The organism is Limnohabitans rimovensis (SeqCode) (genome assembly GCF_965234775.1).
GTDB classification, from domain to species: domain Bacteria; phylum Pseudomonadota; class Gammaproteobacteria; order Burkholderiales; family Burkholderiaceae_C; genus Limnohabitans; species Limnohabitans rimovensis.
Genome location: NZ_OZ248562.1, coordinates 1 through 916,131, shown reverse-complemented (window position 1 = coordinate 916,131; position 916,131 = coordinate 1). Strand labels below are relative to the sequence as shown.

Genomic DNA, 916,131 nt, shown 5'->3' with positions numbered 1-916,131 from the left:
AGCTATGCAGGTTTTGTGAGTGGTGAAACCGCCAGCAACCTCAGCACCGCACCCACCATCAGCCGCAGCAACAGTTCGGTGAATGACGCCAACTCTTACAGCGGCGTATTGGTGCCCAGCGGTGCTGCGGCCAATAACTACAGCTTTAACTATGTCAACGGCAACTACACCATCGTGCCAGCGGGTCAGTTGCTGGTGCGTTTGGCCAACACCAGCCATGTGTACGGTACAGCGCCTACCTACACGGTGACCGAGGCCAAGTACCTGAGAAATGACAACACCACGCAGGTGGATTTGCTCTCCGCAGCAGGGGCCATCGTCAACGCCAGCAGTGCTGGGCTGGTGTCGGTGACAGACGCCAACGGCACCACCGCGACATTCAATGCCGCAGCACTCAATGGCACTTACAGCACTTCGGGTTGGCTCAATGTGGGGGCCTACCAGTGGAGTGCCTCCAACATTGCGGTGTCTAGTGGGGCCAACTTCAACAACACCATCAATGTGGTGGGCTCTGAAACTGTCGCAGTCAAGTCCATCACGCCAGCGCCCACCATCAGCAAGGTGTACGACGGCACCACCACCATTGCGCCTTTGTCGGGCACACCCGCAGGTGTGGTGACGGGTGACTTGGTGACGCTGGGCGGCGCTGGCTCGTATGCCAATAAAAATGCGGGCACTGGCAAAACCTACACGCTCACCAACCTGGCGTTGAGCGGCGCGGATGCTGCCAACTACAGCCTCAGTACCGGTGCCATCCTGACAGCCACCGATGGTGTGGTGACGGCCAAAGCCATCACCGTGTCTGGCGTGGCCGCCAACGACAAGGTGTACGACGGCGCGAACACTGCCAATATGAATGTTGCCAATGCTGTGTTCAATGGCATGGTGGCAGGTGACGCCTTGAGCGTCACGGCTGCAGGCACCTTCGCCAGCGCCGATGTGGCCTACAGCGGCAGCACCGTGGCCGCACAAACTGTGACGTTTGCCAACACCTATGGCGGCGCAGACGTCGCCAACTACACCTATGCGGGGAGTGCCACCACCACCACGGCCAAGGTCACCCCCAAAGCCCTCACGCTGGACAGCATGGTCGCGGCTAACAAGGTGTACGACGGCGGCTTGGCTGCCACTGTCACCAGCTTTGGCGCACTCACAGGCGTGGTGGGCAGCGATGCGGTGGCCTTGAACAGCAGCGCCTATTCGGCCAGCTTTGCCACCAAGCAAGTGGCCAATGGCAAAGCCGTGACGGTGTTGGCGTCTAGCCTTGGTTTGACTGGGGCCAAAGCAGGCAATTACAACCTGGTTGCCAACCCCAGCAGCACGGCCAATATCACCGCCAAGGCCATCACTGTGCAGGGCATTGCCGCCAACGACAAGGTCTATGACGGTGACACCACCGCCACCCTCAGCACAGCAGGTGCGGTGTTCAACGGCATGGTGAGTGGCGATGTACTGAGCTTGACTGCCACCGGCACATTCGCCAACAAGACGGTGGCAGCAGGCAAAACCGTGAGCTTGGTCAGCAGCTACGGCGGTGCCGACTTGGCCAACTACAGCATCACCAACCAAGCCAGCACCACAGCGTCGATCACAGCCAAAGCCTTGACCATCTCTGGCCTCGTTGCCGACAGCCGTGTGTACAACGGCGGCACCGCTGCCACGGTGAGCAACAGTAACGCTCTGTTCACTGGCTTGGTGAGTGGCGACGCCGTGACCGTCAGCGCCACCGGTGTGTTTGCAGACAAAAACGTAGGCACCGGCAAAACAGTCACGCTCACCAGCACAACGGGCGGTGCAGATCTGGGCAACTACAGCATCACCCACCAAGCCAGCAGCAGCGCCAACATCACAGCCAAAGACTTGACCATCAGCGGCATCACAGCAGCCAACAAGGTGTATGACAACACCACAGCCGCCACAGTGTCGGTGGGCAGCGTGGTGACAACAGGTTTGGTAGCAGGTGACGCGGTGACGGTGGCTGCTACAGGCGTGTTCAGCGACGAGAACGTGGCCAATGCCAAAACAGTCACCCTGACCAGCAGCTACGCAGGGGCAGACCGCAATAACTACAACATCACCAACCAAGCCACCACCACCGCCAACATCACCCCACTGGATGTGGCCTTGTCGGGCAGCACGGGTTTGACCAAGGTCTACGACGCCACAGCAGCCATTGCCCCGGCGTTGTCGGGTGGCGCCACCGGTTATGGCGCATTGGACGTGACATCTCCCAACAACGCAGCTTTGTATGGCAACGCCTTAGCAGCAGACAGCGCCTTGGTGGGAGGTCTGAGCATCACAGGTACGCCGGTGTTCTCTGGTGCGAATGCAGGTACGGTGGATGTTCAACAGGGCAGTGTGCAACTGGCCGGCTCACGCGCTGGCAACTACCGTTTGGTGTGGAGCAATGGTGCGGCCAACACCATCACCCAAGCACCGCTGACCATCACGGCCAATGACGACGCCAAGTTTTATTCGCAAGCCGACAGCACGACCAACTATGAAGGTGTGCGCTACAGCGGTTTTGTTGGGGGCCAAACATCGGCCGTTTTGGGTGGCAGTTTGGCTGTGACGCGTGACCGCAGTGCTTTGTTGACGGCTGATCCCAGCAGCGTCGCCACACAAGACAGCGCAGGTTTGTATGCCAGCAGCTTGGTACCCGCAGGTTTAACGTCTAGCAACTACAACATCAGCTTTGTGAACGGTAACTACACCATCGTGCCCGCTGGCGAGTTGATGGTGAGGGTTCAAAACATCAGCACCACCTATGGCAACACCCCCACCTACAACGTCACTTATGCGGCCTACATGGCAGACGCGGGCAATGGCGCTGGACAAATCACAGATTTGCAAGCTGCCAATTTTGTGAGCGTGAGCGGTGCACAAGTCACCGTGAAAGATGGCACTGGTTTGGGCGCCAATACCACCGCTCAATTCGACCTTGGCGCCAGCAATGCAGTATTGAGTACAGCAGGCACGCTCAAGGTGGGCTCCTACAGCCTGGGTGCCAGCAATGTGGCGGTGGGAAATACCACCGATTTCAGCAACAACATCAACATCATTGGCGCTTACGAGGTCACGCCCAAAGCCCTGTCAGTCACCGCCGGTGGTTTGACCAAGGTCTACGACGGCAGCAGCGCCATGAGCAACCTCACGCTCACACCGGTGGGCTTGGTCACACCGGTCACCACCGCTGACGTGGTGAACGTGACCGGCGTGGGCACCTATGCCGACAAAAACGTCACGGCCACGGCCAATAAAAACTACAGCCTCACCAGTTTGGCGCTCACAGGTGCCGATGCAGGCAACTATGTATTGACCAACGGCAGCACCTCCGCCGCCATCACCGCGCAAAGCGGCAGCGACAGCCAAATCACACCGCGCCCTTTGACCGTGGCTTTCACGGGCATTGACCGTGTGTACGACGGCAGCACGGTGGCCAGCGTCAACACCGGCTTGACAGTGGCCAATGGGTTTGTGACTGGCGATAACCTGAGCGTTAACCGCAGCGCAGCGTTTGCCGATAAAAACGTGGCCTATGACGGCGCCAACAACGTCACCAGCAAAGCGGCCAGCATCACCGGCGTGAGTCTGGGTGGCACCGACGCCGCCAACTACAGCGTGGCCGCCACAGGTAGCGCATCAGCCACCATCACGCCGCGCGTATTGAATGTGGCCTACACCGGTATAAACCGCGTGTATGACGGCGGTACTGTGGCCACCGTGACCACCACCGACGATCGATTGTTGAATGATGTGTTTGACATCAACCGTACCGCCAGCTACGCCAACAAAAACGTCGGTGGCGCCAAAGTGGTGAGCGTGAGCGGTGTTTCCCTGAGCAACCCCTTTGGGGTCAGCAGCACCGACGCCACCAACTACAGCGTGGCCGCCACCGGCAGCACCACAGCCAACATCACGCCACGCGTTTTGAACGTGTACTACGCAGGTGTGAACCGTGTGTACGACGGCGGTACGGTTGCGACAGTGACCACCACCGACGACCGCGTGAGCGGCGATGTGTTTGACATCAACCGCAGCGCTGGCTACGCCGATAAAAATGTGGGCCTCAACAAAGCCGTGAGCGTGAGCGGTGTGACCATCACCGACCCCTCTGGCGCGAACAGCATTGACGCGGCCAACTACAGCGTGGTGGCCACAGGCAGCACCACAGCCCACATCACGGCGCGTCCGTTGACCGTCACTTACAACGGCGTGAACAAGGTCTATGACGGTTTGTTGGGGGCCACTGTGACCACCGACCCGACAACAGCTGCAGGTTACGTGGTTGGTGATGTGTTGAGTGTCAACCGCACGGCTGCATTTGTGGACAAAAACGTGGGCACGGTCAACATCAACGTCACAGATGTGAGCCTAGATGGCAGTGATGCGGCCAACTACCAAGTGGTGGACGCCAATGGTGCTGCCACCACTGCAGGCAGCACCAGCGCCAACATCACACCGAAACTGTTGTCAGCAGCCCTCGTGGGCAGCATTCAAAAAACCTATGACGGCAACACCAGTGCAACGCTGACCAGTGGCAACTTCAGCCTGAATGGTTTTGTCACCGTAGGCGGTGTCACCGAGGGGGCCAGCGTCACCCAAACGGTGGGCGTCTACAACGATCGAAATGTGTTGTCTGCCAACAGCGTGAGCACGACATTGGCCAGCGGTGACTTCACGGCCAGCAGCGGCACATCCTTGAGCAACTACACCTTGCCCACCAGTGCCACGGGTGCAGGCAGCATCGGCGTACGTGCCTTGAGCGTGAGCTTTGCGGGTGTGAACCGCGTGTACGACGGCACCACGGTGGCCACGGTCACACCCACCTACACCCCGCTGGGCAGCGACGCAGTCGACATTGTTCGCTCGGCCAGTTTTGACAGCAAAAACGTAGACACCAACAAAACCATCAGCGTCTATAACGTGAGTTTGAGTGGCGCCGATGCCTCTAACTATTCGGTGACCAGCACCGGCTCAACCAGCGCCGATGTCACTCGCCAAAGCTCGGTCACATGGGTGGGCGGCAGCACAGGCGAGTGGTTCAACCCCGCCAACTGGGCCATGACCAGCAACACCGGCATCACAGGTGTGGTGCCTGACAAATACAACGTGTCAGCCGTGCTGGTGCCGCAGGGAAGCAGCATCAGCTTTGATGAAAATGCCCGCAGCGGTTTGGCCGAGGCGGGTGCGGTGACCCTGAGCCACTTGACCTACCAAGGCGCAGCCGCCTTAGGTGGCTTGAACCTCAAGGCAGGTTCTCTCACGCTGACCACAGCAGGTGTGGTGGGCGCACTAGAAAGCACAGCAGGTACGACATTGCGCTTTGGTGGCAGTTTGTCTGCTGACGTGGGAACAGGCATCACCAAAACGGTGGCGGGTGATTTGAGCGGCGCAGGAAGCCTGACCAAAGCCGGCGCTGGCACTTTGGTGTTGAGTGGCGTGAATGCCTACACAGGCAGCACCACCATTCAAGCCGGTACCTTGCAGTTGGGTAACGGGGGCACCACAGGTGGACTGCTGACCTCGGGCGTGGTCAACAACGGCACCTTGACCTTCAATATAGGCGCAGACAACACCGTGCCCTACGACATCAGTGGTTCAGGCCATGTGGTGGTGCTGGGTGCGAAGACCAACTTGTTCAATGGTTTCTTAACCACATCCGCGCAAACCATTGCCACCAACACCACGGTGGCCGAAGTGCTGGCCAAGTTGTCAGGCGCACAACAATCGGGTGCTGCTGTCACCTATGACGCACAAGCTGGCATTTATTTCAAACGTTTTGATCCTTCTACCAACACCGCTACTTTCCAAGTCCAGATGTTCTACGACAACAACGCAGCAGGGGATTGGACCAAGGTTGTCTTTGTGAAGTTGCAACAGTCTGGCAATAATGTTCAGGCTTTGGCTTATCAAGGTCGCTCAGGTGCTTATGCGGTCTATGGAACCAACAATATATTGGGAACCGACTTCACCACGACCGCGCCAACAGGAACCATGGGCTTGGCCGTTGTCACTGGCGGTGCAGGCTATGGCGTTAATGCGCTTTACAGCAGTGCACGAGTGAATTTCACAGGTGCCAACACCTATGCGGGTACGACCACTCTCAGCAATACAGTGGCCAACATCGCAAATACCCAAGCCCTTGGCACAAGTTATGCCGACCAAACCGTTATAGGTGCGCTGCAAGTGGGCAATGGCGCCACCATAGGCACACTTGGTACGGGCGATGTCACCAACAACGGCGTGTTGTTGTTTAACCGCAGCAACACATGGGCGCTGACCAACAACGTCAATGGCACAGGCACAGTGATGCAAACTGGCATTGGCGAAACACAGCTGAGCGGTGCACTCACACACACGGGTGGCACACGGGTAGTGGCCGGCACCTTGCAAGTCGGTAATGCGGCCACGTCCGGCACCTTGGGTGGCGACATCGCCAACTTGGCAACAGTCAAGTTCAACCGCACGGATCAGCAAACACTGACCAATGTGGTGTCTGGCACGGGCATTTTGATCAAGGAAAACAGCAACACCTTGACCTTGACCAGCGCACAGACCTACGTTGGCAGCACAACGGTGGCGGCGGGACGTTTGGTCTTCCAAAACAACACTCCACCAAGCACATCCGGCTTCACGGGTGGGGGTGCGCTGACGATTGAGCCTACGAGCGGCGGCACATTTTCAAATGCGTTCAACAGCAATGTGCACAGCATTGCTAACACCCTGACTGGATTGACTCTGGGTAGCGCAAGCAACACGGCTTCGATGACGGTGGGAGCACCATTCAGTGTTGCGGGCCCTGTCAGCATCTATGGCGGCGCCATCCAATTGAATGCCAATGTCAGCAGCAGTTTGACGAATGCGCCCTTGTTGATCAAAGCCGCTGGCCACATCACACAAGCCAGCAACGTCGCTGTGGGCAGCAATGGTGGTGACATCACGCTGTGGGCCAACAGCGATGGCGACACCACCAACTACGGCGGTATCTTGCTCAACACAGGTGCCAGCATCAACAGCCAAAACGGCAACATCTTCTTGGGTGGTGGCAGCAGCTTGGCCACGGGCTACGCCACGGTGAAGGCTGCCAATTATTCAGGCGGTGTGGCTTTGCTCGATGCCACGATCAATGCAGGTACCGGTGCGGTGACTGTGCGTGGCGAATCGGTGGACTCTGCTGCAGATAAGGCCATGGGCATCTTGATGCGCGGCGATGCAGGCAGCTCTTCCATCACAGGTGGCGCCATCAGTTTGAACGGCACGGTCAGCGGCGTGAACGACGGTGCGAGCTCTGCCTTGAGGATGGATGCACAAAGCACAGTCACCGCAGGTGGAGCGATGCACATCAGCGGCAATGCACCGATCGTCTTGGGCAATCTCCGCAGCACCGGTGCCTTGAACATCACCACCTCCACCGGTACTGGCAACGTGAGCCAAACAGCGGGCGCCACTGTTGTAGCGGCGGGGACAACCGGCGTGACAGTGGCCAATGCCGTCGTGAGCTTGGACAACACAGGCAATGACATGGTTGGTTTGATCAGTGTGAACAACGCTGCCAACCTGACGCTGCGCAGCACGGCATTGACGATGGATTCTGTGACCACCAGTGGAACGCAAACCTACAACAGCCCAGTGGTTTTGCCATCCAACACGGGCTTCACAGGCACACAAGTGCATTTCAACCAATCAGTGCTTGGCAGTGGTTCATTGACGGTCACCGGTCAGGCCGTGCTCAATGGCGCCACCATCCAAACCACGGGCGCCCAGGCCTACAACGGTGAGGTGACTTTGAGCAAGAACAACCTGTTGTCCACAGGCGGGACTGCGGGTGTGACTTTTGCCAGCACTGTCAATGGCGCCCACAGCCTGACCGTCAACAGCGCTGGTGCCACAGTGTTTGGCGGTGAGGTAGGCGTTTTGACAGCCTTGTCCAGTGTGACCACAGATCAGGCGGGCACAGTGGAAATCAACACGGGAAAAGTCAAGACCACGGGCGCACAGACTTACCGCGATAGGGTGCTTCTGGGTGCTGACACCGAGTTGCAAGGCGTGAATCTGACTTTCTTGTCTTCGGTGGATGGCGCAAATCAACTCAGCATCCGTGACAGTGGCACCACGGTCTTTGAAAGCAACCTGGGGGGTGTCACGGCACTGACGAGCCTGAGCACCGATGCGGTGGGTGAGACACATCTCAAAGGCGCATCCATACGCACCAGCACAGATTTGATTTTCAATGACAGCGTGAAGTTGTTCACGGATGTCGGCTTGCAAGCGGCTAGACAACTCACATTGGCAAAGACTGTCGACGGTGACAGCGCCAACACCCGCAGCCTGAGCTTGAACGGTGGAAACACCGCTGCCATCAACCTGCAAGGCATTGTTGGTGGTGTGATGCCGCTCACAACCTTGACCTTGGTCAACAGCGAGTCCAGCACCTTCACCGCCAAAGTCAACACGACGACCAGTGTCGATTTGCAAAATACCAAACTGGGTGTGTCATTATTGGGTGGTTTGAACACGCCTACCTTGAGCGTATCGGCTTTGCCGTTTGCCTTGACCTTGGCGGGTCAAGTGATGGTCACCAACCCCATGACCATGCCCAACACCGGTCTCTTGCAGTTGGGTGGCGTTGAATCAGATGATTTGCATTTCGTGGGAGGGTTGACGGCCAGTGCACCAAGCGGCATCGCTTTAGCAGGTACTTTGCGCACAACAGATCAAGCCATGGTCTTGGGTCGGGTTGGCAGCTCCATCAGCTTGCTGGCGGACACCACTGTGAACAGTGGCGCAGGCCTTTTGTCTTTGGCAAGCCCTGTCACAACGGGTGCACAAGGCTACGGATGGCGCATCTTGAGCACAGGCACCACCACCATGGACGGTGATTTGACAAGCACTGGCGCTTTCAGCTTGGTGGGGCCTGTCATCTTCAGCGGCAACACCAGCGTAACCGCAAGTGCCATCACATTTGGTGGGGCGGTAAATTCATTGGGCAACCTGACAATTCATGGCGCCACCACGGTCAACGGCGGCAATGTTGACTCTGGCAACTTCGCACAAACCTACGGTGGTGCTGTCACTGCCGGTGGTGCAGCCAGCAGTACGACCAGCTTCACTGGCAAGGGCATCACGTTTGGCCAAACCCTGGATGCCACCAGTCGCTTGAAAGTGAATGACAGTGGCGCAACGGTTTATGCCGGTGCCATTGGCAGCTTGACCGCGCCAGCGCACTTTGAAACCGATGCCCTGGGCAGCAGTACCTTCAGCGGTGGCATGGTGCGAACCAGCAGCCCTAACTCCATCTACATTGCCGACGATGCAGTCGTCACTGCGGCCAACACGACCTTTGACACCACTAACAATGGCGCACTGGCGACAGGTGCCAACATCACCTTCGCCAAAACTCTCAACGGTATCGCTCACAACACCCAGTCGGTGGTGCTGAACGCGGGGACGGGTGGCACCGTGTTGGTCACTGGCGCCATAGGCAATACCCAATCTTTGAAAACCTTGACACTGGCGCACAGCAACGGTGCCACCTTCCAAGCACCTGTGAAAGCGGACACTGCCGTGGTGCTGAGCAACACCACGGCGGGTCAAACCATTCGCTTTGCCGATGACTTGAGCACCGCTGCACTCACCACCACGGGCAACGCTTACCACCTGGCTATGGTGGGCGACAACACGCACGTGAGTGGTGCCACCACGTTCTTGAACACCGGCAGCTTGACGCTGGGCGACGCGGCCAACGACAACCTGGCGTTTGATGGTGGCTTGGTAGCAGCAGCGCCAAGCGGTCTGAGTCTGGGCGGCACGGTGGCCACCACCAACACCGCCATGACCTTGGGTGACAACAACACCGCACTGGTGTTGAATAACCACCTGATGCTCACGACAGCTGGCGGCGCTCTCGCCATCAATGGCGCAGTCAACGGCACCAGCGCCAACACCCAGTCGCTGAGTTTGAATGCGGGTGCGTCAGGTCTGGTGGATGTGACGGGTGCCATCGGTCAAAGCACGTCACTGAAGACCTTGACACTGGCGAACAGCAATGGGGCCACCTTCCATGCACCTGTGAAAGCGGACACTGCCGTGGTGCTGAGTAACACCACGGCGGGTCAAACCATTCGCTTTGCCCATGACTTGAGCACCGCAGCACTCACCACCACGGGCAACGCTTACCACCTGGCTTTGGTGGGCGACAACACGCACGTCAGTGGCGCTACTACCTTCTTGAACACCGGTAGCTTGACGCTGGGCGACGCTGCCAACGACAACTTGGCGTTTGATGGTGGCTTGGTAGCAGCAGCGCCAAGCGTTCTGAGCCTGGGCGGCACAGTGGGCACCACCAACACCGCCATGATCTTGGGTGACAACGACACCGCACTGGTGCTGAATGACCACCTGACGCTCAGCACAGCCAATGGTGCATTGACGATCAACGGCGCTGTCAATGGCAGCACCGCCAACACCCAGTTGCTGACTTTGAATGCCGGTGCATCAGGTCTGGTGGATGTGACGGGTGCCATCGGCCAAAGCACGTCACTCAAGACCTTGACACTGGCGAACAGCAATGGGGCTACCTTCAACGCAGCTGTCACCACGGGTACCGAAGTGCTGCTGAGCAACACCACGGCGGGTCAAACCATTCGCTTTGCCGATGACTTGAGCACCGCTGCACTCACCACCACTGGCAACGGATACCACCTGGCTTTGGTGGGTGGCAACACGCACGTGAGTGGTGCCACCACGTTCTTGAACACGGGCAGCTTGACGCTGGGCAACGCTGCCAACGACAACCTGGCGTTTGATGGTGGCTTGGTGGCCGCAGCGCCAAGCGTTCTGAGTCTGGGCGGCACGGTGGCCACCACCAACACCACCATGACCTTGGGAGACAACAACACCGCACTGGTGTTGAATAACAACCTGACTTTGAATACTGGTAATGGTGGACTTACTTTGGATGGCGCTGTCTCTGGCGCGTATGACTTGAACCTCAATAGCGCTGGTCTCACAAACATTGTTCGAGCATTGGATGTTGCCAGCGTCACAAGCGATGCGCCAGGCAGCGTACTCCTGCAGGGTGGTTTGATCACGACCTCAGGTGCACAAAGCTATGCTGAAGCAGCCACCTTGGGTGCCAATACAACCCTTACCAGCACATCTGCTGGCAATATCCGCTTTTCTGACATCTTGAATGGCGCGTACACCTTGGCCATCAACACCACGGGTGACACGGTGTTTGGTGGTGCAGTGGGTAATAGTGCGGCCTTGGTCAGCTTGAATACCAATGCGGGTGGCACAGTAGCTATCAACGGTGGAAGTGTCAGAACTTCTGGCGCACAAAGCTATGGCGAGGCAGCCACCTTGGGGGCTAACACCACCCTCTCCAGCACTGGGGCTGGCAACATTGGCTTTGCTGACACTTTGAATGGCTTGTTCACCTTAGCCATCAACACCACGGGCGATACGGTGTTTGGTGGTGCAGTGGGTAACAGCACGGCCTTGGTCAGCTTGAGCACCAATGCGGGTGGCACAGTGGAAATCAACGGAGGAAGTGTCAGAACCTCTGGCGCACAAAGCTATGGTGAAGCAGCCACCTTGGGAGCGAACACCACCCTTTCCAGCACTGGTGCTGGCAACATCGGGTTTGCTGATACCTTGAGTGGTGCATACACCTTGGCCGTCAACACCACTGGCGACACGGTGTTTGGCGGTGCAGTGGGTAACAGCGCGGCCTTGGTCAGCTTGACCACCAATGCGGGTGGTAATGTGGCGATCAACGGTGGAAGTGTCAGAACCTCTGGCGCACAAAGCTATGGCGAGGCAGCCAGTTTGGGTGCCAACACTGCTCTCAGTAGCACTGGTGGAGGCAATATCCGCTTTGCTGACACTTTGAATGGCTTGTTCACCTTGGCCGTCAACACCACAGGTGACACGGTGTTTGGCGGTGCAGTGGGCAACACTGCGGCCTTGGTCAGCTTGAGCACCAATGCGGGTGGCACAGTGGAAATCAGCGGAGGAAGTGTCAGAACCTCTGGCGCACAAACCTTCGGTGAAGCAGCAAGCTTGGGTGCCAACACCATCCTTACCAGCACCGCTGCTGGCAACATCGGGTTTGCTGATACCTTGAATGGCTTGTTCACATTGGCCGTCAACACCACAGGTGACACGGTGTTTGGTGGCAGTGTGGGCGCAAATACTGCCTTGACCAGCTTGACCACCAACGCCGGGGGCAATGTGGCGATCAATGGCGGTTCAGTGAGAACCTCTGGCGCACAAAGCTATGGTGAAGCAGTCAGCTTGGGTGCCAACACCACGCTTACCAGCACATCTGCTGGCAACATTGGGTTTGCTGATACCTTGAATGGTGCATATACCTTGGCCATCAACACCACGGGTGACACTATCTTCAACGGCAGTGTGGGCGCAAATACTGCCTTGACCAGCTTGACCACCAACGCCGGTGGCACGGTGGCGATCAACGGCGGAAGTATCAGAACCTCTGGCGCACAAAGCTATGGCGAGGCAGCCAGCTTGGGTGCCAACACCATACTTTCCAGTATTGGGGCTGGCAATATCGGCTTTGCTGATACCTTGAATGGTGGATACACCTTAGACGTGAACACCACAGGTGTCACTGTCTTCAACGGCAGTGTGGGCGCAAATACTGCCTTGGTCAGCTTGTTCACCAACGCCGGTGGATCGGTAGAAGTCAACGGTGGAAGTGTCAGAACCTCGGGCGCACAAAGCTATGGCGGTGCAGTGACCTTGGGCGCAGATGCCACCTTGACTGGACCAGGTGTAACTTTTGGCTCCACTGTTCAAGGCAATACAAGTGCACGTTCTTTGACGGTGGTGGCTGGTGCGGGCGATGTGATCTTCACGGGTGAATTAGGGGGTGTGAGTGGGCTTATCAGTGATGTAGTGGTCAATAGTGGTGGCATCACACGCTTTAGCGCACCAGTTCAAGTAGCGAGTTTGCAAACAAATGCAACAGGAACGGTCGAAATCAACACTTCCGGTGTGACAACGGCAGGTACGCAAATTTATGGTGAATCAGTCACGCTGGGTGCAGACACCACATTGACCGCCAGCGGTGTGACATTCGGTGGAGCCGTGTCTGGAAGCAATAGTTTGAGCGTAGTTGGTGGAACTGCAATCAATGGTGGCAGTGTGACTACGACAGGTAAGACACAAAGCTACAGCGCAGCGGTGACATTGGGTGCAGACACCACATTGACTGCCAGCGGTGTGACCTTCGGTGGAGCTGTGTCTGGAAGCAATAGTTTGAGCGTTGTTGGTGCAACTGCTATCAATGGTGGCAGTGTGACCACGACAGGTGCAGCACAAAGCTACAGCGGAGTTGTGACGTTGGGCGCAGACACCACATTGACGGCAAGTGGTGTGACCTTTGGTGGAGCTGTGTCTGGAAGCAATAGTTTGAGCGTAGTTGGTACAACTGCGATTAACGGCGGTAGTGTGACCACGACTGGTAAGACACAAAGTTACAGCGGTGCAGTGACCCTGGGTACAGATACTACTTTGACTGCAAGTGGTGTGACCTTTGGTGGATCGGTATCAGGTGTAGCCGGTAACCGCAGTCTGACCGTTGCAGGAACTACTGCAGTCAACGGCAACACCATCAACACTGGAACTGGCTCGCAAAGCTATAGCGGAGCGGTGACGTTGGGTGCAGATACGACGTTGACTGCAAGTGGTGTGATATTTGGTGGAACTGTTTCTGGTGCAACAGGTAATCGCAATCTGACAGTAGTGGGCACAACCGCGATCAACGGCGGCAGCGTAAATACTGGAACTGCCAATCAAAGTTACAGCGGAGCGGTGACGTTGGGTGCAGATACGACGTTGACTGCAAGTGGTATTACCTTCGATGGAACTGTTTTTGGTGCAACAGGTAACCGAAATCTGACAGTAGTGGGCACGACCGCGATCAACGGCGGCAGCGTCAACACTGGAACTGCCAATCAAAGCTACAGCGCAGCGGTGACCTTGGGTGCAGACACCACATTGACTGCCAGTGGTGTGACGTTCGGAGGTGCAGTGTCTGGCGTGACGGGTAACCGCAGTCTGACAGTGGTTGGAACAACCGCCATCAACGGCGGCAGCGTCAACACTGGAACTGCCAATCAAAGCTTCAGTAGCACAGTCAGCATGACGGGCAACACCACCTTGACAGCCGATACGGTCACATTGAACGACGCTGTCAGCGGAAGTGGAGCGTTGTCAGTTGTCGGGGCAACCATAATCAATGGCAGAACTGTTACCACCACTGGCGTACAAAGTTACAGCGGAGCAGTGACTTTGGGTAACGACACTGTTCTTTCGACAGGTGGCACAGCTGGAGTCAATCTCGCTAGTACAGTCGACAGTGCATCAAATGCAGCAGCATTTGCATTGACAGTGAACAGTGCTGGTGGCACCACCTTTGGAGGTGCTTTGGGTGCAACATACCCCTTACGCACTGTCACTACGGATGCTTCTGGCACGCTTGCCATCAATGGTGGGTCTGTCAAGACCACAGGACCACAAACCTACAACGAGCCTGTACGTATAGGTGCAAACACTAGGCTGCAAGGTGTGAATGTGGCATTCATGTCTAGCGTGGACGATGTGGTGGGCGGCACATACGGGTTGACTATCAACGACAGTGGCACCACTGTTTTGGGTGGCATCGTGGGCGGAATGACACCACTCAGCGAACTGACAACCAATGCCGGTGGCACGACGCAAATCAATGGAGGAGCGATCACCACGTCTGGTATTCAAAGTTATGCCGATGCCATCACCCTGGGCGGCTCCACAACTTTGCGTGCATCGACAGTGAACTTTGTATCGATGGCAGGTGCATTGGCTGCTACCCATTTAAATCTGTTGACCCAAGTTGCTGAATCGCTTGGTAATGTTTCTGTAACGGGTGATTTGCACGTCACTACCGGTATGGGCGGCGTTACGGGTGGTGTTTCACAAGTTGCAGGATCTGCTCTCAATGTCACTGGTGCTTCGACGTTCACTGCTGACACAAAAGCAAAGCAGGTGGCTAGCCTATCTAGCGCTACCAATCGTTTTGGTGGGTTGGTGACCCTTGACCAATCCAATAACGGTTCTTGGGCCAATGTGACCGTGGCAACGCAGTCTGCACTTGCAGTCGGTCCGCTGCAAAGCGCTGGTGCTGTTAACTTGCAAGCCAACGGCGCGATCACCACCAGCTCTATCAGCAGCTCGGGCAACGTGACCGTAGCGAGTAACGGCAGCCCTGTAACGATGGGAGCGACTTTGAGCAGTGGCAATGTCAGCATTGCAACCCTCGGTGGCAATGTGACCCAGACAGGGCCTTTAAACATCACAGGTACTACCGATATCAATGCGCAAAGCGCTAATGGCTTAGTGACGGGAAATATTTTCCTTCCCAATCCAAGCAATACATTTGCCGGTGCTTTGTCTTCGGTGGGATACAGCACCACAGTTGCGACATCCTCCGACTTGGTACTTGGCACCGTGCAAAACACGGGCAGTATGAGTCTCACCAGTGGCGGGAGTATCAATGTGGGCTCAGCTTTCATCACGCAGGGTGATCTGACGCTACAAAGTCAGAACAGCCTCCAACTTGGTAGTGCGCAAGTTGGAGGTAACGTCAACCTCACAAGCAATGCAGGAAATATTACTCTGGGAACTTCGACCATCACCGGAAACCTGAGTGCTCAAACCAGCGGAGGCGATATTGTGCAAACTGGTGGAGCGTTGAATGTTTCAGGTACATCCACATTTAACGCGGGAGCAGGACAGGTTGATGTGAACAATCCCCTCAATCAATTTGGCGCGAGTGTTACTCTCATCGCAGCTGATGCCCAATTGAGTGCAAGTAGTGATGTCACCTTAGCTGCATCGAGCGTTGCAGGGTCATTGACGGTACAAAGCACCGCGGGCGCTATCAAACAAAGTGGTGTGTTGAAGGTGTCAGGCCCTGCTAGTTTTGTCGCTCCTAACGGTGCGGTCACTTTGGATAACGTGGCCAACACATTTACACAAACACTCGCGCTGAATTCGAAAAATGCCACAGTGGTATCAGCGCAGGGCATCAACCTGACCAATAGCAACGTGCAAGGAAATTTAGCCATCACGGCGGCACAAGGAAATATCTCGCAATCAGGCCCTTTAACCGTTACAGGCACTAGCAGCCTGAGTGCGCCTGTCGGAAATATTGCTTTGGCTAATGCGGATAATAGTTTTGCGAATGCAGTGACTGTGCAGAGCAGCGGAAGTTTAAGTTTGACCAGCAGTGGGCCATTGACATTAGGAACTGCGACTGTGGGTGGTATCTCAGATATCACCAGTACCGGCAAACTCAACCTTGGTACCGGCACCTTTAGTGGTAAGTTGAAAGCAACAAGCGGAGGATTTGATATCGTTCAATCTGGTCCGATCAAGTTTGGCAGCGATGCTAATTTCGATGCTGGTAGCGCAAAGATTGATTTGTTTGAGCCTAAAAACAGTTGGATGGGATCGTTGTTATTCAAGGGCGGAATCGTCATGATTAACCATCCCATTCTGATCAACGCTATTTCTGCGGGAACCTTGAATGTCAGTACTCAGGCCACGATTCAAACTGCCCAAACAACGCGTACTGCTGCAGCATCTGCTTCTTTGTCAAAGTCCGAGTCAAACCAAGCTTCAAATTCACCAACTAGCGCGGTCAGTGTTTCGGGCGGTAGTGCTATTTCGATATCAGTAGAGCGTCCAGCAGCAGCAAATCAATCTGGACTGATCACCGTTGCGCTCGCTTCGGATGTGGCCGCACCAGGAAGGAGTTTCTCATTCACTTTGGAGGCCAGTGCGGTTAGCAATGCGACGGTTGCCAATGAAGTGAGCGTCATGCAAATGGACGGTAAGCCCTTGCCAGACTGGATACGCTATGAACCAACGACAAGAACCTTTACTGCAAACCTTGTTCCAGCTGGGGCCTTCCCGCTACAAATACGGCTGAATGTAGGAAGCGCTGAGTCGGTTGTGGTAATCCAGGAGCAGCCGCCAAGTATGGGGAACTAAAGTGGCTTAAAAATCCAGCGACAAGCCCAACGAGAAAGCGTCTACAGAAGTCAAACCTTTGTGGTAGTAGGACATGTAGTCAAACACCACGCTCATGTCTTTCTCGACCACCGCTTTGGCCCCCAGGCCATAGGAAAAACTGATGAATTTGTTATCGGCGGCGGATAAACCGCTGGGGTATGTGCTCAAGGTGCGCTCACCGCTGGCCATGCCCAGTTTGCCGAAAATCTCCAAATCAGCGCCCAGGTTTCTGCGCGCCTTGATGTACAGGCCATAGAGGTTGTTGACTTCACCGGCCACCGAGGTGGTGGTGCCTGCGGTACTGATATAGGCGGTTTCTGCATTGCGCACGCTGAAGCCCAACATGCCTTCATAGCCAAAGGTTTCAGTGGTTTTTTTGCCCAAGGTGACGCGCAAAGCGGTGGGTCCGATGGTCAAGCCTGGCTCGCTGTACTTCACCACGTTGATGGAGGTTTCCATGTAATACCGCTTTTCGGGCGGCTTGGGGGTCTTCAGTTGCGCCATTGCGGGGGCACACACCACAAGGGTCAAAAGAATGGCGGTTAATTTTTTCATGGCAATTCCCAATGCTGAATCAGCAAATGTGCACAGATAAGCAATTAGCAAGCCACTGCATTGCAAGTCGGCAGCGCGGTAGAGAGCGGCAAAAGCCTGCCGTTGTTGGCCAAGCAGAACCGACAAAACGATGCCAACGGCCAGGTGTTGCCGCTCGGCCAGCGCTTGCGGGGGCACCAGGGTGACCCCAATGGAAGTTCAGTTGAAGTAACGCCAGCAGGCTTGTTCGGCCAAGACCTCGCCCTTGTTGTTGAGGCAATAGTTTTTGTTCACATGCTTGGCGCCATCGGTGATGATGTAAGAGCGGTACAGGGTTTTGTCCTTGGACACATACATTACCGCGCTGCGCATGTGGCTGCATTTATCGCTCAAGATGCACGAGCGCATGGCGTCTGAGCTGGGGTAGAGGTCGACCGCCACAATGGGGCGTTTATTCCCCAGTTTGGTCTTGATCAAGCGCACCGCACAGGTGTGTCCATCGACCTTGTCCAAGGACAGGGGCTCGAGCAAACCATTCACCTCTTCGACCAACAGCTCCCGGTACCACTGGCCCAAAATGCCCCGGCACAGGTAATAGTCTTCTGTGTCGGATTTGTGAAAAGGCTGGGTGAAGGGGCGGCGGTCCGCATCAAAGTAAAACATCGGCTCTTCGCCATAGGTGCGGGTGGGGCGCTCGACCGCCTTGGGGGGCTCTTTGCCTTTGGCGGCGGGCTTGGCCGGCGCAGGATCAGCCGCCCACGCCAAAGGCGAAAAGCCCATGGACAGTGACATGAGCGCACAGCAAAGGTAGTAAAAGGTTTTTTGAATCATCGTTGCACACCAGGGTGACACTGTTGAATCGGCCCCAGGCTCAAGGACTTGAGGTCCAAGCGCACAGCGCAGGTGGGCCGTGCCATCAATCCACCGTGTAGCAGGTGGTGTCGGGGTGCCATTTGCCTTTGGACGTGACGCAGTGTTGGGCAATCATCTTGCGGTCCATGTCTGACAAAAAGTAAGACCGGTAAACCCCATTGCCGGTGCGCGGCAGCAAGTTCACGCTGCGAAAAGCCGGGCAGCGCTCGCGCACCACACACTCTTGCATGGCGATCCGGCTCGGGTAGAGATGGATACTCAAGCGCCCAGGGGCCAGGCTGCGGCTGGTGCCCATGCTGACCACACAAAATTCGCCTTTGACGAAAGGCATTTCGACCATCTCGGCAAAGTAGTTCATTTCGGCGCTGAGCAACTGCCTGAACCAGGGAGCCACCACGCCGTCACAGTCATAAAAGTCCAATTTGGACGTTTGGTGCATGATTTCTTTGAGCGGCACGTTTTGCTCACTGAGGTTGAGCATGGGCTCCTTGCCCGACGTGGGCGGACGCGCCTTCAAGGCCATTTGGGGCTCTTTTTTCATTGGCTTGGAAAAGCTGGGTGCAGCCTCTTCAGGCACCTTTTCCACTTGGGCTTTGCTGGCTTTCTCGGGGTAGGGCTTGTAATTGGGGGCAGGTTTATCCTGGGCCCAGGCCCCGGAAACGAGGAACAGACCGATCCAAACGGTTAAAAAGTGGTGAGGCAAGGACATAGCCATATGTTAAGGGGCGGATCCCACGCAAAGAATGTTGATTTTATTGATGTACAGCAAAAGTCGTGCCGCTTAAAGTACAGTTCTTTGGTGTCGAATCAAAGTGTATGAAATTCTGCTCTTTTGCCATTATTGTTTATTGTCTCAGTTTGGCCGCTTGCGGTCCTGGCGGCAGTGACACGGGCAGTGCATCGAGCACCAGCACGGCTTTGGCCGTGCAAGCCACTTCTTATGCCAACAAAAACGTGGCGGGATTGACCAACACTGCGGTGCCGGTCGATGCTGTTACAGGTGTACTTTTGGTGCCAACTTCTGTCACTTTTGGTGATTTCTTCCAGGAAGGCAAGTATTCGGCCTTCGTGGTGTCGACTGCTGGCCAAGCCTATTTCTTGCGCCAATCGGCCAGTGGAACTTGGACGGATGACTCGTCAACGCTGTTTGGCACGGGGGCCAGAAATACCTGCAGTGCCACTTATGCCATCACCGCCGACTTCAATGCAGATGGCAAACCAGACGTGTTTTTGTCTTGTTCAGGGCTTTCTAATCAATTGATTTTTCTCAGTTCGGGTTCGAGTTATGTCCGCACTGACCCTGGCATTGCTTTGGATGGCAACCGAGCCGCAGCGGCAGACATCAATGGCGATGGCGTTTTGGATTTGGTGGTGACCGATAAAAACGCCACTCCACAAATTTGGAAGGGCATTCTCACGGCCAATGGAACTGTAAACACTGTCTCTTTTAGAAAGCAACCAGAAACAGGACAAACAGATTGGTTATCCACCACCACTTGCAATGGCACCACCTTGCCGACCAATATTGACACTGTGTTTTTGGTGCCTTCCATTTGGGACACCGCTGGCACCGCCAATACAAACTTGATTTTGGGTGGCATTGCCAGTGGGGGGGGTAAACCTTATGTCCGATTAAAAAAAATAGACACGGACCCCGTTCCTCCCTATTACTCAGCTTGTGTAGCCAGAGGATTTTTGCAAATTCAAGAGGGCGTGAACAACGCCGCATTGCGCGACATTTTTTACCAAAACAGCAAGTTTTATTTGTTAACCGCTTATCAGCCGACCACAGCAGAGCCCAGTGAGATTCAGCTAAGCAGTTACACTATCAACACAGATGGTACGCCGGTTATTTCAGTCACTAAAAAGCTAAATTCGGCTTTTGGATTTTCTAAGCAATACAAATACAACAGTTCAGTTTTTCAACCATACGAAGCTGGCTGCACGACTGACCGATGTTCGACTGCGGCCAATATCGCGCCGCCCTGAACCCAGGCTTGACGCTGGTCTGGGGCCGGGTGCTTCAACTGCCCCGGGTGATTGGCATCTCCACCTCTTGCGGCTCCAAGGCAATGTGCCGCGCCAACTCCAACTTGGCGATCGAGTTGCGGTGCACCTCGTCGGGGCCATCGGCCAAGCGCAGGGTGCGCTGGTGGGCCCAGGCATAGGCCAGGGGGAAATCGTCGCTCACGCCGCCCGCGCCATGGGCTTGGATGGCCCAGTCGATGATTTGCAAGGCCATGTTGGGCGCAATCACCTTGATCATGGCGATTTCGGTTTTGGCGATTTTGTTGCCCACGGTGTCCATCATGTACGCCGCTTTGAGGGTGAGCAAGCGGGCTTGTTCGATCATGATGCGCGACTCGGCAATGCGCTCGTGCCACACGCCTTGGGCAGAGATTTTTTTGCCAAACGCGACCCGGCTGTTGAGCCGTTTGCACATCAACTCCAGGGCCCGCTCGGCGCTGCCGATGGTGCGCATGCAGTGGTGGATGCGCCCGGGGCCCAATCGACCTTGGGCAATTTCAAAGCCACGGCCTTCACCCAGCAGCAGGTTGCTGACGGGCACACGGACGTTTTTCAGCACCACTTCCATGTGGCCATGGGGGGCGTCGTCGTAGCCAAAAACAGTCAGAGGTCGCAGCACCGACACGCCTGGGGTGTTGGCTGGGATGACGATCATGCTTTGCTGTGAATGGCGCGGGGCCTCAGGGTCGGTTTTGCCCATCACGATGTAGATGGCGCAACGGGGGTCGCCGGCACCCGAACTCCACCATTTGCGGCCGTTGACCACGTAGTGGTCGCCATCGCGCTCAATGCGGCATTGCACGTTGGTGGCGTCGGAAGAGGCCACATCGGGTTCGGTCATTAAAAAAGCGGAACGGATCTCGCCGCGCAGCAAGGGCTCGAGCCACTCGTCTTTGATGGCTTCGCTGGCATAGCGCTCCAAGGTTTCCATGTTGCCGGTGTCGGGCGCAGAGCAATTGAACACCTCGGCGGCAAAGGGCACGCGGCCCATGATTTCGCACATGGGTGCGTATTCGAGGTTGCTCAGGCCCTGCGGGGCGCGTTTGCTGTGGGGCAAAAACAGGTTCCACAGCCCGGCTTCGCGGGCTTTGGGCTTGAGTTCTTCAATCAGCGCGGTGGGCACCCAGGCGTTGCCCTTGGCGCGGTTTTCCGCGATTTCGCGAAAAAAGCGTTTTTCGTTGGGGTAAATGTGCTCGTCCATGAAGGCCAACAGACGCGCTTGCATGGCTTTGACTTTGTCCGTGTAGTCGAAGTTCATGGTGTTCTTTCAGTGGTGAATGAAAAAATTAAGCCCTTTGGGCAAAAGACAAGGCCAGTTCGGCCATGGGACGTGCGCCAGCCCCTGAGGTGCGCGCTTGTTCGCTGGAAGCTGTGCCGGTTTCCACCCGCTTGGCAATGCCTTGCAAAATCGCTGCGATGCGAAACAGGTTGAAGGCCAAGTAGAAATTCCAGTCCACTTCCAGATCTTGGGGTTTGGCCAAGCCGGTTTGATCGCAGTACATGCGGATGTACTCTTTTTCGGTGGGGATGCCCAAGCTGGGCAGGTCCAAGCCGCCAATGCCGCGAAAGGTGCCTGGCACGATGTGCCAAGACATGCAGTGGTAGCTGAAGTCGGCCAAGGGGTGGCCCAAGGTGGAAAGCTCCCAATCGAGCACCGCCAAGATTTGCGGTTTTTCGGGATGAAAGATCAGGTTGTCCAGTCGGTAGTCGCCATGCACCACGCTGGTCTGGCTGTCGTCTTTGGCGCTGGCCGGGATGTGCTGGGGCAGCCATTCCATCAAACGGTCCATCTCTGGGATGGGGGTGGTGATGGAGGCTTGGTACTGGCGTGTCCAACGGCTGATTTGGCGCTCAATGTATTGCCCGGGCTTGCCATAGCCCTCCAGACCCACTTGGCGATAAGAGGTGCGGTGCAGGGCGGCAATGACACGGTTCATCTCGGTGTAGATGGCGCGCCGGTCAGCGGTTTGCAGGCCTGGCAAAGATTGCTCCCAGAGCACGCGACCCGAGACAAACGCCATGATGTAGAAAGCGCGGCCAATGACGCTTTCGTCCTCGCACAAGGCATGCATCTGCGCCACCGGCACGCCCGAGCCTTGCAGGGCTTTCATCACGGTGAATTCGCGCTCAATCGCATGGGCCGAGGGAAGCAGTTTGGCCACTGGACCCGGTTTGGCCCGCATCACGTAGCTGATCGACGGCGTGATGAGTTTGTAGGTGGGGTTGGATTGGCCGCCTTTGAACAACTCAACGCTCAATGGGCCTTTGAAGCCGGGCAGGTGGCTGACCAGCCACGCCTCCAAAGCGGCCACATCGAATTGGTGGCTGTCGCTGACAGCGCGGGTGCCGACGAAGTTGTCTTCCAGGCTCATGTCAGTGGTCCGAGTCGCTGATGGACATGAGCATTTCGCGGTTGCGCACCACCAAGCCACCGGCTTCGATGCGGATGGCCAATTCGCGCTCCATGGTTTTGAGCTCTTGGTTCACCCGCTGGCGAGACGCACCCAGCAACTGGGCCAACTCTTCTTGCGCCAAGTGCAAGCCGATGCGAATTTCGCCGTCGTGTTGCAAGCAAGGCACGCCATAGCTTCTGACCAAGTGCAGCAACTGTTTGGCCAATCGGGCACGCAGGGGCAGGGTGTTGAGGTCTTCCACCAAGCCAAACAGCTGGCGAATGCGGCGCGCTTGTAAGCGCAACATGGCGTCGTAAAACTCGACGTGCTGGGTCAGTATTTTTTGAAAGTCCGCTTTGGCCACACACAAAATGCTGGTGTCCCCGTGGGCATACACATCGTGGGTGCGCCGGTCGCCGTCGAGGATGGCCACATCGCCAAACCAAATGCCCGGCTCGATGTAAGTGAAGGTGATTTGCTTGCCCGACAAGGATGTCGAGCTGACCCGTACGGCACCCTTGGCGCAGGCCATCCACTCCTCGGCCGGGTCGCCACGCGCGGCGATCAGTTCCCCGTCCTTGCAACGTTTGATGTAAGCGCATCGAAGTATGTCGTGCCTGAGTGAGGGTGAGAGGGAAGAAAACCATCGTCCTGCGTTGATGGCCTCGCGTTCTTCTATCGTAAGAATAGGGTCGTCCATGGGCTGTCTTTTGTGTGACCGGTTAGATTGAAATTGTCCCGCAAGCGACCGGGCTGAATCCAGCACACAGTCGCCCATGTGCCTGTGTTCAGTGATCGGGTTTACCTGTAGTCGGGGTTTTGCTTGTTGAGCAAGGCGGTGATGCCCGTCAGTGCATTGGGGTGATGTAACAGCGTTACGAAACTGGATTTCTCTTGCGCCAAATGATCGCTCAGCGGCAACTGAGCTGCGCTGTTGAGCAAGTCTTTGATGCCGGTCAAGGCATTGGGGGCACGCGCATTGAGGCGCTGCGCCCATTGCAAAGCTTGAACCAATGATTCACCTGGGTTGGCGAGTTGGTTGATCCAACCCAGCTGATGCAAACGTTCGGCCGTGATGCGTTCGCCCAACATCAGTATTTCGTTGGCAATGGGGCGGGGCAGGGTGCGGGCCAAATTCCAACTGCCACCGCCATCGGGGGACAGGGCGATGTTGCTGTAGGCCATGACGAAAAAGCTGTCACGGGCGGCCACCACAAAGTCGCACATCAAGGCCAAAGAAAAGCCTGCGCCCGCCGCAGCGCCTTCGACCGCTGCAATCACCGGCTTGGGATAGGTGCGAATGGTCTCCATCCAATTGTGCAAGCCCTCAATGCTGGCGGCTTGGACACTGGGGTCTTGCTCGCGGTTGGCCAATAAGCGGTGCAAATTGCCGCCGGCGCTGAAGGTGCCGCCTTCACCGGTGATGACCACACTGCGCACGGCCGGGTTGGTTTCGGCCGCGCCCAAGGCCTCGATGCCCGCGCTGTAGATCTCTGGCCCCAGGGCATTGCGCATGCCGGGATTGGAGAGGGTTAGGACCAAGGTCTGGTCCTGGGTTTCGCTCTTGAGTTGGGCGCCCATGGCTCAGTCTTCTGTTTGCATCAGGCTCAGTCCCAGGGCGCCACGTCGGCGCAACCAAGGGCTGGGGCGATAGCGCGGGTCGCCGTACACGGTTTGCATGTTGAAGAGCACCTCCAAAATGCTGGCAGGGCCGCAGTGGTCGCCCATGGCCAAGGGGCCCATGGGGTAGCCCAGGCCCAATTGAACCGCAGTTTCCAGGTCTGGTGGGGTGCAAATGCCTTGCTGGCAAATGTCGCTGGCGATGTTGACGATGTGGGCCACTACCCGTTGGGTGACAAAGCCTGCGCTGTCACGGATCAGGCTGACGGGTTTGCCGTCGCGGGCAAACAAAGCGTGCGCGGCCTGGCGCATATCGGGTCGGGTGGCAGGGTTGCTGGCCAAGACGCGGCGCTTGGTTTGGGCGTCGCTGAACAACAGGTCGATACCCATGGTGCGGTGGGGGTCGAGGCGGTCCACGGCAGCCACCGTGGTGACGTCAAATCCCAAGGGCGCCACCACAATCAAAGCTTGTTCGCTGGGTTGTGCGCCGGTTTCGATGCGGGCGTCCAGGCTTTTGAGCAGTTGCAGCAATTCGGGGCGGCGCGCTGCCCTTGGGGAGACCCAAACGGGTGGCATGTCTTCAACGACGGGCGGTGGCAATTCAGGCGGCACTTGCGCTTTGCCATCGACATAGCTGTAAAAACCTTCTTGGGTTTTGCGGCCCAAGACGCCAGCGGCTAAACGCTGGGCGGTGATGATGCTGGGACGAAAACGGGGTTCTTCGTAATACTGGTGGTAAATGGACTCCATCACCGGATGGGACACATCCAGGGCGGTGAGGTCCATCAGCTCAAAGGGGCCCAACTTGAAGCCCACTTGGTCTTTCAAGATGCGGTCAATGGTGGCGAAGTCGCTCACCGATTCGCCCACGATGCGCAAGGCCTCGGTGCCATAGCCGCGCCCCGCATGGTTGACGATGAACCCTGGGGTGTCGCGGGTGCGCACCGGGGTGTGGCCCATGTCGCGGGTGAAGGCGTCGAGTTTGACGCAAACTTCGCTGTCGGTTTTTAAGCCGGCCACCACCTCCACCACCTTCATCAAGGGCACAGGGTTGAAGAAGTGATATCCCGCAAACCGCTGCGGATGTTTGAGTTGCGCAGCAATGGCGGTGACCGACAAGGAAGATGTGTTTGTCGCCAACACCGTGGTGCTGGGCACCAGGCCTTCAAGTTGGGCGAACAATTCTTTTTTCACGGCCAGGTTTTCGACGATGGCCTCGATCACCAAATCGCACGCCGATAACTGATCCAAACTGACACAGGCCTGCAATCGTGCCGAATAGGCTGCGCAGGTATCGCTGCTGATGCGCCCTTTTTCCAGCATTTTTTGCCATTGCAGTTGGATGGCCTGAACGGCTTTTTCCACCGCTGGGGCTTGCATGTCGAATAAAAAGACCTGGGCGCCAGCTTGGGCGGCCATTTGGGCGATGCCTTGGCCCATGGCGCCAACGCCGACCACGCCCACGTTGTTGAATGTAGATTTCATCCGCGAATTATCCAGCAGAGCGCTTCAACGCGATTTGCTGAGTGCTTCGAGGTTCACGATGTGGGTGGGGGTGCCTTGGATGAAATTGACCACGTTGGTGAATGCGGCACTGAAGTACAACTCATAGCTGTTTTGCTCCACATAACCAATGTGGGGGGTACAAATGCAGTTTTCCAAGCGCAACAAGGCGTGGCCTTGCAAAACCGGCTCGCTCTCGAAAACGTCAATGGCGGCCAGTCCAGGGCGTCCGCGGCTGAGGGCGGCGATCAAGACATCGGGGTCGATCAACTCTGCACGGGAGGTGTTGACCAGCATGGCCGTGGGCTTCATACGCGCCAGGTCATCGGCTTTGACAATGTGGTGGGTGGTTTCATTGAGGCGCAAATGCAGGCTCAACACGTCAGCTTGTTCGAAAAAGGCTTCCCGCGAAGGGGCACTTTCATAGCCTTGTTGCTGGGCCAGGGCGCGAGACGCCTCACTGCCCCAAATCACCACGTTCATGCCGAAGGCTTTGGCATAACCGGCCACCAATTGCCCAATTTTTCCAAAGCCCCAAATACCCAAAGTTTTTTGATGCAACACCATGCCGACACCAAAGTTGACGGGCATGGTGCTGTTTTTCAGGCCTGACTGCTGCCAAGCCCCGTGCTTAAGGTTGCTGATGTACTGGGGCAGACGCCGCATACCGGCCATGATCAAGGCCCATGTCAACTCGGCCGGTGCGATGGGCGAGCCGACCCCTTCAGCCACGGCAATGCCTTTGTCAGTGCAGGCGGCCACATCGATGTGCGCTCCCACCTTACCGGTTTGGGAGATCATTTTGAGCTTGGGAAGCTTTTCAATGAGCGCGCGGTTGAGGTGGGTTCGTTCACGAATGAGAACCAACACCTCTGCGTCCTTGAGTCGAACCGCCAACTGCCCCGTGCCTTTGACGGTGTTGGTATAGACCTTGGCCGTGTAAGGTTCGAGCAGCTGTGAGCAGGCCAGTTTGCGCACCGCGTCTTGGTAGTCATCAAGGATCACAATGTTCATGGCCCCATTGTGCCTTTGAATGTGTGCCACCCCACGAGACCCCGCCTGCTGCGCGGCTTACGGCACGTCAGGCAGCAAGCGCCGTGGAGAGGCCGTTGCTTTGATGGGTTTGACGCCGAGCTTCGAGTTGCACCAAGCGGTCCAGCTCGGCACAGACTTCATCCATCCGCCCAGACATGACCATGCGGCCAGCTCGGTCGGGTGGGCTCATGTCGTCTTGGACCCGGGCCACGCGCAAAGGTTTGGCAACTCGGTTGGCAGCCAAGGTCAAATGTGGAGGGCGCCGAACAGGCTGGGCAGCGGTTTGTTTCCCTGGGGTTTGGGGGACTGGGCTGAGAGAATAAAACGGTGACATCATTTTGAAAATGCTCCAAATGGCCAAGCTCATGGGGTGCTCCTTAGAAAAGCATGGTGTTGCGGATCAAACCCACGGCCAAGCCTTCGATTTCAAAAGGCTCGCCGGGTTCGACCACAATGGTTTGAAAATCTGGGTTTTCGGGCAGCAACTCAATGCTGTCGTGGGTGCGTCGAAAGCGTTTGACCGTGACCTCCTCACCCAAGCGGGCCACCACAATTTGTCCGTTTTTTGCTTCTTTGCTGATTTGAACAGCCAGCAAGTCGCCATCCATGATGCCGGCATCGCGCATGGACATGCCCCTGACTTTGAGCAAATAGTCGGGGGTGCGCTGGAACAAACTGTTTTCGACATAAAAGGTTTGGTCCACATGCTCTTGCGCCAGAATGGGTGAACCCGCTGCGACCCGACCGATCAAGGGCAATGCCAACTGGGCCAGGCCTTCCAGCGGCAAATTGAATTGCTTGCTACGGACTTGATTGATGGAGCGCATGGTGGACTCTTTGAGGCGAATGCCCCGCGAAGTGCCGCTGACCAGGTCGATGACGCCTTTGCGGGCCAAGGCCTTGAGGTGCTCTTCCGCCGCATTGGCCGACTTGAAGCCTAGTTCGTTGGCGATTTCAGCCCTTGTGGGAGGGGACCCCTTGCGCTCGATCGTGATTTGGATCAAAGACAATATTTGCTGTTGCCGGTCGGTGAGTTTGGGGGCTTCATTCATGTCGGGTCTCCTGCACAAAGGTTGATGGGCGTCCGTTGACTGTTTGAATATCCAGTAACTGTATTTTTAACCAGTTTTTAAAAGATTGCAAGCGCCATGCATGAAAAAAGATCAAAAGTTGTTGTTTTGGGCACGGGCGGGACGATTGCCGGCTGGGCGCCTGACCCGTCAAAAGGGCGCCAATACCAGGCAGGAGAGCTCACGGCGTCGGATTTGGTCCAAGGCTTGGGCGACGGGCAAGACCACATCGTCACCGAAGAGGTGGCCCGCATCGACAGCAAAAACATGGGTTGGCCCGTTTGGGAAAGGCTGGTGGCGCGGGTCCAACATTGGCTGGACCAAGAGGATGTGCAGGGTGTGGTGGTCACCCATGGCACCGACACCTTGGAAGAAACCGCGATCTTGCTGCACACCTTGTTCAGCGGCCTCAAGACCGTGGTCATCACGGGTGCCATGCGGGCTGCCAATGTCCCCGAGCCAGACGGCCCAGGCAACTTGCGTCAGGCTTTGGCTTTGGCGGGTGCGCCTGGTTCAGCGGGGGTGGTGTGCGTTTTTGCAGGCCAGGTGCATGCCGCGGCCAGTTTGACCAAAGTAGATTGTCAAGCGCTGAATGCGTTTGGCTCTGCCGATCCCGTCGCCTGGGGCCTGGCTCTCGAAAACTTGGATGCCCTTCAAAAAAGGTTTGCACAACAAGCGACGCCAGCGGTGGGTTTACCACCCAAAGCTTTGGCGCAAGTGGCCACCTGGCCCTGGGTGGAATTGGTTTTCAACCATGCGGCCCAAGACGGGGCTGTGGTCAAAGCGTTGCTGGAAAGCAAAACACCGCCCCAAGGCTGGGTGGTGGCGGGGACCGGAAACGGAACGATGAGTCAGGGCTTAGAGGCCGCTTTGATCATGGCTCAACATGGCGGCGCTCGGGTTTGGCGCACTTCACGGTGTGCAAAGGGCCAATTGCAAGCCCAAGATGGCGAGGTATTTCAGACCACCTCGGGACTCAACCCCTACAAGGCACGGGTGGTGCTGGCATTGACCCTGGTGGCCGAACAGCTCAGCTCGACAGTGCTTTGAAAGCCCGGGCTTTGATTTCTTCGACTTGTCCAACGCCGCTGATGGCGCTGTAGCGGGGCGCGTGGTCCGCGTCAGTCTTGGCCCATTGAGAGTAATAGTCCACCAAAGGGCGGGTTTGGGCTGCATAAACGTCCAGGCGTTTGCGAACGGTTTCCTCTTTGTCGTCGTCGCGCTGAATCAGGGCTTCGCCTGTCACATCATCCAGCCCAGCCACTTTGGGTGGGTTGAAGTGGGTGTGATAGGTGCGCCCACTGGCGACGTGCACCCGACGCCCGCTCATGCGCTCGATGATGGCATCAAAGGGCACATCGATTTCCAGCACGTGATCGAGGTTGACGCCGGCCAATTTCATCGCGTCGGCTTGTGGAATGGTGCGGGGAAAGCCGTCAAACAAAAAACCATTGACGCAATCGGCCTGTGCAATGCGTTCTTTGACCAGTCCGATGATGATGTCATCACTGACCAAACCGCCCGAGTCCATGACTTTTTTGGCAGCCAAGCCCATGGCAGTACCTGCTTTGACTGCTGCACGCAGCATGTCACCCGTGGAAATTTGGGGAATGCCAAATTTTTCGCAAATGAAAGTGGCTTGGGTGCCTTTGCCCGCACCCGGTGCGCCTAAAAGGATGAGTCTCATGTCTTTCCTCTGATTCTTATGGGTTCCAACGATGGGCGAATGCCCAACGACGACCAGATCTGCATTTTGCACAATACCATGCAAGCGGTGCAAAAGACTTACAAAAGACCTGCAAAGTGCCGCCTGACACGCTCCAAATCCTCCGGGGTGTCCACACCCGGGCCAGGCGTCTCGGGCGAGACATGCACGGCAATTTTGTGGCCGTGCCACAGCACCCTGAGTTGCTCCAAAGATTCCATGGCCTCCAGCGGCGCATGCGCCAAATGAGGGAAGCTGCGCAAAAACGACGCACGGTATCCATAAATGCCCACGTGTCTCAGGGTCTCCACCGGTGGTGCAGTGGTGGCATGGGCCGCGTCGCGCCAAAAGGGGATGGTGGACCGGCTGAAGTACATGGCGGTATGAAAGCGGTCGAGCACCACCTTGACCACATTGGGGTTGGCCAATTCGCCCGGATCGGTGATGGCATGGGCCACGGTGCTCATGCAGCAGTCTTCGCGTGAGGCCAGCAAGTGGGCCACGGCATTGATCACTTGCGGTTCGATCAGGGGCTCGTCGCCTTGCACGTTGACCACCAAGTCGGTGTCGGCCAAACCCAAGATTTCACACGCTTGGGCCAAACGGTCGCTGCCAGAGATGTGGTCGGATCGGGTCAAAAGGGCAGGGATGTGGTGCGCCAGGCAAGCTTCAACAATGCGCTCATCGTCGGCTGCCACCACCACCTTGGTGGCTTGGCTCAGCTGAGCCCTTTGCGCCACCCGCACCACCATGGGCAGGCCTGCAATATCGGCCAGTGGCTTGTTGGCCAAGCGGGTTGACGCCATCCTGGCGGGGATCAACACAGTGAAAGGAGCCTGCCCCACTCAGCGCTCGCATTCTTCGTCGCTCAGGGTCCGGGCTTCGGTCTCCAGCATGATCGGAATGCCATCCCTCACGGGATAGGCCAGGCGGGCGCTGCGTGACAATAATTCTTGGCGCTCACGCACATATTCCAACGGGCCTTTGGTGACCGGGCAGACCAGCAATTCAAGCAATTTGGTTTCCATGGCGGGATGATATCCGCAGGGCCAGCGCTTGATCGATTTGGGGCCACCAAAGTTCCAAGCCTTGCAGCTCCAACGGCACAGCCCAGACCTGAGGAAACCGGGGCCACAATTTCACAGCGTCTTTTTCTGTGCAAAACCAGTCGCCCTCGGCCACGTCGGGGTTGAATCCGATCAGGGGGTCGTGATCGGGCCAAACTTGGGCCAGGTCCAATTCAAGCCCTTGACCGCGCAAGCCATCAAAGAACAGCTGCGGTTTGGCGATGGCGGCCAGGGCATGGACGCGGCGGTTTTTCCATTCGATCAAGGGCCGGCGTTGCCCATTGGAGCCCACCGCGCAGCTTGCCAATTGGCGACGTACCATGACCATGTCCACATGGGGCAAGGGGAGGGAGCCCAAATTCCAAACACGGATGGCCGGGTCTGCCGGGCGCGGCCATGGTTCGCGCAGCGGTCCAGCGGGCAATAGCCAGCCATTGCCAAAACCGCGTTCATCAAAAACACATATTTCAATGTCTCGGTGCAAGCCGGCATGTTGCAGCCCGTCGTCGCTGATCAACACCTGCGTTTGCGGGTGTGCGGCCATCAAGGCCCGGCAGCAAGCCGCACGGTCTGCACCCACAAAAACCGGCACCTGGCAGCGGCGCCAAACCAGCAAAGGCTCGTCGCCCACATCTTCAAATGTGCTGTGTTCATTCACGGCCGTGATCTGTGTGGCGATGCGCCCAAACCCACGCGCCACCACCCCCACCTGGATGCCCTGTGACTGCCAGTGCATCGCCAAAGCCATGACCAGGGGGGTTTTACCCGCACCACCCACCATCACATTGCCCACCACGACGACCGGCACACCGGGGCTGAGGGTGGTGTGGCGCCGTCGCTGAAGGCGTCGCCATGAAACCACCAACCAGGTCAAGCCACTCAAGGGCCAAAGGACAGCACTGACCCAGTTGCGTGTTTGCCACTGGCGCAAAACCCATGCTTGCCAGGGAAAGGGCATTTAGCGCGCAGCCCCAGCCTGCGGTGACTTGGCCACAAAGGTGATGGCATTGATGCCGCTGGCTTTTCCAGCCTCCATCACCGAAATCACCGATTGATGGGGTGCCATGGCGTCGGCGCTGATCACCAGCATCGGTTTGTCCATGCCCACGGCGGCTTGGGACAAAGCCTGGGTCAAGGCCTTGACACCGCGTTGCGGTAATGGCTGCTTGTTGACCGCATATTGGCCGTCACTGGTCACGGACACCAAAATTTCTTGGGGGTGCTCTTTTTGAACATCCGCATTGGCGCTGGGCAAATTCAACTGCACCTCGGTGTATTTGTTATAGGTGCTCGACAACATCAAGAAAATCAAAATCACCAACAACACGTCGATGAAAGCGATTAAATTGATCTCAGGCTCAATGGCGTGTTGGGTGCGAAATTTCATAGGGCGCAGAGCAGATCAACGCAACGAGGACCGCAGCTTGAACAAATGGCGCAACCAACGCTGTGCGGCAATCTCCAAGTCAATCACATACGCGTCCACTTTGGCGCGGAAAAAGCGCCAAAAAAACAAGGCGGGGATGGCCACCATTAAACCAAATGCGGTGTTGTACAAAGCCATGGAAATGCCTTGTGCCAACTGTGCCGGGTTGCTGCTGCCCGGGGTTTGGGCGGCAAAAATTTCAATCATGCCCACCACCGTGCCCAGCAGCCCCAAAAGCGGGGCGGCAGAGGCGATGGTGGCCAACACCACCAGGTATTTCTCCAGATCATGGGCGGCTTGTTTGCCAGCAATCTCGATGCTTTCGCTCAATTCGGTTTCGCTGCTTTGGGGCTGTTGGCGCAGTTGCTGCAACCCGCTGGCCAAAACGCGGCCCAGCAAACTGTGGCTGGCCAAATGTTTGACCGATTCCTCAGAGGGCAGTTGGTGCCGTGAAGCCTTGATGGCTTCGTCCAACAAGTCCTTGGGAACAATGCGCTTGTCCGCCAAACTGTAAAACCGCTCGAACACCAAGGCCAAAGCCACAACGGAACAGATCAAAAGCGGCCAAATGGGCCAACCGGCTGCTTGTATGATGGAAAACAAACCTCAAACCCCTCTGAATTGACAAGCACGAATTATGAACCAGCACCTGACTTGTCCCTGTATGAGCACTCGCTCAGGGGCGTGATATGCCAGAAGCTGCGCGCATTTGGTCAGTAGCCGCCTTGGTGCGTGCTTTCACCGACACCTTGTCGGCGCGCTTCAATCCGGTTGAAGTGAAGGGTGAGATCACCAATTTCACCCGCGCCAGCAGTGGTCATTGCTACTTTTCCCTCAAAGATGACGGTGCTCAACTGCGTTGCGCCATGTTTCGCCGCTCCGCCATGCTGGTCGACTTTGACTTGCACGACGGTGTCATGGTTCAAGCTCGGGCCAAGGTCTCTGTCTATGAGGGGCGAGGGGACTTGCAGTTGGTGGTCGAATCCCTGCAAGCCGCTGGCGAGGGCGTTTGGTACGAGAAATTTTTGCAACTCAAGCGCGAACTGGCTCTGCTGGGGCTGTTTGATGAAGCGCGCAAACGCCCTTTGGTCGCCATGCCCAGGGCCATTGGGGTGGTGACTTCCTTGGGTGCTGCGGCCTTGCATGATGTGATCACCGCCTTGCAGCGCAGGGTGCCCCACATACCGGTGGTGATTGCCCCAGCCCAAGTTCAGGGCGTGGGCGCAGCCCCATCCCTGATTCAAGCGCTGAAGTCGATTCAAGAAGTGGAGGGTGTGGACGTGGTGTTGATGGTGCGGGGGGGGGGGTCCCTGGAGGATTTGTGGGCCTTCAATGACAAGGATTTGGCCCACGCGGTGGTCCAGTCCAGGGTGCCCATCGTCTCAGGCGTGGGCCATGAAACCGACATCACCATCGTGGACCTGTGTGCCGATTTGCGCGCACCGACGCCCACGGCCGCCGCCGAGTTGTGTGCCCAAACACGCGAAACGGCCTCGGAGACACTGGACCACATGGCGCAATCATTGACGGGTCAACTCCAAGCGGTGTTGGATGCCCAAGGTCAAGCCCTGGACTGGTTCCAGTCGCGCTTAGGGCGGCCCAGTGCGCTGGTGGCCGCGCACCGGGTCAGCACCTTGCACTTACAGCAGCGCATGCAGCAGTCGCTGTCCAAACGCATTCAAATGTTGGGGCAAAAATCTGCTGCGGCACAAACCGCCTTGATGCGTGTGGTGCAATCTGAGGCGGCCAGCAAACGCCAATCGCAACAGCAATTGGGGTGGCGACTGCATAACCTCGACCCTCGCTTGGTATTGCAGCGGGGTTATGCTTGGCTTACCGACGAACTAAACAAACCCATCACATCGGTCCACCAACTGTCGCCTGAGCAGACCTTGACAGTCAGTTTGTCCGATGGTGAAGCGGGTGTTCGGGTGCTGGGCCTCAAAGCCGGCTGAAATTTTTTTACAATCCGTTTTTTCATCAACGCTGAAGGATATCCATGGAACACACCTTGCCCGCTCTGCCTTATGGTCTGGACGATTTGGCCCCCCACTATTCGCGCGAAACCTTGGAATTCCACCATGGCAAGCACCACAACGCTTATGTGGTCAACCTGAACAACTTGCAAAAGGGCACCGAATTTGAAGGCATGGACCTGGAGTCCATCATCAAGAAATCATCTGGTGGCATCTACAACAACTCCGCCCAAATTTGGAACCACACCTTCTTTTGGAGCTGCATGAAGCCCAACGGCGGTGGTGAGCCCACAGGCACTTTGGCGGCCGCCATCAATGCCAAATGGGGCAGCTATGCCGCATTTCGCGAGGCCTTTGTGAAGTCCGCTGTGGGCAACTTTGGCTCTGGCTGGACCTTTTTGGTGAAAAAGGCCGATGGCAGCTTGGACATCGTCAACATGGGCGCGGCGGGCACCCCTTTGACCACCGGCGACAAAGCCATTTTGACCGTCGACGTCTGGGAGCACGCTTACTATATTGATTACCGCAATATGCGTCCCAAGTTTGTGGAAACCTTTTTGGACAAATTGGTGAACTGGGGTTTTGCCCAGGCCAACTTCGGCTGATCTGACCCAGATCGATCACTTAAAACCGCCTTCGGGCGGTTTTTTCATTTGCCCTTGAAAACCGGGCCTTGCAGCTTAAACCCCGCTTTGATGCCGCGTTTGGCAAACCAGCCTTGGTTCATTTCCAGCACCCAGCGCACGGGTTGCTCAGAGCAATGTGCGTCGGTGGTCTGGGGCTTCATGTCGGCCAAGTTGACGATGGTGCCATCATCGGCGATAAAGGCTGCGGTCAGGGGCAACAGCGTGTTTTTCATCCAAAAGCACTGCTGTGTGGCTTGCTCAAAGGCAAACAACATGCCTTCGGACTGGGGCATTTCTGCGCGGTGCATCAAACCAACGGACCGCTGATCGGGGGTGGCGGCCACCTGCGCTTGGATTTGGTGCATGCCCGCTTGCAACTGAATGCGGGGCAATTGAAGCTGTGGCGAACCCTGCGCCCAAGCCAACGAACAAAACCAAACGCTCAGCCAGGCCCACTTGAGATGATTCATAAGTCCCCTTTGTTCATCCGAGAATGATAAGTCACTGTTGCTAGAATCCCCCCCGCGAAATAGCTATTTCATTTCCATTCGATCGGCTTCCTAACGGAGATATTCCACATGTACAAGCACATCAAAGTGCCTTCCCAGGGTGAAAAAATCGTTGTCAACAAGGACATGTCCCTGAACGTGCCCGACCAACCCATCATTCCTTACATCGAAGGTGACGGCACCGGTTTTGACATCACCCCGGTCATGCTCAAAGTGGTCGATGCAGCAGTGCAAAAAGCCTATGCAGGCAAGCGCAAGATCCATTGGATGGAAGTCTATGCAGGCGAAAAATCCACCAAGGTTTATGGCCCGGATGTGTGGTTGCCCGAAGAAACCCTGTCGGTGTTGAAAGAGTATGTGGTGTCCATCAAAGGCCCCTTGACCACCCCCGTGGGTGGTGGCATCCGCTCACTGAACGTCGCCTTGCGCCAAGAGCTCGACTTGTACGTTTGTTTGCGCCCGGTTCAGTATTTCAAAGGTGTTCCCTCACCCTTGAAAGAGCCTGAGAAGACCAATATGGTCATCTTCCGCGAAAACTCTGAAGACATTTACGCCGGTATCGAATATGAAGCCGAGAGCGACAAAGCCAAAAAACTCATCAAGTTTTTGATTGACGAGATGGGCGTGACCAAAATCCGCTTCCCCAACACGTCTGGTATCGGCATCAAACCGGTTTCGCGTGAAGGCACTGAGCGCTTGGTGCGCAAAGCCATCCAGTACGCGATTGACAACGACAAGCCCAGCGTGACCATTGTTCACAAGGGCAACATCATGAAGTTCACCGAAGGTGGTTTCCGCGATTGGGCCTATGGTTTGGCGCAAAAAGAGTTTGGCGCCCAATTGATCGATGGCGGACCCTGGTGCAAATTCAAGAGCCCCAAAACCGGCAAAGACATCATCGTCAAAGACGTGATTGCCGACGCCTTCTTGCAGCAAATTTTGTTGCGCCCCGCCGAGTACAGCGTGATTGCCACCCTCAATTTGAATGGCGACTATGTGTCTGATGCGTTGGCAGCCCAAGTGGGCGGCATTGGCATCGCCCCAGGCGCCAATATGTCTGATTCCGTGGCCTGTTTTGAAGCCACCCATGGCACGGCACCCAAATATGCGGGCAAAGATTATGTGAACCCAGGCTCCGAGATCTTGTCGGCCGAAATGATGCTGCGCCACATGGGCTGGACCGAGGCGGCAGACCTGATCATCAGCTCGATGGAGAAGTCCATCCTCAGCAAGAAAGTCACCTATGACTTTGCGCGCTTGATGGATGGCGCCACCCAGGTCAGCTGCTCAGGCTTTGGTCAGGTCATGATCGAGCACATGTGAGTGCAAGGGGCGCCCCTCAGAATTGGGGGGCACGTTCCTGATTGCCAATCAGGTTGGCTCTGAATTGAGGGGTGCGCAAGCGCCCCTCTTTGCTTTTCAGGCCCCCAGCATCGGTGTCTGGCGCTCGCTCTGGCGCCTCGGTGACGGTCAATGCATGGGCTTGTTGGCCCTTTGGGCCTTGCACCAACTCAAACTCGACCTGAGCGCCTGGCTCCAAGGTCTTGAAACCCTCCATGTTGATGGCACTGAAGTGAATAAAAATATCCGGTCCACCGCCCATGGGCTCTATGAAGCCAAAACCCTTGCTGTTGCTGAACCACTTGACCGTACCTTTGTCCATTTTTAACTCTCTTTTCGGTTAAATATAGTCATAAAGGTTTAAATAATAGCATTCTTCATCCATCTATTCCATGCAGCACGTTATTTTTGGTCAGAAAAACGAAGTTCCATGCCCCCTATAAAATGAGCCCATGGCCAGTCAACTTCCCCAAACCCCACCACAGCCCCAGCGCACAGATGACGGCAATTCAGTGGTGTTGGAACGCAGAGCACAGAAAACCAAACCCCCACAGATGTACCAGGTGGTCATGCTCAATGACGACTACACCCCGATGGAGTTCGTGGTGATGGTTTTGCAACAATTTTTCAGCAAAGACCGCGAGACCGCGACCCAGATCATGCTGAAAATTCACTTAGACGGCAAAGGCGTTTGCGGTGTCTTTAGCAAAGATGTCGCCGCCTCTAAAGTTGATCAGGTCATGGACGCAGCCAATCAGTCGGGTCACCCACTGCAATGTTTGAGCGAACCCATTGATTAATTCAAGTCCATTTCCATATACAGTCACCACATCAATCGGCGCGAAGGAACCCACATGATTGCCCAGGAACTCGAAGTCAGCTTGCACATGGCCTTCGTTGAAGCACGCCAGCAACGGCATGAATTCATCACCGTAGAGCATTTGCTGCTGGCATTGCTGGACAACCCCAGTGCCGCAGAGGTGTTGCGGGCTTGTTCGGCCAACAGCGATGAGCTGCGCAAATCTTTGGCCAATTTCATCAAAGACAACACCCCCCAAGTCGCCGGCACAGAGGACGTCGACACCCAGCCGACCTTGGGTTTTCAACGGGTCATTCAGCGCGCCATCATGCATGTGCAATCCACTGGCAATGGCAAAAAAGAAGTCACTGGCGCCAACGTGTTGGTGGCGATTTTTGGTGAGAAAGACTCTCACGCCGTTTACTACCTGCACCAACAAGGTGTGACCCGCTTGGATGTGGTCAATTTCATTGCCCACGGCATCAAAAAGAGCGATCCACCCGACTCTCCCAAGCAACAAGAACCCGCTGCTCAGGAAAATGAAGAGCCTGTGGAGAAAAGTGAAAAAGCATCTCCATTGGAGCAATTCACTCAAAACCTCAATCAAATGGCCAAAGACGGGAAAATTGACCCTTTGATTGGCCGCGAGTACGAGGTCGAGCGTGTGGTTCAAATCTTGTGCCGTCGCCGCAAAAACAACCCTTTGTTGGTGGGTGAGGCCGGCGTCGGTAAAACCGCCATTGCCGAGGGCTTGGCCTGGCGCATCACCCAAAAAGAAGTGCCGGACATCTTGGCTGATTCGCAGGTTTACTCGCTCGACATGGGTGCCTTGCTGGCTGGTACCAAATACCGCGGTGATTTTGAGCAACGCCTCAAGGGCGTGCTCAAGTCTCTCAAAGACAAGCCTCAAGCCATCTTGTTCATTGATGAGATTCACACCTTGATCGGTGCTGGTGCTGCCTCTGGTGGCACCTTGGATGCGTCCAATTTGCTCAAGCCTGCCCTGAGCTCTGGCCAACTCAAATGCATTGGCGCCACCACCTTCACCGAGTACCGCGGTATTTTTGAAAAAGACGCGGCCTTGTCCAGGCGCTTTCAGAAGGTCGACGTCAACGAACCTTCCGTCGAGCAAACGGTGGACATCCTCAAAGGTCTGAAGTCCAGGTTTGAGGAGCACCACAACGTCAAATACGCTGTGGCCGCGCTGCAAGCCGCCGCTGAGCTCAGTGCCAAATACATCAACGACCGGCATTTGCCGGACAAGGCGATTGATGTGATCGACGAAGCCGGTGCTGCTCAGCGCATATTGCCGGCATCCAAGCGCAAAAAGACCATCAGCAAAACCGAAATCGAAGACATCGTGGCCAAAATTGCGCGCATCCCGCCAGCCAATGTGTCCAATGATGACCGCGGCAAGCTCCACACCTTGGAGCGCGACCTCAAAAGCGTGGTGTTTGGTCAAGACAAGGCGCTGGAGGTCCTCGCCTCAGCGGTCAAAATGGCGCGCTCTGGTCTTGGCAAGTCGGACAAGCCCATTGGCTCATTCTTGTTCAGCGGCCCCACTGGCGTGGGCAAAACCGAAGCGGCGAAGCAATTGGCCTTCATCATGGGCATCGAGCTCATCCGCTTTGACATGTCCGAGTACATGGAGCGCCATGCGGTCAGTCGCCTGATTGGTGCACCCCCGGGATATGTGGGTTTTGACCAGGGTGGATTGCTGACCGAAGCGGTCACCAAAAAGCCGCATTCTGTGTTGCTCTTGGATGAGATTGAAAAAGCCCATCCGGACGTATTCAATGTCTTGTTGCAAGTCATGGACCATGGCACCTTGACCGATAACAACGGCCGCAAAGCCGACTTCCGCAATGTGATCATCATCATGACCACCAATGCGGGTGCGGAGACGATGAACAAAGCCACCATCGGTTTCACCAACCCCAGGCAAGCCGGTGACGAGATGGCCGACATCAAACGCCTGTTCACCCCAGAGTTCCGCAACCGTTTGGACGCCATCGTGGGCTTCAAAGCCCTGGACGAGCAAATCATCATGCGCGTCGTCGACAAATTTTTGTTGCAACTGGAAACCCAGTTGGCCGAAAAGAAAGTCGATGTCACCTTCACCGATACCTTGCGCAAACACCTGGCGAAAAAGGGCTTCGATCCCCTCATGGGCGCGCGTCCCATGCAACGCCTCATCCAAGACACCATTCGGCGTGCTTTGGCCGACGAGTTGTTGTTTGGCCGTTTGACCGAAGGTGGTCGCTTGACCGTTGATATCGATGACAAAGACGAAGTCTTGCTCGACATCCAACCCTTGCCCAAAAAAGAGTCCAAGGCCTCAAAGTCTGAACCCACCGAGCCCGAAGAAGCGACGGCTGATTGATCGGGCCGATTGACCCGATCAATGAGGGGGCAGGGCGGTCGAATCAACGACCGCCCTTTTCGTTGGTGAGGCACTGAATCGTTAAAATGGTCAGCAGATAAAAAAGGATTTCAAGTGGCAGGACACAGCAAATGGGCCAATATTCAGCACCGCAAAGGCCGTCAGGACGAAAAGCGAGGCAAAGTTTGGACCCGCGTGATTCGAGAAATCATGGTCGCTGCGCGAGGCGGTGGGGCCGACCTGAATGCCAACCCCAGGCTGCGCTTGGCGGTGGACAAAGCCAAAGCAGCCAACATGCCTGCTGACACCATCAAGCGCAACATCGACAAAGCCACGGGCAACTTGGAAGGTGTGCACTACGAAGAAATTCGCTACGAGGGATATGGCGTGGGTGGCGTGGCCTTGATGGTCGATACCATGACCGACAACAAAGTGCGCACCGTGGCTGAGGTGCGCCATGCCTTGAGCAAACACGGTGGCAACTTGGGCAGTGACGGATCGGTGGCCTACCAATTCAAGCATTGCGGTCAATTCATCTTTGCCCCAGGTGCCGACGAAGACCGCTTGATGGAGGTGGCTTTGGAGGCCGGTGCCGATGATGTGATCAACTCTGAAGATGGTGCCATTGAGGTGTTGTGTTCACCGGGCTTGTTCGAACCCGTCAAGATCGCTTTGGAAAGTGCCCAATTGCAAGCGGTGCTCGCTGAGATCACCTATCGCCCTGAAATCACCGTGGCTTTGGCGGCTGCGGAGGCTGAAAAAATGCAAAAAATCCTCGATGTGCTGGACGAACTGGATGACGTCCAAGAGGTCTATCACAACGCCGAACTATGAAGGCACTGGTTTTGGGCGGCGGCGGTCGCGAACATGCACTGGCTTGGAAGCTGGCGCAATCCCCTTTGGTTCAAACCGTTTATGTGGCGCCCGGCAATGGCGGCACGGCCACCGACAAACGTTTAGAGAACATCGCCATCACCGATGTGGTGGCTTTGTGCGAATGGGCGCAAGACCATCAAATTGACATCACCGTGGTGGGGCCAGAGGGCTTGCTGGCCGCGGGTGTGGTGGACGAATTTCGCGCCCATGGTTTGCGCATTTTTGGACCGACCCAAGCGGCGGCCCAACTTGAGAGCTCCAAAGCCTTCTCCAAAGACTTCATGCGCCGCCATGGCATTCCCACCGCCCAGCACCAAACCTTCACCGACGCTGCCCTGGCCCATCGCTACGTCGACAACCAAGGTGTTCCCATCGTGGTCAAAGCCGATGGCCTGGCCGCTGGCAAAGGCGTGGTCGTGGCCACCAGCTTGGAGCAAGCGCACCAAGCCATTGATGACATGCTCACCACCAATGCCTTGGGCGTGAAGCACAACCAAGCCGGTGCTTGTGTGGTGATCGAAGAATTCCTGGATGGCGAAGAGGCCAGCTTCATGGTCATGTGCCATGGCGACCAGGTTTTGCCACTGGCCACCTCCCAAGACCACAAGCGACTGTTGGACCAGGATCAAGGCCCCAACACCGGTGGCATGGGGGCGTATTCGCCAGCCCCGGTCGTCACCCCTGAGATTCATTCGCGGGTCATGCGTGAAATCATCATGCCGACCATCGCAGGCATGAAAAAAGACGGCATCCGTTACACCGGTTTTTTATACGCGGGCTTGATGATTGATGCCCAAGGCAAGCCCAAAACCTTGGAGTTCAATTGCCGCTTGGGCGACCCAGAGACCCAGCCCATTTTGATGCGGCTCAAAAGCGATTTGCTGTCCCTTTTGTTGGCCGCAACCGAAGACAATGACAGCGCTTTGACAGACTTCCCCATTCAATGGGACACCCGAACCGCATTGGGGGTGGTGTTGGCCAGCCGTGGTTACCCATTGGCGCCGCAATATGGTGATGCCATCACAGGCCTGCCCCTGGAAGAGACCGACACCATGGTCTTTCATGCCGGAACCGCATGGGACGGCCAAACCTTATCCACCCAAGGCGGGCGGGTGCTGTGTGTCACCGCTCTAGGCAGCACGGTGCGTGCCGCGCAAAAACAAGCCTATGTGGGCGTGCAAAAAATTGCTTTTGACGGCCAGCAATACCGACGCGACATTGGCCATTTGGCCATCCGCAACTGAGCCGCCTTCCACACCCCCTTTTATTTTGAGCCCCCCATGAACCCGATCCCACAAGTTCAGTCCTACCTGGTTGGTTTGCAAAGTCGCATCACCCAGGCCTTGACCGACATCGATGGCACTGCTTTTTTGCGCGACCCCTGGCAAAAAGACAAAACTGAAATGTTACAAGGCGAGGGTGACACGCAAATTCTGGAGAATGGCCCTGTTTTTGAGCGCGCAGGCGTGGGTTTTTCGAATGTCCGTGGGCCTCAGTTGCCAGCCTCGGCCACCCAGCATCGACCTGAACTGAAGGGCTCGCCTTTTCAAGCCATGGGCGTGTCCTTGGTGTTTCACCCGCGCAACCCGTATGTGCCGACCGTGCACATGAACATCCGCATGTTGACGGCGCACCCCAAGGAAGGCCCCCCCATGTCATGGTTTGGCGGCGGCATGGACCTTACCCCCTACTATGGGTTTGAAGAAGACGCGCAACATTTCCATCAAACATGCAAGGCAGCCGTTGATCCCTTTGGTGCAGCGCTGTACCCGCGCTTTAAAACCTGGTGTGACGATTACTTCACCCTGAAACACCGCCAAGAGCAACGCGGTGTGGGCGGTATTTTTTACGATGACTTTTCCGAATTGGGCTTTGAAGGCGGGTTTGGCTTGATGCAAAGTGTGGGCAACGCCTTGCTCTCTGCCTATTTGCCCATCGTGCAACGGCGCAAGGACATGGCCTATGGCGAGCGAGAGCGGCAGCACCAATTGATGCGCCGAGGCCGCTATGTGGAATTCAATTTGGTGTGGGACCGGGGCACCCACTTTGGACTTCAGTCCGGTGGCCGAACCGAGTCCATCTTGCTCTCCATGCCCCCCTTGGTGAGTTGGGCCTACCAACAGCGGCCTGAGCCGGGCACCCCAGAGGCGAAGCTTTACACCGACTTTTTGGTGCGAAAAGATTGGGTTTGAATCCCCACAGCCTCACAGACCAACCAAGCACCCCTCGCAAGCTGGGGTTTTACGGCGGTGCCTTTGACCCACCGCATTTGGCGCATTTGGCCTTGGCCAAACACGCCATGACACACCTGAATTTGGATGTCTTGTATGTGTTGCCCACTGGGCACGCAGGTCACAAAACGCCATCAAAAACCCCCGCGATGGATCGTTTGGCCATGTTGTCCTTGACCTTTGCCAGCTTGGCCAACGTGGTGATGGATGACCGAGAAACGCGCCGCGCCGGGCCGTCGTACACGGTGGACAGCTTGAATGAATTGAGCGCCGAGCACCCTCATGCCCAATGGTTTTTGATCATTGGCGAGGACCAGGCCCAATCTTTTGAGGGTTGGCGCGATTGGCAAAAAATTGTGGCCATGGCCCAAGTGGTGGTGGCTGCACGCGCCACTGGCGATCCAGTCGCTCCCTCAGAGAGCAAGTGGCACAATCGGGGGGTGCCAAACGCCATCGATTTGGCTTTTCCCGCCATGGACATCAGCGCGACACGCATCCGCGAAGCCATTGAACAAGGGCGCTCCATCTCTGAATGGGTCCACCCCAACGTCAACGATTACATTCAACACCATCACCTGTACCGCCAAACCCGATGACCACTTCTGCCGCCACTCAAAAAGACATTCAAAAACTTCAGCGCTTGATCGTGGATGCGCTCGAAGATGTGAAGGCACAAGACATTGTGGTATTCAACACCGAACACCTGTCACCCCTGTTTGAGCGCGTGATCATTGCCACAGGCACATCGAATCGGCAAACCAAATCCTTGGCCAGCAGTGTGCGTGACAAGGTGCGTGAAGCCGGCCTGCCCAAGCCCCGCTTAGAGGGAGAAGACAACGGTGAGTGGATCATTGTTGACTGTGGGCCTGCCGTGGTTCACATCATGCAGCAGGCCATCCGGCAGTACTACCATTTGGAAGAGTTATGGGGTGACAAGCCTGTGCGCCTGAAATTGGGTGCGCCCAAACCTTTGCCCCCCGTCGCGGTGAAAGCCGCTCCGACCAAAGACAAACCCAAAAGCAAGTCTGCCAAAGCAGCGCCCGCCAAAACCGCTGCTCGACCGACCAAAGCCAGTCCCGCCACAGCGGCGCGCAAAACCTCTGTAGCACCGGCGAAAAAGTCTCCTGCCAAAAAAACCATTCAAGCCACAGGCCGCGCCAAAACCAAAGCGTCATGAAGCTTTGGGTGGTGGCCGTTGGACAGCGCATGCCCGAATGGGCCCAGTCAGCTTGCCTGGACTATGCCAAGCGCTTTCCACCGGATTGGCCGCTGGAAATCAAGGTGGTCAAAACCGAACCGCGCCACAACCAATCCGCCGAAAAATGTTTATTGGCTGAACGAAAACGCATTGAATTGGCATGGCCTGCCGACACCTTGCGCGTTGTTTTGGATGAACGTGGGCTCGCCCTCAGCACCTTGGATTTGGCCCAGCGTTTAAAAAACTGGCAGCAAGAAAGCGTGAACGTGGCGTTTGTCATTGGCGGGCCTGACGGGCTGGACGCCGAATTCAAGCGCAAAGCCCATTTGGCTTTGCGCTTGTCAGACCTGACGTTGCCTCACGCCTTGGCACGGGTGATGTTGATCGAGCAGTTGTACCGGGGAATCTCCGTGTTGGCCAACCACCCTTATCACCGAGAATGAGGCCATGCCGCCCTCTATTTACTTGGCCTCACAAAGCCCCCGCCGACAAGACCTGCTCGGCCAAATGGGTCAACACTTTGAGCTGTTGCTGCCAGACCCGTCAGAAGACGTGGAATCCCTGGAAGCCACCCAAGCCGGTGAATCGCCACGCGACTATGTGCAACGGGTCACGGCCCTGAAACTGGCATCTGCCTTGAACCGTTGGCGCCTGCGGGGCCTGTCGTTGGCCCCCATTTTGTGTGCCGACACCACCGTGGCGCTGGGCGACGCCATTTTGGGCAAACCACAAAACCGCCAGCACGCCCGGGACATGTTGTCCGCCTTGAGCGGGAAAACCCACGTGGTTTTCACGGCGATTGCCGCTGGTACCCCCACCGAAATGCGCCATGCCCTCAGTGTCTCGCAAGTGCGTTTTGCGGCGTGGAGCCCAGGGGAGATCGAAGCCTATTTGGACTCGGGAGAGTGGGACGGCAAGGCAGGCGCATATGCCATCCAAGGGCGTGCGGCCTCACACATCGCTCATATCGAAGGCAGCTATTCGGGGATCATGGGCTTGCCCGTGCACGAAACCGCTGAATTGATAAAGCCGCCTTGGAAAGGTCTGTGATGGGCATGCAGCAAGACATCTTGATCAATTGGTCGCCACAAGAAACCCGTGTGGCAGTGATTGAACACGGTGCCCTCCAAGAATTGCACATGGAGCGAACGCTGGAGCGTGGCTTGGTTGGCAATGTTTACCTGGGCAAGGTCTCTCGTGTTTTGCCAGGCATGCAGTCGGCATTCATCGATGTGGGTTTGGAGCGGGCCGCCTTTTTGCACGTGGGTGATTTGCTCAGCACCATCACCGCTCGACATGCTGACAGTGACACCCCCAGCGGCCAAGCTCCCCTGCCCATAGAAAAGCAGGTGTTTGAAGGCCAAACGCTGATGGTGCAAGTCATCAAGGACCCGATTGGCAGCAAGGGGGCACGCCTATCGACCCAAATCAGTTTGGCCGGTCGCATGTTGGTTTTCTTGCCCCAAGACAACCACATCGGCATCTCCCAAAAAATACCTTTTGAGCAACGTGAAGCACTGCGCACCAAGTTGCAGGGGCTGGCCCATGAAAACGCCACTGCCGGGACCCCAGGTGGCTTCATTGTCCGCACCAACGCAGAAGACGCCAGCGATGGTGAGCTGTCAGAAGATATCCAATATCTGCGCAAAACCTGGTCGCGCATCAAAGAGGCATCCACAACCCAGCCAGCCAAAACTTTGTTGCACCGCGATTTGAATTTGTTGCAACGCGTCCTCAGAGACTTGGTGGGGGAAGGGACGCAAAGCATCCGCATCGACTCCAAAGAGCAGTACGAAGCCTTGCTGACCTTTGGTTCTGAGTTCATGCCCTCTGGGGCAGCGAAGTTGCAGCTGTACAAGGGTGAGCGGCCAATCTTTGATTTGTATTCCGTCGATGACGAGATCAGCCGCGCCTTGGGCAGGCGTGTGGACTTGAAATCGGGGGGCTATTTGATGATCGATCAAACCGAAGCCTTGACCACCATTGATGTCAACACCGGTGGCTACGTGGGTGCGCGCAACTTTGACGAAACCATCTTCAAAACCAACCTCGAAGCGGCGGGTGCGATTGCGCGCCAATTGCGTTTGCGCAATTTGGGCGGCATCGTGGTGGCCGATTTCATCGACATGTTGACGCAAGACCACCAACAAGCGGTGTTGTTTGAATTTCGCAAGCATTTGCAGCGCGACCGGGTGAAAACCATGGTCAGTGGATTTTCCCAATTGGGCTTGGTGGAGATGACGCGCAAGCGCACCCGCGAATCTTTGGCCCATTTGCTGTGCGAGCCCTGTCCTGCTTGTGACGGCAAAGGGTCGGTGAAAACAGCCCGCACCGTGGCATATGACATCTTGCGTGAAATTTTGCGCGAAGCGCGGCAATTCAATCCCATGGAATTCAGGGTGGTTGCGAGCACCCCGGTGATTGACTTGTTGCTCGATGATGAAAGCAGCCATCTGGCTGGTTTGAGCGACTTCATAGGCAAACCCATTTCATTGCAAAGTGAGCCCTCCATGGGGCCAGAGCAATACGACATCGTCTTGCTTTGACCGCATGACGCCCATTGCCCATGCGAATCGCCTTTTTGAGCCGACACTTTGACCCGCAAGGGGGAGGTGCTGAGCGTTATTCTGTGGCCGTGGCGCAAGACTTGGCCCTGCGCCACGAGGTGCATGTGTTTGCCCAAACGTTTGGCACGGCATCTCCCCTAGGGTGGGTGCCACACAAAATTCCCGGCCCGTTGCGCCGCCCAAGGTGGATCAATCAGTTGTGGTTCGCTTTGGCAACGGCCTGGCTGACACGCCGTGGATTCGACGTGGTTTACTCCCATGAGCACAGTTGGCACGGCAACGTGCAGTGTTTTCACGTTCTGCCCATCCGCCACAGCCTGCTGAAAAACCGCCACGGTTGGCGCAAATTTTTGCGCGTTGTGAAGATCCTCACAAGCCCGAGATTGCTGGCTTATTGGTGGCTCGAGGGCTCGCGTTTGCGCGGCGTTTCCAACGGTCACAGGGCCGTGCTGGCTGTGTCTGAGCCCTTGCGCATGACCTTGGAGCAAACCTACCCCGCTGCCAAAGGCCAAGTCCATGTCATCACACCAGGGGTGATTGCCGCTGCGCCCAAATCTGAGTCAGACCAACGCCGAGCCCGAGAGGCCTTGGATCTGCCGGTGAACGCGCGGCTGGCATTATTGGTTGCCAATGACCCCCTGCGCAAAGGCCTCAAGACGCTGATCCAAGCCCTGGGTTTACTGCCGGACGCATGGAAACTGGTGGTCGCCGGACACATCCCACCGCCATCGACTTACCGCGCCTTGGCCGAAAAGGCCGGTGTGATGGAGAGGCTTTTGTTCATCGGCCCGCAGCACGATTTGCGCTTGGCCTATCAGGCCGCAGATGTGCTGGCCCACCCCACCTTGGAGGACACCTACGGCATGGTGGTCTTGGAGGCCATGGCCAACGGCTTGCCGGTGGTGGTCAGTGGCTTGCCGTACTGCGGCATCAGTGCCGAATTGACCAACGGTACACAGGCGCTGATTTTGGCTGATCCCACCAACGCCCAAGCCTTGGCCGCGGCTTTGCAGCAGTTGGTGAGTCAACCCGAATTGATGCAGCGCCTGGCTTCACAAGGCCATGCCTGGGCCGAGGAAAAAACCTGGTCCCAGTGCGCTCGGGCGCACGAAGCCTTGTTTGAAAATCTCATGGCACAAGGGCATTGAGCGGTCAGGTCGCTCAACGGCCCTCTTCATACCCCGTGAATAATTTGAGCGCCATGTGCGCCCAGGTGCTGCGGTGGTTGACCAACACCCGGGGCAAGGTAAAAGCCGCAGGCCCCTGGGCAGATGTCGCCCGACCTCTTTGGGTGGTGGTGGCAGACACATAACCCGCTTGTTGGACCCAGGCCGGATGTTCGGGCAAAAAACGACCGTAGGGGTAACAAAAATGGCGCACCTCGGTGCCCAGCATCTGCTCCAACTCTGACTTGGAACGCTGAATTTGGTGGCGCACCGTGGCCTCATCGGATTGGCTCAAGTCGATGTGGTCACAGGTGTGGGATCCAACGTCCATGTTTGCAGCCACCCATTCACGCCAAGCGGAAATGTCCATCAAGGCTTTGGTGGCCATTCCAGAAGCTGCGTCCCACTGGTTGTGGCCTCCAATATGGTGGCTGACCGCATAGCATGTGGCGGTGTATCCAAATTGACGCAAGATGGGCAGGGCGTTGGCGTGCGTGTTGGCATACCCATCGTCAAACGTGATGCCCACAACCCGGCCGCTCAAACTGCCGTTCAGAAAAGGCTCCAAGTCGCGCATGGAGAGGCCTTGAAAGCCCCAGGTTTTCAAAAAGCGCATGTGTTGCGCAAAGCGCTGAGGGCTGACGGTCATGCCTCGCAATGGCGCACCTGAGGGCGGCATGTCGTCGACCTGGTGGTACATCAGAATGGGGATCGTCTTCATGCGTGCGGCTGCATGGCATTTCGGACGGATTCGGGCGAGCGCTGCGCCAAGCCCCGCGGCGCTTGGGTGTGCTGCCCCTTGAGGATGGCATCCAAGCGAGCCACGTTCTCGGGCAATTGGGAGCGGTCATTTTCCGCATGCCACAGGTGCAACACCGTCAGCGCAAAACGGCCATTCTTGTGGCGCACACCGTGGCGGATCAAGCGCACCGCCAAATCGGCATCCTCGTGGCCCCACCCTTGATAGCTTTCGTCAAATCCATTCACCGCCACCAAATCAGTGCGCCACACCGCCATGTTGCAGGTGCGGGCGCTCTGCCAATGCGCAGGTTGTCTGCGTCGCCAGCCTTGTCCAGGCAGTTTGATCAAAGGCAACCAACGATTGGCATGTCCGCTCAAGCGGTGCTTCAACCATGCCCATCGCCCCCATTGGTGAATGGGCCATTGTTGGGCCTCTGCTTGTTGTGTCAAAAGAGGGCCCAGCAACAAGCGACTGCCCGGCACAAACCAGCCCGGTTGCGCCAAGCGGGCATGCTCGGCGATGAAGTCGGGGCGGGGGACACAATCGCCGTCCAAAAAAATCACCAGATCGCCTTGGGCTGCAGCCACGGCCAAATTGCGCGCCGCAGCCGCCCTGAACCCGTCATCGGCTTGCCACAGGTGGTGAATCGGCACAGCGGTCTGGTTGGCCATCTGGCGGATGAGATGTCGGGTGGGGTCCCCAGACCCGTCATCCGCAACCAAAATTTCAAATGGCGCTTGTTGCTGGGCCAACAAGGCGTTCAACACCAAACGCAGGGCTTGCGGTCGGTTGTAAGTGGTGACCACCACGGAGATCTTCATGTCGTTTCGGCCGGCTTGCGCTCATTCAAGTACATCAGCTTGAGGTAGCGGTAGTAAGTGCCCTCGGCATTGGAGACGGCCAGGATAAAGCCTTCGCGACCATCCAAAAATCCGCGTTGCAATACATAAGTGCGAAAAAACGCCCACAAGCCGTGCCCAATGGCCTTTCGCAAGCTTGACTTTTTGCCTTTGCGTTGCAAGTTCAGCGCGCCTTCGCGGGAATACTGGTTCAACTTGTGCAGCACTTGATCCAGGTTTTGGAAGCTGTCGTGCATCAGCAAGCCCTGAAAGTTCCAAACAGGCCCTTTGCAGATGATTTTTTCGTGCACCAAATCATCGCTGAAGCGGCCATGCCCGCGCTTGAAGACGCGACACACCGGGTCCGGCCACCAACCACTGTGGTGAATCTCACGGCCACAATAACGCGACAAACGCGGCAGATTGGCGGCGATATAACCGCCCCCATCACGATTGACAAATGCCTGTATTTCTTCGGCCAACTCGGGTGTGACCCGCTCATCGGCGTCAATCGACAACACCCAGGGCAAGCTGGCCAAAGACAAAGCATGGTTTTTTTGTGCGCCAAACCCAGTCCAGTCATGGTGCTCCACCCGCGTTGCCCATTGCCGGGCAATGTCCAAGGTGCCATCGGTGCTGCCCGAGTCGACGACGATGATTTCCTGCGCCCATTGCAAGGCCTGCAAGGTGGCGCCCAATCGCTCGGCCTCGTTGAGCGTGATCACGATCACTGACACTGCACACCGGTCCATGGATGTCTTGATCATGGGGCTGAATTAAGCAGGTTGCTCATTGAATTGCAGGCGGTAGAGTGAGGCATAAATGCCGTTGAGCTGCAGCAACTCCTCATGGTTGCCCGTTTCCACCAAGCGACCTTGGTTCAAAACGGCAATCCGATCCGCGTGTTGAATCGTGGACAAACGATGGGCAATGACCACACACGTCCGCCCTTGCATCAAATTGGCCAAGGCGGCTTGAACTGAGCGGTCCGACTCGGCATCCAGGGCAGAAGTGGCTTCATCCAAAATCAAAATGGGGGCATTTTTAAAAATGGCCCTGGCGATCGATATGCGTTGGCGCTGCCCGCCAGACAAGCGCATGCCGGCTTCACCCACCAAGGTGTCCAAACCCTGGGGCAGGGCGGAGATGAAATCCCAGGCATTGGCGGCTTTGGCGGCCTTCTCCACAGCGGCCTGGTCTGGGTTGGCATGGCCGTAGGCGATATTGGCCGCGATGGTGTCATTGAAGAGCAACACCTCTTGGGTCACCAGCGCCATGTGTTGCCTCAACGACATCAAACGGTAGTCTTGGGCATCCACGCCATCGATCAAAATTTGTCCTTGGGTGGGCGACATGAAACGCGGCAGCAACGCAGCCAAGGTCGACTTGCCCCCACCAGAGGCCCCCACCAAGGCCAGGGTTTGGCCTGGCTCGATGCACAAATCAATTGCATCCAAAGCCCGAGGGGTGGACGGTCCGTAACTGAAACTGACGTTGCGAAACTCCACACGGCCTTGGGGTTGGCGCCATTCGATAAGACCCTTGTCCTCTTCCTCAGGGCTGTCTAGAAACGCAAAAACGCTTTGGGCACAAACGCGTCCGCGCTGCAAGGCGGTGTTCACCTCGGTGAGTTTTTTCAGCGGGGCCAGCAGCATCAGCATGGCGGTGACAAAGGCCACAAATCCGCCCACCGTGGTAACGCCCGTTTGTGGGTCCACTTGGTTGACCTGATCGAGCGCCAAATAAACGATGACGGCCAAAGCGATGGACGCGGACAAATGGGTCAAGGGTGTGGTGGCCGAGGCGGGAATGGCCTCGCGCATTTGAGAGCGACGAAACCGCCCATTGGCGGCCTCAAAACGCTGCTTTTCGGTGGCTTGGCCCTGGTAAATTTTGATGATTTTTTGACACAAAACCGACTCTTCCAACACATGGGTGATGTCGCCAATCGACTCCAAGCCTTTGCGCCCGGCTTGTCGCAGGCGCTTGGAAAAAAGGCGCACAAAGCCAATGATGAATGGCCCCACGCTCAAGGCGATCAAGGCCAAACGGACATCCAGATACAGCAAATAAGCGATCAAGGTGGCCACCGTCAAGGCTTCGCGAAAAGCCGAGACCACCACTTGTGAAATGGTTTCACCAATGTTGAGCACGTCATACAGCACTTTGGAGATGTAACTGCCCTGGGCGTCCGCAAAGGCGGTGGAGGGCAGGCGCAGCATCTTGGCAAACATGTCATTGCGCAAGGCCATGGTCACATGGGTGGTGATCCAAGTGGCGACATAGTTGCTGACATAAATCAGCACGCCTTTGACCAGAAACAGACCCACAATGGCCAAAGGAATGGCCAAAATGTGTTCTTGGGATTGCACCTGAAAGCCTTGATCCAATAAGTACTTCATCATGGCCGGCAACATCGCTTCGGTCACCGCGGTCAAGGCCATTCCCACGAAAGAAATCGCATACGCCCATTTGTAAGCCTTGGCATAGCCAAACAAGCGTTTATAGAGGGCGAAGGTGGGCACAGCGAGTCAAATACATGGGGGATGGTGCTACTATAGCGGTTGCTCTGTCTTCCAATTTTTTGACTTTGTTTGACCGCTGCCCTCCCTTAGTTGCCAGATTTTTTTCTTGGATGTTGCTCGCCCAATGTCTGTTGGCATGGCCTGCTTTGGCGCAATTCCGGGTTGAAGTCTCCGGCGTGGGCCTGACCCAAATCCCCATCGCCATTGCCCCCATGCGCGGTGAAGAGGCCTCGCCCCAAAAAATATCAGCCATCGTTCAAGCCGATTTGGAACGCAGTGGCCAATTTAGGGGAAATGCCTTGACCGCTCCCATGGATGAGCTGGCCCGGCCCGATTTCTCTGCGCTCAAGCAAAAAGGTGATGAAGCCTTGCTCACGGGCAGCATCACCAAACTGGCAGATGGGCGTTTTGATGTTCGCTTCAGGTTGTGGGATTTGGTGCGGGGCCAAGATTTGGGCGGGCAGAGTTTCGCCACCCCCACTGGCGATTTGCGCATGATCGCCCACCGCATGTCCGATTTCATTTATGAAAAACTGACGGGTGAAAAAGGCGTTTTTTCAACCCGCATCGCTTACGTCACCAAACTGGGCACCCGCTTCACCCTGTGGGTGGCCGATGCCGATGGCGAAAATGCCCAAGCGGCATTGACCAGCCCAGAACCCATCATTTCACCCAATTGGTCACCCAATGGGCAAGAGTTGGCCTATGTGTCCTTTGAGGCGCGCAAGCCAGTGGTCTATGTGCACGATGTTTACTCTGGCAAGCGCCGCGTGCTGGCCAATTTCAAGGGCAACAACAGCGCCCCAGTTTGGTCGCCAGATGGCCGCAGCCTGGCGGTCACGCTCAGCCGGGACGGGGGATCACAGATTTACCTGATACCGGCTCAAGGGGGTGAGCCGCGCAGGTTGACGCAATCCAACAGCATCGATACCGAACCAGCCTTTTTCCCTGATGGCTCGGCCTTTTATTTCGTCAGCGATCGGGGGGGCTCGCCCCAGATTTACCGCACACCCACCATGGGCGGGCCTGTGCAACGCGTGACCTTCTCCGGCACTTACAACATATCCCCAGTCATCAGCCCTGATGGACGCTGGATGGCTTACATTTCCCGCATCAATGGCCAGTTCAAGTTGCAGGTCATGGACCTCAAGTCGGAAACGGTTCAATCCATCACCGACACAGGCCCGGATGAGCGGCCCAGCTTCTCACCCAATGGTCGTTTGATCGTCTTCTCAACTCAGCTTCAAGGCCGTGAGGCCTTGATGACCACCACGGTTGATGGTCGCATCAAAGCCAGGTTGTCCGGGCAAAATGGTGACATTCGAGAGCCCCATTGGGGGCCATTTTTAAAGCAGTAATTTTTTGGAGAACACTACATGAAAAAGAACCTTTTCCTCTTGGCTGTGCTGTCTTTGCTGGTGGCCTGCTCATCCCCAGTTAAGCTCAATGAAGTCCCCGTCGAGGACAAAGCGGGCACACAAGTCACAGCCCCTGCTGCACCGGCCCCTGCGCCGCCCCAGGCCCGATCAGCCGTGGCCAGCGTTGACGCGCGTCCGTTGGCAGCTGTTCCCAGTGGTCCAGCGGGTGTGGCCCAGGTCATCTACTTTGACTACGACAGTTTTGCCATCAAGCCAGAGTTTCAGGCGGTGATCGAAAAACATGCCGTCTACATCAAACAAGACAGCAAGCGACGCGTGGCTGTGGAAGGCCATACCGATGAGCGTGGTGGCCGTGAGTACAACTTGGCTTTGGGCCAAAAGCGCTCTGAAGCCGTGCGCAAAGCGCTGAATTTGCTGGGTGTGTCGGATGGGCAAATTGAGGCGGTCAGCTTGGGCAAAGAAAAGCCTGCCATGACCGGCAGTACCGAAGAAGCGTTTGCCAAAAACCGCAGGGCTGAGATCGCCTACAAATGATGGCGCCACGCATGCTTGCAACCCTTTTGGGGTTGCTCTTCATGGTTTTTTCTTCCACGCTCCATGCGGGCTTGTTTGAAGATGACGAGGCACGACGGGCCATTTTGGATTTGCGCCAAAGGGTAGAGACCATGCGCATGTCCATCGAGGTTTTGCGGTCTGAAAATCAGTCGTTGATCAAAAAAGGCAGCGAGGTCACCGACAAAAACCAAGATGAATTGCAAGTGCTTCGCCGCAGCATGTTGGATTTGCAAAACCAAATTGAGTCCCTGAGGGCTGATTTGGCCAAGTCGCTGGGCGCCAACGAGAGCTTGCTCAAGTCCTTGTCCGAATGGCAGCGAGAGCAAAAAGACAAAATTCAAGCCCAAGATGATCGCTTGCGCAAACTAGAACCCCTCAAAGTCAGCTTGGATGGTCGAGAGTTTTTGGTTGAGCCTGCGGAAAAGCGCGAGCATGACCAGGCTTTGGACATCTTTCGCAAGGGCGAATATGGACAGGCTGCCATTCAATGGGCAGACTTTGTGCGTCGTTATCCCCAAAGTGGATACAAGCCCACGGCATTGTTTTGGCTGGGCAATGCGCAGTATGCGGTCAAAGACTACAAAGAAGCCATGGCCAGTTTTCGCAGTCTGGTGGCATTGGCCCCACACCCGCGTGTCCCAGAATCCTTGCTGGCCTTGGCCAACTGCATGATTGAACTCAAAGACACGCGTGGCGCGCGCAAAGTGCTGGAAGACTTGATCAAAGCACACCCCGAGTCAGAGGCTGCCGCAGCCGCCAAAGATCGTTTATCGCGCCTGAAATAAAACCTTGGGACGACGGTGAACATGCAAGACATTGCCAATCAGATTCAATCGGTGCTGTGGATTTGTTTTGCACTCTCTGTGGCATTTGGTGCCATCGCACAACGCACCCACTTTTGCACCATGGGTGCCTTCAGTGATGTGATCAACATGGGTGATTGGTCGCGCATGCGCCAATGGGCCTTGGTGATGGCCACCGCCATGGTGGGTTTTGCGCTGCTGTCTTGGTCGGGCCAGATCGACCCCCAACAATCTCTTTATCACACCACCAAGTGGCTGTGGTTGTCCACCTTGCTGGGTGGCGCCCTGTTTGGCATTGGCATGGTCTTGGCTTCGGGATGTGGCAACAAAACCTTGATTCGAATGGGCACGGGCAACCTCAAGTCATGGGTGGTGTTTGTCTTCATGGGGGTGTCTGCCTTTGCCACCCTCAAAGGTTTGACCGCTGTGTGGCGCACCCGCAGCATTGACACGGTGTTCATCGACATGCCTGCGGGCGCACATCTGGGCACCTGGATCGCCACCTGGGCAGACCTTCCCCATGTCTGGCCCGTGGCCGGCTTGGTGGTCGCCGCTGCTTTGTCGGTGTGGGCCCTGTCGAGCAAGGACTTTTGGCAAGCTGACCATTTGCTCGCTGGTTTGGGTCTGGGATTGTTGGTCACGGCCATGCTGTGGGTCAGCGGGCACCTGGGCTTTGTCCAAGAGCATCCCGAAACACTGGAGTCGGTTTACCTGACCACCAACTCGGGACGCATGGAGGCCATGAGTTTTGTCGCACCCATGGCTTATTTATTGGACTGGTTGATGTTCTACAGCGATGCCAGCAAAGTCCTGAGCTTTGGCATGGTGTCCGCTGTGGGCGTGGTCTGCGGTGCTGCTGTTTCATCCTTGCTCAATGGCAGTTTCCGTTGGGAAGGATTTGGCCAAACGGCCGATTTGACCCACCATTTGGTGGGCGCCATATTGATGGGCGTGGGTGGCGTCACAGCCATGGGCTGCACCATTGGACAAGGGGTGAGCGGCATCTCCACCCTCAGCCTCAATGCCTTGACAGCGGTCTTGGGCATTGGCGTCGGCGCATGGATGGCTTTTAAGTACCAAACCTGGAGTTTGGAGAGGTCCATCTGAACGCCTCCGCCGTGGTCGACAGGCGTGTGACTGCTTTACAGCGCTTGTACGGCCCAGAGGCAGCCCAGCGCATTTCCAGCGCCCATGTGGTGGTGGTGGGCATTGGCGGCGTGGGCTCTTGGTCCGCAGAGTCATTGGCTCGCAGCGGGGTGGGGCGCTTGACTTTGATTGACATGGACCATGTTTCCGAGTCCAACATCAACCGGCAAATTCACGCCACCGATGCCAACATCGGTCAGTCCAAAGTGTTGGCCATGCAAGAGCGAATTTCCAGCTACCAACCCAGTTGTGAAGTCACTGTGGTGGATGGTTTTGTAGAGCCCAACAACTGGCCCCAAATTGCTGGCGATTCTTTTGATGCCGTCATTGACGCTTGCGACCAAAGCAGCGCCAAATTGGCCATGGCGGCATGGGCCCTCAAATCGACAACTTGTTTTATCAGCGTCGGCGCGGCCGGTGGAAAGCGATTGCCGCACTGGGTGGACATCGCTGACTTGGGGCAAGTCAGTCACGACCCCTTGCTGGCGCGATTGCGTCAAAAATTGCGCCAGCAATTTGCCGCACCCAGGGGACAAAAAATGGGTTTGACATGCGTCTTCAGCAAAGAAGTTTTGACGCCGCCACCAGCGTCTTGTGAGCCCTTGGAGGATGGTGGATTGAACTGCCATGGCTTGGGTTCGGTGGTCAGCGTGACCGCGACCTTTGGTCAATGTGCCGCTGGCTGGGTGATCAATGAATTGGCCAATACCGTTGGTCAAAAGACGACAAAAAATTCGCTATAATTTGCGGCTTCGCTAGATTCGTTTGGCGAACACATGGGACGTTAGCTCAGTTGGTAGAGCAGCGGACTTTTAATCCGTTGGTCACAAGTTCGAATCTTGTACGTCCTACCAACATAAAACATAAAACACCCTATACGAAAGTATGGGGTGTTTTTTTTCGTCCGTGCTCAACAACTAAAACACTCTGCGAGCACGTTGTCTTCCACGCTGTTCGTCGTCGTTGCTAAATGTCACGTCAGCAACGCACACACAAAAACACAGCACAGCACCTCACGTCTAAACCGTCGCCACACGCACTTGCGTTGCTACCCACAGCAAACCCACAGCACATCCATTTGCGTGACGGCGAAGTGGTGCTGTACAGACGAAGTCGCAGCCTCTTGTATCAATGTCGATACAAACTCGCTGATGGAACTTGGTACAGACAGAGCACACGCAAAGCCAGCATAGAACACGCCATTGCCGTTGCTTGTGACTTGTACGACGAAGCACGGTACAGACAGAGGCTTGGTTTAGCACACCAAACACACACGTTCGCACAGATTGCGGCAGTTGCGTTGGTAGAACTGAGGGTGAAGATTGACGCAAGTACTGGCAGAACTGCCTACAGCGACTACGTGGGATGCATTGAAAAGTATTTCTTGCCGTACTTTAAGAGCAAGCGACTTGAGGAAATCACACACACGGACATAGTTGAGTTTGAGTTGTGGCGAGACAGGCAGATGCAACGCAAGCCAAAAACCAGCACACTGATGAACTTTGCAAGTGCGTGGAACAAGTTGCTGGCTGTGGCTGTGGAACGAGGCTACATCAGCGAACGTGTGCCCGTGCCCAAACTAACGACAAAAGGGGAGAAGGGTAAAACACGCCCAGCCTTTAGTGAAGATGAGATAACGCAGTTGCTGTCATTTGTAGAAACTTGGCAGCACAAAGGACGATCTGCAGTGGAGCAAAAAATACGCCCCTTGTTGCGTGACTACATTGAGATGCTGTTGCTAACGGGAATGCGGCACGGCACAGAAGCAATGGGTATTTGTTGGAAACACATTGAGTGGCACACAGACAAGGGTGTTAGGTACTTGCGGATTTGGGTTGATGGCAAGACTGGCGGACGTTGGCTGATAGCAAAACACAGGGCAGTAGATGTGCTGAAGCGGCTACACGCACGACAAACGGACCTAAAACACATAAGTTTTGAGGACTTGTTTGCTGAACGTGTGCCGCATCTGCTGTTTCGTTTTGCTGACGGCTACCAACCACCAAGTATGAATGGCACGTTTAGGCGACTGATGCGTGACACAGGCTTACTGAAAAACACGGAAGGGCAGACACGTACCTTGTACTCACTGCGGCACACCTACGCTACATTTGAACTGCTACGCCACAGCACGGACATTCACACGTTGTCAAAACAGATGGGCAACTCTGCGGCAATGATAGAAAAGCACTACAGCAAACTCACTGCGACTATGGCGGCTGACAAGTTGGCATAGATGCTATTGCTTATTTTTTTGAGTTGGGTATGATGACTTTTGAGTTGATGGCGGTGATATAAGAGGATTTGATGAAAAAATATATATTTTTAGCAATTTCAATGATGCTTGTTGGTTGTGCAACTAACAATATTGCTTATACGTGGGATAAAACATTTGATTCTGGGTTATCACTTGCTCAAGCAGAGTCTCAATGTGAATATGAAAACCAACTACAACGTAATGCTGATTCACGTGCAGGATATCAGCGTGGTGCAATTCAAATCTATCAAGAGTTAAGATCACATACAAATCCAACGATAGTGTCATGTATGAATAGGTTTGGTTTTAGAGCAAGATCATTTGAAATAGGTGAACCTAAACAGACGCAAAGAGAACCAACGCCAGAAGATGATAAAAGAACGGAAGAGTTAAGGATGGCGGCAGAAAAAGGGGATACCGTTGCACAAGTGAATTTGGCTTACAACTATTTGAATGGAAGAGGTGTTTATAAATCGCCAAAGCAGGCTTATTTTTGGTATTCCATTGCTGTTAAAAAGATAGGTACAAATAAAACTATGGCAAGTAATGCACAGACTAATCTTGGACATATGTGGCAAAGCGGTATTCATCAAGAAAAGAACAACATAAAAGCAATGATGTGGTACATATTGGCATCAGACAACGATGAAGCAGAAGCAATAAAAAGACGTAAAGTACTTCAAGATGTGATGCTTTCTAAAGATTATGAAGTTGCAAAGAAATTGGCTAATGCTTGCATCGAAAAAAATTTCGTATCTTGTGATGATTAAATCTTATTTGAAATTTAAAGGAGAAATTAAATGAGCAACGCAACGCAAAGACTAACTGAGATTGAAGCACAAGAAAAAGCATTGGCTGATGAAAAGAAGAAGTTGCTTGAAGCGTCAAAGGATGCTGACTTGGAAATGGTGAAAAAGTTGTGTAAGCAACATGGATTTACAGCAACACAACTGCGTGGATGCTTAAAGATTAAAGGAAAAGGCAAGCCTAAAGCATCTGGTGAAAAAACGGCGGCGAAAAAAACAGCCGCTAAAAAATCACCTGCAAAGAAATAAGTCAAACCTAAAGATAAAGGACAGCGTGAGTATAAAAAACTCACGCTGTTTTCATTTATGCCAAAACTTGATGGAACACATTTGCCGCAAAGATTAGCGGAACGACTTGCTGACTTAAAGGCAGATAAAGAAGTTGCCGCAAGAGATATAAAGGCATTGCTGACTGATAAACAGATTGCAGAAATGGAAGCGGCTTGGGCTGAACAGCAAGCATTGAGAAAAGTAAAAAGAGCAAGAACAAAAGAAGAAGAGCAAGAACTTGGTTGGAAAACCAAGCGTGAAATATACATTGAAGCGTATGAAAAGGCTTTTAATGAAGCAAGTGATGGTGTATTGGAAGAGTTGGAACGATTACAACTTGAAGCGACCAAAAGGCAGATGCGGATTTACTTTGAGACGCTGAATGAGGCACTCAAAGAAGGTAAGGAAAAACGTGTTGCTGAAAACCTTGCGAACAACGCATTGACGCGGGCTGGATTGAGACGAATGGATGGACAGAAGGTGGGAACAGAAGGACTCTCGCGAAGAGACAGAGAGATTAGAGAAATGGAAGATGCGATCTTAAAAAAAGCAGTGAGCGAAATGGATGAATACGAGCGTGAGCAGTATGAGTTGTCACAAGAGTACGAAAAAGCACTCCGTGAAAAAGGGTCAAAACTTGGTAGGTAGGCTGAAAGCCGCATGGGCATTGGCTTTGCAGGGGTTTGGTAGGTTAGGAGGACACGGTTTATTAAAAAGCACGGTTTTTGCCAATGCTTGTTTGGTTGTGTGAAAAACCGTGCTTATTGTTAAACCCATACCTTCAAGTTAGACCAGTTCAACAGCCTTGCGTTTCACGTCATCGTTTGTGGTGATGTAGCGTTGGGTAGTTGTGATACTTTTGTGCCCTGCCAAACTTGCCAACACAAAAACGCTGACACCTTGTGAGGCAAGTGACGTTAAAAACGTCTTTCGGCACGAGTGACTGCTGGCACCTTTCACACCCGCGTTCTTAAACAGCCAGTAAAAGTGTTGGGCAAGTGTGTTTGGACTGAACGAGCAACGTACGCCGCGATGTGTTGAGAACAGGGGAAAGTGTTCGTCACGCAATGTTTTGGTTTCGATGAACTTGGTCAGTTCTTGCTGAATGCGTGTGTTCAAAAAGATAGTGCGAGCATTTCCGTGTTTGACGCGATGACTTGAGAGATAAATCTCACTACGTACCTTTCCATCTGCATCAAGTACGTCACCAAGTGTCAATCCTGAAATCTCACCAACACGCAGACCTGCCATCACACCAATCATCAGCATCAGTCGGTTGCGATCTGCGTTTGGGTGTTGTGCGATGTGAGACAAAACTCGGTCAAGTTCTGCTGGGGTAAGTGATTTTGCTGTTGCCATAATGTTCTCCAAATAAGTTGTGTGCTTTAAGTATGTTTTCTTTGCTGATGGTTGGACAAGTGAAACCCGATAAGTTGGCGGGTTGATACTGATCTGTTTAAGATCAACAAGTTGCATTGCCGACCAAGTAGTTTGTGTATTCTGTTATCTTGTAGTATTTAAGGTTATGCGTGGCACAACGGACACAAAACGAACAAGAACGCTTAAAACGCCCTACACGCTGTCTTTTCCCTGCTCGTGCTCGTAGCGGACCAGGACATTGAAACGATTGCTTAAAACAGCGTTTTGATGCGTTGCTGTGCTTTTAGTCGTGAAATCCCATTTGTACAAACTGATTTTTTGGGCTACGGATTTTTGCGTGGTGCTGAAAATCTAATGGGTGGTGATTTAATCTAACACCAGTACTAAACGTTTAAAAGCGTACTGCGTACGCTTGTGCTGTCACAAAACACCTTCGCTGTCGCTCTGTGTTTTGTTCAGCACATTTTTTAATAAGTTGATGTTTGAAGTTCGATGATTGCTTGGAGCATACGACGGCTATGCAACTTGAAGAAGTCACATCAGTCCGTCGCATAGTGTTTGAAGGATTACCCATCGCACACGACTATGGATAAGTTTTATGAGAGACGATCGTTTTAAAACTCTCAACACACTTCAGCATTGACTTGCTTGGTGCGAAACTTTGCGGCATTCACTTATACGTCGCACACCTCCATAGTGTTGTGCGACAAGTCCAGTCTCATTAGCCGTCATATTACAAACTGGGTTTTTACACTTTGATGTAGCAGTTGTTTATCTGCTGTTGTTGCCTATGTTGTTTAGATGTGGGTTGCCGTAGTGTTTGGTTTATTGATTTTGCGGTGTTGTTTGAAGAGTTTGCGATTGATGTTGGTGTTGATGTTCATAACGCAATGACAGAATGTGTCCGTAATGCGTTGGCGTTTGCGTTTGTTGCCGCAAGCCTGTTCAAACGCTGTGAGCGAATGGAGTTGGCTGTTGGACAACAGAGAACGATGTTGCGTCAGTAATGTGTGTGCCATTGTTTGTGCCCTAACAATGATGAGGTTGGTTGTGTTGAATGTTTTGTCGTTCAAACCAATGTCACGTAGCCAATCCGCTGTCAGTGCGTCATCTTTGTAGTTCTTGTATGTGTTCATACATTTATTTAGCAACGACTAAAGAACAGGCTACAAAAACTGACTTTTTGTTTGGTTTCTCAGGTCATTGTCAAAAAGAGGTTGCCCAAACCAGAAGACCGAAAATAAAGTCAGTTCATTGCTACTTACGAAAGGGAAATGCAATGACAACGATGAGCACTTTGAAACTGACAGCCGCGCAAAATCCAACCCAAATGTCGCCAGTACAGCAACGCCGCAACAAGTTAGCAAAACGGCTTTGGGAACAGATTGAACTGGCAAAGGCACAACAAGCAGGAACACAATACACAGCAACCAAGTTCCGCACTATTACGGACAAGGAAACGGGCTTACGCAAACAAGTGGAAACGAACAAGCGTGTAAAGGCTTGGTGGTTTGTTGCTGATAACGGCAAGTTGTCGCTGTCAGTGCGTTATGGAACGAAGGTATTGGAACTGGCGAAGGGCAAACACGCTGTTGAGGTGGGTGCTGAAAAGGACTTGGTGGGGGTGTTGGATGTGATTAAAACGGCGGTGCTGGCAGGTGAGTTGGACACAGCGATTGAGAACGCCGCTAACAAACTGCGTGATGGGTTTGGTGGGTAAAAGTAGGGGGTGCGGGTAGGGTTTATTAAAAAGCACGGTTTTTGCCACGCAAGTTGGTGGGGGTGAAAAACCGTGCTTATGGATAAACAGGGGGTTGGGTGATGCGTTTGTAGGGGGTACTAAATATTTGTATGAACAAATACTTGGCTACCGTGCGTGTTGGTGGGCAGTTGGTTAAAACGATTGTGTTTGCTGACAGCACCATTCACGCAAAACTACTTCTTCAATACAAGTACGGGATGAACAGCGTTGCTACGTCACCAGTGCAGACTAAAGAGGGCGAAGATGACAACACGTTGCTTGACAACACCATCAAACCCAAGCCACCGTTATCACCTGAACAGGCAAGAATACAAGGGCTGAAGAACAATGTTGAACGTGACAGACAACAACTACAGGCAGAACGCGACAGGCAACGCAAACAGCGTGACGCTGAACGCTTACGCAAGCAACAACAGCAACGCTTATAAGTTGCGTGGCAGTGGCTGTGACAGCGTGTTGCTACGCACACCACGTTTTGTAAATGCCGCAAATCACGCTGAATACGTTGGGTTTGCTGTGAAAAACATAGTGTTTGTGAAAATGATGGTGGAGGGGATGAGAGGTATAGTTAAAATACCCTCAAGCAAAGTGAAAAGTTTTTACACCGTTGAAACAATGCAACAACTCGCACACCACTTTTTATCCACGCTGAAAAACGTTGATTTACGTTGTAAAACAGTTAGCAGAGTCAGCACTTTTAATCCGTTGGTCACAAGTTCGAATCTTGTACGTCCTACCAACATTGGCGGGTGACAGTTGATCTGTCACCCGTTTTTTGTTTCAGGTGACGCTACATGCCCAGCAGTTTTTGGTTTCGATGGTTCAGCGTTGTCTGCGCGATTGGCCTGGCATACCCCGTTCAAGCCATGGGCTGGTTTTTTGAACCCACCACGCCGGTTCAATCGGTCATGTTGACCGCGGCCGAATACAAGCAGTTGAAGATCCAAGCGGGGTGGACCCTTGGCGACCCGCAGACCATGGTGTTTGACGTGCAAAACCCCTTGCCCGGTGCTATTTTTTGTCCGGTGGTTAAGTTTGTCGATAAGAACGACAAGGCCAGTACCAAAGAGTTGCGGCCCAAGTTGTATTTGCCCACCGATGGCCAGCGCAAAGCCAGTGTATCCCCCGCAGAAAAAGACAAAATCAAAAGCTATGTTTTGGTTTGCAGCTGCAACAAGCCCTTGCAAGGTCCAGCCATTTGCGCAGGCAGTTGAGGCTGGTCACCGGCTAAGCGGTTGACTGCTGGCCGATGGCATCCAGTTCTTCGCTCAAGGCCAACCATCGCTCCTCGGCTTGGGCCATCTGCATCTGCTTGCTTTTCATTTGTCGCCCCAACTCGGCCATCTCGGCGCCCGTCTGGGGAGATAGCATTTGGGTCTCTAACAGCGCCCATTCAGCTTGATGGGCTTGCATGCTTGATTCAAGCTGCTGCAGCTCTTTCTTCAGCGGCTTGAGGAGATCGGCCTTTTCTTGACGCATTTGAGCTTGACGCTGGCGCGAGGACCGCCCACCTGGTTGTTGAGGCTCCACAGCGCTTGGTTTTTTGGATGACTTGCCGGACCCCGTCGCTTGGTTGGCGTTGTCAGCCACCATGCGCTGGTAGTCATCCAAGTCACCGGCAAAAGATTCCACTCGGCCATGGCTGACCACCCAAAATTCATCGCACACCGCGCGCAGCAAAGCGCGGTCATGGCTGACCAATAAAACCGTGCCGTCAAAGCCATTCAATGCCATGCCCAGTGACTCGCGCGTGACCAGGTCCAAATGGTTGGTGGGTTCGTCCAACAACAACAAATTGGGACGCTGCCACACCAACATGGCCAGCACCAAGCGGGCTTTTTCACCCCCACTCAAGGTGCCAACGGCTTGGCCCACCATGGTGTCAACGAAGCGAAAGTTGCCCAAAAAGTTGCGCAGCTCTTGCTCACGCGCATGCGGCGTCACTTTGCGCGCCAAATCGATCATGTGCTGCAGAGGCGAGTCGTCGGGTTTCAACACGTCCAACTCTTGCTGGGCGAAATAACCAATGCGCAAGCCCTTGCCTTCGACCATGTCGCCCGAGATCAGTTTTAAATCGCCCGCAATGGTTTTCACCAAGGTGGATTTGCCCTGGCCATTGGCACCCAAAATACCGATGCGTTGACCTGCCAACACCGAAATACCCACCCCTTGCAAGATGGTCGTTTCACCCATATCCGTGGTGTAACCCAAATCTGCTTTTTGCAAAGACAGCATGGGGTTGGGCAGGCTCTCAGGGGGCTTGAATTCAAACTGAAAGTCGGCTGCATCGAGCACGGCATCCACCCGTTGCATCCGCTCCAAGGCCTTGACCCGGCTTTGCGCTTGTTTGGCTTTGCTGGCTTTGGCTTTGAAGCGGTCGATGAACTTTTGGAGATGGGCAATGCGGTCTTGCTGTTTTTCAAAGGCCGACTGTTGCAAGGCCTGCTGTTGGGCCAGCAAGGTTTCAAAGGCGCTGTAATTGCCGCCGTAGCGGGTCAGTTGGGCATTGTCCAAATGCAAGGTCACCCGGGTGACCGCATCCAAAAAATCACGGTCGTGGCTGATCACCATCAAGGTGCCTTCATACCGCTTGAGCCAATCTTCCAACCACACCAAAGCATCCAAGTCCAGGTGGTTGGTGGGTTCGTCCAGCAGCATCAAATCTGCCGGACACATCAGGGCGCGGCTGAGCTGCAAGCGCATGCGCCAACCGCCTGAGAAACTGTTGACCGGGTTGTCCAGTTCATCGCTTTTGAAGCCCAAACCCAGCAACATGGCCTGCGCGCGTGAACGCGCCGTGTGACCGCCGGCATCATCCAAAGCGGCATGCGCAAAGGCCATGGCTTCACCGTCATCACGCAGTTCGGCCTGGTGCAATTCGGCCAGCACGCGACCCAAGCGCAAATCGCCTTCCAACACAAAATCGGTGGCACCTTGGTCGGTTTCGGGGATGTGCTGCTCGACTTGCGAAATCTCCCAGTTGTCGGGCATGAACCATTCGCCTTGGTCCTCTTGCAGTTGCCTGGTGATCAGCGCGAACAAGCTGGATTTTCCAGCCCCATTGCGACCGATCAACCCCACCTTTTCTCCGACTTGGATGGTCGCAGTGGCTTGCGAGAGAACCACTTTGGTACCTCGCCGCAGCACGATTTTTTTGAAATTCAACATGGGGCTTGTTTCAGTTGTTGTTGGTCCAGCAACAACACTTGGTCGTCACCTGCGCTGGTGCTCAGCCCAATGGGCGAAAGCCATGGAAAAGCCGCGTCGAAATGGTCGCGCTCGTGGCCAATTTCCAGCACCAACACCCCATGGGGGCTCAGGTGTTGGTGGGCACCAGCGAGCAAGGGCCGAATAAAGTCCATGCCATCGCGACCGCCAGCCAAGGCCAAGCGCGGTTCGGCTAAAAATTCAGGCGGCAGCTGTTGCATGCTGTGCTCATTCACATAAGGAGGGTTGCACAAGATCAAATCGTATTGGCCCAAAGGTGGGGCCAAACCGGCCACCGCACGCCATTCGATGCGATGCGACAAACCATGCCGCTCACCATTGATGCGCGCGACCGCCAATGCATCGGTGCTGATGTCGCTGCCCTCCACCTGTGCATCGGGGTAGGCCATGGCAGCCAACACCGCCAAGCTGCCGTTTCCGGTGCACAAATCCAAAATGCGGTGCGGAGCTGGGCTGAGAAAAAGGTCAATGCTTTGCAGGGCCAACACCTCGGCAATCAGGCTGCGCGGCACGATGCTGCGCTCGTCGATATAAAAATCTACGCCCTGCAACCAGGCTTCTCGCGTCAAATAAGCGCTGGGTAAACGTTGGTCGATGCGCTGTTGGAGCAATGTCAGACAGGACTGGATTTGTTCCACTGACAAGGGATCGGTATGCATTTGCGGGTCGGTGTCCAGGGGCAAGCCCAGGCGCCACAACACCAACCAAGCGGCCTCATCAGCCATTTCCAACGTGCCTTGCCCCAAGGCCACCGCGGAGGACTGCAACATCTGGCAGCCCTGCGCCATCAGTTCAGCCAAGGTCATGGGTGTTGGGCGGCCACCAACCGCTCCAGTCTTTCCAATACACCTTGGTAGATGTTTTTCAAGGGCTCGATGTCTTGAAGACGCACATTCTCATTGACTTGGTGAATGCTGGCGTTGGGCGGACCCAATTCAATGACCTGCGGGCAAATTTGAGAAATGAAGCGGCCATCGCTGGTGCCACCCGTGGTCGAGAGTTCTGTGCGGATGCCGGTCTCGGCCAAGATGGCGGCTTGCACCGCCTGGCTCAATTCACCGGGTTGGGTGAGAAAGGGTGAGCCGCCCAAGGTCCACTGAACTTGGTAGGTCAAACCGTGGCGTTCGAGCACGGCGGTCAATCGGTCCTTCAAGGACTGAACACTGGACTCAGTGCTGAAGCGAAAATTAAAGTCGACCACCACTTCACCCGGAATCACATTGCCCACCCCCGTGCCGGCGTGGATGTTGCTCACCTGCCAACTGGTGGGCGGGAAAAAAGCGTTGCCTTCGTCCCAGCGCAAAGCGACCAGCTCGGCCAAAGCGGGGGCCAGTTGGTGGATGGGGTTGCGCGCCAATTGGGGGTAAGCGATGTGCCCTTGAATGCCCTCCACCGACAACTTACCCGTCAAAGATCCGCGTCGCCCGTTTTTGATCATGTCACCGGTGTTTTCGACCGAGGTCGGTTCACCCACGATGCACCAATCCAAAACTTGTTGGCGCGACTTCAAGGCCTCACAAACCACGACCGTGCCATCCACCGAAGGGCCTTCCTCATCACTGGTCACCAGAAAGGCCAGGTTGAGCGACGTGTCGGGATGGGCCGCCAAAAAATCTTCTGTGGCCACCACCATGGCGGCCAAAGAGGTTTTCATGTCGCTGGCCCCACGACCATACAAACGGCCATCGCGGTGGCTGGGGGTGAAAGGGTCACTGGACCAGTTGGCCAGGGGCCCGGTGGGCACCACATCGGTGTGTCCTGCCCACACCAATGTTCGGCTGCGCGGCTGGGTGCTGGGGCGCAGCGCCCATAAATTGGTGACGCGAAAATTCTCAGGTCCGCTGGCGATGGATTCGCACACAAACCCCAGAGGCGCAAGCCGCTGGGCCATCAGGCTTTGACAACCTTGATCGTCTGGCGTGAGGGAAGGCCGGGCGATCAGCTGCTCGGTGAGTTGCAGGGTGCGCGACATCAGTCGCGAAGCAATTCGTTGAGGCTGGTCTTGGCACGCGTTTGCGCATCGACCCGTTTGACGATCACTGCGCAATACAAGCTGTACTTGCCGTCCGCACTGGGCAAGTTGCCAGACACCACGACCGATCCAGAAGGCACGCGGCCGTAATGCACTTGGCCCGTTGCGCGATCGTAAATTTTGGTGCTTTGACCGATGTACACGCCCATGGAGATGACCGAGTTTTCTTCAACAATCACGCCTTCGACAATTTCTGAGCGCGCGCCAATGAAACAGTTGTCTTCAATGATGGTCGGATTGGCCTGCAAGGGCTCGAGCACCCCACCTAAACCCACGCCACCCGACAGGTGAACATTTTTACCCACCTGCGCACAAGAGCCCACGGTGGCCCAGGTATCGACCATGGTGCCTTCATCCACGTAAGCGCCAATGTTGACGTAGCTGGGCATCAAAATCGCGCCTTTGGCGATGTAGCTGCCACGCCTGGCCACCGCAGGGGGCACCACGCGCACGCCGCTCTCTTTCATTTCGGCTTCACTCAGGTGAGAAAACTTGGTTTGTACTTTGTCGTAAAAACCAAGCTCACCCGCTTTGACCACTTGGTTGTCTTTGAGGCGAAAACTCAGCAAAACGGCTTTTTTGAGCCACTGATGCGTGGTCCATTGGCCCACCGCTTCACGGGTGGCGACCCGCAAACGACCGGCGTTGAGTTCGGCAATGACGTGGTCCACCGCTTCGACAACCTCTTTGGGGGCTGAGGCAGGGCTGAGTTGGGCCCGGTTTTCCCAAGCGTTGTCGATGATGGATTGAAGCTGTTGACTCATGATGGAAGGACTGGGTTGTGTTGAAGAAATTGAACGATGCGCTCGGCCGCTTGCAAGCATTCTTCGGTTTGTGCCACCAAAGCCATGCGGATGCGACCAGCCCCGGGGTTGACGCCTTGAAACTCTCGCGCCAAATAACTCCCCGGCAAAACGGTGACATTGTATTGAGCCAATAGTTGCTGGGCGAAAAGATCGTCGCGGTTTTGCCACCCGGGAGGCAAGCCGGCCCACAAATAAAAGCCTGCATCGGGCAACTGAACATCCAGCACCTGGGCCAAAACGGGGGTCACACGGGCAAATTTTTCACGGTACATCTGGCGGTTTTCACGCACGTGCACTTCATCTTGCCAAAGGGCCTTGGACGCCGCTTGCACCATGCCGCTCATGGCACTGCCGTGGTAGGTGCGGTAGAGCAAGTACTTTTGAATGATCTGGGCGTCGCCGGCCACAAAGCCGCTGCGCATTCCAGGCACATTGCTGCGTTTGGACAAGCTGGTGAATGCCACCAGGTTTTTGAAGCTTGTTCGACCCAATCGATGGGCGGCTTCGAGGCCACCCAATGGGGCTTCATCCCGAAAGTAAATTTCGCTGTAGCACTCGTCGGAGGCGATGACAAAACCATGCCGATCGCTGAGTTCAAACAAGGATTCCCACTCTGATAGGGGCATCACCGCACCAGTGGGGTTGCCGGGCGAGCAAACAAACAGCAATTGGGTTTGGGCCCACACGGCCTCGGGCACGCTGGCCCAGTCTTGCGCAAAATTGCGCTGCGCCACAGACGGCACGTAATACACATCAGCACCGCCGAGCAAGGCTGCACCTTCGTAAATTTGGTAGAAGGGATTGGGGCAAACCACCCAGGGTCGTTGCGTGCTGGCGTGCGGGTTGAGCACGGCTTGGGCAAAAGAAAACAAGGCCTCACGCGAGCCATTGACCGGCAAAATTTGGTTTTGGCTGTCGATCTTGATTTGATAACGGTCACTCAACCACGCGGCACAGGCTTGGCGCAGACTGGCATCTCCAGCTGTGGGGGGATAGGCGGCCAAGCTGGAAAAAGCCTGGTTCATGACCTCCATGACCATGGGCGGTGTGGCGTGTCTGGGTTCGCCAATGCCCAAGCTGATGCCTTTGTGTGCAGGACTGGGCTCTACACCAGCAAAAAGTTGGCGCAATCGCTCAAATGGGTAGGGCTGCAAGCGGTCTAAAAGGGCATTCATGGCTGGTATTATCCCTTTAACAACAGCACCAAGCACCCACTTGGAGCGCCCGTCCCTCCGCCCATTGACATTTACCTATCATGAATGCAGATTTTGCTCATCTTGATTTAAGCCAAGCGGCCCAATATGCGGTTGATGCGGCTTTGTTGCCCAGTTTGATGGAAACATTTGCAGGCTCTTTGACCAAAGAACGCATCTCCATTGAATCTTTGTTGTCTGGTGACGATGGTGCCGCGGTGCGCATGAGCCTGCACTCCCTCAAAGGTTTTGTGCCGATTTTTTGCGAACCTGTTTTGGCCCAAGAGGTCATCCAACTCGAGACCTTGGGCCGCAAAGAAAGCTTGGACAGCTTGCGCCCTCGCTTGAAGCAGTTGGTGTCCCAGCTTTTGGCCTTGGAGAGCGATGTCAAACAGTGGCAAGCGCGTCATGAACGCGACCCCCAAGATCCCGGCCTGTTCCCGTCAGTTTGACGACCATGGTTTTTTTTTGAATTTTTACAGGCTTCTCGGTGCGTCTCAATTCCATTAAGTTATCCGGCTTCAAGTCTTTTGCCGAACCCACTCATTTCATGCTGCCCGGTCAATTGGTGGGTGTGGTGGGCCCCAATGGCTGCGGCAAATCCAACATCATCGACGCGGTGCGTTGGGTGTTGGGCGAGAGCCGTGCCAGCGAGTTGCGCGGCGAGTCCATGCAAGACGTCATCTTCAATGGCACCACCACTCGAAAATCTTCCAGCCGCTCCAGTGTCGAATTGATTTTTGACAACGGTGACCACCGCGCGGGCGGGCAGTGGAGTCAGTTTCCCGAAATTGCGGTCAAACGGGTGTTGACCCGAGACGGCACCAGCAGCTACTACATCAACAACCAACCGGTGCGCCGCCGCGATGTGCAAGATGTGTTTTTGGGTACCGGATTGGGGCCTCGGGCCTACGCCATCATTGGTCAGGGCACGATCAGCCGCATCATTGAGTCCAAGCCCGAAGAGTTGCGCTTGTTTTTGGAAGAGGCGGCCGGCGTCTCCAAATACAAAGAGCGCCGCCGCGAGACCGAAAACCGCTTGAGCGACACGCGTGAAAACCTCACCCGTGTCGAAGACATCTTGCGCGAGCTCAATGCCAATTTGGAAAAGCTTGAGCGCCAAGCCGAGGTCGCCCAACGCTATAAAGACTTGCAACAGCAAGTCGGCTTGAAACAACAGCAATTTTGGTTTTTGAAGCGTGCCGAAGCCTTGGCCGATCAAACCCAATTGCAAGAAAGCATCTTGCAAGCGACCAATGGCCTGGAATCCAAAGTCGCCGATTTGCGCCACATTGAAGCCGATCTGGAAACGATCCGCCAAGCCCACTATGCCGCCGGTGACCAGGTCAATCAGTGTCAGGGGCTGCTGTATGAAGCCAGTGCGGATGTGGGCAAGCTTGAAGCGGAGATTCGATTTGTCGTCGAGGGTCGCCAACGCGCCCTGGCGCGCATCGAACAAGTCAAAGCCCAGGCCGCCCAATGGCAGGACCAATCGGTGCAAGCCCAGGAAGAACTCGCCCGTTTGCAAAACCAAAGTGCCGATGGCGATGAGCAAGCAGAGATTTTGCAAGCCCAGTGCGAAGAGCAGCAAAGCCATTTGCCCCAGTTGGAAGACGCTGTGCGCCAAGCACAAAACTCAGCCAATGAGCAACGCTTGCAAGTGGTGCAAGTGCAACAGCAAATTCAGGTTTTGGCCGCCGATCAACGCAACATCGAAGAACAAAACCGCCAAATGGAGTCGCGCCGCGACAAGCTGGACACTGACAAGCGCGCTTTGGCGCTGCCCGATCTGAACCAAGTCGCACAGGCCCGCACATCGATGCTGAATGCCCAATCCCAGTCTGAGCAGGCCCTGGCGGCGCTGTTGGACTTGGAAGCCACATTGCCCGAATTGGATGGTCAGCGCCAGGCGGCTCAGACCGCGGTCAACACCGAGTCTGCCCGCCAAGCCGATTTGTCAGCCCGCCTGCAGGCTTTGAAAGCCCTGCAAGAAAGGGTCAAAACCGACCAAAAGCTCAGCCCCTGGTTGAGTCGCCACGGTTTGGACAACTTGCAGGCGCTGTGGAGCCGCCTGCACATCGAAGCGGGTTGGGAAAACGCCTTGGAGGCGGCATTGCGCGAACGCCTCTCGGCATTGGAAGTGGGCCAGTTGGACCTGGTCAAAGCCTTCGCCCAAGAACCGCCCCCCACAAAATTGAGTTTTTACAGCCCGACGGCCGCTTCGACGGATACCCCCTCCGGTACACGCAGCCGTTTGGTCGATTTGCTGCGCATCCATGATGCGGGACAAAAAGCGCTGCTCTCGCACTGGCTGGCACATGTGTACACGGCCCCGACCCTGGACGCGGCACTCTCTGAACGCTCAAACTTGCTCCCGGGCGAGGTGATTTATGTGCCCCAAGGGCATGCTGTCACCCGCATGAGCGTGGGTTTTTATGCACCGGACAACGAGCAAGCTGGGTTGCTCGCGCGGGCGCAGGAAATTGAAAACCTGGAAAAGCAGCTGCGCGCCCAGGCATTGATCCATGAAGAGGCCCGCAACACATCAGCACGCGCCGAAGCGACTTACAACGAGACCCGACTGCAACTCAACAGCGCGCGCTTGGCCGCCAGCGAAACCCAAGCCAAGGCCCATGCCTTGCAAGTGGCTTCATTGCAATTGGATCAATTGGCTGAGCAAGCCCAAAGCCGCTCGCAACAAATCGACCAGGATTTGGCGGACATTGAAGCTCTGGCGCAAGACCTGCAAGAGCGATTGGTGCAGTCGCAATCGAGATTTGAAGAGTTGGACATGCAACTCGCCGATGGCCAAGAGCGGCATGCCCAACTGGAAGACCAGGCCATGGCCGCACAACGCCGTTTGGACGATGCCCGAGAGCAGTTGCGCAGCTTAGAGCGCCAAGCCCAAGAGGCCGACTTCAATCGACGCACCTTGGTCAGCCGCCAAGCCGAACTCAACCGCGCCATCGAAACCGCGCAGCAACAAATGCACACCATGGCGGCACAACAAGCGCAAGCCGAGGAAGAGTTGCAGCGCCTGTCCGATGTGGCGGCCCAAGCCGGATTGCAAGCCGCATTGGCGCTCAAGTCTGAGCGCGAGGCCACGCTGGGCGCCAAGCGCAGCGAGTACGACGACTTGACCACCAAGCTGCGGGCCAGCGATGAGCGCCGCTTGCACATCGAGCGCGAACTCGACCCCTTGCGCCAACGCATCACCGAGTTGCAACTCAAAGAGCAAGCCGCACGATTGGGGTCGGACCAATACAACCAGATGCTGATCGATGCACAAGCCGATTTAGAGGCCTTGGCCCTGTCTGTGGCCCAAGACCAGGTTCGCATCCACGGCATGCAAACCGACATCGACCGGCTCAACCGTGAAATTCAGTCCTTGGGGGCCGTCAACTTGGCCGCCCTGGAAGAGCTCAGCAGTGCGCGTGAACGCAAGGGCTTTTTGGATGCCCAATCGGCCGACCTCAACGAAGCCATGGTCACCCTGGAAGATGCCATCAAGAAAATCGACGCCGAAACCCGTGACCTGTTGGGCGGCACCTTCAAAATCGTCAATGAACACTTTGGCCGGATGTTCCCCGAGTTGTTTGGCGGTGGCAATGCGCGCTTGGTCATGACGGGTGAAGAAATTTTAGACTCGGGCGTCCAGGTGATGGCCCAACCCCCTGGCAAGAAAAACCAAACCATCCATTTGCTCTCGGGCGGCGAAAAAGCCCTGACCGCGATTGCCTTGGTGTTTGCCATTTTTCAACTCAACCCAGCACCCTTTTGCTTGCTGGATGAGGTCGATGCGCCGCTGGACGATGCCAATACCGAGCGCTATGCCAAATTGGTCTCCAGCATGGCCAAGGAAACCCAGTTCTTGTTCATTTCGCACAACAAAATTGCCATGCAAATGGCCGAGCAATTGATTGGCGTGACCATGCAAGAGCAGGGCGTGTCCCGCATCGTGGCGGTCGACATGGAGTCGGCCGTGGGCTTGGCAGAACCCGTCTGACACACCCATGAGCAACTTTCAAATCGGTTTGGCCATTGCCGGTGGGGTGGTGCTGGTCGCCGTGGTGGCGCACAGCACTTGGACCTCGCGCAAAAACAAACCGCGCCAAGCGCAAGACTTGCCTCCCGTCGAGCCGAATTTGGAGCCCCTACCGCCCATGCCCCGCACATCGGCGCTTCACGGCTCAAATTCGCCCCCAGAAAGTGCCCCGTTGCCTGCCATGGGCATGCCCAGCCCATCGCCTGGATTGGACCCACCTGTGCCTCAGGTTGAACCGTTTGGCACGGATACCGAGCGGCCCACCCCAGCTTCGTTCGCGCCACCCGCACAGGCCTTGCCGGTCAAACCCGCACCTTGGGATGAGGCGCCGACCGAGCTGCCCACACTGGAGAAGCCGCCGGTCTTGGACGCGCTGATCGATGTCATGGCCCCGATTGAGTTGGAATCGCCCGTCTCGGGAGACGCCGCCTTGGCGGTGGCCCCCACCACGGCACGCGTGGGCAGTAAGTTTTTTGCCATTGAAGGCCTGAACATGCAATCGGGCGAATGGATGCCCTTGCGCCTGGGGCAGCGCTACAGCGCTTTCCAAGCGGGCATGCAATTGGCCAATCGCACGGGGGCCTTGAACGAGATTGAATATTCTGAATTTGTGATGAAGGCGCAAACATTTGCCGACGCCCTCAACGCCCAGGTCGAGTTTGCTGACATGCTGGAGGTGGTGGCCCGCGCGCGCGAGCTGGATCAATTCGCCAGCAGCCACGATGCCCAGCTCAGCTTCACCTTGCGTGCCACTCGGGCGGCCTGGAGCCCGGGGTATGTGCAACAAAACGCATCGCGCTTGGGCTTTGTGCCGGGCGTGATTCCGGGTCGCATGGTCTTGCCAGCGCCGGTGATTGGCCAGGCCCCGATTGTGGTTTTGTCCTTTGACCCTCAGGCCGCCATGGCCGAAGACCCGGCCCAATCGGCGGTGCGCGAAATCAACCTGAGTTTGGATGTGCCGCATGTGTCGCGCACCGAGGAGCCCTTTGCTCGGTTGTGCCATGCAGCGCGCGAACTGGCCAAAGCCATGGACGGCACCATCACCGACGACAACGGGCAGCCCTTGGCCGATGCCGCCTTGCGCGCCATTGACACCGATTTGCGCACCCTCTACAACACCTTGGACGCGCGCGATCTTTCGGCAGGCTCAGCCCAGGCCCGCCGACTCTTCAGTTGATGCCCGGTTTGTCAAAAGCCCATGACGCCACGCCATGGATGCACTGAGCCCGGCCCCTGATCATCCGCCTGTGGCACCAGCGGCCGCGCGCATGGCCGAACTGCGCGACCAACTGCGCCACCATGGGCATTTGTATTACGTGCTGGACGCACCCATCCTGCCCGATGGGGAATACGACCGCTTGTTTCGCGAGTTGCAAAGCTTGGAGCAAGCCCACCCGCAATGGCGCTCGGCCGACTCGCCCACCCAGCGCGTGGGCGGCGTACCGGTTCAAGCCTTTGCCAGTGTCGAGCATCAGGTTCCGATGCTCAGCATCCAAACCGAGACCGATATCAGTGAGCAAGGGGCGCGATTGTTCGATCAGCGGGTGCGCAAACAGCTCCAATGCAGCGAGACCGACCCGCCGCTGGCCTATGTGGCCGAGCTGAAATTTGACGGCCTGGCCATCAGCCTGCGCTACGCCCAGCATGTGCTGGTTCAAGCGGCCACTCGGGGAGATGGCGCTTGGGGCGAGGATGTGACGCACAACATCCGCACCATTGGGCAAATCCCGTTGCGCCTGCCCGCACATGCGCCGCCCGACTTGGAAGTGCGCGGCGAAATATATATGCGGCGCGACGACTTCGAAGCGCTGAATGAACGGCAACGCCAAAAATTAGCCGCTGGCGCGAAAAATGAAAAAACCTTTGTCAATCCACGCAATGCCGCCGCCGGTGCCGTGCGCCAACTTGACCCTCAAATTGCCGCCCAAAGGCCGCTGAGTTTTTTCGCCTATGCCTTGCACTTTCATTCGACAGGCAGCGACAAGCCAAGTCCCTTGGAAGCCACCCTGTGGGGTTTGGATCGCTATGGCCAACACGACCAGGTTTTACAGGCCCTGAAAGACTGGGGTTTTCCGGTGTCCGCACACACCCAAACGGTGCTGGGGGCCGACGGCTTGGTGGCATTTCATGCCCAAACAGCGGCACTGCGCGACCAGTTGCCTTTTGACATCGATGGCGTGGTTTACAAGGTCAATGCCATTAGGGCGCAAGCCCTGTTGGGCATGGTCAGCCGGGAGCCGCGCTGGGCCGTGGCGCACAAATTTCCCGCTCAAGAGGCGCTCACCACGGTGCTGGCCATCGATGTGCAGGTGGGCCGCACCGGCAAACTCACACCGGTGGCCAAATTGGCGCCGGTGTTTGTGGGGGGGGTCACCGTGACCAATGCCACCTTGCACAACGAAGACGAAGCGCGCCGCAAGGATGTTCGGGTGGGCGACACCGTGGTCGTGCGCCGCGCTGGAGACGTCATCCCCGAGGTGGTGTCGGTGGTGCTGGACAAGCGCTCACACGATGCCCCTGAATTCAGCATGCCCCGGGTGTGCCCGGTATGTGACAGCGTTGCCGTGCGCGAGGAGGGCGAGGCCGATTACCGCTGTACCGGGGGGCTGTTTTGCAGTGCGCAACAAAAGCAGGCCCTCTTGCACTTTGCCCACCGGCGCGCGGTTGAAGTCGAAGACCTGGGTGAAAAAATTGTCGACCAACTGGTCGACGCGGGCCTGGTCAAAAACCTGCCCGATTTATACAAGCTGGGTTTCACACACCTGGCGGCGCTGGAGCGCATGGCCGACAAGTCGGCCAACAACTTGTTGGCCAGCATCGAAAAGTCCAAGCACACGACCTTGCCCAAGTTTTTGTTTGGCTTGGGTATTCGCCACGTGGGCGAGGCCACCGCCAAAGAACTGGCGCGTCACTTTGGTGGCATGGACGCCATCATGAATGCCAGCATCGACCAACTCCTTCAAGTCGCCGATGTGGGCCCCGTGGTGGCCCAAAGTTTGGTCACCTTTTTTGGCCAAGCGCACAACCGAGAAGTGGTGGAGCAACTGCGTGCCTGTGGCGTGCATTGGTCAGAAAGTGAGCCCCAGGGGCGTTTGGATTTGCCCCTGGCTGGCCACACCTATGTGATCACCGGAACCTTGCCGAATTTGTCGCGCGAACAAGCGCAGGACTTGTTGGAACAAGCCGGCGCCAAAGTGGCCGGCAGTGTCAGCAAAAAAACCACCGCGGTGGTGGCGGGAGAGGCAGCCGGCAGCAAATTGGAAAAGGCCTTGGCCTTGGGCGTGCCCGTCCTCGGCGAAGCGGGCCTGTTGCAATTGGTCCAAACCAGCCCATGAGTGGTTTGATCGGCATCGACCTGGGCGGCACCAAGATCGAGGTGGCCGTGGTGGATGCGGCGGGGCAAGTCATTCACCGCCAGCGCCGACCCACGCCGGTGGGTGACTACCCAGCCACCCTGCAGTGCGTGCGCGACATGGTGGATCACAGCTTGGCTACTTTGAATATGCCGCGCCCTGTGGCGGTGGGCATGGCCATTCCCGGATGCTTGGACCCTTTGACCCATACCGTGCGTGGCGCCAACTCGGTGGTGCTGAATGGCCAGCCCATGCAAGCCGATTTGCAACACCTGCTCGGTTGCCAGGTGCGGATGGAAAACGACGCCAATTGCCTGGCCGTGAGCGAAGCGGTGGACGGGGCTGGCGCGGGCTTGGATCTGGTGTTTGGGGTGATTTTGGGCACTGGCTGTGGTGGAGGTTGGGCCATCCACGGCAAAGCCAGGCGGGGCCCGCATGCGCTGGCCGGCGAGTGGGGGCACAACCCCTTGCCCTGGTTGGGCGAGGGCGATCTGTTCAGCCGTGACTGCTGGTGTGGGCAACATGCCTGCTTGGAAACCTGGCTGTGTGGCCCGGGTTTTGCTGCAGATCATGCGGCCCACACGGGCTGCATCGCTCAACCACCAGACATCGTCTTAGCCATGCGCCGGGGCGAGCCCCAGGCGCAGGCCAGTTGGGACAGATATGTGGACCGCTTGGCCCGTGCCCTGGCGCAAGTCATCAACACCATGGACCCCGATGCCATCGTCTTGGGCGGCGGCATGAGCCAGATCGATGAGCTGTACACCGCCATACCGCCACTGCTGAATCGCCACACCTTTACCCCAGCCATCCACACACCCATACGCCCAGCCAAACATGGCGATGCTTCTGGCGTGCGCGGCGCGGCTTGGTTGGCACGTTGACCCTTGGAGAGGACACACCCATGACCATTCACACCATTTTGAAAATGGGCGACCCCAGGTTATTGCGCCAGGCCCAACCTGTGCCGCGCTTTGATACGCCTGAGTTGCATGCCTTGGTGCGCGACATGCAAGAGACCATGGCGCAGGTGAATGGCGCTGGATTGGCCGCACCCCAAATTGGCGTGGACTTGCAGGTGGTGATTTTTGGCACGGGTCAGATCAACCCGCGTTACCCCGATGCCGAGCCCACTCCCGAAACCGTGTTGATCAACCCCACCATCACCCCATTGGGCGCAGAGGAAGTTGAAGACTGGGAGGGTTGCCTGTCGGTGCCCGGTTTGCGCGGGGTGGTGCCGCGCTGGCAAAGCATTCGCTACCAAGGATGGGACGTGCAGGGCCAGGTGATCGAGCGCGAGGTGTCTGGTTTTCACGCCCGCGTTGTGCAACATGAGTGCGACCATTTGATGGGCAAGTTGTACCCCATGCGGGTGCGCGACTTCAGCCGCTTTGGCTACACCGATGTGCTGTTTCCAGGTATCAGCGCCGTGGAAGATGATTGAGCGTTGTCACTGAACGCTCAGGGATTCGAGCAACTCGGTTTCAATGTCGATTTGGCTGCGGTTGTGTTGCAGCGAAGGGCCGTCGATCAAAAAGGTGTCTTCCACCCGCTCGCCCAAGGTGGAAATTTTGGCCAATTGCAAATGGATTTGGTGCCGCGCCAAAACCCTGGCAATGCCATACAGCAAACCCACTCGGTCGCTGGCCGAGACACTCAGCAGCCAACGCTGGGCCTTTTCGTCGGGTTGCAAATTCACCCGGGGCGCAATCGGGAAACTTTTCACCCGCCTTGACACCCGGCCATGGCTGGCCGTGGGCAAAGGTCCCACCAGCGCCAAGGTGTCGGCCAAATCGCGCTCCACCATGGTGCTGAGCTCTCGGTAATGTTCGCTCATGTGTGGGGCCACCACCTGAAAGGTATCCAAGGCTCGGCCATTGGGCGCGGTGTAAATCTTGGCGTCTTGCACGCTGATGCTGTTGTGGTCAAAGTAGCCACAGATACGGGCAAACAAATCGGGCGCATCGGGCGCAAACACCATGATTTGCAATCCCTCACCGGTCGGTGAGGGGCGGCAACGCACCATGGCCGGCGGTGTGTCCTGCGAATTTTGGCTCAACCACCGCGATAACTGTCGCGTGTGCCAAGCGATTTCCTGGGCATCATGCCGCATGAAATAGCCCACATCCAAAGAGTCCCACAGGCTTTTGTGCGCCTCATGGGGCAGCGCGTGCAAGGCCAAATTTTCCAGGGCTTCGCGCTTGCGTGCCTCGACCACCGAGTCCGGGTCCGGGGCACGGCCACCCATGGCCCTGGCCGTGTACTTGTACAAATCCTCCAGCAACTTGCCCTTCCAGGCGTTCCACACCTTGGGGCTGGTGCCACGGATATCGGCGACGGTCAGCAGGTACAAGGCCGTCAACTGGCGTTCGCTGCCCACGCGGCGCGCGAACTGGGCGATCACCTCGGGGTCGTTGAGGTCTTCTTTTTGCGCCACATGGCTCATGGTGAGGTGTTCGCTGACCAAGAACTCCACCAAACTGGCGTCTTCGCCGGTGATTTGGTGGGTGCGGCAAAACCGGCGCACCTCCATGCGGCCCTCGACCGAATGGTCTTTGCCGCGCCCTTTGGCAATGTCGTGGAACAGGGCCGCCACATAAAACAACCAAGGCTTGTCCCAGCCGCTGGCCAGTTGCGAACAAAACGGGTATTCATGTGCGTGCTCGGCAATGAAAAACCGCCGCACGTTGCGCAACACCATCAGGATGTGCTGATCGACGGTGTACACATGGAACAAGTCATGCTGCATTTGACCCACGATGCGCCGAAAGGTCCACAAATAACGCCCCAACACCGAGGTTTGGTTCATCAAACGCATGGCGTGGGTGATGCCCAGGGGTGACTGCAAAATCCGCACAAACATGGCGTGGTTGGCTGGGTCTTTTCGGAATTGGGCGTCCATGACCGGCCTGGCGTTGTACAGCGCGCGCAGAGTGCGTGACGACAGCCCTTTGATGCCAGGGGTGGTTTGGTACAACCAAAAGGTTTCCAAGATCGCGTGGGGCTGTTGAAGGTAGACCTCATCGGTGCGCACATCCAACATGCCCGACTTATTGGCAAAGCGTTCGTTGATCGGGTGCGGCGTGTGGTCACCGGGGATGAGCTGCTCTTCCAAGTTCAGCACCACGATTTGGTTGAGCTGGGTCACCGCTTTGGCCGCCCAGTAATAGCGCTTCATCAAGGCCTCACTGGCCTGGCGGGCATGGGTGCTGCCATCCGGGTTCTGGCCCAGGCCCAAGCGCAATCCCAAGGCGCTTTGCAGATCGAAAACCAAACGGTCTTCGCGCCGGTTGGCTTCCAGGTGCAACAAGACGCGCACCAGGCTCAGCCATTGTTCGTTGCGGGTGAGTTGGCGCGCCTCATGGGCGGTGACCAAGCCACTGCGGGCCAACTCACTCCAACTGTGGCCCAATCCAGCGGCCTTGGCCACCCATTTCAAAATGTGCAAATCGCGCAATCCGCCCGGAGACTCTTTGCAATTGGGCTCCAGGGCATAGGGTGTGTTCTCGAATTTGGTGTGGCGTTGGCGCATCTCCAAGGTTTTGGCCACAAAAAAGGCCTTGGCGTCCATGGCTTGGGCAAAGCGGCGTTGGAATTCTTCAAACAAGCCTTTTTGCCCGCAAACCCAGCGCGCTTCGAGCAAAGAGGTCTGCACCGTCACATCTTTGGCCGACTCCAGCATGCATTCTTCAACCGTTCGCACGCTCGAGCCCACCTCCATGCCCGCGTCCCAGCACTGGCTGATGAAGCGCTCGACTTGGCCGCGCAAGGCGTCGTCTTGCGCCAAGGCCACATTGGATGGCATCAGCACCAAGACGTCCACATCCGAATAAGGATAGAGCTGGCCCCGCCCATAGCCCCCCACCGCCACCAAGGTCAGGCTGTCGGCCAATCCGCATTGGTGGAACAACTGCGTCAGGGTTTGGTCATTGAGCGCACACAGCGCTTCCAAGAAGTGTGTGACACGCCGCACCGTGATCGGCCCTTGGGTCAGGCCAGCCAACAGGTTTTTTTTGGCTGCGCGGTGGAGCGCATCGGGTGAGCCCATGGACAAGGTGTCAGCAAGAAGTGGTGGTGACAAAGGCGGGCAAGGCCGGGCTGCCAGCGGACAGGGTCAACACTTCATAACCCGTGGGGGTGACCAAAATGGTGTGCTCCCATTGGGCGGACAAGGAATGGTCGCGGGTCACAATGGTCCAGCCGTCGCCGAGTTCCTTGATGTCACGCCGCCCAGCATTGATCATGGGTTCGATGGTGAAGGTCATGCCGGCTTGCAATTCCTCCAAGGTGCCGGGCTTGCCATAGTGAAGCACTTGTGGGTCTTCATGAAATTTTTCACCAATGCCGTGGCCGCAAAACTCACGCACCACAGAAAACCCATGGCCTTCAGCAAAACGCTGGATTGCAAAGCCAATGTCACCCAAACGGGTCCCCGGCTTGACTTTGACAATGCCATGCCACATCGCGTCATAGGTCAATTGGCACAGGCGCTTGGCAGCAATCGAGGCTTCGCCCACCGCAAACATGCGGCTGGTGTCGCCATGCCAGCCGTCTTTGATCACGGTGATGTCAATGTTGATGATGTCCCCACGCTTCAAGGCCTTGTCGCTGGGGATGCCATGGCACACCTGGTGGTTGATCGACGTGCAAATCGATTTGGGATAGGGCTTGTAGCCCGAAGGCGCGTAATTCAGGGGGGCGGGGATGGCGTGCTGAACCTGGGTGATGTAGTCGTGGGCCAGCTGGTCGAGCTGATTGGTGGTCACACCCACTTGCACATGGGGGGTCAAAAAGTCCAAAACTTCTGAGGCCAGGCGACCGGCCACGCGCATGCCTTCGATGCCAGCGCTGTCTTTGTAGGTGATGCTCATGGCAGCGATTATCTCAGCCCTGTGACCCATGGGCCGTGGCGTAAAATCAAAGCCATTCTTCAACCTGCCCACACCCCAGTCAGCGGTGCGGCGCCAGACCACCAAGGCCACCCCGTGACCCTGCACATCACCGAATTCCCAGGCGACAACGCACTGAGTGGCTTTCGCCTGCGTCAACTCTTGCCGCGTTTGCAAAGCATCCATCCTCACTTGCAAGATTTGCAAGCGCGCCATGTGTATTTGGTGGCCAGCGAGCAGGCGCTGGAAGCCGATACCCATTCGGCCGTGCAACGCTTGCTCGGCCCCGCCCGGCATTGGCCCGCCACAGCGCAACCCAGCTTGGTGGTCAGCCCCCGCTTGGGGACGGTCTCACCCTGGGCGTCCAAGGCCACCGACATTGCGCGCAATTGCGGCTTGCGGCTGCACCGCATCGAGCGGGTGACCGAGTACCAATTTGTCTTCAGCGGTGGGCCTGCGCCGCCAAACGACATGTGGCAAGCCCTGGGCGAGCCCTTGTTTGACCGCATGACCGAGTCACTGCACCTGGGTTTGGCGGCTGCCCACGCCTTGTTTGCGCCGGTACAAGCACCTGCCATGCAGCATGTGGATGTGCTGCATGCAGGCCGAGACGCGTTGAGCCAAGCCAATGTGCAATGGGGTTTGGCGCTGGCCGACGACGAGATCGATTACTTGCTGGATGCGTTTCGCCAACTCGGGCGCAACCCCAGCGATGTGGAATTGATGATGTTTGCCCAGGCCAACAGCGAGCACTGTCGGCACAAAATCTTCAACGCCCGCTTCACCATTGACGGGCAAGCGCAAGCGCTGAGCATGTTCGGCATGATTCGCCACACCCATCAGCAAAACCCCCAACACACGGTGGTGGCCTATTCGGACAATGCCTCGGTGATGAGCGGCCACCGGGTGCAGCGCTGGGGTGCCACGGCCCAAGCGGGCATGTCGGTCTACCGCAAAGAGGACGCACTTCACCATGTGCTGATGAAGGTGGAGACCCACAACCACCCCAGCGCCATCTCACCCTATCCAGGGGCAGCCACCGGTGCCGGCGGGGAAATTCGCGATGAAGGAGCCACCGGTCGTGGTTCACGGCCCAAGGCGGCCCTGACCGGCTTCACCGTGTCCAAATTGTGGGACAGCACTCTGCAGCGCCCCGCCCACATGGCCAGTGCCCTGCAAATCATGACCGAGGGTCCTTTGGGCGCGGCCGCCTTCAACAATGAGTTTGGCCGCCCCAACTTGTTGGGCTACTTTCGCGAATACGAGCAAGTGGTTGCCGGGGTGGTGCGCGGCTACCACAAGCCCATCATGATCGCGGGCGGCTTGGGCACCATCGACGCCCAGCAAACCGAAAAAATACGTTTTCCCGCAGGCACCTTGCTCATCCAGCTGGGAGGGCCGGGCATGCGCATTGGTTTGGGCGGAGGGGCGGCCAGCTCCTTGTCCAGCGGTGCCAATGCGGTCAACCTCGACTTTGACTCGGTGCAACGGGGCAACCCCGAAATTCAGCGCCGGGCGCAAGAGGTCATCAACCAGTGCTGGGCCCAGGGCAGCGACAATCCGATTTTGGCCATCCACGATGTGGGGGCCGGGGGCTTGTCGAATGCGTTTCCCGAATTGGTCAACGATGCTGGGCGCGGTGCGCGCTTTGACATGGCCCAAATTCCTTTGGAAGAAAGCGGCATGTCGCCGCGCGAGATTTGGAGCAACGAAAGCCAAGAGCGGTATGTGCTGGCCGTGTCGCCCACATCGCTGGATGCCTTCAGCGCCTTGTGCGCGCGCGAACGCTGCCCATTCGCCGTGGTCGGCGTGGCCACCGACGACGCCCATTTGAGTTTGCACCAAGCCTCCGGCCAGAACCCGGTGGACATGCCCCTCAATGTGCTGCTGGGCAAGCCGCCCAAAATGCACCGCAACGTCACCCGTCAAGTTTGGCGCGGAACAGCCATGGACCTGGACGGCGTCAACTGGACGGATGCGGTCATCCAAGTGCTCAGCCACCCCACGGTGGCGTCCAAGCGCTTTTTGATCACCATTGGCGACCGAACCGTTTCGGGCCTGACCCACCGCGACCAAATGGTCGGCCCCTGGCAAGTGCCGGTGGCCGATTGCGCTGTCACCTTGGCCGACTACCAAGGTTTTGCCGGCGAGGCCATGGCCATGGGCGAGCGCAGTCCCTTGGCCAGCCTCAATGCCCCAGCGGCTGGGCGCATGGCCGTGGCTGAGGCGCTGACCAACCTGATGGCGGCCCCGTTTCAAATGGACAAGGTCAAGCTGTCGGCCAATTGGATGGCCGCCTGTGGTGAGCCCGGTGAAGACGCCGCCCTGTACCAGACCGTGCAAGCCGTGGCCATGGACTTGTGCCCGGCTTTGGGCATCTCCATCCCAGTGGGCAAAGACAGCTTGTCCATGCGCACCCAGTGGCGCGATCAAGGCCAAGACCACCAGGTGGTCTCGCCGGTGAGTTTGATCGTCACCGCATTTGTCAGTCTGGACGATGTGCGCGGCACCTGGACCCCGCAACTCAATGCTTCTGAGGCCGACACCAGCCTGATCTTGGTGGACCTGGGCCGCGGCCAATGCCGCATGGGAGGCAGCGTGCTGGGCCAAGTGCTGGGCCAATCTGGCGACCGCGTGCCTGACTTGCACCAGGCGCAAGACCTTCTGGCCTTGGCCGCCGCATTGCACGATTTGCGCGCCGAGAATTTGGTGCTGGCCTACCACGACCGCAGCGACGGGGGGCTGTTGGCCACCGTGTCCGAAATGGCTTTTGCCGGACAAGTCGGTGTGGCCTTGAACATTGACATGCTGGTCACCGAGGGGGACGGCATTGCCGACAGCCGCGCCGACCACGGGGACAGCAAAAACTGGGCAAGCCAAGTGGGGGCGCGTCGCCATGAACGCAGCCTGCAAGCCTTGTTCAACGAAGAGCTGGGCGTGGTGATCCAAGTGCGCACGGCCCAGCGCGATCAAGCCTTGGGCATCTTGCGCCAACACGGTTTGTCTTCGCACAGCCATGTGATCGGCAAAACCAGACCCGACCAAGCGGGTTTGCCCCGTGGCAAGGGCGAATTGAGCATTTGGCGCGATGCCAGTGAAATTTTCAGCGCCAAAATTTCCGATTTGATGCTGGCTTGGGACGCCGTCAGTTGGAAAATTTGCCAGCAACGCGACAACCCTGCCTGCGCCGATGCCGAGCATGCCGCCACGGCCCAACCCACGCCGCTGCACTGGCATGTGCCAGCACCGCTGCAAGCGGCCTTGGAAATGCCATACGTGAATCTGGCTCGCCCCCGTGTGGCGGTGCTGCGCGAACAAGGGGTGAACTCGCACTTGGAGATGGCTTACGCCTTTGATGCGGCGGGTTTTGAAGCCGTGGACGTGCACATGACCGATCTGCAACAAGGCCGCGTCAAATTGTCTGACTTTGCTGGTTTTGTGGCTTGCGGTGGTTTCAGCTACGGCGACACCTTGGGCGCGGGCGTGGGCTGGGCGCGCAGCATTGCCTTCAACCCCAAGTTGGCCGACCAGTTTCAAGCCTTCATGCAGCGCAGCGACCGCTTTGGCCTGGGGGTGTGCAACGGTTGCCAAATGATGGCCGCCTTGGCCGACCTGATTCCCGGCGCCCAAGACTGGCCACGCTTCACCACCAACCTGAGTGAACGCTTCGAGGCCCGTTTGTCCCAAGTGGAGGTGCTGGACTCACCGAGTTTGTTCTTCCAAGGCATGGCCGGTTTGCGCTTGCCGATTGCGGTTTCCCACGGTGAGGGCTATGCCAACTTTGCACTGCGCGGCGATTTGTCGCGGGTGCACCAGGCCATGCGCTTTGTCGACGGCTCGGGGGCGGGCACCGATCAATACCCGCTCAACCCCAATGGCAGCCCTGGTGGCTTGACGGCGGTGACCACCGCCGACGGGCGCTTCACCGCCATGATGCCGCACCCCGAGCGGGTGTTCCGCCAGGTGCAAATGAGCTGGACCCCAGCCGACCCCAGCGCGCACAGCCCGTGGATGCACATCTGGCGCAACGCCCGCCGCTGGGTGGGTTGAACACCACAAAAAAGGGGCCTCGCGGCCCCTTTTGTGAGATGCGCCCGTGAAACGGGCTCAGCCTTGAATCACTCGATCTTGGCTTTGGCGCGCAGGTCTTGCTGGAATTGACCCATTTTCTGTTGCAGCATTTGCTGAGAAATTTGGGGTTTGACTTCTTCGAACTTGGGCAACTGCGCTTCACGCACATCGTCCAAACGGATCACGTGCCAGCCAAACTGGGTTTTCACTGGCTTGTCGGTCAATTGACCTTTTTTCAAGGCCACCATCGCTTCGGAAAACTCTTTCACGTAGTTGCCGCCAGCGGCCCAATCCAGATCACCACCGTTGGCGCCTGAGCCAGGGTCCTTGGATTGCTTTTTGGCCAGGTCTTCAAACTTGGCGCCTTTTTTCAGGCTGGCCACGATGGCCTTGGCTTGGTCTTCCTTTTCCACCAAGATGTGGCGGGCGCGGTACTCTTTGCCGCCATTGGCCGCCACGAATTTGTCGTACTCGGCCTTGATGTCGGCGTCGGTGACCTTGTCTTTGTTTTGTTGGTCGTTGAACAACTCGCGAATCAAAATCGACTGGCGTGCCAATTCCAATTGGTTTTTGTATTCGTCGGACGCGTCCAACCCACGGCGCACGGCTTCTTGCATGAAGATTTCGCGGTTGATGACTTCTTCTTTGATTTGCGCTTCCAAATCAGGCGTGACCGGTCGGCCTGACTTGGCCAGTTGCTCGGCCAGCACCTCGGCGCGGGCTTTGGGCACGGCCTTGCCGTTGACGATGGCCAGGTTTTGTGCCCACAAGGAAACACTCAAGGTGCTCAAGGCGCACGCGGTCAGCAATGACCTGATGGAGGAATGTGTCATGAAATATGGCTCTATTTGGGGGGAGGGTGGGAGAAGAAGATTTGATCAAGTCTTGGGAGGATCAACAATTTCGATGGCCAAGGCGTGCAATCCTTGGTCGATGAAATCTTGCAGCGCATCATACACAAGGCGATGGCGCTTGACCCGACTCAAGCCATTGAATTGGCTGCAGCCAATGCGCACCCTGAAATGGGTTCCGAACCCCAGGTCATTGGCGCCCACATGGCCAGCATGATCGGCACTTTCGTCGATCACCTCCAGGCTGAACGGATTCAGCACCGAACTCAAGCGCTGATGAAGTGACTCGGCTTGAACCATCATGGCTTGGATTCCGGTTTTTCTGCGGTGACTTCGCCGTTGTCCATGAAGCGCCCCAGGTACATCGCTTGGGCCAACACAAAAACCAGCATCAAGCCCATGCCGCCAAACAACTTGAAATTGACCCAGGTGTCGGTATCAAAGTGATAGGCGACCCACAAATTGAGCACGCCCATCACAGCGAAAAACCCGCACCAGCTCCACAGCATCACGCGCCACGCATGGTCGGGCAAGGCCATTTGGCTTTTCATCAAACTTTGCAACCAGTTGCGGCGGAAAAACACCTGCCCCACCAGCAAAGCCCCGCCCATGGCCCAATACAGCACCGAGGGTTTCCATTTGATGAATGTCTCGTCTTGGGCGATCAAGGTCGCGCCACCAAACACCACAATCACCCCCAGGCTCAGCCACTGCATGGGCTCGGTGCGGCCGGTGCTGTAACGCATCCAAGCCAATTGGATCAAAGTGGCCACGATGGCCACCGTCGTGGCGACAAAAATGCCCCAAATTTTGAACGCGCCGAAAAACAACAAAATAGGGAAAAAATCCAGCAGGAGCTTCATTTCTTGTCCTGTCCGCTGGGTACAAATTCCAAGGCCGCCGAATTCATGCAGTAACGCAACCCTGTGGGTTGCGGCCCATCCGGAAAGACATGCCCCAGGTGGGCGCCGCATTGGGCGCACAAGGTCTCTGTGCGCAACACGCCCAAACTGCGGTCGGCGTGTTCGGCAATGGCGTTTTCATCGGCCGCTTGGTAAAAGCTGGGCCAGCCACAGCCGGCATCAAATTTGGTTTGGTGATCAAACAGTTTTTGGCCGCAGCAAATGCATTGGTAGCGCCCAGCATCCCAGTGCGACTCATACTTTCCTGTGAAGGGTCGCTCGGTCGCTGCTTGGCGGGTAACGGCAAAGGCCAGGGGTTCAGCCCCTTTATCGGCCAAGTGTTGTTTCCACTCGGCGTCGGTTTTTTGGATTTTCATGAAGAGCAGCTGATGGCAATCGTGGAGGCCCAATCGGGCGGAAATCCGGCCCGGTGTTCCGAGTCGGGGTGTTCATCAAAGGGGTGGCGCAACAACGCGAGCAAATTATCCACTTCCCTGTAATCACCAGCCTGGGCCATCCGGATCGCCGTTTCGCCCAAGTGATTGCGCAGTACATATTTCGGGTTGGCGCGCAGCATGGCCGCACCGGTCAGGGCCCGATCTTGCGCCCCCAGCCGGGCGGTGTAGCGCTGTTGCCAATCGGCCCATGCAGCGGTGTCCAAAAACAAATCGCGCACCGGTGCCCATGCGGCGGCATCGCTGGACTGCCCGTGGCTGCTGAGTACCGCATGGCTCAAGCGGCGCCAAAAAATACTGAAGTCCACCGCACCTGTGCTGAGCAAATCCAGCGCCGCCTGGGCCAGCTCAGCGTCTTCGGTGGCGGTGGTGCTCAGCCCCAGCTTTTTCCGCCACTGTGAGAGCAAAGCTTGGGGCAGGGCGGTTTTATAGGTGTTCAAGGCTTCGAGCACCGGCTCGGTCTCGCCCACCAGGGGGGCCACGGCTTGGCCCAAGCAGTAGAGGTTCCAAAAAGCGACCTGGGGTTGGCGCTGAAAGGCATAACGGCCTTGGTGGTCTGAATGGTTGCAAATGTGGTCGGGGTCGTAGGCGTCCAAAAACTGAAACGGCCCATAGTCCAGGGTCAAGCCCAAGACGCTCATGTTGTCGGTGTTCATCACACCATGACAAAACCCCACCCCTTGCCATTGAGCCACCATCTGCGCGGTGCGCTCGGTCACGGTTTGCAGCCATTGCAAGCAGGCCTGTTCAATAGGCAATTGTTGCTGGGCTATGTCAGGGAAGTGTTGGTCTAGGAGTTGGGTCAACAAACGCTTCACCGAATCCCAGTCGCCCAAAGATGCAAAGTGCTCGAAATGCCCAAAGCGGATGAAACATGGTGCCACCCGAGTGACCACGGCAGCGGTTTCTTGGCTTTCCCGCCACACCGGCAGGCCAGAGGCGGTCAAGGCCAAAGCCCGCGTGGTGGGGATGCCCAGGCCATGCATGGCCTCGCTGCACAGGTATTCGCGGATGCTTGAGCGCAGCACCGCACGCCCGTCCCCGCGCCGTGAATAGGGCGTGGGCCCAGCGCCTTTGAGTTGCCAATCTTGACGCCCCAGGGGCGAGTCGATTTCGCCCAAAGACAAAGCTCGGCCATCGCCGAGTTGGCCCGCCCAAACCCCAAATTGGTGGCCGCTGTAAACGCTGGCCACGGGCACTGAACCGGGCCACACCGCGTTACCGCTCAAGGCCTGCAAGCTCAAGGGGTCGTCCCAAAACGAATCGGGCAGGCCCAGCTCTTGAGCCAAGCCTCGGTTTTGCGACACCCAATGGGCGGCACCCATGGGCGTGGGCGCGGTCGGGGTGAAAAAAGTCGGTCCCAAAGCGTGCATACCGCTGGACCAGGGCAAATGCGGTGAGGCCTGGTCGGGTCTGTTGGCCACGGCGCTGGAAGTGGATTGCATGGGCTGGATTGTCGGTGTTTGAAAAAAACCTGTGTCGCTCAGGGCATCGCCTGGCTGGTGGACCCAGCTCCCACGCCCGACTGAGCACCAAATCGGCCAGATTTTCCATGCAAAATAAGCCCCTTTCCAGTACACATCCAAGGGACAAACCATGTTGGGATTGATGCAAGGTCAAGGGTTGGCGATTTCATCCTTGATTGATTTCGCCGAAAAGCACCATGGCGATGTCGAGGTGGTGTCCAAGCGGGTGGAAGGCGATGTGCACCGCACCCATTGGGCCGGCATCGCCCAGCGCGCGCGCCAAGTGGCCAATGCTTTGGATGGTTTGGGCCTGGCCTTTGGCGACCGTGTGGCCACCCTGGCCTGGAATGGTTATCGCCACCTCGAGTTGTATTTTGGGGTCAGTGGCACGGGCCGGGTGCTGCACACCGTCAATCCGCGCTTGCACCCGGATCAAATTGCTTGGATCGCCAACCACGCCCAAGACCAGGTCATATGCTTTGACATGACCTTTTTGCCCATCATCGAAAAAATCCATGCCCAATGCACCACGGTCAAGCATTGGATCGCCCTGTGTGATGACGCCCATTTGCCGGCCCAAACCAGCATTCCGGGCTTGCGCAGCTACGAGTCATGGCTGCAAGCGCAAAGCCAGCAATATGTTTGGCCGGTGTTCGATGAAAACTCAGCCTCCAGCATGTGCTACACCAGCGGCACCACGGGCAACCCCAAAGCGGCCGTGTACAGCCACCGCTCCACCATTCTTCATGCCTATGCCGCGGCTTTGCCCGATGTGATGTGCATGTCCGCGCGCGACAGCATCTTGCCGGTGGTGCCCATGTTCCACGTCAACGCCTGGGGCATTCCCTACAGCGCCGCCATGGTGGGTGCCAAATTGGTGTTTCCTGGGCCGGCCTTGGACGGCGCATCGGTCTATGGCCTGATTGAAGCCGAGGGTGTCACCTTTGCCGCAGGCGTGCCCACGGTGTGGCAAATGATGCTCAGCCACATGGGGCCCAAAGGCTTGCGCTTCAGCACCCTGCAGCGCACCGTGATTGGGGGCTCGGCCTGCCCGCCGGCCATGATCCATGCCTTCAAGAACAACTATGGGGTCGAGGTGTTGCATGCTTGGGGCATGACCGAAATGAGCCCCTTGGGCACGCTGTGCACCTTGAAGAACAAGCACTTGGGTCTGCCGCCCGAGGAGCAGATGCAAATTCGCCTCAAACAAGGGCGCTGCATTTACGGCATCGACATGAAGATCATTGGCCCCGAGGGCCAAGATTTGCCCTGGGATGGCGTCGCCACAGGCGACTTGTTGGTCAAAGGCCCCTGGGTTTTGCGCGAGTATTACCGCCAAGAAGGCCCCAGCCCCTTGATCGACGGCTGGTTCCCCACCGGCGACGTGGCCTCCATCGACCCCGACGGCTTCATGCAAATCACCGACCGCAGCAAAGACGTCATCAAATCCGGCGGTGAATGGATCAGCTCGATCGACATTGAGAACATCGCCATGGCCCACCCCGACGTTCAAATGGCCGCTTGCATTGGCGTGGCCCACCCCAAATGGGATGAGCGCCCGATTGTGGTGGTGGTGAAAAAACCCGACAGCAGCTTGGATGCCGCCACTTTATTGGCTTTTTACCAGGGCAAAACCGCCAAATGGCAAATCCCCGATGACGTGGTTTTTGTGACCGCCATTCCGCTGGGGGCCACTGGGAAAATGCTCAAAACCCGTTTGCGCGAGCAACTCCAGGATTACCGACTGCCGGCTTGATGCTTGCGTCACAGGCTCCTGACAACACACCCAGCAACCGCACCATGACCGCCACCTGACCGAACGGAGAAGCCCTTCACCCTGTCGCTGGTATCGGCGCGCACAGGGTGTTTCTTGCAACCATGGAGTTTTTTCTCATTTCCCTGCTCAATGGGGTGAGCTATGGATTGCTGTTGTTCATGCTCAGCGCGGGCCTGACGCTGATTTTCAGCATGATGGGCGTGCTCAACTTTGCCCATGCCAGCTTTTACATGTTGGGCGCCTACGTGGGTTACAGCTTGAACGCCACATGGGGCTTTGTCCCCGCATTGGTCCTTGCGCCCTTGGCTGTGGGTTTGTTGGGCGCGGTCTTTGAGAAATGGTTTTTGCGCCGCGCCCATGCCCACGGCCATGTGCCGGAATTGCTCATCACCTTTGGTTTGGCCTGTGTGCTGGTGGAAGTCGTGCAGTTGTTGTGGGGCCGCGCAGCCGTTCCCTTTGCGCCCCCCGATTGGCTGCAAGGGCCGGCCTTCACCCTGGTGGGCGGCGGCCATGTCACTGACTTGCAGTGGGTTTGGGGGGCTGCGGCCGAGGCCTCCTGCCAAGGGGCTGCGCTGTGCTCGCCGTTCCCCGCCACCCGCGCCTTCATCATGGCAGTGGCCTTGGCCATGGTGCTGGGCCTGTGGGCGCTGATCACCCGCACCCGGATTGGTCTGGTGATCCAAGCGGCCTTGACCCACCCGCAAGCCGTGCAAACCCTGGGCCACAACGTGCCCCAGGTGTTCATGTGGGTGTTTGGCGTGGGGACAGGCTTGGCCGCTTTGGCCGGGGTGATTGGGGGCAGCACCTTCGTCACCGAACCTGCCATGGCGGCCACCGTGGGTTCACTGACTTTTGTGGTGATTGTGATTGGCGGCCTGGGTTCCTTGGCCGGTGCTTTTTGGGCCTCTGTGCTCATTGGCACGGTCCAAACCCTGGCCGTGTCCATTGACATCTCTGTGTGGGACCTGTGGGTCGCCCTGGGTTGGCCCGCGCTAGCCGATGCGAGCCATTCACCTTGGATGGCATTGACCTTGTCACAAGCCGCACCCATCTTGCCGTATTTGTTTTTGGTGCTGATATTGATGCTCCGCCCCCAAGGCTGGATGGGTACCCGTGAGGGTTGAAGCATGACCCCATCGACACCAAGCATCGCCAGCCCACAGGCTCTGCCCAGGCCTTGGTTTTGGCTGGGTGTGGGGGCCGTTGCAATGGGCCTGGCACCGTGGATTTTCAATGCCCCATTTGAACAATCGGTGTTGACACAAATCGCCATTGCCATGGTCGCTTGTCTGTCCTACAACATGCTGTGGGGCCAAGGGGGCATGCTCAGCTTTGGTCATGCTGTTTACACAGGCTTGGGGGCATACATGGCCATGCATGTGCTGCAAGGCTTGGGCAGTGGTGGATGGGGCGTTCCAGTCAGCCTGATTCCTTTGGTCGGTGGCGTTTGCGGCATGGGCTTTGCTGTGGTCTTGGGTTATGTGTCCACCCGCAAATCGGGAACCACCTTGGCCATGATCACCTTGGGGCTGGGCGAGTTGGTGTTTGCCATGTCGCTGATGTTTTCAGATTTTTTTGGCGGTGAAGCAGGTTTGTCGGGCAACCGGGTCCAAGGGGCTGCCCTGTGGGGCATCGATTTCAAGTCACCCATCCAGGTCTACTACCTGATCGGCGCCTACACCTGGGTGAGTGTGGCTTTGATGTATGCCTTCACCCAAACACCGCTGGGTCGCTTGCTCAACGCCGCGCGCGACAACGCCGAGCGCCTGTCTTTCATTGGTTATCAACCCCAGCGGGTGCGTTACTTGGCCTTCATCATCTCCGGATTTTTTGCCGGCGTGTCCGGGGGCATGGCGGTGCTGCACTTTGAAATGGTCACCGCCGATGTGGTGGGCACTGCCCGTTCGGGCGCCTACCTGTTGTTCACCATTTTGGGCGGATCGGGTTATTTTGTCGGTCCCCTGTTGGGGGCGGTGGGGATGGTGCTCTCTGGGGTGCTGCTCTCGGAGTGGACCACCGCAGGACTGCTCTACTTGGGCTTGTTGTTCATGGCGATGGTGATGTATGCGCCTGGTGGCTTGGCCAGCTTGGGGGTTTGGCACCTGAGTTGGGTCACACGGACGGGTGCGGCTCGTTTGTGGCCTTGGTACCTGGGGTGTCTGATGAGCGCGGGTGTGGCGGCGCTGGGCGCCGCCAGCGCCATTGAACTGTTTTATCACCGCCAATGGCATTCCTCGGTGGGTCAACCCTTGCGCTGGCTGGGCCAGCCTTGGGCCACCGATCAGCCCTTGCCCTGGGTTTTGGCGGCCTTGGCCTTGACCGCGGGTTTGGTCGGCTGGATGTTTTGCAAACGCCATTGGGATCGGGCCTGGGGTCAGATGGCATGGGTGCCCAACGGGGCAAACCCATGACGCCGGCGCTGGCGCTGCGCGGCGTGCACAAGCGCTTTGGCAACACCGAGGTGATTCAAGGCGTGGACTTGAACGTGAGTCCCGGCGAGCGGGTGGCCATCATTGGGCCCAACGGCGCGGGCAAATCCACTTTGTTCCATTTGATCAGTGGCAAATTCAAGCCAGACCAAGGCCACATCGAACTGCGGGGCCAGCGCATCGACGGCTTGCCGCCCCATGCCATCCACCGCATGGGTTTGTCGCGCAGTTTTCAAATCACCAACTTGTTTGCAGGCATGTCGGTGTATGAAAACCTGCGCTGCAGTGTGCTCTGCGCTTTGGGACACGGCTACAGCTGCTGGAAGTTTTTGTCCGGATTGAAAGACGCCAACGCCAGAACCGAGACCTTGCTCGATCAGATAGGGCTGTGGCACAGACGCCACGACCTGGCCATGAACCTGAGCTATGCAGAGCAACGGGCTTTGGAGCTGGGCATCACCTTGGGCGGCGATTCTGCGGTCTTGCTGTTGGACGAACCGACCGCGGGCATGAGCCGCAGTGAAACCCGCCACTTCATTGACCTGATCGCCCAAGTCACCCAGGGCAAGACCATGTTGATGGTGGAACACGACATGGGTGTGGTGTTTGAACTCGCCGACAAAATTGCCGTCTTGGTCCATGGCCAGGTGATGGCATGGGGCACCCCTAGCCAAGTGCGCGAAAACCCACAGGTGCAAGCGGCTTACTTGGGGGCCATGGCCCCAGGGCAAGGCCAGCATGCTTGAAGTCGAGAACCTGCACGCTTACTACGGCAAAAGCCATGTCTTGCACGGGGTGAACTTCACCGTGGGCGAGGGCGAGGTGGTGTCCTTGCTGGGGCGCAATGGTTCGGGTCGCAGCACCACGGCCAAAGCCATCATGGGCTTGGTTCAGGCCAAAGGGACTGTGCGCTGGCGCGGTCAATCCTTGTTGGGCAAGCCTCCGCACGAAATCGCCCGCCTGGGTGTGGGTTATGTGCCAGAAAACAAGGATGTGTTTCCACGCCTGACGGTGCATCAAAACCTGATGCTGGGTCAAAAGGGCTCCGCTACCCGCACCCGTTGGGATTTTGACGACATGTATGCCTTGTTTCCACGTCTGCGCGAGCGCCAACACGTGCCAGCCGGGGTGTTGTCGGGCGGCGAGCAACAAATGCTCACCTTGTGCCGCACCTTGATGGGAGAACCCGCCCTGATGTTGATCGACGAACCCACCGAAGGCTTGGCCCCCCAGGTGGTGGAACAAGTGGCGGCGTTTTTGCTCACCCTGAAAACTGAACGCATGTCCATGGTGTTGATCGATCAAAAGTTAAGCTTTGCCTTGGCCATTTCTGACCGCATTCTGGTCATGGGCCATGGCGAAGTGGTGTTCAATGGCAGCCCACAAGCTTTTGATCAACATCCCGAGATCCGCCACGAATGGTTGGAGCTGTGAGGCGGCACACAATCCCCCAAAAAAGAACGATCGTTCTTTTTTGGTATCCTCCCAACACTTTCGACCTCACAGGCCCACAGGCCATCACCTAAGGAAAATCGCATGAGCGCTGACTACACCGTCCAAGGCGACTTGGCAGTGATCACCATGAACAACCCACCCATCAACGGGCTGGGCTTGAGCACCCGGCAAGCCATCGTGGCGGGCCTTGAAAAAGCCTTGGCCGACGACAACGTCAAGGCCATCATCTTGACCGGTGCTGGCAAAGCCTTTTCGGGCGGGGCCGACATCAAAGAATTTGGGTCGCCCAAAGCCGTTCAAGAGCCCAATTTGTTGAACGTGATTTTGGCCCTGGAAAACGCCAGCAAACCCGTGATCGCCGCTGTCCATACCGTGGCCATGGGCGGCGGCTTGGAGTTGGCCCTGGGATGCCATTACCGCATCGCCGCCCCTGGGTGTGATGTGGCCTTGCCAGAGGTCAAGCTCGGCCTCATCCCGGGCGCGGGCGGCACCCAGCGCTTGCCCCGAGTCTTGGGGGTGGAAGCGGCTCTGAACATGATCGTCAGCGGCGAGGCCATTAAAAGCGAGATGCTGGCCATGCTGCCGGGTCAAAAGCTGTTTGACCAGATGGCCAGTTCGGCACAGACGTTGGCCCAAGAGGCCGCTGACTTTGCCCACGAAGTGCTGCAACACCACGTGCCAGGCATGGCGCTGCCGCGGGTGCGCGATCTGCCCTGCAAACACCCGAATGCCGATGCCTTCTTCAAGTTCAGCACCAACATGGTCAACGGCATGACCAAGGGCAAGTACCCCGCGCCCCTGAAGTGCATTGAAGCGGTGCAAAACGCCACCAAAATGAAGTTTGACGAAGGCATGCGCGCCGAGCGTGAAATCTTCACCAACCTGATGTTCACCCCCGAGTGCCGCGCTTTGCGCCATTTGTTTGTGGCGCAACGTGCCACCACCAAAATCGCCGATGTGTCCGCCGATACACCTGTGCGTGAAATCAAAAGCGTGGCCGTCATTGGTGCGGGCACCATGGGTGGCGGCATCAGCATGAATTTCCTCAATGCCGGAATTCCGGTCAAGATTTTGGAAATGAAGCAAGAAGCTTTGGACAAAGGCCTTGCCATCATCGAGAAAAACTACCAAGCCCAGGTGAAAAAGGGCAAGCTCAAAGAAGACAAGTTCCAACAACGCATGGGCATGCTCAGCACCACCCTGAGCTATGACGACATCCGTGATGCAGACTTGGTGATCGAAGCGGTATTTGAAGAAATGGGCGTCAAAGAAAAGGTCTTCAAAAAACTCGACGAGGTGATGAAACCCGGCGCGATTTTGGCGTCCAACACCTCGACCTTGGACGTCAATGCCATTGCCGCCTTCACAAAGCGCCCACACGACGTGGTGGGCTTGCATTTTTTCAGCCCCGCCAATGTGATGAAGCTCTTGGAAGTGGTGCGCGGCGCGGCCACCGGCAAAGACGTGATGGCCACGGTCATGGGTGTGGCCAAAAAGATCAAGAAAACCGCGGTGGTGTCTGGCGTGTGCGATGGCTTCATCGGCAACCGCATGATTGAGCAGTACAGCCGCCAAGCCGGTTTCCTGATCGAAGAAGGTTGCACGCCCCAACAAGTCGACAAAGCGGTGGAGAAATTTGGGTTCGCCATGGGCCCCTTCCGCATGGGCGACTTGGCTGGCAACGACATTGGCTGGGCGATTCGCAAGCGCCGTTATGTGGAAAAACCCGACCTGAAATACAGCAAAACCGCCGACCTGTTGTGTGAACTGGGCCGTTTTGGCCAAAAAGTGGGCAAGGGCTGGTACGACTACCTGCCCGGCAAACGCGACGCCATCCCCAACAAAGAGGTGGAGGACATGATCGCCAAGCACCGCACATCGCTTGGCATCAGCGCTCGCAAAATCAGCGACGATGAAATCGTGCAGCGCTTGGTGTTCTCGCTGGTCAACGAAGCCGCCTTCATTTTGGAAGAGGGCATTGCCGCCCGTGCCAGCGACATCGACATGGTCTACATCACCGGCTACGGCTTCCCCATCTACCGTGGCGGCCCCATGAATTACGCCGACCAGTTTGGGCTGTTCAATGTGGTGCAAACCATGCACCGCTTTGCGCAAAACCCCCACGATGACGCCAAATTCTGGCAACCCGCCCCCTTGCTCGCTCGCTTGGTGGCTGAAGGCAAAACATTCAATTAAGGAACCCATCATGACCAACGCTGTCATCGTCTCCACCGCTCGCACACCCTTGGCCAAAAGCTGGCGCGGGGCTTTCAACATGACCCATGGCGCCACCTTGGGCGGCCACGCGGTCAAACACGCCATCGCCCGTGCCGGCATTGACGCCGCCCACGTCGAAGACGTCATCATGGGTTGTGCCAACCCCGAGGGTGCCACCGGCGCCAACATCGCCCGTCAAATCGCTTTGATGGCCGATTGCCCCATCACCGTGAGCGGTCTGACCGTCAACCGTTTTTGCTCGTCGGGTTTGCAAACCATTGCACTGGCGTCTCAGCGTGTCATCGCCGGTGAAGGCGATGTGTATGTGGCTGGTGGCGTGGAAAGCATTTCTTGTGTGCAACAAGAGATGAACCAACACATGCTGATGGACCCCGCGCTCAACAAAAAGAAGCCCGAGATTTACTGGAACATGCTGCAAACCGCCGAGCAAGTGGCCAAGCGCTACAACATCGGCCGTGACGTCATGGACGAGTACGGCGCGGCCAGCCAGCAAAAAGCCTGTGCGGCCCAAGCAGCTGGCAAGTTCAATGACGAGATCGCCGCCATCACCGTGCAAGCGGGTGTGGTTGACAAAGTCATGGGCATGATGACCAAGCAAGTCACTGTCAGCGCCGACGAGGGCTTGCGCGAAGGCACGACCGCTGAAGGCATTGCCGGCATCAAACCCGCCATGCCTGGTGGCGTGATCGCTGCCGGCAATGCCAGCCAGTTCTCGGACGGTGCAGGCGCTTGCGTGGTGACCAGCGAAGCCTATGCCACCCAGCACAACCTCAAACCCTTGGGCCGCTTCTTGGGCTTTGCCGTGGCCGGTTGCGAGCCCGATGAAATGGGCATTGGCCCGGTTTACGCCATCCCCAAGGTCTTGAAGCGTTTGGGCCTGAGCATCCAAGACATCGATTTGTGGGAACTCAACGAAGCCTTTGCGGTGCAAGTGCTGTACTGCCGTGACAAGCTGGGCATTCCCCCTGAATTGCTGAACGTGAATGGCGGCGCGATTGCGGTGGGTCACCCCTACGGTGTCAGCGGCCAACGCCTGACCGGCCACGCCCTGATCGAAGGCAAGCGCCGCGGTGCCAAGCGGGTCTGCGTGACCATGTGCATTGGCGGCGGCATGGGTGCGGCAGGTATCTTTGAAGTGCTTTAAGTCACACACTGGACAGAACCGACCCAACCCGTCCTTTGCGGCGGGTTTGATCTTTTAAAGTCAAGCCATGGCCCTCAGAGACACCATTGATTTTCTCCTGTATGACTGGCTGGCCACACCAGGCTTGACGCAACGCGATCGATTTGCCGACCATTCGCGCGAAACCTTTGATGCGGTTTTGGACACCTGCGAGCGCATCGCCCGCGAGAAATACGCACCCTTCAACCGGCAGGTGGACACCCAAGAGCCTGCCTTCGATGGCGAAAAAGTCATCCTCCCCCCTTGTACCCAAGCGGCGCTAGACGCCTATGTGCAAAGCGGCATGTTGAGCGCCGCGCAAGACCATGACATCGGTGGCATGCAACTGCCTTACACCGTGGAAGCAGCGGCCAATGCGTTTTTTGCTTGCGCCTCGGTCAGCATTGGGGTCACCATGCTGACGGTGGGCAATGCCAATTTGCTGATGAAACATGGCACGGCTCTGCAAAAACAGTTGTTTGCCCTCAACGAATTCAATGGCCGTTTTGCCGGCACCATGTGCTTGAGCGAACCGCAAGCAGGATCGTCTTTGTCAGACGTCGCTACCCGCGCCACGCCTGACGGCGACGACCACGCCCACGACCCCTTGGGGCCACGCTATCGCCTCAAAGGCAACAAGATGTGGATTTCCACCGGTGACCACGAGTTGACCGAAAACATCATCCATTTGGTATTGGCCAAAATTCCGGGCCCGGATGGCAAAACCATTGCTGGCACCAAAGGCATTTCGCTCTTCATCGTGCCCAAAAAATTGGTGGGCACCCAAGGGCAGTTGACCGGTGAACGCAACGATGTGGCGCTGGCCGGGCTGAACCACAAACTGGGTTGGCGCGGCACGGTCAACACCTTGCTGAATTTTGGCGAAGGCAAATACCCTGTGCGGGGTTCGGCCGGTGCGATTGGTTATTTGGTGGGCGAAGCCGGCAAGGGCTTGCAATGCATGTTCCACATGATGAACGAGGCCCGCATCGGTGTGGGCTTGGCCGCCACCATGTTGGGCTTGGCAGGCTACTACGCCTCACTTGATTACGCGCAAACCCGCACCCAAGGCCGGCCTGTCGGGCCAGCGGGCAAAGACCCCGCGCAGCCACCGGTGCGGCTGATTGAACACGCCGACATCAAGCGCATGTTGCTGGCGCAAAAAGCCTATGGCGAAGGCGCTTTGGCGCTGGGCCTGTACTGCGCCCGTTTGGTGGACGAGTTGCACACTGGTGACGAAGCGCAACGCAGTGACGCCCAATGGTTGTTGGAAGTGTTGACGCCGATTGTGAAAAGCTGGCCCAGCGAATGGTGTTTGGAGGGCAACAGCTTGGCCATACAAATCCATGGGGGCTATGGTTACACGCGGGACTTTCCCGTCGAGCAATATTGGCGCGACCAGCGCCTGAACATGATCCACGAAGGCACCCACGGCATCCAAGCCATGGATTTGTTGGGTCGCAAAGTGCTGCTCGAAGACGGCCGCGGCTTGAAACTGCTGGGACAGCACATCCAAGCCACCATTCAGCAAGCCCTAGACGGTAGCCATTGGGAACCACCCAGTGGTCATGCCGAGGCATCCGACAGCCATCGCGAGCGAAGCGAAGCGACCCCCCTGCAAACCCACGCCCACGCCTTGCAACAAGCTTGGAGCCAAGTGGTGCAAGCCACCCAAGCCGCTTGGGCAGGTGGCGAACCTGCGGTGGCACTGGCCAATGCCGTGCCCTATATGCAAGCCTTTGGCCACACCGTGCTGGCGTGGACCTGGTTGCAAGTGGCTTTGGCGTCGCAAGGCGAGGGCGATGCCAACCTCGGTCGCCGACAGGCCTGCCAGTTTTTCTTTCACTACGAATTGCCCAAAATCGGCGCATGGCTTGAAGTGGTGCGCCAACGCGACACCACCTGTGCCGACATGCCCGAAACGGCGTTTTAGGCCACGGCACAATGGCACACCGCTGGGTACGCCAGCATGACATTTCTTCGGAGAACCCCACATGACACGCACCGTCACCCAACTTTTTGATTTGCATGGCAAAACCGCCTTGGTGACTGGGGGTTCACGGGGATTGGGTTTGCAATTGGCCCATGCCTTGGGCGAGGCTGGTGCGCGCTTGATGTTGACTTCGCGCAAACAAGCCGATTTGGACGAGGCCGTGGCAGAACTCAAAGCCGCCGGTTTGAACGCCATCGCCCTGGCGGCCGATTGCGCCAAGGAAGACGACATCCACCGCTTGGGCGCCGAGGCCTTGAAGCAAATGGGCCATGTGGACATTTTGGTCAACAACGCCGGTGCCAGTTGGGGCGCACCTGCCGAGGACCACCCCTTGGAAGCCTGGGACAAGGTGATGAACCTCAACGTGCGGGGCTATTTTTTGCTCAGCCAATACATCGGCAAACACGACATGATTGGCCGCCGCCAAGGCAGCATCATCAACATCGCCTCCATTGCCGGCCTGGGCGGCAACCCCAAGGGCATGAACATGATCGCTTACAACACCTCCAAAGGCGCGGTGATCAATTTCACCCGCGCCTTGGCCGCCGAATGGGGCGCCCACAACATCCGCGTGAACGCCATTTGCCCCGGGTTTTTCCCGAGCAAACTGACGGCCGCCACCCTGGCCAAAATGGGTGACAGCTTGGCGGCGCACGCCCCCCTGAACCGCTTGGGCGATGACGAAGACCTCAAAGGGCTGTGCGTTTTGCTGGCCTCCGATGCGGGCAAACACATCACCGGCCAGTGGATGGCGGTCGATGGTGGTGTGAGCATCATCACCGGCGGTTGAAGGCATGGCTTCATCCATCAAGCCCTCGGACGGGGGATTTGGCGTCCACATTCCGTTTGTGGCCATGTTGGGCCTGCAGTTGCAGCGCTTTGAAAATGGGGAATCCGATTTGTTTTTGCCTTACAAGGCCGAACACGACAACTCTTTTGCGGTGATCCACGGCGGCACCTTGATGACCGTGCTGGACGTGGCCATGGCCAGCGCGGCCCGCAGCGTGGACCCCGACAAAGGCGTGCTCACCATTGAAATGAAAACCAGCTTCATGCAAGCCGTGCGCGGGGACTTGTGGGCACAGGGCCGACTTTTGCACCGCACCCAACGGCTGGCCTTTGTGGAAGCCACCATTTTTGACACATCGCGCGAGCGCTGTGCCCACGCCACTGGCACCTTTCGCTATGTGGCGCGCAAGCCCCCCGACGAGAGCCACACGCCCATCGCCACCGACTGACCACAGGAGACTCCCATGACCATCAACCACCAATGGCAATTGGTTCAACGCCCCAGCGGCGAGGCCAGCACCGACAACTTTGCATTGGTCAGCGCCCCCATCCCCAGCCTGCTCGAAGGCCAGGTGCTGGTGCGCCACCATTACCTCAGCCTGGACCCGTATATGCGTGGCCGCATGAACGATGGCAAAAGTTACGCAGCCCCCCAAGCCCTCCACAGCGTGATGATTGGCGGCACCGTCGGCGAAGTGGTGGACAGCCGCCACGCCAAGTTTGCCCCCGGCGACCGCGTGGTGGGTATGGGCGGCTGGCAAGACTTCAGCGTGGTCGACGCGAACGAGCCTGGCTTGCTGCGCAAGGTGGAAACCACCCATGTGCCCTTCAGCCATTACCTGGGCGCCGTGGGCATGCCGGGGGTCACCGCCTGGCACGGTTTGGTGCGCATCATCGAGCCCCAAGCCGGGCAAACGGTGACCGTCAGCGCGGCCAGCGGCGCGGTGGGCAGTGCCTTTGGCGCATTGGCCAAAGCCCGGGGCTGCCGCGTGGTGGGCATCGCCGGTGGTGCGGATAAATGCAACTATGTCACCCAAGAACTCGGTTTTGATGCCTGCATCGATTACAAACAACACTCCGACTACATCTCACTGTCCAAGGCCTTGAAGGCGGCATGCCCCAATGGCATCGATGGCCATTTTGAAAATGCCGGCGGCAAGGTGCTTGACGCCGTCATGCTGCGCATGAACGCCTTTGGCCGCATCGCGGTGTGCGGCATGATCGCTGGCTACGATGGCAACCCCATCCCCATGGTCAACCCCTCACTCATTTTGGTGAGTCGACTCAAGGTGCAAGGCTTCATCGTCAGTGAGCATCCCGCCGATTGGCCCATCGCCCTCCAGGAGTTGGGTGCATTGGTGGGCAGCGGTCAGTTCAGGCCACGTGAAACCGTTTCCATGGGTTTGGACAGCGCACCCCAGGCGTTTTTGGGTTTGCTCAAAGGTCAAAACTTTGGCAAACAATTGGTCAAGCTGGTTTAACCCCCGTGGCGATGCGCTTTGCACCCATCGCCCCCCGCCATTCGATCCACGCTGAAAGCCCCGCCACATGCCTGAATTGATCCTGCACCATTACCCGCTGTCACCCTTTGCCGAAAAAATCCGGTTGATTTTGGGCTTCAAGAAACTGCCCTGGCACAGCGTGTTCATCCCCAACATGATGCCCAAGCCCGACGTGGTGGCATTGACCGGTGGGCACCGGCGTACCCCTTTTTTGCAAATTGGCTCGGACATTTATTGCGACACGGCTTTGATTGGCGATGTGCTCGAGCAACTCGCCCCCAACCCCAGCCTGTACCCGCCGGCGCAAAAAGGCGTGGTGCGCATCGTCGCCCAATGGGCTGACAGCCTGCTGTTTCCGGTGGCCATGGCCTACAACTTCAACCCAGAAGCCGCCAAAAGTTTTTTCGCCAACCAGGACCCCACACATGTCCAGGCCTTCGTGGCTGATCGCACCGCCATGCGGGGTGGGGCGCCCCGCATGCCTGCCCCTGATGCCGCCGCCATGTACAAAAGCCATTTGCGCCGCCTGTCGCAAATGCTCGAAGGCCAGCCCTTTTTGTTCGGTGCGCAAGCCTGCTTGGCCGATTTTTCAGCGGTCCATCCCCTGTGGTTCACCACCCAACAGGTGCCTGTGGCCGCCGACATTTTGAAGTCCACCCCCCATGTGCAAGATTGGGTGGCGCGCATGCTGGCCATCGGCCACGGCGACCACACGGCCATGACCGCATCGGACGCCATCGCTGTGGCCCGTTCGGCCAAGCCCGCCGCGCTGGACCCGGGCCAACATTTCCAAGACGAACACGGCATCCCATTGGGCAGCGACGTGGTGATCCAGGCCGAATCTTTTGGCACCGAACCCAGTGCGGGGCAGTTGGTGGCCGCCACCCGCACCCGCTACACCATTCGCCGCACCGACCCACGGGCGGGCACGGTGCATGTGCACTTTCCCCGCATTGGCTTTGTGTTGAAACGGGCCAGCACATGATCAAAGACTTTCCGGGAAAAACCGCGGTCATCACCGGCGCTGGTTCTGGTTTTGGCTTGGCCTTGGCCCGCCTGGGCGCGAAACTGGGGATGAAACTGGCCTTGGTGGACGTGCAAAAAGACGCCCTCGACGCCGTTTGCGCTGAACTGCAGACCATTGGCACCCCGGTGATGGCACGCCGCGTGGATGTGGCCGATGGCGGGCAAATGCAGGCCCTGGTCAACGATGTGGGGGCCCAATGGGGTGCGCCGCATTTGGTGTTCAACAACGCTGGTGTGGCCGCCGGTGGATTGGTGTGGGAGAACACCGAGGCCGATTGGGATTGGGTGCTGGGCGTCAACCTCAAAGGGGTGGTGCATGGCGTGCGTTTGTTCACCCCCATGATGCTGCAAGCCGCCAAGGCCGACCCGAGTTGGCGCGGTCACCTGGTCAACACCGCGAGCATGGCCGGTTTGCTCACCCCGCCCAACATGGGCATTTACAACGTCAGCAAACACGCGGTAGTGGCCCTGACCGAAACCTTGTACCAAGACTTGCAATTGGTCACCAGCCAAATCAGCGCCAGCGTGCTGTGCCCTTATTTTGTGCCCACCGGCATCAGCCTGAGTCAGCGCAATCGCCCCGCCCATTTGCCCCCAGAAGACATGACCCCCAGCCAACGCATTGGCCAAGCCATGAGTGAAAAAGCGGTGGGCAGCGGCAAGGTCAGTGCCGAAGACGTGGCGCAAATGGTGTTTGATGCAGTGGCCGCAGACCGCTTCTATATATACAGCCACCCCAAGGCCTTGGGCAATGTGCGTTTGCGGGTGGACGCCATCCTGAACGGCGACAACCCACCCGATCCGTTTGCCGAACGCCCAGACATTGGCACCCAACTGCGGCAAGCCTTGCAAGGCTGAAGCCGAGCCCCCAGCGGTGTGGCACACTTCGCCGCTTTGCGCGCGTGACAGGGACGATGAAACAAATTTTGAACCAATTGGCCGCCGACATTCAGGCCCGGCCAGAGCAAATCAGCGCGGCGGTGGCACTGCTCGATGAAGGCGCCACGGTGCCCTTCATCGCCCGCTACCGCAAAGAGGTCACCGGTGGTTTGGACGACATCCAGTTGCGCGAACTGGCCCAGCGCCTGGACTACCTGCGCGAGTTGGCACAACGGCGCGACGTGATCCGCAAAGCCATTGCCGAGCAAGGCAAACTCACCCCCGCATTGGATGCGGCCATCGAAATGGCCCTCACCAAGCAAGCGCTCGAAGACCTGTACCTGCCCTACAAACTCAAGCGCCGCACCAAAGGCCAAATGGCCCGCGAGGCCGGCATCGAGCCTTTGGCGGATGCTTTGTGGGCCGATCCACAACTGGACCCGGCGGTTCAAGCCCAAGCCCATGTGCGACCCGCAGGCACGCCTGAGGGCACCGACTTTTCCAGCGTGGCAGCGGTGCTCGATGGGGTGCGCGACTTGCTCAGCGAACGCTGGGCGGAAAACCCCGCACTGGTGCAATCCATGCGCGAATGGTTGTGGGACGAGGGCTTGCTGCGCAGCCAATTGGCGGCGGGCAAAGACGAGCAAAACCCCGATGTGGCCAAGTTCCGCGACTATTTCGAATACGACGAGCCCATCAACCGCGTGCCCTCGCACCGCGCATTGGCGGTGTTTCGGGGCCGGGGCCTGGAAATCCTCGATGCCAAGTTGTTGCAACCGCTTGAACCGGATCCTGGTCAACCGAGCTTGGCCGAAGGCAAACTGGCCGGGTTGCTCGGCTGGAGCCATTCGGGGCGGGCAGCTGACGACTTGCTGCGCAAGTGTGTGGCCTGGACCTGGCGCGTCAAGCTCAGCATGTCCATCGAACGCGACTTGTTCACCCGCTTGCGCGAGCAATCGGAAAAGGTGGCGATCAAGGTGTTTGCCGACAACCTGCGTGATTTGTTGCTGGCCGCACCGGCTGGGCCGCGGGTGGTGATGGGTCTGGACCCGGGCATTCGCACCGGCGTCAAAGTGGCGGTGGTCGACGCCACCGGCAAGCTGGTGGAAACCGCCACCGTTTACCCCCATGAGCCGCGCAAAGATTGGGATGGGTCGCTCTATGCTTTGGCCAAGCTGTGTGAAAAACACGGCGTCAACCTCATCGCCATTGGCAACGGCACGGCCAGCCGCGAAACCGACAAACTGGCTGGCGAACTCATCAAACTCATGGCCAAACACGACGCGTCCAAGCCCATGGCCAAGGTGGTGGTCAGTGAAGCCGGTGCCTCTGTTTACAGCGCCAGCGAATACGCCAGCGCCGAAATGCCCGATGTGGATGTCAGCCTGCGCGGCGCGGCCAGCATTGCCCGGCGTGTGCAAGACCCGCTGGCCGAACTGGTCAAGATCGATCCCAAGTCCATTGGCGTGGGCCAGTACCAACACGACGTGAACCAAACCGAACTGGCGCGCAGCTTGGACAGCGTGGTCGAGGACTGCGTCAACGCCGTTGGCGTGGACCTCAACACCGCCAGTGTGCCGCTGCTCACCCGGGTGTCTGGTTTGAGCCCCACCACGGCCAAATCGGTGGTGCGTTGGCGCGAAGCCAATGGGGCCTTTGCCAATCGCCAGCAATTGCTCAAAGTGAGTGGTTTGGGCGCCAAAACCTTCGAGCAAAGCGCGGGTTTTTTGCGCATCCGAGGGGGTGACAACCCGCTGGATATGACATCGGTACACCCCGAAACCTACCCAGTGGTGGAGCGCATCATGGCCCAAACGGGCAAACCCATCGCCGAATTGATGGGCCGCGCCGACATGCTCAAAACCCTGAAGCCCGAGCTGTTCGCCAATGACACCGTGGGCGTCATCACCGTCAAAGACATTTTGGTCGAGCTGGAAAAACCCGGCCGCGACCCCCGACCCGATTTCAAGGTGGCCCAACTCCAAGAGGGCGTGGAAGACCTCAAAGACTTGAAAGTGGGCATGGTGCTCGAGGGCACCGTCAGCAACGTGGCCGCATTTGGGGCCTTTGTCGACCTGGGTGTGCACCAAGACGGTTTGATCCACGTCAGCCAGTTGAGCCACAAGTTCATCACCGATGCGCGCGAAGTGGTCAAAACCGGCGACATCATCAAAGTCAAGGTGTTGGAAGTGGACGTGGCGCGCAAGCGCATCAGCTTGAGCATGAAGCTCGACGCAGCCCCCGCGCGCAAAGACGGCCCGCATGAGAATCGCTTTGAGCACACGGGCCGCGACCAGCGCCCACGCACGGGTGGCGGGTACAAGCCACCAGCGCCGGCACCCGCTGGCTCGGCCATGGCTTCGGCCTTTGCCAAGTTGCAAGGTTTGAAGAAATAAACCCGCCAGCTGCGTTTTGAAAGCCCTGGATATTTTTGCTGGCCCCCGCGCGCTGGCCCACATCAAAGCGCAGGGCTTGGCGCCTTCGCACATCGCCGTCATCCCGGGTGCGGCGGGCGGCCCCAAGGGTTTGATCTTGGGGCCCATCGATCGGTTTTTGTGGGGCCAGTGGTTGCCCCAAAGTCATCAAGCCATAGATTTGGTGGGGGCGTCGATTGGGGCCTGGCGCATGGCCACCGCCTGTTTGAACCAGCCTGTGCAAGCCTTTGAGCGGCTGGAACACGATTACATCCACCAGCACTATGCAGCGCCACCCGGACAAAAGCGCCCCAGTGCCCAACAGGTGAGCAATGCCTTTGGGCAAAGTTTGCAATCCTTTTACGGCACGCGCATGGGCGAGGTGCTGAATCACCCACGTTTTCGGCTGCATGTGGTGACCTCGCGGGGCAAACACATCTTGCACCGCGAGCACCCCTTGGGCACGCCCTTGGGTTATGCCGGGGCCTTTCTGAGCAATGCTTGGCACCGCAAGGCCATGGGGGCCTGGTTGGAACGGGTGGTGTTTTCCAGCCGGGGCGGGCTGCCGTTTGCGATTGACGACTATCCCACCCAACAGGTCTCCTTGACCGAACACAACTTCTTGCCCGCAGTGCAAGCCAGCTGCTCCATCCCGTTTGTGCTGCAAGCCGTGCACGACATTCCGGGTGCACCCACCGGTGCTTATTGGGACGGCGGCATCACCGACTACCACTTGCACTTGGCCTACCAAGGCTTGGTGCTGTACCCGCACTTTCAATCAGCGGTGGTGCCCGGCTGGTTGGACAAATCTCTCAAATGGCGGCACAAGGCCACGCCTTTTTTAGATCACACCATCGTGTTGGCCCCCAACCCCGAATGGGTCAAAACCTTGCCCAATGGCAAGCTGCCCGACCGCAGCGACTTCACCACCTATGCCACAGACTTGCCAGGGCGGGTGAAGGTGTGGACCCAAGCGGTGAGCGCCAGTGAGCAATTGGCCGAAGAGTTTGCCCGCTGGTGCGAATCACCCGATCCGGCTCGGGTGCAAGCCCTCGCCTGAATCACATCGCGGCTTCGAGCATCTCGCGGTAGTCTTGGGCACTGGCCAAGCGGGGGTTGGTTTTGTGGCAATGGTCGGCCATCGCCCCTTCGATGATTTTGTCAAACCAAGCCCGCTCCACGCCCATGGCGGCCAAGCCTGTGGGCAGGCCCAAACGCGCGTTCATGGCGCTGATGGCTTGGGCCACGGCCTCGGCGGCTGGCGCTGCACCGGTGATGGCGCCCAAGCCCATGGCATAGGCCATGCGCTCCATGCGGCGCTCTTGCTGCACCGAAGGGGCCGCCGCATTGAAGCGCACCACCGCCGGTAAAAACATGGCGTTCAAGGTGCCGTGGTGCAAGCGCGGGTTCACGCCCCCGAGGCTGTGGCTCAGGCTGTGCACACACCCCAGGCCTTTTTGGAAGGCCATGGCCCCTTGCATCGAGGCGCTCATCATGTTCAGACGTGCATCCCGGTCTTGGCCGTTTTGGGTGGCGCGCTCAATGTGGGCCCATCCGCGCGTCAAGCCGTCTAGCGCAATGCCATCGGCGGGCGGGTTGAAAGGAGCGGCCATGAAGGTTTCCATGCAATGGGCGATGGCGTCCATGCCAGTGGCGGCGGTCAAGCCCGGGGGCAGGCCCAAGGTCAGGGTGGGGTCGAGCAAGGCCGCCTTGGGCATCAGGTGCCAACTGTGAAAGCCGAGTTTGCGGCCATCGTCCACGATCACGATCGCGCCGCGGGCCACTTCACTGCCGGTGCCAGCCGTGGTCGGCACCGCGATCAAGGGGGCGACGCGTTCGCTGATGCGCGGCGAGCCGCCTTCGATGGTGGCGTAATCTTTCAAGGGCCCGGGGTGGGTGGCGGCAATGGCCACGCCTTTGGCGCAGTCGATGGCCGATCCGCCGCCAAAGGCCACCAAGCCATCACAAGCGTTTTGTTGATAAAGCGCTGCGGCGGCGCGCACCGCCGCCTCGGTCGGGTTGGACGGGGTTTGGTCAAACACCACCGTGTCGGACCCCAAGACCTCCAAGGCCAGGTCGAGCAAGCCTGCGGCTTTGATACCGGCATCGGTGACGATCAGGGGCTTATCAATATTGGCTTTGTCGCATTCGGCTTTGAGTTGTTGCAAAGCGCCATAGGCAATTTGGATGTTGGTGAGGTAGATGATTTGGGACATGGTGGGTGAAAGGGTGGTGGTGTGGGCTGTGGTGACCAGATGCCAAGGGCGCGGTGGTCAGCCACTATAGCCAATGGTGCTTGTCATAAACTGCCGACTTTCCCCAATGGCCGGGGTCTTGCCCCTGGAAAACGCGCATGAAAAAAGATGATTTTCGATTTGTTCACCGCCTGCGCGTGCGCTGGTCAGAGGTGGACATGCAGCAAATTGTGTTCAACGCCCATTACGCCATGTACATGGACACGGCCATTTGCGACTACTGGCGCCATTTGGCCTTGCCCTATGAAGACACGATGCGCGCGCTCAACGGAGATATTTTTCTGAAGAAAACCAGCGTCGAATTTCATGCCTCGGCGCGCTACGACGACGCACTGGACATCGGCTTGCGCTGTGCACGGGTGGGGCGCTCGTCGATGGTGTTTGAGGCCGGGGTGTTTTTGGGTGGGCAGTGGTTGGTCCAAGGCGAGATGATTTATGTGTTTGCCAACCCCCAAACCCACACCTCTTTGCCGGTGCCCGACCCCTTGCGACACTGTTTGGAAGCCTATGAGCGCGGTGAACCGATCACGCGCTTGCAATGCGGTGACTGGGCCCAACTCGAGCCCCTGGCCAGCCCCTTGCGACAGGCCGTTTTTGTCCAAGAGCAAGGCATTGACCCCGCGCTGGAATGGGACCCCGCTGATGCCCAATGCGTTCATGCGGTGCTCTGCAACCACCTGGGGGTGGCCGTGGCCACGGGGCGCCTATTGCCGAGCGAAAACGGGGTGGCCAAGATTGGGCGCATGGCGGTGCTGCGCCGCTTGCGCGAAACCGGTTTGGGCCGCCAGGTCTTGCTGGCCTTGGTCGCACAGGCCAAAGCGCGTGGCGACCGCGAAGTTTTGCTGAACGCGCAGCGCAGCGCTGAAGGCTTTTACCAACGCTTGGGCTTTGTGGTCCAGGGCGAGCCGTTTGAAGAGGCCGGCATTGCCCATGTGGCCATGGCCTTGAAGCTCTGAAGCTGGGGGCAGGGCTTAAATGTCGTCGCGCAGGGAGTAGGGCAGGGGCCAGAGTTGCAGCAGCGGCCCATCGGCTTGCCCCAAATGCAGTGTGCTGGCATCGACGGCAGCGGTTTGCAAGCAGGCGATGGCCACGCCGCCACCATCACCACTTTGAGCCGCTTGGGCAAGGATGCCGCAGTCTTGCGTCGCGTCTTGCGATGAAAACACCACCTGGCCCACTTGCATGGCCGGCCCCGACAGAACGAAAGCCCGGCGCTTGATGGCCCCCCTGAACTGGCTGCGTGCCACCACTTCCTGGCCGGGGTAGCAACCTTTTTTGAAGCTCACCCCATCGACCGACTCGTGGTTGAGCATTTGGGGCACAAAGGCCTCGGCGGTGGCGGCTTGCACATCGGCCACACCGGCCATCACCTCGCCCCACATCCACGCATCCAGGCTCAAACCCGCGGGGTGGGCATCGCTCACCGGGCTTTGGCCCACAGGTGCCACCCACAATGCGCGGGCATGACCCGCAGCAGGATACAAACCCATGGCGGTGCCGCCCATCAGGGTCTGTTTTTTCCAGGCCGAGGGCAGGGGGCCGCCCACCAAACCCCACAAAGACATCTCATCACTGGCGTCACGCAAACGCGCTTTGGCGCGCAAGACAAACATCGACAGGCGTTTGCACACCGCAGCCAACACATCGCGGCGGCAGACCAGCCACACGGTGTCGGGGGCATGGACATTCGCCACAAAGGTGGCTTGCATGCGCCCTTTGGCGTTGCAAAAGGCGCAAAAACGAACGGCATCCGCCGGCACCAAGGCGAGGTCGTGGGTGAGTTGGTTGTGCAAAAAAGAAACCGCATCGCTGCCACTGACTTCGATCACGCCCAAATGGGGCAATTCGCAAGCGCCGTGGAAATGGGTCGGTGGCAAGGGATGGTGTGGGCTCAGATGGGTCATGGGCTGAATTATCATCGCGGGCTCTTCTCCTTTGAAAGCCCAGGCCTTGCGCAATACATGGGGCAGATGGCTGCTCATCACCGTGCTTTTGTTGTCGCTGTGCCTGGCCACCGTGGCGGGATGGGTCATGCGCGACTTGCCCTTGGCCCGCAGCGTGGTGGATCTGACCATTGAGTCTGGCACGCCGGTGCGCGGCATCGCCCAACTCAGTGTGGACAGTGGTGTCGAGGTCAACCCCAGCCTGCTGTATTGGTTCATGCGCTTGAGCGGCCAGTCGCGGCTGCTGCGTGCCGGCAGTTATGAAATCAAAGCCGGTGACTCCGCTTGGAATTTGCTGCAAAAAATCAGCCGTGGACAAGAGTCCTTGCAAACCCTGGTGCTGGTCGAGGGCTGGACATTCCGCCAGTTTCGCGCTGCCTTGGACCGCTCGGAACATTTGCAACACCAGACCCGTGGCCAAACCGATGAAGCAGTGATGGCTTTGTTGGGTCGCCCAGGTCAGGCGCCTGAGGGGCGGTTCTTTCCAGACACCTATGCCCATGGCAAGGGCGACTCGGATGTGCGCATCCTGAGCCGGGCCATGAAGGCCATGGACCGCCAACTGGCCAACGCCTGGCTAGCCCGCGCCGAGCGCAATGAACTGACCACCGCCGAGCAAGCTTTGATATTGGCCAGCATCGTCGAAAAAGAAACTGGCAAAGCCAGCGACCGGCGCATGATTTCCAGCGTGTTTCACAACCGCTTGCGGGTGGGCATGCCGCTGCAAACCGATCCCACGGTGATTTATGGCATGGGCGAAGCCTTTGACGGCAATTTGCGCCGCCGCGACCTGCAAACCGATCACCCCTGGAACACCTACACCCGCAAGGGCCTGCCCCCCACACCCATTGCCATGCCGGGCAAAGCCGCTTTGCTGGCCGCTGTGCAACCCGAGCGCAGCCAAGCCTTTTATTTTGTGGCCCGGGGCGACGGCAGCAGCGCGTTCAGTGCCAATTTGGAAGACCACAATGCCGCGGTCGACCGGTACCAACGTCGGCGCCAACCCAGCAGCACCGCGCCCTGAATACCCCAGGGACAAGGCACAATCGACTCATGAGCAAGGGCGTTTTCATCAGTTTTGAAGGGGTGGATGGGGCGGGCAAGTCCACCCACATCCAAGGCCTGGCCGACTCCTTTCGCCAACAGGGGCGCGAGGTGACCCTCACCCGCGAACCGGGCGGCACGCCCTTGGCCGAAAAACTGCGCCAGATGGTGTTGAACGACGCCATGGACCCTTTGACCGAGGCCTTGCTCATGTTTGCTGCACGGCGCAGCCACATCCAAGAAGTCATCTTGCCGGCTCTCGCCCAAGGCCACGTGGTGCTGTGCGACCGCTTCACCGATGCGACCTTTGCCTACCAAGGCCATGGGCGCGGTTTTGACCTGGCCGTGTTGTCGCAATTGGAGCAATGGGTGCAGGGCCAAGCCAGCGGCGACTTGCTGCAACCCGACATGACCCTGTGGTTTGCCCTGGACCCGGCCATTGCCGCCGAACGCCTGGCCGATGCACGCGTGCCTGACCGTTTTGAATCGCAGCCCTTGGCCTTTTTTGCCCAGGTGCACGCCGGCTACCTTGCCCGGGCAGAGGCGGCACCGCATCGCATGGTGCGCATCGACGCGGCCCAGTCCCGCCACCAGGTGTGGCAACAATTGACCCAAGCCTTGGTGCGCCGTGGTTGGCTGTCCATCATGGTGGCCACGCCCCCGGCTTTGAACACCCCATGAGCCAGGTCCCACCTGCCCACATGCCCGCCCCTTGGTTGGCGCCCGCATTGAAGGGCTTGTTGCGACAGCGCGGCCACGCATGGCTGCTGTCGGGCCCATCGGGTTTGGGCCAATACACCTTGGCCCTGGAATTGGCCCGGGCTTGGTTGTGTTTGCAGCCCAGCGAGGAGGGTGCATGTGGGCATTGCGCCAGTTGCCGCAATATTGATCTGCGCACCCATGCCGACCTGCGCGTGCTGATGCCAGAGACCCAAATGTTGGACAAAGGCTGGCCCCTGCACGAAAAAGCCCAGAAAGAAATAGACGACAAGGACCGCAAACCCAGCCGGGAAATCCGGGTGGACGCTGCCCGCGACATGGTGGCCTTCACCCAAACCACGCGCTCTGGTGGGCGCAACAAAGTGGTGCTCATTTACCCCGCCGAGCGGATGAACCACATCACCGCCAACACCATCTTGAAAACCCTGGAAGAGCCGCCCGGTGACACCCGGTTTTTGCTGGTCAGTGAAGCCGCGCACCTGTTGCTGCCCACCTTGCGCAGCCGCTGCCAAACCCATCACCTGACTTGGCCCGATGCGGCGCCCGCATTGCAATGGTTATCCGCCCAAGGCGTACCCTCTGCGGATGCGCAAGTTCTGTTGGACGCGGCGGGAGGGCGACCCGAGGACGCCTGGGCTTTGGCCCAAGGGGGCCTCAAAGCCAGCACTTGGTTGGCCCTGCCCAAGGCCGTGGCGCGGGGAGACGCCCAAGCGCTCCAAGCCTTGTCACCCCCCCAAGCGGTGGCCGTTTTGCAAAAAGTTTGTCATGACTGTCTGTTGCTCGCGGTGGGCGCAGCACCCCGATTTTTCCCCACCCAAGCCTTGCCCATGGGCGCGCCCCTGGCGGCCCTGACCCAATGGTCCAAGGACCTGATGGCCAGCGCCAAAACGGCTGAGCACCCTTTCAATGCCGGTCTGATGCTCGAAGCCTTGGTCAGCCAAGCGCGCGGGGCCTTGCAGCCCCCACACTGAAGGCGCCATCATGTTCATCGACTCCCACTGCCACATCAACTTTCCCGAACTGGCTGCGCGCATGGACGAGGTCCGAGCTGAAATGGCCCAAGCCCAGGTGGATCGCGCCCTGGTCATTTCGACCACCTTGGAGTCTTTTCCCGAGGTCCATGGCTTGGCCACCACTTATGACAATTTTTGGTGCACCGTGGGTGTGCACCCCGACAACGAAGGCGTAGCCGAACCCACTTTGGCGGGTTTGCTCGAATTGGCTGCCAAACCCAAGGTGGTGGGCATTGGCGAAACCGGCTTGGACTATTTCCGCCTGAATGGCCGCAACCATGCGGACATGGCCTGGCAACGCGAGCGCTTTCGGGTGCACATCCAAGCCGCGCGCACGGTTGGTTTGCCCCTGGTGATCCATACCCGCAGCGCCAGCGACGACACCTTGGCCATCTTGCGCGAATGCGGGGAAACGGGCGGCGAGGGCTGTGCTGGCGGGGTTTTTCATTGCTTCACCGAAACCGAAGCCGTCGCCCGTGCGGCCCTGGACATGGGCTTTTACATCTCTTTTTCAGGCATCTTGACCTTCAAAAATGCACAAGATTTGCGTGACATCGTGGCCTGGATGCCGCTGGACCGTTTGCTGATCGAAACCGACAGCCCTTATTTGGCCCCGGTTCCCCACCGTGGCAAAACCAACCAACCCGCTTGGGTGGCTTGGGTCGCACAACAAATTGCAAGCACCAAAAATCTGCCACTGGAAGATGTGGCTCAAGCCACCAGCCTCAATTTTGAGCGTTTGTTCAGCCGAAGCCTAGATCATGCGTCACTTTAAATACATCCTTCAACTATTTGTTTTAATTACACTTAATTCAGCCCATGCTGGGGCTTATGAAGATTTTTTCTTGGCTGCTGGAAATAATGACGCCCCGGCTGTGGAACGTTTGCTCCGGCGGGGGTTTGATGCCAATACGCCCGGGCCCCAAGGCCAATCGGCGTTGCTGACAGCGATTCGCCAAAATGCCCACCAAGCGGCCCTGGTTCTGGCCAAATGGCCCGAAACCCGTGTTGACGACCGCACCGCAGACGATGAAACGCCTTTGATGCTGGCGGCTTTTCACAACGCGCTGCCGCTGGCCCAGGCCTTGTTGGATCGCAAATCCGACGTCAACAAGACAGGCTGGACACCCTTGCACTATGCCGCCACCAAAGCGCATGTGGAGATGATGCGGTTTTTGCTGGCCAACCATGCTTATATTGATGCGCCGTCGCCCAACGGCACCACACCCTTGATGATGGCTGCGCACTACGGCAACCCCATGGCCACCAAATTGTTGCTGGAAGAGGGTGCTGACCCCCGACTGATAAACCACCTCGGACTGAGCGCCCTTGATTTCGCCCAAAACGGGGCCCACGCCAAGGAATCGTCTGTTTATATCAACGCATTCCTGTCCAGTTGGCATGCGCGTTTCCCGATCAAACCCTGAGTCAGCTTAGTCTGGTGTGTCTGCATCAACCAATCCAACGGATGCGCTGATTTACCGCAGCAAACCCAAATAACAGCCCATCTCATTAACTTAACATAATACACATCGTAGCGTATTATTAATGGGCCAAGCTGGCAACATCCTAAGGGTCAATGGGCTATGGATGTGAGATGCCAAGCTATCCATCTGCACATGCATCAATCGGTCCAGAGCAATAAAGCATCACGCCCTTGGACCATCAATTGGGCTTGGGCGCCAAAAGGCAAACACACTTTGGTGGCGACATGGCCAAACGGCAAACCGGTGAGCACCGGGACCTTGAGTTGCTGGCGCAAACGGTCCACGACCGTGTTGATTTGAAACCCGGCATCGTGGCTGGACAAGGCATAGTGCGTGAAAGCGCCCAACAAAATCGCTTTTTGGCGGGCCAAAATGCCGGCATGCAACCACTGGGTCAACATGCGCTCGATGCGGTATGGGTGTTCGGCCAAATCCTCCAAATACAAAATGCCGCTGCGAATGTCTGGAAAATATGGGGTGCCGATCATGCTGGTCAGCACCGATAAGTTTCCGCCCCAGAGCGTGGCTTTTTTGGCCCAAACACCATCTGGGCGGTGGGACACGGCGCGGGTGTCGCGAATCGGCAGGCGCCAGCCCGCTCCTTCGTTTTGACCCAAAGCCAGGTCTTGGAAGGTGTCTTGCATGATGTCGTCGATTTCTTCACGCCCCCAATCGGCCACCACATCGGGACCCGACCAGGTGGGGGTCGATTGGCGCGCAAAAAGCGCGGCTTGAAAAGCGGAGAAATCACTGAAGCCCACAAACTGGGTGCCCTGCGCCACGGCCTTGGCGATGGCTTTATGGGGCAACTGCGGCAATAACCGGGTCAGGCCATAACCGCCACGCGAGATGATGGCGATGTCTGCACCGCTGGCAGAAGCACGCGTGATGGCGGCCAAACGGGTTTCGTCATCCCCAGCGAAGCGCTGGTGGGCGGACAGCGCTGCCGCGTCGACCTCGACTTCATGTCCCAAGGCTTTCAAGCGCGAAACCCCACGCCGAAAAGCGGCTTTGTCGCGCACGGCGCTGGATGGGGAAAACACATAGATGTGGGCCATGGCTCAACGCTCCTGATGAGAAAAATGCGCCACAGCGCGTTCAGCAATGGTTTGACCATGCTCTTGCACAAAATGCCCAGCTTGCGGCAACACCCACAAAGGCGGCGCTTGGCGAATGGTTTGCTGCATGGATTGCATCACCGGCACACCCAGCACCGGGTCTTGTTCGCCCACCACCAACAAGCTGCGGCCAGCCCATTGATCACGCCAAAAAAACTCGGCTTGGCGCGACAGCTCTGCGCCCTCGTCTTGCGCTTGTTCCGGCACCAAATTGGGAAAGGCGCGCAAAGCGGCCCGGTGCCCGGCATCGGGAAAAGGCGCTTGGTAAGCGGCGCATTCGGCCGGGCTCAGGTGGGGGTTGCCACGGCCCATCAAGCGGCCCACATCAAACATCGGTTTGTCGTTGCACATCTGTCGCCAAGCCACAAAACCGGCACTCAGGGGCTGCGTGCCAGTGGCCAAGGTGGTGTTCATCGCCAGCAAACCTCGGTAGCGTTCGGGCTGCGCCATGGGCAAGGTGAGGCCCAAAATGCCGCCCCAGTCTTGCACCACCAACACCACCCGCTGTAAATCCAACTGTTCAACCACATCCAGCAAGACCTGGCGATGCCAATCGAAACGGTGCTGTGATGTCTTTTTGGGCTTGTCGCTGCGACCAAAACCCGGCATATCGGGTGCCACGACGCGGTGCCCAGCGGCCAAAAACACCGGGATCATTTTGCGGTAGAGATAGCTCCACGCTGGGTTGCCATGCAAACACAACCAAGTGATACCGGCATCTTGGGGGCCCAAATCCAGGCAATGCATGCGCAAGCCATTCAGCACGGGCATGTCAGGCACATAAGTAGCGGGCCATGGGTAGCCGGGCAAATCGGCGAATGACGCATCTGGGGTGCGCACGGCATCATCGCGCAGGGGGGTGTGGGGCTTGTCCAGTTGCTGCATGATTCGTTTTTCGCGAAAGAATGACTGTATCAATTCGCCACAGGCCTCAGCCATCACGCCGCCTGTGACCGATGGCGCATGCATGCCGGGCAAATCAAACAAACGCGTGACCGAGGTCACCGCCCCGGTTTTGGGCTCTGCCGCGCCATAAACCACACGAGCCAAACGCGCATGGGCCATCGCACCGCAACACATGGCGCAAGGTTCCAAGGTGACATACAAAGTGCAGTATTCCAGGCGGTAGTTGCCCAAGGCTTGGGCCGCTTGGCGCAAAGCATTGATTTCGGCGTGGGCGCTCGGGTCATGGTCGCCGATGGGGCTGTTGTGCCCTGCCCCCACCACCCTGCCCTGGTGCACCACCACCGCGCCCACCGGCACTTCACCCAAGCGTTGCGCCGCTTGGGCTTGCGCCAAAGCCAGGCCCATGGCGGCTTCATCGCTAAGAGGTGCTTGGGTTGACAACATTTTTTGGAGGTTCAGGGTTGAGAGACAGGGTCACAAACCCAGCCTCTCCATCCAATGGGCCAAGGCGCGCTCTTGCTCAGTGCCTTGCGCGTAATCGGCCTTCATGCGCTCGTGCGCTTCGCTGCGGTGTTGGTTGAGTTTGATCTTGCATTTCACATCCAGCACCTCGCCTTTGAAAGCCACGATGGCTTTGAGCATGCCTTGGGTGTAGCTCTCGGGCAGCCCGCGCCATTGCGCGGCATAGGGCGCATCGTGGTCGGCGATCAACTGCTTGAGCAGCACGTCTTTGGCCTCTTCGCCATCGACCAATTGCAGGCGCACCTTCACATGCACCACCAGGTAGCTCCAGGTGGGAACCCGTACCAAATCGGGGTAGACGCGGGTGGACATGAACGCATGCGGCCCTTGAAATACCAACAAAGCATCCGGGCGCTGGGACAAGTACTTCCAATGCGGATTGGCCCGCGCGCAATGACCGAGCATTTGCCAGGCCGCGCCGTCGGTTTCCACATGCATGGGCAAATGGGTGACAAACGGAAACCCGTCGTCGTCGTTGGAGATCAAACTGGCCAAAGGGTGGCTGCGGATCAGCTCCAGCGCATGGTCAGGGTGGTTGAATTGAGGGGGGAGGTACATGTTGACTCCAGCGGTGGACCGGCGTCATCACTCCCACTCAATGGTCGCCGGCGGTTTGCTGCTCACATCATAGGTGACGCGGTTGATGCCACGCACTTCGTTGATGATGCGACTCGACACTTTTTTCAGCAAGGCGTAGGGCAATTCCGCCCAATCGGCGGTCATGAAGTCGCTGGTTTGCACGGCGCGCAAGGCCACCACGTACTCATAGGTGCGCCCGTCGCCCATCACACCCACACTTTTCACCGGTAAAAACACGGTGAAGGCTTGACTGGTCAGGTCGTACCAACTTTTGCCACTGTCGTCTTTGAAGTGGTGAAGCTCTTCGATGAAGATGGCGTCGGCGCGGCGCAGCAGGTCGGCGTATTCTTTTTTCACTTCACCCAAAATGCGCACGCCCAGACCCGGGCCGGGGAAGGGGTGGCGGTAGACCATGGATGGCGGCAGGCCCAGGGCCACGCCCAACTCGCGCACCTCGTCTTTGAACAGGTCGCGCAAAGGCTCCAACAATTTCAAGCCCAGCTGTTCAGGCAGGCCGCCCACGTTGTGGTGGCTTTTGATGGTGACGGCTTTTTTGCTTTTGGCCCCACCCGACTCGATCACATCGGGGTAAATCGTGCCCTGGGCCAAGAAGGTCGCGCCTTTGTGACCACCCTGCCCGGCTTTGAGCTTGGCGGCCTCGGCCTTGAACACATCAACAAACAAGCCGCCGATGATTTTGCGTTTGGCCTCGGGGTCAGTGACGCCGGCCAACTTGCCTAGAAACAAATCGGCCGCGTCCACGCGGATCACTTTGGCGTGGAGTTTGCCGACAAACATCTCCATCACCGCGTCGCCTTCGTTCAGACGCAGCAGGCCGTGGTCGACAAACACGCAGGTGAGCTGGTCGCCGATGGCGCGGTGTATGAGTGCGGCTGCAACGGAAGAGTCCACACCACCCGACAAACCCAAAATAACCTCTTCATCGCCCACTTGGGTGCGGATTTTCTCGACCGCTTCGCTGATGTAGTCGCCCATGATCCAATCCGGGCGGGTCTGGCAAATGCCCAGGACAAAGCGTTCAATCAAGGCCCGGCCCTGCACGGTGTGCGTGACTTCGGGGTGAAATTGAACCCCATAAAACCGCCGTTGTTCGTCGGCCATGCCCGCAATGGGGCAACTGGGTGTGCTGGCCATGACCTTGAAACCGGGCGGCAGTTCAGACACTTTGTCGCCATGGCTCATCCAGACTTTGAGCAGGCCATGGCCTTGGTCGTTGACCATGTCTTGGATGTCTTTGAGCAAGGCCGTGTGGCCATGGGCGCGCACCTCGGCATAACCAAACTCTCGCTTGGCCATGCCGTTGACCATTTCAGCGGCAGACACCTGACCGCCCAACTGTTGGGCCATGGTTTGCATGCCGTAGCAGATGCCCAGCACGGGGACACCCAACTCAAACACCGCTTGGGGTGCGCGATCGGTGCTTTCTTCGTAGGCACTGGCATGGCTGCCCGACAACACAATGCCGCGTAACTGCCCATCGCTGGCAAAGTCGCGCAGCCAAGCATCGCTCACATCACAGGGATGGACCTCGCAGTACACATGGGCCTCACGCACCCGGCGCGCGATGAGTTGGGTGACTTGCGAGCCGAAGTCGAGGATCAGGATTTTTTGGTGTGTCATGAAGCAATTAAAAAGCGGTTTCAAACGCAAAGATCAGTCAGCCCGGTAATTCGGTGCCTCTTTGGTGATTTGAACATCATGCACATGGCTTTCGCGCATGCCGGCAGCGGTGATTTGCACAAATTCGGCCTGGGTCTTCATGGCTTCGATGGTGGCGCAGCCGCAATAGCCCATGGCGGCACGCAACCCCCCGGCCATCTGGTAGACAATGTTGACCATCGAGCCTTTGTAGGGCACCCGGCCTTCAATGCCTTCGGGGACCAACTTGTCGGCATTGGGATTGCCGGTCGAAGACTCTTGGAAATACCGGTCGGCACTGCCTTGTTGCATGGCGCCAATGCTGCCCATGCCCCGGTAACTTTTGTAACTGCGGCCTTGGTACAGCACGATTTCGCCCGGCGCCTCTTCGGTGCCGGCAAACATGCCACCCATCATCACGGTGGAGGCCCCAGCGGCAATGGCCTTGGCGATGTCGCCGCTGTAGCGAATGCCGCCATCGGCAATCAATGGGATACCTGTGCCTAGCAGCGCTTTGGCCACGCCATCAATGGCTGTGATTTGGGGCACGCCCACGCCGGCAACGATGCGGGTGGTGCAAATCGAACCCGGCCCAATGCCGACCTTGACCGCGTCTGCACCCGCCTCGGCCAAGGCCAAGGCAGCGGCGCCAGTGGCAATGTTGCCGCCCACCACATCAATCTGGGGGTAGTTTTGCTTGACCCAGCGCACCCGTTCGATCACACCCTTGCTGTGGCCATGCGCGGTGTCGACCACGATCACATCCACGCCAGCGTTGACCAAAGCCTCAACCCGCTCTTCGGTGCCCTCACCCACGCCCACGGCCGCGCCAACGCGCAAGCGCCCTGCTGAATCGCGGGCGGCGTTGGGAAAACTGGTTTGTTTGGTGATGTCTTTGACGGTGATGAGGCCTTTGAGCTCGAAAGAATCGCTCACCACCAACAAGCGCTCGAGTTTGTGCTTGTTGAGCAAGGCTTTGGCCTCTTGCGGGGTGACACCTTCGGGCACGATGATCAGTTTGTCCAGCGGGGTCATGATTTCACGCACCTGCACGTCGTAGCGCTGCTCAAAGCGCAAATCACGTCCTGTGACGATGCCCACCACTTGCTTGCCTTGACACACCGGAAAACCAGAAATGCCCATTTGCTCGGACATGGCCATCACCTGCCTGACCGTGTGCTCAGGGGTGATGACCACCGGGTCGCGCAGCACGCCACTTTCGTAGCGTTTCACTTTGGCCACTTCAGCGGCTTGTTGTTGGGGGGTGAGATTTTTGTGGACGATGCCGATGCCACCCTCTTGGGCGATGGCAATCGCCAGTCGGGCCTCGGTCACGGTGTCCATGGCCGCTGATACCAGTGGCAAATTGAGATGGATGCGACGCGAAAAAGGTGTAGACAGCGTGGTGTCCTTGGGCAGGACTTCTGAGAAGGCGGGCACCAGCAACACATCGTCGAAGGTGAGCGCATTGCCTAAGAGGCGCATGGTTGGGCTCCAAAAAGCAAATTGTACCGACCCCCTCGAATGGGTCTGTATACCGTTGGCACTGTTCTTGAAGGGGGGCCTAGTAACCTGGTTTGGCGCCGGGGCGACGGTTTGCAAACAAACCCGCCCCTCGCGTGCCTTGTTGAACGAAACGCTGGCGGCGTGCCTCTTTGGGGTCGACTTGGAGGGGGCGCAAGGCTTCGAGGCGGTCGCCATGGTGCAACACCTGGTCGGGTGTGGCACGCCGGCCCCAGATGGAGGCGTTCGGGAACTCTGGCTGCCCATCCGCTGGGGTGGCAAACCATGCGCTGGCCACCCAAGCATCGCGAACCCGGCTGCCCTGCGGCAAATGCAGCACCACTTCGTGCACCACCCGAGATTCGGGCGAATACACCAAGGTGACCTCAATCGTGGGCATAGACCTGTTCAGCGCGTTTGACAAAGGCATCGACCAAGGTGGCGGCAATGCGGTCAAACAAGGGCCCAATGAGCACGGCAAACATGCTGTCAAAGCTGTAATTGAGCTTCAAGTCCACCCGGCAAGCCCGCTCCTGTCCCATGGGCTCAAACAACCAAACACCGTCCAATTGTTTGAAAGGGCCATCGATCAATTGCACCCGCACCTCGCGCCCTGGGGTGTGGACATTTCGCGTGGTGAAGCTTTTGTGCAAGCCCCCCAAAGCCATGCCAATCTCTGCGGTCACACCATCGGCGTGGGCTGTGACCACCCTGGCCCGGTCACACCAAGGTAAGAACTGGGGGTAACTGGGCACATCGGTGACCAGGTCGAACATTTCTTGTGCGCTGAACCAAATCAAAACCGACTTGTGGATGGTTTTCATAGAATGGGTGTTTGCACAGCGGCGTTCATGGCGTGATTGTAAGTACCCTGAACGCCCCCATTTAGACATCCATGTCCACCAAAGCCCCCAGCACTGCCCGCATCGCCGACAACAAAAAAGCCATCTTCAATTACTTCATTGAGGAGCGTTTTGAAGCCGGCATGGTGCTTGAGGGCTGGGAGGTGAAGTCGGTGCGCGAGGGCAAGGTGCAACTCACCGATGGCTACGTGGTCATTCGCAATGGCGAATTGTTTGTCATCGGCTGCCAAATCAACCCATTGAACACCGCATCCACCCATGTGCGGCCCGATTCGGTCCGGACCAAAAAGCTGCTGCTGCAAAAAGACGAAATTCGGCGCCTGATCGGCAAGGTCGAGCAAAAGGGCTATACCTTGGTGCCGCTCAATTTGCATTGGAAAAACGGCAAGATCAAGTGCGAAATTGCCTTGGCCAAGGGCAAGGCCGATCACGACAAGCGCGACACCATCAAAGACCGCGAGGGCAAGCGCGAGGTCGAGCGCGCCATGAAGCAGCGCGTTCGCTAGCTCAAACTTTGGCTTTGCGCGGCCCCTTCACACCCGGGCGCGGTGGCAAACCCGTGTGCTGCGTGAGCAATTGGCCCGGGGCATCGGGCCTGGGCGTGCTGTTTTTGCGCCGGGCGCTCACATAAGCCCCTTGGGTTCGCGGTTGAAAGCTGGGGATGAGGTGATGCTTGCCGTTGCCGATCAAATCACTGCGCCCCATGGTCTTGAGCGCCTCACGCAACAAGGGCCAATTGTTGGCATCGTGGTAGCGCAAAAAGGCTTTGTGCAACCGCCGACGTTTGTCGCCGCGCACGATGTCCACACCTTCGCTGTCGCGCCCGATTTTGCGCAATGGATTCTTGCCACTGTGGTACATGGCCGTGGCCGTGGCCATGGGGCTGGGGTAGAAGGTTTGCACCTGGTCGGCGCGGAAACCATTTTTTTTCAGCCACATGGCCAAGTGCATCATGTCTTCGTCGCTGGTGCCGGGGTGTGCGGCAATGAAATAAGGGATCAGGTATTGCTTTTTGCCCGCCTCAGCGCTGTATTGGTCAAACAACTGCTTGAAGCGGTCGTAGCTGCCGATGCCCGGTTTCATCATCTTTGACAAGGGCCCCGTCTGTGTGTGCTCGGGGGCGATCTTCAAATAACCGCCCACATGGTGGGTGGCCAACTCGCGGATGTATTCGGGCGACTCGATGGCCAGGTCGTAGCGCAACCCCGAGCCAATCAGGATTTTCTTCACCCCCTTGATCGCCCGGGCTTTGCGGTACATCTGGATCAAAGGTTGGTGGCTGGTGTTGAGGTTAGAGCAAATACCCGGATAAACACAGCTGGGTTTGCGACAGGCGGCCTCAATTTCAGGGGACTTGCAGCCAATGCGGTACATATTGGCCGTGGGGCCGCCCAGGTCGGAGATGACGCCGGTAAAGCCCGTGACTTTGTCGCGGATGTCTTGAATCTCTTGCAGCACAGAGGCCTCGCTGCGGCTTTGAATGATGCGGCCCTCGTGCTCGGTGATGGAGCAAAAAGTACAGCCCCCAAAGCAACCACGCATGATGTTGACGCTGAAGCGGATCATTTCCCAGGCGGGAATTTTGGTCGGGCCATCGTGGCGACCTTGTTCGTCGGCATACACCGGGTGTGGCGAGCGGGCATACGGCAGGCCAAACACCAAATCCATTTCGGCCGTGGTCAAGGGGATGGGCGGTGGGGTGATCCAGACATCGCGCGCCGTGGCACCCTCGCCGTGGGCTTGCACCAAAGCGCGGGCGTTGCCGGGGTTGGTTTCCAAGTGCAAAACCCGATTCGCATGGGCATACAACACGGGGTCGCTGCGCACTTGTTCATAAGCGGGCAAGCGGATCACGGAGCGCTCACGGGGTGACACCTTGGCCTTGGTTTTGCCCAGCCAGCCTATCGGCACCATCATGGGCACGCCTGGCTCGGCCTTGGGCGCTTGCGATGTGGCGGGTGCGGCGCCCTGGGAGGACGCCTCGCAGCTTTGCCCTTGGGCCGAAGCTTGCTCGGAAATCATCAGATAAGGGTTGAGGTGCGACTCCACCGGCCCAGGCCGATCCACCTCGGTGGAGTTGATTTCGGTCCAATCCAAGGGCGTGGTGCGGCACACATAGGCTGTGCCGCGCACATCCGTGATGTTTTGCACCGGCTCTTTGGCGGCCAAGCGGTGTGCCACTTCCACAATGGCGCGTTCTGCGTTGCCGTACAGCAGCAGATCGCACTTGGCGTCGATCACGATGGAGCGGCGCACTTTGTCTTGCCAATAGTCGTAATGGGCAATGCGCCTGAGTGAGCCTTCGATGCCGCCCATGATGATGGGCACGTCTTTGAAGGCCTCACGGCAGCGCTGACTGTACACAATGGCGGCTCGGTCTGGGCGCTTACCAGCCACATCGCCAGGTGTGTAAGCGTCATCGCTGCGGATTTTTCGATCGGCCGTGTAGCGGTTGATCATGGAATCCATGTTGCCAGCGGTGACCCCAAAAAACAAATTGGGGCGGCCCAATGCGGCAAAAGGTTCGGCACTTTGCCAATCGGGCTGGGCGATGATGCCGACGCGAAAGCCTTGGTTTTCCAGCATGCGGCCAATCACCGCCATGCCAAAACTGGGGTGGTCGACATAAGCGTCCCCCGTGACCAGCACCACATCGCAACTGTCCCAGCCCAACTCAGCCATTTCGGCGCGGCTCATGGGCAGGAAGGGTGCGGTGCCAAAGCGCGCAGCCCAATGCTTTTTATAACTGCTCAGGGCTTTGGCGGGGCGGCTGAATTCGGAGACATCCACTGAAAAAGAGCCTTTTGAAACAACGGGATAGTGTAAACCTTGAGCCTTCCCGTGAGCACCATGCATGCCCAATGGCGCATATATCGTGGGGGGAAGCCCTGCAAGCACTGGCGGCTGTCACCCACGTTCGATCCCAAGCTGTCGCGAGACTCAGAGTGCCTATACTGCCCAGCGCCTGATCGAGCGGCCATGGGCCAGCACTCAGGCTTAGAACTTCTTTAGACCCCCACCCTTCTGATCAATATGAACACCCTCACCGCCCAAAGGCTGACCGGCAAGGTCAGCGTCATCACCGGTGCCGCCCAAGGCATTGGCCTGGCCACCGCCCTCGAATTTGCCCAAGAAGGGGCGACCGTGGTGGTCTGCGACGTGCGACAAGCGGGTGTGGATGCGGCTGTGGCCCAGTGCAAAGCGCTGGGCGTGCCCGTTGCGGGCTGGGTGGTCGATGTGACCCAACGTGCGATGGTCGACGCCATGGTGCAAAACACCTTGGCGCAGTTTGGGCGCATCGATGTGTTGGTCAATAACGCGGGCATCACCCAAGATGCGCGGCTGCAAAAAATGAGCTTGGAACAGTTTGATCGGGTGATCGATGTCAATTTGCGGGGCGTGTTTCACTGCGCTCAAGCCGTGTCCGGCAGCATGGTGGCCCAAGGCAGCGGCGTGATTTTGAATGCCTCGTCGGTGGTGGGCATTTATGGCAATTTTGGGCAAACCAACTATGCCGCCAGCAAATTTGGGGTGATTGGTTTCACCAAAACCTGGGCCCGCGAATTGGGGCCCAAAGGCATACGGGTGAATGCAGTGGCGCCGGGGTTCATTGAAACCCCCATTTTGGCCACCATGCCGGCCAAGGTGATCGACGAGATGCGCGAACGGGTGCCGTTGAAACGGCTCGGGCAGCCCCAAGACATCGCCCGTGTTTACACCTTTTTGGCCAGCGATCAAGCGGCTTATATCAACGGCGCCGTGATTGAGGTCTCCGGTGGTTTGACCGTATGACCGAGCCCGTGAACCGGCCCCAATCCTGTTGGGATCTGTTTATGACCTTCACCTGGATGGCCTTGCAAGGCTTTGGTGGGGTGCAAGCGGTGGTGCAGCGGATTTTGGTCGACCAAAAAAAGTGGCTGACCCCCCAAGGTTTTTTGGAAGATTGGTCGGTGGCCCAAACCCTGCCCGGCCCGCATGTGGTGAATTTGACCTTGATGCTGGGCGACCGTTATTTTGGCGCCCGCGGTGCGCTGTGCGCCATCACCGGCCTGATGTTGGCCCCCTGCACCTTGGTGCTGTGTTTTGCGGCCCTTTACCAAGGCCTGTATGAGTTGCCTGCGGTGCGCTCGATGTTGCACGCGATGGGTTGTGTGGTGTCAGGGATGATCATGGGCAACGCCTTGCGCTTGCTACAAGGGCTCAAGGGCAACCCCATGGGTTTGCCGGTTTGCTATGCGCTGCTGAGTGTTGGCTTTGTGGTGGTGGCCGTGTGGCGCATCCCCTTGGCCTTGGCTTGGTTGATGGTCGGTGTGCCGTCGAGCGTGTGGGCATGGCGCTGCATGGTGCGGCCCAAGGTGCAGCCATGAGTTTGAGCGCTGCCGATTGGCTGCACATGGTGCTGCATTTTTTAAGTTTGTCGCTGATCACCTTTGGCGGCGTGGTGGCGGCCGCGCCCGACATGCACCGCTATTTGGTCGACCAGCAGCATTGGCTGAGTGACCCGGAATTCAACTCCTCCATCACCTTGGCGCAAATTGCCCCTGGCCCCAATGTGCTGTTTGTCGCCATCATCGGCTGGACATTGGGGGTTCAGGCCGGTGGCGGCATGGCTGCTGGCCCATTGGCCTGGGCGTGGGGTGTATTGGCTGCTTTTTTGTGCTTATTGGGCATCCTGGGCCCGTCCGGGTGCTTGACGCTGGTGGTCAACCGATGGGGCATGCGCTATCAAGATCGGGCCGGCGTGCGCGCCTTCAAAGCGGGCATGGCCCCTTTGTTGATTGCCTTGATGTTCTCGACCGGTTGGCTGTTGTTGCCCCCCATTCAGGCCGACGCCCAACATATGCCGGGTTTGCTGTTGACGGCCGCCTCGGTGCTGCTGATGTGGAAGACCCGCATCCATGTGCTGTGGCTGCTGGCCGCTGGCGCGGTATTGGGTTTGCTCGGTTGGGTTTGACACCCACGAGGGGTTGACGCCCTCAGGCTAGGCCGTGGCACCGCTGCGTTGTCGCAGGCTCTCAAACAGGCACACGCCACTGGCCACCGAGACGTTGAGGCTTTCCACCGCCCCTTGCATGGGGATGCGCACCAATTGGTCGCAGGTTTTTCGGGTCAACTGGCGCATGCCCTCGCCTTCGGCCCCCAAGACCCAAGCGACCGGGCCTTTGAGGTCATTTTGGTAGATCGATGTGGGGGCGTCTTCGCTGGTGCCGATGATCCAAATGCCCCGCTCTTTGAGTTCGTTGAGGGTTCTGACCAGGTTGGTGACCATGAAATAGGGCACGGTATCGGCCGCGCCGCTGGCCACTTTTGCCACGGTGGCATTGAGGCCCACGGCGTGGTCCTTAGGAGCAATCACCGCATGGGCCCCTGCCCCATCGGCCACGCGCAAACACGCGCCCAGGTTGTGCGGATCGGTCACGCCATCCAACACCAACAGCAAAGGGATCTGACCTTCAGGCAGCTGGTCGAGGTGGTCATCCAAAGAATGGCCTTGCAGCAAAGCCTGGACCCGGGCCACCACGCCTTGGTGACCGTGGCTGCCACACAACTTGGCCAAGCGCAGCCCATCGCTGGGGATGATGCGCATGCCGCTGTCTTGGGCGCGCTGCATGAACTGGCGCATGCGCACATCGCGCCGGCTGGCATCAACATGCAATTCAACAACGGACTGGGGCGCAGTTTTCATGCGCACACCCACCGCATGAAAGCCAAAAATCACTTTGAGAGGGACAGACATGCTTTGATTATCCAACCGCAACCTGTGCACCGGCTTCAATGGCAATGCGCCGTTGGCAGCGCTGGCTGATGGCCGCATCGTGGGTGACCAATACCAAGGTGGTGTCGGTGGCTTGGTTCAAGTCCATCATCAATGCCATGACCCGCTCGCCACTGGCCTTGTCCAAACTGCCGGTGGGTTCATCGGCCAACAACACCGCAGGTTGCACCACGAAGGCGCGTGCCAAGGCCACCCTTTGCTGCTCGCCTCCGCTCAAGACACGGGGGTAATGGTGGAGTCGCTCACCCAAACCCACACGCTCGAGCATGCTGCGGGCATTCTCTCGGGCGCGCGGACGTCCGCCCAACTCCAGTGCCAACATGACGTTTTCCAAAGCGGTCAAAGAGCCCAGCAGTTGAAAACTTTGAAAGACAAAGCCCATGTATTGGGCCCGCATGGCGGCGCGGGCATCTTCATCGCGGGCAAACAAGTCTTCCCCGGCCAAACGCACGGTGCCGTGGGTGGGCGTGTCCAAGCCAGCCATGATGGACAGCAAAGTGCTTTTGCCCGAACCCGAGGCCCCCACAATGGCCACGGTCTCGCCGCGCTCCAACTGAAAGTCAATATCGCGGAGAATATCGAGTGTGCCGGTGGCATCGGTGACCGATTTGGACACGTGGGCAACTTCAAGAATGGGTTTTGTCATGTTGATGGGGATGGCTGAGGGGCGCAGGCTGGGGGTGAAGATCATCTGGACCTGGGCTGTCTGGTTCACATTGTCGTTGACTCATGTGGCGCAAGCCCAAGTCAGTGCAAAGCCCCCACCCAGCCCCAGCTATCCGCTGTTGGTCATGGGAGACTCCCTCAGTGCAGAGTACGGTTTGCCGCGGGGGACCGGTTGGGTCAGTTTGCTGTCTGAACGCTTGGCCACCAGCCACCCCCAATGGAAGGTGATCAATGCCAGCATCAGTGGCGAGACCACCGCTGGCGGTCGATCTCGCATCGAACAGTTGCTGAGGGCCCATCAACCTCGCTTGGTGGTGATCGAACTCGGCGGCAACGATGCCTTGCGCGGCCTGCCCCTCAAAGCCACCCAAGACAACCTGCTGTTCATGGCACAACAAGCCAAGCTCCAAGGCGCGCGGGTTTTGCTGTTGGGCATGAAAGTACCACCCAACTATGGCGCCGACTACAACGAACAATTTGCCAAAGCCTTCGCCCAAGTGGCCAAGCAAAGCCAGTCGCGCTTGTTGCCATTCTTTTTAGAGCCACTGACCGCAGCTGGCGATTGGTTCCAAGCTGACCGCATCCACCCCAACGAGAAGGCACAAAGCCTGATGCTGCAACACACCTGGCCGGTGTTGGAAAAAATGTTGTGAGTGTTCAGGCATGAGTTTGCAACGCATGCCTGCAGAGCAGGCCTTGGAACGCATGGTCGGCCCAGGTGGGTTTTCCGCCATCATCGATGCCCGCAGCGAGGGTGAATTCGACCAGGATCACTTGCCCGGAGCTGTGAATTGGCCCAGCTTGAACAACGAGCAGCGCATCGTCATTGGCACCTTGTTCAAGGAAAAGGGTGGCTTCGAAGCGCAAAAATTGGGCGCTGCTTGGGTGGCGGTGAACATCGCCCGCCACATTGAGCGCGAGGTGTTGTCACTGCCCAAAACCTGGCAACCTTTGATCTATTGTTGGCGCGGCGGCAAACGCAGTGGCGCTTTGTCCATGGTGCTGGGCCAAATTGGCTTTCAGGTCACGGTGCTGGAGGGCGGCTACAAAGCATTTCGCGCTGCCATGCTGGCCTGGCTGGACAAGCACATGGCCCATTTCCGTTTTGTGGTGGTGTGCGGTACCACCGGCAGCGGCAAAACCCGCTTGCTCCATGCCCTGCACCGGCAAGGCGCCCAGGTGTTGGACCTGGAGGCTTTGGCTTGCCACCGCAGCTCGGTGCTGGGGCGCGTGCCGGGGGTGGAGCAACCCAGCCAAAAGCGCTTTGACATGCAAATATGGGATGCCTTGCGCCTGATGGACCCCGCGCGCCCCATCTTTGTCGAGGCAGAGAGCCGAAAAGTGGGCAATTTAACGGTCATGGACGTGTTGATGGACGCCATGCGCGACAGCCCATGCATTGATTTGCAGTTGCCGCAGACAGAACGTGTTGCTTTGCTGATGGAGGAATATCCCTTGTTTGTCAGCGACACCCAGGCCTTTGCCCAACGCTTGGAAGCTCTGATCAACCTCAAAGGGAAAGCGGTGGTGGATGCCTGGAAAGACGCGCTTGCCAAGGGAGACGTCAGCAGCGTGGTGAATTCACTGCTTGAGAGCCATTACGACCCCACCTATTTGAAATCCATCTCTCGAAATTTCAAACAACACACGCTGGCCCAGGCGGTCAGCCCGCTGGATCGACACAGTGCCTCTTTTGACGCTTTGGCCCAATCCCTGGTGACTCAATACCCGCAAGTCATTTGAAACCCACCCGGTCGAGCATTTGCTGAATTTTGATTTGGTTCATGCCCACGGCGCTGATGGGGATGACCTCACTCTTGAAGTCCCCACCCGACATCGCCTTGAGTGCGGGGTTATCGAATTTCAAGCCTTTGACCACAGGCCACTCATTGTTGCCATTGGCGAAATGATTTTGTGCCACGGGGCTGGCCAAATACTCTAAGAACTTGATTGCCGCAGGTGTGTTTTTGCTGTAACGAGCCACCGCAGCGCCGGCCACATTGACATGCGTGCCCCAGCTGTTTTGGTTCGGAAACACCACTCCCACGGACTCGGCCATGCTGCGTTCTGCCGCATTGGAAGAACGCAGCATCCGCGCCAAATAATAGGTATTGGTCACTGCGGCAGCGCATTCGCCGCTGGCCACCGATTTGATCTGATCGCTGTCGCCTCCTTTGGGCGAGCGAGCCATATTGGCCACCAAGCCCTTGAGCCAAAGCTCTGTGGCGGCCGAGCCCATGTGTTCATTCAATGCGCCAAACAGACTCAGGTTGTAGGGGTGCGAGCCAGAGCGGATGCACAGCATGCCTTTGAGTTTGGGGTCAGCCAGTTTTTCATAACTGTCCACGGCTTGGCGCTCGACTTTGCGTTTGTCGTAAACCACCACGCGGGCGCGGGTGGACATGCCAAACCATGCGATACCCCCTTCGGCATTGGGTTGAGCGCGCAAATGGACGGGAATGACCGCCTCCAGCGGCGCCGAATGAACGGGCAGAAACAAGCCATCACTTTCAGCGCGCCATAGCCTGGCGGCATCCACCAACAAAATGACATCGGCCGGAGAGGCAGCACCCTCGGTTTTCAAGCGCGTCAAGATGCCCGCATCATCGGCATCAACCCGCCGAATGGCAATGCCTGTGGCTTTGGTGAAGTCGCTGTAAAGGGCTTCATCCGTCGGGTAATGCCTTGCCGAATATAAATTCAGCGTGTTTTGGGCCTGTGCCATGCCCAGCAAACCCAATCCCAAAGCCGCGATACAGGCATTGATGCGTTTCATTTTCTCCCCTTTGAACATTCGGAGAGTATAAACTAAATAAGAACTATTCTCATTTAAAAACGCGATCAGTGCGCGGGAATGGTTGAAAAAGCCGCAGCAAAAGCCTGTGACAAATCATGTTGCAGGTCTACCGTGGCTTCCAAACCGATGGATAACCGAACCACATGGCCCTGTCGCAACCAAGCAGGCCAAACAGTGCGCAATGATTTCAGTTCATAGGGCACCACCAAACTGACCGGACCCGCCCAGCTGTAGCCCAAGCGAAAAAATTGCAGGGCTTCGCAAAACTGGTGCACTTGGGACGTGCTGTATTGGGGGTCTATCACAATGCTGAACAAAGCCGCAGCCCAACCGGCAGGTGCATCGGTGCTTTCATTCAAGGGATTCAAATCGCCATGCGCACGGGAGGTGCACAAGCGCAGCCAATGGTCATGGCCTGGCGAATCGGGCAAACAAGGGTGCAGCACCTGCAAAACGGCAGGCTGCTCCTGGCACCAATGGGCCAAATGCCTTGCACTGAGGTCCTGAGCACGATAGCGCATGGCCATGCTGGGCAAGGAACGCAACACCGACTCAGCATCATTGGCCCCCACCATCAAGCCCAAGCGCATGTGGCTGAGCTTCAAGCGCATGGCCAAGTCGTCATCGCGCGAGATGATGCTGCCCATCAACACATCGCCACCACCACTGGGGTATTTGGTCAAGGCATGCACGGTGAGGTCCACACCCAGTGAATGAGGGCCTTGTTCAGGGGTTAAATCAAAGGCATTGAAAGCCAAACCTGCGCCCCAGGTGTTGTCAAGCGCGCAACACACGCCGCGCTCTCGGCACAGCTTCACCTGGGACACGAGGTCAGGGAACTCCATGGTGATGGAACCTGGCGCCTCCAGCCACACCAAACGCGTGGCTGATGTGATTTTTGTGGCCAGATCCTCAACATCCAGCGGGTTGTAAAAGCGGTGCGAGATGCCCCATTGTTGAAGTTCGCCTTGAGCCAGGGCCTTGCTGGGGCCATACACGTTGTCGGGCAGCAAGACCTCATCACCTTGGGCCAACAAGGCCAGATTCACCTGTGCGATGGCGGCCAAGCCACTGGGAACTAGCAAACAATGAAGCCCCCCCTCGATGGCACACAAACGCTCTTCCAAGGTGAAGGTCGTGGGCGTGCCATGCAGCCCATAGGTGTAGGCAGATTTGTCTTTCCAGTCGCGGCTTTTCATGGCCTCGACCGATGGAAAAAAAACAGTCGAGGCCTTGTGAACAGCCGTCAATGGCCCCTCAAAATCCACCGGCGCCCGATAGGGATGGTGGATCAGCGACGTGGTTTTTTTCACACTTGCCATTTGGCCAACAGCTGCTCGGGGCGCATGCTGTCGTAGCCTTCAAAAGGCTGGTGTATCCAGGGATTGGTCGGCAAAAATTCCACCGAAAAGTCTGGCTGAAAACTCGATACGCCCTTGGTCCAAATGACCGCGCTGCGCAGTTCGGTGATGGGCTTGTAGTTGTCGCGCAGCATGGTGATCACCGCGTTCAGCGTGTGACCCGAGTCGGCCAAGTCATCAACCAACAAGACGCGTCCAGCAATTTCACCTTTGGGGGTGGTGATGAAGCGGGCAATGTCCAAATGGCCTTGGATGGTGCCGCCTTCGGACCGGTAAGAGCTGGTGGACATGATGGCCAAGGGCTTGTCAAAGATGCGCGACAAGATATCCCCAGGACGCATGCCCCCCCTGGCCAAACACAAAATGGTGTCGAACTGCCAACCCGATTGGTGGATTTTGATGGCCAACTTTTCAATTTGGTTGTGGTACTCGTCGTAGGAGACGTACAGGTGTTTACCGTCTTCGGTCAGCATGGTTTGGCTTTCAAAAAAGGTTTAAATGGCATCAATGTGTGGAAAAAGGGTGCTTTTTCATGATCGTGTGATCGCGATCTGGGCTTGTCGATATGAGGTGAATGGGAACGCCACAAACTTGCTCAATCCGGTCCAAATAGGCCCGCGCTTGGGGCGGCAGACGGTCAACCTGGGTGACCCCCACGGTACTCTGTGTCCATCCCGGCATGGTTTCGTAAATGGGCACACAGCGGGCGACATCTTCGGCGCTGGCGGGCAAGATATCGGTGACCGCGCCATCGAGTTGATAACCGGTACAAAGTTGCAGCTCTGTCAGCCCGTCCAACACATCGAGCTTGGTGATGCACAAACCCGACAAGCCATTGACTTGGGCGCTGCGCTTGAGCAAAGCAGCGTCAAACCAACCACAGCGCCGCGAGCGCCCTGTGGTGACGCCTTTTTCCTGGCCCACGGTGCTGAGGTGGTGACCCACGGTGCCAGGGGTTTCCCAATCTAGCTCGGTGGGAAATGGCCCCCCACCCACGCGGGTGCAATAGGCTTTGGTGATGCCCAGCACATAGTGCAGCATGCCTGGACCCACACCAGCACCTGCGGCCGCATTGCCAGCCACGCAGTTGCTGGAGGTCACAAACGGATAGGTGCCGTGGTCCACATCAAGCAAGGTGCCTTGGGCCCCTTCAAACAACAGGTTGCTGCCCTTCAAATGGGCTTGGTGCAGCTCCGTGGACACATCGGCCACCATCGGCAAAATTTGCTCAGCTTCCAAGGCACATTGGTCAAGCACCTGCTGAAAGTCAATCGCTGGTGCGTGGAGGTATTGGGTCAGCACAAAATTGTGCAAGTCCAAGTTTTCGCGCAGTTTGTCGGCAAAGCGTTGGGGGTGCTTGAGGTCTTGAACGCGCAAGGCCCTGCGGGCAATTTTGTCTTCATAAGCAGGTCCAATGCCACGACCGGTGGTGCCAATTTTGTCCAAGCCGGATTTTTCCTTGGCGGCTTCACGGGCCACGTCGATGGCGGCGTGGTAGGGCAGTATCAAGGGACAGGCTTCGCTGATGCGCAAGCGCGAACGCACCGATACGCCAGCCGCCTCTAAGCCCGCGATCTCTTCCAGCAACTTGCTCATCGACAGAACCACGCCATTGCCGATGTAGCAAACGACGCCGGGTCGCATGATGCCGCTGGGGATCAAGTGCAGCGCTGTTTTGACCCCTTTGATCACCAGGGTGTGGCCTGCGTTGTGCCCGCCTTGGAACCGAACCACGCCTTGCGCCGACTCGGTCAGCCAGTCCACCAGTTTGCCTTTGCCTTCGTCGCCCCATTGGGTTCCGACAACAACCACATTGCGACCTTGGGAAGTATTCATGAAATGGAAAATAGTCAGGGGTGAATGGGTTGGACTTGCCACTGGGTGCCTTGGTGCACCAACTCGCGGTTGCAATTGAATTCGTCGGCTTCGCTGTCATGACCTGGCAAGACACACACCACGGTCTCGCCTTGATCGCGCAACGCATCAATGGCATGACGCAAGGTGATGTCTTCAGACCAAGGGGCGCGGATGGCACTGTTTTGAGGAGGGCGCGGCAGACAGCGCGCCCATTCTTTCAAGTCAAGGCTGAAACCCACCGCTGGCCTGTCACGCCCAAACACGGCGCCTACCGCGTCGTATCGGCCGCCACGCAACAGGGCGTCTCCCGCGCTTTGGGCATACAAGGCAAACCTGAGGCCGCTGTAATAGCCGTAACCGTTCAAGTCACCCAAGTCGAAAGTGATCTCACAGCCGGGCAACTGATCGGCCAAAAATGCCAGCTGATCCAAGGCTTGGATCGCCAAAGGCCACGCCGACAGCACCAGCCTGCCGCTTTTCAATACAGAACGATCCCCGTACAGGCGGGTCAAGGCCTGCAAAGCCGTGGCCACTGGGGCAGGCAAATGTTGCGCCAGTTTGGCGATTTCAGCTGCATCTTTGCGCCCCAAAGCGATATGCAAGGCTTGAACCAAGCCATCATCCAGGGCCAGACCCTCGAGCAAGGCGGGCACGATGCGGGCATGACCCATGTCCAAAACCACACCCGCCAAGCCAGCAGCCTTGGCCCCTCTCAGGGCCAGGGCCAAAATTTCCAAATCGGCTTCGGTACCGGGGTGGCCATAAATTTCAGCGCCCAGTTGGTAGGGCTCACGGGTGGCACCGGGCCGATCTGCGCGGGTGTGCAGGACGGGACCGCAGTAACACAACCGGGTGACCCCTTTTCGGTTGAGCAAATGGGCATCTATGCGCGCAACCTGCACCGTGGTGTCAGCACGCAGCCCCAAAGTGCGGCCAGACAATTGGTCGACCAACTTGAAGGTTTGCAAATTGAGGGATGGATCGCTGTCCGACAACAAAGAGTCCAAGTGCTCCAGCATCGGCGGCATGACCAATTCGTACCCGCATCGCCTGGCGTGATCAAGCCAGATGCGGCGCAGTTCCTCAATGTGGCGGGCCTCTGAAGGCAACACATCGGCGATGTGATCCGGTAAGACCCAAGCAGACATAAGGTTGGAGCGGGAGTGAAAAGAGGGGGATTTTAGCCCGTGACTTGGCACCCCCAAAGGGGCCCTTCGATCACGTCATCCAAGCCAGCAACAACAGGCCCAAGGCGATCGAAATAAACCCAAAAAAACGGATTTGTCCGTCTGTCAACTGCTGCACTTGCATGAAGACGCGGCGCCAACCAGCGGGTGAGATAAATGGCATCAGCCCTTCAATCACAAACACCAAGCCCAGAGCCGTCCAAATCAGATCCGAGCCATCCACCATCACTTCTTGCTGGAGGCGGGAGCCGCAGATGCGCCAGAACTGCCGCGGAATGCTTTGAAAAACTCGCTGGAAGGGTCGACGACCATCACGTCACTTTTCTTGTTGAAGCTCGCCTTATAAGCGTCCAGGCTGCGATAAAACTGGGCAAATTGAGCGTCACGGCCAAAAGCTTCAGCATAAATTTTGGCGGCTTCAGCGTCGCCCTCGCCTTTGATTTTTTGGGCATCACGGTAGGCATTGGCCACCGTCACCTCACGCTGGCGGTCGGCATCAGCACGAATTTTTTCGCCTTCGGCGGCACCAGTGGAGCGCAGTTCATTGGCCACCCGTTTGCGCTCGGCTTCCATGCGCCGATAAACCGATTCAGTGATGGCATCCACATAATCGGCACGGGTGATGCGCACATCCACCACATCCACGCCCCAGGGCTTGGCCCCTTGGACCACTTCAAGGACTTCGCGCTTGACATCTTGCAGCAGGGTTTCGCGCTTGACGGACAACAACTCTTTCACCGTTCGTTTGTTAATTTCCTCTTGCAAAGCATTGCGGACCACGCGGCTCAATTGCATGGCACCCGCCTTTTCATCCAAGCCCACATTGCGGATGTAGTTGGATGGGTCGGTGATGCGCCAACGAACATACCAATCGATGACCATGCGCTGCTTCTCAGCGGTGAGCATCGGCTCGGTGTCTTGGTTGTCCAGGGTCAACAAGCGCTTGTCGATGTACGAAACGTTTTGAAACGGTGGCGGCAGCTTGAAGTGCAAGCCAGGCTCGGTGATCACGTCTTTGATCTGACCCAAGGAGTAAACCACCCCAAATTGGCGCTGATCGACCACAAACAGCGTGGAGCTGAGGATCAACAAGGCCACCAAGCCAGAGGTGATGTAGAAACCAATTTTGTTCATGATGGATGACCTGGTCTTTCAGCGGGCGTCGCGGTCGCGGGAGCGAGCGCCGTCTCGGTTGCGTACATCCGCATTCGAAGAGCTCGCCGGGGCGTTGTTGTCTGCGCTGTTGGAGGGCAATGGCGCTCCCACAGCCGGCGCAGTGGATTGGGTGGCCTGCATGATTTTGTCCAGCGGCAGGTAAAGCAAATTCGAGCCTTGCTTGGACTCGACAAGCACCTTGGTGACATTGCTGTAGATTTGCTGCATGGCATCGATGTACATGCGGTCACGCGTCACCTGGGGGGCTTTTTGGTACTCATTGAGAACCGATCTGAACCGCTGTCCGTCACCTTGGGCTTGCGCAATGATGCGGGATTTGTAGCCTTCGGCCTCTTCTTTCAAGCGCGACGCCGCACCGACAGCCCGGGGAACCACATCATTGGCATAGGCTTGGGCTTCATTTTTGGCGCGCTCACGCTCTTGGCCGGCCTTGAGCACGTCGTCAAACGCGGCTTGCACCTGCTCGGGCGGTCGCACACCGCCTTGCTGCAAATTGATGCCCACCACCTCGATGCCCACTTTGTAGCGGTCCAAGATAATTTGCATGATGGCCCTGACACGCGGGCCGATTTGGTCACGCTCTTCAGACAAGGCTGAATCCATGCGCATTTTTCCCACCACCTCGCGCACAGCAGTCTCAGCCGCTTGAACCACGGCATCGGTGGGATTTTTGCTTTCGAACAAATACGCCCGTGCATCGGTCAGCCGATATTGCACAGCGAACTTCATTTCCAAAATATTTTCATCTTCAGTCAGCATGGCCGACTCGCGCAAACCAGTGGCCTTGATGACCGTGTCGCGGCCAATGTCCAAGGATCTGATTTGGGTGACAAAAACCAGTTCATGGCGTTGCACCGGGAATGGCAAGCGCCAATTGAAACCCGCGCCCACCGTGCTGTGGTAACGACCGAATTGGGTGATGACGGCTTGTTGACCCTCTTGCACAATGAAAAAGCCAGTTCCCAGCCAAATCAAGGCGGCAATTGCCGCAATCACGCCCAAGCCAGCACGGGCATTGCCCATGTCGGGTTTGAAGCCGCCCCAATTGCTGCCACCGGAGCCCCCGCCAGAGGAGCCGCCACCGGTGGGACCACCCCGCTTGCCACCCATCAGTTGGCCCAATTTGCGATTGAAGTCGCGCCAAATATCGTCTAAGTCGGGTGGCCCCGAGGTAGGCCTGGAAGGCTGTTTGGGCTGAGATTCGATGTCAGGCTTGCCGTCTGAATCAGGCGGGCGCGGCGCGTTGCCACTGGGATCAGCATTGGGCGAGGCACCTGGTTGGGGAGCACCTTGCGAGTCAGGCGCCCGGCCCCATCGGCCATCATTGAGATTGAACATTCCCAAAAGACGTTTAGACCAAGCCAAGCCCACGGGGTTCCAGCGATTAAGGTTCATGCGAGACCAACATTTCAATCCAAAAGAATGCCATTGTGCCCAATATCCAAAGACCCACTTTGACGTGGGTCGAAGAAAGCGTGAATGAACTTGAGTCGGGCGTCATCGCCCCCAACGGTCAGAGCGACTCAGCGACTGGCTCGCCCTGCAAACGACTCACTCGGCGCGCCAATTCCGTGCGCAACTCGGACAAACCCAAGCCAGATTGGGCGCTGATGAAAAATCGGTCCACCAAATCGCCATCGAGCTCATAAAAGTCGCGCACCTGCACCGGCTTTCGAAAGTCAGGCAAAGCATCGACTTTGTTGAAGACCATCAATTGCGGAATCTTTTCAGCACCAATCTCATGCAACACGTTTTGCACCTGTTGAATTTGAGCCGCCCATTCTGGGTGGTTTGCGTCCACCACATGCAACAGCAAATCGGCTTCAGCTGCTTCTTGCAGGGTAGCGGCAAAGGCTTTGACCAGCCCATGGGGAAGATCGCGGATGAATCCCACCGTATCGGACATGGAAGCCGTGTTTGCCAAACCATCTGTTTGGCCCAGGTAAATTTGCCGGGTGGTGGTGTCCAAAGTCGCAAATAATTGGTCAGCCGCATAGCTTTTGGCTTTGACCAATGCGTTGAACAATGTGGACTTGCCCGCATTGGTGTACCCGACCAAGGACATGCGAAAAGCATCCTTGCGCATTCTTTGTTTGCGTTGTGTTTGCCTCTGGCGCATGACTTTTTCAAGCCGCTCGCGGGTCCGTTTGATCCCCTCACCCAACATGCGCCTGTCGAGTTCGATTTGGGTCTCTCCTGGGCCGCCCCGATTGCCAATGCCACCGCGCTGTCGCTCCAAGTGGGACCAACGTCGCACCAGCCTGGTTGACAGGTATTGAAGGCGTGCCAACTCCACCTGCAACTTGCCTTCGTGGCTGCGGGCACGCTGGGCAAAGATTTCCAAAATCAACAAAGTTCGGTCATTCACCGGCATGTCCCAATGGCGCTCTAAATTTCGTTGCTGCGCCGGGCTCAGTGACTGATCAAAAACCACCTCCAGCGCCCCAAGTTGGGTGGCCAATGCTTTGATTTCCTCGGCCTTGCCCTTGCCCACAAAGAGGGCTGGGTCAGGCGCTTGGCGCTTGCAAGCAATTTTGCCCACCGGACGCATGCCCGCACTTTGAACCAACAAACCCAGTTCTTCTAAATTGGCATCGAACCCATTGGTATGGAAATCCACCCCCACCAATAAAACCGGGGTAGACACTGCGTTTGATGGGTTATTCAAATGGCGTGGATCAATTTGCGTTGAAGAATGCCAGCAGTGGCAGACAACTCAGGTGTAAGACCATGGCTGGCTAGATGCTCAGGCGCCCTCGACGGGTGCCGCTTCGTCGGATTGGTAGGTCACCGCACGCCCGGGGACAATGGTGGAAATGGCGTGCTTGTAAACCATTTGGGTTACCGTGTTTCTCAAGAGAACCACATATTGATCAAAAGACTCCACTTGCCCTTGCAATTTGATGCCGTTGACCAAATAAATCGAAACCGGAATGTGCTCTCTGCGCAAAGCATTCAGAAACGGATCTTGTAATAACTGCCCTTTGTTGCCCACGATATTCTCCGTGTTGGTGATGAAGCTTCGACCTTACCACAGGCCTTTGCGCAGAGGTTTGCGTTGGCGCAAAAAACTCAATCGGCCTTGTTTTTGTAGGGGTTTTCTGAAGTTTTCATTTCAATGCGCAATGGGGTGCCCTCCAAATTGAAAGCTTTTCGAAATCGCCCTTCGAGGTACCGCTTATAAGTCGCGCTCACATGCTCCAAGGAGTTGCCATGGATGATGATGACCGGGGGGTTCATGCCGCCTTGGTGGGCATAACGCAATTTGGGGCGGAACATGCCCGACCGTTGGGGGGATTGAAATTGCACCGATTCCAGCAGCAACCGCGTCAAAACCGGGGTGGACATTTTGCAAGTGGCCGCAAGATGGGCCTGGGCAATCGAGGCCCATACAGGCCCCAGGCCTTGGCGTTTTTTGGCCGAAATGAGGTGAATAGCCGCAAACTTCAAAAAAGCCAGCCGGGCCTCAATGGAGCGGTGGACCAACTCGCGTTGATAAGCGTCAACCGCATCCCATTTGTTGACCGCTAGAACCACGGCACGACCACTCTCCAAGATAAAACCAGCAATGTGCGCATCTTGATCGGTCACCCCTTGGGTAGCGTCCAAAAGCAATAAAACCACGTTGGCAGACTCAATCGCTTGCAGAGTTTTGACGACGGAGAACTTTTCGATGGCCTCAAAAACCCGGCCCTTGCGCCGAAGACCTGCGGTATCGATCACCTCATAACGCTGACCGCCACGCTCAAAAGGCACGCTGATCGCGTCCCGGGTTGTCCCGGGCTGATCAAACGCAACCAAGCGCTCCTCACCCAGCCAGGTGTTGATCAAGGTGGATTTGCCCACGTTCGGACGCCCAGCAACAGCCAGTTTGATGGTCCCCTCGGTGGCAGCGTCATCTTCTTCGCCAAAAAGGCCCGTGTCGTAAAGGGGCTGCAGGGCCACTTCCACCAAGCCGCGAATGCCCTGTCCGTGTGCCGCTGAAACCGGGTGGACTTCACCCAAACCCAGCTCATAAAACTCAGAAAGCTGCACACCCTGTTGCATGCCTTCGGCTTTGTTAGCCGTGAGCACGCATGGCTTGCTGAGTTTGCGCAAAAAATTGGCGATGTCATGGTCTTGGGCACTCAAGCCCTCACGCGCGTCGACCACAAAAATCACCACATCGGCTTCGGCCACGGCCTGCTGCGTTTGCTTGGCCATTTCTTTGTAAATGCCGCCCGATGCATCGGGCTCAAAGCCCCCGGTGTCCACCGCAATGAACTCAAAGGCACCTTGTTTGCCTTGCCCGTAATGGCGGTCCCGGGTCAAGCCAGGAAAGTCGGCCACGATGGCGTCTCGGGACTGAGTCAGTCGGTTGAAAAGAGTGGATTTGCCCACATTGGGCCGGCCCACCAGGGCCATGACGGGCTTCATGGCTGGGCAGGCGAAATTTGCCAGGCCTGCACCAATCCTTTGCGGGTCACCGTGATGATGCGCTCTTGCGCCGCCGTTGGATTGGCGGCCCACCCACTGCCATCGCTGGCAACGCGGTGAATCAAGCCGCCATCTTGGTTGGAGAAGAAATACAACTGCCCGCCGCTGTCGCCCACCACCGAAGCGGCTGGGGTCACCAAGGGAGCGGTCAACTGTCGGTAGCGCAAGCGGTCAGATTCCCACAGTTTTTCACCATTGATCCGACTCCAAGCCATCAACATGCCATTGCCATCCGCAGCCAAAAGCATGCGGTCATCGCCCGAGAGGCCTTGATCGCCCACCGAACGGCGGCTCCACAGGACAGCGGAACTTCGGGTATCCACACAGCCGATTTGGGCCTGAAATGCGCGGGCACAAACCACCGTTCCTACCCGCGATGCGGGGCCCACCAGGTCCACCAAACGCTCCATATCATTGGTACCCCGGGACGTGCCAATTGAAGCCTCCCATAACACTGCGCCACTGAGTGGTTGAATTCCGACCAATCTTCCGCCTTGGCCCGCGACCAACATGTCACCCACGGGCAACAACACCCCCATTTGGCGCAGCACCAAGGGCTCGCCGGGACGGGCCTGGCTCCAAAGCACCCGACCATTCGCAGCATCAAAGGCCCAAACACTGCGGTCCGCACTGAGCACAAACACCCGTCCACCAGCCACCAAGGGTGGCGTGAAGGACTGGGCCGTCATGGCTTTGCGCCAAATTTCCTTGCCGTTGCGGATCACGATCAGCTCGCTTTGCTGGCCCATGACCGCATAAAACTGGCCATCGCTGCCAACCCCAGCGCTCAAAGGCCCTACCTGCGTGCGCCACAACTCGCGGCCAGTGGCCAAGTCCAAGGCCCAGACTGCACCTCGGCCGTTGGCCAAGGCCAAGCCATTGGCTTGCACATTGACAGCCAACGGAATGTCGATGGTGCCAGCTGTAAAAGTCCATGCTGTTTGAAGGCGCAAGCTGTTGGGCACGGCGCCAACGTCGGCGGGTTTGACCCGGGGGCTGGAGCCACAGCCCAGCAAAAAAGACAGCGACAAACAACCCGCCCAGAAGCAAAGCCTTTGGAGCTTGATGGCCCCAAACCGCGGCAACCAAACCGTCACGGTTTCTCCGTTTCTGGTGCTTTGGTGGCAACGCCAAGGGAGGCCAATTTGATCTCTAGCAAACGGCGGTACTCAGCCCGTTCGTCCATGGCTTTCCAAGCACTTTGGTAAAAACCGATGGCATCGCTTTTTTTACCTTCCAACATGGCCAAATCTCCCAAGCGGTCTTGGGCCAAGGCTTGGTAGGCACTGGGCATCTTGGCCTGCAACAACTGCCGTGCCGCTTCATTCTGCTTTTTGTCCATGAGGATGGCCGACAAACGCAGTCTGGCCACAGCCTGATAGCCGTCATCAGAGCCGTGCTCAACCACCCATTGGAGCTGGGTTTGGGCGTCATCCGCGCGATCTTTTTCGTGCAACATTTGCGCCAACAACAAACCGGACTGGCTGGCATAAACCGTGGATCCAAATTTGTACTTGATGTCCGACACCGCTCGCTCCATCAAGGTCAAGTCGGCACTGCGCTGGGCACGCTCAACGGTATCAAACAACACCGTGGCCTGAGACGCCTGTTGGCGCTGCCAGTAATTCCATCCGGTGTAGCCCAAATAAGCCAAAGCCAACACCGCCAAGAGCGAGCTGATGGCATTGCCCCATTGGGCCCAAAAATGCTTGAGCTGATCGAGCTGTTCTTGCTCTTCTAAGTCGAGATTGGTCGCCATGGTGTTCCTAAATAGCCCCTGATTGTAGGTGGCTTGCCCAGACCCCAAGCTCAGACAAGGAGATGGTGTCTTGCTCGGCGCTGGCGTCGCGCAAAGGCTTGCGCCCCACCTCACCACGCTGCAACTCCTGCGGCGCAAAAATCAAGGCATATGTGGCCCCTGAAGCATCCGCTTTTTTGAACTGGGACTTCATGCTGCCCCACTCCAAGCGAGGGCTGGCATGCATTTGCACACTCAAGCCCGCTTGCCGCAAGGTATGAAGATGAACCAAAACCTGGGGCAAATCGTTGGCATCGCCAACGATGGCATACACATCGGGTTTGGGCGGGCTGGGCAACAGATTTTGTTCGCGCAACAACTCAATGACCCGCTCCACACCCATGGCCCAGCCAATGGCAGGGGCCGGTTTTCCGCCCAATTGTTCGACCAGCGTGTCGTAGCGACCCCCGCCACAAATGGTGCCTTGGGAACCCAAGCTGTCGGTGATGAACTCAAACACAGTGAGGTTGTAGTAATCCATGCCCCGCACCAAACGCGGGTTGATGCGGTATTCAATCTGGCTGGCATCGAGCATTTGGCGCAAGCGATTGAAATGCGCCAACGATTCGGTTCCCAAAAAATCCATCAGCTTGGGCGCTGCATTGACCAAGGTTTGCAGGTCAGGGTTCTTGGTGTCCAAAATGCGCAATGGATTGGTGTGCAAGCGCCGTTTGGCGTCGGCATCCAGTTGGCTTTCGTGCTGCTCCAGGTAGGCGATCAAGGCCAAGCGATGCGCTTGGCGCTCGGGCAGTTGCCCCAAGCTGTTGATTTCCAATCGAACATCGACCAATCCCAACGTTTGCCACAAATGGTGGGCCAACAAAATGATTTCGGCATCCACTTCGGGGCCCGCAAAACCCAAGGCCTCGGCCCCAATTTGGTGAAATTGGCGGTAACGACCGCGCTGAGGCCTTTCATGGCGAAACATTGGGCCCATGTAATACAGCCTTTTGCCACCCTCGTACAACATGGAATGCTCAATGCTGGCGCGAACCACACCGGCGGTGTTTTCTGGCCTCAAGGTCAACTCTTCACCATTCAATCTGTCGGTAAAGGAATACATCTCCTTCTCAACGATGTCGGTGACTTCACCCAAGCCGCGCACAAACAAACCCGTGGGCTCCACGATGGGGGTGCGTAAATTTTGATAGGCATGGCGGCGCATCAAATCGCGCACAACACCTTCCAACCACTCCCAATCGGCAGATTGCGGGGGCAAGACATCGTTCATGCCCTTGACTGCAGATATTTTGTCAACCATCTTCAAATCTTTCTTGGCTTGCGTTCAAGCGGTGCTGTATTTGTTCTCAATGTATTTTTCAACGATGGCATGAAACTCATTGGCAATGTTGTCGCCCCGCAAAGTCATGGCCTTTTCGCCGTCAATGAACACCGGGGCTGCAGGCGCTTCGCCCGTGCCAGGCAAACTGATGCCAATATCCGCATGCTTGCTTTCACCGGGGCCATTGACGATGCAGCCCATGACCGCCACCTTCAAATGCTCCACACCCGGGTATTGCTTGCGCCAGGTGGGCATTTGGGCGCGCAGGTAGTCATCAATTTGTTTGGCCAGCTCTTGGAAAGTCGTGCTGGTGGTGCGACCACAACCCGGGCAAGCCGTGACACTGGGTACAAACGTGCGCAAGCCCAGGGATTGCAAAATTTCAGAGGCAATGACCACTTCTTGGGTCCGGGACTCTCCGGGCTGGGGGGTGAGCGACACTCGAATGGTGTCGCCAATGCCCTCTTGCAACAAAATGGACAAGGCGGTGGCCGAGGCCACCGTGCCTTTGGTGCCCATGCCCGCCTCGGTCAAGCCCAAGTGCAAGGGATGGTTGCAGCGCTGAGACAGCTCGCGATAAACCGAAATCAAATCTTGCACCCCAGAGACTTTGCAACTGAGCATGATTTGCTGTGGCGCCATGCCCAATTTTTGGGCCAGTTGGGCCGAGTCAATGGCCGAGGTGATCAATGCCTCGTACATCACTTGTTTCGCGTCCCACGGTTGTGGCCGATGGGCGTTTTCATCCATCAAGCGGGCCAGCAACTCTTGATCCAAACTACCCCAATTGACGCCAATGCGCACCGGTTTGTCCCAGCGCAAAGCCGCCTCGATCATTTGGGTGAATTGTTTATCGTGTTTGTCGCCTTTGCCCACGTTGCCTGGGTTGATGCGGTATTTGGACAGCGCTTGCGCACAATCGGGGTGGTCTGACAACAAACGATGGCCGTTGTAGTGAAAGTCGCCGATCAAGGGCACATCCACACCCATGCGGTCCAATTGCTCGCGAATGGGCGCCACGGCCTTGGCTGCTTCAGGCGTGTTCACGGTGATGCGCACCAACTCAGACCCGGCCGTGGCCAACTCTTTGACCTGGATGGCGGTGCCAATCACATCCACAGTGTCGGTATTGGTCATCGACTGGACGCGAACCGGCGCATTGCCTCCCACGGTGACCACTTTAGAGCCCCACTTGACCTCCCCTTGCAGGCTGTGGCGGACTTGTGCATGCGCGACATGGATGGGTTTGTTCATGGCATCAACTCAAGGTTTGGTGGATTGGGTCGGCGAATGGGAAGGATTTTGCTGCAAAGCCATGGGGGTCACCGGCGTGATCACCACATTCTCATTCACAGGCTGTGGTTTACCGGTCTTGACCTCCACGGACACAGTGCCCAAACTTGGCGTGGCAGGCCCAGATGCGGGCATGGCCGGTGCTTCCAAAACTGGCACTAGCGGAACCGCAGTGGGCACAGATGACCCGGCCGAAACCTCAGCGCTGCTGGCAGGGTTGGGGGTGGGCAAAGCGTGGGGCAACCCAGCCACCTCTGGCACGGGCCAAACCAATGCAATCAACACCAAAATAGCCAATATCCCACCCCCGGCATACCACTTGAATGGCCAGCGCTTAGGGGAAAACAGCATGGGCCCCGTCCAGCGATTGGGGTTGTATGGATTTGCATGGATCTGGTTGCGGCCCACCCTCAAGTCGCGTGGGGGTGACTGGGGCAACAAGGGCAGCAAGGCACGCTCGTCTGCTTTCAAATGGCGGCAAATGCCCAAGGCCAGGCTGCGAACAAAAAGTCCATCGGGCATGTCACCCAATTGATCAGATTCCAGGGCATGAAGTCGATCTGGACGCACTTTGAGAGCCACAGACAAGTTTTCCAAACTGATGTCGGCGGCCTCGCGTTGCTGACGTAACCAAGTACCAGCGGTCAGAGGAATATCCCCGGCCTTGTTCAACGTATCAACCTTTGGCCAAGCTGTCACAGCGTGACATGGCCAGTTCAGTTTTGTTACGCAAAGCGTATCCAGGTTGGCCCATGGCCCTTTGAAACTGTGGCATGGCTTGGGCTGACTTGCCTTGCTGGCACAACCAAAGACCCCAATTGTGTTGGAGATCGGCCAATTCGGAACCCAAACTGGGCGCGCGCAGGGCCAACCTGAGGCCTTCCTCAAAGCTGTTCTTGGCCATGGCCGATTGCCCCATTTTTTCCAACACCAAGGCTTTCAAGTTGTGCACGGCAATCCATTGCGGATCGGCAGCTTGGGCTTGGGTAACCTCCTGCAAAGCAATGGCGGTTTGACCTTGCTCGTAATAGGCCTGCGCCAAGTCCAAACGTGCTTTCGCACGATTGCGCTGAACGGTGTCTTTGGGATCTAATGTCCAAACCCCGATGGGCGCGTCCTGCGAGGACAAGCGCTGAGATGCCCCCAGGCCACACGCAGATAAACACAAGCCACCAGCCCACAGACTGAGCCACCAAATAAAAGACCTGGTACTCAGACTCATGATGGCGATAAGTGCAACGCAATGACACGCTGGTTTGCTTTGCGCTGGGCCAGTTTGGTACGGTCCACCACATCGCCAGCCAACTGGCCACAGGCAGCGTCAATATCGTCACCACGGGTTTTGCGAACCGTGGTCACCAATCCCGCCTGCTGAAGTTGCTGCGCGAACCGCTGAACAGCCTCACCAGATGAGCGCACCAAACCTGAGGCGGGGAAGGGATTGAAGGGGATCAGGTTGAGCTTGCAAGACAATCCTTGCCCGCCCACACCAGACCTGGCTATCAGGTCAATCAACATTTGGGCATGTTCAGGTTGGTCGTTCACGCCCGAGAGCATGCAATATTCAAACGTGATGAAGTCGCGCGGCGCATGGTCCAAATAACGCAGGCTGGCTTGCATCAATTCATGCAAAGGGTATTTCAAATTCAGGGGGACCAAAACATCGCGCAAAGCGTCCGTGGGGGCGTGCAATGACACGGCCAAGGCGACAGGACAGTCATCACCAAGACGGTCCATCATGGGCACCACGCCAGATGTGGAAACAGTCACGCGACGCCTGGACAGCCCATAACCATGGTCATCGAGCATGGTTTTCAATGCAGGCACGAGGGAGGCATAGTTTTGCAGTGGCTCACCCATGCCCATCATCACCACGTTGGAAATCATGCGGTCAGAACGCCCTGACTTTTGTCGCAAATGGTGCTCAGCCATCCACAACTGGGCAGTGATTTCAGCCGTGGTGAGGTTTCGGCTAAAGCCCTGATGGCCCGTTGAGCAAAAACGGCAACCCACAGCACAACCTGCTTGAGAAGAGACGCAAAGGGTTCCCCGATCAGATTCAGGGATGTAGACGGCTTCAATCGCATCGCCGTTGCCAACAGAGAAAAGCCACTTGATCGTGCCATCGGCTGAGGTGTGCTCACTGATCTTGTCCAAGCCTTTGATGAACGCATGTTGTTTGAGCTTGTGGCGAAAACCCACAGCCAAATCGGTCATGCGATCAAAATCGGACTCGCCTTTTTGATGGATCCAGCGAAATAACTGCTGGGCGCGAAAACGCTTTTCTCCCAGGCTTTCACAAAAAGCCTGCAAGCCATGAAGATCAAAGTCAAGTAGATTGGTCGTCATGGCTTTCAACGGGTTCGCCAACGCATGCAAACCCGCCAATGGCTCATCGCGAGTAGGTGTTCATGCCCGCAAAGAAGAAAGCAATTTCAGCCTTGGCGGTGTCAGGGCCGTCTGAGCCGTGGGCCGCATTGGCATCGATGCTGTCGGCAAAATCGGCGCGAATGGTGCCAGCAGCGGCTTTCTTGGGGTCTGTGGCGCCCATCAAATCGCGGTTCTTCTGAATGGCGTTTTCACCTTCCAGCACCTGAATCATCACTGGGCCAGAAACCATGAAGTCGACCAAATCCTTGAAGAACGGACGGTCTTTGTGGACGCCATAGAAGGCTTGGGCTTCTGCCTGTGACAAATGGGCCATGCGAGAAGCCACAATTTTCAGACCTGCGGCTTCAAAGCGGGCATAAATTTGGCCGATCACATTTTTGGCGACGGCATCGGGCTTGATGATGGACAGGGTGCGTTCAATCGACATGACATTTCTCAGGTTGTTACCAGCCAAACCGGCTGAAAAGGTGAACTATTTTAACTGAGTGGTGAAGGCCCTCTTGCCCAACCCAGTACCTTCAGCGCCCAGGTCTGTCCTTGGCTCGAATGGACCGGGCCAGGCCCACAGGCCCCTTCCTTGCACTGGGCTTGGCCTTGCGCAAGCGTCTTAAGCTGTCAGCACCAATCAAGGGCGTGACCGGCGCAGGGCGAGCCTTCAAACCGCTGGATTCATCCCGTCCCTCATGGTTGGCATTTGAAACCGCCACATGGTGCACCGGCGCAGGCCTTGGCACGGTTTTTCGCGATGGCTGGGACGGTGATGAAACCACACCCGACGAAGGTTGCATGCGCCCCATACCACCCACCGCTTGGGTCAAGGCACGGACGTCAGTTTCGTCCAATTCCATCCATGCGCCGCGTTTGAGCCCCTGTGGCAGAACCATGGCCCCGTAACGAATGCGAATAAGTCGGCTGACAGCGTGTCCAAGGGACTCCAACATGCGCCTGACTTCGCGATTTCGCCCCTCAGAAATGGTCACCCGGTACCAGCAATTGGCCCCCTCTCCGCCTCCATCTTGGATGGAGCCAAAGCGGGCCAACCCGTCATCCAACATGACCCCATCGAGCAATTTTTGCTTTTCCACATTGCTCAATGCCCCCAACACCCGAACAGCGTACTCTCGCTCCAATCCAAATCGGGGGTGCATCAATTGGTTGGCCAACTCACCGGAGCTGGTGAACAGCAAAAGGCCTTCTGTGTTGAGATCGAGCCGCCCCACTGCCTGCCATTTTCCTTGCCACAACTTCGGCAATTTTCGAAACACCGTTGGCCTGTTTTGCGGATCGTCCATGGTGACCACTTCACCAACGGGCTTATGGTAGGCAATGACGCGCAAAGGCGGGGCCGCAAACCGCAATTTCAAGGGTTTACCTGCCAACTTGACTTGGTCCCCGACTTGGACCCGCTGCCCCACATGGGCGGGCACATCGTTGACGGTGATCTTTCCTTGGGTGATCAAGGACTCCATTTCGATGCGCGAACCCAGGCCCGCTTGGGCCAATAATTTATGCAGTTTGGGGCTATCTGCCTGTGGCAGCAACACTCTCTTTTGCAGCAAGTCTGAAGACGATTGGTGTTGGGCGTCAAATTCACCTGAAATAACGTCTTCAAAACGGATGGAAGCAGACGCCGTTTTGGCCTCTTCCCTGCCTGCTGGCGACCGCTTGGAGCGGCGACCCGTGTTGTTTTCGGTCATGATGGGGGAAGCACCTGGACATCAGAAGCTTCCCCCAAATGCTCAGCATTGTCCAAACTGAGTTGCAAGTTGTCGCCGCTTTCTTCCAGAACCGCGAGAGCTTCCAAAGGGTTGTGCGGATTTTCCAGCGCAGGCAATTGATCCAAGGAAGCTAGGCCCAGGTCATCCAAGAACTGTCGTGTCGTGGCATAAAGAGCCGGGCGGCCCACCGACTCACGGTGTCCAATGACCTCTACCCAGCCACGGTCCTCCAACTGTTTGATGACCATGGAATTGATGGTCACACCACGAATGTCCTCCATATCGCCACGGGTCGCTGGCTGACGGTAGGCAATGATGGCCAGTGTTTCCATGGCAGCACGGGAATATTTGGGCGGTTTTTCTGGGTGAAGGCGATCCAAAAACACCCGCATCTCTGGCCGGCTTTGGAAGCGCCATCCTGTGGCCACTTGGACCAGCTCTGCGCCCCGCTGAGCCCAGTCGAGTTGCAGATCTGACAACAGGGTTTTGATCGTATCCATGCCCAGCTGGTCTTGAAAAAGGGCGCTCAGCTCCCTGGCCGCGATCGGCTGCTGGGTGCAAATCAAAGCAGTTTCAAGGACACGTTTGGCATCCGAAGTGTTCATGGGGTGTGGGGGCAAAAACCGTGAATAAAGATGGCTTTAATATCTTCAGAAGCCGAGGGCGGGGTTTAATCAAACCGAGGTCAATTGTAGCTGAGGCCCATGGCAGAAACAGCCTGGCGCATGTCTGGCGGCAAAGGCAATTGCCACTCGCAATTTTCACCGGTCATGGGGTGGATAAACCCCAGTTTATGGGCATGCAAGGCTTGGCGCTGTATGTTCGAGTTGACTTTTCCACCATAGAGCGTATCCCCGACCAGTGGGTGGCCCAAATGGGACAAGTGAACCCGAATTTGATGGGTTCTACCGGTTGACAAGGTGCAATGAAGCAAACTGACATCTTCGTTGCGGGCCAAACAGGCGACGTGGGTTTGAGCGACTTTTCCGGGATGCCTCGACAAGTCGACCACCGCCATGCGCAAACGCTGGCGCGGGTCTCTGCCAATCGGCAAATCAACATCTCGCCCACCACCTTGCCAAGATCGATGCGTCAAAGCCAAATACTGCCGATGCACATGACGCTTTGATATCAAACTCACCAAGGCATCCATACAAGCACGGCTGCGCGCAATGACCATCAACCCACTGGTGTCTTTGTCCAGACGGTGAACTATCCCCGCCCTGGGTATGTGCCACGAAGAAGGGTCTAAGGCCAGTAAGCCATTGAGCAAGGTGCCTGACCAATTCCCCGGCGCTGGATGAACCACCAATCCAGCAGGCTTGTAAATCACGCGCAAATGGTCATCCACATACACGGTTTCAATCGCCATTTCTTGCGCTTGAAAAGCCTGGCTTTGCAATGTGGGTCTGATCTCTACTTCAAAACCTTGCCCAAACTTGACTTTGGAGGATGGTTTGAAAGCCGATAAACCCTCTAAGGGGCGAACCCTTTGGTCTGCTATGAGCTGCCCGACAAAGCTGCGAGAGAAGTCTTTCAGCGCTTGGCACAAAGCCAGATCAAAACGCATCCCATGTTGATCGGGCGTGATGCGTATTTGCCGCCATTCAACCTCTGTCCCTTCAGGATCTGGGCCATCCAACAAATCCTCTTCCACCAAGCCCTCCGTGGCGGCCGTGGCTGGGTTTGACATGATCGATAATGGGCGAGTCAAGTTAGACAAGGTGTATGAATGTTGAGATTCTTTAGATTATCGAGCTTAATGGCCCTGTTGTGGTTGATGGGGGGCTGCGCATCGAATGACGACCCCACGGTTGGATGGACCGTTGAAAAACTGCACGCGGAAGCCAAGGATGAAATGGCGGCTGGTGCCTATGAAAAGGCCATCGGCCTTTATGACAAGCTCGAGGGGCGTGCGGCAGGTACTGTTTTGTCGCAACAGGCACAACTGGAAAAAGCTTTCGCGCAATATAAAAATAACGAACCGATATTGGCTGTGGCCACTTTAGATCGGTTCATTCGACTCAACCCCGTGAACCCCGCCTTGGATTACGCCTTGTACCTGAAAGGCACGATTAATTTCAATGACGACCTGGGTTTACTCGGGGGCATTTTGAAGCCCGATTTGTCGGAGCGCGATCAAATGGCTGCTCGCCAATCCTTCGAAGCATTCAAAGAGTTGGTGACACGCTTTCCTGAATCTCGTTACGCCACTGACTCCATTGCCAGAATGCAATACATCGTGAATACATTGGCCAGGTCAGAGTTGAATGTGGCCAAATATTATTTGAGAACAGGTGCGTGTGTCGCTGCTGTGAACCGGGCTCAAACCGTGGTGCAAGACTTCCCGACGTCGGAGTCCATCGAGGAGGCCTTGGGCATATTGATGCGTTGCTACGACACCCTGGGCCTGAGTGCACTGAGGGACGACAACAAACGAATATTGGAAAAGAATTTTCCCAACAGCCCATTATTGGGAAAACCGATTGTGAAAGTCGCCCCCACTGCAGACCCTATCAAGAAGCCTTGGTGGAAGCTGTGGTGATGCTCACCAGAGCGTCCCAGAAATCATCGGTCTGAGCAATCTGCTGCATCATCGGCAGCGCCGCCAATATGCGCCGCCCATAAGACGCGCTCAGCAAGCGGTTGTCCGCAATCAATAAGCCACCCCGGTCGGTTTCGTGTCGGATCAAACGTCCTGCACCTTGTTTCAGAGCCACGATGGCTTCAGGCAAGGAATGATCTGAAAATGCATTTTTCCCTTGCACCTGTAGCCTGTTGCCCTTGGCTTTGACCAGTGGGTCAACGGGGGAGGGAAAAGGCAATTTATCAATGATCAACAATTGCAAGGCTTGGCCGGGGACATCAAAGCCCTCCCAAAAGCTGGCCGAGGCCACCAAAACACAACCTGGCGCCCCCCCATCGCTGCCCTGGCGAAAACGTTCCATCAACCGTCTTTTCGGCCACTGGCCTTGTTGCAATACCTCGATGCTCGAAACATCGGATAGCACTTGGATGAGTTCCTCTCCAATCACAGACAAAGCTTTCAAGCTGGTGGTCAAGACCAAGGTGCGGCCACCCAATCGGCGGGCTCCTTCTGCTGCGAGACTGGCCACCGCCAGGCTGTGATTTGGATCAAGTGGTTTGGGAAAGTTCGCGGGGATGTGCAACAAGGCTTGGCGCTGGTAATCGAATGGGCTGGCAACGCGCATGACAGTTGCGCCAATCAAACCGATGGGCTCGGTGAACCAATTCAACGAAGGCTCATCTCCCAGTGTGGCGGAAGTGAATATCCAGGTCTTGGGCAACGTCCCCTCGCTGGCGTCTGGTGAGGCTTTGTTCAACTCCGTGCTGAAAGCATCGGCAATGTCCAAGGGTGATTCAACGCATTTGATTTGCCCGGCTGCTTCAATCCAACGCACGGCGGCAGCCTCAGCCGGTTGTAAAAACTGATCAACCCTGCGCGCCAATTCATTGGCCCGTTCATACAAGCGAACAAAGTCAGGAGCAATTTCGCTCACAGAGTCCAAAGCCGACATCAAATGGGCCAAAGCCACGCCCACATCTTGCATGACTTGCTGCCAGAGTTGCGGGTGACAACCCAGTGGAGAGATTTGATCCCAGCCCAGCCGACCCCCTGCAATTTGCTGAGGCAGGGACAACCGCCAATCACGGGCCGCTTTTTCCAAACTGCTGCACAAACCATTCCAGTCGGCCAATCCACGTGCCATTTGCAATCCAGCTACCAAAACATCGCGCCGCAAGTCGATCAGTTGGGCGCTCGACAAGTCTTTGCCCAAAAATGCCACGCCCGTTTCGTTCAGTTGGTGCGCCTCATCAAAAATGACCACCCGCACAGAAGGCAATAACTCAGACATGGAGGCTTCGCGAATGGCCATATCTGCAAAAAATAAATGGTGATTGACCACCACCACATCTGCGGCCATGGCTTTGCGCCTGGCCTCCAACACATGGCAAGATTTGAAATCGGGACAGTTGGACCCCAAGCAATTTTCCCGGTTAGACGTCACCATGGGAATGATGGGAGAACGGTCGTCCAACCCGTCCACCTCGGCCAAATCGCCGGTTTGGGTTTGTTGCGCCCAATTGACAATGATGGCCATGTGTGCTCGACCATTCCGGTCAGTATGCATTTCTTGTCCCATGTGCTGACGCATGCGGTGGGTGCACAAATAGTTGGATCGGCCTTTCAGCAATGCCAAACGGATGGGTAAGCCCAGCGCATCAATCAATGTCGGCAAGTCACGGTCAAAAAGTTGATCCTGCAAAGCTTTGGTTGCGGTAGACAGCAAAAGACGCTCGCCACTCATCAAAGCCGGAACCAAGTAGGCGTATGTTTTACCCACACCGGTACCCGCTTCAACCACCAGGGATCCGCCCTGCTCAATTTGACGGGACACCGCCAAAGCCATTTCAGTCTGACCTTGTCTAACAAGAAAGTGTCCAGGCATCTTGGACAGCAAGCCGTTTGCGCCAAAGGCCTTGACCACTTGTTCAGTGAGTGACCCCTGAGCCTGAGCTTGAATCCCAGAATGGTGGCGCAGGGAATCCGACTCCTGGGTCATGGCGATGTTGAGATTTCAGAGGCTATCAACCCCTTTTTATCCACCCAACGCTTTTCAACAGCGTCACGATGTTGTTGAGCGCGCAGTTGTTTTTCTTCAAACCTCTTGCGCTGCACATGTTCTTCTTGAGGAGATTTTGAGTTCGTTCCAGCACCTGGATCAGCAGCTGTGACTTTCTTTGTCGGCAAAGGCATTTGGACATCGGACATGGGCTTGGGCAACGCCTTGCTTGCGACTTCATTTGGTAATGTGGGTGCCTTCTTGGCCAGGCTTTGCATTTTTTCTTGGGTATTTTGAGCGCGAATCCTTTGCATGTGCTCAGCTTCGCTTTTTTTGAGTGGACTCAATTCAGCATTGAGCACCGCTGTAGCTTCTTGCTTGCAATCAGACACCGCAAATTTCTGATAACAAAGCCGAAGTGACTTTTCATATCTTTCTTGTGCAGCCCGTTGTTTAACCAAATAGTCGGCTTCATGTCCGATTGGCGACTCACTCCAAGCACAGACAGGGCAAAGAAAAGCAAGAACCAAAACTATCCGACAGCCTTTCAAGACCGGTGTCATGGCAGCGATCTCATGTGAGCGCCGTGTCAACAAGTCGCCTCTCCATAGCCAAGTACTCTGAGGATTGCATTTCCTGAAGCCTTGAAACAGTTCTGGGAAATTCATGGGACAGGGGCCCTTCGATGTACAGCAGTTCTGGAGCCACCTCAGCCGAGATGATCAACTTGACTCGCCGATCGTATAAAACATCGATGAGCCAAGTGAAGCGCCTGGCCTCAGAGGCCATTCGCATGGGCATCTGAGGCACATCGCTGAGAAAAATGGTGTGAAACTGGGACGCCAACTCCAAGTAATCGTTTTGTGAGCGCGCGCCGCCACACAAGGTTTTGAAATCGAACCAAGCCACACCTCCAGCGCGTCTCAAGGCACGAACATCTCTGGATTCAATGCGCAACACAGGGTCTTGGTCTGCACATTCAGCCAAACGGACAAAGGTGTCAGACATCGCCAAGGTCACACTTGGCGTCAAGGGAGTGTGGTAAAGATTGGCTTGTTCTAATGTTTGCTGCCTATAGTCGGTTCCGTTGTCCATGTGAACCACTTCCAATTTCTCATTCAAAAGGGCAATCGCTGGCAAAATACGGTCGCGGTGCAAGCCATCTGGGTACAAATCATTGGGCTTGAAATTGGATGTGGTGACAAATCCAACACCATGGCTGAACATGGCATCCAAGAGGCGGTGCAAAATCATGGCGTCCGTGATGTCGGCCACGTGAAATTCGTCAAAGCATATCAATTTGAAACGCTGGGACATTCGTTTTCCCAACTCGTCCAAGGGATTGACTGTGCCTTGCAGCTCATGCAATTCACGATGCACTTCACGCATGAATTCATGAAAATGCAATCGCGTTTTTCGCTCAATCGGCACAGCATTGAAAAAACAATCCATGAGAAAGCTTTTTCCTCGCCCTACGCCGCCATACATGTAAACGCCCCGTGGAATTTCAGGCCGACTGATCAGCTTTTTAAAAGCATTGGATCGTTTGTTTTTGTACACAGACCAATCGTTGGCGCAACGATCCAAAGCTGCCACCGCACGCAATTGTGCGGGGTCACTCACATGACCACGATTGGCCAATTCTTGAAGGTAAATTAGGTGAACAGACATGATGGGTTCCGATTGTGCCCTGAGCTGCATTGCTTTCAAGCCTTGACAGCCACAGACCAAGCCCTGGCAGGTCCAAAAAAAACCCGCCTAAAAAGGCGGGTCTTGGTCACCGCTGCAATGCTCAGAAATTAAGCGTCCTTTTATCAACTGCCAAAGCCGCCTCTTTGGTGGCTTCGCTCAAACTGGGGTGGGCATGGCAAATGCGGGCAATGTCTTCGGCACTGGCCTTGAACTCCATCGCCACCACGGCTTCGGAAATCAATTCCGACACCTGCGGGCCCACCATGTGCACACCCAAGATTTCATCGGTTGTGGCGTCCGCCAAAAACTTCACCATGCCGGTGGTGTCACCCAAGGCACGGGCACGGCCATTGGCCAAGAACGGGAAGGTGCCCGCTTTGTATGCCACGCCATCGGCCTTGAGTTGCTGCTCGGTGCGTCCCACCCAAGCGATCTCAGGGCTGGTGTAAATGACCCAAGGGATGGTGTTGAAGTTCACATGACCGTGTTGCCCGGCAATGCGCTCGGCCACCGCCACGCCCTCTTCCTCGGCTTTGTGGGCCAGCATGGGGCCACGCACCACATCGCCCACCGCCCACACGCCAGGCAAGTTGGTTTTGCAGTCGGCGTCCACCACGATGGCGCCACGTTCGTCAAGCGCCAAACCCACTGCATCTGGGTGCAAGCCGGTGGTGTTGGGCACACGGCCAATGCTGACGATGAGTTTGTCTGCATCTAACTTGACCGCTTCGCCCTTGGCGTTGGTGTAATTCACCGTCACACCTTTTTTGCCATTGACGATCTCGCCGACCTTGACACCCAGCTCAATCTTCAAGCCTTGCTTGTCAAACGCTTTTTTAGCCTCTTTGGCGATTTGTTCGTCCACTGCGCCGAGGAAAGTGGGCAGGCCTTCCAAAATGGTGACCTCCGCGCCCAAGCGACGCCACACCGAGCCCATTTCCAAACCAATCACGCCGGACCCAATGAGCGCCAATTTCTTGGGCACAGCGCCCACGCGCAACGCGCCATCATTGGACAGCACGTTGACCTCGTCAAACGGTGTGCCGGGCAAGGCACGGGCGCTGGAGCCGGTGGCGATGACGATGTGTTTGGCCGTCAGGGATTCTTCCGTTTTGCCAGACACCTTGATTTCATAGCCTGTATCCGACTTGCTGGCGAAAGCACCGCGTCCATGGAAAAACGTGATCTTGTTTTTCTTGAACAAGAACAAGATTCCATCGTTGTTTTGCTTGACCACGGTGTCTTTGCGCTTGAGCATTTGCGTCACATCCATCTTCACGCCGGTGGTTGTGATGCCATGCTCGGCGAAGTGGTGGTTGGCGTGGTCAAAATGCTCGGACGACTGCAGCAAGGCCTTGGAGGGAATGCAACCCACATTGGTACAAGTGCCGCCAGGGGCTGGGCCACCGGCGGCGTTTTGCCACTCATCGATACAGGCGACTTGAAAACCCAACTGGGCTGCGCGGATGGCGGCGATGTAGCCACCAGGCCCTGCGCCGATGACGATGACGTCGAATGGTTTGCTCATGTTGATTACCTTAAATGTCAAAGAGCAAACGTGCTGGGTCTTCCAACGCTTCTTTCATGGCAACCAAACCTAAAACAGCTTCACGGCCGTCAATGATGCGGTGGTCGTAGGACATGGCCAGGTAATTGATCGGGCGAACCACCACTTGACCATTTTCAACGACAGCCCTGTCTTTGGTGGCGTGGACACCCAAAATGGCCGACTGAGGCGGGTTGATGATGGGTGTCGACAGCATGGAACCGAAAACACCACCATTGCTGATGGAGAAGGTACCGCCAGTCATGTCCTCAATGCCGAGCTTTCCATCGCGGGCCTTGGCGCCAAATTCCGAAATCTTCTTTTCAATTTCAGCAAAACTCATTTGGTCGGCATTGCGCAAAATGGGCACGACCAAACCCCGGGGAGAACCCACCGCAATCCCGATGTCAAAGTAGCCGTGGTAAACGATGTCATTGCCGTCCACGGAGGCGTTGAGAACCGGGTATTTTTTCAAAGCATGGACAGCTGCTTTGACAAAGAAACTCATGAAGCCAATCTTCACCCCATGCTCTTTTTCGAACTTTTCCTGGAAACGCTTTCTCATTTCCATCACTGGCGCCATGTTGACTTCGTTGAAGGTGGTCAAAATCGCATTGGTCGATTGCGATTGCAACAAGCGCTCGGCCACCCTGGCCCGCAAGCGGCTCATGGGTACCCGTTGTTCGGGTCGATCGCCCAAGTCCACCGCGGGTCCGGCCACTTGAGGCAAGGCCGTCGCAACGATCCCCGTCGGAATGGGTGATGCGACAACAGGCTTGGCACCACTGGTCACCGCGCCCAATACATCGCCTTTGGTGATCCGCCCATCTTTGCCACTGCCAGCAACAGAGCCCGCTGGCAAAGCATGATCGGCCATCAGTTTGGCTGCAGCCGGCATGGCCACATGGGCTTTGCTCGTATCCGCCGGTGCACTGGCCGGTTTGGCCGCCGAAGAAGCAGCAGAAGCCGGGGCGGAAGCTGGTGATACGGACATTTTGCCTTCGGTATCAATGCGCGCAATCAATTGCTCAGCAATGACAGTGCCGCCATCTGCCACCAAAATTTCAGACAACACGCCAGCCGCGGGGGCGGGCACCTCTAAAACAACCTTATCGGTTTCAATTTCAATCAAAATTTCATCGGCAGATACCGTATCCCCAGCCTTCTTTTTCCATTGCAACATCGTGGCTTCAGCCACTGATTCGGACAATTGCGGAACTTTTACTTCTACGATCGACATGTGTTTTTCCTAAGATGGGTTTTTGAAGCGGGCCCTCAGCAGGGGCTCTCGCTTGATTTCATTTCGTCAGGACGAAGCCTTTGAGCTTGGCAAAAGCCGCATCCACCAAAGCCCTTTGCTGGTCCTGATGCAGGTGTGAATAGCCGACCGCAGGTGAGGCAGAAGCCGCACGTCCTGCGTAACCCAACTTTTGCCCATCCAGCATGTTTTCGTGGATATTGTGCTGAATGAAAAACCACGCACCTTGGTTTTGCGGCTCGTCTTGACACCAGACAATCTCTGCCGCGTTGGGGTATTTCTTCAATTCGCTGGCAAAAGCTTTGTGCGGGAATGGGTACAACTGCTCTAAACGCAAAATAGCCGTATCGTCATGCCCTTTTTCTTCACGCTTTTTGGCCAGGTCATAGTAAACCTTGCCCGAGCACACCAATATGCGTTTGACCTTGTCATTTTTGAGATCGGCGTTATCAGGGATGATGGTTTGGAATCCGCCCTTGGTGAACTCAGACACAGGGGACGCGGCATCTTTGTTTCGCAACAAAGACTTGGGTGTGAAGATGATCAAAGGCTTACGCAAATTGCGCACCATTTGACGACGCAGCACGTGGAAAATCTGGCTGGCAGTGGTCGGCTGGACAATTTGCATATTGGTGTCTGCGGCCAATTGCATGAAGCGCTCCACCCGGGCCGAACTGTGTTCGGGGCCTTGGCCTTCATAGCCGTGGGGCAGCATCAAAGTGATGCCGTTCACACGGCCCCACTTCACCTCGCCAGAGGCAATGAACTGATCAATCACCACTTGAGCACCATTGGCGAAGTCGCCAAACTGAGCCTCCCAGATCACCAAAGTGTTGGGGTCGTTGGATGCATAACCGTACTCAAAACCCAAGACAGCTTCTTCAGACAATATGGAGTCGATCACCACAAAGGGCGCTTGCTTTTCGTTGACGTTTTCCAAGGGCACGTAGGTGCCGATATCCCATTTCTCACGATTTTGGTCGTGAACAACGGCATGGCGGTGCGTGAAGGTGCCTCGCCCCGAGTCTTCACCGGACAAGCGGATGGGGTAGCCAGAGGACACCAAAGACGCAAACGCCATGTGCTCGCCCATGCCCCAATCGACGGGGATGTCACCGCGCCCCATGGCAGCGCGATCGTCATAAACTTTTTTGACCAATTGATGCGGGGTTATGGAGGCTGGCAAGGTGGTGATTTTTTCAGCCAAACGCTTCCATTCCGCAAGAGGAATGGCCGTATCCCCCGCATCGGTCCATTTCTTACCCAAGTAAGGCGACCAATCCACCGTGAATTTGGTTTTGAAGTTGGTCAGAACGGGGTCCGAGGTGTGTCGACCCTCATCCAAAGCCTGCCGATAGGCTTTGACCATGTCGTCACCCAGTTGGCTGCCCAAGCCTTGGGTGGCCAATTTGTCGGCATAGTGTTTGCGAGTGCCCGGATGCGCAGAGATTTTTTTGTACATCAACGGCTGGGTCAGACTGGGGGTGTCTTGTTCGTTGTGCCCCAATTTTCTGAAGCAGGTGATGTCCACCACCACGTCTTGTCGGAAAGCCATTCGGAACTCTAAAGCGAGTTGGGTGGCCAAAACAACGGCCTCTGGATCGTCGCCATTGACATGCAACACAGGGGCTTCCACCATTTTGACGATGTCTGTGCAAAACACAGAAGACCGCATATCTCGGGGGTCAGAGGTGGTGAAACCAATTTGGTTGTTGATGATGATGTGAACGGTTCCACCGGTGGTGTAGCCACGCGTTTGGGCCAAGGCCAAGGTTTCTTGGTTCACGCCCTGCCCACCAAAAGCGGCATCGCCATGCACCAAGACTGGCAGTACCTGGTCCCCTTTGGGATCGCCGCGGCGGTCCATGCGGGCGCGAACGGACCCTTCCACCACGGGATTGACAATTTCCAAATGCGAGGGATTGAATGCCAGAGAAAGGTGAACTGGGCCGCCAGGGGTGGTCACATCAGAGCTAAAGCCCTGGTGGTATTTCACATCGCCAGAAGGCAACTCTTCCGGTGCAGTGTGATCAAACTCAGCAAACAAATCTTTGGGCAACTTGCCCATGGTGTTGACCAGCACATTCAGTCGGCCCCGATGGGCCATGCCAATCACCACCTCTTGGACGCCCAGGGCACCGGCACCTTGAATCAACTCATCCATGGCCGCAATAAAACTCTCTCCGCCTTCGAGTGAGAAACGTTTTTGGCCGACGTACTTGGTGTGTAAAAACCGCTCCAAGCCCTCAGCGGCTGTCAGACGATCTAGGATGTGTTTCTTCTTTTCCGCAGTGAAATTGGGCTTGCTGCGAATGCTTTCCAACTTTTGCTGCCACCAGCGCTTTTGCGTCATGTCCGAGGTGTACATGTACTCTGGGCCCAAAGTTCCGCAATACGTGTCACGCAGTGCGTTGATCAGCTCGCGCAAGCTCATCCGATCCCGGCCGAAAAAGGTATTGCTGGTGTCAAATATGGTTTCTTGATCGGCGTCAGAAAAGCCATAAAAGGACGGCTCAAGCTCCGGAATATTCGGGCGCTCTGTGCGTTGCAAGGGGTCCAAGTTGGCCCACCTTTGTCCCACATTGCGATAGGCTGCGATCAGTTGCTGGGCTGCAGTGCGTTTGCGCCCCATCTCCAGATCGTTGCTGGCCATGACCACGCGCGTTCCACCGGCTTTGGCACGTTCAGCAAATGCATTCACTACTGGCAAATGGGCCACATCTTTGGCTTGACTGCCGTCAACCGCATTCACATGCTGCAAAGCATCGAAATATGAGCGCCAAGAATCTGGAACGCTGCCGGGATTGGTGAGGTAGTTTTCGTACATCTCTTCGACGTACGGGGCGTTACCACCAAAAAGGTAGGTGTTGCCAGAATAGGATTGATAGACGGATGTTCCGCCCTGAGATGGATCACTCATTTCGCTGACCTCCGCACCCCTTGAGGGCGCATAAGCTGGTTGAAAAAAACCTTCCGCGACACGGCTAAACCGATTGGCGGATGCGACTGTGGCTGGGAAGGGCCTAAGTACGGATCAGATTGTGCCATTGATTTTGAGGCCACAACCCGCGGGGGAAAACCATGGGCAGCCAACAAGGGTCAGCCGACTTGATGCTTGATCTGCTCCAAGGCGCCAGGGTCTTCCATGGTGGTCAAGTCGCCCGGATCGCGCTTCTCGCAAACGGCTTGCAATGCACGCCGCAACAATTTTCCGCTGCGGGTTTTGGGCAAAGCAGACACCACAAAGATCCGCGAAGGCCTGGCCACTGCCCCCAACTGCGAATCCACCAGTTTCATGACTTCACCCTCGAAACTCAACTTAGAAGCCGCAGTTTGAAGCTCGCTGGTGTCTCTGGGAATCACAAATCCCATGGCCACTTGGCCTTTGAGTGCGTCAGCAACGCCAACCACCGCAACTTCAGAAACATTGGGGTGGCTGGATATGCTCTCTTCAATCTCACGGGTGCCCAATCGATGGCCTGCAACATTGATCACATCGTCGGTTCTGCCCAATATGAAATAGTAGCCATCTTCATCCCGAATCCCCCAATCGAAGGTGGAATAGACTTGTTTGCCTGGAACGCTGGTCCAATAGGTTTTAACAAACCGCTCATCATCTTGCCAGACTGTTTGCATGCACCCAGGCGGCAGAGGCCCCTCAATGGCGACCACCCCTTTTTGATGAGGTTCGACCAGCTCCTCACCGGTGTTTTCGTCAAACAGTTTGATGTTGTAGCCATACATGGGTACGCCAGGGCTGCCAAATTTGGTGGGCAAATTTTCAACCCCATGGGGCACGGTGAGGACTGGCCAGCCTGTTTCCGTTTGCCAATAGTTGTCGATGATGGGTTTACCCAAGCTGCTTGAGATCCACTGAGCCGTTGGCTCATCCAGGGGCTCGCCCGCCAAATACAGGGCGCGCAGGCTAGACAAGTCGTATTTGGACAAAAAAGCGGGGTCTTGTTTCTTCAAGACACGCACAGCAGTGGGCGCGCTGAACATGATGTTCACTTTGTACTTTTCAACCAATTTCCACCAGATGCCGCCGTCTGGACGGATGGGCAATCCCTCATACATGATGGTGGCCATGCCCGCCATCAAAGGCCCGTAAATGATGTAACTGTGCCCCACCACCCAGCCAATATCGCTGGTCGAAAAATAGGTTTCCCCTGCCTTTGCATTGAAAATATGCTTCATGCTGGCAGCCAGCGCAACTGCATAACCCCCGGTATCACGTTGAACACCCTTGGGCTTTCCTGTGGTGCCCGAGGTATACAGGGTATAGCTGGGGTGGGTGCTGTCGACCCACACACAATCTACTTTTGCATCTATGTGGGTTTGTCGCAACCCCTGATAGTCGTGGTCGCGCTCGGCATGAGCGCTGTAGGCAACCAGACCTCGATTCACCATCAACACGGCATCAGGTTGATGATGGCTCAAGGAGATAGCCTCATCCAACAAGGGCTTGTAGGGCACCAATTTTCCGCCTCGCGAGCCCGCATCGGCACTGATGACCACAAGCGGCGTGGCGTCATCTATGCGGGTGGCCAAAGAATGCGATGCAAAGCCGCCAAACACAACTGAGTGAATGGCACCAATGCGCGCACAAGCCAACATGGCAAAGGCCGCTTCAGCGATCATGGGCATATAAATCAATACCCGGTCACCCTTGGTCACGCCCAAGCTGAGCAAGATGGCGGCCATTCTTTGAACCTCTTGGCTCAGCTCCTCAAATGTGTAGACCTTTTCGACATCCGTCTCGGTCGATACAAAAATCAAGGCGGGCGAATTGGCATGCGCGGGCAAATGGCGATCAACCGCGTTGTGGCACAAATTGGTGGTGCCACCAGCAAACCACTTTGCAAATGGCGGATTTTGATAATTCAAGACCTCGCGGGGTGAAGTCTTCCAATCGATCAGCAAGCTTTGCTCACGCCAGAATGCTTCTGGCTGGCTCAATGATTTTTGGTAAAAATGGGCGTATTGATTCACGGGCATGTCTCCATTTTTTATGCAGCCTGATTATGGGCATCCGCCTCTTTCACTCAGCTGACGCGAACCCTTTGCAACCGCGTGTCCGTTTAAAATTTGCCCAGGGCTTGAATCACCGCTGTGCTTTCAGTGGCCTTACTGGAGCGCAACCACTCCATACATAACATGTCCACCGTTGTCAACTCGACGCCGACCGAAGCCAATCGATCAAATGCAGCATCCCTGTCTCTTGCTTGCATTGCGGTGCATGCATCGACAACGACAATGGTTTCATAACCCAAATCCATCAAATCCAGCGCGGTTTGAACTACACCCACATGAACTTCGCAACCAGCCAAAACAATGAGGGGCCTTTGAGGTTCTGAATGATCCGTCGGTTTTTGAAGGTGCTTGGGCAAGCTGCGCGCATTACCTGCAGAAGGATTGCGAACGGGGTTGAGATGTGGGGACAACATATCAGCGGCACTGAACAAAGCGCTCTCCATCGGGCGTTCGCAAAAGGCTTGACACGCTTTCATGTAATCACCCCAAACGTGTGGCATGTGAACCACCGACCAAATCGGTATCTGAAAGATTTGGGCGACGCGTGCCAACTTTTGAACTTGCGCAGAAAATTCTTCCGGATCTATGCTTTTGGCACAAACAGTTTCCTGACAAGAAACGAGAATCAATTGAGCGTCATTTTTATCGAATAGCATTGAAAAATCCTATAGCAATTTTTAAACATGGGGCATTCAACTCGTGATGATCTGATCCAAATCACCGAATCGCCATGGTGGGCATTCAAAGTACAAGACAATAGCATCAACGAAACCCAAACCACCTCTTTGATCATGCAACACGACCTGCCCCATCAACGCACTGGACGCTTGGCCAATTTTATTTTTGCCAGTCGCTGGCTTCAATTGCCCCTGTACCTGGGCTTGGTTTTAGCCCAATGCGTTTATGTCTACCACTTTTGGATTGAATTGATCCATCTGATGGAGGCCGCTTTTGGCAGCCAAACCGCAGTGCAATCTTTGGTCAACAGCATTGGTTACAAAAGCGCCGTCAATTTAGATGGACTCAATGAAACCCTCATCATGCTGGTGGTACTTGGATTGATTGATGTGGTCATGATTTCCAACTTGTTGATCATGGTGATCGTGGGGGGCTACGAAACCTTTGTTTCAAGAATGTATTTGGAGCATCACCCGGACCAACCGGAATGGCTGAGCCATGTCAATGCCTCTGTGCTCAAGGTTAAATTGAGCACAGCCATCATTGGTATCTCTTCCATCCACTTGCTGAAATCTTTTATCAATGCCGAAAATTACAGCGATAAGGTTTTGTTGTGGCAAACGCTGATTCACGTTACTTTTTTGCTGAGTGCTTTGGCCATCGCATGGACAGACCGATTGATGCACCATCCAGCGCCATCGCAAAACATGAACCCTCATTGACTATTGACTATTGCCCATTTCATGTCAGCGATTGCTGGAGAAGCATGGAAGTCAGGCAGGTATGTTTTTGTGATGGGCCCATTGAAACGGTTGTTGGTACAACCAAATTGGCCGGTTTTCGCTGGCTTGGCCGACAGCAGTGGGCACCAAGCCATGGGCCTCAAACTCTAAACTGACCATCCAAGCGCCACGTTTGAGCTCTTGGGATGCCTTGAGGGCAGCACGCTCCATGGTTTCGGGTCTTTGAAACAGATAGACCATATCGCACTCGGCCCACGATGCTTTCCAAATGTCTGCAAACCATATTCGAGCCCAAGGACATCGAATGGCACAGAGCCATCGCAAAGGCCAACTGGCGTCAATGCCCCAAAAATGCGCACGCGGGTAAGCCAAGCGCAGGGCCATCAGCCCATCTCCCAAGCCACAACCTGCATCCATGATGATGGCACCCTCTTTGAGGGGTGCTTGTAAAGGCAATTCTCTCAAAGCGTTCAGCGGTGTGGGAAACAAAGGGGCATCACGCCAGGAGCGAACGGGATAAATCATCAAAGCCAAAACCAATGGCAAAAGCCAGGCCCAAGCTGGCATGGGTGCTGAAAAGGAAATCCACCAAGACAAGGGAAAGCCCAAAGCCAACACCACTTGCCGCATGCGCGTTCCACCCAAAACACTGCACACCAAACCCGTACCGGTGGCGACCACCCAGGGCCAAGGTGATTGTAAAGATGTGCTATTTAAAAAGGTAAAAATCAGCCACGTTCCAGACCAGATCAACAGTGCTGGTACCGGCCATGTCAGCAAACGGTGCACGGACTTAACCGCGTTTGTTCAATTGGCCAACGAACTCGCCGCCTTTTTCAATTTCAATTTCCGAGTATTCCAACTTGCCCGTGACCTTGCCAGTTTGGCGAATCACCAAGGACTCTTGACAGTCGATGGTTTGACCCAGTTGGCCCAAAACATCCACCCGTCTTGCTTTGAGTTTGCCATTGAATTTGCCAGTAGAGCCCACCAGGACCTCATCAGCGGTCAACTCGCCTTCGATGGTGCCATAAACAGTGGCTTTTCCAGGAACGTGCAATACGCCTTTGGCTGTGACGCCAGAACCAATGGTCAAACTCGGTAAATCATTTGCAGAAGTGGCCATGTCAACAACTCAGTAAAAAAGAATGATCAATCAAATGAAAAGAAGGTATCCATTGAGGGTGCAAAAAACACCCACCGCCCCCAAAGTCAATGAAGCGCCGAGCAACAAACCCACACCCGTGATCAAGGCGACGGAGGTCAACACAATAGATATTTGCAGCAATGCCTCGGCATAGTCAAACCAGGGATCACGGCGCAGAGCCAGATCACGCTCGTGTTCATGTTCTTTGGCTTGCAGCATCAATTCTTTTTTGCCTTCTTTGGTATCGGGTTCAGATTCATACCTTTCGATGTTCTTTTTGTAGGATTGCAATTTACCCTCAACCAGTTCACGGGTTGCAGGGCTGAGTTTTTCTTGCGCCAAAATGAATTGAAGGTCGTCCGCCGCCAATTTGTAGCTGGTTTGCCGAATATTTTTAGCCTGGTAAAAGGCGTAAGCATTTGACGCCAAGATATTGTGCATAGTGGCTTCTTTGGATGCATTGCTCCCACCCAAACTTGCCAAGGCCAAAACCATGGCCAACAATGACACCAGCAATGCGCATCTGGATTTAAATGGATCCGAGTGCGTTTCCAATAAATCGTCTGGCTTGGCAGATTCCATCAAAACCTCTTGCAATAAAACCCAATACTATCAGCAGTGAGTTTGTCTTTTCAACAAATGAAATTGATCAGATGATCGAGACGCCACTGAACGTCATTAAGTCACTGGTTGACTGTCACATGATGTGACAAACTGATTGTCAATTGGCCGATCTGGTCATCTCAGCTATGCAAAGCTTGCAAAATGCGAAGCTCACGGGATCAGAGGTTGAATGGATTCAGGAAAGGAATGCGCAATAGGGAGAAGAATGAACCCACATCAACCGAAAGTTTTGATGCCCACTTGTTTCATTTCTCCCCGGAATTGACCGCCACGTTCGATCTCGATTTCAGAATATTCAATGGCACCACTGACTTTGCCCGTGGAGCGAATCATCAAATGATCTTTACAAGTAATCACCTGATGCAGTTCGCCTTGCACATCTATCTTGCGAGCAGTGATCAAACCTGTTATTTTTCCAGTCGGGCCAATCTCCAACTCATCGGCCGTCAAATCACCGTCCACGGTGCCATTGATAACCGCCTTGCTGGGAACATTCAGCGACCCTTTGAAGGTCACACCTTGACCAATGGTAATGCTTTGGTTATCTAACAGTGCATTCGACATGTTCATCTTTCAGGTCAGTAAAGTCGATCAAGACTCAAAAATTGCTTAATTCAAAAGTGCTTGTTTCAGCAAACTGTAAACATTGTAGGGCTCATTTGCGACGCTTATGCAAACTTGGGGTTAATTTATTGTCGGAATGACACAACTTTTTTGTGATAAAAATTCTGGCATCTATCCAATCATCAAAGTGATCACTTAAATTCGTCGCCATGAATCTTTAGCATGATCTTGCCAACGTGCACAGAAGACTCCATCAAGCCATGGGCCAAAGATGCATCGTCCATTTCAAAAACACGGTCAATGATGGGCAATGCCTTGCCCTGGCCCAGCAAAGGCCAAACATGTTCTTGTAACGACTGGGCAATATGAGCTTTGTCTTCAATGGTGCGCGGCCTGAGGGTGGAACCTGTGAAAGCAATCCGCTTGACCATCAAAGAGGTGAGGTCCACATTCACTTTCGCGCCCTGTAAAAAAGCAATTTGAATCAATCGACCTTCAACCGCCAAGACTTTGAGGTTGCGATCGACATAGTCCCCGCCAACCATGTCCAAAACAATGTCCACCCCTTGTCCTTGGGTGAGGCCGAGGGTTTCGGTCACAAAATCTTGCGTCTTGTAATTGATCGCCGCATCGGCCCCGGCCTTCAAACACGCCATGTTCTTTTCGACGGAGCCCGTCGTGCAGTAAACCTTGGCGCCAAAGGCTTTGGCCAGCTGAATGGCCGTCAAACCAATACCGGAGGAACCGCCATGAACCAGCAAGGTCTCACCGGCTTTCAGATGACCGCGCAAAAACAAGTTTACCCACACCGTGAAATAGTTCTCTGGCAAAGCTGCAGCTTGCAACAAACCCATGCCCTGGGGTATGGGCAAAGCTTGCGAGGCAGGAACAGCAACGAAATCAGCATATCCACCGCCATTGCACAAAGCGCACACCCTGTCGCCCAAAGCCCATCCACGGACACCCTCACCCACGGCCGCTATGTGCCCAGAAACTTCCAAGCCCATGATGGGAGAAGCACCCTTGGGTGGCGGGTATCTGCCGCTGCGTTGGGAACAATCAGGCCTGTTGACTCCCGCAAAGGCGACTTTGATCAACACCTCCCCGGGGCTTAAAACCGGCACGTCGGTTTGCGCTGGAACCAGAACCTCTGGGCCCCCACCCACACCATGTGATATGTATTTCATCAATCGACTCGAAGAGGTAAGTCCAGCAGATCGTCGGACTTGAACAACATCACACGGCCTTGAACCAAGGCCCCCAGATTCACAGGCGATCCGCTGAAAGACAGATTCCCCGCTATTGATTCATCCGCCCATGAATTTTTAGTGATTTGCCCATTCAAACCCCAAATCATCGCCGATGATTGAATCCATGCGCATCGCTTCATGAGAGGTTCCTGAAAGGATTCACTTGTTCTTTTCTTTCCCACGAGGCATGACCACAGTGGTCACGGCAGCGCGCATGGGCTCACCTGTCAGGGTCTTGGGTGCAGAGGTATCCTTCTTAGGCTTTTTACTCTCTTTGTTTGACTTTTGCTGACCTTTGGCCATGAGAAACTCCTCGCAATGTTGGCCCACCTCGTGGGAACTAGATGAATGAGTCTACCCCTTCTTCTGAAACCACCACAATAGTCTTTGAAAGCGAATTCACGCCACCCTGCGAAGGCATGGCAAGACGATTCAGGGTTTTCACTAAATTCTTTCTCATTATTCAGTGGTCTACTGATTTCACGATAATTCACCATCAAACCCACTTTTTTTTCCCAAGGAGACAGCAATGAAGGTTGAAATCACAGTTAACGGTCGGGCACGATCAATTGATGCAGCACCCAACCTCTTATTGGTTCAAGCCATTCGTGAAAACTTAAAGCTAACTGGCACCCACGTGGGCTGCGACACGGCCCAATGCGGAGCTTGCACGGTCATCTTGAATGGCAACGCTGTGAAGTCATGCAATGTTTTGCTGGCACAAGCCCAAGGGGCACAAGTCACCACCATTGAAGGTTTGGCCGATGCAGATGGGACCATGCACCCCATGCAGTCCGCCTTTAAAGACTGCCATGGTCTGCAATGTGGTTTTTGCACCCCCGGAATGGTCCTGAGCGCGATTGACCTGTGCAAACGCCATCCCAATGCCAGCGAGCAAGTGATTCGCGAACAGCTTGAAGGCAACTTGTGTCGATGCACTGGTTATCAAAATATTGTCAAGGCCGTGCAGCAAGGTGCTGCAGCCATGAAATCTTGAAATTAAGAAACCACAGGAGACAACCATGGGTGCATCAGATTTTTCAAAACTTCCTCATATCGGAGAGTCCTTTTTGCGCAAAGAGGACTACCGGTTTTTAACCGGTGCGGGTCAATACACTGACGACATCGATTTGGCCAATATGTCACATGCCGTCTTTGTGCGATCGCCGCATGCACACGCCAAGATTAAAAGTATTGATAAAAAAGCAGCCCTTGCTGCGCCTGGTGTCATTGGCATACTGGACGGTCATGATGTGGTTGACGCAAAAATCAACGGCTTGCCCTGTGGTTGGCTGATCACCGATACCAATGGGCAACCCATGAAAGAACCGCCCCACCCCATTTTGGCCCAAGACAAAGTCCGCTATGTGGGTGACCATGTGGTGATGGTGGTGGCAGAGTCATTGGAACAGGCTAAAAATGCAGCCGAACTTGTGACCGTTGAGTACGATGTTCTGTCATCCGTGGTCGATGTGCGCGATGCGAGCAAAGCAACCGCCTTGCACGATGCCGCACCAAACAACCACTGCTACAAATGGGCCATCGGTGACAAGGCACAAGTAGATGCCGCGTTTACCAATGCCGCCCATGTGACCCAACTGGATTTGGTCAACAACCGATTGGTCCCCAATGCCATGGAGCCGCGTGCTGCCATTGGCTCCTACAGCCGCGCCAACGATGAATACACATTGTGGGTTTCCAATCAAAACCCACACGTCGAGCGCTTGCTGATGACGGCTTTTGTGATGGGCTTGCCCGAACACAAAGTCCGGGTCATCGCCCCCGACGTGGGTGGTGGTTTTGGGTCCAAAATTTATTTGTACGCCGAAGACGTTTGCTTAACATGGGCGTCAAAAAAGCTCAATCGCAATATCAAGTGGACCTGTGACCGCTCAGAAGCGTTTTTGAGTGACGCCCATGGCCGGGATCATGTCAGCCATGCTGAAATGGCCATGGACAAAGACGGAAAGTTTTTGGCTCTGCGCGTTCATACCCATGCGAATTTGGGTGCATACCTTTCCACCTTTTCAACCGCAGTTCCCACGATCTTGTACGCCACGCTGTTGGCTGGGCAATACACAACCCCACAGGTTTACGTCGAAGTTGATGCATGGTTCACCAACACCGCACCGGTTGATGCTTACCGTGGTGCTGGCCGGCCAGAAGCCACTTATTTGCTCGAGCGAATTGTCAGCCGTGCCGCATGGGATATGGGATTGACGCAAGACGAAATCCGCAAACGCAATTTCATCACCCAATTCCCCTACCAGACGCCGGTCGCGCTGCAATACGATGTGGGCGACTATCACGCCTGCATGAACGAGGCACAAAAACTGGGCGATGTGGCGGGTTTTGCGCAACGCAAAGCCACAAGCCAGTCCAACGGCAAATTGCGCGGCATCGGCTACTCCAGCTACATCGAGGCCTGTGGCATTGCCCCTTCAAACATTGCCGGCGCACTGGGCGCCAGGGCCGGGCTTTTTGAGTGTGGTGAAGTTCGCGTGCATCCTACCGGCAGCGTCACCGTTTTCACTGGCTCGCACAGCCATGGACAAGGGCACGAAACCACTTTTGCCCAAGTGGTGGCTGCCAGATTGGGCATTGCCGTAGAAGCCGTTGACATTGTCCACGGTGACACAGGCAGAGTCCCATTTGGGATGGGCACCTACGGCTCACGCTCGATCTCAGTGGGTGGTGCCGCCATCATGCGCGCCCTTGACAAAATTGAAGCCAAGGCGAAAAAGATTGCCGCCCATTTGATGGAGGCATCCGATGCCGATATTGAGTTCGCCAATGGCGAGTTCAATGTCAAAGGCACGGATAAAAAAATCACCTTTGGACAAGTGGCCTTGACCGCGTATGTGCCGCACAACTATCCACTGGACAAGCTTGAGCCGGGTTTGAATGAAACGGCTTTCTACGATCCCACCAACTTCACCTTCCCCGCCGGCACCTACATTGCCGAAGTCGAAGTCGATCCATCAACGGGCGTGGTGAAACTTGACCGCTTCACAGCCGTGGATGATTTCGGCACCATCATCAATCCCATGATTGTGGAAGGCCAAGTCCATGGTGGTTTGGTGCAAGGTATTGGCCAAGCCTTGATGGAAAATTGCGTGTATGACAAAGAGACGGGGCAATTGCTGACTGGCTCCTTCATGGACTACACCATGCCACGTGCGGATGATTTCCCTGCTTTCACATTGGGTCATGTTTGCACCCCTTGCAGCCACAACCCCCTGGGGACCAAAGGGTGTGGCGAAGCGGGAGCGATTGGTTCGCCACCTGCCATCATGAATGCTGTTTTAGATGCCTTGGCGCCTTTGGGCGTGAAAAACTTAGACATGCCCGCAACGCCGCACCGCGTTTGGCAAGCCATTCAAGCCGTCAATACTTAAAGATCAAAGGAATCAACATGTACGCTTTTACCTACGAACGCCCAGCCACCCTCGACGAGGCAAGCAAGCAAATTGCCAATGGGTCGCAAGCCCTGGCCGGCGGGCAAACCATGCTGGCAGCCATGAAGCAGCGCCTCATGCAGCCTGAAAAATTGGTCGACTTGTCACAAATCAAGGCCCTTCACGGTATTAAAAAAGATGGCAACACCCTGGTCATTGGTGCCATGTGTACACACCAAACCGTCGAAACCAATGCAGATGTGAAGGCGAATATCCCTGCCCTCGCCGCCTTGGCAGGCGGCATTGGTGACCGACAAGTTCGCGCCATGGGAACCATCGGGGGGTCAGTCGCTAACAACGATCCGGCGGCTTGCTATCCCAGTGCGGTATTGGCATTGGATGCCATCATCCACACCAACCAACGAACCATCAAAGCAGCTGATTTTTTCCAAGGCATGTATGCCACCGCTTTGAACAGCGGCGAACTCATCACCGCCATTGCCTTTCCCATCCCCAAACGAGCTGCCTATGCCAAATTCAAGCAGGCGGCATCCCGCTTTGCCTTGGTCGGCGTCTTTGTGGCTGAAACTGGGAACGGCGCCCGAGTGGCGATCACCGGTGCCAGCAATGGTGTGTTCCGCCATTCCGGCTTGGAGGCTGCGTTGAACCAATCCTTCACACCTGGGGCGGTTCAAAATATCCAGATTGATGCGCAACACCTGAACAGTGACTTGCACGCCTCCGCAACCTATCGCGCCAATTTGATCAAGGTGCAAACACAGCGTGCGGTCCAACAGGCGATCGGATGACACCTGTTCCAGCGCTGGACTCCATTGACGGTGTCATACAAGCCTTGGCTGGCGCGGGATACCAAGCCCACCGCAGACTGGCCACGGCTGTTTTTTTGAGCCTTCGCCTGCAACGCCCTTTGCTATTAGAGGGCGAGCCCGGCGTGGGCAAAACTGAACTGGCCAAGGCCTTGTCTCAAGTGTTGCAGCGGCCTTTGTTGCGTCTGCAATGCTACGACGGCATGGAGCAGAGAGAGGCACTGTACGAATGGAATCATGCTGCGCAGTTATTGCACATGCGAGCAGCCCAAGACCACGCTCACTTGGATGAGGTGGAGCGGGAGTTGTACCAACCCAAATACCTGATTCGCCGGCCCTTGTTACAAGCCTTGCAAACCCCTGCCCCGGGTGCCGTTTTGTTGATCGATGAAGTCGACCGTGCCGATGAACCCTTTGAAGCTTTTTTGTTGGAGTATTTGGGTGAATACCAAGTGACCATTCCCGAGCTGGGAACGATCTCAGCCGACAGCACGCCTGTCACCATCTTGACCAGCAACCGCACACGCGATTTGCATGATGCCGTGAAAAGACGTTGCCTCTACCATTGGATGGACTATCCTGAGCGAGACCAAGAGTTGGCCATTTTGCGATCCAAGGTGCCTCAAGCCAGCCAAACTCTGGCCGAACAAGTTGCCCTGTTTGTGTCACGGCTTCGCAGCCAACCTTTTTCAAATGCCTTTCAGCGCGGTCCCGGTATCGCTGAAAGCGTCGAATGGGCCAAGGCTTTGGTGGCCTTGGACACCTTGCAACTGGACCCAGAGGTGGTTCATGACACCGCGGGTATCTTGTTCAAACAGCGAGAAGATATGGCTGCTTTGCAACCCATGGTCCCTGATTTATTGGCCCCTGAAGCTGCCAGTTAACAGTTCAACGGTGCCGTTTCATGCAACTCGGTGATGCCAGAACGGGCAAATTGGCCGACAACATCGCTGCCTTTGGAAGGGCTCTGAGACGCGCTGGCGTGCCGATGGACAGCTCGCGCATGGCATTGGCACAAACAGCGGCCATGCTGATTGGCCTAGACCGCAAAGATGATCTGGCAGCAGCGCTGGAATGCGTCATGATTGGTCAAGAGCAAGATCGGACTGTATTTGCCCAAATGTTCGAGGCATTTTTCCGAAATCCAGAGTTGGCTCATAAACTGCTGGCGCAAATGCTCCCGCAAACCCAAGAGGCTGCCAAAGCGACTGTTCCTAGACGCGCCAGGGTACAAGAGGCCTTGAGAGCGGTGGCCAATGCCAAAAATCGCCCGCCAGCAAAAGATGATGAAGTCGAATTGGATGCGGCCATGAGTGCCAGCCAAGCCATCCGCTTGCACCACGCAGACTTCCAAAGTTTGAACGCCAGCGAGTACCGCTTGGTTGAACAACTTGCCAGAACGATTCCATTGGCGTTGCCCCAGATCAAGGGGCGACGCACCCAAGCGGGTTCCATGGGACATCGGTTGGATTGGACACGCGCCATGCGAGATGCCGCGCGCCATGGTGGTGAGTTGATCCGTTTACCTCACTTACAGCGACGCCAACAACCCTTGCCATTGTTGGTTTTGATTGACGTTTCGGGTTCGATGGAACGCTATGCACGCTTGATGATGGCTTTTTTGCATCAATCCACCCGGCAAGTCCCACGCAGTGTGTTTGCTTTTGGCACCGAGTTGACGGACCTGACCGGCCCATTTCGGATGGCAGATACCGATGACATGCTTTTGGCCGTCAGTGAAAAAATTACCGATTTTGCAGGTGGCACACGGTTAGGCCTGTCCTTGGGTCAGATTCGAACGAAGCATCAGCGACAATTGGTAGGTCGCAGAACGGTTGTTCTGTTGATCACAGATGGTTTGGATACGGGGTCAACCAACGACTTGTCGCAAGAGTTGTCATGGTTAAAAAGGCACTGTCGCAAAATGCTATGGCTCAACCCATTGCTCCGCTTTGATGGTTATGCCCCCATCGCCAGTGGTGCGCAGGTGCTGCATCGCCATGTGGATGGCTCGGTGGCCATTCACAACATGGCGCGGCTGCAAGACTTGGCCCAGGCCATCAAGCGTTTACTGAAAACTTGACAGATTGGAAATCGACCATGGACATGCAAGGCAATCGCCAACTCTCGGCCACCCAAGATCAAGCCTGGGCGGCCTTGAACAATCCAGACATTCTCAAAGCTTGCATCCCTGGTTGTGAGAAGTTCGAATTGACCGAAGAAAACTGCTACAACGTTGGGGTGGCCCTGCGCATTGGGCCCGTGGCCGCCAAATTCAGTGGAACCGTCAAGTTGATGGACATCCAACCACCCCACGCCTACGCTTTGCAATTTGAGGCACAAGGCGGGGTTGCGGGCTTTGGCAAGGGCGAATCCAAAGTCAGCCTCACCCCCAACCCTGAAGGTTGCGAATTGAATTACACCGTTCACTCCAAAGTGGGTGGGAAAATTGCGCAGTTAGGTCAACGCTTGATCGATGGCGCAGCCAAATCTCTGGCCGAAGATTTTTTCAAACGCTTTGAAGAAGAGTTAAAAAAATCAAACGCCGCTCAAGCGCCTATCGATATAAGCGCGGACCAACCCATGCCTTCCACCGCAAACCCCACATCGCGCTGGCTTTGGCTGGCCGCTGCGGTGCTGGCTGGTGCCTTGGTCTGGTCATTGATGCGCACTTGATGTCAGATAGCTAACCGAAAGGCCACTGACATGGAAAACTTGGATGTGATGGTGCTGCGCAGCTTGCGCGATTGGCGAATTCAAGGCCATCGTGCGCTATTGGCCACCGTGGTTCGCACTTGGGGATCATCGCCCAGACCCGTGGGGTCGATCATGGCCTTGTGCGACAACGGCTCGGTGGTGGGTTCCGTTTCGGGCGGCTGTATTGAAGATGATTTGATCTATCAATTTACCCAGGCCTATGCCCAAAAAGGCTTGCCCACCACGGCGTCGGCACAAATTCCCTCAGGGCCGCCTCAAACCATCAAGTACGGTATTTCAGCCGATGAGGCACACCGATTTGGCCTGCCCTGTGGCGGCACGCTGGAACTGCTGCTCGAATTTGACCCCGACGCCCAGTTGCTGCAGGACTTGGTGCAAGCCTTGGAGCGGGGTCAATTGATGCAACGCACTACTTTTTTGGCAACCGGTCAGGTTCACATTGAATCCTCTGCCCTGCCCAGTGATTTGCATTTGGACGGTGAGAAATTAACCAATACCTTTGGGCCTGAATACAGAATGCTGCTCATTGGCGCTGGGCAGTTGACCGAATACTTGGCAACCATGGCTTTGTTCAATGGCTTTGCCGTCACGGTGTGTGACCCAAGAGATGAATACAGTGGCGCTTGGTCTGTCTCTGGTGTCACACTCACCAAAGAAATGCCCGATGATGTGGTGTTGAGTTTCCATCCCGATCGGCGCAGCTGTGTCATAGCACTGACCCATGACCCCAAGTTGGACGATCTGGCCTTGCTAGAAGCCTTGGAGTCTGACGCTTTTTACATCGGCGCCATCGGTTCGCGCCGAAACAACTTGGCTCGGCACGAAAGAATGCAAGAGCACATGGGCCTCACAGAACTGCAATTGAAACGCTTGCGCGGGCCCATTGGTGTTTACATTGGCAGCAAAACGCCCGCTGAAATTGCAGTCAGCATCATGGCCGAGGTCTTGGCCGTGAAAAATGCCGTTCAACTGCCCCGTGACATGGATGTGGCCCATGCCAAAAACAGCCATGACATCCCGCCCAATGATTCAGGCGCCATCATTTGTCAGGTTGGAGCGCGCCAATGAGGGCGTCCGAACCTTTGATTAAAATTATGGCAACATATCACTTGATTCATTCCTTCGCCATCATTTCAAGGATCCCCACATGAAACGAACATTTTTCAAATACATTTCCATTTTTGTTTTGACATCGGTCGGCCTCGCAGGCCCGGCTTTGGCCCAAACCAAATCAAAACTCACCCAAATTTTGGAGCGCGGAACCTTGCGGGTGGGCACCACCGGTGATTTCAACCCCATGTCCTTCAAAGACACCAGCACCAACAGCCTGGTGGGCTATGACATTGATGCCATGAACCAATTGGCCACAGACATGGGTGTCAAAGTTGAATTCGTTACCACGGAGTGGGCCACATTGGTCAACGGCATTGTTTCTGACCGCTACGATGTCTTTGCTGGCGGTTCCTCTTTGAACATGGCCCGGGCCAAAACCGTGGCATTCACCAGTCCTTATATCTATGCGGGAACGGTTCCGCTGATCAACAAGAAAGATGCTAAAAAGTTTCCCACCTGGGAGAGCATCAACAACAGCAATGTCAACGTGGCGGTCTTGATGGGTACCGTGTTCGAACAACAAGCCAAATCGATTTTCCCCAAGGCCAAAGTTCGCAGCGTTGAAAAACCAGCGACTGGCTACCAAGAAGTTTTGGCCAACCGAGCCCAGGTCACCATCACCAGCAACGTCGAAGCAGCCACGCTGATCAAAAATTACCCCGATTTACAGGTTGTGGGCACCTCCGCAGACATGAAGAACAAGCGTCCCTTTGCATACCCTGTGGTTCAAGGCGATGCCGTTTGGTTGACTTTTTTGAACAACTGGATCGCCTTGAAAGAAGCCGAAGGATATTTCACCACGCTTGAGACCAAGTGGCTGTCATCGAAAAAATAACACGGCCTCTGTGCGCGCTGCTGCCTGTTTTTTTACTCACAGGCTGCGCTGCAAACACCAACTCCTACACCTGGGGTTGGTATATCTTCAACCCCTTTCTCGACAAGGGCGCTTCCAATATTGAATTTCTGGCGGGTGGTCTCACGGCCACCCTGCTGGTATCCCTGTGCGCCATTGTTTTATCGGTCCTGATTGGGGCGCTGATGGCGCTGGCAGCCTTGTCCAAGCGCAAAGTGCTTCAAACTTTGGCCAGGCTGTATGTGGAAATATTCCGCGCCATTCCCTTGCTGGTGCTTTTGTTATGGGTTTTTTACGGCTTGCCTGTGGTTTTGGGCTTGCAACTGGGCGTTTTTGTCGCGGGTGTTTTATCCCTTGCATTGAGTGACAGTGCATTCGAGGCAGAGGTTTTCAGAGCGGGCATTCAATCCGTCCCCAAGGGTCAAGTCGAAGCGGCCAAAAGCCTGGGCTTATCCTGGTTTCAACAAATGCGTTTCATCGTTGCGCCGCAAGCCATCAAAGTCATCTTGCCTGCGCTGGGCAACCAGTTCATTTATGTGGTGAAAATGTCCTCGTTGATATCCGTTATTGGCTTGCCCGAGTTGACCCGCCGCGCCAACGAGCTCAATGTCAACGAATACCGGCCTTTGGAAATTTACAGTTTTTTGGTGATTGAATACCTGATCCTGATCGTCTGCATTTCCTGGTTGGTCAGAAAATTAGAAGTGAAGCTGGCCAGGCAGGGCTGAAAACATGAGACTGCAACACAGCACTTGGCCAGATATTGAGTCCTATTTGAGCCGATCCCAAGGCATCGTGTTGCCCATGGGTTCAACCGAGCAACATGGGCCCACAGGGTTGATCGGCACAGACGCCATCACCAGTGAGTCCATTGCCTGGGCCATGCAAGCGCACTGTGATGTGTTGATTGGTCCCACCTTGAGCGTGGGGCCTGCGGCCTTTAACTTGGACTTTCCTGGCACAGTTTGTGTGCGGCCCAGCACCTGGATGGCGCTGGTGATGGACTGCATTCAATCGCTATCACACCAAGGTTTTCGGGCTTTTTATTTGATCAACGGCCACGGTGGAAATCTGGCACCTACCTTGAGTGCTATACAAGAGATTCAATGGACAAGAAGCTTGGCGAATTCACCCGCACTGCCACTTTTCTTCCAGGTCAGAAGCTGGTGGGATTTTCCGTCCGTGAATGAAATGCGAAAGACTTGGTATGGCGGCGGCGAAGGCATGCATGCCACACCATCTGAGCTGTCCATCACCCGCTTCACCCATGCCGAACATTGCCCCGTCGATGCGCTGCAACCCGCTCCCCCGTTGAATGCCGATTTTTTGCGATCGCACGCCGGCGACCAACATGCAGACGCTAAACACCACCGGGCCATCTTTCCAGATGGTCGGGTTGGCTCCCACTCTGCCTTATCCAATCCGGTGCACGGAAAAGCCTTGCTCGAAGCAGCCGCATTGGCTGCCAGCGAAGAATATCTGGGCTTGCTCAAAGAGTTATCGGCGTGATCTTGTACGCCACATCTTTGTCCAGCTACAGCGCCAAAGTGCGCATCGCCTTGTGTGTCAAAGACCTGGTGTTTCAGGAACTATCGCCGCCGGGCGGTTATCGATCCGAAAGCTATCGGGAAATTGCACCCATGGGAATGATCCCGGCCCTGTATGTGGATGGTCAATTGATCGGTGAATCTGAGGTCATCTTGGAATACTTAGAGGACCGCTATCCCGATCCACCCATGCGACCTCAAGACCCACTCGAAAGAGCGCAGCTTCGATTTCGCTCAAGATTTCATGATTTGTACTTTGAGCCCTTGGTCAGAAGGCTTTTTAGCCATGTTGCCATCGCGAGCAGGAAGCCACCTGATGTGTTGAAGATTCGCGCTGAAATTGTGCAACGACTTGCGCAAATGAGCGCCTGGCCCATGGCAAGTTCATCGATGCCTCCGAAGCAAATCACTTTGGCCGATTGTGGCTTTTTGGTCAACCTCCCTTTGGCCACGCAGTTGCTTCATGCTTGTGGTGAAGATGATCTATTTCCCCAACCATGGACCGATTGGTGGCAAAAAGGCCATCAACACCCGGCGGTGGCCAAAGCCCTGTCACCTTGGAAGCAGGCCACCCAAGCGTGGCTTGAGACGCAAGCCAACACCTGAAAGGAACCCCATGAGCGCTTGGATTCGAATGATCCCTCTGGAAGAGGCCACGGGCAAGTTGAAAGAGATGTACCAACGGGTCACGACCCCGCATGGCACGGTTGACAACGTCATGAAAGCGCACAGCCTGCGCCCTCATACCATGGAAGGCCACTTGGTTTTGTACAAAAACGTTTTGCACAACCCGGAAAACACCTTGCCTTTTTGGTTTTTAGAAGTGATCGCCTCTTGCGTCAGCATGGCCAATGAATGCGATTACAGCTTGACGCACCATTTTGCCAACGCTCGCCGCTTGATCAATGATGAAGACCGAGCTGGAAAAATATGGTCCGCACTGCGCAGCGAAAATTGGTCTGATGCATTTGAAGGCAAAGAACTGGCCCTGATCAAATACGCCCACAAACTCACCCGGTCAGTTGGGAAGATGGTGCAAAACGATATCGAGAAGTTACATCAAGCAGGTTGTGATGATGGTGAAATTTTGGAAGTGAACCAGGTGTGCGCTTATTTCAATTACTCCAACCGTTTGCTCAATGGGCTTGGCGTGACCACCCAGGGTGACGTGATTGGCTATTACAAGGACAAGCCCGCAGAGGGTTTGTGATCGGCACTTTCCTTGACTATGAGTTTTTGAATTCCTTGTCGAAACCGAAGCGCTGCAGCATCCACCCCCATTGTGGCGACACGTCCCGTATTTTTTTTCATGCCTTGGTGAACCGCCTCTAAGACGTTTTTATCTTCTAAAAATGCCATCTTGGCACCCTCTGCGTTGCGAGCCGTGATATCTTGGTTGTGCGGATCGGTATTGCGGTGTTGAAGCCAAAAATACAAGGTGTTGTCCGCATCGACCGGTGTCAAAAAATGATGCGATACCATCATGTAAGTCTGCGGGTCTTGAAGATCGAAATCAACCCCTCCCCTGCCAGCAGGTGTGAAAACAGTTTTGTTGATCGCCCAGCTGGGATAACGGACTTCGTAATGCTGCAAGCGGTCTGCATGCCCAGAAAACTTTACCAAAGACGAATAAAAAGGAGGAGGGTCTTGGTTTTGAATCCAACGGCTACAAACGATCGATTGTTCGTCGCTGGTGATCATGAGTTCTGTTTTGTCTGTGCCACCACCGGCAAATGAAGATCGATGCACCCATGCAACATGCGAAGGGTCCAACAAATTGTCCACCAACCAAAGATAGTGACACCGACATAAAAATGAATCACCTGGGGTGATGTGCCAAGCAGGGTCATTGAAATGGTCTATCTGCGGAATGTCTTCATGGCGTGCCATGTCTGCAGGCCCCATCCAAATCCAGATGAGTCCCCATTTTTCAGCCACTGGGAAGCTTTTGACGCAGGCAAATGCGGGAATGCGTTCTTGAGTAGGGGCTTCAATGCAGGTACCGGTGCGGTCAAAGGTCAAGCCGTGGTAGCCACACTCAACATGATCGCCCTTCAAACGCCCCATGGACAAAGGCAACTTTCGGTGGGGGCAGGCATCTTCCAGAGCCACAGGTACCCCACTCGTATCTCTATAAAGCACGACGGCCTGCGAAAGCAATGTCATGGCCTTCAACGCTTGCGTCAACTCATGTGACAAACAAGCCACGTACCAGGCTTTATAAACAAAATCACTCACGGCATGGACTTTCAGGTTATATACAAATGAACATTTAATCCAAACCTGAAAGGTTTGGTTTCCATGACGGTGGGCGCTTTTCCAAGAAGGCTTGAAAACCTTCTTGTGCCGCTGGGTCCATCATGTTGCAGGCCATGACTTGACCTGCCAGTTGATAGGCCCCTGCCATTCCCATCTCTGCTTGTTGATAAAACAAAGCTTTTCCCATTTCAATGGCCACGGCGGGTTTTTCGATGATTTTCATGCACAGCTCTATGACCACCTCAGTCAAAGAATCTGAAGTGACGCTGCGGTTGATCAAACCACGCTCTAGCGCTTGGTCGGCTGAAATAAAGTCCCCGGTCAACAGCATTTCCATTGCCATTTTTCTAGAGACATTGCGGGTCAAGCCGACACTTGGCGTTGCACAGAACAAGCCATAGTGAATGCCTGACACGGCGAAACGAGATGATTGCGTGGCCACAGCCAAATCACACATGGCCACCAATTGACAGCCGGCGGCCGTGGCAATGCCATCCACCTGCGCCACCACAGGCTGTGGCAGACTTTGCAAACTCATCATCAAACGCGAGCACTGAGCGAATAATTGCTCGTAAAAATCGCGATTCGGTTGGGAACACATTTCTTTCAAATCGTGACCGGATGAGAATGCACGCCCCTTTGATGACAACACAACCACCCTGCATGACGGGTCTGACTTGATCAGTTCGAGTTGGTTCTGCAACGCCTGCATCATTTCGCTGGAAAGCGCATTGAAAGATTGGGGCCGGTTCATGCAAATTCGCACAATGCCGGGTTTGGGCTGATCGACCAACAAGAGGGGACTATCCGACGACAAATTTTCTGTCATATCCAACCTTTTGATTTAAATATCACGCAGAACAATGTCACAGCTTGCCGGCCGCAAAAGTCGAGGAGACTCTCGTGTGGCATCGATGCAACCACCGTTTTGATACACACCGGAAGGCTCACGGTATTTTTTCATATCGCCCAAAATAGATTGCAATCGAGCGGGATCTTCAAAACTTTGGGCCACATGCTTGGCAACCACCGCTTCATCCATGCACCACACGCCCTCATCATCGATATAGGCACCATCACGCCAGTGAAATACTTCCACACATTTTTGGTCCAAGGAAAAGGGGTTGGTACAGTCCCAAAAGTTGCTGAATTTACCCGCTCCCATGTAAATCACCCAAGAGCCTTCGTAGCCAGACACATTGCTGGAGTGTGGGTCGGGGTTGCGAAACCACACCCGATCACCCGGTATGTAATGAAACATGGGAATGGGGTCACTTAAACTGCCATGCTCGACCAAGAATGTGTCGTGAAATGCGCCCGAGGCAATGGCTTTGATTTCCCATTGACGATGCAAATTTTCAAACAACAAAGGGTTGCTGATTTGGGCCTCTTGGGTGATCCCCAACAAAATCACATATTCGCTGGCGCGGTAACAGGAAAAAGCATATTCACTGCCAGAGAAGCTGGGTTGTGTGGCCAATCGCAGGGCCTCAATCAATGACCGGGATGGCTTCAGGGTAAAGCCCAGGGCTTCGTCATAAGACCAATGGGACATCGGTCTGTCAACAGCCCGGGTATCAAACTTGAGTGAAGTTAATTGAGCCGCTTGGGCAATGAATTTTCTCACCTGAATATGGCTCAACAGTTCTTCATGGCTGGGAAATACTTGTGGGTACGGGCTGCTCAACAAACCCAACAAGATTTCATTCACCAATGCTTGTTCAGGGTCGGAATTGATGAGTTGATCGCAGCCGCTGATATGAAGCGTGTTTTCTTGGGGCGTTAACAATGCTCGACCTTCAGGGCTCAACTGGTAACGCGCTTGATGACCTGCTGCAATGGTGTCGGTATTGACCACCAACCAATCGGCCCAGGGCGAACTGCAGGCCCAACGCAGAAACTCATTCTGCGCCTCTGTGGCCAATGCATCAGCCGTTTGAATAAAAATTCCATGTTTCATGCGGATTTTTACAGCAGCCCTCTGATCCCCTTTAGGAAAAAGGATGGATGATTTGGTTTGAATTTCAATGGGTCAGAGCGCGCTGTACTGGTTTATCAATATAGCGCCAAATGAGCCAACCCAACGCATTGCAGCTTACAAAAATAGCCAGCAACCATGATTCAAATGGCATTCCCCACTCCATGATAACGGGATAAACACAACTCCAGAGCATCAGCATGGCAAAGTGCGACATGAATATTGCGTAGGCGCAATCTCCCATTTTTCTGGCTGCGTCGGTCCATAAATTGGAGGAAATTGAAATGTATTGAATGCTGCTCAATACCGCAGCTGTCAGGATGGCCACTAACAACCTGGGTCTGGGTTCTGTCCAATAACAAAAAAGGGCACCGGCCACGTACAGCCAAAAAATTCCCTGATGTGTTTTTGATAAGTGCATCGAGTGGTAGGCCAAGGTGCCCAAAGCATAGGTGCCTGCGAAATAGATGGCCCACACATTCCACTCTGCGTGCAAATTAAAAAAACAAAGAGACAGCAGGCCCACAGTTGTCCACAACCATCGCTTGTCCCAAAAAAAATCACGCATACCCTTCAAATGAGACAGGTATGTCAGGGACAAGAAAAAAACATACAGCTGTAAATCAATCGCAACATACCAAACCCCTGTGGACAGGGCCTCCAGGCCGAAGATGTCTTGTAAAAATAAAAAGTTCGCCAGTAAAACCGCGGCATCCAGTTGAGCGGGCAACATATCGGGACTCACCCATGGGCGCATGAAAAGCGCCACTCCCACGCTCAACGTCAGACCTGCAAAATAAACGGGTGCCAACCGCCAATAGCGCTTGATTGCGAAGCGACGGATATATTGAAAATCAACAGTTTTTCCGTCTATGCTTTGCGCCACAAGAAAGCCTGCGATAACCAGAAAAACAGATACCGCCCATGCGCCACAGTTAGAAAGAAAAACAAAAAGCTGCGGCATCTGCGCATGCCCTTTCTGCGCAAAGGGCCCGTAGGAAGCCAAGTGGTGAGCGACAATCACCTGCGCTGCCAACCATTTTATGAGGCCAATCAACGGAGATGATGCTTGTAATTTTTTCAAGTCATTGTCTTTTGATTTTTTTTGCAAACTATATTACACATTGAACATTGATGACTCGAACGTCTTCTGCCATTCCGATGATCCGTCTTGGCGAACCATTGCCCAAGCCAAACTCAGCCATGGGCCCAGATTCAGCTTACCCCGGTTTGGTGGCAGCAGGTCAAGATTTATCTGCGAGTCGATTGATAGAGGCATATCAACAAGGCATTTTTCCTTGGTACAGCCCAGGACAACCCATTTTGTGGTGGAGCACAGATCCCAGAATGGTCTTGCCCGTTTCCGAGTTCAAACTGCACCGGTCGTTTAAAAAGACCCTGGGCAAAACGATTTCACAAGGCCGACTGGACATCAAAATAGACCAAAATTTTGATGAAGTGGTCAGGCTTTGCGCCGAATCAAAAAGACCAGGACAAAGCGGGACGTGGATACTACCGGAAATGATGGTGGCCTATCGAGAATTACACCAACTTGATAAAGCCCACAGCGTCGAATGCTGGCTGGACGGAAATTTGGTGGGTGGCTTGTACTGCGTGGCGATTGGCAAAGCGGTATTTGGAGAGTCCATGTTTTCTTTGCAAAGCGATGCTTCCAAAATAGCACTGGCAGCGCTGATTTGTTTTTGCCGACAGCACGGCATCGCATCCATCGATTGCCAACAACAAACCCCCCATTTAAAGTTCATGGGCGCATGTCCCATTTCCAGGCAAGTCTTTTTAACTGACTTGATGATTTCCACCCTGCTGCAGCCTCCCAAGTGGGATTTCTTACCCGTATACTGGAACCACATCCTGCCATTCAGCCAGCAACAGCCGTGACCCACCTCAAGGATTTACCGCTACAAGCCTTGCAGTTTTATGCAACGGCCCCCTATCCTTGCAGCTACCTGCCACAACTTCAAGCACGCTCACAGGTCGCCACGCCCAGCCATTTGATCCACAACGATATTTACTCTGAACTGGTGGCCCGTGGGTTTCGCCGCAGCGGTCTTTTCACTTACCGTCCTTATTGCGATGGTTGCCGCGCCTGCATCCCATTGCGAATTGATATCCATGACTTCAAAGCCAATCGAAGCCAACGCAGGGCCTACAAGCAACACCAAAATTTGGTTCCACGCATTGCCAATTTGGCCTATCAGGACGACCATTACCACCTCTACCTGAGGTACCAAACGGGCCGACACGCTGGTGGGGGCATGGACCAAGACAGCATTGATCAGTACACCCAGTTTTTGCTGCAAAGCCGCGTGAACTCACGCTTGGTCGAGTTCAGGCTCCCCACCGAAGATGGTTCACCTGGCAGCCTCAAAATGGTGTCCATCCTGGATGTCCTCAATGACGGCATTTCGGCGGTTTATACCTTTTATGAACCTGATCCCCATGCCGACTACGGTACGTACGGCGTGATGTGGCAAGTCGAACAAGCCAGAACCTTGGGGCTACCCTATGTTTATCTTGGATATTGGATCAAAGACAGCCCCAAGATGAATTACAAGGCCCATTTCAAACCGCACCAAACTTTGGTCGACGGTCATTGGGAAACCCAAGGTTGATCATCCGCTAAAATTGCACAATGCGAAAAGTTGATGCCCTCAATTCAGCCACCCCATCGATTCAAGTCATAGAACGGATCTTTACCCTGATTGATGTTTTGTCATCTCGAGAGGAGGCGGTTTCACTCAAAGAAATCAGTGAAAAAAGCGGCCTGCATCCCTCGACAGCCCATCGAATTCTCAACGACTTGGCCTGTGGTCGTTTTGTCGACCGCCCCGAGGCTGGCAGTTACCGGCTAGGCATGCGGTTGCTGGAATTGGGCAATTTGGTCAAAGGCCGACTGAATGTGCGCGATGCCGCCTTGCTGCCCATGCGTGAACTGCACCGCCAAATTCAGCAACCCATCAACCTCAGTGTGCGCCAAGGTGATGAAATCATTTATATCGAACGGGCTTTCAGTGAACGCTCTGGCATGCAAGTCGTGCGTGCCATTGGTGGCAGAGCCCCCTTGCATTTGACTTCCGTGGGCAAACTTTTTTTGTCGGTGGATGACATTCAAAAAGTACGCGCCTATGCCACAAGAACGGGCTTGAATGGTCAAACCCGCAACAGCATCACCCAAATCAATATCCTCGAGCGGGAGTTGTCCAAAGTGCGGCAATACGGCGTTGCGCATGACAACGAAGAGCTGGAATTGGGCGTGCGCTGTTTGGCAGCGGGCATTTACGATGACCAATCCAAGTTGGTGGCCGGTTTGTCCATCTCAGCCCCCAGCGATCGGATGAGCGACGAGTGGCGCCCTAAACTGCAAGCCACCGCACAGCAAATATCCCTGGCCTTGGGCCACCGCAAACCCTTCTAGGGGGGAACTGGGCGCCCAGTCCCCCCCCAAATTACCTCTGAAACCACTTCACCAAACATGACACCAGGCCCCACCACAGAAGAAGCCTTTGTATGGAGCGATAAATTCATTTTGGGTTACCGCCCCATCGATGAGACCCATGAAGAGTTTGTTGATTTGGTCAGGCAAATGGAGGCGGCGCAAGACCAAGATTTGCCCCCTTTGTTGGCCCTGTTTGCACAACACGCCAAGTCTCACTTCGACCTGGAAAACCAACTCATGGTGGAAACGGAGTTTCCGCCCAGGGATTGCCATATCGATGAACATGCGGCGGTGATGAAATCCATCGAAGAAGTGCTGGCGTTGGTCAACGATGGGCAATATGCCTATGGCCGCAGTCTGATTGATGAATTGATCCGATGGTTTCCTTCTCATGCTGACCATTTGGATTCCGCATTGGCCCATTGGATGTGCAAACGAAGCCTGGGCGGAAAACCTGTGGTGCTGCGGCGCAATTTGCAACTGCGCTGAACGCAACGGGGCATGACAACCCCAGGCTCTGAGCATCTGTGTCGCCGAACACGCTGATGGCCCCACACCATGCTGAACAACCCCAAAGATTTTTTCAGGCAAGCCGCAGATGTGCGCATGCTGGCCATCACAGCCTTGGTGTCGTGGGGAGTGCTGCAATGGAATTTGCCCAATCTGGGCAACAATTTAATTCCCCGGAATTTTTTTGTTGCGGCGATGTTGTGCCTGGCCTGCGCTTCTTGCTGGGCTAAGGTGTTTTCCAGTTGGCAAATCCGGTGGACTCCTGTATGGGGCGTTTTGCTCATTCCTCCCCTGGTGATCGGAATTCATGCCGCGTGGGTACCGGTGGGCAGTTTCCCCCACTACCCTTGGTTGGCCGGCCTGGTATTGGGCTTGATGGCCTGCTTCTCCATTGGCCTAACGCAGATGGCATGGACGCGGTTTCACTGGAGTGTGATCAGCCTGGTGTTGCTGTCAGGGACCAGCGTGCTTTGCTTGCTCACCCTGTTGGGTCCCGAATACTTGGCATGGAATGCCTGGTGGTTGTCTTTGCCCCTGCCCTTGCGTGCGGCCCAAGGCGGGTTTCAACAGCCCAATTTGCTGGCCAGCTTTTTGGCCACATCGATCATTTTCACGCTCTGGCAGCAACTGCGCCAAGACTCACCCATCAAATCTTGGCGGTCCATCGGATTGCTCCTCCTCACCATGCTTCACGTTTTTATCGTGTTCAAGTCTGGGTCTCGGGTGGGTATTTTGGGATTGTCCGCATCAATGCTGCTACTGGGCATTTGGATCCATTGGTACAGCCCCCAAAACAAACGATTTGGGTGGTTGTGTCTCACCAGCTTGGTCATGGCAGCGCTGCTGGCGGCATGGCTGGGAAATGTGATCGATCGACTCTGGGACGTTTTTCAGGGGCCTTCCACCACCTATCGCCTGAGCTTTATTCATGCCAGCACACATTTATGGTGGCAATCTCCATGGTGGGGACATGGCTTGGGAACATTTTCAGAAAAAATCGTCCCAGTGTTTGTGCAGTTGATCGAGGCTGGCAAACAGCTGTACTACACGCCCAATCTGGGCCACCCTCACAACGAGGTTTTATTGTGGGCGGTTGAGACTGGCGCCATCGGTGTTTTAGGGGTTGTGGGGCCTTGGGTCTTGGTGATCGTCTGGTTCAGTCTCCAGCAATCTTGGCACAGCCTGCCTTGGGTGGCTTGCTTGTTACCGATCAGCCTTCACCAGTTGACGGAATTTCCATTCCATTCCTCCACGGCACACATATGGCTTTGGTGCATGGTGTTGGTATCTGGAATGCCATCTCCGCCATTGAGGCAGTTTCCATGGGTGTCGACGTCCACCTGGCCCCGAAAAGCAACCATCACAAGCATATTTGCATTGGCATTGGGGGCCGCTATAACGCTGGTTGATACTGGCTGGGTTAGTCACCAAGCCTGGAAACACCGACCAGGCTTGATCCATTGGGGCGAAACCCATTTATCGCCTCCCATGGAGCGCGAATTCGATCACCCCATCTTCAAGACCTTTGCAACCGATCAATTCAATATCTTGCATATCCCACGACGCATCCCTGCTAACGATAAAACGCCCCTCTACGGCCTGTGCGATGACATCTTGGAAATGGGCAAGCGCTGGCAAAATCCCACCCAGTGGGCTTTGGAAAAAGAATGCCGGATCCACCTTGGCGACCAAGCCGCCGAAAATTTACTGCAGCGCAAGGTCAAGGCCTTGTCCATGTCGCCATGAGCCTGGCCTAAAGGTTCACCTGCCCACCACACTGGGTCCTTGCGGTTGAAATTTATAAGCACAAAAAAAAGCTTATATCGTGTAGCACGACATAAGCCTGGTGGATGGGCAAATAGATAATTAAATCAGGGCCGAATCCAAGGTTCCTGCATTCTTCAAAGCCTGAACCCATACCGGCGATTTGCCACGCCCGGTCCAAGTTTGCGAAGCATCGGCAGGGTTTTTGTATTTGGGAGCCACTTTTCCACGTGGGCCAGCCTTTTTGACTGCACCCGCGACTTTGGTTTTGGCTGATTTCTTTTTACCACCGCCCATGGCCGCAGAAATATCAGCAGCAGACAAACCTGCATCCTTGGCGATTGCAAGAATTTTCTCAATGGCGCGTGTATGGGTACGGGTTTGCAAGGCTTTTTCGCGCTTTTCAAGGGCTTCACGCTCTTTGCGCAATTTGGCGAGTTGTGATGCAACAGAAGTAGCCATGTTGAATATGCTCCTAAATAAAGTTAAATTGAAATTAATCCCATCTCATTATGAGATTCAGGGTTTATTTTACAACAATAAAAATCAATGATTTTTATCACGAACGCATTACAACAATTATTTTTGGGCCTCTGCGCCATACGGTCCTATCTGGCTCGATTAATGGACGCTCAGAAATGGGCCGTTGAACAAGCATCATTGATCGCCCAAAAAGGTATAAATTCTCGCCAGCAAAAGAATGTCGCAGGTCAGATATTCACGTCAATGAGGCATGGCAGTGGCATGTGAAAGGCCATTGATTTTCAAAATTTCTGTTTTAAGTGATCTTAAATAATTATTCTTCGAATCATTTGATTTTAGAAATTCGGTTTCTGGAGGGGGTTATTCTGATGTCCCCGTATCAAGAAATGTGGATTCAAAAAATATCGACTTTGATTTGTTATCAACCAGACGACCCAACCTGCGATCATTTCAACACCACTTGAGCGATATAGATCGAATCCGACATTTTGGGTAAGATAACGCCTTTCATTTGGGATCATCGACATGAGCACGTTTGCAACGCAATTGAAGTCTGAAATCGGACGCATCGCAAAAAAAGAGACGCGTGCTGAAACAACTGCCCTCAAAAAATCCAATGCGCAATTTCGCTCAGACATCGCCGCTCTTAAACGGCGGTTGAGCGTGCTCGAGAGCCTGACCAAGAAGCTTCACAAACAAATTCCCTCAACGCGCCCATCTGAAGCGACCAATGCGACCGAGAGCCTTCGCTTTCGGGTTAGCGGCTTTGCCGCGTTGCGGAAAAAACTGGGCCTCACAGCCAACGAAATGGGGGCACTGATCGGGGTCAGTGGTCAATCAATATACAAATGGGAGCAGGGCAAGGCCAAGCCCCGTGCCAGTCAACTCAAAGCCATTTCTGCCGTGAGAAAAATGGGCAAACGTGAAGTCGAGAAAGTTTTGGCGTCAAATTAATCTTGCCAGCCGGATGCATCTGTCTTTTCGCAAGAACATTTCATGGCAACTTCATCCGTGGAATCAAGCGCCATCCCTCATGCACTGAGAAACTTTTCAATCACTTCCGGGTTTTGCATCAAACTGGCCGGAGTATCGTGAAACTGCACTCGGCCCGCTGACATGATGTAAATGCGGTCTGCCACATGGCTGGCCAACATGGCGTTTTGTTCAATCAATAAAACCGTGAGGTTCAAGGCCCGCATTTTTTGCAAGGTCTCGCCAATTTGCTGGATCACGATGGGCGCCAAACCCAAAGAGGGTTCATCGAAAATGCAAAATTTGGGGTCCCCCATCAAGCCCACTGAAACGGCAACCATCTGTTGCTGACCGCCAGACAAGGTGCCCGCATATTGATTTCGGCGCTCTTTGAGAATGGGAAACAATTCGTAGCAGTTGTCCATCAACTGCTTGCGTCGTGTTTTGCTTGTCAAAGAATAACCACCCATCAATAGGTTTTCCTCCACCGACATTTGGGGGAACAGCCCACGGCCCTCGGGCACCAATGACAAACCTTGGCGAATCAATTCATGCACAGGCCTATCCAAGGTGGATTGCCCCAAAAAGCTCACACTGCCTGAGGCGGGCTTCACCAAGCCCGTAATGGCCCTGACAACAGAACTTTTACCCGCACCATTGGGACCAATGACGCCCACAATTTCACCGGCTTTGACTTCGATGCTGATGCGATCACACGCCAAGAATGGGCCATATCTGATCACCAAATCTTTGACCTCAAGCATGCTGAGCCCCCAGGTATTCGTCCACCACGCGCTTGTTTTTCAAAATATCCAATGGGGGGCCATCCGCCACTTTTTCGCCAGCGATCAACACCATAACCCGATCGGCCAACTCTTTGATCACCCGCATGGTGTGTTCAATCACAAAAATAGAACAACGTGCCTTGAGTTGTTTGAGCAACTGAATCATCTCAATCACTTCAGTCACAGCCAAACCCCCAACCGGTTCATCAAGCATGATGAGCTTGGGTTTGAGAACCAAGCGCATCAACAACTCCAATCGACGCTGCTCAAACAAGGTTAAGCTGCCAGCACTCTTTCCCAAGACGTGATCAAGCTTCAGCCAATCCAGCAATTCGCTCAACTCTGCCTGATCCAAACCCCTGTGGTTCAGCAACAAACGAGCGTTATCGATGTTCTGCTGGGTCGACAACGATGAGAAAACACGCACAGCCTGATAAGTTCTGCACAAACCAATCGCCGCGAGTTGATGTGGGTTTTTCCCAGCAATATCGATGCCGTCAAAAGTGAGGCTGCCCATGTCAGGTTGGACATGGCCGCTGACGATATTGACAAAGGTGGTTTTACCCGACCCATTGGGCCCAATCATGCCCAGGGTCTCACCGACCACTGAGTGTCCTTCTACCTGTCGCAAAGCAGCGACACCACCGAAGCTTTTGGACAATCCATTGACATCAAGCAGCTTCATACCCGTTGCTCCTGCACCTTGTCACCATCACTGGCCACGTGGGCTTGACGTGAACGCCAAGCCACATAAGCACCATAAATGCCGCCTGGCATCATCAAGGTCACCACAATGATGAGCACGCCCGACAAAATATCTTTGAACGCTTGCAAATCTTGCAGCAAGAATGGAATGGGCGCCAAAATCGCTGTGCCAATGATCGGCCCCGCAATCGTGGCTCGGCCACCAAAAGCCACAAACAACCAGATGTTCATGGACACCAACACATCGTAGGCGCGGGGTGATATGAAGCCCACATAGGCTGCATAGAAGCAACCGCCAATGCCCGCGTACAAAGACACGATGAAAAAGGCAATGATTTTGCAGCGGACAACCTGGATGCCAAGTCCTTCGGCGAGCACATCATCTTCACGAATGGCCACAAATCTTTGCCCCAATGGTGTTTTGACCAGCCAAGCGCAAAAAAGCACCCCAGCAACCGCCACCACGGCCAACATCATGTCCATGCCCAAACCAGTGAGCTCCCCGCCAAACCAGTCTGGCGGAGCCACTTGATTGATGCCTGTGTCGCCGTTGGTGTAGGTGGGGAAAAATATAAATGCCAAGGTCAAAACCGTCTGGATCACCAAAGAGCACAAGGTGAAATAAAACCCTTTGAGTCGCAACGACGGCAAGCCCAAAGCCACACCCACAGCAGCTGCCAACAGGGAAGCCACCGGCATGGCGAGCCAAAACGACCAACCCAACGTGCGGGTGAAATGAACCATCGCATAACCGGCCACCCCCGCCACGCCAGCAAACATCAGCGGCATCAGACCCACATAGCCGTACATCAAATTCATGCCAGTGGCCCACAACAAACTGATGAAGGTCATGCCCAGCACAAAGGCAAAAAATTTATTGCCCGATGCCGCCAATGGAAGCATCAGCGCCATGAGTACGAATAACCCAATGATGGTTTTGGAATGCAACTTCATCGTTTGAACAACCCACTGGGACGGAACAAGAGAATCACCAACATCGCTCCCAAATATGAAAAGGTCGCTGCGGTGGGACTGGCAAAAATACTCACAATGGCTTGGGTAAATCCAAACGTCATTCCAACCACCAAGGCCCCGATGACAGAGCCAGGGCCACCGATGATCATGATGGCAAAAGCCGTGATGGACATGGTCCAAGCCACGGTCAAATCAAAGCTGTATGCCAAGGCGAACAAGATGCCGCCCAAGAAAATAATGGTGGAGCCCAAGACAAACGACAGGCGGTAAATGGAGCGGACGTCGACACCTCTGAGCGCTGCCGCTTCGCGATTTTGAAACACCGCCCGCAAGGCTCGGCCATAAGGGTGGTAGCGCAGCAAGGCAAACAAAGCCACCAAAACAAATAAGCTGACAACCATCACCAGCAAACGGTTGTTGGACAAAGGGAAAGGCCCCAACATGGATATTCCGTCAACCACAGGGGGCAGGCTGAATTGATCGCTCCATTTGGCATAGGTCAAGGAAAAGATGCCCGTCATGATCTGTGTCATGCCCAGAGTCACCACAAAATAAGCCACATTTCGGTTCGGCGTGTCATATAAGCGGCGGATCAAAATCCACTCCAGCAAATACGATAAGCCAATTCCCAAAACAATCACGGCAATGGCCGCCAGCCAACTGCTCCACCCCAAAGAGGCGGTAAAGGTCCACGCCACCAAAGACGCAAGCAAGAAGAATTGCCCGTTGCTGGCGTTGGGAAGCCACACACACCCATAAACAATGGTCACGCCAGCTGCAACCAATGAAAAAATAGCCCCCAGGATCAACCCTGTCGACAGTGTCGAGAGCAGTATCAGCAATTGCGCATCGGTCATCAAAATTCCTTGTGGTCCATCACCGTCTGGGCAGTCACACGCTTTCCAGCGAGGGACTGCCCATCAGAGTTGTTACTTCACCAGGTCATAAACGGGAATCACCTCGGGATCCCATTCGATGTAATAGCGCTGTTTCGATTGATAAGTGCGCTTGCCATTGACCGATTGGATTTCCATGAAATACATGTACTCTTTGCGCGCACCATTTTTATCAAACTCGATGGGCACCCCAGTGGTGTGTTCCTTGGTCTTCAAAGCCGATAAGGCATTGCGCAACTTTTCGCGGTCATCAGCGGTACCCGCTTTTTCAATGGCTTCTTTGAAAATATAAGGGGTGACATAACAGTAGTTTTCAACATATGAAGGCGGGCGACCGTTGGCGGCATCAAAACGGCTGATGAAGTCTTTGCCCTCTTTGGTCAGGGCATCAATGCCATGGTCGAAAAAGGTGCCATAAATGGAACCCACACTTCTAGAGCCCCAGCCAAAAACCTGAGTCGTGATCCCATAGGGGTGGATGATTTGCTGCGGCTTGATACCCAAATCCAACAATTGATTGGTCAATACGTTGTCAAAGGCGCCGGCACCACTGACGATGACGTAGTCAGGATTGGATGCACGCACTTGAGCGGCTTGCACCGTCGCATCGCTGGAGCCTTGTGGAAACAAAATATCCGAAACGATGCTCAGTTTGGAGCGTGGTGCTTGGTATCTGAAACCCGCCATGATGGCGCGCATCAGAGCCGCATCCGAGTGCATCAAGGCCACTTTGGCGCCAGGCTTGACCTGTTCGATGTATTTGGCCATCGCATAACCCCAACCAGCAGCATCGGGCTCAATGCGGAATGTGTATTTGGTACCAGGCTTGGTCAATTGAGGGAATGCGGCCACCGGAACCAAGAATGGCAATTTTTGCTGCTCGGCATAACCATACATGGCCAAGGCCACATCCGAGCTGGTGGGTCCGCTCAAAGCCAGCACTTTATCGTTCACATCCAAATTGCGCGATGCCGCCAGGGCTTGTGAAGAGTTGGTTTGGTTATCGGTGACGATGAACTCCAAAGGACGCTTGAGCACACCGCCAGCTTTGTTGATTTCATCAGTCGCCATTTTCAAGCCGGCCACGCAGCTGGTACCGAAAAAGGTCCAAGGTCCGGTCAGCTCAGTGACAAAACCGATTTTGATCGGGTTGCCTGATTGCGCTTGCGCACCACCCGTGCACAACGCCGCAGCGCTGAGGGCAATGGCCGCGGCCAGTGGGTGAAAGAAGGTTTTTTTCATGGCTGTCTCCTGGGTTAAAGGTTCTGGACTTGCGGGGGAAATTCTGTCAATGGGCCGTTTTGTACATCGGTGGCATTGATTGGGACTTGGCATCCATGGGCCAAATCTCACCCAAACGCGCTACTGTGGCCATGAGCAACGAGGCATGGGCTTCTAGTTCTGGTTGGGACATGCGAGAGGTGGGTGCAGCCACGCTGACCACCCCCACGCAATGGCGCTCACCGGTGAGCTTCAAAATGGTGATGGGTGCGGCTATGGCACGCACCCCCAACTCATTTTCTTCATCGCTGGTGGCAAAACCTCGCACTTGGCATTGCTTCAAATCGGCCTCAATGGCCATGCGATCGGTCTTGGTGTGAGGGGTCAAAGGCTCCAGCCCCTCGCGCAACAAAATCGGCCAAACCTGATCGATCGGCAATTGCGCCAACCACGCTTTTCCAGCCGCATGGGTGTTGTAACCAATGCTGAGTCGGTAGTTGGGGTCGATGTGCAAGCTTCGGCGCGCGCCAGTGAAGGCCAAAACCCATGTCAAACGCTGTTCGGGTTCAACCACGGCCAAGCGCACCAACTCACCGGTTTCATTGGCCAACTCGCGCAAGACACCATTGGTTTGGTCCAGCACCCGGGTTTGCGACAGCTTGCGCAAGCCCAAATTGCTCAATTTGTACGTCAGGTGGTAAGTTTCGGACGTGTCATCCCGGTACACATAAGCGGCATGCCGCAACTCATCAAGCAAACGCAAAGCAATGGCTTTGTTCACCTCGAGTTGGCGGGCCAAATCTGCCAAACTCCAGCCGCCCTCGCCTTCACCCAGCAACTCCAGCAGGCGCAAACCACGTCGCAACGACAAAACGCCGCCGGGCAATTTGCCACCATCGGCATCGGTCGCAAACGGCTCCAAATGCCGGGTGCGCAGTCGCTGAACGCGGGGTTTGTCCATCAGCTGCAGCAACGATCCACCAGCAAACCGGCAGCCCGGACTTCGGCTTGGAATTCGCGCGCCTCGAAAGAAAACAAAGCCTGGTGGGGCGAGCTTTGACGCACGCGGCGCGACAGTTGGGGGTCGGTGCCCCCGGGGTCTGTGGCTTGGCTGGTGTAGGGCTGATCCACGGGCAAATGATTGGCCCGCATGTAGTCACGCAATTCAGCGGTGGCCGTGGCTTGGGCGCGGCCTGTTTTGGCATCGAGCACCACCCCATACAACTTGTGCGCCATCTCGCCACTGACATACCCATTGCGCACATCGTCTTCCACGCTGCTGGTGTTGCGCTCGGTGGGAGTCCCGTAGCCGCCGCCGCCGCCCGAACGCAAGGTCCAAGCATCTCCACTGCGAAGGGTCTGCGAAAACACTTTGCCGGTTTTGTACACCACCTCTTCTTCGCCCTTGCGTTGAATGCAAACTTCGTTGCCAAAGGCAGACAGGCCGCCAAACAAGCCCCATGGGCGGCATTCGACCCGTTCAATTTGTGTATTGAACATGATGTCGGACATGACCCGGATGGTTTGCTCGGTGCCCAAACCGCCTCGGAATGTGCCGGCCCCGCCCGAATCCGGTCGCAGTTGGTATTTCTCCACCAGCAAGGGGTATTTGGCTTCTACTTGCTCGGATGGTCCATTGTGGGTATCGCCATCGTTGATGGCAATGGTGGCGCTCATGCCATCTTCGTTGAATTTGGCCCCCCAGCCGCCGCCAATCAGTCCACCCAAATACAGGAACAGTCGGTTGTCTGCCGGTTGCCGACCGTGAATAGAGGCAATCACCAGATCAGCATGGTGGCCGGCAATGACCCGCTCAGGGATGGCCGGCGCCAGGGCACGAAAGACGGTGTCGACCACGGTCATGGGAAAGGTCATCCACCACCGCATGGGTGCCGGCCTGCGCGCGTTGACCACCTTGCCCTCGGGCAAGATCACTTTGAGCGGGCGAAAACAGCCATCGTTGATAGGCAACTCATTGGGCGCCATCAAGCATTTGAAAGCCACTTGTGCACAAGCAATGCCCGCTGACTCGCCCGAGTTGTAAAACCCGCGCACCTGATCACTGACACCCGACAAATCGATGGTCATTTCATCGCCAGCCACCGTGACTTTGACGCGGATGGCAATGCGCTTGCCCATGTCAACCCCGTCATCGTCCAAAAACGACTCGGCCTCGTAAACACCATCGGGAATGGCAGCCACCAGGGCACGAGAACCTGCTTCGCCTTGGTCAAAAATACGCTCGATGGCCTGAACCACAGTGGCGTGGCCATATTTGTGCAACATCTCCAACACGCGTCGCTCACCTGTTTTGACGGCAGCGATCTGCGCGCGCAAATCACCCATGGCGCGCTCAGGAATGCGCACATTGATTTCAATGATTTGGAAAATTTCCGCATTCGGTACGCCCTTGCGGTAAATCTTGACGATCGGCATTTGCAGGCCTTCGGAGAAGATGTCGAAGGTCATGCCATCCAGCGTGCCGCCGATGTCCTGCCAATGCGCCATGCAAGCGGAAAAACCAACGATTTCACCTTCGAAGAACACGGGCACCACAAAGGTCATGTGGTTGAGGTGACTGCCGGTGATGTAAGCATCGTTGGTCAGCAACACGTCGCCATCCTCAATTTGGTCGTAACCAAAATGGGCAATCATGCGTTTGACCGTGTTGCTCATGCCTCGGATGAACATGGGCAAACCAATGCCAATCGACACCGTGTTGCCTGCACGATCAAAGATGCCCACCGTGAAATCCAGGGCTTCGTAAATGATCATGTTGTAGGCGGTTCGCATGAGGTTGGACTTCATCTCCTCGGTCGCAGCCACCATGCCATTGCGAATGATTTCAGTGGTCACCGCATCAATTTTGTGCGTTTCAGCCATGGTTATTCACCTCAATGATCAAGTTACCAAACCCATCCACTTCCACGCGGTCACCAGGCATGACCACGGTGGTGGATGCATATTCCTCGATAAGGCATGGCCCGTCGATTCGGTTGCCCGTCTGGAGATGGTCGCGCTGATAGACATCCGCCTCTTGCCAACCTGTTTCTGCCGTGAAAAAAATCGGTCTTCGGGCTGGCTTGACCTGGGGCTGGGTCGAGCCTGCCGCCAACTTGGCCAACTCAGGCTTGGGCATGTGGCCCACCACAGAAGTTCGAATACTGACAATTTCTGCTTTTTCCGCATCGGAGCTGTAACCATAGCGCTGCAAATGCACCGCATCAAACAAACGCTTGATTTCCCCCTTGTTGCCTTGCTCAAAAACCTGGGTGGGAATTTCCACGGTCACGGCATGCTCTTGCCCGACATAGCGCATGTCCAAAGCCCGCTCGACATGGATGTCTCCCACCCGCACAGCGGCTTGGCGAATTTCAGCTTGCCCTTGCTGCTCCATCTCGCTGCACAAGCGGTTCACCAGATCGAAATCCAACTGGTCCAGAGGCAAAAAACGGGTTTTCACATAGTCGCGGCGCAAATCGGCGACCAACATGCCATAGGCAGAAAAATGCCCTGGCGCATTGGGAATGATCACTTTGGGCATTTGCAGTTCCCGCGCCACCAAGACCGCATGCAAGGGACCGGCGCCACCAAAGGCGACCATCGGAAACTCACGGGCGTCCAATCCGCGCTCTGTGGTCACCCGTTTGACCACCGATGACATGGTGGAGGCCGCAATGCGGATGATGCCTTCTGCGGCCTCCTCCAGCGACATGCCCAGGGGGTCGGCGATGTGCTCACGCAGTGCCGCTTGGGCAAGGGCCAGATCGAGGTGCATGTCGCCACCCAAGAACCGCGTGGCTGACAAGCGCCCCAAAATCAAATTGGCGTCGGTCACCGTGGGTTCGGTACCGCCCAAGCCATAACATACCGGGCCTGGCACGGAGCCAGCACTTTGCGGCCCCACGCGCAAGGACTTGCCCGCCGCCAAACGGGCAATGCTGCCCCCACCGGTGCCCACCTCTTGGATGTCAATCATCGGGATTTGCACCGGCAAACCTTCGGTATACCCGCCAATCATCGAGGTGGTGGTCATCATCACGTCGCCGCGCAAAATCACGCCCGATTTGGCGGTGGTGCCCCCCATGTCAAAGGCAATGGCATCTTGCAAGCCAATGCGCCGGCACAAATCTCGGGTCGCAATCACGCCGGCCGCCGGCCCTGACTCCAGCATGCGGATGCATTCGCGTCCGGCAGCATCCGCGTCGTACAAGCCCCCGGTGGACTGCACGATGAGAAAACCACCTGCAAACTTTTTGGCCGCCAAGTGATCCACAATTTCCGTCAAATACGACGACACCCGGGGGCCAATATAGGCATTGGCGGCAATGGTGGAGGTGCGCTCGTATTCGCGGTATTCCTGAGACAACTCATGCGAAGCCGACACAAACAAATGGGGGAAGCGCCGGCTGAAATAGGCTTTGGCGGCCACTTCGTGGGCCGGGTTGCGGTACGAATGCATGAACATGATGGCAATGGCCTCGACCCCTTCGGCGGCCATGCGATCGGCCACTGCCGCCATTTCAGACTCCAGCAATGGCTTGAAAACTTCGCCGCTGACCAGCAGTCGCTCATCCACTTCATAGCGCAAAGCCCGATCAATCAAGGGGCGATGCTTGCGAAAAAACAGGTTGTAAGCCTCGGGCCGGTTGATCCGCCCAATTTCGTACATGTCACGAAAGCCTTTGGTGGTGACCAAGGCCGTTTTGGCCCCGGTGCGTTCCAACAAGGTGTTGATCGCCACCGTGGTTCCATGCAAAAACAAGTTCGCCTGCTCAAAACCCGAACCCGATTTGAGAACCCCCTGGTTAATGCCTTCGATCAAATGGGCCGGCGTGGTCAAGCATTTGCCCAAACGGATGCCGCCATTGGACTCGTCAAAAATGGCTATATCGGTGAATGTTCCGCCCACATCGGCGGCAATACGGGCAGTGGCGGCTGAGCTCAAATCAAAGACTCCAAGCATCCAAGTGAGTTGAAGCGGACATCGCTCAACCCCAAGACAATGAAGAAAAATATAACAGCGTTACCTTTTGCCAAGTATGGGGCTTACCCGAGTCGATACACGCGGGAGGCCGTGTCGTGCCAAACGGCTTGCTGTGTGGACTCCGGGTAATCCCTGAGGCATTGGTGCATCACATCCACCAAGTGGGCATATGAAGTCCACAACTTTTCCACCGGAAAATTGCTGCCAAACATGCAGCGCTCAGCACCAAACAAGGACAAAGTTTCTTGAACGGTGGGTTGCCAAATGTCCACATCGCAGCGGCGCGCAAAGGTGCTGAGCGCCGACAATTTGGTACAGACGTTGGGGCAATCGGCCAAGTTTTGCACGCCTGTTCGCCAAGCGCGCATGGTTTCGGGTGCAAAGTCAACCAACATGCCAGCATGCAGCAACACAAAGGTCTGTTTGGGAAATTGGCGCACCAACATAACGGCATCGGCCATCTGGCTGGGAAACACCTGCAATTCAAAAATCAAGCCACGCTCTTGCACTTGGGCCAAACCACGCTGCCACTGCGGATCCATAAAGGCATCTGGCGCAGGGGCAAAACGGTAGAGCGGGTTTTGATGCCAATGCAGTTGTTGGCGCACCCCCCGAAACCCAGGGTGGGCCATTTGCGCATCAAGCAAGCGCCCTACCTGAGGATCAGCCAGATTGGCGTAACCAATGATGGCGTGGGGAAAATGGTGCTGATTGGACACAGATTGAACCCAGGCCACCTCGTCCAAAGCCCCGGCTTCGGGCCAGTTGGCTTGCACATAGACCGACTTGACCACGCCGCATGGGACCATGTCTTGGCGAAACTCATCGATCAAGTAATCCCTGCGAATGGCCTCATATTCACCAAAGATGCGCGGCAACATCGGGCCGCTGAGCCAGGGCAAATCGGCTTTGCGCCACAAGTGGTGATGGGCGTCAACAATGGGTATCTGCATGGGTTGAAGAGAGTCTGTTCTTGAAGAAAATGCCCCCATCATGCGTTCAGAGCACCGACGGCAGCCAAGTGGCCAATGGGGGGTACATGACCAGGGCCAACAAGAGCAAGATGTCTGCGTATAAAAAAGGCATCACGCCTTTGAAAATCGTTTGCAAAGGAACCTCGGGGTTTTGACTTTGAACCACGAACACCGTTAGCCCTACCGGCGGTGAAATCAGCCCCACGGTGGACATGACGGTCACAAACACGCCAAACCAAATGGGATCAAAGCCAATGCTTTTGATCAAGGGCAACAACACGGGCACTGTGATGAGCAAGGTGCTGACCTCTTCCAAAAAGGTGCCCAAAATCAAATACAAGGCCACGATGGCCAGGATCACCATCCAAGGGGACCATTCCCAACGTTCCACCAAATTGACCAAAGAAACCGGGAACTGGGTCAGCACAATCAAGCGAGAGAAAACGAATGCGCCGATGACGATGAAAAACAGCATGGCCGAGGTTTGCACGGTCTCCACCCCAGCCTCCCAAATACCACGCCAGCCCAAGCTTCGCGTCGCCACACCGATCACAACGGCCGTGAAGGAGGCCACAGCTGCAGCCTCCGTGGGGCTGAACCAACCCAGGTAAATACCGACAACCGCCAATACAAAAAGCACAGCGAGCTTCCAAACCCCGATCAATGCCTTCAGGCGTGAGCGCCAAGACAAACTGGGCGTCAAAGGCATCTTCTCTGGGTGGAGCTTGGCCAAAATGACGATGACCAATACATAAGCGATGGCCAACAAAATACCCGGAATCATGGCGGCTGCGAAGAGTTTGGCGATGGGCTCTTCGGCCACCAGGGAATAAATCACCAAAATAAGCGATGGCGGAATCAGAATGCCCAAGGTGCCAGCCGATGCCACCGCCCCAGTGGCCAGTTCCATGTCGTAACCATAACGGCGCATTTGCGGAATGGCCACTTTAGAGAAGGTGGCCGCCGTGGCAATGGAGGAGCCACAAATCGCCGAAAAAGCCGCGCAAGAGCCAATGGTCGCCGCCGCCAATGCACCCCGCACCCCACTGAAAACTGCATTGGCTGCATCAAACAATTCGCTGGACATATTGGCGCGCGAAGCCACCGCGCCCATGAAAATGAACAAGGGCACCACGGTGAAGGAGTAAGCCACGCCAGGATTGGCACCCGTGAGTTCATAAGGCACAGATGCCAGCGTGCGCAAGGCCACGCCCCAACCTTGCGAGGCCGCATAACCCAAGGTCCCGCTGATGAGCAAGGCCATGGCAATGGGCACCCGCAAAAACATCAATACCAATAAGCCCGCCACAGCCAGCAGGCCAATGATTTCAATGTCCATGTTCGTCCTTGGCCGACGCAGGCTCTGTGCCCAGCCACATTTGGAGCATCACCACCAACAAAGACAAAAGAATTCCCAGCCAAGCCGGGGCCATGAACCAGATCTTGGGAATTTGCAAGTCGGCACTGGTGTCGCCAAAAGAGATCACGTCCAGCATGGGTTGCCACATGTGCCAAACCAGAACCACTAACACGATGGCATTGAATACCGTCGCCACGCGTTGCAAGGCAAAACGCCACTGGGGTAAATGGTCGTCAATGATGTCCATGGTGATGTGTGCACAGCGCCAAAAAACGCCTGGCAATGCAAAGAAGAAGGCCCCACCCAAAGCCAGCTCAACCATTTCGGTCACACCGGTCATGGGTTTGTCCACAAACTTGCGCATGGTCACGTCGGTGATGGTGAGCAACACCATCACCAACACCATGAGGACAGCCAAGCTGTCCAAGACCAACAAGCCCTTTTGAACCCCGTCTCGCGCCTTCATGCCTGCCGCCGACCCGAGACTTCAAATGACAAGTGTTGCAAAAGCTTTATGCCCAAAAGTTCTTGGACGTTTTGGCATGCTTTTCAGCCAAGACCTTCATCAGGTTGTAGACCGAACGAGCCGGCAAGCCCTTGGCCTCCATGGCCTTTAAATTGGACTCGGTGATGTCAGCGCCAATCTTTCTCAGCTTGTCATCTTCGGCCTTGGCCAAACGAATGCCCTCACCACCGCCATCCATCATGGCTTTTTTGCCGGGGACATCCAAGGCGTCCCAGCCTTGTCCGATCTCACGTTCGATGCCGGTCACGGATTCGGTGATCATGGCCTGCAAGTCAGGCGGCAATTTGGCGAACCATGCCTCGTTGGCAACCACCGCAAAACTGGACACAAAGCAATACATCTCAGTGGTGAATTTGCAGATACCACCCAGTTTCCAGGCAATGCCGGCACCACCGTAGTCGGTAAAAGCACCATCGAGCGTGCCTTTTTGAAGCTGCTCGGCCACTTCAGTCGGCGGCACCCCCACAGGCGTTGCCCCCAGAGCTGCGATGAACTCTCGAATGGCCGGCGTGGAAAATCGCAATCGCTGACCTTTGAAATCATCCAGGTTGCGAATGGCCTTTTTGGTGGTGTGAACGCTGCCAGGTTGGTGGGTGAACAAAAACATCACCTTGGTCCCACGGTGCTCAGCATCCAAATACTTGGCGCGCAACTCTGGATCGTTGAGCACCTTGATGCCAATCTCGGCACTGCCCACCAGGTAAGGCATATTGACAATTTCGGTCAGCTGAAAGCGACCCGGCGTTGAGCCATGCAAGAAGAAAGACATTTCTGCCGTGCCATCGCGGGCGAAATCAAAATGCTTGGGCGTGGGCCCCATTTGCGCGCCGGGAAAGTGTTTAAAGCTCAGTCGTCCATTGGATTTTTTCTCCAAGGTCTCACCCCACTTCACCAACCACTGTGACTGAAAGTGTTGAGGGCCGACAAAGTTGGCCACTTTGACTTCGAACTTTTGCTGCGGCAAAACGAGTGATGGAAAGGCCACCATGCCCGTCGCCACTGCACTGCGGGTCACCCATTGGCGTCTTGAGATTGTCATTTCGTCTCCTTGAAATCAGTTAATCGACCGATATAACCAGTTTCAGTTTATCAACCATGTGCCATAGCTGAACACGGGTAAACCAGAACCAAGGTTGAAGAAGGTGGCAGACATCAGTTGTGTTCACGACGGCACATGGCGACGCCAAAACAACATCCAATGGACTGGCCGCGGGCCCGTTGAAAGCCATCAATCTTTGAAGGCTTCCACCTGGATCATCAAGGTCACTTCGTCACCGATCACGGGGAGATAGGCCTTCATGTCAAAGTCGGAACGCTTGATCGACCCGGATAAATTTCCACCGCATTGATCTTTTTTGCTGCGCGGATGTTGGCCACAAGCGAAATTGGTGAAGGTGAGTGTGACGGGCCGGGTCACACCCATCAGGGTCAGGTCTCCGGTCACACTGGCAGGCTTATCGTCCTTGAAGGTGAACTGAGACCCTTTGAAGGTCATGAGGGGAATTTGTTCAGCGTTGAAAAAGTCTTTGCCCCTGACCACACTCTCCATGAACGCATGTCCTGATGTGAACGATGCGGTCTGAATGGTCACTTCCACGCTGCCCGTGCGCGCCGAAAAATCGAGCACTGCCTTACCGGCTGCTTTGGTGAACATGCCGACGTGATTCGAAAACCCGTTGTGGTTAATTGAAAACCTCGGTACGGTGTGGTCGGGATCCAACGTGTAGGCCACTGGCGCAGCAAGTGCACCCCAACAGCCACCCGTTACCACCGCCGAAACAACCAATTTTGCAAGGCTATTCATATTTGTGTCTCCAAGTTGAATTATTTTTTAAAAACCAGTTTGAATCGCACTGACACCTCATTGGCAACAACGCTGGTATCTGCCCAAGCGCCATCACCCACCTTGAATGGCACCCTTTTGAGGGGCACATCTCCTTCAAGAACCAAAGCAGCCCCCTCGATGCGGCTGCGAAAACTCACCACCACATCATGGACCCCACCCTTGAGGGTCAATTTCCCGGGGGACTCGTATCGACCTGGGGCAAGCATTTTTCCACCCGTCACCACGATGCTGGCGACAGGAAATTGTCGGGTGTCAAACCATGATGAGGTCTGAATATCCTGATTCCACCCCTTGTCTCCCAAGTCCACGCTGGTCATGTCGATGTCGACGCGGGCCTTGGTGCTTTCTGGCTTGGTGGGTACAAAGGTGGCTTGAGCAGAAAACTTGTTGAATTTACCAACGCCAGGCACCCCTTGTTGTTGGAACCCAAAGCTGATTTCGCTGCGTTCTGTGTCCACCGTTTGGGCTGCAAAAACGGCCTGTGAAGCAATGCCAAGCAGGAGCAAAAAGATGAATTTGGCAACAACCATCCAATTCATCATGTGTCGCGGAAACCCCTGGGGTTCGGCGAGCGATGGCCGATCATTCATGACCAAAACTTAACTTTGGGAAGCATTCTGTGCATGACACCATCCTTGTCCCACCAGTGATGTTTCAGCGCCGCGGCCATGTGCAAAAAAATAAGCACCATCAGCAGACGCGTTAAAACAAAGTGTACTTGCTTCAAGGCAGTGGCCAAGTCCGGGTCTTTTTGAAGCAAATCAGGCAGTTGCAGCGCAGGTTGGCCAAAAGGCACGGTGGGGACTCCGGCCGCCGATGAATAAATCCACCCACTCAAGGGAACCACAAATAGGAGCACATACAAAAGGCTGTGGGACAAAAAGGAGGCATTTTTTTGCCAGGTGGGCATGCCGCTTGGCAAAGCAGGCGGGGGATTGAACTGCCGGTAAAAGAACCGAACCACCACCAGACCAAAAATCGTCACACCCAGCCATTTGTGATAAGCGTATGTATTGATTTTTCCAGGGCTGAAGTCCATCCCCACCATGCGCAAACCCATGGTAAAACTGCCGATCAACAGCAGGGCAATGAGCCAGTGAAGCAAGATGGCCAGCATGGGGTAGCGATGCAATGTCATGGGTTCAATCAAAAATGATTGCTGTTTACACCGATTGGATAATATCAACGAAGTCCTAAACTGTCCCTTGACCGATTCTCTTGAGTTGATCTGTCTATTTCATTTTTTATCCGCACCTCACAAAGGCACCCCATGAAATTTGGCATCAATTTTTTCCCTTCTTTCAGACCCAGCGACAGCAGCACGGCTGACTACTATCAGCAATGCATCACCTTGGCCGAGGCCGCAGACCGGTTGGGCTTTCACAGCGTTAAAACGGTCGAGCATTCGTTCTACGACTACGGCGGACATTCGCCCAACCCCAGCGTCTTTTTGTCTGCATTGGCCGTGCGCACGCAACGCATCCGCGTGATGACCGGCGCGGTAATTCCTGCGTTTCACCACCCTGCGCACTTGGCCGGTGACTTGAGCATGCTTGACAACATGAGCCGAGGCCGGTTGGATGCAGGTTTTGGTCGGGCTTTTTTACCCAAAGAGTTTGAGGTGTTTGGTGTGCCCATGGAGGAAAGCCGAGCGCGGTTTGAAGAGGCCATTGGCATGATCAAGCAACTGTGGACCCAAGACCGCGTCCAAACACGGGGAAAGTTTTGGCACCTCGACGATGTGCACCTCATGCCCAGGCCTTTTCAGCAACCACACCCACCGATTTGGATCGCGGCGATTTCGTCTGAAGAATCCTTCACCTATGCGGCGCGCAATGGCTTCAACGTCATGATCGTGCCCTACGCAGGCAAGCCCGGCACCTTGCAGGAATACGTCAAGATGTACCGCCAAATGTGGGCGGATTCAGGCCACGCACCGGGTGCCGAACAAGTGCAAATGTCACAGTTTTGCTGCATCTCACGCTCTCGCGACCAGGCCCGGGAAGGTTTTGAGCGCATCATGACGCGCTACTTGGAAACCTTTGCCGAGGCGGTGCAGTCTTGGGAGGGCAAGACCTCTGACCAATACCCTGGCTACGACAAAATGGTGGCCAACATTTTGGCCATGACGCCCCAAAAAATCATCGACAACAAAGCCGCATATGTGGGCACCCCGCAAGACATGATCGAGCAGGTGCAAGCCAACTTGGATCAGTTTGGCGTGGTGGAGCCATCGATGCAAATCAACTTTGGTGGCAATCGCACCGAAGATGCCCTTCAAACTTTGGATTTGATCGCCAATGAGGTCATGCCGCACTTTGCGCACATCGACCCGCCCATGCACAAGCCCATCTCGAAGGCGGCTTGAAACTTTTCAGCTAGGTCGCAACGGGCGCAAGCGCCGAGGAAAAACTCAATGCGACAAAGCCGCGAAGGTCGCCATGGGGTGGTGCACATTGCCGCCGCTGAAGGGGGGAAAGCGGTGAAAGTCTGCCCGCATGTCGTTGATCACTGGGGAGAGTAAAGCCGCGCTCAGCGCCTGGGCGTCGGCAAACACGACCTTATTGCGCTGCATGAAGTCCACCCTGGGACCCGGCAATCCGCCGATCCAATCCACGCGGGTATAGATTTCGATGCCTTGGATGCCCGGGAAGGTTTGCATGATGCCTGGGTGGCTGGTCAGGTAATGGGTGTTCCAGGCATTCAGATCATCGGCCTGCCCGGGGTAATGCACCAGGTAAGTGGACGAACGGGTACCGGCCGACACGGGGGTGGGATAACGGCGGTTGAGCATCAATTGCTGCTGCACCACCCGCCCGCCTTGGCCCATCATGGCCAGCAACTGGGGCAACGCCTGGTTCAGCGCCCCATGCGGCATCAACCAAGCTTCTAAATCCTCGGGTTGGTCGGCATACAACTGCCAAGCCAAATGTGGGGATTTTTGATCGTCTGGAAAAGCGTGCGGCGTGTCTGCTGGCAACGGCGTGTGGACCAAGGCCTGGGTTAAACCGGCCAACTCCGCCAAGCCACGCCCCATGTCCACCGGAATCCGACCCAACGGGTCAGGATGGACTTGTTCAAACTCAAAATATGCAAAAAAACAATATCTCATAAAGGGCAGTCACCATCAGCAAAGCCCCAAAGGGCCATTGAACAAAACAGAAACAGTCCCGCTCAATCAGGTCCTGCATTGGCGTATTGTCAATCAGCCGCCACGCTATATTCATCGAACCCGCGTTCATTGGCTTAAACCCAACCGTGCAGTTGGTTGGCTAGGGCTGGGATGGATGGGGTTCAGATGACGCGAATAATGCGCCAACCCCGGTCCATCTTTCGAAACACAAACTTCCGATCCAACTTTCTAGAACGCACCAAGTAGTAACTGAGCACCCGGATGCTTTGGGCCTTGCGCGCATCATCACAGTAAATGCTCTCGCCAACCTCCAAAGCTTGGAGGGTGCTGACATGGTCCTGCTGTTTGATGTGCTGCAGGTTGACGCGCTCAATGATCATGGTGTGTTTTTTGGGGTGCAGGCTGGAATCGACACCGAACCTGCCAACTTGAGGAGTCTTTTTCTTTTTTTGGTGCCATGGCCAACCACTCACCATCGAACAAGTGCTGGCCCCCATGCATGAAGACGGGGTTGAGCGATGCATCCTTGTTACCGTGTCTTGCACCACCATTGCCCAATTTCGAAATCGCAGCGTCCAGGCAAGCAGGCTGGGGCTGAAGCGATAAAGCCTCAGGCCGCAGGCGGCGCCGACTGGCGCATGGATGGGCGCCGTGCAAAGCCCTCGTACCAGGCACCCAGGACGGGGTTTTGGGCGCGCCAATTTTCTTCTGACAAGCGCAAATCGATCCAACCCAAAGCGGCAGCGGCGGCAATTTCGCCCAGGGTGACCTGCTCGCCACTGCTGGCAATGTCTTGGTTGAGAACGCGAAGGCAATGGCGCACCTTGACCCACTGTTGGGCCAGGTACTCGGGCCACTGTTTGGCCGCATCGCGCAACAACTCGGTGCGCACCAACACGCCCGCTTGAATCAAGCCATCGGCCGTGGCGTTCATGCGCAGGCTGCGCAGACGCTGCGCTGGGTCGGTGGGGATGAGGCGCACAGCTGGCTGGACCTGATCAAGGTACTCGACGATCACCGTTGAGTCGTAAACAGCCATGCCTTCGGGGGTGACCAAGGTGGGGATTTTTCCCGTGGGGTTGATCATGATCAGCTCTTCATTGGTTTTCCCAGCGCTCACGGTGGTGGGAATCAACTCCATGTGATCGAGCATGCCCTTTTCAATCGCCGACACCACAACCTTGCGAACAAAAGGAGAAAAGGGTCCGTGCATCAAACGCATCTTGGGGGCGGTCATGGCCAACTCCTGGGGCTTAAAAAGAGGTCCATGGTAACCAGAGCAGACCCCTTTGAGCCTCACCACAGTCATCCACACGACTGGCAAACCCACTGACTTGGTTCGCAAAAGGACAAGTGCGCTGGGCGTGACTGCGCTCTGAGCCCCAGCCGATTACAGTGCGCTTGCTTTGACCCATCCCACACCCTCCCCCTCTGGGCCCACTGCGGCCCAAAAGCGCGCCATCTTTTTGCTGTCCCTGGCGACCTTTTCCAGCATGGCGGTACAGCGCATGTGTGATGCCATGCTGCCCGATTTATCCCGGGTCTTCGATGCGCCGTTGTCCATGGTGGGCCATGTGATTTCTTTTTACGCCGTGACCCACGGTTTGATGCAATTGATTTATGGCCCGTTGGGAGACCGCTGGGGCAAATACCGCGTGGTGATGATCACCACCTTGGGCTGCAGCGTTGGCGCAGTCTTGTCCGCCATCAGCCAAGATCTGGACCAATTGGTCGTGGCCCGTATCCTGACTGCGGTGTCCTCGGCGGCCATCGTGCCGCTGGCTTTGGCCTGGGTGGGCGACCAAGTGCCCTATGCACAACGGCAAGAAACCCTGGCCCGGGTGGGCCTGGGCACCATGTTGGGCATCACAGCGGGGCAGTGGCTGGGCGGCTTGATCACCGACAACCTGGGCTGGCGCTGGGCTTTTGTGGCCATGTCTGCGCTGTTTGCCAGTGTGGCGGTGCTGCTGTGGCGCGAAGAAAAACAAGTCGCTGCTGCCAGTCCACCCCCACCGGCCGGTGCCAGCTTTGTGCAACAAACCGCTGAGGTTTTTCGCACCACCTGGGCTCGCAAAGTGCTGTTGATCGCTTTGCTCGAAGGCGCGACTGTTTTTGGCTTGCTCACCATCACGGCCGCCCATTTGCACCACAGCCATGGCCTGTCCCTGAGCATGGCGGGCGGCACCAGCGCCTTGTTTGGGTTGGGTGGGGTGCTTTTCATGGCAACGGCCAGGCCCACCATTCAGCGCTTGGGCGAGGTGAACATGGCCCGCACGGGTGGGGCACTGTTGGTTTTGTCGTTTGGGGTGATTGCTTTTTCACCCTGGTGGGCCTTGGCCGTTCCAGCTTGTTTTTTCACCGGCTACGGCTTTGCCATGTTCCACAACACCTTGCAAGCCAAAGCCACCCAAATGGCGCCCCAGGCCCGTGGGACCGCAGTCACCTTGTTTGCCAGCGGCTTGTTTTTGGGTCAGTCGATCGGCGTGAGCACCGTGACCCACTGGGTCGACCGGCTGGGCTCAGCCCAAGTGATGGCCGTGGCCGATGCGTGCTTGGTGGGGGTGGTGCTGTTTTTTGCCCATCAACTCAAGCGGCGCAATGCCACTGATTTAGATCGGGTTTGACACTTCACCTTGTCTGGCGAAAAGCCAGGCATGGATATTAAAGCCGGCGCAAGGGTTTGCCCGAGGCAATCCAAACTGTTTTTTGATTTCCAAAAGTGGAAGTTTGATAGACTACACCGCCCATTTGCAATGACCTGTGGGTCGTTCCATCGCTTGCTTTAGGAGACTTCATGAAATTCAATGCGTCCATTTGCGCCGGTTTGGTGGCCACGCTGCTCAGCGTTGCCACACCTGCTTTGTCACAAACCATCAAAATTGGTTTCATCAGTTCTTACAGTGGCGCTGCCGCTGCCCAGGGCGACCAATTAGATAAGGGCGTCAAACTGTTCATGAAGCTGAATGGGGACAAACTGCCCCCTGGCGTCAAGGTCGAGTTGATCACCCGTGACGACACCGGCCCCAACCCGGATGTGGCCAAGCGCGTGGCCCAAGAGCTGATCGTGCGCGACAAGGTGCAATTCCTCACCGGCTTGGTCTGGACCCCCAACATGGCCGCCATTGCTCCCCTGACCACCGAAGCCAAAGTCCCCTTTGTGAGCATGAATGCGGCGGGTGCTCGCATCATGAACAACGCACCTTACATGGCCCGGGTGTCCTTCACCCTGTGGCAATCTTCATATCCGTTGGGCCAATGGGCGGCCAAAAAATACAAGCGCGCCTATACAGCGGTGAGTGATTTCGCCCCCGGCCACGAAGCCGAAGAAGGCTTCATCAAGGGCTTCAAAGAAGGTGGCGGCGAAATTGTCGGCAGCTTGCGCGTTCCTCTGGCCAACCCCGACTTTGTGCCCTTCATGCAGCGCATCAAAGATGCCAAGCCAGAAGTGGTGTTTGGCTTCAACCCTGCGGGCAAAGCGGCGACTGGCATGATGAAAGCCTATGCTGACCTCGACCTGGCCAAAGCTGGCGTCAAGTACATCGGCACGGGTGACATCGTGACCGATGACGAACTGCCCAACATGGGTGATGTCGCCTTGGGTGTGACCACGGTTCACCACTACTCGGCCCATTCGGACCGCCCAGCCAATAAGGCTTTTGTCGCCGCCTACAAAAAGGAATTTGGCGAAAACCTCAACCCCAGCTTCATGGCTGTGGGTGCCTGGGACGCCATGGATGCCATCTTCCATGCGATCCGCGAACAAGGCGGCAAAGTGGACCCTGACAAAACCATGGAAGCCCTGAAGAAATGGCGCAACCCCAATAGCCCCCGTGGCATGGTCTCCATCGACCCTGAAACCCGTGACGTGATCAACCCCGAGTACCTGCGCGAGGTGCGCAAGGTTGCTGGCAAGTTGGCCAATGTCGAGTTGGAAACCCTCAGCACCGGCCTCAAAGACCCCATGAAAGAAGCCGACAAGAAGAAATAAAGCCCTTCGCCAGCACCGCTTTGTGCGGTGAACTGACTTTTGTCTTTTCCATATGGAAGCGTTTCTCTCATCCCTGGTCAGCGTTGCCTTTCACGGCGTGGCCTATGGGATGATTCTTTATGTGATCTCAGTGGGCCTGTCGGTCACCATGGGCTTGATGGGTTTTACCAATCTGGCCCATGGGGTGTTTGCCATGGCCGGTGGCTATGTCTTGGTCACCGCCTTGTCGCAATGGGATGTGCCCTTCCCACTGGCTTTGGTGCTGGCTTTTGTGCTGGTGGCCCTGGCCAGTGTGGTGCTCGAGCGCTTGCTCTATTCACGCTTGTATGGTGCGGTCGAACTCGAACAAGTGCTGCTGACCATTGGCCTGATCTTCATGTCTGTGGCCGTGGCGCGGCTCATTTTCGGCACCTTGCAGCAACCGGTGGTCTTGCCCGAATACCTCAAGGGCCAGTTTTCTCTGTTGGGCCGGGACTTTCCGGCTTACCGGGTTTTTCTCATTCTGTTCAGTGCCTGCATCATCGCCACCCTTTGGTTTGGCGTCGAACGCACCATTTGGGGCGCCAAAGTGCGCGCCGCGGTGGACAACCGGGCCATGGCCCAGTCGATTGGCATCAACACCCGGCGCCTGTTCGCCATCACTTTTGCCGTGGGCAGCGGCTTGGCTGGCTTGGGCGGCGCGTTGGGCGCAGAGATTGTGGCCATTCAACCGACCTACCCGTTTGAACAGTTGGTCTACTTTTTGATCGTGGTCTCTGTGGGCGGCTTGGGCAGCCTGCGCGGACCGTTTGTGGCGGCGCTGCTGATTGGCATCACCGACACCGCCTGCAAATACTGGCTGCCGCAATTTGGCGCGTTCTTTATTTATATTGCCACCATCGGTTTGCTGCTGTGGCGACCGGCCGGATTGTTTGGGAAGCGCACATGAGCCAGCACGTTGGATACAACGCCAACCCGGGTTTGCGCTGGACCGAAGCCCTGCCCTGGGTGGCCGCTGGGCTGGCATTTTTTCTGCTGCCCGATTACCTTCCCTTGGGCGCTCGCATCCTCACTTATATATTGTTTGCCCTGTCGCTGGACCTGATCATTGGTTACGCGGGCATCATCACCTTGGGCCATGCGGCTTTTTTCGGTTTGGGCGCCTATGTGACGGGCATCATGTCGGCCAAGCTCGGCTTTCATGACCCCATTGTTCAGTTGCTCACCAGCGGTGTGGCCGCCGGATTACTGGGATTGGCCACGGGCGCCATCATCTTGCGCATGCATGGCCTGACCCAGCTCATGCTCACCTTGGCCATTGCGGCCTTGTGCCTGGAGGTCGCCAACAAAGCCACTCCGGTGACGGGCGGTGCCGATGGTTTGTCTGGCGTGGTCATCGCCCCCATCTTTGGCATGTTTTCTTTTGACATGTTTGGCAAGACCGCTTATTTGTGGTGTTTGTTCATTTTGCTGGTCAGTTGGTGGCTGGTTCGCCGCTTGATTTATTCGCCATTTGGGGTGTCCCTCACCGGCATCCGTGAAAACAGCCTGCGCATGCACGCCATAGGCGCGCCCGTGGATGCACGCTTGCGCAAGGTCTACACCCTGTCGGCCACCATGGCTGGCATGGCCGGTGCCTTGCTGACCCAAACCAATCAGTTTGTGGGCCTCAATGTGCTGGGCTTTGAGCCTTCGGGTGAACTGCTGGTGATGCTGATTTTGGGCGGCGTGGGCCGCTTGTACGGCGCATTTGTCGGCCCCTTGGTGTTTTTGGTGGCGCAAGATTTCTTGGCCAAAAAATTCCCCGAGTACTGGTATTTCGGTATTGGCCTGATGCTGGTGCTGGTGGTGCTGTTTGCGCGCGGTGGCATTTTGGGCTTGATCGATGGCTGGGTGACACGCTTCAAAGGAAAAACCGCATGAGCAGCGTGCTGGAAACCCGGGGCCTGTGCAAAAGCTTTGGGGCTTTGACGGTGGCCGAGCAAATCAATTTCCGCTTGGAGCCCGGCTCCCGTCATGCCCTGATTGGTCCCAATGGCGCGGGCAAAACCACCTTTGTCAACTTACTGACCGGTCGACTGGCCCCCACCTCTGGCCAAGTATTCATTGGTGGCCAAGACGTGACCGCCTTGCCCCAAGCCGAGCGGGTGCGCCGGGGACTGGGGCGCACCTTTCAGATCAACACCTTGTTCAAGAAAATGACGGTGCTCGACAACGTGGCACTGGGTGTGGCCGAGCGTTTGCAAGTGGCCGACCAAATTTGGCAGCCTGCCCGCGCTTTGAAGGCCGTGCGCGATGAGTCCATGGCTTTGCTAGAGCTGCTGGGCATTTCCGCCGATGCGGGCTTGCGCATCACCGATTTGCCCTATGGCAAACAACGTTTGGTCGAGATCGCCATTGCCCTGGGCCTGCAACCCAAGGTGTTGTTGCTGGACGAGCCAGCCGCTGGCGTGCCCTCGATGGAGTCGGACCGCATCCTGCAAGCGCTGGACGCCTTGCCCGCAGACATGGCCATCCTGATCATCGAGCATGACATGGACTTGGTGTTTCGCTTTGCCAAGCGCATCACCGTGCTGGTCCAAGGCGAGGTCTTGTGTGAGGGCAGCCCTCAAGAAATAGCCGCCGACAAACGCGTGCACCAGGTGTATTTGGGAGAGCAACATGACTGAACCCAGCACCCCTTTGGCCCTGCGGCTGCAAGGCGTTCGTGCGGGCTATGGCGAGACCGTGGTGTTGGAGGACATCAGCTTTGATGTGCCAGAGCGTGGCGCGCTGGCCTTGCTGGGTCGCAACGGGGTGGGCAAAACCACCTTGTTGGCCACCTTGATGGGGCACACCCAATTGCACGGTGGGCGCATTGAATACCGTGGCCAATCGATCGAGCGCTCACCCGTGCACGAGCGCTCGCGTTTGGGCATTGGCTATGTGCCCCAAACCCGAGATATTTTTCCATCTCTCAGCATCGAAGAAAACCTGATGGTGGCTGCGCGCAAAGGCCGCTGGCCCATGGAGCGTGTGTACGAGTTGTTTCCCCGCCTGGCTGAGCGGCGCAGCCACATGGGCAACCAAATATCGGGCGGAGAACAGCAAATGCTCTCCATCGGTCGTGCGCTCATGGGCGACCCCGCCATTTTGCTTTTGGACGAGCCCATGGAGGGCTTGGCGCCCATCATTGTGGAAATGCTGTTGCAAGCCCTGACCCGCTTGATCCGCGAGGAAGCTTTGACCGTGGTCCTGGTGGAGCAATCGGCCAAACTGGCCTTGCAAGTCACCGAAGACGTGTTGGTGCTCAGCCGCGGCCGCATCATCCACAGCGGCAAAAGCGCCGACCTGCTGGCCCAACCCGAGCGCTTGGCCCAATTGATCGTGGCCCATTGAAAGTGCACATCCCTGGGTCAGATCGGCCCCATCTAATCTGGCCATGAGCGATACCGCCCACTCACCCCAGACCGTCTTGCCGAAAACCTTGAACCACAACGCATTTGTGTTGGCGGTGTTTTTTTTGTTTGTGGGCTTTTCAACGCTTTTCATTGACGCCCAACATCTGCGACAAAATGCGCTGTTCATTCTTTTACAAGGGCTGTCCTTTGCCACCGGTGGGACATGCATGTGGGCATGGCTGCGATACATTCGCCGCCCCCGCGCCAGATCCTGAGCGGCCCAACTGGCGCGCCTGAACCATTACCTTTGGGCTGACACCAGCCAACGCTGGTGTGTCTACAGGTTGTGATAAGCCGATTTATGGACCAAGCAAAAGTCTTTCAATCCCACCATGTTTTTTTGCTCGGTGGTGTTGGCATAAACCTCGGCCTTGATGCGATCTTGCTCGGCTTGGTTCACCTTGCTCACGCATTTGCGCTTTTTAAAGGTTTCCTTGAAACGCTCCGACACATCACCCTTGAAGCTGCACATTTTTTCAATGGTTTCGTTGAACGCGGTGTCGCGCATGATTCGCACACAGGTGTGGGTCAAACCGTCGGCCGGTTTTTGGCCCCAAGCCGCATCGCTCAGGCACAGCACCCACAGACCCAAAACAAGCCAGCGCCCAAGTGCAAGCCCGCACATGCCCGCACCTTGCCCTCGAGCCGCTGGGGCTTGCGCCAGGGTGGGGCCGCTACAATTCAACATGGCATGCGGGTGTAGTTCAATGGCAGAACGGCAGCTTCCCAAGCTTTAGACGAGGGTTCGATTCCCTTCACCCGCTCCAATCGCCCCGAGACCGTGTCATTGACAAACATTGAAGTCCACACGCGGTCTTGAACAGGGCCAGGTCAGATCAAGGGCACGCCGGTTTTGGACTGGATGAAATCGCGGGTCACGCCCGTGGCCAGTTCCACCAATTTCAGGCCTTGCGGGGTGACATCCATCACGCCCAAATCGGTGATGATGCGGTCGACCACCGCCACACCCGTCAAAGGCAAGGTGCAGTCGGCCAAAATTTTCAGGTCTTCGGTGCCGTCTTTTTTCTTGGCCACATGCTCCATCAACACGATGACGCGCTTGACGCCGGCCACCAAATCCATGGCGCCGCCCATGCCTTTGACCATCTTGCCGGGGATCATCCAATTGGCCAAATCGCCACGCCCGCTGACTTGCATGGCGCCCAAAATGGACAAATTGATTTTTCCGCCACGGATCATGGCAAAACTGTCATGACTGCCAAAAATCGAGGTGCCTGCGATGGTGGTCACGGTTTGCTTGCCGGCATTGATCAGGTCGGCATCGACCTCTGACTCTTTGGGAAAGGGCCCAATGCCCAGCATGCCGTTCTCAGACTGCAACCAGACATCGATGTCCGCCGGGACGTGGTTGGCCACCAAGGTGGGGATGCCGATGCCGAGGTTGACGTAAAACCCGTCTTCGAGTTCGTGCGCCGCGCGTGCGGCCATTTGGTCTTGGCTCCAGCTCATGTCAAACCCCTGATGTTTCGGTGATGGTGCGCTTTTCGATGCGCTTTTCTGGGTGGGCGTTGAGCACCAGTCGGTGCACATAAACGCCGGGCAAATGGATTTGATCGGGGTCCATGTCACCGATTTCCACGATTTGCTCCACCTCGACCACACAAATCTTGCCCGCCATGGCTGCGGCCGGGTTGAAGTTGCGCGCCGTCAATCGGAATTGCAAATTGCCCGACTTGTCAGCGCGCCAAGCCTTGACCAGGGACACATCGGGCACCAAGGCGCGCTCCATGACATAGGTTTCCCCATCGAATTCGCGCAACTCTTTGCCTTCGGCGACCATGGTGCCCACGCCCGTTTTGGTGAAAAAGGCCGGAATGCCCGCACCACCGGCGCGCAGCTTTTCGGCCAAGGTGCCTTGGGGGGTGAACTCCAACTCCAGCTCACCGGCCAGGTATTGGCGCTCAAACTCTTTGTTCTCACCCACATAAGACGAGATCATTTTTTTGATTTGTCGGGTTTCGAGCAAGCGGCCCAAGCCAAAACCGTCCACCCCTGCGTTGTTGGAGATGACGGTCAAATCCTTCACGCCACTGGTGCGCATGGCCTCGATCAAGGCCTCGGGAATGCCGCACAAACCAAAGCCACCCACGGCCAGCATTTGGCCGTCTTTGACGATGCCCTGGAGCGCCTCGCTGGCACTCGGAAAGATTTTGTTCACACCTGGCTCCGTGACTGAAAAACATCAACGATACTACAACTCAACGCCCTTGCCGTAGCCTTTTGCAAGCATCGCCAACCCCACTTTGACCGCTGTTGACCCTCGGAGCAAACCCATGAACCGTTACCCCATGCCAAGCCTGGAATCGCTGCCCCCAGACCTGCAAGCGCGCATTTTGGAAGTGCAAGAAAAGGCCGGTTTTGTCCCGAATGTGTTTTTGGCTTTGGCGCGCCGCCCGGCTGAATGGCGGGCGTTTTTTGCCTACCACGACGCCTTGATGTTGAAAGAGGATTCAGGCCTGACCAAGGGCGAGCGCGAAATGATCGTGACCACCACCAGCGCGGCCAACCACTGCTTGTATTGCGTGGTGGCCCACGGCGCGATATTGCGCATTTACGAGAAAAAGCCCCTGGTGGCCGATCAAGTCGCGGTCAACCACCGCAAAGCCGATATCAGCCCGCGCCAAAAGGCCATGCTCGACTTTGCGATGAAGGTTTGTCTGCACAGCGACCAGATTGAAGACAGCGACTTCCCCACCCTGCACGCCCACGGCTTCAGCGACGAAGACATTTGGGACATCGCCGCCATCACCGCCTTTTTTGGGCTCTCCAACCGCATGGCCAGCTTCAGCGGCATGATGCCCAATACCGAGTTCTACGCCATGGGGCGCCAACCCAAAGCCAAACCGACCTGATCAGGTGATGTGCGCGCGCATCCAGTCGGGCAAGGGGGCTGATTTTTGGGCCGGGAAGTCCACCCAAATGGTGGTCGCGCCGCCGGCGGCGTGAATCACACCGGGCTGATCCACGGGCTCAAACGTGGCCCAGGATTCAAATGAACTGCGGCCCGCGTCGCTGACATACATCTTCATGCGCACATCGCAGGGGTACTGCAACTGCTTGTAAAAGTTGCAAAACACGTTGACGATCACCGGCCCTTGCCCCTGGGGGTTGGGGTCACAACCAATTTGGGTGAACCATTCGATGCGAATGGTCTCCATGAAACGCATGTAGCTGGCATTGTTGAGGTGGCCCATGGCGTCCATGTCGCCCCAACGGATGGGCATCACCATCTCGTGAACCAGCTTTTTGACCTCTGGAATCTCCAACTTCATGCGTTCCCCCTGGGGGTGGGTGTCGCCAACAACGCTGCTGGGCGGTGGATGGTGTGCTTCATGGCCATGTCTCCGAATATGAGGACGATTATCTCTATCTGTTGCAAACGCTCGCAATTAGAATGCCCAACGTTGATCACAGCCATATGAGGACACGATGACCGCAGCCGAAATCATTGCCCAGTACGGACCCCGTGAAGCCATGGAATACGACGTGGTCGTGGTGGGCGCCGGCCCGGCGGGCTTGTCCACCGCCATCCGCTTGAAGCAGTTGGCGCAAGAAAAAGGCCATGAGGTGTCGGTGGTGGTGCTGGAAAAAGGCTCCGAGCCGGGCGCGCACATTCTGTCGGGCGCCATCATGGACCCGCGCGCCATCACCGAACTTTTTCCCGACTGGAAGGCCATGGGCGCACCCTTGAACCAACCGGTGACCGATGACGCCTTCATGTTCTTCACCGAAAACAGCGGCATCCGCACGCCCAACTGGTTGCTGCCCGAGTGTTTTCAAAACCACGGCAATTACATCGTCAGCTTGGGCGACGTGACACGCTGGTTGGCGCAACAGGCCGAGGCCTTGGGCGTTGAAATATTCCCGGGCTTTGCCGCGGCAGAAGTGCTGTACACCGAAACCGGCGCTGTCAAAGGCGTTGCCACCGGCAACATGGGGGTGGGCAAAGACGGTGAGCCCACGGAGAACTTCCAACTCGGCATGGAATTGCATGCCAAATACACGGTGTTTGCCGAAGGCGCGCGCGGTCACTTGGGCAAACAAGTCATCGCCCGCTTCAAACTTGACGCCGGCAAAGACCCCCAAAGCTATGGCATTGGCATCAAAGAGCTGTGGGAGATTGACCCGCAACGCCACCAAGCCGGTTTTGCCATGCACAGCGCCGGCTGGCCTTTGGAGAACGATGTGTACGGCGGGTCATTTTTGTACCACGCCGAAGGCAACAAGGTGGTGGTGGGTTTTGTCGTGGGTTTGGACTACACCAACCCCTACCTCAGCCCCTATGAGGAGTTTCAACGCTTCAAAACCCACCCCAATGTCCGTTGGTACTTTGAAGGCGATGCCGAAAAGGGCATTGCACCGGGCAAGCGCATTTCTTATGGCGCGCGCGCCATCACCGCTGGTGGCTTGCTGTCCCTGCCCAAAACGGTTTTCCCCGGCGGCGCATTGGTCGGTTGCGACGCAGGCTACCTGAATGCCAGCCGCATCAAGGGCAGCCATGCGGCCATCAAAACCGGCATGCTCGCCGCCGAAGCAGCTTTTGACGCCTTGCAAGCGGGACGCCAACACGACGAGCTCAGCGCCTACCCCCAGGCCTTTGAAAACAGCTGGCTGTACACCGAGCTCAACAAAGCCCGCAACTTCAAGCAATGGTTTAAAAAGGGTTTCAACGTCGGCTCGCTGATGACCGGCATCGAGCAGTTTGTGTTGCGCGGCAACATGCCTTGGACCATCCACCGCCTGAAACCCGATCATGTGGCGCTGCGCTCATACAGCGAATGCAAGCCCATCCGTTACCCAAAACCCGATGGCGTCATCAGTTTTGACCGCTTGAGCAGCGTGTTCATCAGCAACACCAACCACGAAGAAAACCAGCCCGCCCACCTGACCCTGACCGACCCGACCATCCCGGTGTTGGTCAACAAGCGCATGTACGCCGGGCCCGAAACGCGCTACTGCCCGGCCGGCGTGTATGAATACGTGCAAAACGACGACAAAACCGAGCGCTTGCAAATCAACGCGCAAAACTGCGTGCACTGCAAAACCTGTGACATCAAAGACCCCACGCAAAACATCATCTGGGTCACCCCCGAAGGCGGCGGCGGGCCCAATTACGCCGGCATGTGAGGGCGCTTGGCGGGGTGGTTAGAATCCCGTCGGTCAGGAGAGAGTTCGCAAGAACCGCCGAAGGCTGAACGCTCAGGCAAAAGGACTGACGCAATCGATTCTGTTGGAGAGAGGTGCCGTGCAAAGCGGCATCCACCGAAGGGGCAAAGCTGCATTTGGCGGTCTGAATCTCTCAGGTAAAGCGGACAACAGGGTTCCCGGTGCTGGCATGGGGCTGGCACTGCCTTTGGCTGGAGCCCACTTTGTCCGACAACACGCTGCTCAAAACCCCGCTGCATGGCCTGCATTTGTCCCTGGGGGCACGCATGGTGCCTTTTGCGGGCTATGACATGCCGGTGCAATACCCCGCAGGCCTGATGGCCGAACACAAACACACCCGCGCTGCAGCGGGCTTGTTTGACGTGTCGCACATGGGCCAAATCCGCTTGGTGGGCCCTGGTGCCGCCCGCGCCTTGGAAACACTGATTCCGATGGACGTCCTGGGCTTGGGGCTGAACCAACAACGCTACGGCCTGCTGCTGAATGCGCAAGGCGGCATCATCGACGACTTGATGTTTGTCAACCGGGGTGATGACCTTTTGCTGATCGTCAATGGCGCTTGCAAGGTCCACGACATCGCGCACATTCAAGCGGCCATTGGCACCCTGTGCCAGGTCATCCCCCTGCCTCAGCAAGCCTTGCTGGCCTTGCAAGGCCCAACGGCCGCACAGGCTTTGGGAAACTTGATTCCCGGCGTTTCTGCCTTGGTCTTCATGACCGGTGGGGCCTTCAGCTGGCAAGGCCACCCCGTGTACATCACCCGCAGCGGCTATACCGGGGAAGATGGTTTTGAAATCTCCGTTCATCAAGACGCGGCCAGCCCCTTGGCCCAAGCCCTGCTGGCGCAAGACGGTGTGGCCCCGATTGGCCTGGGCGCGCGCAACTCCCTGCGCCTGGAGGCTGGTTTGTGCCTGTATGGCCAGGACATTGACGCGCAAACCACGCCAATCGAAGCGGGCCTGAACTGGGCCATCCAAAAGGTTCGGCGCAGCGGCGGTGATCGGGCGGGTGGCTTTCCAGGTTCAGGCCAGGTGCTGGCACAGTTGGACGGACTACATCCCTTGCCACGCCGCCGTGTCGGTCTGCTGGCTTTGGAGCGCGTGCCGGTGCGTGAACACACGGTGCTGCAGTCGGTGGATGGGAAAGATGTCGGTGAAGTCACCAGCGGGCTGCTCGGCCCGAGCATCGATCAACCCATTGCCATGGGCTACGTGCACCCTGACCATGCCAGCCCGGGCCATCGGCTGAACGCGGTGGTGCGCGGCAAAGCCGTGCCCATGGAAGTCGTTGCCATGCCGTTTGTGCCCAATCGATACCACCGCGGACCGAAATAATTGGAATCTGACCCCAATTAATCCATTAACGCTTTTTTAGAACCAGCAAAGGAACCTCCCCATGAGCCTCAAATACACCGTTGAACACGAATGGGTGCGCCCCGAAGGAGCTGTCGCTTGCGTGGGCATCACCCACCATGCCCAAGACGCCTTGGGCGATGTGGTGTTTGTCGAATTGCCCGAGGTGGGCAGCGCATTTGAACAAGGTGCCGTGGCGGGGGTGGTCGAGTCGGTCAAGGCCGCGGCCGACGTCTACATGCCCATCAGTGGCACCGTCACTGAGGTCAATGAAGCCTTGCGCGACGACCCTTCCTTGGCCAATACCGACCCATTGGGGGCAGGATGGTTCTTCAAGGTGCAGCCCAGCGCACCCGCTCAAATCGATGCCTTGATGGACGAAGCCGCCTATGCGGCCTTGACCGGTTCATGACCGCACACGGTGGGCGCAAGCCGTTTGTCGCTGTCGTTCGCCCACCGCTTTTTCCCCGCCACTGATCCCTGACCCTTGCCACCCAAAGGCCCCGCCATGCTCATGCCCACTGCCAAACCCCTGGACGAATTGGAAAACCATTCGGAGTTCATTGCCCGCCACATTGGCATCAGTGCCGCAGACGAGCAACACATGTTGGGGGTCATTGGCGCGGCTTCGCGCCGCGCCCTGATCGAGGCCATCGTGCCGCAATCAATTGCCCGGCGCCACAGCATGCAGTTGCCGCCGCCCATCACCGAAGCGGCGGCATTGGCCGAGCTCAAGGCCATGGCCGGTCGAAATCAATTGCTCAAAAGTTTCATTGGGCAGGGCTATCACGGCACCCACACCCCCGGCGTGATCTTGCGTAATATTTTGGAAAACCCCGCCTGGTACACCGCCTACACGCCCTACCAAGCCGAAATCAGCCAAGGCCGCATGGAAGCCTTGGTGAACTTTCAAACCATGGTCTGCGACCTGACCGCCATGCCCATCGCAAATGCCTCCATGCTCGACGAGGCCACCGCCGGCGCCGAGGCCATGACCTTGGCCAAGCGCCAGGTGAAAGCCCGCAGCATGCGGATGGTGGTGGATTCAGATTGCCACCCGCAAACCATCGAGGTGATCCAAACCCGGGCCCAGCCCTTGGGCATCGAAGTGGTGCTGACCCACGGCCCACAAGCGTGGCAAACCGCTTTGGCCGCTGGTGGCTACTTTGCCGCCTTGCGTGCTTATCCTGGCAGCAGCGGTGCGTTGGTTGACGCGTCGGCCGATGCTGACATCATCCACAGCCACCAAGCGGCACTGATTGTGTGTGCCGATTTGCTCGCCCTGACCTTGCTCAAACCCCCAGGCGAGATGGGTGCTGACATCGTGATCGGCACCACGCAACGCTTTGGCATGCCCATGGGCGCGGGCGGCCCACATGCTGCTTATTTGGCGTGCAAAGACGAATACAAACGCTCCATGCCCGGTCGCTTGGTCGGGGTCAGCATCGATGTTCACGGCCACCCTGCTTACCGGCTGGCCCTGCAAACCCGTGAGCAGCACATTCGGCGCGAGAAAGCCACCTCGAATATTTGCACCGCCCAAGTGCTGCCGGCGGTGGTGGCCAGCATGTATGCGGTCTACCACGGGCCCCAAGGCTTGAAGCGCATCGCCCAACGCGTGAGCAGCTATTGCGCCATCTTGGCCCAGGGCTTGCAACAAATGGGTTGCGTGATGCTCCATGACACCGCCTTTGACACCTTGGGTGTGGTGATGACGTCTCCCTCAGCGGCGAGCGAGTTGCAAGCGCGGGCTGTGGCCGCCGGTGTCAATCTGCGCCGCTTGAACGACCACACCATCGGCATCAGCCTGGACGAAACCACCACCCGCGAAGATGTGCAGTTGCTGTGGCAGTTGTTGGCCCGGCCTGACAGCGCTCTGCCCGAATGGTCAACATTTGAAAAAGGCATAGCCCCCCTGATCCCCGAGGGCTTGCGCCGCAGCAGCGACTTTCTCACCCACCCGGTGTTCAGCAAATACCACTCAGAAACCGGCATGTTGCGCTACATCCGCCAGCTATCGGACAAAGACCTGGCGCTGGACCGCAGCATGATCCCGCTGGGTTCGTGCACCATGAAGCTCAATGCCACCAGCGAGATGATTCCCATCACCTGGCCCGAATTTGCCAACGTCCACCCCTTTGCGCCAGCCGATCAGCTGCAAGGCTATGCCGAGTTGGACCGCCAGTTGCGGAAATGGCTGTGCGAGGCCACCGGTTACGCCGGCATCAGCTTGCAGCCCAATGCGGGCTCGCAGGGCGAATATGCGGGCTTGCTGGTGATCCAGGCCTACCACCGCGCCCACGGTCAAGGGCACCGCCACATTTGCCTGATCCCGTCCAGCGCCCATGGCACCAACCCCGCCAGCGCCCAAATGGTGGGCATGCAAGTGGTGGTGACGCAGTGCGACGAGAACGGCAATGTGGACATGGCCGATTTGCAAGCCAAGTGCGAGCAGCACAGCGCCAACCTGGCCGCAGTGATGATCACCTACCCCAGCACCCACGGGGTGTTTGAAACCCAGGTCAAGGCCTTGTGCGCATTGGTGCACCAGCATGGCGGGCGCGTGTATGTCGATGGCGCGAACATGAACGCCTTGGTCGGCGTGGCCGCTCCCGGCGAATTTGGCGGCGATGTCAGCCATCTGAATTTGCACAAAACCTTTTGCATCCCGCACGGCGGCGGCGGCCCCGGCGTGGGACCGGTGTGCGTGGTGCCAGACCTGGTGCCCTTTTTGCCTGGCCATGCCACGGGGGGCTGGCCCGGTGGCGGGCAAACCGCCCAAACCCCGACCAGCGGCCAAGACAAACCTGCCGCCGCACCGGCGGTGGGCGCCATCTCAGCGGCGCCTTTGGGCAACGCCGCGGTGTTGCCCATTTCCTGGATGTACTGCCGCATGATGGGCGCGGCCGGCTTGCAACTGGCCACAGAGACGGCCATCCTGTCCGCCAATTACATCAGCCGCCGTTTGGCCGACCACTACCCCACCTTGTACGCGGGCGAGCACGGCCACGTGGCGCACGAATGCATCTTGGACCTGCGTGGCCTCAAAGACAGTGCCGGTGTGATGGCCGAGGACGTGGCCAAGCGTTTGATGGACCATGGCTTCCATGCGCCCACCCTGTCCTTTCCCGTGGCCAACACCTTGATGGTTGAGCCCACCGAAAGCGAAACGCTGGAGGAACTCGATCGCTTCATCCAAGCCATGATCGCCATCCGCGAAGAAATTCGCCACATTGAAACCGGTGTTTGGCCGCCAGACAATAACCCGCTGAAAAACTCACCTCACACGGTGGGCAGCGTGCTGGGTGCGGACTGGCCCCACCCCTATTCCCGCGAGTTGGCTGCGGTGTTGCAGGGCCGCCCCCTGGGCAGTGTGAAGTACTGGCCCAGTGTGGGCCGCATCGACAACGTGCATGGCGACCGCAACTTGTTTTGCAGTTGCGTGCCCCTGTCCGCCTACGCCGCGGACAGACAGACCTCGGGCTGATCAGCCTTCGTAACGCTGGCCGGTGGCCAGCAGTTCGGGCGTGCCAATCACCGCATTGAGACCGTCAAAGTCCAGCATCTGCTCGCGCCAAGGCAAACTGGTTTGGTGCTGGTGCAAGCTGCGGTAATAGCCTTGCAAGGTGTGCGCCACCGCCCGTGCCGTGCCGCCAGGGAAGATCACAATGCGGTAACCCTTTTGCCCCAAGCTTTGGGCATCGGTCACCGGGGTTTTACCGCCCTCGACCATGTTGGCCAACATCGGGATGCGCCCTGCAAAACGGCCACACGCCACATCCATTTGTTCGGGGCTGCGCACCGCTTCGATGAACAGCGCGTCCACACCGCATTCCAAATAGGCTTCGGCACGGTCCATGGCGGCTTCAAAGCCCTCCACCGCCACCGCATCGGTGCGGGCCAGGATCAAGGTTTGGGGGCTGCGCCGCGCGTCCAGCGCCGCCCGCAATTTGCCTTGCATCTCGCGGGTTGGGACCACAGTTTTGCCGTCCAAATGGCCACAGCGCTTGGGAAAGCCCTGGTCCTCGAGTTGGATCATGGCCGCGCCCGCCCGCTCAAAGGCCAACACCGTGCGCTGCACGTTCAAAGCATTGCCAAAACCGGTGTCGGCGTCCACGATCACGGGCAGTCTGACCCGCTCGGTGATACGCGCCAAGGTATCGGCCACCTCGGTGGCGGTGGTCAAGCCCACGTCCGAGCGGCCCAGGCGGGTGTAGGCGATGGATGCGCCAGACAAATACAAGGCTTCAAAGCCCGATTGCTCCGCGATCAAAGCGCTCAAGGCGTCGTAAATGCCAGGGGCCAAGACCACTTGGTTTTGTTGCAGGCGCTGGTGAAAGGTCATGGTGGGGTTGTTCATGGGCAAGCTCTGTGAAGGTGAAGTGATTATTCGGGTTTGGCGCCAGCATAGCGCACCACATCGCGCCAGCGCAGCACATCTTGGGCCACAAAGCGCTCAAAATCTGCCGCGCTGCTGCCCACCACCTGGGCACCCTCGGCCTCGATGCGTCGGCGCACGGCAGGCACCAGCAGGGTTTGGCGCGCAGCTTGGCTGATCTTTTGCACCAGGGCTGCGTCCATGCGCGCGGGTCCAAACAGTCCAAACCAAGCGCTGGACTCAAACCCAGTCAGGGCCTCGGCAATGGCCGGCGCCGCGCCGCGATAGGGAATGTTGACGATGAACACCTGCCCCTTCATCCAGAAAGCGTCGCTGGGGGCCCAGCGTGTGTCAAGCCAAGTGGCTTGCTCAGCCAAGCTGTGGCCTCTATTTTGACCGCGCAACCCCTTAGACTGCGGCCTGTGCTGACCGCTCGGCGACAGCCCAGCCCCTGCCCACTGGCATCCCCTCAACATTGCACCCTCCAATACCTTCCCGATCGCCTGCTCTTCCATGCTGCCCGAAATCAAACCCTATTTGACCGCCCTGGCCCTGCCCCCGTTGTCGCCGCTGCTGCTGATCGCTGTGGCTTGGTGGGGCTTGAGACGCCACCGCGCCTGGGCACATGCAGCCATCGCCCTGGGTTTGGCCAGCCTGTGGATGCTCAGTTGCTCAGCAGTGAGTGTGTGGCTGAGTCGGCACCTCTTGCCCCAACACCCCATGGTCAGCGCGCAGGACTTCAAAACCCAACAGGTGCAAGCCTTGGTGGTGCTGGGCGGCGGGGTCGAGGTGGACTTGCCAGACGGCGTCGCGCAACTGGGCCGCCACAGCCTGGACCGGCTGCGCCAAGGGGTGCAATGGGCCCGCGTGACCCAACTGCCCCTGATGTTCACTGGCGGTGTGGGTTGGGGGGGCCGCAGCAACGGCCCCACGGAGGCCGAAGTGGCACAGCGGGTGGCCCAAGACGCTTTTGGTTGGCCCCTGCGCTGGGCCGAGAGCCAGTCGCGCGACACCCAAGAAAATGCCCAACAAAGCTTTCGCATCCTGTCGGCCCAAGGCATCACCCGGATCGGCTTGGTCACCGACAGCTGGCACATGGCGCGCAGCGTGCGCCAGTTTGAACGCGCCGGATTTGTGGTCACGCCCATCCCCATGGCCCACCCTGGCAAGCTCAACAACCTGCTGGATTGGGTGCCCAACTCAGGGGCCCTGATGACCTCTACACAAGTGATTCGTGAGCGCCTAGGCTTGTGGGTGGCGCGCTAAGCACATGAGAACGGTCGATGTGGGTCAGGTCCATTACCCACTTTTCACCCCGACATGGTTCATCACCTTGTGAATTACCCATATTTAGCGGCCGCGATCCATTCGCCCCCGTTGACCACTTTGCGCCCCCGTCTGTTACATTAATAACCAATCAGTCAGTAACAAAGTGACCCCAGATTTAACACACAAACGCGAACGGCGAAAAGACGCTCGCCCCGGCGAACTGCTCGAGGCGGCTTTGCAGTTGTTTGTGCAAAAGGGTTACGCCGCCACCAAGGTGGAAGATGTCGCAGCCTTGGCAGGGGTGTCCAAAGGCACCTTGTTTTTGTATTTCCCCACCAAGGAAGACCTGCTCAAAGCCGTGGTCAGCGAAAATCTTGCGCAGCACTTTCCGGCCTGGAACCAAGCCTTTGAAAGTTTTGAGGGCAGCAGCGCGGAGATGCTGCGGTTTGCCCTTCACAGTTGGTGGGAAAAAATCGGCTCCACCCCTGCCAGTGGCATCTGCAAGCTGATGATCAGCGAATCGCGCAACTTCCCCGACTTGTTGGCCTTTTACGTCGAATCGGTCATGCGCCCCGGCAACATATTGTTGCGGCGCATTTTGGAGCGCGGCATGGCCAACGGTGAATTTCGCCCCATGGACGCCGACATCGCGGTGCACACCATCGTCGCGCCAATGATTTTTTTAATGATTTGGGAAAACAGCATGACCGCTTTCTCATCCAGCCTGTCCATGTCACCCATGGCCTTTTTAGAGCATCAAATCGATGTCTTGCTGCATGGGCTGGTGGCGCTGCCCCAGAGGGCCTGAAAACATGAATAAAACCTTATCAAGAACCTTGGTGGTTGTCATTTTGGCCAGTGGCCTGGGGGCGGCTTGGTATTTCAAAAGCCGAAGTGCCACACCCCCTGCAGCACCCGTGGTGGTGGAAATGGTTTATGAGTTGGCCCCTGGCGACGTGATGACCCTGAGCAACCGCCCCTTGACAGTGGGCGTGCCCTTCACCGGCAGTATCAAAGCTGTGAACAGTGCCGTGATCAAAGCCCGCGTGGCCGGCGAGCTGATGGATTTGTCGGTGCGCGAGGGCGACAGCGTGCGCACCGGTCAGGTCTTGGCGCGCATCGAGCCCACCGAATACCTGCGCCGCTTGCAACAGTTCAAGGACCAGGCCGATGCATCCAAGGCCCAAATAGACATTGCCCAACGCCAATTCGACAACAACAAAGCCCTGGTTGACCAAGGCTTCATCTCCAAAACCGCGCTCGATACTTCCTTGGCCACCTTGCAGGGGGCTCAGGCCACCCACAAGGCGGCTCTGTCTGCTGCCGAAGTGGCTTCCAAGTCCCTGGAGGACGCGGTGCTGCGCTCGCCCATCAACGCCCAGGTGTCGGCGCGCTTGGCCCAGCCTGGTGAGCGGCTGGCAATTGATGCCCGGGTGTTGGAGCTGGTGGACCTGAGCCGGGTGGAAATTGAAGTGCCCATGAGCGCGGCCGATGTCTTGGGCTTGCGCACCGGCCAAACCGCCCGGGTACGGGTTGAGGGACAAGAGGTGCCCGTTCCGGCCAAAGTGGCCCGCATCAACCCCAGCACCCAAAGCGGCAGCCGCAGCGTGATGGTCTATTTGTCATTCACAACGCTGCCAGGCCTTCGCCATGGCCAATTTGTTCAGGGCGTGATCGATACCGACCAAGCCCAGGTGCTGGCCGTGCCCTTGTCGGCGGTGCGCACCGAGCGCACCCAAGCCTATGTGCAGACCCTGGTCAACGGCAAAGTGGTTTACCGAAATGTCACCTTAGGGCCGCGCGGCCAAAGCGAGGGCAGCAACGACACCTGGGTGGGCATCAGTGGCGCCGATGCGGACAGCACCATCATCAGCGGCGCAGTGGGCAGCCTGCGCGAAGGCCTCAGCGTCAAAGTCAACACACCGACCAAGGCCCCCTGAACCATGTGGTTCACCCGCGTCAGTTTGCACAACCCGGTGTTCGCCACCATGATGATGTGCGCCATCGTGGTGCTGGGTTTGTTTTCCTACCAACGCCTGCAGGTGGACCAATTCCCCAATGTGGACTTTCCGGTGGTGGTCATCACCACCGAATACCCGGGCGCCTCCCCCGAAGTGGTCGAGTCCGAGGTCAGCAAAAAAATTGAAGAAGGGGTGAATGCCATTGCCGGCATCAACACCCTGACCTCGCGCAGCTACGAAGGCACATCGGTGGTGTTGGTGGAGTTTCAGCTGCACATTGACGGGCGCAAAGCGGCTGAAGACGTGCGCGAAAAAATTGCCAATCTGCGCCCCCTGTTGCGCGATGAGGTCAAAGACCCCCGGGTGTTGCGCTTTGACCCGGCCAGCAAAGCGGTTTACTCCTTGGCCGTCGTGGCACAAGCCCCCGCACCTGGCGCCAGCGCCATGTCGGCGGTGGAGTTGACCAATTGGGCCGACCAAACCCTCAAAAAACGCTTGGAAAACGTGCGTGGCGTGGGCTCGGTCAGCTTGGTGGGTGGCACCAAACGGGAGATCAATCTCTTGCTCAACCCCCAGGCCATGGAAGCTTGGGGCGTGTCCGCTGACCAAGTGGTCAATGCGGTGCGCTCAGAAAACCAAAACCTCCCACTGGGCACCGTGCGCTCGAGCCAACAAGAGCGGGTGGTGCAAATCGATGCCCGCTTGAAGCGGCCAGAAGACTTTGGCGCCATCATCGTGGCGCGCAAACCGGCTGGGCCGGTGTATTTGCGCCAAGTGGCCCTGGTGCAAGACGCGGGTCAAGAAGTGGAGAGTTTGGCTTTGTACAACGGCCAGCGCACTTTGCTGATGTCGGTGCAGAAGTCGCAAGACGAAAACACCATTGGGGTGGTCGATGGCTTGAACCAAACGGTCAAAGAGCTGGCCAGCAGCCTGCCCCCTGGCGTGCGGCTGGAGACGGTCAGCGATGGTGCGCGCAGCATCCGGGTGGCGGTGAACAACGTGCGCCAAACCCTGATCGAAGGGGCGATGTTGACGGTGTTGATTGTGTTTTTGTTCCTCAACTCCTGGCGCTCCACCGTCATCACCGGCCTGACCCTGCCGATTTCCATCATCGGCACTTTTTTGTTCATGTACATGTTTGGCTTCACCATCAACATGATCACCCTGATGGCCTTGTCGCTGTGTGTGGGCTTGTTGATCGACGACGCCATCGTGGTGCGCGAAAACATCGTGCGCCATGTGCAAATGGGCAAGTCCCCCTACCAGGCCTCCTTGGACGGCACCCAGGAGATTGGTTTGGCGGTGCTGGCCACCACCTTCTCCATCGTGGCGGTGTTTTTGCCGATTGGCTTCATGGGCGGCATCATCGGCAAGTTTTTTCACGAATTTGGCATCACCATCGTGGCTGCGGTGCTGATCTCGATGTTTGTCAGTTTCACACTGGACCCGATGCTGTCCAGCATTTGGCACGACCCCAGCATTGCTGCGCATGGCACCAAACCGGGGCGCTCATGGTATGACCGCAGCATTGGCCGAGTCACCGGCTGGTTTGACCACCGCACCCAGGCTTTGGCCGATGTCTACCAACGCACCTTGGCATGGGCCCTGCGCTTCAAAAAAACCACCTTGACCATTGCCTTGGCCACCTTTTTGACCAGCCTGGGCCTGGTGCCATTGCTGGGCACCGAGTTTGCGCCCAAGGCCGACTTCTCCGAAATCACGGTGAGTTTTTACACCCCGATGGGTTCATCCTTGGAAGCCACCGAGGCCAAAACCTTGCAAGTCGAGGCCATCTTGCGCGATTTTCCCGAGGTCAGGTACACCTTGTCGACCATCAACACCGGTGTGGCGGCTGGCAAGGTTTACGCCAACATTCTGGTGCGCCTCATCGACCGCAAGCAAAGAAGTCGCAGCCTGGACGAGATGATTGGCCTGTTGCGCGAGCGCTTGGGTCGGGTGGCGGGCATCACCGTGACCCATGTGGGTTTGCAAGAGGCCGTGGGCGGGAGCAACAAAGCCATCGAATTTTCCTTGCTGGGGCCGGACCAAACTGAGCTTGATCGCATCAGCCGCCGGGTGATGCAACAACTCCAAACCGTGCCAGGGCTGGTTGACATCGACTCCAGCATCAAGCCCAACAAACCCACCATCGAGGTGGTGGTAAGGAAAGACGCTGCCTCTGACCTGGGCCTGAGCGTGGCCACTTTGGCGACCCAATTGCGCACCCTGATTGCTGGCACCACAGTGGGCAATTGGCGCGCCCCCGACGACCAGACCTATGACGTGATCGTGCGGCTGGCACCCGCGCACCGCAACACCCCCGAGGACTTGGAGCGACTGCCTTTTTCCTTGCCCAATGCGGCCGATGGCGGCCAACGCAATGCCCGTTTGAACCAAGTCGCCCAAGTGGTGACGGCCACCGGGGCCAACCAAATCAACCGGCGCGACCTCTCGCGCGAGGTGGCCTTCAGCGGCAATGCCCACCAGCGCTCCAGCGGCGAAGTGTCCAAAGACATTCGGCGCGTGATGGCCGATGTACCCCTGCCCCCCGGTTACCGCTTTCGCATCGGTGGCTCGACCAAAAGCATGGAAGAGTCGTTTTCTTACGCGCTTTCATCACTGGCTTTGGCGGTGATCTTTATTTACATGATTTTGGCCAGCCAGTTCAAAAGCTTTTTGCAGCCCCTGGCCTTGATGAGCTCGCTGCCACTGACCTTGATCGGGGTGGTGCTTTCGCTGATGTTTTTCCGCTCCACCTTGTCGATGTTTTCGGCCATTGGTTTTGTGATGCTGATGGGCTTGGTGACCAAAAACGCCATTTTGTTGGTCGACTTCGCCATCCGCGCCCGCGAACCCCACTTGGGCGACGACGGCCAAATGCACGCTGGGGTGGGCCGAACCGAGGCTTTGCTGCTGGCCGCCCGTGTGCGCTTGCGGCCCATCATGATGACCACCTTGGCCATGATTTTTGGCATGGTGCCCCTGGCCTTTGCCCTGAGCGAAGGCTCGGAACAACGCGCCCCCATGGGCCAAGCGGTGATTGGCGGTGTCATCACGTCATCCCTGTTGACCTTGGTGGTGGTGCCGGTGATTTATTGCTACATGGACGACTTGGCCCAGTGGGCGCGGCGGACATGGGGCAACCCAGCGCCCCACAAGGCCCCTGACCAGGGCGGCGCTTAAAATCATTTCACTCACGCACTGACTGACCTATGAACCAAGACCAAGCCCGCTTCAACATGGTGGAACAACAAATCCGCACCTGGGAGGTGCTGGACAAAGCCGTTTTGAATGCCTTGATGCACATCAAGCGCGAAGATTTCGTGCCGGCCGATTGCCAAGAGATGGCTTATGCCGACACCGAAATTCCCCTGCCCCATGGCCAAACCATGTTGCCCCCCCGAATCGATGCCCGTTTGGCCAACGATTTGGCGCTGACAGGCCAGGAGTCGGTGCTGGAGATCGGCACCGGCAGCGGCTACCTGTGTGCCTTGCTCGCCCTGCGCGCGCGGCAAGTGCTCAGCCTGGAGGTGCATGCCGATTTGGCCCAACTGGCCCAGCACCACCTGGCCCAAGCGGGTATTGCCAATGCCCAAGTGCGCTGCGCCGATGGCGCCCAGGGTGCGGCCAGCGACGGCCCTTTTGACGCCATCGTGCTGGGCGGATCGGTCAGCGAAGTGCCCCAAGCCTTGTTGGAGCAACTCGCCATCGGCGGGCGTCTGATCGCCATCGTGGGCGAAGAGCCGGTGATGCAAACCACACTGTTCACCCGCAACGCTGCGCAATCTTGGCATTCAAAGGTGCTGTGGGACACTTTGGCCCCCCCCTTAACGGGCTTTGCCCAACCCAGTGCTTTTCATTTTTAAACAGCTGCCCACAGCCGCCCGCCAAGTCCACTGCCCCCAACGGATATCTTGAACACCCCAAGGACCCCCATGAAGTTTCGCCACCTCCCCGTTCACGCTGCGGTTCTGCTGGGCCTGAGCGGCTGGGCCCAGGCCCAAAGCCTGATTGAGTTGTACGACGCCGCCCGCGGCTATGACGCCACCTACCAATCGGCCAAAGCCCAGATGGACGCCACGCTGTCCAAAACCGATCAGGCCATTGCCGGCATCTTGCCCACGGTGACATCAACAGCAGGGGTATCGCGCTCCAACATTGTGGGAATGATTGACGCCTTATCTCCGAATGCCGCCACCACATACGACAGAATTTATGGTGCCCAAACCACCAGCATTTCTGCCAGCCAGGCCTTGTACCGCCCCGCCAACGTGGCCGCCTATGTGCAAGGCAAACGCCAGCGCGAACAAGCATATTCGGTGCTGGCCAGTGCCGAACAAGACCTGATGGTGCGCCTGAGCCAAGCCTACTTTGACGTGCTCGCCAGCCAAGACAGCCTGACCTTTGTGAAGGCACAAAAAATCGCCGTGAATGAACAACTGGCTTCGGCCAAACGCAACTTTGAAGTGGGCACAGCCACCATCACCGATACCCGCGAGGCGCAAGCCCGCTATGACCTGGTGATCGCCCAAGAAATCGCGGCCGAAAACGACTTGCGCGTCAAGCGCATGGCCTTGGACATGTTGGTGGGTAAAAAAGACGTTTCGCCCAAGCCCTTGGTCAACATCAATGACCTACCCTCCCCAGCGCCGGCCAATGTGGACGAATGGGTCATCCAATCTGAGCGTATGCACCCTGGTATCCAAAAAGCCCTTCTGGATTGGGAGGTGGCCAAGCTGGAAGTGGACAAAGCCAAGTCCTTGCACAAGCCCACCGTGGACTTGCAAGCGAGTTACAGCTATACCCTGAACCTGGATGGCACCGCCACATCTGGAACGACCACACCAGTGAATTCCCACATCGGTATTTCTTCGATCGGCGTCTTGGTCACCCTGCCCATTTTTTCCGGTTTTTCCAGCGACAACCGCATCAAAGAAACCCTGAAATTGGAAGACAAGGCCCAAGCCGATCTGGAGGTGGTCAAGCGCAGCGTGGCCCAGGCCACCCGTTCGGCCTACTTTGGCGTGGTCTCCGGCTTGGGACAGGTCCGGGCCTTGAAAGCCGCCGAAGACTCCAGCCAATTGGCTTTGGATGCCAACAAACTGGGCTACAGCGTGGGCGTGCGCATCAACATCGATGTGCTGAACTCGCAAAGCCAGTTGTTCCAAACCAAGCGCGACTTGGCCAAAGCGCGCTACGACGTGCTTTTGGGCAACCTCAAACTGCGCCAGTCCAATGGCAGCTTGAAGGCCGAAGACCTGCAAATCGTCAACAACCTGCTGGCCAAGTAAACCGTCAAGCCAGCCATGGCCCCAGGGCTTGGGCCGTGCGCATCGCTGCCCCTTGGTGGCTTAACGCCAGCGACACACTGGCCTGACTCGCCTGCTCACGCGATGCGGGTTGGGCCAACCATTCCAAGGCCAGCGCCACAGCCGCGGGCACATCGTGAACCCGCCGCGCTGCACCCGAGGCTTGGGCCGATTCGGCCGCTTGGGTGAAATTAAAGGTGTGCGGGCCCATCACCACCGGGCAGCCGCATGCAGCCAACTCGATCAGGTTTTGACCGCCCGTGGGCGCAAAACTGCCCCCCAACAAAGCCACATCTGACAGCGCCGCATAAGCCGCCATCTCGCCCAAGCTGTCGCCCAGCCACAGGCTGGCATCCGGCTCGACCGCTCCCGCACCTTCCGCGCTCAGGGCCACCTGTGCGGGCCCCCCGGGGCCCCATTGGCTGCGACGGTGCAACTGCCAACCCCTGGCGGCGATCAAAGCAGCCACCGCATCAAAGCGCTGGGGATGGCGCGGCACGATCAGCCAATGCGCCGCATCCAGGGCGCCGGGTTGGGATTGCAAGGCATCAAGCAACATGGCTTCCTCGCCTTCGCGGGCACTGGCCAACATCACCACAGGACGCTTCAGGCCAGTGCGCCAAGACCGGCCCAGTTCCAACATGGCAGGGGTCGGTTGGGCGTCAAATTTCAAATTACCCAGCACGCCCAAGACCGGCGCATCGACCTCGCGCAAACGCTGTGCATCGGCATCACTTTGGGCCCATGCACCACGCAAGGCTGCATAAGCAGGCCTGGCCAAGCCCGACCAACGCAGGGCCAAACGGTGAGAGCGCTCGTTCATGCGGGCGTTGACCAACAACAAGGGCACACCGGCTTGGGCGCAGGCGGCAGACAAGTTGGGCCAGACCTCGGTTTCCATCAACACCCCCACACATGGTTGAAAGTGGCGCAAAAAAGCATCCACTGCAGCCGGGGTGTCCCAAGGCAACCATGCCTGCTGATCGCCCGCTTGAAGCAAGCCTTGCCCAAGCGCGCGCCCAGTGGCGGTGCTGTGGGTGAGCAACAAGCGCAAACCCGGGTGCTTGGCGCGCAAGGCATCGATCAGCACAGCCGCCACATGGGTCTCACCCAGGGACACGGCATGCACCCATAAAGCACCGGGCTGGGCCCTGCCCTCATAACGCCCAAAGCGCTCCTCCACCCATTGGCCATACAGGGGTTCGCTGCGGGCGCGAAGCGCCAGTTTGCGCCGCAGCAGCGGCACCATGGCGCGCACCAGCAGGCTGTAGAGAAACCGCATCATGGGGGTGTGGGCGCAGGGGAATGGGCCACCAGCCCCGATGGATGGGGCATCAAACCGTTGGCCACGCGCTGCGATTGCGCGGCGACGCTTTGCCACGCCGCCCACACCGCTGGGGCGTCGGGCGCATGGTCGCCGCCCACCGCGGTTTGGTGCGCACGACCAACTGGCCCGGCCCGTGCCACCCGGGGTTGGCTGAAGATGATGACGGTGGGCAAATCGAGTGCCACGGCCAAATGACCCAGCCCCGAATCCACCCCAATCACCCCGCTGCACTGGGCCATGCGATCGCGCAAATCGGCCAAGCCCATGCGGGGCCAAACTTGGCAAGCGGGGCCCAAGATGGATTGCAATTGGGCCGCCCATTGGGCTTCGCTGTCATTGGCTTGGGGCACCGCCAGCGTCCAACCTTGGGCCAAAAACCGCTGGGCCAAGGCCTGCCAATGGGCCATCGGCCAGGCGTTGTCAGCACGGGTAGTGCCATGCGCCAGCACCACGCAAGGGGCTTGGGTGGGCGCTGGCAGGGGCCAGGGGTAAACCGGCGCTTGTGACAACACACCTGAAGGCTCTTGGCCCCAGGCACGGGCGGCCAAACTGCGGTAACGGGCGACAGCGTGGATGGTTTTTTCCATCGGCACGCTGCGCGAAAGCAGGTAACGCACAGGCCACTCATAAGCACACCAATCGCTGGCGTTGGCATAGGTCACGCTGTAGCCGTCTGGGGCCAATCGCGCCCCGCGCGCCACCCGGGCCGACTTGATCAGGCCTTGAAAATCAATCACCACGTCATAGGCCTGTTGATGCAAATCCGCCCAAAAAGCCTTCCACCCTTGGCGCGAATCAGCAGACCAAGGGGCGCGGCGCCAACGCCGCTGGGCAATCGGGATGACCCGCGCAATGCTGGGTACCGACCGCAAGAGGTCGGCAAAGGCTTCTTCTACCACCCAGTCGATTTGAACCTGCGGGTGCAGAGCCTGAATATCGTGCAAAACGGGCAGGGTTTGGATCACGTCGCCCAGCGAAGACAGCTTGACGACCAACACCCTCAATGCGCTGACTCCGTGACGGCAGCATCGGGTTTCACCGCCGTGAGCAAAGCCATCATGTCGCCCTGGATGCGCGCCAAAGCAGCCGGTGTTTGCCCCTCAAAGCGCAGCACCAGCACCGGGGTGGTGTTGGATGCGCGGATCAGGCCAAATCCGTCCGCCCAATCCACCCGCACGCCGTCAATGCCCGAGACACTGGGCGCCACCACGCCAGCGTGCAGCGGCAAGCGCCCGGCTTGCACCGCTTCGAGCAAAGCCTGGGCCACGCGGTGCGGCTCGCCTTCAGCGCAGGGCACATTGAGTTCTGGCGTCGAATGGCTGGTGGGCAAGGCCAAAAGTACCGCATTGGCGTCTGGCGAGCGGCTCAAAATCTCGAGCAAACGGCAACCGGCATACGTGCCATCGTCAAAGCCAAACCAGCGCTCTTTGAAAAAGATGTGTCCGCTCATCTCCCCGCCCAAAGGCGAGTCGATCTCTTTCATCTTGGCTTTGATCAAGGAATGCCCGGTGCGGTACATCAGTGGGTCACCGCCGGCCGCGCGAATGGCTGGGGCCAAGCGTTGCGAGCATTTCACGTCGTAGACGATGGTGCCTCCGGGCACGCGTGAGAGCACATCTTGGGCAAACAACTGCATTTGCCGATCGGGATAAATGTTTTGGCCATCGCGGGTGACGATGCCCAAGCGGTCGCCATCACCATCAAAAGCCAAGCCGAGCTCGGCGCCCGTGTTGGCCAAGGCGGCGATCAGGTCTTTCAGATTTTCAGGTTTGCTCGGGTCGGGGTGGTGGTTGGGAAACTGCCCATCGACCTCGCTGAACAATTCGATGACCTCGCAGCCCAGGGCACGAAAAATCCCAGGCGCAGAAGCGCCCGCCACGCCATTGCCACTGTCGATCACGATCTTCATCGGCCGAGTCAAACGCACATCGCCCAAGATGCGGTCGGTATACGGCTTGATCAGGTTCATCAAGCGCACCAGTCCCCCTGCTTTCAAGACCCAGCTTTCATCGGTCATGGTGGCGCGCAAAGCCTGGATGTCCTCGCCATAAATGGCGCGCCCAGCCAAGACCATTTTGAAACCGTTGTAATCCTTGGGGTTGTGGCTGCCCGTGACCTGAATGCCGCTGCGGCACAGCGTGTGCGCGGCAAAGTACAACATCGGGGTGGTGACCATCCCCACGTCAATCACCACCATGCCCACATCGACCAAACCTTGCACCAAGGCCGCGCTGAGGCTGGGCGAACTCCAGCGGCCATCACAACCCACGGCCACCATGGTTTCACCACAAGCCGCAGCTTGGTGGCCAAAGGCCCGGCCCAAAGCACGGGCAAAGTCGGGGTTCAATGCATTGGGTACCAGGCCCCGGATGTCATAGGCTTTGAAGGCGTGGGGGTCGGTTTTCATGGGCGCGATTGTAAGAGGCAGGCCTGCCCCACCTCAGGGCTCCACACCCTGTGCAACCAGACGTGAAGCTCGGCCATGTGGCCGCTATCATGACCCACTTGTGAACACACCACCCTTGCGCAGTTGGCTGCCGTCCTTTCTTCTCCTGTCCATGATCTGGGGCTCCTCGTTTGTGTTCATGCGCTGGGGCTCTGAGTTTTTTGGGCCCATCCCCACGGCTTGCCTGCGGGTGGGCCTGGCCACGCTGGTGTTGCTTCCGGTGATTTATGCCAAAGGCCTGTTCGCTGAAATGCGGCTCCATTGGCGCAACACCTTCTTCATGGGCTGTATCAACTCAGCCATTCCTTTTGCATTGTTGGGTTATGCGGTGCATGAAATGAGCACTGGTCTGGCCTCCATCTTGAACGCCAGCACGCCCTTGTTTGGCGGTTTGCTGGCTTGGCTTTGGCTGAAAGACCGCCCGACTTCATCCCGCTGGCTGGGCCTGACCATTGGTTTTTTAGGCGTAGCGGTGTTGACCCTGGGCCGCGATCCGGCTACCCCGGTGAGTGAACAAGCCTCCACCTGGGGCATAGTAGCCATTTTGATGGCGACTTTTTTTTACGGCTTGGCCGCCTGCTTTGCGCAACGTCATTTGCGCGCGGTGTCTGCATTGACCACCGCTTGCGGCAGCTTGATGGGGGCCACCGCCTTATTGGCACTTCCCACTTGGTGGCTGTGGCCAGCCGAAATGCCGCCCTGGCATGCATGGGCCAGCATTGCAGCCCTGAGCATCGTGTGCACCGCAGCCGCCTATGCGCTCTACTTCAAACTGAACACCCAAATTGGGGCCACCAAAGCCATGTCGGTGACCTATTTGATCCCGGTGTTTGCCAGCCTGCTGGGGGCCGTGCTGTTTGATGAAAGCTTGAGCTTGGTGCACTTGCTCAGTGGCGCCATCATTTTGCTCGGCACGGCCTTGGCCAGCGGTCTGTGGAGCGGACCCAAAAGTCAAATCAAAACTTGACTTGGGCACCGGCCCTGCTCACCCCTGTCGCTCAGCGCGGGTTGCGCATGGGCACCCGGGCTTCTGCTTGATTTACAGCGGTTGGGGCATCCACCGCCATAAAATCCGCCCCCAACGACGACACGTACTCGGGGTGGGCCAGCATCAAAGGCCCACCCACCATAACTTGCAAAGCGGGGTTGCGCGATGCCCCCCGCAATGCCTTGATCAGATCGGCCAAAGGCGCCACGTGGTCAGAAATGCCCACCGACAAGCCCACCAAATCGATCCAATCCTTTTGAACCGCATGCAGCATGTCGCTCGGTTGCGACAACAATTCACCGCTGACCCGCCAACCGGAGCGCCTGAAAAACTCCGACACCATGAACAAACCCAGGTTGTGCGCCGAGCCCGGCGTGGGCACCAGCATGACCTCGCGCCCGTGAGACTGCTCTTGGGCCACACTTTGAAAGGTGGGACTGAGTTCATGCATGACTTGCTTGATGCGCCACAAACCCACGGTGACATCGGTGAAGCTGCATTCATCGCGCTCCCACATTTCACCCAGTGTGCGCGCCACCGGCGTGAGCACATGCAAATACACCGTCTCCAAAGCCACGCCTTGGGCGTGAATGGCTTGGACATAGGCCAGCATATCGGCGGTGTCGTTGGTCAAGGCCATTTGCACCAGCTGTTGCACCACCGTGTGGGGCACATCGTTGTCGGTGATGGTTGGTCGCTTATCGGGCCCGGCCTCGCTGTGGGCATGGGCCTGCAGCAAACGCGGCAAAACCTCTTTTTCAAGGGTGTTGAGCAGCCAGCTCAGCCCGCCTTGGGCATTGGCGGTCAATCCCCCAGGCACAGAGGTCATGGGAACCACACCATCGGACCAACATTGGGCGTCCCCCAAGCTGGGGGCATGGGGGGTGAGGCTGCGCCGGCTCATGTGCAAGCCAATCTCATGCGCATGAACGCATACACATCAGTGCCAGATTCAGGGGTCAATAAATGGTCCATCTGTCAGCTCTCTCTTTGAAAGTTCCAAAAGAAACAGTGGACACCTGGCTTGAGCCAACCAGTTTGTGCATCACCGACGGTTTGAATGCATAAAAATCAACGTCATGACCGAGCCCTGTGCCAAACCACCTGAGGCCTCCAAATGCCTTGGAGGTAAACATCACCTGCGGGTTTTAAAGCCGCAGCCGCATCGCGTCAAGTGATGGTTTTGAAAACCAGGGAAAGTCATTAGTTTTTGTACAAATCACCTGCCGTGCAAAGGCAGACAAACCACTCCAGAAGCACTTTTGAAGACTCACTTCAGTGCGGGCACCCAAGATAAAGTGCCAATCCTTGCGGCGTGAAAAGCTGATGGTGCAGGTAGCCATGAACGCCAAAGACCAAGAAAAAAGCCGTTGTAAAAACAACGGCTTTTCCATTTTGGCGGAGTGGACGGGGCTCGAACCCGCGACCCCCGGCGTGACAGGCCGGTATTCTAACCAACTGAACTACCACTCCTGGTAGGTGCTTCTTGCGTTGCGCTTTGCACGCAACCAAGTGAAGACAACTTGGCGACCCTACGGGGATTCGAACCCCGGTACTCACCGTGAAAGGGTGATGTCCTAGGCCTCTAGACGATAGGGTCAAAACCTGGACGCTTCGATACGACTGGTGGAGGTAAGCGGGATCGAACCGCTGACCTCTTGCATGCCATGCAAGCGCTCTCCCAGCTGAGCTATACCCCCGTGGTGGTATCGAAGAGCGAAATTATAGCCCGAAATTGTGGGCCTTCTGCAGCCTTTCTAAAACACGCTCACGGGTGAACAAAGTGATCACCGCATCCAACGATGGGGTTTGTGCCTGGCCGCACAACAAGACCCGCACTGGCATGGCCAATTGAGGCATTTTGATGCCTGCATGTGCAAGCACGGGTTTGATTTGAGCCGCCACCTCCGAAGATGTCCATTCGCAATGCGCCAGTGATTGGGCCAAGGCGTCGATGGCTTGGCGCACCACCGGGCTGAGCATGGGCTGCAAGGTGTCCGCGTCGACATTCACATCACTGTAAAAGACCGCGGCCCAATCGGCCAAGGCCACGGTGGTGTCGCAACGGTCTTTGAACAAGGCGCAAATGCCCGCCAGGTTTTGGTCTGGCGCCATGCCACGCTGGGTCAATCGGGGGCGCACGATTTCTGCCAAGGCCTCTGGGTCCATGGCCCTCAAATGTTGGGCGTTGACCCAGCGCAGTTTGGCCTCGTCAAATTGAGCGGCGCTTTTGCCCAAGTGGTCGAGGTTGAACCAATCCAAAAACTGCGCGCGGCTGAAAATTTCATCGTCGCCATGGCTCCAACCCAGTCGAGCCAAGTAATTGATCATGGCGTCGGGCAAGTAGCCCTCGTCACGGTACTGGGTGACCGGCTTGGCACCGTTGCGCTTGCTCATTTTTTCGCCGGCCTCATTGAGCACCGTGGGCAAATGGGCATACACCGGTGGCTCTGCACCCAGCGCGCGAAAGATGTTGATCTGGCGTGGGGTGTTGTTGACGTGGTCGTCGCCGCGAATGACATGCGTGATGGCCATGTCAATGTCATCCACCACCACGCAAAAGTTGTAGGTGGGCGTGCCGTCGGGCCGGGCAATCACCAAATCATCGAGTTCCGCATTGCTGATTTCGATGCGCCCTTTGACTTTGTCTTCCCACACCACCGCACCTTCGACCGGGTTGCGAAAGCGCAGCACGGGTTGAACCCCTGGCGGCACGGGTGGCAGCGTTTTTCCGGGCTCCGGGCGCCAGGTGCCGTCATAGCGGGGCTTTTGCTTTTGCGCCATTTGGCGCTCTCGCATGGCGTCCAACTCGGCCACGCTGGTGTAGCAGGGGTAGACCAAGCCATCGGCTTGCATTTGCGCCAGCACCGCGCGGTAACGGTCCATGCGCTGCATTTGGTAGTAGGGGCCTTCGTCGGTGTCCAAGCCCAACCACGCCATGCCTTCCAAGATCACATCGACGGCAGCCTGTGAAGAGCGATCAAGGTCGGTGTCTTCGATGCGCAAAATGAAGTCGCCCCCGCTGGGGTGGTGCTTGGAGCGAGCAAATGCCCAGGGGTACAGGGCCGAACGGATGTTGCCCAAGTGGATGAAGCCCGTGGGGGACGGGGCGAAGCGGGTTCGAACGCGGGTGGTCATGGGGTCAAAGTCTTTGCATCAAATTCATCAGGGGCTCACAAGGATCACACCCGCGTCCAACGCGGGCTTGCTCACAAGCTGTCGAGACCGCGGGCCAAGTCGGCCTGGATGTCGGTCATGTGCTCCAAGCCCACAGCCACGCGCACCAAGCCCTGTCCGATCCCAGCAGATTGCCGCTGGGCCTCTGACAAACGGCCATGCGAAGTGCTGGCCGGGTGCGCCACCAGGGTTTTGACATCGCCCAGGTTGGTCGACAAGGACAGGGTTTGCATGCTGTCCATCACATGGAAGGCCCGGGCTCTGGCTTGCTCGGGGTCAGCGGCCTTGAGCACAAAGGACAACACCGCGCCACCCGAACCCGATTGCTGGGCCATGGCCAAAGCATGCTGGGGATGGCTGGCCAGACCGGGGTAGAGCACGCGTTCAATGGCGGGGTGGCCTTCTAGCCACTGGGCCAAGCGCAGGGCTTGATCTGACTGGGCTTGCATGCGGATGTTGAGGGTTTCCATGCCCTTCAAAATCACCCAGGCATTGAAGGGGGCCAGGGTCATGCCTGCACTGCGCATGACCGGTCCAAACACGTCATTGACCAGCGCTTTGGTGCCGCACAGGGCGCCCGCCATGACACGGCCTTGACCATCCAAGTACTTGGTGCCCGAATGAACGATCAGGTCGGCCCCCATTTCCACGGGACGCTGAAACACCGGCGTGGCAAAACAGTTGTCCACCGCGAACAAGGCACCTGCGCGGTGCGCCACATCGGCCAAGGCGGCGATGTCGCACACCTCGGTCAGCGGATTGGTGGGCGTTTCGGCAAACAACAGGCGGGTATTGGGTTTGACCGCCGCCTGCCACTCACCCACATCGGTTTGCGACACAAAGGTCGACTGCACGCCAAACTTGGCAAACTCGCCGCCAATCAGTTTGATGGTGGAACCAAACATCGAGTGCGAACAAATGACATGGTCGCCGCTTTTGAGCAAGCCCATGCACATGAGCAAAATGGCGCCCATGCCGGAGGCCGTGCCAATGCAAGCTTCAGTCCCCTCCAAAGCGGCCAAGCGTTGCTCCATGCTGCTGACCGTGGGGTTGCCTAAACGGGCATAGGTATAGCCCTCTTCCTCACCGGCGAATCGACGCGCCGCGGTGGCCGCATCCGGCTGCACATAGCCGCTGGTGAGGTAAAGCGCTTCCGAGTTTTCGCCATACTGGCTGCGCGCCACAGCGGCACGCACCGACTGGGTGTCACGGTGTAAATCGGATGAAGATGTTTTATCAGACATGGGTCAAGCGGTGGCTGGGTTGGGCAGGGTCAGGCGTGAGCCATCGGTGTCGTTTTCATCTTGGGCGCTGCGCTGAGCGCCCATGCGGGCAATGTCGGCGGCGGTGATGTCGCCTGTGACATACACCCCATCAAAGCAGGAGGCATCAAAGCCTTGGATGCTGGAGGGGTTGGAAGCCGCATTGCGCACCGCCGTTTTCATGCCCTCCACGTCCTGGTAGATCAAAGCGTCACAGCCGATCATGACCCGTACTTCTTCCACCGTGCGGTTATAGGCCACCAATTCATCAGGGGTGGGCATGTCGATGCCATAGACATTCGGATAGCGAACAGGTGGCGCAGCACTGGCCATGTAGACCTTGCGGGCACCCGCATCACGGGCCATTTGGACAATTTCGCGGCTGGTGGTGCCACGCACAATGGAGTCGTCCACCAACAGCACGTTGCGGCCCTTGAACTCGCTCACGATGGCATTGAGTTTTTGGCGCACAGACCGTTTGCGAACAGCTTGTCCAGGCATGATGAAGGTGCGACCCACGTAGCGGTTTTTCACAAAACCCTCGCGGTAGGGCAAGCCCAACAAATGCGCCAACTGTGTGGCGCTGGGGCGGCTGGACTCTGGGATTGGAATCACCACATCGATCTCATTGGGCGGCACGGTGGAGATGACCCGTTTGGCCAAGGTTTCACCCAAATTCAAACGTGCTTGATACACCGATATGCCGTCCAACACCGAATCAGGCCGGGCCAAATAGACGAATTCAAAAATACACGGGCTCAGCAGCGGCGCGTCCGCACAAACTTGGGCATGTACCTGACCTTGTAGGTCAATGAACACGGCTTCGCCAGGTGCGATGTTGCGTTCAAAATGATGGCCCGTTCCCTCCAAAGCCACCGATTCACTGGCCAACATGACCGTGCCGTCAGAACTTCGTCCCATGCACAGGGGACGGATGCCGCAGGGGTCGCGAAAGGCCAACAAACCATGCCCCGCGATCATGGCAATCACCGCATAAGAGCCACGGATGCGCTTTTGCACACCGCGCACAGCCGCAAAAACCTGCTCAGCAGACAAGGAAAAACCACGGGTGGTGTGCTCCAACTCGTGGGCCAAGACATTGAGCAACACTTCAGAGTCGCTCTCGGTATTGATGTGGCGGTGATCGGCGGAGAACAGCTCCGACTTGAGGGCCTGAGCATTGGTCAAGTTGCCGTTGTGCACCAACACCAAACCAAATGGGGCATTCACATAAAAGGGTTGGGCCTCTTCTTCGCTGTAGGCGTTGCCCGCAGTGGGATAGCGCACTTGGCCCAATCCAATCGGGCCCGGCAAGGCGCGCATGTTGCGGGTGCGGAAAACATCCCGGACCATGCCCTTGGCCTTGTGCATGAAGAACTTGCGCTCCAATTGGGTGACGATGCCCGCCGCGTCTTGGCCACGGTGCTGCAGCAGCAGCAAGGCGTCATAAATCAACTGGTTCACAGGTGCGTTGCTGGCAACGCCGACGATTCCACACATCAGGGAAGGTACTTTCCAAATTCAGCAGGCAACAAAGGCTTGGCCCAAACCAAAAACTGTGACAGCAAGGGACCACTGTGCGAATCTTGCCACCATGCTCCATTTTGCATGGGCGTCATAGACAACGCAGCACTGGCCGCCAAGAGCAGCACCATGGCCCGCAAAAAACCAAACAAGCCCCCCAAAATTCGATCAATCCAACCCAGACCCACCACGGTGATCAAGGCTTTGGCCAGCCAAAGCACGATCGCCACACCGATGAGCACCAGCAGCATCACCAGCACAAAAGCACAGGCCAAACGCAAACCCGGGTTGGCACCGTCCATGGGCAGCCACTGACCCACCGTGACCGCATGCGCTTGCGCCAGATAAAACGCCAACACCCAACCCAGCAGCGAGAGCACCTCGCGCAACAAGCCCCGCCACAAGCCCAAAGCCAGAGATATCACCATGACCGAAGCCACAGCCAAATCCAGGATTTGTGGGCCGTCCCAGTTCACAGGGTTAAAACCGCCGGTGTGAACTCAAGTTGCTTGGCTTTATCTGCGGCTTTATCGGCCTCTTCACGGGTGGCAAACGGGCCCAAACGCACGCGTGTGCGTTTGCCTTCTTTGGTCTCAGCGACGTGGGTATAGGTTTTCAAACCGGCTTTTTCCAACTTGCGTCGAACATCACGCGCTTTGTCGGCATCGGCATAGGCACCCACTTGGACCACAAAGCGCGCGGTGCCGTCCTTGGCTTCTGCGGTGAGTGGTTTATCGGGATCGGTTTTGGGTGCCTCAGCCTTGGTAGTGTCGGGCTTGGTGGATGGTGGCGGGCTCGGCGCAGGCGCAACCGGTACAGCAGGGGCAGCTTTGGTCGCATTTGCTGCCGAGGGGGCCACCACCTCTTCTTTGGCGCTGAGTCCTTGCTCAGGGGCCAGGGGTGATGGGGTTGAGGCTGCGGCTGGCGGGGCCTCAACAGGTTTGGCAGGGGAACGCGACTTGTTTTTGTCTGGTATCTCTACCGCGATGTCCACCGAAACCGTGCGCGGTTGGGTATCAAACAAAAATGAGAAGCCAATCACGGCCACGACCACCAGCACTGCAGCACCGAGCAAGCGATGACGCGCCCGCTCACGCAGAACTTCAGCACTTTCAGCCGCTGCGTTTTCAGCCGCCGCTGCCGCTTGGGTGGCAGTGGCCCGACCGGGCATGCGAAATTTAAAAAATGCCATGAGTGGGTGAATCAGTTATTCAAATGCGGGGCGTTCAGGCTGGGCAAGCCGTTTTCAATCACGCCCCCCACGGTCAGAAATGACCCGAAAACAACAATTCTATCAGTGGGGTCTGCGCTTTCTTGGGCTGCAGCCAGGGCTTGGGTCGGGCTGGCGTGGGCAAAAACCTGCTTGGAATCAACCCCAGACAAGCCGTTCAAAAGGTTGACCAATTGCTCTGCTGTGGCAGCCCGCTGGATGGGCAGATCGCAGACATGCCAATGGGTCACCACGGGGGTCATGCGGGCCATCATCGCGACCAGGTCTTTGTCGGCCATGGCTCCGAAAACCGCATGGGTTTGGGGATAAAAACCCATCGCATCCAGGTTTTGAAACAGAGCAGCGACCGAATGGGGGTTGTGCGCCACGTCCAACACCAACGTGGGTTGTCCTGCAAGGGTTTGAAATCTGCCCGTCAACTCGACCAAGGCCAAACCATTGCGCACCGATTGCGCCGTCACCGGCAGGCGCTGGCGCAGGGCCTCAAACAAGGCCAATGCGCCGCTGGCATTGAGCAACTGATTGGCACCCCGCAGGGCTGGATAGGCAAGTCCGTGGTAACGCCGATCACGCCCTATCCAGTGCCACTGTTGGCGATCGCCACTGAAATGGAAATCACGCCCATGCAGCCACAGGTCGGCTCCAATGGCCTGGGCATGGGCCAACACACTCGCCGGAGGCACCGGGTCGCTGACGATCAAAGGCCGCCCAGCCCGCGCAATGCCCACTTTTTCGTGGCCAATCGACTCTCGGTCAGGGCCCAGCCATTCGGTGTGGTCCAGATCAATGCAGGTGATCACCGCGGCATCCGCGTCGACCACATTCACCGCATCCAATCGACCGCCCAAACCCACCTCCAGCACCACCACATCCAACGTTGAATGGCACAGCAAATCCATGATGGCCAACGTGGTGAATTCAAAATAAGTCAGTGATTCGCCCAGGCGCGCCTGCTCGACCCGCTCAAAATGGGGCACCAAATGGGCAGCCTCCACCGATTGCCCCTGAATGCGGCATCGCTCTTCAAAATGGACCAAATGGGGCGATGTGTAAACCCCGGTGCGATAACCCGACTGGCGGCACACCGCCTCGATCATGGCGCAGGTTGAGCCTTTGCCATTGGTGCCCGCCACCGTCACCACCGGGCAAGACCAGTGCCAATCCAAGCGCTGGGCCACCTGTCTAACGCGCTCCAAGCCCATGGCTATGTTGTGGGGGTGCAGTTTTTCGCAATGGGCCAGCCAGTCTGTGAGATTCATGCCGAGATTGTGAACCAGCCCCCAAAGGCCTTGAAAATGCGGCATCATTCGGGACATGCACAGCAACCCCATCACCATTTACGGTATCCCCAACTGCAGCAGCGTGAAAAAAGCCCGCGAGTGGATGAGCGCACACCAAGTGCCCCACGACTTCCATGACTTCAAAAAACAAGGCTTGAGCGCTGAACACTTGTCGCAATGGCTGTCCAAAGTGGACTGGACGGTTTTGCTCAACCGCAAAGGCACCACATGGCGTGGTCTGGACGCGGCCACCCAAGCGCTGGTCATAGACGCCGCCTCAGCCCAACAACTCATGCTTGAATGGCCCAGCTTGGTCAAGCGCCCCGTGGTGGTCAAAGGCCACCAGGTGGTGATCGGTGTCAACCTGCAAGCTTGGCAGAGCGTTGTTGATCGATAGCCTTTTTTTGCTTTATTCAGTCAATTAAATTTCACCGGAAGGTCAACATGAAACCATTGAGTTACTTTTCCCTGGCTGCAGCCCTGGGGTTCGTCCTGGCCCCTGCTGCAAAAGCGCAAGAGGTCGGCCGGGTGATCTCGTCAACCCCCATCATCCAACAGGTGGCAGTGCCCCGCCAGGTCTGTACCCAAAGCCAAGTGGTCAGCCCGGGGCAAAAATCTGGCGCTGGCGCGCTCATGGGTGCCATCGCTGGTGGCGCCATTGGCAACAACGTGGGGCAAGGTTTTGGTCGCGATGCGGCCACCATGCTGGGCCTGATTGGCGGCGCTTTGATGGGCGATAAAGTCGAAGGATCACCTGCCCCCGAGGTGCGCAATGTGCAAAACTGCACCAACCAAGTCTTTTATGAAAACCGCACCACCGCATACAACGTGATCTACGAGTTTGCTGGCAAGCAATACAGCGTTCAAATGCCGCAAGACCCAGGCCCCTCGGTGCGCTTGCAAATCACCCCCATGGCCCCGCCCCCCGGCGCTGCGAACCTGCCCGCGCCGACCTTCATCACACCTCCGCCAGTGGGTATGCCCTACGGCGCTCCTCCAATGGGCTCTGCACCGCAAAGCTAAAACCCCATCAAGCCGCACCCGCGGCCTTTTTAACGCCCTCTGGGCGGGCTTGGCCTAGAATCGCGCCTTTGATTTTTCACTGGTGCTTCCCATGCGTAAAACCCAGCCAGCTTCTGGCAAAACTCAAGCCCCGCAACGCGTTGTTCTCGCCTACTCTGGCGGTTTGGACACCTCCATCATCCTCAAATGGCTGCAAGACGAATACCACTGCGAGGTGGTCACCTTCACCGCCGACATCGGCCAAGGCGAGGAAATTGAACCGGCCCGTGCCAAAGCCATCAAGATGGGCATCAAGCCCAGCAACATCTTCATCGAAGACCTGCGCGAAGAGTTTGTGCGGGATTTTGTGTTCCCCATGTTCCGCGCCAATGCGCTGTACGAAGGCGAATACCTGCTGGGCACCTCGATCGCCCGCCCACTCATTGCCAAGCGCTTGGTAGAAATCGCCCGCAAAACCAAGGCCGACGCCATCAGCCATGGCGCCACCGGCAAGGGCAATGACCAAGTGCGTTTTGAGTTGGGCGCTTATGCCCTGATGCCCAATGTAAAGATCATCGCGCCTTGGCGTGAATGGGATTTGCTCTCGCGTGAAAAGCTGATGCGCTACGCCGACCAACACGGCATTCCCGTCGATGGCGCCAAACGCAAAGGCCCTGCGCCCTACTCCATGGACGCCAATTTGCTGCACATCAGCTACGAAGGCGGCATTTTGGAAGACCCCAATTACGCCCCTGACGACAGCATGTGGCGCTTGACCGTCAGCCCCGAAAAAGCACCGAACAAACCGCAGGTGATTGAACTCACCTACAAACACGGCGATGTGGTGGCGATTGACGGCGTTCGCATGAGCCCCGCCAAAGTACTGACCCACTTGAACACCTTGGGTGGCAAGCACGGCATTGGCCGCTTGGACAAAGTGGAAAACCGCTATGTGGGCATGAAGAGCCGTGGTTGCTACGAAACCCCGGGCGGCACGATTTTGCTGTCGGGTCACCGCGCCATCGAGTCCATCACCTTGGACCGCGAAGTGCTGTCGCTCAAAGATGACCTGATGCCGCGGTACGCAAGGCTGGTTTACAACGGTTATTGGTTCAGCCCCGAGCGTGAGTTGCTGCAAGGCCTGATCGACGCCTCGCAAGCCACCGCCAACGGCAAGGTGCGCTTGAAGCTCTACAAAGGCACCATCATGTGCGTGGGCCGCGAAAGCAAAACCGACAGCTTGTTTGACACCCGCATCGCCACCTTTGATGACGACGGCGGCGCTTACAACCAAGCCGACGCCGGAGGCTTCATCAAGCTCAACGCTTTGCGTTTGCGCATTGCCGCCAACCTGAAAAACGAACGTGCGGCCAAAGCCACGCCTGCACGCAAACCCACTTCGAAAAAGAAAGCCTGACCATGGTGACCGAACAACTCCAAGGCGCCAGCGTCGCCACCAAAGCCAATGTGTTTTTTGATGGCAAGTGTGTCAGCCACACCGTCACCTTGGCCAATGGCGAGAAAAAATCGGTGGGTGTGGTGCTGGCCGCCACCCTCACCTTCAACACTGCCGCCGCAGAAATCATGGAATGCGTGGCGGGCTCTTGCGAATACAAAGTGGCTGGCAACAACGAGTGGAAAACCTCAGGTCCTGGCACCCAGTTTTCAGTGCCGGCCAACTCGTCGTTTGACATCAAGGTGGCAGAGGCTTACCACTACATTTGCCATTTCGGCTGATCCAGCATCACCTCAGCCGCGTCGGGGGCTGAGGCGAATCTATTCAAACCAATACCCGGGCCTTGGCAGCAGCAAATTCGGCCTTGAGTTGGTCAATCAAAGCGGCGGCACTTTGCACCTTATCAACGGTCCCGATGCCCTGACCGCAACCCCAAATGTCTTTCCACGCTTTGGACTTGTCGCCACCAAAGTCCATTTTGCTGGGATCGCTTTGCGCCAAATTCTCAGGATCCATGCCGGCGTTCCGAATGGACTGCGCCAAGTAATTGCCGTGAACGCCAGTGAACAAGTTGCTATAGACAATGTCGTCTGAGTTGCTGTCCACGATGCATTGTTTATAGGCATCGCTGGCCCGTGCTTCGTCGGTGGCGATGAAGGCCGATCCAATGTAAGCAAAGTCTGCACCCATGGCCAACGCCGCCAAAATGGCACCACCACTGGAGATGGCACCACTCAAGGCCACAGGTCCATCAAACCACTGGCGGATTTCTTGGATGAGCGCAAACGGGCTTTTCACACTCGCGTGTCCACCTGCACCTGCGGCCACCGCGATCAGGCCATCCGCACCCTTTTCAATCGCCTTGTGGGCAAATTTGTTGTTGATGATGTCATGCAACACCACGCCGCCGTAGCTGTGAGCAGCCTGGTTGACTTCCTCGCGCGCCCCCAAAGAAGTGATGATCACAGGCACTTTGTACTTCACGCACAAGGCCATGTCGTGCTCTAAACGGTCATTGCTTTTGTGCACGATTTGGTTGATGGCATAAGGCGCGGCAGGACGATCAGGATGCGCTTTGTTGTACGCAGCCAGCGCCTCGGTGATCTCGGCCAACCATTCGTCCAACTGCGAGGCCGGACGGGCATTCAAAGCTGGCATAGAACCCACCACCCCGTTGATGCATTGGGCGATCACCAGCTTGGGGTTGCTGATGATGAACAACGGCGAGCCGATCACGGGGAATGGAAGTGCAGCAAGTGCAGGCGGGAGTTTTGACATGTCACGGTCCTCAGAGGATTGAAAAGGCAGGGTGTCAATTGCAACTTTGCGTTTGACAATGCGCAGCGATCATATAAGAGTCCGCAAGAACATGATCTGGCAGGTCAACATGTCCACGCCAAACAGGGTCGTGGGACTTAGCTGCTTGGGCATGATCGATACAAATCCTGCGATTCTCGAAGTTTTGGCGACCCATCGAAAACCCTAGCATCTTTGTCCCAAAGTCGATCTAGTATCTTGACTGATCTTCAGGTGGGTTGCCTAGCCTTCAATGGTATGGCGGGCAGCCCATCAAAAGTACATTTTTCTTTGAAAAACGAATTCAATTTACTGGACAACCTATGCTAAGACTGGACGGAAAAGTGGCTTTGGTGACCGGCTGTGGTACTCGGGGCGAAGGTTGGGGCAACGGCAAAGCCATTGCCGTTTTGTTGGCCCGCCAAGGCGCCACTGTGTTTGGTGTAGATCGTGACTTAGATGCCGCCAAAGTGACCCAAAAAATCATCGAAGAAGAAGGTGGCAAAGCCCATGTGACGACCGCCAATGTGACGATCGCTGAAGATGTGCAAAACATGGTGAAGAGCTGCATGGACATGTTGGGTCGCATCGACATTTTGGTCAACAACGTTGGCCAGTCTGAGCCGGGTGGCCCCGTTGAGATGAGCGAAGAAACATGGGACGGACAAATGGATTTGAACGTCAAAACAGCGTTTCTGACGATGAAATCGGTTTTGCCCATCATGGAAAACCAAGGCAGCGGCTCCATCATCAGCATTTCCTCAGTGGCAGGCCTCAGATATGTGGGCAAACCACAGGTGGCGTATGCCGCTGGCAAAGCAGCCCTGATGCAATTGACCAAAACAACCGCGGTACTGTATGCCTCCAAGGGTATTCGGCTGAATTGCGTGGTTCCTGGCTTGGTTTTCACGCCCTTGGTCAAACGTTTGGCCGATAAATATGCCGGCGGACAGTTTGAGGCCTTTGTGGAGCATCGACACAAGCAAGTCCCCGCCGGGCACATGGGTGATGCTTGGGATGTGGCCAACACCGTGCTTTTTTTGGCCAGTGACGAAAGCCGCTACATCACGGCACAAAGCATCGTGGTGGACGGCGGTTTGATTGCCGCCACCCGATAAGCACCCATCAGGACACCGCATGCATCAACCCACACACAGATTAACCAACAAAGTGGCCATCATCACCGGTGCTGGCTGCGTGGGCCCTGGATGGGGCAATGGACGCGCAACCGCCGTGCGCTTTGCCCAAGAAGGGGCAAAGGTTTTTGCCGTGGACATTGATGCTGATGCGATGGCCGAAACCCAACAAATGATCGCTGCATTTGGCGGCGACTTCACCCCCTTTGTCGCGGATGTCACGCAGGCAGAGTCCGTGCAATCGATGGTCCAAGCCTGTTTGGATCGATACGGCAAGATAGACATCTTGGTCAATAACGTGGGCGGGCCTGCGCCTGGTGGCCCTGTTTCCATGTCAGAGGCCAGTTTCGATGCCCAAATCGACTTGAACTTGAAGTCGGTTTTTTTGACTTGCAAATACGTGATTCCAGTCATGGAACAAAAAGGCGCTGGATCGATTGTCAATATCGCATCCATATCCGGGATTCGTTTCAGCGGTGCAGCCCAAGTCGGTTATGCCGTTTCCAAAGCAGGTGTCATTCAATTTGGGCGGGTTGTGGCCATTGAGTACGCCAAAAAAGGGATCCGCATCAATTCGATCCTTCCCGGTCAGTTGCACACACCTTTGGTGGACGCCGTTCTGGCCAAAACACAAAGCGGTGGCGATATTGAAGCCCTTTTAAAGCGCCGTCAGGCGCGAATCCCCATGCCTTTTGTGGGTGACGGTCGCGATACCGCCAATGCCGCACTTTTTTTGGCCTCTGACGAAGCGCGCTTCATCACCGGTACCGAGTTGATAGTCGACGGCGGCATGACAGCGAAATGCGATTAACCCCAAGGAGCAATCCCATGAAAAAACCTCATTCAAATGGACCCATCACACCTGCATTCATGGCGGTTGATGCCCTCAAAAAATCAATGCGCATAGGGATTTGGCTCACTGCAGCCCCTTTCTTGGCCATGGCTTTGCCAGGGCATGCGGCTGACCCATTTCCCAGCAAGCCCATTCAGCTGGTGATTCCCTTTGCACCTGGGGACACAGACAACATGATCAGACCCTTTGCTGATCGCATGGGTGAATTTTTGGGGCAACCTGTGGTGTTGTCGTTCAAGCCGGGCGCGGGTGGGGCCATCGGCGCTGGCACAGTGGCCAGCAGCAAACCCGATGGACTGACTTTGGTCGGCACATCTCCAGGATCCATTGTGGTGGTTCCCCTGGCCAATAAAGACATCAAATATTCATTCGACTCTTTTGAACCCATTGCCAGCCTCTCAGAGGGCGGCATGATGTTGGTGGTATCTAAAAATGCGCCGTGGAAAACACTCAAGGAGTTGGTGGACTATTCAAAAGCAAAGCCAGGGGTCATCAACTACACCACTTCTGGTGCCATGGGCATCACCCATTTATTGGCGGAAATATTCAGCAAAGAGGCGGGCATCAAGTGGACCCACATTCCAGAAAAAGGCAGTGGCCCGGCTGTCACATCTTTGCTCGGAGGTCATGTCCAACTTTCATCGGCCGCAGTAGGCGCGGTACAGACCCATGTGGAATCGGGCGCATTGAGGCCCTTGGCGGTGTTCAGCCTGCAACGTCTGAAGTCATTGCCAGATGTTCCCACCTTGCGAGAGTTGGGCTACAAAATCGCCGGGCCCGCGTATTACGGCATCTCAGCACCCAAGGGCACCCCCAAAGAGGTGATCGATCAAATTTACCTGGCAACCCAAAAAACGATCGAAAAGTACAACCCTCAAATAGCCGGGAATTTAAAGTTATTTGGTGCTGAAATAAAGCACTTGAACCCTGCTGAATACAAACAATACTTGAGAGACCAAAACGCGCTGTTCGCCGATGCCATGAAAGGCCTCAACTAAATTGACATTTCAATCACCGCTGAGGGGCTTGGTTCTCAAGCCCTACCCCATCGAGGAAGGCCAGCAGATGGTGGCGGTTCAGCTGTTTCGGTTGACGATCACCATGATGGTGACCAAGATGCCGACAATGATAGAAAAGAATGCAATGCCAACGGCATAGTACTGAGCGGCTTTGGCCTTGATCTGGGAAGTGCGTGATGTGTTCATCAAATTATTGTGCCAGGGGCGTCGCTGTCGAGCAAGCATTTGGAAAATAATCGCGCACAAAAGTGACAATACATCTGTATTCAAGCCAAGAAATTGATCATCTCAGGCAACGCTCAATCAGCCAAGCGCAACATGGCTGGAGACAAATGGTTCAAGCGGGCCACAAACCCATTGGCGCTGCGAATGGGTTGGGGTGCCTCTCCCTTGATCAAGACCCGCAAACCTGCTTGGACACTGTCAATCAATGGCAATTCAACATGCGGTTGAATCAATGAAGCCAAGCCAGCCAAGCCTGCACCGCCCAAAATAATTGACCGAACACCAGGCAAGGAGGCGGCATGGCATGCTTGTGTCAGGCATTCAATGGCCATGTCAGGGTCGGCCTGCAACATGGCCCCTGTGGGTGTCACAGTTTCAATGTGAAGCAGCGCTTCCCCAAAACCCAAGGTCAATGCCAAGCGCTGCAACATGGGTTTCCAGCGAAGCCCCCCCGTGACAATGGCAAATGAACCCCGCTCAGATGCCTCCATAAATGAGGCCTCCGCCAAACCAGTGACTTTGCAGGCGCTGGACTCGCGCAGCGCGAACAAACCGGGGTCACCAAAGCATCCGATCAACACACCATCTGGGGCCTTTTGCTCAGATAGATAGTCTGCCCATGTTTCCAATAAGGCGCTGGCAGCCACGGCATGACTCGCTTCGCAAGCGATGTACGGGGCACCTTTGCTGACAGTTCGAACATCTAAGCCGAACCCCACTGGCAGCAAGGGCAGCAGGTTTTCATATAACTTCAGTGTTGTCGCTTCACTGGTATTGGGATTGATCAGCAGAAATTTTTGTTGTACTGCCATTTCAGTGGTGTCAGGCATGAATGATCCCCATGGAACACGTGTTCAATCACAGGCTTATGGATCCACGCCTGAAGTCGGGTCTGTATGACCAAACAAATTAGACATGCGATTCAAGTCGCCCTCCTCTCGCATGATTTCTTTCATCAACTCGGGAAGAGGCAATCTGCCCCACCGCACCGCCTTTTGAATCAAATAAGGTGTCGGACTGTGCGGTTCTCGTTGTTGCAAATAGCTGGCAACGGCTTCCAGGGTTGCGTAAGCTTCCTCACGTGTGCGCCATTGTCCAGACTGCCACTCGGAAGACTGCAAATTGTATTCACCTTGTTCTTGCATGGCTGTATGACCTTGATCAGGTAAGTCTTCCGCCTGGGAAGTTGACTGAGAATGGCCCGTTGAACTGCCTTTGCCTAAACTCGCTGTCAACGCTGCCAGCACCCGCTCAAAGGCCGACAAGCACGACATCAGTTTGCTCAAATTGGGCGAATCCGTTGCCAGCTTTTCATCCAGAAATTTTTGTAAACTTTGCACGATTTGGATGCACTCACGCACTTGAGACAATTGCAAAAGCAAAGACTCGGCATGTGCAGGACTCTTGGCCAGTGACAACAACTCGGAACGGCTGATGGGCTCCAATTGGAATTCTGCTGGGGCAGTTTCTTTTTTAGGTTGAAGAATATCTTGGGCATGGACATCCTCTGCCGTGAGTCGGTCCCACTCCACCAATGTGATTTTTGACGGACTGCGCTCCAATATGGTCATCATCACCACATGAATCTTCAAGCTGACAGCAAGCGATTCACTCACCCACTCGAAAGGCGCTTTGCGGGGCTCCGTATCTCCGTCGGTGATCAGCGGGTGAATCCCTTCCCAGAACGCAACGGGCAAATCGTGCATGAGTTTGAGTCCCGACGCCAAACCCTGCAAACCATATAAACGCATCCAAGCTTCAGTCAACCATGCGACCAATTGCAAGTCTTTGGATTTTTTAGCCAAGGCTTCAAAGCACTGTGTTTCTATGAACAGCCAATCGGCTTTCTTCAGAGGGCGCTCCCATTGCCGCATGGGCAAATTGGGGTCGTCCTCTTCTCTGGCCAATCGAATATCCGTATAGATGGGGTCGTAGCGCAATGAAGCGCCGCAAGGTGACTCAGTGGCCACTGGCTCTAATAGATCGCTGAGCTTGAACAGAAAATCAGTACTCATAAACTTGCCATCAAGGCATGGTCCATTCTGGCGCTTTGGTGGGGAAGGATGCCGGCCATGCCAGCAATGTTTTTTTACCCGCTGGACTGATGGCCAACCTGATGAAAACCCGGGCCTGGGTTTCATTGCCCATCGTTTTGCCATCATCGGTTTGTGCCAACAATGGAAACTCAAATCGCAACAACTGAGCGCGCCCATCCAAGCGTGCATTGCGCTCAGCCTCTCGATGGGCCGTCAGAATGCTGAACAAAGCCCAGGGGTCGGTGTAACGGTAAGTCACGGCTTTGTCCTCAATGGACATGTTCGCTTGTCTGGCATCGGCCTTGGGTTTCAGTGGGCTGTCTTTGGCTATGCGCAAGGACAACACAATGGGCATCCCGGGCTCCCAAAAAAGAGACTTGCCAGAATCCTTCAAACGCAAGGTCTGATTGCCTGTTGAAATAGACCAATCAATGATTCGCCCGCCTTCTTTTTCATCGCTGATATTGGCTCTGAAATCAACACTGACATCGTAACCAGCAGGGGCACCAGGTTCAGCCGGGAACAGCGGTGCTAAAAGTTGACGCACCCGGACGAACTGCTCTTCAAATTTTCTGATGTGCGGTGGATAAGACATTTGAGATTTAGCCCCGCCTGACGAGGGTGAGACCTCGCTCAAGGCTTTTTGGACCCGATCAAATTGGTTCAGCGTTGCCGCCACATCGTCTAATTCAGCAGGAGGAAAATCCAATCGGCTTGCACCGCCAGATGAAGAGCTCGCACCGATGATGGAGGAAGCCTTGAAGGGTGCGCGGCCAGACAAATCCCGGTTGAATAAAGAAGAAAATTGCGCCCAGCTCTGTTTGCGCTCTTGGTCTTTGAGGGCGACACATCGGCTCAACAAACCCGATTGCAAAGACTGCAAACGATCAGCAAACATGTCAAAGCTTCGCCTGGTTGTGCTGACCTTTGACAAACGATCAATACAATTGCCATACTCCAAATCGGTGCCAGTGCTCAGTAAAAACTGCACCAATCCCCCCAATGAACTGGTGGGACTTTTTAACTTGTTTCGAGCGACATCAGCACTCAGCCCCGCCCACTTTTGCACCAAGGGGTGATTGGGTTGCAAACTGCTCAAAATCTGCAACAGTGGTTCTGCTTCTTTGGTCGCGTTTTCAATATAGGCCACTTGTTGTGCCACGTAGGCCGCCAAGCCAGTCGCATCGGAAGCTTCATAAACCTGAACAAGGGGGCTTCCAACGCCACTCCATGCTCTGAACTCAGGATCTCTGGGCAAAAATAAATTGGCCTGATGGAAGCCGTCATCGAGCAATTTAAGACGGGTCATGATGTCCCGAGAAATAATGTTCTTCAGCGTCGCCGCAGCATCTGCAGAGCCCAACTCGTTAAGCAATGCAACCAGCCGGGCCAATCGGGGTTGATCCGACTCTTGCAACGAGATTTGTTGAACAGGCCGCGAGGTTGACAACATGGCCTGAGAAGTGGACTCTAAAACCTTAGAGGCCAGCGCTCCGTACAAAAAACGGGTGGCAGGGGCTTTCAACTGCGCCGGAAACTTCAGCAGAAGATCATTTTCCAAATTTCTTTTGACATCACCATATGACAGCGCCTGGTCTAGCCTTTGGCGATCCCAACTGACAGAGGGGCTGGTGGACTCCGTCAATTTTTTAGGAGAATTATTTTTGACGTACGGCAATGCCAGCATTTTATTCAGCACCTCAGACAACACCTGTCTATCCGGGTTGAATGTCCATCGATTATCCTTTTCGTTCCACTCTAATTTGCCGACCAAGGAGCTGGCGTTTTCATTGCCAATGCTGTCCCATTCATTCAAAAATTTAGCGAATGCAGTGTTCAATCGTTTGAGTGCCGCCTCTGTCACATCAGGACCCAAGAGTGCATTCCCCTTGGCCACTTGCAATAGCTTGTCAAAATTCGCGCCGAACTGCGGCGACCGGCGTTGAATCCACACGCCTTTCCCGCCTTGTAAAAAGGCGGCCTGTTCACGCAACTGCGTTGAAAGTTCCTCCCATGCCTGAACGCCCAGGGTGCCATCAAATGAAGATGTTGTCTCCGTGCTGACTTGTGCAAGCAACTCAGAGTAACGCGATTCCGTTTGCAACAAGTGATTCTTCGAAAGCACAGCCTCCGTCAACTCATCAAACATCAAACCAAAGGTACAACTGGACGCCTGGCGCAACGCGGTCAAATCAACCATGCCCCCGCTGGGTGCGCTCTTGCGGAAAATGTCCGCGATTTGTCCAGTGTTGCCATTGAGTTCAACACCCATCAAGACCTTGACCAAAAGCCGCAGGTCCTCACCGTTCGCAGCTTGTGTTTTATCGGTCAATCGAGTCAAGGCCATGACGGCCCTTTGCAGATCCTCTGCTCGCCTCACATATTGTTCCAACAAAACAAATTCGGCTTGCTCATCCACCTCCAAATCGCGCTGCCCCGTGAAGCTGGCTCTCTCTGTCCAAGATTTAGGCAAGCTGCAACTGGAGGTTGCGAGCAATGCACCATTGGTGCTGTCAATCGGGGCGCCAGTCATGTCGGCCACCGCGGAATTGAGACTGATTCGGATGGGATCAAAAGCGGTTTTTGCAAAACCATCTGCTATGCGCTTTTGCACTTTTGAATTCAAGTCGTCCACATAAGACCAGGACCCAGGCATGGGCAAAGCCCATAAAGCACCGGCATTCAAGGAATCTAACAAGCGCAAAGCGCGCAGAGCGCGGTCTCTGCTTTTTGCAATGTCAAATGTTTCATCTCGGCTTCTGCGCAATGCATCTTTGGTTTCTTGATTAAATTGTTCAATCACGCCGACCAATTCACCCGCCACATAATTGATTTTGAGTGACGCCAAGCCAAGGGCCACCAACCACACCGCCACAAAGCCACCGGTGCCCCAGCGAACTGCCGTGTGCACCGCGGGTCTGCGCAATTTTTGTGTGCGCGCAGACCGAACCAAGCCAATTTCTGGAAAAATCTTTTTCTCAAAAAGGTCCCTGAGAAACGCTGGCTGTAAGGCATTTCGCACTTGATACAGGCTGTCTTCCTGCGCCAGTGCATAGGGCGAGTGCTGGTTTCCAAGCAAAACGGCAGACTCACTGCTGTCACCCGTGAGATAAAAACCACGGAATAAAAATGGATCGTGATAGGCGCTTGGGCGCATCAACTCATCCATAAACGCATGGATACCAGCCCGTAACTTATTGACCTCAGAGGGCAATAAAAAATATTCGGAACAATCTCTGTCAGGCAGTTCTAGGGCACTGAGCTCCATGCATGCTTCAGATAGCGTCATGGATATCTCATCCATACCTTGATCAATCCACCTCTCCTGAAACGGGGCCGAAAGATCAAATGGAGAAGACCAACCCAAGATGCTGCGCCGCATGGGCGATGGCAATGCGGAGGAAAACCGAGCAAAGCCTGGGATTTTTTCGCATTCACTGACAACAATGTAGACAGGAAATTGCAGCGCAAATCGATGTTGTGCCAACCATAAACGCCTGCTCAACCCTTTGGCCATGGCCAATAGCGACGCCAAATTCTCGGGGCTGGTGTCCAACAGCGATGAAGCTGGCAACGTGAAAACCAAGGAATCAAAGGGTCGGTCAGGCCTGTAACTCCGACATAAGCTTAAAAACTCATCCCAGACTCCCTGGGTTGCCTTGTTATCAGGGTCTCCCAACTGACTGGATTGCAACTGAACGGCAACACCCTTGTCATAAAAACTCCATCCAACACCATCCACTGAAGCAGAAATGGCTGAATCACTGCTCAAAGCGCTTTGCAGACCACTCGCCGACAAAGGCAAATCATCAGGGCCAACGCCATTGATCACCAATGTCCAAGACAGGTTGTAACGCTCGGATCGCTCTGCCAAATTATTTTCAATCAACTCAATTGCACGCCGAAACGACTGTTTCAGCGAACTGATTTGTATGGTTGGGGTCGTCGAAGCAAGTGTGGCACTGTTGGCACCTTGCTTGCCATGTTTGATGGCCACTTTCATCAAAAAAATGATCACCAAAAGAATGACCACGGCCAAACAAGTCAAGGTCAAAACAACCATGTTTTCCGAAAGAAAACTCAGCATAAGCTCCCTCCTCGGTTTGAGGAAGAAAGGCGCTCAGAAGCGCTTCCCACGGTGACATCCAATGATTTTCTAACTGGCCACGATTGCCACAGCCAGACAAGTTCCGATACCACCAGCATGCCCGCAAAGATCAATCCAAATTTGATCCACCAACGACTGATTTTGGGGAGGCGGCGCGATGCAAAGTGTGAAAGTGTGTTGTCATAAGGCACTTCGGATAAGCGTCTTTCTGCACCAGACAATTCGGCAGGCCGCTGGAAAATGAATTGAAAAAGATCATTTCGATAGCTTGCCAGTTTGCTCAAGTCAGCATCACCTCGAAATTGCCCTTTGAACCCCAAAGAAATCACATACAAATAAAGTTTGGCCAATGGACGCTGCGAAGGCTCTCTGGCCGATAGCAATTGATCGATTTGGGAAAAAACCTGCTCACCTGCATGACTGGATTTGAACAGCTTCGCCTCCAACAACTCATGGCGCCAGTGCTCTCGGCCAGCCCAATCTGAATTGAGCAAAATTTCATCCGCCAATACAGCCTTGAGGTAGCGCGCTTGCGACTCATACTCCATGGCTGCGGCACCACCAGAACGCCTGGCTTCCAGCGTTTGCAATTCAATGAGTTGCAGCAAATCTTTGCTCAGAGTCTGCGCAGCTTCTGGCGCATCGGTTTCGCTCACACGCAATATCAGTTGAGACGCGCGATGCAAAACTTGGAAAAAATCCCGAAACTGAACAGAGGAGAGCTCATCCCCACTGGCAAGGTGATGGGATGGCAAGGTTTGTTGTAATGCGATGGCAGAAGTGAGCATGAAGGTGTCTGTCCGGCTTCAAGGGTTTATTTGCTGGCTTTCTCGAACAGCACAATTTCTCGCGGCCTGGGTATCAAATTTGCCTCATTCACATTGCTGATCAGCAATGGTTGATCCGTAACAATAAAACTCTCTCGAAGCTCCACAGAAAAGATGGTGTACCCAGAGCTGGCCCGCAAACCCAACTCTTCCACTTGGTCTACCTTTTTACGCGACACACCCAAAACGCGTCTGTCACTCAACAAAGTCCAAACCGTCTGAGATCCGATCACCGCACCATTCATCCACTGAGTCAATTCAGCATCCGTTTGTCCACGCAATCCAATATAAAAATGAGCCGATTTTGGCAATCGTTCACCAGGCAAAGAGAACACGTTGCCATCGAAACCAAATACCAAAGGTCGCCAATCTTGACTGACTTCGGCCATCAAATCTTCAATTTCCGCCAAAACAGGCTCAAAAGACGCCAATGGATCTTCATGCTGCCAGCGCGGTGCCTGGATAGGAACTGCGCCAGGCCGCAATGTGCTCAACACACCGAGCTGATTGCAAAGTGATACATACAACAGAAACGGGGGTAGCTCTGGGGCAGTCAAGACCGCTTGCAAACCCGCCAAGGCTTGTACCAAAGCGGAAAGTTTATTTCGTTGCTCGAGTGCGTCCAGCCTCTCCTCTAAACGAGAAGAAGGTGAACTGGTGAGTTTGGCCAAAAACAAAGCCTTGATCCGCAATTGGGCAACGATATGAAACACGCTTTGCCAAATAGGATGTTCAGGCGTCAAGCTGAGCAAAGGGGGCAAACTGGGACCCAGGCTATAGACTTCATTTTCTTTTCGGATACACAACAAACGCATCGATCGATAAATCGAAGAAGGTCTTTCGCCCGCCATCATCAACACTTTGAGTTTCATGCGCGGGAGATCAACCGGGAGCGCCTCCGATATCTCGTCATTCACAGCTGATGCGTCTATGCCATGAAATCTGCTGACTTGACCCGGCGCGTTGAGCGATCGATTGATCCCCAAGGCCACATAAACACTCAGCTCCCCAACAGAGAGTGCGTCCTCCCAATCTGCCAGCTGAAGCTCAAGCTGCTGCCCATCACCGTTCTCAGCGTTAAAAACAAAAGGCGTTCCATCGGGAAAAACAGCTTCCAAAGAATTCACACGCAACAAACCGTTGGCCAACAGACTTTCGTCAATATCAAAGTGCTTAACGCCCCATGCCAAAGCATTGGCGCTCAATGACTGCCATCCCACCAAGGTGTCTACGCGTGCAGATTCTTGTTGAAAGTGCTGGGGCGACAGCAGCATGCCTTCATGCCATTGAATGTGTGGGAGTGGCGCAGATACTGTCATGATGAGGGATTCAAAATTTAGAACTTGTCAGGACCGAAGCAACTTTGAAAGTTCGATTCTCCAAGGTGATCACATAGCCAACGTCGTCCAGAGGTATCCAGCTTTTGTGTTCACCGGGTGTGGCGTAGTTGGCAAAAACAAAAACACCTGTTGACATCAATTTTGAATAATCACTCTTATTGAGCATGATTGTTTGCCCAGGAACCAACTCTAGAGAGATAACTTTCAAAGTTTCCGAAAAAGTGCGCATCGTGCCCTCTCGGGAAGAAAACCATTTCCCAGCGTTGAGGTTTTGCAAAATTGTTTGAACTTCAACCGTCCCCGCAAAAACGATATCAACAGCAACGGCGCTGTTGACATTGACATCGGTAGCGGCGCTTAAAACCAGACCGGGCCATTTGGGGGAAAAAGATTTGGGAACAGCCAAGCCTGGATCGCCTTTGGATGGGGCCAAAATTGAACATGCGGAAATGCCCATCAATGCGCCCCAAACCATCACTGCCTTGAAGCAAGCAGCAAGCCCATGGAAAGTGAAAGAAATTTTGTACAACATGCCTGTCTAGTCTATCCTAATCAGAGGAAAAAACCAATAAATAACCTGTACTTAAATTAATCACTTAAGGTTGAACATCAGGCTAGACGGCGGGTTTCAGGACTTAAAAAAGACAGCCCGTCTGGCATGCGTACTCCCAAGCCAACACCAATGGAGAAAACGGTGATCAATAAGGCCAGAACCATTGCAGCCATCATCATCAAAGCGCCCCTGTCGATAGAAAAGGTAACGGGTGAATGCTTTGGTACTGTTTCGGTGGCTGTTTCGTCTGTTTGCATTTCACGGCTCAAGCCCTTGGACACCACCGAAATCACGGCGCAAGACAGCAACACCGAAAGAACGCTTTTGAAGCCAGCAACGACCACTTCAATGATGACAAATGCAGGCAATATCGCTTCAAAAGGCAACTTAAAGAATTGATTCATGTAGCCAGCCATGATCAAAGTTCCACTGCCCACCATCGCCCTAGAAACAAAAGAGCAGATGATTGACAACATCAGAATTTGCAAATGATCCAAAGTCGACAATGGCGACTGATACAAATTCGCAACGAACATCGCCAACAAGGTAAGAAAAATCACCTCACCAGCGTGAAAAAAGAAGGGGAACAAAGGCGCCAAAAACTTCACCATGGCCCGACGGAATCCAAATACGTCGCACAGGCAATGAATGACACTGGGCACACCAGCCGCTGAGTTTCTTGCCAGAAAACTGATCAGCAAAGACTCTTTCAGTGCGCTCATGGTTTTCAAGATGGATGTGCCTGCCGAAAAAGAGATCACCCAAAGCAAAAAACCACCCGAAAATAAAACAGAAATAACGAAGGGTTTGAAGAATTCCGAGATCAAACCCAGCCCCCCCTGCCCCATACCCGCCACCAAATGAACAGCATATGCAAACGCCACCATGGGCAGCATTTTGTTAATGGTGGTGATCAAAATCTCCAGGGCCTGATAAATAAACTCTAACCGGTCAAACAAAGGCTTGCTGACATTCGTCGGCAGCCAGGCAAAACCCAAACCCAATATCAAGGCGCCGACCATGGACAGGCCCAACGACTCATTCGCAAATGCGTGGAACAAATTGTCAGGCGTGAACTTGTAAACCAGGCCATCTGGCGGTAGCTCAGACGCCTCAAATAATTGCAATGAGTGTATGGATTCGTGTTTCAAGGACAACTGACCTAAATTCCATTGATTCATTTCAGTCAAACCTGCGCCGGGGGAAAACAATGCACCGACAACCACAGCCACCGTACCGCACGCCAGTAGACCTGCAAAACCAAGCGTTACCGCAACAAGAAAGCGAACAGGCGAGTTGGGCAATCGTGAAAAATTGGCCAATCCAAAAATAATCGCCAACAAAATCAATGGCACCACAAACAAGTTGAGCAAATCGACGTAGATTTTCAACAGGGGGTTGAACCAGAGAGAGGCGGAAGGGATGAACCATGCCAACACCGCTCCCAACATAGGAAGCCCGATAAAAAGCCATGGATTTTGGCTCCAGTCAGAGCGATGGTTCATTGACATCATCGTCAAAGTCGAATCGGCTTATTCGCAATCAGCGCCACATATGCGCATTGCGACATTGACATTGTCAAACCACTGAGAAACGCACAAATGGGTTCAACCGCCAACAGCAACAAGACGACAGCCTCAGTGGGCAAACCCAACGGATTACAGATCACGGCCAAAAGCGCCAACTTATTTGCACCTTGCAAACCCATTGAAGCAAAGCCCTGGACGATGGACAAGCCCACAATGAGCAGCAACTCAGCGTTGCTGATCGGGTGCCCATAAATTTGTGCAATAAAGACAGTGGCCATTGCAAAATACATGATGGGTGCTGACCGCACAAAGCATGCTGCCAAAGGAACCAGAAACTCCACCTTATCCTGTGTGAACCCGAGTCGCATCGACATGGTTTCGACCATTTGTGGAATGCCCACCGCAGAATGCTCACCCGTGGCCATGGCAATACTGAGCGTGGGCCGCAACGATGACAAGACATCCCCATGGGTCGCATCTGAGCGCATTTTTAAAATAGCAAAAGATAAAACGCACAACAAAAAGGCCATGGATGAAAATGCCATCAAAAAATTTGCCAGAAGAATCAATGCATCAACTCCCATGTGAGCGCTCAAATGGGCTGCGACGATAAAGATCGCAACCGGTAAGGCATGCCTAAAAATAGAGCTTAATTTGAAGCATGCAGAAATCACAGTCACCAAGGATTGATTGAAGTCATCTTTCAAGCGGGAATTGAGCACGGCCACTGCAAATCCGAACATGATTGCAAATACAGCAATTTTGGTTTCTTCGCCCTGGGCGAGAGATTGAAAAATATTGCTTGGAAGGATCGCACTGATCAGCCCATCCATACCTGGAAGGGAACTTTCAATGGTCTCTGAGTAAAAACTTATTCTGCTGACATGGTCAATATTGTTTCCGCCCAACACTTTCTCGATGCGCCACACATTTTCGTTGGTGAATTCAGCGCCTGGTTGAAAAACATATGCGGCTGCCATGCCCATCAAGGCGGGCAGCAGCGCCATGAACGCCAAACCTGACATGGCACGCAAGCCCGTTCTTGCATAGGCTCTCTCCTTGAACATGCCTTGAATATTCAAAATGATCGAGCAAAGGATGAGCGGCACAACCAAAATCTGCAACAAATCAATATAAATTTCCGCAAGAAAATAAACAGCAGAAATTCGAAGTGGTGATAAAAATCCAAAAAGCCCTCCCAAAAGCAGTGCGGCAATCAGCACCACTGGGGAATGCAACCAAATAACTCTTTGTGACGAGGGGGTGTGCTCCATGGTGTATTTCACACAAGGCTTCTCAGCAACTCATCCATGTGCAGTTGTCCAGGGCGGTGTGACACAAACTCGTTCAGCAGCTCTTTCAAAATTTTGTTGTCATGGCTCACCGCGAAAGACAGATCATGGGACAAATCACTGAAGCTAACAATCTTCAAAGACAATGCTCGACTGGGATTTGATTTCAGAATTTTTCGGGTGTAAAACTCGTTTCGATACCCACAAATGACACGCCCAGACAACACTGCATCGGCCACATCCTCCCAACTGGGAAATCCAATCACTTTGGCTTTGGGAAAATTATCATTGGCGAATTCATCCCACGCAGAGTTGGCAAGAATTCCCATGGTTCCAGAAAATTGACGCAATACCTTGTCTACTCTGGAACCATTGGACAATTTAGCCAACTCGACCCGGTTCAAAATCAAAGAATGAGGCAGTTTGGAATATGCATTGCTAAATGACACCTTTTGCACGCGCCTAAACGTCGGCGTTGAATGAAAACCAATGTGGATTTTTTTTTCGGCGACTAAATCGACAATTTCCTGATACGTTTTCGCGGACCTGTCTACCCTGAGTCGCAAGTTAATGGACCGCGCAAATCGTTTTGCGAGTTCAATCTCCAAACCCAAGGTCTCGCTGCCCTTTTCGTAAAAAAAAGGGACATCGTCCTGGCTGACAAAACCGACGACCAACTCTCCTTTGTTAGCGAGCCACTGCAAGTCTGAAGATGGGGTGAGCACTTCAGACGGCTGTCCCGTATCCGGCTTTTTGGAATTTACCCCATGCGCAGGCAGCATCCAGGCACCGCCTCCCAGCGATAACGTCCAACGCCCCCAGCGGTCTAAAAAAGATCTTCGATTGGTATTCACCATGGTGTGCTCAAAATATCAAGGCAACTTTTTGTCAAGAACCGGTACGGGTGGTACAAGAGCACCCTTCATGGCTGACGCCGATTGAACCTCTTGCTCCATTTTTTGGGTGACCTCAGTTTTCAACCCAGTCAAGCCGTTTGTGGGCTGAGTACTCATTTTTTTACCAAACTCAAACCCCAGGAAAAAAATACATGCCACAAATAAGCAACTGCAGATCATGAAAATAGCCAGCAACCGGCGAGTGACACTGAAGTTGTATTCCATTTAAATGTCCTATTTCACGGTGACCGTGAATTGACCCGGCATATTGATTTCAATCACGCCCCCCCACATGCACATCAACTTGGAGGAATTGTTCAGGGTGGGCATTTTTCCGAGAAGTTGCGTGGGTGAGCCAGGAACCCAAGGGGCCATGGTCATTGGAATGCATGGCATGGGTGTCAATGCACCCAAAGCTGCAGCTGTCGCGGCAATCACCATGGGGTTGGCCATGGATTGACACATGCCAAATGGCATGATGTTCAGCATGGGTTTGTTGTCCATGATGTTCGCATCAGGCACTTTGGTCATCACCAAGTTGGTGGGCAGGACCATGAGCGTTCCAGGCGCCATGCCAAAACTGCACTTGAGCATGGCGCCCATGCAAACTTGATTGGCCATTACTGCCCCCTCACCATGGTTTCAAGTCGCCGCAAAATGGAAGCCGTGCCTTGTTCTGGCTCCAACTCCTTGCCCTTCAGATCAAATCGCTGCGGCAATCCCTGTGGCACGCCACCTTTGTAGCTCAGTTCTTCCATGATCTTTCCATTGGGCCAATATCTGACCAATGGTCCATCCAGAAGATTATTTTGATAACACGCAGTTTGAACACACTTTCCATCGCGATCAAAATCGCTGGATACGCCGTGCAGCTGTCCTTTTTTGTAGAGCGACTCCCTGATCAATCGACCTTCAAAATAAAAAGTGGCTGGGCCATCGATATCACCTCCCGAATAATTGAGCAATGTACTGACCAGTCCAGCTGCGTCATAGGTTTTGCACGCCCCTGCTGCCACACCCTCAGAGTAATTCTGCTGAAGAACACACTTGCCCCTGGCGTAGACCTCCATTACCCCGTCCGCATGGCCGGCTTTGTAATGCGATTTTTGAATTGGCAAACCGGAAGCATCAAAAATTTGAGTCAACCCATCAAGCAGACCATCTTTGAAATGAGATATCAAACGACATGTACCAGTCTCATCGAATTCTCTGAGCAATCCATGCAATTGACCCTCTTTCATCGTTCCCTGCCGAAACAATGAACCATCCGGATGGAGGCTTTCAAAATCCTCCAAACCCAATGGAGCACCCATTTCACTCATGGGATATGACGGGGCGGTCTTATTCATGTCTTTTGTGCAGTTCAGTTGATTTGCGTCAACGCACCTTTGAGCGTCAGCATCGCACCCGCCTCAACGTTGTGCATGGCATCAGCCTTGCTCACAATCATGGCACCTTTGTTTTCAAGTTGAACTGAAGCCTGATTGGTCAGATTCACGCCGGCTTTGTTCAACAAATTGGTGCCAGCTTGATTGGTCAACTCTGTGCCAGCCTTATTGGTCAAGGCCGTGCCAGCCTGCTGGGTCAACGCCTGTGCTGCTTTGCTGGTCAAGCTAGTCCCGGCGTCAAGCAGAACATCTGCGCTAGATTTGATCTGCACCGCGCCAGTGACCGTGATGGTCAATTTCCCATCCACCACCAATTCAAAGTCACCCTTGACGTTTTGGGTGAACTTGGCACCATTTTTATGCGTTTCATCACCGGTGATGTCCAGTGTTCTTGTTCCTTTGACATTGTGGGTTTCTTTGCCAGTTTGAACATCAACGGTGCGGTCACCCTTTTTCACGGTGTGTATCTCGGCACCAGCGATGACCGTGGTTGTCAATGCATTTTCGATTTCGGTCAACAAATCTTTTTGGGCATGAAAGTAAAGCTGTTCCGCATCTTTTTTATCTTCAAACCGGACAATATTCCCTGCAGTACCTTGTTTTGAGGACCAGGTGGCAATGGTGCTTTGTGTTTGGTGATCTGGCAGTTTGACTGGCGTGGTGTTGGTTCCGTTATAAACACTTCCAGTGATCAATGGGCGGCTGGGATCTCCGTTCAAATAACTGACAACCACCTCCTGCCCTATGCGTGGCAAAAACAGTGCACCAAATCCCACACCGGCCAATGACTGTGACACGCGAATCCAACATGAGCTTTTGTCGTCGCCTTTTCCGTCTCGATCCCAGGGAAACTGAACCTTGATTCGGCCATACTGATCGGTCCAAATTTCCTCACCACTGGGTCCAACCACTTTAGCGGTTTCACTGCCCATGGCTCTGGGCAAAGGTGTCACCATGGGCGGCCGAAAAGCGCTAGCTGCGGGAAACGCCTCAAAGGCGTTGCTGTACAAGTCGTCCCGGGCTGTGTGGTGAACACGCCTGACCACATGCAATGCGTTCAGCGTGGAAATGAAATGATCTGATAGGGTAAAGCTGGTCCCTGCATTCAACGCATAAGCAAAACTATCACCACGAAGCAAAGTGGATGTGACTTGAGCTGCATCCACTCGAATTTTTGCTTTGGCGGTGCTTTCGCTTGCTGTGGCGCTACCGGTTCCAAACTCATAAATGGCACCACTTCCGGTGGTTGCGGCATTGTTTCCACTCAAAGAAGTGGCTGGTTTGACAAAGTCGTAATCTGAGACTGTGGCTGACTTGAGTGCGACTCTTTTTTCAAATTCAAACCGATACACCGTATCGATCGGATTGGTCTGACCCGTCCTGGGAAAAAATCGCAAAGTACTGGCACCCGCACAACTGCTGTGTGCAGAGGCGGCATCGCCCAAGACCATGGTATGGCCGCTGCTGGTAAAGGTGAAATAGTAGAAGATTCCTGCGTGCTCCATGAGTCTGGAGATAAAGTCAAAATCAGTTTCGTCGTACTGAACGCAATAGTCCAAAGCTGTATAGGTGCCAGATGTTTTGTCTGAAAATGTGATGCCGCCATCACCCAGCACCGCTTTGACGATATCCAGTATTGATTTTGTTTGGTATATTTTTCGGTCTCTGCTCAAGGTCAGCAACCAAAGCGATGGCACCAGTTCGGCTTGGTAGGTGGCAAAGTCAACGTCATAGCCACTTTGTATAAACCGAGAAACGATGCCATGGATATATCGTTTTGATCCGCCCTCCACCTCCATGGTCACGGTGACGTTTTTCCCCACAATGGTGGCGGCCGACAAATTCGAACTGCCCGAGCGCATGAACAAATTAAATTTGTACAGTTCTGATATTCCCTCGGCGCCTTCCATGCCATCCAGCAGCAAATCATTGGCACCAAAAGGTGTGTCTATGGTCAAAAAACCACCGGACTGAACAAAATCCGTTTTCAATCGGTGCCCCTCATGGGTTTATCGACAAAGGTGTAATCGAACTCACCCAGGCCATTGACCTTGATATGCACAGCACTGAACGGTGTTGCGGTCGACATGCGCTCCAAGACCAATGACGAAAGTTCAGGCAATACGGATTGGGTGAGAATGAAATCAATATTTCTTGCACCGCTGTCAACTTCGGTGCATCGCTGTGTGATTAAACTGATCACCCCGCTGTCCCAAGTTAACTTGGCGTGGTGATTGCTTGCGAAACGCTCTACCAATTTTTGAAGCTTGAGCTTCACAATATTGGAAATTTGCTCATCACCCAATGGGAAGTAAGGCACCAAGACCATGCGCCCCAAAAAGGCTGGGCTGAATTCCTTGAGCAATGCAGGTCGCAGCATCTCAGTTAACTCGGCCATGCTGGGTCGAAGTCCCCCGCGACAGGCATTGGTGATCACATCCTGGGCAGCGTTCGAAGTGAGCAAAATCAAGGTGTTTTTAAAATCAATGGTGACACCCTCACCATCCTCCATCGATCCTTTGTCAAAGACCTGAAAGAACACCTCTAAAACATCGGGGTGCGCTTTTTCCATTTCGTCCAACAAGACCACACTGTAAGGACGACGCCTGACGGCCTCCGTCAAAACACCACCCTTGCCGTACCCCACGTATCCAGGGGGTGCTCCTTTGAGGCTGGAGACAGAATGCGGCTCTTGGAACTCAGACATGTTGATGGTGATCATGTTTCGTTCACCGCCATAAAGCATGTCGGCAAGGGCAAATGCAGTTTCGGTCTTTCCAACACCACTGGGTCCGACCAACATGAACACACCAACGGGTTTACCTGGGTCATCCAAATCAGCCCTGAAAGTTCTGACACGCCGCGCAATCGCATCCAAGGCCTCACCTTGTCCAACCACTCGCTCCGACAACCTGTCTTTCAGATGCAAAACCGTGTGTATTTCATCGGCCATCATTTTTCCCACGGGAATACCCGTCCAGCCCGATATCACTTCGGCCACCGTGCGCGAATCGACGCAAACAGGAACCATGGGCTCATCGTCTTGAATCGCTTCTAGGCCTTTTTCCAGACGTTTAAGTTGCTCGGTATGGCTGACACTGTCTTCGTTTTCCGAACCCTCACTGTCCGCGCCTTCGATGGCGATCAAGCGTCGCAAAGCCAGTATTTCATTGACCGCATGTCTTTCATGCGATAGTTTTTCACTCAAATGTGTGTGCTTATTTTTGAGCGCTAAGAGTTCGTCTTGCAAGGGTTTGATTTCACTGCGGCGGTCCAATCCCGTGGCAACGCCATGCTGGATCAAACGCAACTGGGCTTCGCAACTGGCTATATTTTGCTCAACTTCCTCAATCACCTGTGGTTTTCCCGCCTGACCCACGGCCACACGGGCGCAGGCCGTGTCCAATACGCTGATCGCTTTGTCTGGCAACTGCCTACCGGTGATGTAACGGTGCGAAAGGCGAACGGCATCTTTGACCGCTTCGTCCAAAATTTCCACCGCATGGTGCTTTTCCAAAGTGGGAACGACGCCACGGAGCATGTCCATCGCCGAGTCTGGGGCAGGCTCCTCCACCTTGACCACTTGAAATCGACGAGCCAGGGCAGGATCGCGCTCCACATATTTTTTGTATTCTGCCCAAGTGGTGGCCGCAATGGTTCTTAACTCGCCCCTGGCCAAGGCAGGTTTGAGCAAATTGGCCGCGTCACCCTGGCCCTCGGCTCCACCGGCGCCAATCAATTGATGGGCCTCATCGATGAAAAGTATCACAGGCACTGCCGATGCTTTGACTTCTGCAATCACCGACTTCAAACGATTTTCAAATTCACCTTTGATGCCGGCACCCGCTTGCAGCAAGCCCAAATCGAGTGTGCGAACCACCACTTGTTGCAAGTTTGGCGGTACAGCTTTTTGTACCACGCGCTGCGCAAAGCCTTCCACAACAGCTGTTTTTCCTACCCCTGCTTCACCGGTCAAAATGGGATTGTTTTGTCGTCTGCGCAAAAGAATGTCAATGATCTGCCTGATCTCAGCATCGCGTCCGCGCACGGGGTCAATCTTTCCCTGCCTGGCCAAGGCCGTCAAATCAATCGTGAACTGATCTAAGTTGGGCGTCTTGGAGTTTCCAGCCTGCGTGAGGCTGGGCATTTTTGCAATAGGCGGAGATCCCGCAGAGGCTTCTGCACTTGTCAAGGCCTCTGCCGTGGCTTGCCCAGCGTCCTCATTGGAGTCCTTGAGCAATTCAGCCAATTGGATTCGCAACTGATCCCTGGGTATTTCCAAAAGCAAGGGGGCCACTTCAAATGTCACACCCCTGACCGTGTCTTCTTCCAACAAGGCCAATAAAACCGTTCCCGAGCGAACTTGCTGCTGGCCCAGCAACACGGAACTCGACAACCATGCCTCTTGAAACAGAGGGGCGAAAACACCAGACATGGCAGGTGTGCCCTTGTTGCCACGCTTGAGTTGGTCCAAGCGCTGCTGCAATTGGGCCATGACCTTGCCGTAATCAACGCCAAAATTCTCCAAGAGGATTTCTACGTCAGGAGCTTTCCCCTCCATCAATTTATATAAAAAATGCTCCAACTCGACACTGAAATGCGATTGCCCGCCACAAAGCTCTGCGGCCAAACGAATGGCTTGTTTGCATGTGGGGTTGAGTTTGGTCAGTAAAGTTCTGAGGTCAATTTTCATGGGGCATATCTAATTTTTGAGGCATCAAGCTTTGATGCCTTTAGCCTCTGTCGACTTGTCTGCCAACCAAAACCGACTGGGACTCAAAGAACGCGTCACAGATGCACTGTTTTCTGCCACTGGCGCGGCATGGGCCAGCCAAGCAGTCAAGCCCAAACGGGGCCCTTGCGCACCCAATCCAGCCGGTTTGAAATATCGATCTTTGAGGTGTATTTGCAAACAAACGCGGTAATTCGAAGATTGATGCTGCTGGACCAACCATTTGAGTTTGCGATGACAACTTTCACCTGGCAATAGTTTTTGATAAGCCTGCGGCGTGAGGTTTTTGGCCTGCAGCAAGATGCCAGCACCCTGATGCCATGCCCTGATACCCAATGTGGCATTCACACCCAGCTGGGCGGCGGATTTGTTCTTCAAACCCCTGCCCAAGCTGGCCTGCTCAGAAGGATCAATGAGAAGCCACTCCCCAAAAAATTGTTGCGCTTCGAAACGAATGCCCAATCGATCTTGCAGCATGGCCAACAATGAACTCATGGACCGGGGTGCCGCACCCATTAATGCGGCATGCTGGAGCCAGATGGCTTCTTCATTCACCGCTTTTTTTTCTTTAAATCCCAGACTGGCCGATGCATCAACAAAACGCAACAAGGGCATATCGGCCAAGTGGCGCGCCCCCAGAGAAAGGTGATACTTCTGCTTGGCTTGGAACAAGAGATGCAACAACCGGTGGTTGAATACGTCCATAAAGTCAACCGGCGCATGGTCTTTATTGCGACGACTGGCCAAAAGCATTTCAGTGAAGACCAGTGGCAGTGGTCCGCGCGACCCAGCCAAACACATCAAAGAGGTGTATACCTGATAAGAGCCGGAATCTTCCGGCCGTATGGACTGAATATCTCCAGCAGGAAACCCAAGTGTGATGTCAGACTTAAAGCGGACCGGGTGGTCACTCGGCCCCCAGCTGGCTGTGTCACCCTGCCCCAGTGCAATGCGCTCGAGCAAACTGGCGGCTTGGAAAAGACCAAATTGAAATGGATCTTGCTTGAGTTGGGTGATCAAATCAGACATTGCCAACCTGCCATGGGTGACCAGACGCGACGCACTTCACCATTGCGCATCAAACCCAATCGGGTGTAGGAATTGGCCGTGGTGTAGAGCGCGAAAAACCGGGCCAGAACGCCAGCCAAAATAAGTGTAGACCCGCCCACAAATGCCTCTTCGTCCAAATCCAACCATATGTCATTGCCAACACAGTGGCCTCGCCAGGTTTCACGGCCGATTCTGGCAATCGAGGGTTTTGCGCGAAGTGACTTGATGCCCCGGACTTGACTTTGGTTTTTTGCCGATTCACCCGCAAACAGAAAAAGCAACTGCCGTAATTTTTCAGCCCCTTTACCGTCTTCAATCAAAGAGTGGTGGTTGAGTCTGAGGATTTCTATCAGTGAAAAAACGGATTTTGAAGAAGTCAACGCATCCTTTTGAGAAACAGGTTCATACAAATTACTCACTTGAATACTGGAAGAGATGGACTCGCCAATCAGTCTGGCCCCTGCAGGCACCAATTCGGCCATTTTTCGATTGGTACACATCAGCTTGGCAAACAACACAGGCTCGGCAGGGGTTTTGCTGATGTTGGTTCGGTCCACAAAGCTGATGAAAACATCAGAGCCACTCATGCCCGGCCTCAGGGACAGATCTCGGCGCGATGTCCAATACATCTCCTGTCCACCACCCATAAAACGCTCAGCAGCGAATAAGTTGGAAACCATCTGTGGATGCTCAGCTTCAGGATCAGATGCGATTACCGCTTCAATCGAATGAATTTCATGTGAAGTCTCTTTGTGGTGATCTGGCACCAATAAATATTCGTGATCGCGCCGCTCAAAGGTGATGGGCTCACTTGTTTTGGGGAACAAATTGATGATGGGGACACAGCCAATCTTGAAGGTATTTTTGTTGACCGAGGCCAGCACCTTGACTGCTGATTGAAAGGCAAATTTGATCATGAATCGATTGCCTTGGCCCAAGCGCCCAGCCAATCCATGGAGATCGAAAAATAAAAATTTGGCAGGAAAAGAAAAATACTCCTGCAACAAGTTAAAGGCGGGATGAATATTTCCTTTGGATGGCAACACCTGATCATCTGGGGCATACCCCACTTCAACCAATTGCTTGAGTGGGATTGCTGCCAATCGCTTGCCGCTGGAATCTGCAATTTCAATGCGCTCCAGATTGGCCACCAACATATCATGCAAAGGCATGGTGGTCATGAAGTCACCACTCAAGTGCAAGCGCAGAGAATCCAGTTTGAGCTCGGACACATCCACACCGGCATGGGTCGCAAAATTCAAGCAGAGTATTCGGTTGTCCTCAAGGGCGGTATCCACGATGCTCAAGGGCCACAGCTCAGTATCCCAAGATGTTTGAAAACGGCAGGTATGGCCAGACGAGGCGGGGGCTTGAAGCATGGTTTCGCGCGGCACTTTCAAGCCAGCCATGACTTTGCCCTGTGTGGCATCCAAGCGCATATGCACCACGCTCATCGATGGCGAGGGTTGGGTCAAATTCGGGCAAATGTTTTCCAAAACCGCCATGGCAGCCATTGGAAATTCACGATCAATTTCACGTTGAACCCTGGCTGTTAAAAAAGCAAAAGACTCTAAGAGTCTTTCTGTATGCGGATCTTTGGATTCCGAACCATTGAAAGACAAGCGCTGCGCAACTTTTGGATAGCGTTGCGCAAAATGATCGCCACTCTCACGCAGGTATGACATTTCCCGGCGGTAATAGTCAACCAAGTCGTCTTGAAGGTTCACCATGGAAAAGCCATTTCGTTAAACAGCTTCCGGCTGTACAACCAATTCCACCTGTCCCGGGTGAAGGTGAAATGAGGGTGCAAACCTCAACATTTGTTCGCCAAACACCACTGCCGCCTGGATTTCAACCATCACAGACTTGGTATCCGAGGGGTGGGCCTGGGCCTTGACACGCACCTGCTTGAGCCTGGGCTCAAAAAGTTTAATCACTTGCTGAACCAGTTGCTCCATCTTGAGCAAGTCCGTTTTTGAGCTGGGTGATAAGGTATTGGTTGCTGGCAAGCCATAGTTCATCACATGAGCTTGGCAGTTTAAGAATTCATCAATCGTCAAATCACATCGTGTGTTGAGCAGCCGAAACAGGTCCAAAAGCAACGAGGACTGAAATCCCTTGGCATCCAAATGAATGCCATTGCCAATCGTAAAGTCAACACCACAAAGTCGGTCAAACAAAGGGGCGATGGAAGATGGGGCGGTTCGGGTCGACATTTCAAAAAATTTTTAAGCAAATGAGCAACCCGCAAAACCACCCCTTTTCCGCGGTGATCAGTCAGATTTCATGGTTTCAAGATTCCAGTTCCACGTTGCGGTACCCTTTTGCGTGGAATCGCTCTTCTGCTGGGTGTAGTCACACTGAATTTTTGTGAAATTGATCGAGAAAGAGTCAGAGGGAATGCCGCCACCACCCGATGTGCTGATATTGGAAATCATCCCATTGGTCATGGTGTAAGTGAAGAAGTTCATGTAGGTGCCATTTTCAACACGACCCACATTCAACTTGATGGTGCCCAGCTTGCTGCCTTGGGTACAGGCTTTGTACAAAGCGGTGGTCGACAAGTCAGACATTTTGGTGAAATTCAACTCAGACAAAATAGGCCGACCAGCGGTTCGCTCGGTTTTTGCACTGTCTTGTTGTAGTGGGATGGAGGCACTGTGCGAAAAAGAGCTGACCACAATTTTGTCAGCATAACCGGTGATGGTCGAATTACCAGGAATGCTGTCAATGCATAAAATCAGAACGTCAGACATTTAAAACTCCAATTTAAAAAAGGGCAAACCCGCAAGGCGGGTTTGAAATCCAAATCAAGCAGCAGAGGCTGGCAACTCGGCGACCAATCGAATGGAGGTGGTCAACTCTTCCATTTGAAAGTGTGGTCGCAGGAAAACGGTGGCTTGGTAAGCCCCGGGACGACCCGGCACCTCAACCACATCAACCCTGCCTTCGGCCAATGGAAAACGGGCTTTTTCACCTTGGGTCGCATTGGCATCGAGCAACACATACTGCGACAACCACGTATTGAGGTAGCTCTCCACAGAATCCTTGGTCTGGAAGCTGCCGATCTTGTCGCGCATGATCACCTTGAGGTAATGGGCAAAGCGTGAAGCGGCCAGCACGTAAGGCAATCTGGAGGACAAAGCCGCATTGGCATTGGCAGTGTCGAGGTTGTAAACACGGGGCTTGTTCGTGGTCTGGCCACCAAAGAATGCGGCAAAGTCAGAGCCCTTGGAGTTGACGATGGAAATAAAGCCCAGATCGTTGAGCTCTTTTTCACGTCGATCAGTGATGGTGACTTCGGTCGGGCACTTCAGCACGGTATCGCCATCATCTGTCTTGAAGGTGTGTGCTGTCAGGCCTGAAACCTTACCGCCACCCTCAACGCCTCGAATCGCTGTGGTCCAGTTGTATTTGGCAAATGCATCGGTGATGCGCAGACCCAACTGATAGCATGAATTGCCCCAAAGGTACTTGGAGTGATCGCGGCCGTCCACATCTTCTTCAAAATTGAAGCTGTCAACCGGCTTTGTCTTGGCACCATAGGGCAAGCGAGCAGCATAGCGAGGCAAGACCATGGAGACATAACGCGAATCTTCTGAGTCGCGGAAGCTGCGCCAGGTGGTCAGCTCGGCACTCTCAAAAATTTTGGACAGGTCACGGGGCACACCCAGATCGGTGAACGACGTCATGTCGAACATGGTCGGGGCGACTGCAGTGATAAAGGGCGTGTGAGCAGCCGCAGCCACTTTGGAGATGCGCTGCAACAAAGCCATGTCTTGGGGATGGCGACCAAAGTAATAGTCGCCAATCAACAAAGAATAAGGATTGCCACCGAAGGTACCGTACTCTTCCTCGTACACCTTCTTGAACAAAACGCTCATGTCGTGGTCAACTGCCGTCTCCAAATCTTTGAGCAACTCTTTCTTGGTGACATTCATCAACCGCAGCTTCAAGGTGGTACTGGTTTCAGTGCCAAACACCATGTCTCGCAAACCAATCCAAGACGACTCAAGCGCTTGGAAATCAGGGTGATGCATGATGGCGTTGAGCTGATCGGTCAAAATTTGATCGATCTCAGCGATGCGCTCATTGATCATCGCCACAACGCCTTTGTCAGGCGCACTTTTCATGCCTTCGTCCAAAATTTGGGTTGCAAATTGACCCAACAGTTTCTTGGCATACACGCTTTGCGACGGCTCTGCAGCCATTTTTCCTTCTTGGATGATTCGGTCCAAGAGACTCAATTCATCGTTTTTAACCGCATCGGCGCCGACGTCTGAAGAAGATTTTTTAGTAGCCATTGTTTATTCCGTTTTCTAAAACCATTGAAGGGGTTATTTGTCTGCGGGTTAAGCAGCGGCTTCGGCGGTTTCCCCATCCGACGCTTCGGTGGAGCCCTTCAACTGCTTGAGGTCTTCCGTGTTTTGCAGAATGTTTTCAAGCAATGCGTCCAGCTCATCATTGCCGTCGAGTTTGCCCAACAGATCACGCAGCTGTTGACGGGCTTCCAACAAACGAGCCAGTCGTGGGATCTGATTCACGATGGACTCAGGCTCGAATTGGTCAATTTGGTTGAAATGAAGCTCAACTTTAAGGTTGCCTTCGCCCTTGAGGGTGTCTGGAACAGATATGTCCAATCGGGGCGCAATTTTGGTCATCACGTCATTGAAATTGTCGCGATCAATTTCAACAAACCGACGCTCTTTGAACTTTGGCAAAGGATTCTCAGGCTGGCCCGAGAGATCTGCCATCAGTCCAACGACCAAAGGCAATTCCTTTTTCTCAAACGCATTACCAATTTCAACGTCATAGGTAATTTGTACCCGCGGAGGACGATTGCGACCCACCCATTTCTGCAGACTATCAGACATTTATGAACCTCATGAAAAGTGCTAAGGAAAACCTGACCAGGAAAAAATGTCGACCCCAGGCCAACATCCCAGGCATGTCAGCAAACGTTGACGCATACCACGGTTGGGCTGGCAGTTTAAGTGAGATTTACGGACATTACAATGATTTACTTGATTTTCTTAAAAAATAATTAAAGCTTTTAGAAAATCGTAAAAAATGATTTATTCCATATTATTAAACAATATTAATTACAAAAATAAGGTGAAGAAACCAAATATCAATGAATTAAAAATCAAAGTCGTAAGAACTGTTTAATTTTTTCCCAAAATGAGCGCTCATGTTGATCAAAAGTTCTCATGGGCTGGCGTTCTGTTGGGGCTGGGATGGGCTGGGTTGGCGCGTCCGCCCGCGGCTCCGTCGGACGAGTCAATGGATCCGAAAGCGGATTGCTGGGGTGGCCGGGTAGAGAGGTTTTGTCTTGGCTGAGTGGCGCGCTCTGCCCCAATTCGGTCAATGGAGATGCTGGCTTGGCAACCGAGGGCTGCGCTTGAATGCCGCCTGTTGGGTCGGGAATGACCACTGCAATGGGCTTGACCGCTTCGGCCACTCCTGAGAGCTTGGGCGACTCTGGCAAGTTGATGGGTGCAGCGGCCATTGCCACAAGATCAACCGCCGGCACAACCAACGATTCTTTGGCCAACGCCTCTTCAGGATTTTCAGTGGCGTTTTCAGGCGTACTCGGGTCTTTGGCCAACGCTGGCTCGGCCGGTGTGGCAGCACTCTCCTCAATCGCAGGCTCGGGTTCGACAAGCGGTTGAACGCCTGCGGCAGATGGGGCAACAGCTTCTGGCTCCACAGAGGACGCTTCCTCTGCTTCCTCTGCTTCCTCTGCTTCCTCTGCTTCCTCTGCTTCCTCTGCTTCCTCTGCTTCCTCTGCTTCCTCTGCTTCCTCTGCTTCCTCTGCTTCCTCCTTCTCCTTCTCCTTCTCCTTCTCCTTCTCCTTCTCCTCCTTCTCCTCCTTCTCCTCCTTCTCCTCCTTCTCCTCCTTCTCCTCCTTCTCCTCCTTCTCCTCCTTCTCCTCCTTCTCCTCCTTCTCCTCCTTCTCCTCCTTCTCCTCCTTCTCCTCCTTCTCCTCCTTCTCTTCTTTCTCCTCCTTCTCTTCTTTCTCCTCCTTCTCTTCTTTCTCCTCCTTCTCTTCTTTCTCTTCTTTCTCTTCTTTCTCTTCTTTCTCTTCTTTCGCAACTTCTTCAGCTTCTTCTGGTGGCTTGGCTTTCTCTGTGGCTACCGCCTCTGTGGATTCGGCCTCATCAATGGCTGGGGAAGCCGCGTCCTCTACTTTGTCAAGCCCTTGCGCAGTTGATGCTGGTTCAGTGGCTGTATCAGCCCCCATTTCAGCGGCAGATTCAACCGCACCAGGGGCTTGATCCATTGCGGCGGAACCAGCGCCGTCAGCGGACCCATCGGTGCTTGTCTGGGCCGCCAAACTTTCTTCGGATGCGGCTTGCAAGCTTGCGGCGTCCACTGCGCTGGGTGGATTGGTGGCGAGCATTTTCGATGCCCCCCCACGTTTGACGACCTCCTCATCCACGATCGTGTCAGCCTCAACCACATCTTGCCGAACTGACAAAACATCCGACTCCACGGCTTGTACGTTGATCTTGGCCTCATCCACAGAAGCTTGGGCCTCGACCGTCAACGCATCGGCCTGTGACTTGGCGCTGGCGATAGACTGGTTCATGTCCTCGCTGCCGCTGTCTAATTCTGCGAGCAACGCCATTTGTGATGCATTCACTTGATCGGCAGAAGATTTCATATCCTCAAAGCCAGACTCTAGTGAGAGTGACAAACTTTGGACCTCATCACTCAACCCCTGGCCAATGGAAGCAGCGTCTGCACTGGATGCCTCCAATGACAGCTGGGCGCGGTCCGCAGCGGTACTGGCCGACTGTCCTGATTGCTCAGCCTGGTTTTGGGTGTCTTGCAAACCACTTTCGAGCTGATCAGGCAGGGCTTGGAGTTGCTGGGCACTGGCGACCGATTGTTCGGCTTGAATAGACAGGTTTTCTGATGACTGACGAACATCATCTGCGGCGGCCTGTACTTCCTCCATTTGGGCATTCAATTGCTGGGACAAATCATCGGAATTTTGTCGGACTTGGCCAGCCCACCGGTCCATTTCTTGGCTTTGCTGCTCAGACACAGCTTCAGCCGCTGTATTCACGGGGCCAAAGTCAGCAGCCTCAGATCGACTGATGCTCATCGCCAGCCCTTCGAATGAAGAGGAAAGCGAAGCATCCAGGGCAAAGGCCTCATGTGGGTGCCCATTCCACACCGATTTTTTCAGCCACTTCGCTCAAGGTTTGATCGATCAACTCCTCAAGGTACGTGCTTGTTTTATCGACCTGGGCTGCGGCCTGGGCCTCCAGGTCCTCCCATGTTTTTTGTAACGCATCCAATGGCAGGTTGAAAGAATCACCCGCACTTTGGCCCGCACGGTAAGCGTCATCAATCAAATCAATCAGTTTTTTGATTTGCACATCAAAAGACGCCACCGAGTTTGAAATTTGGTCTTGTGCGCCCTTTACAAAACCCGCAACCGATCCAGTTGACTCATCCAATTTTTCTTCTGCGGATGCCAACAGCGGCTCTGAAAAGTCATGGAGTTTTTGAACCAACCCCTCCACGGTCTCTTGAATTTGGATTTTCGATATGAAGTCCTGCGCCTGGTCTTTGACGGTTTCCAATAACGCGTCCACTTCCTCTCGCATGGCGTCCACGGATGCCTCCAACTTTTCGAACAGTGCGTCCAAAGCAGACTTGGCAGAAACGATGCCTTGCTGCAATTGGGTCAGCAGCCCTACCAAGGCGTCGATCGCGTCCTGCAACTTTTCCAGCACCAAATCCAAAACCGGATGGAGAGCCAATACCAAAGCCTCCGCTTGATCCATCAAGTCATTGGCGGTTTTACCGGCTTTTTTGACCAATGATTCAGCAGACTCGATCGAGGCTTGCAGGGTGGGTATGCTGGCCTTCACCCCCAAATACAAACTTTTGGCCATCGCCAAAGGGGGGGCAATGGCCATGTGTTTTGTGCAGACATCAATTGCGGTATCACACAAGGCATCGGCCTGATCGAGGTGACTGCTGACAGCGCCCAAAGCACCCAGGGCTTGCTCCACAAAGCCAGATACCTGTGATTGGATGCTTTCTATTTCGTCCGCCGCAGTGGTGATGAATTCGCGAACCGGCTCAAACTTTTGTGGCATTTCGTGCAAGCTGGATTTGGTGTTCTCAGCCTCCAGAGAAATATCGTCCAAGGTCAGTTTGACCGCATCCACTTGCTCACCCACCACCACAACCACATGGTCAATCGCATCCAAACAAGCATTGGCTGTTTCTTGCAAAACATCAAGTGGTTCAAGTGACTGGTCTACCAGCAACTGGGTCTCTTGCCCCGATTGGTTCAAAACCGTTTCAACTTCGTCCAAACTGCTGCGCACCGACTCAATGACCGCTTTCAATTCGTCCACCAGTTGCATCATGGCTTCATGGGCTTGATCAAAAAGGTCGTTGCAGTGGTCGGCTTCTTCCCCTACTTTTTCTTGAAAAGCGATCACCTGCTCTTTACCAGCCAACAAAGGGGAAAGGCATTCAGTCACCACCGCTTGAACCTGGTCTTTGGCTTGCTTCAAAACCGACATCAAATCTGCTTCCACCCCGGAGACAAGATCCCGCATATCGGTCACGTCACCCATCAGTTGGTCTTTGAGTCCCAGGAGTTGCTGCTGGAGTTGGTCGAATTGATCGCCAATTTTGCTTTTCAAGCCTGACTCCCGATCGCGCAACGGGGAGGTGATCAGGGCACTGTTCACACCATTTTGCTCGAGCTTTTCCAACGCCAGAGAAACGCTTTTCAACTCCGCCGTCAATGGGGCGACTTGGGTCATAAAGTCAGCCGCCATCGATTGACTTTCCTCGGCTCGCTTCAAGGCCACCTCTGCAAGACCCGCCAACTCAGCCAAGGGTTTGAGTTTGTCCGGCACAGATGGTGCCAAGTTCAACAACTGTTCGGGCAGTTCAACCAATGCACGGATCGACTGGGACACCGCATCTGAAATGGGTTGTACATCTGCCATTTGGGCAGCCAGCGCGCTTGGAATTTGCGCCGCATCGGTACAAATGCTTTTGATTTGCGCAAAGGTGTCGCTGATTTTCCCCGGCAAGGGCGCAACAACGGGCTCAGGATTCAGCAGACCAGGTATCTCTGTGAGTTTGACCGCAATGGCTTGAAAATCCTTGGCCATAGCTGTCAGCAAATCAGCAACTTTGCTGGGCAAGACGCTGACCTGAGAAGCAATTTCAGTAGCCGCCTCTGTCAGCGCCTGCTCAATTTTTGCAGAGCCTTCCGTGATAGTGGTCAATGATTGGGTGATCAGCTTCAAGTATCAACCCTGCGTTCACATAGAAGACAATTTCGCCTGCGCATCGCTGCCAGCTTTGGACATGGCGCTTTGAATATCCGACACCTTTGAAGGCGCAGGGGACAAGCTGATGGAAAAATCAGAAACCTCAGACAGCGCGACTTGAATCTGCTCCATGGCTTGCTCCACTTCAGGGAGAACTTGTGCACCCTCGATTTGCAGTGACGTCAAATCAGGCATCAGCATGGACGGCACAGGTATAGACGTTAAATTGGCCAGGTCCGCCAAGGAAGTTAAAGATGACAAACCGCTGGCCGCAGACGTCGCCACCATTTTTCCTAAAAACTGACGTTTGGCCGTTTCCTCCACCGCAACCAATGATCCACTTTGCATGCGATGGGCCAAAACCTGCAGCCATTGCTCTGGACCACCCCGTGCCCCAGAAAGCGCTGGACCCGATTTATGCAACAGCCATCTGAGTTCAGAAACCGCGCCAGGGTCTCCCATCCAGTAACGCAAATACGCCATGGCTTCATCGGCATGAAAAAAATGGCGGCGCACCCCTATGGGCGAACCAAATGTCAGGCCTGATAAATCGGATTCCGCTGCATCTTTGGAGGAGAGTGCATCATAAAAAGTCACCCGGGCGTGGTGTCGCCATAGACTGATCAATGGTTGCAACATAACGGTACTGCTGAGAAATGATCCGGTTGAGCCAGATGATGGAGTTTGGGTTGCACAAGGGTTAAACGTGGCATTGAATGCCAGCGTTCTTCACCTTCAATTATGCGTTGTTCGCACAGGGATCCTTTCGAAGGCCATCATGCTTTTCGATATGTGGTAACTTGCCGCTAAGACAACGCTCTGTCAAACCCGTTAGACAAGAGATCACCCCATGAGAGGGAAAACATGAAAATTGGAATCATCGGTGCCGGTGCCATTGGCTCAACGCTTGCGCGGGTGGCCGTGCGTTGCGGGCATGAGGTTGCCATGGCCAACTCCACGGGCATGGGCAACTTGCAAGAACTGGCCCAAGCCGCAGGTTGTCATGGGGGCAAGCTGACTGAGGTCACTCAATTTTCAGACCTCTTGATTCTTGCCATCCCCCTCAAAGCCATTTGGCAACTTGAACCCTCATTGTTCGAGGGAAAAATTGTGTTGGACGCCAACAATTACTATCCAGCCAGAGATGGTGTCATCTCTGCTCTGGAACGACAAGAAACCACCACGAGTGGCATGCTCCAAGCACATCTGAGCAACCGTGCGAAGGTTGTTAAATTTTTCAACGCCATCATGCAAAGAGACATTGAAAGCGATGCCAGGCCTTTGGGCACGTCGCCGCGCCGAGCCCTTCCAATGGCCGGCAATGATTTGGACGCCAAAAAAATAGCAGCGGAATTGATGAACCAGTTTGGGTTTGATGCCATAGATGCAGGTACCCTGGAAGAAAGTTGGCGCTTTGAACGTGCCATGCCCTGCTACTGCATTGCTCTGGTTGCAGAAGAACTGACGACTGCGCTTGCCTCAGCTCAGAGGGGTGTTGAATTGCCCCACGGATCCTGGCAAACCAGTCGCCGGTTTATCCAAGCGTATGGCTAAATAACATGCGCTTTGATGAAAATTCGCACATTCAAGTCTCGGCAAGCATTTCCATGGACTCAGCCACAGGGGTTCGAATCAAATAATCAAATGCACTGAGGGCAGCTTTAGCGCCCTCACCCGCTGCAATGACAATTTGCTTGTAGGGCACCGTGGTCACATCCCCCGCTGCAAAAACACCAGCCAAGTTGGTGTGGCATTTGGCATCCACCACAATTTCGCCAAACTTGCTCAATTCAACCGTGCCCTTCAAGAACTCGGTGTTGGGCACCAAGCCAATTTGCACAAACACACCTTCGAGTGCCATGGCGTGGTCTTCGCTTGTATTGCGGTCTTTGTAGCGCATACCGTTCACTTTTTGGCCGTCGCCGGTGATTTCGGTGGTTTGCGCATTCACTTGGATGGTCACATTGGGCAAGCTTTTGAGTTTGCTCACCAACACTGCATCGGCCTTTAAGGCGTCAGCAAATTCAAACAAAGTGACATGGGCCACCACACCCGCCAAATCGATGGCGGCCTCGACGCCAGAGTTTCCCCCACCAATAACCGCGACACGTTTGCCTTTGAACAAAGGGCCATCGCAATGCGGGCAGTACGCCACGCCTTTGTTTTTGTATTGCTCTTCGCCGGGCACGTTCACATTGCGCCAACCCGCACCTGTGGACAAGATGACGCTGCGTGAACTGAGCACCCCACCGTTGGCCATGTGCACCTGCACCAAGCCACCCACTTCTTTGGCCGGCACGATTTTTTCAGCCCGTTGCAAATTCATGATGTCCACTTCATAGTGGCGCACCTGGGCTTCCAAAGCCGCCGCAAACTTGGGGCCATCGGTTTCCAGCACCGAGATGTAGTTCTCAATCCCCATGGTGTCGTTGGTTTGGCCTCCAAAACGCTCTGCGGCCACGCCCACGCGTATGCCTTTGCGAGCAGCGTACACGGCAGCCGCTGCACCGGCAGGACCGCCACCCACAATCAAGACATCGAAGGGCTCTTTTTCGCTCAGCTTGATGGCTTCACGCTCGGCGGCATTGGTATCGAGCTTGCCCAAAATCTCTTCCAAACTCATGCGTCCGGACCCAAACACTTGGTCGTTCAAATAAACCATGGGCACGGCCATGACTTGACGCGCCTCCACCTCAGCTTGGTTCAAACCGCCATCGATCACGGTGGTTTGAATACGCGGGTTGTAAATCGCCATCAGTGTGGCTGCCTGCACCACATCTGGACAGTTGTGGCAAGACAAGGACATATAAACCTCTAAACGCATATCGCGGTCTAAAGCCTTGATTTGCTCCATCACCTCTGGCTCAACTTTGGGCGGGTGACCCCCCGTCCAAAGCAAAGCCAATACCAGTGAAGTGAACTCATGCCCCAAGGGAATAGCCGCAAAACGCACACCGCGTGTTTCGTTTTCTTTGGCCACCACAAATGAAGGCACCCGCTGGTCTGCTCCGTTGTCTTCAAAACTCACTTTGTCCGACAGTTCTGCAATGTCGGTCAAAAGCTCGCGCATTTCTGCACTTTTATCGCTGCCATCCAAGCTTGCTACCAAGCGAATGGGTTGGCGCAAGTTTTGCAAATAAGTTTGCAACTGGGCTTTCATCTGTGTATCGAGCATGGAGATTCCTTATGCGCTTAGATCTTGCCGACGAGGTCGAGCGAGGGCGTCAAAGTCTTGGCACCTTCGTTCCACTTGGCTGGGCACACTTGGCCAGGGTTGGCTGCGGTGTACTGGGCCGCTTTGAGCTTGCGCAATGTTTCCTTGACATCGCGAGCGATTTCGTTGGAATGCACTTCAGCTGTTTTGATCATGCCCTCAGGGTTGATGACAAAAGTACCGCGCAAGGCCAAGCCCTCTTCTTCAATGTGCACGCCAAAAGCACGTGTCAATTGGTGTGTGGGGTCACCAATCAAGGGGAATTTGGCTTTGCCAACAGCCGGCGATGTCTCATGCCACACCTTGTGGGCAAAGTGGGTGTCGGTGGTCACGATGTAGACCTCGGCACCTGCCTTTTGGAATTCGGCGTAGTTGTCTGCGGCGTCTTCCACTTCGGTGGGGCAGTTGAAGGTGAAAGCGGCAGGCATGAAAATCAGAACCGACCATTCGCCTTTAAGGGACTCATTAGAGACTTGAACGAATTTGCCGTTGTGAAAAGCTTGAACCTTGAATGGCTGAACTTGTGTGTTGATGATGGACATGGATGACTCCCTTTAAAGGTTGATAAAAACTATCTAATGAGCGAAACTCATTGATGGGAATCATAATGAAATATGGGGTTTACCCTGATTGCTTGTATCAATGGCCAACATTGACACAGGCTAATGGGATGCAGTTTTCAGTTTTGACTCAACCCCTGGCCTCCTCATAGAAAAACACGTGGAAGCGCGGGTTATGGTCAATTCACAGAGAATGTCTGAAGATCCATCCGGCCCCCACCTCACAGGTCACCATCATGTACTTCAAGTTTTTAATCCTGGCAGGCTTACAAGCCTTGCTCACCCCTTTGGTATTGGCGCAGCAGACCCCGACCACGGTACTTCCCAGACAAATGGTGGAGCGCGTGATGCAATCAGTGGTGGCCATTCAGGCCCGCACCGATGATGACGCCAGCACGGCCCGAACCCTGGGGCAACGTCGCCAGGGCTCAGGTGTGGTCATTGGCCCTGATTTGGTGCTCACCATCGGCTATTTGTTGATTGAGGCCCAATCTGTCGACTTGATCGACCGCCAAGGTAGAAGAGTTCCAGCACAGGTAAAGGCCGTCGATACCGTCAGTGGCTTTGGCTTGGTTCGGTCCTTGGTGCCATTGCGCTTGGAGCCGGTCCCGCTGGGTGACTCGGATGTTGTCAAGGCCCCTGCCAAGGTTCTGACACTGGGCAAAGGTGAGGTGGAACTCACCGAACTCCAAGTGGTCTCGCGCAAACCCTTCGCTGGCAATTGGGAATACCTGCTTGAAACACCGCTCATGACCTTGCCCGCTGTGAACAACTGGAGTGGCGCGGGTTTGTTCGATGAAGCTGGCCAATTGATTGGCTTGGGGTCCTTGTTGGTTCCAGACGTCTTCGGGGACTCAAAACCCATGCCGGGCAATTTATATGTGCCACTCAACGAGCTCAAGCCGCAATTGGTCGAACTGTTGCGCAATGGAAAACGAACTGGCCCCGCTCAGTCATGGCTGGGTATCAGCAGCCAAGCTGTGCGTGGGGGCGGTTTGATGGTGCAAAGGGTGACGCCTGAAAGCCCAGCCTCGCAAGCTGGCATACAAGCAGGCGATGTGTTGGTGGCCTTGCAAGGCCGTGCGATCGATAACTTACCCGACTTTTACCGCCAACTGTGGACATCGGGCCCCGCTGGCAGCACATTGGAAATCACGGTAAAAAGACTGGGCCAAGAGAGAAAAATTCGGATCACCACAGGTGATCGCGCCCTGTCCTTGAAAGCACCCCGAGGCGTATGAGGGGGTGAAAGTCTCAAGCAGCATTGCTTTCAGGATGGTTTCGCTCTTTCAAGGATCTTGGCTTTCACGCTCGGCCATACCTCGGGGTTGACCATCCTTGGAGGGGTTTCGCCCCGAACCAGCATCCCGATCAACTGATCTGCGGCCCATTGGGCCATTCGCTTTCTGGAGTGCTCTGTCACACCCGCGCAGTGATAAGTGCCAATCACACGTGGGTGCTGTAGCAAGGGGTCACCCAGTGGGGGTGGCTCGACATCCCAGACGTCAAGCCCAGCACCAGCTATTTGCCCGCTCTCCAAAGCGGTCAAAAGCGCATCTTGTCGATGAATGCCTCCCCTTGCTGTGTTGAGAAAGTAAGCACCCTGCTTCATCGATTGAAAAGCATTGATATCAAACATGCCCATTGTTGTGGCATCACGCGGACAATGGACCGTGACAATATCGGATCGTTTGAGCAACTCAGCAAAAGAGACCGGCTCTGCGCCACGCTCATTGATCTGCTGGGCCGTCAACAAGGGGTCAAAGGCCAACACCTTCATGTCAAAAGCAGCCGCCAATCGGGCCACCCGCCGCCCCACATGTCCCAGGCCAACAATCCCAAGCGCAGCGCCGGTGATTTCTTGCCCCATGAAGTCCTCTTTCACGAAATCTCGATCGTGGCGCATGCGGCGATCGCACTGGGTCAGGCGATGGGTCAGATCGATCATCAAACCCATCGCTGCTTCGGCCACAGATTGCGCGTTCGATCCTGCTTGATGCACCAACAACACACCAGCGCGGTTGCAAGCCTGGACGTCGACCGTGTCAAAGCCTGCACCGCCAGTGGAGACACACAGCAATTTTGGACAGCGATCAAAAAGTTCGGAACTGGCATGCAATGGCTTGGGCAACTCATCGCGCGCAGAAGTGATTTGGTAAATGTCGGCGACCTCCAATGCCGCCCAAGCTCGGGGATCGTCGTTGCGGTCAAAAGTCTCGAGGGTGAGGCCAGGACAAGCACTGATATGTTCAGCAAAAGCGGCGTGGTGCCAAAGATTGGCTCGGGCAATCCGAAACATGTTGATGTCTCCTAATTCGTCAACAAAAGCGCAATCATCTCACCCAGGAAATGGTGCTGGTTAGGCAATCACTCATTTATCATCATTAAAAATATAGGAGCGACTTGTGACACTTGCGATTTGGGAGGCCATGCCAAGCATGCCCCCCAATTCCGTTGAAACAGGCTATGCTCCAGTCCAAAGAGACAAGGGGTTAGCGATGCGCAACGGATGCATCCGCCAGCGCATGTGCAGCCTCATTCCACCCACAGGAGAATGACAAGATGAATTCTTTATTCGGTTTAAATTTGCCCGGTCACTGCGGGCGCATTGCTGCTGTTTGTCTGGCCTTGTCGGTGACTGCTTTTCCATTCGCATCGGCCGCACAGGATTTCCCAACCAAGCCGGTTCGAATTGTGGTGCCGTATTCTGCGGGAGGCCCGACAGATCTGATGGCCAGAGCGATTGCCAAATACATGGCCAGCGCAAGTGGCCAGATGTTCACCATCGAAAACCGCGGTGGCGCTGGTGGCACGATTGGCACCGCTGCGGTCGCACGCTCGGCACCCGACGGTTACACCCTGGTCGTCAACGGCACGCTTGCCCATGCGCTGGGGCCCATGCTGCGACCCAAAACAGCTGGTTACACAGTGCAAGAAATGTCAGCTGTGGGCATCTTCAGCAGCAGCTCCAATTTTTTGGTGGTCTCCCCCTCACTCAATGTCAAAACAGTCAGAGACTTGATCGCGCGGGCCAAAGCCGATGATGGTAAGTTGGCTTTTTCCTCCGCCGGCCAAGCCAGCAACCCCCACCTGGGCGCAGAACTTTTCAAGTCCCTGGCAGGTGTGCCCATGGAGCACATTGCCTACAAAGGTGTATCCGACACCGTCAACGATCTCGTGAGCGGCCGTGTACCGGTGGCCTTTGCCAGCCCCAGTCTTGCACTCCCTTTGCTCAAAGACAACCGGATCGTGGCGCTGGCGACCACTGGCGAAAAACGAATGAAGGGCTGGGAACAGCTGCCCACGATTGCAGAGGCTGGCGTACCAGGCTATGTGTTTGAGTCAACCTACATCTTGGCGGCCCCTGGAAAAATACCAGCACCTGTGATGGCCCGACTCAATGCGCTGCTGCAGCAAGCCCTTGACGACCCCGAAACCCGGACAGCGCTGGAGAAACTGGGACTTGAGACCATGAAAAACACGACTTCACAAGCGGATCAATTGGTCATGACCGAACTCAAACGCTGGGAAGACATCGTCAAGCGACTCGATATCCGACAGGACTGACACAAAAAACTGCGGGCTGGGTGTTGGTACTGGACCAGTTCTCACGCAATGTGTTCCGCGACTCGCCCCTCGCGTTTGCACAGGATGCGCTGGCCTTGGCGCTGGCGCATGAGTTGATGGCCAGTGGGCACGACCGCAGCCTGCCCTTGGCGCAGCGCTGTTTTGCCCACAGGCCTTAAATGCACAGCGAGTCCTCATTGGTTCACACGCAAGCGAAACAACACACCTGAATTGGCTTCACGTTGTCGGATTTGACAACAGCCGTCTTTCGTTGGCAAAATAGCCAACATGCCCGCCAAACTGATCACCCGCTTCAAGAACATCACACCAGATGGCGGGGTGATTGAGCTGGTGGTTTGGCGTGTGCCAGCGCCGGTTTCACCCAGCAAGCACGGCTTCAAATACCGTGCCGTCTATGTCAAGGATGGCATTCGCATCGTTGGTTTTGACAATGAGCGAGGCAAAGGCGACCATTGCCATTTGGACGGGCAAGAAAGGCCCTATGCATTCAAAGGCGTGGAGCAGCTGGTCGAAGATTTCATCGCCGCCATTGCGGCCAGGAGAACCACATGAACGATCGCTTTTTGACCATCACCCTGCAACCCGAATGGCAAGCCGGTCTGCGTTCAGCAGCCCTTGCGGCGAAGAAGACGACTTACCAGGGCGAGGTTCTCAATTTTGAAAGCCCCGGCCACTTTTTTGGTCAGTTGACCGAAAAGCGATGGGCACTGGTGCGCACCGCGCAAGGCAAGGGCGAGCTGTCGGTGCGTGAGTTGGCCCGACTGGTGGAGCGCGATGTCAAAAGGGTGCATGAGGATGTGGTGGTGCTGTCAGACTTGGGGTTGCTCGAGCGAACAGGGTCTGGCGGGTTGATATGCCCCTATGAATCCATGCACATCGACATGGTTCTGAAGGCAGCTTGAACATCTCCGCCTTCCCCCTGACAAAGGCATTTGCACTTCATCTACATTGAGTAACCCATGAACACCCAAAACCTGTTTTCCCTCAAAAACCGTGTGGCCGTGGTCACTGGCGGCTCGCGGGGCATTGGCCGCATGATCGCCCAAGGCCTGCTGTGCCAAGGTGCCCGCGTCTACATCACCGCCCGCAAAGCCGCTGCCTGCGACGAGGCTGCCAAAAGCCTGTCGGCTTGGGGGACTTGTGTCTCGCTGCCGGTGGACATCTCCACCACCGAGGGGGTGCAGCAACTGGTGAAGCGCTTTGCCGAGCACGAAGGCCAGTTGGACATTTTGGTCAACAACGCGGGCGCCGCTTGGGCGGCGCCGTTGGATGACTTTCCCGAATCGGGCTGGGACAAAGTGGTGGACCTCAACCTCAAAACCCCCTTCTTTTTGACCCAAGCCTTTGCACCGATGCTGCGCCAAGCCGCCAAGCAGCACATGGCCAAGGTGATCAACATCGCTTCGGTGGACGGCATCTCGGTCAACCCCTTGGAAACCTACTCTTATGCGGCCAGCAAATCGGGTTTGATCCACCTGACGCGGCGCATGTCGCATGCCTTGATCGGCGACGGCATCTGCGTCAACGCCATCGCACCGGGCGCATTTGTATCGGACATGAACCGCGACGCCCGCGACAACGGCGAGGCCGTGGCCCGGCGCATCCCGGCCCAGCGCATTGGCCGAGACGAGGACATGGCCGCCGCCGCCATTTACTTGGCCAGTGCGGCCAGCGACTACGTGGTGGGCCACACTTTGGTGGTCGATGGGGGCGTGACCCATGCGCGTGGCTATGGGGCTTTGCCCTGACCGCCCCGCGCCGACCCTTGGCCCATGGGTCATGACGCCCCCCACTTCACCCCCGTTGTGATGAACCATGCCCTGTCGCCTGCCCTGCCACCGACCGGCGGGGTGGACCCTGCAGCGATCGCCTTGGCCGACGGCGTGGGTGTGCTGTGGCAGGACCTGCATATGGCCCTGGTGCTCAAACCTTCTGGCATGTTGTCGGTGCCCGGCCGCGGCCCTGACAAACAAGATTGCTTGAGCGCGCGCTTGGCCCAAGCGGGCTTGCCGTCCATGGTGGTGCACCGGCTCGACCAAGCCACCTCGGGCTTGATGCTGTTTGCCCGCAGTGCCGAGATGCAGCGACAGCTCTCACATGCCTTTGCACAGCGCCAAGTCAATAAACAGTACTTGGCTTGCGTGGCAGGCCACTGGCCGCCATCTGACGTTTGGCAATTGATCGACGCGCCCATTGCCGCCGATTGGCCGCGCCGCCCGCTGCGCATCGTGGCCGTCAACGGCCAAAGCAGCCAAACGCTGTGGCGCAGCCTGGGCCCGTGCATGGGTCAAACCACAGATGGCAACAGCGCAGGTACGTGGCTGGCCCTGCGCCCCTTGAGCGGTCGCACCCATCAACTGCGGGTGCACTTGCAACACATCGGCCACCCCATTTGGGGCGACGCCATGTATGCCCCGCCCGATGTGCGGGCCTGCGCTCCCCGCTTGATGCTGCATGCCCAACGCTTGGCGTTCACCCACCCGGCAACCGGTCAGGACTTGGCCTTTGAACACACCCCTGTAGGCTGGTTGAACCCAGACATGCTTTTACGCGCACAAGACATGCCATGGTGAAGCCACGCCCACACACGCCCGGTATTGCGGGCTCGACCGACCCAGCCATGGCATTGGCCCAAGTGCGAGCCCAATGGGGTGGCAAAGCGCCTCTGTGGGTGTTTGCCTATGCCTCGCTGCTGTGGCGGCCCGAATTTGATGTGGCCGAACAATCCCTGGCGCGGGTGCAAGGCTGGCGCCGCGCTCTGCAAATGTGGAGCCGCGTCAACCGGGGCACCCCAGCGCAACCGGGTTTGGTTTTTGCCTTGCTGCGGGGTGGCTCTTGCTGGGGGATGGTGCAAAGGGTGCCCACCGCGCAGGCCAATGACGTGCTCGAGCGCTTGTGGTCGCGCGAAATGCCCACCGGTGTGTATGAACCGCGCTGGTTGCGCTGCCAAACCGAAACCGGATCGGTACAAGCCCTGGCTTTCACCCTGCCCCATTCAAGCCTGCAAAACACGGGGCTCTTGCCGACCGATCATTACCAACGCATCTTCAGCGACACCGTGGGCGGGCGGTTTGGCACGACATTGGACTATGCGCAGCAAACCTATGAGCGCTTGCTGGAGTTGGGCATCCACGACCAGGCTCTGGCCGATTTGTTGCATTTGGCCCCTTAAAACAGCAACTTGCGCGCCGCTGCTGCCCGCATTGTTCGGCGCGACAGCATCATCGAAACGGTATTGCGCTGGGTACTGATTTAATCAAGGACTTTCCTGTTTTTGCAAATGTTAACCATTCAGTACATTTATGCACGCAGGCACACCACCTGGGACTTGACATGCTGAACCGCTCTGGAGAACTGCTTTGATCAACGGCGACACCGAACTCATCGCGCACATTGGCTACCCGACCCACACCTTCAAGTCGCCGATGATTTACAACCCCTACTTTGAGCGCACCGGCATCAACGCCGTGGTCATGCCCATGGGCTGCCAGGCTGCTGCCTACCCCGATTTTTTGCGCGCCGTGTTTCAGCTCAGCAACATCCGGGGGGCCTTGATCACCATGCCGCACAAAGTCACCACGGTGGGCTTGGTCGATGTCAGCTCACCCACCGTGAAAATCGCGGGGGCTTGCAATGCCGTGCGCCGCTTGCCCGATGGGCGGCTGCAAGGCGATCTGTTCGACGGCGAAGGCTTTGTGCGGGGCCTGCGCCGCAAAGGCTTTGAGCCGCGCGGCCAACGCGCCTTGGTGGTTGGGACCGGCGGCGTGGGCTCGGCGATTGCCGCCAGCTTGGCCGCGGCCCAACCGGCTTGCCTGCAATTGAACGACATCAACCCAGCAGCTGCCCAGGGCCTGGCGCAGCGCTTGCGCATCCACCACCCCGATGTCCCCGTGGTGGTCGGCCCCAACGACCCCGCCGACATGGACCTGGTGGTCAACGCCACGCCATTGGGCATGAACGCGGGCGACCCGATGCCGATGAACATGGACCGCCTGAGCGCCCACACCTTTGTCGGCGAAGTGGTGCTCAAACAGCACATGACCGCTTTTTTGCAAGCCGCCCAAGAACGCGGTTGCCCCTATCAAGTGGGCTCGGACATGTTGTATGAGCAAATTCCCGCTTACCTGGAGTTTTTTGGTCTGCCCACCACCACCCCCGAGCAATTGCGCAGCCTGGCCCGGTTGAGCGATCCGACCCCTGAGAGGATTCCCGTATGAATCCCGATGATGGCCTGGCCACCTTGCGAAAAACCACTATCCTCTGGGTTTTGCCACTTTCACGGAGCCTGCCATGTTGACCTTGTGTGGATTTGCCGCCAGCAACTATTACAACAAAGTAAAAATCGCCTTGCTGGAAAAAGGCGTCGATTTCACCGAGCAATTGGCTTGGGTGGGTGAGGTGGACCGCCAAGCCAGCCCCCTGGGCAAGGTGCCTTACCTGATCACCGACCAAGGCAGTTTGTGTGAGTCAGCGGTGATGTTGGAATACATCGAGCAACGCTACCCACAACACCCCTTGTTGCCCAGCGACCCCTTCGCCGCCGCCAAAGTGCGTGAACTGGTGACCTTTTTGGATCTGCACCTGGAGTTGGTGGCCCGCAACCTGTATGCCGAGGCGTTGTTTGGCGGCAAAGTGAGCGACGAGGTGAAAGAAAAAACCAAAGCGCAATTGGACAAAAATCTCCGCGCCTTCACCAAATTGGCGCGCTTCGACCCGTACTTGGCAGGCGACACCTTTGGCCTGGCCGACTGTGCGGCCATCGTGCACTTTCCCTTGATCAGTGCTGCCACCAAAGTGATTTATGGCCAGGATCTGTTTGCCGATTTGCCGGTGCGTGACTACCTCAAACGCATGGGCGAGCGCCCGTACATGGCCCAAGTGCAAGCCGACCGCAAAGCCAATGCCGAGATGATGATGGCGCGCATCAAAGCCAAATCAGCGGCCAGTTGAACGGCCCCCTTTTGAACCCCACTAGAAAGAACCCCATGAAGATTCTGATGTTGCACGGCATCAACCACGATATGTTTGGCAAACGCGACCCCAAGCAATACGGCACCATCACCCTGGATGAAATCAATGCCCAGCTGCAAGCCCTGGGCCAACAACTCGGCGCCAGCGTCGAGTGCTACCAAACCAACCACGAAGGCGCGATGTGCGAGCGCATCCACCAGGGCTTTTTGGACGGCGTGGACGCGGTGCTGATCAACGCCGGGGCCTGGACGCATTACAGCTACGGCATCCGTGACGCGCTGGCCATCTTGACCTGCCCCATCGTGGAGTTGCACATGTCCAACATCCACGCCCGCGAACCGTTTCGCCACGTGTCGGTGTTTGCCGAGATCGTCAAAGGCCAAATTTGCGGCTTTGGCGTGGACAGCTATTTGTTGGCTCTGAGCGCTGCCGTCTCAGCCGCCAAGGCAGCCTGAACGCCATGACCACCTCCATCGCCGACATGCGCAAAAGCTACGAGCGCGCAGCGCTCGACGAAAGCGCCTCCGAAGCCGACCCCTTGAAACAGTTTGAGCGATGGCTGCAAGAGGCCATCAGCGGCGAATTGCCCGAACCCACCGCCATGACCTTGGCCACCGTGGGCAGTGACCTGCGCCCCAGCACCCGGGTGGTGCTGCTCAAAGGGGTGAGCGCGCAAGGCCTGGCGTGGTACACCAATTACAAAAGCCGCAAAGGCCAAGAATTGGCCGGGAACCCGCATGCGGCCTTGCAGTTCCATTGGGTGGAGTTGGAGCGTGTGGTGCGCATCGAAGGTTTGGTGGAAAAGCTCGAACCCAAAGACAGCGACGCCTATTACCTGAGCCGCCCACTGGACTCGCGCATCGGGGCCTGGGCCAGCCCGCAAAGTGAGGTGATTTCCTCGCGCACCCAACTGGTTACTGCTGCGGCCAAATACGGCGCTCAGTTTTTGCTGCAACCACCCCGCCCTGACCATTGGGGTGGGTATCGGCTGGTGCCCGACCGCTGGGAGTTTTGGCAAGGCCGCCCCAGCCGCTTGCACGACCGCCTGCGCTACCGCTTGGACCAAGGCGCTTGGCAGCGCGAGCGCTTGGCCCCTTGATCTGCCGCATGGTCGGGGCGGATTCAGCTTGACGCATGAATCGCCCTTAGGCGCTTGGTTCCCCCAAAACACCCAGAGCCATGGTGGCGTATGACAATCATTTCTTTTGTGTCATACTCCTTGTAATACAAATCACCCCCTCGCGTATGACAAGGAGCCACCATGCTGTCAGTTCGACTCCCCGAAGCCATGGAGCGAGATTTAACGCAATATTGCGCGGTCCGCAAACTCACCAAATCGCAAGTGGTGCAAGAAGCCCTGGCCGAGTATTTGGTCGCGGCGCAATCGCCGACAGACGCCAAGCCAGCGCCGGAACCTGATCTGTCGTTTTTGGCGCCTGATGATCCCATCCGTCGGTTCATTGGCATTGCCAAAGGTGGGCCCAGCACCGATGAGTGGATGGCGATCACGCGGGGTGAAAACTGGAACAAACCGTGATATTGGTCGACACCAATGTGCTGCTGGATATTTACAAGGCCGATTCGATTTGGATGCCTTGGTCCTTGCAACATTTGCACCAAGCCAAGCCCCGCCAACTGGCCATCAACATGGTGGTGTATGCCGAATTAGCGGGCCACCCTGCTGAGCCTGAGAACTTGGACGGGTTTCTGGACACCTTGGGCATACAGGTGCTCGAACTGTCACGTCCAGCCGCTCGCTTGGCCGGTCTTGCTTTTCGCCAATACCGCCAACGCGGCGGCACCAAAACCGGCGTGTTGCCCGACTTTTTCATTGGTGCCCATGCCCAAGCCGATGGCTACCAACTGCTGACCCGAGATGCGGGTCGCTACAAAACCTATTTCCCAAAAATCAAGCTGATTTGTCCCTGAGCACTCAGTAGGTCAAAGTCGTGGACTTGCCCCAAAACACCCGGTAGGCAAACACGGTGTAAGCAATGATCACGGGCAAGACCACCGCCACGCCGTAAAAAATCACCAGCAAAGCTTCGGGCGCACTGGCGGCTTGCCAGATGTTGAGTTTGTCAATCACCAACCAAGGAAACAGGCTGTAGGCCAAGCCGTAAAACGACAGCAAGAACACGCCCACGGTGCTGGCAAACGGCACACCGGCGCCGTATTGGTTGCCTTGCGCAAACCGCACGGGCAAGCGAGACAAACTGCGCCCAATCACCAAGAACAAACCCAATGTCATGGCCGGAATCGGCAACAGCATCAGCAGGTTGGGAAAGCTGAACCACTTGTCAAAAATCCTTGGGCTGACCCACGGTGTGGCCACGGATATGGCCAACACACCCGCAGCGGTCAACCACAAACTGCCTTGGGCCCACGCCACCGCCCGCAGCTGCAAAGCGCCTTCGGTTTTCATGATCAGCCAACCTGCACCCAGCAAGCGGTAAGCAAACACCAAGCAAAAACCAATCAAGGCGCTAAAGACATAAGCCGCCGTGTCCTGCTTAAACCCGAGGATGAGTTGGCCCAACATAAAGCCTTGCGACCACGACGCCAATATCGAACCGACGTAAAAGGTTTTGTCCCACAAGGGGCGGTGGTGTGCTTTGGCCTTGACCCGAAAGTCAAAGGCCACGCCACGCAGCGACAGCGCCACCAACATCAGCGCCACAGGCAAATACAGCGCCCCCAAGATGACGCCGTGTGCCATCGGAAAGCCCACCAACAAAACGCCCACGCCCAGCACCAACCAAGTTTCGTTGGCGTCCCAAAACGGGCCGATGCTGGCGATCATGGTGTCTTTGTGCTCGATCGTGTCGGCGCTGTCAAGCAAAGCACCTACGCCTAAGTCGTAGCCATCCAAAATCACATAAGCCAACATGGACAAGGCCATGACCAAGGCGAACACCAGTGGTAACCAGCCTGCAGGGCTGAGCAAATCTACGCCGAACTCAGACATGGCTAAGCCCCTTCACATCGACACTGGGTTCTTCGCCACCATTAACGGCTTTTTTGGCGAGGTAAAACACCACCGACACATAGGCACTCAAGAGGGCCGCATACAGCGTGAGGTACAGGGCCAAAGACAGGGCAATATTGCCCGCAGGCACTTGCGACGCTGCTTGTGCCGTGGTCAGTACCCCATGCACCAGCCAAGGTTGACGGCCAATTTCTGTGACATACCAACCCGACACCAAAGCCACCCAGCCCGCAAAGGTCATGGCCACCAACACCATGGCGGTGCGCCGCGACAGTCCGTCTTTGAAACGCATTTCATAACTGGCAAACCAGCTGACGGCGAGCATGAGCAAACCCACGCCGACCATGATGCGAAACGCCCAAAACACGGGCCCTACCGGCGGGTGTTCGGCAAAATCTTTGATGCCCTTGACCTCGCCATTCCAGTCATGGGTCAGGTAAAAAGAGGCTAATTTAGGAATGGCAATTTCATATTTATTGGACTGCGTGGCTTGATCGGGAATGGCAAACAACACGGCAGGCACACCGGCTTGGGTTTCCCAAATGCCTTCCATCGCCGCCAGCTTGGCGGGTTGGTGTTTCAAGGTGTTCAGGCCATGCAGATCGCCCACGAAAATTTGCACCGGAATCAAGATCGCTGCCACCGTGACACCGGTGCGAAGCGCGGCCATCACATCTTTGGCGCGGTCGTTTTTCAACCACCGATAGGCGCTGATGCCAGCCAGCAAAAAAGACGCTGTCAAACCGGAGGCCAGCAACATGTGCGTCATGCGGTAAGGGAAAGAGGGGTTGAAGATGACCTCGAACCAACTGGTCACATGGGCTTGCCCATTGATCATCTCAAAGCCTGCTGGCGTGTGCATCCATGAGTTGAGCGCCAAGATCCAAAAGGCCGACGCTGTGGTGCCCAAAGCCACCAACCAGGTGGCCAAGGTATGCACCCCTTCGCTGACCCGACCACGCCCGAACAACATGATGCCCAAGAAAGTGGCTTCCAAAAAGAAAGCGGTGAGCACTTCATAAGCGAGCAAGGGTCCCGCCACATTGCCCACGGTGTTCATGAAGCCTGGCCAATTGGTGCCAAACTGAAAACTCATGGTGATGCCACTGACCACGCCCAAGGCGAAGGTCAGGGCAAAAATCTTGATCCAGAACTGGTAGGCGTCCATCCAATGCTGCTCACCCGTCGCCACAAAGCGGGTTTTGAAAAACAACAAAAACCACCCCATGGCAATGCTGATGGTGGGGAACAGAATGTGGAAAGTGATGTTGGCTGCAAACTGCAAACGCGCCAGCACGACGGGATCAAGGGTGTCCATGGTTTATCTCATTCAGCGGATGTTGTGGGTCGTCTCAGGCCTTGAGCAAGGCAGCGCTGACCCAACGCGCCACATCGGGGGCCGACATCGCCCCAGGCTGTCTGGCAATCTCGCGGCCACCCGCAAAAACCGCCAAAGTCGGAATGCTTCGGATATTGAACTTGGCCGCCAAGCCTTGTTCGTCTTCGGTGTTCACCTTCACAAAACGGGCTTTGCCGTGCATGTCGTGGCTGACCTTTTCATAGGCCGGTGCCATGGCGCGGCACGGGCCACACCAAGGCGCCCAAAAGTCCACCACCAAGGGCAAATCGCTTTTGGCCAATTGCGCGTTGAAAGCGGCTTCGCCCAAGTTATCGGGATGCGCTTGCAGCAAAGCAGCGTGACATTTACCGCAATTGAGTTCAGCTTGTAACTTGTCCGAGGGAACGCGGTTGGTGGCGTTGCAGTGGGGGCAGACCAAATGCAGGGTGTTCATAAAGGCATCGCCTTCAAAGTGCGTTCAAAGGAATCTTGGCGTAAGCAATGCCGTTGTCTTCCTTGGGTGGCAACTCACCAGCGCGGATATTGATTTGCACCGCGGGCAAGATGAGTACCGGCATTTCCAAGGTGGCGTCACGCTTGGTGCGCATCTCCACAAACTGGGCTTCGCTGATGCCGTCATGCACATGGATGTTCTTGGCCTTTTGCTCGGCAACCGTGGTCTCGAAATTCACGGGGCGGTCGTTCGGTGGGTAGTCGTGGCACATGAACAGGCGAGTCTCGGGGGGCAGGCTCAAAATTTTGCGGGTGGAGGCGTACAAGGTTTTGGCGTCGCCGCCTGGAAAATCGCATCGAGCCGTGCCCACATCGGGCATGAACATGGTGTCGCCCACAAACACCGCGTCGCCAAACTGGTAGGCCACGCAAGCCGGGGTGTGGCCAGGCACATACATGGTGTGGCCAGTCAGGGCGCCCACGTTGATGGAGTCACCATCGGCAAACAGGTGATCGAACTGTGAGCCGTCCAATTTGAAGCTGGCTTCCATGTTGAAGATGCCTTTGAACACTTTTTGCACGCCGCTGATGTGGTCGCCAATTGCTGTTTTGCCGCCCAAGTGTTGCTTGAGGTAAGGCGCGGCGCTCAGGTGGTCGGCATGGGCATGGGTTTCCATGATCCACTCGACCTTCAAATGGTTGGCTTTGACAAATTCGATGACTTTGTCAGCAGACTTGTGGCTGGTGCGGCCCGACTTGGGGTCGTAGTCCAACACCGAGTCGATGATGGCGCAAGCAGAGCCTGGTTTTTCGTAAACCACATAGGTGACGGTCCAAGTGGCGGGGTCAAAAATGCCATGGACTTGGGGGTTGACAGCAGCGGTGTTCATCGAAAACTCCTTTTTTCAATTTCAATGGCGATAGTATATTGACAAATAAATTGTTTGTCAATATACTATCGCCAACTTAACTGAGAAAGGCCTTTGAGACATGAACGCAGTTCAACTCGATTTGGAAAAAATGAGGACTTCAGCCGACAAAGCCTGCCGCTTGATGAAGGTCTTGTCCAACCCCGACCGCATGATGTTGCTGTGTCAACTCGCCCAAGGGGAAAAAAGGGTGGGCGAACTCGAAGAAATTTTGGGCATCGTCCAACCCACTTTGTCGCAACAGCTCACGGTTTTGCGCGACGAGGGGCTGGTCGTCACCCGGCGCGAAGGCAAAAACATTTACTACCAAATCACCAGCACCGAAGCCATGGCGGTGATGGGTGTTTTATATCAACAATTTTGTGGACAACCAGAAGGAAACGAATCATGAACATCGACTGGAATCATTTCACGCCTTGGGCGTCACTCATTGGGGGCCTGCTGCTGGGCGTGGCCTCTGCGGTTTTTATATTGATCAACGGCCGCATTTTGGGCATCAGCGGCATCTTGGGCGGGCTGCTGCCCCCCAAAGTGGGAGACATCGGCTGGCGGGTGGCATTTTTGCTGGGTATGTTGGCGGCCCCCACCGTGTTCATGGCCCTGGCGCCAGCCGGTCTGGCCTCAGAGCCACGCATTGACGCCGGCTTTTGGACGGTGATTGCGGCCGGTTTGCTGGTGGGCATTGGCACCCGCTACGCCTCTGGTTGCACCAGTGGCCACGGTGTTTGCGGACTCTCGCGCCTGTCGCCGCGCTCCTTGGTCGCCACCCTGAGCTTCATGGGTGCTGGCTTTTTCATCGTTTACATCGTTCGACACGTCGTTTAAGGGCCCAGCATGAACAACAACACCATCCACCGCATCAGCGAATTTTTGGTCGGCCTGCTCTTTGGCCTGGGCCTGATCCTCTCCGGCATGACCGACCCGGGCAAAGTGATTGGGTTTTTAGACCTGTTTGGCAGCTGGGACCCATCCCTGGCGCTTGTCATGGGCGGGGCCATCGCCGTCGGCTTTTTTGCCTTCAGCTTGGCCAAAAAACGCACCGTTAACTTTTTGGGGGGCCTGCTGCGCTTGCCCAACAGCCAAGTGATTGACCGGCGCTTGGTCATTGGCAGCCTGATGTTTGGCGCAGGCTGGGGCATTGCTGGGTTTTGCCCCGGCCCCGCCCTCGTGTCCATGGCCGCCGGCCAACCCAAAGCGCTGCTGTTTGTGCTGGCCATGCTGGCAGGCATGGTGGGCTATGAATTGTTGGATCGCTTTATTCACGCGCCACGTAAAGCCAAACTCAGCCCATCATGAGGCACTTCAACAACAGTGCGTGCAGGGCGCAACCTAATATGGCGGGCAGATGACCACACCCACGCACTGGTTACCCACAATGCCCATTCTTGAATGGGGTCGAACTTACAACCGCGAAACCCTGACCAGCGATTTGGTGGCGGCCCTCATCGTCACCATCATGCTGATCCCGCAAAGCTTGGCCTATGCCTTGCTGGCGGGGCTGCCGCCCGAGGTGGGTTTGTACGCCAGCGTGGCGCCCTTGCTGTTGTACGCGGTGTTGGGCAGCAGTCGGGTGTTGGCGGTGGGTCCTGTGGCCGTGGTGTCGCTGATGACCGCCGCTGCGGTGGGCGAACACGCCGCCGCTGGCACTTATGCGTATTGGCAAGTGGCCATCACCTTGGCGTTTTTATCGGGTGGCATGTTGCTCATCATGGGTTTGTTGCGGCTGGGTTTCTTGGCGAACTTTTTAAGCCATCCCGTGATTTCGGGTTTCATTTCGGCCTCGGGTTTGCTGATTGCTTTGAGCCAACTGAAAACCCTCATGGGCGTGAAAGCCGAGGGTCATAACTTTGTCGAACTGTTGTCTTCGCTGCTGCACCAAGCCTCGAATGTGCATTTGTTGACTTTGGCCGTAGGCATTGCAGCCACCGTATTTTTGTTTTGGGTACGCAAGGGTTTGAAGCCTTTGCTGATCTCTGCGGGTTTGAAACCCAAGCTGGCCGATGTGCTGGCCAAAGCTGGTCCCGTGGTGGCGATTGCCTTGACCACCGTCTTGGCTTGGGGCCTGGATTGGCAGGGCCAAGGCATGAAGCTGGTGGGCACGGTGCCGCAAGGCTTGCCGCCCCTCACCGCACCTTTGTGGGATTTGGCGCTCTGGCAAGAACTGCTTGTGCCCGCCTTGCTCATCAGCGTGGTGGGGTTTGTGGAGTCGGTGTCGGTGGGTCAAACCCTGGCCGCCAAACGCCGCCAACGCATAGAACCCGACCAAGAGTTGGTGGCCTTGGGGGCTAGCAATTTGTCCGCGGCCTTCACAGGCGGCTTTCCAGTCACGGGCGGTTTTGCACGCTCGGTGGTCAACTTTGACGCGGGTGCAGTCACACCCGCTGCAGGCGTTTACACGGCGGTGGGCATCACCTTGGCCTCACTGTTTTTAACCCCCGCTTTGTTTTATTTGCCCCAAGCCACCTTGGCGGCCACCATCATCGTGGCGGTGTTGTCGCTGGTGGACTTCGGTATTTTGAAATCCACTTGGCGCTTTTCCAAACTCGACTTCATGGCGGTGGCCACCACCTTGCTAGCCACCTTGCTGGTGGGTGTGGAAAGCGGTTTGGTCTTGGGCGTGTTGGTATCTTTGGCGCTGTTTTTGTTGCGGGCCAGCCGACCGCATATCGCCACCGTCGGTTTGGTGCCGGGCACCGAGCATTTCCGCAATGTGCTGCGCCACGAGGTGTTGGTCAGCCCCAAGCTGGTATGTTTGCGGGTGGACGCCAGCATGTTCTTCGCCAATGCACGGGGCATTGAAGACCGCATCAACGCAGAAGTGGCGACCCGCCCCGAGTTGCAACACGTGTTGCTGCAATGCTCGGCGGTGAACGACATTGACGCCAGTGCCTTAGAGAGCTTGGAGGCGATTGCCAGCCGTTTGAAAGACTCAGGCATCGCCTTGCACTTCTCGGAAATCAAAGGGCCGGTGATGGACAAGCTCAGCACCACCCACTTTTTGGAGCACTTGCATGGCCAGGTGTTTTTGACCAACTACCAAGCCATACAAGCTTTAACGCCCGAGGTCATTCCCTGAAGCCCATATGAGTGAAAAAACCATCACTGTGAATTTGCAGCAACAGGCTGACTACCGGTTTGAGATCGTTTTTGACGATGCCATGCCGGTGCTGACCACAGATGAACCGGCGCCCTTGGGCACCGGCACAGGACCTTCACCCGTGCAACTGCTGTGCGCGGCAGTGGGCAACTGCCTGAGCGACTCATTGTTGTTTGCGTTTCGCAAATTTAAGCAAGCACCAGACCCGATTCACTGCGAGGTGCAGGCCTTGGTGGGGCGCAATGAACAAGGGCGTTTGCGGGTTCTGAAAATGCAAGCCAAGTTAAAGCTGGGCGTGCCGGCCAGCGCACTGGAGCACGCCCAGCGGGCGCTTGATCAATTTGAAGAGTTTTGCACCGTGACCCAAAGTGTGGGTCTGGGCATCCCCGTCCACACACGGGTGATGGATGTGCATGGCGTCATTTTGAAAGACTGACGCCAAGACCGGCACTCAGCTTTACTTGCGGCCACCGCCACCACCACCGCCAGCCCCAGGACCGGCTCCGGAACCGGCTGAAGCGCCACCGCCCGTTGCGCTTCCCATGCCACCCGATTTGCCTGTGGCACCGCCCTGCCCAGCCCCTTGTGGGGCGGATCCTTGAATGCCCAGGCCTTTGGCGGGTGGTTCGTTGGGCAGGGTGACGCCTCTGGCAGCCGCTCGAATTTTCATCTCTTCGTGGTGCTCCAAGCGAAAGGCTTCACGCGCTTGGTCTGTTTTCAAGCTTCGCATTTTGGTTTGGTAGGCGCTGCGTTCTGGGTCGCTCATCAATTGCGAGCCATAAATGGGCGTCAAAGAACTGGTCGTGTCTTGGGCCTGTACGCCCACGGTGTAGGCCATGACCACCGCTGACAGGGTCAGGGCCGCAACCAGCTTGGCGGTTGAATCAGATTGCATTTTCATTTTGAATTCCTTTGCATCACCACATGGGGAAAACGCAGCAGAGGATTCTGGATGCGTTGCGACGACCGTTTGAAGGCATCGACCACCCGCCATCGAAAGCCTCATTGGCTTGCAATTCGAATCGTGTCTGATTTTGCGATTGGCATGCACAAAAGGACTTGATGCACATCATGCTTGGGTCAATGGGTGTGTACATGGGGCCCCATGCCACGGGGCACCAGCGTGAAGAAATATCCCTGCCCCGCAAAGGACCCAAGGGCATTCACGCGGGTGATGAACGTTCGAAAGGAGCTATCCCCAGTGTTGCAACAGCACCATCACCACCGGCAAGCTGAGCATGCCCACCACGGTGGACAGCGACATGCCCAAGGTGATGGCCTCGCGCTCCAATGCATAGCGCTGAGACACCAAGAACACATTGGCACCCACAGGCAAGGCTGCGGCCAAAACCATCACAGCCCAGGGCACGCCTTGCAAGCCCACGGCCCAACCAACCAGGCCCACGCACAGGGGAAAAACCATGTTTTTCAGCACGGTCAGTTCAATGGGTTTGCGCCAAGTTTGAGGCTTGTCATTCGCTGAAGCCGACGCGCGCCAGACCTGAGCCAGATTGATGCCTACCAACAACAAGGCCATGGGGCCAAAAGCCGCGCCCAGCCATTGCAAGGGTCGGTCCAAGGCCTCAGGCAAGGCCCAACCGGTTTGTGAAAACGCCAGCCCCAACAAAATGGGCATGGGCACCGGGTGAAAAATGGATTGGCGCAAAGCCAAGGTCAAGGTGGCCCACAACGCAACCCTAGAAGTCCCCTCCATGGCTTGCCGGCTGCTTTGAGCCCGATGCCACTCCAGGTTCAAGGTGATCATGCTCACCAACACCAGCGAATGCACCGAAATCAAGGTGAACAACACCACCAAACCCGGCGGCCCATACACATAGCCCACCAAGGGGATGCCCAAGGCCACGGTGTTGCTGAACATGCTGGCCATTGCCCACATCGCCGCCGACAGCTTGCGCCCCCAAAACCACCACATGGCCCAGTAGAGCGCCACGGCACTCCCCAAATAAACCGCCAAGGGTTGCAGCACCAGGGTGGCGGGGTCCACATGGCTCATGGTGCGAAACAACAGGGCCGGTCCAAACACCGAAAACGCCAAGCGAGAGAGTTCTTGCGCGCCGCCAGGGCTGACCCAATTCCAGCGGCCCACGGCACAACCCATGGCAATGAGCAACATCACCGGGACCAAAGAGGAAATCACCACATCCAACATGGGTGGATTGTCCCCCAGCAGGCATGGCAATGACCGCCGCTGATGACGGCGGCCTTTGCCATGGCCTCAGGCAGTGGGCTTTGCAAGGGCCTTAAAAACTGATTTGCACGCCCAACTTCAAACTGCGCCCGGGCAAAGGCGCTTTGTAAACCGTTTGCCCTGTGTTGGCATCGTCATATTTGGCAGTCGTGGTCAGCACCGATGTGGGCGAATAAACCAGGGCATCGGTCAGGTTGGTGCCCCGCGCATACCAAAGCCACTGGCTGTTGCCTTGTTGCTGGCGAAAAGTCAGGCGCGCATTTAGCAGCGTGGACGATGGCGTGGCGCGGTCGCCAGCAGGGACTGCATCTTGCGCCATGGCGTGGTCCACACCGAAGCCAGCCAGCCAGGGGCCGCTTTGGCGGTCCAGCGTCAAGCCCAACCGAAACGGCGCAATGCGCGGCAAGGACTCTTGGGTATCGAGGTTGGTGGCGCGAACCATGTCGGCACGGGCACCCAAGACCCAGGCTGCTGAACCATCTTTGATGCGCCTGCTGCCTTGGGCTTCGAGGCCTTGAAAGCGGGCTCGCACCGAGCGGTAGTTGTAGGTCATGATCTCGGGGTCCTCATCGGAGGCAACACCTGTGTTGTACAAAGCAATGTGGCTGTCGTACTGGTTCACAAATGCATTCATGGCGAAACGGTCTTCACCGCTGCGCCAAGCCAGGCCTGCATCGAACTGGTTGGCCCGTTCCACACCCAAACTGGCGTTACCCACCTCGTGGGCATGGGTGGCCACATGTACCCCATTGGCAAACAATTCGTAGTGCTTGGGTGCGCGCTCGGTGCGGGCCACGTGGGTCAGCCACTGCCAACCCGGCGCCAACTGGTATTGCAAGCCCAGCGCGGCGCTCAAAGGTGCAAACGTCTTTTGCGCTGTGCTGTCGCAGACGGCACCGCCACTCAAACACCCCACCTTGGCTTGTTCGCTGCGCACACCCAATGTCCAACGGCCCCAGGATTTGGGCAGTTCTTCGTGCACATACAGCGCTTGATTTTGGGTTTCGCTGAACGGCGAATAGGCTTCATCCCCGCGTGCCTCAAAGCGAGAAGAGTCACCCTGCAATCCCCACACCCCTTGCATGCTTCCCAAAGGGCTGCTCCACGGGCTGTGCCGCGCTTGCAAGCGGTAGTCGGTACTGGGCGAGATGAACTCGGTACCAATGACACCGCTTTCCAACTCGGCATGGCGGTAATCAGTGCGGGCCACTTGCAGGTTCAAGCGTTCAACAAAAGCACCAGGCCTGCGCCACTCACCTTCCAGGGCATAGCGCGTGCTGCGCATGTCGATGGTGACCAAATCTTCGGCCACTGCGCCATATTGGCTGGCATATTGCGACACCGAGGCACCCAAGCGGCCATGATCCCAAAACAAGCTGGCCCCCACCGCACCGCCACTGGCGCTGTTGACCGAGTTACAAATCACCCGGCTGCTCACGCCGGTGCGATCGCAATTCAAACTCAAGGGAACGGCTGCGTCGCCACTGAAGCGGCGAAAGCCGTCCACATGCACCGCCCAACGCTCATTGCCCCACTCGACCAAACCCGCACCGCTGCGTTCTTGGTTGCCGCTGGCGGCGTTCAGGTCAAAACGCCCGAGCAGACCGCTGCCAGGCTCCATGGGTTGCTGCGGGATGCGGTTGTCGATCACATTGACCACCCCGCCCACCGCGCTGCCGCCGTACAACAAAGCGCCCGGCCCGCGCAGCACCTCAATGCGCTCCACGCTCAAGGGGTCTTGGGCCACCGCATGGTCTGGGCTCAGGCCCGAGAGGTCATGCGCTGCCCCACCGTTGTTGAGCAGGCGAATGCGGTCTCCGTCCAAGCCGCGGATGATGGGTCTGCCCGCATTCGGGCCAAAGTAACTGTTGGACACCCCAGGGGTTTGCGACAGCGTTTCACCCAAGGTAATGCCCGAGCGCAGCAACAACTCGGTGCCACTCAAACTGGTCACGGGGGCCGCGCTGGTGTCACGACCCAAGGGGTTGCCAGTGACCACCACCTCTTTCAGGCTCTGGGCCTGATTGGCGGGGGATGTTTGGGCCATGGCCCAAGGGGCGCAGATGGCCAACAGGCCTGCGCACAATGGCCAGGCCGATCGAATAAAGACATTCATGATTTCTTTCCAATTGAAATTGCAATGACAAAACAACCCAGCCCATGCGGGGGGGTGTTCAAAGGCAGTGAATCAAGAAAGAAACAAAGGTGGTGCGCGGGCCTGGTAGGCCAAAAGCCATTGGTGCTGCACTGGCACCACAGCCCCAACCAAGTGCAAAACACATGGGGCCAGGCCCCCCAGGTGCTGCGATGCGGTGATCAAGCCATCGCTGTGCGCGAGTTGATCAAACAACCGACATTCGGTGTCGCTGTGGTGCGACAACCATTCTGGCGCCTCCAAAACAGCGTGTGAATCACCCGCATGCGCATGTGGTTTCGCAGCGTCCTGGGTTGCCTCGGCGTGAGCTGACGAAGCCTGCCCAACGGGGCTGTGCCAAATGGCATGGTTCAAGCCCAGCCACTGCGCCCACAAGAGGGCGAATGCCAGACCTGCAAGCCTGAGACGCGCCATCACCATCAGGTGGCCAAACTGGAAAAGGTTTTTTGGAACTTGGCCACTTTGGGTCCGACCACAAAAGCGCAATAGCCTTGGTTGGGGTTGCGCTCGAAATAGTCTTGGTGGTAGTCCTCGGCCGGCCAGTAATTGGCCCGCATCACCACCTCGGTGACCACAGGCTTACCAAAAGCCTTGCTTTGGTTCAAATGCGCCACCCATTCTTGGGCCAAGGCCAAATCACCTGCGTTGTCCACGTAAATACCGCTGCGGTATTGGGTGCCCACGTCGTTGCCTTGGCGATTGAGCGTGGTCGGGTCATGCACCGCGAAGAACACCTCGAGCAACTGCGACAAGCTCACCTGGGTGTCGTCGTAGCGCAACTGCACCACCTCAACATGCCCGGTATTGCCATCACAGACTTGCTCGTAGCTGGGTTGGTGCACATGGCCGTTGCAATACGCCGATTCGACATCGGTCACGCCTTTGACGCGCACAAACACCGCTTCGGTGCACCAAAAGCAACCGCCGCCCAAGGTGATGGTGCGCTCGCTCATGCCGCCCCCTGGATGTGTTCGCGCACCGCCTGCCCCAAACGGCCCATGCCTTCGTCGATCTTGGCTTCATCGGCGGTGGCAAAGCTCAAGCGCAGGCTGCTGGTGTCGGGTTGATCGGCATAGAAAGGCGCTCCCGGCACAAAGGCCACTCCTTTGTCGATGGCCAGCTTGGCCAGCACCTGACCGTCGCTGGGTGCACCACCCGCACCGGTCAAATAAGCCCAAAAAAACAATCCCCCTTGGGGTTGGGTAAAGCGCACCGCCGCACCCAGTTCACGCTGCAATGCCGCACCCATGGCCTGGGCGCGCCGTGCATACACCTGGCGCACCTTGTCCAAGGTGGCGGGCATGCGCCCAGACTTCAAATACTGGGCGGCCGTGGCCTGGGCAAAAGTAGAGGTATGGGCGTCGCTGAACTGCTTGCACATGGTGGCCCGCGACAGCAACTCAGGGGGGGCGATCAACCAACCCACGCGCAAGCCGGGGCTGAGCACCTTGCTCAAACTGCCGCAGTGGGCCAGCCATTCGCGGCTGCCAGGCACACGCTCGCTCAGGGCCAGCAGGCTGGGCGGTGGTGGTTCGCCAAAGTACAAGTCGCCATAGGGGTCGTCCTCGACCACCAACACCTGGTGGCGCACGGCCAGTTCCAAAATTTTCAGCCGACGCTCCAAGCTGAGCATGGCCCCACTGGGGTTGCCAAAGGTGGGCACCAGGTAAATCAGCTTGGGCTTGTGTTTGACCACCAGCGCCTCGAGCGCTTCCACATCCACGCCCTGGTCATCAATCGGCGCACCGATCACGCGCGGGCCATACAAGCGAAAGCACTGGATGGTGGCCAAAAAGGTGGGGGCCTCGACGATCACCGTGTCTTGCGGGTCGAGCATGGTTTTGCCAATCAGGTCCAGCGCTTGCTGGCTGCCGGTGGTGACGATCAAGCCCTCTGGGCTCAGACCCGCCACACCTTTGCTGGCCATGAATTGGCTCAACTGTTCGCGCAAGGCCGGGTAGCCTTCGGTCGCGCCATATTGCAAGGCGGGTCCGGGCTCATGGGCCAAGACATGCTGGCTGGCATGTTGGATGCCCTCGACGTCAAACATCGCGCTGTCGGGAAAGCCGCCCGCAAAGCTGATGATGCCGGGCTTGCCCAGCAGCTTGAACAGCTCACGGATCGCGGAGGTTTCAACGTTGTTCAGGCGTTGTGCAAATTGCATGGGAGAATTCACCAAAGAAAATTAATTGGAATCTGACCCCAATTAAAGCCATGAAAAAAAACCAAATCGAGCCTTTTTTTGCCACCTTGAAAGCGGCCAATCCTCAGCCCAATACGGAGCTGGAGTATACGAGCGTGTTTGAGCTGCTCACCGCTGTCTTGCTCAGCGCCCAAGCCACCGATGTGGGGGTGAACAAAGCCACGCGGCGCTTGTTCGCGGTGGCCCACACCCCAGCCCGCATCTTGGCCTTGGGCCTGGACGGATTGGAGGCGCACATCCGCACCATAGGTCTGTACCACAGCAAAGCCCGGCACCTGCTGCAAACCTGCGAGATATTGCTGCGCGAACATGGTGGTGAGGTGCCCAATGACAGGGCCGCCTTGGAAGCCCTGCCCGGCGTGGGCCGAAAAACCGCCAATGTGGTGCTGAATGTGGCCTTTGGCCAGCCCACCATGGCGGTGGACACGCATATTTTTCGGGTCGGCAACCGCACCGGTTTGGCACCCGGCAAAACGCCGTATGAAGTTGAAATGGGTTTGCTGCAACGCATCCCTCTCGCTTATTTGGTGGACGCCCACCATTGGCTGATTTTGCTCGGGCGCTATGTCTGCCAAGCGCGCAAACCCCTGTGCTGGCAATGTGCGGTGGCTTCCCATTGCGCATACCGCCCCAAAACCCCTGCGCCCGTTTGAGGGCATCTTTTTCACACATATTTCTTTATGACGCCTCAACACATTGGTTTCATTGGCTTGGGGGTGATGGGCACGCCCATGGCCACCCACCTGGCCCAAGCGGGCCACCATGTGTGGCTGCATGACGCGCAAGCCGATGTGGCCCTGGATTTGGCCAACACGCTGGGCGCCAAGGCCGTGGCCTTGGAAGACCCGCGTGCGGTGGGGGCGCACAGCGACATCGTGTTCACCATGCTGCCCCACGGCCAGGTGGTCCAAGACGTGGCCTTGGGCACAGACAAGCCCGGTTTTGGTCTGATCGATGGGCTCAAGCCCGGTGGCTTGGTGGTTGACACCTCCTCGTGCGAGCCGTGGCTGACACGCCAAACCGCTGCCGCCTTGGCCGAACGCGGCATTGGCATGATCGACGCCCCTGTCTCTGGTGCCCAATGGGGTGCTCAGGCTGCGGAGTTGGTGTTCATGGTCGGTGGCGCTGACGCCGATTTGGCGCGGGCACGTCCGCTTCTGGAAGTGATGGGCAAATCCATCTTCCACCTGGGCGAAGTGGGCTGTGGCCACGCCATGAAAGCCATCAACAACTGCATCACCGCCATCACCTTGATGAACACCACTGAAGGGTTGCTGGCCGGGCAACGCTACGGTCTGGACCCCGCTGTGATGGTCGACGTGCTCAACGCTTCCACCGGCGGCAGTTGGGTGGCGCAAACGCATTTCCACCAGCGGGTGTTCAACCGCGCTTTTGATGACCCGTTCAAGCTGGAATTGATGGTCAAGGACATGGGCATCGCATCCACTTTGGCACAGCAAACACAAACACCCGCGCCCGTCTGGGCGGTGGCCCAAGCCCTGTGGCAACAAGCCCTGGTAAGTGCAGCCCCCCAAGCCAGTGTCAGCGAAGTGGTGCGCTGGATGGAGCAACAAACCGGCACCGACTTGAGCGCCGGCGCCAAGACGCCATCAGGGGGCTGAAGCGTCGATGTCGGCGCGGGCCACGGCCATGGCTTGGCGCAGCACGTCCAAGTCGCCAATGTGGTTGGCCAGCACCAAAATCAACTTGGCATTCAGCAATGCACTTTGGGCTTCGCTCAGGCCTACGTGGGTGTCCAACAGCGCTTCATAAAAATCGTCGCTCACGCTGGGGTCGGCGCTGGGCGGGCGCTGCGCGTCGTGGAAATGGGGGGTCAGCTTCAATTCAGCCATGGGGTGCTTTCACAAAGGGCCCAAGCCCAGCTCTTGCAAGATGGCCTGGGTGTGTTCGCCCACCTGGGGGATGGGGTCCATGCGGTAGTCGTATGCACTGTTGCGCCCAGGCGGCAACAAGGCCGGCAAGGGGCCGGCACTGGAGCCCACATCCCGCCAGCGCCCCCGCGCTTGCAGCTGCGGATGGGCCCACACATCGGCCAGGCTGTTGACACGCGCATTGGCAATTTGGGCCATCTCTAGGCGTTCAATCACTTGGTCGGCGCTGAGCTTGGAAAAAACCGCATCAATGGCAGCCGCCAAGGCTTGGCGGTTGGCGTTGCGCTGCACCCCAGAGTTGAAGCGCGGGTCTAGGGCCAAATCGGCTTGCAGCATCACATGGGTGCAAAACGACTGCCATTCGCGCTCGTTTTGAATGCCCAGCATCACCGCCGGGCCCTCACCCACGGGGAATGGGCCATACGGGTAGATGGTGGCGTGTGCCGAGCCCGTGCGCGGGGGCGGTGCGGCACCATCCATGGCGTAGTACATGGGAAAGCCCATCCATTCGGTCAAGGCCTCGAGCATGGACACATCGATGTGCGCCCCTTCGCCGGTTTTGTCGCGCTGGATGATGGCCGCCAAGATGTTGCTGTAGGCATACATGCCAGCGGCAATGTCGGCGATCGAATTGCCAGATTTGGAGGGTGTGTCGGGCGTGCCGGTGATGCCCAAATAACCCGCCTCGCTTTGGATCAACAGGTCATAGGCTTTTTTGTCTCGGTAAGGCCCGTCTTGGCCATAGCCCGAGATGTCGCACACGATCAAGCGTGGGTTTTGCGCGCGCAAGGTGGCGGCGTCCAAGCCCATGCGGGTGGTGGCGCCAGGGGCCAGGTTTTGCACCACCACGTCGGCGCGGGCAATCAAAGTTTTGAGGGCGGCCAGAGATTCAGGTTGCTTTAAATCGAGTGCCAGGCTTTCTTTGGATCGATTGACCCACACAAAATGCGAGGCCAAACCCCGCGCGCGGCGGTCATAGTCACGCGCAAAGTCGCCGCTGCCCGGGCGCTCGACCTTGATGACGCGAGCGCCCAAATCGGCCAAGTGGCGGGTGCACAGGGGCGCAGCAATCGCGTGCTCCAGCGACACCACGGTGATGTGGTCCAGCGGGCGGGTCATGCCAACTCCGCGCTGGCTTGCATGGTGAGCCAGCCTTCGTGGTCTTGGGCCCACAAATCCACCCGGTTGCCGTCGGGCTGGCCGCACACCTTGAACGCCCTGCCATCGGCGCACTCAAAAGTGGGGCGCAGCGCTTTGAAGGAAAACTGGCGCACCGGTCGGTCGGTGTGCCTGGCCACCAAGTCGAGCAACAAGGTGGCCAACAAGGGCCCGTGCACCACCAAACCGGGGTAGCCCTCTTCTTGGGTGACATAGCTGCGGTCGTAGTGGATGCGGTGGCCGTTGAAGGTCAGCGCCGAATACCGAAACAGCAACACCGCATCGGGCACCACCGTGCGCTGCCAAGCTGCTTGACTGGGGGCGGCCACTGGGGCGATCACCGGGTCGCTGGGCTGGGGTGCGGGTCGGTAAACGATGTCGTGCACCTCGGTCAAACACAAGCCGGCTTGGCTGTGCACCTCGTGCTCAACCTCCACAAAAATCAAGTCACCAGAACGCCCGGCTTTGTGCTTGACCGAAGCAATGCGCGAACGCCTTTGCACCGCATCGCCCACTTTGATCGCCTGCACCCAGGTCAAACGCCCGCCAGCCCACATGCGCCGGGGTAAGGGCACGGGCGGCAAAAACCCACCGCGCAGGGCATGGCCATCGGGGCCCAATTCGCTTTGCGCATGGGTCGGCAAAAAATACAGCCAATGGCCCAAAGGTGGAAGCTCTGTGCCACGCTGCACATCGCTCAATGGCCGGTCGAGGGTGGCCATCCAGCCGCGCAATGGGGCGGCACTGATGTCATCGTGCAAGGTATCGCTGCGTCCTTGCCAAGATTGCAAGTGCGCCAAGGTGGTGGGATCGATCAAAGTCATGGGCGCAGTCTACCCAATCCATCCCCCATTGCCCTGCGGGGGAACCCTCTCAAGCTCGTGCTTCGGCCAGACCCTCGTCGGGCATGGCAACCCAATGCCCGCCCAGTTGTTGCACGCTCACCCGGTGCTGAAACACCTGGCGCAAGGCGGCGTGGGTTTGCGGATCGTCGCAGCGGCCTTGGTGGGCCACGCGCCCATCATCGATCAGCAGCATGTGATCGGCCCGCAAAGCCAAGCTGAGTTCGTGCATCACGCTCACCACGGTGACACCTTGTCCCACCAAGCTGCGCACGGTGGCCAACCAATCCACTTGGTGCGGCATGTCCAAGTGGGCCAGGGGTTCGTCCATCAGCAACACGGGGGCCTGAACGGCCAAAGCGCGGGCCAGCAACACCCGCTGGCGCTCGCCGCCGGACAAATGTGCCAGGGGTCGCTGGCGCAAGTCCCAGCATTGGGTTTGGCCCATCACGGTTTGCACCACCGCATGGTCTTGGGCGCTCGGCCCTTGCCACCAGCGTTGGTGCGGCAATCGACCCAGCATCACCACATCCAAAGCAAGCACATCGTCATCGCCATCGGTGGTTTGGCCCAGCCAAGCCAATTGCTGCGCTCGGGCCTGGGGGGTCATAAGGTTGCGGGACTCACCGAGAACTTCCACTTCACCAGCGGCGGGCAGCAAGCCCGCCAGGGCTTTGAGCAAGGTGGTTTTGCCCGCTCCGTTGGGGCCGGCCACGCTGGTCCAACAGCCGCGTGCAAACGACACATCCAAGGGGTGCAGCACCGTGCGCCCGCCCAAAACCACCTGCAGGCCCTTGGCCTGTAAAGCGTAGGATGGGCGATTCATGGCGAGGCCCTTTGGGGTTGGCTGTGAAGTCGCCACAACAAATAGCCACCGCCCAGCACGGCGGTCAAAATGCCCACGGGCAGTTCGCGTGGTGCCATCACCATGCGGGCCATGACATCGGCCGCACACAACAACAAGCCGCCCATGGCGGCGGACAACGCGAGCAAGGGACCATGTGAGAGCGAGGCGCGTGAGCGCACCAAATGCGGCGCGACCAAACCCACAAAGGCGATCAAACCCGCTTGCGCCACCGATGTAGCGGTGCACAGTGCCAACACCCCGATCAGCACCCAACGCATCAAACCAATCGGCAGGCCCAGGCTGCGAGCGGTGTCTTCACCCAGGCGCAGGCCATCGAGCCAGCGCGCCATGGCCAGCGCCACCAGCAGTGAGGGCAACAACACCCAAGCCATCAACACCACCGCGGGCATGCCAATCATGGCGGTGCTGCCCAATAAAAACGATTGCATGACCGGCCAAGCTTGAGGGACGGCCACCATCAGCAAGGAGGTGACCGCGCCCAATACCACGCCCACCACGACACCCGAGAGCAACAAACGCAAGCTGTGGTGTGCACCTTTGGCCAACAACAAGGTGAGCAATACCGCGCCCCATGCACCCACAAAGGCACAACCTGTCATTCCCAAGCGCCACACCCATGGCTGGGCCCAAGTCACGCCAGGCGACAGCACAGCACCGCCCCAAGACACCACGGCCAGGGCTGCCGCCACGCCCAAGCCAGCACCGGATGCACTGCCCAACAAGTAAGGGTCGGCCAGCGGGTTGCGAAACAAGCCTTGAGCCAAAGCCCCGGCCAAACCCAGCAAGGCACCGGCCATCCAAGCACCCACGGTGCGCGGCCAGCGGATGTCTTGCACAATGGGGTCCGCCCAATGCCAACCGGTGTCCAAGCCCTCGCTGCCGGTCATCAAGCCCAGCACAATGCAAGCGATGCTCAACAAGATCAAGCTGATGCCCCAGCGCCAGGATGGCATTCGCGTCATGGCTTCCAACTGCGCTGCGCACATTGCGCCATCAGCCAAGCCGCTTCACCCATGCGCGGACCGGGACGCACCAAAACATCGCCTTGTTCGGCAGTGAACTGGCACACACGGTTGTGCTTGACCGCCGCCAACTGAGACCAACCCGGACGGCGCTGCAAAGGGTCCAAAGGGGTTTGGCCCATCATGATCAAGTCGGGTTGGCTGCGCAGCACCCACTCGGGGCTGAGTTGCGGAAACGGCCCCAGTTGGGCGGGCACCACATTGCGCAAACCCAAAACGGTGATCAACTCGCCAATGAATGAGGTTTCACCCGCCGCATAGCCTCCGCTGCCGGCTTCAAAATAAACACTTGCGCCCTTGGCTTGCGGCGGTATCGCGGCGCGAGCCTGGCTCAGCTGGGTTTGCACCTGCTGCCACACCAGCGCGGCGCGTTGCTCGGGCTCGGGCAAACCCAAGACCACCGCCAAGCGCTGCAAGCTGTGCTGCACCTGGGCTTGGTTGATGGGCTCCAGCGCCATCACCGGAATGCCCAAAGCCACCAAGCGCGGCAGCAGACGTGCCGAGCGGCCGAGCAACACCAAGTCGGGTTTGAGCCGCACCAAGGCCTCCAGCGACACATCGTCCATGCCACCCAGCTTGGGCAATGCTTTCACAGCTTCGGGCCAATTGGCAAATCGGTCGGTACCCACCAATCGATCACACGCGCCCAAAGCACACACACTTTCGGCCAAGGCGGGCATCAAGGTCACGATGCGCTCGGGCACTCGCGCCAACTGGACCACCTCGCCTCGGTCATCGCGCACACCTGCGGGTGTGGTGGCCCAAGCCGCATGGCCCAACGATGAACACAGAACAAGCCCGGTCACCCACGCTACGAACCCAGGCTTGGCCACCACAACCCACCCCCGCAGCCGCTGCCCCATTGGCAAGCGTCTCGCGCGGCGAGCACCCCCCGCAGACAGGAGCCAATGCTCAAGCATATTGGGCCACCCATTGCGTGATGCGCCGGTGCAACTGCTCGACCCCATCGGTCAATGCGGCCGGTCCGGGTTGCAAGATGTCGACCGACTTGATTTCAAACAACTGGCCGTTGCGCACCGCAGGCACCACAGCCCAGCCGGGGCGTGCTGCAACCTTTTCAGGGCGAAATTTTTTGCCACACCAAGAGCCCAAGATGATGTCGGGCGAGCGCGCCACGATGTCCAAAGGGTTGGCAATGATGCGGTTCTTGCCCAGGCTTTGCAGGGCCAACTCAGGGAAGCAATCGTCACCGCCGGCCACGCCCACCAACTCCGACACCCAACGGATGGCGCTGATGGCGGGTTCATCCCATTCTTCAAAGTACACCCGTGGTCGCCTGGGAAAGGCCGCCGCTTGTGCGGCAATGGCGGCCAAGCGTTCGCGCATGGCGGCAATGCGCGCCAAGCCTTGTTCAGCCTCGCCCACCATCGCCGCCACTTGGTACAGCATGGAGAAAATCTCAGCCACGCTGCGCTGGTTGAACACCGTGACCTGCACACCTGCGCGGATCAAGGCCGAGGCGATATCGGCCTGTAAATCGGAAAAACCCAACACGCAATCGGGCTCCAAGGCCAAAATTTTGTCGATCTTGGCGCTCAAAAACGCGCTCACCCGAGGCTTCTCCTGCCGCGCCCGCGCAGGCCGCACGGTGTAACCCGAAATCCCCACAATGCGGTGCGACTGCCCGAGCAAGTACAACCACTCGGTGGTTTCCTCGGTCAGACAGATGATGCGTTGGGGGGTCAACAAGCTCATGGGAAGTCAGTTAGGGCGATATTGAAGAGAGAAGTAAACGCCTTGATTGGGAACGTTATAGCCATAGGCCAATTGATAATTTCTTTCGAAAGCATTCTCCAGCTTTACCCGACCTACCCAATTGGGAGACAGCTTTTTACTGGCATAAAAAGACCACAGTGTGTAGGGATCTAACTTCTGTGTGGTGGTGTTCGCCGCATTGATATTTCGATCATTTCGCTCACCCGCAGCTGAGAATTTGGTGCCAATATCGATGCCTTGCCAATTCCTAGATACATCCAAAGAGCCGTAAATACGCGCTCTTCGAGCCAAATCACTTTTGTAGGTCAAATAAAGAGGGTCTTGCCTGACCAAATTCAACTTAATTTGATTGCCTAACCAAGTAGTTTTCACAATCGACTCGATACCTTTAATCAGCGTGGCTCCGATGTTGCTTGCAACTGTCCAATCTGAGTTGTAGTCAATGAAATTTTGACTCGATGTTTCAAAGTATATAAATCTAACAGCAGTTTTTCCAGATGTGTAAGTTACTCCGCCCTCAACCGAGTTATAGGTTTCAGCCACAAGTGACTTGTTTGTTGAAATGTCGTACATGGTGGGGGATTTAAATCCGCTTGAGATTGATGCACTCGCACGCCAGTTTGAATTCCACTGATACCCTAAACCAAACAAAGTCGAATTGATGCCAAATGAGCTATCGGCCACATCCTTTTGATTTGAATTAATTTGATCGTTTCTTATATTTGCTTGAAAGGACCAATTATTTTGCCGTGAATTGACACCTAACCAGTAACCCGTAAGGGAGCGATGTATTTTGTATCCAAAGTCACCAGATGCCGCGAATTGATCCACCGAATGATCCACACCAAAAGACAGCGCAGTGTTTTGATTTATTTCATAGGAATTGGTCAGCCGATAAGCGTCTTGGCTGCCCTCGTATAGACCATCAGCCTTCAACTGATAATTAAGATAATCTTCGTACTTCAAATTAGATTTTGTGAAATTGAGATTGGATGAGAGGGAATCACTCCACCGTACATTTGTTTCGATACCTACAGCATCATTTTTCTTGTTAAACAAATCATATGAGGCAGCGTCAAAGCCATCGTAATTTACTGAAGACTGGAAGCTTTGGAGCATCAGTTTTACTTGTATATCTCGATTGATGGATTGAGAAATATTAGCCAAAAAGTAGCCGTTACCGTAGCCATCGCTGTCTGAATTTGCCAATACCAAATTTGAATTTTTAGAGGAAAAACCAGACGTTTTATAACCTCCAGCACTGACATTGAATTTGGTGTCACCTACGGCGGAACCATACCCAACATTGACCGAGTTTGTGTTTCGCGAACCCATTGAAACATCACTAAAGGCTCCAGATTTAGCAGCCGCACCACGCGTGAAGATATTGATCACACCACCAACGGCGGCATCGCCGTAAAGAGCGCTGGCGTTACCTTTCAATACCTCTATTTTTTCGATCATTGCCAAAGGCATGTCTGTGATTTGAAGAGCCCCAAGTTGATCCACCTGGGTTCTGACACCATCTATCAGAATCACAGTATTGCGACTTTCTTGACCTCTTAAAAAGAATGATGTGACAGTCCCTGGTCCACCATTACGAGCAAACTCAAGACCAGCTTCACTGGCAAGTAACTCTGCCAATGACTGGGCTTGCGCTTTGTCTATATCGCTCCTGCTGATGACTGAAACAGACGCCAATACATCCGCTAATGGCTGCTCGACCCTGGTCGCCGTCACAACCACTTCTTTCAAAGTCCCTTGCGGCGCCTGTGCAAAAACCGACAAACAAACAGCCGAAAGCCAGCCCAGCGCAGCCCAGCGCAGGCATATGCGAAACACATTTCTCATGATGAATACCCAACAAAAGCCCTCACCGCCTTCCCCGACAGTGCTTGGACGTTCGACCGTGCGACAAGCGCACGTCCACCTTGTTGGCCGGTATCCGGGCTTGCGAAAACAACCTCTGTCCGCCTTCCCAGTCGCTTGTTCAAGGCGACCAGTGGCTATGTAGGACAGGGCGAAACCGCGTGAGCAGTTTGTTCGCTTGACCGTTGCGGGGGCAGCGCAGGCTGATCTTGGGCGGACACATGGCACCTTGTGCCAAAGCCGATTCGGACTCCTGCTTCCCGTTGAACTGCGGCGTGTGAACCACACCGCGAGCACCAACAAAATTCATTTTAGGGGTTAAATCGCCAGTCGCCTTAAAATAATCAGCCATGCCGTACCACCCCATCCTCGAACAGGTCGCCGAGCGCGTTGAGCGTTTGTTGCTGCGCCACGAGGAATTGCAGCGCACCAATGCCTTGCTCAGCGAGCAAGTCGAGGCCCTGACCCAGGAGCGCAACTCGCTCAAGTCGCGCCTGAGTGCAGCCCGCGCCCGGGTGGACGCCTTGCTCGAGCGATTGCCCGAGTCCCTGCCCGAGAAAGACACCCCATGAGCTCTCACCAAATGGAAGTGCACATCATGGGCCAGAGCTACTTGCTCAAATGCCCCACCGGTGGCGAGGCGCAGTTTCAGACGGCGGTGCACAAGGTTGATGCCGCCATGTGCAAGATCCGCGACGCGGGCAAGATCAAGGCGCGCGAGCGCATTGCGGTGTTGGCGGCCCTGAACCTGGCGTTTGAAACCCCTGCCAAAACGGCCACCCTCGCTGATGTGGCACTGGATGAACAGGCTGACCCGGAGGGCAAAATGCGTCAATTGCTGGCCCGCTTGGACCAGGTTTTGGGCGACGACGGTCGCTTGCTCTGACGCCCATACGACTGCAGCCCCCAAACGCCGGGGGTGGCAGACCTACAATGCATGCGTCTGCAAGCCCATTGGGCTTTATATTTCCTTGAACCAATGCTCTTTGGAGCCCCGGGCTTGGTACATCGGCTGGTGAGCGTGATCGTCTCGCGTCAGACGAACCCAACATCAGTCTGCCCTCGCCCACCTGAACCCTGCGTTCAGGATGACGGTCTGGTGGTCACTTGCAGACACCTACTTCCCCTTCATTTCAGCACCCCCCACACACCCCACAAACACCATGATGCTTGAGCCCCTGGTTATTTTTGAACTTGCCATGCTGGGCTTATTCACTGGTTTCATGGCGGGGTTGCTCGGCATCGGTGGGGGCATGATCATGGTGCCTTTTCTGACCATGGTGCTGTCGGTGCGCAACATTCCCGACGACTTGGGTTTGAAGATGGCCATTGCCACTGCCATGTCGACCATCATCTTCACCTCCATATCCAGCGTCCGGGCCCACCACCAAAAGGGTGCGGTGCGCTGGCTGCTGGTGCGCTCGCTGGCACCTGGCTTGGTTCTGGGCAGCATGCTCAGCAGCTTGGGGGTTTTTGCCCTCATCAAGGGACCATTTTTGGGTTTCTTTTTCGCCTTGTTTGTGGCCTTCTCCGCAACCCAGATGTTTTTGGACCGCAAGCCCAAGCCCACGCGCCAATTGCCCGGCCCGGTGGGCTTGTTGGGCGCCGGTGGTTTCATTGGCTTTTTGTCTGGCTTGGTGGGCGCTGGCGGCGCTTTTGTCAGTGTGCCCTTCATGGCCTGGTGCAATGTGCTGATCCCCAACGCGGTGGCCACCAGCGCTGCGCTGGGCTTTCCCATCGCGCTAAGCAGCACCGTGGGCTATGTGTTCAGCGGCTGGAACGAAACCAACTTACCCGTGGGGTCCTTGGGCTATGTGTGGCTGCCCGGGGCGGTGATCATTTCCGCTTGCAGCGTCATCACAGCACCGGCTGGGGCCCGTGCGGCCCACCGTTTGCCTGTTAAGCGATTGAAGCAAATTTTTGCTGTGATGCTTTACATGGTCTCGGGTTTTATGTTTTACCGCAGCTTTACCCACTGATCCGCCCCATCAGGCTCCGGGGTGGTCGGCAAAATAAGCCATGGCCGCTTGAACGCCTGATCCCGCGAGGGGCACACCAGACAAACGCAAACCCATTTCGCAGGCCGCCAAGGTGGCTATCAAGGTGAGGTCATTGCTGTCGCCCAAGTGGCCAATGCGGAACATGCGCCCTTTGAGCAAACCCAGTCCGGTGCCCAAGGAGCAGTCAAAGCGGTCTTGGATAATGCCGCGCACCGCATCGGCATCCACCCCTTCGGGCATGACCACGCCGGTCAGGATGGGCGAATAGACACTGGGGTCCTCGCACTGGATGGCCAAGCCCCAAGCTTGCACAGCGTGTCGAACCCCTTGCGCCCAACGTTGGTGGCGCGCAAACACCTGGGGCAAGCCTAGCTCCAACAACATGTCGCATGCTTCGCTCAGGGCATAGAGCAAATTGGTATTGGGTGTGGTCGGAAAGTAGCCGGTTTTGTTCATGCTCAGCATCTCGTCCCAGGCCCAATAGGATTTGGGCATGCGGGCTTGGGCGCTGGCGGCAATCGCCTTGGGCGACAAGGCATTGAGGCCAATGCCAGGCGGCATCATCAAGCCTTTTTGCGATCCACCCATGGACACATCCACGCCCCACTCATCGTGGCGATAGTCTGCCGCACCCACACCCGAGATGGTGTCCACCAGCAGCAATGCGGGATGCTTGGCGCGATCGATGGCTTGGCGCACCGCCAAAATATCGCTGGTCACACCCGTCGAGGTTTCGTTGTGCACCACGCACACGGCCCGAATTTGGTGTTGCGTGTCGGCGCTCAAGCGCTGCTCGATCAAGTCGGCTTGCACGCCACGGCGCCAGTTTTGCCCCTGGGGCAGGCCCAAGACCTCGGTTTTCAAACCCAGTTTCAGGGCCAGCTTATTCCACAGGGCAGCAAAGTGCCCTGTTTCGTACATCACCACGGTGTCACCGGGGCTGCACAGGTTGACCAGGGCGGCCTCCCAAGCACCGGTGCCCGAACCTGGGTAGATCACCACCGGGTGTTGGGTTTGAAAAATTTTGCGCACATCGGCCAAGACCTTCAGGCCCAAACCCGCAAACTCGGGGCCGCGGTGGTCGATGGTGGGTTGGGCCATGGCGCGCAGGATGCGGTCAGGCACGGGTGAGGGACCGGGGATCTGCAAAAAGTGCCGGCCCGTGGGATGGAAATTCAGCTTTAACATGGGGGTCTCTCCAACGATCAGACCGCATTGTGCAGACAAATGACAGCCTCGGTTGTCACCCCTGTTGACCCAGCCCCCACCCAAACCGTATGAGCATTGCCACACCCCGCACCTTGCGAACCGATTCCGCCGACCATGCCTACGAACGGGTGGCCCGCAGCAGCAATGAACAAGCGGCCAGGTTGGCCCAGCAATTGATGCAAGAAACCCAGGGGGATGTGCTGTTCAGTTTGGCCGATCGGGGGCGCTATTCGACCGATGCCTCGATTTACCAACAAATGCCCATGGGCGTCTTGGTGCCCACCAGCAGCCAAGATGTGGTGACCGCGCTGGACATTTGCCGTGGCATGGGCATCCCTTTGGTGCCGCGTGGCGGCGGCACCAGCCAGTGCGGCCAAACCGTGGGCACCGGCTTGGTCATCGACCACAGCAAACATTTGCGCAAAATTTTGCACCTGGATGCCGAGCAACGAACGATCACGGTGGAGCCCGGCATCGTGCTCGACCACCTGAACGCTGCCCTCAAACCACACGGCCTGTGGTACCCGGTGGATGTCTCCACCAGTGGCCAAGCGACCTTGGGCGGCATGGCGGGCAACAACTCCTGCGGCAGCCGCTCCATCGCCTACGGCAACATGGTGCACAACGTCTTGGGGGCCAAGGCCTGGCTCAGCGACGGCGAATTGCTCGATTGGGGGCCCATGTCCCAAAGCCATGGCCGCGCCGAGCGCATCGGCCACTTTGTGCGCGACTTGGCCCAGAGCCTGCACACCGAAATAGATGCCCATTGGCCGCGCGTGCTGCGCCGGGTGGCCGGCTACAACCTGGATGTTTTTCACCCGGTCAGTGAACGGCCTTATACCGATGACGGGTCGGTCAACCTGGCCCATTTGCTGGTGGGCAGCGAAGGCACCTTGGCCCTGACGCATTCGCTGACTTTGCGCTTGAGCCCCCTGCCCCGCGCCAAAGTGTTGGGCGTGGTGAACTTCCCCACCTTTGTGCAGGCCATGCAAGCCGCACAGCACATCGTCAAGCTGGGCACACCGGGTGCACTCAGCGCAGTGGAGTTGGTTGACCGCACCATGATCGACTTGGCCATGCAAAACCCAGCGTTTGCGCCCACCATGCGCAGCGCTTTGACGGGCGAACCTGAGGCCATTTTGTTGGTGGAGTTTCACGGCGAGGACAAGGCCACGTTGCTGCCGTTCATGCAAGACTTGAAAGACTGCATGTCGGGCCTGGGCCTGGCCGACAGCGTGGTGCCCTTGGTGGACGAAGCGGCGCAAAAAAACCTCTGGGAAGTGCGCAAGGCGGGCTTGAACATCATGATGAGCCTCAAGGGCGACGGCAAACCAGTGAGCTTCATCGAAGACTGCGCCGTACCCTTGGAACATCTGGCCGAGTACACCACCGCGCTCACCGAGGTGTTTCACCAACACGGCACACGCGGCACCTGGTACGCCCATGCGTCGGTGGGCACCTTGCATGTGCGGCCCATTTTGGACATGCGCCGCGACGGGCCGCAAAAAATGCGCGCCATTGCAGAACAAGCCAGCGCCCTGGTGCGCCAATTCAAAGGGGCTTACAGCGGCGAGCACGGTGATGGCTTGTGCCGAGGGGAGTGGATTTCTTGGCAATTTGGCCCCCGCATCACCGAGGCCTTTGCCCAGATCAAAGCCGAAATGGACCCGATCGGATTGCTGTGCCCACAGCGCATGATCGACCCACCGCGCATGGACGACACCCATTTGATGCGCCACAACCCGCGCCACTCGGTGATCCACATCCACACCGCTTTGGATTGGAGCGCTTGGGACGTTCAAGCCGACGCCCGAACCGGAGAAGTGAGCGCGCCAGGGACCGGTGGCGACCCGGCCGGTGGCCTGGCCAAAGCAGTGGACATGTGCAACAACAACGGCCACTGCCGCAAGTTTGACGCCGGCACCATGTGCCCCAGCTACCGCATCACCCGCGACGAACAGCACCTCACACGCGGTCGCGCCAACACCTTGCGCTTGGCCTTGAGCGGCCAATTGGGCACGGATGCGCTGACCGGCGAAGCGGTGCGCGATGCGCTCGACCTGTGCGTTTCTTGCAAAGGCTGCAAACGCGATTGCCCCACGGGTGTGGACATGGCCCGCATGAAGATCGAGGCCACGCACCAATACAAGCAATACAACGGCCACAGTTGGCGCGACCGCTTGGTGGCCCACCTGCCCGAATACGCACGCCATGCAGCAGCATTTTCTGGCTTGCTCAATTTGCGTGACCGTTTGCCTGGTTTGGCATGGTTGAGCGAAAAGCTATTGGGTCTGTCCGCCCAGCGCAGCTTGCCTGTGTGGCAGCGCCACCATTTTTTCAATCGCAGCACCTTGGGCGTGAGCGCAGCCGAAGTGCTCAAAGCCAACAAGCCCGTGGTGCTGTGGGTGGACAGCTTCAATGGCCATTTCGAACCGGGCAATGCATTGGCCGCATTTCGGGTGTTGCAAGCAGCGGGTTACAGCGTGCACATCGCCTCGAAACACGCCTTGGGCCACGGCGCCAACCAAGGCCACTTGTGCTGCGGCCGAACCTATTTGGCCAGTGGCATGGTCGATCGCGCCAAAGCCAAAGCCCAGGAGCTCATCGCAGCCTTGCTGCCCTTTGCCCAGCAGGGCATTGCCATCGTGGGCCTGGAGCCCTCATGCCTGTACACCTTGCGCGATGAGGCTTTGGCCATGGGCTTGGGCCCCGATGCCCACACCGTGGCCGAGCATGCGTTGATGTGGGAAGAGTTCCTGGCCCGCGAGGCACAGGCGCAACAGCTCGAACCGCTCAAAGCGCGTTTGCAACACACCTTGCAGCCCATCGCCGTGCATGGCCATTGCCACCAAAAAGCGTTTGGCGGCATGGACGATTTGCTCACCTGCATCCGCCTGATCCCTGGCGCGCAACCGAAAATCATTGAAACCAGTTGTTGCGGCATGGCTGGCGCATTTGGCTATGAGCAAGAGCACCACGCTGCGTCCATGCAAATGGCCGAGCTCAGTTTATTGCCGGCGGTGCGCAATGCGAGCGATGCCATCATCGTGGCCGATGGCACCAGTTGCCGGCATCAAATTTGGGATGGGGCCCAGCGACCAGCCATCCATGTGGCGCAGTTGTTGTCCGACCAACTGAAAAACTAAGCCGTGGCGCTCACGGCGTCACGCACCATGGGGCCTGGTTGTGGACCAGGCCCAACCACAAGGCCGTGCCCGAGCTGGCCGCCAAACCCAAGCCCGCCAAACGCACACCGCCGTGGCCCCAGGCGGCCAAAACAGCGCGTCCTTGGCGCCAACGCTGTAAAAGCCAAGGCAGCACCGTCAAAGCGAGTGCGCCACCCATGGCAAATGCCGCCATCACCTGAGCGCCTTGCCAAACCCCATCGCTCAAGGCAGCCAGCATGACAGCAGAGTAAAGCAAGCCACAGGGCAACAAGGCCCACACAAACCCCAAGACCAAAGGCGCTGCGACACTGGCACGGGCAGCTTGACGCTGCCCCACCGGTTTGATGTGGCGCCAAATGCCGTGGGTCCATGCGCCCAACCACAGCGGCGGCTCGGCACGCCACAACAACCACAGCCCCAACAGCATCAGCAACACATGGAAAAAACTCCAGACGGGCCGAAACACCGCACTTTGCACCGTGAGCCACCCCAGGCCTTGCATCGACGCTGCGGCCAAGGCCCCCAAGCTGCTGTAGCCCAACAAGCGACCAATTTGAAAGCCCCACATCGCCCGGGTACCCGCCCCAGGTGCTGCACTGGTGATGCCCGCGCACGCTGCGCCACACATGACCAAGCAATGTGGCCCGCCGGCCAGCCCCATCAAGGCCGCACTGATCACCAAGGAAGACATCATCAAATGATCTTAGAGAACCGAGCACGGTCCTGATCGGCCCTCAAGTAACGGTCAAACACCATCGCCACTGCCCGCACAAAATACCAACCTTGCTCGGTGACATTGATCGCATCTGCGTCTAACGTGACCAAACCGCTGTCTTGCATGAGTTGCAACTCCGCCAGCTCAAGGGCAAAGGTTTTGCGAAAGTCAATCAAGTGCGCCATTTCAATGGATTCGATGGAAACATGGCCCTGGCACATCAAGGCCATGATGATGGTGCGCCGCACCAAGTCATCACGGCTGAGCAATAAACCGCGCTCCACCGGCAGTTGGCCCAAGGCCAGCAAATCTTCGTAAGCATCCAAGGTCTTGGCGTTTTGGCTGTAGGTGGCCCCCACGCGACCAATGGCTGACACTCCCAATGCAATCAAATCGCTGTCGGGCTGGGTCGAATACCCTTGGAAATTGCGGTGCAAGCGCCCTTGCCGCTTGGCCACAGCCAGATCGTCTTCTGGCAACGCAAAATGGTCCATGCCGATGTAGACATAGCCAGCCCCCACCAAGCGCTCTAAGGCGCGCTGCATCATGGCCACTTTGCTGGCTGGCGCTGGCAAATCTACCGAATGGATGCGTCGCTGGGGTTTGAAGCGTTCAGGCAAATGGGCATAGGCATACAAGGCAATGCGCTCTGGGTGGAGCAAGATAACTTGGTCCAAGGTGCGCTCAAAGCTGGCCGCGGTTTGCATGGGCAAGCCATAAATCAGGTCAAGGTTGACCGAATCAAAGTCCAAGTCCCTGGCCGCTGTCATCAACTTGTGTACATCCTGCGTGGACTGAATGCGGTGAACCGCCTTTTGCACTGCAAGATCAAAATCTTGCACCCCCAAACTCAAACGGTTAAAGCCCATTTGGCGGATCACGGCCAAGCGTGAGGTATCCACGGTGCGGGGGTCGACCTCGATGGAATATTCGCCCCCAGGTACCCATTGAAAGGCGTCGCTGAGCCGCTCCTTCAAAGCCAACATGTCTTCATTGCGCAAAAAGGTCGGCGATCCCCCACCCCAGTGAAGCTGAGAAACGGGCTGCCCACGCCCCAATTGGGCCACCGTCAAATCAATTTCTCGGCCCAGGCTTTTCAGGTAGCGCTCGGCTTGGCTGTATTGCTTGGTGATGATCTTGTTGCAGGCGCAGTAATAGCAAAGGGACGCACAAAACGGAATGTGGACATAGACCGACAAAGGCACACCCCGCAAACCCAGACCCTGCTGGCGCTGGCGCAAGGCTTGGATGTATTGGGTGTGTCCAAACGCACCGACAAAGCGGTCTGCCGTTGGATACGATGTGTATCTTGGACCAGGTACGTCGTACTGGCCAAGTAATTTTGGGTTCAGCAAGCTCATCAACAATCCTCATTGAAGAAGATAATGTGCCTTACAGTCCCTTCACTGACTTTGCGCTGAATCAAGGTTTATTGCTCATCCAAACAGGTAGTCCCCCATGAACCCATCTGCCATCAAAGTCGCTTGCTCCAATTGCAATTTGCGCGAGTTGTGCATGCCCGTGGGCCTGAGCGATCAGGACCTGCTGCGCATCGAAGAAGTGGTCGAGACCAAGCGCAAAATCAAACGCGGCGCCAATTTGTTCAGCGATGGAGACAGCTTCAATGCCTTGTATGCCATCCGCACCGGGTTTTTCAAAACCTATGTGGCCACTGAGGACGGGCGCGAACAGGTCACCGGTTTTCAAATGGCTGGCGAAATCATGGGACTGGACGGCATCGTCAGCGACCACCACACCTGCAATGCCGTGGCCCTGGAAGATGCCGAGGTGTGCGTCATGCCGTTTGACCAAATTGAGCATTTGTCCCGAGAGGTCAAAGCCTTGCAGCACCATGTGCACAAAATCATGAGCCGTGAGATCGTGCGCGAGCACGGTGTGATGTTGCTCTTGGGCAGCATGCGTGCCGAGGAGCGCTTGGCTGCGTTTTTACTGAACCTGGTGCAAAGGCTGCACGCCCGGGGCTTTTCGCGCACCGAACTGGTTTTGCGCATGACCCGCGAAGAAATTGGCAGCTACCTGGGCTTGAAGCTCGAAACCGTGAGCCGCACCTTCTCCAAGTTCGCCGAAGAGGGCAGCATCGAGGTCAAGCAACGGCACGTGCAAATTTTGAATCCGCAGGCCTTGCAGCAAATCGTCAACGCCGGCGCTTGTGCATGAAATCTTCGGCCCCAGTCAGGCCGATGGACGGCTTGCATCTTCGCGCATCGCCGCTTCACCCTCCAAGTTGACCGATTCGCCAGAACGGCTGAGCAACAGGCTCAAACTGCTGGCCACGGCAGTCAAGCCCCACAAAACAAAAAACCCCAAGCTGTAGATGGCTTGACGCGGCCAGGTGAGGGACTGGCCCATCCACCGCATGTCCTCTGGGTCAATGACGGCAAACACCAGCATCTCCAGCACACCTGCGGCCAAAAATGCGGGCCACAACACCCACATCACATTGAGTTTCCACATGGGGGCCTCCTGGGGCAGCGGTTCATTGGGTGGGCGCGGTGTGCTCTGGCACCGGTACGCTGGGTGTGGCCGCATGGTTGCGGGCTTGGTGGGCCGGTACCAGGGCGCGCGTGGTGCCCCTGACTTGGCTGGGGTGATCGAGCACCACATCCGCCCCTTGCCAGGCGAGCGCACCGGTGACCAAAGACGCCACCACCACCACAGCTGGGCCGAGAACGACCAACCACACATGGCCATAGCGCCACCAGGCCATTGCAGGGGATTCTTTCGTCGTGTTCATGGTTGGCCTCACTGTTTCATCGGGGAATCAAAAACACCGACGCTTCCACCACTTTTTTTCCGTTGTGGGGGTCGTCAATGTCAAACCAAATTTTGTGCGAACCGGTCTCGCCAGAGCCATAGGGCACATCCACATGCACCACCACCCAGCGCGCTTGGGCGGCCTCGACATGGATCGGGTCCTTGTCGCGCAGTTCAATGCCGTATAAACCCCGCACCGACACCTGGTAGTCGCTGCTGTGCTCGGTGGCGTTCATGATTTGCAAGCGATACACATTTTGCAAAGTGCCGTATTCGGTGATGCGCGACAAAGTGGTGCGGTCGCGCACGATGTCCACCCTGAAGGGTGAGCGCAAAGCCAAACTGACGCCGAGGCCAATCACCAAGGCCGCCAAAAATCCCGTGTAAATCACCACCCGCCAGCGCAGCACGCGACGCCAGATGTGTGCGGTGCCCCAACCCTTTTGAATGGCATTTTGGGTCGCATAGCGCACCAATCCCCGGGGGCTGCCCACCTTGTCCATGACCGTGTCACATACATCGGCACAGGCGCCACAGCCAATGCATTCGTACTGCAAGCCTTGGCGAATGTCGATGCCGGTCGGACACACTTGCACACACAAGCTGCAATCGATGCAGTCACCCGTGCTGCGATGGACTTCAGCCATTGCGGTGTGTCGACCCCTGGGTTCACCCCGCTGGGCGTCGTAGGTCACGATCAGGGTGTCGGCATCAAACATGGCGCTTTGAAAACGCGCATAGGGGCACATGTATTTGCACACCTGCTCGCGCATAAAGCCCGCATTGCCATAAGTGGCCAAACCATAGAAGAAGACCCAAAAGACTTCCCACGAAGTCATGCGGGTTTGCAAAAACTCAAGCCCCAAAGATTGGATGGGCGTGAAATAGCCGACAAAGGTGAAACCGGTCCACATCGCAAGGCCCATCCAGATGATGTGCTTGTACCACTTCTTGACCAAGCGCTCGAGGCTGAAGTCCCCTGCATCCAAGCGCATGCGGGCACTGCGGTCGCCTTCGACTTTGCGCTCGATCCACATGAATATTTCGCTGTAAACCGTTTGCGGGCAGGCATAGCCACACCACAGCCGGCCAGCCACCGCGGTGAATAAAAACAAGGACAAGGCCGATATCACCAGCAATGCGGTGAGGTAGATGAAGTCTTGCGGATACAGCACCAAGCCAAACACATAAAAGCGCCGGGCCCCCAAGTCGAACAACACCGCTTGACGCTGGCCCCACTCCAACCAAGGCAAACCATAAAAGACCAGTTGGGTCAGCCACACCAACACCCAGCGCCATTGAGAAAACCGCCCTTGCACGGAGCGGGGGTAGATTTTGGGCGTGGCTGCGTACAAGGACGTGCCCGCTTCATCCACCGCCTCAATGGGAATCACTTTGCGAATGGGATTCAACATGGCACGGCTTGCCGTTTCACCCAGGGGTCAAGGTTTCCGGGTGGCGGGTTGGGACAAGCCCCACACATAGGCGCTCAAGACATGGATTTGCGAGGGTGTGAGCCGCCCCTCTTGCCCAGGCATCTGGTTGAGTTTGCCCTGGGTGACCATGGCCACAATGGCCTCTTCGCCCCAGCCATGCAGCCAAATTTTGTCGGTCAAATTGGGGGCGCCCAAGGCCTGATTGCCTTTGCCATCGGCGCCGTGGCAGGCCGCGCAAGCGCCAAACTTGCCTTTGCCCAAGGCAGCCCGCAAAGAGTCGTGCGGTGAGCCCGACAGGCTCAGCACATGGTGGGCCAGGTTTTTGACATCTTCTGGCGAACCCACAGCCGCCGCCATGGGCGGCATTTGGCCTTGACGCCCCAAGGTGATGCTGGCGCTGATTTGCTCAGGGCTGCCACCATACAACCAGTCGGCATCGGTCAAATTGGGAAAGCCCTTGGTTCCACGGGCATCTGAGCCATGGCATTGCGCGCAGTTGTTCAAAAACAAATGCTCGCCAATGTGCCGCGCCTTTGGGTCCAAAGCGACTTGCTCTGGGGCCATGGCATCAAAACGGGCGTACAAGGGTGCCACGTCGGCATTGGCTTGGTCAACCTCTTGCTGGTACTGGTTCTGGGAAGTCCATGCCAAACTGCCCTCGCTGCTTCCCAGCCCCGGATACAAGATCAGGTAAAACAAGGCAAACACAATGGTGATCAAGAACATGCCCACCCACCACAGGGGCAAGGGGTTGTTCATTTCGCGCAAGTCCTCATCCCACACATGGCCAGTGGTGTTGTCAGCCGATCCAGCGAGCTTTTTGCGCGAGGTCAACCACAACAACACCACACAGGCCAAGATACCGGCCAAGGTGATCCAAGCGATGTAATGGGACCAAAAAGAATGGACAAAATCACTCATGTGTGGACTCCTCAATCACCCAAAAAAGGCAGTTGGGCGGCTTGTTCAAACGCTTGTGTTTTGCGCCTGTCCATCACCCAGACCACGATGGCCAGAAAACAAACAAAGCCCAACACAGTGGTGGCAATTCTCAAAACGGTGATGTCCATGGCATTTCTTCCTTATTTCAAAGCACGGCCCATGGCCTGCAAATAGGCGATCAAGGCGTCCATCTCGGTCTTGCCCTGCACGTCCTGGCTGGCCTGGGCAATTTCCGCATCGCTGTAAGGCACACCGACGCGGCGCAAGGCTGTCATGTGGGTCGGCATGGATGCCGCATCCACACGGTTTTTTTCGAGCCAGGGGTAAGCCGGCATGTTTGATTCGGGAACCACATCACGGGCATTGATCAAATGGATGCGATGCCACTCATCGCTGTATTTGCCACCCACCCGGTGCAGGTCAGGACCGGTGCGCTTGCTGCCCCATTGAAAGGGGTGGTCGTAAACAAATTCACCCGCCACCGAGTAGTGGCCGTAGCGCAGGGTTTCTGCCCGCAGGGGTCGAATCATTTGCGAATGGCAGTTGTAACAACCTTCACGCACATACACGTCACGCCCGGCCAACTGCAAGGCCGTGTAGGGCTGAACCCCTTCAATGGGCTGGGTGGTGGACTTTTGAAAGAACAGTGGGATGATCTCCACCATGCCGCCCACCGCGATCACCAACAGGATCAGCACCACCATCAACAGGTTATTGGTTTCGACTTTCTCGTGGGTAAAGCCGGATTCAGGTTTGTTGCTCATGGTCACTCCTCAAGCTTGGGCGGTGACCGCAGGGATGGTCACCAACGGGGCCTTGCCTTGCCACGCGGTCATGACCACGTTCCACAGCATGACCAACATGCCACCGAGGTACAACAAGCCGCCCAGGAAGCGAACCACGTAGTAGGGATAGGTGGCTTTGACACTTTCGACAAAGGTGTAGGTCAAGGTGCCATCGTCGTTGATCGCACGCCACATCAAGCCTTGCATCACACCGGCGATCCACATGGCGGCGATGTACAAAACAATGCCCACGGTGGCCATCCAAAAATGTAGTTCAATGGCCGGGATGCTGTGCATTTTTTTCTGCCCAAACAATTTGGGAATCAAGAAATACAGCGCGCCCATGGACACCAGCCCCACCCAACCCAAAGCCCCCGAGTGCACATGGCCCACGGTCCAGTCGGTGTAATGGGACAAGGCATTGACCGTTTTGATCGACATCATGGGTCCTTCAAAGGTGCTCATGCCGTAAAAGGACAAGGACACGATCAAGAAGCGCAAGATCGGGTCATCACGCAGCTTGTGCCAAGCGCCTGACAAGGTCATCACGCCGTTGATCATGCCGCCCCAGCTGGGTGCCAACAAAATCAATGAAAAGGCTATGCCCAAAGACTGCGTCCAGTCGGGCAAGGCGGTGTAGTGCAAATGGTGCGGGCCGGCCCACATATAAGTGAAGATCAGGGCCCAAAAGTGAACAATCGACAAGCGGTATGAATACACCGGCCGCTCGGCTTGTTTGGGGATGAAGTAATACATCATGCCCAGAAAACCTGCGGTCAAGAAAAAGCCCACCGCATTGTGGCCATACCACCACTGAATCATGGCGTCTTGCACACCGGCGTAGGCCGAGTACGACTTCATCCAACCCGCTGGCACGGCTGCGCTGTTGACCAAGTGCAACACCGCCACGGCCAGGATGAAGGCACCATAAAACCAGTTGGCCACATAAATGTGTTTGACCTTGCGTTGCCCCACGGTGCCAAAAAATACCACTGCATAAGACACCCAGACCAGGGTGATCAAGATGTCGATGGGCCACTCGAGTTCGGCATATTCTTTGCCGCTGGTGTAACCCAGGGGCAAACTGATGGCCGCCGCAACGATCACCGCTTGCCAGCCCCAAAAGGTGAAAGCCGCCAACCGAGGGGCGAACAACCGGGTTTGCCCCGTGCGCTGCACCACGTAGTAACTGGTGGCAAACAAAGCACAACCCCCAAACGCAAAAATCACTGCATTGGTGTGCAAGGGCCTGAGGCGGCCGTAGCTCAGCCAGGGGATACCAAAGTTCAATTCGGGCCAGGCCAGTTGGGCGGCGATGATCACCCCCACCAACATGCCGACCACACCCCAAACGACGGCCATGATGGAAAACTGGCGCACGGCCGTGTCGCTGTATGCCGTTGTGATTTGTTGTTGATTCATGTCATAAACCTCTTGAAAACCGCGCTGCCAGTGTGGCTGGCTTGGGCTTTTAAAGCCTTGATGCAGATCAATCGTTGCGCAAAATCCGCTCACCCTCTTGCTCAATCGCCTCAAATTGACCGCTGTGAATGGCCCACCACAGCCCGGCCAAGATCAACAAGACCAAGGCCACCGACAAGGGGATGAGTAAAAACAAAATATCCATGCGCGAATCTTTCAGTCAGCGGACAACAAGGCCCGCTCGTTGGCCAGTTGCAAGGCATGCAGGACCACGGCCAAAGAGCTCAGTGCCATGCCCGCCCCCGCCAGCCATGCCGGCATCCACCCGAGCACGGCCAGGGGTATGCACACCGCGTTGTACAGCGCGGCCCAACACAGGTTGTGGCGCACCACCACCATGGTGCGGCGCGCAAGAACCAGCATTTGCACCACCGGCCACAAACCTTCACCGCGCACCACGGCGTCGCTGCGCGATCGCGCCAAAGGAACAGCCTGCCCCACGGCAATGGATGCATGGGCAGCGGCCAAAACCGGCATGTCGTTGAAACCATCCCCCACCACCAGCACCCGCCGTCCTTGCTGCTGCCAAGCCTGAACCTGATCGAGTTTGTCTTGGGGACTCATACCGCCGCGAACCTGATCCGGCCGCAAGCTCAAACGCTGGGCCACGGCCGCCACGGCAGTGGGGCGGTCGCCCGACAGCACCTGGATTTGCATGCCCATGGCCGCCAAGCTGCGCAGCACCTGTAGGGCATCAGTGCGCAAGGTTTCGCTGACTTCAAAGCTGGCCACCCAACCCGATTCATCCCACAAATGCACACCCGCGTCCATGGGTTCCTTGAATGGGGCCCATGGCTTGTTGCACCGCTGGGATTGCCCGAACGACCATGACCCCAGCCAAAGGCTGTACCATTGCCCACCGTGCCACACCTCGCCTTGCAAGCCAAGACCAGGATGTTCGGACACTGACCGAGTGGACAGATGGTCACCATTCAAAGCATCCAAAGCGCGTGACAAAGGGTGCAAGGAATGTTGGGCCAAGGCTGCAGCCCATGACCATGCCGCCAAAGACGCGGGAGCCCATTGGCCATCTGCATGGGGCGCGTCCACGCCCATGGGGGTGTGGATGCGCAACACACTTTGGGCGTCGGTGGTCAAGGTGCCGGTTTTGTCCCAAACCACCAGGTCAACCTCGGCCATGGCTTCCAGCGATTGCAAATCGCGCACCAAAACGCCATGGCGAGCCAGATTTCCAGCGGCTGCAAGCATCGCCGCCGGGGTGGCCAAGGACAAGGCACATGGGCAGGTGACGATCAACACCGCCACAGCCACCATCAGCGCCTGCCCTGGGCTCGATGACCATGACCATGCAGCCGCGGCCATGGCGGCCAACAACACGAACCACAAAAAGGGCTTGGCCCAGCGATCGGCCAGGCGTGCCAAGCGCGGTTTGCTCAGAGCGGCAGAAGCCATCAAAGCCACAGTCTGGGCATAGACCGTGGCGTCGCCCACCGCGGTCACGACCACGTCAACGGTTTGCCGCAGGTTGTGGCTACCCGCCAGCACCCGGTCGTTCACCTGGCGGGCCAGCGGTTTGGATTCACCGGTGAGCAAGGCCTCTTCGACCCAGGTGCTGCCTTGCACCACCCTGGCATCGGCGGGAAAGGCCTGACCGGGGCCAATGCGCACGGTGTCGCCCACCTGCAATGCCGAGGCGGCCACGGTATCGAGCTGACCTTGCACATTCAAGCGCTGGACTTGCTCGGGCAAGCGGTTCATCAGCGCGTCCAAAGCACCTGCGGTGCGGTCGCGCATGCGCCCTTCCAGCCAACGACCGGTGAGCAAGAAAAACACAAACATGGTGAGTGAGTCGAAATACACCTCAGAGCCCCAAGGCCCAGAGGGGTCCCAAGTGGCCGCTGTGCTGACCACGAAGGTGATGCCAATACCCAACACCACCGGCACATCCATGCCCATGCGGCCTTGGCGCACGTCGCTCAGGGCTTGGCGCCAAAAGGGGCCCGATGAAAAAACCATCACGGGTAAAGACAAGACCCAGCCGGCCCAGTGCAGCAAAGCCAACATGTCGGGGCTGATGTCGCCCGGATCGGCCACATACACCGGGACCGAATACATCATGACTTGCATCATGCAAAAGCCCGCCACCAACCATTGCCACAAGGCCTGGCGCGATTGTTTTTCGCGCAGTGCGCGACGCCCCATGTCATGGGCCGGTACAGCTGGGTAACCTGCTTTGGCCACTGCACCCATCCACCGCGAGGGCTGGGTTTGGTCGCTGCGCCAGACCACTTCTGCACGCTGGCTGTGGGCGTCAACACGCGCTGATATCACCCCTGGTTGTGCCACCAAGGCTTGTTCGATGTTGAGGGCACAACTCGCGCAATGCATGCCTGACATCACCACCTGGGACGCCCATGTCGGCCCGGCGTCAGCCGCTGGCCCGCCCGGCCCACACGTCTGGCGCCCAAACAAGGGCCATTGACGCGGGTCATCGAGCAATTTCAGCGCAGCCTGGTCCTGCGATAACTCGAACTGGGGTGAATGGCGTTCACTGGCCGATGCCAGCGACGATGGCGGTTCCCTCAACATGGCTGAATTCTTGATTTTTCTGCCCAAGCACTTCTTGATGTGGATCAATACCGCCGTGAATCAGACCCATAAACTGCCACTCAGCGGCCCTGCTCAAGGGGCGGCATCTTGTAAAGGACACCTTATGTATCGAAAAATCATGGTTGCCACAGACGGAACCCCTTTGTCCAAAAAAGCGGTGGTTGCCGCCATTGGCATGGCCCAGTTGTGTGATGCCGAGTTGACCGCCGTGAAGGTGGTGCCTCGGTACATCCAAAGTTACTTTGAAGGCTCGGTTCCCTTGGGGGCCAGCGAAGTCAAGCGCATTGAGGCGCAATGGAACCAAGATGCCCAAAAAATCTTGGATGCTGTGGGCAAAATGGCCGCCGCCAAAGGCGTCAAACTGAAAACCGTGGTGCTCAAATCAGACCAAGTGGCCGATGCATTGGTCGCTGCGGCCAACAAGGCCAAAACCGATTTGATCGTGATGGCCTCGCACGGGCGCAGTGGCATCAAGCGCTTGCTGCTGGGCAGCGAGACCCAGCATGTGCTGACCCACGGAAAAATTCCGGTGCTGGTGCTGCGCTGAACCAGCGGGCGGATTGGGTATTGGGTCAGGCCTCGCGCATTTGATCCAAGGCCCATTGCACGTGCTCTCGCACCAAGGGGTCGGGGTGCAACAAGCGCGCTTGTAGCGCCGAGGCAGCCAGGCCCCGCCAATCGGGGTCATGGCTCACGCGCAGGGCATTGCCCAAGGCCACCGCCACATTGCGCAGCCAGCGCACATGGCCAATGCGGCGAATGGCTGAGCCTTCGCTCAAACGCAAAAATTCCTCTTCCGACCATGCCAACCAAATCAGCAAATTGGCATCGGTCCAGGTGCTGCGGGCTGCAAAATCGGGAACGGTGCTGACTTGGGCGTATTTGTTCCAAGGGCAGGCCAATTGACAATCGTCACAACCGTAAACGCGGTTGCCCATCAGGGGGCGCAGGGCCAGATCAATCGCGCCGGGGTGCTCAATCGTTAAATAGGAAATGCAGCGCCTGGCGTCCAAACGGTATGGGGCAACGATGGCTTGGGTCGGACACACATCGATGCAGGCGCTGCAGGTGCCGCAGTGTGGTGACTGCGATGGCGTGGGGTTGAGCGCCACATCAACAAACACCTCGCCCAAAAAAAACATCGAGCCGCCTTCGCGGTTGAGCAACAAGGTGTGCTTGCCGCGCCAGCCCAAACCACTTCGCTGCGCCAATTCCACTTCCAGCACGGGCGCTGAATCGGTGAACACCCGGTGCCCCGTGGGGCCGATGTGGTCTTGTAAGCGGTCGGCCAATTGTTGCAAGCGCTGTCGCAACACCTTGTGGTAATCGCGTCCTCTGGCATACATCGACACCACCCCATCTTGTGGATTGGACAAGCGCTGCCACTCCAGGCTTTGCCAATCGGCATCTGGTTTCGGAGCCATGCGGTCGTCGACACCTGTTGGGGAAGGCAGGTAATCCATGCGGGCGGTGATCACGCTGACGGTACCGGGCAACAACTCGGCGGGCCTGGCGCGTTTCATCCCGTGGGCCGCCATATAGGCCATGTCGCCATGAAAGCCTTGGGCCAACCATGCCGCCAAGCCAGGCTCGGCATCGCCCAGGTCAACGCCGGACACGCCAATTTGCGAGAATCCCAGTTCTTGGGCCCAGGCTTGCAACCGGCCCCACAAGTCCACACGATCGATCAACACCCCTGCCCCTTGATGTACCCCGGAATGGTTCTCACCGAACAATGGCCCGATGAGGCCGCCACCATCGCCAGTGCGCAGCGCATGGCCGAGCGCTTGCGTGGCTTGCCGGTGGCGGGCGACGCCATTGTGCACTTGCACGGTGACCTGGGCAGCGGCAAAACCACTTGGGTGCGCCACCTGTTGATGGCCTTGGGTGTGTTGGGGCGCATCAAAAGCCCGACCTATGCGGTCGTGGAGCCGCACCATGCCCACCTGCCCACCGGCGAGCTGGCGATTTGGCATTTTGACTTTTACCGTTTCACCGACCCTGAGGAATGGGAAGACGCGGGCTTTCGCGATGTTTTCGCTGCACCTGGGCTCAAGCTGTGCGAGTGGCCACAGAACGCCGGCCCTGCACTGCCCGCACCGGACGTGGTGATGCAATTGCAGTGGACCGGTGACAGTTCGCGAGAGGTGCAGTGGCGAGCGCACAGCGCATGCGGTGAGGCTTTGTTGGCATGAAGCGCCGCCATCTGCTCAAAGCCGGCAGCTTGGTGCTGAGCTTGGGCTTGCACGAGTTGGCGCACGGCGCGGCCATTTTGGCGGTGCGGGTGTGGCCGGCCAAAGACTACACGCGGGTGACCATTGAGTCCGACAACGCCTTGTCCACCCAGACACAATTTGTGGCCAACCCGCCGCGCTTGGCGGTGGACATCGAGGGCATTGAGCTCAACCCCGCCTTGCGCGAGTTGGTGGGCAAGGTGCGCTCTGACGACCCCTACATCACGGGTGTGCGGGTGGGCCAATTCACCCCGACCACGGTGCGATTGGTGCTCGATTTGCGCACCATGGTGCAACCCCAGGTGTTTCAGTTGGCGCCCATCAAATCCGGACAAGCCCAATACCAGCACCGACTGGTGCTGGACCTCTACCCCACTGAGGCCGCTGATCCGTTGGAAGCCTTGATCGCCGAGCGCATGCCCAAGGTCAACCCCAGCGCAGCTGAAAAAGCCACGCCCAAAGGCAACACCACCGACCCGCTGGGTGAGTGGATGGCCCAACAATCGGCTCAACCGCGGGTCAGTGGCACCGCCACTGCACCGGCGAATGCAAAGCCAGAACCCAAGCCACCCGAGCAAACCACCGTGGCCAGCGCAGGACCCCAATCGGTTATCTCCAACCCCAATCTCAGCAGCGCTCGGCCGGCCCCACCCAGCAGCCTGCCCCATGGGGCCAGCCCCAGCCTGCCTGGGCTTGTCGCGTCCCCCGAGGGTGCCTCCGAACCGCAGCAATCACTGCGCTATGTGGTGGTCGCGCTGGACCCCGGACACGGCGGCGAAGACCCCGGCGCCTTGGGCCAACGTGGCACACGCGAAAAAGATGTGGTGTTGCAAATCGCCTTGCGCTTGCGCGACCGCATCAACCGCGCCAGCGTGCGCACGCGCCAAGGCGTCTTGCCCATGCGCGCCATGTTGACCCGTGAAGCTGACTTTTTCATCCCCTTGCAGCAGCGGGTACAAAAAGCCCGGCGGGTGCAAGCCGACTTGTTCATCAGCATCCATGCCGATGCTTTTTTCAACCCCCAAGCCCGCGGTGCCAGTGTGTTCGCGCTGAGCCAAGGCGCAGCAACGAGCGCCGCGGCCAAATGGATGGCTGGCCAAGAAAACCGTGCTGATGCGATTGGGGGCTTGAACATCAAAACCCAAGATGCCCATGTGCAACAGGCTTTGTTTGACATGAGCACCACGGCCCAAATCAATGACAGCTTGAAGTTGGGCCAGGAGATGTTGGGGCAGATGCGCCAATTGATTAAATTGCACAAACCCACGGTAGAGCAAGCCGGGTTTGCCGTGCTCAAAGCCCCAGACATTCCCAGCGTGCTGGTCGAGACCGGCTTCATCAGCCACCCCGAAGAGGAGTTGCGATTGGCCAGCGAGGTATACCAAGAGCAATTGGCTGAGGCCTTGATGCGCAGCATCGAGCGTTACTTTCAGCGCAACCCACCTTTGGCCCGCAATCGCTCGGTCTGAAGCCAAGAGTGGGCTTGTCCCGCACAATGTGACCCTTTCAACCAAACCCGAACCCGAAGGATCCCCCCATGAAAGCAGCTTGGTACACCCACAACGGCGACGCCAAAGACGTATTGGTGGTTGGCGACATGCCCACCCCACAAGCAGGTACCGGTGAGGTGCGGGTGCAATTGAAAACCTCTGGCGTCAACCCATCAGACGTGAAAAACCGCAAAGGCCGCCCCCTGTTGGGCGAGCGCTATATCCCCCACAGCGATGGGGCCGGCGTGATCGATCAAGTCGGTGCAGGCGTGGACGCCAGCCGCATGGGCCAACGCGTATGGACATGGAACGCCCAATACAAACGCCCTTTTGGTACCGCCGCGCAGTACATCGTTCTGCCCCAAGCCCAGGCCCATCTTTTGCCCGATGGCACCGACTTTGCTGCCGGCGCCTGCATGGGCATCCCAGGATTGACCGCCATCCAGGCTGTGCATTTGGCCGGTGACCTGAAGGGCAAAACCGTGTTGGTCACAGGCGCCCCCTCGGCCGTGGGCCACTATGTGTCACAAATGGTGATGCTCGCGGGTGGCAGGGTGATTGGCACGGCGGGCTCACAAGCCAAGGCCGATCACGCCATCAGCGTGGGCGTGAAAGATTGGATCAATTACAAAACCGAATCGGTGCCCGAGCGCGTCAAAAGCCTGACCGCTGGCAAAGGCGTGGATGCCATCATCGACATGGATTTCTCCACCACCGCCACATGGCTGCCCCAGGGTGTGCTGGCACCTGAAGGCCAACTGATTTGTTACGGATCAAACGCCGCCGAGACCCCTTTGAGCTTTCGGTCTTTGTTGATCAATGCGTACCAGTTGAAGTTTTTCATCGTCTACGAATTGAATGACGCAGACCGGGCACGGTCCCTGGCAGACCTGAACCACTTATTGGCCCAGAACAAACTGGTGCATGGCATTGGCCCGCGCTTTTCTCTGGACCAAATCGTGGCCGCCCATGAATGCGTTGAAGCCGGGCGTGACATTGGCAATGTGGTGATCGATATCTGATCGATACCAACTTGAACTCGCTGGGCCATGGCAGTGCCCGGTGAGTGGCTCGTCAAGGGCTTGAGCGCGAGGCCTTGTAGGCGCCCACAATGGCCACCAAGCCAGGCACCAAGATCAAGGCCCAAATGATGATTTGTAGGTTTTTGCGCACCACCTCCAGGTTGCCAAACAAAAAACCAGCGCCGCACAAACCCACCACCCAAATCAAGGCCCCCACCACATTGAACAAGGTGAAGCGGGTGCGCTCCATGTCTGCCACCCCTGCCACAAAAGGTGCAAAGGTGCGCACAAAAGGCATGAAGCGCGCCAGCACCAAGGTGATGGCGCCGTAACGCTGATAAAAAGCATGCGCCTGGTCAAAGGCGCGGCGGTTGAACCAGCGGTTGTTCCAAGAGAACACGCGCACACCCACGCGCCGACCGATCAGGTAATTGCACTGATCACCCAAGATCGCGGCGACCAGCAACACCCCCATGGCCAAGGGCAAATCCATCAAGCCAGCACCGCACATGGCGCCGGTGATGAAGAGCAAAGAATCGCCGGGCAAAAACGGCATCAGCACCACGCCGGTCTCGACAAAAACAATCGCAAACAACAAGGCATAAACCCATGCCCCATGGCTTTGCACAAACTCACCGATGTGGCGGTCCACATGCAGCACAAAGTCGATCAATAAAGCAATCAGTTCCATGGTCATCCTTTGCGCAATTATCGTTGCAGCGCCAGCCGTAAAATGCCTCGGTGACAAATCCCCCTCTTCTGCCGCGACCCATCCGCGAACTTCCCGATGAACTGATCAGTCAAATCGCTGCTGGCGAGGTCATTGAGCGACCGTCTTCGGTGTTGCGCGAGTTGTTGGACAACGCACTCGATGCCGGTGCCGGCCAAATTCATGTGCGTTTGCGCGCCGGTGGGGTTCGGCTGATCAGCGTCGAAGACAACGGTTGCGGCATTGCCCCTGAACAATTGGCGGTGGCCCTCAAGCGCCATGCCACCAGCAAGATCAGCAACTTGCAAGACCTGGAATCGGTGGCGACCATGGGTTTTCGGGGTGAAGCGCTGGCGGCGATTGCGTCGGTGTCCGACCTCAGCCTGACCTCCCGCACGGCTCAGCAAGGCCATGCCATGACCTTGCAAGCCCGCACCGGCGAGCTCATCCCAGCAGCGCGCGAGGTGGGCACCACGGTCGAAGTGCAGGACTTGTTTTTCAACACCCCAGCACGGCGCAAGTTCCTCAAAACCGACGCCACCGAATTGGCCCATTGTGTGGACAGCGTGCGCCGCCATGCCCTGGCGCGACCCGATGTGGGCTTTTCAATATGGCACGAGGGAAAAACCATCGCCCAATGGCGTGCCCACAGTGGCCCAGAGGCCATGGCACTGCGCTTGGCGGACGTGCTGGGTGAGTCGTTTGTGACCGATGCGGTGCGGGTGGACCACCGTGCCGGTCCCTTGCGGGTGCATGGCTTTGCCGGCACACCGGACGCAGCGCGGGCACGGCCCGACCAGCAATTCGCTTATGTCAACGGCCGCTTTGTGCGCGACAAAGTCATTGGGCATGGGGTGCGCAGCGCCTATGACGATGTGTTGCACGGGCAGCGCCAGGCTGTTTACGTGCTGTTCATCTCCATCGACCCTGCCCGTGTGGATGTGAACGTGCACCCGACCAAAATTGAGGTGCGGTTCCGCGACAGCCGCGAAGTCCACCAAGCGGTGCGCACCGCGGTGGACAATGCTTTGGCCCTGCCCCGGCTGGGCCAAAGTGCTGCACCCTCGCCGATCGATGCCGCATTCACGCCAGACGCACCCTGGCGCGCCGCCACATGGCCGCAAGCGCGGCTGGACTGGTCGGTGGGTCACCGGGTCGCTGAGCTCGATGTGCTGTGGGGCCAGCCGCAGACCTTCCCTGCCCGAGATGGCACTGCGCCCAGCCAGGCGCAACCCCAAGCACCCGGTCATGCGCCAAGCTTCGCGCCGCTGAACATGCACGGCCTGCCCAGCGACAACCCAACCACAGGTGCCGAACATGCCCCCACCGATTGGCCCCTTGGCCGCGCCTTGGCGCAATTGCAAGGCATTTACATCTTGGCCGAAAACCACTTGGGCTTGATCGTGGTGGACATGCATGCCGCCCATGAACGGGTGGTTTATGAACGGCTCAAAAGCCAATGGGATGGCCAAGGGATTGAGTGCCAAGCGCTGCTCCTCCCGACCCCCTTTCAAGCCTCGCCCCAGGAGGTGGCTTGTGCAGAGGCCCACCCCGAGGCCTTGCACCGATTGGGTATGGAACTGTCGGTGCTCTCGCCCACCTCCTTGGCCGTGCGCAGCGTACCCAACACCTTGGCCCAGGGAGACGCGGTGGCCCTGGCGCGCAGTGTGTTGGAAGAGTTGCAGTCGCACGGCGCCACGCAAGTGCTGGAGCGCGCCCGCAATGAAACCTTGGCCACCATGGCCTGCCACAGCGCGGTGCGTGCCAACCGCCGCCTGACCTTGGACGAAATGAACGCTTTATTGCGCCAAATGGAGGCCACCGAGCGCGCTGATCAGTGCAACCATGGCAGGCCCACTTGGCGCCAAATCAGCGTGGCCGAGTTGGATGCCCTTTTCATGCGGGGCCGTTGACATGAAACGCATGAGCGAGCCCATGCTCATCGCCTTGTTGTCGCTGTTGGTGGGCACCATGCCGATCAGCACCGACCTGTATCTGCCGGCCTTGCCCACCTTGAAGCTGGACTTGAACGCCAGCATGTCGCAAGCCCAGCTCACCCTGACCGGGATGCTGCTGGCCTTTGGTGTTTCACAGCTGTTTTGGGGGCCTCTGTCAGACCGCTGGGGTCGCCGCCCTGTGCTGCTGTGCGGTTTGTCGGCCTTCACTTTGGCGGCGTGGTTTTGCACGCTGGCCCCGTCCATTGAGCAATTGATTCTGTGGCGCACCTTGCAAGGCGCGGCCATGGGCTCGGTGGTGATGTGTGCCCGCGCCATCGTGCGCGACAGCTTCAGCCCCGCAGAAGGCGCGCGCTTGATGTCCAAAGCCTTCACAGGTTTGGGCTTTATTTTGTGCCTGAGTGCGCCTTTGGGCGGCTGGCTGGCCGCCTACAGCGGCTGGCGATCGGCCTTGGTGGTGTTGGTGATTTATGGTGCCCTCACCTGCGCCATGGTGTGGGGGCAATTTCGCGAAAGCCTGCACACCCCAGACCCCACGGCTTTGCAATGGCGGGTGCTGAGCGGCAATTGGGTTCGCTTTTTGTCCAACCCCAGCTTTCGTGCCTACACCTTGTTGTCGATGTGCACCTATGGCTATTTGTTCACCTATCTGGCTTCATCCTCATTTGTGTTTATTCATGTGATGGGCTTGAGCAATTTGGAATACGGCTTGATATTGCTGTGTTCAACCTCGTCGTACATCGTGGGCACCTGGGTGTGCCGTCGCTGGTTGGCGCGCTGGGGCTTGCGCAAGACCATCTGGGTGGCCGGTGGCATGACGCTGAGCGGTGGTATCGCTCTGTTCATTTGTGCCCATTTTCCTGCCACTGGCGTGCCCGGCCTGATCTTGCCCTTCATGCTCATCATGCTGGCCCATGGCGTGCATCAACCGATTGGTCAAACGGGTGCCGTGGGCCCCTTCCCGGACGCCGCCGGGGCTGCCTCGGCCATGGGTGGGTTTTTGATGATGCTGGTGGCTTTTGGATGTGGCACCTGGCTGGGCCACACCATGGACGGCACGGTTTTCCCCATGGCCAACGGCATTTTGTTTTGGTGTGTGGCCGTGGCCTTTGTGGCCTGGGTGCTGATACAAAAGGACAAGACCCTGGATGGCCAGTGATGCGCCCTTGGCCGCTGCGCAAGGCCCTTGGCCACGGCCATGGCCATGGCCCTGGGACTGGGTGGGCTTGGCTGGCCCCACAGCCAGCGGCAAATCGGCCGCAGCCATGGCCTTGGCGCAACACATCCCGGTGGAGATCATCAGCGTGGACTCGGCACTGGTTTACCGCGGCATGGATGTGGGCAGTGCCAAACCCAGTCTGGCCGAGCAGGCACAAGTACCGCACCACCTGATCGATATTTGCGACCCGTTGGACTTGCACAGCGCGGCCGACTTTGTGCGCGCGGCCTCCCCCCTGATTGCGGACATCCAACAACGTGGGCGGCTGCCCTTGTTGGTGGGCGGCACCATGCTTTATTTCAAAGCCTTGATCGATGGCCTGGACCCCATGCCCGCCTCGGACGCGGCCATCCGCGCCGAGATTTCGGCGCAAGCACAGCGCGAGGGATGGCCTGCCATGCACACCCTGCTGGCCCAGGTGGACCCGGAAACCGCCCAACGCCTGCCGCCCATGGATGCGCAGCGCATCGGTCGGGCCTTGGAAGTGTGGCGCATCAGCGGCAAAGCCTTGTCAGCACACTTCAGCCCCCGCAAGACGGCCCCTTTGGGCAGCAAGTTGCGCGATGCCGATGGCCGAAGCGCTTTGCTGTTGTCGCTGGAGCCGCAGCAGCGCGATTGGCTGCACCGGCGCATCGAAGTGCGCTTTGACCAGATGTGGGTGCAAGGGTTTTTGCCCGAGGTGTTGCGCTTGCGCGCGATGCCAGGTTGGCATGAAAACGCACCGGCCATGCGCTGTGTGGGCTACCGGCAAGCTTGGGCCGTGATCGACCATTGGCATGCCATGGGCTGGACCGATGAGCGACTGCTGGCCACGCTGAAAGGGGCGGTAGGGGGTGACCCGTTGCCGCCCTCGGCCAAAGATTTTTTCATGCAGCACCCTGAGGCGGATTTGCGCCAGGGTTTGGGCCAATGGCGCAGCACCACTTTGGCCGCCACGCGGCAATTGGCCAAGCGGCAATTGACTTGGCTCAGGGGCATGCCCGAGAGAACCATTGTGGCGTGTGATGCACCCGATGCGATTGAACAGGTACTGGCCCAGGTGTTGTCACGATCTGAGACCTGAGCCTCATGGGCAGCTGGTCAGTGAACCGGGCCTTTCAGCGCGGCAGGCATGGGCAAGCTCACCACCGCAATGCCCTCTTCATGCAAAGCCTGTGACTCTGTCGCCGTGACTTGACCGCGGATATTGCGCTCGGGTTTTTCGCCGTAATGAATTTTGCGCGCCTCTTCGGCAAAACCAGAGCCCACATCCTCGGTGTTTTGCAACACATGCTGAACCACCTTCATCCAGGCCTGATTCATTTGGGCCATGGTGGTTGACGTCTGCTCGTGAGCTGGCTCAACACGCTCGACAGCGGTGCTCTCAGACGACATCGGCGCAGATTCGCGCAAAGAAGTGTTCAGGTTCAGGCGCGGGGCACTGAGCAACTTGGCCACTTGGCGGTCACCACACAAAGGGCACTCCACCAAACCCGATGAAAGTTGGCCTTGAAAATCATTTTCAGAGCCAAACCAACCTTCAAAGGCATGGCCGTGCTGGCACTGGAGATCAAGGACTTTCATGTGACCAATTATCCGGCAAGAAGCGTCTGGTCACCGCCCATCGGTTTCGGCCGCTTGCCAGTCCAAGGGCCATTGCCCTGACAGGTGGTTTTGCAGCCACAAGGCGCCCGTGAGGGTTTTGGCATCGGTGATCAAACCGCTCTGGCAGGCCGCAAAAAACGCATCCACGCCCATGGTCAATATATCCAGGTGCTCCCCCTCGTCGAGCCTTCTGGGGCCAGGGCTCAGACCACGGGCAAACCAAATGTCAATGAACTCGGTGGAATAGCTGATCACTGGGTGCATCACACCCGCATGGGCCCAATGGGTGGCGCTGTAGCCGGTTTCTTCGCGCAACTCGCGGCGGGCGCAATGCAGCGGGATTTCGCCCACATCCAACTTGCCTGCCGGAAACTCCAGCATCACTTGTTGCATGGGATAGCGGAATTGCCGCTCCATCAACAACTGGCCATCGTCCAGCAAGGGGATGATCATCACCGCGCCCGGGTGGGTCACATATTCACGCGTGGCGGTTGCGCCCGTCGGCAGGCGAACGGTGTCTCTGAACGCATGCAGAAAATGCCCTTTGAACAGCTCTTGGCTGTCGATGCGCTGCTCGATCAGGTGTTCGTCCGCCATGGCTCAGCCAAGTGGTTTCAAACGGCCGCCCAATGCGGTCTTAACTGCCCAAGGTGCGCACGATGGCTTGAGCGCACAAGGTCATCAAGCCACCAGGCATCAAGCCGAGCAACAAGACCAAGGCCCCGTTGATGGACAAAACCAAGCGTACATCCAAGGGAGCGGAGACCGTGGTAACAGTCAGAGGCGGGTCAAAGTACATCACTTTGACCACCCGCAGGTAATAAAACGCACCAATGAGGGACATCATCACCGCGAACACCGCCAGCCACAATGCCCACTGGGTTCCGGTTGATACCAAGGCTTGCAGCACCGACAACTTGGCGTAAAAGCCCACCATCGGAGGCACACCGGCCAGAGAAAACAAACCCATGGCCATCACTGCGGCGTACAAGGGGCTGCGTTGGTTCAAGCCAGATAAATCGGAAATTTCATCGCTCTCAAAGCCGTCCCGCGCCAACAGCAAGATGACACCAAAGGTGGCCAAGGTGGTGAGCACATAGGTCACCACGTAAAACATGGACGAGCTGTACGCATTGGCCGCGCTGCTGGTGCCCCCATTGACCACGCCGCTGAGCAAACCCAGCAACATGAAGCCCATCTGTGAAATGGTGGAAAAGGCCAACATGCGCTTGAGGTTGGTTTGGGCAATGGCGGCCAAATTGCCCACCAGCAAAGAGGCCACCGCCAAAATGGCCAGCATTTGCTGCCAATCAATGGCCAAGGGCAGCAAGCCTTCAACCAATAAACGCATGGTGATGGCAAAGGCCGCCAATTTGGGTGCACCAGCAATCATCAAGGTCACCGAAGTGGGTGCACCTTGATACACATCGGGCACCCACATGTGAAACGGCACCACGCCGAGCTTGAAGGCCAGGCCACACACCACAAAAACCAAACCCAAGACCATCACTTGGTGTTTGATCTGGCCCGAGGCGACCGCCTTGAACACGGCGCCCAATTCCAAACTGCCGGTCGCGCCATACAACATGGACAAACCATAAAGTAAGAAACCACTGGCCAAAGCCCCCAGGACAAAATACTTCATCGCCGCTTCCGTGGCGTTGCCGTGGTCTCGGCGCAAAGCCACCAAGGCATAGCTGCAAAGGGTCAGCAACTCCAGCCCCAAATAAAGCACCAGGAAATGGTTGCCTGAAATCATGACAAACATGCCCAGCAGCGAGAACAAGCCCAAGGTGAAGAATTCGCCCCCCCCGAGCATGCCCCGATCGGCCGCATACGGCCGACCATAGACCAAGGTCACAGCCACCGACAGGGCGGCAAAGCATTTCAACCAATTGCCCATGCTGTCACTGACCACCATGTTGCCAAACGCATACAAGGTTTTGCCATCCATGGCCTGTGAAGCGGCCAAACCCGCCACCACCAACAAAGTGCCCAAGGACAAAACATAGGTCAAATTGCGGCGCGGGCTGCGCACGCCCAAATCCACCATGGCGATGAAACATGCCATGACCAACAACACAATTTCAGGCCAAACGCTGGACCAAGCCATGTTTTCAATCATTTCGCTGATTCCATTGTTTGATCATGGCAACTTGGTCTGGGCCACATGTTTCAAAAGGCTGATCACCGAGGCGTCCATCACATCGGTGAAAGGCTTGGGGTACAAGCCCATGCCCAACACGGCCAAGGCCAATATCGCCAGCACCAAGTACTCACGGGCATTGATGTCTTGAAGGTCGCGCACATCATCGTTGACCACGGGGCCCAAATACACCCGCTTGACCATCCACAAGGTGTAGGCTGCGCCAAAAATCAACGCGGTGGCAGCGGCCAAACCGATCCAGAAGTTGAATTTGATGGCAGCCAAAATCACCATCCACTCACCCACAAAACCTGCGGTGCCTGGCAAGCCGCAGTTGGCCATGGCGAATAAAAGCGCAAAGGCCGCAAAACGCGGCATGGTATTGACCACGCCGCCATAACTGGCAATCAGCCGCGAATGCATGCGGTCGTACAACACCCCGATGCACAAGAACATGGCGGCCGAGACAAAACCATGCGCAATCATCTGCACCAAGGCGCCACTCACGCCCATGGGGGTGAAGATGAAAAACCCCAGGGTGACAAAACCCATGTGGGCCACCGATGAATAGGCCACGAGTTTTTTCATGTCCTCTTGCACCAAGGCCACCAAGCCGACATAAATCACGGCCACCAAGGACAAACCAATGATCAACCAGGCCCATTCGCGCGAAGCATCTGGCACGATGGGCAAGGAAAAGCGCAAAAATCCATAAGCACCCAGTTTGAGCATGATGGCCGCCAAAACGGCAGAGCCACCGGTGGGCGCTTCGACGTGCACATCGGGCAACCAGGTGTGCACCGGCCACATCGGTACTTTGACGGCAAAAGCAGCAAAGAACGCAAAGAACAACAGGGTTTGGGCTTGGCTGCCCAAGGGCAGTTGGTACCAAACCGCCAGATCAAAGCTGCCACCCGATTGTGTGTAGAGGTAAATCAAGGCCACCAGCATCAGCAAAGAGCCGAGCAAGGTGTAGAGGAAAAACTTAAAAGCAGCGTAGATTTTGTTCGGGCCACCCCAAATACCGATGATGAGGTACATCGGAATCAAAGTAGCTTCAAAGAACACATAGAACAGCATGGCATCTTGGGCGGTGAAAACCCCCACCATCAAGCCACTGAGGATCAGAAAAGCCCCCATGTACTGGTTGACCCGCTCGGTGATGACTTCCCATCCCGCCAGCACCACCACGGGGGTGACGAAAGCGGTGAGCAACACCAACCACAAGGAGATGCCATCCACACCCAGGTGGTAATGCACCTGGAAGCGTTCGATCCACAAGGCCTTTTCCACCCATTGCATCTGAGCGCTGTCGATTTGAAAGCCGCCATACAGCGGCAAGGTGATCAAAAAACTGATCAGTGCACCGAGCAATGCCAACCAGCGCACCGCCTTGGCATGCTCATCCCGCCCCAAGGCGAGCAACAGGCCACCAACAACAATCGGCGTCCAAATGGACAGGCTCAACAAACCCATGTGTTATCTCTTTTCGTGGTCATCGGGCTGTGGCTCATGGTTGCAACCACACAAACCATGTCATCAACAAGAACACCCCCATGATCATGGCCAGTGCATAGTGGTAGAGGTAACCCGTTTGGCCTTGGCGCACCCAAGCAGACACGCGGCTGACCCAACGCCAGGAACCATTGACCAAGGCCCCGTCAATCAAGGCCTGATCGCCCCAACGCCAAAAGCCCGCGCCGATCAAACGCGCACCCCGTGCCAACACCTGTTCATTGAAGGCGTCCAGATAGTATTTGTGGTCCAACAAGGTGTGCAGCGGTTGCAGCACTTTTTGAATCGCTGCGGGCCAGCTGGTTTTGACCATGTACAGCACATAGGCCGTGGCCACGCCAGCCACCGCCAGCCAAAACGGCGCCGTGACCAAGGCATGGCTGACCATGGCCAAGGGACCATGAAACGCCTGGGCCAAGCCGTGCATCGCGTGGTGCTTGTCACCATTGACGGTGATGGCATCGGCAAAGAAGTCACCAAACAACAACGGATCGATGGTGAAGAACCCAATCACGACCGAAGGGATGGCCAGCAAAACCAACGGCAGGGTGACCACCCAAGCGGACTCATGGGGCGAAGCTGAAGCACCATGCCCATGGTGGTCATCGTGGTGATGGGCATCCGGGTTGAGGTGGTAACGCTCAGGGCCATGGAACACCAAAAAATACATGCGGAAGGAATAAAAGGCCGTCACGAACACACCCGCAAGCACCGCAAAATAGGCAAATCCAGCCCCAGGCAAATGGCTCTCGGCGACCGCTTCAATGATGCTGTCTTTGGAGTAAAACCCAGAAAACAACGGGGTACCGATCAAGGCCAAAGAGCCCAGCAATGAGGTGATCCAGGTGATGGGCATGTATTTGCGCACCCCGCCCATCCAGCGGATGTCTTGGTTGTGGTGCAAGCCCATGATCACCGAGCCGGCGGCCAAAAACAACAGGGCTTTGAAAAAAGCGTGTGTCATGAGGTGGAACACCGCCACAGAGTATGCCGATGCGCCCAAGGCCACCGTCATATAACCCAGTTGCGACAAGGTGGAATACGCCACCACGCGCTTGATATCGTTTTGGATGATGCCCAAAAAGCCCATGAACAAAGCGGTGATCGCCCCAATGACCAGCACCACGCTCAGAGCGGTGTCGGACAACTCAAAGAACGGCGACATCCGGGCCACCATGAAGATGCCGGCAGTGACCATGGTTGCTGCGTGGATCAAAGCGGAGATCGGCGTGGGGCCTTCCATGGAGTCTGGCAACCAGACATGCAAAGGAAATTGGGCCGATTTGCCCATGGCACCGACAAACAAGCCAATGCAGATCACGGTCACCAACAACCAGGATGTGCCGGGAAAGGTGAGCGTGGCCAGTTCGGGGGCTTTGGCAAAGGCCTCGGCATAGTTGAGGGTGCCCGTATACGCTGCCAACAAACCAATGCCCAAAATGAACCCAAAGTCACCCACCCGGTTGACCAAAAAGGCTTTCATGTTGGCAAACACAGCCGATGGTTTATTGAACCAAAATCCAATCAGCAGGTAAGAGACCAAACCCACGGCCTCCCAACCAAAAAACAATTGCAGCATGTTGTTGCTCATCACCAGCATCAACATCGAGAAGGTGAACAAGGAGATGTAGGCAAAAAAGCGGTTGTAGCCTTCGTCTTCGTGCATGTAGCCAATGGTGTAGATGTGAACCATCAAGGACACAAAGGTCACCACACACATCATCATGGCGGTCAGGCCGTCGACCAAAAAACCAACCTCCATTTTGAAGCCATCCACCACCATCCAGGTGTAGATGGTTTCATTGAAGCGAGCCCCTTCCACGGCCACGCTGTACAGGGTCATGGCGGAGATGACCAAGGAGATGAACACCCCCAAAATGGTCACGCTGTGGCTGACGCCGCGACCGATGCGCCGCCCACCCAGGGCGGTTCCCAAAATACCGGCCAGGACCGAGCCCAGCAGCGGGGCCAAAGGGACCATCAAAAGTTGGGTGGCGTTCAAGGTGCTGTTCATGTTGTTGGTTGGCCCGTGCTGTCAGCCCTTGAGGTTGTCGAGTTCTTCCACATGGATGCTGGTTTTATTGCGGAACAACAAGACCAAAATGGCCAGGCCTATGGCAGATTCTGCGGCGGCCACGGTGAGGATGAAAAAGACAAACACCTGGCCATGCAAATCACCCAAGAAGTAGGAAAAGGCCACGAAGTTGAGGTTGACGGCCAAGAGCATCAACTCAATGGCCATCAGCAACACGATGAGGTTTTTGCGGTTCAGAAAAATACCCGTGACCGACAAGGCAAACAAGATGGCCCCGACGGTCAACATGTGACCCAGCGTCAAACTCATGGTTGCTCCTGGGTTTTGGGGGGTGCAGGACGCACCGGTTCGATCTTGAGCAGTTCCATGCGGTCTGCGGCTTTGACGCGAACTTGCTCACTGGGGTCTTGGTATTTGCTGTCTTTGCGCGTGCGCAAGGTCAAAGCAATGGCTGCAATGATGGCCACCAACAAAATCACAGCAGCCACTTCCAAGGGGTACAGGTATTGGGTGTAAATCAAAATGCCCAGCTCTTTGGTGTTGGAAGCTTGGGCCAAGGGGTCGGGTGAACTGTTGGCAAATTCGGCAATGGGCTGCGTGGCGCGGAACCCACCCATCAGCACAGCAGCCAATTCCAAGGCGATCAATGCGCCCATGGTCGCGGCCACCGGGAAGTGGCGCCAAAACCCTTTTCGCAAACTCTCAATGTTGACATCGAGCATCATCACCACGAACAAGAACAACACCATCACCGCGCCCACATACACCAACACCAAGGTGATGGACAAGAACTCTGCTTTGAGCAGCATCCAAAGACCAGATGCTTGGAAGAACGCCAACACCAAATACAAGGCCGCATGCACGGTGTTGCTGGCCGTGATGACCCGAAAGGCCGCAAACAGCATGACCACGGAGAACAGGTAAAACAAAGCGGAAGTGGTGTCCATGGCATTCAACGGTATTTGGCGTCGGCCGCTTTGTGCGCAGCAATTTCGCGTTCGTATCGGTCACCCACAGCCAGCAGCATGTCCTTGGTGAAGTACAAATCGCCACGTTTTTCGCCGTGGTACTCAAAAATGTGGGTCTCCACAATGGAGTCAACCGGGCAACTTTCTTCACAAAAGCCGCAAAAAATGCATTTGGTCAGGTCGATGTCATAGCGGGTGGTGCGGCGTGAACCGTCATCGCGGACATCTGATTCGATGGTGATGGCCATCGCCGGGCATACCGCCTCACACAATTTGCAAGCGATGCACCGCTCTTCGCCGTTGTCGTAACGACGCAGCGCATGCAAGCCACGAAAACGAGGGCTGGCGGGTGTTTTTTCCTCGGGAAATTGCACCGTGATCTTGCGGGCAAACATGTATTTGCCGGTCAGGGCCATGCCCTTGAACAACTCCAGCAGCATGAAGCTTCTGATGAAGTCGCGCCAAGAAAAAGGGGAACGGGTTGCCAAGCTGGTCATTGTGGGTTTCTCCGCATCATGGCCACAGGGTCCAAGGGCTTTGCATCCACAAGCCCACCACCACCAACCACACCAAAGTGGCGGGGATGAAAACCTTCCAACCCAAACGCATGATTTGGTCGTAACGAAAACGAGGGAACGTGGCGCGCACCCAAATGAACATGGTCACGACCACGAACACCTTGAGGCCCAACCAAATCCAACCCGGGATGGCATTGAACAAGGGGCTGTCAATGGGCGGCAACCAACCACCCAAAAACATGACCACCGTGAGCATGGACACCAAGATCATGTTGGCGTATTCGGCCAAAAAGAACATGGCGAAAGACATGCCGGAGTACTCGATCATGTGGCCGGCAACGATTTCGGACTCGCCCTCGACCACGTCAAAGGGATGGCGATTGGTCTCGGCCAAACCGGCGATGAAGTAAATGATAAAAATCGGAAAAAGGGGCAGCCAATTCCATGACAAGAAGTTCAATCCGCTTTCAGCGAACTGCCCCTTGGCCTGACCCATGACGATGTCGCTCATGTTGAGGCTGGATGACACCATCAGCACCACCACCAGACAAAAACCCATGGCAATTTCATAGCTCACCATTTGGGCCGATGCCCGCATGGCGCCCAGAAACGCATATTTGGAGTTGGAGCCCCAGCCGGCGATGATCACCCCATACACCTCCAGGGAAGTGATGGCCATCAAGAACAACAGGCCGGCATTGACATTGGCCAAAGCCACTTCAGGACCGAAAGGCACCACGGCCCAAGCGGCCAAGGCCGGCATGATGGTCATGATGGGGCCCAGCAAAAACAAAGGCTTGTTGGCCGCCGTGGGCAAGATGATTTCTTTGGTCAAGAGCTTGAGGGCGTCGGCAATGGGCTGCAACAAACCCAGTGGTCCCGTGCGGTTGGGGCCCAAACGAATTTGGGTGAAGCCAATGGCCTTGCGCTCCCACAGGGTGAGGTAGGCCACGCAGCCCATCAAGGGCAAAACCACCGCGACGATTTTGATCAGGGTCCACAACACCGGCCACATCACCGAGGCCCAAGCTGGGAAAGCGAACAAGCCTTGACCGGCGAAGAAAATCGTGTCAACCATGGCTCACCTCAGGGCGGGCATCTGCCGTGCGCTGCAAAGGCGGCGAGCGGCGCACCAAACCATCGAGTTGGTAAATCGAAGCTGTGACGGGCATCTGCCCATTGGGTGTGATGTCCATCGCGGCTTGGGTTTGGTTCGACAAGCGCAAGGCGATGTCAGCTGACCAAGCCTGATGCCGCACTTCGTCCAAGGTTTCAACTTCAAAGCCAGGCAGACCGAGCATGTGGCCCAGAACCCGCAAAACCTTCCAGCCTGGACGTGCTTCGCCCAAAGGCTTGACCACGGCGTGGAAACTTTGTGCAACACCCTCGGTGTTGAAAAATGTCCCAGCGGTTTCGGTGAAGGGCGCAATGGGCAAGAGCACATCGCTGATGTCCATGTTGGCCTTGAAAGGCGACAACGTGACCACCATGGGCACTTGGGCCAAATGGGACACATCCGACAAGGAACTGTCAAAGGCGGGCTCGGTGTTGAGCAGCAGCAAAGCCTGGAGTTGGCCTTGGAGCATTTGTGCGGCGTTCAAGCCCGTGCGTTGAGGCCGCGCATTCACCACCTGCGCACCGACGGTGTTGGCGGCTTCACCCAAATAGCCTACTGTGGCTTGGCTGTTCACGCCAATCCAGTTGGCCAAGGCGAGCAAGGCAGAGGCCTTGGGGTGGTGTGCAGCCGCATTGCCCAACAAGATGGCTTTGCGCTCACCACCCATGAGGGCTTTGGCGATGGCCACCGCATGTGCAGATGTTTGGGCCACCGCCACCGGGGCGGCAATGCCTTGCAGTTGGGCCAGGGCTGCGGCCACTTCGGCCAGGGCTTGGGGCCACAGGGCGGGCTCGGTGATCCACGATTGCTGAACCGGCATCGCCCAGTCCCGCAGGCGCTCGTTGATTTGCATCACCTGACCACCACGCCGTGCGGCCTGGCGAATGCGCTGGGCCAACAAAGGCTGGTCTTTGCGCACATGCGTCCCCACCAACAGCACACGCTGAAGCGCTGACAAAGAGGCCACCGAGGTGCCCAGCCAATGCACCTTGCCGTCGTGTTGGAAGTCCAATGCGCGCAAGCGGGTATCGATGTTGTCACTGCCCATGCCACGCACCAACTGAGCGGCCAAATGCAGCTCTTCGGCGGTGCTGTGCGGGCTGGCCAACACGCCCCATTGTTGGGGGCCGTGATCGGCATTGATTTGGCGCAAACCATTGGCGACGTATTCAAGGGCCGTGGCCCAATCCACCGTCAGCCATTCGCCGTTTTGCTTGAGCATGGGCTGGGTGAGTCGGTCCGGGCTGTTGAGCGCCTCGTAGGAGAAGCGGTCGCGATCGGCGATCCAGCACTCATTGATGGACTCGTTTTCAAACGGCACCACACGCATCACCTGGTTGTTTTTCACTTGCACCACCAAGTTGGCGCCCGTGGCATCGTGCGGACTGACCGAGCGGCGACGGCTGAGCTCCCAGGTGCGGGCGTTGTAGCGAAAGGGCTTGCTGGTCAGGGCACCCACCGGGCAGATGTCGATCATGTTGCCCGACAACTCCGAATCCACGGTGGCACCGACAAAGGTTTCAATCTCTGAGTGTTCGCCGCGATGGGACATGCCCAACTCCATGACACCGGCCACTTCTTGACCAAAGCGCACGCAGCGGGTGCAGTGGATGCAACGGCTCATCTCTTCCATGCTGATCAGCGGGCCAATGTTCTTGTGGAACACAACGCGTTTCTCTTCTTCGTAACGGGAGGCGCTGCCTCCATAACCCACGGCCAAGTCTTGCAATTGGCATTCGCCGCCCTGGTCGCAAATCGGGCAGTCCAAGGGGTGGTTGATGAGCAAAAACTCCATCACCGACTTTTGCGCCTTGACTGCTTTGTCCGACTGGGTGCGAACCACCATGCCTTGGGTCACCGGGGTGGCACAAGCAGGCATGGGTTTGGGGGCCTTTTCCACTTCCACCAAACACATGCGGCAATTGGCAGCGATGCTGAGCTTCTTGTGATAACAAAAATGGGGGATGAAAGTACCGGCTTTTTCAGCGGCATGCATCACCGTGCAGCCTTCAGCCACTTCCACTTTTTTGCCATCGAGTTCGATTTCAACCATGGTGTGTGCTCAAGCCTTAAACAGGCACCGAGACCATGCAGGTCTTGTGCGTGATGTGGTGTTCAAATTCTGCTCGAAAGTGTTTCAACATGCCGCGCACGGGCATGGCAGCCGCATCGCCCAGCGCACAAATGGTGCGACCCATGATGCTTTCGGCCACGTTGTCGAGCAAGTCCATGTCGCTGGGGCGGCCTTGTCCGTTTTCGATCCGATCCACCATGCGCCACAACCAACCCGTGCCTTCGCGGCAAGGGGTGCATTGGCCACACGACTCGTGCATGTAGAAATAGCTCAAGCGTTGCAGGCTTTTGACCATGCAACGCCGCTCGTCCATCACGATGACCGCGCCAGAGCCGAGCATGGAGCCCGCTTTTGCAATGGCGTCATAGTCCATGGTGATGTCCATCATGATGGAGGCGGGCAAAACAGGGGCAGAAGAACCGCCGGGAATGACCGCTTTCAAGGCGCGCCCTGAGCGCATGCCACCGGCCAATTCGAGCAAAGTGGCAAACGGGGTGCCCAATGGAATTTCATAATTGCCGGGTCGCTCCACATCCCCGGAAATGGAGAAGATTTTGGTGCCCCCGTTGTTGGGTTTGCCACAGGCCAAATAGGCAGCGCCGCCGTTGTTGATGATCCACGGCACGGCCGAGAAAGTTTCGGTGTTGTTGATGGTGGTGGGCTTGCCGTACAAACCAAAACTGGCAGGGAACGGCGGCTTGAACCGCGGCTGACCTTTCTTGCCTTCCAATGACTCCAGCAAGGCTGTTTCTTCACCGCAGATATATGCGCCAAAACCGTGGGTGGCGTGGAGCTGAAAAGAAAAGGCCGAGCCCATGATCTTCTCGCCCAAATAACCAGCCGCCCGCGCCTCCTCCAAGGCTTCTTCAAAACGCTCGTAGGTTTTGAAAATTTCACCGTGGATGTAGTTGTAGCCCACGCCAATGCCCATGGCATATGCCGCAATGGCCATCCCCTCGATCACGATGTGCGGGTTGAATTGCAAGATGTCGCGGTCTTTGAAGGTACCGGGCTCGCCTTCGTCAGAATTGCACACCAGGTATTTGGCGCCTGGAAATTGGCGCGGCATGAAGCTCCACTTCAGGCCGGTGGGAAAACCGGCACCGCCACGCCCGCGCAAGCCAGACTCTTTGACGATGGCGATCACTTGATCTTGCGTCAGGCCTTCAGAGCCATCTTGGCCCAATATTTTGCGCAACGCTTGATAGCCGCCACGCGACTCATAGTCCTTCAGGTGCCAATTGCTGCCGTTCAAACCGGCCAAAATTTGTGGCTGAATGTGCCGGCCGTGGAAGCTGGACTCCAGCCCCTGGGCTTGAAATTGGGAAATCAATTGCTGTGCATTCATGGCATGGCCTTGTCAGTCGCAGCCAAACGCAAGCCGTCGATCAGCTGATCGAGTTTTTCATGGCTCATGAAGCTGCACATGCTGCGGTCGTTGACCAACACCACGGGCGCATCGGCACAAGCGCCCATGCACTCACCGGGCTGCACGGTGAACACGCCATCGGCCGTGGTGCCGCCAGGCTCGACGCCCAAACGCGCACACACATGGGCCAAGGCCTTGGCACCATCGCGCAACTGGCAGGGCAAGTTGGTGCAGACATTGATCTTGAAATGCCCCACAGGCTTGAGGTTGTACATGTTGTAAAAACTGCTGACCTCACGCACAGCCATCACCGGCATGCCCAAATAGTGGGCCACGGCCAATTCACCCTCTGGGCTGACCCAACCGGTATCTTGCTGCAGGATGGACAAGCAGGCCATGACAGCCGACTGGCTTTGGTCAGCTGGGTACTTGGCCACCTCTTTGGCAAAACGCTGAGTTGTGGACTCAGACAAGGCCATTGGCGCGAGAACGGGTGCGCTGGTGCTCATCGGTCAATTTCCCCAAACACAATGTCCATGGTGCCGATGACGGCCACGGTATCGGCGATCATGTGACCGCGTGACATTTCATCCATCGCCGCCAAGTGGGCAAACCCAGGGGCTCTGATTTTCAAACGGTAGGGCTTGTTGGCACCGTCACTGACCAAGTAAATACCGAATTCACCTTTGGGGTGCTCAACCGCCGCGTAAGCCTCGCCCTCAGGGACATGGAAGCCCTCGGTGAAGAGCTTGAAATGGTGGATCAACTCCTCCATGTTGGCCTTCATCGCCTCGCGTGCTGGCGGCGCCACCTTGTGGTTGTCGGTGATCACCGGGCCCGGGTTGCGCCGCAACCAATCAACGCACTGAGAAATGATGCGATTGGACTGGCGCATTTCAGCCACCCGCACCAAATACCGGTCGTAACAGTCACCGGTTTTGCCCACCGGAATGTCAAAGTCCATGCGGTCATAGACATCGTAGGGTTGGTGCTTGCGCAAATCCCAAGCCACGCCCGAACCCCGCAACATGGCACCGGTAAACCCTAAATTTTTCGCCCGCTCAGGGGTGACGACGCCAATGCCCACCGTGCGTTGCTTCCAGATGCGGTTGTCGGTCAACAATGTTTCGTACTCGTCGACAAAGGCCGGGAAGCGGCGGGTGAAATCGTCGATGAAGTCGAGCAAACTGCCCTGTCGGTTTTCATTCAAGCGGGCAATGGCACGCTCGTTTTTCACCTTGCTCAGCTTGTACTGCGGCATGGTGTCTGGCAAATCACGGTAAACACCACCTGGGCGGAAATAGGCGGCATGCATGCGCGCGCCAGAGACCGCTTCGTACATGTCAAACAAATCTTCGCGCTCGCGGAAGCAGTAAATCAGGATGTTCATCGCACCGCAATCAAAGCCATGGCAGCCCAGCCACAGCAAGTGGTTGAGCAAGCGCGTGATTTCGGCAAACATCACCCGGATGTGCTGGGCCCGCTCGGGCACTTCCAAGCCCATCATCTTTTCAATCGCCAAGCAGTACGCGTGCTCGTTGCACATCATGGAGACGTAATCAAGGCGATCCATGTAGGGCAGAGACTGGATGTAGGTTTTGCTCTCGGCCAATTTTTCTGTGGCACGGTGCAACAAGCCAATGTGCGGGTCCGCGCGCTGAACCACCTCGCCATCGAGCTCCAGCACCAAGCGCAGCACACCGTGGGCCGCGGGGTGCTGCGGGCCGAGATTCAATGTGTAATTTTTGATGTCAGCCATGGCTCAATGCGTTCCGCCGTATTGCTCTTCTCGGATGATGCGTGGCGTGATTTCCCGCGGCTCAATGCTCACCGGCTGGTAAATCACCCGTTTTTGCTCGGCGTCATAACGCATTTCCACATGGCCCGAGGTCGGGAAATCTTTGCGGAATGGGTGGCCAATGAAGCCATAGTCGGTGAGCAAGCGGCGCAGATCTTCGTGGCCGTCAAAGACAATGCCAAACAGATCAAAGGCCTCGCGCTCGAACCAATTGGCCGAACTCCAAATGGGGTTGATTGAATCCACCCGGGGCATGTGATCGTCCACCGCGTAGACACGCAAGCGCAAGCGCCAGTTGTGCGTCAAGGACAACAAATGGCAAACCACTGCGAAACGGGGGCCATCGGTGTGGCAACTGTGGGCACCGTCTTTGTAGGCCGAGTAATCCAGGCCACACAGGTCGATGAGTTGCTCAAAAGCCAGGCTGGGGTCATCGCGCAATCGCTGCGCGACTGAAGAATAAGCAGATGAAGCCACCGTCAAGGTCAACTCACCCAAGCGCTGATCGAGCTGAACCACATCTGAACCCAGCACCGCATGCAAAGCACTTTGAAGCGTATCGAGGCGATCACTCATGGGGGCGTCTCAGCGGGCAATGGTGTTTTCGCGCCGGATTTTGCTTTGCAGTTGCAAAATACCGTACAAAAGCGCTTCAGCCGTGGGCGGGCATCCGGGCACATACACATCCACCGGAACAATGCGGTCACAGCCACGCACCACGGAATAGCTGTAGTGGTAATAACCACCCCCATTGGCACAAGAACCCATCGACAAAACCCAGCGCGGCTCGCTCATTTGGTCATAGACTTTGCGCAAAGCTGGGGCCATCTTGTTGCACAGGGTTCCGGCCACAATCATCAGGTCAGATTGGCGTGGGCTGGGCCGAAACAACATGCCAAAGCGGTCAATGTCGTAGCGGGCAGCACCCGCGTGCATCATCTCAACCGCACAGCATGCCAAGCCAAACGTCATGGGCCACAAGGACCCCGTCTTGGCCCAATTCACCACCGAGTCGTATGAAGTGGTGATGAACCCCTCTTTGAAGACGCCTTCAAGTGACATGGTTTACTCCCAATCCAGCGCCCCTTTTTTCCACTCGTAGGCGAAACCAACCACCAAAATGGCCAGGAAAATCATCATGGCCCAAAAGCCAACGGGGCCAATTTCCTTCAGAGCCACAGCCCAAGGAAATAAAAATGCAATTTCAAGGTCGAACAAAATGAACAAAATGGCCACCAAGTAGTAGCGCACATCGAATTTCATTCGCGCATCTTCGAACGCTTCAAAACCGCATTCATAAGGAGAATTTTTAGCTTCGTTGGGTCGCTGTGGGCCCAAAAAATAACCGATGGCTTGGGGTGCGACACCAATGGCCAAACCCACCAAAATAAACAACAAGACGGGGAGATAGGCTTCTAGATTCATCGCAGGCTCGTCCCTGAGGACATGGTGTGAAAGCGTACTGTGAACCCCAGCGCTGACAAGAATATGACATCCTGGACCGGGTGGGAGGGCGATGAGCTTGGGAGTCTGGTCATGGGCTGTGATCAACCAGGACAAATGTGAAACATTTGCCGCAGACAGTGTCTGCCAGGTCGTTGAAACAGGCGGCATCTTATCACGCACCCAAACACGAATGCGCCTTGATCGGAGCAAAAGGTTGGGTCATCGCGCAAATGGCGCCCAGACCCGCGGGCGCGCCAAAAGCGCTGGGCGTTAAGCCTTCGCCAAATGCGGCAAGTCGGTCACTGTTGGCGACACAACGGGGGACAGCGCGCCTTTGACCATTGCGCCAGGCTGAATGAACAGATCCCCATAGCCCAAATCTGCTTCCACCTGTGCATCGGCACCCAGTCGCAATACACCCGCAGACCTGACGGTGCCTCGAACACGCCCCAGGATGGTCACATCGTCGCCCACCAACTGGCCTTGCAGAGAACCCTTGGCTTTGACCAGAACTGAGCCCTTTTTTTCCCCGTTGACCGACACCAAACGACCGGTGATGTGCCCACTCAACTCGACCGATTCTGCGCTGATCACATCACCCATGATGTACGCTCCAGCGCCAATTTGGGTGCGTGCCAGGGCTGACGCTTCGCTGCCGCTGGCAAAGACTTGTTCAAAACGTCGATTCCAATCCATTGCACACCTCTCCATCAAAAATTTTCACAGACGGGCTTGGTGTATTTTGTACTAAAAAATAACTATTTGAAGATAATTTAAAAAATAAAAAGAAATAACAATTGAGGTCTGCCCATGCATGTGGTTCGTCATGCAGATAAGAAAAAACCGAGTCTTGCAAACGCAAGCTCGGTTTTGAGTTTGGTGCCGTCGGCGAGACTCGAACTCGCACAGCTTTCGCCACTACCCCCTCAAGATAGCGTGTCTACCAATTTCACCACGACGGCATCAATATCGAAAGGCACCTCAGGGGCATGCCAATCCAAGCAGTTTAACTGCATTGGGGTGTTAAAAATTCATTGCAATGGGTTTAAATCATTTGGGTATCTGGCCAGCACCATTGGGTGTGCCGGACGAGGCCGGGGCAGGCACCGCATTGGCAGGCGCATTGGTGCTGGCAGGATCGTTTTGACCTGGGATTTGCACGGCGGGGCCAGTGGGCAAATTCAAAGGGGCTGTTTCCAAAACGCTGCTGCCTTCAGTGGTCGGTTTAAGGTTTCCAAAGTAAGCCAGGGCCAAAGTGCAAACGAAAAACACGGCTGCCAACACCGAAGTGCTGCGCGATAAAAAATTGGCACTGCCACTGGCTCCAAACAAACTGCCAGAGCTGCCGCCGCCAAAAGCGGCCCCCATGTCAGCGCCTTTGCCGTGTTGAATCAAAATCAATCCAATCATGACCAATGCGGCCAAGATTTGAACCACCAATAAAACATTGAGAAGCAAGGTCATGGTTATCTCGTTTAATCAGCGCTTCAGAGCGCTTGGGCTGCGGCCACAATGGCCAAAAAATCAAGGGGTTTGAGGGACGCGCCGCCCACCAAGCCGCCATCAATATCGGGTTGTGCCAACAAACTGGCCGCATTGCTGGCGTTCATGCTGCCGCCGTACAGCAAGTGAATGCTTTGGGCATTGGCCGTGGCCGCACTCAGTTGGGCCCGCAATAAGGCATGCACGGCTTGGGCCTGCTCCGGCGATGCCGTGCGACCCGTCCCAATGGCCCAAACGGGTTCGTAGGCCACCACCATTTCGCTAGCGCAATGGCCCACTTGCTGGATCACCGCCGCCAATTGACGCTTGACCACATCCTCGGTTTGACCGGCTTCTCGCTCTTGCAGCGTCTCGCCGACACAAACAATGGGGGTGATGCCCTTGGCCAACGCCCTTTGCGCTTTGGCTGCGACCACTGAAGAGTTTTCACCATGGTACTGGCGTCGCTCAGAGTGGCCGACCAACACATAACGGGCCTTGAAGTCATGGAGCATGGCCGCAGACACCTCGCCGGTGTATGCACCTGACTCATGGGCAGACACATCTTGCGCACCCCACACCAGATCCGAGCCCTGGCAAATCAGCTGAGCCTGGGCCAAATAGGGGGCTGGCACGCAAACGGCGATGTCCACGCGATCACGGGTTGGCGATGGGCGCAAGAGAGCGCCTAGCAAATCGGCGTTGGTCGCCGATAGCCCGTTCATCTTCCAATTGCCAACGACCAAAAATCGCTTCATGACCTTGAACTCGCCCTTGCGTTCCTTAGGGATCAGTTTTCGTTTTTGGGTTCGTGGTGCCGATGGCCACCATCGTGTGGGGCATCATGGCCTTGGGCAGGCGCATGGTCAGCAGGGTGCTCGGGCCGATCCAACAAAGCTTTCATGGACAACTTGACGCGTCCTTTTTCATCGGTTTCGAGCACTTTCACGCGCACCACTTGGCCTTCGGCCAACACATCCGTGACCTTGGCAATGCGCTCATGGCTGATCTGGCTGATGTGCAACAAGCCATCTTTGCCCGGCAACAAATTGACCAAGGCACCAAAGTCGAGGATCTTGGTGATGGGGCCTTCATAGACCTTGCCAATTTCCACTTCAGCCGTGATCTCGGCAATGCGGCGCTTGGCCTCTTCGGCTTTGGCGCCGTCGGTGGCGGCAATGGTGATCGTGCCATCTTCGTCAATGTTGATCTGGGTACCGGTTTCTTCGGTCAAGGCGCGAATCACCGCCCCACCCTTGCCAATCACATCGCGGATTTTTTCCGGGTTGATCTTCATGGTGAAGAGTTTGGGCGCGAAGTTGCTCACCTCGGTGCGCGCCTCGCCCATGGCTTCTTGCATCTTGCCCAGAATATGGATGCGGGCTTCTTTGGCTTGGGCCAAAGCCACCTGCATGATTTCCTGGGTAATGCCCTGGATTTTGATGTCCATTTGCAAGGCAGTGATGCCTTGGGTGCTGCCGGCGACCTTGAAGTCCATGTCGCCCAAGTGGTCCTCGTCACCCAAAATGTCGGTCAAGACGGCAAAGCGATTGCCTTCCTTGATCAAGCCCATGGCGATGCCTGCCACGTGGGCCTTGAGGGGAACCCCAGCGTCCATCAAGGACAGGCAACCACCACACACCGAGGCCATCGATGAAGAGCCATTCGATTCGGTGATTTCAGACACCACGCGCATGGTGTAGGGGAATTCTTCTTTGGTGGGCAACACGGCTGCCAAAGCACGCTTGGCCAATCGGCCATGACCGATTTCACGGCGTTTGGTGCTGCCCATGCGGCCCACTTCGCCCGTGGCAAAGGGAGGCATGTTGTAGTGCAACATGAAACGGTCTTCAAACTCACCGGCCAAAGCGTCAATGCGCTGGGCATCGCGCTCAGTCCCCAACGTGGAGATCACCAAAGCTTGGGTTTCACCACGGGTGAACAAGGACGAGCCATGGGTGCGGGGCAACACCGAGTTGCGGATTTCAATCGGGCGCACCGTGCGCGTGTCGCGACCGTCGATGCGCGGCTCGCCGGCCAAGATTTGGCCGCGAACAATGCGTGACTCGATTTCGAACAACAAGTTGTCCACCTTGACGGGATCAAATGCCACGCCACTGGCGGTCAATCCGTCTTTGGCGGCTTGGTAAGCCTCGCGGCAAGCCTGGGTGCGGGCTTGCTTGTTGCGGATTTGATAGGCAGCCATCAGCTTGTCTTGTGCGTGGGTCGCCAATTGGGCTTCGAAGTCGCTGTCACGGGCAGGTGCAGACCAGTCCCATGCGGGCTTGCCAGCATCGCGAACCAATTCGTGGATGGCATTGATGGCGATCTTGCCTTGGTCGTGGCCAAAAACCACTGCACCGAGCATGATCTCTTCGGACAACTGCTGGGCTTCGGACTCGACCATCAACACGGCGGTCTCGGTGCCAGCCACCACCAAATCCATCAGGCTGTCTTTGCGCTGGGTTTGACCTGGGTTCAACACATATTCGCCATTGATGTAACCCACACGGGCAGCACCAATGGGGCCATTGAAAGGCAAACCCGAAATGGCCAATGCAGCCGAGGTGCCAATCATGGCGGCGATATCGGCATCAACCTCGGGGTTGAGAGACACGGTGTGGATCACCACATGCACTTCGTTGTAGAAACCCTCGGGGAACAAAGGGCGAATCGGGCGATCGATCAAACGGGAGGTCAGGGTTTCCAGTTCGCTGGGCTTGGCTTCGCGCTTGAAAAAGCTGCCGGGGATCTTGCCGGCTGCATAGGCCTTCTCGATGTAATCCACGGTCAAGGGGAAAAAATCTTGGCCCGGCTTGGATGACTTGGAACCGACCACGGTGGCCAGCACCACGGTGTCGTCGATGTTGACCAGCACAGCGCCGGTGGCTTGGCGGGCAATTTCGCCGGTTTCCAAGGTGACCGTGTGTTGGCCCCACTGGAAGGTTTTGGTGACTTTATTAAAAATAGACATGTGTCTCTCCTGAGGTTGATGGGAGGTATGGGCCACCTCCACAAAGCCCGGAAAAATCGTCACAGAACACGATGCCATTCCATGAAACACCCCCCACGGGGGTCATTTGATGGAATGACACAGCTTCGCTCTGTTCTCGAGTTCTCCATGTGGCAAGGCCACCGAGTTACCGAAATAACATCAGTGGCCGAGCATTCATGCGTTGAACAAAATTACTTGCGCAGACCGAGTTTGGCGATCAACGCGGTGTAACGATCGGCATCTTTGGACTTGAGGTAGTCCAGCAGTTTGCGACGACGGCTGACCATGCGCAACAAACCACGGCGGCCGTGGTGATCTTTTGCATGGGTTTTGAAATGGGGGGTGAGTTCGTTGATGCGGGCGGTCAAAATGGCTACCTGCACTTCGGGACTGCCAGTATCGCTGGCGCTGCGGGCATTGGCTTTGACAACCTCTGCCTTATTAAGCGTGGTCATGGTGTTTCCTTAAAGTTTGACTTGCGCTGGGCACTGGAACTGCGCCTAGCGTGCGTTCGAAAAATCCCGAACCCAAAGATTATAGCCTGGTCCAGGCCTGCAAGCGCTCAACCCCCAAGCGCAAACGTTGCGGGTCTTGGGAAGCGAAACACCAGCGCAACCACCCTGCTGCTTCTGGGCCAAAGGCTTCACCCGGGGCCAAGCCCAGGCCCGCCTCAGCCACCAAACGCTTGGCCGTGACCAAGCCATCATGATGCCCGGGTATGCGAAAAAAGGCGTACATCCCGCCCAGCGGAAGGCTGAGCTCCAAGCCAGGCAAAGACTGCAAAGCGCCCACCAAGGTGTCACGGCAAGATTTCAGATGGGCCACCACCCGGGGGGTGATTTCTTGGCGGCGCTGCAAGGCCGCCAAACCAGCGCGTTGGGTAAACACGCTGCAGCATGAGGTGTTGAACTCAATCAGCTTTCCCATCGCGTCGGTCATCTCTGGCGGCATGACCAACCAACCCAGGCGCCAACCGGTCATCAAAAAACTTTTGGAAAAGCTGTGCACCACGACCAAACGGTCTTGCGGGTCGGCGACATCCAAAAAACTGGGGGCGCACGCATTTTCTGTGGGTGCGTAATAAAGTGCTTCATACACTTCATCGGCCAAGATCCAAGTGCCCGTCACACGGCAACGCTGCAATATGGCCTCTTGCTCTTCGCGGGTCAAGGTCCAACCGGTTGGGTTATTGGGCGCGTTCAAAATCAACAGCTTTGTTTGGGGACCGATGGCTGAAAGCAATGCATCCAAGTCCAGCTGCCAGCCACCATCGACCACCTGCAATGACAAGGTGCGCAAATGGGCACCCATGATGCGGGGCTGGGCCACCAAATTGGGCCACACCGGCGTGATGGCCAGCACCTCATCGCCGGGATTGACCAAGGCCTGCACCGCCAACATCAAGGCATTCACCCCGCCCGCAGTCACAGCCACACGATCCAAGGAAACCCCCTGCCCATGCGGTCCAGGGTGGTTTTCGCTCATATGGATAGAAATGGCCTGGCGCAAAGCTGGCAAACCCAAGTTGTGTGCGTAGTAGGTTTCACCTTGTTGCAAAGAGTCAATGGCCGCTTGGCGCACAAAGTCAGGCGTGACCTCATCGCCTTCGCCAAACCAAAAGGCCAATACGTCGTCGCGGCCCAAGCCCGCATTGGCCACTTCGCGGATTTTCGAGGCCTCTAAGTCCATGATAGCGGTGCGCAAGGTCTGTCTCCTGGTTCAGCGACGCAGTTCGGTGCTGGGGGTCAAAGGCGGTCGGGTCATTCGACAACGGCTGGGCAACTCGGCCTGTCGGGCAGTCAATGTTTTGATCACGCGAAAACCATAGCCAGACCCTTCACTGTCGTGCTTAACACCGCGCTGACCCAGCTTGTCCATCAACCCCACCACCAAATTTTGCTGTAATTGATGATCAGTCTCACGCATTTGCGCTGGATGCCCAAAGATGTCCAGTTGCGAGCGCTCCAACTGCAAGGCCACGGCCAGCGCTTCGGTGCTGCCCGCAGTTTCGACAGCGCGAACCCACATCTCCATCATCACTTGCATGCGCATGTGCACGTAATCGTCTTGCGGTTGAGGAAAACGCTGCTTGAAAGCCGCATAAAAAGCCGCTGATTCGGACCCCGCCACATTGGGCATCCATTCGGCCACCGCAAACACCTTGCCCACACCGGCCTCACCCATGGCCTGCGGTGCGCCCAAGGCATTGCCATAAAAGGTGAAGAAATAGCCGTTGTATCCGGCGTCTCGAGCGGCCTTGACCAACAAGCTCAGGTCCTGGCCCCAATTTCCAGTGATGACCGCCTGAGCACCACTGGCCTTGATTTTTTGCACATACGGCATAAAGTCTTTGACCCGACCCATGGGGTGCAGTTCTTCGCCCACCACTTTGGGTGCTTGCGGCATCAGCGCCATCTGACGCTTGGCTTCACGCACAAATGCCTGACCAAAGCTGTAGTCTTGGGCGATCAAATAAACGCGCTCAATCAATGGGTCTGCTTGCATGACCTCCATCAATGCCTTCATCCGCATATCTGCATGGGCATCAAACCTGAAGTGCCAAAAATTGCAGCGCTCCTGGGTCAACGCAGGGTCCACCGCCGAATAGTTCAGGAAAAGCACCTGGCGAGAAGGGTCGCGATCATTGTGCTTTTGCGTCGCCTCCATCAATGCGGCGGCAATTGCCGAACTATTGCCTTGCAATATCACCCGAGCACCGCCATCGATGGCAGATCGCATCGCTGCCAGCGCCTCCTCCACCTGCCCTTTGCTGTCAAAGCGCTCCAAGAGCAGAGGTCGGTGACCACCGGCCAGCTTGACACCGCCGCGCTGGGCAACACGCTCGACGGCCCAAGAGAGGTTTCGCCACACGGCTTCGCCAGTGTTGGCAAAGGGCCCACTGAACGACTCGATCATCGCCACCTTGATCGGTGCAGGCGCGACCGGCTGGGCATGAACCCACAAAGCAGCATTGAAAAACAGGCCGGCAAATAGCACCCAGCGCGCCCATTTCAAGACCCATGTTGAAAAAAGATACATGCCCGAATGCCCTTGAATGTCGACACCTTGGTCGCAACTGATGATGACTGCAAAACAGCCGCGCAGTGTACCCCCCCACAAGGAGAAAACCATGTTCTTTACCCCCATCGCCCCTGCCACTTACCGCACCAATGCCCGACTGGGCCTCGAGCGCTTTTTGCAGGAGGTGGCACGCCCACAGCACGCCCCACCCACGCAATTTGAACAAGACGAACACCAATACCGCTTGAGCATGGATATGCCCGGTGTGTCCAAGGAGCATTTGGTGGTTCAAATCGAGGAGCAAATGGTGCAAATCAACACCACGACAGACGCCAATCGGGTCTACAAAGCACAGTTTGAATTGCCCATGCCCGTAGATGCCGCCACCAGCAGCGCCAAACTGGAAAACGGCATTTTGAATTTGGTGCTGGCGAAAAAACTGCCGCAAAGCAAAGCCCAAGCTTTGCCGGTTCAGTGATGGTTTGACAGTTCCTGCAAAGGCCATCGAGGGCGCACATCGAAGGCCCCATCGCGGTCCATGCGCAAGCCAGGCACAGTCTGGATGCGCATGGCAGCGGCCATGGCAATCATGGCGCCGTTATCGGTGCACAAATGCAACTCGGGGTAGTGAACCTGCACGCCCAAGGCTTGGCATTGGGCATTGAGTTGAGTGCGCAAGGCGCTGTTGGCGCCCACGCCGCCAGCGACCACCAAGCGTTTGAGCCCGGTTTGCGCCAATGCGCGCATGGATTTTTTGACCAATACTTCAACGATGGCAGCCTGGGTGCTGGCTGCCACATCGGCTACTCGCGCTGGCAAGTCGGTGCCCAATCGCTGGACCTGGGTCAACACAGCCGTTTTGAGGCCGGCAAAGGAAAAATCCAAGTTGCCACTGTTCAACAGTGGACGAGGCAAAGCAAATGCTTTGGGGTTGCCCTGCTCGGCCAAGCGTGATAAACCAGGCCCCCCGGGGTAAGGCAAGCCCAACAATTTGGCCGATTTGTCAAAGGCCTCACCCGCGGCATCGTCAATGGTCTCGCCCAACAAAGCATAGTCCCCCACTGCGTTGACTTGCATGAGCTGGGTGTGCCCACCAGACACCAGCAAGGCCACGAAAGGAAAGGTGGGTGGGTCTTGGCTCAAAAAAGGCGACAGCAAATGGCCCTCCAGGTGATGCACACCCAACAAAGGCTTGTGCCAAGCCGCAGCCAAGCCAGCGGCCACCCCAGCCCCGACCAACAAAGCACCCGCCAATCCGGGGCCGCGCGTGAACGCCACCACATCAATCTCATCAGCTTGAACACCCGCTTGGTCCAAAACGGATTGCGTCAAGGGAATGACCCGGCGAATGTGGTCTCGGCTGGCCAACTCGGGCACCACCCCGCCATAGGCTTGGTGCATTTCAATTTGAGAGTGAAGGGCTTGGGCCAGCAAAACAGGCCAAGTTGGGGCTGCACCTGGGGAAACCTCAACCGTTTTGACCAAGGCCACGCCGGTTTCATCGCAAGAAGATTCAATGCCCAAAACAATCATGGCCGCAGTGTAGCCCTGGCATGCGAGACAATCCGTGCATGGGCATCAGCGCATACATCAAAGAAATTGGCCGAGGTAAAGATGGCGCACGCGCGCTGACCCGCGCCCAAGCCGCGGACTTGATGGGGCAATTGCTCGACGGGTACGTCAGCGACCTTGAAATTGGCGCCTTTTGCTTGGCCATGCGCATCAAAGGTGAAACCCCAGAAGAGATGGCGGGGTTTTTAGATGCCACGCAACAAAGACTGCACCATTTTGAAAGCCCCGCCAACCAACCCACGGTGGTCATCCCCAGCTACAACGGTTCGCGCAAGCTGCCCCTGCTCACCCCCTTGTTGGCTGGGTTGATTGCGCGTGAGGGCTTTGCGGTGTTGGTTCACGGCAGCACCACCGAAGACACACGGGTCACCAGTGAGCAGGTCTTTGCGGCCATGGGGACCGCAGCTTTGGACCGCCCCACCCGACTTGAACCCGGACGCGTTTTTTATGCCCCCACCCAAGTGCTCTCACCAGCTTTGCAAAAGTTGCTGGATGTGCGGCGTGTGGTGGGCTTGCGCAACCCAGCCCACAGCCTGGTGAAAATGCTCAATCCCATTCAGGGGCGCGCCCTTTTGGTCTGCAGCCACACCCACCCCGAATATGCGCAGTCCATGACCCACACCTTGAGCCTGATCCAAGCCAACGCATTGCTGCTGCGCGGCACCGAAGGCGAGCCCGTGGCCGATCCGCGGCGCACACCGGCCATGACGGGCTTTGTTGCGGGACAGGCCATGCCGATGTGCGAGCAACAAGCCGGCAGCTTGACCGACCTGCCAGCCTTGCCGGTGGACAACAGCGCCCTGGCCACGGCCGCGTTCATCCAAAGCGCACTGGACGGTCAAAGCCCCGTCCCCGCACCGCTGGTCCAGCAGGTGTCTGTGCTGTGCCGATTGGCCGAGCAAATGGGCGCCCCTTCCACAACGCATTCACTGCCATGACCAAACGCGTCACCCATCCCCAAGTGACCCTGGTCGGCGCCGGTCCCGGCGACCCGGATTTGCTAACCCTCAAGGCCCTGAAAGCCTTGCAATCGGCCAGCGTCATCTTGGTGGATGATTTGGTCAGCGACGCCATCGTCGCATTGGCCCACCCAGCCGCCAGGGTGATATGGGTCGGAAAGCGCGGCGGTTGCCGCTCCACACCGCAAGCCTTCATCCACAAACTCATGATTCAAGCCGCTCTGGATGGTGAACGCGTGGTGCGCCTCAAAGGGGGCGATCCGCTGATTTTTGGCCGTGGTGGCGAAGAGGTCGATCACCTGCGCGCCGCGGGCATTGAGGTCGAAATCATCAACGGCGTCACCTCGGCCTTGGCGGGCATGGCCTCCATCCAAACCGCCCTCACCCACCGTGACCATGCCCAAGGGGTGATTTTCATCACGGGTCACCGCCAGAAGGAAGGCCTGGGCACACCTTGGGCCGAGCTGGCCCGCACGGCTCACCAGGCCCAATTGACCTTGGTCATTTACATGGGTCTGGCACAGGTGATGCACATCCAATCGCAATTGCTGATGGGCTTGCCCACCCAAACCCCCGTGGCTTTGCTGCAAGACGTCAGCTTGCCGCAACAGCGCCAAGCGCTCACCACCTTGGGTGATTTGGCCCAATGCGTGAGCCAACAGGCTTTTGCCAGCCCCACTGTCATGGTGGTCGGCCAAGTTGTGGCTGGTATGCAAGCCTTGGGCATCTTCGCGGATATGCCCAAATCGTCGGCAATAAATCACCCCTGAACCACTGCTGCTTGGGGTGCAAACCCGCGCCAAGCAGATCAAGCCCCACCCGCGTGCGAAAATCGCCGCATTCAAACCTCAGACGGACACACGCACATGGAAGCAGAACGCATCAACCAAATTGGCAATCAGTTGCAAGACCTCAGCGCTCGCACCGTCGAGTTGCGGAGGTATCTTTGACTACGATGCCAAATTTGAACGCCTGAGAACCGTCAACGCTTCGCTGGAAGACCCCAGCGTTTGGAACGAACCCAAGAAAGCCCAGGAGCTGGGCCGCGAAAAAAAATCGCTGGAAGACATCGTGCTGGTTCTGGGCCGCTTGACCCAAGAACTGTCGGACAACCTGGAGTTGTTTGACATGAGCAAAGAAGAGAACGATGAAGCGGGTCTGATCACCATTGACAACGAGGCCACCAGCCTGGCCGCCGACATCGAAAAGCTCGAATTTCGGCGCATGTTCAACAACCCAGCCGATCCCAACAATGCCTTTTTGGACATCCAAGCGGGTGCGGGTGGCACCGAAGCCTGTGACTGGGCCAGCATGTTGTTGCGCCAGTACCTCAAATATGCCGAGCGCAAAGGCTTCAAGGCCACCTTGGAAGACGAATCCCCTGGGGACGTTGCCGGCATCAAAGGCGCCACCTTGAAGATCGAGGGCGAATACGCTTTTGGTTTGTTGCGCACCGAAACCGGCGTGCACCGTTTGGTGCGCAAATCGCCGTTTGACTCGTCCGGTGGGCGACACACCAGTTTTGCCAGCATCTTTGTCTACCCCGAGGTGGACGATTCCATCGAGATCGACATCAACCCGGCCGATGTGCGCACCGATACCTATCGCGCCAGTGGCGCAGGCGGCCAGCACATCAACAAAACCGACTCTGCCGTGCGCTTGACCCACATCCCCACCGGCATCGTGGTGCAGTGCCAAGATGGCCGCAGCCAGCACAGCAACCGAGATGTGGCCTGGAAGCGTTTGCGCTCACGCTTGTACGACCACGAAATGCGCATCCGCATGGAAGCCCAGCAAAAGCTCGAAGACACCAAAACCGATGTGGGCTGGGGTCACCAAATTCGCAGCTATGTGCTGGACCAAAGCCGCATCAAAGATTTGCGCACCAACGTCGAGATCAGCAACACCCAAAAAGTGCTGGATGGAGACTTGGACACCTTCATCGAAGCCTCGCTCAAGCAAGGCGTTTGACCCCCACCAGCCGTTCACCATTCACAGGAATCTGACATGCTAGAAGGCGCTGCCACGCTGATTCGCCGCGAAGACCACATGCCCCCCGCATATTGGATCGACGCCGTCGACCTCACCATTGACCTCGACCCCCTGAAGACCCGCGTGCTCAACAAAATGCAGGTGCGTCGCAACCCAGACGTTGAGGCACAACCACTGCGCTTGGATGGCGAAGAATTGAACCTGGCCCGCGTCATGGTCAACGGCCAAGGCACCAGTTTCAAAATGGACCAAGGGCAATTGGTGTTGGAAAACCTGCCCGAGGGCCATGACGCCTTTGAGTTGGAAATCTTCACCACCTGCTCGCCCCAAAAGAACACCCAACTCTCTGGCCTGTACCTGAGCCAAGACGCCTTTTTCACCCAATGTGAAGCCCAAGGTTTTCGCCGCATCACCTATTTCCTGGACCGCCCCGATGTGATGTCGCTATACCAAGTCAGCTTGCGTGCCGACAAAGCCGCTTACCCCGTGCTGTTGTCCAACGGCAATTTGGTTGAACAAGCCGACTTGGGTGAAGGCCGCCACATGGCCAAGTGGGTGGACCCGCACAAAAAACCCAGCTATTTGTTTGCCCTGGTGGCGGGCAAATTGGTCTGCCGAGAGCAGCGCATCACGGCCCGCTCAGGCCGAGAGCATGTGCTGCAGGTGTATGTGCGATCGGGTGATTTGGACAAAACCGACCATGCCATGCAATCCCTGATGTCCAGCATCGCCTGGGATGAAGCCCGCTTCGGCTTGAGCTTGGACTTGGACCGCTTCATGATCGTGGCCACTTCCGACTTCAACATGGGGGCGATGGAAAACAAAGGCCTCAACATCTTCAACACCAAATACGTGTTGGCCAGCCCGGCCACGGCCACCGATGTCGACTACGCCAACATCGAAAGCGTCGTCGGTCACGAATACTTCCACAACTGGACGGGCAACCGCATCACCTGCCGCGATTGGTTTCAGCTCTCACTCAAAGAGGGCTTGACCGTGTTTCGCGACCAAGAGTTCAGCCAAGACTTGGCGGGCTCGCCATCGGCTCGCGCGGTCAAGCGCATTGAAGACGTGCGCTTGCTGCGCAATGTGCAATTCGCCGAAGACGCCGGCCCCATGGCCCACCCGGTGCGACCGGACAGCTACCAAGAAATCAACAACTTCTACACCGTCACCGTTTACGAAAAAGGGGCCGAGGTGGTGCGCATGATGCAAACCCTGCTCTCGCAACCCCAAGACGAATTGGGTCGCGCAGGTTTTGCCCGTGGCATGGCCTTGTATTTTGAGCGCCATGATGGCCAAGCCGTCACCTGCGACGACTTCGCACAAGCCATTGCAGACGCCAACCCGGGTTCTGCATTGGCCCAACACCTGAGCGCTTTCAAAAACTGGTACTCGCAGGCGGGCACGCCCCAGGTCCATGCCAGCGGTGTGCACGACCCGGCAAACCAGCGCTACACCCTCACCCTGCGCCAAAGCTGCGCCCCCACCCCAGGTCAAGACAGCAAAGCGCCCTTTGTGATTCCCGTCATGGTCGGCTTGCTCGATGAACAAGGCCATGCCCTGCCGCACAACCAGTTGTGCGTGCTGCATGAGGTTGAGCAGCAATGGGTCTTTGACGGCATTGCCCAAGCGCCAGTGCCCTCTTTGCTGCGCGGCTTCAGTGCCCCTGTGGTTTTGCATGTTGAATACAGCCAGGCCCAATTGCTCACCCTGCTGGCACACGACAGCGACCCCTTCAACCAATGGGAGGCCGGTCAGCGTTTGGCGACCCGTGCCGCCTTGTCGGCCATCGAAGGCCAGGCTCCAGCAGGCCCCATCCTGCCGCCCGAAGTGGTGCAAGCCTTTGGCCAGGTTTTACAAAACCCACAGTTGGACCCCGCCTTCATCGAACTGGTGCTCACCTTGCCCAGTGAGACCTATCTGGCCGAACAACTGAGCGTGGTGGACCCTTTGCGCATCCACCAGGTGCGCCAAGCCATGCGCATGCAGTTGGCACGTGAACTGCAACCGATTTGGGAACAGGTTTACGCCACTCACCGCACCCGTGGCACGTTCAGCATCAGTGTCCAGGCCATGGGGCAACGCGCATTGGCCAACTTGGCCTTGCAACACCTGTGTCTGAGCGCTGTGGGCCATACCGGCTCTGATTGGCCAGATCAAGCTTTGCATGCGTTCAGCCGTGCCACCAACATGACCGATCGCATGGGCGCATTGCAAGCCTTGGTGCATGCCCAGCATCCCCATGCCGCCCAAGCGTTGTCACAGTTCCACCAACTTTTTGTGCACGACGAGTTGGTCATTGACAAATGGTTTGCCCTGCAAGCCAGCGCACCCGACCAAGATGGCTCGGTGCTGGCCCAAGTGAAACAACTGATGCGGCACCCCGACTTTCAGCTGCGCAACCCCAACCGCGCGCGCAGCCTGATTTCCACCTTTTGCCAAGGCAACCTAGCTGCATTTCACCGGTCGGATGCATCGGGTTATGTCTTTTGGAGCGAACGGGTGATTGAAATTGACGCCATCAACCCCCAGGTGGCGGCCCGATTGGCCCGCGCCATGGACCGCTGGCGCAAACTGGCCCAACCCTACCAAGATGCGGCCCGCGAAGCCATCAAACGCGTCGCCGCCAAGGCCGATTTGAGCAAAGACGTGCGCGAGGTGGTGACCCGCGCCTTGCAGGAGACAAAACCATGAGCGTTTCACTGTCACGCTATTTGGTCGAAGAGCAACGGGCCAAAGGCAAAATTCCACCTGAATTGCGTTTGCTGCTCGAAGTGGTGGCGCGCGCTTGCAAAGGCATCAGCCACTCGGTCAACAAAGGCGCCTTGGGTGGCGTGCTCGGCAGCGCTGGTTCTGAAAATGTGCAAGGCGAAGTGCAAAAGAAACTCGACATCATTGCCAACGAGGTGCTGATCGAGGCCAACGAATGGGGCGGTCACTTGGCGGCCATGGCCTCTGAAGAAATGGACAGCATCCACCTCGTGCCCAACCGCTACCCGCAAGGCGAATACCTGCTGCTGTTTGACCCACTCGATGGGTCCAGCAACATAGACGTCAATGTCAGCATTGGCACGATCTTCAGCGTGCTGCGCAAACCCGACGGCCCGGATGGTGTGAGCGAAGCCGACTTCTTGCAAGCCGGGCAGCAACAAGTGGCGGCTGGTTATTGTGTCTATGGCCCCCAAACCACTTTGGTGTTGACGGTGGGCGATGGCGTGGCCATGTTCACCTTGGACCGTGAGCAAGGCTCGTTTGTCTTGACCCAAGAAAAGGTACAGATACCCGCCGACACCAAAGAATTTGCCATCAACATGAGCAACATGCGCCACTGGGACGAGCCAGTCAAGCGCTACATCGACGAATGCTTGCAGGGCACACTAGGCCCGCGCGGCAAAGACTTCAACATGCGCTGGATTGCCAGCATGGTGGCCGATGTGCACCGCATCCTCACCCGTGGCGGCGTGTTCATGTACCCCTGGGACCAACGCGAGCCGCACAAACCTGGCAAGTTGCGCTTGATGTACGAGGCCAACCCCATGTCGTGGTTGATCGAGCAAGCCGGTGGCGCCGCGACCAATGGCCGGCAACGCATCTTGGACATCCAGCCCAGCCAATTGCATGAGCGCGTCAGCGTGATCTTGGGCTCGAAAAACGAAGTCGATCGCATCACCCAGTACCACCAAGGCGCTTCACATTGAGCCGACCTTTATAATTTTCCCAAAGCCGGAATAGCTCAGTTGGTAGAGCAGCTCATTCGTAATGAGAAGGTCGGGGGTTCGATTCCTCTTTCCGGCACCAACAGGTTGTACCCCGCAATGGGATCCCATCACATCACCAAGGCCTGTCCATGAATACCTCATCCAAAATTTTGACCGCTCTGGCTGTGTCTGTCTTGTTGACGGCTTGTCCTGGTAGCGGTGATTCAAGCTCCAGCACCACCACTTACACCACCATTTATGGTTTGGCTTACGACAGTACAAACAGCAAGCTGTACATTGCCAATGCGGGCCGCAGCACGATCCAATCACTGGACCCGTCCTCCCTCACCAACACTCCCGTGACCTTGGCCGGTGGCGACAACGTCACGGGAACCACCAATGGCGATGGGACAGCTGCACGGTTCAACAACCCCATGGGTTTGGCAATGACCAGCACCACCACCTTAGTGGTAGCCGACACTGGAAACAGCTTGCTCAGAAAAATCACTTCACTGACGGGTACAAAAACAGTCGCGAATTACGCCACAGGTGGATCCTTCAGTTACCCCATTGAGATGGCTGTTTTAACAAACGACCTTTACGTGGCTGACGCAAACAACCACGCCATCAAGAAAATATCCCTGACCAGTGAGGCGAGTGAAACCTGGGCCGGAACAGCTGGCACATCAGGAACAACCACCTCAACCACCTCTGTGACTGTGACTCGCCTGAGCGCCTTGTTCAATCAACCCACAGGCATTGCGATTGACACAACAAACAACGTTGTTTATGTCAGCGATTCATCCAATCACACCATTCGAAAAATTGACATTACATCGGGCACCGTGACCACCATTGCTGGCGTTGCCGGTACCAGCGGTTATAAAAATTCAGCCACTGGATCTTCTGCCAATTTTTACGTGCCTACCACTCTGGTATTCACTAACAACGCCCTTTATGTCACAGATACACGTAACCATGCGATACGCAAAATTGATACAACCACCAACGCAGTCACCACTTTTGCCGGCAGTGCTGGAACGATTGACACCAGCCTGACCGCAGTTTCTGGAAGTACTGATGGCACCAGCACAGCCGCCAGGTTTTACACACCCAGAGGGATTGCCTTGAACGGTACAACCCTTTACGTGGGTGATCAAAACGGAACAAAATTACGAAAAATTGATTTGACAACCGGTGTTGTCACCACTTTCACCACTACCTTCTAAGCCCCGCGCTTACCAGGGCTTCAGAGCCCCAACACCCGCTCGGCATTGCCGTGCATGATTTTTTCCATCACTTCGTCTTTGTAGCCGAGTTCGTTCCACTCTTTGAAGATGCGCGCATAGGGCAAGCTGGGGTAGTCGCTGCCAAACATGATCTTGTCTTGCAAGCGGCCGCGGATGTCCACTTTCAAATTGCCCGGGAAGTGCTTGGGCGCCCAGCCTGACATCTCCCAGTAGACGTTGCCTTTGTGCAAGGCCACCGCAGTGGTTTCTTCTACCCAGGGCCAACCGGGGTGGGCCATGATGATTTTCAGGTTGGGAAAGTCAGCCGCCAAGTCATCGATGTGCGATGGGTGTGCATGGCGCACCCGGGCTCCGTTGCCGCCAGGCATGCCTGCACCCATGCCGGTGGTGCCCACGTCAATCATGACGGCGGCACCCAGGCCATTGATCACCTCAAACAGGTCGTAATGGCGGCGGTCGTTGACCGCAAAGTGCTGCATGATGGGGTGAAAGTGAAAGCCGATGAAGCCCAACTCGTTGACTGCTTTTTGCACTTGCCGAATGGCGATTTCACCTTTGGCCGGCTCAACCGCACCCCAACACTGAATCACGCGATCTGGGTGGCGCTTCCAGATGCCGTGCACATACTCATTGGTGCAAGGCGGCGTGGCCACCGTGGTCTCCAAGTCCAGGGCGACCAAGCAAGCATCTACACCCGCACCGGTGAACTCGGCGATCACCTCGTCCTCAGTTTTGGCGACCCAGTCGCGCTTCCAATAGGTGGCCAAGGCCTCGGGGTATGGGCCTTGGGAGTCGATCCAGGTTTGGGTACCGGGGTAGCAATGCAAATCGATCACGCGCATTTTGATTCCTTCAGAGCTTTGCAGCGAGTTTGGCAGCAACCATCTCGCCCAGGGATTTTTTGGACACCTTGCCAAAGGTGGACACCGGAAAGTCGGGCAGGATTTCCAAGCGTTCGGGCAATTTGAACTTGGCGATTTCTTGCTCGGCCAAAAACGCCACCAACTCGCCCAAGTTCAAAGATTGACCGGCCTTCAAAATCACACAGGCGCACATTTTTTCGCCCATGGCCGGGTCGGGCATGGGCACACAAGCCACGTTTTGCACCGCAGGGTGCATCAGGATGAGGTTTTCAATTTCTTCGGCGCTGATCTTTTCACCGCCACGGTTGATCAGGTCTTTTTTGCGCCCCTCGACCACATAGTTGCCGCTGGGGTGCTTGCGCATCAAATCGCCCGAGCGGTAAAACCCATCGGTGGTGAATTGGCGCGCGTTGTATTCGGGCACGCCGTAGTAGCCGCGCAATGTGTAAGGGCCACGGCAAGCCAGCTCACCCACCTCACCATCGGGCACCACGCGGCCTTCATCGTCAATCAACATCACCTCGTCATCCGCACACACCGGGCGGCCGCAAGTTTCCAACAACACCTCTTCAGGGTCGCCGGCGCGCACAAACATCAACAGGCCTTCGCTCATGCCAAAGTTTTCTTGCACAAATGCGTTGCGAAACAGTTGCCGTGTGCGCAAGCGCACCTCAGGTTGCATGCGCTGACCTCCGCTTTGGATGAGCTTCACCGAATCCAGTTGGTGGTCGGTGATGGACGGGTCATTGATCAAGCGGATCAACAAAGCCGGCACCACCTTGATGTGGGTGACCCCATGGCGCTCAATCAACGCAAACATCTCGCCCGGGCGGGTGTTGCCGTGCAAAACCACGGTTGCGCCTTGAAACATGAAGCCTTGAATACCGGGGCAAGCCAAGGGCAGGTTGTGGGCAATGGGCAGCACCAGCAGCAGCACAGAATCTGGCCCGACCTGCACCACTTCAGCGGCGACCTTGGAGTTGTAGGCGTAATCGTTGTTGGTGCGGGGAATCAGCTTGGGGATGCCGGTGGTGCCACCCGAGAGTTGAAAAATGCACGGGTCGGTGGGGTCGATGGCGATGTGGCGCCAATCGTCTGCGGGGCGCTGGGCGGGTTTGTCGATCAAGGCGCGCAAATCATGCTCGCCAGGCCCGGCTTGGCCCAAGACCAATCGCATTCGCAAACACGGGTTGGCCGTTTGCACCCGATCGATCATCGGGCCAAAGACAAAGTCGCCCGCGCGATCCGGATATACACAGCAAGCGGCCTGGGACAGCTGGGTGAACTGGCTGATCTCCGCAAAGCGGTGCGTGACCAACGCAGCTATCGGTATACAGCCGATTTTTTGCAAGGCAAAGTACAGGATCACAAACTCGGCCACATTGGGCAGGGTGGGCACCACGCGGTCCAAGGGCTTGAGGCCCAGGTCCATCAGGTTGAGCGCCAAATTGCTGCTCAAGCGATCGACATCGGCATAGCTGTATTGGCGAGGGCCATCGATCAAGGCCACGCGTGGGCCGTGGGTGCGAAACACATCGTCAAACTCGTCGCGCAAGGCGCGGTCTTTCCAATATCCTTTGGCGCGGTATTGGGCCGCGTATTCGGGGGGAAACGGAACAAAACCTTCCAACATATATCCCCCTCAAGTTGAACTGGTGAAGCCACCGTCGATGACGATGATTTCACCAGTCACAAAACGGTTGCCTTGGATCAAGCTCATCATGGTCTCGGCGACATCGTCGGCCGTGACACAGCGCTTGAGTGGCGTGAGCTTGGCGCGCTTGCCCATCAAGTCATCGTATTTATCCCCCAACATGCGCTCCATCCAATCGCCTTCCATCCACCCTGGGGCGACTGCATTCACGCGGATTTCAGGCCCCAGGTTCCAGGCCAGGGTTTTGGTCATGTTGACCACCGCCGCCTTGCTGGCCGCATATGGCAGGGGCTGCGGTCCGGGTCGCAAGCCCACGATGCTGGCGGTGTTGACGATGCTGGGGTTGTGCCCTTTTTTCAGCAGGGGAACGGCGGCGCGTGTGACTTGAAACAGCCCCCTCACATTGACCGCAAAGGTGCGGTCCCATTCAGCCAGGTCCAGGCTTTCCAGGTCTTTGACTTTCCATTTAGCGGTGGTGCCCGCGTTGTTCACCAAGGCATCCAAATGACCAAACTGCGCCTCCACCTGGGCAAACATGGCGCGCACTGCTTTCTCGTCGCTCACATCGCAAGGCAACAGCATGGTCTGAGCCCCCATGCCTTGGGCCAAGGCCGCCACCTCTTGCGCCGCCTTGGCGCTGGAGGCGTAATTGATGGCCACGTCATAGCCCGCTTTGGCCAAGGCCAACACGGCGCTGCGGCCAATGCCCGTGGCACCACCGGTGACCAGGGCTTTTTTTCGATCGTTCATGGGGAAATTACTCAGGGAGGAAGTTGAAAAAACGCTTCAAATGGCGCCCAGCACTGGGCCGCGGGCAACTGTATCAGAGCGCAAAACTGCTGTGGTCAAATCCAGCCCCAACTGAGGCAGTCCACTTGGATTGCCCAACCCCACTCCTCAGAAAGCCCATCGTGAGCAGCGTCAAGATCGATATTTACAACCACGTCATGCCCCCGGCCTATGTGGAACTGGTCAAAACCCATGGCAAAGAGCCCGGCATGGTCAAACGCATGAGCCAATTGCGCATGCTGTGGGACATGCCTGCGCGGGTGGCCATGCTGGACCAATTTCCGGATGTGCAGCAAATCATTTCTTTGGCCGTGCCCTCCCCCGATATGTTGGGTGGGCCGGATGATTCGCCGGCATACGCCAGGGTGGCCAATGAAGGCATGGCCGACATTTGCCGCCAATGGCCGCATAAATTTCCCGGCTTTGTGGCCTCGTTGCCGATGAACAACCCCGAGGCTGCGTTGAAAGAGATGGACTTCGCCATCGATCAGTTGGGTGCCAAAGGGGTGCAAATCCTCACCAGCGTGAATGGCCGCGCCATGGACAGCGCAGAGTTCTTTCCAGTTTTTGAGCGCATCACCCACCACCACCAACTGCCGGTGTGGATGCACCCCACCCGCCCCGGCTCGCGCGCCGACTATCCCAGCGAAGACCGCTCGCAATACGAAATATGGCAGGTGTTGGGCTGGCCGATGGAAACCAGTGTGGCCATGGCGCGGATGGTATTTTCCGGCTTGCTGGAAAAATTGCCCGAGCTGCGCTTGATCACCCACCACTGCGGCGGCATGCTGCCCTACTTTTCAGGCCGCGCCGAAACCTTGTGGGCGCAAATGGGCAGCCGCAGCGCGGATGGTGCTGAGGCCGATGTGCTCAAGCGTTTGTCCAAACCGCCCATCGACTATTTCAAAATGTTTTATGGCGACACCGTGCTGGGCGGATCGGCATCGGCTTTGCGCTGCGGATTGGATTTCTTTGGACCCGACCATGTGGTGTTTGCCAGCGACTGTCCGTTTGACCCGGAAGAAGGCCCGATGTTCATCCGCGAAGGCATCCGCTCCATCGAAGACCTGAACCTGCCGGTGGAAGACGCGCGCAAGATTTATTTCGGCAATGCCTTCAAGTTGCTACGCAGCAAAAACACCTGAATTTCCATTGGAGACACGATGTACCGCAGATCTTTCATCAATACATTCAAATGCTTGTGCGCAGTGGTCAGCCTTTTTTGTGCAGCCAGCACATGGGCCGCTTACCCAGAGCGCACCGTCACCCTGGTGGTGCCCTTCACCCCCGGCAGCGGCAGCGACATCATTGCCCGCATCATCGCGCCCAAGCTGAGCGAGCGCTGGAAACAAGCCGTGGTGGTGGACAACAAGCCAGGGGCGAGTGGCAACATCGGGGCCGATGCCGTGGCCAAAGCGGCGCCCGATGGACACACGTTGCTGATGGCCATCAACACCATCACCATGGCCCCCAACATGTACAAGCGAGTGCCATTTGACCCCACCACCGATTTCACCCCGATCATGAAAATGGCCGTGGCCAATTTCGCCATCGTGGTCAACCCCCAAATTGGCGCCCAAGATTTGGCCGGCGTGATTGCTTTGGCCAAGGCCAAACCTGGACAAATCAACTTCGGTTCACCGGGCAATGGCACACCGCACCACCTGGCCATGGAATTGATGAAGCAACAACTGGGTTTTGACATGCTGCATGTGCCCTACAAAGGCATCAGCAATGCCACCACCGATTTGATCGGCGGGCAAGTTCAGTTGATGTTTGCCAGCGTGCATTCCATGCTGCCGCACGTCAAGTCGGGACGCTTGCGCATGCTGGCAGCCACTGGCGCTGCGCGCTCCCCCATCACACCCACGGTGCCGGTGTTCAAAGAGCTGGGCATTGACTTCATGGACGCGGTGGATTCTTGGTACGCCCTGCTGGCCCCTGCCAAAACATCTGGCGATGTCGTGAAAAGCCTGCACCGTGACGTCAGCGCTGTGCTGGCCTTGCCCGAGGTGCGCGAACAACTGACCGCACAAGGCCTGGCCATCCAAATCAGCAGCCCCGAACAACTCGGGGATTTGGTCAAAGCCGACTACGCCCGTTGGCGCAAGACCGTGGCCGACGCCAAAATCCCCATCGAATAAGCCCGCATCAATGCCCCAAGACCCGGGGCAAATGCACGGCCAGGGATTCGCCATCCTCTCCACGCCAAGCCACGATGTGGTCGGGCCTGATCAAAGCCATGCTGGCTTGGTACAGGGCTTTGAGCTCGGGCACATCGGGCTGCACCAAGCGCAGATCCATGCCCAATGTTTGGGCTTGCGCGAGCACTGCCAATGTGTCCCACGGGCCCTCTCCCAGCAACAGCAACGTCCATTCGCGGTGAAACACATCGAACAGCGACTGCCCATCGGGCATCCATGCATGCGGCGGTCTGCCGCCTGGGCAGGCGGTGGGTTGGTAGTCGTTGGCCGTGTCAGGGGGCGGTGCCGTGCCATCGGCCAAGATCACTGGCGAGCCGTCATAACGCCCGCCGAAGGTCACGCCGGGAATGTTGAATTCCAAACGCACATGGGCATTCAGCACCTCGCTGGCTTGGGCGCGCAAAGACTCGCCCACCTCACCAGGGCTCTCTAAATCAGGGTGGGCTTGGAACAAGCCGACAGAATCGGCAAATTGGCGCGCATAAGCGGTGTTGCGCAAAGCCAAGCGCTTGCGCTCGATGCCGTAACTGTCGAGCAATCCCAAAGGCGAGATGCCTTTGCACACCGAGGCCAATTTCCAGCCCAAATTGACCGCATCTTCCACTGCGGTGTTGTAACCCAAGCCACCCGTGGGGGTGAACAAGTGAGCGGCGTCGCCCATCAAAAAAACACGCCCCTCGGAGAATTTTTCAGCCACCAATGAGTGGCCAGCGGTCCAGTTTTGGGTGGACAAAATGTCCACGTCGACCTCAAAGCCCAACACCTGTCGCATCAACGCCCGCGCAGCCGCATGGTCCAAGGATTGGCCATCTTCGCCCTCGTGCAAGGCGGCATGAAAGGCAAACTCTTGCTGGCCATCCACAGACACCAAAAAACCGCGACGCTCGGCATTGAAGGCCACATACATCCAAGCCCGGTCGTGGGGGATTTGGCTGTAAAGCTGGGAGGAGCGCAGGTACACCGCATGCATCACCCCACCCATGAAGTCGCGCTTGACGCCACTGGCGCCCTCGTAAGAAATGCCCAAAGTGGAACGGACCATGCTGCGCGGCCCATCGGCGCCGATCATGAATTGCGCACGCACATGCACCAAATCGCCACCTTCCACGGGACTCACCCAGGCATCGACATGGTCGGCACCGGCTTCAAAACGCGCCAATCGCCAACCAAAGCGAATGTCGTTGCTGGGCCACTTTTGGGCGTGCTTGAGCAGCACCGGCTCGACCCATTTTTGTGACACGCGGTGGGGCAACTCGGCCGCGCTCCAAGCACCCGTCATGCCGCGAACGCGGCTGGTGGCTTGTGACGGTGTGGGCAAGCGCAAACGCGCCAACTCATGGCCACCCAAGCGGGTGAAGTACGCAATGTCGGTGGGGTGGTCTGGGGGCAAGCCCAGTTGGCGAATTTCTTGCGCAAAGCCCAAGCGGCGGTAATGCTCCATGGTGCGGGCCTGGGTGGCATTGGCCTGGGGATTGAAAGCGGTGGAAGGCTTGGCATCCACCAGCAAAGTGGACACACCACGCATGCCCAGTTCATTGGCCAACATCAAACCGCTGGGGCCGCCCCCCACAATGAGCACAGGAACTTGAATCATGGAAGGGCAGACGGTGGGCAAGGTGCAGAGGTGGCAAACATATACTGGCATTATTTCACCAATCACCACGCTGGCGGCTTGATGAGCCCGCCACATGATGTGATCAAACCCATCAGCATTCAGCAGGAACACCCCATGAAAAAAATCCTTTTGCTTGGCTCAGGCGAATTGGGCAAAGAATTTGTCATCAGCGCCAAACGCTTGGGCTGCCATGTGGTGGCCTGCGACAGCTATGCCGGGGCACCAGCGATGCAAGTGGCCGACGAACACATGGTGTTCAGCATGCTCGACGAAGCGGCGCTGCGCCATGCCATTGCCACCCACCGGCCTGACTTTGTGGTGCCCGAGATCGAGGCCATACGCACCGAGGTGTTGTTGGAAGTCGAGTTGCAAGGCCAAACCGTGATTCCCAGCGCCCGTGCGGCCAACCTGACCATGAACCGCGACCGCATCCGCCAAGTGGCCACCGAACTGGGGGTCCGCACCGCGCGCTATGCATATGCCGAATCGGCCGCCGAGTTGCTGGCCCAAGCCCAAGCCATTGGCTTTCCAGTGGTGATCAAACCGGTGATGAGTTCATCGGGCAAAGGCCAAAGCGTGGCCCACACCGCCGCAGACATTGATAACAGCTGGGATGTTGCCTGTGCGGGCATGCGCGGTGACCGCAAAAAAGTCATCGTCGAAGAGTTCATCCATTTTGAATATGAAATCACCTTGCTCACGGTGCGCCAACGCCATGGGCCCACACTCTTTTGCCCGCCGATTGGCCATGTGCAAGAGCGCGGCGACTACCAATACAGCTGGCAACCCCAGGCGATGTCGGCCGCGCATTTGAAAGCGGCGCAAGACATGTCGGAAAAAGTCACCGCCAATTTGGGTGGCGTGGGTTTGTTTGGTGTGGAGTTTTTTGTCACCCGCGATGAGGTGATCTTCAGCGAGCTCAGCCCGCGACCACACGACACCGGCATGGTCACCTTGGTGAGCCAAAACTTGAGCGAGTTCGACTTGCACGCACGCGCCATCTTGGGACTGCCCATCCCTTTGATCGAAGCCCGCGAAGGCGCCAGTGCCGTGGTGTTGGCCAGCCACGATGGAGTCAACCCGCGCTTTGAAGGTGTGGAACAAGCGCTGAGCGTGCCCGGCGTGGATGTGCGCATTTTTGGCAAGCCCAGCACCCGCCCCTATCGGCGCATGGCCGTGGCCTTGGCCAGCGGCAGCAACGCCTTGGCCACTGCGCGTGCAGCGGCCGCCAAAATCAAGGTGATTTGAGTCATTGCCATCCCATATGTCACGACAGGAGCCCCACATGCCCACACCCCATGCCGCTGAACAGGTTTTTTTCAAAGACCCAGCCATTGATCGCCTCATGGGCGTGACCATGGCTTTGGCCACCGAGGTGTATGTCCTGCGCGATCGGCTTCGCGCACTGGAAACCCAATTGATGGACAAGGGCGCCGTGGATGCACAAAGCCTGAACCAAGAAGTGGCGCCCGAGGTATTGGCCCAACACCAAGCCGATCGGGATGCCTTTGTGGCGCACCTGCTGTCCCCGCTGTTGGGTCAAGAAAGCAGTCGAGGGGTCCAACCATGAGCACGGTCGATGCGCGCGCCTTTTCTGCGGCTCAAGACTTTCTGTTGGGCGCCAAAAAGTTTTGGACCACCCAGATGTACCCGCTGTTGCGTGAGCAAGACCGCGCCCATGTTGCCCATGCGGCGACACCTGTGGACGCCCGCATGCAGGACAACGACTTGTACCCCTTTTACGCCTGGATGGAGCGCCACTTACAGCGCATGAAATACGCCGGCCGCTATGGCCTGGCCCCCTGGCACGAAACCCAGCGCCCGACCCTGGAAGCAACGTTGGCCAAACAGAATGTACCCACGGTGGCCGGATTCCAGGTGCCCGCCTATTACCCCTCATTTGATGTGCATCAGCACCCAGGCGGCCTGATGGGCGACAGCTTGGCAGGCTTTGTTTATGAGCGTGGTGCGCGCTCCACCACCCCATTGGACAAACATTTCGATTTGCACCACCGGTTCACCCGACAAGTCGGTGCTTTCACGAAGCCTCAGCGCATCTTGGATTTGGGTTGTGGCTTTGGCAAAAGCACCCGGCCTTTTGCCCTGCAATTTGCCCAAGCCCAAGTGACGGCCACCGATTTATCCATGCCCTGCTTGAAACTGGCGCAGCATTTGGACGCGCAAGAAAACATTGCCCATGTGCGCTACATGCAAGCCGATGCCTGCGCCACAGGTTTGAGGGATGCGGAATATGACTTGGTCACATCCACCATGCTGTTGCACGAATTACCCACCACGCATCTGGCCGAACTATTTGTGCAAGCCCACCGTTTGCTCGAACCCGGTGGATGGACCGTGCATTTGGATTTTTTACCCCAGGTGCAACCAGGCGCCGATGAGTTCACCCACTTCATTCATGCAGGCCACTCTGTGCGCAACAACGAACCATTTATGCAAAGTTTGGCGGCGTTTGATTTGCAAGGCCACTTGCAGTCCCTGGGCTTCACCGACATCAGCATCACGCCATTTGCTGAAAACGACCAAGCCCTGGCGCCCGCTTATCCCTATTGGCGCTTTCCTTGGACCGTGGTCCAAGCGCGCAAAGCTTTGTGATCAGTTCACCCAACCGCCGCTAATGCGACAGCTTGGGCAACCAAGTGGCCAGGGGTGGAAAAACAATGATCATGGCGATCAGCAGCAGCACGCAACCGATGAAAGGCATCGCCGCCAAATAAATGTCTTTCATCGTCGTTTCAGGGGGCGCGACACCCTTCATGACGAACAACAGCAGGCCAAATGGCGGTGTGGTGTAGCCAATCTCCAGGGCCAAGAGCATGATCAGGCCAAACCAAGTCAGATCGAATCCCAAGGTCTTGGCCAAGGGGAAAAAGATCGGCGCGGTCAGCAACATCATGGAGAGTTGGTCCATGAAGCAACCCAAAAACAAAATCATGGCCAGCATGATCATCAACATGCCCATGGGCGTCAGCTCAAAGGACAAAGCCCAACTCATCAAACCGCTGGAAGCCCCCGTGAACGCCAAAATTTGCGCAAACGTGGCCGAGCCAAAAATGATCAAGAACGACATCACCGTGATGCGCAAAGCCCCTTCCAGCGACTTGACCCAGGCCGACCAGGTCATCTCACCATAACAGGCTGCCAGCACCACCACCGACAAAGCACCCAAGGCCGCAGCCTCCGTCGGCGTGGCCCAACCGGTGAGCATGATCAGCACCGAAAAGGCAATCACCGCCACCATGGGCAGCACATCGACCACGATCAAGCGCAACTTTTCTTGCCGCGACACCGGTTCTGCGGTGTACTGGGGCGCTGCCGTCGGGTCGAAACGTGTCCAGGCCCAAATCAATACCCCGTACATCAGGGCCAACACAAAGCCAGGGATGATGCCAGCAATCAACAAGTCACCCACATCGGTTTGGCCCAAAGTGGCCAGCAGCACTGTCAATGCCGAGGGCGGGATGATCACAGCCAAGCCACCCACCCCCATGATGGGCCCAATCGACAAATACTTGTTGTAGCCGCGCTTGGTCATCTCGGGCACCATCAGCGAGCCCAGCAATGCGCAAGCGCCCATGCTCGACCCGGCAGGGCCCGCAAATGCGGTGCCACCGATCAAGGTCACATACGACAAACGCCCGGGCAAATTGCCCAGCAATTTATCGGCCGCATTGAAGCAGCGGGTGGCCAAATTGGTGTGATAGAAAAGCTCACCCATGAGCAAAAACATGGGGATGGGCACCAAGGCAAAAGAGGTCATGGACCCAAAGCCGTTGTTGACGGTTTGGATGATGCCGTTCGCACCACCCATGAACAAAAAAGCCGCCACCAAGTTGCCGGCACAAAACGCCAATGCCACCGGCACACCCACCAGCATGAAAATCAATGACATGCCAAACAAGGCGGTGGCCGCCCAATACCACTCCAAGTTCATGGCTTGCTCTCGGTTTTTTGCGTCGACAAGGCAGAACTCAAGTCACCGAGGACACTTTCGCCTTTCAGCAGCAGGCGGGTGAATTCAACACCCATCATTAAAAAACCAATGGGAATGAAGATCACCACCATCCAGCGCGGCATGTCCATAGACCGCACATCCACATCGGCCCGCACGTAATTGGTCCAAGTCACCTCAAAACCATACCAAGCGATCAAGCCACACACCATTACACAGCCCACGCCCACGGCAAAAGTCATCCAACGGCGCAAACTTTCATTCACAGACATGAGAAGAATTTCCACATAAACGTGGCCCTTTTCGCGCACCAACCAGGGCGCGCCCAAACACGGCACGATGAGCAAGGCGTATTCGGTGAAGGTGAACAAATGCGCCGAGCTTTGAAACCCGAGGTTGCGCACGATGACATCGATGCAAATGCTGAGCATCATCGCCGCCATCAACAGGCCAGCCAGCCATGCCATGGCATTCACCAGCCATGTGTAGGCGCGGTTCATACAGGTCCGATCAAGAAAATGAAAAATGCGCCCTTGCAGTGAACAAGGGCGCAGTCAGGGAGTTACTTGGCGGGTGCAAACAAATTCTTGAACTTGCTCACATCATCAGAGGCGCCAATTTTGGCCAAACGCTCGCGCATGCGCTCGTAGCTGGCGTTGCGGGCCTCTTCTCCAAACTTGGCGGCTGCGGCAGCACCCAATGAAACGCCTTTCACACCGCGCTTTTCCAACTCAGCAAATTCGCGGTTGCGCAGTTCACGCAAATCTTTCATGGAAGAGACCTCGTGCTCGATCATGACTTTTTGCAGAATTTCTTTGGACTTGTCTGACAAGGAATTCCACTTGCGCACGTTGATGATGACGCCTAAGTCGGTGGTGAAAAAGGGTGGGTCCAAACGGAACTTCAGAAACTTGTCCCAGTTGGCATCCATCAAACCAATTTCGGTCCAACCTGTGGCATCCACCGTGCCGCGCTCGAGTGCGGTGTAGGCCTCGGTCGAAGGCAAGTTGATGATTTGGGCTTTGAGGTAATTGGTGAAAAACGCGTTGTAAATCGGGTTGCCACGCAACTTCACACCGGCGATGTCCAAATTGCCATTGGCATCAATTTTGGGTTGAGACTTGAACCACATGTGGAAACGAATGCCACTGTCCATCCAGCCCAAATACGTCACACCCATGCGGCGAATGTGGGCTTCATTGAGGGCGGCCAAAGCGCCAGATTTGCGTGCCGTGGGGCCATCCAGGGTGCTGGAGCTGACCGCGTCGCACTCGGGCACGCTACCGGCATAAAACGCACAAGGGGTATAGACCATGTCAACCACGCCATCGCGCACCGCATTGGGCTGCTCGAACTGGCCAATGGCCTCAGGGCCACCACGCACTTTGATTTCCACAATGCCTTTGCCTGCGGCATTGACTTTGCGCACATATTCCAAAAAGCTTTTGGAATAGACCCAGGTGGTCGGAAACGCATGGACCGCAGACAAGGTGTCCATGGCCTTGGCGGGCATGGCCCAGGCGGCCACAGAAAGAAGCAAGGCGGGAAGTAGCTTTTTGGTATTCATATGATGAAGTTGATGAGGTTCAAGATGAAAAATGAACAAGTCGCACATCCTAATGATGAACAGGGCGCTTTGCAAGAAAAGTTTGAGGAGGTTTTCCCTTGCCCTGTTGTGCGCCAATGCATCGGCATAATGGCTCGAACACACCGCATTCATTGTCAAAGCCACCATGTCCAGCACCCTCGCCGCAGAACTCCTCAAAAGCCTGGGGCCTTACGGGTTTGTCACAGGGGCTGAAGCCAACATCAAGCACCAGCAAGATTGGAGCGGCCTTCCCCGCACCGTTCCGCTGGGCGTTGTGTATCCGCGCAACACCCAAGAGGTGGCTCAGGTGATTGAGCACTGCCAGCGGCACCAAACCCCGGTGGTCACCCAGGGGGGCTTGACCGGCTTGGCTGGCGGCGCCCACCCCATTGAAAATGGCTTGGTCTTGTCCACCGAAAAAATGTGCGGTGTCTCCAACGTTGACCCGCTGATGGGCACCCTGACCGCTTGGGCGGGCACCCCGTTACAAGAGATTCAAAATGCCGCCGAAGCTGCAGGCTTGTACTTCCCCATCGATTTAGGCTCGCGAGGCTCGTGCACGATTGGGGGCAATTTGGCCACCAATGCAGGCGGCAACAAGGTCATTCGCTACGGCATGACACGTGAACATGTGCTAGGCCTGGAATGCGTGCTGCCGGACGGCAGCGTGCTGTCGTCGATGAATCATTTGCTCAAGAACAACACCGGTTATGACTTGAAGCAACTGCTCATTGGCTCAGAAGGCACCCTGGGTGTCATCACCCAAGTGGTGTTGCGCTTGCAAGCCAAGCCCTTGCACCAACAAAGCGCCATGTGCCGGTGCGACAGCTTTGATCAGGTGTTGCACACCCTGCAACACGCGCGCAAATGTTTGGGCCCGGGGCTGTCCGCATTTGAAGTGATGTGGCCCGAATTCATTCAATGCATGACCACGGGCTTGCCCGATTTGCGCTACCCCTTTGCCCAAAAAGAGGGCTTTCACATCTTGATCGAAGAAGGTCATTTTGCATCGCACCCCCAAGGCGGCGGTTTGCAAAATTGCCTGGCCGAGCTGTTGGAATCTGAGGTGCTGTGCGATGTGGTGATGGCCCAAAGCGAACAAGACAACCAAGATTTGTGGGCCATTCGAGACAGCGTGGCCGAGTACGGCAAAGTCTTGGGGCCCATCATTGGTTTTGACATCGGTTTGCCCACCCCGACCATGCATGCCTCTACCCAAGCCATGCTGGCCGCCATCCATGAACAATGGCCCAACGCCGTGGTGCTGTTTTTTGGCCACGTGGGCGATTGCAACCTGCACGTCGTGGTGCATGTGCCTGGCATGGGAGAAGCACAACCGCATCATGCCGTGGAGTCCTTGGTGTATGCCTGGGTCGAAAAAGTTCAAGGATCCGTTTCCGCTGAACACGGGGTGGGCTTGATCAAAAAGCCTTTTTTGTCCAGCTCGCGTCAACCCGCCGAAATTGCTTTGATGAAAGTCATCAAACAAGCCCTGGACCCACACCATTTGCTCAACCCCGGAAAAATTTTCGACCTGCCCTCGCCGGCTTGAACACCAGACCTTTGTTTGCCTTGAACCAGAAAACACCATGAGCACCACCCACCAAATATGGATCCAAGGAGCCACCGATCGTGTGGCCCATTCGCCCTACATCACCCAGCTCGAAGCCCATGTCAAACGCATCATCGACCCCGCGTTCAGCCACAGCTTCAACACCACCACGCCGCCGGCCACCACGACACATGCTGTCACCGAATTTCGCATGGCTCGCAACTTCATGAAGAACGCGGTCATCGCCCAACAACAAGGCTACAGCGCCATTGCCATCTCGCACTTTCAAGATGCCGGTTTGGCCGAGGTCAAGTCTTTGGTGGACATCCCCGTCATTGGCTTGGGCGAAACCACCATGATGCACGCTTGCACCTTGGGCCGAAAATTTGGCCTCATCACCATCAACCCCGTCTTTATTCCTTGGCATGAAGACCAGGTGATTCGCTATGGCTTGACCCAGCGCTGCGTGGGCGTGCGGGCGGTCAATTGCAAGGTGAGCGATTTCATGCACGCCTTTGCCACCGAAGAAGGCTATGCCGAGTTGGCCCCCAAATTCCAAAAAGAGGTGGACCATCTGTTGGCCGCTGGTGCCGATGTCATCGTCCCGGCCGGTGGTCTGCCGATGATGATGTTCGGTGGCCGACAAGACCACCGCAAAATTCGCATCCAAACCGAGGGCGCACCCATCATCAATGGCATCACCGTGATGATCAAGGCGGCCGAGATGGCTGTGCGCATGCGCCAGTTGGATGACATCGCGGTGAGCCGGCGCAGCAACTACGCCCATCCGCCCGAGCAGGCCTTGAAAGAATTTTTAGAGCAAGGCTAAAAGGCCATCAACCCTGCGGAAACGGGGTTGACGCCAGGGTTTGCGGGCCCACGTCCTGAATGCGGGACAAACCCAATTGGGACAAAGTCACCCACAGCTCTTCGCGCAAGCCAGCCAGCCATTGCTGTAAACCGGCCTCGCCCCCGGCGGCCAGGGCATACAAAACAGGCCGACCCAACATCACCAGATGGGCGCCGCAAGCCAAGGCTTTCACGATGTCCTCACCGGTGCGCACACCACTGTCAAAAACCAGTGGAAAGTTCGGGCCCAGGCGTTGTCGAATTTGGTGCAAGGCACTGATGGCCGATGGCGCGGCATCGAGTTGTCGGCCACCATGGTTGGACACATAAATCGCATCCACGCCCATGCGGGCAATGCGCTCGGCATCGTCGGGGTGCATCACCCCTTTGACGATCAGCCGCCCCCGCCACTGTCCACGCAAGCGCTCCAAAAAAGCCCAATTGGCCCCCGCACGCGAAGCATGGCGGTCAAACCCACCTTGGAGGGGGTCGAAGTTGGCTGGTGCGGGCGCCCCCGCCCAGAGCGTGGCCAAAGACCAACGGGGGTGCAGGGCAAAGTCCACAAAATGACGCGGCTGCATGCGAAACGGCATCTGAAAACCATTGCGGACATCGCGCGGGCGTGGGGCCACTTTGGGCACATCCACCGTCAGCACCAAGGTGTCATACCCGGTTTGGGCCGCCCGCTGGGCCAGCGCCAAACCCGCGTCGGCAGAGCCGCTCACATACAGCTGAAACCAGGCTTGACCGCCACTGTCTTTGAACATGCGCTCCAGCGGGCTTGATGCTGCGGTGGACACCCCCAGCGGTACCACCATCTGACGCGCCAAAGACGCCAACACCTGGTCCGCACCCGGCCAAGCCAAATTGCACATGCCCATGGGTGCGATGCCAAATGGCAGGGAATAGGGTTTGCCTAAAAATGTCGCACCCAGGTCTGGGGCTTGCAAATCGGCCAACACCCGGGGGGCCAACTTGACCAAGGCCAAATCGCCGGTGTTGCCCAAAGCCGCGCTCTCTTGACCCGCAGCACCATCGATGTAATCGAAAACCAATCGCGGCAGGCGTTTTTGCGCCCAGCGGCGGGCGTCGATGTGGGTGATGGCGGGGTTGGGCATGGATAGAAAACGCTTGTCAAAGCGCGGTACGTGCCGAGTCTATCTGTAGATGACCGGTTGGGAAATGTTGGACACCACCCAAGCCGTCATCGGCTTGCGTCATATTGAGATGCCAATCATTCGTCAAAATTGCTGAAATTACAAATTAAATGATAAAATCAAAATTAATTTTTAACCTTTCCAAGGAAACCATGAAATCACATATCGTTGCGCTGTCAGTTGCTCTTGCCTGTACCGGTGCATTTGCACAATCCAAATCAAAGTCCAGTGATGACTCCATGTATGTATCCGTCGGATACCAATCGGGGCAATATACGAGCAGTGATCTGACGAATTTGTCCAATGCCAACCATTTGGTCCTTTCGGTGGGCAAAAACATGTCCGCAAATTATGCTTTGGAGGGTGTTTACGCCTCTGGCATGAGTGATTCAAGCACGACATCACTGGGCACTGCCATCAACATCAAATTGACCTCATCCTATGGTTTGTACGTCAAACCAAAAATGAAAATCAATGATTCCATTGAAGTTTTTGGGCGCTTAGGCTACTTCAACTCTAAGGCAACTATTTCAGTGCCCGCTTTCCCAGCACTCAACTCCGACGCAAGCGGCACTTCACCATCCTGGGGTTTGGGCACAAGCATGAAGTTCACCGACACCATCTATGGCACATTGGATTGGATGCAGATGTACAAAAAAGATGGCTTCGATGTCAAGGGATTGGGCTTGAGCGTTGGCTACAAGTTCTGATCACCTCACCTGATCAAGCAAAGCCCACTTCGGTGGGCTTTTTTCATGGCTGAACGCTTTGTGGCGGCGTCGGTTTGGGCTTGTCGCGCTCTTTTTGATATTGGTCGTAAGGCGGCAGTATTCGCGGATTGGGGATGTTGGGGTCGGCGTTGATCTTTTGCTGGCTTCTGATGCCCTCGTAGATTGACTCGGCGCTGATCGCGCCACAGCCAGCCAAGCAAACGAACACTGCCCCGCAAAAGATGTGCTTCATGAACGGCTTCTTTCTTCATTGAATATGCGGATGAACAAGTACCGATTTTCGCAAGTTCATTGCAGTGTGATACAAAATGGCAGACCTGGGCCGACTCCATCTCAAAAACGGCGATGGTTGAACTTGCAGGGGTGGTGCTGGTGCTGGTGTATGTGATGCGTGAACCCAACCAAGTGCGGTCCATATCTCTGCGCCGCGCATCCAAACAAGAAAGGACGCTGTATGCCCAAAACACCCACTAAACCCTCAGCAACCGATTGGGCACGTGTCAGGCGTGAAGCCACCCAAGACGCGCCCATTGCACACAACCCCACTGATGGCCCCTACAACCCAAACAATGCTGATGCCGTGGCCGCTTATTGGCAACAGGCCAGCATCAAGCGAGGGAGAGGCAGGCCTGCCGCCGCCGTCAAGCGACCTACTCTGAACATGCGAGTGGATGCCGATGTTTTGGAAGCCTTCAAGGCCACCGGGCAAGGGTGGCAAACCCGCATCAATGCCGCGCTGCGAGAAGCTGTGGCGCATGGGCTGCCCAAGGCGTGAGTTCCTCTCTGCCTGTCTAAGCCTGCAACCCCAAAAAGCAAAAAGCCCAAGCGGTGAGGCTTGGGCTAAGTGCTTGATTTACTTGGGGTGGCTGATGGGGCTCGAACCCACGACAACAGGAATCACAATCCTGGACTCTACCAACTGAGCTACAGCCACCGTGTTCAAAGATTATAAACGCAGGTGCAGGCGAACAAAGCACAACCCCTGCGGTGCCGACAAACAGTCTTATGGTTTTGGTTCGGGCACCATGATTTTGACTTTCAGTTTTTCCTTCAAGTCGTTGTAGTAAGCCACGCTTTCGGCCGCAGCCATCCAGCGGGTGATTTGGGCCATTTCTTCTTTGCGGGGTGGCGCGGTCGAATTGTTCTCGCGGGCCACGACTTTGCTGATTTTCACCACCACATGCCCAGCGTTGCCCACTGCCAACTCGACCCAAGCGGGCAAATTTTGCGCAGGTGCACGCATCACCGCCTCGACCACCTCGGAGGGCAATTGCAGGTTTTGCTCACGTGACAAGGTTTGCACCGGGCCCAGGTTGGTCACAGGCTTGTCGGCCTTGCCATCGGCGAGTTTGGCCAGGGCTTCTTCTTTGGCCAGTTTGAGGGCTTGCTCTGCCTTCCAAAGGGCCGTGACACGCTCAGAGACCTGGTCCAAGGGCAGTGTTTTTTCGGGATAGTGTTTGACCACCCGCACCGACACCAACTGGTTGGCGCCAAACTCAACCGCTTCGGTATTGCGCATTTTTTCGGTGGCATCGGATGAGAACAAGGCCGCCAATACCTTGGTGTTGGCCAAAGGCCCCTTGTCACCCGCAACAGGCGTGCGCCCCACCCCTTGCGCCGACTGGATGTCGAGCTTGAGTTTGTCGGCGGCGGGCTTCAGGGTGTCGGATTGTTCGTACACCAGGTTGGTGAATTGCTCTGCGGCTTCAGCAAACTTTTTGCGCGCTTGTTCGCGGCGCAAATCGGCCTCCAAGCCGGCTCGGGCCTGGGCAAAGGTTTGCAACTGCGGGGCTTTGATGTCGGTGACTTGGATGATGTGGAAACCGAATTCGGTTTCCACCAAGGGGCTGATCTCGCCCTTATTCAAAGCAAACGCAGCATCCTCAAAGGCCTTGACCATGGCACCCCGGCCAAAAAAGTCGAGGTCACCGCCCTTGGCCGCAGAGCCCGGGTCTTGGGAGTTCTTTTTGGCCAACTCAGCAAATTGCTGGGGAGACTTTTGCAAGGTATCCCGCAGGCTTTGGGCCAAGGCTTTGGCCTTGTCGCGCTCGGCCGCTGGGGCGTCTTTGGCCGCACCAATCAGGATGTGACTGGCCCGGCGTTCGACGTTGTTGCTCAAGCGCTCTTGGTTTTGCTCGAAATATGTTTTGACATCTTGCTCGTTGAGCGAGATGGTTTTTTCGATCACCGACAAGTCCAGCACCACATATTGCACGTCGGCCTTTTCCACAGATTTGAACTTGGCGGTATTGGCGTTGTAGTAGGTCAGCAAAGCGGCTTCGTCGGGCTTGATGTTGGCCATTTGCTCAGACGCCAAAAAGCGGGCTACTTGGATTTCGCGTTTTTCGTAAAAGGCGTCCAATGTGATGCCAGCCACCGTTTTTCCCACCAAACTGCTGGCCCCCAAAGCCCCAACGACTTGGCGCGAGGCCAGATCGGCGCGCACATTGGCCTCGAACATTTCAGGCGACAAGCCCTGGGCGGACAAGAGCTGGCGATAGCGGTCTTTGTCTACGCTGCCATCGGGTCGACGCAAAGAGGCAATGGTGGGGTTTTGCATCAACTCCTCAGCGACGCGTTGGTCGCTGGCCGATAGCAGTTGCTTTTGGGCCGCAGCCATCAACACCCGGTCGCGCACCAAGCGCTCCAAGGTGCCATAGCGGGCTTGGGGTGAGTCCAACAATTTGGGGTCCAGGCCTGGGGCCTGAGCACGGAAACGCTCGGCCTCGGCACGGTGGGCGTTGTCCCACTCGGTTTGGGTGATGTCCACGCCGTTGACGGTGGCGACCACGGCGCCTTTGTCCATGAAACTGTTGTAACCATCGATGCCAACCAGCGCAAATGCCGGGAATATGAGCAGCACCAATAAGAACTGCATGATTCTTTTATGGTTGCGAACGAAATCAAACATGCAATCTTTCTCATGGGTCAAGAAAAAAGGCAAACACCGTTCGCCTTTGATGGTGTGGGTGGTGGTGGGTGCTGACGGTCTCGAACCGCCGACCTACGCCTTGTAAGGGCGCCGCTCTACCAACTGAGCTAAGCACCCCACCTGTTCTTCAGTTCAAAGCGTCTTTCAACGCCTTGCCCGGACGAAACTTTGGCACCTTGGCGGGCGCGATTTTAATCTCCGCGCCGGTGCGAGGGTTGCGACCGATTCTGGCCTCGCGGTGACCCACCTCAAAAGTCCCAAAGCCCACCAGGGAAACCGAGTCACCTTTTTGCAAAGCCGCTTGCACCGCGGCCAACGCGGACTCCAGGGCGCGGGTGGCACTGGCTTTGGAAATATCGGCTTGTAGGGCGATGTGGTCGATGAGGTCGGATTTGTTCACAGGGTGTTCCTTATGCGTGGTTGATGCCGTGACGGCGAATTCATTCCCCCAAAACCGCCATGCAAGCCGCGCGACTTGCGTGGCCTTTGCAGCATGGGCAACAGGGGCCCCGCTCGGCGGTTCAGCCCCATGAATGGTTGTCAAACCACCCAGCTTGCTGAGGAGGGCGGATTCTAAGCAGGTTTTTCAATTCACCAAGCAAGAACGAGAAAAATTGACATGGCTGGATACTTAAGCATTGCCAACGGCCTGGGCGATGGCTTGGCCCAGGTCGCTGGTGCTGGCTTTGCCGCCCAAGTCTGGTGTGCGCGGAGCGCCGCTGCCCGGGGCCAAGACCGCTTCAATGGCTTGCAAAATGGCGTCATGGGCTTCCTTGTGGCCCAAGAACTCCAGCATCATGGCGCCGCACCAAATTTGGCCAATGGGGTTGGCGATGTGGCGCCCGGCAATGTCGGGGGCCGACCCATGCACCGGCTCAAACAAAGAAGGAAAGCGCCGCTCAGGGTCCAAATTGGCGCTGGGGGCAATACCGATGGTGCCGGTACAAGCCGGGCCCAAGTCGCTGAGGATGTCGCCAAACAAGTTGCTGGCCACCACCACATCAAAAAACTCGGGGCGCTGCACAAAGTGCGCGGTCAAGATGTCGATGTGGAACTTGTCCCAATGGATGTCTGGATAGTGTTTGGCCATCTCAACCACCCGCTCGTCCCAGTACGGCATTGTGATGGCGATGCCATTGGACTTGGTGGCGCTGGTGAGGTGTTTTTTCGGTCGTGATTGGGCCAGCTCAAACGCAAACTTCAGCACCCGGTCCACACCAATGCGCGACATGATGCTCTCTTGCATGACGATTTCGCGCTCGGTGCCCGGGTACATGCGCCCGCCCACGCTGGAGTACTCGCCTTCGGTGTTCTCGCGCACGATGTACATGTCAATCTCGCCGGGTGCACGGGCACTGCCGTCGCGCCGCACCACCGGCGCAATGATGCCGGGCATCAAGCGCGCTGGGCGCAAATTGATGTACTGGTCAAACTCGCGCCGAAACAACAGCAGCGAGCCCCACAAGGACACATGGTCGGCAATTTTGTCGGGCCAACCCACGGCGCCAAAGTAAATTGCGTCATGACCGCCAATCAGGTCCTTCCAGTTGTCGGGCAGCATTTGGCCATGGCGCTCAAAGTAGTCCCAGCTGGAAAAGTCAAAGTGGTCAAACTGCAAGCCAATGCCAAAACGCCGGGCTGTGGCTTCCAACACCCGCAAACCTTCGGGCATGACTTCTTTGCCAATGCCATCCCCGGCGATGACAGCGATGCGGTGTGTGGTCATGACAAAACTCCCTTTGAATCAAATGAAAGGTGAACAAGCAACAACAAATGCCCCACTTTGGTCGCCAATACAGACGGGTACAGGCTATGCCTCAGCCCGTGGCACGGGCGCCGCCGCCGGGTATTTGACCACCAAGGCCACCCCCAACACGGTGCACACGGTGCCCACAATGGTCATGCCGGTGACAGCTTCATCAAACAGCAGCCAGGCCATAAAAGCCGTGCTGGGCGGCACCAGGTACATCAAGCTGGTGACCGCTGCCGCAGCGCCCCGCTGGATCATCATGTAGAGCAAGGAGCTGGCCCCCAAACTCAAAGCCAACACCGACCACGCCAAAGCGCCCACCAATTGGGGAACCCATTCGATGGCCTCGGTCTCCAGCGCTGCCAAGGGCAGGGTCACCAGCAAAGCGGCCATCAACTGCACCGCACTGGCGGTGCGCACATCGCAAGGGGCCACATGGCGTTTTTGATACAGGGTGCCGGTGGTGATGCACAGCAATGAGGTGACGGTCAGGCCCAAGGTCCAGGCGCTGACCTCGGCAGTGAGTTGCAATTTTTGCCACACCACCAACACCAAACCCGCCAGACCCAAGGCCAAGCCCAGCCATTGGGCCCGCCCCACCCGGCTGCCGCGGTGGGCCAACCACACAGCGGTGAGCACCGGTTGCAAACCCACCACCAAGGCCGACAAGCCCGCCCCCATGCCTGCTTTCACCGCCAACCAAACGCCGCCCAAATAGCCTGCATGCATCAGCAAGCCGGTGATGGCCAAGTGGCGCCACTGCGCGCTGTCTTGCGGCCAGGCCACGCCGGACCAAGCAATCCAGGCCAAAAAGCAGGCGATGCACAAAGCGTAGCGCCAGGCCAAAAAGCCCATGGGCGGGGCATGCGGCATGCCAAACCGAGCAACGATGAAGCCGGTGCTCCAAATCATCACAAACACCACGGGCATGAATTTCACCCAAGGCTGGGTGCTGGGGTCTTGCATCAGTTGCCGTGCGCCCGAATGATGGGCAAGGCTTTCTTCAGGTAATACATCATGGACCAGACGGTCAGAACCGCAGCCACCCAAATCAACACTTGTCCCACCAAGCGGGTGTCGATCAAGCCTGCGATCAGTCCGTCGTAAAACAAAAAGGGGATGGCCACCATTTGCACCGTGGTTTTGACTTTGCCCAACATGTGCACCGCCACGCTTTTGGAAGCCCCCATCTGGGCCATCCATTCGCGCAAGGAGGAGATGGCGATTTCACGACCAATGATGATCAAGGCCACAAACACATCTGCGCGGCCCAAATGCACCAGCACCAACAAGCAAGCACAGACCAAAAACTTGTCGGCGACCGGGTCCAAAAATGCCCCAAAAGCCGAGGTTTGGTTGAGCTTGCGGGCCAGGTAACCATCCAGCCAATCGGTCAAGGCAAACACCACAAACATGACGGTGGCGATCAAATTCGCCACGGGCAGCGTGATGGGCAGATAAAACACCAACAAAATCAAGGGGATCGCGACAATGCGCGTCCAGGTCATGATCATCGGCAGGGTGGAAAACATGGCTCAATCGTAAACAATGCTGGCCATGCCTTGATGGGCTTGGGCGGTCCAACTGGCCAAGGCCCCATCGCTGGGGAAGAATCGGGCGGCCTCACCGAGTTCGATGTCGGCCTGCGCCCGCTCGCGCAGCAAGCGCAAGCGCACCGGCAAGGCGCGCAAAAATTCGCCCTCATCGGTGATCACTTTTTGCGGCGGGTGATCGCGAAGCAATCGATCGATGTCGGGCTCCTTGCCGTTGACCACCACGCGCAGGTATTTGCCAAAACGACAGCGCGCCTGTGGCAAGCCCCAGACCTGCTGCACATTCAAGCGCAAGCCGCCCGAGAAGCGATCGGGTTGCACCTTGGTCAACACCACGATGAACTCGTCGTCCTTCACCCATTGGCGGCTGGCCTGGTACAGGGTGTCGTCCATGCTGGCCTCCATGACGGCTGACTTGTCATCGAGCTTGAACAAGGCCACCTTGCCGCGCTGGCCATTGATGGTGCGAAAGTCGCTGACGATGCCGCACAAGATTTGCGGCTCGCGGCTGTCGCTGACTTCATCCATGCGGCGTTTGACAAATTGGCGCACCTCGGCCTGCACTTCGTCAAACAAGTGGCCCGACAAAAAGAAACCCAGGGCCACCTTTTCTTCGCTCAAGCGCTGTTTGACGCCCCAAGGGGTGACGGCCACCATGTCAGGCTCACGGGTGCTAGAGCCCAGCGCTTGCGAGTCCGCGCTGTCAAACAAGCCGCCTTGGTGGGCATTGGCTTGCACGCTGGCGGCAAAGTCAAAGGCGCGGTCAATGCTGGCCACCAAGCTGGCGCGGTTCAGATCGAGGTCGTCAAATGCGCCGGCTTTGATCAAGGCCTCGACGCTGCGCTTGTTCACACGGGTGCGGTCGATGCGCACACAAAAATCAAACAAGCTGGTGAAGTCGCCACCGGCTTGGCGTGCCGCCACGATGGCCTCGATGGCTTGCTGGCCGGTACCGCGCACCGCCCCCAAGCCATAACGGATCACCGTGTTGGAGACGGGCTCAAACCGATGTCCACCGCGGTTGATGTGCGGTGGCTCAAAGTTCAGGCCCATCTTGACGGCGTCTTCAAACAACACCTTGAGTTTGTCGGTGTTGTCCATCTCCACCGTCATGTTGGCGCAGAAAAACTCCACCGTGTGGTGCACCTTGAGCCAGGCCGTGTGATAGGCCAACAGCGAATAGGCGGCGGCATGCGACTTGTTGAAGCCGTAGCCCGCAAAGCTCTCCATCAGGTCGAAAATTTCGTTGGCTTTGGGCTCGACAATGCCGTTTTTGGCCGCACCGTCGGCAAAGATTTGGCGATGCTGGGCCATTTCTTCGGCCTTTTTCTTGCCCATGGCACGGCGCAACAAATCGGCGCCGCCCAGGGAGTAACCGCCCAATATTTGCGCGGTCTGCATCACCTGCTCTTGGTAGACCATGATGCCGTAGGTTTCGCTCAGCACCGCCTCAACCAGGGGGTGGGGATAGGCCACCTCCTCGCGCCCATGCTTGCGCGCCACAAAGCTGGGGATCAGGTCCATCGGGCCCGGCCGGTACAAGGCGTTCAGGGCAATCAAATCCTCCAAACGCGTGGGGCGTGCGTCGCGCAGCATGCCTTGCATGCCGCGGCTTTCAAACTGGAACACGGCCTCGGTTTTGCCATCCGAAAACAGCTTGTAGGTGGCGGCATCATTCAGCGCAATGTCTTCATAAGCGAAGTCGCTCTTGGCCGGGTTACGCTGCACGATCATGCTGCGCGCCAGCTCCAAAATGGTCAGCGTGGCCAGGCCCAAAAAGTCAAACTTCACCAAGCCAGCGGCCTCAACATCGTCTTTGTCAAACTGCGACACCGCGGCTTGGCTGCCGGGTTGTTGGTAGAGGGGGCAAAAGTCGGTCAATTGGCCGGGCGCAATCAACACCCCACCCGCGTGCATGCCCACGTTGCGGGTCAAGCCCTCGAGTTTTTGGGCCAAGGCCAACAAGGTTTTGACCTCGTCTTCCTTGGCCAAGCGCTCGGCCAAAACCGGCTCAACCTCGAGCGCACCGGCGATGGTGATGTGCTGCCCGGGCTTGTTGGGGATGAGCTTGGAGATGCCATCGCAAAATGTGTAACTCATGTCCAGCACCCGCCCCACGTCGCGGATGGCGGCGCGCGCGGCCATGGTGCCAAAGGTGGCGATTTGGCTCACCGCATCGCGCCCATATTTGTCCTTGACGTAGTCGATCACCCGGTCTCGGTTGAGTTGGCAAAAGTCAATATCAAAGTCGGGCATGGACACCCGGTCGGGATTCAAAAAACGCTCAAACAGCAGTTTGTATTGCAGCGGGTCCAAGTCGGTGATGTTGAGCGCATAGGCCACCAAAGAGCCAGCCCCAGAGCCACGCCCCGGCCCCACCGGGCAGCCATTGTTTTTGGCCCAGTTGATGAAGTCGCTCACGATCAAAAAGTAGCCTGGAAACCCCATCTTGACGATGGTGGCGATTTCAAAGGCCAAGCGCTCGTCATAGGGCGCGCGTTGGCTTTGGCGCTGGGCCGGGTCCGGAAACAAGCGCTCCAGCCGGGCCTGCAAGCCGCTCTCCGAGGCCTGGCGGAAATACGCCTCTTCGGCCATGCCATTCGGTGTGGGGTAAACGGGCAAGCGGGGTTTGCCCAAATCGAGGGTGATGCTGCAGCGTTTGGCGATTTCCACCGCATTGGCCAAGGCCGAGGGCACATCGGCAAAGGCCTCTTTCATTTGGGCGCTGGACTTGAAATACTGCTCGCGGGTGAAGCGGCGCACCCGGCGCTGGTTGCCCAAAATTTCACCTTCGGAAATGCACACCCGTGCCTCGTGGGCCTCGTGGTCATCGGGCTGCAAATACTGCACCGCATGGGTGGCCACCACCGGCAGCTTCAAGCGGGCGGCCAGTTGCACCGCTTCGCGCACATGCAACTCATCATCCGGGCGGCCACAGCGTTGCAATTCCAAATAAAAGCGATGCGGAAAAACTGCCGCCCATTGCAAGGCCATGTCGCTGGCGCGCTGGCGGTCGCCTTGCACCAAGGCTTGGCCCACGTCGCCCATTTGCGCGCCCGACAAAGCCAACAAGCCCGCTGAACGCTCTTGCAACCAAGCCAGGCGCATCACCGACTGGCCCTTGATGGGTTCGTGGGTCCACGCCCGGGAGAGCAATTCACACAGGTTCAAATAGCCTTGTTGGTTTTGCACCAAGAGCAGCAAGCGGGCCAAAGGTGCGTCTTCGCGCCCCGTGGCTTGCACCCAGACGTCAGCACCGATCAATGGCTTGACGCCTTTGGCCTGCGCCGCCTTGTAAAACTTGATGGCGCCAAACAAATTGTTCAAATCGGTGATGGCCAACGCGGGTTGGCCATCGGCGGCAGCGGCCTGCACCACATCATCGACGCGGTTGGTCCCGTCGACGATGGAAAACTCGGTGTGCAAACGCAGATGAACAAACATGCGGGCATTGTAGGTAAGGCCCCAAGAGCAGTTTGCCCTCCTGCGCGGGCCATGGCCCGGCGAGGTCCAGTGGGCGACACCCGCCTGAACACGCACACCCCGACCCGCCGGTCACCCGGTCTCCCTAAAATGGTCCGGTGAATCCCATCTTGAACATATCCGCTTATTTATTCACGCCCCTGGCGGCGCCCGAGGTTTGGCGTGAGCGGTGTCGCGACCAAGCAGATGCCCGGCAACTCAAAGGCACCATCTTGCTGGCCCCCGAAGGCATCAATTTGTTTCTGGCTGGCCCTGAAGCGCCAGTGGACGGTTTCATGCAATGGTTGCGGGCGCAAGAGGGCATGGCGGGCTTGGGCGGCAAAAGAAGCTGGTCCGCCGAGCAACCGTTTGGCAAGCTGCTGGTCAAGGTCAAGCGCGAAATCATCCGCATGAACCACCCCACCATCGCGCCAGCTGAAGGGCGAGCCCCTGCGGTTTCACCCACCGACTTGCAGCGCTGGCTGGCCCAGGGGCATGACGACCAAGGCCAAGCGGTGGTGATGCTCGACACCCGCAATGCCTTTGAAGTGGGCCATGGCAAATTTGCCGGCGCCCTGGACTGGGGCTTGGAGAAATTCAGCGAGTTTCCGCAGGCCGCTCAAGACCACTTGGGCGAGCTGCATGGCAAAACCGTGGTCAGCTATTGCACCGGCGGCATCCGCTGTGAAAAAGCCGCCATTTACCTGCGCGAGCTGGGCCTGCCCGATGTGTACCAACTCGACGGCGGCATCTTGCAATACTTTGAAGACACTGGTGGCGCCCATTTTGAAGGCGACTGCTTTGTGTTCGACGAGCGCGTCGCCCTGGCACCCGACCTGAGTGCCAAGCACGGTTGAGTGCGCCAGGCGTGTAGAAATGCCCGCCCACCCAGTCGGTGAGCGGGCATTGCTGAGGACTTAAGGACTTAAGGACTTAAGGACTTAAGGGCTTAAGCGATCAAGCGCCCATGCGCTGGGCCAAAAGACGCACACGCTCGCCATAGGCCTTGGCGGTGTCCAAATCACCTTGGGGGATGTCGGCCGCTGGGCTGGTGGGACCGACTTGCGCCATCACACCAGAATTGGAGCCAATGCGGTTGATGTTGCCGTCGTTCATCGCGGGTTGGCCGACCCACACCATGCCGTGCTGCATGGCCAGTGTGATGAAGTACTGGATGGTCGACAACTTGTCACCGCTGGGGCTGCCAGAAATGGTGAAGCCACCGGCCACTTTGTCCTTCCAAGCGCCGCTGAACCAACGCTTGGAGCTGGCATCGGCGAATTTTTTAAATTGCCAAGACACCATGCCCATGTAGGTGGGCGAGCCAAACACAATCGCGTCGGCCGCATCCAGTGCGGCCCAATCGGCCTCGCTGATGTTGCCGTCGGCATCGATGGCGATGAGCTGGGCCTGAGCCCCATCGGCCACAAATTGCGCCACGCGCTGGGCATGGCCGTAGCCGGAGTGGTAAATCACTGCTGTCGTCGTCATGGTCTATCTCTCTTTCAAAGTTACAAAGTTATCTGCACCAGGCAGGTTTTCAAATCAGCAGCCAAAACAGCACTGCACAGCACCGGGCCAGTTGCCCTAAACGGCACCCAACCCCAGTTCCATCACCGTAGTCCGCTGGCAGGCCCGTTCATTGCCTGCCACCGCCACGGTCAGTGCCCGCAAGGCACCGCATCCAAATCAAGCTTGCAAATCAAACACCAACACTTCGGCGCTTTCAGCATGGTCGATGACCAAGCCGCTTTCGCCTTGCATCAGCAAAGCGTCGCCGCAGGCCAGGGCTTGTCCATTGGCCTGCACGCTGCCGCGCAACACCTGCACATACGCTTTGCGCGCCGGATCCAACACCATGTGGGCGCTTTGACCGGCTTCAAAACAACCGGCGTACATGCGCGCATCGGCATGAACTTTCACCGAACCCTGGGCTGCATCGGGCGAGGCCACCAAGCGAAGCGCGCCGGCTTTTTCTGCCGGGGCAAAGGTTTTTTGTTCGTAGCTGGGCGGGATGCCGCGCTGCGACGGCAAGATCCAAATTTGTAAAAAGTGCGTTTCGCCGTTGGGTTCGTGGTTGAACTCGGAATGGCTAACACCCGTGCCCGCGCTCATGCGCTGCACATCGCCTGGGGGAATGCCTTTGACATTGCCCATGTTGTCTTGGTGCGCCAAGTTGCCCGACAGCACATAGCTGATGATTTCCATGTCTTGGTGGCCATGGGTGCCAAAACCGGTGCCCGGCGCGATGCGGTCTTCATTGACCACCCGCAAATTGCCCCAACCCATGAATTGCGGGTCTTGGTAACCCGCAAACGAGAAACTGTGAAACGACTTCAACCAACCGTGGTCGGCATAGCCTCTTTCGTGTGATCGTCGAACCATTTGCATGTTTGTTTACTCCAGTGAGGTGTACTGTAAAAGCAGTCAATGGGGCTGTGGTTGATCGAAATTGATGGCATCATTCAAATAATTTGATTGATAAGGGCTTTTCCATGCTGACGCCACGCCAGGTATTGACCCCCGAGGGTTTGGCCATGCTCCAAAGCATTGACCAGTTGGGCAGCTTTGCCGCCGCAGCGCGCGCCATGGGCCTGGTGCCCAGTGCCTTGAGCTACCGGGTGCGCCAAATGGAGGAAGCGCTGGACGTGCTGTTGTTCACCCGCGCCGCCCGCCAAGCGCGGTTGACCGCCGCAGGGCGAGAGTTGCTGCAAGAAGGCCAACGCCTGTTGGCCGAAATGGACAGCATTGCGCAACGCGTCAAACGCCTGGCCACCGGTTGGGAGAGCCAATTCACCGTCGCTTACGACAGCATCATCGACCCATCGGTGGTGATGGACCTGTGCGCGGCGTTTTACGCCGACAACCCACCCACCCGGCTGCGCTTGCGCCATGAAACCTTGAGCGGCACGCTGCACAGCCTCAGCTCGGGTCAAGCCGACTTGGCCATTGGCGTGGACATGCAACTTAGCCCGGCCTTGGGTTTGCGGTTTGCCGAATTGGGGTCCTTGGTGCAGTTTGCCTTTTGTGTGGCCCCCCAACACCCCTTGGCGCGCAGCCCCCAGCCCTTGAGCGATGCCAGCATCCAAGCGCACCGCGCCGTGGCCGTGGCCGACACTGTGCCGCAAGGCCAAGGGGTGACCATTGGTTTGCTGCCAGGCCAAGACGTGTTCACCGTGCCCAGCATGGCGCTCAAACGGGACGCCCAATTGCGCGGCCTGGGCGTGGGCTTTTTGCCCGAACCCCTGGCCAGACCGCACATTGAAGGCGGGCACTTGGTGGCCTGCGAGGTGCAACGCCCCCAGCGCAGCGGCAAGCTGGGCTATGCCTGGCGCGAAGCCCCCGGCGAAGCGGCAGAAACCGCTGACAAACGCGCTTTGCAATGGTGGCTGAAAGCCTTGGCGCAGCCCCAAACCCGACATGCTTTGTTGGGGCAATCGAGCACAACCACGCACTCTTCATCGGTGTAGAGTCGGGCCATGGCAGCACAACACATTGCAATCGTGGGCGCAGGCATGGCGGGTATCACCGCCGCCCGCACCTTGGCACAAGCCGGGCACCAGGTCATGGTGTTTGACAAAAGCTCGGGCGCAGGTGGTCGCATGGCCACCCGGCGCAGCCCCTTTGGCGGCTTTGACCACGGCGCTCAGTACTTCACCGTGCGCGACCCGCGCATGGCCTTGGCCTTACAAACCGTGCCCGACAGCCTGACCCACTGCCGCCCCTGGAGCGCCAACGCGGTACGCGTGCTCGACCCGTCTGGCCGGTTGGTGGAAGCCGCCCGCCCCGGACCGGAAGCCCATTGGGTGGGCGTGCCCGGCATGAGCGCACTGGTCAAGCACTGGGCGCAACCCCTGGCTGACGCAGGCCAATTACAACTGGGCCACACGGTTCAATCCCTGCAAGCCGACCCGCGCAAAGCCAGCCGCTGGTCTGTCCACGGCATCGACGCCGACGGTCATGCTTGGCAGCAAGGCGGCTTTGACAGCGTGCTGCTGGCCATGCCTGCGGCGCAATGTGCTCAACTGCTGCAAGCCAGCCCCGGGCGTGGCGCGGCCAGTGGCTTGATTGCCCCCACCCTCACCGTGCAAACGGCCCCCTGCTGGACCTTGATGCTGGCCTACCCCCAGGCCAGCCAACCCGGCCTGACCCACCTGGGCCCGCAATGGAATGCCGCCCGCAGCACCCACCACCGCATTGCCTGGCTGGCGCGCGAATCGTCCAAACCAGGGCGCAGCAGCATCGAACGCTGGACGGTGCAAGCCAGTGCCGAATGGTCCATGGAGCACCTCAATGATGACGCCGAGCGGGTGCAAAACAAGCTGCAACGCGCATTTGCGGAATTGACCGGCATCCACACCGCGCCCAGCCACGCCCAAGCCCATTTGTGGCGTTATGCCAAAACCACCCACCCTTTGGGTCAGCCCTATCAATGGGACAGCGCCACGGGTTTGGGCACCTGCGGCGACTGGCACATCGGCCACCGGGTGGAAGACGCCTTCGTCTCTGGCCTCGAATTGGGGCTGCGCCTGTGCGGTAAATGAAACCGTACCGGGGCCGGTTTGCGCCCTCGCCCACCGGTCCCTTGCACGCGGGCTCTTTGGTGGCGGCCCTGGCCAGCTGGCTTGACGCCAAAGCCCACCACGGGCAATGGTGGGTGCGCATCGAAGACACCGATGGCCCGCGCTGCCCACCGGGCACAGACCAACTCATCTTGCAGCAACTGGCCCAGTGCCACCTGCACCCCGACGCGCCCGTGCAATGGCAATCGCGCCGAACCCATTTGTACCAAGCGGCCCTGGACCAATTGCAAATCGGCGGTCACATCTACCCCTGCACATGCTCGCGCAAAGACATTGCCGCCGCCTTGACCGCACAGGGTTGGGCCGCCCAGCGCCACGCTGCGGCACCCTACCCCGGCACCTGCCGGCACCAACCGCACTCCGCCCCACAACTCACTCAAGGGCCACATGCCTGGCGCTTTCGTGTGCCCAGCGGTGACTGGCATTGGCACGACCGGTGCCTGGGCGCGCAATCGCAAGACCTGGCCCTCAGCGTGGGCGATGTGGTGCTGCGCCGGGCCGATGGCCTGTGGGCCTACCAACTCGCGGTGGTGGTCGACGATGCCGAGCAAGGCATCACCCATGTGGTGCGCGGCCAAGACCTGGCCGACAACACCCCACGCCAAATGGCCTTGCAACAAGCCCTGGGGCTGGCCACACCGATCTATATGCATACGCCCTTGGTGCTGGGCACCGATGGCGAAAAACTCTCGAAACAAAACGGCGCTCAAGCCTTGGACACCCACGACCCCCTGGCTTGTTTGCAGGCCGCGGCCACCGTCTTGGGTTTATCAGCGCACCCCGGGCCGGTGGCCGAGGCCTTGGGTTCTTGGGTCCAACAGTGGTCCTTGGTGCATGGCGTGGGTGGCAGCGATCAACAGGCACCATCAAAGAACGTGGGGGCACAGGGTCTAAACCCCATCGACCCTTGAAAGCCTGACCCAGATTCACACTTTCGGTTCATGCTGACGCCGACCATAGAATCGATCGCTTGATGAACCCCAGTACCTCACCCCCAGCGCCCGGCCCGAGCGCTCCTGAACCCGCAGCGAAGGCCACCCCCACGCACATGCACAGCGGGGAAGGTCTGCACCAAGACAAGCCTTTTTTGCGCACCATCAAAACCTTTGTCACCCGCGCGGGTCGCGCCACCAGTGGTCAACTCAGGGCCATCGAAGACCTGGGGCCGCGCTTTGTGCTCCCCTATGCGCCTGAAGCGATCGACCTGGCGGCGGCATTTGGGCCTGAGCGGGCATCAGCGCCGTTGATTTTGGAGATTGGTTTTGGCATGGGCGAGGCCACGGCGCACATCGCCCGGGTTCGGCCCCAGGATAATTTTTTATGCTGCGAGGTGCACGAAGCGGGCGTGGGCGCTTTGCTCAAGCGCATGCAAGAGCCGCCCATCGACAACATCCGCATCGTGCAACACGACGCGCTCGAGGTGATCGAGCACAACCTGGCGCCCGCCAGCCTGGACGGCATCCACATCTTCTTTCCCGACCCGTGGCACAAACTGCGCCACCACAAGCGCCGCCTCATCCAACCCGCCTATGTGTCTCGGCTGATGCAACGCCTCAAACCTGGTGGCTATGTGCATTGCGCCACCGACTGGCAGCCCTATGCCCAACAAATGCTGGCCGTGCTCGGTGCCGAAACTGGCTTGAAAAACACCAGCACCCAGGCCGATGGTTATGCCATCAAGCCCGATTACCGGCCCCTCACCAAATTTGAAAATCGCGGCATCAAATTGGGTCACGGGGTGTGGGACTTGGTGTTCAAGCGGGCATGACCCCTTCCACGCCCAAGCCAGCGCCAGACCAGACACCCCCTGCGGTCAGCTTTGGCCAAGCCTTTGCCTTTTGGCTCAAGCTGGGCTTCATCAGCTTTGGAGGGCCGGCGGGTCAAATTGCCATCATGCACCAGGAGTTGGTGGAGCGCCGACGCTGGTTGTCAGAGCAGCGTTTTTTGCATGCGCTCAACTACTGCATGGTGCTGCCCGGCCCGGAGGCGCAACAACTCGCCACCTATATCGGTTGGCTGATGCACAAAACCTGGGGCGGCATCGTGGCCGGGGTCTTGTTTGTGCTGCCTTCGCTGCTGATCTTGATCGGCTTGTCTTGGGTCTACATTGCTTTTGGCGAACAGCCCATCGTGGCGGGCTTGTTTTTCGGCATCAAACCCGCGGTGGTGGCGATCGTGGTTCAAGCCACCCACCGCATTGGCTCACGCGCCCTGAAAAACAACTGGCTGTGGGGCATCGCCGCTGCATCTTTCCTGGCAATTTTTGCGCTCAATGTGCCCTTTCCCGCCATCGTCGCGGCAGCTGCCGTGATTGGCTATCTGGGCGGCCGGTTGGCGCCAAGTGCGTTCCAGTCAAGGGGAGGACACGGCGCTGCTCAAAAGTCATACGGCCCCGCGCTGATGGACGATCACACACCCACGCCCGAACACGCCCAATTTCGCTGGCGCAGGCTGATGCACATCGGGTTGGTGGGTGGCGTTTTGTGGGCGCTGCCCATGGCTTTGTTGACCGTTGTCCATGGCTGGGACCACACCCTGACCCAAATGGCTTGGTTTTTCACCAAAGCCGCGCTGCTGACCTTTGGCGGCGCGTATGCCGTGTTGCCTTACGTGTACCAAGGTGCTGTGGCTGATTTCGGCTGGCTCACCCCGACCCAAATGATGGATGGTTTGGCCTTGGGCGAAACCACCCCAGGCCCGCTGATCATGGTGGTGGCCTTCGTCGGCTTTGTGGGGGCTTATGCCAAAGCGGCGTTGGGGCCTGATGCGCTGTTTTTGGCCGGCGCTGTGGCGGCGTGTGTGGTGACGTGGTTCACCTTTTTGCCGTCTTTTTTGTTTATTTTGGCGGGTGGCCCCATGGTGGAGAGCAGCCACCACGAGATCCAATTCACCGCGCCACTGACCGCCATCACCGCCGCCGTGGTGGGGGTGATCCTGAATTTGGCCTTGTTTTTTGGTCACCACGTGCTGTGGCCCATGGGGTTTTCAGGCCCTTTTGACGGCACATCAGCGGCCTTGGCCATGGTTGCTGCCATCGCGCTGTTTCGCTTCCAGCGAAGCGTGATTCAAGTGATCGTGGGTTGTGCCGTGCTGGGGTTACTGGCCAAGACCCTCTTGGCTTGAAGAGGGTTCAGCTCCCAGCGAGCGGCCATCGGCCATCACCTCACCCCCATGCACTTTCGGGTCGTAGGCCTTGAGTTTCTGAGCCAGCGACATATTGGGTTTGCCACCCACCCGAACCCAAAAACCTTCGGACACCACTTTCCGGGTCACAGGGTTGCCTTGCGCCACGTCCGACGCCTTGGCCAAAGGTTTGGTGAGGCGCACGGCCAGCCTCCGCTCAAGCCGCGCGTTTTTGCCGCGCTGCCAACAGGCGCTCGGGGGTGAAGGGCACGCTGCGCAAGCGCACACCCGTCGCGTCAAAGATGGCGTTGCCCAGGGCGGCAAATATGGGGGACGCCGTGGCCTCACCCGCCCCCACAGCCCGCACCGTGGGGCGATCGATCAGCTCAATGTCGATGGCGCTGGGCAGGTCTGAAAAGCGCAAGATGGGGTAGCTGACCCAGTCCACACTGGTGATTTCGCGCCGGGTGGTTTGCACCTCTTCCATCAAGGCACGGCTCAGGGTTTGGATCACATTGCCCTCGATTTGATTGCGCACGCCGTCGGGGTTGACCACCATGCCGCAATCATGGGCCACGCAGACGCGCTCAACCTTCACCCGACCGGTTTTGTCGTCCACCCGCACCTGCATGCTCACCGCCACATAAGCGGCGTTGTTGTCGTATTGCACGAAGGCCACGCCTCGGCCCACGCCGTTGCTGCGACCGCCACTGGGGCGCTTGTCCCAGCCAGCGCGTTTTTCGACCGCGCGCAAGACTGCAATGGCGCGCTCGTCTTTCAGGTGGCGCACCCGGAAATCGATCGCATCGGCCCCAGCCAACACCGCCATCTCGTCGATGAAGGATTCGTTGGCAAAGGTGTTTTGGGGCGAGCCCAAACCGCGCAAAGACGATGAGCGCAGCGGCGACTGGGTGAGCAAGTTGAGCACCACCCGGCTGTTGTCAAAGGCATAGGTGGGCTTGGCATTGCGGTCGGCACCGGCTTGCAAAAAACGCGCGGGCATGCCCAGGGCTTCACCGGCCAGCACATTGCCGGCCATGTCATAAAAGGGCCGCAAGGCGTGGTTGGGGCTCCACACCGCGTAGTCCCAGCCCATGATTTGCCCATTGGCGTCCAGACCCGCTTTGACCGTCATGGCCATGGCGGCGCCCTTGGGCTCCCATTGGTGCTCTTCGCGGCGCATCCATTGCACCCGCACCGGCTTGCCCACCAGCTGCGACAACAAAGCGGCGTCACCCGACACATCGTCTGAACCATTTTGGCCGTAGCAGCCCGATCCTTCGGTCCAAATCAAACGCACCTGCGCGGGCTTCATGCCCAACATGGTGGCCAAGCTGCCCCGGGTGAGAAAGGATGTTTGCGTGGCCGACCAGACGGTGGCCTTGTCGGCGCGCACATCGGCCACTGCGCATGAGGGACCGATCGAGGCGTGCAGCTGAAACGGCACAAAGTAATCGGCCTGATGGGTTTTGGCCGCTTGGGCCATGGTGTCGGCACCCCGACCGGTGCGCTGCAATTCCCGCGCGGTTGATGGGGTGCTGCGCAAGCGCTGCGGAACCTCTTGTGGGGTGGGCAAGGGCTCGGCCGCACTCCAAAGCACCTTGACCGCTTGGGCGGCTTGAATGGCCATGTCTTCGGTGTCGGCGACCACTGCCAAAAAGTTACCCTTGCGCACCACTTTGGGTGCACCGGCCATGGTCTTCAGGGCGCTGTCGTCGATTTGCAAGGCAGTGGCGCCAGGCATGTCCGGGCGAATGATACGCCCATGCAGCATGCCAGGCACGCGCACATGCTGCACATATTCATGCGTTCCGCAGACCTTGGCCGGAATTTCCACGCGGGGCACCGATTGGCCAATTTGCTTGAACTGCGCTGGGGTTTTCAAGGTGGCTTTGCCGCTGATGGCACGCCCCAAAGCAGGGCCTTGGGCCAACTCGCCGTAACTGACGCTGGCACCAGAGGGGGCTCTGGCCACACCTTGAGCGGTTTGGATTTGATCGGCCGGTACGCCCAAGCGCTGGGCTGCGCGCTCGACCAAAGCCAGGCGTGCCTCGGCAGCGGCTTGGCGCACCTGGGGGCCAGCGAGCATGATGGTCAAGCTGCCAAAAGTGCCGATTTGATCCGGGCACAAATCGGTGTCACCCATGACCAACTGGATGCTGGAAACCGCCACATCCAGCTCTTCGGCAATCATTTGGGCCAAAGCGGTGCGCACACCGGTGCCCAACTCGACCTTGCCGGTGTGAAAAGTGACCAGGCCGTTGGGCGCGATCTTGAGCCAAGCGTCGACTTGGGCAAAACGGGGGTCAGCGGCTTGCTGGGCCAGCACCGGTGACAAGCTGAGGCTGAAGCCGACCACCACGCCGGCCGAAGATTGGAGGAATGCGCGCCGTTTCATGCTGCCACCCCCGCTGCTTTGCGCACCGCCGAAATGATGCGCATGTGGGTGCCGCAACGGCACAAGTTGGCGTCGAGCGCGGCCTTGATTTGGTCGTCGCTGGGCTTGGGGGTTTTCTTCAAAAAAGCCACCGTGGTCATCACCATGCCGTTGATGCAGTAACCGCACTGGGCGGCTTGGGCGTCAATAAACGCTTTTTGCACCGGGTGGGGTTTATCGGGTGTGCCCAATCCCTCCAAGGTGGTCACCTCGCCGCGCACCGCCCCCACCGGCATGACGCAAGAGCGCATCGCTTGGCCATTGATGTGCACGGTGCACGCACCGCATTGGCCCAGGCCACAACCGTATTTGGGGCCTTTGAGCAACAACTCGTTTTGCAACACGTGCAACAAAGGGGTTTTCGAATCGGCCTGCACTTTGTGCGGTTGGCCATTGACCTGAATGGTGGACATGAACGCTCCTGGGGTTGAGCGCCAAGATGACCCCACGCAACCCTGCGCATGATCACCCACTGGCGATGGCGTCCATGCTAAGTGGCGTCAAGAGCGATCCAGCCCCTGGATAACCCTTGCCCGCGTGGGTGATTGATGCCCTTGCGATTAAAGCCGCTCTGCCACCCAGCCTTGCACACTGGCCAGCGCCGCGTCCAAACCAGCGGGCTGTGTGCCACCGGCCATGGCTATGTCGGGCTTGCCGCCGCCCTTGCCGCCCACTTGCTGGGCGACAAAATTCACCAACTCACCGGCTTTGACTTTACCGAGGGTGTCGGCAGTCACCCCAGCGGCGATTTGCACCTTGTCGCCGTCGACACTGGCCAACACCACCACCGCGGTTTTGAGCTTGTCTTTGAGCTTGTCCAAGGTTTCGCGCAAGGCTTTGGCATCCGCGCCGGGCAAGCGGGCTGCCAACAGCTTGACGCCTTTCAGGTCGATGGCTTGGCCGCTCAATTCGTCGCCTTGCGATGACGCCAGCTTGCCTTTGAGGGCAGCGAGTTCTTTCTCCAGACCCTTCAATTGGTCCAGCACTTGGTGGATGCGTTGGTTCAACTCTGCCGTGGGGGTGCGCAAGCTGCCCGCTGCCTCTTGCACGGTGCGCTCCAAGGTTTGCACATAGGCCAAGGCATTCGCACCAGTGACCGCTTCGATGCGGCGCACCCCTGCGGCCACACCGCTCTCGGACACCACTTTGAAGAGACCAATGTCACCTGTACGTTGCACATGGGTGCCGCCGCACAGCTCGCGGCTGGTGCCAATGTCGAGCACCCGCACGGTTTCGCCGTACTTCTCGCCAAACAGCATCATGGCACCGGTTTTTTGTGCCGACTCGATGTCCATCACCCGCGCTTGGGTGCTGGCGTTGGCCAAAATTTCATGGTTCACCCGCGCTTCGATGTCGGCGATTTGCGCATCCGTCACCGGGGCGTTGTGGGCAAAGTCAAAACGGGTGCGCTCATCGTTCACCAGCGAGCCTTTTTGCTGCACATGGTCGCCCAGCACCTCGCGCAAGGCCTTGTGCATCAAATGGGTGGCGCTGTGGTTGCGCACGGTGGCGGCGCGAACGCCTGAGCCCACCGAGGCTTGCAGGCTGTCGCCCACATTCAGCGTGCCTTGGGTGAGCGTGCCGTGGTGGCCAAACACATCGGCCTTGATCTTCAAGGTGTCTTCCACCGCAAAGCGTGCCGATCCGCTGACCAACTCGCCCTCGTCGCCCACTTGGCCGCCGCTCTCGGCGTAAAAAGGGGTGGTGTCCAACACCACCACACCGCTTTGGCCGTGGTTCAAAGCCGCGACCGACACGCCATCAAAGTAGAGCGCCAAAATTTTGGCCGACGCTTGCAAGCTCTCGTAGCCGACAAACGCGGTGGGGGCGCCGCTGTAGTCCAGCGCCTTGTCCATCTTGAACTTGCCCGCTGCACGGGCTTGGTTTTTTTGGCGGTCCATGGCGGCGTGGAAACCTGCTTCGTCAACTTGCAAAGCACGTTCGCGGCAGACGTCATTGGTCAGGTCCAGCGGAAAGCCGAAGGTGTCGTGCAGTTTGAAAGCCACCTCGCCCGGCAAGACCTTCACGCCATCGGCCAAGGCCTCGTCCAAGATGTGCATGCCGATTTCAAGCGTCTCGTAAAACCGCTCTTCCTCGGTTTTCAAAATCGCGGTGATGCGATCGGCCTGCGCCGCCAAGCTGGGGTAGGCCGCACCCATGAGGGCGACCAAATCGGGCACCAGTTTGTGAAAAAACGGTGTTTTTTGGCCCAGCTTGTAGCCGTGGCGGATGGCGCGGCGGATGATGCGCCGCTGCACATAGCCGCGCCCCTCGTTGGAGGGCACCACGCCGTCGCTGACCAAAAACGCAGTGGCCCGCAAGTGGTCGGCAATCACCCGCAGCGAGGGGGTGGCCAAGTCGGCACAGCCGGTTTCACGGGCGGCGGCTTTGATCAAGGTAGCGAACAGGTCAATTTCGTAGTTGCTGTGCACATGCTGCAGGATGGCGGCCAAGCGCTCGAGGCCCATGCCGGTGTCCACGCAAGGTGCGGGCAGCGGCGTGACCGAACCGTCTTCGTGCATTTCAAACTGCATGAACACGTTGTTCCAAATTTCGATGAAGCGGTCGCCGTCTTCCTCGGGGCTGCCGGGGGGGCCGCCCGGGATGTGGTCGCCGTGGTCGTAAAAAATTTCAGAACACGGGCCGCAAGGGCCGGTGTCGGCCATCATCCAAAAGTTATCGCTTTTGTAGCGACCGCCTTTGTTGTCGCCAATGCGGATGACCCGCTCAGGGGGCAAGCCAATCTCTTTGGTCCAAATGTCGTAGGCCTCGTCGTCCTCTTGGTAGACGGTGGCCAGCAAGCGTTCTTTGGGCAGCTTGTACACCTCGGTCAGCAACTCCCACGCCCATTTCAGGCTTTCGCGCTTGAAGTAGTCGCCAAACGACCAATTGCCGAGCATTTCGAAAAAGGTGTGGTGCCGCGCGGTGTAGCCCACGTTTTCCAAGTCGTTGTGCTTGCCACCTGCACGCAAGCAAGCTTGCACCGAGGCAGCGCGCACATAAGAGCGCTTGTCGGAGCCCAAAAACACGTCTTTGAACTGCACCATGCCCGAGTTGGTGAACATGAGCGTCGGGTCGTTGCCCGGCACCAAGGGGCTGGACGCCACCACGGTGTGGCCTTTGGTGGCGAAAAAATCCAAAAACGACTTGCGGATGTCGGCCACAGACAGCTGGGGCACGGATTGATGTGGGGTGTTCATGGTGTGTGGCAGTGCGAAGGCGGGGCTCAGGCCCGCAGGCTCGGGGAAAGCCCCCGGTCCAAAGCGAAAGATTATAGGTTTGACCCAAGGCCGAACGGGTGGGTGGGGCCGGTTGTCCAAGACGCAGAGGATTCGGCCCCAAGCCGCTCCAGCGCAGTCCGAACTGGGGTGATTTGTCCCAACCAAAAGGCCCGACTGGGCCCTCACAAACCCTCAGAAATCGCGCTTGCGCCATGACTTATGATCAGGGTGTTAAAAAATCAGTCATACCTATTCAATTTTGAATAGATATCCAGGAGCGAATGAATGAAAGACCCCCAGGTTTATCTTCGATTTTTAAACCTTTTGCACACCCTTGAAGGTGCTGGTCAAATGCCAGACATCGATGCGGATTCGCGCAAACTCCTGGAACTGATTGCTCTGAAACACAATCAGCAAAATCCTCTGACCATCAGCGAGGCCATGGCCCTGGGCCACATTGCCTCACCCGCCACCATCCACCGCAAACTCGATTTGCTGCGCGATGTGGGCATGGTGGACACGGTGCACGAGGGCAAAAACCGCCGCACCAAATACCTGGTGCCCACCCCCAAAGCTTTTGAGCACTTTGCCGGCTTGGGTCAGGCCATGCAGCAAGCCCTGGGTTTGGCGATTTGAAAATTGGGGCCCTGCGGCATTGGGGGGCACAACTGGGCATGTCCCTGGCACTGCTGCTGGCTGTCGGCGCGGCTGCCGCACCCAACCCCGATGGCAACGACGACATAGAAAAACTCCTGCAAGAGCGCGGCCTGCTGGGTCGGGTTGAGCAATTTCGGCAGCGGGTGGGTGACAAGGCTTCTGATTTGGTGGTCAACGCCATGGGTTTCTTGGGTGTGCCTTACCGCCGTGGTGGCACCAGCCAAGAAAACGGTTTCGATTGCAGCGGTTTTGTGAGGGCCATGTTCGAGCAAACCGTCGGGCTGATCCTGCCCCGGCGCGCCAGCGATCAGGCCTCAGTGACCGAAAAAATCAACCGCGAAGACCTGCAACCCGGCGACTTGGTGTTTTTCAACACCATGCGCCAAGCTTTCAGCCATGTGGGTATTTATGTGGGTGACAACAAGTTCATCCACTCCCCCCGCGCGGGTGGCGAAGTGCGGGTCGAAGACATGCGCCAAGCCTATTGGGACCGCCGCTTCAACGGTGCGCGTCGGGTGACCGCCGAAACCGTTCCCGCAGAGGCCATCAAGCCCAAGCGCTGATCCCACCTGCGCCGAGCGCCAAACCGCCCATGGGCGGTTTTTTCATGTGTAATGCGGGCTGGTAAAACTGTGCTGAAAAGGCCTCCCATGACCGACCCCCTGTTGATTGCCAAAAATGACACGGCCCAATGCTGGCTCATGCCCCAACTGGCCAACCGCCACGGCCTGATCACCGGTGCCACCGGCTCGGGCAAAACCGTCACCTTGCAAACCATGGCGCAAAGCCTCTCGCGCATCGGCGTGCCGGTGTTCATGGCCGACGTCAAGGGCGACCTAACGGGCCTGAGCCAAACCAGCAAGCTGAGCGACAAAATGGCCGCCATCCTGAAAGAGCGCGGCTTGGACACACCCGCTTTTGCGCCCTGCCCCACCACCTTGTGGGATGTGTTTGGCGAACAAGGCCACCCCGTCCGTTCCACCGTCAGTGACATGGGCCCGCTGCTCTTGGGGCGCATGCTCAATTTAAACGACACCCAAGAAGGTGTGTTGAACCTGGTGTTCAAAATCGCTGACGACCGCGGCATGTTGCTGTTGGACCTGAAAGACCTGCGGGCCATGCTGCAGTATGTGGGCGACAACGCCAAAGAATTCACCACCGAGTACGGCAATGTCAGCGCCGCCAGCATTGGTGCCATTCAGCGCGGTTTGATGCAGATCGAGCAGCAAGGCGGCGACAAATTCTTTGGCGAGCCCATGCTCGATATCCACGACTTCATGCAAACCGATGGCAACGGTCACGGCGTGGTCAACATCTTGGCAGCCGACAAGCTGATGAACTCGCCGCGCTTGTACGCCACGTTTTTGCTGTGGATGCTCTCCGAGTTGTTCGAGCAATTGCCCGAAATCGGCGACCCCGATAAACCCAAATTGGTATTCTTTTTCGACGAAGCGCATTTGCTGTTCAACGAAGCGCCCAAGGCCTTGATCGAGCGCATTGAGTTGGTGGTGCGTTTGGTGCGCTCCAAAGGTGTGGGTGTGTATTTCGTCACCCAAAACCCGCTGGACATCCCCGACAGCGTGCTGGCCCAACTGGGTAACCGTGTTCAGCATGTGCTGCGGGCCTTCACGCCGCGCGACCAAAAAGCCGTGGCCGCCACCGCGCAAACTATGCGCCCGAAAAAAGGCTTGGACATTGAAGCCGCCATCACCGATTTGGCCGTGGGCGAGGCGCTGGTCAGCCTGCTCGACGCCAAGGGCCGCCCGAGCGAAACCGAACGGGTGTTTGTGCTGCCGCCTGGCAGCCAGCTGGGCCCCATCACCGCCGAGCAACGCCAAGCCTTGCTGCAAAGCTCGCTGGTGGCGGGGGTGTATGAAAAGACGGTGGACCGTGAATCCGCCTACGAAATGATCAAAGGGCGGGCCCATGGCAGCGATTCCCCCAGCGCCAGCCAGGGTGCGAGCCCGAACCCAGGGCCGGAAAACCCAGCGCCGGCTTCCAGCGGTGGCGGCTTGATGGGCAGCGTGAGCGATTTGTTGTTTGGCAGTCAAGGTCCGCGTGGCGCCCACCGGGATGGCGTGGCCCAGTTGGTCATCAAAAGCGCGGTGCGCACCGTGGGCTCTTCCATCGGTCGGGAAATTGTGCGTGGCGTGCTCGGCGGTTTGCTGGGTGGCGCCAGCGGCAAAGGGCGGCGTCGCTGACGCCTGCCGCACCCCCACGCGCCAACGCCAACTGTTGGCGATCGAAAGCCGGGGCTGGCTCAGGCTTGGCGCATGGCCAAGAGATGCTGGGCAAACTCCACAAAGCCAGCCCCCGAGCGTGCGCGGGTGACCCAGGTCGGTGGGTGTTCCAAACGGTCTGAAAAATCGGCCACATTGGCCACGCCCACGCTGTGGGGCAAGGCGCCAAACATGGGGGCATCGTTGGGTGAGTCGCCCACAAACAAAATGCGCGCGCCCTCATTCGCCCAGTCCACACCATGGCGCTCGGCCAACATGCGGCGGGCCATGCGCAATTTGTCCCAATCCCCCCACCAACCGTTGACGTGGATGGAGCTGACCTTGGCCGTCATGCCCTCAGCTTGCATGATGGCCACAATGCGATCCACGGCGCTGCGGGGCAAGGCGGGCACGTCCTCACAAAAATCAATGGCCAAGTCGTACCAGCGGGCAAATTGATCGGACGCCACGCCACTGCCCGGCACCTCAGCCAGCACCCGCTCGCGCACAGCGGCCAAGCGCTGGCTCAATGCGGACAAATTCACATCGCTGTCCCAATGGCGGCAGCGCAAGCGCTGATCTGAGGCGTCGTGCCACATGTAAAAGGCGCCGTTTTCGCCAATCACCCCATCCACCGGCCAGGTGCGGGCGATCATGTCGCACCAACCCGCAGGTCGACCGGTCACCGGGATCACCCGCAAACCCGCCTGCTGCAAACGGGCCATGGCGTCATAGGCGTCGGGCAACAAACGTCCGTGGGTGGTCAAGGTGTCATCGATGTCGGTCAACACGGTGTGTGCCGAGCGGGCCAGGTCGGGCGGAGATTGCTGCCAAGGTTTCATGGCCCCATTTTGCAAGCAGTCGATGGATCGCCAAGCTTGGCGGGCGATGGCGATCCTGGTCCCCGTTTCAACGCTTTGAAACGGCGCATCGCTCAGCCCCGACACCTCAAGCCTGGGTGGTCGGCAAAGCCCAGGGCACGGGGTCAAAGCGTGCGATCAAAAAGTCGAGCAATGCGCGTACCGCAGGTGCCAGGTGTTTGCGCGAGGGGTACAGCGCATAAATGGACAGCATGGGCAAGCCCCAATCGGGCAAAACCTGCTGCAAACGGCCATCGGCCAGCAAGGGGTTGGCCAAGTAGGTCGGTTGCAGGCTGACGCCTGCGCCCGCCAGGGTGGCACGCATCAAGGCTGTGGCCTCGTTGGCACTGAAACGGCTGCCCAGTTTCACTTCGCAACGCTCATCTCCACGGGCAAACATCCAGGTGCTTTTGCCAAAGTTGGCATAACTCAAACAGCGGTGGGCGGCCAGATCGGCGGGCACTTGAGGTTTGCCATGTTGCGCCAGATACGCAGGGGAGGCCACCAGCACCGAGGCACAAGGCGCCAGCACCCGGCCAATCAGCGCCGGGTCGGGCTCGGCACTGATGCGGATGGCCAAGTCGATGCGCGCCTCCACCAAATTGAGCACGCCATCGCTGGCCTGCAAATCGACCTTGATGTTCGGGTGCAGCTCCAAAAAATCGGCCAAGGCCGCAGCCAATTGCGCATAGGCGAACGACATGCTGCACGTCACCCGCAACTGGCCGCGCAGGGCACCGTCTTGGCGGCTGGTTTCCTCTTGCACGTCCTCCATCAAGGCCAGCATTTGTTGGCTGCGGCGCAAACAGCTTTCACCCGCATCGGTGAGCGTGACGCTGCGGGTCGTGCGCTGAAAAAGCCGGGCACCTAGCCACTGCTCTAAGGCCTCCACATGCCGGGTGACCATGGCGCGCGACATGTCGAGCTGATCGGCGGTGGCGCTGAAGCTGCCGTTTTGGGCCACGGCCACAAACACCTGCATGGCGGTCAGTCTGTCCATGATTTGCTCGTTTTATGCAACATATATGTCCAATTTAAGTGATTTATTTGTACTATTTTATTCATTAAAGTTCATCCCACGCCAACGAGATGTCCTCTAAGCGTTCAACAACCTCAAGGAGCTTCCCCATGATTCGCACCACTTTGATCGCCGCTTCCATCGCCATCGCCATGGGTTCTGCCCAGGCCCAAAATGCCCTCAGCGTGCAAGTCCACAACGCCGGCGCCAACAGCTTCAACGTCAATTCCACCTTGGTCTATGGCCAAAAAGAGGCCATGGTGATTGACGCCGGCTTCACCCGGGCCGACGCCATGCGCATTGCCGCCAATGTGCTCGACAGCGGCAAACAACTCAAAACCATCTTGGTCAGCCAAGCCGACCCCGACTACTACTTCGGCGTGGAGTACCTCAAGCAGGTCTTCCCCCAGGCCGACGTGGTCGCCACGCCAGCCGTGCTGAGCAAACTGACCCCCCATGTGGCGGGCAAAGTGGCTTTTTGGGGCCCACAGATGGGTGCCAATGCACCCAAGCAGCCGATCGTGCCGCGTGCCTTGGAGGGCAACACCCTCAGCCTGGAAGGCCAGACCATTGAAATCCGGGGCACGCAAGGCCTGTTGGCGCACCGGCCCTATGTGTGGATTCCCTCCATCCAGGCCATCGCCGGCAACATTGGCGTGTTTGGCAACGCGCACGTCTGGACCGCCGACACCCAAAGCCCGGCCGAACGCGCCGCCTGGGTGACCCAGTTGGACGAAATGGCCGCTTTGAAGCCAGCCCTGGTGGTGCCAGGCCACATGCAGGCCGGCACCCGACTAGACGCCAGCGCCATTGCTTTCACCAAGGACTACTTGCAAACCTTTGAGAAACACCTGGCCGCCAGCCCAAACAGCGCCGCCTTGATCGGCGCCATGCAACAGGCCTACCCACAGGTGACACAAGGTACGGTGTCTCTGCACATTGGCGCCAAGGTCAACAAAGGCGAGATGAAATGGTGATCAGGCCCTGAGCCCTTGCCCCCGGCGGCACGCCCCTGTTTTGCGGTGGCGTGCCGCTTTCATTCCACGGCCCACAAAACCGGGCCTTGGCGATGCTTGCCACGCTGCGGCAGCACATGGCGAAGGTGGGTCAGTGGTATGGTGCGGGCATGAAAACGCAAATCGATCATTTGGTGGTGGTGGCTTCCACCTTGGCGCAAGGGGTGCAATGGTGCGAGGCCACTTTGGGCATCACCCCTGGGCCCGGGGGTGAGCATGAGAAACAAGGCACGCACAACCGCTTGTTCAAAATTGCCACGCCAGCGCACCCCATGGCTTACTTTGAAATCATCGCCATCCACCCGCATGCCGACCCGGCCCTGCGCTCCAAAAATGCACGCTGGTTTGACATGGACGACCCGGCGGTGCAAAAAAGTGTTGCCCAGCAACCGCGTTTGTTGCACTTTGTGGCCGGCACCTCCGACATTGCCGCGGCGCGACAAGCATGGTTCGACCAAGGAATAGACCGAGGCACCACCATCCACGCCAACCGGCGCACCCCCAAGGGTTTGCTGCATTGGCAATTCAGCCTCCGGCCCGACGGACAGCGCTTATTCCAAGGCACCCTCCCGAGCCTCATCCAATGGGGCAAACCGGGCGACGCCGACCCGCAACGCATGCACCCGCGCAACACCTTGCCACGTTCCAAAGTGAGCTTAGAGCGCTTGAGTGTGAGCCACCCCAACGCCAACAAACTCCAAGCCGCCTACGCCGCCTTGGGACTCACAGAAGTGGCCGTCACCACAGGCCCCGCCAATGTCCAAGCGGTGTTGCACACCCCCAAGGGCATGGTGACCTTGAACAGCGAAGGCGTTTGAGGGCGGCGTTTCACCATCGCGGTGCGCGTAGTTGATGGAGGGGTGTCACCACCGAAAACCACCGATCAGCATCGTGTCAGAGCGATGGACCTTAAGAGGTACACGTACTGGTTTTAGACAGCGTGTAACTGTTATTCATGGTCTGCTGTAAGACGGCAGCTTCTAAGTTAAGAACCATTTCTGCCAGTTTGGAGGCTGAAGGATTCAAGTTCGCCAAATCAGTCGCTTTGGAGAACATATTCGCCAAATAAATTTTGGAACTTGAATCCACCGTGATGCAACTTTTAATGAATTTGTTGCTGCCAACTGCCACTTGTGCAGACGCTGCATTCAATACACCCAACTCTGCTGAACCACTGAATTCAGCTACGGCAGCTGTGATCGCAACGTCATTTCCCCCATCAATTGCCGTTTTTAATTTCAGCCCTGCAGCGGCCAGACGCTCCGAGAATTCAATCGCATTTGAGCTGCTTCTAGATCGAGAAGCCCTGGCAATTTCAGCCAAAAAGTACCCCATGTACCCGCCTGGGGCACTCAAATCAATGCCTGCGCTTGCAGTGGTGGACGAGAGCACGGATGGCGCAATCAGCAGGTTCAAAGTATGAATGTTGTTCACCACATTGGAGGTGTCCGAGCGAAAACCCAGCAGAAGGCGCACGCGAGCCAATGCTTTGTACATGGTGTCGGATTCAGTACCACCAGTGGGTTTAGTCACTTGAAAATTACTGGCTGTCAGACCCGCAAAAACCGCTGCCAAGTGGGTCAAGGGAGAAATGCCGTAACTGGAACCTGATGTCACACTTTCCGCAGGCACCACCGACAACATAGATTTGGAGCTATCAAAGTCAACACTTGCACCCAGTGTTTCATCATAGTATTTAACCCCTGCCCCCCCAGACACACGCAAAACCATGGGGCCAGAGTAAGTGCCGAGGTCCACCACAGCCACTCCTGATGCATTGGTGCTGGCAAAAGAAATTTCACTGCCTGTGCTTGGATTGATCACCGACACCTTGGCGCCTGACCCAAAAGCCCCGGATCCCGGCACCACATTGATGGTTCGTGCGGCCGTGGTTGCCTTGGTGATGGTTGAAGCCGTATTGACCTGAGACGCGGTTTTGTCCGTATAAGTCAACGCAACTTTAGAACCCGAAGATAAAAAGCTGGTGGTGCCCGTGCTCAGCTTGGCCTGTGCTAGCTTCAACGGTGCCAATGCCGTGTCCAAATCAGTCAACCCGCTGGTGAAAGCACTCTGCTTGACTTTAAGGGCCCGCGTGTACATGGACTTCGCCTGAACCAACGGGGTGGTACTGGTCGATTGATTGGCCAACTCAGCCAAAAGCAACCCATAAACACCCGACGAATTGCCGCCAGACACCGTGGTTCGATCAGCCCGGACCAGAGTGGGTGCAGAAAGAATATTCAACGTTGTCGAGTCCACACCCATCAAACTTTGAACGTATTCAAGCGATTGATTGATGCTGGTTATCACTGCAGCCGATGTCGCCCCAGAAATCGTTGGTGCCAAACCGTCGACGCCAGCCAGCGCTGCCGCCATATTGGTCAAGGGTGTCACCCCATAGCTAGAGCCGCTGGTGATCGCAGTGGTTGGCACCACCGATAACAAATAATCAGAAGAACTTGAAAAATCTTTAGATGTCCCAGTTTTTTCATCGTAGTAGGTAACGCCTGTAGCGCCCGAAACTTTCAGAATAAATGGGCCGTCATATCCGTACATGTCAAGCGTTGCTTCACCAGCGGCATTGGTGGTCGAGGCTTTGATCAAATCACCATTGGGCTTGTAAGCCTCCACCACAGCGCCAGCACTGAAGCCGCCCAAGCCCGGTGTGATTGAAATATTTTTAGTCTCGGTGGTTGATGTGCTGCTACCACCACCGCCTCCACCACATGCCACCAACAATAAGGGCAAAACGATGGCCAATAACCAATGCGATCGAAAAGAAATGATATTTTTAAACATGGTTAACTCAGCCCATCAACACGGCAGTTTGGTTTTGACTCGCTGACAATCCAGTCAGACCGATGATGGAGTCGCCATTCAGGTCCTGATTGAAGTCACGCTCAACGGTTGTCACATCAACAACTCTGTCGGCTTTCGTCCAATCCAGTTTTCCAGTGGCATCAAGGGTATGAATTTCCCAACTGATGGTCTCTTCAGTGCCCAATACATCCGTGTACTTAACAGCCAATTTATAAGTGCTGTCTGTTTGTTTTTCCACAGCAAAAGATTCCCCTTTCATACTGCCGCCCTCAATTAAGTAGGTGAAATTAAACGGTAGGTCACCGCCATCACCATCACTGATGCGCAAAGGATTTTGACCGGAGCTATTGATGTAAACAGCACCATTTGGGTCCATCGCCAATTTGTCACCAACGGAATCGGTTTGGATATCTTTTAAGCTTGAGGCTGCAATACCCAATACGCCATCACCATTCATGTCCTGGTTAAAAATACTTTCTTGCGCAGCAACACCCTTGAATGAGGTAAAGAAAGGGTCAACCACACCCTTGTCAGTTAACGTATAAATCCTCCAATCACTCGTCTCAAGTGACCCAACTGTTGTCACGGCTTTGACGGCCAAACGATAGCTTGTTTTTCCACCAGCCACGACGCTTTCAACGGCGCTGGCAGTTGCGATCAGCGAGTAATTTGATGCAGACTGGCTGTCCTCTAGCATCACTGCGTTGCCCAGTTCATCTTGAACCATCAATGTCTTGTCCGCTTTGATATATAGAGCTCCATCCGAACCCCTGGCCAATTTGATACCAGTGACATCAGACGTTAACTCCACCGCGGTGGTTGATGCAGAGGTCAATGTGGCGTCTCCATTCAAATCTTGATTGAACGCGGCTTCAGAAGAGGCAATATTTTTAACGTAGGAGGTTTTGCCCCAATCCAACGTTGTGGTCCCAGATGTGGTGGATTTCGCACTGAGCGTAAAAATCTCCCAAGACACCTCTGTTTTATTGGCCACAGTGTCGGTGTAAGAATTTTTAACCGCCAATCGATAGGTATCATCCGCCTGCTTTTCCACGGCATATGCAACCCGTGAAGCACTTCCGCCCGTCCAGCTGGTGCTGGACTCCAAAAATGGAGCACCACCGTTTTTATCCACAATAGCAATATAACTTTGCGCCTCTTTGATGTAGAGAGCGCCGCTGCCATCTTTGTAAAGAGCTCCGCCAGTACCTGACACATCTGTACTCACCACTACCAATTTATCTGTGTCTATACCAGTCTTACTATCGCCATCCAAATCCTGATTGAACAATGCTTCCACACTGGCAACTGATCGGGTCCAGGAGGACTTGCTCCAATCGATTGCACCGTCAGCACTGAGTGTATGAATTTGCCAACTGTATTCAGTGACACCATTGTTAACAACCGTATTTTTAAGAGCCAACTTATAGGTGCCATTGGATTGCAACTCAACGGCATAAGCCTCAGTTTTAGAAGATCCGCCCGTCCAACTTGAATTGAACTCCAAATTGGGTGTGGACCCATATGTATCTGTGATGGTTTTGAGGGTATTGGCATCTACCTTGATATACAGAATTCCGTCTGCATCTTTGGCCAAAACATGGCCCGTCGTATCCGTTGAAATTAAAGTCAGTTTGCTCTTATCCAGTCCAATGGTCTTGTCGCCATTCAAGTCTTCATTCACCAACGACTCAACGGAGGAAACATTCTTTGACCAAGAGGACTTTGACCAATCCAAAACACCTTTATTGCTCAATGTTTGTACTTGCCAGGATTCAGTGGTTTTTCCATCATAAGTATTGGTGTTTTTGATCACCAGTTTGATGGCGCCACCCGCCTGCTCTTGAGCGGCAATGGCTTCACTTTTATAGGCGCCAGTTGTCCATGAATTACTCGACTCTAGGGTTGGGCTTCCGCCATTGGTGTCGGTGATGGCATACCACGCAGAGCCAATTTGGACATACAAAGCACGCTCAGCATCGCGGGCGAGACGAACGCCGTTGGTGTCAGTGCCCACAAGGTCCAATTTATCGTTATCAATGCCAACCTTGCCGTCGCCATTGAGGTCTTGCTCAAACAATTTTTCATGGCTTGTAATGGCCTTGCTCCAACTGGATTTAGACCAATCTAGCACGCCCGCTTCACTGAGGGTTTGAATTTGCCAACTGATGTCCGTCTTGTCGTTGTAAACATTGGTGGTTTTGATCGCAAGCTTATAGGTTCCGTCCGATTGTTTCTGAACGGCCATGGCCTCGGATTTATTCGACCCGCCAGTCCACGAATTTGAATATTCAAGCTTAGGTGCACCACCATAAGAATCGGTGATGGCCGTTAAATCGTTGCCATTGCGAATGAACAGGGCACCATCTGCATCCTTTACCAAGGTGGCTCCCAGCACATCCTTGCCCACAGCCAGCATGGTTGAAGGATCGACCCCCTCAAAACCATCCAGGTTCAAATCTTGTTTGAATTGTGTTTCTACGTTGGATATGCTTTGCGTCCAGGTTGACTTGCTCCAATCCAAAGCACCCTGCGCGTTCAGCGAGTAAACCTGCCAATTGACCGTGGTCACGCCACTGTAAATATTGGTATTTTTGACGGCCAACTTAAATGTTCCGTCGGTTTGTTTTTCTACCGCATAGACAAGACTTTCGTTCGACCCGTCCGTCCAACTGTTGGAATATTCAAGATTGGGGATGCCGCCATAAGAATCGGTCAGTGCGATATAAGTTTGGCCATCTTTGATGTAAATGTTTTTATCTGCATCTTTGGCCAGTTGCGTACCCACAACATCGGTTTTCACCACGGTCATTTTGCCGGGCAAGATGCCAATGATGCCGTCACCGTTCATATCTTGATTGAATAAACGCTCAGAGTTGGTGATGGACCGGCTCCACGTCGATTTGCTCCAATCGAGCGCACCCGTCGCGCTGAGTGAGTGAACCTGCCAATTGACGTCTATGGCATCGCCCATTTTGTTGGTGTATTTGATGGCCAGCTTATAAGTGCCGTCGCTTTGCTTTTCAGCCGCGAACAATTCCGACTTATTGGAGTTGGTTTTGCCGTCATAGGTCCAACTGCTGCTTTGCTCCAAATTGGGCGAGCCCCCATAGGTATCCGAAATAGCAAGTATGGTGCTGCCGTCTTTGATGTATGCATCCGAATTCTGACCACGAGACACCACAGCACCGGTGGTGTCGGTTGCAAGGTTAACCAATGTGGCCGGGTCCACGCCAATGGCACCATCACCGTTGAGATCTTGCTTAAAGTCACTTTCAAACTTCGTAATGCTCTTGGTCCATGAGGAAGTTCCTGGCCTTGACCAATCCAGCACACCTTTATCCGTCAAGCTATAAACCTGCCAGCTGACATCGGTTTTTCCATCGTTGACGTTGGTATTTTTCAGCGCTAATTTGTAGCCATCGGTTGTTTTTTCAACTGCAACCGCTTCTGACTTATAGGACCCGCTGTAAGAACCATTGCTCCACGAATTCGAATTTTCTAGATTGGGCGTGCCACCATTGGCGTCGGCGATGGCAATGGAATTGGTGCCATCCTTGATGTAGAGCGATCCGTCGCTGTCTTTGAGCAAAGTGGCGCCCGAGGTATCGGATGCCACCGCTTTCATAGAGGCAGGGTCAATGCCAACATAGCCATCTTTGTTCAAATCTTGGTGAAATATTTTTTCATAAGCAGTGATGCTCTTGGTCCAAGTGGAACTACCTGGCTTTGACCAGTCGATCACCCCTTTATCATTGAGGGTGTAAATCTGCCAATTCACATCGGTCTTGCCGTTGTAGGTATTAGACATTTTGATGGCCAACTTATAAGTGGTGGTAACTCCATCGACCACCACCTTTTCTGCCGCTACCGCTTTCGATTCATTGCTGGATGCAGCGCTGCCACTGCTGTATCCAGCAGAACCGGAGTAGGAGTTTTCCAGATTGGCTGCGCCACCATTGCTGTCTTTGATGGCGATCGATTCACCACCGGCAACGATATACAGTGCGCCATCCGCACTTCTTTTCAGCTCCACATTGGTTTCAGGCGATTTACTGATGGAAGTTAATTTACTAACATCAAGACCCACAACTCCATCACCATTTAAATCTTGACGAAAATCTTCCTCAACCGAAACAACACTTTTTGAGTACGATGATCTACTCCAGTCTAAGCGACCCTTTTCATCCAATGTATAAATTTGCCAATTAACGTCTGGCTTATCGCTGCTGCCGCTGGTGTTCTTCACCGCAAGCTTATATCCAGACACAGTTGTTGTCGTCGTGACCGGCGTTAAATTGGGGGTGGTAGTGTAATACCCTGTACCGTAACCACTGCCAGTACCGTAAGTAGTTGTGGTTGTAACAATCGAGACCTTTTCTGCAGCAATCGCCTCTGTTTTATAGTTATAACTCACAGAGCCTGGCATAGAGTATGAGTTTTCCAAACTGGGAGCACCACCGTTCATATCGGTGATGGTGAGTGTGCTGCTTCCATCCTTGATGTACAAAGCTCCATCTGAATCTTTTGCCAAATACGCAGGACCCACTTTGTCTGTATCCACCGCACGAATGGTGTCTACATTGAAACCGATGCCATCTTTACCATTCAAGTCTTGATTGAATTTTTCCTCATAACTCGCAATATTTTTAATGTTGTAAACAGATTTAGTCCAATCGTTACTGAATATATTGTCAGAATTTTTTGTAAGCGCTTGGATGGTCCAAGTGATCGTTTTGGTTTCACCGCTGGTTTGTGTGTTCCGAATTGCAACCAAATAACTGTCATCACTTTGCTTTTGGATGCCCATCACTTTGGACTCCCAATTGGCAGAGGAATTTTCCGAAATCAATGCATATCCAGAACTGTCTTTAAGCTCATAAGCCGAAGTTGCGTTGGCCTTGACCAAATAGGTCTTTTGAGAATCACTGTATTCAACATCATTGCTGTTTTCTACCAGGTACAAAATACCATCGGTGTCTCGGGCCAACCTCACGCCGGCCGTATCAGCGGCGTCTATTTTCCGTGCACCTTGCCCAATCACGCCATCGCCATTTAAATCTTGGCCGAATTTAAATTCAAACGAGGATCCTATTGACTTTGTCCACTTCTGGTCAATGATGACTCCATTTAAATCTATTTTATAAACTGTCCAATTGATATTCGCTTCTACAGTCGAACCAGCAGTTGTGTTAAAGCTTTTAACCGCCACTGAATAGGCTTTTTGGCCAAACTCTGTAATTGATTCGGCGGCCACGGCCCTTGTCTCATATGCACTTCCATCTGAACCTTTGCTGAAATTCTCCAAAGTAGCGGGTCCATTAGCCTGATTGTTTTGGACCAAAATATCTTTTTCGCCATCCCTGATGTAGACTGATTTATCGGTGTCTTTGACCAACTTTAAGCCAGGCTCATCTGCGTTGTATACGGACTTAACCGGCACCAACTTGCCATCACCATTCAGATCAGTGCCCAGTTTGGCTTCAAAGCTAGTGATCGCTCGAGTCCAAACTGATTTGCTGCTATCGAGAACACCATTTGCATCGACTGTGTAAATCGTCCAAGACACATCTGTGTTTTCGTATGTCTTTCCAATTCCCCATTGGTTGGTCTGCTTAACAGCAATGGTGTAAAAGGCATCTCCAACTGTAGGGACTGTTTTTGCTGCGGCAACAACTTTGACTTCATTCTTGCTATCGTTGTAGCTATCGTTTCTTGTTGGGTTCCATTCGTTGCCCCATTCCTTGACAGCCAATGCATCAGTCAATGATGCGTCTTCAATCACAATTTTGCCGTTGGCATTGACCGATGTCTTTAAGGGTGTGACGATGCTCATTTGTATCCTTAGTGAAATTCAACAGGCGAAGACCCCTTCGGCGGCGTCTTGTTAGCTTTAACATTTATATCGTAATCGATCAATTTTTCTTTGTCTACTACAAATTTTTATTAATTTCTCTAAAATATTAAATATTTAAAACTACATAACATTTTTTTATAAATAATTTTAATTAAACAATAAAATAAACAAAAATAGAACCTTCCTATTTCGTCCAAGTCAAAACCATGCTTTCTCAACACACACCATTTCAGATGCGCCCTCTTTTTCTATGTGCCTTGACATTGGCCATGACTGCGTTTGTTGGCGTTGGCCCTGCAAGGGCCCAATCCCCCCCCTGGCCCACCAAACCCATCACCCTGATCGTCACCTACCCACCCGGCGGCGGGGCCGATGCCATGGCGCGTTTGGTAGCGCCCAAGATGGCCGAGGTGCTGGGACAAAACGTGGTGGTGGAAAACCGTCCCGGCGCCAGCGGGCAAATTGGGGCTAGCGCTGTGGCCAAGGCCACGCCCGATGGCTACACCTTGATGCTGGACGCTTCGTCGTTTGCAGTGAACCCGGCTTTGTTTCCCAAACTGCCGTATGACAGCAGCAAGGCCTTCAAGCCGATTGGGGTGATGGCTTTGTTTCCCAATGTGGTGTTGGTCAACGCGCAGCTGCCGGCCAAAAACATTGCCGACTTGATTGCCTTGGCCAAGTCGCGCAAGGACGCCATCGCCTACGCATCGTCTGGCAACGGTTCCGCCCAACACTTGGCGGGGGCTTTGTTTGAGTCGGCGGCCAAAGTGGACATGGTGCACATCCCATACAAAGGGGGTGGCCCGGCCCTCAATGATGTGATTGGTGGCCAAGTGCCCCTGTTCTTTGGCAACCTGGCCTCCACCTTGCAACACGTGCAAGCAGGCAAACTGCGCGCCCTGGCCGTGACTTCAGGCAAACGGGCCTCGGCTTTGCCCGATGTGCCCACCCTGGCCGAAGCGGGTGTGAGCGGCAGTGAAATCCATGAGTGGAACGCCATCTTCGCGCCGGCGGGCACACCCGACGCCGTGGTGGAAAAACTCTCCGATGCCCTGATCAAGGCGATGGACACGCCCGAGGTCAAAGCGCGCATCGCCCAATTGGGGGGTGAGGTGCAAAAAGGCGGACCCAAAGCCGCCCAGGACTTTATTCAAGCCCAAATGGCCTTGTGGGCCCGGGTGGTCAAGGGCAAGGGGATCGTGGTGGAGTGACCGGCTAGAAACGCCGCCGCCAACCCAAGGCAAAAAAATCCTCGCCATTGGCACCATAGTTGTTCATCAAGTCATAAATGGTGCAGCGGTGGTGCAGCCGGGCAAACCATTCTGATTTGGGATTCTTGGGTGCTGAGGCCGTGAGTTCGAGCATCAAAAAATTCAGTGTGCGACTGCCTTGATCGTTGACGCCCCGCTCCAAGGGGCTGATGATGTTGGTATAAGAAATCCCCAGTGGACCCGCACGCACATCAACGGCCAATGTGTCCCTGCCAGGCAAGCCACTCCAGCGCAGCACCGGGGCTACGGCCACTTCACTGAGGGTGGCTTGTCCCCATTGTTGGCCCAGCATGGCGTCCAACTCCAACTCAAGGGGCCAATTCTCCGCTCGCCATAAGCGTTTGCTGGCAGTCACCGCCAAGATGTAATGGTTTTTGAATTCGCTGCGGCCCGCCAAAAAACTGGCGGGCTCTTGGTTGTGGTACTGGCCGGCATAGACACCCATGGTCCAGTCACCGTCCTTGGCACAGACAGGCATGACCAGCAGACCAGTCAACAGGGCCAAACCCAGCCGATGGGTCAAGGCTTTCTTAATCTGGCCGCGCCAGTCCGCGAAAAATAAAAGGGCTTTCATGGCGGTTCAAAAGGTGTCAAGGATTTTCTGACGCAAGGCCGCATCGATCACGGGCTTGATGCCAAACCAGGCCTCAAAGGCCGGCACGGCTTGGTTGAGCAGCATGCCCAGGCCGTTGATCGCCACATGTCCGCGCGCCTTCGCGGCTTTGATCAAGGGCGTCTCCAAGGGCACATAAATCAAATCGCTGACCAAGGCCGTGCGCGGCAGATCGTCGAGCACCAAGTCCAAAGGGGGTTGGTCGTACATGCCTTGGTTGGTGGTGTTGATGAGCATGGCCGCACCGGCCAAAGCCGCATAGCGCTCAGACCAGTCAAGCACCTTCACCACCTGCGGGTTGAGCGCGGCCAGTTGCTCTGCCTTGTCACGAGAGCGGTTGAGCAAGCGAATTTCTGGGGCACCGGCATCGATCAAAGCGATGATCACCGCGCGGGCTGCACCGCCAGCACCCAACAGGGTGATGGGGCCGACATCGGCACGCCAATCGGGTTTCTCGTCCTTGATGCTTTGCAGGTAACCGTAGCCATCGTTGTTGTGGCCATGCAAGCTGCCATCGTCTTGCACCACGATGCAATTGATGGCGCCGACCCGTTGGGCCATGGGGGTCAGGTGGTCCATCAGCGCCATGGCTTTGACTTTGTGCGGCAAGGTGATGTTGCACCCCGCCAGCCCCAGTGCGGCCAAACCGCGCACCGCCGCTTCGACTTGGTCGATTTGCACTGGAAAGTGGCCATAAGCGGCCTGGATGCCATGAACGGCAATCCAATGGTTGTGGATGATGGGCGAGCGCGATTGGAAGATGGGCATGCCCATCACGCCGGCCAATTTGAATTGGTTGCTATTGGCCATGCACTGGTCCTGCATTGGCTTGGAAATGGTGCTTCATGATTTCCAAAACTGCTTGCTGGCGATGCGCGCGCCCTCGGCCATGGCGGCCAACTTGGCCCACACCACATCGGGGTCTACCGCCGCTTGGCCGACCCAAGTGCCATAACCGCAGTCGCTGCCGGCGATGACGTTTTCACGACCGACCAAGTGGGCGTAGCGCCCGATGCGCTGCGCGATCAACTCAGGGTGCTCGATGAAATTGGTTTTGGACTCCAACACGCCGGGTATCAGCACCTTGCCCTCGGGCAACTTGACGCTTTCAAACAGCGTCCACTCATGGGCATGGCGCGGATTGGCCGCTTCAAACGAAATGGCATGCGGCTTGGCCTTGAACACGATGTCGATGATGGATGAGAAATCCACATCGCAGTGGTGCGGGCCTTCGTAATTGCCCCAGCACACGTGCATGCGCAACTGCTCGGCGGGGATGTTGGCCAGCGCGTGGTTCAAAGCCTCCACATGCATTTGGGCGCGTTTGCGAAATTCGGGCAAGGGCAAGTCGGCATATTGGATGTGCCGCCCCATGGCCAAATCGGGGCAGTCAATTTGCAGCACGATGCCGGCCTTGGCCACGCTTTCGTATTCGTGGCGCATCACCTCGGCAATGGCATACAAATAGGTTTCATGGTCTTTGTAATGGTCGTTGCGAAAAAACAGCGACACCACACCCGGAGACGCCGCACTCATGAACATTTCTTGCGCCGCCGATTCGTGCGGCACTTGGGCAAAAGCGGCGCACAGGTTGTCGGCATCGGTGTGGGCGGCTTGGGCATCGACCAAGGTGATGGGCGCATTGCAAGCTGGGGTTTTGCGCCGCGAACGACCTGGGTCGCCAAACACCTTGCGCTCCAGCACGGGAAAGTCGGCCAAGTCTTGGTAGACAAAACTGTTGCCCGTGCCACCAAACCCACCCAGTCGGTCTTTGATGTAGGTGGCGTAACTGGGTTTGCTCATCTCGCCGTCGTTGACCAAATCCACACCCGCTTTGGTTTGCAGGGCCACCACTTCGGCCACCGCTTGGCGAATGCGCGCTTGCAGGGCCTGGCTGTCCACGGGCACACCACTTTCCTTGGCAAACATCATCTGGATGAGGTCGTCGGGCCGGGGCAGGCTGCCGGTGTGGGTGGTCAAAAATCGGTCTGTGCTGCGCTTCATGCGGATGGCCTTGGGTAGATGAAATGGCACCTATTGTGCCGCGTCATCCCAGCTCAATTGCCGCCCCAGCCCGACATGCCCTCACCTTTTTTCGGTTTTGGGGTGGGGTTGGGGTATATCGCGTTGTACTGTTTTTTGCGGATCATCTGCAAGCATTCACCTCGCAAATGAGCGGCCTTGATTTTTTCGCAGGTATAGGAATTGGGCTGAACTTTGGCCTGGCACATCAAGCGAACATCAGCCACTTTGATGTCTTCGCAAAAACGGGGGTTGTTTTGCTGCACGGCATTGCAAGTCGCATACTCATCGCCCTTGAGGGCGCTGCAGTCTTGCGCCCACACACACCCACACCATGCGCTCGCGAGCACTGCCCAAACATAACGCATGTGGTTTCCTTGTGATGCAGCACCCAACATACGCTGTTGGGGCCCACATACAAGGGATCAAACCCTTGGGTGAGGGCTGCTCCAGCCCTTGGGCGAAGGGCCGCCGCTTTAGCGGGGCGTGCCCATCAAGGCCGCTTCTTGTGTACGCATCCATTGCTCACGGCTGGCAAAAGTTTGCTGGTCCTTGATCAGCGCCTGTGTGAAGGCCTCAATCTCCGCGTCCGGCAAGCTCAAATCAAAGGGCCGACCATGGGGCTGGGCCACATGCCACGGGGTGTCCAAATAAGCCTCCAAGCCATTGCCTTCAGGGTCGCTGGCATAAATCGACCAGGCATTGCCATGGGTGATCGGCGTGATGTCGGTCACGCCTTGGGCACGCATCTTGGCATCGATGCGGCGCAACTCGTCCAAGGTTTGCACATAAAACGACAACTGAAACACCACGCTTGGGCCGCTGGCCGGGTCTTTGCCATCGATCAACACCATTTGGTGGTGGGCGTCGGCGGCCGCACTCATGAACACGATGTTGCGGTTTCCCAACCGGGGCACTTGGCCACGGTCGGTGACCATCAGGTCAAAAACATCGGCATAAAACGCCTCCATGCGGGCCATGTCGTGCACATACAAGCCAACGTGTTTGAGTTGCGGTCTGGCGTTCATAAGGGGCTTTCAATCGATTTTCATGCCGACCGATTTGGCCAGCGCAGCGTATTTGGCGTGGTCACTGCGGATGCGGCCAGAAAACTCAGAGGCCGACATGGGCAAGGGGGCACAGCCCATGCGGCCCAAATTGGCTTGGACTGTGGCCGACTTGGCCACATCGCCCATCACCTTGTTGTAGGCGTCCAAGATGGGCTGTGGCGTGCCAGCGGCGGCGGCCACGCCATACCAAAAGCTTTCGTTGAAGTCGGTGAAGCCTTGCTCATGCAGCGACTTGACCTCGGGCAACTGCGGCATGCGCTGCTGGGTGGTCACCCCCAACAGTTTGAGCTTGCCACTGTTTTGATTGGCAATCGCCAGCGCAGGGGTGCCGATGTAGATCATCACCTCTTGGTTACCCAATAAATTTTGCACCGCCGGGGCCTCGCCCTTGAAGGGCACATGGGTGAACCGGGTGCCCGTTTTGGCATTCATCATCTCCAGCAACAAATGGGAAAAAGAACCATTGCCACTGGAGGCGCCAAAAATGGTTTTGGGCTTGGCCTTGTCTGCCGCCACCAATTCGACGGCGTTTTGCGCCGGCACCGAGTTGCTGGCCATCATCACCAAAGGCACTTCGCAAATGCCGCCCAAGGGCAGCAAATCTTTCAAGGGGTCGTAATTGATCTTGGTGTACACCGCTGGGTTGAGGGCCATCACCGAGGTGAACACCAACAACAGGTTGTAGCCATCGTTGGGCGAGCGCATCAATGCCTCAACCCCCACACCCCCATTGGTGCCAGGCCGGTTGTCAGCCACCACCGGTTGACCAATTTGCTCGGAGATACCTTGGGCGATGACCCGGCCAATCGCATCCGCCCCACCTCCGGGCACTTGGGGAATGATCAGGCGAACGGGCTTGTTGGGAACCCAAGCTTGTCCCCAGGCCCCCGGGGTGGCCAAGACACACAACAAGGAAAGAAGCAGACGGCGCAACACAGCATGCATAAAAACCTCATCCAAAAGTATGTGGCAGCGACGGGACAACTGACCCCATCACAAAGATTTTTTCAACTTGTGCGCAATTTCGCCCACCAACCCGCGCCGAAATGCCAGCACACAGATCACAAAGATAACCCCTTGCACCACCGTGACCCACGCGCCCAAATGGGCCAGGTAGTTTTGCATGGTCACAATCACCGCAGCACCCACCACAGGCCCAAACAAGGTGCCCATGCCACCAACCAAGGTCATCAACACCACTTCGCCAGACATGGTCCAGTGCACATCGGTCAGGGATGCCAGTTGAAACACCAGCGACTTGGTCGCCCCCGCCGTGCCCGCCAAGGCACCTGAGATGACAAAGGCAATCAGCTTGAAGGTATCGGTGTCATAGCCCAAAGAAGTGGCCCGGTCTTGGTGCTCACGAATGGCCTTGAGGATTTGGCCAAATGGCGAATGCACCACTCGCCAAATGAACAAAAAGCTGGCCAAGAAAATGACCAGCACAAACACATACATGGCTTGGTTATCGCTTAAATCGAACAAACCCAGCAACTTGCCCCGGGGCACGGCCTGGATGCCGTCCTCGCCCCCGGTGAAAGGGATTTGCAGGCAAAAGAAGAACACCATTTGTGACAAGGCCAAGGTGATCATGGCGAAATAAATACCCTGTCGGCGAATGGCCAATGCGCCCACCACCAGGGACAGCAACCCCGAACAAAGGGTGCCAAACAGGACACACCACTCTGGGTTCCAACCCCAAATTTTTGACGCATGGGCAGCGGCGTAACCCGCACTGCCCAAAAACATGGCGTGGCCAAACGACAACAAGCCCCCAAAGCCCAACAACAAATTGAAGGCGCAAGCAAACAGCGCAAAGCACATGACCTTCATCAAAAAGATCGGATAGACCCACATCGGTGCGATCGCCAACACCGCCACCATCAAGGCAAACACCACCCACATATGGGCTTGGGACTGGGCAGCAGTGGGCGACAAGGCGGGGCTGTTCATGGGTTTTATTTCTGCGTGCCAAACAAACCGGTTGGTTTGATGAGCAACACAATGGTCATGATGACAAAAATAACCGTGGCCGATGCCTCGGGATAAAACACCTTGGTCAAGCCTTCAATCAAGCCCAGGCCAAAACCAGTCACGATTGAGCCCATGATGGAGCCCATGCCGCCAATCACCACCACCGCAAACACCACAATGATGATGTCGGCACCCATGGTGGGATTGACTTGGTAAATCGGCGCGGCCATCACACCGGCCAAAGCCGCCAAGCCCACCCCAAAGCCGTAGGTCAGCGTGATCATGCGCGGCACATTGATGCCAAAGGCCTGCACCAGGGATGGGTTTTCGGTGGCGGCACGCAAATACGCGCCCAGCTTGGTGCGCTCAATCACATACCAAGTGGCCAAACAAACGACCAAGGAGGCCACGATCACCCAAGCACGGTACTTGGGCAAAAACATGAAACCGGTGTTGAACACCCCTTGAAACACCTCGGGCACCGGATAAGGCATGCCCGAGGAACCAAATTCATTGCGAAACAAACCTTGGATGATCAGCGCCAAACCAAAGGTCAATAGCAAACCATACAGGTGGTCGAGCTTGTACAAGTGCTTGAGCATCAAGCGCTCAATCAACACACCCGTGGCACCCACCACCAAGGGGCACAGCACCAAGGCCGCCCAGTAATTGACCCCCAAATGGGTCAGGGACAAATACGCCACGAACGCGCCCAGCATGTACTGGGCGCCGTGGGTGAAGTTGATGATGTTGAGCAAGCCAAAGATCACGGCCAAGCCCAGGGATAGCAACGCATAAAAAGACCCATTGATGAGCCCAATCAGCAGCTGCCCCATGAAGGCCTGCAAGGGAATGCCAAAAATCTCCATCGTGATCGGTTGGTTGGCTACAACGTGCTGGCTTTACTTCTTGACCAAGGGGCATTCGCTCTCAGACAAGGGGCGGAAGGCCTCATTGGCAGGAATGGTTGCCACCAATTTGTAGTAGTCATACGGGCCCTTGGATTCGGCCGGTTTTTTGACTTCAAACAAATAAGCAGGGTGGATTTTGCGGCCATCGGCGCGCACCGAGCCTTTGCCAAACAAGGGGTCGTCGGTGGGCAGTTCTTTCATCTTGGCCGCCACTTTGGTGCCGTCATCGGTTTTGGCTGCGTCAATGGCTTTGAGGTAATGCAACACGCTGGAATACACACCGGCTTGCACCATGGACGGGTACTTTCCAGCGTTGGCCGCCGCAAAACGCTTGGACCAAGCGCGGGTTTGGTCGTTCAAGTCCCAATAAAAGGTTTCGGTCAGCATCAGGCCCTGGGCTTTTTCCAGGCTCAAGGAATGCACATCGGGCAAAAAGACCAACAGGCCAGCCAAATTCTGGCCGCCCTTGGTGATGCCAAACTCAAACGCTTGTTTGATGGAGTTGGTGGTGTCGCCACCCGCATTGGCCAGTCCAATGATCTTGGCTTTGGAGGCCTGGGCTTGCAGCAAGAAAGAGGAGAAGTCTTGTGTGGGGAAAGGCGTACGGACTTTGCCCAAAACTTTGCCACCGTTTTTCACCACCACAGCCTCGGTATCGCGCTCGAGCGCATGGCCAAAGGCGTAGTCAGCGGTCAAAAAGAACCAGGTGTTGCCGCCACTTTTCACAATGGCCTTGCCCGTGCCGTTGGCCAGCATCCAGGTGTCATAGGCCCAGTGAATGGTGTTGGCATTGCAAGACTTGCCGGTCAAGTCTGCGCTGGCCGAACCCGAGTTGACATGCAACTTGCCTTTGTCTTTGGCAATTTGCGCAATGGCCAAGCCCACCGAAGAGGTGGGCACGTCGGCAATCATGTCCACCTTGTCGGTGTCAAACCACTGGCGCGCGATATTGGAGCCGACATCGGGCTTGTTTTGATGGTCTGCACCCACCACCTCAACTTTGAGGGTGCTTTTGGTGGCTTTGATGTAGTCTTCAACGGCCATCTTGGCGGCCGTGACCGAACCTTGACCGGTGATGTCTGAATAAAGGCCCGACATGTCGTTGAGCACGCCGATTTTGACGATGCCGTCAGACACCTGGGCTTGTGCCGCCCCAAAAGCGGTACAAGCGGCCAAAGCGGCGATGGTGAGGATGTTGCGTTTCATTGAAGTCTCCTGTTGAAAGTATCAAACCCCGAGGTATTCATGCAGCATGGGCATCTTGGCTTTGCGCTCGGCAGAGGCAAAGCCCTCGACGATGCGTCCGTGCTCCATGACGTAGAACCGGTCTGCCAGGGGAGCGGCAAACCGAAAGTTTTGTTCCACCATGACGATGGTGAAGCCTTTGGCCTTGAGGGCTTTGATCATGCGCGCCAAGGCCTGCACAATCACCGGCGCCAAGCCCTCAGAAATTTCATCGAGCAGTAGCAACTTGGCGCCAGTGCGCAAAATGCGCCCCACCGCCAGCATTTGCTGCTCGCCGCCCGACAAACGCGTACCAGGGCTGGTACGGCGCTCGTACAAGTTCGGAAACATCTCGTAAATTTCGTCCAAGCCCATGCCACCAGGGGCAATGACCGGTGGCAAGAGCAGGTTTTCTTCACAAGAGAGGGCCGAAAAAATTCCCCGCTCTTCAGGGCAATACCCCAGCCCCAAGCGGGCAATTTGGTGCGGTGCCCAATCCACGGTTTCGTGGCCAAAAATTTGCACCGAACCACTTCGCTTGCCCACCAAGCCCAGCATGGACTTGACGGTGGTGGTGCGCCCCGCGCCGTTGCGCCCGAGCAAAGTCACCACCTCGCCGGCATGGACCGTCAGGTCCACCCCATGCAAGATGTGCGACTCACCATACCAGGCATGGAGTGCTTGGATGCGCAACACTTCGGCAGCTTCAGCCATGGGCACCTTCAAGCTCGTTTTCAGCACTGCCCATGTAGGCCTCAAGCACCTGTGGGTTTTGCGACACCACAGCGTAAGGCCCCTCGGCAATCACTTGGCCACGTTGCAAGACGCTGATGGTGTCAGCAATGCTGGACACCACATTCATGTTGTGCTCCACCATCAAAATGGTTCGGTTGGCAGAAACTTTTTTAATCAACTGGGTGACCCGATCCACATCTTCGTGGCCCATGCCCTGTGTGGGCTCGTCGAGCAACATCAATTCGGGCTGCATGGCCAAGGTGGTGGCAATCTCCAAAGCGCGCTTGCGCCCATAGGGCAGCTCCACCGCCATCAAATCGGCCATGGGCGCCAAATCGACTTGTTGAAGCAATTCCATCGCCCGGTCATTGAGCTGGTCCAAGCTGCGCTCTGAGCGCCAAAAGTGCAAAGCTGTTCCGGTGGAGCGTTGCAAGGCAATGCGCACGTTCTGCATGACGGTGAGATTGGGAAAAGTGGCCGATATTTGAAACGAGCGCACGATGCCTTTGCGGGCAATTTGCGCCGGCTTGGCGGCCGTGATGTCTTGCCCATTGAACACAATCTGACCGCGGGTGGGGATCAAAAACTTGGTCAACAGGTTGAACACCGTGGTCTTGCCGGCACCGTTGGGCCCGATCAAGGCATGGATATGACCCCGTTGAACCTGCAGGTTGACCCCGTTGACAGCCACAAAGCCCTTGAACTCCTTGATCAGGTCGTGGGTCTTGAGAATGATGTCTTCGGCCATAAGGTCGTGGATCGCGCTGGTTTCATGGATGAACTTCATTCTGCGCTGGAGAGAATGCTTTGGGTAACGTGGTTATCCCTTGGTTCGGACAAACCCCTAATGCCAGGCCACTGAAGTCAAGTCATTGAAAACCGAGGTCAAGATTTGATGGCCCCAAAGGTCTTGGGCGTCATCAAACTGTCAAATACTTCCATTAAGATGGAATTATGGAATCAACATCTGTCGTGCAAGCCCTCACCGCCTTGGCCCAGGCCTCTCGGCTGCAAATATTCAGGGCCTTGGTGCAAGCTGGCCCCACGGGGCTCACCCCCGGGGAGCTGTCCGCCCATGTGGATGTGGCACCCAACACCTTGTCGTTTCACCTCAAAGGCTTGATGCATGCCGACTTGGTCAGCCAAGAGCGCAGCGGGCGCAACTTGATTTACCGAGCGCATTTCGATCGCATGAATGCGGTGCTGGCCTATTTGTCTGAAAACTGCTGCCAAGGCCAAAGCTGCGAGGTCGAGGCCCATTCCGTTCACAAAATCTGTTAACTCCTTGGAGATAAAAATGTCCGACAACCCAAGCATCCATGTCTTGTTCCTGTGCACCCACAACTCAGCGCGCAGCATCTTGGCCGAGGCCATGCTCAACCACATGGGTCAGGGCCGCTTCATCGCCCACTCAGCGGGCAGCAGCCCCCGCGAGAATCAACAACCCAACCCCCTGGCGCTGCGCACCCTGGAGAAGGCAGGCATCAGCACCCAAGGTTTGAGCAGCAAAAGTTGGGACGTGTTTGCCGCACCCGGCGCGCTCCAAATGGACTTGGTCATCACGGTGTGCGACAACGCCGCCGGTGAGGTCTGCCCCTATTGGCCCGGTCAACCCGCCACGGCCCACTGGGGCTATGCCGACCCCTCCGAAACGCAAGGCAGCGAGGCCGAGAAATTGGCCGCGTTTGCGCAAACCCTGCACCAAATCAAACGGCGGTTGGAAATTTTCACCAGCCTGCCCAACGCCAGCTTGGAACGAATGAGCTTGCAGCAAAGCGCCCGTGCGCTGGCCCAGCCATGAAAACTTGGCGCCTGTATGGGGCTGAAATGGTGGGCACCGCTGCCTTGCTGTGCGCGGTGATTGGCTCAGGGATCATGGCCGAAAACCTCAGCGGCGGAAATGTGGCTGTGGCGCTGCTGGCCAACACCTTGGCCACCGTGTTTGCGCTGTATGTGCTGATCGAAACCATCGGCCCCATCAGCGGGGCACACTTCAACCCCGCCGTGTCATGGGTGATGGCCTTGCGCAAAGAATTGCCCATGCGTTTGTTGGCTGGCTATGTGGTGGCCCAATTGCTGGGTGCGGCCCTGGGGGCTTGGCTGGCCCACGCCATGTTTGAGCTGCCCATCTTGCAATGGTCGACCAAAGTGCGCACTGGGCACAGCCAGTGGCTGGCCGAAGCAGTGGCCACGGCTGGGCTGTTGTTTGTCATATTGAGGTCGCCCCCGGGCAAAGCATCGGCCTTGGTGGCTTGTTATATTGGCGCTGCCTATTGGTTCACCGCCAGCACCTCGTTTGCCAACCCAGCTGCGGTGTTTGGGCGCATGATGAGCGACACCTTTGCGGGCATTGCGCCATCCGATGCCCTGGGGTTTGTGGCGTCACAATGGGTGGGTGCTGCCCTGGGCTGGCTGCTCCATCGCTTGTTAAGCCCCCCACCCCATCCATCCTAGGAATTGCCATTACCCCACTGCCCTATGCCGCCCTCATCACCTTGCTGGCCATCGCCGTGATGTTTTGGACGGCCATCAACGTGGGGCGTGCTCGCGCAACATACGACGTCAAAGCACCCGCCACATCTGGGCACGAGATGTTTGACCGCGCTTACCGCGTGCAAATGAACACCATGGAAAGCGCCCTGATGCTGCTGCCCGCTTTGTGGGTGTATGCCGCATTCATTGGCGATACCGGCGCAGCCGCCATGGGCTTGGCTTGGGTGGCAGGCCGCATTTGGTATGCCCTGGCCTATCAAAAAGACCCTGCCAAGCGCGGCGGCGGCTTCAGCCTGGCCCTTTTGGCCATTGCCAGTTTGTGGGCGGGCGGCTTGTGGGGTGTGGTGAAAGCCTTGCCTGCTGCATTCTGAAATTTCACCAGGCTAGGCACCATGGACCCCCTTTGGTCAAGTTTGGCCGCGTCGACCCACCACTGCTGACATAACGCGCCAAAGCCTTTGCCGATTTTTGGTAGAAAATCCCCCGTCTTCAAAAGGAACCCGCCATGACATACCCCAATACCCAACTTTTCATCAATGGCCAATGGTGCGACGCTGCCGCTGGCGAATCGCTGGCGGTTTTCAACCCGGCCACGGGCAAAGAAATTGGCCGGGTGGCCCACGCCCGAATCCCCGACCTGGACCGCGCTTTGCAAGCGGCGCAAAAGGGATTTGAAACTTGGCGCAGCATGCTGCCCATCGAGCGCAACAAAATCATGCGCAAAGCGGCCGCGTTGATGCGCGAGCGCGCCGGTGACATCGCCGCCATGATGACCCAAGAGCAAGGCAAGCCCCTGGCTGAAGCCAAGGTCGAAGCCATGGCCGCGGCCGACATCATCGAATGGTTTGCCGACGAAGGCATGCGCGTGTATGGCCGCATCGTGCCTTCGCGCTTTAACCTGTCAGCACGCCAAATGGTCATCAAAGACCCCGTGGGTCCGGTGGCGGCTTTCACGCCATGGAACTTCCCCATCAACCAAGTGGTGCGCAAAATGGCCGCCGCCTTGGCGTCGGGCTGTTCGATGATCGTCAAAGCGCCCGAGGAAACACCTGCCGCACCCGCCGCCCTGATCCGCGCCTTTGTCGATGCCGGCATTCCCGAAGGCGTGTTGGGTTTGGTCTACGGCACACCGGCCGAAATCTCCAACTACCTGATCCCCCACCCCATCATCCGCAAAATCACCTTCACCGGCTCCACGCCCGTGGGCAAGCAATTGGCCGCACTGGCTGGCCAGCACATGAAGCGCGTCACCATGGAGCTGGGCGGTCATGCGCCGGTGATCGTGGCCGAAGACGCCGACATTTCCTTGGCGGTGAAGTCGGCTGGTGCGGCCAAGTTCCGCAACGCGGGCCAGGTGTGCATTGCGCCCACCCGCTTTTTGGTGCACGAGAGCATCAAAAAAGAATTTGCCGCAGAAATGGTCAAGTACACCCAAGGCCTCAAAGTGGGCAATGGTGCCGCTGAAGGAACCACCATGGGCCCGCTGGCCAATCCCCGCCGCGTCACTGCCATGGCCGACTTCACCGCCGATGCCATCCAACAAGGCGCCACACTTGCCTTCGGTGGCGAGCGCATTGGCAGCGAAGGCAACTTCTGGCAGCCCACCATCTTGACCGACGTGCCCTTGCAAGCCAAGGTGTTCAACGACGAGCCCTTTGGCCCCATGGCCGCCATCCGCAGCTTCAACACCTTGGACGAGGCCATCACCGAAGCCAACCGCTTGGCCTTTGGCTTGGCCGGCTACGCCTTCACCCGCTCGCTGAAAAACGCCGACATCCTGGCGCGCCGCGTCGAAGTGGGCATGCTGTGGATGAACATGCCCGCCCTTCCCTCGGCCGAAATGCCCTTCGGTGGCATCAAAGATTCGGGCTACGGCTCCGAAGGCGGCCCAGAGGCCATGGACGCCTATTTGAACGCCCGGGCTGTGACCATCATGAACGTGTGAGTGGCGCATGAAGCAGGCGCAGTCGTTCAAGGGCAACAAACAAAATTTGCCCTCCAAGCTGTGCCGTGTGTGCGGGCGTGAAATGACTTGGCGCAAATCCTGGGCTAAAAATTGGAACCAGGTTTTGTATTGCTCAGACGCGTGTCGCAAACAGAAGTCGGCTACCCCATGACCGTTGTGAACCATTCCTGCCGCCCATGAGAACGCTGGTGCTGGTGCTGGGCGACCAGCTGGATGCCGATGCAGCCGCCTTTGATGGGTTTGACCCGCAACAAGACGCCGTGTGGATGGCCGAAGTGGCGCAAGAGTCCACCCACGTGTGGTCCAGCCAACAACGCTTGGTGATGTTTTTGAGTGCCATGCGCCACTTTGCGCAGGCACTTCAGGCATTGGGTCGGCCACTCCATTACCAACGCATGGGCGCTGGTGACAACGCTACTGAGCCCCGCACACTGGCCGACGCCTTGCAAACCGACCTGGCACGGTTGCAACCGCAAAGGGTGGTGATGACCGCACCGGGCGACCACCGCGTGTGGCAAAGCCTCAAGGCCACGGTGAAGGCCACTGGGTTGTCGCTCGAGGTTTGCGAAGACCGCCATTTCTTCACCTCGGTGGCCGATTTTTCAGCCCATGCGAAAGGCCGCAAAACCCTGCGCCTGGAATACTTTTACCGCGAACTGCGCCAACGCTTTGGCATCTTGATGGACGGTGCCCAACCTGCGGGCGGGCAGTGGAACTTTGACGCCGACAACCGCGAGGCCTTCGGCCCCCAAGGCCCGGGCCCCATACCGCCCCGCGCCACTTTCGAGCCCGATGCCATCACCCAAGAGGTCGTGCAGTTGGTTCAGCAACGGTTTGCATCACACCCCGGCACGCTGGCCAGTTTTGCTTGGCCTGTGACCCGTGCGCAGGCCTTGCAATCACTGGATCGGTTTATCCAAGAACGCCTGCCCCTGTTTGGCCGCTATGAAGACGCCTTGTGGCCCGGCGAGCCGTGGCTGTATCACTCACACCTGTCGGCAGCCCTGAATCTGAAGCTCTTGAACGCCCGCGAAGTGGTGGCCGCAGCCGAGGCTGCTTACCGCAATGGCCATGCCCCCTTGCAAAGTGTGGAAGGTTTTATCCGGCAAATATTGGGTTGGCGTGAATATGTGCGCGGCATTTACTGGACCCAAATGCCCAGTTATATCGAGCGCAATGCCCTCAATGCCGAGCAAGACTTGCCCGCCTGGTATTGGACGGGTCAAACCGATATGGCTTGCTTGAAAGACGCCATCACCCAAACCCTGGCACATGGATATGCCCACCACATTCAACGCTTGATGGTGACGGGCCTGTATGCCTTGTTATTGGGTGTGCAACCGAAGCAAGTGCACGAATGGTATTTGGCCATGTATGTGGATGCGGTGGAATGGGTGGAGCTGCCCAACACTCTGGGCATGGGCCAGTTTGGCGATGGTGGTCTGATGGCCAGCAAGCCCTATGTGGCCACGGGGAAATACATCCAACGCATGGGCGGCCCCTGTGCCAGCTGCCGCTACAACCCGGCCCTGCGCGAAGGCGACCAGGCCTGCCCCTTCACCACCTTGTATTGGGATTTTTTGATGCGCCACGAGACCCTGCTCCGGCAAAACCCCCGCATGGCCATGCAATTGAAAAATCTAGCGCGCTTGACCCCCGAACAACGCCAAGCGATCACCCAACGGACACAGGCCATTCTGGCTGGCACGGTGGGGGCCGAATGAGTTGGGGCCACTTGATCGACGACCGGCCCGATGAAGGCGTGTTTCGGGTGCACCGCGATGCCTTTCGCGACCCGGCCGTGTTTGAGCGGGAAATGACCCAATTTTTTGAACGCGGCTGGGTGTTTGTCGGCCATGCCTCGCAAATCCCCCAGCCACACGACTACATCACCGTGCGCATCGGGCGCAACCCAGTGATCATCAGCCGCGATGGCCAAGGACAAATCCATGCCCTGCACAACTCTTGCCGACACAAGGGCGCAGTGGTGTGTCAGAACGCCTCGGGCAACCGGCGCGCCCACCTGTGCCCCTACCACGGGTGGAGCTATGCCTCGGATGGGCGCAACCTCTTGATCAAAGACAAGGCCGAGGGCGACTACGCACCATCGTTTGACACAGACAACCACGACTTGCAAGCCGTGGCCCGGTTTGCCCAATACCGTGGCTTCATGTTTGCCAGTCTCTCGGCCGATGTGCCGCCCCTGGAAGAGCACCTGGGCGATGTGCGCAGCTTGATCGACTTGGCCGTGGATCAGGCCCCCGACGGGCTCGAGTTGGTGCCCGGCGTGGTGCACTACCGGTTTCAAGCCAACTGGAAATTACAACTCGAAAACACCGTGGACGCCTATCACTTTGCCTCCACACACCCTTCCTACCTGCGCTTGCTTGAGCGCCGCGCGAGCATGCCTGGGCGTGCGGATGCGCCCCAAACCATTTGGCAAAGCCAGAACAAACCCAAAGAAATGATGGGCTCTTTTGGCTTTGCCCGAGGACACGCCATGGTGTGGACCACCACCCCAGTCGAAAACCACCCTTTGTTTGACCAACGCGAACAACTCCAGCAACGGGTGGGTGATTTGCGCACCCAATGGATGATGCGCACCCGACAACTCAATGTGTTTCCCAATTTGCAAATCGCCTCCAGTGCGGCCATCCAAATGCGCGTCATTCATCCGGTGGCGGTGGACCGCACTGAAATCACCTCCTACTGCTTGGCCCCAGTGGGCGAGGACGCGCACAAGCGGCGCCAACGCTTGCGCCAGTACGAAGATTTCTTCAACCCCAGTGGCTTGGCCACCCCCGATGACACGGTGATCTTTGAAGACTGCCAACGCGGCATGGCCTCGGGTGCCATCGAATGGCAACAAGGGCACGCGCGTGGCATGCAAAGGTCCATCATGGGGCCTGATGAACACGCCCAGGCCTTGGGCATCCAACCACTCACATCCGTCAGTGGCACCTTCGAGATGAGCGACGAAACCGTGTTCCACGCCATGTACCGGCATTGGGCAAAGGCCATGTCATGACAAGTTTGTCCCTGCAAACCATCCACGAGGTGCAAACCACTCTCTATCAAGAGGCATTGCACCTAGACGCCCAACGCTGGGACGAATGGCTGGGCCTGTTCACAGAAGACGCGGTTTTTTGGTTGCCCGCTTGGACCGACGAACACCGCTTGAGCACCTCGCCAGACCACGAACTGTCACTGATTTATTGCGCCGCCCGGGCAGGCTTGGAAGACCGCGTGTGGCGCGTGCGCTCTGGCCTGTCGGTGGCCTCCAAGCCATTGCCCAGAACCTCTCACGCCGTGACCAACTGTGTGGTTACCCCGGACCCCGATGACAGTGAGCGGGTGGTGGTGGACTCCAGTTGGACCTGCCATGTGTACGAACTCAAACAACGCACACAGCATGTGTTTTTTGGAAGCTATCAACACCACCTGGCGTCCCGGAACGGTCAATGGCGCATCACCCACAAGAAAGTGATTTTGATGAACGACCAGATCCCCACGATGTTGGATTTTTATTGCATTTGATCGTCAGAAAAGCCGTTGTGTATTAAAAATGAATGGCAAGACCTGTGCCTTACCCAACATCACGGCTGACCCCCCCTGCAAATTCTTTTGGGGTTTATTTATTGCGCTTATCGTAAAGAGCAAACAAGCCAAAAAGCGCCACCAAGCCAATGGTGGTGCCAGAGGGAATTTCTTTCAATAAAGTCATGGCATTTTTGGCAATGGCCTGGATGACCACCCCACCCTCTGCGCCCAAAATAGCCGTTAAAACGATGGACAGCAACACCACGATGGCACCCAACTCAATGGCTTGCCAGCCGATTTTTTTGAGATTGTTCAACACATCATTCCCCTGAGGGTAAACAACGGGCAGGCCCGTTGTTTACCCATGTCTGTTGTTTAGGTGTGCTTTCTAGTGAACAGGGCAATGATGATGCCCAGTGCGATCAAGCCAGACAAACCACTCGCGCCCAGGTCTTTGATCAGGTGGGTCAGATTGGCCACAACAGTTCCGAAAAAGGGCAGGTTTTCTCCACCCACCAACAAGGTGGCCACGATGGCGAGCGCCATCAACATGACACCGATTTCCGTGACTGCATTGATCCAATTTTTGATATTACTTGTGATTTCCATGGGGTACCTTTTTGTGTAAACCATCATCAAACGCCGCACCCAATCGGTGCATACGGATGTTCAAGGCATGACATATGTATGTCAATGTCATCTCATACGTGTTTACCCTTTTTTTGTTCAGGTTAAACCCTTTAACTTTCTGCCTCAAAAGGTATCAAATCCATTGGAAATCATTTGTAGCTCAGTTGCCGCCTTGACCCAACCGGCCTGCCATCACATGCAGGTCAAAGCAAGCCCTTTAGGCCCGTGTAAATCGACGTGGCAGTGGCCCCCAATGCCAGGGCTGTGCTGCCAAAACCTTCCAACTTTTTGATGATTTGCTGGATGGCATCGGGTGAGAGCTTGCCTTCGCTGAACTGCATCACCAACATTTTTAAAAATGGGCTGCCTGCATTTTTCGGTCGGTGCGTTTGGTGATAGGCAATTCCACCCAGCAGCATACCGGTGAGAAAACTAAACGCGATGCTGCACGCGTACTCGATGAACTCACGCCACTCCAGCATGCTTTGCGGCATGATGGGCACACGGTCCACCCAAGCGGTGATGGCGCTCATGCCCAAGACCGACAGGCCGGCCAACAATGTCGCCGATAAAAACCAAGGCAATAGCGATCTGCTTTGCCCCTTGAACAACCAATACCCAAAGGGCAAGGGCAAGATGATGGAGATCAGTCGAAGATAAATCAAGGGCAAGTCATACACCACCGTGATGAGAGCATGCCCAAGCAACAGCAAGGCCAAGGGGATGAACACAAATTGCGCCAAATCGAGAAAAAACCCAGCCCAAGTGAGCGACTTGGCATGTAGCTTTTGATGGGCGACATCAAGCGAGTACTCCAAATCTTGAATGCGCTTTTGCAGTTGGTCTGTATTTTCTTGGGCGTTTAACTTCTCTTGCAGCGATCGAATGGTTTCTGTCAGCGGCTTGAACAGATAAATATCGCGGTGGCAAACCTTGCAAACCAGGGCCTCGTCTTCAATGAGGCTGGTGCAATAAGGGCACTTCATTATTTGGCAACATTCAAATTGATGACCGTGCTGCTCTCGCGCCCATCCAAGTCTTTGACCGTGATCTTGATCGCATGCTCTCCCGGGGGAACCTCCGCTTTGGAGAAGTCAATGCCACCCGCAGTAATGGCGCCTTGCAACCGAGGTGTTAAATCCACCTCGGTTGATTTGAGGTAACTGACTTTGACCGCATTCGGGTCCACTTTGTTGCCACCCCGACTCTCAAACAATACTTTCAAATCGAATGGAGACTTGATTTCAGCCGCCGTCAAGTCGGGCGAACTGACTTTGATCGCCGGACCGCGGGTGATCCCTCTGGTTTTGAGGGAACCACTGGCCTCTGGAAGCTTGGCTTCCTTCAAGCTGATCAATTCGGCCGAGTGCACCCCGAAAGTTGACATCGAAACGGCAACAGCAAGCATCCAACGGAAAAAATATATCTTCATAAGCCCTCTTTTAACGCTCAAAAATTGGCATTCACGCCATCACTGAAGCCAGAACAATACATCAATCACCCACCACCACGAATGGCGCCCAAAACAAGGGGTGGGCATAGGCATATTTGGTGTTCCCTTGGGCATCTTTGGCCCCCAAGCCATCGATCATATTGACCATCGAAGCCTGAAGATATTGCGCTTTGTGCTGGCCTTTGCTCTGCTGTTGGCGTTTGAACATATCGGTCATCAACATCCGCGCTGTTTCAGACTCGACAGGCCAGTTTGACACCAGCAGTGCCCGGGCACCCGCATAAAAGAACGCACGCCCCAAACCCGAAACAGCTTCTGCGCCCGCGCCCTCGCCAGATGCGGTGTTACAGGCCGACAAAACCACCCAATCGGCATTGAGTTTGAGGGTCAGAATTTTTTCCATGGTCAACAAGCCATCCCCTTTGACTTCTCCCGTCACCTCTGGAGAGCTCAATGCCAAGGCCGGCTGTGACAAGCCATCCAACTCACCCGGCACCAACCCGTGCGTGGCAAACATCACCACTTGCCGTTTGGACAAGTCCATCTCCATCACCCGGCTCACACTGGCATCTTTGTTCAAAAAGATGTCTTGACTGGGATCGGCAGAAAGCGATTTGCCAATCTCAATCAATTCCTCATTCGTGTCGGGTAATCGCGGCAACAAAGCCAACTCCGCACTGCTGACGCCGGCAGTTTTAGGTGCGCTGCGCAAATTGAGCGGCATGCCCCGGGTGGCCACTGCGTTGGCTGCACGGTTGGCCACATTCGCGGCGATTTTGGCCTGCTCCAGGCTGAAAAAAGGATCACCGAACCCGACAAAATTACGCCGGTCCGCAGGCGGTGCAGGCAAGTTTCGCAAGGCCACCAACGCCGTCACCGAAGGCAATTGCGCCACCGCAATGTCTTTGATCAACCAAGCGGTTTGGCGATATTCCATGAAGTCACCACCCTTTTCCCGGGTGGAAGGTGCCTGAGCTTGGGTGACCAACAAAGCCAAGGGCAACTGACCCAACTCAGCATGCGGAACCGTCAGCATGGCCTTTTTGCCATTGAGGGCAGGCAGAACCGGCTCCAAAATGGTTTTGAACAAGGCATGGGACAGGTTCACATCGAATGCGGGGATTTCGTCGATGGTGGCAACACCCGCGTCCAGTGACTTGCGTAAATTGCCAACCATCTGCGCCATTTCTGCACGGCCCAACTTGAATGCGTGGAATAGGGGCATGCCCGCTTTGGTGATGGCCCACACAAAGCTTTCCTTTTCACCAAAATACCAAGACACCAACACCTCATCGGGTTTGAGATGCTGCTGTGTTCGGTCAATGGTGGCCGGCTTTGGATTGACCAGATCCGAATAGTCGGGAAATTTTTGTTCGATTTCTTTTCTAAACTTTTCTCGGTCGGCCTTCAATGTGGCGATGTCGGCTTTGAGCTTGCCTTGAATGACGGGCAATTGCTGCTCCGGCGGGGCCCCCATCAGCCCTGTCAGAACATCCTCCAAAGACCCAATGCGCCGATGGGTGTCTTGCTCTTTGCGGGCCAAAACAGCCAATTGCGCGTCTTTGATGTTGGCACGCGCTGCACTGGCATTCAAGGCACGTTGCACGCTGCTGCCCCTGGCCAAATCAGCCAAGCTGAACGCTTCCGCAGCGAACTGCCGGGCCTGTGGTTGCGCTTTGAACTGCTTGGCCAACAAGGATATGTTGTCCTCCAAAATCAACACCATTCGCTCTTGTTGCTTGTTGGATCCGGTTTGATTTTCTGCATCGTTGCGGACCCTATCCACCAAAGCGGGCATGACTTTGCGATAGATCTCTCGGGCTTGTTCATCCTTGGCGGATGCATGCAAGGACATGGCATGGAAAGCTTGCAAATAATTCAATCGAGATTCTGAAAAATTCGATTGTTTGGCAACGGCGGCCAGCATTTCTTGGGTCATGTCCAGTGCCCCAGCAGCTTTGCCTACTTTCAGCATGGCAATCACCCAGTCCAAGTCGGTGGCGGGTAATTTGTTTTTGACTGCGCCTTGCTTTTCAATGCCTTGTCGCATTTCCTCAAAAACAGCATCAGCCTCTTTGAACTTTCGATCTGACACCAAGGCAGAACCCAAAATTTTGCGCGCCAGAACCATCGTGAAGGAATCGTCAGCCGTGTTAGCGGCCTTGATGGTTTTGATCGTCTCTTGCGCCAGCAAAACGGCTTCTGAAGCGCGCCCCTGCTCTCCGATGATGCGTGTGAGCCTGCTCAAGGCGTAGCCCACCTCTGTTGAGTTTTTATTAAACACTTCCAACATAGTGGCCAGCCCCTCTCGGGCATTGACTTCTGCCTCGACCAGTCGACCCTGCATCATGATGGCCGTCGACAAATCAATTTGCCTGTAGGCAATTTCTTGCTTAGTGTTCAATTTAAATCGGCTGCGAGTTGCGATGGCAGCCTCGTCATTTGCCAAGGGCATTGAATTGATTTGTTGCCATAGCTCTTGCCGCAGGCGTAGCCCTCTTCGCAATGATCGCTCAGCCTCCACCCACCGCCCCTGGTACATGAAATAAATTCCTCTGGCACCATCCAAATCGGACTCCCATGATTTGCCATATGTGGCCATGGCATTCGATCGCCGAAGGACGGTCATCGTGCCTTCTGCATCTCTGAGGTGCTTTTCTGCTGCCTCAAAGTTTCCCACCTGCGCGTAAAAAGCAACTGACAGGCGATTGATCAGCATGTGGTTGCCCAAGAGATTGGGCGGGATGTTGCTGCGTGATTTCTCAAGCGCTTCCAGGGCGCGCAGCATGTTCCCGCCCCTTTGCTCGTATCGGCCCAAAGTTTGCCAATCGTTCACCCTCAACTGCGGTGTGTTGCCCAAATACTGCGAAGTGATAAGGCGCATTTCTTCAATGGCTTGGCTGATGTCTCCCAAACGTTGATAGGCTTCGGCCCGCGCCAAGTGGTGTTTGCGCAATTCAACGGCATCCGTGGTGTCGGGTTTGGCCAAGGTGATGATTTGCTTGGCACGCAAAACCTCTGTCTCATCGGCTATGCCGTTTTCAACGGCCGTGATCACGTCTTTGATCGATCGCGGGGGTGGCTTGAACTCGGTCAACTCTGGGGCCTCTGCGCCCTTGTCAACTTGCGCCAGCGCCCCAGGCCCAGTCAGCAAGGCAAGAACTGAAGCAAATAAAAGGGTTGTCCGCTTGGTCAAGTCTTTCATGTGGCACCATTCAAACTGATATTGATTTTTGTTTTTGACATTCAACATCCTACCAATCAAGATGGGGGGTCTCCATCGCAAAGACGGCGCTTTCTTAACCAGAAAGAATTATTCGCCTCCTAAAAATTGCGATGTGAACGTTACCCATGCACTTGCCAGAGTTAAACAACGCTGCACCCTGTTCTTGTTGAAGTTCAACAAACCGTCTTTTCGTGCGCGTCGAAGCGCTGGGTTCAAACCCCAAGTGGAGATACCACTGAAGCCCTTATTCCAGAATCTATTCTCGCAATTATTCTAGAAAAAAATAACATATTACGAATGAATTTTTCTCGCATACAATCTCGCACATGAAGTCGAAAAAAATCAAACAATACGATGCGCCGCATCTGTTTGAGCCATTGCTTCCGCAAGAGCACCGAATGGCTGCCTTGTTGGAGAAGGCAAGTGACCTCATTCGAGAGGCTGCCAGCCTTGGCGCTTCAGCAGCGCCTGGGGCGGCTGTTCAGTTGCGCGAACTTCTGCGCAGCATGAATTCGTATTACACCAACAGGATTGAGGGCGAGCACACGCGCCCATCCGACATCGAACGGGCCCTGCTCAAGGACTTCTCAAAAGAATCCGATGTGGCCAGGCGGCAGCGGCTGGCGGTGTCCCACATTCAAACGGAAATCGCGTGTGAGCGTCTGATTCAAGCGAAATTGGACTCAGGCGAAACCGTGATTCCCTGGCTTTACTCGACCCAAGCGCTGGTATGGCTGCACCTGCAGTTGTTTGGCGGACTCACGCCAGAAGACTTGACGCTGGCGGACGGCTCACTGCTCACGCCTGGCCAAGTCCGCACCCGTGGCGTTGCGGTGGGGATCCATGAAGCACCCAATGCAGAGGCACTTCCATCTTTTCTGAGCCGATGGGAAGAAGTCTATGGCCACAGCAGACGTGGCGAAGCCTCGATCGTGGCATTGGCCGCAGCACACCACCGACTGGCATGGGTGCACCCCTTCCTGGACGGGAATGGTCGCGTCGCGCGACTGCACACCCACCTGGCATTGCATGCCCAGGGGCTCACCAATGGCCTGTGGTCGCCTCTTCGTGGATTCGCTCGTTCAGAGGAGAAATACCGGGGTATGCTGAAAGCGGCAGATGAACATCGCCGTGGCGATCTGGACGGCCGAGGAAACCTCACTGAAGCCGGCTTGATCGACTGGATCAGCTACACCCTGGAAACCTGCATTGACCAAGTGCGCTTCATGCGCAAATTACTGGATGTGGGCTCCATGCGCGAGCGCATTCAAGCCGCATTGATTTTCGAGGAGTCAAAGAAAACCGGCGTGCGCAAAGAGGCCGCTCTTGCGTTGCATTACCTCTTCAGCACCAATTCCGAGCTTGGGCGAGCGGCGTTCAAGCAAATGACGGGTCTTGGTGAGCGCGTCGCAACGGACCTGATTTCATCGTTGCTGAAGAACGGTTACTTGGCAACCGATTCGGCTTATGGTGCACTTCGCTTCGCCATCCCCCGGTCAGCACTTCGCTTCTATTTTCCAGACCTCTGGCCAGAGGCAGAGGTCGATTGACCATTCACCGGGTTTTCTGCACGTTCAGCGGCATGACTGCCCCGGCCTGATTGCCCCAAGCATTTCGAACATAGGTCGCAACGGCAGCGACCTCGGGGTCTGAGAGGGTATGCGCGAAGGGGGGCATTCCATAGGGGCGCGGGTTGCCTTCCGTGGTGGGCGCGAAACCCCCGCTGAGGATGATCCGAACCAAGTTAACGCTTGAATGCATGGTGACCGTGCGATTGCCCGCCAAAGCCGGATAGTCACCACGCCCCTCGCCCCGGTCCCCATGGCACGAAGCGCATTGGTCTTCATACAGACTTTGACCGATTTGCTGGCCCTCAGCATTGGTAAGCTTTGGTTCTGCTTGTGCACTTTCTTGTCGCGGCAGCTCTTTTAAATAATGGGCCATGGCTTTCAAGTCTTTTGGATTCAGGTGTTGTGTGCTGCTGAAAACCACCTCTGCCATTGGCCCTAAAGTTGAGCCGTTGGCTGCCTTGCCAGTCTTGAGCAATTGCATGATTTCTTCAATGGGCCAATCTTGAAGGCCCGCCTCGGCTGGCGAGGAAAGAGACGGCGCATACCAGTTCTGCATCGGTATCAAACCGCCACTCAACCCAAGCTTAGACTCGGTGGCACCGAACATATTGCGTGGCGCGTGACAGGCTTGGCAGTGCCCAAGACCTTTCACCAAATACGCGCCTCGGTTCCATTCATCGCTCGCGGTATTCAGCGGTTCGAAAGGCTCAGGCGAAAAAAACAGCGCTCGCCACACCGCCAAAGCGGCCTGCGTGTTGTACGGAAATTTCAAAGCATGGGGCCGATTGGCTTGTTCGACGGGCTGCACACTGAGCAGGTAAGCAAACATCGCGTCCGTGTCGTCTCTGGTGATTCGGGTGTACTCGGTGTAAGGAAAGGCGGGATAGAGCAGCCTGCCATCTTTTGAGCGGCCATGGTGCATCGCTTGCCAGAAGTCGGCCGCGGACCACGCGCCGATGCCTGTCAATTTGTCTGAGGTGATGTTCGAGGTGACCACGCTGCCAAATGGCGTGTCAATGCTTTTACCCCCGGCAAACGGCAAGCCACCCCGCGCGGTATGGCAGGCGGCACAGTTTCCAACCTGAACCAAATACGCACCACGCTGCGCCAACTGTGGTGCCGACAAATCGGTAGATGCGCTTTCACCGATGGGGCTGCCATCTTGGCCGTTCATCGACACAACAAACACCAAGCCCCCCACACACACGACCATACCCACGACCATGATGAAGGCCAAAGTTTTGGCCCCTATGAAACGCATGGCTTTCATGGGAATCCACTCCCGCATTCCATGGTCGGTTTGGCAGGCAGGCTCACAGCAGGCACACCCAACTTGACCGGCTGCGAAGACAGCCAGGTCGCAACCGCCACAACGTCTTGCGGCGACAGCCGGCGCGTGATGTCTCCCATGCAGTCTGGAGCGACTGCACGCCGCATGCCAGCGCGCCACGCACCCAACTGCCCAAGGAGGTAGTCGTGCGGCAGGCCTAGCAGTCCCGGCATGGCGGGCACCACCCCTGTCATGGCTGCGCCATGGCAGCTTGCGCAGGCGGGAACGCCACGGGTGGCGTCACCATGACGAACCAGTTGCTCGCCACGGGCCAAGGTCGCCGCGGGCGCTTTGGTGGTTTGCGCTGGCGGATAGGGAAGGTCCAGTGATGCGAAGTGGTTCGCTATGTCCATCAGGTACGGGTCGGACATGTTGTCCAGCAAATAAGCCATGGTCGCGTTTTGGCGTCTACCGTCTCGAAAGTTGATGAGCTGGTTGTACAAATAACCGGCAGGCTTGCCCGCAATCCGCGGTAAATAGCCGCTGTTGCTTGCTCGCCCCTCCTTGCCATGGCATGAGGCGCATGCCTGCATCCGTTGCCCCATGGTGTTGGGTGGTTCAGCCGCCCAGGCTGTGGTTTGGCACAGGCCCAGAAGCAGCAGCCACCCTGCCAGATGGCGCGATACAAATGAAGATGCAGCAAAACTCATGGATGGGGTACTCGTCAATGGATTGGAAGAGTGTCGCGGACAACATCTGATATTGCCAGAATCAGTTATTCTTTAAATGACCATATCAGTTTGGTCGGCCCCCTACCCTCCTGCAGATGAAAAAGTACGAATCACTTGCCGCAGACATAGAGGCCCTGATCGCCTCAGGGACCATTCAGCCCGGCGAGAGACTGCCCTCCGTGCGCCAGACCATCACAGCACGGCACCTGAGTCCGTCCACGGTGTTTGAGGCCTATTACCTGCTGGAGGCGAGAGGACTGGTCGAGGCACGACCACGCTCGGGCTACTTCGTGAAGAGTCGGCCCGCCTTGCGCAACGAACCACAGGCCGCCAAACCTGCCCCAGAGCCACGGGAGGTGGTCGTCAACAACTTGGTGCTGGAAGTCTTGGGCGCGGGGCACGGGCGCGATGTGGTGCCGCTCGGGTCCGCGTTCCCCAACCCAAATTTGTTTCCAGTTGCCCGACTTGGGCGCAGCATGGGCGCTGCACTGCGGAACATGTCACCGGCCCAATTGCTTGAAGACCTGGCACCGGGGAACGCGGCGTTGCGTCGCCAAATTGCGCTGCGCTACATGGGTAATGGCGTCAGCGCCAGCTCCGATGAAATTGTGATCACCAGCGGTGCAATGGAAGCGCTGAACTTGTGCCTGCAAGCCGTCACCCAAGCAGGTGATGCCGTGGCCATTGAGTCCCCAGCCTTTTATGGCTGCCTACAGGCGCTTGAACGTTTGAAACTGCGCGCGGTGGAGGTCGCTACCCACCCGCGCGATGGCATTCAACTTGACTCGCTAGAAACCGTGCTCAAACGCGAGCGCGTCAAGGCCTGCTGGTTCATGCCCAACTTCCAGAACCCTCTAGGTGCACTGATGCCCTTGGAGAACAAACGCAAACTGGTGCACTTGCTGGCGCAAAAAGGTATCCCGCTGATCGAGGACGATGTGTATGGTGAGATGTACTTTGGCGTGCGGCGGCCGCCACCGGCCAAAAGCTTTGACAAGGACGGCGGGGTTCTGCACTGCAGCTCGTTCTCCAAGAGTCTGGCACCCGGGTACCGGCTCGGGTGGACGGCAGCAGGCCGCTATGCGCGCGCTGTGGAGCGGCTCAAGCTTTCAAGCACCTTGTCTGTCTCGGTTCCTGTGCAATTGGGTGTCATGCACTATCTCCAGGAGGGTGGTTACGACAAGCATTTGCGCGTGTTGCGCGCAACGCTCAGCGCGCAGCGAGACGTGGCGCTTCATGCCATTGCCAAGCATTTTCCAAGGGGCGTGCGGATCACTCAGCCTGAGGGCGGCTACTTTTTGTGGGTGGAGTTACCGCTTGGATTGAATGCGCTGGTGCTGCAGCGAATGGCTTTGTCTCAAAACATCAGCATCGCACCAGGGCAAATGTTCTCTGCGGACCAGCGATTTGGCCACTGCATTCGACTCAATTTCGGACACCCCTTGGCGGGGCAGCTCGAGCCAGCGCTCAAGGCGCTGGGGAAACTGGTGCACGCTTTGGCGCAGTAAAAAGGACGGGTTTGCCGACAGAAAAAACCCCGTAAATCTCTGATTTACGGGGTTTTCGGATCTTGTCCTGGCGGAAACGGAGGGATTCGAACCCTCGATGAGGCTCTACACCCCATACTCCCTTAGCAGGGGAGCACCTTCGGCCACTCGGTCACGTTTCCAGGTCTCGCCATTATGCCCGAGCTTGGTCCAGGTCAAAAACTTTGTGCAAAGCGCGCACTGCCAGCTCCATGTATTTCTCGTCGATGACCACCGAGGTTTTGATTTCGCTGGTCGAGATCATCTGGATGTTGATGCCCTCTTCGCTCAGGCATCGGAACATTTGGCTGGCCACGCCGACATGGCTGCGCATGCCAATGCCCACGATGGAGACCTTGCAAATTTTGGTGTCGCCGACCATCTCAGGGTTGCCCAAGGACGACAGCACCGAGCCCTTGAGAAGGTCGATGGCGCGGGCGTAGTCGTTGCGGTGCACAGTGAAGCTGAAGTCGGTTTTGCCGTCTTTGCTGCTGTTTTGGATGATCATGTCCACTTCAATATTGGCCTGGGCCACGGCACCCAAAATTTGGTAAGCAATGCCGGGTTTGTCGGGCACGCTGAGCACTGAAATTTTGGCTTCATCGCGGTTAAAGGCAATGCCCGATACGATGGCTTGTTCCATGTTTTCGTCTTCCTCGTAAGTGATCAAGGTACCCGAGCGGGCTTCTTCTTGCAAGTCGATGTCCCAGGGCGTGAAGCTCGAGAGCACGCGCAAAGGCACTTTGTATTTGCCCGCGAATTCGACCGAGCGAATTTGCAGCACTTTGCTGCCCAGCGAGGCCATTTCCAGCATTTCTTCAAAGCTGATGGCGCGCAGGCGGCGTGCTTCGGGCACGACGCGCGGGTCGGTGGTGTAGACGCCGTCCACATCGGTGTAAATCAGGCACTCGTGGGCTTTCAATGCGGCGGCCACGGCCACGGCCGAGGTGTCTGAGCCGCCCCGACCCAAGGTGGTGATGTTGTGCTCAGGGTCCAGGCCTTGAAAGCCGGTGATGATGACCACCTTGCCCGCGTCCAAGTCGGCGCGCACGCGGGTGTCGTCAATCGATTCGATGCGCGCTTTGGTGAAGGCACTGTTGGTGCGGATGGGCACTTGCCAGCCGGCATAGCTGACCGAGGCCATGCCCTCGGCTTGCAAGGCAATCGCCAGCAGGGCCGAGGACGCCTGCTCGCCGGTGGCGGCCAGCATGTCGAGTTCGCGCTGGTAGGGGGTGTCTTCGCGGCTGGGGGCGAGTTCTTTGGCCAGGCCGAGCAAGCGGTTGGTCTCGCCGCTCATGGCGGAGGGGACAACCACCATTTGGTGCCCGGCGCGGGCCCATTTGGCCACGCGCTTGGCCACGTTGCGGATGCGCTCGGTCGAGCCCATTGAGGTGCCGCCGTATTTGTGAACGATCAAAGCCATGGTGTGTGAGGCTGTTTCGAAGCAAAGCTAGGGATTGTACCAATCGATATGGTCTTGAACCCTGTGCACAAAGCCCTCCCCCACTTTGATGTGGATGCGGTGGCCCCGGGTGGTGCAGGCTTGGATTTGCTGCTGCAGTTCAAGCAATTGCGCTTGGCTGGCACGCACGCCCAGGCCCTTGAGCCAATGGCGCAGCACATTGGCCTGGCGTGCTGGGCTCAAGCTCTGCAAGGCCAACAACAAGGGTGGCTGCCCCACCAGCGCCAAGTCTTGCGCGGCCACCTCGTCGAGCAAGGTTTGCGCTTGCGCCGCATGCTGGGCGCTGCGCGCCAAGGTTTGGCGGTAGCTGGGAAACAGTTGTTCCCAAACCGGCAGCAGTTCTGCGCGGATGCGGTTGCGGGTGAAGCGCGTGTCTTGGTTGGTCGGGTCTTCGCACCAGGTTTCGCCCTGGGCTTGGAGCCACGGGCGCACCCAAGCACCGGGCAGTGACAGCCAAGGCCGGTGCCAATGGACGCCGTCCCGGATGCGCGTGGCAGGCATGGCCGCCAAGCCAGGCAAACCGGCACCGCGCGACAGGGCGAGCAACACGGTTTCGGCTTGGTCGTCGGCGTGCTGGGCCAGCACCACATGGCGCAGGCCACCGCCCCAATGTTGTTGCAGCACCTGGGTGATGCCTGCATACCGTGCGTTGCGGGCGGCTTCTTCGGGACTCTCGCCACTGGCGTGCTGGGCCTGCACACGGTGCACCACCAAGGGCACCTGCCAGCGTGCGCACAAGGCCTCGCCATGTTGGGCGAAGGTGTCGGCCGCTGCTTGCAAGCCATGGTGGATGTGCACCGCCTTGACCCGCCCCGGCCAGCGTTGGGCGCAAGCGACCAGCATGGCGCTGGAGTCGGCCCCACCGCTCAAGGCCACCACCAAGGGCGGCAAGTGGTCCAAGGCCTGCAAGGCCTGGGTCAACGGGTGATCGGTTGGGGGGGGGCTGGCGCTCACCCGGGGCTCATTGGGCTTCGACTTTGGTGTCGGTGTAGCGGCCGTAACTTTGCAGTCGCTCGTAACGCTTGTCGAGCAGCTCTTTGATCTTGAGGTCGCTGACTTGGCGCAAAGCGTCTCCCAAGCCGCGTTTGAGTTGCGCCGCCATGTGCTTGGGGTCGCGGTGTGCGCCGCCCAAAGGCTCGTTGACGATTTTGTCGATGAGGCCCAAGGCCTTGAGTCGGTGGGCGGTGATGGCCAGCGCCTCGGCTGCATCGGCGGCACGGTCACTGGTTTTCCACAAAATCGATGCGCAGCCTTCGGGGCTGATGACCGAGTACACCGCGTATTGAAGCATCAACACCTGGTCGGCCACGCTGATGGCCAAGGCCCCGCCCGAGCCGCCCTCACCAATGATGGTGGTGATGATGGGCACTTCGAGTTGTGCCATTTCAAAAATATTGCGGCCAATGGCTTCGCTTTGGCTGCGCTCTTCGGCATCGATGCCCGGATACGCGCCAGGCGTGTCGACAAAGGTGAACACCGGCAGTTTGAATTTTTCGGCCGTCTTCATCAGCCGCAGTGCTTTGCGGTAGCCCTCGGGCCGGCACATGCCAAAGTTGCGCATCGCCCGCTCTTTGGTGTCGCGCCCTTTTTGATGGCCAAGCACCATGCAAGCCTGGCCATTGAAGCGGGCCAAGCCGCCCACAATGCTTTGGTCATCGGCAAAGTGGCGGTCGCCGTGCATCTCGACAAAGTCGGTGAAGATGTCGTTGATGTAGTCCATGGTGTATGGACGCTCAGGGTGGCGGGCGATCTTGGTGATTTGCCAAGAATTGAGGTCGCTGTAAATGGTTTTGGTCAGCTGCTGGCTTTTTTTGTGCAGTTGCTCGATCTCGGTGGAGATGTCCACCGCAGACTCGCTTTGCACATAGCGCAACTCTTCGATCTTGGCTTCGAGTTCGGCAATCGGTTGCTCAAAATCAAGAAAAGTTTTCTTTGACAAATTTTTCTCCTGGGGCGGCGCGGTGCGCTTGCTCAGTACTCGACCGGCAAGGGGTCGAGCGAGCGCCAAATATACCAAGTGGCCACACTGCAATACGGCTGCCAAGCAGCAGCGACTTCACGGGCTTCGCTGCGGCTGACCGCTTCGCCTGAAAAGTAGTTGTGGCTGATGCCGTTGATCAAGCCCACATCATCCAGGGGCAAGACATTGGGGCGCATCAGGTAAAAGATCAAAAACATTTCGGCCGTCCAGCGGCCAATGCCCCGGATGGCCACCAGCTCGGCAATGATGTCTTCATCGCCCATGCTGGCCCACTGTTGGGTGCTGAGCAAGCCGCCGTCAAAGTGCAATGACAGATCGACCAGGTATTCGACTTTGCGCGCTGACAAACCCGCTGCACGCATGTCGTCGACCTTGAGCTTGAGCACATTGGCCGGGGTCATTTTGCGGGGCAGCACCGCAAACCGGTCCCACACACTTTGCGCGGCCTTGACCGAAATTTGCTGGCCCACGATGGAGCGCGCCAAGGTCACAAAAGCGTCGCCGCGCGACTGCAAGCATGCATCGCCAAACTGCGGAATCAAGCGGCGCATCACCCGGTCTTTTTTCGCCAGGTGCTTGCAGGCCTCCTCCCAGTATTCGGGCGTGGCCACGGTGATCGCGGGTTGCTTGTTGGGCATCAACCGCGCTCCCAGGTGGTGCCGGTGGGCGAGTCTTTGAGCACCACCCCTTGCGCGGCCAGTTCTTGGCGGATGCGGTCCGCCGTGGCAAAGTCGCGGTCTTTTTTGGCCTGGGCCCGGGCTTGGATTTGCGCTTGGATGTCGGCTTCGCTGAGCGACACACCGGTTTGCAAAAACGCTTGCGGCACTTGTTGCAACAAACCCAACACCCCACCCAAAGCCTTGAGCAAGCCCGACAGCTCGGCAGACAAGCTTCGGTTCACTTCGCTGGCCAAGTCAAACAACACCGCCACGGCCTCGCTGGTGCCAAAGTCTTCGTTCATCGCGGCTTGAAAGCGCTGGGCATGCGGCTCGCGCCAATCGATGCTGGCCATCGCAGTGGGGGGCACCGCTGCCAGCGCGGTGTACAAGCGCTTGAGGGCGTTGCGGGCATCGTTCAAATGCACATCGCTGTAGTTCAGGGGGCTGCGGTAGTGGCTGCGAACCACAAAAAAGCGAATGGTTTCGGCGTCAAACACCTTGAGCACTTCGCGGATGGTGAAAAAGTTGCCCAGGCTTTTGGACATTTTTTCGTTGTCCACATTGATGAAGCCGTTGTGCATCCAGTAGCGGGCCAAGGCCTGGCCGGATGCGCCCTCGCTTTGGGCAATTTCGTTTTCATGGTGGGGAAATTGCAAATCCGCCCCGCCGCCGTGGATGTCAAAGGTTTGGCCCAACAACTCACACGCCATGGCCGAGCATTCGATGTGCCATCCCGGTCGTCCCGGCCCAAAAGGGCTGGCCCATTTGGCTTCTTCAGGCTCTTGCGGTTTGGCGCTCTTCCACAGCACAAAGTCCAACGGGTCTTGCTTGCCGTCGAGCACGGCGACACGCTCGCCGGCATGCAACTCGTCCAAAGACTTGCCCGAGAGCTTGCCGTAGCCAGGAAATTTGCGCACCGAAAAATTCACATCGCCATTGGGCACCCGATAAGCCAGGCCTTGGCTTTCGAGTTGACCGATCAAGCGGGTCATTTGCGGCACAAAGTCGGTGGCACGCGGTTCGTGCTGGGGCCGCTCGATGCCCAATGCGTCGGCGTCTTGGTGCAGGGCGTCAATCATGCGCTGGGTCAAGGCCCGCAAGGTCTCGCCGTTGTCCACCGCGCGTTGGATGATTTTGTCGTCGATGTCGGTGATGTTGCGCACATACTCGACCTGGTAGCCGCTGGCCTTGAGCCAGCGCTGCACCACATCAAAGGCCACCATGGAGCGGGCATGGCCCAGGTGACACAGGTCGTAGACCGTCATGCCGCACACATACATGCGCACCACACCAGGCGTGATCGGCGAAAAGGTTTCCATCGCCCGGGTGAGCGTGTTGTGAATGCGAAGGGTCATGGGTCTGGGTAAGCTCTGAGATCAAGACGCCGAAATTTGGCGCTGACCTACAATGCCCTCAGTATATATAACGCCCTATGTTGTGGGCTGACAACCGCTCATTTCGCCCATGAAACCCCTGCCCTGGCCCTCTGCGCTGCGCACCTTTTGCCTGTCCTGGGTGATGGTGTGCTCGATGTCTGGCGTGGCGCATGCGCAAGGGCCCGCCGTCATCACCGATCCCCACCAACAGGTGGAGCAGTTGATGCGCCAAGACCAGATTGAGCCCGCGCTGGCAAAGATTCAAGCCCATTTGGCCCAACGCCCGCGCGACCCGCAAATGCGCTTTTGGCAAGCCGTGCTTTTGACGCGCCAAGGCAAACGGGAACAGGCCATGCAGGTCTACACCGAGCTGACCCAAGACTTCCCCGAGCTGGCCGAACCGCACAACAACCTGGGCGTGCTGCAAGCGGCCAACAACGACATCGATCTGGCCCAACGCTCGTTTGAGCTGGCCTTGCGCGCCGACCCCCAGCATGCCCTGGCCCACGAAAACTTGGCCGATGTGTTGCTGCGCCAAGCCCAGCGCCATTACCAACGGGCCGCACAGGCCCCTGCGCCCATACCCCAGCGGCCCCTCACGGGGGCCAATCCTGGCGTCAGTGCCACAGTCAGTGCCCCACGCCCCAACCTGGGCTTGGCCCAAAAACAGCAACTGCTGCAACCCCTTTTGAAACTCTCTGGCCCCACACCATGAAGCGTCGTTCTTTGTTCAAGCCCCTTGTCCATGGCTTGTCCTTGCTGGCCGTGTGCGCCAGCTTGGGCCTGCCCCTTGCCCAGGCCCAAACCGCGCCGCGGGTCAAGTTCATCACCAACATGGGCGAGTTTGTGGTCGAGGTCTATCCCGACAAAGCACCCAAAACCGTGGACAACTTTTTGCAGTACGTGCGCGACAAGCACTACGACGGTACGGTGTTTCACCGTGTGATCAGCAACTTCATGGTGCAAGGCGGTGGCTACGACACCCGCTACCGCGAAAAACCCAGCCGCGCACCGGTGACCCACGAAGGGCGCGAAGCTTTGTCCAAGGGTGGCGCACGCAACACCGTGGGCACCTTGGCCATGGCCCGCACCAACGATCCCCACTCTGCCACCGCGCAGTTTTTCATCAATGTGCATGACAACGCCTTTTTGGACCCGGTGCTGATCCCCGACGGCGACCCGGTCACCCGCTTTGAGTACGGCGGGCGCACCTACGAAAACGTGCCCCGCGCCAATTTGCTCAACGCCCCCCAACTGTTTGGCTACACCGTGTTTGGTGCGGTGGTCAGCGGCATGGAGGTGGTGGAGCGCATCAAAGCCACGCCCACCGGCGCTGGCGGCCCCTTCCCCACCGATGTGCCCCGCACAGCGGTGGTCATTCAATCTGCAACCCTGGTGAAATAACATGTCCAACCCCCAAGTCGAACTGCACATCCAAGACCACGGCGTCATCACGCTCGAACTCGATGCCGACAAAGCCCCGTTGTCGGTCGAGAATTTTTTGAGCTATGTGGCCAATGGCCACTACAACCAAACGGTGTTTCACCGCGTGATCAAGGACTTCATGATCCAAGGCGGCGGCTTTGAACCGGGTATGAAGCAAAAGCCTTGCGCCGCACCGATTGACAACGAAGCCAACAATGGCTTGCACAACGACATCTATACCGTGGCCATGGCGCGCACCAGCGACCCGCACTCGGCCACCGCCCAGTTTTTCATCAACACCACGGACAACAGTTTTCTCAACCACAGCTCGCCCACCCCACAAGGCTGGGGCTATGCGGTGTTTGGCAAAGTGGTGGCTGGCACCGAAGTGGTGGACGCCATCCGCGCGGTCAAAACCGGGCGCAAGGGCTTTCACGACGATGTGCCCGTGCAAGACGTGGTGATCGAAAAAGCCATCGCCCTTTGATCGGAGCGGCTGCGCCTTGACAGCCCTGTACGCCACCCTGCCCGCCAGCGCCCCCGCGCTGTCATCGGTCGATGCTTCGGCTTGGGGTTGCGTGGATTTTTTATCGGACGTGCACTTGCACAGCGCAGACCTAGCCACGGCGCAAGCCTGGTTGGCCTATTTGCGCCACACCCCTGCCGATGCCCTGTTCATCTTGGGCGACTTGTTTGAAGCCTGGGTCGGCGACGATGTGCTGCACCACCCCCTGGGGGTTTTTGAGCAAAGCTGCGCCAAAGCCTTGGCCGAATGCACCGCATCGAAGCCCGTGTTTTTTGTCTGTGGCAACCGCGACTTTTTGATCGGCCCTGGTTTTTTTCAATTCACGGGGGTGCAAGCGCTGAGCGAGCCCTGCACCGTGCTCAGCAGCGCCGGGCCTTTGTTGCTCAGCCATGGCGACGCTTTGTGCACCGATGACCACGATTACCTGGCCTTTCGGGCCCAGGTGCGCAGCCCAGAGTGGCAAAGCGCGTTTTTGTCGCAGCCCTTGCCAGAGCGCATGGCCCAAGCGCGGGCGATGCGCGCCCAAAGCCAAGCCAAACAAGAAGCCATGGTGTCTTTGCCGGATGTGAACCCCCTGGCCTGTGAAGCAGCGCTCAACTTGAGCCAAGCCCACACATTGGTACATGGCCACACCCACCGGCCTGGTGTTCACGCCTTGGGCCAGGGCCGAGTGCGGCGGGTGCTGAGCGATTGGCAAGCCCAAGCCAAGCCGCCGCGCCTGGAGGTGTTGCGCTTGCAAGGGGGACAGTGGCAACGTGTGCCCCTGCCCACCGCACCGGTCAGCGGCGCAACAACACCTTGAGCGCGTTTTGCAGGCGGCGCGCCTGGCCCGGCTCAAATGCCGATGACATGACGTGTGCCGCGTCCTGCGCCCAGGTTTGATGCGGCGGTGCATCGTTGCGCCGGGTCAACAACACCAACTGCAACTGACGGCGCGCCTCGAGCGACGCCGCCGGGCTGGGCAACTCGGCCGCCATTTCCAACCGCAACAAAGCGGTTTCGGCCTCGGCACTGGCCGGGCTGGACAAGGCTTTGACCCACTGACTGCGCTGGGCTGGCGGCAAGCGCGCACCCAACTCTGAGGCCGGGGGCAGCAATTCGGCATCGCGCTTTTCCCAGGCGATCAAGACATGGGTGAGGGTTTCGCCATGGGCTTGGGCGGCGAGTTTTTTCAGCGCCAGCTCGGCTTGCTCCAGGGCTTGGCGTTGGGCACGGAAAGCGGCGTCGCCCAAACGCGGACCCATGTCGCTGCGCTCAAACCGCCCCGGGCCTGCCGCTCGGGGACCACCCGCGCCAAAGCCTTCGCGGCCCCGCCCGGCGTCGCCAGGGCGCCCGCGCGGTGCGTCGCGGCTGTCTCGACCGTCACGGCTGTCGCGCCCTTTGAAACCCCGGCCCATGGGCGCGGCGGGTTCGGCTTTCTTCATGCCGGGTCGGTCGTCGCCGCGCACAGCCACCACCTTTTTGGGTGGGGGCGCGGGGGCCACGGGCACCACGGCTGGCGTGGGCTCTGAGGCGGTGGTTTCCGCTGCGGGCTCTGAGGTCAAGTCATCACCCGAGGCCTGCGCTGCGGCATCGGTCACGCTGGCTTCGAGCGGTGCTGTGGATTCCCCGTCGGTGGGGGCTTCGGAGGTGTCTGGCGTGGCTGCGGTCTCAGCGGGTTCTGCGGCCGATGCGGCGGCGGTGGTCTCAGTTGGGGCGGTGGCGGTCTCAACCGGAGCGGCAGGTGCGTCCTGCGCCACAGCGGCATCCGGGGTGGTGGCTGCAGCTTGGGCCTGGCCACGCATCGCCATATCCAATTGGCGCATAGCGGTGCGGATGGCGGCGGCATCGGCGCTGGCGTTGGCCTGCTCCAAGGCCTTGGCAGCTTGCAGCACCGCGCGGTCGTGTTCGTTCATGGCTGCGCTGGCCTGTTCGCGCTGCTGCGTTTTGCGCTGGAAGGCATCGTCGATGGGCTTGCGAAACGCATCCCACAGCTTTTGCTCCAAGCGGCGCTCGAGCACCATGGTCTGGGCCTCGGCCTGCCAGCGTTGCTGCAAGGCTTTGACGGCGTCGACCCGCAGCACATCGGCAGCGGCCAGTTGCTCGGCCTCGGCGATCAAGCCTTGGCGCCGGGCAACGCTGGCTTGCTGCACAGCGTCGATCGGACCACGGGCGGCTTTCATCGCTTCGCGCCAAGCGTTTTGCAAGTCTGCAAAGGCTTTTTCGCTCATGTGGCCGGCATCGCGCCAGCGGTTTTCAAATTGGTGCAATTGGCGCGCCACGGCCTTCCAGTCGGGCCCTTGCGCATGGGCAAGCGCCCAGGCTTGCAATTCCTCGATCAAGGCCTGGCGTTGGGCCTTGTGCGCGGCGGCATCGGCACGCACTTTCTCCAGCCACTGCTCGACCAATTTGTGGGCTTGGTTGCAAGCACGGTCAAAGCGCTTCCACAGGCCATGGTTGGGCAACCCCCCTTGATCGGTTTGCTTCCACTGTTCGCGCAGTTGGCGCAACGCCTCTTGCATTTTTCGCCCACCCATGACCGGCTGCGGGGGGGCGGGCTCTTCGCCTTCGGCGGCGGGCGGCGCGGGCTTGAACAAGGCCTCGGCCTTTTGGACCAACTCGGTGCGCAGCTGATCGGCGCGCCAGCGCTGCCAGCCCTCCAACTCACCCGCGGCCAACAACACTTGGTCGGCGTGGTGCTGCAATTTGTCGTCAATGAAGCGCCCATGTTCTTTGAGCGCTTGGCGCAAAGCCTGGGCCGCACCGGCGCTGGCCTTGCCGTGGCCCAGAGACAGTTCTTGTTCGAGCACCTGCAACACCGTTTGCACAGCGGCTTGGGCGCTGGCGCGTTGCGCCGGGTCCACCTTGGGTCGCTGCGGGGCTTGGGCGGCGGCAGGCGCCTCTTGCCCACGTTGGGCGCGGATTTGATCGGCCCAAGCGGGCACAGGCGGCAAGGGCAAACTGGCGTCGGCGGCGGCCGCTTGGGCCTGTGTCAAAGCCGCTTGAAACGCCTCCCACACCGCCTTCAACTGGGCTTCGCCCGCGAGCAGCATGGGCGGGAATTTGGCGTCCACACTGGCCCAACCCGGGGCAACCCCCAAGGCCTGTGCGTCGGCTTGCCAGCGCAGCCAATCGGCCTGCAAGCCTTCGCGCTGGGCCAGGGCATCGGACAAGGGCTTGGTGGACAAGACTTCAATGCGCTGGGTCATCAACACGCTGGCTTCGCGGTACACCTGGGCCTTGTGCTGCAAGTCTTCAATCGCTTTGACCCGCTCGGCCAATTGCCCCTTGAGGCTTTGCAAGGGCTCGCGCGACAGCGGCGCACCGGCTTTGGCTGCATCGCGCTGCCAGGCCATGGCATCGGCCAAGTTGATGCGGGGCGCTGCCAGCAAAACCTGCGCGCGCTGGGCCCAATCTTGGGCCAGGGTGTCTTGTGCCCGGGCGCGGCGCAGCTCGTCGAGCTTTTCACGCAGCGGTTTGGCCGCGCCCTTGTCTTTGGCACTGAGCTCTTTGTAAACCTCTTGCAAATGCTCCAAAGAGGGTTCGCTGGTCAACCAATCGCGCACGCGGGCGGCACGCTCAGAAGCAGTGGGGGCGGTGAAAGCACCACCGGTCAGCCGGTCCAAAGCGGCGGCGTCCAGGGTGCTGGCAGAAGCATCGGTCACAACAGTCTCACATTTCTTGATTCAAGGGGCGGGGCTGGGTTGGCACGCTCACCCGGGGCTTGGGGCCTGGCAGCGCACCAGGGTGGTTGCGCCAGCGGGCCCAACCGCCTATTGTCACCGCACAGCGCGCAGGGCTGACACGGCGGCCCCCAAAGACCGCTTCGGACAGCCTTTAAAATGCCCAACACCGTCATTTGCGGGACAGGCCCCCAGCCACTAGCGCTGTTGCGCCACCTGCCCAGGCCCACCGCGGACTGGACCCCACGCCGGCCGCCACTGCGCCCCAACCCCTTCATCCCGGAGACACCCTTTGAAAGCTGCCATCCACCGAGCCATGCTTGCGCTGCACCAGTTGCGCATGGGGGTGGTGACCGTGCTCAATGACATTGGTCAAGGCTTTTTTCTGATTGGCCACAACGGGTTTGCCCTGGTCGGCATGTCCGTGGTCTTGGTCAGCCTGGCGGTTTACCTGCGCCCCGACCTGCGCACCAGTGGCGAGGCGCTGCTGATGTCTTGGCTGCAAGAGCGGCAAACCGACACCCTGGGCTTTGCCACCGACATCGACGCCGCCGACCGCGCCACCGCCAACGACCCGCGCGATCTGCCCAAACAACAGGCCAATTTGGCCTATTGGCTCAGCCGCAAATACCGGGTGGCACCCGAACCGCTCAGCGCCTTGATCGCCGAGGCCTACGAAGTCGGCCCCATCAACCAAATCGAACCCACACTGATCTTGGCGGTCATGGCCATCGAGTCGGGTTTCAACCCCTTTGCCCAAAGCAACATGGGCGCTCAAGGTTTGATGCAGGTGATGACCAAGGTGCACTACGATAAATATGAAGGTTTTGGCGGTAAATTTGCCGCCTTCGACCCTGTGGCCAATTTGCGGGTGGGGGTGACTGTGCTCAAAGAGTGCATTGCCCGCGCCGGCGGCTCGGTCGAGGGTGGTCTGAAGTTTTATGTGGGCGCGAGCAACAGCGAAATGGACGGCGGCTATGCCCAAAAAGTGATGGTCGAGCACGCCCGCCTGCTGCTTGTGGCCGCCGGCCAAAGCGTGCCCGCCAGCGAGCCCTCCGAAACACCCGCCACCACCTTTGAAAAGCTGTGGGAGCGGGCGCAAAAACTCACCAAGTTTCGTTGAGCCCCGCCGCAGGCATGCCGGCCACGCCAAGCCGCCAGGTGCATTGGCAGCCCGCACCGCTGGGCGGAACCCAAGGGGTCTTTCACTGGCGTAAACTCTGTCTCGCACGCAACTGGCGATAGGCGTGGGTTTGACACCCACCGCTGACGTGGATCGCGGCTTCTGCTGAGGCCCCACCACTGGGGAGCGTGCCACCTGGTGTCAGGTGTTTAGCCGTTCGCCTGGGCAGCCTGGGCGCAGCCATTGGCCGCGCCAGGGTCCTTCATTTGAAAGACTGCCGCCATGTACCACCGCAATTTTTTGGTTGAACAAACCGACCCCGAAGTGTGGGCCGCCATCCAGGCCGAAAACGCCCGCCAAGAGCACCACATCGAGCTGATTGCCAGCGAAAACTACGCTTCCCCCGCTGTGCTGGCCGCGCAGGGTTCGCAATTGACCAACAAATATGCCGAGGGCTACCCGGGCAAGCGCTATTACGGTGGCTGTGAGCATGTCGACGTGGTCGAGCAACTGGCCATCGACCGGATCAAGCAAATTTTTGGCGCCGACGCGGCCAATGTGCAACCGCATTGCGGCGCCTCCGCCAACGAGGCTGTGTTCCTGGCGTTTTTAAAACCCGGCGACACCATCATGGGCATGAGCCTGGCCGAGGGCGGCCACCTGACCCACGGCATGCCCTTGAACATGAGTGGCAAGTGGTTCAACGTGGTCAGCTACGGCCTGAACGCCAAAGAAGAAATCGACTACGACGCCATGGAGGCCAAAGCCCACCAGCACAAGCCCAAACTGATCATCGCTGGCGCCTCGGCCTACAGCTTGCACATCGACTTTGCGCGCTTTGCCAAAGTGGCCAAAGATGTGGGCGCGATCTTTTTGGTCGACATGGCCCACTATGCGGGCCTGATCGCCGCTGGCGTCTACCCCAACCCGGTGCCGCATGCCGATGTGGTCACCTCCACCACCCACAAAAGCCTGCGCGGCCCGCGCGGGGGCATCATCTTGATGAAGTCTGCGCATGAAAAGGCCATCAACAGCGCTATCTTTCCCGGCTTGCAGGGCGGCCCGTTGATGCACGTCATCGCGGCCAAAGCGGTGGCCTTCAAAGAAGCCTTGCAACCCGGCTTCAAAGAGTACCAGCAGCAGGTGGTGAAAAACGCCCAAATCGTGGCCCAAACCCTCACCGAGCGCGGCCTGCGCATCGTCAGCGGTGGCACCCAAAGCCATGTGATGTTGGTCGACCTGCGGCCCAAAAACATCACCGGCAAAGCCGCCGAAGCAGCCCTGGGTGCGGCGCACATGACCATCAACAAAAACGCCATTCCCAACGACCCGGAAAAACCCATGGTCACCAGCGGTGTGCGCATTGGCACCCCAGCCATGACCACGCGCGGTTTCAAAGACGACGAAGCCCGCGCCACCGCGCATTTGATTGCCGACGTGCTCGACAACCCCGCTGACGAAGCCAACATCAACGCCGTGCGCGCCAAGGTGCATGCCCTGACCAGCCGCTTTCCGGTGTATGGCTAAAGCGCACCCATGAAATGCCCTTTTTGCGCCCACCAAGACACCCAGGTGGTCGAGACACGCATGTCCGAAGACGGCGACTTTGTGCGCCGCCGTCGACAGTGCGCGGCGTGTGAAAAGCGCTTCACCACCTACGAGCGGCCCGACGTCAACTACCCCGCGGTGGTGAAAAAAGACGGCCGGCGCATCGAGTTCGATCGCAGCAAGCTGCAAGCCTCGATGAACTTGTCTTTGCGCAAGCGCCCGGTCAGCACCGAGCAAGTTGACAGCGCTTTGGAGCGCATCGAAGAGAAGGTGCTGGCCGCGGGCCTGCGCGAGATCAGCTCGCACCGGTTGGGCGAATTGGTCATGCGCGAGCTGAAAAAGCTCGACAAAGTGGCCTATGTGCGATTTGCCAGCGTGTACCGCAGCTTTGAGGACATCGACGAATTCAAGTCCTTGGTGGACGAATTCCGCCGCTGAGCAGCGCAGCCCATCAACGGCGGCGGGCCGACTCCACCCCGGCCACGCTGCGCACCGTGGCCAGCACCTTGCCCAAGCGCACCGCGTCGCCCACCTCGACGGTGAAGGTCATCCAGGCCGTGCCTTTGACCGACTGGGTTTGCACGCCAATGACGTTGATTTTTTCGCGCGCCAACACCTCTGAAATATCGCGCAACAAGCCTTGGCGGTCTTGCGCTTGCACCTGCACATCCACCGGATAAACCGCCGCGCCCTCGCCCAGGCCTTGCCACTGCACCTCGATGGCCCGGTCAGGCTGGCGCAACAGCATTTGCTCAAAGTTGGGGCAATGGGCGCGGTGCACGCTGACGCCTTTGCCCCGGGTGACAAAGCCACAAATCGGGTCGGGCGGGGCTGGGCGGCAGCAGCGCGCCAGCTCGGTCATCAAGGCGTCAATGCCCACCACCAACACGCCACCGGTGCTGGCGCTGGCGCTTTTGCGGTTGATCTTGTGGCGCAGCCAATCGTCGGCGGCGGGCAAGGGTTCAATCGGGCGCAAAAACGTCTCGATGGTGCGCAGCGAAAACTCGTCTTTGCCCACCGCCTCAAACAAGTCTTCGGCACTGGCAAAGCCCAAGTTGCTGGCCAAGTCCTCATGCCGGGTGGCGGTTTTGCCCTCGCGCTGGAGCAACTTTTCCACCGCCTCGCGGCCCCGCGCCACGGTTTCTTGGGCCACTTGGGCATTGAACCAGGCGCGCACCTTGGCCCGCGCCCGGGCGCTGGCCAAAAAGCCCAGGTCGGGGTTGAGCCAGTCGCGGGAAGGGCCACCCTCTTTGGCGGCGATGACCTCCACCGTTTGGCCGTTGTCCAGCGGGGTGCTCAAGGGCACCATCTGCCCATCCACGCGCACGCCACGGCAGCGGTGGCCCAAATTGGTGTGCACGGTGTAAGCAAAATCCACCCCCGTGGCACCCACCGGCAACTCGACCACCGCCGCGTCCGGCGTGAGCACATAAATGCGGTCATGCTGCATGGCCGCTGCACCTGGGTCGGATTCGCCCGCGCCGGTCATCTCGCGCTCCCAGGCCAGCAGCTGGCGCATCAGGGCAATCTTGTCGCTGGCGGCTTTGGATGCGGCCACACCGGCGTAGCCTTTGCTGCCGGCTTCTTTGTAGGCCCAATGCGCGGCCACGCCCAGCTCGGCATGGGCATGCATGGCCTGGGTGCGGATTTGCACCTCAATGGCCCGGCCCTGCGCATCGCGCACCACCGTGTGCAGCGACTGATAGCCATTGCTTTTGGGGCGGGCGATGTAGTCGTCAAACTCCTCGACCAAGGGGGTGAAATGGCTGTGCACCCAGCTCAGGGCGGCGTAGCAATCGGGCACGCTGTCGACCACCACCCGCACCGCGCGGATGTCAAACACCTGGGCAAAAGGCAGCGATTTGCCGCGCATTTTTTTGACGATGCTGTAGATGTGTTTGGGCCGCCCGTGCACTTGGGCCTGGATGTGCTGGGTTTTCAAGTCGGCTTGCAGGCGCTGCACCCATTCGGCCATGAAGGCCTCGCGCTCGACGCGTTTTTCGTCCAGCATGGCCGCCACCTCGCGGTAGGTGCTGGGCTCCAGGAACCGAAAGGACAAATCTTCCAGTTCCCACTTGAGCTGCCAAATGCCCAAACGGTTGGCCAAGGGGGCAAACACCTGCAAGGTTTCTTGCGCCAGGTCTGGCGGCACGGCAAGTTTGTGGGCCGCCATGTGGCGCAGGGTTTGCAGCCGCGAGGCCAAGCGCAGCAGCACCACGCGCAAATCGCGCGAAAACGCCAACAGCATCTTGCGCACGTTTTCGCTCGCCATGGTGCTGTCGGTGCCGGCTTCGGCACCCGCAGCGCGCATGCCCCGCCGCGTTTGGCGCTGCACATGCAACAGCTTGTGGGTTTCGATGGCCAAGCTGGCCAAGCCCGGGCCAAAGGCCTTGCCCAACACCTCGGCAGGTTTGCTCAAATGGTCGCAGGCATAGACCAAATAACAAGCGGCTTGCATCGCGGTCGAGCCCCCAATGCCCGCCAAGATGTGGGCCATTTCTTGGGCATGCTGCCAATGGTTTTCACCGCCATCGAAGGTTTCGCCCACCAACAAGGGTTCTGTCAAGGCGCGGGCACGCTCGAGCAGGCCCTCGCCCTCATCGGCCGACGCATTGACCAGCGCCAACACCGGCGTGATCTCCGGTGCGGGCAGCTTCGCATCAGCCATGGGGGCTTCCTGGTTCATGTCCCTGCCCATGTCTCTGTTGATGTCCCTCTTGTGAGCAAGAAGGAAGCCACCGCGGCCACTTGATCGTCGGCCACCAAGGTCGGGGCATGGCCCACACCGGGCAAGTCAACGCGCTGGGCACGCGGCCCGCGCTGCTGCATGGCCTGGGCCACTTCGGGGGTGAGCAAATCGGAATCGGCCCCTCGCAACAGCAAGGTGCGCGAGTGAATTTGGTCGTACAACTGCCACAACAAGGCTTCGCCCTGCTGTGCCGCCTCGGGGGTCAGGGCGTGCACTGGCTGGGCCAGCGCGGGGTCGTAATGCAAGGTCCACCCGCCGTTGGGCAAGGGCTTGAGCATGGGCGTGCTGAGGGCCAACCACTGGGCATCGGTGTGCGGGCCAAAGCCGGGTGAGATGCGCCGCAGGTGGTCGGCACCGGCTTGCTGGCTGTCGAATTGGCCGGTCTGCCCGATATAAGTGCGCAGCCGCTCGATGAAGCGCCAAGCCACCACCGGCCCCACGTCATTGAGCACCAAACGGGTGATCGGCACCCAGGTGGGGCTGGCTTGCTGCAAGGCAGTTTGCCCAGCCAGCAACAGGCCGATGAGACCGCCCATGCTGGTGCCCACCCAATCCAGATGAGCCACGGGCGCTTGGGCCTGCAAATGCGCAACCAAGGTCAACATGTCGCCCGCATAGGTCGGCAACTGGTAGGCCATCGGGTCGGCCAACCAGTCGCTGTGGCCGCGCCCCGCCACATCGGGGCACACCACGCGCAAGGGTTGTGGCGAGCGCGCACACAAGGCCTGGGCCAGCACATCGAAGTCGCGCCCCTGGCGGCTCAGGCCGTGCACGCACAGCACCACATGCGCGGCCTGCGGGTCGCCCCATTGCCAATACGCCATGCGCCGCGCTCGGCCATCGGCCAGGGGCTGGCTGGGACATGTCACGAAATGCAGATCTGGGGTCAAAGCAGTGGACGGGGTCACAAGCGGGTGCCTCGGTGGATACAGGCTTTCATCCTAACCACGCCAGCTGAAAGCCAGCTGTCATTGCCCATAAATCTTTAGAAACACCGGGAACGCCATACAAAAATTAACTATAAATTACACAAAAAAACATATTTTTTGCTAAAGTCGCCATTCGCACAAAAAAAGAGGAAACTGTCACACGAAAACAACAACAACAAGAATTACGATGACATTTGAAATGGAAAAAAGAATAATATTTGCAAAAAATTTGCAACTTACAAATCAAGTTTCATTTTTGTTATAAAAATCGATCGAAAATTTCTCTTATTCATCTTTAATAATTTCTACAAAATCATGAATAATGCTTTATGGCTTGCTGAGAGTGAGCCCCTCAGCTTGCAATTGCAGGCCAACTTTTTGGGCAAATCGGGTTACCAGGTGAAGTCACTCACCAACGCCGAAGGCTTGAACGCAGCCTTGGCGGCGGGTGCGGCCCCCGATTTGTTGATCATCGGCACCCTGGCCGATGGCAAAAGCATGTCGGTGCTGCGGCAATTGCGCCAACAAGGCCTGGAGTTCCCCATTTTCATGATGTCCTCGAGCAGCGATCCGATTGACCAGATCATGGCGCTCGAGGTCGGTGCCGATGACTTTTTGATCAAACCGGTCAACCCTCGGGTGCTGTTGGCGCGCATCCAAGCGTGTTTGCGCCGGCTTCATCGCCCGGCCAAAGTGACCGCGCCAGAGCGCTTTCGCTTTGGACCCTTTGTGCTTGATTTGACCGAGCGCACCTTGGAAAAAGGCAAAAAACCCGTTCACCTGACCACCCGCGAGTACGAATTGCTGAAGGTTTTGGTGAGCCACCCGCGTCAACCCCTGGAGCGCCAAGAATTGGCCATGATGGTCATGGGCCGGCGCTTGGCTGACAACGACCGAAGCTTGGATGTGCAGGTGGCGCGTTTGCGCAAAATCATCGAAGAAGAGCCCAACCAGCCCCGGTTTTTGCAAACCGTGTGGGGCTCGGGCTACGTGTTCACGCCTGGGAAATGATCAGGGCCACGGCCCGCGCTTCCATGCTCTGGCCCTGACCCACGGGGCCCAGTTTTTCCGCCGTTTTGGCCTTCACATTCACCTGCCCCACCGCCACACCCAAAGCCTGGGCAATGCGCTCGCGCATCAGAGCGATGTGAGGTGCCATGCGCGGCGCTTGGGCCACGATGGTGGCGTCAATGTTGCCAATTTCATACCCCGCTTGCCGCACCCGTTGACCGACCTCGCGCAACAACACCAGCGAGTCAGCGCCCCGGTGCTGGGCATCGGTGTCGGGGAAGTGGCTGCCAATGTCACCCAGCGCCCCCGCGCCCAGCAGCGCGTCGGTGATGGCATGCAGCAACACATCCGCGTCAGAGTGGCCCAGCAAGCCCCGTGGGTGGTCGATGGACACCCCCCCCACGACCAAGGCTCGCCCCGGCACCAGGGCATGCACGTCCCAACCCTCGCCAATGCGCATCATGGGAGTCATGAAAATTCCTTGTGTGTGGGTGTGCTGGCGCGGGCCGCCAAAACGGCCTCGGCCAAGGCAAAGTCGGCCGGGTAAGTGACTTTGAAGTTTTGTGCCGAGCCTTCGACCAAACGGGGCTGCAGCCCCAAGCGCTCGATGGCACTGGCTTCATCGGTGATGCCCACAAAACCGCCACCGGCCACCTGGGCCAGGGCATCGTGCAACACCTGCAAGCGAAACATTTGCGGCGTTTGCGCCAGCCATTTGTGCTCACGTGGCAGGGTGGCCGCCACGCGCCCACCAGCTTCGCTTTTCAGGGTGTCGGGCAAGGGCAAGGCCAGCAAACCACCCACCGCATCGTGTTGGCAGGTGTCGATCAGGTGGTTCACCGATTCAGGCGACACCAGGCACCGCGCGGCGTCGTGCACCAGCACCCAGTCCTGTCCGCTCAAGCCCGCCGCCAACATGGCCTTCAAGCCGTTGAACACACTCTCAGCACGGCTGTCACCCCCACACGCCACCCGCTGAAAGCGCTCAGGCCATCCTGGTGTGGGCCACTCATACGGGTCTTGCGGCGACACAACCAGCCAGCCAGTGTGGAGTTGAGGCACCTGCGCCAGCGCCTGAACGGTGTGCATGACCATGGGCTGGCCCGCGATCCATTGGTACTGCTTGGGCTGTGCCGTGCCCGCACGGCTGCCCGTGCCAGCGCAGGGAATCAGGGCGTGAAAAAGGGGATTTGCAGGGGCAGCGTGCATCGCATTTGATTGTAGAGGGGCACCCTGGGCCCATCAGCTGAAAACCCTCATCCACGTCCATGGGATGCCCCAGGCATGGTGTCGAATGAGCGCCACAGCCCCTAACTGCCCCGACCAAGGTGCCCGATGCGCGCCCACATGGGCAAAACGACTGCCCCCTAAAATCGCCCAACACCACCCCATGCCCGTTGGCCTGGGGTGGCTTGTTTTTGTCGGTCACTCAAGCCCATGCACATCCCCACCCTCAGCCCTGGCAAACGCCACGCCCTACCCCGCCCGGCGGGCAGCGCCGACGCTTTGCTGTTGGCCCAATGGGCCAGCCGCGAATGCAGCGCCGGGCGCAGCGTGGCGGTGGTCACGGCCAATGCCAGCGATGCCCAGCGCCTGCTGGAGGAGATGGTGTTTTTTGCCCCCGACCTGCGCTGCGTGCTGTTTCCCGACTGGGAAACCCTGCCTTACGACAGTTTTTCGCCACACCACGACCTGATCAGCGAACGCCTGGCCACGCTGTGGCAAATTTCGCAAGGCCAGGCCGATGTGGTGCTGATCCCCGCCACCACCGCGCTGTACCGGTTGGCGCCGCCCTCATTTTTGGCCGGCTACACCTTTCACTTCAAGGTCAAGCAAAAGCTTGATGAGGCCGCCCTGCGCGCCCAACTCACCCTGGCCGGCTACAACCACGTGACCCAGGTGGTCAGCCCGGGTGAATACGCGGTGCGGGGTGGCTTGATCGACCTGTTCCCAATGGGCTCCTTGGTGCCTTACCGGGTGGATTTGTTCGACAACGAAGTCGACTCCATCCGCACCTTTGACCCCGACAGCCAACGCAGCTTGTACCCGGTGCCCGAGGTGCGCTTGCTGCCCGGGCGCGAGTTCCCCATGGACGAGGCAGCGCGCGCCAAATTTCGCAGCCGCTGGCGCGAATTGCTCGAAGGCGACCCGACCAAAAGCCGCATTTACAAAGACATGGGCAATGGCATGGCCACGGCGGGCATTGAGTACTACCTGCCCTTGTTTTTTGACGACACCGCAACGGTGTTTGATTACCTGGGCCCACAGGCCCTGGTGGCTTTGCATGGCGACTTGGACGCAGCCTTTGCCCATTTTTGGCAAGACACCCAAGAGCGCCACCGCTTGGTGCGCGGCGACCCCGAGCGCCCGGTGCTGCCCCCGGCCAGCTTGTTTTTGAGCGCCGAGGCGTTCTACACCGCCGCCAACCACCACGGGCAATTGGCCCTGCGCGAACACAGCGGTGACGCGGCCGACAACGCCTGGGTTCAGTCGTTGAGCGGTTTGCAGGCCTTGCGCGGTGCCTCCGACCCCTTGATCCACTTGAAAACCCACGCCGCTACCAGCCAACGGCGGGTGCTGATCTTGGCCGAAAGCGCAGGCCGGCGCGAGAGCTTGCTCGACTTTGTGCGCGCCAGCGGCCTGAGCGTGGCGGCGTTTGACGATTTGGCCGCCTTTGAGGCCAGCGACGCGCCTTGGGGCATGGCCACCGCCGCTTTGCAACAAGGCTTTGCCTGGATCGAGCGCGGCCTGGACTTGGTCACCGAGACCGAGTTGTTTGCCTCCAGCCCAGGTGTGCGCCGCCGCCACAAACAAGAGCAAGTCAGCGATGTGCAGGCCTTGATCAAAGACCTGGCCGAGCTGAATGTGGGTGACCCGGTGGTGCACAGCGCCCACGGCATTGGCCGCTACCGGGGATTGGTGCACCTGGACATGGGGGCCGCGCCGCAAGCCGATGGCAGCCCGACCTTGCAAGAGTTTTTGCACCTGGAATACGCCGAAGCAGCGGTGCTGTATGTGCCGGTCAGCCAGCTGCACCTGATCAGCCGCTATACCGGCGTGAGCGCCGATGAAGCCCCGCTGCACCGCTTGGGCTCGGGCCAATGGGACAAAGCGCGGCGCAAAGCGGCCGAGCAAATCCGCGACGTGGCCGCCGAGTTGCTCAACATCTACGCCAGCCGTGCGGCACGCACCGGTCACGCGTTTCGCTACAGCGCGGCGGACTACGAGGTGTTTGCCAACGACTTTGGTTTTGAAGAAACCGCCGACCAACGCGCGGCCATCCATGCGGTGATCCAAGACATGATCAGCCCGCGCCCGATGGACCGCTTGGTCTGCGGCGATGTGGGCTTTGGCAAAACCGAGGTGGCTTTGCGCGCCGCCTTTGTGGCCATCACCGGCGGCAAGCAGGTGGCGTTTTTGGCCCCCACCACCTTGCTGGCCGAACAACATTTCCAAACCCTCACCGACCGCTTTGCCAAGTGGCCGGTCAAGGTGGCCGAGGTCAGCCGCTTTCGCTCGGCCAAAGAGGTCAACGCGACCTTGGTCGGCTTGGCCAACGGCAGCGTGGACATCGTGGTGGGCACGCACAAGCTGCTGAGCGAATCGGTCAAGTACAAAGACCTGGGTCTGTTGGTGATTGACGAAGAACACCGCTTTGGCGTGCGCCACAAAGAAACCATGAAGGCCTTGCGCGCCGAGGTCGATGTGCTCACCCTCACCGCCACGCCCATCCCGCGCACCCTGGGCATGGCCCTGGAAGGCTTGCGCGAATTGAGCGTGATCGCCACCGCACCCCAACGGCGCTTGGCGATCAAAACCTTTGTGCGCGACGAAGGCCAAGGCGTGATCCGCGAGGCGGTGTTGCGCGAGCTCAAGCGCGGTGGCCAGTGCTATTTTTTGCACAACGAGGTCGAGACCATCGAAAACCGCAAGCAACGGCTGGAAGAATTTTTACCCGAAGCCCGCATTGCGGTGGCCCACGGCCAAATGCCCGAGCGCGACTTGGAGCGGGTGATGCGCGACTTTGTGGCCCAGCGCTTCAATGTGCTGCTGTGCTCGACCATCATTGAAACCGGCATCGACGTGCCCAGCGCCAACACCATCTTGATCAGCCGCGCCGACAAATTTGGCCTGGCCCAGTTGCACCAGTTGCGCGGGCGCGTGGGGCGCAGCCACCACCAAGCCTATGCCTATTTGATGGTGCCCGACACCCAAAGCCTGACCAAACAAGCCCAACAAAGGCTCGACGCCATCCAACAAATGGAAGAGTTGGGCTCAGGCTTTTACCTGGCCATGCACGACCTGGAAATTCGGGGTGCGGGCGAGGTGCTGGGCGAAAACCAAAGCGGCAACATGCATGAGGTGGGTTTCCAGCTGTACAACGAGATGCTCTCCGAGGCAGTGCGTGCCCTCAAAAACGGCGAAGAGCCCGATCTGCTCAAACCCTTTGCCGCGGTCACCGACATCAACCTGCACGCCCCGGCTTTGCTGCCCGAGGACTACTGTGGCGACGTGCACCTGCGCCTGAGCTTTTACAAAAAGCTCGCCAGCGCCCAAACCCCCGATCAGATCGACGGCTTGCTCGAAGAGATCGTCGATCGCTTTGGCCAATTGCCTGCGCAAGCCCAAACCCTGATCGATGTGCACCGCTTGCGGGTGCTGGCACGGCCCTATGGCGTGGCCAAAGTGGATGCCACGCCCAGCGTCATCTTGATCGCCTTCAAACCCCACGCCCCGGTGGACGGCATGCGCATCATTCAGTTGGTGCAAAAAAACAAACACATCAAGCTCGCCGGCAACGACAAGTTGCGCATCGAGCGCGCCCTGGCCACGCCGAACGAGCGCGCCCAACTGGTGCGTGAAATCCTGCGCTCGCTGGGCGAGCCCACGGCCCCAGAAACTCGGTCAACCGCAACGGTCAGCTGATCGGTGCGGCAATGCATCAATCTGTGGTTTTCAACCCATCAGCGGGCAAACCAGCCTCAAGCGATGCAATGAATTTTGTTAAACGATACAATTAGGGCATCTTTGCGACAATCTAAAGATACAAATGCAAGACTTCAACGATGCAATCATCATCGCCTGCGCCACGCAGGGCGGCGCATTGCCGAGTCTGGCCAGTGAACAAACCGGTCTTTCGCGGGTCGCCGTTTCCCGTCGTTTGCAAAAACTGACCCAAGCTGCTTATTTGCAGCGGCATGGCTCGGGCACCCGGCCCAGCTACAGCTTGGGTGTGCGCCGCTTTTGGATGGGGCGTCTGCCGCGTTTGGACATGGTGCGCAGGGGTGGTGAGATGGCCATCTGGGAGCGCCATTTGGCCCCCCTGCTGGAAGACTTGCGCGCCAATGTCAAAAGCCTGGCCAACACGGCGTTCACCGAAATGCTGAACAACGCCTTGGACCATTCACAAGCGCACAATGTGCTCATGGGACTGCATTGGAGCGATGGTCAATTGCAAATGGTGGTCGCCGATGATGGCGTGGGCGTGTTTGCCAAGGTCGCCAAAGCAGCCAACTTGTTTGACCCGCGCTTGGCCATTCTTGAATTGGCCAAAGGAAAGTTCACCACAGCGCCTGAAGGCCACTCCGGCATGGGCATTTTTGTTTCTTCGCGCATGATGGATGGGTTTGCCATCGAGTCTCAAGGTCTGCACTTTGACCCCCATGACAGCAGCCACCCCTTGGGCGCTTTCAACTGGATCGACATCGCTGCGGGGCTCAAACCGCATCCGGTGGGGACGGTATTGCGCATGTCGATTGCACAGGACAGCACGCGCACCGCCAAGGATGTGTATTTGAAATACTTTGAACCCGAGGAAATCGGTGCTGAGGCCTTCCACACCACCGAAATCCCCGTGCGCTTGGCCCAACTCAGCAGCGAACTGGTTTCAAGATCGCAAGCCAAGTGGGTGATGGAGCGAGCGAGCCAATTCAAAACCGTCATCCTTGACTTTGAAGGCGTCAACCATGTCGGCCAAGCCTTTGTCGATGAGGTGTTTCGTGTTTTCGCCTTGGCCCACCCGCAAATTCAACTCCAAACCATGGGCATGACACCCGCCGTGGCGCAGTTGGTGGGTTTGTTTGTCAAGCGTTGAAACCCTCCTGCGCAGCCCCTGATCAACCACACCAACCCATGAACCCATCCGCTCCCACCCCATTTGCCCCAGGCTTGAACATCCAAGGTTTCAACGCCCCCTTGCGATTGCACGACTTCAAGTTGATCGCGTTTGACATGGACTCGACGCTGATCAACATCGAATGCGTGGACGAAATCGCCGATGCCGCCGGTCGCAAGGCCGAGGTGGCGGCGATCACCGAAGCCGCCATGCGCGGCGAGATCAAAGACTACAAAGACAGCTTGCGCCAACGGGTGGCTTTGCTCCAAGGCGTGCCCGAATCCGCCTTGCACGAGGTTTACCAACACCGGCTGCGCTTGAACCCGGGGGCGCAAGCCCTGGTGCAAGCCTGTCAACGCGCAGGCCTCAAAACCTTGCTGGTCAGTGGCGGCTTCACCTTTTTCACCGACCGCATTCGCGACCTGCTGGGCTTGGACGAGACCCGCAGCAATGTTCTCGAAGTGGCCAATGGGGTGCTCACAGGTCGCTTGGTTGACCAAGACTGGGGCGATATTTGCGACGGCGAAGAAAAACGCCGCAAGTTGGCGCAATCTTGCGCGCAACTGGGCATTGCACCGGCCCAAGCCATTGCCATGGGCGACGGCGCCAACGATTTGCCCATGATGGGCTTGGCGGGTTTATCGGTGGCCTACCACGCCAAACCCGCCGTGCGGGCCCAGGCCATGGTGTCCATCGAGGAAGGTGGCTTGGACCGCTTGCTCGAAGTGGTGCAGCCCGTTTGACGCCGGTGCTCACCCAGCAGCCCAGACATCACCAACATCCAACGTGCGCCAAGACGCGTGAGGCCCGAATCGGCATTACTGGATCAGCAAGGCGCGATCGCCCTGCGCTCAAGCGAAGCTGAGTTGCACCTTCATCGACTTGGTGCGGTCGGCGGCCAGCGCAAAAGCCTGGGCAAATTCAGTGTGCGGCAAGCTGTGGCTGATCAGGGGTTTGACGTCCACCCGGCGTTGGTTCATCAGTGCCACGGCCAGGGCAAACTCTTCGTGGAAGCGAAAGGTGCCGCGCCACTCGAACTCTTTGGCCACCAGCACATTCATCGGGATGGTGGTGTCGCCACCGGTACCCACTTGCACGATCACGCCGCGCGGGCGCAGCACCTCAAAGGCTGCCACCAAGGCTTTGGCATTGCCACTGGCCTCGATCAGCACATCAAAGTGGCCCTTGTTGGCTTTGTACGCGTCCAAGCCCTCGGGCGTGGTGGCGGTGTTGATGGTGTGGTCGGCACCCACCAAACGCGCGCGGGCCAGGGTTTGGTCGGTGATGTCGGTGGCCACCACCTCGGCCGCACCCGCCCAGCGGGCCGCCAACACGCACAGCGAACCGATCGGGCCGCAACCGGTGACCAGCACCTTGGCCCCTGCCAAGGAACCCGCGCGGCGCACCGCATGCAAAGCCACCGACAGCGGTTCGGCCATGGCCGCCTCGCCATCGCTCACATGGTCGGCCACGGCATGGGCTTGCCAGGCCTCGATCACCATCTCTTGCCGAAACGCGCCTTGGATGTGCGGCCACGGCATGGCACTGCCGTAGAACCGCATGTGCAGGCAATGGCTGTGCTGACCTTGTTGGCAAAACATGCAGTGGCCACAGGGCCGGCTGGGGCTGATGGCCACCCGTGTGCCCATGCTGATGCCCTGCACCTGCGCACCCACGGCCACCACCTGGCCCGATACCTCGTGACCCAGCACCATGGGCTGCTTGACCCGCACCGTGCCAAAGCCGCCGTGTTGGTAGTAATGCAGGTCTGAACCGCAAATACCCCCGGCGCGCATGTGCACCCGCAACTGGTGCTCGCCCAAGGGTTCGGCTTCGGTTTCTTCAATGCGCAAATCGTTGGCGCCGTGGATCACAAGGGCTTGGGGCATGAGGCAACTCTGACGGTTAGAAAAAGAAAAATCTGCGGTTTACAGCGAGGCGGTGACGCCGCCGTCCACATACAACACATGGCCATTGACAAAGGCCGATGCGTCGCTGCTGAGGAACACCGCCGCACCCACCAGGTCTTGCACCTGGCCCCAACGCTTGGCGGGTGTGCGCCCAATCAACCAACCGCTGAAGGTGGCGTCGTTGACCAGGGCCTCGGTGAGTTCGGTTTTGAAGTAACCCGGGCCAATGCCATTGACCTGGATGCCGTGCGGCCCCCAATCCACGGCCATGCCTTTGGTGAGCATCTTCAAAGCGCCCTTGGAGGCGGTGTAGGGCGCGGTGCCCGGGCGGCCCAACTCGCTCATGACCGAGCAGATGTTGATGATCTTGCCCGCTTTGCGCGCGATCATGCCGGGCACCACGGCTTGAGACACGTAAAACGCGCTGTCCAAGTTGGTGCGCATGATGTTGTGCCATTGCTCGGGTGGAAATGTTTCCAAAGAAGATCGAAACGTCATGCCCGCGTTGTTGACCAAAATATCGATGGGGCCCACGTTGCGCTCGATCTCCGCCACTCCAGCCTTGACCGCAGCACCATCGGTGGCATCAAACGCCTGGATAAAAACACCCTCGCTTGGGCCCGGCAGTTGGCGCAATTTGTCGGCGGCGGCTTGCAACTTATCGCGGTTGCGCCCATTGAGCACCACCCGCGCACCGGCGCTGCGCAAGCCCTCGGCCAGGGCCAGGCCAATGCCGCTGCCCGAACCGGTGACCAAGGCCACGCGGCCGGTCAAATTGAACATGGCCAGCGCGGCTGGCAAGGAGGAAGTGGGGGTGGTATTCATGCGTAGCATTCTAGGTGGCGGCCCTGTGCCAGCACACCGGGCAAACACCCACCCCCAGCCACTGTGGACTCAGCGCAAGGCCTGGTAAATGCTCTGGGCCAGCTCGGGCGATATGCCTTCCACCGCACACAGGTCTTGCACGCTGGCGTCGGCCACGCCGCGCACGCCGCCAAAGCGCTGCAACAACTTGGCGCGCTTTTTGGGGCCGATGCCGGCGATGTCTTCCAATTTGCTGGCGCCGGTTCGCACCTGGGCGCGCTTGGCCCGCATGCCGGTGATGGCAAAGCGGTGCGCCTCATCGCGGATTTGGGCAAACAGCATCAAGGCCGCTGAGTCTTTGGGCAGGGTGAGTTTGTCGCGGCCATCGGCAAACACCAGTTCTTCCAAGCCCACTTTGCGGCCCTCGCCCTTTTCCACGCCGACGATGCGCGACAAATCCAATCCCAGTTGTTCAAAGACCTCGCGCGCCACGCCCACTTGGCCCTTGCCGCCGTCGATCAACACCAGGTCGGGCAAGCGCCCCTCACCGGCGCGCACCGCCTCGGCCAGCTTGCTGTAGCGGCGCACCAGCACTTGGCGCATGGCCGCGTAGTCGTCGCCGCCGGTGATGTCTTCGATGTTGTAGCGGCGGTATTCGCTGGACTGCATTTTGTGGTGTTGAAACACCACGCAAGAGGCTTGGGTGGCTTCGCCCGCCGTGTGCGAAATGTCAAAGCATTCGATGCGCAGGCCGTCCAGGTCTTCCACAGCCAGTTCCATGGCGTCGGCCAAAGCGCGGGTGCGCGCTTGTTGCGAGCCTTCTTCGGCGAGCAATCGGTTGAGTTGCAACTCGGCGTTTTGCAAAGCCATGTCCAACCACACCCGGCGCTGTTCGCGCGGTTGGTGCACCGCGTGGATGCGCACCCCGGTTTGCTCGCTCAAGGCCGCCAGCAAGGTTTTTTCGATCGGGTGGCTGGCGACCAAGGTGGGGGGCACCGGCACCTCCAAATAATGCTGTGCCACAAAGGCTTGCAACACCTCAACCGGCTGCGCATCGTCCACATGGGCCGGAAAGTAAGGCCTGTCACCCAAGTGGCGCCCACCGCGCACCATGGCCAGATTGACACAGGCTTTGCCGCCTTGCACGCGCACGGCCAAGATGTCCACATCGCGATCGTCCACGGTGTCCACCGCTTGCTGGTGCAGCACCTTGGACAGCGCACTCAACTGGTTGCGCAAATCGGCTGCTTGCTCAAACTCCAGCTTGTCGGCATGGGCCAACATGCGCCGCTCCAGGTCTTGCATCACCTCTTGGGTTTCGCCACGCAACAAGCGCTGGGCGCTGTCGACATCGCGCGCGTGCTGGGCCAGCGAGGTGTGGCCCACGCAAGGCCCCGAGCAGCGCCGAATTTGGTACAGCAAACAAGGGCGCGAGCGGTTGTTGAACACCGTGTCCTCGCAGGTGCGCAGGCGAAACACTTTTTGGATCAGCTCCATGGCCTCGCGCACCGCCCACACACTGGGATAGGGGCCAAAGTAATCGTGCCGCTTGTCCACCGCACCCCGGTAATACACCATGCGCGCGACTTGGTGCGATTTGGGCGGGCCCGCATCGGTGGCCTCACTGCCCGTGTCGCGCGCATGGGTGATCTTCACATAGGGGTAGCTCTTGTCGTCGCGAAACAAAATGTTGTAGCGCGGCTTGAGGCTTTTGATGAGGTTGTTCTCCAGCAGCAAGGCCTCGGCCTCGGAGCGCACCACGGTGGTCTCCATGCGGGCAATCTTGCCGACCATGTGCCCAATGCGCGTGCCGCCGTGCTCGCGCTGGAAATAGCTGGAGACACGTCGTTTCAAATGATTGGCTTTGCCAACATACAGCACTTGGTTGTCGGCATCGAAGTAGCGGTACACGCCAGGCAGCGCCGGCAATGCCGCGACTTGGGCCAGCAGTTCAAGGGGGAATGCACCCGCAGCTTTGTCACTCATGCGCCGCATTGTGCCGTGCGCGCTCAAGGTATAAACGGCCATGCCCGATCTGGCCCACACCCGCCCTGCCGCCCTGCCCCACTTGGTCCATGCCGACGCCGGAACACCCCAGCCCGCGATGCAGTGGGACGTGTTTTGCCGGGTGATCGACAACCACGGCGACCTGGGGGTGTGTTGGCGACTGGCCTGCCATTTGGCTGCCTTGGGGTCGACGGTGCGCTTGTGGGTGGACCAGGCCACCGATTTGCAATGGATGGCCCCCAACGGCCACCCCGGCGTTCAAGTCCTGCCCTGGCCCAGCGTCAACGCCTGGCCCGTTCAGCCCCACCCCTTGATCACCCCCTTGGCACAGCCGCCAAACGCGCCCACTGCGCTAACCGTGTCGGCGTCCGAAGGGTCAAGCCCGCCCATGCTGCATGGGGTGATTGAAGCTTTTGGTTGTGAGTTGCCCGACATGGTGCAAGCCGCCTTGGCTGCCGAACGCCCAGCACCCGTGTGGATCAACCTGGAATACCTGAGCGCCGAGGCCCATGTGGAGCGCTTGCATGGCCTGCCCTCGCCAGTGATGAGCGGCCCAGCGCAGGGTTTGCAAAAGTGGTTTTTTTACCCCGGCTTCACGGCCCAAACCGGCGGTTTGCTGCACCCCTGGCCGCCTAAAACCTTGGCAACCCAACAGACCGACCCGAAGGCGCTGAACGCTGCCTCTGCCCCGGCCCTCACCTCAACCTTCTCTAACGGCAACGCCGAAGGCATCAGCGCTTTGGGCCACCCCACCCCAGTGGGCAGCGCCCAGGGTCATGCGCCCCAAGCTGCTTTGCGCGTGCTGCTCTTTTGCTACGAGCCCGCGTCCTTGCCAACTTGGCTCACGGCTTGGGCCGACGGGCCGCAACCCATCGATTTGTCGGTGTGTGCCGGGCGCGCCAGCCGGGGGGTGCAAGCCTGGCAAGACCAGCGTGGAAGCGCTGGCGACGGGGCGCTGCGCATCACCCATTTGCCTTGGGTCAGCCAGGTCGCGTTCGATGCCTTGCTGGCCCAGCACGACCTGAATTTGGTGCGCGGCGAAGATTCTTGGGTGCGCGCCATCTGGGCCGGCCAAGCCTTCATGTGGCAAATTTACCCGCAAGGCGATGGCGTGCACCACACCAAGCTGGGGGCTTTTTTAAGCCGGTTCAAAGCTCCTGCCGACCTGGTGCAGGCCCACCAGGCCTGGAATGCCGACAGCGCCCAAGCGTCGCCAAGCTTGTCGGTACCCCAACTGAATGCCTGGCGTGAATGGGTGCGCGAAGTGCGCCACGGCCTGCTGGCCCAACCGGATTTGGCCCAGCAATTGACCGCCTTTGCCGCTGCCAAGAGCGCCGAACCCAGCCCACAAGGGTGACATGGCTAAAATGAGCGGCTTTGTGAACAGGATGCGCCGCGAGTGCCTTGTTCCCAATCCAGGCCCCAGGCTGTTTCCGCGGCCCCTGTTTGATACCGACAACCCCCAGAAATCATGAAAATAGCTCAAGAAATTCGCGCCGGCAACGTCATCATGCACGGCAAAGACCCGATGGTCGTGCTCAAAACCGAATACAGCCGTGGGGGGCGCAACTCCGCCACCGTGCGCATGAAGCTCAAAAGCCTGATCGCCAACTTTGGCACCGAAGTGGTGTTCAAGGCCGACGACAAGATGGACCAAATCGTGCTCGACAAGAAGGAATGCACCTACTCCTACTTTGCCGACCCCATGTATGTGTGGATGGACTCGGAATACAACCAGTACGAAGTCGAAGCCGAAAACATGGGCGACTCGCTCAACTACCTGGAAGAAGGCATGCCCGGCGAAGTGGTGTTTTACGAAGGCAAGGCCATTTCGGTGGAGTTGCACACCAGCGTCGAGCGCGAAGTGACCTGGACCGAGCCTGCCGTCAAAGGCGACACTTCCGGCAAAGTGCTCAAACCAGCGAAAATCGCCACCGGCTTTGAAGTGGGCGTGCCGATTTTTGTGGCCCAAGGCGACCGCATCGAAATCGACACCCGCACCGGCGAGTACCGCCGCCGCGTCTAAGCCCAAACCACCCCTGCGAGAAGGCTCCCACTGGGGGCCTTTTTTCATGGACCCACCCAGGAGACACCCCATGGACAGCACCCACGACATCCGCGATCACCCCCTGGCCCAGGCCTGGGAGGTGCTGCAAGCCCAGCACACCCAAGGCGAGGCGCTGCAAGTCGACTCCAACCGCTTGGCCTTTGCCGACCCCGAGTTTTTGCTGCGCCGCGAGACCCGTGGCATCCGGTTTCAACTGGAAATGCTCAAACCCGATTTGGCCCAGCAAGAGCGCGGCATTGAACACACCGTGGTGGTGTTTGGCAGCGCGCGTTTCCGCTCCGAACAAGACGCCCAGGAACATTTGCGCGTGGCCCAGGCCAGTGGAGACGCCAGCGCCATCGCGCGCGCCCAAACCTTGCTGAAAAACGCCCGCTATTACGAAATGGCCCGCGCCTTTGGGCGAAGGGTGGCCGAACACAGCCTCAGCCAGGTCAAAGCCGAGCAAATGTTTGTCTGCACCGGGGGCGGCCCGGGCATCATGGAGGCGGCCAACCGCGGCGCCCAAGAAGCGGGCGGCATCAGCGTGGGCCTGAACATCGCCCTGCCCCACGAGCAAGAACCCAATCCCTACATCACCCCGGGCCTGAGTTTTAAATTTCACTACTTTGCGCTGCGCAAAATGCACTTCATGATGCGCGCCCGCGCCTTGGTGGCTTTCCCTGGCGGCTTTGGCACGCTGGACGAGTTGTTTGAAACCCTGACCCTGATCCAATGCAAAAAAGCCAAGCCCGTGCCCGTGGTGCTGTTTGGCAGTGAATACTGGAAGCGGGTGTTGAACCTGTCGGTGTTGGTTGAAGAGGGCGTGATTTCGCCCGAAGACCTGAACTTGTTTCAATTCATCGACGATGTGGACGAGGCTTGGCGCTTCATCCAGGGCTTTTACAAGCCTTGACCCAGGCATCAGCAGCACGCTGATGCGTGCCCTGTGCCGGTGCGCATTCAGTCGACGGTCATGCCGGAGTCGCGCACCACAGCAGCCCATTTGCTGATTTCATCTCGGGTCATGGCCATCAACTCTGCAGGGCCAGCCCTGAGCACACTGGCCCCTTGGGCCGCCAAAAAGTTTTCCATCTCCGGCTGCGCTTGCAGCGTGGTCACGGCTTTGCGCATTTGCTCAATCAACTCCCTGGCCACGCCTTTGGGTGCGTACACCGCCACCCACAACTCACCCACCAAGCCAGGGACGCTGTCATGAGCCAAGGGCACATCGGGCAAAGCCGGCGCGCGCTGCATGGATGTCACGGCCAAAGCTTTGAGCTGGCCGCTTTTGATGAAGGGCAAACAAGCGGGAACCGTGCTGACCAAGTAATTCACATTGCCACTGATCACGTCGGTCAAGGCAGGGGCCACGCCTTTGTAGGGGATGTGGGTCAGGTTCACGCCCTGGGATTTTTTCAGCATCTCCATGAGCAAATGCGAAAAAGTCCCATTGCCCGCGGAGCCATAGCTGTATTTGCCAGGGTCGCGCCGGGCCAGGGCCACCACATCAGAGAGGTTGTTCACCGCCTGTTTGGGGCTGACCACGATGACATGTTGCACCAGGGCAATGGCGGCCACGGGCTCAAAGTCGTTGATGGGGTCAAAGCCGGTGTTTTTGTACAGCGCCGGGTTGATGGCTTGGGTGCTGTTGATGGTGACCAACCACAGGCTTCCGTCTTTGGGCCCGGACTTGGCCACATACGCCGAGCCCACATTGCCACCGGCACCGGTTCGGTTTTCCACCACCACGCTGGCGCCGATCAAGGCGGGCAGCCTGGCGGCCACCGCACGGGCCATGACGTCATTGGAGCCGCCTGCGTTTTGGGGCACCAGCAAAGTGATGTTTTTGGGCAGCACAGGCTGCGCCGCAATGGGAAAACTGGCCGCCACAGGCGCCAGGGCGAAGGCGGCAGCCACTTGGCGGCGGTTCAGGACAGGAGATTTCATCGAACCCTTTCGTTGGCCATGCCCATTAAGGGCGTAAAACTTCATCGATCACCTCTTGGGTCAGTCGAACATCGCCAAAACTTTGATAGAACGATGTCAGCCCGGCCATGTGGTCTTCATCGTAGCGGGCCGCACAGGCGTCGGCCACCATGATCACGCGATAGTCCAGCATCATGGCGTCACGGGCTGCGGACTCGCAACACATATTGGTCGCCGTGCCCACCACAATCAAGTTGCTGATGCGCTTGGCGCGCAGCATCGAATCCAGTTGGGAGCTCCCCGCGATGAACGGGGAGAACCGGGTTTTCCAAACCATCCAATCGCTGGACTGGGTGTGGAGCGCTGGATACAGCGCGTGTCCTTCCGCCCCCTCAGACAGCTGATCGCGGTGGCGCGCTGCTTTTTCGGGCGTGAAAAAGTGGTCGTGATAGGTCGACCAAAGGCTTTCACCGCCTTTGCCCGCCGTCATGTTGACCCATGCCACCGTACCGCCTTTTTGCCGCAGCGCATGCGCCAACTGGTTGATGTGGGGCACGATGGCCCGCGCGGTGGGCACCTCGGCCACATAAAAATTTTGCATGTCAATCACCAGCAATGCTGTCTCGGCCGCTGAGAAAGACGGGTACACATGCAGTTGCCCGCGTTTGGCCATGACCCGGTCTAACACGTATTGAGGCCATACAAAGGGGTGAACTTGATCTGAGGTACCCATGTGCTTATCCCATTGCATTCAGCATTGAACTGGGGCCGCGTTCAGCGACCGCTTCCATCGGGGCCCAGATATCGACGCAGGGCCAGCGCGCACATATCCACGGCGGTGTATGCCTCGCGGATGACCCGACCCATGGTGATGAAGCCATGGATTTGCCGCTCAAAGCAAATGTACTGGGCGTCCACGCCCGCCTGGGACAAGGCATCGGCATATTGCAAACCTTCATCGCGCAAGGGGTCGTAGCCCGCGGTCAGCACCAAGGCTGGGGGCAGGTTCGCATGTGAGCTCGCTTTTAGCGGTGAAGCACGCCAGTCCTTGGCGTGTTCACGGGTAGGCAGGTAATGGTCCATGAACCAATCCATGGCCAGGGCGGTCAAACCATAGCCCTCACCGTTGGCATGAAAACTGGGTGTGTCCGGGTACATCAGCGTGGCTGGGTAAATCAGCAATTGAAATGCCGGCGGCTGTGCGCTGCCGCGCGCGCCCAGACACACGGCGGCCGCCAAATTGCCCCCGGCGCTGTCGCCACCCACCGCCACCCGTTTCGGGTCAATGTGCAAAGCCGCGGCTTGCGACACCACCCAGTGAAAGGCCGCCAGGGCGTCTTCATAGGCAGCCGGAAACACATGCTCGGGCGCCAAGCGGTAATCCACGGAAAACACCGCACAACCACTGGCCTGGCACAGTTGGCGGCACAGCACGTCGTGGGTTTCAATGTTGCCAATCACCCAGCCGCCGCCATGGAAGTACACCAGGGCCGGTAAGCTGTCTGTCGCTTGGGCAGCAGCAGGCCGGTATTCACGGATGGGCACGCTGACACTGCCCAACAGCGGGCCATGGTCGGTGGTGGAAGATACCGGGGGCGGATCGGGTTGCGTCAATGCCTTGCGCACCAAATAAAACTCGCGGGCTTTCTCAGGCGGCAAGGTGTTGACCGCGGGCACCTTGCGCTCCACCATCAATTGCAGCAAGGCTTGGGCTTGGGTGTCTAGCATGATGCGTTCCAAAAAATGGGTTGTCAGCGTTGGGTGGCTGGTGGCTGTTGACAGGGTGAAGGCCTTGAAAGATATCATGCCCAAAGAGAACACGGAAACGGCCAGCGGTGACTGGCAAGGGTTTTGATGAACAAGGAGCAACACAATGTCTTTGACTTGGATGGGTTTGGCTGAGCTGGGCGCCCGGCTCAAAAAGGGCGATTTATCTTCTGTGGAATTGACCCACCACTTCCTGGGTCGCATCGCCAAAGCCGACCCCACATTGCACGCCTTCACCGAGGTTTATGCCGATCAGGCTTTGGCCCTGGCCCAAGCGGCGGACCAGGCCAGGACCAGCGGCTTGCCCATGGGGCCCTTGGCGGGTCTGCCCATAGTTCTGAAAGATTTGCTGCACATCCAAGGCCATGTGTCCACCTTGGGATCGAAACACTTTGTCAACCAGCAGGCCCACCAGACCAGTGCCACGGTCGAGCGCCTGTTGCAAGCCGGCATGATTCCCTTGGGCAAGCTGCACATGACCGAGTTTGCCTTTGGCGGCTGGGGCACCAACCCTTTGATGGGCACCCCCCAAAACCCTTGGGACTTGGCAACCCACCGGGTGCCTGGAGGCTCTTCCAGCGGCACCGGCGTAGCGGTGGCCGCGGGTTTGGCGCCCGTGGGCATTGGCAGCGACACCGGTGGGTCGGTGCGCATCCCCAGCGCCTTCAATGGCCTGACCGGCTTGAAGGTGACGTTTGGGCGCATCAGCTTGCATGCCACCGGCTTGCTGAGTTGGTCGCTGGACACCATCGGGCCCATGGCGCGAAACGTGCACGACTGCGCGTTGATGTTGGATGCCATGGCCGGGCCAGACGCCCGCGATGCAACGACATGGGCGCAACCGCTGGAGGTTTTTACCCGCGAGCCGCGCGCGGTCAAAGGCCTGCGTTTGGCCATGCCAGACGCCAACCAGTTTCCCGACTTCATGCAGCCCGCCGTGATGCAGTCGTGGCGCGATGCCGCCCAGGTGTTGGCCGGCTTGGGGGCGGTGGTGATCCCCGTTCGGCTGCCCGACGGGTTTTTTGATTTGGCCGCCCAAACCGGCCGCATCATCGCGTCAGAGGCCCACAGCTTGCACCGCGAGTATGTGGACAACCCGGATGTCCCGCTGGGCCCCGCCGTGCGCCAACGCATCCAAGCGGCGGCTTCTTTCAAGCCGGGTGAATATGCCGAGGTGCTGAAAACCATGCACGACCAACGGCGGGTGTTTGCGCAATGGTTTGAAGCCTTCGATGCGATGCTGTTGCCCACCGTGGCCGCCACCGCCACAGCGCTGGCAGACGTGGACGAGGCCTCTCCCCTGCCCGGCTACATGACCCGGCCCATCAACTACCTGGGTTTGTGCGCCCTGTCGGTGCCAGCGGGCTTGGCAGCCGGTTTGCCCATGGGATTGCAAATCGTGGGCAAGGCTTTTGATGAGCGAACGGTGTTGTCCTTGGGCCAAGCGTTCCAAGCCAGCACCGACCACCACCAGCTGCACCCCGATCTGTCAACTTTGGGTTTGTGAATCCACCGCCAGCACCCTGGCACAGAACACATCACAGCCACCTCAGAGCCGTCGCACCCAGGCGGGTGCGGCGTTCAACGACTGGCCTCAGGGGCTGTCAATCTTGAGGCGCAATGCCGTGCGGGTGCTGGCCCCCACCCAGGCGGCCACCGACCAAAACACACCGGCGCTGCCCAAAAAAGCCCCCGCCACCCCAAACAGCATGGGCATGGCCACGCTGGAAGCGTTGATGGCCATCAAGCGCAGGCCGATGGCCTCGCCATGGCGCTCATGGGGCGTGATTTGGTGCAGCATGCTCATCAACATGGGTTGAATCACCCCGAGTGAAAAGCCCAGAAACACCGAACAAACGCCCATCATCCAGGCACCTTGGCTGAGCGGGTACAGGACCAACAAAACACAGGTGATGACCATCGAGCCCGAGATCATTTGCCATTCTTGAACCCGGTGCACCAAGCTCGGCAAGGCCACGCGAATCAAGGCGGCGGCAATGGCAAAACCACCCAAGATGCTGCCAATGGCCGAGGCGCTGAGGTTTTGCTCGTGGCCCATCAAGGGCACGACAAAGGTGTGCACGTCCCAACAGGACGCCATCACCCAGTTGATCCACAGCATGCGCCGAAACATGGGCAACTTGAACAAATCCCAAGCGCTGCGCTTGGGCTGTTCGGGGTCGACCACGATGGCCGGCAGTTCCTGCACCTGGCGCACCCACCACCAAGCCAACAAGGGCAACATGGCGAGCATGAAAAAGGCCGCCTGAAAGCCCGCATGGTCGATCAACAAACCAGCGAAAAAAGGCCCAATGAAATTGGAAATGGCCGGCCCGATGGCCAACCAACTGAAGGCCTGCTTGAGTTCGGTCATGCCTTGGGCACGCCGCCCCACATGGCGCTGCAAGGCAATCACGGCCGCGCCGGTGGCGCCACCGGTGAACAAGGCACTGATGCACAGCACTGGAAAAGTCGGCCAGATCACCGCCAAACCGGTCCCTACACTGCCCAGCACCACGCTCCAACCCACCGGACGCTTGAGGCCATGGCGGTCGGCATAGCGACCTGCGGGCAAGGCCAAAAACACCTGGGTCAGGGCAAACATGGCCAACAACATCCCCACCGCCAATTCGGTGTGGCCTTCGCGCAGCGCCAGCAAGGGGCCGGCCATGCGCATGCCGGTCATGCAGGCATGTAAAAAAACTTGTCCGGCGATCAGCCGTGCCAGCTCGGGGTTCAAGCGTCAACCCGCATCGTTGTCCAGGCCTTCTTCTGGGTCAGGGCCCAAAGGCAACCTAGCCAAAGCCTCGGCCTCGGGCAAGGCCTCCACACCTTTCAAGACCCGGCGCATTTGTTTGCTGCGGGTGTCGGCGCGGTCCAAGGTGTCGGCGGCCTTTTGCACCTGCTCACGCACCTTGGCCACCCATTCGCCATAGCGGTCGAACTCGGTTTTGACCGCGCCCAGCACCTTCCACACCTCAGACGCTTGCTTCTCCAAAGCCAAGGTGCGAAAGCCCATGTGCAGACTGTTCAATATCGCCAGCAAGGTGGTGGGACCCGCCAGCGTAACGCGGTAATCGCGCTGCAAGCTGTCCATGAGACCTGGGCGGCGCAGCACCTCGGCATACAAGCCTTCCACCGGCAAAAACAGAATGGCAAAGTCGGTGGTGTGGGGCGGCGCCAAATAACTCTCGGCGATGCTCTTGGCCTCTTGGCGAATGCGTGACTCCATGGCCTTGGCCGATGCTTCGGCAGCAATCGGGTCGGCGCGGTCTTGGGCATCGAGCAGGCGCTCGTAATCTTCACGCGGAAACTTGGCGTCGATGGGCAACCACACCGCTGTGCCGTCATCACTTCGACCTGGCAGCTTGATGGCAAAGTCCACCCGCTGGTTGCTGCGCGGTTTGGTCTCCACTTGCTTGCCGTACTGCTCGATGGTCAGCACCTGTTCCAGCAAGGCCTCGAGTTGCACCTCGCCAAAAATGCCACGGGTCTTCACATTGGAGAGCACCCGCTGCAGATCTCCCACGCCTTGGGCCAAGGTTTTCATATGGCCCAAACCTTGGTGCACCTGCTCCAAACGCTCGGCCACTTGTTTGAAGCTTTCGCTCAAACGCGCTTCCAAGGTGGTTTGCAGTTTTTCGTCCACGGTTTGGCGCATCTCATCGAGCTTGGCGGCATTGGTTTTTTGCAATTGCTGCAGCTGCTGGTCCAAGGTGTCGCGCACCTCGGCCATGCGCCGCGCATTGCCCTCACTGAGCGCCAGCAACTGGGTGCTCAAGGTATCTCCCAGGTTTTTTTGCAGCAAGCCCAATTGCTCGGATTGAGCCTGCTGAAACTGCGCCAAATTGAGCGACAGCTCTTGGCGTGCACCGCGCGCGGATTCGCCCACCTCCAAGCGCATGTCGCGCTCCAAGCGGTTCAGTCGCTCGTGCAGTTGTTCCCAGACGGCGCTTTGGGCAGGGTCTGGCGCCGGTGCGGCACGGCGCCACAGCAACAGCGCCAGCATGGCGCACACGGCCAGTGCCGCCAGGGCCACCCAGGTGGGGGTATCGATCAACGGGTTGCCCCGATGACTTCGGGGTTGAGCGGCGTGCGCGCTTGGCCTTCGGTGAGGTAGCCAATCAGGTTGTCGGCTGCCAAATGCGCCATGGCCAATCGGGTGGCGACGGTGGAGCTGGCAATGTGCGGGGTGAGCACCACATTCTTCAAACCCAAAAAGCCAGGGTTGAGCGCAGGCTCGCCTTCAAACACATCCAAACCAGCGGCGGCAATACGGCCTTCGCGCAAGGCCACGATCAAGGCCGCGTCATCCACGATGCCGCCTCGGGCAATGTTGGTCAGGGTGGCGGTGGGTTTCATGCGCGCGATCTCGGCCGCGCCGATGGTGTGATGGGCTTCTTTGGAATACGGCACCACCAACACCAGGTGATCGGCTTGCACCAGCAATTCATCTTTGCCCACATAACGGGCCCCGCAAGCGGCCTCCACCTCAGGGCTCAAGCGGCTGCGGTTGTGATAAATCACTTGCATGCCAAAACCATGCGCGCCTCGGCGCGCAATGGCCTGGCCAATGCGCCCCATGCCCATGATGCCCAAGGTGCTGCCATGCACCTCGGCGCCAGCGAACAAGTCGTAACGCCATTGCTTCCACTGGCCGGCGCGCAAAAAATGCTCGCTTTCGGTCACACGGCGGGCCGCCGCCATCATCAAGGCAAAGCCAAAGTCGGCTGTGGTCTCGGTCAGCACATCGGGGGCATTGGTGGCCAACACGCCATGGCGGGTCATGGCGGGGACGTCCAAATTGTTGTAGCCCACCGACATGTTGGCGCAGATTTTGAGGTGCGGACATGCTTTCAGCACCTCTTCGTCCACCGGGTCGATGCCCATGCTGAAGGCGCCCACATGTTGGCTCAAACGCTGGGTCCACTCGGCCTTGCTCCAGGCCACATCGGCTTGGTTGTCGGTGACCTCAAAGTGCTGGCGCAGCCGGGCCACCACTTCGGGAAACACGGTGCGGGCAATCAGAATGCGGGGCTTGCTCAAAATAAGGCTCTCCTCGGAATGGGTCCCGCCTTCAGCGGAACCAAATGAAACCCATGATGATGAACAAGGGGATCAAGATGCCCCCCGACCACAACATGTAGCCGAAAAAGCTGGGCATCTTGACGCCACGGTCTTCGGCAATCGCCTTGACCATCAGATTGGGCGCATTGCCGATGTAGCTGTTGGCACCCATGAACACGGCGCCAGCAGAAATGGCGGCCAAGGTGGGCGCCAGCGTGGTCATCAACACCTGCGGCTCGCCGCCAGCGGTGTTGAAGAACACCAGATAGGTGGGCGCGTTGTCCAAAAAGGAACTCAACAAGCCCGTGATCCAAAAATACATCAGCACATCGGGGCTGCCATCGGGCTGGGTAACCGCTGAGACCACCGCGCCAAATGGCCCGTCAACGCCAGCCTTCAGCATCGCAATGACCGGAATGATGGTGAGGAAAATGCCAGCAAACAGCTTGGCAACCTCCTGCATGGGCGCCCAGCCGAATTGGTTGTCGGCATGCACCTGGGCCGGCGTCAAACGCAGCGACAGCAAGGTGACCAAGACCAAACCGAGGTCACGCAGCAGGCCGGGCAATCCGACCTCGGTGCCCCAGACATCGAACACCACGCTGCTGGTCCAGACGCCGCTCATCAGCACCAGCGCGACGATCACCGCCAGCAGCACAAAATTGCCGGCACCATCAAAGCCGATGGATCGGCTCACTGGCGTCGGATCGACCGGTAGCATTTCCTCACGGCGGTGATACAGCCAAGCATCCAGCGCGTAGAAAATGGCCAGCAAACTGACCACCAGAAACAGGGTCTGGGGCAGCAAGGTCTGTAGCGTCCAGAAAAAATCCACGCCTTTGAGAAAACCCAAGAACAGCGGCGGGTCGCCCAAGGGCGTGAGCGAGCCGCCCGCATTGGAGACAATGAAAATGAAAAAGATGACCACATGGGCCACATGCCGACGGTCATCGTTGGCTCGGATCAGGGGTCGGATCAGCAGCATCGAGGCGCCGGTGGTGCCCATGACGCTGGCCAACACCGCACCCACACCCAAAATGGTGGTGTTGAGTCCGGGGCTGCCGCGCAAATTGCCGCGGATATAAATGCCGCCGGAGACGGTGTAGAGCGCCGTCAGCAAAATGATGAAGGAGATGTACTCGGCCAGCAGGGCGTGCACAAAGTTGGCGGCGGCCAGGCCAGGGCCATAAACCGCCGCAAAGGGCAGCAAGAAAGCCAATGCCCAGCCAGCTGCGATCTTGCCGTAGTGGTGGTGCCACAGCGTGGGTGTCAGCAGGGGGCACAAGGCGATTGACAACAAGATGCCCGCAAAAGGCAGGCCCCACCAGGCACTGAGCGCTGCGCCATCGATGCTCGCCGCGCCCGCCAGGCCCGGACACAGCAACAGGGGCGCAAACAGCGCCAAAGCGCGATGCCAAAAAGTTTTATTCATAGGCCAAGTCAAAAACATAGTAAGTCCCCATTGTCACAAAAGCACCGTCCGAAGATCAGCGGCACCGCAAGCCACTGAATCAATCAGCGGCTTTGATATCGAAGACCTGGCGCAAATAAGCCAGGTACTTCTCGTCATCACACATGTTCTTGGACGGCGTGTCGGAGAGCTTGGCCACTGGCTGGCCATTGCAGCGCACCATTTTGATGACGATTTGCAGCGGCTCATAGCCCAAGTCGTTGGTGAGGTTGGTGCCAATGCCAAACGCGAGTTGGCAGCGGCCACGAAAGCGTTGGTACAGCTCAATGGTGCGCGGCACGGTCAGGCCGTCGCTGAAGATCAAGGTTTTGGTCAGCGGGTCGACTCGGTTGTTTTTGTAATGTTCGAGCAAGCGCTCGCCCCAGGTGAAGGGGTCGCCGCTGTCGTGGCGGGCGCCGTCGAAGAGCTTGCAAAAGTACATGTCGAAGTCGCGCAAAAAGGGCTCGATGCCGTACACATCGCTCAGGGCAATGCCCAGGTCGCCACGGTATTCACGCGCCCAGGTCTCAAAACCAAAAACCTGGCTGTCACGCAGCCGTGGCCCCAAGGCTTGGCAGGCTTGCAGGTATTCGTGGGCCATGGTGCCCAAAGGGGTCAAGCCCAGCTTCATGGCAAACAAGGCGTTGCTGGTCCCGGCAAATTGGCCGCTGGGGCCGGTGCCCAGGCGGTCGGCCAACACACGCAGGACTTCTTCATGCCAGGCTTTGGAAAAACGCCGGCGTGTGCCGTAGTCAGCGATTTTCAATTCGCGCAGACCTTCCGCCTGGAGTTGACCGATTTTGCGGTCCAAGCGCTCGCGGCCTTGCAAAAAATCTGGCAGGCGTTGGGTGTGCCGGAAAAACACCTCGTTGACGATGGCCAAGACCGGGATTTCAAACAAGATGGTGTGCAACCAGGGGCCGCGGATGGCGATGTCGATTTCGCCCGAAGGCAAGGCTTCGATCTCGATGTATTTTTCGTTGAGTTTGAAGAGCCCCAAAAAATCCACAAAGTCGCTTTTGATGAAGCGCAAGCTGCGCAGCCACAGCAACTCTGGGTCTTGAAACTTCAAACTGCACAGCGAACGCACCTCGGTGCGGATTTCGTGCACCAAGGGCCCCAACTGCACCCCGGGATTGCGGCACTTGAAGCGGTATTCCACCTGCGCACCCGGAAACTGATGCAGCACCGCCTGCATCATGGTGAACTTGTACAGATCGGTGTCGAGCAGACTGGTGATGATCATGGTGCGGCGTCACACCAATGGGTGAAGCTGGCCACATCTTCGCGGGGGGTGAAAAAGGTGTTGACCGGCTCGTCGGCCTTGATCCACCCCAGCGACATGCCGCACACCAGCATCTCGCTGTCAGGGGCACCGATGTGGGGCAAGATGATGTTGGCAAAGTTGTTCCACGCCGCTTGCGGACAGGTGTGCAAACCGCGGGCGCGGGCGGCGACCATGATGTTTTGCAAGAACATGCCGTAGTCGAGCAAGGAGCCGCGGCCCATGACCTTGTCGATGGTGAACATCAAGCCCACCGGCGCATCAAAAAAGCAAAAGTTGCGCTGGTGTTGGGCGTGCATTTTGTCTTTTTCACCTTTGACAATGCCCAACAAACCATACAAGCCCCAGCCGTTTTCGCGCCGCCGATCAATGTAGGGGCTGACCCATTTTTCCGGGTAGTAGTCGTAGGCTTCTTGGTAGTCGGCGGCTTTTTCAGGGTGATCGCGCAAGTCGTCGTGGGCTGCGCACACTTTTTGCACCAAGCTGTCGCGGTTGGCGCCTTGCAAGACATACACCTTCCACGGCTGGGTGTTGGTGCCCGATGGGGCCCGGCTCGCCACTTGCAAAATGGCTTCGATGGTGGCGCGCGGCACCGCTTGGTCCGTGAAAGCGCGCATGGACATGCGGCTGGTGATGGCCTCGTCCACGGCTTGGCTGCGTTCGCTGGGGGTCATGTCAAGGTCTCCAATAATTGTTTGAGGGGTTGCGGCAGGCTGACGGGGCGGCGGCTCACGCGGTCCACATATACGTGCACAAAATGACCGCGCGCTGCGCACAGGTCTTGGTCTTGGGCAAACAAAGCCACTTCGTAACGCACGCTGGAGCTGCCCAGTCGCGCCACCCGCAACCCGGCTTCAACAGTTTGCGGAAAGGCCAGCGGCGAAAAATAGTTGCACTGGGTTTCGACCACCAAACCAATCGCCTCGCCGTGGTGGATGTCGAGCACCCCGTGTTCGATCAAGTAGGCGTTGACCGCGGTGTCAAACCAGCTGTAATAAACCACGTTGTTCACGTGTCCGTACGCGTCGTTGTCCATCCAGCGCGTGCCAATGCTGCGAAAGGCCTTGTAGGCGTTGCGCGGCTCGGGTTCGATGCGGGCTGGGGCTTGCGTGCTCATGGGCGCCGATTCTGCCAGCGTTGCCAATGGGCGGCCGCCACCGCAAAAGTGTTGATTTGCACTTGCACCGTGTCCTCGATGTCCACCCCATAACCGCCCGCCATGGCCATGGCCAAGGGCAGGCCACGCGCATGGGCCCAGTCCATGACGCGCCGATCGCGCGCCTCCAAACCATCAAAGCTGAGTTTGAGCCGGCCCAAGCGGTCCCCCTCATGGGGGTCGGCACCGGCCAAATAAATCACCAGCCCTGGGTCAAAGCGCTCGCCCAAATGCTGCAAAGCCAGTTCCAAAGCAGCCAGGTATTCGTCGTCGCCACAGCCGTCGGGCAGCTCCACGTCCAAGTCGCTGGCTTCTTTGCGAAAAGGAAAGTTTTTGGCCCCATGCAACGACATGGTGAAGACGCTGGGGTCGCCTTGAAAAATCCGTGCCGTGCCATTGCCTTGGTGCACATCCAAATCGATGATCGCCACGGCCAAGGGCTGGCGATGGCTGCGCGACCACTCGGCCTGCATCAGCCGGGCGCACACGGCGGCATCGTTGAACACACAAAAACCGCTACCCTTGTCGGGATAGGCGTGGTGGGTGCCACCAGCCAAGTTGGCCGCCAAACCCTCACGCAAGGCGCTGCGCGCAGCCATCACCGTCGCGCCGCTCGAGCGGCGGGCCCGCTCGACCATGCCTGGCGTCCAGGGAAAGCCAATTTCGCGCTGTTGGGCCGGGCTCAGGCTGCCACTGACCACCGCCTCGATGTAGGCCGGGGTGTGGACCAGGGCCAGCTCGCCATCGCTGACCGGCTCAGCCAGGGACAGTCGCAACTGGGGCAACTCCTCCCCCAACCGGGTGCGCAAGCGCTCGTACTTGCCCATGGGAAAGCGATGTCCAGGGGGGAGTTGCTGCACATGGGGGGTGGCGTAATAAATGTTCACGGCGGGTGATTGTCCCGGTTTGAAGCCGGTTTAGAACAGCCACTCTAATATGCTGCAATGCAACAAAAATAGCTTGAAAACACCCGGGGTAACCCTATACTTCAATCCATGCTGCAACGCAACAAATCAACCGCGACGCAGTGAAACCCAACTTAAAGGAAACACCATGATCACCGTTGACCAAATTGCCTCCAGCCAAAAAGCCAACCTCGAAACCTTCTACGGCCTGACCCACTCAGCTTTTGCCGGTTTCGAAAAAATGGTTGAACTCAACCTGACCGCCACCAAAGCCGCTTTGTCGGAAACCATGGGCCACGCCCACGCCGCCATGGGTGTCAAAGATGCCCAAGAACTGATGGCCCTGCAAGCCGGTTTGATCCAGCCTTTGGCTGAAAAGTCAGTTTCCTACAGCCGCCACCTGTACGACATCGCCACCAGCACCGGTGCTCAGTTCGGCAAGGCCATGGAAGACAAGTCTGTCGAAGCCCAAAAAACCTTCGCCAACCTGATTGACTCGGCCGCCAAAAACGCACCCGCCGGTTCCGAGACCGCTGTGTCGATGGTCAAAAGCGCTGTGGCCGCCAGCCAAAACGCCATGGAATCCATGCAAAAGGCTGTCAAGCAAGCCACCGACATGGCCGAAGCCAACTTCAACGCCGTGACCGCATCCGCTGTCACCGCCGCCAAGACCGCCAGCAAAAAGCGTTGAATCTTTGGGCCACATGGCCCCAAAGGCTAACCTTTGTCTCCTCGGATCCTGTCGCAACCTTTGGGTTCCGGGATCCCTTAAAGGCCCCGTTGCAAAACGGGGCCTCTTTTTTGGGACAACTTTTTTAATTACTTTTGCTTGACCGACTTGATCTTGCCGCCAAAGCCAGTGACTTCGGCATCAAAGGTACGGAAGATATTGAGAAAGTTGAATTCGTCCACGGTGTACTTTGGGGCCACCAACAGATCCGATTTGTTGGTCTGCAAAGCCTTGTAGGCGGCGGCCGACTTGGCCTCCTCGACAGCACCAGAACCAAATGAGGGCTTGCCAACGCCATAGTTGATGCCATCCGCAAATTGGCTGTCACCAAATTTGATAAAACCAAAAATAACGGTTGTTTTAGAACGACCTGTGACCCTGGGGCCAATTTCAATCTCCGGGCTGAAATCGGCTTCTATGGATGAACTCATGCCCGAGGATGGGGCGCTCTGGTTGAGTGAAGAGCAACCGGCGAATGTCACAGATAGGGCCAGCACGGAAAGCAGTTTGGTGTATTTCATGGGGAAATGGCATTTTTATTTGTCGAAATTGACTTTTTTATTGTAATTCAACAAATGAAATAGAAATTTGTCTAGAACAAATAAACGGTAGCAGCCTCAGCGGCCCGCGTTGAGCGCCAATTTCAGGGCCGGCAAAGCGGCCAGCATGGCGGCACGACCCGCTTCGATGGCGCGCAAACGGGCATTGAAGTCGGCACTGCTCACGCCGGTCAAGTTGGGGCGCACCACCACTTGGGCCTCTTTGAGCTCCAGCGTTTTGATGCTTTTGCCCATGATGTTGAAGGTTTGCAGCAGGATTTGCAGCATCGACTCGGCCTGGCTGCCTTCTGGGGTGGTGGAAATGTCCACCGCCAATACCACTTCTGCCCCCATCTCCCGGGCATAGCGCACGGGCACGGGTGCGACCAAGCCGCCGTCGACATAGTCGCGGTTGTTGATGCGCACCGGCAAAAACACCGAGGGCACAGCACTGGAGGCGCGCACCGCCGTGGCGGTGTCCCCGCGTTGGAACAGCACCCCCTCGCCCAAATTCAAGTCGGTGGCCACGATGCCCAAGCGGATGGGCAATTCTTCGATCTTGCGCCCTTGGGTCTGGGCCGTCACATAGCGGGCCAAGGCCTCGCCGCGCAACACACCCCGGTTCAAAAAGGGCAAGGCCCAATCGGTGATGGTGGACTCCTCCATCGTCTCGGCGATGCGCTGCAACTGGGCACCGGTTTTGCCACTGGCATACAAAGCGCCGACCAAACTGCCCGCTGAAGTGCCCACCACCAAGTCGGGCTTGATGCCCGCTTCTTCAAGCACTTGCAACACCCCCACGTGGGCAAAGCCGCGCGCACCACCGCCCCCCAAGGCCAAGCCCAAGCGTTTGGGCTTGGCGGGCACCACCTCTGGCGTGGGGGCAGGGATTTGCGCATCCTGCGGGGGTGCTGGGGGTGTCGAGCAACCCACCAACCAGGCCAGTGCGGTCAGCGCGGTCCAGGTCTGGACGCGGCGCGAAAAAAGGTCAAGGGTCATGGTGGGGTTCTCGGTCAAAGATGGCAGCGCAAATGCACAACCGCCATTGTCGTTGCTGATGCACCAACCAGGTTGGGCCGTGGCCGATAATTGGGCCTCAAACCGATTCAATCAGGAGCTCAAAAATGGACATTTCAGGCAAAGTTTTCATCGTCACCGGCGGTGCTTCGGGGCTGGGCGAGGGCACGGCCCGCATGCTCGCAGCCAAGGGTGGCAAGGTGGTGATTGCCGACATGCAGGTCGAAAAAGGCGAGGCGATTGCCAAAGAAATTGGTGGCGCCTTCATGCGCTGCGACGTCAGCAGCGAGGCCGATGGCCAGGCCGTGGTGGCCAAGGCGGTTTCCATGGGCAAGCTGATGGGCTTGGTTAACTGCGCGGGCATTGCACCCGCCGAAAAAACCGTGGGCAAAAACGGCGCGCATTCCTTGGCCGTGTTCACCAAGACCGTCACCGTCAACCTGATTGGCACCTTCAACATGATCCGCTTGGCCGCTGAGGCCATGTGCAAAAACGACCCCGAGCCCACTGCCGAGCGCGGGGCCATCATCAACACCGCTTCGGTGGCAGCCTATGACGGCCAAATTGGCCAGGCCGCCTACTCAGCCACCAAGGGCGGCGTGGTCGGCATGACCTTGCCCATCGCCCGCGACCTGGCCCGCAACGGCATTCGCAACATGACGATTGCCCCCGGCATTTTTGGCACCCCCATGATGTTTGGCATGCCCCAAGACGTGCAAGACGCTTTGGCCGCCAGCGTGCCCTTCCCGTCCCGCTTGGGCACCCCCCAGGACTACGCCCGCTTGGCGGTGCACATCTTTGAAAACGAGATGCTCAACGGCGAGGTGATTCGCTTGGATGGCGCCATCCGCATGGCACCGAAGTGACCCCTAGGCCCCTGCGCGCATGAAGGCTGAGCCCCAGCCGGCCGCAGGCGGCCGGCTCCACCCGCGCGCCAAGGCGCGCTGGGTCCTTCCCCTGCTGTGGGGCTTGTGCGCCCCTTTGGCCTGGGCACAAACCGACCAGCCGCTGCAACCCGAGGCGGCCACGGGCTTGGTGGCGCAAAGCAGCGTTCGCTTTGCACGCCAAGGCGTGAGCGCCGCCCACCCCTTGGCCAGCCAAGCGGGCTTGAACATCTTGCGCCAAGGCGGGTCGGCATTGGACGCGGCCATCGCTGTGCAAATGGTGCTCACCTTGGTCGAGCCGCAATCGAGCGGCATTGGCGGCGGGGCATTTTTGCTCTACCACGACGGCCAACGCGTGCGGGCCTATGACGGGCGCGAAACCGCCCCAGCAGCCGCCACCGAAAACCTGTTCATGCGCGAAGGCCGCGCCATGGACATGCGATCTGCGGCCATCGGCGGTTTGTCGGTGGGTGTGCCCGGCGTGTTGCGCATGCTCGAATTGGCGCACCGCGCTCATGGCCGCCTGCCTTGGGCGCGTTTGTTCGAACCCGCCATCGCCTTGGCCCAGAACGGATTTCCGATGGGGCACCGGCTGCATCAGTTGCTGCGCAGTGCCACCGATTTGCAACAAGACCCCCAGGCGCGGGCCTATTTTTACCAAGCCAATGGCCAGCCCTGGCCTGTCGGTCACCGCTTGCAAAACCCGGGCTTGGCCCAGGTGTTGCAACGCATCGCCGATGGCGGGGCGGATGCGTTTCACCAAGGCGCGATCGCACAAGCCATGGTGCAAAAAGTACAAAACCACCCCGACAACCCTGGCTTGATGCACCTGGAAGACCTGCGCCAATACCGCGCCATCGAACGCGAACCGCTGTGCTTTGACCACGCCGCCCAAGGCGTGGTGCACCAGGTGTGCGGCTTTCCCCCGCCCAGCTCGGGCGCGGTGGCCATGGCCCAAATTTTGGGCATGCTGGCCAGCGCTGTGCCCCGCACCGCGCCCGCACCGTCTTTGCGCCCAGACACCGTCGCCAACCCGGGGCAGACCCCCTGGGTTTGGGACGAGGCCTGGCTGCACACCTACACCGAAGCGGCGCGTTTGGCCTATGCCGACCGTGCTCAGTATCTGGCCGACCCCGACTTTGTCACGGCACCCGGTAGCGATTGGCGCAGCCTGATCGCGCCGGCTTATGTGGCGCAACGCGCCCAGTTGATTGGCCCGCGTCGCATGGCCAACGCACCCGCCGGTTTGCCCGGCGCTGCGCCCCTGGCCCTGGCGCCCATGGCCGAGCAAACCGAGCGGGGCACAAGCCACCTGAGCATCACCGACGCCTGGGGCCACACTTTGGCCATGACCTCCAGCATCGAATCGGCTTTTGGTGCCCACACCATGGTCAGCTTGGGCGAAATGGGGGGCTTTTTGCTCAACAACCAACTCACCGATTTCAGCTTTGTCCCGCGCAACGAACAAGGCCTGCCGGTGGCCAACCGCGTCGCGGCCGGCAAGCGCCCGCGTTCGTCCATGTCGCCCACCCTGGTGCTGCGCCGCTCAAGCACCGACCAGCCACCCCAAGTGCACATCAGCTTGGGCAGCCCTGGGGGTGCGGCCATCATCCACTACACCACCCAAGCCCTGTGGGGCCTGCTGTATGCGGGCTTGAACCCGCAGCAAGCCTTCGATCTGCCCCACCTCGCGCTGTTTTCGGCCCAAGGCTCGCTGTGGCTGGAAACCGGCCGCTTTGGACCAGCCACCCAACAGGCATTGACCCAGCGCGGTCACCCGCTGCGCCAGAGCGACTTGACCAGCGGCCTGCACGGTTTGCAACGGGTGCCAGGTGGCTGGCTGGGTGGGGCCGATGTGCGCCGCGAAGGGGCGGTGCGCGGCGACTGAGCACGCCCCATCTGGGGCTGATCCCAAACCAGACCGATGGGCCCTGCCTGAAGGTACCCCAGCGTTTGGCACCAAACCCAGGTGCTGCCCCCAGGATGTCGCTGCCTACAATGCCCGCTCCACCCGACGCACCCATGGCCATTCCCCAATCCTTTATCCAAGAGCTGTTGGCGCGCGCCGATGTGGTGGACATCGTGGGCCGCTATGTGCAGCTGAAAAAAGGTGGCGCAAATTACATGGGCCTGTGCCCTTTCCACGGCGAAAAGTCCCCCTCCTTTTCGGTCAGCCCGACCAAGCAGTTTTTCCATTGTTTTGGTTGTGGCAAAAACGGTAACGCCATTGGTTTTTTGATGGAACACGCCGGCATGAACTTTGTTGAGGCCGTCAAAGACCTGGCCCAAACCTATGGCATGCCCGTGCCCGAAGACGATGCCTCGCCCCAAGATCGTGAACGCGCCGCGCGGGCTCGCGAGCGCCAAGCCACCTTGAGCGATGTGCTGGAAAAAGCCGCAGAAGCCTACCGCAAGCACCTGAAAAACACCCCCCCAGCGGTGGAATACCTCAAAGGCCGCGGTCTGTCGGGTGAAATCGCCAAAGCCTATGGCCTGGGCTATGCCCCTGAAGGCTGGCGCAGCCTAGCCAGTGTCTTCCCCAATTACCAAGACCCTTTGTTGGTCGACAGCGGTTTGGTGATTCACCACGCCGAGGACGGCAGCGAAGACAAGCGCTATGACCGCTTTCGCGACCGCATCATGTTCCCCATCCGCAACATCAAAGGCGAGTGCATCGGCTTTGGCGGACGCGTGCTCGGCGAGGGCACGCCCAAATACCTGAACTCGCCAGAAACCCCTGTGTTCAGCAAGGGGCGCGAACTCTACGGTTTGTTTGAAGCGCGCCAAGCCTTGCGCGATTCGGGCTATGTGCTGGTGACCGAAGGCTATATGGATGTGGTGGCCCTGGCCCAATGGGGCTTTCCCCAGGCCGTGGCCACGCTGGGCACCGCTTGCACCCCGGAGCATGTGCAAAAACTGTTTCGCTTCAGCGATGCCGTGGTGTTCAGCTTTGACGGTGATGCCGCCGGTCGGCGTGCGGCGCGCAAGGCCTTGGACGTGGCCTTGCCCTTTGCCACCGATGTGCGCAGCGTGAAGTTTTTGTTCTTGCCCGCCGAACACGACCCCGACAGCTACATCCGCGCCTTTGGTCCCGAGGCCTTTGCGCGTTGCGTGAGCGAGGCCATGCCCTTGAGCCGGTTCATGATCGATGCCGCCCGCGAAGGCTGCGACCTGAGCAGCGCCGAAGGCCGCGCCCACCTGGCCAGCAACGCCCGCGACCTGTGGCTCACCCTGCCCGATGGCGCACTCAAACGCCAACTTCTGGCTGAATTTGCTGAATTGATCCAACTCGGTCTGCACGAGTTGCAGTCGCTGTGGCAACCGCCCAACCCCAGCCCATCCAAATGGCCCCGGCGCCAAACCGCAGGGGAAGCCGCACCGGGTAACGGTGCCAGCGCAGCGCCCTACCCCCGGCGTTTCAGCACCGACAAGCCGCCACGCGGCATGGGCCGACAGTTGCCCGCCAGCCGTGCCGACCATGCCGTGCGTTTGCTGCTGGCCGACATGCGCCAGTGGCAAGACCTGAGCAGCGAAGAACACCTGATGCTGTGCGAATTGCCCGCGCCGCATGGCCCCTTGTTCATTTGGCTTGACAGCCAACACCAAGAGCACGGCACTTTGCCCTGGGGGGCCTTGCGCGAAGGCCTGCGCGAGCACCCCAGCGAAGCCCTGGCCTTGAAAGTCATGGACACCGGCTTTGAGGTCACCCCCATGACCCACACCGACGAGCCCAGCCCCCAAGCCATGACCGAACACGCCTTGGCCTTGGAAAGCGCGGCCGAGCTCAAGGCCTTGCTCACCCGTTTGCTCATCGAACGGCTCAAAGCCCAAGAGACACAGGCGATTGCCAGCGCCCAAATCGACCCCGGCGCGCTCGAGCGCTACCGCACCTTGCAAGCACGCCGCCGCTCGTTGGAAACCCCGCCAGAGGTATAATCCACTCCTCCTACCCGCAAGCGCGACAGCAGCACCTCCGAATTTGGCCAACCCAGGGCAAGCGCCCCCACCGGCCAGCCACCCGCAAGGACTGCACCCCAAATGTTCGCCCACCCCCTTGCACAGGACCCCCAGCCCAGCCCACGCGCCCTTCGGGTGCAGGGTGTTTTTTTGTCTCTCAATGGAGGATGAGTTCCATGCCTGCTCAAAAACCCAAAAAGAACGCTCAGCCCGCCCCTAAAGGCGTCAAAGCCGCTGCGCCGCTCAAGAAAACTGCCCCAAAACCGTTGAGCGCCAAGACCGCCAAGAAAGCCATGCCAGTGACCTCCGCCAAAGCCAAGCCCGCCCCCAAAGTCGCCACCAAAGCAGCGCCCGCAAAACCTGCCGCCAAGCCCGCCACCAAAGCGACGGCCAAACCCATTGCCAAACCCACGGCCAAGCCAGCTGCGAAGCCAGCCGCCAAAGTCGCGGCCAAGCCCGTAGTAGCCGCCAAAACACCGGTCAAAGCACCCGTCAAAGCGCCCATGAAAGCAGCCTCCGCTAAGCCGCCGGCCAAGCCTGCGGCCAAAGCAGCGACGCCCGCCGCCAAAGGCAAGGCTGCGGCCAAAGCCAAGGGCAAAGGCCCGGGGTTGGAAGAAGACTTGCCCGATTTGGAAGCCGAATTTGCCGAGGAAGCACCCGCCGCCGCTGGTGAAAAGGTCAAGCCCCTGCGCATGAAGATCAGCAAGGCCAAAGAACGCGCCTTGATGAAAGAGTTTGGCCTGGACGAAACCGTCCTGTCAGAAGAAGACCTGGCCAAGCGCCGCCTGCGCTTGAAGACCCTGATCAAGATGGGCAAAACCCGGGGTTACCTGACCCACGGCGAGATTTCTGACCACCTGCCCGACAAATTGGTCGACGCCGAGACCATGGAAGTGGTCATCACCATGCTGAACGACATGGGTGTGGCGGTTTACGAACAAACGCCTGACGCAGAAACCCTGCTGATCACCAACACCGGCCCCACCGTGGCCAGTGAAGAAGAAGCCGAAGAAGAAGCCGAAGCCGCTTTGTCCACCGTGGACAGCGAGTTTGGCCGCACCACTGACCCGGTGCGCATGTACATGCGCGAAATGGGCACGGTGGAGCTGCTGACCCGCGAAGGCGAAATTGAAATCGCCAAGCGCATCGAAGGCGGCTTGATGGACATGATGGCCGCCATCAGCGCATCGCCGGCCACCATTGCCGAAATCCTCCGCCTGGCCACGGACATCCGCGAAGACAAGGTGGTCATCTCCACCATCGTTGACGGTTTCAGCAACGCCAACGAGGCCGACGACTACGTGGCCGAAGAAGACTTCGACGAGTTCGACGAAGCCGACGACGACGACGGCAAGGGCGGCTCCAAGGCGCTGACCAAAAAACTCGAAGAACTCAAGCGCGAAGCCTTGGAGCGCTTTGACCGCATTGCCAGCTTGTTTGAAAAGGTCCACAAGGCCTACGACAAAGAAGGCTACGGCACGCCCAATTACATGAAGGCGCAAAAGGCCTTGAGCGAAGAGCTCATGACCATTCGCTTCACCGCCCGCACCATCGAGCGCCTGTGTGAAATGGTGCGCGCCCAGGTGGAAGACGTGCGCAAAAAAGAGCGCCAACTGCGCCGCATCATTGTCGACAAATGCGGCATGCCGCAAGACGTGTTCGTCAAAGACTTTCCGGCCAACCTGCTCAACCTCAAGTGGGTGGAAAAGCAAGCCGCTGCGGGCAAGCCCTGGTCGGCCACCATGGCACGCAACATCCCGCCGGTGCAAGAGCTGCAACAGCGCCTGATCGAGCTGCAAACCCGCGTGGTCGTGCCCTTGGCCGAGCTCAAAGACATCAACAAGCGCATGAACCAAGGCGAGGCCAATTCACGCCACGCCAAGAAAGAGATGATCGAGGCCAACCTGCGCTTGGTCATCTCGATTGCCAAAAAATACACCAACCGTGGCTTGCAGTTCTTGGATTTGATCCAAGAGGGCAACATCGGTTTGATGAAGGCCGTGGACAAGTTCGAATACCGCCGGGGCTACAAGTTCTCCACCTACGCCACTTGGTGGATTCGCCAGGCCATCACCCGCTCGATCGCCGATCAGGCCCGCACGATCCGCATCCCGGTGCACATGATCGAGACCATCAACAAGATGAACCGCATCAGCCGCCAACACTTGCAAGAGTTTGGTTTTGAGCCCGATGCCTCCATCCTGGCCGAGAAGATGGAAATCCCCGAAGACAAGATCCGCAAGATCATGAAGATCGCCAAGGAGCCCATCTCCATGGAAACGCCCATCGGTGACGACGACGACTCGCACCTGGGCGACTTCATCGAAGACAGCGCCAACACCGCCCCCATTGAAGCGGCGATGCAAGCGGGCTTGCGCGATGTGGTCAAAGACATCCTCGACGGCCTCACCCCGCGCGAAGCCAAGGTGCTGCGCATGCGCTTTGGCATTGAAATGTCCACCGACCACACCCTGGAAGAAGTGGGCAAACAGTTTGACGTGACGCGCGAGCGCATCCGCCAAATCGAAGCCAAGGCCTTGCGCAAGTTGAAGCACCCCAGCCGCAGCGACAAACTGCGCAGCTTCATCGACACCATTTAAGCCACGCACGGCCATGAAAAAGGACGCCCCCGGGCGTCCTTTTTTGTTTGTCTTGCGGCCGATTCGTCCCTCAGTCAGGCCCCCGTGCCGCTAAAAATTAAAACCGCACAAATCCGGTGATCCCCAGTTCGCTGACATTGCCTTGGTCGCTCAGCGGTTGGCGCGTGCGGTAAACCACCTTGGCATACTTGCCTTGATAGCCGAAAGACAAGGCGTTGAAATAGCTCTCCCAGCCCAGCTCTAGCCAATGCTCGCCAGATAAGCGCAACCCATGGCTAAGCCCCGCCATGGCATGGCTGCGGATGGATTGGCCCACCACACGCCAACGCCTGTCGGTATCGGCATGGACCCAATCCACTTGGTATTTGGGCTCCAGAGTTTGCGTGATCACCCTTCGGTTCACATCGTTCATGCCGGTCAGCGAGGGCTTGGCAAAGCCGTTCTCATCTTTGCCCACCTGCTGGTTGTTGATGGTCAACTGGGTGTTGGGCATGTTCTTCCAAACCACCGCTGACATAGCGTCATTCACAGCAAAACCCAGCCTTTGCTGCGCATTGAGGCGGTAGGTGGCCCCGAGATCCAGCGCATAACCTTCGGCGCTGACTTTGGCATCTCGGATGTAGGGATAGGTCGCGCTGGAGGCACTGTCGTTGGTGTTGACATTGAAGAGATAGGCGGCGTTTGTTTGTTGCACCGTGCCATTGGCCTCGGTCAAGCGCAAACTGTTGCCCATCAAGGCACTGACCCCCAGTCCCAGGGCCCAGGTCTGCTGTCCCAAGCCTTGAAAGCCAAAGGCCTTTTCCACCTTCAGGCCCGTGGCCTCGTAGCCTGCAAACTGCACACCCACGGGCATGGCCTGTGAACTGGGCAGTGAGCGCCCCGCCATGTTGGCGTTGAGCACATCCAAGGTTTTTTCTTCAATCTCCAACCAGGCATCTTGTTTTTTAAACACCGAGAAACGCCAGCCTGGCCGCTCATACCCCAGGGCCAGCATGGATTGGAAGATGGCCAAGTTTTTGCCAGAACGGGGGGCGTATTTCACATCGCCTTTGTACACCTCACCCGCAAACATAGGCCCCATGCCACTGTTGGCCATGAAGGTGTTGGCCTCTAATGCGTACGCCGAGGCAAAGCCTTGTGAGCTTGTCACCTCGGCCAACTCTGCGGGGTTGCCCAGGTGGAGCACGCCAGACCATGCGGGCAGGCCCAGGGCCCACAGGGCGACCACCGCACTGCGTCGTGCACTCATGAAAAATTGCCCACGCGAGGTGGGCAATTTGAAATACATATCAGGAAAAGTTCTAGTTCAAGCCAATGATTGAGCCATCTACAAAGTAAAAAGCTTTGCCGCCATTGCCGTCTTTGTATTTGCCCAATACAGTGGTTTCGTCACTGGCGTAAACCGTGGGTACAGCATTGGGCGAACTCCAAAAACGAATGCCATCTTGGTTCTTTAACTTAATGGTGCCGTCTTTGTCCTTAACCGCATTGCTCACACCCGTTCCCTCTAAGACAAATCCACCAGCAATTTCAAATCGAATGGTGGCAGAGTCAATCTGCACTTTATCAGAGTTGAATGTGTGCGATATGCCAAGACTGGTCTTGATGTAATCCGTCGAATTTTTTGCATTCACACTGCCCACAAAATTGAGGGTATTGCCGTCATCGTTATCAGATGCAATGGCTTTGGTACTGTCGAATTCAGCATACTTTGGTTTTTTGATGGTGATCACGCCTTTCAGAACATCACCGTCTCCGCCAGAGCTTAGGTCGCTGATTGTGCCGTCGAAAACAACAGAGGTTGGTGCATCATTTATACCTTTTTTATCCAATGTCCACCCAGAGGCAGTGATGATTCCAGTCCCTTTGGTTTGATAACCCGTGTAAGTCAACTTCAGATACATGGAATTGGCACGATCAGAAACCACACCCGATGCACTTGTGCTTCTCTTCACCTCCGCATAAGACCCCTCTGCAAGTTCATATTTAACCATCTTGCTTGTATCAACTTCAACCGAACCTGTTTTAGCAGTTTCATAAGCGGTAGCTGAACCATTGATCGTGTTGCGAAAAATATTACCGCCCATGTCTGAGGTACTAGAAGATAGGCTGGCTTCGACATACCCAACATCCATGGTGTTGGATGAGCTGCTTGGGGGCAGCGTTCCGGTGAATTTAACACTGGTCAAGTTTCCATCGGTTCGCACACGCTCGACGGTTGCAACCCCTACATAATTGAAGCAGGTGTACTTGGTTGATGTGGCAGTTCTTTTCGCGTAGTCATAGGCAGTACCAGCCGAGTTCAAACATCCAGCGTTATATGTGTTGGTTTTTGTTGTCAAATCAAAATCGTAAGGACCCGCACGAGAGTAAGGACTCTGTGCAGGGATTTGATATTTTGAAATATCGCTCTTATCACTGGCGTTGTTGACATTCATCGCAACAACTTGACGAACAGTCAAAGCCTGAAAAGAGTTTCCACCCAAGGGCTTTAGGCTGATGGACAAAACATTTGTGGCGCCAACCACGTTTGTTAAATCAGCACTCATCCCGGTATACACCGTAGACCTCGGAGTCCAACCACTACCTGATTTAGCAAAATAACAAAAAACATCGGTACTGGCCTGTCCAGTGCTGACCTTTTCAGTTTTACATGCCGTGTAATCACCCTTGCCATTGAGCATGTCACCCACTGTTCCATCGCTTTTGTAGAAGTAAGTCTTGCCTCCATCAGTGAAGGTACTGGCATTGGCAGCATCTGAACCATTTGCTTTGTCATAAAGCTCAGTCGCCAACGTAATTGCCGATACGCGTGCAATTACTTTTTCAACATCAGGCCGCACATAGGTCGCCACTTCTGCTTCTATGCGGGTTTGTTGTTTGTCCAAGTAGCCCGTTTTAGAGGAATTGGAAAAACGGTTAAATGCTTCACGCATGAACTTGGCCATGGTTTTTGCCTGCTCCACTGCGGCCATGGAAGTTGTACTTGGTGGGGTGTAGGCCATTTTTCCGTCGGACCCTGCTGCAGCGACAACCACGTCTCTGCTGCTTTTGGCGTTGGTCACAACTTGGTCAAGGTTGGATTTAATGGTGGCAACCAAACTAGCGGAATCAGTCAACCCAGCAGCCGCGAGCTTGGTTTGAATCGAACTGCTGCTGCTAGGGTCTATGGTTTGAACCGAAATGGTCCCATCGGACTTTCGGATGGGCACATTGACAGCAACCGTCGTGTTGAACACCGTGTTCATGGTGCTCATGCTATTGCCAGTGCCGCTTGTTGCCACAATAGATGTGGTTGAAGGCGCAATGGCTTTCATGGCACTGATCCCGCACGCAACAGTAGTGCAAGCGGCCCCAGTCGTTGGGTTTTTAAACTGACCGTTTTTACCGGCATTGACCACCTGGGCCAGTTTTTGAACCATGGCTATTTGCTGGCCCATGGCGGCAGAGTCGCCAGAGGACTCTTTCAAATCCACCACCGGCTTGGTCGAGAGATCAATGCCGAAATTGCTTTGAACCATGGCATTGGCTTGATTGACCGCCGCGGTGTCGACCGTGCCGGAGGCAACAGCTGCGGCGGCTGCAATCTCACTAAACGGGGTGACTTGGGCGGCAGTACCTGCAGAGGCTACTACGGCTCGAAGACCATCTTCCACATCAAAGGTCTCATCCAATCCAGTAAGTTCGTTCATCATGGTGGCACCTGTGGCTGGCATCACCTTGACCAGCACCGGGCCAGTCCATCCATCGGCGAGAGAAACGCTGTAACTACCGTCTACCCCAGTTGTTCCTGTGGCACAACTGGCATCGGCTTGCACAGCGCCGCCAGTGATGCGACAAACAAGCACCTTGGCGCCCTTGATGATGCCTTTGGCTGCGTAACCTGAAGTGGTTGTGGCCGTGGTTGATGTGCTGCTGGAGCCGCCCCCGCCGCCACAGGCGCTCAGAAGGGCTGCGGCAGACAAGACAAAAATAGAAGAAGTGAATCGAGTGAACATGTGATGATATTTCCCAGTTTTGCTGATTTTTGAGATAGTAAACCATTTATCAAAAATTAATCAACAAAACACAAATAATCACATATGTCTTTTTGCCTTATATGTCAATTTCTAAACAAATAGTTCAAAAGAGCAATCATGTGGCCTCACCTTTACCAGGCCATCAAGCAAACACCTCGGTGTCCACCTCTGAGTTGGCCTGGTCGTTGTAGCGGTTGCCCACCACGTTGTGCTGACCGATCATGGCCTCTAGGCGCTGCATGTGTTCCGCATTGAGCTTCACATCCATGGCACCCAAGTCGTCATGCAAATGCGCAATCGATGTGGTGCCAGGGATGGCAACGATGTGCGGGGCTTTGTGCAGCAACCAAGCGATGGCCAATTGCGAAGGGCTGCAACCGAGTTCTTGTGCCATGGCCAAGTAAGGCGGCAGCAATTGCAAATTGCGCGGGAAGTTCTCGGCGTTGAAGCGCGGCATGCCGCGGCGGATGTCTTTGGCGTCGAGTTGGTCGATGTCAATCGGCTTGCCGCACAAAAACCCACGCGCCACGGGGCTGAAGGCCACAAAGGTGGTGCCCAACTCACGGCAAGCGTCGAGCACCGCGATTTCGGGGTTGCGCGTCCACAGCGAATATTCGGTTTGCACCGCCGCGATGGGGTGCACCGCATGGGCTTTGCGCAAGGTCTTGGCCGAGACCTCGGACAAACCAATGCTGCGAATCTTGCCGGCGCGCACCAAGTCGCTCAAGCCGCCCACGCTGTCTTCGATGGGCACTTTTTTGTCCCAGCGGTGCAGGTAGTACAGGTCAATCACATCGGTTTTCAAACGCCGCAGGGCGTCTTCGCAGGTTTGGCGCAGGGTGGCCGGTCGGCCATCGATGACGCGCACCAATTTGCCGTCGCCTTGCACGTCCACGCCTTGCATGCCGCATTTGCTGGCCAGGGTAAAGCGTTGGCGATGGGGCGACAGGGCCTTGCCCACCAATTGTTCGCTCACGCCAAAGCCGTACAAGGCAGCGGTATCAAAGTGGGTGACACCGGCATCCAAAGCGGTGAGCAACAAGCGCTCGGCCTGCTCGGGCGGTGTTGGGTTGCCGTAGGCATGACAAATGTTCATGCAGCCCAGGCCAATGGGCGAGACTTGAAACGGGCCGAGGGCGCGGGTACTCATGAGAATTGTTGCTCCAAGTCGTGCAGCACCTGGTAGCAAGGCAGCACTTGGGCCACGCTGGCATTGGGCTCGCGGCCTTCTTGAATGGCGGCAAAAAACTCGCGGTCTTGCAGCTCAATGCCGTTCATCGACACCGCCACTTTGGACACGTCAATTTGTTCCTCTTTGCCGGTGAACAAGTCGTCATACCGGGCCAAGTAAGTGGCGGTGTCCCCGATGTAGCGGAAGTAGGTGCCCAAGGGGCCGTCGTTGTTGAAGCTCAGGCTCAAGGTGCAAATGGCGCCATTGGCGGCTTGGAGTTGAATGCTCATGTCCATGGCAATGCCCAGCGCAGGGTGAATCGGTCCTTGCACCGCATTCGCTTTGACGATGGGGCTGCCCGCCTGGTAGGCAAACAAATCCACCGTGTGCGCCGCGTGGTGCCACAACAAGTGATCGGTCCAGCTGCGCGGCTGGCCCAAGGCATTCATGTTGCTGCGCCGAAAGAAATAAGTTTGAACGTCTAGCTGCTGGATGTTGAATGCACCAGACTTGATTTTTTGGTTCACATACTGGTGGCTGGGGTTGAAGCGCCGGGTGTGGCCGCACATCGCCACTTTGCCGCTGGACTTGGCCAGATCGACCACGGCCTTGGCGTCTTTCCAGCTGTCGGCCAGGGGGATTTCCACTTGCACATGCTTGCCCGCCTGCAAACAAGCCAGCGACTGTGAGGCGTGCATTTGGGTGGGGGTGCACAAAATCACCGCATCGACCTCTTTGATCTTCAAGCTGTCGTTCAAGTCGGTGCTGACATGGGCAATGCCGTACTTTTGGGCCACTTCTTGGGTTTTGGCAAGCTCTCGCCCCACCAAAGAAATGACTTCAACGCCAGCGATGTTTTTGATGCCGTCCAAATGCTTGGTGCCGAATGCGCCAGCGCCGGCCAAGGCTACTTTGATGGTCATATTGATTCCAAATGAAGTTGAATAATGAAACTGAGTTGAGTTTAATTCAGTGCGATGACAAAGTCTGAGACAGCGTCGCAAACGGCACCACCTTGGCGATGTCTGACAAAGGCCATGCATGCTCGACCGGAGCCACCACATAGGCGCGGCTGAGTTGCAGGTCGGCACAGGCGTTCCAAAAGCCTTTGGTGACGCGCGGCGCGTCAGATAGCTTGATCTCAAAGCCGATGCGCTCACTGCCCGTATCGATCACGGCGTCCATTTCGGCACCTGCGCTGGTTCGGTAGAAATACAGCGAGGCATTGCCTCCAAACCCTTGCGACATTTGCGCGGCCAAATGGTTGATGACCAAGCCTTCCCATGAATAGCCCGCCATGGGGTGACCTTGCAGGTCATGGGCTTGCCCGATGTTGAGCAAGGCATGGAGCAGACCCAGGTCTCTGAAATAAACCTTGGGCGACTTGACCAAGCGTTTGCCCAGGTTCACGAAATAAGGCTCCAGTTTTCGAACAATCAGCGCATCGCAAAAAATATCCAAGTAGCGACTGACAGTGATGGGCGAAATCCCCCCCATGGCCACAGCCAGCGCAGAGGCATTGAACAGTTGCCCATGCTGATGCGCCAACATTCGCAAAAACCGCCACAGGGTTTCACTGGGAATGGTGATGCCCAAGGCCAACAGGTCACGCCGGACCAAGGACTGCAGGTAGTCATTGCGCCAGCGCAATGATTTGGCATCTGTGGGTGCCAACAAGCTCAAAGGCATGCCACCACGCAACCAATACTGCTGGACAGCGAGCAATTGCGCCTGGTGGGTCGGTGCGGGCGACAGCAAAGTGGATTGCACCTCATCCCACAGCAAGGGCGACAGCTCCAGGTAGCTGACGCGCCCAGCCAAAGACTCGGCCGATTGGCGCAGCAACACACCACTGGCCGAACCGAGCAACAAAAAGCGGCCCGCATGCCTGGCCGCGTCTATTTCTGGGCGCAACTGCGCAAATAATTCAGGGAAAGTTTGCACTTCGTCGATCACCACCAAGTGGTTTCGATGTGCGGAAAAAAACGCAGCGGGGTTGTCCAGCCGCGCCCGATCGGCGGGCAACTCCAAGTCCAAGAACACGGCACCCGGGGTTTGCTTGGCAATGTGCCGGGCCAACGTGGATTTGCCCACCTGACGGGCACCCAGCAACACAACCCCGGGGTAAAAGCCCAGGCGGTCTTGCAGTTCAGAGACAAATTGGCGCTCAATCATCCTTGCATTTTATTACCGAAGGTATCAATATGCAAGGATGAAATGACCCCCTGACGGCACAATCAGCGGGCTGGGTTTTCCAAAATCATGTGGCCCACGGCCGTGTTGCTGGCGGGCACATGGTAGAAGCGGTGACGCATGTTGAGCTTGGGCTGTGCCATGCCGGGGGCACGCTTGACCACATCTTCCATGGCCCCGCGCGCGATCAACCACATGACCAACTCAATGCCTTCGCTGCCAGCCTCGCGCACGTAATCGATGTGCGGGATGTTGACAGCGGCTTCGGGATCGCTGACCAAATGGTCCAAAAATGCATTGTCAAAGTCTTTGTTGATCAGGCCCGCACGGGGGCCTTGCAACTGGTGGCTCATGCCACCCGTGCCCCAGATTTGCACGTTCAAATCTTGGTCAAAGGTTTGGATCGCGTTGCGGATGGCCCGACCCAACTCAAAGCAGCGCCGACCACTGGGCACCGGGTACTGCACCACATTCACCGCAAACGGGATCACCGGACACGGCCATGCCTGGGGTTGGCCGCACATGAGCGACAAGGGCACGGTCAGGCCGTGGTCCACGTCCATTTTGTTGACGATGGTGAGGTCAAAGTCTTGTTGGATGACCGAATGGGCAATGTGCGAGGCCAGTTCAGGGTGCCCATGCACAAGGGGCACGGGCCGTGGGCCCCAGCCTTCGTCGGCGGGTTGAAACTGCGCTGCGGTACCAATGGCAAAGGTGGGGATGATGTCCAGGCTGAAGGCGGTGGCATGGTCGTTGTAAACCAAGAACACCACGTCGGGCGGGTTGTCTTGGAGCCATTGCTTGGAATACTCGTAGCCCTTGAACACCGGCTGCCAATACGGCTCGGCGGTTTTGCCCAGGTCCAGCGCGGCGCCAATGGCCGGCACATGCGAGGTGTAAACGGAAGCGGAGATGTGTGCCATGGTCAAGCCTTTGCGTTTTGGCCAGCGCGGCCTTGGGGTTGTCGGTGGGCTTGGGCGTCGCCGTCTTCGCCGACCACGCGGTTGCCGTTGGCGGAGCGTCCACCGGCGACCATCATGTTGCGGTATTCCTCTTCGGTCATGCCCGTCATGCTGCCCGCCATTTGCTGAAAGCTTTTGCCATCGGTGGCCCCAATTTTGGCGAGGAAATAAATATTGCCGCCGGTGCGGATGCACCAGTTGAGGTCACGTGCCATCACCGCATCTTTTTGCTCATCGGTCATGTCCCACTCATCCAGATAAGCACGCTCATTGGCCTTGAAGCGCTCGCGGTTGTCGGCCTTCATCAAGGACATGCAAAACTGGTTCAACCAGTAGCCACGGCGCGATTGCTCCGCGTCAAAAATGGTGGTGCCTGGGACGTCCAGGTAGGGTTTGTCCAATGCCATGGTTCAGCCTTTCCAAAGTTCGGGCCAATAAAGCCGGGTGGGGTTATCGACCAACAAGCGGCGCTGCAAATCAGCGGTGGTCGCAATGTGGGGGATGAAGTCGACCAACAAACCGTCATCGGGCATGTGGTCTTTCAAGTTGGGGTGCGGCCAATCCGTGCCCCAGAGCACGCGATCGGGAAATGTCTCGACCACGTGGCGGGCAAAGGGCACGACATCGCGGTAGGCGTTGCGCTCACCTTGCAGCGCCGCAGGCCCCGCCAGGGACAAGCGCTCGGGGCAAGTGACCTTGCTCCACACGTTTTCGTGCTGCTGCATGAACTTCATGAACAACGCAAACTCGGGGCCATCGACGGGCTGGTTCGTATTGGGGCGGCCCATGTGGTCGACCACCACGGTGGTGGGCAGCGCGGTGAAAAAGTCCCACAGTTCAGGCAAGTCCACGGCCTCAAAATAAATCACCACTTGCCAGCCCCAGGCTTTGATGCGGGTGGCAATTTCCAACAGCTCGTCTTTGGGCGTGAAGTCCACCAAACGTTTGACAAAGTTAAAGCGCACACCGCGCACACCGGCGTCGTGCATGGCCTGTAACTCGGCATCGGTGACGCTGCGTTTGACCGTTGCCACGCCACGTGCCTTGCCACCCGAATGCAGCAAGGCGTCGACCATGGCGCGGTTGTCGGCGCCGTGGCAGGTGGCTTGCACCACCACGTTTTTGGCAAAGCCCAAGTGGTCGCGCAGCGCATACAACTGGTGCTTAGACGCGTCGCAGGGCGTGTACTTGCGCTCAGGCGCATAGGGAAACTCAGCGCCCGGACCAAACACGTGGCAGTGGGCATCGACCGCACCAGCGGGCAATACAAACTGGGGTTGGCTGGGGCCGGCATACCAATCGAGCCAACCGGGTGTTTTTTCAAATTGCATGGTTCATGTCCTTGGGTTCGGGCAGGTCTGCCTCAGTGCGCGTCAGTCAACGTAGACCAAACCGGCCTTCTCCAGTGGCGCACGCATGTTGTACATGTCCAAGCCCAACTCACCGGCCGCCAGTTTGGTGCGCTTATCGCCTTCATTGGCCTCGCGGGCTGCAGCGGCGTCGGCTGCTTGCGCCGCAAACTCGGCCGGCACCACCACCACGCCGTCATCGTCGGCGACGATGGCGTCACCGGGGTTGACCAGGGCACCCGCACAGACCACGGGGAAATTGACATGGCCCAAGGTGGACTTGACCGTGCCCTTGGCGCTGATGCATTTGCTCCACACCGGAAAACCCATGGCGGTCAGCTCGGACACATCGCGCACACCGGCGTCGATGACAAACCCATGCGCCCCACGCGCTTTGAAGGAGGTGGCAATCAGGTCGCCAAAGTAGCCATCGGTACACGGCGCGCTGATGGCCGCGACCACGATGTCACCGGGTTGCACCTGCTCACAGGCCACGTGCAGCATCCAGTTGTCCCCCGGGTGCAGCAACACGGTGATCGCGGTACCGGCAACCCGGGCACCGGGGTACACCGGGCGCATATAGGTGTGCATCATGCCCACCCGACCCATGGCCTCGTGCACGGTGGCCACACCATATTTGGCCAGGCGTTCCACCGCCGATTTGTCGGCACGCTGAATGTTGCGTTTGACTTTGCCCATGTTGTTCATGTCAGTGACCTTTCTGTTTTAACAAACTGTCCAAGCGGGGGAACACGCGGCGCACATTGCCCTCGTAAATGGCGTGCCGATCGGCATCGCTCAAAATTTTGCTGGCCTGGATGTAGCGCTTGGTGTCATCAAAATAGTGGCCGGTTTGCGGGTCGATGCCACGCACCGCGCCGATCATCTCGGAGGCGAACAACACGTTTTTCACGGGGATCACGGTGTTGAGCAAATCGATGCCGGGCTGGTGGTAGACGCAGGTGTCAAAGAAAATGTTGTTGAGCAAATGCTCTTCGAGCAAAGGCTTTTTCAGCTCTTGCGCCAAACCGCGAAAACGGCCCCAGTGGTAGGGCACCGCGCCGCCGCCATGCGGGATCAAAAACTTCAGCGTCGGAAAGTCTTTGAACAAATCGCTGTTGAGGCACTGCATGAAAGCCGTGGTGTCGGCGTTCAAATAATGGGCGCCAGTGGTGTGAAAGCAGGCATTGCAACTGGTGGACACGTGGATCATGGCCGGCAGGTTGTGCTCGACCATTTTTTCGTAAATGGGATACCAGTGGCGGTCGTTCAAAGGCGGGCTGGTCCAGTGGCCGCCCGATGGGTCGGGGTTCAAATTGATGCCCACCGCGCCATATTCTTTGACGCAGCGCTCCAACTCGGGGATGCAGGTGGCCGGGTCCACGCCCGGCGACTGGGGCAGCATGGCCACGGGCACAAAGTTGTCGGGGAACATTTTGGACACCCGAAAGCACAGCTCGTTGCAAATTGCCGCCCAGGTGCTGGACACCTGGAAGTCGCCAATGTGGTGGGCCATGAAGGAGGCGCGGGGCGAAAACAGCGTGATGTCGCTGCCGCGCTCTTTCATCAGCTTGAGTTGGTTGGTCTCGATGCTGTGGCGCAAGTCGTCGTCGCTGATTTTCAAATCTGACGCTTTGGGCATCTTGGCCGGGTCTTGGATGCCTGCGATTTGCTGGTTGCGCCAATCGTCCAGGGCTATGGGCGCGGTCGTGTAATGGCCGTGGCAGTCGATGATCAGAGACATGGTTTTCCTCAGTGATGAAACAAAAAATAAAAATTCAAAGCCAGTGCATGCCGTGCCGGCGCTTGATCGGCTCCACCTCGGCACTGGCCAAAAAATCCATCCAAGCGCGCACCGCTGGCGCGCGCTGGGCATCTGCCGCTGCGGCCGTTCCCATGCCCGTCGAGAACACGCTGATGTAGGCCACATCGGGGGACAGCTCACCGAGCATGGTGATGCCCGGCAGCGACATCAATTCGCTGAGTTGCTGAAAGCCCAGGCTGGCCTCGCCCCGGGCCAACAAGGCCCCCACAGGCACGCCGGGCGGGGCTTGCAACAAACGCCCTTGCATGGCCGCGGTGATGCCCCATTGGTCAAACAATTTCTCCAAATACACACCGCTGGGGCCAGTGGAGAAAGCCACTTTGGTCGCCGCCAGCACTGCCGCCTTGAGCGCTGCCGCGCTGCCAATATCTGGGCGTGGCGCACCTTGGGGCACGGCCACGGCCACGGGCGAGCGCACCCAGTCCACCCGCGAGCCCGCCAACACCTGACCAGAGGCGATCAAACGGTCGATGGCGTCGTTGGCCAAGATCACCGCATCGAACACCTCACCCGCTTGAACCCGGCGTGCCGCGTCCACGCCGCCCACGGCCTCCACTTGCCAGAGCACACCGGTTTGTGCTTGGTAGGCCTGGGTCAAATCAGCCAGCACGGCTTGGGTGGCTTTGGAGGAAATGGCGCAGAGAGTTTGGGGGGTGACAGGCTGAGACATGGCCCATTGTGAAGCTTTGCAGGGCGCACCCATGCACCACAGGGCCACTATCTGATATGCGTTTTTTGAATATCAGATAATTGGTTATATCCAAATTAACGATATGGACCTCTACCAACTGCAATCCTTTGTAGCCGTGGCCGAGCAAGCCAGCTTCACCCGGGCCGCCCAGGTGCTGGGCTTGGCCCAGCCCGCTTTGAGCCGCCACATCCGCAGCTTGGAGGTCGAGTTGCGCCAAACCTTGCTGCTGCGCAACGGGCGTGGGGCGGTCACCACCGATGCCGGCAAGCTGTTGCTCGAACACGCCCGCGGCATCTTGCACCAGGTCGCGCGCGCCCATGAGGACCTGGATCAACTGCGCGGCGGCATGAGTGGGCGCGTGGCCCTGGGGCTGCCACCCAGTGTGGCCCGGGTACTCACCGTGCCGCTCACCCGCGCTTTCAGGGCCGAATTGCCCCAAGCGCAGCTGAGCATCCGCGAAGGGCTTTCCGCCGATTTGGCCGAGAGCTTGCTCAATGGGCGGCTGGATATTGCCGTGCTCTACAACGCCCAAGCCACCGAGGGCTTGCAGCGCCAAGCCCTGATCGACGAGGAGTTGGTGTTGGTGCATGCACGCCCGCCGGGCTTGGCCGAAGAGCCGCCTCCCCCGCCCTTGGAATGGCGCGCGTTGGCCAAATTGGCCCTGGTCACGCCCAGCCGACCCAATGCCATCCGCATGCACCTCGAAGCCGAAATGGCCCGGCATGACTGCCAGCCCAAGGTGGTGTTGGAGATCGATGGGGTGTCGGCCATTTTGGACCTGGTGGCCGACGGCGTGGGCTGCGCATTGCTCAGCCGACAAGCGGTGGCCCGCTCGACCAAACCCTCGGCCTACCAATTGCGCCCCATAGGTTCACCGCCCTTCACCATCGCCCTCTCGTTGGTGAGCAGCGACCGGCGCGCCACCACACCCACCCAGCAGCACACAGCGGCCTTGGTCAGCCACATGGTGCGCTTCCATTTGGGCCGGCTTTGACCCCAGCAAATGAAGTTGGCAACGTCTACTTTTGAAGTTAATGTCAGTTTTGTCTGATACAAACCAACAAAATGATGTATGCTTTTGCAAGTGATAAAACGCATTCAAAGTCCACACTTGCCTGGGAGAACAACATCAACCACTACCTCAATTTCGTCAATTTGGTACGCGCCTTGGCCGACGCGGAGTCCATCCCAGACCTGGACGCCAGCTCGAAACAACTGCTCGATGAGATTGCTCTGTTCCAGCATCGCGAAAAGCCCCTGACCGTGACCGAATTGATGAGCTTGGCCCACATCGCCTCTCCCGCCACCTTGCACCGCAAATTCACCCAGTTGCTCAACCTGGGGCTGGTTGATGCCGTTTTCAAAGACCGCAACCGGCGCACGAAATATGTTTTGCTGACAGCCGATGGCCAGGCCTACTTCAAGGCCATTGAGCGGGCGTTCGAGCAAGCCCTGAAAGCCGCTTGATCAGGCATTGACCGCTTTTCGCTCGGTATCTGGACAACCCATACAAATTGAGGCTATTTGAGGGTCGTGCCCTGGGTCACATCAGACCCATGGCGCCAGGCTGCCACAGCGCCAATACAGCCCCCGCCAAGGCCAGTGAAGGGCCCAAAGGGATGTGCTGGTCTTTTTGATACGTTCCCCGCCACATCAACAGCGCGGCCAACACCAAACCCAGCAGAGAAGCCCCCAGCACCAACCACGGCAACACCTGCCAACCCAGCCAAGCGCCCAAAGCGGCGAGCAACTTGAAGTCGCCGCCGCCCAAGCCGTGCTTGCCTGTGAGGCGCAAAAACACCTGGTACACCGCCCACAAGCTGAGGTAACCCACCACCGCGCCCCACAGCGCATCGGTCAAGGACACACCGATCCAGCCCAAGCTGGCGGCGATCAAGCCGGCCCACATCAAAGGCAAGGTCAAGGCGTCGGGCAACAGCATGGTGTCGGCATCCATCAGCGCCAAAGCCAGCAAGGTGGTGAAAAAGCCAGCCCAGGCCAGCGCGGTGAGGCTGCCACCCCAATGCCAAGCGCACAGGCCCCAGACCAATCCCACCGCCAACTCCACCAGCGGGTAACGCACAGAAATGGGGGTGGCACAGTGGGCGCATCGACCACGCAAGCACAGATAACTGAACACCGGCACCAAATCGCGCCAGCGCAAAGGCGTTTGGCAATGCGGGCAATGCGAGCGCGGTGTGGACAGGTTGAACACCGCCTCGCCCATGGGGTCCACAGCGTTGCTGGCCTTGAGCCATTCGCGCTCGAGCATGCGCGGCAAGCGCCACACCAACACATTGAGAAAACTGCCCAATTGCAAGCCCACCATGGCCGCTGCCAAGATGCTGAACGCTGGCTCGATGGGCATGGGCTGAGGCAGCGCGGTTCAGGAACGCGACTTGTTGGTTTGCAGGGCGATCAGTCTGTCCGCATAGTCTTGCCAAACCGGCTTGGCGGGCATGTCTTTGAACACGCCTTGCGCGGCCAAACCCGCCACCCAATCTTGTTTGGTGGCAATCGCCGCCGCCATGGTGGGTGCCACCCCGGTTTCTTGCACGGTGACGGCCGACTCGCGCATTTCTTCCGCGCGGCGTTTGCCATGCTGAACCACCCGGCTGAAAAAGTAAGCGCCTTGCTTTTCCCAGTCGATGGTGGGAAAAGTCTCGGCCATGGTGGCCAGCATTTGTGATTCCACCCCATGCTGGCGCGCTGTGGTGTAGCTCTCAACCACCAGCGCCTCCAAGCCCTTGATCATGATGCTGCGGCACATCTTGATGGCACTGGCCACACCCACGGTGTCAGCGGCGATTTGGGCATCACAGCCCCAGGCGAGCAAATGGGGCAACAGGTCTTGGGCATTTGGCCCCCCGAGCAACATGGGGGTGCGGATGCCGTGCGGTGGCACCGAAGTCATGACACCGGCCTCGACATAGCGCCCACCCGCCGCATTGATCAAATCGCTGCACTGCTGCTTGGTCTGCGGAGAGGCCGAATTCAGATCCAGAAAAAAAGCACCGGGGCGGATGTGCGGCGCCACGGCTTGGGCCACCGCCAAGGCATTGGAAGCGGTGACTGCCGACACCACCAAGTCCACTTGCTGCGCCAGCTCCTCAGCAGAGGTGCAGGGATGCACCCCATTTTTCTGGGCATGCTCCAGCATGAGCGGGCCGCGTGCGGGATCGACAAAGCCCAGGTCCCAGGTGCCGGTCCACGACACATGGGGTTTGAAGCCCAGGGCAAAGGTTTTGCCCACCTCACCGTAACCCACCACCCCCCAACGCGCGATGCCCATGGTCAGCCCTTTTTGGCGGTCATTGTTTTTCGATTTTGGCGCGGGCAATCACCTCGGCCCAGCGGCGGATATCGGCATTCAAAATATCAGCCGCACCCTCGGGCGTGCTGCCTTGGGCAATCACATTCAGGTCGCTCAAGCGTTTTTTCACATCGGGGGCATTGAGGATGGTTTGGATCTCCCGGTTCAGCTTGAGCACCACTTCGCGCGGGGTCTTGGCCGGCACGGCCAGGCCGTTCCAAGAAGCCACGTTGAAGTTGCCCAATGCGCCCCCGGTTTCACGCAACACCGGCACCTCGGGCAAGCCTGGGAAGCGCTTGTCACCCATCAAAGCCAATGGGCGCAAAGCCTTGGACTGCACCTGGGTCATGATTGGGCCCAAGATGTCCACCATGGCATCAATTTCGCCGCCGCGCAAAGCGTTGATCACCGGCGGTGTGCCATTGAAGGGCACGATTTGAATGCTCAAGCCTGCCGTACTGGCGAACAGCTCAGCGGCCAAATTCTGCGTGGTACCAATTTGCGGCGTGCCCACATTCAGCTTGCCAGGGCTGGCGCGGGCATAGGCCAGCAAATCGGCAATGGTTTTAAAGCGCCCCGTTTCGGACACCGCCAACACCAGGTCAAAACTGGCCAGCTTGGTCACCGGGGTGAAGTCTTTCACCGTGTCAAACGGCAAAGCCTTGAACAAAGAGGCACTCACCGCCGTGCCGCTGGAGATCAGCAGCAAGGTGTGGCCATCGGCATCGGCGCGGGCCACTTGCTCGCCCGCCACCACGCCACCGGCGCTGGGTTTGTTTTCAACCACCACCGATTGGCCCAAAGCTTCGCTGAGCTTTTGCCCCACGGTGCGCGCCGTGATGTCAGCCGCACCGCCAGCGGCATTGGGCACCACAATTTTGATGGCTTTGGTGGGGAAATTTTGCGCCCAAGCACCTGCGGCCACCGCCACAGAACAAATCGCAATGCACAGGTTTTTGACCCAGTGACGACCCAAGGGGAAAGCAGTGAACATGAGCAACTCCAAATATCAACCGCACCAGAAAGTCCGGCGCACCAGCAGTGGGCGTGAACTATAACGCGAGCGACTTTGCAGCGAAGGCGACCAGCCCATATCGTCTAACATCTCGCACTTAACCACGGAGTAAGCCCCATGTCTTTGCCTTTTTTGCCCGCCCGTTATGACCACGTTGGCAGCTTTTTACGCCCTGATTACCTGTTGCAAGCCCGCGCCCAAAAGGCCAAAGGCGAAATCAACGCCGAGCAGTTGCGCGCGGTCGAAGACAAGGCCATCACCGAAATCGTGCGCTTTCAAGAGAGCGTGGGCCTCAAAGCCATCACCGACGGCGAGTTTCGCCGCACCTACTTTCACATCGACTTTTTGGACCAACTGGGTGGCGTGAAAACCGACATCCCTGTCACCATCAAAAAACCCGATGGCAGCGAAGAATTGGCCCCGCCGGCCATCCGCGTGATCGACAAGGTCACCCATGTGCGCGACATCCAATTGGCCGATTACCAGTATTTGAAAAGCCAAGTCAGCGCCGGCAACACGCCCAAGGTCACCATCCCCTCGCCCACCATGCTGCACTTTCGCGGCGGGCGCGGTGGCATCAGCAAAACCGCTTACCCCGAGCTCGACCCGGTGTTCTACGACGACGTGGCCAAAGCCTATGGCGACGAGTTGCGCTCACTGGCCGCTGCCGGCTGCACCTATGTGCAAATGGACGACACCAACCTCGCCTACCTGTGCGACGACAAAATGCGCGAAGCCGCACGCCAGCGCGGTGACGATCCCAACGAGTTGCCGCACCGCTACGCCGCCTTCATCAACAAAGTGGTGGCGCAAAAGCCCGCTGGCATGACCTTGGCCATGCACCTGTGCCGGGGCAACTTCAAGAGCACCCATGCCGCAGCGGGCAACTACGAGCCCGTGGCCGAAGCGCTGCTGTCGGAGATGGACATTGACGCCTACTTCTTGGAGTACGACGACGACCGCAGTGGCGACTTCCGCCCCTTGCGTTTTCTGCCCAAAGGCAAGCTGGTGGTGCTGGGCTTGGTGACCACCAAGTTTGGCGCCATGGAGAGCAAAGACAGCCTGAAGCGGCGCATCGACGAGGCCGCCAAATTCGCGCCCATGGACCAACTCGCCCTGTCACCCCAGTGCGGTTTTTCCAGCACCGTGCACGGCAACAACATCGCGGTGGAAGACCAGCGCAACAAACTGCGCTTGGTGATTGAAACCGCGCAAGAGGTGTGGGGCGCCCACTGAAATTGGGTGGGCCCACCCTGCCCCTGCTGCTAGAGCCGGGGCACCTGATGCGCCGCGCCCACCAGTGGGCGGTGTTTCATTTCCATGACACGCACGGGCGGCATGTCACGCCTGTTCAGTACGCCATCTTGCGTGCCCTGCAAGACCAGCCCGGCATCGACCAGGTCACCCTGGCCCAACGGGTGGCGCTGGACACCTCGACCACCGCAGACATCGCCGCCCGCTTGGAAACCAAGGGCTGGATCGTGCGCCACATCCTGCCCCGGCGCCAGCGCAGCCTGCACCTGACCGATGAAGGCACGTCCTTGCTGGCCGAGATGTTGCCCCGGGTGCAGGCCATGTATGCGCGCATTCTGGAACCCCTGAACGCCAGCGAACAAGACGAGTTGCTGCGCTTGCTGGGCAAACTCACCGCCGCCGAAAACCAAACACCCCCGCCGTCCGAATAAGGGAAAACCCTCGCATTCAAGGTCTTCCATCCCCGACTCACATTCAGTATGATGAACGTCATTCAGTATACGGAATGAAAGGCGTTGACATGTTTTTGATGAACACCTGGTACGTGGCCTGCACCAGCGCAGACCTTGGCCACAAGCCTCTGGGCCGCACCATTTGCAACCAAAGCATGGTGTTTTTTCGCAATGCCGAGCAACAAGCCGTGGCGGTCGAGGACTTTTGCCCGCACCGCGGCGCCCCGCTCTCGCTGGGCCGGGTGCAAGACGGCAAATTGGTCTGTGGCTACCACGGTCTGGAAATGGGCTGCAAAGGCAAAACCGTGCACATGCCCGGCCAGCGGGTACAGGGCTTTCCCAGCATCAGCGCGTATGCAGTGATCGAGCGCTATGGGTTCGTGTGGGTGTGGCCGGGCGACGCCGCCTTGGCCGACCCCAGCTTGATGCCCGTGTTTGACTTCTTTGACAACCCCAGCTGGGCCTATGCGGGTGGCCTGTACCACGTCAAAGCCGATTACCGGTTGATGATCGACAACCTCATGGACCTGACCCACGAGACCTATGTGCACGCCAGCAGCATTGGTCAGCCCGAGATCGACGACACCCCTTGCGCCACCCACAAAGAGGGCAACGCCGTGGTGACCAGCCGTTACATGCACAACATCCAAGCGCCACCGTTTTGGCGCATGGCCATGAAAGCCAATGGGCTCGACCCCGAGGCGGCGGTGGACCGCTGGCAAATCTGCCGCTTCACCCCGCCCAGCCACGTGATGATCGATGTGGGCGTGGCCCTGGCGGGCATGGGCGGCTTTGACGCGCCAGCCCATGCCAAAGCCTCCAGCGTGGTGGTGGACTTCATCACCCCCGAAACCGAGACCTCGCACTGGTACCACTGGGGCATGGCGCGCCAATTCAAACCCCAAGACGCGGGCTTGACCGCGCAAATCCGTGAGGGCCAAGGCCAGATATTTGGCGAAGACATGCAAATGCTCGAGATGCAACAAGCCAACCTGTTGCGCCACCCGACACGCAAACTGCTGATGCTCAAAATTGATGCGGGTGGTGTGCAGTCGCGCCGGGTGATTGATCAGCTCTTGGCCGCAGAGCAAGCGACCCGCGTCACCGCTCAGGCTTGACGTGATGTCCAGCGCCACCACAAGGTGCAGACCCCCAGAACCGACAAGCCCACAAAGGCGATGAACGACCAATTGGCAATGCTGCCGCCCAGCAAGGTCCAGTCAATTTGGCTGCAGTCGCCGCCCCCACGAAAAATCATGGGAATGGCGCGTTGCAAGGGAAATGTTTCGATCATTCCGTAAAAATCCCGACCGCAACTGACCACCTCGGGCGGGTACCACTGCAACCAACTTTGGCGGGCGGCCACATAGGCCCCAAACAAGCCAAACAACACCCATGCAACAACCCAAAACAACTGCCAACGAACAGGGCTTCGGCTGGCCGCCAAAGCCGCACAAACCATGACCAACACCAAGGCATAGCGTTGAACAATGCACATGGGGCAAGGCACCAAACCCACGACATGCTGCAAATACAGGCCAAACAACAATAAGACCAAGGGCACCAGGGCGACCATCAGCAACCAGCGCCGTGGGTGGGTTTGAATCATTGCTTTCACGTTCATGGTTGACCCTTTTGGATAACTCGGTTGCGGCCATCCACAAACAAACGCAACTCGCCAGGCTCGAACGGCGTCCACGCTTCATCGGTGGTCAAGGGCGCGGTCACCACCACCGCCACCCGGTCATCGACTTGGGCCAGTTGCGCAAAGTCAATGCTCAAGTCTTGATCGGCCAGGGTGGCATGCTGGAACGGGTGTTGGCGCTGCACAAAGTAAAGGCTGGTAGAGGCATGCGCCCACAAAGCTTGCCCGTTGGAGAGCAAGCAATTGAAGGTGCCATGTTGTGCCACCCGGGGCAGCAACTCTTGCAAGGTGATCGACAACTCATTGAGGCTGGGCATGCTGGCGTGGGACTTGGCCAACTCTTGCATCAGCCAACAAAAAGCGCGTTCGCTGTCGGTGTCGCCCACAGGCCGGAAATTACCATGCAGATGGGGCGCGTAATCGACCAAATTGCCATTGTGGGCAAACACCCAATAGCGGCCCCACAACTCGCGCACAAACGGGTGACAGTTTTCCAGCGCGACCGGGCCTTGAGTCGCCTTGCGAATGTGGGCAATGACATGGCGGCTTTTGATCGGGTAGCGCCGAATCAACTCGGCCACCGGTGAGCTGCTGGCCGGCAAATGGTCGACAAAGTGGCGCAGGCCACGGTCTTCTTCTGTGCCCTCAAAAAACGCAATGCCCCAGCCGTCTTGGTGCTGGTCGGTGATGCCCCCACGCATGGCAAAGCCACTGAAGCTAAAAGTCACATCGGTGGGGTGGTTGCAGTTCAGGCCCAGAAGTTGGCACATGGCGAGGCGTTCATGGAGGCCCGATTTTGACCTGGTCAAACCGTTTTTTTCCGACGGGTGGGCATCCGTTTGGATGGCCCATAGATGGCGACATATTTAGATCATTCCAATCTTTAAAAATCATTCTATATACATATATGTCATAAACAAATAAAAACTCAGTCGTTCCCTTTTGGCCAGTTGAACTTCAGAATTCATGCATTCATTCAATGGAGAAAGCACCATGCCAACCCGATCAAATGTCATCAAGTCGTTCATTTCACTGGCTTTTTTAAGCATTTTCGGCCTGGCACAAGCCCAAAACGCCGCTGTGACCCTGCTCAATGTTTCCTACGACCCCACCCGCGAGTTATACGCCGATTTCAACAAGGCCTTTGCCGCCCACTGGAAAGCCAAAACTGGCCAAGACTTGAGCTTCAAGCAGTCACACGGCGGCTCGGGCAAGCAGGCCCGCTCCATCATTGACGGGCTGGACGCTGACGTGGCCACCCTGGCGCTGGCCGGTGACACCGATGCCCTGCACAGCAACGGCAACCTGATCCCCAAAGACTGGCAAAAACGCCTGCCGCACAACAGCACACCCTACACCTCGACCATTGTGCTGGTGGTTCGGCAAGGCAACCCAAAAAACATCAAGGACTGGGACGACCTGGTGCGACCCGACGTGAAAGTCATCACGCCCAACCCCAAGACCTCGGGCGGTGCTCGCTGGAACTATTTGGCCGCTTGGGAATTCGCCAAGCGCAAATACGGCGGTGATGACAAGGCGCAAGACTTTGTGAAAAAGCTCTACCAAAACGTCCCCGTCTTGGACACCGGTGCACGGGGCTCTTCCATCACGTTTGCCCAACGCAACCAGGGAGATGTGTTTCTGAGCTGGGAAAACGAAGCCTATTTGTTGGAAAAGGAATTCGGCAACAAAGTGGATTTTGTCTACCCCTCGATCTCCATCCTGGCAGAGCCCGCTGTGACTTTGGTGGATAAAAACGTGGACAAAAAAGGCACCCGGGTCGTGGCACAGGCCTACCTGGAATACCTCTACACCGAAGAAGCGCAAGACCTGATCGGCAAGCACTTTTACCGACCCCGCTCAGCCAAAGCACAGGCCAAGTACGCCAAACAACTGCCCAAGCTGAACCTGTTCAGCATCGATGAAGCCTTTGGCGGCTGGGACAAAGCCAGCCAGGTTCACTTTGCCGATGGTGGCAAGTTTGACCAGATCTACACCCGCAAGTGAAAAGCTCTTTTTTACTTATTCACATAAGCAAACAACAAATGATTCGTTTGAGATTTAACGAACCGCTTCCAGAATCGCGGCCATGACTGGATGGTGGTCGATCCAATGGGTCGGCCATGCCACTCTGGACATTCATCTTTTGCCCCGTCACAGACCGAATCACCATGAAAAAATTCACTCACCTCACTTTGGCTGCCACCTTGGCCTTATCAGGCTTGGCGGCCAACGCGCAAACCTTGCTCAACGCCTCGTACGACGTCGCCCGCGAGTTTTACAAAGACTACAACGTCGCTTTTATGGCGCACTACAAAAAGACCACGGGCAAAGACGTCAAGATAGACCAAGCCCACGGCGGCTCCAGCGCCCAGGCCCGGGCCGTCAATGACGGTCTGGACGCCGATGTGGTGACCATGAACACCACCACCGACATCGACTTTTTGGCCAGCACCGGCATCGTGGCCAAGGACTGGAACAAGCGTTTTCCCAACAGTGCGTCGCCCACCACTTCGACCATGCTGTTCCTCACCCGCAACGGCAACCCCAAGGGCATCAAGGACTGGGACGACCTGATCAAGCCCGGCATCCAGGTGATCGTGGTCAACCCCAAGACCGGTGGCAACGGTCGCATGGCTTATTTGGCGGCTTGGGGTTACGCCAAGAAAAAGGGCGCGAGTGATGCACAAGCCGCAGAGTTCGTGGGCAAGCTCTACAAAAACGTGCCGGTGCTGGCCAAGGGCGGGCGCGATGCGACCACCATCTTTTTGCAACGCAATATTGGCGATGTGCTGATCACGTTCGAGTCCGAAGTCATCTCGGTGGACCGCGAGTTTGGCGCGGGCAAGGTCGATGCGATCCACCCGTCGATCAGCATCGTGGCCGAAAACCCGGTGGCTGTGGTGGAGCGCACCGTGGCCAAGAAAGGCACGGGCGCTGTGGCCAAGGCCTACCTGGATTACCTGTACTCTGAAGAGGCGCAAGAGATCGCAGCCAAGCACGCGCTGCGTCCACGTTCGCAGGCGGTGCTCAAAAAGCACGCCCAAACCTTCAAGCCTTTGCAACTGTTCACGGTGGACGAGGTGTTTGGCTCCTTTGGTGAAGCGCAAAAAGTGCACTTCAACGACGGCGGTCAGTTCGACAAGATTTACACCGTCAAATAAGTTATCGCCATGACCGCATTGCCCATTGCGGCACCTGCCCAGCGGCGGGTGCCAGCCAGGGTGTTGCCCGGGTTCAACCTGACCCTCGGCTTCACCCTCTTTTACCTGTGCTTGATCGTGCTGATTCCGCTGTCGGCCCTGGTCTTCAAAACCTTTACCCTGAGCTGGGAGCAGTTCTGGGTTGCGGTGACCAGCCCTCGCGTCATGGCGTCTTACCGATTGACCTTTGGCGCTTCTCTGATTGCCGCCCTGGTCAACTTGTTTTTTGGCTTGTTGGTGGCGTGGGTGCTGGTGCGGTACGACTTTTTCGGCAAAAAGATCGTGGATGCGCTGGTGGATCTGCCATTTGCCCTGCCCACCGCGGTGGCGGGCATTTCGCTGACCGCCCTCTTGGCGGGCAATGGCTGGGTGGGCCAATACCTGGAGCCGCTGGGCATTCAGCTGGCCTTCAACCCCAACGGGGTGGTGATTGCGCTGATTTTCATTGGTTTGCCCTTTGTGGTGCGCACGGTGCAGCCGGTGCTGGAAGACACCGAAAAAGAACTCGAGGAAGCGGCCACTTGCCTGGGCGCCACGCGCTGGCAGACTTTCACGAAGGTGATCTTCCCGACCATCGCGCCTGCGTTGCTCACGGGTTTTGCCATGGCGTTTGCGCGGGCCATTGGTGAATACGGCTCGGTCATTTTCATCGCGGGCAATATGCCCATGATTTCCGAGATCACACCCCTCATCATCATCGGCAAGCTCGAGCAGTACGACTACGCAGGGGCCACTGCGGTGGCTTTGGTCATGTTGGTGGTTTCTTTTGTGTTGCTGTTGATCATCAACGCCTTGCAAACTTGGCAACGCCGCCGTTCTGGAGCCCCCGTATGAGCACCGCCTTGACCTCCAAGAAAGTCCAGGCGGGCACCACCGAGGCCCGCTGGATCCGCTACAGCCTGATCGGGCTGGCACTGACCTTCATGTTTTTGTTTTTGATCTTGCCCTTGGCTGCGGTGTTCTCCGAAGCCTTGCGCAAAGGCTTGGATGCTTACCTGGAAGCCCTCCAGGAGCCCGATGCCTGGTCGGCCATTCGCCTCACCTTGATCACCGCCGCCATTGCGGTGCCCATGAACCTGGTGTTCGGTGTGGCGGCCGCTTGGGCCATTGCCAAATACGAGTTCACGGGCAAGTCGGTGCTGACGACTTTGGTGGATTTGCCGTTCTCAGTCTCGCCCGTGGTGGCCGGTCTGATTTATGTGCTCATGTTCGGTGCGCAGGGCTGGTTTGGTCCTTGGCTGCAGGCCCAGGACATCAAGATCATTTTTGCCGTGCCCGGCATCATTTTGGCCACGGTATTTGTGACCTTTCCCTTCATTGCGCGCGAGTTGATTCCGCTCATGCAAGCGCAAGGCAGCGAAGAAGAGCAAGCGGCCATCGTCTTGGGTGCCACGGGCTGGCAAACCTTTTGGCGGGTCACTTTGCCCAACATCAAATGGGGGCTGATTTACGGCGTCATCTTGTGCAATGCCCGGGCCATGGGCGAGTTTGGTGCGGTGTCGGTGGTCTCGGGCCATATCCGGGGCCAAACCAACACCATGCCACTGCATGTGGAAATTTTGTACAACGAGTACCAGTCGGTGGCAGCCTTTACCGTGGCGTCTTTGCTGGCCTTGCTGGCGCTGGTCACCTTGGTCATCAAGTCGGTGATCGAGTGGCAGCACGAAAAAGACATGAAAGCCTCGGCCAACACGCCACCTGAGCGCCCTTTGGCATCGACTCCAGACGCCCTCGTCTGAACCCGACGGAAAGCATTTGAACCATGAGCATCGAAATCCGCAATATCCATAAACAGTTTGGCGACTTCACCGCGCTGAACAACGTCAGCCTCGACATCGAGTCGGGCGAACTGGTCGCGCTGCTGGGGCCATCCGGCTGCGGCAAGACCACGCTGCTGCGCATCATCGCGGGTCTGGAAACAGCCGACCAAGGCACCATCGCTTTCAGTGGCGCAGACATCACACATGTGCATGTGCGCGAGCGCCAAGTGGGCTTTGTGTTTCAGCACTACGCCTTGTTCCGCCACATGACGGTGTTTGAAAACGTCGCCTTTGGCCTGCGCGTCAAGCCCCGCAAAGAGCGCCCCAGCGAATCCGATATCCAGCGCAAAGTGCATGACCTGCTAAACCTGGTGCAACTCGACTGGTTGGCTGACCGTTACCCCTCGCAGTTGTCGGGCGGGCAACGCCAGCGCATTGCCTTGGCCCGTGCATTGGCGGTGGAGCCCAAAGTGCTGCTGCTGGACGAGCCTTTTGGCGCCTTGGACGCCAAAGTGCGCAAAGAATTGCGCCGCTGGTTGCGCCGCTTGCATGACGATTTGAATGTGACCACCATTTTTGTCACCCACGACCAAGAAGAAGCCCTGGAAGTCGCAGACCGGGTGGTGGTGATGAACCAAGGAAAGATCGAACAAGTGGGCTCACCGCAAGACGTGTGGGACCACCCGGCCAGCCCGTTTGTTTATGGCTTTTTGGGCGATGTGAACTTGTTCCATGGCCGCGCCCACCAAGGCGAAATGCACATCGCAGTGGATGATCAATCGGTGCGTTTGGCAAGCCCCGAACACAGCCAAGCCCAAGACGCCAAGGCCTTTGCTTATGTGCGCCCGCACGACCTGGATGTGCGCCGCTACCAGGCGGGCGACGCAGGCATCGTGGCCCAGTTGCTGCGCGCCGTGGTGGTCGGCCCCATTGCCCGCTTGGAATTGGTGGCCACCGAGGGTGACAGCCCCAGCGACGAGCCCATCATTGAAGCCCAAATTCCGGCCAGCCAATACCGCGATGAAGGCTTCAAAGCCGGTGAAACCCTGCTGCTCACCCCGCGCAAGGCGCGGGTATTCATGGCCTCATGAGCAAATACCCATTCAGCCAGCGTGATGCGTGACGTGGCTGGATGGGATTGATCCGATCCTGGGCCTTGCGCTCAGCAAAACCCGCTCAGCGATGCTGAATCAAAGACCTGTTCAATGCAGCTCTACAGTTGGATCCTGCACAATGTGACACTGCCTCCATTTCTTAAGCATGGATGCCACAACGCATATTCAACGATATGACACCCATGTGGGAGTCGGCTGTTTTCACGAATGTGCTGTGCGAATGGTCACACCGTGTGGGAGAAAAAATGATGTCCAAACAAGAATGCATCGATCTGGCAAGTCTTTCCCCATGAAAAACCACAAACCAATGGTCACCTCCAATGCGTTGGCATCGACTTGGCCTGAACCCCCAGATACACCACTCGATGCCCTTGACCACACCATGGCGCACAAAGGCCATGCGGTTCTCAACCCTCCAGCCGTCACGCTGTGGGCAGGATGCCAACCGCGTGAACTCGAAGCCCTGATGCCCTTTTGGGACGACATGCCTTTGGATGCACACCTCAAGGATGGCGGCAGCTATCGACGCCGGCGCCACAGCTGCTTTGAATTTCGCAACAAGGTTTTGACCCAAACACCGCACCGCGCGCATTGGCAGTCGCTCGACTACAACGCATTGCACGGCGGCATGCATCGAATGTTCGAGCCCATCAGCCCAGACATGGTGGAGTTGCCTGTGTGGACCCAACTGTTGGCGGCATTTGCCCGCAGCTGCAGCCAATGGCGCCACAAACCCCAAGCGCAGTGGTGCATCGAAGCACACCCATTTCGCATCGACTGCAGCCAAGGCATTGGCCGCCCAACACCTGAAGGTGCACACCGCGACGGCGTGGATTTTGTCGCCGTATTTTTACTGCAACGCAAAAACATCATCGGTGGAGAAACGCGGGTTTTTGATGCCCATGGGCCGCAAGGCGAACGCTTCACGCTCCAACAGCCTTGGTCTGTGCTGTTGTTGGATGATGCGCGTGTGATCCACGAAAGCACCCCCATCCAGCCCCTGGAGCACATCGCCCACCGCGACACCCTGGTGCTGACCGCCCGTGAAAATGCGTTTCAAGGGGCCGAGCAAGACCTCATCGCCCAGCCCGCCCATTCCCCGGAATGAAATCACCGTTCAAAGGCATGAGAGAAAATTTTGCACGCCATAAAGGATTGGAAGAAGTTCCCTATGGATAAAACAGCTTTGAATGTGTTGGGCACTCCCTTGGTACCCTGCTCCTATGATCCTCTCACGGGTTACTACAGAGATGGTTGTTGCAACACAGATCATCATGACCAAGGCAGCCATGTGATTTGCGCAAAAGTAACGCAAGCATTTCTTGACTACTCACTTCAGCAAGGCAATGACCTCATCACGCCACGACCTGAGTACAGATTCAAGGGGCTAAAGGATGGCGATCGGTGGTGTCTGTGTGCACTGCGATGGAAACAGGCATTCACGGCCGGTGTTGCGCCCAAAGTGGTCATCGAAAGCACGCATTCACGGGCGCTCGATTACGTCACTTTGGAGCAACTTCAAAAATGAATATCAATAAAAGATGTGATGAGCTACGCCTTGGTTTGGTTTAAACGTGACTTGCGCTGGCAAGATCACCAGGCGCTGGCACATGCATCCCAAAACGGACCAGTGCGATGCATCTACATCGTTGAGCCCGAACTTTGGCTTCAACCGGATTGTGCGCTCCAACATTTTGAATTTATTCGGGAGTCACTGGTAGAGCTCGACGCATTTTTACGCGCTCATGGCGGATGCATAGAAGTGCATGTCGGTGAAGCCGTTGATGTGTTGAACCTGTTGTGGGCAGACTCACCCTTTTCACGGCTTTACTCACATGAAGAAACAGGCAATGGCTTTACATATGCACGTGACCTGAAAGTAGCCACTTGGTGCCATGCAAATCATGTTGTATGGACAGAGTTTGCACAGTTTGGTGTTGTGCGCCGATTAAAAAATCGCAATCTATGGCGAACAGCATGGGAAAGGCACATGGCTTCACCCATTCAAGAGGTACACGGCCTGAGGTTTTGGAGACAGGCACCGGCCGAACCCTTTGTCATGTCAGCCCCCGACCATTTACAACATAACCCTCCATTGAGGCAACTTGGCGGGCGTATGCAGGCATTGGAAACGCTGCACAACTTCTTAAATGCCCGCAGCATTGGCTATCGAGGCGGGATATCGTCTCCCCTGTCTGCTCCAGATGCATGCTCTCGCCTTTCTGCATACCTGGCCTACGGTTGTATCAGCATGCGCGAGTTGGTTCAACAAACTCGGAAACACCTTGAACAACTTCCCCCTCAGGCATCTCGACACCGCTCGGGTTTGTCTGCATTCATCAGCCGACTGTATTGGCATTGCCATTTCATTCAAAAATTAGAGAGCGAACCTGAGATTGAATGGCGCAATATGCATCGTGGATACGACAACCTGCGCGAGCATGACTTTAGCCAAGAACACTTTGATGCTTTGAAACAAGCCCGCACAGGTTGGCCCATGGTGGATGCTTGTGTCACCATGCTCAGGAAAACAGGCTGGCTTAACTTTCGCATGCGTGCCATGCTGGTCTCCGTTGCAGCCTACCCCCTGTGGCTGCACTGGCGGCCTGTGGGCGAATGGCTGGCCACCCAGTTTTTAGACTACGAACCTGGCATCCACTGGAGCCAATTGCAAATGCAATCTGGCACAACAGGTATCAACACAACCCGGGTTTACAACCCCATCAAGCAAGCGCAGGATCACGACCCGAAAGGCATATTTGTTCGGCACTGGCTTCCATCCATGCGCCACATTCCAAACACGTGGCTGTTTGAACCCTGGAAAATGTCCGTCGAATTGCAGCATGCTGTTGGAATCAGGCCAGGTTCTGAGCTTGCAACGCCTGTGGTTGATCTGGCCCTTGCCACGCGGGAATCCAAACATATGTTGCATGCCCGTCGAAACACCACTGAAGTGCGCAATGGGAAAGAAGCTGTGATTGAAAAACATGCTTCACGCATGACACCACGCCGCTCAACCAAAGCCAAATCGGCAACGACGAGTTCAGAACAACAATTAGGATTTAATTTTTAATGCCACGTCTCAAAACATCAGTGAACCTCAAAGAACTGACGACGGGTGATATCTCAGCCGTCATTCAAATGGCGTGGGAGGACCGAACGGCGTTTGAAACCATCATGGAACGCATTGGCGTCAGTGAATCCGAAGTCATCAAAATAATGCGTTCGGAACTCAAACCCGATTCGTTTAAATTATGGCGTCAAAGAATGAAGGGTAGAGCGACCAAGCACCGTGCACTTCGTTCACCCGAAATGAAATTTTCAGATCACGCTATAGCTGACCACAGACGCGGAAATTGTTAACCTTTATTTATTTTTGATTGGAAAAAATGACTGACGATCCAAGGTGTTGCGGAACTGGAACTTGCATCATCAACGCGCAAGGAATTTGTTGGTGCGGACAGGCTTGGGATGGCGAAAAAATGTCCATGCCAAAACCTCGCACTGAGCCCTTGAAACCTATTGAAGATGACAAAGCTCAACCCATCCGCAGTTCTGAAATTTAGAGTGAACAAGACGTCCCCGCCTACCCCTGAAGCCGCCTGGGAGCGGATCAGAGCGGTGCGCCCTGCCGACTATGCCCGCACGCGCAATGCCATCGAAGGCTCGGTGTCGCATTTGTCACCCTACATCACCCACGGCTTTGTCAGCCTGCGTGAGGTTTATGAAGGGGTGTGCGAAAGCCACAACCTCCACCAGCAAGACAAATTTGTTTTTGAACTCGGATGGCGTGCGTACTTCAGGCATGTTTGGCAGCACCGGGGCGACGCGATCTTCAGCTCATTGCACAGCGGCCCATTGCCAGACCACCAATACAGCCGGTCTGTCCCCCATGACATTCGAAAAGCCCAGACGGGTGTGAACGCCATGGACATGGCGATTCGCGGACTTTATGAAACCGGCAGCATGCATAACCATGCCCGCATGTGGTTGGCGAGCTACATGGTGCATGTGCGAAAAATCCATTGGCGTGCGGGTGCCGATTGGCTCTACGGCCATTTGCTCGATGGTGACTTGGCCAGCAATCACCTCAGCTGGCAATGGGTGGCCGGCACCGGCAGCACCAAGCCATACCTGTTCAATGCAGAAAATGTGGCTCGCTATGCACCTCCACCATGGCACAGCCCCGGCAGTGTGATGGATACCTCTTACGAGGCTTTGGCGCAGATAGCCCATCAAACTTCGGATCAATGGCAACCCCCAAACCCATCGCCAGCCCGTCACCCAGCGGCCAATGAACCGCCTGTTTTCTCCGCACCGCCAAGCCCTTGGCGGCACAACGCGCCCGATGAAGCGATGGTCAAAGGTAGAGATGTTTGCTTGGTTCACCCGTGGAGCCTGGGCCCATTGCCAACAGATTTATCCCAAGACACTTTGGTGATTGGTATCTCGGTGTCCGACTTTCACCAAAGATGGCCATGGCGTGAAGAGCGATGGCATTTTGTAGAGCAGCGCATGGCCGATATCACGGCATTGCGCTGGCATGGTGCAGCCAGCGCCTTTCAATCGGCCCTGGAACAAGCCCGCAGCGTGCGCTGCACGGATGAACCGCACTTAGCTCAATGGTTACAAAAGTGGGCCAGGTGTGATGCAACTCATGGTTTGTTTGCGCCGGTTGACCACCTTTGCAGCTCTTTTACGCAATGGTGGAAATGTGTTTCTCAAGGTGATCGGTCGCACCGGGAAGCGCGAATCAAAACAACAGTTTGACCAGCCCCAGGCAAATCACCGGGAAGCACAACAGCAGCACCACACGGATGGCGTCCCAGACCAAAAAGGGCATCACCCCTTTATAGGTTTCGGACATGGGCACCTCTTTGGCCATGCTGTTGACCACATACACGTTCATGCCAATGGGCGGCGCGATCATGCCGATGCTCACCGTCATCAACACCAAGATGCCAAACCAAATGGCCTTGCCCTCGGCATTCAGCCCCCACAAGTCCAAGCCCATGATGGCCGGAAAGATAACGGGAATGGTCAACAGCAGCATGGACAACTCGTCCATCACGCAGCCGAGCAACACATACAGCACCAACACCAAGATGACGATGCTCAGGTCAGGGATGGGCAAATGGGTCACCCATTGCGCAATGATTTTGGGCATTTCGGTCAACGCCAAGGTGGCGTTCATCATGTCCGCCCCCAAGAAAATCATGAACACCATGGCCGTGGTGTCGGCAGTGCTGAGCAACGCGTTTTTCAAACCTTCCGCATTGAGTTCGCGCTTGAACAAGCCCGCCAGCAAGGTCATGGCCGCGCCCACGGCCGCGCCCTCGGTGGGCGAAAACACCCCGCCGTAAATGCCACCAAAAACTACCACAAACACCAGGGCAATGGGCCACACACCGCCCAGGGCCGCCCACTTTTCTGACCCCGTGGTTTTGGCGGTGGCGGGGGCCAGGTCGGGTTTGAAATGCACCGTCAAAGCCACCACCACGATGTAACCGAGCATGGCCAAAATGCCCGGCACCATGGCCGCTGCGAACAACTTGGCAATGTTTTGCTCGGTCAAGATGGCGTACACCACCAGGGGCACCGAAGGCGGGATCAAGATGCCCAAGGTGCCACCCGTGGCCAAAGTGGCGGTGGCCAAGCGACCGCTGTAACCGTGGCTCTTCATGTGCGGGTAGGCCACTTGGGTGATGGTGGCCGATGTCGCCACCGAAGAGCCGCACACCGCGCCAAAGGCACCGGCTGAAAGCAAAGAAGCCATGGCCAAGCCACCGCGCACATGGCCCACCAGGGCTGAAGCGGCTTTGAACAGGTCGCGGCTCAAACCGCCTTGCGACGCAAACTGGCCCATCAACAAAAACAAGGGGATGACGCTCAGCTCATAAACAGTCAGGCGCGCCACCGCATTGCCTTTGAGGAAGTTCAAGGTGGCCGCGCTGTCGGTCATCAGCCAATAGCCAAACACGCCGGGGATGAACATGGCCGCTGCAATCGGCATGCGCACAGCCATGAGCACGATCATGGCCAAAAACATCACCACGCCCACCTGGGTGGCCCAAGCACTCATGCCGCCACCTCGTCCACGGGTTGGGTCCAATGGTCAATGGTTTGCGCCAGCGCGATGAGTGCGCTCAAACCCAAACCAGGTGCCAGTGAGGCGTAAGCCCACCACATGGGCAGGCTGATGATCATGGTGGTCTCACCGGCTTCACGCACCGAGACGGCGCCCACCGATGTGCGCCACGCCAAAAAACCATACATCACGGCCAGGGCCAAGCTGCCCACCGAATCCATGAAACGCAAGCTCTGCGCAGAGCTTTTTTGGGTGAAAAAATCGACCAAGATGTGCCCGCGCTGGGTTTGGCACCAGGGCAGGCACATGGAGATGGCCAGGGCAATGCCCATTTGGGTCAGTTCTACATCCCCGGGGATGGGGGTTTGGAGGAAGGCCCGCATGAACACGCTGGTGAAGGTCATGAAGCCGGTGAGCAGGGCCAAGCCCGCACCGATCACGCCAAACCAGCGGCTCAAGGGGGTGAACCAATGGGCCACGTCAAATATCCCCTAGTGAGGCGGCTGTCAAACGCCCAGCCGCTCTCACTTGGTGGTGCTGTGCTTCTTGATCAGGTCTTTGGCGTCTTGCAGCATTTGCTTGCCAGGGAGGCCCTTTTTGTCCATGTCGCTGACCCACTCGTCATACAAGGGGGCAGAGGCTTGGATCCACTTGTCGGTTTCAGCCGGTGTGACTTTGATGAAGGTGTTGCCCCGGTCAGCAGCAGCTTTGCGGCCCACGGCGGTGGCCTCATCCCAATAGCGACCAATGGTGCGCGACAAGGTGATGCCACTGTTTTTGTCGATGATGCGCTTGAGGTCGGCGGGCAAGCTGTCGTACTTGGCTTGGTTCATCGCAAAAACAAACCCGGCTGTGAACAAGGACGGGCGGCTGGCTTCCACCTCGGTGTGGAACTTGCTGACCTCTTGCAACTTGAACGAAGGGATGATTTCCCAGGCGGTCAAAAAGCCGTCGACCGTGCCCTTGGTCATGGCGTCGGCCACAGCCGGGATGGGCATGCCCACCGGGGTGGCACCCAGGCGCGCGAGCAATTTGCTGGACTGGCGGCTGGCGGCACGGATCTTCAAACCCTTGAAGTCCTCCATGGCGCGCACCGGTTTGTTGGAGGTGCTGATAAAGCCTTCGTCGTGCACCCAGGTGGCCAAAATTTTGGTGCCGGGAAACTCTTTGGTGGCGTATTTGCTGTAGTACTCCCAGGCGGCGGCGGAGGCCACATCGGCGGTGTTGGTCATGAAGGGCAACTCGAAAGCCTCCATGATGGGGAAACGTCCGGGGGTGTAACCAGGCAAGGTGATGGTCAAGTCATCCACACCGTCTTTGACGCGGTCCACCAACTGACCCGGTGTGCCGCCACCCGACATGGCCGGCAAAATTTGGCAGCGCATGCGGTTGTTGCTTTCTTTGGCAATGGTGTCGCACCATGGCACCGTCACCCGGGTGTGACCCATGGCCACCGTGGGCCAAATGTGGTGGAACTTGAGCACCACTTCGTCGGCCAAAGCCACATTGGACAAAGCGCCAAACAATGCGCCCACGAGGGCCGCTGTGCGAAGCTGGGTAGGTAATTTCATTCGGGTCTCCAAATCATGTCAAACAAATTAAATTGCGTTGGGGGCCGCGCATTCTATCCATGCGCAACGCCTGTCGTTGGCCCGAGGACAAAGCCACACAGACCGGGTATCTCTTCTTGCTGCACCCAAGGGTAAACACCAGCCTCCAGCGCTCTGGCCTAGCGGCGTGGAAATAATCATTAAGATCGCGGGCATCTTTTGAACCAGGAAGCTTTTGATGTTGAAAATCCCCGCCCGCCACGACCACGTTGGCAGCTTTTTGCGCCCCGAATACCTGTTGCAAGCCCGCGCCCAAAAGGCCAAAGGCGAGATCAATGCCGAGCAGTTGCGCGCGGTCGAAGACAAGGCCATCACCGAAATCGTGCGCTTTCAAGAGAGCGTGGGCCTCAAAGCCATCACCGACGGCGAGTTCCGCCGCACCTACTTTCACATCGACTTTTTAGAACAACTCGGCGGCGTGGCCACCGACATCCCGGTGTCGGTGCTCAACCCCGATGGCACGCAAGAGCCAGCCCCGCCAGCCATCCGCGTGGTGGGCAAAATCACCCACGACAAATGCATCCAAGGGGATGACTATGACTTCCTCAAGTCACAGGTGAGCGCAGGGCACACACCCAAGGTCACCATCCCCTCGCCCACCATGCTGCACTTTCGCGGCGGGCGCGGTGGCATCAGCAAAACCGCCTATCCCGAGCTGGACCCGGTGTTCTATGACGATGTGGCCAAAGCCTACGGCGACGAGTTGCGCTCACTGGCTGCGGCCGGCTGCAACTATGTGCAAATGGACGACACCAACCTCGCCTACCTGTGCGACGACAAAATGCGCGAAGCCGCACGTCTGCGCGGTGACGATCCCAACGAGTTGCCGCACCGCTACGCCGCCTTCATCAACAAAGTGGTGGCGCAAAAGCCCGCTGGCATGACCTTGGCTATGCACCTGTGTCGTGGCAACTTCAAGAGCCACCACTTTGCCGCTGGCAACTACGAACCCGTGGCCGAGGCCCTGCTATCAGAGATGGACATCGACGCCTACTTTTTGGAGTACGACGATGACCGCAGTGGCGACTTCCGCCCTTTGCGTTTCCTGCCCAAAGGCAAGCTGGTGGTGTTGGGCCTGGTGACCACCAAGTTTGGCGCCATGGAGAGCAAAGACAGCCTGAAGCGGCGCATCGACGAGGCCGCCAAATTCGCGCCCATGGACCAACTGGCCCTGTCACCCCAATGCGGTTTTTCCAGCACGGTGCACGGCAACAACATCGCGGTGGAAGACCAGCGCAACAAACTGCGTTTGGTGATTGAAACCGCGCAAGAGGTGTGGGGCGAAAACTAAAGCCCAGGGGGCGTGCAACGCAACGGCCTAACGGAAGATGCGTCTCACCAGGCCATCTCAAAACAAATCTGGCACGTCAGCTGGTCTTGGCCCACTGCGGAAAGTAGCGTTTGACCACCTCGCCCTCCAAGCTCAGGGCATGGCAGCCGTTGAGGGCTGAAGATTGGGTTTGTCCGCCTTGGGCCTTGGCCTGGGGGTCCTCGTCGGCGCGAGACCACAGGATTTGATAAGCGGTGGTGGCCATCACCGGCAGCAGTTCGGTCATGTGGGTGCAGCCCAGCACCCCTTTGAACAAGCGCTTGACCGCCAGGTTAAAACCCGGCTCGATGCGCAGGCCCACCAGTTGTTGGTAACGCGGCCCGATCTCGCTGCACACCCCATAAGGCGCTGCCAAGGTTTGCACCTGGACGGCATGGATCAGGCGCTCACGGTCAATGGTCAAACACAGCGTCATGAGGTGAATGGGTTGTCCGGCCGAAACCGGCTTGGTGCGCAATTGCAAATCATGAGGTTTGGTGTCTGTCAGGGTGCCCTCGATGTCAACCAAGCCATCGTCGCGCTCAAAGCCTTGGCATTGGATGGTTCGCAGGTGGACAGGTTTGCGCTGCACAGATGCGGCTGCGGGCGGACGGGGTTCGGGGACAACAGACATGGCGGGCCAAGAAGGGTAAAGGCCAAGCATAACAAGGGCTGAATGTTGACCCCACGCTCTCACAGAGGCACCTGCACTCGAAGCCGAACGGGATCGTCGGCTTCGCCCATCGTTAACCCATTTGCCAAATTAACTTATTTGGTTAAAATTTTCTCGTGGAAAAAAACACGCCTCACAAAAAACTGTCGGTCATCAAAGCCTTGGTGGTGGCTGGCGATGTCAGGGCAACGGCGAGTGCCTTCCTTGGGGCGCGCGCGCTGGGCATCCACGACTTGGCTGCCATGTGATCGGTTGTATTGACGCTGAATTCCACCGACTTTTACAAAAGCATGACCACCCATTCCGATCACCGCATTTGGCAAGACGTCTACCGGACCACGATAGCGAACGGCGCTGATGTCTACATCAAGCTGACCGTGATGGGTGATGTATTGATTGTTTCCTTCAAGGAGTTATGACGATGAAATGCCCCAGCTGTGGCGCTGCGCAATTGCAACCCGAGACGCGCGATGTGCCCTACACCTACAAGGGAGAAAACACCACCATCCCTGCGGTGACGGGTGACTTTTGCCCTGCATGTTATGAGGTGGTGTTGAACCGAGAACATGGCGACCGGTACAGCGAAATGGTGGGCCTGTTTCAACGCCAGGTGAATGCCGCCTTTGTGGACCCCGACTACATTGCCAAGGTGCGCAAAAAGCTCGACCTGGATCAGCGTCAAGCGGCAGAGCTTTTCGGTGGCGGCGTGAATGCGTTCTCTCGCTACGAAAACGGCAAAACCAAACCCCCTTTGGCCTTGGTCAAACTGTTCAAGTTGCTAGATCGCCATCCAGATCTGCTCACTGAGATCAAATCCGCCTGATCGCTTTGATCGACAAGGCTTCAGTACACGCTCGATTGGCATTGTCTCGGTCAGCCAACCAAGCCAGCCCATTGAATCCGCACTTTGGCGCAACCGCCCTTATGTGATGGGCGCCGGGTTGAACAGCACAAGGTCGTTTTTCAGGCCCCAATGCTCGGCCCAGGTTTTGCGGCCACTGGCCACGGCCAACATGAGTTCAAACATCTCCCAACCGACTTGCTCGATGCTGGCCTCGCCAGTGGCGATGCGACCGGCGTTGACGTCCATCAGGTCGTGCCAGCGGCGCGCCAAGTCGTTGCGGGTGGCCACTTTGATCACCGGCACGGGCGCCAAGCCGTAGGGCGTGCCGCGCCCCGTGGTGAAGATGTGCAGGTTCATGCCAGCGGCGACTTGCAAGGTGCCACAAATGAAATCGCTGGCGGGTGTGGCAGCGTAAATCAAACCCTTTTGGTGCAGCTTTTCACCCGGCGCGAGCACGCCTGAGATGGGCCCACTGCCCGACTTGACGATGGAGCCCATGGCTTTTTCCACGATGTTGGACAAGCCCCCCGATTTGTTGCCCGGTGTGGTGTTGGCGCTGCGGTCCACCGAGCCGCGCTGCAAATAGGCGTCGTACCAGGCCATCTCGCGGATCATGGCGTCGGCCACGGCGGGGCTGGCGGCGCGCGCGGTCAATTGGGCGATGCCGTCGCGCACCTCGGTCACCTCCGAGAACATCACCGCGGCACCAGCACGCACCAACAAGTCGGTGGCAAAGCCCACCGCTGGGTTGGCGGTCACGCCCGACAACGCGTCGCTGCCACCGCATTGCACGCCCACCACCAGCTCTGAGGCCGGGCAGGTTTCGCGCCGGCGCTGATTCAGCCGCTCCAAATGCACACGGGCCTGGTGCAAGATGCTGTCGATCATGCTCATGAAGCCCACATGGGCGTCGTCTTGCAAGCACACCACATCCAACACAGAGGCATCGGTCGATGAACGCGCATCGACCAGCGGGATGCTGCCGGGGGGCAAGAGGCGATCAGGTTGGAGTTTTTCGCAGCCCAAGCTGACCACCATGACCTCGCCACCAAAGTTGGGGTTCAGGCTGATGTGGCGCAGGGTGCGGATGGGGATGACCGCATCCGGCGCATCAATCGCCACGCCACAGCCATAGCTGTGCGACAAGCCCACCACATCGTCCACATGGGGGTACTGCGGCAACAGCTCTTGGCGGATGCGCTGCACCGCAAACTCAACCACCCCGGTGACGCACTGCACGGTGGTGGTGATGGCCAAGATGTTGCGCGTGCCCACACTGCCATCGGCATTGCGGTAACCCTCAAAGGTATATCCTGCCAACGGCGCCCAGTCGGGGGCGGGTGCGGTGGCTTTGGGCAAATCTTCCAAGCCGCAGGCATCGGGCATGTTCAATAAGCGCTCGTGGACCCAACTGCCAGCGGGCACCGCACGGACCGCATGGCCAATGACCACGTTGTAGCGGCGCACAGGTGCGCCCTCGGCCACGTCTTGCAAGGCCACCTTGTGACCCTGGGGCACTTTGTCGCGCAACACCAGGCCCGCACCGGGGCCGTTGTCGGGCAAAAGGGTGCCTGCCGCCAAGCCCCCATCGTTGGCCACGATGGCCACGTTGTCACTCGGGTGCATGGCGATCAGCAATGGGCTGGGTGCAGTCATGGGCGGAAAACTTCCCTCAAGATTGAATGGCGGCGCGCCAGCGCCGGGCATGCTCGGCATTGACCGCACCTGGCGGTATTTGGCCTTGCAACAGGGCCCGGGTTTGGACCACGGTCTCCAAGGCTTGGTGCTCGGTGGCGGCGGGGGTCAGGCCACCGATGTGCGGTGTGGCAATCACTTTCGGGTGTCGGGCCAAGGCCAAGCTGGGAGTTTGGTCGGGGCCACGCCCCACGTCCATTGCCGCACCCGCTAGGTGGCCATGGTCCAAAGCGTGCATCAAAGCATCCTCGTCGACCAAGTTGCCCCGGGCGGCATTGATGAACCATGCACCGGGCTTCATTTGGGCAAAGGCGTTGGCATTGAACTGATTTTCTGTTTCTGTGGTGGCTGGGGCCAGACACACCACATGGTCGCTGGCGCTGAGCAAGCGCTTCCAAGACACCAAGGAAACACCTGGGTCTGCGGCTTGAACATGTGGGTCGTGCGCCAGCACCTGCATGCCAAATGCCTGGGCCAAGGCACACACTTGGCGCCCAATGTGGCCATAGCCCACCACCCCCAACGTGGCGCCGCGCAACTCGCGCCCCATCCAGGCTTGTGCCTCGTGCCCCGCTTGGTATTGCAAGCGTGCCGCGCTGATGTGGCGCACAGCGTCGATCATCACGCCCATCACCCATTCGGTCACCGCTGTACCAAAACCAGCGCTGGCGCGGGTCACCAAAATGCCGTTTTGAGAAGCCGCATCCACATCGATGGTGCGGATGTCCATGGCGCAACGGCACACCGCCCACAACTGGGGCAAAGCAGCGAACACCGCCGCGTCAAATGGGGTTTGGCGGTAAGCGATGATGATGTCGCAGCCCTGGGCGGCAGTGACCAAATCAGCCCCCTGCCAATCTTGCTCGCTGGGGTTGAGCCGCACCTCGGCGAATTCGCGCAACTGGCCCAGCGCACGCTCGCCAAAGTAAGTGGACAAACGCGAGGCCGGGTGGGTGACCAAAACCGTGGCCATCAGTGGCCTACTTCATCAGCCCCGGCAGCCACAAAGAGATGGCTGGCACATAGGTGACCAGCAGCAAGGCCATGCACATGGCGCCATAAAACGGCCACAGCTCTTTGGAGACTTGTTCCATCGTTACTTTCCCCACCGCACACCCGACAAACAAGGTTGGCCCCACAGGTGGGGTGATCAGGCCAATGCCCAGGTTGAGAATCATGATCATGCCAAAGTGCACCGGGTCAATGCCCAACTTGGCAATCACCGGCATGAAGATGGGCGTGCAAATGAGCAGCATCGGCGCCAAATCCATGAAGGTGCCCAGCAACAGCAGCAGCAAGTTGACCAAAAACAAAAACACATATTTGTTGTCGGAGATGCTCAAAAAGAACATGGTGATCTTGGCCGGTATTTGCATCAAGGTCATCATGTAGCCAAAGGCCACTGAAAAGCCAATCAGCATCATCACCATGGACACGGTTTTGACCACCCGGTGAACCATGCGTGGCAACTCGCTCCACTTGTAGTCGCGGTAGACCAAGAAGGTGACCAAAAACGCATACACGCAAGCCACTGCCGCCGATTCGGTGGGTGTGAACACGCCCGACAAAATGCCACCCATGATGATGAAAATGGTCACCAAACCCCACAAGGCATCGGTGACGATTTTGGGGATGTCTTTGAGCGCCACGGGCTCGCCCTTGGGGTAGTCGCGCTTGTGCGATGTCCACAGCACCAAGCCCACCAAGCACAGGCCGAACAAAAGGCCCGGCAAGATGCCGGCTAAAAACAAATGCGCCACCGACACCGTGCCACCGGCGGCCAACGAGTAAATGACCGCGTTGTGCGAAGGTGGGATCATCAAGGCCTGCACGGAACCGCAGATGGTCACATTGGTGGCAAACACCCGCGGAAAACCGGCCTTCACCATTTGCGGAATCATCACCGAGCCAATGGCCGAGGTGTCGGCCACCGAAGAGCCCGAGATGCAGCCAAACAAGGTCGAGGCCATGATGTTGACCAAGGCCAAACCACCTTTGATGAAGCCGACAAACACCTTGGCCAGGTTGATCAGCCGGTTGGCCATGCCCCCTTCGGCCATGATGCCGCCAGCCAGCACAAAAAACGGGATCGCCAGCAGCGAAAAATCGTCGGTGCCGTCGGAGATTTTGAGCATGATCGCCTCTAACGGGAGGTCGATCCACAAGGCGCCACAAATCGCCGCCAAGCCCAGGGAATAGGCCACGGGCACACCCAAGGCGCACAGCACGGTGAACGAACCGAGCAGAATCAAGATGTCCATGGCTTACTCCAATTCGACAGCTTCATCGCTGTACATCACCGAATCCTTGGACGGATGCCCCACCCAAACGCGCTCGATCAAAAATAAAAACGTCATCAAACCCGCCAACGGGATCGGGGCATACACCAAACCCACCGGCAAGCCTGGAAACTCGGCCATCGATTGATACCAAGTGATTTGACACAACTGCACGCCATAAAACAACATGAACAAAGACATGGCAGCCATGCACAGCTCAACCCCTGCGAGCATCCACTTTTTCTTCAGCGGCGATACCGCATTGAGCAAGGACTCCACCGCAATGTGGACATTGGCACGGTAAATCGCAGCGCCACCCACAAACGAAAAGAACACCATCATGACCACCGAGGCCGGCTCTGGCCAGGACTGGGGGTTGTTCATCGCATAGCGCATGAACACCCCATACGGGATCATCAAGGTGATCAACACCAGGGCTGTGCCCGATAGCGCAATGCAGGCCAAATAAAGCCATTCCATGGTCTGGGCATACGCTTGTTTGAGTGTCATGTCGGAAGTCTTCAAAATGATGTGGCCCAGCAAACCATGCTGGGCCACGCGCACACAGGCTTTTTTACTTGGTGTCTTGGATACGCTTGATCAAAGAAGCGTACTTGGCACCGTACTTGTCGCGGATGGGCTGGGTGGCTTTGAAGAAAGCCGGCTTGTCCGCAGGCACAAATTGCACACCCAAGCCTTTGAGCTTGGACTCGGCTTCGCGTGTGTAGTCGTCCCACAGTTTGCGCTGCTCAATTTGGGCTTCGGCAGAGAATTTGCGCACCAAGGCCTGGTCGTCTTTGCTCAAACCCTCCCAAGATTTTTTCGAAAACACAAAAATTTCGGGAATGATCAAGTGGCCGGTCAGGCTCATCACCTTGGTCACCGTGTAGTGGTTTTGCGCCAGCAAGGTGGGCGGGTTGTTTTCAGCCCCATCGACCACACCGGTTTGCAAGGCGGGGAACAGTTCGTTCATGCCCATGGCCACACCATTGCCGCCCATGGCGTTCATGGTTTCCACGAACAAGGGGTTGCCCATCATGCGGATCTTCATGCCCTTGAGATCGGCGGGTGCCGTGACAGGTTTGTTGGCGTAGACGTTGCGGGTGCCCGCGTCCATCCAGCCCAGTGCCACCAAGCGTGAGCCGGGACCGTTGGTCATGCGCTCGAGCAACTCTTGGCCAATCGGGCCATCGATGACTTTGCGCATGTGTGCTTCATCGCGAAACACAAACGGCATGTTGAACACATTGACCTCGTCGACCACCGGGCCCATGGCACCGACAGAGATGCGGGCAATTTGCAAGGCGCCGATCTGGGCTTGCTCGATCATTTCTTTTTCGCCACCCAACTGCATGGAAGGGAACATTTGGATGGAGATGCGGCCATTGGTGGCGGCTTCGAGTTTTTTGCCCATGCGCACGATGGCTTCCACCGTGGGATAGCCCAGCGGGTGCACATCGGATGCTTTCAGCACCATTTTGCTTTGGGCCTGGGCTTGAAACCCAAACGCCGAGGCCCCAATGGCCAAGCTGGCGGCGATCCATTTGACGAGTTGTCTTTTTTTCATGGTTTGTCTCCTGTGTTGATGAAAGGGATGGGTGGCGAAAAAATCAATGCGGGGTGCGGGGGCGATGGATGCTCACATCGGCCCCATCTTCACAAAGGCTCCGCCTTGGAACTGCACGGCGGGGTCGCTCAAATCGGGCTCGGGGGTGTTTTGGTAGATGGCTTGCCGAAACACATCCGAGCTGTCTTGGGGCACGAAACCCACGTGGCGGGCGCGGCTGTTGTCCCACCAGGTCACGGCATTGTTGGACATGCCAAAAATGATGCTGTGGCCCAGCACCGGCGTGGTCAAACAAGCGGTGATCAAGCGGTGCAAGTCGTCATAACTGAGCCAACTGGCCAGCATGCGCCTGTCGCGCGGCTCGGGAAAAGAAGAGCCAATGCGCACACAAGCGGTTTCGATGCCATAGCGGTCAAAGTAAAAGCGGCTCAGGTCTTCGCCAAAGGCTTTGCTCAGGCCGTACAAACCGTCGGGGCGCGGCGGGTCATCGGCGGTGATGGTTTGGCCCTGCTTGTAAAAACCGGTCACATGGTTGGAGCTGGCAAACACCACGCGGCGCACCCCGTTGATGCGGGCGGCCTCGTACAAGTGGTACATGCCGACGATGTTGGCCTGCAAGATCGGCGCCCAGGGCTGCTCGGTGGACACGCCACCCAGGTGCACCACGGCGTCGACGCCGACCATCATGGTCTGGACAGCAGCCGCATCGGCCAAATCGGCGGTGACAATTTCTTCGCCCGCTTGGGGCTGGCCCAGATCTGCCACATCGGACAAGCGCAACACATGGCAATTGGCCTTCAAGCGTCCCCGCAAAGCCTGGCCCAATCCGCCAGCGGCGCCAGTGAGCAACAAACGGTGATGAGAGGGCGGCATGGTCATGGGGTGATACAAAGCGCAGTGGCTGCGCATCCAAGGGTTATCGGGGGCTGGACTTTACAAATGGCTTTGCTACAGTCAAGCGATGGGTCATCAGTTGTCAGACAACTAAAAGTCTAACCCTGTTCATTCTGAGGTCAAGGGGAAAGAGATGGAATCAAGGCAAACCCCTAGTGTTGCCGGCGGCCCCGCAGTGGCGTCCAACCCACGTGCACGCCGCCCCGGTGGTTTGGTGGGGGAAATCGTGGCCTCGTTGGGCGAACGTGTGCTACAAGGCCACTGGCCAGCTGGCCACAAGCTGCCCAGTGAAAGCGAAATCATGGCCGAGTTCGAGGTCAGCCGCACCGTCGTGCGTGAAGCCCTGTCGCGCCTGCAAGCCGCTGGCGCGGTGGAGACGCGCCACGGCATTGGCACCTTTGTGCTGGCCCCGCGCGAGAGCGCCAATTTCAGCCTGGGCAGCGTCGATTTGGCGATGGTCGGCGATGTGATCGCCTTGCTCGAATTGCGCATCAGCCTGGAGACCGAGGCCGCTGGCTTGGCCGCGCAGCGACGCACCGATGCGCAATTGGCGCAGATGCAAACCGCGCTGGATGATTTTCAAGCCGCCTTGGGCCAAGACAGCGATGCCGTGCCGTCGGACTTCGCTTTTCACATGGAAGTCGCCCGCGCCACCCACAACCGCCACTTTGCGGATTTGATGGGCTATTTGGGCACCATGGTGATTCCGCGCGCGCGCATCAACACCGCCCAGGCCGCACCCGAGGGCCGCCTCAACTACCTGCAAAAAGTACATGGCGAGCACGAGAGCATTTTGAGCGCCATCCGCAACCAAGACACCGAGGCCGCCCGTGCGGCCATGCGCACCCATTTGAGCAACAGCCGCGAGCGCTTGCGCAAGACCCAAACCCTCGAAGCTCCCCTCCCCAATTGACCGCCAACTTGTACGATGTCTAACGCACCCAACCCCCTCTCCCCCCTGGCCAGCCCTGCCCACACGCCAACCACCCGGGGCACACCAGTGGTCACCCAGATGCGCGTCATCCCCGTCGCCGGGCGCGATGGGATGCTGCTCAACTTGAGCGGCGCGCACGGCCCGTTTTTCACCCGCAATTTGGTCATCCTCACCGACAGCGCCGGCCGCACGGGCGTGGGCGAGGTGCCGGGCGGCGAAAAAATCCGCAGCACCTTGGAGGCGGCGCGGGGCTTGATCGAAGGCGGATCGATTGGCGACTGGAACCGCGTGCTCAACCGCCTGCGCGAGCGCTTTGCCGGCCTGGACCAAGGCGGGCGCGGTAACCAAACCTTTGACCTGCGGGTGGCCATCCACGCCGTGACGGCGGTGGAAAGTGCCTTGCTCGATTTGCTTGGGCAATTTTTGGGCGTGCCGGTGGCGGCTTTGCTCGGTGACGGCCAGCAACGCGATCGGGTGCAGGTGCTGGGCTACTTGTTTTATCTGGGCGACCGGCGCAAAACCGACTTGCCCTACATCAGCGAACCGGATGCCGACAACGACTGGCAGCGCTTGCGCCATGAAGAAACCTTGACCCCCACGGCCATGGTGCGCCTGGCCGAGGCCGCACAAGACCGCTACGGCTTTCAAGACTTCAAGCTCAAGGGGGGCGTGCTCAGTGGCGCGGCCGAAATGGAGGCCATCGTGGCCTTGCACGAGCGCTTTCCCCAGGCCCGCATCACCTTGGACCCGAATGGCGGCTGGTTGCTCAAAGACGCGATTGCCCTGTGCCGCGACCGCCACCGCGAACTGGCCTATGCCGAAGACCCTTGCGGCGCGGAAGGGGTGTTTTCAGGGCGCGAGGTGATGGCCGAGTTCCGCCGCGCCACGGGCTTGCGCACCGCCACCAACATGGTGGCCACCGATTGGCGCGAAATGGCCCACGCCATCCAATTGCAGTCGGTCGACATCCCCCTGGCCGACCCGCACTTTTGGACGATGCAAGGCTCGGTGCGGGTGGCCCAAGCCTGCCAAACCTGGGGACTGACCTGGGGTTCTCATTCGAACAACCACTTCGATGTGTCACTGGCCATGTTCACCCATGTGGCGGCAGCCGCTCCCGGTCAAGTCACCGCCATCGACACCCACTGGATTTGGCAAGAAGGCCAGCGCCTCACCCGCGAACCCTTGCGCATCGAGGGGGGCTTCATCGACGTGCCCCAGCGCCCAGGGCTGGGCATTGACATCGACATGGCCCAAGTGGAAGCGGCGCACCAGTTGTATTTGCAGCACGGTCTGGGCGCCCGCGACGACGCCGTGGCCATGCAATACCTGATGCCGGGCTGGAAGTTCGACCTGAAAAAACCCTGCCTGGTGCGCTAGGTTTTCACCCCCTGCGGGGGGTCAAGAGCGGCACTGCCCCATGTCAGGCAACTGCTCGACCCACGCTTGGTAAACCGGCAAATTGATTTGCCGCATGGACGCGATAAAAGCGTTCCAATTGGGTTCTGGCAATTGACGGCACAGACGCCAAGCCAATTGGTTGGCAATGGCGGTTTCGCCATCGGCGATCTTCACCTGCAGCAAAGGAAAATTGTTGAAGTTGGTTTGAGAATAAATGTTGGCGTTCTCAGTAGCAATCCTTCGAATCACATCTTTGGTGTCGTCATTGATGGGTGTGCCCACCATGAAAACGCTGTGCAGCAAAATTTTGTTCCACCACACATTTTCATTGGCTTTGACGTACCCCCCTTGTGAGCCATTCTGATTGAATTGCATGTAAGCACGCTGCGAGATGCCGTAGTCGGCAAACACCCAGACCGTCATGATCAGCACCGCGCTGGCCATGCCCTTGAGCATGGTCGTGGAATAGCCATAGCTGCGCTCTATACCGGGCAGCAAAGCCAATGCAAAGGCAAACAAAAACAAAAACAAGGCATGCCACAAGGGGTATTCCAGCATGCTGTGGATGCCCAAAGACATCGCTATGGCCAGCGCCACCACCTCATGCGCACGGGTGAATTGCCAAGGCTTGACTTTGAACACCAAGTGGGCCACGAAGGCCAGCAAGGCCAGACTGCCCAAGACGCCCAATTCGACCTGAATTTGCAACAACAAATTGTGTGCATGGTCCACCGGCTCGGCAATGCCAGGCATCAATACCTCGCTGACCTGCAAGCGACGCCAACCCACACCCAACCAGGGAGCCGACTCGATCATCAAGCCAATGTCTTGCCAAATGCGCAAACGGTGTGCGCTCGATCGGCTCACCGCATCGGTTGATTCACCCACCATCTGCGCGCTCACCACGTTTTGGCTGCTCAATATCTCACCCACGCCAATCGCCACCAACAACCACACGGGAACAGCCACCCACACCCAATGAATGGCCAAGCGCTTGCGCATCACCAGCAACACCAGGCCCAAGGCCAGCACCTCGACATAGCCGGTGCGCGAGCTGGTTCCCATGATGGCCAAGAGCAAAAAAGCCATGACCAACCCACGCCAGCGAGAGGGCGCTGCAGCCTTGTCCACTTGGTTGGGATGCCAAAACATCAGGCTCACCAAAGCGCAAACCATCAATGAAGCGGCCAAATTGGGTTGAGATAAAAAGCCACCATGGCGGGGAAAGCTGGCGGACTTGGGCAACCAGGGGGACAAAAAATCTTGCCAACCAAGCATTTGCAACACAACGCCGATGGCGGTCATCAAGCCCCCGGCCAAAACGGCGAGCATGAAAGCTTGGGCCAATTCAGAGACTTTTCCAGCCTGGGTCCACATGCGCACCCAAGCTGTCAGCAGAACCACGGCCACCAAATAAGAAATGCTGATCAAAAAGTGGCTGAAGTAGGCCGTGTTGATTTGCAGCGCATATTGGGCACACGCAAGAACCAGCCAAAAACCACACAACAGGCTCAGGCCATTGAAGCCAAAGCGGCGGTTTTCCTGCGGCACGCTCCAATGGGTCAGCCAGCCAAACACACCCAAGCCCAGAAAAGCCAACAAATCAGAGTTGATCCTGGGCGTGATGGGGTTGATCATGGGCATGGCGGCCACAGCAATCATCAAAAAAATTGATAAAAAGGGTAATGAAATGAAATTGTTCATTTAAGTCCTTAAAGTTCTATTTTTAACAGCTATTGTGAAATTATATAGTACTTTAAAACTATTTCAATTTAAAAGTAAATCTATTTGAAACATTTTTCTATATTTCAATAACCAAAGACCCCATTTCAGACGGAAAAGGGGTGGTTAAACCACCCCTAGAGACCAGTTTCTGAGGCCTGCGAGGGCCCATGACCATGTCCGAAACTGACCATTCCCAATCCCAGACCCTGCGTAACATCCAGGCGTGTCAACCCACAACCTGCCTCTGAACCCGAGCGCCTGCTACCAAGCTTTGCGCGCGCGCGATGCCCGCTTTGACGGGCTTTTTTTCTTTGGCGTGCAAAGCACCGGCATTTACTGCCGGCCGGTGTGCAAAGCGCGCACACCTTTGGCGCGAAATTGCCACTTTTTCACCCACCCCGCCCAAGCCGAAGGGGCGGGTTTCAGGCCTTGTCTGCGCTGCCGCCCCGAGTTGGCGCCCGGCCAACCCTGGCGTTGGTCCACCCAAGATGCCAGCCAGATGCTGGCGCACCAAGCCCTGGCCTGGATGGATCAGCGCACACCCCAAGAGGGCCCATGGGCCGTGCAGGCTTTGGCCACGCGCCTGGGCGTGAGCGATCGCCATTTGCGCCGCATCTTGCACACCCACGTGGGTGTCACGCCGTCTCAATATCGCCAAACCCAACGCTTATTACGGGCCAAGCAACTGTTGATGGACACGCGCCTGCCCATGGCGAGGGTGGCCTTGCTCAGCGGGTTTTCCTCAGCCCGCCAATTCAACCGCGCTTTTGCGCTGCATTACCAACTCAATCCCACGCAATGCCGCGCCAGCAGGTCAAGCGCAGACACCACGCGCATTCGCCTGTCCTACCGCCCCCCGTTTGACCACCCAGCCATGTTGGCTTTTTGGCGCCAACGCGCCGTGCCTGGTTTGGAGTGGTGTGAAGCCCCTGCGGCGGGGGATGACACCTTCAGCCGCATCCTGGCCGTGGAAACGCCCGCAGGCTTGTGCCATGGCTGGCTGCGTTTGCAGTTTGATGCCACCCGGCATGAAGTGGGTCTTCAAATCAGCGACTCGTTTTGGCCCCATTTATCAGCTGTGCTCACCCGGGTGCGCTGGGCTTTGGACTTGGATGCCGACCCTTCGGCCATGGAAGCCGTTTTGCAAGCCGATTTCCCCCGAGGCTGCGGTATTCGCGTGCCCGGTGCCTGGAACGGTTTCGAGCTGGCCGTGCGCGCCGTGCTGGGGCAACAGGTCAGCGTGGCCGCAGCGCGCACCTATGCCCAACGTTTGGTGCACAGCCTGGGCACGCCGGTCAGCACCCCTTGGGCCGCACTGACCCATGCCTTTCCCACGCCAGATCAGGTGCTGGCCGCCAGTTCCAACCAGTTGGGCGAGCTGGGCATCGTCAAACAGCGGCAAAAAGCCTTGCATGCCTTGGCGCAAGCGGTATCGGCGGGATTGGATTTGAACCCCGGCGCCCATGTGGCTGAGCGCGTGCAAGCGCTGCTGGCCTTGCCCGGCATTGGCGCGTGGACGGCGCAGTACATTGCCATGCGTGCCCTGCGCTGGCCCGATGCATTTCCCGCCGGGGACTTGGTGGTGCAACAACGCCTGGGCGTGCGCGCTGCGCCCAACCCGGCGCGTGCGGCCAGCGAACGCGCCCTGCGTTGGCAACCTTGGCGCAGCTATGCCGTGTTGCGGCTTTGGCAAACACTGGAGACATGATGCTGGTATGTAAAACGATTCGCACCCCCCAAGGGCCTATGCTGCTCGCCGCCAGTGAAGACGGCTTGGCCGGGGCTTGGTTTGAAGGCCAAAGCCACCACCCCGATGCAAATGATTGGCCGGTGGTGCGCGAGCAACGCTGGATCGACCGGGCTGAACAAGAGTTGACCGCTTATTTCAAAGGCGAAGTGCAGGTGTTCAATACCCCGCGTGTGCCCGCCTGGGGAACGGCATTTCAACAAAGCGTGTGGCGGGCCTTGTGTGCCATTCCCCACGGCAGCACATGCAGTTACGGCCAACTCGCCGCTCGGCTGAACAAACCGCTGGCGGTGCGCGCCGTGGGCGCGGCCGTGGGCCGCAACCCCTGGAGCGTGATCGTGCCCTGCCACCGGGTGCTCGGTGCGCAAGGCCAGTTGACCGGTTATGCGGGGGGCTTGGAGAGAAAGCGCGCCTTGCTCATATTAGAGGGTGTGGCGCTTTAAGCCACGCCCGATTGGACACATCGGGTGGCCACAGACGTCGGGCTGAGGAGGTGGCGCAACATGCTCTCCGGGCCACACGGCATCGATGCGACTCAAGGCTTTGAAGCATGCCGCTGCCTCAGTGCAGCAATAAACTGGCTTATGCAGCGTCTGGTTGCTGCGCGGGTGCCGCTTTTTGAAAAGCCTCCAAGGCCATGCAAGCCGCATCCACCGCCGTGATGAGCGGCCAGCGCGCCATGTCCAGCTTGAAGCGGCGTGCGCTTTCGACCTGGGGCACCAAGTACACATCGGCCAAACCGGGGCGGTCGCCAAAGCTAAAGCCAGCGCGCTTTGGGTCTGCGGCCAGCAAAGCCTCGTAAGCATCAAAACCTTGGGTGATCCAGTGGCCGCACCAGGTGTTGATGGCGGCCTCGTCGGTTTTCAAGGTGTGGCGCAGGTATTCCAGGATGCGCCGGTTGTTGATGGGGTGGATGTCACAAGCCACCATCGCGGCCAAAGCGCGCACGCGGGCGCGGTCATCGGGCGTGGTGGGCAAGAGCGCTGGTGTGGGGTGGGTTTCTTCCAGCCACTCGATGATGGCCGGCGACTGGGTCATCACATGACCGTCTTTGACCAAGGTCGGCACCAAACCTTGCGGGTTCAAGGCCTTGTATGCGGCGCTTTGGTGCGCCTCGGTGCGCAGGTCCACCGCCACATATTCGGTGGCCAAGCCTTTGAGGTTCAAGGCGATGCGCAAGCGGTGCGAGGTGCCCGAGCGAAAAAAGCTATAGAGCTGCATGGGGCTTCAGGCGCGGACTTCGTAAACACCCAACTTGCGGTGCAGGGGCGCTTCGTCGGCCAAGAAGAAGAAGGCCGGTTGGCTGCTGGAGCGGTTGCTCACGGTGACCGGGGTGTAACCCGGTGCGCAACAGGTATCGGCCTCGACCAGGTGGAATTTTTGCGCTTCGATGGCCACATCGGCTTGGCCTTCGATCAAATGGAACACGCAAGCGGGCGAGCGGGCGGGCATTTGCAGGGTTTGGCCCGGGCGCAGCATCATGGCGTAAAAGCCCAAGATGTTTTCCACATCCGTGCCGGTGTCGGGGTTGACATAGGTGATTTGCACCGAAGGCTCTTGCGGGTTGTCCTGCGACAGGGTCAGCAAGGCTGCACGTGCTTGGTCCCAGGGGTAGCGCAGCATTGGATAGGGCTTGCTGCCGCGCACAAACATGCGGGTGGGCGCCATGCCGCCGTGGGCATAAATGCGGTCACCGCGACCAGGCACCGTGGTTTGGGCGTCGCCGTTGACGTGGTAAGAGGTCTCGAGGTAATAAATGATGGGCAGGTCCAGCACATCCAACCACACCACCGGGTCGGTGCCATCGTGGCCATGCTCGTGCCACAAGCCGGTGGGGGTGAGGATCAGGTCACCCCGGCTCATCGGGCATTTTTCGCCGTCGACCGTGGTGTAAGCGCCCTCGCCTTCAACGATCATGCGCACCGCGTTGGGTGTATGACGGTGTGAAGGTGCCCACTCGCCGGGCAACAGCAACTGCATGCCCAAATAGATGGCTGCGCTGGCTTGCATCTTGTCCAGGCCGTGGCCCGGGTTGGCCAGCACCAAAACGCGGCGCTCGGCTTTTTCGATGGGGGTGAGTTCGCCCGCTTGCAACAACAAGGGTTTGATGTCTTTGTAAGCCCAATGGGTGGCGCGGGTGTTGGGCCGGGGCTTGGTGGGGGGCAACACACCGCGCAGGCTGGGCCACAGCGGAACCAGGTTGTGCGAAGCCAAGGCCTCCACATATTCGGTGGGCAAATCGGCCAAACTGCCGAGGTCGTTCATTGCGTTCATCCAAGTCTCCTAGTGTGTCAATGGGCGGCCAAACAGTTGGCCACATTCCAACCGTACAACCATTCGAGGGCGTCATAAAAACGCTCGGGGCTGCGCCCGCGCCACAGGTCGTTGCGCACCAAGCGCTCGACGTCCTTGACGTGGAACAAGCGCCCCATCTCGCGTGCCGACAAAACGATGCGCGCGGTGCGCGCCACGCGCGAGCGCTGGTACAAATCAAAGGCGCTGACCCAGTCTTTATGGGTGACGCGCAAAGCCTCGCCCAAGGTGACGGCGTCTTCCATGGCCATGCACCCACCCTGGGCCATGTACTGGGTGGTGGGGTGGGCGGCGTCTCCCAACAAGGTGACGCGGCCATACGACCATTGGCCAATCGGGTCGCGGTCGGCCGTGGCCCAGCGCCGCCACGATTTGGGCAAATCGATGAGCTGGCGCGCCTTGGGGCAAATGCCTTCAAAGTAACTGAGCACCTCTTCGCGGCTGCCGTCGGTCACGCCCCACTCTTCGGTTTGGCGGCTGTGGAAGGTGACCACCACGTTGTATTGCTCACCCCCACGCAGCGGGTAGTGCACCAAATGGCAATTGGGGCCGACCCAAATGCTGGCCGCGTTCCATTGCAAGTCCACTGGGAATTCATTTTTTTCGACCACGGCGCGGTACACCACATGGCCGGTCACCCGCGCGGGGTCGCCCACATATTGCTCGCGCACCACAGATTTCACGCCGTCGGCACCGATCAGGGCTTGACCGTGGTGGGCGTTGCCATGTTGGTCGTACACCGTGACGCTGTCAGCGTTTTGCTCGGTGCGGACGATCCGGGTGGAGGTTAAAAACGACACCTGGTCTGAGGATTTGACGCCGTCATACAACGCCATGTGGGCATCGGCACGGTGGATCACCGCATAGGGGTTGCCAAAGCGCTGGCGAAAAGCTTCGCCGGTGGGGATGTAGCCCACCTGCTGCTCATCGATGGCGTCGTGCATCACCATGTAATCGGTGTACACCGCTTTGGAGCGGGCTTGCGGGCCCACACCCAGCGCATCAAAAGCGTGGAAGGCGTTGGGGCCCAATTGAATGCCCGCGCCAATTTCGCCAATTTCTGGCGATTGCTCAAACACCTTGACGCTGAAACCTTGGCGAACCAGCGCCAATGCCGCTGCCAAACCACCGATACCGCCGCCGGCCACCAACACCGGCATAGCTTGCTTGTTGCTCATGAACCAATCCTCATCATGCGACAAGTTTAGTGGACGCCACAGTCGCCAGCGCGCTGGCTGTCACAAACCCAACAAGCGCACCGCATTGCCCTTCAAAATGCCGGGCATCACTTCGGGCTTGAACCCAGCCACCTCAAAGTCTTTCATCCAGCGCTCGGGCGTGATCAAGGGGTAATCGCTGCCAAACAGCACCCGGTCTTTGAGCAAGGTGTTGGCGTACTGAACCAATTGCTTGGGAAAGTACTTGGGGCTCCAGCCTGAGAGGTCGATCCACACATTGGGTTTGTGCGTGGCCACCGACAGCGCCTCGTCTTGCCAGGGAAAGCTGGGGTGGGCCATGACGATTTGCATGTCGGGCCAGTCGATCGCCACATCGTCCAGGTGCATGGGGTTGCTGTAGGCCAAGCGCAATCCGCCGCCGCAGCGCATGCCCGAGCCGATGCCACTGTGGCCGGTGTGAAAAATGGCCGGTAGTTTGTGGTGGTTGATGACGTCATAGATGGGCCAGGCCATCTTGTCGTAAGGGTGGTAGCCCTGCACCGTTGGGTGAAACTTGAAGCCGCGCACACCTTCTTTTTCGATCAAGCGTTCGGCCTCGCGCGCACCCATCTTGCCTTTGTGCGGGTCGATGCTGGCAAAGGCAATCATCATGTCGCTGTTGTCGCGCGCGGCCTGGGCGATTTCTTCATTCGGGATGCGGGTGCGGCCCAATTGAGATTCGCTGTCCACGGTGAACATCACCAAGCCCAGTTTGTGCTCGCGGTAATAGGCCACCGTCTCGGCAATGGTGGGGCGGCGGTTGGAGCCAAAGAATTTGTCGGCGGCGCGGTCGTATTCCTCGCCATAGTTGTCGAACGGGTTGCGGCAACTCACCTCGGCATGGGTGTGGATGTCGATGGCGATCAAATTGGCGTGGTCCATGGTTTCTCCATTGGTTGATGTGCAGGCCATTCCCAGTTCCTAGGGAAAACACGGGGATTTGCCACCCCTTGTTGGCTTGAAATAGTTATAAAACATAACCATAATCGATTTAAACGACTTTGACAACCAGGATCCACCCCATGCCCTCTGCCCACCTGCACATCGAACACCGCGACGCTGTGGCCCTGGTGCGACTGACGCGCCCGCTCAAGCGCAATGCCTTGAACGATGGCTTGATCGCCGATTTGCAGCAGGCTTTTGACCACATGCCTTCCTCGATACGCGCCGCGGTGTTGCATGGTGAGGGCGATCACTTTTGCGCTGGCCTGGACCTGAGCGAACTGCAAGAACGCGACGCCGGCCAAGGCATGATGCATTCGCGCACCTGGCACCGCGCCCTGGACGCGATGCAATTCGGCCCGGTACCCGTCATTGCGGCTTTGCACGGCGCCGTGGTTGGCGGCGGGTTGGAGTTGGCCAGCGCCTGCCACATCCGGGTGGCCGATGAAAGCGCGTTTTACGCCTTGCCCGAGGGCACGCGCGGCATTTTTGTCGGTGGCTCGGGGGCGGTGCGCATCCCCAAACTGATTGGCGTGGCGCGCATGACCGACATGATGATGACCGGGCGCGTGTACAACGCCACCGACGGCGAGCGCCTGGGCTTTGCCCAATACCTGGTGCCCACCGGCAGCGCTTTGGACAAGGCGCTGGAGTTGGCCCAGCGCGTGGCCACCAATGCCCCACTGACCAATTACGCCTTGATGCATGCCCTGCCCCGCATCGCCGAACAATCGGCCGATCACGGCTTGTTCACCGAATCCATGATCTCGGCCATCACCCAAGCCGCCCCCGAGGCCAAGCAGCGGGTGCGCGACTTTTTAGAAGGCCGCGCGGCCAAGGTGCAAAAAGCATGAATACCAGCGCCAGCCCCCGCTACCGCGCCATGCGCTTTGGCGTGACCGAGGTGGATGTGCGCCATGCCCCCGGCGGTGTGCAGTATGTGCGCGGCGTGGGCGAACTCGCACCCCCCCCCGATCGCATGACCGACCGCTTGTTGCATTGGGCCAGCTTGGCCCCCGATCGCAGCTTGTTTGCGCGCCGCGAAGCCGCCGCCGGGGGAGAGCGCGGGGACTGGCAGCACATCAGCTACGCCCAGGCGGTGGACTGGGCACGTCGCATTGGCCAGGCTTTGCTCGAGCGCGGCTTGGGCCCCGAGCGGCCGGTGGTGATCTTGTCGGAAAACAGCCTAGAGCACGCCATGCTGGCCCTGGCCTGTGTGTATGTGGGTGTGCCCTATTGCCCGGTGTCGCCGGCGTATTCGCTGATCAGCCAAGACTTTGAAAAGCTGCGCCACATCTTGGATTTGCTGCAACCCGGCCTGGTGTTTGCCAGCGACGCCCAGCGCTATGGCAAGGCCATCCACGCCACCGTGGCGGCCGATGTGGAAGTGGTGCTGCACGATGGCGTTTTGAGTGAACGCCCCACCACCTCTTTGGCGACTTTGATGGCCACCCCGGCCACGGCGGCGGTCGATGCAGCCATGCGCGCCACGGGCCCCGACACGGTGGTGAAGTTTTTGTTCACCTCAGGCTCGACCAAGCTGCCCAAAGGGGTGATCAACACCCAGCGCATGTGGTGCGCCAACCAACAGCAAATGTGCCAGTCCATGCCCTTGCTGACCGAAGAGCCGCCGGTGTTGGTCGACTGGCTGCCGTGGAACCACACCTTTGGCGGCAACCACAATGTGGGCCTGACGATTTACAACGGTGGCACTTTGTTCATCGACGACGGCAAGCCCACCCCCGCCTTGATGGGCGAGACCCTGCGCAACCTGCGCGAGGTGGCACCCACCATTTACTTCAATGTGCCCACCGGCTTTGAGGCCATCTCCAACGCCTTGCAAACCGACGACGCGCTGCGGCGCAATTTGCTCAGCCGGGTGCGCATGTTTTTCTACTCGGGCGCGGCCCTGGCCCAACCCATTTGGGACCGTTTGCACGCAGCCCAAGAGCGCGAGGTCGGCGAGCGCATCGTCATGGGCACGGGCCTGGGCATGACCGAATCCGGCCCCTTCGCGGTGTTTGTGCCCAACCACCATGTGCGCGCTGGCGACTTGGGCCTGCCCACCGTGGGCATGACGCTGAAATTGGTCCCCATGGGCGACAAAACCGAGGTGCGCTACCACGGCCCCAACATCACGCCCGGCTACTGGCGCTCACCCCAAGAAACCGCCGACGCTTTTGACGAAGAAGGTTTTTTCTGCACCGGCGACGCGGTGCAATGGATCGACCCCGCCCGCCCCGAGTTGGGCCTGAAATTCGATGGCCGCATCGCCGAGGACTTCAAGCTGGCCACCGGCACCTTTGTCAGCGTCGGCCCCTTGCGCGCCAAAATCATCGCTGCGGCTGCGCCGTATGTGCAAGACGCGGTGATCACTGGCATCAACCTCAACCAAGTGGGGGCCATGCTGTTTCCCACACCCGCCCTGCGCCAATTGGCCGCTTTGGACGCCAGCGCCCCCATGGCCGATGTGGTCGCCAGCGCCCCCGTACAAGCGCATTTTCAAGGGGTGATCAACCGCTTGGCCGCCCAAGCCACCGGCAGCGCCAACCGGGTGGCGCGGGCCATCATCTTGACCGAGCCCCCGTCGATCGACAAAGGCGAGGTCACCGACAAAGGCTCGATCAACCAGCGTGCTGTGCTCAAGCACCGCGACAGCTTGGTGCAAGCCTTGCATGCCGGACAGGCCGAGCACACCTGGCTGCCCCAGGCTTGAACTGAGCGATTTTTCCCCCAAGACAGACAACCCCTTTTTCAACCCACCCCGCTTTACACCCACAGGAGACAAACCATGCAACAACGACGCGACTTCCTCAAACACGCTGCCACCCCACTGGCCCTGGCCGCCTTGAGCCCGCTGCAAGCCTGGGCACAAAACACCAGCTTGCCCCTGGAACAAGTGAAGATCGTCAACGGCTTTCCCGCTGGCGGCACGGCCGACGTGACCAGCCGCCGCATCGGTGACAAATTGGCCGGATCGGCCTACTCGCGCGGCCCCGGCGTGGTGGAAAACAAAACGGGTGCAGCCGGTCGCATCGCGGTGGACGCCGTGAAAAATGCGGCCCCCGATGGCGCCACCTTGCTGCTCACACCCTACTCCATGATGTCGATTTACCCGCACATCTACAGCAAGCTGTCTTACGACCCGTTCAAAGACTTTGTGCCCGTGTGCCTGGGCTCCATGCTGTCGCACGGCTTGGCCGTCGGGCCGATGGTTCCGGCCAGCGTGAAAACCGTCAACGACTACCTGGCCTGGGCCCGCGCCAACCCCAAAGACGCCAACTACGGCTCGCCCGCTGCAGGCTCCACACCCCACTTTTTGGGCGCCTTGATGGGCCTGAGCCAAAACGTGGACTTGAAGCACGTGCCCTACCGCGGCTCAGTCCCCGGCGTGGCCGACATGATTGGCGGCCAGTTGGCATCGATGGTGACACCGCATGGCGACTTCATCGCCAACCACAAGGCCGGCAAGATCCGCATCTTGGCCACGTCGGGCAAAACGCGTTCACCCTTTGTGCCCGAGGTGCCCACCTTCACCGAGCAAGGCTTCCCCGACTTGACGGTGGAAGAATGGTTTGGCTTTTACGCCCCCGCCAAAACACCTACCGCTGTGGTCAATGCCGCCAACGCCGCGATCAATGCGGCCCTCAAAGACCGCATGGTCATCGACAGCTTGGCCGTGTCAGGCCTGACCCCGCTGGGCGGCACACCCGATGACATGGCGCGCGACATGAAGCGCCAATACGACCACTGGGGCCCCATCGTCAAGCGCATTGGCTTCACCGCCGAGTCTTGATCCGCTTCGCGAACGCGCCATGAACCGCGCCGCTGCCGCACCCGATGCGCTGGCCCCGGGGGAGCCATCGGGCAAAGCCACCGGTGGCGTGCGCACCGATTTTTTGGATGGGCTGCTGGGCTACAACGCCCGGCGCACCAGCTTGCACCTGGTGGCTTCTTTTGTCCGCGACCTGGCGGATATGCAACTCAAACCCGTTGGGTTTTCGGTGCTGTGCTTGGTCGGGCACAACCCCGGCATCACCTCGCGCCAGCTGTGCCAAACCCTGGACATCCAAGCACCCAATTTGGTCGGTTTGGTCAGCGCCCTGACCGAGCGCGGTTGCCTGGAGCGCCTGCCCCACCCCACCGACGGCCGCGCCTGGGGCTTGCACCTGACCCCTGCCGGCGAAAGCCTGCTGGCACAGGCAGAAAGCCGCATTCTGGCCAGCGAACAACAAGCCTGCGCCGGTTTGAGCACCGCCGAACAAGCCACCCTCAAGCAATTGCTGCAAAAAATCTACCTGAGCTGAGTTGCGCCCACTCACGCCGGTTTGAGTGGCCCAACGTGGCCTGAAACCGCTGCGACAGCTGCGCACAATGGCACCCAAGCCTCGGGCCCATAATCGCCGCTTTGCCCCCAAGACTTGGTCGCTCAAATGCTGACCAGCGCACGGCGGGTACCCCGCCCACTTTCGCCATGCCCCTTGTCCAGCCATCCATTCCCTTGCTTCAGTGGCTGGGCACCTTGCTGTTGGCATTTTTGGGCGCGCAAACCTGTATTTGGCTCCACACGCCCATCCCCTGGATGCTCGGGCCCTTGATCGTCACCGCCTGTGCCAGCATGGCGGGCGCACCCACCTACAGTTGGTCGTTCATGCGCAAATCTGGACAAGCCACGATCGGCTTGTCTTTGGGCCTGTACTTCACCCCAGACATGGTGGCGCTGATTGGCCGCTTGTGGTGGGCCATTGGCTTGGCGATTGTTTGGTCGCTGGCCATGGGTTATGTGTGCGGCCTGTGGCTGTACCGCCTGAACAAGTCGCGCAACCCCGATTTGCAGCGCAGCACCACTTATTTTTCGGGGGCCATCGGTGGCGCCTCGGAGATGACCCAATTGGCCGAACGCATGGGCGGTCGCGCCGATTGGGTGGCCTCCGCACACAGCCTGCGGGTGTTGCTGGTGACCATCACCATTCCGTTTGCCATGCAGTGGGGGCAATTCAATGGGCATGCCATGTGGCAAAACAGCCCCGTCGCCTTTGACCCCCTGGGCTTGGCCGCGCTGGTCGTGTTGAGTGGCTTGTCGATTGCGCTGCTGCTGCGTTTTCATTCGGCCAACCCCTGGTTTTTGGGCAGCTTGGCGGTGGGCATTGCGGTCACCGCGATGGGCCAGAGTTGGACGTCCATCCCCAGCGCCATGTCGCAAGCGGCCCAATTGTTCATTGGCATCAGCCTGGGGGTTCAGTTCACCCCGCGTTTTTTGCGCACCGCGCCTCACTGGTTGGCCTCGGTGGGTGTGAGCACCTTGAGCATGATGGGCCTGTCGGTGCTGTTTTCTTGGTTGATTGCCCAAGCCATCGACTTGCCCACCGCCACCTTGGTGCTGGGCACCGCGCCCGGGGGCATGGCCGAGATGACCATCACCGCCAAGGTCTTGCAATTGGGCGTGCCCATCGTCACCGCTTTCCAAGTCAGCCGCTTGGTGGCCATCTTGGTTCTGGTTGGCCCTATTTACAGGTGGTGGGTCGAACCCAACAATGGGCCTGTCAAAACCACTGGATGATCCCGCCATGACCCAGCCCCTGTTTGCCAACGCCCCCTCCATTTGGCCGGTGGATGCCCCACGGGCCGTGCTCATCGCCCGCATCTGGGTCGCTGGCCGCGGGCCGGTGTTGGTGCGGGTACAGCCCGATGGCGTGTACGACTTGTCGGCCCTGGCCCTGACCAGCAGCGAATTGCTGGCCTTGCCCGATGCCGCCCAACGCGTGCGCGACCTGTCGGCCCCGCGCTTGTGTGACACCGCCACCGTTTTAGCCGCCACCCACCCCGACCACGCGAACGACCACCCGATGTGCTTGCTCGCCCCGTGTGATTTGCAAGCCATCAAAGCCGCAGGGGTGACGTTTGTCGCCAGCATGCTCGAGCGGGTGATTGAAGAGCGCGCCCGGGGCGACGCCACCCAAGCCGAGGCCGCGCGCCGCGCGGTGGTGGCGGTGATGGGCGAAGACCTGAGCCAAGTGCGGCCAGGCTCGCCCCAGGCCGCGCAATTGAAGGCCGTGTTGCTGGCCCAGGGCATGTGGTCCCCATACTTGGAAGTGGGCATTGGCCCTGACGCCGAAATTTTCACCAAAGCGCCGTGCCTGAGCGCGGTGGGCTGGGGCAGCCAGGTGGGTATCCACCCCCAAAGCGAATGGAACAACCCCGAACCCGAAATCGTGCTGGCGGTCAACAGCCGCGGCGAAACCGTGGGCGCCACCTTGGGCAATGACGTCAACCTGCGCGACTTCGAAGGGCGCAGCGCTTTGTTGCTGGGCAAGGCCAAGGACAACAACGCGTCTTGTGCCATCGGCCCCTTCATCCGCTTGTTTGACGCGCACTTTGGCATCGACGACGTGCGCCAATGCGAGTTGTCGCTGCGCATTGAGGGCCACGATGGTTTTGTGCTGCAAGGCAGCAGCGCGCTGTCCAAAATCAGCCGCGACCCACTGGACCTGGTGGGCCAGGCCATGGGCCCCAACCACCAGTATCCCGACGGCATGATGCTGTTTTTGGGCACCATGTTTGCCCCCACCCAAGACCGCCCCTTGCCCGGCAAACCCGCCGGCCAAGGCTTTACCCACCAAGTGGGCGACGCGGTGCACATCTCCACCCCGCGCCTGGGTTGCCTGAGCAACCGCGTCAACACCAGCGACCAAGTGCGCCCATGGACTTATGGGCTGGGCCAACTCATGCGCGATCTGGCCGGGCGCGAGCCTCACGCCTGATGGCCCAGGGCTAGAACGTTTGGACCCGCGCCTGAACAGGGCTGAGGTCGGTGGCCAACACGCACAGCCTGGCGACATGGGGCTCAGGACGCGCCATTACACTCTCGCCTTTTGCAACGATCCCACAAGGAAAATCATGATCACCAACCCTTCCGGCCTGCAATACACCGATGACCACGTGGGCGAAGGCGCCCAGGCCAAATCCGGCGACGAAGTCACCGTCCACTACACCGGTTGGTTGTTTGCCGACGGCGAGCGCGGCGCCAAGTTCGACTCCAGCAAAGACCGCAACGACCCGTTTGAGTTTTCGCTGGGCGCGGGCATGGTGATCCGTGGTTGGGACGAAGGCGTGGCGGGCATGCACATTGGCGGCAAGCGCACGCTGCGCATCCCCCCCGACATGGGCTATGGCGCACGCGGCGCCGGCGGGGTGATTCCCCCCAACGCCACCTTGGAGTTTGAGGTGGAATTGCTGGCCATCGGCTGACAACTCCCGCTGACCCAGCGGGTCCCTGGCCACAACCCTTGGCAAGGATTTGCCTGGGCCCATGCGGGCTGACCCCGCCACCTGGTCAGCCTGCACGATGCACCAAGCCGGTGCCTTTGAGCGAAAAATGCCAAAACACGCAGCCCTGCTTGAAAAAGGGTTTCTTGCCCCCATGTGGGCGCAATCCCTTGATTGAATTTGTTTTTTTGCGAGATCAACCATGTCCGACCCCCAGCCCAACCCGGCCGCCGCAGCGCAACCACCTCATACCATGGCGAACGATGGCCAAGCTCACCCAGCAGCTGCCCCTTTGCCGGAGAGCCCGGTGGAAGACCCGATGAGCGTCTTGCAAGCCGAGCTGGCCATGGTCAAAGCCCAAAACACCGACCTGGCCGACCAGTTTCTGCGCGCCAAGGCCGAGGTGGAAAACGCCCGCCGCCGTGCCGACGAAGAGGTGTCCAAAGCGCGCAAATTCGCGGTGGAGTCGTTTGCCGAAAGCCTGTTGCCCGTGGCCGACAGCCTGACCGCGGGCTTGGCCATTGCCGACGCCAGCGCCGAGCAACTCCGCGAAGGCTCTGAAGCCACGCTGCGCCAGCTCAAAAGCGCCTTAGAGCGCCACAAAGTGATCGAAATCAACCCCGAAGCCGGGGCCAAGTTCGACCCGCACCAGCATCAAGCCATCTCGGTGGTGCCCGCTGAGCAAGAGCCCAACACCGTGGTCATGGTGTTGCAAAAAGGCTATCTGATTGCAGACCGGGTGCTGCGGCCCGCCCTGGTGACCGTCACGGCCCCCAAGTGATCCACCCACTGGGCACTTGAAATCCACCGACTTATCCACAGTTATTCAACATCGTTTCACACAGACCCCGGGCGTCAAACCCGCCGGTCCAACAGGAGTTAAAAATGGGAAGAATCATTGGCATTGACCTCGGCACCACCAATTCATGCGTGGCCATCATGGAAGGCAACACCACCAAGGTGATCGAGAACGCTGAAGGCGCTCGCACCACGCCGTCCATCATTGCGTACCAAGAAGATGGCGAAATTTTGGTCGGCGCGTCCGCCAAGCGCCAAGCAGTCACCAACCCGCGCAACACGCTGTACGCCGTCAAGCGCCTGATTGGCCGCAAGTTTGACGAAAAAGAAGTGCAAAAAGACATCAACATGATGCCTTACACCATCGCCAAAGCCGACAACGGCGACGCATGGGTGGAAGTGCGTGGCCAAAAAATGGCGCCACCCCAAATCAGCGCTGAAATCTTGCGCAAGATGAAGAAAACCGCCGAAGACTACCTGGGCGAAGAAGTCACCGAAGCGGTCATCACCGTCCCCGCTTATTTCAACGACGCGCAACGCCAAGCCACCAAAGACGCGGGGCGCATCGCTGGTTTGGATGTCAAACGCATCATCAACGAGCCCACGGCTGCCGCACTGGCTTTCGGTTTGGACAAAACCGAAAAAGGCGACCGCAAAATTGCCGTGTATGACTTGGGTGGCGGGACGTTTGACGTGTCCATCATCGAGATTGCCGACGTCGATGGCGAAAAACAATTTGAAGTGTTGTCGACCAACGGCGACACCTTCTTGGGCGGTGAAGACTTTGACCAACGCATCATCGACTTCATCATTGGCGAGTTCAAAAAGGACCAAGGCGTTGACCTGTCCAAAGACGTGCTGGCCCTGCAACGCCTGAAAGAGTCGGCAGAAAAGGCCAAGATCGAGCTGTCCTCTTCGGCCAGCACCGATGTCAACCTGCCCTACATCACCGCAGACGCCACCGGTCCCAAGCACCTGAATGTGAAACTCACCCGTGCCAAGCTGGAGCAATTGGTGGAAGAGTTGATCGAGCGCACCATCGCGCCTTGCCGCACCGCCATCAAAGACGCTGGCGTATCGGTGGGCGACATTGACGACGTGATTTTGGTCGGCGGCATGACCCGCATGCCCAAGGTGCAAGACAAGGTCAAAGAATTTTTCGGCAAAGAACCCCGCCGCGACGTCAACCCCGACGAAGCCGTGGCCGTGGGTGCTGCCATCCAAGGTCAAGTGCTGTCGGGTGACCGCAAAGACGTGCTGTTGCTGGACGTCACACCCTTGTCTTTGGGCATCGAAACCCTGGGCGGCGTGATGACCAAAATGATCGCCAAGAACACCACCATCCCCACCAAGTTTGCGCAGACCTTCTCCACCGCTGACGACAACCAACCTGCGGTGACCATCAAGGTCTACCAAGGCGAGCGTGAAATGGCTTCCGGCAATAAGAGCTTGGGTGAGTTCAACTTGGAGGGCATCCCCCCTGCCGCCCGTGGCACGCCGCAAATCGAGGTGAGCTTTGACATCGACGCCAACGGCATCTTGCACGTGGGCGCCAAAGACAAAGCCACCGGCAAAGAAAACAAAATCACCATCAAAGCCAACTCGGGCTTGAGCGAAGCCGAGATCCAGCAAATGGTCAAAGACGCCGAACTCAACGCCGCTGAGGACAAGAAGAAGCTCGCCATGGTGCAAGCGCGCAACAGCGCCGAGGCCTCGGTGCACAGCGTGAAGAAGTCGCTCACCGAGCATGGTGACAAGATCGACGCCAGCGAAAAGGAAAAGATCGAAGCGGCGGTGAAAGACCTGGAAGAAACCCTCAAGGGTGAGGACACCGCAGCCATCGAAGCCAAAACCGAAGCGCTGATGACCGCCTCACAAAAGTTGGGCGAAAAAGTTTATGCCGACATGCAGGCGCAACAAGCCGCTGCGGGTGCATCCGCCGGTGCTGCGGGTACCGAAGCGGCCTAGCCCGCCGACGACAATGTGGTGGACGCCGAAGTCAAAGAGGTCAAAAAAGGCTGAACGGCCGCAACCCACCAGCCCACCGCGCTGCCCCTGTGAAAACAGGTCAGCGCGGTTTATTTGTTTAACCGCACCCCCTAGAGCTGCACCACACCATGGCCACCAAACGCGACTATTACGAAGTTCTGGGTGTTCCCAAAAACGCCAGCGACGAAGAGATCAAAAAATCCTATCGCAAACTGGCGATGAAGTTTCACCCTGACCGCAACCAGGGGGACGCCAGCGCCGAGGTGAAATTCAAAGAGGGCAAAGAAGCCTACGAAATGCTCTCTGACCCGGAAAAGCGCGCCGCCTACGACCAATACGGCCATGCGGGTGTGGACCCGAATATGCGCGGCGGTGGGGGATTTGGCGGGGCCGGTGGCGCTGGTTTTGCCGATGCCTTTGGCGATATTTTTGGCGACATCTTTGGCCAAGCCCGGCGCCAACAAGGTGGGCGCCAGGTGTTTCGCGGCAACGACCTCAGCTACGCCATGGACGTCACCCTGGAAGAAGCGGCATCGGGCAAAGACGCCCAAATCCGCATCCCCAGCTTCGACGAATGCGACACCTGCCACGGCAGCGGTGCCAAGCCTGGCACCTCGGCCAAAACCTGTGGCACCTGCCAAGGCAGCGGTCAGGTGCAAATGCGCCAAGGCTTTTTCAGCGTGCAACAAACCTGCCCGCATTGCCGGGGCACGGGCAAGATCATTCCCGACCCCTGCTCGCCATGCGGCGGCAACGGCAAGATCAAGAACCACAAAACCTTGGAAGTCAAAATCCCAGCGGGCATCGACAACGGCATGCGCATCCGCAGCACCGGCAACGGCGAACCCGGCACCAACGGTGGCCCACCCGGCGATTTGTACATCGAGATCCGCACCCAAAAGCACGATATTTTTGAGCGCGATGGCGACGACCTGCACTGCGCCGTGCCCATCAGCATGACCACCGCGGCCTTGGGCGGCGAGATCGCTGTGCCCACCTTGCAAGGCGAGGCAGCCATCGACCTGCCCGAAGGCACGCAAACCGGCAAGCAGTTTCGCTTGCGTGGCAAGGGCATCAAAGGCTTGCGCTCGACCTTTCCGGGCGACTTGTATTGCCACATCACCGTGGAAACACCGGTCAAACTCACTGAGCACCAGCGCAAGTTGTTGAAAGACCTGGACGAGTCCCTGAAAAAGGGAGGCGACAAGCACTCGCCCAACGAAAAGGGTTGGGCCGATAAATTGCGCAGCTTCTTCAATTGACACCGCACGCCATGGGGCACACACTCACCCCATGGCTGTGACCCTTCAATTCATCGGCGGTGCGGACAGCGTCACCGGCTCCAAATACCTGGTCTGCAGCGGCACGCAATCGCTGCTTGTGGACTGCGGTCTGTTCCAAGGCTTCAAGCAACTGCGCTTGCGCAACTGGGACGCGCTGCCTGTAGCCCCTGACAGCGTGGACGCGGTCATCTTGACCCACGCCCACCTCGACCACAGTGGCTATGTGCCCAAGCTGCAGCGCGATGGTTTTGCGGGGCGGGTGCATGTGAGCCCGGGCACGCGCGACCTGTGCAAAATTTTGTGGCCCGACAGCGGCCACTTGCAAGAAGAAGACGCGTTCTACGCCAACCGCCACGGCTTTAGCAAACACAGCCCGGCCGAGCCCTTGTACGACCGACAAGACGCGGTCAACAGCCTGGCCTTGTTGCAAAGCCACCCTTGGGGCGAGGCATTTTCACCCATGCCAGGCTGGCGCGCCACCTTCAGTTCTGCCGGGCACATTTTGGGTGCGAGCAGCTTGTTGCTCGAAGTCGGCGAGCGGCGCATTTTGTTCAGCGGCGATTTGGGCCGCCCCGATGACCTGATCATGAAGCCGCCCCAAGACCCACCAGCGGCCGACACGGTGCTGATCGAGTCCACCTATGGCAACCGGGTCCACCCGCACGAAGACGCTCTGGCCGAGTTGGCCCCCGCTTTGCAACGTGCCGCTGCCCGATCCGGCGTGGTGGTCATTCCGGTGTTTGCGGTGGGCCGGGCGCAGGCCATCTTGCACGCCATCGCCACCCTGAAGGCGCAAGGCCTGGTTCCGCACCATTTGCCGATTTACTTGGACAGCCCCATGGCGGTCCACACCACCGATTTGTTTCGCCACCACCCCGATGGACACCGCTTGAGCCCGGCCCAAATGCAAGCCATGCAAGACGTAGCGGTGATGGTCGAGAGCGTGCAAGACTCCAAAGCCTTGGCCAAGCGCCATGGCCCCAAAGTGATTTTGTCGGCCAGTGGCATGGCCACCGGCGGGCGGGTGCTGCACCACCTGGGCTTGTACCTGCCCGATCACCGCAACATGGTCATCTTGACCGGCTACCAAGCCCCAGGCACGCGCGGGGCTTCGCTGGCCTCGGGCCAGCCCAGTGTGCGCATCCATGGGCGCGATGTCGGTGTGAAGGCCGAGGTGGTGTGCATGGCATCGGCATCGGCCCACGCCGACAGCGTGCAGTTGCTGCAATGGCTCTCCCGCATGCCCAAGCCCCCCGGTCAGGTGTATGTGGTGCACGGCGAAGGCGCGGCCAGCGATGCTTTGCGCTGGAAAATCGAACACGAATTGGGTTGGCGCGCCCGGGTGCCCGATCACTTGAGCGTGTGGCCCTTGTAGCCCATCGCGTCAGGCCCTGGCTCGGCGAAGTGACCTGACATACACGCACGACACCTGGTCGCGCAACAAATCAAAAGAAGCGGTCGAGCAATTTGCGCGAATGGCGATCCAGGCGCGACAAATCGCGGATCAGGTACTGCACACCGTGAGCATCGGCGACCAACCAGGTTTGGCCACTCATGCGGCGAATATCCTCTTCGCCCTTGAGCAAAAACTGGGTGGGTCCACGGCTGGTTTGCACATGCCAGGTGCAAGGCGCGATGAAGCCGCTGACCTTGTCCAGGCGCTCGATTTCGGGCATGAACTCCCGCTCGGCCACGGCTTGCAACAAGGCCTCACGCTCATTGGGCGCCAAGGCTTGCAGGTCGTCGACCCAGACCAATTCATGGCCTTGGCGGTTGAGGATGGAAAAACCCGATTCGGGGTGTGAGATGGGAAAGGCCCGCACCACCACCACCTGTTCGTGAACGGCCCCATCGGTGAGTTGCAACACCCACACCCCAAAAGGGTCTCGCCGCAGCAAAAATGGCACACGCGGGGCTTGCTCGGCTTGGGTCAAGGCAGGTGCGGAATCGTCGCTCGGGGTGGCTTGAGCGTTCATCGCATCTCCTGCGGGGCCAAAGAAGCGGCCATGGCCACCCGATCGGCTTCGTGCTGCCGCGCCTGGGCCTCGTACAAGCGGTAATAGGCCCCTTGCCTTTGCATCAGATCGGCGTGCGAGCCTTGCTCGACCAAGCGGCCGCGCTCGAGCACCACCAAGCGGTCGGCTTGCTGCAAAGTGGAGAGCCGGTGGGCAATGGCGATGGTGGTGCGCCCGCGCACCAAGTTGTCCAAGGCGCGCTGAATTTCTTGTTCGGTCTCGCTGTCCACTGAAGAGGTGGCCTCGTCCAAAATCAAAATGCGCGGATCGATCAACAGGGCACGGGCAATCGAGATGCGCTGGCGCTCGCCGCCGGACAAACCTTGGCCCCGCTCGCCCACCAAAGAGTCGTAACCTTGCGGCAAACGCATGATGAATTCGTGCGCATGCGCGGCGCGGGCGGCGGCCACGATCTCCTCGCGGCTGGCTTGGGGCAGGCCATAAGCGATGTTGTCGGCGATGGTGCCGAAAAACAAAAACGGCTCTTGCAACACCAGGCCGATGTGGCGGCGGTAATCGGTCAAACGCAGCTCGCGGATGTCCACGCCGTCGATGCGGATGGCCCCATCGCTGACATCATAAAAACGGCACAGCAAATTGACCAGGGTGGTTTTGCCCGAACCGCTTTGTCCGACCAAACCAATCATTTCACCCGGGGCAATGTTCAGGCTCAAGCCGCGCACCACCGCGCGGTTACCGTAGCGGAAATTGATGTTGTCGATGTCAATTTGGCCCTTGACCACGGGCATGGGCTTGGGGTTGGCCGCCTCGGGGACGCTGGACACATGGTCAAGAATTTCAAAAATCCGCTTGGCCCCAGCCGCCGCCCGCTGCACATGGGCCACGATGCGGCTCATCGAATCCAGCCGGGTGTAAAAGCGCCCGATGTAGGCCAAAAACGCGGTCAACACGCCCAAGGTCACTTGGTGCTGTGCCACCAGGTAAATGCCAAACGCCCACACCACCAACAAACCAATTTCGGTGAGCAAGGTCACGGTGGGGGAAAACAAAGCCCAAACGAAATTGATGCGGTCGTTGACCAGCAGGTTTTGGCGGTTGGCCTCGCGAAAACGCTCGGCCTCGCGCTGTTCTTGGGCAAAGGCCTTGACCACCCGAATGCCAGGAATGGTGTCGGCCAGCACATTGGTCAACTCAGACCAAACGCGGCCGACTTTTTCAAAACCGGTGCGCAATTTGTCGCGCACCACATGGATCAACCACACGATGAAAGGCAAAGGCACCAAGGTGACCCAAGCCAGCATCGGGTCGATGGAAAAGAGAATGACCGCGGTCATCACAATCATCAACACATCGGTGGCGAATTCCAGCAAATGCACCGATAAAAACAAACACAGGTTATCGGTTTCGCTGCCCACGCGGTTGAGCAAATCGCCCGTGCGCCGACCGCCAAAATACTCCAGCGACAGCTTCATCAAGTGCTCATAGGCGGTGGTGCGCAAATCTGCACCAATACGCTCCGAAACCAAACCCAGCACGTAATTTTTGGCCCAGCCCAAGGCCCAGGCCAGCAAGGCCGCCGCCAACAAGCCAGCCATGTACAACGGCACGATGCCGGGCTCAATCTCCTTGCCGTTTTGAAACGGCACCAAGACCTCGTCCATCAAGGGCATGGTCAGGTAAGGCGGCACCATGCTCGCGCCGGTGGCGGCCAATGTGAGCAAAAACCCCAGAAACAAATGCCCTTGGTAGGGCTTGGCGAAGCGCCACAAACGCAACAGGCCCAGGGTCGAGGGTGGCGAGTCGACCGCCTCAGCCTCCTCCTCTTCTGCCGGGGCCATGTCCGCTTCATCGGGGGCGCTCCGGTCTGGCCGTGGCTGGTCGTGGGCCTGAAAAGGGGCCATGGCCTGGTCAAACAAGGCCAAAAAGCGCAAAGCGTCAGGGTTGTGGGCCAAAGTGAAGCGCCACTGCGCCAACCGGCCTTGGGTGTCCAACAACTCCAAGCTTCCCGCCCCCGCGTGGTCGCTGTGCTGCATGCGCAGCCCAGCATTGAGCGGCCACTGCCCCAGGCTCTGAGGGGGGGACGCGCTGACATCGAACAGGTTCAGTCCCCTAGGTGACAACACCAAGCTTTGGCGCTGGAAAAACAATTCCGCGCTCAAGTCAACTTCCAGACGGGCCAAGGCGTTTTCAACACCATGCCCTGTCAACGGCCCGGCTTTTTGATCTGACAACAGATCTGGCGGTGCAACAGTCTGGGTTTCAAAAGAGGACTTCATGATTCACAAATCAACGGCAATGACAACCAAGGCATTGCCCTTCAGCGCTAAAAAGACAACTGGCGTGTCAAGCCCATTGCAACGGCCTGCATTCTAACGGCCACCCCCTCTTCACCCCTTGTCTGGTTCACTTGTCCGCCCATTGATAGCAAAGTACACATGCCGTTTCCAGACATCCAAATCCTGAGCACTCGCCACTTGCGTGGCCCCAATGTGTGGACCTACCGTGCGGCAGTCGAAATGTGGGTGGACATTGGGCCCCTGGAAGACCACCCTTCCAACACCTTGCCCGGCTTCAATGATCGCTTGCAAGCCTGGTTGCCCGGCATGATCGAGCACCGCTGCAGCGTGGGTGTGCGCGGTGGGTTTTTCCAACGCTTACTCAATGGCACTTGGGCAGCCCACATCATGGAACACGTGGCCATCGAGCTGCAAACCATGGCGGGGCTGGAAGTCGGTTTTGGCAAAGCCCGCGAAACCCATCAACGCGGCATCTACAAAGTGGTGGTGCGTGCCCGCCAATACGATGTGGCCCACGACAGCTTGTTGGCCGCGCGTGACTTGGTGATGGCAGCCATCAACGACACCGCCTTTGATGTGGCTGCCACCGTCAATCGCCTCAAGGCCATGGCCGATCGGCTGTGCCTCGGCCCGAGCACGGCCAGCATTGTCGATGCCGCGGCCCAGCGGGGTATCCCATCCATTCGCCTGACGGACGGCAACCTGGTGCAACTCGGGCACGGCTCGCGCCAACGCCGCATTTGGACCGCTGAAACCGACCGCACCAGTGCCGTGGCCGAGAGCATTTCCCGAGACAAAGACCTGACCAAGCGCTTGCTGGCCCAGTGCGGCGTGCCCATTCCCGAAGGGCACATCGTGAACAGCCCGGCGCAAGCTTGGGCAATGGCCCAAGACATTGGTTTGCCGGTGGTCATCAAACCCAGCGACGGCAACCATGGGCGCGGTGTCGCCCTGGACTTGAACAGCCAAGCCGAAATCGAAGCCGCCTGGCGGGTGGCCGACGCAGAAGGCAGCCAAGTGATTGTGGAGCGCCATGTGCGCGGTGAAGAGCACCGCTTGCTGGTGGTCGGCGACAAAGTGGTGGCCGCAGCGCGCGGCGAGCTGGCTTGCATCACCGGCGACGGTGTGAACACGGTCGAACAGCTCATTGAACAACAACTCAACACCGACCCGCGCCGAGGTGAAGAAGAACACTTTCCCCTGGACACCATCCGACTGGATGAACAACCCCCTGCGGTGCTCGAACTCCAACGCCAGGGTTTGAGCGCCGACAGCATCCCGACCCTGGGCCGGCGCGTCATCGTTCAGCGCAATGGCAACATGAGCAACGATGTGACCGACTTGGTCCACCCTGAAGTGGCCGAACTGGTCACCTTGGCAGCCCGGGTGATTGGCCTGGACATTGCCGGCATTGACTTGGTGGCACAAGACATTTCGCGCCCTTTGCACGAACAAGGGGCTGCGGTGGTCGAGGTCAACGCCGGCCCCAGCTTGCTCATGCACTTGAAGCCTGCCATCGGCCAGGCCCGGCCGGTGGGCCAAGCCATTGCCAACCACTTGTTTCCCACCAAAGACAACGGACGCATCCCCATCGTGGGCATCGTGGGCCACCGCCACACCGCCGGCCTGGCCCAATTGGTGGCTTGGTTGCTGCACCTGTCGGGCAGCCGGGTCGGCATGGCTTGCAGCTTGGGCGTGTTCATGGACCAGCGCCATGTGGACACCCAAGATGCACGCGGCTTTGAAATGGGCGAGCGGCTGCTGATCAACCGCAGCATCGATGCCGCGGTGTTTGAAACCTCACCGCGCGAAATTTTGCTGGAAGGCTTGCCCTACGACCGCTGCCATGTGGGCTTGGTGGCCGACATGCCGTCCTTCGAAGGTTTGCAAGACCTGGATGTGACCAATGCCGACAACATGCGCCAAGTGGTGCGCACCCAAGTGGATGTGGTGCTGCGCGAGGGCGTGGCCGTGCTCAATGCCGATGTCAGCGCGGTGGCCGAACTCGAAGAACTGTGCGATGGCGAAGTGATGATGTACGGGCTCAACCCTGACAGCGCCATCCTCGGCGCACACCGCCGACAAGGACGCCGCTCGGTGTTTTGTCGCCAAGGCCATGTGACTTTGGCGCGCGGCGACCAAGAAACCACCTTGCTGCACCTCGACCTCGCCCCCGTGGCGCGCTTGCTCAAGCACGAGGACATGTCGGTCTCGCACCTGCTGGCCGCCGTGGCCTGCGCCTGGTCGCTGGGTGTCACCCCCACGCTGATGCGGGCGGGCTTGAAAAATTTCCGCCAAAAAACCGAATCCGAATCCCAAGAAAAAGCAAGGATGAAAGCCTGATGGACATCTCACACATCCGCGCCCTGCGCGGCCCCAATCTGTGGACACGCCACACCGCCATTGAGGCCATGGTCCTGTGCCAAAACCAAGAATGCGACTTGACCACAGTGCCCGATTTTGAGCAACGCTTGCGCCACTTGTTTCCAGGCTTGGGCCAGTTGCGCACCACCCAACAAGGCGCAGTCCTCAGCATGGCCCACGCCATTGAAGACGCCACCTTGCACATGCAAATAGCAGCCGGCTGCCCCGTGACCTTCAGCCGCACCAGCCTCACACCCGAAGCGGGCATGTACCAAGTGGTGGTCGAATACACCGAAGAAGACGTGGGTCGACTGGCCCTGGAGTTGGCGCAGGCCCTGTGCCAAGCGGCTTGGGACAACACGACTTTCGATATTGATGCAGCCCTCGCGCAACTGAGCGCCCTGGACGAAGACATTCGCTTGGGCCCATCCACCAGCTCCATCGTCGACGCGGCGTTGGTGCGTGGCATTCCTTACCGCCGCCTCACCGAGGGCAGCATGGTGCAATTTGGTTGGGGCAGCAAACAACGCCGCATCCAAGCCGCAGAAACCGATTCCAGCAGCGCCATCGCCGAAGCCATTGCGCAAGACAAAGACCTGACCAAGAAGCTGTTGAACGCCGCTGGCGTACCGGTGCCCCAAGGTCGACCGGTGCTGGACGCCAACGATGCATGGGCTGCGGCACAAGCCATTGGCACACCCGTGGTGGTCAAACCGCGCGACGGCAACCAAGGCAAGGGCGTCACGGTCAACATCAGCACCCGCGAAGAAATCGAAGCGGCCTTCCACAATGCCGCCAAATTCCGCGATGAGGTGATGGTGGAGCGCTTTTTGCCCGGCAGCGACTACCGCTTATTGGTGGTGGGTGACAAATTGGTGGCCGCAGCACGCCGCGAACCTCCCCTGGTGATTGGTGACGGCCAGCACACCGTGAGCGAACTGGTTGAGCGGGTCAATGCCGATCCACGCCGGGGTGAGGGACACTCGACCTCGCTGACCAAAATTCGCTTTGACGAAGTGGCCCTGGCGCGCCTCAAAGACCAAGGCTTGAATGCCCAATCGGTGCCCGGCAAAGGGGTGCGGGTGATATTGCGCAACAACGCCAACCTGTCCACCGGCGGCACGGCCACAGATGTGACCGATGACGTGCACCCCGAGGTGGCAGCGCGCGCCATTGCAGCCGCGCAAATGGTTGGGCTGGATGTGTGCGGCGTGGACATTGTTTGCGAATCGGTGCTGCGCCCGCTGGAAGACCAATGCGGGGGTGTGGTCGAGGTCAACGCCGCGCCTGGCCTGCGCATGCATTTGCAGCCCTCTTATGGCAAAGGCCGTGATGTGGGCAAAGCCATCATGTCGATGTTGTATGCCCCAGGCGATGATGGCCGCATCCCCGTGATTGCCGTCACCGGCACCAACGGCAAAACCACCACCGTGCGGCTCACCGCCCACCTGCTGCGCACCCACGGCTTGCGCGTGGGCATGACCAACACCGATGGCGTGTATGTACAAGGGCGGCAAATCGACAGCGGCGACTGCAGCGGCCCGCGCAGTGCGCGCAATGTGCTCATGCACCCCCATGTGGATGCGGCGGTGCTCGAAACCGCCCGTGGTGGCATGCTGCGCGAAGGCTTGGCCTTTGACCGCTGCAGCGTGGCGGTGGTCACCAATATCGGCATGGGCGACCATTTGGGCTTGAACTACATCACCACGGTTGAAGACTTGGCGGTGCTCAAGCGCATGATTGTGCAAAACGTCGCCACCAGTGGCATGGCCGTGCTGAATGCGGCAGATCCCATGGTGGCGTCCATGGCCAGCAGCTGCCCCGGTCAAGTGACGTTTTTTGCGCTTGACCCGCACCAACCCACCCTGACCACCCACCGCGCCCAAGGCAAGCGGGTGTTGTTTGTCGAAGACGATCAACTCGTCGCTGCCGAGGGCAAATTCGAAATTCGCATTCCCTTGTCGCATATCCCCCTGACCCGCTCGGGGGCCATTGGTTTTCAGATTGAAAACGCCATGGCATCGGTGGCTGCGGCCTGGGCCAGCGCCATTCCCTGGGCCACCATTGCGCGCGGTTTGTCCACCTTTGTCAGCGACGCCATGGCAGTTCCGGGCCGCTTCAATGTGTTTGATTACAAAGGGGCCACTTTGATCGCCGACTACGGCCACAACCCAGACGCCATCAAGGCCTTGGTGCAGGCTGTGACCAATTTGCCCGCCAATCGGCGCAGCGTGGTCATCAGTGGTGCGGGCGACCGGCGCGACGAAGACATCCGCCAACAAACCCGCATCATTGGTGAAGCCTTTGACGACGTGGTGCTGTTCCAAGACGCCTGCCAACGCGGCCGTGCCGACGGCGAGGTGTTGGCCCTGTTGCGCCAAGGTTTGGACGGCGCGCGCCGCACCAGCCACATCGAAGAAATCCGCGGCGAATTCACCGCCATCGATGCCGCCATCGACCGGCTCACCCCTGGCGACCTGTGCTTGATTTTGATCGACCAGATCGAAGAAGCCTTGGCCCACATCACCCGGCGCGTGCAAGAAAACCGCAGCGCCTTGAGCGAGCACTGATCAAGGCACCTGGTGGTGCCAATAACGTGCCTGGGCCTCGCGTTCGCAATGCACTTGGTCGGGCTGCGCTGAACGCCACCGGCCTGCACCACAGCGCACACTCTCCAACACCGTGATGCCTTGCGCTTGATAGCGCGCCATCACCGCTGTCGTGGGGTGGCCATAGCGGTTGCGGTACCCGGCTTGCACCCAGGCCCACCGCGGCGCCACTGCTGCTAAAAACTCGGTTGTCGAAGAGGTGTTGCTGCCGTGGTGGGGCACCAACAGCACATCGGCGCGCAAGCGCGATGCCCCATCGCCCCCCGCAGGCTCGTTGCTGACCAAGGCCTTTTCTTGCGCCGCCTCGATGTCACCGGTGAGCAGCACCGATCCGCCCTGGGCTTGCACCTTGAGCACACAACTCAGGGTGTTGGGTTTGGCGCGTTCGCTGGGGCTGACATCCCAGGGGTGCAGGAATTCAAACCGCACCCCATCCCAGTCCCAGCCCACACCGGCTAGACAGGCTTGACCAGGACGCGATTGGTGCAAGGGGTGCGATGGCGGCAAGGATCCCCACCAGGGCATGCTCGGGTTCATTTGCAACACCGCAGGTGCGCCACCAATGTGATCGCTGTCCGAATGGCTCAGCACCAGGGCGTCCAAACGCAAACCCCAGGCGCGCAGCAAAGGCAGCAAAACGCGTTGACCCGCATCGGTCTCGCGCGAGTAGCGGGGCCCCGCATCAAACAACAAAGCATGGTGGGCGGTGCGCACCAGCACCGCATGGCCCTGGCCAATGTCGGGAAACCACACCTCCACCTCTGCCGGCGCAGGACCGGGAACGGTCCACAGCAAGGCCGGGGCCATCAATGGCAAGCCCATGGCGCGCAGCACCACCGGCAAGCGCATGGCCAACATCAAGCTGCCCAAGGTGGCCGCCGCACTGGCCCAAGCAGCTGGTGCTGGTGTGCTCCACACGGCACCTGGCCAGGCAGCCAAGATGTTCAAACCGGCCACCAAGGCCTGCAAAGACACCGACGCCACATCCCATGCCACCGGCACAAACGCACCCAGCAAACACAAGGGAGTGACCCACAAGGTCACCCAAGGAATGGCCACGGCATTGGCCAGCAAACCCACCACGGACACCTGTTGAAACAGCCACAAACTCAAAGGTGCGAGGCACAAGGTGATCGCCAGTTGCTCGCGCCACAGCCGCCACAAGCGCTGTGCCCATGACAGATCCTGGTTGGTTTGGGGAGGCCCTTGCCCGGTGGCAAACAGCACACCCACCGCAACAAAGCTGAGCCAAAAACCGGCTTGCCCCAAGGCCGAGGGATCGGCCAACAACACCCAGGCACAGGCGCTGAGCCACACCTGGGGCCAAGGCCAACGCCGCCCCGTGGCCGCCAAGACCGTGACCCAGGTGAGCATCCAAATCGTGCGTTGCGCGGGAATGCCCCACCCGCTGAACAGTGCATACAACACGGCCAGCCCCAAGCCCGCCCAGCGCGCAGCTTGATCAGCGGGCACCCGCAAACACCACGAAGGCCCCCACAGGTCACTGCGCCGCCAAGCCCAGCGCACCAACCCGCCACACAGCCAAGCAAACATGGTCACATGCAGACCTGAAATGCTCACCAAATGGGCCACGCCCGTGGCGCGAAACACGTCCCAATCGGCGCGTTCGATGCTGCCCTGGTCGCCCATGAGCAAGGCACTGATCAAGCCCGACCACTGGGGATCGGCGATGCGCGCTTGCACCCGATCGCGCATCCACTGCCGCCATTGCGCCACGCCGTATTGCCACGTGGCTTCCAATCGAACAGGTGTCGGGTCATGGCGGCCCGCGCGCACATAGCCCGTGGCCCCCAAGCCCTGCCCCCACATCCACAGCTCAAAGTCAAAGCCGTGGGGATTGACTTGACCGTGGGGCTGCTTGAGCCGCACCACCATGCGCCAGCGCTCCCCGGCCCGCAAAGCGGGAATGCTGGCGTGGTCTTGCAGGCCCCAACGACCAGCATACCAACCCAACAGCACCTCGGGGGGGGCCTTCACGCGCTGACCTTGCCATTCGGCCGTCTCGATGGCCAAGCGAAAACGCAGGCTGTCTTCGGTGCGCTGGGGCAAGGCCGACACCACGCCGACCACGGTGAGGTCGCGCCCCTCCAAATCCGGTGCCAGCAAGCGTTCGGCATGCCACACGGCACGCATGCCCGCCAAAGCAAACACCAGACCCCAGACCGAAAAAAACACGGGCAACCACCCACAGCCCGGCCAACGCTTGAGGAGGCGCCCGCCCCAGAGCAGCGCCACCAAGGCCATCAAGGCGCAGATGGCATAAGCCCAGATAGGCCACAGCGGTTGGTGCCAAAGGTGAGCGGCGCTGGCGGCGACACACGCCAGGGCCGCCGGGGTGATGCGGTCTGTGCCGCGGCTTGGGTTCATGCGCCCTCCCAACGGGGCGATACAAGCCCCACGAGAGAACGAATTTACCTCTTTTTAATTACTGACAAACTTCTTTTTTCAGCAAAGCCTGAACCGAACCTGGTCGGATGGGGGTTTCGCGCACCCGCCATTCGGTTTCGTCTTGGCTCGACAGCGGCGCACCCTTGCCCTGGGGTTGCTCGTAAAAGCTGACCGACAAACGGGCCACCATGTCGGTGATGCAATGCACCCGCCAGCGCGTGAGGGTTGACTTGACCTTGGGCGCAGCGGCCGCCCCTGGTGTGCCGGTATTGGTCAAGACATCGGCCAACTCGGTCAAGGTCCAGGCATATCGGGTGACGTGCGCGGCTTTGACCGAGTCTTTGTCAAAAAAGTGGGCCAATTGCTCGGTTTTTTCCAACGGGGTCCATTCGGCGTGGGCCGTGCCCACACCCCACAAAAAAAGCAAAGCGCCGGCCACCCCAAGCGCTGAAACACGGCGGGTGGCCCATTGGGAAAAGGTGATCTGGGTGTTCATGCCAGGTGTATCGGCACCAAGCCAGGTTTTCTTGAGTGTCCACATTCCATGTCTAAAAGCCAGACTGGGCTGGACCTTGGCCGCTACACTGCGCAATCGCCTGAAAACCCCTTGGAGACCCGCATGTCCGTCGCTCAACGACTCGCCGAATTGAACATCACTTTGCCGCCCGTGGCCACGCCCGCTGCGGCCTATGTGCCCTTTGCCATCACTGGAAATTTGGTGTTTTTGAGTGGTCATATTGCGCGCCAAGACGGTAAGCCTTGGGTAGGTCAACTCGGCCTGAACACGGACACCGCCACCGGCCAAGCCGCTGCGCGGTCCATCGCCATTGACCTCATCGGCACCTTGCAAGCGGCCTGCCAATCGCAAGGCAAAACTTTGGAAGATGTGAAACGGATTGTCAAAGTGCTCAGCCTGGTCAACTCCACGCCCACCTTCACCGAGCAACACCTGGTGACCAATGGCTGCAGCGAACTGCTGGCCCAGGTGTTTGGACCGCGCAGCGCCCACGCCCGCAGTGCCTTTGGCGTGGCCCAGTTGCCCATGGGGGCTTGCGTGGAAATCGAACTCATCGCCGAGTTGGGCTGACCAGCGGCCCTGGATCAGTTTGTCCCAAGCCTTTCGGGTGTCATTGGTGTGAGGCCAGGGGCGCACCAGGTCAAGACCCCTTAAAGGACCCGCCTCACGGCATTGGGCTTGAAGCCCAAATCGGCCGCCTTGCCCTTGCGCCCGCGCACCAGCATGGCGTTGTTGAGACTTCTGATTTCCAATGTTTCCTCACGGTCTTTACCGCCACGCCCCACGCCCACAATGCACACGCTGCGGGTGTAAGCCGCGGCACCGGCCAAGCTGTCTTTGTCTTCCAAGTCGATCAGCATCAAACCCCTGCCGCCTTTTTCCATGGCTTTGAGTTCGCTGATGGCAAAGGTCAAGATGCGCCCACCGGTGGAAGCACAGGCCACATGGGTGGCGATGGGCAGCAGTGTTTCGCCGTTGCCGCCGCCCACCAAGGACGGGCAGCAGAAGGTTTCGCCCTCGCCCAGACTGATGAAAGCCTTGCCGCCTTTGTTGCGGGAAATCAAGTTGTCGATGCAACACACAAAACCATAACCGCCCGAGCCGCTGAGCAACAAGGTGAGCGTGCCAGGCCCTGCAAAGTAATGCACCAGTTGCGTACCGGCTTCCACGTCCACCAAGGTGGTAACGGGTTGGCCGTCACCCCGCGCACCAGGCAGCTGCGCCACCGGCACCGAGTACACCCGCCCATTGGAGCCAAAGGCAATCAGTTGGTCCACTGTGCGGCACTCGAAGGTGTCGTACAACTCGTCACCCGCTTTAAAGGCAAAGCCCAACGGGTCGTGGCCGTGGCCGGTGCGGGCACGCACCCAACCCTTGGCAGACAGCACCACGGTGACGGGTTCGTCAATCACCTTGACTTCAGCCACGGCTTTTTTCTCTTCTTGGATCAGGGTGCGGCGCGCATCGGCAAAGGTTTTGGCGTCGGCTTCGATCTCTTTCACCATCAAGCGGCGCAGCGAGGTGGCGCTGCCCAAAATGTCTTCCAAACGGCCCTGCTCTTCGCGCAACTCTTTGAGTTCTTGCTCGATCTTGATGGCTTCCAATCGCGCCAATTGGCGCAAGCGGATGTCCAAAATATCGTCGGCTTGGCGCTCGCTCAGTTTGAAGCGTTCGATCAATGCAGGCTTGGGTTCGTCGCTGTGGCGGATGATGCGAATCACCTCGTCGATGTTGAGCAACACCAACTGGCGGCCTTCCAAAATATGGATACGCGCCAGCACCTTGTCCAAACGGTATTGCGATCTTCGCTGCACGGTGGTTTGCCTGAAGGCAATCCACTCTTCCAGCATTTGGCGCAAGGTCTTGGGCACCGGGCGGCCGTCCAAACCGACCATGGTCAGGTTGATGGACGAGGAGCTTTCCAAGCTGGTGTGCGCCAACAAAGAGGTGATGAGTTCTTGCTGTTCAATCGTGCGGGTTTTGGGCTCGAACACCAAACGCACCGGCGCGTCTTTGCTGGACTCATCTCGCACCCCATCCAGCACCGCCAAGATGGTGGCTTTGAGCATGGTTTGCTCTGGGCTCAGCGCTTTTTTGCCGGTCTTGACCTTGGGGTTGGTCAGTTCTTCAATTTCTTCCAACACTTTTTGGCTGCTGACACCGGGGGGCAATTCGTTCACCACCAACTGCCATTGGCCACGGGCCAAGTCTTCAATCACCCAACGCGCACGCACCTTGAGCGAGCCGCGCCCTGTGGCGTAAGCGTCTGAAATATCGGCGTCGCTGCTGATGATTTGCCCGCCACCGGGGTAGTCGGGGCCAGGCAAAATTTGCAGCAACTCGGCGTGTGAAAGCTTGGGGTTTTTGATCAGCGCGACACAGGCATCGGCCACTTCGCGCAGGTTGTGGCTGGGGATTTCCGTCGCCATGCCCACCGCAATGCCGCTGGCGCCATTGAGCAAGGCAAACGGCAAACGGGCAGGCAACTGCTTGGGCTCTTCGGTGGAGCCGTCGTAGTTGGGCTGAAAGTCCACCGTGCCTTCGTCGATTTCATCCAACAACAAACTGGTGATGCGGGCCAAGCGTGCCTCGGTGTAGCGCATGGCCGCCGCGCCGTCACCATCACGCGAGCCAAAGTTGCCTTGACCGTCAATCAGCGGGTAACGCTGGGAAAAATCTTGCGCCATGCGCACCAGCGCTTCATACGCCGCGCTGTCGCCATGCGGGTGGTAGCGACCCAGCACATCGCCCACCACACGGGCGCTTTTCACAGGCCGAGCGCCTACTGCGCCATTGGGGCCGCCAAAGCCCAAACCCATGCGCGACATGGAATACAAAATGCGCCGCTGCACCGGCTTTTGGCCGTCGCACACATCGGGCAAAGCGCGGCCCTTGACCACGCTCAAGGCGTATTCCAGGTAAGCGCGTTGGGCGTAGTGCCCTAAGGCAATGCCGTCGTCGGATTCGGCGTCGGAGAGATCGGGGGTCACTGCATCCGTCATCGTTGTTCAACATCCATTTTTTTTATTCATCTAAAGGTGGCCCTAAGACTGGGCGTTCTCATTCGTTCGGCATTGTATTGAGCAGCGGGTTTGCTGCTGGCAGTCCAAAAGGCAGCCAATTTTTCGCAATCTCAAACCCCACTCGGCTCACACCCTGCGCCAGCGGATCGGTGCCTTGCCCTTGGTCGATCACCGTGGCGCTGATAGCCCCCGTGTCTTGCATGATGGCACGTAGACCACGGGCCAAATAGGGCGAGGTAGCGCGTGCGGTTTTGATCTCGAGCACATGCAAAGCATCCCCGCGATCAAGCAAGAGGTCTGCCTCAGCGCCACCCGCCGTGCGCCAAAAATGCGGCATGCTGTGCGGATGCGCCAACGCCTCTCGACGCAACATGTCTTCCATGACAAAAGTCTCCCAACTCGCACCACGAATCGGGTGACTGTCCAAAGTGTCCAGCGAATCAATGTTCAGCAAGTGGTGTAACAGTCCGGTATCGCGCAAATAGAGTTTGGGGGCTTTCACCAATCGTTTGCCCACATTGCGAAAGTAAGGCGTTAAGCGCCGCAGCAAAAAACTGCGCTCCAGTATGTCCACACAGCGAGCGATGGTGGGCTGCGAATGGCCCAGCGCTGCGGCAAATTGACTCAAATTGGCAACGCCGCCTTGGGCATGCGCCAACATGGTGAGCAGTTTGCGCATCAGAATCGGGTCAGCGCTCATGCCCATGGCCGGCAAATCGCGCTCCACATAAGTTCGCAAGTAGGCCTCCCACCATTCCCGAAAGTGCCCACCCCGCGCTGGGGCCCCCATCGCATCGGGAAAGCCCCCAGACAGCCACAACTGGCGATGGTCGGTGATGGGATGGTCGCCACTTTGGGCCTCCATGACCGTCAACGGTGGCAATTCCAAAATCCCCACACGCCCCGCCAGACTCTCGGCCACTTTTTGCACCAGCGCAGGCTGCGCCGAACCCAGCAACACAAAGCGCCCCATGCGCTGGCGATCTGCGTCAATCGCTCCGCGCAAAGCATCAAACAATGCTGGTAAACGCTGCGCTTCGTCCAACACCAAGCCTGGTGCCTCTTGCCGAGCATCCAGCGCAAAACGCGGGTCTTGGGCAAACAGCGCACGCGTATTGGGATCTTCCAAATCGATGTAGCGGTGATCGGCAAATGCCAAACGCGCCAGCGTGGTCTTGCCCACCTGGCGCGCCCCCAAAATCAGCACCGCCGGAAACTGGCGGGCCAAATAGTGGAGTCGTTCTGAACCAAGACGCGCATACATATCGAGAAATTTTAAAGTCTTTCTTTAAATATGCATTATATCTAGCCACAAGCTTTGCAGGTGATGAAAAGCGTTTCGCGGGTACATAACCGTGAATTTCAGTACCTTAAGTACGAAATTTCTCGGTTAATTTCAAAAAGGGATCAAAAAATGAATAAAAAAGAGCCCATCACACATCAACTTCAATGCTGTCGCCGTGCAACTCCATCAGTTCACGCCGCGCGGCGGCCTCGCCTTTGCCCATCAACTGGGTGATCAGGCCTTCGGTTTGGGCAAAGTCCAGCACGCCCAATTGCACCGGCAACAAGCGGCGTGTGTCGGGGTTCAAGGTGGTGTCCCACAGCTGCTCGGCGTTCATCTCGCCCAAACCTTTGAAGCGGGAGATGCTGCATTTCTCACGCGGCACGCCTTCTTTGGCGCTTTTATCGAGTATGGCTGTCAACTCACCTTCGTCCAAGGCATAGGCTTTGCTCGCGGGTTTTTTGCCACGCGCTGGCACATCCACCCTGAACAAAGGTGGGCGGGCCACATACACATGGCCAGTCTCGATCAGCTTGGGGAAGTGCCTGAAGAACAGCGTCAGCAACAACACTTGGATGTGCGAGCCGTCCACATCGGCGTCACTCAAAATGCACACCTTGCCGTAGCGCAAGCCGCTCAGGTCGGGTTCATCGTTGGGGCCATGCGGGTCAACGCCAATCGCCACAGCGATGTCGTGCACCTCGTTGTTGGCAAACAAGCGGTCGCGCTCAACCTCCCAGGTGTTGAGCACCTTGCCGCGCAGGGGCAAGATAGCTTGGCTTTCTTTGTCGCGGCCCATTTTGGCGCTGCCGCCAGCACTGTCGCCCTCGACCAAAAAGATTTCGTTGTGCGCCAAGTCGCGGCTTTCGCAATCGGTCAGCTTGCCCGGCAACACCGCCACGCCAGAGCCCTTGCGCTTTTCCACTTTTTGGCCAGCCTTTTGGCGCAACTGCGCGGCGCGAATGACCAACTCGGCGAGTTTTTTACCGAACTCCACATGCGCGTTGAGCCACAAGTCCAAAGCGGGTTTGACAAAGCTCGACACCAAACGCACCGCGTCGCGCGAATTGAGACGCTCTTTGATCTGCCCTTGGAATTGCGGGTCCAGCACCTTGGCGCTCAAAATAAAGCTGGCACGGGCAAACACGTCTTCGGGCAGCAACTTCACGCCCTTGGGCAGCAAAGCGTGCAAGTCGATGAAGCTTTTCACCGCGTTGAACAGGCCATCGCGCAGGCCGCTCTCATGCGTGCCACCTGCGCTGGTGGGAATCAGGTTGACGTAGCTCTCGCGCACGGGCGAGCCGTCTTCGGTGAAGGCCAAGCACCAGGCCGCGCCCTCGCCTTCGGCGAAGCTGTCGTGGCCTTCATCGGCAAAGCCCTCGCCCTCAAACAAGGGGATGAACGGGTCGTGGCTCAGGGTTTGCGTCAAATAGTCGCTTAAGCCCCCTTTGTAGAGCCAGGTTTGGCTGTCTTTGGCTTTTTCTTGCGCCAAGGTGACGCTCACGCCCGGCATCAGCACGGCTTTGCTGCGTAAGAGGTGAATCAACTCTTGCAAAGGCAGGTTGGCGGATTCGAAGTATTTGGCATCCGGCCACACCCGCACCACCGTGCCTTGGCGACGGTCGCCTGCTTCGGTTTTGCGGAGCTTGAGTTTTTCCACCACATCACCACCGGAGAAAACCAAATGCGCGACTTGCCCCTCGCGGTAGGAGGTGACTTCCATGCGCTTGGCCAAGGCATTGGTCACGCTCACGCCCACGCCATGCAAGCCGCCCGAGAAGCTGTAAGCGCCGCCCTTGCCCTTGTCAAACTTGCCACCCGCATGCAGGCGGGTGAACACCAGCTCAATGACTGGCGCTTTTTCTTCGGGGTGCATGCCAAACGGAATGCCACGGCCATCGTCTTCGATGCTGACCGAGCCGTCGCTGTGCAGTTGCACGGTGATTTTTTTGCCGTGCCCGGCCAGCGCTTCGTCGGCGGCGTTGTCGATCACCTCTTGGATGATGTGCAAGGGGTTGTCGGTGCGGGTGTACATGCCCGGGCGTTGCTTGACCGGCTCCAAGCCTTTCAAGACGCGGATCGAGCCTTCGGAATATTCGGGTTGTTTGCTTGCCATGGGGCGCGATTGTAGGCAGGCAGGTCTGTGGCCCTGCGCACGAAGGCACACAGAATTCGCTACAGTGCAGGCCATGAACCAGACCAAACCCCTGCTTGATATGCGGCAAATGCTCATTTGCAGCGCCATTTTGTTGACCCTGTCGATGGGCATTCGCCACGGTTTTGGCCTGTGGCTTCAACCCATGACCCAGGCCATGTCATGGGGACGAGAAGACTTCTCTTTGGCCATGGCAGTCCAAAACCTCACCTGGGGTTTTGCTGGCATTTTTTCGGGCATGCTGGCCGATCGCTTTGGCGCATTTCGTGTCATTGTGGTGGGCGTGCTTTTGTATGCCCTTGGCTTGCTGGGCATGGCGCATGCCACCACCCCTCTGGCCTTGGTCTTGAGCGCGGGTGTGATCATTGGTTTGGCCCAGGCAGGCACCACCTATGTGGTGGTGTACGGCATCATCGGTCGCAACACGCCCGTTGAAAAACGCTCTTATGCCATGGGTTTGGCCGCTGCAGCTGGGTCCTTTGGTCAATTTTTGATGATGCCCATCGAAGGCTTTTTGATCTCTTCTTTGGGTTGGCAACAGGCCTTGATGGCATTGGCCACGATCGCCTTGTTCTTGCTTCCACTGACATTGGGTCTGCGTGAACCCGCCTTCTCCCAAGGTCAAGCACCCCAGCGCGATCAAACCATCCTGCAAGCCCTGCGCGAGGCACTGGCCTACCCCAGCTTTCAATGGCTGATGGCCGGCTTTTTTGTCTGCGGATTTCAAGTGGTCTTCATTGGGGTCCACCTGCCCAGTTACCTCAAAGACAAAGGGCTGGGCCCTGATGTGGCCGGCTATGCCCTGGCCCTGATTGGTTTGTTCAATGTGTTTGGCACATACGCGGTAGGTTTGTTGGGGTCGCGCTTTTCAGGGCGGCAATTGCTGGCTTGCAACTACCTGAGTCGATCGGTGGTGATCTCGGTTTTTTTGTGGGTACCCGTGAGCAATTTGAGCGTCTATATTTTCTCGTGCTGCATGGGTTTGCTGTGGCTGTCAACCGTGCCTCCGACCAATGGCACAGTGGCCAAGATTTTTGGCATCTCTCACTTTTCCATGCTCGGGGGCTCGGTGTTTTTTGGCCACCAATTGGGCAGCTTCATGGGCGTTTGGCTGGGCGGCTGGCTGTATGACCACACCGGCAGTTATGACGTGGTGTGGTACATCTCCATCGCCTTGGGCTTGGTGGCAGCCTTGTTCAACTGGCAAGTCAACGAAAACCCGATTGAACGCAGAACACCCCAGGTGAGTGCGGCATGACACCCATGCGGCACAAAATTGGATACGGGCTGCTGTTGGTAGCGGCCTTGGTGCCCATATTCATGCTGTACCAACACCCCGATTTTTTGTGGATGCTGGCCTCGCAAGCTTGGTCCTGCTTCTGACCCTGGCCACCATGCACCCCGCCGACCCTGGCCCATCTGCCCCACCGCAGCCAATCCACCCCCATGGCGGAAATGCGCCCAATGCCTGGGTACAGCGATGGACCCACCTGATTGCGCCGGGCGGCGAAGTCCTCGACTTGGCATGTGGCCACGGCAGACACATGCGGCATTTGGCCGAGCACGGATTTCGCCCCGTGGGCGTAGACCGCGACCCGCAGGCCTTGGGGCAAGCCCAAACCTGGGGGGAAACCTGTTTGGCCGACGTGGAAAACCATGCTTGGCCGTTCCCGGGCCGCGTGTTTGATGCGGTGGTCATCACCCACTATTTGTGGCGCCCACTGCTGCCGCAAATTTTGGCCAGTTTGGCGCCCGATGGGGTGTTGATCCACGAAACCTTTGCCCAGGGCAACGAAACCGTGGGTCGGCCGTCAAGGCCTGATTTTTTGCTGCGCCATGGCGAGCTGCTGCAGATGTGCAAAGACTTGCACATCGTGGCTTACGAAAATGGTTTTATCGACACCCCAGCCCGCTTTGTCCAGAGGGTGGTGGCGGTGCAATCCGGGCCAGACCACACACACACGGTGCGTTACCCGCTCTCGGTAGAATGAGCACCTTTCCCTGACCGAGACTTGGACATGATCAGCATCACTGGCAGCATTGTGGCTTTGGCCACCCCCATGCTCGACGACGGCGCCATCGACTACCCAGGTCTTCGCCGTTTGGTTGATTGGCATGTGGACCAAGGCACGGATTGCATCGTGGCGGTGGGCACCACCGGAGAGTCACCCACGGTCAGCGTGCAAGAACACTTGGAGATCATCCGGGTCTGCGTTGAGCAGGCCAAAGGGCGCATCCCCATCATGGCGGGCTGCGGTGCCAACTCGACAGCCGAGGCCATCGAACTGGCCCGCCGCGCCAAAGAAGTGGGTGCCGATTGCCAGTTGCAAGTGGTCCCCTATTACAACAAGCCCACCCAAGAAGGCTTGTTCCAACATTTCCAAGCCATCGCACAAGCGGTGGATCTGCCTTTGGTGCTGTACAACGTTCCGGGCCGCACCGTGGCCGATATGCAGCACGACACGGTGATGCGTTTGGCCCAAGTGCCCGGCATTGTCGGCATCAAAGAGGCCACCGGAAACATTGAACGCGCCCAATGGCTGATCCGCGAAGCCCCCAAGGGCTTTGCCATTTATTCGGGCGACGACCCCACCGCCGTGGCCCTGATGATGTGCGGCGGACAAGGCAATATCAGCGTGACGGCCAATGTGGCCCCGGCCTTGATGCACCAATTGTGCGTGGCGGCTTTGGCGGGCGACCACCGCACCGCCATGGACATCCAGTTCAAGCTCATGCCTTTGCACAAACACTTGTTTGTCGAAGCCAACCCCATCCCACTCAAATGGGCGATGGCCAAGTTAGGCCTGTGTGGCCCTGCCATGCGCTTGCCTTTGACCCCCTTGTCCTCCCAGTACCACGCGGTGGTGGAGTCTGCTTTGCGCGCCAGCGGCCTGCTGGCCTGAGCCCCTCATCCATGAAACACCCCATGACCCGTTTTGCCTCGATTTCCTTGCGAATGAGCCCATGGCTGCTCTGCGCCGTGCTGGCTGGGTGTGGCAGTGTCATCCCCGACTCCAAAGTGGATTACAAAACCCAAGGTGAAGCCAAGGGTGCCAAACTCGATGTGCCGCCTGACCTGAGCCAAATTGGCCGTGAATCCCGCTACGCCTTACCGGGTGTGGGGGTCAGCGCCAATGACTTCAACAACAGCCGCAACGCACAACGTGGCAACGCTGTGACCAACGCCTTGGGCGATGTGCGCTTGGAGCGTGTGGGCAGTGACCGCTGGTTGGTGGTCGGCCGCTCGGTGGATCAGATCTACCCCATCGTGCGTGACTTCTGGAAAGAAAGCGGGTTCACCTTCACCCAGGAAAATCCTGTTTTGGGTCTTTTAGAGACCGAATGGGCCGAAAACCGAGCCAAGTTGCCGCAAGATGTGATCCGCCGCACCTTGGGCAAAGTGCTGGACGGTCTGTATTCCACGGGTGAGCGCGACAAATACCGCACCCAACTGGAACCCCTGACTGCACAATCCACTGAAATCCGCATCAGCCACCGGGGCATGGTCGAGGTCTACACCAGCGTGGTGAAAGACGCCACCGTCTGGCAACCCCGGCCCAGCGACCCGGGCTTGGAAAACGAGTTCCTGCGCCGTTTGATGCTCAAGCTCGGTGCCCCCGCCCAGCAAGCCGATCAAGCGGTGGCACAGGCCAACCTACCCAACACCTCGGCCAAAGCTGAGAACATTGCCGGCCAAACCTCCATCTTTTTGAACGAAGGTTTTGACATCGCCTGGCGCCGCGTTGGCTTGGCCCTGGACCGCACGGGCTTCACCGTTGAAGACCGCGACCGCCGCACTGGTACCTACTTTGTGCGCTTTGTGGACACACCCAACGACAAAGAAGGCAACTTCTTGACCCGCATGTTCAAAGCCAAAAAAGTTCCGGTGCCGGTGAAATACCGCATCGCCATCACGGCCCAAGCCAGCGGCGGCAGCCGCGCCGTGGTGCTCAGCATCGACGGGCAAAACGAGTCCAGCCCAGCCAGCCAAAAAATCGCCAAGTTGCTGCTCGACGAACTCAAATAACCCCTCACCCGCCCGATGCCGGGTTGTTCAGACACAAAAAAGCCACCCGAAGGTGGCTTTTTTGTGATCTGAAAAAAAGAATTACTTCTTTTCGCCAGCAGGTGCAGCAGCAGGTGCGGCGGGTGCAGCGGCTGCATCAGCAGCAGGTGCGGGGGCAGAAGCGTCAGCAGCCGGTGCGGGTGCAGCAGCGGGAGCCGGTGCGGGTGCAGGAGCGGGGGCTTCTTTTTTGCCACAAGCGACCAAAGCGGCGGCCATCAGGGCGGCCAAGAGGATTGATTTTTTCATGTTGATTTCCTTTGAAGGGGTAGATAAAACTCATTTGTTGGAACCGCCACACCTGGGCGTGGCCGAGCCGATGGACTCAGAAGCTTCCTCAACTCAGCCTCTGATTATAGGGTAAATCCCGGGTTCTATCCCGTCAGGACGGCCAGCTTGGCGACACGCGCCCCAAGCAGGTGCATCGGAAGGCCGCCTCAGATCGGGTGACACCAACCTTGGTCACCCCATTCGCGCAACAAAGCCTTGGCTGCTGGGCTGGCCGATCGCCATTGGGCCTGATCCAATCCGCGCTGATCGGCCAAGGCCCGCATCAAACGGGCATCGGCACCACTGGCGCGCCAGCTCTCACCGTTGAGGTAAATGTGTCCGTCGTCGTACAACATGCGGCTGCACGCATCCAGCACCCAAGCCCGAATGCGCCGGGGTGCAGGGCGCGGCTCAAACCAGACCTGTGCCTTGGGTTCGGTCATCACCTCGCCCAATGCCTGGTGCAGGGCATGGGGCTGGTCCAGCATGTGTTGCACCGCCTTGTGGGCAAAGGCTTGCAAATCCGCTGGCATTTGGGCCGGGTGCGACACCGCCGCCTGCTGGGGGTCGGTGTACAAACGGGTGGGGAGCTCATCCTCGCAGTGCTCGGACAAACGCTGCAACACATCGCGCCCCAATTCGGCCATGGCGGGGGCCCGAAAGCCCACCGAATAGGTCATGCACTCGCCCACCGCTGTGCCTTCGTGCGCATAGCGGGGCGGCAGGTAAAGCATGTCTCCGGGGTTGAGCACCACGTCCCAGCGCGGCTGAAATTTAGACAAAATTTTCAGCGGCATGCCCGGTTGCAAAGACAAATCTTTTTGCGGGCCGTAGCGCCAACGCCGTTGTCCTTGGGCTTGCATCAAAAACACGTCGTAGCTGTCAAAGTGCGGCCCCACCCCACCGCCATCGCTGGCCCAACTGACCATCAAATCGTCCAAGCGGGCGTCGGGCACAAAGCGAAAGGCTTGCAAAAAATCAGCCGCCGCTTGGGCATGCAAATCCACGCCTTGCACCAGCAGCGTCCAATGGGGTTGGGCAAAAGCCGGGCGCTGGCGTGCGCTCAAAGGCCCGTGGCGCATCTGCCAGTCACGGCCTTTGCCTTGCACCAGGCGTGAACCCACCTCAGGGCTGGCCGCCAGTTCAAACAATTGCTTGCGTGAAAGCAAAGGCTGGAATTGGGGGAAAGCTTGTCGCACCAGCAAGGGCTTTTTTTGCCAATACCGCTGCATGAACTCGCTGGCTGTGAGGCCGCCGAGCATGGCCAAAGGTTGTTGCGTTTGCATGAGGCCATGATAGGTGCAGGCGCAAACTGCGACAATTCGGCCCATGAAAATCACATCCCCTTGCGTGGTCGCACTGACCTGGACTTTGAAAGACTCTTTGGGCGAAGTCCTGGACGAATTGACCGATCCGGTCGAGTTCATGGTGGGCGGCGAAGATTTGCTCGCCAAAATCGAACAATCCATGCTCGGCCTGGGTGCAGGCGACAAACTCAAACTGCACCTCGAGCCGGAGGATGCGTTTGGCCTGTTCAATGAAGCGCTGGTGTTTTTGGAGTCACGCGCCTTGTTCCCACCCGAGTTGGAAGTGGGCATGACCATCGAAGGCCATGCCCTGCCGGTGGGCTGCAACCCGGACGCGCCCAGCGATATTTTTTACACCGTCACCGACCTGTACCCCGATCACGTGGTGCTCGATGGCAACCACCCACTGGCGGGTTTATCTCTGTACATCGACATTCGCATCGCCGACGTGCGCGAAGCCAGCGTGGATGAGGTTGGGCGCGGCAGTGCCGGCACCGGCTTTTTCAAAATCGTGCCCCAAGCGCCTGGCGGCGCGAGCTTGCAATGAAATCAGGCCGTGCCGGTTGATCCGTAGCCGCCCGCACCGCGCTGGGTGGCTTGGTCAAAGTCTTGCACCACCCGAAAACTGGCCTGCACCACCGGCACGATGACCAGCTGGGCCAAGCGCTCCATGGGAGCCAGGGTGTATGCGGTGGGGCTGCGGTTCCAGGCACTCACCATCAAGGGACCTTGGTAGTCGCTGTCAATCAAACCCACCAAATTGCCCAACACAATGCCGTGCTTGTGGCCCAAACCCGAGCGCGGCAAGATCATGGCCGCATACGCCGGGTCCGCCAAGTGGATGGCCAAACCCGTGGACACCAACTGCCAGGCATTGGGCGCCAGCACCAGTGGTGCGTCGATGCAAGCGCGCAAATCCAAGCCCGCGCTGCCCGGGGTGGCGTATTCAGGCATTTGATCCGCCAAGCGCGGATCCAAAATTTTCACGTCAATTTTCATGGGGTTTTCGGGGCCAAGCGAGTGGCCAGATCGTGGATCAATTGGCGTGCCAAATCGGCCTTGCTGGCACGTGGGAGTTCGCGGTGTCCGTGCTCGTCCACCAGCAGCAAAGCGTTGTCGTCTTGGCCAAAGGTGTCGGGGCCAATGTTGCCCACCAGCAAAGGCACATTTTTGCGCGCCCGTTTGGCCTGGGCGTGGACCAGCAGGTTTTCGCTTTCAGCCGCAAAGCCCACACAAAACAAACGACCGCTGCGCGCACGCGCGCTGGCAGCCACGGTGGCCAAGATGTCGGGGTTTTCCAAAAAACGCAAAGCTGGTGGCGCGGCCCCCGCCTCTTTTTTGATTTTTTGCCCCGCCGCCTGATCCACCCGCCAATCGGCAATGGCCGCAGCCGCCACAAACACATCGGACTGTTCCGCCTGCGCCAGCACCGCCGCATGCATTTGTTCGGCGCTGACCACATCGATGCGCTGCACGCCATGGGGTGTGGGCAAGGCCACGGGCCCAGCCACCAAGGTCACCATGGCACCGGCATCGGCCGCCGCACGGGCAATGGCAAAGCCCATCTTGCCGCTGGAGCGGTTGGTTATGCCGCGCACCGGGTCAATGGCTTCATAGGTGGGGCCGGCATTGACCAGCACCCGCCGGCCTTGCAACACCTTGGGCGCAAAAAAAGCTTCCAAACTGTGGAGCAATTCATCGGCTTCGAGCATGCGCCCGTCGCCCACCTCGCCACAGGCTTGGTCCCCCTGGCCCACGCCCAGCACGGTGCAACCATCGGCGCGCAACTGCGCCACATTGCGCTGGGTGGCCGGGTGCGCCCACATTTCGCGGTTCATGGCCGGGGCCAACAGCAAAGGCACGCGCTCGATGGGCCGGGCCAGACACGCCAGGCTGAGCAAGTCGTCGGCACGCCCATGCAGCAGTTTGGCCATGAAATCCGCACTCGCTGGGGCCACCAAGATGGCGTCGGCCGCTCGGGTGAGGTTGATGTGGGCCATGTTGTTGTCTTGGCGGGCGTCCCATTGAGACATATATACCGCTTGGCCCGACAAGGCCTGCATGGTGACCGGTGTGATGAAGGCCGAGGCCGCCTCGGTCATCACCACCTGCACGCTGGCACCGGCCTTGACCAAGGCGCGGCACAGCTCAGCGGCCTTGTAGCAGGCAATGCCCCCGCTCAAGCCCAGCACGATGTTTTTGCCATTCAAAATGCCCATGGCCGCAATGTAGCAGAGCGCCCCCATATAATCACCGCTTACCACCACCCGGGACTTCAGCATCCCGTACCTGACATGACCCAATTTGTCTTCGTCACCGGCGGTGTGGTGTCTTCCCTGGGTAAGGGAATCGCCTCAGCCTCCTTAGCTGCGATTCTTGAGTCGCGAGGCCTCAAAGTCACTTTGATCAAGCTCGATCCTTACATCAACGTGGATCCGGGCACCATGTCCCCGTTCCAGCATGGCGAAGTTTTCGTCACCGATGATGGCGCCGAGACCGATCTGGACTTGGGCCATTACGAGCGGTTCATCACCACGCGAATGCGCCGCACCAACAACTTCACCACCGGCCAAATTTACAAAAGCGTGCTTGAAAAAGAGCGCCGGGGCGACTACCTGGGCAAAACCGTTCAGGTCATTCCGCACATCACCAACGAAATCCAAGATTACGTGCGCCGGGGTGCGGGCATAGGCACGCCGGACGCGGTGGACGTGGCGATTGTTGAAATTGGTGGCACCGTGGGCGACATCGAGTCCCTGCCGTTTTTGGAAGCCGTGCGCCAAATGAGCCTCAAGCTCGGCCCCAACAATGCGGCTTTTGTGCACCTGACCTATGTGCCATGGATCGCCGCAGCGGGCGAGTTGAAAACCAAACCCACCCAGCACACAGCGCAAAAGTTGCGTGAAATCGGCATCCAGGCCGACGCCTTGCTGTGCCGCGCCGACCGCAAAATTCCGCAAGAAGAGCGCGAAAAAATCTCCCTCTTCTCCAACGTCGCCGAATGGGGCGTGATCTCCATGTGGGACGTGGACACCATCTACAAAGTGCCCCGCATGCTGCACGAACAAGGCTTGGACGCCCTGATCTGCGACAAACTGCGCATCCACACCCCACCCGCCGATCTCAAGCGCTGGGATGCTCTGGTCTACGAGGTCGAGCACCCCCAACACGAAGTCAGCATTGCCATGGTGGGCAAGTATGTGGATTTGTCAGACAGCTACAAATCGCTCAACGAGGCCCTGCGCCACGCCGGTTTGATCAACCATGCGCGGGTCAAAATCGAATACATCGACTCCGAAACCCTGAACACCGAAAACGCTTCGCGCCTGGGCCAGTTCGACGCGGTGTTGGTGCCCGGCGGTTTTGGCAAACGCGGCATTGAAGGCAAAATTTGCGCCGCCCGCTTTGCCCGCGAACAAGGCATTCCTTACCTGGGCATTTGCCTGGGCATGCAAGTGGCCACCATTGAATACGCCCGCCATGTGGCCCACCTCGAAGGTGCCAACAGCACCGAGTTCGAGCCCGACACCCCGCACCCGGTGATCGCCCTCATCAACGAGTGGAAAGACGCCGACGGCAGCATCAAAAAGCGCGATGCCCAGTCCGACCTGGGCGGCACCATGCGCCTGGGGGCCCAAAGCTCAGACGTGCAAACCGGCACCTTGGCGCATCAAATCTACGGCGACGTCGTGACCGAGCGGCACCGCCACCGCTACGAGGCCAATGTCAACTACCTCGATCGCCTGCGCGCGGCCGGCTTGGTGATCTCGGCGCTGACCCAGCGCGAGCAACTCACCGAAATCGTCGAGCTGCCCGCCAGCGTCCACCCCTGGTTCATGGGCGTGCAGTTCCACCCCGAATTCAAATCCACCCCGTGGGACGGCCACCCCTTGTTCAACGCCTACGTCCGTGCAGCCCTGGGCCACAAAAGTGGGCGGCAAAACCTCAAAGCGGTGGCGTGATGCAAACCTTGGCCCTGCGGCAACCGCGCCCCTGCTCCGCGCAGCAAAGCGGCGGCGACATCCCTCTCGATTTCTGAAAGCCCCCCATGAAGTTGTGCGGATTTGATGTTGGCCTGACACGGCCCTTTTTCTTGATCGCAGGCCCCTGCGTCATCGAGTCCGAGCAATTGCAAATGGACACCGCCGGCAGCCTGAAAGAAATCACCGCTGCCCTGGGCATCCCGTTTATTTTCAAAAGCAGCTACGACAAAGCCAACCGCTCCAGCGGCACCAGCTTTCGCGGCCCGGGCATGCAAAAGGGTTTGGAAATTCTGGCCAAAGTGAAAAAAGAACTCGGCCTGCCCATCCTGACCGATGTGCACAACGAGGCTGACATCGCTGCGGTGGCCGCCGTGGTCGATGTGCTGCAAACCCCCGCTTTTTTGTGCCGCCAAACCGACTTCATCCACGCCGTGGCCCAGTCGGGCAGGCCGGTGAACATCAAAAAGGGGCAGTTTTTGGCCCCGCACGACATGAAAAACGTGATCGACAAAGCCCGCGCCGCGGCCCGCGCTGCCGGCTTGAGCGAAGACCGCTTCATGGCCTGCGAACGCGGCGCGTCCTTTGGTTACAACAACCTGGTCAGCGACATGCGCAGCCTGGCCATCATGCGCGAAACCCAAGCCCCGGTGGTGTTTGACGCCACCCACTCGGTGCAGTTGCCCGGCGGCAACGGCACCAGCAGCGGCGGTCAGCGCGAAATGGTGCCAGTGTTAGCCCGCGCCGCGGTGGCCGTGGGCGTGGCCGGTTTGTTCATGGAAACCCACCCCAACCCGGCCCAAGCGCTGAGCGACGGGCCCAACGCCGTCCCCTTGAAACACATGCGCGCATTGCTCGAGAACTTGCAGGCGCTGGACGCGGTGACCAAACGCAACGGCTATTTGGAAGACCAGTTTTCTTTGTGAATTTTTATTAATTGAACCTTTGGAAAGAGTGACATGAGTGCAATTGTGGATATCGTCGGTCGAGAGGTGCTGGACAGCCGTGGCAACCCCACTGTGGAATGCGACGTCTTGTTGGAGTCCGGCACCATGGGACGCGCCGCCGTTCCGTCGGGCGCGTCCACCGGCAGCCGCGAGGCCATCGAGCTGCGCGACGGCGACCCCAAACGCTACCTGGGCAAAGGCGTGCTCAAAGCCGTCGAACACATCAACACCGACATCGCCGAAGCGGTGCTGGGCCTGGACGCGAGCGAGCAAGCCTTTTTGGACAAAACCCTGATCGACCTGGACGGCACCGACAACAAAGGCCGCTTGGGTGCGAATGCCATGCTGGCCGTATCGATGGCCGTGGCCCGTGCCGCCGCCGAAGAAGCTGGCCTGCCCCTGTACCGCTACTTTGGCGGCATGGGTGGCATGCAAATGCCCGTGCCGATGATGAACGTCATCAACGGCGGTGCCCATGCCAACAACAACCTGGACTTGCAAGAGTTCATGATCATCCCCGTCGGCGCCCCCAGCTTTCGCGAAGCCCTGCGCTACGGCGCCGAGGTGTTCCATGCCCTGAAGAAAATCATGCACGACAAAGGCATGAGCGTGGCCGTGGGCGACGAAGGCGGCTTTGCCCCCAACGTGGACAGCCACGAAGCAGCCATCCAAATGATTTTGCAAGCCATCGAAAACGCCGGTTACACAGCGGGTGAACAAATTGCCTTGGGCCTGGACTGCGCCGCCAGCGAGTTCTACAAAGACGGCCTCTACCACCTGAGCGGCGAAGGCCTGCAACTGACCTCGGCCCAATGGACCGACATGATGGCCACCTGGGTCGACAAATACCCCATCATCAGCATCGAAGACGGCATGTCCGAGGGCGACTGGGACGGCTGGAAAATCCTCACCGACCGTTTGGGTAAAAAAGTGCAATTGGTGGGCGACGACTTGTTTGTCACCAACACCAAAATTTTGCAAGAGGGCATCGACAAAGGCGTGGCCAACTCCATCCTGATCAAGATCAACCAAATCGGTACCCTGACCGAGACCTTCGCTGCCATCGAAATGGCCAAGCGCGCGGGCTACACCGCCGTCATCAGCCACCGCTCGGGCGAGACCGAAGACACCACCATCGCCGACATCGCGGTGGGCACCAATGCCGGGCAAATCAAAACCGGCTCCTTGAGCCGCAGCGACCGCCTGGCCAAATACAACCAGTTGCTGCGCATCGAAGAAGACCTGGGTGAAATCGCCACCTACCCTGGCCGCAAAGCCTTTTACAACCTGCGCTGAACCGAGAGCCCCGCATGCGCCGCCCCCTGCCCCTGATCCTGATCGGCTTGCTGCTGATCTTGCAGGGCCAGTTGTGGCTGGGCCGGGGCAGCTTGCCCTCGGTGTGGCAACTTGGTCAGCAATTGCAGGTGCAGAAAAAACAAAATGCCGTGGCGCAGCGCACCAACGAGCAACTGGTGAGCGAGTTGCGCGACCTGCGCGAGGGCCTGGAAATGGTCGAAGAACAAGCGCGCAAAGAAATCGGCATGGTCAAGCCCAACGAAATTTTTGTGCAAATCGCCAAGTAAACCGACTGCCCCTGCCATGAGCAGCCCCGTTTGGCACCTGGTGTTGGCCGCCGCAGATGGGCCGCTGCTGCAAACCCTGGCCGATCACTTCCGGCCCATCTTGGCGCAAGCCCCCCACGCCCCTGAACTGCTGGCGGTGCAACACCCTGAACAACTCCCGCCCGACATGGAGCCCACATCGGTGGTGCTGATGGCAGCGGGCCCGCCCTTGGCGCTGGCCCACTGGCGCGATTGGCTCCAGCAGCGCCAATGGCCTTACCAAGTGGTGTACGGCTCCGGCACAGAGGCCATGGCACAACTGGCCCATGCCTGGGCCGCTGACGAACGTTTACAAGGTTTGCCCAGTCTGCTGGCCCGTGAAGAACTGGCACCCCGATGGCGCGGTGCCTGCGAGCGCTGCGCCGACCCAGGCTGCGAGCACCGCTTGTTCAGCCAATTGCGCGAACGTTGAACCGCGCGCTTCAGTGCAAAACGGAAGGGCTAGTGGACGGCGCTGCTGGGCTGGGGCCGTCGACAAACAACTGCGCCGTGTCCACCGCGTCGTAGCGGTATTGCTGGCCGCAAAACTCACACCCCACCTCAATCTGGCCTTGCTCGGCCACGATGCTGGCGGCCTCCTCAGCCCCCAGGCTGCGAATCATTTGGCTCACCCGCTCGCGGTGGCAGCTGCACGCAAAGCGCGGCGCCAAAGGCTCAAAGCGGCGCACATCTTCCTGCCAAAACAACCGCCGCAGCAAGGTGTCCACGTCCAAGGTGAGCAGCTCTTCGCTTTGCAAGGTTTGCGCCAAGATGGCGATGCGCGCGTAGTCTTCGTTGCGGCCAATCTCGTCCTCATCGGCCGCGCGCGAATGGGCTGACAAATTGCCCAATCCCTGCACCGGCAGGCGCTGGATCAGCAAACCCGCAGCCACCTCGTCATTGGCAGCCAATACCAAGGTGGTGTCGAGCTGTTCGCTTTGCAGCATGTAATGCGCCAGCACATCGCTGAACCGCGACAGTGGTTGGCGCTGGTCGTCAAACAACGGCACCACCCCTTGGTAGGGCTGCTGACCGGGCAATTTGTCTTTGGGGTCCAGGGTGATGGCGCAACGCGCCTCGTTGTTTTGGTTGACCATCTGCGTCAACCCCGCACCCTCGGGCACGTCCCCGCGCAAGGTGGCGGTGGCGCGCAGGCTCAAATCGGCTTGCACCTCGACCACCGCCAGTTTCACCGGGCCATCGCCCATGATTTGCAGCACCAAGGCGCCATTGAATTTGATGTTGGACTGCATCAGTGCGGCCGCTGCGGTCATCTCACCCAGCAAATGCCTGACCGGCGCTGGATAGGCGCCGCTTTGCAGGTTGTTGGCACGGCGGCGCAAAATTTCTTGCCACACATCGGTCAAGCGCACCACCATGCCGCGCACCGGCAGGCCTTCAAAAACGAACTTGTGCAGCTCTGACATCAGCCGATTTTTTTCATACCCGCTTTGAAGCGTTTGGCGTTTTCCATGTAGCCCCGCGCAGATTGGCGCAAGCCTTCGATTTGCTCGGGCGTGAGCTCGCGCACCACCTTGGCCGGGCTGCCCATGATCAAGCTGCCGGGGGGAAACTCTTTGCCCTCGGTCACCAGCGATCGCGCGCCCACCAAACAGTTTTTGCCAATCTTGGCGCCATTGAGCACCACCGCGCCAATGCCAATCAAACACTCATCGCCCACGGTGCAGCCATGAAGCATCACCTGATGCCCCACCGTCACATGTTTGCCAATCGTCAAAGGCATGCCGACGTCGGCGTGCAACACACTGCCGTCTTGGATGTTGCTGCCCTCGCCCACCGAAATGTCCGAGGTGTCGCCCCGGATCACCGCACCAAACCACACGCTGCTGTCAGCGGCCAGCTTGACACGGCCCATCACCTGCGCGCCCTCAGCGACCCAAGCGCTGGGGTGGATATCGGGGCTGTCGGCGTCGAGTTGGTAAATGGCCATGGTTCGCTCTTTCTCAGAGATAGGATATTCATACAATTGTAAGGATGGAATGCCGACAACTCGCTTTGGACGCCTTGTGCCTGCGCGAGCCTGCGGCCAAGGTTGCCGCTGTGCATGGCCTGTGGTCGCGCATCGACCATTTAGACCTGCACACCGACACAACACTCACGCCCCAGGCACACACCGTGCCGGGGCGGCCCGAGCGCCCAGCCTTGCGTTCGGCCAAAGCGGTGCCCACCCGATCTGTCTTCACACCCCAAGGCATGGCGGCCATGGTGCATGCGGTGTGCCACATCGAGTTCAATGCCATCAACTTGGCCCTGGACGCGGTGTGGCGCTACCCGCAAATGCCCGAAACCTATTACCGCGACTGGTTGCGGGTGGCCCACGAAGAAGCCACCCACTTTGGCCTGCTGCAAACCCACTTGCAAGCGCATGGGCACGCCTATGGCGACTTTGACGCCCACGACGGCCTGTGGGCGATGTGCGAAAAAACCGCCGATGATGTGCTGGCCCGCATGGCCTTGGTGCCGCGCACCCTGGAGGCGCGGGGCTTGGACGCCACGCCCCTCATCCAAGCCAAGTTGCAACGCGCCAACACCCCGCAAGCGCAGGCGGTGGTGGGCATTTTGGACATCATCTTGCGCGACGAAGTCGGCCATGTGGCGATTGGCAACCACTGGTACCGCTGGTTGTGCGCCCAGCGCGGGCTCGACCCCGAAGCCCACTACCCCACCCTGGTGGCGCTTTACGACGCACCCCGCCTCAAGCCCCCGTTCAACGATGCAGCGCGTTTGCAAGCGGGCTTCAGCGCCCAAGAAATTTCTGCCTTGCACACAGCACGTCGCTAACCCAACGCCAACCTCACCCCCTGGGGTGGTGCTGGGCGTGCAAGCTTTTCAGCCGCTCGCGCGCCACATGGGTGTAGATGGTGGTGGTGGAAATATCGGCGTGGCCCAACAGCATTTGCACCGCCCGCAAATCAGCGCCGTGGTTGAGCAAATGGGTGGCAAAGGCGTGGCGCAAGGTGTGCGGCGACAAAGGCGAATCGATGCCCGCTTGCAAAGCGTACTTCTTGACCACATACCAAAACATGGTGCGCGTCATCGCGCCACCGGCCAGGGAGCCGCGCTGGGTCACAAACACCGCGTCGGTGCTGGCGCCGCGCAGCAAGCCGACGCGGGCCTGCGCCAGGTAGCGGTTGAGCCACTCGCGCGCCACCTCGCCAAACGGCACCAAACGCTCTTTGTTGCCCTTGCCCAGCACCTTGAGCACGCCCTCGCTCAGCCCCAAGTGGTGCAGCTTGAGGCCCACCAACTCGCTCACCCGCAGGCCGCTGGCATACATCAACTCGAGCATGGCGCGGTCGCGCACGCCCAGGTCGGTGTCGCTGTTGGGCGCGGACAGCAAGGCCTCCACCTGGGCTTCGGACAGGCCCTTGGGCACGCGCAAGGGCTGCTTGGCCGACAACATGCGCAAGGTCGGGTCGGCACGGGTGAGGTTTTCGCGCAAGCACCAGCGGTAAAAGCGCTTGAACACCGTCAAGCGCCGGTTGGCGGTGCTGGCGCGGGTTTGGTCGTGGCGGTGGGCAAAGTAAGCCTGCAAATGGGCCTCTTGCACGCTCAGCAAATCCACCGCTTGGGGTTGCAACCACTGAGCAAACAAGGCCAAGTCGCGGCGGTAAGCGGCCAAGGTGTTGGCCGACAAACCCGACTCCAGCCACAGTGCATCGGCAAACGCGTCAATGCAGTCGGTGGCCGGGGCGGGGTTCATTCCAAGGTGAGTTTTTGCTGGTCCACCACTTTTTTGTAGACCTCGTACTCGGCCTTCATTTGGGCGGCAAACTGCTCGGGCGTGTTGGCAATGATCAGCGAGCCGGTGTCTTCAATGCGCTTGCGCACCGCTGGGTCTTCCAGGGCCTTGCGCACCCCGGCGTTGATTTTGTCCACCACGTCTTTGGGCAAGCCCTTGGGGCCATAAATGCCGTAATAGGCCATGCGGTTCACCGGCTCCAAGCCCACTTCTTTGAAGGTCGGCACATTGGGCAACACCGCCAAGCGCTGGGGCGCGGCCACCACGATGGGCACCAAGCGGTTGTCTTTGATGAACGGCAAGGCCGAAGGCAGGTTGTCAAAAATCATCGGCACCTGGCCGGCCACGGTGTCGTTGAGGGCGGGGCCTGCACCCCGGTAAGGGATGTGGGTGATGAAGGTTTGCGACAAGCTTTTGAACAGCTCGGTTTGCAGGTGGCCAATGCCGCCAGTGCCCGAAGATGAATACGAATACTTGCCCGGGTTGCGCTTGACCTCGGCCACAAAAGCCTTGTAGTCGCGCGCCGGAAACGATGGGTGCACCGCAATCACATTGGGCGTGGCCGCAATGTTGATGATGGGGGTGAAATCGGTCTGCGCGTTGTAGGGGATCTTGGGGTTGATCGCCGGGTTGGCTGCGGTGGTGGACACCGTCGCCATGCCCAAGCTGTAGCCATCGGGTGCCGACTTGGCGGTCTCCAAAGCACCGACCACGCCGCCGCCACCGGCTTTGTTCTCAATCACCACCGTCTGGCCCAAGGCCTTGCCCAAAGGCTCAGCGATGACCCGCGCAATGATGTCGGTGGTGCCGCCCGGCGCAAAAGGCACTTGCAGTTTGATGGGCTTGCTCGGGTAAGCGCCTTGGGCCCAGGCCCCAGCAGCGGTCACGGCCAGTGCACAAGCGCCCAGCAGGTGTCGTTTCTTGATCATGATCTTGTCCCCTATGATGGTTTACCGGAAGCCGTCATTCTAGGTGGGGGTGCCCGCCACAACATACGCAAATCCACTTAATTTCACCCCCCGCCATGAACACCGCCCAACTGCTGCTGCCCGACTTTGCACTCATCTTGTGCGGGTACTGGGTGTGCCGCTACACCGCCTTGAACCGCAGCGTGTGGGAGCCGGTGGAGCGCTTGGTGTATTACTTTCTTTTCCCTGTGTTGTTGTTCCATTCGATGGTGCGTACCCCACTGGATGTGGCGGCCACCTCGGGCCTGATGGCCGCTGGCGTGGCCCTGTGCGTGGTCGGCGTGGGCCTGTCCTACGGCCTGGCGCGCCTGCCGGGCATGGGTGAGGCCGATCGGCGCTTGCACGCGGGCAGCGCCCAAGTGGCGTTTCGCTTCAACTCCTTCATTGGCCTGGCCCTGGCCGAGCGCTTGGCCGGTGCCCAAGGGCTGCAATGGATCGCGGTGCTGATTGGGGTGTGCGTGCCCATTTTGAACATCGCTGCGGTGTGGCCGATGGTCGGTGGCGGTGGGCGGCAGTTTGCCAAAGAGTTGCTGCGCAACCCCTTGGTGGTGGCCACCGTGAGCGCCTTGGCGTTCAACCTGATGGGGGGTACTTTGCCCGACTGGCTGCTGCCCACCACGTCACGCATCGGCTCGGCCTCCATCGCTTTGGGCCTGATGGCCGCCGGGGCGGGCTTGCAGTTGAGTCAACTGGGCTTGGCACCGCGCTTGAGCGCTGGCGTGCTGCTGATCAAACACCTGCTCATGCCCGTGGCGGCTTGGGGCATCGTGCGCCTGGCCGCGCTGGACAACACCCAGGCCTTGGTGCTGATGGCTTTCTCCGGCCTGCCCACCGCCTCGAGCGCTTATGTGCTGGCCGCGCGCATGGGCCACAACGGACCCTTTGTCGCCGGTTTGGTCACCCTGTCCACGCTGCTGGGCATGGCCAGCTTGCCGTTTGCCCTTGGCCTGGCCGGCGCGCAGTGATCAACTTGGCCGAACCGTGACACGGGGCGGCAGCACGGCGCAAAGAACCAACCAAGTCGCTCAGCGGCCAGATGCCCATCAGCGCTCTTGCGCCCCCACCACTGACATCTTTTTACGCGGTCACGAACAGCGTTTTGTACTGCTCGCGCAGCAGGTTTTTTTGCACCTTGCCCATGGTGTTGCGCGGCAACTCGGCGACCACAAAGCACTGCTTGGGCACCTTGAAGTTGGCCAGGCTGGCCTTGAGGGCGGCCACCACCGTTTCTGGGGCCACGTGGGCACCGGGCTTGGCGATCACCACCGCCACGCCCACCTCGCCAAAGTCGGGGTGGGGCACGCCCACCAAAGCGCTTTCGGCCACGCCGGGCATCTCGTTGATGAAACTTTCCACCTCGGCCGGGTAGACGTTGTAGCCGCCGCTGATGATCAGGTCTTTGCTGCGCCCCACGATGCGAACATAACCGCGCGCGTCCACCGCGCCCACGTCACCGGTTTTGAAAAACCCATCGGCGGTGAACTCTTCGGCGGTTTTCTCGGGCATGCGCCAATAGGCCTTGAACACATTGGGCCCCTTGACCTGAATGCCCCCCACCTCGTCCACGCCCAGGGTGTGGCCGGCATCGTCTTGCACCCGCAAGCTCACCCCTGGCAGGGGAAAGCCCACCGTCGCGCCCCGGCGCTCGCTTTGCCCGCCATAACGCGCATCGGCGGCATAGGGGTTGGAGGTCAGCATGGCCGTCTCGCTCATGCCGTAGCGCTCCAAAATCGTGTGGCCGGTGCGGGTTTGCCAGTCTTTGAAGGTCTCGATCAGCAACGGGGCCGAACCGGCAATGAACAAGCGCATGCGCGCCACCGCCGCGCGCGTCAGCGTGGGCTCGGCCAGCATGCGCACATACAAGGTGGGCACGCCCATGAACACGCTGGCGCGGGCCATGTCGGCGATCACCCGCTTGGGGTCAAACTTGGCATGCCACAGCATGGGGCTGCCATTCAGCAGCGCCCCGTGCAAAGCCACAAACAGGCCATGCACATGGAAGATGGGCAAGGCATGGATCAGCACATCCCCCGGCACCCAACCCCAATAGTCCTTCAACATGCGGGCATTGCTGTACAGGTTGTCGTGGGTCAGCATGGCCCCTTTGCTGCGCCCGGTGGTGCCGCTGGTGTAGAGGATGGCGGCCAAATCGTCAGGCCCACAATGGGCAGGCGTGTGTTGGTCGCTGTGGTGCGCGGCGCGCTCGAGCAAGCTGCCGGTGCGGTCGTCGTTCAAGGTGAACACATGGCGCGTGCCGGCTTGAAACGCAATTTTGCTGACCCAACCAAAGTTTTTACCGGTGCACACCACCACAGCGGGTTCGGCATTGCCCACAAAGTAAGCCACCTCGGCGCTTTGGTACGCGGTGTTGAGCGGCAAAAACACATGGCCTGCGCGCAAGGTGGCCAAATACAACAACATGGCCTCGACCGACTTTTCCACCTGCACCGCCACCCGCGAGCGCGGGGGCAAATCCAAATCGGTGAGCAAATTGGCCAGCATGGCGCTGGCCCGCTCCAGGTCTTGCCAGCTGTAGTGCAGGCCGTTGTCGGTCTCCACCGCCGTGGCGGTTAAATCATGGGGAAACGCGGCGCGCAAGGCGACAAATAAATTGTGGTTCATGGTCGATCACAAAGAGCGGGGGCAGTGCCCCCAGCCAAGAAAGCCAACTCAGTCGAGCTTGGCCCCAGAATCCTTCACCACACCGGCCCAGCGCTTGATCTCGGCGGCAATGAAGGCACCAAATTGTGCCCCCGTGGTGTTGGGGTATTCGGCCCCATTGTTGGCCCAAGCGGTTTTGATCTCGGAGGAGGCGGAAATTTTTTGGCTCCAATCGATAAACCCGGCTTGCGCCTCGGCCGGTGTGCCCTTGGGCGCCCACATGCCGTACCAGGTGCTCACCGTGTAATCGGGCAGCCCCAACTCGGCCGCGCAGGGCACATCCGGAAAAGCCGCATTGCGCTTGGCACCGGCCACCATCAGCGCTTTGATGCGCCCACCCTTGATGTGCGCCGCCGACGAGCCCAGGCCGTCAAACATCATGTCCACATTGCCGGCCATCAGGTCTTGCAAAGCGGGCCCTGCGCCCCGGTAGGGAATGTGGGTGATGAAGGTCTTGGTTTGAATTTTGAACAACTCGCCCGCCAAATGGTGCGAGGTGCCGCCACCGGCCGAGCCGTAATTGAGCCGCCCCGGGTTTTGCCGCACTTGCGCCAAAAAAGCCTTGAAGTCGCCGGGCACGTTTTTCGGGTTCACCACCAGCACCTGCGGCACCGTGGCCATCAGCGCCAGGGGGATGAAGTCTTTTTCCAAATCGTAGTCGAGCTTGGGGTACATCGATGGCGCGATCGAGTGGTGCACTGCCCCCATGAACAAGGTGTAGCCATCGGGCACGGCCTTGGCCGCCACCCCCGCGCCCAAGGTGCCACCTGCGCCACCCCGGTTGTCAATCACCAGTTGCCGGCCCGTCATCTTGGCAAACTGCGCCGCAAAGGGGCGCGCAAAGGCGTCGGTGCCCCCGCCTGCGGGGAAGGGCACCACCACATTCAGCGGTTTGCTCGGCCACGCCGACTGGGCGTGCAGCCCCAAGTGGGTGCTGGCCAAAGCGCCAGCGCTCCATTGCAGCCACTGACGGCGATCAAGGTTTGATGTCATTCGTGTCTCCTGAGTGTTGTGGATGTGAACGGGGGTGAACATGGTGCGCCGTCACACGGGCGTCATTTTGCCTTTTTGTGCCCAGGCCCACAAAAGCGCGCCGCCCACCACCATCGGCACGCACAACCACTGGCCCATGCTCCAGCCCAACCACAGCAAACCCAGGTGCGCATCGGGTTCGCGGAAATACTCGGCCACAAAGCGAAAAGCGCCATAACCGATCAAAAACACACCCGACACCGCGCCCACGGGCCGGCTGCGGCGCGCGTAAAACCACAACACCACAAACAACAGCAAACCCTCGAGCAAAAACTGGTAGATCTGCGAGGGGTGGCGGGGCATGGCCACGCCGCTTTGCGGAAACACCATGGCCCAGGGCAAGCTGGCGTCAGCCGCCCGGCCCCACAACTCGCCATTGATGAAATTGCCCACCCGCCCTGCGGCCAAGCCGGTGGGCACACAGGGCGCAATGAAATCCGTCACCGCCAACCAGGGCAATTGCAAGCGCCGGGCAAACACCGCCATCGCCGCAATCACCCCCAGCATGCCGCCGTGAAAACTCATGCCGCCCTGCCACACAAACAACACCTCCAAAGGGTGCGCCGCGTAGTAAGCGGGTTTGTAAAACAAGCAATAGCCCAAGCGCCCACCCAAGATGACACCCACCACGCCGTAGAACAACAAATCGTCAATGGTTTGTGCGTTCCACACAGCGGGGCCGCGTTGCGCCGCGTCGGGGTGCGCCAAGCGCAAACGCGCCAAAAACACAAACAAAGCGAAAGCCGCCAAGTAGGTCAGGCCGTACCAGTGCACAGCCACCGGGCCAAGCTGCAAAGCCACGGGGTCGAATTGCGGGTGAATCAACATGGTTCTATTGTGCGACAGGCCGGATATCGGTAAAAACACGTATTTATGAGTACTAAATTAACAAAAAAACAACAAAATAACAAAAAATGAGCTATTTTTTAGTGAAAAAAGTTGTCAGCTGTGGCGAAAAATGAAACTAATCATTTAACATTCAAACGCAACGAAATGTAGCTCTTTAGTGCATATCGTTGAATTCCTTAACTTCACTTGTCATCGGAGATTTACACATGCGCAACACGTTCAATCGCAACAAAGCCAAACTCACCATCGCCGCCCTGGCCGCAGGCCTGGGCTTGCACTTGGCCTCACACGCCCAAGCGGCCAACGACGGGGGCACCTTGATCATCAACGGGCAAATCAGCGCTAGCACCTGTGTGCTGAGCTTCGGCGATGGCAGCACAGGCAGCACAGGCAATGGATCCAAAACCCTGAGTTTGGGCAACGTCACCACCGGAACTGCTGGCACCACGGACGGCGCCACCTTTGGCACAGCACAGTCGGTTGTGTTTAGCATTCAAACCACCGCTGGAACTGGTGCGACTTGCACATTGGGCGCTGGCAACACCTTATGGGATATCGGTATCAACCCGCAACTGCTGTCTGGGCAAGTTTCGTCTATTACCAACGGCGCCAACGCCGTGTTGCTCAGCAGTGGCACGTCAGGCATGGCGACCGGCGTGGGCGTGTTGATCAGAACATCCACAGGGCCCTCAGTCACCACCGGCACCACCAATCTCAATTTGTTAAGGGGCGCCTACCTCGGCAACACCTTGTTGTCTGGCTCCGACAGCTTCCCTGCTGTATTGCCTGCCAACAGAATTGCGCTGACCGCTCAGTTCGTCAAATTGGGCGGGACTCCCGCTACCGCTGGCGGCTTCTCAGCCACCTTGCCATTGAACGTTTGGTACCGCTGATCGTTTGAGTTGGGCATGTGTTACCCCAGGGCCTGTCGCCCTGGGGATGACACCCCAATCACTCCCCCCATTCAGTTCACCGTCTTTGATGAGCCATTTTGGATCTGATCGCATGCAGTTTTTGTCGATCCCAACCCTTTGGAAAACGGCCTTCGCCTGGGTGTTGCTTGGCGCGCTGGCCATTGGCCACGCCCAAGCCCCAGACCAAGGCACGCTGGTCTTGGCGGGAACCCTCACCAAACCCACTTGTGTGTTGAACTTTGGCGACGCCCTGTCCACCCTGAATGGGCGCAAAACCATGTCGTTTGGGTCCATATCTCCATCCAAAATTCCAACCGGCCAATTTCAGGGCTTCACGAATGTGGCCCCCAAACAAACGGTCATTCTTTCGGTCAAAAATGCCGATGGCAGCACTTGCGATGGCATTGGTACTGGCAAGTGGGATGTGGGCATATCGGTCACCGCTGCCAACGTTGTCACCGCATCTGGCGGAACCAAGGCACTTCAGTCGGACGGCGATAGGAGCGCGACACCCCAGTCCTTCACTTCTGACATCGGTATTGTTCTTCAGACCACCAAAAACGCGACTGAAGGCACCGCCAATGTTGTCTTGGATAACAAACCCTTTACCCCCACCGAAGGTACCGGCACATTCACATTGCTTTCAAGCCCCAACGCCAGTATCCCGGGTTTGGTGGCCACTGACACACTGGCATTGAGTGCCCAATTTTTGACACTCACCTCGGGCACCAGAACGCCAGGCGCCTATTCCGTGGCTATACCCCTGACGGTTTTTTACCAATGAAGCTGGCATGGTGTTTGGGTTCGGGCAGGTGTTGGGCTGGCTGGGCGCTGTGGCCATTTTTGGTCTTGGGCAACGCCTGGTCGCAAAGCCCCATCAGCACACAGGCGGGGTCGCTCAGGTTGTCTGGCCTGATCAAACAAGGCTCTTGCCAGTTGCCGCTGCGCATGGTGAGCAACCCCAACCCGTATGTGCTGAATTTGCCGCCCTTGCAAACCGTGCAGTTGATGAACAATGGTTTTGGCAACATCACCCCCCTGAACCTCAAGCTCAATGGTCCAGCGGGGTGCATGACGGTGTCGAGGCTGAACGCACAAATCGCCTTTGATGGGCCCTTGGCCGCCGTGGTGCCCAATGGCGGTTTGTTGCGCAATGTGGCCACCCTGCGCCCGGCGCAAAACGTGTATGTGCAACTGGGCTTGCTCAGCCCCAGCGGCTTGTTCACCCCCTTGGACTTGAACGACCCCCAAGCCCTGAACGCCGCCTTGAACGCCAAAACCAATGCCGATGGCTCCCCCCCTGGCGACGCTACGCTCAATTTGGGCGTGCGCTATGTGACAGCGCGCATCACTGGCGCTCAAGTGGCCAGCCTGATCAACCTGTGGCCAGGCACTGACGATGTGATGCCTGGCAATGTGTCGGTGCTTCTGCCCTTTGTGCTCAACCACAACTGATCAAGCCCATGTTGACGCGCCCAGCCCACAACATTGTCAAAATAAGTGACGAAGTGTGTCCGTCTGCACCTGTGCGCACGGGCCGAAAAAGCATTCAAAAGGCCACCAAAAGGCCACGTCATCTGGCCTGTCAAGCGCTAAAGTTTGATGCCCACCCCTGGCAGGTAATGCCAAAGCAAGTCTTGTTCTGCACCGCGTGTTTCGATTCAATGGTGATTCAACAGGCATTGGATGCCTGGGTCGACACAAGGACGGGTGGGCATGGATCGCCAATCAGCGAAACAACGGGGGCGCACATGGCTGGTGACAGCTGTGTTGGCCGCTGGCGTGGGTTGCGCACACGCCCAAAAGGGCGTGCTGGAAATCCACGGCGTGATCACCTCTCCGGGCTGTCAGCTGAGCCGGCATGCCTTGCAGCACATCGGCGAGCCCACCCGCTTGAGTGGCCAGGCCTGCGGCCTGAGCACCGGCGCGGGCAACCCCTTGTCGAGCGCAGCCATTGCCCAAGTGGCGCTCGAAACCCTCGCGCCTGCCCACAACGCACGCGGCCCCCACAGGCTGATGACGCTCAACTACCGCTGAGCCGCCACAGGCCTGGGGTGGTTGTTCGCGTTTGGGTTTTTGTTTGACCTTCACTTCACCCTCCCCATGATGTACACCTCCCTGCCCCCCTCCTCCCTGCCGTTTTTTCCCGCCCCCCTGGCACGCCTTTGGCGTTGGGGTGTGGCCGCTTTGGTGGGCTGCTGGGCCCTGGGCGCCGCACAGGCCAACATGGTTATCGACACCACGCGGGTGATTTACCCCGAGGCCCGGCGCGAGGTGTCGTTTCGGGTGACCAACACCTCCAAAGACCGGCCTGCCTTTGTGCAAATGTGGCTTGACGACGGCAACGCCAACGCCGCGCCCGAAGACGCCACCACCCCGTTTAACCTCACCCCGCCCATTGCCCGCCTCCAGGCCGACGGTTCGCAGGTGGTGCGCCTGGTCTATACCGGCGAGCCACTGCCCGCGGACCGCGAAAGCGTGTTTTACTTCAACATGTTGGAGGTGCCGCAAAAGTCGGCCGAAGAAAACAAAATCAGCTTTGCGGTGCGCACCCGCATCAAGGTGTTTTATCGGCCCAAGGCTTTGCGCGCCGACCCGTTGTCGCTGATGGGCAAAGTGTCTTGGCAGCTGGTCAAAGAAGGCGGCAATTGGGTGGCCCAGGGGTCCAACCCCACACCCTTTCACATGTCTTTTTTTGCCGTGATGCTGGGCCAAGCGGGCAAATTTGGCGGTCCCATCGATGGCGGCATGATTTCCCCCATGGGCAAAACCAGCGTCGTGCTGGGTGAGGTCGACAAAATGCCCGACCCCGCCAAAGCCTTCAACCAAATCAAGGTTGATTTTGTCAACGACTTTGGCGGCGCGACCACCATCGAGTTCCCGCTGTCTGGCAAGCCCTGAGCGGGCTCAACCCCTGGCAAATCCTGGTATCCATGCATACCACCTGTGGCGCAAGCATTGCACCCCAGCGGGCCAGCTTGGGCGGTGCCTTTGCCGGTGCTGTGCGCCCTGCACTGGCACCTGCACGGTGCCAGCACCAGGCCTTCCCCGGGGCCCGTTTCCTGTCTTGGGCGCTGGGTCTGTGCTTATGGTCAGCCCTGGCGCAGGCCAGCACCCCGACAGCCAACGCGGTCATGGCCATGCAATCGCGGGTAGAGCTGAGCGCGCATGCCAGCGCCGCGCAAGGGCCCTTGCTGCTGCGCTTGCAAGGCCAGGCCTTTCGCGGCCAGGTGGTCGAGCTGATGCAAAGCGGCCTGGTGTTTTTTGAGCAGCAATTGAGCGAAGGCCCCTTGCTGATCGACAAGGTGCAGCCCCTGAACCCCAGCTTGCCCGTCACCCTGCGCTTGCGCACCCCCAGCCAGCCCGACGAACAAGGCGAGCTGCGCTTGCAGCCCCAGGAAAAACTGGCCTTGTTGGCCAAGCGCCCGGAGCGGCTGACCCCAGAACCCGCCCCCGTGCCCACCCCACCCGCCCCGCCCCCCAAAGCCGCCGATGCTGATGGCGAGGACTTTGAATTTGACACCGACTTTTTGCGCGGCAAAGCCTTTCGCAACATGGACGCGGCCAGCGTCAACAAACTCGGCCGGGTGCGCGCCGGCGCGATTGACGTGGAGATTTACAGCAACGACAAGCCAATCACCAAGGCCAAGGTGTTGTTCACCGACCCACCCAAGGGGCGCGACGCCCGCCCCTGCTTGAGCCCCAGCCTGTTCAAAGAGTTGGACGTCAAGCCCGAGCACATCAGCCCCGAGGGCCAACAACTGCTGCAAGCCAAGCCCGCCAACCCAGCGGCCAATGCCCCCCTGAAAACCGCTGCGGCACCCAACCCAGCAACCGCCACAACCGCCACCCCCTCAGCCACCCACCCCGGCTGCCTGTACATCGAAGCTTGGCTGCCCGGTGCCACCGCCGCCTACGACGCCACCGAGCTGCGGGTGAGCTTGACCATCCCCCAAGCGTTTTTGACGCGTCGCAGCTTTAATTCGGTGCCCCCGGGCATGCTGACCCGGGGCGAAAACGCGGGCTTTGCCAACTACAACTTCAGCCACTACCAAAGCAGCGGCACCCAGTCGCAGTTTTTGGGCCTGAACTCGGGCGTCAACCTGCAAGGCTGGCAGGTGCGCCACACCAGCTACCTGAGCCAAAACAACAGCGAGGGCAACAGCACCCAGCAATATGTGGCGGGTGAAACCTTTGTCAACCGCCCCTTGATCGACTGGCAGGCCAACCTGGCCCTGGGCGAGATCAGCAGCTTCAGCCCCTTGATCGGGGGGGTGCCCCTGCGGGGCCTGCGCATGAGCTCTGAAGAAGGCTTGATGAGCGATGAAGACCGCGTCTTTCGCCCCAAGGTGAGTGGCGTGGCGCGCAGCAATGCCCGTGTTCGCGTGCTGCAAAACAATGTGGTGTTTTTTGAACAAACCGTGCCCCCCGGGCCGTTTGAGTTTGTCAACCTCAACCCGCCCGCGCCGCTGGGCGACTTGCAATTGCAAGTGACCGAGGCCGATGGCACCACCCAAAGCTTTTTGGTGCCCTACACCCGAGGTGCGGGCAAGCTCAAACCCGGCAGCTACCGCTACAGCCTGTCGGCGGGGAACTTGCGCAACAGCACCGGCGTGACCGACACCCCGGTGCTGCAAGCCTTCCTGCGCTATGGCCTGGAAAACTGGCCCACGCCGGGGCTGGAATGGGTGAACGCGCCCAACTACAACAACCTGGGCCTGCAAGCGGCTTTTTTACAGCCCTGGGGCACGGTCAACTTCAACCGCTTGCAATCGCAGTGGCAAAGCGCCAACTTTGGCACCAGCAACGGGCAAACCTATGGCGTCAGCTACTTTGCCCCACCCCTGGGGCCGGTGCAGGTGTATGCCAGCATGTCGCAGCAAAGCCTGGGTTATGTGGCCCCCCTCACCGCCTTGAGCGGCAGCGGCGCCGACCCCTACAACCCCTTGAGCCCCAAAAGCAGCCTCGCGCTGAACCTGTCGATGAACATGGGCCGCTGGGGCGGCCTGGGCCTGAGCGTGACCGAACAAAACACCTGGACCGGCAGCACCCAAACCCATCAATACGCCTTGTCTTACTCGGTGAGCGCCAAAAACGTGAACCTGTCGATCAGCATGAACCAGACCACCTACATCGACGGGCGCAAACCGGTGGACAGCATGAGCGTGTCGGCCTCGGTCCCGCTGGGTGTGGGCAAACTCAACAATAACGTGCGCCTGAGCCACTTCCAAACCGGCACCAACCAGCCCAGCCAAGCGCTGTCGGTGTCCGGCTACAGCCCCGAAGGCGGCTTCAACTACGGCCTGAGCCAGTCGCAAAACGGCAACAACAGCAGCACCAGCGCGTCGGTGGGCACCCAGCACCGTTATGGCAGTTTGGGGGCGTCGGTGTCGCAGTCCAACCCCGGGGGCAGCGAGCAAACCAGCCTGAGCGCCAGCGGTGGCCTGGTGGTGCACAGCGGCGGCATCACCTTGGCGCCCAGCCTGGGCACCACCTTTGCCATTGTTGAAGTGCCCCAAGGCAAAGGCGCGGGCGTGCTGGGCAGTGCGGCGCGGGTCAACAGCAGCGGCTATGCGGTGGTGCCGTTTTTGTCCGCTTACTACATGAACGACGTGCAAATCAGCCTGGAGGGCGCGCCCGACGAGCTGGAAGTGGACAACCCCAACCAAAAAGTCGCCCCGGTGGAGGGCTCCATCGTGCGCCTGACCTACAAAGCCACCACCGGCCGGCCGATTTTTATCGCCCTGCAAACCAGCACCGGGGTGCGCTTGCCCATTGGTGCCAGCGTGACCGACAGCCTGGGCAACGAGGTTGGCACCGTGGGCCAAGGCAGCCGCGCCATGGTGCGGGTGCAAAGCTTGAAAGACCGCCTCAAAGTGGTGTGGGGCGACGAACCCGGGGAAACCTGCTGGGTGGATTACGCCTTGGACGAAAAAACCACCGCCAATGCCAATGGGTTTACCCATTTGAAACTGCGCTGCGAGGTGACCGGCGCAGGCGGCCTGAGTGCGCTGAAAGATAAATAAGGGGATATTTATGGTTGCGAATGAAAAAACTCATTTTTTCCATCTGCTGAAAAAACTTTGGCAATGGGGTGCCATGGCTTGTTTGATCAACATGATGCATTATGGGGTTGCCATGGGGCAATGCGTACAGCCACCAACAGTTCTCCGTGTTTCAAATACCGCCCCCTTTGGCACAGTAGAGATAAAACGAACAAGTACAACAAATTCATCTGTTTACAAAACCGAGTTTAATGTCAATACCGCACCCTGCACAACCAGCAAAGATATATTCATGCAGTTTGGAACACCTACCTCACTCACATTGACAATTTCAAACAACATATTAACTGCAAGATATTCCCCCCTACTCGGCGGATCAAACTGTTTTAGTCTTGTAGGTTCAGTGGAATTTTTATTGGTTAACTGTAAAAACGCGATCGGCCAAACTCTTAATATCGGGACCTCCCTAAGAAGTGGTTTAGCTGCTACCATTACTATTGATGTGAATGCATTATGTGCATCTAAAACCGGCATTATTGCAATTGCCACTTCAGCAAATGAAGTTCGTCTCAATTCAAGTTGTCAAAGATACAAATTCACCTTCGAACTTTTTAGAAATACTGATGATCTGACTCTTCAATCTGGATCTAACATTAATTGCGCAACTCAGGTCGGCCCTTTCCCCTTTAGCTGCCTTACAGAAGCCACGATTAGCTATTCATCATTTCGCGCTCGCAGCGCAACTGCTACAAATTTATTTGTACTTTCTAATATTCTTTCCCCTCTCACTTTGAATTACGTCGGTACCTCCGCCACCTGTGCTGTCACCCTCCCACCGCTGGTCGTCATGCCTAAAATGACCCCGGACAAAGTCACTGCAACAAAAGCCGGCGAAGCCATTCCAGGCACCACCATCGACTTGCCCATCACGCTCAATTGCCAAAATGCGGATAACCAGGCCAAAGTTTTCACATGGACTTTCACCACGCCCTCTGCGGATGGTTTTTCAATTTTGAACGACCCCAGTTTAAATATCGCTGGCGGCGTATCTTCGGCAGGAATTTCTGCACAAATTTTTTCCACGGTTGATTTAACCGGTCGAGACAAGGTCAAATTCACAGAAAACCCGACCCTTGTTAAAAACAGCCGATCTTATATAGCGACCCCCACCTCAAACACCACCATCGTTCCCCACAAAGTCAGGCTCATTAGAAACAGCGAAACCACCAAGGAAGGCACATTTATTTCTAAAGCCACATTCACGGTGGAATATCAATAAGTGTCGTGGCGCCCATCTGACGCTGCAAACCGCCTCAAAGGGGTGTGGGGCGACGAACCCGGGGAAACCTGCTGGGTCGATTACGCCTTGGACGAAAAAACCACCGCCAATGCCAATGGGTTTACCCATTTGAAACTCAAGTGTGAGGTGGCCGGCGCAGGCGGCCTGAGTGCGCTGAAAGATAAATAAGGGGATATTGATGGTTGCGAATAACAAAACTCATTTTTTCCATTTGCTGAAAAAACTTTGGCAATGGGGTGCCATGGCTTGTTTGATCAACATGATGCATTATGGGGTTGCCATGGGGCAATGCGTACAGCCACCAACAGTAACCAGCATTTCAAATAATGCACCCTCTGGCACAGTACAGCTTAAACGATCAAATCCAACAGCGTTTACTCTTTACACAACTGCTGTTGAAATAGATGTTACAAATTGCCTAACCAGCAGCAACTTAATACGAATAAACACAGGATTAGCGGCGACCATCACAAACGGCAAATTAACTTTGTCTGTTGACGAAGAAGTTTCAGGAACGTCTAGTTGCGGCACAAATAATATTTGGTTAAATTATGTGACCAATTGCAAAGATTTAGCCGGTAATAATTTTATAGGGAGAACTGGTTTAAATGCGATCATTACCATTGATGTAAATGAATTGTGTCCATCTAAAACCGGCAGTATTTCACAAGTGGTTCTTCCAACTGTATTTGTTTTAAATTCAACTTGTAAAAAATACAAACTCACCGTCCAAATTACGAGAAGTAATATTGGTATGGATTTAACTAGTGGTGGAAGTGAATTCAGATGCGCCTTTAACATCTTCGTTAACTGCATTACAAGTGGCAGGATTGACTATTCAAAATTTGTCATTTCTAACTCATCAGGAGTGGCATTATTTAACCTTTCATCTTTTCCATCTGTTCTTCCCCCTGTCGATTTTAAATACAGTGTCGCCCCACCCACCTGTGCTGTCACCCTCCCACCGCTGGTCGTCATGCCTAAAATGAACCCGGACAAAGTCACTGCAACAACAGCTGGCCAAGCCATTCCAGGCACAACCATCGACTTGCCCGTCACGCTCAATTGCCAAAATGCGGATAACCAAGCCAAAGTTTTCACATGGACTTTCACCACGCCCTCTGCGGATGGTTTTTCAATTTTGAACGACCCCACTTTAAATATCAAAGGTGGCGTATCTTCGGCAGGAATTTCTGCACAAATTTTTTCCACGATTGATTTAACCGGTCGAGACAAGGTCAAATTCACAGAAAACCCGACCCTTGTTAAAAACAGACGACCTTATATAGCGACCCCCACCTCAAACACCACCATCGTTCCCCACAAAGTCAGGCTCATTAGAAACAGCGAAACCACCAAGGAAGGCACATTTATTTCCAAAGCCACATTCACGGTGGATTATCAATAAGTGTCGTGACGCCCATCTGACGCTGCAAACCGCCTCTAAGGGGTGTGGGGCTGTGTGCACATGCTTGAAGCCATGGTTCGAAAATGGCAAAAAAACTCGATGATTTAATCGCATCCCTGCCCAAAGACAGGCAAGCGCGGGTGCAGGCACGGGTCATGGAATTGACCACTCTCAAGGACTTGCGCTTAGCAGCACAACAAATACAAGTCCAAATGGCCGCTGTCTTAGGGGTTCGGCAAGACACCATTTCTCGCTTGGAAAAACGCAGTGACATGTTGCTCTCGACCATGCGCCAATATGTGGAAAGCATGGGAGGTCAGCTGGAATTGGTGGCGAAATTTCCCGACCGCCCGCCTGTGGTGATCAACCACATAGGGGTGAAGTGAATCTGCCAGCGGCCCTTTTGCAAGGCTTTTTTCAAGCAGCCACTGCTTTGGGGGCCAGCGCAGGGTTGTTTTTGAACTTGATTTCAGCCGTCCACAGGTCCAAAGCCTGCTGCATGCGAAGCCAGCTTTCTGGGGTGCCACCGATGGTTCTGGCAATGCGGATGGCCATCTCGGCAGTGAGCGCCTTTTTTTCGTGCAGCAAGTCTGACACGGTTTGCCGACTGACCATCAATTTGGAAGCCAATTCGCCTTGTGTCCAGCCCAATTCAGGCAACACATCTTCACGAAGCACCGCACCAGGGTGGGTGGGTGGACGGTCGGGGTTTCGCAGAGACTTCATCAGTGATAGTCCTCCAAGTTAACGTTGATGGCGTCTTCGCCCATAAATTCAAATGTGATTCGCCCCATCAGCGCTCGTTTTATCCACCAAAAAGAGCTACAACGCTATGAAGAAGCTTCCAACCCTTAAATCCGACCAAGAAGCAGAGGCCTTCTTGGACATGGAACCATCGTCTTGGGTCGATTCATGCCTAAAATGAAAGCATTCCATCCACATCCATCGGAGCAATATTGATGTTACTTACTGCAGTCATCACCGAGGCTGAAGAAGGTGGATTCATCGCCTTGAACCCAGAAACAGGCACCACCACCCAGGGCGAAACCTTTCAAGAAGCCATCCAAAACCTCAAAGAAGCGACAAGCCTTTACTTAGATGAATTCCCCATGACAATTCATCATCATCCTGTGATGACCACATTTGAAGTCAGCCATGCCTAAATTCCCCGGGCTATCGGGTGCAGATATTGTTCGTGCTCTTGAAAAACTTGGGTTTGTTGTAGCAAGACAATCCGGCAGCCATATTGTGATGAAGCGCGAAGGACAAGGTTGCGTTGTTCCCAACCACAAGGAAGTCAAAGTCGGCACAGTCAATGGCTTACTGAGACAGGCAGGTGTCAGTGCAAAGGAGTTTTCAGATGTACTGTGATTTTTAGGCGATTCTTAACATGCCAATGCATCGATCCCTTTGGTCTCAATGATTTGTAGCAACTTGGCCGCAGCGCCAACGGGATGTTTGCCCGAAGCAGGAGATTCCCATTTTTGAATCGTGGACGGGCGTACATTCAGAAAACCAGCAAACACCGCTTGGCTCATCTTGGCTTTTTTCGTGCGAATCGCAGCCACTCGCTCGGCAGTGTAAGCAGGTGGGGCAGTCCCCAGCGCCTTGATTTGTTCCAAGTTTTTCATGGAAACAATGCCACGCTTAGACAGCAACGTGGCCATTTCAATCATTTCGCCAGCAACGCGGTCAACCTTCTTCTTTGCAGTCATGACAAATTTCCTCTATGTATCCGTCTTGCATCGCGTATTCAATTTGAAGAACGGTGGATGCTTGTAAATCCTTAGCAATCAGTTGCGCCTGTGCAACCGATGCATCTGAAAAGTCAGTACCCGGGTCACTTTTTGAGCGGCCCGCCATGAAAAAAACACCATGCGCGCTTGTGTTGGCAACCAGCGTTCGGGTTGCGCCACACTTACCCTGTCCAGACACAGCGATGCGTTTTTTACATACCCCAGCACCGAGATCTGCCTCATACTGGCCAGCAAGGATTTCTTTTGCTGCAGCGCATAGCTGTTCATCAGTCAAGATTTTTTTGCCCACCGCGCGAAGGTTTTTAACTTAAAAACGCGTTTGTTTTTCATGGGCATTAAATATAGCACTATGTGCAATAGTACATCATGGACCTCCACCATTGACTCACGGCTAAACTAACCGCTTTACCCAAAACCCCGAGACACCATGGCCACTTTTCCCATCAAAATCAACCGCCGTTCTGCCAACATCACCGAAGGCAAATCCCGCGCGCCCAACCGCTCCATGTATTACGCCATGGGCTACCAAGAGGGCGACTTTGTCAAACCCATGGTGGGCGTGGCCAACGGGCACAGCACCATCACACCGTGCAACAGCGGCTTGCAAAAGCTGGCCGACGCGGCGGTGGCCGGCATTGAAGAAGCAGGTGGCAACGCGCAGATTTTTGGCACGCCCACCATTTCGGACGGAATGGCCATGGGCACCGAGGGCATGAAGTATTCGCTGGTCAGCCGCGAGGTGATTTCCGACTGCATCGAAACCTGCGTGGGCGGCCAGTGGATGGACGGCGTGGTGGTGGTGGGCGGTTGCGACAAAAACATGCCCGGCGGCATGATGGGCATGTTGCGCGCCAATGTGCCGGCCATTTATGTGTACGGCGGCACCATCCTGCCGGGCAGCTACAAGGGCAAAGACTTGAATATCGTGAGCGTGTTTGAGGCCGTGGGCGAAAACGCTGCCGGCAAAATGAGCGATGCCGACCTGCGCGAGATTGAGATGCGCGCCATCCCCGGCACCGGCTCGTGCGGCGGCATGTACACGGCCAACACCATGTCGTCGTCCTTCGAGGCGCTGGGCATGTCACTGCCCTACTCGTCGACCATGGCCAACCCCCACGACGAAACGCAAAACTCGGCCAAGGCATCGGCCAAGGTGCTGATCGAGGCGATCAAAAAAGACTTGAAGCCGCGCGATATCGTGACCAAAAAGGCGATTGAGAACGCCGTGGCGGTGATCATGGCCACCGGTGGCTCGACCAATGCGGTGTTGCACTTTTTGGCCATCGCCCACACCGCAGGCGTGGACTGGACGATTGACGACTTCGAGCGCATTCGCCGAAAAATCCCCGTCATTTGCGACTTGAAACCCAGCGGCAAGTACCTGGCGGTGGACCTGCACAAAGCCGGTGGCATTCCGCAAGTGATGAAGGTGTTGCTCAACGCCGGTTTGCTGCACGGCGACTGCATGACCATCACCGGCAAAACCGTGGCCGAGAACTTGGCCGATGTGCCCGACACCCCGCGCGCCGACCAAGACGTGATTCGCACCATCGACAAGCCCATGTATGCCGAGGGCCACTTGGCGATTTTGAAAGGCAACCTCTCGCCCGAGGGCGCGGTGGCCAAGATCACCGGCTTGAAAAACCCTGTCATCACCGGCCCTGCGCGGGTGTTTGACGACGAGCAGTCGGCGCTGAAAGCGATTTTGGACGGCAAGATCCACGCCGGAGACGTGATGGTGCTGCGCTACTTGGGCCCCAAAGGGGGACCGGGTATGCCCGAAATGCTGGCCCCCACCGGCGCGCTGATTGGCGCGGGCTTGGGCGAGAGCGTGGGCCTGATCACCGATGGGCGTTTTTCGGGCGGCACCTGGGGCATGGTGGTTGGCCACGTGGCGCCCGAGGCGGCGGCGGGCGGCAACATTGCCTTTGTGCGCGAGGGCGACCGCATCACCATCGACGCGCACCAATTGCTGTTGGAGGTGGATGTGAGCGATGCCGAACTGGCCGAGCGCAAAAAAGGCTGGACCCCCCCAGCACCACGCTACACCCGTGGCGTGCAGGCCAAGTTTGCCTTCAACGCATCCAGCGCCAGCACCGGCGCGGTGCTGGACCTGTACCCCCAGCCGTGACACCCCGGCCCCTGGCATTCCCGCTGATGTTTGGCCACCGCAGCGCGCCCATGGGTTGCGATGCGGTGCAGCCCAGCCACAGCCGGTTGCCAGCTGACCTGGGTGGGCATCAGCCCACTCGAGTGCCCTTAGGAATGCCCAAACACATACCTGCTCACATGACTGGATTGATGCTCGCGCTGATGTGTTGGTTGGCGCTGGGCGTGCCCAGCCTTGCCCGAGCCGATGCGGCGTTGTCGCAGCAAAAAAATTGCAACGCCTGCCACGCCATGGAAGGGACCATCACCGGCCCGTCCCTCAAAGCCATGGCCCAAAAGTACGCCAACGACCGCACAGCGGCGGACAAGCTCACCACCCGCATCCTCAAAGGTGGCGTGGGCGTCTGGGGCCCAGTGCCCATGCCAGCCAACCCGCAACTGAGCGAAGCCGAAGCACGGCGCTTGGCGGTGTGGATATTGGGATTGAAGTAGGCGCGTCTTTCAGCCGCCAAACAATCCATCGCGCTATGGATAGAAACCGCGCTGGATGCGGGCCAAAGCGTGCCGCCGCCCAGCACCATCACCTCACTGCAAAAGCAGCGCGCTTACAAAGGTTGGATTTGGGCCATTGCCGAGGTCTCCCCCGAGCTGTTGTCTGAAGAGATTGAGCGCGTCAATATTTCGCTGCCCAAGCGCGTCTTGGCACGGTTGGACGCCAAAGCCAAAGCGTTTGGCGAAACCCGCTCAGGCTTTATTGCCCACATGACCATCAGCGCTTAAGCGCTGAGGGGGCAACCTCGCCGAGTCAGGAAGTTAGAGCATCCCACCTGTTGATATCATTGGCATCAAACGATGTCTTAATGAAGCCATGAACTCAATACAGCAATTCACCCTTCGCTTGCCCGAGGATTTGGCGCGGCGTTTGGCTGCCGCCACTCCTTCACGCAAGCGCAACCAGTTTGTGGTGGACTTGGTTCGCCGCGAGCTGGACCGCGAAAGTCGCGAACTGGAAGAAGCGGCCCAGCGTCTGTCGGCCTTGGAGCAACTGCAGATCAGTGACGATGGCCAGTGGCTCGCCCTGGACGATAACGATGCCTGGGGCGAATTTGACGAGCAACGCTTTTTGAAAGAGCTGGGCGCGGGTCAAACCAACGCACCAGGACCCGCAACCCCGTGAAAAGCATTCAGCGTGGTGAAGTTCACTGGGTGAAGTTGGATCCAGCGCGCGGCTCGGAAATGGCCAAGCGCCGCCCCTGCGTCATTCTGTCGCCCAGAGAAATCAACGACCATCGCCGCACCGTGGTGGTGTTGCCGCTGACCACCACTGAAACCCCAGCCATCTTCCCACTCCTGGTGGCCACGCCATCGTTGGGCGTCAGCTCGAAAGTGCGCACCGAGCACATCCGTGCGATCGATAAATCTCGGCTGTCAGGCTACATCGCCGATATGGGGGAAGAAGATCTGCAAGCGATCAACCTGGCGCTGTGCAAAGTGCTGGCCATCAAGACCCAGACAGCTTGAGCCACCCCATTAAATTGGAATCTGACCCCAATTACAATTGAGGCGCAGAGTGCCACCCAGCCGGTGACATGAAATTGGAACCCCGTTAACACCAACCCCGCCGAGGCAGGAAATTGGAATCTGACCCCAATTAATCAATAGGCTTGGCCGAGCTGGCTCAGGATGGCGGGGTTTTCCAAGGTGCTGGTGTCTTGGGTGATGGCCTCGCCTTTGGCCAGCGAGCGCAGCAGGCGGCGCATTATTTTGCCGGAGCGGGTTTTGGGCAGGTTTTCGCCAAAGCGGATGTCTTTGGGTTTGGCGATGGGGCCGATTTCTTTGGCCACGTGGTCGCGCAGTTGCTTGGCGATGGCTTTGCCTTCGTCGCCGCTGGGCAGGCTGCGTTTGAGCACCACAAAGGCGCAGATGGCCTCGCCGGTGGTGTCGTCGGGGCGGCCGACCACGGCGGCTTCGGCCACCAGTTCGGTGCAACTGACCAAGGCGGATTCGATCTCCATCGTGCCCATGCGGTGGCCCGACACGTTGAGCACATCGTCAATGCGGCCCGTGATGGTGAAGTAGCCCGACTGCGCGTCGCGAATGGCGCCGTCACCTGCCAGGTAGTACTTGCCTTGGAAGTCATCAGGGTAGTAGCTTTTCTTGAAGCGCTCGGGGTCGCCCCAAATGGTGCGAATCATGGAGGGCCAAGGTTTTTTGACCACCAAGATGCCGGCCTGGCCGTTGGGCACGTCTTTGCCCGTCTCGTCGACGATGGCGGCTTGGATGCCGGGGAAAGGCAAGGTGCATGAGCCGGGGACCATGGGCGTGGCACCGGGCAACGGGGTGATCATGTGGCCGCCGGTTTCGGTTTGCCAGAAGGTGTCGACGATGGGGCAGTTGCCGCCGCCCACATGCTGGTGGTACCACTCCCAGGCGGCGGGGTTGATGGGCTCGCCCACCGAGCCGAGCAAGCGCAGGCTGCTCAGGTCGTAGCGGTTGGGGTGCACGGCGGCCGTGCCCTCGGCCGCTTTGATCAGCGAGCGGATGGCCGTGGGTGCGGTGTAAAAAATGCTGACCTTGTGGTCTTGGATCATCTTCCAAAAGCGGCCGGCATCGGGGAAGGTGGGCACGCCTTCAAACACGATTTCTGTGCCGCCCAGGGCCAAGGGGCCGTAGGTGATGTAAGAGTGGCCGGTGACCCAACCGATGTCGGCGGTGCACCAAAACACGTCGTTGGGTTTGAGGTCAAAGGTCCAGTGGGTGGTCAGGGCTGCGTGCAACAAATAGCCGCCGGTGCTGTGTTGCACCCCTTTGGGTTTGCCGGTGGAGCCTGAGGTGTAGAGCAAAAACAGCGGGTGCTCGGCCTCGACCCACTCGGGCTCGCAGGTGGTGGCGGCTTTGTCAGCGACATCGGCCATCCACAGGTCGCGCCCAGCGGTCATGGCGATGTCGGCACCCGAGCGCTTGACCACCAGCACATGCTCGATGCTGCCGCAGCCGCCCAAGCCCAGCGCTTCGTCAACGATGGATTTCAAAGGCAATTGCTTGCCACCGCGCACCTGGTGGTCGGCGGTGATGACCATCTTGGCGCCGGTGTCTTCGATGCGGTCGCGCAAGCTTTGTGCGGAAAAACCGCCAAACACCACCGAGTGGGTGGCACCGATGCGGGCACAGGCTTGCATGGCGGCCACGCCCTCGATGGACATGGAGATGTAGATGATGACGCGGTCGCCTTTGCGGATGCCCAGCGACTTCATCGCGTTGGCGATTTGGCAGGTGCGCGCCAGCAGTTGTGCATAGCTGGTGCGGGTGACCTCGCCGCCGTCGGCCTCAAAAATGATGGCGGTTTTGTCGCCCTGGCCTTTTTCGATGTGGCGGTCCAGGCAGTTGTACGACGCGTTCAAAGTGCCGTCTTCAAACCACTTGAAAAACGGCGCTTGGCTGTCGTTGAGGGTTTGGGTGAACGGCTTTTTCCAGGAGATGTATTCGCGCGCCAGATCGGCCCAGTAGCCGGGGTAGTCCTGCTCGGCTTTTTGGCACAGGGCGTGGTAGGCGTCCATGCCGGAGACATGGGCGTTTTTGACAAACTCTGCGTGCGGGTGGTAGGTGGGCGTGGCGTGTTCGCTCATGGTGTTGTCTCCGGTTGATTCGCCTCTGCGGGCGCGACGGGTGGGAATGTCGTTGCAAGCTCTTACACCCCACTGACTTGAAGAAAGCTTACACCTTTTTGGACACCCAGCAGGGGCACCAGCGCCCAGGCCATCTCTTGTAAACTGCCCCCGCCCTGCACTGTCAGCGGCGCCATTCCTGTTCGAAAGATACCCTCCCCATGACCATCATCCGACAAGACGACCTGATTGAATCCGTGGCCGCGGCCTTGCAGTACATCAGCTACTACCACCCAGCGGATTACATCTCTCACCTGGCCAGCGCCTACGAACGCGAGCAAAGCCCAGCGGCCAAAGACGCGATGGCGCAAATTTTGACCAACAGCAAAATGAGCGCCATGGGCCACCGCCCGATTTGCCAAGACACGGGCATCGTCAATGTGTTTGTGAAGATTGGCATGGGCGTGCGCCTAGAGGGCTTCAGCGCCGGCTTTGAGGACGCCATCAACGAAGGCGTGCGCCGGGGCTACAACCACCCTGACAACACCTTGCGCGCCAGCATCGTGGCCGACCCCCACTTTGAGCGCAAAAACACCAAGGACAACACGCCCGCGGTGATCTTCACCCAATTGGTTCCGGGCAACACCCTCGACATCACCGTGGCGGCCAAGGGCGGCGGCAGCGAGAACAAAAGCAAGATGGTCATGCTCAACCCCAGCGACAGCTTGGTCGACTGGGTGCTCAAAACCGTGCCCACCATGGGCGCGGGTTGGTGCCCACCGGGCATGTTGGGCATTGGCATCGGCGGCACCGCCGAGAAAGCCATGCTGATGGCCAAAGAAAGCCTGATGGAAGACCTGGACATGTACGCCCTGCAAGCCAAAGCAGCCAAGGGCGAAAAACTGACCCAGACCGAAGACCTGCGCCTGGAGTTGCACGACAAGGTCAATGCCTTGGGCATTGGCGCGCAAGGCCTGGGTGGACTGACCACCGTGCTGGATGTGAAGATCAAGATGTACCCCACCCACGCGGCCAGCAAGCCCGTGGCCATGATCCCCAACTGCGCGGCCACGCGCCACGCGCACTTTGTGCTCGACGGCTCGGGGCCGGTATACCTGGACCCACCGTCACTGGACACCTGGCCCAAAGTGGACTGGCAACCCGACACGCAAAAAAGCCAGCGCGTGGACTTGAACACCTTGACCCCGGCGCAAGTGGCCGCCTGGAAGCCCGGCCAAACCCTGCTGCTCAACGGCAAGATGCTGACCGGGCGCGACGCCGCGCACAAGCGCATCCAAGACATGCTGGCCAAGGGCGAGAAACTGCCCGTGGACTTCACCAACCGCGTGATTTACTACGTGGGCCCGGTGGACCCGGTGCGCGACGAAGCCGTGGGCCCCGCTGGCCCGACCACGTCCACGCGCATGGACAAATTCACCGAAATGATGCTGGCCCAAACCGGCTTGATCGCGATGATCGGCAAAGCCGAGCGCGGCCCCACAGCCATCGAGGCGATTCGCAAACACCACAGCGCTTATTTGATGGCCGTGGGCGGCGCGGCCTATTTGGTGAGCAAGGCCATCAAAACCGCCAAAGTGGTGGGCTTTGCCGACCTCGGCATGGAAGCCATTTACGAGTTTGATGTGGTCGACATGCCTGTGACCGTGGCGGTGGACGCGGGCGGCACCAGCGCCCACATCACCGGCCCAGACACCTGGCAAAAGCGCATCGCCACCGGCGAGTTCAAAGGCATCGCGCTCAGCCGCGCTTGACGCTGGCTGGCGCGGGCATGCGCACCTGGGTCAGCAGCAGCAGGCCCAGGACAAACAAGCCCGCGGTGCTGGCCAAGGCCAGGCGCTGGTTGCCACCGCTGAACCAGGTGACGGCGCCATAGAGCAAAGGACCCAGTACGCTGGCCAAGCGCACGGCAAAGGTCCAGGCGCCAAAGGACACCGCCAACCGCTCAGGTGGCGCGAGCAAACCCACCATGGCGCGGCCACACGATTGGCTCGCGCCCATGCTCAGACCCGCCAAGGTGGCTGCGCCCCAAAATGACAGCTTGGTATCGGCCAATGACGCCCAAACGCAAGTGATGCACCAGACCACCAAGGTCAGGGCCAAAGCGCGGCGATGCCCAAAACGGTCTTGTCCATGCCCCAGCACCAAGGCCCCCACGGCGGCCGCGATGTTGAGCACAAACACCATGAGCATGGTTTCGGTGGTTTCAAAGCCCATCACGGTTTGGGCATAAATAGCGGCCAAAGCAATCGCCACCGCCACCCCGGCTTGGTAGGCCACGGTGCAGGCCAGCAACCACAGCATGGCGGGTTGGGTGCACAGCTCTGCCCAGGTGCTGCGCCAGTTGACCCAGGCGCTGCGTGGCACTGACGCTGGCCCCAGGCCACCTGGCACGGGCGGCTGAGGCACAGCACGTTCGCGCAAACAGGCAAAGGTGACCCCGCTGGCCAGCGCAAACACCGCCGCGGTGATGAGCATGGTGATGGGCACAAAGTCAGCCGCCCCCTGCCCTTGGGCTTGCGCCCAAAACACAAAGGCCAAACACATCCCAAGGGATAGCATGCCCCCCACATAGCCCCAAGCCCAGCCCCAGGCGCTGACCCGTCCCATGGCCTCGGGCGGGGCCAGTTCGGGCAAAAACGCAGCCGCCAAGGATTCGCCGTAGGCAAAAAACAATTGGGACAGGGCGATCAACACCCCGGCCCACACCACATCGCCCGCCCCCACGGAGGCCAAGCCAGCGGTACACACCACACAGCCCACGGTGCTGATGGCCAAGGCGCGTTTTTTGGCGGCATGGCGATCGGCCCAAGCGCTGACAGCAGGCAGGCTGATCATCACCAGCATATGCGAGGCGGCGAAGACACTAGTCCAAGCGAAGGTGGCCCACGCCGCATCTGCGGCCACCACGCCCACGAAATAGGCCGAGAACACGGCGGTGAGCACCACCGTGGCATAGCCCGAGTTGGCAAAGTCATACATGGCCCAACCCACCAAGTCACGCCGGGTGACGCCAGGTCGGAGGTGCTTGCTCGAAGGGGTCATCGCCTCAGTGGGCGTGGCCAACACGCAGGAGATGCTGCACCATTTAAAGACCTGTGCCCATGAAAGGTCTGCATTCGCGAGGCCTGGTTTTTGGAAACGCGCGGGTCAGTGCAAATGGCGCGGCTTGCGCGGGCCACCGTGACCCGGGTTGCCGCCAGGCCCGCGCGGCGGGCGGTCCAAGCGCATGGAGTTGACCAGCGCATCAAACCGGCCAGAGAAAAGTTTGTCGATCTCAGCGACCACACCGCCCAGCTCAGCGCCGTCGAAATGGCGCTCCATCATGTGGATCACATCGCTGACCAGCAAGTCGCGCTGCACTTGCATGATGGCCGCCGGGCTGGGGCCCACAAACAGCATCAAAAAATCGTCGCGCGATTCGCCCTCTTCAGGGCCGTCTTCTTGGTCAAACTCGGTGTCATAGAAAGTGACCTCGATGGATGCACCGGCCTTGGTCAATTCATTGAGGTTCATGCACATGTCGTCCAGGCATTGGCGAAAGTCCTCGTCGCCAGAGACGGTCCAACACATTCGCAGCAGGTTGTCGGCTTCATCAAACTGCAAACCGAGTTCTTCTTCATAAGCGCTGGCCGCGCCGTCGGTCAAGGACTTGGCACCCGCATACTTCCACAGCGGGCGCAAGGCCTCGTGCAGCTGTGGCAAACCCACCTCTTCGCGCAACGGCACGTCGCCATGGACATGGATTTCAAAGGGTTGGTTGTATCGCGGCATGGCTGGATTCTTTCTGGTGCCCGGGACGGGAATTGAACCCGTACGCCCGCTACTAACGAAGCGGCGGATTTTAAGTCCGCTGTGTCTACCAATTTCACCACCCGGGCGATGGGCGGTACACCATTGTCGCAAACTTAAGCGCATCTCCCAGGGGAGTTGTCGTGCGATGATGCGCACCCATGCCCAACCACCCCACCCCCCACCCCAACGAACGATGGATTTTGTGGGTGCTGGCCGGCATCCAGTTCAGCCACATCGTGGATTTCATGATCATGATGCCCCTGGGGCCTCAAATCACCCAACAGTTTGGCATTGGCGATGCGGCATTTGGCTTTTTGGTTTCTTCTTACACCTGGGCGGCGGCCATTTCGGGCCTTGTGGCCTCGGCGTATGTGGACCGGTTTGACCGCAAACGTTTGTTGTTGGCTCTGTTTGTGGCTTTCTCTGTGGCCACCTTGGGTTGTGCCGTCGCCTGGAGCTACGCCAGCTTGGTATCGGCGCGCATCGCCACGGGGGTGTTTGGTGGGGTGCTCTCGGCCCTGGTGCAAACCATGGTGGCCGAGTTGATCCCGTTTGAGCGCCGGGGGCGCGCCATGTCGGTGATTTTGTCGGCCTTTTCCCTGGCCACCGTGGTGGGCGTGCCAACCAGCTTGTTCATCGCCGCTTGGTCGAGTTGGCACATGCCGTTTGTGGCGATTGCGGTGTTTGGTTTGCTGCTGTCAACGCTGGCTTGGCGGGTGCTGCCGCGCATGCAAGGACATATGCAAGGCCCAGAGCGGCCCGCCATTCGCGCCATGATCACCAGCGTTTTGGCCGACGTCAATCACCGCTGGGCGTTTTTGTTTTCGGCCTTGATGATGTTCACTGGCTTTGCGGTGATTCCCTACATCACCATCTACCTGCAAACCAATGTGGGGCTGAATGCCCAACAAGTGCCGTTGATTTATTTGTTCGGTGGCGCGGCCACCTTGTTCAGTGCGCGCTGGATTGGCGGGCTCAGCGATCGGCATGGCAAGGTTCAGGTGTTCACTGTCTTGGCGGCTTTTGTGGTGCTGCCTTTGCAGGTGTTGACCCACCTGCCCCCGGTGGCATTGCCCTGGGTGATTGCGCTCAACATGGTGATGTTTGTGGTGCTCAGCGGCCGCATGATTCCGGGCATGGCGTTGGTGGGCGCTTCGGCCAACCCCGCGGTGCGCGGCAGCTTCATGGCCATCAACAGCGCGGTGCAGTCGCTCGCCATGGGCGCAGCCGCCTTTGTCGGCGGCTTGATCATTTCACGCGATGCACAGGGTCTGGTGCAAGACTACGGTTGGAATGCCGTGGTGGGGGGCGCCGCCAGTTTGCTGTCGATTTGGGTGGTGCGCCGCTTGGTGGTGCGCGACCCCAGCACCAGTACCTCCAGCCAAGCCAAACCCTGATGTAGCGCCACCCATCTTCGGATGGCGCGCCACGGCCCTGAACGCGAAGTGGCGATCAACGGTGCGGCGCGAAGCTCAGTCGGCCTTGGCCCCCGAGGCCTTCACGATGGGCCCCCAGCGGGCGACTTCGGCACGGTTCATTTCGGCCATTTGGGCCGGTCCATAGCCCATGATGTTGTAGCCCAAATCGGTCATGCGCTTGATGTAGTCGGGCGACTTGGTGCCCTTGATGGCCTCAGCGCTGAGTTTGGCAATGATCTCTGGCGGTGTGCCCACCGGCACCGACAAACCAAACCAGACACCCGACTCATAGTTGGCCACACCCGCCTCGGCGATGGTGGGCAAATCAGGCAGGGTTGGGTCGCGCTTGGCGCCAGTGGTGGCCAAAGCGCGCAATTTGCCCGCCTTGATGTGGGGCAAGGCCGATGGGATGTTGTCAAACATCATCATCACTTGGCCGCCCAACAGGTCATTAACCGCCGGTGCGCTGCCCTTGTAAGGGATGTGCAGCATGTTCACGCCGGTGAGGAACTTGAACATCTCACCCGACATGTGGATGCTGGTGCCACTGCCGCTGGACGCGTAGTTGACTTGTTGCGACGGGTTTTTGGCCAGCGCAATCACCTCGGCCACGCTATTGGCTTTGACCGACGGGTGCAGCACCAGCACGTTGTTGAGCGAGACCAAGGCCGCCACCGGGGCCAGGTCTTTGTTCGGGTCAAAGGGCATCTTGGCGTACAGCGCGGGGTTGATGCCTTGGATGCCGCTGGTGGTCATGAAGATGGTGTAACCATCGGGTGCAGCGCGCGCGGCCTCAGTGCCACCAATGTTGCCGCCGGCGCCGGGGCGGTTTTCCACCGTGACCGGCTGGCCCAGGTTTTTGGACAGCTCAGCGGCAATGGCGCGCGAAGCAATGTCCACCGCGCCCGCAGGAGGGAACGGGCAGATCAAGCGAATGGGTTTGTTCGGAAAGCTTTGGGCCTGGGCCACACCGCCCAGCACCGTCAAGGCCACGGCGGCCAAAAGCGTCCGACGTCGGTTGATTTCACGCATGATGTCTCCTGAGAAAAGGTTTGGCACCATCGTAACCGGCTTGGGTGCGCCATGGGGGCAACCTCTCCCGCAAAACTCGCTCTTGGGGCCTAGGAAAAACCCGCGCCCGCCCCACCGATCGGCACCAATTGGCGCTGATCACAGGCACAAAAAAGCCTGCGCAAGGCAGGCTTTGAAGGGGCTCGGCTGAGGGCGGTGGATCAGACCATGGACTTTTCGTATTCGGCCTCTTGGGCCAAGTGCACCCAATCCACAATTTCCCCGCTGGGGTGGTAACCGCTGACCAACTGCTCGAGCATGCGCCGCAGCACACCCACATCGTTCACATCCAAGGCCACTTGCATGGCGTTCAAACTGTCTTGCAAGTCAGACCAAGCCATTTTTTCTTCGCTGGCTTTCATGATGCGGGGGTGTAAGGTGGGCTGGGGGTCATTGCCAATCAACAGCTCCTCAAACAACTTTTCACCCGGGCGCAAACCGGTGATTTCAATCGCGATGTCCCCGTCGGGGTTGGCTTCGGTGCGCTCGGTCAGGCCCGAGAGTTCGATCATGCGCTGGGCCAAGTCCATGATCTTCACCGACTCGCCCATGTCGAGCACGAACACATCGCCACCTTTCGCCATGGCCCCGGCCTGGATCACCAACTGCGCCGCCTCTGGGATGGTCATGAAAAACCGGGTCACCTCCGGATGGGTCAAGGTGATGGGGCCGCCATTTTTGATTTGCTGGCGAAATTTGGGTACCACCGAACCCGACGATCCCAACACATTGCCAAAGCGCACCATGGAAAAGGTGGTTTTGCTGGGCTCAGCGGCCAAGGCTTGCAACACCAGTTCGGCCAAGCGCTTGCTCGCCCCCATGATGTTGGTGGGACGCACGGCTTTGTCGGTGCTGACCAGCACCACATCGGACACGCCGTGTTCGGCGGCCAATTGCGCCACGGTGCGGGTGCCAAAGACATTGTTTTTCAGCGCTTCGGCGGGGTTGTGCTCGACCAGGGGCACGTGCTTGTAGGCGGCAGCGTGGTAGATGGTATCGGGCGACCAGGTGGTGATGACCTCGCGCATGCGCTCTGCATCGCGTACCGAGGCGAGCAGCGGCACCAATTGGGTGGCACCCTGGCCCAAGGCTTGGGTTTTGTCGAGCAATTCTTGGTGGATTTCGTACAGCGCATATTCGCTTTGATCGACCAACAGCAATGTTTGCGGCTTGAGCTTCAAGATTTGCCGGCACAACTCACTGCCAATCGAGCCGCCAGCCCCCGTGACCAAAACCACTTTGCGGGTGACGTTGCGCCCCAGCAAAATGTGATTCGGTGGCACGCTGTCGCGCCCAAGCAAGTCGTCGATATCGAGTTCGCGCAGGTCAGCGGTGCTGACCTTGCCTTGGGCCAATTCCATCACGCTGGGCAAGGTGCGCACCGACACCTTGGCCTGTTGCATCAAAGCCAAAATTTCATTGCGGCGTTTGCGGTTGGCGGTGGGCAAGGCCAACAGCACATCGCTGATGCCCAAGGACAGCACCAAACCCGACAGGTCTTGCGGGCTGTAAATGGCCAAACCGTTCAACACATGGCCATGCAAGCGGTCATCGTCGTCCAAATAGCCCGCCACGCGCATCTCGTAGCTGTTGGCCAAGGCGTTGGCCAACTGTCGCCCAGCCGATCCGGCGCCATAAATCAACACCTTGGGCAATGTCCCGAGCTTGTGTTGCGACAGATACAAACCGCCCAACCAATAGCGCGCCAATGCACGCGACGCGCCCACCAAAAACAACACCAACAAGGGCTGGATCAAGCCAACCGTTCGTGGTACACCCGGCACGCCCACCAAGGTGAAGATGGCCATGAAAACCAAACCATACAAGCCCACCGCCTTGCCCACTGTGACAAGTGCTGGCCAACCCGAGTACCGAAAGATGGCCCGGTACAAACCAAACGCCACAAACACCGGAACGGCCAGGCCCAATGAGACCCACACCGGGGTCATGGCCTTGTATTCGGGGTGGTAGGACAGCGACACCCACTCACCCACCCGCAGGTAAAACGCCAACGAGACGGCGATCACGCACAAGCTGGCGTCCACCAACAAGACGATCAAACGCTTGAGCGCCCTGGGCAATGCCAGGGTGGGCAAGGCAGCTGCATAAAAGGGGTTGTATCGTTTCATGGGTTCAATGGGTAACACCCTCGCGGCGCACCACTTTGAGAACGGTCAGCCACAGGATGTGAATGTCAAAAAAGAAAGATTGGCGCTGCAAGTATTCGCGGTCAAGACGCACTTTGTCGGTCAAGGCGATTTCATCGCGGCCATTGACCTGGGCCCAGCCGGTCAAGCCGGGCACCAACTGGTGCACGCCAGTTTGGGTGCGCATCTCGATCAAATCGGTTTGATTGAACAAGGCGGGGCGTGGCCCGACCCAGCTCATGTCCCCCACGAGGATGCTCCACAGCTGCGGCAACTCATCCAAACTGGTGCGGCGCAATAGTCCGCCCACGGGCGTGAGGTGGGCTTGGGGGTTGTCCAGCAAATGGGTGGCGACCGCCGGTGTACCGGTCTTCATGGTGCGCAACTTGGGCATGCGAAAAATGCGGTTGTGTTGGCCCACCCGGTCGGACCAATATAAAACGGGGCCCTTGGAAGTGAAGGCCACCAGCAAGGCCAAAAATACAAAAGGCACGCCCAGCAGCAAAAGGGCAGAAAAACCGGCCAACAGGTCAAAAACGCGTTTCATGTTTTGTGAAGGCCTGAGCCTTTGGGCGGGTCTCGGTGCGACGGGGCAGATCAGCTGATTGCCAGAGATGCCTGACCCACGCTACCGCCAAACCCAGGCACCTTGCGTGCCTCAGCGGACCATCAATAACCTAACGATCCGGTAAAAGCGTGCATTTTAGGCTTGAACGAACGCGCCCAAGGCGGGACAGACTTTGGGGTTTTGGGGCTGCCCATCAGGCCTTTTCCAAATGCGCTTGCAAGCCCCTGCGCGGTGAGGGCCCCACCTCGGGCGCATGGCCCAAGCGGGTCCACATTTGCACAGTGTCTGCGCCGTCCTTACCGCCCAAAAGTTGGTGAATGGCTTTGTAGTTCTGCGCCTGCTCGGGGTACTCCTGCAGGGCCTGCGACAAAGGGTGCATGCGCAATCCCAAGGCGGTGGCAGCAAGCTGCAAACGCACATAAGCGCGGCCACACAACATTTGGGTTGCGCGGCTGTTGTCCGAGGTGCTGAGCCACACACAAGCGGGTGTGGTCGCCATTTTTTCGTTGAAATCACTGATTTGCCCTTTGACGGCCGAGCTGTCAGGCTCAGAAGGCTTGCTGCGGTCAAACAAGCCGAGTGCCACCAAACTACGAACCATCGGTGTGTTGATCGAAATCCCGTCTCGGTGCTGAGCTATTTCTCTCGGACCAACCCGCAACACCTTGTACGACTCTAGCAATGTACGAGGAGTTTGCATCTCGATGCGCCATGCATCCATGGCGATTTGGCGGTGTTGCTGCATGCTGGGCTCGTCCGCCGTGACCAGGCCGAACTTGACCGGCAGGCCTTTCACGCTGTCGGCCAAGGCCTGGCGTGCCTGGGCGTTGGGGATGCGGCTTTCATACACGCCTCGGTGGGTGTGGCGGTGGAAGATTTGTGCAAACAAAGGGTCGACTTTCACCGCAGCGTCTTTCACCAAGCGGATGCTGGCGGTGGGGCGGCCATCGGGTGCCTTGGCGTCGAATTCGCCCTCAGGGAACAGGGTAATGTCGGCGCGGTAGCCTTTTTCCTTGGCCGCGATGTCCAAAAGCTCTAAAAAAGTCCCTTGGCTGATGACAAGCTGGCGCGACCAAGGATCGGTGTCGGGCAGCAGGCGTTGCAAGTCCATGCGCAGCACGATGGTGTCTGGCGTGTCCAAACCCACCAACCAGGATTGCAGGTTGTGCGCGTGGGGAGCTAACAAAGCGTGAGAAAGCGCCCAGCGGCGGATATCCATGTTTGCAGGGGGCGGCTGCCAGGCGGCAATGGCCTCGGGTGGCAAGGCCGTGCTGCAGCCAGTCAGGCTGCTGAGGGTGGCAGCGGCGATCACGCCACCACCGGCGATGCGTAAAAATTGGCGTTTCTTCATTCTTTTCTCTTCTAAAGGGTGTTGGGTGTGCGTGAATCGACACTCAAATTTATTCTCTGAAGAACGCCTAAAACTGGCGCACCACACCGATGCTCAGGTACGTGTTGGCAGAGGCTTGAACAAATGGACTGGTTTGTAAGCGTGATGCCAGCTCGCGTTTTTCAAGGCTGCCCAGCATGGCCCAGCGCGGCGCAAGATCGTAAGACCATTGGACACCCACACTCGAATGGATCAAGCCGGAACCCGCGTCAAATGCGGGCAATAAATTTTCAGCCGCCACGTTGCCGTAATGGGTCTGCGCAGATTTGGTATCCGCCCACGTGAATTGCGTGAAGATGCCGGCTTTCAAATTTGCGCCACCATAGACCCCAACCATGCCACGCAAGTCAATTTGGGAACCGCGCTCAGCTTTGGCATCTTGGCGATAGCGCACCATCACATTGGCAGGCGCTGGACCGAGATGGCCATCCCATTCCAAATGCGTACCCCATGAAGCACTGGCATCCAGATTGGCAACTTGTTTGCTTTTCAAAAAATCGGACGCTTTGATTTCGCGACCCGTTTCATAGGCGAGTTGCAAGCCGGCTGTCAAGCCCGCACCGAGTTTTTGTCGAACACCCGCTTCAAGCAGACCATGTGTAGTCCGTGCAAATGCGGTGTCGCCGTGATACCGAGCCAGAGGTATCAGGGTGACAAGTTGACCGTCGCCACCCAAGTACGCTGGCCCTCCCCATGCGCCAGCACCAAAATACGAAACGCCTTCCTTATTTTGTTGAGCCGTGTTTGCACCATTTGCTTGCACAACGCTCGCCCATAAACCCAGGCCCAAAACCATGAAAGGCACGATACGGAAAGATTGACGTTTATTCATACTTTTCCCCAGTGAAGGTGTTTTTGATGTGCGAATTGTGTTGAAGCCATAGAGATTGCACAATTGCATATATTTCATACACAGGTATTCATTTGTGAATGGCAAAAACTTTAACTGGTCTTTGATCCCTTCGTTTCTGGCCGCCTTGGAACACGGCAGTTTGATGGGCGCTGCACGTGCCACAGGGGTCAGTCAACCCACCTTGGGCCGGCATATTGCCGAGTTGGAGAAGCAACTGAATGTGGTTCTTTTTGAGCGCACAGGCCGCGGCTTGCAAGCCACACCCAACGCCTTGGCATTGGCCGAAGCCGCCCAAACCATGCAAAGCGGCGCAGCCAGTTTTTCGCGCTTGGCCAGTGGCAGCACCGCCAGTTTGCAGGGCTTGGTTCGCATCACCGCCAGCCAACCCGTGGCTTGTTTTTTGTTGCCGCCCATCTTGGCAAACATGCGACAGACCTTGCCCGAGGTGACAGTGGCGCTGGTGGTCAGCAACGATGTCAGCAACTTGCTGCGCCGAGAAGCCGATATTGCCCTGCGCATGGTGCGCCCCGAACAAAGCAGCCTCATCGCCAAGCGCATCGGCCATGTCGCCATTCGGGCCTGCGCACACCACGACTATCTGCAACGCAAAGGCACGCCCGTGAAAGCCGTCGATTTGGTGAGCCACGATTTGATCGCAGGCGACCACAACAGCGATGTCGAACTGGGCTTTGAAGCCCAAGGTTTTGCCATCCAAGACCTGCGCTTTGCCCTGCGCAGCGACGACCTGATCGCCCAATGGGTGGCGGTCAAAGCGGGGCTGGGTGTGGGGTTTGTGGCCGACTACTTGCTGCGCAGCGAGCCATCTGTTCAAGCGCTGCTACCCGCGTTGGAACTGCCCCAAATCCCCATGTGGCTCACCGTGCACCGAGAGCTGCAAACCAGCACTCGCATTCGGGCTGTGTATGATTTTTTGGCTGAGCAGGTGGGGCAAAGCCTGAGCCAAGTGCCATGACCAGCGCTCAACAGCTCGCTAAATCGTCCAAGTTTCAGTTTTCGCTTTTTTGACCATCGCCGCATCAAACAAGGGGTGCGCCAACCACCCCGCCAACCAAGCCTTCACGGCGGGCAAAGGCACGGTGTCAAACCAAGCTGGGTCGACCGCTGCAAACTGGCGCACAAACGGAAAAATGCCCATGTCTGCCGCGCAGGGAGTGCTGCCGCCGAGTTGGGGCTGGTCTTTCAATGTCGCTTCCAAGGGTTTTAACAGCACCGCCACGGCTTGGCTGGCGTGGTGCGCGGTGCCCAAAGCGTCATCAAAGCGCTGGGGGTACTTGTAACGGTCCAAGTGGACTTTGAACTCTCCATCGCAAAGCGCCAACAGCGCTTGGTTTTCAGGGGTTTGCGCCCTCGCCCACCAGGTGTCTTTATCGCCGGTCTCTGCATAGGCCCAGCGCATGATGTCCCAGCTTTGATCCAGCACCTCGCCATTGGCCAAAACCAGCACCGGCACCGTGCCTTTGGGCGACACGGCCAACATGGCCGGCGGCTTGTCGCGCAACGACACCTCATGCGTTTGGTAGGCCACGCCCGCTTGCAGCAAAGCCATGCGAGCACGCATGGCGTAGGGGCAGCGGCGGTAGGTGTAGAGCAGCGGGGTTGACATCAGCCTCAGAGTCTACAAAAACGCGCCTGCGTGCCCATGCCCATGCCCATGCCCTTGCTCATGATGTCGCCGGCGTGTTTGCCAACCATGCCGCCACACGGGATCTTGCCGTGGCCCCGGCCAGCATGGCCGTCTTTTGAGATGGCATCAGCGAGGTTTCAGCAAGGTACAGTGCGGCCCGCCCACCTTTGTCTAGACATATGGCTAGATAAAGTCTTTTAGACATAGAATTGCATGCATTTATCCACTCGAGGGGTCACCACCATGCAAGTTCAATTGGCCGAGATCAAAAACAAAATGTCCGAATATGTCCGGGCCGTTCAAAACGGAAGCACATTTGAAATCACGGTGCGTGGCGTGCCCGTTGCTATGCTGACCCCCATCGCCAAACCCACGAGCAAAACAGGCTTTCAAGCGCGTGTATTGGGCCTGATGGCCACACCCGGTGCGCCTCGGTTAGACATCGCGGCGGCCTTGAAAGAGGGGCGAAAGTGAAACTCGTTGTTGACAACTCCGTCGCCATGAGATGGTTGTTTTCAGACGGATCAGAGGCAGATCGACAGTACGCCAGCGAAGTAGCGGCCTTGGTTGAAACCTCTGAAGTTCACGTGCCTGCCTTGTTTGTGACCGAGGCCGCGAATGTTATTTCGCGCGCCTTGAAAGCCGGCGTGATCACCTCAGAGGAATGTGAATCAAGGTTCGATCTGCTCCAGGCCATGCAAGCCAGTGTTGCCCCCATGGAATCTACACATTCAGCCATGCCACTGGCCATCAAAGCATTTGAAGAGGGACTTTCGGCCTACGACGCCACCTATTTGCTGCTGGCCCAAAAACTGGGCTGCCCACTTGCAACGCTTGACAAGGATTTGCGCCGAGCCGCCAAAAAAAATGGCGTTGCGATTTCCGGGGAAGCAACGAATTAAATCGATAAAAAATGGTTTTGCCATCCATGCCGCCCTTTCTGCAACCCCGGCCAGCATGGCCGTCTTTTGATCGCCGCCGCCGCCATCGCAGCCCCTTAAGTTACATCTCCAGCGTTACCCGATCAAATTAAAATAATACTTTAAGATACTATTGGTACTCACATTGTGAGTACTTAATGGGTCTTAACTGGAACGAAATCAAATCCAGGGCATTGCTTTTCAGCAAAACCTGGGACGACGCCTGCAACGAAAACAGCCAGGCCAAGCCCTTTTGGATCGACTTCTTCGAAATCTTTGGCATCACCGACAAACGGGTTGGCACCTTTGAGCAGTACGTCAACAAGCTGGGTGGCAAGCGTGGCTTCATGGACCTGTTTTGGCCCGGCATGCTGCTGGTCGAGCACAAGTCTCGCGGCGAAGACTTAGACGACGCGTTAGACCAAGCCCTGGGCTACCTGCACAACGTGACCGAGCGCAACCTGCCACAGCTGGTGGTGGTCTGCGACTTTGCCCGCTTTCGGCTGCGCCGCCTGGCCACGGGCGAGACAGTGGAGTTTGAGCTCCAGCACCTGCACAAACACGTCAAGCTCTTTGGCCTGCTGGCGGGCTACAAGGTGCAAGACATTCAGGCCGAAGACCCAGTCAACATCAAGGCGGCTGAACGCATGGGCCGCCTGCACGACGCCCTGAAAGCCTCAGGCTACCAAGGCCACGCGCTCGAGGTGCTGCTGGTGCGCCTGCTGTTTTGTTTGTTTGCCGACGACACAGGCATCTTTCAGCCCGCGCAATCGTTCAGAGACTTTGTGGAAGAACGCACCGCGCCCGACGGCTCAGACCTGGGGCCACGCTTGGGGCAACTGTTTCAGGTGCTCAACACGCCCGAGAGCCAACGCAGCCAAAACATCGACGAACAGCTGGGCCAGTTTGCCTACATCAACGGCAAGTTGTTTGAAGAAACCCTGCCCATGGCCGACTTCAGCACCGCCATGCGCGAAGCCCTGCTGGACGCCTGCGCGCTCGACTGGTCAGCCATCAGCCCGGCGATTTTTGGCAGCTTGTTCCAAAGCATCATGGACGACAAAGCCCGCCGCAACCTGGGCGCGCACTATACGTCTGAAGCCAACATCCTCAAGCTGATCAAGCCCCTGTTTCTGGACGAACTGCACGCCGAGTTTGAGCGCGTCAAAGGCCACCGCAACAAGCTGTTTGAGTTTCACAAAAAGCTGCGGCGCCTGACCTTTTTTGACCCCGCCTGTGGGTGCGGCAACTTTTTGGTGATCAGCTACCGCGAACTGCGCGAGTTGGAGCTGAAGGTGCTGCGCGCCGACCATGACTTGAGCGCCCACAAGGGCCAACTGGCGGTGGACGTGCACGGCCTGATCGGCGTGAACGTGGACCAGTTTTTTGGCATCGAGATCGAAGAGTTTCCGGCGCAAATTGCCCAAGTAGCCCTGTGGCTGGTGGACCACCAAATGAACCTGCGCGTGAGCGTGGAGTTTGGCCTGTACTTTGCCCGCATCCCGCTCAAAAGCACACCGCACATCCAAAACGCCAATGCGCTGCGATTGGACTGGAACGATGTGCTGCCTGCGCAGCGGTGTAGTTATGTGTTGGGCAATCCGCCGTTTGTGGGTGCCAAGTTCATGGATGATGCACAACGTGAAGACACACGCCTTGTGTTTGAAGGCATCGACAACGCTGGTCTGCTCGACTTTGTGGCGGCTTGGTACGTCAAAGCCGCACGCTACATGAACTGCGCCCCTGCCTGCCGCAGTGCGTTTGTGTCCACCAACAGCATCACCCAAGGCGAGCAAGTTGGCGTGCTGTGGGGCTGGATGTTGAGCCGAGGCATTCGCATTCAATTTGCCCATCGCACGTTCAACTGGAGCAATGAGGCCAGAGGCAAAGCGGCCGTTCACTGCGTGATCCTGGGCTTTGGAATTCAAGACCTCAGCAATAAAACGATCTACGAATACGAAGACATCAAGGGCACGCCTTTGGCCGTGCCTGCAAAGAACATCAATCCCTATTTGGTAGATGCACCCGACGTGGTGCTGCCAAGGCGCAATACACCGATTTGTGATGTGCCCGAAATTGGCATTGGCAACAAACCCATTGACGACGGGAACTACCTTTTCAGCACGGAAGAACGTGACGCATTCATTGCGTTGGAGCCAAAAAGCGAGAAGTGGTTTCGCCGTTGGTTGGGCGCTGACGAGTTTTTGAATGGCTACGAACGCTGGTGCCTTTGGTTAGGCGACTGTTCACCGACGACACTCAGGGCAATGCCTGAAGCGATGAAACGTGTTCAAGCGGTTAAAGCTTCACGCCTTGCCAGCAAAAGTCCTCCAACGCGGAAACTTGCAGATACCCCGACACGATTTCATGTTGAGTTCATGCCCACAAGTCCTTACTTGGCAATCCCAGAAGTATCTTCAGAGCGCCGCGAATACATACCTCTTGGCTACCTTACACCCTCTACTCTTGCAAGTAACAAACTGCGTCTGCTACCCAAAGCCAGTTTGGCCGAATTTGGCATCCTTCAGTCTTCAATGCACATGGCATGGACCAGATCAGTGAGCGGACGCCTCAAAAGTGATTTTTCGTACTCAATCAGCATCGTCTACAACAACTACCCTTGGCCGGGCTTCGCTGAAGAACCACTCAGCGACAAACACCGCACCGCCATCGAACAAGCCGCCCAATGCGTGCTCGACGCCCGCGCCCAATTTGCAAGCTCGTCACTGGCCGACCTCTACGACCCGCTGACCATGCCCCCGGCCCTGCTCAAGGCCCACCAAAAACTAGACACCGCCGTAGACGCCGCCTACCAACCCAGCGGCGGCAAAAAGACCTACGCCTCCGACGCCGAACGCGTCGCCTTCCTGTTCGAGCTGTACCAACGCATCACCAGCTTGCTGCCTGCGTCAGCCGGAAAGAAAAAACTAAAACCCAAGCTTATAGAAGGTTAATCACTATGACTTTTCAGTTAATTACATGTCGCATTCAACAAGGTTCAACATGTTCAAATTAAAAGCAATACAGATTCACGGGTTTTGGCAGTCACGCACTGCGATGGCCGACCTTAGGGAAGACGTAAACATCATCATTGGAAAGAATGGCAGCGGCAAGACGACGTTCATGAACATTGCACATGCAGTTCTGACAGTGGATCTGGACGCACTGTTCGAGAACGCATTCAAGTCAGTAACTCTGACGCTCTCAGACGGAAAGCGTACTCGCACAGTCCGCGCAGATCGTCGCGAATTGGAAACTTCTCCCTTCGCAACAATTGAGTATCACATCTCGAATCGGAAATTTTCCGCCCCGTTAATCGGCGGAGACGATAGCAGAACTATGTCCCCCTCAATACGGCGACGTGCAGCAGAAGAAGCGCTGAAGATTAAGCAAAAACTCAGTTCGCTTGTAGCGGTTGCGTCACTTTCCGTGTACCGAATCGGAGGAGAATCAGATCCAGATGCTCGCGAGCGAATGGTACGTCGTTACACATCTGCGGTGGATGTCAGACTTCAGAGCCTAATGCAACGGCTCACGCAATACCAACTAGAGCTTTCAAATGCCGCACGAGAGATCTCTGCGAATCTGCAAAGAGACGTTTTAACATCCCTTCTCTATGCCGAGGACAAAGATCGCAACAACGTATACAGCCTTCATTTCGACGAAGTAGTCGAACGACAGAATCTCGTTTCGGCATATCGTCAGCTCGGTGTCGGTGGAAATGAAGTAGCAAAGAGAATTCAGGAGCATTTGGCCGCTGTTGGCACGACTGTAAAGAATCTTCGCGTAATGTCTGACGCTCGCGCTAAAGGTGACCATGCCGGAGTGCCTGATCTGCCTGTCGATTTTGCCGCACTTGAAGCGTTCAAACTAACCAGCAAAGTTGTTGCTAAGTCGCTCGATGCAGAGAGGCGAACTAAAGAAATTTTCAGCCAAGTAGACCTCTTTCTTGGAACTTTGAAATCATTTATTAAAGATAAAAATTTCACATTCAGTGCCGGAGAACTCTCAGTTTCTGCTGAAGGTCCGATTCTTCTTGCGAAACTTTCTTCTGGCGAAAAGCAGCTTCTAATCCTTTTCATTGAAGCGCTACTTCAGAGGCAAAAACCATACATATTTTTGGCAGATGAACCTGAGCTATCTTTGCACATTGCGTGGCAACGAAATATCATCTCAGCCATTTGCTCGATAAACCCAAACGCGCAAATTATTGTGGCGACCCACTCTCCTGAAGTTGCCGGGAAGTTCCGTTTTGCAATTCTGGATATGGAGGACATTCTCCATGGCTGACCTGTTTTATTCGGATGAGGCACTCAATGTCAAAAGTGCGTTTTATCGGGCCAAGTCAATGGTATTTGTTGAAGGCGATGATGACGTCTTGTTCTGGCACGAGGTGTTTTCAAAGGTTCCTGAAGCGTCTGTAGAAGTAGAGTCTGCAGGCGGGTCCGATCAAATTGATCAGTACATCAACAAAATTATTTCGGGAGAACTACAGGCGATAGCCGCGAGAGATTCCGATTTTCTTCCCCATATGACAGGCATAGTCAACGATCCAAGAATTCTCTATTCATTCGGTTATGCCATAGAAAACTCTCTCTACACAGTTGAGTCAATTACAGCCCTGACTAGACAGTGGTGTAAGAACCCTCGAATTTCCGCACAAGACTGCACAGACTGGTTGGCCGACGTTGCCGCCACTTTAAAACCACTCATCCATCTAGATCTTGCAAATCGCATATCCAATACCGGAGCAGGGACAGTCACAGATAACTGCACAAGATTGATGAAATCTCAAACATCTTGTGTTCCATGCAAGAACAAGGTCACTACTCAGGTAACTCATGCTACGGCTATGGTGCCTGCACATGCACAAACACGTGCTCAGAACACATTAGGCAATCGACCCGAAGATCTAGTGCGGTGGCTACGAGGACACTTTTTAGCATCTGCCGTTCTGAAATATGTTCTCTCAAAGGCGAAGGCGCTTGGTAAAAGAATTGATTTGTCGACAGACTCACTCTACGCTGCTGCGGTAGGGCATTTTGGACGAGTTCTCGGTGTGTCGCATCCACATCAGGATCACTACATTCAAACTGCTAGCGTCGCATATCAAGCTATACGCTAAGCCGTCAGTGAATCGCCTCGGGGTGATTCACTATGATGATAGCTTGAACTGGTGACCAAGTCTCCCATCGTCTGTCACCAGGCTTGGCTAAAGTCGGGGTTGATCAGCAGTTCGGCTTTCAGATCTTTCAGGCTTTTCACGTCGATTCCCCCAAGCGTTCCAATACGATCTCAATAGCGCTTCGTTGCGTTGGCTTAACACGATCATTTTCCAGCAATGGTCGGTCACAGACTCAGTTCTGTGTGATCACCTCAAGAGCAGTGCGATAGCCCCCCCACTCCCTTCACATAAGCCAGCAACTCCCAAAAAAACGGATGCCTGCAAAGCGTGGACGAATCGCCCACCAACAGGAACTTGCGCCGTGCGCGGGTCATGCCCACGTTCATGCGGCGGATGTCAGACAGGAAGCCGATCTCGCCTTGGGGGTTGCTGCGCGTCAAGGTGATGGCATAGATGCCGCGCTCTTGGCCCTGAAACGAATCGACGACGAGTTTGAAACGTATCGCTTGACCGCGCACAATGTTTACATACAATGTACATATGATCCAGTTTGAATGGCACCCAAGCAAGGCAACAGCAAACCTGAAGAAGCATCAGGTCTCATTTGAAGAAGCGCAGACCGTTTTCTATGATGAATTCGCTGTTCAATTCTTCGATGAAGATCACTCGGCCGATGAAGAACGCTTTCTGATGTTGGGCATGAGTGTTCATTCAAAACTGCTCATCGTCTGCCACTGTGAACGTGAAGGCGGGGAAACCATACGAATCATCTCTGCCCGCAAGGCAACCAAGCGCGAAAGCGCTTTTTATCGAGGCATCTGACATGAAAGCCGAATACGACCTCTCCAAGCTCAAAGCTCGCAAAAACCCCTATGCATCCAAGCTCAAGAAGCCTGTGACGATGCGTCTGTCAGAAGACGTCGTCGTCTATTTCAAAAGCATGGCAGAAGACGCAGGAGTTCCCTATCAAAGCCTGATCAACTTGTATTTACGCGACTGCTTGGCCAATAACCGCAAAGTACAAATCAATTGGCCTAAGTTGGGTTAAAGAGCCAAAGCCTTGCTTAGCCCCCACCCCCTCAACATAAGCCAGCAACTCCACAAAAAACTTCATGCAGCCGCGAATGGCTCCATGCGCACCACGGCACGCGCTCCCACGGCGCTGGCAAAGCGTTGGACTGTTCGCATGGATGGTGTGCCCCTGCCACTTTCAGGCGCTTGTACGTCATAGGCTTGGCGAACGGCGGGGTTGGCCAGCAGTTGGGCTTTCACATTTTTCAGGTTTTCCACGTCGATGGTGTGCGATGAGTGCGCATGTTGTCTGTGATGAGCACTTCACCGGAGATACCCAAACCTTTGTTCAAGTTTCGGATCATGCGCAGCGTGAGGGGGCGTTTGTGGTTGAGCACTTCATAGACGCGGTTCGGCTGGCCGATCATGGGTTCCAGATCTTTCACCGACAGCCCCGCTTGGTCCATGCGGAACTTGATGTGAATGATTCGCTGCTGCATGTTCACGCCCCGCCCCGCGCTCACTCTTGCGCCACCACGTTGGATCTCCATGTGAATGGTCTCTGCGGTGGGACCAGCCCTGTGTGGATGCAGGATGCGGACTTCTTTGGCACTGAGCAATATCAGCCAAAAATGAAACATGCCGATTCCGGACTGAAAGGCTGCACTGAATCGGTTTAGCATCGAGTTTGAGGATCGGGTCCCTCAGCAATGACCCTTCACTCCGTCTTCAAAAAATACAAGCATGCCCGTCTCACAGAACACAGTGCCGGATTCAAAATCTAAATTATGCGATCGCTGCGGTACCGCTTGGGAGTACGAAAACAACAAAAGCAACTTGCATGCGGGTTGGTCGGTGGTGCGCCGTTGAAGCGGCCCACATGAAAGCACCGCTAAGACTGCAAACCCTTGTGGATGAGGGGCTGATCGACACTGTGGTTCGCCAGCTCATGAGCGGCAAAGAAGCCATGGTGTACGTGGTGCGCTGCGGGGACGAAACCCGTTGCGCCAAAATTTACAAAGAGGCCACTCAGCGCAGCTTTAGGCAGGCGGTGGATTACACCGAAAACCGCAAGGTCAAAAATTCGCGCTCGGCCCGGGCCATGGCCAAAGGCAGCAAATTTGGTCGGCAAGAACAAGAAGCGGCCTGGCAAAGTGCCGAGGTCGATGCGCTTTACCGGTTGGCCGCTGCAGGCGTGCGCGTGCCTAAGCCGTACAACTTTTTTGACGGTGTGTTGTTGATGGAGTTGGTGACCGACGCGCAGGGTGACGCAGCGCCACGATTGAATGACGTGTCCTTCACGCCCGAGCAAGCTATGAAGCACCATGCGACGCTGATTGTCGAAGTGGTGCGCATGTTATGCGCAGGCGTGGTGCACGGTGATTTGTCAGAGTTCAATATTTTGCTGGCGCACACGCCAGGCCCTGGCGACACATCTGGCGTGGACGAACCCGTCATCATTGACCTGCCGCAAGCGGTAGACGCCGCAGGCAACAACCATGCGCAACGCATGCTGCTGCGCGATGTGGGCAATCTACGGGACTTCTTCGGCCAGTTCGCGCCTTCGCTTTTGAAGACAGACTATGGCCCAGAAATGTGGAGCTTGTACCAAGCTGGGTTATTGGGCAACGACACCGTTCTGACAGGGCATTTCGAACGCGCCAATGCCGATGTAGACATGGCCGCCGTGCTGCGCGAGATTGACGATGCCCGCGCCGAAGACGCAGCGCGCCGATTGCGCATGGCTTTACCGCCTGCGTGAAAGTCCGCAAATACGCCCCCTCAGCCAAGGGCTACGCATCCCTGAAAGCCGTTCAAACCTTCAGACAGAACGCCCGTAGCGGTCTCATAAAGCTGTTTGAGCAGGGCCAAGGCGGCTTGCTGTTTGTCGGGCGCGGCTGGCCTCGGCATAGACGAGCACGTTGGTATCGATAAAACTGCGATCTGCCACAGTGTCAACGCTCGTTGGCTTCATCACGGGTGAATTTCCAACCGCCGAGTTGCGCAGTTGACTGGCGGCAACGCGCCTCAAACTGGGCCCATTCTTGGCCCCGACGCGAACTGCCCGCCAATGGCTCCAAATGGTCACGCACCGCCTGATTCAGGCTTTTCCCCATTTTTTGCGCTGCCTCGCGGGCGCGTTGAGCGACTTGTTCGTCCACAGAGAGAGTGATGTTCATTGTGAGCTCCAGCCTTCAATATTTACACGTTTTATGTGCGCACTCATTATTTTTGTCAAATGGAGTTGCAGCACCAAGTTGCACGCCTGGGGAGCGGGGGCCGCAAGGCTTGCGTTGCCGACGGTCTCGTCTCCTAGCGCCGGGACGAAGTTGACTTGTGCAACTGAACCTCAACGACGCGTACTGCCAGGCTTGGCAAAGTCCGCATCCACCCAAGCTTGGGCCGTTTGGCGGTTGAGCTTGAAACCGGCGTCCACTTTCACTTCGGCCAACTCGTCACCGCCTTCGTCCTGCGCGCTCAGCACCGCATAGGGGTTGTCCTCATCGGGCGCGATGCGCAGCAGCACCGTGATGCGGCTGCCCAGACCGTTGACGATCACGCTCTGGTTCAACTGCGCATGCAATTGCTGCTCGCTGCGGCGCACAAACTCGCTGGCGGTTTTGACCAGCGTGATGAAGGCCGTGCCGTCTAGCGGCTTGGGGTTCTTCTTGTCGCGGCCCATGGTCCAGGGGCCGACCAGCGCCGGTTCGGACGCACCGGCTTTGAACATCGCCACGGCCCAGCCATCGTCGTCTTCATTTTTGATGACCTGGGCCGTCCAGTTATCGTCTTGCCAAAGTCGGGCTTCCTGCCGCAGGGGGGTGTCTTGTGTGTCGTCGCTCATCATGTCTTTGCTCAAAAGTTATCTCCGATCATGCCTTATGGCTGCAAATGCACGGCCAGCAACAGCACCTGAGGGGCGCCTTGTTCGCGCAACAGCGCCGCTGCCACGGTGGCGGCCCAACGGGTGCGCACCGTGCTGGCAACCAGCAGCACCGGGCCGTTTGGGAGTTGCGCATCAGCGGCCAAATGAACCGCCGATTCCAGATGCGCCACCACCGGGGTGGAGGCGGTATCGTCGGGCGCAGGCCCGCCGCGCCAGCTGAACACATCGAGGGTTGGTATCGAGCAAAAAACTCATGTTAGGTCCGCAGATCTCACCCAATCACGAGAAGTCTGCAACACCTCGTTCAACTCGTCGGCCACTGGCATGGCCAACAAGTCGGCTACAGACTGCGCTGGCCCTTGCAAGGCCTGGTAAGCGGCGTAGCTCATGAGCACATGGGCCGGACGGCCACGGTCGGTGATGAGCAGCGGCTCCTCAGTGGCGCGATGGCGCAAGGCGCTGGCTTGGCGGTTGAATTCCTGGCTGGTCGTGGTTTTCATCATGCCCTCCACTCAAAGTATGTAGGTACGTATTTTGTGGTCATATCGAATGCGTCAACCATCCACTGCCCCACGGTTGATCTGACTTGGAGTGCCCACAACTGCATCGCTCACCAAGCTGCGCATGGGCGCTGCGGTTGTGCAATGGGACGACTTGAACCGCCTCAAACCTCTTCGTCTGTATAGCCAACTTCTCGCTGGTGGCGAATGCGGGCGACCATGACCCGGTCCAGGGCATCGTCCCAGGCATAGCGCGCCAAATAGCCGCTGCGTCGGCGGGAGATGATCAGTTCACGCAAACCATCTTCCACCGGACGGCCAATGCCGGGTTGATGCGTCAACACGTCTAGCGCATCCAGGATGAAATCAAGCAACTCCCCGGCCAAGGGGTCTTCTGACTCGTGCAAAAACATGTCCAGGCGCACCAAATCCTGAAACGCCTCCGGGCTCAGAAATACGGTGCTCACACCTCAGCCCATTTTTTTCGGTTGCAAGGGTGCTGGCGGCGCGCTCTGCCCCTGACGATGTTCTTTCAATTGAGAAAAATAAACCCGAACATCCGCCAGCGCATGACCTGTACCGGTGGCCTTCATGAGCGCCAGTGCATCGGCCGAGTCATGTGCAAATTTTTGCCGCAAGCGCTTGCGCTGCGCGGCATCGGCAAGTGTGCTCACCATGTAAGCGTGCAGGCTCATGCCCATTTGCTTGGCATCTTCTTCGAGCTGCAGCTTGAGAGCGCCAGGCAGTTTGAGGCTGGTGGGAATACTGGCAGGAACAGCGGGCATGACAAGCTCCATTGAGGGGTAGTCAGATGTGACTACCAAGAAGATTCTACCCAGCTGGCGATTGAGGGTGGATGACTCTCCGCCGCCATGCCAATCATGCCGCCAGCGTGGGGTGGGGGTGAATGGTTTTGCCAATGTCCACCGCGTCTGCGCCCATTTCGATGGCCAGCGCAATCTCGCCAATCATGTCGCCGGCGTGGGTGCCGACCATGCCGCCGCCCAAGATCTTGCCGTGACCATGCGCCTCTGGGCTGTCGTCAAACAGCAGTTTGGTCACGCCTTCGTCGCGGCCGTTGGCAATGGCGCGGCCAGATGCGGTCCACGGGAACAATCCTTTTTTCACCTTGATGCCTTGCGCTTTGGCTTGGGTCTAGGTCAAGCCCACCCATGCCACTTCGGGGTCGGTGTAGGCAGTCGCTCACTGCAATGCCCCAAAAAAGTACTTTATAAGGTACACTTTATGAATGTCGTCGAGCAGAAAAATCCCTGCAATTTTCTACCGATCTGCACTTGGCAACGAGCCCGTGCGCGAATGGCTGAAGACTTTGGACAAAGCAGATCGGCAAACCGTCGGTGAAGACATTGCCTATGTCCAATACAAATGGCCCATAGGCAAACCACGAGTCGATCATTTGCGAGGGCCGATCTGGGAGGTGCGCAGCAAAATCGGCAACCGCATCGCACGCGTGCTTTTTGCTGTTGAAGAGTCCGAAATGATTTTGCTGCATGCCTTTGTCAAGAAGACCCAGCAAACAAACCCCGCCGATATTGAACTGGCGACCAAACGCTTGAAGGAGTGGATCAATGGCCAAAGCAACTAAAGTCAATCCCCACACGGGCAGCAGTTTTGATGACTTCCTCAAAGAGGACGGCATCTATGAAGAAGTGCAGGCCCGTGCGCTCAAACGCGCATTGGCCGAGCAACTGGACGACGCCATGCAAAGCGGCAAACTCAGCAAAGTGAACATGGCACAACGCATGGCCACCAGTCGGTCCCAATTGGACCGTGTGCTGGACCCGAGCAACCTGTCGATTCAACTCGACACCCTGGTCAAAGCAGCCAGAGCAGTGGGCAGAACGGTCGAAATTCGGCTCAAGCGCGAGACCAAGCGTACGCGAGCCACGTCGGCTTAGGGGAAACCAAAAGCCCGCTGTGCGCCTCCAGCAAAAAGTCCGAACCGTTACCAGTTCGGACTTTTGCATTCATGCCGCTACAGGTTCAACGCGTTTACTTCCGCGCCGGCGGCAAATCCGTGCAACTGCCATGCGCCACCTCCGCCGCCATGCCAATGCTTTCGCCCAGCGTGGGGTGTGGGTGGATGGTTTTGCCGATGTCCACGGCGTCTGCGCCCATTTCAATGGCCAGCGCAATCTCGCCAATCATGTCGCCAGCGTGGGTGCCGACCATGCCGCCGCCCAATATCTTGCCGTGGCCGTGGGCCTCGGGTGAATCGTCGAACAGCAGTTTGGTCACGCCTTCGTCGCGGCCGTTGGCAATGGCGCGGCCAGAAGCCGTCCAAGGGAACAAGCCCTTTTTCACCTTGATGCCTTGCGCTTTGGCTTGGTCTTCGGTCAAGCCGACCCAGGCCACTTCGGGGTCGGTGTAGGCGACGCTTGGGATGACGCGGGCGTTGAACGCCGCCGCTGCCAACTCTTTGTTGCCTTGCAGTTCGCCCGCAATCACTTCAGCCGCCACATGCGCTTCATGCACTGCCTTGTGCGCCAGCATGGGCTGGCCCACGATGTCGCCAATGGCGAAGATGTGCGGCACGTTGGTGCGCATCTGAATGTCCACGTTGATGAAGCCCCGGTCGGTCACCGCCACGCCAGCCTTGTCAGCGCCGCATTTTTTGCCGTTGGGCGTGCGGCCCACGGCTTGCAGCACGAGGTCGTACACCTGGGGGGCGGGCGCTGTGCCACCCTCTTGCGCGGGTGCAAAAGTCACCTCAATGCCCTCGGGCAGCGCCTTGGCTGACACCGTTTTGGTGTTGAGCATGATGTGGTCAAAGCGCTTGGCGTTCATCTTCTGCCACACCTTGACCAAGTCGCGGTCCGCGCCTTGCATCAGGCCGTCCATCATTTCCACGACGTCCAGGCGTGCGCCCAAGGTGCTGTAGACGGTGCCCATTTCCAGACCGATGATGCCGCCGCCCAAAATCAGCATGCGCTTGGGCACTTCTTTGAGTTCCAAAGCGCCGGTGCTGTCGACCACTCGGGGGTCATCGGGCATGAAGGGCAGGTGCACGGCTTGCGAGCCGGTGGCAATGATGCAGTTTTTAAAGCCAATGATTTTTTTGCTGCCGGTTTTGTCTTGGCCCGTGCCGGTGGTTTCTTCCACCTCCACATGGTGGCTGCCGACAAAGTGACCAAAACCACGCACGGTGGTGACCTTGCGCATTTTGGCCATGGCCGCCAAGCCACCCGTGAGTTTGCCAATGACTTTTTCTTTGTGGCCGCGCAGCTTATCGATGTTGACGGCAGGCTTGCCAAAGTCCACGCCCAGGTCGGCCATGTGCGCCACTTCGTCCATCACCGCTGCCACATGCAGCAGGGCTTTGGACGGGATGCAACCCACGTTCAAACACACGCCACCCAATTGGGCATAGCGCTCGACGATGACCACGTTCAGGCCCAAGTCGGCCGCGCGAAACGCCGCGCTGTAACCGCCAGGACCACCGCCCAACACGAGCACATCGCACTCGAGGTCGGCGCTGCCCGTAAAGCTTGCCGCTGCTGGCGCAGTGATGTCATTGCGAGGGCCATCGGCCCGTGGCAATCCAGTTTGCGGCGCGGTGGATTGCTTCGCTTCTGTCGCTGCGAGCCCGCTTGCGGGCGTGGCAGTCGCAATCACAGCAGACGTCGCAGCGACCTCACCGTCCAGCACCACCACCACCGAGCCTTGCTTGACCTTGTCGCCCAGCTTGACTTTCACTTCTTTGACCACACCGGCGTGTGACGATGGGATTTCCATCGAGGCTTTGTCGCTCTCAACAGTGATGAGGCTTTGCTCGGCGCGGATGGTGTCGCCGGGCTTGACCAGCAGTTCAATCACCGCGACTTCGTCGAAGTCGCCAATGTCGGGTACTTGTATGTCTAACAGTGCCATGTGGTTCTCGCAGGTTGCGTGGGCACCGACCAGCGCAGGGTCGGCAGGCCCAAATATTTAAAGCAATACGCGCCGGAAGTCGCCCAGGATTTGACCCAGGTAGACATTGAAGCGGGCTGCGGCCGCGCCGTCGATGACGCGGTGGTCCCAGGTCAGCGACAAGGGCAGCATCAGGCGGGGCACAAATTCTTTGCCATTCCACACCGGCTCCATGGTGCTTTTGCACACACCCAAAATGGCCACTTCGGGGGCGTTGATGATGGGCGTGAAGTAGCGCCCGCCAATGCCACCCAAGCTGGAGATGGTGAAGGTGGCCCCCGACATTTCGGCCGGACTCAACTTGCCCTCGCGGGCTTTCTTGGCCAGCTCGCCCATCTCTTGGCTGATTTGCAACACGCCCTTTTTGTCGGCATCTTTGATGACCGGCACCATCAGCCCATTGGGCGTGTCGGCGGCAAAACCGATGTGCCAGTAGTTTTTGTAAACCAGTGCATCGCCATCGAGCGAGCTGTTGAACTCGGGGTATTTTTTCAGGGCAGCCACGCAAGCCTTGATCAAAAACGCCAGCATGGTGACCTTGATCCCCGACTTTTCATTTTCTTTGTTGGTCAGCACCCGAAAGGCTTCCAGGTCGGTGATGTCGGCATCGTCGTGGTTGGTGACCGCCGGAATCATGATGGCGTTGCGCAGCAAATTCGCACCGCTGATTTTCTTGATGCGGCCCATCTCTTTGCGCTCGATGGGACCGAACTTGGCAAAGTCCACTTTGGGCCAAGCAATCAAACCCAGTGCAGCACCGTCGCCACCGGCTGGGGCTTTGGCGGCTTGGGCCTGGGTGCGGGTGTCGCCAGCCATCACCGAACGGGTGAAAGCTTGCACATCGTCTTCGGTGATGCGGCCCTTGGTGCCCGTGCCCTTGACTTCTGCCAGGGGCACGCCCAATTGGCGCGCCAACTTGCGTATAGAGGGCGACGCATGGGGCAAGCCAGTAGCAGGGGTATGGGTGGGGGCATGCGCGGCCACCACGGCAGCGGGGGCCATTGGTGCGGCGCTGGGTGCAGGCACAGCTGCGCTGACAGATGCAGCGGCCGGGGCTGCTGCAGCCACCGGTGCAGCACTGGGCGCTGCCACTGGCGCCGCCGGGACAGCGACCGGTGCCGGGGCTGCTGCGCTGGCACCGGCCACCTCGAGCACCACCACCACAGAACCTTGCTTGACCTTGTCGCCCAGCTTGACCTTGAGTTCTTTGACCACCCCTGCGTGCGAGCAAGGGATTTCCATCGATGCCTTGTCGCTCTCCACGGTGATCAGGCTTTGCTCGGCCTTGACGCTATCGCCCACCTTGACCAACAACTCGATCACAGCCACTTCATCAAAGTCCCCAATGTCGGGGACCGTCACATCCATCATCGCCATCTCTCGTCTCCGTTGGGTTTTTTAAGCGTACAGGGGGTTGATTTTGTCGGCTTTCAAGCCGTATTTCGCAATCGCCTCGGCCACCTTGGCCAGCGGCATGGCACCGCTCTCGCTCAAGGCCTTGAGCGCGGCCACCACGATGTAGTGGCGGTTCACCTCAAAGTGCTCGCGCAACTTGCTGCGGAAATCGCTGCGCCCAAAACCATCGGTGCCCAGCACTTTGTAAGCGCGGCCAGCAGGGATGTAGGCGCGGATTTGATCGGCATAAGCCTTCATGTAGTCGGTGGAAGCCACCACCGGGCCTTCATGCGGCGTCAGTTGTTGGGCCACAAACGACACGCGTGCCTCCTCGGTGGGATGCATCAAATTCCAGCGCTCGGCTTGTGCGCCATCGCGGGCCAATTCGTTGAAGCTCGGGCAGCTCCACACATTGGCGGCCACGCCCCAATCGGTGGCCAACAAATCACGCGCAGCCATGGATTCGCGCAAGATGGTGCCCGAACCCAGCAGGTTCACGCGGGGCAGTTTTTTCGCGCCTTCTGCGGCTTGCAACAAATACATGCCCTTGATGATCTGTTCTTCGGTGCCCGCTGTGAGGCCCGGCATGGCGTAGTTTTCATTCAGCAGCGTGAGGTAGTAAAACACGTTCTCTTGTTTTTCCACCATGCGCTTCAAACCGTGCTGCATGATGACTGCCACTTCGTGCGCAAAGGTTGGGTCGTAGCTCACGCAGTTGGGGATGGTGCCCGCCAAGATGTGGCTGTGGCCGTCTTCGTGTTGCAAACCTTCGCCGTTCAAGGTGGTGCGCCCAGAGGTGCCGCCCAACAAGAAGCCACGCGCTTGCATGTCGCCCGCCGCCCAGGCCAAGTCGCCAATGCGCTGGAAGCCGAACATCGAGTAATACACATAGAACGGAATCATGATGCGGTTGTTGGTCGAGTAAGACGTCGCCGCCGCGATCCAACTGCTCATGCCACCGGCTTCGTTGATGCCCTCTTGCAAAATTTGACCGGCCTTGTCCTCGCGGTAATACATCACCTGGTCTTTGTCCACCGGCGTGTACTGCTGGCCATCGGGGTTGTAAATGCCAATTTGGCGGAACAAACCTTCCATGCCAAAGGTGCGGGCTTCGTCCACCAAGATGGGCACCACGCGGGGGCCCAAGGCTTGGTCACGCAACAACTGCGTGAGAAAGCGCACATAGGCTTGGGTGGTGGAAATCTCGCGCCCCTCAGCCGTGGGGTCGGTGATGGCCTTGAAGGTTTCCATCGATGGCACGGTGAAATGCTCATCGGCTTTGGTGCGCCGGTGCGGCAAGTAGCCCCCCAAGGCTTGACGCCGCTCATGCAGATAGCGCATCTCGGGCGTGTCGTCGGCGGGCTTGTAAAAAGGCAGCTTGGACAACTCACTGTCGGGGATGGGGATGTTGAAGCGGTCGCGGAAGATTTTGATGTCTTCGTCGGTCAGCTTTTTGGTTTGGTGCACCGTGTTTTTGCCCTCACCCGAGGAGCCCATGCCAAAACCTTTGACGGTTTTGATCAACAGCACCGTGGGCTGGTCTTTGTGCTTGACCGCTGCGGCATAGGCGGCGTACACCTTTTGCGGGTCGTGGCCGCCACGGCGCAGGTTCCAAATGTCGTCGTCGCTCAACTTGGCCACCATCTCCAAGGTGCGCGGGTCGCGGCCAAAGAAATGTTTGCGCACAAAAGCGCCATCGTTGGCTTTGAAAGCTTGATAGTCGCCGTCCACGGTTTCCATCATGATGCGGCGCAGGGCGCCGTCTTTGTCGCGGGCAATCAGTGGGTCCCAGTTGCTGCCCCAAATGAGTTTGATCACGTTCCAACCCGAACCCCGGAATTCGCTCTCCAACTCTTGAATGATCTTGCCGTTGCCGCGCACGGGGCCGTCCAAACGCTGCAAATTGCAGTTGATGACAAAAATCAGGTTGTCGAGTTTCTCGCGAGCGGCCAAACCAATGGCACCCAAAGACTCCACCTCGTCCATTTCGCCGTCACCGCAAAACACCCAAACCTTGCGGTTTTCGGTGTTGGCAATGCCGCGGGCATGCAAGTACTTCAAAAACCGGGCTTGGTAAATCGCCATCAATGGACCGAGGCCCATGGAGACAGTGGGGAACTGCCAAAACTCGGGCATGAGTTTGGGGTGTGGGTAACTCGACAAACCTTTGCCGTCCACCTCTTGGCGGAAGTGGAGCAACTGCTCCTCAGTGAGACGCCCCTCTAAATAAGCTCGGGCATACACGCCGGGCGACACATGGCCTTGGATGTAGAGCAAGTCGCCGCCATGGTTTTCGCTTTCGGCATGCCAAAAATGGTTGAAGCCGGCGCCAAACATGTGGGCCAAGGAAGCAAACGAACCAATGTGGCCGCCCAAGTCGCCGCCATCGGCGGGGTTATGGCGATTCGCCTTGACCACCATGGCCATGGCGTTCCAACGCATATAAGCGCGCAAACGTTCTTCAATTTCAATATTGCCGGGGCACCGCTCTTCTTGGTCGGGCTCTAAGGTGTTGACATAGCCCGTGTTGGCTGAAAACGGCATGTCGATGCTGTTTTCGCGGGCATGCTCCAGCAATTGCTCTAATAAGAAGTGGGCCCGCTCGGGGCCTTCGGCGGCGATGACGGCGGAGAGCGCGTCCATCCACTCGCGGGTTTCTTGGCTGTCGCTGTCGTTCAGGGCAAAGGTGCGCAAGTCATTGGGCAGGGCTGACATGGATATCTATCTCCTACGTTGTTTTTGGCTTGTACGCTGTTTTCAGCGTGTCTCGATTGAATTGTGCCATTTATTCTTTCAAATTTCAAATAGTGCTTTTGATTTTTGTATTATGAAATTTGAATGCAGCTGTGAACTGCCTCAAACAGCCGAAGCCACCCATCTTTACCCAGCGCACAGCGACCTGCCAAACCGTCCTGGCTGACTGAAACCACAGTCACGCCTGTCCTACACTCGCCCACCATGAAACCCCCAACACGGCCCCGCTCAGCAGTCAAAGAGATCAGCCTGTTGTGGCAGAACTGGTGGCGAAAGCAAACGCCCAGCCGGCAAGACCGCTTTGCCTTCTTGGGGCCACTCACAGCGGTGATCATGTTTTTCGCCGCCATCAGCAGCGCGTTTTGGTACCTGCGCTATGAAGAGATGGAGCGCGAGCAAGAAAGCGTGCGCCGCGACGTCGAATCGGCCCAGCAACAACTGCGCTTGCGCCTGATCGAGCGGCAAGAGCAAATGATGCGTCTGGCGCGCGACGCGGCCAATGGCGACATGGGGGTGATCAGCTTCGCCGCCCAAGCCGAGGGCTTGGTGACCCAGTTTCCTGAGTTGTCCTCGGTCAGTTGGTTGGATGCGCGGCGGCGCGTTCGGTCAAGTTATTCGGCGCCCTCTTCGCAAAACTCTCACCACTACCACCAAGGCGAGGTGCTGCGCAACACCGACGCCGTCAACACCTTTCAATTGGCGCGCGAATTGCGCCGAACGATTTACTCCCCCCCGCTGGTCGATACCGGACAAAAAGCCCGCCCCGCCTTTGACCTTCAATTGCATGTGCCCATCTTCACCCAAGGTAATTTTGAGGGGGTGGTGATGGCCGAGTACAGCATCGACGGGCTGATCCGTTATGCGGTGCCTTCTGACATCACCGCTCGGCACGCCGTGTCGCTCATGGATGCCTCAGGGGTGGTGCTGGCGGGCCAAGCCATCAGTGCCCGGGTGCGCACCTCGCCGGTGATGCCGTGGACGGCTGAAGCCTATGAATTTTCGGTGCCCGTCTCACCCGTGGGCAACAGCTTGATCTTGCGTGCACAGGCCTATCGCACTTCACAAGGTCTGATTGGCAACGGCTTGTTTTGGTTGGTCGGAGCGCTGAGCGTGCTCACCGCCTGGATGCTGATTGGCAGTTGGCGGCACACCCGCCGACGCTTGCAAGCCCAACAGGCCTTGGTTTCCGAGACCAATTTCCGCCGCGCCATGGAAAACTCCATCCTCACCGGCATGCGGGCCATGGACTTGCAAGGCCAAATCACCTATGTGAACGCAGCGTTTTGTCAAATGACCGGCTGGAGCGAGCAAGAGCTGGTGGGTTTGAAGCCCCCCTTCCCTTACTGGCCCGAAGAAGACCGCGAAACCTTGACCTTGCGCTTGCAAGAGGAGTTGACAGGGCGCACCAGCCCCAGCGGCATACAGGTGCGGGTCATGCGCAAAGACCAGAGCTTGTTTGCCGCCCGGCTGTACGTTTCCCCCCTGGTGGATGCACGCGGCCAGCAAACCGGTTGGATGACATCGATGACCGACATCACCGAGCCCAACCGCATCCGCGACCAATTGGCTGCATCCTATGAACGCTTCACCACTGTGTTGGAAGCCTTGGACGCCTCCGTCTCAGTGGCCCCCTTGGGCAGCGAAGAACTGTTGTTTGCCAACGGCCAATACCGCTTGTGGTTTGGCAACCAGGCCAATGGCCATCTGCATCTGATCGCCCAGGCCGGCATGCCCGCGCAAGACACCGACATTGACAGCGGTGACATCGACTCCCTGGCTGGCTTGCCCACCATGGGCATCACCAATGCACCAAGTGAAAACGCCGAAATTTTCATCACCGACTTGGGCAAGTGGTTGGAGGTGCGCTCACGCTACCTCAACTGGGTCGATGGCCGCTTGGCGCAAATGGTGATTGCCACCGACATCACGCCACGCCGACAAGCCGAAGAACAAGCCGAGTTGCAAGCCGCCCGCGCCCAAAACGCCAGCCGCCTGATCACCATGGGCGAGATGGCCTCCAGCGTCGCGCATGAATTGAACCAACCGCTGACCGCCATCAACAACTATTGCAACGGCCTGGTGTCGCGCTTGAAGAGCGGTCACATCAACGAACCCGAGATGCTGGTGGCATTGGAGAAAACCGCACGCCAAGCCCAGCGTGCCGGTCAAATCATCCAGCGCATCCGGGCATTTGTGAAACGCAGTGAACCCAACCGCGTCCATGCCGATGTAGCCCCCATGGTGTTTGAGGCATTGGAGTTGGCCGAAATTGAGCTGCGCCGCCGCAACGTTCGCTTGAGCCGCTTCATCCCAGACGCTTTGCCCAAAGTGATGGTCGATGTGATTTTGATCGAGCAGGTGTTGATGAACTTGCTGAAAAATGCCGCCGAATCCATTGACCATGCCCAACGCCCCTCGGCCCACCGGCATGTGGAATTGCAAGTGGGCGTCAAGCGCATGGGTGAACAAGATGTGGTTGAGTTCTCTGTGACCGATACTGGACAAGGCTTGGCCCCACAGGTTTTGGAGCGATTGTTCGAAGCGTTCTACTCCACCAAGGCGGAGGGCATGGGCATTGGCTTGAACCTGTGCCGCAGCATCGTCGAGTCACACTTGGGTCGTATGCAAGCGGAGAACCTTTACAATGGAAGCGAAGTCATTGGATGTTGTTTTTCCTTTTGGCTTCCCGTGAGCAAGCCCGAATCTGAACCCCAAGCGCAACCCGCCCCCGACCCCGGAGTATCTGCATGAGTTTGATCCCCAAAAAAGGCACTGTTTATGTGGTCGATGACGATGAGGCCGTTCGCGACTCGCTGCAATGGTTGCTCGAAGGCAAAGATTACCGGGTGCGTTGCTTTGACTCTGCCGAAAGCTTTCTCAGCCGCTTTGACCCTCGCGAGGTGGCCTGCCTGATCGTTGACATCCGCATGGGTGGCATGACGGGCTTGGAACTGCAAGACCGCTTGATTGAACGCAAGTCGCCTTTGCCGGTGGTGTTCATCACCGGTCACGGCGATGTGCCCATGGCGGTGACCACGATGAAAAAAGGCGCGATGGATTTCATCCAAAAGCCTTTTGTCGAAGACGACTTGCTCAGCTTGGTCGAACGCATGCTCGAGCAGGCCAAGACCTCTTTCGCTGACTACCAGCATGCCGCCAGCCGCGACGCTTTGATGGCAAAACTCACTTCGCGCGAAGCCCAGGTGCTTGAGCGCATCGTGGCGGGCCGCTTGAACAAGCAAATTGCCGACGACTTGGGCATCAGCATCAAAACCGTGGAGGCACACCGCGCCAACATCATGGAAAAGCTCAATGCCAACACCGTGGCCGACCTGCTCAAAATTGCCTTGGGGCAAAGCCCCGTCAAAGCCTGAGACTGAGCACAGCCCTCCCCCAACCAACGCCCGTGTGATGCGGGCGTTTCACATTCAACACCGACATGTCAGCCCACATCATCGATGGCAACGCCTTGGCCCAACACTGGCGCGAACAAGTCGCCCGTGACTGCGTGGCCTTGCAAGCGCGTGGCGTGAAGCCCGGCTTGGCCGTGCTGCTGGTGGGCGACAACCCGGCCAGCCAAGTCTATGTGCGCAACAAAGTGAAGGCCTGCGAGCAAGCTGGTCTGCACTCGGTGCTCGAGCAGCTTCCCGCCGACTTGAGCGAGTCCGACTTGCTGGCGCGGGTCGAGGCTTTGAACCGCGACCCCTTGATCCACGGCATCTTGGTGCAACTGCCATTACCGGCCCACATTGATGCGCACAAAGTGATCGAAGCCATCGATCCGGCCAAAGATGTCGACGGCTTCCACGTCGCCAGTGCCGGCGCCTTGATGACCGGCATGCCCGGCTTTTGGCCCTGCACACCCCACGGCTGCATGAAGATGCTGGAGAGCATTGGCTATTCTTTGAGCGGCAAACATGCGGTGGTCATTGGTCGCAGCAACATCGTGGGCAAGCCCATGGCCTTGATGCTCTTGGCGCAAAACGCCACCGTGACCATTTGCCACAGCCGCACCGTCAACCTCAAAGCCATCACCTTGCAAGCCGATGTCATCGTCGCTGCGGTGGGCCAACGCAATACCGTGACGGCTGACATGGTCAAACCCGGCGCGGTGGTGATCGATGTGGGCATGAACCGCAACGAAGCCGGCAAGCTGTGCGGCGATGTCGACTTTGAAGCTGTTCGCCACATTGCTGGCCACATCACCCCCGTGCCCGGCGGCGTGGGGCCCATGACCATTGCCATGTTGCTGGTCAACACCTTGGAATCCGCCCGCCGCACCCTATCTGTTTAAAACCATGACCACCCACCACACCAACCCCCTGCTCGACTTTGCCGACCTGCCCTTGTTTGACGCGGTTCAACCCGAACACATCACCAGCGCGGTGGATGAATTGCTCGGCCATGCCGAAAAAGCTTTGGAGCAGGTGTGTGCCGAAGGTTTCCCCGCCCAATGGTCGGCCATGGCCCAGGTGTTGGATGTGGCCACCGAACGGCTGGGCCGCGCTTGGGGCGTGGTCGGCCATTTGCAAGCCGTGGCCGACACGCCCGAGTTGCGCTCCGCGTACAACGCCGCCCTGCCCCGGGTGACCGAGTTTTGGACCCGCATGGGCGCCAACGAAAGCCTGTACGCCCAATACAAGGCCATGGACCCAGCCACGCTCAACCCCGAGCAAACCAAAGCACGTGACAACGCGTTGCGCAACTTTGTGTTGTCGGGCGCCGAACTGAGTGGTGAGCCCAAAGCCCGCTTTGCCGCCATCCAAGAACGCCAAGCCGAATTGAGCCAAAAATTCAGTGAAAACGTGTTGGATGCCACCGACCAATGGACGCTTTTGGTGTCGCCTGCAGAGATGGCCGGCGTGCCTGAAGACGTGTGCAAAAGCACCCAAGCCGCCGCCCAAGCCCTGGGCCAAGAAGGGCATTTGTTGAACCTGAAGATGCCGTGCTATTTGCCCATCATGCAGTACGCCCAAAGCAGCCAGTTGCGCGAAAAACTCTACCGCGCCTACGTCACCCGGGCCTCTGACCAAGCCGGGAAACCCGAGCAAGACAACACCGCCTTGATCCAAGAAATCTTGGCTTTGCGCCAAGAAGAAGCCCACTTGTTGGGCTACGCCAATTTTGCCGAGGTGTCCTTGGCCAACAAAATGGCCACTTCACCAGAACACGTGGTGGCGTTTTTGCGCGACCTGGCCCAGCGCGCCCGCCCCAGTGCTGAGCGCGATGTGGCCGAAATGCGCAGCTTTGCCGCCGAGCATTTGGGATTGAAAGACCCCCAACCCTGGGACTGGACCTACATCGGCGAAAAGCTCAAAGAAGCGCGATACGCCTTCAGCGACCAAGACGTCAAGCCCTACTTCACCGCGCCCAAGGTCTTGGCCGGCTTGTTCAAAATTGTCGAGACCCTGTTCGAAGTCAGCATCCGTGCCGACACCGCGCCCACTTGGCACCCCGGCGTGGGCTTTTACCGCATCGAACGCGCTGGCCAGTTGATTGGCCAGTTTTACCTCGACCCGGGTGCGCGTGCGGGCAAACGCGGTGGCGCCTGGATGGACGATGTGCGCGCCCGTTGGCTGCGCCCAGACAACGGCCAGTTGCAAACGCCCATCGCCCATTTGGTGTGCAACTTTGCCGATGGCGTCGGAGGTCAACCGCCCTTGCTCAGCCATGACGATGTGATCACCCTGTTCCACGAATGCGGCCACGGCCTGCACCATTTGCTCACCCAGGTCAACGAGCGCGATGTCTCTGGCATCAGTGGCGTGGAGTGGGACGCGGTCGAATTGCCCAGCCAGTTCATGGAAAACTTTTGCTGGGAATGGTCGGTGCTGCGCCACATGACCGCCCATGTGGACACGGGCGAGCCCTTGCCACGCGCATTGTTTGACAAGATGCTGGCTGCGAAAAACTTTCAAAGTGGCTTGCAAACCCTGCGCCAAATCGAGTTCTCGTTGTTTGACATGCGCTTGCACACCGAAGGCGCGCGTGCACAAGACTTCATGCAGGTGTTGCAAGACGTTCGCGCCGAGGTGTCAGTGCTGACCGCGCCCCGTTGGGGTCGCACCCCGCACAGCTTCAGCCACATTTTTGCCGGTGGCTATGCGGCAGGTTATTACAGCTACAAATGGGCCGAGGTGTTATCGGCCGATGCCTACGCGGCCTTTGAAGAAACCGCTGGAGCCGATGGCGAACCCAGCGTGGAGACAGGGCGGCGTTATCGCCAAGAGATTTTGGAAGCCGGTGGAAGCCGACCTGCGATGACCTCGTTCAAAGCCTTTCGCGGCCGCGAACCCCAACTCGACGCCTTGCTCCGCCACCAGGGCATGGTGGCTTCGGTCCACTGAAAAACCGCCGTCTATCAGGCGTTCATCGCGCCAAGCGTTTGCCAACCATCAGGGCTTGGGTTGGCCTAGGCCAAATGCCTTGAGCGCACACACTGCGCCTTGTTGGGGCGGTCAACCTGCTCTCAGGCCGCCACCAAAAAGTCTTGGCTGATGCCCTTGCCCAATTCGTTGATCCGGTCGAGGAACTGGGTCAAAAATGTGTGCAATCCCGTGGCCAAAATTTCATCGATGCTGCTGTAGCGCAACTCGGCCAATAACTTTCCGGCTTTGCGCGCCGTGTCCACCGATTGGTCGTTGGCCACCGATGCCAGGTTGTGCACCACCTCGTTCAAGCAGGCATGCAAAGAGCGCGGCATGTCGGCGCGCAAAATCAGCAACTCAGCCACCCGCTCGGGCTTGATCACATCGCGGTAGACCTTGCGGTAAATTTCAAAGCCAGAGACGCTGCGCAAAATGGCGCTCCAGTGGTAGAAATCGTATTCCTGGTCTTTGCTGGTGGCCGATCCCCAAAAGTCGTTTTGCAGGGCATGGAACTTCACGTCCACCAAGCGCGCCGTGTTGTCACCCCGCTCCAAGAAGGTGCCCAGGCGCATGAACTGCAAGGCCTCGTCCATCAGCATGGTGCCCACCGTGACGCCACGCGAGAGGTGAGAGCGAAACTTCACCCATTCGAAAAACGCCCCGGGATCTTGCTCAAACTCACCAGCACGCAGCATGCGATTGATCTCCAACCAGGTTTGGTTTTGCGTCTCCCACACCTCGGTGGTCAGGGTACCGCGTACCGCACGGGCGTTTTCGCGCGCTGCCCGCAAGCACGACACAATGGACGAAGGGTTGCGTTCATCTTTGACCATGAAGCTCATCACCGATGCCGGTGTGATGGCGCCATACATCGCTTCAAAAGACGGCAGCAACTCGCTGATGGACAACAGGCCTTGCCAACCCAATTGGGCCGCTTGGTCAGACTGCGGCAACAACGCCGTTTGATAGCTGACGTCGAGCAAGCGGGCGGTGTTTTCGGCGCGCTCGGTGTAGCGCGACATCCAAAACAAGTGATCGGCGGTGCGGCTGAGCATGGTCAGACCTCCAAAATCCAAGTGTCCTTGGTGCCACCCCCTTGGGATGAATTGACCACCAATGAGTTTTCTTTCAAAGCCACCCGGGTCAAACCACCGGGCACCATTTGCACGCTGGTGCCACTCAGCACAAAGGGGCGCAGGTCAATGTGGCGCGGGGCAATGCCGCTGTCCACATAGGTCGGACAAGTGGACAAACTGAGCGTGGGTTGGGCGATGTAGCCCTCGGGTTTGGCCAGCAAAGCTTGACGAAATTGCGCGACCTCGGCTTTGCTGGCGGCCGGCCCCACCAACATGCCGTAGCCGCCTGCGCCATGCACCTCTTTGACCACCAACTCCTCCAGGTGGGCCAAGGTGTAGGCCAGGTCTTCGGGTTGGCGGCATTGGTAGGTGGGCACGTTGTTCAAGATGGGTTTTTCGCCCAAATAAAAGTCGATCATTTGCGGCACATACGGGTAGATGGACTTGTCATCGGCAATGCCCGTGCCCACCGCATTGCAAATCGCCACATGGCCGGCGCGGTAGGCCCCCATCAAGCCCGGGCACCCCAGGCTGGAGTCGGGGCGAAACACCGCCGGGTCCAAAAAGTCGTCGTCCACCCGGCGGTAAATCACGTCCACCCGTTTGGGGCCGCGGGTGGTGCGCATGTAAACAAAGTTGTCGCGCACAAACAAGTCTTGGCCTTCAACCAACTCCACGCCCATTTGCTGGGCCAAAAAGGCGTGTTCAAAGTAGGCGCTGTTGTACATGCCGGGGGTGAGCACCACCACCGTGGGATTGTCGGTGGTGGCCGGGCAACTCGCGCGCAAGGTCTCGAGCAGCAAATCGGGGTAGTGCGCCACCGGTGCCACCCGGTATTGGCTGAACAACTCAGGGAACAAGCGCATCATCATCTTGCGGTCCTCGAGCATATAGCTCACCCCGCTGGGCACGCGCAGGTTGTCTTCGAGCACGTAATACTCGCCCTCGCCTTGGGCATTGGGGGCACGCACGATGTCGATGCCGCTGATGTGCGAATACACCTGATTCGGCACATCCACCCCCATCATCTCGGGGCGAAACTGCGCGTTGTTCAAAATTTGTTCTTTGGGGATGATGCCCGCGCGCAAGATGTCTTGGCCGTGGTAGATGTCGTGGATGAAGCGGTTCAAAGCACTCACCCGCTGCGCCAAGCCTTTTTGCATTTGCCCCCATTCGTGCGCGGGGATGATGCGCGGGATCAAGTCGAAGGGAATCAAGCGTTCGGTGCCCGCACCTTCCTCGTCTTTGGCGCCATACACGGCAAAGGTGATGCCCACACGGCGAAAAATCATCTCTGCCTGGGCCCGCCGCGCTTGCATGGTCGCGTCGCTTTGGCGGTCTAACCAAGCACGGTAGGCGCGGTAATGCGCTCGCAAGCCTTGCGCCCCGTCGGCCGGGATGGGCAAGCGCTCGTACATCTCATCAAAGCTGTGCATGGCATTCTCCTGGAATGTATTTAGCAAGTTAAATGCCATCTATCTGTCAAACACGCACCTTTTCAGCGCACGCGCTTGGCGCATGTTTTGCTAGACCTCTGGCATGACCATCCATGCGGCCCTCAGCCACATCACCCACTACCAATACGACCGCTGGGTTCAGTTGGGGCCCCAGGTGGTGCGCTTGCGCCCGGCCCCCCACTGCCGCAGCCGCGTCTTGTCTTATTCATTGCGGGTGGAACCCCAAGCGCATTTCATCAACTGGCAGCAAGACCCGTTTGCCAACCACCTGGCCCGGTTGGTGTTTCCGGCCAAAACCCAAAGCTTCAAAGTCACCGTCGACCTGGTGGTCGAGATGGCGGTCTACAACCCCTTCGATTTCTTTCTAGAACCCAGCGCAGAACATTTCCCCTTCACGTACGAACCGGCCCTGGTGCTGTCGCTGGCGCCCTACTTGAACACCCTGCCTGGCACACCCAAGCTCAAGGCGTATTACAAAAAACTCGACCGTTCGCGTGCTCGCAGCATGGACTTTTTGGTGCGCACCAACCAACAAGTTCACCAAGACATCCGCTACCTCATCCGCATGGAGCCCGGGGTACAAACCCCTGAGCAAACCTTGCAATTGGGCAGCGGCTCCTGCCGTGATAGCGCCTGGCTGCTGGTTCAGTTGCTGCGCCGCAGTGGCTTGGCAGCGCGCTTTGTGTCGGGTTACTTGATCCAACTCGCGCCCGATATGAAAGCACTGGACGGCCCCAGCGGCACCGAAGTGGATTTCACCGACTTGCACGCTTGGTGCGAGGTGTTCTTGCCGGGCGCGGGATGGATTGGGCTGGACCCCACCTCTGGCCTGCTGGCGGGTGAAGGGCACATCCCGCTGGCCTGCACGCCAGAACCCTCGGACGCAGCCCCGATTGAAGGCCTGATGGACGAGGCAGAGGTGCGCTTTGAGCACCACATGCAGGTCACCCGTTTGCTGGAAACGCCCCGGGTGACCAAACCCTACACCGATGCGCAATGGGAATCCATTTTGTCCCTGGGTGAGAGCGTGGATGCACGTTTGCGCGCCAGCGATGTGCGTTTGACCATGGGTGGCGAGCCGACTTTTGTCGCGATGGACAACCGCGATGCACCAGAATGGAACACGGACGCCCTCGGACCCACCAAAAGAGGGCTGGCCACCGAATTGGTGCACAAACTGCGCGCCCGTTACGGCCAAGGTGGGTTTTTGCATTTCGGACAAGGCAAGTGGTACCCGGGTGAACAGCTCCCCCGCTGGGCCTTGGGCATCCACTGGCGCACCGACGGCAAGCCGTGTTGGCGCAACCCGGATTTGTTTGCCGATGAGCGCCAAGACCACCGCCTGGGACCGGATGACGCCAAGCGCTTTGTCACCGCATTGGCCGAAAACCTGTCGCTGAATCCCGCGTTCATCACGCCTAGCTTTGAAGACACCTGGTACCACCTGTGGCGCGAGCGCCGATTGCCGGTCAATGTCGACCCCTTTGATGCCCGCTTAGACGACGAGATGGAACGCGTGCGATTGCGCCGCGTTTTCTCCCAAGGCCTGACCCACACCGTGGGCTATGTGCTGCCGCTGTCGCCCAACGCACGGGAGGGTGGCGGGTGGCAAACCGGCCCCTGGTTTTTGCGCGATGAACGCATGTACCTGGTGCCGGGCGACTCACCCATGGGTTATCGGCTGCCGCTGGATTCCTTGCCCTGGGTGGACCCCAAAGACCGCCCGGTCATCTTCGAGTTGGATACCTTTGCGCCCCGCGCAGACCTGCCCCACAGCCCCATCCCGCGCCACCAAGACCGGGTGGCGCCACGCCACCCCTGGACTGCGGTACCCAAGCCACCAGAAGCAGACACACCAGCGCCATCGGCTTTTGAATCGTCCCATTGGCTGACCCGAACGGCCTTGTGCGTGGAGACCCGCGACCCGGCCCGGGCCCATGGGGCCGCCAGCGAGACCGCATCGCTGGACGCGGGACAACTTGGCGTGGGCGTGTTGTATGTGTTCATGCCGCCTTTGCAACGCTTGGAGGACTACCTCAATTTGCTCAGCGCCATCGAGGCCACCGCCGAAACGCTGCAAATGCCCTTGGTCCTCGAGGGCTACCCGCCACCCCGTGACCCGCGTTTGAAAGTGCTGCAAGTCACCCCCGACCCTGGCGTCATCGAAGTCAACGTCCACCCCGTTCAGCGCTGGAGCGAATTGGTCGACAACACCGAGTTCTTGTACCAAGCCGCGTTTGAAACCCGCTTGAGCGCCGAAAAGTTCATGACCGATGGCCGCCACACGGGCACGGGTGGGGGCAACCACATCGTGCTGGGCGGCGCCACCGCCGCCGACAGCCCGTTTTTGCGCCGCCCCGAACTGCTGGCCAGTTTGTTGCTTTACTGGCACAACCACCCGTCCTTGAGCTATTTGTTCAGTGGCTTGTTCATTGGCCCCACCAGCCAAGCGCCACGGGTGGATGAGGCGCGCAACGACCAGTTGTATGAGTTGGAAATCGCTTTGCGCGAAATCCAGCGCAACCGCCAAGTGCATGGGGCCCAGATGCCGCCGTGGCTGGTGGACAGAACCTTGCGCAACATCTTGATCGATGTCACCGGCAACACCCACCGCAGCGAGTTTTGCATCGACAAACTCTATTCGCCCGACGGCCACACCGGCCGCTTAGGCCTGCTGGAGTTGCGCGCATTTGAAATGCCGCCTCACGCGCGCATGAGCGTGGTGCAGCAGTTGCTGCTGCGGGCTTTGGTGGCGCGCTTTTGGGACAACCCCTACCAAGCGCCTGTGACGCGCTGGGGCACCGAACTGCACGATCGTTTTTTGCTGCCGTATTTTGTGCAACACGATTTTTCAGATGTGCTCACTGAAATGGGCCAAGCTGGTTTTCACTTTGACCCGGCGTGGTTCGCCCCGCACCACGAATTCCGTTTTCCCTTGGTCGGCAACTTGGAGACCCAAGGCCTGCGCCTGGAGTTGCGCACGGCCCTGGAACCCTGGCATGTGATGGGCGAAGAAGGCAGTGGCGGCGGCACCGTGCGCTATGTGGATGCGTCCTTGGAACGCTTGCAACTGCACGTGCAAAACCTCAATACCAGCCGCTACACCGTGACCGTGAATGGCCGCGCCCTGCCCTTGCAACCCACCGGCACCGTGGGCGAATTTGTGGCCGGGGTGCGCTTTCGTGCCTGGGCCCCCGCGGCCTCATTGCACCCCACCATCGGTGTGCATGGCCCCTTGACCTTTGACATCATTGACACCTGGATGAACCGCTCCATTGGTGGTTGTCAATACCATGTCTCGCACCCCGGCGGTCGCAGCTACGACCATTTGCCGGTCAACGCCTACGAAGCCGAGAGCCGGCGCTTGTCGCGCTTTTTCCGCGTCGGCCACACGCCGGGCTGGCTGAAGATACCGCCCCCCAACATGCAACTGGTGGGCAGCCGCGAATTCCCCTTCACCTTGGATCTGCGCCGATGAGCGCCGCGCCTGGGGTGAGACAATGCCAGCCCTATGGAAGCCCCTGATTCGCCCCTTCAGGCAGCCTTGCTGCCCAGCTTGAGCCCGCAGGCCATGGCTTTGCGCATGGCCCCGCGCGCGCCCAGCGGGCATTTCGACGAATGGCGCGGCCTCACCACCCCAACCAGCACAGCGGCGCCAGCCGAGGACCCTTTGTCGCCGCCGTGGTCGCAGTTCATGGACCATTTGGGCAACGAGGGCTTCTCTGACCTCGATCGCCGCACCCAAACCCTGGCGCGCCAAATCCGTGACAACGGCGTGTCCTACAACGTGTACGCCGACAACAGTGGGCCGCAGCGGCCTTGGTCACTGGACTTGTTCCCCCTGTTGATCACCCCCCAAAGTTGGCAACGCATCCAAACCGGTGTGCACCAACGGGTGCGCTTGCTCAACGCCATCATGGGCGATGTGTACGGCCCGCAATCGGTGTTGCGCTCTGGTTTGTTGCCCCCGGCCCTGGTCCAAGGCCATCCCGGGTATTTGCGCGCCATGCATGGCGCGCATCCCGCCCAGAAAACCCATTTGCATGTGGCCGCCTTTGACCTGTCGCGCGGGCCCGATGGTTTGTGGTGGGTGGTTTCGCAGCGCCTGCAAGCGCCCTCGGGCCTGGGCTATCTGCTGGAAAACCGCTTATCGATTTCGCGTTTGTTCCCGCAAGCCTTTGAGACCATGCAGGTGCAGCGCTTGGCCAGCACCTACCAAGCCTGGATGGAAGGCTTGCGGCGCATGAGCCCGGCCGGTGCCAACGCACACGTGGCTTTGCTCACCCCCGGCCCCTACAACGAGACCTATTTCGAACACGCCTATTTGGCGCGCTATTTGGGCATCAGCTTGGTCCAAGGCAGTGACTTGACGGTGCGCGACCAACGCCTGTACCTCAACACCTTGCGCGGTTTGCAACCGGTGCACGTGCTGCTCAAGCGGGTGGATGACGCCTGGTTGGACCCGTTGGAGCTGCGCGCCGACTCCACCTTGGGCGTGCCCGGTTTGTTGCAAGCGGTTCGCGCCGGGCATGTGTTGATGGCCAATGCACCTGGCAGTGCATTTTTGGAGTCACCGGCCTTGCTGGGCTTTTTGCCCGCGCTGTCGGAGAAGTTGCTGGGCGAGGCCTTGCAATTGCCCAGCCTGCCCACCTGGTGGTGTGGCGAAGGCGCCGCGATGCAGCAAGCCCTGCCACGTTTGGGCGAGAGCGTGCTCAAGCCCACCTACCCGGGCTCGGACATCCATGCCCATTTCGAGCCCGTGCGCGGCAGCGCTTTGGACCAGCGCGAACGCGATGAATGGGCCGGGCGCATCTTGCGCGAAGGGGGTGACCACACCTTGCAGTCCGCCCTGCCATTGGCCCATTTGCCCACCTGGCAAAGCGACAACCAGCGCCAGCGCATGGTCACCCGACCCTACATGCTGCGCGTGTTTGCCTTGAGCGATGGGCCCCAGTCTTGGCGCGTCTTGCCCGGCGGCTTGACCCGCTTGGCCCCCGATGACCAAGGCATGGCATCGATGCAGCGTGGCGGCAGCAGTGCTGACACCTGGGTGCTCAGCGACGGCCCGGTCGACCGCACCACCTTGCTGCAACCGGGGGCCGGACTGCCCGTTTTGCCACAGGCCAAGCGCTTGGTCACCAGCCGCGCCGGGTCCAATTTATTTTGGTTGGGTCGCTACACCGAGCGCGCAGAAAACAGCTTGCGCTTGGTGCGTTTGGCGCTGGAGGCCTTGAACGGCGAAGACCGCTTTTGTGCCCCCATGCTGCAATGGTTGTCGGTCATGGCCGAACAACATTCGCTGCTGCCCGCAGGCACGCCCACGGCCTTGCAAGCGCGGCGGGTGTTTGAGCGCTCGCTGATCGCCAGCCTGTGCCAGCCCGAACACGCCGCCAGCTTGGGCTTTAACCTGCGTTCGATCACCATCGCCGCGTCCGCTGTGCGCGAACGCCTCTCGCATGAGCAGTGGAGCCTGACGGTGCGCGCCGAGCGCGAGTTTTTTGACCGGTCCAAAGAGTTTGTGCACGCGGGCGAATACTCCACGGTGGATGCCTTGCGGGTGCTGGAGGCCACCAGCGCCCACCTGGCGGCCATGACCGGTGCCCAAACCGACCGCATGACGCGCGACGATGGGTGGCGCTTGCTGGCCATTGGGCGACAAATTGAGCGCCTGGGCTTTTTGACCTCGGCCTTGACCCATGGCTTTGAAACCCAATCGGTGCACGAGATCGCGGGCTTTGAGACCATGCTGGCCTTGTTTGACAGCACCATCACCTTTCATGCGCAGTACCAACAACAGCGCGAAGTGCCCGCCCTGCTGGAATTGCTGGTGCTCGACCGCGAGAACCCACGCTCTTTGAGCTGGGTGGCGCAAACCCTCAGGGGTCGCTTGTCCAAATTGGCCGGTGCCGCGCCCCTGGAGAAAGACAGCTTGGCCCAGCGGGTCATCGACCCCGACACCTGGCAGCTCTCCGATTGGTGGGCCCAAGGCCAAGTGCTTCCAGCTTGGAGCGACTTTTTGCAATCGTGCAGCCAATGCGCTTGGCGCTTGTCCGAAGACGTGAGCTTGCGTTATTTTTCCCACACCGATGAAGCTGGCCGCAGCTTGGGCGCCTGATGCAATTGACCGTCATCCACGAAACCAGTTACGACTACACGCCGGTGGTCGAGACCGCCCACCACATGGCCTGCTTACAGCCCATCCACACCGACCACCAAACCCGCCTGTCGCATAAACTCGACATTCACCCCGCACCCGCCCAATGCAGCGAACACCAAGATGTGTTTGGCAACCACAAGGTGTTTTTCAATGTGCTCGCACCGCACGAAACCTTGCGCGTCACCGCCACCACCCAGGTGTTGACCACGCCAGCGGCTGAACTCGCGGCCAGCGCCCCTTGGGAATTGGTGCGCGAGGCCATGGCATTCAACGCCGGCAAGCCGCACCAAGCCGCGAGTGAATTTGTGTTTGCCTCACCCCATGTGCAACCGCACCCCGATTTTTCGGCCTATGCCTTGCCCAGTTTCAGCCGGGGCGCCGATTTGATGCAAGCTGCGCAGGCCTTGATGCAGCGCATGCACCGCGAGTTCACCTACGCCAGCCAAAGCACCGAGATCAACACCCCCGCACTGGAGGCCTTGCACCAGCGCCAAGGGGTGTGCCAAGACTTTGCCCACATCTTTATCGCGTGTTTGCGCAGCCTGGGTCTGCCAGCGCGTTATGTCAGTGGCTACCTGTTGACCCAACCGCCGCCGGGCAAACCGCGATTGATTGGCAGTGACGCGTCGCACGCCTGGGCCTCGGTGTATTTGTTGGATCCCAAAGGCCAAGGCCTGGGCTGGTACGACCTGGACCCGACCAACAACCGCTGTGGCTTGGGCACCCCGGGGGAAGACTACGTCACCTTGGCGGTGGGCCGCGACTACGCCGACATCTCACCCATGCGCGGTGTGATCCAAGGCGGCAACAGCCACCAACTGAAAGTGGCGGTGACGGTGATGCCCAGCCACGAAACCGCTGCGGCTCAATAAGTCAGGGTCTTCACGCCCGCTGGCGTGCCCAGCAAACACACGTTGGCTTTTTGGTGGGCAAACACACCCACCGTCACCACGCCCGGCCACTGGCTGACCTGGTCCTCAAAGGCCAAGGGGTCGGTGATCGACAAGCCGCGCACATCCAAAATGTGTTGGCCGTTGTCGGTGACCAAAGCTTCCCCATTGCGCAAGCGCAGACTCGCTTGGCCGCCCAGCTGGGCAAAGCGCCGCACCAAGCTGGCCGCGGCCATCGGGATCACCTCCACCGGCAAGGGAAAAGCGCCCAAGGTCTGCACCCGCTTGCTTTCGTCGGCAATGCAGACAAAACGCTGGGCCATGGCAGCGACAATTTTTTCCCGCGTCAGCGCAGCGCCCCCGCCTTTGACCATGAAGCCGTGGCCGTCAATTTCATCCGCCCCGTCGATGTACACCGACAAGCCTTCAACGGCTTGGGCGTCCAGCACCCGAATGCCGACCGCCTGCAAGCGCTGGGTCGAGGCTTCTGAGCTCGACACCGCGCCCGGTATGGCGTCGCGCATGCTGGCCAGCGCATCGATGAAGTGATTCACCGTTGACCCGGTGCCCACCCCCAAGACCTGGCCCGGCACCACATAAGCCAGTGCGGCCCGACCCACCAAGGCCTTCAATTCATCTTGGCTCAAAGGGGATGCCGGTGGCTGGGTGTGCATGGGTGAAAATCCTGTCTTTGTATCGATGCCTGGGATTATCCATGTCGCTCTTGCCTTATGCCTTTGCCCGCCCCTTGTTGTTCGCCATGGATGCCGAGGCTGCGCACGACCTCACGCTGGCGGGGCTGGAGCGCAGCCAAAACACGCCACTGCAATGGGGCTTTTGCCAAAGCCGGGTTGATGACCCGGTGAACTTGGCCGGCCTGCAGTTCCCCAACCGCGTGGGCCTGGCCGCTGGCTTGGACAAAAATGCCCGCTGCATCGATGCCTTTGCCGCCATGGGCTTTGGCTTTGTCGAGGTCGGCACCGTCACCCCGCTGGGCCAACCCGGCAACCCCAAGCCACGCATGTTTCGCTTGACCCAATCCCAGGCCTTGATCAACCGGTTGGGATTTAACAATGAAGGCCTGGCGGCATTTATCAACCATGTGCAGCGCGCCCGTTGTCGACAAAGCGGGGCCCATTCCCCCATGGTGCTGGGCCTGAACATCGGCAAGAACGCCATCACCCCCATTGAGCGCGCGGTGGACGACTACCTCACCTGCCTGGACGGTGTGTACCCGCATGCCGACTATGTGACCGTCAACATCTCCAGCCCCAACACGCAAAACCTGCGCAGCTTGCAAAGCGATGAGGCGTTGGAGGGTTTGATCGGTCACCTCACCGAACGAAGCGCCTTGTTGGCCCAGCGCCACGGCAAAGCCATTCCCTTGTTCATCAAGATCGCCCCCGATTTGGACAGCGATCAAGTGGCGGTGATCGCCGCCACCTTGCTGCGCCATGGCGGCAGCGGAAAAAGCACCACCTGGGGGGTGATCGCCAGCAACACCACCCTGGACCGTCAAGCGGTGCAAGGCCAAATGCATGCCAACGAAGCCGGTGGTTTGTCGGGTAGCCCCGTGTTGGCCAAAAGCAATGCGGTGATCCGTCAATTGCGTGATCAGCTGGGTGCGGGATTTCCCATCATTGGGGTGGGCGGCATTTTGAGCGGTGCTGACGCCGTGGCCAAAGTGAAAGCCGGTGCCGATGTGGTGCAAATCTACACCGGGCTGATTTACCGCGGCCCCGAGTTGATCACCGAGGTGGCCCAAGCCCTGCGGGCAACTGGGCGTTGAAAGGTTTGGTTTGTCAAACGGGGCCGCTGAGCTGGGTCAAAACCAGACGAGCCTCACCGCAAAAACCGCGCTGAGCTGAGATGCTCAACTGAGAAACAACGCACGCGGGCTGCTGCCTGCCGAGGCTTCGAGGCTGGCGAGCTTGCGACAGAAAAAATTCCAGGAATGCTCGATGTGCACGGGGGTCATCACTTGCGCATGGCGGCGTGCGCGCGTGGCCTCGGTGGGCATGCTTCGCGCAAAGCCAGCGGCCATGCCGGCCAGGTGTGCACGCGCTGCTTTTTCCAGGAACACGCCCACACAGGTGGCATGTTCGATCGAGGTGCCGCAAAAGGTGATGCCATGGTTGGCCATGAGCACCGCAAAATGTTCTCCCAGGGCACTGGCCAGGGCGTCGCCGTCTTCCACCGCTGTGAGAAGGGCTGCCTCGGTGGCGTCGCGCGGCAGGTGGGCAAAGTAATCGGCGTCGAGTGTGAACGGCAGCAAAGGCTCGCCCGAGGCAGAGAGCACGCTGGCATGAAAGGCATGGGTGTGGGCCACGACATGCACATCGGGCCTGCGCAAAAGGATTTGCGAATGGATGGGCCATTCCGAATGCCGCCCGCCCCCGCCTTCCAGTTTTTCACCCTGAAAGCTCACCAGGATGAAGTCCTTGGGGCCCAGCACCTCGCCCAAGCCAATGCGGTTGCGTTTGAGCCAGAAACCGCGCCCATCGGGGTCGCGCAGGGACACATGGCCCAGCGTCATGTCGCCATGCCCTTCCATCTCCAAGATGCGGCAGGCCTGGGCCAGTTGCAGCAAAAATTTTTCTGTGTTGGCCATCATTGACTCAAGGACGAGGAGTTGCCTGCGGCGCATCCGACGGCGCGTCGGTCGGCTGGATACCGATGGTCTGGAAGGTCCGCGCCGAAGTGACTTGCGCTTGCGCCAAGGTGGCGGCAAATTGTTCTGGCGTGCCCGCCATGGTTTCTAAAAAACCCTGCTGTGCAAAGCTTTGAAAGGATGCGCTTGAGAGGGCTTTGTTCAGTTCCATGTTGAGCCGGGCCACAACGGCTGCGGGCGTTTTGGCCGGTGCATACAGGCCCCAAAAGGTGCCCAGGTTGGGGTCGCTGTTGGACTCGCCCAGGCTGGCGGTGCTGGGAAATGCGGCTGCGCGTCGGTTGCCGGTGACAGCGATCAGCTTGACCTTGCCCGCCTCAGCCGCCGGCTTGGCGATCGCCAGGCTGCTGTATGCCAAGTTGACCTCACCCGAGATCACCGCCAAGAAGGACGGACCGGCCCCCTTGTAGGGCACGGCCATCATCTGCACACCGGCTTGTCGGGTGATCCAAGCGTAGTAAATCGCCGGCAAGCTGCCGGGTCCCCAAGTCGCAAAGCTCACCGTGCCTGGTTTGGCGCGCGCCAGGGCCAGCACCTCGGCCAGGTTGTTGGCGGGCAGCGTGGGCGAGGCCACGATCACGTCATTGGGGGTGCGCACCACGCCGCCAATGGGCACAAAGTCACCTTTGGGGTCATAGGGCAGCTTGCTGAAAAGCAGCGGATTGAACACCAGGCTCTGGTTATCGGTCAGGCACAAGGTGTAGCCGTCGGCTGGCGCGCGCGCACAGGCCGTCATGCCAATCAGGGTGCCCGCGCCAGGGCGGTTCTCCACCACCACCTGCTGGCCCAGCGATTCAGACATCAGGCGACCCAAGTTGCGGGCCAACAGATCGGTCAGGCCACCAGGAGAAGTGGAGGCGATGATGCGGATGGACTTGGCAGGAAAGGGGTCGGTTTGCGCCAGGGCTGACTGGGACAGCAGCGATGCGGCAAGCAGTGGGAAGAGAAGGCTTTTCAGCACTTTGCGCAATGTCAATTCATGCATTTGAAATCCAATATGGCACGGACGATGTGCCGCTCAACCCAACGAAATGGCCTGGCTGGGTTCAGCCAAGGCCAAACTGCAATGCCCGAAACCATCACTCGGGCTGAAGGCCTGAGCGGGCAATGACTTTTTTCCAAACCATGGCTTCTTGAGCGATTTGCTTGGCAAACTCAGATGGAGAGCTGCCCACCGGGCTGACCCCCAATTCAAAATACTTTTGCTTGACGCTTGGATCGTTCAAAATGACTTGAATGGCTTCAGCCAGTTTTTGAATGATTTTGCTGTCGGTGCCCAGGGGCGCTGAGAGCCCCCACCAGTTGCCCGTGATCAGTTCTGGAATGCCTTGTTGCGCTGAAGTGGGGACATTGGGTAACACAGCGAGCCTCTGTGGCCCAGCCACTGCCAACGCCTTTAATTTGCCCGCAGTGATATTGCCAGCCACCGAGCTCAAGGCCGTCATATAAATTTGCGTGTCTCCGCCCAGCAAGCCCTGAACCGCTGGGGCAGAGCCACGGTAAGGCACGTGGATCAACTCAACACCCGTCAACTGTTTGTACAGCTCAGCCGCCAGATGAGGCGGTGTGCCGTTGCCAGGCGATGCAAATGCCAATTTGCCAGACTCTTTCTTGGCCAATGCAGTCAACTCGGTCAATGTGTTGACCGGCAAATTGGCGTTGACCACAACCACCGAAGGCGCATTGCTGATCATGGAGATGGGCGCCAAATCCTTCACGGGGTCAAATCGCATGCCTTTGATCAAAGAAGCATTGGTCACATAGTTGTTCGTTGAGCCCAGCAGCAAGGTGTACCCATCCGCAGCAGAACGGACAACGTCTTCTGCGCCGATGTTTCCAGAAGCCCCGCTTTTGTTATCGATCAAAAAGCGGACACCAAATTTGGCTTCCAATTGATTTTGAATCAGCCTGAATGTGATGTCTCCGGTGTTACCTGGCGCGTATGGGATGACGACCCGAACAGGGCGATTCGGCCAGCTGTCCGCATCGGCAGATAAGCTGGGGCTTGAAGTCAAAACACCAGCCAGGAGCGCTGCGGCCGAACCTAAAAATTGACGTATTTTTTTCATCTTGCTTCGGACTTTCAGTGAATTGACAAGCTACCAAACAAATTCACCGTTCACCATCACTTTGGTGGCTTGAATGTGCGGCAACTCTTCTTCGGCGCATGATAAAGGGTCTGCTGTGAGCAAGGACAAATCAGCCAAAAAACCCGGGGCCAGGCGACCGCGTTCATCTTCATCGAAACACAAATAAGCGCCGCCTTGGGTGGCGATTTCCAAAGCTTGGCTTCTGTGAATGGCTTGTGATTCACCCACCACCTGACCGCCGCGGCTTTTTCGGGCACTGGCGTGCCACATGGGATGGAACAAGGAAGGCGGTAAGTTGTCACTCCCAAACGCCACCGGTACGCCACTCTCTGCGAGGCTTCGCAGTGGCACCAAATCATTCAAATCATGAACGCCTTCTCGCAACATGCGATCGCCGTCTTTGTAGATATGCCGATTGGTGTGGGTGGTGAGCACAATGCCCAAGTCTTTGATGCGGGCGATTTGATCGCGGGTCAAAAAACGTTGATGGCCCAATACCCAACGCATGGGGGCAATGGGATGGGCTTGATTGGCCAGTTCAAACAATTCCAGAAGATTGGGCCAAATTCCACACAAGCGAATTTCACTTCGCGCCGCCTCTTGGACCAATACCTGCATGACGTCCAAAGGCAAGGCACACCCGGCTTGGAAACCCGCCCACCCGGTACAAGGGTGATTGGCCGCTCGGAGCCGGTTGTTGTGCGGATCCGAGTCGATTTCTGCATAAAGCCCTTGAACCCTCAGGAAATCGTCGCCACTGCCATTTCGCCCCACCCAGGCAGCCCAATCTTTCAAAAGCAGTGCAGCATCACCCTCACCCTTCAAATGCCAATTGGGACTGAAGGTGAGCAAGGCCCTGACCGTGCCCTTGCCCGCTGAATGCACCGATTTGTAGGCTTGGATGACTTCACTGGCAACCCCATGGCCCTCAAAGACGCAGGTCGTTCCGGTTTTGTTGTACTCGGACATGCCATGCAGCAAGGCCGCCTCACGTTGCGCCCCTGAAAACCCAGGCGCACAACGCATCAAGGTGTGTTCAACCAGTGGGACCAAACTTTTTTCCCAAAAAATGCCAGTCGGTTGCCCCGATGCGTCCTTGTCGATGACCACATCGTCGCTGGGTGAGCGCGTATCTGGGCCAATACCCGCCAGCTTCAAGGCCAAGCTGTTTGCCACACACGCAAAGGGCACCGAATTTGACCAATACCCCCAGATCGGACGAATGAACACGGGATGCTTTGGGCTGACGCGATCCAAGTCGAAACGCGTGGGCATTACATGCGAAACATCGCTCGAAAATTCCGGCGGTTGACCGATGGGCTGGGTCAAAATCCATGCGCCTTCGGGACGCTGCCGAGCCTCATCAGCAATGGCATCCAACACATCCTGCAAAGAATTGGCGTGCTGCAAACTGGGCAACTGATGTCTCAAGCCCTCTCGGTCCATGTGTGCGTGGCCATCGGTCAAGCCAGGAATCACGCAACCACCCTTTAAATCAATGATCTGCGTGCTTGGATCTGCTGAATTCAGAAGATCTTCAGTCTGACCTGCGGCCTGCACACGGTTTCCAACAATGGACAAGGCCTGCACCGTGCCCGTTTGCGCGTCACATGTGTGGATGTGCCCGTTATGAAGAATCACATCGGGGGGTGATGGTCGGCTTGAATTCATCTTGCTTTCATTCAGACCTGCCCTGCCAGCGTGCTGTGCACCACAGCCTGGGCGATGGCCAGCGAGCTGGTCAAACCCGGCGACTCGATGCCAAACAAGTTGACCAAGCCAGGCAAGCCATGGTCGCTGGGGCCTTGCAACACAAAATCGGCCGCCGCTTGTCCTGGGCCTGAAATTTTCGGTCGGATGCCCGCATAACCGGGTTGCAACGCACCATCGGGCAAGTCCGGCCAGTAGGCGCGCACGGCTTGGTAAAAAGCTGCTTCATGGTCTCGGGAGACGACCAAGTCTTCGGGGTCGTTCACCCACTGCACATCGGGCCCAAACTTGGCTTGCCCGCCCATGTCCAGCGTCAAGTGAACGCCCAGGCCCCCCGCCTCTGGCACGGGGTAAATCAAGCGAGAAAACGGCGCCCGCATGCCCAAGGTGAAGTAATTGCCTTTGGCGAAATAAGCGGTGGGCACATGGGCGGCATCCAAGCCCTGGCATTGCCGCGCCAGCGCCGGGGCGGTTAAGCCGGCCGAATTCACCAATTGGCGGGTCAACAGTTCGGTGCCATCGGCCATGTGCAGCACCCACCCCTGCGGATGGACATGGGCCGACACCACCTGTGCATGGCACACCACCGTGCCGCCCGCGTTTTCAAAGTCACCTTGCAAGCTGAGCATGAAGGCATGGCTGTCGACAATGCCGGTGCTGGGCGAATGCAAAGCGGCCACGCACGATAAGGCGGGCTCCATGGCCCGGGCTTGATCGGCGCTGATCAGCACCACGTCGGTCACGCCATTGGCATGCGCCTTGTCGCGCAAGGCCAACAAGCCGGGCAATTGGCTGTCGTCGGTGGCCACCATCAGCTTGCCGCAACGCCGGTGCGGCACACCGCGCTCGGCGGCATAGGCGTAGAGCATGTCACGCCCTTGCACACACCAGCGCGCCTTGCGCGAACCTTGGGGGTAGTAAATGCCGGCATGGATGACCTCGCTGTTGCGCGAGCTGATACCGGTGCCAATCGCCTCGGCTTGCTCCAACACCAGCCATTGCGCACCGGGTTGGGCCAGACACAGGGCACGCGCCACCGCCAACCCCACCACACCGGCCCCAATCACCACCCCATCGACCTGATCCAAAGCACGGCCCTTTCAAAAAAAATGACACCTCGAAAGGTGCCATTGTGGGGCCAGTGGGGCCATGCCCCGAGGCTGGTGGTCAGCGCTTTTTAGCGGCAGGGCGGGCTTTGGCCGCAGCAGGCACGGCCTGGGCCATCTGGCTCACATTGGCTTGCATCATTTCGTTGGCCTGGTGGACGGCTTTTTGCACCGAGCTCAAAGCGGTGTTGCCAGCGGCCACAGCGGCCTTCAAGGCTTGCGAAGCGGCTTCGGTGCCAGCGGGTGCGTTTTGCGTCAGGTTCTTGACCAGGGCTTCCACGGCTGCTTGGGCTTGGCCCACTTGGCCTTCCACCACTTGACCGATTTGGCCACCGGTGCTTTGGGCGATGTCAAACAACTGGCGGTTGTAAGCAGCGGCTTTCTCGGCCAAGGGCTGAAACATTTGTGCTTGCAGCGACATCAGCTCTTGTGCGTCACGCACCGACATCAGGGATTCGGTTTGGTGCTGGGCATCGCTCAAAGCGGCTTTGGCGGCGCTCATGTTGAGCTCGATGAGTTGCTCCATACCGGCGAAAGCTTTGCTGGTCAGGCCAGCGAGGGTTTCCAAATTGGCCTTGTTGGCGGCCAGCACTTGATCAGGGGTCAGGGTCATGTTTTGCTCCATTGAATTAAGGGGTTGTTCACTGCATTTGCTGCATTGCACAATGACCGAAATTATAAGAATGAAGGGTCAAAAAAACGACCTTGATGCACTTTTAGAGGCGACAAACTAAGTGACCACCTGGGTTGACACCCCAAGGTCAAGTCTGACGCGCAGCTTTCAAAAAAGTCCAGCAAGCACCCGGTTTTGCGCAACAGCATCACGCAAAACCAGGTGTGCGCCTGTGGAGCGCACAGCCCTCAATAAGAGCGCGGCAAACCCAAGACGTGTTCGGCGATGTAGGACAGCACCATGTTGGTGGAGATGGGCGCCACTTGGTACAAGCGTGTCTCGCGGAACTTGCGCTCTACGTCGTATTCGGCCGCAAAACCAAAGCCACCGTGGGTTTGCAAACAGGCATTGGCCGCTTCCCAGGACGCGTCGGCGGCCAACAACTTGGCCATGTTGGCTTGCGCGCCACACGGTTGACCGGCATCGAACAAACGCGTGCCCTCATAGCGCATCAAGCTCGCCGCCTCCACATTGATGTGGGCACGGGCGATGGGGAATTGAATGCCTTGGTTTTGGCCAATCGGGCGGTCAAACACGCGCCGGTCGTTGGCGTAGTTTTTGGCTTTCTCGACAAACCAGTGGCCGTCACCGACGCATTCGGCCGCAATCAGCAAACGCTCGGCATTGAGGCCATCGAGGATGTATTTCAAACCCAGGCCTTCTTCGCCAATGCGGTTTTCCACCGGGATTTCCAAGTTGTCGATGAACAACTCGTTGGTCTCGTGGTTGACCATGTTGCGGATGGGTTTGGCAATGATGGTTTTGCCCATCTCCGGGCGCACGTCGACCAAAAACACAGACAGGCCTTCGGTTTTTTTCTTCACCTCGGCCAGGGGCGTGGTGCGCGCCAGCAGCAGCATGTAGTCGGAATGTTGGATGCGCGAGGTCCACACTTTTTGGCCATTGACCACGTAGTGGTCGCCTTTGCGCACCGCCATGGTTTTGAGTTTGGTGGTGTCCGATCCGGTGGTGGGCTCGGTCACCGCCATGGCCTGCATGCGCAACTCGCCACTGGCAATTTTCGGCAGCAAGGCTTCTTTTTGGGCCTTAGAGCCGTGGCGCACCACGCAGCCCATCACATACATCTGGCCGTGGCAGGCGCCGGAGTTGCCACCCGCGCGGTTGATCTCTTCCATGATCACGCTGGCCTCGGTCAGGCTCAGGTTGGAGCCTCCGTATTCCTCTGGGATCAGGGCCGACAACCAACCAGCGGCGGCCAAGGCATTGACAAATTTTTCGGGAAAGGCGCGCGCCTCGTCCAGGTCTTGCCAGTAACGAGAATCAAACTGGGTGACAACGCTGCGCACACCGGCGCGCAGTTCGGCATAAGGGTCAACTTGGCTCATGGGGAAAAGGTCTTTCTCAAACAGGGTCGGCGTAAATTTGGCCCGCGTCCAAATTGATCACGGTGCCACTCAAATAACCCGACAAAGGCGAACAAGCAAAAACTGTCATGCGCGCAATTTCATCGGGTTCGGCCATGCGGCCAAAGGGCAATTTGGTGGACAGCTCCATCCATCGGCTGGTGTCGCCCCACTTGTTCTTGGCTTGGCGCTCGAGCATGGTTTGCATGCGCTGGCTGCGGGTGGGCGCGGGGTTGATGCCAAACACCCGCACACCTTTGCGCACGCTGCCCCCGCCCAGGCCTTGGGTGAAGGCGATCAAGCCGGCATTCGCGGTGGAGCCGCAAATGTAGTCATAGCGCGGCGCCACCCCGGCCAGGCCAATGATGTTGCAAATCACGCCCCGACCGCGCTGCTCCATCATGGGCAAATAGGAACGGGTGAGGTTGATGTAGCTGAACAGTTTGAGTTCCCAGGCCTGGCGCCAACGCTGCTCGTCCAGGTCATGCAAAGAGCCGCCAGGGATGGCGCCCGCGTTGTTGACCAGCACATCGATCTCGCCCACCGCTTTGAACAACGCCTCTGTGGCGCCGGGCTGCGACAAATCGGTGGCCACAGACTCGGCGCTGATGCCTGTGCTGCTGTGGATGGCTTTCACCGCCAGCGCCAACTGTTCGGCATCGCGTGACGCGATGATGGGCATGGCGCCTTCGGCCGCAAAGGCTTGGGCGATGGCCAAACCAATGCCGCGCGAGCCGCCGGTGACGAGCACGCGCTGTCCTTTTAAATTCAAATCCATGGGGTTCCTTAGGTCGGGTGCTCAGGCTTTGGGCGCCGGCACCTGGTCGCGGTACCAAGCGGAGATGTCTCGCCCGGTCATGAAGCATACCCCTGGCGTGGCCATGAGCAGGTCCAGCATTTTCTCCAAGCTGTGGAAGCGGTGCGGCACCCCAATCAAATGGGGGTGCAAGCCAATCGCCAACACCCTGGGATGCTCCACCGCTTCTCGCTTGAACAAATCCAGGGTGCGGGTCAAGCGCATGAGCATCTCGTCGGAGCTGTGGCGCTCCACCGCATAAATGATGGAGTCGTTGATCTCCAAGTTATAGGGCAGCGACAACAAGGGGCCGTGGTCGGTGCGCATCCAGTTGGGCACATCGTCAACCACCCAATCAAACACATACTCGATGCCCAGCTTTTTCAAAATGTCGGGTGTTTCGTAGGTTTCGCGCAGGCCTGGCCCCAGCCAGCCTTGGGTGCGCACACCGGTGAAGGCTTCGAGCATGTCCAAACAGGTTTTGATCAAGGCTTCCTCTGACTGGGCCTCGTGGTTGATCGCCTTTTGGTGCAAGCCGTGGCCAATGAACTCCCAGCCCGCGTCACGCATGGCTTCGGCAGCGCGGGGGTAAGCCTGAATCACACCCGCATTGAAACTGGTTGAGGCAGGCAAGCCCCGGCTGTGGATGGCGTCGATGATGCGCGGCAAACCCGCCCGCATGCCGTAATCGGCCCAGCTGAAGTTGGGCACATCGGGCACCGTCTCTTTGCCGTGGGGCGGCGTGATGATGGTGCGCGGCATGCTGGCATCAAACTGCCAGTGCTCCACATTGACCACCAAGTGCACCATGATGGCGCCTTTGGGATGGGGCTTGAGTTGGGGGCCGTCGTTGGAGAAACGGTAAGGGATGCGTGGGTTGGCCATGGTCAACAGTACCAATCAGAAACAGGCAAATCAGACCACGCCCTGGGCGTGGAACTGGGCGATGTCGGTGGATGAATAGCCGATTTCGGTCAATACCGCATCGGTGTGTTCGCCCCAACCTGGGGCGGGCGTGCGCACCTCGGCGGGGGTGCGCGACAGGGTCACCGCTTGGGTGATGTAGTGCTTGCGCCCATGCGGCGTGTCCAGCGCTTCGCTAACCCCCAGGTGCTGAACCTGCGGGTCTTGCATGACCTGCGGCACGGTGTACACCGGCCCGGCGGGCACGCCGACTTGGTTGAGTTGATCCACCCAGTGCTGCACGGTTTGGGTGGCAAAAGCTTGGTTGAGCAAGCCATTCAAGCGCGGCCGATGGGCCACGCGCAAAGCTTCGGTGCTGAACTCGGGGTCAGCCAACCACTCGGGTTTGCCCAGCAATTCACACAAGCGCTTCCAATTGCCTTGGCCCGATGCCCCCAAGTTGAACGGGCCATCGCTGGCGGTGAACAAGCCCATGGGCGAGCTGGTCGGGTGGTTGTTGCCTTCTTGCACCGGCACGCTGCCTTCGTTGATGAACCGCGCCACCTGAAAGTCCATCATCGCAATTTGCGCATGCAACAAAGAGCTGTGCACCCACTGGCCGCGACCCGACACCTCGCGCTCGTGCAAAGCCGCCAAGATGCCCAAGGCGCAGTACAAACCGGCGCTCAAATCGGCCACCGCCAAACCCGCGCGGAAAGGGCCACTGTCGGTGTCGCCCGTGACACTCATCAAGCCGCCCATGCCTTGGATGATTTGGTCAAAGCCCGGGCGCTCGGCGTAGGGACCGTCTTGTCCAAAACCCGAAATGCTGGCCAAGATGATGCGCGGGTTGACCTTGGCCAAGTCCTCATACCCCAACCCCAGCTTGTGCTTGACGTCGGGGCGCCAGTTCTCCACCAACACATCAGCTTGCGCCACCAAGCGCATCAAGATGTCCAAGGCGCCGGGCTTTTTCAGGTTGAGGGTGAGCGAGCGTTTGTTGCGGTTGAGGTTTTGAAAATCGCCGCCATCGCGGTTGGCGGCAAACAACACCTCGTTGGGGTCGACGCCAGCGGGGGGCTCGATGCGCAACACATCGGCGCCAAAGTCGGCCAGCACCCGCACACAGTTGGGCCCGGAGCGCACGCGCGACAGATCCAGCACCTTGAAGCGCGACAGGGCGCGGGGCATGGGGGGTGTGGTCATGGCAAATTAAATGTGGTTAAAAGGGTCGGGGCATTTTCACACGGCTCAAAAGACCAGGGGCCAGCCCGGCCCATCAGTGCTGCTCGGCCAAGATGCCAAAGCCGGGCATCGCATCGCGCAGCCCCAAGCGGCGCAAAGCCAACCAATAGGTGGCCACATTGACGCCGATCAATGGCTTGCCAAAGTGCGCTTCAATGGCGGGTGTCATGGCGCTGACGGGCAAATTGGTACCCACATGAACCAGAGCCTGCACCTGCGGTTTGTCCAGGGCTTCAAACCCTTGCATGATTTGCTCTGGGGTGAACTGGGCCACCGAAATCGGGCCTGTGGACTTGAGGCCATGGCTGGCCACCACCTCAAAGCCGCAGGCGGTGAAGAACTCCGCAATGATGGCGTCAGCTGGCGGCCAATAAGGCGTGAGCACACCAATGCGTTTGGGGTTGCCAATGGCCTTCAGGCCTTCGAGCACCGCAATCGACGGGGTGACAAACGGAATGCCGGCCAAAGCCTGTAAGCGCGCCTCTTCGGCCTGGGCGCGCTGCAAGTCGCCGCGAAACGAATGGATGGAGTGGCCATGCGCCACCGCATGCGGCTCGCAAGGCATGACCAAAGCCAGGGCTTCCTCGAGCTGGCCTTTTTCGGTTTTGAGCGCTTGCTGGTAGGCCTGCATGTCGTCATACGGCCTGGGTGGCAGCAACATGCGGCTGACGTGGTTGGTCACGCCGTGTGGGCGCATGGCCTCCATCTCGGGTTGCACCACGGTGTTGGTGGCAGGCACGATCACCGCAATCTTGGCGCGGCTGGCCAAGGTGTCAAAACTCAAAGGGGTGGCCATGGCTCACTCCATTTTCAATTTGGCGGCTTTGGCCGCTTCGGACCAAATCGCCATGTCGGTGCGCAAGGTGTCGGCCAATTCACGTGGGGTGCTGCCAATCGCATCCACGCCAATTTGCTGCAAGCGTGCGGCCATGCCCTCTGCTGCCAGTGCTTCTTTGACCGCATCGGCCACCCGCTGCACCACCGTTGCAGGGGTTCCCGCCGGGGCCATCAAGCCATTCCAAGTGACGGTGCGAAAACCTGGAAAGCCAGACTCGGCAATCGTCGCCACTTGCGGCAATTGGCTTGCGCGCTTGTCGCTGGAGACGCCAATCAAACGGATGTTGCCACCCGCCAGATGCGGCACCAGTTCGGAGAAGTTGCCAAAGTACATTTGCACATTGCCCGACAGCAAGTCGGTCACCGCGGGTGCACCGCCTTTGTAGCTGATGTGGGCCATGTAAATTTGGGCGCGGTTGACAAACAGCGCGGCCGAGAGGTGCGACACGCTGCCCGAACCGCCCGAGGCGTAGTTGTATTTGCCCGGGTTTTTGCGCACCAATGCGACCAACTCTTGCACATTGTTGGCCGGTACCGATTTGTGCACCCCCATGACAAACGGGTTGCTGCCCACATTGCTGATGGGCACAAAGTCGCGCACCGGGTCGTAATTGGTTTTGTTGATGGCGGGCAAGATGGCCATCACCGGCATGGCCGCCATCAGCAAGGTGTAGCCATCGGGCGCTGCCTTGGCGACAAATTCGGCCGCAATGCCGCCACCCGCGCCCACCTTGTTTTCCACCACCACCGACTGACCCAGGCTTTGGGTCAAGCGCTCGGCCATGATGCGGGCAATCGAATCGGTGTTGCCACCCGGTGCAAAGGGCACCACGATCTTCACGGGTTTGCTCGGCCATGCCGGTGCTTGGGCCAGGGCAGCACCCGACAAGCAAGCCCAGCAGCCCAACAACACAGCGGCACGCCGCAAAGGAGATGGGGCCAGTTGCACAGATGGGCTCACGCGTTGGGCATCAAAAAACTTCATGGCAGTTTCCTTATCGTCAAAAAAATTTCAAACTGTGGGACCTGGGTCAGCGCCCCAACTGGCGAAAGACACCCATCATGCAACAGACTGCGCGCGGCGGATGCTGTTGATCATCGATGAGTTGAGCAGGTATTCACGCGCTTTGACCGGGTCGGCGCAAACGGCGCGCAGCTCGTGCATGCGCTGGGCCCGCAGGGCCGGGTCTTTTTCTTCCAGGTTTTTTTTGTTGCGCACCGATAGCTCTTGCACATAGGCCACGTTGGCTTGTTGGCGTTGGCGGTTGTAGCGCTCCAGCGCCTCATCGCCCTCCTCGCCTTTGACCACCCGCGCCAGCGCCTGACCCAGGCTGATGGCATCGTGGATGCCACTGTTGAGCCCAAACCCACCCAAGGGGTTGTTCACATGCGCCGCATCGCCCGCGAGCAGCACCCGACCTTGGCGAAACCGCACCGCCACCCGCTGGTGCACGCTGTAAATGCTTTGGTGCACCAAGGGATAGGTGGTGCGCTCATCGGCCCCGGTGATGCGGCGAATCGCATGCTGGGCATAGGGCCCGGCCAAGGCCTCTTCTTCGGGGGTTTCGGGGGCCACCGGCAAGGTCATGCGCCACAAACCTGGCGGGCCTTCGTCGGGCATTTTGAACAAGGCGCTCCATTGCACCGGGTCGCTCATATATGCGTTCTCGCGGTAGCCCAGGGTGGCAAAGTCAAAGGTGGTGCTGAGCACGCTGTAGCGCTCGGGCCAGGTGTAGCCGGCAAATTCGATGTCGGCCGATTTGCGCACCGGGCTGCGCCCGCCATCGGCACCAATCAGCCACTGTGTGGTCCATTCCACCATGCCATTCGGGCCTTGGGCTTGCACCACCAAGTGGTCGCCCTGGCTGTGCTGCGCCTCAAAGCGGTGGCCAAACACCACCTCGACCAAGCCGGTGCGCAACACGTGCTCGAGCACGATGGGCGTGAGCCGGTGCTGCTCCAGGTGCAAACGGTAGGGATAGGGCGTGTCGTTGCGCAGCAAATCCAAATCCCATTCGGCCACCAGGCCATCTTGCAAATCGCGCGCCTGCCAGTACCGCACCGCAATCCCCAGCGCGCGCATTGCAGCGGCCACGCCGATGCCGTCCAGCATCTCCAGGGTGGGTGGGTGAAAGGTCCCCGCCCGCAAGTCGATGGTCAAGCCCGGTTCGGCCTCAATCACCCGGCTGGCAATGCCTTGCTGCGCCAGCACCAAGGCGGTGATCAAACCCACCGGACCGGCGCCCACGATCAAGACGGGACTTTCCATATTGACTGCCATACATCACACCTGTTGACAGCGCACCCTCGCAGAGGTGCGCATTTAGTACTGTTAAACCCTTTGGGGCTTTGCTGACATGGAGCATAACGCAGGGGACGGGGCTGACCTGCACGCAGCTCAGCCGCAACCGCACACCCCGCATGGGTTGCGCGGCACAATGGCGGCCCAGCCCCCAGGCAAACCTGGCCTACAGGCCGCCCCGATCAACCCCACATTTGTCCGACACCCCAGCCCATGCAAAACCTTGACACCCTGCGCCTGAGCGAACCCCTGCCCCATGTGTTGCTGGTGCAATTGCACCGCCCCCAAGCGCGCAATGCCTTGAACACGCAAATGGGGCGCGACCTGCGCACCTTGTTTGGCCCGCTGCAGTTCACACCCGGGTCCTTGCGCTGCATCGTGATCACGGGCGAAGGCGACAAGGCGTTTTGCGCCGGTGGCGACTTGAAAGAGCGCCAGGGCATGAGCGACGCCGATTGGAAGTTACAACACGCGATTTTCGAAGAAGCCTTTTACGCCGTGCTCGATTGCAGCGTGCCGGTGATCGCGGCCGTCAATGGCGCGGCCTTTGGCGGCGGCTGCGAGCTCTCACTGATGTGCGACTTCATTTACGCCGCCGACCACGCCCGCTTTGCCCTGCCCGAGGTGGGCCTGGGCATCATCCCCGGTTGTGGCGGCACGCAAACCCTGGCCCGCGCCGTGGGCGAGCGCCGGGCCAAAGAACTGGTGCTCACCGGCAAACCCTTTGACGCCCACCAAGCCGAGCGCTGGGGCATGGTCAACCAGGTCTGCCCCGGCAGCGAATTGCTCAACACCACCTTGGCCTGCGCGCAGTTGATGGCGGATGGCGCACCGCTCTCAGTGCGCCAATCCAAAAAAGCCATTCACCAAGGCCTGCAAGGCGATTTGCGCAGTGGCTTGAACTACGAGGTGGCGGCCTATATGCCGCTGATCCACACCCAAGACCGGCGCGAAGGCACCCTGGCCTTCAACGAAAAACGCAAACCGCGCTTCACGGGCGCCTGAACTGCCAAGGCGGCATCGGGTCTGTGTCCTGCCACAGGCCCAAGCGGGCTTGGCGGGCTTGTTGCTCGGCGTGGTCGTAGCGGCTGCGGTCAGCGGGCAACTGGTCGCGCGCATAGTGCTTGAAATGCCAGGCCATGCCGCGCTGGATTTGCACCAGATTCACATCCACATCCTGCAACCACAGCTTGCCCACCAGGCGGTCAAACCGGTCTTTGTGGGTGCTCTCCACCGTCACTTCGTGGCCAAACACCTGCTCGCTGAGCGACTGCTTGGACTTTTGCCCAAACGCCTGGTTTTGCTCGGGGGCGTCGATGCCCAGCAAGCGAATGCGGTGGCGCCGCTGCTGCGCGTCCAGCACGGTGACCGTGTCGCCATCGGCCACGCCCACCACCTTGCCGATCCAACGCTCGGCCCAGGCTGCGCTGGGCAAGCACACCATGCACAACCCCAACAGACCCACCCGGGCCCCAGCCCCCAGGGCAGCGCGCCACCCCCTGCTTTGCAAGGCTGCCATATTTACAACTTTGTTTGAATTATTGATATTGTGATTTTTGCACGCCCCACCTACCCCGCAGGGCTTCCCCCACAATCGGCGTTTCCCTTGCCGCATTGCCTGCCATGACCGCACCCACAGAACTGCCCAGCGACCCCGCCGCCATCGAACACCTGGCCCAGCAACTGGAGCTTCACCCCGATTACCGGGTGTTGCGGCGACTGCCCATGCGCAGCCACTTCCAGCCCGCGCCCGATGGGGCGTTCTTGCGCCGGGGCGTGGTGCTCGACACCGAAACCACTGGCATGGACAGCGCCCAAGACCGGGTGATTGAGCTCGGGATGGTGCTGTTTGAGTTCGACCCGGTCAGCGGTACGGTGGTGCGCGTGGTCGATGTGTTTGACGAGTTGGAAGACCCCGGCTTTGCCATCCCACCGGCGACCATCGCCATCCACCACATCACCGACGACATGGTCAGCGGGCGGCAGATTGACGACGCCGCTGTGGCCCGCCTGCTCAAAGACGTGGCGGTGGTGATCGCCCACAACGCCGCCTTTGACCGGCCCTTTGTCGAGCAGCGCTGGCCGGTGTTTGCGGACATGGACTGGGCCTGCTCGGTCAAAGACATCCCCTGGCGCGAAGAAGGCTTTGGCTCGGCCAAGCTGGAGTTTTTGCTGCATGCCAATGGGTTTTTCCACGAAGCCCACCGCGCCGAAGCCGACTGCCGCGCCCTGCTCGAGTTGCTCAGCCGCCACCTGCCCGAGCGCCAGCAACCGGCTTTGCTGCCGCTGCTGGAAACCTTGAACCAACCCCAGTACCGCGTGTATGCCACGGGCTCGCCGTTTGAAACCAAGGACATGCTCAAAGCGCGGGGCTACCGCTGGTCGGCCGAAATCCGCTGCTGGAGCCGCGTGGTCGCGGGCGAAGAAGCCCGCACCGAAGAGCTGACCTGGCTCAAACGCCGCGTCTACGCCGGTCGCCCCGCCCATGTGGAGGTCGAGCCGCTGGGCGCGCGGGTGCGCTATTCGCAGCGCAGCGGCCACAAAGAAGCAGTGGCCTTGTGAAAACCGAGCACATCCGCGCCAATGGACAGACCTTTGCATGCCTGAGCCACGGCAGCGGACCAAAGGTGTTGCTGTTGCACGGCTTTCCCGACATCGCCACCACCTGGTCGCACCAAATGGAGGCCTTGGCCCAGGCCGGCTATTGCGCCGTGGCGCCCTACTTGCGCGGCTACCCACCGAGCAGCGTGCCCAGCGGCGGCTTTTTTGACAAAGCCACTTTGGTGCAAGACCTGGCCGCGCTGATCGAGGGCCTGGGTGGGGGCGAGCCCCTGCACTTCGTGGGTCAAGATTGGGGCGCCATCATTGGCTATGCGCTGTGCGCCGCGCGCCCGCAACTGATCCGCAAAGCGGTGTTGATGGCCGTGCCCCACCCCGAGGTGGTGGCCCAGCACCTGCTCGAGCCCAAACACATCCAGCGCTCTTTTCATTGGTGGTTTTTTCAGCAGCCCCACTTTCCCGAAGCCGCGCTGCGCGCCAACGACATGGCCTTCATTGATTTTTTGTGGCGCGACTGGTGCGCCCCTGGGCACCAAGACGCGGCCCACATCGCGCAGGTCAAACAATGCCTGCAACAACCCGGTGCGCTGGAAGCAGCCCTGGGCTACTACCGGGCGATGTTCGACCCGCAACGCGCCGACCCGGCCCTCGCCGCCTTGCGCGCCGACATGGCACGCCCCATTGCCGTACCCACCCTGGCGCTGTGCGGTGCCCAAGACCTGCGCGCCGAGCTGATGACCGACCAAGCCCGCTATTTTTCAGGTGAATACGCATACCAAGAAGTGGACGGGGCCGGTCACTTCTTGCACCGCGAGCAGCCACAGGCGGTGAATCGCTGGGTGTTGGATTGGTTGGCTTGATCGGCCACCAACGCTTGGCGGGCCCGCCAGACTTTTTTACTTTTGACCGCAGGTGCTGTCGTGGTCCGGGGCCACGGTCAACAAGCGCAGGAAATCCCCGTCGCGGTAAGCCGTGCACCGACGGGACTGGGTGATCCGAAGCGAGTAAATGGCGTCAATGCCGGGCGAGGGTTTGACGCTGATGATTTTTTCCCACTTCAGGCCCTTGTCGCGGTACAGCTGAACAGGTTTTGGGCCGCTTCCCTGCGCAATGGGGTTCAAACCATTAGGGTCGGCTTAACCGCTCAAGAGCTTCATCACCGATTGCTGGCTGAGGTTGGCCTGCGCCAGTATCGCGGTAGAGGCCTGCTGCATGATCTGCGTCTTGGCCAACTCGGTGCTGGCCGAGGCGTAGTCGGCGTCCTCGATCTGGCTGCGCGAGGCAGACAGGTTCATGGACACATTGGTCAAGTTGTTGATCACATGGTCGAGTCGGTTCATCACCGCACCCATGGTGGCGCGGGTTTGGTTGACCTTGTCCATCGCCACATCCAGCTTTTTGAGCACATCTTGCGCGCCTTGCAGCGAGCTGATGAAGGTGCGGGTGAGCGGTTTGCCCATCAAATTGGGGCCGCCAGGCAGCGCCTCGGGAATGGTGGAACCAGGCACCAAGGGGTTCAGGTCCGCGTCCCAGGTGATTTCACCGGTGATGGGGCCACCCTTGCCGAAGTCGGCCAGGTCGATGGTGATGCGCTGGCCTTCGTTGGCGCCAATTTGGAACGCCAAGCGACCGGTGCGCGGGGGTGACATTTTGCTCACCGCGGCGTCCACTTCGCCACCAAAGGTGCCCTGAGAGAAGCCCAGGTTCACAAAGTTGGCGGCTTCGTTGAAGCCGTTGTTGCCCGGTTCGACCTTGATCGCCTTCTCAGACTGCAAGGCCACCGATGCATACAGCGTGGCCGCGCTGGTGGTGTTGATGTTGCCACCGTTGACCGCCGTCACACCCTCGGGGGTGTGGGTGACTGTGCCTTCGCCCAAGCCAAAGCTGCCGGCGTTGACCTTGTTGCTGTCAAACCAAATCGACACATTGCGCCCGTCCAACGCAGCCAGCGTGACGCCGCCGTTGCCGTTGTCATAAGCGTCCACCGCGGTCAAACCCGCGTTGGCGTGGATGGCGGTCACCACCGCAGCGCGGCGTTCTGCCGCGGTCTGCGTGGTCGACATCACCACTGGGATGTTCTTGCCATTGATGTACAAAGACACCGTGCTGTCGGCCGTGGCCGACAAGGTAGCCGAGGTGGGCAAGCCGGTATCGGTCACATCGCCCTTGATTTTGACGGGCACGGGCACCGCCGTCACGCCCGTTTTGGCCGTACTGACGTTGATGGCCGCAGCCGTGGCAATTGCGCTGGCCTCGGCCTTGCTGGTCACGCTTTGCGTCACCGACAAGGTGTCGTCCGCGGGCAATGCTGCGCGGATGGCCACGCCATTGATCATCAAGTCATTGATGTTCAAGCTCTTGATGGCGCTCACCGTGGTCACCTCGGGGCGCAGCTTGGTGGTCACCGTGGTCAGGGTCTTGCTGTCGTAGTTGACCGTCTCCAAGCCCGCGCGGTGGATGTTGCCATTGGTCGCGGTGGTGATGTTGACGGGCGTCTCAACCATGCTCTCCAAGGAGAAGGTCCCGGTTTGCACGCCTTGCTTCAAGCCTGTCAGGCGCGAGAAGTCGGTGTCGGTGCTGGCGGTGTTGAAGGCCACCTCGATGTTGCGCCCATCGTCGGCCACCAAGATGATGCCCTTGCTGTCAATCAGCGAGTCGATGGCGCGGATGCCGGTTTGGGCCGAGATGAAGTTGATCGCGTTGACCGCGGCAATGCGCGAGTCGCGGGGGTTGTCCAGCACGGTGTTGATCATCGGGGTGGTGAAACCGTTGATGTTCAAGGTGCCTTTGGCCTGGCCGGTACCGCTCATGGCTGCACCCGTCATGAGGGTGGGGTTGACGGTGGCTTGCACGCCGGTGGCGGGGGCTTTGGCGTTGATGGCCGCGGCCTTGGCAATCGCAGAGGCAATTTGGTTGCCGCTTTGTGGCGACACGATGTCGTCGGCTTCGCGGGAGGCGCCGATGGGGATGCCGTTGATGATCACATCGCTGGCGTACATCTGCTCCAGGTCAGGCAGGTCGCGGCGAACCGTCAAGCCCACCACGTCGCCTGAGGCGAAGGCGGCGGCGGTGGGGGTAGTGGCAGAAGTTTGCTGCGAGAGCGTGACATTGCCACCCGACAAAATATTGATGCCCGCGCGCTCGAGCAATGTTTTATTGATGGTCACAACCCCGGCAGAGATGGTGACCGCGCTGTTGACGTTGAGGTCCAGGATTTGCCCGTCGTCCAGGGTGAACGTGGCCGAGGTGACTGTTGACGCACCACCTGCCACCACCGACAAAGAGCCCGATTTGGCAAACGCACCCGCGCCGGCCAAATAAATGCCGCCACCGGCAGCGCCTTGCTTGGCCGCAGGGGTTGACACCGTGGGTGACAAGGCAATTTGCCCACCCGACACCGTGGTACCGCTCGACACAGCAATGTCGGTGGCCGTGGTAAAACGGGTCGTGCTGGTGAAGGTGACATCGCTGCTGGCGGTTTTGGGGCCAGAGCTGAATGCCGTCAAGGTGCCGCTGTAAGTACCTTTGGTACTGGAGCCAGTGGTTCCACTTGCCGCAATATTGGCAAACGCTGCGGCCACTTCGGCACCGCTGTTGGCAACTGTGGCCGTGTAAGTCAACCCGCCCACTGTGATGGTCTGTCCCTTGCTCATCGCAGGGAAGGTCAAAACGGACTCTTCGGTCACACCCAGGCCAGTTCGGCCATCGGTGTTGGTCACACTCAGGGCCGTACCAGTGGTGACATAAGTCAAATCGGTTACATTGGAAAAGGTGGTGGAACTGGTGAATGGGACCACTGAACCTGTTGTGATGGCGCCAGTAGCGAACCCGGTCAGGGTTCCGCTCATGGTGGCGCCGGTAACCGTCAAACTTGAACCCACAGTTCCAACTGCTCTGCTGGCAAAGGCCGCGGCCACTGCAGTATCTGCCATGGTAGCGGTTGCCGTCAAAGTTAACCCACCCACGGTGACAGACTGCCCTGCCGTCAAACCTTGGAAGGTGACTGCCGCCGACTCGGTGAGCTTATTGTCCAAAACCGTGGTGGAAGACGTGGTCGGCTTGCCCGCATAGACCACAATATTTTCTGCAACTGTCGGCTCGGAGGTGGTTTTGTAGACCGGTTTGATGCCCACGCGCTCGCCGGTGCTGCCGTTCAGCACGGGGAAACCGTTCCACTCGGTGTTGTCAGCGATTTGAACGATTTGCTTTTTCAGCTGCTGGAACTCCAGGTCCAAGTAGCTGCGCTGCTCGTTGTTGTTGGTGTCGTTGGAGGCTTGGATGGCCAACTCCCGCATGCGTTGCAGCATGTCGGTGATCTCGTTGGTCGCGCCCTCAGCGGTTTGAATCAAGGTGATCGCATCGCCTGCGTTGCGCACCGCTTGGTTCAAGCTGCGCACTTGCTGGGTCATGCGTGTGGCAATGGCCATACCCGCCGCATCGTCGCGTGACGAGTTGATGCGCTTGCCGGTCGACAACTGCTGCATCGAGACTTGCTGGTTGCGCTCGGTCAATTTGAGCGCCGCCTGCGAGAACAATGCTTTGACGTTGGTGTTGATCACTGCCATTTTGGTTTCTCCTGACTTACTTCAGTCAATCTTTAAAGGTGTTATGCAAGTCCTGTGCCATCTGTACAAATTGGTTTTGCATGCACCTGGACGACTTCTGTTTCAGTTCTAAAGGGGGTGTTTGGTTTTGCGGTGTGGCTTGGCGGGGGTTTGCAGGGGCAACTTTGTGCCGCTTGCCGATCCGTGCTTTGACCACCGCAAGTGTTTAATGTTCGGTGTTCGTTTCGAGTACAGATGCGTTCATGAAGTCTTGCAGCAACAGGCCTTCGGCCACCAGCTCAATTTGCTCTGGGTACTTCTTCAATGCTTCAGAGCAAACGTGGGCTGCACGCACGGGCTCGAGGTTGCAGCGCAGGGCACGAACCAACATCACATAAGTGAATGCAGGTGTTTTGTCGCCTTGCAGTTTTCTCAGCTGCCCCATCAGGTCAACGGCGTAGTCCCAGTCTTGGCGCATCAGTGCCAGCAATCCGGTGATGGCCAGAATGTCTTCGCTATCGGGATACAGGCTCAAGCCAGCATCGCCCAAGGCATTGGCCAATGAATCTTTGCCTTCAATCACCAAGGATTGAATGGCTTCGCGAATTTCCATGGGTGAAAATTTGGACACATCTCTGTCGCTCATCATGCGACCGACTTCTGCGTTGCTAATCACTTCTTTGGCCAATGGTTTCATTTGTTAACTCCTTGTGAATCAGGTTGTAAACGTTAGGAATCCATCCGACGGGATGAATACCCACATGCAACCTATCAAGCAATAGTGATGCCAACTTTTTTAAGCCTTCTGCGCCTATTTCTTTAGGATCTTTTGGCCAATTAAGGGCTATATTGAACTAATAAAAATATTTATTTAATTATTTAACATTATTTAAAAATTCACCGCCCAAACACGGCACATCTTTGCCACCGAGCGGCAATAGTTGTCGGTTAGTCGTCATATCGCTTCGATGCTTGCCGCCACCGTTCATCAAAATGGCCCATCGCGCATCCATATTCGCACTCTTCCAGGGGTGAAAGTGACGCTTGAGTGGTTTCCGATGGCACCTTTATTGCTTGTTTTGAACAAATTGCAATATTCACCTAGAAAAACTTCATGCCCGTCATCAATACAAACATCAAAGCCTTGATGGCCACGGCATCTCTTCAGATGAATGAGCGACCTTTGTCAGTGGCCATGGAGCAGCTGTCAACGGGTAAGCGGATCAATTCTTCACGAGATGACGCGGCAGGGATGGCCATTGCCTCATGGATGAACGCAGAAATCAGGTCGCTCAACCAAGCCGTGAGAAACGCAGGGGACGCAGTTTCATTGCTGCAAACTGCGGATGGCGCCACAGGCGAAATAAGCGATATGTTGCAACGCATGCGTGAACTCTCGGTTCTCTCTGTCAGCGATACCTACAACGGTGTGCAGCGCGGATTCATGAACATGGAGTTTCAGCAATTAAAAAAACAAATAGTTCAAATTGCCAATAACACCGAATGGAATGGTTTTCCAATATTGAGCGGTTCCACAGGGGTGCCCATTGGTCACCAATCAAAAGCCACTGGCAGCGGCACCTTTGCCACCTCTTCAGCGGGCCTTCCTGCCATCTCCGCCACCGACATGTCTATCAACGGCATACCGATTGGTATCCCAAGCGCTTCGGATGACACCTTGACGCACTGGGTTGCAGGGTCAGATAACCGCGCATCCAGCGCAATCGCCAGAGCTGCAGCCATCAACGCAAAGACACCCATGACCGGTGTGCGAGCCATCGCTCAACCCACTATGCTGACTGGCACCGCCATGAGCACGGGAACGGCGGTGTATAGCGGCACGCTGACCATCAACGGCAAAAGCACAACGATCTCCACCGTGATCAATGACGCCAGCAGCACACGGGATCAAATCGTTAGGGCCATCAACACACTCACCCCTGATACAGGCGTTGTTGCCAAAGACACGGGACAAGACGCCAACGGCATTCTGCTAACGGCAACAGATGGCCGCAACATAGCGGTCACACTTGCCTCTACAGATGTCAGCTTTGCCACCCACACAGGTTTGAAAGCGGGCATTCAAACCGGCGGGATTGCCTTGACCACTCAACGCGATGACCCTCTGAATATTGCAAGTCCCAGTGGGTATATCTCAAGATGGGGCCTCAGCACAGGGGATTTCAGCGCACCAACCACCCGGGCGATGGTGCTGCAACGCACTGTGACCTCACCCAACACCACCTACACCCCGCTGAATGCGGGAGATCTGGTGATCAATGGTTTTGCCATTCGAGCCACGGTGGACAGCGACGACGCCGTCTCAGTGGCCAAAAGCGGCTTAAGCAGCATCGACAGCAGCGACAAACGCAGCAGTGCCATGGCCTTGGCCGTGGCCATCAACGACCGGCAATCTCAAACCAATGTCACGGCCTTGGCACAAGGGCCTTTGTTGCAAGGTGTGGCGATGACGACGGCCAACGGCACAACATCCTTGATGATCAACAACTCAACGGTCTCGGTGACGCTGACTGCCGGACAAACGGCCGCGCAACGACTTTCTGCTGTGCTAACAGCAGTGAACGCTGGCGTTGATACCCACGGCGTGAAGGCCTCTCTGAATGACCTGGGCGGCATCAACCTGACCACCGTGGATGGCCGCAATCTGTCCATTCAAATTGGCTTGGGCACAGGCATGACCAACGCCGACTTGGGCTTAAACGCTGACATTCCAAGCAGTTCAGTGGCTTCGCCGGGTTATAAAACCTTTTACGGCAGTGTCACCCTTCAATCGCGTCAGCCCTTCACCATCACCCCCGGTGTGAATGGCTATTCCACCTCGTCAAACTTCAAGGCTTTGGGCTTTTTAGAAGGCCATTACGGTTTTGAAAGCACTGGGCAATTGAGTTTTCAGGTTGGGGCCAGGCGCTACCAAACCATCAACATAGACATGCCCGACTTTGGCAGCCAAGGCGGTCTGACAGGGCTGATCACGGCTGACGCCAACTTGGTGAGCCCCATTGTTGGTATCGCCAGCCCAGAAACCGCTACACAAGCGATCGATTTGTTAGACCGCGTGATGCAAAAGGTCAACGAGTCTCGCGCCATGATGGGCGCGGTCACCAACCGGCTGAACCATGCCATGGACAACATCACCAACGTGGCCATGAACACCAGCAACTCTCGCAGCAAAATTGAAGATACCGACTATTCAATGGCTTCTTCTGAGTTGGCTCGCGCACAAATCATCCAGCAAGCAGCCACTGCGGTATTGGCTCAAGCCAACGCCAGTCAACAGATCGTTTTGAAGTTGTTACAGCAATAAAAAAAGGTCCTGGTGGACCTTTTTTCATCAGTTGCTATCTGAACCCTGCCATCAGAAGGGCATCAGCTTTTGTGTTGGGACAATGGGTGGTGTGCATCATTGAAGCTTCTTAGGAACGTCTGTTCAGACAGCAACTCCTCATGATCTGGGAAGCATTGCAAGCCTTCTAGGACAACCTCCAGCGCCCTGGCGGGCTCCAGATTGCAACGCAAGGATCTGGCCAAAATTACAAACGTTAAAACTGGTGAATTAGCACCTTGCATGCGTTTGAGCTCTTCAAGCAACTCCACCGCCAAAGACCAATCTTGCCTGATACTCGCCAACAAGCCCGTGACGGCCAAGATATCCTCCGAATAGGGGTACAAGTTGAGCGCAGCTTCACCCATCAGATAAGCAAACTCATCGCGACCATCTCGCATCAAAGCTTGAATGGTTTGGCAAATTTCGGCGGGTGTGTAGCGTGATAAATCGCGCTCGTTGACCATGGCACCCAGCTGATGCTTGGTTGAAATTTCCAAAAGCAATTGGGACATGATGTGTACTCACTCAAATGACTGAACAACATCTATGCAAGGGGCATGCCAATGGCGATGTGCGGAACAAGGGATAGGCATGCAAATTGCTCAATCAAATGACAAACGACAGATGGAAAAAATAAGCACTTTTGAATTATTTGATGCCGAAAAATAATCTTTAATCATTCAAAGCGAGTGTCGATATCCTGACAATCACCAAGCCATTCAATGAACTCTACCTTTCAAAAAAATATCGACGCTTTCAAAGCCCGCTTCAAGTGGAACGATGAGGCCGTCGAGGCTTTGCGAAAAAAGCCGTTTGAGTTTGAGCACACGCCCAGCATCCGCAACAGCCCAGTGGGTTTGCCCAATATTTATTACGGACATGGCGAGGGCGAATTGTCTGTGTTCGATGACCGCAACCCTTACGCAGATATACAAAATGCCTTAAAGCCGTTTGAGGGAAAGGAAATTTCCCATGTGATCAGTCTTGGGTTGAATTTTGGATTTTTGACCGAAGAGGTTTTGAACCAAAATACCGACTTACAGCGCATCATCATCGTGGAACCTTCTGGTGCTTTTTTCTTGGAGCAACTGGAAGTCATGGATTTCAGCGCTCAAATCGCCAATGAAAAGGTATCTTTCATCATTGGCAATAATGTTCCTGACTCCGTCGGCCTTTTGGCGCCGCATTTTCAAATTGCCAGTGCTGACATGAAGGAATGGGGGTTTGCGCTGCTCCCCAATGCTTTGCAGTTATACGGCGAATTTTCCAAAGAATTCATTGCGCAGTTTGGTAATTTGATGTATTACCAAAAACTCAATGCCAACACCGCAACCGTGTTTGGCACCAAGTTTTTAAAAAACTACTTGGAAAATGTGACCCATTTGCCGCAGTCTCATTACGTGTCGCAAATCGCGGGCAAGTTTGATGGCGAGCGCTGCGTGATCATTTCAGCCGGGCCATCGTTGGAAAAGCAATTGCCTTTGCTCAAGGCCATTCAAAACAAAATAATCCTGATCGCCGTGGGTGCGGCCATGCCAACCTTGCATGCCCATGACATCCATCCCCATTTTGTCATTTTGATCGACCCCATTGAACTCAATATCAACGATTTTTCTTCAGGCAAATTCACCCACGAGATTTTGATCAGTTCATTGGTTGGCAACTCATCTGTGGTGGCCAACTTCCAAGGTAGGAAATTTTTCACCCAGTACAGCCAAGCTTTTGATGAAGCGCCCAGCAACCCCTATGGAAAAATGTGTCACATGGACAGCGCAGGCTCTGTGGCCAATTGCGCCTATGCGTTTGCCAAGATCATTGGCATGAAAACCATCGCGTTTGTCGGACAAGACTTGGCTTACACGGGTGGCGTGAGCCACGCCCTGGGTCACCAGCAAAGAGAAGACAAAACCACAGAAGACATGGCTAAAGACGCCGGCATGAAAAAGGTGGCTGGCTATCACGGGGACATGGTTTACACCACCATCGCCATGGATGTTTTCAAAGCCTGGTTCGAAGCACGGTTTGCCGCAGACAAGGACATCACGGTATTGAACTGTACCGAGGGCGGTGCCATGATCAAAGGGGCTATCCAACAACCATTGCGAACCCTTGCAGATGATGTACTTGACATGCCAGACATCCACATCGATGCGCGGTTGGATATTCCCTTGCCGCAAATTCCGAGTGTCAAATCCTTGTTTCAAAAAGATCTGGCGGATATCAATTCAGTCTCACAAATTTTATCGACCTGCTTGATCAGCTTTAACCAGGTGAAGAAAAACGATCAAGATAGGAAAGCCATGACCAAGGCCATCAAAATGTTGACGAGCTTTAAAGACTATTTGACCAAGGTTGAAAAATCATCTGCACCGCACGTCAACTACATCATGACCCGCGCTTTGCTGAACTTGTCCAAAGAAAATATCAGTGAGTCCGACAGCAGTTTGGAAGTGCTCAACAAGCTCAAGCCACACCTCACAGACTTGCGATCAGGTTGCGAAACGTACTCCACATTGCTGCTTGAAGTATTGAAAAGCTTGCGGCAAAAACCCATGACCCACCCGTGACATGACAAACCTCAAAACTGCATCGACCGACAGGCAAAAACCAGGCTGGTGGCGCAGTGCTGTGCTGCACGAAGACGCGCAGATTGAGCACGCGATTCGAAATTTGGAAGAAACCGGTTATCAAATTGTGTTGGTCACCAACGCTGCAGGGAAATTTCTAGGCACATTGACCGACGGTGATATTCGTCGCGGCATGCTCGCTGGTTTGGCATTGAACACGCCGATCAAACAAATGATCAATGCCAAACCATTGATCGCACCCGTTGAAGTCAGCCGTGAAACCGTTCTGCATATCATGCATGCCAACAAAATCCACCAAATTCCCGTGGTCGACGGCCAAGGTCAATTGGTGGGTTTGCACATTTGGTCCAGCGTCATCACCACCAACCAGCGACCCAACACCTTGGTCATCATGGCCGGCGGCATGGGCAAGCGCCTGCGCCCCTACACCGATTCATGCCCCAAACCGATGTTGCGCGTGGCGGGCAAACCCATGCTGGAGCACATCATTGAGCGTGCAAAGCTCAATGGATTTTCAAACTTCATCATTTCGGTCAACTACTTGGCCGAAGTGATCACCAATTATTTTGGCAATGGACGGCAGTTCAATGTGTCCATCAGCTATGTCCACGAGACAGCGCCTTTGGGCACAGGCGGTTCACTCAGTCTGATTGACCCACTGCCCAGCGACCCCATCGTCATCACCAACGGCGATGTACTCACCCAAGTGAACTATGCTGAAATTTTGGACTTCCATCTGAACAACCAAGCAGTGGCCACCATGGCGGTGCGCAACTTTGAATGGCAACACCCGTTTGGGGTGGTCAGCACCAATGGCGCAGACATCATCGGTATTGACGAAAAACCCACCACGCGGACCTTGGTCAATGCGGGCATTTATGTGCTCAGCCCACTGGCCGTGGCGCAACTGCAGCCCCACACCTATTGCGACATGCCTTCGCTGTTTCAACAGCTGATGGCCTCCCAGCACAAGACCATTGTCTTTCCCATGCATGAGCCTTGGATTGATGTGGGTCGTGAAGCAGATTACTTGGTCGCCGCCGATCAATTCAAAATCACTTGATATGAAAAAAACCCTGATCACTGGGGCCGATGGCTTCATCGGCTCACACCTCACCGAGCTGTTGGTGCGGCAAGGTCATGCCGTTAAAGCCCTGAGCCAGTACAACTCATTCAACCATTGGGGCTGGCTGGAAGATCTTTCCTGCTTGCCCGACATTGAGGTGGTCAGTGGTGACGTGCGTGACCCGCATTTTTGCCGCCACATCACCAAGGATGTGGGCCAAGTGTTTCATTTGGCTGCACTCATCGCCATCCCCTATTCCTACGTGGCGCCGCAAAGCTATGTGGACACCAACGTCAACGGAACGCTGAACATGTGCCAAGCGGCATTGGATAACGGTGTTGAGCGTTTCATCCACACGTCTACCAGCGAGGTTTACGGCACCGCGCAGTACGTTCCCATCAACGAAGCACATCCCTTGCAACCCCAGTCACCTTACAGCGCCTCCAAAATTGGGGCAGACGCCATTGCGATGAGTTTTCACCATGCATTTGGTTTGCCACTCACCGTGGCACGCCCCTTCAACACCTATGGGCCAAGGCAGTCTGCCCGCGCAGTCATCCCAACCATCATTGGCCAAATTGCCAGCGGTGTGGCCCAAATCAAGTTGGGCGACACCACGCCGACCCGCGACTTTAATTTTGTCAGTGACACCTGCCAAGGGTTTGCGCAGTTGGCTCAATGTGCTGGGGCGATTGGCCAAGTGGTCAATATAGGCTCCAACACCGAAATCAGTGTGGGTGACACATTGAACATGATCAAAGACATCATGAGCAGCCAGGTGGAATTTGTCAGCGTTGAATCTCGCCTGAGACCGAGCCAATCAGAGGTGTTTCGTTTGTGGTGCGACAACCAAAAAATACAGCAGCTCACCGGCTACCAAGCCCAAGTGGGCTTGCGTGAGGGCCTGACAAAGACCATCGAATGGTTTACGCAAGCTCACAATCTGGCCAAATACAAAACAGGCATTTACAACGTCTAAGCCATGGATCAACTGGTTTCATTTATCCGCGAGGTGTATGGCAGCCATGGCCCGATTGCGCTGCATGAACCTGTTTTTTCAGGCCGCGAAAAAGACTATGTGAATGAAGCCATCGATTCGACGTATGTGTCGAGCGTGGGTAAGTTTGTCAATCGATTTGAAATAGATCTGGCCCATTACACAGGCAGCCAACAAGCGGTTGCCACGGTCAACGGTACGGCAGCACTGCATGTGGCCTTGGTGGCATGCGGCGTTGGCGTGGGTGACCTGGTCATCACGCAATCTCTGACTTTTGTCGCCACATGCAATGCCATTCGTTATTGTGGTGCTGACCCTATTTTTGTGGACGTTGATGCACACACTTTGGGTTTATCGCCAATGGCTGTGCGCCAATGGCTGGAAGAACATGCTTTTGTGGACGACCAAGGTCAATGTCGGCACACCGATTCCATGCGGGCCATCAAAGCAGCCTTGCCCATGCATACCTTTGGCCATCCCGCCGACCTTGACGGCTTGGTCGCTGTTTGCCGCGATTGGCAGCTGGTATTGATTGAAGACGCCGCTGAGTCTTTGGGCAGTTTTTACAGGGGTCAGCACACCGGCACTGTGGGTGCACTGGGCACATTGAGTTTCAACGGCAACAAGACCATCACCACCGGAGGTGGCGGTGCCGTGTTGGCCAGCAGCCCCTTATTGGCTGCGCGAATCAAGCACCTCACCACCACAGCCAAACAAGCCCATGCCTATGACTTTGTTCACGATGAATTGGCATTCAACTACCGCATGCCCAATCTCAACTCCGCGCTGGGTTGCGCCCAACTTGAACAACTGACAGGGTTTATCAAAACCAAGCGCGAATTGGCCATGGCCTATAAAGCCTTTCTTGCTGACAGCGATTGGCAATTTATCGATGAGCCTGAAGCTTGCTGCTCCAATTTTTGGCTCAATGCCGTTTTGTGTCAAAACCGTTCTCAAAGAGACGCTTTGCTGAACCACCTGCACAAGCATGGCATCCTGTCACGGCCCAGTTGGACACCCATGCATCTGTTGCCCATGTACGCTTCTTGTGTGCGTGGTGCATTGCCACAGACAGCGCATTTGTTCGATACATTGGTGAATCTACCCAGCGGCGTGCCAGCTGGTCGCTCAGCATGACACGCGCCATTGCAGTTTTCACGGGCTCAAGGGCCGACTACGGTTTGCTCTTTTGGCTGATGAAAGACATTCAAGCCCATGGTGAATTGACACTGCAAACACTGGTGAGTGGCATGCACCTCTCAGCCAAGCACGGCAACACTTGGCGTGACATCGAGAAAGATGGCTTTCACATCGACCAACGTGTTGACCTTCAACTGACTGGCGACCAAGCCTTGGACATTGCTAAAGCGGTCGGTCGTGGGGTCATTGAAATAGCGCAGGCATTGTCCGCCATGAAACCAGATATTTTGGTGATTTTGGGCGACCGTTTTGAAGCCATGGCAGCTGCGCAAGCAGCTCACTTCTTGGGTGTTCCTATTGCCCATTTGCATGGTGGCGAAATCACCCAAGGTGCAAACGATGATGCCACCCGACACGCCATCACCAAACTGGCTCATATCCACGGCGTGTCAACCGAGCAACATCGCCAGCGTGTTATTCAAATGGGTGAGGCACCCCACGCTGTGCATTGTGTCGGTGCGTTTGGACTGGACGCGATTCGCCGCACACCGCTTATGCCGCAAAGCGACCTTCTGGCGGCCCTGGGGTTTGACCCAACTTTGCCCTTTGCCGTTCTCACTTACCACCCTGCCACCTTAGGTCAAGAGGATGGTTTGAACACCTTGCAAAACATTTTGCAGGCTTTGGAAGCCCACCCACATTTGCAAGTGCTTGTCACCTACCCCAATGCCGACGCAGGCAACACGGCCATCATCGAGGCTATCCATGCAGAAGCCATGCGCCGCCCACTGCGCGTCAAAGCGTTTACATCGCTGGGCATGGTGAAGTACCTCAGCGCCCTTCAACACGCGGCTTTTGTCGTGGGTAACTCCTCGAGCGGACTGATCGAAGCACCTTCGTTTGGCATTCCCACCATCAATGTCGGGATTCGCCAACGGGGTCGGTTGCAACCAGCCTCGGTCATCAATACAGAAACCGATGCCGTCGCTGTGGGCAGCGCTGTCAACCAGGCTTTGTCCACCGAATTTTCTGAGTTTTGTCGCAGCGTTGTGAACCCCTATGGGGACGGACATGCAGCGCAGAAGATGCTGGCTGTTTTGCAGACCTCTTCTTTGAGCACTGTTAAAGTATTTTTCGATTCAGGGGTTGCCCATGTCGTTTGAACCCCAGCAGGTTTATGTGATTGCCGAAGCCGGTGTGAACCACAACGGCCAATTGGACTTGGCCATGCAACTGGTTGATGCCGCCGCCAGCGCAGGTGCCGATGCGGTGAAGTTTCAAACTTTTCAAGCAGACCGCTTGGCCAGCCCAACCGCACCCAAGGCGTCCTACCAAACCCAAACCACATCTGCGAACGAATCACAACACGCCATGCTCAAAAAGTTGGAGTTGCCCTTTGAGTGGCACTTGCAACTTCAGCAATACGCCCAAAAGCAGGGCATCACTTTCCTTTCGACACCTTTTGATTTGGTCAGCTTGAAGTTTTTGCAAACGCTTCAACTGCCTATGCTCAAAGTGTCCTCTGGCGACTTGACCAATGCGCCTTTTTTGTGGGCCTGCGCGCACAGCGGCATGCAGCTGGTGGTGTCCACGGGCATGGCCACATTGTCTGAAGTGGAACAAGCATTGGCTGTGATTCACCACAGCTTGCACCACAACAGCGAACCTCAGCACATGGAAGCTGTCTGGTCACACTGGGTCGCGCAAAGCGATCGCAGCTTGTTGGCCTCGCAGGTCACGCTGCTGCACTGCACTTCACAATACCCAACCCCCATGACCGAAGTGAACCTGCTCGCCATGGATACACTGCGCGATGCCTTTCATTTGACAGTGGGTTATTCGGACCACACCCAGGGCACAGCCATTCCCATTGCGGCAGTCGCGCGCGGCGCCCGTGTGATTGAAAAACACCTCACACTGGACTGCACAATGCAAGGCCCAGACCACCGCGCCTCGCTAGAGCCAGATGAATTTGGCCAGATGGTGAAGGCTATTCGACAGCTGGAAGTGGCCATGGGTCATGGTCACAAAGTGCCCCAAGCCAGCGAACTCAATACCCGCTTGGCAGCGCGCAAACAAGTGGTGGCTGCGCGCTCCATTGCCAAAGGACACACCTTCACACGCGAAGATTTGGAAACAGCGCGCAGCGGCCAAGGTTTGCCAGCCCATGACTTGTGGCAACTCATAGGTTCTGTTGCACAAAAGGACTTCGCTGCTGGCGAGGCCATACAAACATGAACAACCACCACCTGCAAAGCAAGCCCTGGGTGTTGCTGGGTGCTGGTGGTCACGCCAAGGTGGTGCTGGCCTTGTTGCGTGAACTTCGCTGTGATGTGGTTTGCGTGAGCGACCCCGCGTTGCTGGCGCAATCGACATCTGAGTGGCATGGGCTGCCTGTGTGTGATGATGGCACGGTGCTGGCGCAGTATTCGCCCACCCATGTTTTTTTAGCCAATGGCGTGGGCTTTGTTCAAACGTCTGAGCCACGGCAAGGTGTTTTCGACACTTATGCTCAAAAGGGCTACCTCTTTCCTGCCTTGGTACACCCTTTCAGTTGGGTCGCCCCAGATGTCGTTGTTAAAGAAGGCGTGCAAATCATGGCCGGCACTGTGGTGCAGCCAGGCACACAGTTGGGCACCAACACCTTGGTCAACACCGGCGCTCGCATAGACCACGATTGCCACATCGGTCCCCACGGGCATATTGCCTGTGGTGCCATTCTTTGCGGAGCCGTTCACTTGGGTTCCCATGCGTTTATCGGTGCAGGGTCGGTGGTGATACAAGGCATTCGACTAGGGGATCACTGCACGGTGGGGGCTGGATCAGTGGTTCTGCAGAGTCACGGCAATCATCATCGTTTGGTCGGTTCGCCAGCCCGCGTCATATCCAGCACACCCAAGGGAATAACACCATGAAATTTTTAGTCATTGGCTTGGGATCTATGGGCAAACGCCGCATACGCTGTTTGCAGGCTTTGGGTTTTCAAGACATTGTGGGTGTGGATGTGCGCGAGGACAGACGACTAGAAGCCCAGACCAGTTATGGCATTCAAGTGCACAGCGACTATGCAGACAGCTTGAAGCAACATGCTTTTGGTGGCGTGGTGATTTCGCTGCCTCCGCTTCTTCACGTGGCAGCCATGCAAGCTTGCCTGAAACACAGCACCCCATTTTTTGTCGAAGCCAGTGTGGTGGACGATGGTTTGGCCGACATCATTCACGCCGTTAAACAACAAGGGCTGTTGGCTGCCCCCTCCTCGACCTTGCACTTTCATCCTGCCATTGCATGCATCCGTGACATCGTCGCCTCTGGTGCTTTGGGAACTTTGTCGAATGTGATCTTGCATTCCGGCCAGTACCTGCCCGACTGGCACACCTATGAAAAAGTATCGGATTACTACGTTTCCACACCCGCCACTGGTGGTGCACGGGAAATTGTTCCTTTTGAGATGACTTGGTTCACAGAGGTGTTTGGCTTTCCGCACAATGTGTCCTGTCACTTCAGAAAAACCATCCATATTGAAGGGGCCGAAGGGATCGCAGACACCTACAACGCCGTCCTCGACTACGGCAATTTTTTGGCCAACGTCACGGTTGACGTGGTATCGCGCCAAGCGACACGTCGCTTGCTGATCAACGGCTCCAAGCAACAACTGGTCTGGAACTGGGAAGATGCTGCGGTCAATGTGTTTGATGGCGCAAGCGCCCAATGGACTCACCTGCCCTACGACTCTGGCACTTCAGCGGCTGGCTACAACAAAAACATTGGTGAAAACATGTACATCGATGAAATACGTGCTTTTGTAGATGCCATAGAGGGCAAGGCAGTATTTCCCAACAACCTTGACAACGACCATGCGGTGCTCAAGCTTTTGTACCGCTTAGAGTCCACCGATGCCGTGGGCATGGCACAAGTGATGTCTCCATGAAGATTGGCCTGCTTGTCACCGCCCGCATGGGTTCCACCCGACTCCATGACAAACACCTCAAGCACTTGAATGGTCGCCCAGCGCTGTCCTATTTGTTGGAGCGCATTGAACATACTTTCAAAACACCGGTGCTGCAAGGCTTGGCGCAGGTGTTCATTGCAACTGGCAATGCGGCTGCCAATGCGGCGCTGGGCGTCTTGTCCAATGACCCTGTGCGTTTGTTTCATGGCGATGACGACAACATTCCCTTGCGCCATTTGCAGTTGGCAAAAGCCCATTCATTAGATGCCATCGTGTCCATCGATGGCGACGATGTGTTTTGCAGCCCTGAGGCCATGTGGGCTGTTTACGAAGGTTTGAAGCAAGGCCTGCCTTTGGTCAAAACCACGGGCTACCCGTTTGGCATGAATGCGTGGGGCTACAGTTGCGAAGCACTGGCGCAAGCGGTATCCACCCAAGACCATGGTCTGCTCGAAACCGGTTGGGGACGTGCATTTGATGCCATTACCGCTAAGGTGATTGAACTTGATTGCGCCGACGCCGAGAAAGTCCGCGCCACCTTGGACTACCCGCTGGATTTGGATTTTTTCAGTGCCGTGATAGCGCATATTCCTGATTGGCCAACTTTGTCCACCCCAGACTTGGTGACAAAGATAGTGGCACAAGATTTGCATCTTATTAATGCCAGTTTGCATGATGTGTACTGGCAAAATTTTCATGCCCAGTTGAACCAGGAAAAAACCAGAGCGCTTTCATGAATTACAGCGAAAGACTACACCGTGTCATCCCAGGGGGTGCCCATACCTACTCGCGTGGCGACGATCAACACCCCAGCAATGCGCCTCCCATTTTGAGCGGCGGCAAAGGCTCGCGTGTTTGGTCGCCCGATGGCCGCGAATTTTTGGACTACGGCATGGCCTTGCGTGCTGTATCGATTGGCTACGCCGAGCCAGAAATCAACCAAGCTGCCATTCGCGGCTTGGAGCTTGGAAACAGCCTAACCCGTGCCTCGATGATCGAACTGGAAGCCGCCGAACTGCTGGTGAGTCTGATCGATTCGGTGGACATGGTCAAGTTCACCAAGAATGGTTCCACCGCCACATCTGCAGCTGTCAAGCTCGCACGTGCCTACACAGGCCGTGAATTGGTGGCTCGCTGCGCACAACACCCCTTCTTTTCGTTTGATGATTGGTTCATTGGTTCAACGCCCATCACCAAAGGCATACCCGCAGACACCATTCGCCAAACCAAACAATTTAACTTCAATGACATTGCCTCACTAGAGGCCTTGGTACAAGCCCATCCCGATCAATTTGCTTGCGTGATTTTGGAACCTGCTGCCACCGAATGCCCCGCTGTGGGGACATCCTCAGGCTGCTGTGGGCAAGCCATTTGCACGCGCAACTTCTGTGGTGATCAACCCAATTATTTGAAACAGGTGCAGGCGCTGTGCAAAAAGCACGGCATTGTGTTCATCTTGGACGAAACCATCACAGGTTTTCGCTGGCACATGAAAGGCGCACAACATGTGCACGGTGTGCAACCTGACCTGAGCACTTTTGGCAAAGCCATGGCCAATGGTTTTTCTGTGGCCGCTGTCGCTGGACGGCGCGACATCATGGAGCTGGGCAGCATTGACAAACTGGGACAAGAACGTTTGTTTTTGCTGTCCACCACCCATGGCGCGGAAATGTCTGGTTTGGCTGCATTTATCGCCACCATGCAGTATTTAGAAAAGCACCAGGTTATTCCTCATCTGTGGCAATACGGTCACGCCCTCACCCAGTTGCTCAACCGCAAAGCACAAGAACACGGTCTGTCGCAATACTTTAAAGCGGCGGGCCCTGCCGCCAACCCTTATTACCTCACCACCCAAGCCGACGGCAGCGCCTCGTTTGAGCTGCGCACTTTGTTTGCCCGCGAGATGATTGCCAACGGCGTTCTCATGCCTTGGTTGGCTTTCAGTTACAGACACGGCGACGCCGAACTGGCGCAAACTTCCCTTGCATTGGACAAAGCCTTCGCCGTTTGCAGCACAGCTTTGCGCAATGGACTGGAAGATGCGCTGATGGGCGAGAACATCATCAAACCTGTGTTTCGACGACACAACTGAAACCTATGCTGAACAACCAAGTGATGGTGGTGACTGGAGGCGCTGGCTTGTTGGGCCAAGCGTTTGTTCGCGCCATCGTTGCCAACCATGGTGTAGCTGTGATTGCCGATGTCCATGCAGACAAAGGGCAAGCGGTGTGTGCCAGCATCTCTCAAGAACTGAATACCGACAAGGTCAGTTTTGTGCAGGTGGACATCACCAGCAAAGACTCCTTGCAAAGCGCCATCCATTCGCTGCAGAACCAATACGGCAGGATCGACGCCGTGGTGAACAACGCTTACCCGCGAAATGCACAGTACGGCCGCCGCTTTGAGGATGTTGAATACAGCGACTTCTGCGACAACCTAGGCCTGAACTTGGGTGGCTTGTTCTTGACCAGCCAACAATTTGCCCAACACTTTCAAAAGCAGGGGCACGGCAACATCATCAACATCGCATCGGTGTATGGCGTCATAGCGCCTAAGTTTGAGATATACGCCAACACCACCATGACCATGCCAGTGGAATACGCAGCCATCAAGTCTGGCGTGATCCACTTGACCGCCTATATGGCTAAGCTGTTTAAAAACCAAAAGATTCGCGTGAACTGCATCAGCCCTGGCGGCATCTTGGACCAGCAGCCTCTTTCTTTCTTGGACGCTTACAAAGACAACTCGTTGAACAAAGGCATGTTGGATGCGTCTGATTTAACCGGCACTTTGGTTTTTTTGCTGAGTGAAAACTCACAATACATCAATGGACAAAACATCGTTGTAGACGACGGGTTTGTTTTGTAAAGGATTTTTCTATGGCTTCTCCTGTTTTTACCGTTGGTATTCCTACTTTTAATCGTGGCGCTTGCGCCAGGAAACTGGTGACAGAGTTATTGCCTGTGTTACCCGATGGAGCATGCATTTGGGTTTCTGACAATGCGTCAACCCGAGAGGCTGAAGATTACGATGCCATCCGTTTGCTCGCCTTGAAATATCCGCAAAAAATAACTTATACGAAAAACGAAACGAATATTGGTTTTGCAGGTAATCTTTGCGAGTTATTAAAAAATTGTCCCACCGAATGGTTGATGCTATGCAGTGACGAAGACAAACCCAACCCCGCATATATTCAAGAACTTATTGATCTCGGACCTAATTCAGAATTGGGCTTTTACCGAGGTGGCGTAGGTTCTGACGGTAGCTATATTGGTAATTCATGCAATTTACCAAAAGTAAAACTTGTTGCCGGATTAAAAGCACTCAATGGCGCCGGATACCATTTCAATTATTTGTCTGGAGTTGTTTACAACTGTAGTAATTTAAATCGATTACAGATTATCAATGCATTTTTGGCTGGTGTGAAAAATCATCTGGCCTACCCCCATCTGTATTTGGATACGTTGATAACCGTTAAGTTAGACGTTCAGCTTTCCGATACTCTTTCCTGCTGGGAAGGCGCACCAGACAATGGGGCTGGACAGTTACCCTCCGAATATCTTCCACCCTATACAGTGGGTTGTAGGCTTGATCAATTTTGGGCAACACGAATCGGAGTTTTTGAAGCTCTTGATTCAATTTCCAATCAATTAATTCTTGACGATATAGTTAACACATATGTATTGATCTGCGAAAAATATATGCGGCTTTGTATTGAGGTTGATGGTGCGATATTTAATTCACACGGCCTTGAAACCGCTGAAATCGCTAGATCTGCTGCTTCGTTTATGAAAGCTGCCATTCCGAAATCTCAAGGTTACGAAGTTTATTCAAAATGTCAATGGGCCATTGATAAACTTCTTGCAAAACGGCTGCAGGCTTGATAAAAATTTTTGAGTGAATCACAGTGCTCAGCACACTACCACTCAGCGTATGCATGATCGTGCGCAATGAATCCCACCATTTGCCAAAGGCGCTCGCTTCGGTCAAAGGCTTTGCTGCTGAAATCGTGGTGGTGGACACGGGTAGCACTGACGACACCGTGTCGATTGCAAGCGCCATGGGTGCCAAGGTTTTGCACTTTGCTTGGACAGACGACTTTGCAGCTGCGCGCAATGCAGCCCTTGAAGCAGCCACACAGCCTTGGATTTTGAGCCTGGACGCCGATCAACAGTTGGCCAGCGACAGTACGGGCGCATTGGCCACCGCCTTACAGCGCAGCGATTGCATGGCGCAAGTGGTGACCATTGATTTGTACGGCCCTTCCACCCTTAACCCCGACCCTACCGTGGGCAAGTCTGCGGTCGAGCTTGCCTTCAAATCGCTGCGTTTGTTTAGAAACCACCCCCAAATACGCTTTTCGGGACCGGTGCATGAAGACGTTTCTACAAGCTTGCTCAGTCTGGGCCAGAGCCATTGGCCAGACTCTGGGGTGGTGTTGGCAGACCACGGCTATGTTCAAGCCGAGGAGCGCGACCGCAAACGCCAGCGTAACTTGCTTTTGCTGCGTCGCGTGCACCAAGAACAACAGAATGAGATTTTCCCAGCGTATAAATTGGCCACCACCCTGCTGCACGCACACCCCGAAGAAGGCCAACACATCCTGGAAAAAGTGGTGAAGCTCATCAATGACTTGCCCAGTACAGAATGGTCTGGCTTGGCTTATCTGCCAAAGCTGGTGGCGGCAGTGGTGGACATGCGGCGCGGCCAAGGTCGGCTGGAGGAATCTGCACTTTGGTGCGCAAAATTACATGCTGTGGTGGGCGACCCCTTGTGCTTTGCCACCGGCATGGCCATGGCAAATGCTGGGCGCGCTGATGAGGCTGACAAACTTTTGAGGCGGTATGTAGAACAATCCCATTCCCGCAAACATCCATTGATGGAACCTGCCCATAACGAACAAGCTGTCTCCGCTTGCCTTGCCTTGGCTGGTTTGGCGAGAAAAAACAAACGGCCCGAATTGGCGCGGGAATGGTTACAAAAAGCCAGAGCGCTCGCAACCGAGACTGAGCAGCCCGATGTGGACTGCGAAAACGTCGAAATCGAATTGAGTGTGGGCGATCTGTTGGCTGCCACCCAGGCCATCGAACCATTGCATCAAAAAGTGTCTCAGCACCCCAGTTACATTCCGAACCTGATGTATTTGTCTGCCAAAGTTGCTCAAGCATCGGGCGATAACGCCACAGCAATAGAGTTGATTAAATCGGCATTGGGCTTGAGCGACGACCGTGCTGCATGTTTGTTGGCCAGCTTAGAGATTGAAGCTGGCGATGTAGATACAAACCGGCTAGAGCACCACTTTCAAGCCATCATGGGGCAATCCTTTGATACCTTAGCCGTTAAGCTCATCATTGGCCGCGCACTTGAAGTGCCTTTCTCTCACGATGTTCCGTTGGCAACCCTTGCCATGCTGGAGTCCAATTAAAAAAGCCCTTGCTAAAGAGCAAGGGCTTTTTTCACCTAAGCTTCTAGGTGAATTTACCTTAGCAAGGCCAACACCATCGACGGCATTTGGTTGGCTTGCGCCAGCATGGCCGTACCTGCTTGTTGAATGATTTGCTGCCTTGCCAAATCACTGGTGGCCTGCGCGTAGTCCGTGTCAGTGATTTTGCTGCGAGACTCCGTGGCATTTGCAGCCACATTGCTGAGGTTATCCACTGCATGGGTGAGGCGGTTGATAGAGGCCCCCAATGTGGCACGTGCCGTGTTGATCACTGTGAGCGCCGTATCCAGGTCTGGCAGAGCGCTGGTCGCACTGGCTGCCGCACCAATGCCCGCAGTTGTCAAACTCAAAGCACCCAGACCCATGCTGGTCACGGTCACCGTCATGGTTTGCGCAGTGTTTCCACCTACTTGAAAAGTGATGATGGACGTGTTGCCAGTCCCGCCACCAGCGCTGCCATTGAGCAGACCCAAACCATTCCACTGGGTTGTGGTTGCAATGGACGTGATTTGTGAAGCCAGAGCAGTGAACTCGGTACTCATCGCACTTTTTTGGGTAGATGAATACGTGTCGTTGATGGCCAAAACAGCTAGCTCACGCATACGCTGCACCAAACTGGAGGTCTCTGACAGTGCACCGTCCGCTGTCTGCAGCATAGACATCGCATCGTTGGCGTTTTTAACAGCGGCATTCAAGCCATTGATCTGCGCTGTCATCGTGGTAGCGATGGCAATACCAGCCGCGTCATCAGAAGCGCCATTGATGCGTTGACCGGTCGACAGCCTTTGCATGGTCTGCTGCATGTCGCGAGAATTTCTGGTCAGCGCATTGGTGGCTGTCAACGCATTGACATTGGTATTTATTTTTGACATTTTCTCTCCTAACAAAAAATGGTTGGCTGCTAAAGCTCAGCAGCCAACCCATTAAGTGCCAACGCTTTTGGCGTTGGTTGAAAGGTGGCTTACTTCAGCAGCGACAGCACCGACTGCGGCTGCTGATTCGCCTGAGCCAATATCGCAGTGGCCGCTTGTGCAATGATTTGCGTTCTGGCCAGCTCGCTGGTGGCTGCAGCGTAGTCGGTGTCTTCAACCTTGCTGCGTGAGTCAGTGGCATTCTGCTGAACGTTGGTCAAGTTATCAATCGCATGCGTCAAGCGGTTAATCGTTCCACCGATGGTTGAACGGTATCCGTTGAGTTCACTGAGCGACCCATCGAGGTCAGCAATGGCCGACGTGGCGGCCGCTGCAGTTGTAATGACATCACCTGTCACCGAAAATTCTGTCAACGCCATCGAAGGAATAGTGACAGTCAGTGTTTGTGCGTTATTCGCACCCACTTGAAAGGTATAAACCGAGGTAACAGTACCGCCAGGAGCTCCACCACTTCCAGCCAACAAATACATTCCATTCCACTGGGTTTGTTGAGCGATTCTGGTGACTTCTGCACCCAACTGAGTGAATTCAGTCGACATGGCAGTTTTTTGGGTGGACGAGTATGTATCGTTCACTGACAACACCGCCAATTCACGCATGCGCTGGAACATGGTGCTGACCTCGTTCAATGCACCATCTGCAGTTTGCAGTTGTGAAACGCCATCGTTGGCATTTTTGATGGCAGCGCCCAAGCCGTTGATCTGCGCTGTCATGGTCTCACGAATCGACAAGCCAGCTGCATTGTCAGATGCACGGTTGATGCTCTTGCCTGTGGACAGGCTTTCCATGACGTTTTGCTGAACACGGCCATTTTTATTCAGCGCATTCGAAGCCATCAAGGCTTTCACATTGGTGTTGATCACATTACCCATTTTTTACTCCTGTTGTACTGAATTTATTTCAACAAAGACAAAACATACTGCGGCTGCTGATTGGCCTGTGCCAAGATGGCTGTGGCCGCCTGGGCGATGATTTGTTGCCGTGCCAAATCACTGGTGGCGCTGGCGTAGTCGGTGTCTTCCACCTTGCTGCGCGAATCGGTGGCATTGGCTGCCACATTGGCCAGATTGTCCAAAGCGTGGCTGAGTCGGTTGACAGCTGCACCAATGGTGGATCGCTGTGTATTCAAAGTGCCAATCGCCGTATCCAAGCTGGCAATGTTGGATGTGGCACTTGCTGCAGTCGTAATGGTCGCACCTGTCAGTCCATATTGAGCCAGTGTTTGAGAAACAATTGCTACTGCCATGGTTTGGGTGGTATTTCCACCAACCTGAAACAGAAAGCTACCAGTTCCACCATAAACACCACCAGAACCCGAAAGTAAATCCATGCCATTGAATTGGGTGTTGGCTGCAATTTGGGTGATTTGCGACGCCAACGCAGTAAATTCCGAACTCATCGCCGTCTTTTGTGTTGACGAATACGTGTCATTCACAGCCATCACAGACAATTCCCGCATGCGCTGCAGCAAGCTGGAGGTCTCTGACAGAGCACCATCCGCTGTTTGCAGCAATGAGATGCCATCGTTGGCGTTTTTGATGGCGGTATTCAGACCCGTGATTTGAGCCGTCATCGTCTCTCGGATGGACAAGCCAGCAGCATCGTCCGATGCGCGGTTGATGCGCTTGCCCGTGGACAGCTGTTGCATGGTGTCTTGCTGAGCTTTGCCATTGCGACTGAGCGCATTGGATGCGCGCAATGCATTGATATTGGTGTTGATAGAGGTCATTGATGACTTTCAGTTGGTGTTTGTTACTTGAGCAATGACAAGACCGATTGCGGTTGCTGATTGGCTTGTGCCAATATCGCAGTGGCTGCCTGCGCAATGATTTGCGTCCTGGCCAACTCACTTGTGGCTGCTGCATAGTCGGTGTCTTCGACCTTGCTGCGTGAATCTTCTGCGTTTTGCGCCACATTGGTCAAGTTGTCCACAGCATGTGTCAATCGATTGACCATGGCACCAATAGTGGAGCGCTGCGTATTCAAAGTGGTGAGGGCGGTGTCCAAGCTGGCGATTGCCAGTGTGGCACCAGCCGCAGTAGCAACCGATGCACCAGACAAGCCACCCAGGGTTGTTGCAGTTGGTGTAGCAAGGGTAGCGCTGGTAATGGCAATATTAGCAATGGTTACTGCTACGGTTTGTCCGTTATTGGCACCCACTTGGAATGTAAATCCACCCGTTGAGCCTGCACCTGTGTACAACCCACCTGAACCATTCAAAATGGCCATGCCGTTCCACTGAGTTTGCGTAGCGATACGGTCAATTTCAGATGACAGCTGGTTGAACTCAGTTGCCATGGCTGTTTTTTGGGTGCTGGAGTAGGTGTCATTGACTGACAACACAGCCAACTCACGCATGCGCTGCAGCATGCTGGAGGTTTCATTCAAGGCACCATCGGCAGTTTGCAACATGGAGATGGAGTCGTTCGCATTTTTGACGGCTGCATTCAAGCCATTGATTTGCGATGTCATGGTCTCGCGAATCGACAAGCCAGCTGCATTGTCAGAAGCACGGTTGATGCTCTTGCCTGTCGACAAGCTTTCCATGACGTTTTGCTGAACACGACCATTTTTGTTCAGCGCATTGGAAGCCATCAAGGCTTTCACATTGGTATTGATCACATTACCCATTTTTCACTCCTGACTTTGCGTTTTCTAAAAACTCAGCACTTGTTCACTGAGCATCGGCTGTTTCTCGAAAACAGAAAGAGGTTTTTATCTTCCCGTTAGCAAATGATTCGACTTCTGTTTTTATTACTTGAGCCCGTATTCACATCTTTTCGTTGAAGATGACGCCTTTGAGCGAATCAATGCTTTTGGCCACCCGCAAAACTTCTTCCGAAGGAATGGTTCGAATCAATTCCCCCGTTTGGGTGTTGTGCACAGTGATCACTGGGCCCTTGATGTGGGGGTCCATTCGGAACCCCAGTTGTTGATTGCCCGCCTTGGCCTGTTCGTTCAACTTGGATATCGCCTCTTTGACCAGCTTTTCTTGCTGCTTCACATCCAGCATCACTTCTGCTTTGGCAGGGACCTGAATGCTTTGAGGCTTTTGAACGGCAGGGGTCTTTACAGCTGCCGACTCGGTGATCTTTTCTGCAGAGCGCACCGGAGTGGCTGCAGGATCGATTTTTCCAATGTCATTGACCATGGGTTTCTCCGTTTTGGCAAATCAGATGGGCTTGCAAGGGCTGGCAAGCAACCCTTCATGACCAATGATTCGGCACGAGAAACGCTAACTTGAGTGTTGAAGAACACTCTTTTTGAAATAAATTTTATTAAGCTAATTTAATTAACTATTGGACTTGCTCATTCCCTCGAAAGTGCTTTTCAAGCTGGCTTTGAGCGAATTGTTACTACCCACCATGCTGTCCATGTTGGCAAATTGTTTTTGGTACCTGAGCAACAAAGCATCCATGCGGGTTTGCAGGTTTGCCAGGTCTTCTTGATATTTCTTATTTTGAGTTGTGGCGTTGGTGCTCATGGTCTTCACAGGACCCGAAGCCTTCAACAATTTGGTCAGGGCCCGAGAGCCATCGCCGGCGATGCCAGCGGCGGCCGTGCTGTATTCGCCCAAGTCGTTCATGTTGCCGGTCATGGCGGTGACGACTTCGTCAAAATAATTGGTAAACGCGCTGGTCAGCTTGGCATTGTCAAGCGTCATGCTGCCCGTCATGTCAATGCTGATGCCCAAATCTCGCACGGATTTAATGTTGCTGGTGGAACTGGCCGCGCTGGAATCGGTGAACATCAGGGTTCGCAATTGTTCGCGCACGGTTCGCACCATGGAATCGCCGACCAGGGCTGCGCCATACGTGTCCACCGTCGATTTGGGATCCGACAAGACATTGAGCATGGACATGGCGTCGTTGTAGGCGGTCACCACATCTTGAACCTTGGACATCAAGCCCGAATTGTCACGGGTCAATTCAATCGAAGTGGCACCAACGGCTTTTAAGTTCAAGGTGACGCCTGTCAAAGCATCTCCCACCTGGTTGCTGGAGCGGGTGAAACTAACCCCATCAATATCAAACAACGCGTTGGTTGAGCTTTGCTGTGCGGCGGTAACGTTGACCAGACTGGTCGTTGTACTGTCAGTTAAAGAGAAGGTGTTGGCAGCCCCGGCCTTGCCTGAAAGTACGATTTTGTAGTCGCTTCCGGTATAAACCAATTGAGCCTTGACACCGGTCACAGGCGCATTGCCGTTGATTTCCTTAACAATATCAGTGGGGTTGGTCGCCGCAATGGTTTGCGTACCTGTTGCGCCGGCATACGTGTAGGAAAGGCTCAAACTACCCGTGGTCAAACCAGTGATGGCAGTGGTGGCATCTGAAAACCCCGCGGTTTGACTTGAACCAAACACCGCTCGCTGTGGCTTGGCAAGTTGTGTGATGGTCAGGGCGTGTGAGCCTTCTGTGGCAGTGGATCCTGCGGTAGCGGTCACGGTCGATGCGTTGCCCACACTGGCGACAGCACCATCAAAATTGCGCTCATCTTTCAAGGCATTGAGTGCGTTTTGCACACCGGTTGCCACGTAGGCAATGGCGGCATAACCCGAAATACGCGACTCGTTTTTGCTGATCTTTGCATTGATGGCGTTGGATTTGGGGACGCGCTCGGCGTCCGTCAGGTTTTGCGCCAAAGACGCCACGTCCACACCAGATCCTGTGCCCAAGGCCGTGATGAGTTTCTGCGCGTTGGCACGGTTGTTGGCAGCAACACTGGCTGCTGTGACAAGTGCCGCAGGTACCGCAAAAGTATTACTTGCAGATGTGCTGGATGAGACAGATGTGGCCATGGGTCAACTTTTAAGGTAGATCAGTCTTATCGACTCATGTCAAACAAACTTGAGCGCTCAATTGATGTAGTTAAAAAGGGTGAGCTTGGCAATCTTGGCAAAGCTGCTTTGGGCCGCCTCCAAGGCGAGTTGGTCTTTGTTCATGCGGGTGATGGCCTCGGTGTAGTCCAGGTCTTGCACATCTGACAGCGTGGATTTGAGGCGCAAGGTGGTTTCGTCAAGCACGCTGTTTTGCATGTCCACCACGCCCATGTCCGAGCCGATTTGGGCCGTGGCGTCGCTGATGCCTTGCTGCAAGACGTCAATTTCGCCCAAGCCGCGCTGCATGTCCTTGGGCTTGCTGTTGGAGATGGCGTCGGCCAAGTCGCTCAGGGCTTGAAAGAAGTTCACCCCCATTTTTCCGCCCTTGCCGTCGTCGCGCACGACGCGCACAAAAACATCCGAACCGGGGGTGTTGGCACTCATGCGCCGGTTGTCACCCACGGGAACTTTCATGCGACTTTGGTCACCTTGGTAGGTGATGTGGCCGCTGGCGTCCAAGGCATAAGGGGTTTGGGTGCTGCGGCTGCCGGCAAACAAGAAGTTGCCGTTGGTGTCTTGCGCATTGGCTTGGCTGAGCAATTGGTCACGCAGCCCATTGATTTCGACCGCAATGGCTTTGCGGTCTGGCCCGCTGATGGTGTCGTTGGCGGCTTGCACAGTGAGCTCTTTGATGCGGATCAGCACATCGCTGACATTGCGCAAGGCCGACTCCTGGCTGTTGAGCCGGGTGTTCATGGTGGTCAAGGTGTCTTGATAGCTTTTTTGGCGCGCCATTTCAGATTCCAAGCGCGTGACGGTCGAGGCTTTGTCGGGCTCGTCGCTGGGCTTGGTGATTTGCTTGCCCGTGGACAACTGCTCTTGGGTTTTGGCCAAGCTGCCCTGCACATTGCCCAGCTGGGCGCTGGCGCGTTCAAAAAAGAGGCTGGTGGAAACTTTCATGGCTTATCCCTTGGTCAGCGCACTTGCAAAATGGAGTCAAACAACTGGCTGGACACTTGCAATGCCTTGGCCGAAGCTTGGTAGGCTTGTTGAAAACGGATCAATTCGGCGGCCTCGTCGTCCAAATTGACACCAGAAATTTTGTCGCGCGACTGCACGGCCTGGTCTTTGACCACGGTCAAGGCCTGCTGGGTGATCTTGGCTTGCTGGGCCAGGTTGCCCACGTCATTGACCTGGTCGATGTAATTGTTGGCCAGTGTTTTGCCACCGGCGATTTTTTTCTTGGCCAGATCGCTCATGGCGATCATGTTTTGGTTGTTGCCCACACCGTCTTCGTTGCCATCGATGGTGAAGCTGTCGCCCACATTGGGGGCAAAGGTGAAGCGCACATCGATGCCCTGGTAATTCACCACGGGTTCGAGCACGCTGGCGTCATAGCTGCGGTTGGCCAGCTCGGTGCCGCTGGCTTTGTCGATCACCACATAGCGGTCCGGGGCGGTGAACTTGACGTCGAGTTTTTGCTGACGCAACTGCACCTGCGGGTCCGACGGTTTGGAGTTGGGGTCCCAACTCGCAGACACGGTGGCACTGCTGCCGGTGCCGGTGACAAACACCAACAAATCGTCGGGAACTTGGCCTTCAATGTAGGCCCCGGTGCGCAAGCCCAGGCTGGCCAGGTTGGAGGGTTTACCACCCTCGCCAAAAGTGATGCGGATGTCGGACTCGCGGGCTTGCTTGAGCACCGCATCGGTCAAGGTAATGGGCTTGCCAGCATCGTCCACAGGTTGGTCGGGCAAGGTACGTGACAATCGCAATTTACCGGCAAATTCGCCAGGCTCAATGCCCAGTACGTTAGGCACTTTGGTCGACACGGCAGGGCCAATTTGGATGGAACGCCCTGGGTAAGGTGGCAAATTGCTGAGCACCAGTTGACCGCGGTCATCAATGCCAGCGGTCACACCCGTGGTGGCCGACTTAGCGCGGATGGCCAGCACCAAACCGTCTACGCTTGGCGAAAACGAGATGGCCACGCCATTGATTTCCAATTGCTTTTCAAACCGATCTTTGCCCACTGAATATTGATAGTCGATGGTTTTGGGGTTGATTTCAATGGTGTTGAAAGCCTCGGCCGTGACCTTGGTGAGCTTGGACTGGGTATTGACCCAGGCCGCAACTTCGCTGGCCGGGTCTTTGATGCGGCCCTGGTCGATGTCGGTGGTGGCGTTGACACTGACCGCGAGGTTGGTGACATTGGTGCCCAAATTGACGGCGGAGAAGACCACCTTGTTGTCCACCGAAGCTGCGCTTGAGAAAGCGGTCAATTGCCCTGAAAAAACAAATTTGGTCGTGTTGGCCATGGTGGTGCTGACCGGTACGCTGGAAAACGCTGCAGCCACTTCGTCGGCTGTGACGTTGGTTTGTGCCGTCACCACCAAACCGCCCACCGTGACCGATTGACCTGTCTTCAAAGCTTTGAAGCTGACCGTGGCTTTTTCGTCCAAGCCGTCCCCCCCGTTTTTGGTTTCAACCGTTGGGGTGATGAAGGGAAACACCAACTCTGGCATGTCCACGCCATTGATGCGAATACCATTTTTGGGAATGATGGTGCCGGGCTGGTTTTGCGCCACACGGCCACCCTCTAAGATGGCCGGATAGAACAAGTCGTCCAAGGTGGCATCTTTGGGGATGAGGGTGGTGATATTGCCTTTGTCATCGAACAACTGTTTGCTCAGCACCTCTGACTTGGCACCGTACAGAACGTTCATACCGCGATAGCCCATCTTGTCGGACTGGTTCAAATACGCATCGCTGTAGGTGCTGTGGGGTGCAAAACCATTGTCGGTTTGCATGAGTTGAAATTTTTCGTTTTCAGGCTCGGTCGGTGGACGGTCCAGTGTGGCACCCAAAATATGGCGTCCGTCACGGGTGAAAATTTGCAACTGCTGGTCACCCGTGGCGTTGTCAATGTAGAAGGTGGCCTCGTTCATCCCTGCAGCCACCGTGGTGACAGGGCTGAAAAGGTTAAACCCCTGCACCACGATGGGCACGCCCGTGGTGGGGCTGGAATTGTTGGTGATGGCCGGATTGCCCAACAACGGCGCGGGTTCGCTCGGCGTAAAGCTCAAACTGGCTTTGACGGTGCTGGTATTGGTTTGTCCCTCGGACACCCGAAACTGGGCCGCGGTGGCAATGCGCATGGCATCATTGAGGGCCACTTTGACACCGGCGGCCTCGTTGGTGACCGACGAATCGATCGCAAACAAATTGCGGCCTATCTCACCATAGCCATCGATGCCACTGGTTTGAACCTTGTTGACCTCGTTGACCAAGGTGGTGGCCAAAAAGTTCAGGCTTTTGTGCGCAGGCTCGAGCACATTGGTGATGAAGCCGGACAAGCCGCCAATGGTGCCACTGGGGATGCTGGCCAGGGATTCGGTGGTGCCGTAGGGGTCGATCACAAAATCGATTTTTCCATTGCTGGTGTCCACACCAATCGGTCGTGCTTTGTCGCCATTGACAACCACGCTTTGGTTGGCCGTGGCACCCAAGCTGACGCTGACCACACCGTTGTTCTCGAACGTGGTTTTCAAGCCAGCGAACTCGGCCATTTGGCGCAGCAGCAAGTCGCGCCGATCCAGCAGTTCTGAGGGTTGGTTTTGCAACCTAGAGGCTTTGCTCAAGTTGGCATTGACCAAGGCCAATTGCTCGGTCAAGGTGTTGAATTGACCCGCCGCGCTGTTGAGCGCTTGGGTGGTTTCTTCGCCAATCAAATCCAACTGGCCAGACAACTCAGCAAAGCGCGAGGCCAGTCCATCGGAGCTGCGCAAAAAACTGCCGCGCTGAACGGTAGAGGCCGGGTCGGCGGCCAAGCTGCTGGCCGAAGAGAAAAACTGGTCCAGCGCAGACGACAGGCCCACGCTTTTGTCGCCCATCAAGTCCATGACGCGCTGGCTGTAGTTGACCAAGGGGTCTTGGCTCATCAGGTCGCTGGTGCTTTTGCGCAAATTGGATTCGGCAAATTCGTCGTACTGGCGCTTGACGGCGGTGAACATCACCCCCGTGCCCAGAAAGCTGTTGGCGGCTTTGGCCGGGGTGTTGGATTGCAGCGCCACGTCTTGGCGCGAATAGCCATCGGTGCTGACGTTGGCAATGTTGTTGCTGACCGTGCTCAGGGCGCGTTGGTATGCAGCGACCGCGGTGCTGCTGATGCTCAGCATGTCAGCCATGGTTGCCTCCCACTGGTGCAGGCAAAGGCTTGATCAAGGGTTTGATCAGGGGCATGGGCTTGGGCTGATCGGTGCCCAAAGTGATGGGCAGTTGCGGCTTGACCAAGGGCATGGGGGTCTGGCCCTTGAGCTTGAGTTGCTCGGCGGTGTCGGCCACTTTGTCTTTGGGGCCCAATTGCCGCACCAGCATGTCGGCCAGGCCCATGGTGTTGCGTTTGGCCATTTGCACCGACATTTCTTTGTCGTACATGCCTTCAAAGGTTTCGGCGGCTTGGGATTCGACCAAATCGCTTTTCATCACATTGTTGGCGTCACGCATGGACTTGAGCATCATTTGGATGAACAAGGCCTCAAACTGTTGCGCGGTTTCGCGCAAAGCCTGGTCGTCGTTTTGCTGGGCCTTGCCACGCAACTCGCCCAGGCCTGCAAAGTCCAAATAGGACCGAGCGGTGGTGGTGGGTGTCAAAGCGTTGGCCATGGTGGGTCAGGCGGCGTTAAATGATGACGAGTTCTGCGCGCAAGCTGCCCGAGCTTTTCAGGGCTTCGAGGATGGCGATCAGGGCCGAGGGCGAGGCGCCCACTTGGTTGACGGCGTCGACGATGTCGCGCAGTTCGGCACCCGGCTTGAACAAGAACATGGGTTTGTTGGGCTCGGCCACATTCAGCTGGGCGTTTTGCACCTCAGCGGTCTGGCCTTGCGACAAGGGGTTGGGCTGTGAGACCTCGTTGGTGGCGGCAATCGCCACTGAAATGGTTCCGTGCGACACCGCGGCTGGGGACACGCGCACCGAGCGGTTGATCACCACCGTGCCAGTGCGGGCGTTGATGACCACCCGCGCTGGCGGTTCGCCGGGAACCACCTCGATGTTTTCCAACATGCTCATAAATGTCACACGCTGGCTCAAGTCTTGAGGAGCTCGTACCGATATAGATGTGCCGTCGATCGATTGCGCCACGTCGGGACCAAACTTTGAATTGATCGCGCTGACGATGGCCGAATTGGTGGAGAAATCGTTGTCGCGCAGGTTCAGCACCAGACTCTCGGCTTTGTCAAACGGCGTGTCGACCATGCGCTCGACGATGGCACCAGAAGGGATGCGCGCTGCTGTGGGCACGCCAATGGCGACTTTGGAGCCCGCTTGCGCCGCGTCAATGCCAGTGGCCGTGACCGAACCTTGGGCCAAGGCATAAATTTCACCGTCCACCCCGCGCAAAGCGGTGAGGATCAAGCTGCCACCGCGCAGGCTGCTGGCCTTGCCAATCGAGGCCACGTTGACGTCGATGCGCTGACCCGGTTTGGCAAACCCTGGCAAATCGGCCGTGACCAACACGGCAGCGGCGTTTTTGATGTCCACCCGACTGGCGGAAGCGGCTTGCTCAAAGTCAGACAAGGGGCCATCGATGCGCACACCGAGTTGCGACAACATGGCTTTCATGCTTTGGGTGGTGAAAGGAACCGAGGCATCGTCGCCGGTGCCTTGCAAACCCACCACCAAGCCAAAGCCAATCAGTTGGTTGGATCGCTGAGAGGCGACCGTGGTCAGATCTTTGACGCGGTCGGCCCAAGCGGCGGGGGTGGCCAGCAAGGCGCTGGCCAATGCCAGGCACAGGCCACGTCGGAATGTGTTGAATTTCATGGGTAGCTTTCAGCCAAACATCAGCTTAAAAGGGCCAAAAGCGGTGCAAGGCGCTGGTGCCCCAACCGGCTTTGGCGGCATTGGCGACGTCGCCATTGCCACGGTAGGCAATTTGGGCATTGGCCAAGCGCAGGGATTGCACGGTGCTGTTGGGGCCCACGTCTTGCGGGCGGATGATGCCGGAGACTTGGATCACTTCAGTGCCTTCGGCCAAGCCGAGTTTTTTCTCGCCGCGCACCATCAGGTTGCCATTGGCCAAGACCTCGACCACGGTGACGGCCAAAGAACCTTTCAAGGTGGCTTTTTGGTCGGCCACGCCCTTGCCTTTGCTGGTCTGGCCAGAGGAGCTGAGGTCAATGCCTTGTAAAAAAGGGCTGATCTTTCCGATTTCGGTGTTCAAACCGGTGGGCAAGCCGGTGTTTTTGGCTTCGCGGCTCAAGTCGGTGTTGGAGGTGCGAGCCGCTTGAGTGGATTCATCGAGCAACACCGTGATGATGTCGCCGACTTGGAAATTGCGGCCCCGGCCAAACCAGGCGTCGCTTTGGCGGTTGCCGTAAATGCCACCCGTGGGAATGCGGTTGGCGTCGCTGGCGAGCGGGTAGACCGGCGCAAAGTCGGGTGAATGGGTGAGGGTTTTTTGGGTCAGATCGGAGCTGGCGCAGCCGCCCAACAAAGCCGTGATGCAAACCAATAAAAGCAGGTATTTCATGGCCAGGCCTCACATGTTTTGGTTCAGGAACTTGAGCATGCTGTCGACCGCCGAGATCGACTTGGAGTTGATCTCGTAAGCGCGTTGGGTTTCGATCATGTTGACCATTTCTTCGACCACGTTGACGTTGGATGCCTCCAACGAGCCTTGGTTGAGAATGCCCGCGCCGTTCACGCCCGGTTGCAGCAACTGGGGTTGGCCGCTGGCAGCGGTGGTGGCCAGCAAGTTGCTGCCCAAGGGTTTCAGGCCGGATGGATTGACGAAGCGCGCAATTTGCAACTGGCCAATCACTTGCTGACCGCCACCGGCAACCAGCTCGACCGATACCGAGCCATCGCGACCAATGGTCAAGCTCGAGGCGTTGTTGGGAATGGTGATGACCGGTTGCAGCGAAAAACCATCGGAGGTGACCAGCTGGCCTGTGGATGAGAGCTTGAACGAGCCGTCACGGGTATAGGCCGTGGTGCCGTCTTGCTGCTGAATTTGGAAATAACCGTCACCCAAGATGGCCACATCCAAGGGGTTTTGGCTGTTGATCAGGTTGCCCTGGGCGTGCAGCTTTTCGGTGGCATTGATCTTGACACCGGTGCCCAACATCAAACCGGTGGCCGACTGGGTGATGGCCGTGGTTTGGCCGCCCGCTTGGCGGATGTTTTGATACAACAAGTCTTCAAAAACAGCGCGGTCGCGTTTGAAACCCGTGGTGTTGACGTTGGCCAAGTTGTTGGAGATGACGTTCATGCGCGTTTGCTGCGCGTCCAACCCGGTTTTCGATACCCACAATGATGCGTCCATGGCTTACCTCTGTGCTTTCACTTCATGACCGGCCATCAGGTCGGTCGTTGCATCAGGACAGCTTCATCATCGCTGCACCTGCTTGATCGTTTTCTGTGGAGTTCTTGATGATCTTCACCTGCTGCTCAAATGCGCGGCTGTGTTCGATCATCTTGACCATTGCCTCCATCGGATTGACGTTGCTGCCTTCCAAGGCGCGCACTGTCAAAGAGACGGGCTCAGTACCACTTGCAAAATCTGTGCCTGACGGTTGTCCGTCAGCTTTGAACAAACCATCCTCGCGCCGGCGCAGCGGCGTTTGGCTGGCGTCGCGCAACAGCAAACGGCCCACCGGCACTTGCTGGGGCACACCTGGCTGAGAAGGGTCGTTGGCAAACACGGTGCCGTCATCGGCAATGCGGGCCATGAAGCCGGGCGGAATGGTGACGTTGCCGCCCTCTTCGTTGCGGATCAATTGGCCCAGGCCATTTTCCAAAGCGCCACTGGTGTTGACACGCAGGTCGCCCCGGCGGGTGAAGGCAATTTCGCCGTTTTCGGCGGTCACACCCATCACCGTGTTGCCATTGAGCAGCACATCGAGATCGCGCCCAGTGGCGATCAATGGACCGGGTTTGAGCATGATCAAGTCCGTCGGCACGGCCAAGGGTTGAAAGCGAGAGTCGAAACCCTGCCCCGATGCTTTGTGGGCCACCAAGGCCACCTCGTAGCTTTTTTTGAAGCCATTGGTGTTCATATTGGCCATCTCGTGCGACAACTGCTGGCGGGCCATGCGCATCTCGTTGATGGTGGCGGCGGCGTTGAAGGCTAGGCGGTCCATGGTGGTGGGCTTTCAGTCAATGCGATCAAGCGCGGATTTGGATGATGGCCTGGGTCAGCGTGGTGCTGGTCTCAATGGCCTTGGCGCTGGCTTGGAAGTTACGCTGGGCGGTGATCAGGTCCACCAACTCTTGCGTCAAGTCCACGTTGGCACGCTCTGTGGCGCCTGAGCGCACGGTACCGAAGCCGGCCGAACCGGCTTCACCGACCTTGGCCTTGCCCGACTGCGAGCTGGCGTAGTAGCTGGAGTCACCAATCTGGCGCAAACCCGAGGGGTTGGAGAAGTTCACCAACACCACCTTGCCCAAAGAGTTTTGCGTGCCGTTGGAATAACTGGCATTGACCAAGCCGTCGTCACCAATGCTCACACCCACCAAGTCACCTTCGGGTGCGCCGTCTTGCGACTGCGACAACACCGCATAGGGCGATGAAAACTGGGTTGACTTCGAGTAATCGATGTTGATGGTCAAAGCGCCCTTACCGTCTGCCAGGTAAACCGTGTCCAACTGGGAGCCAGCTTTGGGGGAAATCAAATTACCACCGGTATTGAAGGTCAGCTCGCCTTTGTCCAGGTAAATCGGCGACCACTCGGGCAGGGCGCTGAAACCGTCGGCGCTGTTGGTCTCGCGGCCAAACTCGTCGATGTATTTGGCCACCGGCACGCCGTCCATCTCTTCGGTGAACTGGGTCGGTTTGATCCAGGTCGAGGTGGACCCACGGCCCGCGTCGATGTTGGCCAAGCCCCAGGTGGTGGCACCCGACACTTTGATAAATGAATTGGAGGTGGCGGTGCCGCTTTTGAAAGTGAAAGCGCCCTTGGAGCGGTCGAAGTCCACTTTGACGCCATTGACCGTGCTGCCAGCCGTGTTGGCCAATTGGTTGATGCGCTTTTCCAGCTCGGCCTTGAAACTGTCCAAGGTGTAGGTGCTGCCAAAGGGCAACTCCACGGTGCCTTTGACGTCGTCGACGGCCACCACGAATTTGTTGTTGGTGGCGTCGACCACAAAGTTGTTGTTGACGTTGATGGTCACGGGCGAGCCAGTGACGACGGCCTGGCCGGAAGGCACGCCACGGATGGCCTCGGGCTTGGTGATCACTTCGGCCGCCACACTGAAACCCAACAAGGTGCCGGCATGGCCTTCTGAGGGGATGACACCGGCTGCGGTCAAAGTGGCTTGCTGGGCCTTGGTCAAATCGCTCCAGAACCGCACACCGCTGTCGCCCTGGGTGACTGCAATAGTGGGCGGGGGGGCAGAGCCGCCAACCACAATGTCTTCCACGTTGGTTTCGGTGGTGGTGCTGGTGAAAGTCACAGTGCTGCCCGTTACTGCGCCAGAAGCCCAACCCGACAAAGCACCCGAGTAGGTGCCACCGGTGATGCCCGCTTTGGTGTTGGCGTTGTTGGCCAAACTGGCAAACGCAGCAGCCACGGCTGGGCCCGCCAAATTGCTGGTGGCGGTGAAGGTCAAACCGCCAACGGTCATGCTTTGACCGGTGGCCATGGCATTGAAAGTCAGATTGGCTTTTTCGGTCACCTTGGTGGCCGTGGAGTCCACATAGGTTTGGGGCACTTCGAGCTTGATGGTCGAGGTGTCGCCAGTGGTGCCAGATGCGATGGAGAAGGTTTGTTTAACACTGTCAAACTCCACCTTCAAGCCAAAGCGCTGTTGCGATGCGGGGCGGATGAAGTTGCCGTTGGCGCCCACATAGCTGCCGTAGCCGCCGGTGGCGTCCAAGGTGGTGGCTGCCGTGCTCAAGCCCAAGACCTCGTTGTTGTTGGTGGTGGCGCGAATGGCAATGGTTTTTTGTGCGCTCTCGGCGGTGCCCAATTGCTTGAATTTAAAACCGCGCGTGGCTTCGTCGTAGCTGACCGTGATGGCATCTATGGCAGTTTTGGCGGCGGTGGTGGCTGACTTGGTGAGGTTGAAAGCGGCATTCGCCGCATTGGCCGTCACCACCTGAGCGTCCACTTCTTTTTGCAAAGCGGCGACCACTTGTTCGGTGGTCAGCTCTTCCAGTTTTTGGCCCACCGGATAAAGGGCGGTTTTGCTCAAATCCAGCGTCAACTCGTTTTGCGCTGTGCCCTGGTCGTTCACGCCGAACATCAGCACAATAGGCTCTGAGGAGGTGGCGTTGGTCATGTTCCAATAGCGCTGATCGCCAAATTGTTTGTTCAACTCATTGGTCAATTTGGTGGCAATTTGTGCACCCGTGAGGCTTTGTCCTTCTAAGGAGCTCATGTCCAAGTCCAATGCGTTCGAACCATCGACCGAAACCCGCACGAACTTGGTCAAGCTGGCCTTGTCCTTGGCCGACAAACCTGTGAAGTCATGGGGGTCATCAGCCGTTTTGAAATAACTGCCCACTTTGGCGCCACTGACCGCTGCTGGCACCGAGTCGCGCACATCGGTCAATTGGTTGAGCGAGAACATTTTGGTTTTGGCGTTGACCAGCAAATCGCTGACTTCGCTTTCCGGCTTGATTTCGCCGTATTTGTTCACATACTGCTTTTCGCCCAGGTTGTTGGTCGACTGCTGCAGCGAGGCCTGCACCAAGCTGTCACCAATGTAGACATAGGTCTGCCATTTGTTGGTGGGCTGGCTGGCCGATGCGTTTTGGGTTTTGACGTAATACACCGTGGCCAGGTAACCGTTGCCGCCCTTGTCATACACCGTGAGGGCCGTGCTTTTGTTGTAGGTGTTGGGGTCGTTGCGGTTGAAGTCGGTGTTGATCACCTTGGCGTCGGCTGGGAAGTTCAGGCCCAGTTGCACCAAAGAGGTTTCGCGCGCTTGGCCGGTGGTTTTTTGCGGAATGCTGAGCACGTTTTGGTCATTCAAGTTGGCCTTGCCCGAGCTGTCGACCGATGCCGCCATGAGCCGTTGTCCGGCGGAATTGACCACGTTGTATTGGTCGTTCATCATGAACGCGCCGTTGCGGGTGTAAATGTCTTGAAAGCCGTCGGCCGATTTGAGCGGGAAAAAGCCGTCACCCGTAATGGCCAAGTCCAAGGTGTTGGAGGAGAAGCTCACGTTGCCCTGGCTGAACTCTTGGGTCACGCGTTTGAGCGACACACCCTGACCCACGGTTGAAGACGCTTTTTGCAAAGGCGAGGTGGCAAAAATATCGCCAAAGTCGGTGCGCGAGCGCTTGAAGCCGATGGTGCCCGCGTTGGCAATGTTGTTGGCGGTCACGCCCAACTGTGCGGTGGCGGCATTCAAACCGGTGAGTGCGGTAAAAAAGGACATGGTGTGGTTTCTCCGAAATGTCTGGGAATGTCTTCAGGGTTTCAATAGCCGACGCGCTTGACGTCCACCAAGTTGATGGTTTTGCCGCCAGCGACTTGCAACAGCCAGGTGTTGTCGGCGGTGCCGGCGTTGCTCACGCCGGTGACCACCGACATGGTGTTGACGCTGACCGGGCCGGTTTTGCCCATGCTGGTGGCTTTGGCGGCAAAGCGGTATTTGCCATCGGGCAAGGGGTTGCCCACGTTGTCGGTGCCGTCCCAGCTGACCACGGCGTCACCTGCGGTTTGCGGTCCAAAGCCCATGGTGCGAACCACGCGGCCCATGTCGTCTTGCACATCGAGTTGCATGCCGTCGGCACCCAGCGGTAAATTGATCATGGCCTCCATCGATTGGCCATTGGCGTTGATCGCCCAGCCATCGGGCACGGCCACTTTGCGGCCAATCAGCGCGGCACCCGACATCATGCGGTCGGCTTGCATGTTGGACACCATGGTGTCCATGCTGGTCTTCATGGCGGTGGTGGCTTCCAGTTGCGAGAACTGCGCCAACTGGGCGACAAAGGCCTCGTTCTTCACCGGGTCCAATGGGTTTTGGTTTTTCAACTGGGTGGTGAACAGGGTCAAAAACTGCTGCTGGCCCATTTGCTCTTTGACCGGCGTGGCTTTTTGCTTGGCTTGGTAATCGGAGTAGCTCACGATGCCATTGGGCAGCGCTGCGGCGGATGTGGTGGCCATGGTGCTGTTCTTTCAGGTGGGTCAGGCTTTGGTGATGTCAATCGTGCGCGACATCAATTGGCGCGCGGTGTTGATCACTTCCACGTTGTTTTGGTAAGAGCGCGAAGCGGCCATCATTTCGACCATCTCTTGCATTTCGTTCACGTTGGACATGTAGACGAAACCGCTTTTGTCGGCCATGGGGTGGCTGGGGTCGTACATGCTGCGAATGGGGGTGGGGTCGTCGACGATTTGGTCAACCTTCACACCGCCTTGGTTGGGAAAGGCGCGGTTGGTCAACTCTTCGCTGATCAAGGCCTTGAACACCGGGCGCTTGGCGCGGAAGGCGTCGGCATCGCTGCCGGCCATGGTGGTGGCATTGGCCAAGTTGGACGCGGTGGTGTTCAACCGAATGGTTTGCGCATTCAGGGCGGTACCGGCAATGCCAAAAACGCTGTCAAGGCTTCTCATGGTTCATCACTCCCCTTTGAGGGCTTTGCGAATGGAGCCAATGCGGTTTTCCAGAAACTGCAAGGTGGCTTGGTAGTCGGAGGCGGCCTTACCGTATTGGGCTTGCTCCACATTGATCTCGACGGTGTTGCCGTCAAACGAGCTGTTGAAGGGCACCCGAAAGCGCATGCCGTTGTCGGGGGCTTCGGCCAAGGCGCTGTAATGTTTGTCGTGGGTCGCGTTCAAATATTCTTTGCCCGCTTCTTTGAGCATGGCTTTGAAGTCGAGGTCTTGGGCTTTGAAGTTGGGGGTGTCGGCGTTGGCAATGTTGCGTGCCAATACCTCCATGCGCTGGCTCCTGACTTGCAGGGCCTTTTCATGGATACCAAACGCGTTTGAAAACAGATTCATCGCCGTTCCTTTTGCCAACACATCACCGCTTTTGCGGTCCCGGCCCTCAAGCTTGAGAACCTCGTGTCGATATCTGCAAGAGTTGTGCCATGGGTTTTTGACACTTCTGAACTTGAATTTGGGCGGCCAAGCGGCAAGCCCTCTCCGTTTCGGCGCTCAAGCGGCAAGGCTTTGCCGCTGCGGGCGCTCAACGGATTTCGTTGTTCCCCTGATATGCGCTGACGCGGATCGCCTGTGCGCGCGCGGCTGCGGGTGATTGACCGTTTTCGTTGCGCAAGCCCAAACGATCGATGGCGTTTTGGTGCAAGCCTTGCAAGATAGAAGCCCGGGTGATGGGTGCCTTGGTGTCGCGGTTGACATGCAAATAAGAGGCCTGGGGGCCCGCAATGTTCAAGTTGACGTCGGGCCGGGTTTCGTTGCGCGCTGCGGGCGTGAGCACGGTGAGGTAGAGGTCGTCCAAGCCGGCAGGGCCATAGTTTTTCAAACCCGTGTCGTCAAAGTATTTACCCACCATATCTAACTGTTGCAGCACGCTGTGGCCCAGGATGGCGCGTGGGTTTTGGCCAAAGCCTGCGCTGGCGGCACCGCGATCGGGCCCATCGCAAAACTGAATGATGCCGTGGCAGCGGTTGTTGGTGGAGCGCGGGTTCATGCCGTCGCTTTCCATCAAGGTCAGGCGCGCAAAGTCGTCAGGCTTGAATTTGTGTTCTTTGGACATTTGCAAAATTTTGTCCATCACGGCTTGTTTTTCGTGCGGGGGAATAAAGCCCTTGTTGACCGCACGCTCCAGGGTTTTGTCCAACACCGGGTGGGCGCTGACATTGCCCCGGGCTTCGAGCTGCACTTGTGCGCTGGCCGCGACCCCAGTTTGGGCCGGGTTGGGGGTGTTGGGCTTGGGCAGGCCCAAGCTGGCCTGGGTGTCGGCAGCGGGCCCGTTCAGGGCCTGTTGCAGGGCCGTCAGGTTGATGCGCTGGCCAGGGTAGATCAGGTTGGCATTGGCCAAGTTGTTGCTGCGGGCCACCTCTTGGGCCAAACGCATGGACTCAGTTTGGCCGATATTTTTGCCAGAGGCGGCCATGAACTGGCGCACGATGCCGCTCAAGGTGTCGCCGGACTGCACAGACACGCTGGCCGTTTGCGGGCCCAGGATGCTTGTCGAATTCCCGCCAGTGCCGGTTTGTTGCGCTTGGGTCAAGGCACGCTGAAAAACCATGCCACCAGCCGACGCCCTGGACTGGGCACGCAGCTGCGTTTGCAAATGATTTAGATTGATGTGCGATGTTTTAACGAGAGCTTTTGGGTCAATCACTGGGTTCATGGTGCGCTCGGTAAGGGTTGATGGTGGTTGGCATCTAAATTGCTTGGGAGTGTCTTGTCTTCAACGATTTGTCAAAACTTCAACACCCTCCACCCAGATACTTGCAAATGCTGTGCCCACTTAAACCCCAAAGCAGCGTCACTTTTGACGCCGCGTCCCCCACCCCGAAAAAGCGGTCGAACGCCTGGGCCATGGCCCTGCTGCTTGGCCTGTGGGCGGGCTGGGCTGGGGCGCAAACGGCCGGTCATGCGCAATTGAACGAGGGTGCGCGCCAGTGGGTGGCCGAGCAGACCCAAACCCCTTTGGGCGCTTTGCAGGTGACCCCTTTGGACCCCCGCTTGAACATCCCGGCGTGTGCCAAACAAATTCAATTTGATTTGCCCTTTGGCAACCGCCAATCGGTGCGCGCCCGCTGCGATCAGCCCGCTTGGCAGCACTTTGTGCAGGTCATGGTGCGCCCCGAAGCCGTGCCAACTCCCACCGCGAGCGCCCCTTCAACGCAAGCACCCACTGCCCCAAAAATTCAGCCAGGGCAGGTGATGCGCCAGGTTTTGGTGGCCAATCAAGCCATCCGGCGCGGTTCTGTGGCGACCCCCCAACAATTCACTTTGGTGGAGATGGCCTTGCCCAGCGGCGAGACCAGCTACCTGAGCGACGCTTCAGCCTTGACCCACATGGAGTTGCAACGCGACTTGCCAGCCCAAACCGCCTTGCGCACCTACGACCTGAAAGCGGCCCAAATGGTTCGCCGGGGCCAACAAGTCATGGTTTCCGTGGGTGAAGGCAAAGGGTTTTTGATCACTTTGCGGGCCGAAGCCCAGCAAGATGGCATCTTGGGTGAACAAATTCGCTTAAAAAATCCGGAGTCGGGTCGATCATTGTCAGCAGTGGTCACCGGCTTCAATGCAGCAAAGGCGATTTAGAAATGAATACCAATTCACTCTTTACAGCCATTAACGTTTTAATCGCCGTTGGCGCTCAAGTTCTCAAGCTTGGCGCCGATAATTCACATGACGCGGAAAGAATTGCCTTTCCCTGTTGAAGAAAGAGAGACCATCATGTCTGACGCCATCAATAACCAATCCCGGCTGTCGCAGTCCAATGCTTCTATGCGCAGTGCCATTGAAAAAACCGATAAAAAGCAGGGTCCCCAAACCCCGCTGGTCGCGGAAGATTCGGCACCTGCCAAAGCCAAAGCCAGCGGTGCTGACACCTTGTCCTTGTCCAATGTGACCGATCGCGTGAAAGAGCAACCCAGTTTCAACCGCGCCAAGGTCGAGGCGATCAAGCAAGCCTTGGCCGACGGCAACTACCCTTTGAACCCGCGCCGCATTGCTGAAAGCTTTGTGTCGCTGGAGAAAATGGTTCAGGGCTGAGCAACCCCATGCTGGCCGATCCTGCCCTCGAACCTGTGATGGACGCCCATCACGCCCAAGCCCTGATCTTGATCGATGGGCTGGAGGACTTGCTGGCGCAAGAGTTCGAAGCCCTCAAAGCCCAGGACCTGGATCACTTTGAGCAATTGCTGGAGCAAAAAAACCAGGTGTTGGAACAACTCAGTATCCTGAGCGGCGTGCGTCAACCCGAAGACGCCGATCGCTTGGGCAGCGAGTGGGATGTTTTCAAATCGCGCATGGTCGAGTGCCGCGACATGCACCGGCGCAACGAAATTTTGATCGTGCGCAAACTCGATGCGATTCGGGGCACCTTGCAAAGCATGGTCATCAATGACCCGGCCAGCTCGGTCGAGGTGTATGACCGTTTGGGCAAAATCAACCGCCTGAGCAGACGCCGCGGTTACAGCGACGCTTAAGGCGCGCGCGCCGAACCATTTTTCTCGTCCCCTGGCTCCATGCCCTTGAGCCAATAAACCCACGACAAAATCACCGCCACTGCGGTGTACATGTCTTGGGGAATTTCATCCCCCACCTCTAAACGCGCCAGCAAAGACAGCAACTGCGGGTCTTGCGACACAAACACCCCTTGCTTTTCCGCTTCGGCCAAGATCATGCGGGCCAGGTCGCCATGGCCCTTGGCCGAAACCCGTGGGGTTTTGTTGCGCCCATATTCCAGGGCAATGGCTTGGAAGCGGTCTTTCAACACAGCAGCCTCATGCCAATGCGTCCACCACCAGGCCGCGTTCCGGTGCAGATCGGGTCTGATCACTGCCGGGACGCGGGCTGTTGTAGATTTGAAATTGTTGCAACTCCAAGCCCGCCGCACCCAACTCCAAAACCAATTCCGTGGCGTGTGAGCGTGCTTGTTGCGCCACATCTTCGCGCACGGCCCACATGGTCAACTCCACCTGTTGGCCCGCTTTGATCAAGGTGTGCAGCCACACCTCGCCCAACAGTCGGCTTTGCGAATGGATGTCAACGCTGAGCGGCGGATTTTCTTCCCCCGGTTGGCGCGGCGGTCGCTGAAAGTGCAGCTCCACCGGATCTGCGTCGGTGAAGGGCAGCAGCAAGCGCAGGTTCAACTCGCCACGGTGCAGGTCGAGCGCAGACTGGACTTGGGCGGCCTCAATTTCATTCAAGGCTTTGTGCAGGTCTTCCGACAGCCCATTGACGGAAGCCCCCGTGTCCTCTTCGCCCAAGCTGGCCAACAACTGGCGGATCAATGAGCGGGGCTCGTCTTCAACCTTGCCGCGCTGCGACAACTGGCTCTCCATGGATTTGAAATAGGGTGCCAATGCTTTGCGCAACCCAAACGGCTGCAGCTGACCCATGGACAAGCCCATGCCCGACAAACGGGACAGCAAGGCCGACTGCTCACCGGACAACTGCAGCATGGGGGGGCCGCGCGTGTCGATCATTTGCAACAGCTGTCTGAATGCGGCGAAACCAGGTGGTTGAAACACCAAGGTATTGAGCCGGTTGGTGGTGGCCGATGGGCTGAGCACCTCCTCGGCCAAGCCACCGGTCGAGCCGCCCAAGCCGACCCCATCGGGGTGGGCCTTGTCTGCCCCTTGGGCAGAGGTGATGTTGAATTTGGCCTGCGCGGCCACGGCCTCGCTGGGGTTTTGAATCAAAAAGCCCCACCCACTCGGGTTGACCAAAACGCGCAAAAAAGGCTTGTCGCCATCTTTGAGCACCCAGCCGTTGGGCAAGTCAAATGAAAAGTCTTTCAACCACAGCCGAACACGGCCATCTTTTTCTTCGACCGTGGCTTGCACCACTTGACCATCTTGCAAGCCCAATTGCCTGGCTTGCATGTTTTCTATCCAATGCGGGCGCGTGTCCAACTGCACCGGCATGGGACGCAAAGTGCTCAGAACGCTTTCGGTACCCAACATGGTGTGACCTCCGCTGCCGCCTCTGGGCGGCGCGCGTCAAGGATAGCGCACCCAGGTTTTGCGGCGATCGTCCACCATCGAGGTGCTGGTGGTGGCCGGGGGGGCTGCCTCTGCCTTGGGCAGGGCCGAACCCAACTGCATTTGCAGCAGTTCGGTGTGGTTGGGCACGGTGATGACCGCGTTGGCCAACAACACCTTGGTGGATCCCTTGACAAACGCATGGGGGTTTTGTTTGACCACCGCGTCGCGCAAAATTTCAATGCGCAACGGGCTGTTGCCCATGTGCAAACGAATGACCTTGTCCAAGGTGTCGCCTTCGCGCACGGTGTATTTCACGGCGGCAGCGCCCGATTTGGATGCAGCCTGTGCAGCGGCGCTGCCGCCCGCGGGGGACGGTTCGGCCGAGAAGGCTGGCCCAGCCAAAGTCAAGGCACCAGCCCACAGGGCCCAGCCAAGGCTGGCGCGGATCAAGGGCGTGCGGTTGAGGTCAAGCATGCGTTTCTCCTGGAAGTTCATGGGGTGTAGGGCACGGCAACCCATTGGGCCGCACCCTTGGGCATCACACCGGCAATGGTTTTGAGTTCGGCGCTGTAAGCATAGACCGAACGCACCTCGGCCAGGGTAACCCCCTCGAGGTTGCCGGGTTCCATGATGCGCGCGGGTATTTTTTGACGGTCGGCAATCACCAGCACATCGCCCAAGCGCAAACCACTCAGGTGGCCGGCATTGATGCGCAAGGTTTTGCCCTGGTCAAGCTGGGCTTCAAATTGCGGCGGCAAACAAGCCATGCGCGTGTCCATGGCGCGGTGAAAGGTTTCCACCACGGCTTGGATTTGTGCGCTGACCACAGGCTCCAAGCCCGATGCCGCCACTCCCGCTTGGGGCAAGGTGACCCAATGCTGTTGGGTCAAAAAGAGGGCCCGCTCCATGCGGTGAGAGACTTCCCAACGCAAGGCAAACGTGGGGTTGGCCGGTGTGGATTGTGGGTCCAAGCCGACCATCACATTCAAGCGCCAGGGCAGGTTTTGCTCGCCTTGGGTGAGCAAGGCTTTTTCATACGGGTTGGCATAGCTCACCTTGTTGCTGACGCGCCAATGGGGTGACTGCGCGGTGCGGTGGTGGATTTGCTGGCGCAATTCGCGCGCAATTTGCTGAGCGGGAAACCGGTCAGCAGGGTTCAGGTGGGGCGACACCAACACATCCAGCGTGACATGGTGCCAAGGGCTGGCGCGTTCATGGGCAGAGCGCTCACACGCTTTTTCGAGCAAGGCTTGTTGGTCTTTGGCCTGGACTTTTTCCACCCCAGGGGTTGCCGGGTCGCTGAGCACGCGCACACCGCGCACCAACATGCCGGAGGTGAAGCTGCTGCTCTCACGCAAAGCACCGGTGTGGTCAATCCACTGTGTGCTCTTGACCTCGGTGGGGCCTTCCATGGCTGTTTTCAGCAGCGATTGGCGCAATGCGGCCAAGCGCTGATCGGCCGAAATGTCGACCATTTGCAGCTTTTGTTGGGCCGCCTGCACATGGGCCGGGGTGGGGCCCGATTGGCCCCAGGCTGCGCCGATGGGCATGGCGCACATCAGGGCCAAGGCCCAGGGCAAACAAGGAAGGGGTGTTTTCATGCGCGGCTTTGTGGACATGGAGCGCTGATCAACGACCGCGTTGGGCCAGTTGGCTCAAATACAAAGCGCGCAAGTCCATCACCACTTGGCGATCCAGCGACAAGGTGGTTTCATAGGTGTCCTCGCCCACTGGGGTGATGCTCACCAACTGCGCGCCGTAAACCACGCCTTCGACACGGGCGCGGAAGTTATCGTTGATCACGGTCATGTCGGCCACCGTGGTGGTCGCGTCCAATTGCTGGCCATACACCTGCTCGGTCAGCGATCGATAGGCATCGAGCTTGGAGGCGCGGATGGCCAACAGCCGCTGCTGCGATGGGTTTTTGCTGTTTTGCACGCTGATCACCGAGTAGCCGGTGGCGACAAAGGTTTCGCGTTTTTCCATCATCGGCGAGACCATGGAGACGGGCGGCTTGGCCGGGGCCGGCTCAGCTGCGCCAGGTGGCGTGAACACGGTGGTGTCGACTTTCATGGGAAAGCCCTGGCAGGCTTGGAGCAGCACCACACCGCACAACGACAAAATGCTGGAAATACGTTTCATGGCCACATCCTCTTGAGTGATATATCGCAGGTTCATCTGACAGAACCAGGTTGTTAACAGGGTCCTCTCTCAGATCGGCATCAAGTGGCCAAGCTTTACACCCCAGCCTCAGACAAATGCGGGTATCGAATACTTTTGTGGACTTGCATGTTTGGCGTGGATGAACACAATGAATTCATTCACTAATTTAGAGCCCATGGTCACCCATTACATCGGTCACAGCGAAGCCGCCAATGCCCTGCGCGAAATGGTGTCTGCCGTGGCCCCATCGAATGCCACCGTGCTGATCACGGGCGAAAGCGGTACTGGCAAAGAGGTTTTGGCGCGCATGCTGCACGAGCAGTCTGACCGCGCGGGCGGGAACTTTGTGCCTATTAATTGCGGCGCCATCCCCGCAGAGCTGATGGAAAGCGAACTTTTCGGTCACCGCAAGGGCGCTTTCACTGGCGCTGTGGCCGACCGCATTGGCCGCTTTGAGTTGGCCCACGGTGGCACCTTGTTTCTGGACGAAATTGGCGATATGTCCTTGGACATGCAGGTCAAATTGCTGCGCGTGTTGCAAGAACGCAGTGTGGACCCTGTGGGGTCTACGCGACAGGTGGACATCGATGTGCGTGTCATTGCCGCCACACACCGCGATTTAGAGTCAGAAATTTCAGCCGGCCGGTTTCGCGAAGATTTGTACTACCGATTGAATGTGATTCCGCTGGTCACCCCCTCTTTGCGCGAACGCGCCAGCGACGTGCCCATGCTGCTGCAACACTTTGCCAAGCGCTTTGCAGTGCGCGGGGCCAACCCGGTGCGCTTTCGCCTGGACTTTTTAGAGGCCTTGCAAACTTATGGCTGGCCGGGCAATGTGCGTGAATTGTCCAATTTGGTCGACCGCTTCAGCACCTTGTACGCCGGCAAAGAGCTGGACTTGCGCACCATTCCCTTGAGCTTGCTGCCCAAAGGCTTGCACCCCTTGCGCGCCAATCTCTCACCGGCACCGCTGAACCGCGTGGAGACTTTGTCGCCGCCAGCCACCGACGCTTTTGGTTTGCCCGAAGGTTTGCTGGAGATGGACGATCAGCCCACCTTGGAAGACCGCGAGGTGGAGAACATCATCATGCTGGCCCAGGGCCTGCCGCAATTGCCACCAGACGGCATCTCACTCAAAGAGCGCTTGGCCGACATAGAGCGCAGCATGATCGAACAAGCCCTGCAACGCAGCCAAGGCAATGTGTCGCGCACGGCCAAGTTGCTCAATTTGCAGCGCACCACCTTGATCGAAAAAATCAATAAATACGAACTGAAATACGGTTGATATCCCGGGCCGCTGAGCCTGCGATCGACATCAAAAAGCGGGCTTAAAGCCCGCTTTTTTCATCTCGACCCCAAACCGAAATCACGGATCTTGGTATTGAACGGTGATGCTCATGCGCCGGTTGCGTGGGTCGCGCGGGTCTTTGGCATTGAAGGGGTCGGTATCGGCCACGCCTTCGATCTTTGAAAAGCGACTCTCTTTGATGCCATTTTTCTCCAGCATTTTGCGCGTGGCCTCGGCCCGCTCGGCCGACAGCGACCAGTTGTTGCGCCCCTCGGCGTTTTGAAAGGGCACCGCATCGGTGTGGCCGCGAATGGCAATTTTGTTGGGCATGTCGGCCAAAGAAGCCGCCACCTCGTTGATCAAGGCCTGGGCCCTGCCCTGCATGGACACCTGGCCACTGGGGAACATGGCGAAGTCGGCTTTGTCAATGATTTCAATGCGCAAACCGTCTTTTTCGCGGGTGATCGACACCTGCTCTTTGAGGTTTTCCAGCTTTTTGTTCTCGGACAATTTTTGCTTGAGCTCTTTCTCCAGCTTGTCAAAGTTGGCTTGGTCGGCCTCGGCCGCGATCTTTTTCTTTTGCTCGGGCGTGAGTTTGTCGGGGTCGGCGTTTTCGTTTTCGTTTTCTGGGCCGGGTTCGGTGTCGGGGTTGGGGCCGCCCTCAGAACGCGGGGTCAAGCGCTCGAGCAATCCGGTTTGTTTGGCAGAGTAAGGAAAGCCATCGGGGTCGATGATCGAGCGCCCGCCCAAAATGCCGTTAGAGCCCGCCAATTGGCCAATGGCAATCAGGCTTTGCGAGGTGGGCTTGAAATAGTCGGCAATGCTTTTGCGCTGGTCGTCGGTGGAAGCACCCAGCAACCACATCAACAAGAAGAAGGCCATCATGGCCGTCATCATGTCGGCCAGGGCGATCTTCCAAGCGCCGCCGTGGGCGCCGCCATGGCCATCGTCCATCACCTTTTTGATGATGATGACGGGCGCGGGCGACTCGGCCGGTGCCGCCTCGCCTTCGGGCTTTTTCTCTTCCTCTGTCGCCATTACTTGCCTCGCATGCCGTCAAAGACCTCGGCAAACGTGGGTTGGTTGTGGTGGCTGACGCAAGCGCGGGCGGCTTCGATGATCAAAGGCATGGGGTGACCGTGAAGGGTGCCGATGATGATTTGTTTCACCACTTTGGGCATTTCGCCTTCTTCGTCAATCACCTGGGTGAAGCGCGAGGCAAAGGGCTCGACGATGCCGTAAGCCAAGAACACGCCCAAGAAGGTACCCACCAGGGCGGAACCGATCAGGCCACCGAGCACCGGCGGGGGTTGGTCAATGGCGCCCATGGTCTTCACCACACCCAACACGCAGGCCACAATGCCCAGCGCGGGCAAGGCACCGGCCAGGGTGGCCAAGGCACCAGAGTATTTGAGTTCGTTGTGGTGGTGCAACTTGATCGCTGCGTCCATCACGTCTTCCACCGCGTAGGGGCTGAGGTTGCTGGACGACACCACCATCAAACGCACGGTGTTGCAAATCAAGTCAAGCAAATCGTGGTCGTGCAAGATGGGTGGGTGTTCGCCAAAGATGGCACTGGCCTCGGGGTTTTCGATGTGCGCCTCCAGCGCCACCGCCCCTTCGGTTTTGAGCGTTTTCATGATCTTGGCCACCAAGAGCATGACGGCCAAATAGTCTTCTTTTTTGTACTTCGGGCCCTTGATCACGCGGCCAAAACCGCCAAAAGCACCTTTGAGAATCACACCGCTGTTGCCAGTGATCATGCCGCCAATACCAGCGCCGCCAATGATGAACATTTCATAAGGTGCGGCCTTGATGATGGGCGCCAAGGATCCACCGGCAATGATGAAGCCCCCGAACACACAAATCATCAACACAACCAAGCCAACGATAGCAACCATCTAACTCTCCAAACAAGCGGCACGACCCAGGAAAAGCCTGGGTAGCGCACCTCAAAAATCACGCATGCGCGAGATTAACTGATATTTCCGCCGTTTGGCCGATGGCCCGGGCGGCCCGATCAGTTAATGAACACCCCCGGCTGGGGTGAAGCAGGAATCAAATCGGGCACACCTTCCCAGGCGGCACGAATTTCATTCATCAAACCGTAGATTTCTTCCAATGCGTCCAAGTCATTGCGCGCATTGACGTACAACAAACGGCGGGTGACATAGGCATACAACTCATTGAGGTTGTTGGCCAAATCGCCGCCACGCTCAAAGTCGAGGGCGCCTTGGAGACCCAACACGATGCGGCTGGCGCGGGCAATGCTTTTACCTTTGTCCACAATGGCACCGTTTTGGATGTGGCCTTTGGCCGTGGCCAAGCTCTCCAGCAGGCCGTCAAACAGCATTTGAATCAATTGAACATTGTTGGCAGTGGCCACACCGGTGGTGACTTTGACATCCCCGTATGAGGCTATGGCTTTTTGATTGGCTCGCATCTGCATCTACTCCTGAAATCGTTGTTGGACGCAAACAGATTCGGTCGCAGTGGCGCAAACTTGAGTCATGGGGGTGAAATGGGTCGATTTCATGCAGGCACCGGCTTGGCTTGCTGGGGCAGGGCTTGGCCCAGCGTCATGGGTTCCACAGCTTCGGGCTCTGCATCAGCAGGCTGGGCGTGGTCTGTGGGCGTTTGAGCCGCCAAATCTGGGGGTGGCATCGCTTCGGATGGAGCGTCGGCTTGGGCCGGCATTTGCTCAGGCGGGGCCTCAGGGGCAGCCAACTCGGGCTCGGGCTCACCCGGGTTGATGGGCTCCATCAAGATGCGAGAAAACGGGTCTTTCAAATCCAAGCCAGCCCGTGCGTACAGCATGACGCAAACTTGGTCCAGGGTTTGTTGCACGCGCAAGCGGTCTGCGGGTTTATTTTGGGCATGCTCCACACCACATTGGTACAGACTGGACAAATGGTGCAAGGGCATCCATGACTCGACAGAGCCACGCGGCGTGGGGATCATGCGGTTGTTGACCGGCACACCGGCGCGGCCTTCGCGATGATCGGTCACACCTTGCAAAAAGGTGTGCTCAATGTGCTGGCGCAGCACGGGCTCGTAGTGGGGCTTGAGGTCTTGCACCAACTTGGGGTCAAAACCAGGCAAAGGGATGCCACTCATGGCGTCCCACAAGGCTTTTCCAACCAATTCGCCAAACAATCCGTCGCTGTAAGCGGGTTCGCTGGCGTCTTGGGCTTGTCGCTGATAAATGATGTTGATCTTGTCGATCAAGTACAACACCAAAATCACCAAGAGCAGAACGCCCCAGGCCAAAAAGAGTTGGAAAAAGCTGCTCATGATGCCACTCGCCTGACCATGCCACCGCCGTTGGGTTCAATTTGCAAGGTGCCACGGAGTTTTTTCACCACCGAAGACAAAATTTGGCTGATGCGGGACTCGCTCACACCCAAAACCTCGCCAATTTCTTTCAAGTTCAGCTCTTCAACGTAATACAGCTGCATCACCGTTTGCTCGCGCTCTGGCAATTCGCCAATCGCGGCGGTGACGGCGTCCATGAATTCGGCCTCTTCCACCATGACATCGGGTTGGTGCGAGGCATCGTCGGCAATGCCCATGACCTCTTCGGTGACCACTTCCAGCGAGTAGGTTTCAAAACGGCGGGCTTTGCCGCGCTCGCGCTGAAACTCTTCCAAGTCTTTGCCCATGAATTCGGCAATTTCCGATTCTGTGGGGTTGCGGCCCAATTCGCTGGCCAGCACATGAACACCTTCGTTGTGTTCTTTGTTGAAGGCCACCGCTGAGCGCGGCAAAAAGGACAAGCGACGCACCTCATCGAGCATGGCACCACGCACCCGGCTGTGGGCAAAGTTCTCAAATTCCACGCCCTTGGCTGGGTCGAAGGCTTTCGATGCCTCCAACAAACCCAACATACCGACCTGGATCAGCTCGTCGAGTTCCATGAAGGCCGGCACACGGGCTTTGAGGTGAATGGCCACACGCTTGACCAAACCCAAATGGGCCAACACCAATTCATCACCCTTGGGCTGGCTTTGCTGATACATCGCAACTGGGGACAGGGCTCTCATGGCGCCTCCGGTTTGTTTTGGATCAACCGTTCCATGAAGAACTGCATCCCGCCCGACAAGGGGTCGATGGGGCGCAGCTGTTGGCAGAAATCAGCCAAGCGACGGTAATCTCTTGATGCACCCGTGCCGGGTGCCAACTCTAAAACGGACTGGTATTTCTTCAGGGCCGTCAAGACCATTTCATCGGACTCGATGGATGTCAGGTACTGCACGGGCTGGCCCAAAAAGCGCACACACACATCGTTGATGCGGTTGTACAACTTCCAGCCGGCGGTCTGGCTCTCGACCATGTTGGGGATCAGGTAGATTTCATCGAGCTTCATTTCTTGGCTCATGACCTTGATGGTGCCATAAGCGTCGGCAATCGAGGACGGATCGTCCTTGACCACGATGAAGCGGCGTTGACAAGCGCCCAAAAAGGTCATCACGGAGGGGGAAATGCCTGCGGCGAGGTCCACGATCAAGAAATCAATTTCTTCGGTCAAGGTGCTGAAGGCTTGCACGATGCTGGCCGATTGCAAATGGCTCAAACCCGCCAACTCTTGCACGCCAGAACCGCCGGGGATGAGGGTCAAACCCTGGCGGGTTTTGACCATGATTTCTGCCAAGGACTTTTCGCCCGCCAAAAAATGGCCCAAGTTGTACTCTGAGCGAACGCCCAATGCAATTTGCGCATTGGCCAAACCCAGGTCTGCATCAAACAGCAGAACGCGTTTGTCCATCATTTGCAAAGCCACGGCCAAATTGATGGCGGTGGTGGTTTTGCCCACCCCGCCTTTGCCACTGGCAATGCCGATGACTTCGGTTTTAAGCTGGGCCATGCTGAATACTCTGGTGGGTAACGCCCATTTTTTGGGCCATGCGGGCACTGGCCATGGCCAACTTGTGTTGCATGTCGTCGACCGATGCCTCGGCTTTATGTTCCTCTGGGACGCTCAGGTTGTGCAAGGCAATGTCCACCAACTCGCTGGCTGAGGTCATTTTGTTCCAGTCGCCACTGCGCTCGCCACGGCTGGCGGCACACACGCGGTGCGAGCCTTCGGTGAGCAGCTGGATCAACGGCCACGGCTGCGATGATTCATCGAGCTTGGTCAAGATCAGGCCATCCCAAGGTTTGGTGTTTTGGTCGCACAAGCGGCGGATGGTGACCGATGAGGCATCGGCAGGGATGACGGCATGGAAATGGGCACTGCCACACACCGAGCCGATATCGGCCAAACGTTCGGCCATTTGCACCCCCGGGGTGTCGATCAAAATAAAGCTGCGCGCCGACAACTCGTCGAGCAATAGTTTGAGGGTGGCCACATTGTTGGCGCGGTAACAGTCCACGCCCGATTGTGCGCTGAGCAGCTGGGTTTGGTTCCAGGCCCCTGCGCGCTGATCGTTGTAGCTGATGATGGCCACTTTTTCGCAGCCTTGCTCCATTGCGGCGTGGTTGGCCAAGCGGGCCACCATCAGTGTTTTGCCCGCCCCCGAGGGGCCAGCGAGCACATGCACGCCCTGGCTGGGCATGTCCGCGCCAATGTCTTGCAAGCTGTGCGACAGCTGGCGGCGAATTTCTTTCATCGCACCATCCATTTCCTCATGGTCTTTGATGCTGTCCATCAGCAAAGCGCGCAAGGCGGCTGGAATGGGCGCCTCATTGAGGGCATTGCGCAAGGGCAGCAAACCACGGGCCAAGGGCACGCCGCCTTGCCACATCGCCATTTGCTGGCCCATTTTGAATTCTTTGCGCAGGTTGGCCAGTTCATCGCGCACCATGGCCACGATTTCACGGCCACGCAGGTAGTCGCGTTCGTCATGGTCGGACTTTTCAGCCTCTTTGGTGACCGCTGGCGCGGCTTCCACCACGGCTTGGGCTTTCGCTTCTGCGCTGCGTGGCATTTCTTTGCGTCGATTTTGATCCATGGACTGACCCAACAACTCGGCAAATGGCCCTTGTTTGACAACTGGGGCCGCGCGCACGATGGGCGTGGCCTCGTCCTCTTGCAAGGCCAGCTCTGCCGGGATGGGCTCAATGTCAACGGCCACGATCAGTTCGGTTTGCCCCCGGACTTGACAGCTGGAGATGACCAGCACGTCACTGCCGAAGAGGGCGACCGCTTTTTCGTTGGCTGACTTGACGTCACGGGCCAGAATGCGCTTGAGTTCCATGATTATTCTCGGTTCTTCAGGTTTCAATCAAAATCATTTGGGCTGGGCTGACACGGTGTGGATCACCTTGACCGGCTGGTCATCTGGGATTTCACTGTACGACAGCACGGTCAGGTCGTTGACGCGATATCGCGCCGCTTTGGACAACCAGCCACGGATAACTGGGGACACCACCAACACCGCAGGGTGGCCCTCTTCTTCGACGGCACGCGCGCCATCGCGCATGGCCGCAAACAGGCTTTCGGCCAAACCTGGCTCGAGCACCACGGGTTGGCCCGGCTGGCTTTGTTGCAAAACGTTGTGCAACAACTGCTCCAAGCTGGGCTCCAGGGTCATGACGGACAGGTTGTTTTTCTCGTCGACCAGGGCTTGCATGATCATGCGGCCCAGTTTGGGTCGAACCATGGCGGCGAGCTGCTCGGGGTCGGTGGTGCGGGCGCTGGCCTCGGTCAAGGTTTCCACAATGGTGCGCATGTCGCGAATCGACACCGACTCGTTGAGCAGGTTTTGCAAGGTGCGGGTGAGCACACCCAGGGTCAACTTGCCAGGCACCAACTCTTCCACCAGCTTGGGCGACTTGGCCGACAACTTGTCCAACAGTTGTTGCACCTCGTCGTGGCTGAGCAGGTCAGAGGCGTTTTCACGCAGCACTTTGTTCAAATGGGTGGAGATGGCGGTGCTGGCGTCGACCACGGTGTAGCCCAAGGTGCGGGCTTGGTCGCGCATGGAGGGCTCGATCCACACCGCCTCCAGGCCAAATGCAGGTTCACGCGTGGGGGTGCCAGCGAGTTCACCATAGACTTGACCGGGGTTGATGGCCAACTCGCGACCGACTTTGATGTCGCCTTTGCCGCGCACCACGCCTTTGAGCACGATGTTGTAGCTGTCAGGGTCGATGTTGAGGTCGTCACGGATACGCACCGGCTGCACCAAAAAGCCCAATTCCGCAGACAGTTTTTTGCGCACGCCTTTGACGCGCCCCATCAACTCGCCGCCAGATTCTGCATTGACCAAGGGAATGAGGCCATAGCCAATTTCCAACCCGATCAGGTCGACTTGGTCGACATCGTCCCAGTCCAGCTCTTTCGGGCTGGCCGCATTGGCCTCGGCTTCGGCCACCGCCTCTTGGGTTTCTTCGGCCTCGACCTCGCTGCGCACCACCAACAATCCCAAGCCTGCGGTGGCCGCGGCCAAGGTGATGAACATCAGGTGGGGCATGCCAGGCACCAAGCCCAACACGGCCAAGATGCCTGAAGAGATGAACAAAGCACTGGGGTTGGCGAGTTGGCTGGAGGCCTGCTCGGTCATGGATTCGGAGGTGGTGACACGGGTCACGATGATGGCGGTCGCCAGTGACAACAGCAGCGATGGGATTTGGGCCACCAAGCCGTCACCGATGGTCAACAACACATATAACTTGCCGGCCTCGCTGGCGCTTAAATTGTGTTGCAACAAACCAATGGCCATGCCACCGACCAAGTTGATCAGCAGAATCAACAAGCCGGCGATGGCGTCGCCGCTGACAAACTTGGACGCACCGTCCATGGCGCCGAAGAAGTCTGACTCTTGGGACAACTCTTCGCGGCGCTTTTTGGCGGTGGCCTGGTCAATCATGCCGGCATTCAAGTCAGCGTCGATGGCCATTTGTTTGCCTGGCATGGCATCCAAGGTGAATCGCGCGTTCACTTCAGAGACGCGGCCAGCACCTTTGGTCACCACGATGAAGTTGATGATCATCAAGATAGCGAAGATGATGAAACCCACGACATAGTTGCCGCCGATCACAAACTCTCCAAATGCGGCGACCACCTTGCCTGCGGCATCATGGCCTTCATGGCCATGGACCAAAATAACCCGCGTTGACGCCACGTTCAGGCCCAAGCGCAGCATGGTGGCAAACAACAGCACCGACGGAAAGGATGAAAAGTCCAAGGGGTTGCGGGTGCTGATGGCGATCATGATGATGACCAAGCTGGCAACGATGTTGAAAGTAAACAAAAAGTCCAACAACAGCGGCGGCAACGGCAAGACCAACATGGCCATGATCAACAACACCAGCGCGGGTATTCCCAGGCCAGAGTAGTCAAACTTGGACAAGTTCTGTCGAATCGTTGACAGTGTGAAGGTGCTCATTCCGTTGTAGGTCCGTTTTTTGTTTGCTTAAGTTTTCTTTGCGGCCAAATTGTTTGACCACGCAGAGTTAGCTAAGCAATCGATGTGCCAATTGCAACTTCCTGCGCGTTTCCATTTCGACCGGTGTGGGGCCGCCCACGCTTGTCAAAGAGATAAAGCGGCACAGGGCTTGCTTGTCAAAGAGATAAAGCGGCAAAGAATAACCAGTCACGATTCTTGCTTTGGTTTATCCAAATCTTTGTTTGAGAGGCTTGAAGCCGATATGAACCTGCCCTTGTCCAACGCCGTGAACCCTGCCCAGGCCAGCGCTTTGCTGACCGTGTCCAGCCCTGCCCCCACGCAGGGCGCTGGGGCGTCGCCTGCCTTGGGCGGCGCTACAACCATGCGCGAAGACTTTGCCCAACACTTTGCCCGCATGGCGCGGCAAATCCAGCCGCGCTCAACATTGGCTGGGGCACCCCCGCAGCGGCAACACCTTGCCACCGACACGCCGCATCGATCCGATGCGCGCTTTACCGCGCCCAAACCAGCCCACCATGATGAAACGGGTTCATCCCGGGCACAGGCCTCGGAAGGGCCAAAGTCAAAGGATGTGGGTCAAAGCCCTGCCCACGCAAACCAATCAAACAAAACGGGCGCTGCGCCAGACAGCGCTGAGGCCCGCAGCACCCAGGACAAGCCTTTGAGCGAGGCGTCAACCTCAGCCGCCTCCGAGAGCAAGCCTGACACAACCCACAACGAAGACAACGCCGTCACATCTGAAGATGGGGTCGCAGCGAACGCAAACCCGGCGTGGGTGGCCATCGGCCCAGAAGGGCTCAAGACATGGCAAATCAGTGAGCGGATGCAAGTCATCACCACCAACGAGCCCCTGCCCGACCCGCAAAGCAATGCCCAGTTTGCGCGCAGCATGGGTTTTGACGAGCAAATGATCCAGCGCCTGTTTGGCCCCGCATCCGCCAATGCCGCAGGGGCAGCTACTGCACTGTCTGCCGCCTTGGGCAGCGCACCAGGCGCGACCACACCCACTTTTGGCGGACTGGTTGCTGGCATGGGACAGCCCCCATCATTCACGGTATCGGCCGAAGCGGCCAAAGCCATGGCCGGCCTGAGCGCTGCCAGCGCCACCAGTGCGACGCCCGGCCTGCCCACCGTGGGCGACTTGCAAAATTTGGGGGCGCAAAGCATTCACATCGCTGAAATGGCCGACGCCCAACTGGCTGCCACGCCACAAGCCAGCCTCACCATGCCCAGCGTCAGCACACAAAACATGTTGGCCATGTTGAGCGCTTTTGTTCCCAACGCCGACAACAAACGCCTGCCCAGCAACAGCGAGGCCCACGCCTTGGACACCATTGACCTGAGCGGCCTGGTGGGTGAAAACCCCGGCAGCGCAATCAACCTGACCGGCACCCAGGCGTCACGCCACAACCCCATGGGCAGCGCGGCCAACCCCAACCTGGCACCCAACAGCACCGATATGGCCCAGGCCTATCAAGACCTGAGTGACAAACTGTCGACCGAGTTGGCTGGCAGAATGCACCAGCAACTCAATGAAGGTCAGTGGAAAATGAAGCTGGGCCTCAAACCATCGCACCTGGGCGCGGTGGACGTTGAACTGGAAATGCGCGATGGAAAACTTTCAGCCGTGATCAACGCCGACAATGCAAGCACCCAGCAACTGCTGAACCAGGGCAGCCCGCGTTTGCGCGAGGCCTTGAATGCCTTGGGTTGGGCCCAAGCTTCAGTGAACATCGGACAAGGACAGTCTTCATCGGCACAATCAGGGCAAGGCCAAGGGCAACACCCAGGTCAAACCGGACACCATTCATCCCGCGGCGAGTCCCTTCATGGCGATGTGACTGAAGCCGTTCCGAGCAAATCCCAAAACACCAGCAACGCCTTGCTGGACATTTACGCTTAATCACACGAGACCAACAGGAGTTAGACATGGCCACAGAAGCACCCGCAGCAGAAGCACCTGCAGAAGAGAAAAAGAAGAAACCCATTTTGCTGATCATCCTGGGGGTGGTTGGTGTGATCGTGATTGCCGTGGGCGTGGCCTTTGGCACGCTTTATTTCTCGGGCTACTACGAGAAGAAAGCCGAGATCGCGGCCATGGACAAGGTGGACGAGCTGGAAGCCGCGGCCGCCAAGGCCAAAGACGAAGCCCCACAAAAGACCAAGAAAGAAGCCCCAGAGGCCACCAAGTTCGAAAAGAACTACATGCAAATGGAAAAGGACCTGATGACCAACATCACCGGTTCCAAAAAAGTCATGGTGGTGCAAGTGGCTTTGATGACCCACTACGACAACCGGGTGTTTGACAACATCAAAAAACACGAGTTCGCCATCCGCTCGGCCGTTTTGGACGTGATGCGCCAGACCACGGAACCCGAAACGGCCAAGCCTGAGTTTCGCAAGCAGTTGGCAGAAAAGATCAAGGACACGATGAACGAGATGCTGGAGAAATTGGAAGATTTCGGTGGCATTGAAGAAGTGTTTTTCACCTCATTTGTGATGCAGTGATACCCCATGGCCACCCAAAGCAATTTACTGTCCCCCGATGAACTGACGGCGCTGACCGAGGGCATCAAGGACGGCTTGATCGAGGTCGATACGGGCTACAACACGCAAGCGCGGGTGAGCAAGCACGACCTGACCAGCGAGGACAGCAGCCTGGGGGTGAACGTTTCATCGATCGACATGATCAATGAGCGCTTCATCCGCATGTTCCGGTTTGGACTGCTCGAAGTGCTGCGCACCAGCCCGCGGGTCAACCCGACCCGGGTGCAAATCGTCAAGTATGGCGACTACCTCAAAGAGCTCAAGCCGCCCTTGGCGGTGAACTTGGTGCGCATGAACCCCTTGCGTGGTTTTTCGGTGGTGATCATCGACCCCAATGTGGTGTTCAGCTCACTGGACAGTTTTTTTGGTGGCTACGGCAAAGGGGTGGAAGAACTGCCGCCGGGCCGCTTGTTCACACCCACCGAAAACCGCATCATCAAACTCATATTGGATGTGTTTTTCCGCTCCTTGCAAGACGCTTGGGCACCTTTGATGCCCTTGGTATGCGAGCATGTGAGCTCAGAGATCAACCCCCAGTTTGCCCAAATTGCCGACGAAAACGACCTGGTGGTGCTCAGCCGCTTTGATTCGTATGCCAGCGGCGCAGGCGGCAAGGGTTTCATGGATTTGGTTTACCCCTATTCCTCGCTCAAACCGGTGCGCGATTTGTTGCGCAGCCGCGTGCAATCGGGCGACGGCAACGAGGAGTCGGACAAGAAATGGCGCGAGGACCTGGCCGTGGCCGTGGGCGACTCGCGCATGGACTTGCATGTGGTCATGGGCCAAATCAAGACCACCTTGCATCACTTGCAAACCATGAAAGAAGGCGATTTGCTTTATTTCAAAAAACCCGAAATGGCGCAATTGATCGCCAATGGTGTGCCGTCCTTTGGTGTCAGCGTGGGTGCGCGCGGCTCTCAAGTGGCGGTGCGCATTGAGCGACAAATTGTCCCCGGTCAAATTTAAGTCAGGAAAAAACCATGAGCGACGCCACAGACACCCCAGAGTCCAACCCAGCCGAAGCGATTTCTGCATCGCCTGCCGCACTGGACGGTCCGTCCGCAGAGGACTTCAAGTACAGCCACCCAGGCAATATCAACGCCGATGTGCTGCAAAACATCTCTGTTTCGCTGTCCATTGAGGTGGGCCGGGCCCAAATCAAGATCAAGGATTTGATGCGCCTGACACAAGGCAGCGTGGTCGAGCTTGACCGCATCGCTGGCGAACCCTTGGACCTGTTGGTCAACAACACCGTGGTTGCCCAAGGCGAGGTGGTGTTGGTCAACGACCGCTACGGCATTCGGCTCACCCGCGTGGTGCCATCCACCGACCGCCTGAAAACCATTTAACTTCTTGCACGCGTGAAAAAGCCACCTTGTGAGGTGGCTTTTTGCTGTGCCCCAAAACCAAACGCCTGCTCAAAGCAGGCGTTGGTGTTTCGAAGCCCTGCGCGCAGGGCCCGATTCATCAGTTGGCGCCGATTTTGCGGCCGTTCAGAGGCTGCACCGGTCGGGCATTCATCTTGAAGGGGAACTTGGCCACCTGGGCTTTGGAGATGTCCACCGGTGTTTTCAGGATGTAGAAGTTCACCCCTTCCGTGCACGGCGGCGTGGTCAGTGAACCCTCGTAGGCATAGTGGGTCAAGGCTGAGGGAATCAGCTTGCCCGGGTCGAAGCTGATTTTGTCGAGCTTGACCTCGGGGCCTTCTTTGGCCGGTGCGTTGTCCCACAGCACGTTGATCGCGTCGTTGTCTTTGCCCTCTTTGAGCAAGACACCAATCACCGCCAGCTTGCCGGCTTTGCTCTTGTGCACAAAGTGGGCCACCATGGCCATGGGTTTGCCGTCGACCTTTTCTTCACTGGGGCGGTGAAAGTGAAATTGCAGCAAATCAAACACCTCGCCATTGATTTTGGCCGTGCTGCCAGGGGGAATATTGACTTGAATGGTGTGGCCATTGTTGAGCATTCGCAAAGGGCCAGTTTTGTAGCTGACTTCCAAGCTGTCCTTGGATTTTTCAAATGGCCCAACGATGTTCAAGGGGGACTGTTTTTTGCCGTTGGCGCAGGTGGGGAACTCTTTGCCCCAGTTTTCTGGGCCCATTTCGCCCTCGTAGCCCCAATGGGGTGCACCGCCATGCCCGCCTTTGCCATGTTTTTCTTCACCCTTGCCTGGGGCACAGTCGGCCAATACCGTGATTTTTTCGCCCGCAGCGACCAAGGCGTTTTGCGCCGCGCACACGGCATTCAGGCGGCTGGACCAATCTGCCATCTCCAAGGCCTTGTTGAACGCGTTGACGGTTTCGGGATCTTTGGGTCCATTGGTCAACAAACGCACAGCGCCCAAGCTGAGTTGGCGCTCAGCGCTCAAGCCGGTTTTCAATCCCTTGTAGATGCCTTCGATGTCGCCCAGCAAGACGCCATTGGCAAAAGCGGCCTTGACCGCTTCCAGTTCGCGCGCCTTGGCGGCGAGGTCCTTGACTTTGGCCTCAGCTTCGTTCAGTTCTTCGCTGGTTTTGGCCAGCTCTTCCTTGGCCTCCTCCAAGCTTTCAACCACCTCGCTCAACTCAAGGGAGACGTGTTTTTTGCCAGAAAAATTCATGTAGCCAAAGGCACCTGCAGCCACCAGCAACAGCCCCAGCAGGATTTCAATCAATAAACGCAAATACTTTTTCATGGTGAATCACACTCCAGTCGAGAAGCTCAAAAAAGGTCAACGCATGGTCGACACCCAAGCGCACAGAAAGCCTGTCGCCTTTGGTTGGTGTGAGAGTATCGGTGCGAAAGGGCCCGGACTTGAGGCCGCATGCGCAGAAGTCGCGCAAATGAGATCTTATGGCCTACTTAGCCGCGCACAAACAAAGTCACCAGCGGGTCTGGGCCCCGCTGACAACTCCAATGCCCATGCACCTGGGCATCAAACACAGCACCCTCGGGCAGCAAATCGGCAGAATAAAAATGCTGCCCCGGGTTGAAGATGCGCGAACTGCCATCTTGCAGGCCAATCTCCATTTGCCCCTCTAATATAAAGACCCACTGGGGATGCGAGCTGACATGAAAAACACTGCGAAAGCCCACCGGGCTTTCGCGCAACTGATAGCCGCCACTGGCCATGAGGCCAGACAATCGCGACTGCGGCGTGCCCTGGTCCAGGGCCAAGACCTGCTCGCGAAAACGCGCACGCCCATCGGTGTCGGTGAACAAAATGGTTTGTGTGAAAGTGCTCATGGCGTTGATCATAAAGGCTGGGCCGAGCGGCACTTACAATCTGACCTCCTTTCACAGCCTCTGGATTGACACCATGAACCGCTGCATCTGGGCTTGCGCCCCCATTGCGCCATGAGCCCCAAAGTCTTCATCAAAACCTTCGGTTGCCAAATGAACGAGTACGACTCGGACAAAATGGCCGATGTGTTGCACCAAGCCCAAGGCTATGAAACCACCGATGATGTGGAACAAGCCGATTTGATTGTCTTCAACACCTGCTCGGTGCGCGAGAAGGCCCAAGAAAAAGTGTTTTCCGACCTGGGACGGGTCAAGCACTTGGCCAAAAAAGGGGTGCGCATTGCGGTGGGCGGTTGTGTGGCCAGCCAAGAAGGGGCCGCCATCATCGCCCGCGCGCCCTATGTGGACGTGGTGTTTGGGCCGCAAACCTTGCACCGCTTGCCTCAGCTGCTCGACCAGCGGCGCGATTTGGCCAAGCCCCAGGTTGATATCCGATTCCCTGAGATCGAAAAGTTCGATCACCTGCCACCCGCACGGGTGACTGGCGCCTCGGCTTTTGTCAGCATCATGGAGGGTTGCTCTAAATATTGCAGCTATTGCGTGGTGCCCTATACCCGGGGCGAAGAAGTGAACCGACCGCTGGACGATGTGCTGGTCGAGGTGGCTGGCTTGGCCGCACAAGGGGTCAAAGAAGTGACCTTGTTGGGCCAAAACGTCAACGCCTACCGCGGGGCCATGGGGGCCACCAGCGACATCGCCGACTTTGCTCTGCTGATTGAATATGTGGCCGACATCCCGGGGATCGAGCGCATCCGTTACACCACCAGTCACCCCAACGAATTCACCCAGCGCCTGATCGATGTGTACGCCCAAGTGCCGCAATTGGTCAGCCACCTGCATTTGCCGGTTCAACACGGGTCAGACCGCATCTTGATGGCGATGAAGCGCGGCTACACCGCCATGGAATACAAGAGCACGATTCGCAAGTTGCGCGCCATCCGCCCGGATTTATCCATGAGCAGCGACTTCATCGTCGGCTTTCCCGGCGAGACCGAGGAAGACTTTCAAAAGATGATGAAGCTCATCGATGACGTGGGTTTTGACAGCTCATTTAGCTTCATCTTCAGCCCGCGACCGGGCACGCCCGCCGCGGCCTTGCACGACGAGACGCCGCATGCGGTGAAATTGGCGCGGTTGCAACACCTGCAAGCGCGCATCGAAGAGAACGTGCAAGCCATCAGTGCCAGCCGGGTGGGCACGGTGCAGCGCATCTTGGTCGAGGGTCCGGCGCGAAAACCTGGGTTGAGCGGGCCGCAGTCGATGGGCCGAACGGTGTGCAACCGGATTGTGAATTTCCCCAGCGGGCCCGATCACGCCAGGCTGGTGGGGCAGATGATCGATGTGCGCATCACCGAGGCCTTGCCCCACTCCTTGCGCGGTGAAGTGCTGACGACAGATTGAGCCGGGGCTCTCCCCAGCCAAGTTCTCAGCGGGGCATGCCGGGAAAGCCGCCCATGCCTTTCATGCCGCCCAACTTTTTCATCATCTTCATCATGCCGCCGCCGCGCATTTTTTTCATCATGTCTTGCATCTGGGCAAACTCATTGAGCAAGCGGTTGACTTCTTGCACCTGAACCCCCGCCCCAGCGGCGATGCGGCGCTTGCGGGTGGCCTTGATCAAATCCGGGTGGGTGCGCTCGCGCGGCGTCATGCTGTGGATGATGCCTTGTTTGCGGTTCATTTCTTTTTCCGCCCGGTTCAGGTCGATGGCACCGGCCTTGGCGGTCAACTGCGAGGGCAGTTTGTCCATCATGCTGGCCAAGCCGCCCATTTGTTTCATTTGCTGCAATTGGGCCAAAAAATCGTTCAGGTCAAAGCCCGCACCTGACTTGACCTTGGCGGCCATTTGTTGGGCAGCTTGCATGTCGACACCGGCAGTGACTTGTTCGACCAAAGCAACGATATCGCCCATGCCCAAAATGCGGCCAGCATGGCGCTGGGCATCAAACACCTCCAGACCATCTATTTTTTCGCTGGTGCCGGCAAATTTGATGGGCGCGCCGGTGATCTGACGCACCGACAAAGCCGCGCCGCCGCGCGCATCGCCGTCGGTTTTGGTCAACACGATGCCCGTCAGTGGCAAGGCCTCATGAAAAGCACGGGCGGTGTTGACCGCATCTTGGCCCTGCATGGCATCCACCACAAACAAGGTCTCGACCGGGTTCAGGGCCTGGTGCAGTTGCTGGATTTCCAGCATCAAGGCTTCATCGATGGCTAAGCGGCCGGCCGTGTCAACGAGCAACACATCAAAGTAATGTCGCTGGGCATGCTCCAGCGCAGCCATCACGATGTCCACTGGTTTTTGCCCCACTGCACTGGGAAACCACTCCGCTTGGGCTTGGGCCGAAACCGTTTTGAGCTGCTCAATGGCCGCCGGTCGATACACGTCGGCCGAAACCGTGAGCACCTTTTTTTTGCGCTTCAAAATCAAATGGCGCGCCAGCTTGGCCGTGGTGGTGGTTTTGCCAGCGCCTTGCAAGCCCGCCATCAAAATGACCGCCGGTGGTTGGGCCGCCAAATTGATATCGGCCACGCCCTCGCCCATGGTGGCGGCCAACTCGCGGTGCACCAGGCCGACCAAGGCCTGACCCGGTGTGAGCGAGCCCACCACCTCTTGGCCCAGGGCTTTGTCTTTGACCCGGGCAATGAACTCGCGCACCACGGGCAGCGCCACATCGGCCTCGAGCAAAGCCATGCGCACCTCGCGCAACATGTCGGCGACATTGGACTCGGTGATGCGGGCCTGACCACTGAGGTGCTTGACCAGTTTGGAAAGCTTGTCGGAAAGTGCGGTGGCCATGGGGATTCGCTGCAAAGCGGTTGGATGAAGGACCCAAGGGGCCGAAACAAAGCGCAGCGCAGGCTTTGGGCAAAACGCTAAACTCAGGCGATGATTTTACCTGCCGAACTTTCCCTGAACTGGGTGCTCAGTGCTGTGGCGGTGCTGTTGTACGCGGCCAGCGCGCTCTTGGGCCAGCAATTGGGTGTGGCCAACAGCCGGCGCATGCTCTCTGTGGCTTGGGGCACCCATGCCTGGGCCTGGGTCAGCGGGCTCATGGGCATTGGCGACAGCACGGGCCCACACTTTGGTTTTGCCCCTGCGTTGTCGGTGACTTGCTGGCTGGTCATGGCCTTTTATGCCCTGGAGCAACGCTGGGTACCCCAAGTGCGATCGCGCGGGGCTTTGGGTGGCCTGGGCGCCGCAGTGCTGCTGCTGACCATGGCATTTCCTGGCAAAGCCATGAATGTCAACGCCTCCGCCTGGTTGCCCCTGCACTGGGCGTTTGGCTTGGCTTCATATGGTTTGTTTGGCGCTGCTGTGGTGCATGCAGCGCTGATGACGCGTGCCGAGCGGCTAATGCGCTCGGCTGCTGATGCCAACATTGGCATGCCTTTGCTCACCTTGGAGCGGCTGACATTCAGGTTTGTCGGCGCAGGTTTTGTGCTTCTCAGTGCGACCTTGCTGGCCGGCTGGTGGTTTGGCGAGCAGTTGTACGGTTCGGACCACACTTGGCGCTGGGACCACAAAACGATTTTTTCGCTGCTGTCGTGGTTGTGCTTTGCCACTTTGTTGTTTGGCCGCACCCAACTGGGTTGGCGTGGTCGTACCGCCGTGCGGGTCCTTTACGCAGGAACCGGCCTGCTGCTGCTGGCCTATGTGGGTTCGCGCTTTGTGCTGGAGGTGATTTTGGGTCGCCTCGGATGAAATTTTTGCTGCTGCTGGTGGTGGTGTTGGTCGGCGCTGTGTGGTGGCGTCTCCAAAAACGCGGTAAAAAACCGTCCTCGCCTCCCACGGAGAACCCTTCGACCGAACGCATGGTGCATTGCGAACGCTGTGGGCTGCATTTGCCACAAACCGACGCCATCGCTGCCGACGGCGTCTTTTTTTGCAGCAAAGAACACCAGCTGCGTAACGGCGCATGACGCATGCTTGAGCACCCAGCACACCCCCTGTGGGCACAAGGCTGGTATCGATACGCGCGCCGCTGCCCATCGCCCAACTTTGGACCCAGGCCCATCGGCATGCCCATCGATTTGGTGGTGGTGCATGCCATCAGCCTGCCACCGGGAGAATATGGGTCCTCGCATGTGTTGGATTTGTTCACCAATCAACTGGCCATCCACAAACACCCTTACTTTGAAAACTTGCAAGGTCTGCAGGTTTCGGCCCATTTTTTCATTCGCCGACAAGGCCAGTTGTGGCAATTGGTCAGTTGCGATGACCGGGCTTGGCATGCCGGGGTGTCTCGCTTCAACGGTCAAGACAATTGCAACGATTTCTCCGTTGGCATAGAAATGGAAGGCTTGGATGGCCAAACTTTTGAAGCCAGCCAATACGAAACCCTGAGCACCCTGTGTGCCGCGCTGGCCGACAACTATCCGATTGCACACATCAGAGGCCACGAACACATCGCTGCGGGCCGCAAACAAGACCCCGGCCCGGGTTTTGATTGGGCGCATTTGCAACAACACTTGGGTTGGCAGGCGTCACGATTTCCCAGCCCGTGACCATGCTGGGGCGCCCAACACGGGGCGCATGCGTTTTTTCTTTAACACATAAATACGTTGCTGCAATGCAAAAACGCAGCGGAATTCGCAAGCGGCCACTTTTTTTCACCCCATCGCCACACAAATCCTCAGCGCGCACCATGTCCATCTTTGCCCACTTGCAAGCTTCAGGCGCGTCTCGTGCAAGAAAATTCAAAAAAGTTGCAAAACACTACCAATAGCGTATTGAAAAGCCTCCAGACCCCAGATATAGTGTGTGCTGGTTTGGTTCCCTCGGGGCATCTGGCTTGTTGAAGCCGCCGCAAAACCAGATCAAGAATCAATAAACACAAGGAAAGTCTTTCCCATGCAACTCGCAGAGACATCGCTCGCAGTCCAACGCCAGAGCAGCCCGTCCTCTCCCCCTCAGCCAAACCTGACGCCCACAAGCCTGCCGCTGAGCCATTACCAAATCATTCGCCGCAATGGTGCCGTGGTGCCCTTTGAGCCCACCAAGATCGCGGTTGCGCTGATGAAAGCCTTTTTGGCGGTACATGGCACGCAAGGTGCCGCTTCTGCCAGCGTGCGCGAAACCGTCGACGGCCTGACCCAGTCGGTGGTGCGCGCCCTGATGCGCTCGCGCCCGGGCGGCGGCACCTTTCACATCGAAGACGTGCAAGACCAAGTCGAATTGGGCTTGATGCGCAGCGGCCACCACGAAGTCGCACGCGCCTATGTGCTTTACCGCGAGCGCCGCTCCAGCGAACGCGCGGCGCAGCAAGAGCAAGCCGCACCTGGGGCGCCCGCTTTGCATGTGACCGACAACGGGCAGCGCGTGTCCTTGGACTTGCAGCGCATGCAACAAATCATTGCGGCGGCCTGCCAAGGTTTGGGCCAGGACGTCAAGCCCGAGCCGATCGTGGCTGAGACCATGCGCAACCTGTATGACGGCGTCCCCATCGAAGAGGTCTACAAAGCCGCCATCTTGGCCGCTCGCACGCTGATTGAAAAAGACCCCGACTACACCTACGCCACGGCGCGCTTGTTGATGCACACCATCGCCAAAGAAGTTTTTGGCACCGAGGTGACGCAAGCGGAGATGGGGCAACACTATCAAGAGAACTTCCCTGCCCTGATTAAAAAAGGCGTTGACAACGACTTGCTGGACCCGCGCATGGCGCAATTTGACTTGCCGCGCCTGGCCGCGGCACTCAAGGCTGAGCGCGATCTGCAGTTTGACTACCTCGGGCTGCAAACCCTTTATGACCGTTATTTCTTGCACGTGCGCAAAAGCCGCATCGAGCTGCCACAGTCATTTTTCATGCGGGTGGCCATGGGCCTGTCGCTCAATGAGATCGACCGCGAAGCCCGTGCCATCGAGTTCTATGAGGTGCTGTCGTCCTTTGACTTCATGTCCAGCACCCCCACTTTGTTCAACAGCGGCACCTTGCGCTCACAGCTGTCGAGCTGCTACCTGACCACCGTGCCCGACGATTTGGACGGCATTTACGAATCCATCAAAGAAAACGCTTTGTTGTCCAAATTTGCGGGCGGCCTGGGCAACGACTGGACCCGTGTGCGCGCCCTGGGTTCGCACATCAAGGGCACCAACGGTGAGTCGCAAGGCGTGGTCCCATTCCTCAAAGTGGTTAACGACACCGCTGTGGCTGTCAACCAAGGCGGCAAGCGCAAAGGCGCCGTGTGCACCTATTTGGAAACCTGGCACCTGGACATTGAGGAGTTCTTGGAGCTTCGCAAAAACACCGGCGACGATCGCCGCCGCACCCATGACATGAACACCGCCAACTGGATTCCTGACCTGTTCATGCGCCGGGTGATGGAAAAGGGTGACTGGACGCTGTTCTCGCCGTCCGACGTGCCCGATCTGCACGACTTGTTTGGCGCGGCTTTCGAAAAAGCCTATGTGGCCTATGAAGCCCGCGCCGAACGCGGCGACATCAAACCCAGCCGCAAAGTGCCAGCCGCCGACCTGTGGCGCAAGATGCTGACCATGTTGTTTGAGACCGGGCACCCTTGGATCACCTTCAAGGACGCCTGCAATGTGCGCTCACCCCAACAGCACGCCGGCGTGGTGCACTCATCCAATCTGTGCACCGAGATCACCCTCAACACCAGCGACACCGAAACCGCGGTGTGCAATTTGGGCTCGATCAACTTGCTGCAACACCTGAACAATGGCCAAGTCGATCATGACAAGCTCAAGCGCACCATTGGCACGGCCATGCGCATGCTCGACAACGTGATTGACATCAACTACTACGCAGTGAAAAAGGCGCGCGATTCCAATCTGCGCCACCGCCCCGTGGGTCTGGGCGTGATGTCATTTCAAGACAGCCTGTACGCTTTGCGCATTCCCTACGGCTCGCAAGCCGCGGTGGAATTTGCCGACACCTCGATGGAGGCTATTTGCTATTACGCCTATTGGGCATCCACCGAGTTGGCCCGTGAGCGTGGCAAATACTCCAGCTTCAAGGGTTCGCTCTGGGATCAAGGTGTTTTGCCGCCCGATACCTTGGACATGCTGGCCAAAGAGCGCGGTGGCTATGTCGAAGTCGATCGAAAAGCCACGCTGGATTGGGATGCCTTGCGCCGCAAAATTGCCGCCGATGGCATGCGCAACTCCAACTGCGTGGCCATCGCCCCCACCGCCACCATCTCCAACATCATTGGCGTGGACGCCTCCATCGAACCCAGCTTTGGCAACTTGTCCGTCAAGTCCAACTTGTCTGGTGAGTTCACCGTGATCAATGCCTACCTGGTGCGCGACCTCAAGCGCCTGGGCCTCTGGGACGACGTGATGGTCATGGACCTCAAGCACTTTGACGGTTCGCTGCGCCCCATCGACCGGGTGCCCCAAGACATCAAGGCCCAATACGCAACCGCCTTTGAGATCGAGCCCCAATGGTTGGTTGAGGCCGCAGCGCGGCGTCAAAAGTGGATCGACCAAGCCCAATCGCTCAACATCTACATGGCGGGTGCATCGGGTAAAAAACTCGACGAGACCTACAAGCTGGCTTGGTTGCGCGGTCTCAAAACCACTTACTATTTGCGCACCTCCAGTGCCACCCAGGCTGAAAAGTCCACGGTGCAGTCGGGAAGCCATAACGCCGTGTCCTCGTCTCAGGGCACCGGCATGAGCGCGATGGAAGCGGCCGCCGCTGCAGCGCGCGCTCAAATGAGCGACGTGCCCGCCACAGACATCAAGTTTTGTGGGGTTGACGACCCCACTTGCGAAGCTTGTCAGTGATTTTTCACGCATGGCATCGAAGCGCGACAACGTGCTTCGATGCAATTGAACAACACCTTTCACGAACGAAGTGAACGAGTGCTTCCCTTTTTTAGCAACTGAACGCATAATTAACCGAATGGAAATCCTCCTATGTTGACCTGGGACGAAGAAGTCAAGCCCTCAGCGCCATCGCCTCTTGCCAGCGGCCTCTCTGCCCGCTCAATGGACATCCCACCCCTGAACCATTCTGGTTTGCACGGTGCGCAGGCCGCTCCGACCCACCTGAATGATGGCGCACCGGTACCGGTCGCTGTTGCCAGCACACCCAAAGTGAGTGCCCCGGCCCGCCGCGTGGTGGCTGCTGACAAGCGCATCATCAACGGTCAGACCGATGTGAACCAGTTGGTGCCCTTCAAATACAAATGGGCCTGGGAAAAATACCTCGCCACCTGCGCCAACCACTGGATGCCCCAAGAGGTCAACATGACCCGTGACATCGCTTTGTGGAAAGACCCCAACGGGCTGACCGAAGACGAGCGGCGCATTGTCAAACGCAACCTGGGCTTTTTTGTCACCGCTGACTCACTGGCTGCCAACAACATTGTGTTGGGCACCTACCGCCACATCACGGCCCCAGAGTGCCGACAGTTTTTGCTGCGCCAAGCCTTTGAAGAAGCCATCCACACCCATGCGTACCAGTACATTGTGGAATCTTTGGGTCTGGATGAAAGCGAAATCTTCAACGCCTACAACGAAGTCCAATCCATTCGCGACAAAGACCAGTTCCTGATCCCCTTCATCGAAGCGATCATGGATCCGAACTTCCACACCGGAACCCCTGAGACCGATCAAACCCTGCTCAAAAGCTTGATCGTGTTTGCTTGCCTGATGGAGGGCTTGTTCTTCTATGTGGGCTTCACCCAAATTTTGGCCCTGGGTCGCCAAAACAAAATGACCGGTGCTGCCGAGCAGTACCAATACATCCTGCGCGACGAGTCCATGCATTGCAACTTTGGCATTGACTTGATCAATCAGCTGAAGCTGGAAAACCCCCACCTGTGGACCAATGAGTTCAAGGAAGAGATCAAGGCCTTGTTCCACAAAGCCGTTGAATTGGAATACCGCTACGCCGAAGACACCATGCCGCGCGGCGTGCTGGGCATGAATGCGTCCATGTTCAAAGGGTATTTGCGCTACATCGCCAACCGCAGGGCCACCCAAATTGGCCTGGAGCCGCTGTTCCCGCATGAGGAAAACCCATTCCCCTGGATGAGCGAGATGATTGACCTCAAGAAAGAGCGCAATTTCTTTGAGACGCGTGTCATTGAATACCAATCGGGTGGTGCCCTGTCTTGGGACTGAGCCACTTGCCGCAACACATGTACCCCATTTGCAAATCTCTCTGCACAAAAAGCCCGCTGGGTTGCAGAGAATTTGCGTTTCGAGTTCATGGCGCTGGACCCGGGTCCAACGCCATGGATCGCTTGGTGTGCCCCCAAAGGCGCACAAAGTGTTTTCCACCCAACGATCTGTTCACTTGATCTAGGAGAACTATATGGCAACTGCAAAAAAATCGGCCACAAAAACCAAGGCCCCCGCAAAGAAAGCCGCAGCCAAAAAGCCGGCAGCAAAGAAAGTAGCAGCGAAGAAGCCCGCCGCCAAGAAGAAACCGGCCGCTAAAAAGCCGGTTGCTAAAAAGGTAGCAGCGAAGAAGCCTGTGGCCAAGAAAGCGGCAGCCAAAAAGCCCGCCGCTAAAAAGCCCATCGCGAAAAAGCCCGCCGCTAAAAAAGCCGCAGCCAAAAAGCCAGCGGCCAAGAAAGTAGCAGCCAAGAAACCTGCTGCCAAAAAGGCTGTCAAGAAGGCCGCTAAAAAAGCCGTCGCCAAGAAAAAGCCGGCCGCGAAAAAGCCTGCTGCTAAAAAAGCTGCCAAAAAGCCGGCAGCGAAGAAAGCCGCGAAAAAGCCTGCTGCCAAAGCGGCGCCAGCCCCTGCGGCACCTGCGGCTCAGACCACTCTGAACCCGCAAGCCGCTTGGCCGTTTCCGACGGCACATAAGCCCTGATCTGCAAAGATCTGGCCAGCGGTTCGCCGCTGCTCAAGCCCGGTGCCCAAAAGCATCGGGCTTTTTATTTGCCCACACCCATCACCGATGAGTTCGCGCCCCACATGGCCTTTTCTGCAATGGCAAGCCAATGGCGATTGCCACATCGATGTCCATGTGGTGCCACATGCGGCACGCACCCACAGCGAAGGATTGTTTGATGGCGCACTGAAGGTGCGTCTGCATGCGCGTCCCGTTGAGGGCCAGGCCAACACAGCCTTGGTGGCATGGTTGGCCTCCAGCCTGGGCATTGCCAAAGGGCACATTCAATGGGTGCGCGGGCAAAACGCCCGGCGCAAACGCTTGTGCATTGGCGCGGCAGCCGCAGCCAACGCGCAATGGGCGGCTTTATTGCTTTGATCAGGGCAAGATCGACGCCACCAAGCCCGCGGGGATTTGATAGTTTTGCGGGCCACGCTGGGCAATCTTCAAGGCGCCCACATGGTTTCCCAGTGCGGCGCAACGTGTGAGCGGCCAGCCTTGTTCCAAGCCAAACAGCAATGCCCCGCGCCAAGCATCGCCACAGCCGGTGGGGTCGACCACCGCTTGGGCCTTGACCGGGGCGACGACGGTTTTTTGGCCACCCTCCCACACTTCGCAACCGTGTGCGCCCAAGGTCACCACCAAGCCACGCACTTGGCGCGATATGTCCGCATGGCTCAAACCGGTGCGGTCGCTGAGCATCTTGCCTTCGTAGTCGTTGACGGTGACCCAATCGGCGTCTTGAATGAATCGGGTCAACTCTTCTCCGTTGAACATCGGCAAACCCTGACCTGGGTCAAACACAAAAGGGATGCCCGCCGCTTTGAACTGTTGCGCATGCTGCAGCATGGCGTCGCGCCCATCGGGGGAGATGATGCCCAAGCGCACGCCTTCGACCGCACCGACTTGGATTTGGTGGGCCAAACCCATCGCACCCGGGTGAAAGGCGGTGATTTGGTTGTTGTCGCGGTCGGTCATGATCATCGCCTGCGCGGTATAGGTACCGGGCATGGTGCGCACCCAACGGGTGTCAATGCCCAGGCTTTGCAAGCGCTCGACGTAGGGGCCGCCGTCGTTGCCCAAAGCCGCCACCGGGTAAGCCTGGCCACCGAGTTGATGCAAGCTGTAAGCGATGTTGCCCGCGCAGCCGCCAAAGTCACGGCGCAAAGCCGGCACCAAAAAAGACACATTCAAAATGTGCAATTGGTCGGGCAAGATTTGCTCGGCAAAGCGCCCTTCAAAATCCATGATGGTGTCAAAAGCCAAGGATCCACAAATCAACGAAGCCATGTTTTCTCTTTCTTCAAGGGTAAAAAATCTCTGCCCGATAGCCGCTCAGCCGGTCTTCCACATCGGAGTCCACACGCCAGTGCACGCTGGAGACGGCGTCGGCACCAGGGTTCAAATGGCGGGGCAAGCCCATCTCTTCTGGCGCCAGCGCTCGGCGAATCACCACCGAATCGTCGCCGTCGGTGAGTGAGAGGTCCACCCACGGTGTGGCCACCGGATGGCTGGCGCGGTTGGACAACTGAATTTGCAAGCGGTGGTGGCCATCCCCGTCGGGCTCAAAATGGGCGCGCTCAATCATCACCGAGCCCAGGCCCTGGGGCCAATCCATTTGGCAGTGCCACTGGGCGCACTGGGATTGGGCCCATTCGTGAACAGCCGGCCATGGGGCCAACAGCGGACTTTTGGCCCACCAGGCACATTGGGCGAGCAGTGCCAAACCCAGCGTCAGGTTCAACACATGCCACACCCGGCGCGGCCGCGTCGGCGAGCGGTGCAACACATGGGCGGTCAAGACCTCTTCCGTGAGGTCGATGGAGTCCCGCGATGCGTGGCTGTGCGAGGCATCCGCAAGAGGTGTTGGTTCCAGGTTGACGTCAGCCCGAATGGGCACAGGCTGGGCTGAAATGGGTGGTGCCGCTGCAACAGGCTCCGCGAGGTCCGCGTTCATGGCCGCGTCGCTGTCATCCAAGGTCAACCAGTGGGAGCGGGCATCAAAAATTTGTTCGCATCGACCGCACCTGACCCAACCGTGCGCCAGCTTGAGTTGGTCTTGCACCACCTTGAAAGCGGTTAGGCATTGGGGGCACTGCACAGCCAAGGTCATGATGGCCGCATTGTAGGTGGCGTTGTGTGCTGCCACGAGGTGCAGCAACAGCAGGGGCTCAGCACCGGCTCAATCGAAGCGAGCAGTCATCAAGGCCCATCCGTCTTCGCTGTCATGCACCGCCAAAGCACACCAGGGCGCATAGGCTTGTTGCAACAAGGCCACCTGACGCTCCAAGATTCCAGCCAATACCAAGTGCCCGCCGCTTTGCACCAAACCACACAACAAGGGCGCCAGCACTTGCAAAGGCGAGGCCAGGATATTGGCCAAGACACATCGGTACGGGCCTTGCACCTGGTCTGGCAAGCCCGCTTGCAGCACCACCCCATTGGCTTGGGCATTGCGCACGGTGGCCTGCACCGCATCGGGGTCGATGTCCACCGCATCCACCCGAGCAGCGCCATACAAAGCCGCCCCCATGGCCAATATGCCCGAGCCACAACCGTAGTCCAGCACCGACGCGCCGCGGACATCGTGTTGGGCCAACCAGCGCAAGCACATGCGCGTGGTGGGGTGTGTGCCGGTCCCAAAGGCCAAGCCGGGGTCCAGGCGCAACACCCGCTGCGCTTGGGCGGGGGGCTCATGCCAGGTCGGCACAATCCAAAAATCAGGGGTGATTTCCACCGGCGCAAACTGCGACTGGGTCAAACGCACCCAGTCTTGTTCGGCCACCGCTTCAATGTCGAGCACCTGGCAAGCATCAAATGGGGTTTGCAAACGCAACAAGTCGGCAGCCGCTTGGGCTTGTTCGAGGTCGGCAAACAAGGCTGTCACCTGTGAGCGGTCCCAACCCGGCTGGGGTGGAGGCATACCCGGCTCGCCAAACAAGGGGGACTCGCTGTCGCTGTGCGCATCGGCGTCTTGCACCGAAACGCTGAGCGCATCCAAAGCTTCCAAAGCCTCGCTCAACCACTCCACGCGGTCTTGCGGCGCGAGCAAGCGCAGTTCATGCATCAGCGTTTGCGCGCAGCGATCCACGCTTCCAAGTAATGGATGTTGGTGCCACCGGACATGAACTTGGCATCCACCATCAACTCGCGGTGCAGGGGAATGTTGGTGGAGATGCCCTCAACCAAGGTCTCGGACAGTGCAGTGCGCATGCGTGCGATCGCCTGATCGCGGGTGTCGCCATACACAATGATTTTGCCCACCATGGAGTCGTAGTTCGGTGGCACAAAATAATTGGTGTACACATGCGAGTCCACCCGCACCCCCGGACCGCCCGGTGCGTGCCACATGGTGATGCGCCCCGGTGAGGGCACAAAATTAAACGGGTCTTCGGCATTGATGCGGCACTCAATGGCATGGCCTTTGACCGTGATCTGGCGCTGGGTAAACGGCAACCTTTCCCCAGCAGCCACCATGATTTGGGTTTTCACAATGTCCACCCCGGTGATCAACTCAGTGACGGGGTGCTCCACCTGCACCCGGGTGTTCATCTCGATGAAATAAAACTCGCCGTTTTCATACAAAAACTCAAAGGTGCCAGCGCCCCGGTAGCCCATGCGCTTGCAAGCAGCGGCACAACGCTCGCCAATTTTGTCAATGAGCTTGCGCGGAATGCCGGGCGCAGGTCCCTCTTCGATGATTTTCTGATGGCGCCGCTGCATCGAGCAATCGCGCTCGCCCAGGTACACCGCGTTCTTGAACTGATCGGCCATCACCTGGATTTCAATGTGGCGCGGGTTTTGAAGAAACTTCTCCATATAAACCGCTGGGTTGCCAAATGCGGCACCGGCCTCGGCCTTGGTGGTTTGCACCGCGTGAATGAGCGCTGCTTCGGTGTGCACCACGCGCATACCCCGGCCACCGCCGCCACCGGCGGCCTTGATGATGACCGGATAACCCACGCTTTTGGCGATGCGCCGCACTTGCACCGGGTCATCGGGCAACTCGCCTTCTGATCCTGGCACGCAGGGCACACCGGCCTTGATCATGGCCTGCTTGGCCGACACCTTGTCGCCCATCATGCGAATCGACTCGGGGCTGGGGCCAATGAATTTGAAACCGCTCTTCTCCACCCGTTCGGCGAAGTCGGCGTTTTCGCTCAAAAAGCCATAGCCTGGGTGAATCGCCTCGGCGTCGGTCACCTCGGCGGCCGAAATGATGGCCGGCATGTGCAAATAACTTTGGGCCGAGGCCGCTGGGCCAATGCACACCGCCTCTTCGGCCAGCTTGACGTATTTGGCCTCGCGGTCGGCTTCGGAATACACCACCACGGCTTGAATGCCCATTTCGCGGCAAGCGCGTTGGATGCGCAGGGCAATCTCGCCCCGGTTGGCGATGAGGATTTTCTTGAACATGGGCTAGGGCTTAGGCGATCACAAACATGGGCTGACCAAACTCCACCGCCTGGCCGTTGTCCACCAAAATTTGGGTGATGGTGCCGCTGGCATCGGCCTCGATCTCATTGAGGATCTTCATCGCTTCAATGATGCAAATGGCATCGCCCTCTTTGACCACCGACCCGACCTCGACAAACGACTTGGCCCCTGGGCTGGAGGCACGGTAAAAAGTGCCCACCATGGGGGACTTGGCCACATGGCCCAGCACTTCGGGCGGGGCCTCTGGCGCAGGGGGTGCCACTGGGGCTGCAGCGGCGGGGGCTGATGCGGCCACCATGGCCACAGGGGCCGCGACGGGGGCCATCACCACCGGGTTGTTGACCGCCTTGACAATGCGCACCGTGCCCTCTGCCTCGGTGATTTCCAACTCAGACACATTGGACTCGGAGACCAAGTCAATGAGGGTCTTAAGTTTTCTCAAATCCATAATCAAATCCCACCCTTGAATGCAAGAGGGCCGAATTTACACCAAAAACATGCATGTTCCCCAAAAACCTGCCTCAAGCGGTCAAGGAAGCCCACGATTTGATTTGATCTTCTTTTAATTTACCCAAATATTGACCGATCATGTCGCCATTGGCATTCAACACCACAGTAAAGGGCAAGCCGCCCTGGGTATTGCCCAGTGCCTTACCCCATTCGGTGCCCTGCAGGCCGCCCAAAGCGATGGGGTATGACACTGGGTACTGGGTCAAAAAGCGTCGCACCGAGGAAGGCTGGTCAATCGCGATGCCGATCATTTGCCAATTTTTACCCTTGTTTTCGCGGTAGAAGGCATCCAATAAAGGCATTTCCTCCACACACGGGGCACACCAAGTGGCCCAAAAGTTGATCACCAAGGGTCTGCCTTTGAAGCTTGACAGCAGCAACTGCTCACCTTGGGCGCTGTCCCACTGCGTGTCCCACCAGCCGGGTGCCAGCGGCACTGCAGACCGTGCAAAAAGCCCGCCGCGCCATGCGGCCAAACCCAGACCCGCCAGGGCGGCGGCGGCAGCCACACCCCACAGCAGGCCACGCCGCGAGGGCGGCGGTGTATCGGCGTCGGATGAATGGGGACGGTTTGTCATAGCGAAACCCCCTCAGGGGCTTGGAGCAAAGCCAGCAATGCCTTCAAATCTCCGCGCGCTCGTCGACCTTGGCGGTCGGGTTGCAAGGCGCCGCGCAAATCATCGTGGTCGTGCACCATCAAATGGATGCCTACCTCTTCGCCCAGACCGGGGCAAAGGCATGAAAAGCTCAGGGCGTCGACCACCTCGCCTTGAAACCCGGTGACCGCACTGGGCTGAAACCGCACGCCTTGGTCAATCAGCGCCAATTCGGCTGATTTGGGGTCATCGCAAAACAATTGCAGGTAAATGTCATTCAAGCGGGTCGCCGTGCCACGCCATACCGCCCCGGCCAAATGGGGGCGGAAATCCTGCAAGCGCTCCATCCATTGGCAGGCCAGGGCGCGCAAAGCCGCCAACTCCTGGGCTTGGCTTTCGGCACAAAACACGGCGATGTATTCCCGCACCGCTTGCTCCACCAGGTCGTTGTCCGGCCAGGCCGAACGCCGCCCAGCGCCCAACTCGCGCGCGGCACGGCTCTTGGCCGGCCCGTACTCCAAACCCTCCTCCACCACCCAGCGGGCGGCAGCAGCGGCGATTTCATCTTGGATGCGCATCATCATGGGGCGGATTGTGCCTGGGCTGCAAAGCCCCCGCTCCTACAATCCGCGCCCATGCACATCCATATATTAGGTGTCTGCGGCACCTTCATGGGCGGTTTGGCCGCCCTGGCCCGCGAAGCCGGCCACCGCGTCACCGGCTGCGACAGCGGCGTCTACCCCCCCATGAGCGACCAACTGCGCGCTTTGGGCATCGAGTTGATCGAGGGCTATAGCGCCGACCAACTGGCCTTGAAGCCTGATATGTTTGTGGTGGGCAATGTGGTTTCCCGCGCCCGCTTGCCCGACGGCACACCGCGCTACCCGCTGATGGAAGCCATCTTGGAAGCTGGCTTGCCCTACACCAGCGGCCCGCAGTGGCTGAGCGACCATGTGCTGCATGCACCTGGGCAAAGTCGCCATGTGCTGGCCATCGCCGGTACCCACGGCAAAACCACCACCACCGCCATGCTGAGCTGGGTTTTAGAGCAGGCAGGCCTGACACCCGGTTTTTTGATCGGCGGCGTGCCTTTGAACTTTGGCGTGTCGGCCCACTTGGGAAGTTTGGCCAAGGGTCAAAGCCGCCCCTTGTTTGTCATCGAAGCCGATGAGTACGACACCGCGTTTTTCGACAAACGCAGCAAGTTTGTGCATTACCGGCCCCGCACCGCGGTGCTCAACAACCTCGAGTTTGACCACGCCGACATCTTCCACGACCTGGCCGCCATTGAGCGCCAATTCCACCACCTGGTGCGCACCGTGCCCGCCAGCGGTCGCTTGGTGGTGAATGCCGAGCAAGAGAGTTTGCAGCGGGTGTTGGGCCTGGGTCAATGGAGCGAGGTGGCGGGTTTTGGTGCTTCGCCCCATGCCGCATGGCAACTGCGCGGCGAACCCTCAGACTTTGAGGTGCTGCACCAAGGCGCAGTGAAGGGCCGGGTGCAATGGGCTTTGGGCGGGGTGCACAACCAAATGAACGCCTTGGCCGCCGTCATCGCCGCTGACCATGTGGGCGTGGCCGTGGCTGATGCCTGCCAAGCCTTGTCATCGTTTGAGAATGTGCGCCGGCGCATGGAAGTGCGCGGCCGCGTGGGCGCGGGAGAGCAGGCCATCACGGTGTATGACGACTTCGCCCACCACCCCACCGCCATCCGCACCACGGTCGATGGCCTGCGTCGCCAAGTGGGCACGGCCCGCATCTTGGCGGTGTTCGAGCCGCGCAGCAACACCATGAAACTGGGTGCGATGAAGTCGCAACTGCCGTGGAGTTTGGAACAAGCCGACTTGGCGTTTTGTCACACCGCCGGTTTGGACTGGGACGCCGCAGAGGCCTTGGCCCCCATGGGAGCCCGCGCTCACATCGCTGCAGACATCGACAGCTTGGTGGCCCAAGTCAAAGCCGCTGCCCGCCCCGGCGACCATGTGCTGTGCATGAGCAATGGCGGCTTTGGCGGGGTTCACGCCAAATTGCTGCAGGCTTTGCAGGGCTGAGTCTCCGGTGCCACCGATCGACCGGTGAACCCAGGCTTTCAAAAAGACACGGCCACAAATCACAGGTGATCGAGCGACTCGGAAATGCGTGCATGGCGAAATCAGGCCTGGCCTGCAAACGTCAGCAGGGACCCAGCTGTCAGGCCCAATTTGGCATCCAACAGTTGCGGCTCAAGCGGCATCAAACGGGTTGATGACTTGCACGCCACAGCCCAAGAAGTCGCGCACATTGCGCGTGGCCAGCACCAATTGGTGCTCCATGGCGGTGGCGGCAATCAGCATATCGGGGGCACTGCGCGAGATGCCTTGCGCCTGAAATTGGCCGCGCAATGCACCCCCGCGCTGCGCAATGGCCGGGCTGATGGCATATACCTCGTGCAGGCGCTCAACCAAGGCGTTGAACAGCGCCAGCTTGCGGGCATTGGGTTGCCACGCCAGCCCAAAATGCGCTTCCTCCAGGGTGATGGCTGAGATGGCCATCCGTTGCACCGTCTGCAACCAGCGCATCACCTGTGTGTCGGGCTTGTTCTTCACCAACTCACTGATGACGTTGGTGTCGGCCAAAACGATGGTCCCACTCATGGGCGTGGCCCTGTGATGGGCGCCACAAAAGCATTCTCGCGTTGCCAGGCTGCAGGCCGCGCTTCGGTGTCGGCAGTGCCCAGGCCGGTGTCGTCCAGCGGCGCCCAGGCCTCTCGCAGTTGCAGCCACTGGCTGTAAAAAGTCTTGGCCACCGGTTTGGCTGCGACCTCGCTTCTGGCGAAGTAATCGGCCGACACCAGCACCGCCACTGGTTTGTTGCGGTTGGTGATGGTTTGGGGTTGCAGTTGGGCCGCGGCAATCAGGGCGGAGAGCTGCTGTCGAGATTGGGCAATGGACATGGACATAAATACCCTTCATGTACTTTTGAAATGTACATTATAGGCACTTATATCTGATTCATGGGCATGTCTTGACGCGCCCAAAGCGCCCCGCGCGCACCCCAACCGAAAGCCCACAAGCGACCAGAGCCAAGCCCGGGGCGGCGTGTTTTATTTCTTACCGCGCCGCGCTTTGACACCTTTGGAAAGCACCTCCAGCGCTTGCAAGGAGTCGTCCCATGCCAGACAGGCGTCGGTGATGCTTTGGCCGTAAGTCAGGGCTTCCACTTTGTCTTTGCCAGGGGTGAATTTTTGCGCACCCGCTTTGAGGTGGCTCTCGATCATCACGCCAAACACGCTGTGCGAACCGCCGGCCATTTGGTCGGCGATGTCTTGGGCCACCACCAATTGGCGCTCGTGCTGCTTGCTGCTGTTGGCATGGCTGCAATCCACCATCAAACTGGCGGGCAATTTGGCGGCTTCCAACTCTTTGCAGGCGGCAGCGACGCTCGCAGCGTCATAGTTGGGGGTTTTGCCGCCGCGCAAAATCACGTGGCAATCGGGGTTGCCTTGGGTTTGCACAATCGCCACTTGGCCGTTTTTGTGCACCGACAAAAAGTGGTGGCCCCGTGCGGCGGCTTGGATGGCGTCTGTCGCAATTTTGATGTTGCCGTCGGTCCCGTTTTTGAAACCAATCGGCGCAGACAAACCAGAGGCGAGTTCACGGTGAACCTGGCTTTCGGTGGTACGAGCACCAATCGCGCCCCAGCTGATCAGGTCGCCAATGTACTGGGGTGAAATCACATCCAAAAATTCGCTGCCAGCGGGAACGCCAGCGCGGTTGATCTCAATCAGCAACTGGCGCGCAATGCGCAAACCTTCGTCAATGCGAAAGCTCTCATCCAGGTAGGGGTCGTTGATCAAACCCTTCCAGCCCACCGTGGTGCGGGGCTTTTCAAAATACACCCGCATCACGATTTCCAGCGTATCGGCGTATTTCTCGCGCTCGACCTTCAAGCGGCGCGCATAGTCCAAGGCGGCGGCGGGGTCGTGGATGGAGCAAGGGCCCATCACCACCAGCAAGCGGTCGTCTTTGCCGGCCATGATTTTGTGCACGCGCTGGCGGGTCTTGGCGATCAAGCTCTCAACGGCCGTGCCAGCGATGGGAAAGAAGCGGATCAAATGTTCAGGGGGCGGCAACACGGTGATGTCCTTGATGCGTTGGTCATCGGTTTGGCTGGTTTGGTCGTCGTGCGCCACATAAGGCACCTCAGTGCGTTGGGTTTTCATGCTCGCTTCCTTCAAAAACGGGTCGGTGGTGAAAGGTCTGAAAGGCAAAAAAAAACCGCCGGTATTCGGCGGTGGGTTCAGGGGTTCAGGCGCTGTTTGCGTTTAAACCTCTCGACCGCCAATGAAGCGTGAGAAGCAAAAATAAGCAAAATAAAAGTGCACTGAAACCATGGGCATTAATGTAGCACAGGGTTTTCGGTTGCCATTAAGCGGTGCCGCCCACGGTCAAACCGTCGATGCGCAAGGTGGGTTGACCCACGCCCACGGGCACGCTTTGGCCCTCTTTGCCGCAGGTGCCCACACCACTGTCCAAGGCCAGGTCGTTGCCAATCATGGTCACGCGGGTGAGGGCATCGGGCCCATTGCCAACCAAGGTCGCGCCCTTGACCGGGTATTGGATTTTCCCGTTTTCCACCCAGTAGGCTTGGCTGGCGGAAAACACAAACTTGCCCGATGTGATGTCCACCTGGCCGCCGCCAAAGTTGGTGGCGTACAGGCCTTTTTTCATGCTGGCGACGATTTCTTGTGGGGCTTTGTCACCCGCCAACATATAGGTATTGGTCATGCGCGGCATGGGAATGTGGGCATAGCTTTCGCGGCGCCCGTTGCCGGTGGGGGCCACGCCCATCAAGCGGGCATTGAGCGTGTCTTGGATGTAACCGACCAACACACCATCCTCGATCAACACATTGCGCTGGGTCGGGTGGCCTTCGTCGTCCACATTGAGCGAACCCCGTCGATCGGCCATGGTGCCGTCATCCAGCACCGTGACGCCCTTGGCGGCCACGCGCTGGCCAATCTTGCCGCTGAAAGCGCTCGAGCCCTTGCGGTTGAAGTCGCCCTCCAAGCCGTGGCCAATGGCTTCGTGCAACAACACCCCAGGCCAGCCTGGGCCAAGCACCACGGTCATCTCGCCGGCAGGGGCGGCACGCGCTTCCAAATTGGTCAGGGCGGCGTCCACCGCTTCTTGCACGTAAGCGGCAATCAAGGCCTCGTCAAAATAAGCCAAGCCAAAGCGGCCACCGCCACCAGCGGAGCCGGTTTCGCGGCGCCCGTTTTGTTCGGCGATCACGCTCAGCGACAAGCGCACCAAAGGGCGCACATCGGCGGCCATGGTGCCATCGGCACGCGCCACCAACACCACATCGTGCTCACAGGCCAAACCGGCCATCACCTGCACCACGCGCGGGTCGCGGGCACGGGCCAGTTGTTCGGTGTGCTCGAGCAAGGCCACCTTGGCCGCGCTGTCCAAGCTGCCAATCGGGTCTTGTCCGCCGTACAGGCTGCGGCTGTGCGCCACCCGTTTGGCCGGCACCTTGGCGCGCGCCTGCCGACCTGCAGTGGCGATGCTGCGCACCGTGTGCGCCGCGTCCATCAAAGAGGTCAGAGAAATATCGTCCGAATAGGCAAAAGCGGTTTTTTCGCCGCTCACCGCCCGCACCCCCACACCTTGGTCGATGCTGAACGAGCCGGTTTTGACAATGCCCTCTTCCAAACTCCAGCCTTCGGAGCGGGTGTACTGGAAGTACAGGTCAGCGTCATCCACTTGGTGGGCACGGATGGCCGACAAAGCTTGGGTGAGGTGGGATTCGTCCAAACCGTATGGGGTGAGGAGCAGGTTTTGCGCGATGGTCAATCGCTCGAGGGTGGGTTCGCGTGAAATCATGGCTTGATTGTAGGAGCGCCCCTGCCCTGGGCGGCGCGGGCTTTCACATGACCTTGGCCGCCGCTTTAAAGCCCGTGCGGCGATCGCTCAAACCTGGGCGCGCAGGTGCCGCAAGACGGCGGCGTCGTCCAGTTCGGCCAAACCAGCGGCGCTGGCCTGGGCAAACACCGCTGCCGCCCCAGGCCCCAAGGGGCCCACATAGCCCGCTTTCAAAGCCATTTGCTGGGCCAAGCCGGTGTCCTTTTCCAGCAAAGTCATGTGGGCGCGCGGGGCCCAGTCTCCAGCCAAGGCGCGGGTCATGCGGTCTGAGGCGATCCAGCTTTGGGCGCTGGACGCGGCCATCACCTGCAAAGTGCGACCCCCATCCAGCCCCATGCGCTCGGCCAGCGCCAGCGCCTCGGCGGCACCCACCAAGTTGATACCGGCGAGCAGGTTGTTGACCAACTTGGTGCGGGCGCCGTCGCCCACGCGCTGCGAAATGCGAAACACGGGGTTGGCCAATGCATTCAACAGTGCCTGGTGGCGCTCAAACACCGCATCGGCTCCTGCCACCATCAAGCTCATGGTGCCCAGCGCTGCCCGCTCGGGGCCACCCGACATGGGCGCGTCCAAGGTGGCCACACCCTGTCCGGCCAGGCGCTCGGCCACGGCCTCTGTGTCGTCGGGGGCGATGGTGGGGCACAGCATGACCGTGTCGCCGGCCTGGAGCTGGGCGGCCAAGCCCTGCTCGCCCCACAACACCTCTTGGACCTGTGCGGCGGTGACCACACAAACAATCAAAAAATGGGCCACGCCGCCCAACTGGGCAGGAATGGCAGCAACGTGGGCTCCTAAGGCCTGCAAAGCTTGGGTTTTGTCGGCATCGATGTCACACACGTGCACCTCCACGCCCTGGGCCAACAACCGACGCGCCATGCCGCCGCCCATATTGCCCACGCCGACGATGGCGACGGGGGGCCAGGCGGCCGTCACGACTGCACCAACTGCTTGGAGCGCGCGATCGACATCAAAATGCCCACCCCCAGCCCCAGGGTGACCATGGCCGTGCCGCCATAACTGATGAATGGCAGGGGCACACCCACCACCGGCAAGATGCCACTGACCATGCCCATGTTGACAAAGGCATAAGTGAAAAAAATCAGGGTCACACTGCCGGCCAGCAAGCGCGCAAACAAAGTGGGCCCTTCCAAAGCGATGGCCAACCCCCTCAACACCAACATCACAAAACCGGCAATCAGCAGTAAGTTGCCAAACAAGCCAAATTCTTCGCCATAGGCGGCAAAAATAAAGTCAGTCGTGCGCTCGGGGATGAAGTCCAAATGGGTTTGCGTGCCCTGCATGAAGCCCTTGCCAAAAATGCCGCCCGAACCAATGGCAATCATGCCTTGGATGATGTGAAATCCTTTGCCCAACGGGTCGCGCCCGGGGTCCAGCAAGGTGCACACGCGCTGCTGCTGGTACTCGCGCAGCAAGGGCCAGCGAAAGCCCTCGGCGCACAAGGTGGGCTCAAACCACACCAGCAACACCACCCCGACCAAGCCCAAAAACACCGGCGGCAAAATCCAGATCCAGCGCAGGCCCGCGAAGAAAATCACATACAGGCCCGCCGCCAGCACCAAAATCGAGGTGCCCAGATCGGGTTGCTTGGCGATCAAACCCACCGGCACCACCAACAACACGGTGGCTACGGCAAAGTCCAGGGAGCGCAACTGCCCCTCGCGCTTTTGAAACCACCAGGCCAACATCAAGGGCATGGCAATTTTGAGAATTTCGCTCGGCTGAATCACGATGCCCACGTTCAGCCAGCGGCGCGCCCCTTTTTTAGTCAGGCCAAACAAGGCCACGGCGATCAGCAAGGCCACGCCCAAGGTGTACAGCGGCACCGCGAAGGTCATCAAGCGCTGAGGCGGGATTTGGGCCACCAGCACCATGATCACAAACGCCAATGACAGGTTGCGTAAATGATCCCAAAAGCGGGTTCCATTGGCAAAACCCGAGGAATACATGGTGATCAAGCCGGCCAGCGCCAGCGCCATCACGGCCAAGGCCAATTGGCTGTCATAACCCCGAAACACATGCGCCAAGCGGCGCAAGAGGTGGGGCTTTTCGATCACGATGGGCATGGCGTGCGATTATCGGGCATGGCCATCACCCATTTGCTTTATTTGCATGGATTTCGCTCTTCACCGCTGTCTGCCAAAGCGCAGCGCATGGCCGCCTGGGTGCACCAGCACCAACCCAGCGTGACCTGGTGGTGCCCGCAGCTGCCCGCGTCCCCCCAAGCGGCGGCGGCCCTCATCACCGCAGGCCTGCGCGACTGGCCCCGCGATCAAATGGCCGTGGTCGGCTCCTCCCTCGGCGGCTTTTATGCCACCTGGGTCGGGGCCTGCTGGGGCTGCAAAACCGTGCTGCTCAACCCCGCGGTCGACCCCGCGCGCGATTTATCAGCCCACATTGGGCTGCACCCCCAATGGCACCAGCCCGAAGAAACAGTTTTCTTCCAGGCCCACTTTGTGGATGAGTTGCGCGATTTGTATGTCGGCGGCGCCAACCGCACGCCAGCAGGCAAGGCGGCGGCCTTGGCCGACCCCAGCGACGTGCTGGCCATCGTGGCCCAAGGCGACGAGGTGCTGGACTGGCGCGAAATGGTGGCCCGCTACCCCGTGGCCCAACTGCGCCTGATTCCCGGCTCTGACCACGGCTTGAGCGATTTCGATGCGCATTTGCCCAGCGTGACCACCTACCTGGGCTGGGGCAGCGCCATGCCCTGAAACGGGTGGCGTCATGGGCGCGTGGGACAATCTGCGCATGTATGCACTGTTTGAAGATGCCGGAAAATTTCTGACCGGTCGGGTCCTTTCCGAGGCTGAAGCTTCGGCCCAAGTCGAGCTGGACACGGGCAAACGCGTCAAAGTCAAGTCGGCCCTGATGCTGATCAAGTTTGACCAACCCAGCCCCGCCGATTTGATGCGCGAGGCCAACGCCTTGGCCCAAACCATTGAGTTGGACTTGGCCTGGGAGTTCGCCCCCACAGACGAGTTTGGCTTTGCCGACTTGGCGCGCGAGTACTTCAGCGCCAACGCCAGCTTGACCCAACAAGCCGCCACCTTGCTGCGCTTGTTCGAAGCCCCGCATTACTTTCGCCGCGCCGGGCGCGGGCGCTTCAAAAAAGCCGCCGCCGAAGTGATCCAGCAAGCCCTGGTGGCGATCGACAAGAAAAAACAGCAATTGGCGCAAATCGACGCCTGGGCCTTGGCCCTGGGCGACGGCCAATGCCCCGAGCCGGTGTTGGCGCAGTTGTACAAAATTTTGTTCAGGCCCGACAAAAACGGGCCCGAGTACAAAGCCGTGGTGCAAGCCGCCCGTGCCACCCAAATGGCACCACTGGCCTTGCTGCAACGCGCGGGGGCCATCACCTCGGCCTACGAGTTCCATTGGCAGCGGTTTTTGTTTGAAAACTTCCCCAAGGGCACCCAGTTTCCAGCGCTGCAAGCGCCCAGTGCCACGGTTGACTTGCCGCTGGCCGATGTGCAGGCCTACTCCATCGACGACTCACAAACCACCGAAATCGACGACGCCTTGTCGGTACAAGGCCTGGGCAGCGCCCACATCACCGTGGGCATCCACATCGCCGCGCCGGGCCTGGCGCTGCAACCGGGTGACGCCATCGATCAGGTCGGCCGGCAACGCCTGTCCACCGTCTACATGCCGGGCCACAAAATCACCATGCTGCCCGATGGCGTGGTGCAGCACTACACCTTGCAAGAAGGACGTGCCTGTCCCGCCTTGTCGTTGTATGTGCAGTTCGATGCCGACACCTTGGCCATCATGGGCAGCCACACCCGTTTGGAGCAAGTGCCGATCGCCGCCAACTTGCGCCACGACCAACTCGACGATGTGGTCACCCCGCAGTGGCTGGACGACCCGAGCTTTTCCCACCCGAGCAGCGTGACCGAACCGGCCATGCCGCGCGCCCAACTGGCTTTTTTGCACCGCCTGGCGCGCCACCTCAAAGCGCAGCGCGAGGTGGTGCGCGGCAAGCCCGAAACCTTCAACCGCCCCGACTACAACTTCCGCTTGCAGGGCTTGAATGGCGGGCCACCGCGCGGCCAGGAAACCGTAGACATCAGCGTGCGCCAACGCGGCGCGGCGCTGGACCTGATCGTGGCCGAGGCCATGATCTTGGCCAATAGCACCTGGGGCCAGTGGATGGCCAGCCTGGGCGTGCCTGCGATTTACCGCAGCCAAGCGAGTTTGGCCCCGGGCATCAAGGTGCGCATGGGCACCAAGGCCTTGCCGCATGCCGGCATTGGCGTGCCTTGCTACGCCTGGAGCACATCGCCACTGCGCCGCTATACCGACTTGGTCAACCAGTGGCAACTGATCGCCTGCGTGCGCCATGGCGCCACGGCGGCACTCGCTGCCCCCTTCAAACCCAAAGATGCAGCTCTGTTTTCCATCATCTCGACTTTTGAAGAAACCTACAGCGCCTACAACGCCCACCAGGCCAGCATGGAGCGCTTTTGGACTTTGCAGTGGCTGCGCCAACACCACACCGAAGAAATTGATGCCGATGTGATCAAGGCCATGCCCGGCATGCCGGTGCTGGCCCGCGCGCAGCGTTTGCCTTTGGTGCTGCCCATCGTGGGCGGCCCCAGCACACTGGCGCGCGGTCAACAGGTGCGCTTGCGCTTGGGGCCCATAGACGACATCAGCCTGGACGTGCAAGGGCATTTTGCGGCCCTGATCGGGGACGACCCCGGCCAAGAACCCGCCAGCGAGGCCGACGACGACGAAGCCGCCGGGCCCATCGCCATTGCCGTCGATCTCAGCGACGCCGATGGCGAGGCACCGGCCCCCTCCAGCACCTGAGCATGTGGCAGCGCTGGTCACCGTTGCAAATCGCTTTGGGCGTGTCCCTGTTGGTGCACGGCGGGTTGCTCAGCCTGCGCATCGCTGACCCCGAGCGCTTTGACCGTTTGTTCCAAACCAGCCCGCTGGAAGTGATCTTGGTCAACACCCGGGCCAAATCGGATGAGGCCACCCCCGCCCAAGCCCTGGCGCAAACCCGCTTGACCGGTGGCGGTGACGCCGATCAAGGCCGTGCCCGCTCTCCCCTGCCCAGCGCGGCCCTGAGCACCGAAGGCGATCAACTCGAGCCCTCGGCCGCTCAAACATTGGCGGCCTTGAGGCTCAAACAAACCCAACTGCTGAGCCAGATCAAGGCCAGCTTGGCCCTGATCCCGGAGACCCAACCCGCGCCTGACAACGCCCAGCAGCAAGCGCAAGAGGCCAAACGCCAGCAGCTGCTCAAACTGCTGGCCGAGATTGAGCAGCGCATCGAACAAGACAACGCCAAGCCGCGCAAGCGCTACATCAGCCCCAGCACCCAAGAGGTGGTTTACGCCCAATACTATGACGCCATGCGGCGCCAAATCGAGGCCCACGGCACACGCCACTTTCCGCAGCAAGACGGCCAAAAACTGTATGGCGAGCTGACCATGATCATCACCGTGAATGCACAAGGCAAGGTGCTCACCGCAGAGGTGGCGACCAGCTCAGGCCAACGCGCGCTCGACCTGCGCGCGATCGCCATTGCCCGCAGTGCCGGTCCGTTTGGCACCTTTGATCCCGCCATGCGCCAAAGTGCTGACCAATTGGCCATGGTGGCACGCTTTCAGTTCAGCCGCGACGGCAGCGTGCAAACCCGCTGATATGCGCTGGCCCACCCTGTCCTCTGTCACCAGCCCGCTGATGCGTTGGCTGGCCTTGGTGCTGATCGCAGGCTTGGCGCTGCAATTGTTTTTTGTGCTGCGCATTGCCGTTTTGGCCTGGTGGGACCCGGCCTCCACCAGCTTTCAACGCTCCGAGGCAGTGCGCATCCTGCGGCAAAAAAACAGCTTGCCCTGGCGCCAACAGTGGCAGCCCTACGATCGCATATCCATCCACCTCAAACGCGCCGTGGTGGTGTCCGAGGACGACATCTTTGCCCAACACGATGGGGTGCAATGGGATGCGATTGAAAAAGCCTGGTCCAAAAACACCCGCGCCCAGCAACAAGCAGCGCAAGCGAGCGCATCGCGCAGCAGCACACCCAAGATCGTGGGCGGCTCCACCATCACCCAGCAGTTGGCCAAAAACCTGCTGCTCTCCGGTGAGCGCACCTGGGCACGCAAAGCCCAAGAATTTGTCCTCACCCTGGCCTTGGAAGGCCTGCTCAGCAAACAGCGAATTTTGGAAATTTACCTCAACAGCGTGGAGTGGGGCGAAGGCGTGTTTGGCGCCGAAGCCGCAGCCCAGCACTACTTTGGCAAGTCAGCCCAACAGCTCACACCCTATGAAGCCGCGCGCCTGGCCGTGATGCTGCCGCGACCCAAATACTTTGAGCGGCTGCCCAGCTCTGCCTATTTGGCCCAGCGCGCCGAAGTGATCGTTGCCCGCCTGGGCGCGGCGCGCTTGCCTTGAAAGGAAACGCCATGCGCATCTTGGGCATCGATCCGGGCTTGCAAACCACGGGCTTTGGCGTGGTCGACGCTGAAGGCGCGCAACTGAGCTATGTGGCCAGCGGCACCATCCGCACCCAATCGGCACAGCGCGCCGACCTGCCCGCGCGACTCAAACTGTTGTTCGACGGCATCCATGAAGTGGTGGCGCGCTACCAACCGCAATCAGCGGTGGTGGAGATTGTGTTTGTCAACGTCAACCCCCAAGCGACTTTGTTGCTCGGCCAAGCGCGCGGCGCTTGCCTGACCGCCTTGGTCAGCGCCAATCTACCGGTGGCCGAATACACCGCCTTGCAAATGAAAAAAGCTGTGGCCGGTCACGGCAAAGCGGCCAAAGCACAGGTGCAAGAAATGGTCAAACGGCTGTTGAATTTGCCTGGCCTGCCCGGCCCCGACGCAGCCGATGCCCTGGGCTTGGCCATCATGCACGCCCATGCCGGGCGCAGCTTGGCGCTGCTGCAAACCGCTGGGGCCCCACGCAGCAAGTCCAGCGCAGTGTTTCGGGGTGGCCGCAGCGGCTGATCAGCGCTTGCTGTGGGGCGGATACGGCTTGAACAACTTTGGGGGCGCGGTGGAAATGCGGCAAAGCAGGATGGCTCTTTACAAGCGCTCCAAAATCAGCACAGCAAAAAACACCAAAGCAGCGCCCACGGTGACCCGCAGCACCTTCCAACCCCAAATGCGATAACGGGTTTCACCGGTGGCGATGAAGGCGGCAAAAAGCAAGGCCGAGACCAACAGCAAAAACAAAACCGCCCAGCGCACCAGCAACATGGCGTGTCACCAAGCCGGGGCCAACTGCGCCAACCCACGCGGGGCTTGGCGCTCATCGGCAAAACTGACCACTTCATAGGCTTGCGGTCGGCTGAGCAATTCGCGCAACAAGCGGTTGTTCAAGGCGTGTCCCGAGCGAAACGCGCTGTACGCCGCCAGCAAAGGCCGGCCCAGCAAAAACAAATCGCCCATGGCATCAAGGATTTTGTGTTTGACGAACTCATCGTCGTAGCGCAGGCCTTCGCTGTTCAAAATCTTGTAGTCGTCCATCACGATGGCGTTGTCCAAACCCCCGCCCAAGGCCAGGCCATTGGCCCGCATCGCCTCGACATCTTTGGTGAAACCAAAGGTGCGGGCGCGCGCAATGTCGCGCACATAGCTGCCCCCATCGGTATCAAACACCACCCGCTGGCCGGTGGAGTCCACCGCAGGGTGATCAAAGTCAATTTCAAAGCTGAGTTTGTAACCATTGTGCGGGCTCAGCCGCGCCCATTTGCGCGCCGCCCCTTCGCCCTCGCTCACCTCCACCACCTCCAACACGCGCATGAAATGCTTGGGCGCGTTTTGCAAAGCAATGCCCGCGCTTTGGAGCAAAAACACAAACGAGGCCGCCGACCCATCCAAGATGGGGACTTCTTCGGCGGTGATGTCCACAAACAAATTGTCCAGCCCCAAACCCGCGCAGGCCGACATCAGGTGCTCAACGGTCAACACCTTGGCGCCCAAGTGCGAAATGGTGGAAGCCAAGCGGGTGTCGGTCACGGCCGTGGCCGAAACAGGGATGGTGACCGGTTGCGGCAAGTCGGTGCGGCGAAACACAATGCCGGTGTCGGGGGGTGCCGGCCTCAAAGTGAGTTCCACCTTTTGCCCGCTGTGCAAACCCACACCGACGGCGGTGGTGATGGTTTTGAGCGTTCGTTGTTGCAGCACGGTGTGATTTTAATGCGCTGCAGTAGGTTGTGGTTCAGCGTTCGCTTTTTCATCTATTGTGTGAAGCGAGTTGATGGTGTTCGTCACCACTTTGGCTGAACCCGCCCCGCCGGCGGGCACGCCGCCCTCCGCCAGTCGCTGCGCTCCAATGTTGTCGGGCGACGCACCCACCACCGGTGCTGCGAAGTAAAGGATGTGAGCATACAACTGACAAACCAGCACTTGACCGAAACCGGCACGAGTGGGTGTGCGGGCTGACGACGTTGGAGCGCAGCGACCGGAGGAAGCTCGCGCACCCCGAGATGGCGGTTTCAGAGGGGGAGTTCGAGCCACCCAAGCAGTGCAGTCTAGGGTTGTGAGGGGGAGTCCTTTCAGCGCAGCACAAAGAAAAAACGGCCCGAAGGCCGTTTTTCAAAGCATAAAAACGCTCAATCCGCTTGCTTGCGCAAAAACGCTGGGATCTCGTAATCGTCCATGCCACCAGAGGACATCGCATCCACCTTGGCGGCCGCATGCGTGCGGTTGGTGCGCCACACGCTGGGCACGGCCATGCCGGTGTAGTCAGGCACGCCCACACCTGCACTCGCGGTGCTGGCTTGTGAACTCACCTGTGTCGGCTGGGTCTCGGCGGCGCTGGGGTAAGCCATGCCATCGGTGCCATTGCGCAGCACCTGCAGCGGTGGGGCAGCACGGCGACCCGACTGCGCCAAGCCCGTGGCCACCACGGTCACGCGAATTTCATCGCCCAACTCGTCGTCGTACGCCGTGCCGTAAATCACATGCGCATCGGCAGAGGCACTGGCGCGGATGGTGTTCATCGCTTCGCGCGACTCGGCCAGCTTCAAACCGCCCTTGGCCGCGGTGATCAACACCAACACGCCTTTGGCGCCTGACATGTCCACGCCTTCCAGCAGTGGGCACGCCACCGCTTGTTCAGCGGCAATGCGCGCACGATCGGGGCCGCTGGCTTTGGCCGTGCCCATCATGGCTTTGCCGTGCTCGCTCATCACGGTGCGCACGTCTTCAAAGTCCACGTTGACCAAGGCTTCCACGTTGATGATCTCGGCGATACCACCCACCGAGTTTTTCAGCACGTCGTTGGCAAAGGCAAAGGCCTGGTCTTGCGTGACCTCTTCGCCCAACACTTGTTGCAGCTTTTCGTTGAGCACCACGATCAAGGAGTCCACATTGGCTTCCAACTCGGACAAACCGGCCTCGGCATTGGTCAGGCGTCGGCCGCCCTCCCACTCAAAGGGCTTGGTCACCACACCCACGGTCAAGATATTCATTTCGCGGGCGATGCGTGCCACCACCGGTGCGGCCCCAGTGCCGGTGCCGCCACCCATGCCAGCGGTGATGAACAACATGTGCGCGCCTTCGAGGGCTGCTCGGATGTCCTCTTCAGCAGCCATGGCTGCGTCGCGACCGCGCTCGGGTCGGCTGCCCGCACCCAAACCGCTTTGACCGAGTTGGATCACCTTGTGCGCCGCGCTGCGGCGCAGGGCTTGCGCATCGGTGTTGGCACAAATGAACTCCACCCCTTGAACATGGGTGTTGATCATGTGCTCGACCGCGTTGCCGCCGCCACCACCCACGCCAATCACCTTGATCATGGTGCCTGAGTTGAACGCTTCTTCTTCAACCATTTCGATGCTCATTTTTCTACTCCTATTGATCCGTTGTTTGCAGTTGCCAAGTGTTTTTTTAATGTTTGCGATTCATTCAACCATCTGGGGGTGCACCACGGCAACAAGGTCGCCATCGCCACACCCCCCATGCGGGCGGACTGGCGCGGGCCATGGCCAACCATTGGGTGTTGTTCATCAGAAGTTCCCCACCAACCAGTCCTTGATGCGACCCAAGGCGGTCTGCACCGAACCATTGTTTTGTGCCACCTTGAAGCCGCGCAGGCGGGCCAGGCGGGCTTCTTCGAGCAGACCCATGACGGTGGCTGCACGCGGCTGGGCCACCATGTCGGCCAAAGCACCGCTGTACTGGGGCAAACCACGGCGCACGGGCTTCAAGAAAATGTCCTCGCCCAGCTCGACCATGCCGGGCATGATGGCGCTGCCACCCGTGAGCACAATGCCCGAGGACAACACCTCCTCAAAACCCGACTCGCGGATGACTTGCAGCACCAGCGAAAAAATCTCTTCAACACGCGGCTCGATCACCCCGGCCAAGGCCTGGCGGCTGAGCATGCGCGGGCCCCGATCGCCCAATCCGGGCACTTCCACCTGCATCTCTGGGTTGGCCAACAGTTGCTTGGCATAGCCGGACTCGACCTTGATGTCTTCTGCGTCTTTGGTTGGCGTGCGCAAGGCCATGGCGATGTCGCTGGTGATCAAGTCGCCCGCAATCGGGATGACCGCGGTGTGGCGAATCGCGCCGCCGGTGAAGATGGCCACATCGGTGGTGCCCGCGCCAATATCAACCAGGGCCACACCCAGCTCTTTTTCATCGGCTGTCAGCACCGAATAGCTCGAGGCCAGGGGGTTGAGCATCAACTGCTCGACATCCAGTCCACAGCGGCGCACGCATTTGATGATGTTTTCAGCGGCGCTTTGGGCACCAGTGACGATGTGCACCTTGGCCTCCAAGCGGATGCCGCTCATGCCAATCGGCTCTTTCACGTCTTGGCCGTCGATGACAAACTCTTGCGGCTCGACCAGCAACAAGCGCTGGTCGGTGGAGATGTTGATCGCCTTGGCAGTCTCCACCACCCGGGCCACATCGGGGGCGGTGACCTCGCGGTCCTTGACCGCCACCATGCCGCTGGAATTCATGCCACGGATGTGGCTGCCAGTGATGCCGGTGTAGACCTTGGTGATTTTGCAATCGGCCATGAATTCGGCCTCTTTCAAAGCCGCTTGGATGCTTTGCACCGTGGCGTCGATGTTGACCACCACACCGCGCTTGAGGCCGTTGCTGGGCGCGACCCCCATGCCAGCGATCTTCAGCTCTCCGCCGGGCAAGACCTCGGCCACCACGGCCATCACCTTGCTGGTGCCAATGTCCAGGCCCACCACGAGATCTTTGTATTCTTTTGCCATGTGATTTCCTTGTCCTTACCTTTTGAGGCCCTGGGTGTCGAGCGTGCTCACCCCGCGCAAGCGCAGCGCGTATCCGTTGTCGTGGCGCAGATCGGCCGACTCCATGGCGCTGACCCGGCGCCCATAGCGGCTGGCCACTTGGGTCAAGGTTTGCGTCAAGCGCTGCACCCGCTCTTGCACCTGCGGCGCTTGGCCACGTCCCAGCTCCACCACCGACCCCCCCTCCAAATGAGCACGCCAGCTGCCGCGTGCGGTCAGCTCCAAACTGCTGAGCTCAAAGTGCAATTGACCAAACATGGGCGTGAGCAAGCGGTACAAGCCCAGCACCTCGGCCGATTGGGCATCGGGGCCGATCAGGCGGGGCATGCGCTCGACGTCGGCCTCGGCCACATTGGCCTCGAACAACTCGCCTTGTTGGTTGACCATGCGGGCATCGCCCTCATTGCCCCACAGGGCCACGGGCTGGTGCTCTTCGAGGGTGACGCGCAAGCGGTTGGGAAACTCCCGGCGCACCACTGCACGGCGCACCCACGGCACCGCCTCGAAGCTGGCCCGCGCTTGGGCCAGGTCCATGGTGAAAAAGTTGCCGCTCAAGCGGGGTGCCACATTGGCACGCAAGGTGACTTCGTTGCTGTGCGCCACATCACCGTCCACGGTGATGCGCTGCAAGCTGAAATGGGTGTGGCGCACGCCCCACCACAGTGCCGCACCAATCAGCATGCCCATGAAACCCAACAACAACAGATTGGCCAAGGCGTTCATCCATTTGGCGTCCCAGGGCACCTCCACTGGCACCACCCGGGGAGGTCGCAGGCGGCGTTGCATCACCGTCATGGTGCGACCCCGCGGCGGCTGTCCAAACTGGCGCTGGCGATCAAGCGCAGGCACAGGTCTTCGTAAGAGATGCCGGCCGCACGCGCCGACATTGGCACCAAAGAATGGCTCGTCATGCCCGGCGAAGTGTTCATTTCGAGCAAAAAGGCCTTGCGGTCGCTGGCGCGGATCATCAAATCAGCGCGGCCCCAACCACGGCATCCCAGGCTGCGGTAGGCGGCCAGCACCTGTTGCTGAATGGCCTCTTCCTCCGCTGCGGGCAAACCGCTGGGGCAGTGGTATTTCACGGTGTCGGTGAAGTATTTGTTTTGGTAGTCGTAGTCACCTTGTGGCGCGGCGATGCGCACAATTGGCAGTGCCACGGCGCCCGCGCCTTCGCCCAACACCGGGCAGGTGATTTCGTCGCCATCGATGAAGGCCTCGCACAACAACTCGGGGTCATAGCGGGTGGCCAAGGTTGCCGCATTGACCATCTCACTGGCTTGGCTGACCTTGGTCACCCCAATCGATGAGCCTTCGCGCGGCGGCTTGACGATCAAAGGCAGGCCCAATTCAGCCGGAATGGCGGCAATGCGCGCCGCGCTTTGTTCGGTTGGGCTCAGGCACACCGATGCGGGTGTGTCCAGGCCGTGGCTGCGCCACAAGCGTTTGGTCATGACCTTGTCCATGGCGATGGCCGAGGCCATCACGCCCGAGCCGGTATAGGGAATGCCCAGCAACTCCAAGGCCCCTTGCACCGTGCCGTCTTCGCCATGGCGTCCATGCAAGGCAATGAACACATGGGTGATGCCCAAGCCGCGCAAGGCCGACAGATCTTGTGTGGACGGGTCAAAAGCCTGGGCCTGAACCCCTTTGGACAACAAGGCTTGCAACACGCCTTGGCCCGACATCAAGGAGATGTCGCGCTCGGCCGAGTCGCCGCCCATCAACACGGCCACACAGGCGCTGGTGATGTCAAAGCCGCTCATGGCGTCACCCCCAGGCCCATTTGCAAAATTTGGTTGGGCACCTGGCCAATGCTGCCCGCGCCCATGCACAACACCACGTCGCCGGGCTGGGCCTGGTCCAAGATGTGCGCGGGCATGTCGGCAATGGCGTCCACAAAGGCCAGGGTTTGGTCACCGGCCATGCGCAAGGCGCGCGCCAAGGCCCGGCCATCGGCACCCGCAATCGGCGCTTCACCCGCGGCATAGACCTCGGACAAACACAGCACATCGGCGCGCCGCAACACCTGCACAAAGTCTTCAAAACAGTCGCGGGTGCGGGTGTAGCGGTGCGGTTGAAACGCCAGCACCAAGCGCCGCCCGGCAAACGCCCCTCGGGCCGCTGCCAGCGTGGCGGCAATCTCCACCGGGTGGTGGCCATAGTCTTCGATCAAGGTGAAGTGCCCGGCGCCCGAACGGGTGGGCACTTCACCATGGCGCTGGAAGCGCCGACCCACCCCTTTGAACTGCGCCAAGGCGGTTTGCACCGCGCTGTCGGGCACACCCAACTCCACCGCCACGGCAATGGCGGCCAAGGCATTGAGCACGTTGTGCTCGCCAGCCAGGTTGAGGGTGATGTCCATCTCGGGCAAGCGGATGCCATTGCTGCGGGTCACGCCAAAGTGCATGCGCCCGTTGTCGGCGCGCACGCTGTGGCCGCGCACTTGCGCCGTCTCGCCAAAGCCGTAACTGGTGATCGGCCGTGACACCTGGGGCAAGATGCTGCGCACCGCCGCATCGTCGGTGCACAGCACCGCTGCACCATAAAACGGCATGCGGTGCAAAAACTCGACAAAGGCATTTTTCAAACGCCCAAAGTCATGGCCATAGGTCTCCATGTGGTCGGCATCGATGTTGGTCACCACCGACATCACCGGCATCAGGTTCAAAAACGAGGCATCCGACTCATCGGCCTCGACCACGATGTAATCGCCGCTGCCCAAACGCGCATGGGCGCCGGCGCTGTTCAAGCGCCCACCGATGACAAAGGTCGGGTCCATGCCGGCCTCGGCCAACACGCTGGCAACCAAACTGGTGGTGGTGGTTTTGCCATGCGTGCCGGCGATGGCCACACCTTTTTTCAAGCGCATCAACTCGGCCAACATCACCGCGCGTGGCACCACCGGTATGAGCTTGGCATGGGCCGCCACCACCTCGGGGTTGTCGGCATGCACGGCTGTGGAAGTGACCACCGCATCGGCACCTGCGATGTGCGCCGCCGCATGACCGACTTGGATGCCCATGCCCAAGGCGCGCAATCGCGCCAAGGTCGGGCCTTCAGCCAAGTCTGAACCTGACACCCCATAGCCCAGGTTGTGCAACACCTCGGCAATGCCGCTCATGCCTGCGCCACCAATGCCGACGAAATGGATGTGGCGAATGGCTTGCTTCATGACCGCCCTTCGCTGCGCAGTTGTTCGCAAGCTTGCACCACCTGGGTGGCGGCATCGGGTTTGGCCAACTGCTGGGCACGCTCGGCCATGGCTTGCAAATCAGCGCGGTTCAAGCCGGCCAACCACTGCGCCAGCCGTTCGGCGCTCAGTTCGGTTTGCGGCCACAACCACGCTGCCTGAGCGTCGCTGAGAAAGCGTGCATTGTGGGTTTGGTGGTCATCCACCGCATAGGGGAAGGGCACCAACAAGGCGGCCACCCCGACTGCGGCCAATTCGGTCACGGTGCTGGCACCGGCGCGGCAAATCACCACATCGGCCTGGGCCATGGCGTGTGCCGTGTCGTCGATGAAGGGGGTGAGTTCGGCTGGCACACCGGCCTGGGCATAGGCTTGGCGCAGGCTGTCAATGTGGCGCTCGCCGCTTTGGTGCAGCACCTGTGGTCGCAAGGATTCGGGCATGCGCGCCAATGCCGCCGGCAAGGCTTCGTTGAGCGCTTGGGCCCCCAAGCTGCCACCCAACACCAACACCCTCAAGGGACCACTGCGCTGAGCAAACCGCATCGCCGGTGCGGCTTGTTGGGCAAACGACGCGCGCAAAGGGTTGCCGATCCATTCGCCCCGGGCAATCGCGCCCGGAAACGCACAAAACACCCGTGCCGCCACCCGGCTGAGCCAGCGGTTGGCCATGCCGGCGATGGAATTTTGCTCGTGCAGCACCAAGGGGCGACCACACAGCACGCCCATCATGCCGCCGGGAAAGCTGATGTAGCCGCCCAGGCCCACCACCACATCGGGGCGCAAGCGGCGCACCACTTGCAGGCTTTGCCAAAAAGCTTTGATCAGCCGCATGGGCAAGCCGATCCAGCTGGCCCAGCCCTTGCCACGCACGCCACCAAACTGCACGGTTTCAAAAGCAAAGCCTTGTGGCGGCACCAAGCGACTCTCCATGCTCGGGGCCGGTGCGCCCAACCAATGCACGCGCCAGCCGCGTTCGCGCAAACCTTGGGCCACGGCCAAGCCGGGGAAGATATGGCCACCGGTGCCGCCGGCCATGACCAGTGCCACACCCGCGCTCATACCCGACCCCCGTGCATGAGTTGTCGGTTTTCATGGTCCACCCGCAACACAATGGCCAAGGCCAGCAAATTGAGCAAGATAGCGGAGCCGCCAAAGCTCATCAACGGCAGGGTCAAGCCCTTGGTCGGCAAGGCACCCAGGTTCACCCCCATGTTGATGAAGGCTTGGAAACCGATCCACACCCCCACCCCTTGGGCCACCAACCCAGAGAACACGCGGTCCATGGCAATCGCTTGGCGGCCAATGTGCATGATGCGTCGGGTCAACCACAAGAACAAAACGATCATCGTCACCACGCCCACAAAACCAAACTCCTCGCCAATCACGGCGAGTAAAAAGTCGGTGTGTGCCTCGGGCAGCCAGTGCAGTTTTTCCACGCTGCCGCCCAAACCCACACCAAAAATCTCGCCCCGCCCAATGGCGATCAACGAATGCGACAACTGGTATCCCTTGCCCAGGGCGTACTTGGGGTCCCAGGGGTTGAGATAAGCAAAGATGCGGTCACGGCGCCATTCGCTCAAAGCAATCATCAGCACAAATGCAATGATCAGCACCAAAGCGATCAAGAAAAACATCCGCGCGTTGACTCCGCCCAAGAACAAAATGCCCATGGCAATCATGGCGATCACCATGAAGGCCCCCATGTCGGGTTCGGCCAGCAACAGCGACCCCACCACCGCCACCGCCACCCCCATGGGTGCAACGGCGCTGAAAAACTTTTCCTTCACTTCCATCTTGCGCACCATGTAATTGGCGGCGTACAAGAGCACGCCCAGCTTGGCCAACTCGGAGGGCTGAAAGTTGATAAAGCCCATGGCAATCCATCGCCTGGCCCCATTGACCTCCTTGCCAATGCCAGGAATGAGCACCACGATGAGCAACACCAGCGAAGCAATGAACAACCACGGTGCCCATTTATCCCAGGTATCCATGGGCACTTGGTAGGCCAACGCGGCCGCCACCAAGGCCACACCAATGGCGGCGGTGTGGCGCAGCAAAAAATGGTTTTGGGCGTAATTGCCAAAACGCGGGTTATCCGGCATGGCAATGGAGGCCGAGTACACCATCACCAAGCCCCACAGCAACAAGGTGACCGCGACCCAAATCAAAGGCTGGTCAAAGCCTTTGACCCGCACCGGTGCGGCGCGGGTGCGGGTGAACTCGGTGCCGTGCACCCTTACGGGCAAAGCGTCTGGGCCTTCGGCGGGTGCATTGCCACGCCAGCGTCCCCAGGCGTCGCCCAGTTTGTGCGTCAGCGTGCTCATGCCGCACCCTCCCACACCACACCAGCATCCTCGGCCAAGGCCTGCACCGCTTGGGCAAAGGCTTCGCCGCGCTGCACATAGTGATCAAACATGTCAAAGCTGGCGCATGCTGGTGACAGCAACACCGCGTCGCCAGCCTGGGCCTGTTCGGCCCCGCACCGCACTGCGTCCTGCATGGACGCAGCCTCGATCAACGGCACGCCGCAGCCTTGCAAGGCCTGGCGCAGCAAGGGCGCGTCGCGCCCGATCAGCACCACCGCACGGGTGTGGCCAGTCACCACCGCGGCCAAGGGGGAAAAGTCTTGACCCTTGCCTTCGCCCCCGGCGATCAGCACCAAGCGGCGGTCTTGTCCCAGGCCTTGCAAGGCGGCCACCGTGGCACCCACATTGGTGCCTTTGCTGTCGTTGATGTATTCCACGTCTTGCACCACGGCCACGGTGCTGGCACGGTGGGGCTCGCCCCGGTATTCGCGCAAGGCATACAACATGGGCCCCAAGGTGGCTTGGGTGTGGCTGGCCAAGGCCAGTGCGGCCAACGCATTGAGGGCATTGTGTTGACCGCTGATGCGCAAGGCCTCGGCAGGCATCAAGCGCTGCATGAAGGGCGCATCGTCGTCATAGCCCTCGTGCTCAGGCGCACCAGCACGGGCCTTTTTGCGCCCACCTTCGCGCTCGATCAAGCGCACCAACCAATTCATGCCATTGACGTTTTCCAGGCCCCAGTCCCCGGCGACGCGGGGCGCATCGCTGCCAAAGGAGGCGACCTCTCGCTCGATGGCTTTTTTCTTTTTCGCGGCATCACTGACCGGCTGCAAAGCCATCACGCGCGCATCATTGCGGTTGAGCACCAGCAAGCCGGTGCTGCCCACGATGCGGGCCTTGGCGGCGCAGTAATCATCCATGCTGCCGTGCCAATCGAGGTGGTCTTCGCTGAGGTTGAGCACGGTGCTAGCCGTGGGCTCAAAGTCATCGACCCCATCGAGTTGAAAGCTCGACAACTCCAGCACCCAGACCGCTGGCAAGCCCGCACCTGCGGCGCGCTCGCGCCAGGTGTCGAGCAAATTGGGGCCAATGTTGCCCGCCATGACCACGTCTTGACCCGCGGCCTTGAGCAATCGGGTGGTCAATGCCGTGACCGTGGTTTTGCCATTGGTACCGGTGATGGCGAGCACCTGCGGGGCATAGCCCGTTTGGGCCTGGGCCTCGCGCAGGGCGTGGACAAACAAACTCAACTCGGTGCCGACCCACAAACCCGCTTCAATGGCTGCACGCCACACAGGCGCCACTTCGGCGGGGGACAGACCCGGGCTTTTGAAGACGGCACGGATGCCTTGGCTGGACAACACGGTGGCATCGAATTCACCCGCGATGAACTGCGCTTGCGGTGCATGGGTGTGCAAATCGGCCAAGCCCGGTGGTTCAGCTCGGGTGTCCATCACCCACACCCGAGCGCCTTGCTCGCTGCACCAGCGCGCCATGGCCAAGCCCGACTGGCCCAGGCCCAGCACCAGCACGGCTTGGTTTTGCAAGGAGGAGGGGTACACGGTGTTCATCGGAGCTTCAAGGTCGACAGGCCAATCAAGCACAGCAGCATGGTGATGATCCAAAAGCGCACCACCACCTGGGTTTCTTTCCAGCCAGATTTTTCAAAATGGTGATGCAATGGCGCCATCTTGAGGATGCGCCGGCCCTCGCCATATTTGCGTTTGGTGTATTTGAAGTAGCTGACCTGGGCCATGACCGACAGGGCTTCGACGACAAAAATGCCACCCATGATGGCCAGCACGATTTCTTGGCGCACGATGACCGCGATGGTGCCCAGGGCCGCGCCCAAGGCCAGCGCACCCACATCCCCCATGAACACCTGCGCGGGGTGGGTGTTGAACCATAAAAACGCCAAGCCCGCACCGGCCATGGCAGCACAAAAAATCATCAGCTCGCCCGAACCTGGGATATAGGGAAAGAGCAGGTATTTGGAATACACCGAACTGCCCGTGACGTAGGCAAACACCCCCAAGGCGGAGCCCACCATCACCACCGGCATGATGGCCAAGCCGTCCAGGCCATCGGTGAGGTTGACCGCATTGCTCGCGCCCACAATCACCAAGTAGGTCAACAACACAAAACCAAACACCCCCAATGGGTAGCTGACTTCTTTGAAGAAGGGCAACAACAAATCGGCCTTGGGCGGCAAATCGACATCAAAGCCCGAGCGCACCCACAGGTAGAACAACTCCAGCACGCGCAGGTTGCTGACCTCGGAAATGCTGAACACCAAGTAAAGCGCAGCCAGCAGGCCAATCACCGACTGCCAAAAGTATTTCTCGCGCGAGCGCATGCCTTCGGGGTCTTTGCGCACCACTTTGCGCCAATCGTCCACCCAACCAATGGCGCCAAAGCCCAGGGTGACCAACAACACGATCCACACAAAGCGGTTGGACAGATCAAACCACAACAAGGTGGAGACCGAGATGCAAATCAAGATCAGCACACCGCCCATGGTGGGGGTGCCCGATTTGCTCAGGTGCGCCTCCACGCCGTAGCCGCGAATGGGTTGGCCGATTTTGAGTGCGGCCAGTTTGCGGATCACCCACGGACCCGCGATCAAGCCCATGAGCAAGGCAGTGAGCGCAGCCATCACTGCACGAAAGGTGATGTACTGAAACACGCGGAAAAAACCGAATTCGGGTGACAAGGTTTGCAGCCACTGGGCCAGACTCAAGAGCATGTGGCCTCCTGGTCAGATGCGTGTTCGCGCAGGGCCTGGACCACACGCTCCATGCGCATGAAGCGCGAACCTTTGACCAGCACGCTGCCACCCTCGGCGGCCTGCGCCAGTACCGCCGCTTGCAACGCCGCCATGTCGCCAAAGTGGGTGGCCGCCGCATGCACCGCCGCGCTGGATTGGGCCAACTCGCCCAAGGTGAACACACGTTCAATGCCTTTGGCTTGTGCATGCTGGCCCACCTCGGCATGAAAGGCTGCGCCATTCACACCCACCTCGCCCATATCGCCCAGCACCAGCAAACGTGGAGCGGGCAAGTCGGCCAACACATCAATCGCCGCCAACACCGAGTCGGGGTTGGCGTTGTAGCTGTCGTCGACCACGGTGCAGGTGTGCCCCTGCCACTGCAAGGCGTGCGTGCGCGAGCGGCCGGCCACCGGCCTGAAAGCGCGCAAGCCTTCGGTCACGGCGGCCACAGGAGCCCCAGCGGCCAAGGCGGTGGCGGTGGCGGCCATGGCGTTGCGCAGGTTGTGGCGACCGGCGATGTGCAGCTCGGTGCCCACCACACCCACAGGCGTGTGCAACTGAATTTCCCAATGATCGGCCTGCCAGCGGCTGTGCTGCGGCCACACCTCAGCGCTGGCCTCCCAGCCAAAGCACCATGTTCGGCGCGCACCCGCCAAGCGACGCCACACCGGGGTGTGCGGGTCATCGGCTGGAAACACCGCCACACCATCGGGCCCCAAGGCCGACAGAACGCCGCCGTTTTCTTCGGCCACGGCGGCCACGCTGTGCATGAACTCTTGGTGCTCGCGTTGGGCGTTGTTGACCAAAGCCACTGTGGGCCGGGCGATGGCGGCCAATTGGGCGATTTCGCCGGGGTGGTTCATGCCCATCTCGACCACAGCGCTCAGGTGCGACGGGCGCAAGCGCAGCAAGGTCAAGGGCAGGCCGATGTCGTTGTTGAAATTGCCTTGGGTGGCCAAGGCTTGATCCGACCCCGGGTGCCAAGCGCGCAAGATGCTGGCGATCATTTGCGTCACCGTGGTCTTGCCGTTGCTGCCTGTGACCGCCAACAAGGGCAGCGAAAACTGCTGACGCCAAGCGGCGGCCAGCTCGCCCAAGGCGCGCAAGCTATTGGGCACTTCCAAACCCACCAAGCCCGCTGCGGCCAAGCCTTTTTCAGCCAAAGCAGCGCGGGCACCGAAGGCCTGGGCTTGGGGCAAAAAGTCATGCGCGTCAAAGCGCTCGCCGCGCAAGGCCACAAACAAGTCGCCGGCTTGCAGCGTGCGCGTGTCGGTGTGCACCCGGCCGCAGCGCACATCGGGCCCGCCCACCCAACGCGCGCCGCTGATCCATTGCTGGGCCTGGGCCAAGCTCAGTTGCATATCACTCATGCCCATGCCCCCGCGTCCAAGCAGGCCTGGGCCAGTTGCGCATCGGAAAACGGCAAGCGCTGGCCTTGGATGTCTTGGTACATCTCGTGGCCCTTGCCGGCGATCAACACCACGTCCTGGGCATGGGCTTGGGCCAAGGCATCGGTGATGGCCTGGCGCCGGTCGGCTTGCACTTGCGCCCGATCCGGTTGGTGCAAGCCTGCGCGCATCTGGGCCAAGATGGCCAATGGGTCTTCGCTACGCGGGTTGTCGCTGGTGAGCACCACACACTGGGCTTGCGCTTCGGCCACCCGCGCCATCAACGGGCGTTTGCCGACATCGCGCTCGCCGCCGCAACCCACCAGGCACCACAGACGGCCCCCACGCTGTTGGGCCACGCTGTGCAAGGCTTGCAAGGCTTTTTCCAAGGCGTCTGGGGTGTGGGCATAGTCCACCACCACCAAAGGCTGGTCGATGCCGCCCATGCTGTTCATGCGCCCGGGCACACTGGGCAAATGGGCACAGGCCCGCACCGCATCGGCCAGTGGGTGGCCCAAGGCGCGCAAGGCGGCGATCACCGCCAACACATTGCTGACATTGAAAGCCCCCACCATGCGGGTTTGCAAGGGCATCACCGCATCACCCTCGCAGACGTCAAAGGCCAATCCCGCACCACCTTCGCTCGAAGCGTGCCAACGGACGTGTTTTGCTTGCAAACGCGCAGGCCCTGCAAAGGAAAACGTCCACACCTGGGCGGGGCGCTTTCTGGCCAACAGGGTTTGGGCCAAGCGGCTGCCTTGGGCGTCATCGACGTTGACCACTGCCGCAGGCAATTCGGGCCACTCAAACAAAGCTGCCTTGGCCTGCCAATAGTCGTCCATGCTGCCGTGGTAATCGAGGTGGTCTTGGCTGAAGTTGGTGAAAACTGCCAAACGCAGCACCGTGCCATCCAGGCGGTGTTCACGCAAACCAATGGACGAGGCCTCGATCGCACAAGCCGCCAATCCCTGATCAACAAATTGGCGCAAACCCGCTTGCAGCAACACCGCATCGGGCGTGGTCAAACCACCACCGTGCGACCACTGCGCGGCCTGCGCCACATCGCCCATGCCCAAAGTGCCCACGACAGCGCAACCACGCCCCATGGCTTGCAGCGCATGGGCCAACCACCAGGCGGTGGAGGTTTTGCCATTGGTGCCGGTGATGGCCAGCACATCCAAGGCCTTGCTGGGGTGACCGTGGAAGGCCGATGCAATCGCACCGCTGTCGCGGCGCAAGCCCGCATAGGCGCCCAATCCTTCAACGCTGTGCAGCGTGCCCATGGTTGGCGCGGAGCTGAACAAGGCCTCTTCGGCCCAGCCGTCGCGCTCGACCAAACAAGCACGCGCACCGCGCGCCAGGACCTCTGGCACATGGCTGCGGCCATCGCTGCGCGCACCCGGCCAAGCCAAAAAGCCGTCACCCGCACGCACCTGCCGGCTGTCGCTGTGCAGTTGTGCGCAGCCACGCTGGTGCAACCACTGCGCAGCTTGTTGGGGGGTGTGCAAAGCGGGCATCAAAACGACTCAGGCTCCGCTTTGGCCATGACCTGGGGGCGCACCGCCACGTCGGGCTGGATGCCCATCATGCGCAGGGTTTGCTGCACGGTTTGGCTGAACACGGGAGCGGCCACGTCACCGCCGTAATAAGCCCCGTTGGTGGGCTCGTCGATCATCACCGCCACCACAATGCGCGGGTTTTCAATGGGCGCCAATCCAACAAAGAATCCACGGTATTTTTTGCTGGCGTAGCCCTTGCCTTCTTGTTTGTGCGCAGTGCCCGTTTTGCCACCCACCGAATAACCCATGGTTTGGGCTTTGGGTGCCGTGCCACCGGGGCCTGCGGCCATATTGAGCATGTGGCGCACGGCCACCGCGTGGCGCGCTTCCATCACCCGCACCCCTTGTACCGGCTCGGTGCGCTTGAGCAAGCTCACCGGCATGCGCTCGCCATCGCGGGCAAACACCGTGTAAGCCTGGGCCAATTGAAACAAGCTCGACGACAAGCCATAGCCATAGCTCATAGTGGCTTGCTCAATCGGACGCCAAGTCTTGTAACCGCGCAAGCGACCCGACACCACCCCAGGGAAGGGCAAATCGGGCTTGATGCCAAAGCCGAGTTGGGTGTACATCTCCCACATCTCACGCGGGGGCATTTGCATGGCAATTTTCACCGTGCCCACGTTGCTCGATTTTTGAATCACTTCGTTGACACTGAGCATGCCGTGTGGGTGGGCGTCGGAGATGGTGGCACCCGCCATGGTGATGCGCCCGGGCGCGGTTTGGATCATGGTCTCGGGTTTGATCAAACCCTTCTCCAAAGCCAAACTGATGGCGAACGGCTTCATGGTCGAGCCCGGCTCGAAGGTGTCGGTCAGCGCGCGGTTGCGCAGCTGAGCACCGCTGAGATTGACCCGCCGCTCGGGGGAATAGCTGGGGTAGTTGGCCAAGGCCAGCACCTCGCCCGACTGGGCATCGAGCACCACCACACTGCCGGCTTGCGCCTTGTGCTGCAGCACCGCTTCGCGCAGCTTTTGGTAGGCGAAAAATTGCACCTTGCTGTCGATGCTCAGCTGCAGATCGCGACCGTCAACGGGTGGAATTTCCTCGCCAATGTGTTCGACCACTTGTTTGAGCCGGTTTTTGATCACCCGGCGCGAACCCGACTTGCCGCCGAGTTGGTTTTCAAAAGCCAGCTCCACACCCTCTTGGCCACTGTTTTCCACATTGGTGAAGCCCACCACATGCGCCAGGGCCTCGCCCTCTGGGTATTTGCGCTTGTATTCCATGCGCGCATACACGCCTTTGATCTTGAGCGCATCGATTTCGCGCCACACCGACTCGTCCACTTGTCGGCGCAGCCAGACAAAGTTTTTGTCCTCGTCCTCCAACTTGTGCTCAAGCTCTTGGGTGGTCATATTGAGCAGGCGGGCCAGGTTTTTGAGTTTGGCTGGTGTGCGGTCGATGTCTTCGGGGTTGGCCCACACACTGGGGGTGGGCACACTTGACGCCAAGATCAAGCCGTTGCGGTCCAAGATGCGGCCGCGGTTGGCTGGCAACTCGAGCACGCGGATGAAGCGCATGGCGCCTTGTTTTTTGAAGAATGCGTTGTCAATCACCTGCACATAGGCCGCGCGCCCCACCAAGCCCAAAAAACCCACGGCGATGCAGGCCACGATGAATTGGCTGCGCCAGACCGGTGTTTTGCTCGCCAACAAGGGGCTGGAGGTGTATTGAACGCTGCGCGTGCTCATGGCTGCGTGCCTTGCTTGTCGCTGACCGGCGCGTTGGCGCTGGCCGATGTGTCACCGATGCGGGCGTATTGGGTGATGGCCGGCGTGACGGTGCGCATTTGCAGTTGTTCGCGCGCGAGCTTTTCCACACGCAAAGGTGTGCCCAAAGAGCGACGCTCCAAATCCAGTCGATCGTGTTCGGTTTGCAACTCTTGGGCCCGGTCTTTGGCGCGGTCAAGCTCAGTGGTCAAGCGGCGCGATTCGTACTGCACGCGCACCAAGTACAAAGCGCTGGCCAGCACCGCGAGCAACAGCATCAGGTTGACCCGGGTCATGGCGCGGCCACCCGGGTGCGTTCGGCCACGCGCATGATGGCGCTGCGCGAACGCGGGTTGGCCGAGACTTCCGCCGCACTGGGCCGCACCCGACCCAAAGCCTTCAAGTGCAAAGCCGGCGCCGGGGCAAAGGGCTGGCGGCGATCGAACACCTCGCGGCTGTGGCGCGCGATGAACTGCTTGACGATGCGGTCTTCCAGTGAGTGAAAACTGATCACGACCAAACGCCCTCCAGGTTGCAATGCATGGATGCTGGCCTCTAGCGCTTGTTGCAACTCTTCAAGCTCGGCATTGATGTGAATCCGAAAAGCTTGAAATGTGCGCGTTGCAGGGTCCTGGCCCGGCTCGCGGGTTTTGACCGTGCCAGCCACGAGTTGGGCCAACTCAGCGGTGCTTGCAGGCGCGCCCCGCTCTTCTCGGCGAGCCACAATCGCCTTTGCAATCTGAACAGCAAACCGTTCTTCGCCATGGTCACGAATCACCCCCGCAATTTCTTCTTGTGAAGCCGTGACCAACCACTGGTGCACGCTGCGCCCGCGGGTCGGGTCCATGCGCATGTCCAGTGGCCCATCGTGGCGAAAGGAAAAGCCGCGCTCGGCTTGGTCGATTTGGGGTGAGCTCACCCCAATGTCGAGCAACACGCCGCTCAAGCTGGCAGCAGGCCAATCGCGCAAGCTGGAGAACGGCACATGCCGAACCGAAAAGCGCGGGTCTTGCAACAAATCCTGCGCCGACTGCACCGCTTGCGGGTCTTGGTCGAATGCACACAAGCGCGCGTTTGGGCCCATGCGCGCCAATATCGCGCGCGAATGACCGCCTCGGCCAAAAGTGGCATCGAGATAAGACCCCTGCGGGTCGTGCACCAAGGCGTCGACCGCTTCTTGCAACAAAACCGTGGTGTGGGTACATGTCAAGGACACCGTGGGCATTCAGAAAGAAAAATCCTTGAACACATCGGGCATCTCACCTTGCAAGGCCTGTGCTTGCTGGGTTTCGTAGGTGGCTTTGTCCCACAGTTCAAAGTGGTTGCCCATGCCCAGCAGCAAGGTGTCGCGCTGAATGCCTGCGGCCTCGCGCAACTCGGGCGAAACCAACACGCGCCCTGTGCCATCCATCTCCACATCCATGGCATTGCCCAGGAAGTGGCGCTTCCACCATTGCGCACTCATGGGCAAGGCGGCCAAGCGCTCGCGAAAGCGCTCCCACTCTGGGCGCGGGAACATCATCAGGCATCCATGGGGGTGGCGCGTCAAGGTGAGTTGACCTTGCGACATGGCAGCGAGCACCTCGCGGTGGCGCGTGGGCACCGACAAGCGGCCCTTGGCATCCAGACTCAGCGATGAAGCACCTTGAAACACAGAAAAGCATCCTTGAAAACAGGCAAAAATGGGAATGCAAATGCATTTTTCACCACTTTATTGCACTTATTTGCACTGTAGCAGGATTCAGCCAAATCTCCAACACATTTGTCTTTTTTTCAATGGAATCAATGACTTAGAGCGCATTTTGCAGAGATTGCAAAAGGAAAAAGTTGTTATGAATTAGCAACTTAGCAACAACTCCAAATGTCAATTATTAAGATTTTTTGGGCGCAAAAAAAACAGGCCCGCAGGCCTGTTGTGGTGTGTGCGCCGCAGGGGCCAAGCGCCGCGCGGCTCAGTCCCCAAACATTTTTTGCTTGAGTTCGCGCCGCTGTTGGGCCTCCAGCGACAAGGTGGCGGTGGGGCGCGCCAACAAACGGCCCACGCCAATGGGCTCGCCAGTTTCGTCGCAGTAGCCGTAATCATCGCTGTCGATGCGGCCAATCGACTGCTCGATTTTCTTGAGCAATTTGCGCTCGCGGTCACGGGTGCGCAACTCGAGGGCATGCTCCTCCTCGATGGTGGCGCGATCGGCAGGGTCTGGCACCACGGTGGTGTCTTCTCGCAGATGCTCGGTGGTTTCGCCAGCGTTGTTGAGGATGTCTTGCTTGAGCTGAACCAGCTTGCGGCGAAAGAAAGCCAGTTGCACGCTGTTCATGTACTCGTCGTCGGGCATGGCCATGAGGTCGGCATCGGTCAGGCTCTCCAGCGGCTGGGTCTTCCAGTGGTTGGCCAACTTGGGGTCTTTGTGTGTGTTCACGGGTGCGGCAGGAATGTGGGTGGGGGTGATGATCGGCGAATAACTGGACTTGGCCGCATTGGAGGGCACCACTGCGGCGGGGGGCGGCGGCACCATGGAGGCGGCTTTGGCCGCGCGTGGCGATTGCTTGCCCACGGCGGGCAAGGCTTTGACCGGTGCTGGCGCAGGGGCGGGACGGGCCGGGGCCGCTTTACTCACCGGCGCAGGCGTCTTGCCAGGTGCCACTTTGGCAGCTGGGGCTTTGGCCGAGGAGGCGGGGCTGTTTTTCACAATGGGTTTGGCGGCCTTGGACGCGGGTTTGGCCGCCACTTTGGACGCTGGCTTGGCCTGGACAGGCACCGGCTTGCCCTTGGCTTTGGAGGGGGTGGTTTTGGCCGCAGGGGCGGATTTTTGGGCGACGGGCTTGCTCGCGGTTTTGGCACCCCCTTTGCTCGGGGCGGGTTTTTTCACCGCAGCGCTGGACTTAGGGGCCGCAGATTTTGCCGCTGTGGTTTTCTTGGCTGATGCCGGACTGGGCTTTTTGACCGCCGGCTTGGCTGCGACTTTGGCTCCGACTTTGGCTGCGGGCTTGGCAACTGGCTTGGCTGTGGGCTTGGCTTTCACGGCCGGGCGGGGTGGTGCCTTTTTGGCCACCGACTTGACCGGCTTGGCAGGGGTCGCGGCTTTGCCGGCCTTTGGGGCCACGGGCTTGGCTTTGGTCACAGCGGCACCTTTTTTGGTTTTGGCAGTGGACATGCAGGGTCTCCTAAAATTTTGGCCCCCGCCGATGGGCGGTTGTACGACGAGCTGGATGGGCGTGTGGCCCCGATTTGGGCCACTTGTTCACCCCGGGTTGCAACCGAAGCTTCGCCTTTTGCCCAGCGTTGGGCGCGCGCGATTGTAGCGACAGGTCGCGCCGCCGATCAGACCAGGCATTTGTCCAGGCCTTGGAAAAAAATATCCTTGGGCAAATCCAAACCAATGAAGACCATTTTGCTGTTGCGCACCTCGTCTGCTGCCCATGCAGGGCCCAGGTCGCTGCCCATCAGTTGGTGCACGCCTTGGAAGATGACTTTGCGCTCGGTGCCCTTCATGAACAAGACGCCTTTGTAGCGCAGCATGCGTGGGCCGTAGATGTTGACGATGGCGCCCAAAAAGTCCTCCAGCTTGGCCGGGTCGAAGGCGCGGTTGGACTTGAAGACAAAGCTTTTCACATCGTCATCGTGGTGGTGGTGATGCCCGCCTTCTTGGTCATGGCCGTGCTGGTGCGAGGGGTGGTCGCAGTGCTCGCCATGGGCATGGTCGTGGTGGGCGTGGCTGTTGTCTTGCAAAAAATCGGGGTCGATGTCGAGTTTGGCGTTGAGGTTAAAGCCATGCAGATCAAACACCTCTTTGATCGACACCTCGCCAAAGTGCACGGCTTTGTGGGGCGCGCGCGGGTTCATGTGTTTCAAGCGGTGTTGCAAGGCGTCCAACGCCGCCGCATCGACCAAATCGCTTTTGCTGATGAAGATTTGATCGGCAAAACCCACTTGGCGGCGCGCCTCTTGGCGGTCGTTGAGTTGCTGCGGCGCATGCTTGGCGTCCACCAAGGTGAGGATGGAGTCGAGCAAATACGACTCGGCCACCTCGTCGTCCATGAAAAAGGTTTGGGCCACCGGGCCGGGGTCAGCCAGGCCGGTGGTCTCAATCACCAAGCGCTCAAAATCAAGCTCGCCCTTGCGCCGGCGCTCGGCCAGGTCGCGCAAGGTGGTGCGCAGGTCTTCACGGATGGTGCAGCACACACAGCCATTGCTCATTTGAATGATCTGCTCTTGGGTGTCGGCGACCAAAATTTCGTTGTCGATGTTTTCTTCGCCGAACTCGTTTTCGATCACGGCGATCTTCATGCCATGGGCCTCGGACAACACCCGCTTGAGCAGGGTGGTTTTGCCAGAGCCCAAAAAACCGGTCAGGACAGTGGTGGGAATCAACATGGCTTGCTTTCTGGGGATGAATGCACAAAGGGGGGCAGTGTAGCGATCATTGAAGTCCGCCCGAAACCGCCAGTGGAGACCCAGCCTGCGGCATGGCGGCCCGCCAAGCGGCGGGACACAGGCCTTACTTTTTGATCACCACCAAGCCCTTGAGGTACTCGCCCTCTGGGAAGGTCACCGTCATCGGGTGGTCGGGCGCGGCAAACAAGCGCTCACTGATGAAGCCGTCCACCCCCGCATCGGTGCCGGCAGAGGCCACGATTTTGTGGAACAAGTCGGCGTTGATGCCGCCCGAGCAGCTGTAGGTGAACAAGGCCCCGCCGGGGACCAACAGCTTAAAGGCCAAGCGGTTGATGTCTTTGTACGCGCGCGCCGCCTTATCGGCGTGGGCAGCGGTGGGGGCAAACTTGGGCGGGTCCAAGATGATGGCGTCAAAGTGTCGGCCTTCTTGGATGAAGAGACGCAAACTGGCGTTGACATCGGCATCCATGAACAGCGCACTGTCAGCATCAAAACCATTGAGTTGCACATGCCGCTGGGCGCGGGCAATGGCCGGCCCGGACGAGTCGATGGAAGTCACCAAAGCCCCAGCGCCCAAGACGCCAGCCGCGCGCATGCCGCTCAAAGCCGCAATGCTGAAGCCGCCCGTGTAGCAGTAGCAATTGAGCACTTGTGTGAAACCCAAGCGCTGGGCGTATTGGGCAAATTTGTGCCGGCTGTCGCGCTGATCGAGGTAAAAGCCGGTTTTGTGGCCTTCGGCCACATCCAAGCTCAACTGCCAGTCGTGCTCCCGCAGGCCAATATCGGTGTGACCCGCGTCGCCAGCAGGTTGGCGCAGCCATCCGCTGTGCGGCTGCAAGCCCTCCAAGGCGCGCACGCCGGAGTCAGAGCGTTCATACAAACGGCCCACGCCGGTGGCGTTGCACAAGGCGTCGGCGATCGCGGGCTTCCAACGCTCGGTGCCGCTGGAAAGGAATTGCGCCACCAAGGTCTCGCCATAGCGGTCGACGATCAACCCAGGCAAGCCATCGGCCTCGCCGTGCACCAAGCGCACACCGTCGCTGTTGATGTCCATGCGCGCACGCGCAGCGATGGCCGTGTGCAAGCGGCGGGCAAAGAATGCATCGTCAATGCGCTCGGTCTCGTCAAAACTCCAAATGCGGGCACGGATTTTGGAGCTGGGGCTGAACGCCGCCCAACCCAAAAACTGCCCGGTGGCCGACTCCACCCGCACCGTCTCACCACTGTCGCCACTGCCCTTGGCAATGGCGTTGTCATAGATCCAAGGGTGACGCCGCAAGGCGGCGCGCTCTTTGCCCTCTCGCAGGCGCAAGGTTTTCATGGGACTGACCGTTTCATTTTTTATGCGCCCGGGGGTGGGCCGCGTCGTAGACCTGAGCCAGGTGGCTGAAGTCCAGCCGTGTGTACACCTGGGTGGTGCTGATGCTGGCGTGGCCCAGCAACTCTTGCACCGCCCGCATGTCGCCACTGGACTGCAGCAAGTGGCTGGCAAACGAATGGCGCAGCATGTGCGGGTGCACAGGCGTGGCCACCCCAGCCAACGCAGCGCGGCGCTTCAAACGTTGGCGCACCGCGTCGGCGCTCAATCGGGTGCCATAACGGCCCACAAACAGGGCCGCTTGGTCGGGGTCGCGCACATGGGCTTGACGCACGGCCATCCACTGTTGCACCGCCTGCAACGCCTGGGACCCCACAGGCACGCTGCGCCGCTTGCTGCCCTTGCCCAGCACATGGGCCAAGCCCGCGGCCAAGTCAAGCCAGCCCAGGGCCTGGCCGCTGTCGCGCACATCCAAACCCACCAACTCTGCCACGCGCAAGCCGCTGCCATACAGCAACTCGACCATGGCCGCATCACGCGCTTCGAGCCAGGGGTCGTCTTCGCTCACCACATGATCGGCCAACTGAACGGCCTCATCCACATTCAAGGCCTTGGGCAAAGGTTTCGCGCCCTTGGGCGGTCGCACGCCTTGCACTGGGTTGGTGGCCACCAAGCCTTCGCGCGCCAACCAGGCGTAAAAACCGCGCCAACCCGACAAGATCAGGGCAATGCCGCGGGCACTGCGGCCATGGGCATGCATCTGCGCCACCCAGCGCCGCACATGGGCGCTGTGCACTTGGGCCAGATCCACCGGCACGGCGCGCGCCAGCGCCTCCAAACGCACCAAGTCCAGGCTGTACAAAATGAGTGTGCGTTGGGCCAGGCGCTTTTCAAACTGCGCATGGTCCAGGTAGCGTTGCACCCGCGCATCGCGGGCCACGGCGGAGGGCTCAAAGGAAAGAGGGGCGGTGCTGTCCAAGCTCATGCCATGCCTGGGGTACTCACCGCGCGGCCCACAGGTTTCAGCGCAAGCGCTGCAAGGCCGCACTGGCCAAGGCGCTCAAATTGTCCAAAAACTCGGTGCCCATGCCGGCGTGATAGCGCTGGCTGTCGGGCGAGGCCAACACCAAAAGGCCCATGGCCTTGGCAGTAGCTTCCCCGGTGTGGGGTTCACGCAGCGTGACCAGGGCCAGGGACTGCGCCGCGCCAGGATCGGCCAACCACTGAGCGGCTTCAAAGCCATTGTTGATGCCGCAATAAGGCTGTGCAAGAGACTCGGCAAACACCTTGACGTCATCGCTCACACCCTGGGCAAAAGGCTCACCTTGGTGCGCCTGGGCCACGCCCCACAAACGCAGGGCCACCTGGGGCACCATGAACTGATGCTCAATTTGCTCGGCCAAGACGCGCGGCAAATCGCTGGCCTGGGGCACCAAAAACAAGGCCTGCGACCAGCGTTGCAACCGCTGGGTCAACACCGCGTTGTCGTTGCCATGGCGCATCATCTCCATCATGCGCGCCTCGAGCGCACGGATTTTTTCGCGCAGCATCTCGGCCTGGCGCTCTTGCAAGCTGACCGCCCGCCCGCCATGGGGGCTGCCCAAGCGAACCGTGGCCAGCAGCTCGGCATGGCGGTCGAAAAAATCGGGCGTGTGCACCAAAAATTGGGCGATATCGTCTTCGGTGATGGGGTTGAGTGCGGCTGGTTTCATGTGATATCGGGCAGTTCTGTCTCACCGTGGAAAACCGTGGTGGCCGCACCGGTCATGCGCACCGACGAGGCATCCCCGGACCAAGAAATCTCGAGCGTACCACCGCGGGCATGCACCACCACATTGGCGTCGAGCCAGCCCATGGCCTGGCCCGCCACCACGGCCGCGCAAGCGCCCGTGCCGCACGCCAAGGTTTCGCCCGCGCCGCGCTCAAACACGCGCAAGCGAATTTCGCGGCGCGAGACGAGTTGGGCAAAGCCCACATTCACCCGCTTGGGAAACGCTGGGTGGTGTTCAATCACCGGCCCCCAACTGAGCACCGGCGCGGTGTCGACATCGTCGACCCACAGCACCGCATGCGGGTTGCCCATCGACACCGGCGTGATGTCGGCGCTGTGGCCTGACCACTCGATGCGCCAGCGACCTGCTGAGTGGGTGTCGTCCGCGGGCAAGGCTTGCGCGTGGTGGGGGTCAAAGGGGATGCGGGGCAAGTCCCAAATGGGAGCGCCCATGTCGACACTGACCAAACCATCGGGGCGCTCAGTCAGGGTGATCACACCGCCATGGACTTTGACGCGCACCGTCTGTTTTTTGCTCAAGCCTTGTTCGCGCACATAGCGCACAAAGCACCGCGCACCATTGCCGCAGTGCTCCACCTCGCCGCCGTCGGCGTTGTGGATGACGTATTCAAAATCAACATCTGGGCTGGGGGCGGCGCGCACACTCAAGATTTGATCGGCCCCAATGCCAAAGTGCCGGTCTGCCAGCCAACGGTATTGGGCGGAGCTCAAGTTCAAGCGTTGTTGGGTTTCGTCCAACACCACAAAGTCGTTGCCGACGCCTTGCATTTTGGTGAAGCGGATGTGCATTTGCGGATTATCTGCGAGGACCGCTTCTGGTTTGAGGTGGCGTTTCTTGGCTTGCGTTGCCCAGAACTACCCCTCTGAAACCGCCATCTCGGGGCATGCGAGCCTCCTCCGGTCGCTGCGCTCCAACGTCGTCGGTCCGCACACCCACTCGTGACGGTTTCTAAGTTGCTTTGGTTGCGTGCTGAGGGTGGGCTCCCCCTCTCAACCGTCATCTCGGGGTATGCGTGCCTCCTCCGGTCGCTGCGCTCCAACGTCGTCGGCCCGCACACCCACTCGTGCCGGTTTCTATGTGCTGTGGGTTTGCAAGTTGTTCGCGGGCAAAAGTTTCTGCAATTCACCCGGATGTGGAAATTTCCCTTTACGAGAACGGAGCCCTTTTTCGCAGCACCGATGGTGGGTGCGTCGTCCCGACAACATCGGAGCGCAGCGACTGGCGGAGGGCGGCGTAGCCGCCAGCGGGGCGGGCTCAGCAAAAGGTCAGGGGGTCAGATGGGGCGGTACCAAAAGTCAGCGCAAAAAAATTGGAATCTGACCCCAATAAACTCAATGCTCTTCAGGTGTGATTTGCAACGCCACAAGGATACGGGCGACCATGTTGTAGGTGGCGATGGCGGTGGTCAATTCGAGCATTTCAGTGGTCGAAAAATGGCTGGCCAGTTGTTTGAACAATGCCTCATCGACCTTCACATCGATGGTCATTTGGGCGGCGTACTGCAGCACCAAACTCTCTAGCGGGGCCAAGGCCGGGTGGTGAATGGCTTTTCGTGCGTCCCCCTTGAGAACAGCTTGCAATGCATCCAACTCGGCTTGGGTACCGCCAGCAGTGATGAAGTCGGGTGCGTGGTGGTGGTACTCGTACTCGGCGCCGGTGATCAAGGCCACGGTGCAAATACCCAGCTCGCACAGCTTGCGGCTGGCCGACAAGCCGGTGCGCACATTGCGCAGATAAACATTCCAACCGCTGGCCACAGGCTCACTCCAGAGCAAGGCTTTGTCGAGATTGATCAACTTGCCACCACGGCGCGCCATGATGCCGTCGATCAAAGCAGCGGGTTGGGGATGGGCTTCGGGGGTCCAATCGGGGATGCGCATGGCGTTGTGTCCTGTGGTTGAAAAATTCGCGCTAAGCTTAACAGCGCTGGTTCATGGGGGGTCGGTCCCAGTGATATGAAGGGCTCGGTCACTTAGGCCGGGCGGCTTTGGGGCCGCATCATTGGGATAGGTGAAACTTTTGCTGAGCCCGCCCCGCTGGCGGGTACGCCGCCCTCCGCCAGTCGCTTCGCTCCAATGTTGTCGGGCGGCACACCCACCATCGGTGCTGCGAAAGCAATGGATGCGCGCCAACGAAAGGCCCACCAACACCTCACCGAAACCGACACGAGCGGGTGTGCGGGCTGACGACGTCGGAGCGCAGCGACCGGAGGAGGCATGCATACCCCGAGATGGCGGTTTCAGAGGGGGAGTTCAGCGCACCCCAAAGGCCAGATCAATCCGACTTGATATTGTTGTCCCGCACCACCTTGGCCCAGGTGTCGATTTGGTTGTCAATGAACGATTTGGCCCGCTCCACGCTGCCACCGGCAAGCTCAATGCCTTGGGCTTGCAGCTTATTGGCAACATCGGGGTTGCGCAAAGTTTTGTTCAGCTCTTCGTTCATGCGCTTGACCAAATCGGGCGGCGTTTTGGCAGACGCCAAGACGGCCCACCAAGCGGGCGCTTCAAAACCCGGAAAGCCTGCCTCGGCAATGGTCGGTACATCGGGCATCTCCGGCACACGTTTGGCCGAGGTCACCGCCAGGGGGCGCATGCGCTTGCTGTCCACATGCGGCTTGGTCAAAAACACCGTGCCCATCGACAAAGGCACATGGCCGGCGATGGCGTCGTTCATCAAGGGGCCGCCGCCTTTGAACGGGATGTGGTTGAAGGTCAGGTTGGCGCTCTTGCCCAGCAAGGCCATGGACAAATGGCCCAAGCTGCCATTGCCCACCGTGCCAAAACTCACGGTTTTTTGGGCTTTGGCCGCCGCCACCACATCGGCAAAGCTTTTGTACTCCGAGCCCACGTGCGTGGCCAGCAACATGGCAGACGTGCCCACCAAAATCAGGGGCACCAGGTCTTTTTTGCTGTCATAGGGCATGTTGGCAATCAAGCTTGAATTGACGCCGTGCGTGTCAAACACCATGGCCCAGGTGTAGCCATCAGCCGGTGCTGTGGCCATGGCTTGCGTGCCCACCACGCCCGAGGCGCCCGCTTTGTTTTCGACCACCACGCTTTGGCCCAACTGCTGCGACAGCGACTGCGCCAAGATGCGCGCCACCTGGTCGACCGAGCCGCCCGGCGGAAACACGGCAATGATTTTGATCGGCTGCTTGGTCGGCCAAGCCTGGGCCCAGGCCACCATCGGTGCCATGCACGCAGCCAAAGCCAGGGCGGTGAAACTTCTTTTCAACATGGGTGTCTCCATTTCAAATTGGGGCCAAGTCATCCAAAACTGGGCAGATTGGACAGTATCGCGCAAAGCCCAAGGCGGCCACTGCGCACGAACCCCCACCGTCCTCGGGTGCATGGCGGGCTGACCCCAGCGCCACCCATCGAAGCCAGAGGGGCTTTCGGCGTGTTCATAATGCGCCATGGTCCGACCCACCCAACTCATCCACCCCCAACGCGCGCCCGCCGAGCCCCGGCCTGCGGCCACTGTTTTGTTGCTGCGCGATGGCGCGAATGGCGTGGAGGTGTTGATGACGCGCCGCGCCATGTCCGCCAGCTTTGCACCCGGCGCTTATGTGTTCCCCGGCGGCGGCATCGACGCCCATGACGCCGGCCACCACCATCTGGCCCAGCGCCGCGCCAGCCAAAGCGACGAGCGTCTCACCCAAGCGCTGGCGGCCATTCGCGAAAGCCATGAAGAGCTGGGCATCTTGCTGGCCCAGCATGCCGATGGTCGCGCGCTGGATGCCGCCACCCATGCGCGCATCGACCGCCACGGCCCTTTTTACGACCAGTGTGCCCAACACGGCTTGCGCTTGTGCGCCGACCAGGTGTTAGTGCTGGCCCACTGGGTCACCGACCGCGACTTACCCCGGCGCTTTGATGTGCCTTTTTTAGTTGCTCGCATGCCCGCCGACCAGCACCCCGTGGCCGACGAAAAAGAGCAGTTCGAGCCGGTGTGGGTGCGCCCCACAGACGCCTTGGCGCGGCACCAAGCCGGCGACTTTTTCATCACATTCCCGACCATCCGCACCTTGCAGCGCTTGCAAGCCTACGCCACCGTGGACGCGCTGCTGCAAGCCTGCACCAGCGAGCAGCCTTTGTTCACCAGCTGCCCGCGGGCCGGACTCCTCAATGGCGAAGTCGAGCGCTACATGGAGCACGAGCCGCCCTTTGGCGAGCTGAGCTTACTCAACCCCGATGGGCAAGTCCTGCACCACCTGGATTGGCAATGCGAGCGGCCCGTGCCCTTGCTGCGCCATGTGCAACGCCTGACCGCACCCAACCCCGGCATGATGACCGGTCCCGGCACCAACAGCTACATCGTGGGCCAAGCCGACAGTGGCTTCATCGTCATCGACCCCGGCCCGAACGAAGCAGCGCACCTGCAACGCCTGTTCGATGCCACCCAAGGCGATGTGCGCTTCATCATCTGCACCCATTCCCACCCCGACCACTCGCCGGGCGCGGCCCCCCTGCAAGCGCTGTGCAACGCCCACGGCCAGTACCCGCCCATCTTGGGCCTGGCCAGCGCTGACACGGCTCGACCCGACAGCCGCTTTACCCCTGAGCGCGAGCTCGCCGATGGCGAGCGTTTGGTGCTCCAAGGCGGCGGTATATCGCACAGCTTGCGCGCCATCCACACGCCGGGCCACGCGGCCAACCACCTGTGCCTGGTGTTGGAAGAAGACGGCTTGTTGTTCAGCGGCGACCATGTGCTCAATGGCAGCACCACCGTCATCAGCCCGCCCGACGGCCACATGGGCCGCTACCTGGACTCGCTGGACAAACTGCTGGCAGCCTGCGCCAGCGACCACATTGGTTTGATCTTGCCCGCCCATGGGTATGTCTTGGGCAACCTGCCCGGTGAGCCCTTCGATGCCAGCGATGTGATTCGCCGCCTCAAAGCGCACCGCTTGCAGCGCGAGGCCAAAATCGCCCGCGCCATGCAAGCCCAGCCCAACGGCACGCTCGAAGACTGGGTGGCCGTGGCCTATGACGACACGCCCGAGCGCTTGTGGCCGGTGGCCAAGCGTTCACTGCAAGCGCATGTGGACCACATCCGCGAATTGGCCGCTTGATCGCAGGCCCTGATCGGTTTGGGTTAAAGTGAAATTGCCTTCTTCCCTGCACCTGGGTCCATGGCGGTGTGCCACGACCCACCCTTCAAAGGTTTTCCCATGACTTCTGCCCCCGAAGCCAACACCTCGCTGGGCCGCTTGGCCGGTGCGGTGGAACACGGTGTGTGCGTGTTTCGCGGCGTGCCCTACGCCCAAGCCCCCGTGGGCGCCTTGCGCTTTGCAACCCCGCAGCCCATGACACCCTGGAGCGGCGTGCGTGACGCCAGCCGCAACGGCCCCATACCGCCCCAACCCGCCTCACGTTTGCGCGCGGCCATGGGCGACTTTGACGAACCTCAAGGCGAAGACTGCCTGACCCTGACCATTGCCACCCCGGCCGCCGATGGCGCACGCCGCCCCGTTTTGCTGTGGTTGCACGGCGGCGCGTTTTGGACCGGGGCGGGCTCGCTGGACTGGTACAGCGGCGTGCCCATGGCGCAGCACAACGACATGGTGGTGGTGGGTGTCAACCACCGCTTGGGCGCCCTGGGCTTCATGCACCTGCCAGGCGTCAGCCCGCCCAACTTGGGGCTGATGGACCAATGCGCAGCACTTGAATGGGTGGCGCGCGAAATCGCCGCTTTTGGTGGAGACCCCGACAACATCACCGTGGCTGGCCAGTCGGCCGGTGGCTTGTCCATCTTGGCCATGCTGGCCATGCCCCAAGTGCGCCAGCACTTTCGCCGATGCGTGATCCAAAGCGCCCCGTTTGGCCGCACCTTGCGCGAGATGCCCCAAGCCGAGCGCATCGCGCTGTCGGTGCAAAAACATTTGGGTATCACCGATGCCGCGCAATGGCGCGACGCATCGGTGCAAGACATCGGCCAAGCCCAGGTGAAAGCCGCGCGCGAGTTGGCCGCCTTTGCCAACACCACGCCACCTTTTATTCCGGTGATCGACCACCAATGGCTGGGCGACGACACCATTGCCGCCGCCACCGCAGGTGCCGCTGACAAAGACGTGATGGTCGGCTACACCCGGCACGAAATGGCGGCGTTTTTTGGCAATGACGAGGCCATCCAAAACGCCACACCCGAACAAGTGCGCGCTGTTTTTGCCATCAAGTTTGGCGCCGCCGCTGACGAGGCCGTGGCCGAATACCAGCAGCGCGCCGGCAGCGACCACGCGGCACAGGTGTTGGGCTGCATGCTGGGCGACGCCTCTTTTGGAACCGGCGTGTACCAGTTTGCCGAGCGGCTTCACGCCACCGGGCGCGGGGCCTGGGTGTATCGGTTTGATTGGACGGCACCGGACAACCGCTTTGGGGCTTGCCATTGCATCGAGCTGCCCTTCATGTTTGACACCTTGACACACTGGCAAGCGCCCATGCTGGAAGGCGCCGATGCCAACGAAAAATCCACAGTGGCCGCCACCGTGCGCAACACCTGGGCAGCTTTTGCCCGCCACGGCGACCCCAACCACACCGGCCTGCCGCATTGGCCGCGCCATGCGGCCAAAGGCGAGACCTTGCTCATCGACCACCCGCCCAGGGTGCACAACGACCCGGCCGGGCGCCAACGCTGGAAGTACTGGCCCTGACCCATGAACAACACCGCTGTTCGTTTGGACCATGTGCAACTGCGCTTTGGCAGCGAAACCATTTTTCAAGACCTGAGTTTTGAAGTCCGCCAAGGCGAATTTGTCTGCTTGCTCGGGCCTTCGGGTTGCGGCAAGTCCACCAGCCTGCGCCTGATGGGCGACTTGCTGCAAGCCAACGGCGGCAGCGTCGAGGTGGCCGGTTTGCCCCCCAGCCAGGCGTGGGAACAGGTGGCCTTTGTGTTCCAGTCGCCGCGTTTGGCGCCGTGGCGCAATGTGATGGACAACGTGCTGATGGGAGTCGAGCTGCGTTCAGGGCGTGCCGCGGCCAGGCGACAAACCGCCAAAGCCCAAGCCTTGCTCGACTTGGTGGGGCTGGGCACGTCAGCGCACAAATTTCCGGCCATGCTGTCCGGTGGCGAGCGCCAACGGGTGGCCATTGCCCGCGCCTTGGCGGTGGACCCGTCCATCGTGCTGATGGACGAGCCTTTTTCAGCCCTCGACCCCAACACCCGGCTGCGCCTGCGCCAAGAAATTGTGCGCATTTGGCAAGAAACCCAGCGCACCGTGGTGTTTGTCACCCACGACATCGAGGAGGCCATTTGGTTGGCTGACCGCATCGTGTTGCTGTCGAACAAACCCACCCGGGTGCTCGAGAGCATCGTGGTGGATGCACCGCGCCCGCGCCAGCTGCACCAAGACCCGGCATTACAAGCGCTGCGCCAGCGCTTGGAGCAACTGTTTCACACCCTCGGCTTTGACCCTTCAACGGAGACCCTCGCACCATGAAAAGACGCCACTTTTTGGCCGCCGCTTCGGCCCCTGTTTTTTTGACCCATGGTTTGTCGCGCTCACAAACGCGCACCAAAGTCACTTACGCCTATTTGCTCGACCCGGCATTCGATGCGGTGGTCTGGGCGATTAAAAACGGCAAGGTCAAGTCCGACCTGATTGACCTCGAAGTCTCGGGTCTGCTGATTCCCCAATTGCTGCAAGCCACCTCGACCAAACAATTTGACGTGGTGATGACTGCCGTCATTGGCGTGCCCGCCGCCGCTGCGCGCGGCTTGGATTTGCGCATCTTGTCGGCCGCCCTGCATGCCTCGCCCCAGGGTGAGGGCGGTGGTGTCTGGGTCAAGAAAGACAGCCCGATCAAAAGCGTGGCCGCCCTCAAGGGCAAAACTTTGGCCTCTTACGGCCTGCGCTCCACCGGTTATATGTTTGTGCGCGAAGCGATGCGGCGCAAGTTTGGCCTGAACATGGCGCTCGAAGGCGGCGATGTGCGCCAAGTTGAGGTGCAAGCCCCCAACCTGCCTGCGGCCTTGGCCACCGGTCAAGCCGATGCGGCCAGCCTGATCCACAGCCAAGCCTGGCGCGCCATGCAAAGCGGCGACTTTGTCAACATCTGCGAAACCGGGCAAATCCTCAACGAGTATTACGGCCCCTTGGTGTCGGCCATCAATGTGTCCTACCCTGAGCGTTTGGCGGCGCGGCCCGAGGCCTTTGCCGAATTCAACCGCATGTTCAAAGCCTCCAGTGCCTATGCCTTGAGCAACCGCGACGAGGTGTTTGGTGCCATGGCCAAGCAGGCCAACATCGAGCGCAAGTTTTTCGATTGGTGGTTTGACAAGACCACCAACGTGCCCGGCATTTTTGGCGATGCGCAGTTCAAGGCCGTGAGCCAAGCCTGGCAAATCGGCAAAGACATGGGCATGATCGCCAACGTGCCCGACCTGCGCGCCTTGGTGTGGGACAAAACCCTGCGCGCGTGAGCGTCGGCGCCGTTCATGTTGCAGCCCCCTCGGGGTTGACGCTGCTCCACCGCCAGCGCCTGTGGGCCTGGGGCTTTGTGGCGGTGTTGGCCCTGGCTTGGTGGGCGTCGCAAGGCCGTGTGCCGGTATACATCTTGCCGCCACCGGCCGAGGTGGCGCGGGCCATGGCCTCGTTTGCCACCAACCCCCAACGCCTGGGTCACCTCGCGGTGACGCTCATGCACATTGGCTCGGCGATCGCCATCTCGTTTGTGTTGGGCGCGGCCATGGCCTTTGCAGCGCATTCCTGGGGTTGGAGCGCGGCCTTGATCCACCGCCGCCTGAGCCCGTTTTTGAGTGCGTTTTCCGGCATTGGCTGGACCTTGCTGGCGGTGATTTGGTTTGGCGTGTCGAGCACCACGGTGGTGTTCACCATCGTGGCAGTGTTGCTGCCGTTTGCCTTGGTCAACCTGCGCGAGGGCTTGCTGGCCCTGGACAAAGAGCTGCTGGAGATGGGCCGCAGCTTTGGCCGCGCCCCGTTGCGCCACTGGCGACTGCTCACCTTGCCAGCGCTGGTGCCGTTTGCCGCAGTGACCTTGCGAATCATGTTTGGCGTGGCCTGGAAGGTGACCCTCACCGCCGAGCTGTTTGGCGGCGGCCAGGGTTTGGGTTACCTGATCAATGTGGCGCGCCAAGACTATGACACGGCGATTTTGTTTGCCGTCATCTTGCTCATCATTGGCTTTGTCAGCTTGGCCGACCGCTGGGTGTTTTTGCCCCTCGAAAGGTATTGCACGCGACAGTTTGGGGTGGCCGCATGAAAGCCCGCTTTTCCAACACCTTGGCCAACGGCGTGGTGCTGCTGGCCTTGCTGGCTTGGTACCTGTGGGCCCAAACCCTGCCAGAGTACGTGCTGCCCGGCCCCCAAGCGGTGGCACTGCGCCTTTATGCGCTGTTCACCGACCCGCAGTTTTTGGGCCACACCCTGGCATCCACCTTGCGCATCTTGTTGGCCGTGGTGTTGGCCCTGGTGTGCGGCGCTGCACTGGCGTTGATGGCGCGGGCCTGGCCCAGTTTGGACGGCATTGTCAGCGGCGTGCTGCAACCGTTTTTCAACGCCTTCCCCTCGATTGGCTGGGCCATTTTGGCGGCCATTTGGTTCCCGCCGGGGCACTTTGCCATTGTGTTTGTGCAACTCGCCATCTTGATTCCGTTTTGCCTCATCAGCATCGGCGAGGGCTTGCGCCAGATCGACCGCGAGATGCTGGAGATGGCCACCAGCTTCACCCGTTCGCGCACGCGCTTGGTGCTGCACGTGGGCCTGCCACTGATGCTGCCGTATGTGATGGGCGCCCTGCGAATCGCCTACGGCGTGGCCTGGAAGATCGCGCTGGTGGCCGAACTCATGGGCTCGACCTCAGGGCTGGGTTTTCTGATGCTGCGCGCCCAAGGTTCGGCCGACATCACCACCGTGGTGGCCGCCTGCCTGGCCATCGTGCTGCTGTTTTATGCGGGTGAAAAACTGCTGATCGACCCGCTGGCGCGGCGCTTTGCAGCCAAATGAAAAGTGTGAAGTCTGCCGATACGCCGGATTCTGTGCGCTTTGGTTGCCCAAAGCGTGACCGCCATTGATCTGGGCCGGGGGTCGCCCACCCGGCTCGGTGCCACCTACCCGCCCACTCGGCCCGCGGAACCACGGGTGGACGCCTTGCGGCGCCCGATGGGCCTACTTGGTGTTGCTGCGCGCAGAGATTGCCCGTTTCACCCGCACTCAAGCGGCTCGTCTCTGTTGCTCTGATCCTCACCTCGCGGTGGAGAGGTGTTACCTCCTGCGCCGTCCTGTGCAGTCCGGACGTTCCTCCAGTGCGGTGTTTCCACCCAACGCTTGCGCGCTGGCCTTGCGGCTTGCACCAGCGGCGGCCTGGCAGACTTCACCGGGGCATTATCCGCCCAGCCCGATAATGCGCGCTTCTCTTGTCCTTGCCCGATGACCACGGGCCGCATGGCCATGATCCGCATCACCGAACTCAAGCTCGCGCTCGACGCCGCCTTTGACCCGCCCGACGCAGCCTCCCTGCCCCCGCAGTACCCGCCAAGCCTCCCCGCGCTGGTGGCCCACACCTTGGGTGTGAACCCCGCCGACATCGCGCATTGGCAGGTGTTCAAACGCAGCTTTGATGCGCGCAAAGCCAAACTGCAAGTGGTCTACATCGTGGACGTGCAGTTGCACAGCGAAGCCGCGCACGCCGCCTGCCTGGCGCGCCATGCGGGCAACCCCCACATCTTTCCCAGCCCCGACATGGCTTGGCAGGCGCCGGTTCAGGCCCCAGCCGATTGGGCACCACTCATGGGTGAGCGCCCGGTGGTGATTGGCTTTGGGCCATGCGGCATGTTTGCCGCCTTGGTGTTGGCGCAAATGGGCTTGAAGCCCATCGTCATCGAGCGCGGTCGCCGCGTGCGCCAGCGCACCAAAGACACCTGGGGCCTGTGGCGCAAGCATGTGTTGCAAGCCGAGAGCAATGTGCAGTTTGGCGAGGGTGGGGCCGGCACCTTCAGCGACGGCAAGCTGTACAGCCAGATCAAAGACCCGCGCCATTTGGGGCGCAAGGTGATGGCCGAGTTTGTGCGCTTTGGAGCCCCCGAAGAAATTTTGTGGGCCGCGCACCCGCACATAGGCACCTTCAAGCTGGTCAAGGTGGTGGAGAACCTGCGCGAGCACATCATCAGCCTGGGCGGTGAGATCCGCTTTGAGCAACGCGTGACCGATATCGAAACCGAAGACGGCCCACAAGGCCAGCGCATCGTCGGCTTGCAAGTGTTGGATGTGGCCACTGGCCAAAGGCACGCCCTGCCCGCACAGCATGTGGTGCTGGCCTTGGGCCACAGCGCCCGCGACACCTTCACCATGCTGCACCGCCATGGCGTGGCCATGCAGGCCAAACCGTTTTCGCTGGGTTTTCGCATTGAGCACCCGCAAGGCGTGGTCGACCGCGCACGCTGGGGCGCACACGCGGGCCACCCCATGCTGGGCGCGGCCGATTACAAACTGGTGCACCACGCGCGCAATGGGCGCAGCGTCTACAGCTTTTGCATGTGCCCGGGTGGCACGGTGGTGGCCGCCACTTCTGAGCCAGGCCGGGTGGTCACCAATGGCATGAGCCAATACTCGCGCAACGAGCGCAATGCCAACGCTGGCCTGGTGGTGGGCATCGACCCACGCGACCACCCCACCGACCCGGCCTTGTTTGAGGCCCTGCTCGGCCCGGTGCGCATGGACACCGCCGACGCCACCGGCGGCTTTCACCCGCTGGGCGGGGTGGTGTTGCAGCGCCAATGGGAGAGCCGCGCTTATGAACTGGGCGGCCACGACTACAGCGCCCCCGGCCAGTGCGTGGGCGACTTTGTGGCGGGCCGCGCCAGCACCGGTGTCGGCGGGGTGGAGCCGTCTTACCAACCCGGCGTGCGCTTTGGCAGCCTCGACTCTGCCCTGCCCACCTACGCCATCGATGCCTTGCGCGAGGCCATCCCGGCGATGGCGCGCAAGCTCAAGGGCTTTGACCAAGCCGATGCGGTGCTCACTGGGGTGGAAACCCGCACTTCGTCACCCCTGCGCATTGAGCGCGACGCCGGCCACCAAAGCCCCAATGTGCGCGGCCTGTACCCGGCGGGCGAAGGAGCCGGTTTTGCAGGCGGTATTTTGTCGGCGGCGGTGGATGGCATCAAGGTGGGGGAGTCGGTGGCGCGGGGGTTGTTGCGCTGAACTTCCCTTCTTGATCTGTTTGATTGAGGGCGTTGGTTTGGACTACCCCTCACAAACCGCCATCTCGGGGTGTGCGTGCCTCCTCCGGTCGCTTCGCTCCAACGTCGTCAGCCCGCACACCCAATCGTGTCGGTTACTGGTTTGCTTTGTTCTGTGCGCGGCTTAGGACTCCCCCTATGAAATCGCCATCTCGGGGCATGCAGACCTCCTCCGGTCGCTTCGCTCCAACGTCGTCGGCCCGCACACCCACTCGTGTCGGTTTCCATAATCTCTTTCGCAGCACCGATGGCGGGTGCGTCGCCCGACAACATCGGAGCGCAGCGACTGGCGGAGGGCGGCGTACCCGCCAGCGGGGCGGGCTCAGCACAAAGTCGGCCCACACACCCACGCTTGACCAACCACCAAATTGCATATACATTTTGGCGATGATCACGTGGGACGAAGCAAAGCGGCGCGAGAACATCAAAAAGCACGGGCTTGACCTGGCTGCTCTCGAAACCGTTTTCGATCAACCGATGATTTCCGTGGAAGATGATCGCCAAAGCTACGGCGAGCTCAGGGTGCAAAGCCTGGGCATGTGGCAAGGGCGGGTCGTCTTTTTGGTGTGGACCCCGCGCGGCGACGAGACAGCGCACATCATTTCCTGCCGTTATGCCGATAGAAAAGAATCAGATGCCTACTTCGAAGCCCTTTAGCCCAAAACAAATCGCGGACGCCAAGTCTGCTGCGCCAAAACGAACCGCCAGCAAGAAGGGGGTCGACTGGCGCCAAGCCACGGTGACCCGAGGTGGTGGGGTAGCAGCAACACTTGAAGGCCTGCGCCAATTTCGCGGCCCCAACAAAAAGCCTGCCAAAGAACAAGTGGCCATCCGCCTAGATCAAGAGTTGGTGAGCGCCCTGCGCGCCAGTGGGCCTGGTTGGCAAACGCGGGTGAATGCCGCTCTCAAAGATTGGATGGCCCATCAAACTGGCAAGCCAACAACTCGCACACCTTGAAGCCCATCAAAAAAAGGCTGTGCCGAGAACGATCCGGTCGTGTCGGTTACTTGGTGGCTTGTTTGTGCAAGTGGCTTTGGACTCCCCCTCACAAACCGACACCTTGGGGTATGGGTGTCTTTGAACTCCCCCTGTCAAACCGCCATCTCGGGGTATGCAGGCCTCCTCCGGTCGCTTCGCTCCAACGTCGTCGGCCCGCACACCCACTCGTGTCGGTTTCCATGGGATGTGGGTTTGCAAGTTGTTCGCGATGAAGAGTTTCTGCGATTCACCTAGGGTCTGGTAATTTGCCTTGGGGCGAACTGATCTCTTGTTCGCAGCACCGATGGTGGGTGCGTCGCCCGACAACATCGGAGCGCAGCGACTGGCGGAGGGCGGCGTGCCCACCAGCGGGGCGGGCTCAGCACAAAGTCGACTGGCTCACCCGCCCGTATTTTTTGGAGGGCATCATTCTCCTTCGCGGCACCGATGGCGGGCTCAGAAGAATTGGAATCTGACCCCCATCACTGCTGTTGCTGCAAATGCGCGATGCGCTCCTCCAGCGGGGGGTGGCTGGCGAAGAGTTTGCTCAGGTCGCCAGTGATGCCCATGGCGGCGACGCCGGAAGGCAAAACGCCAGCTTGCATTTGGCCCAAGCGGCCCAGCGCGTTGATCATGGGTTGCTTGCGCCCGAGCAATTGGGCCGAGCCCTCGTCGGCGCGGAACTCGCGCTGGCGGCTGAACCAGGCCACGATCATGCTGGCGACAAAGCCCAGCACGATGTCGAGCACGATGCTGGTGACGTAGTAGCCCCAGCCCGGGCCAGTGTTTTCTTCGTCGTTTTTGCGCAAAGCGCTGTCCACCAAGTAACCAATCACGCGGCTCAAAAACACCACAAAGGTGTTGAGCACGCCTTGGATCAGGGTCAGCGTGACCATGTCGCCATTGGCGATGTGCGCGACCTCGTGGCCCAACACGGCCTCGACCTCTTCGCGCGTCATGCCTTGCAGCAAGCCGGTGGACACCGCCACCAAGGCCGAGTTTTTGAATGCACCCGTGGCAAAGGCATTGGGCTCGCCTTCATAGATGGCCACCTCGGGCATCTCAATGCCGGCACGTTGCGACAAGGTGCGCACGGTGTCGAGCAACCAAGCCTCATCGGCCGATTGCGCTTGGGTGATGACTTGCGCGCCCGTGGACATCTTGGCCATCCACTTGCTCATCAGCAAAGAAATGAATGCACCGCCAAAGCCCATCACCGCGGCAAAGCCGAGCAAGGCGCCCAGGTTCAAACCGTTGCTGGTGAGAAAGCGGTTCACGCCCAACAAGCTGGCCACCACACCCAACACCAACATCACCGCGAGATTGGTCAAGATGAACAAGAAAATGCGTTTCATGTCGTCCTCTGTCAGCCCCGCACCGGGGGGCCGTGGGGCGAATCTTAGGGCGATGTCGGCCAATTCAAGCCGATGCCATGACGGCTTGTCAGGGTATTGGGGGCATTGACCGTGGGTGATGGGCCTGCACAGGCCGCGTTGTCAACTGAACTTGTCAGTTGCTGCTGTGGTGGCCAGGCGAAAGACCTGGGTTTGCCCGTAAAAAGCAGGGTCTTCATTGGCCGCCCACCAACCCGGCACGCCCAACACCGGCAAAGGCGCAAAGGCCTTGCGCCGCAAAAGGTCTTCTTGCAAGCTGTCGCACAACCAGGCGTCGAGTTGCGCATCGGCGTTGGTGACGCCTTGCGATTGCGATTGTGGATTCGGGTACGGATGCACGTGCGATGGCGTTGGCGCTGGCTTCGCATGCGCGTTGGGACCTGCGATGGGTGCGGTCGGCGCAGGGGCTGGCATCACGCGCCAGGCATGGCCAGTGATGGCCACATAAGGCTGGACCAACTTTTCCAGCAACGCATGGCCAAAGACCTCGATGCGCACTTGCGCCCATTGATCACGCTCACGAACAAACAGGTGTTGCCAATCGCGCGCGCTCAAGGCTTGCCACAAGCCATCGGGTGCTTGCAGCAGCAACGCGTTTTCATCGAACACGGTGAGCGCGTCGCGCAAGGCACCACGCGCTTGGCCCACGCCTTGGCGGGCTATTTCTTGCGCTTGCAATTGGTTCAAGCGGCGTTTGCTGCGGCCAAAGCGCAACCAGCACAGGCCGTTGAAAAAGTCATGCAGGTTGTCTCGGGTGGGGATGCGCTGCTGGGCATGGATAAACGCCTCATAGGCCTGGCCTTTGGGCAACTCACTTTGTGGCACAAAACACAGGTCAGTGCGCCCGCACGGGTGCGCGGCTTGGTTCAGCGCATCGGCCACGCTGTGCCCCGCCATCACCGCCGCATGCACGGGCTGCCCCAGCGCCGCCCATGCTTGAAACCACGGGGCCTGCCAATCGATGGCTGGCCAGGTGGGTGTCTCGCTCAGGCCTGCATGCGCCATGCCAGCGTCTCGCCACCGCACAAGGGCTTGATGGCGGCGTCGCCAAAGGGCAAGGTCTCGGGCAAGGTCCAAGCCTGGCGCGCCAAGGTGATGCTCCCGGTGTTGCGTGGCAAGCCATAAAAGTCCGGGCCATGAAAGCTGGCAAAGCCCTCTAGTTTGTCCAGCGCACCCGCGTCCTCAAAGGCCTGGGCATACATCTCCATGGCGCTCAGGGCCGTGTAGCAACCGGCGCAACCGCTGGCGTGCTCTTTCAGGTGCGCCGGGTGCGGGGCGCTGTCGGTGCCCAAGAAAAACCGCGCACTGCCCGAGGTGGCCGCTTTCACCAAGGCCAAGCGATGGGTTTCGCGCTTGAGCACCGGCAAGCAGTAGTAATGGGGCCGCATGCCCCCCAAAAACAGGGCGTTGCGGTTGAACAGCAAATGGTGGGCGGTGATGGTGGCGGCGGTGGGGCCATCGGCTTGGGCGACGAACTGCGCGGCCTCTTGGGTGGTGATGTGTTCCATCACGATTTTGAGTTCAGGGAAGTCGCGGCGCAAAGGGATGAGATGGCGCTCGATGAACACCGCTTCGCGGTCAAACAAGTCCACCGCCGGGTCGGTCACTTCGCCATGCACCAACAGCAGCAGGCCGTGGCGCTGCATGGCCTCCAAGGTGGCGCTGATTTTGCGCAAGTCGGTCACACCGGCGTCGCTGTGGGTGGTGGCCCCAGCGGGGTAGAGCTTGCAAGCGACCACACCAGCGTCTTTGGCGCGGGCGATTTCATCGGGCGGCAAGCTGTCGGTGAGGTACAGGCTCATCAGGGGTTGAAAGCTCGCCCCTGGCGGCAGCGCGGCCATGATGCGATCGCGATAAGCCAGCGCCAGCGCCGTGCTGGTAATGGGGGGCTTCAAGTTGGGCATGACCAGTGCGCGGGCAAACTGCGCCGCGGTGTGCCCCACCACCGCTTGCAAGGCCGCGCCGTCGCGCAAATGCACATGCCAATCGTCGGGCTGGGTGAGGGTCAGGGTGTCGGAGGTAGAAGGGTTGGGGTTCATGCCCGCATTGTCCCATCGGCGCGGGCCAACCCAAGCCACGGGCACTTATTCGGCAGGAAGAGTCTGCGCGGCCAAATTGGCTTTGTGCTGCAAAAACGCCCACAACGCATGGGCGGCGGTTTTGGGGGTGGTGGCATTGGCGCGGGCCGGTTTGACCCGGTAAGCGCGCAACAGCATGGCTTGGTCCGGGTGCGGCCACAGGTGCGAGGTGGCGCGCACCAACAACTGCTCGCGCAGCTCTTTGGCCACTGCGCTGTGCGGCAAAAACGCCAGCCCATGACCGGCCAAAGCCATGGCCTTCAAACCCTCGGCCATGTCGGTTTCGTACACCCGGTCCAGGTGGATGGGTACCGGAGCGCTTTTGAGGATCAGGTCCACGATGCGGCCCAAATACGCCCCTGGCGCATAGCCCAAATAAGGCACATGGGCGGAGGCCGTGCCCGGCAGCTGAAACATCGGCTGACCGTCGGCACGGGGTTTGGCGTAAGGGCCCATCACCTCTTGGCCCAGCTCGACCATTTCATACCGGTCGGCGTCCAACTCAATCGGCTGCGAGGGGTGGTAGTAAGAGATCAGCACATCGCAACTGCCCTCAATCAGGTGCAGCACCGCGTCGTGCACATTGAGCGCGATCAAGCGGCTCTTGATCGGGCCAAACTCTTCGCGCAGGCTCGACACCCAGGCCGGGAAAAAGGTGAAGGCCAGGGTGTGTGGCACGGCAAAGGCAATCACGTCTTGCCCAGCAGAAGCCTGGGCGCGCAGCATGGCGCGGGTGCTGTTTAAAAACTGCAGCATGTCCAGCGCCTGTGCATACAAAGTCTCGCCAGCAGCGGTCAGGCGCGTGGGGTAGGAAGAGCGGTCCACCAGGTCAGAGCCGGCCCAGGCCTCGAGCGACTGGATGCGGCGCGAAAACGCCGGCTGGGTGACGTGGCGCAATTGCGCCGAGCGGCTGAAGCTGCGGGTCTCGGCCAGGCTGACAAAGTCTTCCAACCACTTGGTTTCCATCAGGGCTCCAAGGGCTTCAAAGCGGGCGGCCCTCTTGCACCGCATGGCAAGCCACTTGCACGCCGTCGATGGTTTGCAGCACCGGGCGCTCGCTGCGGCAGCGCGCATCGGCCCAGGGGCAACGCGGGTGAAAGCTGCAACCCGTGGGCGGCTGCAAAGGGTTGGGCACCTCGCCTTGCACGGGGGTGCGCTCGCGCCCATGGTCGCGCATGCGCGGGATGGCGTCGATCAGCATGCGGGTGTAGGGGTGGCGCGGTTGCGCGAACAAGCGCCGGGTGGGTGCCACCTCGACCAAGCGGCCCAGGTACATCACCCCCACTTGGTCGCTCACATGGCGCACCACGGCCAAGTTGTGCGAGATGAACAAATAGGTCAGCCCACGGGCGCGCTGCAAGTCGCCCATGAGGTTGAGCACCTGGGCTTGCACGCTCACATCCAGCGCCGAGGTGGGCTCGTCACACACCAAAAACTCGGGAGCGGTGGCCAGGGCACGGGCAATCGAGATGCGCTGGCGCTGCCCGCCCGAAAACTGATGCGGGTACTTGCCCAAATCGGCCGCGCCCAAACCCACCGATTGCAGCAAGCCCACCACCGCGTCTTGCGCAGCGGCGCGGCTGGGGGCGAGGCCGTGCTCGAGCAGCGGCTCGGCCACCACATCGCCCACCGTCCAGCGCGGGTTGAGGCTGGCATAGGGGTCTTGAAAAATCATTTGGATGCGCCGGCGAAGTGCCAGCGCATCGCGCCCGGCAAACGCGGCGTGCGCGTCTTGGCCGTCAAACTGCACCTGGCCCCGGCTGGGCTGGTACAGACCCACCAGCAAACGCGCCACCGTGCTTTTGCCGCAGCCCGACTCGCCCACCAAGGCCATGGTTTGGCCGCGTGGGATGGCAAAGTCCACCCCGTCCACCGCGTGCAGCCATTGGCGTGGTTGACCCTCGAGCAAGCGGTTGAGCCAAGGCGCCGACACATCAAAGTGCCGTGCCAGGTCGCGCACCTGCACCAAGGGCGTTGGGTGCTGTGGGCCCGCTGCGCTGGCACGATGGTCAGGGTGACCGGTGAACTGAACAGTGCCGTTGGCTGGTGCGACCCGCGCAGCTGGCGCTCCAGCCATGGCGCTGGCCAGTGACTCTTCCACCATGGCATGGGCCGGGGCATTCGCATCGATCAACCAACACGCCGCCAGGCCTTGGCCCACGGCTTGCAATTCGGGCCGCTGTTGGGCGCAGCGCGGCAGGGCGTGGGCACAGCGCGGGTGGTAGGCGCAGCCGCTGGGGATGGCGTTCAGGCGCGGCATGCTGCCGTCGATTTGGTGCAAGCGCTCGTCATCGCCGTCGATGTCGGGGATGGAGGCCATCAGCCCCGCGCTGTAAGGGTGGGCGCTGCGGTGGATGACCGCGTCCACCGGGCCGATCTCGGCCACCCGGCCGGCGTACATCACCGCGACGCGGTCGCAGGTTTCGGCGATCACGCCCATGTCGTGGGTGATCAGCACCACCGCAGCACCGCGCTCGCGGCACAGCCGCTTGAGCAGGCCAATGATTTGCGCCTGCACCGACACATCGAGCGCGGTGGTCGGCTCGTCGGCCACGATCAAGCGCGGCTCGGCAGCGAGGGCCAGCGCAATCACCACCCGCTGGCGCATGCCGCCCGAAAACTGATGCGGGTAATGGTCGAGCCGCTCACGCGCGGCGGCAATGCCGGTTTCTTGCAGCAAAGCCACAGCGCGTTCGCGCGCCTCGTGGGTGCTGACGGGCAAATGGGCTTGGATGGTCTCCACCAATTGCTGACCCACGCTGTACAAAGGGTTGAGCGAGGTCAGCGGGTCTTGAAAAATCGCGCCGATGTGGCGGCCACGCAAACGGCGCAGGCCCTCAGCGTCCAGGTTGTCGATGCGCTGGCCGTCAAACCAAATGCTGCCACTGGCGATGCGCCCGGGTGGCTCGAGCAAACCAATGATGGACGCGCCGGTGAGCGACTTGCCAGCACCCGACTCGCCCACCACGCCCAACACTTCACCGGCGGCCACGCTGAAGGACACACCGTCCAAAGCCCGCAGCACGCCCCGGCGGCTGGGGAACTCGACCACCAGGTCTTTGACCTCGAGCAAGGGCGTGGCTTGGGGCAGGTCCATGCGTGCCAGCCTATTGCAAACGCGGGTTAAGCGCGTCGCGCAACCAGTCGCCGAGCAAATTCACCGACAGCGAAATCAGCACCAGCATCAGCCCCGGGAAGATGGTGATCCACCACTCGCCGGAAAACAAATAGTCGTTGCCCACCCGAATGAGCGTGCCCAGCGACGGCGATGTCGGTGGCGCACCGACACCCAAAAACGACAGCGTGGCCTCGGTGATGATGGCCGTGGCCACCTGAATGGTGGCCAGCACCAACACCGGCCCCATCACATTGGGCAGCACATGGCGGCGCATGATGCGCGCCGGGCTGACCCCGGTCACGCGGGCGGCTTGTACATACTCTTTGTGGCGCTCGACCAAGGTGCTGCCGCGCACCGTGCGGGCGTACTGCACCCAGCCGGTCAAGGTGATGGAGGCGATCAACACGCCAAAGGCCAAGGCCTCATGCGCTTGCGGAAACAGCGCCCGCCCAACACCAGCAATCAGCAGCGCGACCAAGATGGCGGGGAAGGACAGCATCACGTCGCAAGTGCGCATGATCAGCGCGTCCCACTTGCCGCCCCAAAAACCGGCCCACAACCCCAGGCTCACACCCAGCAGCACCGACAGCGCCACCGAGCTCAAACCCACCAGCAGCGAGATGCGCGCGCCAAACATCAGCGCCGACAAAATGTCGCGCCCTTGGTCGTCGGTGCCCAGCCAATACTTGGGGTTGCCTTCTGCACTCCAAGCCGGGGGCAGGCGCGAATCGGCCAGCTCCAAGGTGGCCAGGTCAAACGGGTTGTGGGGTGCGATCCAAGGCGCCAACACCGCGGCCAGCACACACACCAAGGCCAACAGCGCCGCCACCACCGCTGTGGGCGAGTGGCGAAAGCTGTGCACCAGGTCGCTGTCCCACCAGCGCGCCCAGGCGCTGGGGCTGGCTTGGCTCATGGCGGCAAGGCGCGGGGCTTAGGGTTTGACGACGATGTACTTCCAGGGCATGCCGTTGTCGGGCAACTGCACCACTTGGATATTTTTCTTGGCCGCCCAGTTCAGCGCTTGCTGGTGCAGGGGCAGGTGGCCAATGTCGTCTTGGTGGATCTTCATCGCATCGCGGATCAAGGCGTTGCGCTTTTTGGTGTCGGTCTCTGAGGCCACTTGCTGGGTCAGTTCGTCCACCTTGGGGTTGTTGTACGCGCCCAAGTTGAATTGGCCGCGACCACCCTCACCGGGCGAGGACAAGATGGGGTAGAGCACGTTGTGCGCGTCCACCGTGCTGGCGGTCCAGCCCAGCATGTAAAAGCTGGTGTTGCGGCTTAAAATTTTGGGGAAGTACGAGCCCTTGGTCTCGGCCTCGAGGTTGATCTTCACCCCCACCCGCGCCAAGTTGGCAGCCACGGCTTGACAGATTTCGGCGTCGTTCACATAGCGGTCGTTGGGGCAGTTCATCTTGACCTCAAAGCCGCTGGGGTAGCCAGCCTCGGCCAACAGCTTTTTGGAGGCTTCGGGGTCGTAGGGCAGGCGCTTGGCCAGGTCAGCGGCGTAGCCATTGATTTGTGATGTGAGCATCAAGGCCGTGGGGGTGGCCGCGCCACGCATCACCCGGCTTTTGATGGTTTCGATGTCGATGGCTTGGTAAAAAGCTTGGCGCACGCGCTTGTCTTTGAACGGGTTTTTGCCCTTCACATTGCTGTAGAGCAACTCTTCACGCGCTTGGTCCATGCCCAAAAAGATCACCCGCAGCTCGGGGCCTTGCAACACATTGAGCTTGGCGTTGGCCTTGATGCGCTCGACGTCTTGCACCGGCACCGGCTCCATCACATCGACCTCACCCGACAGCATGGCCGCCACGCGGGTGGCGTCGTTGCCAATCGGGGTGAAGATCACTTCGTCGACATTGGTGGGGATCTTGCCCCAATAGCTGCCATTGCGGGTGAAGGTGGTGCGCACACCGGGTTGGCGCTCGCGCAGGCGAAACGGTCCGGTGCCATTGGCGCGGAAAGAAGCCGCGTTTTCAATGCCCTTGCGCCGGTCCACGGGCTTGGTGGCTTGGTTTTCCTCGCACCACTTTTTGCTCATCATGTTCCAGTGGGTGATCATCTCGGGCAGGATGGGGAAGGGCTGGTTGGTGATGATGTCGATGCTGTGGTCGCTGAGTTTTTTGATCTCTTTGATCTGGCCCACATAGGTTTTCATGTCCGAGCCGTCGCCCTTGGCACGCTCATAGCTGAAGATCACATCGTCAGCGGTGAACGGTGTGCCGTCATGAAAGGTCACGCCCTTGCGCAGCTCAAAGCGCCAGACGGTGGGCGCGGTTTGCTTCCAGCTGGTGGCCAGCATGGGCGTGAGTTTGAATTTGTCGTCGCGCCAAATCAGCGGCTCATAGACGTTTTCCACCACGGTGATTTGCAGCGACTCGTTGAGCGAGTGCGGGTCCATGGAGAGCGCGTCGCCTTGGTTGGCAATGCGCAGCGTCACAGCGGCGGCGGGCAAGGCCAGGGCCAAAACAGCGGCCAAGGTGCCCAGGCGCCAAACGGGGGTAGAGGTTTTGAGGTTCATGGTGTTCTCCTAGAGGGGTGTGATGTTACAGGGCGTTGTCTCAATTTGAGAACGATGGATACCCGGGTTTTCAAGGGTTGCGCTGGCTGGGTCTGTCCACGTTGCGGGTCAAAACCTGGGGGGCAAGTCATGCTCGGGCCTGGTAGGCGGGGGTTCACAGCGGCAAAGCAGCCTCAATGAGGCTGGCGTGCAAGGCCGCGCCCAGGGGCAAGATGGCGTCGTTGAAGTCGTAGCGGCTGTTGTGCAGCGGGTGGCTGCGGCCCTGCGCGGGCTGACCTTGGCCAATGCGCATATAAGCCCCGGGCTTGGCCTGGAGCATGAAGGCGAAGTCTTCGCCACCCATGCTGGGCGTCATGTGGCGCACCACATGTTCCTCGCCGACCAAGCGCGCGGCCACATCGGCAGCAAAGTGGGCCTCGGGCACGGTGTTGACGGTGGCGGGGTAAACGCGTTCGTAATGCACTTTGGCCGTGGCCCCAAAGCCTTGGGCAATGCCCTGGCACAAATGGGTCAAGCGGTTCTCGATGTGGGCTTGCACGCTGGTGCTGTAGGTGCGCACCGTGCCCACCAGGGTGACCTCGCCAGGGATCACGCTCATCGCCCCCGGGTGGCCTCCTTGCATCGAGCAAATGCTGAGCACCGCTTGGTCCATGGCCGAAAGATTGCGCGCCACGATGCTTTGCGCGGCGGTGATGATGTGCCCGGCCACCAACACCGGGTCCACGGTTTGGTGCGGGCGGGCGCCATGCCCGCCTTGGCCGGTGATGGTGATCTCCACCCGGTCCACCGCCGCTTGCATCGGGCCGGGGGTGATGCCAATCACGCCCAACGGCACATCGGGAGCATTGTGTTGGGCATACACCTGCGCACAGGGGAAGCGGTCGAACAAGCCGTCTTCGATCATCGCGCGGGCACCGGCGTAGCCCTCTTCACCGGGCTGAAAAATCAAACACGCGGTGCCGCGAAATTGCCGCGTCTCCACCAAATAGCGCGCCGCGCCGATCAGCATGGCGGTGTGCCCGTCGTGCCCGCAGGCGTGCATCAGGCCGGGTGAGGCCGACTTCCAGGCCATGTCGTTGTGCTCGTGCAAGGGCAGCGCGTCCATGTCGGCGCGCAGGCCGATCATGCGTGGGGCGCTGACACCTTCTGCGCCTGCTGCAGAGCTTGTTGAGCCTATGGTCGCTTGATGAGCCTTCGCACCTGTTGCATGGGGTTGGCCGTGAATCAGCGCCACCACGCCTGTTTTACCCAGGCCGGTGTGCACCTCGTCCACGCCGCACAAGCGCAGCGCCTCTTGCACCCGCGCTGAGGTGTACAACTCTTCAAAACCCAGTTCGGGGTGGGCGTGCAAATCGCGCCGAAAGGCGGTCAACTCGGGGTGAAATTGGGCAATGTGGGCAAACGCCCTGCCCGTGGCCAACAAGCGCGGCGCGGCCATCAGTGCCCCCCCGCTGTGGCCACCCGCAAGCGCGGGTCGACCACAAAGTAGAGCAAGTCCACGGCCAAATTGATGACCACGAAAATCAGCGAAATCAGGCACAAATACGCCGCCATCACCGGTATGTCGGCGAAGGTCACCGCCTGGATGAACAACAAACCCATGCCCGGCCACTGAAACACGGTTTCGGTGATGATGGCAAAGGCAATCAACGAGCCCAGTTGCAAACCGGCGATAGTGATCACTGGCACCAAGGTGTTTTTCAGCGCATGGCCAAAGTGCACGGTGCGGTTGCTCAGGCCCCGGGCGCGGGCAAATTTGATGTAGTCGGTGCGCAGCACCTCGAGCATTTCAGCGCGCACCAAGCGCATGATCAGGGTCAGCTGAAACACCGCCAGGGTGAACGCGGGCAGCAACAGGTGCAGCCAACCATCGCGGGTGAACAAACCGCTTTGCCACCAGCCCCAGGCCACCACCTCGCCACGGCCAAAACTGGGCAACCAGCCCAGGCCCACGGCAAACACCAAGATGAGCAAGATGCCGATCAAAAACGTCGGCAGCGACACGCCCAACAGCGACACCGTCATGAACAACTGGCTGAGCCAACTGCCCCGGCGCAGCGCGGCGTACACGCCCATGGGAATGCCCAGCGCCAGCGCCAGCACAGCGGCCACCAAGGCCAGCTCCAGCGTGGCCGGAAAACGCTCGGCAATCAAGCGCGACACCTTGGCCCCTTGGCGCAGGCTCAGGCCAAACTCGCCTTGCACCGCATTGACCAAAAAGTGGCCAAACTGCACCACAAACGGTTGGTCCAGCCCCAAGTCGCGGCGCAACTGCGCAATCTGATCGGGCCGCGCATCCTGCCCGAGCAAAAACACCACCGGGTCGCCCACATACTGGAACAACATGAACGAAATGAAAGCGACCACCCCCATCACCACCAGGGCTTGGGCGAGTCGGCGCAGGATGAAGGCGAGCATGGGCGCAGTCTATAACTTTTTGGATGCATTTCCTTGGATTAAAAGCACGCCCAAGAAAAAACCCCGCCGCCTGAATCGCTCCGGGTTTTGCGCTCAGTGCCAACGTGATGGCCCAGCGCTTTCATGACTTGTTCAAACGGGCTGGCATAGCAGGCGCATCCAGTCACTCCATGCGCCGCAGCTTCATCACCAACTTGGCCACCAACGGCATAGGCGTGCGGGTGCTGGCCAGCTTGGCTGGGCACCGCAGTATCGCAGTCACCCAAAAATATACTGACGTCAACGACGACATGATGTGCAACGCCGTTGAGTTGGCTTACGACCAAAAAATATTCGCCTCTTGAAATTTATTCAAATACTTATATAATGAAGCGATGAAAAAAATCTCCTTTCTTGGTCATTCTCTAGATGATTTAAGGGAGTTTCCTTCTACGGCAAGAAGCGAGGCCGGCTATCAATTGGACCGCGTACAACATGGGCTTGAGCCTGAGGATTTCAAGCCCATGGCCTCCATCGGCAAAGGCGTCTGGGAGATACGCATCAGTGATGAAGCAGGTCAATTTCGAGTCATTTATATTGCCAAATTTAAAGATGCAGTTTTTGTTTTGCATTGCTTTCAAAAGAAATCACAAAAAACACCTCTAAAAGATTTAGACCTTGCCAGCAAACGACTGCGCGAATTACTTCAAGGACAACCATCATGAAAACCACAAATTACCCTAGCGTTTGGGATGCCATCACAGACACGCCGCAAGAGACAGCCAGCATGAAGGCTCGATCTAAACTGATGATGGCCTTGAGCGACACCATCAGCCAACGTCAGTTGCGCCAAAAGGATGCGGCTGAGTTATTTGGAGTGACCCAGCCCAGAATATCTGATTTGTTGCGCGGCAAAATCCATCTTTTTTCTTTGGACATGTTGATGGACATGGCCTCTACTGCGGGTATGTCGCCAGAGGTATCCGTAACCAAACCTCGCGTGAAACGCGTCTTCGCACGCGGTAGCCGCAATCTTTCAGCGGTATTGATGGCGTAGATGCTTTTCGATTTAGTAGCTATTTGATTGAACGCGGGTCTGCGTTGAAGTGTCGTGTTACACGACACAGCGTTATGTGTTTACTGACCTTGGCGCCTGTAGACCTCTGTGCGATTGCCAACCCGTAAAACCAAAACCGTTAGACGCTTGTCTTCTATGCTGGCAATGATTCTGATGTCACCCACGCGGTATTTCCAGAAGTCACCAAGTTCAGAGCCTTTAAGTGCTTGCCCGATACTGCGCGGGTCTTTAAGCACAAGCAATCTATCTCGCATAAATCCAAGAACTCGCTTGGCCACTTGTGGATCAAGTTTGCGCAGTTATTTTTTTGCAGCCTCATCAAATTCAATTTGCCAAGCCAAGTTCCTGCTCCACAGAATTTAGGCTGTAGGTCGTGGTTTTGCCACTGCGAATTTTCATGAGCCTTTTTTCAGCGAGGTATAGATCTTCCAGATCCCCCAAGTGTTCGACAATTGCTTCGCGAGCATAAAAGCTTTTGGTGCGCCCAGTCGCCTTGGCCAATTTATCTAAGCGCGTCTCAATTTCTTCGGGTAGTCGTAAAGCCAACATGGGCATCTCCAAATTTGCTTTAGAAGTATATTGTGCAAAAGTGTTGGATCAATCATTGCTACGCCAAAGCAAATGGTTGTGAACGATGACATGAAGCGCACCGCTGTTCAGTTGGCACTGCAAGTGAGGCGAGCCAAAAACACACAGCCTGCAAGTGTCCTTTAACACGACACTTCTAACACCAACCCGCCTGACCAGCGGGTTTTTTTGTGCCTGTATCAAAACCCGCACGCCCATGAAAAAACCCCACCGCCCTTGTGAGGCAGTGGGGTTTGAGAGTTTCTAGACCTCAAGCTGGCCGATGGGCCAGCCGGGGATCAGAAGCTGACGTTGATGCCAGCAATAGTCTGGGTCATGTAAGCCACTGTAGCGGCTGAAGCATCCACGCGCACTTGGTCCTTGAGGTTGCCAACGATGCCATAGATGCGGGTGCGCTTGCTGAAGTTGTAGATCAGGCCAACTTGCGAGGTGGAGATGTTGTTGATGTTGGTAGAACCAGTGCTTTGGCTGGCCGTGCCCATTCCACCAAACAGCTCCATCGCGCCCATGGGCATGTTGAAGCTGATGCCTTGTGATGCGATGTCATAAGACGCAACACCCGTACCAGAGGCAACCGCTGGTGCTGTGCCAACGCTGGGCGTTGTCACAGAGGTCAAGTTGTAGGTGCCACGGTTGATGTTGGCACCGACCTTGATTGCGCCAAAGTTGTAGGAACCAGCCAACTGCATCAAGTTGGTTGTGTACTCAGATGTGCCAGAGTAGGTCACAGTGGCAGCGGTCAAAGGCAAAGCACTCAAAGCACCAAACACGTTGTAGGTGCAGTAAGAGTCGTTGGTGGTGGTGGCAGCAGCAGAGCAGTTGGCAGCTTTGGCGGTGGTTGATTGGTTATAAGTGGTATAAACCAAGCCAGCTGCAGCAGGACCTTCAGCCCAGTCGACTTTCAACGATGAGCGTGCGGCTTTGGCAGTACCAACGCCAGATGCTGTGTTGGAGGCAGCAGAACCAAAAGATGTCTCTTCGCGGCCACCGCCAGAACCGGTTTGCAGGCCAACAGTCACATTGCCCATCTTGGGCAACTGCCATTCAATGGTGTTACCACGGGTACCGCCGGCCCAAGCTGCGCCCCAAACGTGCGCAGCTTGTCCACCCACGGCACCTTCGGTGGTCATGGTTGCGCCACTGAAGGTGGCCAATTCATACAGGTGGGTGCGCATGTAACCAGCGCGCACGCGACCAAAACCGCCGCCGATCTCAGCAAAAGTTTGGCGGTTGGTGCCAGTGGAATAGCCACCTGCACCGCCAATAGCGGAATCATTGAGACCGGTAGCGCCAGCATAGCCTTCCAACTGTGCACCAGCCGTTGCAGTGCGCATGGCACCCAAGCCGGCGTTGGTGGTGGGACTGTAGCCCCACTCGGTCACAACACGCGCCTTCATGCCGCGGCCCAGGTCGTCGGTGGCGTCAAAGCCAATGGCGTTGGAGGTGATTGCACCATCAGAGATGCCGTTTTGGCTCCAAACTTTGCCGCCAGCACCACTGGTGGCTTGTTTGTTACCGTAACCAACGTCGATACGACCATAAATGGTGGCTTGTGCCATCACGGCGCCAGTGGCAGCCAGTGTAGCCAGAGCAAAACTAAACCTATTTTGCTACAAAATTCCAAAAGGTGTTACAGGGAAATCCAGCGCACTGCCGTTGTTTAATTGCCCAAAGTTGTAGACCTTTTGGTCAGCTACTGGCTCAACTCTTTTCACTCAATTTTTAGCAATGGCTTGTTGCGGGGGCTTGTGGGTTTAGCGCGGATTTCACGTGCCACCAATCCACGGCTGCTTGCCCGCGCGAGGTCGCATTTGCAGGTGTACAACACTATGCTTGAGTGATGTTGGACCGTTTTGTAGTGGTTGCTGCCAATGAATCAAACTTTGCACGGCAACCTCGCGAGCGAACAGTGCCGATACCTGAAACCATCACACCAGTGCCAGGCTACCCCAAGAAACTGGTGGTGTTCAAGATGAAGGCCAGCAGGTATTGGCAAGTGCGTTGCTGGATTGATGGGAAAACCCACAAGCGCAGCTGTCAAACCCAGTCTCTGCGGGTGGCCCAGTCGTTTGCCCGCAGGTACTACGAATTGCTGCTAGCCGCCACGCATGGCCAGGCGTTGGCAAACACATCGCAAGGTGTCGTGTTACACGACACTTCAAGCACGTCAACCAAAGCTCAAAACACTTTTGCCATGCTGGCAGCCCAGATGTTTGCCGCTGAACAGGCGCGGGTTGAGCGTGGAGATTTCACCAAAGGCAGCCTGCGCATACTTCGCAATAGGCTGGACTCACACATCCTTCCGCGCTGGGGCCAACAACGCATTGAACAGATTGGTTACGCAGAACTGATGACCTTCGTGGACTTCATGAGCAGCGACTCCAGTAGCACCACCATCAGTCAATACCTTGTGGCCATTCGCAAAGTGTTTTATCACGCCTTGCGTGTGGGCGCTATTACTGCGATGCCAGAGTTTCCCAAACTCAACGTCAAGACAACCTCTCGTGGCGCTTTTACCCCCACAGAGTATTGGCGCATATTGCGAACCGCCCGTGGGTTGATTGGCCAACCCCATCCAGAAAGCAAAAAGTCCTTGAGAAAAAGCTACAAATTGGTATACGGCAACTATCAAATGCCACCAGATTTGGCCTGGGCCATTGGGTTCATGGTCAATGCATTCATCAGGCCCAGTGACCTTAAAACCCTTAAACACCAGCATGTAGAAGTGGTCACAGGGCACAACACCTATTTGCGTCTCACACTACCCGTTACCAAAAGCCACGGTGCGCCAATAGTGACGCTGTATCCAGCGGTGCGAATTTATAGGCAAATCCTCAAGTATCAGCAAGCCAAAGGCCATGCCCGTCCAGATGACTACTTGTTCTTGCCTGAACTGCGTGACAGGAACTATGCGTTAAATGTTTTGAGCTTGATGCTGAACTGGGTACTGGGCATAACGGGCGCCAAAAATAATGCACATGGCCAGCCGCGCTCCATGTACAGCCTGCGCCATTCAGCCATCACGTTCCGCTTGCTCTACGGCCAGGGTATTGACCTGCTGACCTTGGCCAGAAATGCACGCACCAGCGTAGAGGTCATCAACAACCACTACGCCAGCTCTGTGCGGGGTGAGCAAAACATTGCGCTGCTACAAAGCAGGCGCAGCAAATATCGCTCTACTTCTTAAACCCGTCGCGCAGCTTCACACTCACAGCTTCAATTTGAACATCCAGCTCGCCATTTTTAACAGCAGCAATAACGCTCTCCAGTGTGACCACCAAGTTTGCAGCGCCACCCACATCAATGGCGGTCTTGCCCTTTTGCAGTTCTATTTGTTTGCTGCCGTAGTTGATGGCCAGTAGCGTCTCCCCCTTCTCACCTGTCCAAAACCAAGGTTTGATTCGAACCGCCACTTCTTTCACTACCCTGGTGCCTGTGTCTGTATCCACTGCGCTTCTCAAGCGTTTGGGTGCGTAGTGCCGCCCTTGCTCCAGTGCTGCAGCCAATTCCCGTTGCTCTGTCAGTTTCAGCAGCAATTTATTGCGACGCCTGACCACATCTGGCAGTGCGCGGCTTTTGCGGGCTGCGGTAAGTTTGAGGGTATTTAGGATGCTGGTGCTCATATGTTTATCCTTTGTGTGGAATGGGCATGAGCAATTTTGTTTTCATCTTGGGTGTTTGGGCGACCTGAGTCCGTTCAGATTGGCGGGTCATTGGGTGCAGGTGTCGTGTTACACGACACACCAGCGTGTTGTTACTGCATGCTGGTGGTTGCAGGGCGGGCTATTGTTTTCAGCTATCTATAGGTTGACAAGGCCCGATCATTTATATAGCATGCACGCTATAAATGAAGTACGCCATCGTTTTCTTCAATGCATCTGTACAAGAGCGCATATCAGCGTGGCCTGTAGGCATTTACGCCAGTTTTGTGCGCATCACTGAACAAATTGTGATGTCTGGGCCTAATCTGGGAATGCCTTATACCAAAGCCATGGGGCAAGGCTTATTTGAAATCAGGGCCCGTGGCGCAGAAGGCATTGGTCGTGCATTTTTTTGCTGCATGAAGGATCGAAAGGTTGTCGTTTTGCACTCCTTCATCAAGAAGACGCAGACAACTCCACAAAAAGAACTGCAGATTGCAAACAAGCGTATGAAAGAGGTTTACCGTGACTAAAGCAACAGAAGATACCTTCAAACCCGTCTCCTTCAACCCCAAGGCCACGGCCGCCAAGGCTCGCGCGATCAGCCCCAAGTTCAAAAAGGCCTATGACGCATTGGATGATGAGTTCACGGCGTTGGCCGCCTTGTTGAATGCGCGGAAAGATGCGGGCCTGACCCAAGCAGAGGTTGCATCCCGCATGGGCGTTAGCCAACCCGTTCTTGCACGAATCGAGTCAAGCCTTGGCAACCGTGAGCATGCACCCTCTTTGAGCACGCTGCGGCGCTATGCCACAGCATGTGGCAAACGCTTGGTCATTAGCATGGTCTGAAGTAAGGGCTCAACACCACTGCTTGCCCTGTTACTGCATGCTGGGGGTAGCAGGCTTTGCGGGCTGGCTGGCTGCTGCCATGGCTTTTTGCGCCTTGGCAGCTTGCTGGCGTTTGCGCTCTGCGTCCAGGGCAACAGCAGCACGCTCTTTGGTGGTCCTTAGTGTGGCTAATCTTTGTTGCTCTGGTGTTGTGGGTGAGGTGGTTTCAGCCAGCACAGGGTGGCCCACCACGCTGTTCATGCCAAACACATACTCAATCATCAGTCGTGCGTGTGTGGTGCTTTGCGCGAACACCACGGTTCGCACAGTCTGGCCCTTGACTCTAATGGTGCAGAAATACTTGTTCATCACGTATTTAGCCCTGGTCAATTTTGCCAAAACACTAAATTTGAGGTTGTTTTTCTGCGAGATTTATTTGCCAAGGCATAAATATTTGCGAGTTGCGATGAGTTGCTAATGGGTCTCGAGAAGTAAAACGTCGCTTGTTACTAGTCACTAAGTTACTCGTTGCGGCATTTGAGACAAATGAGCAACTGCGACTGGCAACAAGCGACACCAGAAACGCTTTGACATGCGTGACAAAGAGACCAGCAACCAAGCAGCAAGTGACGCCTTTTGGCCTCTGCGACTGGAAGCAACCAGCGCAACAGCAGCAACGCATCAGCAACTCCAACAGCAACATCAAAAGGAGAAATCATGCTGAACAATCAAATCGAAATCGCAGTGCGCCTGTATGACAACAACACCTACGGCAGCACCTATGGGCGTGGCCTATATCGCAAGGCCATTTACAACGGCACCATTGACGCCAAACATTCAAGCGCCAAATACTTGGTGGATTTTTATAGCTTCGAGGACTGGGCAAATCAAGCCAAGACCGATCAGCAAATGACCATATTGGCAAATGTCACACCTGAAACTGACTCGCTATTTAGTTGGGTCAAGCACTATGACAGCGACACCCGTGTCAAAACGCCTGTCACAGGCATGTGCCGCATGAACATGAGCACCATGGCCATCACTGTGGGCATCATGGATGAGCAAAGGGGCATGGAGGACGTGTGGAATATGACTGCTCACCCCTGCAAAAAAGCCACACGCGAAACCGTGCGAAGCCCCCAGCTGCTGGCAACCAATGCGGATTTGAATGGTTGGTAATTGGATCGCATGACCCAATGGGTCAGTGCTCACAAGCCCACCGTCCAGCTGCTGGACCGTGGGCTTTTTTAATGGGCTGCAGCAAGCCCTCAAATCAGCTGCACAAGCGTGAATTTGTCCCTGTCAGCACCCTGGGCAGCTGAAACGCGGATCTGTGCTGCTGCGCTGCGTAATTGCGCCGCCACGCCCGTGTCGTCAAGATCCCACATCAATAGAAATTACGTCATAAATAAACCAGCCAAAGAAAAGTGCTGTTTTCTTAACCGCGTTGATTTCATTGGTGATTTATTCACCCGCCAATTTGACGGGTCATGGTCGCCCATTTCGCCAAAAGAAAACATACTTAATTCAGCGCATGTATTAACTACCAGGAGCAATTCAAAAAATGGCACAAGCAAAATCCCTATCCCCCGCAGAGCTTGACGCTTTGTTGGAATTCGTGTCGCGGCGCAGCTATGCCACCCGCAATCGATTGATCCTGTCATTTGGTTTCCACGCAGGCATGCGTGTGGGAGAAATATCAAGTCTCACCATTGGCGATGTGATGAATGCGGATCAAACAGTCAAGACCGAGGTTCGCCTGAGTGCTGAACAGACCAAGGGGCGACACCCGCGCACAGTGTTCATGCCGCAACGACTGCAAACTGAGCTGCAAACTTACCTTGACCTGCGCCAGCCCACGAACCCTGCGCATCCCTTGTTCGTCACAGCGGGCAGGCGTGCTTTCACAGCCAATGTCTTGACGCAAAAGCTGTTCTGGCTGTACCGCGCAGCGGGCATATCTGGCGCCAGCAGCCACTCAGGGCGGCGCACATTCATCACCAACCTGGCCAGCAAGGGCATCAGCGTTCGGGTACTGGCCAGCCTCGCTGGGCATAGGTCAATTGCGGTCACCCAAAAATATATTGATGTGAACGATGACATGAAGCGCAACGCAGTTGAGCTGGCTTGAAGAAATTGGAAGTAGATGTGTCGTGTTACACGACACCTAAGCAGTGAGGTCTGTTTCACCAGCCAAGAATTTGGGTATCTGTGCTTTGATTCGTGAATTGCCGATTACAGCTTTGCCCAAATTGTTCTTGCGGATGATGTGATGGCGTAAAACATCCAGATACTGATCCTGCAGCCACGCATGCCGGGGTGACACCACATCCAACCGCCTGCCAGTAGCAGCCAGGAAATCTGCGTGGTGCTTGGCACCAAAGGGCTGCTCAATCACCTGAGGTTTGCTGGCATTGGGAAAAGAACCTCGCTCCACATTGGCCAAGGTGCTTTGGGCTTTGTACAAATACCGCCCTGTGATGCTTTGCAGTTTGTCATGTGGGCTGCTGACATGGGGGGAATACACCTTGCGCTCCACTCCACGCACCCGCAGGCTGGGTGAAACCTGCAGTCTGTCTCCAATGCCCAGCACAGAGATGTTGGGGTACAGCATGCGGTACAGCAGCACCCAGTACTCCAGTTCCAGTGTGCGAAGCCTGTAACGCTTGGTATGCAGTGCAAATTGCGCTGTGCTGGTGGCGGCCAAGTTCAGTGCCCTGCCTTCATGCTCCAGGGCCAATAGGCGCTTGACCTGTTGCAAGATAGTTTCTTTTCGAATGGTCAGCGGCACCTCCAGCAACAGGCTGCTGCCTTGTGGGTAGAACCTGTGCTCTTCCAACTGGTCCATGTTGATGGCGCGAACACTGGCAGGGCGCTTGGCCTCAGCAAACACCTGGGCACCTGTAGCCTTCCACCAAGGTTTGAACAGCCCCCTGCTCAAGTCCCCTGCGTTGGCCCAAGCTCTGGCCATGGCTTCGTTCTTGGGCGCCACTCCTGCGTGCCTTGCATACCAAAACACAGGGCTCAAACGCATGAAAGCCCACCACCAGTAGTACACGCTGTCCTCTGCGGCCTCTACCAAATCGTTCTCAAACTGCCTGGTAAAGCCCTGAACACCCTTGTAAAAGGGTCTATTTGAGTTATTCATGATTAATAGCATAACAGCATATAAAGATTATCGGAAATAAATGTTATTGGTGGAAAACTTCAATCCATCGCAGCAACAAACAAAACCCAAGTTGATGCGATGGCCGCAGCGGTGCGGTCTTTATCAACCAGCATTTAAGGAGAACCCAAATGCAAAACACCGTGACCCCCCAGGCCAACATGGCCACCCCCGCCACCACTTCTGCTGGCGCTTTGGCTCAGCCCACCTCGCAAGTGCAAGTCAGCGTGACCCCACCACAAGGTGTCGTGTTAAACGACACCCCAACAGCGGCACAAGCTGTACAGGGCAGCCAGGCAACGGCCTCAGCCCTTGAGCAGCTGGTGACTGAGCGTGAGGTCTGGGAGCAGACAGCGTTTCGCACCAGCAACGAGCAGTTGTATGCGCTGCTGCAGCGTTGCTATGGGCTGTACAAGGCCATGGAAGGTGGCTCTGCTCAAGCAGCTGCTCTGCGCTCTGGGCTCAAGGACTACATCAACTTAAAGGGCTTGAGCACGCACTTCAACAAGGGCTCACACACCTTGACCAAGATTGTGAAGTGCGTGTTTGGCTCTGACCGTCGCCGCGTGAATGCTTACAGCATTGTGCTGCGCTCTGCGCTGGCACGCGGCGTGGGCTTGATGGATGTGGCTGAGTTCATTCACAGCGAGGGTGGGGTGGAGGAGATTCGCTTGGCCAAGTCTCCCAATGCCATGACGCCCAAGCAAAAGGCAGCCGTGGCGACCACCACGGTGGTGGTCAACAGCATTGGTGTTGTCAGCAGCCCAGCCTTGAGCGGCCTGCTCAATGATGCAGGCAAGATTGGCACCAATATGGTGTTGATTGGAACCTGGCAGTCAGATGGCAGCGTACTGGTGCGTGCTGTGGTGGAAAGCGAGGCTGTGCTCACAGCAGCACTGGCCAGCCACTACAGCACCATCAAGCAAGCGGCTATTGCGCAGGCACAGGAGCAAAAGCAAGTTGATGTTGCCGCTGCAAAGCAAACGGCCATTGACACAGCAGTAGCCACAGCTTCAGTGACGGCTTAACTCAACTGACGGGGCAGCAGCTTTTGCTGCCCCTTTTTTACCCCAAAAAAGGAGAACTTGATGTTTGAAGACTTTGAACAACGCTTTGGTCCCAAATCCATTGACGATATCGTGTTTGCCGCTCAATCAGCACGAGAGTTGATTGAGGACTTGGTCACTGGCGCACGGCCTTTCCCCGTGACAGAAGGCAAGTGCGGCATCTTGCTTTACGGCATACCTGGCACTGGCAAAAGCGCATTGGCCAAGCTGCTGCCCAACGCCATAGAACGAGCACGCGCAGGAGAGGACGCATACGAGCGTTATGAACGTGTGCAGCCTGGAAACAATGGGCTCAAGATGATGCATGCCATTGCCAACCAAGCCATGCTGATGCCGTTCGCGCGGCATCACTACTTTGTGTTGGATGAGGTAGACCAACTGAACAAAGATGCCATGCCCATCCTCAAGTCTGTCATGAACTATCCGCACACGGTATGGGTGCTCACAACCAACCACTTTGGTGACATTGAAGCAGGTGTCAAAGATCGTTGCCATTGCATGCCATTCAATGCAGCGCCAGCAGCCCATTGGTTTGGCTTGGCGCGGCGCATTCTTTCGCACGCAGGTGTCACGGGCGTCACAGACTTGCAACTGGCAGCAGTGATCACCCCTTGCAACGGCAGTGCACGGCAAATCACAGACGCCGTGGTGCAGTTGGCGCTACAAGTGTGGCGATCAAAAATCACCCAGCCTGCAAGTGTCCTTTAACACGACACTTCAAACTCTAACCCGCCTGACCAGCGGGTTTTTTTGTGCCTGTATCAAAACCCGCACGCCCATGAAAAAACCCCACCGCCCTTGTGAGGCGGTGGGGTTTAGGTGTTGCTAGACCTCAAGCTGGCCGATGGGCCAGCCGGGGATCAGAACGTGGTCAGCATGCCCAAGCCGGTTTGGGTCATGTAACCAACTGCAGAGCCGCTGGTGGCATTGATGGGAGTTTGGTCTTTTGCAGTACCAATCAAACCATACACGGCCGTGCGCTTGCTGAAGTTGTAGCGCAAGCTCAACTGGCTGGTGGACTGGTCTTTGGTGGCCACGCCAGCAACCGAGGTGCTTGCAGTGCCCATGCCGCCTGCCAATTCCATGGCGCCCATGGGCATCATGAAGGAGATGGCTTGTGACTTGATGTCCACGGTGGAGGCTGCTGTCGTAGTGGTGCCCAGTATCCCAGATGTAGCAACTTCAGAGTTGTTCTGGCTGCCCATGTTGATGTTGGCACCAATTTTCACCATGCCAAAGTCATAGCTGCCAGCCAACTGGGTCAAGTTGGTGGTGAAGGTGGACTTGCCAGTTCTGTTGGCAGCGGTGTTTAAGCCGGTGAGCGCGCCAAACACGTTGTAAGTTGCGATATTTTCAAAGGTGGCTGTGTCGCCATCGAAATCAAATTGTCGAACAGCTCCGGAAGTGCTTGACACGAAGGAGGTGTACACCATGCCAACCTTGGCAGCGCCAGCAGCCCAGTCAAGCTTGAGGGAGTTGCGTGTGTTTTGAGTCGAAGCAATACCAGTGGCTAAGTTTTGCGTGCCAGCTCCGAACTCGGTCAGCTCACGACCACCGCCAGAACCCATTTGCAGACCAACGGTCAAGTTGCCGATCTTGGGCAATTGATACTCGATGGCGTTGCCGCGTGTGCCGCCAGCAGCGCCGAGGCCGAAGACGTGGGCCACTTGACCGCCCACAGCGCCTTCACCGGTGAAGGTGTGGCCGCTGAATGTGGCCAACTCATAGCCATGGGTGCGCATGAAACCAGCGCGAACGCGGCCAAAGCCACCTTCCAGTTCCACAAAAGTCTGGCGGTTGGCAGCTTGTGAGTAAGCGCCACGTGTGCCCATATCGAACACATCAGCAGAGTTGGCAGCATAACCGTCCAGCTGAGCGCCAGCGGTGCCGGTGCGCATGCCGAACATGCCAGAGCCGTTGGTGGGGCTCAGGCCAGTTTCAGCCACTAAGCGTGCGGACATGCCGCCGCCGATGGACTCTTTGGCTTCAAAGCCAATGGCGTTGGAAGTGGCCAGGCCGTCCATCAGACCAGTTTGTTTCCAGTTCAAACCGCCGTTACCGAACGTGGCTTGCTTGACGCCATAGGAAACGTCCATACGACCATAAATGGTGGCTTGTGCCATCACAGCGCCAGTGGCGGCCAGTGTAGCCAGAGCAACTAGGGATTTTTTCATGAGTAAATTCTCCAAGGTTAAACAAAGGGGCTTCAGCGAACTGAAACCAACTTCTTTTCTAGAAGTTGGCGCTATTGCACCAGAGCGGGCACCGGCTGGCAAAGGCTTTCTGGCTTTATGGGGTCAATGCGTTGCAGGCTTGCAACAAGTTTTGAGGCCCTTTGGTTTCATGCCGCGCTGAGAATGAAAATAATACTTCATAAGTTAACGTTTTTGGTGTTTTTGATTTTTCTCTTGGCTTTGTGCTGTGTTGGACAATGCACCGCATGACACACCCCGCTTCGTTTTTCAAACCCGGCCCTTTTGATGCATTGTTGGGCGCTGCCGATCAAGCCTTGCGCACCTTGTGGGCCACGCCACATGCGCGCCGCCCCATGCCCAGCCCCGACAGTGCAGCCGTTTCGCTAGACGATGCGCAGCGCCGCGAAGCCGCCGCTTTGATGCGGGTGAACCATGTGGGCGAGGTCTGCGCCCAAGCCTTGTACAGCGCGCAAACCTTGGCCACGCGCCAAACGGGCTTGCAAGCGCATTTGCAAGCCGCCGCCGCCGAAGAAACTGATCACCTGGCCTGGACCGAGGCGCGCATCCAAGCCTTGGGCGGGCGCAAAAGCTGGCTCAACCCCCTTTGGTATGCCGGTGCGTTTGCTTTGGCGTATGCCACCGCCAAGATAGGTGGCGAACGCATCAGCCTGGGGTTTGTGGTGGAAACCGAGCGCCAAGTGGAGGCGCATTTGCACAGCCACCTGGCGCGCTTGCCAGCTGGTGACACCGCCTCCATCGCCGTAGTGAAAGCCATGGCCCACGACGAAGCCCAACACGCCCGCGAAGCCCAGCGCGCAGGGGCCGCCGAATTGCCCGAACCCCTCAAGCGCCTGATGGCACTGAGTGGGCGGGTGATGACCACGGTGGCGCATCGGGTTTAAACAGCCTGTTGCTTCGGCGCCTTTTGGGTAGCACAGATGCCTGCTGTGGGCCTCATAGGCAAGCCCTTGAAACAGATTTGACAAAAAGTCAGCCTGGCACCAACCAGCGCATGGGGTCCTGGGCGGGTAAATCGTTGGCTGACACGCCTTGCTCTTGGACGATTTGCGGCCACCCGTCCATGTAAGCCTCGCGGGCTTGCGTGATGAATGCCATGGCCTCGTGGCTGTCCCAGCCAAACCGATGGGCATCCAAAAGCAAATTGGCTTGCGTGGCGATGGCCGACCCCGTGTGCGTGATCGCCATGGCTTGCACCCCCGAATAGGCAGGGTGGGGTGCGATGTCAAAAGCTGGGGCCAATTGCCAGCGGGCATCTTGATAGATAAATCCGTGGTTGCGCGGGTGGTCGTCGCCATTGCCGCAAATGGTGTTGAACACCATGCGCCGCCACAACTCGCGCTGCATGGGAACCACAGACGGGCTTTGAAAGTTGGCTCATGGCGTTTGCCGCTTGCGACCACTGCGCACACGTTGGGGCAATTGCGCTTCGAGCAACGCAATTCCTGGTGCACCCAGCCCCAACTGCGTCAATTTGGCGAACGGTTGCAACAGATCCAAGGCCCACAGCGCATTCAGCCAAAAGCCCAACTGCACTGTGGGCGCGCCTTTTTCGATGGCCACGATGGTGCTCAAACCCACACCCGCCTTGGCGGCCAAATCGGCCTGGGTCAAACCCAAGGTGCGCCGCGTCAAAGTCACACGCTGGGCCAAGCTGGACAAGACGTCCTCAGCCTCAAAGGGCAGCAGACTGAGACTGGATGATTTTTTCATTAAACAATTTTTAAAATGGCTTATGTCTCCATGCGCCTGGTTCTTTTCACCCCCACAACGGCCTGCGCAAACGACACGCCGCTGGGCTGTTGGATTCAGCTCTCAGGCGCTGTCTTCCGTTCCCACTTCAATCACCTCAAAACTCGTGGTGATGCTCGCGGTTTTGGCCAACATGATGCTGGCCGAGCAGTATTTGTCGTGGCTCATGGCGATGGCGCGCTCGACGGCGCTAGCGGGCAGGCCACGGCCTTTGACGGTGAAGTGCATGTGGATGTGGGTGAACACCTTGGGGTCGGTGCCAGCGCGCTCGCTGGTGAGTTTGACGCTGCAACCCTCCACCGCGTGGCGCCCGCGCTTGAGGATGAGCACCACGTCATAGGCGGTACAGCCGCCGGTGCCGGCAAGCACCGTCTCCATGGGGCGCGGCGCCAAGTTGCGGCCGCTGTGCTCGGGCTTGGCCGGGTCGGGCGCGCCGTCCATGGTCAGCATGTGGCCGCTGCCGGTTTCAGCGATAAAGCCCATGGCCGATTGGCCCCCTGCGTGGCCGGTCCAGGTGACGGTGCATTCCATGTTTGATCCTTGTGGTGGGTTGGCATTGGGAGCCCGGTTAGGCAACCCCATACGCAGATTTTCCACCACACACAGGCTCGTGCTGCAATGCAACAAATTTTGTGTGACAATGCACACATCGGGCTTCAAAACCCCAACATTTGTCTCCTCCACCCTCTGAAAAGGTGGATTCAGCCCCGGGTGGCAACACCCGGGGTTTTTTTCTGGGTGGTGTCGCGGCGGCTTTGCAGCATGCCCACGTTCATCTCACCGCTCAGGGTGGAGGCGTAAAAGTTTTCAATCATGTCCACCGAGGTGCGCGCATTGCGTGCCAAGGTCAGCATGTCGATGCCTTGGCCGTACAGCAGCCGAAAAGTGATGCCGGTGTGGCGCAAGCAGTACAAGGTGCGCGGCTGGCCGTGGGTGTCGGTGAGGGCAATGCCGGCTTCGCGCATCACCCACTTGAACCAAAAGTTAAGCACCGCCAGCGCATGGTCGCGGTTTTTTTCTTCGGGCAAAAACAAATAATCGCTGGCACTGGCATTGGGGTTGGCGCGGCGAATGGCTTCGTAAATGCGCACCGCGCTGGGCAGGCTGACCACCGGCTTGTCATGCTTTTTGGTGGCGGGCATGCTCAAGCGCAAATAGGTGTACGGGCCGCGCACCACTTGCACATGTTGGTGTTGCAAAATTTTGATGTCGCTGGGGCGCACAAAGCTGTTGACCATGAACACCATCACCCAATACAGGTCGGGGGGCAGGGTTTGGTAGCGCTGGGTGATCCAAAACCGGCTGCGCGTGCCCGTGCCCATTTTGAACATGGGCGCCTCGGCCCCGCTGCGCGCAAGCCGCTTGGCGCTGCGCAGCACGGCTTTGTACTGGGGCAGGGTGAAGGCGGCCCGGGGCCGGCTGTCGATGTTGATTTTGGGCAACTCGGGCAGCTCGCGAATCCACTTGCGCGAAAACGCCAGCTTGAGCAACTTGCGCACGATCACCAGGTATTGCGACAAGGTGGTGGGCGACGAGCCCAAGTCGCTCAAGCGTTTGACCAGCAGCTGCACGGCGTCGGTATCGACCAAATGGATGGGCGTGGTGCCCATCAGGGGCAGGATGTGCAGCTTCAAGCGGTTGCGCAAAATGCCCACCGAGGCCACAGACATGGCGCCGCGCTCGGCGCGCAAGCCCTCGTCGAGCAACAGCCGCTCGGCCACCGCCGCCACGGTGGGGGAGTCGTTCACCTCGGCACCGGTGACAAAGCGCGTGGGGCTGGGTTGCTCGGCTTCTTGAAGGGGCAAGCGCATTTGCAACTGACTGAACATGGCTGGGCTGACCATGTAAAAGCAGGTCTCGCCCCCTTTTTGCACCGCAACAGGTTCGTTGTTCAGCAACGGCAACACGCTGGACGCGAGCTTTTGCAGCCGATCCAGCGGGATGGTGCAAACTGCGCGCGCTTCACCGACCACCGGCACGGGCGAGGGGCTGGGCATGGCCTTGATGGCAAGTCCTTTGTAATAGTCAGTCTAGAAATATTCGCCAATTTGGTAATCTAATTTATATATATAGATTGGCAGCGAATAAATTCTAGATTTGAATCAATCTTTTGCGCATCATGCCCTTTTGAAATGTGCGGTTTATTGTCTAGTTGCTCTGGCTGCGCTGGCAGTTTCAGGCGCCGCAATGGCACAAGCCACCATCTATGGCCGTATGGACGTTTCCTATGGCGTCAAGCAAGCCTCCTTCGGCAACGGTGGCATCAACTGGAAACAAACTGGTTTGATGGACGGTTTGGCGACTTCCAACGCCATTGGCTTTGAATCCAGAGAAGACATTGGTGGCGGCTTGAAGGGCCGCATGGTTGCTGAAACTGGCCTGAGCCCCACCAACGCCTCTGGCATGTTTGGCATGCGCACCGGCAACGCTGGCGCACAGTTGGACGGCTATGCTGCCAACTCTTCCGATCTGTACGATATCGGCACACGCGGCGGTTACACACAAGGCGCCAACCGCCAGACTTTTGTGGAACTGGAAGGTGGCTTTGGCCGTGTGCGCGCCGGTTACATGCGCACCCATGGCTATGAGTTGGCCACATTCAGCGGCCACACCTTCACCGGTGAAGGCGCTGTGGGCGGTCAAGTGGCCCACGTCTTCGGCCTTGGCGCTGCTGGCGGCACACGCGGCAACTCCATCGAGTACCAATTGCCCAAGTTTGGCAATTTGACCGTTGGCCTGCAAATGGGTTCTGCTGGTGGTCGTGAGCTGACCGAGTTTGGCGGCACTGGTTCTGCCAACACAGCCAATGGTGTTCAGTCAGCTCAAGCTACCCGTACATCTGTCAAGTTGGACTGGGCTGCTGGCAAAGCCAAAGCTGGCATGGTGTACACCACCTTCAACTCCAGCACTTCCGCTGGTCAAATGAATGCAGATTTGAATGGTGATACCACCAATGATGCAGTGGCTTCATTCAACGTATTTGGCGCTCTTACTGGCGTCAACCAAACGGCATTGGTCAGAACTGGCAAAGCCACATACACCACCAACTTGACCCAGTTGGCTGGCAGCTATGACTTTGGCATGTTGACCGTTGGTGCCAACATCAACATGGGCAGCCAGAACATCACTGAAAACGTCACCTCAGGTAACGCCAACACGGCAGCTGCCGGCTCAACCGTGGACATCAAGTCACAAGCCATCAGCTTCAGCATGCCCATGGGCGCCATGGTGTTGATGGGTGGCATGGGCACCGCAACCACCTCGGTTGCTGGTGCTGCCACCAAAGACCTGTCCACCAGCCAGTTGACCTTGCGCTATAACCTCAGCAAGCGCACAGCAGCTTATGGCTTGATTGGTCAAGTGAAGGACCAAACTGCCATCAATGCCAACAGCACCTCTGCGACTGGCTACATGACCCAAACCGGCGTGGGCATGCTGACCACGTTCTGATCCAACGCTGGCCCATCGGCCAGCTTGAGGTCTAGCAACGCTTAAACCCCACCGCCTCACAAGGGCGGTGGGGTTTTTTCATGGATGAGGGAGCTTGAGGTGTTGTCGTGAGGCAAGCTGTTAAGCGACCCATGCCGCTGAAACGGGGCGCTTGCGGCGGGCAACCACAGGCTTGGCGCGGGGTTGGCGCGGGGTTGGGTGACAGGCACTTCGGGCGACATTCCCGCAGTAGAGGCCATGTCCATCAGATTAGAGCGAGCCTTCATGCTGGCTGTCTCTTGCGGGGAGTCTGAGATGAAATGATGCGAAATTGCCCAACTTCATCACTGATGCGCATCTCCCAGACGCCTATGCCGATGGTGACCATCTGGGAGTTCACCACAAGGTGCGAGATATGCAGCCAACTCGTCCCGTCACTTTTTAGGCATAAACACCGTGCGTGGGTGAGGCCTCTTGGTTTGTTCTGAAGTCAATCGCACTTCAGACCATGCTGATGACCAAGCGCTTGCCACATGCTGTGGCATAGCGGCGCAGCGTGCTCAAAGATGGCGCATGCTCACGGTTGCCAAGGCTTGACTCGATGCGCGCAAGCACGGGTTGGCTCACGCCCATGCGGGATGCCACTTCTGCTTGCGTCAGACCCGCATCTTTTCGGGCTTTCAACAAGGCGGCCAACGCCGTGAACTCATCATCCAAGGCGTCATATGCCTTTTTGAACTTGGGGCTGATGGCTCGGGTCCTGGCAGCCGCTGCCTTGGGGTTGAAGGGGACGGGTTTGAAGGTATCTTCTGTTGCTTTAGTCACGGTAAACCTCTTTCATACGCTTATTGGCAATCTGCAATTCTTTAACTGGGCGCTTGCGGCGGGCGGCAACAGGCTTGTCGCGGGGTTAGGTGCCGATGATGCCGCCTATGTCGCTCAGGCCAAAACCATCGGTTCCAGCGGTTTCATTTGACCGAGTTCGTCGTGCAATTTGACTTCTGCGTGCCACAGGTCGAATTGGGTTTGCATGTCCAGCCACAGTTGTGCGCCATTGCCCAACAAGGTTCCCAAGCGCAGGGCCATCTCAGCAGACACGCCGCTTCGCTCTGCCAACACAGCGTGCAGGGTTTGGCGGGAAACACCCAAGTTGCGCGCAAAGGCGCTCACAGACATGCCAGGCAAACTGGGCAAAACATCTTCCCTGAGAATGGCCCCTGGGTGGGTGGGTGCACGTTGACGCATGGCTTGCTCCTAATGGTAATTTTCTAAATCCACATTGACGGCATTTTCCCCTTGCCACTCAAAGGTAATGCACCACGGGCCGTTGACATGCACGCTGTAACGCTTGGGCTTGCCCCGCAAACCGTGAAAGTCAAAACCTGGAACGTTTAAAGCGCCCGGAGTCTTGGCCATGTCAATGGCATCGAGTCGGCGAAGCGCACGTTCCACCAGGGCTTTATGCAGTTTCGGGCTGGCGCCCTTTTCATAAAGTTCCTTCAGGCCTTTGTGCTTGAACGACGCAATCATAGGAAGAAGTGTAAATAATATATTTACACATGGCAACCGCCTGGACTTGTTCTGTAAGCCCCTGCCTACAATCCCCCACACCATGCCAGCTCCCATAAAAAATCGGCCCCTCGCCTCGGTCAAGCGGCCAGCCTCTGTCGCCGAAAAAGCCCCTGCCAAACGCAAAACAGCAGCGCTTAAAAGTGGCCCCAGCCAAGCCTCAAATGCGCAACCATCAAAGCGCCAAACCCAGCGCAAAACCACCATCGGTAAGCCTTGCAGCGGCACCGATTACCTGAAAAAAATCCTCACCGCCAAGGTGTATGAGGTGGCGCACGAGTCGGCGCTGGACGTGGCCAAGGTATTGGGGCGGCGGCTGCACAACCAGGTGTTGCTCAAGCGCGAAGACCAGCAGCCGGTGTTCAGCTTCAAGCTGCGCGGGGCCTACAACAAGATGGCCCAGTTGAGCCGCGAACAATTGGCGCGTGGGGTGATTTGCGCCTCAGCCGGCAACCATGCGCAAGGTGTTGCGCTGGGCGCGGCCAAGCTGGGCGCGCGCGCGGTGGTGGTGATGCCGGTGACCACGCCTGCCCTCAAAGTGGAGGCGGTGAAAGCCTTGGGTGGCGAGGTGGTGCTGCATGGCGAGAGCTACTCCGATGCCCACCTGCACGCCTTGGCCTTGCAGCAACAACACGGCATGACCTTTGTGCACCCGTTTGACGACCCCGATGTGATCGCCGGCCAAGGCACCATCGCCATGGAGTTGCTGCGCCAGCACCCCGGGCCGCTGCACGCGGTGTTTGTGGCGATTGGCGGCGGCGGCTTGATCGCCGGTGTGGCCAGCTACATCAAAGCGGTGCGCCCCGAGGTGAAGGTGATTGGCGTGCAAATGAGCGACTCGCGGGCCATGGCGCAATCGGTGGCCAAGGGCGAGCGGGTGACGCTGCAAGACGTGGGCTTGTTCTCAGACGGCACGGCGGTCAAATTGGTGGGCGAAGAGACCTTTCGCATCGTGCGAGAGTCGGTCGATGGCTTCATCAGCGTGGACACCGACGCGGTGTGCGCGGCCATCAAAGACGTGTTTGTCGACACCCGCAGCATCGTCGAGCCCGCCGGGGCGTTGGGCGTGGCCGCCATCAAACAATACGTGGCCCAGCACAAAACCCGCGGCGAAACCTATGCCGCGATTTTGTGTGGCGCCAACATGAACTTTGACCGCCTGCGCTTTGTTGCCGAACGCGCCGAGGTGGGCGAAGAGCGCGAGGCCTTGTTCGCGGTGACCATCCCCGAACGGCACGGCAGTTTGCGCGCGTTTTGCCAGTTGTTGGGCGCGCTGCCCGCCTTTGGCGGGGGCAAGTCCCCGCGCAACGTGACCGAGTTCAACTACCGCATCAGCGACGACACCCAGGCCCATGTGTTTTTAGGCCTGAGCACCTCCAGCCCCGGCCAAAGCCCCAAGATCGCAGCGTTTTTGAGCAAGCACGGCTTTGCCACGCTGGACCTGACCCACGACGAACTGGCCAAAGAACACCTGCGCCACTTGGTCGGCGGCCACTCCAGCTTGGCCCACAACGAACGCTTGCTGCGTTTTGAGTTCCCCGAGCGGCCCGGCGCATTGATGAAGTTTTTGCTGGCCATGCGCGAGGGCTGGAACATCAGCTTGTTCCATTACCGCAACCAAGGGGCCGACTACGGCCGCATCTTGATGGGCCTGCAAGTGCCCCACAGCGACCGCGCCGCGTTCACCCAGTTTTTGACCGAGTTGGGCTACCCGCACGTGGACGAAACCCGCAACCCTGCTTACCGCTTGTTTTTGCGCCGCTGAAGACTTGGCGACACCGGCGCTGAGTTGGTCATTGCACCCAACCTGGCCCGCTTTGCATCGCTTTGAGGCCCGAAGTGAATGGGCTGCACAAACACGGGCGTCAACACATCAGGGTTGGCGCGGCAAGGGCATGTCCAGTTGCAAGGCGCTGGGCCCGCCGACTTGGGCGCCCAGGCGCGCCGCCAAGCGATCGACCGATAGCAAAACCAAACCATCCACCACCTCTTGGCCAATGCGGTAGGGCTTGGGGGTTTGGCCATCGATGCCAATCAAGGCCGCACCGCGTTGCGCACCGGCGCTGGCCACACCCACCAACTTGAGGCGGCTGACCAGGCTGGGCGAAGCCACCACCTCGGCAGCGCTGGAGGCGGGTGCGCCCAACAAGCGAGCCGCCTCGGGACCCACCACAGCGGCCCCAGCAGCCGTGGGAGCACCGGCACTCGAAGGGGCCATTGATGAATTCGAAGAAGGCGCAGCGCTGGGTGCTTGCAAGGCCCGCAACACCCAGGCCGAACCACTCCAGCCCAAGACCAACCAGACCCCCAAAGTGACCACGGGCATTCCCCATTGCACGGGTGCCCAACGCGTTGACCAAGGCAGGATGTGTCGCATGAAACCATTATCATGCAACGGTACCCGGCCTCGCCCTGGCTTGGCCTGAGCAACAGCCCTGGCGCCCCGCATCGCAGCGCTGGCATCACCCCCTACGGACACGCCATGAACCATTGCCCCCCTCACCCCGCACCCCCCATGCGCGCCATCGACAACACCACCCATGGCACGCTCAAACCTTTGCTCAACGGGGTCTTGTCTTCTCCACCCCCACAGTTGCGACAGGGGCGCATGCGCGGTTTCACCCTGATCGAGTTGATGGTGGTGCTGGTCATCATCGGCGTGCTGGCGGCCTTGATCGTGCCCAATGTGATCAATCGCGCCGATGACGCGCGGGTCACCGCAGCGCGCACCGATGTCAACAACCTGATGCAAGCGCTCAAGCTGTACAAACTGGACAACCTGCGCTACCCCACCAGCGAGCAGGGCTTGCAAGCCCTGGTGGTCAAGCCCAGCGTGGGCCCGGCCCCCCTCAACTGGAAGCCCTACCTGGACAAACTGCCCAACGACCCCTGGGGTCGCCCTTACCAGTTGCTCAGCCCCGGCATCAAAGGCGAGGTCGATGTCTTGTCTTATGGGGCCGATGGCCAAAGCGGTGGCGAGGGCGCCAATGCCGATATCGGCAGCTGGCAGTGAGGGCCGCTCTGGGCCCCGCATGAAGCCCAGGCCACGGCCCCACCCCGGGCTTTCCAACTGGCAACGCGGCTTCACCCTGATTGAGCTGTTGGTGGTGCTGGCCATCGTGGCCCTGGGCACCGGTGCGCTGGTGTGGAGCCTGCGCGACAGCGCCAGCCAGCAGTTGGACGAGGAAGCGCAACGCCTGAGCGCCTTGCTGGAAGCGGGCCGCGCGCAGTCGCGCACCAGCGGCGTGGCCCTGCGCTGGCGCAGCAGCGACACCGGCTTTGTCATCGAAACCCTGCCCCCGGGCTTGGCCGCCCCCAAAGCCCATGCTTGGCTGTACCCCCAAACCCGCCCCAGCGTCAGCACCCTGTGGCTGGGGCCTGAGCCCATCTTGCCGCCGCAAAGCCTGGTGCTGACCCAAGGCGACGGCAGCCGTGGCAGCGTGCGCGTGGCCAGCGACGGCTTACGCGCCTTTGGCACCAGCCCTTGAAGGTGCGACACACATGAAGTCCCGCCGCCCTTCCCACCCCCGCAGGCCAAAGCCACCCGGCTTCACACTGGTGGAGGTGTTGGTGGCACTGGCCATCGTGGCGGTGTCGCTGATCAGCGCGAGCCAGGTGGGCGGGGCTTGGGTGCTCAACGCCAACCGCCAATGGCAATACCAATTGGCCCAGGTGTGTGCCGACAACGCGCTGATCGCCTTGCGCTTGTCGAGCCAATTGCCGGGCCTGGGCGAGCGCAATGTGGACTGCACCCAAGCCCAGCGTGAGATGCGCGTGGTGCTGACCGTGCGCGCCACGCCCAACCCCTCATTTCGGCGCGTTGAGGCCCAGGTGTTTGAGGCCCAAACCCCACTCTTACGGGTGCAAACCGTGATTGGGCGCTATTGACATGCCAACGCCCACACCCCTGCACTTGGCAGGCATCACCCCGCAGCCAACGATCGACGCGACCAGACCCATTGGCCCTGACCGCGGCTTCACCCTGGTGGAGGTGTTGATCGCCCTGGCGCTGATGGCGGTCATGGGGGCACTCAGTTGGCAAGGCATTGACAGCTTGTTGCGCAGCCGCAGCGCGGTGCAAGCCGAGCACGCGCGCAGCACCGTCCTCGGCACGGTGTTGGCCCAATGGCGCGCCGACCTGAACGCCGCCATCACCCTGCCTGGCATGGGCAAAGACAGCGGCATCGACTGGGACGGGCGCGTGCTGCGCATCACCCGCCGCAGCACCGAGGTCAACGCCGACGGCAGCGACACCGGCATGTGGGTGGTGGCGTGGCGTTGGTCGGCCCAAGCTGGCCAGGCCCACGGCCCGTGGCAACGCTGGCAATCGCCCGCCTTGCGCGACAGCGCCAGCTTGCAAGCCGCCTGGACGCAAGCCGCGGTGTGGGGCCAAAACAGCAGCACCGATGGCACGGCGCGCCAGACTGATGCCTTGCCCCTGCAAGGCTGGCAAATTTACTTTTACCGCGACAACGCCTGGGGCAACGCCTTGTCCAGCGCGGGCACCAGCACCAGCGCCAGCACGGGCAGCGCCAGCTTGCCCGATGCCGTGCGGGCGGTCATTCAACTCGCCCCCGACAGCGGGCGCGGCAGCATCACCATCGACTGGGTGCGACCCAACTGGAGCGTGGGGCGCTCATGATGAACCACCGCTGCAGCACCCGCTTGCGCCACCCTCACACCGGCTTGGTCAGGCACCAACTTGTCAACCAGCAAGGCGCGGCCCTGCTGATGGCCATGCTCACCGTGGCCTTGGTCGCCACCTTGGCCGCCGCTGGCGTGTGGTTGCAATGGCGCAGCATCGAGGTGGAGGCCGCCGAGCGACAACGCGCCCAAGCCCATTGGTTGCTGTTGGGCGCGCTGGACTGGGCGCGCATCATCTTGCGCGAGGACGCACGGGCCGGCGGCGACAACGGCCAAGACCATTTGGCCGAGCCTTGGGCCGTGCCCTTGCAAGAGGCGCGCTTGTCGACCTTTGTGTCATCCAACGCCGAAGGTGTGAGCCGCGACGACGAACGCATGGCCGAAGAGGTGTTTTTGTCGGGCCAGATCAGCGACTTGCAAGGGCGGCTGAATGTGCTCAACCTGGTCGAGTCCGATGGCCAGTTGTCCAAGCTCAATTTGGCAGCTTTTGAGCGCTTGTTCAAGCGCCTGGACCTGCCCCCCACTGAGCTGCAAACCCTGGCCCAGCAACTGGTGCTGGCCCATGGCAACACGGCGGCCCGGCCCTTGCGGCCCCAGCGCGTGGAACAACTGGCCTGGTTGGGTTTGTCGAACAGCACCTTGGCGACCTTGGCGCCGCATGTGTGCGTGCTGCCAGTGCGCACCAGTGTCAACCTCAACACCGCCAGCGAGGCGGTGCTGCTGGCCAGCCTGAGCGGCGTGGACGTGGCGGGTGCGCAAAAAATGGTGCAGCAACGCGCAAGCCGCCACTTCAGCACCTTGGAGGACGCCCGCCTGCGCCTGGACAACCCGCGCACGGGCATCGACCCGGCGCTGCACAGCGTGAACAGCCGCTACTTTGAGGTGCGCGGGCGCTTGCGCTGGGGTGCCACCGTGCTCGAGGAGCGCAGCTTGGTCGAGCGCAATGGTGTGGACGTGCGGGTGCTGTGGTCCGACCGCGGTCAACTGGCTGCGCCCCAACGCGAGCCATTGGGTCGGCCCTTCGTACAATGAAAAACACATGCTGATCATCGCCTTGCCCCTGCACACCGAAGGTGCTGCCACCGAGTACCTGCACCTGCGCGCAGGCCCAGGTGGGGCCACGGGACATGCGCAATCCGCCACGGCCGCGCGGTTGCCGCGCGACGCGGGCACCGTGGTGGTGGTTGTCCCCGCCCAAGCCCTGGCTTGGCACACCCTCACCCCACCCCCCGTGGGTGCGGGGCGCTTGGCCGCCGCCTTGGACGGCTTGCTCGAAGAGCGCTTGCTGGAAGACCCGACCCAATCGCAGGTGGTGTTCACCGCCGAGGGTGCCGCCGCCGCCGCCAAAGGCCAGACCCTGACCGTGTTGGTGTGCCAAAAAGCCTGGCTGCGCCAAGCACTGGCCCCGTTGCAAGCGCAGGGCCTGGTGGTTTCGCGCATCGTGCCCGAATGGTCGCCCCCAACCCAGGGCGCTCCCCTGTTGTGGGTGGGGGGCAGCCCCCAACAGGTTCAGGCCGTGGCCTGCGACCGACATGGCGCGATGGTGTTGCCACCCCCGCCCTGGTCGAGCGCCATCAGCGCCACCCTCACCCAGCCCGAAGCGCAGTGGCTTTGCGAGCCGGCCATGGCCGCTTGGGTGCAACAACATTTTGGCCGCGCACCGCGCATGCTCAGCCCGGCCCAGCGCTTGTGGCAGGCGCAACAAACCGATTGGGATTTGGCCCAGGGCGAGTGGGCCCAGGGGCGGCGTCAGCGTTGGGCGCGGTGGACCCAAGAGATGGCCATCAATCTGTGGCAAGCCCCGCGCTGGCGACCCGCCCGCTGGGGGCTGCTGGCATTACTTGTGTTGAACCTGGCTGGCTTGCAGTGGATGGCCTGGCAACAGCGCCAGCAACAAGCGGTTTTGCAGCAACAAATGGCGGCCCTGCTGACCCGCAGCTTCCCTGCGGTGCAGGTGGTGGTGGATGCACCCCTGCAAATGGCGCGCGAAGTGCAGGCTTTGAAAAAATCTCTGGGCCAGCCCAGCGCAGCCGACTTGGAGCCCATGCTGACCAGCCTGGCGCGCGCCCTGCCACACTCGGCCCAATTGAGCAGTTTGCAGTTCACCCCAGGCGAGTTGCGCTGGCAAGCCACCGCCTTGAGCGCCGAGCGCATCGAAGCCGCGCGTGAACCGTTGCGCCAACAAGGCTATCAATTGGTGGCCGATGGCAACCAATGGGTGCTGCGCACCGGGGTGCGGCCATGAGCGCGCTGGGCCGCTGGGTGCCCGAGCGCTGGCAGCAGCGCTGGTTGGATTTGAGCGGGCGTGAACGCGCGGGTCTCAGCCTGGCCTTGGGCCTGTTGACGCTGGCGCTGGTGTGGTCGGTGGGGGTAGAACCAGCCTGGCGTCAGTGGCAGCAAGGCCAAGCGCGAACCCAGGCCTTGCAAACCCAATGGCAAGGCATTCAAGCCCTGCAAACCCAAGCCAGCGCCTTAAACGCACAAAGCCGGGTCCGCCCCGATGAAGCCGTGCGCCTGTTGCAAACCAGTGTGGCCACCCTGGGGCCGGGTGCGAGCCTGGTGGTGAATGGCGACTTGGCCACCGTGCAAATCAAAGCGGCCACCGCCGCAGCTGTGTCGCAGTGGCTGACCCAAGCCCGCGTGCAAGCCCAAGCGCTGCCAGTGCAAGCGCGCCTGGGCCGCAGCACCGCTACCGGCGCCTCAAGTCCCACCGGCAACTTGGTTGCCCCGGCCACCGCTGGCCACTCGACCACCGCCGCCCCTGTGGGTGCCCTGGGTGTCATCTCGGCACCGGCCACCCCCCAAAACCCAGCGCCCTCCCCCGGCGCAACAGCTGGCAGCGGGCTTGTGTGGTGGGAGGGACAGATTGTTTTGCAACTGCCCGCCCCCGCCAAGCCCTGAGCCCCAGCCCACATGGCCCATCCCCACACGTTCCACCGCCCCTGGGCCTGGGCTGTCGCCGGCGGACTGATCGGCGCAGTGGTCGCCGCTGGGGTGCTGGCACCGGCGCTTTGGTTGGCACAAGCGGTGGATGCGGCCAGCCAAGGGCGGCTGCAATTGCGCCAGCCCAGCGGCAGCCTGTGGAGCGGATCGGCCCAATTGGTGCTGACCGCTGGCGCGCGCGCCAGCGATGCCCAAGCCCTGCCCGGCGCGGTGCGTTGGCAATTGCGCCCCCAGTGGAACCAACAAGGCCCGGGGTTTTTGCTGCAAGTCAGTGCAGACTGCTGCACCACCACGCCCTTGGCGCTGCAGTGGCAACCGGGCCGTGATGGGGGGCACATCCGCTTGGCCGATGGCCAGTCGCGCTGGCCAGCCGAGCTGCTCACCGGCTTGGGCGCGCCCTGGAACACCTTGCAAGCCCAGGGTTGGATACAGATCCACAGCCAACAAACCCAACTCCACAGCGGGCCTCAAGGCTGGCAAATGGGTGGCCTGTTGCGCTTACAAGCCCTGGATGTGTCGGTGCGCTTGTCCACCCTGCGCCCGCTGGGCAGCTACCAGCTCGACGTGCAAGGCGGTGCCCGCACCACCTTGTCGCTGACCACCCTCAACGGGCGGCTGCAACTGAGCGGCCAAGGCCATTGGCAGGGGCAGGGCCTGGTGTTCAGCGGTGAGGCCAGCGCCGCGCCCGAGCACGAAGCGGTGCTGAACAATTTACTCAATTTGATGGGCCAACGCCAAGGGTCACGGTCCTCGTTCAAAATAGGCTGATGCACATGAAACCCTTTACCTCCCACGCCTTGGCCTTGGCCCTGTGCTGTGCCCTGGCCAGCACCGGCTGGGCGCAAACCGCCAAACCCGGCCAGCCCATCGTGCTCAACTTTGTCAATGCCGACATCGAAGCCGTGGCGCGCACCCTGGCCGGCTTGACCGGGCGCAACCTGGTGGTCGACCCCCGGGTCAAGGGCAGCATCAACCTGAGCACCGAAAAACCGGTGTCGCCCGCCGTGGCTTGGGACCAGTTTTTGGCCACCCTGCGGCTGCAAGGCTTCAGCATGGTGGTGAGCAATGGCTTGTATAAAGTGGTGCCCGAGGCCGAAGCCAAGTTGCAAGGCGGCGGCGTGACCGAGGTGCCCAACCCCAGCGGCACCCCAACGGCGGCAGCGACACCCGCCGGACAGGTGGTGACGCACATCTTCAAACTCAATTTTGAAAACGCCAATAACTTGGTGGCGGTGCTGCGCCCGCTGATCAGCCCCAACAACACCATCAACGTCAACCCCGGCAACAACTCGCTGATCATCACCGACTACGCCGACAACTTGCAGCGCTTGGGCCGCATCATCGCCGCACTGGACGTGTCCAATGCCAGCGACATCGAGGTGATCGTGCTCAAGCACGCCATGGCCAGCGAACTGGCGCCGCTGGTGACCCGCTTGCTCGAACCCGGTGCCAGCGGGGGCGCGCCAGGACCGGCCAATACCGCCGACAACAGCTTCAAAACCACGGTGATGGCCGAACCCCGCGCCAACAGCTTGATCTTGCGCGCGGCCAACCCGGCCCGCGTGGCCCAGGTGCGCAGCCTGATTGAAAAGCTCGACCAACCCAGCTCGGCGCTGGCCAGCGGCAACATCCATGTGGTCTACCTGAAAAATGCCGAGGCCACCAAACTGGCCGTGACCTTGCGCGCTGCGCTCACCGGCCAAGGCGGGACCAACACACCGGGCACCCCCACCGCCACCCTGGCCCAACCCAACCCAACCGGGGGCACCACCGCGCCGATGGGCAGCAGCACCGCCACCAACCAGCCCAGCACCGGCGGACAAATCCAGGCCGACCCTGCGACCAACTCGCTGATCATCAGCGCGCCGGAGCCGCAATACCGCCAGTTGCGCGCCGTGATCGACAAGCTCGACCAACGCCGCGCCCAGGTGCTGGTGGAAAGCCTGATCGCCGAGGTGAATGCCGAAAAACTGGCCCAGTTTGGCTTTCAGTGGCAAAACGTGGTGGGCTCCAGCGGCGGCAACCTGGGTGTGATGGGCACCAACTTTGACCCCGCCAAAATCGGCGGCTCCAACCTCGCGCAACTATCGGTTGACCCCACCAAAGCGGCCGTGGGCGCGGGCTTGAACATCGCCTCGGTGCAAAGCGTGGGCGGGGTCTACATGCTGGGTGCCTTGGCGAATTTTTTGCAGACCAATGGCGACGCCAACATCTTGTCCACACCGACCTTGCTGACGCTGGACAACGAAGAGGCCAAGATCGTGGTCGGCCAGCAAGTGCCCTTCACCACCGGCAGCGTGGTGCTCAACAGCGCGGCGGCCACCCCATTCAACACCTTTGAGCGCAAAGACGTGGGCCTGACCCTGCGGGTGCGGCCGCAAATCAGCGAGACCGGCACGGTGCGCCTGTCGGTGTACCAAGAGGTGTCGAGCATCGACAAAACCACCGCCGCCTCCACCGGCGGGCCGACCACCAACAAGCGCTCCATCGAATCGAATGTGTTGGTCGAAGACGGCTCCATCGTGGTGCTGGGCGGCTTGCTCACCGACGAGTCCAGCGACAACCTGAGCAAGGTGCCGGGCTTGGGTGACATCCCGTTTTTTGGCAATTTGTTCAAAGGCCAAAAGCGCGAGCGCAGCAAGAAAAACCTGATGGTGTTTTTGCGCCCGGTGGTGGTGCGCGATGGCAGCCAAACCGATGCCTTGTCGCAAAGCCGCTACCAACAAATGATGGGCTTGCAGTTGCAATCGCAACCCGCGCCCAACCCGGTGTTGGGCATCGACGGCGCGGCGGTGTTGCCGCCCCTGCCCACTGCACCTGCACCGGCCACACCCTCCAAGGGCGGCGCGCCCAACCGCTGAGCGCATGACTGCTCAATAGCCATGCGCCACCCCTTGCCCTATGCCTTTGCCCGCAGCCACCAGCTGCTGCTGGAGGACGACGGCCAACAACTGACGCTGTGGCACAGCGACCAACCCGACCCGGGCGCCTGGGGCGAGGTGCTGCGCCTGCACCCGGTGCGCCAATGGCAACACCTGGACGCGCAAAGCCTGGCCCAGCGCATCAGCGCGGCCTATGCGGGTGCTGGATCGAGCGCCGCTGCGGTGGTCACCGAGGTCGAGGGCGAGGCCGATTTGGCGCGCATGATGCAAGCCCTGCCGGCTGTGGAAGACCTGCTCGAATCGGCCGACGACGCGCCCATCATCCGCATGCTCAACGCTTTGTTGTCGCAAGCCGCGCGCGACGGCGCCAGCGACATCCACATCGAGCCCTTTGAGCGCCACTCCAGCGTGCGCTTTCGCGTCGATGGCGGCTTGCGCGAGGTGGTGCAACCCAACCGCGCTTTGCACGCCGCGCTGATTTCGCGCTTGAAGATCATGGCCTTGCTCGACATCGCCGAAAAACGCTTGCCCCAAGACGGGCGCATCTCTTTGCGCCTGGGCCAGCGCGCCATCGATGTGCGTGTCTCCACCTTGCCCAGCGCCCATGGCGAGCGCGCCGTGTTGCGCTTGCTCGACAAAAGTGGCGCGCGCCTGTCGCTGGAGTCGATTGGCATGCAAGGCCCCACCTTGCAGCGCTTTGAACACCTGATTGCCCAACCGCACGGCATTGTGTTGGTGACCGGCCCCACCGGTTCGGGAAAAACCACCACGCTGTATGCGGCGCTGCAGCGGCTGGACGCGGCGCACAGCAACATCATGACGGTGGAAGACCCGATCGAATACGAGCTCCCCGGCGTGGGCCAAACCCAAGTCAACCCCAAGATCGATTTGGACTTTGCCAAGGCCTTGCGCGCCATCCTGCGCCAAGACCCCGACATCATCATGATCGGCGAAATCCGCGACCACGAAACCGCGCAAATTGCGGTGCAGGCCTCGCTCACCGGCCACTTGGTGCTGGCCACCTTGCACACCAACGACGCGGTCAGCGCCGTTACCCGCCTCACCGACATGGGCATCGAGCCGTTTTTGCTCAGCTCCTCGCTGCTGGGCGTGTTGGCCCAGCGCTTGGTGCGCAAAACCTGCACCGCCTGCCAAGGCCGTGGTTGCGCGGTGTGTGGCCACACCGGCTACCAAGGACGCACCGGTATTTTTGAGCTGCTCAGCGTGGACGAAGCCTTGCGCGGCCTGATCCACAACCGCGCCAGCGAGAGCGACATGCACCGCCAAGCCCAGCGCAATGGCCTGGGCAGTTTGCGCGAAGACGGCGAACGCCTGGTGGCCCTGGGCCTGACCAGCCGCGAAGAGCTGTTGCGCGTCACCCGCGACTGAGCCCAGCGCCATGCCCGCCTTTGCCTATCAAGCCCTGGACGCCCAAGGCGCCACCCAAAGTGGCGTGGTCGAAGCCGACTCGGCGCGCGCCGCGCGCAACCAATTGCGCGCCCAGGCCTTGGTGCCGCTGAACCTGTCGGCTTTGGGTGCGGGCAACAGCCCAACCGCCCAGCAAAGCGGCTGGCGCAGCGCGGCGCTCAGCCGCAGCGAACTCACCACCTGGACGCGCCAACTGGCCGGCTTGGTCGGCGCGGGCCTGCCGCTGGAGCGTGCCTTGAGCGCCTTGGCCGATGAAGCCGAGCAACCGCGCCAACACCATTTGGTGGCCGCCTTGCGCGCCGAGGTCAACGCCGGATCGACCTTTGCCCAAGCCTTGGGCGAGCACCCGAAGGAGTTCCCGCCGGTGTACCGCTCGGTGGTCGCTGCGGGCGAGCAAAGCGGCCATTTGGGCGAGGTGCTGGAGCGCTTGGCCGACGATTTGGAGCAACAGCAAACCCTGCGCGCCAAACTGCTGGCGGCCACCTTGTACCCGGCCATCGTGAGCGCCGTGGCCATGCTCATCGTGCTGTTTTTATTGGCCTATGTGGTGCCCCAGGTGGCCACCGTTTTTCAAAGCAGCCAGCGCAGCTTGCCCACCTTGACGGTGGTGATGCTGGCCATCAGCCACGCGGTACAAATCGGCTGGGCCTATGCCGTCGTAGTTTTGTTGGCCGGTGCGGCCTTGATGTGGCAAGCGCTGCGTCAACCGGCGGTGCGCGAGCGCTGGGACGCGCTGTGGCTGCGCCTGCCGCTGGTGGGCCCGCTGGCACGCGGCTACAACGCGGCGCGCTTTGCCAGCACCTTGGCCATGCTCGCTGGTGCGGGCGTGCCCATCTTGCGTGCCCTGCATGCGGCAGCCGACACCTTGTCCAACCAAGCCTTGCGTGCCGACGCCTTGCAAGCCGAGGTGCTGGTGCGCGAAGGCGCGCCCTTGGCCCAGGCCCTGGCCTACCACCGCCGCTTGCCCAGCTTGCTGCCCATGTTTGTGCGCCAAGGCGAACAAACCGGCCGCTTGCCCGAAATGCTGCAGCGCTGTGCCGAGCAACTGGGCAACGATGTGCAACGCCGCGCCATGCAGCTGGCCACCATTTTGGAGCCGCTGCTGATCGTGGCCATGGGCGGCTTGGTCATGCTCATCGTGCTGGCGGTGATGCTGCCCATCATCCAACTCAACCAATGGGTGCGCTGACATGACCATTCATTTCGCGGCCATCTCACCCACAGGTGCCCCATGGGCGTGAGCCTGGACGGCCAATTGGTGGTGGCGATTTCATCGCGCGCCTTGTTCGACTTTGAAGAAGAAAACCGCTTTTTCGAACAAAGCGACGACCGCGCATACATGAAGCTGCAACTCGAGCGCTTGGAGCAACCGGCCAAGCCTGGCGTGGCGTTTTCGCTGGTGAAAAAGTTGCTCGCTTTCAACCAAGGCGATGCACCCCAAGTGGAGGTGGTGATCTTGTCGCGCAACGACCCGGTCAGCGGCATGCGGGTGTTTCGCTCGGCGCAGCACTACGGCCTGCCCATCCAGCGCGGCAGCTTCACCCGCGGCCAACCGCCGTGGCGCTACCTGAAACCGTTGAACGCGAATTTGTTTTTATCCGCCCACCTGAGCGATGTGCGCGCCGCACTCGACGCCGGTGTGCCCGCTGCGCAGGTGTACCCGCACTCGGCCCATGCGTCGGTGGCGCACCCCAATGAGGTGCGCATCGCCTTTGACGGCGACGCCGTGCTGTTTTCGGACGAGGCCGAGCAGGTGTTCGCCGCCCAAGGCCTGTCGGCCTTTCAAGCCCATGAACGGGACAAAGCCACCCTGCCCTTGTCGGCCGGCCCCTTCAAACCCCTGCTGGCCGCGCTGCACCGCTTGCAACGCGCCGGTACCCCGAGCATGCGCATCCGCACCGCCTTGGTCACCGCCCGCAGCGCCCCGGCGCACGAGCGCGCCATCCGCACCCTGATGGACTGGGACATCGAGGTCGACGAAGCGATGTTCCTTGGCGGCCTGGACAAAGGCGCTTTTTTGCGCGAGTTCGAGCCCGACTTTTTCTTCGACGACCAAACCGGCCACATCGAATCCGCCGCCCAACACGTGCCCGCCGGGCATGTCGTGAGTGGCGTCAAAAACCCCGCGCCTTAATTGTTAATTGGGGTCAGATTCCAATTGTTTTTGGCTGAATTTCTTTGGTTGCTCAGCCATTCGCCTGATGGGTGACTGAGCCCGCCTTTGGCTGAGCCCGCCCCGCTGGCGGGTACGCCGCCCTCCGCCAGTCGCTTCGCTCCAATGTTGTCGGGACGACGCACCCACCATCGGTGCTGCGAAAGAGATATGCGCGCGCGACCCTGTGCAAGCCTGCTGGGTGGTGAATCGATAAAGCTTTTGCGCGTCAACCACTTGCAAACCGACACCCCAAGAAAACCGGCACGAGCGGGTGTGCGGGCCGACGACGTTGGAGCGCAGCGACCGGAGGAGGCTTGCATACACCGAGATGGCGGTTTATGAGGGGGAGTTCAAAGACACCCACATCACCAAGCAACCTTGAAACCGACACGAGTGGGTGTGCGGGCCGACGACGTTGGAGCGAAGCGACCGGAGGAGGCCTGCACACCCCGAGATGGCGGTTTATGAGGGGGAGTTCAAAGACACCCACATCACCAAGCAACCCAGAAACAGGCACAAGGAGGAGTCCAGCACAAAACTTACCCCGCCAACCGCGCCTCCCGCCGCGCCGCCCACACCGTGGCGCCCAAAATCACCAGGGCGCCCAACAACGTGGTCACCATCGGCACCTCGGAGAACAAAAACCAGCCCCACAGCGACGCCCAGATCAAATCCAAAAAGCGCAGCGACTGCAAAGCCGACACATCCACCGCTTGGAAGGCGCGCGTCATGAAGTAGTGCCCACTGGTGCCCAAAGCCCCGGCGCACACGATCACCAGCCATTGCCCGGCCGTCGGTGCGCGCCAATTGAGCAATGCCAAGGGCAGGGTGAACAAGGTCACTGAAATGGTTTGCCACAACACGATCACCTTGGGTGAGTCGTGCCGCGTCATCGCTTTGGTGAGCAAAATCGACACCGCAAAAATGGGCGACGACGCCAACATCACCAAGGTGTACCAGCCGGCCTCGCCCGATAAATTGGGCCCCACGATCACCAGCACGCCGGCAAAGCCGAGCAATGCCGCCACCCAGCGGTGGGCACGCATGGGCTCGCCCAAAAACCAGGCGGCACCGAGCATAATGAAAATGGGCCCCGTGAAACTCAAAGCCGTCATGTCGGCCAAATGGATGTGGGGCAAAGCGGTGAACCACAGCGACAAGGCCACGGTGTGCACAACGCCGCGCAACAGTTGGCCGCGCACGCTCACGGGCTTGAAACCCGCCCAACCCAATCGCAGCAAGAAAGGCACGATCAACACCAAGCTGGCGATGTAGCGCATGCACATGGCTTGGTAAACATCGAGGTTCATCGACAACACCCGGCTGGCCACATTCAGTGCGCACAAGGTGATGCCCGCCAGCGTGGCCCACAGCATGCCGCGCACCGACACCGGCCAGCGGCGACTGCGGCGTGTGACATGGACGCGCCACAAGCGTTGCGCGTGCACCCGCGCACGGCCAATGGGGTTGGGCTCAAGCGCCATGCGGGAGGGTGTTGGCGCTGCTGGGCGGGGCATGGGTCATCAGCCCAGTTTAGGGCTTGGTGAGGCGGGTGCCGGGCGCACACGCGACAATCAGGGCTCTTGCACAGGACCCATGCCCATGACCGCGACCCTTCATACCGCCCAAGCCCCTGCCTGGACCACCGCTTTGGACGCGACCGACCCTGCCACCGCTGAGCAAGCTGGTGCGCGCCGCTTGGTCATCGAGCGCGAAACCCACAAGCTGGAAAAACGCCTGTGCCGCCAAGTGGGTGAGGCCATCGTGCAGTTCAACATGATCGAAGAAGGCGACAAGGTGATGGTCTGCTTGTCGGGAGGCAAAGACAGCTATGGCTTGCTCGACATTTTGCTGAAGATGAAGGCGCGCGCGCCCATCCACTTTGACATCGTGGCTGTCAACCTGGACCAAAAGCAACCTGGCTTTCCGGCCCATGTGCTGCCCGACTATTTGACGCAGTTGGGCGTGCCGTTTCACATCGAAAACCAAGACACCTATTCGATTGTGAAAGACAAAATCCCCGAAGGCAAAACCATGTGCAGCCTGTGCAGCCGCCTGCGCCGGGGCATTCTGTACCGCGTTGCCGACGAGTTGGGTGCCACCAAAATAGCACTGGGCCACCACCGCGACGACATCTTGCAAACATTTTTTCTCAACATGTTTTTCGGTGGCAAGCTCAAGAGCATGCCGCCGAAATTGGTCAGCGACGATGGCCGCCACATGGTGATCCGCCCCTTGGCCTTTGTGGCTGAACGCGACTTGGAACGCTGGGCGGTGCACCGCGAATTCCCAATCATCCCGTGCACTTTGTGTGGCAGCCAAGACGGCTTGCAGCGCCAGCAAGTGGGGGCGATGTTGCGTGAATGGGAGAAAAAGCACCCGGGCCGTTTGGACAACATGTTCAACGCCTTGCAGCACACCGTGCCCTCGCATTTGCTGGATGCGTCGCTGTTTGATTTTCAAGGCCTCCAAGCCAGCGGTGTGCCGCACCCAGATGGCGACACCGCCTTTGATGCGGTGCCGCTGCCTGCCGCGGGCTTGCCGGGGGTGCAGGTGGTGAATTTGGGGTGATTTTGGTTTTGGATGGCTTGCTCGAACTCCCCTTCTGAAACCGCCATCTCGGGGTATGCAAGCCTCCTCCAGTCGCTTCGCTCCAACGTCGTCGGCCCGCACACCCACTCGTGTCGGTTTTCGGGTTGCTTGGTGATGTGGGTGCCTTTGAACTCCCCCTCACAAACCGCCATCTCGGGGTATGCAGACCTCCTCCGGTCGCTTCGCTCCAACGTCGTCGGCCCGCACACCCACTCGTGTCGGTTTCTAAGTGGTGTTGGTTTGCCAATTGTTGGCGTGCATCCATCTCTTTCGCAGCACCGATGGTGGGTGCGTCGCCCGACAACATTGGAGCGAAGCGACTGGCGGAGGGCGGCGTACCTGCCAGCGGGGCGAGCTCAGCACAAAGTGAGCTAAGCTCAAGCGAGCTCAAAAAGAAAAAACGGCCCGAAGGCCGTTTTCTTGCGGGGCAAAAAGCTTCAGCGCTTTTTGTAACCCACCACCTTTTGCGTTTGCACGCCCAGGCCTTCGATGCCCACGGTCATCACGTCGCCGGCTTTCAAAAACACCGGAGCGGGTTTGCCGTTTTTCTTGATGCCCATGCCCACGCCAGCGGGGGTGCCGGTGGCGATCACATCGCCGGGGTACAAGGTGGTGAATTGGCTCACATAGCTCACCAACTTGGCCACGTTGAAAATCATGTTCTTGGTGTTGCCGTTTTGCATGCGCTCACCATTGAGCTCCATCCACAAACCCAGCTTTTGCGGGCTGGCGACTTCGTCGCGGGTGACCAACCAAGGGCCGATGGGGCCGAAGGTGTCGCAACCCTTGCCCTTGTCCCAGGTACCGCCGCGCTCGATTTGGAACTCGCGCTCGCTCACATCGTTGATGGTGCAGTAGCCGGCCACATGGTCGAGGGCGCTTTTTTGTGACACATAGCTGGCGGTGGTGCCGATGACCACGCCGAGTTCGACTTCCCAATCGCCTTTGACCGAGCCCTTGGGCAGCATGACGTCATCATCTGGGCCTTGGATGCAATCGACAAACTTGGAGAAGATGATGGGCTCTTTGGGCAGGGGCAAATTGGCCTCTGCAGCATGGTCGGCGTAGTTCAGGCCAATGGCAATGAACTTGCCCACCTTGGCCACGGGGCAGCCCATGCGGGGCTTGCCTTTGACCAAGGGCAGGCTGTCGGTTTTGAGCTTGCTCAGCTTGGCCAGGGCCTTGTCGTTGAGCTGATCGGGGGTGACGTCTTTGATGACCTTGCTCAGGTCACGCAACTTGCCTTGTGCATCAATGAGGCCTGGTTTTTCTTGGCCGGGTTTGCCGTAGCGAACGAGTTTCATGGTTTGCCTTTCTAAAAAATGGTGTGCACGGCATGGGGCCGTGTGCGGGTTGGAGTGTATCGGTTTGGCGCGCCGCGTTTGAACGCCAAAAGCACATGCGCGTCAGTAGGTGGAGCGCCCTCCGGAGAGGTCGAACACCGCGCCGGTGGAGAACGAGCAATCGTCGGTGCACAGCCAGGTGACCATGGCGGCGATTTCTTCCACCTTGCCAAAGCGGCCCATGGGGATTTTGCTCAGCATGAAGGCGATGTGTTCGGGCGTCATTTGGTCAAACATCGCCGTGTGCACCGCTGCGGGGGTGATGCAATTCACGCGCACCCCGGTGTCGGCCAGCTCTTTGCCCAGCGACTTGGTCAGGCCAATCACCGCCGCTTTGCTGGCGCTGTAGGCGCTGGCATTGGGGTTGCCGTCTTTGCCCGCCACCGAGGCGATGTTGACAATGCGCCCGCTGCTGCGGGCGCGCATGTGGGCCGACAACTCGCGGCAGCAGTGGAACAAACCATGCACATTGATGTCGAACACTTGGCGCCAGTCGTCCACCGGGTAATCCCACAGCTTGGTGTTGGGGCCGGTGATGCCAGCGCTGTTGACCAGCGCATCCACCGGCGCAATCGCCAGGGTTTGGGCGGTGGCTTGCACCACACTGGCGTGCTGGGCCACGTCCACATGCACGCATGCCACTTGGGCGCCGGGGTGGGCTTTTTTGAGTTGCTCGGCCGCCGTGCCCATGCCGCCAATGTCGCGGTCCCAAATGGTGATGCGCGCACCCGATGCGAGCATGCGTTGGCCGATGGCATAGCCCAAACCGGTGGCGCCGCCGGTGATGACCGCATGGCGGCCCTTCATGTCGTATTGGTTCATGGTGTTCTGGTTGAGAGGGAATTGAACAGGGGGGTCAAATGGTCATGCCGCCATCGACCATGTAGGCATTGCCCGTGGCAAACACCGATTCGTCGGACGCCAAAAAGGTGACGATGGGGGCGATTTCATGCGCCTGGGCCAAGCGCCCCATGGGTTGGCGGTTGATGAAGTCTTTGCGCGCTTGCACCGGGTCGGCATAGCTGTTGATGCGGTCTTGCAGCGAAGGCGTGTCCACCGTGCCGGGGCAAATGCAATTGCAGCGAATGCCTTGGCGCACATAGTCGGCGGCCACGCTTTTGGTCAGGCCAATCACCGCCGCTTTGGAGGTGCCGTAAATGAAGCGGCTGGGCAAGCCTTTGACGCTGGAGCACACGCTGGCCATGTTGATGATGCTGCTCGATTGGCCGTGCTCTTTGAAGCGCTGCAACATGCCGGGGACCACGGCTTGGATCATCCAAAACTGCGCCCGCACATTGAGTTGAAAGGCGAAGTCCCAATCGGCATCGGTGGCTTCGAGCACCGTGCCGTTGTGCACAAAGCCCGCGCAGTTGAACAAGATGTCGATGGCCGGCAAGGCCGCCACTTGGCGCGCGATGGCCGCTTTGTCGAGCACATCCAGGGTAGCGGTGTGCACACCCGCCACGCCTTGGTAGCTCGCCAACAAGGCGGGGTTGACGTCGGTGGCCCAGACAGTGGCGCCCTCGCTGGCCATGGCCAGTGCAGCGGCTTTGCCAATGCCTTGACCGGCAGCGGTGATGAGGGCGGTTTTTCCTTGGAGACGTTGGCTCATGGTGGGGTGATCTCGGGTGGGCTTGGGGCGATGGTTGAAGAAGTATGTGGTTGGCCGAGCTTGCATGCGGCCGGCGTTCAAGATAGAGGCGTCAAGGTGATTCGTGCAGCGGATGCGAAACAAAAAGCAGTGTCGGGCCAAGGCTTTGCTAGGGTGGCCCCCAACTTGACGACCCTGGGGGTGTGTGGGAGCATTCTGGGCGTGGGCAGACCCCTTGTCCAATCAGGTTTTCCCTGAGTGCCGCACCCCTTCAATTCGACCCATCCCAGCCCTGCGCTTTTGCCCCATGAGCCACACCATTCGCCTCCACCCCGCCGATGACGTGGTCATCAGCCGCCAACAACTGCTCTCCGGTGCCACGGTCGAAGGCATCGCGGTGCGCGGCCTGATCCCGCCGGGTCACAAAATCGCCACCCGCGCCATCGCCTCGGGCGACGCGGTGCGCCGCTACAACCAAATCATTGGCTTTGCGTCCAAAGACATTGCCGCTGGCGAGCATGTGCACACCCACAACCTCGACATGGGCCCCAACAAGGGCGACTTTGCACGCGACTACGCGTTTTGCGCCGACGTCAAACCCGAGACCCCCAAGCTTCACGCCGAGTTCATGGGCTATGTGCGCCCGGATGGTCGCGTGGCCACGCGCAACTTTATTGGCATCCTCTCCAGCGTGAACTGCTCGGCCACCGTCGCCCGCGCCATTGCCGACCATTTCTCCAAAACCATCCACCCAGCGGCCTTGGCCGACTTCCCCAATGTGGACGGCGTGGTCGCCCTGACCCACGGCCTGGGTTGCGGCATGGACACCGAGGGCTTGGGGATGCAGGTGCTCGAGCGCACCATGGCGGGCTACGCCACCCACCCCAATTTCGCCGGCGTGCTGGCGGTGGGTTTGGGCTGCGAGTCCAACCAGCTCAGATCGTGGATGGCGCACAGCGGTTTGACGGAAGGCAGCACGCTGCAAACCTTCAACATCCAAGACAGCGGCGGCACTCGCTTGACGGTGGCCAAAGGCATCGAGCTGGTCAAGGCCATGCTGCCCACGGTGAACCAATCCCAACGTGTGCCATGCAGCGTGGCCCACATCACCGTCGGCTTGCAGTGCGGCGGCTCGGACGGTTATTCGGGCATCAGCGCCAACCCGGCCTTGGGTGCGGCGGTGGATATGTTGGTGGCGCACGGCGGCACCGCCATCCTGAGCGAAACGCCCGAAATTTACGGCGCTGAACACCTGCTGACCCGCCGCGCGGTGCGCCGCGAGGTGGGCGAAAAACTGGTCGAGCGCATCCGCTGGTGGGAGCACTACACCGCCATGCACCAAGGCGAGATGAACAACAACCCCTCGCCCGGCAACAAAGCCGGCGGCCTCACCACCATCTTGGAAAAATCATTGGGCGCAGTGGCCAAGGGCGGCACCAGCAATTTGCAAGCGGTGTACGAATATGCCGAGAAGGTCACGGCGCATGGCTTTGTGTACATGGACACGCCAGGCTACGACCCAGTGAGCGCCACCGGCCAAGTGGCGGGCGGTGCCAACCTGATTTGCTTCACCACGGGGCGCGGCTCGGCCTATGGCTGTGCACCCTCACCGTCGCTGAAACTCGCCACCAACACCGCGCTGTGGCAGCGCCAAACCGATGACATGGACATCAACTGCGGCGATGTGGTCGATGGCGGCAGCACGGTGCAAGCCAAAGGCGAAGAGATATTCAAACGCATCATCGCTTGCGCTTCAGGCGAGGCCAGCAAAAGCGAGCAACACGGCTATGGGCAAAACGAGTTTGTGCCCTGGCAGTTGGGTGCGGTGATGTGACGGGCTTGGGCCTTGCCCACCCAGGCAGACAACACCCCTCCAAAGCGCACACCGGTTCCATTGGGCACAAGCCACGCAGCACCCATTCCACCCATTCCTCCCTTCGCCAACCCACTACCCCATCCGCCATGAGTCACTTGATTGCCGCCCCCGAACTGGAAGACACCATCACCCGTTTGTTTGTCAACGCTGGCGCACCTGCCGATCGTGCGCGCCAAGTGGCGGCCAATTTGGTGCTGGCCAACCTGAGCGGGCACGACTCGCACGGCGTGGGCATGGCCCCACGCTATGTGGATGCTATTTTGGAAGGCCGTCTCGACACCCGTGCCGATGTGGCCGTGCGGGTGGACAACGGCATGCTGTTGGGCTTGGATGGCCAATCGGGTTTTGGCCAGGTGGTGGGTGTGCAAGCCATGGACCTGGCGTTTGAACGCGTGGCCGCGCATGGCGCATGTATTTTTTCGCTGGCCAGTGCCCACCACTTGGGGCGCATTGGTCACTTTGCCGAAATGGCGGTGGCGCGCGGATGGATTGCGCTGCACTTTGTCAGCGTGTCATCGCGCCCGAATGTGGCGCCGTTTGGTGGCAGCGATGGGCGCTTTGGCACCAACCCCTGCTGCATTGGCATCCCCCTGGGCTTGGACGCCACGGTGCGTGAACCCTTTGTGCTCGACTTTGCCACCAGCCGCGTGGCCCAGGGCAAGATGCGCGTGGCCCACAACGAAGGGCGCAGCGTCGAACCCGGCACCTTGATCGACGAAAACGGCCAGCCCACCAACAACCCCGGCGTGGTGGTGGTGCCGCAGTCGGGTGGGCGCATGGGGGCCTTGCGCACCTTTGGCGAATACAAAGGCTTTGGCATGGCCGTGGCGTGCGAGTTGCTCGGCGGCGCATTGAGCGGTGGTGGCACCTGGCACCGCCAAGCGGATGGCCGCCGTGCTGTGCTCAACAGCATGCTGTGCATCGTGATCGACCCCGCGCGCCTGGGCAGCCTGGCTTCGTTTGGCGAAGAATCCCTGGCCTTCATCGATTGGTTGCGCCACAGCCCACCTGCTCCGGGCAGCGAAGGGGTGGTGCTGCCCGGCGAACCTGAGCGCGCAGCGCGCCAACAGCGCCTTCGCGAAGGCATCTCCATCGATGACGCCACCTGGCAAGAAATTGTCGATGCGGGCAAAAAAGTGGGCGCCACCCCCTGAACATGCTGGTGGCGCCACCAGTGCCCCACTTCAGATATGCCCCACCCATTGGGGCGTTTCGTTCGACCAGATGGACCAACCCGCGTTGACCGTGTGAGATGGCTAAGCTGCGGATTTCAGGGATGTGCGCCCTGGACAGGTTGAGCGTTGATTTAAAGCATCAAGGCCAAGCTGGCTTCGAGGTGCTCCAAGGCCGAGCGCTTGAAGCCCGAGCGCGCATGGCGCTGCAAGCGGCCTTGCACAAACGACACCAAAAGCGCGGCGCGCACTTGGGCGTCCACCGTGGGGGTTGCCGATTGCTGGGCTTGGGCACCATCGCGCAGCACTTGGCGCAGGCTGGACTCGATGCGGTCGAAAAACTGGTTCATGCGCTGCTGCAAGCGCTCGTTTTCAAACACCAGCGCGTCGCCCACCATCACGCGGGTCATGCCCGGGTTTTTCTCGCCAAACTGCAACACCAAGGTGACGATGCGGGCGGCTTTTTGGACCGCGTCGGCGTCGCGCTCCATGATCTGATTGATCAGGGTGAAGACGCTGCTTTCGATGAACTCGATCAGGCCTTCAAACATCTGCGCCTTGCTGGCGAAGTGGCGGTACAGCGCGGCTTCGCTGACATCCAACTTGGCGGCCAAGGCAGCGGTGGTCACCCGTTCGGCCCCGGGTTGCTCGAGCATGGTGGCCAGGGCTTGCAGAATTTGCACCCGCCGCTCGCCCGGTTTGGGGCGCTTGCGCACCGGAGGTGCATCGGGGGTCGGGGTGGAATCGGTATCGGCCATGGGCAACCTCAATGAGAACGGATCATCGTACCGTAGGCTTGGTCGGTCAAAATTTCGAGCAGCATGGCGTGCGGCACCCGCCCGTCAATGATGTGCACCGAATTGACCCCGCTTTTGGCCGCATCCAGTGCACCACTGATCTTGGGCAGCATGCCCCCGCTGATGGTGCCGTCGGCAAACAGGTCGTCAATTTGGCGCGCTGATAGGTTGGTGAGCAACTGCCCACTTTTGTCCAAAACCCCGGGGGTGTTGGTGAGCAAGACCAGTTTTTCGGCTTTGAGGACGGTGGCGAGTTTGCTGGCCACCAAGTCGGCATTGATGTTGTAGCTTTCGTTGTTGTCACCAAAGCCAATGGGGCTGATGACCGGGATGAAGGCGTCGTCTTGCAAGGCCTTGACCACGCTGGGGTCGATGCCAATGATGTCGCCGACCTGGCCCACATCCACCTCGTGCGCGGGGTTGTCGGCGTCTTGCATCAGGAGTTTGCGCGCGCGGATCATGCCGCCGTCGCGCCCGGTCAGGCCCACCGCTTTGCCGCCGGCTTGGTTGATCAAGCCGACGATGTCTTGCTGCACCTCACCCGCGAGCACCCACTCCACCACTTCCATGGTTTCGGCGTCGGTGACGCGCATGCCCTGCACAAACTCGCCTTTTTTGCCCAAGCGGTTCAAAGCGGTTTCAATTTGCGGCCCACCGCCGTGCACCACCACGGGGTTCATGCCGACCAATTTGAGCAAGACCACATCTTCGGCAAAGTCGGCCTGCAAGGCCGGATCGGTCATGGCGTTGCCGCCGTATTTGATGACCAGGGTTTTGCCGTGGAATTTGCGGATATAGGGCAGCGCCTGGGCCAAGATCTCGGCCTTGTCGCGGGGCGTGATGGCAGACATGTCAGTCATGTGGAGGGGGCTGGCTGGGTTGTTTAAAGGCATTGTGCACGAACTCGATCACCGCCCATGGCCGCACCGCGGGGGCAGCCGGACCTTTTGGCGTGGGCACGCACTATCGCCTCATCAGCTGGAGGGCTGGGTGGGCAGGACCTTTGGCATGTGCCGACCCGCCATTTGAGCGCCTCAGCCGCCGCACAGGGGCAGCGATCAGCCCCAATCGGCTTGGGTTTGCGCCCAGGTGGGCGCATGGGCGTCTTTGGCCGCCAACAATGGGGCCATGGGCAGGGCCGGCCAAGCGATGGCCAAGTCCGGGTCGGACCACAAGAGGCTGCGCTCGTACTCGGGGTACCAGTAGTCGGTGGTTTTGTACAAAAACTCGGCGTGCGCGCTGGTCACCACAAAACCATGGGCCAGCCCAGGTGGCACCCACATTTGGCGTTTGTTGTCTGCAGACAGCAGCATGCCCACCCATTGGCCCCGGGTGGGCGAGTCGGGCCGGATATCGACCACCACATCAAACACCTCCCCCTCGGTCACCCGCACCAATTTGCCCTGGGGGTGTTGCACCTGGTAGTGCAGGCCGCGCAACACGCCCTGGGCCGAGCGGCTGTGGTTGTCTTGCACAAACGGCGTGTCCACACCGGTGGCGGCGGCAAAGTCGCGGGCGTTGAAGCTCTCAAAAAAGAAGCCGCGCGCGTCGCCAAACACGCGGGGTTCGAGCATCAAAACGCCGTCGATGGCCGTGGTTTGAACGGTATAGGGCATGGTTCAGGCCAGCAGGTTCATGAGGTAGCGGCCATAACCGCTTTTGATCAAGGGGGCGGCGATTTTTTCCACCTGCGCGGCGTCGATCCAGCCTTGGTTGAAGGCGATTTCTTCGGGGCAAGCGACCATCAGGCCTTGGCGCTTTTGCAAGGTGGCGATGAAGGCCGAGGCCTCGTGCATGCTGTCATGGGTGCCGGTGTCGAGCCAAGCGTAGCCCCGGCCCATGATTTCGACTTTCAGCTGTTGGCGCTCCAAATAAATGCGGTTGAGGTCGGTGATCTCCAACTCGCCACGCGCAGAGGGCTTCAAATCGCGCGCGAGGTCGCACACCTGGGTGTCGTAAAAGTACAAACCGGTGACCGCATAGTTCGACTGGGGCCGGGCGGGCTTTTCTTCGATGCTCAAGGCGCGGCGTTGCGCATCAAAGGCCACCACGCCATAGCGTTCGGGGTCCTGCACATGGTAGGCAAACACGGTGGCACCGTCGGTGCTGGCATGGGCCGATTGCAATTGCTGGACCAGGTCATGGCCGTAAAAAATATTGTCGCCCAGCACCAAGGTGCTGGGGTGGTGACCGACAAAGTCGCGGCCGATCACAAAGGCCTGGGCCAGGCCATCGGGGCTGGGTTGCACCGCGTACTGGATGTCCATTCCCCAAGCGCTTCCGTCACCGAGCAATTGGGCAAAGCGGGGCGTGTCTTGCGGGGTGGAGATGACCAAGACCTCGCGGATGCCACTGAGCATCAAGGTGCTCAAGGGGTAATACACCATGGGCTTGTCGTAAATGGGCAGCAGCTGCTTGGAGACCACGGTGGTGGCCGGGTACAAGCGGGTGCCGGAGCCACCGGCGAGCAAAATGCCTTTGCGGTTGGTCATGCGCGACTCCTAGGGTTCATGGTCGGTGGGGAATGGGCAGGCTGTCGATCACTGCATCGACACCTGCTTGCCAATCGGGCAATTTCACGCCAAAGCGGCTTTGCAAGCGCTGGGTGTTGAGCCGTGAATTGGCCGGGCGCGGGGCGGGCAAGGGGTATTGATCGGTGGCAATCGCTTCGATGCGCTGGGCGCTGGCGCGCATCGGCCAACCCAGCGCGGTGGCGCGGTCCATCACATGGCAGGCATAGGCGTGCCAGGTGGTTTCACCGGCAGCGGCCAGGTGGTACAGGCCCCAGCGCGGGTCATCAATGGGTGCCCAGGGCGCGTTTGTCGGTGGGCTGGCTTCACCCTTGGTGTTGGCAGCCAAGGCGGGTGCGCGCATCTGCTGCAACACCTGCACTGTGGTGTGGGCGATCAACTCAGCGGACGTGGGCGCGCCGTGCTGGTCGGCCACCACGCGCAAGCTGTCACGCTCGGTACCCAAGCGCAACATGGTTTTGAGGAAGTTGCCACCGTGCGCACCCACCACCCAACTGGTGCGAAACACCAAGTGGCGGCCCGCTGCGGCCAGCACCGCGCGCTCGCCGGCCCACTTGCTTTGGCCATAGACCGACAAGGGGGCGGGCGCATCGGCCTCGGTATAGGGCCGGGGGGATCGCCCATCAAACACATAGTCGGTGGAGTAATGCACCAACACCGCGCCATGGGCTGCCGCCCAATGGGCCAGCACTGCCGGAGCTTGGGCATTGATGGCCTGGGCCAAATCGGGTTCTTGCTCGGCTTTGTCCACCGCGGTATAGGCCGCGGCATTGACGATGAGCTGGGGTTGGTGCTGATCGAGCAAGGCTTGGAGCGCCGGTGCTTGGGACAGATCAGCCTGCGCCCGGGCACAGGCAACGACCGAGCCCAACACCGGCAAGGCTTGCGCCAGCGCATGCCCCAGCTGACCCTGCGCGCCCAACAACACAATGCGCAGGGGAGTGGCTTCAGCCATAGTGCTGGTCCACCCACTGGCGGTAAGCACCACTGGTGACGTTGGTCACCCAGTCGGCGTTGTCCAAGTACCAAGCAATGGTTTTGCGGATGCCGGTTTCAAAGCTCTCGGCCGGGCGCCAGCCCAACTCGCGCTCGATCTTGCGCGCATCGATGGCGTAGCGCCGGTCGTGGCCGGGCCGGTCGGTGACGTAGGTGATTTGGGTGGCGTAAGACAGGCCATCGCTGCGCGGTCGCATTTGGTCGAGCAGTTGGCAAATGGTATTCACCACATCGAGGTTGGGCTTTTCGTTCCAGCCGCCAATGTTGTAGGTCTCACCCGGTGCCCCGCTTTGCAGCACGCAAGCAATCGCGCTGCAGTGGTCTTGCACATACAACCAATCGCGGATTTGCTGGCCATCGCCATAAATGGGCAGGGGCTTGCCGGCCAAGGCGTTGTGAATAACCAACGGAATGAGTTTTTCCGGGAAGTGATAAGGGCCGTAGTTGTTGCTGCAGTTGGTGGTCAGCACCGGCAGGCCGTAGGTGTGGTGCCAGGCGCGCACCAAATGGTCGCTGGCGGCTTTGCTCGCCGAGTATGGGCTGTTGGGCTCAAAAGCTTTGGTTTCGGTGAACGGCGGATCGGTGGGGGACAAGCTGCCATACACCTCGTCGGTGCTGACATGCAAAAACCGAAAGTGGCTCTGACTGGGTGGGGTCAAGCCGCTGGCACCAGCGGCCAAACCCATCCAATAAGCCCGCACCGCTTCGAGCAAATGAAAGGTGCCCACGACATTGGTTTGGATGAAATCGGCCGGCCCGTGGATGGAGCGGTCCACATGCGACTCGGCGGCAAAGTTGATCACCGCGCGCGGTTGGTGGGTTTGCAGCAGCTGGTCGACCAAAGCGCGGTCGCCGATGTCGCCTTTGACAAACACATGGCGCCGGTCGCCCGCCCAGCGGGCCAAATTACCGAGGTTGCCCGCATAGGTCAGGGCGTCCAGGTTGACCACGGTCTCGTCTGATTGCCCCAAGCAGTGGTGGACAAAATTGCTGCCAATGAAGCCGGCACCGCCGGTCACCAAAATCGTCATGGGGTTCCTTGGCTCTGTGCTTTTTTGGCTCTTTAGGTCTTTGGCTCGTTGGCGCTGGTCGCGCTCACTCTTCGGCGGTGACGCCCAGCACCTTGGTGCGCACCAGGTCGCGCAGGGTTTTCTTTTCGTTGAAGCTCAGGGTGCGGTCCAGCACTTTGCGCACCCGCAACAGCAAATGGCGGTCCAACTCTTGGGGCAGGCCGCGGCTGTTTTGCAACTCTTCGCGCAGGTCTTCACGCAGGTCTTCGGGCTCATCGTTCCACCAGGCGTCGATCACCTCTTGCAAGGCCACGCGCACCACCTCGGGATCGGCCGCTGGGGTGGGTGCGGGGGCGGCGCCCATGCCAGAGGGCGCACGGCCTTGGGTCAGGTCACGCATGGCCTGTGGGTGCAACACGATGCGCCGATCAGCCTGGGCCAACAAACGCGCCCAACCCGGATCGTCCTTGGCCAATTGGTCCATTTGGCGCGCAGCCTCATCGGCCAACAAATGCACCGCCACGCCATGCAATTGCGCGTCGTCGATGGCCATGAGCAAGCGCTCATCGTCGCTGGCCACCAACACATGGTCGCAAGCATGGCGGCTGGCCAATTTGTGCAAGTCGGCACTCAAAGCGCGCAGCATGGAGGTGCCGCCATCCGCAGGGTGGGGCAACACCATGCGCACCACTTGGTCGGGCGGGTTTTGGCCATCGGCCTTGTCGGTGTACCAATAGACCCGCGCCACATCGGCGGTCACGCCGGCCTGGTGCAACAAGGCCGTCAACACCGGGGCCAGGGACTGACGGCTCAAGGCTTCGGTGACCATTTCTTGGTTTTGACCCAACAGCCAAGCCATGTAGCGCCCGTCCACCAAAGCCATGCAAGTGCCCTGGCGCTGTGCGCCGTCAAAACGGTGATGTGAATTCATATGGATATCTCGTTTCATAGCGTGAATAAATAAAAACAGCCTTAAGGGTGGCTGCGTAAGCATTTTAAAGCATGGTCAGGCGCCAGGTCCCCAAACGGCCAGGGGCCCTTGGCACCAGGTCGAAAACCCCCTTGGCAAGGCGCTCAACCGTCGCAGGGCTGGCACCCACACCCATCAGCGCTTTTTCTGCCACGGCTCCAAGCGGTCATCAGGCGGCACGGTTTCGTTCCACGGCGGGGCCGGGGCATAGGCTTTGGCGTCGGAGCCGACCCATTGGGTTTGGGGGTACAGATTCAATGGCCGGGTCAGAATGGCACCACCATCGCGCGTGAGCGGCTTCCAGCTGAAGCCAGCCAGGAATCGGCTGGGGCTGGTCAAGAAAGCTTCGAAGGGAACCATCCAAAAAATACCTTTGTCAAATGATCCTTCACCAAATTCGGTGGCGGAGACATTGGTTTTGGTCATGTAACCACCCATGATGGTTCCATTGGCAAATCGTTTGTTCAAATTGAGTGTGACGCCCTGGTCACCAGCAAGGTACTGCCCCACACTCAACGAAGCCTGCACCCCTTCGAATGGGGTGGCCCAGTAAGCCGTCAGGTGGCCAGTGTTGTAGGTGTAGGGGCGAAACTCAAAATCTTGGGCAAAGCTGCGTGTTTGTACCCGATTGATATCAGCACCCAGAGCCCAGGTGCTGCCAGGGCGGCGATAGAGCACCTCCGAACCAACGCCGCCATACATGCTCTCAAAATACCCGGCATAAGCAGCAGCGTACCAGTCGCGCCCCAAACGCTCCGACTTGCTCAGCGTCAAATTGTCCAACGTGGTTCGCGACGTGATCATGTATTCCCGCATGAGGGTGCGCACGCGCGGCAATGCAGCGCCAGAACCAGGGGTCACGAAGCTGTCGTAGTTGTCCAAAAAGCGATGGGCTGCCGTTCCTGACAGCCGCAGGTTCCAAGGCATGTCCACACGAACAAGCGCAGAAGCACGCAATTGGTACAAAAAGCCATTGGGGTCACCAAAGGTGGGCAAGAAGTCTATCCCTGGCTCGAAAAAAGGATTGAACAGCTTGCTCGGCAACAAAGCTTGTCCACGGGTGGCAGGCGGCACATACAAAGGGCCTTGTACCAGTTGGGGCTCGCTCACCCGGGGCGCAGAGGTTTGATTCAACGCCCAGGGCTCACGCTCTACTTTTTCCACCGCCAACACATCGCCCACGCCATGGTGGTGAATTTCAAAACGCTCAACCTCAGCGGGCGCATCGCGCTGGAGAACAGCCAGGGCCTTGCCCAATCGGTCCTCGGTGTAGGGGTGGCTGGTGTCGGCCGCTTCCACCACAACTGTCTGGTCTTGGCGGTAAATTTGCCGCGTCCGCCACAAAGTCAGTTTGTCAATGTCTCGCGCGGTGGCTTGCCAGTCGGGATCGGTTTGAGGCCGCTGCAAACGAACCGCAGGCACTGGCGGCGCGGTGACCTTGGGCACGGCCAAGCTCGACATGTCGGTATAAAAAGTCAGGCCCAGCGTCCAAGTGGTGCCGCGCTCGTAGCCCAGAGATACATCCAAACCTGCGGTAGGTCGATAAACCAAGCCCAAATTGAGCGGACTTTTTTGGGGCAAGTTGTTGTCTTGAGGCTCCCGCTGGTAATGGTTGCCATCGTATTCCAACTTGAACACGGTTTTCCATGGACTTTGGTATTCCAAGCCGCCAAACCAAGCGGCATCGCCACGAAACCAAGATTCGGTGGAGAAGTTACCACCCAAACCCGCATCGTTTTGGCGCAGGTCCATTTTGCTGCCCAAGACGCTGCTCAATGGGTTGCGCACATCGCCGCGGTTGCCCAAATAGCCCCAGCCCATGCCCAGCGAAGCATCCAACCGACCCCAACGCTTATTGGCCACCAAATACTCTGAGCTGTACAAACCGGTCCCGCCAATATCTCGCCAACCCACCGCCAGTTCGGGAAGCCAATCGCTCTCGCGCCAAGCGCGCAGCTTCAAGTCCAGGCTTTTGTCTTTGTAAGGCAAATCGCCACTGAAGTCGCGATATGGGCTGTAAAGCCGATTTTCGACATCGATGTATCTAAAACCGCCCTCCAACCAATCCAAGGGTTGCAGAATCACGTTCATGAAGTTCAACGGCTGCACCCGGGCAAAGCTCAGCCCAAAATGCCCAGCCGAGCGCATTCGGGCTGTTGGGGTTTGCAACAGTCCCACCATGCCCCAGTTGCTGGCACTGGGCAGCGGGTCAAAGTGCAGACCCTTTACGTCCCATGGATGATTCTCTCCCGTGGGTGGAGCAGGCTTGCGTTCGATGATGGCGAACGCCTCGGTTGGTGCCACATTGGACACTCCTTGGTGCCCCAACCACTGGGCCCAAGCTTGATTCACTCCTGCGGGAATGCGGGCGGCGTCAGACGGCACCCACAACCAAGCACCCGGAGCGGGTTCGCTTTGAACTTGGGGGTTCCAAGGACGCAAGCCGACATGCTGGATGCGGCCATCGGGTTGCACCAACCAAGCTTTTTCAGCGCGGTGCTCGGGCCAACACGCGCTGACATAGTCGCGCCCCATGGCCCCCACCCGGTGTTCGATCTCACAGACGCGGCCGGTTTCGTCGAGCAGGCGCAGGTTGCCGGGCCTGGGTGGCAATTGCACACTGTCCCCGGGCAACAAACGCGCATCTCGCCGAGGGTTTGCTTGCAGCCAATGAGCATCTGCCGCGGCCAATCGCACACGGCCTGTGGGTGACAAGGCACGCATCATGCGCTGCATGGTCAGCCAAACATCAGCCCCAATCCGCCCCTCAGTGCGCAAACGCTCTAACTGGCTAAGCCAAGCGCTTTGCTGGTTTTGCTGCTGTGCTTTGGCTTCGGGCGTGGTCCATACTAAACCCAGCGGGTAGGCACCGTCCAAGGCAGGCCGACTGAGCAACCAGTCACTCAAAGTGGTGACCTGAGAAATCCGGGAATAAACAGTTGTTGGCTCGAAAGTGGATGAACTTTTATCGTGCGTCTGAGCGTGGGCCAAGCCCTGAACCAACCCAAAACCCACTGATAAAACCCATCGAAAGCGAATAGGACGCACGCAACTAATCTTGGAAAGCCATGTAGAGCACCCGGGAGTTTCGTCGCCTAGTGCGTGCTTAAACTTTTCAATGTGGCTTGCGCAGCCAAATGCCACACCATCCAAGACCTCACTTTCAGGCTTCATTGAACCAAACCCAAGTGTTTGAACTTGAAGCAAACGTTGGGTGAAAGACATTGCTCGCTGTACACCACTCGCCCTTGATGCACAGCGAAGTGTTGTTTGTAAACCCAGTCTCCACCCAATGGCTGCGGGCTGCGCACGTGATCAACGAACCACTGCGTGCCACCGGCCTGCGCAGGTGCGCCAAACGGGGCTGAGCCCACCTGCGTTTCAATGCGGTCTGTTTGCCCGAAACGATAACCGGGCATGACATCGATCTCCCTCTGCCAAGTCACCGGTACCTGGGAGGCTGCAAGTGACGCCCAGATGGGGGGTGAACTTTGCTGTCGGCGCCACTCCACAGTCAAGCCAAGTGCCGTATAAATACGACCGTTCACCATATGGATCATTTCGCGTTGGCCGCTGTACCAGTGCTCGTGCACCATCACATCACCAGCGCCGATCACCTCTTGCCGAGCGCCCAAGGCCATCGCGGTTTTTCTGCCGTCAATTTCAATCAACAAATACTCATAGCCTTTGGCCACCATCAAAGCTGGCTCTTTGCCAGGCAGAAAAGTGGTGAGCATGTCCATGGTCGGGTTGACGCCCAAGCAACCCGAAAGCAAGCACGCGCCCCAAAGCCCTCCAATGGCACGCAGCCAAAACCGGAAGTCACGCATTGAGGGTAAAAGCTTCACTCGCTGGAGTTAACTTAAGAAGAAAATGAGGGCACAAAAAAACGCCCCACGCGGGGGCGTTTGGTCCCAATGCTAAAAATCAGCAGTTGGCGATACAAGTTGTCGTGTAAATGGTGGTCGTGCCAGACAAAGTGGAAGTGGTCGAGTAGATGGGGTCGGCCTTTTTAGCCACCGCTGCAGCCACCACAGCCGCCGCAGCCACACCAGCTGCCACCAAACCAACCGTGGCTGCGGTTGCTGCTGCTGCACCAGCCGCAGCTGCTGCACCACCCGCTGCGGCAGCACCGCCTGCTGCTGCACCACCGGCTGCAGCGCCACCGCCAGCAGCTGCACCGCCACCGGCCGCGCCACCAGCACCGCCACCTGCGGCACCGCTCCCAGCGCCTGTGCCGCCGCCCTGAGCTTGGCTATGGCCTGTCAAAGGCATGATGGCCAGAGCAGCCGACAAGATAACTGATGCGATAGATGCGGTTTTCATGTGATTTCCCGATGAAGTGAGGTTGTGAAAATTGGATGCCACTCGCTCGTTGAACCGAAAATGAATGGCGTTGAAGTGGAGTGAATGTACCAAATTAATTGAACTCGGACAACACAGCATGGGTGACCGATGACTTTTTTAGGCTGCCGCTCCAAAAGCCCACGCTGAAAATCGGCCTACAACCACGTATATTTATCATAAAGTATTCAATTTGAATTTTTATCCCCGTCTGATTTGCAATTTTTATTGATTTGGCATGCTCATGGATGCGAAAACGCTGGCTTAAACCCCACAGTTCAATGGGTCTCAGCGCTTTGAACTGTGGGGTAAATCCAACGCCCAATGGCTTGGCGCGGGGTCCTGGCCATGCGTTTGGGGGTGATGGGTGATTTCATTACAATCAGCCAACCAAATCCAAGGGTTTCCATCATGCAATGGTTTGTCGTTCACACCAAGCCCCGCCAAGAGCAGCGCGCTTTGGAGAATTTACAGCGCCAGGGCTTTGCGGCCTGGTTGCCCATGCTGTCGGTGGAAAAGTTTCGCCGCGGGCGGCTGGAAAAAGTGATTGAACCCATGTTCAGCCGCTATTTGTTCATTCAGCTCGACAAGGTGACCAGCAATTGGTCGCCCATCCGCTCCACCATGGGTGTGAGCAAATTGGTCACTTTTGGCAACCTGCCGGCCGCCGTACCGCCTGAAATTGTCGACGCCTTGCGCAACGCCCCCACGCCCGATGTGCCCCGCTTTTTTTCCAGTGGAGACGCCGTGCGCTTTGTGGATGGGCCCTTGCATGGTCTGGAAGGCTTGTTCCAGGCGCCCGACGGCGAAGCCCGCGCCATGATTTTCATCAACCTGCTGAGCCGCCCCCAGGTGGTCAGCGTTGAATTGAACCAACTTGCACCCGCCCGCCGTTGAACCGGGTGCCATGGGGCCACGCCATATTGCCATCATCATGGATGGCAATGGCCGATGGGCCAAAAACCGCCACCTGCCACGCACCTTGGGCCACGTCAAAGGGGCCAAGGTGGTGCGGCCTTTGGTCAAGGCGTGTACCGAACGGGGCATCACCCACCTGACTTTGTTTGCCTTCAGCACCGAAAACTGGCGCCGCCCGCCCGAAGAGGTGAGCACCTTGATGGGCTTGTTTGGGCAATACCTCGAAAAAGAGGTGAGTGACATGCAAAAGCAAGGGGTGCGCTTTCGCTTGATTGGTGACCGCAGCGCCTTTGCCCAAGGCTTGCAAGACCTGATTGCCCATGCCGAGTTGAGCACTGCGCACAACCAAGGCATCCACCTGACGGTGGCCGCCAATTACGGCGGTCAATGGGATATTTTGAACGCCACCCGCGAATGGCAGCGTGCCAACCCGCTCAAGGGCTTGGAGTTGCTCGATGCCCCTGGCCTCGCCCCGCACCTCTGCATGGCCGGTGCACCCGACCCAGACTTGCTCATCCGCACCGGCGGTGAGTCGCGCATCAGCAATTTTTTGCTCTGGCAATGCGCCTACACCGAGCTGTATTTCACCGACGCCTTGTGGCCCGACTTCAACGCCGCCATGCTCGACGATGCGCTGGCCTGGTATCAAAAACGGGTGCGCCGCTTTGGCCGCACCGACGAGCAGGTCTTGGACGACAAGGGCCCCAGCGCCAAGCCGTCCACTCACAATGCGAATGCCGCAAAAGCCCCGCGCTGACGCGCCACGGGCCCTGTTGGCCCGATCTTTAAAATGAACCCATGAACATCTTTACCCTGCCTAACCCCTTCCGCCGCCTGCCTTTGGCTTTGTTGTTAGCGGCTGTGGCCATGGCCGCATCAGCACAGTCGGGTTTCAGCGGAGGGGGCAACAACCCAGCCATGGGCGGCGGCGCGACAGGTGGATTTGGGTCTGGTGGCTCTGGTGGCTCAAGCATGGGCACCATGCCCACATCCCCATTCTTGAGCAATGGTCAGTCTCAGCCCTCAGGCTTGGTCAGGCCCATGACCCCTGAACTTGGCCAGGGCACTGCCTACACCCTGCGCACGCCATTGCCCCCCCTTCAAAAAACCGAATTCCAGTCTTTTGTCGAAGACTCCAGCGGGCAGCGCCTGCCCCTGTTTGGCTACAACCTGTTTGACAGTGGCGTCTACACGCCGGTGCAAAGCGTGCCCGTGCCGGGCGACTATGTGTTGGGCGTGGGCGACGAGGTGCAGTTGCGCGTATGGGGCAGCATTGACGCCGATCTGCGCTTGGTGGTCGATCGCAATGGGCAGGTGAGCATTCCCAAAGCGGGCACCTTCACCTTGAGCGGCATCAAAGCCTCTGAGTTGAACAACGTGCTGCGCGCGCACATGAGCCGTTACTACAACAACTTCCAGCTGACCGCTTCATTGGGTCAGTTGCGCAGCTTGCCGATTTTTGTGGTGGGCCAAGCGCGCAAACCGGGCGCTTACACCTTGTCCAGCCTGTCCACCTTGATCAGCGCCTTGTTTGAAAGCGGCGGTCCCGCCGCCACCGGCAGTTTGCGCAATATTCAGCTCATCCGGGACAACAAAACCGTGGCCCGCTTGGACTTGTACAAGTTCATCACCGAGGGCAACACCAGCGCAGACCAACGCCTGCTGCCCGGCGACGTGATCTTGATTCCGCCCGCCGGACCTCGGGTGGCCTTGCTGGGCCCGCTGGACAACCCAGCCATTTTTGAGCTGGCCCCTGGGGGTGAAGCTTTGGGCCGTTTGTTGGCCTACGCGGGCGGCACCAGCGCCATGACCAATACCAACAAGGTGGTGATTGAGCGACTGCAAACGGGCGTGGGCAACCAAGCGCCACGCACCGTTGAAGAAAAAACCATGGACGCCAATGGCTTGCAAAGCACCTTGCGCGACGGCGATGTGGTCACCTTGCTCAAGCTGCGCAGCGAATTTGACAATGCGGTGACCTTGCGCGGCTCGGTCGCGCAGCCCTTGCGCCACGCCTTCAAGCCAGGCATGCGGATCAGCGACCTCATCCCAGACCGGCAGGCCCTGATTGACCCGGTTTATTACCGGCGCAAGAACGCCTTGGTCCAGTATGAGCGTGCACGCCCGTGGGGCCGCGACCAAGACGAAAGCAACAGAAATCAGTTCGTGGGTCGATCTCAGGACTCGAGAAACACCGACAACAACCGCGGCACAGACCCCCGCACCGGCTTAGACCCCAGACCCAACAGTGAAGAGCGCGGGAACGATTTCCGTGGCAATGGCGACAACCGCTTTGCCCCCCTGGATCCGCGCATGGGCAATCAAGCGCAAAACGAATTTCGCCCCAACACCGAGCGCGGCCGTGGCGCCGACAACAACCGCTGGAGCGACGAGCCAACGGCACCTTTGACCCAGGTCAAAAACCTGTTCAACGAAATCAACTGGGATTACGCCGTCATTGAGCGCTTGGAGCCCCAGGCCCTCAAGCCCACGGTGATCGCCTTTAATTTGCAAAAAGCCGTGATCGAGCGCGACCCTGGGGCCAACATCGAGCTCAAAGCGGGCGATGTGGTGACCGTTTTCAACGTCAAAGACATCCCCGTGCCCGCCAACCGCCGCTCACTGTTTGTGCGCATTGGGGGCGAGGTCAATGCGCCTGGCTTGTACCAAATTCAAGCCGGCGAGACCTTGTCACAACTGCTGCGCCGCGCTGGCGGCGTCACATCCAATGCCTATATTTACGGCACGGTGTTTGCGCGCGAGACCACGCGCAAGCAGCAGCAAAGCAACCTCAACCAGGCCGTGCGCCGGTTTGAGGCGGAAATGTCAGGTCAATCTGCCGCCCTGTTGCAAAACAGCCAAGACACCGACAAAGCTGCACTGATGGCCCAAACCCAAGCCGCGCAACGGCAAATGCTGGCCAAGTTGCAAACCCTGGAGGCGAGCGGGCGCATTTCTTTGGAAATTGACCCTGTCAAACCTGCCCTGCCTGACCTGCCACTGGAAGACGGTGACCAAATCACCATTCCCGAGCGCTCGGGTTTTGTCAGTGTGTTCGGTGCCGTGTTGTCCGAATCGAGCTTTTTGCAGCGCAATACCTCCAGCGTGCGCGACTACTTGTTGCGCGCCGGTTTGACGCGTGATGCCGATGAAAGTGCCGTCATGGTGCTGCGCGCCGATGGGTCCGTGGAAAGCGATGCAGGCCGTTGGTTGTCCAACTTGACCGGCGGCGTCAAGGCCAAACCCTTGTACCCGGGTGACGCGATTTTTGTGCCTGAAAAACTGGACCGCCGCACCGGCTACGTGCAGTTCATGACCGCCGCCAAAGACTGGACGCAACTCATCTACCAGATGGGCATTGGTGCCGCCGCCATCAAAACCCTTCGCCAGTGAGGTCTCGCACATGAACGACCACACCCAACCCAGCGCCATGCCCATGGGCGACGAAGACGAAATCAGCTTGCTCGACCTGGCCACCGCCTTGGGCGAAGAAAAAGCCACCCTGTTTGCCATTCCCTTGATCACCACCCTGGTGGCCGTGGTGGTGAGCTTGCTCATGACCCCCATCTTCACCGCCAAAACCGTGGTCATGCCACCCCAACAGCAGCAAAGTGGCGCTGCTGCCGCATTGGCCAGCATGGGCGGTTTGGCCGGTCTGGCTGGTTTGGGCGGTGGCGGTGGACTCAAAAGCCCAGACGAAATGTATGTGGCTTTTTTGGGCAGCGAGGGCATGCAAAACCGCATCATCGCCGAGCTCAAACTGCAAGAGCGCTATGAGGCCAAAACCCTGACCGATGCCCGTGCCGCCTTGAAAGGGCAGGTGCGCTTTGCCAGCGACAAAAAATCTGGCCTGCTCAGCATCGAAGCCGATGACAAAGACCCCGCTTTTGCCGCCGAGCTGGCCAACCGCCATGTGGTGGAGTTACGTGCCATGCTGGGGCGTTTGGCGGTGACCGAGGCGCAGCAAAGGCGGGTTTTTTACGAACAACAAATTCAACAAACCCAGGACAAGCTGGCTTTGGCCGAAGTGGCTTTTCGCGCCGCCAAAGAAAAGTCGGGCATGCAGGTCACTTCCGTTTTGGCCGAAACCGGTGTGCGCGCCAGCGCAGAGTTGCGGGGACAAATTGCCTCCCGCGAGGTGCAGTTACAAGCCATGAGCCGTTTCGCCACGGCGCAAAACCCTGAGACCCAGCGCATCGCCAGCGAGTTGGCGGCTTTGCGATCCCAATTGAACAAAACCGAACAAGGCTCTGGCGAAAGCAAGGCTGCAGCCAGCCCCTTGCACCAAGAGGCCGTGAAATCCTTTCGGGACGTGAAGGTGCAAGAGGCCATGCTCGAGGTGTTGATCCGCCAATACGAATTGGCCCGGGTTGACGAGGCCAAAGAGGGTCCGCTGATTCAGCAAGTCGATGTGGCCATGCCAGCTGAGCGCAAATCCAAACCCAAACGTGCCGTCATCGTGCTGGTAGCGGCATTTGCCGGTTTGTTCCTGGGCGTGCTGGTGGCCTTTGTGCGCCGCGCCCTGCGCAAAGCCCAAAGTGACCCAGCCTCGGCCGGTCAATGGCTGGCCCTGAAAAAAGCCTGGTCGCTGCGCGGTTGATTTCGCGTTCGTGCGGCGTCCCGTTGCCGCACAGCAACTGGGCTACAGTCCGGCCATGCCTTGAATGGAGAAAAACATGGCCCGCACACCCAGCCCCGACGCCTCTGACAACGCCGCCTTGAAGGACCACATCCGCGACTCGGCCAACCACATCTGGCTCGCTGGTCTGGGTGCCTTTGCCAAAGCCCAGCAAGAGGGCGGCAAGGTGTTTGAGTCGCTGATCAAAGACGGCATGCACATGCAGCAGCAAACCCAGCAAGTGGCGGAAGAAAAAATCGCCCAGGCCACCCACACCATGAGCAACTTGGCCAGTCAATTCACCGAACGCGCCGGTGGCTCTTGGGACCGCTTGGAAACCTTGTTCGAGCAACGCGTGGCCAAAGCCATGCACCGCCTGGGCTGGCCTTCGGCCGACGATGTCGCGGCCCTGCATGCACGCATCACCACCCTGGAACAAGCCTTGGCCAACACCAAGCCCGCCAAAACGGCGGCCCCGGCCAAACGCCAAGCCGCCAAGCCGCCGACAGCCAAGCGCCAGGTCACCCAAAGGGCTGCGACCAAAGGCCCCGTAGTCAAAACCGCCAAGCCCGCCGCCACCAAAACGCGCGCGGCCAGCCGCAACACACGCAGCCCAAAACGCTGAAGCCCTGTCGAGACGGGCCTGGCCATGGTCAAAAAAGCGCCCCGGCGCACCGCTCAGCGCATCACCGAGACCAGCCTCTCGCTGTTCAACCGCTTTGGCGAGCCCAATGTCTCCACCAACCTGATTTCTTCTGAACTGCGCATCAGCCCGGGCAACCTGTACTACCACTTCCCGGCCAAAGACGAGTTGGTCAATGCCTTGTTTGACCAGTACCTGGCGCAACTCAACCCCTTGCTCGAAGCCGCTGGCGATGTGCGCGATGTGGAAGACGCATGGTTTTTCATCCACTCCTTGTTTGAGCGTTTGTGGGAACACCGGTTTTTGTACCGCGACCTCAACGACTTGCTCAGCCGCAACCGGCGCTTGGAAACCGAGGTCAAAGACTTGCTGGCGCGCAAACAACTCGCCTTTGCGCAACTGATTGCCGGCTTGCACCACCAAGGCGCTTTGCAACTCGAAGGCGCCGAGCGCGAAGCGGTGGCCACGCACATGGTGGTCTTGCTCACGTGGTGGCTCAGCTATGAGTACGTGCGCAACCCGCGCCATGCCTTGGAAGAAGACAGCGCGGCCCAAGCGCTGATAGGTGGCGCCCAACATGTGCTGCGTTTGTTGTCGCCACACTTGGTCGCAGGCTCTCGCGAGCACCTGCAAACCTTGCTGGCGCACTACATCCCTTCTTAGCACCTCGCGGCGCCCCTCTTTGCAGCTCCGATGGTGGATGCGTGGGTTTTGAACTCCCCCTCATAAACCGCCATCTCGGGATATGCAGGCCTCCTCCAGTCGCTTCGCTCCGATGTCGTCGGCCCGCACACCCACTCGTGTCGGTTTCCATGGGATGTGGGTTTGCAAGTGGTTGGCGAGCACCGGTTTCTGTGATTCACCAAAGGTGTGGGAATTTCCCTTTGCGAACGGATCTCTTGTTCGCAGCACCGATGGTGGGTGCGCCGTCCCGACAACATCGGAGCGAAGCGACTGGCGGAGGGCAGCGTACCCGCCAGCGGGGCGGGATCAGCAAGCATGGGCGCCAAAGAAATTGGAATCTGACCCCCATTAACCCAGCACAAAACAGACTCTGCACAGGCCAAGCCAGCAAAACTCAAGCCCTGGCCAAACCCTCGATGCCTTGGGCCAAGGCCTGCCGCGCTTGCGCCAATATTTGCAGCTTCCAGACATCGGTCTCGGTGTAAAAAACGCGGCGCAGTTCACGGCGAATGTGCTGGGCCTGCTCGGCGCTGGCCTCGGGGTGCAAGGCCAGCCAATGATCGGCACGCAAAGCGAACAGGGTTTCGGTCCAGGGCACCGTGCCATATTCCAGAGCGATGCCGGTGTATTGGGCCTGTGGGCATTCGTCCTCCACGGCAGACCACATCAAGCCGGTCAAGCGCGCTGAGGTGGATGAACCGTCGTAAATCGATGTGATGGGCGTCGCCTCGCTGCCCCACCAAGTGCGGGTGCGCACCAGAGCGGCGGCATCGTCTTTGCACGCAAAAATGCGCTCGCCCACACCCGATGGGCCCAGGCCGGTGTGCAAGTCGATCCAACCCACATGGCGCGCATGGCCCGCGTGTTCACGCAACACCTGGCGCAAGGTGGTGTGGCTCCAGGTGGGTTCGCGGCCACTGAAGAACAAGCCCTCAGGGTGGCTGTGCTGCCCACCGGATACCGCTTGCTGGAAAGCCGCTTTGCCGTGCTGCTCCACCCAGTTTTGCAAAGCCGCCTCGTTCTCGGGCGTGGGCGGCCACGATGGGGGAATCAATAAATCATGGATCTGGGCATAGCCGGGGTTGTCGGGCAGGGCTTGGTCAAAGCGATGGAAGTTGCGGTTGAGGTCGACGTTTTCTTGGGTGGTGCGCCGCCCATGCGAAAAGCCATAGGGGTTGAGGGCATGCACCCACAGCACGGCTACATCAGCCGGCCACGGTGTGGGCCGCCAATCGGCTCGGCGCAAGGCATCGACTTGCACGCCCGATCCGCAATGGCCCTCGACCCCGTGGCAAGCACTGCTGACAATCAGCACCCGGCTGGCGCGGGCTGGGCCGTCCCACACCACGTCCATGGCCATGGCTTCGCCATCGCGCCCGGGCAAAGGGTGGGGCCGGGTGTCCACCGCCAAACCCCGTTGATGGGCGGCTTGTAAAAATAATTCTCGGGCTTGCGCGTAGCTGGTTGCAAACGCCTGCTCGGGGGGCGCACTCATGGCTTGGCAGCGAACCAGGCCTCAACCAGCTGCACCCAGTAAGACCCACCCAGCGGGATCAAGTCGTCATTGAAGTCGTAGCTGGGGTTGTGCAAGGTGCACGGGCCGCCGCCGTGGCCCATCTCGCGGTGGGTGCCGTCGCCGTTGCCAATGAAAAAATAGCAACCCGGCTTGGCTTGCAGCATATAAGAGAAGTCTTCGGCGCCCATGGTGGGCTCTTGAGCCAGCACGTTTTCGGCACCCACCATGTCAGCCATGACTTGGCGTGCAAACGCCGCCTCGGCCGCATGGTTCACTGTAGGTGGGTAGTTGCGGTGGAAAGAAAACTCACACACCGCGTCGTGCGCGGCGCACACGTGCTCGGCCACTTGGCGCATGCGCCGCTCAATCATGTCCAGCACCTCGATGGTGAAGGTGCGCACCGTGCCTTGCAGCTCACACGCATCGGGCACCACATTGGTGGCCTCTCCGGCGTGGATCATGGTGACCGAGATCACCCCCGCATCCACCGGCTTTTTGTTGCGGCTGATGATGGTTTGAAACGCCTGCACCATTTGGCACGCCACGGGCACCGGGTCGATGCCGTTGTGCGGCAAGGCCGCATGGCTGCCTTTGCCACGGATGGTGATCTTGAACTCATTGCTCGACGCCATCACCGGCCCCGCGCTCACCGCAAATTGGCCCGCTTTCATGCCCGGCCAGTTGTGCATGCCAAACACCGCGTCCATGGGGAATTTATCGAACAAGCCGTCCTTGATCATTTCGCGCGCGCCACCGCCGCCCTCTTCGGCCGGCTGGAAAATCAGGTACACCGTGCCGTCAAAGTGGCGGTGTTGCGCCAGGTGCTGAGCGGCAGCGAGCAGCATGGTGGTGTGTCCGTCATGGCCGCAGGCGTGCATTTTTCCGGCGTGCTGGCTGGCATGGGCAAAGGTGTTGAACTCTTGCATGGGCAAGGCGTCCATGTCGGCGCGCAAGCCAATGGCGCGCAGGCTGTCGCCGCCTTTGATGATGCCCACCACGCCGGTGGTGCCCATGCCCCGGTGGATGGGAATGCCCCAGGCCGTGAGCTGCTGGGCCACCACATCGGCGGTGCGCTGCTCTTGAAAACACAATTCAGGGTGGGCGTGGATGTCGCGGCGCACGGCGGCCAGGCTGTGGGCTTGGGCCAGGATTTCTTCAATGACTTTCATACAGGGCTCTCATCTGCGGCTTGGGGTTGGTCAGTCTATCGAATTGGCGCAGCTTTGACAGCCCCGGGGTTATGCCCATGCCGAACCCGCCATCAATGCAGCACGGTGGTGCCCGGCTGGGGCTCGGAGGCGGCCGAATCGGCGTCGGCCACGGCACTGGCCGGCCCCAGGCCCCATTGGGCGCGGTCTTGGATGGTGGCCAGCAGCATGCGGAACTTGGCGAACAAATCGTCATCCAAGGTGAGCTGCATTTGGTGCCCACCGGCCAAGGTCCAATCAATGGCATAGCCCGATTTGCCATCCTTCGTCTCCACCTTCATCTCCACCTTGAGCGCCAGCAAGGGCGCTTCGCCCAAAGGGGTTTGGGCTGCCGGCTTGTATTCGCTGAAGCGCGCCTGCTGCTCCACGCTTTGCTGCTTGAACTGGGCAATGGCTTGGGCCTGGGGCAAGGCATGCTGGGCGGCATGGGCCAAGACACTGGCCTGCGCGCCCACCGCTAGCAATTGGCGCACCGTGGCGCGGGTCAACCACAGCCGAAATTCCTGGCCATCGTGGGTGTTGAAGCGAAACAACACCCGGTCCTCTTCGGCGACGTAGGTGACATTGAGCTGGGTGATCACGGTTCGGGGCTAGGGAAGTTGAACAAAATGGGAAATGGCAGCATCGCAATGCTTGGCTTTGAAAGCTTGGTCTGCGTCTAAAAACAGTTTGATGGGACAAGCATCGCATGAAATTGAAGATAATGCGCCCCCGAGGTCCAAAATTATGACTTTTTTAGCACTTGATGTGGGCAACACCCGGTTGAAATGGGCGCGCTATGACCAAGCGCGCCCCGGCGCCAAATTGTTGGGCCATGGCGCGGTGTTTCTGGAAAACATCGACCACCTGGCCGAAGGCGACTGGAAAGCATGGCCCGCACCGACCCATATGCTGGGCTGCATCGTCGCTGGCGAAGCGATTCGCCGCCGCGTCGAAGAGCAAATGGAGTGGTGGGATGTGCCCGCCCGCTGGGTCGTGCCCTCGGCCCAAGAGGCGGGCTTGACCAATGGTTACGACCACCCCACCCGATTGGGCGCCGACCGCTGGGTGGCCATGATCGGCGCCTTGGCGCGGATGAAAAGCCAAGTGGGCACCAACCCAGCCAAGCCAATGGTGGTGGTCATGGTCGGCACCGCCGTGACCGTCGAGGCGGTGGACGCACAGGGGCGGTTTTTGGGGGGCCTCATCCTGCCCGGCCACGGCATCATGCTGCGCGCCTTGGAGTCGGGCACCGCCGGCTTGCGCGTGCCCACCGGCGAGGTGCAGCCCTTTCCGACCAACACCAGCGACGCGTTGACCAGTGGCGGCACCTTTGCGATTGCCGGCGCGATCGAACGCATGGTTCAGCATGTTCGCGCGCACTGCCAAGCCGATCCGGTGTGCTACATGACAGGCGGTGCAGGCTGGAAGATGGCGCCCAGCATGTCGGTCCCCTTTGAATTGGTCGACAGCCTGCTGTTTGACGGCTTGCTCGAAATTGCCTTGCAGCGTGGATTGTCCCAACTGGCCCCCGCACAGCCCCTGACCTGAGCGCGCCACGCACGGCGTCCATGGGTATAAACCCTCTAGCCATGGCGCGCAAAACGACAAAAATACGCTGTTGTTTCTTTGATACTGTCCACACTGGAGAATTGAATGTCCGAACAAAAATCCCCCCGCCGCCGCAACCTGCTCAAAGGCGCTGCCGTTGCCGCAGGCGCCATGTCGGCCCCCATGGTGTCCATGGCCCAAACCACCTCGCTGCGCTTCCAAAGCACTTGGCCCGCCAAAGACATTTTTCACGAATACGCCAATGACTTTGCCAAAAAAGTCAATGACATGGCCGGTAACCGCCTGAAAATTGAAGTGCTGCCCGCTGGCGCTGTGGTGCCCGCGTTCCAATTGTTGGACGCCGTCAACAAAGGCACCCTGGACGGCGGCCACGGTGTGCTGGCCTACCACTACGGCAAAAGCTCGGCCCTGGCCCTGTGGGGTTCAGGCCCCGCCTTCGGCATGGACCCCAACATGGTCCTGTCCTGGCACAACTACGGCGGCGGCAAGCAGCTGTTGGAAGAAATCTACAAATCCCTCAACATTGACGTTGTTTCCTACGTTTACGGCCCCATGCCCACCCAACCCCTGGGCTGGTTCAAAAAGCCAGTGGCCAAAGTGGGCGATCTGAAGGGCCTGAAGTACCGCACCGTGGGCTTGGCCGTGGATATCTTCACCGACCTGGGCATGGCTGTGAACCCCTTGCCCGGTGGCGAGATTGTTCCCGCCTTGGACCGTGGCCTGATCGACGCGGCCGAGTTCAACAACGCCTCGTCTGACCGCGTGCTGGGCTTCCCCGATGTGGTGAAAAACTGCATGCTGCAAAGCTTCCACCAAAGCGGCGAACAGTTTGAAATTCTGTTCAACAAAGGCAAGCTCGACGCACTGCCCGCAGAGCTCAAGTCGGTCATCGATTACGCGGTGCAAGCCTCATCGGCCGAAATGAGCTGGAAAGCCATCGACCGCAATTCCAAAGACTATGCCGAAATGAAAAAACAAGGCATCAAGTTCTACAAAACGCCAGACTCCATTTTGAAAGCCCAACTCGACTCTTGGGACAAAGTAGTTGCCAAGAAATCGGTCGAGAACCCCTATTTCAAGCGCGTGATGGACTCCCAACAGGCTTTCGCTGCACGCGCAGGCCAATGGCAAAACGACTACATGGTCGACTTCAAAATGGCGTACAACCGCTATTTCAACAAGCCGGCCCCCGCCAAGAAAGCTTAAACTATCTACCTTAAGCGTCCAACCCATCCGGGTTCGCCCGGATGGGTTTTTTATTTTCTGAATGTCTCCCCATGAACATGCAACAACTGCTGCACACGGCCGACAGCATCAGCACCTGGGTGGGCAAGGCTTTCGCCTGGCTCATCGTGGCGCTGATGCTCATGGTGGTCGTCGAAGTTTTCAAACGCTATATCCTCAACGCCCCCACCGCCTGGATTTTTGACGCCAGCAACATGATGTACGGCACCCTCTTCATGATGGGCGGCGCCTACACCTTGAGCCAAGACGGCCATGTGCGCGGCGACTTTTTCTACGGCAGCGCCCAACCCCGCACCCAAGCCTGGCTCGACCTGGTGCTGTATGTGCTGTTTTTCATCCCCGGGGTGATCGCCCTGACCTGGGCGGGTTGGTCCTATGCGGCCGACTCCTGGGCCATCCACGAGCACACCTTCAATGCCGACCCCCTGCCGCTGTACCCCTTCAAGTCGGTCATTCCTTTGGCTGGTTTTGTGGTGTTGATGCAAGGCATGTCCGAAATTTTGCGCTGCGTGGTGTGCATCCGCACCGGTGAATGGACACCCCGCCTAAAAGACGCCAACGAAATCGACGTGGTTGAGCAACAACTCGCTGGCAGCAGCTTGGTCGACCACGACGCGGCCATGCAAGCCATTGCCAACGCCAAAAACATTGAAGAGTCCGCCCACCAGCGCGCGAAAGGGGGCCAAGCATGAGTGATCCCGCACTCGGCCTTTTGATGCTCTCACTCATTGTGGTGGTGATCATGCTGGGCTTTCCCACCGCCTTCACCCTGATGGGCTTGGGCATGGTGTTTGGCTTTGGCGCCTTTTATGAACCCGGCGCCCCTTGGCTTGACAACAAAGTGTTTAACCTGATGGTCCAGCGCGCATTTGGCGCGATGACCAATGACACCTTGCTGTCCATCCCCTTGTTCGTGCTCATGGGCTATGTGATGGAGCGTGGCGCCTTGGTCGACAAAATGTTCCACAGCGTCCAGTTGGCGTTTCGCCGTTTGCCCGGTTCATTGGCCGTGGCCACCTTGGTGATTTGCACGTTTTGGGGCATTGCCAGTGGCTTGGTCGGCGCCGTGGTGGTGCTGATGGGCGTGATCGCCATGCGCCCCATGCTCAACGCCGGTTATGACACCCGCTTGGCGGCAGGCGTCATCACCGCTGGGGGCACCTTGGGGATTTTGATTCCCCCCTCGGTGATGATCATTGTCTATGCAGCCGTCGCTGGTCAATCGGTGGTCAAGCTGTATGCAGCGGCCATGTTCCCAGGCTTTTTCCTGGCGTTTTTGTATTTGGTTTATGTCATTGGTTGGGTGTTGATCGACCCCAAAGTGGCGCCCAAGCTGCCTGATGACCAAGTGCGCGCGCCTGTGCGCCCCTGGGTGCAACACGTGGCCACGCAATACGGCCCGCGCCACCTGTTTGCCTTGTTGCGCGCAGTGCTGTCTCCGGGCCGCATCAGCGGGCAGATTGAACAAGTGCGCGTGACCTGGGGCTTGCTGGTGCGCAGCCTGGCCATGAGCCTGGTTCCCTTGATGACCGCTTTGGTTTGCTTGGGTGCCGTGTGGTGGTATGTGGTCATCCACTCGCAAGCCGACAACGACGCTGCCGATGCCGCAGCCGCCGTGACCGCCATGGCCCCCGCAGCCAACGCAGAACGCAGTGACGTACAAGAACCCCCGGGCGCTTCCAGCAATGGCGTTCAAGAGCCTCCAGGCGCCCAAAGCAGCGGTGTGCAAGAACCTCCGGGTGCCCAACGCTTGGGCGTGCAAGAGCCCCCTGGATCTGGCGGCGTTCAAGAACCCCCCGGCGCCCAACGCATGGGCGTGCAAGAGCCACCGGGTGCAGGCGGGGGTGGCGTCCAAGAGCCCCCTGGCGCGCAAGGTGGGGTTCAGTTGCCACCTGGCGCAGAAAACGCGGTCCAACTGCCCCCCGGCGCCGAAGATGACAAGCCCGAGGCCGCCGAAGGTCCCATGCAAGCGCTGGGAGACGGCGACACGTCTGACGCACCACGCACCGAGCCCGTGCCCGAGAACTTTTACTTCGGCTTTTGGATCGCTTGCGCCCTGGCGCTGGCCCTGCTGAGCTATTACTACTGGCACTTCGATGCCGAGCAGTACGAGATCTTGGACATGCTGGTGCGCTCGGTCATGCCCCTGGGTATCTTGACCATGGTGGTGCTGGGCGTGATCTTGTTTGGCATCACCACCGCCACCGAGTCCGCCGCCGTGGGCGCGGCCGGGGCATTCGTGATGGCCTGGTCGGCCGGCACCCTGGACTTTGAAAAGATCAAACAAGCCGTCTTTTTAACCGCCAAAACCACCTCCATGGTGTGCTGGCTGTTTGTCGGCTCGGCCTTGTTCTCGGCCGTGTTTGCCATTTTGGGCGGTCAGCGCTTGGTCGAAGAATGGGTGATGGCGCTCAACCTGTCGCCCCTGCAGTTCTTGCTGTTGTCGCAAGCCATCATCTTTGTGCTGGGCTGGCCGCTGGAGTGGACCGAAATCATCGTCATCTTTGTGCCCATCTTCCTGCCCCTGCTGGCGCATTTCCAAATCGACCCCTTGCTGTGGGGCGTGATGGTTTTTGTCAATTTGCAAGCCGCCTTCTTGTCGCCGCCGGTGGCCATGTCGGCCTTCTACCTCAAGGGCGTGTCGCCACCGCATGTGACCATCAACCAGATTTTTGCCGGCATGATGCCCTACATGCTCATCGTGATCTTGTGCATGGTGCTGATGCACATCTGGCCCGAACTCACGCTGTGGCTGCCCAACTACCTGTACGGCAAGTAAGGGCCGGCTTTTTTAGAAAGTCATTCAAAAGCCCCGCTTGCGGGGCTTTTTTGTTTCCGCTAAAAGCAAACGACTTTACCGACAGCGAATGTAAATATTACAAATAAATTGATATTGGTGATTTTTTATTGAACGCAAACGTAATTATTTAGTCCGCCCTGAACAATTCATAAGCATATGAATTAATTGAAGATATGGTGTAAATCCTGTCGGCAAATTTGCAAGTTGTTGCGTTAATGGATGTAGATTTCTTGCAAATTTAGACGAGGTATTT

Annotated in this window: 860 protein-coding genes, 11 tRNA genes, 1 other RNA gene, 7 pseudogenes and 4 riboswitches (1 of these 883 only partly in view); of the genes and pseudogenes, 383 read left to right on the top strand and 496 right to left on the bottom strand. The window is 58.1% G+C overall.

Translation table 11 applies throughout. From position 1 onward, the window contains the following. Positions 1-17,064, top strand: partial view of a beta strand repeat-containing protein gene (locus AC8GFZ_RS04395; protein ID WP_506642717.1) — the 3' portion only. The gene continues 4,872 nt to the left of window position 1, outside the view; the window shows 17,064 of its 21,936 coding nt (coding positions 4,873-21,936); its start codon lies off the left edge, out of view; its stop codon occupies positions 17,062-17,064. A 6-nt stretch (positions 17,065-17,070) separates the two neighbouring features. On the opposite strand, the gene AC8GFZ_RS04390 is transcribed toward AC8GFZ_RS04395, so the two are convergent. The 3 genes from AC8GFZ_RS04390 to AC8GFZ_RS04380 form a co-directional block, all read right to left on the bottom strand. Then, positions 17,071-17,640: an outer membrane beta-barrel protein gene (locus tag AC8GFZ_RS04390; RefSeq protein WP_506642715.1), complete on the bottom strand. Its 570-nt coding sequence runs from the start codon at positions 17,638-17,640 to the stop codon at positions 17,071-17,073. A gap of 198 nt (positions 17,641-17,838) precedes the next feature. After that, on the bottom strand, positions 17,839-18,450 hold the full coding sequence (locus AC8GFZ_RS04385) for a hypothetical protein (protein ID WP_506642713.1): 612 nt from the start codon (positions 18,448-18,450) through the stop codon (positions 17,839-17,841). An 85-nt stretch (positions 18,451-18,535) separates the two neighbouring features. Further along, complete coding sequence (locus AC8GFZ_RS04380; protein WP_506642711.1) at positions 18,536-19,201, bottom strand: hypothetical protein; 666 nt, start codon at positions 19,199-19,201, stop codon at positions 18,536-18,538. Positions 19,202-19,308: 107 nt separating this feature from the next. Here AC8GFZ_RS04380 and AC8GFZ_RS04375 point away from each other — a divergent pair, with 107 nt between their 5' ends. After that, positions 19,309-20,481, top strand: a complete 1,173-nt coding sequence (locus AC8GFZ_RS04375; protein WP_506642709.1) for an FG-GAP repeat domain-containing protein — start codon at positions 19,309-19,311, stop codon at positions 20,479-20,481. A gap of 34 nt (positions 20,482-20,515) precedes the next feature. Here AC8GFZ_RS04375 and AC8GFZ_RS04370 read toward each other — a convergent pair whose 3' ends face one another. The 8 genes from AC8GFZ_RS04370 to lexA all read right to left on the bottom strand — a co-directional run bounded on the left by AC8GFZ_RS04370 (position 20,516) and on the right by lexA (position 28,123). Beyond that, positions 20,516-21,778, bottom strand: coding sequence for an acyl-CoA dehydrogenase family protein (locus tag AC8GFZ_RS04370; RefSeq protein WP_506642707.1), 1,263 nt, complete (start codon positions 21,776-21,778; stop codon positions 20,516-20,518). A 28-nt stretch (positions 21,779-21,806) separates the two neighbouring features. Next, positions 21,807-22,892 (bottom strand): phosphotransferase, encoded by a 1,086-nt coding sequence (locus AC8GFZ_RS04365; protein WP_506642705.1) that lies wholly within the window; start codon positions 22,890-22,892, stop codon positions 21,807-21,809. A 1-nt stretch (position 22,893) separates the two neighbouring features. Continuing rightward, positions 22,894-23,613, bottom strand: coding sequence for a Crp/Fnr family transcriptional regulator (locus AC8GFZ_RS04360; protein WP_506642703.1), 720 nt, complete (start codon positions 23,611-23,613; stop codon positions 22,894-22,896). A 101-nt stretch (positions 23,614-23,714) separates the two neighbouring features. Next, positions 23,715-24,494: an oxepin-CoA hydrolase, alternative type gene (locus AC8GFZ_RS04355; RefSeq protein WP_506642701.1), complete on the bottom strand. Its 780-nt coding sequence runs from the start codon at positions 24,492-24,494 to the stop codon at positions 23,715-23,717. Between the two features lie 3 nt (positions 24,495-24,497). Further along, entirely contained in the window at positions 24,498-26,018 is a 1,521-nt protein-coding gene (locus AC8GFZ_RS04350; protein WP_506642699.1) for a 3-hydroxyacyl-CoA dehydrogenase, read from the bottom strand. A 24-nt stretch (positions 26,019-26,042) separates the two neighbouring features. Continuing rightward, entirely contained in the window at positions 26,043-27,050 is a 1,008-nt protein-coding gene (locus AC8GFZ_RS04345) for a D-2-hydroxyacid dehydrogenase family protein (RefSeq protein WP_506642697.1), read from the bottom strand. Positions 27,051-27,117: 67 nt separating this feature from the next. Continuing rightward, the gene (locus AC8GFZ_RS04340; RefSeq protein WP_506642695.1) at positions 27,118-27,438 is read right to left on the bottom strand and encodes a hypothetical protein; all 321 of its coding nucleotides are present in this window, start codon (positions 27,436-27,438) and stop codon (positions 27,118-27,120) included. Between the two features lie 10 nt (positions 27,439-27,448). Then, positions 27,449-28,123: a transcriptional repressor LexA gene (gene lexA / locus AC8GFZ_RS04335; protein ID WP_506642693.1), complete on the bottom strand. Its 675-nt coding sequence runs from the start codon at positions 28,121-28,123 to the stop codon at positions 27,449-27,451. Between the two features lie 96 nt (positions 28,124-28,219). Here lexA and AC8GFZ_RS04330 point away from each other — a divergent pair, with 96 nt between their 5' ends. After that, positions 28,220-29,191: an asparaginase domain-containing protein gene (locus tag AC8GFZ_RS04330; RefSeq protein WP_506642691.1), complete on the top strand. Its 972-nt coding sequence runs from the start codon at positions 28,220-28,222 to the stop codon at positions 29,189-29,191. On the opposite strand, the gene adk is transcribed toward AC8GFZ_RS04330, so the two are convergent. The 6 genes from adk to AC8GFZ_RS04300 form a co-directional block, all read right to left on the bottom strand. After that, entirely contained in the window at positions 29,172-29,828 is a 657-nt protein-coding gene (adk, locus tag AC8GFZ_RS04325) for an adenylate kinase (RefSeq protein WP_506642689.1), read from the bottom strand. The two genes, AC8GFZ_RS04330 and adk, sit on opposite strands and share 20 nt — an antisense overlap. Positions 29,829-29,926: 98 nt before the next feature. After that, complete coding sequence (gene kdsB, locus AC8GFZ_RS04320) at positions 29,927-30,691, bottom strand: 3-deoxy-manno-octulosonate cytidylyltransferase (protein ID WP_506642687.1); 765 nt, start codon at positions 30,689-30,691, stop codon at positions 29,927-29,929. Next, positions 30,692-30,874, bottom strand: a complete 183-nt coding sequence (locus AC8GFZ_RS04315; protein WP_506642685.1) for a Trm112 family protein — start codon at positions 30,872-30,874, stop codon at positions 30,692-30,694. It abuts the gene before it with no gap. Then, positions 30,855-31,871, bottom strand: coding sequence for a tetraacyldisaccharide 4'-kinase (gene lpxK / locus AC8GFZ_RS04310; protein ID WP_506642683.1), 1,017 nt, complete (start codon positions 31,869-31,871; stop codon positions 30,855-30,857). The genes AC8GFZ_RS04315 and lpxK overlap by 20 nt, the downstream gene beginning before the upstream one ends. Then, positions 31,872-32,300, bottom strand: a complete 429-nt coding sequence (locus AC8GFZ_RS04305) for an ExbD/TolR family protein (protein ID WP_506642681.1) — start codon at positions 32,298-32,300, stop codon at positions 31,872-31,874. Between the two features lie 15 nt (positions 32,301-32,315). Further along, the gene (locus tag AC8GFZ_RS04300) at positions 32,316-32,942 is read right to left on the bottom strand and encodes a MotA/TolQ/ExbB proton channel family protein (protein WP_506642679.1); all 627 of its coding nucleotides are present in this window, start codon (positions 32,940-32,942) and stop codon (positions 32,316-32,318) included. An 86-nt stretch (positions 32,943-33,028) separates the two neighbouring features. Between AC8GFZ_RS04300 and xseA the strand changes: the two genes are divergently transcribed. Beyond that, complete coding sequence (xseA, locus tag AC8GFZ_RS04295) at positions 33,029-34,294, top strand: exodeoxyribonuclease VII large subunit (protein ID WP_506642678.1); 1,266 nt, start codon at positions 33,029-33,031, stop codon at positions 34,292-34,294. A gap of 44 nt (positions 34,295-34,338) precedes the next feature. Next, positions 34,339-34,920 (top strand): superoxide dismutase, encoded by a 582-nt coding sequence (locus tag AC8GFZ_RS04290; protein WP_506642676.1) that lies wholly within the window; start codon positions 34,339-34,341, stop codon positions 34,918-34,920. Between the two features lie 44 nt (positions 34,921-34,964). Here AC8GFZ_RS04290 and AC8GFZ_RS04285 read toward each other — a convergent pair whose 3' ends face one another. Next, on the bottom strand, positions 34,965-35,411 hold the full coding sequence (locus AC8GFZ_RS04285) for a DUF192 domain-containing protein (protein ID WP_506642674.1): 447 nt from the start codon (positions 35,409-35,411) through the stop codon (positions 34,965-34,967). Positions 35,412-35,519: 108 nt separating this feature from the next. Between AC8GFZ_RS04285 and icd the strand changes: the two genes are divergently transcribed. After that, the gene (icd, locus tag AC8GFZ_RS04280; protein ID WP_506642672.1) at positions 35,520-36,773 is read left to right on the top strand and encodes an NADP-dependent isocitrate dehydrogenase; all 1,254 of its coding nucleotides are present in this window, start codon (positions 35,520-35,522) and stop codon (positions 36,771-36,773) included. A 16-nt stretch (positions 36,774-36,789) separates the two neighbouring features. Here icd and AC8GFZ_RS04275 read toward each other — a convergent pair whose 3' ends face one another. Beyond that, positions 36,790-37,113, bottom strand: a complete 324-nt coding sequence (locus AC8GFZ_RS04275; RefSeq protein WP_506642670.1) for a cold-shock protein — start codon at positions 37,111-37,113, stop codon at positions 36,790-36,792. A gap of 130 nt (positions 37,114-37,243) precedes the next feature. On the opposite strand from AC8GFZ_RS04275, the gene clpS reads away from it, so the two are divergent. The 11 genes from clpS (at position 37,244) to AC8GFZ_RS04220 (ending at position 47,993) form a co-directional block, all read left to right on the top strand. Then, entirely contained in the window at positions 37,244-37,591 is a 348-nt protein-coding gene (gene clpS / locus AC8GFZ_RS04270; protein WP_506642668.1) for an ATP-dependent Clp protease adapter ClpS, read from the top strand. A gap of 54 nt (positions 37,592-37,645) precedes the next feature. Further along, entirely contained in the window at positions 37,646-39,973 is a 2,328-nt protein-coding gene (gene clpA, locus AC8GFZ_RS04265; RefSeq protein ID WP_506642666.1) for an ATP-dependent Clp protease ATP-binding subunit ClpA, read from the top strand. Positions 39,974-40,087: 114 nt separating this feature from the next. Continuing rightward, positions 40,088-40,807, top strand: a complete 720-nt coding sequence (locus tag AC8GFZ_RS04260; protein WP_506642664.1) for a YebC/PmpR family DNA-binding transcriptional regulator — start codon at positions 40,088-40,090, stop codon at positions 40,805-40,807. After that, the gene (gene purD / locus AC8GFZ_RS04255; protein WP_506642662.1) at positions 40,804-42,093 is read left to right on the top strand and encodes a phosphoribosylamine--glycine ligase; all 1,290 of its coding nucleotides are present in this window, start codon (positions 40,804-40,806) and stop codon (positions 42,091-42,093) included. Before AC8GFZ_RS04260 ends, purD begins: the two co-directional genes overlap by 4 nt. A gap of 36 nt (positions 42,094-42,129) precedes the next feature. Further along, a complete protein-coding gene (gene hemF / locus AC8GFZ_RS04250) occupies positions 42,130-43,041 on the top strand; it encodes an oxygen-dependent coproporphyrinogen oxidase (RefSeq protein WP_506642660.1) in 912 nt (303 codons plus the stop codon). After that, entirely contained in the window at positions 43,038-43,676 is a 639-nt protein-coding gene (gene nadD / locus AC8GFZ_RS04245; protein WP_506642658.1) for a nicotinate (nicotinamide) nucleotide adenylyltransferase, read from the top strand. The genes hemF and nadD overlap by 4 nt, the downstream gene beginning before the upstream one ends. After that, entirely contained in the window at positions 43,673-44,257 is a 585-nt protein-coding gene (rsfS, locus tag AC8GFZ_RS04240; protein ID WP_506642656.1) for a ribosome silencing factor, read from the top strand. The genes nadD and rsfS overlap by 4 nt, the downstream gene beginning before the upstream one ends. Next, complete coding sequence (gene rlmH / locus AC8GFZ_RS04235; RefSeq protein WP_506642654.1) at positions 44,254-44,721, top strand: 23S rRNA (pseudouridine(1915)-N(3))-methyltransferase RlmH; 468 nt, start codon at positions 44,254-44,256, stop codon at positions 44,719-44,721. The genes rsfS and rlmH overlap by 4 nt, the downstream gene beginning before the upstream one ends. A 4-nt stretch (positions 44,722-44,725) precedes the next feature. Continuing rightward, complete coding sequence (locus tag AC8GFZ_RS04230) at positions 44,726-45,328, top strand: Maf family protein (RefSeq protein WP_506642652.1); 603 nt, start codon at positions 44,726-44,728, stop codon at positions 45,326-45,328. Between the two features lie 5 nt (positions 45,329-45,333). Beyond that, positions 45,334-46,824, top strand: a complete 1,491-nt coding sequence (rng, locus tag AC8GFZ_RS04225) for a ribonuclease G (protein WP_506644225.1) — start codon at positions 45,334-45,336, stop codon at positions 46,822-46,824. Between the two features lie 20 nt (positions 46,825-46,844). Next, positions 46,845-47,993, top strand: a complete 1,149-nt coding sequence (locus tag AC8GFZ_RS04220; protein WP_506642650.1) for a glycosyltransferase family 4 protein — start codon at positions 46,845-46,847, stop codon at positions 47,991-47,993. A gap of 13 nt (positions 47,994-48,006) precedes the next feature. On the opposite strand, the gene AC8GFZ_RS04215 is transcribed toward AC8GFZ_RS04220, so the two are convergent. Genes AC8GFZ_RS04215 through msbA form a run of 4 tightly spaced genes read right to left on the bottom strand, consistent with a single transcriptional unit; the run spans position 48,007 to position 52,117 of the window. Beyond that, positions 48,007-48,732, bottom strand: a complete 726-nt coding sequence (locus AC8GFZ_RS04215; protein WP_506642648.1) for a polysaccharide deacetylase family protein — start codon at positions 48,730-48,732, stop codon at positions 48,007-48,009. Next, positions 48,729-49,574 (bottom strand): glycosyltransferase family 2 protein, encoded by an 846-nt coding sequence (locus AC8GFZ_RS04210; RefSeq protein WP_506642646.1) that lies wholly within the window; start codon positions 49,572-49,574, stop codon positions 48,729-48,731. Before AC8GFZ_RS04210 ends, AC8GFZ_RS04215 begins: the two co-directional genes overlap by 4 nt. Further along, positions 49,571-50,359 carry a glycosyltransferase family 2 protein gene (locus tag AC8GFZ_RS04205; RefSeq protein ID WP_506642644.1) on the bottom strand — a complete coding sequence of 263 codons (789 nt, stop codon included), beginning with the start codon at positions 50,357-50,359 and terminating at the stop codon, positions 49,571-49,573. The genes AC8GFZ_RS04210 and AC8GFZ_RS04205 overlap by 4 nt, the downstream gene beginning before the upstream one ends. A gap of 9 nt (positions 50,360-50,368) precedes the next feature. Next, entirely contained in the window at positions 50,369-52,117 is a 1,749-nt protein-coding gene (msbA, locus tag AC8GFZ_RS04200) for a lipid A export permease/ATP-binding protein MsbA (protein ID WP_506642642.1), read from the bottom strand. 110 nt (positions 52,118-52,227) lie between these two features. Between msbA and tolB the strand changes: the two genes are divergently transcribed. The 10 genes from tolB to AC8GFZ_RS04150 all read left to right on the top strand — a co-directional run bounded on the left by tolB (position 52,228) and on the right by AC8GFZ_RS04150 (position 59,981). Then, on the top strand, positions 52,228-53,475 hold the full coding sequence (gene tolB / locus AC8GFZ_RS04195) for a Tol-Pal system beta propeller repeat protein TolB (RefSeq protein WP_506642640.1): 1,248 nt from the start codon (positions 52,228-52,230) through the stop codon (positions 53,473-53,475). Positions 53,476-53,493: 18 nt separating this feature from the next. Next, the gene (gene pal / locus AC8GFZ_RS04190) at positions 53,494-54,030 is read left to right on the top strand and encodes a peptidoglycan-associated lipoprotein Pal (RefSeq protein ID WP_506642638.1); all 537 of its coding nucleotides are present in this window, start codon (positions 53,494-53,496) and stop codon (positions 54,028-54,030) included. Positions 54,031-54,041: 11 nt separating this feature from the next. After that, positions 54,042-54,836 (top strand): tol-pal system protein YbgF, encoded by a 795-nt coding sequence (ybgF, locus tag AC8GFZ_RS04185; RefSeq protein WP_506642636.1) that lies wholly within the window; start codon positions 54,042-54,044, stop codon positions 54,834-54,836. Between the two features lie 21 nt (positions 54,837-54,857). Continuing rightward, positions 54,858-55,961, top strand: a complete 1,104-nt coding sequence (locus AC8GFZ_RS04180; RefSeq protein ID WP_506644223.1) for a YeeE/YedE family protein — start codon at positions 54,858-54,860, stop codon at positions 55,959-55,961. Further along, entirely contained in the window at positions 55,937-56,743 is an 807-nt protein-coding gene (locus tag AC8GFZ_RS04175; protein ID WP_506644221.1) for a tRNA threonylcarbamoyladenosine dehydratase, read from the top strand. The genes AC8GFZ_RS04180 and AC8GFZ_RS04175 overlap by 25 nt, the downstream gene beginning before the upstream one ends. A gap of 35 nt (positions 56,744-56,778) precedes the next feature. After that, positions 56,779-56,854: transfer RNA gene (locus AC8GFZ_RS04170), tRNA-Lys, on the top strand. A gap of 461 nt (positions 56,855-57,315) precedes the next feature. Next, on the top strand, positions 57,316-58,236 hold the full coding sequence (locus tag AC8GFZ_RS04165; protein ID WP_506642634.1) for a tyrosine-type recombinase/integrase: 921 nt from the start codon (positions 57,316-57,318) through the stop codon (positions 58,234-58,236). 71 nt (positions 58,237-58,307) lie between these two features. Then, positions 58,308-59,027 carry a tetratricopeptide repeat protein gene (locus AC8GFZ_RS04160; RefSeq protein WP_506642632.1) on the top strand — a complete coding sequence of 240 codons (720 nt, stop codon included), beginning with the start codon at positions 58,308-58,310 and terminating at the stop codon, positions 59,025-59,027. 30 nt (positions 59,028-59,057) lie between these two features. Continuing rightward, on the top strand, positions 59,058-59,312 hold the full coding sequence (locus tag AC8GFZ_RS04155) for a hypothetical protein (protein ID WP_506642630.1): 255 nt from the start codon (positions 59,058-59,060) through the stop codon (positions 59,310-59,312). A gap of 57 nt (positions 59,313-59,369) precedes the next feature. Next, complete coding sequence (locus tag AC8GFZ_RS04150) at positions 59,370-59,981, top strand: hypothetical protein (RefSeq protein ID WP_506642628.1); 612 nt, start codon at positions 59,370-59,372, stop codon at positions 59,979-59,981. Between the two features lie 138 nt (positions 59,982-60,119). Here AC8GFZ_RS04150 and AC8GFZ_RS04145 read toward each other — a convergent pair whose 3' ends face one another. Both AC8GFZ_RS04145 and AC8GFZ_RS04140 read right to left on the bottom strand, forming a co-directional pair. After that, on the bottom strand, positions 60,120-60,809 hold the full coding sequence (locus AC8GFZ_RS04145) for a tyrosine-type recombinase/integrase (RefSeq protein WP_506642626.1): 690 nt from the start codon (positions 60,807-60,809) through the stop codon (positions 60,120-60,122). 701 nt (positions 60,810-61,510) lie between these two features. Then, positions 61,511-61,849, bottom strand: coding sequence for a hypothetical protein (locus tag AC8GFZ_RS04140; protein ID WP_506642624.1), 339 nt, complete (start codon positions 61,847-61,849; stop codon positions 61,511-61,513). Positions 61,850-61,992: 143 nt separating this feature from the next. On the opposite strand from AC8GFZ_RS04140, the gene AC8GFZ_RS04135 reads away from it, so the two are divergent. The 4 genes from AC8GFZ_RS04135 (at position 61,993) to AC8GFZ_RS04120 (ending at position 63,689) form a co-directional block, all read left to right on the top strand. Beyond that, on the top strand, positions 61,993-62,433 hold the full coding sequence (locus tag AC8GFZ_RS04135; RefSeq protein ID WP_506642622.1) for a DUF6641 family protein: 441 nt from the start codon (positions 61,993-61,995) through the stop codon (positions 62,431-62,433). Positions 62,434-62,564: 131 nt separating this feature from the next. Next, positions 62,565-62,903, top strand: coding sequence for a hypothetical protein (locus AC8GFZ_RS04130; protein ID WP_506642620.1), 339 nt, complete (start codon positions 62,565-62,567; stop codon positions 62,901-62,903). Continuing rightward, on the top strand, positions 62,860-63,228 hold the full coding sequence (locus AC8GFZ_RS04125) for a hypothetical protein (protein WP_506642618.1): 369 nt from the start codon (positions 62,860-62,862) through the stop codon (positions 63,226-63,228). The genes AC8GFZ_RS04130 and AC8GFZ_RS04125 overlap by 44 nt, the downstream gene beginning before the upstream one ends. Before the next feature lie 41 nt (positions 63,229-63,269). Next, positions 63,270-63,689, top strand: coding sequence for a hypothetical protein (locus AC8GFZ_RS04120; RefSeq protein ID WP_506642616.1), 420 nt, complete (start codon positions 63,270-63,272; stop codon positions 63,687-63,689). 13 nt (positions 63,690-63,702) lie between these two features. Here AC8GFZ_RS04120 and AC8GFZ_RS04115 read toward each other — a convergent pair whose 3' ends face one another. Genes AC8GFZ_RS04115 through dapC form a run of 5 tightly spaced genes read right to left on the bottom strand, consistent with a single transcriptional unit; the run spans position 63,703 to position 69,716 of the window. Then, on the bottom strand, positions 63,703-65,643 hold the full coding sequence (locus AC8GFZ_RS04115) for an ABC-F family ATP-binding cassette domain-containing protein (RefSeq protein WP_506642614.1): 1,941 nt from the start codon (positions 65,641-65,643) through the stop codon (positions 63,703-63,705). After that, the gene (prmB, locus tag AC8GFZ_RS04110; RefSeq protein WP_506642612.1) at positions 65,637-66,509 is read right to left on the bottom strand and encodes a 50S ribosomal protein L3 N(5)-glutamine methyltransferase; all 873 of its coding nucleotides are present in this window, start codon (positions 66,507-66,509) and stop codon (positions 65,637-65,639) included. Before prmB ends, AC8GFZ_RS04115 begins: the two co-directional genes overlap by 7 nt. Further along, complete coding sequence (gene dapE / locus AC8GFZ_RS04105) at positions 66,506-67,675, bottom strand: succinyl-diaminopimelate desuccinylase (RefSeq protein ID WP_506642610.1); 1,170 nt, start codon at positions 67,673-67,675, stop codon at positions 66,506-66,508. Before dapE ends, prmB begins: the two co-directional genes overlap by 4 nt. After that, positions 67,675-68,499 (bottom strand): 2,3,4,5-tetrahydropyridine-2,6-dicarboxylate N-succinyltransferase, encoded by an 825-nt coding sequence (gene dapD, locus AC8GFZ_RS04100; protein ID WP_506642608.1) that lies wholly within the window; start codon positions 68,497-68,499, stop codon positions 67,675-67,677. The genes dapE and dapD overlap by 1 nt, the downstream gene beginning before the upstream one ends. Next, on the bottom strand, positions 68,496-69,716 hold the full coding sequence (gene dapC, locus AC8GFZ_RS04095) for a succinyldiaminopimelate transaminase (RefSeq protein ID WP_506642606.1): 1,221 nt from the start codon (positions 69,714-69,716) through the stop codon (positions 68,496-68,498). The genes dapD and dapC overlap by 4 nt, the downstream gene beginning before the upstream one ends. An 80-nt stretch (positions 69,717-69,796) precedes the next feature. On the opposite strand from dapC, the gene AC8GFZ_RS04090 reads away from it, so the two are divergent. Genes AC8GFZ_RS04090 through def form a run of 6 tightly spaced genes read left to right on the top strand, consistent with a single transcriptional unit; the run spans position 69,797 to position 78,576 of the window. After that, on the top strand, positions 69,797-70,186 hold the full coding sequence (locus tag AC8GFZ_RS04090; RefSeq protein ID WP_506642604.1) for a hypothetical protein: 390 nt from the start codon (positions 69,797-69,799) through the stop codon (positions 70,184-70,186). A 38-nt stretch (positions 70,187-70,224) separates the two neighbouring features. Further along, entirely contained in the window at positions 70,225-73,740 is a 3,516-nt protein-coding gene (smc, locus tag AC8GFZ_RS04085) for a chromosome segregation protein SMC (protein ID WP_506642602.1), read from the top strand. 7 nt (positions 73,741-73,747) lie between these two features. Further along, entirely contained in the window at positions 73,748-74,956 is a 1,209-nt protein-coding gene (locus AC8GFZ_RS04080; RefSeq protein ID WP_506642600.1) for a cell division protein ZipA C-terminal FtsZ-binding domain-containing protein, read from the top strand. A gap of 34 nt (positions 74,957-74,990) precedes the next feature. After that, on the top strand, positions 74,991-77,114 hold the full coding sequence (ligA, locus tag AC8GFZ_RS04075; protein ID WP_506642598.1) for an NAD-dependent DNA ligase LigA: 2,124 nt from the start codon (positions 74,991-74,993) through the stop codon (positions 77,112-77,114). Further along, positions 77,111-78,016, top strand: a complete 906-nt coding sequence (locus AC8GFZ_RS04070; RefSeq protein ID WP_506642596.1) for an ROK family protein — start codon at positions 77,111-77,113, stop codon at positions 78,014-78,016. The genes ligA (AC8GFZ_RS04075) and AC8GFZ_RS04070 overlap by 4 nt, the downstream gene beginning before the upstream one ends. A 20-nt stretch (positions 78,017-78,036) precedes the next feature. Then, on the top strand, positions 78,037-78,576 hold the full coding sequence (def, locus tag AC8GFZ_RS04065; protein WP_506642594.1) for a peptide deformylase: 540 nt from the start codon (positions 78,037-78,039) through the stop codon (positions 78,574-78,576). Positions 78,577-78,582: 6 nt separating this feature from the next. Here the strand turns inward: def and AC8GFZ_RS04060 are convergent, their stop codons facing one another. Continuing rightward, the gene (locus AC8GFZ_RS04060) at positions 78,583-81,180 is read right to left on the bottom strand and encodes a [protein-PII] uridylyltransferase (RefSeq protein ID WP_506642592.1); all 2,598 of its coding nucleotides are present in this window, start codon (positions 81,178-81,180) and stop codon (positions 78,583-78,585) included. 10 nt (positions 81,181-81,190) lie between these two features. Further along, on the bottom strand, positions 81,191-82,003 hold the full coding sequence (gene map, locus AC8GFZ_RS04055; RefSeq protein ID WP_506642590.1) for a type I methionyl aminopeptidase: 813 nt from the start codon (positions 82,001-82,003) through the stop codon (positions 81,191-81,193). A 114-nt stretch (positions 82,004-82,117) separates the two neighbouring features. Here map and purL point away from each other — a divergent pair, with 114 nt between their 5' ends. Beyond that, a complete protein-coding gene (purL, locus tag AC8GFZ_RS04050) occupies positions 82,118-86,071 on the top strand; it encodes a phosphoribosylformylglycinamidine synthase (protein ID WP_506642588.1) in 3,954 nt (1,317 codons plus the stop codon). Positions 86,072-86,139: 68 nt separating this feature from the next. Here the strand turns inward: purL and AC8GFZ_RS04045 are convergent, their stop codons facing one another. The 5 genes from AC8GFZ_RS04045 to AC8GFZ_RS04025 are packed head-to-tail and all read right to left on the bottom strand — an operon-like array spanning position 86,140 to position 89,745. After that, complete coding sequence (locus AC8GFZ_RS04045; protein WP_506642586.1) at positions 86,140-86,925, bottom strand: peptidylprolyl isomerase; 786 nt, start codon at positions 86,923-86,925, stop codon at positions 86,140-86,142. Between the two features lie 45 nt (positions 86,926-86,970). Then, positions 86,971-87,246, bottom strand: coding sequence for a BolA family protein (locus AC8GFZ_RS04040; RefSeq protein WP_506642584.1), 276 nt, complete (start codon positions 87,244-87,246; stop codon positions 86,971-86,973). After that, the gene (locus AC8GFZ_RS04035) at positions 87,243-87,806 is read right to left on the bottom strand and encodes a septation protein A (RefSeq protein ID WP_506642582.1); all 564 of its coding nucleotides are present in this window, start codon (positions 87,804-87,806) and stop codon (positions 87,243-87,245) included. Before AC8GFZ_RS04035 ends, AC8GFZ_RS04040 begins: the two co-directional genes overlap by 4 nt. Beyond that, positions 87,803-88,222, bottom strand: a complete 420-nt coding sequence (msrB, locus tag AC8GFZ_RS04030; protein ID WP_506642580.1) for a peptide-methionine (R)-S-oxide reductase MsrB — start codon at positions 88,220-88,222, stop codon at positions 87,803-87,805. The genes AC8GFZ_RS04035 and msrB overlap by 4 nt, the downstream gene beginning before the upstream one ends. After that, complete coding sequence (locus AC8GFZ_RS04025; protein WP_506642578.1) at positions 88,219-89,745, bottom strand: protein adenylyltransferase SelO; 1,527 nt, start codon at positions 89,743-89,745, stop codon at positions 88,219-88,221. Before AC8GFZ_RS04025 ends, msrB begins: the two co-directional genes overlap by 4 nt. 151 nt (positions 89,746-89,896) lie before the next feature. On the opposite strand from AC8GFZ_RS04025, the gene AC8GFZ_RS04020 reads away from it, so the two are divergent. From AC8GFZ_RS04020 to AC8GFZ_RS03950, 15 genes are all read left to right on the top strand, one after another. Beyond that, entirely contained in the window at positions 89,897-91,522 is a 1,626-nt protein-coding gene (locus AC8GFZ_RS04020; RefSeq protein WP_506642576.1) for a 3-(methylthio)propionyl-CoA ligase, read from the top strand. Positions 91,523-91,644: 122 nt separating this feature from the next. Further along, on the top strand, positions 91,645-92,667 hold the full coding sequence (locus AC8GFZ_RS04015) for a branched-chain amino acid ABC transporter permease (protein WP_506642574.1): 1,023 nt from the start codon (positions 91,645-91,647) through the stop codon (positions 92,665-92,667). 3 nt (positions 92,668-92,670) lie between these two features. Beyond that, on the top strand, positions 92,671-93,954 hold the full coding sequence (locus tag AC8GFZ_RS04010; protein ID WP_506642572.1) for a branched-chain amino acid ABC transporter permease: 1,284 nt from the start codon (positions 92,671-92,673) through the stop codon (positions 93,952-93,954). Further along, complete coding sequence (locus tag AC8GFZ_RS04005) at positions 93,927-94,718, top strand: ABC transporter ATP-binding protein (RefSeq protein ID WP_506642570.1); 792 nt, start codon at positions 93,927-93,929, stop codon at positions 94,716-94,718. The genes AC8GFZ_RS04010 and AC8GFZ_RS04005 overlap by 28 nt, the downstream gene beginning before the upstream one ends. After that, positions 94,711-95,406: an ABC transporter ATP-binding protein gene (locus AC8GFZ_RS04000; RefSeq protein WP_506642568.1), complete on the top strand. Its 696-nt coding sequence runs from the start codon at positions 94,711-94,713 to the stop codon at positions 95,404-95,406. Before AC8GFZ_RS04005 ends, AC8GFZ_RS04000 begins: the two co-directional genes overlap by 8 nt. A 102-nt stretch (positions 95,407-95,508) precedes the next feature. Next, complete coding sequence (locus AC8GFZ_RS03995) at positions 95,509-97,623, top strand: 3-hydroxyacyl-CoA dehydrogenase NAD-binding domain-containing protein (RefSeq protein ID WP_506642566.1); 2,115 nt, start codon at positions 95,509-95,511, stop codon at positions 97,621-97,623. A 10-nt stretch (positions 97,624-97,633) separates the two neighbouring features. Further along, on the top strand, positions 97,634-98,809 hold the full coding sequence (locus tag AC8GFZ_RS03990) for an acetyl-CoA C-acyltransferase (protein WP_506642564.1): 1,176 nt from the start codon (positions 97,634-97,636) through the stop codon (positions 98,807-98,809). A gap of 67 nt (positions 98,810-98,876) precedes the next feature. Further along, positions 98,877-100,760, top strand: coding sequence for an acyl-CoA dehydrogenase (locus tag AC8GFZ_RS03985; protein ID WP_506642562.1), 1,884 nt, complete (start codon positions 98,877-98,879; stop codon positions 100,758-100,760). Positions 100,761-100,821: 61 nt separating this feature from the next. After that, on the top strand, positions 100,822-101,610 hold the full coding sequence (locus tag AC8GFZ_RS03980) for an SDR family oxidoreductase (protein ID WP_506642560.1): 789 nt from the start codon (positions 100,822-100,824) through the stop codon (positions 101,608-101,610). A gap of 4 nt (positions 101,611-101,614) precedes the next feature. Then, complete coding sequence (locus AC8GFZ_RS03975; RefSeq protein ID WP_506642558.1) at positions 101,615-102,058, top strand: PaaI family thioesterase; 444 nt, start codon at positions 101,615-101,617, stop codon at positions 102,056-102,058. A gap of 15 nt (positions 102,059-102,073) precedes the next feature. Next, the gene (locus AC8GFZ_RS03970; protein ID WP_506642556.1) at positions 102,074-103,090 is read left to right on the top strand and encodes an NADP-dependent oxidoreductase; all 1,017 of its coding nucleotides are present in this window, start codon (positions 102,074-102,076) and stop codon (positions 103,088-103,090) included. 67 nt (positions 103,091-103,157) lie between these two features. Continuing rightward, positions 103,158-104,096, top strand: coding sequence for a glutathione S-transferase family protein (locus AC8GFZ_RS03965; RefSeq protein ID WP_506642554.1), 939 nt, complete (start codon positions 103,158-103,160; stop codon positions 104,094-104,096). After that, positions 104,093-104,995 carry an SDR family oxidoreductase gene (locus AC8GFZ_RS03960; RefSeq protein ID WP_506642552.1) on the top strand — a complete coding sequence of 301 codons (903 nt, stop codon included), beginning with the start codon at positions 104,093-104,095 and terminating at the stop codon, positions 104,993-104,995. Before AC8GFZ_RS03965 ends, AC8GFZ_RS03960 begins: the two co-directional genes overlap by 4 nt. Before the next feature lie 56 nt (positions 104,996-105,051). After that, a complete protein-coding gene (locus AC8GFZ_RS03955) occupies positions 105,052-107,412 on the top strand; it encodes a Tex family protein (RefSeq protein ID WP_506642550.1) in 2,361 nt (786 codons plus the stop codon). Positions 107,413-107,428: 16 nt separating this feature from the next. Beyond that, entirely contained in the window at positions 107,429-108,490 is a 1,062-nt protein-coding gene (locus AC8GFZ_RS03950; RefSeq protein WP_506642548.1) for a phospholipase, read from the top strand. Position 108,491: 1 nt separating this feature from the next. On the opposite strand, the gene gbd is transcribed toward AC8GFZ_RS03950, so the two are convergent. After that, a complete protein-coding gene (gene gbd, locus AC8GFZ_RS03945) occupies positions 108,492-109,646 on the bottom strand; it encodes a 4-hydroxybutyrate dehydrogenase (protein WP_506642546.1) in 1,155 nt (384 codons plus the stop codon). Between the two features lie 137 nt (positions 109,647-109,783). Between gbd and AC8GFZ_RS03940 the strand changes: the two genes are divergently transcribed. After that, the gene (locus AC8GFZ_RS03940; protein WP_506642544.1) at positions 109,784-110,641 is read left to right on the top strand and encodes a YbgC/FadM family acyl-CoA thioesterase; all 858 of its coding nucleotides are present in this window, start codon (positions 109,784-109,786) and stop codon (positions 110,639-110,641) included. Between the two features lie 15 nt (positions 110,642-110,656). Here the strand turns inward: AC8GFZ_RS03940 and ygfZ are convergent, their stop codons facing one another. After that, complete coding sequence (gene ygfZ, locus AC8GFZ_RS03935) at positions 110,657-111,589, bottom strand: CAF17-like 4Fe-4S cluster assembly/insertion protein YgfZ (RefSeq protein ID WP_506642542.1); 933 nt, start codon at positions 111,587-111,589, stop codon at positions 110,657-110,659. Positions 111,590-111,635: 46 nt separating this feature from the next. Here ygfZ and mltG point away from each other — a divergent pair, with 46 nt between their 5' ends. From mltG to AC8GFZ_RS03910, 5 genes are read left to right on the top strand one after another with little or no spacing between them, the layout of a single operon-like run. Then, positions 111,636-112,652, top strand: a complete 1,017-nt coding sequence (gene mltG, locus AC8GFZ_RS03930) for an endolytic transglycosylase MltG (RefSeq protein ID WP_506642540.1) — start codon at positions 111,636-111,638, stop codon at positions 112,650-112,652. A gap of 29 nt (positions 112,653-112,681) precedes the next feature. Continuing rightward, positions 112,682-113,353: a dTMP kinase gene (gene tmk, locus AC8GFZ_RS03925; protein ID WP_506642538.1), complete on the top strand. Its 672-nt coding sequence runs from the start codon at positions 112,682-112,684 to the stop codon at positions 113,351-113,353. Continuing rightward, positions 113,350-114,363 carry a DNA polymerase III subunit delta' gene (gene holB / locus AC8GFZ_RS03920; RefSeq protein WP_506642536.1) on the top strand — a complete coding sequence of 338 codons (1,014 nt, stop codon included), beginning with the start codon at positions 113,350-113,352 and terminating at the stop codon, positions 114,361-114,363. The genes tmk and holB overlap by 4 nt, the downstream gene beginning before the upstream one ends. Positions 114,364-114,373: 10 nt before the next feature. Continuing rightward, positions 114,374-115,180 carry a TatD family hydrolase gene (locus AC8GFZ_RS03915; RefSeq protein WP_506642534.1) on the top strand — a complete coding sequence of 269 codons (807 nt, stop codon included), beginning with the start codon at positions 114,374-114,376 and terminating at the stop codon, positions 115,178-115,180. Then, entirely contained in the window at positions 115,167-115,832 is a 666-nt protein-coding gene (locus AC8GFZ_RS03910) for an ankyrin repeat domain-containing protein (protein WP_506642532.1), read from the top strand. Before AC8GFZ_RS03915 ends, AC8GFZ_RS03910 begins: the two co-directional genes overlap by 14 nt. A gap of 197 nt (positions 115,833-116,029) precedes the next feature. On the opposite strand, the gene AC8GFZ_RS03905 is transcribed toward AC8GFZ_RS03910, so the two are convergent. The 7 genes from AC8GFZ_RS03905 to AC8GFZ_RS03875 form a co-directional block, all read right to left on the bottom strand. After that, positions 116,030-116,950, bottom strand: a complete 921-nt coding sequence (locus tag AC8GFZ_RS03905) for an LD-carboxypeptidase (protein ID WP_506642530.1) — start codon at positions 116,948-116,950, stop codon at positions 116,030-116,032. Between the two features lie 3 nt (positions 116,951-116,953). Continuing rightward, positions 116,954-118,360 (bottom strand): tRNA adenosine(34) deaminase TadA, encoded by a 1,407-nt coding sequence (gene tadA, locus AC8GFZ_RS03900; RefSeq protein WP_506642528.1) that lies wholly within the window; start codon positions 118,358-118,360, stop codon positions 116,954-116,956. 30 nt (positions 118,361-118,390) lie between these two features. Further along, complete coding sequence (locus AC8GFZ_RS03895; protein ID WP_506642526.1) at positions 118,391-118,996, bottom strand: FMN-binding negative transcriptional regulator; 606 nt, start codon at positions 118,994-118,996, stop codon at positions 118,391-118,393. 27 nt (positions 118,997-119,023) lie between these two features. After that, entirely contained in the window at positions 119,024-120,658 is a 1,635-nt protein-coding gene (gene guaA, locus AC8GFZ_RS03890; protein WP_506642524.1) for a glutamine-hydrolyzing GMP synthase, read from the bottom strand. A gap of 33 nt (positions 120,659-120,691) precedes the next feature. After that, complete coding sequence (gene guaB, locus AC8GFZ_RS03885; RefSeq protein ID WP_506642522.1) at positions 120,692-122,161, bottom strand: IMP dehydrogenase; 1,470 nt, start codon at positions 122,159-122,161, stop codon at positions 120,692-120,694. Between the two features lie 79 nt (positions 122,162-122,240). Beyond that, a complete protein-coding gene (locus AC8GFZ_RS03880; protein ID WP_506642520.1) occupies positions 122,241-122,579 on the bottom strand; it encodes an RnfH family protein in 339 nt (112 codons plus the stop codon). Further along, a complete protein-coding gene (locus AC8GFZ_RS03875) occupies positions 122,566-123,003 on the bottom strand; it encodes a type II toxin-antitoxin system RatA family toxin (RefSeq protein ID WP_506642518.1) in 438 nt (145 codons plus the stop codon). Before AC8GFZ_RS03875 ends, AC8GFZ_RS03880 begins: the two co-directional genes overlap by 14 nt. A gap of 71 nt (positions 123,004-123,074) precedes the next feature. Here AC8GFZ_RS03875 and smpB point away from each other — a divergent pair, with 71 nt between their 5' ends. After that, the gene (smpB, locus tag AC8GFZ_RS03870; protein ID WP_506642516.1) at positions 123,075-123,548 is read left to right on the top strand and encodes an SsrA-binding protein SmpB; all 474 of its coding nucleotides are present in this window, start codon (positions 123,075-123,077) and stop codon (positions 123,546-123,548) included. Position 123,549: 1 nt separating this feature from the next. Here the strand turns inward: smpB and AC8GFZ_RS03865 are convergent, their stop codons facing one another. Further along, the gene (locus AC8GFZ_RS03865) at positions 123,550-125,832 is read right to left on the bottom strand and encodes a YgiQ family radical SAM protein (protein ID WP_506642514.1); all 2,283 of its coding nucleotides are present in this window, start codon (positions 125,830-125,832) and stop codon (positions 123,550-123,552) included. A 243-nt stretch (positions 125,833-126,075) separates the two neighbouring features. Here AC8GFZ_RS03865 and fabG point away from each other — a divergent pair, with 243 nt between their 5' ends. Genes fabG through AC8GFZ_RS03850 form a run of 3 tightly spaced genes read left to right on the top strand, consistent with a single transcriptional unit; the run spans position 126,076 to position 127,996 of the window. Next, a complete protein-coding gene (gene fabG / locus AC8GFZ_RS03860) occupies positions 126,076-126,834 on the top strand; it encodes a 3-oxoacyl-ACP reductase FabG (protein ID WP_506642512.1) in 759 nt (252 codons plus the stop codon). 41 nt (positions 126,835-126,875) lie between these two features. Then, positions 126,876-127,409, top strand: coding sequence for a chromate transporter (locus AC8GFZ_RS03855; protein WP_506642510.1), 534 nt, complete (start codon positions 126,876-126,878; stop codon positions 127,407-127,409). Continuing rightward, the gene (locus tag AC8GFZ_RS03850; RefSeq protein WP_506642508.1) at positions 127,406-127,996 is read left to right on the top strand and encodes a chromate transporter; all 591 of its coding nucleotides are present in this window, start codon (positions 127,406-127,408) and stop codon (positions 127,994-127,996) included. The genes AC8GFZ_RS03855 and AC8GFZ_RS03850 overlap by 4 nt, the downstream gene beginning before the upstream one ends. Before the next feature lie 27 nt (positions 127,997-128,023). Here the strand turns inward: AC8GFZ_RS03850 and rlmB are convergent, their stop codons facing one another. Together rlmB and AC8GFZ_RS03840 are read right to left on the bottom strand one after the other, a co-directional pair. Then, positions 128,024-128,779, bottom strand: coding sequence for a 23S rRNA (guanosine(2251)-2'-O)-methyltransferase RlmB (gene rlmB / locus AC8GFZ_RS03845; RefSeq protein WP_506642506.1), 756 nt, complete (start codon positions 128,777-128,779; stop codon positions 128,024-128,026). A gap of 7 nt (positions 128,780-128,786) precedes the next feature. After that, the gene (locus tag AC8GFZ_RS03840) at positions 128,787-129,464 is read right to left on the bottom strand and encodes an ABC transporter ATP-binding protein (RefSeq protein WP_506642504.1); all 678 of its coding nucleotides are present in this window, start codon (positions 129,462-129,464) and stop codon (positions 128,787-128,789) included. Between the two features lie 10 nt (positions 129,465-129,474). On the opposite strand from AC8GFZ_RS03840, the gene AC8GFZ_RS03835 reads away from it, so the two are divergent. Continuing rightward, positions 129,475-130,137, top strand: coding sequence for an arylesterase (locus AC8GFZ_RS03835; protein ID WP_506644219.1), 663 nt, complete (start codon positions 129,475-129,477; stop codon positions 130,135-130,137). 10 nt (positions 130,138-130,147) lie between these two features. After that, positions 130,148-131,227: a tRNA 2-selenouridine(34) synthase MnmH gene (mnmH, locus tag AC8GFZ_RS03830; protein WP_506642502.1), complete on the top strand. Its 1,080-nt coding sequence runs from the start codon at positions 130,148-130,150 to the stop codon at positions 131,225-131,227. Here mnmH and AC8GFZ_RS03825 read toward each other — a convergent pair. From AC8GFZ_RS03825 to AC8GFZ_RS03720, 22 genes are all read right to left on the bottom strand, one after another. Further along, on the bottom strand, positions 131,220-132,260 hold the full coding sequence (locus tag AC8GFZ_RS03825) for an extracellular solute-binding protein (RefSeq protein WP_506642500.1): 1,041 nt from the start codon (positions 132,258-132,260) through the stop codon (positions 131,220-131,222). The two genes, mnmH and AC8GFZ_RS03825, sit on opposite strands and share 8 nt — an antisense overlap. Before the next feature lie 65 nt (positions 132,261-132,325). Continuing rightward, a complete protein-coding gene (locus AC8GFZ_RS03820; protein ID WP_506642498.1) occupies positions 132,326-133,603 on the bottom strand; it encodes a PLP-dependent transferase in 1,278 nt (425 codons plus the stop codon). Beyond that, on the bottom strand, positions 133,591-134,115 hold the full coding sequence (locus AC8GFZ_RS03815) for a phosphoribosyltransferase (protein ID WP_506642496.1): 525 nt from the start codon (positions 134,113-134,115) through the stop codon (positions 133,591-133,593). The genes AC8GFZ_RS03820 and AC8GFZ_RS03815 overlap by 13 nt, the downstream gene beginning before the upstream one ends. Positions 134,116-134,146: 31 nt before the next feature. After that, on the bottom strand, positions 134,147-135,478 hold the full coding sequence (locus AC8GFZ_RS03810) for an adenylosuccinate synthase (RefSeq protein ID WP_506642494.1): 1,332 nt from the start codon (positions 135,476-135,478) through the stop codon (positions 134,147-134,149). 14 nt (positions 135,479-135,492) lie between these two features. Next, complete coding sequence (locus AC8GFZ_RS03805) at positions 135,493-136,647, bottom strand: ATP phosphoribosyltransferase regulatory subunit (RefSeq protein ID WP_506642492.1); 1,155 nt, start codon at positions 136,645-136,647, stop codon at positions 135,493-135,495. A gap of 70 nt (positions 136,648-136,717) precedes the next feature. Next, on the bottom strand, positions 136,718-136,909 hold the full coding sequence (locus tag AC8GFZ_RS03800; RefSeq protein WP_506642490.1) for a DUF2065 domain-containing protein: 192 nt from the start codon (positions 136,907-136,909) through the stop codon (positions 136,718-136,720). A 2-nt stretch (positions 136,910-136,911) separates the two neighbouring features. After that, the gene (gene hflC, locus AC8GFZ_RS03795) at positions 136,912-137,820 is read right to left on the bottom strand and encodes a protease modulator HflC (protein ID WP_414015973.1); all 909 of its coding nucleotides are present in this window, start codon (positions 137,818-137,820) and stop codon (positions 136,912-136,914) included. An 18-nt stretch (positions 137,821-137,838) separates the two neighbouring features. Next, complete coding sequence (hflK, locus tag AC8GFZ_RS03790) at positions 137,839-139,200, bottom strand: FtsH protease activity modulator HflK (RefSeq protein WP_506642488.1); 1,362 nt, start codon at positions 139,198-139,200, stop codon at positions 137,839-137,841. A gap of 175 nt (positions 139,201-139,375) precedes the next feature. After that, positions 139,376-140,509 carry a GTPase HflX gene (gene hflX, locus AC8GFZ_RS03785; protein WP_506642486.1) on the bottom strand — a complete coding sequence of 378 codons (1,134 nt, stop codon included), beginning with the start codon at positions 140,507-140,509 and terminating at the stop codon, positions 139,376-139,378. Between the two features lie 99 nt (positions 140,510-140,608). Then, positions 140,609-140,857, bottom strand: a complete 249-nt coding sequence (hfq, locus tag AC8GFZ_RS03780; protein ID WP_414015971.1) for an RNA chaperone Hfq — start codon at positions 140,855-140,857, stop codon at positions 140,609-140,611. 77 nt (positions 140,858-140,934) lie between these two features. Beyond that, positions 140,935-142,278, bottom strand: coding sequence for a ribosome biogenesis GTPase Der (gene der / locus AC8GFZ_RS03775; RefSeq protein ID WP_506642483.1), 1,344 nt, complete (start codon positions 142,276-142,278; stop codon positions 140,935-140,937). Beyond that, entirely contained in the window at positions 142,275-143,435 is a 1,161-nt protein-coding gene (locus tag AC8GFZ_RS03770) for an outer membrane protein assembly factor BamB (RefSeq protein ID WP_506642481.1), read from the bottom strand. Before AC8GFZ_RS03770 ends, der begins: the two co-directional genes overlap by 4 nt. Continuing rightward, positions 143,432-144,097, bottom strand: a complete 666-nt coding sequence (locus tag AC8GFZ_RS03765) for a YfgM family protein (protein WP_506642479.1) — start codon at positions 144,095-144,097, stop codon at positions 143,432-143,434. The genes AC8GFZ_RS03770 and AC8GFZ_RS03765 overlap by 4 nt, the downstream gene beginning before the upstream one ends. A 7-nt stretch (positions 144,098-144,104) precedes the next feature. Continuing rightward, entirely contained in the window at positions 144,105-145,397 is a 1,293-nt protein-coding gene (hisS, locus tag AC8GFZ_RS03760; RefSeq protein WP_506642477.1) for a histidine--tRNA ligase, read from the bottom strand. A gap of 24 nt (positions 145,398-145,421) precedes the next feature. After that, positions 145,422-146,672 (bottom strand): flavodoxin-dependent (E)-4-hydroxy-3-methylbut-2-enyl-diphosphate synthase, encoded by a 1,251-nt coding sequence (gene ispG, locus AC8GFZ_RS03755; RefSeq protein WP_506642475.1) that lies wholly within the window; start codon positions 146,670-146,672, stop codon positions 145,422-145,424. A gap of 9 nt (positions 146,673-146,681) precedes the next feature. Next, positions 146,682-147,410: a helix-turn-helix domain-containing protein gene (locus AC8GFZ_RS03750; protein ID WP_506642473.1), complete on the bottom strand. Its 729-nt coding sequence runs from the start codon at positions 147,408-147,410 to the stop codon at positions 146,682-146,684. After that, positions 147,388-147,933, bottom strand: a complete 546-nt coding sequence (locus AC8GFZ_RS03745; RefSeq protein WP_506642471.1) for a tetratricopeptide repeat protein — start codon at positions 147,931-147,933, stop codon at positions 147,388-147,390. The genes AC8GFZ_RS03750 and AC8GFZ_RS03745 overlap by 23 nt, the downstream gene beginning before the upstream one ends. Further along, positions 147,930-149,060: a dual-specificity RNA methyltransferase RlmN gene (gene rlmN, locus AC8GFZ_RS03740; RefSeq protein ID WP_506642469.1), complete on the bottom strand. Its 1,131-nt coding sequence runs from the start codon at positions 149,058-149,060 to the stop codon at positions 147,930-147,932. Before rlmN ends, AC8GFZ_RS03745 begins: the two co-directional genes overlap by 4 nt. Before the next feature lie 43 nt (positions 149,061-149,103). Beyond that, on the bottom strand, positions 149,104-149,529 hold the full coding sequence (ndk, locus tag AC8GFZ_RS03735) for a nucleoside-diphosphate kinase (RefSeq protein ID WP_506642467.1): 426 nt from the start codon (positions 149,527-149,529) through the stop codon (positions 149,104-149,106). 91 nt (positions 149,530-149,620) lie between these two features. Beyond that, positions 149,621-150,799, bottom strand: a complete 1,179-nt coding sequence (locus tag AC8GFZ_RS03730) for a pseudouridine synthase (RefSeq protein WP_506642465.1) — start codon at positions 150,797-150,799, stop codon at positions 149,621-149,623. Continuing rightward, positions 150,796-151,425 (bottom strand): SMC-Scp complex subunit ScpB, encoded by a 630-nt coding sequence (scpB, locus tag AC8GFZ_RS03725; RefSeq protein ID WP_506642463.1) that lies wholly within the window; start codon positions 151,423-151,425, stop codon positions 150,796-150,798. The genes AC8GFZ_RS03730 and scpB overlap by 4 nt, the downstream gene beginning before the upstream one ends. Positions 151,426-151,505: 80 nt before the next feature. Continuing rightward, complete coding sequence (locus tag AC8GFZ_RS03720) at positions 151,506-152,513, bottom strand: RluA family pseudouridine synthase (protein WP_506642461.1); 1,008 nt, start codon at positions 152,511-152,513, stop codon at positions 151,506-151,508. Positions 152,514-152,552: 39 nt separating this feature from the next. On the opposite strand from AC8GFZ_RS03720, the gene AC8GFZ_RS03715 reads away from it, so the two are divergent. Next, positions 152,553-153,365, top strand: a complete 813-nt coding sequence (locus AC8GFZ_RS03715) for an outer membrane protein assembly factor BamD (protein WP_506642459.1) — start codon at positions 152,553-152,555, stop codon at positions 153,363-153,365. Here the strand turns inward: AC8GFZ_RS03715 and yoaA are convergent. From yoaA to AC8GFZ_RS03675, 8 genes are all read right to left on the bottom strand, one after another. After that, a complete protein-coding gene (gene yoaA / locus AC8GFZ_RS03710) occupies positions 153,337-155,406 on the bottom strand; it encodes a DNA repair helicase YoaA (protein ID WP_506642457.1) in 2,070 nt (689 codons plus the stop codon). The genes AC8GFZ_RS03715 and yoaA overlap by 29 nt on opposite strands. Beyond that, positions 155,403-155,969 carry a hypothetical protein gene (locus AC8GFZ_RS03705; protein WP_506642455.1) on the bottom strand — a complete coding sequence of 189 codons (567 nt, stop codon included), beginning with the start codon at positions 155,967-155,969 and terminating at the stop codon, positions 155,403-155,405. Before AC8GFZ_RS03705 ends, yoaA begins: the two co-directional genes overlap by 4 nt. Positions 155,970-155,979: 10 nt before the next feature. After that, positions 155,980-157,077: a cell division protein ZapE gene (gene zapE / locus AC8GFZ_RS03700; RefSeq protein ID WP_506644217.1), complete on the bottom strand. Its 1,098-nt coding sequence runs from the start codon at positions 157,075-157,077 to the stop codon at positions 155,980-155,982. Between the two features lie 121 nt (positions 157,078-157,198). Continuing rightward, entirely contained in the window at positions 157,199-158,626 is a 1,428-nt protein-coding gene (gene lpdA / locus AC8GFZ_RS03695; RefSeq protein WP_506642453.1) for a dihydrolipoyl dehydrogenase, read from the bottom strand. A 10-nt stretch (positions 158,627-158,636) separates the two neighbouring features. After that, positions 158,637-159,884 carry a 2-oxoglutarate dehydrogenase complex dihydrolipoyllysine-residue succinyltransferase gene (gene odhB, locus AC8GFZ_RS03690; RefSeq protein ID WP_506642451.1) on the bottom strand — a complete coding sequence of 416 codons (1,248 nt, stop codon included), beginning with the start codon at positions 159,882-159,884 and terminating at the stop codon, positions 158,637-158,639. A gap of 58 nt (positions 159,885-159,942) precedes the next feature. Beyond that, positions 159,943-162,822 (bottom strand): 2-oxoglutarate dehydrogenase E1 component, encoded by a 2,880-nt coding sequence (locus tag AC8GFZ_RS03685; protein ID WP_506642449.1) that lies wholly within the window; start codon positions 162,820-162,822, stop codon positions 159,943-159,945. Positions 162,823-163,001: 179 nt separating this feature from the next. Then, positions 163,002-164,900: a propionate--CoA ligase gene (locus tag AC8GFZ_RS03680; RefSeq protein ID WP_506642447.1), complete on the bottom strand. Its 1,899-nt coding sequence runs from the start codon at positions 164,898-164,900 to the stop codon at positions 163,002-163,004. Between the two features lie 83 nt (positions 164,901-164,983). Next, complete coding sequence (locus tag AC8GFZ_RS03675; RefSeq protein ID WP_506642445.1) at positions 164,984-165,592, bottom strand: isochorismatase family protein; 609 nt, start codon at positions 165,590-165,592, stop codon at positions 164,984-164,986. Positions 165,593-165,727: 135 nt separating this feature from the next. Between AC8GFZ_RS03675 and AC8GFZ_RS03670 the strand changes: the two genes are divergently transcribed. Then, the gene (locus tag AC8GFZ_RS03670; protein ID WP_506642443.1) at positions 165,728-166,336 is read left to right on the top strand and encodes a TIGR00645 family protein; all 609 of its coding nucleotides are present in this window, start codon (positions 165,728-165,730) and stop codon (positions 166,334-166,336) included. 51 nt (positions 166,337-166,387) lie between these two features. Here the strand turns inward: AC8GFZ_RS03670 and AC8GFZ_RS03665 are convergent, their stop codons facing one another. From AC8GFZ_RS03665 to AC8GFZ_RS03640, 6 genes are all read right to left on the bottom strand, one after another. Further along, positions 166,388-166,987: a class I SAM-dependent methyltransferase gene (locus tag AC8GFZ_RS03665; protein ID WP_506642441.1), complete on the bottom strand. Its 600-nt coding sequence runs from the start codon at positions 166,985-166,987 to the stop codon at positions 166,388-166,390. Positions 166,988-167,150: 163 nt separating this feature from the next. After that, positions 167,151-167,483 carry a bactofilin family protein gene (locus AC8GFZ_RS03660; RefSeq protein ID WP_506642439.1) on the bottom strand — a complete coding sequence of 111 codons (333 nt, stop codon included), beginning with the start codon at positions 167,481-167,483 and terminating at the stop codon, positions 167,151-167,153. A gap of 30 nt (positions 167,484-167,513) precedes the next feature. Beyond that, complete coding sequence (locus tag AC8GFZ_RS03655; protein ID WP_506642437.1) at positions 167,514-168,086, bottom strand: DUF4337 domain-containing protein; 573 nt, start codon at positions 168,084-168,086, stop codon at positions 167,514-167,516. Between the two features lie 258 nt (positions 168,087-168,344). Next, positions 168,345-168,692: a bactofilin family protein gene (locus AC8GFZ_RS03650; RefSeq protein WP_506642435.1), complete on the bottom strand. Its 348-nt coding sequence runs from the start codon at positions 168,690-168,692 to the stop codon at positions 168,345-168,347. Positions 168,693-168,883: 191 nt separating this feature from the next. Further along, on the bottom strand, positions 168,884-169,879 hold the full coding sequence (locus AC8GFZ_RS03645) for an NAD(P)H-quinone oxidoreductase (RefSeq protein WP_506642433.1): 996 nt from the start codon (positions 169,877-169,879) through the stop codon (positions 168,884-168,886). A gap of 222 nt (positions 169,880-170,101) precedes the next feature. Next, entirely contained in the window at positions 170,102-170,245 is a 144-nt protein-coding gene (locus tag AC8GFZ_RS03640) for a hypothetical protein (RefSeq protein ID WP_506642431.1), read from the bottom strand. A gap of 226 nt (positions 170,246-170,471) precedes the next feature. Between AC8GFZ_RS03640 and AC8GFZ_RS03635 the strand changes: the two genes are divergently transcribed. The 12 genes from AC8GFZ_RS03635 (at position 170,472) to AC8GFZ_RS03580 (ending at position 181,608) form a co-directional block, all read left to right on the top strand. Further along, positions 170,472-170,939, top strand: a complete 468-nt coding sequence (locus tag AC8GFZ_RS03635) for a (2Fe-2S)-binding protein (protein WP_506642429.1) — start codon at positions 170,472-170,474, stop codon at positions 170,937-170,939. Positions 170,940-170,964: 25 nt separating this feature from the next. Further along, on the top strand, positions 170,965-173,340 hold the full coding sequence (locus AC8GFZ_RS03630; RefSeq protein WP_506642427.1) for a xanthine dehydrogenase family protein molybdopterin-binding subunit: 2,376 nt from the start codon (positions 170,965-170,967) through the stop codon (positions 173,338-173,340). Positions 173,341-173,357: 17 nt separating this feature from the next. Beyond that, positions 173,358-174,149, top strand: coding sequence for an FAD binding domain-containing protein (locus tag AC8GFZ_RS03625; RefSeq protein WP_506642425.1), 792 nt, complete (start codon positions 173,358-173,360; stop codon positions 174,147-174,149). Beyond that, positions 174,146-175,051: an AAA family ATPase gene (locus AC8GFZ_RS03620; protein ID WP_506642423.1), complete on the top strand. Its 906-nt coding sequence runs from the start codon at positions 174,146-174,148 to the stop codon at positions 175,049-175,051. The genes AC8GFZ_RS03625 and AC8GFZ_RS03620 overlap by 4 nt, the downstream gene beginning before the upstream one ends. Positions 175,052-175,071: 20 nt before the next feature. Continuing rightward, the gene (locus tag AC8GFZ_RS03615; protein ID WP_506642421.1) at positions 175,072-176,250 is read left to right on the top strand and encodes a vWA domain-containing protein; all 1,179 of its coding nucleotides are present in this window, start codon (positions 175,072-175,074) and stop codon (positions 176,248-176,250) included. A gap of 17 nt (positions 176,251-176,267) precedes the next feature. Then, positions 176,268-176,843, top strand: a complete 576-nt coding sequence (locus AC8GFZ_RS03610; protein ID WP_506642419.1) for an SRPBCC family protein — start codon at positions 176,268-176,270, stop codon at positions 176,841-176,843. 30 nt (positions 176,844-176,873) lie between these two features. Continuing rightward, entirely contained in the window at positions 176,874-177,953 is a 1,080-nt protein-coding gene (locus tag AC8GFZ_RS03605; RefSeq protein WP_506642417.1) for an XdhC family protein, read from the top strand. A gap of 79 nt (positions 177,954-178,032) precedes the next feature. Further along, the gene (locus AC8GFZ_RS03600; RefSeq protein ID WP_506642415.1) at positions 178,033-178,833 is read left to right on the top strand and encodes a substrate-binding periplasmic protein; all 801 of its coding nucleotides are present in this window, start codon (positions 178,033-178,035) and stop codon (positions 178,831-178,833) included. Further along, a complete protein-coding gene (locus tag AC8GFZ_RS03595; RefSeq protein WP_506642413.1) occupies positions 178,812-179,579 on the top strand; it encodes an amino acid ABC transporter permease in 768 nt (255 codons plus the stop codon). Before AC8GFZ_RS03600 ends, AC8GFZ_RS03595 begins: the two co-directional genes overlap by 22 nt. Positions 179,580-179,583: 4 nt before the next feature. Then, positions 179,584-180,360: a creatininase family protein gene (locus AC8GFZ_RS03590; protein ID WP_506642411.1), complete on the top strand. Its 777-nt coding sequence runs from the start codon at positions 179,584-179,586 to the stop codon at positions 180,358-180,360. Then, on the top strand, positions 180,357-181,004 hold the full coding sequence (locus AC8GFZ_RS03585; RefSeq protein ID WP_506642409.1) for a glutathione S-transferase family protein: 648 nt from the start codon (positions 180,357-180,359) through the stop codon (positions 181,002-181,004). Before AC8GFZ_RS03590 ends, AC8GFZ_RS03585 begins: the two co-directional genes overlap by 4 nt. Positions 181,005-181,014: 10 nt before the next feature. Beyond that, positions 181,015-181,608, top strand: coding sequence for a carboxymuconolactone decarboxylase family protein (locus tag AC8GFZ_RS03580; protein WP_506642407.1), 594 nt, complete (start codon positions 181,015-181,017; stop codon positions 181,606-181,608). Here AC8GFZ_RS03580 and AC8GFZ_RS03575 read toward each other — a convergent pair. The 4 genes from AC8GFZ_RS03575 to AC8GFZ_RS03560 all read right to left on the bottom strand — a co-directional run bounded on the left by AC8GFZ_RS03575 (position 181,578) and on the right by AC8GFZ_RS03560 (position 185,719). After that, positions 181,578-182,636, bottom strand: coding sequence for an aromatic ring-hydroxylating dioxygenase subunit alpha (locus tag AC8GFZ_RS03575; RefSeq protein WP_506642406.1), 1,059 nt, complete (start codon positions 182,634-182,636; stop codon positions 181,578-181,580). The genes AC8GFZ_RS03580 and AC8GFZ_RS03575 overlap by 31 nt on opposite strands. A gap of 34 nt (positions 182,637-182,670) precedes the next feature. Further along, positions 182,671-183,486 carry an enoyl-CoA hydratase gene (locus tag AC8GFZ_RS03570; RefSeq protein WP_506642404.1) on the bottom strand — a complete coding sequence of 272 codons (816 nt, stop codon included), beginning with the start codon at positions 183,484-183,486 and terminating at the stop codon, positions 182,671-182,673. A gap of 15 nt (positions 183,487-183,501) precedes the next feature. Then, complete coding sequence (locus AC8GFZ_RS03565) at positions 183,502-184,617, bottom strand: TGL-type protein-glutamine gamma-glutamyltransferase (protein ID WP_506642402.1); 1,116 nt, start codon at positions 184,615-184,617, stop codon at positions 183,502-183,504. A 64-nt stretch (positions 184,618-184,681) separates the two neighbouring features. Continuing rightward, on the bottom strand, positions 184,682-185,719 hold the full coding sequence (locus AC8GFZ_RS03560; RefSeq protein ID WP_506642400.1) for an acyltransferase family protein: 1,038 nt from the start codon (positions 185,717-185,719) through the stop codon (positions 184,682-184,684). Between the two features lie 50 nt (positions 185,720-185,769). On the opposite strand from AC8GFZ_RS03560, the gene aat reads away from it, so the two are divergent. The 5 genes from aat to AC8GFZ_RS03535 all read left to right on the top strand — a co-directional run bounded on the left by aat (position 185,770) and on the right by AC8GFZ_RS03535 (position 190,348). Beyond that, on the top strand, positions 185,770-186,534 hold the full coding sequence (gene aat / locus AC8GFZ_RS03555) for a leucyl/phenylalanyl-tRNA--protein transferase (RefSeq protein WP_506642398.1): 765 nt from the start codon (positions 185,770-185,772) through the stop codon (positions 186,532-186,534). Further along, the gene (locus tag AC8GFZ_RS03550) at positions 186,531-187,268 is read left to right on the top strand and encodes an arginyltransferase (RefSeq protein ID WP_506642395.1); all 738 of its coding nucleotides are present in this window, start codon (positions 186,531-186,533) and stop codon (positions 187,266-187,268) included. Before aat ends, AC8GFZ_RS03550 begins: the two co-directional genes overlap by 4 nt. A 20-nt stretch (positions 187,269-187,288) precedes the next feature. Next, positions 187,289-188,071, top strand: a complete 783-nt coding sequence (locus AC8GFZ_RS03545) for an IclR family transcriptional regulator (RefSeq protein WP_506642393.1) — start codon at positions 187,289-187,291, stop codon at positions 188,069-188,071. A 57-nt stretch (positions 188,072-188,128) separates the two neighbouring features. Beyond that, positions 188,129-188,581, top strand: a complete 453-nt coding sequence (locus tag AC8GFZ_RS03540) for a bacteriohemerythrin (protein WP_506642391.1) — start codon at positions 188,129-188,131, stop codon at positions 188,579-188,581. A 705-nt stretch (positions 188,582-189,286) separates the two neighbouring features. Further along, on the top strand, positions 189,287-190,348 hold the full coding sequence (locus AC8GFZ_RS03535; protein ID WP_506644215.1) for an O-antigen ligase family protein: 1,062 nt from the start codon (positions 189,287-189,289) through the stop codon (positions 190,346-190,348). A gap of 120 nt (positions 190,349-190,468) precedes the next feature. On the opposite strand, the gene AC8GFZ_RS03530 is transcribed toward AC8GFZ_RS03535, so the two are convergent. Then, entirely contained in the window at positions 190,469-190,828 is a 360-nt protein-coding gene (locus AC8GFZ_RS03530; RefSeq protein ID WP_506642389.1) for an H-NS histone family protein, read from the bottom strand. Positions 190,829-191,374: 546 nt separating this feature from the next. Here AC8GFZ_RS03530 and AC8GFZ_RS03525 point away from each other — a divergent pair. Further along, entirely contained in the window at positions 191,375-191,803 is a 429-nt protein-coding gene (locus AC8GFZ_RS03525; RefSeq protein ID WP_506642387.1) for a helix-turn-helix domain-containing protein, read from the top strand. A 77-nt stretch (positions 191,804-191,880) separates the two neighbouring features. Here the strand turns inward: AC8GFZ_RS03525 and AC8GFZ_RS03520 are convergent, their stop codons facing one another. The 15 genes from AC8GFZ_RS03520 to AC8GFZ_RS03450 all read right to left on the bottom strand — a co-directional run bounded on the left by AC8GFZ_RS03520 (position 191,881) and on the right by AC8GFZ_RS03450 (position 207,213). After that, positions 191,881-192,585 (bottom strand): ABC transporter ATP-binding protein, encoded by a 705-nt coding sequence (locus tag AC8GFZ_RS03520; RefSeq protein WP_506642385.1) that lies wholly within the window; start codon positions 192,583-192,585, stop codon positions 191,881-191,883. Next, positions 192,578-193,291 (bottom strand): ABC transporter ATP-binding protein, encoded by a 714-nt coding sequence (locus tag AC8GFZ_RS03515; protein WP_506642382.1) that lies wholly within the window; start codon positions 193,289-193,291, stop codon positions 192,578-192,580. Before AC8GFZ_RS03515 ends, AC8GFZ_RS03520 begins: the two co-directional genes overlap by 8 nt. After that, positions 193,288-194,265, bottom strand: a complete 978-nt coding sequence (locus AC8GFZ_RS03510) for a branched-chain amino acid ABC transporter permease (protein ID WP_506642381.1) — start codon at positions 194,263-194,265, stop codon at positions 193,288-193,290. The genes AC8GFZ_RS03515 and AC8GFZ_RS03510 overlap by 4 nt, the downstream gene beginning before the upstream one ends. Further along, positions 194,262-195,143, bottom strand: coding sequence for a branched-chain amino acid ABC transporter permease (locus AC8GFZ_RS03505; RefSeq protein ID WP_506642379.1), 882 nt, complete (start codon positions 195,141-195,143; stop codon positions 194,262-194,264). Before AC8GFZ_RS03505 ends, AC8GFZ_RS03510 begins: the two co-directional genes overlap by 4 nt. Before the next feature lie 72 nt (positions 195,144-195,215). Further along, the gene (locus tag AC8GFZ_RS03500; protein WP_506642377.1) at positions 195,216-196,424 is read right to left on the bottom strand and encodes an ABC transporter substrate-binding protein; all 1,209 of its coding nucleotides are present in this window, start codon (positions 196,422-196,424) and stop codon (positions 195,216-195,218) included. A gap of 46 nt (positions 196,425-196,470) precedes the next feature. Further along, positions 196,471-197,364 (bottom strand): IclR family transcriptional regulator, encoded by an 894-nt coding sequence (locus AC8GFZ_RS03495; RefSeq protein WP_506642375.1) that lies wholly within the window; start codon positions 197,362-197,364, stop codon positions 196,471-196,473. Next, the gene (locus AC8GFZ_RS03490; protein WP_506642373.1) at positions 197,364-199,286 is read right to left on the bottom strand and encodes a hydantoinase B/oxoprolinase family protein; all 1,923 of its coding nucleotides are present in this window, start codon (positions 199,284-199,286) and stop codon (positions 197,364-197,366) included. The genes AC8GFZ_RS03495 and AC8GFZ_RS03490 overlap by 1 nt, the downstream gene beginning before the upstream one ends. Continuing rightward, positions 199,279-201,351 carry a hydantoinase/oxoprolinase family protein gene (locus tag AC8GFZ_RS03485; protein ID WP_506642371.1) on the bottom strand — a complete coding sequence of 691 codons (2,073 nt, stop codon included), beginning with the start codon at positions 201,349-201,351 and terminating at the stop codon, positions 199,279-199,281. The genes AC8GFZ_RS03490 and AC8GFZ_RS03485 overlap by 8 nt, the downstream gene beginning before the upstream one ends. Before the next feature lie 101 nt (positions 201,352-201,452). Further along, entirely contained in the window at positions 201,453-202,343 is an 891-nt protein-coding gene (locus tag AC8GFZ_RS03480) for an amidohydrolase family protein (protein WP_506642369.1), read from the bottom strand. 46 nt (positions 202,344-202,389) lie between these two features. Continuing rightward, on the bottom strand, positions 202,390-203,703 hold the full coding sequence (locus tag AC8GFZ_RS03475) for a TRAP transporter large permease (protein WP_506642367.1): 1,314 nt from the start codon (positions 203,701-203,703) through the stop codon (positions 202,390-202,392). Beyond that, entirely contained in the window at positions 203,693-204,190 is a 498-nt protein-coding gene (locus AC8GFZ_RS03470; RefSeq protein WP_506642365.1) for a TRAP transporter small permease, read from the bottom strand. Before AC8GFZ_RS03470 ends, AC8GFZ_RS03475 begins: the two co-directional genes overlap by 11 nt. Positions 204,191-204,236: 46 nt before the next feature. Continuing rightward, positions 204,237-205,289 carry a TRAP transporter substrate-binding protein gene (locus AC8GFZ_RS03465; RefSeq protein WP_506642363.1) on the bottom strand — a complete coding sequence of 351 codons (1,053 nt, stop codon included), beginning with the start codon at positions 205,287-205,289 and terminating at the stop codon, positions 204,237-204,239. 189 nt (positions 205,290-205,478) lie between these two features. After that, on the bottom strand, positions 205,479-206,054 hold the full coding sequence (locus AC8GFZ_RS03460) for a YceI family protein (RefSeq protein WP_506642361.1): 576 nt from the start codon (positions 206,052-206,054) through the stop codon (positions 205,479-205,481). A gap of 20 nt (positions 206,055-206,074) precedes the next feature. Continuing rightward, complete coding sequence (locus AC8GFZ_RS03455) at positions 206,075-206,638, bottom strand: YceI family protein (protein ID WP_506642359.1); 564 nt, start codon at positions 206,636-206,638, stop codon at positions 206,075-206,077. Positions 206,639-206,682: 44 nt separating this feature from the next. Then, entirely contained in the window at positions 206,683-207,213 is a 531-nt protein-coding gene (locus AC8GFZ_RS03450; protein ID WP_506644213.1) for a cytochrome b, read from the bottom strand. A 153-nt stretch (positions 207,214-207,366) separates the two neighbouring features. On the opposite strand from AC8GFZ_RS03450, the gene AC8GFZ_RS03445 reads away from it, so the two are divergent. Beyond that, positions 207,367-208,464, top strand: coding sequence for an LLM class flavin-dependent oxidoreductase (locus AC8GFZ_RS03445; protein ID WP_506642356.1), 1,098 nt, complete (start codon positions 207,367-207,369; stop codon positions 208,462-208,464). Between the two features lie 45 nt (positions 208,465-208,509). Here the strand turns inward: AC8GFZ_RS03445 and AC8GFZ_RS03440 are convergent, their stop codons facing one another. From AC8GFZ_RS03440 to AC8GFZ_RS03430, 3 genes are all read right to left on the bottom strand, one after another. Beyond that, positions 208,510-209,208 (bottom strand): hypothetical protein, encoded by a 699-nt coding sequence (locus tag AC8GFZ_RS03440; protein WP_506642354.1) that lies wholly within the window; start codon positions 209,206-209,208, stop codon positions 208,510-208,512. Positions 209,209-209,390: 182 nt separating this feature from the next. Next, a complete protein-coding gene (locus AC8GFZ_RS03435; RefSeq protein ID WP_506642352.1) occupies positions 209,391-209,609 on the bottom strand; it encodes a hypothetical protein in 219 nt (72 codons plus the stop codon). Between the two features lie 230 nt (positions 209,610-209,839). Further along, positions 209,840-210,466, bottom strand: coding sequence for a glutathione S-transferase family protein (locus AC8GFZ_RS03430; protein ID WP_506642350.1), 627 nt, complete (start codon positions 210,464-210,466; stop codon positions 209,840-209,842). Positions 210,467-210,635: 169 nt separating this feature from the next. On the opposite strand from AC8GFZ_RS03430, the gene AC8GFZ_RS03425 reads away from it, so the two are divergent. From AC8GFZ_RS03425 to AC8GFZ_RS03400, 6 genes are all read left to right on the top strand, one after another. Continuing rightward, positions 210,636-211,853, top strand: a complete 1,218-nt coding sequence (locus AC8GFZ_RS03425; protein WP_506642348.1) for an MFS transporter — start codon at positions 210,636-210,638, stop codon at positions 211,851-211,853. Between the two features lie 170 nt (positions 211,854-212,023). Next, the gene (locus AC8GFZ_RS03420; RefSeq protein ID WP_506642346.1) at positions 212,024-213,217 is read left to right on the top strand and encodes an ABC transporter substrate-binding protein; all 1,194 of its coding nucleotides are present in this window, start codon (positions 212,024-212,026) and stop codon (positions 213,215-213,217) included. Between the two features lie 52 nt (positions 213,218-213,269). Further along, complete coding sequence (locus tag AC8GFZ_RS03415; RefSeq protein WP_506642344.1) at positions 213,270-214,145, top strand: branched-chain amino acid ABC transporter permease; 876 nt, start codon at positions 213,270-213,272, stop codon at positions 214,143-214,145. After that, complete coding sequence (locus AC8GFZ_RS03410) at positions 214,142-215,119, top strand: branched-chain amino acid ABC transporter permease (RefSeq protein WP_506642342.1); 978 nt, start codon at positions 214,142-214,144, stop codon at positions 215,117-215,119. Before AC8GFZ_RS03415 ends, AC8GFZ_RS03410 begins: the two co-directional genes overlap by 4 nt. Next, positions 215,116-215,865: an ABC transporter ATP-binding protein gene (locus tag AC8GFZ_RS03405; protein ID WP_506642340.1), complete on the top strand. Its 750-nt coding sequence runs from the start codon at positions 215,116-215,118 to the stop codon at positions 215,863-215,865. The genes AC8GFZ_RS03410 and AC8GFZ_RS03405 overlap by 4 nt, the downstream gene beginning before the upstream one ends. After that, a complete protein-coding gene (locus AC8GFZ_RS03400) occupies positions 215,858-216,574 on the top strand; it encodes an ABC transporter ATP-binding protein (protein ID WP_506642338.1) in 717 nt (238 codons plus the stop codon). Before AC8GFZ_RS03405 ends, AC8GFZ_RS03400 begins: the two co-directional genes overlap by 8 nt. Before the next feature lie 339 nt (positions 216,575-216,913). Here the strand turns inward: AC8GFZ_RS03400 and AC8GFZ_RS03395 are convergent, their stop codons facing one another. Continuing rightward, positions 216,914-217,324, bottom strand: a complete 411-nt coding sequence (locus tag AC8GFZ_RS03395; protein ID WP_506642336.1) for a hypothetical protein — start codon at positions 217,322-217,324, stop codon at positions 216,914-216,916. 5 nt (positions 217,325-217,329) lie between these two features. Here AC8GFZ_RS03395 and AC8GFZ_RS03390 point away from each other — a divergent pair. Then, positions 217,330-217,403: transfer RNA gene (locus AC8GFZ_RS03390), tRNA-Gly, on the top strand. Positions 217,404-217,467: 64 nt separating this feature from the next. On the opposite strand, the gene AC8GFZ_RS03385 is transcribed toward AC8GFZ_RS03390, so the two are convergent. Continuing rightward, positions 217,468-218,106 carry a 3-oxoacid CoA-transferase subunit B gene (locus AC8GFZ_RS03385; RefSeq protein WP_506642334.1) on the bottom strand — a complete coding sequence of 213 codons (639 nt, stop codon included), beginning with the start codon at positions 218,104-218,106 and terminating at the stop codon, positions 217,468-217,470. A gap of 1 nt (position 218,107) precedes the next feature. Then, positions 218,108-218,815: a CoA transferase subunit A gene (locus tag AC8GFZ_RS03380; protein ID WP_506642332.1), complete on the bottom strand. Its 708-nt coding sequence runs from the start codon at positions 218,813-218,815 to the stop codon at positions 218,108-218,110. Between the two features lie 115 nt (positions 218,816-218,930). On the opposite strand from AC8GFZ_RS03380, the gene AC8GFZ_RS03375 reads away from it, so the two are divergent. Beyond that, a complete protein-coding gene (locus AC8GFZ_RS03375) occupies positions 218,931-219,509 on the top strand; it encodes a peroxidase-related enzyme (RefSeq protein ID WP_506642330.1) in 579 nt (192 codons plus the stop codon). On the opposite strand, the gene AC8GFZ_RS03370 is transcribed toward AC8GFZ_RS03375, so the two are convergent. After that, complete coding sequence (locus AC8GFZ_RS03370) at positions 219,510-219,929, bottom strand: acyl-CoA thioesterase (protein WP_506642328.1); 420 nt, start codon at positions 219,927-219,929, stop codon at positions 219,510-219,512. It abuts the gene before it with no gap. 157 nt (positions 219,930-220,086) lie between these two features. Between AC8GFZ_RS03370 and AC8GFZ_RS03365 the strand changes: the two genes are divergently transcribed. The 4 genes from AC8GFZ_RS03365 (at position 220,087) to gcvP (ending at position 226,662) form a co-directional block, all read left to right on the top strand. After that, on the top strand, positions 220,087-221,784 hold the full coding sequence (locus AC8GFZ_RS03365; protein WP_506642327.1) for an electron transfer flavoprotein-ubiquinone oxidoreductase: 1,698 nt from the start codon (positions 220,087-220,089) through the stop codon (positions 221,782-221,784). A gap of 24 nt (positions 221,785-221,808) precedes the next feature. After that, positions 221,809-221,882: riboswitch (glycine riboswitch) on the top strand. Beyond that, positions 221,883-221,978, top strand: a riboswitch (glycine riboswitch). A gap of 36 nt (positions 221,979-222,014) precedes the next feature. After that, the gene (gene gcvT / locus AC8GFZ_RS03360) at positions 222,015-223,157 is read left to right on the top strand and encodes a glycine cleavage system aminomethyltransferase GcvT (RefSeq protein ID WP_506644211.1); all 1,143 of its coding nucleotides are present in this window, start codon (positions 222,015-222,017) and stop codon (positions 223,155-223,157) included. 61 nt (positions 223,158-223,218) lie between these two features. After that, positions 223,219-223,587, top strand: coding sequence for a glycine cleavage system protein GcvH (gcvH, locus tag AC8GFZ_RS03355; RefSeq protein WP_506642325.1), 369 nt, complete (start codon positions 223,219-223,221; stop codon positions 223,585-223,587). A 96-nt stretch (positions 223,588-223,683) separates the two neighbouring features. Beyond that, complete coding sequence (gene gcvP / locus AC8GFZ_RS03350) at positions 223,684-226,662, top strand: aminomethyl-transferring glycine dehydrogenase (RefSeq protein WP_506642324.1); 2,979 nt, start codon at positions 223,684-223,686, stop codon at positions 226,660-226,662. Here gcvP and AC8GFZ_RS03345 read toward each other — a convergent pair whose 3' ends face one another. Both AC8GFZ_RS03345 and AC8GFZ_RS03340 read right to left on the bottom strand, forming a co-directional pair. Next, positions 226,663-227,535, bottom strand: a complete 873-nt coding sequence (locus AC8GFZ_RS03345; protein ID WP_506642322.1) for an isocitrate lyase/PEP mutase family protein — start codon at positions 227,533-227,535, stop codon at positions 226,663-226,665. Between the two features lie 26 nt (positions 227,536-227,561). Beyond that, complete coding sequence (locus tag AC8GFZ_RS03340) at positions 227,562-227,930, bottom strand: tripartite tricarboxylate transporter substrate-binding protein (protein ID WP_506642320.1); 369 nt, start codon at positions 227,928-227,930, stop codon at positions 227,562-227,564. A 136-nt stretch (positions 227,931-228,066) separates the two neighbouring features. Here AC8GFZ_RS03340 and AC8GFZ_RS03335 point away from each other — a divergent pair, with 136 nt between their 5' ends. The 6 genes from AC8GFZ_RS03335 to AC8GFZ_RS03310 all read left to right on the top strand — a co-directional run bounded on the left by AC8GFZ_RS03335 (position 228,067) and on the right by AC8GFZ_RS03310 (position 236,074). Continuing rightward, on the top strand, positions 228,067-228,819 hold the full coding sequence (locus AC8GFZ_RS03335; protein WP_506642318.1) for a YdcF family protein: 753 nt from the start codon (positions 228,067-228,069) through the stop codon (positions 228,817-228,819). Between the two features lie 166 nt (positions 228,820-228,985). Next, the gene (locus AC8GFZ_RS03330; RefSeq protein ID WP_506642316.1) at positions 228,986-229,630 is read left to right on the top strand and encodes a TetR/AcrR family transcriptional regulator; all 645 of its coding nucleotides are present in this window, start codon (positions 228,986-228,988) and stop codon (positions 229,628-229,630) included. 4 nt (positions 229,631-229,634) lie between these two features. Further along, a complete protein-coding gene (locus AC8GFZ_RS03325; protein WP_506642315.1) occupies positions 229,635-230,762 on the top strand; it encodes an efflux RND transporter periplasmic adaptor subunit in 1,128 nt (375 codons plus the stop codon). Between the two features lie 3 nt (positions 230,763-230,765). Continuing rightward, positions 230,766-233,966: an efflux RND transporter permease subunit gene (locus AC8GFZ_RS03320; protein ID WP_506642314.1), complete on the top strand. Its 3,201-nt coding sequence runs from the start codon at positions 230,766-230,768 to the stop codon at positions 233,964-233,966. A gap of 29 nt (positions 233,967-233,995) precedes the next feature. Next, a complete protein-coding gene (locus AC8GFZ_RS03315) occupies positions 233,996-234,649 on the top strand; it encodes a protein-L-isoaspartate O-methyltransferase family protein (protein ID WP_506642312.1) in 654 nt (217 codons plus the stop codon). A 69-nt stretch (positions 234,650-234,718) separates the two neighbouring features. Beyond that, positions 234,719-236,074 carry a TolC family outer membrane protein gene (locus AC8GFZ_RS03310; RefSeq protein ID WP_506642310.1) on the top strand — a complete coding sequence of 452 codons (1,356 nt, stop codon included), beginning with the start codon at positions 234,719-234,721 and terminating at the stop codon, positions 236,072-236,074. A gap of 4 nt (positions 236,075-236,078) precedes the next feature. Here AC8GFZ_RS03310 and AC8GFZ_RS03305 read toward each other — a convergent pair whose 3' ends face one another. The 3 genes from AC8GFZ_RS03305 to AC8GFZ_RS03295 are packed head-to-tail and all read right to left on the bottom strand — an operon-like array spanning position 236,079 to position 239,826. Next, the gene (locus AC8GFZ_RS03305; RefSeq protein ID WP_506642308.1) at positions 236,079-237,377 is read right to left on the bottom strand and encodes a 3-deoxy-D-manno-octulosonic acid transferase; all 1,299 of its coding nucleotides are present in this window, start codon (positions 237,375-237,377) and stop codon (positions 236,079-236,081) included. Continuing rightward, positions 237,374-238,417, bottom strand: a complete 1,044-nt coding sequence (gene waaC / locus AC8GFZ_RS03300; RefSeq protein ID WP_506644209.1) for a lipopolysaccharide heptosyltransferase I — start codon at positions 238,415-238,417, stop codon at positions 237,374-237,376. Before waaC ends, AC8GFZ_RS03305 begins: the two co-directional genes overlap by 4 nt. A 2-nt stretch (positions 238,418-238,419) precedes the next feature. Further along, complete coding sequence (locus AC8GFZ_RS03295; protein ID WP_506642306.1) at positions 238,420-239,826, bottom strand: phosphomannomutase/phosphoglucomutase; 1,407 nt, start codon at positions 239,824-239,826, stop codon at positions 238,420-238,422. A 100-nt stretch (positions 239,827-239,926) separates the two neighbouring features. Here AC8GFZ_RS03295 and AC8GFZ_RS03290 point away from each other — a divergent pair, with 100 nt between their 5' ends. Further along, complete coding sequence (locus AC8GFZ_RS03290; RefSeq protein WP_506642304.1) at positions 239,927-240,832, top strand: DMT family transporter; 906 nt, start codon at positions 239,927-239,929, stop codon at positions 240,830-240,832. Between the two features lie 31 nt (positions 240,833-240,863). Here AC8GFZ_RS03290 and AC8GFZ_RS03285 read toward each other — a convergent pair whose 3' ends face one another. The 11 genes from AC8GFZ_RS03285 to folC form a co-directional block, all read right to left on the bottom strand. Further along, entirely contained in the window at positions 240,864-241,757 is an 894-nt protein-coding gene (locus tag AC8GFZ_RS03285) for a cobalamin B12-binding domain-containing protein (RefSeq protein ID WP_506642303.1), read from the bottom strand. A 244-nt stretch (positions 241,758-242,001) separates the two neighbouring features. Further along, a complete protein-coding gene (locus AC8GFZ_RS03280) occupies positions 242,002-242,247 on the bottom strand; it encodes a hypothetical protein (protein WP_506642301.1) in 246 nt (81 codons plus the stop codon). Between the two features lie 2 nt (positions 242,248-242,249). Then, positions 242,250-242,326: transfer RNA gene (locus tag AC8GFZ_RS03275), tRNA-Asp, on the bottom strand. A gap of 51 nt (positions 242,327-242,377) precedes the next feature. Continuing rightward, a tRNA-Glu gene (locus AC8GFZ_RS03270) sits at positions 242,378-242,453 on the bottom strand. A 24-nt stretch (positions 242,454-242,477) separates the two neighbouring features. Next, positions 242,478-242,553: transfer RNA gene (locus AC8GFZ_RS03265), tRNA-Ala, on the bottom strand. Positions 242,554-242,575: 22 nt separating this feature from the next. After that, positions 242,576-243,991, bottom strand: coding sequence for a glutamate--tRNA ligase (gltX, locus tag AC8GFZ_RS03260; RefSeq protein ID WP_506642299.1), 1,416 nt, complete (start codon positions 243,989-243,991; stop codon positions 242,576-242,578). Between the two features lie 71 nt (positions 243,992-244,062). Next, entirely contained in the window at positions 244,063-245,274 is a 1,212-nt protein-coding gene (locus AC8GFZ_RS03255; RefSeq protein WP_506642297.1) for an O-succinylhomoserine sulfhydrylase, read from the bottom strand. Between the two features lie 3 nt (positions 245,275-245,277). Next, on the bottom strand, positions 245,278-246,792 hold the full coding sequence (gene purF, locus AC8GFZ_RS03250) for an amidophosphoribosyltransferase (protein ID WP_506642296.1): 1,515 nt from the start codon (positions 246,790-246,792) through the stop codon (positions 245,278-245,280). Next, positions 246,792-247,292, bottom strand: coding sequence for a CvpA family protein (locus AC8GFZ_RS03245; RefSeq protein ID WP_506642294.1), 501 nt, complete (start codon positions 247,290-247,292; stop codon positions 246,792-246,794). Before AC8GFZ_RS03245 ends, purF begins: the two co-directional genes overlap by 1 nt. Then, positions 247,289-248,008: an SPOR domain-containing protein gene (locus AC8GFZ_RS03240; protein ID WP_506642293.1), complete on the bottom strand. Its 720-nt coding sequence runs from the start codon at positions 248,006-248,008 to the stop codon at positions 247,289-247,291. Before AC8GFZ_RS03240 ends, AC8GFZ_RS03245 begins: the two co-directional genes overlap by 4 nt. 11 nt (positions 248,009-248,019) lie before the next feature. Continuing rightward, positions 248,020-249,306 carry a bifunctional tetrahydrofolate synthase/dihydrofolate synthase gene (gene folC, locus AC8GFZ_RS03235; RefSeq protein WP_506642292.1) on the bottom strand — a complete coding sequence of 429 codons (1,287 nt, stop codon included), beginning with the start codon at positions 249,304-249,306 and terminating at the stop codon, positions 248,020-248,022. 55 nt (positions 249,307-249,361) lie between these two features. Between folC and AC8GFZ_RS03230 the strand changes: the two genes are divergently transcribed. From AC8GFZ_RS03230 to ppnP, 4 genes are all read left to right on the top strand, one after another. Further along, complete coding sequence (locus AC8GFZ_RS03230; RefSeq protein ID WP_506642291.1) at positions 249,362-249,724, top strand: arsenate reductase; 363 nt, start codon at positions 249,362-249,364, stop codon at positions 249,722-249,724. A 47-nt stretch (positions 249,725-249,771) separates the two neighbouring features. Beyond that, positions 249,772-250,350 (top strand): glycine zipper 2TM domain-containing protein, encoded by a 579-nt coding sequence (locus AC8GFZ_RS03225; RefSeq protein ID WP_506642289.1) that lies wholly within the window; start codon positions 249,772-249,774, stop codon positions 250,348-250,350. Between the two features lie 91 nt (positions 250,351-250,441). Then, a complete protein-coding gene (locus AC8GFZ_RS03220; RefSeq protein WP_506642287.1) occupies positions 250,442-251,746 on the top strand; it encodes an argininosuccinate synthase in 1,305 nt (434 codons plus the stop codon). A 2-nt stretch (positions 251,747-251,748) separates the two neighbouring features. Beyond that, positions 251,749-252,066, top strand: coding sequence for a pyrimidine/purine nucleoside phosphorylase (ppnP, locus tag AC8GFZ_RS03215; protein WP_506642285.1), 318 nt, complete (start codon positions 251,749-251,751; stop codon positions 252,064-252,066). A gap of 43 nt (positions 252,067-252,109) precedes the next feature. On the opposite strand, the gene AC8GFZ_RS03210 is transcribed toward ppnP, so the two are convergent. Next, positions 252,110-253,063, bottom strand: a complete 954-nt coding sequence (locus tag AC8GFZ_RS03210; RefSeq protein ID WP_506642283.1) for an NAD(P)H-dependent flavin oxidoreductase — start codon at positions 253,061-253,063, stop codon at positions 252,110-252,112. A gap of 341 nt (positions 253,064-253,404) precedes the next feature. On the opposite strand from AC8GFZ_RS03210, the gene AC8GFZ_RS03205 reads away from it, so the two are divergent. The 3 genes from AC8GFZ_RS03205 to AC8GFZ_RS03195 all read left to right on the top strand — a co-directional run bounded on the left by AC8GFZ_RS03205 (position 253,405) and on the right by AC8GFZ_RS03195 (position 256,068). Further along, the gene (locus tag AC8GFZ_RS03205; RefSeq protein ID WP_506642281.1) at positions 253,405-254,199 is read left to right on the top strand and encodes an SDR family NAD(P)-dependent oxidoreductase; all 795 of its coding nucleotides are present in this window, start codon (positions 253,405-253,407) and stop codon (positions 254,197-254,199) included. Positions 254,200-254,218: 19 nt separating this feature from the next. Continuing rightward, positions 254,219-255,028, top strand: coding sequence for an SDR family NAD(P)-dependent oxidoreductase (locus AC8GFZ_RS03200; protein ID WP_506642279.1), 810 nt, complete (start codon positions 254,219-254,221; stop codon positions 255,026-255,028). 215 nt (positions 255,029-255,243) lie between these two features. Continuing rightward, positions 255,244-256,068 (top strand): tripartite tricarboxylate transporter substrate binding protein, encoded by an 825-nt coding sequence (locus AC8GFZ_RS03195; RefSeq protein WP_506642277.1) that lies wholly within the window; start codon positions 255,244-255,246, stop codon positions 256,066-256,068. A gap of 78 nt (positions 256,069-256,146) precedes the next feature. Here the strand turns inward: AC8GFZ_RS03195 and AC8GFZ_RS03190 are convergent, their stop codons facing one another. The 24 genes from AC8GFZ_RS03190 to AC8GFZ_RS03075 all read right to left on the bottom strand — a co-directional run bounded on the left by AC8GFZ_RS03190 (position 256,147) and on the right by AC8GFZ_RS03075 (position 285,733). Further along, positions 256,147-256,275 (bottom strand): hypothetical protein, encoded by a 129-nt coding sequence (locus tag AC8GFZ_RS03190; protein WP_506642275.1) that lies wholly within the window; start codon positions 256,273-256,275, stop codon positions 256,147-256,149. Positions 256,276-256,388: 113 nt separating this feature from the next. Further along, the gene (locus AC8GFZ_RS03185) at positions 256,389-257,144 is read right to left on the bottom strand and encodes an aspartate/glutamate racemase family protein (protein WP_506642273.1); all 756 of its coding nucleotides are present in this window, start codon (positions 257,142-257,144) and stop codon (positions 256,389-256,391) included. A gap of 36 nt (positions 257,145-257,180) precedes the next feature. Further along, positions 257,181-258,329, bottom strand: coding sequence for a type VI secretion system protein TssA (gene tssA / locus AC8GFZ_RS03180; protein WP_506642271.1), 1,149 nt, complete (start codon positions 258,327-258,329; stop codon positions 257,181-257,183). 10 nt (positions 258,330-258,339) lie between these two features. Then, the gene (locus tag AC8GFZ_RS03175; protein WP_506642269.1) at positions 258,340-262,437 is read right to left on the bottom strand and encodes a type VI secretion system protein; all 4,098 of its coding nucleotides are present in this window, start codon (positions 262,435-262,437) and stop codon (positions 258,340-258,342) included. Further along, positions 262,431-263,246: a DotU family type IV/VI secretion system protein gene (locus AC8GFZ_RS03170; protein ID WP_506642267.1), complete on the bottom strand. Its 816-nt coding sequence runs from the start codon at positions 263,244-263,246 to the stop codon at positions 262,431-262,433. The genes AC8GFZ_RS03175 and AC8GFZ_RS03170 overlap by 7 nt, the downstream gene beginning before the upstream one ends. 26 nt (positions 263,247-263,272) lie before the next feature. After that, the gene (gene tssK, locus AC8GFZ_RS03165) at positions 263,273-264,604 is read right to left on the bottom strand and encodes a type VI secretion system baseplate subunit TssK (RefSeq protein WP_506642265.1); all 1,332 of its coding nucleotides are present in this window, start codon (positions 264,602-264,604) and stop codon (positions 263,273-263,275) included. 10 nt (positions 264,605-264,614) lie between these two features. Next, entirely contained in the window at positions 264,615-265,157 is a 543-nt protein-coding gene (locus tag AC8GFZ_RS03160) for a hypothetical protein (RefSeq protein ID WP_506642263.1), read from the bottom strand. Positions 265,158-265,234: 77 nt separating this feature from the next. Beyond that, on the bottom strand, positions 265,235-266,683 hold the full coding sequence (locus AC8GFZ_RS03155) for a cation:dicarboxylate symporter family transporter (RefSeq protein ID WP_506642261.1): 1,449 nt from the start codon (positions 266,681-266,683) through the stop codon (positions 265,235-265,237). Between the two features lie 11 nt (positions 266,684-266,694). Continuing rightward, positions 266,695-267,993 carry a dicarboxylate/amino acid:cation symporter gene (locus AC8GFZ_RS03150; RefSeq protein WP_506642259.1) on the bottom strand — a complete coding sequence of 433 codons (1,299 nt, stop codon included), beginning with the start codon at positions 267,991-267,993 and terminating at the stop codon, positions 266,695-266,697. Continuing rightward, complete coding sequence (locus AC8GFZ_RS03145; RefSeq protein WP_506642257.1) at positions 267,990-268,856, bottom strand: substrate-binding periplasmic protein; 867 nt, start codon at positions 268,854-268,856, stop codon at positions 267,990-267,992. Before AC8GFZ_RS03145 ends, AC8GFZ_RS03150 begins: the two co-directional genes overlap by 4 nt. A gap of 15 nt (positions 268,857-268,871) precedes the next feature. Then, the gene (locus tag AC8GFZ_RS03140) at positions 268,872-269,120 is read right to left on the bottom strand and encodes a hypothetical protein (protein WP_506642255.1); all 249 of its coding nucleotides are present in this window, start codon (positions 269,118-269,120) and stop codon (positions 268,872-268,874) included. Positions 269,121-269,129: 9 nt separating this feature from the next. Continuing rightward, positions 269,130-269,516: a DUF4280 domain-containing protein gene (locus tag AC8GFZ_RS03135; RefSeq protein ID WP_506642253.1), complete on the bottom strand. Its 387-nt coding sequence runs from the start codon at positions 269,514-269,516 to the stop codon at positions 269,130-269,132. Next, entirely contained in the window at positions 269,516-270,244 is a 729-nt protein-coding gene (locus AC8GFZ_RS03130) for a toxin-antitoxin system YwqK family antitoxin (RefSeq protein ID WP_506642251.1), read from the bottom strand. Before AC8GFZ_RS03130 ends, AC8GFZ_RS03135 begins: the two co-directional genes overlap by 1 nt. A 14-nt stretch (positions 270,245-270,258) precedes the next feature. Further along, entirely contained in the window at positions 270,259-272,274 is a 2,016-nt protein-coding gene (locus AC8GFZ_RS03125; protein WP_506642249.1) for a type VI secretion system Vgr family protein, read from the bottom strand. After that, complete coding sequence (tssH, locus tag AC8GFZ_RS03120) at positions 272,271-274,976, bottom strand: type VI secretion system ATPase TssH (RefSeq protein ID WP_506642247.1); 2,706 nt, start codon at positions 274,974-274,976, stop codon at positions 272,271-272,273. Before tssH ends, AC8GFZ_RS03125 begins: the two co-directional genes overlap by 4 nt. 24 nt (positions 274,977-275,000) lie before the next feature. Next, positions 275,001-276,044, bottom strand: coding sequence for a type VI secretion system baseplate subunit TssG (gene tssG, locus AC8GFZ_RS03115; RefSeq protein WP_506642245.1), 1,044 nt, complete (start codon positions 276,042-276,044; stop codon positions 275,001-275,003). Further along, positions 276,032-277,795 (bottom strand): type VI secretion system baseplate subunit TssF, encoded by a 1,764-nt coding sequence (tssF, locus tag AC8GFZ_RS03110; protein ID WP_506642243.1) that lies wholly within the window; start codon positions 277,793-277,795, stop codon positions 276,032-276,034. Before tssF ends, tssG begins: the two co-directional genes overlap by 13 nt. A 15-nt stretch (positions 277,796-277,810) precedes the next feature. Beyond that, complete coding sequence (gene tssE, locus AC8GFZ_RS03105; RefSeq protein ID WP_506642241.1) at positions 277,811-278,281, bottom strand: type VI secretion system baseplate subunit TssE; 471 nt, start codon at positions 278,279-278,281, stop codon at positions 277,811-277,813. 57 nt (positions 278,282-278,338) lie between these two features. Continuing rightward, positions 278,339-278,821, bottom strand: coding sequence for an Hcp family type VI secretion system effector (locus AC8GFZ_RS03100; protein WP_506642239.1), 483 nt, complete (start codon positions 278,819-278,821; stop codon positions 278,339-278,341). Positions 278,822-278,875: 54 nt separating this feature from the next. Next, the gene (tssC, locus tag AC8GFZ_RS03095; RefSeq protein ID WP_506642237.1) at positions 278,876-280,369 is read right to left on the bottom strand and encodes a type VI secretion system contractile sheath large subunit; all 1,494 of its coding nucleotides are present in this window, start codon (positions 280,367-280,369) and stop codon (positions 278,876-278,878) included. 48 nt (positions 280,370-280,417) lie between these two features. Next, on the bottom strand, positions 280,418-280,939 hold the full coding sequence (gene tssB / locus AC8GFZ_RS03090; protein WP_506642236.1) for a type VI secretion system contractile sheath small subunit: 522 nt from the start codon (positions 280,937-280,939) through the stop codon (positions 280,418-280,420). 272 nt (positions 280,940-281,211) lie between these two features. Beyond that, positions 281,212-283,179 (bottom strand): hypothetical protein, encoded by a 1,968-nt coding sequence (locus tag AC8GFZ_RS03085; RefSeq protein WP_506642235.1) that lies wholly within the window; start codon positions 283,177-283,179, stop codon positions 281,212-281,214. A 49-nt stretch (positions 283,180-283,228) separates the two neighbouring features. Continuing rightward, the gene (locus AC8GFZ_RS03080) at positions 283,229-285,223 is read right to left on the bottom strand and encodes a hypothetical protein (protein WP_506642233.1); all 1,995 of its coding nucleotides are present in this window, start codon (positions 285,221-285,223) and stop codon (positions 283,229-283,231) included. 153 nt (positions 285,224-285,376) lie between these two features. Then, a complete protein-coding gene (locus AC8GFZ_RS03075) occupies positions 285,377-285,733 on the bottom strand; it encodes a hypothetical protein (protein ID WP_506642231.1) in 357 nt (118 codons plus the stop codon). A 471-nt stretch (positions 285,734-286,204) separates the two neighbouring features. On the opposite strand from AC8GFZ_RS03075, the gene AC8GFZ_RS03070 reads away from it, so the two are divergent. Next, positions 286,205-286,939: an NADPH-dependent F420 reductase gene (locus tag AC8GFZ_RS03070; protein ID WP_506644207.1), complete on the top strand. Its 735-nt coding sequence runs from the start codon at positions 286,205-286,207 to the stop codon at positions 286,937-286,939. Positions 286,940-286,970: 31 nt separating this feature from the next. Here the strand turns inward: AC8GFZ_RS03070 and ahpF are convergent, their stop codons facing one another. Together ahpF and ahpC are read right to left on the bottom strand one after the other, a co-directional pair. Beyond that, positions 286,971-288,560 (bottom strand): alkyl hydroperoxide reductase subunit F, encoded by a 1,590-nt coding sequence (ahpF, locus tag AC8GFZ_RS03065; protein ID WP_506642229.1) that lies wholly within the window; start codon positions 288,558-288,560, stop codon positions 286,971-286,973. Positions 288,561-288,577: 17 nt separating this feature from the next. Beyond that, positions 288,578-289,141, bottom strand: coding sequence for an alkyl hydroperoxide reductase subunit C (ahpC, locus tag AC8GFZ_RS03060; protein WP_506642227.1), 564 nt, complete (start codon positions 289,139-289,141; stop codon positions 288,578-288,580). 254 nt (positions 289,142-289,395) lie between these two features. Between ahpC and AC8GFZ_RS03055 the strand changes: the two genes are divergently transcribed. Beyond that, positions 289,396-290,400, top strand: coding sequence for a S1C family serine protease (locus tag AC8GFZ_RS03055; protein ID WP_506642224.1), 1,005 nt, complete (start codon positions 289,396-289,398; stop codon positions 290,398-290,400). A gap of 29 nt (positions 290,401-290,429) precedes the next feature. Here the strand turns inward: AC8GFZ_RS03055 and AC8GFZ_RS03050 are convergent, their stop codons facing one another. Beyond that, complete coding sequence (locus tag AC8GFZ_RS03050) at positions 290,430-291,458, bottom strand: NAD(P)-dependent oxidoreductase (protein ID WP_506642222.1); 1,029 nt, start codon at positions 291,456-291,458, stop codon at positions 290,430-290,432. Between the two features lie 263 nt (positions 291,459-291,721). Between AC8GFZ_RS03050 and AC8GFZ_RS03045 the strand changes: the two genes are divergently transcribed. From AC8GFZ_RS03045 to AC8GFZ_RS02985, 13 genes are all read left to right on the top strand, one after another. After that, a complete protein-coding gene (locus tag AC8GFZ_RS03045; RefSeq protein WP_506642220.1) occupies positions 291,722-292,726 on the top strand; it encodes a Bug family tripartite tricarboxylate transporter substrate binding protein in 1,005 nt (334 codons plus the stop codon). After that, on the top strand, positions 292,660-292,905 hold the full coding sequence (locus AC8GFZ_RS03040; protein WP_506644205.1) for a DUF924 family protein: 246 nt from the start codon (positions 292,660-292,662) through the stop codon (positions 292,903-292,905). The genes AC8GFZ_RS03045 and AC8GFZ_RS03040 overlap by 67 nt, the downstream gene beginning before the upstream one ends. Positions 292,906-293,014: 109 nt before the next feature. Next, positions 293,015-293,299 carry a toxin-antitoxin system TumE family protein gene (locus tag AC8GFZ_RS03035; RefSeq protein WP_506642218.1) on the top strand — a complete coding sequence of 95 codons (285 nt, stop codon included), beginning with the start codon at positions 293,015-293,017 and terminating at the stop codon, positions 293,297-293,299. Beyond that, on the top strand, positions 293,296-293,649 hold the full coding sequence (locus AC8GFZ_RS03030) for an HVO_A0114 family putative DNA-binding protein (RefSeq protein ID WP_506642216.1): 354 nt from the start codon (positions 293,296-293,298) through the stop codon (positions 293,647-293,649). The genes AC8GFZ_RS03035 and AC8GFZ_RS03030 overlap by 4 nt, the downstream gene beginning before the upstream one ends. A gap of 57 nt (positions 293,650-293,706) precedes the next feature. Further along, a complete protein-coding gene (locus AC8GFZ_RS03025) occupies positions 293,707-294,495 on the top strand; it encodes an SDR family oxidoreductase (RefSeq protein WP_506642214.1) in 789 nt (262 codons plus the stop codon). 24 nt (positions 294,496-294,519) lie between these two features. Continuing rightward, positions 294,520-295,320 carry an RluA family pseudouridine synthase gene (locus tag AC8GFZ_RS03020; RefSeq protein ID WP_506642212.1) on the top strand — a complete coding sequence of 267 codons (801 nt, stop codon included), beginning with the start codon at positions 294,520-294,522 and terminating at the stop codon, positions 295,318-295,320. Continuing rightward, a complete protein-coding gene (locus tag AC8GFZ_RS03015; protein WP_506642210.1) occupies positions 295,314-295,919 on the top strand; it encodes a gamma-glutamylcyclotransferase in 606 nt (201 codons plus the stop codon). Before AC8GFZ_RS03020 ends, AC8GFZ_RS03015 begins: the two co-directional genes overlap by 7 nt. A gap of 187 nt (positions 295,920-296,106) precedes the next feature. Beyond that, on the top strand, positions 296,107-296,964 hold the full coding sequence (locus AC8GFZ_RS03010; protein WP_506642208.1) for a shikimate dehydrogenase family protein: 858 nt from the start codon (positions 296,107-296,109) through the stop codon (positions 296,962-296,964). A gap of 73 nt (positions 296,965-297,037) precedes the next feature. Next, positions 297,038-297,697: a glutathione S-transferase gene (locus AC8GFZ_RS03005; protein ID WP_506642206.1), complete on the top strand. Its 660-nt coding sequence runs from the start codon at positions 297,038-297,040 to the stop codon at positions 297,695-297,697. 35 nt (positions 297,698-297,732) lie between these two features. Further along, positions 297,733-298,173: a type II 3-dehydroquinate dehydratase gene (gene aroQ / locus AC8GFZ_RS03000; protein WP_506642204.1), complete on the top strand. Its 441-nt coding sequence runs from the start codon at positions 297,733-297,735 to the stop codon at positions 298,171-298,173. 5 nt (positions 298,174-298,178) lie between these two features. Then, positions 298,179-298,817: a pyridoxamine 5'-phosphate oxidase gene (pdxH, locus tag AC8GFZ_RS02995; RefSeq protein ID WP_506642203.1), complete on the top strand. Its 639-nt coding sequence runs from the start codon at positions 298,179-298,181 to the stop codon at positions 298,815-298,817. 162 nt (positions 298,818-298,979) lie between these two features. Then, the gene (locus AC8GFZ_RS02990; protein WP_506642201.1) at positions 298,980-299,255 is read left to right on the top strand and encodes a YlcI/YnfO family protein; all 276 of its coding nucleotides are present in this window, start codon (positions 298,980-298,982) and stop codon (positions 299,253-299,255) included. Then, positions 299,252-299,647: a type II toxin-antitoxin system VapC family toxin gene (locus AC8GFZ_RS02985; RefSeq protein WP_506642198.1), complete on the top strand. Its 396-nt coding sequence runs from the start codon at positions 299,252-299,254 to the stop codon at positions 299,645-299,647. The genes AC8GFZ_RS02990 and AC8GFZ_RS02985 overlap by 4 nt, the downstream gene beginning before the upstream one ends. 4 nt (positions 299,648-299,651) lie before the next feature. Here AC8GFZ_RS02985 and AC8GFZ_RS02980 read toward each other — a convergent pair whose 3' ends face one another. From AC8GFZ_RS02980 to AC8GFZ_RS02965, 4 genes are read right to left on the bottom strand one after another with little or no spacing between them, the layout of a single operon-like run. Next, entirely contained in the window at positions 299,652-300,686 is a 1,035-nt protein-coding gene (locus tag AC8GFZ_RS02980; RefSeq protein ID WP_506642196.1) for a cytochrome d ubiquinol oxidase subunit II, read from the bottom strand. Beyond that, entirely contained in the window at positions 300,679-302,025 is a 1,347-nt protein-coding gene (locus AC8GFZ_RS02975; protein WP_506642194.1) for a cytochrome ubiquinol oxidase subunit I, read from the bottom strand. The genes AC8GFZ_RS02980 and AC8GFZ_RS02975 overlap by 8 nt, the downstream gene beginning before the upstream one ends. 34 nt (positions 302,026-302,059) lie before the next feature. Beyond that, positions 302,060-302,500: a thioredoxin TrxC gene (gene trxC / locus AC8GFZ_RS02970; protein WP_506642191.1), complete on the bottom strand. Its 441-nt coding sequence runs from the start codon at positions 302,498-302,500 to the stop codon at positions 302,060-302,062. A gap of 13 nt (positions 302,501-302,513) precedes the next feature. Further along, positions 302,514-303,389 (bottom strand): MBL fold metallo-hydrolase, encoded by an 876-nt coding sequence (locus AC8GFZ_RS02965; RefSeq protein WP_506642189.1) that lies wholly within the window; start codon positions 303,387-303,389, stop codon positions 302,514-302,516. Positions 303,390-303,489: 100 nt separating this feature from the next. Here AC8GFZ_RS02965 and AC8GFZ_RS02960 point away from each other — a divergent pair, with 100 nt between their 5' ends. The 5 genes from AC8GFZ_RS02960 (at position 303,490) to AC8GFZ_RS02940 (ending at position 306,961) form a co-directional block, all read left to right on the top strand. Continuing rightward, complete coding sequence (locus AC8GFZ_RS02960) at positions 303,490-303,819, top strand: ArsR/SmtB family transcription factor (protein WP_506642187.1); 330 nt, start codon at positions 303,490-303,492, stop codon at positions 303,817-303,819. Continuing rightward, positions 303,816-304,253, top strand: coding sequence for a YeeE/YedE family protein (locus tag AC8GFZ_RS02955; protein ID WP_506642185.1), 438 nt, complete (start codon positions 303,816-303,818; stop codon positions 304,251-304,253). The genes AC8GFZ_RS02960 and AC8GFZ_RS02955 overlap by 4 nt, the downstream gene beginning before the upstream one ends. A gap of 9 nt (positions 304,254-304,262) precedes the next feature. After that, a complete protein-coding gene (locus AC8GFZ_RS02950; RefSeq protein WP_506642183.1) occupies positions 304,263-304,724 on the top strand; it encodes a DUF6691 family protein in 462 nt (153 codons plus the stop codon). Positions 304,725-304,803: 79 nt separating this feature from the next. After that, entirely contained in the window at positions 304,804-306,504 is a 1,701-nt protein-coding gene (locus AC8GFZ_RS02945; protein WP_506642181.1) for a SulP family inorganic anion transporter, read from the top strand. Positions 306,505-306,511: 7 nt separating this feature from the next. Beyond that, positions 306,512-306,961 carry an OsmC family protein gene (locus tag AC8GFZ_RS02940; protein ID WP_506642179.1) on the top strand — a complete coding sequence of 150 codons (450 nt, stop codon included), beginning with the start codon at positions 306,512-306,514 and terminating at the stop codon, positions 306,959-306,961. A gap of 21 nt (positions 306,962-306,982) precedes the next feature. Here AC8GFZ_RS02940 and AC8GFZ_RS02935 read toward each other — a convergent pair whose 3' ends face one another. From AC8GFZ_RS02935 to AC8GFZ_RS02915, 5 genes are all read right to left on the bottom strand, one after another. Further along, positions 306,983-307,426 carry a hypothetical protein gene (locus tag AC8GFZ_RS02935; protein ID WP_506642177.1) on the bottom strand — a complete coding sequence of 148 codons (444 nt, stop codon included), beginning with the start codon at positions 307,424-307,426 and terminating at the stop codon, positions 306,983-306,985. Between the two features lie 291 nt (positions 307,427-307,717). Beyond that, entirely contained in the window at positions 307,718-308,695 is a 978-nt protein-coding gene (locus AC8GFZ_RS02930; protein ID WP_506642175.1) for an AEC family transporter, read from the bottom strand. Between the two features lie 91 nt (positions 308,696-308,786). Next, positions 308,787-310,850, bottom strand: a complete 2,064-nt coding sequence (locus tag AC8GFZ_RS02925) for a TonB-dependent receptor (RefSeq protein ID WP_506642173.1) — start codon at positions 310,848-310,850, stop codon at positions 308,787-308,789. A gap of 458 nt (positions 310,851-311,308) precedes the next feature. Then, on the bottom strand, positions 311,309-311,842 hold the full coding sequence (gene msrA, locus AC8GFZ_RS02920; protein ID WP_506642171.1) for a peptide-methionine (S)-S-oxide reductase MsrA: 534 nt from the start codon (positions 311,840-311,842) through the stop codon (positions 311,309-311,311). Next, positions 311,839-313,053 carry an aminotransferase-like domain-containing protein gene (locus AC8GFZ_RS02915; protein WP_506642169.1) on the bottom strand — a complete coding sequence of 405 codons (1,215 nt, stop codon included), beginning with the start codon at positions 313,051-313,053 and terminating at the stop codon, positions 311,839-311,841. The genes msrA and AC8GFZ_RS02915 overlap by 4 nt, the downstream gene beginning before the upstream one ends. Positions 313,054-313,103: 50 nt before the next feature. On the opposite strand from AC8GFZ_RS02915, the gene nth reads away from it, so the two are divergent. Continuing rightward, positions 313,104-313,745 (top strand): endonuclease III, encoded by a 642-nt coding sequence (gene nth / locus AC8GFZ_RS02910; protein ID WP_506642167.1) that lies wholly within the window; start codon positions 313,104-313,106, stop codon positions 313,743-313,745. A gap of 27 nt (positions 313,746-313,772) precedes the next feature. Beyond that, the gene (locus AC8GFZ_RS02905) at positions 313,773-314,714 is read left to right on the top strand and encodes an NAD(P)-dependent oxidoreductase (protein WP_506642165.1); all 942 of its coding nucleotides are present in this window, start codon (positions 313,773-313,775) and stop codon (positions 314,712-314,714) included. Here AC8GFZ_RS02905 and AC8GFZ_RS02900 read toward each other — a convergent pair. The 8 genes from AC8GFZ_RS02900 to AC8GFZ_RS02865 form a co-directional block, all read right to left on the bottom strand. Continuing rightward, complete coding sequence (locus AC8GFZ_RS02900) at positions 314,703-314,945, bottom strand: DUF2783 domain-containing protein (protein ID WP_506642164.1); 243 nt, start codon at positions 314,943-314,945, stop codon at positions 314,703-314,705. The two genes, AC8GFZ_RS02905 and AC8GFZ_RS02900, sit on opposite strands and share 12 nt — an antisense overlap. A gap of 9 nt (positions 314,946-314,954) precedes the next feature. Further along, positions 314,955-316,103, bottom strand: coding sequence for a CaiB/BaiF CoA transferase family protein (locus AC8GFZ_RS02895; RefSeq protein ID WP_506642162.1), 1,149 nt, complete (start codon positions 316,101-316,103; stop codon positions 314,955-314,957). Next, the gene (locus AC8GFZ_RS02890; protein ID WP_506642160.1) at positions 316,100-316,966 is read right to left on the bottom strand and encodes an HTD2 family dehydratase; all 867 of its coding nucleotides are present in this window, start codon (positions 316,964-316,966) and stop codon (positions 316,100-316,102) included. The genes AC8GFZ_RS02895 and AC8GFZ_RS02890 overlap by 4 nt, the downstream gene beginning before the upstream one ends. A 49-nt stretch (positions 316,967-317,015) precedes the next feature. Then, on the bottom strand, positions 317,016-317,810 hold the full coding sequence (locus AC8GFZ_RS02885) for an ABC transporter ATP-binding protein (RefSeq protein ID WP_506642158.1): 795 nt from the start codon (positions 317,808-317,810) through the stop codon (positions 317,016-317,018). After that, on the bottom strand, positions 317,807-318,814 hold the full coding sequence (locus AC8GFZ_RS02880; RefSeq protein WP_506642156.1) for a FecCD family ABC transporter permease: 1,008 nt from the start codon (positions 318,812-318,814) through the stop codon (positions 317,807-317,809). The genes AC8GFZ_RS02885 and AC8GFZ_RS02880 overlap by 4 nt, the downstream gene beginning before the upstream one ends. Beyond that, positions 318,811-319,680: an ABC transporter substrate-binding protein gene (locus AC8GFZ_RS02875; RefSeq protein WP_506642154.1), complete on the bottom strand. Its 870-nt coding sequence runs from the start codon at positions 319,678-319,680 to the stop codon at positions 318,811-318,813. Before AC8GFZ_RS02875 ends, AC8GFZ_RS02880 begins: the two co-directional genes overlap by 4 nt. Before the next feature lie 106 nt (positions 319,681-319,786). After that, positions 319,787-320,590 (bottom strand): ABC transporter substrate-binding protein, encoded by an 804-nt coding sequence (locus AC8GFZ_RS02870; protein ID WP_506642152.1) that lies wholly within the window; start codon positions 320,588-320,590, stop codon positions 319,787-319,789. 6 nt (positions 320,591-320,596) lie between these two features. Next, on the bottom strand, positions 320,597-322,462 hold the full coding sequence (locus tag AC8GFZ_RS02865) for a TonB-dependent receptor domain-containing protein (protein ID WP_506642150.1): 1,866 nt from the start codon (positions 322,460-322,462) through the stop codon (positions 320,597-320,599). A gap of 68 nt (positions 322,463-322,530) precedes the next feature. Next, positions 322,531-322,796: riboswitch (cobalamin riboswitch) on the bottom strand. A 34-nt stretch (positions 322,797-322,830) separates the two neighbouring features. On the opposite strand from AC8GFZ_RS02865, the gene AC8GFZ_RS02860 reads away from it, so the two are divergent. From AC8GFZ_RS02860 to AC8GFZ_RS02850, 3 genes are all read left to right on the top strand, one after another. Further along, positions 322,831-323,052: a coiled-coil domain-containing protein gene (locus AC8GFZ_RS02860; RefSeq protein ID WP_506642148.1), complete on the top strand. Its 222-nt coding sequence runs from the start codon at positions 322,831-322,833 to the stop codon at positions 323,050-323,052. Further along, a complete protein-coding gene (locus tag AC8GFZ_RS02855) occupies positions 323,049-323,366 on the top strand; it encodes a cell division protein ZapA (protein WP_506642146.1) in 318 nt (105 codons plus the stop codon). The genes AC8GFZ_RS02860 and AC8GFZ_RS02855 overlap by 4 nt, the downstream gene beginning before the upstream one ends. A gap of 277 nt (positions 323,367-323,643) precedes the next feature. After that, complete coding sequence (locus tag AC8GFZ_RS02850) at positions 323,644-324,459, top strand: sulfite exporter TauE/SafE family protein (RefSeq protein ID WP_506642144.1); 816 nt, start codon at positions 323,644-323,646, stop codon at positions 324,457-324,459. Between the two features lie 9 nt (positions 324,460-324,468). Here AC8GFZ_RS02850 and AC8GFZ_RS02845 read toward each other — a convergent pair whose 3' ends face one another. Next, positions 324,469-325,668: a pyridoxal-phosphate-dependent aminotransferase family protein gene (locus tag AC8GFZ_RS02845; protein ID WP_506642142.1), complete on the bottom strand. Its 1,200-nt coding sequence runs from the start codon at positions 325,666-325,668 to the stop codon at positions 324,469-324,471. 89 nt (positions 325,669-325,757) lie between these two features. Here AC8GFZ_RS02845 and AC8GFZ_RS02840 point away from each other — a divergent pair, with 89 nt between their 5' ends. Then, entirely contained in the window at positions 325,758-328,835 is a 3,078-nt protein-coding gene (locus AC8GFZ_RS02840) for an FAD-binding and (Fe-S)-binding domain-containing protein (RefSeq protein ID WP_506642140.1), read from the top strand. Positions 328,836-328,845: 10 nt separating this feature from the next. On the opposite strand, the gene AC8GFZ_RS02835 is transcribed toward AC8GFZ_RS02840, so the two are convergent. Further along, positions 328,846-329,550 carry a sulfite exporter TauE/SafE family protein gene (locus AC8GFZ_RS02835; protein ID WP_506642138.1) on the bottom strand — a complete coding sequence of 235 codons (705 nt, stop codon included), beginning with the start codon at positions 329,548-329,550 and terminating at the stop codon, positions 328,846-328,848. Further along, positions 329,550-330,932, bottom strand: a complete 1,383-nt coding sequence (gene hemN / locus AC8GFZ_RS02830; protein ID WP_506642136.1) for an oxygen-independent coproporphyrinogen III oxidase — start codon at positions 330,930-330,932, stop codon at positions 329,550-329,552. Before hemN ends, AC8GFZ_RS02835 begins: the two co-directional genes overlap by 1 nt. Before the next feature lie 97 nt (positions 330,933-331,029). Here hemN and fnr point away from each other — a divergent pair, with 97 nt between their 5' ends. Further along, positions 331,030-331,749 (top strand): fumarate/nitrate reduction transcriptional regulator Fnr, encoded by a 720-nt coding sequence (gene fnr, locus AC8GFZ_RS02825; RefSeq protein ID WP_506642134.1) that lies wholly within the window; start codon positions 331,030-331,032, stop codon positions 331,747-331,749. A 15-nt stretch (positions 331,750-331,764) separates the two neighbouring features. Here the strand turns inward: fnr and AC8GFZ_RS02820 are convergent, their stop codons facing one another. The 9 genes from AC8GFZ_RS02820 to AC8GFZ_RS02780 all read right to left on the bottom strand — a co-directional run bounded on the left by AC8GFZ_RS02820 (position 331,765) and on the right by AC8GFZ_RS02780 (position 339,541). Then, a complete protein-coding gene (locus AC8GFZ_RS02820) occupies positions 331,765-332,046 on the bottom strand; it encodes a hypothetical protein (RefSeq protein ID WP_506642132.1) in 282 nt (93 codons plus the stop codon). 22 nt (positions 332,047-332,068) lie between these two features. After that, on the bottom strand, positions 332,069-332,326 hold the full coding sequence (locus tag AC8GFZ_RS02815) for a nitrogen fixation protein FixH (RefSeq protein ID WP_506642130.1): 258 nt from the start codon (positions 332,324-332,326) through the stop codon (positions 332,069-332,071). Positions 332,327-332,342: 16 nt separating this feature from the next. Then, positions 332,343-333,761: a cytochrome c oxidase accessory protein CcoG gene (gene ccoG / locus AC8GFZ_RS02810; RefSeq protein WP_506642128.1), complete on the bottom strand. Its 1,419-nt coding sequence runs from the start codon at positions 333,759-333,761 to the stop codon at positions 332,343-332,345. Between the two features lie 27 nt (positions 333,762-333,788). After that, a complete protein-coding gene (ccoP, locus tag AC8GFZ_RS02805) occupies positions 333,789-334,703 on the bottom strand; it encodes a cytochrome-c oxidase, cbb3-type subunit III (RefSeq protein WP_506642126.1) in 915 nt (304 codons plus the stop codon). Between the two features lie 11 nt (positions 334,704-334,714). Next, on the bottom strand, positions 334,715-334,852 hold the full coding sequence (locus tag AC8GFZ_RS02800) for a cbb3-type cytochrome oxidase subunit 3 (RefSeq protein WP_506642124.1): 138 nt from the start codon (positions 334,850-334,852) through the stop codon (positions 334,715-334,717). A gap of 12 nt (positions 334,853-334,864) precedes the next feature. After that, positions 334,865-335,488, bottom strand: a complete 624-nt coding sequence (ccoO, locus tag AC8GFZ_RS02795) for a cytochrome-c oxidase, cbb3-type subunit II (RefSeq protein ID WP_506642122.1) — start codon at positions 335,486-335,488, stop codon at positions 334,865-334,867. Positions 335,489-335,497: 9 nt separating this feature from the next. Continuing rightward, positions 335,498-336,931 carry a cytochrome-c oxidase, cbb3-type subunit I gene (gene ccoN, locus AC8GFZ_RS02790; protein ID WP_506642120.1) on the bottom strand — a complete coding sequence of 478 codons (1,434 nt, stop codon included), beginning with the start codon at positions 336,929-336,931 and terminating at the stop codon, positions 335,498-335,500. A 67-nt stretch (positions 336,932-336,998) separates the two neighbouring features. Then, positions 336,999-337,136 (bottom strand): cbb3-type cytochrome oxidase assembly protein CcoS, encoded by a 138-nt coding sequence (ccoS, locus tag AC8GFZ_RS02785; protein WP_506642118.1) that lies wholly within the window; start codon positions 337,134-337,136, stop codon positions 336,999-337,001. Between the two features lie 11 nt (positions 337,137-337,147). Then, a complete protein-coding gene (locus tag AC8GFZ_RS02780; RefSeq protein ID WP_506642116.1) occupies positions 337,148-339,541 on the bottom strand; it encodes a heavy metal translocating P-type ATPase in 2,394 nt (797 codons plus the stop codon). A 124-nt stretch (positions 339,542-339,665) separates the two neighbouring features. Between AC8GFZ_RS02780 and AC8GFZ_RS02775 the strand changes: the two genes are divergently transcribed. Continuing rightward, positions 339,666-340,109: a universal stress protein gene (locus AC8GFZ_RS02775; protein ID WP_506642114.1), complete on the top strand. Its 444-nt coding sequence runs from the start codon at positions 339,666-339,668 to the stop codon at positions 340,107-340,109. Between the two features lie 25 nt (positions 340,110-340,134). Here the strand turns inward: AC8GFZ_RS02775 and queG are convergent, their stop codons facing one another. Continuing rightward, a complete protein-coding gene (gene queG / locus AC8GFZ_RS02770) occupies positions 340,135-341,223 on the bottom strand; it encodes a tRNA epoxyqueuosine(34) reductase QueG (RefSeq protein WP_506644204.1) in 1,089 nt (362 codons plus the stop codon). A 45-nt stretch (positions 341,224-341,268) separates the two neighbouring features. On the opposite strand from queG, the gene tsaE reads away from it, so the two are divergent. From tsaE to AC8GFZ_RS02755, 3 genes are all read left to right on the top strand, one after another. Beyond that, on the top strand, positions 341,269-341,757 hold the full coding sequence (gene tsaE, locus AC8GFZ_RS02765; RefSeq protein WP_506644202.1) for a tRNA (adenosine(37)-N6)-threonylcarbamoyltransferase complex ATPase subunit type 1 TsaE: 489 nt from the start codon (positions 341,269-341,271) through the stop codon (positions 341,755-341,757). After that, positions 341,754-343,265 carry an N-acetylmuramoyl-L-alanine amidase gene (locus AC8GFZ_RS02760; protein ID WP_506642112.1) on the top strand — a complete coding sequence of 504 codons (1,512 nt, stop codon included), beginning with the start codon at positions 341,754-341,756 and terminating at the stop codon, positions 343,263-343,265. The genes tsaE and AC8GFZ_RS02760 overlap by 4 nt, the downstream gene beginning before the upstream one ends. Positions 343,266-343,333: 68 nt before the next feature. Then, positions 343,334-344,308, top strand: coding sequence for an NADPH:quinone reductase (locus AC8GFZ_RS02755; protein WP_506642110.1), 975 nt, complete (start codon positions 343,334-343,336; stop codon positions 344,306-344,308). Between the two features lie 52 nt (positions 344,309-344,360). On the opposite strand, the gene AC8GFZ_RS02750 is transcribed toward AC8GFZ_RS02755, so the two are convergent. Then, positions 344,361-344,999: a VTT domain-containing protein gene (locus AC8GFZ_RS02750; protein WP_506642108.1), complete on the bottom strand. Its 639-nt coding sequence runs from the start codon at positions 344,997-344,999 to the stop codon at positions 344,361-344,363. A 50-nt stretch (positions 345,000-345,049) separates the two neighbouring features. On the opposite strand from AC8GFZ_RS02750, the gene mutL reads away from it, so the two are divergent. The 3 genes from mutL to miaA are packed head-to-tail and all read left to right on the top strand — an operon-like array spanning position 345,050 to position 349,254. Next, complete coding sequence (gene mutL / locus AC8GFZ_RS02745) at positions 345,050-346,930, top strand: DNA mismatch repair endonuclease MutL (RefSeq protein ID WP_506642106.1); 1,881 nt, start codon at positions 345,050-345,052, stop codon at positions 346,928-346,930. A 1-nt stretch (position 346,931) separates the two neighbouring features. Further along, positions 346,932-348,131: a multidrug effflux MFS transporter gene (locus AC8GFZ_RS02740; protein WP_506642104.1), complete on the top strand. Its 1,200-nt coding sequence runs from the start codon at positions 346,932-346,934 to the stop codon at positions 348,129-348,131. Then, on the top strand, positions 348,121-349,254 hold the full coding sequence (gene miaA, locus AC8GFZ_RS02735) for a tRNA (adenosine(37)-N6)-dimethylallyltransferase MiaA (protein ID WP_506642102.1): 1,134 nt from the start codon (positions 348,121-348,123) through the stop codon (positions 349,252-349,254). The genes AC8GFZ_RS02740 and miaA overlap by 11 nt, the downstream gene beginning before the upstream one ends. Positions 349,255-349,271: 17 nt before the next feature. Here the strand turns inward: miaA and AC8GFZ_RS02730 are convergent, their stop codons facing one another. The 24 genes from AC8GFZ_RS02730 to AC8GFZ_RS02615 all read right to left on the bottom strand — a co-directional run bounded on the left by AC8GFZ_RS02730 (position 349,272) and on the right by AC8GFZ_RS02615 (position 372,277). Further along, positions 349,272-349,754: a DUF1178 family protein gene (locus tag AC8GFZ_RS02730; RefSeq protein WP_506642100.1), complete on the bottom strand. Its 483-nt coding sequence runs from the start codon at positions 349,752-349,754 to the stop codon at positions 349,272-349,274. Between the two features lie 30 nt (positions 349,755-349,784). Beyond that, positions 349,785-350,372 carry an NUDIX domain-containing protein gene (locus tag AC8GFZ_RS02725; protein ID WP_506642098.1) on the bottom strand — a complete coding sequence of 196 codons (588 nt, stop codon included), beginning with the start codon at positions 350,370-350,372 and terminating at the stop codon, positions 349,785-349,787. 40 nt (positions 350,373-350,412) lie between these two features. Beyond that, complete coding sequence (gene nuoN, locus AC8GFZ_RS02720; RefSeq protein WP_506642096.1) at positions 350,413-351,900, bottom strand: NADH-quinone oxidoreductase subunit NuoN; 1,488 nt, start codon at positions 351,898-351,900, stop codon at positions 350,413-350,415. A 21-nt stretch (positions 351,901-351,921) separates the two neighbouring features. Beyond that, positions 351,922-353,397: an NADH-quinone oxidoreductase subunit M gene (locus tag AC8GFZ_RS02715; RefSeq protein ID WP_506642094.1), complete on the bottom strand. Its 1,476-nt coding sequence runs from the start codon at positions 353,395-353,397 to the stop codon at positions 351,922-351,924. A 34-nt stretch (positions 353,398-353,431) separates the two neighbouring features. Further along, positions 353,432-355,450, bottom strand: a complete 2,019-nt coding sequence (nuoL, locus tag AC8GFZ_RS02710; protein ID WP_506642092.1) for an NADH-quinone oxidoreductase subunit L — start codon at positions 355,448-355,450, stop codon at positions 353,432-353,434. 21 nt (positions 355,451-355,471) lie between these two features. Continuing rightward, the gene (gene nuoK / locus AC8GFZ_RS02705) at positions 355,472-355,780 is read right to left on the bottom strand and encodes an NADH-quinone oxidoreductase subunit NuoK (protein WP_506642090.1); all 309 of its coding nucleotides are present in this window, start codon (positions 355,778-355,780) and stop codon (positions 355,472-355,474) included. After that, a complete protein-coding gene (locus tag AC8GFZ_RS02700) occupies positions 355,777-356,418 on the bottom strand; it encodes an NADH-quinone oxidoreductase subunit J (RefSeq protein ID WP_506642088.1) in 642 nt (213 codons plus the stop codon). Before AC8GFZ_RS02700 ends, nuoK begins: the two co-directional genes overlap by 4 nt. 5 nt (positions 356,419-356,423) lie before the next feature. After that, the gene (nuoI, locus tag AC8GFZ_RS02695; protein ID WP_506642086.1) at positions 356,424-356,936 is read right to left on the bottom strand and encodes an NADH-quinone oxidoreductase subunit NuoI; all 513 of its coding nucleotides are present in this window, start codon (positions 356,934-356,936) and stop codon (positions 356,424-356,426) included. Positions 356,937-356,952: 16 nt separating this feature from the next. Continuing rightward, positions 356,953-358,035 carry an NADH-quinone oxidoreductase subunit NuoH gene (gene nuoH, locus AC8GFZ_RS02690; RefSeq protein WP_506642084.1) on the bottom strand — a complete coding sequence of 361 codons (1,083 nt, stop codon included), beginning with the start codon at positions 358,033-358,035 and terminating at the stop codon, positions 356,953-356,955. After that, positions 358,028-360,127 (bottom strand): NADH-quinone oxidoreductase subunit NuoG, encoded by a 2,100-nt coding sequence (nuoG, locus tag AC8GFZ_RS02685; protein ID WP_506642082.1) that lies wholly within the window; start codon positions 360,125-360,127, stop codon positions 358,028-358,030. Before nuoG ends, nuoH begins: the two co-directional genes overlap by 8 nt. 16 nt (positions 360,128-360,143) lie before the next feature. Then, positions 360,144-361,496: an NADH-quinone oxidoreductase subunit NuoF gene (gene nuoF, locus AC8GFZ_RS02680; RefSeq protein WP_506642080.1), complete on the bottom strand. Its 1,353-nt coding sequence runs from the start codon at positions 361,494-361,496 to the stop codon at positions 360,144-360,146. Beyond that, positions 361,493-362,026, bottom strand: a complete 534-nt coding sequence (gene nuoE, locus AC8GFZ_RS02675) for an NADH-quinone oxidoreductase subunit NuoE (RefSeq protein ID WP_506642078.1) — start codon at positions 362,024-362,026, stop codon at positions 361,493-361,495. The genes nuoF and nuoE overlap by 4 nt, the downstream gene beginning before the upstream one ends. Continuing rightward, a complete protein-coding gene (locus AC8GFZ_RS02670; RefSeq protein ID WP_506642076.1) occupies positions 362,023-363,276 on the bottom strand; it encodes an NADH-quinone oxidoreductase subunit D in 1,254 nt (417 codons plus the stop codon). The genes nuoE and AC8GFZ_RS02670 overlap by 4 nt, the downstream gene beginning before the upstream one ends. A 3-nt stretch (positions 363,277-363,279) precedes the next feature. Next, a complete protein-coding gene (locus tag AC8GFZ_RS02665) occupies positions 363,280-363,891 on the bottom strand; it encodes an NADH-quinone oxidoreductase subunit C (RefSeq protein ID WP_506642074.1) in 612 nt (203 codons plus the stop codon). Between the two features lie 9 nt (positions 363,892-363,900). Then, the gene (locus tag AC8GFZ_RS02660; protein ID WP_506642072.1) at positions 363,901-364,377 is read right to left on the bottom strand and encodes a NuoB/complex I 20 kDa subunit family protein; all 477 of its coding nucleotides are present in this window, start codon (positions 364,375-364,377) and stop codon (positions 363,901-363,903) included. A gap of 3 nt (positions 364,378-364,380) precedes the next feature. Beyond that, positions 364,381-364,740 (bottom strand): NADH-quinone oxidoreductase subunit A, encoded by a 360-nt coding sequence (locus tag AC8GFZ_RS02655; RefSeq protein ID WP_506644200.1) that lies wholly within the window; start codon positions 364,738-364,740, stop codon positions 364,381-364,383. 291 nt (positions 364,741-365,031) lie between these two features. Further along, entirely contained in the window at positions 365,032-365,457 is a 426-nt protein-coding gene (locus tag AC8GFZ_RS02650) for a bactofilin family protein (RefSeq protein ID WP_506642070.1), read from the bottom strand. 181 nt (positions 365,458-365,638) lie between these two features. Continuing rightward, positions 365,639-365,723, bottom strand: a tRNA-Leu gene (locus AC8GFZ_RS02645). Between the two features lie 88 nt (positions 365,724-365,811). Beyond that, on the bottom strand, positions 365,812-366,225 hold the full coding sequence (gene secG, locus AC8GFZ_RS02640) for a preprotein translocase subunit SecG (protein WP_506642068.1): 414 nt from the start codon (positions 366,223-366,225) through the stop codon (positions 365,812-365,814). Positions 366,226-366,248: 23 nt separating this feature from the next. Further along, entirely contained in the window at positions 366,249-367,001 is a 753-nt protein-coding gene (gene tpiA / locus AC8GFZ_RS02635) for a triose-phosphate isomerase (RefSeq protein ID WP_506642066.1), read from the bottom strand. A 32-nt stretch (positions 367,002-367,033) separates the two neighbouring features. After that, positions 367,034-369,217 (bottom strand): polyribonucleotide nucleotidyltransferase, encoded by a 2,184-nt coding sequence (gene pnp / locus AC8GFZ_RS02630; RefSeq protein ID WP_506642064.1) that lies wholly within the window; start codon positions 369,215-369,217, stop codon positions 367,034-367,036. 212 nt (positions 369,218-369,429) lie between these two features. Further along, complete coding sequence (gene rpsO, locus AC8GFZ_RS02625) at positions 369,430-369,693, bottom strand: 30S ribosomal protein S15 (RefSeq protein WP_506642062.1); 264 nt, start codon at positions 369,691-369,693, stop codon at positions 369,430-369,432. A 79-nt stretch (positions 369,694-369,772) separates the two neighbouring features. Further along, positions 369,773-370,942, bottom strand: a complete 1,170-nt coding sequence (locus tag AC8GFZ_RS02620; RefSeq protein WP_506642060.1) for a pyridoxal phosphate-dependent aminotransferase — start codon at positions 370,940-370,942, stop codon at positions 369,773-369,775. Between the two features lie 15 nt (positions 370,943-370,957). Further along, entirely contained in the window at positions 370,958-372,277 is a 1,320-nt protein-coding gene (locus AC8GFZ_RS02615; protein WP_506642058.1) for a branched-chain amino acid ABC transporter substrate-binding protein, read from the bottom strand. A 91-nt stretch (positions 372,278-372,368) separates the two neighbouring features. Between AC8GFZ_RS02615 and AC8GFZ_RS02610 the strand changes: the two genes are divergently transcribed. Then, the gene (locus tag AC8GFZ_RS02610) at positions 372,369-372,737 is read left to right on the top strand and encodes an Hsp20/alpha crystallin family protein (RefSeq protein WP_506642056.1); all 369 of its coding nucleotides are present in this window, start codon (positions 372,369-372,371) and stop codon (positions 372,735-372,737) included. Here the strand turns inward: AC8GFZ_RS02610 and tsaD are convergent. Beyond that, positions 372,731-373,792, bottom strand: a complete 1,062-nt coding sequence (gene tsaD / locus AC8GFZ_RS02605) for a tRNA (adenosine(37)-N6)-threonylcarbamoyltransferase complex transferase subunit TsaD (protein ID WP_506642054.1) — start codon at positions 373,790-373,792, stop codon at positions 372,731-372,733. The genes AC8GFZ_RS02610 and tsaD overlap by 7 nt on opposite strands. A 38-nt stretch (positions 373,793-373,830) precedes the next feature. On the opposite strand from tsaD, the gene ybiB reads away from it, so the two are divergent. From ybiB to AC8GFZ_RS02570, 7 genes are all read left to right on the top strand, one after another. Next, positions 373,831-374,769, top strand: a complete 939-nt coding sequence (gene ybiB / locus AC8GFZ_RS02600; protein WP_506642052.1) for a DNA-binding protein YbiB — start codon at positions 373,831-373,833, stop codon at positions 374,767-374,769. After that, on the top strand, positions 374,766-375,560 hold the full coding sequence (gene cobA / locus AC8GFZ_RS02595) for a uroporphyrinogen-III C-methyltransferase (RefSeq protein WP_506642050.1): 795 nt from the start codon (positions 374,766-374,768) through the stop codon (positions 375,558-375,560). Before ybiB ends, cobA begins: the two co-directional genes overlap by 4 nt. Positions 375,561-375,656: 96 nt before the next feature. Beyond that, positions 375,657-376,761, top strand: a protein-coding gene (gene prfB / locus AC8GFZ_RS02590) for a peptide chain release factor 2 (RefSeq protein ID WP_506642048.1) whose coding sequence is annotated in 2 segments (ribosomal slippage) — positions 375,657-375,737 and positions 375,739-376,761 — 1,104 coding nt in all. Because the reading frame shifts where the segments join, the coding sequence is not laid out codon by codon here. A gap of 36 nt (positions 376,762-376,797) precedes the next feature. Further along, positions 376,798-379,479, top strand: coding sequence for an aminopeptidase N (gene pepN / locus AC8GFZ_RS02585; protein ID WP_506642046.1), 2,682 nt, complete (start codon positions 376,798-376,800; stop codon positions 379,477-379,479). Then, the gene (locus tag AC8GFZ_RS02580; protein ID WP_506642044.1) at positions 379,476-380,483 is read left to right on the top strand and encodes a class 1 fructose-bisphosphatase; all 1,008 of its coding nucleotides are present in this window, start codon (positions 379,476-379,478) and stop codon (positions 380,481-380,483) included. Before pepN ends, AC8GFZ_RS02580 begins: the two co-directional genes overlap by 4 nt. Positions 380,484-380,507: 24 nt before the next feature. Further along, positions 380,508-380,583 (top strand) — tRNA-Thr (locus tag AC8GFZ_RS02575). Positions 380,584-380,632: 49 nt separating this feature from the next. Beyond that, entirely contained in the window at positions 380,633-381,712 is a 1,080-nt protein-coding gene (locus tag AC8GFZ_RS02570) for an NHL domain-containing protein (protein WP_506642042.1), read from the top strand. A 20-nt stretch (positions 381,713-381,732) separates the two neighbouring features. Here the strand turns inward: AC8GFZ_RS02570 and AC8GFZ_RS02565 are convergent, their stop codons facing one another. The 3 genes from AC8GFZ_RS02565 to AC8GFZ_RS02555 are packed head-to-tail and all read right to left on the bottom strand — an operon-like array spanning position 381,733 to position 385,000. Then, positions 381,733-382,575: an amidohydrolase family protein gene (locus tag AC8GFZ_RS02565; RefSeq protein WP_506642040.1), complete on the bottom strand. Its 843-nt coding sequence runs from the start codon at positions 382,573-382,575 to the stop codon at positions 381,733-381,735. A 10-nt stretch (positions 382,576-382,585) separates the two neighbouring features. Next, on the bottom strand, positions 382,586-384,229 hold the full coding sequence (locus AC8GFZ_RS02560) for a (2,3-dihydroxybenzoyl)adenylate synthase (protein ID WP_506642038.1): 1,644 nt from the start codon (positions 384,227-384,229) through the stop codon (positions 382,586-382,588). A gap of 9 nt (positions 384,230-384,238) precedes the next feature. Next, positions 384,239-385,000 carry an SDR family NAD(P)-dependent oxidoreductase gene (locus AC8GFZ_RS02555; protein WP_506642036.1) on the bottom strand — a complete coding sequence of 254 codons (762 nt, stop codon included), beginning with the start codon at positions 384,998-385,000 and terminating at the stop codon, positions 384,239-384,241. Positions 385,001-385,161: 161 nt separating this feature from the next. On the opposite strand from AC8GFZ_RS02555, the gene AC8GFZ_RS02550 reads away from it, so the two are divergent. Together AC8GFZ_RS02550 and AC8GFZ_RS02545 are read left to right on the top strand one after the other, a co-directional pair. Next, positions 385,162-386,184 (top strand): amidohydrolase family protein, encoded by a 1,023-nt coding sequence (locus AC8GFZ_RS02550; protein ID WP_506642034.1) that lies wholly within the window; start codon positions 385,162-385,164, stop codon positions 386,182-386,184. Between the two features lie 18 nt (positions 386,185-386,202). After that, complete coding sequence (locus tag AC8GFZ_RS02545; protein ID WP_506642032.1) at positions 386,203-387,183, top strand: Bug family tripartite tricarboxylate transporter substrate binding protein; 981 nt, start codon at positions 386,203-386,205, stop codon at positions 387,181-387,183. 7 nt (positions 387,184-387,190) lie between these two features. Here AC8GFZ_RS02545 and AC8GFZ_RS02540 read toward each other — a convergent pair whose 3' ends face one another. Further along, the gene (locus AC8GFZ_RS02540; RefSeq protein WP_506642030.1) at positions 387,191-388,837 is read right to left on the bottom strand and encodes an FAD-dependent oxidoreductase; all 1,647 of its coding nucleotides are present in this window, start codon (positions 388,835-388,837) and stop codon (positions 387,191-387,193) included. Between the two features lie 81 nt (positions 388,838-388,918). Here AC8GFZ_RS02540 and purT point away from each other — a divergent pair, with 81 nt between their 5' ends. From purT to AC8GFZ_RS02525, 3 genes are read left to right on the top strand one after another with little or no spacing between them, the layout of a single operon-like run. Beyond that, on the top strand, positions 388,919-390,106 hold the full coding sequence (gene purT, locus AC8GFZ_RS02535) for a formate-dependent phosphoribosylglycinamide formyltransferase (RefSeq protein WP_506642028.1): 1,188 nt from the start codon (positions 388,919-388,921) through the stop codon (positions 390,104-390,106). A gap of 37 nt (positions 390,107-390,143) precedes the next feature. Beyond that, on the top strand, positions 390,144-390,428 hold the full coding sequence (locus AC8GFZ_RS02530) for a hypothetical protein (protein ID WP_506642026.1): 285 nt from the start codon (positions 390,144-390,146) through the stop codon (positions 390,426-390,428). Next, positions 390,425-391,471, top strand: a complete 1,047-nt coding sequence (locus tag AC8GFZ_RS02525) for a class I SAM-dependent methyltransferase (RefSeq protein WP_506642024.1) — start codon at positions 390,425-390,427, stop codon at positions 391,469-391,471. The genes AC8GFZ_RS02530 and AC8GFZ_RS02525 overlap by 4 nt, the downstream gene beginning before the upstream one ends. A gap of 19 nt (positions 391,472-391,490) precedes the next feature. Here AC8GFZ_RS02525 and AC8GFZ_RS02520 read toward each other — a convergent pair whose 3' ends face one another. The 3 genes from AC8GFZ_RS02520 to dctP form a co-directional block, all read right to left on the bottom strand. Continuing rightward, on the bottom strand, positions 391,491-392,810 hold the full coding sequence (locus AC8GFZ_RS02520) for a TRAP transporter large permease (RefSeq protein ID WP_506642022.1): 1,320 nt from the start codon (positions 392,808-392,810) through the stop codon (positions 391,491-391,493). Continuing rightward, complete coding sequence (locus AC8GFZ_RS02515; protein ID WP_506642020.1) at positions 392,807-393,328, bottom strand: TRAP transporter small permease; 522 nt, start codon at positions 393,326-393,328, stop codon at positions 392,807-392,809. Before AC8GFZ_RS02515 ends, AC8GFZ_RS02520 begins: the two co-directional genes overlap by 4 nt. A gap of 62 nt (positions 393,329-393,390) precedes the next feature. Beyond that, positions 393,391-394,395: a TRAP transporter substrate-binding protein DctP gene (dctP, locus tag AC8GFZ_RS02510; RefSeq protein ID WP_506642018.1), complete on the bottom strand. Its 1,005-nt coding sequence runs from the start codon at positions 394,393-394,395 to the stop codon at positions 393,391-393,393. Positions 394,396-394,561: 166 nt separating this feature from the next. Here dctP and AC8GFZ_RS02505 point away from each other — a divergent pair, with 166 nt between their 5' ends. Together AC8GFZ_RS02505 and AC8GFZ_RS02500 are read left to right on the top strand one after the other, a co-directional pair. Continuing rightward, complete coding sequence (locus AC8GFZ_RS02505) at positions 394,562-395,968, top strand: FAD-binding oxidoreductase (protein ID WP_506642016.1); 1,407 nt, start codon at positions 394,562-394,564, stop codon at positions 395,966-395,968. A gap of 37 nt (positions 395,969-396,005) precedes the next feature. After that, complete coding sequence (locus AC8GFZ_RS02500; protein WP_506642014.1) at positions 396,006-396,797, top strand: aspartate/glutamate racemase family protein; 792 nt, start codon at positions 396,006-396,008, stop codon at positions 396,795-396,797. Positions 396,798-396,804: 7 nt separating this feature from the next. Here AC8GFZ_RS02500 and AC8GFZ_RS02495 read toward each other — a convergent pair whose 3' ends face one another. After that, positions 396,805-397,935, bottom strand: a complete 1,131-nt coding sequence (locus AC8GFZ_RS02495) for an alpha-hydroxy acid oxidase (protein ID WP_506642012.1) — start codon at positions 397,933-397,935, stop codon at positions 396,805-396,807. Between the two features lie 191 nt (positions 397,936-398,126). Between AC8GFZ_RS02495 and AC8GFZ_RS02490 the strand changes: the two genes are divergently transcribed. Then, a complete protein-coding gene (locus AC8GFZ_RS02490) occupies positions 398,127-398,684 on the top strand; it encodes a porin family protein (RefSeq protein WP_506642010.1) in 558 nt (185 codons plus the stop codon). A 43-nt stretch (positions 398,685-398,727) separates the two neighbouring features. Here the strand turns inward: AC8GFZ_RS02490 and AC8GFZ_RS02485 are convergent, their stop codons facing one another. Then, entirely contained in the window at positions 398,728-398,937 is a 210-nt protein-coding gene (locus AC8GFZ_RS02485) for a hypothetical protein (RefSeq protein WP_506642009.1), read from the bottom strand. Between the two features lie 113 nt (positions 398,938-399,050). Between AC8GFZ_RS02485 and AC8GFZ_RS02480 the strand changes: the two genes are divergently transcribed. Together AC8GFZ_RS02480 and AC8GFZ_RS02475 are read left to right on the top strand one after the other, a co-directional pair. Beyond that, positions 399,051-399,179 (top strand): BrnT family toxin, encoded by a 129-nt coding sequence (locus AC8GFZ_RS02480; RefSeq protein WP_506642007.1) that lies wholly within the window; start codon positions 399,051-399,053, stop codon positions 399,177-399,179. Further along, positions 399,160-399,480 (top strand): BrnA antitoxin family protein, encoded by a 321-nt coding sequence (locus tag AC8GFZ_RS02475; protein WP_506642005.1) that lies wholly within the window; start codon positions 399,160-399,162, stop codon positions 399,478-399,480. Before AC8GFZ_RS02480 ends, AC8GFZ_RS02475 begins: the two co-directional genes overlap by 20 nt. An 83-nt stretch (positions 399,481-399,563) precedes the next feature. Here the strand turns inward: AC8GFZ_RS02475 and AC8GFZ_RS02470 are convergent. The 8 genes from AC8GFZ_RS02470 to dnaE form a co-directional block, all read right to left on the bottom strand. Next, a tRNA-His gene (locus AC8GFZ_RS02470) sits at positions 399,564-399,639 on the bottom strand. 69 nt (positions 399,640-399,708) lie between these two features. After that, positions 399,709-401,616, bottom strand: a complete 1,908-nt coding sequence (locus tag AC8GFZ_RS02465; protein ID WP_506642003.1) for a SurA N-terminal domain-containing protein — start codon at positions 401,614-401,616, stop codon at positions 399,709-399,711. A 62-nt stretch (positions 401,617-401,678) separates the two neighbouring features. Continuing rightward, positions 401,679-401,754, bottom strand: a tRNA-Val gene (locus tag AC8GFZ_RS02460). A 10-nt stretch (positions 401,755-401,764) separates the two neighbouring features. Further along, positions 401,765-402,181, bottom strand: coding sequence for an HU family DNA-binding protein (locus AC8GFZ_RS02455; protein WP_506642001.1), 417 nt, complete (start codon positions 402,179-402,181; stop codon positions 401,765-401,767). A gap of 87 nt (positions 402,182-402,268) precedes the next feature. Next, positions 402,269-403,363, bottom strand: a complete 1,095-nt coding sequence (locus AC8GFZ_RS02450; protein ID WP_506641999.1) for a tartrate dehydrogenase — start codon at positions 403,361-403,363, stop codon at positions 402,269-402,271. A gap of 84 nt (positions 403,364-403,447) precedes the next feature. Next, a complete protein-coding gene (locus AC8GFZ_RS02445; protein ID WP_506641997.1) occupies positions 403,448-404,353 on the bottom strand; it encodes a DMT family transporter in 906 nt (301 codons plus the stop codon). Then, entirely contained in the window at positions 404,353-404,919 is a 567-nt protein-coding gene (pgsA, locus tag AC8GFZ_RS02440; protein WP_506641995.1) for a CDP-diacylglycerol--glycerol-3-phosphate 3-phosphatidyltransferase, read from the bottom strand. Before pgsA ends, AC8GFZ_RS02445 begins: the two co-directional genes overlap by 1 nt. Positions 404,920-404,922: 3 nt before the next feature. Beyond that, positions 404,923-408,384, bottom strand: a complete 3,462-nt coding sequence (gene dnaE / locus AC8GFZ_RS02435) for a DNA polymerase III subunit alpha (protein ID WP_506641993.1) — start codon at positions 408,382-408,384, stop codon at positions 404,923-404,925. A 137-nt stretch (positions 408,385-408,521) separates the two neighbouring features. Here dnaE and AC8GFZ_RS02430 point away from each other — a divergent pair, with 137 nt between their 5' ends. After that, entirely contained in the window at positions 408,522-409,259 is a 738-nt protein-coding gene (locus AC8GFZ_RS02430; RefSeq protein WP_506641991.1) for a sulfurtransferase, read from the top strand. 100 nt (positions 409,260-409,359) lie between these two features. On the opposite strand, the gene AC8GFZ_RS02425 is transcribed toward AC8GFZ_RS02430, so the two are convergent. Together AC8GFZ_RS02425 and AC8GFZ_RS02420 are read right to left on the bottom strand one after the other, a co-directional pair. Next, positions 409,360-409,893 carry a flavodoxin family protein gene (locus AC8GFZ_RS02425; protein WP_506641989.1) on the bottom strand — a complete coding sequence of 178 codons (534 nt, stop codon included), beginning with the start codon at positions 409,891-409,893 and terminating at the stop codon, positions 409,360-409,362. A gap of 198 nt (positions 409,894-410,091) precedes the next feature. Next, positions 410,092-410,793 carry a pirin family protein gene (locus tag AC8GFZ_RS02420; protein ID WP_506641987.1) on the bottom strand — a complete coding sequence of 234 codons (702 nt, stop codon included), beginning with the start codon at positions 410,791-410,793 and terminating at the stop codon, positions 410,092-410,094. Between the two features lie 104 nt (positions 410,794-410,897). Between AC8GFZ_RS02420 and AC8GFZ_RS02415 the strand changes: the two genes are divergently transcribed. From AC8GFZ_RS02415 to chrA, 5 genes are all read left to right on the top strand, one after another. Continuing rightward, the gene (locus AC8GFZ_RS02415; RefSeq protein ID WP_506641985.1) at positions 410,898-411,872 is read left to right on the top strand and encodes a LysR family transcriptional regulator; all 975 of its coding nucleotides are present in this window, start codon (positions 410,898-410,900) and stop codon (positions 411,870-411,872) included. Between the two features lie 9 nt (positions 411,873-411,881). Beyond that, positions 411,882-412,946: an NAD(P)/FAD-dependent oxidoreductase gene (locus tag AC8GFZ_RS02410; protein ID WP_506641983.1), complete on the top strand. Its 1,065-nt coding sequence runs from the start codon at positions 411,882-411,884 to the stop codon at positions 412,944-412,946. Continuing rightward, on the top strand, positions 412,943-413,896 hold the full coding sequence (gene gluQRS / locus AC8GFZ_RS02405) for a tRNA glutamyl-Q(34) synthetase GluQRS (RefSeq protein WP_506641981.1): 954 nt from the start codon (positions 412,943-412,945) through the stop codon (positions 413,894-413,896). The genes AC8GFZ_RS02410 and gluQRS overlap by 4 nt, the downstream gene beginning before the upstream one ends. Positions 413,897-413,958: 62 nt before the next feature. Next, positions 413,959-414,753, top strand: coding sequence for a tRNA (guanosine(46)-N7)-methyltransferase TrmB (trmB, locus tag AC8GFZ_RS02400; RefSeq protein ID WP_506641979.1), 795 nt, complete (start codon positions 413,959-413,961; stop codon positions 414,751-414,753). Further along, positions 414,750-416,108: a chromate efflux transporter gene (gene chrA / locus AC8GFZ_RS02395; RefSeq protein ID WP_506641977.1), complete on the top strand. Its 1,359-nt coding sequence runs from the start codon at positions 414,750-414,752 to the stop codon at positions 416,106-416,108. Before trmB ends, chrA begins: the two co-directional genes overlap by 4 nt. Here chrA and AC8GFZ_RS02390 read toward each other — a convergent pair. The 4 genes from AC8GFZ_RS02390 to alaS form a co-directional block, all read right to left on the bottom strand. Further along, the gene (locus AC8GFZ_RS02390) at positions 416,082-416,312 is read right to left on the bottom strand and encodes an AbrB/MazE/SpoVT family DNA-binding domain-containing protein (protein ID WP_506641975.1); all 231 of its coding nucleotides are present in this window, start codon (positions 416,310-416,312) and stop codon (positions 416,082-416,084) included. The two genes, chrA and AC8GFZ_RS02390, sit on opposite strands and share 27 nt — an antisense overlap. A gap of 13 nt (positions 416,313-416,325) precedes the next feature. Continuing rightward, entirely contained in the window at positions 416,326-418,506 is a 2,181-nt protein-coding gene (locus tag AC8GFZ_RS02385; protein ID WP_506641973.1) for a xanthine dehydrogenase family protein molybdopterin-binding subunit, read from the bottom strand. After that, entirely contained in the window at positions 418,503-418,958 is a 456-nt protein-coding gene (locus AC8GFZ_RS02380; protein WP_506641971.1) for a (2Fe-2S)-binding protein, read from the bottom strand. The genes AC8GFZ_RS02385 and AC8GFZ_RS02380 overlap by 4 nt, the downstream gene beginning before the upstream one ends. A 147-nt stretch (positions 418,959-419,105) precedes the next feature. Further along, entirely contained in the window at positions 419,106-421,745 is a 2,640-nt protein-coding gene (gene alaS, locus AC8GFZ_RS02375) for an alanine--tRNA ligase (protein ID WP_506641969.1), read from the bottom strand. A gap of 306 nt (positions 421,746-422,051) precedes the next feature. Here alaS and AC8GFZ_RS02370 point away from each other — a divergent pair, with 306 nt between their 5' ends. From AC8GFZ_RS02370 to AC8GFZ_RS02360, 3 genes are all read left to right on the top strand, one after another. Next, entirely contained in the window at positions 422,052-422,402 is a 351-nt protein-coding gene (locus AC8GFZ_RS02370; protein WP_506641967.1) for a hypothetical protein, read from the top strand. A 38-nt stretch (positions 422,403-422,440) separates the two neighbouring features. Beyond that, complete coding sequence (locus AC8GFZ_RS02365; RefSeq protein WP_506641965.1) at positions 422,441-422,986, top strand: C40 family peptidase; 546 nt, start codon at positions 422,441-422,443, stop codon at positions 422,984-422,986. 87 nt (positions 422,987-423,073) lie between these two features. Beyond that, the gene (locus tag AC8GFZ_RS02360) at positions 423,074-424,624 is read left to right on the top strand and encodes a helicase HerA-like C-terminal domain-containing protein (protein ID WP_506641963.1); all 1,551 of its coding nucleotides are present in this window, start codon (positions 423,074-423,076) and stop codon (positions 424,622-424,624) included. A 59-nt stretch (positions 424,625-424,683) separates the two neighbouring features. Here the strand turns inward: AC8GFZ_RS02360 and AC8GFZ_RS02355 are convergent, their stop codons facing one another. Next, on the bottom strand, positions 424,684-425,484 hold the full coding sequence (locus AC8GFZ_RS02355; protein WP_506641961.1) for an HAD-IIB family hydrolase: 801 nt from the start codon (positions 425,482-425,484) through the stop codon (positions 424,684-424,686). 106 nt (positions 425,485-425,590) lie between these two features. Continuing rightward, positions 425,591-426,502, bottom strand: a complete 912-nt coding sequence (locus tag AC8GFZ_RS02350; protein ID WP_506641959.1) for a LysR family transcriptional regulator — start codon at positions 426,500-426,502, stop codon at positions 425,591-425,593. 128 nt (positions 426,503-426,630) lie between these two features. Here AC8GFZ_RS02350 and AC8GFZ_RS02345 point away from each other — a divergent pair, with 128 nt between their 5' ends. Continuing rightward, positions 426,631-427,497, top strand: coding sequence for an MBL fold metallo-hydrolase (locus AC8GFZ_RS02345; protein WP_506641957.1), 867 nt, complete (start codon positions 426,631-426,633; stop codon positions 427,495-427,497). 149 nt (positions 427,498-427,646) lie between these two features. Continuing rightward, the gene (locus tag AC8GFZ_RS02340) at positions 427,647-428,354 is read left to right on the top strand and encodes a VOC family protein (protein ID WP_506641955.1); all 708 of its coding nucleotides are present in this window, start codon (positions 427,647-427,649) and stop codon (positions 428,352-428,354) included. Positions 428,355-428,445: 91 nt separating this feature from the next. Here AC8GFZ_RS02340 and AC8GFZ_RS02335 read toward each other — a convergent pair whose 3' ends face one another. Both AC8GFZ_RS02335 and AC8GFZ_RS02330 read right to left on the bottom strand, forming a co-directional pair. Further along, positions 428,446-430,335 carry a hypothetical protein gene (locus tag AC8GFZ_RS02335; protein WP_506641953.1) on the bottom strand — a complete coding sequence of 630 codons (1,890 nt, stop codon included), beginning with the start codon at positions 430,333-430,335 and terminating at the stop codon, positions 428,446-428,448. Positions 430,336-430,342: 7 nt separating this feature from the next. Continuing rightward, positions 430,343-436,192 (bottom strand): hypothetical protein, encoded by a 5,850-nt coding sequence (locus AC8GFZ_RS02330; RefSeq protein ID WP_506641951.1) that lies wholly within the window; start codon positions 436,190-436,192, stop codon positions 430,343-430,345. A gap of 290 nt (positions 436,193-436,482) precedes the next feature. Here AC8GFZ_RS02330 and AC8GFZ_RS02325 point away from each other — a divergent pair, with 290 nt between their 5' ends. Further along, the gene (locus AC8GFZ_RS02325) at positions 436,483-437,424 is read left to right on the top strand and encodes a tripartite tricarboxylate transporter substrate binding protein (RefSeq protein ID WP_506641949.1); all 942 of its coding nucleotides are present in this window, start codon (positions 436,483-436,485) and stop codon (positions 437,422-437,424) included. A gap of 4 nt (positions 437,425-437,428) precedes the next feature. On the opposite strand, the gene AC8GFZ_RS02320 is transcribed toward AC8GFZ_RS02325, so the two are convergent. The 11 genes from AC8GFZ_RS02320 to AC8GFZ_RS02270 form a co-directional block, all read right to left on the bottom strand. Further along, positions 437,429-438,058, bottom strand: coding sequence for a hypothetical protein (locus AC8GFZ_RS02320; protein WP_506641947.1), 630 nt, complete (start codon positions 438,056-438,058; stop codon positions 437,429-437,431). 6 nt (positions 438,059-438,064) lie between these two features. Continuing rightward, entirely contained in the window at positions 438,065-438,907 is an 843-nt protein-coding gene (locus tag AC8GFZ_RS02315; protein ID WP_506641945.1) for a shikimate dehydrogenase, read from the bottom strand. A gap of 33 nt (positions 438,908-438,940) precedes the next feature. Continuing rightward, positions 438,941-440,101: a cobalamin-independent methionine synthase II family protein gene (locus AC8GFZ_RS02310; protein WP_506641943.1), complete on the bottom strand. Its 1,161-nt coding sequence runs from the start codon at positions 440,099-440,101 to the stop codon at positions 438,941-438,943. 53 nt (positions 440,102-440,154) lie between these two features. Beyond that, positions 440,155-440,487 carry a hypothetical protein gene (locus tag AC8GFZ_RS02305; protein ID WP_506641941.1) on the bottom strand — a complete coding sequence of 111 codons (333 nt, stop codon included), beginning with the start codon at positions 440,485-440,487 and terminating at the stop codon, positions 440,155-440,157. Between the two features lie 108 nt (positions 440,488-440,595). Further along, positions 440,596-441,147: a VOC family protein gene (locus AC8GFZ_RS02300; RefSeq protein WP_506641939.1), complete on the bottom strand. Its 552-nt coding sequence runs from the start codon at positions 441,145-441,147 to the stop codon at positions 440,596-440,598. A 9-nt stretch (positions 441,148-441,156) separates the two neighbouring features. After that, a complete protein-coding gene (locus AC8GFZ_RS02295) occupies positions 441,157-442,134 on the bottom strand; it encodes a Bug family tripartite tricarboxylate transporter substrate binding protein (protein WP_506641937.1) in 978 nt (325 codons plus the stop codon). Positions 442,135-442,182: 48 nt separating this feature from the next. Further along, positions 442,183-443,142 carry a branched-chain amino acid ABC transporter permease gene (locus AC8GFZ_RS02290; protein WP_506641935.1) on the bottom strand — a complete coding sequence of 320 codons (960 nt, stop codon included), beginning with the start codon at positions 443,140-443,142 and terminating at the stop codon, positions 442,183-442,185. 5 nt (positions 443,143-443,147) lie between these two features. Next, positions 443,148-444,032, bottom strand: coding sequence for a branched-chain amino acid ABC transporter permease (locus AC8GFZ_RS02285; protein WP_506641933.1), 885 nt, complete (start codon positions 444,030-444,032; stop codon positions 443,148-443,150). Positions 444,033-444,065: 33 nt separating this feature from the next. Further along, positions 444,066-445,280, bottom strand: a complete 1,215-nt coding sequence (locus tag AC8GFZ_RS02280; protein WP_506641931.1) for an ABC transporter substrate-binding protein — start codon at positions 445,278-445,280, stop codon at positions 444,066-444,068. Between the two features lie 21 nt (positions 445,281-445,301). Further along, complete coding sequence (locus AC8GFZ_RS02275; protein ID WP_506641929.1) at positions 445,302-446,012, bottom strand: ABC transporter ATP-binding protein; 711 nt, start codon at positions 446,010-446,012, stop codon at positions 445,302-445,304. Then, positions 446,005-446,781, bottom strand: a complete 777-nt coding sequence (locus AC8GFZ_RS02270; protein ID WP_506644198.1) for an ABC transporter ATP-binding protein — start codon at positions 446,779-446,781, stop codon at positions 446,005-446,007. Before AC8GFZ_RS02270 ends, AC8GFZ_RS02275 begins: the two co-directional genes overlap by 8 nt. Before the next feature lie 206 nt (positions 446,782-446,987). On the opposite strand from AC8GFZ_RS02270, the gene AC8GFZ_RS02265 reads away from it, so the two are divergent. From AC8GFZ_RS02265 to AC8GFZ_RS02225, 9 genes are all read left to right on the top strand, one after another. Then, positions 446,988-447,314: an ArsR/SmtB family transcription factor gene (locus AC8GFZ_RS02265; protein ID WP_506641927.1), complete on the top strand. Its 327-nt coding sequence runs from the start codon at positions 446,988-446,990 to the stop codon at positions 447,312-447,314. 16 nt (positions 447,315-447,330) lie between these two features. Further along, positions 447,331-447,834, top strand: coding sequence for an arsenate reductase ArsC (locus AC8GFZ_RS02260; RefSeq protein ID WP_506641925.1), 504 nt, complete (start codon positions 447,331-447,333; stop codon positions 447,832-447,834). Next, complete coding sequence (locus tag AC8GFZ_RS02255) at positions 447,831-448,487, top strand: aquaporin (RefSeq protein WP_506641923.1); 657 nt, start codon at positions 447,831-447,833, stop codon at positions 448,485-448,487. Before AC8GFZ_RS02260 ends, AC8GFZ_RS02255 begins: the two co-directional genes overlap by 4 nt. A 41-nt stretch (positions 448,488-448,528) precedes the next feature. Further along, positions 448,529-448,897, top strand: a complete 369-nt coding sequence (locus AC8GFZ_RS02250) for an MAPEG family protein (RefSeq protein WP_506641921.1) — start codon at positions 448,529-448,531, stop codon at positions 448,895-448,897. Positions 448,898-449,031: 134 nt separating this feature from the next. Beyond that, positions 449,032-450,471: an NAD-dependent succinate-semialdehyde dehydrogenase gene (locus tag AC8GFZ_RS02245; RefSeq protein WP_506641919.1), complete on the top strand. Its 1,440-nt coding sequence runs from the start codon at positions 449,032-449,034 to the stop codon at positions 450,469-450,471. 7 nt (positions 450,472-450,478) lie between these two features. Beyond that, positions 450,479-450,643, top strand: coding sequence for a DUF2256 domain-containing protein (locus tag AC8GFZ_RS02240; RefSeq protein WP_506641917.1), 165 nt, complete (start codon positions 450,479-450,481; stop codon positions 450,641-450,643). A 25-nt stretch (positions 450,644-450,668) separates the two neighbouring features. Continuing rightward, a complete protein-coding gene (locus AC8GFZ_RS02235) occupies positions 450,669-452,216 on the top strand; it encodes a cryptochrome/photolyase family protein (protein ID WP_506641915.1) in 1,548 nt (515 codons plus the stop codon). Beyond that, positions 452,213-453,520 carry an aromatic ring-hydroxylating oxygenase subunit alpha gene (locus tag AC8GFZ_RS02230; RefSeq protein ID WP_506641913.1) on the top strand — a complete coding sequence of 436 codons (1,308 nt, stop codon included), beginning with the start codon at positions 452,213-452,215 and terminating at the stop codon, positions 453,518-453,520. The genes AC8GFZ_RS02235 and AC8GFZ_RS02230 overlap by 4 nt, the downstream gene beginning before the upstream one ends. Further along, on the top strand, positions 453,517-454,029 hold the full coding sequence (locus AC8GFZ_RS02225) for an aromatic-ring-hydroxylating dioxygenase subunit beta (protein WP_506641911.1): 513 nt from the start codon (positions 453,517-453,519) through the stop codon (positions 454,027-454,029). Before AC8GFZ_RS02230 ends, AC8GFZ_RS02225 begins: the two co-directional genes overlap by 4 nt. 94 nt (positions 454,030-454,123) lie before the next feature. Here the strand turns inward: AC8GFZ_RS02225 and AC8GFZ_RS02220 are convergent, their stop codons facing one another. From AC8GFZ_RS02220 to AC8GFZ_RS02200, 5 genes are all read right to left on the bottom strand, one after another. After that, positions 454,124-454,351, bottom strand: a complete 228-nt coding sequence (locus AC8GFZ_RS02220; protein WP_506641909.1) for a hypothetical protein — start codon at positions 454,349-454,351, stop codon at positions 454,124-454,126. A 56-nt stretch (positions 454,352-454,407) separates the two neighbouring features. Continuing rightward, the gene (locus AC8GFZ_RS02215) at positions 454,408-454,641 is read right to left on the bottom strand and encodes a hypothetical protein (protein ID WP_506641907.1); all 234 of its coding nucleotides are present in this window, start codon (positions 454,639-454,641) and stop codon (positions 454,408-454,410) included. A gap of 224 nt (positions 454,642-454,865) precedes the next feature. Then, on the bottom strand, positions 454,866-455,648 hold the full coding sequence (locus AC8GFZ_RS02210; protein WP_506641906.1) for a hypothetical protein: 783 nt from the start codon (positions 455,646-455,648) through the stop codon (positions 454,866-454,868). Further along, the gene (locus AC8GFZ_RS02205; protein WP_506641904.1) at positions 455,648-456,049 is read right to left on the bottom strand and encodes a hypothetical protein; all 402 of its coding nucleotides are present in this window, start codon (positions 456,047-456,049) and stop codon (positions 455,648-455,650) included. The genes AC8GFZ_RS02210 and AC8GFZ_RS02205 overlap by 1 nt, the downstream gene beginning before the upstream one ends. Before the next feature lie 106 nt (positions 456,050-456,155). Further along, positions 456,156-459,269: a CHAT domain-containing protein gene (locus AC8GFZ_RS02200; protein ID WP_506641902.1), complete on the bottom strand. Its 3,114-nt coding sequence runs from the start codon at positions 459,267-459,269 to the stop codon at positions 456,156-456,158. Between the two features lie 398 nt (positions 459,270-459,667). On the opposite strand from AC8GFZ_RS02200, the gene AC8GFZ_RS02195 reads away from it, so the two are divergent. Then, the gene (locus AC8GFZ_RS02195; protein WP_506641900.1) at positions 459,668-460,891 is read left to right on the top strand and encodes a Fic family protein; all 1,224 of its coding nucleotides are present in this window, start codon (positions 459,668-459,670) and stop codon (positions 460,889-460,891) included. A gap of 4 nt (positions 460,892-460,895) precedes the next feature. Here AC8GFZ_RS02195 and AC8GFZ_RS02190 read toward each other — a convergent pair whose 3' ends face one another. Then, entirely contained in the window at positions 460,896-462,182 is a 1,287-nt protein-coding gene (locus tag AC8GFZ_RS02190; protein WP_506641898.1) for a c-type cytochrome, read from the bottom strand. Beyond that, the gene (locus AC8GFZ_RS02185; protein ID WP_506641896.1) at positions 462,179-462,892 is read right to left on the bottom strand and encodes a c-type cytochrome; all 714 of its coding nucleotides are present in this window, start codon (positions 462,890-462,892) and stop codon (positions 462,179-462,181) included. Before AC8GFZ_RS02185 ends, AC8GFZ_RS02190 begins: the two co-directional genes overlap by 4 nt. 116 nt (positions 462,893-463,008) lie before the next feature. Between AC8GFZ_RS02185 and AC8GFZ_RS02180 the strand changes: the two genes are divergently transcribed. After that, positions 463,009-464,421, top strand: a complete 1,413-nt coding sequence (locus AC8GFZ_RS02180; RefSeq protein ID WP_506641894.1) for an aminotransferase-like domain-containing protein — start codon at positions 463,009-463,011, stop codon at positions 464,419-464,421. Positions 464,422-464,489: 68 nt separating this feature from the next. Here AC8GFZ_RS02180 and AC8GFZ_RS02175 read toward each other — a convergent pair. The 6 genes from AC8GFZ_RS02175 to cysS form a co-directional block, all read right to left on the bottom strand. Further along, positions 464,490-464,582, bottom strand: a tRNA-Ser gene (locus tag AC8GFZ_RS02175). Positions 464,583-464,593: 11 nt separating this feature from the next. After that, positions 464,594-465,862, bottom strand: a complete 1,269-nt coding sequence (locus AC8GFZ_RS02170) for an aspartate kinase (protein ID WP_506641892.1) — start codon at positions 465,860-465,862, stop codon at positions 464,594-464,596. Positions 465,863-465,889: 27 nt separating this feature from the next. After that, positions 465,890-466,855 carry a tRNA lysidine(34) synthetase TilS gene (tilS, locus tag AC8GFZ_RS02165; protein WP_506641890.1) on the bottom strand — a complete coding sequence of 322 codons (966 nt, stop codon included), beginning with the start codon at positions 466,853-466,855 and terminating at the stop codon, positions 465,890-465,892. A gap of 7 nt (positions 466,856-466,862) precedes the next feature. Next, positions 466,863-467,840 (bottom strand): acetyl-CoA carboxylase carboxyltransferase subunit alpha, encoded by a 978-nt coding sequence (locus AC8GFZ_RS02160; protein WP_506641888.1) that lies wholly within the window; start codon positions 467,838-467,840, stop codon positions 466,863-466,865. Between the two features lie 32 nt (positions 467,841-467,872). Continuing rightward, positions 467,873-468,520, bottom strand: coding sequence for a DNA-3-methyladenine glycosylase family protein (locus AC8GFZ_RS02155; RefSeq protein ID WP_506641886.1), 648 nt, complete (start codon positions 468,518-468,520; stop codon positions 467,873-467,875). Next, the gene (gene cysS, locus AC8GFZ_RS02150; RefSeq protein WP_506641884.1) at positions 468,520-469,896 is read right to left on the bottom strand and encodes a cysteine--tRNA ligase; all 1,377 of its coding nucleotides are present in this window, start codon (positions 469,894-469,896) and stop codon (positions 468,520-468,522) included. Before cysS ends, AC8GFZ_RS02155 begins: the two co-directional genes overlap by 1 nt. A gap of 109 nt (positions 469,897-470,005) precedes the next feature. Here cysS and AC8GFZ_RS02145 point away from each other — a divergent pair, with 109 nt between their 5' ends. From AC8GFZ_RS02145 to AC8GFZ_RS02130, 4 genes are read left to right on the top strand one after another with little or no spacing between them, the layout of a single operon-like run. Next, positions 470,006-470,632, top strand: coding sequence for a tetratricopeptide repeat protein (locus AC8GFZ_RS02145; protein ID WP_506641882.1), 627 nt, complete (start codon positions 470,006-470,008; stop codon positions 470,630-470,632). Beyond that, the gene (locus AC8GFZ_RS02140) at positions 470,629-471,321 is read left to right on the top strand and encodes a peptidylprolyl isomerase (RefSeq protein WP_506641880.1); all 693 of its coding nucleotides are present in this window, start codon (positions 470,629-470,631) and stop codon (positions 471,319-471,321) included. Before AC8GFZ_RS02145 ends, AC8GFZ_RS02140 begins: the two co-directional genes overlap by 4 nt. 1 nt (position 471,322) lies before the next feature. Beyond that, a complete protein-coding gene (locus AC8GFZ_RS02135; protein WP_506641878.1) occupies positions 471,323-471,829 on the top strand; it encodes a peptidylprolyl isomerase in 507 nt (168 codons plus the stop codon). 16 nt (positions 471,830-471,845) lie between these two features. Continuing rightward, positions 471,846-472,670 (top strand): UDP-2,3-diacylglucosamine diphosphatase, encoded by an 825-nt coding sequence (locus tag AC8GFZ_RS02130; protein WP_506641876.1) that lies wholly within the window; start codon positions 471,846-471,848, stop codon positions 472,668-472,670. On the opposite strand, the gene AC8GFZ_RS02125 is transcribed toward AC8GFZ_RS02130, so the two are convergent. After that, entirely contained in the window at positions 472,648-475,512 is a 2,865-nt protein-coding gene (locus tag AC8GFZ_RS02125) for a DUF349 domain-containing protein (RefSeq protein ID WP_506641874.1), read from the bottom strand. The genes AC8GFZ_RS02130 and AC8GFZ_RS02125 overlap by 23 nt on opposite strands. Before the next feature lie 334 nt (positions 475,513-475,846). On the opposite strand from AC8GFZ_RS02125, the gene AC8GFZ_RS02120 reads away from it, so the two are divergent. From AC8GFZ_RS02120 to nrdR, 3 genes are all read left to right on the top strand, one after another. Next, positions 475,847-476,653 carry a lytic transglycosylase domain-containing protein gene (locus AC8GFZ_RS02120; protein WP_506644196.1) on the top strand — a complete coding sequence of 269 codons (807 nt, stop codon included), beginning with the start codon at positions 475,847-475,849 and terminating at the stop codon, positions 476,651-476,653. Positions 476,654-476,751: 98 nt separating this feature from the next. Beyond that, a riboswitch (ZMP/ZTP riboswitch) is annotated at positions 476,752-476,887 on the top strand. Between the two features lie 48 nt (positions 476,888-476,935). Next, positions 476,936-478,180 (top strand): serine hydroxymethyltransferase, encoded by a 1,245-nt coding sequence (gene glyA, locus AC8GFZ_RS02115; RefSeq protein ID WP_506641872.1) that lies wholly within the window; start codon positions 476,936-476,938, stop codon positions 478,178-478,180. Between the two features lie 9 nt (positions 478,181-478,189). Further along, positions 478,190-478,639: a transcriptional regulator NrdR gene (gene nrdR / locus AC8GFZ_RS02110; protein ID WP_506641870.1), complete on the top strand. Its 450-nt coding sequence runs from the start codon at positions 478,190-478,192 to the stop codon at positions 478,637-478,639. Between the two features lie 13 nt (positions 478,640-478,652). Here nrdR and AC8GFZ_RS02105 read toward each other — a convergent pair whose 3' ends face one another. Together AC8GFZ_RS02105 and AC8GFZ_RS02100 are read right to left on the bottom strand one after the other, a co-directional pair. Beyond that, positions 478,653-480,869 (bottom strand): RelA/SpoT family protein, encoded by a 2,217-nt coding sequence (locus tag AC8GFZ_RS02105; protein WP_506641868.1) that lies wholly within the window; start codon positions 480,867-480,869, stop codon positions 478,653-478,655. A gap of 14 nt (positions 480,870-480,883) precedes the next feature. Further along, positions 480,884-481,774, bottom strand: a complete 891-nt coding sequence (locus AC8GFZ_RS02100) for an alpha/beta fold hydrolase (RefSeq protein WP_506644194.1) — start codon at positions 481,772-481,774, stop codon at positions 480,884-480,886. A gap of 420 nt (positions 481,775-482,194) precedes the next feature. Between AC8GFZ_RS02100 and AC8GFZ_RS02095 the strand changes: the two genes are divergently transcribed. Further along, entirely contained in the window at positions 482,195-482,890 is a 696-nt protein-coding gene (locus AC8GFZ_RS02095) for a winged helix-turn-helix domain-containing protein (protein ID WP_506641866.1), read from the top strand. On the opposite strand, the gene ispF is transcribed toward AC8GFZ_RS02095, so the two are convergent. Both ispF and ispD read right to left on the bottom strand, forming a co-directional pair. Next, the gene (gene ispF / locus AC8GFZ_RS02090) at positions 482,874-483,362 is read right to left on the bottom strand and encodes a 2-C-methyl-D-erythritol 2,4-cyclodiphosphate synthase (protein ID WP_506641864.1); all 489 of its coding nucleotides are present in this window, start codon (positions 483,360-483,362) and stop codon (positions 482,874-482,876) included. The genes AC8GFZ_RS02095 and ispF overlap by 17 nt on opposite strands. Beyond that, positions 483,359-484,099: a 2-C-methyl-D-erythritol 4-phosphate cytidylyltransferase gene (gene ispD, locus AC8GFZ_RS02085; protein WP_506641862.1), complete on the bottom strand. Its 741-nt coding sequence runs from the start codon at positions 484,097-484,099 to the stop codon at positions 483,359-483,361. Before ispD ends, ispF begins: the two co-directional genes overlap by 4 nt. A 228-nt stretch (positions 484,100-484,327) precedes the next feature. On the opposite strand from ispD, the gene mfd reads away from it, so the two are divergent. From mfd to serB, 3 genes are all read left to right on the top strand, one after another. Continuing rightward, positions 484,328-487,816, top strand: a complete 3,489-nt coding sequence (gene mfd / locus AC8GFZ_RS02080; protein WP_506641860.1) for a transcription-repair coupling factor — start codon at positions 484,328-484,330, stop codon at positions 487,814-487,816. A gap of 124 nt (positions 487,817-487,940) precedes the next feature. Continuing rightward, a complete protein-coding gene (locus AC8GFZ_RS02075) occupies positions 487,941-488,984 on the top strand; it encodes an STAS-like domain-containing protein (protein ID WP_506641858.1) in 1,044 nt (347 codons plus the stop codon). A 38-nt stretch (positions 488,985-489,022) separates the two neighbouring features. Then, the gene (gene serB / locus AC8GFZ_RS02070) at positions 489,023-489,748 is read left to right on the top strand and encodes a phosphoserine phosphatase SerB (RefSeq protein WP_506641856.1); all 726 of its coding nucleotides are present in this window, start codon (positions 489,023-489,025) and stop codon (positions 489,746-489,748) included. 108 nt (positions 489,749-489,856) lie between these two features. Here the strand turns inward: serB and AC8GFZ_RS02065 are convergent, their stop codons facing one another. The 3 genes from AC8GFZ_RS02065 to uvrC form a co-directional block, all read right to left on the bottom strand. Further along, positions 489,857-490,894 carry an L-idonate 5-dehydrogenase gene (locus tag AC8GFZ_RS02065; protein WP_506641854.1) on the bottom strand — a complete coding sequence of 346 codons (1,038 nt, stop codon included), beginning with the start codon at positions 490,892-490,894 and terminating at the stop codon, positions 489,857-489,859. A gap of 39 nt (positions 490,895-490,933) precedes the next feature. Further along, the gene (locus AC8GFZ_RS02060) at positions 490,934-491,740 is read right to left on the bottom strand and encodes an SDR family oxidoreductase (protein WP_506641852.1); all 807 of its coding nucleotides are present in this window, start codon (positions 491,738-491,740) and stop codon (positions 490,934-490,936) included. Between the two features lie 69 nt (positions 491,741-491,809). Continuing rightward, positions 491,810-493,705 (bottom strand): excinuclease ABC subunit UvrC, encoded by a 1,896-nt coding sequence (uvrC, locus tag AC8GFZ_RS02055; RefSeq protein ID WP_506641850.1) that lies wholly within the window; start codon positions 493,703-493,705, stop codon positions 491,810-491,812. 40 nt (positions 493,706-493,745) lie between these two features. On the opposite strand from uvrC, the gene earP reads away from it, so the two are divergent. The 3 genes from earP to AC8GFZ_RS02040 all read left to right on the top strand — a co-directional run bounded on the left by earP (position 493,746) and on the right by AC8GFZ_RS02040 (position 496,686). Continuing rightward, complete coding sequence (earP, locus tag AC8GFZ_RS02050) at positions 493,746-495,083, top strand: elongation factor P maturation arginine rhamnosyltransferase EarP (RefSeq protein ID WP_506641848.1); 1,338 nt, start codon at positions 493,746-493,748, stop codon at positions 495,081-495,083. 114 nt (positions 495,084-495,197) lie between these two features. Further along, positions 495,198-495,752, top strand: a complete 555-nt coding sequence (efp, locus tag AC8GFZ_RS02045; protein ID WP_506641846.1) for an elongation factor P — start codon at positions 495,198-495,200, stop codon at positions 495,750-495,752. A gap of 70 nt (positions 495,753-495,822) precedes the next feature. Next, a complete protein-coding gene (locus tag AC8GFZ_RS02040; protein WP_506641844.1) occupies positions 495,823-496,686 on the top strand; it encodes an LOG family protein in 864 nt (287 codons plus the stop codon). A 47-nt stretch (positions 496,687-496,733) separates the two neighbouring features. Here the strand turns inward: AC8GFZ_RS02040 and AC8GFZ_RS02035 are convergent, their stop codons facing one another. Genes AC8GFZ_RS02035 through lipP1 form a run of 3 tightly spaced genes read right to left on the bottom strand, consistent with a single transcriptional unit; the run spans position 496,734 to position 499,427 of the window. Then, the gene (locus AC8GFZ_RS02035; RefSeq protein ID WP_506641842.1) at positions 496,734-497,720 is read right to left on the bottom strand and encodes a Bug family tripartite tricarboxylate transporter substrate binding protein; all 987 of its coding nucleotides are present in this window, start codon (positions 497,718-497,720) and stop codon (positions 496,734-496,736) included. A 25-nt stretch (positions 497,721-497,745) separates the two neighbouring features. After that, on the bottom strand, positions 497,746-498,432 hold the full coding sequence (locus AC8GFZ_RS02030; protein ID WP_506641840.1) for an isochorismatase family protein: 687 nt from the start codon (positions 498,430-498,432) through the stop codon (positions 497,746-497,748). Between the two features lie 41 nt (positions 498,433-498,473). Next, entirely contained in the window at positions 498,474-499,427 is a 954-nt protein-coding gene (lipP1, locus tag AC8GFZ_RS02025; RefSeq protein WP_506641838.1) for a LipP1 family hormone-sensitive lipase, read from the bottom strand. On the opposite strand from lipP1, the gene AC8GFZ_RS02020 reads away from it, so the two are divergent. Both AC8GFZ_RS02020 and AC8GFZ_RS02015 read left to right on the top strand, forming a co-directional pair. Continuing rightward, positions 499,426-499,554 carry a hypothetical protein gene (locus tag AC8GFZ_RS02020; RefSeq protein ID WP_506641837.1) on the top strand — a complete coding sequence of 43 codons (129 nt, stop codon included), beginning with the start codon at positions 499,426-499,428 and terminating at the stop codon, positions 499,552-499,554. The genes lipP1 and AC8GFZ_RS02020 overlap by 2 nt on opposite strands. Positions 499,555-499,572: 18 nt before the next feature. Then, positions 499,573-500,973 (top strand): amidase, encoded by a 1,401-nt coding sequence (locus AC8GFZ_RS02015; protein WP_506641835.1) that lies wholly within the window; start codon positions 499,573-499,575, stop codon positions 500,971-500,973. 87 nt (positions 500,974-501,060) lie between these two features. Here the strand turns inward: AC8GFZ_RS02015 and AC8GFZ_RS02010 are convergent, their stop codons facing one another. The 8 genes from AC8GFZ_RS02010 to AC8GFZ_RS01975 all read right to left on the bottom strand — a co-directional run bounded on the left by AC8GFZ_RS02010 (position 501,061) and on the right by AC8GFZ_RS01975 (position 509,311). Beyond that, positions 501,061-502,206, bottom strand: a complete 1,146-nt coding sequence (locus tag AC8GFZ_RS02010; RefSeq protein WP_506641833.1) for an MFS transporter — start codon at positions 502,204-502,206, stop codon at positions 501,061-501,063. A 3-nt stretch (positions 502,207-502,209) separates the two neighbouring features. After that, entirely contained in the window at positions 502,210-503,523 is a 1,314-nt protein-coding gene (locus AC8GFZ_RS02005; protein ID WP_506644192.1) for a DNA recombination protein RmuC, read from the bottom strand. Further along, the gene (locus AC8GFZ_RS02000) at positions 503,523-504,512 is read right to left on the bottom strand and encodes a 2-hydroxyacid dehydrogenase (RefSeq protein WP_506641832.1); all 990 of its coding nucleotides are present in this window, start codon (positions 504,510-504,512) and stop codon (positions 503,523-503,525) included. Before AC8GFZ_RS02000 ends, AC8GFZ_RS02005 begins: the two co-directional genes overlap by 1 nt. Before the next feature lie 31 nt (positions 504,513-504,543). Continuing rightward, positions 504,544-505,965 (bottom strand): sodium:proton antiporter, encoded by a 1,422-nt coding sequence (locus tag AC8GFZ_RS01995; protein ID WP_506641830.1) that lies wholly within the window; start codon positions 505,963-505,965, stop codon positions 504,544-504,546. A 79-nt stretch (positions 505,966-506,044) separates the two neighbouring features. Continuing rightward, the gene (gene pncB / locus AC8GFZ_RS01990; RefSeq protein ID WP_506641828.1) at positions 506,045-507,229 is read right to left on the bottom strand and encodes a nicotinate phosphoribosyltransferase; all 1,185 of its coding nucleotides are present in this window, start codon (positions 507,227-507,229) and stop codon (positions 506,045-506,047) included. Then, the gene (locus AC8GFZ_RS01985; protein WP_506641826.1) at positions 507,226-507,942 is read right to left on the bottom strand and encodes a nitroreductase; all 717 of its coding nucleotides are present in this window, start codon (positions 507,940-507,942) and stop codon (positions 507,226-507,228) included. The genes pncB and AC8GFZ_RS01985 overlap by 4 nt, the downstream gene beginning before the upstream one ends. Then, entirely contained in the window at positions 507,939-508,385 is a 447-nt protein-coding gene (locus tag AC8GFZ_RS01980; RefSeq protein ID WP_506641824.1) for an acyl-CoA thioesterase, read from the bottom strand. Before AC8GFZ_RS01980 ends, AC8GFZ_RS01985 begins: the two co-directional genes overlap by 4 nt. Further along, the gene (locus AC8GFZ_RS01975; protein WP_506641822.1) at positions 508,382-509,311 is read right to left on the bottom strand and encodes a histone deacetylase family protein; all 930 of its coding nucleotides are present in this window, start codon (positions 509,309-509,311) and stop codon (positions 508,382-508,384) included. The genes AC8GFZ_RS01980 and AC8GFZ_RS01975 overlap by 4 nt, the downstream gene beginning before the upstream one ends. Before the next feature lie 166 nt (positions 509,312-509,477). On the opposite strand from AC8GFZ_RS01975, the gene AC8GFZ_RS01970 reads away from it, so the two are divergent. Further along, on the top strand, positions 509,478-510,020 hold the full coding sequence (locus AC8GFZ_RS01970; protein WP_506641820.1) for a phasin family protein: 543 nt from the start codon (positions 509,478-509,480) through the stop codon (positions 510,018-510,020). A 128-nt stretch (positions 510,021-510,148) separates the two neighbouring features. Here the strand turns inward: AC8GFZ_RS01970 and AC8GFZ_RS01965 are convergent, their stop codons facing one another. Then, on the bottom strand, positions 510,149-510,490 hold the full coding sequence (locus tag AC8GFZ_RS01965) for a hypothetical protein (RefSeq protein ID WP_506641818.1): 342 nt from the start codon (positions 510,488-510,490) through the stop codon (positions 510,149-510,151). Positions 510,491-510,676: 186 nt separating this feature from the next. Then, positions 510,677-511,597 (bottom strand): patatin-like phospholipase family protein, encoded by a 921-nt coding sequence (locus tag AC8GFZ_RS01960; RefSeq protein WP_506641817.1) that lies wholly within the window; start codon positions 511,595-511,597, stop codon positions 510,677-510,679. 125 nt (positions 511,598-511,722) lie between these two features. Here AC8GFZ_RS01960 and AC8GFZ_RS01955 point away from each other — a divergent pair, with 125 nt between their 5' ends. From AC8GFZ_RS01955 to rpoD, 4 genes are all read left to right on the top strand, one after another. Then, the gene (locus AC8GFZ_RS01955) at positions 511,723-512,481 is read left to right on the top strand and encodes a 3-hydroxyacyl-CoA dehydrogenase (RefSeq protein WP_506641815.1); all 759 of its coding nucleotides are present in this window, start codon (positions 511,723-511,725) and stop codon (positions 512,479-512,481) included. Between the two features lie 19 nt (positions 512,482-512,500). Next, the gene (locus tag AC8GFZ_RS01950) at positions 512,501-514,387 is read left to right on the top strand and encodes a gamma-glutamyltransferase family protein (protein WP_506641813.1); all 1,887 of its coding nucleotides are present in this window, start codon (positions 512,501-512,503) and stop codon (positions 514,385-514,387) included. A 134-nt stretch (positions 514,388-514,521) separates the two neighbouring features. Further along, positions 514,522-516,435, top strand: coding sequence for a DNA primase (gene dnaG / locus AC8GFZ_RS01945; protein ID WP_506641812.1), 1,914 nt, complete (start codon positions 514,522-514,524; stop codon positions 516,433-516,435). 197 nt (positions 516,436-516,632) lie between these two features. Then, positions 516,633-519,056 carry an RNA polymerase sigma factor RpoD gene (rpoD, locus tag AC8GFZ_RS01940; protein WP_506641810.1) on the top strand — a complete coding sequence of 808 codons (2,424 nt, stop codon included), beginning with the start codon at positions 516,633-516,635 and terminating at the stop codon, positions 519,054-519,056. Between the two features lie 97 nt (positions 519,057-519,153). On the opposite strand, the gene AC8GFZ_RS01935 is transcribed toward rpoD, so the two are convergent. From AC8GFZ_RS01935 to AC8GFZ_RS01885, 11 genes are all read right to left on the bottom strand, one after another. Beyond that, a complete protein-coding gene (locus AC8GFZ_RS01935) occupies positions 519,154-520,305 on the bottom strand; it encodes a hypothetical protein (protein ID WP_506641808.1) in 1,152 nt (383 codons plus the stop codon). Positions 520,306-520,357: 52 nt separating this feature from the next. Next, on the bottom strand, positions 520,358-523,054 hold the full coding sequence (locus AC8GFZ_RS01930) for a hypothetical protein (RefSeq protein WP_506641806.1): 2,697 nt from the start codon (positions 523,052-523,054) through the stop codon (positions 520,358-520,360). Between the two features lie 163 nt (positions 523,055-523,217). After that, positions 523,218-524,225 (bottom strand): aldo/keto reductase, encoded by a 1,008-nt coding sequence (locus AC8GFZ_RS01925; protein WP_506641804.1) that lies wholly within the window; start codon positions 524,223-524,225, stop codon positions 523,218-523,220. Then, positions 524,222-525,169 carry a Gfo/Idh/MocA family oxidoreductase gene (locus tag AC8GFZ_RS01920; protein ID WP_506641802.1) on the bottom strand — a complete coding sequence of 316 codons (948 nt, stop codon included), beginning with the start codon at positions 525,167-525,169 and terminating at the stop codon, positions 524,222-524,224. The genes AC8GFZ_RS01925 and AC8GFZ_RS01920 overlap by 4 nt, the downstream gene beginning before the upstream one ends. A gap of 46 nt (positions 525,170-525,215) precedes the next feature. Next, entirely contained in the window at positions 525,216-526,421 is a 1,206-nt protein-coding gene (locus tag AC8GFZ_RS01915; protein WP_506641800.1) for an ATP-binding protein, read from the bottom strand. A gap of 62 nt (positions 526,422-526,483) precedes the next feature. Next, positions 526,484-527,362 (bottom strand): class III extradiol dioxygenase subunit beta, encoded by an 879-nt coding sequence (locus AC8GFZ_RS01910; RefSeq protein WP_506641798.1) that lies wholly within the window; start codon positions 527,360-527,362, stop codon positions 526,484-526,486. Positions 527,363-527,364: 2 nt separating this feature from the next. Next, positions 527,365-527,808: a protocatechuate 4,5-dioxygenase subunit alpha gene (ligA, locus tag AC8GFZ_RS01905; RefSeq protein ID WP_506641797.1), complete on the bottom strand. Its 444-nt coding sequence runs from the start codon at positions 527,806-527,808 to the stop codon at positions 527,365-527,367. Positions 527,809-527,811: 3 nt separating this feature from the next. Beyond that, positions 527,812-528,732, bottom strand: a complete 921-nt coding sequence (locus tag AC8GFZ_RS01900) for an amidohydrolase family protein (protein WP_506641794.1) — start codon at positions 528,730-528,732, stop codon at positions 527,812-527,814. Positions 528,733-528,774: 42 nt separating this feature from the next. After that, entirely contained in the window at positions 528,775-529,458 is a 684-nt protein-coding gene (gene ligK, locus AC8GFZ_RS01895) for a 4-carboxy-4-hydroxy-2-oxoadipate aldolase/oxaloacetate decarboxylase (RefSeq protein WP_506641792.1), read from the bottom strand. Position 529,459: 1 nt separating this feature from the next. Further along, positions 529,460-530,494 carry an amidohydrolase family protein gene (locus AC8GFZ_RS01890; RefSeq protein ID WP_506641790.1) on the bottom strand — a complete coding sequence of 345 codons (1,035 nt, stop codon included), beginning with the start codon at positions 530,492-530,494 and terminating at the stop codon, positions 529,460-529,462. A gap of 34 nt (positions 530,495-530,528) precedes the next feature. Next, the gene (locus AC8GFZ_RS01885; RefSeq protein ID WP_506641788.1) at positions 530,529-531,245 is read right to left on the bottom strand and encodes a substrate-binding domain-containing protein; all 717 of its coding nucleotides are present in this window, start codon (positions 531,243-531,245) and stop codon (positions 530,529-530,531) included. 103 nt (positions 531,246-531,348) lie between these two features. Here AC8GFZ_RS01885 and AC8GFZ_RS01880 point away from each other — a divergent pair, with 103 nt between their 5' ends. Together AC8GFZ_RS01880 and AC8GFZ_RS01875 are read left to right on the top strand one after the other, a co-directional pair. Then, entirely contained in the window at positions 531,349-532,260 is a 912-nt protein-coding gene (locus AC8GFZ_RS01880) for a LysR substrate-binding domain-containing protein (protein WP_506641786.1), read from the top strand. Between the two features lie 74 nt (positions 532,261-532,334). Continuing rightward, positions 532,335-532,733 carry a hypothetical protein gene (locus AC8GFZ_RS01875; protein WP_506641784.1) on the top strand — a complete coding sequence of 133 codons (399 nt, stop codon included), beginning with the start codon at positions 532,335-532,337 and terminating at the stop codon, positions 532,731-532,733. A 76-nt stretch (positions 532,734-532,809) separates the two neighbouring features. On the opposite strand, the gene AC8GFZ_RS01870 is transcribed toward AC8GFZ_RS01875, so the two are convergent. Genes AC8GFZ_RS01870 through AC8GFZ_RS01860 form a run of 3 tightly spaced genes read right to left on the bottom strand, consistent with a single transcriptional unit; the run spans position 532,810 to position 535,573 of the window. Further along, positions 532,810-533,634, bottom strand: a complete 825-nt coding sequence (locus AC8GFZ_RS01870; RefSeq protein WP_506641782.1) for a prepilin peptidase — start codon at positions 533,632-533,634, stop codon at positions 532,810-532,812. Positions 533,635-533,652: 18 nt separating this feature from the next. Next, the gene (locus tag AC8GFZ_RS01865; protein ID WP_506641780.1) at positions 533,653-534,558 is read right to left on the bottom strand and encodes an NAD(P)-dependent oxidoreductase; all 906 of its coding nucleotides are present in this window, start codon (positions 534,556-534,558) and stop codon (positions 533,653-533,655) included. A gap of 19 nt (positions 534,559-534,577) precedes the next feature. After that, entirely contained in the window at positions 534,578-535,573 is a 996-nt protein-coding gene (locus AC8GFZ_RS01860; RefSeq protein WP_506641778.1) for a Bug family tripartite tricarboxylate transporter substrate binding protein, read from the bottom strand. A 138-nt stretch (positions 535,574-535,711) separates the two neighbouring features. Here AC8GFZ_RS01860 and AC8GFZ_RS01855 point away from each other — a divergent pair, with 138 nt between their 5' ends. From AC8GFZ_RS01855 to AC8GFZ_RS01845, 3 genes are all read left to right on the top strand, one after another. Continuing rightward, a complete protein-coding gene (locus AC8GFZ_RS01855; RefSeq protein WP_506641776.1) occupies positions 535,712-536,830 on the top strand; it encodes a 5-methyltetrahydropteroyltriglutamate--homocysteine S-methyltransferase in 1,119 nt (372 codons plus the stop codon). A 47-nt stretch (positions 536,831-536,877) separates the two neighbouring features. Further along, the gene (locus AC8GFZ_RS01850; protein ID WP_506641774.1) at positions 536,878-537,279 is read left to right on the top strand and encodes a MarR family winged helix-turn-helix transcriptional regulator; all 402 of its coding nucleotides are present in this window, start codon (positions 536,878-536,880) and stop codon (positions 537,277-537,279) included. Positions 537,280-537,368: 89 nt separating this feature from the next. After that, entirely contained in the window at positions 537,369-538,418 is a 1,050-nt protein-coding gene (locus tag AC8GFZ_RS01845; protein ID WP_506641772.1) for a Rieske 2Fe-2S domain-containing protein, read from the top strand. On the opposite strand, the gene AC8GFZ_RS01840 is transcribed toward AC8GFZ_RS01845, so the two are convergent. Continuing rightward, positions 538,409-538,924, bottom strand: a complete 516-nt coding sequence (locus tag AC8GFZ_RS01840; protein ID WP_506641770.1) for a disulfide bond formation protein B — start codon at positions 538,922-538,924, stop codon at positions 538,409-538,411. The two genes, AC8GFZ_RS01845 and AC8GFZ_RS01840, sit on opposite strands and share 10 nt — an antisense overlap. Beyond that, entirely contained in the window at positions 538,921-539,715 is a 795-nt protein-coding gene (locus AC8GFZ_RS01835; RefSeq protein WP_506641768.1) for a class II glutamine amidotransferase, read from the bottom strand. The genes AC8GFZ_RS01840 and AC8GFZ_RS01835 overlap by 4 nt, the downstream gene beginning before the upstream one ends. Before the next feature lie 223 nt (positions 539,716-539,938). Here AC8GFZ_RS01835 and AC8GFZ_RS01830 point away from each other — a divergent pair, with 223 nt between their 5' ends. The 10 genes from AC8GFZ_RS01830 to AC8GFZ_RS01785 all read left to right on the top strand — a co-directional run bounded on the left by AC8GFZ_RS01830 (position 539,939) and on the right by AC8GFZ_RS01785 (position 549,793). Then, the gene (locus AC8GFZ_RS01830; protein ID WP_506641766.1) at positions 539,939-540,952 is read left to right on the top strand and encodes a sulfate ABC transporter substrate-binding protein; all 1,014 of its coding nucleotides are present in this window, start codon (positions 539,939-539,941) and stop codon (positions 540,950-540,952) included. Positions 540,953-541,116: 164 nt separating this feature from the next. Further along, entirely contained in the window at positions 541,117-542,109 is a 993-nt protein-coding gene (locus tag AC8GFZ_RS01825; RefSeq protein ID WP_506641764.1) for a sulfate ABC transporter substrate-binding protein, read from the top strand. Positions 542,110-542,118: 9 nt separating this feature from the next. Then, entirely contained in the window at positions 542,119-542,982 is an 864-nt protein-coding gene (cysT, locus tag AC8GFZ_RS01820; protein ID WP_506641762.1) for a sulfate ABC transporter permease subunit CysT, read from the top strand. Further along, positions 542,979-543,887, top strand: a complete 909-nt coding sequence (gene cysW / locus AC8GFZ_RS01815) for a sulfate ABC transporter permease subunit CysW (RefSeq protein ID WP_506641760.1) — start codon at positions 542,979-542,981, stop codon at positions 543,885-543,887. Before cysT ends, cysW begins: the two co-directional genes overlap by 4 nt. Positions 543,888-543,910: 23 nt before the next feature. Next, on the top strand, positions 543,911-544,999 hold the full coding sequence (locus AC8GFZ_RS01810; RefSeq protein WP_506641759.1) for a sulfate/molybdate ABC transporter ATP-binding protein: 1,089 nt from the start codon (positions 543,911-543,913) through the stop codon (positions 544,997-544,999). A 313-nt stretch (positions 545,000-545,312) separates the two neighbouring features. Next, positions 545,313-546,131 carry a 2OG-Fe dioxygenase family protein gene (locus AC8GFZ_RS01805; RefSeq protein WP_506641757.1) on the top strand — a complete coding sequence of 273 codons (819 nt, stop codon included), beginning with the start codon at positions 545,313-545,315 and terminating at the stop codon, positions 546,129-546,131. Positions 546,132-546,194: 63 nt separating this feature from the next. Then, complete coding sequence (locus AC8GFZ_RS01800) at positions 546,195-546,551, top strand: DUF2237 family protein (protein WP_506641755.1); 357 nt, start codon at positions 546,195-546,197, stop codon at positions 546,549-546,551. An 18-nt stretch (positions 546,552-546,569) separates the two neighbouring features. Further along, complete coding sequence (locus AC8GFZ_RS01795) at positions 546,570-548,096, top strand: cryptochrome/deoxyribodipyrimidine photo-lyase family protein (protein ID WP_506641753.1); 1,527 nt, start codon at positions 546,570-546,572, stop codon at positions 548,094-548,096. Beyond that, the gene (locus tag AC8GFZ_RS01790) at positions 548,096-548,386 is read left to right on the top strand and encodes a TIGR03643 family protein (RefSeq protein ID WP_506641751.1); all 291 of its coding nucleotides are present in this window, start codon (positions 548,096-548,098) and stop codon (positions 548,384-548,386) included. Before AC8GFZ_RS01795 ends, AC8GFZ_RS01790 begins: the two co-directional genes overlap by 1 nt. A 204-nt stretch (positions 548,387-548,590) precedes the next feature. Continuing rightward, the gene (locus AC8GFZ_RS01785; protein ID WP_506641749.1) at positions 548,591-549,793 is read left to right on the top strand and encodes an FAD-binding domain-containing protein; all 1,203 of its coding nucleotides are present in this window, start codon (positions 548,591-548,593) and stop codon (positions 549,791-549,793) included. On the opposite strand, the gene AC8GFZ_RS01780 is transcribed toward AC8GFZ_RS01785, so the two are convergent. Genes AC8GFZ_RS01780 through AC8GFZ_RS01770 form a run of 3 tightly spaced genes read right to left on the bottom strand, consistent with a single transcriptional unit; the run spans position 549,777 to position 552,682 of the window. After that, on the bottom strand, positions 549,777-551,105 hold the full coding sequence (locus AC8GFZ_RS01780) for a TRAP transporter large permease (protein WP_506641747.1): 1,329 nt from the start codon (positions 551,103-551,105) through the stop codon (positions 549,777-549,779). The two genes, AC8GFZ_RS01785 and AC8GFZ_RS01780, sit on opposite strands and share 17 nt — an antisense overlap. Beyond that, positions 551,102-551,590 carry a TRAP transporter small permease gene (locus AC8GFZ_RS01775; protein WP_506641745.1) on the bottom strand — a complete coding sequence of 163 codons (489 nt, stop codon included), beginning with the start codon at positions 551,588-551,590 and terminating at the stop codon, positions 551,102-551,104. Before AC8GFZ_RS01775 ends, AC8GFZ_RS01780 begins: the two co-directional genes overlap by 4 nt. A gap of 45 nt (positions 551,591-551,635) precedes the next feature. Next, positions 551,636-552,682, bottom strand: a complete 1,047-nt coding sequence (locus AC8GFZ_RS01770) for a TRAP transporter substrate-binding protein (protein WP_506641743.1) — start codon at positions 552,680-552,682, stop codon at positions 551,636-551,638. Between the two features lie 217 nt (positions 552,683-552,899). Here AC8GFZ_RS01770 and AC8GFZ_RS01765 point away from each other — a divergent pair, with 217 nt between their 5' ends. After that, positions 552,900-554,012 (top strand): 5-methyltetrahydropteroyltriglutamate--homocysteine S-methyltransferase, encoded by a 1,113-nt coding sequence (locus tag AC8GFZ_RS01765; protein WP_506641741.1) that lies wholly within the window; start codon positions 552,900-552,902, stop codon positions 554,010-554,012. 76 nt (positions 554,013-554,088) lie between these two features. Here AC8GFZ_RS01765 and AC8GFZ_RS01760 read toward each other — a convergent pair whose 3' ends face one another. Then, the gene (locus tag AC8GFZ_RS01760) at positions 554,089-554,664 is read right to left on the bottom strand and encodes a DUF2889 domain-containing protein (protein WP_506641739.1); all 576 of its coding nucleotides are present in this window, start codon (positions 554,662-554,664) and stop codon (positions 554,089-554,091) included. A gap of 155 nt (positions 554,665-554,819) precedes the next feature. Here AC8GFZ_RS01760 and AC8GFZ_RS01755 point away from each other — a divergent pair. Together AC8GFZ_RS01755 and AC8GFZ_RS01750 are read left to right on the top strand one after the other, a co-directional pair. Further along, a pseudogene (locus AC8GFZ_RS01755) lies at positions 554,820-555,122 on the top strand (type II toxin-antitoxin system MqsR family toxin). Positions 555,123-555,124: 2 nt separating this feature from the next. Beyond that, complete coding sequence (locus AC8GFZ_RS01750) at positions 555,125-555,526, top strand: type II toxin-antitoxin system MqsA family antitoxin (RefSeq protein ID WP_506641738.1); 402 nt, start codon at positions 555,125-555,127, stop codon at positions 555,524-555,526. 99 nt (positions 555,527-555,625) lie between these two features. Here AC8GFZ_RS01750 and garD read toward each other — a convergent pair whose 3' ends face one another. The 6 genes from garD to AC8GFZ_RS01720 form a co-directional block, all read right to left on the bottom strand. Continuing rightward, positions 555,626-557,203, bottom strand: a complete 1,578-nt coding sequence (gene garD, locus AC8GFZ_RS01745; RefSeq protein WP_506641737.1) for a galactarate dehydratase — start codon at positions 557,201-557,203, stop codon at positions 555,626-555,628. A 16-nt stretch (positions 557,204-557,219) separates the two neighbouring features. Then, a complete protein-coding gene (locus AC8GFZ_RS01740; RefSeq protein WP_506641736.1) occupies positions 557,220-558,215 on the bottom strand; it encodes an NAD(P)-dependent oxidoreductase in 996 nt (331 codons plus the stop codon). A gap of 7 nt (positions 558,216-558,222) precedes the next feature. Next, entirely contained in the window at positions 558,223-559,503 is a 1,281-nt protein-coding gene (locus tag AC8GFZ_RS01735) for a TRAP transporter large permease (RefSeq protein ID WP_506641735.1), read from the bottom strand. Between the two features lie 3 nt (positions 559,504-559,506). Beyond that, complete coding sequence (locus AC8GFZ_RS01730) at positions 559,507-560,031, bottom strand: TRAP transporter small permease (RefSeq protein WP_506641733.1); 525 nt, start codon at positions 560,029-560,031, stop codon at positions 559,507-559,509. A 64-nt stretch (positions 560,032-560,095) separates the two neighbouring features. After that, positions 560,096-561,088 (bottom strand): TRAP transporter substrate-binding protein, encoded by a 993-nt coding sequence (locus AC8GFZ_RS01725; protein ID WP_506641731.1) that lies wholly within the window; start codon positions 561,086-561,088, stop codon positions 560,096-560,098. 72 nt (positions 561,089-561,160) lie between these two features. After that, the gene (locus AC8GFZ_RS01720) at positions 561,161-561,961 is read right to left on the bottom strand and encodes an NAD-dependent epimerase/dehydratase family protein (RefSeq protein WP_506641730.1); all 801 of its coding nucleotides are present in this window, start codon (positions 561,959-561,961) and stop codon (positions 561,161-561,163) included. A gap of 154 nt (positions 561,962-562,115) precedes the next feature. Between AC8GFZ_RS01720 and AC8GFZ_RS01715 the strand changes: the two genes are divergently transcribed. Together AC8GFZ_RS01715 and gudD are read left to right on the top strand one after the other, a co-directional pair. Then, positions 562,116-562,895 carry a FadR/GntR family transcriptional regulator gene (locus AC8GFZ_RS01715; protein ID WP_506641728.1) on the top strand — a complete coding sequence of 260 codons (780 nt, stop codon included), beginning with the start codon at positions 562,116-562,118 and terminating at the stop codon, positions 562,893-562,895. A 15-nt stretch (positions 562,896-562,910) separates the two neighbouring features. Next, positions 562,911-564,296 (top strand): glucarate dehydratase, encoded by a 1,386-nt coding sequence (gene gudD / locus AC8GFZ_RS01710; protein WP_506641726.1) that lies wholly within the window; start codon positions 562,911-562,913, stop codon positions 564,294-564,296. A gap of 21 nt (positions 564,297-564,317) precedes the next feature. Here gudD and AC8GFZ_RS01705 read toward each other — a convergent pair whose 3' ends face one another. After that, entirely contained in the window at positions 564,318-565,979 is a 1,662-nt protein-coding gene (locus AC8GFZ_RS01705) for an O-antigen ligase family protein (protein ID WP_506641724.1), read from the bottom strand. A gap of 286 nt (positions 565,980-566,265) precedes the next feature. Here AC8GFZ_RS01705 and AC8GFZ_RS01700 point away from each other — a divergent pair, with 286 nt between their 5' ends. Both AC8GFZ_RS01700 and AC8GFZ_RS01695 read left to right on the top strand, forming a co-directional pair. Then, positions 566,266-567,750 (top strand): Ada metal-binding domain-containing protein, encoded by a 1,485-nt coding sequence (locus AC8GFZ_RS01700; RefSeq protein WP_506641722.1) that lies wholly within the window; start codon positions 566,266-566,268, stop codon positions 567,748-567,750. Next, positions 567,750-568,232, top strand: a complete 483-nt coding sequence (locus AC8GFZ_RS01695; RefSeq protein WP_506641720.1) for a methylated-DNA--[protein]-cysteine S-methyltransferase — start codon at positions 567,750-567,752, stop codon at positions 568,230-568,232. The genes AC8GFZ_RS01700 and AC8GFZ_RS01695 overlap by 1 nt, the downstream gene beginning before the upstream one ends. Before the next feature lie 139 nt (positions 568,233-568,371). Here the strand turns inward: AC8GFZ_RS01695 and maiA are convergent, their stop codons facing one another. From maiA to AC8GFZ_RS01675, 4 genes are read right to left on the bottom strand one after another with little or no spacing between them, the layout of a single operon-like run. Then, entirely contained in the window at positions 568,372-569,010 is a 639-nt protein-coding gene (gene maiA, locus AC8GFZ_RS01690) for a maleylacetoacetate isomerase (protein WP_506641718.1), read from the bottom strand. Positions 569,011-569,016: 6 nt separating this feature from the next. Then, complete coding sequence (locus tag AC8GFZ_RS01685; protein WP_506644190.1) at positions 569,017-570,054, bottom strand: cupin domain-containing protein; 1,038 nt, start codon at positions 570,052-570,054, stop codon at positions 569,017-569,019. Between the two features lie 26 nt (positions 570,055-570,080). Continuing rightward, entirely contained in the window at positions 570,081-571,280 is a 1,200-nt protein-coding gene (locus AC8GFZ_RS01680; protein WP_506641716.1) for a 3-hydroxybenzoate 6-monooxygenase, read from the bottom strand. Between the two features lie 60 nt (positions 571,281-571,340). Then, on the bottom strand, positions 571,341-572,201 hold the full coding sequence (locus tag AC8GFZ_RS01675) for an amidohydrolase family protein (protein WP_506641714.1): 861 nt from the start codon (positions 572,199-572,201) through the stop codon (positions 571,341-571,343). Between the two features lie 140 nt (positions 572,202-572,341). Here AC8GFZ_RS01675 and AC8GFZ_RS01670 point away from each other — a divergent pair, with 140 nt between their 5' ends. The 11 genes from AC8GFZ_RS01670 (at position 572,342) to AC8GFZ_RS01620 (ending at position 584,972) form a co-directional block, all read left to right on the top strand. Continuing rightward, a complete protein-coding gene (locus AC8GFZ_RS01670; protein WP_506641712.1) occupies positions 572,342-573,115 on the top strand; it encodes a crotonase/enoyl-CoA hydratase family protein in 774 nt (257 codons plus the stop codon). Then, entirely contained in the window at positions 573,112-574,977 is a 1,866-nt protein-coding gene (locus tag AC8GFZ_RS01665; protein WP_506641710.1) for a feruloyl-CoA synthase, read from the top strand. The genes AC8GFZ_RS01670 and AC8GFZ_RS01665 overlap by 4 nt, the downstream gene beginning before the upstream one ends. 75 nt (positions 574,978-575,052) lie before the next feature. Further along, positions 575,053-576,057, top strand: a complete 1,005-nt coding sequence (locus tag AC8GFZ_RS01660; RefSeq protein WP_506641708.1) for a Bug family tripartite tricarboxylate transporter substrate binding protein — start codon at positions 575,053-575,055, stop codon at positions 576,055-576,057. Between the two features lie 19 nt (positions 576,058-576,076). Then, on the top strand, positions 576,077-576,568 hold the full coding sequence (locus AC8GFZ_RS01655) for a MarR family winged helix-turn-helix transcriptional regulator (protein WP_506641706.1): 492 nt from the start codon (positions 576,077-576,079) through the stop codon (positions 576,566-576,568). Between the two features lie 167 nt (positions 576,569-576,735). Next, positions 576,736-577,821: an AbrB family transcriptional regulator gene (locus tag AC8GFZ_RS01650; RefSeq protein ID WP_506641704.1), complete on the top strand. Its 1,086-nt coding sequence runs from the start codon at positions 576,736-576,738 to the stop codon at positions 577,819-577,821. A gap of 7 nt (positions 577,822-577,828) precedes the next feature. Further along, entirely contained in the window at positions 577,829-579,022 is a 1,194-nt protein-coding gene (locus tag AC8GFZ_RS01645; protein ID WP_506641702.1) for a fumarylacetoacetate hydrolase family protein, read from the top strand. A 136-nt stretch (positions 579,023-579,158) separates the two neighbouring features. Continuing rightward, the gene (locus AC8GFZ_RS01640) at positions 579,159-579,509 is read left to right on the top strand and encodes an FKBP-type peptidyl-prolyl cis-trans isomerase (protein ID WP_506641700.1); all 351 of its coding nucleotides are present in this window, start codon (positions 579,159-579,161) and stop codon (positions 579,507-579,509) included. Between the two features lie 220 nt (positions 579,510-579,729). Beyond that, positions 579,730-580,308, top strand: coding sequence for a nucleotide exchange factor GrpE (gene grpE / locus AC8GFZ_RS01635; protein ID WP_506641698.1), 579 nt, complete (start codon positions 579,730-579,732; stop codon positions 580,306-580,308). 104 nt (positions 580,309-580,412) lie between these two features. Then, the gene (gene dnaK, locus AC8GFZ_RS01630; RefSeq protein ID WP_506641696.1) at positions 580,413-582,293 is read left to right on the top strand and encodes a molecular chaperone DnaK; all 1,881 of its coding nucleotides are present in this window, start codon (positions 580,413-580,415) and stop codon (positions 582,291-582,293) included. A gap of 149 nt (positions 582,294-582,442) precedes the next feature. Then, the gene (dnaJ, locus tag AC8GFZ_RS01625; RefSeq protein ID WP_506641695.1) at positions 582,443-583,576 is read left to right on the top strand and encodes a molecular chaperone DnaJ; all 1,134 of its coding nucleotides are present in this window, start codon (positions 582,443-582,445) and stop codon (positions 583,574-583,576) included. Between the two features lie 31 nt (positions 583,577-583,607). After that, a complete protein-coding gene (locus AC8GFZ_RS01620; protein ID WP_506641692.1) occupies positions 583,608-584,972 on the top strand; it encodes an MBL fold metallo-hydrolase in 1,365 nt (454 codons plus the stop codon). 70 nt (positions 584,973-585,042) lie between these two features. Here the strand turns inward: AC8GFZ_RS01620 and AC8GFZ_RS01615 are convergent, their stop codons facing one another. Then, positions 585,043-585,573 (bottom strand): cyanophycin metabolism-associated DUF1854 family protein, encoded by a 531-nt coding sequence (locus AC8GFZ_RS01615; RefSeq protein ID WP_506641690.1) that lies wholly within the window; start codon positions 585,571-585,573, stop codon positions 585,043-585,045. Continuing rightward, on the bottom strand, positions 585,570-587,849 hold the full coding sequence (locus AC8GFZ_RS01610) for a cyanophycin metabolism-associated ABC transporter (RefSeq protein WP_506641688.1): 2,280 nt from the start codon (positions 587,847-587,849) through the stop codon (positions 585,570-585,572). The genes AC8GFZ_RS01615 and AC8GFZ_RS01610 overlap by 4 nt, the downstream gene beginning before the upstream one ends. A 159-nt stretch (positions 587,850-588,008) precedes the next feature. Here AC8GFZ_RS01610 and AC8GFZ_RS01605 point away from each other — a divergent pair, with 159 nt between their 5' ends. Both AC8GFZ_RS01605 and cphA read left to right on the top strand, forming a co-directional pair. Further along, positions 588,009-590,213: a cyanophycin synthetase gene (locus AC8GFZ_RS01605; protein WP_506641686.1), complete on the top strand. Its 2,205-nt coding sequence runs from the start codon at positions 588,009-588,011 to the stop codon at positions 590,211-590,213. Further along, positions 590,213-592,804: a cyanophycin synthetase gene (gene cphA / locus AC8GFZ_RS01600; protein WP_506641684.1), complete on the top strand. Its 2,592-nt coding sequence runs from the start codon at positions 590,213-590,215 to the stop codon at positions 592,802-592,804. Before AC8GFZ_RS01605 ends, cphA begins: the two co-directional genes overlap by 1 nt. On the opposite strand, the gene AC8GFZ_RS01595 is transcribed toward cphA, so the two are convergent. Together AC8GFZ_RS01595 and AC8GFZ_RS01590 are read right to left on the bottom strand one after the other, a co-directional pair. Next, complete coding sequence (locus tag AC8GFZ_RS01595; RefSeq protein WP_506641682.1) at positions 592,805-595,231, bottom strand: DNA internalization-related competence protein ComEC/Rec2; 2,427 nt, start codon at positions 595,229-595,231, stop codon at positions 592,805-592,807. It abuts the gene before it with no gap. Between the two features lie 58 nt (positions 595,232-595,289). Continuing rightward, positions 595,290-595,748: a surface-adhesin E family protein gene (locus tag AC8GFZ_RS01590; RefSeq protein WP_506641680.1), complete on the bottom strand. Its 459-nt coding sequence runs from the start codon at positions 595,746-595,748 to the stop codon at positions 595,290-595,292. Positions 595,749-595,871: 123 nt separating this feature from the next. Between AC8GFZ_RS01590 and AC8GFZ_RS01585 the strand changes: the two genes are divergently transcribed. Beyond that, on the top strand, positions 595,872-596,339 hold the full coding sequence (locus tag AC8GFZ_RS01585) for a RidA family protein (protein ID WP_506641678.1): 468 nt from the start codon (positions 595,872-595,874) through the stop codon (positions 596,337-596,339). A gap of 80 nt (positions 596,340-596,419) precedes the next feature. On the opposite strand, the gene parC is transcribed toward AC8GFZ_RS01585, so the two are convergent. The 3 genes from parC to AC8GFZ_RS01570 all read right to left on the bottom strand — a co-directional run bounded on the left by parC (position 596,420) and on the right by AC8GFZ_RS01570 (position 602,193). Then, on the bottom strand, positions 596,420-598,771 hold the full coding sequence (gene parC, locus AC8GFZ_RS01580; protein ID WP_506641675.1) for a DNA topoisomerase IV subunit A: 2,352 nt from the start codon (positions 598,769-598,771) through the stop codon (positions 596,420-596,422). Between the two features lie 58 nt (positions 598,772-598,829). Next, positions 598,830-600,056 carry an ATP-binding protein gene (locus tag AC8GFZ_RS01575; protein ID WP_506641673.1) on the bottom strand — a complete coding sequence of 409 codons (1,227 nt, stop codon included), beginning with the start codon at positions 600,054-600,056 and terminating at the stop codon, positions 598,830-598,832. A 169-nt stretch (positions 600,057-600,225) separates the two neighbouring features. After that, positions 600,226-602,193 carry a DNA topoisomerase IV subunit B gene (locus AC8GFZ_RS01570; RefSeq protein WP_506641671.1) on the bottom strand — a complete coding sequence of 656 codons (1,968 nt, stop codon included), beginning with the start codon at positions 602,191-602,193 and terminating at the stop codon, positions 600,226-600,228. A gap of 73 nt (positions 602,194-602,266) precedes the next feature. On the opposite strand from AC8GFZ_RS01570, the gene AC8GFZ_RS01565 reads away from it, so the two are divergent. The 5 genes from AC8GFZ_RS01565 to bamC are packed head-to-tail and all read left to right on the top strand — an operon-like array spanning position 602,267 to position 606,259. Then, complete coding sequence (locus AC8GFZ_RS01565; protein ID WP_506641669.1) at positions 602,267-603,490, top strand: MFS transporter; 1,224 nt, start codon at positions 602,267-602,269, stop codon at positions 603,488-603,490. Next, positions 603,487-603,615 (top strand): hypothetical protein, encoded by a 129-nt coding sequence (locus AC8GFZ_RS01560; protein WP_506641667.1) that lies wholly within the window; start codon positions 603,487-603,489, stop codon positions 603,613-603,615. Before AC8GFZ_RS01565 ends, AC8GFZ_RS01560 begins: the two co-directional genes overlap by 4 nt. A gap of 11 nt (positions 603,616-603,626) precedes the next feature. Further along, positions 603,627-604,223 carry a class I SAM-dependent methyltransferase gene (locus AC8GFZ_RS01555; RefSeq protein WP_506641665.1) on the top strand — a complete coding sequence of 199 codons (597 nt, stop codon included), beginning with the start codon at positions 603,627-603,629 and terminating at the stop codon, positions 604,221-604,223. Positions 604,224-604,250: 27 nt separating this feature from the next. Continuing rightward, the gene (gene dapA / locus AC8GFZ_RS01550) at positions 604,251-605,135 is read left to right on the top strand and encodes a 4-hydroxy-tetrahydrodipicolinate synthase (protein ID WP_506641663.1); all 885 of its coding nucleotides are present in this window, start codon (positions 604,251-604,253) and stop codon (positions 605,133-605,135) included. Positions 605,136-605,146: 11 nt separating this feature from the next. Beyond that, on the top strand, positions 605,147-606,259 hold the full coding sequence (gene bamC / locus AC8GFZ_RS01545) for an NlpB/DapX family lipoprotein (protein WP_506641661.1): 1,113 nt from the start codon (positions 605,147-605,149) through the stop codon (positions 606,257-606,259). Positions 606,260-606,340: 81 nt separating this feature from the next. Here bamC and AC8GFZ_RS01540 read toward each other — a convergent pair whose 3' ends face one another. Next, positions 606,341-606,544: a hypothetical protein gene (locus AC8GFZ_RS01540; RefSeq protein WP_506641659.1), complete on the bottom strand. Its 204-nt coding sequence runs from the start codon at positions 606,542-606,544 to the stop codon at positions 606,341-606,343. A gap of 188 nt (positions 606,545-606,732) precedes the next feature. Further along, positions 606,733-607,851, bottom strand: a complete 1,119-nt coding sequence (locus AC8GFZ_RS01535) for a JmjC domain-containing protein (protein ID WP_506641657.1) — start codon at positions 607,849-607,851, stop codon at positions 606,733-606,735. Between the two features lie 43 nt (positions 607,852-607,894). On the opposite strand from AC8GFZ_RS01535, the gene AC8GFZ_RS01530 reads away from it, so the two are divergent. After that, positions 607,895-608,419: an FKBP-type peptidyl-prolyl cis-trans isomerase gene (locus AC8GFZ_RS01530; protein WP_506641655.1), complete on the top strand. Its 525-nt coding sequence runs from the start codon at positions 607,895-607,897 to the stop codon at positions 608,417-608,419. A 2-nt stretch (positions 608,420-608,421) separates the two neighbouring features. Here the strand turns inward: AC8GFZ_RS01530 and dut are convergent, their stop codons facing one another. Further along, entirely contained in the window at positions 608,422-608,871 is a 450-nt protein-coding gene (gene dut, locus AC8GFZ_RS01525; RefSeq protein ID WP_506641653.1) for a dUTP diphosphatase, read from the bottom strand. After that, positions 608,868-610,091 (bottom strand): bifunctional phosphopantothenoylcysteine decarboxylase/phosphopantothenate--cysteine ligase CoaBC, encoded by a 1,224-nt coding sequence (gene coaBC, locus AC8GFZ_RS01520; RefSeq protein WP_506641651.1) that lies wholly within the window; start codon positions 610,089-610,091, stop codon positions 608,868-608,870. The genes dut and coaBC overlap by 4 nt, the downstream gene beginning before the upstream one ends. A gap of 75 nt (positions 610,092-610,166) precedes the next feature. On the opposite strand from coaBC, the gene pyrG reads away from it, so the two are divergent. From pyrG to AC8GFZ_RS01495, 5 genes are all read left to right on the top strand, one after another. Further along, on the top strand, positions 610,167-611,834 hold the full coding sequence (pyrG, locus tag AC8GFZ_RS01515; RefSeq protein ID WP_506641648.1) for a CTP synthase: 1,668 nt from the start codon (positions 610,167-610,169) through the stop codon (positions 611,832-611,834). Positions 611,835-611,920: 86 nt separating this feature from the next. Continuing rightward, positions 611,921-612,778, top strand: a complete 858-nt coding sequence (kdsA, locus tag AC8GFZ_RS01510; RefSeq protein WP_506641646.1) for a 3-deoxy-8-phosphooctulonate synthase — start codon at positions 611,921-611,923, stop codon at positions 612,776-612,778. Positions 612,779-612,811: 33 nt separating this feature from the next. After that, positions 612,812-614,095 carry a phosphopyruvate hydratase gene (gene eno / locus AC8GFZ_RS01505; RefSeq protein WP_506641644.1) on the top strand — a complete coding sequence of 428 codons (1,284 nt, stop codon included), beginning with the start codon at positions 612,812-612,814 and terminating at the stop codon, positions 614,093-614,095. A 14-nt stretch (positions 614,096-614,109) separates the two neighbouring features. Then, positions 614,110-614,382: a septum formation initiator family protein gene (locus AC8GFZ_RS01500; protein WP_506641642.1), complete on the top strand. Its 273-nt coding sequence runs from the start codon at positions 614,110-614,112 to the stop codon at positions 614,380-614,382. A gap of 16 nt (positions 614,383-614,398) precedes the next feature. Further along, the gene (locus AC8GFZ_RS01495) at positions 614,399-614,833 is read left to right on the top strand and encodes a hypothetical protein (RefSeq protein ID WP_506641640.1); all 435 of its coding nucleotides are present in this window, start codon (positions 614,399-614,401) and stop codon (positions 614,831-614,833) included. Positions 614,834-614,843: 10 nt separating this feature from the next. On the opposite strand, the gene hslO is transcribed toward AC8GFZ_RS01495, so the two are convergent. Next, on the bottom strand, positions 614,844-615,827 hold the full coding sequence (hslO, locus tag AC8GFZ_RS01490) for an Hsp33 family molecular chaperone HslO (protein WP_506641638.1): 984 nt from the start codon (positions 615,825-615,827) through the stop codon (positions 614,844-614,846). Next, on the bottom strand, positions 615,827-616,351 hold the full coding sequence (locus AC8GFZ_RS01485; protein ID WP_506641636.1) for a gamma carbonic anhydrase family protein: 525 nt from the start codon (positions 616,349-616,351) through the stop codon (positions 615,827-615,829). The genes hslO and AC8GFZ_RS01485 overlap by 1 nt, the downstream gene beginning before the upstream one ends. A gap of 44 nt (positions 616,352-616,395) precedes the next feature. Between AC8GFZ_RS01485 and AC8GFZ_RS01480 the strand changes: the two genes are divergently transcribed. Next, positions 616,396-617,202 (top strand): ferritin-like domain-containing protein, encoded by an 807-nt coding sequence (locus tag AC8GFZ_RS01480; RefSeq protein WP_506641634.1) that lies wholly within the window; start codon positions 616,396-616,398, stop codon positions 617,200-617,202. A 13-nt stretch (positions 617,203-617,215) separates the two neighbouring features. On the opposite strand, the gene xerD is transcribed toward AC8GFZ_RS01480, so the two are convergent. Next, positions 617,216-618,124, bottom strand: coding sequence for a site-specific tyrosine recombinase XerD (xerD, locus tag AC8GFZ_RS01475; RefSeq protein WP_506641632.1), 909 nt, complete (start codon positions 618,122-618,124; stop codon positions 617,216-617,218). After that, entirely contained in the window at positions 618,121-619,092 is a 972-nt protein-coding gene (locus AC8GFZ_RS01470; protein WP_506641630.1) for a tripartite tricarboxylate transporter substrate binding protein BugE, read from the bottom strand. Before AC8GFZ_RS01470 ends, xerD begins: the two co-directional genes overlap by 4 nt. Before the next feature lie 95 nt (positions 619,093-619,187). Between AC8GFZ_RS01470 and AC8GFZ_RS01465 the strand changes: the two genes are divergently transcribed. Further along, a complete protein-coding gene (locus AC8GFZ_RS01465) occupies positions 619,188-620,096 on the top strand; it encodes an AEC family transporter (RefSeq protein ID WP_506641628.1) in 909 nt (302 codons plus the stop codon). Between the two features lie 112 nt (positions 620,097-620,208). Here the strand turns inward: AC8GFZ_RS01465 and AC8GFZ_RS01460 are convergent, their stop codons facing one another. From AC8GFZ_RS01460 to lgt, 3 genes are read right to left on the bottom strand one after another with little or no spacing between them, the layout of a single operon-like run. Beyond that, a complete protein-coding gene (locus tag AC8GFZ_RS01460; RefSeq protein ID WP_506641626.1) occupies positions 620,209-621,753 on the bottom strand; it encodes a malonate--CoA ligase in 1,545 nt (514 codons plus the stop codon). Between the two features lie 48 nt (positions 621,754-621,801). Beyond that, a complete protein-coding gene (locus tag AC8GFZ_RS01455) occupies positions 621,802-622,785 on the bottom strand; it encodes a Bug family tripartite tricarboxylate transporter substrate binding protein (RefSeq protein ID WP_506641624.1) in 984 nt (327 codons plus the stop codon). A 51-nt stretch (positions 622,786-622,836) separates the two neighbouring features. Beyond that, entirely contained in the window at positions 622,837-623,652 is an 816-nt protein-coding gene (gene lgt, locus AC8GFZ_RS01450; protein WP_506641622.1) for a prolipoprotein diacylglyceryl transferase, read from the bottom strand. A 227-nt stretch (positions 623,653-623,879) separates the two neighbouring features. On the opposite strand from lgt, the gene AC8GFZ_RS01445 reads away from it, so the two are divergent. From AC8GFZ_RS01445 to AC8GFZ_RS01400, 10 genes are all read left to right on the top strand, one after another. Beyond that, positions 623,880-624,566, top strand: coding sequence for a fimbrial protein (locus tag AC8GFZ_RS01445; RefSeq protein WP_506641620.1), 687 nt, complete (start codon positions 623,880-623,882; stop codon positions 624,564-624,566). 112 nt (positions 624,567-624,678) lie between these two features. Further along, entirely contained in the window at positions 624,679-625,371 is a 693-nt protein-coding gene (locus AC8GFZ_RS01440) for a fimbrial protein (protein WP_506641617.1), read from the top strand. Beyond that, positions 625,368-626,042, top strand: coding sequence for a fimbrial protein (locus tag AC8GFZ_RS01435; protein ID WP_506641615.1), 675 nt, complete (start codon positions 625,368-625,370; stop codon positions 626,040-626,042). Before AC8GFZ_RS01440 ends, AC8GFZ_RS01435 begins: the two co-directional genes overlap by 4 nt. 261 nt (positions 626,043-626,303) lie before the next feature. Beyond that, entirely contained in the window at positions 626,304-626,624 is a 321-nt protein-coding gene (locus AC8GFZ_RS01430) for a hypothetical protein (protein WP_506641613.1), read from the top strand. 66 nt (positions 626,625-626,690) lie between these two features. Next, a complete protein-coding gene (locus AC8GFZ_RS01425) occupies positions 626,691-627,488 on the top strand; it encodes a fimbrial biogenesis chaperone (protein ID WP_506641611.1) in 798 nt (265 codons plus the stop codon). A gap of 32 nt (positions 627,489-627,520) precedes the next feature. Continuing rightward, positions 627,521-630,613 (top strand): fimbria/pilus outer membrane usher protein, encoded by a 3,093-nt coding sequence (locus AC8GFZ_RS01420; RefSeq protein ID WP_506641609.1) that lies wholly within the window; start codon positions 627,521-627,523, stop codon positions 630,611-630,613. 10 nt (positions 630,614-630,623) lie between these two features. Further along, on the top strand, positions 630,624-631,871 hold the full coding sequence (locus AC8GFZ_RS01415) for a fimbrial protein (protein ID WP_506641607.1): 1,248 nt from the start codon (positions 630,624-630,626) through the stop codon (positions 631,869-631,871). Further along, positions 631,872-632,060, top strand: coding sequence for a hypothetical protein (locus AC8GFZ_RS01410; RefSeq protein ID WP_506641605.1), 189 nt, complete (start codon positions 631,872-631,874; stop codon positions 632,058-632,060). A gap of 10 nt (positions 632,061-632,070) precedes the next feature. Beyond that, entirely contained in the window at positions 632,071-633,300 is a 1,230-nt protein-coding gene (locus AC8GFZ_RS01405; protein WP_506641603.1) for a fimbrial protein, read from the top strand. Between the two features lie 155 nt (positions 633,301-633,455). Further along, a complete protein-coding gene (locus AC8GFZ_RS01400; RefSeq protein WP_506641601.1) occupies positions 633,456-633,686 on the top strand; it encodes a hypothetical protein in 231 nt (76 codons plus the stop codon). 31 nt (positions 633,687-633,717) lie between these two features. Here AC8GFZ_RS01400 and AC8GFZ_RS01395 read toward each other — a convergent pair whose 3' ends face one another. Next, positions 633,718-634,026: a HigA family addiction module antitoxin gene (locus tag AC8GFZ_RS01395; protein WP_506641599.1), complete on the bottom strand. Its 309-nt coding sequence runs from the start codon at positions 634,024-634,026 to the stop codon at positions 633,718-633,720. Positions 634,027-634,259: 233 nt separating this feature from the next. Here AC8GFZ_RS01395 and AC8GFZ_RS01390 point away from each other — a divergent pair, with 233 nt between their 5' ends. Together AC8GFZ_RS01390 and AC8GFZ_RS01385 are read left to right on the top strand one after the other, a co-directional pair. Beyond that, the gene (locus AC8GFZ_RS01390; RefSeq protein ID WP_506641597.1) at positions 634,260-634,463 is read left to right on the top strand and encodes a hypothetical protein; all 204 of its coding nucleotides are present in this window, start codon (positions 634,260-634,262) and stop codon (positions 634,461-634,463) included. Beyond that, positions 634,456-634,671: a type II toxin-antitoxin system HicA family toxin gene (locus AC8GFZ_RS01385; RefSeq protein WP_506641595.1), complete on the top strand. Its 216-nt coding sequence runs from the start codon at positions 634,456-634,458 to the stop codon at positions 634,669-634,671. Before AC8GFZ_RS01390 ends, AC8GFZ_RS01385 begins: the two co-directional genes overlap by 8 nt. Positions 634,672-634,685: 14 nt before the next feature. Here AC8GFZ_RS01385 and AC8GFZ_RS01380 read toward each other — a convergent pair whose 3' ends face one another. Beyond that, a complete protein-coding gene (locus AC8GFZ_RS01380) occupies positions 634,686-635,015 on the bottom strand; it encodes a helix-turn-helix domain-containing protein (protein WP_506641593.1) in 330 nt (109 codons plus the stop codon). Further along, complete coding sequence (locus AC8GFZ_RS01375) at positions 634,993-635,331, bottom strand: type II toxin-antitoxin system RelE/ParE family toxin (RefSeq protein WP_506641591.1); 339 nt, start codon at positions 635,329-635,331, stop codon at positions 634,993-634,995. Before AC8GFZ_RS01375 ends, AC8GFZ_RS01380 begins: the two co-directional genes overlap by 23 nt. A gap of 153 nt (positions 635,332-635,484) precedes the next feature. On the opposite strand from AC8GFZ_RS01375, the gene ilvD reads away from it, so the two are divergent. The 5 genes and pseudogenes from ilvD (at position 635,485) to AC8GFZ_RS01350 (ending at position 638,687) form a co-directional block, all read left to right on the top strand. Next, positions 635,485-637,188, top strand: a complete 1,704-nt coding sequence (ilvD, locus tag AC8GFZ_RS01370) for a dihydroxy-acid dehydratase (RefSeq protein ID WP_506641589.1) — start codon at positions 635,485-635,487, stop codon at positions 637,186-637,188. Between the two features lie 158 nt (positions 637,189-637,346). Further along, positions 637,347-637,658 carry a c-type cytochrome gene (locus tag AC8GFZ_RS01365; RefSeq protein ID WP_506641587.1) on the top strand — a complete coding sequence of 104 codons (312 nt, stop codon included), beginning with the start codon at positions 637,347-637,349 and terminating at the stop codon, positions 637,656-637,658. 21 nt (positions 637,659-637,679) lie between these two features. Further along, positions 637,680-637,946: pseudogene (locus tag AC8GFZ_RS01360) on the top strand (type II toxin-antitoxin system HicB family antitoxin); the annotation flags it as partial. Between the two features lie 88 nt (positions 637,947-638,034). Continuing rightward, positions 638,035-638,343: a hypothetical protein gene (locus tag AC8GFZ_RS01355; RefSeq protein ID WP_506641585.1), complete on the top strand. Its 309-nt coding sequence runs from the start codon at positions 638,035-638,037 to the stop codon at positions 638,341-638,343. Then, on the top strand, positions 638,340-638,687 hold the full coding sequence (locus tag AC8GFZ_RS01350; protein ID WP_506641583.1) for a type II toxin-antitoxin system PemK/MazF family toxin: 348 nt from the start codon (positions 638,340-638,342) through the stop codon (positions 638,685-638,687). The genes AC8GFZ_RS01355 and AC8GFZ_RS01350 overlap by 4 nt, the downstream gene beginning before the upstream one ends. Positions 638,688-638,821: 134 nt before the next feature. Here AC8GFZ_RS01350 and acs read toward each other — a convergent pair whose 3' ends face one another. Beyond that, entirely contained in the window at positions 638,822-640,792 is a 1,971-nt protein-coding gene (acs, locus tag AC8GFZ_RS01345; protein ID WP_506641581.1) for an acetate--CoA ligase, read from the bottom strand. 200 nt (positions 640,793-640,992) lie between these two features. On the opposite strand from acs, the gene AC8GFZ_RS01340 reads away from it, so the two are divergent. Next, positions 640,993-642,543, top strand: coding sequence for a fumarate hydratase (locus tag AC8GFZ_RS01340; RefSeq protein WP_506641579.1), 1,551 nt, complete (start codon positions 640,993-640,995; stop codon positions 642,541-642,543). On the opposite strand, the gene AC8GFZ_RS01335 is transcribed toward AC8GFZ_RS01340, so the two are convergent. From AC8GFZ_RS01335 to AC8GFZ_RS01325, 3 genes are all read right to left on the bottom strand, one after another. Next, on the bottom strand, positions 642,530-643,855 hold the full coding sequence (locus tag AC8GFZ_RS01335; RefSeq protein WP_506641577.1) for an MFS transporter: 1,326 nt from the start codon (positions 643,853-643,855) through the stop codon (positions 642,530-642,532). The two genes, AC8GFZ_RS01340 and AC8GFZ_RS01335, sit on opposite strands and share 14 nt — an antisense overlap. Positions 643,856-643,939: 84 nt before the next feature. Then, positions 643,940-644,563, bottom strand: a complete 624-nt coding sequence (locus tag AC8GFZ_RS01330) for a DUF6806 family protein (protein WP_506641575.1) — start codon at positions 644,561-644,563, stop codon at positions 643,940-643,942. A gap of 14 nt (positions 644,564-644,577) precedes the next feature. Next, a tRNA-Leu gene (locus tag AC8GFZ_RS01325) sits at positions 644,578-644,670 on the bottom strand. 72 nt (positions 644,671-644,742) lie between these two features. Between AC8GFZ_RS01325 and AC8GFZ_RS01320 the strand changes: the two genes are divergently transcribed. Next, a complete protein-coding gene (locus AC8GFZ_RS01320; RefSeq protein ID WP_506641573.1) occupies positions 644,743-645,981 on the top strand; it encodes an MFS transporter in 1,239 nt (412 codons plus the stop codon). Positions 645,982-646,056: 75 nt separating this feature from the next. Here the strand turns inward: AC8GFZ_RS01320 and AC8GFZ_RS01315 are convergent, their stop codons facing one another. From AC8GFZ_RS01315 to AC8GFZ_RS01295, 5 genes are all read right to left on the bottom strand, one after another. After that, positions 646,057-647,034, bottom strand: a complete 978-nt coding sequence (locus tag AC8GFZ_RS01315; protein ID WP_506641571.1) for a Bug family tripartite tricarboxylate transporter substrate binding protein — start codon at positions 647,032-647,034, stop codon at positions 646,057-646,059. A gap of 200 nt (positions 647,035-647,234) precedes the next feature. Next, positions 647,235-649,202 carry a polysaccharide biosynthesis protein gene (locus AC8GFZ_RS01310; RefSeq protein ID WP_506641569.1) on the bottom strand — a complete coding sequence of 656 codons (1,968 nt, stop codon included), beginning with the start codon at positions 649,200-649,202 and terminating at the stop codon, positions 647,235-647,237. Between the two features lie 4 nt (positions 649,203-649,206). Then, positions 649,207-649,767, bottom strand: a complete 561-nt coding sequence (locus AC8GFZ_RS01305; RefSeq protein ID WP_506641567.1) for a sugar transferase — start codon at positions 649,765-649,767, stop codon at positions 649,207-649,209. A 214-nt stretch (positions 649,768-649,981) separates the two neighbouring features. Then, the gene (locus tag AC8GFZ_RS01300; RefSeq protein ID WP_506641565.1) at positions 649,982-651,139 is read right to left on the bottom strand and encodes an Acg family FMN-binding oxidoreductase; all 1,158 of its coding nucleotides are present in this window, start codon (positions 651,137-651,139) and stop codon (positions 649,982-649,984) included. 67 nt (positions 651,140-651,206) lie between these two features. Then, the gene (locus tag AC8GFZ_RS01295) at positions 651,207-652,088 is read right to left on the bottom strand and encodes a MipA/OmpV family protein (RefSeq protein ID WP_506641563.1); all 882 of its coding nucleotides are present in this window, start codon (positions 652,086-652,088) and stop codon (positions 651,207-651,209) included. Between the two features lie 16 nt (positions 652,089-652,104). On the opposite strand from AC8GFZ_RS01295, the gene AC8GFZ_RS01290 reads away from it, so the two are divergent. Beyond that, positions 652,105-653,004, top strand: a complete 900-nt coding sequence (locus tag AC8GFZ_RS01290) for a LysR family transcriptional regulator (protein WP_506641561.1) — start codon at positions 652,105-652,107, stop codon at positions 653,002-653,004. An 18-nt stretch (positions 653,005-653,022) separates the two neighbouring features. Here the strand turns inward: AC8GFZ_RS01290 and AC8GFZ_RS01285 are convergent, their stop codons facing one another. Further along, positions 653,023-653,655, bottom strand: a complete 633-nt coding sequence (locus tag AC8GFZ_RS01285) for a glutathione S-transferase (RefSeq protein WP_506641558.1) — start codon at positions 653,653-653,655, stop codon at positions 653,023-653,025. A gap of 234 nt (positions 653,656-653,889) precedes the next feature. Between AC8GFZ_RS01285 and AC8GFZ_RS01280 the strand changes: the two genes are divergently transcribed. The 5 genes from AC8GFZ_RS01280 (at position 653,890) to AC8GFZ_RS01260 (ending at position 659,721) form a co-directional block, all read left to right on the top strand. Then, positions 653,890-654,150: a type II toxin-antitoxin system Phd/YefM family antitoxin gene (locus AC8GFZ_RS01280; RefSeq protein ID WP_506641556.1), complete on the top strand. Its 261-nt coding sequence runs from the start codon at positions 653,890-653,892 to the stop codon at positions 654,148-654,150. Continuing rightward, positions 654,147-654,578: a type II toxin-antitoxin system VapC family toxin gene (locus tag AC8GFZ_RS01275; RefSeq protein ID WP_506641554.1), complete on the top strand. Its 432-nt coding sequence runs from the start codon at positions 654,147-654,149 to the stop codon at positions 654,576-654,578. Before AC8GFZ_RS01280 ends, AC8GFZ_RS01275 begins: the two co-directional genes overlap by 4 nt. 176 nt (positions 654,579-654,754) lie before the next feature. Beyond that, complete coding sequence (locus tag AC8GFZ_RS01270) at positions 654,755-657,550, top strand: DNA methyltransferase (protein WP_506641552.1); 2,796 nt, start codon at positions 654,755-654,757, stop codon at positions 657,548-657,550. Positions 657,551-657,599: 49 nt separating this feature from the next. Further along, the gene (locus AC8GFZ_RS01265) at positions 657,600-658,886 is read left to right on the top strand and encodes an AAA family ATPase (RefSeq protein ID WP_506641550.1); all 1,287 of its coding nucleotides are present in this window, start codon (positions 657,600-657,602) and stop codon (positions 658,884-658,886) included. Then, the gene (locus tag AC8GFZ_RS01260; protein WP_506641548.1) at positions 658,879-659,721 is read left to right on the top strand and encodes a DUF4435 domain-containing protein; all 843 of its coding nucleotides are present in this window, start codon (positions 658,879-658,881) and stop codon (positions 659,719-659,721) included. Before AC8GFZ_RS01265 ends, AC8GFZ_RS01260 begins: the two co-directional genes overlap by 8 nt. A gap of 251 nt (positions 659,722-659,972) precedes the next feature. On the opposite strand, the gene AC8GFZ_RS01255 is transcribed toward AC8GFZ_RS01260, so the two are convergent. Next, on the bottom strand, positions 659,973-660,239 hold the full coding sequence (locus AC8GFZ_RS01255) for a C-terminal helicase domain-containing protein (protein WP_506641546.1): 267 nt from the start codon (positions 660,237-660,239) through the stop codon (positions 659,973-659,975). 22 nt (positions 660,240-660,261) lie between these two features. On the opposite strand from AC8GFZ_RS01255, the gene AC8GFZ_RS01250 reads away from it, so the two are divergent. Beyond that, on the top strand, positions 660,262-660,543 hold the full coding sequence (locus AC8GFZ_RS01250; RefSeq protein ID WP_506641544.1) for a BrnT family toxin: 282 nt from the start codon (positions 660,262-660,264) through the stop codon (positions 660,541-660,543). A gap of 1 nt (position 660,544) precedes the next feature. Beyond that, a complete protein-coding gene (locus AC8GFZ_RS01245) occupies positions 660,545-660,769 on the top strand; it encodes a BrnA antitoxin family protein (protein WP_506641542.1) in 225 nt (74 codons plus the stop codon). 62 nt (positions 660,770-660,831) lie between these two features. On the opposite strand, the gene AC8GFZ_RS01240 is transcribed toward AC8GFZ_RS01245, so the two are convergent. Both AC8GFZ_RS01240 and AC8GFZ_RS01235 read right to left on the bottom strand, forming a co-directional pair. Continuing rightward, positions 660,832-661,011, bottom strand: a complete 180-nt coding sequence (locus AC8GFZ_RS01240) for a hypothetical protein (RefSeq protein WP_506641540.1) — start codon at positions 661,009-661,011, stop codon at positions 660,832-660,834. After that, positions 660,999-661,283 (bottom strand): helix-turn-helix domain-containing protein, encoded by a 285-nt coding sequence (locus AC8GFZ_RS01235; RefSeq protein WP_506641538.1) that lies wholly within the window; start codon positions 661,281-661,283, stop codon positions 660,999-661,001. Before AC8GFZ_RS01235 ends, AC8GFZ_RS01240 begins: the two co-directional genes overlap by 13 nt. Before the next feature lie 329 nt (positions 661,284-661,612). On the opposite strand from AC8GFZ_RS01235, the gene AC8GFZ_RS01230 reads away from it, so the two are divergent. Next, positions 661,613-662,494: a PA4780 family RIO1-like protein kinase gene (locus AC8GFZ_RS01230; protein WP_506641536.1), complete on the top strand. Its 882-nt coding sequence runs from the start codon at positions 661,613-661,615 to the stop codon at positions 662,492-662,494. Between the two features lie 193 nt (positions 662,495-662,687). Here AC8GFZ_RS01230 and AC8GFZ_RS01225 read toward each other — a convergent pair whose 3' ends face one another. The 7 genes and pseudogenes from AC8GFZ_RS01225 to AC8GFZ_RS01195 form a co-directional block, all read right to left on the bottom strand. Beyond that, positions 662,688-662,912 (bottom strand): DUF6364 family protein, encoded by a 225-nt coding sequence (locus tag AC8GFZ_RS01225; RefSeq protein ID WP_506641534.1) that lies wholly within the window; start codon positions 662,910-662,912, stop codon positions 662,688-662,690. Between the two features lie 170 nt (positions 662,913-663,082). Then, positions 663,083-663,577 (bottom strand): hypothetical protein, encoded by a 495-nt coding sequence (locus AC8GFZ_RS01220; RefSeq protein ID WP_506641532.1) that lies wholly within the window; start codon positions 663,575-663,577, stop codon positions 663,083-663,085. 35 nt (positions 663,578-663,612) lie between these two features. Further along, entirely contained in the window at positions 663,613-663,843 is a 231-nt protein-coding gene (locus AC8GFZ_RS01215; RefSeq protein WP_506641530.1) for a hypothetical protein, read from the bottom strand. A 27-nt stretch (positions 663,844-663,870) separates the two neighbouring features. Continuing rightward, complete coding sequence (locus AC8GFZ_RS01210) at positions 663,871-664,119, bottom strand: type II toxin-antitoxin system Phd/YefM family antitoxin (RefSeq protein ID WP_506641528.1); 249 nt, start codon at positions 664,117-664,119, stop codon at positions 663,871-663,873. Positions 664,120-664,283: 164 nt separating this feature from the next. Continuing rightward, positions 664,284-664,586 carry a type II toxin-antitoxin system RelE/ParE family toxin gene (locus AC8GFZ_RS01205; protein ID WP_506641526.1) on the bottom strand — a complete coding sequence of 101 codons (303 nt, stop codon included), beginning with the start codon at positions 664,584-664,586 and terminating at the stop codon, positions 664,284-664,286. A 3-nt stretch (positions 664,587-664,589) separates the two neighbouring features. Further along, positions 664,590-664,904, bottom strand: coding sequence for a hypothetical protein (locus tag AC8GFZ_RS01200; RefSeq protein ID WP_506641524.1), 315 nt, complete (start codon positions 664,902-664,904; stop codon positions 664,590-664,592). Between the two features lie 32 nt (positions 664,905-664,936). Continuing rightward, positions 664,937-665,322: pseudogene (locus tag AC8GFZ_RS01195) on the bottom strand (oxidoreductase dimerization domain-containing protein); the annotation flags it as partial. Positions 665,323-665,428: 106 nt separating this feature from the next. On the opposite strand from AC8GFZ_RS01195, the gene AC8GFZ_RS01190 reads away from it, so the two are divergent. Beyond that, a complete protein-coding gene (locus AC8GFZ_RS01190; RefSeq protein WP_506641522.1) occupies positions 665,429-665,725 on the top strand; it encodes a type II toxin-antitoxin system RelE/ParE family toxin in 297 nt (98 codons plus the stop codon). Next, positions 665,709-666,038 (top strand): Fis family transcriptional regulator, encoded by a 330-nt coding sequence (locus AC8GFZ_RS01185; RefSeq protein WP_506641520.1) that lies wholly within the window; start codon positions 665,709-665,711, stop codon positions 666,036-666,038. The genes AC8GFZ_RS01190 and AC8GFZ_RS01185 overlap by 17 nt, the downstream gene beginning before the upstream one ends. A gap of 94 nt (positions 666,039-666,132) precedes the next feature. On the opposite strand, the gene lpdA (AC8GFZ_RS01180) is transcribed toward AC8GFZ_RS01185, so the two are convergent. Genes lpdA (AC8GFZ_RS01180) through aceE form a run of 3 tightly spaced genes read right to left on the bottom strand, consistent with a single transcriptional unit; the run spans position 666,133 to position 672,159 of the window. Continuing rightward, the gene (lpdA, locus tag AC8GFZ_RS01180) at positions 666,133-668,010 is read right to left on the bottom strand and encodes a dihydrolipoyl dehydrogenase (RefSeq protein WP_506641518.1); all 1,878 of its coding nucleotides are present in this window, start codon (positions 668,008-668,010) and stop codon (positions 666,133-666,135) included. Positions 668,011-668,067: 57 nt separating this feature from the next. Further along, positions 668,068-669,426, bottom strand: a complete 1,359-nt coding sequence (gene aceF, locus AC8GFZ_RS01175) for a dihydrolipoyllysine-residue acetyltransferase (protein WP_506641516.1) — start codon at positions 669,424-669,426, stop codon at positions 668,068-668,070. A 21-nt stretch (positions 669,427-669,447) separates the two neighbouring features. Continuing rightward, the gene (gene aceE / locus AC8GFZ_RS01170; protein WP_506641514.1) at positions 669,448-672,159 is read right to left on the bottom strand and encodes a pyruvate dehydrogenase (acetyl-transferring), homodimeric type; all 2,712 of its coding nucleotides are present in this window, start codon (positions 672,157-672,159) and stop codon (positions 669,448-669,450) included. 243 nt (positions 672,160-672,402) lie between these two features. Here aceE and AC8GFZ_RS01165 point away from each other — a divergent pair, with 243 nt between their 5' ends. The 4 genes from AC8GFZ_RS01165 (at position 672,403) to AC8GFZ_RS01150 (ending at position 678,545) form a co-directional block, all read left to right on the top strand. Next, positions 672,403-674,949 (top strand): PAS domain-containing sensor histidine kinase, encoded by a 2,547-nt coding sequence (locus AC8GFZ_RS01165; RefSeq protein ID WP_506641512.1) that lies wholly within the window; start codon positions 672,403-672,405, stop codon positions 674,947-674,949. Next, positions 674,946-675,572, top strand: coding sequence for a response regulator transcription factor (locus tag AC8GFZ_RS01160; protein ID WP_506641510.1), 627 nt, complete (start codon positions 674,946-674,948; stop codon positions 675,570-675,572). The genes AC8GFZ_RS01165 and AC8GFZ_RS01160 overlap by 4 nt, the downstream gene beginning before the upstream one ends. 65 nt (positions 675,573-675,637) lie before the next feature. Continuing rightward, positions 675,638-676,492: a bifunctional methylenetetrahydrofolate dehydrogenase/methenyltetrahydrofolate cyclohydrolase FolD gene (folD, locus tag AC8GFZ_RS01155; RefSeq protein WP_506641508.1), complete on the top strand. Its 855-nt coding sequence runs from the start codon at positions 675,638-675,640 to the stop codon at positions 676,490-676,492. A 4-nt stretch (positions 676,493-676,496) separates the two neighbouring features. Beyond that, on the top strand, positions 676,497-678,545 hold the full coding sequence (locus AC8GFZ_RS01150) for a M3 family metallopeptidase (protein WP_506641506.1): 2,049 nt from the start codon (positions 676,497-676,499) through the stop codon (positions 678,543-678,545). 122 nt (positions 678,546-678,667) lie between these two features. On the opposite strand, the gene AC8GFZ_RS01145 is transcribed toward AC8GFZ_RS01150, so the two are convergent. Together AC8GFZ_RS01145 and AC8GFZ_RS01140 are read right to left on the bottom strand one after the other, a co-directional pair. Continuing rightward, complete coding sequence (locus tag AC8GFZ_RS01145) at positions 678,668-679,621, bottom strand: alpha-E domain-containing protein (protein ID WP_506641504.1); 954 nt, start codon at positions 679,619-679,621, stop codon at positions 678,668-678,670. Positions 679,622-679,623: 2 nt separating this feature from the next. Further along, positions 679,624-681,078: a circularly permuted type 2 ATP-grasp protein gene (locus AC8GFZ_RS01140; protein ID WP_506641502.1), complete on the bottom strand. Its 1,455-nt coding sequence runs from the start codon at positions 681,076-681,078 to the stop codon at positions 679,624-679,626. 103 nt (positions 681,079-681,181) lie between these two features. Between AC8GFZ_RS01140 and AC8GFZ_RS01135 the strand changes: the two genes are divergently transcribed. The 3 genes from AC8GFZ_RS01135 to AC8GFZ_RS01125 are packed head-to-tail and all read left to right on the top strand — an operon-like array spanning position 681,182 to position 688,128. Continuing rightward, on the top strand, positions 681,182-684,577 hold the full coding sequence (locus AC8GFZ_RS01135) for a transglutaminase family protein (protein WP_506641500.1): 3,396 nt from the start codon (positions 681,182-681,184) through the stop codon (positions 684,575-684,577). 33 nt (positions 684,578-684,610) lie between these two features. Then, complete coding sequence (locus AC8GFZ_RS01130; RefSeq protein WP_506641498.1) at positions 684,611-687,214, top strand: circularly permuted type 2 ATP-grasp protein; 2,604 nt, start codon at positions 684,611-684,613, stop codon at positions 687,212-687,214. Beyond that, a complete protein-coding gene (locus tag AC8GFZ_RS01125) occupies positions 687,214-688,128 on the top strand; it encodes a transglutaminase family protein (protein WP_506641496.1) in 915 nt (304 codons plus the stop codon). Before AC8GFZ_RS01130 ends, AC8GFZ_RS01125 begins: the two co-directional genes overlap by 1 nt. Here the strand turns inward: AC8GFZ_RS01125 and rpiA are convergent. Next, positions 688,122-688,820, bottom strand: a complete 699-nt coding sequence (gene rpiA / locus AC8GFZ_RS01120) for a ribose-5-phosphate isomerase RpiA (protein ID WP_506641494.1) — start codon at positions 688,818-688,820, stop codon at positions 688,122-688,124. The genes AC8GFZ_RS01125 and rpiA overlap by 7 nt on opposite strands. Positions 688,821-688,861: 41 nt before the next feature. Here rpiA and AC8GFZ_RS01115 point away from each other — a divergent pair, with 41 nt between their 5' ends. Then, a complete protein-coding gene (locus tag AC8GFZ_RS01115; RefSeq protein WP_506641492.1) occupies positions 688,862-689,935 on the top strand; it encodes a quinone-dependent dihydroorotate dehydrogenase in 1,074 nt (357 codons plus the stop codon). Positions 689,936-690,019: 84 nt separating this feature from the next. Here AC8GFZ_RS01115 and AC8GFZ_RS01110 read toward each other — a convergent pair whose 3' ends face one another. From AC8GFZ_RS01110 to AC8GFZ_RS01050, 13 genes are all read right to left on the bottom strand, one after another. After that, a complete protein-coding gene (locus AC8GFZ_RS01110; RefSeq protein WP_506641490.1) occupies positions 690,020-690,757 on the bottom strand; it encodes a class II aldolase/adducin family protein in 738 nt (245 codons plus the stop codon). 7 nt (positions 690,758-690,764) lie between these two features. After that, positions 690,765-691,799, bottom strand: coding sequence for a Bug family tripartite tricarboxylate transporter substrate binding protein (locus AC8GFZ_RS01105; protein WP_506641488.1), 1,035 nt, complete (start codon positions 691,797-691,799; stop codon positions 690,765-690,767). 94 nt (positions 691,800-691,893) lie between these two features. Further along, positions 691,894-692,883 (bottom strand): Bug family tripartite tricarboxylate transporter substrate binding protein, encoded by a 990-nt coding sequence (locus AC8GFZ_RS01100; protein WP_506641486.1) that lies wholly within the window; start codon positions 692,881-692,883, stop codon positions 691,894-691,896. A 30-nt stretch (positions 692,884-692,913) separates the two neighbouring features. After that, positions 692,914-694,575: an amidohydrolase gene (locus AC8GFZ_RS01095; protein ID WP_506641484.1), complete on the bottom strand. Its 1,662-nt coding sequence runs from the start codon at positions 694,573-694,575 to the stop codon at positions 692,914-692,916. A gap of 11 nt (positions 694,576-694,586) precedes the next feature. Beyond that, a complete protein-coding gene (locus tag AC8GFZ_RS01090; protein WP_506641482.1) occupies positions 694,587-695,702 on the bottom strand; it encodes an NAD(P)/FAD-dependent oxidoreductase in 1,116 nt (371 codons plus the stop codon). Positions 695,703-695,781: 79 nt separating this feature from the next. Next, positions 695,782-696,333 carry a phasin family protein gene (locus tag AC8GFZ_RS01085; protein ID WP_506641480.1) on the bottom strand — a complete coding sequence of 184 codons (552 nt, stop codon included), beginning with the start codon at positions 696,331-696,333 and terminating at the stop codon, positions 695,782-695,784. A gap of 248 nt (positions 696,334-696,581) precedes the next feature. Then, on the bottom strand, positions 696,582-697,739 hold the full coding sequence (locus tag AC8GFZ_RS01080) for an acyl-CoA dehydrogenase family protein (RefSeq protein ID WP_506641478.1): 1,158 nt from the start codon (positions 697,737-697,739) through the stop codon (positions 696,582-696,584). Between the two features lie 16 nt (positions 697,740-697,755). Then, the gene (locus AC8GFZ_RS01075; protein ID WP_506641476.1) at positions 697,756-698,535 is read right to left on the bottom strand and encodes a short-chain dehydrogenase/reductase; all 780 of its coding nucleotides are present in this window, start codon (positions 698,533-698,535) and stop codon (positions 697,756-697,758) included. Positions 698,536-698,556: 21 nt separating this feature from the next. Continuing rightward, positions 698,557-699,438 carry a polysaccharide deacetylase family protein gene (locus tag AC8GFZ_RS01070; RefSeq protein ID WP_506641474.1) on the bottom strand — a complete coding sequence of 294 codons (882 nt, stop codon included), beginning with the start codon at positions 699,436-699,438 and terminating at the stop codon, positions 698,557-698,559. Positions 699,439-699,468: 30 nt separating this feature from the next. Then, positions 699,469-700,662, bottom strand: coding sequence for a CaiB/BaiF CoA transferase family protein (locus tag AC8GFZ_RS01065; protein ID WP_506641472.1), 1,194 nt, complete (start codon positions 700,660-700,662; stop codon positions 699,469-699,471). 73 nt (positions 700,663-700,735) lie between these two features. Further along, on the bottom strand, positions 700,736-701,497 hold the full coding sequence (locus AC8GFZ_RS01060) for a maleate cis-trans isomerase family protein (RefSeq protein WP_506641470.1): 762 nt from the start codon (positions 701,495-701,497) through the stop codon (positions 700,736-700,738). 3 nt (positions 701,498-701,500) lie between these two features. Next, the gene (locus AC8GFZ_RS01055) at positions 701,501-702,523 is read right to left on the bottom strand and encodes a Bug family tripartite tricarboxylate transporter substrate binding protein (RefSeq protein WP_506641468.1); all 1,023 of its coding nucleotides are present in this window, start codon (positions 702,521-702,523) and stop codon (positions 701,501-701,503) included. A gap of 75 nt (positions 702,524-702,598) precedes the next feature. Beyond that, positions 702,599-703,807: an FAD-dependent oxidoreductase gene (locus tag AC8GFZ_RS01050; protein WP_506641466.1), complete on the bottom strand. Its 1,209-nt coding sequence runs from the start codon at positions 703,805-703,807 to the stop codon at positions 702,599-702,601. A gap of 246 nt (positions 703,808-704,053) precedes the next feature. On the opposite strand from AC8GFZ_RS01050, the gene AC8GFZ_RS01045 reads away from it, so the two are divergent. Further along, the gene (locus AC8GFZ_RS01045) at positions 704,054-704,845 is read left to right on the top strand and encodes an enoyl-CoA hydratase/isomerase family protein (RefSeq protein ID WP_506641464.1); all 792 of its coding nucleotides are present in this window, start codon (positions 704,054-704,056) and stop codon (positions 704,843-704,845) included. Here AC8GFZ_RS01045 and AC8GFZ_RS01040 read toward each other — a convergent pair. Further along, the gene (locus tag AC8GFZ_RS01040; protein WP_506641462.1) at positions 704,832-705,359 is read right to left on the bottom strand and encodes a thermonuclease family protein; all 528 of its coding nucleotides are present in this window, start codon (positions 705,357-705,359) and stop codon (positions 704,832-704,834) included. The genes AC8GFZ_RS01045 and AC8GFZ_RS01040 overlap by 14 nt on opposite strands. A 104-nt stretch (positions 705,360-705,463) precedes the next feature. Here AC8GFZ_RS01040 and AC8GFZ_RS01035 point away from each other — a divergent pair, with 104 nt between their 5' ends. Further along, the gene (locus AC8GFZ_RS01035) at positions 705,464-706,402 is read left to right on the top strand and encodes a 3'-5' exonuclease (protein ID WP_506641460.1); all 939 of its coding nucleotides are present in this window, start codon (positions 705,464-705,466) and stop codon (positions 706,400-706,402) included. Further along, positions 706,399-707,259: an alpha/beta fold hydrolase gene (locus AC8GFZ_RS01030; RefSeq protein ID WP_506641458.1), complete on the top strand. Its 861-nt coding sequence runs from the start codon at positions 706,399-706,401 to the stop codon at positions 707,257-707,259. The genes AC8GFZ_RS01035 and AC8GFZ_RS01030 overlap by 4 nt, the downstream gene beginning before the upstream one ends. 36 nt (positions 707,260-707,295) lie before the next feature. Here AC8GFZ_RS01030 and AC8GFZ_RS01025 read toward each other — a convergent pair whose 3' ends face one another. From AC8GFZ_RS01025 to AC8GFZ_RS01015, 3 genes are all read right to left on the bottom strand, one after another. After that, on the bottom strand, positions 707,296-707,520 hold the full coding sequence (locus AC8GFZ_RS01025) for a hypothetical protein (protein WP_506641456.1): 225 nt from the start codon (positions 707,518-707,520) through the stop codon (positions 707,296-707,298). Positions 707,521-707,535: 15 nt separating this feature from the next. Beyond that, on the bottom strand, positions 707,536-710,964 hold the full coding sequence (locus AC8GFZ_RS01020; RefSeq protein WP_506641454.1) for a flagellin N-terminal helical domain-containing protein: 3,429 nt from the start codon (positions 710,962-710,964) through the stop codon (positions 707,536-707,538). 205 nt (positions 710,965-711,169) lie between these two features. Then, positions 711,170-711,640, bottom strand: a complete 471-nt coding sequence (locus AC8GFZ_RS01015) for a tetratricopeptide repeat protein (protein WP_506641452.1) — start codon at positions 711,638-711,640, stop codon at positions 711,170-711,172. A 417-nt stretch (positions 711,641-712,057) separates the two neighbouring features. Here AC8GFZ_RS01015 and AC8GFZ_RS01010 point away from each other — a divergent pair, with 417 nt between their 5' ends. Beyond that, a complete protein-coding gene (locus tag AC8GFZ_RS01010; RefSeq protein ID WP_506641450.1) occupies positions 712,058-714,268 on the top strand; it encodes a flagellin N-terminal helical domain-containing protein in 2,211 nt (736 codons plus the stop codon). Between the two features lie 62 nt (positions 714,269-714,330). On the opposite strand, the gene AC8GFZ_RS01005 is transcribed toward AC8GFZ_RS01010, so the two are convergent. Next, positions 714,331-714,801, bottom strand: coding sequence for a hypothetical protein (locus AC8GFZ_RS01005; protein ID WP_506641448.1), 471 nt, complete (start codon positions 714,799-714,801; stop codon positions 714,331-714,333). Positions 714,802-715,011: 210 nt separating this feature from the next. Here AC8GFZ_RS01005 and AC8GFZ_RS01000 point away from each other — a divergent pair, with 210 nt between their 5' ends. From AC8GFZ_RS01000 to AC8GFZ_RS00935, 14 genes and pseudogenes are all read left to right on the top strand, one after another. Then, positions 715,012-716,856 carry a motility associated factor glycosyltransferase family protein gene (locus AC8GFZ_RS01000; protein WP_506641446.1) on the top strand — a complete coding sequence of 615 codons (1,845 nt, stop codon included), beginning with the start codon at positions 715,012-715,014 and terminating at the stop codon, positions 716,854-716,856. Between the two features lies 1 nt (position 716,857). After that, the gene (locus AC8GFZ_RS00995) at positions 716,858-717,940 is read left to right on the top strand and encodes a nucleotidyltransferase family protein (RefSeq protein WP_506641444.1); all 1,083 of its coding nucleotides are present in this window, start codon (positions 716,858-716,860) and stop codon (positions 717,938-717,940) included. A gap of 1 nt (position 717,941) precedes the next feature. After that, complete coding sequence (locus AC8GFZ_RS00990) at positions 717,942-718,922, top strand: NAD-dependent 4,6-dehydratase LegB (protein WP_506641442.1); 981 nt, start codon at positions 717,942-717,944, stop codon at positions 718,920-718,922. 3 nt (positions 718,923-718,925) lie between these two features. Then, positions 718,926-720,077 carry a LegC family aminotransferase gene (locus tag AC8GFZ_RS00985; protein WP_506641440.1) on the top strand — a complete coding sequence of 384 codons (1,152 nt, stop codon included), beginning with the start codon at positions 718,926-718,928 and terminating at the stop codon, positions 720,075-720,077. Further along, positions 720,074-721,243, top strand: a complete 1,170-nt coding sequence (gene neuC / locus AC8GFZ_RS00980) for a UDP-N-acetylglucosamine 2-epimerase (RefSeq protein WP_506641438.1) — start codon at positions 720,074-720,076, stop codon at positions 721,241-721,243. Before AC8GFZ_RS00985 ends, neuC begins: the two co-directional genes overlap by 4 nt. Beyond that, positions 721,233-722,318: an N-acetylneuraminate synthase gene (neuB, locus tag AC8GFZ_RS00975; protein WP_506641436.1), complete on the top strand. Its 1,086-nt coding sequence runs from the start codon at positions 721,233-721,235 to the stop codon at positions 722,316-722,318. Before neuC ends, neuB begins: the two co-directional genes overlap by 11 nt. Beyond that, entirely contained in the window at positions 722,315-722,995 is a 681-nt protein-coding gene (locus AC8GFZ_RS00970; protein WP_506641434.1) for an acetyltransferase, read from the top strand. The genes neuB and AC8GFZ_RS00970 overlap by 4 nt, the downstream gene beginning before the upstream one ends. Next, entirely contained in the window at positions 722,992-724,008 is a 1,017-nt protein-coding gene (locus tag AC8GFZ_RS00965) for a Gfo/Idh/MocA family protein (protein ID WP_506641432.1), read from the top strand. The genes AC8GFZ_RS00970 and AC8GFZ_RS00965 overlap by 4 nt, the downstream gene beginning before the upstream one ends. Next, on the top strand, positions 724,005-724,766 hold the full coding sequence (locus AC8GFZ_RS00960) for a cytidylyltransferase domain-containing protein (RefSeq protein WP_506641430.1): 762 nt from the start codon (positions 724,005-724,007) through the stop codon (positions 724,764-724,766). Before AC8GFZ_RS00965 ends, AC8GFZ_RS00960 begins: the two co-directional genes overlap by 4 nt. Continuing rightward, complete coding sequence (locus AC8GFZ_RS00955) at positions 724,763-726,121, top strand: glutamate-1-semialdehyde 2,1-aminomutase (protein ID WP_506641428.1); 1,359 nt, start codon at positions 724,763-724,765, stop codon at positions 726,119-726,121. The genes AC8GFZ_RS00960 and AC8GFZ_RS00955 overlap by 4 nt, the downstream gene beginning before the upstream one ends. Before the next feature lie 5 nt (positions 726,122-726,126). After that, positions 726,127-726,897 (top strand): oxidoreductase, encoded by a 771-nt coding sequence (locus AC8GFZ_RS00950; protein WP_506641426.1) that lies wholly within the window; start codon positions 726,127-726,129, stop codon positions 726,895-726,897. An 11-nt stretch (positions 726,898-726,908) separates the two neighbouring features. Further along, a complete protein-coding gene (locus AC8GFZ_RS00945; RefSeq protein WP_506641424.1) occupies positions 726,909-727,913 on the top strand; it encodes a glycosyltransferase family 2 protein in 1,005 nt (334 codons plus the stop codon). Between the two features lie 53 nt (positions 727,914-727,966). Continuing rightward, positions 727,967-728,287, top strand: a pseudogene (locus AC8GFZ_RS00940) (glycosyltransferase); the annotation flags it as partial. Positions 728,288-728,467: 180 nt separating this feature from the next. Continuing rightward, positions 728,468-729,454, top strand: a complete 987-nt coding sequence (locus tag AC8GFZ_RS00935; protein ID WP_506644274.1) for a tetratricopeptide repeat protein — start codon at positions 728,468-728,470, stop codon at positions 729,452-729,454. A gap of 53 nt (positions 729,455-729,507) precedes the next feature. Here AC8GFZ_RS00935 and AC8GFZ_RS00930 read toward each other — a convergent pair whose 3' ends face one another. The 18 genes from AC8GFZ_RS00930 to AC8GFZ_RS00845 all read right to left on the bottom strand — a co-directional run bounded on the left by AC8GFZ_RS00930 (position 729,508) and on the right by AC8GFZ_RS00845 (position 749,504). Beyond that, a complete protein-coding gene (locus AC8GFZ_RS00930) occupies positions 729,508-730,344 on the bottom strand; it encodes a flagellin N-terminal helical domain-containing protein (RefSeq protein ID WP_506641422.1) in 837 nt (278 codons plus the stop codon). Positions 730,345-730,433: 89 nt separating this feature from the next. Then, positions 730,434-731,276: a flagellin N-terminal helical domain-containing protein gene (locus AC8GFZ_RS00925; protein WP_506641421.1), complete on the bottom strand. Its 843-nt coding sequence runs from the start codon at positions 731,274-731,276 to the stop codon at positions 730,434-730,436. 23 nt (positions 731,277-731,299) lie between these two features. After that, on the bottom strand, positions 731,300-732,133 hold the full coding sequence (locus tag AC8GFZ_RS00920; RefSeq protein ID WP_506641419.1) for a flagellin N-terminal helical domain-containing protein: 834 nt from the start codon (positions 732,131-732,133) through the stop codon (positions 731,300-731,302). 23 nt (positions 732,134-732,156) lie between these two features. Further along, positions 732,157-733,035 carry a flagellin N-terminal helical domain-containing protein gene (locus tag AC8GFZ_RS00915; protein WP_506641417.1) on the bottom strand — a complete coding sequence of 293 codons (879 nt, stop codon included), beginning with the start codon at positions 733,033-733,035 and terminating at the stop codon, positions 732,157-732,159. Positions 733,036-733,174: 139 nt separating this feature from the next. Further along, the gene (locus AC8GFZ_RS00910; RefSeq protein ID WP_506641415.1) at positions 733,175-733,555 is read right to left on the bottom strand and encodes a flagellar protein FlaG; all 381 of its coding nucleotides are present in this window, start codon (positions 733,553-733,555) and stop codon (positions 733,175-733,177) included. A 141-nt stretch (positions 733,556-733,696) separates the two neighbouring features. After that, positions 733,697-735,202 carry a flagellar filament capping protein FliD gene (gene fliD / locus AC8GFZ_RS00905; protein ID WP_506641413.1) on the bottom strand — a complete coding sequence of 502 codons (1,506 nt, stop codon included), beginning with the start codon at positions 735,200-735,202 and terminating at the stop codon, positions 733,697-733,699. 57 nt (positions 735,203-735,259) lie between these two features. Next, a complete protein-coding gene (gene flgL, locus AC8GFZ_RS00900; RefSeq protein ID WP_506641411.1) occupies positions 735,260-736,183 on the bottom strand; it encodes a flagellar hook-associated protein FlgL in 924 nt (307 codons plus the stop codon). 14 nt (positions 736,184-736,197) lie between these two features. Continuing rightward, positions 736,198-739,410: a flagellar hook-associated protein FlgK gene (gene flgK, locus AC8GFZ_RS00895; RefSeq protein ID WP_506641409.1), complete on the bottom strand. Its 3,213-nt coding sequence runs from the start codon at positions 739,408-739,410 to the stop codon at positions 736,198-736,200. Further along, the gene (locus tag AC8GFZ_RS00890; RefSeq protein ID WP_506641407.1) at positions 739,403-739,888 is read right to left on the bottom strand and encodes a rod-binding protein; all 486 of its coding nucleotides are present in this window, start codon (positions 739,886-739,888) and stop codon (positions 739,403-739,405) included. Before AC8GFZ_RS00890 ends, flgK begins: the two co-directional genes overlap by 8 nt. A gap of 16 nt (positions 739,889-739,904) precedes the next feature. Continuing rightward, on the bottom strand, positions 739,905-741,047 hold the full coding sequence (locus AC8GFZ_RS00885) for a flagellar basal body P-ring protein FlgI (protein WP_506641405.1): 1,143 nt from the start codon (positions 741,045-741,047) through the stop codon (positions 739,905-739,907). 25 nt (positions 741,048-741,072) lie between these two features. Continuing rightward, complete coding sequence (locus AC8GFZ_RS00880) at positions 741,073-741,756, bottom strand: flagellar basal body L-ring protein FlgH (protein ID WP_506641403.1); 684 nt, start codon at positions 741,754-741,756, stop codon at positions 741,073-741,075. Positions 741,757-741,765: 9 nt separating this feature from the next. Next, positions 741,766-742,551 carry a flagellar basal-body rod protein FlgG gene (gene flgG / locus AC8GFZ_RS00875; protein ID WP_506641401.1) on the bottom strand — a complete coding sequence of 262 codons (786 nt, stop codon included), beginning with the start codon at positions 742,549-742,551 and terminating at the stop codon, positions 741,766-741,768. A 52-nt stretch (positions 742,552-742,603) separates the two neighbouring features. Next, positions 742,604-743,368: a flagellar basal body rod C-terminal domain-containing protein gene (locus tag AC8GFZ_RS00870; RefSeq protein ID WP_506641399.1), complete on the bottom strand. Its 765-nt coding sequence runs from the start codon at positions 743,366-743,368 to the stop codon at positions 742,604-742,606. Between the two features lie 25 nt (positions 743,369-743,393). Then, the gene (locus AC8GFZ_RS00865) at positions 743,394-746,612 is read right to left on the bottom strand and encodes a flagellar hook-basal body complex protein (protein ID WP_506641396.1); all 3,219 of its coding nucleotides are present in this window, start codon (positions 746,610-746,612) and stop codon (positions 743,394-743,396) included. A gap of 41 nt (positions 746,613-746,653) precedes the next feature. Then, entirely contained in the window at positions 746,654-747,346 is a 693-nt protein-coding gene (locus tag AC8GFZ_RS00860) for a flagellar hook assembly protein FlgD (protein ID WP_506641394.1), read from the bottom strand. 21 nt (positions 747,347-747,367) lie between these two features. Next, positions 747,368-747,796, bottom strand: coding sequence for a flagellar basal body rod protein FlgC (gene flgC, locus AC8GFZ_RS00855; protein WP_506641392.1), 429 nt, complete (start codon positions 747,794-747,796; stop codon positions 747,368-747,370). Between the two features lie 6 nt (positions 747,797-747,802). After that, positions 747,803-748,186 (bottom strand): flagellar basal body rod protein FlgB, encoded by a 384-nt coding sequence (gene flgB / locus AC8GFZ_RS00850; protein ID WP_506641390.1) that lies wholly within the window; start codon positions 748,184-748,186, stop codon positions 747,803-747,805. A 187-nt stretch (positions 748,187-748,373) separates the two neighbouring features. Continuing rightward, positions 748,374-749,504: a LysM peptidoglycan-binding domain-containing protein gene (locus AC8GFZ_RS00845; protein WP_506641388.1), complete on the bottom strand. Its 1,131-nt coding sequence runs from the start codon at positions 749,502-749,504 to the stop codon at positions 748,374-748,376. Between the two features lie 191 nt (positions 749,505-749,695). Here AC8GFZ_RS00845 and flgA point away from each other — a divergent pair, with 191 nt between their 5' ends. The 3 genes from flgA (at position 749,696) to AC8GFZ_RS00830 (ending at position 751,317) form a co-directional block, all read left to right on the top strand. After that, complete coding sequence (flgA, locus tag AC8GFZ_RS00840) at positions 749,696-750,427, top strand: flagellar basal body P-ring formation chaperone FlgA (RefSeq protein WP_506641386.1); 732 nt, start codon at positions 749,696-749,698, stop codon at positions 750,425-750,427. 135 nt (positions 750,428-750,562) lie between these two features. Continuing rightward, positions 750,563-750,880 carry a flagellar biosynthesis anti-sigma factor FlgM gene (gene flgM, locus AC8GFZ_RS00835; RefSeq protein WP_506641384.1) on the top strand — a complete coding sequence of 106 codons (318 nt, stop codon included), beginning with the start codon at positions 750,563-750,565 and terminating at the stop codon, positions 750,878-750,880. Between the two features lie 8 nt (positions 750,881-750,888). Then, complete coding sequence (locus AC8GFZ_RS00830) at positions 750,889-751,317, top strand: hypothetical protein (RefSeq protein WP_506641382.1); 429 nt, start codon at positions 750,889-750,891, stop codon at positions 751,315-751,317. Here the strand turns inward: AC8GFZ_RS00830 and AC8GFZ_RS00825 are convergent. From AC8GFZ_RS00825 to AC8GFZ_RS00805, 5 genes are read right to left on the bottom strand one after another with little or no spacing between them, the layout of a single operon-like run. Beyond that, a complete protein-coding gene (locus AC8GFZ_RS00825; protein ID WP_506641380.1) occupies positions 751,314-751,607 on the bottom strand; it encodes an EscU/YscU/HrcU family type III secretion system export apparatus switch protein in 294 nt (97 codons plus the stop codon). The two genes, AC8GFZ_RS00830 and AC8GFZ_RS00825, sit on opposite strands and share 4 nt — an antisense overlap. Positions 751,608-751,614: 7 nt before the next feature. After that, positions 751,615-752,799 carry a hypothetical protein gene (locus AC8GFZ_RS00820; protein WP_506641378.1) on the bottom strand — a complete coding sequence of 395 codons (1,185 nt, stop codon included), beginning with the start codon at positions 752,797-752,799 and terminating at the stop codon, positions 751,615-751,617. 36 nt (positions 752,800-752,835) lie between these two features. Continuing rightward, positions 752,836-753,294 (bottom strand): hypothetical protein, encoded by a 459-nt coding sequence (locus AC8GFZ_RS00815; RefSeq protein WP_506641376.1) that lies wholly within the window; start codon positions 753,292-753,294, stop codon positions 752,836-752,838. 17 nt (positions 753,295-753,311) lie between these two features. Beyond that, on the bottom strand, positions 753,312-754,421 hold the full coding sequence (locus AC8GFZ_RS00810) for a hypothetical protein (RefSeq protein ID WP_506641374.1): 1,110 nt from the start codon (positions 754,419-754,421) through the stop codon (positions 753,312-753,314). A 28-nt stretch (positions 754,422-754,449) separates the two neighbouring features. Continuing rightward, the gene (locus AC8GFZ_RS00805; protein WP_506641372.1) at positions 754,450-754,962 is read right to left on the bottom strand and encodes an LPP20 family lipoprotein; all 513 of its coding nucleotides are present in this window, start codon (positions 754,960-754,962) and stop codon (positions 754,450-754,452) included. Between the two features lie 169 nt (positions 754,963-755,131). Between AC8GFZ_RS00805 and AC8GFZ_RS00800 the strand changes: the two genes are divergently transcribed. Next, positions 755,132-756,268, top strand: a complete 1,137-nt coding sequence (locus AC8GFZ_RS00800; RefSeq protein ID WP_506641370.1) for a sigma-54 interaction domain-containing protein — start codon at positions 755,132-755,134, stop codon at positions 756,266-756,268. Positions 756,269-756,349: 81 nt separating this feature from the next. Here the strand turns inward: AC8GFZ_RS00800 and AC8GFZ_RS00795 are convergent, their stop codons facing one another. The 8 genes from AC8GFZ_RS00795 to flhA all read right to left on the bottom strand — a co-directional run bounded on the left by AC8GFZ_RS00795 (position 756,350) and on the right by flhA (position 764,601). Beyond that, the gene (locus AC8GFZ_RS00795) at positions 756,350-757,309 is read right to left on the bottom strand and encodes a flagellar motor protein MotB (RefSeq protein ID WP_506641368.1); all 960 of its coding nucleotides are present in this window, start codon (positions 757,307-757,309) and stop codon (positions 756,350-756,352) included. After that, positions 757,309-758,172 (bottom strand): flagellar motor stator protein MotA, encoded by an 864-nt coding sequence (gene motA / locus AC8GFZ_RS00790; RefSeq protein WP_506641366.1) that lies wholly within the window; start codon positions 758,170-758,172, stop codon positions 757,309-757,311. Before motA ends, AC8GFZ_RS00795 begins: the two co-directional genes overlap by 1 nt. A gap of 119 nt (positions 758,173-758,291) precedes the next feature. Continuing rightward, the gene (fliS, locus tag AC8GFZ_RS00785; RefSeq protein ID WP_506641364.1) at positions 758,292-758,714 is read right to left on the bottom strand and encodes a flagellar export chaperone FliS; all 423 of its coding nucleotides are present in this window, start codon (positions 758,712-758,714) and stop codon (positions 758,292-758,294) included. A gap of 89 nt (positions 758,715-758,803) precedes the next feature. Next, positions 758,804-759,565, bottom strand: a complete 762-nt coding sequence (locus AC8GFZ_RS00780) for a hypothetical protein (RefSeq protein ID WP_506641362.1) — start codon at positions 759,563-759,565, stop codon at positions 758,804-758,806. Continuing rightward, the gene (gene fliA / locus AC8GFZ_RS00775; protein ID WP_506641361.1) at positions 759,562-760,314 is read right to left on the bottom strand and encodes an RNA polymerase sigma factor FliA; all 753 of its coding nucleotides are present in this window, start codon (positions 760,312-760,314) and stop codon (positions 759,562-759,564) included. The genes AC8GFZ_RS00780 and fliA overlap by 4 nt, the downstream gene beginning before the upstream one ends. Then, on the bottom strand, positions 760,311-761,135 hold the full coding sequence (locus AC8GFZ_RS00770; RefSeq protein WP_506641359.1) for a MinD/ParA family protein: 825 nt from the start codon (positions 761,133-761,135) through the stop codon (positions 760,311-760,313). The genes fliA and AC8GFZ_RS00770 overlap by 4 nt, the downstream gene beginning before the upstream one ends. Beyond that, positions 761,122-762,468 carry a flagellar biosynthesis protein FlhF gene (locus tag AC8GFZ_RS00765; protein WP_506641357.1) on the bottom strand — a complete coding sequence of 449 codons (1,347 nt, stop codon included), beginning with the start codon at positions 762,466-762,468 and terminating at the stop codon, positions 761,122-761,124. The genes AC8GFZ_RS00770 and AC8GFZ_RS00765 overlap by 14 nt, the downstream gene beginning before the upstream one ends. Before the next feature lie 33 nt (positions 762,469-762,501). After that, positions 762,502-764,601, bottom strand: coding sequence for a flagellar biosynthesis protein FlhA (gene flhA / locus AC8GFZ_RS00760; RefSeq protein WP_506641355.1), 2,100 nt, complete (start codon positions 764,599-764,601; stop codon positions 762,502-762,504). A 262-nt stretch (positions 764,602-764,863) separates the two neighbouring features. On the opposite strand from flhA, the gene AC8GFZ_RS00755 reads away from it, so the two are divergent. From AC8GFZ_RS00755 to fliN, 4 genes are read left to right on the top strand one after another with little or no spacing between them, the layout of a single operon-like run. Then, positions 764,864-766,525, top strand: coding sequence for a flagellar hook-length control protein FliK (locus AC8GFZ_RS00755; RefSeq protein ID WP_506641353.1), 1,662 nt, complete (start codon positions 764,864-764,866; stop codon positions 766,523-766,525). A gap of 26 nt (positions 766,526-766,551) precedes the next feature. Beyond that, entirely contained in the window at positions 766,552-767,130 is a 579-nt protein-coding gene (locus AC8GFZ_RS00750) for a flagellar basal body-associated FliL family protein (protein WP_506641351.1), read from the top strand. Positions 767,131-767,136: 6 nt separating this feature from the next. Then, on the top strand, positions 767,137-768,135 hold the full coding sequence (fliM, locus tag AC8GFZ_RS00745; protein WP_506641349.1) for a flagellar motor switch protein FliM: 999 nt from the start codon (positions 767,137-767,139) through the stop codon (positions 768,133-768,135). A 14-nt stretch (positions 768,136-768,149) separates the two neighbouring features. Then, the gene (gene fliN / locus AC8GFZ_RS00740; protein WP_506641347.1) at positions 768,150-768,518 is read left to right on the top strand and encodes a flagellar motor switch protein FliN; all 369 of its coding nucleotides are present in this window, start codon (positions 768,150-768,152) and stop codon (positions 768,516-768,518) included. 118 nt (positions 768,519-768,636) lie between these two features. Here fliN and AC8GFZ_RS00735 read toward each other — a convergent pair whose 3' ends face one another. Then, on the bottom strand, positions 768,637-769,842 hold the full coding sequence (locus AC8GFZ_RS00735; protein ID WP_506641345.1) for a carbonic anhydrase: 1,206 nt from the start codon (positions 769,840-769,842) through the stop codon (positions 768,637-768,639). Positions 769,843-770,009: 167 nt separating this feature from the next. Further along, positions 770,010-770,393, bottom strand: a complete 384-nt coding sequence (locus AC8GFZ_RS00730) for a cupin domain-containing protein (RefSeq protein ID WP_506641343.1) — start codon at positions 770,391-770,393, stop codon at positions 770,010-770,012. A 111-nt stretch (positions 770,394-770,504) separates the two neighbouring features. Here AC8GFZ_RS00730 and miaB point away from each other — a divergent pair, with 111 nt between their 5' ends. After that, a complete protein-coding gene (miaB, locus tag AC8GFZ_RS00725) occupies positions 770,505-771,851 on the top strand; it encodes a tRNA (N6-isopentenyl adenosine(37)-C2)-methylthiotransferase MiaB (protein WP_506641341.1) in 1,347 nt (448 codons plus the stop codon). 25 nt (positions 771,852-771,876) lie between these two features. Here miaB and ffh read toward each other — a convergent pair whose 3' ends face one another. Next, on the bottom strand, positions 771,877-773,250 hold the full coding sequence (ffh, locus tag AC8GFZ_RS00720; protein ID WP_506641339.1) for a signal recognition particle protein: 1,374 nt from the start codon (positions 773,248-773,250) through the stop codon (positions 771,877-771,879). 90 nt (positions 773,251-773,340) lie between these two features. On the opposite strand from ffh, the gene AC8GFZ_RS00715 reads away from it, so the two are divergent. From AC8GFZ_RS00715 to AC8GFZ_RS00685, 7 genes are all read left to right on the top strand, one after another. Further along, on the top strand, positions 773,341-774,156 hold the full coding sequence (locus tag AC8GFZ_RS00715) for a cytochrome C assembly family protein (protein ID WP_506641337.1): 816 nt from the start codon (positions 773,341-773,343) through the stop codon (positions 774,154-774,156). Further along, positions 774,153-774,374, top strand: a complete 222-nt coding sequence (locus AC8GFZ_RS00710) for a PP0621 family protein (RefSeq protein ID WP_506641335.1) — start codon at positions 774,153-774,155, stop codon at positions 774,372-774,374. Before AC8GFZ_RS00715 ends, AC8GFZ_RS00710 begins: the two co-directional genes overlap by 4 nt. Positions 774,375-774,377: 3 nt before the next feature. Continuing rightward, a complete protein-coding gene (gene ampD / locus AC8GFZ_RS00705; protein WP_506641333.1) occupies positions 774,378-774,959 on the top strand; it encodes a 1,6-anhydro-N-acetylmuramyl-L-alanine amidase AmpD in 582 nt (193 codons plus the stop codon). A 346-nt stretch (positions 774,960-775,305) separates the two neighbouring features. After that, entirely contained in the window at positions 775,306-778,206 is a 2,901-nt protein-coding gene (locus tag AC8GFZ_RS00700; protein ID WP_506641331.1) for a ribonucleoside-diphosphate reductase subunit alpha, read from the top strand. Between the two features lie 132 nt (positions 778,207-778,338). Continuing rightward, positions 778,339-779,550, top strand: coding sequence for a ribonucleotide-diphosphate reductase subunit beta (locus AC8GFZ_RS00695; protein WP_506641329.1), 1,212 nt, complete (start codon positions 778,339-778,341; stop codon positions 779,548-779,550). Between the two features lie 193 nt (positions 779,551-779,743). Then, complete coding sequence (locus AC8GFZ_RS00690) at positions 779,744-780,247, top strand: histone H1-like DNA-binding protein (protein WP_506641327.1); 504 nt, start codon at positions 779,744-779,746, stop codon at positions 780,245-780,247. An 87-nt stretch (positions 780,248-780,334) separates the two neighbouring features. Further along, positions 780,335-780,646 carry a DUF167 domain-containing protein gene (locus tag AC8GFZ_RS00685; protein WP_506641325.1) on the top strand — a complete coding sequence of 104 codons (312 nt, stop codon included), beginning with the start codon at positions 780,335-780,337 and terminating at the stop codon, positions 780,644-780,646. Here the strand turns inward: AC8GFZ_RS00685 and AC8GFZ_RS00680 are convergent, their stop codons facing one another. The 7 genes from AC8GFZ_RS00680 to AC8GFZ_RS00650 all read right to left on the bottom strand — a co-directional run bounded on the left by AC8GFZ_RS00680 (position 780,647) and on the right by AC8GFZ_RS00650 (position 786,395). Continuing rightward, a complete protein-coding gene (locus AC8GFZ_RS00680) occupies positions 780,647-781,558 on the bottom strand; it encodes a carbohydrate kinase family protein (protein ID WP_506641323.1) in 912 nt (303 codons plus the stop codon). Between the two features lie 13 nt (positions 781,559-781,571). Continuing rightward, the gene (locus tag AC8GFZ_RS00675; RefSeq protein WP_506641321.1) at positions 781,572-782,417 is read right to left on the bottom strand and encodes a zinc-ribbon and DUF3426 domain-containing protein; all 846 of its coding nucleotides are present in this window, start codon (positions 782,415-782,417) and stop codon (positions 781,572-781,574) included. A 33-nt stretch (positions 782,418-782,450) separates the two neighbouring features. Beyond that, positions 782,451-783,335, bottom strand: a complete 885-nt coding sequence (gene prmA / locus AC8GFZ_RS00670; protein ID WP_506641319.1) for a 50S ribosomal protein L11 methyltransferase — start codon at positions 783,333-783,335, stop codon at positions 782,451-782,453. Next, positions 783,335-784,684 carry an acetyl-CoA carboxylase biotin carboxylase subunit gene (accC, locus tag AC8GFZ_RS00665; protein ID WP_506641317.1) on the bottom strand — a complete coding sequence of 450 codons (1,350 nt, stop codon included), beginning with the start codon at positions 784,682-784,684 and terminating at the stop codon, positions 783,335-783,337. The genes prmA and accC overlap by 1 nt, the downstream gene beginning before the upstream one ends. Positions 784,685-784,694: 10 nt before the next feature. After that, the gene (gene accB / locus AC8GFZ_RS00660; protein ID WP_506641315.1) at positions 784,695-785,153 is read right to left on the bottom strand and encodes an acetyl-CoA carboxylase biotin carboxyl carrier protein; all 459 of its coding nucleotides are present in this window, start codon (positions 785,151-785,153) and stop codon (positions 784,695-784,697) included. Positions 785,154-785,226: 73 nt separating this feature from the next. Next, on the bottom strand, positions 785,227-785,793 hold the full coding sequence (locus AC8GFZ_RS00655) for a TlpA disulfide reductase family protein (RefSeq protein WP_506641313.1): 567 nt from the start codon (positions 785,791-785,793) through the stop codon (positions 785,227-785,229). Continuing rightward, positions 785,790-786,395, bottom strand: coding sequence for a hypothetical protein (locus AC8GFZ_RS00650; RefSeq protein WP_506641311.1), 606 nt, complete (start codon positions 786,393-786,395; stop codon positions 785,790-785,792). The genes AC8GFZ_RS00655 and AC8GFZ_RS00650 overlap by 4 nt, the downstream gene beginning before the upstream one ends. Before the next feature lie 51 nt (positions 786,396-786,446). On the opposite strand from AC8GFZ_RS00650, the gene mpl reads away from it, so the two are divergent. Beyond that, entirely contained in the window at positions 786,447-787,859 is a 1,413-nt protein-coding gene (mpl, locus tag AC8GFZ_RS00645; RefSeq protein ID WP_506641309.1) for a UDP-N-acetylmuramate:L-alanyl-gamma-D-glutamyl-meso-diaminopimelate ligase, read from the top strand. Between the two features lie 171 nt (positions 787,860-788,030). Here mpl and AC8GFZ_RS00640 read toward each other — a convergent pair whose 3' ends face one another. From AC8GFZ_RS00640 to rodA, 6 genes are all read right to left on the bottom strand, one after another. Further along, positions 788,031-788,441, bottom strand: coding sequence for a type II toxin-antitoxin system VapC family toxin (locus tag AC8GFZ_RS00640; protein ID WP_506641307.1), 411 nt, complete (start codon positions 788,439-788,441; stop codon positions 788,031-788,033). Further along, positions 788,438-788,746: a type II toxin-antitoxin system Phd/YefM family antitoxin gene (locus AC8GFZ_RS00635; RefSeq protein WP_506641305.1), complete on the bottom strand. Its 309-nt coding sequence runs from the start codon at positions 788,744-788,746 to the stop codon at positions 788,438-788,440. Before AC8GFZ_RS00635 ends, AC8GFZ_RS00640 begins: the two co-directional genes overlap by 4 nt. Positions 788,747-788,890: 144 nt before the next feature. Next, positions 788,891-790,009 (bottom strand): 3-deoxy-7-phosphoheptulonate synthase, encoded by a 1,119-nt coding sequence (locus AC8GFZ_RS00630; RefSeq protein ID WP_506641303.1) that lies wholly within the window; start codon positions 790,007-790,009, stop codon positions 788,891-788,893. A 205-nt stretch (positions 790,010-790,214) separates the two neighbouring features. Beyond that, a complete protein-coding gene (tldD, locus tag AC8GFZ_RS00625; RefSeq protein WP_506641301.1) occupies positions 790,215-791,675 on the bottom strand; it encodes a metalloprotease TldD in 1,461 nt (486 codons plus the stop codon). A gap of 87 nt (positions 791,676-791,762) precedes the next feature. After that, positions 791,763-792,647, bottom strand: coding sequence for an NAD(P)-dependent oxidoreductase (locus AC8GFZ_RS00620; RefSeq protein ID WP_506641299.1), 885 nt, complete (start codon positions 792,645-792,647; stop codon positions 791,763-791,765). Beyond that, complete coding sequence (gene rodA / locus AC8GFZ_RS00615; protein WP_506641297.1) at positions 792,644-793,798, bottom strand: rod shape-determining protein RodA; 1,155 nt, start codon at positions 793,796-793,798, stop codon at positions 792,644-792,646. The genes AC8GFZ_RS00620 and rodA overlap by 4 nt, the downstream gene beginning before the upstream one ends. Before the next feature lie 18 nt (positions 793,799-793,816). Between rodA and AC8GFZ_RS00610 the strand changes: the two genes are divergently transcribed. From AC8GFZ_RS00610 to ruvC, 5 genes are read left to right on the top strand one after another with little or no spacing between them, the layout of a single operon-like run. Beyond that, positions 793,817-794,446 (top strand): YqiA/YcfP family alpha/beta fold hydrolase, encoded by a 630-nt coding sequence (locus AC8GFZ_RS00610; protein ID WP_506641295.1) that lies wholly within the window; start codon positions 793,817-793,819, stop codon positions 794,444-794,446. A 37-nt stretch (positions 794,447-794,483) separates the two neighbouring features. Continuing rightward, entirely contained in the window at positions 794,484-796,547 is a 2,064-nt protein-coding gene (locus AC8GFZ_RS00605) for a ribonuclease catalytic domain-containing protein (RefSeq protein ID WP_506641293.1), read from the top strand. A 2-nt stretch (positions 796,548-796,549) separates the two neighbouring features. Further along, positions 796,550-797,389: an energy transducer TonB gene (locus AC8GFZ_RS00600; RefSeq protein ID WP_506641291.1), complete on the top strand. Its 840-nt coding sequence runs from the start codon at positions 796,550-796,552 to the stop codon at positions 797,387-797,389. Position 797,390: 1 nt separating this feature from the next. Beyond that, positions 797,391-798,140, top strand: a complete 750-nt coding sequence (mtgA, locus tag AC8GFZ_RS00595; protein WP_506641289.1) for a monofunctional biosynthetic peptidoglycan transglycosylase — start codon at positions 797,391-797,393, stop codon at positions 798,138-798,140. 11 nt (positions 798,141-798,151) lie between these two features. Then, on the top strand, positions 798,152-798,700 hold the full coding sequence (ruvC, locus tag AC8GFZ_RS00590; protein WP_506641287.1) for a crossover junction endodeoxyribonuclease RuvC: 549 nt from the start codon (positions 798,152-798,154) through the stop codon (positions 798,698-798,700). Between the two features lie 78 nt (positions 798,701-798,778). Here ruvC and AC8GFZ_RS00585 read toward each other — a convergent pair whose 3' ends face one another. The 25 genes from AC8GFZ_RS00585 to AC8GFZ_RS00465 form a co-directional block, all read right to left on the bottom strand. After that, positions 798,779-798,952 (bottom strand): hypothetical protein, encoded by a 174-nt coding sequence (locus AC8GFZ_RS00585; RefSeq protein ID WP_506641285.1) that lies wholly within the window; start codon positions 798,950-798,952, stop codon positions 798,779-798,781. Positions 798,953-798,958: 6 nt separating this feature from the next. Further along, positions 798,959-799,882, bottom strand: coding sequence for a UDP-3-O-acyl-N-acetylglucosamine deacetylase (gene lpxC / locus AC8GFZ_RS00580; RefSeq protein WP_506641283.1), 924 nt, complete (start codon positions 799,880-799,882; stop codon positions 798,959-798,961). Positions 799,883-800,310: 428 nt separating this feature from the next. After that, positions 800,311-801,540, bottom strand: a complete 1,230-nt coding sequence (gene ftsZ, locus AC8GFZ_RS00575; RefSeq protein WP_506641281.1) for a cell division protein FtsZ — start codon at positions 801,538-801,540, stop codon at positions 800,311-800,313. Positions 801,541-801,705: 165 nt separating this feature from the next. Further along, entirely contained in the window at positions 801,706-802,935 is a 1,230-nt protein-coding gene (gene ftsA, locus AC8GFZ_RS00570) for a cell division protein FtsA (RefSeq protein WP_506641279.1), read from the bottom strand. Positions 802,936-802,950: 15 nt separating this feature from the next. Continuing rightward, positions 802,951-803,769 carry a cell division protein FtsQ/DivIB gene (locus tag AC8GFZ_RS00565; protein WP_506641277.1) on the bottom strand — a complete coding sequence of 273 codons (819 nt, stop codon included), beginning with the start codon at positions 803,767-803,769 and terminating at the stop codon, positions 802,951-802,953. Further along, positions 803,766-804,737 carry a D-alanine--D-alanine ligase gene (locus tag AC8GFZ_RS00560; protein ID WP_506641275.1) on the bottom strand — a complete coding sequence of 324 codons (972 nt, stop codon included), beginning with the start codon at positions 804,735-804,737 and terminating at the stop codon, positions 803,766-803,768. Before AC8GFZ_RS00560 ends, AC8GFZ_RS00565 begins: the two co-directional genes overlap by 4 nt. Further along, positions 804,734-806,146, bottom strand: coding sequence for a UDP-N-acetylmuramate--L-alanine ligase (gene murC, locus AC8GFZ_RS00555; RefSeq protein ID WP_506641273.1), 1,413 nt, complete (start codon positions 806,144-806,146; stop codon positions 804,734-804,736). Before murC ends, AC8GFZ_RS00560 begins: the two co-directional genes overlap by 4 nt. Next, positions 806,143-807,222, bottom strand: coding sequence for an undecaprenyldiphospho-muramoylpentapeptide beta-N-acetylglucosaminyltransferase (murG, locus tag AC8GFZ_RS00550; RefSeq protein WP_506641271.1), 1,080 nt, complete (start codon positions 807,220-807,222; stop codon positions 806,143-806,145). Before murG ends, murC begins: the two co-directional genes overlap by 4 nt. Then, on the bottom strand, positions 807,219-808,487 hold the full coding sequence (gene ftsW / locus AC8GFZ_RS00545; protein WP_506641269.1) for a putative lipid II flippase FtsW: 1,269 nt from the start codon (positions 808,485-808,487) through the stop codon (positions 807,219-807,221). The genes murG and ftsW overlap by 4 nt, the downstream gene beginning before the upstream one ends. After that, the gene (gene murD / locus AC8GFZ_RS00540) at positions 808,484-810,040 is read right to left on the bottom strand and encodes a UDP-N-acetylmuramoyl-L-alanine--D-glutamate ligase (protein WP_506641267.1); all 1,557 of its coding nucleotides are present in this window, start codon (positions 810,038-810,040) and stop codon (positions 808,484-808,486) included. The genes ftsW and murD overlap by 4 nt, the downstream gene beginning before the upstream one ends. Beyond that, on the bottom strand, positions 810,037-811,215 hold the full coding sequence (mraY, locus tag AC8GFZ_RS00535) for a phospho-N-acetylmuramoyl-pentapeptide-transferase (RefSeq protein ID WP_506641265.1): 1,179 nt from the start codon (positions 811,213-811,215) through the stop codon (positions 810,037-810,039). The genes murD and mraY overlap by 4 nt, the downstream gene beginning before the upstream one ends. Beyond that, positions 811,206-812,609 (bottom strand): UDP-N-acetylmuramoyl-tripeptide--D-alanyl-D-alanine ligase, encoded by a 1,404-nt coding sequence (locus tag AC8GFZ_RS00530; protein ID WP_506641263.1) that lies wholly within the window; start codon positions 812,607-812,609, stop codon positions 811,206-811,208. Before AC8GFZ_RS00530 ends, mraY begins: the two co-directional genes overlap by 10 nt. After that, positions 812,606-814,144 (bottom strand): UDP-N-acetylmuramoyl-L-alanyl-D-glutamate--2,6-diaminopimelate ligase, encoded by a 1,539-nt coding sequence (locus AC8GFZ_RS00525; RefSeq protein WP_506641261.1) that lies wholly within the window; start codon positions 814,142-814,144, stop codon positions 812,606-812,608. Before AC8GFZ_RS00525 ends, AC8GFZ_RS00530 begins: the two co-directional genes overlap by 4 nt. Further along, entirely contained in the window at positions 814,144-815,880 is a 1,737-nt protein-coding gene (locus AC8GFZ_RS00520; RefSeq protein ID WP_506641259.1) for a peptidoglycan D,D-transpeptidase FtsI family protein, read from the bottom strand. Before AC8GFZ_RS00520 ends, AC8GFZ_RS00525 begins: the two co-directional genes overlap by 1 nt. Further along, positions 815,877-816,194 (bottom strand): cell division protein FtsL, encoded by a 318-nt coding sequence (gene ftsL / locus AC8GFZ_RS00515; RefSeq protein WP_506641257.1) that lies wholly within the window; start codon positions 816,192-816,194, stop codon positions 815,877-815,879. The genes AC8GFZ_RS00520 and ftsL overlap by 4 nt, the downstream gene beginning before the upstream one ends. Further along, a complete protein-coding gene (gene rsmH, locus AC8GFZ_RS00510) occupies positions 816,191-817,123 on the bottom strand; it encodes a 16S rRNA (cytosine(1402)-N(4))-methyltransferase RsmH (RefSeq protein WP_506641255.1) in 933 nt (310 codons plus the stop codon). Before rsmH ends, ftsL begins: the two co-directional genes overlap by 4 nt. Then, positions 817,124-817,552, bottom strand: a complete 429-nt coding sequence (gene mraZ / locus AC8GFZ_RS00505; RefSeq protein ID WP_506641253.1) for a division/cell wall cluster transcriptional repressor MraZ — start codon at positions 817,550-817,552, stop codon at positions 817,124-817,126. It lies immediately after the preceding gene. A gap of 298 nt (positions 817,553-817,850) precedes the next feature. After that, positions 817,851-819,050: an RNA polymerase-binding protein DksA gene (gene dksA, locus AC8GFZ_RS00500; protein ID WP_506641251.1), complete on the bottom strand. Its 1,200-nt coding sequence runs from the start codon at positions 819,048-819,050 to the stop codon at positions 817,851-817,853. 167 nt (positions 819,051-819,217) lie between these two features. Further along, the gene (locus tag AC8GFZ_RS00495) at positions 819,218-820,270 is read right to left on the bottom strand and encodes a CobW family GTP-binding protein (protein WP_506641249.1); all 1,053 of its coding nucleotides are present in this window, start codon (positions 820,268-820,270) and stop codon (positions 819,218-819,220) included. Between the two features lie 124 nt (positions 820,271-820,394). Beyond that, positions 820,395-821,612: a class I SAM-dependent rRNA methyltransferase gene (locus AC8GFZ_RS00490; protein WP_506641247.1), complete on the bottom strand. Its 1,218-nt coding sequence runs from the start codon at positions 821,610-821,612 to the stop codon at positions 820,395-820,397. Positions 821,613-821,625: 13 nt separating this feature from the next. Continuing rightward, positions 821,626-822,594, bottom strand: coding sequence for a tyrosine recombinase XerC (locus AC8GFZ_RS00485; RefSeq protein WP_506641245.1), 969 nt, complete (start codon positions 822,592-822,594; stop codon positions 821,626-821,628). A gap of 37 nt (positions 822,595-822,631) precedes the next feature. Then, a complete protein-coding gene (locus AC8GFZ_RS00480) occupies positions 822,632-823,321 on the bottom strand; it encodes a DUF484 family protein (RefSeq protein ID WP_506641243.1) in 690 nt (229 codons plus the stop codon). Beyond that, positions 823,318-824,190 (bottom strand): diaminopimelate epimerase, encoded by an 873-nt coding sequence (gene dapF / locus AC8GFZ_RS00475; protein WP_506641241.1) that lies wholly within the window; start codon positions 824,188-824,190, stop codon positions 823,318-823,320. Before dapF ends, AC8GFZ_RS00480 begins: the two co-directional genes overlap by 4 nt. 543 nt (positions 824,191-824,733) lie before the next feature. Continuing rightward, positions 824,734-825,282: a carboxymuconolactone decarboxylase family protein gene (locus AC8GFZ_RS00470; RefSeq protein WP_506641239.1), complete on the bottom strand. Its 549-nt coding sequence runs from the start codon at positions 825,280-825,282 to the stop codon at positions 824,734-824,736. A gap of 394 nt (positions 825,283-825,676) precedes the next feature. Then, on the bottom strand, positions 825,677-826,642 hold the full coding sequence (locus tag AC8GFZ_RS00465; RefSeq protein ID WP_506641237.1) for a Bug family tripartite tricarboxylate transporter substrate binding protein: 966 nt from the start codon (positions 826,640-826,642) through the stop codon (positions 825,677-825,679). Between the two features lie 178 nt (positions 826,643-826,820). Between AC8GFZ_RS00465 and AC8GFZ_RS00460 the strand changes: the two genes are divergently transcribed. From AC8GFZ_RS00460 to AC8GFZ_RS00435, 6 genes are all read left to right on the top strand, one after another. Continuing rightward, positions 826,821-828,479: an MBL fold metallo-hydrolase gene (locus tag AC8GFZ_RS00460; RefSeq protein ID WP_506641235.1), complete on the top strand. Its 1,659-nt coding sequence runs from the start codon at positions 826,821-826,823 to the stop codon at positions 828,477-828,479. A 99-nt stretch (positions 828,480-828,578) separates the two neighbouring features. Then, the gene (locus AC8GFZ_RS00455; protein WP_506641233.1) at positions 828,579-830,057 is read left to right on the top strand and encodes a carboxylesterase/lipase family protein; all 1,479 of its coding nucleotides are present in this window, start codon (positions 828,579-828,581) and stop codon (positions 830,055-830,057) included. Positions 830,058-830,060: 3 nt separating this feature from the next. Continuing rightward, on the top strand, positions 830,061-830,843 hold the full coding sequence (locus AC8GFZ_RS00450) for an ABC transporter ATP-binding protein (RefSeq protein WP_506641231.1): 783 nt from the start codon (positions 830,061-830,063) through the stop codon (positions 830,841-830,843). Then, positions 830,840-831,826, top strand: coding sequence for an ABC transporter substrate-binding protein (locus tag AC8GFZ_RS00445; RefSeq protein ID WP_506641229.1), 987 nt, complete (start codon positions 830,840-830,842; stop codon positions 831,824-831,826). The genes AC8GFZ_RS00450 and AC8GFZ_RS00445 overlap by 4 nt, the downstream gene beginning before the upstream one ends. Positions 831,827-831,861: 35 nt before the next feature. After that, positions 831,862-832,626, top strand: a complete 765-nt coding sequence (locus AC8GFZ_RS00440; protein ID WP_506641227.1) for an ABC transporter permease — start codon at positions 831,862-831,864, stop codon at positions 832,624-832,626. Continuing rightward, the gene (locus AC8GFZ_RS00435; protein WP_506641225.1) at positions 832,623-833,369 is read left to right on the top strand and encodes an ABC transporter permease; all 747 of its coding nucleotides are present in this window, start codon (positions 832,623-832,625) and stop codon (positions 833,367-833,369) included. The genes AC8GFZ_RS00440 and AC8GFZ_RS00435 overlap by 4 nt, the downstream gene beginning before the upstream one ends. A gap of 3 nt (positions 833,370-833,372) precedes the next feature. Here the strand turns inward: AC8GFZ_RS00435 and rnpB are convergent. Continuing rightward, positions 833,373-833,738, bottom strand: an RNA gene (gene rnpB / locus AC8GFZ_RS00430) — RNase P RNA component class A. Between the two features lie 75 nt (positions 833,739-833,813). Between rnpB and AC8GFZ_RS00425 the strand changes: the two genes are divergently transcribed. The 3 genes from AC8GFZ_RS00425 (at position 833,814) to AC8GFZ_RS00415 (ending at position 836,561) form a co-directional block, all read left to right on the top strand. Then, positions 833,814-835,565 (top strand): NAD(P)/FAD-dependent oxidoreductase, encoded by a 1,752-nt coding sequence (locus AC8GFZ_RS00425; RefSeq protein WP_506644189.1) that lies wholly within the window; start codon positions 833,814-833,816, stop codon positions 835,563-835,565. A 425-nt stretch (positions 835,566-835,990) separates the two neighbouring features. Continuing rightward, positions 835,991-836,260 carry a BrnT family toxin gene (locus AC8GFZ_RS00420; RefSeq protein ID WP_506641223.1) on the top strand — a complete coding sequence of 90 codons (270 nt, stop codon included), beginning with the start codon at positions 835,991-835,993 and terminating at the stop codon, positions 836,258-836,260. After that, positions 836,238-836,561: a BrnA antitoxin family protein gene (locus tag AC8GFZ_RS00415; RefSeq protein ID WP_506641221.1), complete on the top strand. Its 324-nt coding sequence runs from the start codon at positions 836,238-836,240 to the stop codon at positions 836,559-836,561. Before AC8GFZ_RS00420 ends, AC8GFZ_RS00415 begins: the two co-directional genes overlap by 23 nt. 503 nt (positions 836,562-837,064) lie before the next feature. Here the strand turns inward: AC8GFZ_RS00415 and htpX are convergent. The 10 genes and pseudogenes from htpX to AC8GFZ_RS00365 all read right to left on the bottom strand — a co-directional run bounded on the left by htpX (position 837,065) and on the right by AC8GFZ_RS00365 (position 848,111). Next, positions 837,065-837,937, bottom strand: coding sequence for a protease HtpX (gene htpX, locus AC8GFZ_RS00410; protein ID WP_506641219.1), 873 nt, complete (start codon positions 837,935-837,937; stop codon positions 837,065-837,067). A 141-nt stretch (positions 837,938-838,078) separates the two neighbouring features. After that, positions 838,079-838,981, bottom strand: coding sequence for a DUF3025 domain-containing protein (locus AC8GFZ_RS00405; RefSeq protein ID WP_506641217.1), 903 nt, complete (start codon positions 838,979-838,981; stop codon positions 838,079-838,081). Further along, entirely contained in the window at positions 838,963-840,015 is a 1,053-nt protein-coding gene (gene pyrC / locus AC8GFZ_RS00400) for a dihydroorotase (RefSeq protein WP_506641215.1), read from the bottom strand. Before pyrC ends, AC8GFZ_RS00405 begins: the two co-directional genes overlap by 19 nt. A 45-nt stretch (positions 840,016-840,060) precedes the next feature. Next, on the bottom strand, positions 840,061-841,020 hold the full coding sequence (locus AC8GFZ_RS00395; protein ID WP_506641213.1) for a LysR substrate-binding domain-containing protein: 960 nt from the start codon (positions 841,018-841,020) through the stop codon (positions 840,061-840,063). Positions 841,021-841,036: 16 nt separating this feature from the next. After that, the gene (locus tag AC8GFZ_RS00390; protein WP_506644187.1) at positions 841,037-842,023 is read right to left on the bottom strand and encodes an ABC transporter ATP-binding protein; all 987 of its coding nucleotides are present in this window, start codon (positions 842,021-842,023) and stop codon (positions 841,037-841,039) included. A gap of 143 nt (positions 842,024-842,166) precedes the next feature. Then, positions 842,167-843,151 (bottom strand): annotated as a pseudogene (locus AC8GFZ_RS00385) (ABC transporter ATP-binding protein); the annotation flags it as partial. 10 nt (positions 843,152-843,161) lie between these two features. After that, positions 843,162-844,085, bottom strand: coding sequence for an ABC transporter permease (locus AC8GFZ_RS00380; RefSeq protein ID WP_506641211.1), 924 nt, complete (start codon positions 844,083-844,085; stop codon positions 843,162-843,164). Positions 844,086-844,103: 18 nt separating this feature from the next. Next, entirely contained in the window at positions 844,104-845,693 is a 1,590-nt protein-coding gene (locus AC8GFZ_RS00375) for an ABC transporter substrate-binding protein (RefSeq protein WP_506641209.1), read from the bottom strand. 154 nt (positions 845,694-845,847) lie between these two features. Then, positions 845,848-847,131, bottom strand: a complete 1,284-nt coding sequence (locus AC8GFZ_RS00370; protein ID WP_506641207.1) for a M20 aminoacylase family protein — start codon at positions 847,129-847,131, stop codon at positions 845,848-845,850. Next, entirely contained in the window at positions 847,131-848,111 is a 981-nt protein-coding gene (locus AC8GFZ_RS00365) for an ABC transporter permease (protein WP_506641205.1), read from the bottom strand. The genes AC8GFZ_RS00370 and AC8GFZ_RS00365 overlap by 1 nt, the downstream gene beginning before the upstream one ends. A 95-nt stretch (positions 848,112-848,206) precedes the next feature. On the opposite strand from AC8GFZ_RS00365, the pseudogene AC8GFZ_RS00360 reads away from it, so the two are divergent. The 3 genes and pseudogenes from AC8GFZ_RS00360 to AC8GFZ_RS00350 all read left to right on the top strand — a co-directional run. Then, positions 848,207-848,455: pseudogene (locus tag AC8GFZ_RS00360) on the top strand (tyrosine-type recombinase/integrase); the annotation flags it as partial. Positions 848,456-848,485: 30 nt separating this feature from the next. Beyond that, positions 848,486-848,815 (top strand): type II toxin-antitoxin system RelE/ParE family toxin, encoded by a 330-nt coding sequence (locus AC8GFZ_RS00355; RefSeq protein WP_506641203.1) that lies wholly within the window; start codon positions 848,486-848,488, stop codon positions 848,813-848,815. Further along, positions 848,812-849,147, top strand: coding sequence for a helix-turn-helix domain-containing protein (locus AC8GFZ_RS00350; RefSeq protein WP_506641201.1), 336 nt, complete (start codon positions 848,812-848,814; stop codon positions 849,145-849,147). The genes AC8GFZ_RS00355 and AC8GFZ_RS00350 overlap by 4 nt, the downstream gene beginning before the upstream one ends. Positions 849,148-849,227: 80 nt before the next feature. On the opposite strand, the gene AC8GFZ_RS00345 is transcribed toward AC8GFZ_RS00350, so the two are convergent. The 3 genes from AC8GFZ_RS00345 to AC8GFZ_RS00335 all read right to left on the bottom strand — a co-directional run bounded on the left by AC8GFZ_RS00345 (position 849,228) and on the right by AC8GFZ_RS00335 (position 851,336). Then, positions 849,228-849,467: a type II toxin-antitoxin system RelE family toxin gene (locus AC8GFZ_RS00345; protein WP_506644185.1), complete on the bottom strand. Its 240-nt coding sequence runs from the start codon at positions 849,465-849,467 to the stop codon at positions 849,228-849,230. 25 nt (positions 849,468-849,492) lie between these two features. After that, complete coding sequence (gene relB / locus AC8GFZ_RS00340; protein ID WP_506641199.1) at positions 849,493-849,717, bottom strand: type II toxin-antitoxin system RelB family antitoxin; 225 nt, start codon at positions 849,715-849,717, stop codon at positions 849,493-849,495. 317 nt (positions 849,718-850,034) lie between these two features. Next, on the bottom strand, positions 850,035-851,336 hold the full coding sequence (locus AC8GFZ_RS00335; RefSeq protein ID WP_506644183.1) for a porin: 1,302 nt from the start codon (positions 851,334-851,336) through the stop codon (positions 850,035-850,037). 260 nt (positions 851,337-851,596) lie between these two features. Here AC8GFZ_RS00335 and AC8GFZ_RS00330 point away from each other — a divergent pair, with 260 nt between their 5' ends. Then, positions 851,597-852,943: a site-specific integrase gene (locus AC8GFZ_RS00330; RefSeq protein WP_506641197.1), complete on the top strand. Its 1,347-nt coding sequence runs from the start codon at positions 851,597-851,599 to the stop codon at positions 852,941-852,943. On the opposite strand, the pseudogene AC8GFZ_RS00325 reads toward AC8GFZ_RS00330, so the two are convergent. Continuing rightward, a pseudogene (locus AC8GFZ_RS00325) lies at positions 852,933-853,382 on the bottom strand (DUF6641 family protein); the annotation flags it as partial. The gene AC8GFZ_RS00330 and the pseudogene AC8GFZ_RS00325 sit on opposite strands and share 11 nt — an antisense overlap. Positions 853,383-853,603: 221 nt before the next feature. On the opposite strand from AC8GFZ_RS00325, the gene AC8GFZ_RS00320 reads away from it, so the two are divergent. Both AC8GFZ_RS00320 and AC8GFZ_RS00315 read left to right on the top strand, forming a co-directional pair. Next, positions 853,604-853,930 carry a type II toxin-antitoxin system RelE/ParE family toxin gene (locus AC8GFZ_RS00320; RefSeq protein ID WP_506641195.1) on the top strand — a complete coding sequence of 109 codons (327 nt, stop codon included), beginning with the start codon at positions 853,604-853,606 and terminating at the stop codon, positions 853,928-853,930. Further along, entirely contained in the window at positions 853,923-854,246 is a 324-nt protein-coding gene (locus tag AC8GFZ_RS00315; protein WP_506641193.1) for a helix-turn-helix domain-containing protein, read from the top strand. Before AC8GFZ_RS00320 ends, AC8GFZ_RS00315 begins: the two co-directional genes overlap by 8 nt. Before the next feature lie 30 nt (positions 854,247-854,276). Here AC8GFZ_RS00315 and AC8GFZ_RS00310 read toward each other — a convergent pair whose 3' ends face one another. Continuing rightward, positions 854,277-854,594, bottom strand: a complete 318-nt coding sequence (locus tag AC8GFZ_RS00310) for a hypothetical protein (RefSeq protein WP_506641191.1) — start codon at positions 854,592-854,594, stop codon at positions 854,277-854,279. A 348-nt stretch (positions 854,595-854,942) separates the two neighbouring features. On the opposite strand from AC8GFZ_RS00310, the gene AC8GFZ_RS00305 reads away from it, so the two are divergent. Together AC8GFZ_RS00305 and AC8GFZ_RS00300 are read left to right on the top strand one after the other, a co-directional pair. Then, complete coding sequence (locus tag AC8GFZ_RS00305; RefSeq protein WP_506641189.1) at positions 854,943-855,404, top strand: hypothetical protein; 462 nt, start codon at positions 854,943-854,945, stop codon at positions 855,402-855,404. A 385-nt stretch (positions 855,405-855,789) separates the two neighbouring features. Continuing rightward, positions 855,790-856,356 carry a tyrosine-type recombinase/integrase gene (locus tag AC8GFZ_RS00300; protein ID WP_506641187.1) on the top strand — a complete coding sequence of 189 codons (567 nt, stop codon included), beginning with the start codon at positions 855,790-855,792 and terminating at the stop codon, positions 856,354-856,356. 36 nt (positions 856,357-856,392) lie between these two features. Here the strand turns inward: AC8GFZ_RS00300 and AC8GFZ_RS00295 are convergent, their stop codons facing one another. Beyond that, positions 856,393-857,373, bottom strand: a complete 981-nt coding sequence (locus AC8GFZ_RS00295; RefSeq protein WP_506641185.1) for a hypothetical protein — start codon at positions 857,371-857,373, stop codon at positions 856,393-856,395. A gap of 149 nt (positions 857,374-857,522) precedes the next feature. Between AC8GFZ_RS00295 and AC8GFZ_RS00290 the strand changes: the two genes are divergently transcribed. After that, complete coding sequence (locus AC8GFZ_RS00290) at positions 857,523-858,419, top strand: hypothetical protein (RefSeq protein ID WP_506641183.1); 897 nt, start codon at positions 857,523-857,525, stop codon at positions 858,417-858,419. Positions 858,420-858,479: 60 nt separating this feature from the next. Beyond that, the gene (locus tag AC8GFZ_RS00285) at positions 858,480-859,166 is read left to right on the top strand and encodes an AAA family ATPase (RefSeq protein ID WP_506641181.1); all 687 of its coding nucleotides are present in this window, start codon (positions 858,480-858,482) and stop codon (positions 859,164-859,166) included. Positions 859,167-859,318: 152 nt separating this feature from the next. Here AC8GFZ_RS00285 and AC8GFZ_RS00280 read toward each other — a convergent pair whose 3' ends face one another. Further along, the gene (locus AC8GFZ_RS00280; protein ID WP_506641179.1) at positions 859,319-860,632 is read right to left on the bottom strand and encodes a porin; all 1,314 of its coding nucleotides are present in this window, start codon (positions 860,630-860,632) and stop codon (positions 859,319-859,321) included. On the opposite strand from AC8GFZ_RS00280, the gene AC8GFZ_RS00275 reads away from it, so the two are divergent. Together AC8GFZ_RS00275 and coq7 are read left to right on the top strand one after the other, a co-directional pair. After that, positions 860,631-860,813, top strand: a complete 183-nt coding sequence (locus AC8GFZ_RS00275) for a hypothetical protein (RefSeq protein ID WP_506641177.1) — start codon at positions 860,631-860,633, stop codon at positions 860,811-860,813. The two genes, AC8GFZ_RS00280 and AC8GFZ_RS00275, sit on opposite strands and share 2 nt — an antisense overlap. An 85-nt stretch (positions 860,814-860,898) precedes the next feature. Further along, on the top strand, positions 860,899-861,555 hold the full coding sequence (gene coq7, locus AC8GFZ_RS00270) for a 2-polyprenyl-3-methyl-6-methoxy-1,4-benzoquinone monooxygenase (protein WP_506641176.1): 657 nt from the start codon (positions 860,899-860,901) through the stop codon (positions 861,553-861,555). Between the two features lie 88 nt (positions 861,556-861,643). On the opposite strand, the gene AC8GFZ_RS00265 is transcribed toward coq7, so the two are convergent. From AC8GFZ_RS00265 to AC8GFZ_RS00250, 4 genes are all read right to left on the bottom strand, one after another. After that, entirely contained in the window at positions 861,644-862,018 is a 375-nt protein-coding gene (locus AC8GFZ_RS00265; RefSeq protein WP_506641174.1) for a HipA domain-containing protein, read from the bottom strand. Positions 862,019-862,048: 30 nt separating this feature from the next. Further along, positions 862,049-862,384, bottom strand: coding sequence for a helix-turn-helix domain-containing protein (locus AC8GFZ_RS00260; RefSeq protein WP_506641172.1), 336 nt, complete (start codon positions 862,382-862,384; stop codon positions 862,049-862,051). A gap of 102 nt (positions 862,385-862,486) precedes the next feature. Then, positions 862,487-862,954, bottom strand: a complete 468-nt coding sequence (locus tag AC8GFZ_RS00255; protein WP_506641170.1) for an OsmC family protein — start codon at positions 862,952-862,954, stop codon at positions 862,487-862,489. Between the two features lie 170 nt (positions 862,955-863,124). Next, positions 863,125-864,420, bottom strand: coding sequence for a hypothetical protein (locus AC8GFZ_RS00250; RefSeq protein WP_506641168.1), 1,296 nt, complete (start codon positions 864,418-864,420; stop codon positions 863,125-863,127). 100 nt (positions 864,421-864,520) lie between these two features. Between AC8GFZ_RS00250 and AC8GFZ_RS00245 the strand changes: the two genes are divergently transcribed. Beyond that, on the top strand, positions 864,521-865,873 hold the full coding sequence (locus AC8GFZ_RS00245; protein WP_506641166.1) for a porin: 1,353 nt from the start codon (positions 864,521-864,523) through the stop codon (positions 865,871-865,873). Between the two features lie 56 nt (positions 865,874-865,929). Here AC8GFZ_RS00245 and AC8GFZ_RS00240 read toward each other — a convergent pair whose 3' ends face one another. From AC8GFZ_RS00240 to AC8GFZ_RS00225, 4 genes are all read right to left on the bottom strand, one after another. Next, entirely contained in the window at positions 865,930-866,139 is a 210-nt protein-coding gene (locus AC8GFZ_RS00240; protein WP_506641164.1) for a hypothetical protein, read from the bottom strand. Positions 866,140-866,353: 214 nt separating this feature from the next. Beyond that, positions 866,354-866,677 carry a helix-turn-helix domain-containing protein gene (locus tag AC8GFZ_RS00235; protein ID WP_506641162.1) on the bottom strand — a complete coding sequence of 108 codons (324 nt, stop codon included), beginning with the start codon at positions 866,675-866,677 and terminating at the stop codon, positions 866,354-866,356. Positions 866,678-866,791: 114 nt separating this feature from the next. Next, positions 866,792-867,097, bottom strand: coding sequence for a HigA family addiction module antitoxin (locus AC8GFZ_RS00230; RefSeq protein WP_506641160.1), 306 nt, complete (start codon positions 867,095-867,097; stop codon positions 866,792-866,794). A gap of 9 nt (positions 867,098-867,106) precedes the next feature. Beyond that, positions 867,107-867,382 (bottom strand): type II toxin-antitoxin system RelE/ParE family toxin, encoded by a 276-nt coding sequence (locus AC8GFZ_RS00225; protein ID WP_506641159.1) that lies wholly within the window; start codon positions 867,380-867,382, stop codon positions 867,107-867,109. Between the two features lie 82 nt (positions 867,383-867,464). On the opposite strand from AC8GFZ_RS00225, the gene ilvA reads away from it, so the two are divergent. Then, positions 867,465-869,186: a threonine ammonia-lyase, biosynthetic gene (ilvA, locus tag AC8GFZ_RS00220; protein ID WP_506641158.1), complete on the top strand. Its 1,722-nt coding sequence runs from the start codon at positions 867,465-867,467 to the stop codon at positions 869,184-869,186. 108 nt (positions 869,187-869,294) lie between these two features. Here ilvA and AC8GFZ_RS00215 read toward each other — a convergent pair whose 3' ends face one another. Continuing rightward, positions 869,295-869,798 carry a type II secretion system protein N gene (locus tag AC8GFZ_RS00215; protein ID WP_506641156.1) on the bottom strand — a complete coding sequence of 168 codons (504 nt, stop codon included), beginning with the start codon at positions 869,796-869,798 and terminating at the stop codon, positions 869,295-869,297. Positions 869,799-870,029: 231 nt separating this feature from the next. Between AC8GFZ_RS00215 and gspG the strand changes: the two genes are divergently transcribed. The 12 genes from gspG to AC8GFZ_RS00155 are packed head-to-tail and all read left to right on the top strand — an operon-like array spanning position 870,030 to position 881,452. After that, positions 870,030-870,434, top strand: coding sequence for a type II secretion system major pseudopilin GspG (gene gspG / locus AC8GFZ_RS00210; RefSeq protein ID WP_506644181.1), 405 nt, complete (start codon positions 870,030-870,032; stop codon positions 870,432-870,434). A gap of 19 nt (positions 870,435-870,453) precedes the next feature. Further along, positions 870,454-870,909: a pilus assembly FimT family protein gene (locus AC8GFZ_RS00205; RefSeq protein WP_506641154.1), complete on the top strand. Its 456-nt coding sequence runs from the start codon at positions 870,454-870,456 to the stop codon at positions 870,907-870,909. 13 nt (positions 870,910-870,922) lie between these two features. Then, on the top strand, positions 870,923-871,309 hold the full coding sequence (gspI, locus tag AC8GFZ_RS00200; RefSeq protein ID WP_506641152.1) for a type II secretion system minor pseudopilin GspI: 387 nt from the start codon (positions 870,923-870,925) through the stop codon (positions 871,307-871,309). A gap of 1 nt (position 871,310) precedes the next feature. Beyond that, complete coding sequence (locus tag AC8GFZ_RS00195; protein ID WP_506641150.1) at positions 871,311-872,063, top strand: PulJ/GspJ family protein; 753 nt, start codon at positions 871,311-871,313, stop codon at positions 872,061-872,063. Continuing rightward, the gene (gene gspK, locus AC8GFZ_RS00190; protein WP_506641148.1) at positions 872,060-873,097 is read left to right on the top strand and encodes a type II secretion system minor pseudopilin GspK; all 1,038 of its coding nucleotides are present in this window, start codon (positions 872,060-872,062) and stop codon (positions 873,095-873,097) included. Before AC8GFZ_RS00195 ends, gspK begins: the two co-directional genes overlap by 4 nt. Before the next feature lie 7 nt (positions 873,098-873,104). Beyond that, a complete protein-coding gene (gene gspL, locus AC8GFZ_RS00185) occupies positions 873,105-874,310 on the top strand; it encodes a type II secretion system protein GspL (RefSeq protein WP_506641146.1) in 1,206 nt (401 codons plus the stop codon). Continuing rightward, positions 874,307-874,966 carry a type II secretion system protein M gene (locus AC8GFZ_RS00180; RefSeq protein WP_506641144.1) on the top strand — a complete coding sequence of 220 codons (660 nt, stop codon included), beginning with the start codon at positions 874,307-874,309 and terminating at the stop codon, positions 874,964-874,966. Before gspL ends, AC8GFZ_RS00180 begins: the two co-directional genes overlap by 4 nt. A gap of 12 nt (positions 874,967-874,978) precedes the next feature. Continuing rightward, positions 874,979-875,776: a type II secretion system protein N gene (gene gspN, locus AC8GFZ_RS00175; RefSeq protein WP_506641142.1), complete on the top strand. Its 798-nt coding sequence runs from the start codon at positions 874,979-874,981 to the stop codon at positions 875,774-875,776. Between the two features lie 5 nt (positions 875,777-875,781). Next, the gene (gene gspD, locus AC8GFZ_RS00170; protein ID WP_506641140.1) at positions 875,782-877,869 is read left to right on the top strand and encodes a type II secretion system secretin GspD; all 2,088 of its coding nucleotides are present in this window, start codon (positions 875,782-875,784) and stop codon (positions 877,867-877,869) included. Between the two features lie 21 nt (positions 877,870-877,890). Beyond that, on the top strand, positions 877,891-879,279 hold the full coding sequence (locus AC8GFZ_RS00165; protein ID WP_506641138.1) for a GspE/PulE family protein: 1,389 nt from the start codon (positions 877,891-877,893) through the stop codon (positions 879,277-879,279). A 10-nt stretch (positions 879,280-879,289) separates the two neighbouring features. Continuing rightward, positions 879,290-880,507 (top strand): type II secretion system inner membrane protein GspF, encoded by a 1,218-nt coding sequence (gspF, locus tag AC8GFZ_RS00160; RefSeq protein ID WP_506641136.1) that lies wholly within the window; start codon positions 879,290-879,292, stop codon positions 880,505-880,507. 42 nt (positions 880,508-880,549) lie between these two features. Next, the gene (locus AC8GFZ_RS00155) at positions 880,550-881,452 is read left to right on the top strand and encodes a 5'-nucleotidase (RefSeq protein ID WP_506641135.1); all 903 of its coding nucleotides are present in this window, start codon (positions 880,550-880,552) and stop codon (positions 881,450-881,452) included. Positions 881,453-882,012: 560 nt separating this feature from the next. Here AC8GFZ_RS00155 and AC8GFZ_RS00150 read toward each other — a convergent pair. Further along, entirely contained in the window at positions 882,013-882,957 is a 945-nt protein-coding gene (locus AC8GFZ_RS00150) for a DMT family transporter (protein ID WP_506641133.1), read from the bottom strand. A 112-nt stretch (positions 882,958-883,069) separates the two neighbouring features. Here AC8GFZ_RS00150 and ttcA point away from each other — a divergent pair, with 112 nt between their 5' ends. After that, positions 883,070-884,044, top strand: coding sequence for a tRNA 2-thiocytidine(32) synthetase TtcA (gene ttcA, locus AC8GFZ_RS00145; RefSeq protein ID WP_506641131.1), 975 nt, complete (start codon positions 883,070-883,072; stop codon positions 884,042-884,044). A 458-nt stretch (positions 884,045-884,502) separates the two neighbouring features. On the opposite strand, the gene AC8GFZ_RS00140 is transcribed toward ttcA, so the two are convergent. The 3 genes from AC8GFZ_RS00140 to AC8GFZ_RS00130 all read right to left on the bottom strand — a co-directional run bounded on the left by AC8GFZ_RS00140 (position 884,503) and on the right by AC8GFZ_RS00130 (position 887,020). Continuing rightward, complete coding sequence (locus AC8GFZ_RS00140) at positions 884,503-885,369, bottom strand: fumarylacetoacetate hydrolase family protein (RefSeq protein ID WP_506641129.1); 867 nt, start codon at positions 885,367-885,369, stop codon at positions 884,503-884,505. Positions 885,370-885,471: 102 nt separating this feature from the next. Continuing rightward, positions 885,472-886,230 (bottom strand): SDR family NAD(P)-dependent oxidoreductase, encoded by a 759-nt coding sequence (locus AC8GFZ_RS00135; RefSeq protein ID WP_506641127.1) that lies wholly within the window; start codon positions 886,228-886,230, stop codon positions 885,472-885,474. A 34-nt stretch (positions 886,231-886,264) separates the two neighbouring features. Continuing rightward, the gene (locus tag AC8GFZ_RS00130; RefSeq protein ID WP_506641125.1) at positions 886,265-887,020 is read right to left on the bottom strand and encodes an SDR family oxidoreductase; all 756 of its coding nucleotides are present in this window, start codon (positions 887,018-887,020) and stop codon (positions 886,265-886,267) included. Positions 887,021-887,306: 286 nt separating this feature from the next. On the opposite strand from AC8GFZ_RS00130, the gene AC8GFZ_RS00125 reads away from it, so the two are divergent. Together AC8GFZ_RS00125 and AC8GFZ_RS00120 are read left to right on the top strand one after the other, a co-directional pair. Beyond that, positions 887,307-888,833 carry a UxaA family hydrolase gene (locus AC8GFZ_RS00125; RefSeq protein WP_506641123.1) on the top strand — a complete coding sequence of 509 codons (1,527 nt, stop codon included), beginning with the start codon at positions 887,307-887,309 and terminating at the stop codon, positions 888,831-888,833. Positions 888,834-888,961: 128 nt separating this feature from the next. After that, complete coding sequence (locus AC8GFZ_RS00120; protein ID WP_506641121.1) at positions 888,962-890,029, top strand: malate/lactate/ureidoglycolate dehydrogenase; 1,068 nt, start codon at positions 888,962-888,964, stop codon at positions 890,027-890,029. Positions 890,030-890,181: 152 nt separating this feature from the next. Here the strand turns inward: AC8GFZ_RS00120 and slmA are convergent, their stop codons facing one another. The 10 genes from slmA to AC8GFZ_RS00070 form a co-directional block, all read right to left on the bottom strand. Continuing rightward, positions 890,182-890,805: a nucleoid occlusion factor SlmA gene (gene slmA / locus AC8GFZ_RS00115; protein ID WP_506641119.1), complete on the bottom strand. Its 624-nt coding sequence runs from the start codon at positions 890,803-890,805 to the stop codon at positions 890,182-890,184. Between the two features lie 8 nt (positions 890,806-890,813). Continuing rightward, positions 890,814-891,704, bottom strand: coding sequence for an acetylglutamate kinase (gene argB / locus AC8GFZ_RS00110; RefSeq protein ID WP_506641117.1), 891 nt, complete (start codon positions 891,702-891,704; stop codon positions 890,814-890,816). Between the two features lie 198 nt (positions 891,705-891,902). After that, the gene (gene rfbC, locus AC8GFZ_RS00105) at positions 891,903-892,460 is read right to left on the bottom strand and encodes a dTDP-4-dehydrorhamnose 3,5-epimerase (protein ID WP_506641115.1); all 558 of its coding nucleotides are present in this window, start codon (positions 892,458-892,460) and stop codon (positions 891,903-891,905) included. Positions 892,461-892,463: 3 nt separating this feature from the next. Then, positions 892,464-893,336, bottom strand: a complete 873-nt coding sequence (gene rfbA, locus AC8GFZ_RS00100) for a glucose-1-phosphate thymidylyltransferase RfbA (protein ID WP_506641113.1) — start codon at positions 893,334-893,336, stop codon at positions 892,464-892,466. Between the two features lie 16 nt (positions 893,337-893,352). Then, positions 893,353-894,330: a dTDP-4-dehydrorhamnose reductase gene (rfbD, locus tag AC8GFZ_RS00095; protein WP_506641111.1), complete on the bottom strand. Its 978-nt coding sequence runs from the start codon at positions 894,328-894,330 to the stop codon at positions 893,353-893,355. After that, positions 894,323-895,402 carry a dTDP-glucose 4,6-dehydratase gene (gene rfbB / locus AC8GFZ_RS00090; protein ID WP_506641109.1) on the bottom strand — a complete coding sequence of 360 codons (1,080 nt, stop codon included), beginning with the start codon at positions 895,400-895,402 and terminating at the stop codon, positions 894,323-894,325. The genes rfbD and rfbB overlap by 8 nt, the downstream gene beginning before the upstream one ends. Positions 895,403-895,466: 64 nt before the next feature. Next, complete coding sequence (locus AC8GFZ_RS00085; protein ID WP_506641107.1) at positions 895,467-896,312, bottom strand: hypothetical protein; 846 nt, start codon at positions 896,310-896,312, stop codon at positions 895,467-895,469. Between the two features lie 174 nt (positions 896,313-896,486). Continuing rightward, positions 896,487-899,246: a YjbH domain-containing protein gene (locus AC8GFZ_RS00080; RefSeq protein WP_506641105.1), complete on the bottom strand. Its 2,760-nt coding sequence runs from the start codon at positions 899,244-899,246 to the stop codon at positions 896,487-896,489. Positions 899,247-899,521: 275 nt separating this feature from the next. Next, positions 899,522-900,088 (bottom strand): YjbF family lipoprotein, encoded by a 567-nt coding sequence (locus AC8GFZ_RS00075; RefSeq protein ID WP_506641103.1) that lies wholly within the window; start codon positions 900,086-900,088, stop codon positions 899,522-899,524. Between the two features lie 190 nt (positions 900,089-900,278). Continuing rightward, entirely contained in the window at positions 900,279-900,677 is a 399-nt protein-coding gene (locus AC8GFZ_RS00070) for a hypothetical protein (RefSeq protein ID WP_506641101.1), read from the bottom strand. 429 nt (positions 900,678-901,106) lie between these two features. Here AC8GFZ_RS00070 and rfaH point away from each other — a divergent pair, with 429 nt between their 5' ends. The 6 genes from rfaH to AC8GFZ_RS00040 all read left to right on the top strand — a co-directional run bounded on the left by rfaH (position 901,107) and on the right by AC8GFZ_RS00040 (position 907,537). Next, positions 901,107-901,592, top strand: a complete 486-nt coding sequence (gene rfaH / locus AC8GFZ_RS00065; protein WP_506641099.1) for a transcription/translation regulatory transformer protein RfaH — start codon at positions 901,107-901,109, stop codon at positions 901,590-901,592. Positions 901,593-901,602: 10 nt separating this feature from the next. Beyond that, positions 901,603-902,370, top strand: a complete 768-nt coding sequence (gene uppS / locus AC8GFZ_RS00060; protein WP_506644179.1) for a polyprenyl diphosphate synthase — start codon at positions 901,603-901,605, stop codon at positions 902,368-902,370. Between the two features lie 41 nt (positions 902,371-902,411). Continuing rightward, complete coding sequence (locus tag AC8GFZ_RS00055) at positions 902,412-905,006, top strand: polysaccharide biosynthesis/export family protein (RefSeq protein ID WP_506641097.1); 2,595 nt, start codon at positions 902,412-902,414, stop codon at positions 905,004-905,006. A 10-nt stretch (positions 905,007-905,016) separates the two neighbouring features. Then, positions 905,017-906,213: a Wzz/FepE/Etk N-terminal domain-containing protein gene (locus tag AC8GFZ_RS00050; protein ID WP_506641095.1), complete on the top strand. Its 1,197-nt coding sequence runs from the start codon at positions 905,017-905,019 to the stop codon at positions 906,211-906,213. 76 nt (positions 906,214-906,289) lie between these two features. Continuing rightward, positions 906,290-906,856 (top strand): phasin family protein, encoded by a 567-nt coding sequence (locus tag AC8GFZ_RS00045; protein ID WP_506641093.1) that lies wholly within the window; start codon positions 906,290-906,292, stop codon positions 906,854-906,856. 24 nt (positions 906,857-906,880) lie between these two features. Further along, positions 906,881-907,537 (top strand): TetR/AcrR family transcriptional regulator, encoded by a 657-nt coding sequence (locus tag AC8GFZ_RS00040; protein ID WP_506641091.1) that lies wholly within the window; start codon positions 906,881-906,883, stop codon positions 907,535-907,537. A gap of 415 nt (positions 907,538-907,952) precedes the next feature. Here the strand turns inward: AC8GFZ_RS00040 and AC8GFZ_RS00035 are convergent, their stop codons facing one another. From AC8GFZ_RS00035 to AC8GFZ_RS00025, 3 genes are all read right to left on the bottom strand, one after another. After that, on the bottom strand, positions 907,953-909,053 hold the full coding sequence (locus tag AC8GFZ_RS00035; protein WP_506641089.1) for a M14 family metallopeptidase: 1,101 nt from the start codon (positions 909,051-909,053) through the stop codon (positions 907,953-907,955). Next, positions 909,050-910,243 (bottom strand): M20 aminoacylase family protein, encoded by a 1,194-nt coding sequence (locus tag AC8GFZ_RS00030; protein ID WP_506641087.1) that lies wholly within the window; start codon positions 910,241-910,243, stop codon positions 909,050-909,052. The genes AC8GFZ_RS00035 and AC8GFZ_RS00030 overlap by 4 nt, the downstream gene beginning before the upstream one ends. A 92-nt stretch (positions 910,244-910,335) precedes the next feature. Beyond that, positions 910,336-910,863, bottom strand: coding sequence for a hypothetical protein (locus AC8GFZ_RS00025; RefSeq protein ID WP_506641085.1), 528 nt, complete (start codon positions 910,861-910,863; stop codon positions 910,336-910,338). A 145-nt stretch (positions 910,864-911,008) separates the two neighbouring features. Here AC8GFZ_RS00025 and AC8GFZ_RS00020 point away from each other — a divergent pair, with 145 nt between their 5' ends. From AC8GFZ_RS00020 to AC8GFZ_RS00005, 4 genes are all read left to right on the top strand, one after another. Beyond that, positions 911,009-911,812 (top strand): type III pantothenate kinase, encoded by an 804-nt coding sequence (locus tag AC8GFZ_RS00020; protein ID WP_506641083.1) that lies wholly within the window; start codon positions 911,009-911,011, stop codon positions 911,810-911,812. A gap of 105 nt (positions 911,813-911,917) precedes the next feature. Further along, complete coding sequence (locus AC8GFZ_RS00015; protein WP_506641081.1) at positions 911,918-913,039, top strand: TRAP transporter substrate-binding protein; 1,122 nt, start codon at positions 911,918-911,920, stop codon at positions 913,037-913,039. A gap of 71 nt (positions 913,040-913,110) precedes the next feature. Continuing rightward, positions 913,111-913,770, top strand: coding sequence for a TRAP transporter small permease subunit (locus AC8GFZ_RS00010; RefSeq protein ID WP_506641079.1), 660 nt, complete (start codon positions 913,111-913,113; stop codon positions 913,768-913,770). After that, positions 913,767-915,857: a TRAP transporter large permease subunit gene (locus tag AC8GFZ_RS00005; protein ID WP_506641077.1), complete on the top strand. Its 2,091-nt coding sequence runs from the start codon at positions 913,767-913,769 to the stop codon at positions 915,855-915,857. The genes AC8GFZ_RS00010 and AC8GFZ_RS00005 overlap by 4 nt, the downstream gene beginning before the upstream one ends. Positions 915,858-916,131: the final 274 nt, after the last annotated feature.

Bases quoted from the DNA above. Each gene is read 5' to 3' on its own strand.
- AC8GFZ_RS02385 (WP_506641973.1), bottom strand. From the start codon at position 418,506: ATGAAACGGCGCGCATTCCTCCAATCTTCGGCCGGCGTGGTGGTCGGC.
- AC8GFZ_RS00640 (WP_506641307.1), bottom strand. From the start codon at position 788,441: ATGAGTGGGACCATCGTTTTGGCCGACACCAACGTCATCAGTGAGTTG.
- AC8GFZ_RS01955 (WP_506641815.1), top strand. From the start codon at position 511,723: ATGGACATTTCAGGCAAAGTTTTCATCGTCACCGGCGGTGCTTCGGGG.
- AC8GFZ_RS02215 (WP_506641907.1), bottom strand. From the start codon at position 454,641: ATGGAAATCACAAGTAATATCAAAAATTGGATCAATGCAGTCACGGAA.
- AC8GFZ_RS01160 (WP_506641510.1), top strand. From the start codon at position 674,946: ATGAGTTTGATCCCCAAAAAAGGCACTGTTTATGTGGTCGATGACGAT.
- purT (WP_506642028.1), top strand. From the start codon at position 388,919: ATGAGCCCGCCACATGATGTGATCAAACCCATCAGCATTCAGCAGGAA.
- gspK (WP_506641148.1), top strand. From the start codon at position 872,060: ATGATGAACCACCGCTGCAGCACCCGCTTGCGCCACCCTCACACCGGC.
- AC8GFZ_RS02670 (WP_506642076.1), bottom strand. From the start codon at position 363,276: ATGGCTGACATCAAAAATTACACATTGAATCTCGGCCCGCAGCACCCC.
- argB (WP_506641117.1), bottom strand. From the start codon at position 891,704: ATGACTGACATGTCTGCCATCACGCCCCGCGACAAGGCCGAGATCTTG.
- AC8GFZ_RS01470 (WP_506641630.1), bottom strand. From the start codon at position 619,092: ATGATCAAGAAACGACACCTGCTGGGCGCTTGTGCACTGGCCGTGACC.
- earP (WP_506641848.1), top strand. From the start codon at position 493,746: ATGCCCGATCTGGCCCACACCCGCCCTGCCGCCCTGCCCCACTTGGTC.
- AC8GFZ_RS03850 (WP_506642508.1), top strand. From the start codon at position 127,406: ATGAGTTTGAGCGCTGCCGATTGGCTGCACATGGTGCTGCATTTTTTA.
- AC8GFZ_RS02555 (WP_506642036.1), bottom strand. From the start codon at position 385,000: ATGAACGATCGAAAAAAAGCCCTGGTCACCGGTGGTGCCACGGGCATT.
- AC8GFZ_RS03155 (WP_506642261.1), bottom strand. From the start codon at position 266,683: ATGAACCATCGCTCTGACTGGAGCCAAAATCCATGGCTTTTTATCGGG.
- ligA (WP_506642598.1), top strand. From the start codon at position 74,991: ATGGATGCACTGAGCCCGGCCCCTGATCATCCGCCTGTGGCACCAGCG.
- tmk (WP_506642538.1), top strand. From the start codon at position 112,682: ATGAGCAAGGGCGTTTTCATCAGTTTTGAAGGGGTGGATGGGGCGGGC.
- AC8GFZ_RS02845 (WP_506642142.1), bottom strand. From the start codon at position 325,668: ATGTTAAAGCTGAATTTCCATCCCACGGGCCGGCACTTTTTGCAGATC.
- AC8GFZ_RS03905 (WP_506642530.1), bottom strand. From the start codon at position 116,950: ATGGCCCACATCTATGTGTTTTCCCCATCCAGCGCCGTGCGCGACAAA.
- AC8GFZ_RS00780 (WP_506641362.1), bottom strand. From the start codon at position 759,565: ATGAGCAGCTTTTTCCAACTCTTTTTGGCCTGGGGCGTTCTGCTCTTG.
- AC8GFZ_RS00955 (WP_506641428.1), top strand. From the start codon at position 724,763: ATGAATTACAGCGAAAGACTACACCGTGTCATCCCAGGGGGTGCCCAT.
- AC8GFZ_RS00930 (WP_506641422.1), bottom strand. From the start codon at position 730,344: ATGTCAAAAATAAATACCAATGTCAATGCGTTGACAGCCACCAATGCG.
- der (WP_506642483.1), bottom strand. From the start codon at position 142,278: ATGAAGCCCGTCATGGCCCTGGTGGGCCGGCCCAATGTGGGCAAATCC.
- gspF (WP_506641136.1), top strand. From the start codon at position 879,290: ATGCCCGCCTTTGCCTATCAAGCCCTGGACGCCCAAGGCGCCACCCAA.
- scpB (WP_506642463.1), bottom strand. From the start codon at position 151,425: ATGAACACTTCGGATGCCAAACGTGTCCTTGAAACTGCTTTGATTTGC.
- AC8GFZ_RS03720 (WP_506642461.1), bottom strand. From the start codon at position 152,513: ATGTCAAACCCAGCCACGGCCGCCACGGAGGGCTTGGTGGAAGAGGAT.
- AC8GFZ_RS02905 (WP_506642165.1), top strand. From the start codon at position 313,773: ATGACGCCTCAACACATTGGTTTCATTGGCTTGGGGGTGATGGGCACG.
- AC8GFZ_RS02365 (WP_506641965.1), top strand. From the start codon at position 422,441: ATGTCCCTGGCACTGCTGCTGGCTGTCGGCGCGGCTGCCGCACCCAAC.
- AC8GFZ_RS00300 (WP_506641187.1), top strand. From the start codon at position 855,790: ATGGCACAAGCAAAATCCCTATCCCCCGCAGAGCTTGACGCTTTGTTG.
- AC8GFZ_RS03440 (WP_506642354.1), bottom strand. From the start codon at position 209,208: ATGAGATATTGTTTTTTTGCATATTTTGAGTTTGAACAAGTCCATCCT.
- AC8GFZ_RS03810 (WP_506642494.1), bottom strand. From the start codon at position 135,478: ATGAATACTTCCCAAGGTCGCAATGTGGTTGTTGTCGGAACCCAATGG.
- clpS (WP_506642668.1), top strand. From the start codon at position 37,244: ATGGCCAGTCAACTTCCCCAAACCCCACCACAGCCCCAGCGCACAGAT.
- AC8GFZ_RS01825 (WP_506641764.1), top strand. From the start codon at position 541,117: ATGAAAAAATTCACTCACCTCACTTTGGCTGCCACCTTGGCCTTATCA.
- AC8GFZ_RS03365 (WP_506642327.1), top strand. From the start codon at position 220,087: ATGACCGCAGCCGAAATCATTGCCCAGTACGGACCCCGTGAAGCCATG.
- AC8GFZ_RS00880 (WP_506641403.1), bottom strand. From the start codon at position 741,756: ATGAAATACCTGCTTTTATTGGTTTGCATCACGGCTTTGTTGGGCGGC.
- AC8GFZ_RS01840 (WP_506641770.1), bottom strand. From the start codon at position 538,924: ATGAACGTGAAAGCAATGATTCAAACCCACCCACGGCGCTGGTTGCTG.
- aceF (WP_506641516.1), bottom strand. From the start codon at position 669,426: ATGGCGATGATGGATGTGACGGTCCCCGACATTGGGGACTTTGATGAA.
- AC8GFZ_RS03305 (WP_506642308.1), bottom strand. From the start codon at position 237,377: ATGATGCGGTTTCTCTACAGCCTGCTGGTGCGCGCCATGGTGCCGCTG.
- AC8GFZ_RS00730 (WP_506641343.1), bottom strand. From the start codon at position 770,393: ATGAGCACTTTCACACAAACCATTTTGTTCACCGACACCGATGGGCGT.
- miaA (WP_506642102.1), top strand. From the start codon at position 348,121: ATGGCCAGTGATGCGCCCTTGGCCGCTGCGCAAGGCCCTTGGCCACGG.
- AC8GFZ_RS02540 (WP_506642030.1), bottom strand. From the start codon at position 388,837: ATGATTCAAGTTCCTGTGCTCATTGTGGGGGGCGGCCCCAGCGGTTTG.
- kdsA (WP_506641646.1), top strand. From the start codon at position 611,921: ATGAAGTTGTGCGGATTTGATGTTGGCCTGACACGGCCCTTTTTCTTG.
- AC8GFZ_RS03855 (WP_506642510.1), top strand. From the start codon at position 126,876: ATGACCTTCACCTGGATGGCCTTGCAAGGCTTTGGTGGGGTGCAAGCG.
- AC8GFZ_RS01405 (WP_506641603.1), top strand. From the start codon at position 632,071: ATGGTTGCGAATAACAAAACTCATTTTTTCCATTTGCTGAAAAAACTT.
- AC8GFZ_RS03435 (WP_506642352.1), bottom strand. From the start codon at position 209,609: ATGATCATTGAGCGCGTCAACCTGCAGCACATCAAACAGCAGGACCAT.
- AC8GFZ_RS04380 (WP_506642711.1), bottom strand. From the start codon at position 19,201: ATGTCCTTGCCTCACCACTTTTTAACCGTTTGGATCGGTCTGTTCCTC.
- AC8GFZ_RS02415 (WP_506641985.1), top strand. From the start codon at position 410,898: ATGCTGACGCCACGCCAGGTATTGACCCCCGAGGGTTTGGCCATGCTC.
- AC8GFZ_RS04140 (WP_506642624.1), bottom strand. From the start codon at position 61,849: ATGAACACATACAAGAACTACAAAGATGACGCACTGACAGCGGATTGG.
- AC8GFZ_RS00950 (WP_506641426.1), top strand. From the start codon at position 726,127: ATGCTGAACAACCAAGTGATGGTGGTGACTGGAGGCGCTGGCTTGTTG.
- AC8GFZ_RS02015 (WP_506641835.1), top strand. From the start codon at position 499,573: ATGTCTTTGACTTGGATGGGTTTGGCTGAGCTGGGCGCCCGGCTCAAA.
- AC8GFZ_RS03375 (WP_506642330.1), top strand. From the start codon at position 218,931: ATGAACCGTTACCCCATGCCAAGCCTGGAATCGCTGCCCCCAGACCTG.
- AC8GFZ_RS02870 (WP_506642152.1), bottom strand. From the start codon at position 320,590: ATGAGCTTGTTGACCCCCCAACGCATCATCTGTCTGACCGAGGAAACC.
- dnaJ (WP_506641695.1), top strand. From the start codon at position 582,443: ATGGCCACCAAACGCGACTATTACGAAGTTCTGGGTGTTCCCAAAAAC.
- AC8GFZ_RS01045 (WP_506641464.1), top strand. From the start codon at position 704,054: ATGCAAAACCTTGACACCCTGCGCCTGAGCGAACCCCTGCCCCATGTG.
- AC8GFZ_RS00230 (WP_506641160.1), bottom strand. From the start codon at position 867,097: ATGCGTCAACGTGCACCCACCCACCCAGGGGCCATTCTCAGGGAAGAT.
- AC8GFZ_RS03820 (WP_506642498.1), bottom strand. From the start codon at position 133,603: ATGGCAAGTGTGAAAAAAACCACGTCGCTGATCCACCATCCCTATCGG.
- AC8GFZ_RS00805 (WP_506641372.1), bottom strand. From the start codon at position 754,962: ATGAAACGTATTTCCAGCATTTTGTCGTTGTGCGGTGTGGTGCTGCTC.
- AC8GFZ_RS00165 (WP_506641138.1), top strand. From the start codon at position 877,891: ATGCGCCACCCCTTGCCCTATGCCTTTGCCCGCAGCCACCAGCTGCTG.
- AC8GFZ_RS03465 (WP_506642363.1), bottom strand. From the start codon at position 205,289: ATGACAATCTCAAGACGCCAATGGGTGACCCGCAGTGCAGTGGCGACG.
- clpA (WP_506642666.1), top strand. From the start codon at position 37,646: ATGATTGCCCAGGAACTCGAAGTCAGCTTGCACATGGCCTTCGTTGAA.
- AC8GFZ_RS04350 (WP_506642699.1), bottom strand. From the start codon at position 26,018: ATGAAATCTACATTCAACAACGTGGGCGTGGTCGGCGTTGGCGCCATG.
- AC8GFZ_RS01830 (WP_506641766.1), top strand. From the start codon at position 539,939: ATGCCAACCCGATCAAATGTCATCAAGTCGTTCATTTCACTGGCTTTT.
- AC8GFZ_RS00815 (WP_506641376.1), bottom strand. From the start codon at position 753,294: ATGCTTGACCTCAACCGCACGCCCTTGATCCGCGCCAGCCTTGGCTGG.
- AC8GFZ_RS03005 (WP_506642206.1), top strand. From the start codon at position 297,038: ATGTTGACCTTGTGTGGATTTGCCGCCAGCAACTATTACAACAAAGTA.
- AC8GFZ_RS01365 (WP_506641587.1), top strand. From the start codon at position 637,347: ATGACTGGATTGATGCTCGCGCTGATGTGTTGGTTGGCGCTGGGCGTG.
- AC8GFZ_RS00040 (WP_506641091.1), top strand. From the start codon at position 906,881: ATGGTCAAAAAAGCGCCCCGGCGCACCGCTCAGCGCATCACCGAGACC.
- AC8GFZ_RS03430 (WP_506642350.1), bottom strand. From the start codon at position 210,466: ATGACCGCCCCCAAGATGCGTTTGATGCACGGACCCTTTTCTCCTTTT.
- AC8GFZ_RS01415 (WP_506641607.1), top strand. From the start codon at position 630,624: ATGGTTGCGAATGAAAAAACTCATTTTTTCCATCTGCTGAAAAAACTT.
- AC8GFZ_RS02100 (WP_506644194.1), bottom strand. From the start codon at position 481,774: ATGGCGTATTGGCAATGGGGCGACCCGCAGGCCGCGCATGTGGTGCTG.
- AC8GFZ_RS00985 (WP_506641440.1), top strand. From the start codon at position 718,926: ATGGATCAACTGGTTTCATTTATCCGCGAGGTGTATGGCAGCCATGGC.
- smpB (WP_506642516.1), top strand. From the start codon at position 123,075: ATGTCCACCAAAGCCCCCAGCACTGCCCGCATCGCCGACAACAAAAAA.
- AC8GFZ_RS02580 (WP_506642044.1), top strand. From the start codon at position 379,476: ATGAGCGTTTCACTGTCACGCTATTTGGTCGAAGAGCAACGGGCCAAA.
- aceE (WP_506641514.1), bottom strand. From the start codon at position 672,159: ATGTCAGCCCTGCCCAATGACTTGCGCACCTTTGCCCTGAACGACAGC.
- mnmH (WP_506642502.1), top strand. From the start codon at position 130,148: ATGAGTTTGCAACGCATGCCTGCAGAGCAGGCCTTGGAACGCATGGTC.
- AC8GFZ_RS01105 (WP_506641488.1), bottom strand. From the start codon at position 691,799: ATGCATGAATTGACATTGCGCAAAGTGCTGAAAAGCCTTCTCTTCCCA.
- AC8GFZ_RS02320 (WP_506641947.1), bottom strand. From the start codon at position 438,058: ATGAAAGCCCTTTTATTTTTCGCGGACTGGCGCGGCCAGATTAAGAAA.
- AC8GFZ_RS02335 (WP_506641953.1), bottom strand. From the start codon at position 430,335: ATGTTTAAAAATATCATTTCTTTTCGATCGCATTGGTTATTGGCCATC.
- AC8GFZ_RS03610 (WP_506642419.1), top strand. From the start codon at position 176,268: ATGGACATGCAAGGCAATCGCCAACTCTCGGCCACCCAAGATCAAGCC.
- AC8GFZ_RS03530 (WP_506642389.1), bottom strand. From the start codon at position 190,828: ATGGCTACTTCTGTTGCATCACAACTCGCCAAATTGCGCAAAGAGCGT.
- AC8GFZ_RS02560 (WP_506642038.1), bottom strand. From the start codon at position 384,229: ATGTTGGAAGGTTTTGTTCCGTTTCCCCCCGAATACGCGGCCCAATAC.
- AC8GFZ_RS02355 (WP_506641961.1), bottom strand. From the start codon at position 425,484: ATGAAACCTTGGCAGCAATCTCCGCCCGACCTGGCCCGCTCGGCACAC.
- AC8GFZ_RS01570 (WP_506641671.1), bottom strand. From the start codon at position 602,193: ATGGCAAGCAAACAACCCGAATATTCCGAAGGCTCGATCCGCGTCTTG.
- AC8GFZ_RS00365 (WP_506641205.1), bottom strand. From the start codon at position 848,111: ATGCTCGCCTTCATCCTGCGCCGACTCGCCCAAGCCCTGGTGGTGATG.
- AC8GFZ_RS00770 (WP_506641359.1), bottom strand. From the start codon at position 761,135: ATGGCCCAGCTTAAAACCGAAGTCATCGGCATTGCCAGTGGCAAAGGC.
- AC8GFZ_RS01930 (WP_506641806.1), bottom strand. From the start codon at position 523,054: ATGTTCACTCGATTCACTTCTTCTATTTTTGTCTTGTCTGCCGCAGCC.
- AC8GFZ_RS02975 (WP_506642194.1), bottom strand. From the start codon at position 302,025: ATGGACACCCTTGATCCCGTCGTGCTGGCGCGTTTGCAGTTTGCAGCC.
- AC8GFZ_RS01715 (WP_506641728.1), top strand. From the start codon at position 562,116: ATGGAATCAAGGCAAACCCCTAGTGTTGCCGGCGGCCCCGCAGTGGCG.
- AC8GFZ_RS03085 (WP_506642235.1), bottom strand. From the start codon at position 283,179: ATGAGCATCAGTCGATCTGAGGCTGCTGACTTTGGCCCCGTGAATACA.
- flgC (WP_506641392.1), bottom strand. From the start codon at position 747,796: ATGAGAAGCCTTGACAGCGTTTTTGGCATTGCCGGTACCGCCCTGAAT.
- ruvC (WP_506641287.1), top strand. From the start codon at position 798,152: ATGCGCATCTTGGGCATCGATCCGGGCTTGCAAACCACGGGCTTTGGC.
- flgM (WP_506641384.1), top strand. From the start codon at position 750,563: ATGTCTGACGCCATCAATAACCAATCCCGGCTGTCGCAGTCCAATGCT.
- AC8GFZ_RS00560 (WP_506641275.1), bottom strand. From the start codon at position 804,737: ATGAGCGGCTTTGACATCACCAGCGCCTGTGTGGCCGTGTTGATGGGC.
- AC8GFZ_RS02305 (WP_506641941.1), bottom strand. From the start codon at position 440,487: ATGCGTTATGTTTGGGCAGTGCTCGCGAGCGCATGGTGTGGGTGTGTG.
- AC8GFZ_RS00295 (WP_506641185.1), bottom strand. From the start codon at position 857,373: ATGAATAACTCAAATAGACCCTTTTACAAGGGTGTTCAGGGCTTTACC.
- AC8GFZ_RS01765 (WP_506641741.1), top strand. From the start codon at position 552,900: ATGTTGAAAATCCCCGCCCGCCACGACCACGTTGGCAGCTTTTTGCGC.
- AC8GFZ_RS02035 (WP_506641842.1), bottom strand. From the start codon at position 497,720: ATGAAATCTCCTGTCCTGAACCGCCGCCAAGTGGCTGCCGCCTTCGCC.
- AC8GFZ_RS03045 (WP_506642220.1), top strand. From the start codon at position 291,722: ATGAATTCTTTATTCGGTTTAAATTTGCCCGGTCACTGCGGGCGCATT.
- AC8GFZ_RS03650 (WP_506642435.1), bottom strand. From the start codon at position 168,692: ATGTCGAATGCACTGTTAGATAACCAAAGCATTACCATTGGTCAAGGT.
- rodA (WP_506641297.1), bottom strand. From the start codon at position 793,798: ATGCCCATCGTGATCGAAAAGCCCCACCTCTTGCGCCGCTTGGCGCAT.
- hisS (WP_506642477.1), bottom strand. From the start codon at position 145,397: ATGGTTGACAAAATATCTGCAGTCAAGGGCATGAACGATGTCTTGCCC.
- AC8GFZ_RS00460 (WP_506641235.1), top strand. From the start codon at position 826,821: ATGGTCCGACCCACCCAACTCATCCACCCCCAACGCGCGCCCGCCGAG.
- AC8GFZ_RS02310 (WP_506641943.1), bottom strand. From the start codon at position 440,101: ATGAAGCGCAGCACAGACCGATTTTTGACCACCCACACCGGCAGCCTG.
- AC8GFZ_RS00070 (WP_506641101.1), bottom strand. From the start codon at position 900,677: ATGAAAACCGCATCTATCGCATCAGTTATCTTGTCGGCTGCTCTGGCC.
- lgt (WP_506641622.1), bottom strand. From the start codon at position 623,652: ATGTTGATTCACCCGCAATTCGACCCCGTGGCTTTGCAGCTTGGCCCG.
- AC8GFZ_RS01685 (WP_506644190.1), bottom strand. From the start codon at position 570,054: ATGAACGACCTCGGCAGTTTGGCCGATTTGCCCACCGAATATGTGGAG.
- AC8GFZ_RS00455 (WP_506641233.1), top strand. From the start codon at position 828,579: ATGACTTCTGCCCCCGAAGCCAACACCTCGCTGGGCCGCTTGGCCGGT.
- AC8GFZ_RS03685 (WP_506642449.1), bottom strand. From the start codon at position 162,822: ATGAGTGATCCATCTCAGGGCGGAACATCCGTCTATCAATCCTATTCT.
- AC8GFZ_RS03940 (WP_506642544.1), top strand. From the start codon at position 109,784: ATGAAAAAAGATGATTTTCGATTTGTTCACCGCCTGCGCGTGCGCTGG.
- bamC (WP_506641661.1), top strand. From the start codon at position 605,147: ATGAAACACCCCATGACCCGTTTTGCCTCGATTTCCTTGCGAATGAGC.
- AC8GFZ_RS03020 (WP_506642212.1), top strand. From the start codon at position 294,520: ATGGGTCATGACGCCCCCCACTTCACCCCCGTTGTGATGAACCATGCC.
- AC8GFZ_RS03050 (WP_506642222.1), bottom strand. From the start codon at position 291,458: ATGTTTCGGATTGCCCGAGCCAATCTTTGGCACCACGCCGCTTTTGCT.
- trmB (WP_506641979.1), top strand. From the start codon at position 413,959: ATGAACCCCAGTACCTCACCCCCAGCGCCCGGCCCGAGCGCTCCTGAA.
- fliA (WP_506641361.1), bottom strand. From the start codon at position 760,314: ATGAGAGCCCTGTCCCCAGTTGCGATGTATCAGCAAAGCCAGCCCAAG.
- AC8GFZ_RS02950 (WP_506642183.1), top strand. From the start codon at position 304,263: ATGAACAACAACACCATCCACCGCATCAGCGAATTTTTGGTCGGCCTG.
- AC8GFZ_RS01835 (WP_506641768.1), bottom strand. From the start codon at position 539,715: ATGTGCCAACTTCTGGGCCTGAACTGCAACCACCCCACCGATGTGACT.
- AC8GFZ_RS00005 (WP_506641077.1), top strand. From the start codon at position 913,767: ATGAGTGATCCCGCACTCGGCCTTTTGATGCTCTCACTCATTGTGGTG.
- AC8GFZ_RS01790 (WP_506641751.1), top strand. From the start codon at position 548,096: ATGCCACGTCTCAAAACATCAGTGAACCTCAAAGAACTGACGACGGGT.
- AC8GFZ_RS01900 (WP_506641794.1), bottom strand. From the start codon at position 528,732: ATGCAATTTGAAAAAACACCCGGTTGGCTCGATTGGTATGCCGGCCCC.
- AC8GFZ_RS02105 (WP_506641868.1), bottom strand. From the start codon at position 480,869: ATGGCTGATGCGAAGCTGCCCGCACCGGAGATCACGCCGGTGTTGGCG.
- AC8GFZ_RS02095 (WP_506641866.1), top strand. From the start codon at position 482,195: ATGAATAATGCTTTATGGCTTGCTGAGAGTGAGCCCCTCAGCTTGCAA.
- dnaE (WP_506641993.1), bottom strand. From the start codon at position 408,384: ATGTTTGTTCATCTGCGTTTGCACACCGAGTTTTCCATCGTCGACGGG.
- AC8GFZ_RS00085 (WP_506641107.1), bottom strand. From the start codon at position 896,312: ATGAATTCACATCACCGTTTTGACGGCGCACAGCGCCAGGGCACTTGC.
- dapA (WP_506641663.1), top strand. From the start codon at position 604,251: ATGATCAGCATCACTGGCAGCATTGTGGCTTTGGCCACCCCCATGCTC.
- gcvP (WP_506642324.1), top strand. From the start codon at position 223,684: ATGCTCATGCCCACTGCCAAACCCCTGGACGAATTGGAAAACCATTCG.
- AC8GFZ_RS02445 (WP_506641997.1), bottom strand. From the start codon at position 404,353: ATGCAAGACCCCAGCACCCAGCCTTGGGTGAAATTCATGCCCGTGGTG.
- ilvD (WP_506641589.1), top strand. From the start codon at position 635,485: ATGGCCACTTTTCCCATCAAAATCAACCGCCGTTCTGCCAACATCACC.
- nuoK (WP_506642090.1), bottom strand. From the start codon at position 355,780: ATGAGTTTGACGCTGGGTCACATGTTGACCGTCGGGGCCATCTTGTTT.
- AC8GFZ_RS00910 (WP_506641415.1), bottom strand. From the start codon at position 733,555: ATGGTCAATGACATTGGAAAAATCGATCCTGCAGCCACTCCGGTGCGC.
- tpiA (WP_506642066.1), bottom strand. From the start codon at position 367,001: ATGAAGCGATTTTTGGTCGTTGGCAATTGGAAGATGAACGGGCTATCG.
- AC8GFZ_RS01850 (WP_506641774.1), top strand. From the start codon at position 536,878: ATGCGCCGCGCCCACCAGTGGGCGGTGTTTCATTTCCATGACACGCAC.
- AC8GFZ_RS00970 (WP_506641434.1), top strand. From the start codon at position 722,315: ATGAACAACCACCACCTGCAAAGCAAGCCCTGGGTGTTGCTGGGTGCT.
- AC8GFZ_RS01065 (WP_506641472.1), bottom strand. From the start codon at position 700,662: ATGACCACACCCCCCATGCCCCGCGCCCTGTCGCGCTTCAAGGTGCTG.
- AC8GFZ_RS00715 (WP_506641337.1), top strand. From the start codon at position 773,341: ATGATTTTACCTGCCGAACTTTCCCTGAACTGGGTGCTCAGTGCTGTG.
- AC8GFZ_RS01150 (WP_506641506.1), top strand. From the start codon at position 676,497: ATGACCACCCACCACACCAACCCCCTGCTCGACTTTGCCGACCTGCCC.
- AC8GFZ_RS03475 (WP_506642367.1), bottom strand. From the start codon at position 203,703: ATGGACATTGAAATCATTGGCCTGCTGGCTGTGGCGGGCTTATTGGTA.
- AC8GFZ_RS03345 (WP_506642322.1), bottom strand. From the start codon at position 227,535: ATGAACAACCCCACCATGACCTTTCACCAGCGCCTGCAACAAAACCAA.
- cysS (WP_506641884.1), bottom strand. From the start codon at position 469,896: ATGACCCTTCGCATTCACAACACGCTCACCCGGGCGATGGAAACCTTT.
- AC8GFZ_RS02980 (WP_506642196.1), bottom strand. From the start codon at position 300,686: ATGTCTGAGTTCGGCGTAGATTTGCTCAGCCCTGCAGGCTGGTTACCA.
- AC8GFZ_RS02880 (WP_506642156.1), bottom strand. From the start codon at position 318,814: ATGACGCGAATGCCATCCTGGCGCTGGGGCATCAGCTTGATCTTGTTG.
- tldD (WP_506641301.1), bottom strand. From the start codon at position 791,675: ATGATTTCACGCGAACCCACCCTCGAGCGATTGACCATCGCGCAAAAC.
- ccoG (WP_506642128.1), bottom strand. From the start codon at position 333,761: ATGTTGAATCCCATTCGCAAAGTGATTCCCATTGAGGCGGTGGATGAA.
- AC8GFZ_RS03605 (WP_506642417.1), top strand. From the start codon at position 176,874: ATGGAAAACTTGGATGTGATGGTGCTGCGCAGCTTGCGCGATTGGCGA.
- AC8GFZ_RS02925 (WP_506642173.1), bottom strand. From the start codon at position 310,850: ATGAATGTCTTTATTCGATCGGCCTGGCCATTGTGCGCAGGCCTGTTG.
- AC8GFZ_RS00820 (WP_506641378.1), bottom strand. From the start codon at position 752,799: ATGTTGGGTACCGAAAGCGTTCTGAGCACTTTGCGTCCCATGCCGGTG.
- flgL (WP_506641411.1), bottom strand. From the start codon at position 736,183: ATGAAAGTTTCCACCAGCCTCTTTTTTGAACGCGCCAGCGCCCAGCTG.
- tssF (WP_506642243.1), bottom strand. From the start codon at position 277,795: ATGGTGAACCTTCAAGACGACTTGGTTGACTATTACCGCCGGGAAATG.
- AC8GFZ_RS01020 (WP_506641454.1), bottom strand. From the start codon at position 710,964: ATGGCAGTGATCAACACCAACGTCAAAGCATTGTTCTCGCAGGCGGCG.
- AC8GFZ_RS00260 (WP_506641172.1), bottom strand. From the start codon at position 862,384: ATGAAAAAATCATCCAGTCTCAGTCTGCTGCCCTTTGAGGCTGAGGAC.
- AC8GFZ_RS02935 (WP_506642177.1), bottom strand. From the start codon at position 307,426: ATGAAAATGCAATCTGATTCAACCGCCAAGCTGGTTGCGGCCCTGACC.
- AC8GFZ_RS00520 (WP_506641259.1), bottom strand. From the start codon at position 815,880: ATGAGCACGCGCAGCGTTCAATACACCTCCAGCCCCTTGTTGGCGAGC.
- AC8GFZ_RS00845 (WP_506641388.1), bottom strand. From the start codon at position 749,504: ATGAACCCAGTGATTGACCCAAAAGCTCTCGTTAAAACATCGCACATC.
- rfbC (WP_506641115.1), bottom strand. From the start codon at position 892,460: ATGCCCTATACCGTTCAAACCACGGCCATCGACGGCGTTTTGATGCTC.
- miaB (WP_506641341.1), top strand. From the start codon at position 770,505: ATGAGCCCCAAAGTCTTCATCAAAACCTTCGGTTGCCAAATGAACGAG.
- AC8GFZ_RS02140 (WP_506641880.1), top strand. From the start codon at position 470,629: ATGAAGCGTCGTTCTTTGTTCAAGCCCCTTGTCCATGGCTTGTCCTTG.
- AC8GFZ_RS01055 (WP_506641468.1), bottom strand. From the start codon at position 702,523: ATGAAGTTTTTTGATGCCCAACGCGTGAGCCCATCTGTGCAACTGGCC.
- AC8GFZ_RS02610 (WP_506642056.1), top strand. From the start codon at position 372,369: ATGTTCTTTACCCCCATCGCCCCTGCCACTTACCGCACCAATGCCCGA.
- AC8GFZ_RS02295 (WP_506641937.1), bottom strand. From the start codon at position 442,134: ATGCATGCTGTGTTGCGCCGTCTGCTTCTTTCCTTGTTGTGTGTCTTG.
- AC8GFZ_RS01355 (WP_506641585.1), top strand. From the start codon at position 638,035: ATGAACTCAATACAGCAATTCACCCTTCGCTTGCCCGAGGATTTGGCG.
- ygfZ (WP_506642542.1), bottom strand. From the start codon at position 111,589: ATGACCCATCTGAGCCCACACCATCCCTTGCCACCGACCCATTTCCAC.
- gltX (WP_506642299.1), bottom strand. From the start codon at position 243,991: ATGACCACCCGCGTTCGAACCCGCTTCGCCCCGTCCCCCACGGGCTTC.
- AC8GFZ_RS03960 (WP_506642552.1), top strand. From the start codon at position 104,093: ATGATCAAAGACTTTCCGGGAAAAACCGCGGTCATCACCGGCGCTGGT.
- AC8GFZ_RS00530 (WP_506641263.1), bottom strand. From the start codon at position 812,609: ATGAGTGATATGCAACTGAGCTTGGCCCAGGCCCAGCAATGGATCAGC.
- ccoP (WP_506642126.1), bottom strand. From the start codon at position 334,703: ATGAGTGATTTTGTCCATTCTTTTTGGTCCCATTACATCGCTTGGATC.
- AC8GFZ_RS01980 (WP_506641824.1), bottom strand. From the start codon at position 508,385: ATGAGCACGCAAGCCCCAGCCCGCATCGAACCCGAGCCGCGCAACGCC.
- AC8GFZ_RS04180 (WP_506644223.1), top strand. From the start codon at position 54,858: ATGCAAGACATTGCCAATCAGATTCAATCGGTGCTGTGGATTTGTTTT.
- rsmH (WP_506641255.1), bottom strand. From the start codon at position 817,123: ATGCCCACGGTGTCCTTGACATGTACCCACACCACGGTTTTGTTGCAA.
- AC8GFZ_RS01060 (WP_506641470.1), bottom strand. From the start codon at position 701,497: ATGGCCACCCCTTTGAGTTTTGACACCTTGGCCAGCCGCGCCAAGATT.
- dut (WP_506641653.1), bottom strand. From the start codon at position 608,871: ATGAAAATTGACGTGAAAATTTTGGATCCGCGCTTGGCGGATCAAATG.
- AC8GFZ_RS02270 (WP_506644198.1), bottom strand. From the start codon at position 446,781: ATGGCCGAAGACATCATTCTCAAGACCCACGACCTGATCAAGGAGTTC.
- AC8GFZ_RS02475 (WP_506642005.1), top strand. From the start codon at position 399,160: ATGCCCAAAACACCCACTAAACCCTCAGCAACCGATTGGGCACGTGTC.
- AC8GFZ_RS03100 (WP_506642239.1), bottom strand. From the start codon at position 278,821: ATGTCTGACGTTCTGATTTTATGCATTGACAGCATTCCTGGTAATTCG.
- AC8GFZ_RS02820 (WP_506642132.1), bottom strand. From the start codon at position 332,046: ATGTGGAAACTCAATGTGATGTGGGTGTTGTGGCCCGCATTTTTGGCC.
- AC8GFZ_RS04160 (WP_506642632.1), top strand. From the start codon at position 58,308: ATGAAAAAATATATATTTTTAGCAATTTCAATGATGCTTGTTGGTTGT.
- AC8GFZ_RS01655 (WP_506641706.1), top strand. From the start codon at position 576,077: ATGAACCGCGCCGCTGCCGCACCCGATGCGCTGGCCCCGGGGGAGCCA.
- AC8GFZ_RS00765 (WP_506641357.1), bottom strand. From the start codon at position 762,468: ATGGAACTCAAGCGCATTCTGGCCCGTGACGTCAAGTCAGCCAACGAA.
- AC8GFZ_RS01300 (WP_506641565.1), bottom strand. From the start codon at position 651,139: ATGAAGAAACGCCAATTTTTACGCATCGCCGGTGGTGGCGTGATCGCC.
- AC8GFZ_RS03295 (WP_506642306.1), bottom strand. From the start codon at position 239,826: ATGAAAACCGACCCCCACGCCTTCAAAGCCTATGACATCCGGGGCCTG.
- AC8GFZ_RS01680 (WP_506641716.1), bottom strand. From the start codon at position 571,280: ATGAGCAACAAGCAAGCTATGCCGGTGTTGGTGGCCGGCGGCGGTATC.
- pncB (WP_506641828.1), bottom strand. From the start codon at position 507,229: ATGATCATCACCAGTCTGCTCGACACCGATCTGTACAAGTTCACCATG.
- purF (WP_506642296.1), bottom strand. From the start codon at position 246,792: ATGTGTGGAATCGTCGGCGTTGCCAGCAACGCACCTGTGAACCAGTTG.
- AC8GFZ_RS00250 (WP_506641168.1), bottom strand. From the start codon at position 864,420: ATGCCCAGCCCCTCGCCCGTGCCGGTGGTCGGTGAAGCGCGCGCAGTT.
- rpoD (WP_506641810.1), top strand. From the start codon at position 516,633: ATGCCTGCTCAAAAACCCAAAAAGAACGCTCAGCCCGCCCCTAAAGGC.
- AC8GFZ_RS04315 (WP_506642685.1), bottom strand. From the start codon at position 30,874: ATGGAAACCAAATTGCTTGAATTGCTGGTCTGCCCGGTCACCAAAGGC.
- AC8GFZ_RS02290 (WP_506641935.1), bottom strand. From the start codon at position 443,142: ATGAACAGCCCCGCCTTGTCGCCCACTGCTGCCCAGTCCCAAGCCCAT.
- AC8GFZ_RS00610 (WP_506641295.1), top strand. From the start codon at position 793,817: ATGGCCATCACCCATTTGCTTTATTTGCATGGATTTCGCTCTTCACCG.
- AC8GFZ_RS02840 (WP_506642140.1), top strand. From the start codon at position 325,758: ATGAGCATTGCCACACCCCGCACCTTGCGAACCGATTCCGCCGACCAT.
- AC8GFZ_RS01430 (WP_506641613.1), top strand. From the start codon at position 626,304: ATGGATCGCCAATCAGCGAAACAACGGGGGCGCACATGGCTGGTGACA.
- AC8GFZ_RS00050 (WP_506641095.1), top strand. From the start codon at position 905,017: ATGAACGACCACACCCAACCCAGCGCCATGCCCATGGGCGACGAAGAC.
- AC8GFZ_RS02665 (WP_506642074.1), bottom strand. From the start codon at position 363,891: ATGAGTGATCGCCTCGATACGCTTCAAAGTGCTTTGCATGCGGTGCTG.
- tolB (WP_506642640.1), top strand. From the start codon at position 52,228: ATGTTGCTCGCCCAATGTCTGTTGGCATGGCCTGCTTTGGCGCAATTC.
- AC8GFZ_RS03955 (WP_506642550.1), top strand. From the start codon at position 105,052: ATGAAACAAATTTTGAACCAATTGGCCGCCGACATTCAGGCCCGGCCA.
- garD (WP_506641737.1), bottom strand. From the start codon at position 557,203: ATGACTGCACCCAGCCCATTGCTGATCGCCATGCACCCGAGTGACAAC.
- AC8GFZ_RS04340 (WP_506642695.1), bottom strand. From the start codon at position 27,438: ATGAGCTTGGCCATTTGGAGCATTTTCAAAATGATGTCACCGTTTTAT.
- AC8GFZ_RS04210 (WP_506642646.1), bottom strand. From the start codon at position 49,574: ATGAAGATCTCCGTGGTGGTCACCACTTACAACCGACCGCAAGCCCTG.
- nuoG (WP_506642082.1), bottom strand. From the start codon at position 360,127: ATGGTTGAAATCGAACTCGATGGCAAAAAAGTGGAAGTGGCTGAAGGC.
- AC8GFZ_RS00700 (WP_506641331.1), top strand. From the start codon at position 775,306: ATGCAACTCGCAGAGACATCGCTCGCAGTCCAACGCCAGAGCAGCCCG.
- AC8GFZ_RS01495 (WP_506641640.1), top strand. From the start codon at position 614,399: ATGAGCAGCCCCGTTTGGCACCTGGTGTTGGCCGCCGCAGATGGGCCG.
- AC8GFZ_RS01845 (WP_506641772.1), top strand. From the start codon at position 537,369: ATGTTTTTGATGAACACCTGGTACGTGGCCTGCACCAGCGCAGACCTT.
- AC8GFZ_RS00140 (WP_506641129.1), bottom strand. From the start codon at position 885,369: ATGAAACTCGTTCGCTACGGCAAACCCGGCCAAGAAAAACCAGGCCTC.
- AC8GFZ_RS01705 (WP_506641724.1), bottom strand. From the start codon at position 565,979: ATGATTGCTGTGGCCGCCATGCCCATGATCAACCCCATCACGCCCAGG.
- AC8GFZ_RS02465 (WP_506642003.1), bottom strand. From the start codon at position 401,616: ATGTTTGATTTCGTTCGCAACCATAAAAGAATCATGCAGTTCTTATTG.
- AC8GFZ_RS00035 (WP_506641089.1), bottom strand. From the start codon at position 909,053: ATGAGTGCGCCCCCCGAGCAGGCGTTTGCAACCAGCTACGCGCAAGCC.
- AC8GFZ_RS02895 (WP_506642162.1), bottom strand. From the start codon at position 316,103: ATGACCCGCCCGCTGGACCACATCACCGTGGTGTCGCTGGAGCACGCG.
- AC8GFZ_RS02135 (WP_506641878.1), top strand. From the start codon at position 471,323: ATGTCCAACCCCCAAGTCGAACTGCACATCCAAGACCACGGCGTCATC.
- AC8GFZ_RS01560 (WP_506641667.1), top strand. From the start codon at position 603,487: ATGACACCCATGCGGCACAAAATTGGATACGGGCTGCTGTTGGTAGCG.
- coq7 (WP_506641176.1), top strand. From the start codon at position 860,899: ATGACACACCCCGCTTCGTTTTTCAAACCCGGCCCTTTTGATGCATTG.
- ampD (WP_506641333.1), top strand. From the start codon at position 774,378: ATGCTTGAGCACCCAGCACACCCCCTGTGGGCACAAGGCTGGTATCGA.
- AC8GFZ_RS01800 (WP_506641755.1), top strand. From the start codon at position 546,195: ATGGATAAAACAGCTTTGAATGTGTTGGGCACTCCCTTGGTACCCTGC.
- odhB (WP_506642451.1), bottom strand. From the start codon at position 159,884: ATGTCGATCGTAGAAGTAAAAGTTCCGCAATTGTCCGAATCAGTGGCT.
- AC8GFZ_RS01910 (WP_506641798.1), bottom strand. From the start codon at position 527,362: ATGGCACACATCTCCGCTTCCGTTTACACCTCGCATGTGCCGGCCATT.
- ispF (WP_506641864.1), bottom strand. From the start codon at position 483,362: ATGACTCCCATGATGCGCATTGGCGAGGGTTGGGACGTGCATGCCCTG.
- AC8GFZ_RS03580 (WP_506642407.1), top strand. From the start codon at position 181,015: ATGAGCGCTTGGATTCGAATGATCCCTCTGGAAGAGGCCACGGGCAAG.
- AC8GFZ_RS04070 (WP_506642596.1), top strand. From the start codon at position 77,111: ATGAGTGGTTTGATCGGCATCGACCTGGGCGGCACCAAGATCGAGGTG.
- AC8GFZ_RS01445 (WP_506641620.1), top strand. From the start codon at position 623,880: ATGCGCAACACGTTCAATCGCAACAAAGCCAAACTCACCATCGCCGCC.
- AC8GFZ_RS00695 (WP_506641329.1), top strand. From the start codon at position 778,339: ATGTTGACCTGGGACGAAGAAGTCAAGCCCTCAGCGCCATCGCCTCTT.
- ttcA (WP_506641131.1), top strand. From the start codon at position 883,070: ATGCCCATGACCGCGACCCTTCATACCGCCCAAGCCCCTGCCTGGACC.
- AC8GFZ_RS01555 (WP_506641665.1), top strand. From the start codon at position 603,627: ATGCACCCCGCCGACCCTGGCCCATCTGCCCCACCGCAGCCAATCCAC.
- AC8GFZ_RS00255 (WP_506641170.1), bottom strand. From the start codon at position 862,954: ATGGAATGCACCGTCACCTGGACCGGCCACGCAGGGGGCCAATCGGCC.
- xerD (WP_506641632.1), bottom strand. From the start codon at position 618,124: ATGAACCCCGCCCCGGCCACCGACTGCATTGACGCGTTTGCCGATGCA.
- AC8GFZ_RS02185 (WP_506641896.1), bottom strand. From the start codon at position 462,892: ATGAGTTTTGCTGCATCTTCATTTGTATCGCGCCATCTGGCAGGGTGG.
- AC8GFZ_RS02495 (WP_506642012.1), bottom strand. From the start codon at position 397,935: ATGCCCAACCCCGCCATCACCCACATCGACGCCCGCCGCTGGGCGCAA.
- AC8GFZ_RS02300 (WP_506641939.1), bottom strand. From the start codon at position 441,147: ATGAACGCCAGACCGCAACTCAAACACGTTGGCTTGTATGTGCACGAC.
- AC8GFZ_RS03835 (WP_506644219.1), top strand. From the start codon at position 129,475: ATGGCTGAGGGGCGCAGGCTGGGGGTGAAGATCATCTGGACCTGGGCT.
- tsaE (WP_506644202.1), top strand. From the start codon at position 341,269: ATGTACCCCGGAATGGTTCTCACCGAACAATGGCCCGATGAGGCCGCC.
- AC8GFZ_RS02370 (WP_506641967.1), top strand. From the start codon at position 422,052: ATGAAAGACCCCCAGGTTTATCTTCGATTTTTAAACCTTTTGCACACC.
- AC8GFZ_RS00960 (WP_506641430.1), top strand. From the start codon at position 724,005: ATGAAGATTGGCCTGCTTGTCACCGCCCGCATGGGTTCCACCCGACTC.
- AC8GFZ_RS01005 (WP_506641448.1), bottom strand. From the start codon at position 714,801: ATGTCCCAATTGCTTTTGGAAATTTCAACCAAGCATCAGCTGGGTGCC.
- AC8GFZ_RS04020 (WP_506642576.1), top strand. From the start codon at position 89,897: ATGTTGGGATTGATGCAAGGTCAAGGGTTGGCGATTTCATCCTTGATT.
- AC8GFZ_RS03570 (WP_506642404.1), bottom strand. From the start codon at position 183,486: ATGACAGAAAATTTGTCGTCGGATAGTCCCCTCTTGTTGGTCGATCAG.
- rfbB (WP_506641109.1), bottom strand. From the start codon at position 895,402: ATGACGATTTTGGTGACCGGCGGTGCCGGCTTCATTGGCAGCAATTTT.
- efp (WP_506641846.1), top strand. From the start codon at position 495,198: ATGAAAATAGCTCAAGAAATTCGCGCCGGCAACGTCATCATGCACGGC.
- AC8GFZ_RS02410 (WP_506641983.1), top strand. From the start codon at position 411,882: ATGGCAGCACAACACATTGCAATCGTGGGCGCAGGCATGGCGGGTATC.
- neuC (WP_506641438.1), top strand. From the start codon at position 720,074: ATGACACGCGCCATTGCAGTTTTCACGGGCTCAAGGGCCGACTACGGT.
- AC8GFZ_RS00755 (WP_506641353.1), top strand. From the start codon at position 764,864: ATGAACCTGCCCTTGTCCAACGCCGTGAACCCTGCCCAGGCCAGCGCT.
- AC8GFZ_RS01095 (WP_506641484.1), bottom strand. From the start codon at position 694,575: ATGAATTCAAGCCGACCATCACCCCCCGATGTGATTCTTCATAACGGG.
- mfd (WP_506641860.1), top strand. From the start codon at position 484,328: ATGCACATCCCCACCCTCAGCCCTGGCAAACGCCACGCCCTACCCCGC.
- AC8GFZ_RS00800 (WP_506641370.1), top strand. From the start codon at position 755,132: ATGAATTCATTCACTAATTTAGAGCCCATGGTCACCCATTACATCGGT.
- AC8GFZ_RS04305 (WP_506642681.1), bottom strand. From the start codon at position 32,300: ATGAAATTTCGCACCCAACACGCCATTGAGCCTGAGATCAATTTAATC.
- AC8GFZ_RS00290 (WP_506641183.1), top strand. From the start codon at position 857,523: ATGCAAAACACCGTGACCCCCCAGGCCAACATGGCCACCCCCGCCACC.
- AC8GFZ_RS02715 (WP_506642094.1), bottom strand. From the start codon at position 353,397: ATGGGTTTGTTGAGCCTGTCCATTTGGACGCCGATTGTTGTTGGTGGC.
- hflK (WP_506642488.1), bottom strand. From the start codon at position 139,200: ATGTTCAATCTCAATGATGGCCGATGGGGCCGGGCGCCTGACTCGCAA.
- AC8GFZ_RS01130 (WP_506641498.1), top strand. From the start codon at position 684,611: ATGGAAGCCCCTGATTCGCCCCTTCAGGCAGCCTTGCTGCCCAGCTTG.
- AC8GFZ_RS03170 (WP_506642267.1), bottom strand. From the start codon at position 263,246: ATGCTCACTTCTGCCATCGCATTACAACAAACCTTGCCATCCCATCAC.
- AC8GFZ_RS02235 (WP_506641915.1), top strand. From the start codon at position 450,669: ATGAGAACGCTGGTGCTGGTGCTGGGCGACCAGCTGGATGCCGATGCA.
- AC8GFZ_RS04090 (WP_506642604.1), top strand. From the start codon at position 69,797: ATGAATGCAGATTTTGCTCATCTTGATTTAAGCCAAGCGGCCCAATAT.
- uppS (WP_506644179.1), top strand. From the start codon at position 901,603: ATGGGGCCACGCCATATTGCCATCATCATGGATGGCAATGGCCGATGG.
- AC8GFZ_RS01145 (WP_506641504.1), bottom strand. From the start codon at position 679,621: ATGCTCAGCCGCACCGCCGATCACTTGTTTTGGATGTCGCGCTACACC.
- AC8GFZ_RS03565 (WP_506642402.1), bottom strand. From the start codon at position 184,617: ATGAAACATGGAATTTTTATTCAAACGGCTGATGCATTGGCCACAGAG.
- AC8GFZ_RS02500 (WP_506642014.1), top strand. From the start codon at position 396,006: ATGAGCACCACCCACCAAATATGGATCCAAGGAGCCACCGATCGTGTG.
- def (WP_506642594.1), top strand. From the start codon at position 78,037: ATGACCATTCACACCATTTTGAAAATGGGCGACCCCAGGTTATTGCGC.
- ilvA (WP_506641158.1), top strand. From the start codon at position 867,465: ATGCCAGCTCCCATAAAAAATCGGCCCCTCGCCTCGGTCAAGCGGCCA.
- AC8GFZ_RS01050 (WP_506641466.1), bottom strand. From the start codon at position 703,807: ATGGAAAGTCCCGTCTTGATCGTGGGCGCCGGTCCGGTGGGTTTGATC.
- AC8GFZ_RS03635 (WP_506642429.1), top strand. From the start codon at position 170,472: ATGAAGGTTGAAATCACAGTTAACGGTCGGGCACGATCAATTGATGCA.
- AC8GFZ_RS01235 (WP_506641538.1), bottom strand. From the start codon at position 661,283: ATGGAGATCCAACGTGGTGGCGCAAGAGTGAGCGCGGGGCGGGGCGTG.
- AC8GFZ_RS01115 (WP_506641492.1), top strand. From the start codon at position 688,862: ATGTCGCTCTTGCCTTATGCCTTTGCCCGCCCCTTGTTGTTCGCCATG.
- AC8GFZ_RS04145 (WP_506642626.1), bottom strand. From the start codon at position 60,809: ATGCAACTTGTTGATCTTAAACAGATCAGTATCAACCCGCCAACTTAT.
- AC8GFZ_RS03055 (WP_506642224.1), top strand. From the start codon at position 289,396: ATGTACTTCAAGTTTTTAATCCTGGCAGGCTTACAAGCCTTGCTCACC.
- AC8GFZ_RS04040 (WP_506642584.1), bottom strand. From the start codon at position 87,246: ATGATGGTTCAAGCCGAGTCACTTCATCAGCGCTTGAGTTCGGTGCTG.
- AC8GFZ_RS03630 (WP_506642427.1), top strand. From the start codon at position 170,965: ATGGGTGCATCAGATTTTTCAAAACTTCCTCATATCGGAGAGTCCTTT.
- pal (WP_506642638.1), top strand. From the start codon at position 53,494: ATGAAAAAGAACCTTTTCCTCTTGGCTGTGCTGTCTTTGCTGGTGGCC.
- AC8GFZ_RS00415 (WP_506641221.1), top strand. From the start codon at position 836,238: ATGCCTACTTCGAAGCCCTTTAGCCCAAAACAAATCGCGGACGCCAAG.
- pgsA (WP_506641995.1), bottom strand. From the start codon at position 404,919: ATGTTTTCCACCCTGCCGATGATCATGACCTGGACGCGCATTGTCGCG.
- nuoL (WP_506642092.1), bottom strand. From the start codon at position 355,450: ATGAACAGCACCTTGAACGCCACCCAACTTTTGATGGTCCCTTTGGCC.
- chrA (WP_506641977.1), top strand. From the start codon at position 414,750: ATGACCCCTTCCACGCCCAAGCCAGCGCCAGACCAGACACCCCCTGCG.
- AC8GFZ_RS02525 (WP_506642024.1), top strand. From the start codon at position 390,425: ATGAGCACGGTCGATGCGCGCGCCTTTTCTGCGGCTCAAGACTTTCTG.
- lipP1 (WP_506641838.1), bottom strand. From the start codon at position 499,427: ATGCTAGACACCCAAGCCCAAGCCTTGCTGCAATTGATGGTGGAGCGC.
- gbd (WP_506642546.1), bottom strand. From the start codon at position 109,646: ATGTCCCAAATCATCTACCTCACCAACATCCAAATTGCCTATGGCGCT.
- AC8GFZ_RS02485 (WP_506642009.1), bottom strand. From the start codon at position 398,937: ATGAAGCACATCTTTTGCGGGGCAGTGTTCGTTTGCTTGGCTGGCTGT.
- AC8GFZ_RS00020 (WP_506641083.1), top strand. From the start codon at position 911,009: ATGACTTTTTTAGCACTTGATGTGGGCAACACCCGGTTGAAATGGGCG.
- AC8GFZ_RS02265 (WP_506641927.1), top strand. From the start codon at position 446,988: ATGGAATCAACATCTGTCGTGCAAGCCCTCACCGCCTTGGCCCAGGCC.
- AC8GFZ_RS02730 (WP_506642100.1), bottom strand. From the start codon at position 349,754: ATGAAAGTCCTTGATCTCCAGTGCCAGCACGGCCATGCCTTTGAAGGT.
- AC8GFZ_RS02965 (WP_506642189.1), bottom strand. From the start codon at position 303,389: ATGAACACCGCTGCTGTCAACCCCCAAGTCCATGGCATTTTTGACCCC.
- AC8GFZ_RS03665 (WP_506642441.1), bottom strand. From the start codon at position 166,987: ATGCGGCAAGTGGTGTTGGCTTTGGGCTTTCCCTTGTCTTGGTGGATT.
- rlmB (WP_506642506.1), bottom strand. From the start codon at position 128,779: ATGTCTGTCCCTCTCAAAGTGATTTTTGGCTTTCATGCGGTGGGTGTG.
- AC8GFZ_RS01500 (WP_506641642.1), top strand. From the start codon at position 614,110: ATGCGCCGCCCCCTGCCCCTGATCCTGATCGGCTTGCTGCTGATCTTG.
- murG (WP_506641271.1), bottom strand. From the start codon at position 807,222: ATGAGCGCGGGTGTGGCACTGGTCATGGCCGGCGGCACCGGTGGCCAT.
- AC8GFZ_RS01965 (WP_506641818.1), bottom strand. From the start codon at position 510,490: ATGAGTTCATCCATAGAAGCCGATTTCAGCCCGGAGATTGAAATTGGC.
- AC8GFZ_RS03315 (WP_506642312.1), top strand. From the start codon at position 233,996: ATGAACCAAGACCAAGCCCGCTTCAACATGGTGGAACAACAAATCCGC.
- AC8GFZ_RS01650 (WP_506641704.1), top strand. From the start codon at position 576,736: ATGCCCCTTGTCCAGCCATCCATTCCCTTGCTTCAGTGGCTGGGCACC.
- AC8GFZ_RS00965 (WP_506641432.1), top strand. From the start codon at position 722,992: ATGAAATTTTTAGTCATTGGCTTGGGATCTATGGGCAAACGCCGCATA.
- AC8GFZ_RS02530 (WP_506642026.1), top strand. From the start codon at position 390,144: ATGCCCACACCCCATGCCGCTGAACAGGTTTTTTTCAAAGACCCAGCC.
- AC8GFZ_RS01330 (WP_506641575.1), bottom strand. From the start codon at position 644,563: ATGCCGCGATACAACCAACCCTTTGAAATCCATGTCCATGGCGACGTG.
- AC8GFZ_RS02860 (WP_506642148.1), top strand. From the start codon at position 322,831: ATGCCGTACCACCCCATCCTCGAACAGGTCGCCGAGCGCGTTGAGCGT.
- AC8GFZ_RS03420 (WP_506642346.1), top strand. From the start codon at position 212,024: ATGAAATTCAATGCGTCCATTTGCGCCGGTTTGGTGGCCACGCTGCTC.
- AC8GFZ_RS00710 (WP_506641335.1), top strand. From the start codon at position 774,153: ATGAAATTTTTGCTGCTGCTGGTGGTGGTGTTGGTCGGCGCTGTGTGG.
- AC8GFZ_RS02900 (WP_506642164.1), bottom strand. From the start codon at position 314,945: ATGGCTGAATTGAAGCTGACCCCCCATTTCCACGACGCGCAGCGCCCG.
- AC8GFZ_RS00135 (WP_506641127.1), bottom strand. From the start codon at position 886,230: ATGAACCAATACGACATGAAGGGCCGCCATGCGGTCATCACCGGCGGC.
- dapF (WP_506641241.1), bottom strand. From the start codon at position 824,190: ATGCACATCCGCTTCACCAAAATGCAAGGCGTCGGCAACGACTTTGTG.
- eno (WP_506641644.1), top strand. From the start codon at position 612,812: ATGAGTGCAATTGTGGATATCGTCGGTCGAGAGGTGCTGGACAGCCGT.
- AC8GFZ_RS00010 (WP_506641079.1), top strand. From the start codon at position 913,111: ATGAACATGCAACAACTGCTGCACACGGCCGACAGCATCAGCACCTGG.
- AC8GFZ_RS02145 (WP_506641882.1), top strand. From the start codon at position 470,006: ATGAAACCCCTGCCCTGGCCCTCTGCGCTGCGCACCTTTTGCCTGTCC.
- AC8GFZ_RS01890 (WP_506641790.1), bottom strand. From the start codon at position 530,494: ATGTCTCTGATCATCGACTGCCACGGCCATTACACGACCGCGCCCATA.
- rpsO (WP_506642062.1), bottom strand. From the start codon at position 369,693: ATGACCACGCTTAATAAGGCAGAGGTTGTCAAAGCCAATGCCCGCAGC.
- ftsL (WP_506641257.1), bottom strand. From the start codon at position 816,194: ATGACCCGGGTCAACCTGATGCTGTTGCTCGCGGTGCTGGCCAGCGCT.
- AC8GFZ_RS02945 (WP_506642181.1), top strand. From the start codon at position 304,804: ATGCCCATTCTTGAATGGGGTCGAACTTACAACCGCGAAACCCTGACC.
- AC8GFZ_RS02190 (WP_506641898.1), bottom strand. From the start codon at position 462,182: ATGAAAGCCATGCGTTTCATAGGGGCCAAAACTTTGGCCTTCATCATG.
- AC8GFZ_RS03225 (WP_506642289.1), top strand. From the start codon at position 249,772: ATGAAACCATTGAGTTACTTTTCCCTGGCTGCAGCCCTGGGGTTCGTC.
- AC8GFZ_RS01185 (WP_506641520.1), top strand. From the start codon at position 665,709: ATGGCCAAAGCAACTAAAGTCAATCCCCACACGGGCAGCAGTTTTGAT.
- AC8GFZ_RS02890 (WP_506642160.1), bottom strand. From the start codon at position 316,966: ATGACTTTGATCGATCCCACCACCTTGGCGCACTTGCAATCTTGGCAA.
- acs (WP_506641581.1), bottom strand. From the start codon at position 640,792: ATGAGCGAACACGCCACGCCCACCTACCACCCGCACGCAGAGTTTGTC.
- AC8GFZ_RS01770 (WP_506641743.1), bottom strand. From the start codon at position 552,682: ATGAAATTACCTACCCAGCTTCGCACAGCGGCCCTCGTGGGCGCATTG.
- nuoN (WP_506642096.1), bottom strand. From the start codon at position 351,900: ATGATTGAAAACATGGCTTGGTCCAGCGTTTGGCCTGAAATTGTGTTG.
- AC8GFZ_RS03185 (WP_506642273.1), bottom strand. From the start codon at position 257,144: ATGCCTGACACCACTGAAATGGCAGTACAACAAAAATTTCTGCTGATC.
- AC8GFZ_RS00205 (WP_506641154.1), top strand. From the start codon at position 870,454: ATGAAGCCCAGGCCACGGCCCCACCCCGGGCTTTCCAACTGGCAACGC.
- AC8GFZ_RS04285 (WP_506642674.1), bottom strand. From the start codon at position 35,411: ATGAATCATCTCAAGTGGGCCTGGCTGAGCGTTTGGTTTTGTTCGTTG.
- AC8GFZ_RS03525 (WP_506642387.1), top strand. From the start codon at position 191,375: ATGAGCACGTTTGCAACGCAATTGAAGTCTGAAATCGGACGCATCGCA.
- AC8GFZ_RS00435 (WP_506641225.1), top strand. From the start codon at position 832,623: ATGAAAGCCCGCTTTTCCAACACCTTGGCCAACGGCGTGGTGCTGCTG.
- AC8GFZ_RS03600 (WP_506642415.1), top strand. From the start codon at position 178,033: ATGAAACGAACATTTTTCAAATACATTTCCATTTTTGTTTTGACATCG.
- coaBC (WP_506641651.1), bottom strand. From the start codon at position 610,091: ATGGGCATTTTGAATGGCAAAAACATCGTGCTGGGCTTGAGCGGGGGC.
- AC8GFZ_RS01465 (WP_506641628.1), top strand. From the start codon at position 619,188: ATGAACACCGCCCAACTGCTGCTGCCCGACTTTGCACTCATCTTGTGC.
- AC8GFZ_RS04045 (WP_506642586.1), bottom strand. From the start codon at position 86,925: ATGACACATTCCTCCATCAGGTCATTGCTGACCGCGTGCGCCTTGAGC.
- AC8GFZ_RS03590 (WP_506642411.1), top strand. From the start codon at position 179,584: ATGAGACTGCAACACAGCACTTGGCCAGATATTGAGTCCTATTTGAGC.
- AC8GFZ_RS03015 (WP_506642210.1), top strand. From the start codon at position 295,314: ATGGTGAAGCCACGCCCACACACGCCCGGTATTGCGGGCTCGACCGAC.
- AC8GFZ_RS03490 (WP_506642373.1), bottom strand. From the start codon at position 199,286: ATGGCTGAAACGCACAAAATTGATGCGGTGACCACTGAAATCATTCGC.
- murC (WP_506641273.1), bottom strand. From the start codon at position 806,146: ATGAAGCAAGCCATTCGCCACATCCATTTCGTCGGCATTGGTGGCGCA.
- AC8GFZ_RS01225 (WP_506641534.1), bottom strand. From the start codon at position 662,912: ATGAACATCACTCTCTCTGTGGACGAACAAGTCGCTCAACGCGCCCGC.
- AC8GFZ_RS02340 (WP_506641955.1), top strand. From the start codon at position 427,647: ATGAAAACGCAAATCGATCATTTGGTGGTGGTGGCTTCCACCTTGGCG.
- AC8GFZ_RS02075 (WP_506641858.1), top strand. From the start codon at position 487,941: ATGCAAGACTTCAACGATGCAATCATCATCGCCTGCGCCACGCAGGGC.
- AC8GFZ_RS00990 (WP_506641442.1), top strand. From the start codon at position 717,942: ATGAAAAAAACCCTGATCACTGGGGCCGATGGCTTCATCGGCTCACAC.
- ligA (WP_506641797.1), bottom strand. From the start codon at position 527,808: ATGGCATTGGACAAACCCTACCTGGACGTCCCAGGCACCACCATTTTT.
- lpdA (WP_506641518.1), bottom strand. From the start codon at position 668,010: ATGGCACTGTTAGACATACAAGTACCCGACATTGGCGACTTCGACGAA.
- AC8GFZ_RS01610 (WP_506641688.1), bottom strand. From the start codon at position 587,849: ATGAAGTCCTCTTTTGAAACCCAGACTGTTGCACCGCCAGATCTGTTG.
- AC8GFZ_RS04115 (WP_506642614.1), bottom strand. From the start codon at position 65,643: ATGTTGAATTTCAAAAAAATCGTGCTGCGGCGAGGTACCAAAGTGGTT.
- AC8GFZ_RS03075 (WP_506642231.1), bottom strand. From the start codon at position 285,733: ATGCAAAGTGGATCATTGGTTGCGGTGGAGGAAACGGCCAAACGTCAG.
- AC8GFZ_RS00485 (WP_506641245.1), bottom strand. From the start codon at position 822,594: ATGAGCTTGGACAGCACCGCCCCTCTTTCCTTTGAGCCCTCCGCCGTG.
- adk (WP_506642689.1), bottom strand. From the start codon at position 29,828: ATGAGACTCATCCTTTTAGGCGCACCGGGTGCGGGCAAAGGCACCCAA.
- AC8GFZ_RS01085 (WP_506641480.1), bottom strand. From the start codon at position 696,333: ATGACCCTGACCCCTGATCAAGTGCTGGCCGCCAACAAGGCCAATTTG.
- ffh (WP_506641339.1), bottom strand. From the start codon at position 773,250: ATGGCCACCGCACTTTCCGACAAGCTTTCCAAACTGGTCAAGCACCTC.
- AC8GFZ_RS00565 (WP_506641277.1), bottom strand. From the start codon at position 803,769: ATGACGGTGATGCAACGCCGCCTGCGACCTCCCCGGGTGGTGCCAGTG.
- AC8GFZ_RS01390 (WP_506641597.1), top strand. From the start codon at position 634,260: ATGTTACTTACTGCAGTCATCACCGAGGCTGAAGAAGGTGGATTCATC.
- AC8GFZ_RS01620 (WP_506641692.1), top strand. From the start codon at position 583,608: ATGGCTGTGACCCTTCAATTCATCGGCGGTGCGGACAGCGTCACCGGC.
- cobA (WP_506642050.1), top strand. From the start codon at position 374,766: ATGACCAAACGCGTCACCCATCCCCAAGTGACCCTGGTCGGCGCCGGT.
- AC8GFZ_RS01260 (WP_506641548.1), top strand. From the start codon at position 658,879: ATGGCTGACCTGTTTTATTCGGATGAGGCACTCAATGTCAAAAGTGCG.
- AC8GFZ_RS00600 (WP_506641291.1), top strand. From the start codon at position 796,550: ATGTGGCAGCGCTGGTCACCGTTGCAAATCGCTTTGGGCGTGTCCCTG.
- AC8GFZ_RS00405 (WP_506641217.1), bottom strand. From the start codon at position 838,981: ATGGCGCATGCAGGCCTGAGCGAGACACCCACCTGGCCAGCCATCGAT.
- AC8GFZ_RS03255 (WP_506642297.1), bottom strand. From the start codon at position 245,274: ATGTCTGATAAAACATCTTCATCCGATTTACACCGTGACACCCAGTCG.
- AC8GFZ_RS02520 (WP_506642022.1), bottom strand. From the start codon at position 392,810: ATGAACTTGGAGTGGTATTGGGCGGCCACCGCCTTGTTTGGCATGTCA.
- AC8GFZ_RS03220 (WP_506642287.1), top strand. From the start codon at position 250,442: ATGCGTAAAACCCAGCCAGCTTCTGGCAAAACTCAAGCCCCGCAACGC.
- AC8GFZ_RS02180 (WP_506641894.1), top strand. From the start codon at position 463,009: ATGAAAAAGTACGAATCACTTGCCGCAGACATAGAGGCCCTGATCGCC.
- AC8GFZ_RS03400 (WP_506642338.1), top strand. From the start codon at position 215,858: ATGACTGAACCCAGCACCCCTTTGGCCCTGCGGCTGCAAGGCGTTCGT.
- neuB (WP_506641436.1), top strand. From the start codon at position 721,233: ATGTCGTTTGAACCCCAGCAGGTTTATGTGATTGCCGAAGCCGGTGTG.
- rlmN (WP_506642469.1), bottom strand. From the start codon at position 149,060: ATGACGACCAATCTACTTGACTTTGATCTTCATGGCTTGCAGGCTTTT.
- gluQRS (WP_506641981.1), top strand. From the start codon at position 412,943: ATGAAACCGTACCGGGGCCGGTTTGCGCCCTCGCCCACCGGTCCCTTG.
- AC8GFZ_RS01875 (WP_506641784.1), top strand. From the start codon at position 532,335: ATGTATGCTTTTGCAAGTGATAAAACGCATTCAAAGTCCACACTTGCC.
- AC8GFZ_RS02570 (WP_506642042.1), top strand. From the start codon at position 380,633: ATGAATACCTCATCCAAAATTTTGACCGCTCTGGCTGTGTCTGTCTTG.
- AC8GFZ_RS01810 (WP_506641759.1), top strand. From the start codon at position 543,911: ATGAGCATCGAAATCCGCAATATCCATAAACAGTTTGGCGACTTCACC.
- AC8GFZ_RS03990 (WP_506642564.1), top strand. From the start codon at position 97,634: ATGACCAACGCTGTCATCGTCTCCACCGCTCGCACACCCTTGGCCAAA.
- dapD (WP_506642608.1), bottom strand. From the start codon at position 68,499: ATGAGTCAACAGCTTCAATCCATCATCGACAACGCTTGGGAAAACCGG.
- lpxK (WP_506642683.1), bottom strand. From the start codon at position 31,871: ATGCCCTTTCCCTGGCAAGCATGGGTTTTGCGCCAGTGGCAAACACGC.
- AC8GFZ_RS00685 (WP_506641325.1), top strand. From the start codon at position 780,335: ATGAGTTCGCGCCCCACATGGCCTTTTCTGCAATGGCAAGCCAATGGC.
- AC8GFZ_RS00585 (WP_506641285.1), bottom strand. From the start codon at position 798,952: ATGTTGCTGGTGCGCTGGGCGGTTTTGTTTTTGCTGTTGGTCTCGGCC.
- AC8GFZ_RS04155 (WP_506642630.1), top strand. From the start codon at position 59,058: ATGAGCAACGCAACGCAAAGACTAACTGAGATTGAAGCACAAGAAAAA.
- serB (WP_506641856.1), top strand. From the start codon at position 489,023: ATGAACCCATCCGCTCCCACCCCATTTGCCCCAGGCTTGAACATCCAA.
- AC8GFZ_RS03730 (WP_506642465.1), bottom strand. From the start codon at position 150,799: ATGACCGAAAACAACACGGGTCGCCGCTCCAAGCGGTCGCCAGCAGGC.
- AC8GFZ_RS00280 (WP_506641179.1), bottom strand. From the start codon at position 860,632: ATGAAAAAATCCCTAGTTGCTCTGGCTACACTGGCCGCCACTGGCGCT.
- AC8GFZ_RS02065 (WP_506641854.1), bottom strand. From the start codon at position 490,894: ATGCCCCAAGCCCTTGTGATCCACGGCGCCAACGATTTGCGCATTGAA.
- AC8GFZ_RS03535 (WP_506644215.1), top strand. From the start codon at position 189,287: ATGCTTCACGTTTTTATCGTGTTCAAGTCTGGGTCTCGGGTGGGTATT.
- AC8GFZ_RS01720 (WP_506641730.1), bottom strand. From the start codon at position 561,961: ATGCCGCCCTCTCATCACCGTTTGTTGCTCACTGGCGCCGCTGGCGGA.
- xseA (WP_506642678.1), top strand. From the start codon at position 33,029: ATGCCAGAAGCTGCGCGCATTTGGTCAGTAGCCGCCTTGGTGCGTGCT.
- AC8GFZ_RS04060 (WP_506642592.1), bottom strand. From the start codon at position 81,180: ATGGGCTCACCCGATGCGCTCCACCGCGCAGCCAAAAAAAACCTGTTG.
- AC8GFZ_RS01665 (WP_506641710.1), top strand. From the start codon at position 573,112: ATGAATACCAGCGCCAGCCCCCGCTACCGCGCCATGCGCTTTGGCGTG.
- glyA (WP_506641872.1), top strand. From the start codon at position 476,936: ATGTACCACCGCAATTTTTTGGTTGAACAAACCGACCCCGAAGTGTGG.
- AC8GFZ_RS02655 (WP_506644200.1), bottom strand. From the start codon at position 364,740: ATGAATCTAGAAGCCTATCTCCCCGTCTTGTTGTTTATTTTGGTGGGT.
- AC8GFZ_RS00125 (WP_506641123.1), top strand. From the start codon at position 887,307: ATGAGCCACACCATTCGCCTCCACCCCGCCGATGACGTGGTCATCAGC.
- AC8GFZ_RS03325 (WP_506642315.1), top strand. From the start codon at position 229,635: ATGAATAAAACCTTATCAAGAACCTTGGTGGTTGTCATTTTGGCCAGT.
- AC8GFZ_RS04130 (WP_506642620.1), top strand. From the start codon at position 62,565: ATGAACAAATACTTGGCTACCGTGCGTGTTGGTGGGCAGTTGGTTAAA.
- AC8GFZ_RS00225 (WP_506641159.1), bottom strand. From the start codon at position 867,382: ATGATTGCGTCGTTCAAGCACAAAGGCCTGAAGGAACTTTATGAAAAG.
- AC8GFZ_RS04360 (WP_506642703.1), bottom strand. From the start codon at position 23,613: ATGGACGACCCTATTCTTACGATAGAAGAACGCGAGGCCATCAACGCA.
- AC8GFZ_RS02225 (WP_506641911.1), top strand. From the start codon at position 453,517: ATGACAAGTTTGTCCCTGCAAACCATCCACGAGGTGCAAACCACTCTC.
- dapE (WP_506642610.1), bottom strand. From the start codon at position 67,675: ATGTCGCGCACCCTGCAACTCACCGAGCAGCTGATCGCCCGGCCTTCC.
- AC8GFZ_RS00735 (WP_506641345.1), bottom strand. From the start codon at position 769,842: ATGAAAAAGTATTTGCGTTTATTGATTGAAATCCTGCTGGGGCTGTTG.
- AC8GFZ_RS03765 (WP_506642479.1), bottom strand. From the start codon at position 144,097: ATGGCGACCAATCTCGACTTAGAAGAGCAAGAACAGCTCGATCAGCTC.
- AC8GFZ_RS02865 (WP_506642150.1), bottom strand. From the start codon at position 322,462: ATGAGAAATGTGTTTCGCATATGCCTGCGCTGGGCTGCGCTGGGCTGG.
- ndk (WP_506642467.1), bottom strand. From the start codon at position 149,529: ATGTCGATTGAACGCACCCTGTCCATCATCAAGCCCGATGCCGTCGCC.
- motA (WP_506641366.1), bottom strand. From the start codon at position 758,172: ATGGTTGCTATCGTTGGCTTGGTTGTGTTGATGATTTGTGTGTTCGGG.
- rsfS (WP_506642656.1), top strand. From the start codon at position 43,673: ATGACCACTTCTGCCGCCACTCAAAAAGACATTCAAAAACTTCAGCGC.
- AC8GFZ_RS01935 (WP_506641808.1), bottom strand. From the start codon at position 520,305: ATGAGTGCACGACGCAGTGCGGTGGTCGCCCTGTGGGCCCTGGGCCTG.
- AC8GFZ_RS03200 (WP_506642279.1), top strand. From the start codon at position 254,219: ATGCATCAACCCACACACAGATTAACCAACAAAGTGGCCATCATCACC.
- AC8GFZ_RS03655 (WP_506642437.1), bottom strand. From the start codon at position 168,086: ATGGAATCTGCCAAGCCAGACGATTTATTGGAAACGCACTCGGATCCA.
- AC8GFZ_RS01265 (WP_506641550.1), top strand. From the start codon at position 657,600: ATGTTCAAATTAAAAGCAATACAGATTCACGGGTTTTGGCAGTCACGC.
- hemN (WP_506642136.1), bottom strand. From the start codon at position 330,932: ATGAGCTTGCTGAACCCAAAATTACTTGGCCAGTACGACGTACCTGGT.
- fliM (WP_506641349.1), top strand. From the start codon at position 767,137: ATGGCCACCCAAAGCAATTTACTGTCCCCCGATGAACTGACGGCGCTG.
- AC8GFZ_RS03680 (WP_506642447.1), bottom strand. From the start codon at position 164,900: ATGCCCGTGAATCAATACGCCCATTTTTACCAAAAATCATTGAGCCAG.
- ispG (WP_506642475.1), bottom strand. From the start codon at position 146,672: ATGAACAAACCCATCCATGTCGCGCATGCACAAGTCCGCCACAGCCTG.
- AC8GFZ_RS01640 (WP_506641700.1), top strand. From the start codon at position 579,159: ATGATCACCAACCCTTCCGGCCTGCAATACACCGATGACCACGTGGGC.
- flgB (WP_506641390.1), bottom strand. From the start codon at position 748,186: ATGAATCTGTTTTCAAACGCGTTTGGTATCCATGAAAAGGCCCTGCAA.
- AC8GFZ_RS02700 (WP_506642088.1), bottom strand. From the start codon at position 356,418: ATGGACACCACTTCCGCTTTGTTTTACCTGTTCTCCGTGGTCATGCTG.
- AC8GFZ_RS01725 (WP_506641731.1), bottom strand. From the start codon at position 561,088: ATGAAAAAAAGACAACTCGTCAAATGGATCGCCGCCAGCTTGGCCATT.
- AC8GFZ_RS03135 (WP_506642253.1), bottom strand. From the start codon at position 269,516: ATGGCCAATCAAGTTTGCATGGGCGCCATGCTCAAGTGCAGTTTTGGC.
- AC8GFZ_RS04080 (WP_506642600.1), top strand. From the start codon at position 73,748: ATGAGCAACTTTCAAATCGGTTTGGCCATTGCCGGTGGGGTGGTGCTG.
- fnr (WP_506642134.1), top strand. From the start codon at position 331,030: ATGAACCCATCTGCCATCAAAGTCGCTTGCTCCAATTGCAATTTGCGC.
- AC8GFZ_RS01925 (WP_506641804.1), bottom strand. From the start codon at position 524,225: ATGAGTACCCGCGCCCTCGGCCCGTTTCAAGTCTCGCCCATTGGCCTG.
- AC8GFZ_RS03130 (WP_506642251.1), bottom strand. From the start codon at position 270,244: ATGAATAAGACCGCCCCGTCATATCCCATGAGTGAAATGGGTGCTCCA.
- AC8GFZ_RS03995 (WP_506642566.1), top strand. From the start codon at position 95,509: ATGAGCGCTGACTACACCGTCCAAGGCGACTTGGCAGTGATCACCATG.
- AC8GFZ_RS03970 (WP_506642556.1), top strand. From the start codon at position 102,074: ATGACCATCAACCACCAATGGCAATTGGTTCAACGCCCCAGCGGCGAG.
- AC8GFZ_RS04370 (WP_506642707.1), bottom strand. From the start codon at position 21,778: ATGAACTTCGACTACACGGACAAAGTCAAAGCCATGCAAGCGCGTCTG.
- AC8GFZ_RS03675 (WP_506642445.1), bottom strand. From the start codon at position 165,592: ATGCTATTCGATAAAAATGACGCTCAATTGATTCTCGTTTCTTGTCAG.
- AC8GFZ_RS01605 (WP_506641686.1), top strand. From the start codon at position 588,009: ATGCCGTTTCCAGACATCCAAATCCTGAGCACTCGCCACTTGCGTGGC.
- tssE (WP_506642241.1), bottom strand. From the start codon at position 278,281: ATGTCGACCCGAACCGCCCCATCTTCCATCGCCCCTTTGTTTGACCGA.
- AC8GFZ_RS01165 (WP_506641512.1), top strand. From the start codon at position 672,403: ATGAAACCCCCAACACGGCCCCGCTCAGCAGTCAAAGAGATCAGCCTG.
- AC8GFZ_RS00240 (WP_506641164.1), bottom strand. From the start codon at position 866,139: ATGAAGGCTCGCTCTAATCTGATGGACATGGCCTCTACTGCGGGAATG.
- AC8GFZ_RS04215 (WP_506642648.1), bottom strand. From the start codon at position 48,732: ATGAAGACGATCCCCATTCTGATGTACCACCAGGTCGACGACATGCCG.
- AC8GFZ_RS01035 (WP_506641460.1), top strand. From the start codon at position 705,464: ATGACCGCACCCACAGAACTGCCCAGCGACCCCGCCGCCATCGAACAC.
- AC8GFZ_RS01915 (WP_506641800.1), bottom strand. From the start codon at position 526,421: ATGATTGAGCGCCAATTTGTCTCTGAACTGCAAGACCGCCTGGGCTTT.
- AC8GFZ_RS02755 (WP_506642110.1), top strand. From the start codon at position 343,334: ATGAAAGCAGCTTGGTACACCCACAACGGCGACGCCAAAGACGTATTG.
- AC8GFZ_RS03455 (WP_506642359.1), bottom strand. From the start codon at position 206,638: ATGATGAATTGGATGGTTGTTGCCAAATTCATCTTTTTGCTCCTGCTT.
- AC8GFZ_RS00690 (WP_506641327.1), top strand. From the start codon at position 779,744: ATGGCAACTGCAAAAAAATCGGCCACAAAAACCAAGGCCCCCGCAAAG.
- trxC (WP_506642191.1), bottom strand. From the start codon at position 302,500: ATGAACACCCTGCATTTGGTCTGCCCCCACTGCAACGCCACCAACCGC.
- AC8GFZ_RS01585 (WP_506641678.1), top strand. From the start codon at position 595,872: ATGTCCGTCGCTCAACGACTCGCCGAATTGAACATCACTTTGCCGCCC.
- AC8GFZ_RS00680 (WP_506641323.1), bottom strand. From the start codon at position 781,558: ATGGCTTCGTTGATTTGTGGATCCTTGGCTTTTGACACCATCATGGAT.
- AC8GFZ_RS01865 (WP_506641780.1), bottom strand. From the start codon at position 534,558: ATGGGCATCGCGCGTTGGGGGGTGGTGGGTTACGGTGAGGTGGGCAAA.
- folD (WP_506641508.1), top strand. From the start codon at position 675,638: ATGTCAGCCCACATCATCGATGGCAACGCCTTGGCCCAACACTGGCGC.
- AC8GFZ_RS00130 (WP_506641125.1), bottom strand. From the start codon at position 887,020: ATGAGCCAACGTCTCCAAGGAAAAACCGCCCTCATCACCGCTGCCGGT.
- AC8GFZ_RS03175 (WP_506642269.1), bottom strand. From the start codon at position 262,437: ATGCTGAGTTTTCTTTCGGAAAACATGGTTGTTTTGACCTTGACTTGT.
- AC8GFZ_RS01315 (WP_506641571.1), bottom strand. From the start codon at position 647,034: ATGCGTGAAATCAACCGACGTCGGACGCTTTTGGCCGCCGTGGCCTTG.
- nth (WP_506642167.1), top strand. From the start codon at position 313,104: ATGAAAAAAAACCAAATCGAGCCTTTTTTTGCCACCTTGAAAGCGGCC.
- prmA (WP_506641319.1), bottom strand. From the start codon at position 783,335: ATGCATGAACTGCGCTTGCTCGCGCCGCAAGACCGCGTGGAGTGGTTG.
- AC8GFZ_RS03705 (WP_506642455.1), bottom strand. From the start codon at position 155,969: ATGACACCGGTCTTGAAAGGCTGTCGGATAGTTTTGGTTCTTGCTTTT.
- ftsA (WP_506641279.1), bottom strand. From the start codon at position 802,935: ATGGCAAAAGAATACAAAGATCTCGTGGTGGGCCTGGACATTGGCACC.
- AC8GFZ_RS03625 (WP_506642425.1), top strand. From the start codon at position 173,358: ATGTACGCTTTTACCTACGAACGCCCAGCCACCCTCGACGAGGCAAGC.
- AC8GFZ_RS01380 (WP_506641593.1), bottom strand. From the start codon at position 635,015: ATGACTGCAAAGAAGAAGGTTGACCGCGTTGCTGGCGAAATGATTGAA.
- AC8GFZ_RS03470 (WP_506642365.1), bottom strand. From the start codon at position 204,190: ATGAAGGCGCGAGACGGGGTTCAAAAGGGCTTGTTGGTCTTGGACAGC.
- AC8GFZ_RS00750 (WP_506641351.1), top strand. From the start codon at position 766,552: ATGGCCACAGAAGCACCCGCAGCAGAAGCACCTGCAGAAGAGAAAAAG.
- AC8GFZ_RS03445 (WP_506642356.1), top strand. From the start codon at position 207,367: ATGAAATTTGGCATCAATTTTTTCCCTTCTTTCAGACCCAGCGACAGC.
- AC8GFZ_RS00870 (WP_506641399.1), bottom strand. From the start codon at position 743,368: ATGGACCGCCTAGCCTTCAACGCCGCCGCCACCATCAACGAGATGCGC.
- AC8GFZ_RS00795 (WP_506641368.1), bottom strand. From the start codon at position 757,309: ATGGCGACAGAGGAAGAGAAAAAGCCCGAAGGCGAGGCGGCACCGGCC.
- folC (WP_506642292.1), bottom strand. From the start codon at position 249,306: ATGAATCTCACAGACTGGCTGGCCCATTGCGAAAAACTGCACCCCCAC.
- AC8GFZ_RS02195 (WP_506641900.1), top strand. From the start codon at position 459,668: ATGAAGTCGAAAAAAATCAAACAATACGATGCGCCGCATCTGTTTGAG.
- pyrC (WP_506641215.1), bottom strand. From the start codon at position 840,015: ATGAACCCCAACCCTTCTACCTCCGACACCCTGACCCTCACCCAGCCC.
- hslO (WP_506641638.1), bottom strand. From the start codon at position 615,827: ATGTCAGAGCTGCACAAGTTCGTTTTTGAAGGCCTGCCGGTGCGCGGC.
- AC8GFZ_RS01885 (WP_506641788.1), bottom strand. From the start codon at position 531,245: ATGTCTCAGCCTGTCACCCCCCAAACTCTCTGCGCCATTTCCTCCAAA.
- AC8GFZ_RS01010 (WP_506641450.1), top strand. From the start codon at position 712,058: ATGCCCGTCATCAATACAAACATCAAAGCCTTGATGGCCACGGCATCT.
- AC8GFZ_RS04120 (WP_506642616.1), top strand. From the start codon at position 63,270: ATGCCCAGCAGTTTTTGGTTTCGATGGTTCAGCGTTGTCTGCGCGATT.
- rlmH (WP_506642654.1), top strand. From the start codon at position 44,254: ATGAAGCTTTGGGTGGTGGCCGTTGGACAGCGCATGCCCGAATGGGCC.
- AC8GFZ_RS00860 (WP_506641394.1), bottom strand. From the start codon at position 747,346: ATGGCCACCACATCCGCCGCAGCGCTGCCCAATGGCATCGTGAGCTAC.
- AC8GFZ_RS04385 (WP_506642713.1), bottom strand. From the start codon at position 18,450: ATGATTCAAAAAACCTTTTACTACCTTTGCTGTGCGCTCATGTCACTG.
- AC8GFZ_RS01210 (WP_506641528.1), bottom strand. From the start codon at position 664,119: ATGAAAACCACGACCAGCCAGGAATTCAACCGCCAAGCCAGCGCCTTG.
- AC8GFZ_RS03450 (WP_506644213.1), bottom strand. From the start codon at position 207,213: ATGCTGGCCATCTTGCTTCACTGGCTCATTGCCCTGCTGTTGATCGGC.
- AC8GFZ_RS03280 (WP_506642301.1), bottom strand. From the start codon at position 242,247: ATGGAAAAGCCGTTGTTTTTACAACGGCTTTTTTCTTGGTCTTTGGCG.
- AC8GFZ_RS04015 (WP_506642574.1), top strand. From the start codon at position 91,645: ATGGAGTTTTTTCTCATTTCCCTGCTCAATGGGGTGAGCTATGGATTG.
- fabG (WP_506642512.1), top strand. From the start codon at position 126,076: ATGAACACCCTCACCGCCCAAAGGCTGACCGGCAAGGTCAGCGTCATC.
- AC8GFZ_RS01660 (WP_506641708.1), top strand. From the start codon at position 575,053: ATGCAACAACGACGCGACTTCCTCAAACACGCTGCCACCCCACTGGCC.
- gudD (WP_506641726.1), top strand. From the start codon at position 562,911: ATGTCTAACGCACCCAACCCCCTCTCCCCCCTGGCCAGCCCTGCCCAC.
- secG (WP_506642068.1), bottom strand. From the start codon at position 366,225: ATGACCTTGCTTCTCAATGTTTTATTGGTGGTTCAAATCTTGGCCGCA.
- accC (WP_506641317.1), bottom strand. From the start codon at position 784,684: ATGTTCAAGAAAATCCTCATCGCCAACCGGGGCGAGATTGCCCTGCGC.
- AC8GFZ_RS01385 (WP_506641595.1), top strand. From the start codon at position 634,456: ATGCCTAAATTCCCCGGGCTATCGGGTGCAGATATTGTTCGTGCTCTT.
- flgK (WP_506641409.1), bottom strand. From the start codon at position 739,410: ATGGCTGACATGCTGAGCATCAGCAGCACCGCGGTCGCTGCATACCAA.
- AC8GFZ_RS00420 (WP_506641223.1), top strand. From the start codon at position 835,991: ATGATCACGTGGGACGAAGCAAAGCGGCGCGAGAACATCAAAAAGCAC.
- flhA (WP_506641355.1), bottom strand. From the start codon at position 764,601: ATGAGCACCTTCACACTGTCAACGATTCGACAGAACTTGTCCAAGTTT.
- AC8GFZ_RS00195 (WP_506641150.1), top strand. From the start codon at position 871,311: ATGCCAACGCCCACACCCCTGCACTTGGCAGGCATCACCCCGCAGCCA.
- AC8GFZ_RS01880 (WP_506641786.1), top strand. From the start codon at position 531,349: ATGGACCTCTACCAACTGCAATCCTTTGTAGCCGTGGCCGAGCAAGCC.
- lpdA (WP_506642453.1), bottom strand. From the start codon at position 158,626: ATGAGCAAACCATTCGACGTCATCGTCATCGGCGCAGGGCCTGGTGGC.
- ispD (WP_506641862.1), bottom strand. From the start codon at position 484,099: ATGCACGCTGCCCCTGCAAATCCCCTTTTTCACGCCCTGATTCCCTGC.
- AC8GFZ_RS01780 (WP_506641747.1), bottom strand. From the start codon at position 551,105: ATGAGTGCTTGGGCCACCCAGGTGGGCGTGGTGATGTTTTTGGCCATG.
- AC8GFZ_RS01860 (WP_506641778.1), bottom strand. From the start codon at position 535,573: ATGTTCACTGCTTTCCCCTTGGGTCGTCACTGGGTCAAAAACCTGTGC.
- map (WP_506642590.1), bottom strand. From the start codon at position 82,003: ATGAGCATCACCTACAAAGACAGCGCTGGCATCGAAGGCATGCGCGTG.
- alaS (WP_506641969.1), bottom strand. From the start codon at position 421,745: ATGAACACCCCACATCAATCCGTGCCCCAGCTGTCTGTGGCCGACATC.
- maiA (WP_506641718.1), bottom strand. From the start codon at position 569,010: ATGCAGCTCTATAGCTTTTTTCGCTCGGGCACCTCGCACCGCTTGCGC.
- AC8GFZ_RS02170 (WP_506641892.1), bottom strand. From the start codon at position 465,862: ATGGCTTTGATCGTTCACAAATACGGCGGCACCTCAATGGGCTCGACC.
- AC8GFZ_RS01615 (WP_506641690.1), bottom strand. From the start codon at position 585,573: ATGAACGCTCAAGCCACCCCGAGCGACGATTCCGCACCTGCCTTGACC.
- tssC (WP_506642237.1), bottom strand. From the start codon at position 280,369: ATGGCTACTAAAAAATCTTCTTCAGACGTCGGCGCCGATGCGGTTAAA.
- AC8GFZ_RS03840 (WP_506642504.1), bottom strand. From the start codon at position 129,464: ATGACAAAACCCATTCTTGAAGTTGCCCACGTGTCCAAATCGGTCACC.
- AC8GFZ_RS00995 (WP_506641444.1), top strand. From the start codon at position 716,858: ATGACAAACCTCAAAACTGCATCGACCGACAGGCAAAAACCAGGCTGG.
- ahpC (WP_506642227.1), bottom strand. From the start codon at position 289,141: ATGTCCATCATCAACACACAAGTTCAGCCATTCAAGGTTCAAGCTTTT.
- AC8GFZ_RS00275 (WP_506641177.1), top strand. From the start codon at position 860,631: ATGAGTAAATTCTCCAAGGTTAAACAAAGGGGCTTCAGCGAACTGAAA.
- AC8GFZ_RS04290 (WP_506642676.1), top strand. From the start codon at position 34,339: ATGGAACACACCTTGCCCGCTCTGCCTTATGGTCTGGACGATTTGGCC.
- AC8GFZ_RS01480 (WP_506641634.1), top strand. From the start codon at position 616,396: ATGGAATGCCGACAACTCGCTTTGGACGCCTTGTGCCTGCGCGAGCCT.
- AC8GFZ_RS01695 (WP_506641720.1), top strand. From the start codon at position 567,750: ATGCTGGTATGTAAAACGATTCGCACCCCCCAAGGGCCTATGCTGCTC.
- AC8GFZ_RS01870 (WP_506641782.1), bottom strand. From the start codon at position 533,634: ATGCCCATCGAGCCAGCGTTCAGCATCTTGGCAGCGGCCATGGTGGGC.
- AC8GFZ_RS02155 (WP_506641886.1), bottom strand. From the start codon at position 468,520: ATGCCCAACAAGCAACCCGCGATCACCGTGGCCACGCCCGAATACTGG.
- AC8GFZ_RS03230 (WP_506642291.1), top strand. From the start codon at position 249,362: ATGCACAGCAACCCCATCACCATTTACGGTATCCCCAACTGCAGCAGC.
- AC8GFZ_RS01080 (WP_506641478.1), bottom strand. From the start codon at position 697,739: ATGAGCCAAGTTGACCCTTATGCCGAACTGCGCGCCGGTGTGCGCAGC.
- AC8GFZ_RS01795 (WP_506641753.1), top strand. From the start codon at position 546,570: ATGAGCTACGCCTTGGTTTGGTTTAAACGTGACTTGCGCTGGCAAGAT.
- AC8GFZ_RS04365 (WP_506642705.1), bottom strand. From the start codon at position 22,892: ATGAGCCTGGAAGACAACTTCGTCGGCACCCGCGCTGTCAGCGACAGC.
- AC8GFZ_RS04330 (WP_506642691.1), top strand. From the start codon at position 28,220: ATGCATGAAAAAAGATCAAAAGTTGTTGTTTTGGGCACGGGCGGGACG.
- AC8GFZ_RS00215 (WP_506641156.1), bottom strand. From the start codon at position 869,798: ATGCGACACATCCTGCCTTGGTCAACGCGTTGGGCACCCGTGCAATGG.
- cphA (WP_506641684.1), top strand. From the start codon at position 590,213: ATGGACATCTCACACATCCGCGCCCTGCGCGGCCCCAATCTGTGGACA.
- AC8GFZ_RS04000 (WP_506642568.1), top strand. From the start codon at position 94,711: ATGCTTGAAGTCGAGAACCTGCACGCTTACTACGGCAAAAGCCATGTC.
- hflC (WP_414015973.1), bottom strand. From the start codon at position 137,820: ATGAACAAAATTGGTTTCTACATCACCTCTGGCTTGGTGGCCTTGTTG.
- ftsW (WP_506641269.1), bottom strand. From the start codon at position 808,487: ATGAGCACGCTGACGCACAAACTGGGCGACGCCTGGGGACGCTGGCGT.
- ftsZ (WP_506641281.1), bottom strand. From the start codon at position 801,540: ATGAGCATCGAAATGGTTGAAGAAGAAGCGTTCAACTCAGGCACCATG.
- dctP (WP_506642018.1), bottom strand. From the start codon at position 394,395: ATGAATACCAAAAAGCTACTTCCCGCCTTGCTTCTTTCTGTGGCCGCC.
- gspI (WP_506641152.1), top strand. From the start codon at position 870,923: ATGAAGTCCCGCCGCCCTTCCCACCCCCGCAGGCCAAAGCCACCCGGC.
- AC8GFZ_RS01970 (WP_506641820.1), top strand. From the start codon at position 509,478: ATGATCACCGTTGACCAAATTGCCTCCAGCCAAAAAGCCAACCTCGAA.
- ligK (WP_506641792.1), bottom strand. From the start codon at position 529,458: ATGAACAACATGGGCAAAGTCAAACGCAACATTCAGCGTGCCGACAAA.
- AC8GFZ_RS01750 (WP_506641738.1), top strand. From the start codon at position 555,125: ATGAAATGCCCCAGCTGTGGCGCTGCGCAATTGCAACCCGAGACGCGC.
- gspG (WP_506644181.1), top strand. From the start codon at position 870,030: ATGCGCGGTTTCACCCTGATCGAGTTGATGGTGGTGCTGGTCATCATC.
- AC8GFZ_RS02915 (WP_506642169.1), bottom strand. From the start codon at position 313,053: ATGCAATTTGCACAACGCCTGAACAACGTTGAAACCTCCGCGATCCGT.
- AC8GFZ_RS00945 (WP_506641424.1), top strand. From the start codon at position 726,909: ATGGCTTCTCCTGTTTTTACCGTTGGTATTCCTACTTTTAATCGTGGC.
- AC8GFZ_RS00155 (WP_506641135.1), top strand. From the start codon at position 880,550: ATGGGCGTGAGCCTGGACGGCCAATTGGTGGTGGCGATTTCATCGCGC.
- AC8GFZ_RS03205 (WP_506642281.1), top strand. From the start codon at position 253,405: ATGCTAAGACTGGACGGAAAAGTGGCTTTGGTGACCGGCTGTGGTACT.
- AC8GFZ_RS00425 (WP_506644189.1), top strand. From the start codon at position 833,814: ATGATCCGCATCACCGAACTCAAGCTCGCGCTCGACGCCGCCTTTGAC.
- icd (WP_506642672.1), top strand. From the start codon at position 35,520: ATGTACAAGCACATCAAAGTGCCTTCCCAGGGTGAAAAAATCGTTGTC.
- AC8GFZ_RS04025 (WP_506642578.1), bottom strand. From the start codon at position 89,745: ATGCAATCCACTTCCAGCGCCGTGGCCAACAGACCCGACCAGGCCTCA.
- AC8GFZ_RS03210 (WP_506642283.1), bottom strand. From the start codon at position 253,063: ATGTCAAAACTCCCGCCTGCACTTGCTGCACTTCCATTCCCCGTGATC.
- rng (WP_506644225.1), top strand. From the start codon at position 45,334: ATGCAGCAAGACATCTTGATCAATTGGTCGCCACAAGAAACCCGTGTG.
- AC8GFZ_RS03980 (WP_506642560.1), top strand. From the start codon at position 100,822: ATGACACGCACCGTCACCCAACTTTTTGATTTGCATGGCAAAACCGCC.
- AC8GFZ_RS01460 (WP_506641626.1), bottom strand. From the start codon at position 621,753: ATGAACCACAATTTATTTGTCGCCTTGCGCGCCGCGTTTCCCCATGAT.
- AC8GFZ_RS01395 (WP_506641599.1), bottom strand. From the start codon at position 634,026: ATGAAGTCTCTGCGAAACCCCGACCGTCCACCCACCCACCCTGGTGCG.
- AC8GFZ_RS02490 (WP_506642010.1), top strand. From the start codon at position 398,127: ATGAAATCACATATCGTTGCGCTGTCAGTTGCTCTTGCCTGTACCGGT.
- AC8GFZ_RS01305 (WP_506641567.1), bottom strand. From the start codon at position 649,767: ATGAAACGCGTTTTTGACCTGTTGGCCGGTTTTTCTGCCCTTTTGCTG.
- AC8GFZ_RS02750 (WP_506642108.1), bottom strand. From the start codon at position 344,999: ATGGAACTGATTGCTTTATTGATCGACTTTGTGCTGCATGTGGACCGC.
- AC8GFZ_RS03640 (WP_506642431.1), bottom strand. From the start codon at position 170,245: ATGGCCAAAGGTCAGCAAAAGTCAAACAAAGAGAGTAAAAAGCCTAAG.
- AC8GFZ_RS01670 (WP_506641712.1), top strand. From the start codon at position 572,342: ATGCCCTCTGCCCACCTGCACATCGAACACCGCGACGCTGTGGCCCTG.
- AC8GFZ_RS02650 (WP_506642070.1), bottom strand. From the start codon at position 365,457: ATGGATTGGAATCGACGTTTTGAACAAGTCTTTGCCAGCGGCAGCGAA.
- AC8GFZ_RS01760 (WP_506641739.1), bottom strand. From the start codon at position 554,664: ATGTCTGTTGTCCCCGAACCCCGTCCGCCCGCAGCCGCATCTGTGCAG.
- AC8GFZ_RS03875 (WP_506642518.1), bottom strand. From the start codon at position 123,003: ATGAAAACCATCCACAAGTCGGTTTTGATTTGGTTCAGCGCACAAGAA.
- AC8GFZ_RS02230 (WP_506641913.1), top strand. From the start codon at position 452,213: ATGAGTTGGGGCCACTTGATCGACGACCGGCCCGATGAAGGCGTGTTT.
- parC (WP_506641675.1), bottom strand. From the start codon at position 598,771: ATGACGGATGCAGTGACCCCCGATCTCTCCGACGCCGAATCCGACGAC.
- AC8GFZ_RS02060 (WP_506641852.1), bottom strand. From the start codon at position 491,740: ATGAATACCACCCCCACTTCCTCCTTGCCAGCCGCGCTGGCCATGTTC.
- AC8GFZ_RS01295 (WP_506641563.1), bottom strand. From the start codon at position 652,088: ATGAAATATATGCAATTGTGCAATCTCTATGGCTTCAACACAATTCGC.
- AC8GFZ_RS00285 (WP_506641181.1), top strand. From the start codon at position 858,480: ATGTTTGAAGACTTTGAACAACGCTTTGGTCCCAAATCCATTGACGAT.
- AC8GFZ_RS03715 (WP_506642459.1), top strand. From the start codon at position 152,553: ATGTTGAGATTCTTTAGATTATCGAGCTTAATGGCCCTGTTGTGGTTG.
- fliD (WP_506641413.1), bottom strand. From the start codon at position 735,202: ATGGCCACATCTGTCTCATCCAGCACATCTGCAAGTAATACTTTTGCG.
- tssH (WP_506642247.1), bottom strand. From the start codon at position 274,976: ATGAAAATTGACCTCAGAACTTTACTGACCAAACTCAACCCCACATGC.
- AC8GFZ_RS02775 (WP_506642114.1), top strand. From the start codon at position 339,666: ATGTATCGAAAAATCATGGTTGCCACAGACGGAACCCCTTTGTCCAAA.
- AC8GFZ_RS01535 (WP_506641657.1), bottom strand. From the start codon at position 607,851: ATGCAAACGCAACAACCTTTGGCCATGCTCGGCGGCCTCACAGCCAGC.
- AC8GFZ_RS01075 (WP_506641476.1), bottom strand. From the start codon at position 698,535: ATGGATTTGAATTTAAAAGGACAGCGCGTGCTCGTCACCGGCGGCTCG.
- tssG (WP_506642245.1), bottom strand. From the start codon at position 276,044: ATGTCTGATTTGATCACCCAACTCAAGCAAGATCCATTTCAATTTGGT.
- AC8GFZ_RS00810 (WP_506641374.1), bottom strand. From the start codon at position 754,421: ATGAAAACACCCCTTCCTTGTTTGCCCTGGGCCTTGGCCCTGATGTGC.
- AC8GFZ_RS04135 (WP_506642622.1), top strand. From the start codon at position 61,993: ATGACAACGATGAGCACTTTGAAACTGACAGCCGCGCAAAATCCAACC.
- ppnP (WP_506642285.1), top strand. From the start codon at position 251,749: ATGGTGACCGAACAACTCCAAGGCGCCAGCGTCGCCACCAAAGCCAAT.
- guaA (WP_506642524.1), bottom strand. From the start codon at position 120,658: ATGACACACCAAAAAATCCTGATCCTCGACTTCGGCTCGCAAGTCACC.
- AC8GFZ_RS04010 (WP_506642572.1), top strand. From the start codon at position 92,671: ATGACCCCATCGACACCAAGCATCGCCAGCCCACAGGCTCTGCCCAGG.
- AC8GFZ_RS03140 (WP_506642255.1), bottom strand. From the start codon at position 269,120: ATGGAATACAACTTCAGTGTCACTCGCCGGTTGCTGGCTATTTTCATG.
- AC8GFZ_RS00885 (WP_506641405.1), bottom strand. From the start codon at position 741,047: ATGAAATTCAACACATTCCGACGTGGCCTGTGCCTGGCATTGGCCAGC.
- AC8GFZ_RS00015 (WP_506641081.1), top strand. From the start codon at position 911,918: ATGTCCGAACAAAAATCCCCCCGCCGCCGCAACCTGCTCAAAGGCGCT.
- gspL (WP_506641146.1), top strand. From the start codon at position 873,105: ATGCTGATCATCGCCTTGCCCCTGCACACCGAAGGTGCTGCCACCGAG.
- AC8GFZ_RS01200 (WP_506641524.1), bottom strand. From the start codon at position 664,904: ATGCCCGCTGTTCCTGCCAGTATTCCCACCAGCCTCAAACTGCCTGGC.
- AC8GFZ_RS02725 (WP_506642098.1), bottom strand. From the start codon at position 350,372: ATGGCGGACGAACACCTGATCGAGCAGCGCATCGACAGCCAAGAGCTG.
- AC8GFZ_RS01645 (WP_506641702.1), top strand. From the start codon at position 577,829: ATGACCCAGCCCCTGTTTGCCAACGCCCCCTCCATTTGGCCGGTGGAT.
- AC8GFZ_RS00605 (WP_506641293.1), top strand. From the start codon at position 794,484: ATGTATGCACTGTTTGAAGATGCCGGAAAATTTCTGACCGGTCGGGTC.
- AC8GFZ_RS02955 (WP_506642185.1), top strand. From the start codon at position 303,816: ATGAACATCGACTGGAATCATTTCACGCCTTGGGCGTCACTCATTGGG.
- AC8GFZ_RS02245 (WP_506641919.1), top strand. From the start codon at position 449,032: ATGACATACCCCAATACCCAACTTTTCATCAATGGCCAATGGTGCGAC.
- AC8GFZ_RS03415 (WP_506642344.1), top strand. From the start codon at position 213,270: ATGGAAGCGTTTCTCTCATCCCTGGTCAGCGTTGCCTTTCACGGCGTG.
- AC8GFZ_RS00030 (WP_506641087.1), bottom strand. From the start codon at position 910,243: ATGAAAGTCATTGAAGAAATCCTGGCCCAAGCCCACAGCCTGGCCGCC.
- AC8GFZ_RS02330 (WP_506641951.1), bottom strand. From the start codon at position 436,192: ATGAGCATCGTCACACCCTTAAAGACATCGGTCAATGCCAACGGCAAA.
- AC8GFZ_RS01400 (WP_506641601.1), top strand. From the start codon at position 633,456: ATGGAATTGACCACTCTCAAGGACTTGCGCTTAGCAGCACAACAAATA.
- AC8GFZ_RS01485 (WP_506641636.1), bottom strand. From the start codon at position 616,351: ATGGCCATTTACCAACTCGACGCCGACAGCCCCGATATCCACCCCAGC.
- AC8GFZ_RS03910 (WP_506642532.1), top strand. From the start codon at position 115,167: ATGCGTCACTTTAAATACATCCTTCAACTATTTGTTTTAATTACACTT.
- AC8GFZ_RS03510 (WP_506642381.1), bottom strand. From the start codon at position 194,265: ATGAAGTTGCATTCCAAAACCATCATTGGGTTATTCGTACTCATGGCG.
- AC8GFZ_RS03335 (WP_506642318.1), top strand. From the start codon at position 228,067: ATGCTGCCCGAAATCAAACCCTATTTGACCGCCCTGGCCCTGCCCCCG.
- AC8GFZ_RS00890 (WP_506641407.1), bottom strand. From the start codon at position 739,888: ATGGCCAACGCTTTGACACCCACCACCACCGCTCGGTCCTATTTGGAC.
- AC8GFZ_RS03410 (WP_506642342.1), top strand. From the start codon at position 214,142: ATGAGCCAGCACGTTGGATACAACGCCAACCCGGGTTTGCGCTGGACC.
- AC8GFZ_RS02275 (WP_506641929.1), bottom strand. From the start codon at position 446,012: ATGGCTGAAGCTGCCGAAGTGTTGCGCATCCAAGCACTCCATGCCTGG.
- AC8GFZ_RS00630 (WP_506641303.1), bottom strand. From the start codon at position 790,009: ATGAAAACCCAACGCACTGAGGTGCCTTATGTGGCGCACGACGACCAA.
- AC8GFZ_RS00480 (WP_506641243.1), bottom strand. From the start codon at position 823,321: ATGAAACCAGCCGCACTCAACCCCATCACCGAAGACGATATCGCCCAA.
- AC8GFZ_RS02885 (WP_506642158.1), bottom strand. From the start codon at position 317,810: ATGAATCGCCCATCCTACGCTTTACAGGCCAAGGGCCTGCAGGTGGTT.
- AC8GFZ_RS03285 (WP_506642303.1), bottom strand. From the start codon at position 241,757: ATGAGCCGGCGCAGCCTCACCCCCCATGCCCCCAGCTTGGGGGACGCC.
- grpE (WP_506641698.1), top strand. From the start codon at position 579,730: ATGTCCGACCCCCAGCCCAACCCGGCCGCCGCAGCGCAACCACCTCAT.
- AC8GFZ_RS02990 (WP_506642201.1), top strand. From the start codon at position 298,980: ATGCTGTCAGTTCGACTCCCCGAAGCCATGGAGCGAGATTTAACGCAA.
- AC8GFZ_RS02660 (WP_506642072.1), bottom strand. From the start codon at position 364,377: ATGTCACTTGAAGGCGTCTTCAAAGAGGGGTTCATCACCACTTCATAC.
- AC8GFZ_RS03160 (WP_506642263.1), bottom strand. From the start codon at position 265,157: ATGTTGTACAAAATTTCTTTCACTTTCCATGGGCTTGCTGCTTGCTTC.
- AC8GFZ_RS04355 (WP_506642701.1), bottom strand. From the start codon at position 24,494: ATGGGCGCCCAACTCAAGAGCGAAACCCAGGACCAGACCTTGGTCCTA.
- AC8GFZ_RS03815 (WP_506642496.1), bottom strand. From the start codon at position 134,115: ATGCTGACCGAAGACGGTAAACACCTGTACGTCTCCTACGACGAGTAC.
- AC8GFZ_RS01110 (WP_506641490.1), bottom strand. From the start codon at position 690,757: ATGGCCAACACAGAAAAATTTTTGCTGCAACTGGCCCAGGCCTGCCGC.
- rpiA (WP_506641494.1), bottom strand. From the start codon at position 688,820: ATGCACACCCAGCCACCGGCATCCCCTTTGAGCCAAGATGAATTGAAG.
- flgA (WP_506641386.1), top strand. From the start codon at position 749,696: ATGGCCCTGCTGCTTGGCCTGTGGGCGGGCTGGGCTGGGGCGCAAACG.
- mtgA (WP_506641289.1), top strand. From the start codon at position 797,391: ATGCGCTGGCCCACCCTGTCCTCTGTCACCAGCCCGCTGATGCGTTGG.
- AC8GFZ_RS01435 (WP_506641615.1), top strand. From the start codon at position 625,368: ATGAAGCTGGCATGGTGTTTGGGTTCGGGCAGGTGTTGGGCTGGCTGG.
- AC8GFZ_RS00075 (WP_506641103.1), bottom strand. From the start codon at position 900,088: ATGCTCACCACTTTTCTGCCTGGCAAAGAGCCAGCTTTGATGGTGGCC.
- AC8GFZ_RS02360 (WP_506641963.1), top strand. From the start codon at position 423,074: ATGACCGACCCCCTGTTGATTGCCAAAAATGACACGGCCCAATGCTGG.
- tadA (WP_506642528.1), bottom strand. From the start codon at position 118,360: ATGTTGTCAACCCAAGCACCTCTTAGCGATGAAGCCGCCATGGGCCTG.
- AC8GFZ_RS00305 (WP_506641189.1), top strand. From the start codon at position 854,943: ATGCTGAACAATCAAATCGAAATCGCAGTGCGCCTGTATGACAACAAC.
- nuoH (WP_506642084.1), bottom strand. From the start codon at position 358,035: ATGGTTGACACGATTTTCTTCGCCGGTCAAGGCTTGTTCGCTTTCCCA.
- AC8GFZ_RS02780 (WP_506642116.1), bottom strand. From the start codon at position 339,541: ATGTTGAGGGAACCGCCATCGTCGCTGGCATCGGCCAGTGAACGCCAT.
- AC8GFZ_RS01310 (WP_506641569.1), bottom strand. From the start codon at position 649,202: ATGAAACGATACAACCCCTTTTATGCAGCTGCCTTGCCCACCCTGGCA.
- tssB (WP_506642236.1), bottom strand. From the start codon at position 280,939: ATGTCTGATAGTCTGCAGAAATGGGTGGGTCGCAATCGTCCTCCGCGG.
- msrA (WP_506642171.1), bottom strand. From the start codon at position 311,842: ATGAGCGAGCGCACCATCACCTTGGGCGGCGGTTGCTTTTGGTGCACC.
- AC8GFZ_RS01675 (WP_506641714.1), bottom strand. From the start codon at position 572,201: ATGGACCACGCCAATTTGATCGCCATCGACATCCACACCCATGCCGAG.
- tssA (WP_506642271.1), bottom strand. From the start codon at position 258,329: ATGAGTACTGATTTTCTGTTCAAGCTCAGCGATCTATTAGAGCCAGTG.
- AC8GFZ_RS03520 (WP_506642385.1), bottom strand. From the start codon at position 192,585: ATGCTTGAGGTCAAAGATTTGGTGATCAGATATGGCCCATTCTTGGCG.
- AC8GFZ_RS01960 (WP_506641817.1), bottom strand. From the start codon at position 511,597: ATGACCCTTGACCTTTTTTCGCGCCGCGTCCAGACCTGGACCGCGCTG.
- slmA (WP_506641119.1), bottom strand. From the start codon at position 890,805: ATGGCCGATACCGATTCCACCCCGACCCCCGATGCACCTCCGGTGCGC.
- AC8GFZ_RS02505 (WP_506642016.1), top strand. From the start codon at position 394,562: ATGTCCAGCACCCTCGCCGCAGAACTCCTCAAAAGCCTGGGGCCTTAC.
- AC8GFZ_RS02210 (WP_506641906.1), bottom strand. From the start codon at position 455,648: ATGAAGTGCCCTTATTGCACCAGCCTCATTGAAGACGAGGCCCTGGTT.
- AC8GFZ_RS02255 (WP_506641923.1), top strand. From the start codon at position 447,831: ATGAAAACTTGGCGCCTGTATGGGGCTGAAATGGTGGGCACCGCTGCC.
- AC8GFZ_RS01855 (WP_506641776.1), top strand. From the start codon at position 535,712: ATGTCTTTGCCTTTTTTGCCCGCCCGTTATGACCACGTTGGCAGCTTT.
- AC8GFZ_RS02815 (WP_506642130.1), bottom strand. From the start codon at position 332,326: ATGAACACGACGAAAGAATCCCCTGCAATGGCCTGGTGGCGCTATGGC.
- AC8GFZ_RS03915 (WP_506642534.1), top strand. From the start codon at position 114,374: ATGTTCATCGACTCCCACTGCCACATCAACTTTCCCGAACTGGCTGCG.
- AC8GFZ_RS02120 (WP_506644196.1), top strand. From the start codon at position 475,847: ATGCTTGCGCTGCACCAGTTGCGCATGGGGGTGGTGACCGTGCTCAAT.
- AC8GFZ_RS01740 (WP_506641736.1), bottom strand. From the start codon at position 558,215: ATGGCCACGGTTTTGGTCACCCACCCGGCCTCGCGTTTGTCCACTTAC.
- AC8GFZ_RS02350 (WP_506641959.1), bottom strand. From the start codon at position 426,502: ATGGACAGACTGACCGCCATGCAGGTGTTTGTGGCCGTGGCCCAAAAC.
- AC8GFZ_RS00655 (WP_506641313.1), bottom strand. From the start codon at position 785,793: ATGACAAACCGTCCCCATTCATCCGACGCCGATACACCGCCGCCCTCG.
- AC8GFZ_RS02280 (WP_506641931.1), bottom strand. From the start codon at position 445,280: ATGAAACGCAACATCCTCACCATCGCCGCTTTGGCCGCTTGTACCGCT.
- AC8GFZ_RS03540 (WP_506642391.1), top strand. From the start codon at position 188,129: ATGACACCAGGCCCCACCACAGAAGAAGCCTTTGTATGGAGCGATAAA.
- AC8GFZ_RS03880 (WP_506642520.1), bottom strand. From the start codon at position 122,579: ATGCCCACGATTGAGGTCACCTTGGTGTATTCGCCCGAATCTCGGGTG.
- AC8GFZ_RS01140 (WP_506641502.1), bottom strand. From the start codon at position 681,078: ATGCACAGCTTTGATGAGATGTACGAGCGCTTGCCCATCCCGGCCGAC.
- nrdR (WP_506641870.1), top strand. From the start codon at position 478,190: ATGAAATGCCCTTTTTGCGCCCACCAAGACACCCAGGTGGTCGAGACA.
- nuoE (WP_506642078.1), bottom strand. From the start codon at position 362,026: ATGAGCACCAGCGCACCCGTTCTCGCGCCAATGGCCTTGTCTGAGTCC.
- AC8GFZ_RS02940 (WP_506642179.1), top strand. From the start codon at position 306,512: ATGAGTGAAAAAACCATCACTGTGAATTTGCAGCAACAGGCTGACTAC.
- AC8GFZ_RS01040 (WP_506641462.1), bottom strand. From the start codon at position 705,359: ATGGCAGCCTTGCAAAGCAGGGGGTGGCGCGCTGCCCTGGGGGCTGGG.
- AC8GFZ_RS03195 (WP_506642277.1), top strand. From the start codon at position 255,244: ATGATCAGACCCTTTGCTGATCGCATGGGTGAATTTTTGGGGCAACCT.
- AC8GFZ_RS00830 (WP_506641382.1), top strand. From the start codon at position 750,889: ATGCTGGCCGATCCTGCCCTCGAACCTGTGATGGACGCCCATCACGCC.
- AC8GFZ_RS01420 (WP_506641609.1), top strand. From the start codon at position 627,521: ATGCATACCACCTGTGGCGCAAGCATTGCACCCCAGCGGGCCAGCTTG.
- gspN (WP_506641142.1), top strand. From the start codon at position 874,979: ATGGCCCATCCCCACACGTTCCACCGCCCCTGGGCCTGGGCTGTCGCC.
- fliN (WP_506641347.1), top strand. From the start codon at position 768,150: ATGAGCGACGCCACAGACACCCCAGAGTCCAACCCAGCCGAAGCGATT.
- htpX (WP_506641219.1), bottom strand. From the start codon at position 837,937: ATGAAACGCATTTTCTTGTTCATCTTGACCAATCTCGCGGTGATGTTG.
- dnaK (WP_506641696.1), top strand. From the start codon at position 580,413: ATGGGAAGAATCATTGGCATTGACCTCGGCACCACCAATTCATGCGTG.
- yoaA (WP_506642457.1), bottom strand. From the start codon at position 155,406: ATGACCCAGGAGTCGGATTCCCTGCGCCACCATTCTGGGATTCAAGCT.
- AC8GFZ_RS02380 (WP_506641971.1), bottom strand. From the start codon at position 418,958: ATGTCCACCATTCAGGTCAATGGCCAACCGCACAAAGTGCAGGCCGAT.
- AC8GFZ_RS03825 (WP_506642500.1), bottom strand. From the start codon at position 132,260: ATGAAACGCATCAATGCCTGTATCGCGGCTTTGGGATTGGGTTTGCTG.
- AC8GFZ_RS02930 (WP_506642175.1), bottom strand. From the start codon at position 308,695: ATGTTGGATGTGGTGATTTCCTCTTTGGTCCCGGTGATGTTGCTCATT.
- AC8GFZ_RS00375 (WP_506641209.1), bottom strand. From the start codon at position 845,693: ATGAACCTCAAAACCTCTACCCCCGTTTGGCGCCTGGGCACCTTGGCC.
- AC8GFZ_RS03505 (WP_506642379.1), bottom strand. From the start codon at position 195,143: ATGACCGATGCGCAATTGCTGATACTGCTCTCGACACTGTCGACAGGG.
- AC8GFZ_RS02565 (WP_506642040.1), bottom strand. From the start codon at position 382,575: ATGCGCGTGATCGATTTGCATTGCTACCCCGGTACCCAAACCTGGATC.
- AC8GFZ_RS01250 (WP_506641544.1), top strand. From the start codon at position 660,262: ATGATCCAGTTTGAATGGCACCCAAGCAAGGCAACAGCAAACCTGAAG.
- AC8GFZ_RS02325 (WP_506641949.1), top strand. From the start codon at position 436,483: ATGACTGCGTTTGTTGGCGTTGGCCCTGCAAGGGCCCAATCCCCCCCC.
- uvrC (WP_506641850.1), bottom strand. From the start codon at position 493,705: ATGAGTGACAAAGCTGCGGGTGCATTCCCCCTTGAACTGCTGGCCCAA.
- AC8GFZ_RS02450 (WP_506641999.1), bottom strand. From the start codon at position 403,363: ATGACCACACACCGCATCGCTGTCATCGCCGGGGATGGCATTGGCAAA.
- murD (WP_506641267.1), bottom strand. From the start codon at position 810,040: ATGAACACCGTGTACCCCTCCTCCTTGCAAAACCAAGCCGTGCTGGTG.
- AC8GFZ_RS01730 (WP_506641733.1), bottom strand. From the start codon at position 560,031: ATGACACTCAAACAAGCGTATGCCCAGACCATGGAATGGCTTTATTTG.
- AC8GFZ_RS00465 (WP_506641237.1), bottom strand. From the start codon at position 826,642: ATGTTGAAAAGAAGTTTCACCGCCCTGGCTTTGGCTGCGTGCATGGCA.
- AC8GFZ_RS03645 (WP_506642433.1), bottom strand. From the start codon at position 169,879: ATGAAATACATATCACATGGTGTGGGTGGGGGCCCAGAGGTTCTGGTT.
- AC8GFZ_RS00470 (WP_506641239.1), bottom strand. From the start codon at position 825,282: ATGCGCATCCCCGATTGGACCCCCGAAGCCCATCCCCAACCCGCTGCT.
- AC8GFZ_RS01995 (WP_506641830.1), bottom strand. From the start codon at position 505,965: ATGAATAAAACTTTTTGGCATCGCGCTTTGGCGCTGTTTGCGCCCCTG.
- AC8GFZ_RS02480 (WP_506642007.1), top strand. From the start codon at position 399,051: ATGGTTGAACTTGCAGGGGTGGTGCTGGTGCTGGTGTATGTGATGCGT.
- AC8GFZ_RS03660 (WP_506642439.1), bottom strand. From the start codon at position 167,483: ATGGCCACTTCTGCAAATGATTTACCGAGTTTGACCATTGGTTCTGGC.
- relB (WP_506641199.1), bottom strand. From the start codon at position 849,717: ATGTTGGCTTTACGACTACCCGAAGAAATTGAGACGCGCTTAGATAAA.
- AC8GFZ_RS00490 (WP_506641247.1), bottom strand. From the start codon at position 821,612: ATGAAAACCTTGCGCCTGCGAGAGGGCAAAGAGCGCGCCGCCTTGCGG.
- AC8GFZ_RS01530 (WP_506641655.1), top strand. From the start codon at position 607,895: ATGAAAATCACATCCCCTTGCGTGGTCGCACTGACCTGGACTTTGAAA.
- AC8GFZ_RS03395 (WP_506642336.1), bottom strand. From the start codon at position 217,324: ATGTTGAATTGTAGCGGCCCCACCCTGGCGCAAGCCCCAGCGGCTCGA.
- AC8GFZ_RS01280 (WP_506641556.1), top strand. From the start codon at position 653,890: ATGCATTTATCCACTCGAGGGGTCACCACCATGCAAGTTCAATTGGCC.
- AC8GFZ_RS02545 (WP_506642032.1), top strand. From the start codon at position 386,203: ATGTACCGCAGATCTTTCATCAATACATTCAAATGCTTGTGCGCAGTG.
- AC8GFZ_RS04005 (WP_506642570.1), top strand. From the start codon at position 93,927: ATGGGTGCCCAACGGGGCAAACCCATGACGCCGGCGCTGGCGCTGCGC.
- AC8GFZ_RS01440 (WP_506641617.1), top strand. From the start codon at position 624,679: ATGCAGTTTTTGTCGATCCCAACCCTTTGGAAAACGGCCTTCGCCTGG.
- dksA (WP_506641251.1), bottom strand. From the start codon at position 819,050: ATGTCCACTGCCAAAACCAAAAAAGGTGCCGCTGTGACCAAAGCCAAG.
- gcvH (WP_506642325.1), top strand. From the start codon at position 223,219: ATGAGCCTCAAATACACCGTTGAACACGAATGGGTGCGCCCCGAAGGA.
- AC8GFZ_RS03670 (WP_506642443.1), top strand. From the start codon at position 165,728: ATGCAACACGACCTGCCCCATCAACGCACTGGACGCTTGGCCAATTTT.
- AC8GFZ_RS01590 (WP_506641680.1), bottom strand. From the start codon at position 595,748: ATGAACACCCAGATCACCTTTTCCCAATGGGCCACCCGCCGTGTTTCA.
- AC8GFZ_RS04205 (WP_506642644.1), bottom strand. From the start codon at position 50,359: ATGATCAAGACATCCATGGACCGGTGTGCAGTGTCAGTGATCGTGATC.
- nuoI (WP_506642086.1), bottom strand. From the start codon at position 356,936: ATGACCAGCTTGGCAACCCGTTCCCCTTTTTCTTGGCGCGACTTCATC.
- cysT (WP_506641762.1), top strand. From the start codon at position 542,119: ATGACCGCATTGCCCATTGCGGCACCTGCCCAGCGGCGGGTGCCAGCC.
- AC8GFZ_RS01540 (WP_506641659.1), bottom strand. From the start codon at position 606,544: ATGAAAAAATCAATCCTCTTGGCCGCCCTGATGGCCGCCGCTTTGGTC.
- ybiB (WP_506642052.1), top strand. From the start codon at position 373,831: ATGGGCATCAGCGCATACATCAAAGAAATTGGCCGAGGTAAAGATGGC.
- AC8GFZ_RS00920 (WP_506641419.1), bottom strand. From the start codon at position 732,133: ATGACCTCTATCAACACCAATATCAATGCATTGCGCGCATCCAATGCG.
- pdxH (WP_506642203.1), top strand. From the start codon at position 298,179: ATGACCACCTCCATCGCCGACATGCGCAAAAGCTACGAGCGCGCAGCG.
- AC8GFZ_RS02240 (WP_506641917.1), top strand. From the start codon at position 450,479: ATGAAGCAGGCGCAGTCGTTCAAGGGCAACAAACAAAATTTGCCCTCC.
- AC8GFZ_RS00650 (WP_506641311.1), bottom strand. From the start codon at position 786,395: ATGATGATGCGCATCCAAGATGAAATCGCCGCTGCTGCCGCCCGCTGG.
- AC8GFZ_RS01230 (WP_506641536.1), top strand. From the start codon at position 661,613: ATGAAAGCACCGCTAAGACTGCAAACCCTTGTGGATGAGGGGCTGATC.
- AC8GFZ_RS03385 (WP_506642334.1), bottom strand. From the start codon at position 218,106: ATGAGCTGGAGCCAAGACCAAATGGCCGCACGCGCGGCGCACGAACTC.
- AC8GFZ_RS01985 (WP_506641826.1), bottom strand. From the start codon at position 507,942: ATGACCCCCAGCGAACGCAGCCAAGCCGTGGACGAGGCCATCACCAGC.
- AC8GFZ_RS02315 (WP_506641945.1), bottom strand. From the start codon at position 438,907: ATGGCCAATAGCAACCAATTCAAATTGGCCGGCGTGATGGGCATGCCC.
- AC8GFZ_RS00180 (WP_506641144.1), top strand. From the start codon at position 874,307: ATGAGCGCGCTGGGCCGCTGGGTGCCCGAGCGCTGGCAGCAGCGCTGG.
- AC8GFZ_RS00395 (WP_506641213.1), bottom strand. From the start codon at position 841,020: ATGGAAACCAAGTGGTTGGAAGACTTTGTCAGCCTGGCCGAGACCCGC.
- AC8GFZ_RS04275 (WP_506642670.1), bottom strand. From the start codon at position 37,113: ATGGACAAAGGTACGGTCAAGTGGTTCAGCAACAGCAAGGGTTTTGGC.
- AC8GFZ_RS02205 (WP_506641904.1), bottom strand. From the start codon at position 456,049: ATGTCAACTTTCGGGGTGCACTCGGCCGAATTGATCAGCTTGAAGGAA.
- AC8GFZ_RS02800 (WP_506642124.1), bottom strand. From the start codon at position 334,852: ATGGACATCACCGTTTTGAGAATTGCCACCACTGTGTTGGGCTTTGTT.
- AC8GFZ_RS01920 (WP_506641802.1), bottom strand. From the start codon at position 525,169: ATGACCATCAAAGTAGCCTTGGCCGGCGCTGGCGCATTCGGCACCAAG.
- AC8GFZ_RS00120 (WP_506641121.1), top strand. From the start codon at position 888,962: ATGAGTCACTTGATTGCCGCCCCCGAACTGGAAGACACCATCACCCGT.
- AC8GFZ_RS00355 (WP_506641203.1), top strand. From the start codon at position 848,486: ATGAAAAAAATCTCCTTTCTTGGTCATTCTCTAGATGATTTAAGGGAG.
- AC8GFZ_RS01245 (WP_506641542.1), top strand. From the start codon at position 660,545: ATGAAAGCCGAATACGACCTCTCCAAGCTCAAAGCTCGCAAAAACCCC.
- tssK (WP_506642265.1), bottom strand. From the start codon at position 264,604: ATGACAGTATCTGCGCCACTCCCACACATTCAATGGCATGAAGGCATG.
- AC8GFZ_RS00495 (WP_506641249.1), bottom strand. From the start codon at position 820,270: ATGTTGATTCCCACCACTGTCCTGACCGGTTTTTTGGGCTCTGGCAAA.
- cysW (WP_506641760.1), top strand. From the start codon at position 542,979: ATGAGCACCGCCTTGACCTCCAAGAAAGTCCAGGCGGGCACCACCGAG.
- AC8GFZ_RS03895 (WP_506642526.1), bottom strand. From the start codon at position 118,996: ATGTACCTCCCCCCTCAATTCAACCACCCTGACCATGCGCTGGAGCTG.
- AC8GFZ_RS01320 (WP_506641573.1), top strand. From the start codon at position 644,743: ATGCCCAACCACCCCACCCCCCACCCCAACGAACGATGGATTTTGTGG.
- AC8GFZ_RS02615 (WP_506642058.1), bottom strand. From the start codon at position 372,277: ATGTATCTTTTTTCAACATGGGTCTTGAAATGGGCGCGCTGGGTGCTA.
- AC8GFZ_RS01270 (WP_506641552.1), top strand. From the start codon at position 654,755: ATGGGTCTTAACTGGAACGAAATCAAATCCAGGGCATTGCTTTTCAGC.
- holB (WP_506642536.1), top strand. From the start codon at position 113,350: ATGAGCCAGGTCCCACCTGCCCACATGCCCGCCCCTTGGTTGGCGCCC.
- AC8GFZ_RS00915 (WP_506641417.1), bottom strand. From the start codon at position 733,035: ATGGGTAATGTGATCAATACCAATGTGAAAGCCTTGATGGCTTCCAAT.
- AC8GFZ_RS00045 (WP_506641093.1), top strand. From the start codon at position 906,290: ATGGCCCGCACACCCAGCCCCGACGCCTCTGACAACGCCGCCTTGAAG.
- AC8GFZ_RS04390 (WP_506642715.1), bottom strand. From the start codon at position 17,640: ATGAAAAAATTAACCGCCATTCTTTTGACCCTTGTGGTGTGTGCCCCC.
- AC8GFZ_RS01015 (WP_506641452.1), bottom strand. From the start codon at position 711,640: ATGAAACCATTGGCCAAAGAAGTGATTAGCAACGCAGAAGTCGGTCGC.
- AC8GFZ_RS00450 (WP_506641231.1), top strand. From the start codon at position 830,061: ATGAACAACACCGCTGTTCGTTTGGACCATGTGCAACTGCGCTTTGGC.
- AC8GFZ_RS00380 (WP_506641211.1), bottom strand. From the start codon at position 844,085: ATGAGCCAAGCCAGCCCCAGCGCCTGGGCGCGCTGGTGGGACAGCGAC.
- AC8GFZ_RS01950 (WP_506641813.1), top strand. From the start codon at position 512,501: ATGAAGGCTGAGCCCCAGCCGGCCGCAGGCGGCCGGCTCCACCCGCGC.
- AC8GFZ_RS00320 (WP_506641195.1), top strand. From the start codon at position 853,604: ATGAAGTACGCCATCGTTTTCTTCAATGCATCTGTACAAGAGCGCATA.
- AC8GFZ_RS03035 (WP_506642218.1), top strand. From the start codon at position 293,015: ATGCCCGCCAAACTGATCACCCGCTTCAAGAACATCACACCAGATGGC.
- AC8GFZ_RS04035 (WP_506642582.1), bottom strand. From the start codon at position 87,806: ATGAAGCTCCTGCTGGATTTTTTCCCTATTTTGTTGTTTTTCGGCGCG.
- pepN (WP_506642046.1), top strand. From the start codon at position 376,798: ATGCTAGAAGGCGCTGCCACGCTGATTCGCCGCGAAGACCACATGCCC.
- AC8GFZ_RS01425 (WP_506641611.1), top strand. From the start codon at position 626,691: ATGATGTACACCTCCCTGCCCCCCTCCTCCCTGCCGTTTTTTCCCGCC.
- AC8GFZ_RS02740 (WP_506642104.1), top strand. From the start codon at position 346,932: ATGAAACGCATGAGCGAGCCCATGCTCATCGCCTTGTTGTCGCTGTTG.
- lexA (WP_506642693.1), bottom strand. From the start codon at position 28,123: ATGAATGAAGCCCCCAAACTCACCGACCGGCAACAGCAAATATTGTCT.
- AC8GFZ_RS03405 (WP_506642340.1), top strand. From the start codon at position 215,116: ATGAGCAGCGTGCTGGAAACCCGGGGCCTGTGCAAAAGCTTTGGGGCT.
- aroQ (WP_506642204.1), top strand. From the start codon at position 297,733: ATGAAGATTCTGATGTTGCACGGCATCAACCACGATATGTTTGGCAAA.
- AC8GFZ_RS03545 (WP_506642393.1), top strand. From the start codon at position 187,289: ATGCGAAAAGTTGATGCCCTCAATTCAGCCACCCCATCGATTCAAGTC.
- AC8GFZ_RS03190 (WP_506642275.1), bottom strand. From the start codon at position 256,275: ATGAACACATCACGCACTTCCCAGATCAAGGCCAAAGCCGCTCAGTAC.
- AC8GFZ_RS00330 (WP_506641197.1), top strand. From the start codon at position 851,597: ATGTTGGACCGTTTTGTAGTGGTTGCTGCCAATGAATCAAACTTTGCA.
- AC8GFZ_RS01805 (WP_506641757.1), top strand. From the start codon at position 545,313: ATGAAAAACCACAAACCAATGGTCACCTCCAATGCGTTGGCATCGACT.
- AC8GFZ_RS03030 (WP_506642216.1), top strand. From the start codon at position 293,296: ATGAACGATCGCTTTTTGACCATCACCCTGCAACCCGAATGGCAAGCC.
- rfaH (WP_506641099.1), top strand. From the start codon at position 901,107: ATGCAATGGTTTGTCGTTCACACCAAGCCCCGCCAAGAGCAGCGCGCT.
- zapE (WP_506644217.1), bottom strand. From the start codon at position 157,077: ATGTCTGTTCACCTAATTTACCTTCAAGAATTGGCCAATCGTGGTCAT.
- AC8GFZ_RS01000 (WP_506641446.1), top strand. From the start codon at position 715,012: ATGAACTCTACCTTTCAAAAAAATATCGACGCTTTCAAAGCCCGCTTC.
- AC8GFZ_RS01135 (WP_506641500.1), top strand. From the start codon at position 681,182: ATGACCATCCATGCGGCCCTCAGCCACATCACCCACTACCAATACGAC.
- AC8GFZ_RS03495 (WP_506642375.1), bottom strand. From the start codon at position 197,364: ATGGACAAACCCCGCGTTCAGCGACTGCGCACCCGGCATTTGGAGCCG.
- pyrG (WP_506641648.1), top strand. From the start codon at position 610,167: ATGACCCAATTTGTCTTCGTCACCGGCGGTGTGGTGTCTTCCCTGGGT.
- ccoS (WP_506642118.1), bottom strand. From the start codon at position 337,136: ATGGATATTTTGTTTTTACTCATCCCCTTGTCGGTGGCCTTGGTCTTG.
- AC8GFZ_RS03620 (WP_506642423.1), top strand. From the start codon at position 174,146: ATGACACCTGTTCCAGCGCTGGACTCCATTGACGGTGTCATACAAGCC.
- AC8GFZ_RS02515 (WP_506642020.1), bottom strand. From the start codon at position 393,328: ATGAACCGCGCCTACACATGGCTGGTGAATGCCATGGCATGGCTGGCT.
- AC8GFZ_RS00310 (WP_506641191.1), bottom strand. From the start codon at position 854,594: ATGAACAAGTATTTCTGCACCATTAGAGTCAAGGGCCAGACTGTGCGA.
- aat (WP_506642398.1), top strand. From the start codon at position 185,770: ATGACTCGAACGTCTTCTGCCATTCCGATGATCCGTCTTGGCGAACCA.
- AC8GFZ_RS01340 (WP_506641579.1), top strand. From the start codon at position 640,993: ATGACCATCATCCGACAAGACGACCTGATTGAATCCGTGGCCGCGGCC.
- prmB (WP_506642612.1), bottom strand. From the start codon at position 66,509: ATGACCTTGGCTGAACTGATGGCGCAGGGCTGCCAGATGTTGCAGTCC.
- AC8GFZ_RS03080 (WP_506642233.1), bottom strand. From the start codon at position 285,223: ATGGCCAAGGATTTTCAAGCCATTGCGGTCAAACTCACAGAGATACCT.
- AC8GFZ_RS02425 (WP_506641989.1), bottom strand. From the start codon at position 409,893: ATGACGACGACAGCAGTGATTTACCACTCCGGCTACGGCCATGCCCAG.
- AC8GFZ_RS00635 (WP_506641305.1), bottom strand. From the start codon at position 788,746: ATGTCCATGTCCATTGCCCAATCTCGACAGCAGCTCTCCGCCCTGATT.
- AC8GFZ_RS00525 (WP_506641261.1), bottom strand. From the start codon at position 814,144: ATGCCCGCTTTGCACACCCCCCAACAAGCTGCGCAGTGGTTGCACCAG.
- AC8GFZ_RS03460 (WP_506642361.1), bottom strand. From the start codon at position 206,054: ATGAATAGCCTTGCAAAATTGGTTGTTTCGGCGGTGGTAACGGGTGGC.
- pnp (WP_506642064.1), bottom strand. From the start codon at position 369,217: ATGTCTATTTTTAATAAAGTCACCAAAACCTTCCAGTGGGGCCAACAC.
- nuoF (WP_506642080.1), bottom strand. From the start codon at position 361,496: ATGAATGCACAGCAATTGATTTCCCAATTTCAAGCCCAGGGGCTGGAG.
- AC8GFZ_RS02855 (WP_506642146.1), top strand. From the start codon at position 323,049: ATGAGCTCTCACCAAATGGAAGTGCACATCATGGGCCAGAGCTACTTG.
- mraY (WP_506641265.1), bottom strand. From the start codon at position 811,215: ATGCTCTTGAGTCTGGCCCAGTGGCTGCAAACCTTGTCACCCGAATTC.
- AC8GFZ_RS01100 (WP_506641486.1), bottom strand. From the start codon at position 692,883: ATGAAAAAAATACGTCAATTTTTAGGTTCGGCCGCAGCGCTCCTGGCT.
- AC8GFZ_RS02260 (WP_506641925.1), top strand. From the start codon at position 447,331: ATGTCCGACAACCCAAGCATCCATGTCTTGTTCCTGTGCACCCACAAC.
- fliS (WP_506641364.1), bottom strand. From the start codon at position 758,714: ATGCGAGCCAATCAAAAAGCCATAGCCTCATACGGGGATGTCAAAGTC.
- AC8GFZ_RS01735 (WP_506641735.1), bottom strand. From the start codon at position 559,503: ATGGACATCTTGATTCTGCTCGGTTCGTTCACCGTGCTGTGCGCCTTG.
- AC8GFZ_RS03975 (WP_506642558.1), top strand. From the start codon at position 101,615: ATGGCTTCATCCATCAAGCCCTCGGACGGGGGATTTGGCGTCCACATT.
- AC8GFZ_RS02760 (WP_506642112.1), top strand. From the start codon at position 341,754: ATGAAGCGCCGCCATCTGCTCAAAGCCGGCAGCTTGGTGCTGAGCTTG.
- ahpF (WP_506642229.1), bottom strand. From the start codon at position 288,560: ATGCTCGATACACAGATGAAAGCCCAGTTGCAAACTTATTTGCAAAAC.
- AC8GFZ_RS03500 (WP_506642377.1), bottom strand. From the start codon at position 196,424: ATGAAAAAAACCTTCTTTCACCCACTGGCCGCGGCCATTGCCCTCAGC.
- AC8GFZ_RS01565 (WP_506641669.1), top strand. From the start codon at position 602,267: ATGAACCAGACCAAACCCCTGCTTGATATGCGGCAAATGCTCATTTGC.
- accB (WP_506641315.1), bottom strand. From the start codon at position 785,153: ATGGATTTGAGAAAACTTAAGACCCTCATTGACTTGGTCTCCGAGTCC.
- AC8GFZ_RS04345 (WP_506642697.1), bottom strand. From the start codon at position 27,050: ATGAACATTGTGATCCTTGATGACTACCAAGACGCGGTGCGCAAACTG.
- AC8GFZ_RS03320 (WP_506642314.1), top strand. From the start codon at position 230,766: ATGTGGTTCACCCGCGTCAGTTTGCACAACCCGGTGTTCGCCACCATG.
- AC8GFZ_RS04375 (WP_506642709.1), top strand. From the start codon at position 19,309: ATGAAATTCTGCTCTTTTGCCATTATTGTTTATTGTCTCAGTTTGGCC.
- AC8GFZ_RS03515 (WP_506642382.1), bottom strand. From the start codon at position 193,291: ATGAAGCTGCTTGATGTCAATGGATTGTCCAAAAGCTTCGGTGGTGTC.
- AC8GFZ_RS01070 (WP_506641474.1), bottom strand. From the start codon at position 699,438: ATGGCCAACCCACGCATCCCTTACCGTTTCTCCAACGACGGCCCCCAA.
- AC8GFZ_RS00150 (WP_506641133.1), bottom strand. From the start codon at position 882,957: ATGGCGCTTGAGCCCAACCCCATTGGCCGTGCGCGGGTGCACGCGCAA.
- AC8GFZ_RS03745 (WP_506642471.1), bottom strand. From the start codon at position 147,933: ATGAGTCTGAGTACCAGGTCTTTTATTTGGTGGCTCAGTCTGTGGGCT.
- AC8GFZ_RS01285 (WP_506641558.1), bottom strand. From the start codon at position 653,655: ATGTCAACCCCGCTGCTCTACACCTACCGCCGCTGCCCCTACGCCATG.
- AC8GFZ_RS03145 (WP_506642257.1), bottom strand. From the start codon at position 268,856: ATGGTGAATACCAATCGAAGATCTTTTTTAGACCGCTGGGGGCGTTGG.
- AC8GFZ_RS03480 (WP_506642369.1), bottom strand. From the start codon at position 202,343: ATGCAGATACCCATTGTTGACGCCCATCACCACTTGTGGCGCAAAGCC.
- AC8GFZ_RS00865 (WP_506641396.1), bottom strand. From the start codon at position 746,612: ATGTCCTTTTTTACCGCACTCACCGGTTTGAATGCCGCCACCGCACAG.
- AC8GFZ_RS02040 (WP_506641844.1), top strand. From the start codon at position 495,823: ATGGACAGCACCCACGACATCCGCGATCACCCCCTGGCCCAGGCCTGG.
- AC8GFZ_RS02835 (WP_506642138.1), bottom strand. From the start codon at position 329,550: ATGATGTCTTCCTTGGTGATCAGTGCGGCCTTGATGGGGCTGGCCGGC.
- dapC (WP_506642606.1), bottom strand. From the start codon at position 69,716: ATGAATGCCCTTTTAGACCGCTTGCAGCCCTACCCATTTGAGCGATTG.
- AC8GFZ_RS03985 (WP_506642562.1), top strand. From the start codon at position 98,877: ATGGCCCTCAGAGACACCATTGATTTTCTCCTGTATGACTGGCTGGCC.
- ccoO (WP_506642122.1), bottom strand. From the start codon at position 335,488: ATGAGCAACAAACCTGAATCCGGCTTTACCCACGAGAAAGTCGAAACC.
- AC8GFZ_RS03370 (WP_506642328.1), bottom strand. From the start codon at position 219,929: ATGAAGTTGGAGATTCCAGAGGTCAAAAAGCTGGTTCACGAGATGGTG.
- AC8GFZ_RS00445 (WP_506641229.1), top strand. From the start codon at position 830,840: ATGAAAAGACGCCACTTTTTGGCCGCCGCTTCGGCCCCTGTTTTTTTG.
- purD (WP_506642662.1), top strand. From the start codon at position 40,804: ATGAAGGCACTGGTTTTGGGCGGCGGCGGTCGCGAACATGCACTGGCT.
- AC8GFZ_RS03025 (WP_506642214.1), top strand. From the start codon at position 293,707: ATGAACACCCAAAACCTGTTTTCCCTCAAAAACCGTGTGGCCGTGGTC.
- flgG (WP_506641401.1), bottom strand. From the start codon at position 742,551: ATGGACGCATCATTGTGGGTATCGAAAACCGGGTTGGACGCGCAGCAA.
- ccoN (WP_506642120.1), bottom strand. From the start codon at position 336,931: ATGAATCAACAACAAATCACAACGGCATACAGCGACACGGCCGTGCGC.
- AC8GFZ_RS01595 (WP_506641682.1), bottom strand. From the start codon at position 595,231: ATGAACCCAAGCCGCGGCACAGACCGCATCACCCCGGCGGCCCTGGCG.
- dnaG (WP_506641812.1), top strand. From the start codon at position 514,522: ATGGCCATTCCCCAATCCTTTATCCAAGAGCTGTTGGCGCGCGCCGAT.
- AC8GFZ_RS03310 (WP_506642310.1), top strand. From the start codon at position 234,719: ATGAAGTTTCGCCACCTCCCCGTTCACGCTGCGGTTCTGCTGGGCCTG.
- AC8GFZ_RS03240 (WP_506642293.1), bottom strand. From the start codon at position 248,008: ATGGCATTTTTTAAATTTCGCATGCCCGGTCGGGCCACTGCCACCCAA.
- AC8GFZ_RS03615 (WP_506642421.1), top strand. From the start codon at position 175,072: ATGCAACTCGGTGATGCCAGAACGGGCAAATTGGCCGACAACATCGCT.
- hemF (WP_506642660.1), top strand. From the start codon at position 42,130: ATGAACCCGATCCCACAAGTTCAGTCCTACCTGGTTGGTTTGCAAAGT.
- AC8GFZ_RS00370 (WP_506641207.1), bottom strand. From the start codon at position 847,131: ATGGCCGCGCCGCGCTTGTTGGCCACGGGCAGGGCGTTTGCCCACATT.
- AC8GFZ_RS03805 (WP_506642492.1), bottom strand. From the start codon at position 136,647: ATGTCTGCTTGGGTCTTACCGGATCACATCGCCGATGTGTTGCCTTCA.
- AC8GFZ_RS00265 (WP_506641174.1), bottom strand. From the start codon at position 862,018: ATGCAGCGCGAGTTGTGGCGGCGCATGGTGTTCAACACCATTTGCGGC.
- AC8GFZ_RS02850 (WP_506642144.1), top strand. From the start codon at position 323,644: ATGATGCTTGAGCCCCTGGTTATTTTTGAACTTGCCATGCTGGGCTTA.
- AC8GFZ_RS01575 (WP_506641673.1), bottom strand. From the start codon at position 600,056: ATGTATGCGCGTCTTGGTTCAGAACGACTCCACTATTTGGCCCGCCAG.
- AC8GFZ_RS04220 (WP_506642650.1), top strand. From the start codon at position 46,845: ATGCGAATCGCCTTTTTGAGCCGACACTTTGACCCGCAAGGGGGAGGT.
- AC8GFZ_RS04230 (WP_506642652.1), top strand. From the start codon at position 44,726: ATGCCGCCCTCTATTTACTTGGCCTCACAAAGCCCCCGCCGACAAGAC.
- msrB (WP_506642580.1), bottom strand. From the start codon at position 88,222: ATGAAAATCCAAAAAACCGACGCCGAGTGGAAACAACACTTGGCCGAT.
- AC8GFZ_RS02030 (WP_506641840.1), bottom strand. From the start codon at position 498,432: ATGGGTACCTCAGATCAAGTTCACCCCTTTGTATGGCCTCAATACGTG.
- rfbA (WP_506641113.1), bottom strand. From the start codon at position 893,336: ATGACCAACCGCAAAGGCATTTTGCTCGCCGGTGGCTCCGGCACCCGC.
- AC8GFZ_RS01220 (WP_506641532.1), bottom strand. From the start codon at position 663,577: ATGAGCGACGACACACAAGACACCCCCCTGCGGCAGGAAGCCCGACTT.
- AC8GFZ_RS04150 (WP_506642628.1), top strand. From the start codon at position 59,370: ATGCCAAAACTTGATGGAACACATTTGCCGCAAAGATTAGCGGAACGA.
- AC8GFZ_RS01125 (WP_506641496.1), top strand. From the start codon at position 687,214: ATGCAATTGACCGTCATCCACGAAACCAGTTACGACTACACGCCGGTG.
- mpl (WP_506641309.1), top strand. From the start codon at position 786,447: ATGCACATCCATATATTAGGTGTCTGCGGCACCTTCATGGGCGGTTTG.
- AC8GFZ_RS02420 (WP_506641987.1), bottom strand. From the start codon at position 410,793: ATGCAAATGGTTCGACGATCACACGAAAGAGGCTATGCCGACCACGGT.
- AC8GFZ_RS02345 (WP_506641957.1), top strand. From the start codon at position 426,631: ATGATTCGCACCACTTTGATCGCCGCTTCCATCGCCATCGCCATGGGT.
- AC8GFZ_RS02960 (WP_506642187.1), top strand. From the start codon at position 303,490: ATGAACGCAGTTCAACTCGATTTGGAAAAAATGAGGACTTCAGCCGAC.
- rfbD (WP_506641111.1), bottom strand. From the start codon at position 894,330: ATGGCTGAAGCCACTCCCCTGCGCATTGTGTTGTTGGGCGCGCAGGGT.
- AC8GFZ_RS03965 (WP_506642554.1), top strand. From the start codon at position 103,158: ATGCCTGAATTGATCCTGCACCATTACCCGCTGTCACCCTTTGCCGAA.
- AC8GFZ_RS01455 (WP_506641624.1), bottom strand. From the start codon at position 622,785: ATGACATCAAACCTTGATCGCCGTCAGTGGCTGCAATGGAGCGCTGGC.
- ybgF (WP_506642636.1), top strand. From the start codon at position 54,042: ATGCTTGCAACCCTTTTGGGGTTGCTCTTCATGGTTTTTTCTTCCACG.
- AC8GFZ_RS02285 (WP_506641933.1), bottom strand. From the start codon at position 444,032: ATGGAGATTTTTGGCATTCCCTTGCAGGCCTTCATGGGGCAGCTGCTG.
- AC8GFZ_RS00055 (WP_506641097.1), top strand. From the start codon at position 902,412: ATGAACATCTTTACCCTGCCTAACCCCTTCCGCCGCCTGCCTTTGGCT.
- AC8GFZ_RS02020 (WP_506641837.1), top strand. From the start codon at position 499,426: ATGATGCGTTCCAAAAAATGGGTTGTCAGCGTTGGGTGGCTGGTGGCT.
- guaB (WP_506642522.1), bottom strand. From the start codon at position 122,161: ATGCGCCTCTTAGGCAATGCGCTCACCTTCGACGATGTGTTGCTGGTG.
- AC8GFZ_RS00925 (WP_506641421.1), bottom strand. From the start codon at position 731,276: ATGGGTAATGTGATCAACACCAATGTGAAAGCCTTGATGGCTTCGAAT.
- tsaD (WP_506642054.1), bottom strand. From the start codon at position 373,792: ATGATTGTTTTGGGCATTGAATCTTCTTGCGATGAAACCGGCGTGGCC.
- gspD (WP_506641140.1), top strand. From the start codon at position 875,782: ATGAAACCCTTTACCTCCCACGCCTTGGCCTTGGCCCTGTGCTGTGCC.
- AC8GFZ_RS00350 (WP_506641201.1), top strand. From the start codon at position 848,812: ATGAAAACCACAAATTACCCTAGCGTTTGGGATGCCATCACAGACACG.